Origin of the sequence: Sphingopyxis lindanitolerans (genome assembly GCF_002993885.1) — a bacterium.
Lineage (GTDB): Bacteria > Pseudomonadota > Alphaproteobacteria > Sphingomonadales > Sphingomonadaceae > Sphingopyxis > Sphingopyxis lindanitolerans.
In genome coordinates this window covers 2,841,864-3,764,609 of the sequence record NZ_CM009578.1, presented here as the reverse complement: position 1 = coordinate 3,764,609, position 922,746 = coordinate 2,841,864, and the positions used below count along the sequence as shown (strand labels likewise).

At 65.3% G+C, this 922,746-nt stretch carries 820 protein-coding genes, 10 tRNA genes, 3 pseudogenes and 2 riboswitches (3 of these 835 only partly in view); of the genes and pseudogenes, 381 read left to right on the top strand and 452 right to left on the bottom strand.

What is annotated here, in order from left to right; all coding sequences use genetic code 11:
- Positions 1-748: the 5' portion of an LOG family protein gene (locus tag CVO77_RS17800; RefSeq protein ID WP_106000207.1), read on the bottom strand. 125 nt of this gene lie to the left of the window's left edge; 748 of the gene's 873 nt are visible here — the first part of the coding sequence; its start codon is at positions 746-748; its stop codon lies off the left edge, out of view.
- Between the two features lie 67 nt (positions 749-815).
- Positions 816-1,517, bottom strand: coding sequence for an extensin family protein (locus CVO77_RS17795; protein ID WP_106000206.1), 702 nt, complete (start codon positions 1,515-1,517; stop codon positions 816-818).
- Positions 1,518-1,690: 173 nt separating this feature from the next.
- On the opposite strand from CVO77_RS17795, the gene CVO77_RS17790 reads away from it, so the two are divergent.
- The 3 genes from CVO77_RS17790 (at position 1,691) to CVO77_RS17780 (ending at position 5,699) form a co-directional block, all read left to right on the top strand.
- Positions 1,691-2,818: a phosphoserine transaminase gene (locus CVO77_RS17790; protein ID WP_106000931.1), complete on the top strand. Its 1,128-nt coding sequence runs from the start codon at positions 1,691-1,693 to the stop codon at positions 2,816-2,818.
- Between the two features lie 105 nt (positions 2,819-2,923).
- Entirely contained in the window at positions 2,924-4,510 is a 1,587-nt protein-coding gene (gene serA, locus CVO77_RS17785; RefSeq protein WP_106000205.1) for a phosphoglycerate dehydrogenase, read from the top strand.
- Positions 4,511-4,586: 76 nt separating this feature from the next.
- The gene (locus tag CVO77_RS17780; protein ID WP_106000204.1) at positions 4,587-5,699 is read left to right on the top strand and encodes an ATP phosphoribosyltransferase regulatory subunit; all 1,113 of its coding nucleotides are present in this window, start codon (positions 4,587-4,589) and stop codon (positions 5,697-5,699) included.
- Positions 5,700-5,800: 101 nt separating this feature from the next.
- Here the strand turns inward: CVO77_RS17780 and CVO77_RS17775 are convergent, their stop codons facing one another.
- The gene (locus CVO77_RS17775; RefSeq protein ID WP_106000203.1) at positions 5,801-6,178 is read right to left on the bottom strand and encodes a DOPA 4,5-dioxygenase family protein; all 378 of its coding nucleotides are present in this window, start codon (positions 6,176-6,178) and stop codon (positions 5,801-5,803) included.
- A gap of 238 nt (positions 6,179-6,416) precedes the next feature.
- Here CVO77_RS17775 and CVO77_RS17770 point away from each other — a divergent pair, with 238 nt between their 5' ends.
- Positions 6,417-7,706: an adenylosuccinate synthase gene (locus CVO77_RS17770; protein ID WP_106000202.1), complete on the top strand. Its 1,290-nt coding sequence runs from the start codon at positions 6,417-6,419 to the stop codon at positions 7,704-7,706.
- Between the two features lie 57 nt (positions 7,707-7,763).
- Here the strand turns inward: CVO77_RS17770 and CVO77_RS17765 are convergent, their stop codons facing one another.
- Positions 7,764-8,657, bottom strand: a complete 894-nt coding sequence (locus CVO77_RS17765; protein ID WP_106000201.1) for a haloalkane dehalogenase — start codon at positions 8,655-8,657, stop codon at positions 7,764-7,766.
- Positions 8,658-8,776: 119 nt separating this feature from the next.
- On the opposite strand from CVO77_RS17765, the gene CVO77_RS17760 reads away from it, so the two are divergent.
- On the top strand, positions 8,777-9,367 hold the full coding sequence (locus CVO77_RS17760; RefSeq protein WP_106000200.1) for an NADPH-dependent FMN reductase: 591 nt from the start codon (positions 8,777-8,779) through the stop codon (positions 9,365-9,367).
- On the opposite strand, the gene CVO77_RS17755 is transcribed toward CVO77_RS17760, so the two are convergent.
- Positions 9,361-9,849: a DUF2721 domain-containing protein gene (locus CVO77_RS17755; protein ID WP_106000199.1), complete on the bottom strand. Its 489-nt coding sequence runs from the start codon at positions 9,847-9,849 to the stop codon at positions 9,361-9,363. The genes CVO77_RS17760 and CVO77_RS17755 overlap by 7 nt on opposite strands.
- Positions 9,849-11,069: an LL-diaminopimelate aminotransferase gene (locus tag CVO77_RS17750; RefSeq protein WP_106000198.1), complete on the bottom strand. Its 1,221-nt coding sequence runs from the start codon at positions 11,067-11,069 to the stop codon at positions 9,849-9,851. Before CVO77_RS17750 ends, CVO77_RS17755 begins: the two co-directional genes overlap by 1 nt.
- 130 nt (positions 11,070-11,199) lie before the next feature.
- On the opposite strand from CVO77_RS17750, the gene CVO77_RS17745 reads away from it, so the two are divergent.
- The 3 genes from CVO77_RS17745 (at position 11,200) to clpS (ending at position 14,525) form a co-directional block, all read left to right on the top strand.
- Positions 11,200-12,987, top strand: a complete 1,788-nt coding sequence (locus CVO77_RS17745) for a PHA/PHB synthase family protein (protein ID WP_106000197.1) — start codon at positions 11,200-11,202, stop codon at positions 12,985-12,987.
- 122 nt (positions 12,988-13,109) lie between these two features.
- Positions 13,110-13,859: a phasin family protein gene (locus CVO77_RS17740; protein ID WP_106000196.1), complete on the top strand. Its 750-nt coding sequence runs from the start codon at positions 13,110-13,112 to the stop codon at positions 13,857-13,859.
- A gap of 300 nt (positions 13,860-14,159) precedes the next feature.
- Positions 14,160-14,525, top strand: coding sequence for an ATP-dependent Clp protease adapter ClpS (gene clpS, locus CVO77_RS17735; protein WP_106000930.1), 366 nt, complete (start codon positions 14,160-14,162; stop codon positions 14,523-14,525).
- Between the two features lie 285 nt (positions 14,526-14,810).
- Here the strand turns inward: clpS and CVO77_RS17730 are convergent, their stop codons facing one another.
- Positions 14,811-15,302: a winged helix-turn-helix transcriptional regulator gene (locus CVO77_RS17730; protein WP_106000195.1), complete on the bottom strand. Its 492-nt coding sequence runs from the start codon at positions 15,300-15,302 to the stop codon at positions 14,811-14,813.
- A 191-nt stretch (positions 15,303-15,493) separates the two neighbouring features.
- Between CVO77_RS17730 and CVO77_RS17725 the strand changes: the two genes are divergently transcribed.
- Entirely contained in the window at positions 15,494-16,225 is a 732-nt protein-coding gene (locus CVO77_RS17725; RefSeq protein WP_106000194.1) for an SDR family NAD(P)-dependent oxidoreductase, read from the top strand.
- Positions 16,222-16,833, top strand: a complete 612-nt coding sequence (locus CVO77_RS17720) for a 2-hydroxychromene-2-carboxylate isomerase (RefSeq protein WP_420822521.1) — start codon at positions 16,222-16,224, stop codon at positions 16,831-16,833. Before CVO77_RS17725 ends, CVO77_RS17720 begins: the two co-directional genes overlap by 4 nt.
- Positions 16,834-16,960: 127 nt before the next feature.
- On the opposite strand, the gene CVO77_RS17715 is transcribed toward CVO77_RS17720, so the two are convergent.
- A complete protein-coding gene (locus CVO77_RS17715) occupies positions 16,961-17,932 on the bottom strand; it encodes a DUF3011 domain-containing protein (RefSeq protein WP_158258121.1) in 972 nt (323 codons plus the stop codon).
- A 149-nt stretch (positions 17,933-18,081) separates the two neighbouring features.
- Between CVO77_RS17715 and murA the strand changes: the two genes are divergently transcribed.
- Positions 18,082-19,365, top strand: a complete 1,284-nt coding sequence (murA, locus tag CVO77_RS17710; protein WP_106000191.1) for a UDP-N-acetylglucosamine 1-carboxyvinyltransferase — start codon at positions 18,082-18,084, stop codon at positions 19,363-19,365.
- An 8-nt stretch (positions 19,366-19,373) separates the two neighbouring features.
- On the opposite strand, the gene CVO77_RS17705 is transcribed toward murA, so the two are convergent.
- From CVO77_RS17705 to CVO77_RS17685, 5 genes are all read right to left on the bottom strand, one after another.
- A complete protein-coding gene (locus CVO77_RS17705; RefSeq protein ID WP_106000190.1) occupies positions 19,374-20,339 on the bottom strand; it encodes a DMT family transporter in 966 nt (321 codons plus the stop codon).
- The gene (locus CVO77_RS17700; RefSeq protein ID WP_106000189.1) at positions 20,336-21,346 is read right to left on the bottom strand and encodes a threonine aldolase family protein; all 1,011 of its coding nucleotides are present in this window, start codon (positions 21,344-21,346) and stop codon (positions 20,336-20,338) included. Before CVO77_RS17700 ends, CVO77_RS17705 begins: the two co-directional genes overlap by 4 nt.
- Positions 21,347-21,388: 42 nt before the next feature.
- The gene (locus CVO77_RS17695) at positions 21,389-22,132 is read right to left on the bottom strand and encodes a hypothetical protein (RefSeq protein WP_106000188.1); all 744 of its coding nucleotides are present in this window, start codon (positions 22,130-22,132) and stop codon (positions 21,389-21,391) included.
- Between the two features lie 78 nt (positions 22,133-22,210).
- Entirely contained in the window at positions 22,211-22,408 is a 198-nt protein-coding gene (locus CVO77_RS17690; RefSeq protein WP_106000187.1) for a hypothetical protein, read from the bottom strand.
- Positions 22,409-22,557: 149 nt separating this feature from the next.
- The gene (locus tag CVO77_RS17685) at positions 22,558-23,775 is read right to left on the bottom strand and encodes an argininosuccinate synthase (protein ID WP_106000186.1); all 1,218 of its coding nucleotides are present in this window, start codon (positions 23,773-23,775) and stop codon (positions 22,558-22,560) included.
- 651 nt (positions 23,776-24,426) lie between these two features.
- Between CVO77_RS17685 and CVO77_RS17680 the strand changes: the two genes are divergently transcribed.
- Together CVO77_RS17680 and CVO77_RS17675 are read left to right on the top strand one after the other, a co-directional pair.
- Entirely contained in the window at positions 24,427-24,768 is a 342-nt protein-coding gene (locus CVO77_RS17680) for a type II toxin-antitoxin system RelE/ParE family toxin (protein WP_106000185.1), read from the top strand.
- Positions 24,765-25,052, top strand: a complete 288-nt coding sequence (locus CVO77_RS17675) for a helix-turn-helix domain-containing protein (protein WP_106000184.1) — start codon at positions 24,765-24,767, stop codon at positions 25,050-25,052. Before CVO77_RS17680 ends, CVO77_RS17675 begins: the two co-directional genes overlap by 4 nt.
- Positions 25,053-25,225: 173 nt before the next feature.
- Here the strand turns inward: CVO77_RS17675 and CVO77_RS21080 are convergent, their stop codons facing one another.
- The 4 genes from CVO77_RS21080 to CVO77_RS17655 all read right to left on the bottom strand — a co-directional run bounded on the left by CVO77_RS21080 (position 25,226) and on the right by CVO77_RS17655 (position 30,348).
- Positions 25,226-25,840, bottom strand: a complete 615-nt coding sequence (locus tag CVO77_RS21080) for a hypothetical protein (protein WP_146130900.1) — start codon at positions 25,838-25,840, stop codon at positions 25,226-25,228.
- A 143-nt stretch (positions 25,841-25,983) separates the two neighbouring features.
- The gene (locus CVO77_RS17665; protein WP_420822520.1) at positions 25,984-27,144 is read right to left on the bottom strand and encodes a pyridoxal phosphate-dependent aminotransferase; all 1,161 of its coding nucleotides are present in this window, start codon (positions 27,142-27,144) and stop codon (positions 25,984-25,986) included.
- A gap of 105 nt (positions 27,145-27,249) precedes the next feature.
- Positions 27,250-28,494, bottom strand: a complete 1,245-nt coding sequence (locus CVO77_RS17660) for an SAM-dependent methyltransferase (RefSeq protein ID WP_106000182.1) — start codon at positions 28,492-28,494, stop codon at positions 27,250-27,252.
- 141 nt (positions 28,495-28,635) lie between these two features.
- Positions 28,636-30,348: a class I adenylate-forming enzyme family protein gene (locus CVO77_RS17655; RefSeq protein WP_106000181.1), complete on the bottom strand. Its 1,713-nt coding sequence runs from the start codon at positions 30,346-30,348 to the stop codon at positions 28,636-28,638.
- A gap of 78 nt (positions 30,349-30,426) precedes the next feature.
- Between CVO77_RS17655 and lgt the strand changes: the two genes are divergently transcribed.
- From lgt to CVO77_RS17625, 6 genes are all read left to right on the top strand, one after another.
- Positions 30,427-31,305, top strand: a complete 879-nt coding sequence (gene lgt, locus CVO77_RS17650; protein WP_106000180.1) for a prolipoprotein diacylglyceryl transferase — start codon at positions 30,427-30,429, stop codon at positions 31,303-31,305.
- The gene (locus CVO77_RS17645; protein WP_420822519.1) at positions 31,298-32,389 is read left to right on the top strand and encodes a class I SAM-dependent methyltransferase; all 1,092 of its coding nucleotides are present in this window, start codon (positions 31,298-31,300) and stop codon (positions 32,387-32,389) included. The genes lgt and CVO77_RS17645 overlap by 8 nt, the downstream gene beginning before the upstream one ends.
- A 183-nt stretch (positions 32,390-32,572) precedes the next feature.
- On the top strand, positions 32,573-33,091 hold the full coding sequence (locus CVO77_RS17640; RefSeq protein ID WP_106000179.1) for a GNAT family N-acetyltransferase: 519 nt from the start codon (positions 32,573-32,575) through the stop codon (positions 33,089-33,091).
- Positions 33,088-33,858, top strand: coding sequence for a peptidoglycan editing factor PgeF (gene pgeF / locus CVO77_RS17635; RefSeq protein WP_106000178.1), 771 nt, complete (start codon positions 33,088-33,090; stop codon positions 33,856-33,858). Before CVO77_RS17640 ends, pgeF begins: the two co-directional genes overlap by 4 nt.
- Positions 33,859-33,969: 111 nt before the next feature.
- Entirely contained in the window at positions 33,970-35,253 is a 1,284-nt protein-coding gene (locus tag CVO77_RS17630) for an MFS transporter (protein WP_106000177.1), read from the top strand.
- Positions 35,254-35,475: 222 nt separating this feature from the next.
- Complete coding sequence (locus CVO77_RS17625; RefSeq protein ID WP_106000176.1) at positions 35,476-36,768, top strand: cystathionine gamma-synthase family protein; 1,293 nt, start codon at positions 35,476-35,478, stop codon at positions 36,766-36,768.
- A gap of 145 nt (positions 36,769-36,913) precedes the next feature.
- Here CVO77_RS17625 and CVO77_RS17620 read toward each other — a convergent pair whose 3' ends face one another.
- Positions 36,914-37,633 (bottom strand): HAD family hydrolase, encoded by a 720-nt coding sequence (locus tag CVO77_RS17620; protein WP_106000175.1) that lies wholly within the window; start codon positions 37,631-37,633, stop codon positions 36,914-36,916.
- Between the two features lie 88 nt (positions 37,634-37,721).
- Between CVO77_RS17620 and CVO77_RS17615 the strand changes: the two genes are divergently transcribed.
- The 4 genes from CVO77_RS17615 to CVO77_RS17600 are packed head-to-tail and all read left to right on the top strand — an operon-like array spanning position 37,722 to position 41,243.
- The gene (locus CVO77_RS17615) at positions 37,722-38,828 is read left to right on the top strand and encodes an ABC transporter permease (RefSeq protein ID WP_106000174.1); all 1,107 of its coding nucleotides are present in this window, start codon (positions 37,722-37,724) and stop codon (positions 38,826-38,828) included.
- Positions 38,828-39,694: an ABC transporter ATP-binding protein gene (locus CVO77_RS17610; protein ID WP_106000173.1), complete on the top strand. Its 867-nt coding sequence runs from the start codon at positions 38,828-38,830 to the stop codon at positions 39,692-39,694. The genes CVO77_RS17615 and CVO77_RS17610 overlap by 1 nt, the downstream gene beginning before the upstream one ends.
- The gene (locus CVO77_RS17605) at positions 39,694-40,635 is read left to right on the top strand and encodes an MlaD family protein (RefSeq protein WP_106000172.1); all 942 of its coding nucleotides are present in this window, start codon (positions 39,694-39,696) and stop codon (positions 40,633-40,635) included. Before CVO77_RS17610 ends, CVO77_RS17605 begins: the two co-directional genes overlap by 1 nt.
- 11 nt (positions 40,636-40,646) lie before the next feature.
- The gene (locus CVO77_RS17600) at positions 40,647-41,243 is read left to right on the top strand and encodes an ABC-type transport auxiliary lipoprotein family protein (RefSeq protein WP_242446005.1); all 597 of its coding nucleotides are present in this window, start codon (positions 40,647-40,649) and stop codon (positions 41,241-41,243) included.
- 221 nt (positions 41,244-41,464) lie between these two features.
- Here the strand turns inward: CVO77_RS17600 and pepN are convergent, their stop codons facing one another.
- Complete coding sequence (gene pepN / locus CVO77_RS17595) at positions 41,465-44,059, bottom strand: aminopeptidase N (protein ID WP_106000170.1); 2,595 nt, start codon at positions 44,057-44,059, stop codon at positions 41,465-41,467.
- Positions 44,060-44,229: 170 nt separating this feature from the next.
- Between pepN and CVO77_RS17590 the strand changes: the two genes are divergently transcribed.
- Complete coding sequence (locus CVO77_RS17590) at positions 44,230-45,021, top strand: Rossmann-fold NAD(P)-binding domain-containing protein (RefSeq protein WP_106000169.1); 792 nt, start codon at positions 44,230-44,232, stop codon at positions 45,019-45,021.
- A 78-nt stretch (positions 45,022-45,099) separates the two neighbouring features.
- Here the strand turns inward: CVO77_RS17590 and CVO77_RS17585 are convergent, their stop codons facing one another.
- The 13 genes from CVO77_RS17585 to CVO77_RS17520 all read right to left on the bottom strand — a co-directional run bounded on the left by CVO77_RS17585 (position 45,100) and on the right by CVO77_RS17520 (position 60,379).
- Entirely contained in the window at positions 45,100-46,365 is a 1,266-nt protein-coding gene (locus CVO77_RS17585) for a DUF445 domain-containing protein (protein ID WP_106000927.1), read from the bottom strand.
- A 70-nt stretch (positions 46,366-46,435) separates the two neighbouring features.
- Positions 46,436-49,852, bottom strand: coding sequence for an efflux RND transporter permease subunit (locus CVO77_RS17580; RefSeq protein WP_106000168.1), 3,417 nt, complete (start codon positions 49,850-49,852; stop codon positions 46,436-46,438).
- A gap of 51 nt (positions 49,853-49,903) precedes the next feature.
- Complete coding sequence (locus CVO77_RS17575; protein WP_420822518.1) at positions 49,904-51,100, bottom strand: efflux RND transporter periplasmic adaptor subunit; 1,197 nt, start codon at positions 51,098-51,100, stop codon at positions 49,904-49,906.
- A 286-nt stretch (positions 51,101-51,386) separates the two neighbouring features.
- The gene (locus CVO77_RS17570; RefSeq protein WP_192878842.1) at positions 51,387-51,659 is read right to left on the bottom strand and encodes a GlsB/YeaQ/YmgE family stress response membrane protein; all 273 of its coding nucleotides are present in this window, start codon (positions 51,657-51,659) and stop codon (positions 51,387-51,389) included.
- 1,145 nt (positions 51,660-52,804) lie between these two features.
- Complete coding sequence (nadA, locus tag CVO77_RS17560) at positions 52,805-53,794, bottom strand: quinolinate synthase NadA (RefSeq protein WP_106000165.1); 990 nt, start codon at positions 53,792-53,794, stop codon at positions 52,805-52,807.
- A gap of 74 nt (positions 53,795-53,868) precedes the next feature.
- Complete coding sequence (locus CVO77_RS17555; protein WP_242446004.1) at positions 53,869-54,639, bottom strand: hypothetical protein; 771 nt, start codon at positions 54,637-54,639, stop codon at positions 53,869-53,871.
- 66 nt (positions 54,640-54,705) lie between these two features.
- Positions 54,706-55,356 carry a DUF4230 domain-containing protein gene (locus CVO77_RS17550; RefSeq protein ID WP_106000164.1) on the bottom strand — a complete coding sequence of 217 codons (651 nt, stop codon included), beginning with the start codon at positions 55,354-55,356 and terminating at the stop codon, positions 54,706-54,708.
- A complete protein-coding gene (locus CVO77_RS17545) occupies positions 55,353-56,120 on the bottom strand; it encodes a hypothetical protein (protein WP_106000163.1) in 768 nt (255 codons plus the stop codon). Before CVO77_RS17545 ends, CVO77_RS17550 begins: the two co-directional genes overlap by 4 nt.
- A complete protein-coding gene (locus CVO77_RS17540; RefSeq protein WP_106000924.1) occupies positions 56,117-57,034 on the bottom strand; it encodes an MBL fold metallo-hydrolase in 918 nt (305 codons plus the stop codon). The genes CVO77_RS17545 and CVO77_RS17540 overlap by 4 nt, the downstream gene beginning before the upstream one ends.
- A gap of 363 nt (positions 57,035-57,397) precedes the next feature.
- Positions 57,398-59,122, bottom strand: coding sequence for a cytochrome c biogenesis protein DipZ (locus CVO77_RS17535; protein ID WP_106000162.1), 1,725 nt, complete (start codon positions 59,120-59,122; stop codon positions 57,398-57,400).
- Positions 59,123-59,415: 293 nt separating this feature from the next.
- Positions 59,416-59,760: a Grx4 family monothiol glutaredoxin gene (grxD, locus tag CVO77_RS17530; protein ID WP_106000161.1), complete on the bottom strand. Its 345-nt coding sequence runs from the start codon at positions 59,758-59,760 to the stop codon at positions 59,416-59,418.
- A gap of 48 nt (positions 59,761-59,808) precedes the next feature.
- A complete protein-coding gene (locus CVO77_RS17525) occupies positions 59,809-60,042 on the bottom strand; it encodes a BolA/IbaG family iron-sulfur metabolism protein (protein WP_106000160.1) in 234 nt (77 codons plus the stop codon).
- Between the two features lie 10 nt (positions 60,043-60,052).
- Complete coding sequence (locus CVO77_RS17520) at positions 60,053-60,379, bottom strand: DUF1476 domain-containing protein (protein ID WP_106000159.1); 327 nt, start codon at positions 60,377-60,379, stop codon at positions 60,053-60,055.
- Between the two features lie 210 nt (positions 60,380-60,589).
- Between CVO77_RS17520 and CVO77_RS17515 the strand changes: the two genes are divergently transcribed.
- The 8 genes from CVO77_RS17515 to CVO77_RS17480 all read left to right on the top strand — a co-directional run bounded on the left by CVO77_RS17515 (position 60,590) and on the right by CVO77_RS17480 (position 81,203).
- On the top strand, positions 60,590-63,685 hold the full coding sequence (locus CVO77_RS17515; RefSeq protein ID WP_106000158.1) for a CHAT domain-containing protein: 3,096 nt from the start codon (positions 60,590-60,592) through the stop codon (positions 63,683-63,685).
- A 4-nt stretch (positions 63,686-63,689) separates the two neighbouring features.
- On the top strand, positions 63,690-65,765 hold the full coding sequence (locus CVO77_RS17510; RefSeq protein ID WP_106000157.1) for an adenylate/guanylate cyclase domain-containing protein: 2,076 nt from the start codon (positions 63,690-63,692) through the stop codon (positions 65,763-65,765).
- Positions 65,752-66,516, top strand: a complete 765-nt coding sequence (locus CVO77_RS17505; protein ID WP_106000156.1) for a hypothetical protein — start codon at positions 65,752-65,754, stop codon at positions 66,514-66,516. The genes CVO77_RS17510 and CVO77_RS17505 overlap by 14 nt, the downstream gene beginning before the upstream one ends.
- A gap of 283 nt (positions 66,517-66,799) precedes the next feature.
- Positions 66,800-68,539 carry a ShlB/FhaC/HecB family hemolysin secretion/activation protein gene (locus CVO77_RS17500; protein ID WP_242446003.1) on the top strand — a complete coding sequence of 580 codons (1,740 nt, stop codon included), beginning with the start codon at positions 66,800-66,802 and terminating at the stop codon, positions 68,537-68,539.
- Positions 68,540-68,569: 30 nt separating this feature from the next.
- Entirely contained in the window at positions 68,570-78,208 is a 9,639-nt protein-coding gene (locus tag CVO77_RS17495) for a hypothetical protein (protein WP_106000155.1), read from the top strand.
- Between the two features lie 47 nt (positions 78,209-78,255).
- Positions 78,256-79,734, top strand: a complete 1,479-nt coding sequence (gene cysS, locus CVO77_RS17490) for a cysteine--tRNA ligase (RefSeq protein WP_106000154.1) — start codon at positions 78,256-78,258, stop codon at positions 79,732-79,734.
- A gap of 147 nt (positions 79,735-79,881) precedes the next feature.
- Positions 79,882-80,247 carry an endonuclease domain-containing protein gene (locus CVO77_RS17485; protein ID WP_242446002.1) on the top strand — a complete coding sequence of 122 codons (366 nt, stop codon included), beginning with the start codon at positions 79,882-79,884 and terminating at the stop codon, positions 80,245-80,247.
- The gene (locus CVO77_RS17480) at positions 80,244-81,203 is read left to right on the top strand and encodes a D-2-hydroxyacid dehydrogenase (protein ID WP_106000153.1); all 960 of its coding nucleotides are present in this window, start codon (positions 80,244-80,246) and stop codon (positions 81,201-81,203) included. Before CVO77_RS17485 ends, CVO77_RS17480 begins: the two co-directional genes overlap by 4 nt.
- A gap of 248 nt (positions 81,204-81,451) precedes the next feature.
- Here the strand turns inward: CVO77_RS17480 and CVO77_RS17475 are convergent, their stop codons facing one another.
- The 6 genes from CVO77_RS17475 to pyk form a co-directional block, all read right to left on the bottom strand.
- Entirely contained in the window at positions 81,452-82,300 is an 849-nt protein-coding gene (locus CVO77_RS17475) for a metallophosphoesterase (RefSeq protein ID WP_106000152.1), read from the bottom strand.
- A 49-nt stretch (positions 82,301-82,349) separates the two neighbouring features.
- The gene (locus tag CVO77_RS17470) at positions 82,350-84,287 is read right to left on the bottom strand and encodes a cytochrome c3 family protein (protein WP_106000151.1); all 1,938 of its coding nucleotides are present in this window, start codon (positions 84,285-84,287) and stop codon (positions 82,350-82,352) included.
- Positions 84,288-84,302: 15 nt separating this feature from the next.
- Positions 84,303-85,184 (bottom strand): hypothetical protein, encoded by an 882-nt coding sequence (locus CVO77_RS17465; protein WP_242446001.1) that lies wholly within the window; start codon positions 85,182-85,184, stop codon positions 84,303-84,305.
- Positions 85,184-87,619 carry a cyclic nucleotide-binding domain-containing protein gene (locus tag CVO77_RS17460; protein ID WP_106000150.1) on the bottom strand — a complete coding sequence of 812 codons (2,436 nt, stop codon included), beginning with the start codon at positions 87,617-87,619 and terminating at the stop codon, positions 85,184-85,186. Before CVO77_RS17460 ends, CVO77_RS17465 begins: the two co-directional genes overlap by 1 nt.
- A 266-nt stretch (positions 87,620-87,885) precedes the next feature.
- Positions 87,886-88,659, bottom strand: coding sequence for an arginyltransferase (locus CVO77_RS17455; protein ID WP_106000921.1), 774 nt, complete (start codon positions 88,657-88,659; stop codon positions 87,886-87,888).
- Positions 88,660-88,844: 185 nt separating this feature from the next.
- Positions 88,845-90,299, bottom strand: a complete 1,455-nt coding sequence (gene pyk / locus CVO77_RS17450) for a pyruvate kinase (protein WP_106000149.1) — start codon at positions 90,297-90,299, stop codon at positions 88,845-88,847.
- 107 nt (positions 90,300-90,406) lie between these two features.
- Here pyk and CVO77_RS17445 point away from each other — a divergent pair, with 107 nt between their 5' ends.
- The 14 genes from CVO77_RS17445 to pal all read left to right on the top strand — a co-directional run bounded on the left by CVO77_RS17445 (position 90,407) and on the right by pal (position 99,747).
- Positions 90,407-90,736 carry a DUF1244 domain-containing protein gene (locus CVO77_RS17445; RefSeq protein WP_106000148.1) on the top strand — a complete coding sequence of 110 codons (330 nt, stop codon included), beginning with the start codon at positions 90,407-90,409 and terminating at the stop codon, positions 90,734-90,736.
- 55 nt (positions 90,737-90,791) lie between these two features.
- A complete protein-coding gene (locus CVO77_RS17440; RefSeq protein WP_106000147.1) occupies positions 90,792-91,034 on the top strand; it encodes a DUF2312 domain-containing protein in 243 nt (80 codons plus the stop codon).
- Positions 91,035-91,157: 123 nt separating this feature from the next.
- A complete protein-coding gene (locus CVO77_RS17435) occupies positions 91,158-91,475 on the top strand; it encodes a YbjQ family protein (RefSeq protein ID WP_106000146.1) in 318 nt (105 codons plus the stop codon).
- 55 nt (positions 91,476-91,530) lie between these two features.
- The gene (locus CVO77_RS17430; protein WP_106000145.1) at positions 91,531-92,277 is read left to right on the top strand and encodes a YebC/PmpR family DNA-binding transcriptional regulator; all 747 of its coding nucleotides are present in this window, start codon (positions 91,531-91,533) and stop codon (positions 92,275-92,277) included.
- Positions 92,278-92,373: 96 nt separating this feature from the next.
- Positions 92,374-92,850: a crossover junction endodeoxyribonuclease RuvC gene (gene ruvC, locus CVO77_RS17425; protein WP_106000144.1), complete on the top strand. Its 477-nt coding sequence runs from the start codon at positions 92,374-92,376 to the stop codon at positions 92,848-92,850.
- 266 nt (positions 92,851-93,116) lie between these two features.
- Positions 93,117-93,719, top strand: a complete 603-nt coding sequence (gene ruvA / locus CVO77_RS17420) for a Holliday junction branch migration protein RuvA (RefSeq protein ID WP_106000143.1) — start codon at positions 93,117-93,119, stop codon at positions 93,717-93,719.
- Entirely contained in the window at positions 93,716-94,126 is a 411-nt protein-coding gene (locus CVO77_RS17415; RefSeq protein ID WP_106000142.1) for a GFA family protein, read from the top strand. Before ruvA ends, CVO77_RS17415 begins: the two co-directional genes overlap by 4 nt.
- Positions 94,119-95,141: a Holliday junction branch migration DNA helicase RuvB gene (ruvB, locus tag CVO77_RS17410; protein ID WP_192878841.1), complete on the top strand. Its 1,023-nt coding sequence runs from the start codon at positions 94,119-94,121 to the stop codon at positions 95,139-95,141. The genes CVO77_RS17415 and ruvB overlap by 8 nt, the downstream gene beginning before the upstream one ends.
- Positions 95,142-95,247: 106 nt before the next feature.
- Positions 95,248-95,727: a YbgC/FadM family acyl-CoA thioesterase gene (locus CVO77_RS17405; RefSeq protein ID WP_106000141.1), complete on the top strand. Its 480-nt coding sequence runs from the start codon at positions 95,248-95,250 to the stop codon at positions 95,725-95,727.
- Complete coding sequence (gene tolQ, locus CVO77_RS17400; protein ID WP_106000140.1) at positions 95,721-96,419, top strand: protein TolQ; 699 nt, start codon at positions 95,721-95,723, stop codon at positions 96,417-96,419. The genes CVO77_RS17405 and tolQ overlap by 7 nt, the downstream gene beginning before the upstream one ends.
- Complete coding sequence (gene tolR / locus CVO77_RS17395; RefSeq protein ID WP_106000139.1) at positions 96,419-96,925, top strand: protein TolR; 507 nt, start codon at positions 96,419-96,421, stop codon at positions 96,923-96,925. The genes tolQ and tolR overlap by 1 nt, the downstream gene beginning before the upstream one ends.
- A 9-nt stretch (positions 96,926-96,934) precedes the next feature.
- Positions 96,935-97,762: a hypothetical protein gene (locus CVO77_RS17390; protein WP_106000138.1), complete on the top strand. Its 828-nt coding sequence runs from the start codon at positions 96,935-96,937 to the stop codon at positions 97,760-97,762.
- Positions 97,759-99,126 (top strand): Tol-Pal system beta propeller repeat protein TolB, encoded by a 1,368-nt coding sequence (gene tolB, locus CVO77_RS17385; protein ID WP_106000137.1) that lies wholly within the window; start codon positions 97,759-97,761, stop codon positions 99,124-99,126. Before CVO77_RS17390 ends, tolB begins: the two co-directional genes overlap by 4 nt.
- A gap of 111 nt (positions 99,127-99,237) precedes the next feature.
- Entirely contained in the window at positions 99,238-99,747 is a 510-nt protein-coding gene (pal, locus tag CVO77_RS17380) for a peptidoglycan-associated lipoprotein Pal (RefSeq protein WP_192878840.1), read from the top strand.
- A gap of 44 nt (positions 99,748-99,791) precedes the next feature.
- Here pal and CVO77_RS17375 read toward each other — a convergent pair whose 3' ends face one another.
- From CVO77_RS17375 to CVO77_RS21355, 15 genes are all read right to left on the bottom strand, one after another.
- Complete coding sequence (locus CVO77_RS17375) at positions 99,792-100,511, bottom strand: prepilin peptidase (RefSeq protein ID WP_106000918.1); 720 nt, start codon at positions 100,509-100,511, stop codon at positions 99,792-99,794.
- Between the two features lie 211 nt (positions 100,512-100,722).
- A complete protein-coding gene (gene gspN / locus CVO77_RS17370; RefSeq protein ID WP_106000136.1) occupies positions 100,723-101,442 on the bottom strand; it encodes a type II secretion system protein N in 720 nt (239 codons plus the stop codon).
- Positions 101,439-101,921 (bottom strand): type II secretion system protein GspM, encoded by a 483-nt coding sequence (gspM, locus tag CVO77_RS17365; protein ID WP_106000135.1) that lies wholly within the window; start codon positions 101,919-101,921, stop codon positions 101,439-101,441. Before gspM ends, gspN begins: the two co-directional genes overlap by 4 nt.
- On the bottom strand, positions 101,918-103,066 hold the full coding sequence (gene gspL / locus CVO77_RS17360; protein WP_106000134.1) for a type II secretion system protein GspL: 1,149 nt from the start codon (positions 103,064-103,066) through the stop codon (positions 101,918-101,920). The genes gspM and gspL overlap by 4 nt, the downstream gene beginning before the upstream one ends.
- A 1-nt stretch (position 103,067) precedes the next feature.
- A complete protein-coding gene (gene gspK, locus CVO77_RS17355) occupies positions 103,068-104,075 on the bottom strand; it encodes a type II secretion system minor pseudopilin GspK (protein WP_242445999.1) in 1,008 nt (335 codons plus the stop codon).
- Positions 104,072-104,668: a type II secretion system minor pseudopilin GspJ gene (gene gspJ, locus CVO77_RS17350; protein ID WP_106000133.1), complete on the bottom strand. Its 597-nt coding sequence runs from the start codon at positions 104,666-104,668 to the stop codon at positions 104,072-104,074. Before gspJ ends, gspK begins: the two co-directional genes overlap by 4 nt.
- Positions 104,665-105,027 (bottom strand): type II secretion system minor pseudopilin GspI, encoded by a 363-nt coding sequence (gene gspI, locus CVO77_RS17345; RefSeq protein ID WP_242445998.1) that lies wholly within the window; start codon positions 105,025-105,027, stop codon positions 104,665-104,667. The genes gspJ and gspI overlap by 4 nt, the downstream gene beginning before the upstream one ends.
- Entirely contained in the window at positions 105,017-105,493 is a 477-nt protein-coding gene (locus CVO77_RS17340; protein ID WP_106000132.1) for a GspH/FimT family pseudopilin, read from the bottom strand. Before CVO77_RS17340 ends, gspI begins: the two co-directional genes overlap by 11 nt.
- Positions 105,468-105,953, bottom strand: a complete 486-nt coding sequence (gspG, locus tag CVO77_RS17335) for a type II secretion system major pseudopilin GspG (protein ID WP_106000131.1) — start codon at positions 105,951-105,953, stop codon at positions 105,468-105,470. The genes CVO77_RS17340 and gspG overlap by 26 nt, the downstream gene beginning before the upstream one ends.
- Before the next feature lie 4 nt (positions 105,954-105,957).
- Complete coding sequence (gspF, locus tag CVO77_RS17330; protein ID WP_106000130.1) at positions 105,958-107,172, bottom strand: type II secretion system inner membrane protein GspF; 1,215 nt, start codon at positions 107,170-107,172, stop codon at positions 105,958-105,960.
- A complete protein-coding gene (locus tag CVO77_RS17325) occupies positions 107,165-108,658 on the bottom strand; it encodes a GspE/PulE family protein (RefSeq protein ID WP_106000129.1) in 1,494 nt (497 codons plus the stop codon). Before CVO77_RS17325 ends, gspF begins: the two co-directional genes overlap by 8 nt.
- Entirely contained in the window at positions 108,655-110,862 is a 2,208-nt protein-coding gene (gene gspD, locus CVO77_RS17320; RefSeq protein WP_106000128.1) for a type II secretion system secretin GspD, read from the bottom strand. The genes CVO77_RS17325 and gspD overlap by 4 nt, the downstream gene beginning before the upstream one ends.
- Positions 110,863-110,867: 5 nt before the next feature.
- On the bottom strand, positions 110,868-111,737 hold the full coding sequence (locus tag CVO77_RS17315; RefSeq protein ID WP_106000127.1) for a type II secretion system protein N: 870 nt from the start codon (positions 111,735-111,737) through the stop codon (positions 110,868-110,870).
- A gap of 264 nt (positions 111,738-112,001) precedes the next feature.
- Entirely contained in the window at positions 112,002-114,725 is a 2,724-nt protein-coding gene (locus CVO77_RS17310; RefSeq protein WP_106000915.1) for a TonB-dependent receptor domain-containing protein, read from the bottom strand.
- Positions 114,726-114,821: 96 nt separating this feature from the next.
- Positions 114,822-116,447: a hypothetical protein gene (locus CVO77_RS21355; protein WP_158258120.1), complete on the bottom strand. Its 1,626-nt coding sequence runs from the start codon at positions 116,445-116,447 to the stop codon at positions 114,822-114,824.
- Between the two features lie 308 nt (positions 116,448-116,755).
- Between CVO77_RS21355 and CVO77_RS17295 the strand changes: the two genes are divergently transcribed.
- A tRNA-Leu gene (locus tag CVO77_RS17295) sits at positions 116,756-116,842 on the top strand.
- A 492-nt stretch (positions 116,843-117,334) separates the two neighbouring features.
- Here CVO77_RS17295 and CVO77_RS17285 read toward each other — a convergent pair.
- From CVO77_RS17285 to CVO77_RS17230, 12 genes are all read right to left on the bottom strand, one after another.
- Positions 117,335-117,562: a DUF2274 domain-containing protein gene (locus CVO77_RS17285; protein WP_106000123.1), complete on the bottom strand. Its 228-nt coding sequence runs from the start codon at positions 117,560-117,562 to the stop codon at positions 117,335-117,337.
- A 1-nt stretch (position 117,563) separates the two neighbouring features.
- On the bottom strand, positions 117,564-118,805 hold the full coding sequence (locus CVO77_RS17280) for a TraB/TrbI/VirB10 family type IV secretion system protein (RefSeq protein WP_242445997.1): 1,242 nt from the start codon (positions 118,803-118,805) through the stop codon (positions 117,564-117,566).
- Complete coding sequence (trbG, locus tag CVO77_RS17275; RefSeq protein WP_106000122.1) at positions 118,802-119,632, bottom strand: P-type conjugative transfer protein TrbG; 831 nt, start codon at positions 119,630-119,632, stop codon at positions 118,802-118,804. The genes CVO77_RS17280 and trbG overlap by 4 nt, the downstream gene beginning before the upstream one ends.
- Positions 119,629-120,474 carry a conjugal transfer protein TrbF gene (gene trbF, locus CVO77_RS17270; protein WP_106000121.1) on the bottom strand — a complete coding sequence of 282 codons (846 nt, stop codon included), beginning with the start codon at positions 120,472-120,474 and terminating at the stop codon, positions 119,629-119,631. The genes trbG and trbF overlap by 4 nt, the downstream gene beginning before the upstream one ends.
- A gap of 2 nt (positions 120,475-120,476) precedes the next feature.
- Positions 120,477-121,781, bottom strand: coding sequence for a P-type conjugative transfer protein TrbL (gene trbL / locus CVO77_RS17265; RefSeq protein ID WP_106000120.1), 1,305 nt, complete (start codon positions 121,779-121,781; stop codon positions 120,477-120,479).
- A 135-nt stretch (positions 121,782-121,916) separates the two neighbouring features.
- Entirely contained in the window at positions 121,917-122,630 is a 714-nt protein-coding gene (trbJ, locus tag CVO77_RS17260; RefSeq protein ID WP_106000119.1) for a P-type conjugative transfer protein TrbJ, read from the bottom strand.
- A 2-nt stretch (positions 122,631-122,632) separates the two neighbouring features.
- The gene (gene trbE / locus CVO77_RS17255) at positions 122,633-125,089 is read right to left on the bottom strand and encodes a conjugal transfer protein TrbE (protein ID WP_106000118.1); all 2,457 of its coding nucleotides are present in this window, start codon (positions 125,087-125,089) and stop codon (positions 122,633-122,635) included.
- Positions 125,083-125,355 carry a VirB3 family type IV secretion system protein gene (locus CVO77_RS17250; protein ID WP_106000117.1) on the bottom strand — a complete coding sequence of 91 codons (273 nt, stop codon included), beginning with the start codon at positions 125,353-125,355 and terminating at the stop codon, positions 125,083-125,085. Before CVO77_RS17250 ends, trbE begins: the two co-directional genes overlap by 7 nt.
- Positions 125,352-125,687, bottom strand: coding sequence for a TrbC/VirB2 family type IV secretion system protein (locus CVO77_RS17245; RefSeq protein ID WP_106000116.1), 336 nt, complete (start codon positions 125,685-125,687; stop codon positions 125,352-125,354). The genes CVO77_RS17250 and CVO77_RS17245 overlap by 4 nt, the downstream gene beginning before the upstream one ends.
- Before the next feature lie 3 nt (positions 125,688-125,690).
- Entirely contained in the window at positions 125,691-126,674 is a 984-nt protein-coding gene (trbB, locus tag CVO77_RS17240; RefSeq protein ID WP_106000115.1) for a P-type conjugative transfer ATPase TrbB, read from the bottom strand.
- Positions 126,671-127,075, bottom strand: a complete 405-nt coding sequence (locus CVO77_RS17235) for a CopG family transcriptional regulator (protein ID WP_106000114.1) — start codon at positions 127,073-127,075, stop codon at positions 126,671-126,673. The genes trbB and CVO77_RS17235 overlap by 4 nt, the downstream gene beginning before the upstream one ends.
- Positions 127,076-127,079: 4 nt before the next feature.
- Positions 127,080-129,110 carry a conjugal transfer protein TraG gene (locus CVO77_RS17230; protein ID WP_106000113.1) on the bottom strand — a complete coding sequence of 677 codons (2,031 nt, stop codon included), beginning with the start codon at positions 129,108-129,110 and terminating at the stop codon, positions 127,080-127,082.
- A 377-nt stretch (positions 129,111-129,487) separates the two neighbouring features.
- On the opposite strand from CVO77_RS17230, the gene CVO77_RS17225 reads away from it, so the two are divergent.
- Positions 129,488-129,826, top strand: a complete 339-nt coding sequence (locus CVO77_RS17225; protein WP_106000913.1) for an antitoxin Xre/MbcA/ParS toxin-binding domain-containing protein — start codon at positions 129,488-129,490, stop codon at positions 129,824-129,826.
- Between the two features lie 7 nt (positions 129,827-129,833).
- Positions 129,834-130,544 (top strand): RES family NAD+ phosphorylase, encoded by a 711-nt coding sequence (locus tag CVO77_RS17220; RefSeq protein ID WP_106000112.1) that lies wholly within the window; start codon positions 129,834-129,836, stop codon positions 130,542-130,544.
- 245 nt (positions 130,545-130,789) lie between these two features.
- Here the strand turns inward: CVO77_RS17220 and CVO77_RS17215 are convergent, their stop codons facing one another.
- A complete protein-coding gene (locus CVO77_RS17215; RefSeq protein WP_106000111.1) occupies positions 130,790-131,842 on the bottom strand; it encodes a hypothetical protein in 1,053 nt (350 codons plus the stop codon).
- A 75-nt stretch (positions 131,843-131,917) separates the two neighbouring features.
- A complete protein-coding gene (locus CVO77_RS17210; RefSeq protein ID WP_106000110.1) occupies positions 131,918-132,415 on the bottom strand; it encodes a hypothetical protein in 498 nt (165 codons plus the stop codon).
- A 539-nt stretch (positions 132,416-132,954) separates the two neighbouring features.
- Here CVO77_RS17210 and yhhA (CVO77_RS21350) point away from each other — a divergent pair.
- The 5 genes from yhhA (CVO77_RS21350) (at position 132,955) to CVO77_RS17195 (ending at position 135,844) form a co-directional block, all read left to right on the top strand.
- A complete protein-coding gene (gene yhhA, locus CVO77_RS21350; protein WP_158258119.1) occupies positions 132,955-133,107 on the top strand; it encodes a YhhA family cyclophane-containing RiPP in 153 nt (50 codons plus the stop codon).
- The gene (gene yhhB / locus CVO77_RS17205; RefSeq protein WP_275541957.1) at positions 133,104-134,258 is read left to right on the top strand and encodes a cyclophane-forming radical SAM/SPASM peptide maturase YhhB; all 1,155 of its coding nucleotides are present in this window, start codon (positions 133,104-133,106) and stop codon (positions 134,256-134,258) included. Before yhhA (CVO77_RS21350) ends, yhhB begins: the two co-directional genes overlap by 4 nt.
- Before the next feature lie 14 nt (positions 134,259-134,272).
- A complete protein-coding gene (gene yhhA, locus CVO77_RS21860) occupies positions 134,273-134,437 on the top strand; it encodes a YhhA family cyclophane-containing RiPP (protein ID WP_338061524.1) in 165 nt (54 codons plus the stop codon).
- Between the two features lie 8 nt (positions 134,438-134,445).
- Positions 134,446-135,048, top strand: a complete 603-nt coding sequence (gene yhhC / locus CVO77_RS17200) for a cyclophane-containing peptide 2OG-Fe(II) oxygenase YhhC (RefSeq protein ID WP_106000109.1) — start codon at positions 134,446-134,448, stop codon at positions 135,046-135,048.
- A 112-nt stretch (positions 135,049-135,160) separates the two neighbouring features.
- Positions 135,161-135,844 (top strand): aKG-HExxH-type peptide beta-hydroxylase, encoded by a 684-nt coding sequence (locus CVO77_RS17195; protein ID WP_158258118.1) that lies wholly within the window; start codon positions 135,161-135,163, stop codon positions 135,842-135,844.
- Here the strand turns inward: CVO77_RS17195 and CVO77_RS17190 are convergent.
- From CVO77_RS17190 to CVO77_RS17155, 8 genes are all read right to left on the bottom strand, one after another.
- A complete protein-coding gene (locus CVO77_RS17190; RefSeq protein ID WP_106000107.1) occupies positions 135,841-136,608 on the bottom strand; it encodes an HNH endonuclease family protein in 768 nt (255 codons plus the stop codon). The two genes, CVO77_RS17195 and CVO77_RS17190, sit on opposite strands and share 4 nt — an antisense overlap.
- Positions 136,605-137,936: an AAA family ATPase gene (locus tag CVO77_RS17185; protein ID WP_158258117.1), complete on the bottom strand. Its 1,332-nt coding sequence runs from the start codon at positions 137,934-137,936 to the stop codon at positions 136,605-136,607. The genes CVO77_RS17190 and CVO77_RS17185 overlap by 4 nt, the downstream gene beginning before the upstream one ends.
- Positions 137,937-138,133: 197 nt before the next feature.
- Complete coding sequence (locus tag CVO77_RS17180; RefSeq protein ID WP_106000105.1) at positions 138,134-139,252, bottom strand: hypothetical protein; 1,119 nt, start codon at positions 139,250-139,252, stop codon at positions 138,134-138,136.
- Positions 139,253-139,367: 115 nt separating this feature from the next.
- Positions 139,368-140,738: a hypothetical protein gene (locus CVO77_RS17175; RefSeq protein WP_106000104.1), complete on the bottom strand. Its 1,371-nt coding sequence runs from the start codon at positions 140,736-140,738 to the stop codon at positions 139,368-139,370.
- Positions 140,739-140,813: 75 nt separating this feature from the next.
- The gene (locus CVO77_RS17170; RefSeq protein WP_158258116.1) at positions 140,814-141,458 is read right to left on the bottom strand and encodes a peptidoglycan-binding protein; all 645 of its coding nucleotides are present in this window, start codon (positions 141,456-141,458) and stop codon (positions 140,814-140,816) included.
- Positions 141,455-142,537, bottom strand: coding sequence for a His-Xaa-Ser system radical SAM maturase HxsC (gene hxsC, locus CVO77_RS17165; RefSeq protein ID WP_106000103.1), 1,083 nt, complete (start codon positions 142,535-142,537; stop codon positions 141,455-141,457). The genes CVO77_RS17170 and hxsC overlap by 4 nt, the downstream gene beginning before the upstream one ends.
- The gene (hxsB, locus tag CVO77_RS17160; protein WP_106000102.1) at positions 142,534-143,943 is read right to left on the bottom strand and encodes a His-Xaa-Ser system radical SAM maturase HxsB; all 1,410 of its coding nucleotides are present in this window, start codon (positions 143,941-143,943) and stop codon (positions 142,534-142,536) included. The genes hxsC and hxsB overlap by 4 nt, the downstream gene beginning before the upstream one ends.
- A complete protein-coding gene (locus CVO77_RS17155) occupies positions 143,943-144,119 on the bottom strand; it encodes a hypothetical protein (protein WP_158258115.1) in 177 nt (58 codons plus the stop codon). The genes hxsB and CVO77_RS17155 overlap by 1 nt, the downstream gene beginning before the upstream one ends.
- Positions 144,120-144,286: 167 nt before the next feature.
- On the opposite strand from CVO77_RS17155, the gene CVO77_RS17150 reads away from it, so the two are divergent.
- Positions 144,287-144,916 carry a hypothetical protein gene (locus CVO77_RS17150; RefSeq protein ID WP_146130898.1) on the top strand — a complete coding sequence of 210 codons (630 nt, stop codon included), beginning with the start codon at positions 144,287-144,289 and terminating at the stop codon, positions 144,914-144,916.
- A 74-nt stretch (positions 144,917-144,990) separates the two neighbouring features.
- On the opposite strand, the gene CVO77_RS17145 is transcribed toward CVO77_RS17150, so the two are convergent.
- From CVO77_RS17145 to CVO77_RS17130, 4 genes are all read right to left on the bottom strand, one after another.
- Positions 144,991-148,152: a DEAD/DEAH box helicase gene (locus tag CVO77_RS17145; protein ID WP_158258114.1), complete on the bottom strand. Its 3,162-nt coding sequence runs from the start codon at positions 148,150-148,152 to the stop codon at positions 144,991-144,993.
- A gap of 338 nt (positions 148,153-148,490) precedes the next feature.
- The gene (locus CVO77_RS17140) at positions 148,491-149,705 is read right to left on the bottom strand and encodes a DUF2235 domain-containing protein (protein WP_106000098.1); all 1,215 of its coding nucleotides are present in this window, start codon (positions 149,703-149,705) and stop codon (positions 148,491-148,493) included.
- Positions 149,706-149,761: 56 nt separating this feature from the next.
- Positions 149,762-151,069 (bottom strand): MBL fold metallo-hydrolase, encoded by a 1,308-nt coding sequence (locus CVO77_RS17135; RefSeq protein WP_106000097.1) that lies wholly within the window; start codon positions 151,067-151,069, stop codon positions 149,762-149,764.
- A gap of 352 nt (positions 151,070-151,421) precedes the next feature.
- The gene (locus CVO77_RS17130; RefSeq protein ID WP_106000096.1) at positions 151,422-152,564 is read right to left on the bottom strand and encodes a citrate/2-methylcitrate synthase; all 1,143 of its coding nucleotides are present in this window, start codon (positions 152,562-152,564) and stop codon (positions 151,422-151,424) included.
- A 78-nt stretch (positions 152,565-152,642) separates the two neighbouring features.
- Here CVO77_RS17130 and CVO77_RS17125 point away from each other — a divergent pair, with 78 nt between their 5' ends.
- Positions 152,643-153,710 (top strand): citrate synthase/methylcitrate synthase, encoded by a 1,068-nt coding sequence (locus CVO77_RS17125; protein WP_106000095.1) that lies wholly within the window; start codon positions 152,643-152,645, stop codon positions 153,708-153,710.
- A gap of 129 nt (positions 153,711-153,839) precedes the next feature.
- On the opposite strand, the gene rlxS is transcribed toward CVO77_RS17125, so the two are convergent.
- The 5 genes from rlxS to CVO77_RS17100 all read right to left on the bottom strand — a co-directional run bounded on the left by rlxS (position 153,840) and on the right by CVO77_RS17100 (position 158,082).
- Complete coding sequence (rlxS, locus tag CVO77_RS17120; RefSeq protein WP_106000094.1) at positions 153,840-155,819, bottom strand: relaxase/mobilization nuclease RlxS; 1,980 nt, start codon at positions 155,817-155,819, stop codon at positions 153,840-153,842.
- A gap of 307 nt (positions 155,820-156,126) precedes the next feature.
- Positions 156,127-156,483, bottom strand: a complete 357-nt coding sequence (locus tag CVO77_RS17115; RefSeq protein WP_106000093.1) for a hypothetical protein — start codon at positions 156,481-156,483, stop codon at positions 156,127-156,129.
- Positions 156,484-156,705: 222 nt separating this feature from the next.
- The gene (locus CVO77_RS17110) at positions 156,706-157,305 is read right to left on the bottom strand and encodes a lytic transglycosylase domain-containing protein (RefSeq protein ID WP_106000092.1); all 600 of its coding nucleotides are present in this window, start codon (positions 157,303-157,305) and stop codon (positions 156,706-156,708) included.
- The gene (locus CVO77_RS17105) at positions 157,293-157,757 is read right to left on the bottom strand and encodes a S26 family signal peptidase (protein WP_242445994.1); all 465 of its coding nucleotides are present in this window, start codon (positions 157,755-157,757) and stop codon (positions 157,293-157,295) included. Before CVO77_RS17105 ends, CVO77_RS17110 begins: the two co-directional genes overlap by 13 nt.
- 85 nt (positions 157,758-157,842) lie before the next feature.
- Positions 157,843-158,082 (bottom strand): helix-turn-helix transcriptional regulator, encoded by a 240-nt coding sequence (locus CVO77_RS17100; RefSeq protein ID WP_106000090.1) that lies wholly within the window; start codon positions 158,080-158,082, stop codon positions 157,843-157,845.
- 184 nt (positions 158,083-158,266) lie between these two features.
- Between CVO77_RS17100 and CVO77_RS17095 the strand changes: the two genes are divergently transcribed.
- Positions 158,267-158,479 (top strand): hypothetical protein, encoded by a 213-nt coding sequence (locus CVO77_RS17095; RefSeq protein ID WP_106000089.1) that lies wholly within the window; start codon positions 158,267-158,269, stop codon positions 158,477-158,479.
- On the opposite strand, the gene CVO77_RS17090 is transcribed toward CVO77_RS17095, so the two are convergent.
- Both CVO77_RS17090 and CVO77_RS17085 read right to left on the bottom strand, forming a co-directional pair.
- Entirely contained in the window at positions 158,471-159,382 is a 912-nt protein-coding gene (locus CVO77_RS17090; RefSeq protein ID WP_106000088.1) for a HEPN domain-containing protein, read from the bottom strand. The genes CVO77_RS17095 and CVO77_RS17090 overlap by 9 nt on opposite strands.
- An 86-nt stretch (positions 159,383-159,468) precedes the next feature.
- Positions 159,469-159,792 (bottom strand): DUF736 domain-containing protein, encoded by a 324-nt coding sequence (locus tag CVO77_RS17085; RefSeq protein ID WP_106000087.1) that lies wholly within the window; start codon positions 159,790-159,792, stop codon positions 159,469-159,471.
- Between the two features lie 415 nt (positions 159,793-160,207).
- On the opposite strand from CVO77_RS17085, the gene CVO77_RS17080 reads away from it, so the two are divergent.
- On the top strand, positions 160,208-160,504 hold the full coding sequence (locus CVO77_RS17080) for a hypothetical protein (RefSeq protein WP_146130897.1): 297 nt from the start codon (positions 160,208-160,210) through the stop codon (positions 160,502-160,504).
- A 265-nt stretch (positions 160,505-160,769) separates the two neighbouring features.
- On the opposite strand, the gene CVO77_RS17075 is transcribed toward CVO77_RS17080, so the two are convergent.
- The 8 genes from CVO77_RS17075 to CVO77_RS17040 all read right to left on the bottom strand — a co-directional run bounded on the left by CVO77_RS17075 (position 160,770) and on the right by CVO77_RS17040 (position 170,552).
- Positions 160,770-162,677 (bottom strand): ParB/RepB/Spo0J family partition protein, encoded by a 1,908-nt coding sequence (locus CVO77_RS17075; protein WP_106000085.1) that lies wholly within the window; start codon positions 162,675-162,677, stop codon positions 160,770-160,772.
- 83 nt (positions 162,678-162,760) lie between these two features.
- Positions 162,761-163,180, bottom strand: coding sequence for a DUF2958 domain-containing protein (locus tag CVO77_RS17070; protein WP_106000084.1), 420 nt, complete (start codon positions 163,178-163,180; stop codon positions 162,761-162,763).
- Positions 163,177-164,232 carry an ArdC family protein gene (locus CVO77_RS17065; RefSeq protein ID WP_242445993.1) on the bottom strand — a complete coding sequence of 352 codons (1,056 nt, stop codon included), beginning with the start codon at positions 164,230-164,232 and terminating at the stop codon, positions 163,177-163,179. The genes CVO77_RS17070 and CVO77_RS17065 overlap by 4 nt, the downstream gene beginning before the upstream one ends.
- 774 nt (positions 164,233-165,006) lie before the next feature.
- Positions 165,007-165,540 carry a DsrE family protein gene (locus CVO77_RS17060; protein ID WP_106000082.1) on the bottom strand — a complete coding sequence of 178 codons (534 nt, stop codon included), beginning with the start codon at positions 165,538-165,540 and terminating at the stop codon, positions 165,007-165,009.
- The gene (locus tag CVO77_RS17055; protein ID WP_158258113.1) at positions 165,537-166,313 is read right to left on the bottom strand and encodes a substrate-binding domain-containing protein; all 777 of its coding nucleotides are present in this window, start codon (positions 166,311-166,313) and stop codon (positions 165,537-165,539) included. The genes CVO77_RS17060 and CVO77_RS17055 overlap by 4 nt, the downstream gene beginning before the upstream one ends.
- Positions 166,314-166,407: 94 nt before the next feature.
- On the bottom strand, positions 166,408-167,214 hold the full coding sequence (locus tag CVO77_RS17050; protein ID WP_106000080.1) for a TlpA disulfide reductase family protein: 807 nt from the start codon (positions 167,212-167,214) through the stop codon (positions 166,408-166,410).
- 291 nt (positions 167,215-167,505) lie between these two features.
- Positions 167,506-167,817: an ArsR/SmtB family transcription factor gene (locus CVO77_RS17045; protein WP_106000910.1), complete on the bottom strand. Its 312-nt coding sequence runs from the start codon at positions 167,815-167,817 to the stop codon at positions 167,506-167,508.
- 395 nt (positions 167,818-168,212) lie between these two features.
- The gene (locus CVO77_RS17040; protein WP_106000079.1) at positions 168,213-170,552 is read right to left on the bottom strand and encodes a TonB-dependent receptor; all 2,340 of its coding nucleotides are present in this window, start codon (positions 170,550-170,552) and stop codon (positions 168,213-168,215) included.
- Here CVO77_RS17040 and CVO77_RS17035 point away from each other — a divergent pair.
- Positions 170,545-171,288 carry a TetR/AcrR family transcriptional regulator gene (locus CVO77_RS17035; protein WP_158258112.1) on the top strand — a complete coding sequence of 248 codons (744 nt, stop codon included), beginning with the start codon at positions 170,545-170,547 and terminating at the stop codon, positions 171,286-171,288. The two genes, CVO77_RS17040 and CVO77_RS17035, sit on opposite strands and share 8 nt — an antisense overlap.
- A gap of 181 nt (positions 171,289-171,469) precedes the next feature.
- The gene (locus CVO77_RS17030) at positions 171,470-172,660 is read left to right on the top strand and encodes a glycoside hydrolase family 172 protein (protein ID WP_106000077.1); all 1,191 of its coding nucleotides are present in this window, start codon (positions 171,470-171,472) and stop codon (positions 172,658-172,660) included.
- 18 nt (positions 172,661-172,678) lie between these two features.
- Here CVO77_RS17030 and CVO77_RS17025 read toward each other — a convergent pair whose 3' ends face one another.
- A complete protein-coding gene (locus CVO77_RS17025; RefSeq protein WP_106000076.1) occupies positions 172,679-173,080 on the bottom strand; it encodes an ArsR/SmtB family transcription factor in 402 nt (133 codons plus the stop codon).
- Positions 173,077-173,706, bottom strand: coding sequence for a peroxiredoxin (locus CVO77_RS17020; protein WP_106000075.1), 630 nt, complete (start codon positions 173,704-173,706; stop codon positions 173,077-173,079). Before CVO77_RS17020 ends, CVO77_RS17025 begins: the two co-directional genes overlap by 4 nt.
- A 92-nt stretch (positions 173,707-173,798) precedes the next feature.
- Here CVO77_RS17020 and CVO77_RS17015 point away from each other — a divergent pair, with 92 nt between their 5' ends.
- From CVO77_RS17015 to CVO77_RS16945, 15 genes are all read left to right on the top strand, one after another.
- Positions 173,799-174,728 (top strand): MBL fold metallo-hydrolase, encoded by a 930-nt coding sequence (locus tag CVO77_RS17015; protein ID WP_106000074.1) that lies wholly within the window; start codon positions 173,799-173,801, stop codon positions 174,726-174,728.
- A complete protein-coding gene (locus tag CVO77_RS17010) occupies positions 174,725-175,165 on the top strand; it encodes a YeeE/YedE family protein (RefSeq protein ID WP_106000073.1) in 441 nt (146 codons plus the stop codon). The genes CVO77_RS17015 and CVO77_RS17010 overlap by 4 nt, the downstream gene beginning before the upstream one ends.
- Positions 175,162-175,572 carry a DUF6691 family protein gene (locus tag CVO77_RS17005; RefSeq protein ID WP_106000072.1) on the top strand — a complete coding sequence of 137 codons (411 nt, stop codon included), beginning with the start codon at positions 175,162-175,164 and terminating at the stop codon, positions 175,570-175,572. The genes CVO77_RS17010 and CVO77_RS17005 overlap by 4 nt, the downstream gene beginning before the upstream one ends.
- A 26-nt stretch (positions 175,573-175,598) precedes the next feature.
- Positions 175,599-177,182 (top strand): bifunctional protein tyrosine phosphatase family protein/NAD(P)/FAD-dependent oxidoreductase, encoded by a 1,584-nt coding sequence (locus CVO77_RS17000; protein WP_106000071.1) that lies wholly within the window; start codon positions 175,599-175,601, stop codon positions 177,180-177,182.
- A gap of 4 nt (positions 177,183-177,186) precedes the next feature.
- Positions 177,187-177,972, top strand: coding sequence for a sulfite exporter TauE/SafE family protein (locus CVO77_RS16995; protein WP_106000070.1), 786 nt, complete (start codon positions 177,187-177,189; stop codon positions 177,970-177,972).
- Positions 177,973-178,073: 101 nt separating this feature from the next.
- Positions 178,074-178,703, top strand: a complete 630-nt coding sequence (locus CVO77_RS16990) for a peroxiredoxin (protein ID WP_106000069.1) — start codon at positions 178,074-178,076, stop codon at positions 178,701-178,703.
- 30 nt (positions 178,704-178,733) lie between these two features.
- Positions 178,734-179,177, top strand: coding sequence for a DoxX family protein (locus tag CVO77_RS16985; protein ID WP_106000068.1), 444 nt, complete (start codon positions 178,734-178,736; stop codon positions 179,175-179,177).
- A gap of 8 nt (positions 179,178-179,185) precedes the next feature.
- A complete protein-coding gene (locus CVO77_RS16980) occupies positions 179,186-179,917 on the top strand; it encodes a hypothetical protein (RefSeq protein WP_146130896.1) in 732 nt (243 codons plus the stop codon).
- On the top strand, positions 179,914-181,353 hold the full coding sequence (locus CVO77_RS16975) for a cytochrome ubiquinol oxidase subunit I (protein WP_106000066.1): 1,440 nt from the start codon (positions 179,914-179,916) through the stop codon (positions 181,351-181,353). The genes CVO77_RS16980 and CVO77_RS16975 overlap by 4 nt, the downstream gene beginning before the upstream one ends.
- Positions 181,353-182,348 (top strand): cytochrome d ubiquinol oxidase subunit II, encoded by a 996-nt coding sequence (gene cydB, locus CVO77_RS16970; RefSeq protein ID WP_106000065.1) that lies wholly within the window; start codon positions 181,353-181,355, stop codon positions 182,346-182,348. The genes CVO77_RS16975 and cydB overlap by 1 nt, the downstream gene beginning before the upstream one ends.
- An 11-nt stretch (positions 182,349-182,359) precedes the next feature.
- Positions 182,360-182,455, top strand: a complete 96-nt coding sequence (locus tag CVO77_RS16965) for a DUF2474 family protein (protein WP_106000909.1) — start codon at positions 182,360-182,362, stop codon at positions 182,453-182,455.
- A gap of 541 nt (positions 182,456-182,996) precedes the next feature.
- Positions 182,997-185,237, top strand: a complete 2,241-nt coding sequence (locus CVO77_RS16960) for a TonB-dependent receptor (RefSeq protein WP_106000064.1) — start codon at positions 182,997-182,999, stop codon at positions 185,235-185,237.
- Between the two features lie 17 nt (positions 185,238-185,254).
- Positions 185,255-186,841: a tannase/feruloyl esterase family alpha/beta hydrolase gene (locus tag CVO77_RS16955; protein ID WP_106000063.1), complete on the top strand. Its 1,587-nt coding sequence runs from the start codon at positions 185,255-185,257 to the stop codon at positions 186,839-186,841.
- Positions 186,842-186,958: 117 nt separating this feature from the next.
- On the top strand, positions 186,959-187,756 hold the full coding sequence (locus tag CVO77_RS16950) for a phytanoyl-CoA dioxygenase family protein (RefSeq protein ID WP_158258111.1): 798 nt from the start codon (positions 186,959-186,961) through the stop codon (positions 187,754-187,756).
- A 113-nt stretch (positions 187,757-187,869) separates the two neighbouring features.
- Positions 187,870-188,619 carry an FCD domain-containing protein gene (locus tag CVO77_RS16945; protein ID WP_106000061.1) on the top strand — a complete coding sequence of 250 codons (750 nt, stop codon included), beginning with the start codon at positions 187,870-187,872 and terminating at the stop codon, positions 188,617-188,619.
- On the opposite strand, the gene CVO77_RS16940 is transcribed toward CVO77_RS16945, so the two are convergent.
- Complete coding sequence (locus CVO77_RS16940; RefSeq protein WP_106000060.1) at positions 188,616-190,583, bottom strand: glycoside hydrolase family 5 protein; 1,968 nt, start codon at positions 190,581-190,583, stop codon at positions 188,616-188,618. The two genes, CVO77_RS16945 and CVO77_RS16940, sit on opposite strands and share 4 nt — an antisense overlap.
- Before the next feature lie 442 nt (positions 190,584-191,025).
- Positions 191,026-191,817, bottom strand: coding sequence for an alpha/beta hydrolase family protein (locus tag CVO77_RS16935; protein ID WP_158258110.1), 792 nt, complete (start codon positions 191,815-191,817; stop codon positions 191,026-191,028).
- Between the two features lie 320 nt (positions 191,818-192,137).
- On the opposite strand from CVO77_RS16935, the gene CVO77_RS16930 reads away from it, so the two are divergent.
- The 6 genes from CVO77_RS16930 to CVO77_RS16905 all read left to right on the top strand — a co-directional run bounded on the left by CVO77_RS16930 (position 192,138) and on the right by CVO77_RS16905 (position 200,127).
- Complete coding sequence (locus tag CVO77_RS16930) at positions 192,138-192,581, top strand: hypothetical protein (RefSeq protein ID WP_106000058.1); 444 nt, start codon at positions 192,138-192,140, stop codon at positions 192,579-192,581.
- Positions 192,582-193,164: 583 nt separating this feature from the next.
- A complete protein-coding gene (locus CVO77_RS16925) occupies positions 193,165-194,493 on the top strand; it encodes a sulfatase family protein (protein WP_106000057.1) in 1,329 nt (442 codons plus the stop codon).
- Positions 194,477-195,847, top strand: coding sequence for an MFS transporter (locus CVO77_RS16920; RefSeq protein ID WP_197709648.1), 1,371 nt, complete (start codon positions 194,477-194,479; stop codon positions 195,845-195,847). Before CVO77_RS16925 ends, CVO77_RS16920 begins: the two co-directional genes overlap by 17 nt.
- Before the next feature lie 3 nt (positions 195,848-195,850).
- Complete coding sequence (rbsK, locus tag CVO77_RS16915; protein ID WP_197709647.1) at positions 195,851-196,792, top strand: ribokinase; 942 nt, start codon at positions 195,851-195,853, stop codon at positions 196,790-196,792.
- A 1-nt stretch (position 196,793) separates the two neighbouring features.
- A complete protein-coding gene (locus CVO77_RS16910; RefSeq protein ID WP_106000055.1) occupies positions 196,794-199,118 on the top strand; it encodes a beta-L-arabinofuranosidase domain-containing protein in 2,325 nt (774 codons plus the stop codon).
- A 13-nt stretch (positions 199,119-199,131) separates the two neighbouring features.
- Positions 199,132-200,127: a Gfo/Idh/MocA family protein gene (locus CVO77_RS16905; RefSeq protein ID WP_106000054.1), complete on the top strand. Its 996-nt coding sequence runs from the start codon at positions 199,132-199,134 to the stop codon at positions 200,125-200,127.
- Here the strand turns inward: CVO77_RS16905 and CVO77_RS16900 are convergent.
- Positions 200,099-201,736, bottom strand: a complete 1,638-nt coding sequence (locus CVO77_RS16900; protein ID WP_158258109.1) for a carboxylesterase/lipase family protein — start codon at positions 201,734-201,736, stop codon at positions 200,099-200,101. The genes CVO77_RS16905 and CVO77_RS16900 overlap by 29 nt on opposite strands.
- A gap of 221 nt (positions 201,737-201,957) precedes the next feature.
- On the opposite strand from CVO77_RS16900, the gene CVO77_RS16895 reads away from it, so the two are divergent.
- Positions 201,958-202,656: a TetR/AcrR family transcriptional regulator gene (locus CVO77_RS16895; protein ID WP_106000052.1), complete on the top strand. Its 699-nt coding sequence runs from the start codon at positions 201,958-201,960 to the stop codon at positions 202,654-202,656.
- Here CVO77_RS16895 and CVO77_RS16890 read toward each other — a convergent pair.
- Both CVO77_RS16890 and CVO77_RS16885 read right to left on the bottom strand, forming a co-directional pair.
- On the bottom strand, positions 202,646-204,055 hold the full coding sequence (locus tag CVO77_RS16890; RefSeq protein WP_158258108.1) for an MFS transporter: 1,410 nt from the start codon (positions 204,053-204,055) through the stop codon (positions 202,646-202,648). The two genes, CVO77_RS16895 and CVO77_RS16890, sit on opposite strands and share 11 nt — an antisense overlap.
- Entirely contained in the window at positions 204,052-206,376 is a 2,325-nt protein-coding gene (locus CVO77_RS16885) for a TonB-dependent receptor (RefSeq protein ID WP_158258107.1), read from the bottom strand. The genes CVO77_RS16890 and CVO77_RS16885 overlap by 4 nt, the downstream gene beginning before the upstream one ends.
- Before the next feature lie 388 nt (positions 206,377-206,764).
- Between CVO77_RS16885 and CVO77_RS16880 the strand changes: the two genes are divergently transcribed.
- The 6 genes from CVO77_RS16880 to CVO77_RS16855 all read left to right on the top strand — a co-directional run bounded on the left by CVO77_RS16880 (position 206,765) and on the right by CVO77_RS16855 (position 215,314).
- Positions 206,765-207,718, top strand: a complete 954-nt coding sequence (locus tag CVO77_RS16880; protein ID WP_106000049.1) for an aldo/keto reductase — start codon at positions 206,765-206,767, stop codon at positions 207,716-207,718.
- On the top strand, positions 207,715-208,413 hold the full coding sequence (locus tag CVO77_RS21960) for a polysaccharide deacetylase family protein (protein ID WP_106000048.1): 699 nt from the start codon (positions 207,715-207,717) through the stop codon (positions 208,411-208,413). The genes CVO77_RS16880 and CVO77_RS21960 overlap by 4 nt, the downstream gene beginning before the upstream one ends.
- A 432-nt stretch (positions 208,414-208,845) precedes the next feature.
- A complete protein-coding gene (locus CVO77_RS16870; protein WP_158258106.1) occupies positions 208,846-209,430 on the top strand; it encodes an RNA polymerase sigma factor in 585 nt (194 codons plus the stop codon).
- Positions 209,427-210,353 carry a FecR family protein gene (locus tag CVO77_RS16865; RefSeq protein WP_106000046.1) on the top strand — a complete coding sequence of 309 codons (927 nt, stop codon included), beginning with the start codon at positions 209,427-209,429 and terminating at the stop codon, positions 210,351-210,353. Before CVO77_RS16870 ends, CVO77_RS16865 begins: the two co-directional genes overlap by 4 nt.
- A 57-nt stretch (positions 210,354-210,410) precedes the next feature.
- The gene (locus CVO77_RS16860; protein WP_158258105.1) at positions 210,411-213,341 is read left to right on the top strand and encodes a TonB-dependent receptor domain-containing protein; all 2,931 of its coding nucleotides are present in this window, start codon (positions 210,411-210,413) and stop codon (positions 213,339-213,341) included.
- Complete coding sequence (locus tag CVO77_RS16855; protein WP_106000044.1) at positions 213,335-215,314, top strand: Atxe2 family lasso peptide isopeptidase; 1,980 nt, start codon at positions 213,335-213,337, stop codon at positions 215,312-215,314. The genes CVO77_RS16860 and CVO77_RS16855 overlap by 7 nt, the downstream gene beginning before the upstream one ends.
- A 67-nt stretch (positions 215,315-215,381) precedes the next feature.
- Here CVO77_RS16855 and CVO77_RS16850 read toward each other — a convergent pair whose 3' ends face one another.
- From CVO77_RS16850 to CVO77_RS16825, 7 genes are all read right to left on the bottom strand, one after another.
- Positions 215,382-217,109 (bottom strand): asparagine synthase-related protein, encoded by a 1,728-nt coding sequence (locus CVO77_RS16850; protein ID WP_158258104.1) that lies wholly within the window; start codon positions 217,107-217,109, stop codon positions 215,382-215,384.
- A complete protein-coding gene (locus CVO77_RS16845) occupies positions 217,106-217,747 on the bottom strand; it encodes a lasso peptide biosynthesis B2 protein (protein WP_158258103.1) in 642 nt (213 codons plus the stop codon). The genes CVO77_RS16850 and CVO77_RS16845 overlap by 4 nt, the downstream gene beginning before the upstream one ends.
- A gap of 69 nt (positions 217,748-217,816) precedes the next feature.
- Positions 217,817-217,957: a hypothetical protein gene (locus CVO77_RS21345; protein ID WP_158258102.1), complete on the bottom strand. Its 141-nt coding sequence runs from the start codon at positions 217,955-217,957 to the stop codon at positions 217,817-217,819.
- A 97-nt stretch (positions 217,958-218,054) separates the two neighbouring features.
- Positions 218,055-218,675 (bottom strand): GntR family transcriptional regulator, encoded by a 621-nt coding sequence (locus CVO77_RS16840; RefSeq protein ID WP_106000041.1) that lies wholly within the window; start codon positions 218,673-218,675, stop codon positions 218,055-218,057.
- On the bottom strand, positions 218,672-219,565 hold the full coding sequence (locus CVO77_RS16835) for a phytanoyl-CoA dioxygenase family protein (protein WP_106000040.1): 894 nt from the start codon (positions 219,563-219,565) through the stop codon (positions 218,672-218,674). The genes CVO77_RS16840 and CVO77_RS16835 overlap by 4 nt, the downstream gene beginning before the upstream one ends.
- A gap of 11 nt (positions 219,566-219,576) precedes the next feature.
- Complete coding sequence (locus tag CVO77_RS16830; protein ID WP_106000039.1) at positions 219,577-220,191, bottom strand: acyl-homoserine-lactone synthase; 615 nt, start codon at positions 220,189-220,191, stop codon at positions 219,577-219,579.
- An 80-nt stretch (positions 220,192-220,271) separates the two neighbouring features.
- Positions 220,272-221,012, bottom strand: a complete 741-nt coding sequence (locus tag CVO77_RS16825) for a helix-turn-helix transcriptional regulator (protein ID WP_106000038.1) — start codon at positions 221,010-221,012, stop codon at positions 220,272-220,274.
- Positions 221,013-221,097: 85 nt separating this feature from the next.
- Between CVO77_RS16825 and CVO77_RS16820 the strand changes: the two genes are divergently transcribed.
- Positions 221,098-221,979, top strand: a complete 882-nt coding sequence (locus CVO77_RS16820; RefSeq protein ID WP_106000037.1) for a transcriptional regulator domain-containing protein — start codon at positions 221,098-221,100, stop codon at positions 221,977-221,979.
- 98 nt (positions 221,980-222,077) lie between these two features.
- Here CVO77_RS16820 and CVO77_RS16815 read toward each other — a convergent pair whose 3' ends face one another.
- From CVO77_RS16815 to CVO77_RS16805, 3 genes are all read right to left on the bottom strand, one after another.
- Complete coding sequence (locus CVO77_RS16815; RefSeq protein WP_106000036.1) at positions 222,078-223,103, bottom strand: tyrosine-type recombinase/integrase; 1,026 nt, start codon at positions 223,101-223,103, stop codon at positions 222,078-222,080.
- 727 nt (positions 223,104-223,830) lie between these two features.
- Complete coding sequence (locus CVO77_RS16810; protein ID WP_197709646.1) at positions 223,831-224,766, bottom strand: 3-hydroxyacyl-CoA dehydrogenase; 936 nt, start codon at positions 224,764-224,766, stop codon at positions 223,831-223,833.
- 53 nt (positions 224,767-224,819) lie between these two features.
- A complete protein-coding gene (locus CVO77_RS16805; RefSeq protein WP_106000035.1) occupies positions 224,820-225,581 on the bottom strand; it encodes an SDR family NAD(P)-dependent oxidoreductase in 762 nt (253 codons plus the stop codon).
- A 282-nt stretch (positions 225,582-225,863) separates the two neighbouring features.
- Here CVO77_RS16805 and CVO77_RS16800 point away from each other — a divergent pair, with 282 nt between their 5' ends.
- From CVO77_RS16800 to CVO77_RS16780, 5 genes are all read left to right on the top strand, one after another.
- On the top strand, positions 225,864-226,580 hold the full coding sequence (locus CVO77_RS16800) for a TonB-dependent receptor plug domain-containing protein (RefSeq protein ID WP_106000034.1): 717 nt from the start codon (positions 225,864-225,866) through the stop codon (positions 226,578-226,580).
- Positions 226,581-226,613: 33 nt separating this feature from the next.
- Positions 226,614-228,197, top strand: coding sequence for an ISL3 family transposase (locus CVO77_RS16795; protein WP_105998671.1), 1,584 nt, complete (start codon positions 226,614-226,616; stop codon positions 228,195-228,197).
- Positions 228,198-228,304: 107 nt separating this feature from the next.
- Positions 228,305-229,819, top strand: coding sequence for an IS21 family transposase (istA, locus tag CVO77_RS16790; protein ID WP_030093251.1), 1,515 nt, complete (start codon positions 228,305-228,307; stop codon positions 229,817-229,819).
- Positions 229,806-230,534, top strand: coding sequence for an IS21-like element helper ATPase IstB (istB, locus tag CVO77_RS16785; RefSeq protein WP_106000001.1), 729 nt, complete (start codon positions 229,806-229,808; stop codon positions 230,532-230,534). Before istA (CVO77_RS16790) ends, istB (CVO77_RS16785) begins: the two co-directional genes overlap by 14 nt.
- Positions 230,535-230,777: 243 nt before the next feature.
- Positions 230,778-232,397, top strand: a complete 1,620-nt coding sequence (locus CVO77_RS16780) for a TonB-dependent receptor (RefSeq protein ID WP_106000033.1) — start codon at positions 230,778-230,780, stop codon at positions 232,395-232,397.
- 174 nt (positions 232,398-232,571) lie between these two features.
- Here the strand turns inward: CVO77_RS16780 and CVO77_RS16775 are convergent, their stop codons facing one another.
- Positions 232,572-232,862 carry an SDR family NAD(P)-dependent oxidoreductase gene (locus tag CVO77_RS16775; RefSeq protein WP_242445989.1) on the bottom strand — a complete coding sequence of 97 codons (291 nt, stop codon included), beginning with the start codon at positions 232,860-232,862 and terminating at the stop codon, positions 232,572-232,574.
- A 46-nt stretch (positions 232,863-232,908) separates the two neighbouring features.
- Here CVO77_RS16775 and CVO77_RS16770 point away from each other — a divergent pair, with 46 nt between their 5' ends.
- The 5 genes from CVO77_RS16770 (at position 232,909) to dinB (ending at position 236,936) form a co-directional block, all read left to right on the top strand.
- Positions 232,909-233,874 carry a sensor histidine kinase gene (locus CVO77_RS16770; RefSeq protein ID WP_106000031.1) on the top strand — a complete coding sequence of 322 codons (966 nt, stop codon included), beginning with the start codon at positions 232,909-232,911 and terminating at the stop codon, positions 233,872-233,874.
- On the top strand, positions 233,871-234,566 hold the full coding sequence (locus CVO77_RS16765) for a response regulator transcription factor (protein WP_106000030.1): 696 nt from the start codon (positions 233,871-233,873) through the stop codon (positions 234,564-234,566). Before CVO77_RS16770 ends, CVO77_RS16765 begins: the two co-directional genes overlap by 4 nt.
- Before the next feature lie 64 nt (positions 234,567-234,630).
- Positions 234,631-234,864, top strand: coding sequence for a hypothetical protein (locus CVO77_RS16760; protein WP_106000029.1), 234 nt, complete (start codon positions 234,631-234,633; stop codon positions 234,862-234,864).
- Positions 234,865-234,969: 105 nt separating this feature from the next.
- The gene (locus CVO77_RS16755; protein WP_106000028.1) at positions 234,970-235,749 is read left to right on the top strand and encodes a hypothetical protein; all 780 of its coding nucleotides are present in this window, start codon (positions 234,970-234,972) and stop codon (positions 235,747-235,749) included.
- A gap of 62 nt (positions 235,750-235,811) precedes the next feature.
- Positions 235,812-236,936, top strand: a complete 1,125-nt coding sequence (gene dinB, locus CVO77_RS16750; RefSeq protein ID WP_106000027.1) for a DNA polymerase IV — start codon at positions 235,812-235,814, stop codon at positions 236,934-236,936.
- A 34-nt stretch (positions 236,937-236,970) separates the two neighbouring features.
- Here dinB and CVO77_RS16745 read toward each other — a convergent pair whose 3' ends face one another.
- Positions 236,971-238,578: a peptide chain release factor 3 gene (locus CVO77_RS16745; protein ID WP_106000026.1), complete on the bottom strand. Its 1,608-nt coding sequence runs from the start codon at positions 238,576-238,578 to the stop codon at positions 236,971-236,973.
- Positions 238,579-238,655: 77 nt separating this feature from the next.
- Here CVO77_RS16745 and CVO77_RS16740 point away from each other — a divergent pair, with 77 nt between their 5' ends.
- Together CVO77_RS16740 and CVO77_RS16735 are read left to right on the top strand one after the other, a co-directional pair.
- Positions 238,656-239,294 carry a hypothetical protein gene (locus CVO77_RS16740; RefSeq protein WP_106000025.1) on the top strand — a complete coding sequence of 213 codons (639 nt, stop codon included), beginning with the start codon at positions 238,656-238,658 and terminating at the stop codon, positions 239,292-239,294.
- 325 nt (positions 239,295-239,619) lie between these two features.
- Positions 239,620-240,423 carry an enoyl-CoA hydratase-related protein gene (locus tag CVO77_RS16735; RefSeq protein ID WP_106000024.1) on the top strand — a complete coding sequence of 268 codons (804 nt, stop codon included), beginning with the start codon at positions 239,620-239,622 and terminating at the stop codon, positions 240,421-240,423.
- A 43-nt stretch (positions 240,424-240,466) separates the two neighbouring features.
- Here CVO77_RS16735 and CVO77_RS16730 read toward each other — a convergent pair whose 3' ends face one another.
- From CVO77_RS16730 to CVO77_RS16720, 3 genes are all read right to left on the bottom strand, one after another.
- Complete coding sequence (locus CVO77_RS16730) at positions 240,467-241,069, bottom strand: HD domain-containing protein (protein ID WP_106000023.1); 603 nt, start codon at positions 241,067-241,069, stop codon at positions 240,467-240,469.
- A gap of 324 nt (positions 241,070-241,393) precedes the next feature.
- Positions 241,394-242,116, bottom strand: a complete 723-nt coding sequence (locus CVO77_RS16725) for a COG3904 family protein (RefSeq protein ID WP_242445988.1) — start codon at positions 242,114-242,116, stop codon at positions 241,394-241,396.
- The gene (locus tag CVO77_RS16720) at positions 242,100-242,663 is read right to left on the bottom strand and encodes a hypothetical protein (RefSeq protein WP_106000906.1); all 564 of its coding nucleotides are present in this window, start codon (positions 242,661-242,663) and stop codon (positions 242,100-242,102) included. Before CVO77_RS16720 ends, CVO77_RS16725 begins: the two co-directional genes overlap by 17 nt.
- A gap of 151 nt (positions 242,664-242,814) precedes the next feature.
- Here CVO77_RS16720 and CVO77_RS16715 point away from each other — a divergent pair, with 151 nt between their 5' ends.
- Both CVO77_RS16715 and tnpB read left to right on the top strand, forming a co-directional pair.
- On the top strand, positions 242,815-243,261 hold the full coding sequence (locus CVO77_RS16715; RefSeq protein ID WP_106000022.1) for an RrF2 family transcriptional regulator: 447 nt from the start codon (positions 242,815-242,817) through the stop codon (positions 243,259-243,261).
- A gap of 38 nt (positions 243,262-243,299) precedes the next feature.
- Positions 243,300-243,431, top strand: a pseudogene (gene tnpB / locus CVO77_RS21955) (IS66 family insertion sequence element accessory protein TnpB); the annotation flags it as partial.
- Between the two features lie 29 nt (positions 243,432-243,460).
- On the opposite strand, the gene rsgA reads toward tnpB, so the two are convergent.
- The 3 genes from rsgA to CVO77_RS16695 all read right to left on the bottom strand — a co-directional run bounded on the left by rsgA (position 243,461) and on the right by CVO77_RS16695 (position 245,509).
- Entirely contained in the window at positions 243,461-244,492 is a 1,032-nt protein-coding gene (rsgA, locus tag CVO77_RS16710; RefSeq protein ID WP_338061523.1) for a ribosome small subunit-dependent GTPase A, read from the bottom strand.
- A gap of 474 nt (positions 244,493-244,966) precedes the next feature.
- A tRNA-Ala gene (locus CVO77_RS16700) sits at positions 244,967-245,042 on the bottom strand.
- Positions 245,043-245,185: 143 nt separating this feature from the next.
- The gene (locus tag CVO77_RS16695; protein WP_106000019.1) at positions 245,186-245,509 is read right to left on the bottom strand and encodes a TIGR02300 family protein; all 324 of its coding nucleotides are present in this window, start codon (positions 245,507-245,509) and stop codon (positions 245,186-245,188) included.
- Between the two features lie 125 nt (positions 245,510-245,634).
- Here CVO77_RS16695 and aroA point away from each other — a divergent pair, with 125 nt between their 5' ends.
- From aroA to CVO77_RS16675, 4 genes are all read left to right on the top strand, one after another.
- The gene (aroA, locus tag CVO77_RS16690; RefSeq protein ID WP_106000018.1) at positions 245,635-246,963 is read left to right on the top strand and encodes a 3-phosphoshikimate 1-carboxyvinyltransferase; all 1,329 of its coding nucleotides are present in this window, start codon (positions 245,635-245,637) and stop codon (positions 246,961-246,963) included.
- Positions 246,960-247,589, top strand: coding sequence for a (d)CMP kinase (locus CVO77_RS16685; RefSeq protein ID WP_106000017.1), 630 nt, complete (start codon positions 246,960-246,962; stop codon positions 247,587-247,589). The genes aroA and CVO77_RS16685 overlap by 4 nt, the downstream gene beginning before the upstream one ends.
- A gap of 556 nt (positions 247,590-248,145) precedes the next feature.
- Positions 248,146-249,858, top strand: coding sequence for a 30S ribosomal protein S1 (gene rpsA / locus CVO77_RS16680; RefSeq protein ID WP_106000016.1), 1,713 nt, complete (start codon positions 248,146-248,148; stop codon positions 249,856-249,858).
- A 207-nt stretch (positions 249,859-250,065) separates the two neighbouring features.
- Positions 250,066-250,344 (top strand): integration host factor subunit beta, encoded by a 279-nt coding sequence (locus CVO77_RS16675; RefSeq protein WP_106000015.1) that lies wholly within the window; start codon positions 250,066-250,068, stop codon positions 250,342-250,344.
- Between the two features lie 118 nt (positions 250,345-250,462).
- Here the strand turns inward: CVO77_RS16675 and CVO77_RS16670 are convergent, their stop codons facing one another.
- Both CVO77_RS16670 and CVO77_RS16665 read right to left on the bottom strand, forming a co-directional pair.
- Positions 250,463-251,230: an ABC transporter permease gene (locus CVO77_RS16670; protein ID WP_106000014.1), complete on the bottom strand. Its 768-nt coding sequence runs from the start codon at positions 251,228-251,230 to the stop codon at positions 250,463-250,465.
- Positions 251,227-252,183 carry an ABC transporter ATP-binding protein gene (locus CVO77_RS16665; protein WP_106000013.1) on the bottom strand — a complete coding sequence of 319 codons (957 nt, stop codon included), beginning with the start codon at positions 252,181-252,183 and terminating at the stop codon, positions 251,227-251,229. The genes CVO77_RS16670 and CVO77_RS16665 overlap by 4 nt, the downstream gene beginning before the upstream one ends.
- Before the next feature lie 104 nt (positions 252,184-252,287).
- Here CVO77_RS16665 and CVO77_RS16660 point away from each other — a divergent pair.
- The 4 genes from CVO77_RS16660 (at position 252,288) to CVO77_RS16645 (ending at position 255,789) form a co-directional block, all read left to right on the top strand.
- Positions 252,288-252,373: transfer RNA gene (locus CVO77_RS16660), tRNA-Leu, on the top strand.
- A 21-nt stretch (positions 252,374-252,394) separates the two neighbouring features.
- Positions 252,395-253,732, top strand: coding sequence for an alpha/beta hydrolase family protein (locus tag CVO77_RS16655; RefSeq protein ID WP_106000012.1), 1,338 nt, complete (start codon positions 252,395-252,397; stop codon positions 253,730-253,732).
- 99 nt (positions 253,733-253,831) lie between these two features.
- A complete protein-coding gene (locus CVO77_RS16650) occupies positions 253,832-255,325 on the top strand; it encodes an ABC transporter substrate-binding protein (protein WP_106000011.1) in 1,494 nt (497 codons plus the stop codon).
- Between the two features lie 41 nt (positions 255,326-255,366).
- The gene (locus CVO77_RS16645) at positions 255,367-255,789 is read left to right on the top strand and encodes a DUF4112 domain-containing protein (RefSeq protein ID WP_106000010.1); all 423 of its coding nucleotides are present in this window, start codon (positions 255,367-255,369) and stop codon (positions 255,787-255,789) included.
- Between the two features lie 982 nt (positions 255,790-256,771).
- On the opposite strand, the gene CVO77_RS16640 is transcribed toward CVO77_RS16645, so the two are convergent.
- Positions 256,772-257,008: a hypothetical protein gene (locus CVO77_RS16640; RefSeq protein WP_158258101.1), complete on the bottom strand. Its 237-nt coding sequence runs from the start codon at positions 257,006-257,008 to the stop codon at positions 256,772-256,774.
- A gap of 77 nt (positions 257,009-257,085) precedes the next feature.
- On the opposite strand from CVO77_RS16640, the gene CVO77_RS16635 reads away from it, so the two are divergent.
- Together CVO77_RS16635 and CVO77_RS16630 are read left to right on the top strand one after the other, a co-directional pair.
- Complete coding sequence (locus CVO77_RS16635) at positions 257,086-257,631, top strand: hypothetical protein (RefSeq protein WP_106000008.1); 546 nt, start codon at positions 257,086-257,088, stop codon at positions 257,629-257,631.
- Between the two features lie 192 nt (positions 257,632-257,823).
- Positions 257,824-259,086, top strand: a complete 1,263-nt coding sequence (locus tag CVO77_RS16630; RefSeq protein ID WP_158258100.1) for a PDDEXK-like family protein — start codon at positions 257,824-257,826, stop codon at positions 259,084-259,086.
- A 25-nt stretch (positions 259,087-259,111) separates the two neighbouring features.
- Here CVO77_RS16630 and CVO77_RS16625 read toward each other — a convergent pair whose 3' ends face one another.
- Positions 259,112-260,542: a hypothetical protein gene (locus CVO77_RS16625; protein ID WP_146130893.1), complete on the bottom strand. Its 1,431-nt coding sequence runs from the start codon at positions 260,540-260,542 to the stop codon at positions 259,112-259,114.
- Between the two features lie 77 nt (positions 260,543-260,619).
- Entirely contained in the window at positions 260,620-262,266 is a 1,647-nt protein-coding gene (locus tag CVO77_RS21070) for a hypothetical protein (protein WP_146130892.1), read from the bottom strand.
- Positions 262,267-262,395: 129 nt separating this feature from the next.
- Between CVO77_RS21070 and CVO77_RS16615 the strand changes: the two genes are divergently transcribed.
- The 4 genes from CVO77_RS16615 (at position 262,396) to CVO77_RS16600 (ending at position 271,218) form a co-directional block, all read left to right on the top strand.
- The gene (locus CVO77_RS16615) at positions 262,396-264,660 is read left to right on the top strand and encodes a hypothetical protein (RefSeq protein ID WP_106000004.1); all 2,265 of its coding nucleotides are present in this window, start codon (positions 262,396-262,398) and stop codon (positions 264,658-264,660) included.
- Positions 264,661-264,752: 92 nt separating this feature from the next.
- Complete coding sequence (locus CVO77_RS16610) at positions 264,753-265,496, top strand: hypothetical protein (protein WP_146130891.1); 744 nt, start codon at positions 264,753-264,755, stop codon at positions 265,494-265,496.
- A 267-nt stretch (positions 265,497-265,763) separates the two neighbouring features.
- On the top strand, positions 265,764-269,576 hold the full coding sequence (locus tag CVO77_RS16605; protein WP_106000002.1) for a hypothetical protein: 3,813 nt from the start codon (positions 265,764-265,766) through the stop codon (positions 269,574-269,576).
- Positions 269,577-269,634: 58 nt separating this feature from the next.
- Positions 269,635-271,218 (top strand): ISL3 family transposase, encoded by a 1,584-nt coding sequence (locus CVO77_RS16600; RefSeq protein ID WP_105998671.1) that lies wholly within the window; start codon positions 269,635-269,637, stop codon positions 271,216-271,218.
- 149 nt (positions 271,219-271,367) lie between these two features.
- On the opposite strand, the gene istB (CVO77_RS16595) is transcribed toward CVO77_RS16600, so the two are convergent.
- Both istB (CVO77_RS16595) and istA (CVO77_RS16590) read right to left on the bottom strand, forming a co-directional pair.
- The gene (istB, locus tag CVO77_RS16595) at positions 271,368-272,096 is read right to left on the bottom strand and encodes an IS21-like element helper ATPase IstB (protein WP_106000001.1); all 729 of its coding nucleotides are present in this window, start codon (positions 272,094-272,096) and stop codon (positions 271,368-271,370) included.
- Positions 272,083-273,597, bottom strand: a complete 1,515-nt coding sequence (istA, locus tag CVO77_RS16590; RefSeq protein ID WP_106000000.1) for an IS21 family transposase — start codon at positions 273,595-273,597, stop codon at positions 272,083-272,085. The genes istB (CVO77_RS16595) and istA (CVO77_RS16590) overlap by 14 nt, the downstream gene beginning before the upstream one ends.
- A gap of 1,197 nt (positions 273,598-274,794) precedes the next feature.
- On the opposite strand from istA (CVO77_RS16590), the gene CVO77_RS16580 reads away from it, so the two are divergent.
- Positions 274,795-276,069, top strand: a complete 1,275-nt coding sequence (locus CVO77_RS16580) for a HEPN/Toprim-associated domain-containing protein (RefSeq protein ID WP_105999998.1) — start codon at positions 274,795-274,797, stop codon at positions 276,067-276,069.
- A 176-nt stretch (positions 276,070-276,245) separates the two neighbouring features.
- Here the strand turns inward: CVO77_RS16580 and CVO77_RS16575 are convergent, their stop codons facing one another.
- Positions 276,246-276,533 (bottom strand): DUF2285 domain-containing protein, encoded by a 288-nt coding sequence (locus tag CVO77_RS16575; protein WP_106000904.1) that lies wholly within the window; start codon positions 276,531-276,533, stop codon positions 276,246-276,248.
- Between the two features lie 88 nt (positions 276,534-276,621).
- Between CVO77_RS16575 and CVO77_RS16570 the strand changes: the two genes are divergently transcribed.
- Positions 276,622-276,864, top strand: coding sequence for a helix-turn-helix domain-containing protein (locus CVO77_RS16570; RefSeq protein ID WP_105999997.1), 243 nt, complete (start codon positions 276,622-276,624; stop codon positions 276,862-276,864).
- A 128-nt stretch (positions 276,865-276,992) separates the two neighbouring features.
- Here CVO77_RS16570 and CVO77_RS16565 read toward each other — a convergent pair whose 3' ends face one another.
- From CVO77_RS16565 to CVO77_RS16530, 8 genes are all read right to left on the bottom strand, one after another.
- Positions 276,993-277,784, bottom strand: a complete 792-nt coding sequence (locus CVO77_RS16565) for a helix-turn-helix transcriptional regulator (RefSeq protein WP_158258099.1) — start codon at positions 277,782-277,784, stop codon at positions 276,993-276,995.
- Positions 277,751-278,188, bottom strand: a complete 438-nt coding sequence (locus CVO77_RS16560) for a DUF2147 domain-containing protein (protein WP_242446199.1) — start codon at positions 278,186-278,188, stop codon at positions 277,751-277,753. The genes CVO77_RS16565 and CVO77_RS16560 overlap by 34 nt, the downstream gene beginning before the upstream one ends.
- A 13-nt stretch (positions 278,189-278,201) precedes the next feature.
- Positions 278,202-279,059, bottom strand: a complete 858-nt coding sequence (locus CVO77_RS16555) for a metal-dependent hydrolase (RefSeq protein WP_105999994.1) — start codon at positions 279,057-279,059, stop codon at positions 278,202-278,204.
- A 114-nt stretch (positions 279,060-279,173) separates the two neighbouring features.
- A complete protein-coding gene (locus tag CVO77_RS16550) occupies positions 279,174-282,524 on the bottom strand; it encodes a TonB-dependent receptor (protein WP_105999993.1) in 3,351 nt (1,116 codons plus the stop codon).
- 78 nt (positions 282,525-282,602) lie between these two features.
- The gene (locus tag CVO77_RS16545) at positions 282,603-283,616 is read right to left on the bottom strand and encodes a FecR family protein (protein ID WP_105999992.1); all 1,014 of its coding nucleotides are present in this window, start codon (positions 283,614-283,616) and stop codon (positions 282,603-282,605) included.
- Entirely contained in the window at positions 283,613-284,119 is a 507-nt protein-coding gene (locus tag CVO77_RS16540; RefSeq protein WP_242445987.1) for an RNA polymerase sigma factor, read from the bottom strand. The genes CVO77_RS16545 and CVO77_RS16540 overlap by 4 nt, the downstream gene beginning before the upstream one ends.
- A gap of 113 nt (positions 284,120-284,232) precedes the next feature.
- Positions 284,233-285,459 (bottom strand): tyrosine-type recombinase/integrase, encoded by a 1,227-nt coding sequence (locus CVO77_RS16535; RefSeq protein WP_105999990.1) that lies wholly within the window; start codon positions 285,457-285,459, stop codon positions 284,233-284,235.
- Between the two features lie 186 nt (positions 285,460-285,645).
- Positions 285,646-285,731: transfer RNA gene (locus tag CVO77_RS16530), tRNA-Tyr, on the bottom strand.
- Positions 285,732-285,811: 80 nt separating this feature from the next.
- Between CVO77_RS16530 and rlmB the strand changes: the two genes are divergently transcribed.
- Positions 285,812-286,579, top strand: a complete 768-nt coding sequence (rlmB, locus tag CVO77_RS16525) for a 23S rRNA (guanosine(2251)-2'-O)-methyltransferase RlmB (protein ID WP_105999989.1) — start codon at positions 285,812-285,814, stop codon at positions 286,577-286,579.
- A 112-nt stretch (positions 286,580-286,691) separates the two neighbouring features.
- Here rlmB and CVO77_RS16520 read toward each other — a convergent pair whose 3' ends face one another.
- Complete coding sequence (locus CVO77_RS16520; protein WP_105999988.1) at positions 286,692-287,009, bottom strand: 2Fe-2S iron-sulfur cluster-binding protein; 318 nt, start codon at positions 287,007-287,009, stop codon at positions 286,692-286,694.
- 101 nt (positions 287,010-287,110) lie between these two features.
- Between CVO77_RS16520 and CVO77_RS16515 the strand changes: the two genes are divergently transcribed.
- Complete coding sequence (locus tag CVO77_RS16515) at positions 287,111-287,728, top strand: DNA-3-methyladenine glycosylase family protein (RefSeq protein ID WP_106000903.1); 618 nt, start codon at positions 287,111-287,113, stop codon at positions 287,726-287,728.
- Between the two features lie 102 nt (positions 287,729-287,830).
- Here CVO77_RS16515 and tig read toward each other — a convergent pair whose 3' ends face one another.
- Positions 287,831-289,444, bottom strand: coding sequence for a trigger factor (gene tig, locus CVO77_RS16510; protein ID WP_106000902.1), 1,614 nt, complete (start codon positions 289,442-289,444; stop codon positions 287,831-287,833).
- Between the two features lie 91 nt (positions 289,445-289,535).
- Positions 289,536-289,620, bottom strand: a tRNA-Leu gene (locus tag CVO77_RS16505).
- Between the two features lie 172 nt (positions 289,621-289,792).
- On the opposite strand from CVO77_RS16505, the gene CVO77_RS16500 reads away from it, so the two are divergent.
- Complete coding sequence (locus tag CVO77_RS16500; RefSeq protein ID WP_105999987.1) at positions 289,793-289,990, top strand: hypothetical protein; 198 nt, start codon at positions 289,793-289,795, stop codon at positions 289,988-289,990.
- A 194-nt stretch (positions 289,991-290,184) separates the two neighbouring features.
- Complete coding sequence (locus tag CVO77_RS16495; RefSeq protein WP_105999986.1) at positions 290,185-291,867, top strand: amidohydrolase; 1,683 nt, start codon at positions 290,185-290,187, stop codon at positions 291,865-291,867.
- A gap of 37 nt (positions 291,868-291,904) precedes the next feature.
- Here CVO77_RS16495 and gatB read toward each other — a convergent pair whose 3' ends face one another.
- The 4 genes from gatB to CVO77_RS16475 form a co-directional block, all read right to left on the bottom strand.
- A complete protein-coding gene (gene gatB, locus CVO77_RS16490) occupies positions 291,905-293,371 on the bottom strand; it encodes an Asp-tRNA(Asn)/Glu-tRNA(Gln) amidotransferase subunit GatB (RefSeq protein ID WP_105999985.1) in 1,467 nt (488 codons plus the stop codon).
- A gap of 109 nt (positions 293,372-293,480) precedes the next feature.
- Positions 293,481-294,962, bottom strand: coding sequence for an Asp-tRNA(Asn)/Glu-tRNA(Gln) amidotransferase subunit GatA (gene gatA / locus CVO77_RS16485; RefSeq protein ID WP_105999984.1), 1,482 nt, complete (start codon positions 294,960-294,962; stop codon positions 293,481-293,483).
- Positions 294,962-295,264, bottom strand: coding sequence for an Asp-tRNA(Asn)/Glu-tRNA(Gln) amidotransferase subunit GatC (gatC, locus tag CVO77_RS16480; RefSeq protein ID WP_105999983.1), 303 nt, complete (start codon positions 295,262-295,264; stop codon positions 294,962-294,964). Before gatC ends, gatA begins: the two co-directional genes overlap by 1 nt.
- Positions 295,265-295,340: 76 nt before the next feature.
- Positions 295,341-297,116, bottom strand: a complete 1,776-nt coding sequence (locus CVO77_RS16475; protein ID WP_105999982.1) for a DUF4153 domain-containing protein — start codon at positions 297,114-297,116, stop codon at positions 295,341-295,343.
- Positions 297,117-297,300: 184 nt separating this feature from the next.
- Here CVO77_RS16475 and CVO77_RS16470 point away from each other — a divergent pair, with 184 nt between their 5' ends.
- The 5 genes from CVO77_RS16470 (at position 297,301) to CVO77_RS16450 (ending at position 303,033) form a co-directional block, all read left to right on the top strand.
- Entirely contained in the window at positions 297,301-298,581 is a 1,281-nt protein-coding gene (locus CVO77_RS16470) for a DUF3089 domain-containing protein (RefSeq protein ID WP_106000901.1), read from the top strand.
- 32 nt (positions 298,582-298,613) lie between these two features.
- Positions 298,614-299,072 (top strand): Holliday junction resolvase RuvX, encoded by a 459-nt coding sequence (ruvX, locus tag CVO77_RS16465; RefSeq protein ID WP_105999981.1) that lies wholly within the window; start codon positions 298,614-298,616, stop codon positions 299,070-299,072.
- Positions 299,073-299,266: 194 nt separating this feature from the next.
- On the top strand, positions 299,267-300,262 hold the full coding sequence (locus CVO77_RS16460) for an aspartate carbamoyltransferase catalytic subunit (RefSeq protein ID WP_105999980.1): 996 nt from the start codon (positions 299,267-299,269) through the stop codon (positions 300,260-300,262).
- Positions 300,253-301,467 (top strand): dihydroorotase, encoded by a 1,215-nt coding sequence (locus CVO77_RS16455; protein WP_105999979.1) that lies wholly within the window; start codon positions 300,253-300,255, stop codon positions 301,465-301,467. The genes CVO77_RS16460 and CVO77_RS16455 overlap by 10 nt, the downstream gene beginning before the upstream one ends.
- 405 nt (positions 301,468-301,872) lie before the next feature.
- Positions 301,873-303,033 carry a helix-turn-helix transcriptional regulator gene (locus CVO77_RS16450; RefSeq protein WP_105999978.1) on the top strand — a complete coding sequence of 387 codons (1,161 nt, stop codon included), beginning with the start codon at positions 301,873-301,875 and terminating at the stop codon, positions 303,031-303,033.
- A gap of 358 nt (positions 303,034-303,391) precedes the next feature.
- On the opposite strand, the gene CVO77_RS16445 is transcribed toward CVO77_RS16450, so the two are convergent.
- The 3 genes from CVO77_RS16445 to CVO77_RS16435 are packed head-to-tail and all read right to left on the bottom strand — an operon-like array spanning position 303,392 to position 306,261.
- The gene (locus tag CVO77_RS16445; protein ID WP_105999977.1) at positions 303,392-304,822 is read right to left on the bottom strand and encodes an SPOR domain-containing protein; all 1,431 of its coding nucleotides are present in this window, start codon (positions 304,820-304,822) and stop codon (positions 303,392-303,394) included.
- A 20-nt stretch (positions 304,823-304,842) separates the two neighbouring features.
- Positions 304,843-305,526 (bottom strand): hypothetical protein, encoded by a 684-nt coding sequence (locus tag CVO77_RS16440; protein ID WP_105999976.1) that lies wholly within the window; start codon positions 305,524-305,526, stop codon positions 304,843-304,845.
- A gap of 12 nt (positions 305,527-305,538) precedes the next feature.
- A complete protein-coding gene (locus CVO77_RS16435; RefSeq protein ID WP_105999975.1) occupies positions 305,539-306,261 on the bottom strand; it encodes a ParA family protein in 723 nt (240 codons plus the stop codon).
- A 231-nt stretch (positions 306,262-306,492) separates the two neighbouring features.
- Here CVO77_RS16435 and CVO77_RS16430 point away from each other — a divergent pair, with 231 nt between their 5' ends.
- Entirely contained in the window at positions 306,493-307,665 is a 1,173-nt protein-coding gene (locus tag CVO77_RS16430; protein WP_105999974.1) for an SPOR domain-containing protein, read from the top strand.
- A 265-nt stretch (positions 307,666-307,930) separates the two neighbouring features.
- Here CVO77_RS16430 and serB read toward each other — a convergent pair whose 3' ends face one another.
- A complete protein-coding gene (serB, locus tag CVO77_RS16425) occupies positions 307,931-308,815 on the bottom strand; it encodes a phosphoserine phosphatase SerB (protein ID WP_105999973.1) in 885 nt (294 codons plus the stop codon).
- Between serB and miaA the strand changes: the two genes are divergently transcribed.
- The 12 genes from miaA (at position 308,814) to CVO77_RS16365 (ending at position 323,765) form a co-directional block, all read left to right on the top strand.
- On the top strand, positions 308,814-309,776 hold the full coding sequence (gene miaA / locus CVO77_RS16420) for a tRNA (adenosine(37)-N6)-dimethylallyltransferase MiaA (protein WP_105999972.1): 963 nt from the start codon (positions 308,814-308,816) through the stop codon (positions 309,774-309,776). The two genes, serB and miaA, sit on opposite strands and share 2 nt — an antisense overlap.
- Positions 309,777-309,851: 75 nt before the next feature.
- Positions 309,852-311,606 (top strand): biosynthetic-type acetolactate synthase large subunit, encoded by a 1,755-nt coding sequence (gene ilvB, locus CVO77_RS16415; RefSeq protein WP_192878839.1) that lies wholly within the window; start codon positions 309,852-309,854, stop codon positions 311,604-311,606.
- A 148-nt stretch (positions 311,607-311,754) separates the two neighbouring features.
- Positions 311,755-312,270: an acetolactate synthase small subunit gene (gene ilvN, locus CVO77_RS16410; protein WP_105999970.1), complete on the top strand. Its 516-nt coding sequence runs from the start codon at positions 311,755-311,757 to the stop codon at positions 312,268-312,270.
- Positions 312,271-312,391: 121 nt separating this feature from the next.
- Positions 312,392-313,426: a ketol-acid reductoisomerase gene (gene ilvC, locus CVO77_RS16405; protein WP_105999969.1), complete on the top strand. Its 1,035-nt coding sequence runs from the start codon at positions 312,392-312,394 to the stop codon at positions 313,424-313,426.
- A 124-nt stretch (positions 313,427-313,550) separates the two neighbouring features.
- Positions 313,551-314,687: an 8-amino-7-oxononanoate synthase gene (locus CVO77_RS16400; RefSeq protein ID WP_105999968.1), complete on the top strand. Its 1,137-nt coding sequence runs from the start codon at positions 313,551-313,553 to the stop codon at positions 314,685-314,687.
- Positions 314,687-315,295 (top strand): dethiobiotin synthase, encoded by a 609-nt coding sequence (bioD, locus tag CVO77_RS16395; RefSeq protein ID WP_192878838.1) that lies wholly within the window; start codon positions 314,687-314,689, stop codon positions 315,293-315,295. The genes CVO77_RS16400 and bioD overlap by 1 nt, the downstream gene beginning before the upstream one ends.
- Positions 315,296-315,407: 112 nt before the next feature.
- On the top strand, positions 315,408-316,658 hold the full coding sequence (locus tag CVO77_RS16390; protein ID WP_106000900.1) for an adenosylmethionine--8-amino-7-oxononanoate transaminase: 1,251 nt from the start codon (positions 315,408-315,410) through the stop codon (positions 316,656-316,658).
- A gap of 145 nt (positions 316,659-316,803) precedes the next feature.
- Positions 316,804-317,211, top strand: a complete 408-nt coding sequence (locus tag CVO77_RS16385; protein WP_242445986.1) for a hypothetical protein — start codon at positions 316,804-316,806, stop codon at positions 317,209-317,211.
- A 96-nt stretch (positions 317,212-317,307) separates the two neighbouring features.
- On the top strand, positions 317,308-319,743 hold the full coding sequence (locus tag CVO77_RS16380; RefSeq protein WP_105999965.1) for a CHAT domain-containing protein: 2,436 nt from the start codon (positions 317,308-317,310) through the stop codon (positions 319,741-319,743).
- A 95-nt stretch (positions 319,744-319,838) separates the two neighbouring features.
- A complete protein-coding gene (locus CVO77_RS16375) occupies positions 319,839-320,501 on the top strand; it encodes a YceI family protein (protein WP_105999964.1) in 663 nt (220 codons plus the stop codon).
- 217 nt (positions 320,502-320,718) lie between these two features.
- Positions 320,719-322,383 carry a 2-isopropylmalate synthase gene (leuA, locus tag CVO77_RS16370; protein WP_105999963.1) on the top strand — a complete coding sequence of 555 codons (1,665 nt, stop codon included), beginning with the start codon at positions 320,719-320,721 and terminating at the stop codon, positions 322,381-322,383.
- A 461-nt stretch (positions 322,384-322,844) separates the two neighbouring features.
- On the top strand, positions 322,845-323,765 hold the full coding sequence (locus tag CVO77_RS16365) for a hypothetical protein (RefSeq protein WP_105999962.1): 921 nt from the start codon (positions 322,845-322,847) through the stop codon (positions 323,763-323,765).
- A 27-nt stretch (positions 323,766-323,792) separates the two neighbouring features.
- Here the strand turns inward: CVO77_RS16365 and CVO77_RS16360 are convergent, their stop codons facing one another.
- The 30 genes from CVO77_RS16360 to CVO77_RS16215 form a co-directional block, all read right to left on the bottom strand.
- The gene (locus CVO77_RS16360) at positions 323,793-325,352 is read right to left on the bottom strand and encodes a fatty acid--CoA ligase (protein WP_105999961.1); all 1,560 of its coding nucleotides are present in this window, start codon (positions 325,350-325,352) and stop codon (positions 323,793-323,795) included.
- Positions 325,353-325,450: 98 nt separating this feature from the next.
- Positions 325,451-326,068 carry a DUF938 domain-containing protein gene (locus CVO77_RS16355; protein ID WP_105999960.1) on the bottom strand — a complete coding sequence of 206 codons (618 nt, stop codon included), beginning with the start codon at positions 326,066-326,068 and terminating at the stop codon, positions 325,451-325,453.
- An 11-nt stretch (positions 326,069-326,079) separates the two neighbouring features.
- Entirely contained in the window at positions 326,080-326,532 is a 453-nt protein-coding gene (locus CVO77_RS16350; RefSeq protein ID WP_106000899.1) for an ABA4-like family protein, read from the bottom strand.
- A gap of 28 nt (positions 326,533-326,560) precedes the next feature.
- Positions 326,561-328,117 (bottom strand): aminomethyl-transferring glycine dehydrogenase subunit GcvPB, encoded by a 1,557-nt coding sequence (gcvPB, locus tag CVO77_RS16345; RefSeq protein ID WP_420822548.1) that lies wholly within the window; start codon positions 328,115-328,117, stop codon positions 326,561-326,563.
- A gap of 32 nt (positions 328,118-328,149) precedes the next feature.
- On the bottom strand, positions 328,150-329,508 hold the full coding sequence (gene gcvPA, locus CVO77_RS16340) for an aminomethyl-transferring glycine dehydrogenase subunit GcvPA (RefSeq protein ID WP_105999958.1): 1,359 nt from the start codon (positions 329,506-329,508) through the stop codon (positions 328,150-328,152).
- A 3-nt stretch (positions 329,509-329,511) separates the two neighbouring features.
- Positions 329,512-330,333: a glycosyltransferase family 2 protein gene (locus CVO77_RS16335; protein ID WP_105999957.1), complete on the bottom strand. Its 822-nt coding sequence runs from the start codon at positions 330,331-330,333 to the stop codon at positions 329,512-329,514.
- Positions 330,334-330,378: 45 nt separating this feature from the next.
- Positions 330,379-330,750, bottom strand: a complete 372-nt coding sequence (gene gcvH / locus CVO77_RS16330; protein ID WP_105999956.1) for a glycine cleavage system protein GcvH — start codon at positions 330,748-330,750, stop codon at positions 330,379-330,381.
- A 3-nt stretch (positions 330,751-330,753) separates the two neighbouring features.
- Positions 330,754-331,887, bottom strand: a complete 1,134-nt coding sequence (gene gcvT, locus CVO77_RS16325; protein WP_105999955.1) for a glycine cleavage system aminomethyltransferase GcvT — start codon at positions 331,885-331,887, stop codon at positions 330,754-330,756.
- A 53-nt stretch (positions 331,888-331,940) separates the two neighbouring features.
- A riboswitch (glycine riboswitch) is annotated at positions 331,941-332,069 on the bottom strand.
- Positions 332,070-332,167, bottom strand: a riboswitch (glycine riboswitch).
- 59 nt (positions 332,168-332,226) lie between these two features.
- Positions 332,227-332,871, bottom strand: a complete 645-nt coding sequence (locus CVO77_RS16320) for a Rossmann-fold NAD(P)-binding domain-containing protein (RefSeq protein WP_105999954.1) — start codon at positions 332,869-332,871, stop codon at positions 332,227-332,229.
- 320 nt (positions 332,872-333,191) lie between these two features.
- The gene (locus tag CVO77_RS16315) at positions 333,192-334,364 is read right to left on the bottom strand and encodes a deoxyguanosinetriphosphate triphosphohydrolase (protein WP_105999953.1); all 1,173 of its coding nucleotides are present in this window, start codon (positions 334,362-334,364) and stop codon (positions 333,192-333,194) included.
- Positions 334,361-336,034 (bottom strand): SPOR domain-containing protein, encoded by a 1,674-nt coding sequence (locus CVO77_RS16310; RefSeq protein WP_242445985.1) that lies wholly within the window; start codon positions 336,032-336,034, stop codon positions 334,361-334,363. Before CVO77_RS16310 ends, CVO77_RS16315 begins: the two co-directional genes overlap by 4 nt.
- A gap of 119 nt (positions 336,035-336,153) precedes the next feature.
- Positions 336,154-337,629, bottom strand: coding sequence for a cell division protein FtsZ (gene ftsZ, locus CVO77_RS16305; protein WP_105999952.1), 1,476 nt, complete (start codon positions 337,627-337,629; stop codon positions 336,154-336,156).
- 152 nt (positions 337,630-337,781) lie between these two features.
- Positions 337,782-339,038: a cell division protein FtsA gene (gene ftsA / locus CVO77_RS16300; protein WP_105999951.1), complete on the bottom strand. Its 1,257-nt coding sequence runs from the start codon at positions 339,036-339,038 to the stop codon at positions 337,782-337,784.
- A gap of 3 nt (positions 339,039-339,041) precedes the next feature.
- Positions 339,042-339,983 carry a cell division protein FtsQ/DivIB gene (locus tag CVO77_RS16295; RefSeq protein ID WP_105999950.1) on the bottom strand — a complete coding sequence of 314 codons (942 nt, stop codon included), beginning with the start codon at positions 339,981-339,983 and terminating at the stop codon, positions 339,042-339,044.
- A complete protein-coding gene (locus CVO77_RS16290; RefSeq protein ID WP_105999949.1) occupies positions 339,980-340,903 on the bottom strand; it encodes a D-alanine--D-alanine ligase in 924 nt (307 codons plus the stop codon). The genes CVO77_RS16295 and CVO77_RS16290 overlap by 4 nt, the downstream gene beginning before the upstream one ends.
- A 44-nt stretch (positions 340,904-340,947) precedes the next feature.
- On the bottom strand, positions 340,948-341,844 hold the full coding sequence (gene murB, locus CVO77_RS16285; protein WP_105999948.1) for a UDP-N-acetylmuramate dehydrogenase: 897 nt from the start codon (positions 341,842-341,844) through the stop codon (positions 340,948-340,950).
- 139 nt (positions 341,845-341,983) lie between these two features.
- Positions 341,984-343,417: a UDP-N-acetylmuramate--L-alanine ligase gene (gene murC / locus CVO77_RS16280; protein ID WP_105999947.1), complete on the bottom strand. Its 1,434-nt coding sequence runs from the start codon at positions 343,415-343,417 to the stop codon at positions 341,984-341,986.
- The gene (murG, locus tag CVO77_RS16275; RefSeq protein ID WP_105999946.1) at positions 343,417-344,598 is read right to left on the bottom strand and encodes an undecaprenyldiphospho-muramoylpentapeptide beta-N-acetylglucosaminyltransferase; all 1,182 of its coding nucleotides are present in this window, start codon (positions 344,596-344,598) and stop codon (positions 343,417-343,419) included. Before murG ends, murC begins: the two co-directional genes overlap by 1 nt.
- 10 nt (positions 344,599-344,608) lie before the next feature.
- Positions 344,609-345,844, bottom strand: coding sequence for an FtsW/RodA/SpoVE family cell cycle protein (locus CVO77_RS16270; RefSeq protein WP_242445984.1), 1,236 nt, complete (start codon positions 345,842-345,844; stop codon positions 344,609-344,611).
- A gap of 4 nt (positions 345,845-345,848) precedes the next feature.
- Positions 345,849-347,156, bottom strand: coding sequence for a UDP-N-acetylmuramoyl-L-alanine--D-glutamate ligase (gene murD, locus CVO77_RS16265; protein WP_105999944.1), 1,308 nt, complete (start codon positions 347,154-347,156; stop codon positions 345,849-345,851).
- Positions 347,153-348,223 carry a phospho-N-acetylmuramoyl-pentapeptide-transferase gene (gene mraY / locus CVO77_RS16260; RefSeq protein ID WP_105999943.1) on the bottom strand — a complete coding sequence of 357 codons (1,071 nt, stop codon included), beginning with the start codon at positions 348,221-348,223 and terminating at the stop codon, positions 347,153-347,155. The genes murD and mraY overlap by 4 nt, the downstream gene beginning before the upstream one ends.
- On the bottom strand, positions 348,223-349,599 hold the full coding sequence (locus CVO77_RS16255; RefSeq protein WP_105999942.1) for a UDP-N-acetylmuramoyl-tripeptide--D-alanyl-D-alanine ligase: 1,377 nt from the start codon (positions 349,597-349,599) through the stop codon (positions 348,223-348,225). The genes mraY and CVO77_RS16255 overlap by 1 nt, the downstream gene beginning before the upstream one ends.
- Positions 349,596-351,035, bottom strand: a complete 1,440-nt coding sequence (locus tag CVO77_RS16250) for a UDP-N-acetylmuramoyl-L-alanyl-D-glutamate--2,6-diaminopimelate ligase (RefSeq protein ID WP_105999941.1) — start codon at positions 351,033-351,035, stop codon at positions 349,596-349,598. The genes CVO77_RS16255 and CVO77_RS16250 overlap by 4 nt, the downstream gene beginning before the upstream one ends.
- Positions 351,035-352,729 (bottom strand): peptidoglycan D,D-transpeptidase FtsI family protein, encoded by a 1,695-nt coding sequence (locus CVO77_RS16245; protein ID WP_105999940.1) that lies wholly within the window; start codon positions 352,727-352,729, stop codon positions 351,035-351,037. Before CVO77_RS16245 ends, CVO77_RS16250 begins: the two co-directional genes overlap by 1 nt.
- A complete protein-coding gene (locus tag CVO77_RS16240; protein WP_105999939.1) occupies positions 352,726-353,322 on the bottom strand; it encodes a hypothetical protein in 597 nt (198 codons plus the stop codon). The genes CVO77_RS16245 and CVO77_RS16240 overlap by 4 nt, the downstream gene beginning before the upstream one ends.
- Positions 353,316-354,308, bottom strand: a complete 993-nt coding sequence (gene rsmH, locus CVO77_RS16235; protein ID WP_242445983.1) for a 16S rRNA (cytosine(1402)-N(4))-methyltransferase RsmH — start codon at positions 354,306-354,308, stop codon at positions 353,316-353,318. The genes CVO77_RS16240 and rsmH overlap by 7 nt, the downstream gene beginning before the upstream one ends.
- Positions 354,305-354,805 (bottom strand): division/cell wall cluster transcriptional repressor MraZ, encoded by a 501-nt coding sequence (locus tag CVO77_RS16230; protein ID WP_105999937.1) that lies wholly within the window; start codon positions 354,803-354,805, stop codon positions 354,305-354,307. The genes rsmH and CVO77_RS16230 overlap by 4 nt, the downstream gene beginning before the upstream one ends.
- A 297-nt stretch (positions 354,806-355,102) precedes the next feature.
- Positions 355,103-356,320 (bottom strand): Gldg family protein, encoded by a 1,218-nt coding sequence (locus tag CVO77_RS16225; RefSeq protein ID WP_105999936.1) that lies wholly within the window; start codon positions 356,318-356,320, stop codon positions 355,103-355,105.
- Positions 356,317-356,673 carry a hypothetical protein gene (locus CVO77_RS16220; RefSeq protein ID WP_242445982.1) on the bottom strand — a complete coding sequence of 119 codons (357 nt, stop codon included), beginning with the start codon at positions 356,671-356,673 and terminating at the stop codon, positions 356,317-356,319. Before CVO77_RS16220 ends, CVO77_RS16225 begins: the two co-directional genes overlap by 4 nt.
- The gene (locus CVO77_RS16215; protein WP_105999934.1) at positions 356,670-357,641 is read right to left on the bottom strand and encodes a cysteine synthase A; all 972 of its coding nucleotides are present in this window, start codon (positions 357,639-357,641) and stop codon (positions 356,670-356,672) included. Before CVO77_RS16215 ends, CVO77_RS16220 begins: the two co-directional genes overlap by 4 nt.
- Positions 357,642-357,835: 194 nt before the next feature.
- On the opposite strand from CVO77_RS16215, the gene CVO77_RS16210 reads away from it, so the two are divergent.
- Positions 357,836-359,914: a TonB-dependent receptor gene (locus CVO77_RS16210; RefSeq protein ID WP_105999933.1), complete on the top strand. Its 2,079-nt coding sequence runs from the start codon at positions 357,836-357,838 to the stop codon at positions 359,912-359,914.
- Positions 359,915-360,043: 129 nt separating this feature from the next.
- Here CVO77_RS16210 and fabG read toward each other — a convergent pair whose 3' ends face one another.
- The 4 genes from fabG to CVO77_RS16190 all read right to left on the bottom strand — a co-directional run bounded on the left by fabG (position 360,044) and on the right by CVO77_RS16190 (position 363,163).
- Positions 360,044-360,784 carry a 3-oxoacyl-[acyl-carrier-protein] reductase gene (gene fabG, locus CVO77_RS16205; protein ID WP_105999932.1) on the bottom strand — a complete coding sequence of 247 codons (741 nt, stop codon included), beginning with the start codon at positions 360,782-360,784 and terminating at the stop codon, positions 360,044-360,046.
- 1 nt (position 360,785) lies between these two features.
- Positions 360,786-361,217 carry a GxxExxY protein gene (locus tag CVO77_RS16200; protein WP_105999931.1) on the bottom strand — a complete coding sequence of 144 codons (432 nt, stop codon included), beginning with the start codon at positions 361,215-361,217 and terminating at the stop codon, positions 360,786-360,788.
- Positions 361,218-361,294: 77 nt separating this feature from the next.
- Complete coding sequence (gene fabD / locus CVO77_RS16195) at positions 361,295-362,233, bottom strand: ACP S-malonyltransferase (protein WP_105999930.1); 939 nt, start codon at positions 362,231-362,233, stop codon at positions 361,295-361,297.
- Between the two features lie 102 nt (positions 362,234-362,335).
- Positions 362,336-363,163 (bottom strand): LD-carboxypeptidase, encoded by an 828-nt coding sequence (locus CVO77_RS16190; RefSeq protein WP_105999929.1) that lies wholly within the window; start codon positions 363,161-363,163, stop codon positions 362,336-362,338.
- A 157-nt stretch (positions 363,164-363,320) separates the two neighbouring features.
- Here CVO77_RS16190 and CVO77_RS16185 point away from each other — a divergent pair, with 157 nt between their 5' ends.
- The 6 genes from CVO77_RS16185 (at position 363,321) to CVO77_RS16160 (ending at position 368,619) form a co-directional block, all read left to right on the top strand.
- On the top strand, positions 363,321-364,700 hold the full coding sequence (locus CVO77_RS16185; RefSeq protein WP_105999928.1) for a Mur ligase family protein: 1,380 nt from the start codon (positions 363,321-363,323) through the stop codon (positions 364,698-364,700).
- 337 nt (positions 364,701-365,037) lie between these two features.
- On the top strand, positions 365,038-365,403 hold the full coding sequence (gene rpsF, locus CVO77_RS16180; protein ID WP_105999927.1) for a 30S ribosomal protein S6: 366 nt from the start codon (positions 365,038-365,040) through the stop codon (positions 365,401-365,403).
- A gap of 14 nt (positions 365,404-365,417) precedes the next feature.
- Positions 365,418-365,642 carry a 30S ribosomal protein S18 gene (gene rpsR / locus CVO77_RS16175; RefSeq protein ID WP_037517582.1) on the top strand — a complete coding sequence of 75 codons (225 nt, stop codon included), beginning with the start codon at positions 365,418-365,420 and terminating at the stop codon, positions 365,640-365,642.
- Between the two features lie 13 nt (positions 365,643-365,655).
- A complete protein-coding gene (gene rplI / locus CVO77_RS16170) occupies positions 365,656-366,282 on the top strand; it encodes a 50S ribosomal protein L9 (RefSeq protein WP_105999926.1) in 627 nt (208 codons plus the stop codon).
- Between the two features lie 633 nt (positions 366,283-366,915).
- On the top strand, positions 366,916-367,953 hold the full coding sequence (locus CVO77_RS16165; RefSeq protein WP_105999925.1) for a hypothetical protein: 1,038 nt from the start codon (positions 366,916-366,918) through the stop codon (positions 367,951-367,953).
- A 9-nt stretch (positions 367,954-367,962) separates the two neighbouring features.
- Positions 367,963-368,619 (top strand): Fe2+-dependent dioxygenase, encoded by a 657-nt coding sequence (locus tag CVO77_RS16160; protein ID WP_105999924.1) that lies wholly within the window; start codon positions 367,963-367,965, stop codon positions 368,617-368,619.
- Between the two features lie 30 nt (positions 368,620-368,649).
- Here the strand turns inward: CVO77_RS16160 and folE are convergent, their stop codons facing one another.
- Entirely contained in the window at positions 368,650-369,246 is a 597-nt protein-coding gene (folE, locus tag CVO77_RS16155) for a GTP cyclohydrolase I FolE (protein ID WP_105999923.1), read from the bottom strand.
- 437 nt (positions 369,247-369,683) lie between these two features.
- On the opposite strand from folE, the gene CVO77_RS16150 reads away from it, so the two are divergent.
- A complete protein-coding gene (locus tag CVO77_RS16150) occupies positions 369,684-372,677 on the top strand; it encodes a TonB-dependent receptor (RefSeq protein WP_105999922.1) in 2,994 nt (997 codons plus the stop codon).
- A 123-nt stretch (positions 372,678-372,800) separates the two neighbouring features.
- Here the strand turns inward: CVO77_RS16150 and CVO77_RS16145 are convergent, their stop codons facing one another.
- The 12 genes and pseudogenes from CVO77_RS16145 to CVO77_RS21825 form a co-directional block, all read right to left on the bottom strand.
- Positions 372,801-375,398, bottom strand: coding sequence for a TonB-dependent receptor (locus tag CVO77_RS16145; protein WP_242445981.1), 2,598 nt, complete (start codon positions 375,396-375,398; stop codon positions 372,801-372,803).
- A gap of 205 nt (positions 375,399-375,603) precedes the next feature.
- Entirely contained in the window at positions 375,604-377,253 is a 1,650-nt protein-coding gene (locus tag CVO77_RS16140; RefSeq protein ID WP_105999921.1) for an AMP-binding protein, read from the bottom strand.
- Positions 377,250-378,857 carry an AMP-binding protein gene (locus CVO77_RS16135; protein WP_105999920.1) on the bottom strand — a complete coding sequence of 536 codons (1,608 nt, stop codon included), beginning with the start codon at positions 378,855-378,857 and terminating at the stop codon, positions 377,250-377,252. Before CVO77_RS16135 ends, CVO77_RS16140 begins: the two co-directional genes overlap by 4 nt.
- The gene (locus CVO77_RS16130; RefSeq protein ID WP_105999919.1) at positions 378,854-380,263 is read right to left on the bottom strand and encodes an aldehyde dehydrogenase family protein; all 1,410 of its coding nucleotides are present in this window, start codon (positions 380,261-380,263) and stop codon (positions 378,854-378,856) included. Before CVO77_RS16130 ends, CVO77_RS16135 begins: the two co-directional genes overlap by 4 nt.
- A gap of 12 nt (positions 380,264-380,275) precedes the next feature.
- On the bottom strand, positions 380,276-382,501 hold the full coding sequence (locus CVO77_RS16125) for a TonB-dependent receptor (protein ID WP_242445980.1): 2,226 nt from the start codon (positions 382,499-382,501) through the stop codon (positions 380,276-380,278).
- A gap of 22 nt (positions 382,502-382,523) precedes the next feature.
- Entirely contained in the window at positions 382,524-383,003 is a 480-nt protein-coding gene (locus tag CVO77_RS16120) for a cytochrome c family protein (RefSeq protein WP_242445979.1), read from the bottom strand.
- A complete protein-coding gene (locus CVO77_RS16115) occupies positions 383,000-383,434 on the bottom strand; it encodes a c-type cytochrome (RefSeq protein WP_105999918.1) in 435 nt (144 codons plus the stop codon). Before CVO77_RS16115 ends, CVO77_RS16120 begins: the two co-directional genes overlap by 4 nt.
- Positions 383,434-383,988 carry a methylamine dehydrogenase light chain gene (locus CVO77_RS16110; protein WP_105999917.1) on the bottom strand — a complete coding sequence of 185 codons (555 nt, stop codon included), beginning with the start codon at positions 383,986-383,988 and terminating at the stop codon, positions 383,434-383,436. The genes CVO77_RS16115 and CVO77_RS16110 overlap by 1 nt, the downstream gene beginning before the upstream one ends.
- A gap of 30 nt (positions 383,989-384,018) precedes the next feature.
- On the bottom strand, positions 384,019-384,609 hold the full coding sequence (locus tag CVO77_RS16105; RefSeq protein ID WP_105999916.1) for a redoxin family protein: 591 nt from the start codon (positions 384,607-384,609) through the stop codon (positions 384,019-384,021).
- Entirely contained in the window at positions 384,606-385,124 is a 519-nt protein-coding gene (locus tag CVO77_RS16100; RefSeq protein ID WP_105999915.1) for a MauE/DoxX family redox-associated membrane protein, read from the bottom strand. The genes CVO77_RS16105 and CVO77_RS16100 overlap by 4 nt, the downstream gene beginning before the upstream one ends.
- Complete coding sequence (locus CVO77_RS21830; RefSeq protein WP_275541956.1) at positions 385,124-385,573, bottom strand: amine dehydrogenase large subunit; 450 nt, start codon at positions 385,571-385,573, stop codon at positions 385,124-385,126. The genes CVO77_RS16100 and CVO77_RS21830 overlap by 1 nt, the downstream gene beginning before the upstream one ends.
- 83 nt (positions 385,574-385,656) lie before the next feature.
- Positions 385,657-386,244, bottom strand: a pseudogene (locus CVO77_RS21825) (amine dehydrogenase large subunit); the annotation flags it as partial.
- Between the two features lie 189 nt (positions 386,245-386,433).
- On the opposite strand from CVO77_RS21825, the gene CVO77_RS16090 reads away from it, so the two are divergent.
- On the top strand, positions 386,434-387,120 hold the full coding sequence (locus CVO77_RS16090) for a TetR/AcrR family transcriptional regulator (RefSeq protein WP_242445978.1): 687 nt from the start codon (positions 386,434-386,436) through the stop codon (positions 387,118-387,120).
- Positions 387,121-387,139: 19 nt separating this feature from the next.
- Here CVO77_RS16090 and CVO77_RS16085 read toward each other — a convergent pair whose 3' ends face one another.
- Positions 387,140-388,165 (bottom strand): AraC family transcriptional regulator, encoded by a 1,026-nt coding sequence (locus CVO77_RS16085; protein ID WP_158258098.1) that lies wholly within the window; start codon positions 388,163-388,165, stop codon positions 387,140-387,142.
- Between the two features lie 105 nt (positions 388,166-388,270).
- On the opposite strand from CVO77_RS16085, the gene CVO77_RS16080 reads away from it, so the two are divergent.
- From CVO77_RS16080 to CVO77_RS16050, 7 genes are all read left to right on the top strand, one after another.
- Positions 388,271-389,248 carry a quinone oxidoreductase family protein gene (locus CVO77_RS16080; RefSeq protein WP_105999912.1) on the top strand — a complete coding sequence of 326 codons (978 nt, stop codon included), beginning with the start codon at positions 388,271-388,273 and terminating at the stop codon, positions 389,246-389,248.
- A gap of 12 nt (positions 389,249-389,260) precedes the next feature.
- Positions 389,261-390,109 (top strand): TauD/TfdA dioxygenase family protein, encoded by an 849-nt coding sequence (locus CVO77_RS16075; RefSeq protein WP_105999911.1) that lies wholly within the window; start codon positions 389,261-389,263, stop codon positions 390,107-390,109.
- Positions 390,110-390,131: 22 nt separating this feature from the next.
- The gene (locus CVO77_RS16070) at positions 390,132-391,196 is read left to right on the top strand and encodes a beta-keto acid cleavage family enzyme (protein WP_105999910.1); all 1,065 of its coding nucleotides are present in this window, start codon (positions 390,132-390,134) and stop codon (positions 391,194-391,196) included.
- 170 nt (positions 391,197-391,366) lie between these two features.
- A complete protein-coding gene (locus CVO77_RS16065) occupies positions 391,367-391,750 on the top strand; it encodes a carboxymuconolactone decarboxylase family protein (protein ID WP_197709644.1) in 384 nt (127 codons plus the stop codon).
- Positions 391,751-391,795: 45 nt separating this feature from the next.
- Complete coding sequence (locus CVO77_RS16060; RefSeq protein ID WP_197709643.1) at positions 391,796-393,073, top strand: MFS transporter; 1,278 nt, start codon at positions 391,796-391,798, stop codon at positions 393,071-393,073.
- A gap of 152 nt (positions 393,074-393,225) precedes the next feature.
- Entirely contained in the window at positions 393,226-395,583 is a 2,358-nt protein-coding gene (locus tag CVO77_RS16055) for a TonB-dependent receptor (protein WP_105999908.1), read from the top strand.
- A gap of 172 nt (positions 395,584-395,755) precedes the next feature.
- Positions 395,756-396,706: a flavin reductase family protein gene (locus tag CVO77_RS16050; protein WP_105999907.1), complete on the top strand. Its 951-nt coding sequence runs from the start codon at positions 395,756-395,758 to the stop codon at positions 396,704-396,706.
- An 8-nt stretch (positions 396,707-396,714) separates the two neighbouring features.
- Here CVO77_RS16050 and CVO77_RS16045 read toward each other — a convergent pair whose 3' ends face one another.
- Positions 396,715-397,773, bottom strand: coding sequence for an alkene reductase (locus CVO77_RS16045; protein WP_106000893.1), 1,059 nt, complete (start codon positions 397,771-397,773; stop codon positions 396,715-396,717).
- A gap of 79 nt (positions 397,774-397,852) precedes the next feature.
- Between CVO77_RS16045 and CVO77_RS16040 the strand changes: the two genes are divergently transcribed.
- Positions 397,853-398,611: an SDR family NAD(P)-dependent oxidoreductase gene (locus tag CVO77_RS16040; RefSeq protein WP_242445977.1), complete on the top strand. Its 759-nt coding sequence runs from the start codon at positions 397,853-397,855 to the stop codon at positions 398,609-398,611.
- Positions 398,612-398,642: 31 nt separating this feature from the next.
- On the opposite strand, the gene CVO77_RS16035 is transcribed toward CVO77_RS16040, so the two are convergent.
- The 3 genes from CVO77_RS16035 to CVO77_RS21340 form a co-directional block, all read right to left on the bottom strand.
- Complete coding sequence (locus CVO77_RS16035; protein WP_105999905.1) at positions 398,643-399,821, bottom strand: acyl-CoA dehydrogenase family protein; 1,179 nt, start codon at positions 399,819-399,821, stop codon at positions 398,643-398,645.
- Positions 399,818-400,735, bottom strand: coding sequence for a VOC family protein (locus CVO77_RS16030; RefSeq protein ID WP_105999904.1), 918 nt, complete (start codon positions 400,733-400,735; stop codon positions 399,818-399,820). The genes CVO77_RS16035 and CVO77_RS16030 overlap by 4 nt, the downstream gene beginning before the upstream one ends.
- 145 nt (positions 400,736-400,880) lie before the next feature.
- Positions 400,881-401,051 (bottom strand): hypothetical protein, encoded by a 171-nt coding sequence (locus tag CVO77_RS21340; protein ID WP_158258097.1) that lies wholly within the window; start codon positions 401,049-401,051, stop codon positions 400,881-400,883.
- A gap of 79 nt (positions 401,052-401,130) precedes the next feature.
- Here CVO77_RS21340 and CVO77_RS16025 point away from each other — a divergent pair, with 79 nt between their 5' ends.
- From CVO77_RS16025 to dmpG, 5 genes are read left to right on the top strand one after another with little or no spacing between them, the layout of a single operon-like run.
- Positions 401,131-402,345 (top strand): acyl-CoA dehydrogenase family protein, encoded by a 1,215-nt coding sequence (locus tag CVO77_RS16025; protein ID WP_242445976.1) that lies wholly within the window; start codon positions 401,131-401,133, stop codon positions 402,343-402,345.
- A 12-nt stretch (positions 402,346-402,357) separates the two neighbouring features.
- Positions 402,358-403,179 carry an alpha/beta fold hydrolase gene (locus tag CVO77_RS16020; RefSeq protein WP_105999902.1) on the top strand — a complete coding sequence of 274 codons (822 nt, stop codon included), beginning with the start codon at positions 402,358-402,360 and terminating at the stop codon, positions 403,177-403,179.
- Positions 403,166-403,954: a fumarylacetoacetate hydrolase family protein gene (locus tag CVO77_RS16015; protein WP_105999901.1), complete on the top strand. Its 789-nt coding sequence runs from the start codon at positions 403,166-403,168 to the stop codon at positions 403,952-403,954. Before CVO77_RS16020 ends, CVO77_RS16015 begins: the two co-directional genes overlap by 14 nt.
- 9 nt (positions 403,955-403,963) lie before the next feature.
- The gene (locus tag CVO77_RS16010) at positions 403,964-404,908 is read left to right on the top strand and encodes an acetaldehyde dehydrogenase (acetylating) (RefSeq protein WP_105999900.1); all 945 of its coding nucleotides are present in this window, start codon (positions 403,964-403,966) and stop codon (positions 404,906-404,908) included.
- A complete protein-coding gene (gene dmpG, locus CVO77_RS16005) occupies positions 404,905-405,942 on the top strand; it encodes a 4-hydroxy-2-oxovalerate aldolase (protein ID WP_105999899.1) in 1,038 nt (345 codons plus the stop codon). The genes CVO77_RS16010 and dmpG overlap by 4 nt, the downstream gene beginning before the upstream one ends.
- A gap of 28 nt (positions 405,943-405,970) precedes the next feature.
- Here the strand turns inward: dmpG and CVO77_RS16000 are convergent, their stop codons facing one another.
- The 8 genes from CVO77_RS16000 to CVO77_RS15970 all read right to left on the bottom strand — a co-directional run bounded on the left by CVO77_RS16000 (position 405,971) and on the right by CVO77_RS15970 (position 412,674).
- Positions 405,971-406,711 (bottom strand): SDR family oxidoreductase, encoded by a 741-nt coding sequence (locus CVO77_RS16000; RefSeq protein WP_105999898.1) that lies wholly within the window; start codon positions 406,709-406,711, stop codon positions 405,971-405,973.
- A gap of 112 nt (positions 406,712-406,823) precedes the next feature.
- Complete coding sequence (locus tag CVO77_RS21335; protein ID WP_158258096.1) at positions 406,824-407,000, bottom strand: hypothetical protein; 177 nt, start codon at positions 406,998-407,000, stop codon at positions 406,824-406,826.
- A gap of 222 nt (positions 407,001-407,222) precedes the next feature.
- Complete coding sequence (locus CVO77_RS15995) at positions 407,223-408,605, bottom strand: MFS transporter (protein ID WP_105999897.1); 1,383 nt, start codon at positions 408,603-408,605, stop codon at positions 407,223-407,225.
- A 10-nt stretch (positions 408,606-408,615) separates the two neighbouring features.
- Positions 408,616-409,098 (bottom strand): VOC family protein, encoded by a 483-nt coding sequence (locus CVO77_RS15990; protein WP_105999896.1) that lies wholly within the window; start codon positions 409,096-409,098, stop codon positions 408,616-408,618.
- Between the two features lie 11 nt (positions 409,099-409,109).
- Positions 409,110-410,144: a zinc-dependent alcohol dehydrogenase gene (locus CVO77_RS15985; RefSeq protein ID WP_105999895.1), complete on the bottom strand. Its 1,035-nt coding sequence runs from the start codon at positions 410,142-410,144 to the stop codon at positions 409,110-409,112.
- A complete protein-coding gene (locus tag CVO77_RS15980) occupies positions 410,141-410,992 on the bottom strand; it encodes a fumarylacetoacetate hydrolase family protein (RefSeq protein ID WP_105999894.1) in 852 nt (283 codons plus the stop codon). Before CVO77_RS15980 ends, CVO77_RS15985 begins: the two co-directional genes overlap by 4 nt.
- A gap of 73 nt (positions 410,993-411,065) precedes the next feature.
- Positions 411,066-411,827 (bottom strand): SDR family NAD(P)-dependent oxidoreductase, encoded by a 762-nt coding sequence (locus tag CVO77_RS15975; protein ID WP_105999893.1) that lies wholly within the window; start codon positions 411,825-411,827, stop codon positions 411,066-411,068.
- Positions 411,828-411,900: 73 nt separating this feature from the next.
- Positions 411,901-412,674, bottom strand: coding sequence for an SDR family NAD(P)-dependent oxidoreductase (locus CVO77_RS15970; protein WP_105999892.1), 774 nt, complete (start codon positions 412,672-412,674; stop codon positions 411,901-411,903).
- Between the two features lie 45 nt (positions 412,675-412,719).
- Here CVO77_RS15970 and CVO77_RS15965 point away from each other — a divergent pair, with 45 nt between their 5' ends.
- The 5 genes from CVO77_RS15965 (at position 412,720) to CVO77_RS15945 (ending at position 420,109) form a co-directional block, all read left to right on the top strand.
- Positions 412,720-413,148, top strand: a complete 429-nt coding sequence (locus tag CVO77_RS15965; RefSeq protein WP_158258095.1) for a lipocalin-like domain-containing protein — start codon at positions 412,720-412,722, stop codon at positions 413,146-413,148.
- A gap of 144 nt (positions 413,149-413,292) precedes the next feature.
- Positions 413,293-415,695, top strand: a complete 2,403-nt coding sequence (locus CVO77_RS15960) for a TonB-dependent receptor (protein ID WP_197709642.1) — start codon at positions 413,293-413,295, stop codon at positions 415,693-415,695.
- Complete coding sequence (locus CVO77_RS15955) at positions 415,692-416,891, top strand: serine hydrolase domain-containing protein (RefSeq protein WP_105999890.1); 1,200 nt, start codon at positions 415,692-415,694, stop codon at positions 416,889-416,891. The genes CVO77_RS15960 and CVO77_RS15955 overlap by 4 nt, the downstream gene beginning before the upstream one ends.
- A gap of 37 nt (positions 416,892-416,928) precedes the next feature.
- Complete coding sequence (locus CVO77_RS15950; protein ID WP_158258094.1) at positions 416,929-417,534, top strand: TetR/AcrR family transcriptional regulator; 606 nt, start codon at positions 416,929-416,931, stop codon at positions 417,532-417,534.
- Between the two features lie 175 nt (positions 417,535-417,709).
- Positions 417,710-420,109, top strand: a complete 2,400-nt coding sequence (locus CVO77_RS15945; protein ID WP_105999888.1) for a TonB-dependent receptor — start codon at positions 417,710-417,712, stop codon at positions 420,107-420,109.
- A gap of 154 nt (positions 420,110-420,263) precedes the next feature.
- Here the strand turns inward: CVO77_RS15945 and CVO77_RS15940 are convergent, their stop codons facing one another.
- From CVO77_RS15940 to CVO77_RS15920, 5 genes are all read right to left on the bottom strand, one after another.
- On the bottom strand, positions 420,264-421,283 hold the full coding sequence (locus CVO77_RS15940) for an esterase-like activity of phytase family protein (protein ID WP_105999887.1): 1,020 nt from the start codon (positions 421,281-421,283) through the stop codon (positions 420,264-420,266).
- A gap of 86 nt (positions 421,284-421,369) precedes the next feature.
- Entirely contained in the window at positions 421,370-422,341 is a 972-nt protein-coding gene (locus CVO77_RS15935) for a nucleoside hydrolase (RefSeq protein WP_105999886.1), read from the bottom strand.
- A 38-nt stretch (positions 422,342-422,379) separates the two neighbouring features.
- Complete coding sequence (locus tag CVO77_RS15930; protein WP_105999885.1) at positions 422,380-423,027, bottom strand: beta/alpha barrel domain-containing protein; 648 nt, start codon at positions 423,025-423,027, stop codon at positions 422,380-422,382.
- 8 nt (positions 423,028-423,035) lie between these two features.
- The gene (locus tag CVO77_RS15925; RefSeq protein ID WP_105999884.1) at positions 423,036-424,298 is read right to left on the bottom strand and encodes a NupC/NupG family nucleoside CNT transporter; all 1,263 of its coding nucleotides are present in this window, start codon (positions 424,296-424,298) and stop codon (positions 423,036-423,038) included.
- 107 nt (positions 424,299-424,405) lie between these two features.
- Positions 424,406-425,305, bottom strand: coding sequence for a ribokinase (locus CVO77_RS15920; protein WP_158258093.1), 900 nt, complete (start codon positions 425,303-425,305; stop codon positions 424,406-424,408).
- A 99-nt stretch (positions 425,306-425,404) separates the two neighbouring features.
- Between CVO77_RS15920 and CVO77_RS15915 the strand changes: the two genes are divergently transcribed.
- The 6 genes from CVO77_RS15915 (at position 425,405) to fsa (ending at position 432,068) form a co-directional block, all read left to right on the top strand.
- On the top strand, positions 425,405-426,391 hold the full coding sequence (locus CVO77_RS15915) for a LacI family DNA-binding transcriptional regulator (protein WP_105999882.1): 987 nt from the start codon (positions 425,405-425,407) through the stop codon (positions 426,389-426,391).
- Positions 426,392-426,487: 96 nt separating this feature from the next.
- On the top strand, positions 426,488-427,459 hold the full coding sequence (locus tag CVO77_RS15910) for a DUF2608 domain-containing protein (protein ID WP_158258092.1): 972 nt from the start codon (positions 426,488-426,490) through the stop codon (positions 427,457-427,459).
- Complete coding sequence (locus CVO77_RS15905) at positions 427,456-428,322, top strand: carbohydrate kinase family protein (RefSeq protein WP_105999880.1); 867 nt, start codon at positions 427,456-427,458, stop codon at positions 428,320-428,322. Before CVO77_RS15910 ends, CVO77_RS15905 begins: the two co-directional genes overlap by 4 nt.
- Complete coding sequence (locus CVO77_RS15900; protein ID WP_105999879.1) at positions 428,319-429,350, top strand: adenosine deaminase; 1,032 nt, start codon at positions 428,319-428,321, stop codon at positions 429,348-429,350. The genes CVO77_RS15905 and CVO77_RS15900 overlap by 4 nt, the downstream gene beginning before the upstream one ends.
- Before the next feature lie 31 nt (positions 429,351-429,381).
- Positions 429,382-431,421, top strand: a complete 2,040-nt coding sequence (tkt, locus tag CVO77_RS15895) for a transketolase (RefSeq protein ID WP_338061522.1) — start codon at positions 429,382-429,384, stop codon at positions 431,419-431,421.
- On the top strand, positions 431,418-432,068 hold the full coding sequence (fsa, locus tag CVO77_RS15890) for a fructose-6-phosphate aldolase (RefSeq protein ID WP_105999878.1): 651 nt from the start codon (positions 431,418-431,420) through the stop codon (positions 432,066-432,068). The genes tkt and fsa overlap by 4 nt, the downstream gene beginning before the upstream one ends.
- 560 nt (positions 432,069-432,628) lie before the next feature.
- On the opposite strand, the gene CVO77_RS15885 is transcribed toward fsa, so the two are convergent.
- Both CVO77_RS15885 and CVO77_RS15880 read right to left on the bottom strand, forming a co-directional pair.
- Positions 432,629-432,703 (bottom strand) — tRNA-Gln (locus tag CVO77_RS15885).
- 58 nt (positions 432,704-432,761) lie between these two features.
- Positions 432,762-433,847 (bottom strand): branched-chain amino acid aminotransferase, encoded by a 1,086-nt coding sequence (locus tag CVO77_RS15880; RefSeq protein ID WP_105999877.1) that lies wholly within the window; start codon positions 433,845-433,847, stop codon positions 432,762-432,764.
- A 79-nt stretch (positions 433,848-433,926) separates the two neighbouring features.
- Here CVO77_RS15880 and CVO77_RS15875 point away from each other — a divergent pair, with 79 nt between their 5' ends.
- Positions 433,927-434,436 carry a MarR family winged helix-turn-helix transcriptional regulator gene (locus CVO77_RS15875; protein ID WP_106000890.1) on the top strand — a complete coding sequence of 170 codons (510 nt, stop codon included), beginning with the start codon at positions 433,927-433,929 and terminating at the stop codon, positions 434,434-434,436.
- 36 nt (positions 434,437-434,472) lie between these two features.
- Here the strand turns inward: CVO77_RS15875 and CVO77_RS15870 are convergent, their stop codons facing one another.
- Both CVO77_RS15870 and CVO77_RS15865 read right to left on the bottom strand, forming a co-directional pair.
- Complete coding sequence (locus CVO77_RS15870; protein WP_105999876.1) at positions 434,473-435,303, bottom strand: pyrroline-5-carboxylate reductase family protein; 831 nt, start codon at positions 435,301-435,303, stop codon at positions 434,473-434,475.
- A 23-nt stretch (positions 435,304-435,326) separates the two neighbouring features.
- On the bottom strand, positions 435,327-436,997 hold the full coding sequence (locus tag CVO77_RS15865) for an alkaline phosphatase family protein (RefSeq protein WP_106000889.1): 1,671 nt from the start codon (positions 436,995-436,997) through the stop codon (positions 435,327-435,329).
- 182 nt (positions 436,998-437,179) lie between these two features.
- Here CVO77_RS15865 and CVO77_RS15860 point away from each other — a divergent pair, with 182 nt between their 5' ends.
- The 5 genes from CVO77_RS15860 to CVO77_RS15840 all read left to right on the top strand — a co-directional run bounded on the left by CVO77_RS15860 (position 437,180) and on the right by CVO77_RS15840 (position 441,494).
- Positions 437,180-439,030: a thioredoxin family protein gene (locus tag CVO77_RS15860; protein ID WP_106000888.1), complete on the top strand. Its 1,851-nt coding sequence runs from the start codon at positions 437,180-437,182 to the stop codon at positions 439,028-439,030.
- A gap of 115 nt (positions 439,031-439,145) precedes the next feature.
- A complete protein-coding gene (locus CVO77_RS15855; RefSeq protein WP_105999875.1) occupies positions 439,146-439,886 on the top strand; it encodes a TlyA family RNA methyltransferase in 741 nt (246 codons plus the stop codon).
- 62 nt (positions 439,887-439,948) lie between these two features.
- Entirely contained in the window at positions 439,949-440,500 is a 552-nt protein-coding gene (locus tag CVO77_RS15850) for a TspO/MBR family protein (RefSeq protein WP_105999874.1), read from the top strand.
- 36 nt (positions 440,501-440,536) lie between these two features.
- Positions 440,537-440,860, top strand: coding sequence for an accessory factor UbiK family protein (locus CVO77_RS15845; protein ID WP_105999873.1), 324 nt, complete (start codon positions 440,537-440,539; stop codon positions 440,858-440,860).
- 130 nt (positions 440,861-440,990) lie between these two features.
- Positions 440,991-441,494, top strand: a complete 504-nt coding sequence (locus tag CVO77_RS15840) for a type III secretion system chaperone family protein (protein ID WP_105999872.1) — start codon at positions 440,991-440,993, stop codon at positions 441,492-441,494.
- A 170-nt stretch (positions 441,495-441,664) separates the two neighbouring features.
- On the opposite strand, the gene CVO77_RS15835 is transcribed toward CVO77_RS15840, so the two are convergent.
- From CVO77_RS15835 to CVO77_RS15815, 5 genes are all read right to left on the bottom strand, one after another.
- The gene (locus tag CVO77_RS15835; RefSeq protein WP_105999871.1) at positions 441,665-442,618 is read right to left on the bottom strand and encodes a right-handed parallel beta-helix repeat-containing protein; all 954 of its coding nucleotides are present in this window, start codon (positions 442,616-442,618) and stop codon (positions 441,665-441,667) included.
- Between the two features lie 238 nt (positions 442,619-442,856).
- Positions 442,857-445,481, bottom strand: a complete 2,625-nt coding sequence (gene metH / locus CVO77_RS15830; protein ID WP_105999870.1) for a methionine synthase — start codon at positions 445,479-445,481, stop codon at positions 442,857-442,859.
- A 116-nt stretch (positions 445,482-445,597) separates the two neighbouring features.
- Entirely contained in the window at positions 445,598-446,644 is a 1,047-nt protein-coding gene (locus CVO77_RS15825; protein ID WP_105999869.1) for a homocysteine S-methyltransferase family protein, read from the bottom strand.
- Entirely contained in the window at positions 446,641-447,582 is a 942-nt protein-coding gene (metF, locus tag CVO77_RS15820; RefSeq protein WP_105999868.1) for a methylenetetrahydrofolate reductase, read from the bottom strand. Before metF ends, CVO77_RS15825 begins: the two co-directional genes overlap by 4 nt.
- Positions 447,579-448,559, bottom strand: coding sequence for an ArsR/SmtB family transcription factor (locus tag CVO77_RS15815; RefSeq protein ID WP_106000887.1), 981 nt, complete (start codon positions 448,557-448,559; stop codon positions 447,579-447,581). The genes metF and CVO77_RS15815 overlap by 4 nt, the downstream gene beginning before the upstream one ends.
- 224 nt (positions 448,560-448,783) lie before the next feature.
- Between CVO77_RS15815 and CVO77_RS15810 the strand changes: the two genes are divergently transcribed.
- The 4 genes from CVO77_RS15810 to CVO77_RS15795 all read left to right on the top strand — a co-directional run bounded on the left by CVO77_RS15810 (position 448,784) and on the right by CVO77_RS15795 (position 450,549).
- Positions 448,784-449,104, top strand: coding sequence for a hypothetical protein (locus tag CVO77_RS15810; protein ID WP_105999867.1), 321 nt, complete (start codon positions 448,784-448,786; stop codon positions 449,102-449,104).
- Positions 449,105-449,268: 164 nt separating this feature from the next.
- The gene (locus CVO77_RS15805; RefSeq protein ID WP_105999866.1) at positions 449,269-449,598 is read left to right on the top strand and encodes an entericidin EcnAB; all 330 of its coding nucleotides are present in this window, start codon (positions 449,269-449,271) and stop codon (positions 449,596-449,598) included.
- A 75-nt stretch (positions 449,599-449,673) separates the two neighbouring features.
- Positions 449,674-449,862 carry a hypothetical protein gene (locus CVO77_RS15800; RefSeq protein WP_105999865.1) on the top strand — a complete coding sequence of 63 codons (189 nt, stop codon included), beginning with the start codon at positions 449,674-449,676 and terminating at the stop codon, positions 449,860-449,862.
- A 3-nt stretch (positions 449,863-449,865) separates the two neighbouring features.
- Positions 449,866-450,549, top strand: a complete 684-nt coding sequence (locus tag CVO77_RS15795) for a DJ-1/PfpI family protein (protein WP_105999864.1) — start codon at positions 449,866-449,868, stop codon at positions 450,547-450,549.
- On the opposite strand, the gene CVO77_RS15790 is transcribed toward CVO77_RS15795, so the two are convergent.
- The 5 genes from CVO77_RS15790 to CVO77_RS15770 all read right to left on the bottom strand — a co-directional run bounded on the left by CVO77_RS15790 (position 450,546) and on the right by CVO77_RS15770 (position 455,687).
- Complete coding sequence (locus CVO77_RS15790) at positions 450,546-451,310, bottom strand: glutaminyl-peptide cyclotransferase (RefSeq protein WP_105999863.1); 765 nt, start codon at positions 451,308-451,310, stop codon at positions 450,546-450,548. The two genes, CVO77_RS15795 and CVO77_RS15790, sit on opposite strands and share 4 nt — an antisense overlap.
- A gap of 153 nt (positions 451,311-451,463) precedes the next feature.
- Positions 451,464-453,107: a chaperonin GroEL gene (groL, locus tag CVO77_RS15785; protein ID WP_105999862.1), complete on the bottom strand. Its 1,644-nt coding sequence runs from the start codon at positions 453,105-453,107 to the stop codon at positions 451,464-451,466.
- A 63-nt stretch (positions 453,108-453,170) separates the two neighbouring features.
- Positions 453,171-453,458, bottom strand: a complete 288-nt coding sequence (gene groES / locus CVO77_RS15780) for a co-chaperone GroES (protein WP_037554105.1) — start codon at positions 453,456-453,458, stop codon at positions 453,171-453,173.
- A 123-nt stretch (positions 453,459-453,581) separates the two neighbouring features.
- The gene (locus tag CVO77_RS15775; protein WP_105999861.1) at positions 453,582-454,979 is read right to left on the bottom strand and encodes an MATE family efflux transporter; all 1,398 of its coding nucleotides are present in this window, start codon (positions 454,977-454,979) and stop codon (positions 453,582-453,584) included.
- A 135-nt stretch (positions 454,980-455,114) separates the two neighbouring features.
- Positions 455,115-455,687, bottom strand: coding sequence for a Pycsar system effector family protein (locus CVO77_RS15770; RefSeq protein WP_105999860.1), 573 nt, complete (start codon positions 455,685-455,687; stop codon positions 455,115-455,117).
- A 152-nt stretch (positions 455,688-455,839) separates the two neighbouring features.
- Here CVO77_RS15770 and CVO77_RS15765 point away from each other — a divergent pair, with 152 nt between their 5' ends.
- From CVO77_RS15765 to CVO77_RS15755, 3 genes are all read left to right on the top strand, one after another.
- Positions 455,840-456,076, top strand: coding sequence for an acyl carrier protein (locus tag CVO77_RS15765; protein WP_105999859.1), 237 nt, complete (start codon positions 455,840-455,842; stop codon positions 456,074-456,076).
- A 7-nt stretch (positions 456,077-456,083) separates the two neighbouring features.
- Positions 456,084-457,286, top strand: a complete 1,203-nt coding sequence (gene spt / locus CVO77_RS15760) for a serine palmitoyltransferase (RefSeq protein WP_105999858.1) — start codon at positions 456,084-456,086, stop codon at positions 457,284-457,286.
- Positions 457,287-457,411: 125 nt separating this feature from the next.
- The gene (locus CVO77_RS15755; protein ID WP_105999857.1) at positions 457,412-459,370 is read left to right on the top strand and encodes an ATP-binding protein; all 1,959 of its coding nucleotides are present in this window, start codon (positions 457,412-457,414) and stop codon (positions 459,368-459,370) included.
- A gap of 202 nt (positions 459,371-459,572) precedes the next feature.
- Here CVO77_RS15755 and CVO77_RS15750 read toward each other — a convergent pair whose 3' ends face one another.
- The 3 genes from CVO77_RS15750 to CVO77_RS15740 all read right to left on the bottom strand — a co-directional run bounded on the left by CVO77_RS15750 (position 459,573) and on the right by CVO77_RS15740 (position 462,018).
- Positions 459,573-460,424 (bottom strand): hypothetical protein, encoded by an 852-nt coding sequence (locus CVO77_RS15750; protein ID WP_106000886.1) that lies wholly within the window; start codon positions 460,422-460,424, stop codon positions 459,573-459,575.
- A 142-nt stretch (positions 460,425-460,566) separates the two neighbouring features.
- Entirely contained in the window at positions 460,567-461,538 is a 972-nt protein-coding gene (locus CVO77_RS15745; protein WP_105999856.1) for a diacylglycerol/lipid kinase family protein, read from the bottom strand.
- Positions 461,539-461,544: 6 nt separating this feature from the next.
- On the bottom strand, positions 461,545-462,018 hold the full coding sequence (locus CVO77_RS15740) for a DUF2141 domain-containing protein (protein ID WP_105999855.1): 474 nt from the start codon (positions 462,016-462,018) through the stop codon (positions 461,545-461,547).
- A gap of 120 nt (positions 462,019-462,138) precedes the next feature.
- Here CVO77_RS15740 and lptF point away from each other — a divergent pair, with 120 nt between their 5' ends.
- Both lptF and lptG read left to right on the top strand, forming a co-directional pair.
- On the top strand, positions 462,139-463,347 hold the full coding sequence (lptF, locus tag CVO77_RS15735) for an LPS export ABC transporter permease LptF (protein WP_105999854.1): 1,209 nt from the start codon (positions 462,139-462,141) through the stop codon (positions 463,345-463,347).
- Between the two features lies 1 nt (position 463,348).
- Positions 463,349-464,446, top strand: coding sequence for an LPS export ABC transporter permease LptG (lptG, locus tag CVO77_RS15730; RefSeq protein ID WP_105999853.1), 1,098 nt, complete (start codon positions 463,349-463,351; stop codon positions 464,444-464,446).
- On the opposite strand, the gene CVO77_RS15725 is transcribed toward lptG, so the two are convergent.
- The gene (locus CVO77_RS15725; protein WP_105999852.1) at positions 464,447-464,839 is read right to left on the bottom strand and encodes an acyl-CoA thioesterase; all 393 of its coding nucleotides are present in this window, start codon (positions 464,837-464,839) and stop codon (positions 464,447-464,449) included.
- 150 nt (positions 464,840-464,989) lie between these two features.
- The gene (locus tag CVO77_RS15720; RefSeq protein ID WP_105999851.1) at positions 464,990-466,237 is read right to left on the bottom strand and encodes a threonine ammonia-lyase; all 1,248 of its coding nucleotides are present in this window, start codon (positions 466,235-466,237) and stop codon (positions 464,990-464,992) included.
- A gap of 236 nt (positions 466,238-466,473) precedes the next feature.
- Here CVO77_RS15720 and CVO77_RS15715 point away from each other — a divergent pair, with 236 nt between their 5' ends.
- The 5 genes from CVO77_RS15715 to CVO77_RS15695 all read left to right on the top strand — a co-directional run bounded on the left by CVO77_RS15715 (position 466,474) and on the right by CVO77_RS15695 (position 473,382).
- A complete protein-coding gene (locus CVO77_RS15715; RefSeq protein ID WP_106000885.1) occupies positions 466,474-467,352 on the top strand; it encodes an NAD(P)-dependent oxidoreductase in 879 nt (292 codons plus the stop codon).
- A gap of 194 nt (positions 467,353-467,546) precedes the next feature.
- Positions 467,547-469,190, top strand: a complete 1,644-nt coding sequence (locus CVO77_RS15710; RefSeq protein ID WP_105999850.1) for an amidohydrolase — start codon at positions 467,547-467,549, stop codon at positions 469,188-469,190.
- Entirely contained in the window at positions 469,187-470,431 is a 1,245-nt protein-coding gene (locus tag CVO77_RS15705; RefSeq protein ID WP_105999849.1) for an NAD(P)/FAD-dependent oxidoreductase, read from the top strand. The genes CVO77_RS15710 and CVO77_RS15705 overlap by 4 nt, the downstream gene beginning before the upstream one ends.
- Positions 470,432-470,568: 137 nt before the next feature.
- Positions 470,569-471,717 carry an alpha-hydroxy acid oxidase gene (locus CVO77_RS15700; RefSeq protein ID WP_105999848.1) on the top strand — a complete coding sequence of 383 codons (1,149 nt, stop codon included), beginning with the start codon at positions 470,569-470,571 and terminating at the stop codon, positions 471,715-471,717.
- Between the two features lie 93 nt (positions 471,718-471,810).
- Positions 471,811-473,382 (top strand): toll/interleukin-1 receptor domain-containing protein, encoded by a 1,572-nt coding sequence (locus tag CVO77_RS15695; protein ID WP_105999847.1) that lies wholly within the window; start codon positions 471,811-471,813, stop codon positions 473,380-473,382.
- A gap of 135 nt (positions 473,383-473,517) precedes the next feature.
- On the opposite strand, the gene CVO77_RS15690 is transcribed toward CVO77_RS15695, so the two are convergent.
- Complete coding sequence (locus tag CVO77_RS15690; protein ID WP_105999846.1) at positions 473,518-474,264, bottom strand: TorF family putative porin; 747 nt, start codon at positions 474,262-474,264, stop codon at positions 473,518-473,520.
- A 260-nt stretch (positions 474,265-474,524) separates the two neighbouring features.
- On the opposite strand from CVO77_RS15690, the gene ispG reads away from it, so the two are divergent.
- The 3 genes from ispG (at position 474,525) to CVO77_RS15675 (ending at position 476,882) form a co-directional block, all read left to right on the top strand.
- Positions 474,525-475,676, top strand: coding sequence for a flavodoxin-dependent (E)-4-hydroxy-3-methylbut-2-enyl-diphosphate synthase (gene ispG, locus CVO77_RS15685; protein WP_105999845.1), 1,152 nt, complete (start codon positions 474,525-474,527; stop codon positions 475,674-475,676).
- A 278-nt stretch (positions 475,677-475,954) separates the two neighbouring features.
- Positions 475,955-476,371, top strand: coding sequence for a hypothetical protein (locus CVO77_RS15680; protein WP_197709640.1), 417 nt, complete (start codon positions 475,955-475,957; stop codon positions 476,369-476,371).
- 31 nt (positions 476,372-476,402) lie between these two features.
- Entirely contained in the window at positions 476,403-476,882 is a 480-nt protein-coding gene (locus tag CVO77_RS15675) for a GNAT family N-acetyltransferase (protein ID WP_105999844.1), read from the top strand.
- Positions 476,883-476,913: 31 nt separating this feature from the next.
- Here CVO77_RS15675 and CVO77_RS15670 read toward each other — a convergent pair whose 3' ends face one another.
- Both CVO77_RS15670 and CVO77_RS15665 read right to left on the bottom strand, forming a co-directional pair.
- Complete coding sequence (locus tag CVO77_RS15670) at positions 476,914-477,111, bottom strand: hypothetical protein (protein WP_105999843.1); 198 nt, start codon at positions 477,109-477,111, stop codon at positions 476,914-476,916.
- Between the two features lie 10 nt (positions 477,112-477,121).
- On the bottom strand, positions 477,122-478,255 hold the full coding sequence (locus CVO77_RS15665; RefSeq protein WP_105999842.1) for an acyltransferase family protein: 1,134 nt from the start codon (positions 478,253-478,255) through the stop codon (positions 477,122-477,124).
- Positions 478,256-478,347: 92 nt separating this feature from the next.
- Between CVO77_RS15665 and CVO77_RS15660 the strand changes: the two genes are divergently transcribed.
- A complete protein-coding gene (locus tag CVO77_RS15660; protein ID WP_105999841.1) occupies positions 478,348-479,199 on the top strand; it encodes a LytTR family transcriptional regulator DNA-binding domain-containing protein in 852 nt (283 codons plus the stop codon).
- Between the two features lie 148 nt (positions 479,200-479,347).
- Here the strand turns inward: CVO77_RS15660 and CVO77_RS15655 are convergent, their stop codons facing one another.
- Positions 479,348-480,865, bottom strand: coding sequence for an acyl-CoA carboxylase subunit beta (locus CVO77_RS15655; protein WP_105999840.1), 1,518 nt, complete (start codon positions 480,863-480,865; stop codon positions 479,348-479,350).
- Positions 480,866-481,098: 233 nt separating this feature from the next.
- Here CVO77_RS15655 and CVO77_RS15650 point away from each other — a divergent pair, with 233 nt between their 5' ends.
- The 4 genes from CVO77_RS15650 (at position 481,099) to CVO77_RS15630 (ending at position 485,464) form a co-directional block, all read left to right on the top strand.
- A complete protein-coding gene (locus CVO77_RS15650; RefSeq protein ID WP_105999839.1) occupies positions 481,099-481,602 on the top strand; it encodes a thioredoxin family protein in 504 nt (167 codons plus the stop codon).
- Positions 481,602-482,381: an SDR family NAD(P)-dependent oxidoreductase gene (locus CVO77_RS15645; protein WP_105999838.1), complete on the top strand. Its 780-nt coding sequence runs from the start codon at positions 481,602-481,604 to the stop codon at positions 482,379-482,381. The genes CVO77_RS15650 and CVO77_RS15645 overlap by 1 nt, the downstream gene beginning before the upstream one ends.
- Entirely contained in the window at positions 482,378-483,982 is a 1,605-nt protein-coding gene (locus tag CVO77_RS15640) for a S10 family peptidase (RefSeq protein ID WP_105999837.1), read from the top strand. The genes CVO77_RS15645 and CVO77_RS15640 overlap by 4 nt, the downstream gene beginning before the upstream one ends.
- Before the next feature lie 579 nt (positions 483,983-484,561).
- Positions 484,562-485,464 (top strand): DMT family transporter, encoded by a 903-nt coding sequence (locus tag CVO77_RS15630; protein WP_105999835.1) that lies wholly within the window; start codon positions 484,562-484,564, stop codon positions 485,462-485,464.
- Between the two features lie 158 nt (positions 485,465-485,622).
- Here the strand turns inward: CVO77_RS15630 and CVO77_RS15625 are convergent, their stop codons facing one another.
- Positions 485,623-486,579 carry an L-threonylcarbamoyladenylate synthase gene (locus tag CVO77_RS15625; protein ID WP_242445973.1) on the bottom strand — a complete coding sequence of 319 codons (957 nt, stop codon included), beginning with the start codon at positions 486,577-486,579 and terminating at the stop codon, positions 485,623-485,625.
- A gap of 51 nt (positions 486,580-486,630) precedes the next feature.
- Between CVO77_RS15625 and CVO77_RS15620 the strand changes: the two genes are divergently transcribed.
- The 7 genes from CVO77_RS15620 (at position 486,631) to CVO77_RS15590 (ending at position 496,321) form a co-directional block, all read left to right on the top strand.
- On the top strand, positions 486,631-488,373 hold the full coding sequence (locus CVO77_RS15620) for an acyl-CoA dehydrogenase family protein (protein WP_105999834.1): 1,743 nt from the start codon (positions 486,631-486,633) through the stop codon (positions 488,371-488,373).
- Between the two features lie 115 nt (positions 488,374-488,488).
- Positions 488,489-490,780, top strand: a complete 2,292-nt coding sequence (locus tag CVO77_RS15615) for an EAL domain-containing protein (protein WP_105999833.1) — start codon at positions 488,489-488,491, stop codon at positions 490,778-490,780.
- A gap of 652 nt (positions 490,781-491,432) precedes the next feature.
- Positions 491,433-493,385 carry a ribonucleoside-diphosphate reductase subunit alpha gene (locus tag CVO77_RS15610; RefSeq protein ID WP_105999832.1) on the top strand — a complete coding sequence of 651 codons (1,953 nt, stop codon included), beginning with the start codon at positions 491,433-491,435 and terminating at the stop codon, positions 493,383-493,385.
- Positions 493,386-493,505: 120 nt separating this feature from the next.
- Positions 493,506-494,570 (top strand): ribonucleotide-diphosphate reductase subunit beta, encoded by a 1,065-nt coding sequence (locus tag CVO77_RS15605; RefSeq protein WP_105999831.1) that lies wholly within the window; start codon positions 493,506-493,508, stop codon positions 494,568-494,570.
- Between the two features lie 125 nt (positions 494,571-494,695).
- On the top strand, positions 494,696-494,920 hold the full coding sequence (locus CVO77_RS15600) for a hypothetical protein (protein WP_105999830.1): 225 nt from the start codon (positions 494,696-494,698) through the stop codon (positions 494,918-494,920).
- A 191-nt stretch (positions 494,921-495,111) separates the two neighbouring features.
- Positions 495,112-495,444: a GIY-YIG nuclease family protein gene (locus CVO77_RS15595; RefSeq protein WP_105999829.1), complete on the top strand. Its 333-nt coding sequence runs from the start codon at positions 495,112-495,114 to the stop codon at positions 495,442-495,444.
- Between the two features lie 199 nt (positions 495,445-495,643).
- Positions 495,644-496,321 (top strand): hypothetical protein, encoded by a 678-nt coding sequence (locus CVO77_RS15590; protein ID WP_105999828.1) that lies wholly within the window; start codon positions 495,644-495,646, stop codon positions 496,319-496,321.
- A gap of 55 nt (positions 496,322-496,376) precedes the next feature.
- On the opposite strand, the gene CVO77_RS15585 is transcribed toward CVO77_RS15590, so the two are convergent.
- Together CVO77_RS15585 and CVO77_RS15580 are read right to left on the bottom strand one after the other, a co-directional pair.
- Complete coding sequence (locus CVO77_RS15585) at positions 496,377-496,883, bottom strand: hypothetical protein (protein WP_146130889.1); 507 nt, start codon at positions 496,881-496,883, stop codon at positions 496,377-496,379.
- Positions 496,884-496,970: 87 nt separating this feature from the next.
- The gene (locus CVO77_RS15580) at positions 496,971-497,372 is read right to left on the bottom strand and encodes a nuclear transport factor 2 family protein (RefSeq protein WP_105999827.1); all 402 of its coding nucleotides are present in this window, start codon (positions 497,370-497,372) and stop codon (positions 496,971-496,973) included.
- A gap of 176 nt (positions 497,373-497,548) precedes the next feature.
- Here CVO77_RS15580 and CVO77_RS21440 point away from each other — a divergent pair, with 176 nt between their 5' ends.
- Both CVO77_RS21440 and CVO77_RS15575 read left to right on the top strand, forming a co-directional pair.
- Complete coding sequence (locus CVO77_RS21440) at positions 497,549-497,707, top strand: hypothetical protein (protein ID WP_192878837.1); 159 nt, start codon at positions 497,549-497,551, stop codon at positions 497,705-497,707.
- 123 nt (positions 497,708-497,830) lie between these two features.
- On the top strand, positions 497,831-498,286 hold the full coding sequence (locus CVO77_RS15575) for a hypothetical protein (protein WP_105999826.1): 456 nt from the start codon (positions 497,831-497,833) through the stop codon (positions 498,284-498,286).
- Positions 498,287-498,288: 2 nt separating this feature from the next.
- Here the strand turns inward: CVO77_RS15575 and CVO77_RS15570 are convergent, their stop codons facing one another.
- The 7 genes from CVO77_RS15570 to mnmA form a co-directional block, all read right to left on the bottom strand.
- On the bottom strand, positions 498,289-499,887 hold the full coding sequence (locus CVO77_RS15570; protein ID WP_105999825.1) for a sulfatase-like hydrolase/transferase: 1,599 nt from the start codon (positions 499,885-499,887) through the stop codon (positions 498,289-498,291).
- A gap of 130 nt (positions 499,888-500,017) precedes the next feature.
- Positions 500,018-500,257 (bottom strand): DUF2171 domain-containing protein, encoded by a 240-nt coding sequence (locus tag CVO77_RS15565; RefSeq protein WP_105999824.1) that lies wholly within the window; start codon positions 500,255-500,257, stop codon positions 500,018-500,020.
- A gap of 118 nt (positions 500,258-500,375) precedes the next feature.
- The gene (locus CVO77_RS15560) at positions 500,376-500,951 is read right to left on the bottom strand and encodes a thermonuclease family protein (RefSeq protein WP_105999823.1); all 576 of its coding nucleotides are present in this window, start codon (positions 500,949-500,951) and stop codon (positions 500,376-500,378) included.
- Between the two features lie 134 nt (positions 500,952-501,085).
- Positions 501,086-501,394, bottom strand: coding sequence for a hypothetical protein (locus tag CVO77_RS15555; RefSeq protein ID WP_105999822.1), 309 nt, complete (start codon positions 501,392-501,394; stop codon positions 501,086-501,088).
- Between the two features lie 70 nt (positions 501,395-501,464).
- The gene (locus CVO77_RS15550; protein ID WP_242445972.1) at positions 501,465-502,142 is read right to left on the bottom strand and encodes a DsbA family oxidoreductase; all 678 of its coding nucleotides are present in this window, start codon (positions 502,140-502,142) and stop codon (positions 501,465-501,467) included.
- Positions 502,143-502,494: 352 nt separating this feature from the next.
- Entirely contained in the window at positions 502,495-502,917 is a 423-nt protein-coding gene (locus CVO77_RS15545; protein WP_105999820.1) for a hypothetical protein, read from the bottom strand.
- A gap of 53 nt (positions 502,918-502,970) precedes the next feature.
- On the bottom strand, positions 502,971-504,107 hold the full coding sequence (mnmA, locus tag CVO77_RS15540) for a tRNA 2-thiouridine(34) synthase MnmA (RefSeq protein WP_420822517.1): 1,137 nt from the start codon (positions 504,105-504,107) through the stop codon (positions 502,971-502,973).
- A 144-nt stretch (positions 504,108-504,251) separates the two neighbouring features.
- Between mnmA and CVO77_RS15535 the strand changes: the two genes are divergently transcribed.
- From CVO77_RS15535 to CVO77_RS15520, 4 genes are all read left to right on the top strand, one after another.
- Positions 504,252-504,635: a hypothetical protein gene (locus CVO77_RS15535; protein ID WP_105999819.1), complete on the top strand. Its 384-nt coding sequence runs from the start codon at positions 504,252-504,254 to the stop codon at positions 504,633-504,635.
- Between the two features lie 2 nt (positions 504,636-504,637).
- Positions 504,638-504,937, top strand: a complete 300-nt coding sequence (sciP, locus tag CVO77_RS15530) for a CtrA inhibitor SciP (protein WP_106000880.1) — start codon at positions 504,638-504,640, stop codon at positions 504,935-504,937.
- Between the two features lie 392 nt (positions 504,938-505,329).
- Entirely contained in the window at positions 505,330-505,611 is a 282-nt protein-coding gene (locus CVO77_RS15525) for a hypothetical protein (RefSeq protein ID WP_105999818.1), read from the top strand.
- 461 nt (positions 505,612-506,072) lie between these two features.
- Positions 506,073-506,489, top strand: a complete 417-nt coding sequence (locus tag CVO77_RS15520; RefSeq protein ID WP_158258091.1) for a helix-turn-helix domain-containing protein — start codon at positions 506,073-506,075, stop codon at positions 506,487-506,489.
- A gap of 17 nt (positions 506,490-506,506) precedes the next feature.
- On the opposite strand, the gene lepA is transcribed toward CVO77_RS15520, so the two are convergent.
- The 4 genes from lepA to CVO77_RS21330 form a co-directional block, all read right to left on the bottom strand.
- Positions 506,507-508,330, bottom strand: coding sequence for a translation elongation factor 4 (gene lepA / locus CVO77_RS15515; protein ID WP_105999816.1), 1,824 nt, complete (start codon positions 508,328-508,330; stop codon positions 506,507-506,509).
- Between the two features lie 474 nt (positions 508,331-508,804).
- Positions 508,805-509,689, bottom strand: a complete 885-nt coding sequence (locus CVO77_RS15510) for a transposase (protein ID WP_192878836.1) — start codon at positions 509,687-509,689, stop codon at positions 508,805-508,807.
- Positions 509,690-509,751: 62 nt separating this feature from the next.
- Positions 509,752-510,783, bottom strand: coding sequence for a HEAT repeat domain-containing protein (locus CVO77_RS15505; RefSeq protein ID WP_105999815.1), 1,032 nt, complete (start codon positions 510,781-510,783; stop codon positions 509,752-509,754).
- 59 nt (positions 510,784-510,842) lie between these two features.
- Positions 510,843-510,989, bottom strand: a complete 147-nt coding sequence (locus CVO77_RS21330) for a hypothetical protein (RefSeq protein WP_158258090.1) — start codon at positions 510,987-510,989, stop codon at positions 510,843-510,845.
- A 242-nt stretch (positions 510,990-511,231) separates the two neighbouring features.
- On the opposite strand from CVO77_RS21330, the gene CVO77_RS15500 reads away from it, so the two are divergent.
- Positions 511,232-511,480, top strand: a complete 249-nt coding sequence (locus CVO77_RS15500; protein WP_105999814.1) for a hypothetical protein — start codon at positions 511,232-511,234, stop codon at positions 511,478-511,480.
- A gap of 47 nt (positions 511,481-511,527) precedes the next feature.
- Positions 511,528-512,799 carry a L,D-transpeptidase scaffold domain-containing protein gene (locus CVO77_RS15495; RefSeq protein WP_242445971.1) on the top strand — a complete coding sequence of 424 codons (1,272 nt, stop codon included), beginning with the start codon at positions 511,528-511,530 and terminating at the stop codon, positions 512,797-512,799.
- On the opposite strand, the gene CVO77_RS15490 is transcribed toward CVO77_RS15495, so the two are convergent.
- The 4 genes from CVO77_RS15490 to argH form a co-directional block, all read right to left on the bottom strand.
- Positions 512,781-513,557 carry a precorrin-2 dehydrogenase/sirohydrochlorin ferrochelatase family protein gene (locus tag CVO77_RS15490; RefSeq protein ID WP_105999813.1) on the bottom strand — a complete coding sequence of 259 codons (777 nt, stop codon included), beginning with the start codon at positions 513,555-513,557 and terminating at the stop codon, positions 512,781-512,783. The two genes, CVO77_RS15495 and CVO77_RS15490, sit on opposite strands and share 19 nt — an antisense overlap.
- Positions 513,558-513,708: 151 nt before the next feature.
- Positions 513,709-514,968 carry a diaminopimelate decarboxylase gene (gene lysA / locus CVO77_RS15485; RefSeq protein WP_105999812.1) on the bottom strand — a complete coding sequence of 420 codons (1,260 nt, stop codon included), beginning with the start codon at positions 514,966-514,968 and terminating at the stop codon, positions 513,709-513,711.
- A gap of 128 nt (positions 514,969-515,096) precedes the next feature.
- On the bottom strand, positions 515,097-515,351 hold the full coding sequence (locus tag CVO77_RS15480) for a hypothetical protein (RefSeq protein ID WP_105999811.1): 255 nt from the start codon (positions 515,349-515,351) through the stop codon (positions 515,097-515,099).
- Positions 515,351-516,727, bottom strand: coding sequence for an argininosuccinate lyase (gene argH, locus CVO77_RS15475; protein ID WP_105999810.1), 1,377 nt, complete (start codon positions 516,725-516,727; stop codon positions 515,351-515,353). The genes CVO77_RS15480 and argH overlap by 1 nt, the downstream gene beginning before the upstream one ends.
- A gap of 64 nt (positions 516,728-516,791) precedes the next feature.
- Here argH and CVO77_RS15470 point away from each other — a divergent pair, with 64 nt between their 5' ends.
- Positions 516,792-517,373 carry a TlpA family protein disulfide reductase gene (locus CVO77_RS15470; RefSeq protein ID WP_242445970.1) on the top strand — a complete coding sequence of 194 codons (582 nt, stop codon included), beginning with the start codon at positions 516,792-516,794 and terminating at the stop codon, positions 517,371-517,373.
- Between the two features lie 102 nt (positions 517,374-517,475).
- Here the strand turns inward: CVO77_RS15470 and CVO77_RS15465 are convergent, their stop codons facing one another.
- The 11 genes from CVO77_RS15465 to zwf form a co-directional block, all read right to left on the bottom strand.
- A complete protein-coding gene (locus CVO77_RS15465; protein WP_105999808.1) occupies positions 517,476-517,814 on the bottom strand; it encodes a hypothetical protein in 339 nt (112 codons plus the stop codon).
- 107 nt (positions 517,815-517,921) lie between these two features.
- Positions 517,922-518,923, bottom strand: coding sequence for an NAD(P)H-dependent glycerol-3-phosphate dehydrogenase (locus CVO77_RS15460; RefSeq protein ID WP_105999807.1), 1,002 nt, complete (start codon positions 518,921-518,923; stop codon positions 517,922-517,924).
- Between the two features lie 87 nt (positions 518,924-519,010).
- Positions 519,011-519,946: an alpha/beta fold hydrolase gene (locus tag CVO77_RS15455; protein ID WP_105999806.1), complete on the bottom strand. Its 936-nt coding sequence runs from the start codon at positions 519,944-519,946 to the stop codon at positions 519,011-519,013.
- 72 nt (positions 519,947-520,018) lie between these two features.
- The gene (locus tag CVO77_RS15450) at positions 520,019-520,867 is read right to left on the bottom strand and encodes an alpha/beta hydrolase (RefSeq protein ID WP_105999805.1); all 849 of its coding nucleotides are present in this window, start codon (positions 520,865-520,867) and stop codon (positions 520,019-520,021) included.
- 133 nt (positions 520,868-521,000) lie between these two features.
- Positions 521,001-522,449 (bottom strand): DUF3336 domain-containing protein, encoded by a 1,449-nt coding sequence (locus CVO77_RS15445; RefSeq protein WP_106000878.1) that lies wholly within the window; start codon positions 522,447-522,449, stop codon positions 521,001-521,003.
- Positions 522,450-522,548: 99 nt separating this feature from the next.
- Positions 522,549-524,147 (bottom strand): WS/DGAT/MGAT family O-acyltransferase, encoded by a 1,599-nt coding sequence (locus CVO77_RS15440; RefSeq protein ID WP_106000877.1) that lies wholly within the window; start codon positions 524,145-524,147, stop codon positions 522,549-522,551.
- A gap of 76 nt (positions 524,148-524,223) precedes the next feature.
- Entirely contained in the window at positions 524,224-526,563 is a 2,340-nt protein-coding gene (locus CVO77_RS15435) for a glycerol-3-phosphate 1-O-acyltransferase (protein ID WP_105999804.1), read from the bottom strand.
- Positions 526,564-526,685: 122 nt separating this feature from the next.
- On the bottom strand, positions 526,686-528,203 hold the full coding sequence (locus CVO77_RS15430; RefSeq protein ID WP_242445969.1) for an HAD-IB family hydrolase: 1,518 nt from the start codon (positions 528,201-528,203) through the stop codon (positions 526,686-526,688).
- 183 nt (positions 528,204-528,386) lie between these two features.
- Positions 528,387-529,004 carry a bifunctional 4-hydroxy-2-oxoglutarate aldolase/2-dehydro-3-deoxy-phosphogluconate aldolase gene (gene eda / locus CVO77_RS15425; protein WP_105999802.1) on the bottom strand — a complete coding sequence of 206 codons (618 nt, stop codon included), beginning with the start codon at positions 529,002-529,004 and terminating at the stop codon, positions 528,387-528,389.
- 98 nt (positions 529,005-529,102) lie between these two features.
- Positions 529,103-530,944: a phosphogluconate dehydratase gene (gene edd / locus CVO77_RS15420; RefSeq protein WP_105999801.1), complete on the bottom strand. Its 1,842-nt coding sequence runs from the start codon at positions 530,942-530,944 to the stop codon at positions 529,103-529,105.
- 118 nt (positions 530,945-531,062) lie between these two features.
- A complete protein-coding gene (zwf, locus tag CVO77_RS15415; RefSeq protein ID WP_242446196.1) occupies positions 531,063-532,466 on the bottom strand; it encodes a glucose-6-phosphate dehydrogenase in 1,404 nt (467 codons plus the stop codon).
- A 312-nt stretch (positions 532,467-532,778) separates the two neighbouring features.
- Between zwf and glpD the strand changes: the two genes are divergently transcribed.
- Positions 532,779-534,296 carry a glycerol-3-phosphate dehydrogenase gene (glpD, locus tag CVO77_RS15410; RefSeq protein WP_105999800.1) on the top strand — a complete coding sequence of 506 codons (1,518 nt, stop codon included), beginning with the start codon at positions 532,779-532,781 and terminating at the stop codon, positions 534,294-534,296.
- Between the two features lie 108 nt (positions 534,297-534,404).
- Here glpD and ahpF read toward each other — a convergent pair whose 3' ends face one another.
- Positions 534,405-535,988, bottom strand: a complete 1,584-nt coding sequence (ahpF, locus tag CVO77_RS15405) for an alkyl hydroperoxide reductase subunit F (protein ID WP_105999799.1) — start codon at positions 535,986-535,988, stop codon at positions 534,405-534,407.
- A 136-nt stretch (positions 535,989-536,124) separates the two neighbouring features.
- The gene (gene ahpC, locus CVO77_RS15400; RefSeq protein ID WP_105999798.1) at positions 536,125-536,688 is read right to left on the bottom strand and encodes an alkyl hydroperoxide reductase subunit C; all 564 of its coding nucleotides are present in this window, start codon (positions 536,686-536,688) and stop codon (positions 536,125-536,127) included.
- Positions 536,689-536,914: 226 nt separating this feature from the next.
- On the opposite strand from ahpC, the gene CVO77_RS21435 reads away from it, so the two are divergent.
- On the top strand, positions 536,915-537,082 hold the full coding sequence (locus tag CVO77_RS21435; protein WP_192878835.1) for a hypothetical protein: 168 nt from the start codon (positions 536,915-536,917) through the stop codon (positions 537,080-537,082).
- A 4-nt stretch (positions 537,083-537,086) separates the two neighbouring features.
- On the opposite strand, the gene CVO77_RS15395 is transcribed toward CVO77_RS21435, so the two are convergent.
- Positions 537,087-537,839 carry a sterol desaturase family protein gene (locus tag CVO77_RS15395; RefSeq protein ID WP_197709639.1) on the bottom strand — a complete coding sequence of 251 codons (753 nt, stop codon included), beginning with the start codon at positions 537,837-537,839 and terminating at the stop codon, positions 537,087-537,089.
- Between the two features lie 103 nt (positions 537,840-537,942).
- Between CVO77_RS15395 and CVO77_RS15390 the strand changes: the two genes are divergently transcribed.
- On the top strand, positions 537,943-538,611 hold the full coding sequence (locus CVO77_RS15390) for a TetR/AcrR family transcriptional regulator (protein WP_105999796.1): 669 nt from the start codon (positions 537,943-537,945) through the stop codon (positions 538,609-538,611).
- Positions 538,612-538,620: 9 nt separating this feature from the next.
- Here CVO77_RS15390 and CVO77_RS15385 read toward each other — a convergent pair.
- Positions 538,621-538,697, bottom strand: a tRNA-Arg gene (locus tag CVO77_RS15385).
- A gap of 73 nt (positions 538,698-538,770) precedes the next feature.
- Here CVO77_RS15385 and CVO77_RS15380 point away from each other — a divergent pair.
- Both CVO77_RS15380 and CVO77_RS15375 read left to right on the top strand, forming a co-directional pair.
- The gene (locus CVO77_RS15380; RefSeq protein ID WP_105999795.1) at positions 538,771-539,532 is read left to right on the top strand and encodes a queuosine precursor transporter; all 762 of its coding nucleotides are present in this window, start codon (positions 538,771-538,773) and stop codon (positions 539,530-539,532) included.
- A gap of 6 nt (positions 539,533-539,538) precedes the next feature.
- Positions 539,539-539,922, top strand: coding sequence for a hypothetical protein (locus CVO77_RS15375; RefSeq protein WP_105999794.1), 384 nt, complete (start codon positions 539,539-539,541; stop codon positions 539,920-539,922).
- Here the strand turns inward: CVO77_RS15375 and purQ are convergent.
- Both purQ and purS read right to left on the bottom strand, forming a co-directional pair.
- Positions 539,884-540,549 carry a phosphoribosylformylglycinamidine synthase subunit PurQ gene (gene purQ / locus CVO77_RS15370; protein ID WP_105999793.1) on the bottom strand — a complete coding sequence of 222 codons (666 nt, stop codon included), beginning with the start codon at positions 540,547-540,549 and terminating at the stop codon, positions 539,884-539,886. The genes CVO77_RS15375 and purQ overlap by 39 nt on opposite strands.
- A 23-nt stretch (positions 540,550-540,572) precedes the next feature.
- The gene (purS, locus tag CVO77_RS15365) at positions 540,573-540,803 is read right to left on the bottom strand and encodes a phosphoribosylformylglycinamidine synthase subunit PurS (protein ID WP_058812514.1); all 231 of its coding nucleotides are present in this window, start codon (positions 540,801-540,803) and stop codon (positions 540,573-540,575) included.
- 203 nt (positions 540,804-541,006) lie between these two features.
- On the opposite strand from purS, the gene CVO77_RS15360 reads away from it, so the two are divergent.
- The 3 genes from CVO77_RS15360 to CVO77_RS15350 all read left to right on the top strand — a co-directional run bounded on the left by CVO77_RS15360 (position 541,007) and on the right by CVO77_RS15350 (position 542,542).
- Entirely contained in the window at positions 541,007-541,180 is a 174-nt protein-coding gene (locus CVO77_RS15360) for a (2Fe-2S)-binding protein (RefSeq protein WP_105999792.1), read from the top strand.
- 100 nt (positions 541,181-541,280) lie between these two features.
- The gene (bfr, locus tag CVO77_RS15355; RefSeq protein ID WP_105999791.1) at positions 541,281-541,763 is read left to right on the top strand and encodes a bacterioferritin; all 483 of its coding nucleotides are present in this window, start codon (positions 541,281-541,283) and stop codon (positions 541,761-541,763) included.
- 356 nt (positions 541,764-542,119) lie between these two features.
- Positions 542,120-542,542 (top strand): addiction module antidote protein, encoded by a 423-nt coding sequence (locus CVO77_RS15350; RefSeq protein WP_105999790.1) that lies wholly within the window; start codon positions 542,120-542,122, stop codon positions 542,540-542,542.
- A gap of 266 nt (positions 542,543-542,808) precedes the next feature.
- Here CVO77_RS15350 and ctrA read toward each other — a convergent pair whose 3' ends face one another.
- Both ctrA and CVO77_RS15340 read right to left on the bottom strand, forming a co-directional pair.
- The gene (gene ctrA / locus CVO77_RS15345; RefSeq protein WP_105999789.1) at positions 542,809-543,516 is read right to left on the bottom strand and encodes a response regulator transcription factor CtrA; all 708 of its coding nucleotides are present in this window, start codon (positions 543,514-543,516) and stop codon (positions 542,809-542,811) included.
- A 195-nt stretch (positions 543,517-543,711) separates the two neighbouring features.
- On the bottom strand, positions 543,712-544,647 hold the full coding sequence (locus tag CVO77_RS15340; RefSeq protein ID WP_105999788.1) for a LysR family transcriptional regulator: 936 nt from the start codon (positions 544,645-544,647) through the stop codon (positions 543,712-543,714).
- A 264-nt stretch (positions 544,648-544,911) separates the two neighbouring features.
- Between CVO77_RS15340 and CVO77_RS15335 the strand changes: the two genes are divergently transcribed.
- From CVO77_RS15335 to CVO77_RS15325, 3 genes are all read left to right on the top strand, one after another.
- Positions 544,912-545,619, top strand: a complete 708-nt coding sequence (locus CVO77_RS15335) for a pirin family protein (protein WP_105999787.1) — start codon at positions 544,912-544,914, stop codon at positions 545,617-545,619.
- A 114-nt stretch (positions 545,620-545,733) separates the two neighbouring features.
- Positions 545,734-546,336, top strand: coding sequence for an NAD(P)H:quinone oxidoreductase (wrbA, locus tag CVO77_RS15330; RefSeq protein ID WP_106000875.1), 603 nt, complete (start codon positions 545,734-545,736; stop codon positions 546,334-546,336).
- Between the two features lie 4 nt (positions 546,337-546,340).
- Positions 546,341-547,147: a DODA-type extradiol aromatic ring-opening family dioxygenase gene (locus CVO77_RS15325; RefSeq protein ID WP_105999786.1), complete on the top strand. Its 807-nt coding sequence runs from the start codon at positions 546,341-546,343 to the stop codon at positions 547,145-547,147.
- A gap of 38 nt (positions 547,148-547,185) precedes the next feature.
- Here the strand turns inward: CVO77_RS15325 and CVO77_RS15320 are convergent, their stop codons facing one another.
- A complete protein-coding gene (locus CVO77_RS15320; protein WP_105999785.1) occupies positions 547,186-548,088 on the bottom strand; it encodes a LysR family transcriptional regulator in 903 nt (300 codons plus the stop codon).
- Between the two features lie 91 nt (positions 548,089-548,179).
- Between CVO77_RS15320 and CVO77_RS15315 the strand changes: the two genes are divergently transcribed.
- The 10 genes from CVO77_RS15315 (at position 548,180) to CVO77_RS15270 (ending at position 556,565) form a co-directional block, all read left to right on the top strand.
- The gene (locus CVO77_RS15315; protein ID WP_105999784.1) at positions 548,180-548,890 is read left to right on the top strand and encodes a CoA transferase subunit A; all 711 of its coding nucleotides are present in this window, start codon (positions 548,180-548,182) and stop codon (positions 548,888-548,890) included.
- On the top strand, positions 548,890-549,792 hold the full coding sequence (locus CVO77_RS15310; RefSeq protein ID WP_242445968.1) for an HAD family acid phosphatase: 903 nt from the start codon (positions 548,890-548,892) through the stop codon (positions 549,790-549,792). Before CVO77_RS15315 ends, CVO77_RS15310 begins: the two co-directional genes overlap by 1 nt.
- Positions 549,793-550,434 (top strand): 3-oxoacid CoA-transferase subunit B, encoded by a 642-nt coding sequence (locus CVO77_RS15305; protein ID WP_105999782.1) that lies wholly within the window; start codon positions 549,793-549,795, stop codon positions 550,432-550,434. It abuts the gene before it with no gap.
- Between the two features lie 10 nt (positions 550,435-550,444).
- Positions 550,445-551,725 carry a serine hydrolase domain-containing protein gene (locus tag CVO77_RS15300; protein WP_105999781.1) on the top strand — a complete coding sequence of 427 codons (1,281 nt, stop codon included), beginning with the start codon at positions 550,445-550,447 and terminating at the stop codon, positions 551,723-551,725.
- A 71-nt stretch (positions 551,726-551,796) separates the two neighbouring features.
- Positions 551,797-552,477, top strand: a complete 681-nt coding sequence (locus CVO77_RS15295) for a glutathione S-transferase family protein (RefSeq protein ID WP_105999780.1) — start codon at positions 551,797-551,799, stop codon at positions 552,475-552,477.
- A 170-nt stretch (positions 552,478-552,647) separates the two neighbouring features.
- A complete protein-coding gene (locus CVO77_RS15290; protein ID WP_242445967.1) occupies positions 552,648-553,082 on the top strand; it encodes a MerC domain-containing protein in 435 nt (144 codons plus the stop codon).
- Between the two features lie 54 nt (positions 553,083-553,136).
- Positions 553,137-553,601, top strand: coding sequence for a Fur family transcriptional regulator (locus tag CVO77_RS15285; RefSeq protein WP_105999778.1), 465 nt, complete (start codon positions 553,137-553,139; stop codon positions 553,599-553,601).
- Between the two features lies 1 nt (position 553,602).
- On the top strand, positions 553,603-554,421 hold the full coding sequence (locus CVO77_RS15280) for a hypothetical protein (RefSeq protein ID WP_192878834.1): 819 nt from the start codon (positions 553,603-553,605) through the stop codon (positions 554,419-554,421).
- Positions 554,422-554,629: 208 nt separating this feature from the next.
- Entirely contained in the window at positions 554,630-556,153 is a 1,524-nt protein-coding gene (locus CVO77_RS15275; RefSeq protein ID WP_105999777.1) for a fumarate hydratase, read from the top strand.
- Between the two features lie 142 nt (positions 556,154-556,295).
- The gene (locus tag CVO77_RS15270; protein ID WP_105999776.1) at positions 556,296-556,565 is read left to right on the top strand and encodes a GIY-YIG nuclease family protein; all 270 of its coding nucleotides are present in this window, start codon (positions 556,296-556,298) and stop codon (positions 556,563-556,565) included.
- Positions 556,566-556,628: 63 nt separating this feature from the next.
- Here the strand turns inward: CVO77_RS15270 and CVO77_RS15265 are convergent, their stop codons facing one another.
- Positions 556,629-557,792: a DUF481 domain-containing protein gene (locus tag CVO77_RS15265; protein WP_105999775.1), complete on the bottom strand. Its 1,164-nt coding sequence runs from the start codon at positions 557,790-557,792 to the stop codon at positions 556,629-556,631.
- Between the two features lie 128 nt (positions 557,793-557,920).
- On the opposite strand from CVO77_RS15265, the gene CVO77_RS21715 reads away from it, so the two are divergent.
- Positions 557,921-558,196: a hypothetical protein gene (locus CVO77_RS21715; protein ID WP_242445966.1), complete on the top strand. Its 276-nt coding sequence runs from the start codon at positions 557,921-557,923 to the stop codon at positions 558,194-558,196.
- Positions 558,197-558,420: 224 nt separating this feature from the next.
- Here CVO77_RS21715 and CVO77_RS21710 read toward each other — a convergent pair whose 3' ends face one another.
- From CVO77_RS21710 to CVO77_RS15255, 3 genes are read right to left on the bottom strand one after another with little or no spacing between them, the layout of a single operon-like run.
- Complete coding sequence (locus CVO77_RS21710; RefSeq protein ID WP_242445965.1) at positions 558,421-558,633, bottom strand: SDR family oxidoreductase; 213 nt, start codon at positions 558,631-558,633, stop codon at positions 558,421-558,423.
- 50 nt (positions 558,634-558,683) lie between these two features.
- Entirely contained in the window at positions 558,684-559,034 is a 351-nt protein-coding gene (locus CVO77_RS21430; protein ID WP_192878918.1) for a cupin domain-containing protein, read from the bottom strand.
- A complete protein-coding gene (locus tag CVO77_RS15255) occupies positions 559,031-559,954 on the bottom strand; it encodes an alpha/beta fold hydrolase (RefSeq protein ID WP_105999774.1) in 924 nt (307 codons plus the stop codon). Before CVO77_RS15255 ends, CVO77_RS21430 begins: the two co-directional genes overlap by 4 nt.
- Before the next feature lie 121 nt (positions 559,955-560,075).
- Here CVO77_RS15255 and CVO77_RS15250 point away from each other — a divergent pair, with 121 nt between their 5' ends.
- Complete coding sequence (locus CVO77_RS15250; RefSeq protein ID WP_105999773.1) at positions 560,076-560,993, top strand: LysR family transcriptional regulator; 918 nt, start codon at positions 560,076-560,078, stop codon at positions 560,991-560,993.
- Positions 560,994-561,152: 159 nt separating this feature from the next.
- On the opposite strand, the gene CVO77_RS15245 is transcribed toward CVO77_RS15250, so the two are convergent.
- The 5 genes from CVO77_RS15245 to CVO77_RS15225 all read right to left on the bottom strand — a co-directional run bounded on the left by CVO77_RS15245 (position 561,153) and on the right by CVO77_RS15225 (position 567,628).
- A complete protein-coding gene (locus CVO77_RS15245) occupies positions 561,153-562,703 on the bottom strand; it encodes a serine hydrolase domain-containing protein (RefSeq protein WP_146130887.1) in 1,551 nt (516 codons plus the stop codon).
- A complete protein-coding gene (locus CVO77_RS15240; RefSeq protein WP_105999771.1) occupies positions 562,700-563,701 on the bottom strand; it encodes a dipeptide epimerase in 1,002 nt (333 codons plus the stop codon). Before CVO77_RS15240 ends, CVO77_RS15245 begins: the two co-directional genes overlap by 4 nt.
- Before the next feature lie 4 nt (positions 563,702-563,705).
- Positions 563,706-564,326, bottom strand: a complete 621-nt coding sequence (locus tag CVO77_RS15235) for a TetR/AcrR family transcriptional regulator (RefSeq protein ID WP_158258089.1) — start codon at positions 564,324-564,326, stop codon at positions 563,706-563,708.
- Between the two features lie 72 nt (positions 564,327-564,398).
- Positions 564,399-566,711 carry a TonB-dependent receptor gene (locus tag CVO77_RS15230; protein WP_242445964.1) on the bottom strand — a complete coding sequence of 771 codons (2,313 nt, stop codon included), beginning with the start codon at positions 566,709-566,711 and terminating at the stop codon, positions 564,399-564,401.
- Positions 566,712-566,755: 44 nt separating this feature from the next.
- Complete coding sequence (locus CVO77_RS15225) at positions 566,756-567,628, bottom strand: alpha/beta hydrolase (RefSeq protein WP_158258088.1); 873 nt, start codon at positions 567,626-567,628, stop codon at positions 566,756-566,758.
- Positions 567,629-567,871: 243 nt separating this feature from the next.
- Between CVO77_RS15225 and CVO77_RS15220 the strand changes: the two genes are divergently transcribed.
- From CVO77_RS15220 to CVO77_RS21065, 3 genes are all read left to right on the top strand, one after another.
- Positions 567,872-569,242 carry an MFS transporter gene (locus tag CVO77_RS15220; protein WP_158258087.1) on the top strand — a complete coding sequence of 457 codons (1,371 nt, stop codon included), beginning with the start codon at positions 567,872-567,874 and terminating at the stop codon, positions 569,240-569,242.
- Positions 569,239-570,633: an amidase family protein gene (locus CVO77_RS15215; protein ID WP_105999767.1), complete on the top strand. Its 1,395-nt coding sequence runs from the start codon at positions 569,239-569,241 to the stop codon at positions 570,631-570,633. The genes CVO77_RS15220 and CVO77_RS15215 overlap by 4 nt, the downstream gene beginning before the upstream one ends.
- 152 nt (positions 570,634-570,785) lie before the next feature.
- Positions 570,786-571,121, top strand: coding sequence for a hypothetical protein (locus CVO77_RS21065; protein WP_146130885.1), 336 nt, complete (start codon positions 570,786-570,788; stop codon positions 571,119-571,121).
- On the opposite strand, the gene CVO77_RS15210 is transcribed toward CVO77_RS21065, so the two are convergent.
- A complete protein-coding gene (locus CVO77_RS15210; RefSeq protein ID WP_105999766.1) occupies positions 571,064-572,665 on the bottom strand; it encodes a carboxylesterase/lipase family protein in 1,602 nt (533 codons plus the stop codon). The two genes, CVO77_RS21065 and CVO77_RS15210, sit on opposite strands and share 58 nt — an antisense overlap.
- Before the next feature lie 150 nt (positions 572,666-572,815).
- Between CVO77_RS15210 and CVO77_RS15205 the strand changes: the two genes are divergently transcribed.
- The gene (locus tag CVO77_RS15205) at positions 572,816-574,102 is read left to right on the top strand and encodes a hypothetical protein (RefSeq protein WP_105999765.1); all 1,287 of its coding nucleotides are present in this window, start codon (positions 572,816-572,818) and stop codon (positions 574,100-574,102) included.
- Here CVO77_RS15205 and CVO77_RS15200 read toward each other — a convergent pair.
- From CVO77_RS15200 to CVO77_RS15145, 12 genes are all read right to left on the bottom strand, one after another.
- Positions 574,099-575,424: a glycoside hydrolase family 1 protein gene (locus CVO77_RS15200; RefSeq protein WP_105999764.1), complete on the bottom strand. Its 1,326-nt coding sequence runs from the start codon at positions 575,422-575,424 to the stop codon at positions 574,099-574,101. The two genes, CVO77_RS15205 and CVO77_RS15200, sit on opposite strands and share 4 nt — an antisense overlap.
- Complete coding sequence (locus CVO77_RS15195; protein ID WP_105999763.1) at positions 575,421-577,088, bottom strand: MFS transporter; 1,668 nt, start codon at positions 577,086-577,088, stop codon at positions 575,421-575,423. Before CVO77_RS15195 ends, CVO77_RS15200 begins: the two co-directional genes overlap by 4 nt.
- A gap of 71 nt (positions 577,089-577,159) precedes the next feature.
- On the bottom strand, positions 577,160-578,077 hold the full coding sequence (locus CVO77_RS15190) for an SDR family NAD(P)-dependent oxidoreductase (protein ID WP_242445963.1): 918 nt from the start codon (positions 578,075-578,077) through the stop codon (positions 577,160-577,162).
- Between the two features lie 71 nt (positions 578,078-578,148).
- Positions 578,149-578,844: a TetR/AcrR family transcriptional regulator gene (locus tag CVO77_RS15185; protein ID WP_242445962.1), complete on the bottom strand. Its 696-nt coding sequence runs from the start codon at positions 578,842-578,844 to the stop codon at positions 578,149-578,151.
- A gap of 50 nt (positions 578,845-578,894) precedes the next feature.
- Positions 578,895-580,451: an AMP-binding protein gene (locus CVO77_RS15180; protein WP_105999761.1), complete on the bottom strand. Its 1,557-nt coding sequence runs from the start codon at positions 580,449-580,451 to the stop codon at positions 578,895-578,897.
- Entirely contained in the window at positions 580,448-582,088 is a 1,641-nt protein-coding gene (locus tag CVO77_RS15175) for a carboxylesterase/lipase family protein (protein ID WP_242445961.1), read from the bottom strand. Before CVO77_RS15175 ends, CVO77_RS15180 begins: the two co-directional genes overlap by 4 nt.
- Before the next feature lie 7 nt (positions 582,089-582,095).
- Entirely contained in the window at positions 582,096-584,399 is a 2,304-nt protein-coding gene (locus CVO77_RS15170) for a TonB-dependent receptor (protein WP_105999760.1), read from the bottom strand.
- Between the two features lie 364 nt (positions 584,400-584,763).
- Positions 584,764-584,839: transfer RNA gene (locus CVO77_RS15165), tRNA-Thr, on the bottom strand.
- A gap of 1,275 nt (positions 584,840-586,114) precedes the next feature.
- Positions 586,115-587,449, bottom strand: a complete 1,335-nt coding sequence (locus CVO77_RS15160) for an IS5 family transposase (RefSeq protein ID WP_105997627.1) — start codon at positions 587,447-587,449, stop codon at positions 586,115-586,117.
- A gap of 345 nt (positions 587,450-587,794) precedes the next feature.
- The gene (locus tag CVO77_RS15155; RefSeq protein ID WP_105999759.1) at positions 587,795-588,088 is read right to left on the bottom strand and encodes a DUF3892 domain-containing protein; all 294 of its coding nucleotides are present in this window, start codon (positions 588,086-588,088) and stop codon (positions 587,795-587,797) included.
- A gap of 18 nt (positions 588,089-588,106) precedes the next feature.
- Complete coding sequence (locus CVO77_RS15150; protein ID WP_105999758.1) at positions 588,107-588,367, bottom strand: DUF1883 domain-containing protein; 261 nt, start codon at positions 588,365-588,367, stop codon at positions 588,107-588,109.
- A 23-nt stretch (positions 588,368-588,390) separates the two neighbouring features.
- Positions 588,391-588,615: a DUF2188 domain-containing protein gene (locus tag CVO77_RS15145; RefSeq protein WP_105999757.1), complete on the bottom strand. Its 225-nt coding sequence runs from the start codon at positions 588,613-588,615 to the stop codon at positions 588,391-588,393.
- Between the two features lie 166 nt (positions 588,616-588,781).
- Between CVO77_RS15145 and CVO77_RS15140 the strand changes: the two genes are divergently transcribed.
- From CVO77_RS15140 to CVO77_RS15090, 11 genes are all read left to right on the top strand, one after another.
- On the top strand, positions 588,782-589,135 hold the full coding sequence (locus CVO77_RS15140) for a helix-turn-helix domain-containing protein (protein ID WP_105999756.1): 354 nt from the start codon (positions 588,782-588,784) through the stop codon (positions 589,133-589,135).
- A 1-nt stretch (position 589,136) separates the two neighbouring features.
- A complete protein-coding gene (locus CVO77_RS15135) occupies positions 589,137-589,703 on the top strand; it encodes an ImmA/IrrE family metallo-endopeptidase (RefSeq protein ID WP_105999755.1) in 567 nt (188 codons plus the stop codon).
- A 290-nt stretch (positions 589,704-589,993) separates the two neighbouring features.
- Positions 589,994-590,242 (top strand): helix-turn-helix domain-containing protein, encoded by a 249-nt coding sequence (locus CVO77_RS15130; protein ID WP_106000871.1) that lies wholly within the window; start codon positions 589,994-589,996, stop codon positions 590,240-590,242.
- A 2-nt stretch (positions 590,243-590,244) separates the two neighbouring features.
- Positions 590,245-591,570, top strand: a complete 1,326-nt coding sequence (locus tag CVO77_RS15125) for a type II toxin-antitoxin system HipA family toxin (RefSeq protein WP_105999754.1) — start codon at positions 590,245-590,247, stop codon at positions 591,568-591,570.
- An 85-nt stretch (positions 591,571-591,655) separates the two neighbouring features.
- A complete protein-coding gene (locus CVO77_RS15120; protein ID WP_146130884.1) occupies positions 591,656-592,600 on the top strand; it encodes a hypothetical protein in 945 nt (314 codons plus the stop codon).
- Positions 592,601-592,691: 91 nt separating this feature from the next.
- Entirely contained in the window at positions 592,692-592,946 is a 255-nt protein-coding gene (locus tag CVO77_RS21950) for a helix-turn-helix transcriptional regulator (RefSeq protein ID WP_105999752.1), read from the top strand.
- Positions 592,943-593,440 (top strand): hypothetical protein, encoded by a 498-nt coding sequence (locus CVO77_RS15110; RefSeq protein WP_105999751.1) that lies wholly within the window; start codon positions 592,943-592,945, stop codon positions 593,438-593,440. Before CVO77_RS21950 ends, CVO77_RS15110 begins: the two co-directional genes overlap by 4 nt.
- Positions 593,441-593,651: 211 nt before the next feature.
- On the top strand, positions 593,652-594,026 hold the full coding sequence (locus CVO77_RS15105; RefSeq protein WP_105999750.1) for a hypothetical protein: 375 nt from the start codon (positions 593,652-593,654) through the stop codon (positions 594,024-594,026).
- Positions 594,023-595,840, top strand: a complete 1,818-nt coding sequence (locus CVO77_RS15100) for a type IV secretion system DNA-binding domain-containing protein (protein WP_105999749.1) — start codon at positions 594,023-594,025, stop codon at positions 595,838-595,840. The genes CVO77_RS15105 and CVO77_RS15100 overlap by 4 nt, the downstream gene beginning before the upstream one ends.
- Positions 595,840-598,587 carry a MobF family relaxase gene (gene mobF, locus CVO77_RS15095; RefSeq protein ID WP_105999748.1) on the top strand — a complete coding sequence of 916 codons (2,748 nt, stop codon included), beginning with the start codon at positions 595,840-595,842 and terminating at the stop codon, positions 598,585-598,587. Before CVO77_RS15100 ends, mobF begins: the two co-directional genes overlap by 1 nt.
- Before the next feature lie 222 nt (positions 598,588-598,809).
- A complete protein-coding gene (locus CVO77_RS15090) occupies positions 598,810-599,700 on the top strand; it encodes an ArdC family protein (protein ID WP_192878833.1) in 891 nt (296 codons plus the stop codon).
- Here CVO77_RS15090 and CVO77_RS21060 read toward each other — a convergent pair.
- From CVO77_RS21060 to CVO77_RS15040, 10 genes are all read right to left on the bottom strand, one after another.
- Positions 599,697-600,833 carry a hypothetical protein gene (locus CVO77_RS21060; protein WP_146130883.1) on the bottom strand — a complete coding sequence of 379 codons (1,137 nt, stop codon included), beginning with the start codon at positions 600,831-600,833 and terminating at the stop codon, positions 599,697-599,699. The genes CVO77_RS15090 and CVO77_RS21060 overlap by 4 nt on opposite strands.
- Positions 600,793-602,406 (bottom strand): restriction system-associated AAA family ATPase, encoded by a 1,614-nt coding sequence (locus tag CVO77_RS15080; RefSeq protein WP_105999745.1) that lies wholly within the window; start codon positions 602,404-602,406, stop codon positions 600,793-600,795. The genes CVO77_RS21060 and CVO77_RS15080 overlap by 41 nt, the downstream gene beginning before the upstream one ends.
- The gene (locus CVO77_RS15075; RefSeq protein WP_146130882.1) at positions 602,403-603,998 is read right to left on the bottom strand and encodes a restriction endonuclease subunit S; all 1,596 of its coding nucleotides are present in this window, start codon (positions 603,996-603,998) and stop codon (positions 602,403-602,405) included. Before CVO77_RS15075 ends, CVO77_RS15080 begins: the two co-directional genes overlap by 4 nt.
- On the bottom strand, positions 603,995-604,918 hold the full coding sequence (locus CVO77_RS15070; RefSeq protein ID WP_105999744.1) for a GIY-YIG nuclease family protein: 924 nt from the start codon (positions 604,916-604,918) through the stop codon (positions 603,995-603,997). Before CVO77_RS15070 ends, CVO77_RS15075 begins: the two co-directional genes overlap by 4 nt.
- Positions 604,915-605,703 (bottom strand): RipA family octameric membrane protein, encoded by a 789-nt coding sequence (locus CVO77_RS21055; protein ID WP_146130881.1) that lies wholly within the window; start codon positions 605,701-605,703, stop codon positions 604,915-604,917. The genes CVO77_RS15070 and CVO77_RS21055 overlap by 4 nt, the downstream gene beginning before the upstream one ends.
- On the bottom strand, positions 605,700-607,169 hold the full coding sequence (locus CVO77_RS15060) for an HsdM family class I SAM-dependent methyltransferase (RefSeq protein WP_105999742.1): 1,470 nt from the start codon (positions 607,167-607,169) through the stop codon (positions 605,700-605,702). Before CVO77_RS15060 ends, CVO77_RS21055 begins: the two co-directional genes overlap by 4 nt.
- Entirely contained in the window at positions 607,169-610,549 is a 3,381-nt protein-coding gene (hsdR, locus tag CVO77_RS15055; protein WP_105999741.1) for a type I restriction-modification system endonuclease, read from the bottom strand. The genes CVO77_RS15060 and hsdR overlap by 1 nt, the downstream gene beginning before the upstream one ends.
- Positions 610,550-611,010: 461 nt before the next feature.
- On the bottom strand, positions 611,011-611,826 hold the full coding sequence (locus CVO77_RS15050) for an HNH endonuclease (RefSeq protein WP_105999740.1): 816 nt from the start codon (positions 611,824-611,826) through the stop codon (positions 611,011-611,013).
- Between the two features lie 104 nt (positions 611,827-611,930).
- Positions 611,931-613,139, bottom strand: a complete 1,209-nt coding sequence (locus tag CVO77_RS15045) for a tyrosine-type recombinase/integrase (RefSeq protein ID WP_105999739.1) — start codon at positions 613,137-613,139, stop codon at positions 611,931-611,933.
- A 177-nt stretch (positions 613,140-613,316) separates the two neighbouring features.
- Positions 613,317-613,403 (bottom strand) — tRNA-Leu (locus CVO77_RS15040).
- Between the two features lie 203 nt (positions 613,404-613,606).
- Between CVO77_RS15040 and CVO77_RS15035 the strand changes: the two genes are divergently transcribed.
- The 7 genes from CVO77_RS15035 (at position 613,607) to CVO77_RS15005 (ending at position 624,632) form a co-directional block, all read left to right on the top strand.
- Positions 613,607-614,557: a complex I NDUFA9 subunit family protein gene (locus tag CVO77_RS15035; RefSeq protein WP_105999738.1), complete on the top strand. Its 951-nt coding sequence runs from the start codon at positions 613,607-613,609 to the stop codon at positions 614,555-614,557.
- A 157-nt stretch (positions 614,558-614,714) separates the two neighbouring features.
- Positions 614,715-615,515, top strand: a complete 801-nt coding sequence (locus tag CVO77_RS15030) for an undecaprenyl-diphosphate phosphatase (RefSeq protein WP_105999737.1) — start codon at positions 614,715-614,717, stop codon at positions 615,513-615,515.
- Between the two features lie 158 nt (positions 615,516-615,673).
- On the top strand, positions 615,674-617,134 hold the full coding sequence (locus CVO77_RS15025) for an NAD(P)-dependent oxidoreductase (RefSeq protein WP_105999736.1): 1,461 nt from the start codon (positions 615,674-615,676) through the stop codon (positions 617,132-617,134).
- A 23-nt stretch (positions 617,135-617,157) separates the two neighbouring features.
- The gene (locus CVO77_RS15020; RefSeq protein WP_106000870.1) at positions 617,158-618,321 is read left to right on the top strand and encodes a DUF2059 domain-containing protein; all 1,164 of its coding nucleotides are present in this window, start codon (positions 617,158-617,160) and stop codon (positions 618,319-618,321) included.
- A 29-nt stretch (positions 618,322-618,350) separates the two neighbouring features.
- A complete protein-coding gene (gltB, locus tag CVO77_RS15015; protein WP_105999735.1) occupies positions 618,351-622,880 on the top strand; it encodes a glutamate synthase large subunit in 4,530 nt (1,509 codons plus the stop codon).
- A 109-nt stretch (positions 622,881-622,989) separates the two neighbouring features.
- Positions 622,990-624,057: an acyltransferase family protein gene (locus CVO77_RS15010; protein WP_105999734.1), complete on the top strand. Its 1,068-nt coding sequence runs from the start codon at positions 622,990-622,992 to the stop codon at positions 624,055-624,057.
- Entirely contained in the window at positions 624,054-624,632 is a 579-nt protein-coding gene (locus tag CVO77_RS15005) for an arsenate reductase/protein-tyrosine-phosphatase family protein (protein WP_106000869.1), read from the top strand. Before CVO77_RS15010 ends, CVO77_RS15005 begins: the two co-directional genes overlap by 4 nt.
- Here CVO77_RS15005 and CVO77_RS15000 read toward each other — a convergent pair.
- Together CVO77_RS15000 and CVO77_RS14995 are read right to left on the bottom strand one after the other, a co-directional pair.
- The gene (locus tag CVO77_RS15000; protein WP_105999733.1) at positions 624,601-625,809 is read right to left on the bottom strand and encodes a carboxylate--amine ligase; all 1,209 of its coding nucleotides are present in this window, start codon (positions 625,807-625,809) and stop codon (positions 624,601-624,603) included. The genes CVO77_RS15005 and CVO77_RS15000 overlap by 32 nt on opposite strands.
- A complete protein-coding gene (locus CVO77_RS14995; RefSeq protein ID WP_105999732.1) occupies positions 625,806-626,783 on the bottom strand; it encodes a polysaccharide deacetylase family protein in 978 nt (325 codons plus the stop codon). Before CVO77_RS14995 ends, CVO77_RS15000 begins: the two co-directional genes overlap by 4 nt.
- A 244-nt stretch (positions 626,784-627,027) precedes the next feature.
- Here CVO77_RS14995 and CVO77_RS14990 point away from each other — a divergent pair, with 244 nt between their 5' ends.
- Both CVO77_RS14990 and CVO77_RS14985 read left to right on the top strand, forming a co-directional pair.
- Positions 627,028-627,468, top strand: coding sequence for a hypothetical protein (locus CVO77_RS14990; RefSeq protein ID WP_105999731.1), 441 nt, complete (start codon positions 627,028-627,030; stop codon positions 627,466-627,468).
- A gap of 54 nt (positions 627,469-627,522) precedes the next feature.
- On the top strand, positions 627,523-628,194 hold the full coding sequence (locus CVO77_RS14985; RefSeq protein WP_105999730.1) for a glutathione S-transferase family protein: 672 nt from the start codon (positions 627,523-627,525) through the stop codon (positions 628,192-628,194).
- Between the two features lie 47 nt (positions 628,195-628,241).
- Here CVO77_RS14985 and ubiG read toward each other — a convergent pair whose 3' ends face one another.
- On the bottom strand, positions 628,242-628,967 hold the full coding sequence (gene ubiG / locus CVO77_RS14980; RefSeq protein ID WP_105999729.1) for a bifunctional 2-polyprenyl-6-hydroxyphenol methylase/3-demethylubiquinol 3-O-methyltransferase UbiG: 726 nt from the start codon (positions 628,965-628,967) through the stop codon (positions 628,242-628,244).
- Between the two features lie 159 nt (positions 628,968-629,126).
- Here ubiG and CVO77_RS14975 point away from each other — a divergent pair, with 159 nt between their 5' ends.
- Positions 629,127-630,377, top strand: a complete 1,251-nt coding sequence (locus tag CVO77_RS14975; RefSeq protein ID WP_105999728.1) for an aspartate kinase — start codon at positions 629,127-629,129, stop codon at positions 630,375-630,377.
- Positions 630,378-630,379: 2 nt separating this feature from the next.
- Here CVO77_RS14975 and CVO77_RS14970 read toward each other — a convergent pair whose 3' ends face one another.
- A complete protein-coding gene (locus CVO77_RS14970; RefSeq protein WP_105999727.1) occupies positions 630,380-630,961 on the bottom strand; it encodes a septation protein IspZ in 582 nt (193 codons plus the stop codon).
- A gap of 404 nt (positions 630,962-631,365) precedes the next feature.
- On the opposite strand from CVO77_RS14970, the gene CVO77_RS21050 reads away from it, so the two are divergent.
- Positions 631,366-632,406 (top strand): hypothetical protein, encoded by a 1,041-nt coding sequence (locus CVO77_RS21050; protein WP_146130880.1) that lies wholly within the window; start codon positions 631,366-631,368, stop codon positions 632,404-632,406.
- Positions 632,407-632,805: 399 nt separating this feature from the next.
- Here the strand turns inward: CVO77_RS21050 and katG are convergent, their stop codons facing one another.
- Entirely contained in the window at positions 632,806-634,980 is a 2,175-nt protein-coding gene (gene katG, locus CVO77_RS14960; protein ID WP_106000868.1) for a catalase/peroxidase HPI, read from the bottom strand.
- 352 nt (positions 634,981-635,332) lie between these two features.
- Between katG and CVO77_RS14955 the strand changes: the two genes are divergently transcribed.
- The gene (locus CVO77_RS14955; RefSeq protein ID WP_105999725.1) at positions 635,333-635,488 is read left to right on the top strand and encodes a lana protein; all 156 of its coding nucleotides are present in this window, start codon (positions 635,333-635,335) and stop codon (positions 635,486-635,488) included.
- 69 nt (positions 635,489-635,557) lie between these two features.
- On the opposite strand, the gene CVO77_RS14950 is transcribed toward CVO77_RS14955, so the two are convergent.
- Together CVO77_RS14950 and CVO77_RS14945 are read right to left on the bottom strand one after the other, a co-directional pair.
- Positions 635,558-637,978, bottom strand: coding sequence for a TonB-dependent receptor (locus CVO77_RS14950; RefSeq protein WP_106000867.1), 2,421 nt, complete (start codon positions 637,976-637,978; stop codon positions 635,558-635,560).
- 90 nt (positions 637,979-638,068) lie between these two features.
- On the bottom strand, positions 638,069-638,239 hold the full coding sequence (locus tag CVO77_RS14945; RefSeq protein ID WP_106000866.1) for a YezD family protein: 171 nt from the start codon (positions 638,237-638,239) through the stop codon (positions 638,069-638,071).
- A 61-nt stretch (positions 638,240-638,300) separates the two neighbouring features.
- Here CVO77_RS14945 and CVO77_RS21325 point away from each other — a divergent pair, with 61 nt between their 5' ends.
- The 5 genes from CVO77_RS21325 (at position 638,301) to CVO77_RS14925 (ending at position 643,069) form a co-directional block, all read left to right on the top strand.
- Positions 638,301-638,444 (top strand): hypothetical protein, encoded by a 144-nt coding sequence (locus tag CVO77_RS21325; protein ID WP_158258086.1) that lies wholly within the window; start codon positions 638,301-638,303, stop codon positions 638,442-638,444.
- Complete coding sequence (locus CVO77_RS14940) at positions 638,431-639,435, top strand: NAD(P)H-dependent flavin oxidoreductase (protein ID WP_106000865.1); 1,005 nt, start codon at positions 638,431-638,433, stop codon at positions 639,433-639,435. The genes CVO77_RS21325 and CVO77_RS14940 overlap by 14 nt, the downstream gene beginning before the upstream one ends.
- Positions 639,436-639,467: 32 nt before the next feature.
- The gene (locus tag CVO77_RS14935; RefSeq protein ID WP_105999724.1) at positions 639,468-640,217 is read left to right on the top strand and encodes a hypothetical protein; all 750 of its coding nucleotides are present in this window, start codon (positions 639,468-639,470) and stop codon (positions 640,215-640,217) included.
- 66 nt (positions 640,218-640,283) lie between these two features.
- Positions 640,284-642,581, top strand: coding sequence for a phosphoenolpyruvate--protein phosphotransferase (gene ptsP, locus CVO77_RS14930; protein ID WP_105999723.1), 2,298 nt, complete (start codon positions 640,284-640,286; stop codon positions 642,579-642,581).
- A 71-nt stretch (positions 642,582-642,652) separates the two neighbouring features.
- Positions 642,653-643,069, top strand: coding sequence for a GFA family protein (locus tag CVO77_RS14925; RefSeq protein WP_105999722.1), 417 nt, complete (start codon positions 642,653-642,655; stop codon positions 643,067-643,069).
- Here the strand turns inward: CVO77_RS14925 and CVO77_RS14920 are convergent.
- The 9 genes from CVO77_RS14920 to CVO77_RS14880 all read right to left on the bottom strand — a co-directional run bounded on the left by CVO77_RS14920 (position 643,066) and on the right by CVO77_RS14880 (position 652,556).
- Positions 643,066-644,430: a serine hydrolase domain-containing protein gene (locus tag CVO77_RS14920; RefSeq protein ID WP_105999721.1), complete on the bottom strand. Its 1,365-nt coding sequence runs from the start codon at positions 644,428-644,430 to the stop codon at positions 643,066-643,068. The genes CVO77_RS14925 and CVO77_RS14920 overlap by 4 nt on opposite strands.
- Before the next feature lies 1 nt (position 644,431).
- Positions 644,432-644,785, bottom strand: coding sequence for an MmcQ/YjbR family DNA-binding protein (locus CVO77_RS14915; protein WP_105999720.1), 354 nt, complete (start codon positions 644,783-644,785; stop codon positions 644,432-644,434).
- On the bottom strand, positions 644,786-646,108 hold the full coding sequence (locus tag CVO77_RS14910; protein ID WP_105999719.1) for a replication-associated recombination protein A: 1,323 nt from the start codon (positions 646,106-646,108) through the stop codon (positions 644,786-644,788).
- 7 nt (positions 646,109-646,115) lie between these two features.
- A complete protein-coding gene (locus tag CVO77_RS14905; protein WP_105999718.1) occupies positions 646,116-647,273 on the bottom strand; it encodes a glycosyltransferase family 4 protein in 1,158 nt (385 codons plus the stop codon).
- A gap of 41 nt (positions 647,274-647,314) precedes the next feature.
- A complete protein-coding gene (locus CVO77_RS14900) occupies positions 647,315-648,256 on the bottom strand; it encodes a hemolysin family protein (RefSeq protein WP_105999717.1) in 942 nt (313 codons plus the stop codon).
- Positions 648,257-648,276: 20 nt separating this feature from the next.
- Complete coding sequence (gene ybeY / locus CVO77_RS14895) at positions 648,277-648,798, bottom strand: rRNA maturation RNase YbeY (RefSeq protein ID WP_105999716.1); 522 nt, start codon at positions 648,796-648,798, stop codon at positions 648,277-648,279.
- A 195-nt stretch (positions 648,799-648,993) separates the two neighbouring features.
- Positions 648,994-651,057 (bottom strand): transglycosylase domain-containing protein, encoded by a 2,064-nt coding sequence (locus CVO77_RS14890; protein WP_242445959.1) that lies wholly within the window; start codon positions 651,055-651,057, stop codon positions 648,994-648,996.
- 162 nt (positions 651,058-651,219) lie between these two features.
- A complete protein-coding gene (locus CVO77_RS14885; RefSeq protein ID WP_105999715.1) occupies positions 651,220-652,098 on the bottom strand; it encodes a sigma-70 family RNA polymerase sigma factor in 879 nt (292 codons plus the stop codon).
- Positions 652,098-652,556 (bottom strand): carboxymuconolactone decarboxylase family protein, encoded by a 459-nt coding sequence (locus tag CVO77_RS14880; RefSeq protein WP_105999714.1) that lies wholly within the window; start codon positions 652,554-652,556, stop codon positions 652,098-652,100. The genes CVO77_RS14885 and CVO77_RS14880 overlap by 1 nt, the downstream gene beginning before the upstream one ends.
- A gap of 138 nt (positions 652,557-652,694) precedes the next feature.
- On the opposite strand from CVO77_RS14880, the gene CVO77_RS14875 reads away from it, so the two are divergent.
- The gene (locus CVO77_RS14875) at positions 652,695-653,072 is read left to right on the top strand and encodes a DoxX family protein (protein ID WP_106000863.1); all 378 of its coding nucleotides are present in this window, start codon (positions 652,695-652,697) and stop codon (positions 653,070-653,072) included.
- Between the two features lie 31 nt (positions 653,073-653,103).
- Here CVO77_RS14875 and CVO77_RS14870 read toward each other — a convergent pair whose 3' ends face one another.
- The 9 genes from CVO77_RS14870 to CVO77_RS14830 all read right to left on the bottom strand — a co-directional run bounded on the left by CVO77_RS14870 (position 653,104) and on the right by CVO77_RS14830 (position 659,869).
- Positions 653,104-654,111, bottom strand: coding sequence for a PhoH family protein (locus tag CVO77_RS14870; protein ID WP_105999713.1), 1,008 nt, complete (start codon positions 654,109-654,111; stop codon positions 653,104-653,106).
- Positions 654,112-654,243: 132 nt separating this feature from the next.
- A complete protein-coding gene (gene miaB / locus CVO77_RS14865) occupies positions 654,244-655,584 on the bottom strand; it encodes a tRNA (N6-isopentenyl adenosine(37)-C2)-methylthiotransferase MiaB (RefSeq protein WP_105999712.1) in 1,341 nt (446 codons plus the stop codon).
- 49 nt (positions 655,585-655,633) lie between these two features.
- The gene (locus tag CVO77_RS14860) at positions 655,634-656,515 is read right to left on the bottom strand and encodes a lysophospholipid acyltransferase family protein (RefSeq protein WP_105999711.1); all 882 of its coding nucleotides are present in this window, start codon (positions 656,513-656,515) and stop codon (positions 655,634-655,636) included.
- Positions 656,487-656,909, bottom strand: coding sequence for a Fur family transcriptional regulator (locus CVO77_RS14855; protein ID WP_105999710.1), 423 nt, complete (start codon positions 656,907-656,909; stop codon positions 656,487-656,489). The genes CVO77_RS14860 and CVO77_RS14855 overlap by 29 nt, the downstream gene beginning before the upstream one ends.
- Before the next feature lie 124 nt (positions 656,910-657,033).
- Positions 657,034-657,465 carry a Ros/MucR family transcriptional regulator gene (locus tag CVO77_RS14850; RefSeq protein ID WP_105999709.1) on the bottom strand — a complete coding sequence of 144 codons (432 nt, stop codon included), beginning with the start codon at positions 657,463-657,465 and terminating at the stop codon, positions 657,034-657,036.
- Positions 657,466-657,591: 126 nt separating this feature from the next.
- Complete coding sequence (locus CVO77_RS14845; RefSeq protein WP_242445958.1) at positions 657,592-658,053, bottom strand: GNAT family N-acetyltransferase; 462 nt, start codon at positions 658,051-658,053, stop codon at positions 657,592-657,594.
- Entirely contained in the window at positions 658,050-658,676 is a 627-nt protein-coding gene (tsaB, locus tag CVO77_RS14840) for a tRNA (adenosine(37)-N6)-threonylcarbamoyltransferase complex dimerization subunit type 1 TsaB (RefSeq protein ID WP_242445957.1), read from the bottom strand. The genes CVO77_RS14845 and tsaB overlap by 4 nt, the downstream gene beginning before the upstream one ends.
- Positions 658,669-659,262 (bottom strand): malonic semialdehyde reductase, encoded by a 594-nt coding sequence (locus CVO77_RS14835; protein WP_105999708.1) that lies wholly within the window; start codon positions 659,260-659,262, stop codon positions 658,669-658,671. Before CVO77_RS14835 ends, tsaB begins: the two co-directional genes overlap by 8 nt.
- A gap of 28 nt (positions 659,263-659,290) precedes the next feature.
- On the bottom strand, positions 659,291-659,869 hold the full coding sequence (locus tag CVO77_RS14830; protein ID WP_106000860.1) for a NifU family protein: 579 nt from the start codon (positions 659,867-659,869) through the stop codon (positions 659,291-659,293).
- A gap of 63 nt (positions 659,870-659,932) precedes the next feature.
- On the opposite strand from CVO77_RS14830, the gene CVO77_RS14825 reads away from it, so the two are divergent.
- Positions 659,933-660,805: a hypothetical protein gene (locus CVO77_RS14825; protein ID WP_105999707.1), complete on the top strand. Its 873-nt coding sequence runs from the start codon at positions 659,933-659,935 to the stop codon at positions 660,803-660,805.
- A gap of 77 nt (positions 660,806-660,882) precedes the next feature.
- A tRNA-Thr gene (locus CVO77_RS14820) sits at positions 660,883-660,958 on the top strand.
- Positions 660,959-661,613: 655 nt separating this feature from the next.
- Here CVO77_RS14820 and CVO77_RS14810 read toward each other — a convergent pair.
- The 4 genes from CVO77_RS14810 to CVO77_RS14795 all read right to left on the bottom strand — a co-directional run bounded on the left by CVO77_RS14810 (position 661,614) and on the right by CVO77_RS14795 (position 668,211).
- Positions 661,614-663,275, bottom strand: a complete 1,662-nt coding sequence (locus tag CVO77_RS14810) for a sulfatase family protein (RefSeq protein ID WP_158258085.1) — start codon at positions 663,273-663,275, stop codon at positions 661,614-661,616.
- A 106-nt stretch (positions 663,276-663,381) separates the two neighbouring features.
- Positions 663,382-665,643: a TonB-dependent receptor gene (locus CVO77_RS14805; RefSeq protein WP_158258084.1), complete on the bottom strand. Its 2,262-nt coding sequence runs from the start codon at positions 665,641-665,643 to the stop codon at positions 663,382-663,384.
- Positions 665,644-666,724: 1,081 nt separating this feature from the next.
- Positions 666,725-667,045, bottom strand: coding sequence for a 2Fe-2S iron-sulfur cluster-binding protein (locus CVO77_RS14800; RefSeq protein ID WP_105999703.1), 321 nt, complete (start codon positions 667,043-667,045; stop codon positions 666,725-666,727).
- Positions 667,042-668,211, bottom strand: coding sequence for an aromatic ring-hydroxylating oxygenase subunit alpha (locus CVO77_RS14795; protein WP_158258083.1), 1,170 nt, complete (start codon positions 668,209-668,211; stop codon positions 667,042-667,044). Before CVO77_RS14795 ends, CVO77_RS14800 begins: the two co-directional genes overlap by 4 nt.
- Positions 668,212-668,404: 193 nt before the next feature.
- Between CVO77_RS14795 and CVO77_RS14790 the strand changes: the two genes are divergently transcribed.
- A complete protein-coding gene (locus CVO77_RS14790) occupies positions 668,405-669,133 on the top strand; it encodes an SDR family NAD(P)-dependent oxidoreductase (RefSeq protein WP_105999701.1) in 729 nt (242 codons plus the stop codon).
- 42 nt (positions 669,134-669,175) lie between these two features.
- Positions 669,176-669,676: a lactoylglutathione lyase gene (gloA, locus tag CVO77_RS14785; RefSeq protein WP_105999700.1), complete on the top strand. Its 501-nt coding sequence runs from the start codon at positions 669,176-669,178 to the stop codon at positions 669,674-669,676.
- A gap of 15 nt (positions 669,677-669,691) precedes the next feature.
- Here gloA and CVO77_RS14780 read toward each other — a convergent pair whose 3' ends face one another.
- The 5 genes from CVO77_RS14780 to CVO77_RS14760 form a co-directional block, all read right to left on the bottom strand.
- Positions 669,692-670,408 (bottom strand): FadR/GntR family transcriptional regulator, encoded by a 717-nt coding sequence (locus CVO77_RS14780; protein ID WP_158258082.1) that lies wholly within the window; start codon positions 670,406-670,408, stop codon positions 669,692-669,694.
- A 108-nt stretch (positions 670,409-670,516) separates the two neighbouring features.
- Positions 670,517-671,821 carry a spinster family MFS transporter gene (locus CVO77_RS14775; protein ID WP_158258081.1) on the bottom strand — a complete coding sequence of 435 codons (1,305 nt, stop codon included), beginning with the start codon at positions 671,819-671,821 and terminating at the stop codon, positions 670,517-670,519.
- Between the two features lie 43 nt (positions 671,822-671,864).
- Positions 671,865-672,644: an SDR family NAD(P)-dependent oxidoreductase gene (locus CVO77_RS14770; protein WP_197709638.1), complete on the bottom strand. Its 780-nt coding sequence runs from the start codon at positions 672,642-672,644 to the stop codon at positions 671,865-671,867.
- 16 nt (positions 672,645-672,660) lie between these two features.
- Positions 672,661-674,196, bottom strand: a complete 1,536-nt coding sequence (locus tag CVO77_RS14765; protein WP_105999696.1) for an acyl-CoA synthetase — start codon at positions 674,194-674,196, stop codon at positions 672,661-672,663.
- 64 nt (positions 674,197-674,260) lie between these two features.
- Positions 674,261-676,528: a TonB-dependent receptor gene (locus CVO77_RS14760; RefSeq protein ID WP_158258080.1), complete on the bottom strand. Its 2,268-nt coding sequence runs from the start codon at positions 676,526-676,528 to the stop codon at positions 674,261-674,263.
- Positions 676,529-676,823: 295 nt separating this feature from the next.
- Here CVO77_RS14760 and CVO77_RS14755 point away from each other — a divergent pair, with 295 nt between their 5' ends.
- The 3 genes from CVO77_RS14755 to CVO77_RS14745 all read left to right on the top strand — a co-directional run bounded on the left by CVO77_RS14755 (position 676,824) and on the right by CVO77_RS14745 (position 681,950).
- Entirely contained in the window at positions 676,824-678,128 is a 1,305-nt protein-coding gene (locus CVO77_RS14755) for a cytochrome P450 (protein ID WP_105999694.1), read from the top strand.
- A 6-nt stretch (positions 678,129-678,134) separates the two neighbouring features.
- The gene (gene dld, locus CVO77_RS14750; RefSeq protein WP_105999693.1) at positions 678,135-679,823 is read left to right on the top strand and encodes a D-lactate dehydrogenase; all 1,689 of its coding nucleotides are present in this window, start codon (positions 678,135-678,137) and stop codon (positions 679,821-679,823) included.
- 297 nt (positions 679,824-680,120) lie between these two features.
- Entirely contained in the window at positions 680,121-681,950 is a 1,830-nt protein-coding gene (locus CVO77_RS14745) for a hypothetical protein (protein WP_105999692.1), read from the top strand.
- A gap of 660 nt (positions 681,951-682,610) precedes the next feature.
- On the opposite strand, the gene CVO77_RS14740 is transcribed toward CVO77_RS14745, so the two are convergent.
- Entirely contained in the window at positions 682,611-683,225 is a 615-nt protein-coding gene (locus CVO77_RS14740; RefSeq protein WP_105999691.1) for a TetR/AcrR family transcriptional regulator, read from the bottom strand.
- A gap of 89 nt (positions 683,226-683,314) precedes the next feature.
- Here CVO77_RS14740 and CVO77_RS14735 point away from each other — a divergent pair, with 89 nt between their 5' ends.
- Entirely contained in the window at positions 683,315-684,226 is a 912-nt protein-coding gene (locus tag CVO77_RS14735) for an SMP-30/gluconolactonase/LRE family protein (RefSeq protein ID WP_105999690.1), read from the top strand.
- Here CVO77_RS14735 and CVO77_RS14730 read toward each other — a convergent pair.
- The 5 genes from CVO77_RS14730 to CVO77_RS14710 are packed head-to-tail and all read right to left on the bottom strand — an operon-like array spanning position 684,223 to position 691,484.
- Positions 684,223-685,962: a class I adenylate-forming enzyme family protein gene (locus CVO77_RS14730; RefSeq protein ID WP_105999689.1), complete on the bottom strand. Its 1,740-nt coding sequence runs from the start codon at positions 685,960-685,962 to the stop codon at positions 684,223-684,225. The two genes, CVO77_RS14735 and CVO77_RS14730, sit on opposite strands and share 4 nt — an antisense overlap.
- On the bottom strand, positions 685,962-687,032 hold the full coding sequence (locus CVO77_RS14725; protein WP_105999688.1) for a phosphotransferase family protein: 1,071 nt from the start codon (positions 687,030-687,032) through the stop codon (positions 685,962-685,964). The genes CVO77_RS14730 and CVO77_RS14725 overlap by 1 nt, the downstream gene beginning before the upstream one ends.
- Positions 687,029-688,258 (bottom strand): acyl-CoA dehydrogenase family protein, encoded by a 1,230-nt coding sequence (locus CVO77_RS14720; RefSeq protein ID WP_105999687.1) that lies wholly within the window; start codon positions 688,256-688,258, stop codon positions 687,029-687,031. Before CVO77_RS14720 ends, CVO77_RS14725 begins: the two co-directional genes overlap by 4 nt.
- Positions 688,259-688,282: 24 nt before the next feature.
- On the bottom strand, positions 688,283-689,137 hold the full coding sequence (locus CVO77_RS14715; protein WP_105999686.1) for an enoyl-CoA hydratase-related protein: 855 nt from the start codon (positions 689,135-689,137) through the stop codon (positions 688,283-688,285).
- 10 nt (positions 689,138-689,147) lie between these two features.
- Positions 689,148-691,484 carry a TonB-dependent receptor gene (locus tag CVO77_RS14710; protein ID WP_158258079.1) on the bottom strand — a complete coding sequence of 779 codons (2,337 nt, stop codon included), beginning with the start codon at positions 691,482-691,484 and terminating at the stop codon, positions 689,148-689,150.
- A gap of 174 nt (positions 691,485-691,658) precedes the next feature.
- On the opposite strand from CVO77_RS14710, the gene CVO77_RS14705 reads away from it, so the two are divergent.
- Positions 691,659-692,930, top strand: coding sequence for a spinster family MFS transporter (locus tag CVO77_RS14705; RefSeq protein WP_105999684.1), 1,272 nt, complete (start codon positions 691,659-691,661; stop codon positions 692,928-692,930).
- 7 nt (positions 692,931-692,937) lie between these two features.
- Here CVO77_RS14705 and CVO77_RS14700 read toward each other — a convergent pair whose 3' ends face one another.
- The gene (locus CVO77_RS14700) at positions 692,938-694,059 is read right to left on the bottom strand and encodes an NADH:flavin oxidoreductase (protein ID WP_105999683.1); all 1,122 of its coding nucleotides are present in this window, start codon (positions 694,057-694,059) and stop codon (positions 692,938-692,940) included.
- Positions 694,060-694,160: 101 nt separating this feature from the next.
- Here CVO77_RS14700 and CVO77_RS14695 point away from each other — a divergent pair, with 101 nt between their 5' ends.
- Positions 694,161-694,523, top strand: coding sequence for a winged helix-turn-helix transcriptional regulator (locus tag CVO77_RS14695; protein WP_242445956.1), 363 nt, complete (start codon positions 694,161-694,163; stop codon positions 694,521-694,523).
- Here the strand turns inward: CVO77_RS14695 and CVO77_RS14690 are convergent.
- On the bottom strand, positions 694,518-695,675 hold the full coding sequence (locus tag CVO77_RS14690; RefSeq protein ID WP_105999681.1) for a CaiB/BaiF CoA transferase family protein: 1,158 nt from the start codon (positions 695,673-695,675) through the stop codon (positions 694,518-694,520). The genes CVO77_RS14695 and CVO77_RS14690 overlap by 6 nt on opposite strands.
- 91 nt (positions 695,676-695,766) lie before the next feature.
- On the opposite strand from CVO77_RS14690, the gene CVO77_RS14685 reads away from it, so the two are divergent.
- Positions 695,767-696,510 (top strand): TetR/AcrR family transcriptional regulator, encoded by a 744-nt coding sequence (locus tag CVO77_RS14685; RefSeq protein WP_105999680.1) that lies wholly within the window; start codon positions 695,767-695,769, stop codon positions 696,508-696,510.
- On the opposite strand, the gene CVO77_RS14680 is transcribed toward CVO77_RS14685, so the two are convergent.
- The 3 genes from CVO77_RS14680 to CVO77_RS14670 all read right to left on the bottom strand — a co-directional run bounded on the left by CVO77_RS14680 (position 696,495) and on the right by CVO77_RS14670 (position 701,222).
- Entirely contained in the window at positions 696,495-697,634 is a 1,140-nt protein-coding gene (locus CVO77_RS14680) for a serine hydrolase domain-containing protein (protein WP_105999679.1), read from the bottom strand. The genes CVO77_RS14685 and CVO77_RS14680 overlap by 16 nt on opposite strands.
- A 54-nt stretch (positions 697,635-697,688) precedes the next feature.
- Positions 697,689-700,070 carry a TonB-dependent receptor gene (locus CVO77_RS14675; RefSeq protein WP_105999678.1) on the bottom strand — a complete coding sequence of 794 codons (2,382 nt, stop codon included), beginning with the start codon at positions 700,068-700,070 and terminating at the stop codon, positions 697,689-697,691.
- A 144-nt stretch (positions 700,071-700,214) separates the two neighbouring features.
- Positions 700,215-701,222 (bottom strand): AraC family transcriptional regulator, encoded by a 1,008-nt coding sequence (locus CVO77_RS14670; protein WP_105999677.1) that lies wholly within the window; start codon positions 701,220-701,222, stop codon positions 700,215-700,217.
- Between the two features lie 159 nt (positions 701,223-701,381).
- Here CVO77_RS14670 and CVO77_RS14665 point away from each other — a divergent pair, with 159 nt between their 5' ends.
- Positions 701,382-702,218, top strand: a complete 837-nt coding sequence (locus CVO77_RS14665) for an SDR family NAD(P)-dependent oxidoreductase (protein WP_158258078.1) — start codon at positions 701,382-701,384, stop codon at positions 702,216-702,218.
- Here the strand turns inward: CVO77_RS14665 and CVO77_RS21495 are convergent.
- A complete protein-coding gene (locus CVO77_RS21495) occupies positions 702,204-703,184 on the bottom strand; it encodes a Gfo/Idh/MocA family protein (protein WP_275541955.1) in 981 nt (326 codons plus the stop codon). The genes CVO77_RS14665 and CVO77_RS21495 overlap by 15 nt on opposite strands.
- A gap of 169 nt (positions 703,185-703,353) precedes the next feature.
- On the opposite strand from CVO77_RS21495, the gene CVO77_RS14655 reads away from it, so the two are divergent.
- The 4 genes from CVO77_RS14655 to CVO77_RS14640 all read left to right on the top strand — a co-directional run bounded on the left by CVO77_RS14655 (position 703,354) and on the right by CVO77_RS14640 (position 707,306).
- Complete coding sequence (locus tag CVO77_RS14655) at positions 703,354-704,433, top strand: alkene reductase (protein WP_105999675.1); 1,080 nt, start codon at positions 703,354-703,356, stop codon at positions 704,431-704,433.
- Positions 704,434-704,578: 145 nt separating this feature from the next.
- The gene (locus CVO77_RS14650; protein WP_105999674.1) at positions 704,579-705,460 is read left to right on the top strand and encodes an SDR family NAD(P)-dependent oxidoreductase; all 882 of its coding nucleotides are present in this window, start codon (positions 704,579-704,581) and stop codon (positions 705,458-705,460) included.
- A gap of 8 nt (positions 705,461-705,468) precedes the next feature.
- Positions 705,469-706,968, top strand: coding sequence for a flavin-containing monooxygenase (locus tag CVO77_RS14645; RefSeq protein WP_242445955.1), 1,500 nt, complete (start codon positions 705,469-705,471; stop codon positions 706,966-706,968).
- A complete protein-coding gene (locus tag CVO77_RS14640) occupies positions 706,965-707,306 on the top strand; it encodes an EthD domain-containing protein (protein ID WP_105999672.1) in 342 nt (113 codons plus the stop codon). The genes CVO77_RS14645 and CVO77_RS14640 overlap by 4 nt, the downstream gene beginning before the upstream one ends.
- Here CVO77_RS14640 and CVO77_RS14635 read toward each other — a convergent pair.
- The 5 genes from CVO77_RS14635 to CVO77_RS14615 all read right to left on the bottom strand — a co-directional run bounded on the left by CVO77_RS14635 (position 707,303) and on the right by CVO77_RS14615 (position 713,418).
- On the bottom strand, positions 707,303-708,991 hold the full coding sequence (locus CVO77_RS14635; RefSeq protein ID WP_242445954.1) for a class I adenylate-forming enzyme family protein: 1,689 nt from the start codon (positions 708,989-708,991) through the stop codon (positions 707,303-707,305). The genes CVO77_RS14640 and CVO77_RS14635 overlap by 4 nt on opposite strands.
- Positions 708,988-709,548 carry a cupin domain-containing protein gene (locus tag CVO77_RS21045; RefSeq protein WP_146130878.1) on the bottom strand — a complete coding sequence of 187 codons (561 nt, stop codon included), beginning with the start codon at positions 709,546-709,548 and terminating at the stop codon, positions 708,988-708,990. The genes CVO77_RS14635 and CVO77_RS21045 overlap by 4 nt, the downstream gene beginning before the upstream one ends.
- Before the next feature lie 137 nt (positions 709,549-709,685).
- Positions 709,686-710,831: a serine hydrolase domain-containing protein gene (locus CVO77_RS14625; RefSeq protein WP_105999669.1), complete on the bottom strand. Its 1,146-nt coding sequence runs from the start codon at positions 710,829-710,831 to the stop codon at positions 709,686-709,688.
- A 23-nt stretch (positions 710,832-710,854) separates the two neighbouring features.
- Positions 710,855-712,633, bottom strand: a complete 1,779-nt coding sequence (locus tag CVO77_RS14620) for a flavin-containing monooxygenase (RefSeq protein ID WP_105999668.1) — start codon at positions 712,631-712,633, stop codon at positions 710,855-710,857.
- Positions 712,630-713,418, bottom strand: coding sequence for an HpcH/HpaI aldolase family protein (locus CVO77_RS14615; RefSeq protein WP_105999667.1), 789 nt, complete (start codon positions 713,416-713,418; stop codon positions 712,630-712,632). The genes CVO77_RS14620 and CVO77_RS14615 overlap by 4 nt, the downstream gene beginning before the upstream one ends.
- 139 nt (positions 713,419-713,557) lie before the next feature.
- On the opposite strand from CVO77_RS14615, the gene CVO77_RS14610 reads away from it, so the two are divergent.
- The 3 genes from CVO77_RS14610 (at position 713,558) to CVO77_RS14600 (ending at position 715,766) form a co-directional block, all read left to right on the top strand.
- The gene (locus CVO77_RS14610) at positions 713,558-714,217 is read left to right on the top strand and encodes a GntR family transcriptional regulator (protein WP_105999666.1); all 660 of its coding nucleotides are present in this window, start codon (positions 713,558-713,560) and stop codon (positions 714,215-714,217) included.
- 81 nt (positions 714,218-714,298) lie between these two features.
- Positions 714,299-714,703 (top strand): nuclear transport factor 2 family protein, encoded by a 405-nt coding sequence (locus CVO77_RS14605; protein ID WP_105999665.1) that lies wholly within the window; start codon positions 714,299-714,301, stop codon positions 714,701-714,703.
- Positions 714,704-715,226: 523 nt separating this feature from the next.
- On the top strand, positions 715,227-715,766 hold the full coding sequence (locus CVO77_RS14600; RefSeq protein ID WP_105999664.1) for a phosphatase PAP2 family protein: 540 nt from the start codon (positions 715,227-715,229) through the stop codon (positions 715,764-715,766).
- Positions 715,767-715,816: 50 nt separating this feature from the next.
- On the opposite strand, the gene CVO77_RS14595 is transcribed toward CVO77_RS14600, so the two are convergent.
- From CVO77_RS14595 to CVO77_RS14550, 10 genes are all read right to left on the bottom strand, one after another.
- Complete coding sequence (locus CVO77_RS14595; RefSeq protein ID WP_105999663.1) at positions 715,817-716,539, bottom strand: response regulator; 723 nt, start codon at positions 716,537-716,539, stop codon at positions 715,817-715,819.
- On the bottom strand, positions 716,536-719,208 hold the full coding sequence (locus CVO77_RS14590) for a sensor histidine kinase (RefSeq protein ID WP_105999662.1): 2,673 nt from the start codon (positions 719,206-719,208) through the stop codon (positions 716,536-716,538). The genes CVO77_RS14595 and CVO77_RS14590 overlap by 4 nt, the downstream gene beginning before the upstream one ends.
- The gene (gene kdpC, locus CVO77_RS14585; protein WP_105999661.1) at positions 719,205-719,795 is read right to left on the bottom strand and encodes a potassium-transporting ATPase subunit KdpC; all 591 of its coding nucleotides are present in this window, start codon (positions 719,793-719,795) and stop codon (positions 719,205-719,207) included. The genes CVO77_RS14590 and kdpC overlap by 4 nt, the downstream gene beginning before the upstream one ends.
- A 10-nt stretch (positions 719,796-719,805) precedes the next feature.
- Positions 719,806-721,842 carry a potassium-transporting ATPase subunit KdpB gene (gene kdpB / locus CVO77_RS14580; RefSeq protein WP_105999660.1) on the bottom strand — a complete coding sequence of 679 codons (2,037 nt, stop codon included), beginning with the start codon at positions 721,840-721,842 and terminating at the stop codon, positions 719,806-719,808.
- Between the two features lie 11 nt (positions 721,843-721,853).
- Positions 721,854-723,557: a potassium-transporting ATPase subunit KdpA gene (gene kdpA / locus CVO77_RS14575; RefSeq protein ID WP_105999659.1), complete on the bottom strand. Its 1,704-nt coding sequence runs from the start codon at positions 723,555-723,557 to the stop codon at positions 721,854-721,856.
- A gap of 12 nt (positions 723,558-723,569) precedes the next feature.
- Positions 723,570-723,665 (bottom strand): potassium-transporting ATPase subunit F, encoded by a 96-nt coding sequence (locus CVO77_RS14570; protein ID WP_242445953.1) that lies wholly within the window; start codon positions 723,663-723,665, stop codon positions 723,570-723,572.
- Between the two features lie 243 nt (positions 723,666-723,908).
- Complete coding sequence (locus CVO77_RS14565) at positions 723,909-724,319, bottom strand: low affinity iron permease family protein (RefSeq protein ID WP_105999658.1); 411 nt, start codon at positions 724,317-724,319, stop codon at positions 723,909-723,911.
- Between the two features lie 69 nt (positions 724,320-724,388).
- On the bottom strand, positions 724,389-725,480 hold the full coding sequence (pip, locus tag CVO77_RS14560) for a prolyl aminopeptidase (RefSeq protein ID WP_105999657.1): 1,092 nt from the start codon (positions 725,478-725,480) through the stop codon (positions 724,389-724,391).
- 12 nt (positions 725,481-725,492) lie between these two features.
- Positions 725,493-726,197: a histidine utilization repressor gene (gene hutC / locus CVO77_RS14555; protein WP_105999656.1), complete on the bottom strand. Its 705-nt coding sequence runs from the start codon at positions 726,195-726,197 to the stop codon at positions 725,493-725,495.
- The gene (locus CVO77_RS14550; protein WP_105999655.1) at positions 726,194-727,549 is read right to left on the bottom strand and encodes a formimidoylglutamate deiminase; all 1,356 of its coding nucleotides are present in this window, start codon (positions 727,547-727,549) and stop codon (positions 726,194-726,196) included. The genes hutC and CVO77_RS14550 overlap by 4 nt, the downstream gene beginning before the upstream one ends.
- 84 nt (positions 727,550-727,633) lie before the next feature.
- Here CVO77_RS14550 and hutI point away from each other — a divergent pair, with 84 nt between their 5' ends.
- The 5 genes from hutI to CVO77_RS14525 are packed head-to-tail and all read left to right on the top strand — an operon-like array spanning position 727,634 to position 733,401.
- Positions 727,634-728,833, top strand: a complete 1,200-nt coding sequence (gene hutI, locus CVO77_RS14545) for an imidazolonepropionase (protein ID WP_105999654.1) — start codon at positions 727,634-727,636, stop codon at positions 728,831-728,833.
- Positions 728,830-730,359 (top strand): histidine ammonia-lyase, encoded by a 1,530-nt coding sequence (gene hutH / locus CVO77_RS14540; RefSeq protein WP_105999653.1) that lies wholly within the window; start codon positions 728,830-728,832, stop codon positions 730,357-730,359. The genes hutI and hutH overlap by 4 nt, the downstream gene beginning before the upstream one ends.
- Positions 730,359-731,156: an N-formylglutamate deformylase gene (gene hutG / locus CVO77_RS14535; RefSeq protein ID WP_105999652.1), complete on the top strand. Its 798-nt coding sequence runs from the start codon at positions 730,359-730,361 to the stop codon at positions 731,154-731,156. The genes hutH and hutG overlap by 1 nt, the downstream gene beginning before the upstream one ends.
- 2 nt (positions 731,157-731,158) lie before the next feature.
- Positions 731,159-732,826: a urocanate hydratase gene (gene hutU / locus CVO77_RS14530; protein ID WP_105999651.1), complete on the top strand. Its 1,668-nt coding sequence runs from the start codon at positions 731,159-731,161 to the stop codon at positions 732,824-732,826.
- 32 nt (positions 732,827-732,858) lie between these two features.
- Positions 732,859-733,401 carry a HutD/Ves family protein gene (locus CVO77_RS14525; RefSeq protein ID WP_158258077.1) on the top strand — a complete coding sequence of 181 codons (543 nt, stop codon included), beginning with the start codon at positions 732,859-732,861 and terminating at the stop codon, positions 733,399-733,401.
- Here the strand turns inward: CVO77_RS14525 and CVO77_RS14520 are convergent.
- On the bottom strand, positions 733,386-735,032 hold the full coding sequence (locus CVO77_RS14520) for a sulfatase-like hydrolase/transferase (protein WP_105999650.1): 1,647 nt from the start codon (positions 735,030-735,032) through the stop codon (positions 733,386-733,388). The genes CVO77_RS14525 and CVO77_RS14520 overlap by 16 nt on opposite strands.
- 80 nt (positions 735,033-735,112) lie before the next feature.
- Here CVO77_RS14520 and CVO77_RS14515 point away from each other — a divergent pair, with 80 nt between their 5' ends.
- Positions 735,113-735,763 (top strand): TetR/AcrR family transcriptional regulator, encoded by a 651-nt coding sequence (locus CVO77_RS14515; RefSeq protein WP_242445952.1) that lies wholly within the window; start codon positions 735,113-735,115, stop codon positions 735,761-735,763.
- Here CVO77_RS14515 and CVO77_RS14510 read toward each other — a convergent pair.
- From CVO77_RS14510 to CVO77_RS14495, 4 genes are all read right to left on the bottom strand, one after another.
- Entirely contained in the window at positions 735,760-737,586 is a 1,827-nt protein-coding gene (locus CVO77_RS14510; protein WP_105999649.1) for an arylsulfatase, read from the bottom strand. The genes CVO77_RS14515 and CVO77_RS14510 overlap by 4 nt on opposite strands.
- 95 nt (positions 737,587-737,681) lie before the next feature.
- Positions 737,682-738,485 carry an enoyl-CoA hydratase/isomerase family protein gene (locus CVO77_RS14505; protein ID WP_105999648.1) on the bottom strand — a complete coding sequence of 268 codons (804 nt, stop codon included), beginning with the start codon at positions 738,483-738,485 and terminating at the stop codon, positions 737,682-737,684.
- The gene (locus CVO77_RS14500; RefSeq protein ID WP_105999647.1) at positions 738,482-739,258 is read right to left on the bottom strand and encodes an SDR family NAD(P)-dependent oxidoreductase; all 777 of its coding nucleotides are present in this window, start codon (positions 739,256-739,258) and stop codon (positions 738,482-738,484) included. The genes CVO77_RS14505 and CVO77_RS14500 overlap by 4 nt, the downstream gene beginning before the upstream one ends.
- Positions 739,259-739,440: 182 nt before the next feature.
- A complete protein-coding gene (locus tag CVO77_RS14495; protein WP_106000856.1) occupies positions 739,441-740,346 on the bottom strand; it encodes a hydroxymethylglutaryl-CoA lyase in 906 nt (301 codons plus the stop codon).
- Between the two features lie 125 nt (positions 740,347-740,471).
- Here CVO77_RS14495 and CVO77_RS14490 point away from each other — a divergent pair, with 125 nt between their 5' ends.
- Both CVO77_RS14490 and CVO77_RS14485 read left to right on the top strand, forming a co-directional pair.
- A complete protein-coding gene (locus CVO77_RS14490; protein ID WP_192878832.1) occupies positions 740,472-741,638 on the top strand; it encodes a CaiB/BaiF CoA transferase family protein in 1,167 nt (388 codons plus the stop codon).
- 4 nt (positions 741,639-741,642) lie between these two features.
- The gene (locus tag CVO77_RS14485; RefSeq protein WP_105999645.1) at positions 741,643-742,347 is read left to right on the top strand and encodes a glutathione S-transferase family protein; all 705 of its coding nucleotides are present in this window, start codon (positions 741,643-741,645) and stop codon (positions 742,345-742,347) included.
- Between the two features lie 119 nt (positions 742,348-742,466).
- Here the strand turns inward: CVO77_RS14485 and CVO77_RS14480 are convergent, their stop codons facing one another.
- Positions 742,467-743,192 (bottom strand): glutathione binding-like protein, encoded by a 726-nt coding sequence (locus CVO77_RS14480; RefSeq protein WP_105999644.1) that lies wholly within the window; start codon positions 743,190-743,192, stop codon positions 742,467-742,469.
- A gap of 1 nt (position 743,193) precedes the next feature.
- Positions 743,194-743,700, bottom strand: coding sequence for a DUF3237 domain-containing protein (locus CVO77_RS14475; RefSeq protein WP_105999643.1), 507 nt, complete (start codon positions 743,698-743,700; stop codon positions 743,194-743,196).
- Between the two features lie 125 nt (positions 743,701-743,825).
- Here CVO77_RS14475 and CVO77_RS14470 point away from each other — a divergent pair, with 125 nt between their 5' ends.
- The 7 genes from CVO77_RS14470 (at position 743,826) to CVO77_RS14440 (ending at position 751,136) form a co-directional block, all read left to right on the top strand.
- Entirely contained in the window at positions 743,826-746,177 is a 2,352-nt protein-coding gene (locus tag CVO77_RS14470) for a TonB-dependent receptor (RefSeq protein ID WP_105999642.1), read from the top strand.
- Between the two features lie 202 nt (positions 746,178-746,379).
- On the top strand, positions 746,380-747,675 hold the full coding sequence (locus CVO77_RS14465; RefSeq protein WP_105999641.1) for a spinster family MFS transporter: 1,296 nt from the start codon (positions 746,380-746,382) through the stop codon (positions 747,673-747,675).
- 50 nt (positions 747,676-747,725) lie between these two features.
- Positions 747,726-748,121 (top strand): nuclear transport factor 2 family protein, encoded by a 396-nt coding sequence (locus CVO77_RS14460; RefSeq protein WP_158258076.1) that lies wholly within the window; start codon positions 747,726-747,728, stop codon positions 748,119-748,121.
- Positions 748,122-748,283: 162 nt separating this feature from the next.
- Complete coding sequence (locus CVO77_RS14455) at positions 748,284-748,931, top strand: carboxymuconolactone decarboxylase family protein (RefSeq protein WP_105999639.1); 648 nt, start codon at positions 748,284-748,286, stop codon at positions 748,929-748,931.
- The gene (locus CVO77_RS14450) at positions 748,928-749,854 is read left to right on the top strand and encodes an SMP-30/gluconolactonase/LRE family protein (RefSeq protein ID WP_105999638.1); all 927 of its coding nucleotides are present in this window, start codon (positions 748,928-748,930) and stop codon (positions 749,852-749,854) included. Before CVO77_RS14455 ends, CVO77_RS14450 begins: the two co-directional genes overlap by 4 nt.
- A gap of 48 nt (positions 749,855-749,902) precedes the next feature.
- Complete coding sequence (locus CVO77_RS14445) at positions 749,903-750,520, top strand: glutathione S-transferase family protein (RefSeq protein ID WP_105999637.1); 618 nt, start codon at positions 749,903-749,905, stop codon at positions 750,518-750,520.
- A 22-nt stretch (positions 750,521-750,542) separates the two neighbouring features.
- Positions 750,543-751,136 carry a VOC family protein gene (locus CVO77_RS14440; protein ID WP_105999636.1) on the top strand — a complete coding sequence of 198 codons (594 nt, stop codon included), beginning with the start codon at positions 750,543-750,545 and terminating at the stop codon, positions 751,134-751,136.
- Positions 751,137-751,343: 207 nt separating this feature from the next.
- Here the strand turns inward: CVO77_RS14440 and CVO77_RS14435 are convergent, their stop codons facing one another.
- Entirely contained in the window at positions 751,344-752,909 is a 1,566-nt protein-coding gene (locus CVO77_RS14435; protein WP_105999635.1) for a long-chain-fatty-acid--CoA ligase, read from the bottom strand.
- Between the two features lie 80 nt (positions 752,910-752,989).
- Here CVO77_RS14435 and CVO77_RS14430 point away from each other — a divergent pair, with 80 nt between their 5' ends.
- The gene (locus tag CVO77_RS14430) at positions 752,990-754,048 is read left to right on the top strand and encodes a 5-methyltetrahydropteroyltriglutamate--homocysteine methyltransferase (protein ID WP_420822516.1); all 1,059 of its coding nucleotides are present in this window, start codon (positions 752,990-752,992) and stop codon (positions 754,046-754,048) included.
- 31 nt (positions 754,049-754,079) lie between these two features.
- On the opposite strand, the gene CVO77_RS14425 is transcribed toward CVO77_RS14430, so the two are convergent.
- The 6 genes from CVO77_RS14425 to CVO77_RS14400 all read right to left on the bottom strand — a co-directional run bounded on the left by CVO77_RS14425 (position 754,080) and on the right by CVO77_RS14400 (position 760,890).
- A complete protein-coding gene (locus CVO77_RS14425; protein ID WP_105999634.1) occupies positions 754,080-754,772 on the bottom strand; it encodes an alpha/beta fold hydrolase in 693 nt (230 codons plus the stop codon).
- Between the two features lie 130 nt (positions 754,773-754,902).
- A complete protein-coding gene (locus CVO77_RS14420; RefSeq protein ID WP_105999633.1) occupies positions 754,903-755,823 on the bottom strand; it encodes an NAD(P)-dependent oxidoreductase in 921 nt (306 codons plus the stop codon).
- Positions 755,820-757,118 carry a phosphopyruvate hydratase gene (gene eno / locus CVO77_RS14415; RefSeq protein ID WP_105999632.1) on the bottom strand — a complete coding sequence of 433 codons (1,299 nt, stop codon included), beginning with the start codon at positions 757,116-757,118 and terminating at the stop codon, positions 755,820-755,822. The genes CVO77_RS14420 and eno overlap by 4 nt, the downstream gene beginning before the upstream one ends.
- Positions 757,115-758,095 (bottom strand): phosphotransferase family protein, encoded by a 981-nt coding sequence (locus tag CVO77_RS14410; protein ID WP_242445951.1) that lies wholly within the window; start codon positions 758,093-758,095, stop codon positions 757,115-757,117. Before CVO77_RS14410 ends, eno begins: the two co-directional genes overlap by 4 nt.
- A 1-nt stretch (position 758,096) precedes the next feature.
- A complete protein-coding gene (locus CVO77_RS14405; RefSeq protein ID WP_105999631.1) occupies positions 758,097-759,230 on the bottom strand; it encodes an alpha/beta fold hydrolase domain-containing protein in 1,134 nt (377 codons plus the stop codon).
- Between the two features lie 25 nt (positions 759,231-759,255).
- Positions 759,256-760,890 (bottom strand): long-chain-fatty-acid--CoA ligase, encoded by a 1,635-nt coding sequence (locus CVO77_RS14400; protein WP_105999630.1) that lies wholly within the window; start codon positions 760,888-760,890, stop codon positions 759,256-759,258.
- A gap of 146 nt (positions 760,891-761,036) precedes the next feature.
- On the opposite strand from CVO77_RS14400, the gene CVO77_RS14395 reads away from it, so the two are divergent.
- A complete protein-coding gene (locus CVO77_RS14395; RefSeq protein ID WP_105999629.1) occupies positions 761,037-761,471 on the top strand; it encodes a MarR family winged helix-turn-helix transcriptional regulator in 435 nt (144 codons plus the stop codon).
- On the opposite strand, the gene CVO77_RS14390 is transcribed toward CVO77_RS14395, so the two are convergent.
- A complete protein-coding gene (locus CVO77_RS14390; protein ID WP_105999628.1) occupies positions 761,468-762,043 on the bottom strand; it encodes an NADPH-dependent FMN reductase in 576 nt (191 codons plus the stop codon). The two genes, CVO77_RS14395 and CVO77_RS14390, sit on opposite strands and share 4 nt — an antisense overlap.
- A 73-nt stretch (positions 762,044-762,116) precedes the next feature.
- Positions 762,117-762,623 carry a MarR family winged helix-turn-helix transcriptional regulator gene (locus CVO77_RS14385; RefSeq protein ID WP_105999627.1) on the bottom strand — a complete coding sequence of 169 codons (507 nt, stop codon included), beginning with the start codon at positions 762,621-762,623 and terminating at the stop codon, positions 762,117-762,119.
- Between the two features lie 126 nt (positions 762,624-762,749).
- Here CVO77_RS14385 and leuD point away from each other — a divergent pair, with 126 nt between their 5' ends.
- The gene (gene leuD, locus CVO77_RS14380; RefSeq protein WP_105999626.1) at positions 762,750-763,334 is read left to right on the top strand and encodes a 3-isopropylmalate dehydratase small subunit; all 585 of its coding nucleotides are present in this window, start codon (positions 762,750-762,752) and stop codon (positions 763,332-763,334) included.
- Here the strand turns inward: leuD and leuC are convergent.
- Positions 763,331-764,749: a 3-isopropylmalate dehydratase large subunit gene (gene leuC, locus CVO77_RS14375; RefSeq protein WP_106000853.1), complete on the bottom strand. Its 1,419-nt coding sequence runs from the start codon at positions 764,747-764,749 to the stop codon at positions 763,331-763,333. The two genes, leuD and leuC, sit on opposite strands and share 4 nt — an antisense overlap.
- A gap of 223 nt (positions 764,750-764,972) precedes the next feature.
- Between leuC and CVO77_RS14370 the strand changes: the two genes are divergently transcribed.
- Positions 764,973-765,890, top strand: a complete 918-nt coding sequence (locus CVO77_RS14370) for a DMT family transporter (protein WP_105999625.1) — start codon at positions 764,973-764,975, stop codon at positions 765,888-765,890.
- Here CVO77_RS14370 and CVO77_RS14365 read toward each other — a convergent pair.
- Entirely contained in the window at positions 765,887-767,095 is a 1,209-nt protein-coding gene (locus CVO77_RS14365; RefSeq protein WP_158258075.1) for a TetR family transcriptional regulator, read from the bottom strand. The two genes, CVO77_RS14370 and CVO77_RS14365, sit on opposite strands and share 4 nt — an antisense overlap.
- A 141-nt stretch (positions 767,096-767,236) precedes the next feature.
- On the opposite strand from CVO77_RS14365, the gene CVO77_RS14360 reads away from it, so the two are divergent.
- Both CVO77_RS14360 and CVO77_RS14355 read left to right on the top strand, forming a co-directional pair.
- Positions 767,237-769,504 carry a TonB-dependent receptor gene (locus tag CVO77_RS14360; RefSeq protein ID WP_158258074.1) on the top strand — a complete coding sequence of 756 codons (2,268 nt, stop codon included), beginning with the start codon at positions 767,237-767,239 and terminating at the stop codon, positions 769,502-769,504.
- An 11-nt stretch (positions 769,505-769,515) separates the two neighbouring features.
- Positions 769,516-770,631 (top strand): serine hydrolase domain-containing protein, encoded by a 1,116-nt coding sequence (locus CVO77_RS14355; RefSeq protein ID WP_105999622.1) that lies wholly within the window; start codon positions 769,516-769,518, stop codon positions 770,629-770,631.
- A 19-nt stretch (positions 770,632-770,650) separates the two neighbouring features.
- Here the strand turns inward: CVO77_RS14355 and ccoS are convergent, their stop codons facing one another.
- From ccoS to CVO77_RS14295, 12 genes are all read right to left on the bottom strand, one after another.
- A complete protein-coding gene (gene ccoS / locus CVO77_RS14350) occupies positions 770,651-770,833 on the bottom strand; it encodes a cbb3-type cytochrome oxidase assembly protein CcoS (protein WP_105999621.1) in 183 nt (60 codons plus the stop codon).
- Positions 770,830-772,950, bottom strand: coding sequence for a copper-translocating P-type ATPase (locus tag CVO77_RS14345; protein WP_105999620.1), 2,121 nt, complete (start codon positions 772,948-772,950; stop codon positions 770,830-770,832). Before CVO77_RS14345 ends, ccoS begins: the two co-directional genes overlap by 4 nt.
- On the bottom strand, positions 772,947-773,417 hold the full coding sequence (locus CVO77_RS14340; protein WP_105999619.1) for a FixH family protein: 471 nt from the start codon (positions 773,415-773,417) through the stop codon (positions 772,947-772,949). Before CVO77_RS14340 ends, CVO77_RS14345 begins: the two co-directional genes overlap by 4 nt.
- Positions 773,414-774,871 (bottom strand): cytochrome c oxidase accessory protein CcoG, encoded by a 1,458-nt coding sequence (ccoG, locus tag CVO77_RS14335; protein WP_105999618.1) that lies wholly within the window; start codon positions 774,869-774,871, stop codon positions 773,414-773,416. Before ccoG ends, CVO77_RS14340 begins: the two co-directional genes overlap by 4 nt.
- Positions 774,858-775,796 carry a cytochrome-c oxidase, cbb3-type subunit III gene (gene ccoP, locus CVO77_RS14330; RefSeq protein ID WP_105999617.1) on the bottom strand — a complete coding sequence of 313 codons (939 nt, stop codon included), beginning with the start codon at positions 775,794-775,796 and terminating at the stop codon, positions 774,858-774,860. Before ccoP ends, ccoG begins: the two co-directional genes overlap by 14 nt.
- On the bottom strand, positions 775,789-775,947 hold the full coding sequence (locus CVO77_RS14325; RefSeq protein WP_105999616.1) for a cbb3-type cytochrome c oxidase subunit 3: 159 nt from the start codon (positions 775,945-775,947) through the stop codon (positions 775,789-775,791). The genes ccoP and CVO77_RS14325 overlap by 8 nt, the downstream gene beginning before the upstream one ends.
- Entirely contained in the window at positions 775,944-776,726 is a 783-nt protein-coding gene (ccoO, locus tag CVO77_RS14320; protein WP_105999615.1) for a cytochrome-c oxidase, cbb3-type subunit II, read from the bottom strand. Before ccoO ends, CVO77_RS14325 begins: the two co-directional genes overlap by 4 nt.
- Before the next feature lie 13 nt (positions 776,727-776,739).
- Positions 776,740-778,398, bottom strand: coding sequence for a cytochrome-c oxidase, cbb3-type subunit I (gene ccoN / locus CVO77_RS14315; protein WP_106000852.1), 1,659 nt, complete (start codon positions 778,396-778,398; stop codon positions 776,740-776,742).
- Between the two features lie 157 nt (positions 778,399-778,555).
- Complete coding sequence (locus tag CVO77_RS14310) at positions 778,556-779,245, bottom strand: Crp/Fnr family transcriptional regulator (RefSeq protein WP_106000851.1); 690 nt, start codon at positions 779,243-779,245, stop codon at positions 778,556-778,558.
- A 65-nt stretch (positions 779,246-779,310) separates the two neighbouring features.
- On the bottom strand, positions 779,311-780,504 hold the full coding sequence (locus CVO77_RS14305) for an NnrS family protein (RefSeq protein WP_105999614.1): 1,194 nt from the start codon (positions 780,502-780,504) through the stop codon (positions 779,311-779,313).
- A complete protein-coding gene (locus CVO77_RS14300; RefSeq protein WP_105999613.1) occupies positions 780,501-782,753 on the bottom strand; it encodes a nitric-oxide reductase large subunit in 2,253 nt (750 codons plus the stop codon). The genes CVO77_RS14305 and CVO77_RS14300 overlap by 4 nt, the downstream gene beginning before the upstream one ends.
- A gap of 30 nt (positions 782,754-782,783) precedes the next feature.
- Entirely contained in the window at positions 782,784-783,128 is a 345-nt protein-coding gene (locus tag CVO77_RS14295; protein ID WP_105999612.1) for a cupin domain-containing protein, read from the bottom strand.
- 269 nt (positions 783,129-783,397) lie between these two features.
- Between CVO77_RS14295 and CVO77_RS14290 the strand changes: the two genes are divergently transcribed.
- Positions 783,398-784,105 (top strand): Crp/Fnr family transcriptional regulator, encoded by a 708-nt coding sequence (locus tag CVO77_RS14290; RefSeq protein WP_105999611.1) that lies wholly within the window; start codon positions 783,398-783,400, stop codon positions 784,103-784,105.
- 58 nt (positions 784,106-784,163) lie between these two features.
- Here CVO77_RS14290 and CVO77_RS14285 read toward each other — a convergent pair whose 3' ends face one another.
- The 3 genes from CVO77_RS14285 to CVO77_RS14275 form a co-directional block, all read right to left on the bottom strand.
- Positions 784,164-785,303: an MBL fold metallo-hydrolase gene (locus tag CVO77_RS14285; protein ID WP_105999610.1), complete on the bottom strand. Its 1,140-nt coding sequence runs from the start codon at positions 785,301-785,303 to the stop codon at positions 784,164-784,166.
- A gap of 3 nt (positions 785,304-785,306) precedes the next feature.
- Positions 785,307-785,945, bottom strand: coding sequence for a DUF1013 domain-containing protein (locus tag CVO77_RS14280; protein ID WP_106000850.1), 639 nt, complete (start codon positions 785,943-785,945; stop codon positions 785,307-785,309).
- Positions 785,946-786,113: 168 nt separating this feature from the next.
- Complete coding sequence (locus CVO77_RS14275) at positions 786,114-787,094, bottom strand: NAD(P)H-quinone oxidoreductase (RefSeq protein WP_242445950.1); 981 nt, start codon at positions 787,092-787,094, stop codon at positions 786,114-786,116.
- A 133-nt stretch (positions 787,095-787,227) separates the two neighbouring features.
- Here CVO77_RS14275 and CVO77_RS14270 point away from each other — a divergent pair, with 133 nt between their 5' ends.
- The 11 genes from CVO77_RS14270 to argJ all read left to right on the top strand — a co-directional run bounded on the left by CVO77_RS14270 (position 787,228) and on the right by argJ (position 800,812).
- Positions 787,228-787,425 (top strand): DUF1192 domain-containing protein, encoded by a 198-nt coding sequence (locus CVO77_RS14270; RefSeq protein ID WP_105999608.1) that lies wholly within the window; start codon positions 787,228-787,230, stop codon positions 787,423-787,425.
- A 379-nt stretch (positions 787,426-787,804) separates the two neighbouring features.
- On the top strand, positions 787,805-790,144 hold the full coding sequence (gene clpA, locus CVO77_RS14265) for an ATP-dependent Clp protease ATP-binding subunit ClpA (protein WP_105999607.1): 2,340 nt from the start codon (positions 787,805-787,807) through the stop codon (positions 790,142-790,144).
- 41 nt (positions 790,145-790,185) lie between these two features.
- Positions 790,186-790,413: an AbrB/MazE/SpoVT family DNA-binding domain-containing protein gene (locus CVO77_RS14260; protein WP_105999606.1), complete on the top strand. Its 228-nt coding sequence runs from the start codon at positions 790,186-790,188 to the stop codon at positions 790,411-790,413.
- A gap of 11 nt (positions 790,414-790,424) precedes the next feature.
- Complete coding sequence (locus CVO77_RS14255) at positions 790,425-790,808, top strand: type II toxin-antitoxin system death-on-curing family toxin (RefSeq protein ID WP_192878831.1); 384 nt, start codon at positions 790,425-790,427, stop codon at positions 790,806-790,808.
- Positions 790,809-790,856: 48 nt separating this feature from the next.
- Complete coding sequence (gene map, locus CVO77_RS14250; RefSeq protein ID WP_105999604.1) at positions 790,857-791,696, top strand: type I methionyl aminopeptidase; 840 nt, start codon at positions 790,857-790,859, stop codon at positions 791,694-791,696.
- 299 nt (positions 791,697-791,995) lie between these two features.
- Entirely contained in the window at positions 791,996-794,182 is a 2,187-nt protein-coding gene (locus CVO77_RS14245; protein ID WP_105999603.1) for a PQQ-dependent dehydrogenase, methanol/ethanol family, read from the top strand.
- Between the two features lie 351 nt (positions 794,183-794,533).
- A complete protein-coding gene (locus CVO77_RS14240) occupies positions 794,534-794,872 on the top strand; it encodes a P-II family nitrogen regulator (protein WP_095388486.1) in 339 nt (112 codons plus the stop codon).
- A 71-nt stretch (positions 794,873-794,943) separates the two neighbouring features.
- Complete coding sequence (gene glnA, locus CVO77_RS14235) at positions 794,944-796,356, top strand: type I glutamate--ammonia ligase (RefSeq protein ID WP_105999602.1); 1,413 nt, start codon at positions 794,944-794,946, stop codon at positions 796,354-796,356.
- A 173-nt stretch (positions 796,357-796,529) separates the two neighbouring features.
- Positions 796,530-797,840: a M20/M25/M40 family metallo-hydrolase gene (locus CVO77_RS14230; RefSeq protein WP_105999601.1), complete on the top strand. Its 1,311-nt coding sequence runs from the start codon at positions 796,530-796,532 to the stop codon at positions 797,838-797,840.
- A 125-nt stretch (positions 797,841-797,965) separates the two neighbouring features.
- A complete protein-coding gene (locus CVO77_RS14225) occupies positions 797,966-799,405 on the top strand; it encodes an aldehyde dehydrogenase family protein (protein WP_105999600.1) in 1,440 nt (479 codons plus the stop codon).
- 174 nt (positions 799,406-799,579) lie between these two features.
- A complete protein-coding gene (gene argJ, locus CVO77_RS14220) occupies positions 799,580-800,812 on the top strand; it encodes a bifunctional glutamate N-acetyltransferase/amino-acid acetyltransferase ArgJ (RefSeq protein ID WP_106000849.1) in 1,233 nt (410 codons plus the stop codon).
- Here the strand turns inward: argJ and CVO77_RS14215 are convergent, their stop codons facing one another.
- From CVO77_RS14215 to ahcY, 10 genes are all read right to left on the bottom strand, one after another.
- On the bottom strand, positions 800,813-801,097 hold the full coding sequence (locus tag CVO77_RS14215) for a virulence factor (RefSeq protein WP_105999599.1): 285 nt from the start codon (positions 801,095-801,097) through the stop codon (positions 800,813-800,815).
- An 89-nt stretch (positions 801,098-801,186) separates the two neighbouring features.
- Positions 801,187-801,510, bottom strand: coding sequence for a thioredoxin TrxA (gene trxA / locus CVO77_RS14210; RefSeq protein ID WP_105999598.1), 324 nt, complete (start codon positions 801,508-801,510; stop codon positions 801,187-801,189).
- A 33-nt stretch (positions 801,511-801,543) separates the two neighbouring features.
- Positions 801,544-805,029 (bottom strand): double-strand break repair helicase AddA, encoded by a 3,486-nt coding sequence (gene addA, locus CVO77_RS14205; RefSeq protein WP_105999597.1) that lies wholly within the window; start codon positions 805,027-805,029, stop codon positions 801,544-801,546.
- On the bottom strand, positions 805,026-807,989 hold the full coding sequence (gene addB / locus CVO77_RS14200; protein WP_105999596.1) for a double-strand break repair protein AddB: 2,964 nt from the start codon (positions 807,987-807,989) through the stop codon (positions 805,026-805,028). Before addB ends, addA begins: the two co-directional genes overlap by 4 nt.
- A gap of 96 nt (positions 807,990-808,085) precedes the next feature.
- A complete protein-coding gene (locus tag CVO77_RS14195; RefSeq protein WP_105999595.1) occupies positions 808,086-808,805 on the bottom strand; it encodes a nucleotidyltransferase family protein in 720 nt (239 codons plus the stop codon).
- Positions 808,802-809,773 carry an aminoglycoside phosphotransferase family protein gene (locus CVO77_RS14190; RefSeq protein WP_106000848.1) on the bottom strand — a complete coding sequence of 324 codons (972 nt, stop codon included), beginning with the start codon at positions 809,771-809,773 and terminating at the stop codon, positions 808,802-808,804. Before CVO77_RS14190 ends, CVO77_RS14195 begins: the two co-directional genes overlap by 4 nt.
- A complete protein-coding gene (gene tsaE / locus CVO77_RS14185) occupies positions 809,770-810,219 on the bottom strand; it encodes a tRNA (adenosine(37)-N6)-threonylcarbamoyltransferase complex ATPase subunit type 1 TsaE (protein WP_105999594.1) in 450 nt (149 codons plus the stop codon). The genes CVO77_RS14190 and tsaE overlap by 4 nt, the downstream gene beginning before the upstream one ends.
- Positions 810,220-810,457: 238 nt before the next feature.
- The gene (locus tag CVO77_RS14180; RefSeq protein WP_242445949.1) at positions 810,458-812,815 is read right to left on the bottom strand and encodes a sensor histidine kinase; all 2,358 of its coding nucleotides are present in this window, start codon (positions 812,813-812,815) and stop codon (positions 810,458-810,460) included.
- Positions 812,816-813,027: 212 nt separating this feature from the next.
- Entirely contained in the window at positions 813,028-816,183 is a 3,156-nt protein-coding gene (locus CVO77_RS14175) for a TonB-dependent receptor domain-containing protein (protein ID WP_158258073.1), read from the bottom strand.
- Positions 816,184-816,334: 151 nt separating this feature from the next.
- The gene (gene ahcY / locus CVO77_RS14170) at positions 816,335-817,750 is read right to left on the bottom strand and encodes an adenosylhomocysteinase (RefSeq protein WP_105999592.1); all 1,416 of its coding nucleotides are present in this window, start codon (positions 817,748-817,750) and stop codon (positions 816,335-816,337) included.
- Positions 817,751-818,143: 393 nt separating this feature from the next.
- Between ahcY and CVO77_RS14165 the strand changes: the two genes are divergently transcribed.
- Entirely contained in the window at positions 818,144-818,551 is a 408-nt protein-coding gene (locus CVO77_RS14165; protein WP_105999591.1) for a hypothetical protein, read from the top strand.
- A 43-nt stretch (positions 818,552-818,594) separates the two neighbouring features.
- Here the strand turns inward: CVO77_RS14165 and CVO77_RS14160 are convergent, their stop codons facing one another.
- Positions 818,595-819,209, bottom strand: coding sequence for a YqgE/AlgH family protein (locus tag CVO77_RS14160; protein ID WP_420822515.1), 615 nt, complete (start codon positions 819,207-819,209; stop codon positions 818,595-818,597).
- A 311-nt stretch (positions 819,210-819,520) separates the two neighbouring features.
- Here CVO77_RS14160 and CVO77_RS14155 point away from each other — a divergent pair, with 311 nt between their 5' ends.
- From CVO77_RS14155 to CVO77_RS14140, 4 genes are all read left to right on the top strand, one after another.
- Positions 819,521-820,003, top strand: coding sequence for a peroxiredoxin (locus CVO77_RS14155; protein WP_105999590.1), 483 nt, complete (start codon positions 819,521-819,523; stop codon positions 820,001-820,003).
- Positions 820,004-820,090: 87 nt separating this feature from the next.
- Entirely contained in the window at positions 820,091-821,578 is a 1,488-nt protein-coding gene (locus CVO77_RS14150; protein WP_105999589.1) for an AMP nucleosidase, read from the top strand.
- 223 nt (positions 821,579-821,801) lie between these two features.
- Entirely contained in the window at positions 821,802-822,578 is a 777-nt protein-coding gene (locus tag CVO77_RS14145; RefSeq protein ID WP_105999588.1) for an SDR family NAD(P)-dependent oxidoreductase, read from the top strand.
- A 183-nt stretch (positions 822,579-822,761) separates the two neighbouring features.
- On the top strand, positions 822,762-823,637 hold the full coding sequence (locus tag CVO77_RS14140) for an OmpA family protein (protein ID WP_105999587.1): 876 nt from the start codon (positions 822,762-822,764) through the stop codon (positions 823,635-823,637).
- Between the two features lie 139 nt (positions 823,638-823,776).
- Here CVO77_RS14140 and CVO77_RS14135 read toward each other — a convergent pair whose 3' ends face one another.
- Positions 823,777-824,259, bottom strand: a complete 483-nt coding sequence (locus CVO77_RS14135) for an SRPBCC family protein (protein WP_105999586.1) — start codon at positions 824,257-824,259, stop codon at positions 823,777-823,779.
- Between the two features lie 47 nt (positions 824,260-824,306).
- On the opposite strand from CVO77_RS14135, the gene CVO77_RS14130 reads away from it, so the two are divergent.
- Positions 824,307-824,633, top strand: a complete 327-nt coding sequence (locus CVO77_RS14130; RefSeq protein WP_105999585.1) for an ArsR/SmtB family transcription factor — start codon at positions 824,307-824,309, stop codon at positions 824,631-824,633.
- A 316-nt stretch (positions 824,634-824,949) separates the two neighbouring features.
- Here CVO77_RS14130 and CVO77_RS14125 read toward each other — a convergent pair whose 3' ends face one another.
- From CVO77_RS14125 to CVO77_RS14115, 3 genes are all read right to left on the bottom strand, one after another.
- Positions 824,950-826,794, bottom strand: coding sequence for a M2 family metallopeptidase (locus CVO77_RS14125; RefSeq protein WP_105999584.1), 1,845 nt, complete (start codon positions 826,792-826,794; stop codon positions 824,950-824,952).
- 76 nt (positions 826,795-826,870) lie between these two features.
- The gene (locus tag CVO77_RS14120; RefSeq protein WP_105999583.1) at positions 826,871-827,623 is read right to left on the bottom strand and encodes an alpha/beta fold hydrolase; all 753 of its coding nucleotides are present in this window, start codon (positions 827,621-827,623) and stop codon (positions 826,871-826,873) included.
- 237 nt (positions 827,624-827,860) lie between these two features.
- Positions 827,861-828,508 carry a 2-hydroxychromene-2-carboxylate isomerase gene (locus CVO77_RS14115; RefSeq protein ID WP_106000845.1) on the bottom strand — a complete coding sequence of 216 codons (648 nt, stop codon included), beginning with the start codon at positions 828,506-828,508 and terminating at the stop codon, positions 827,861-827,863.
- A gap of 131 nt (positions 828,509-828,639) precedes the next feature.
- Between CVO77_RS14115 and CVO77_RS14110 the strand changes: the two genes are divergently transcribed.
- The 3 genes from CVO77_RS14110 to CVO77_RS14100 all read left to right on the top strand — a co-directional run bounded on the left by CVO77_RS14110 (position 828,640) and on the right by CVO77_RS14100 (position 831,866).
- Positions 828,640-829,080 carry a MarR family winged helix-turn-helix transcriptional regulator gene (locus CVO77_RS14110; protein WP_105999582.1) on the top strand — a complete coding sequence of 147 codons (441 nt, stop codon included), beginning with the start codon at positions 828,640-828,642 and terminating at the stop codon, positions 829,078-829,080.
- Positions 829,080-830,192 carry an HlyD family secretion protein gene (locus CVO77_RS14105; RefSeq protein ID WP_105999581.1) on the top strand — a complete coding sequence of 371 codons (1,113 nt, stop codon included), beginning with the start codon at positions 829,080-829,082 and terminating at the stop codon, positions 830,190-830,192. Before CVO77_RS14110 ends, CVO77_RS14105 begins: the two co-directional genes overlap by 1 nt.
- Before the next feature lie 81 nt (positions 830,193-830,273).
- Entirely contained in the window at positions 830,274-831,866 is a 1,593-nt protein-coding gene (locus tag CVO77_RS14100) for a DHA2 family efflux MFS transporter permease subunit (protein ID WP_105999580.1), read from the top strand.
- A 168-nt stretch (positions 831,867-832,034) separates the two neighbouring features.
- On the opposite strand, the gene CVO77_RS14095 is transcribed toward CVO77_RS14100, so the two are convergent.
- The 9 genes from CVO77_RS14095 to CVO77_RS14055 form a co-directional block, all read right to left on the bottom strand.
- A complete protein-coding gene (locus CVO77_RS14095) occupies positions 832,035-832,772 on the bottom strand; it encodes a DUF4336 domain-containing protein (protein WP_105999579.1) in 738 nt (245 codons plus the stop codon).
- A 43-nt stretch (positions 832,773-832,815) separates the two neighbouring features.
- On the bottom strand, positions 832,816-833,292 hold the full coding sequence (locus CVO77_RS14090) for a GFA family protein (protein ID WP_105999578.1): 477 nt from the start codon (positions 833,290-833,292) through the stop codon (positions 832,816-832,818).
- A 25-nt stretch (positions 833,293-833,317) separates the two neighbouring features.
- On the bottom strand, positions 833,318-834,097 hold the full coding sequence (locus CVO77_RS14085; protein WP_192878830.1) for a dimethylarginine dimethylaminohydrolase family protein: 780 nt from the start codon (positions 834,095-834,097) through the stop codon (positions 833,318-833,320).
- Between the two features lie 71 nt (positions 834,098-834,168).
- Positions 834,169-835,194 carry an aspartate-semialdehyde dehydrogenase gene (locus CVO77_RS14080; RefSeq protein ID WP_105999576.1) on the bottom strand — a complete coding sequence of 342 codons (1,026 nt, stop codon included), beginning with the start codon at positions 835,192-835,194 and terminating at the stop codon, positions 834,169-834,171.
- Positions 835,195-835,303: 109 nt separating this feature from the next.
- A complete protein-coding gene (gene rplS / locus CVO77_RS14075; protein WP_056345487.1) occupies positions 835,304-835,681 on the bottom strand; it encodes a 50S ribosomal protein L19 in 378 nt (125 codons plus the stop codon).
- Positions 835,682-835,686: 5 nt separating this feature from the next.
- Entirely contained in the window at positions 835,687-836,424 is a 738-nt protein-coding gene (trmD, locus tag CVO77_RS14070; protein WP_105999575.1) for a tRNA (guanosine(37)-N1)-methyltransferase TrmD, read from the bottom strand.
- Entirely contained in the window at positions 836,421-836,801 is a 381-nt protein-coding gene (locus CVO77_RS14065) for a type II toxin-antitoxin system VapC family toxin (protein ID WP_192878829.1), read from the bottom strand. Before CVO77_RS14065 ends, trmD begins: the two co-directional genes overlap by 4 nt.
- A complete protein-coding gene (locus CVO77_RS14060; RefSeq protein ID WP_192878828.1) occupies positions 836,798-837,085 on the bottom strand; it encodes an AbrB/MazE/SpoVT family DNA-binding domain-containing protein in 288 nt (95 codons plus the stop codon). Before CVO77_RS14060 ends, CVO77_RS14065 begins: the two co-directional genes overlap by 4 nt.
- Before the next feature lie 45 nt (positions 837,086-837,130).
- The gene (locus CVO77_RS14055) at positions 837,131-838,048 is read right to left on the bottom strand and encodes a LysR substrate-binding domain-containing protein (protein WP_105999573.1); all 918 of its coding nucleotides are present in this window, start codon (positions 838,046-838,048) and stop codon (positions 837,131-837,133) included.
- A 104-nt stretch (positions 838,049-838,152) separates the two neighbouring features.
- On the opposite strand from CVO77_RS14055, the gene CVO77_RS14050 reads away from it, so the two are divergent.
- A complete protein-coding gene (locus CVO77_RS14050; protein ID WP_146130876.1) occupies positions 838,153-838,374 on the top strand; it encodes a hypothetical protein in 222 nt (73 codons plus the stop codon).
- Positions 838,375-838,437: 63 nt separating this feature from the next.
- On the opposite strand, the gene rimM is transcribed toward CVO77_RS14050, so the two are convergent.
- The 3 genes and pseudogenes from rimM to ffh all read right to left on the bottom strand — a co-directional run bounded on the left by rimM (position 838,438) and on the right by ffh (position 841,140).
- Positions 838,438-838,947: a ribosome maturation factor RimM gene (rimM, locus tag CVO77_RS14045; RefSeq protein ID WP_105999571.1), complete on the bottom strand. Its 510-nt coding sequence runs from the start codon at positions 838,945-838,947 to the stop codon at positions 838,438-838,440.
- 243 nt (positions 838,948-839,190) lie between these two features.
- Positions 839,191-839,652: pseudogene (gene rpsP / locus CVO77_RS14040) on the bottom strand (30S ribosomal protein S16); the annotation flags it as partial.
- Between the two features lie 36 nt (positions 839,653-839,688).
- The gene (gene ffh, locus CVO77_RS14035) at positions 839,689-841,140 is read right to left on the bottom strand and encodes a signal recognition particle protein (RefSeq protein WP_105999569.1); all 1,452 of its coding nucleotides are present in this window, start codon (positions 841,138-841,140) and stop codon (positions 839,689-839,691) included.
- 244 nt (positions 841,141-841,384) lie between these two features.
- Here ffh and CVO77_RS14030 point away from each other — a divergent pair, with 244 nt between their 5' ends.
- The 5 genes from CVO77_RS14030 (at position 841,385) to CVO77_RS14010 (ending at position 846,778) form a co-directional block, all read left to right on the top strand.
- The gene (locus CVO77_RS14030) at positions 841,385-843,010 is read left to right on the top strand and encodes a putative bifunctional diguanylate cyclase/phosphodiesterase (RefSeq protein ID WP_105999568.1); all 1,626 of its coding nucleotides are present in this window, start codon (positions 841,385-841,387) and stop codon (positions 843,008-843,010) included.
- Between the two features lie 96 nt (positions 843,011-843,106).
- Positions 843,107-843,913 carry a diaminopimelate epimerase gene (dapF, locus tag CVO77_RS14025; RefSeq protein ID WP_105999567.1) on the top strand — a complete coding sequence of 269 codons (807 nt, stop codon included), beginning with the start codon at positions 843,107-843,109 and terminating at the stop codon, positions 843,911-843,913.
- Positions 843,910-845,202 (top strand): MiaB/RimO family radical SAM methylthiotransferase, encoded by a 1,293-nt coding sequence (locus CVO77_RS14020; protein ID WP_106000843.1) that lies wholly within the window; start codon positions 843,910-843,912, stop codon positions 845,200-845,202. Before dapF ends, CVO77_RS14020 begins: the two co-directional genes overlap by 4 nt.
- Positions 845,199-846,125, top strand: a complete 927-nt coding sequence (gene ftsY / locus CVO77_RS14015) for a signal recognition particle-docking protein FtsY (protein ID WP_105999566.1) — start codon at positions 845,199-845,201, stop codon at positions 846,123-846,125. The genes CVO77_RS14020 and ftsY overlap by 4 nt, the downstream gene beginning before the upstream one ends.
- A complete protein-coding gene (locus CVO77_RS14010) occupies positions 846,122-846,778 on the top strand; it encodes an inner membrane-spanning protein YciB (protein ID WP_105999565.1) in 657 nt (218 codons plus the stop codon). Before ftsY ends, CVO77_RS14010 begins: the two co-directional genes overlap by 4 nt.
- A 32-nt stretch (positions 846,779-846,810) precedes the next feature.
- On the opposite strand, the gene CVO77_RS14005 is transcribed toward CVO77_RS14010, so the two are convergent.
- The 4 genes from CVO77_RS14005 to CVO77_RS13990 all read right to left on the bottom strand — a co-directional run bounded on the left by CVO77_RS14005 (position 846,811) and on the right by CVO77_RS13990 (position 852,332).
- Positions 846,811-847,365 carry a gamma carbonic anhydrase family protein gene (locus CVO77_RS14005; protein ID WP_105999564.1) on the bottom strand — a complete coding sequence of 185 codons (555 nt, stop codon included), beginning with the start codon at positions 847,363-847,365 and terminating at the stop codon, positions 846,811-846,813.
- Positions 847,362-849,614: a spermidine synthase gene (locus CVO77_RS14000; protein WP_105999563.1), complete on the bottom strand. Its 2,253-nt coding sequence runs from the start codon at positions 849,612-849,614 to the stop codon at positions 847,362-847,364. The genes CVO77_RS14005 and CVO77_RS14000 overlap by 4 nt, the downstream gene beginning before the upstream one ends.
- Positions 849,614-850,612, bottom strand: coding sequence for a porphobilinogen synthase (gene hemB, locus CVO77_RS13995; protein WP_106000842.1), 999 nt, complete (start codon positions 850,610-850,612; stop codon positions 849,614-849,616). Before hemB ends, CVO77_RS14000 begins: the two co-directional genes overlap by 1 nt.
- Before the next feature lie 178 nt (positions 850,613-850,790).
- Positions 850,791-852,332: a M23 family metallopeptidase gene (locus CVO77_RS13990; RefSeq protein WP_105999562.1), complete on the bottom strand. Its 1,542-nt coding sequence runs from the start codon at positions 852,330-852,332 to the stop codon at positions 850,791-850,793.
- A gap of 279 nt (positions 852,333-852,611) precedes the next feature.
- Between CVO77_RS13990 and CVO77_RS13985 the strand changes: the two genes are divergently transcribed.
- The 6 genes from CVO77_RS13985 (at position 852,612) to CVO77_RS13960 (ending at position 862,049) form a co-directional block, all read left to right on the top strand.
- Complete coding sequence (locus tag CVO77_RS13985) at positions 852,612-855,395, top strand: helicase-related protein (protein ID WP_105999561.1); 2,784 nt, start codon at positions 852,612-852,614, stop codon at positions 855,393-855,395.
- Between the two features lie 10 nt (positions 855,396-855,405).
- On the top strand, positions 855,406-855,705 hold the full coding sequence (locus tag CVO77_RS13980) for an RNA-binding S4 domain-containing protein (protein ID WP_105999560.1): 300 nt from the start codon (positions 855,406-855,408) through the stop codon (positions 855,703-855,705).
- Between the two features lie 170 nt (positions 855,706-855,875).
- A complete protein-coding gene (gene fdxA / locus CVO77_RS13975; RefSeq protein ID WP_105999559.1) occupies positions 855,876-856,214 on the top strand; it encodes a ferredoxin FdxA in 339 nt (112 codons plus the stop codon).
- Between the two features lie 917 nt (positions 856,215-857,131).
- The gene (locus CVO77_RS13970) at positions 857,132-857,782 is read left to right on the top strand and encodes an ATP-dependent Clp protease proteolytic subunit (RefSeq protein ID WP_105999558.1); all 651 of its coding nucleotides are present in this window, start codon (positions 857,132-857,134) and stop codon (positions 857,780-857,782) included.
- Positions 857,783-857,949: 167 nt separating this feature from the next.
- A complete protein-coding gene (gene clpX / locus CVO77_RS13965; protein WP_105999557.1) occupies positions 857,950-859,221 on the top strand; it encodes an ATP-dependent Clp protease ATP-binding subunit ClpX in 1,272 nt (423 codons plus the stop codon).
- A 311-nt stretch (positions 859,222-859,532) separates the two neighbouring features.
- Positions 859,533-862,049 carry a TonB-dependent receptor gene (locus CVO77_RS13960; protein ID WP_105999556.1) on the top strand — a complete coding sequence of 839 codons (2,517 nt, stop codon included), beginning with the start codon at positions 859,533-859,535 and terminating at the stop codon, positions 862,047-862,049.
- A 507-nt stretch (positions 862,050-862,556) separates the two neighbouring features.
- Here the strand turns inward: CVO77_RS13960 and CVO77_RS13955 are convergent.
- A complete protein-coding gene (locus CVO77_RS13955) occupies positions 862,557-862,967 on the bottom strand; it encodes a SufE family protein (RefSeq protein WP_105999555.1) in 411 nt (136 codons plus the stop codon).
- A 226-nt stretch (positions 862,968-863,193) separates the two neighbouring features.
- Here CVO77_RS13955 and CVO77_RS21425 point away from each other — a divergent pair, with 226 nt between their 5' ends.
- Positions 863,194-863,520, top strand: coding sequence for a hypothetical protein (locus CVO77_RS21425; RefSeq protein WP_192878827.1), 327 nt, complete (start codon positions 863,194-863,196; stop codon positions 863,518-863,520).
- Between the two features lie 61 nt (positions 863,521-863,581).
- On the opposite strand, the gene CVO77_RS13945 is transcribed toward CVO77_RS21425, so the two are convergent.
- From CVO77_RS13945 to CVO77_RS21320, 9 genes are all read right to left on the bottom strand, one after another.
- Complete coding sequence (locus tag CVO77_RS13945) at positions 863,582-863,836, bottom strand: hypothetical protein (protein ID WP_420822514.1); 255 nt, start codon at positions 863,834-863,836, stop codon at positions 863,582-863,584.
- 26 nt (positions 863,837-863,862) lie between these two features.
- Entirely contained in the window at positions 863,863-864,132 is a 270-nt protein-coding gene (locus CVO77_RS13940; protein ID WP_105999554.1) for a hypothetical protein, read from the bottom strand.
- Between the two features lie 34 nt (positions 864,133-864,166).
- On the bottom strand, positions 864,167-864,418 hold the full coding sequence (locus CVO77_RS13935; RefSeq protein ID WP_105999553.1) for a hypothetical protein: 252 nt from the start codon (positions 864,416-864,418) through the stop codon (positions 864,167-864,169).
- 13 nt (positions 864,419-864,431) lie between these two features.
- Entirely contained in the window at positions 864,432-864,749 is a 318-nt protein-coding gene (locus CVO77_RS13930) for a hypothetical protein (protein ID WP_105999552.1), read from the bottom strand.
- Between the two features lie 13 nt (positions 864,750-864,762).
- The gene (locus tag CVO77_RS13925) at positions 864,763-865,062 is read right to left on the bottom strand and encodes a hypothetical protein (RefSeq protein ID WP_105999551.1); all 300 of its coding nucleotides are present in this window, start codon (positions 865,060-865,062) and stop codon (positions 864,763-864,765) included.
- A gap of 47 nt (positions 865,063-865,109) precedes the next feature.
- On the bottom strand, positions 865,110-865,490 hold the full coding sequence (gene pspC / locus CVO77_RS13920) for an envelope stress response membrane protein PspC (protein ID WP_105999550.1): 381 nt from the start codon (positions 865,488-865,490) through the stop codon (positions 865,110-865,112).
- A 1-nt stretch (position 865,491) separates the two neighbouring features.
- Entirely contained in the window at positions 865,492-865,767 is a 276-nt protein-coding gene (pspB, locus tag CVO77_RS13915) for an envelope stress response membrane protein PspB (protein ID WP_105999549.1), read from the bottom strand.
- Between the two features lie 12 nt (positions 865,768-865,779).
- Positions 865,780-866,442 carry a phage shock protein PspA gene (gene pspA / locus CVO77_RS13910; protein ID WP_105999548.1) on the bottom strand — a complete coding sequence of 221 codons (663 nt, stop codon included), beginning with the start codon at positions 866,440-866,442 and terminating at the stop codon, positions 865,780-865,782.
- A gap of 89 nt (positions 866,443-866,531) precedes the next feature.
- Positions 866,532-866,672: a hypothetical protein gene (locus tag CVO77_RS21320; RefSeq protein ID WP_158258072.1), complete on the bottom strand. Its 141-nt coding sequence runs from the start codon at positions 866,670-866,672 to the stop codon at positions 866,532-866,534.
- A gap of 176 nt (positions 866,673-866,848) precedes the next feature.
- On the opposite strand from CVO77_RS21320, the gene pspF reads away from it, so the two are divergent.
- A complete protein-coding gene (pspF, locus tag CVO77_RS13905; RefSeq protein ID WP_105999547.1) occupies positions 866,849-867,862 on the top strand; it encodes a phage shock protein operon transcriptional activator in 1,014 nt (337 codons plus the stop codon).
- Between the two features lie 36 nt (positions 867,863-867,898).
- Here pspF and CVO77_RS13900 read toward each other — a convergent pair whose 3' ends face one another.
- Positions 867,899-868,417 (bottom strand): hypothetical protein, encoded by a 519-nt coding sequence (locus tag CVO77_RS13900; protein ID WP_105999546.1) that lies wholly within the window; start codon positions 868,415-868,417, stop codon positions 867,899-867,901.
- A 325-nt stretch (positions 868,418-868,742) separates the two neighbouring features.
- On the opposite strand from CVO77_RS13900, the gene rplU reads away from it, so the two are divergent.
- The 3 genes from rplU (at position 868,743) to CVO77_RS13885 (ending at position 870,398) form a co-directional block, all read left to right on the top strand.
- On the top strand, positions 868,743-869,234 hold the full coding sequence (gene rplU / locus CVO77_RS13895; RefSeq protein WP_105999545.1) for a 50S ribosomal protein L21: 492 nt from the start codon (positions 868,743-868,745) through the stop codon (positions 869,232-869,234).
- A 48-nt stretch (positions 869,235-869,282) separates the two neighbouring features.
- Complete coding sequence (rpmA, locus tag CVO77_RS13890; protein WP_105999544.1) at positions 869,283-869,552, top strand: 50S ribosomal protein L27; 270 nt, start codon at positions 869,283-869,285, stop codon at positions 869,550-869,552.
- Between the two features lie 237 nt (positions 869,553-869,789).
- Positions 869,790-870,398, top strand: a complete 609-nt coding sequence (locus CVO77_RS13885; protein WP_105999543.1) for a GNAT family N-acetyltransferase — start codon at positions 869,790-869,792, stop codon at positions 870,396-870,398.
- Positions 870,399-870,534: 136 nt separating this feature from the next.
- Here CVO77_RS13885 and CVO77_RS13880 read toward each other — a convergent pair whose 3' ends face one another.
- The gene (locus CVO77_RS13880) at positions 870,535-871,131 is read right to left on the bottom strand and encodes a DUF937 domain-containing protein (protein WP_105999542.1); all 597 of its coding nucleotides are present in this window, start codon (positions 871,129-871,131) and stop codon (positions 870,535-870,537) included.
- A 192-nt stretch (positions 871,132-871,323) separates the two neighbouring features.
- On the opposite strand from CVO77_RS13880, the gene CVO77_RS13875 reads away from it, so the two are divergent.
- The 3 genes from CVO77_RS13875 (at position 871,324) to CVO77_RS13865 (ending at position 874,712) form a co-directional block, all read left to right on the top strand.
- Positions 871,324-871,719, top strand: coding sequence for a DUF3597 domain-containing protein (locus tag CVO77_RS13875; protein WP_105999541.1), 396 nt, complete (start codon positions 871,324-871,326; stop codon positions 871,717-871,719).
- Positions 871,720-871,935: 216 nt separating this feature from the next.
- Positions 871,936-873,780, top strand: a complete 1,845-nt coding sequence (locus tag CVO77_RS13870) for a DUF885 domain-containing protein (protein ID WP_105999540.1) — start codon at positions 871,936-871,938, stop codon at positions 873,778-873,780.
- Complete coding sequence (locus CVO77_RS13865; protein WP_105999539.1) at positions 873,777-874,712, top strand: DUF2268 domain-containing putative Zn-dependent protease; 936 nt, start codon at positions 873,777-873,779, stop codon at positions 874,710-874,712. Before CVO77_RS13870 ends, CVO77_RS13865 begins: the two co-directional genes overlap by 4 nt.
- A gap of 33 nt (positions 874,713-874,745) precedes the next feature.
- On the opposite strand, the gene CVO77_RS13860 is transcribed toward CVO77_RS13865, so the two are convergent.
- A complete protein-coding gene (locus tag CVO77_RS13860) occupies positions 874,746-876,347 on the bottom strand; it encodes a phosphoenolpyruvate carboxykinase (RefSeq protein WP_105999538.1) in 1,602 nt (533 codons plus the stop codon).
- 249 nt (positions 876,348-876,596) lie between these two features.
- Here CVO77_RS13860 and CVO77_RS13855 point away from each other — a divergent pair, with 249 nt between their 5' ends.
- From CVO77_RS13855 to CVO77_RS13820, 8 genes are all read left to right on the top strand, one after another.
- Positions 876,597-877,307: a response regulator transcription factor gene (locus CVO77_RS13855; protein WP_105999537.1), complete on the top strand. Its 711-nt coding sequence runs from the start codon at positions 876,597-876,599 to the stop codon at positions 877,305-877,307.
- Positions 877,273-878,904: a sensor histidine kinase gene (locus tag CVO77_RS13850; RefSeq protein WP_105999536.1), complete on the top strand. Its 1,632-nt coding sequence runs from the start codon at positions 877,273-877,275 to the stop codon at positions 878,902-878,904. The genes CVO77_RS13855 and CVO77_RS13850 overlap by 35 nt, the downstream gene beginning before the upstream one ends.
- Before the next feature lie 106 nt (positions 878,905-879,010).
- The gene (locus CVO77_RS13845) at positions 879,011-879,457 is read left to right on the top strand and encodes an HPr kinase/phosphorylase (protein WP_105999535.1); all 447 of its coding nucleotides are present in this window, start codon (positions 879,011-879,013) and stop codon (positions 879,455-879,457) included.
- Positions 879,454-880,395, top strand: coding sequence for an RNase adapter RapZ (gene rapZ, locus CVO77_RS13840; protein WP_105999534.1), 942 nt, complete (start codon positions 879,454-879,456; stop codon positions 880,393-880,395). Before CVO77_RS13845 ends, rapZ begins: the two co-directional genes overlap by 4 nt.
- A 38-nt stretch (positions 880,396-880,433) precedes the next feature.
- Positions 880,434-880,838: a PTS sugar transporter subunit IIA gene (locus CVO77_RS13835; RefSeq protein ID WP_106000840.1), complete on the top strand. Its 405-nt coding sequence runs from the start codon at positions 880,434-880,436 to the stop codon at positions 880,836-880,838.
- Positions 880,835-881,113, top strand: coding sequence for an HPr family phosphocarrier protein (locus tag CVO77_RS13830; RefSeq protein ID WP_105999533.1), 279 nt, complete (start codon positions 880,835-880,837; stop codon positions 881,111-881,113). The genes CVO77_RS13835 and CVO77_RS13830 overlap by 4 nt, the downstream gene beginning before the upstream one ends.
- Before the next feature lie 4 nt (positions 881,114-881,117).
- Positions 881,118-881,930: a TrmH family RNA methyltransferase gene (locus CVO77_RS13825; protein ID WP_105999532.1), complete on the top strand. Its 813-nt coding sequence runs from the start codon at positions 881,118-881,120 to the stop codon at positions 881,928-881,930.
- 115 nt (positions 881,931-882,045) lie between these two features.
- Positions 882,046-882,759 carry an META domain-containing protein gene (locus tag CVO77_RS13820; protein ID WP_105999531.1) on the top strand — a complete coding sequence of 238 codons (714 nt, stop codon included), beginning with the start codon at positions 882,046-882,048 and terminating at the stop codon, positions 882,757-882,759.
- Here CVO77_RS13820 and CVO77_RS13815 read toward each other — a convergent pair.
- Positions 882,756-884,099, bottom strand: a complete 1,344-nt coding sequence (locus CVO77_RS13815; protein ID WP_105999530.1) for a DNA recombination protein RmuC — start codon at positions 884,097-884,099, stop codon at positions 882,756-882,758. The genes CVO77_RS13820 and CVO77_RS13815 overlap by 4 nt on opposite strands.
- A 176-nt stretch (positions 884,100-884,275) precedes the next feature.
- Between CVO77_RS13815 and CVO77_RS13810 the strand changes: the two genes are divergently transcribed.
- The gene (locus CVO77_RS13810; RefSeq protein ID WP_158258071.1) at positions 884,276-884,809 is read left to right on the top strand and encodes an SgcJ/EcaC family oxidoreductase; all 534 of its coding nucleotides are present in this window, start codon (positions 884,276-884,278) and stop codon (positions 884,807-884,809) included.
- A 26-nt stretch (positions 884,810-884,835) separates the two neighbouring features.
- Here the strand turns inward: CVO77_RS13810 and CVO77_RS13805 are convergent, their stop codons facing one another.
- Positions 884,836-885,360, bottom strand: a complete 525-nt coding sequence (locus tag CVO77_RS13805) for a vgr related protein (RefSeq protein WP_105999528.1) — start codon at positions 885,358-885,360, stop codon at positions 884,836-884,838.
- Positions 885,361-885,514: 154 nt separating this feature from the next.
- Positions 885,515-886,039, bottom strand: coding sequence for a copper chaperone PCu(A)C (locus CVO77_RS13800; RefSeq protein WP_105999527.1), 525 nt, complete (start codon positions 886,037-886,039; stop codon positions 885,515-885,517).
- A gap of 157 nt (positions 886,040-886,196) precedes the next feature.
- On the opposite strand from CVO77_RS13800, the gene dnaK reads away from it, so the two are divergent.
- Together dnaK and dnaJ are read left to right on the top strand one after the other, a co-directional pair.
- Positions 886,197-888,116, top strand: a complete 1,920-nt coding sequence (dnaK, locus tag CVO77_RS13795) for a molecular chaperone DnaK (protein ID WP_105999526.1) — start codon at positions 886,197-886,199, stop codon at positions 888,114-888,116.
- A gap of 122 nt (positions 888,117-888,238) precedes the next feature.
- Positions 888,239-889,366 carry a molecular chaperone DnaJ gene (gene dnaJ / locus CVO77_RS13790; protein ID WP_105999525.1) on the top strand — a complete coding sequence of 376 codons (1,128 nt, stop codon included), beginning with the start codon at positions 888,239-888,241 and terminating at the stop codon, positions 889,364-889,366.
- A 40-nt stretch (positions 889,367-889,406) separates the two neighbouring features.
- Here the strand turns inward: dnaJ and CVO77_RS13785 are convergent, their stop codons facing one another.
- A complete protein-coding gene (locus CVO77_RS13785) occupies positions 889,407-891,719 on the bottom strand; it encodes a patatin-like protein (RefSeq protein ID WP_105999524.1) in 2,313 nt (770 codons plus the stop codon).
- Positions 891,720-892,037: 318 nt separating this feature from the next.
- Here CVO77_RS13785 and CVO77_RS13780 point away from each other — a divergent pair, with 318 nt between their 5' ends.
- The 3 genes from CVO77_RS13780 (at position 892,038) to CVO77_RS13770 (ending at position 896,717) form a co-directional block, all read left to right on the top strand.
- Positions 892,038-894,248 carry a TonB-dependent receptor gene (locus CVO77_RS13780; RefSeq protein WP_105999523.1) on the top strand — a complete coding sequence of 737 codons (2,211 nt, stop codon included), beginning with the start codon at positions 892,038-892,040 and terminating at the stop codon, positions 894,246-894,248.
- Between the two features lie 4 nt (positions 894,249-894,252).
- Positions 894,253-895,338: a PepSY-associated TM helix domain-containing protein gene (locus CVO77_RS13775; RefSeq protein ID WP_106000839.1), complete on the top strand. Its 1,086-nt coding sequence runs from the start codon at positions 894,253-894,255 to the stop codon at positions 895,336-895,338.
- Positions 895,339-895,478: 140 nt separating this feature from the next.
- Positions 895,479-896,717: a multidrug effflux MFS transporter gene (locus CVO77_RS13770; protein WP_242445946.1), complete on the top strand. Its 1,239-nt coding sequence runs from the start codon at positions 895,479-895,481 to the stop codon at positions 896,715-896,717.
- Between the two features lie 43 nt (positions 896,718-896,760).
- On the opposite strand, the gene CVO77_RS13765 is transcribed toward CVO77_RS13770, so the two are convergent.
- From CVO77_RS13765 to CVO77_RS13750, 3 genes are all read right to left on the bottom strand, one after another.
- Positions 896,761-898,326: an amino acid permease gene (locus CVO77_RS13765; RefSeq protein WP_105999521.1), complete on the bottom strand. Its 1,566-nt coding sequence runs from the start codon at positions 898,324-898,326 to the stop codon at positions 896,761-896,763.
- 105 nt (positions 898,327-898,431) lie between these two features.
- Positions 898,432-900,606 carry a penicillin-binding protein 1C gene (gene pbpC, locus CVO77_RS13760; RefSeq protein ID WP_105999520.1) on the bottom strand — a complete coding sequence of 725 codons (2,175 nt, stop codon included), beginning with the start codon at positions 900,604-900,606 and terminating at the stop codon, positions 898,432-898,434.
- Between the two features lie 230 nt (positions 900,607-900,836).
- Positions 900,837-906,674 (bottom strand): alpha-2-macroglobulin family protein, encoded by a 5,838-nt coding sequence (locus CVO77_RS13750; protein ID WP_105999519.1) that lies wholly within the window; start codon positions 906,672-906,674, stop codon positions 900,837-900,839.
- A 224-nt stretch (positions 906,675-906,898) separates the two neighbouring features.
- On the opposite strand from CVO77_RS13750, the gene CVO77_RS13745 reads away from it, so the two are divergent.
- Complete coding sequence (locus CVO77_RS13745; protein WP_105999518.1) at positions 906,899-909,067, top strand: primosomal protein N'; 2,169 nt, start codon at positions 906,899-906,901, stop codon at positions 909,065-909,067.
- A 76-nt stretch (positions 909,068-909,143) separates the two neighbouring features.
- Complete coding sequence (locus CVO77_RS13740) at positions 909,144-910,676, top strand: tetratricopeptide repeat protein (RefSeq protein ID WP_105999517.1); 1,533 nt, start codon at positions 909,144-909,146, stop codon at positions 910,674-910,676.
- A 6-nt stretch (positions 910,677-910,682) separates the two neighbouring features.
- Here the strand turns inward: CVO77_RS13740 and CVO77_RS13735 are convergent, their stop codons facing one another.
- Both CVO77_RS13735 and ada read right to left on the bottom strand, forming a co-directional pair.
- Positions 910,683-911,441 (bottom strand): isocitrate lyase/PEP mutase family protein, encoded by a 759-nt coding sequence (locus CVO77_RS13735; RefSeq protein WP_105999516.1) that lies wholly within the window; start codon positions 911,439-911,441, stop codon positions 910,683-910,685.
- Entirely contained in the window at positions 911,438-912,472 is a 1,035-nt protein-coding gene (ada, locus tag CVO77_RS13730; protein ID WP_105999515.1) for a bifunctional DNA-binding transcriptional regulator/O6-methylguanine-DNA methyltransferase Ada, read from the bottom strand. Before ada ends, CVO77_RS13735 begins: the two co-directional genes overlap by 4 nt.
- Positions 912,473-912,574: 102 nt before the next feature.
- On the opposite strand from ada, the gene CVO77_RS13725 reads away from it, so the two are divergent.
- From CVO77_RS13725 to CVO77_RS13715, 3 genes are read left to right on the top strand one after another with little or no spacing between them, the layout of a single operon-like run.
- Complete coding sequence (locus CVO77_RS13725; protein ID WP_105999514.1) at positions 912,575-914,095, top strand: S1C family serine protease; 1,521 nt, start codon at positions 912,575-912,577, stop codon at positions 914,093-914,095.
- A 31-nt stretch (positions 914,096-914,126) separates the two neighbouring features.
- Positions 914,127-914,375, top strand: a complete 249-nt coding sequence (locus CVO77_RS21700) for a type II toxin-antitoxin system Phd/YefM family antitoxin (RefSeq protein WP_105999513.1) — start codon at positions 914,127-914,129, stop codon at positions 914,373-914,375.
- A complete protein-coding gene (locus tag CVO77_RS13715; protein WP_242445945.1) occupies positions 914,362-914,649 on the top strand; it encodes a type II toxin-antitoxin system RelE family toxin in 288 nt (95 codons plus the stop codon). Before CVO77_RS21700 ends, CVO77_RS13715 begins: the two co-directional genes overlap by 14 nt.
- Here CVO77_RS13715 and CVO77_RS13710 read toward each other — a convergent pair.
- On the bottom strand, positions 914,646-915,335 hold the full coding sequence (locus CVO77_RS13710) for a dienelactone hydrolase family protein (RefSeq protein ID WP_105999511.1): 690 nt from the start codon (positions 915,333-915,335) through the stop codon (positions 914,646-914,648). The genes CVO77_RS13715 and CVO77_RS13710 overlap by 4 nt on opposite strands.
- 255 nt (positions 915,336-915,590) lie before the next feature.
- On the opposite strand from CVO77_RS13710, the gene CVO77_RS13705 reads away from it, so the two are divergent.
- A complete protein-coding gene (locus CVO77_RS13705) occupies positions 915,591-916,157 on the top strand; it encodes a F0F1 ATP synthase subunit delta (RefSeq protein WP_105999510.1) in 567 nt (188 codons plus the stop codon).
- Positions 916,158-916,160: 3 nt separating this feature from the next.
- Positions 916,161-917,690 (top strand): F0F1 ATP synthase subunit alpha, encoded by a 1,530-nt coding sequence (gene atpA / locus CVO77_RS13700; RefSeq protein ID WP_105999509.1) that lies wholly within the window; start codon positions 916,161-916,163, stop codon positions 917,688-917,690.
- An 89-nt stretch (positions 917,691-917,779) separates the two neighbouring features.
- Positions 917,780-918,655: a F0F1 ATP synthase subunit gamma gene (locus CVO77_RS13695; protein WP_105999508.1), complete on the top strand. Its 876-nt coding sequence runs from the start codon at positions 917,780-917,782 to the stop codon at positions 918,653-918,655.
- Positions 918,656-918,712: 57 nt separating this feature from the next.
- Positions 918,713-920,257 (top strand): F0F1 ATP synthase subunit beta, encoded by a 1,545-nt coding sequence (atpD, locus tag CVO77_RS13690; protein ID WP_105999507.1) that lies wholly within the window; start codon positions 918,713-918,715, stop codon positions 920,255-920,257.
- Between the two features lie 75 nt (positions 920,258-920,332).
- On the top strand, positions 920,333-920,590 hold the full coding sequence (locus tag CVO77_RS13685) for an ATP synthase F1 subunit epsilon (protein ID WP_054589084.1): 258 nt from the start codon (positions 920,333-920,335) through the stop codon (positions 920,588-920,590).
- A 98-nt stretch (positions 920,591-920,688) separates the two neighbouring features.
- Positions 920,689-922,746, top strand: the 5' portion of a protein-coding gene (locus tag CVO77_RS13680; protein WP_105999506.1) for a hypothetical protein. The gene runs 24 nt beyond the window's last position; 2,058 of the gene's 2,082 nt are visible here — the first part of the coding sequence; its start codon is at positions 920,689-920,691; the stop codon falls past the right edge of the window.
- Positions 922,736-922,746 carry the beginning of a hypothetical protein gene (locus CVO77_RS13675; protein WP_242445944.1) on the top strand. 598 nt of this gene lie beyond the right edge of the window, so the window shows 11 of its 609 coding nt (coding positions 1-11); its start codon is at positions 922,736-922,738; its stop codon lies off the right edge, out of view. The genes CVO77_RS13680 and CVO77_RS13675 overlap by 35 nt, the downstream gene beginning before the upstream one ends.

Sequence of the window (922,746 nt, the reverse complement as noted above, 5' to 3'; positions counted from 1 at the left end):
AATTGACGACGCGGTTCCAGAACGCCTTGCCGAACAGCACGATCGGGATCGGCTTGATCTTGCCGGTCTGAATCAGCGTCAACAGCTCGAACATCTCGTCGAAGGTGCCGAAACCGCCCGGAAAGACCGCGACCGCGCGCGCGCGGAGCAGGAAGTGCATCTTGCGAAGCGCGAAATAGTGGAACTGAAAGCTCAGCGACGGGGTCACATAGCGGTTCGGCGCCTGCTCATGCGGCAGCACGATGTTGAGGCCGATCGATTCGCGATCCTCGTCGGCGGCGCCGCGGTTCGCGGCCTCCATGATCGACGGGCCGCCACCCGAGCAGACGACGAAATGGCGGCAGCCATCCTCGTCGCACGGCACCTGGCTCGCGAGCCGGGCAAGCTTGCGTGCCTCGTCATAATATTTGGCCTTGGCCTTGAGGTGGCGGGCGATGTTGCGCTGGACATCGTCGGTCGCCGCGGTCTCGAGCCCGTTGGCCGCCTCGGGCTCGGGAATGCGCGCCGAGCCATAGATGACCAATGTCGATTCGATCTTCGCTTCGTCGAGCAGCAACTCGGGCTTGAGCAGCTCGAGCTGAAAGCGCACCGGGCGCAGATCCTCGCGCAGCAGGAACTCATTGTCCTGAAAGGCGAGCTTATAGGCCGGGTCGGCGGTCTGCGGGGTGGTCGTCGCTTGCTGGGCGAACTGCGCGTCGTCCTTTGCCTTGTGGAAACGCGAACGATGGGGTTGTTTGTCTTTTGCCATTAGCGAGCGGCTAGCCGTTTCGCGTGACTTTGCCAAGACGGCTCCCCCTCCATGGGGGGAAGGAACGTCAGCGGCAGTAACCGTTCCCGCTCATATCGAGGTGGAAGTGATTGTAATGCGCCGCGTTATAATCGGGGCTGAGCACTGTGCCGAAGCGGCGGCACGCCGATTTGTGAAGCGCGCGGAGAAAATCCTGCGACGCCTTGTCGCCGTGCCACCCGCCGTCGAGCATGATCCGCCGCCCGTCGGCGAGCACGAAGCCCGCGACGTCGATCGCGTTCGAAGAGGCGTGCTGCGACAGCCGCCCCGAACGGCCGCCATAGATATTGCGGCAGCTATAGGTGCCATAGGTCTCGATCTTCACGACTTCGGTCTTGAAATATTGGCGCGCCGCGGGCTTCACCGCATAGCGCGCCCAGGCCGCGAAATTGCGCGCGAGCGGGCAGGTCATCGGTCCCAGATTCGTCACCGGCGTGCCGATGTCGAGCAGCTTCACCGAATCGATCGAGCTGCAACCGCCGCCATGATCCTGGTTGGGCAGCGGCGTGAAGCGCACCCCGGCCTGCTTGAGATCGAAGGCGCATTGCTGTGCCTCGGCGCTGGTGAAGGATGGCGTTCCCGTGATCTGCGGGCGCTGGGGTGTCGTCGACGCCGTGCGCTTGGCGCCGCCCTGCTTCATCACCTCGGGGGCGCCGAAACAGGCGGATAGGGCCAGCATCGCGGTCGCGGCGACCCATATCCGGGGCTTCAGGAAAGACGGGATCGACATGGCCGTCAAATTATCGACGATGTGGTTAACAAGTCGCTAACCTTTGACCTCGGCTCGTCGAAAATTTCGCCCGGTCCGCGCATTTTGTTTGACAGTTGCGCGCCTCTCCCTAAACGCGGCGCCGGGCCACGCGGTCCCAACGCCGCGCGAGCTCTCTGCAAGGAGAGACTATGATGAGTGAAGTGCCGACACCCGAATTGCGCCCTGCGCGCCCCTATTTCTCCTCCGGTCCCTGCGCCAAGCCGCCGGTCTGGTCCCCCGAAAAACTAGCCACCGAATCACTGGGTCGCTCGCACCGCGCCAAGATCGGCAAGACGCGTCTCGCGCTTTGCATCGACCTGATGCGCGAGATGCTGCAGCTTCCCGACACCCACCGCATCGGCATCGTTCCGGGTAGCGACACCGGCGCCTTCGAAATGGCGATGTGGACGATGCTTGGGCAGCGCCCCGTCACGACGCTCGCATGGGAGAGCTTCGGCGAGGGCTGGGTCACCGACGCGGCCAAGCAACTCAAGCTCGATCCGACCGTCATTCGCGCCGATTACGGCGCGCTCCCCGACCTCACCCAGGTCGACTGGTCGAACGACGTGCTGTTCACCTGGAACGGCACCACCAGCGGCGTCCGCGTTCCGAACGGCGACTGGATCGCCGCCGACCGCGAAGGGCTGAGCTTCGCCGACGCGACCAGCGCGGTGTTCGCTTACGACCTGCCGTGGGACAAGATCGACGTCGCGACCTTCAGCTGGCAGAAAGTGCTCGGCGGCGAAGGCGGTCACGGCGTGCTGATCCTCGGCCCTCGCGCGGTCGAGCGCCTCGAAACCCACACCCCCGCCTGGCCGCTGCCCAAGGTGTTCCGCCTTGTCAGCAAGGGCGCGCTGGCCGAAGGCGTGTTCAAGGGCGAGACGATCAATACCCCGTCGATGCTCGCGGTCGAGGATGCGATCTTCGCGCTGGAATGGGCAAAATCGCTCGGCGGTCTGAACGGCCTCAAGGCGCGCAGCGACGCCAATGCCGCGGCGCTCGACAAGATCGTTTCGGAACGCGACTGGCTCTCCCACCTCGCCGCCGACCCCGCCAGCCGGTCGAAGACCTCGGTCTGCCTGTCGGTCGCGGGCGCCGACGCGGATTTCATCAAGAAATTCGCCGGGTTGCTCGAAGCCGAAGGCGCGGCCTATGACATCGCGGGCTATCGCGACGCGCCTCCGGGCCTGCGCATCTGGTGCGGTGCGACGGTCGACACCGCCGATATCGAAGCGCTCGGCCCCTGGCTCGACTGGGCTTACGAAACTCTCACCGTCTAACATTTTTCGTCATCCCCGCGAAAGCGGGGACCCAGAGCGTGCGTGGGCTGATCCCACCCTGGGTTCCCGCTTTCCCGGGAATGACAGGAAAGAAGGAATATCGAAATGACCCAACCCAAAGTCCTCATCAGCGACAAGATGGACCCCAAAGCCGCCGCGATCTTCAAGGAGCGCGGCATTCAGGTCGATGAGATCACCGGCAAGACCAAGGACGAACTGATCGCGATGATCGGCGATTATGACGGCCTCGCGATCCGTTCGGCCACCAAGGTGACCGCCGACGTCCTCGCCGCCGCGACGAACCTCAAGGTCGTCGGCCGCGCCGGGATCGGCGTCGACAATGTCGATATCCCGGAGGCGTCGAAGAAGGGCGTCATCGTGATGAACACCCCCTTCGGCAACAGCATCACCACCGCCGAACATGCGGTCGCGATGATGTTCGCGCTCGCCCGCCAGATTCCCGAAGCCAACACGCGGACCCAGGCGGGCAAATGGCCGAAGAATGATTTCATGGGGGTCGAGCTGACCTCGAAGACGCTCGGCCTGATCGGTTGCGGCAACATCGGCAGCATCGTCGCCGAGCGTGCGCTGGGCCTGCGCATGAAGGTCGTCGCCTTTGATCCCTTTCTGACCCCCGAACGCGCCGTCGAACTCGGCGTCGAAAAGGCCGACCTCGACACGCTGTTGGCGAAGGCCGACTTCATCACGCTGCACACGCCGCTGACCGACCAGACGCGGAACATCCTGTCGGCCGAAAATATCGCCAAGGCGAAGAAGGGCGTGCGGATCATCAACTGCGCGCGCGGCGGATTGATCGACGAGGCGGCGCTCAAGGACGCGCTCGACAGCGGCCATGTCGCGGGCGCGGCGCTCGACGTATTCGCGCAGGAGCCGCCGACCGCCGATCACCCGCTGTTCAGCACGCCGAACTTCATCTGCACCCCCCACCTCGGCGCCTCGACCGACGAGGCGCAGGTCAATGTCGCCATTCAAGTGGCCGAACAGATTTCGGACTATCTGCTCACCGGCGGCATCACCAACGCGCTCAACGTCCCCAGCCTGTCGGCCGAGGAAGCGCCGAAGCTGCGCCCCTATATGAGTCTCGCCGAAAAGCTCGGCAGCCTCGTCGGCCAGCTTGCGCACGATAACCTGACCACCATCTCGGTCGAGGTCGAGGGCGCAGCGGCCGAGCTGAACCTCAAGCCGATCACCGCTGCGGTCCTGACCGGCCTGATGCGTCAATATTCGGACAGCGTGAACATGGTCAACGCCCCCCACCTCGCGCGCGAGCGCGGACTCGACGTGCGCGAGGTTCGCCACGATCGCGACGGCGATTACCACACGCTCGTCCGCGTCACCGTCGCGACCAGCGACGGCGACCGCTCGGTCGCGGGCACCTTGTTCAGCAACGGCGACCCGCGCCTGGTCGAGATGTTCGGGATCAAGGTCGAGGCCGATCTCGACGGCCATATGCTCTATATCGTCAACGAGGACGCGCCGGGCTTCATCGGCCGCATCGGCACCGCGCTCGGCGAAGCCGGGCTCAACATCGGCACCTTCCACCTCGGCCGCCGCGCCGCGGGCGGCGAGGCGGTGCTGTTGCTCAGCCTCGACTCGCCGATGCCCGAACCGCTCTTGTGGCAGCTCTGCCAGCTCCCCGGCGTGAAGACGGTGAAGGGGCTGAAGTTCTGAGCCAACCAGTTCCCCTCCCGCTTGCGGGAGGGGAGATTTGATTGATCGCCCACCCCGACCACCCTAAGGCCACCTCATGACCAAGGCCCCTGCCCTGCTGCCCGAAGGCCTGCGCGACCGCCTCCCCCAACAGGCCGAGGCGGCGTCGCGCATCACGCGCGCGCTCGTCGATGCGATGCGGTCGCACGGCTATGGCCGCGTATCGCCCCCGCTCGCCGAGTTTCGCGAGACGCTCGGCGGCGATGACGACCGCACCGCGCGCGACCTCCTGCGCTTCACCGATCCGGTGTCGCAGCGCACGCTCGCGCTGCGCCCCGACATCACGCGGCAGGTCGGCCGCATCGCCACATCGCTGCTCGCCAATGCCCCGCGCCCGCTGCGCCTCTGCTACGCCGGGCAGGTCGTGAAGCTGCGCGCGAGCCAGCTTCGCCCGGCGCGCGAAATGCTCCAGGTCGGCGCCGAACTGATCGGCAGCGACAGCGTCGCCGCGGCGCGCGAGATCGTGACCGTCGCGATCGACGCGCTCGAGGCCGCGAACATCGGCCCGGTCACCATCGATTTCACCCTCCCCGACGTCGTCGATCTGCTCGCGCGCGGCCCGCTCCCGGTCGCGGCGAGCATCGCCAGCCTGCGCGACGCGCTCGACGCCAAGGACGCCGGCGCGCTCGTCCGCCTCGGCGCCGAGGCCTATCTGCCGCTGCTCCGCGCTACTGGCCCGTTCGACCAGGCGATCGCCGACCTTCGCGTCTTCGACAGCGCCGACGTCCTGGCGGCGCGGATCGACGCGCTCGAAGCCATCGCGGCGCCGGTGCGAGGCCGCGTTACGCTGACTCTCGATCCCACCGAACGCCACGGCTTCGCCTATCAAAGCTGGTTCGGTTTCCAGATTTTCGTGCCCGGTCAGGGCGACGCGGTCGGCCGCGGTGGCGGCTATTCGATTCCTGTCGGCGAACAGGAAGAATCGGCGGTCGGTTTCTCGCTCTATCCCGATCCGCTGATCGACGCAGGGCTTGGCGCCGAGGACGATGCTGACCGCCGCATCTTCCTGCCGCTCGGCCACGAGCCCGCGCTCGCGGCGAGCCTACGTGCCGACGACTGGCAGACGGTGGCGGCGCTGTCCGAAAGCGACGATGCGCGCGCGCTCGGCTGCGGCTGGCGTCTTGGTCCCGATGGGCCGGTTGAGGTCTAAGCTGCTAATATTTTGATCGTCATCCCGGCGAAGGCCGGGATCTCGACGATGCGTCGGAATGTGACGATGAGATCCCGGCCTTCGCCGGGATGACGAATTGGTTAGAAATCCGATACCCCGAAACGCGGAATGCCCTGATTAACACCGGGCGGATCGAGCACGGTGACATCGAGTTCGACCGGCTCGCCAATCCAGTGCGCCAGCGTCGTATGATCGGCAAGGTCATCGTCGGTCAGCGGATGGACGAGCGCACGCAGCCCCGTCGCCTCGATCGCGGCCGTCACCGCGGGAATCGATGCGCCCAGGAAATGCACTTCATATTGCGCGATCGGATGCGGCCCGACCCCGCCGTCGGTCATCGCGCCGACGAACAGGATCGCGGGGTCGCGGCCGAAATCCTCGCGCAGCGCCGCTGCTGCAGGGTGCTCGGCGAGGTCATAATAGATATGGGCGTGATAGGGGGCGTCGGGACTCGTCATGGCGCTGCCCTATCACACCCCTCCTCTTCAGAGGAGGGGCAGCGAGACTTGGGCGCTTGCGCCCTAGTCGCAGCGGGGTGGTGCTCCTGCACCGACGTTCACCACCCCAAACCCCTCCTCTGAAGAGGAGGGGCTTATCGCTCGATCGCACCCCAATTTCATCCATCACCCTTGCCTCCGCGCCCAAATCCGCTAAGGCCGCGCCGGGCCAAATGGCCCCGTTCAGCAGGACAGCATCATGGCAAATGTCACCGTCATCGGGTCGCAATGGGGCGACGAGGGCAAGGGCAAGATCGTCGATTGGCTCGCCAGCCGTGCCGACGCAGTCGTCCGTTTCCAGGGCGGTCACAACGCCGGTCACACCCTCGTGGTCGGCGAACAGGTTTACAAGCTGTCGCTGCTGCCCTCGGGCATCGTCACCGGGACGCTGTCGATCATCGGCAATGGCGTCGTCCTCGACCCGTGGGCGCTGCGCGACGAGATCGCCAAGCTGCGCGGTCAGGGCGTGACGATCAATGCCGAGAATTTCGCCATCGCCGACAATTGCGCGCTGATCCTGCCCTTTCACCGCGACCTCGACGCGCTGCGCGAGACCGCGGCGGGCGCGGGCAAGATCGGCACCACCGGGCGGGGCATCGGCCCGGCCTATGAGGACAAGGTCGGGCGCCGCGCGATCCGCGTTTGCGATCTTGCCCATCTCGACAAGCTGGACCCGCAGATCGACCGCCTGACCGCGCATCACGACGCGCTGCGCGCCGGCTTCGGCGAGCCGCCGATCGATCGCGACCGGCTGATCGCCGACCTCACCGAAATCGCCGACTATGTCCTCGAATATGCCCAGCCAGTGTGGAAGCGCCTGAAAAAGGTGCGCAAGGCGGGCGCGCGCATCCTGTTCGAAGGCGCGCAAGGCGTGCTGCTCGACGTCGATCACGGCACCTATCCCTTCGTTACCAGCTCAAACACGGTCAGCGGCACCGCCGCGGCGGGGTCGGGCCTCGGCCCCTCCGCGGTCGGCTTCGTCCTCGGCATCGCCAAGGCCTATACGACGCGCGTCGGCAGCGGCCCCTTCCCCACCGAACTCGACGACGCGACCGGGCAAAAGCTCGGCGAACGCGGGCATGAATTCGGCACCGTCACCGGCCGCAAACGCCGCTGCGGCTGGTTCGACGCGGTGCTGGTGCGGCAAAGCTGCGCGGTATCGGGCGTCACCGGCATCGCGCTGACCAAGCTCGACGTGCTCGACGGTTTCGACACCATCCGCATCTGCACCGGCTATCGGCTGCGCGGCAAGATCCTCGACTATTTCCCCTCGCATTCGGCCGACCAGGCCGAGGTCGAGCCGATCTACGAGGAAATGGACGGCTGGCACGAAACGACCGCCGGCGCGCGCAGCTATGCCGACCTGCCCGCGCAGGCGATCAAATATGTCCAGCGGGTGCAGGAGTTGATCGAAACCCCGATCGCGCTCGTCTCGACCAGCCCCGAACGCGAGGACACGATCCTGATCCGCGATCCGTTCAGCGATTAAAGCAGACCAATTGTCCGGGCCGTGTGTCCCCGCGAAGGGGGGGGCACGCCGCTTTGGTCAGCGCCCCTGCCCTGCTGCCGCCACATCGCGGATCGCAGCGACAAAGCCCGCCGGGTCATCCTCCTGGATGAAATGCCCGCCCTTCAAGGTGCGGTGCGCGACGCCTGTGGCGCCCGGCACGCGGCCGCGGAACAGCGCGTCACCGCCGCGCGTGATCGGGTCGCCGTCGGAAAAGCAGCACAGGAACGGCTTGTCGAAGCGTTCGAGCGCCGCCCAGGCGCGCTTCTGGTCGGGCACCGCGACATTGTCGCCGAGCGGCACGAAGGACGGATAGACCCGCGCCGCGACCTTCGACGCGCGGGTCGGAAAGGGTGCGTCATAAGCGGCGATTTCGGCGGCGCTCAACTCGCGCTTGGCCCCCGCCTTGACGATCTTGCCGATTGGAAAGACCGGGCTGTAACGCGAAAAGGCGCGCCAGATCGCAAAGGCGCGCGGGGCCGGTTGCCCCTCGGGCAACCCACCGTTCGCCAGCGCGACGCCCGCGAACCGATCGGGCATTTCGGCGACCAGGCGCAGCCCGATCAGCGAGCCCCAATCCTGGCAGGTCAGGATCATGTTCCGAAGGTCGAGCGCCTCGATCCACGCCCGCATCCACGCGACCTGCGCGGCATAGCTGTGGTCCGACCGGCCCTGCGGCTTGTCGGAGCGGCCAAAGCCGATCAGGTCGGGCGCAACGACACGGAATCCTGCCTCGACCGCAGGTCCGATCATGTGGCGATAGAGATAGGACCAGGTCGGCTCGCCGTGCAGCATCAGCACCGGCTGCGCGTCGGCCGCGCCCTCGTCGACATAATGGACGCGAAGCCCGCCTTCGATCTCGGCATATTTCGGCGCGTAAGGCCAGTCGGGCAGCCCCTCAAAGCGCGCGTCCGGCGTGCGATAGATCCGCATATCGGTCCCCTCCCCCTCTTCCCGGGGGACAGCTTAGCGAACAGGCCCTGCTTGTCCATGGACGGCGAAATTCGTCACGCCCCCTTTCGCCCCGCGCCGCACCGTGGCACGAGAGCGTCATGGCCCGCACCATTCTCGTCTTCTATGGCAGCTACCGCCGCGATCGGCAGGGTATCAAGCTCGCCGACTGGATCGTCGAAGCGCTCCGCGCGCGCGGCGACGACGCGACATTGATCGACGCCAGAGCGGTCGACCTGCCGATCCTCGACCGGCGGCACAGCGACTATCCGCCGGGCGAAGCCCCCGCCGCCATGGCCGCGCTCGCCGCGACGATCGCGGCGGCCGACGGCTTCGTCTTCGTCGTCGGCGAATATAATGGCGGGCTGCAACCGGGGCTCAAGAATCTGGTCGATCATTATCTGCCCGAATTCGCGTGGCGTCCCGCCGCCATTGCCTCCTATTCCGCCGGTCCCTTCGCGGGCGTGCGCTCGGCAACCGCGTGGCGGACGACGCTGGGCGCGATGGGCATGGTCGTCACATCGACCGCGTTATCGCTGGCGCGGATCGGCGGCGCCTTCGATACCGACGGCAGACCGGCGGGGGAAGACGGCGTGCGGCTCGACCGCGCCTTTCCGCGCTTCGCCGACGACCTCGCCTGGTGGATCGACGCCGCCGCGGCGCAGCGCGCGAAAGCCGCCCCGCCTTATTGACCGCGGCGCTTCCGCTCGCGTCGCCCCGCCGCCCCCAGCCCGAGCGCCTCCATCGGCACATGGACGATGCGAGTCGCGAGCCGCACCTCGATCAGGAAGAGAATCAGCGACGCGAGCAGAAGCAGCGTCGCGACCACGAACACCCAGGCCGCGGCGACATTGAGGTTTAGGCCGGTAAAGGCCTGGGTGAACAGCAAGGCGACAAGCAGGCAGACGACGATGCCGCACGCGACCGCCGCCGCGATCGAATTGTTGATGATGTCGATGCGGCGGTCGACCACGCGCAATTCGGCGACGATGCGGTCATGCTCGGCCCCCACGGTATTCGCCCACTGATCCATCAGCACGCGCGACCGATCGACGACGCGCGCCAGCCGTCCCGTAAAGACGTTGAGCAGGCTGCCGGTCGCGACCAGCAGGAAGACCGGTGTGACCGAAAGCTGAATCGTCTGGGCGATGGCGTCGATAGCCGACGTCGCCATCAGCCCCCGCCACCGGCCGCGACCGACGGCGTGTTCACGCCGTGCATCGCCAGGAATTTGCGCACGTTGCGCGCCGCCTGCCGTATACGCTGTTCATTCTCGACCATCGCGATGCGGACATAGCCTTCCCCGTCCTCGCCATAGCCGACGCCCGGCGCGACCGCGACCTTGGCGTGGGTCAAAAGCTGCTTCGAAAATTCGAGGCTGCCCATCTCTTTCAGCGCGGGCGGCAGCGGTGCCCAGGCGAACATCGACGCGGGCGGGCTCGGAATGTCCCAGCCGGCGCGGCCAAAGCTCTCGACCATCACGTCGCGGCGCTTCTGATAGAGTTCACGGTTGCGCTGGACGATGTCCTGCGGCCCGTTGAGCGCCGCGCAGGCCGCCGCCTGGATCGGGGTGAAGGCGCCGTAATCGAGGTAGGATTTGACGCGCGTCATCGCCGCGATCAGCCTTTTGTTGCCGACCGCAAAGCCCATGCGCCACCCCGCCATCGAATAGGTTTTCGACATCGACGTGAATTCGACCGCGACATCCTTGGCCCCCGGCACCTGCAGGATCGAAGGCGTCGGGTTGCCGTCGTAATACAGCTCCGAATAGGCAAGGTCCGACAATACCCAGACCTTATTCTCCTTCGCCCAGGCGACGAGGCGTTCGTAGAAAGCCAGATCGACCGCTTCGGCGGTCGGGTTCGACGGATAATTGACCACCAGGATCGACGGGCGCGGCACGGTAAAGGCCATCGCGCGGTCGAGCGCGCGCCAATAATCCTCGTTCGGCGTCGTCGGCACGCTGCGGATCGTCGCCCCGGCGATGATGAAGCCGAAGGTGTGGATCGGGTAGCTGGGGTTCGGCGCGAGCACGACGTCGCCGGGGCCGGTGATCGCGGTGGCGAGGCTCGCCAGCCCTTCCTTCGACCCCATCGTCACGACGACTTCGGTTTCGGGGTCGAGATCGACGTTGAAACGGCGGCCGTAATAATTGGCCTGCGCCTTGCGCAGCCCCGGAATGCCCTTCGACTGCGAATAACCATGGGCGTCGGGCTTCATCGCCACTTCGCACAATTTTTCGATCACATGCGCGGGCGGCGGCAGGTCGGGGTTGCCCATCCCCAGGTCGATGATGTCCTCTCCCGCGGCGCGGGCGGCCGCACGCATCGCATTGACTTCAGCGATGACATAGGGCGGCAGGCGCTTGATGCGATAGAATTCATCTTCGGACATGGGAAACTAGAACAACTCCTTTACGTATGTGTTTTGGCCTATGCTTCTGAATTGACGCGAGCGGCAACCTCGCCAGCCGCATCGCGGCTTGTTATAGGCATAATATCCGCACTGACCAGCAGGAACGAGCATGAACGACACGGGCAAGGACACGGCGACCGAGGCACCGAATCCCTTCATGCCGTCGCCCGACGACATGCAGCATTGGGCGAGCGTGATGGGCCGCGCGCAGCAGTTGATGCTCGAATATGCGCTCGGCCAGGCGAACCAGGGCAACAGCGCCGCCGCCGGCCTGTTCGATCCCGCCCGTTGGCTGCAGAATCCGACGACGCAGGCGTGGGCCGAACAATCGTCGAAGATGTGGGAACAGGGCGCCGCTTTCTGGACCTCGCTCGCGACGCTGCAATCGCCCTTCGCGCCCGCCGCCGACGCGCCCGCCGCCAATGCCCCCAGGGACAAACGCTTTGCCGATCCCGACTGGACCCAAAACCCGGTGTTCGCGCTGATCCACCAGAGCTATGGGCTGCTCGCCGATCAATTGCTGACGACGACGCGCCAGATGACGGGGCTCGACGACCATGCACGCGCAAAAATGGAATTTGCGGCAAAGGGCATGGCCGAGGCGCTGTCGCCCTCGAACCTTGCGATCACCAATCCCGAAGTGATCCGCCGCGCGGTCGAAACGCGCGGCGAGAGCCTGCTCAAGGGCCTGAAGCATATGCTGACCGACCTGTCGCGCGGGCAGCTCAGCCATGTCGATCCCGATGCGTTCGAGGTCGGGGTCAATATCGCGACCACCCCCGGCAAGGTGATCCACGAGACCGACCTTTACCAGCTCATCCAATATGCGCCGACGACGAAGGACGTCCTGGCCGTTCCACTCCTCATCTTCCCGCCGTGGATCAACCGTTTCTATATCCTCGACCTCAATCCCGCGAAAAGCTTCGTCGCCTGGGCGGTCGAACAGGGGCTGACCGTGTTCATGGTGTCGTGGAAATCCGCCGATGCCTCGATGAGCGAGATCGTCTGGGACGATTATATCGCGGCGCAGGTCGATGCGATCGACATGGTGCGCGAAGGGCTGAACGTGCCGACGGTCCACACGATCGGCTATTGCGTGGCGGGCACCACGCTCGCCGCCACGCTCGCGATGCTGGCGGCGCGCGGCGAGGCCGCCAAGGTCCAATCGGTGACCTTCTTTACCGCGCAGGTCGATTTCGAACTGGCGGGCGATCTCAAAATGTTCGTCGACGACAGCTATCTCAACTTGCTTCAACAACTCTCGGCGCCGGGCTTCCTCGACGGCCGCTATATGGCCGCGACGTTCAACAGCCTGCGCGGGCGCGACCTCATCTGGAATTATGTCGTCAGCAATTATCTGCTGGGCAACGACTATCCGCCCTTCGACCTCCTTTATTGGAACGGCGACGTCACCAACCTGCCCGCGAAATGGCACCGGCAATATCTGGTCGATCTCTACCGCGACAATCGTCTCGTGATCCCGAACAGCCTGTCGGCGATGGGAACGCCGATCGATCTCAAGAAGATCGGCACCCCCGCCTATATCCAGGCCGGGCGCGAGGATCATATCGCGCCGCTCGCCAGCGTCTGGCGGCTGATGGACCATTTGTCGGGCCCCAAGACTTTCCTGCTCGCGGGCTCGGGCCATATCGCGGGGGTGGTCAACCCGCCCGCGGCGGGCAAATATCAATATTGGACCGGCGACAATAGCGCCCCGACGCTCGACGATTTCGTCGCGGGCGCCACCGAGACCAAGGGCAGTTGGTGGCCGCACTGGATCGGCTGGATTTCGGGGCAGGATAGCGCAAAAACGCCCACCAAGGGCTCGCGCATTCCCGGCAAAGGCCCTAAAAAGGCGATCGAGGACGCGCCGGGCCGCTACGTCAAACAACGGTAATATCTGGCGTTTATACCACTTTCGGGCCGGCCTCTCGATTATTTTTGTGCACCGCACAATTTTTCCTTGAAATCACCGATCCACTCCTATATTGTGCACTGCAACATAAAGGAGTTGTCCCGATGGCTACCAAGATGGATAGTGCCGAAAAGGCTTTCGAAGCCGCGACGCTGGAAACCGCCGCCAAGCCGGTGGTGACTCCGGCCGCTCCGGTCCAAACCGCTGCTCCCGCAGTGGCGCCGGTTGCGACCCCCGCGAAAATCAAGACGGTGAAGGCAAAAGCCAAGCCGGCTGCGAAAAAGGCCGCCGCCCCCAAGGCGGTTGCCAAGAAGGTCGCCCCCAAGAAGGCGGCCGTGAAAATTGCATCCAAGCCCCTCAAGGCAGCGCCGAAGCCGGCCGCCGCCGTTACCAAAGGATTCAAGACCATGAACGACACCGTCAAGAAGTTCACCGACGAAGCCAAAACCCGCGCCGAAGCGCTGACCGCCGATTTCCAGGCGCGTTCGAAGGACGCCCTCGCCAAGTCGAGCAAGATCGCCGAGGAAGCCGTCGAATTCAACAAGGCGAACGTCGAAGCGCTCGTCGAAGCCGGCAAGATCGCCGCCAAGGGCATCGAAACCCTCGGCCAGGAAGGCGTCGCCTTCGCTCGCAAGAGCTTCGAGGACACGTCGGCCGCGCTGAAGGGCTATACCGCCATCAAGACGCCGGCTGATTTCTTCAAGCTTTACGCCGAAAACAGCAAGAAGGCGTTCGACGCCGCTGTCGCGCAGACCTCAAAGACCAGCGAACTCGTCGTCAAGCTGACGAACGACAGCTTCGCGCCGATCTCGAATCGCGTGTCGGTCATCACTTCGAAGATGAAGGCAGCCTAAGGCTTTCCTCTTCCCGTTGGCGCGGGCTTCCCCCTCCTCTCCCGCCCGCGCCGACACCCAAGACCGCTCGCTTCCCCCCGGAAGCGGGCGGTTCTTGCTTTCCCCTCATCCCTCCCCTTGATGGAGGAGGCAGCGAGACTAGACGGCGTGCCGGCTGGTCGCAGCACAAGGGAGTGTCTCGCTGCGAAAGCGGTCACTTGCGCGCACCCCACCCGACCCTCCCCGCCGAAGGAGAGGGCTTTTGGCAATTAACCACCCCTCCCTCTTGCGATTCCGCCCCGGCTTGCGATATTCCCGATGATGATGTTTCCCGCCTCGATCCCTCATGTCGTCCGCGCAATGGCGGGCAAGGATGACGACACGTCCGGCACCCCCGGCGTCGGCATCGCGACGCGCACGCGCGCGAAGCCCAAGAAGCCGTCGATGTACAAGGTGCTGCTGCTCAACGACGACTATACGCCGATGGAATTCGTCGTGATGGTGCTCCAGCGCTTCTTCAACATGGATATCGAGCGGGCGACGCAGGTGATGCTCCACGTCCACCAACAGGGTGTCGGCGTCTGCGGCGTCTTCAGCTACGAAGTCGCCGAGACCAAGGTCACCCAGGTGATGGACGCCGCCCGGCAGAACCAGCACCCGCTGCAATGCACGCTGGAAAAGGCATGAGCCAGTCCTCCCTCTCCCGCAGGCGGGAGGGGCAGTGAGACTTGGTTCGGCGAAGCCGGACCTAGGACCAATCGACATTCAGAAGATGGCGAGTCGAAAATGGTGGTTTTCCGTGACCCGGAGCGCAGCGTGCTTTCTGCACGTGAGCACCGGAAGCTCGGAAAGCCGCCATTTGCAGACCGCGAAGGCTGAATGTCGATTGGTCCTAGTCGCAACGGGGTGGGCGTTATCGCTGCGCCATCCTGCCCACCCCGCTGCGAGTCGCGAACAAGTTCGCAACTCTCGCTACCCCTCCCGCGCCGCCTGCTCGGCCCTGAGCGCGGGGGATGGGTCCCCTTTCAAATCGCCATAGCCGAGCGGCTCGCCGCAGCCCGGACAGATCGTCGATGTCCCGACATCGGCGCCGCACGCCCGGTGAAAATAGCGCATCGCCGGCCCCGCGCCCGTCTCGCCCGGCGCATAGGCCCAGCGTTCAGCCCAGCCCCGCATCGCATAAAGTATGCCAAACAGATCCCTGCCCTTCGCGGTCAGGCGATACTCGTGGCGCGGCGGGCGCTCCTGATAGGCGCGGCGGTCGACCACCCCCTCCTCGACCAGCCGCTTGAGCCGCGCCGAGACGAGTTGCGGGCCAAGCCCGGTGTTCGCCGCCATGACCTCGAACCGCCGCCGACCAAAGAACAGCTCGCGCAGGATCAACAGCACCGCGCGGTCGCCGAGCAATTCGGCGGCCCGACCGACGGGACAGAAAGTATCCGACAGATCGGCGCGCTTGGGCACGATCGACGCCCCGCCCCCGTCATCGCACGCGCAGCGAAGCCACCCAGAACGGCATAGACCGCCGTGGATGGCTTCGCTGCGCGCGCAATGACGAAATTCCGGTTGCCGACATCCTCATCCCATTCTTCAAAAGAAATATCTTGTCACTATGATTATCATAGTTACTATCGGGCGCAAGAGGAGAGTCGCGCATGCCCCAACCCGCAGCCGTCATCATCGGCGCCGGCGATGCCACCGGCGGCGCGATCGCGCGCGCCTTTGCCGCCGAAGGACTCACCGTCTGCGTCAATCGCCGCGAACGCAACACCGTCGCGCTCGAAACGCTGGCCCAGTCGATCCGCGACGACGGCCATCGCGCGCGCGCCTTCCCCGCCGACGCCCGCGACGAAGACGCGATGATCGCCCTCTTCGACCAGGTCGAGGTCGAAGTCGGCCCGGTCGAGGTCGCGGTGTTCAACATCGGCGCCAATGTGAATTTTCCGATCAGCGAGACGACCGTGCGCGTCTACACCAAGGTCTGGGAAATGGCGTGTCTGGGCGGCTTCCTGATGGGCCGCGAGGCGGCGAAACGCATGGGTCCACGCGGCCGCGGCACCATCATCTTCACCGGCGCGACCGCCAGCCTGCGCGGCGGATCGGGCTTCTCGGCCTTCTCGGGCGCCAAGGCGGCATTGCGCATGCTCGCGCAGTCGATGGCGCGCGAACTCGGCCCGCAGGGCATCCACGTCGCCCACACGATCATCGACGGTGCGATCGACACCGACTTCATCAAAAGCCGCCACCCCGATTTCGACACGGCCAAAGCGCAGGACCTGATCCTGAATCCGCACGCGATCGCCGCCAATTATGTGATGCTCCACCAGCAGCCCAAAAGCGCGTGGACCCACGAACTCGACCTTCGCCCCTGGGGAGAGAGATGGTGACCAAAAATCCAGCAAAAACCCTCGAACTCATCTTCGATTTCGGCAGTCCCAACGCCTATCTGACGTTAAAGGCGCTGCCCGAACTGCTCGATCGCACCGGCGCCGACCTCGTCATCACGCCGTGCCTGCTCGGCGGCATCTTCAAGGCGACCGGCAATAAGGCGCCGATGGTCCAATATGCCGACGCGCCCGCGAAACTGGCTTATGAACATCTGGAGATGCGGCGCTTCATCGCCCGGCACAATCTCGCCAAATTCCGCCTCAACCCGCATTTCCCGGTGAACACGCTCATCATCATGCGCGGCGCGATCGTCGCCGAAAATGAGGGGGTGCTCGACGATTATGTCGACGTGGTGAATCGCGCAATGTGGGAAGACGGTCTCAAGATGGACGATGCCGAGATCATCGCGGCGTTCCTGTCGGCCAATGGCTTCGACGGTCCCGCGCTGCTCGCGCGCACGCAGGAGCCCGCCATCAAGGCGAAGCTCGTCCAAAATACCGAGGCCGCGGTCGCCCGCGGCGTGTTCGGCATCCCGACCTTCTTCGTCGGGGACGCGATGTTCTTCGGCAAGGACCGGCTCGACCAGGTCGAAGCGGCGCTCGGCTGACGACCGTTTGCGACCGGAAGGGCAACATTCCTTTTGTCGTCATGCTGAACTTGTTTCAGGGTGACGAGGTTTGGAATGGCAGCTCACAATCCCAAAGCCAACGTTCCCTGCCCCGAACACCGCCCCCTCAGTTGAAATCGAGCTGGATGATCTCCCTCGGCGTCGCGCGGCAATACATCTCGAGCGATTTCGCACCGTCGGGATAGGTCGCGGTCATTGCGGCGCGGATGCGCCAGCCGCCATTGCCCTGCTCGAGCGAGACGAGCTTGTCGTATGACAGCCGCGTCCCGCCGGTCGCGCCGATCTGCCGCGCGGCGTCGGTCATGCAGTTCTGCACCGACGGGCGCGACGCGCTCGGCAAATCGCCAAGGTTCGCGCTGAGCGTCGCGGGACCGCTCGTGGCCGGCGGCGGGGCGCTCTCCTGCGCGCTGCCGCCATCCTTCTTCTTTTTCTGGCTCGCGAGCAGCGCGATCAGGCCGCCCGCGACGACGATGCCGCCGATGATCAGGCCGGTGCTCGGCCCCTTATCCTTGTCGGGCTTCGGCCCCGGCAGCGGCGCGAGATTGGCATAGCCATAGCCGAATTCGGCGCGGCACCCGTTCGTCACCCAGATAAAGCCCGCGTCATACCCCCATTGCCGCCCGGCGTTGCATTTGCCGCCGAGCTTGCGGAGCAATTCGACACGGCCGTTCGTCTGGGCATTGCATTGTTCGTAGCGATTGCTGCGCGATTCGCAGCGCAGCGTCCCGGCGTAATCGCCGCCCGGATGAGCGCCTTCGCCTCCATAGCCATAGCGGAACTCCGCCCGGCACCCGCCCGAAACCCAGATCTGCTTGGCATCGAAACCCCAATCGCGCCCTTTCGAGCAGCGCCCGCCGATCACGCGGGCCAGTTCGACGCGATTGCTGGTCTTCACCTTGCAGCGCTGTTGCCGGTTGCCGGAGGATTCGCAGCGGATCGTGCCCGCATAGCCCTGATCATATCCCGCCGATCCGCTCGGCGGTGGATAGGGGTAGGTGGTCTGGGCAAAGGCCGGAACGGCAAGCTGGCTGGCGACGAACGAAGCGGCCGCGACGGCCGCGACGACGGGATTTCGCATAGACTTTCTCCCCTGTTGAACTCTTTGCCCTATGGCCCTCATTTCCTTCGACTATCCATATCGATGGTGTCACATTTTTTCTCCCGACGCCACCGCGAAAGCCGCGCGCCCACGCTTGCGCCCATCCACCCATGCGCTAAGGACAGCCGATGGATCAGATCGTCATTCGCGGCGGCCAGCGACTCAAGGGCCGTATCCCCATCTCCGGCGCCAAAAATGCAGCGCTCACGCTATTGCCGTGCGCGCTGCTCACCGACGAGCCGCTGACTTTGCGCAACCTGCCACGGCTCGCCGACGTCGATGGCTTTGGCCATCTGCTCAACCAGCTCGGCTGCTCGACGACGATCGAGGGATCGCGGCCCGAGGATTTCGGGCGCGTGATGACCGCGCGCACGACGACGCTGACCTCGACCGTCGCCCCCTATGACATCGTGCGCAAGATGCGCGCGTCGATCCTTGTCCTCGGCCCACTGCTCGCGCGCGCGGGCGAAGCGACGGTCAGCTTGCCCGGCGGCTGCGCGATCGGCAACCGCCCGATCGACCTTCACCTCAAAGCGCTCGAAGCCATGGGCGCCGAGATCGAGCTCGCCTCGGGCTATGTCAAGGCCAGCGCCCCCGGTGGACGGCTTGCGGGCGGCAAGTTCACCTTTCCGGTCGTGTCGGTCGGCGCGACCGAAAATGCCGTCATGGCCGCCGTTCTCGCCAAGGGCAGTTGCGTCCTCGAAAATGCCGCACGCGAGCCCGAGATCGTCGACCTGTGCAACTGCCTCGTCGCCATGGGGGCCGAGATCGACGGCATCGGCAGCGAGACGCTGACGATCGAGGGCGTCGATCGCCTGCACGGCGCAACCTATCGCGTGATGGCCGATCGGATCGAGGCGGGCAGCTACGCCTGCGCCGCGGTCATCACCGAAGGCGATGTCGAGCTGGTCGGCGCCAAGGCCGACGAGATGGAGGCGACGCTCGCCGCGCTGCGCGAAGCCGGCGCGACGGTCGAGGCGACCAAGGCCGGCATCCGCGTCGCCATGTCGGGCCGCGCGCAGCCCGTCACCCTGTCGACCGCCCCCTACCCCGGCTTTGCGACCGACATGCAGGCGCAGTTCATGGCGATGGCGACGCTCGGCACCGGCGCCTCGCTGTTTACCGAGACGATCTTCGAAAACCGCTACATGCACGTCCCCGAACTGGCGCGCATGGGCTGCGACATCGATGTCCGTGGCCGCAGCGCGGTGGTGCGCGGCGTTGACAAGCTGATCGGTGCGCCGGTGATGGCGACCGACCTGCGCGCCTCCATGAGCCTGATCATCGCCGGCCTCGCCGCCGAGGGGCAGACCGAGGTCAACCGCGTCTATCACCTCGACCGCGGTTACGAGCGGCTTGAGGAAAAATTGCAGGCGGTCGGCGCCGATATCGAGCGGATCAGCGCGGGATAGGTAGGCGCCTAATCCTCGACCGGCACCGACACCATATTGCCGCTGACCGACGGCCGTTCGGGCCGCTTCGCTACCGCGATCACCAAGCCGACAAGCGCCATCGCGCCGCCCGCGATCGACAGCGGCGCCCAGTGATAATCCTCGAACGCGGTCGAAAAGCCCATCGCGATGATCGGGATCAGCACGCTCGACCACGCCGCCTGCCCCGGCCCCACCGCGCGGATGACGTTGAAATAGAGCGGAAAGGTGACCGCGCTGGCGATGATGCCAAGATAGAGTACGCCGCCGAAATAGACGGGAGTCGTCTCGACGACAGGCGGGCCCGTCGTGATCCAGGCATAGCTGCCATCGGCGACCACGCCGAACAGCATCGCCCAGGCGATCATGACGACCATCGATTGCGCGCGGGCGATCGCGGTTCCCTGCATCACATTGGCGGTCGACGCGCTCATCACCCCCGCGAGCGTCAGTGCGGTGCCGAGCAGAACCTCACCCGCGCCGAGCGCCGCAGCGCGATATTCGTGAAGGATCATCAGCCCGACGCCGACGATCGCGATCCCCGCTCCGGCAAGGAAGCGTCGTTCGAGCGGCGATTTCAGGAACAGGCGCCCGAGCAGCGTGTTGGGAACGATCAGCAGCGCGAACAGCACCGCGACGAGCCCCGAGGTGATATGTTGTTCGGCGCGATAGACGAAATTGAAATTGAAGGTGAACTGCGCGATCCCGAGCAGCATCGCAAAGGCCATCGCACGCGGTTCGAGCCACAGGCGTTCGCGCCGGATCGCGGCAAAGGCGAACATCGCCGCCGCCGCGACCGAAAAGCGATAGGTGACCGACCAACTCGGCGGCACGATACCGAGCTGTCCCTTGATGACGATCCAGGTCGATCCCCAGATCAGCGTGACGAGCGCGAAAGGGATGAGGACGCGCGGGCTGAGCAGCGACGCTGGCTGCGCGCCGATCTTGGCGCTCATAGCGCCGCGATGGCGGCCGCGAGCGGGGCGACCGCCGCGACGTCCTGGTCCCAGCTCGTCACGAGGCGCGCGGCGCCCTCACCCCAGTCATAGAAATCATATCCCCGCGCGCGCAGCGCCGCCGCCTCATCGCCGCTCAGGCGGACGAACAGCTCATTCGCCTCGACCGGATACATCAGCCGGTCGCCACAGGCCGCCGCCAGCACCGCCGCGCCGGCATTGGCGGCGCGCGCGTTGGCGAGCCACAGATCGTCCTTCAGCATCGCGCGCACCTGCGCCGCGACGAAGCGCCCCTTGCTGAGCAGATGGCCGCCGCGTTTCTTGAGTTCGCGCACCCCCGGCCCGCCGCTGCCACCGAAAAAGACGAGCGCCTCGGCCATCATCGCACCATTTTTGGTGAAGCCAAAGGACAGCGCGTCGACCCCGGCGCGCCACGTCACGTCGGCGGGCGCGCAGCCGAGGAAGGCGACCGCATTGGCGAAGCGCGCGCCATCCATATGGAGCTTCATGCCGCTGGCGCGGGCGATCTCGCTGATCGCGCCGATCTCCCCGGCGCGCCAGGCGAGGCCATATTCGGTGGCGTTGGTGATGCTGATCGCGGCGGGCTGCACCTGGTGGACGTCGTTGCGGATGCCGGCGATCCGGGCCTTCAGCGCCGCGGCGTCGATCTTCGCACCCGTGCCCGGCACCGTCATCAGCTTGGCGCCGCCCGAATAAAAGGTCGGCGCGCCGCATTCATCGACTTCGATATGCGCTTCCTCATAACAGAGGATGCCCTGCCACGGCCGCACGAAATGCGCGAGGATGATGCTGTTCGCGGCGGTGCCGGTCGCGATCCAGACGACTTCGCAGTCGGTCTCGAACAGTTCCGAGAAGGCGGCGTCGAGCGACTGGCTGAGCGCGTCGCCGTCATAAGCGGTATCGACATGATTGGCCGCCGCGAGCGCCTCCATCACGGCGGGATGCACGGCGGCGGCATTGTCCGAGAAAAAGCGCGAAGCGGTCATCGAGCCGCCCCTTAGCGCAGCTTGGCGCGCCGCGCTAACGCATTAATTCTTTGGCAGTCCGGCCGGATCGTCGGCATCGTCATCGCCCGCCGCGCCATGCGCCAGACTGGCGCCGCCGACGACGCCAAGCCCGCCGGCCATGCCCATACCGCCCCCCATGCCGCCGCCACTGCCGCCGCCGCGCCCTCCCCCGCCGCCGCTTTCGCCGCCGCGACCCGAACCGCCGCCTTTTCCGCCGCTCGACGGCCGCGTCGGCCCCTGCAGCGGGATCGCCATATCGGGCGGCACCGGGTCGAGATCGAGCGCTTCACGGATGAAATCGCGCAGTGCGACGACCAGGTCGTGGACATGGACGGGACGTCCCTCGACCAGTTCGCGCGCGGCGCGGCTGGCGAGGCGAACCTGATCGGCGGTGCCGAGCAGGATGATGTCCGACAGCGCCGCCTCGACCGCGTCGCGAATCCGGCGCGGCCGATCCGAATCGCCGCCCGCGGCTCCGGCCGCCGGGTAGCCGACAATCTCCCCGCTTGCCGCTTCGCCGCGGCGAAGATCGCGCAGGTGGCGCGGATCGACCATCAGATTGCCGGTGAACGACCCGCCGAGCGTCTTGTAGGCCGCCATCAGCGTGCGCAACCGCTCGTTGATCTGGCGGTTGATCCGCTCGCGGCGCTGCTGGATCGTCATCATCACCATCAGGCGGATGCCGACACCGATCAGAGTGAAGAGCGCCAGCCCCAGCAAGGTGGCGCCGATGCTCTGCCACGAAGAGAAATCGAAAGAACGCACGAACGATGTCCCCTTCGGCAAAAACCGGTCAGGTCATCCGTTCTGGCGCCTGTCCGGCGCGCACGCCACCCCCAAATATCAATCGTCGTCGTCGTCGTGATGGTGGCGATATATCCACCAGCCATAGGTCCGCGACCGGCGGACGAAATAATATCCCGGAATGATCAGTCGTGTGTGAATTCCATCGCGCGTCATCAACTTCGCGATGCGCGGAAAGAGCAGCGAACAAGGCTGCCATTCATAAAGCGAAGGATCGACCGGCGCGTCGTCGGACATTCGCCACCAACCTCTCTGTCGTCGGCAGCCCCCCGGAGTCTTATAACAGCGTGCGGCCCGATCGCCAATCGGGTAGCGAAGGGGTGCGTCCAAACTCTCGAATCGCCCTTGCGAGCGGCGATCCAGAGCGGGCGCCCCCCCTCTCGGGTTCAGCGGTCGCGCTTGGCGAGCAGCTTGAGGCGCAGCGCGTTGAGCTTGATAAAGCCCGCCGCATCCTTCTGATCATAGGCGCCGGCGTCATCCTCGAACGTCACATGGCGCTCGCTGTAGAGGCTGTTCGGCGACTTGCGGCCGACGACGCCGACGTTGCCCTTGTAGAGCTTCAAACGCACCGTGCCCGACACTTTTTCCTGGCTGTGGTCGATCGCCGCCTGAAGCATCTCGCGCTCGGGCGCGAACCAGAAGCCGTTATAGATCAGCTCGGCATATTTCGGCATCAGCTCGTCCTTGAGGTGCGCCGCGCCGCGGTCGAGCGTGATCGATTCGATGCCACGGTGCGCACGCGCATAGATTTCGCCGCCCGGCGTCTCGTACATGCCGCGCGACTTCATGCCGACGAAACGGTTTTCGACGAGGTCGAGGCGGCCGATGCCATGCTTGCGGCCGAGATCGTTAAGCGCCGCGAGCAACGTCGCGGGCGACATCGCTTGCCCGTTGAGCGCGACGCCGTCGCCACGCTCGAAATCGATGGTGATATATTCGGGCGTGTCGGGCGCATCCTCGGGGTTCACCGTGCGCGAATAGACATAATCGGGGGTCTCTTCCCAGGGATCCTCGAGCACCTTGCCTTCGGACGAGGTGTGGAGGAGGTTGGCGTCGGTGCTGAACGGGCTTTCGCCGCGTTTGTCCTTGGGCACCGGAATCTGGTTCTTCTCGGCGAAATCGATCAGCGCGGTGCGGCTGGTCAGATCCCATTCGCGCCACGGCGCGATCACCTTGATGTCGGGGTTCAGCGCATAGCAGGACAGCTCAAACCGCACCTGGTCATTGCCCTTGCCCGTCGCCCCATGCGCGACCGCGTCGGCGCCGGTTTCCTTCGCAATCTCGACCAGCCGTTTGGAAATCAGCGGCCGCGCGATCGAGGTGCCGAGCAGATAATCGCCCTCGTAACGCGCATTGGCGCGCATCATCGGAAAGACGAAATCGCGGACGAATTCCTCGCGGACATCGTCGATATAGATATGTTCGGGCTTGATCCCCATCAGCTCGGCCTTGGCGCGCGCCGGCGCCAGTTCCTCGCCCTGCCCCAGGTCGGCGGTGAAGGTCACGACTTCGCAGCCATAGGTCACCTGCAACCATTTCAGGATGACGCTGGTGTCGAGCCCCCCCGAATAGGCAAGGACGACGCGCTTGATGGACTCGGACATGGGGACACCTTCTGGCGGGAGACGACGCGGGCGCGGCTAGCAGGCCAGCCCGCGCGGCGCAACGGCCTGATCGGAAAAAGGGACGGAAAAGCGCGCAACTTCACGCGCGATTCGCATTTTCGGATGCCCGTTCCATATCGGCAGTGGCGCTTAAGGACACAAAAGCCCCGCATGCACGCATCGAAACTGTGTCCTTTGTGGCTTTAAGCGGAAGCGGAAGTGGAGGGCACGGACCACGACATAAGATGGAGGCTAGCGCAGTCCGATTTTGTAGGACAGCGGTTTTGAGGCCAACTCGCCGATCGGGGCGACGCAACGGCGATCATGTCGTTCGCAAACGCACGGACGGTTTCCAGATCGCGCCGACGTCCCACCGCTTCGTCATGCCGAACTCGTTTCAGCATCCATGGCCCGAGCTTCCGTGTATCGCCGCGATTACTTCGAGGGCAGGCCATGGCCCCTGAAACAGCGAGGCCATCGCCGCCGAGAGACAGGAGGCGAAGCTGTCTGCAATCCATATAATCGCCAAAGTAAACCGTCACTGCAATTGCGTCGCGATCATGGGGCGATGTGACCCGATCGGCGGGTGCGGTTCAAGGACAACCGTTATACGCCATTGACGTATGCGTCAATGGCGTATAATTAGAGCGCATGACCACCTTGCAGACCATCGTCGAGCTGCCGGAGTTTCTGCGACGCGCCAAGGCGATCATGACCGACGACGAGCGGGTGGCGCTGGTGGATTATATCGCGGCCAACCCGGAGGCGGGCGTCTCGCTGGGCGGTGGACTGCGCAAGGTCCGCATCCCCCGCGAAGGCGGCGGCAAGAGCGGCGGCTACCGGACCATCCATGTGTTCGGCGGCCCTCATATGCCGATCTTCCTCGTCACCATGTTCGCCAAGAACGAGAAGGATAACCTGACCAGGACCGAACAGGCGGCGGTCGTCGCCTTGGCCAAGGCCCTGGTCGCAACCTATGGAGACCACAGATGAGCGCTTATGAAAGCATCATGCAGGGATTGAACGAGGCGCTGGACCATGCCCAGGGCAAGGATATCGGCGCGCGCGTTCACCGGATCGAGGTGCCCAGCGTCGATGTCGCCGCGATCCGGGCCAGCACGGGTCTGTCGCAGGGCGCGTTCGCGCGCAGCATCGGCGTCGCCAAGGGCACGCTGCTCAACTGGGAGCATGGCCGCAGACACCCCAGCGGCCCTGCTCAGGTGCTGCTCGCCATGATTGCGAAAAAGCCCTCGCTGGTGAGCGAACTGCTGCGCTGACGGCCTTTATGAATCACGGTGGAATTACGGATTACGGTGACAGGATTACGGATTATGGTGACAGTGCGCTTAACTCCCGCGTTTTCGGTCCCCGCCTACAGGGGTGAGATTTCGGTCGGTTCGCTGTCAATTTAGTGCACTGTCACCGTAATCCCGTAATCCCGCTTATCTGTTCAAAGGGAAGCCAATTGCGATGCCGAAACGGCAAAGCGTTCAGCAAAATTCCGCGTGTGCGCAATATTGGGGTGTGTCGACAGGGCGATCGTTCCCCGAGAGGCTGGTGACAATCTCAGGGCAAGCGGATCGCCTTCGATCTCGTCGCGATGGATCGCGAAAACCACGAACTCGCCGTCGACCAGCGGATAGTCGCTTTCGAACCGGTGATCCTTTTGCCCCACCAAGATCAGATAACCATAATCCTTCCGCAAGGCAGCGACGTTCCCGAGGATGTTCGTCCAGTTCCAGCGGAAACTGTCTCGCCCCCTGTTCGGCTGGTTCAGCTTGCTGAACTTCACCTCAAGCTTTGCGCCCGAGCGGGCAACGACATCATATCCCGCGTCATAGCTTTTCACAACATGACCGCCAGTCCATCGCGCCACATTGGCTTCCGCCGCAGAACAGCCGGCCCGGCCCGTCGAAGCCAGGTTAAAGAGAGTTTCAGCTGCCGAAAGAATCATTTCATAGTTCCGGTCCGACAATTCCCCGCCGCGCAGCTGATTAACGGCAGTTCTTATCGCGCCAAGCTGATCCGCCGGATGGGTGTCTTGCGCAACTTCACCTTCGCTCATTCCCTCCACTCCTCACGGGACAGTTCACGGGCATAGGAAGACGATGTACCCCGTCGATAATCTTCCGGTTGAAACGCCCATAGAATGCACTCTGCAGCTTGCCACTCAAGCGCCTGTCAAGAGTGGATACGGTGACAGTGCACTTAACTCCGCAATTCCCAAGCATTGTTCCCGAACCACGCTTCCAGCCGCGCGCAGGCCTCGCGCGCCATGTCGGTGGTCACGGCGTAGCTGAAACGGATGAAGCGCGCGCCGCGCTCGGGGTCGAAATCGAGCCCCGGCGCGGTGGCGACGCCGGTGTCTTCCAGCAACTTTTTGCACAGGGCCAGGCTGTCGTCGGTCAGATGCGCGATCGAGGCATAGACATAGAAAGCGCCGTCCGACGGGGCGATGTCGGTGATGCCGAGCCTGCCGAGACACTCGATCAGCAACTGGCGGTTGCGGCGATACATGGCGACGCGCGCGTCGAGTTCCTCCTCGCAGTCGAAGGCCGCGAGCGCCGCCTGCTGGCTGAGCGCGGGCGGCGACAGGAACAGATTGCCGAGCCGCGCGCGGGCTTCGGCGACCAGATCGGGCGGGCAGACGATCCAGCCCAGCCGCCAGCCGGGCATTCCATAATATTTGGAGAAGCTGTTGATGACGAAGGCGTCGGGGTCATATTGCAGCATACTGTGGGTTTCGGCGCCATAGCTTAGCCGGTGATAGATTTCGTCGGAGATGATGCGGACGCCGCGCTCGCGGCACGCCGCGGCGAGGTCGGCGAGTTCGGCGGGCGGAATGATTGTCCCGGTGGGATTGGCGGGGCTCGCGACGATCAGCCCATCGGGCGCGGGATCGGCCTCGCGGATATGGCGCGCGTGGATCTGGAAGCGGTCGGGCGCCCCGCATTCGACCTCGACCGGCTCCATCTGCAACGCGCGCAGCGAATTGCGATAGGCGACATAGCCGGGCCGCGCGGTCATCACGCGGCTGCCCGCCGCGAAGCCGGTCAGCAGCGCCAGTACGAGCGCGGGCGAGGCGCCGCAGGTCAGCAAAATCCGCTGCGGATCGAGATCGACGCCATATTGATCGGCATAATGGCGCGCGATGCGCTGGCGCAGCGGCACGCTTTCCCAATAGCCCATGTCGGGTTCGTCCAGCGCCGCGCGCGCCGCCGCGACCGCGCCCGCGGGCGCGCCGTCGGAGGGCTGGCCGAACTCCATATGGATCACCGAACGCCCCTCCGCGCGCAATTTGCGGGCGAGGTGGCTGATCTCGATGGCCCGGAAAGGCGCGATACCCTGCGACAGGGGCGAATTGGTCATGGTGCGATCCCGCAATATTTCTAAAGAGGGGATGGCCCCCGGTCGGCTCATAGCTCTTTGGCCCAAGAGATTCCAACCTAGCCTTTCGCACCGGGATTCCGGCCTTCAGACGGTGTCGCGATAGGCCGCTTCGGCCGCCGCCATATAGCCGCGCGTCAGCGGCAGCGCGTGGCGGCTGCGCGCGAACTGGATCTGATAATTGCCCATCCCGCCGCTCTCGAACGCCGAGGTCGCGCCGGCGAGGTAGAAGGTCCACATGCGAAAGAAGCGCTCGCCCATCATCTGGGCGATCTCCGCCTCGTGCGCCAGCGTGCGCGCATACCATTGGCGCAGCGTCAGCGCATAATGCAGCCGCAGCGTCTCGACATCGGTGACGATCATCCGGCTCTTTTCGCTCGCCGCCAGCGTCTCGCTGAGCGCGGGGATATAGCCGCCGGGGAAGATATATTTGCGCGTGAAGGCGTCGGTCGCCCCCGGCCCCCCGAAGCGGCCGATCGTGTGGAGCAGCATCACGCCATCGGCGCTGAGCAAGTTGGCGCAGGCACGAAAAAAGGTTTCGTAATTCGGCGCGCCGACGTGCTCGAACATGCCGACCGAGACGATGCGGTCGAACCGCCCCGGTTCACGCGCGGCGAGGTCGCGATAATCGATCAGCTCGAAACGGACGCGGTCGGCGACCCCCGCCGCCGCCGCGCGCTGGCGCGCGAGCGCGAGTTGCTCGTCCGACAGGGTGATCCCCAGCACCTCGACCTGTTCGAGCTTTGCGAGGGTGATCGCCATCCCGCCCCAGCCGCAGCCGATGTCGAGCACCCGCTGGCCCGGCTTCAACGCGAGCTTCGCCGCGATATGCGCCTTCTTCGCCGCCTGCGCCTCGTCGAGAGTCAGGCCCGCGCGCGGCCAGTAAGCGCAGCTATATTGCAGGTCGGCGTCGAGGAAGAGGCGGTAGAGGTCGTTGCCGATGTCGTAATGATGGTGGACGTTGGCGCGCGCGCGGCGGCGGCGGTTGATCGAACCGAGCCGCGTCCGCACCCCCTCGATCCGCCGACCGAGCCACGTCTTGTCGCGAAGCTCGACACCGCGGTCCCAGGGCGTGTTCAGGCGCAGAAGGCCGATCAGCGCCATGATATCTCCGTCGGTCAGCACCATCTCGCCGTCCATGAACGCCTCGGCCGCGCCAAGACGCGGGTCGAGGATGACGCGGCGCATCGCGCGGCGGGTGGTGAAGCGCACCGCGACCTGGGGGAAACCCGGCGCGGGCTCGCCGAAATGCTCGACCCCGCCGTCGGGATCGACGACGGTCAACCGCCCGCGGCGGACGACGCGCGAAAGGAAGGGACGGAGAATGGACATGGGCGCGACCTCATGATCTTTTGTGCCCCTGCCCGCTCAGGATAGCGGGATCGCGTTCATAATCAATGCGCAGCGCATTCAAACACCAGCGTGTCCCCGCGAAGGCGGGGGAACAGGATTTTCAAGCAAGGAGAACCGCCTTTAAGCGACGACCTCCACCGCATATTGTTCGCGATAGCGGGCGCGCAGCGACACTTTGTCGATCTTTTCGCTGCCGAGCTTGGGCAGCGCGTCGTTCGACATCCAGGTCCGCAGCGGCACCTTGTAGGGTGCGAGCCGCTGGCCGAGGAAGGCGGTCATGTCCTCGGCGGTGACGCTGGACCCCGGCTGCATCCAGATCACCGCGCCGACGACCTCGCCCAGCCGCTCGTCGGGCAGGCCGAAGACCGCGCATTCATTGGTTTCGGGATGCTCGTAGATCGCGGCCTCGACTTCCTGGCAGCTGATATTCTCGCCGCCGCGGATGATGATGTCCTTCTTGCGGTCGACGATGAACAAATAGCCGTCGGCATCGACATAGCCAAGGTCGCCCGAGCGGAAATAGCCATTGTCGAAGATCGCCGCTTTCGTCGCTTCGGGGTTGTTCCAATAGCCCTCGAAATTGCAGACCGAGCGGATGCACACCTCGCCGACGCCGCCCTGCGGCAGTTCGGCCCCATTGTCGTCGAGGATCGCGAGATCGACGAGCGGCTTCGACGCCGGGCCGGTCGACAGCGGCTTTTCGAGATAATTTTCGTTGATGATGCCGCAGCCGACGGCGTTGGTCTCGGTCAGGCCATAGCCGAGCAGCGGCTTGCCGTCGCCCATCTCGGTCGCGAGGCGGCGGACATGCTCGGGCGGACGCGGCGCGCCGCCGCCGGCATAGCTTTTGCACGTCGACAGGTCGTAGATCTTGCGGTTCGGGCTGATGAGGATTTCATAGCTCATCAGCGGCACGCCGACGAAATAATTGACCTTTTCATCCTGGATCAGCCGCATCGCCTCGTCGGCGCTCCATTTGGGCATCAGGACGAGCTTGCGCCCGATCGCGAGGCTTTGCAGGAACACCGGGATTTCGGCGGTGACATGGAACAGCGGCGTGCAGATCAGCGTCGCGGGCTGGGCGTCCGACATCAGCCCGTCCTCGGTCAGCAGATGGACGATGCTGGCGGTCTGCGTCACATAGTTGAAGATCGCCTGCACCACCGCCTCGTGCCGCGAATAGGCGCCCTTCGACTGGCCGGTCGAGCCCGAGGTGAAGAGGATGGTGGCCAGATCCTGCCCGGTCAGCACCGGCAGCGCGGTATCGGCGCCGCCGCCCGCGTCGGTGATCGGCGCCAGCGCGGCGTCCAGTGGCTGCGCGATGTCGAGCGCGATGAGCTTTGCGCCATGTTTGACGCCGGGTTCGCCCAGCCGCGCGGCGCGCGGGAGGTCGGCAATGACCAAAGTCGCCTCGGCATCCTCGATCCCCGCCGCCAGTTCGGCGCCCTGCCACCAGCCGTTGAGCAGGGTCGCGCAGCCGCCCGCGAGCAGGACGCCGAGATAGGTGACGCACCAGGCGTTGGCGTTGCGCATCGCGATCGCCACGCGGTCGCCGCGCTGCACGCCATGGCCGTCGATCAGCGCCGCCGCGACCTTGCGCGCGCCGGCGTGGACCTGGGCAAAGCTCAGCCGCTCGTCGCCTTCGACCAGGAAGGTCGCATCGCCATGCAGCGTGCAGAAATAGGCGACATAGTCGGCCAGATTCGTCGGCGCATTGGTGATGAAGGGCAGTGGACGGCCAAAGCGTTCGACGGAACCGACCTCGATCGGGCCACCGGGGCCGGTGATCAGATTATAGGCGGTTTCCAGGCGCAGATCGAGCGCGGAAGGCATGGGGCATCTCTCCTCTTGGTCTCGCTCGCCTTACCCCCTATGGGGAAGGCCTCTCCTGGGGAAGGACAGCGCGACTTTATGTTTCTTTTTGCAACCTTAACCGAAGCGACGCAATATGTGAACTTCCAGGATTTGATGGGAGAGCATAGCGAGGTCGCGTTCAGCGTCTTCGGCCTGCCAATCCGCTGGTATGCGCTTGCCTATCTCGCGGGCATCTTCCTCGGTTACGGCTATCTGCTCAAGCTGATCGCGCAGCCCGGCGCCCCGATGGCGCGGCGCCATGCCGACGACATGATCTTCTATGCGATGCTCGGCATCATCCTCGGCGGCCGGCTCGGCTATGTCCTTTTCTATAATTTCGAATTTTATTCGCAAAAGCCGCTCGACATCTTTCGCCTGTGGGACGGCGGCATGTCGCTGCACGGCGGGGTGATCGGCGTGCTGATCGCCATCTGGTATGTGACGCGCCAGGAAAAGCTCAGCTTCCTGCGCTTTTGCGACTATGTCGCCTGCGTCGTCCCGATCGGGCTGTTCCTCGGCCGCCTCGCCAATTTCGTGAACGGCGAATTGTGGGGCCGCGCGACGACGGTGCCGTGGGCGATCATCTTTCCGCGCGCGGACGCCCTGCCGCGCCACCCGAGCCAGTTGTACGAAGCCGGGCTCGAAGGGATTCTCATGATGGCGGTGCTCGCCTTCTTCTTCTGGCGCACCGACGCGCGCTACAAGCCGGGCTTCCTGTTCGGACTCGCCGCGATCCTTTATGGTTTCAGCCGCTTTCTGGTCGAATATGTGCGCGAACCCGACAGCCAGCGCCAGTGGGTCGTCGACATGACCGGCCTGTCGATGGGCCAATGGCTGACGGTGCCGATGATCCTGATCGGCGTCTGGCTCGTCGCCACCGCGAAGCGGCGGCGCCAGCGCGTCGAGCCGATCGCGGGGACGGACAGCGTTGCGTGACGGCCCACCGACCCCCGAGCGGCTGATCCCCGAACACCTGATCCACGACATCGCCGCCGCGCGGCCGACGACGATCGCCGACTATATGGCGTGGGCAAACACCCATTATTACGCGACGCGCGACCCGCTCGGCGCGGCGGGCGATTTCACCACGGCGCCCGAGATCAGCCAGATGTTCGGCGAGCTGATCGGCGTCTGGATCGCCGACCTGTGGAGCCGCGCGGGGGCACCGCCCTTTCGCTATGTCGAGCTTGGCCCCGGCCGCGGCACGCTCGCCGCCGACGCGCTGCGCGCGGCGTCGCGCTTCGGCTGCGCGCCGCTGGGCATCCATCTGGTCGAGACGAGCCCGACCCTGCGCGCCGCGCAGTCGGCGCGGCTGCCCGAAGCGGCGCACCATGACGAGGTCGACGCCCTTCCCGACGACGCGCCGTTGGTCATCGTCGCGAACGAATTTTTCGACGCGCTGCCGATCCACCAATATGTCCGCACGACCGCGGGCTGGCGCGAGCGGATGGTCGAGCGGCAGGGCGGCAAGCTGGTGCCGGTGGCCGGCACGGTTTCGGCCGACGAGGCCGTCCCCCCTGCCCTGCATCGCCGCCCCGAAGGCACGATCGTCGAAACCGCGCCGGTCGCGGCGGCGATCATGCAGCGCTGTGCTTTCCGCCTGGCGCGGCAGGGCGGCGCGATGCTGGCGATCGACTATGGCTATGCCGGGCCCGCCGCGGGCGACACGCTGCAAGCGGTCAGGGCGCATCGCTTCGCCGACGCCTTCACCGACCCCGGCGAGGCCGACCTGACCGCGCATGTCGATTTCACGGCGCTGGCCGGGGCGGCGCGGCCCGCGGGCTTGACGGTGAGCCCTCTTGCGACACAAGGCGACTGGCTGCGGCGGCTCGGCATCGACGCGCGGCTGAAGGCGCTGGTGGCCGCCGCGCCCGACCGCGCCGACGAACTGAAAGGCCAGCGCGACCGGCTCGTCACCGCCGATGCGATGGGCGACCTGTTCAAGCTGATCGCCGCCACCGCCCCCGGCTGGCCGCAGCCCGCCGGCTTCGCCGACGCGGAAGGTGCAAGCCATGAATAGCCCCGCCCAGCCCTGTTCCCCCGCGAAGGCGGGGGTCCATCACCGGGCCTATCGTTCCCAATGCGCCTTGCGACAGGAGGAAACGGCGGGTGATGGGCCCCCGCCTTCGCGGGGGAACAGCTTGGCATTGCGGGGAAGCCTATTGGATCTACCGCGAACCGGACCATTTTCAGGAGTCCCCGCATGACCCATGTCCAGCTTGCAAAGATCGAAGAGGCCGACGACGTGTCGCGCTTCGCCGAAACCGCCTTCACCCACACCTTCGGGCATATCTATGACCCCGCCGACCTTGCGACCTTCCTCGCCGACTGGAACCCGCCCGCGCGCATCGCCGCGCAGATCGCCGACCCCGAATGGACGATCGCGCTGATCCGGGGCGACGACGGTGCGATCCTTGGCTTCGTCAAGCTCGGGCCGATCGATTTCGCGGTCCCCGCGGGACACCCCACCGACAAGGCGACCGAACTCCACCAGCTCTATGTCGCCCCCGAAGCAAAGGGCACCGGCGTCGCGGCGGCTTTGATGGAATGGGGGATCGCCTGGGCACGGGCGCGCGCCGCGATCCTCTATCTGTCGGTCTTTACCGAAAATCCGCGCGCGCAGGCCTTTTACCGCCGCTATGATTTCGTCGATATCGGCCGCAACCCGTTTCGCGTCGGCAATCATATCGACGAGGACCGTATCTGGAGGCTCGACCTGTGACCCCGCCCTTCGCCACCGCCGCACCGCTCGCGGGCGTGCCGCACGGCTTCTTCGGCCGCCGCGGCGGCGTGTCGAGCGGCGACCTCGCGTCTCTCGATTGCGGGCTCGGCTCGGGCGACGATCCGGCGCTGATCGCCGAGAACCGCCGCCGCGCCGCCGCGGCGATACTGCCCGGAGCCGCGCTGACCGGCCTTTATCAGGTGCATGGAAACCGCTGCGTCATCGTCGACGCGGCAAGCGACCTCGCCGCGCGGCCCGAGGCCGACGCGCTCGCGACGCGCACCCCCGGCGTCCTGCTCGGCATCCTTACCGCCGACTGCGTGCCCGTGCTGTTCGCCGATGCGAAAGCGGGCGTCGTCGGCGCGGCCCACGCCGGGTGGAAGGGCGCGATCGCGGGGGTCACCGACGCGACGCTCGACGCGATGGAAAGCTTGGGCGCCGATCGCAAGAGCATCGTCGCCGCGATCGGCCCGTGTATCGCCCGCGCCTCCTACGAAGTCGATGACGGCTTCGTCGCCCGCTTCCTTGCCGATGATCCCGCGAACGAACATTTCTTCGCGGCCGCCAGGCCGGGGCACGCGATGTTCGACATCGCCGCCTATGTCGCCGCGCGCCTTGCCGCGGCGGGGGTAACCACCGTCGCGATCGGCGGGCAGGATAGCTATGCGGAAGAAGCGGCCTATTTCAGCTATCGCCGGGCGTGCCATCGGGGCGAGAACGGCTATGGGCGGCAGATTTCGGTGATCGGGTTCAAACCACCAAGCTAATCTTCGTCATCCCGGCGAAAGCCGGGATCTCGCCGGTGCGTCAAAACGATAGGGTGAGATCCCGGCCTTCGCCGGGATGACGTGTAAAGGCCGATAGAATTGGGGGACGGAATGAAAGCCTTGGCGATACCGCGCAAGCGCCTGCTGTCGATCATCGGCGGCTCGGCGGGCAATCTGGTCGAATGGTATGACTGGTTCGCTTATGCCGCTTTCGCCATCTATTTCGCTCCGGTCTTCTTTCCCAAGGAGGATCCGACCGCGCAACTGTTGAGCACCGCGACGATCTTTGCCGTCGGCTTCGTCATGCGGCCGATCGGCGCGTGGGTGATGGGGCGCTTCGCCGACGCGCGCGGGCGCAAGGCGGGGCTGACGCTGTCGGTGGCGCTGATGTTCGGCGGCTCGCTGATGATCGCCGGCGCGCCGACCTATGCGCAGGCGGGGCTGTTCGGCCCCGCGGTGCTGATCGCGGCGCGCGTCCTGCAAGGGCTGTCGCTCGGCGGCGAATATGGCGCCAGCGCGACCTATCTGTCCGAAATGGCGCCGCGCGCGCATCGCGGTTTCTGGGCCAGCTTTCAATATCTGACGCTGATCGGCGGCCAGCTTTGCGCGATCTTCGTCGCGATCATCCTGCAGGCCTTTCTGACCGAGGCCGAACTGACCGCGTGGGGCTGGCGCATCCCCTTCGTCATCGGCGCGCTGCTCGCGCTCGGCGTCTATGTGCTGCGCCGCCGGCTCGCCGAAACCCCCTCGTTCGAAAACCAGGCGGCCGACCGGCCGGTCTCGACCGCGAAACTGCTGTGGCGCGAGCATCGGCGCGAAACCATCCTCGTCGCGATGCTGTCGGCGGGCGGCGGGCTCGGCGCCTATACCTATATTACCTATATGCAGAAATTCCTGTTCAACAGCGTCGGTTTCGACAAGCAGACAGCGACCTGGATCATCGCGGCGGCGCTGCTGTGGTTCGCGGCGATGCAGCCGGTCTTCGGCGCCCTCGCCGACCGTTTCGGGCGCAAACCGATGCTCCTTCTCTTCGGCATCGGCGGCGCGATCGTCGCGGCGCCGACCTTCTTCGCGCTCGAAACCGTGACCTCGCCGGTCACCGCGACGCTGTTGATCCTGATCCCGCTGACCTTGCAGAGCGGCTATACCGCGAACAATGCGCTGGTGAAGGCCGAACTGTTCCCGGCGCATATCCGCGGGCTCGGCGTCGCGCTGCCCTATGCGATCGGCAATGCGATCTTCGGCGGCACGGCCGAGATGATCGCGCTCTGGCTCAAGGGCCAGGGGGTCGAATGGCTGTTCTATTTCTATGTCGCCGCGGTGATCGCGATGGCGGGGGTCGCGACGCTGCTGCTTCCCGAAACCAAAAACCGCAGCCTGATCGTCGAGGATTGATCGGGCGGAATGAAGCCCTTCGTCATTGCGACCCCGGCGAAAGCCGGGGGAAGCAATCTCCAGCTATCGTCCTGAAAGAGCGCCGGCTGGAGATTGCTTCGTCGCTTCGCTCCTCGCAATGACGAATCTCTTTGCACAAGCGGAGAAAAGGCCCGCGCAATTTAGTTACAATCGAAACCGCTACTGTTATAGCGAGCGCCAATCACCCACAGGAGCACCCCCATGGCCATGCGCGGCACCCCCAAAAGGAACAGCAAGAAAATCGGCGACCGCGACCTCAGCCCCGCGACGCTGATGATGGGGCTCGGCTATGATCCGGTCCTCTCCGAAGGGTCGCTGAAGCCGCCGATCTTTCTGACCTCGACCTTCGCCTTTGAAAGCGCCGCCGCGGGCAAGCGCTTCTTCGAGCATATCACCGGCAAAAGGCAGGGGCCCGCCGATGGCCTCGTCTATTCGCGCTTCAACGGGCCGAACCAGGAAATCCTCGAGGATCGGCTCGCGGTCTGGGACGGCGCCGACGACAGCCTCGTCTTTTCGAGCGGCATGTCGGCGATCGCCACCCTGCTCCTCGCGCTGGTCAGCCAGAATGACGTGGTCGTCCATTCGGGCCCGCTCTATGCCGCGACCGAATCGCTGATCGCGCGCATCCTGTCGCGTTTCGGGGTCGGTTTCGTCGATTTCCCCGCCGGCGCGACGCGCGAGGAGATCGACGCGGTCCTTGTCCGTGCCAAGGCGCTCGCCGATGAAAAGGGCGGCAAGGTGGCGCTCGTCTATCTCGAAAGCCCGGCGAACCCGACCAACGCGCTCGTCGATGTCGAGGCGGTGCGCGGCGCGCGCGACGCCGCTTTCCCCGGCGAGGCGAAGCCGGCGATCGCGATCGACAACACTTTCCTCGGCCCGCTCTGGCAGCAACCGCTCAACCAGGGCGCCGAACTCGTCGTCTACAGCCTCACCAAATATGCCGGCGGTCATTCGGACCTCGTCGCGGGCGGGGTGTCGGGCGAGCAAAGGCTGATCGACGCGATCCGGCCGATGCGCAACACGATCGGCACGATCTGCGACCCCAACACCGCCTGGATGCTGCTGCGCAGCCTCGAAACGCTCGAACTGCGCATGACCCGCGCGGGCGAGAATGCGCTGAAGGTCTGCACCTTTCTGCGCGATCATCCGAAGGTCGAGGGGCTGGGCTATCTCGGCTTCATCGCCGATCCGCGCCAGCAGGATATTTTCGAGCGTCATTGCTCGGGCGCCGGATCGACCTTTTCGCTGTTCATCAGGGGCGGCGAGGCCGAGAGCTTCCGCTTCCTCGACGCGCTCCGCATCGCCAAGCTCGCGGTCAGCCTCGGCGGCACCGAGACGCTCGCCAGTCACCCCGCCGCGATGACGCATCTGTCGGTCCCCGACGAGCGCAAGAAGGCGCTCGGCATCACCGACAACCTCGTGCGCGTGTCGATCGGGATCGAGAATGCCGACGATCTGATCGCCGATTTCGCGCAGGCGCTGGAGGCGGTTTGAGCATGGCGCGGCCAATGCGGTGGGCCGGTTGCGATTATTGCTCTTATCGTCATCCCGGCGAAGGCCGGGATCTCACCCTATCGGATTGACGCGCCGGCGAGATCCCGGCCTTCGCCGGGATGACGGATGAACACATGATCGCCGGCTATCTCCTCCCCCGCCAATCGACCACCTGCCAGCCCATCCGGGGCGCCAGCTTCTTCAGCTTCCGCGACGGCGTGGTGGCGACGGCTTCATGGGCGAAATGCAGCATCGGATGGTCGGAGACATGGTCCGAATAGGCGCGGATATGCGCCTCCTCGCGCGTGATATCATTGTCGGCGAGCCAATCCGAAATGCGCGCGAATTTCGCTTCGCCATAGCAATTCTCGCCCGCCAGCCGCGCGTGGATATGATCGGCGCCATCGGGTTCGTCGAGCTGCGTCGCCAGCACATCGTCGATGCCCAGCCGCCGCGCGATCGCATCGACATAAAGGTGGAAGGACGCGGTCGCGAGCAGCAGCCGGTATCCCGCCGCGCGATCGGCGGCGATCTGGTCGAGCGCCGCGGGGTGCAGCCCGCGCGCGACCACCCTGTCGGCATAGCTTTCGGCGAGCGGCGCGATCTCGCTGCGGCGAAAGCGCTTGCCGACGAGCAGCCGCAAATTGATCGCCTTGAGCCGCGTCCGGTCGATGAGGCGCAGCGCATAAGCGAGCCCGGCAAGCCCGACGAGCGGCAACAGCAGCAACCGCCAGGGCTGGCGCCGCCTTGCAACATGGATCAAGAACCCGCTGTAAGTCCCTGATCGCGTTATCGTCCGGTCCATGTCGTACATCGCCACGCGGTGAACGGGGCCGGTCGCGGGCGGGGCGGATGGCGTTTCCATAGGGCCGACAATAGGGTGCCGCGGCGGCGCGGCCAAGGGCGGGAATTGCTTGCCGTGCCAGGGCAAATAAGACAATGTCCCCCGCGAGATGGTGGCGAGGGCCGATTTTGATTACAGCGACGGCGCCGATGGGGTCGCGGTTCGCTTCACCGGCCGATTGACGCTGGCGCGCCTTGGCGACCTGCCCGCAAGGCTGGGCGAGCTTGGCCCCATCGCCTCGATCGACCTGTCGGGGGTCGAACGGATCGACACCGTGGGGGCGTGGATCGTCACCCGCACCGTCAACGACTATGGCGCGAAAGTCACCGGCGCGAGCCCCGAGGCCGAACGGCTGCTCGAGGCGCTGAAGGACGACAAGAGCGAATATCGCGTCCACCGCGACCGCCGCTCGGCGATCGAGCGCATGCTCGAACAGGTCGGCGAAGCGAGCGTCGCGATCTGGCGCGAACTGATCGGCATCGTCGATTTCTTCGGCGCGATGATCGTCGCGCTGGGCATCCAGATTCGCGCGCGGCGGCGGCTGCGCTGGCACGCGGTCGTCACCCGCTTCCAGACCGTCGGCGTCGATGCCCTCCCCATCATCGGCCTGATGAGCGTGCTGATCGGCGTCGTCATCGCGCAGCAGAGCGCGGTGCAGCTCGAACAATTCGGGCTGGAGGTGTTCACGATCAACCTCGTCGGCCGCGCCTCGATCCGCGAGTTGGGCCTGCTGATGACCGCGATCATGGTCGCGGGCCGATCGGGCTCGGCCTTTGCGGCGCAGATCGGCACGATGAAGCTGACCGAGGAAATCGACGCGATGCGGACGATCGGCGTGTCGCCGATGGAGGCCATCGTGCTGCCGCGCGTCGCCGCCTCGACGATCACCATGCCGCTGCTCGGCTTTTACGCCAGCATCTGCGCGATCATCGGCGGCGGGGTTTTCTGCTGGGTCGGCCTCGACATCCCCCCCCTCACCTATGTGCAGCGGCTGCGCGAGATCATCCCGATGCATGATTTCTGGATCATGCTGATCAAGGCGCCGGTGTTCGGCATCCTGATCGGCGTCACCGGCTGCTACGAAGGCATGCAGGTGCGCCAGAATGCCGAGGAAGTCGGCAAGCGGACGACCTCGGCGGTCGTCGCCGCCATCTTCCTCGTCATCGTGCTCGACGCCTTTTTCGCGGTCTTCTTTTCATCGCTGGGATGGAATTGATGAACGAGGAGACCCCGGCCGAGATCAAGGACGAGCTGGCCGCCGCCGACGCGGTGCGGCCCGAAACGTTCGAATACGCGATCCACGTGCGCGGACTGCGCAACCAGTTCGGCGACGCCATCATCCACGACGGGCTCGACCTCGACGTGCGTTCGGGCGAGATATTGGGCGTCGTCGGCGGGTCGGGCACCGGCAAGTCGGTGCTGATGCGCTCGATCGTCGGGCTGCAAACCCCGACCGCGGGCGAGATCGAGGTGTATGGCAAGACGCTCGACACCATCACCGACGCCGAGGAATCGCGCGACCTTCGCCGCCGCTGGGGGGTGATGTTCCAGGGCGGCGCGCTATTTTCTACGCTGAGCGTGGCGGAGAATATCCAGGTGCCGCTGCGCGAATATTATCCGCGGCTCGACCAGCAATTGCTCGATGAAATCGCGGCCTATAAAGTGTCGATGGTCGGCCTGCCCCCCGATGCCGGCCCCAAATATCCGGCCGAGCTGTCGGGCGGCATGGTCAAGCGCGCCGGGCTGGCCCGCGCGCTTGCGCTCGATCCGGCGCTGCTCTTCCTCGACGAGCCGACCGCGGGGCTCGACCCGATCGGCGCCGCCAAGTTCGACGAGCTGATCCGCGAGCTTGCCGACACGATGGGGCTCACCGTCTTCCTGATCACCCACGATCTCGACTCGCTCTATGCCACCTGCGACCGGGTCGCGGTGCTGGCCGAGAAGAAGGTGATCGCGATCGGTACCATCCCGGAACTGCTTGCCACCGAGCATCCGTGGATACAGGATTATTTCAACGGGCCGCGCGGCCGCGCGGCCGCCGGCTGCAATATCGCCGCCGAGCGGCAGGATAGGAAAAGCTGATGGAAACACGCTCGAACAATGTGCTCGTCGGCGCGTTCGTCCTTTTCTTCATGGCCGCGCTTGCGGTCTTCGTCGTCTGGCTCGCGAACGACAGCGGCGGCACGAAGCGCGAATATGACGTCTTCTTCAAACAATCGGTCGATGGCCTCAACAAGGGCGCGCAGGTGCAATTTTCGGGCGTCCCCGCGGGACAGGTGCGCCAGATCGCGCTGTGGCCCGACGATCCGCAGTTCGTGCGCGTGCGGATCGAAGTGAATGAGGGCGTGCCGATCCTCCAGGGAACGACCGCCGCGCTCGAAGGCGTCGGCTTCACCGGCGTCTCGCAAATTTCGCTCGACGGCGCGGTCAAGGGCGCACCGCCGATCACCGACAAGGGGCCGGCGGGCAAGCCCGTCATCCCGACCCGCGTCGGCGGGCTGGGTGAGCTTTTGAACACCGCGCCGCAGCTCCTGCAACGCCTGTCGACGCTGTCCGAACGGCTCGCCGAGTTGGTCGACGATGAAAATCAGGCGAGCATCAAGGGCATCCTCAAAAATGTCGAGGCATCGACCGCAATTCTGGCGCGCAATGGCCCGGCGCTCGAGAAAGCGCTCGCCGATTCGCGCATCGCGATCCAGCAAACCGGCAACGCCGCCGAACAGATCGGCAATCTCGCCGCCTCGGCGCAGGGCACCATCGACCGCAACGTCGATCCCGCCATGGCGAATTTGCGCGACACGCTGCAATCGGCGAATGAATCGATGAAGACGCTGGAGGCGGCGGTCGCCGACGCCCGGCCGGGGCTCAAGACCTTCAGCGACACCACCGTTCCCGAAGCCAATGCGCTGATCCGCGACCTGCGCCGCACCTCGACCTCCTTGTCGAGCCTGACCGACAAGCTCGACCAGCAGGGCGCCGGCGCGGTGCTGGGCGGCAGCAAGCTTCCCGATTACAAGAAATGAGGATGACGACGATGCGAACCCTTCGCGCTCCCCTGCTCGCTGCCTTCATGGCTGTCTCGCTTTCGGGCTGTATCGGGCTCGGCGGCAAGACCCCGCCCTTTCTGCTGACCCTCGACGCCGACGCGGCGCCCGCCGTCGGCGCCGCGCGCACCGCCAGCGACGCGGCGACGCTGACCATCCTGATCCCTACCGCGCCGCAGAAACTGCGCACCCCGCGCATCCCGGTGCAGCAGGACGACGCCAGCGTCACCTATGTCAAGGACGCCCAGTGGGTCGAGGCGCCGCAGCGCCTGTTCCAGCGGCTCGTTTCCGAAACCGTCGCCGCGCGCACGTCGCGCGTCGTCCTCGACGAAGGCCAATATCTGACCGCGCCGGGCGAGCAGCTCGCCGGGCAGCTCATGGACTTCGGGGTCGACGCCCGCTCGAACGAAGCGGTCGTCGTCTATCAGGCGATGCTGGTGGCGGCCGGCGGCAAGACCATCACCCAGCGCCGCTTCGAGGTGCGCGAGCCGATCACCGGCAAGATCGAGGCCAAGCCCGTCGGCGAAGCGCTGACCCGCGCCGCGAACAAGGTCGCGGTCGATGTCGCCGGGTGGCTGGAGGGCTGACGGGACGATAGCGCCCCTCCTGGGTAAGGGCGCTTTCGACCGGGAGGTGCCGCTCTTCTCCCCTCCCGCAAGCGGGAGGGGTCGGGGGTGGGTAGCAACGCCGCAATGGCCCACCCCGCTGCGACTAACGAACAAAGTTCGTAAGTCTCGCTGCCCCTCCCGCACGCGGGAGGGGACATCAGCGCCATCCTTCAACGGCCGCTTCCCACCCCACAGCCGCCCTACCCCAGCAAACTCTTGCTCGCCTGCTCGGTCGTGTCGCGCGACAGGCCGGGCTGCGCCAATATCCGTTCCAGCTCGGCCTTCATCATCGCCGCGCGCGCTTCGTCAAAACGCCGCCAGCGCCCGAGCGGCGGGATCATCTTGGCCGCGGTCTGCGGGTTCTTCGGATCGAGCGCGATGACGAGGTCGGCGATCAGGCGATAGCCCGCGCCGTCGGCCTGATGGAACGCAGCCTGGTTGCCGGTGAGCGCGCCGTAAAGCGCGCGGACGCGGTTGGGGTTCGCCAGCGTGAAATCGGGATGCCCGGCCAGCGCCTTTACCGCATCGACGGTGTCGGGCCGCATCGACCAGGCCTGCGCCTGGAACCATTTGTCGAGGACCAGCGGATTGTCGCGATAGCGCTGATAGAAGATGTCGAGCGCCGCCACCCGCTCGTCGCTGTCGCCGTGCGCCAGCGTCGCGAGTGCGGCCTGTCGCTCGGTCATGCCGTCGGCGGTCGAGAAGATGCCAAATGCCAGCGCCGGGACGTCGGCCATGTCGGTCGCGGCTAGATAGGCGAGCGCGACGCCGCGCAGCCGGCGGCGCCCCTTGGCGGCGGGGGTCAGCTCGGTCGCGGGCGGCGGCGCTTCGGACAGGATCGCGCGCCATTCGCCGGTGAGCGCGGCGCCGATCGCCGCCTGCAGCGCCAGCCGCGCGGCGCGGATCGCGTCGGGATCGACGGTGACCATCTGGTCGCCGATAAAGGCTTCGCTGGGCAGCAGCACCGCCTCGGCGACGAAAGCGGCATCGGCGGCGCGCCCGGCCAGCGTCAGCGCGACGGCGTCGATCACCGCACGATTGTCCGCCGCCTCGCCCGACACCGCCGTGACGAGCGTGTCGAGCATCAGTTGCTGCAACGCCTCATAGCGCGCGAACGGATCGTCGTCGTGCGCCGCGAGCCAGGCGAGTTCGCCCGGCGCGCGCTCGCAATCGACAATCACCGGCGCCGAAAAGCCGCGATTGACCGACAGCGCCGGGCGCGCCGCAAAGGCGCCGAGCGCGATGCGCTGCGTGGCATCGGTCAGCGTGACCAGCGTGTCGGGCAGCGCGGCGCCGCTGCCGTCCATCGCAAAGGCGGCGATGCGCAGCGGCATCATCGCGGGTTGCTTGTCGGGCTGGCCCGGCGTCGGCGGCACGGTCTGCGCGACATCGAGGAACCAGTCGCCGCCCTCTTCGACCAGCGCCAGCCGCAGCCGCGGCGTCCCCGCCTGTTCGTACCAGCGGCGAAACTGGGCGAGGTCGATGCCGCCGCCCTCTTCCATCGCGCGCACGAAATCCTCGCACGTTGCGGCTTCGCCGTCGTGGCGCTCGAAATAAAGGTCGGTGCCCTTGCGAAAGCGCTCCGCCCCCATCATCGTCGCCATCATGCGGATGATCTCGGCACCCTTGTTATAGATGGTCGCGGTATAGAAGTTCGAGATTTCCTGATAGCTATCGGGGCGGATCGGGTGCGCGAGCGGCCCGGCATCCTCCGGAAATTGCGCGGCGCGGAGCAGCCGGACATCCTCGATCCGCTTGACCGCGGGCGATCCCATCGCGGCCGAAAAACTCTGGTCGCGAAAGACGGTGAAACCCTCCTTCAGCGACAATTGGAACCAGTCGCGGCAGGTGACGCGGTTGCCCGACCAATTGTGGAAATATTCGTGCGCGACGACCCCCTCGACCCCGTCATAATCCATGTCGGTCGCGGTGTCGGGATCGGCGAGGATGTAGCGGGTGTTGAAGATGTTCAGCCCCTTATTCTCCATCGCCCCCATGTTGAAATCGCTGACCGCGACGATGTTGAACAGGTCGAGGTCATATTCGCGGCCATAGACGCGCTCGTCCCACGCCATGCTGTTCTTGAGCGCCTGCATCGCGTGGTGCGTGCGCGGCGCGTCGCCGTCGCGCACCCAGATGCCGAGCTCGACCTTGCGCCCCGACAGGGTGGTGAAATGGTCGCGATTGACGACGAGGTCGCCCGCGACCAGCGCGAAGAGATAGGAGGGCTTCGGCCACGGGTCTTCCCACAGCGCCCAATGGCGGCCCCCCTCGCCCTCGCCCGACGCGACGCAATTGCCGTTCGACAGCAGGATCGGGAAAAGCGTCTTGTCGCCTTCCATCCGCACCTTGTAGCGGCTGAGCACATCGGGGCGGTCGGGGTGGAAGGTGATGCGGCGAAACCCCTCGGCCTCGCACTGGGTGCAGAGCATGGCGTTCGACGCGTAAAGCCCCATGAGCTGGGTGTTCGCCGCCGGATCGATGACGGTATCGACCTCGACCGTCGCGGCAGTCCGGTCGCCAAGGTCGACGATCAGGTCGGGCCCTTCCATGCGCCAGTCGTTCCAGCTCTCGCCATCGACGCGCACCGCCGCAGCGGTCAGCCCGTCGCCGCGCAGCGTCAGCGGCACCGGCGTATCGGCATGGCGGACGACCGACAGCGCGGACCGCACCCGCGTCTGGTCGATGCCGAGCGCGAAATCGAGCGCGATATCGGGGATTTGCCATTCGGGCGCGCGGTAGTCGCCGCGATGGATGGTGACGGGGATGGCGGGAGAGGAAGAAGCGTCGGTCATGCGCGGGAGATGCCTTGAAGAAGAACCGTTTGCCCTGAGCTTGTCGAAGGGCCGTTCTCTCCTTCTGCGACTCCGAAGGAAGAACGGTGCTTCGACAAACTCAGCACGAACGGAAAAAGGTTTGTTCATTATCCTAGGCTTGCGCCGCGAAGCGCGCAATAAGGGCGGCGATGGCAAAGATGCTGATTTTCGGAATGGGCTATGCGGCGGGGCGCCTTGCCGACCGGCTCGGCGCGCGCGGCTGGGACGTTGCGGGCACGACGCGCGACGGGCGCGGCGACAGCATCGCCTTTACCGATACGAGCGCGGTGCTCGGCGCGCTGCGGTCGGCGACGCATATTCTGTCGTCGGTGCCGCCGGTGGACGGCGCGGACCCGGTCCTGGCCCGCTATGGCGAAGCGATCGCACTCGCGCCCGCAACCTGGGTCGGCTACCTCTCCTCGACCGGAGTCTATGGCGACACCGGCGGCGCGTGGGTCGATGAGAGCGCGCCGGTCAAAGGCCGCCGCCCGGACCGCAACACCGCCGACGCCGCCTGGGCGGCGCTGCGCGGCGATGCGCGCGTGTTTCGCCTTCCCGGCATTTACGGCCCCGGCCGCTCGATCCTCGACCGCGTCGGCGAAGGTCGCGCGCACCGGATCGCCCTGCCCGGACAGGTGTTCAGCCGCATCCATGTCGACGATATCGCGGGCGGCGTCATCGCGTCGTTCGGCGGGCCGGCGGGCCTCTACAATCTCGCCGACGACGAGCCCTGCCACCAGAACCGGCTCGTCGAATGGGGCTGCGCGATGCTGGCGGCGCCGTTGCCGCCGCTGCGGACGCTCGACGAAGCGGACCTGTCCCCCGCCGCGCGCGCCTTCTATGCCGAAAACCGCCGCGTCGCGAACGGCAAGGCGAAGCGGCTGCTCGGCTGGACCCCGCGCTATCCGAGTTTTCGCGAGGGATTGGCCGCCTGCCGATGACCGTCGCCCCCGCGCAGGCGGGGGCCGGCAGCCTTGCGCTACGCCGATGGCGGCCTCCGCCTGCGCGGGGGCGGCGGTTTACAGCAACACATCCACCGCGTGGATCGCCACCCCCACCAGCCCGCCGACCAGCGTGCCATTGATGCGGATATATTGCAGGTCGTCGCCGACCGCATTTTCCAGCCGGTCGGTGATCGTTTTGGCGTCCCAGCCGCGGATCGTGTCCGACACGAGTTTCAGCGCCGTCTCGCCATAGCTATCGACCATGCCGACGACCGCGCGGCGCGCATAGCGGTTGAGCGTGCGCTTGATCGAGACATCCTCGCCCAACATCGCGCCGAATTGGGTGACGAGTTCGCCGATGCGCCCCGCGAGCATCGTTTCGGGATCGCGCGCGGCCTTGAGGAGCGCGCCGCGCCCCTGCTCCCACAATCCGTCGAGCCAGCGCTTGACCGCCTTATTCTCCAGCAGTTCGTCGCGCACCGTCGCGACCTTCGCCTGCACCTCGGGGTCGTTCTGAAGGTCGAGCGCCATCTTGGCGAGCCCTTCCTCGACGCGGATGCGCAGCGGATGCGTCTCGTCGCCCGCCATTTCGCCGAGCAGCTTCGACAGCCCGGCGACGATGCGGTTCGAAATGCTTTCGTCGAGGCCGGTGAAGCGGACGATCGCATTGCTGTTGTCATGGACCATCTGGTGGATCAGATGCTCGTTGAGTTCGAGCGTCTTCGACCCCCATTGAACCATCGCGTCGAGCAACGGCTGGTGCCGCCCCTCGGCGAGCGCCGCCTGCATCGCCTGGCCGAGCAGCGGCGCGACGTCGAGTTCGCGCAGCCGATCGGCGATCGCCGATTTGACCATGCCGCCCAGCCGCTGCTGGTCGAGCGCGCCAAGCGCGTCGGCGATGATCCGCGACGCGCCAAGCCTCAGCCGCCCACCACCCTCGGCGGGCTGCGACAGGAATTTGCCGACCGCGCCCGCGACGTCGAGCGTCTGCATCTTGCGCGCGATCAGGCGCGGCAGCAGGAAATTGGTGAGCAGGAAGCGCGCGAGCGTGTCGCCGATGCGGTTCTTGTTGCGCGGCACGATCGCCGTATGCGGGATCGGGATGCCCATCGGGTGGCGAAACAGAGCGGTGACCGCGAACCAGTCGGCAAGCCCGCCGACCATCGCCGCCTCGGCAAAGGCGCGGACAAAGCCGATCGCGGGGTGCGCGTCCTGATAATAGCGGGCGCCGAAAAAAATCGCCGCCATCACGACGAGCAGGCCCGTCGCAAAAATACGAATATTGAGCCCGCCGGTCGGAACGGCAATGCCCAACGGCCGGGGGAAAGCGCGGTCGGTCATGCCTGTCAAATGGCGAAACGCGCGGAAGGTTGCAACCGGCGCGGCCAGGCGCGGCGCCGGCTGCCCTCCATCATTCGGCCGCGTGCGGCTTTGGCGCGCCGTGCGGCTTGCTATCGTCACCCTTGCGATAGGTGAGCAGATTGCTCGAGAAAAAGCGGCCGAGCCGTTTCTCGATGCTGTCGGCAAGGCTGAAGCCCGCGGGGACGATCAACAGCGTCAGCAGGGTCGACAGGATCAACCCGCCGATCACGACGATGCCCATCGGGGCGCGCCATGCGCCATCGCCCGACAGCGACAGCGCGGTGGGAACCATGCCCGCGACCATCGCGACGGTGGTCATCACGATCGGCTGCGCGCGCTTGCGCCCCGCGTCGAGCAGCGCTTCGCCCTTCTCGATGCCATGATCCATCTCCTCGATCGCGAAATCGACGAGCAGGATCGAGTTTTTCGCGACGATGCCGAGCAGCATCAAAAGCCCGATATAGACCGGCATCGAGATTTCCGTGCCGGTGATCAGAAGGCCCAGCAATCCGCCGAGCGGCGCGAGCAGCAGCGACGACATATTGACCAGCGGCGACAGGAAGCGGCGATAGAGCAGCACCAGGGTCGAGAAAACGAGCAGCAGACCCGACACCACCGCGATGACGAAATTCTGGATCAGCTCGGCCTGCCACTTGGCATCGCCCTGAACGATCTTGCGGACCCCCTGCGGCATGGTCTTGACCGCGGGCAGCGCGTCGATCTTTTTCTGCGCATCACCGGTGACGAGCCCCGGAGCCAGGTCGGCGCCGATCACGATGCGCCGCGTCTGGTTATAGCGGCGCAATTCGGTCGGCCCGGCGCCAAAGCCGATCACGGCAACCGATTTCAGCGGCACGGTGGTTCCGCGCGAGGTCGGCACCGGCAGATTCTCGATCGTCGCCAGGCTGCGGCGCGAATCCTCGGACAAGAGCACCCGGATCGGGATCTGGCGGTCGGACAGCGAGAATTTCGCCGCATTCTGGTCGATGTCGCCCAGCGTCGCGATGCGGATCGTCTGGCTGAGCGCCGAGGTGGTGACGCCGAGTTCGGCGGCCAGGTCCATGCGCGGGTTGACGATGATCTCGGGTCGCGGAATGTCGCCTTCGATGCGCGGCGACCGCACTTCCTTGACCTTGCTCATCTCGCCGACGATCTTCAACGCATGCTTTTCGAGCTGCACCGGATCGTCGCCGCCGATCACCATCGTGATGTCGCGGCCCGAAAAGCCGCCCGACTGGCTCTGAAAGGTCACGCGCGCGTCGGGGATCGCCGCCAGCTTCGGCTGCAATCCGCGTTCCCATTCGACGCTGCTGACCTCGCGATGCTTCTTCAGCGTGATGAAGGCGTTCCCGCCGCCGACGTCGACATCGTAAAAGGCCGTTTCGACGGCTGGATTGTCGTCGATAATCGCCCCGATCTGCCGGACGATCGCCTCGCTCTGCGCCAGCGTCGAGCCCGGCGGCAGTTCATATTTGATCTGGCTGAAATCGCTGTTGATCGTCGGCTGAAACTGTTGCGGCAGCGTCGCGAACAGGATGATGCTCAGCACGAACGCCGCGCCCCCGATGCCGACGATCCAGACGCGATGGTCGAACAATCGGGCATAGGCGCGTCGGGCCATGAAGGCGGCCCAGCGGGTAAAGGCCCATTCGCGCATGCCCGCCGCATAAGCGAGCGCGCCGACCATGATCTGAAGCAGTCCGACCACAAGATAGGCGAAGACGATCATGAACGGGGTTTTCAGCAGGAAATGCAGCGCCGGATTGGGGCCATCCTGCCCCAGCGGAACCGGCTGGAAATAGCTGAACACCATCATCAGCCCGGTGAGCGCCGCCGCGACCAGCGGGACGGTCAGATAGACCAGCCGCGTCGGCTCGGGTTCATATTGTGCGCGCACCCTGTGATGCTTCTTATTGTCGAGCGTCCACGCCAGGATGCGCTCATAGCGGTGAATCCATGGCCCCGAGGCATGCTCCTGTGCGCCTTGCGCCGACAGGAAATAGGCCGCGATCATCGGCGTGATCATGCGCGCGACCGCCAGGCTGACGAGCACCGCAAAGACGACGGTCATTCCGAACTGGATGAAGAACTGTCCCGAAATGCCCGGCATCAGCGCGACCGGCAGGAAGACCGCGACGATCGACATCGTCGTCGCGACGACCGCGAGGCCGATCTCGTCGGCGGCGTCGATCGACGCCTGATAGGCGGTCTTGCCCATTCGCATATGTCTGACGATATTCTCGATCTCGACGATCGCATCGTCGACGAGCACCCCCGCCACCAGGCTGAGCGCGAGCAGCGACAGGCTGTTCAGCGAAAAGCCCATCAGGTCCATGAACCAGAAGGTCGGGATCGCCGACAGCGGGATCGCCATCGCGCTGATCAGCGTCGCGCGCCAGTCGCGCAGGAACAGAAAGACGACGACGACGGCCAGCACCGCGCCCTCGATCATCGCCGCCATCGAGCTGCGATATTGTTCCTTCGTATATTCGGTGCGCGTGAACAGGATCTTGAAATTGACCTTCGGATTGGCCTTCTTGATCTCCGCCAGCTTCTTCATCGCATCGTCATGGACGGTGACGTCGGACGCGCCCTTGGCTTTTTCGATCGAGAAGGACAGCACCTGCTTGCCGCGAATTTTCGCAAGGTTGCGCTGTTCGGCATAGCCGTCGGTCACCTTCGCGACGTCGCCCAGCCGGATCGTCCGCCCATTGCCGATCGCGATGCGCGTCTCGCCAAGCGCAAAGGCGCTGGCGGCGTTGCCGAGGACGCGGACCGCCTGTTCGGATCCCGCGATCTCGGTGCGGCCGCCGGCGGCGTTGACGTTCGTCTGACGCAGTTCCTGGTTCACCTGGCTGGCGGTCAGGCCATAGCTCTGCATCCGCGCGGGATCGAGGATGACGCGAATTTCGCGGTCGACGCCGCCCGACCGGCTGACCTTCGCCATGCCGTGGATCGACAGCAATTCCTTGGCGACCGTATTGTCGACGAACCAGCTCAGCTGTTCGAGCGTCATGTCGGACGCCTCGACCGAGAAGTAGGTGATCGGGCCGCCCGCGATGTCGACGCGCACCACCTGCGGTTCGAGGATGCCGTCGGGCAGGTCGCTGCGGATCTGCTGAACCGCCTGGTTGACGTCATTATAGGCGCGGTCGATCGGGGTGCCGATCGCGAACTGCACCATCGTCCGGCTGTTGCCCTCGCTGACATAGGAGGACAGCTCGTCGACCCCGCTGACGCTGCGCACCGCGGCCTCGATGCGCTGGGTTACCTGCGTCTCCAGCTCGGACGGCGCCGCGCCGGGCTGCACCACGATGACCTGCACCGCCGGGAATTCGATGTCCGGCTGATCGTTCACGTCCATCCGGTTGAAACTGACGACGCCGGCCAGCAGCAACAGGATGAACAGCACGACCGGCGGCACCGGATTGCGGATGCACCAGGCGGAAATATTGCGAAAGCTCATGGTTCGAACGCCCTTGGCACTAGCGGTTCCTGCACTTGCGGTTGGTGCTGCTTACTGCGCGGATTTCTGCAACACCGGCTTCACCTTGTCGCCGGGATTGAGGAAAGCGCCCGCGAGCACGATGACCTTTTCGGTACCGGCCAGGCCCGATGCGATCGACACGCCGCCGTCGGTGACCGTGCCGACCTTCACGGCGCGCCGTTCGACCTTGTCGTCCTTGCCGACGATCAGCACGAAATTGCCCTCGGGGCCGCTTTGCACCGCGCTTTCGGGAAGCAGCGGCGCCTCGCCCGAGCCCGCCACGAGCCGCGCGTCGGCAAAGCCGCCGGGGCGCAGCGCGCTGCTATAGGGAATCGCGATGCGCACCGTGCCCTGCCGCGTGTCCATGTTGACGATCGGGGACACCTGCCACACCTGGCCCGCGATCTTCAGGTCGCTGCCAACCGGGGTAACCGTCGCGCGGGTGCCGATCTTGACGCGCTGGAGGTCGGCTTCGGCAAGCTGCGCGAGCATTTCCATCTCGCCGCCCTTCGCCATGCGGAACAGGACGCCGGCGCCCGCGCCGACGACCTGACCGGGCTCGACCTGGCGCGTCAGCACCAGTCCCGCCGCGGGCGCGACGATGTTGAGCCGGCCGTTGCGCGCGACGGCTTCCTGATATTGCGCCTGCGCGACGCGGACGCGCGCGTTCGCTGAATCGCGGGTTGCGCGCTTGCGGTCGAGATCGGCCTTCGAGATGAAACCGCGGCCGACCAGCGCCTGCGCGCGATCGAGTTCAGACTGGGCCAGATTGGCGTCGGCCTGCGCCACCTTGATCGACGCCGACAGGCTGGCCGCCTGCTGCGTCTGCACCGACCGGTCGAGGACGGCGAGCGTCTGCCCGGCGCCGACCCACTGGCCGGGCTCGACGAGCACGCGAACCACCTGCCCGCCCTCGCCCGCGATGCCGACCGGCATCTCGCGCCGCGCCGCGATCGTGCCGTTCACCGCGATCGCGGCAACGACCGGCACGCGGCCCGGAATCATGACGGTCACATGGGGAACCGCCTGCGCTCCGGGGCCGCCCGCCGGCGCCGCGCCGTCGCCCTTGACGCTCGAAAAGGCGAACCAGGCCGCCGCGAGCGCCAGGACGATCAGCACGACGGCGACGATCAGCCGCGTCCGCTTGCGGCGATTGTCCGTCTCTTCGTAAAAGCTTTGCGTCCCCGCCAGGCTGTCCATCGAATCCACTTTCCGTTCGTAGTTCACGCCACGTCCCCTCCGCCGTCCGCGGCCACCGTTCGCGCGTCGCCGTCGGCAAAGCGCCCGGCCCGCGGGGCAGGATATCCTCTGAAGGTGTGTTACCCTATTAAATCACCGCGCGCAAGAGGCGATGGATTGCCGCTTCCCCATCCCCCAGGGAGCCGCGCCATAGAGAAGCCGGCCCATGATTTCCAGTGTTTGCGTTCATGAAAATGGGGGCGGCCGACCCAGGTCGACCGCCCCCATTTCACCCGGACCCGGCCCGGATCGGACCGGAGCGCCGGCTTTTCCGTCAGCGCACGCTGCCGCGCCGGATCAGGTTGACGATGGCGAGCAGGATGATCGCGCCGATGAAGGCCGTCACCAGCGTTCGCCAATCGAAGGCGTCGCCGCGCAAATGGCCGCCGCCGAAGACACCGCCGAGCAGCAGCCGACCGAGGATCGAGCCGATACAACCGACGATGATGTTGAGGAAGATGCCCTGCTGGGCATCGGTGCGCATCACGATGCTGGCGAGCCAGCCGATGATGCCGCCCATGACGAGTGCGATAATGAAATCAATCATGTTATGACCCCCTATGATCATTATGGCGCCTGATGGGACAGGCGGGTCGATGCTAACCTAAATATCTGCAATCGCCTAGCGAAATGGCGGCGATCGCGCGGCGGGGGTCGGCGGGTTCATCCAGGGCCGCCGACGACGACCGGGGCGATGACGAATCCTCGCATGATCCTTCCTTCCCGAACCAAGCGGGCCCGAACCGACCGGACCCGAAGCAACCGGACGACGCACCCGGCAGCAACCGAAATGCGCAAGCGAGGCCGGACCCCGGCGTCGCTCGCCCGATGAAGGAATAATGCGAGAAGGCTGCGAAAGGTTCCCGGCCGCAGCCCCGAAGGGCGCGGCCGGGACAGGAGGATCAGTTCCGGTCGGGGAACTGTTCCGGGTCGCAACGACGGCGATAGGCAGGCTTCGCCGACCGCGGTGTGACCGACATCACAGGAGGCGGTTTTTGAGGGAAGATTTTTGCGGGCGACCGCGAAAAAGATCGCAGGAACACTGCTGCGCGCCGGGCGCATGCGAAATGGGGGTCGGCATCGCTGCCAACCCCCACTATCCGGTTTCCCCCTGCGCTGCGCTCCGCGCCGTTTCGCTCCATCGACCTTTCGGCCAAGGGACCGCAACCAGGCGTTGCCGCTGGCGCCGGAACGATCCGGCGATGGTTCGGTCGGCCCCCTTGCGGGGGCCGGCCTCACCTGGAAAGCCCTTCATCATCTTGTCCGAGTCTCTGCCGAAGCAGTCGCTCTTCCGAAGCGATGGACTGCGTTTCCTGTCCGATCGGGTCCACCTCAACTCGTGGGAATCGCGGCGTTCCGTGATCGGGTATCGGTCGATGTCCTCGTCGGTTCGGTCCGTTTCCGTCCGGCTGGTCTTGCAACCACCCTTTGGGTTCCGGTGATCCGACGTCTCTGTCGTCCGATGATTGGAAGCTGTCACGAACCGGCCCGGCCGCCAACAGAAAAAGCGCGTAAAACCCGCCCACATCCTCCACGCTTGTGGATAAGTCCGGCATTAGCAACAAGCGGATTCCGCGCAGCATTTTTGTAACAGACGCGCAGCATTTTCGGATTCGATTGCTGCATCGCACCAAACGAATCGCCGTCGCGACTCGGATGTATCGACAGGCGGCTGAGTCGTCGGACGCCGACTCAAGCCCGCCCCAAATCGCCCTTCCCCACCGTCCCCGACGCCATCTCGAGCATCCGGTCGAGGCTTTTCTTCGCGCCCAGGCGCAGCGTCTCGTCCATCTCGATCCGCGGCTGCAGGTCGCGCAGCGCGAGGTAGAGCTTTTCCATCGTGTTGAGCGCCATATAGGGGCAGATGTTGCAGTTGCAGTTGCCGTCGGCCCCCGGCGCACCGATGAAGCTCTTTTCGGGCAGCGCCTTTTCCATCTGGTGGATGATGTGCGGCTCGGTCGCGACGATCAGCGTGTCGCCGGCAAAGGTCTTGGCGAACTGCAGGATGCCGCTGGTCGACCCGACATAGTCGGCATGGTCGATGATATAGGGCGGGCATTCGGGATGCGCCGCGACCGGCGCGTCCGGATGCTGCGCCTTGAGCTTCAGCAGCTCGGTTTCGCTGAACGCCTCGTGGACGATGCACACGCCCGGCCACAGCAGCATGTCGCGCCCGAACTTGCGGTTGAGATAGCCGCCGAGGTGGCGGTCGGGGCCAAAGATGATCTTCTGCTCGGGCGGGATCTGGCTGATGATCGTCTCGGCGCTCGACGAGGTGACGATGACGTCGCTGAGCGCCTTCACCGCCGCCGAGCAATTGATATAGGTCAGCGCGATATGATCGGGGTGCGCGTCGCGGAAACGTTTGAACTGTTCGGGCGGACAACTGTCCTCGAGGCTGCACCCCGCATCCATGTCGGGCAGCACGACGATCTTTTCGGGCGACAATATCTTCGCGGTCTCGGCCATGAACTTGACCCCGCAAAAGGCGATGACGTCGGCGTCGGTGTCCGCCGCCTTGCGCGACAGCTCGAGCGAATCGCCGACGAAATCGGCGAGATCCTGAATCTCGGGCTTCTGGTAATAATGCGCGAGGATGACGGCGTTGCGGTCCTTGCGGAGGCGGTCGATTTCGGCGCGCAGGTCGAGGCCCGAGAGAGACTCGCGGATGGGAGCAGTCATGGCGTTTCCTTATGTGGCTTTGGCCTTGGCGAACCCCCTACACCGCGACCGGCGGCAGGGCAATTCGCCGCTCCCTACATGGGCGGCGGCGATGCGAAGGCAAGGCCCGGGATCGCAGCACCCGGATGACCGGCGGTCACCGAGGCATAAAGAGCATCGCCAAACGAGGAAAAGGCGACAAGTTGCGCGATCGGGATCACCGCGACGACGCCCAGCATGCCCCACCACCAGGCCGGATGAACATGCCCATCGCGCTGCCAGTCGCGCAGCGCTCCCGTCAGCGGAAACAGCAGGCCGAACAGAACCGCCGTCTGAAACGCATAGGGAATAAGCAGGGGCATCGGCAGCAGCCGCCCGAACGCCGGACCCATGATCGCCGCCATGGCGCAAATCTGAAGGCGCATGCGCCAGTCGCTCCGCCGACGCAGACGGAACGCCGCCGCGACCACGCCCCCAAAGCACAGCACACCGATCGGATTGGCGACGAGGAAATGCTGCGGCTGGAAAAAGAAGGGAGCCGTTCCGCGCTGGACGACGTCGATCGTGAGCCAGAACCCCATGAGGATCATCAACGGAACCCACGCAGCGGCGATCCGCCCGAGTTGGCGGTGCTGCGCAGCGGACCCGCGCGATGCAAGCCAGCTTTGGGTGACGAAAAGGGCCACCCAGCCCATGAAGACGAAGGCATGGACATGGACCAGAGGCCGCACGGCAAAGGTGGATCGCCCCATCACCAATTGCGTCGTGAAGCCGGCCACGACGACAAATGCCATCGCCACCGCGGTACAAAAATAAAAACGATCCTTTTCGGCCGCGACGAGCGGCTCCTGCGCAATCGTTGCCATGCCACGCCCCCTCCGGCCGCACCCTGCGCTATCTTACAGCATGGGCACGAACACGGAAAGCGGCATTCAGCGCGGCGGCGCGCCCGCGAAACGCGCCGTCACCTTGGCGTCGATCCCCGCGGCCTTCAGCGGCATGGCAAAGCTCTGTTCGATCGCCACGCGCGCGGCATTCTGCGCCAGCCGCATCGGGGTCGTCCCCCTCGCCTGCTTGATCAGTTCCGCCTGCGCCGCCTTGCGGTTCGCGGCGTCGAGCGTTTTTTCGGCGTCGGTCAGCGTCAGCAGGATGACGCCGTCGCGATATTCGCTGATCGCGTCGATATCGATTTCCGGCCCGGCGAGGCGCAGCGGCGGCAGCGTGACGGTCAGCGCGTTGACGCCCGAGTCCCAGTCGAGATCGGACGGCTTCAGGCTGCCGAGATCGAGCTCGTAACGCACGGTTCCCGGCATGATCAGCGTCTTTTTCGCCTCCAGCCCGAGGCGCGCCTGCGTCGAGGTCACGACCGCGACATAGCGCGCGGTAAAGGGGACGAGGACATTTTGTTCCTGCAACCCCTGCAAGCTCGCGGCGACCACCGTCTGGGGATCATAGCCGCGCTGCCAGTCGCGCCAGGCGGACACCGTCCACCACGCGGCGAGCGCGAGCAGCGCCGCGGCGGCGAGCAGGATCAGGCGCGGCAACAGGCGCGGGGCGGGAGAGGGGTCGGTCCTGTCGGTCATGGTGTCGTATAATCCGAACAATCGGGCGCCGCCCGGTCCATGGCATAGCGCGCCGTCGCCGCATCATAGCGCAGCACGCGATCATAGGTGCAGGCCGGGTCTTCGGCGTGCACCAGATCGGCGCGCTTCAGCTTCGTCGCGCTATTATCCTGTGACCGGCGCGAGGTGCGCGGAAAGGCGGTGGCGACGGCGCGATAGGTCAGCGTGGGAAAGACGGCATCGCCCGACGCGGTAGCGGCCGTCAGATCGGCGCCGAATTCATATTCGTCGTGGCACGCCTCCAGCCGATCCTTGCTGTCCTGCTCGGAAAAGCAGGCGCGGATCATCAGCGAACCGTCCCACGGCAGTTCGAGCGCCTCGCCGCCCAGCCGCGCCGCGCCGGGCGCCGCACTCAGTTCGAGAAGGTGGAGCTGCGACGCCGAACCGCCGCCGCCCGAATACATGCTCGTCTGCCCGCTGAGAATGCCGACGAGGTAGCGCGGCGCGCCCTCGCCGCCCTTCGCCCGGATCAGCCTCGGCCAAAGCGCCACCGTCTCTGCCTCGGCGAATGCGGGCAGCGCCAGCGAAGCGGTCGCGGCGCCGGGCGAGGCGACGCGCAGCACGGCTTCGCCCGCATCGCCGTCCTCGACCGGAGGGACCTCCAGGCACAGGCTGTGGTCGGGCAGGCATTGGCTCGTCCCTTCCTCCGCCACCAGCGCGACGACGGGACCGGGCGCAGGCACGACGGCTCCCGCGGCGGCGGCCAGAATCAGCGAGACTATCATGCAAGCTCCCATTGCTCTTCGTGGGCGCGGACCAGTCCCCGCGCCTTCAGGTCGAGCAGATGCGCCAGCACCGAACGGCCGGCCGCACCCGTCAGGCGCGGATCAAGCCCCTTGTACATATGGCCGACCATGACCGGGATCACAGCCGCGCCCTTTTCCAGTTCGCGCAATATCTGCCGCTCGCGCTGCCTGCGGTGCCCCAGCATGCCGCGCACAAGCTGCCGCGGCTTGGTCACCGCGGGACCGTGCGCCGGATAATAGACGCGGTCGCTGCGCTCATAAAGCTTCGACAGGCTCGCCATATAGGCCGCCATGTCGCCGTCGGGCGGGCTGACGACGCTGGTCGACCAGGCCATGACATGGTCGCCGGTGAACAGTGCGCCGCTTTCGACCAACGCAAAACAGAGATGGTTCGACGTGTGCCCCGGCGTCGCGACCGCTTCGAGCGTCCAGCCGTCGCCCGCGACGCGCTCGCCGTCGGCCAGCACATGGTCAGGGGCATAGTCGGGATCGAAGGCGGAGTCGGCGCGCGGCCCGTCGTCGGTCAGCGCGAGCGGCGCGCAGCCGATGATCGGCGCGCCGGTCGCCGCCTGGAGCGGCGCGGCGGCGGGGCTATGATCGCGGTGGGTGTGGGTGCACAGGATCGCGGCGACGCGCTGACCTTGGGTCGCGCGCAGGATCGCATCGACGTGCCCCGTGCCGTTGGCGTCGGGCGGATCGCCGATGCTCATCCCCGATCCCGTCGGCCCCGGATCGATCACCGCGACGTCGCTCCCCGCGCCGACGATCCAGGTCTGGGTGCCGGTGAAGGTATAGGGCGACGGATTGGGCGCGAGCACGCGGCGCACCAGCGGCTCGTGCTGCTCGCACTCGCCGGCGCGGATCGTGTCGGGCCAGGGCTTGTCTTCGCTCATCCATCCCATGTGGCATTCCCCCCGCCAAAGGAAAAGGGCGCGGGGGCGAAAAAGCATCGAGGCGCGCCCCCAATCGCTGGCGTCGCGCGGGTGTCGGGATTTTTGACACCCCCATGGCGCGGTAAGGATTCGCTAACCAGCGTCCGGCCCCGAAACCCGCGGCAGCGGCGAATTGGCACGGCCCTTGTATGGTATAGGATGTTCCCGAGTGTTCCGCTCATATGGAGCGGTGGGGGGCATCGGTCTGGTCCCTGATGCCCCCTGCCCCCACCGGGACAACCCCCACTTGCCCCCGATGCAGACGGGGGGCGGAGCGGCCATCAGGCCCCGCCCCCCGGATGCTTTTCCATCAGCCGCCGGATATCAGCCAAAGGTGAAGGCGAACGCCTGCACACCGGGATCCTGAAATTCGATCTGGAAGCTGCGCTCGCGTGGTCCCTGCTGGCGCACGAGCTGGTAGAGCCGCTGGCCGGTCACCACGCCATTCCCCGCCGCATCGACATCGAGGCCATGATCGGCGCCCGGCGCCTTGCCGTCGATCGTCACCCGGAAGCGCACCGGCGCCTTTGCGTCGGCGGCGCCGAGGACAAGGTGCAGGTCGCGGCCGCGAAAGCGAAAGGCGATGCGCGCGCCGGGCGCCGCCGACACCGCATGCTCACCGCCGACGACCCACGCGCCGCCAAGCGCCCAATCGTTGCGCTGCGTGAGCGCGGGCAGCACATAATCGTGCCGCGCATCGCGCACGAAGCCGCCCGGCGAGACGAAATTCGCCGCGCGGGCATAGCCGACATAGGTTTCGGGCGAGCGGTCCTTGCGCGCGCTTTCGGCCTCGCCGACGCCGGTCGCGGCGACCTCGACCGCGTCCATCGTCCCCACCGCGCCGCCATTTTCGGCGATCAGCCGCTGGATGATCCGTTCGGATTCGGCATAATGGCCCTCGCCAAAGCGCGCGGCGCGCACCCGCCCCTTGGCGTCGATGAAATAATGGGCGGGCCAATATTGATTGTCGAAGCCGCGCCAGATCGCATAGCGATTGTCAAGCGCGACCGGATAGGGAATGCCAAGGTCGGCGATCGCCTTGCGGACATTGGCGGGATCGCGCTCGAACGCGAATTCGGGCGTATGCACCCCGATCACGACCAGCCCCTTGTCGCGATATTTCGCGTCCCACGCCTTCACATAGGGCAGCGTGCGCAGGCAGTTGATGCACGAATAGGTCCAGAAATCGATCAGCACGACCTTGCCGCGCAGCCCCTCGGCCGTCAGCGGCGGCGAGTTCATCCAGCCGGTCGCCCCCGCGAGCGATGGAAACGGCCCCTTGTCGGCCAGCGCATCGGCGCCCGGCATCGCCTTCGGCATCGCGCCTTCGGGGTGCAGCCGGTCGAGCAGCGACTGCTCGAAACGCGCCGTGCTCGCGAGCGACAGCCGGGTCAGCAGCCCGGTGTCGAGGCCGAACCCGATCGCGATCACCCCCGCCAGCACCGCCGCGCCCAACCCCCGGCGCAGCCATTCGCCGGCGCGGATCGACCGCTTCATCGCCGCGAACACGCGCCCGCCGACGAGCAGCGCGAGCGCGAGCGACGTCGCCGCGCCGAGCGCATAGGCAAGCAGCAGCAGCGACGTCTGCGCGCTCGCGCCCTGCAAGGCCGCGCCGGTCAGCAGCAGGCCGAGCACCGGCCCCGCGCACGGCGCCCACAAAAGCCCGGTCGCGACCCCAAGCAGCAGCGAGGAGAGGAAGGTCGAGCGCGCAGGCCCCGCGGTATTTTGCGACAGCCGGGCGCCCAGCGCGACCAGCGGCCGCGTCGCGCGGTCGGCGAGCGACGGGAACAACAGCAGCAGCCCGAACAGGCCGAGGACGACGAGCGCCGCGACGCGCCCATAGGCATTGGCCTGAACGACCCAGCCGCCGCCGACCACCGCCAGCGTCGCGACCCCGGCAAAGGTGATCGCCATCCCGAGCAGGAGCGGCAGCCCGCTGCGCGCGAACGGCTGATCGGCGCGCGCAAAGACGAAGGGTAGCACCGGCAGGATGCACGGGCTGACGATCGTCAGCGCACCGCCCAGATAGGCAAGAAGGAAAAGGATCATGACGCGCTACGCCTCCACAGGCTTCGACGAGCGATATGTCCCAGATACGAAGCCGGACGTCGAGACGTTACAATCGACGCTCCGATCCCTAATAATTTCGGCAGAGAACCGAACCCCATGCCTCGTCATGCTGAACTTGTTTCAGCATCCATGGCCTGAACGCGCGTCCAGCGCTGCATGGGTGGCAAAGGCAGGCCGTGGACCCTGAAACAAATTCAGGATGACGAAGCAAAAAAGAGCAGCGATGGACCCAAAAGCAACAGGCTGCTTGCAAAGCGCCCGGTCGCCAATGCCTATTCCGCCCGCGTCGGAACGCCGTCCATCAACTGGTGCAGTTCGCCGGCTTCCCACATCTCCATCATGATGTCGCTGCCGCCGACGAATTCGCCCTTCACATAAAGCTGGGGGATCGTCGGCCAGTCCGAAAATTCCTTGATCCCCTGGCGGACGTCCATGTCCTGAAGCACGTCGACGGTGTCATATTCGACGCCGAGGCGGTCGAGCATCGCGATCGCGCGCGACGAAAAGCCGCATTGCGGAAACAGCGGCGTGCCCTTCATGAACAACAGCACGGGATGGTCGGCGACCAGCTTCGCAATGCGGTCGCCAGTGGCTTGGGGGGTGGCGGTCTCGCTCATTTCAAAGTCTCCGGTGGCGCGGCGCGCCGAAAAAATTGCGTCTTGTCCCTATGAAGGAACGACGGTGGTCAATTGCAAGGCATGAAGTTCGCCGCCCATGCGTCCGCCGAGCGCGGCATAGACCGCCTTATGCTGCGCGACGCGGGTCAGGCCGCGAAAGGATTCGCTGACGATATGCGCCGAATAATGGTCGTTGTCGCCCGCCAGATCGGTGATCGTCACGACCGCGCCCGGAAGCGCCGCCTCGATCATCGTCTTCAGCTCATCCTCGCGCATGCCCATCGGATCGGCCTCAATTCTCGCTGTCGATGAACTGGCGCCGCGCCTCGGCGCTCTTTTCGTTGAGCGCGGCGCGGATTTCGGCGTCGCTGATCTCGACCTGCGCGGCGGTCAGGTCGCCCGCCAGCTTGCGGATCACATCCTCGTCGCCCGCTTCCTCGAAATCGGCCTGCACCACCGCCTTGGCATAAGCGTCGGTCTCTTCGGGGGTCAGGCCCATGCGTTCGGCGGCCCATTCGCCGACCAGCCGGTTGCGGCGCGCCGTGATGCGGAACAGCACGTCCTGGTCGCGCACATATTTCGCTTCCTCGGCCCGTTTACGATCGTCGAATGCGCTCATCTTGTCCTCACCGGAATGGAATTGTCCTTCCCAGATAGGTTACCCCGCCATGGCGCGCAAGGCGGCTGTGCGGCAGATCACTTCCCTTTTGCAGACGAAGGGTTTAGGGTCCGCGGCGACGGGAATGGGTCGTACCGCAGCGTATAGACTGCGCCATGCCCCCGACATCGCAGGCATGGCGCGTCGAAGCTCGTCTTTGGGGGATTGGTGATGACCGTTCGACGTCCGTTTTTCGTGCCGATTCTGGCTGCGCTCGCCGCGGGGCTATCGCCCCCCGCCGTGGCGCAACCCGACGACCCGACGCTTCGCGACAGCTTTTCGATCGGCGACCAGGGCGGGGCTCTGTGCGAAGTCCAGGCGACGCTCCGCGATCCGGTGATCAAGGGCATGTTCGACCGCGCCTGGGTGATCGTCTGCCGCGATGCCAGCCAGCCCGTCGGCACGGTCCGCATGCTGCGCGCGAACGCCGACGAGGCCCGCGCCCGAATCGAGGCGGCGCGCGCCGGAACCATCGACTGCGCCGCCGACGGCGCCTGCACGGTCAAGGACAGCCATGTCGCGTGGCAAACCCGGATCGAGGCCGACGGCAACACCGCTTATGCGGTCGAGGGATTCGCCGCTTATGGCGACGCGCTGACCCTTGCCCTCGAATCGATCCGGCAAAGAAAGGTCGCGCCCGGCCAGATCAAGGTCGCGACGACCTCGGTCGGCGGCGGCGACGGCTTTGCGCGGACGCTCGCGGGGACGATCGACGTCGACAAGGCGCTGGCCGAGGGATATCGCCGCAACCATGCCGGCGACTATGCCGAGGCGGCCGAATTTTTCGAAGCGCTGTCGCTGCGCACCGAGGACGAACAGGCGGCCGCGGGCATCGATCCGACCGAATTCACGCTCAATCGCGCGCTCCAGCGCTCGAACCTCGGCGAATTCGCCGAAGCCGATCGCCTGTTCGGCGAGGTCGAGGCGATTCCGACCAGCGACCCGGTCCAGCTTCGCCTGCGCCGCAACTTCCGTGCGATCCACGCGCTCAACCAGCGCGATTATGGCGGCGCCGAGGCGCTGCTCGAAACCCCGATTCCGCCGCTCGTCAACGAGGTCAAGGTCGATGGCGACGCGGTCACGCTGACCCCCGAGATCGTCGCGGGGGTCAACAGCGGCGCCAATGCCCGCGCGGTGCGCCAGGGCGGTGACCGCGAGCGGCTGACCCCGGCCGAACGCGCGCAGATCATCGACGCGCAGGCGGTCCATCTGCTCGGCACGGTCGAGCGGCTGCGCGGCGACGCAAAAGCCGCGAAGGCAGCGCAGCTCAAGGGGCTGGCCGACGCGCTCGCGGTGCGCGACGGGCGCGTGACCTCGATCGTCCGCCTGCGCTCGCAGATGCTCGGCGAGCTGGCGCTCAGCGAAGAGGCGCTCGGCGACAACAGCGCCGCCGACGCGCGCTTTCAGGAATCGATCGGCGCGCTCGCGGTCGAATATCCCGAAACCAATGCGCTCGCTTCGGCGCGCGCGCGCTACGCCGCTTTCCTCACCCGTCATGGCGAGGACGACAAGGCGCTCGCCATCTATCACGATGTCGTCGGCGCGCTCGCCAGTTCGCAGCGTTCGACCACCGGCATGGCGAACATGATGGCGCCCTATTACCGCCTGCTCGCCAGCCGCGCCGCGACCGATCCCAAGGCGACGGAGGATTTCTTCGTCGCCAGCCAGCTCCAGGTCCGGCCCGGCGTCGCCGACACCCAGGCGCTCCTTGCGCGCGAATTGTCGGCGGGCAGCGACGATGGCGCGCGCCTGTTCCGTCAGGCGACGACGCTGAACCGCGACGTCGAGCGCGCGCGGATCGAGGATGCCCGGCTCGCGCAATTGCCCGAGACGGCAGAGGTCGACGCGATGCGCGCCGACCTCAAGATCCAGCTCGACAATCTGTCGTTCCAGCAGGCGGAAACGGTCACCAAGCTCGGCGCCTATCCGCAATATAGCGTCGTCGCGTCGGGCAAGCTCGATCTTGCCGAGCTGCAACGGGTGCTGCGCCCCGACGAGGCCTATCTGAAGATGCTCGTCGTCGGCGATTCGGTCTATGCGATGCTGATCGGTCAGGGCGACGCGATATTGTGGCGCAGCGACATCAGCGCAGAGGGGCTCGAGACCGCGGTCGACACGATCCGCTCGACCATCTCGATCGTCGAAAATGGCAAGCGCGTCACCTATCCCTTCGACGCCGCCACCGCGCGCAAACTCTATACGCAGCTCTTTGCCCCCGTCGCCGACCGGCTGCCGGGGGTGCAACATCTGATCTTCGAGCCCGACGGCGCGATGCTGCGACTGCCGGTCAACCTGCTGATCACCTCCGACGCCGGGCTCGCGGCCTATGAGCAGCGCCTGAGCGACCCGACCGCCGACGCCTTCGACATGCGGGGCATCGCCTGGCTCGGCCGGTCGACGCGGCCGAGCACCGCGGTGTCGGCGTTGTCGTTCCGCAACGCGCGGCAGGCAGCGCCCTCCGACGCGAAGCGCGAATATTTCGGCCTCGGCGAAAATCTGCCGGTGCGCGGCGGCGTCCTGCCTTCGCTCGGCACCCGCGGCGCCGCCGGCGGCGGTGTCGACGGCAGTTGCCAATGGGACGTCAGCCAGTGGAGCCGGCCGATCTCGGCCGCCGAACTCGTCACCGCGAGCGACACGATGGACCGCGGCGCCGCGACGCTGCTGACCGGGGCAGCCTTCACCGATACCGCGGTGAAGAACCGCGGCGACCTCTCCGACTATCGCATCATCCACTTCGCGACGCACGGCCTCGTCACCGCGCCGCACCCCTCCTGCCCCGCCCGGCCCGCGCTGGTCACCTCGTTCGGCGGCCAGGGTTCGGACGGCCTGCTGACGTTCCAGGAGATTTTCGATCTCAAGATCAACGCCGATCTCGTCATCCTGTCGGCGTGCGACACCGCGGGCGCCGCGACCGTCGCGGCGACGCGCGAGGCCGGGGTCGCGAGCGGCGGCGGCAACGCCCTCGACGGGCTGGTTCGCAGCTTCATCGGCGCCGGCGGACGCTCGGTGATCGCCAGCCATTGGCCCGCGCCCGATGATTTCGACGCGACCAAGCGGCTGATCGGCGGCCTGTTCGCCGCGCGGCAGGGGGAGAGCATCGCCGATGCCCTGTGGGCGAGCGAAACGCAGTTGATGGACGACAAGCGCACCTCGCACCCCTATTATTGGGCGGGCTTCGCGATCATCGGCGACGGCGGCCAGCCGCTGCTGCACGGCGCCACCACGACGGCGCAGAAGGAAGGGGCTGCGGGCCATTCGGCCCTCTGATCTGATGGCAAGCAGACAGATCGACACTTCGGCTGCCGAGGCGGCGCGGACCGCTGTTCCGCTGCGCAAGCGCCTCCGCCGGCTGGTGACCCAGCTCGGCCCGTCGCGCATGGTGGCGACGATCCTGTTCCTGATCGTCGCGACGCTGTTCGCGCGATTGAGCTGGCAGATGCCGCTCGTCGGCGACGCCGAGCGCGCGCTCTACGACGCGCGCGCGACGCTGATGGCGCCGCATGTCGGGCAGGACAAGCGCATCGTCATGGTCACCTATAATGACCAGACTTTGTTCAACTCGGGCATCCGCTCGCCGCTCGACCGCACGATCCTGGCGAACGCGCTCGGCAACCTCGACCAGATGGGGGCAAAGGCGATCGGCATCGATATCGTCTTCGACTCGCCCCGCCCCGACGACGCGCTCCTCCAGGCCCAGCTTCGCGCGATGAAGACGCCGACCTGGCTCGCTTATGCCGAGCAGGCGAGCAACCCCAACACCATCTTCTACGAACAGCAGAAATATCTCCAATCCTATCTCGCCAAGGTCGTGACCGCGACGACGAAGCCGACCAGCGTGCTGTTCCGCACCGACGGCGACGGGGTGATCCGCAACTGGCCCGACCGGCCCAAGGGATTGCCGCCGCTGATGGCGAACGCGCTCGCGCCGGTCGATGCGGCGCATGCCGATTATCGCGGCAATATCCGCTTCCTCGTCCCCGCGCGGGTCGCCAAGGGGCAGGAAGAGCCGGTGTTCGCGAACATCCCGATCGACACTTTCGCGATCCCGATGGATGCCGATATGCGCGCCGCCTTTGCCGATCTGGTCAAGGGCCGCTACGTCCTGATCGGCGGCGACGTGATCGACAATGACCAGTTCAACACCCCGCTCAGCCGCTTCACCGATCCGATTACCGGCCTGCATGAAACGATGATCGGGCTCGAGGTCCACGCGCATATGCTGGCGCAGCAACTCGATCGCGACTGGTCCAATCCGCTGCCGGGTCCGTCGCTCTGGGTGCTGGCGGTGCTGGTCGTGCTCGCGGGCGGGCTTACCAGCCTGATCGACATGCGCGCGCGCTGGGTCGCGATTGCCTTCCTTGGCCAGATGATCTTCTTCGCCGCTTTCCCCTTCTGGCTCCAGGGGCACCATGTCGACACCACCACCCTTCCCGCGTTCGGCTGGGCGATCGGCTGGCTGCTCGGCTATGCTGCGGTCGGCACCGCCGCGCGCACGATCGGGTCGCGCCAGCGCGCCTTTGCGCAGTCGGCGCTCGGCAAATATCTGCCCGCCGACATCGCGGCGCAGATCATGCGCGACCCCGATCAGTTGTCGCTCCACGGCGAGCGGCGCAATATCTATTGCATCTTCACCGACCTCGAAGGCTTTACCAAGCTCAGCCATGCGACGACGCCGGAAACCGTCGCGCGCCTGCTCAACGAATATCTCGACCGTTTGTCGGACATCGTGCTCGATCATGGCGGGACGATCGACAAGTTCGTCGGCGACGCCGTCGTCGCGTTCTGGGGCGCGCCGATCAGCCGCGCGGACGATGGCGAAAAGGCCGCCGCGGCGGCGATCGCCATGTATCAGGCGGGCGAGACCTTCCGCGTCGACCTGGCCGGCGAGGATGTCCCGCCGATCGGCATGACCCGCGTCGGCCTGCACGTCGGCGACGCCATCGTCGGCAATTTCGGCGGCGAAGGGCGTATCCAATATACCGCGCTCGGCGACAGCATGAACACCGCGTCGCGGCTCGAATCGGCGAACAAGAGCCTGAAGACCGGCGTGCTGATTTCGACCGAGGCGGCCGAGCATTCGGGCCGCGAGGATCTGGTGCCGATGGGGCGCGTCACGCTGCGCGGCCGGGCGCAGCCGGTCGACGTGCTGACCCCGCGCCCCGACCTTTCGTCCGAACAGCGCGCGCGCATCGCGGCGCTTGTCGCGGCGCACGCAGCGGGCGATAAAAAGGCCTATGTGATCGCCGCCACAGCCTTGACCGAAGACTTCGGTAAGGATTCATCCATCATGTTCCTGATCGAACGCCTGAACCAGACTGACAAGGGAGAAAGCTATGTCCTTTCCTGATTTCACGATGCGCCGCATCGGCCTGGCCACCACCGCCGTCATCGCGGCGGTCGCCTTTGCCGGCACCGCCGCCGCGCAGTCGATGGTCGTGCGCTCGACGGGGCCGTCCGCCGGCAAATATCCGACCGGCACCAAGCTCAAATCGACCGACCGGCTAACGCTCGTTTCGGGCGACAAGATCGTGCTGATGCAGGCGGGCAAGACGCGCACGCTGTCGGGACCGGGCACCTTTGGCGCGACCGGCACCATCCAGGCCAGCCAGTCGATGGGCGCGACGGTGACGCGCATGCTTTCGACCGGCCCGACGATGCGCTCGCGCGGCGGATTTTCGCGCGGCGCGGCGGAACCCGTGCCGATCGATATTCGCGCGCCGAACCTGTGGCTCGTCGATTTTCGCGAGGGCGGCACCTTCTGCGTCGCCGATCCCGAACGGCTGACGCTGTGGCGGCCGAACATGGATACCGACCAGTTGCTCAAGATCGAGCAGGGCGACAAGGCAGAGACCGTCGCGATCGTCGCCGGTGCGAATTTCCGCAAATGGCCGACCGAAGCGATGCCGATCCAATATGGCGTCGATTACCGCCTTTCGGGCGCGGGTCTTGCGAAGCCGGTCACCATCCGCTTCACGCCGATGGGGCCGCTGCCCGACAGCGCCGAAAACTCGGTCGATATGCTGATGGCAAAGGGTTGCACGCCGCAACTCGACCGGCTGGTCAGCGCGATGTCCGACACCGAAGCCGCGGGTGGTTAATGCGAAAGGGCGGGCATTGAACCCGCCCTGCCCATCTGATAATAGTGCGAAAAATCTGCCATAGAGAAAAAACGGCAGAGTCCTTTCCTTGGGTCGAAAATTCGCACTGCCGGGTGACCGGCGGAGCATGAGTTATGGGTGCGCACGGCATGGCGGGCGCACAGGCACGCAAGGGGTAAGGATGACCGACATGGGGGTTTTGGGCGCTGGCGGAAACGCGCGGTTCATGCGTGGTACGATCCGCAGGACGATCCACAGAACATGGGCTTGCTCGGCGGGGCTGATGGCTTTGTCGCTGCCGTTCGCGGCGCAAGCTCAGGTCGCACCGGCATCGACGGTGCCGACGCGCGAGGAAATTCAGCGCCCTGCCCTGCCGCCCGCGACTCCGCCGGGCGAACGCATCGTCACCACCGACGACAGCATCGAACGCGCGCCCTGCCCGCTCGCCAATCCCGAATTCGCCGACGTCATGGTGACCGTGCGCGAGGTGCAATTCTCGGGAGGCGAAGGCATCGACACGTCGATGCTGGGCGAAAGCTGGCACGACAAAATTGGGCAAAAGCTGCCGATTTCGGTGGTCTGCGACATCCGCGACCGCGCCGCGACGATACTGCGCGCCCAGGGCTATCTCGCCGCGGTTCGCGTGCCGCCGCAAACGATCGACGACGGCGTCATCAAGCTCGACATATTGTCGGCGCGAATGACGCGGGTCGAGGTGCGCGGCGACGCGGGCGCGAACGAGGGCCTGCTCCAGCGCTATCTGTCGCGGCTCGACGACCAGCCGGTGTTCAATATCACCGATGCCGAACGCTATCTGCTCCTCGCCCGCGACATTCCCGGCCTCGACGCGCGGCTGACGCTGCGCCCCGGCGCGGTTCCCGGCGAAGTGGTGGGCGAGGTCACGGTGTCGCGCACGCCCGCGGTCTTCGACTTCAATGCCCAGAATTTCGGGTCGAAGGATGTCGGCCGCTGGGGCGGGATCGCGCGGGCGCGCATCGCCGGCCTGACCGGCATGGGCGACCTGACCACGATCAGTTTTTATGCGACCCCCGATTTCGACGAACAGAATGTGCTGCAACTTTCGCATGAATTCCGCGTCGGCGGCGAAGGGCTGCGCTTCGGCGCGAGTTACACCTATGCCTGGACGCACCCCGACATCACCGGCTTCCCGGTCAAGTCGAACACCCAGATCGTCAGCCTGTTCGCCTCCTACCCGCTTGTGCTGACGCAGGCGCGGCGCGTGACGCTGGGCGGCGGGCTCGACATCATCGATCAGGATATCAAGCTCGGCCCCCTGCCGCTCAACCGCGACCGCATCCGGGTGCTCAACCTGCGCGCCGACGGCGGCTGGATCGACCCGGCGTCGGTCGCGGGCAAGAATGGCTACAGCCCGTCGGAACCGCGCTGGTCGCTCGGTGCGTCGATCGAGGCGCGGCAGGGACTGAACGCGCTTGGCGCGAGCGATGATTGTGGCCCCGGCGGCGCGGCCTGTTTCCTGCCCGGCGCCATCCCGCTGACCCGCGTCGAGGCAAAGCCCGACGCCTTCCTCGTCCGCGCCAGCGCGCAGGCCGAATGGCGGCCGGCGAAATTGTTCACGCTGGCGGTCGCGCCGCGCGCCCAATGGGCGAGCGACCCGCTCGTCGCCTATGAAGAATTTTCGGGCGGCAACTTCACCGTCGGGCGCGGCTTCGATCCCGGCACGGTGATCGGCGACAGCGGCGTCGCGGTCTCGACCGAGGCGCGCTACGGCTCGTTCATTCCCGGCAACAGCAAAAGCTTTGCCGTCCAGCCCTTCGTCTTTTTCGACGCGGCGTGGGTGTGGAACAAGGACAGCAGTTTCGACGGACTCAATCCGCAAAAGCTCTATTCGGCCGGCGGCGGCCTGCGCATTGCCTATGGCAATGTCGGGCGGCTCGACATGACGCTGGCCGTGCCGCTCAACAAGGGCGGCTTTCTGCCCGAACGGCCCGATCCGCGTTTTCTGGTGTCGCTCACCACCCAGTTCGGCGTGAAGGCGCGCTGAACCATGACCTTTGCAGCAAGGACCACCACCATGCGTGCCACCGCCACCCCCTCGCCCATCCGCAACGGCAAGCGGCGCCTGCTCAGCAGTTGCGCGGTCGCCGCCGGCATCATGGCGCTGTCCTATGGCGGTCCCGCGCAGGCGCAGGTCGCGGGGGCGCCGCTGAACCTGCCGGGCACCGTTACGCTCAGCACCGACACGGTGGGCCATAGCACCTCGGTCGGGGTCTCCGATGCGCAGACCATCATCAACTGGGTGCCGACCGATACGGCGACCAGCACCGACGACATCAATTTCCTGCCCGCGGGCAGCACGTGGAATTTCAACGGCAATGGCGACTATGTCGTCCTCAACCGCTTCGTCAACGGCGCGGGCGGCTCGCTCAGCCGTCAGATCGCGCTCAACGGCACGATCAACAGCACGAACAGCGCGGCCTCGGGCGCCCAGGGCGGCAGCATCTGGTTCTACAACGCCGGCGGCATCCTGATCGGCAGCACCGGCGTCATCAATGTCGGCAGCCTCGTGCTGACGACCAACGACATCGTCACCACCGGCGGGTTGTTCGACACGACGACCGGCGCGATCCGCTTTCGCGGCACGGCCGGCAGCGTCGCGGGGGTCACCGTCAATGGCGAGATCCACGCGAACCAGTCGCTCACCCCCGGCAGCAGCTATGTCGCGCTCGTCGCGCCGCGCGTCGCGCAGAACGGACTGGTCGATGTCTATGGCTCGGCGGCCTATGTCGCCGCCGAATCGGCCGATATCCGCATCAACGCGGGGCTGTTCGACATCGATGTGCTGACCGGCACCACCGGCGGCCAGGCGCTCACCCATACCGGCATCACCACCGGCCCCGAACAGCAGGCGACGGGTCCGGCGCAGCGCATCTATATGGTCGCGATCCCCAAGAATCTGGCGGTGACGATGCTGGTGTCGGGCCAGGTCGGCTATCAGGATTCGGCGACGGCGGCGCGGACCGATTCGGCGGGCCGCATCATCCTGTCGGCGGGCTATGACGTCACCAATGGAGACCTGGACTTCGCTCCCAACACCACCGGCACCGGGTCGGCGGACATCACCGTCAACGACACCATCTTTCGCAGCGACGTGACCGCCCATGCCAGCGGCGCCTTCGTCGGCCGGCCGCTTCAGGACATTCCGCCGCCGGCACCGCCCACCACCTTCATCCCGCCGAATCAGGCCGGAACGCTGGTTGTCCAAGGCAACGCGACTTTCATCGGCGACGCCAACGCGACGCTGACCATCGACACCGGCCATATCGGTGGCATAGGCGGCAATTTGACCGTTCAGGCGGGCGGCACCGCGACGACGCCCGGCAATGCCGCGATCAACGTCGATGGCGGCGGCTTGCTGGTCCAGGGCTTCACCTCGATCACCGCGCCCGCCTTCTATGGCACCGCCAGCGGGGATACGCAGGGCGGCGACGCCAGCCTGACCATCACCAACGGCGGACAGGTCGTCGCGACCGGCGGCCTTGCCGTCTCGGCCGATGCCTTTGGCGGCATCGACGGCACGGGCCAGGCGAGCGGCGACGGAACCGGCGGGTCGGCGGCGATCAGCGTCACCGGCGCGGACAGTTCGCTCACCGGCGGCACGGTCTATGTCCACGCCAACGGATATGGCGCTTTCCCCTCGTCGGGTCTGGACAATGCCGACACCGGCGGCGCCGGGACCGGCGGCTCCGCAACGATCAGCGTCCAGAACGGCGCGGTCCTCTCCATCACCGACGGATTGACCGCGGAGGCCAACGGCCAGGGCGGCTTCGGCCTGATCCAGTCGGGCGGCGGCACCGGCGGCTCCGCGCTGATCGAGGCGACCGGAACCGGCACCACATTGCAGGCCGGAGCGACCACGATCACCGCGACCGGGGCCGGTGGCGGCGATTTTTCCTTCGATCCGGTTACGTCTTCGCCCATTCCGTCGCTGAACGGCGGCGACGGGCGCGGCGGGTCGGCGACGCTGCGCGTCAATACCGATGCGACCGCGACGATCAATATCGGCGCCACCAATCTCAACGCATCGGCGACCGGCGGCGCGGCGGGTGGCGATTTCATTCCCAGCGGCGAAAATGCGACGGGCGGCGATGCGCAGGGTGGCGACGCGACGATCGAGATACTCGGCGGGACCGCCCAGATGTCGTCGCTTACCGTCAGCGCCGCGGCGCGGAGCGGCGACGCCTATAGCGGCAGCGGCCTGACCGGGCGAACCGGCGATGCGCAAGGGGGCACGATCGCCCTTTCGGCCACCGGCGCCGGATCGGTCCTGACGCTGACCGGCGGCGTCGTGACGCTCGACGCCGCTGGCGTCGCCACGTCCGACAACCGCGAAAATGCTGGCAGCGGCAGCGGCGGTCAGATCGCGATATCGGCGACGGGCGGCGGCACGATCCGCGACATCTCCTTCCTTTCCGCCAATGCGTTCGGCGGCAGCGACAATATCTCGTCACTGGTGAGCGCAGGCAGCGGCGACGGCGGCTCGATCGACTTCCTCGCCGACACCGGCGGCACGATCCTGGCCCAGGTGTATCGGGCCAGCGCGCGCGGGAGCGTCGTCAACACCGATTTCGGCAACGGCGCCGCGCAAGGCGGCAGCGTGACGATGATCGCGCGCGGTGGCGGCAGCATCACCGCGACCGCCGACGGCACCACCTCGATCGATGTCGATGCGATCAATGGGGTGAGCGCCGATGGCAGCGCGGCGACGGGTGGGGACATCCAGCTGATCGCCGATGGCGGCACCATCGCCCTGCTGGGCGCCACGCTTTCGGCCAATGGCCTGTCGGGCAGCGACGGTGCGGGAAGCGCGTCGCTGGCGACCGGCGGCACCATCCTGGTCCGGACCGGCGCCGATCCCGCCAGCCTGATTTCGGTCGATTCGCTCGATGCCGAGGCCAGCGGGACGGCAGGGGCCAATTCCGACGGTTTCTTCGACACGCCGGGCGATTCGATCGGCGGCACGATCACCGTCGACGTCCAGGGCGGGCGGCTGGCGTCATCGGGCACATCGACCGGCCTGACCTTCTCCGCCAACGGAAATGGCGGCACCGGCGGCAACGGGCGCGGCGGCACCGTCACCTTCACGCAGACCGGCGGCGAAGTGGACGCGAGCAATGTTTCGCTCGGCGCGGAAGGCGTCGGCGGCGCGGCGCCGAACAACGGTTTTGGCACCGGCGCGACCGACCTGCCGGGCCTCGGGACCGGCGGCACCGCAACGTTGACCGTGACGAACGGAACGTTCGCGGCGGGCGATGTGACGGTTTCGGCCGACGGTTTCGGAGCCTTGGGCGGCTTTGCCGACGACTTTTCTTCGGACCATGGCGACCGTGGCGGCAATGGCAGCGGCGGCGACGCGAGGATCACGATCGGCGGCACAGCCGACGTCTCCGCCACGCAAGTGATCGCGAGCGCGGCCGGTCGCGGCGGCGACGGCGGCTATCTCGCCAATTATGGCAATATCCCCGGCGGGTCCGGCGGTGACGGCGGCACCGGCATCGGCGGCAATGCGACGGTCGATCTGACCGCGGGCACGCTCTCCACCGATTCGGTCGTGGCCAATGCGAGCGGCTTTGGCGGCCAGGGCGGAGATGTCTTTTCGGCGACCAGCGGAGCTTCGGTCGGCGCAAGCGTCGGCGGCGCGGGCGGCGCGGGCACGGGCGGCACCGCGACGCTCAACCTCGGCGAAACCCAACTCGATCTGGCAGAAGGCCTGTTCAGCCAGTCGCGTGGGACCGGCGGCAACGGCGGCTATGGCGCGACCGGCGGCAATGGCGGCACCGGCCGCGGCAATATCGCGCAGGCGATCGTCGACAATTTCGACGCGGGCCAGCTGGGCCTCCAGATCGACAGTTCGGCGACCGGCGGCACCGGCGGAAGCAGCAATATAACCGGCGGCAACGGCGGCGATGCGTTCGGCGGCATCGCGCGCGCGCAAGCGAACGGCGCCAATGCTGCGGCCATCATCTCGCAGGGCAATTTCCGCACCAATGCGACCGGCGGCAACGGCGGCGCGGTTTCCACCGATTTCTTCGCAACACCGGCGGTCGCCGGGCGTGGCGGCGACGGCGGTTCGGGCACCGGCGGAACGCTCGAGGTCGTCGCCATGGATGGCGCGACAATCGGGCTCAGCGGCGATTTCAGCAGCACCGGCACCGGCGGTAACGGCGGCAACGGCGGCGACAATCCGAACACGGTCACGCTGCCCGGCCCCGACGGCATCGTCGATACGGCGGATGACGTGACCCAGGGGCTGGTCGGCGGCGATGGCGGGATCGGCGGCGGCGCGACCGGCGGCACCGTCCACCTGTTCGCCAACGGCGGCACCATCTCCTCGGACGGCGCCCCCGTGGCGATCACCGTCGGCGCCGTGTCGGGCGTCGGCGGCAACGGCGGCACCGGATCGGGAAGCAACGGCAATTTCGGCGGCACGCTTGCCGATCAGGGCGGCCGTGTCCTCGTCGAATCGCTGACGACCTCCGGCGGCACGGGTCAGATCAGCCTCGGCGATACGAGCATCCAGGCCAATGGTTCCCTCGCCGGACGCATCGAACTGCGCGCCGACAGCAGCATCACGATGAACAGCCTGACCGCCGAAGCCACGGGATTCGCAGAGCCGGTCAACGGCAACACCAATGCGACCTCGCCCGGAATCTTCCTGGCCGTGCCCGGCGGCTCGATCACCACGACGGGCGACATGACGCTGCGCACCAATGGCGGGGTCGGCATCGACGCACAGGCTGACGGTCAGGTAAATGCCGGTGGCAATCTGGCGATCGACGCCTTCGATACGGTGTATGTCACGCATTCGAATCCGGGCGGAGCGACGAACCCGACGCTTTCCGCCGTCGGCAATATGTCGATATCGAGCGGCCTCAATATCAACGCAGGGTCGGGCACTCTGCTGAGTGCCGGCGGCACTTTGACGCTCCAGGGCATCGGCCCGGTCTCCCAGGTCATCGCGGACCGGCTGGCGGGCAACGACATCGTCATCACGGCCAATGACCTCGCCGTCATCGAACATGCCGAGGCGGTGAACGACTTCTCGGCCAATGCGGCGAGCTTCCGTACCGGGCTCAATTCGATCATCACCGGCGGCGACATCGACATCACCGCCGTGGGAACCGTCGATCTCGGCAATTCGACCGCGGGCGGCGGCGTCTTCGTCGTCGGACAGTCGATCGCCTTCAACGCCATCGATGCCGGCACCTTCGTCACCCTGCGCGCGCAGGGTCTCGGCGCCACCGACGGCATCTTCGGCACCGACATCACCGCGACTAGCGGCGCCAACCTCGATGGCCGCAGCGTCGGCATCGACGGGACGATCCAGTCCGGCGGATCGCTGTTCGTGAACGCGAACGCGGGCAATGCCGCGGTCGGCCTGGCCGATGTCGCGGGCGATATCGTGGTTTTCGCGGGCACCGACCTGTCGGGCACCTATCGCGGGGGCGGCAACGTCACCCTCGGGGCCGGGGGCAATGTGACCGCCGAAGCCGATGCGGCGGGCGGCTATGTCGGCCCGTCGGCCAACTTCGCCTCCGAAGGCTATGTGCTGGTCGACGCCGATGGCGATGTGAGCCTGACGAACAGCAGCGCCGCGACGATGCTGGGCGTCCACGCGGACGGCGCGGCGAGCCTGACCGGGGCGAGCGCGGGCGAGGATGTCTTTGTCCTCGCCGGGACGACAGCCACCCTCTCGGGCATCACCGCCGGCGACGACCTGACCGTCCAGGCGGATGGCGCGATCGGCGTCACCAATGCCGCGACGACCGGAACCGGACGCGACGACCGCAGCGTCGCCTATATCGCGGGCAGTTCGTCGCCGAACCCCTTCCTCCAGATCGTGACGACGCCGGCAGACCAGTCGAACGTCATGCTGACGGCGGGGACGGGAATCGCCGCCGCCAATGTTGATGCCTTCAACAATCTGACCGCGACCGCGGTCGGCGCGATCACGGCAACGGGGCCGCTGGTCGCGGGTGACAATCTTGTCGTCGACACCGTGGGCGCCATCGACCTGGCGGATGCGACCGCGGGCGGCTTCATCGACGTCAATGGACAGTCGATCGGCTTCGACGCGCTCGACGCGGGCACCTTCGTTTCGTTGAGCGCGCAGGGTCTCGGCGCCACCGACGGCGTCTTCGGCACCGACATCACCGCGGGCAACGGCGTCAACCTCAGCGGCCAGAGCGTCGGCGTCGATGGGACGGTCCAGTCCGGCGGATCGCTGTTCGTGACCGCGAACACGGGCAATGCCGCGGTCGGCCTTGCCAATATCGCGGGCGATATCGTGGTTTTCGCAGGCACCGACCTGTCGGGCACCTATCGCGCGGGCGGCAACGTCACTCTCCGGGCCAACGGCAATGTAGCCGTCGAAGCCGATGCGGCGGGCGGCTATGTCGATCCGTCGGGCGCCTTCACCTCCGAGGGCTATGTGCTGGTCGACGGCGCTGGCGACGTGAGCCTGACGAACAGCAGTGCCGCGACGATGCTGGGCGTCCGCGCGGGCGGCGCGGCGAGCCTGACCGGCGCGAGTGCGGGCGAAGATGTCTTCGTCCTCGCCGGAACGACGGCCACCCTCTCGGGCATCACCGCCGGCGACGACCTGACCGTCCAGGCGGATGGCGCGGTCGGCGTCACCAATGCCGCGACGACCGGAACCGGACGCGACGACCGCAGCATCATCTATGCCCCGGGCGCCTCGTCGCCGACCTCCTTCCTTCAGTTCACGCCAACGCCCGCAGACCTGTCGAATATAACGCTGACGGCGGGCGCGGGCATCACCGCCGCCAATGTCGATGCCTTCAACAATCTGACCGCGACCGCGGTCGGCGCGATCACGGCAACGGGACCGCTGATCGCGGGCGACAATCTTGTCGTCGGCGCGGTGGGCGCCATCAACCTGGCGGATGCGACCGCGGGCGGCTTCATCGACGTCAATGGACAGTCGATCGGCTTCGACGCGCTCGACGCGGGCGGCTATGTCGATCTCGACACGACCGCATCGGCAGCTAATCCGGGTGCAATCACCGGCGCGTCGATCGACGCGGGGGCGGACGTCTATATGGCTGGCAGCAGCATCGACATCGGCAGCATCACCAGCGCGGCATCGCTGTCGGCGACCGGGACGACCGGCGCGGTCGCGATCGATAACGCCATCATCACCGGCAATATCGGCGTTTCGGCGGCCGGAAACATCACCGGCACCTACAGCGGCGGAGGCGATGCCTTCCTGAATTCGGGCGGCAATGTCATCGCATCGGTCAGCGCGGCGGGCGGCTATCCCGACTCGTCGAACCCCGATGTTCCGAGCGGCGGCAACGTCTATATCGACGCTGTGGGCAATGTGACGCTGACCGACAGCAGCGCCGCCGGAATGTTCGGCGTCAACGGTCGGTCGGTCGCGCTGACCAACGCGGCGGCGGGCGAAGACATGCTCGTCCTGGCGCAGGGCACCGCGACGCTGGCGGACATCACCGTCGGCGACGACCTCGACGTGCGCGCAACCGGCGCGATCACCGCCGACAATGTCAGCGCGACCGGCCTCGGCCCCGACGGATTCCTGCTGAACTATTCGCCGACGGGCGGCTTCACCATCGGGCAAGGCGAAGGATCGACCTCGCTCGACGGGGCCGATATCGACCTCAACTCGTCGGGGGGTTCGATCGGCGCGAGCGCCCTGTCCGCGGGCGACGATATCTTCCTGACCGCCGCCACGGCGATCGCCCTCGACGGCGGAACCACGCTCGGCCTCGGCATCACCGGCGGCGACAGCAGCATCCGCACATCGGGTGGCGACACGACCGTGTCGGGGCTCGACGCCTTCAGCGACGTGATCGTCGCCTCGACCGGCGCCGCCAACGTCACCGGCCCCGTGCAGGCGGGCCGCCATATCGCGATCGATGCCGCCAGCGTCCAGCTTGCCGATCTGACCACCCCCGGCGGCAATGTGCTCCAGACGCTCACCGCCGACGGCGACATCACCATCACCTCGGCGGCGGGCATCGACGGCGGCAGCATGTTGGGGCAAGGCAATGTCTCGCTGAGCGCCGATGGCGCGATCGACGTGACCGGCGTCGCGAGCGGCGGGGACATGACCCTTTCGGGCGCCACGGGCATAGCCGCCGACGGGGTCCAAAGCGGCGGTACGACAATCCTCGCCAGCAGCGACGGCCTCATCAACCTCGCTTCGCTGGTATCGGTCGGAAGCATCGATGCGAGCGGCGACAGCCTGTTTATCGGCGACGGCGGCGACCTGACCTTCGCCAATCTGACCACCGACGCCGGGGACGCGGCGGTTCGCACGCGCGGCGAACTGTTCGTCGTCAACGGCAGCGTCGCCGGCGTTGCCGACCTGACCGGCAGCGGCGAACGGGTCGGCGTCGATACGCTGACCGCGGACCGCGCCGTCATCACCGCGACCAATGGGTTCGTCACGCTGAACAATGTGTCGGTGACCGACGCCCTCAACGTGAACGCCCGCTCGTCGCTGCTGATCGATGGCGTCGTGACCGGGGCGAATATCTCGCTGACATCCGGCGATATCGAAATCGGCAGCGCCGCGCGGGTCGGCACTGCGGACCAGACGCAATCGCTGTCGATCGCCAATGGCGACGATCAGCGGCAGACCTTCATCGGCGGCACGGGCGCGCGCGACGGCTATCACATCGATGCCGACGAACTGTCGCGGGTTTTCGGCCATGACGTCGGGATCTTTGCGCAGCAGGTCTCCGCGATCACTCCGGCGTTGGTCGGCGGCGCCACGCCCCCCGATGTCGTGGTCGACAGCTTCACGATGACCGGCGGCGCGGCGGGGTCGAACCTCGGCGTCGATGGATCGCTGACGATCCGTACCCCCGGCAAGATGCGCGTGCTCGGCGATGTCCGCCTGACCGGGCTTTCGGACGCCAATGCGCTCAATCTGCGGGCCGACAGAGCGCTCGAAGTCATCCTGGGCCAGGGCAGCGTTCGACTACTCGGCGCGAACGATGCGCCGGGCGGCCAGCTCAACCTGCGGTCGGACGACGTCATCGTCGCGACGCCGGGCGCCATCGACGATGTGGCCAACGCAACCACGCTCGACGCGATCGAAACCCGGTTGGCGCAGAACGACGGTATCATCCTCGACGAAGGGGCGCTTTTCGCGCGCGGCATCGGCTTTATCGGCAATGCCTATGTCCAGAACAGCGGCAGCGGCACCGATTACGCCCAGCGGCGCGGCCTGACCTTCGGCGCGGGCGGACTCAACGTCGCAACCGAGGGAAATGCGCGGATCGTGATCAACGGCGTCCACCTCGACCCGAACGGCCAGGTCACCGGCCTCGACGCCATCCCGCTGCTGACCGTCAACGACGGCGCCGTCACCGTTCCCTCCGACCTCTACGACCCGCGCTCGACCTTCAACGGCTGCCTGATCGCCAACACCGGCGCCTGCTCGGTCAGCACCGTGATATTCGACACTTTCCCGGTGCAGGACGTGATCGAGGAGGAGGTCGACAGCGACGGCGAAAATGGCGACGGCACCAGCCTGCCGACCGCGCTGATCACGATGCGCGACGTCGACCCGCTCTCCGGCGCGCCGCTGCTCGACGATCCGGTGACCGGCGCGGGCAACGACGATCTGTGGACGCCGACGACCGACACGCAGCAGCCGTAAAGCCTTTCGGTTGACGGAACACCCCGGAGCAAGGCAAGGGCGCGAGGATGACCGACGCCCCTGCCCCGCTCGCGGATTCCGGCCCGCCCTTGCGACTGTTCAACAGCCTGACGCGCAGCGTGGAAGCCTTCCGCCCCGTCCACCCCGGTGAGGCGCGCGTCTATAGCTGTGGGCCGACGGTCTATAATTATCAGCATATCGGCAACATGCGCGCCTATGTCTTTGCCGACACGCTCGGCCGCACCCTGTCGTTCAAGGGCTATGCGCTCCGCCACATCATCAATATCACCGACGTCGGCCACCTGACCTCGGACGCCGACGTCGGCGACGACAAGATGGAAAAGGCGGCCGCCTCGCAGGGCAAATCGGCGTGGGACGTCGCCGCCTTCTACACCGCCGAATTCAAGCGCGACCTTGGCTGGCTGGGCGTCCGCGATCCCGCCAAATGGACCGTCGCGACCGACTATGTGCCGCGCATGATCGCCTTTGCCGAGCGCATCGCCGCCGCGCATTGCTACCAGCTCGACAGCGGCCTCTATTTCGACGTCTCGACCGTCGCCGATTACGGCCGCCTCGCGCGCGCGGTGACCGACGAGGGAGAGGGCCGGATCGACGAGGTCGAGGGCAAGCGCCACGCCGCCGATTTCGCGATCTGGCGCACCACCCCGCCGGGCGAGACCCGCCAGATGGAATGGGATTCGCCGTGGGGGCGCGGCGCGCCCGGCTGGCACCTCGAATGTTCGGTGATGGGCGAGGCAGAGCTTGGCATGCCCTTCGATATCCACACCGGCGGCATCGACCACCGCGAGATCCACCATCCGAACGAGATCGCGCAGAACCAGGCCTATCGCGGCTGCGGCAGCCTCGATTGCGCCGAGCATTCGGGCGCCCGGATGTGGATGCACAATAATTTCCTGATCGACCGCGGCGGCAAGATGTCGAAAAGCTCGGGCGAATTCCTGCGCCTGCAACTGCTCGCCGACCGGGGCTATCATCCCCTCGCCTATCGGCTGATGTGCCTGCAAGCGCATTATCGGTCGGAGCTGGAGTTTTCGTGGGACGGACTCGGCGCGACGCTGACGCGGCTGAAACGGCTGGTGATGGCGGCGGCATCGGTGCGCGAGGCCGACCCGGCCGCGGTCGCCGATCGCCGTCTGGCCGACCTGCTCGCCAAATTCGACGCCGCGCTGTCGGACGATCTCAACACCCCCGTCGCGCTGACTCTGCTCGAAGAGGCGGCGGCGATGAAAAAGGTCGACGCGGGCCAGAAACGCGCCGCGCTGGCGGCGATGGATGCCGTGTTCGGCCTGCAATTGCTGACGCTGTCGCGCGAGGATCTGCGCCTTCGGCCAAAGGGCGCGGCGATCGACGAAGCCGCGATCGACGCCATCCTCGCGCGGCGCCGCGACGCCCGCGCGGCAAAGGACTTCGCCGCCTCCGACGCGCTCCGCGATGAACTCATCGCGGCGGGTGTAGAGGTCATGGACGGCGATCCGCTCGGCTGGGACTGGCGGCTGGAAACATAAATCCTCCCCATCGACTTGCGATGGGGAGGGGGACCGCGCCCGTAGGGCGTGGTGGAGGGGAGCGGCGATGCGTCCTGACCAGCCCGCAAATACGGTTCGCCGTGCGAAGAGGCTTCGGCGCGAGCTCAGCCTTCCCGAAGCGATGCTATGGCAGATTCTTCGCACATCTCCCGGCGGGCACAAGTTCCCAAGCAGCATCCCGCCGGTCCTTATGTCCTCGATTTCTTCTGCGCCCGCGCCAATCTGGCTATCGAAATAGACGGCATGGCGCATGATATGGGTGACAATCCGGCGCACGATCAGCGACGCGATCATTGGCTCCGCGCCAACCGCATCGACACAATTCGCATCCCGGCGCGCGATGTACTGGACAGCGCCGCCACAGTTGCCCAATCTGTTGTCGAGATCGTCGAATATCGGCTGACGACGTTCGGCAAAACCCCTCCGTCATCGCTTCGCGATGCCACCTCCCCATCGCAAGTCGATGGGGAGGATCAGAAGGATCGCCTATGACCAAAACCGTCACCATCCTGTCCGGCCTGATCCGGCCGCTCGTCGAAAGCCGCCTGCCCGACTGGGTCGAGCCCCGCTTCTTCATGAGCAAGGACGAGGCGATGGCGCTCGCGCCCGAGGCCGGGATCGGCTGGTTCGACATGTATGATAAAAGAGATATGGCGGCGGTGATCGCCGCGGCGACCAGAATGAAATGGCTCAACTCCATCTACGCCGGGGTCGATGGTATGCCGCTCGATCTGCTCGCGGAGCGCGGCACGGTGGTGACCAACGGCGCGGGGATCAACGCGATCACCATCGCCGAATATGTCGTGATGGGGATGCTGACCGTCGCCAAGGGCTATCGCGATGTCGTCCGCGCGCAGGAACGGCGCGAATGGCTGATCGAATCGCCGGGCAAGGTCGAACTCTACGGGTCGAAGGCGCTGCTGCTCGGCTATGGCGCGATCGGCAAGCTGATCGAGGAGCGGCTGAAAGGCTTTGCCGTCGACGTCACCGTCGTGCGGCGTTCCCCCCCCAAGACGACCGGCGGCGCGGGAACGCTGACCCCCGACCAGTGGCGCGCCCGGCTCGGCGATTTCGACTGGGTGATCCTCGCGGTCCCGGCGACGCCCGAGACCGACGGCATGATCGGCGCGGCCGAACTGGCCGCGATGAAGCCGACCGCAACGCTCATCAACATTGCGCGTGGCACGGTGGTCGATCAGGCCGCGCTCGTCGCGGCGCTCGATGCAAAGCAGATCGCGTCGGCCTTTCTCGACGTCACCACCCCCGAACCGCTTCCCGCCGACGATGTGCTGTGGAGCCTCGACAATGCGCATATCACCATGCACCTGTCGGGCCGCGCGCAGGACAAGATGTTCGTCCGTGCCGCCGAACGCTTCCTCGCCAATCTGGACCGCTGGCACAAGGGCGAGTCCGTCGAGCCGCGGGTGGATTTGACGCTGGGCTATTGAGAGGGCGATCATATCGCTTGCAAATACGACGACGGAGCCGACTCCCTGCTCTCGTCACCCGGAACTTGTTTCAGGGTCCATGGTCCGCCCTCGAAGGAAGCGCGGCGTGGACGGAGAGACCCGGCCATGGATGCTGAAACAAGTTCAGCATGACGAAGGCAGAGGGAAGCGAGGCAGGTTGCCGGACTCGTGTTTGCAAACCCGCTTGAAAAACCGCCGCACCGCCTGCGCGGGGACGACGACAATTCTCAGGCCGGCCTCTCCGCCTTCAATTCGCGCACCAATGGCTGGAGCCGCTCGTCATATTTGGCGAGCATCGTATGCGCGCCCGCATGGTCATAGAAGCTGACGAGTTCGCGCCCGTTCCAATGGTGGAGCGCGTAGGCGGGGTCTTCGGCGACGATCATCGGCCGGTCGTCGGGCCGATTCTCGTCGATCGGGCGCAGGTCGAGCGAGACTTGCGGCGCGGTCGAGGAGCAGATGGCGATCGTGCGCCCCTCCCACGCGACGGTGACGCTGCGGTGGAGGTGGCCGCAGATCAGCCCGCGGACCTGGCCGTGCCCGCGGACGACCTCGGCAAAGCGATGCACCCATGGTTCGTCGGGATGGGTGTTCATCCATTCGATACCGCTTTCGACCGGCGGGTGGTGCATCACGATATAGGTCGGCTTGGCCCGCTCCTTCGCCAGTTCGGCGTCGAGCCACGCCGCGCGCGCGTCGCAAAAGGCGCCACCGTGCCGACCCTCCTCGAGCGTGTCGATCGTGACCAGCCGCAATTCGGGCAGTTCGACCGTATATTGGGCAAAGCCGTTGCCGTCGTCGAACCCCGGGAATTGGGCGTGGAAATTGTCGCGCAAATCATGATTGCCGACGCTCGGCCAGACGGGGAAGGGACAGCGCGAAAAGGCGGTCGCCAACCGGCGGTAACTGTCGGGATCGCCGCGATCGGTGATGTCGCCGGTCGCCAGCAAGAGGTCGGGCCGGTTCACCCCCTCGATCAGCGCGTCGAGCACATCGTCGAGCCGCTTGCGATTATACTCCGCGGGGTTGTCGGGATCGAACCCGATATGGATATCGGTGATCTGGGCGATCAGCATGTCCGTCCCTTGCCCCTGCTCCGGCCGCCTGGTCGCGACCGCCCCGTTGTCATCCGCCCCGTTTTGCGAATCCCAGCACCGGCGCGCGCCACGTCACATCATAAAGATGACGCCGCGCCGGACCTGTGACCGCAGTCACAGCATAGACCTCCCGGGGTGGACGATCGGTAACCATCGCGATTTTTTTCTTGCGCTGGCGCGCAGGCATCCACGGCTTGCCGCCGTCGGAGTGATATTCGTGGCACATGGCGCACGGTGATTCGGTCGCGGTATCGACCTTGACGATCCGCGCTCCGGTTTCGCCGACATGGCAATCGCGGCATTGGCGCAGCTTCGGAATCAGCAGATCGGTCGCTGCCTTCGACCCCGTCGCCATGGTGTGGCAGTCGGCGCAGTCGGTTTCCTTGTGCGCGTCATGGTCGAACCAGCCCTTGGTCAGGAAACGCGCGGTCTGGTCGACCGGCGTCACGCGCCATTTGTTCCCCGCCGCGGGTGGGGTGATGGTGTGGCAGTCATAGCAGGCGCCGCCTTTCGAGAAGACCGCGCGCACCGCATCCTCGGCACGGCTCGGGCGCACCGCGACTTCGCGGAAATAGATGTTGTAGACCTGCCCCTCGGCATAGGCGCCCGGTCGCCGCCGCTCCATCCCGCCGAGTTGCAGCGGCCGGGTCGGCGGGGTCGAGCGATAATAAGCGAACAGGTCGGCGACGACCTGATCGGGCTCGCCGTGGCGCAGCGTGCGGGTGACGCCGCCGACGGTCTCGAACGCGAGGCTGTGGCACATCGCGCAGTCGCGCTCCATCTCGACCGGCTTGATCCGCACCCCATCGGCGTCGGGACGGTGGCAATTTTCGCATTCGAGCTTGGCGCCGAAATTGTAACGGCCGCGGAAACTCGCCGCCATCCGCGCGACCCCGCCGGTCGCCTGCAAGTGCAGGTCGTGCGGGAATTTGAGGCCGTCATGGTCGGTGAGCATGGCCTTGCCCGGCATCGCGCGCACCAGCTTGCCGCCCGGTCCCGGCCGGACCAGCGGCCGGAATTCGGGGTGGAGCGTGCCGAAATCGGCGGCGTCGGCGACCGTCGGCTTGAAGCCCGCGCCCACCAACCGCGCCTTCATCCCGTCGTGGCAATCGGCGCAGAATTTCTGCGGCGTCGCCCGCATCGGCCCGGCGCCCTCATGTTCGGTATGACATTCGACACAGCGCCCCTGCGGGCGGTTGAAGGTCTTGGCAAAGCCCGCGAGGATGCGTTCGCCCACCCCCGGCGGATGCCGCGCGGCGAGCAGCATCGCGGTCGGCGCATTGGCGTGCGCCATGCTCATCGCCTTATGCTCGCCGGTATGGCAGCCGATGCACGCCTTGTCGGTGACCGCGACGAACGGCTGGACGTGGCACGCCTGACAGTCGCCCTTCAGATTGGCGTGAGCGCTCGACAGCGGCCCCGACGACCAGGTCATGTCGGCGTGATAGCCCTGCGGCCGCTCGTCGACATGGCGAAAGCTGTGCCACGCCCAGATCGGCCCGATCAGGAAAGCGAGCAGGACGACGATGCCGAAGGTCCAGGCCCCCATGCGCTTGCCCGGCATCACCCCGGCGAGTGAAAAGGCCTTTGCCTCGTCGACATCCTTCGACGATTGCGACAGTTCGTCGATGCGTTCGACCAGCAGGATGATCGCATCGCCCTCGCGCGCGATGGTCAGGCGGTGGCCGCCAAAGCGCAGCTCGGCGCCCGCGGCGCTGTCGATATCGGCGGCATCGACCGTCCGGCCGTTGAAATCGAACCCCAGCCCTTCGCTCGCCGCGACGCGGACATGGCGGCCATCGGCGCTCGTGATCGTCGCATGCTGCGGGTTGACCGCCAGGTCGGCGACATGGATGACATTGCCGGCGTCGCGGCCAAGCGTGATCGCGTCGCCCGGCAACGCCTGATCGCGGATGATCTGCTTGCCCGTCTTGGTCGTCGAGATGCGGCGCAGGATGAAGCTCATGGTTCCCTCCCCGCCTTACCAGTAGAAGAAGACGCTGATGATGTGCGCCGACAGCGCCGCGATCAGCGCAAAGGTCAGCGGCACATGCACATAGAGCCAGATTTCGAGCAGTGCGCGAATGCGCAGATGCTGGCGCAGTCGCGCCAGCGCCGCCTCCTTCTGCGACAGCAACCCGATCACTTTCTCGCGCCCCTCGGCGCCGCTGCTGCGCGACAGGCGCAGGGTGCCGAGCGCCGCGGCGGTCGCGCATCGGGGATAGCGCCCCGACAATCGCGCCGCGATGCCGCCCGCGAACGGATCCTCGTCGAGCGCCGCGAGCACCGGCGCCGTATCCTCGGGCGTCAACGGCTGCGCGGCGGTGTGAAGCTGGCGGTCAAAGGCGCGGATCGCCTCGAGCATCTGCATCTGCGTCATCTCGTCGCGGTTGTTCGACAGCGCGGCGGGAAGCATCGCATAGACGGTGACGCCATAGAGCCCCGACAGGATCACCAGCATCATCAGCACCCAGGCGAGCGTGTGGACATTCCAGCCGAGTTGGAAGCCGGTGTGCCACGTCCCGATGACGATCAGGCTGAGCCCCAGATAGACATGCGCCGAGGTCCAGGCCTTGAGCGACCAATAATCGCGCGTCATCTTGCGCTTGCGATAGCCGAGCGCCGTCAGCCAGAGGATCAGCAGCGCGCCGATGGTGCCGAGCATATAGCCATACCAGGTGCCGCCGCTCGGCCGCGGCGTGACGTCGATCAGCGCATAGGAGACGATGACCAGCAGGCAGAGCCCGCCCGAAATCTTCGCCCAGCGGAAATTGGCGTAGCGCAGGAATCCCTCGTGCCGCCGCTCGCGCACGCGCTCGGTCTGGGTCGCCTTCGACCGGCGCCGCTGAAAAAGCGATGCCATCAGCCCGCATCCTCCTGAAGCCGCGCGATCGACAGGAATTCCTCGGGCGAAACGCGGATCGCGGCGCCGGTCGGACAGGCGCGCACGCAGGCGGGACCGCCCGCGATGCCCTTGCACATGTCGCATTTGACCGCGATCTTCTTGGGCTTTTCGTCGCCCAATTGCTTCTTGGTCCATTTGGGCGACGGCTCGCCGGGGCCGGGGCCGAAGCCGGTGAGCAGCCAGCGCAGCAGGCTCGGCTTCTCGGGCGGCGCGGCTTCCATGCGGATCACGCCATAGGGGCAGTTGCGCATACAATTGCCGCAACCGATGCAGCCGGGCTCCATGAACACCTCGCCATCGGGGCCGCGATGGATGACGTTCGGCGGGCAATCGGCCATGCAGTGCGGATGCTCGCAGTGACGGCAGCTTGTCGGCACATGCAGATGCGCAAAGGTCTTGCCCGCCTCGCGGTCGAGCCGCGACAGGCCTTCGTGGCTGTCGGCGCAGGCTTTTTCGCAATTGTCGCAGCCGACGCACAGATTCTCGTCGATGAGCAGCGCGTCGGTCGCTTCGCCCAGCCCCTCCTTCATGATGAAGCCCGCGGTGTCCGAATAGAGGTCGACCGCGCTCGAATAGCTCGCCTTGCGCGATTCGATGAAGCTGTTCATCTGCGCGCGCTCGGCGACCGCGGCCTCGGTCGCGGCACGGACCTGCGGCCGTTTGGCGAGCATGTCCTTGAATTGCTGTCCCTTCAGCCGGATGATCTCGCTCGCCACCGCGGCCTTGACCGTGGCATTGCGCGGCGCGCCGCTGAGCACCGCCATCTCGCCGAAATAGCTGCCGGCCGGCAGGTAGCGCAGAAAGATCGGCTTGCCGCCGATATCCTTCTCGACGACCATCGAGCCCGACCGGACGACATAGACATCGTCGCCGGCATCGCCCTCGGCCAGAACGACCTTGCCCGCCGGCACCCGCTCGATCGCCGGATCCTCGACGATCGGCTCAAGATCCTCGACCGTCAGCCCGCCCTTGAAAATCTGGAGCAATTGGCGTTCGAGCGAGATGCGGTTGATCGCGCGCTTCGCCCCCGGCACCGACCCCATCAGCTTGAGCGCGGCGGTGCGCGACACTTCGACGAAGATGCTGTCGGCGCCCGCGCGGATCGTCGCGCCGCGCTTGCGGCCGGAAATCAGGCCGACCTCGCCGAAAATCGATCCCTGCTCGATCGGCACGGTGACGTCGGGGCCGACCTCGACATCGGCATGGCCGTCGGCGATCGCGAACAGCGACGATCCGGGGTCGCCCTTCTCGAACACCACCTCGCCCTTGCGATAGAAAGCGACCTTCGAATCGAGCATGAACTCGCGCATCTGGAGCGGCGAGACATCGGCGAAGATGCGCACCCGCTCGCGCAGATAGTCGAGCCACTCCGAAACCGATTTTCGCTGCGGCAGATCGGCGAAGATCGCCGCCAGATCCTTTTCGTCGGCGGGGGTCAGCGCGGTGTTGCCATTGATGAACTCGGCGACGTCATAGCCCTGGTTCATGCAATGCTTGATCAGCGGATAGCCCGCGAGCGCGCCGATCACGAAGATGCCCGGCACCGTCGATTCAAAGGTCGGCGACAATTTCGGAAAGGCTTCGCGGTCGGGGCCGGTGAATTCGATCCCCATCGATTCGACGAAACCGCGCGGCGCGACCGACCCCAGCCGCGCGACGATGACGTCGCACTCGATCTTCTCGTCGCCGTTCGGCGTCTCCAGCGTCAACCAGCCCGGCTCGACCAGCTTGGGCTGCGTCTCGGTGCGGATCGACAGAAAGCCATTTTCGCCCGCCTCGGTCATGTCGGAGACATTCTTCGCCTTGGCGCGGGCGAAATCCTTCGACCGGTTCAGGATGGTGACGGTATTTTCGAGCGCTTCCTCGGCGACGCCGAGCGCATTTTCGATCCCCGCGTCGCCCGATCCGACGACGGTGATATGCCTGTCCTTGAAATCTTCGGGATCGTCGACCTGATAGATGATGTGCGGCAGGTCGGCGCCGCCGCAGCGCATGCGGTTCGGGTTGCCCTGGGTTCCGATCGCAAGGACGATAGTCTCGGCGCGATAGACATCGCCCTTCGCGGTCTTGATCTCGAACGCGCCCTTCTCGCCCGTCACCTCGGCGACGTCGGCGTGCTTGACGACATTCACCTTGTTGTTGGCGGCATCCTCGTCCCAATTGCCGAGAATATATTCGCGCGCACCCTCGGCGAACCGGCAGTCGGAGCGCAGGTCGAGCCGTTCGGGCGTCGCCAGGACGCGCTTGCCCTTCTGATATTTGAAGATGGTGTCGGACAGGTGGTCGGTCTTTTCGAGCAGGACATGGCTCATCCCGAGCTGTCCCGCGCGCGCCGCGGCGCTGAGCCCGGCCGGCCCCGATCCGATGATCGCGACCTTCACGACGTCGCTCATGCGCGCACGTCCCCGCAGGCGCGACCGCAGCTTTCGGTCCTGACACTGACGAACGCGCGAACGGGCATCCCAATCCCCCAAATCGCTCACCCCTGAGCGATCACCTATGGATGCGACCCGGACTTATGTCCTGGACGAAGAGCTATGCCCTTGAAAGCGGGAAAAGGTCAACCGGCGAGACGGGAGATTCTATCTTCTGCGAGACGTTCGCAACTACGCCGCGACCCGACGCGCAGCCGCGTCGGCTGGCCCGTCCCGGCCACCCGTCACGCCAGTTCGAACATCGCCGCGATGCGGTCCGATGCGATCGGCTCGAAGCGCGTCCAGCCATCGGGGCCAAGCTTTTCGAGCGGGCGGAAGCGCGCCTTATAGCCCATGCGCGCCGACCCCTCGATCCAGTAACCGAGATAGACATAGGGCAGCCCCGCCTTGGCGGCGCGCAGCACATGGTCGGCGATGATATAGGTGCCCAGCCCTTCGCGCAGCGGGTGGGCGGCGTCGAAAAAGCTGTAGATCATCGACAATCCGTCGCCCTGCCGGTCGGTCAGGCAGCAGCCGACCAGGCGGCCGCGGCTGCCGTCGGCGGTCGGCTCGCGATATTCGATCATATAGGAATCGACCGGGGTCTGCTCGACCATGTCGGCGAAATCCTGCTCGTCCATGTCGGCCATGCCGCCATTGGGATGGCGCGAGCCCAGATAGGAACGGAGCAGCGCATATTGCTCCTCGGTCGCCCATGATTTGCACGCGGTGGCGACCAGGTCGCGGTTGCGGCGGATCGTGCGCTTCTGCGAATTGCTGGGGGTGAACTCGTGGGCGCTGACCCGCACCGAAACGCACGCCGAACAATCGGCGCAACTCGGCCGATAGGCGACCGACTGGCTGCGACGGAACCCGATGCGGCCGAGCGCGTCGTTCAGCTCGCTCGCATTGTTGCCGCTAAGCTCGGTGAAAACCTTGCGCTCGGTCTTGCCCGCCAGATAGGGGCAGGGCGCCGGGCTGGTGACGAAGAAGCGCGGAAAACGGAACGGTGCGGACACGCGGGACAACCTCCGGACTCATGATGCGGACCCGCCCGACGCTGGCCCCGACACGCGACTTGCACCGACTATGCCGCGTGCCGTCAATGGTGCAAACATCATTTACCATTTTTGTTCGTCCCGAACTGAATCAGGTGCGAAATTTTCTGAATCGCGCGGTAACTTTTGTGCCGATTTGAATCGGATCAGCTATATCCGCGCAGCTCGTCGCCAGTCAGCGTCGCGACGTGGAGTACGTTGGTCGACCCCGGCGTGCCAAAGGGAACGCCCGCCATCATCACCAGCTTGGCCCCCGCGGTGCAGATGCCGTGACGCAGCGCCATGCGCTTGCCCTTGGCGATCATCTCCTCGAAACTGCCGATATCCTTGGTCGGCACCGCATGGGCGCCCCACAGCAGTCCCATGCGCCGCGCCGCATCGCGCTTCGGCGTCAGGACGAGCAGCGGCGCGTTCGGCCGCTCGCGCGCGACGCGGCGCGCGGTCGATCCCGACGCGGTGAAACAGATGATCGCGTCCGCGGCGATCGTCTGGATGATCGTGCCCGCCGCCTCGGCGAGCGCGTCGGCGGTGGTCGCATCGGGCTGCGTCTCGGTGAAATGCAGGCGGCGGAAATAATCGGGATCGCTTTCGACCGAGCGCGCGATGCTGTCCATCATCGTCACCGCCTCGACCGGCCACGCGCCCGCCGCGGTTTCGGCCGACAGCATGATCGCGTCGGCGCCGTCATAGACCGCGGTCGCGACGTCGGACACTTCGGCGCGCGTCGGCGAGGGGGAGACGATCATCGATTCGAGCATCTGCGTCGCGACGACCACCGGTTTGCCCATCCGCCGCGCGGTCGCGACGATGCGCTTTTGCAGCGGCGGCACCGCCTCGGGCGGCAGTTCGACCCCCAGGTCGCCGCGCGCGACCATCGCGGCGTCGGCGATCTCGAGTATCTCCTCGAGCCGCTGGACCCCCGCGGGCTTTTCGAACTTGACGAGCAATGACGCCTTGCCGCCGATCAGCCGCCGCGCCTCGGCGACATCCTCGGGGCGCTGGACGAACGACAGCGCGATCCAGTCGACATGCTGTTCGAGCGCGAAGCTCAGATCCTTGCGATCCTTTTCGGTCAGCGCCGCGAGGGGGACGACGACGTCGGGAACATTGACCCCCTTGCGGTCCGAAATCCTGCCACCGACCTCGACCACCGTCTCGATCCGGCCGGGGTCGACCTGCTTGACCCGCAGCACCAGCTTGCCGTCGTCGATCAGCAGCCGCGTGCCCGGTTCGAGCGCGGCGAATAATTCGGGGTGCGGCAGGTGGACGCGCGTCGCGTCGCCCGGCGCCTGGTCGGCGTCGAGGACGAACGTCCGGCCCGTCACCAACTCGGCGGGGCCGTCCTTGAACGTGCCGACGCGCAGTTTCGGCCCTTGCAGGTCGACGAGGATCGTCGTCGGGCGGCCGGTGTCCTTCTCCAGCGCGCGGATCGCGGCGATCGCCTTGGCGTGGCCGGCATGGTCGCCGTGGCTCATGTTGACGCGAAAGGCATCGGCGCCGGCAACGTGAAGCGCGGCGATCATCTCGGGATTCGCACTCGCGGGGCCGAGCGTCGCCAGGATGCGCACCTTGCGCTGGCGGGGCGTGAAACTCTGGACCACAAATGCTCCGATGCTGGGGGAAAATCTCGACGCTTGCCTAGGCCCGTTGCCCCTGCGAAGGCAAGCCGCGTATAGCTATTCATCGCCCCAAACGAAGGAAATCCGCCATGTCCTGCAGCGACGACCCGATCGCCCCCGGCGACGCGCTCGACACGCTCGATGACGCCGTCGCCGCCGCGGCCTTCCGCCGCCTCGTCCGCCTGCTCCAGCATCGCAGCGACGCAGCGAACATCGACCTGATGGGGCTCGCCGGATTCTGCCGCAATTGCCTGGGCGACTGGATCGCCGAGGCGGGCGCGATGGACAAGGAAGCGGGCCGCGCGATCGTCCACGGCATGCCCACCGCAGCCTGGAAAGCGCGCCATCAGGTCGCCGCAACCCCCGAACAACTCGCCCGGATGGAAGAAAGCATGGCGAAGAATCCCGGACCCCGCTAGGTGGACGTCGAGGCGATTCTCGCCACGCAAAATCCAATCTTCAGCGGAGTCCAAAATGAGCGAAGCCACCGTGTCCGACGAACAATTGCGCCTTTTCATCGAGCGCATCGAACGGCTGGAAGAAGAGAAAAAGGGCATCGCCGACGATATCCGCGACGTCTATCTCGAATCGAAATCGCAGGGCTATGATCCCAAGATCATGCGCCAGATCGTCCGCCTGCGCAAAATGCCCGTCCACGACCGCAAGGAAATGGAAGCGATCCTCGACGTTTACAAATCGGCGCTCGGCATCGGCTGAGGAACTTCTCTTCCCCGTTTGCCCTGAGCTTGTCGAAGGACCGTTCTTCTCTTTAAACGTCGAAGAACAAGGACGGGGCTTCGACAAGCTCAGCCCGAACGGAAGTGTGGGAGATTCGTCATCATGTTCAGCACCACCACCAACAACGTCGAGGGCCGTCCGGTCCGCGAATATCTGGGCATCGTCACCGGCGAAGTGATCGTCGGCGCCAATCTGTTTCGCGACCTGTTCGCCAGCATCACCGACATCGTCGGCGGCCGCTCGGGCAAATATGAGGATGTCCTCGCCCGCGCGCGCAAGGAAGCGCTCGGCGAGATGGAGGCCGAGGCCGCGAAGCTTGGCGGCAATGCGGTGATCGGCGTCGATCTCGACTATGAAGTGCTCGGCCAGAACGGGTCGATGCTGATGGTCAGCGCGTCGGGAACCGCCGTGGTTGTGTGATCGCCCCCGCCGCGCTAGTGCGACGCCACATTTTTCCATTCGATGGAGGTAAGCTGTGGCCGGCCATAGCAAGTTCAAGAACATCATGCACCGCAAGGGCGCGCAGGATAAAAAGCGCAGCGCCCTCTTCTCGAAGCTCGCGCGCGAAGTCACCGTCGCGGCGAAGATGGGCCTGCCCGACCCCGACGCCAATGCGCGCCTGCGCGCGGCGGTCAACGCGGCCAAGGCGCAGTCGATGCCAAAGGATAATATCCAGCGCGCGATCGACAAGGCGGCGGGCGGCGACGGCGACAATTACGAGGAAATCCGCTACGAAGGCTATGGCCCCGGCGGCGTCTCGCTGATCGTCGAGGCGCTCACCGACAACCGCAACCGCACCGCGACCAACGTCCGCACCGCGTTCAGCAGGAACGGCGGCAACCTCGGCACCAGCGGCAGCGTCAGCCACGGCTTCGACCGGCTCGGCCTGATCAGCTACCCCGCGAAAGCGGGCGATGCCGACACGGTGTTCGAAGCCGCGCTCGACGCGGGCGCCGACGATGTCGAATCGTCCGAGGACGGCCACGACATCTGGACCAGCGTCGACAGCCTGCACGAGGTCGCGAAAGCGCTCGAAGCCCGGCTCGGCGAGGCCGAGGGCGTCAAGCTCGCATGGAAACCGACGCTGAAAAGCGAAATCGCCGACGAAAGCGTCGCGCAGACGCTGTTCAAGCTGATCGACACGCTCGACGACGACGACGACGTCCAGACCGTATGGGGCAATTACGAAATCCCCGACGCGGTGATGGAAAGGCTTGGTTAACCCTCAAACCCCGTTCGCATCGAGCGAAGTCGAGATGCCCATCGGTCGTGACTGCCTTCACGGTGTCTCGACTTCGCTCGACATGAACGGAATTTGATGATCATCCTCGGCCTCGATCCCTCGCTCAGTTGCACCGGCTGGGGCGTCATCCGCGTCGAGGGCAGCCGGATCAGCCACATCGCCAATGGCCAGGTCAAGACCGACGCCAAGGCCCCCCTGCCCGACCGGCTCGCGCATCTCGACACCATGCTCGCCGCGGTGATCGCCGACCATGCGCCCATGTGCGCGGCGGTCGAGGAAATCTTCGTCAACGACAATCCGCAATCGACGCTGAAGCTCGCCCACGCCCGCGGCGTCGCCCTCCTCGCCTGCGCGCGCGCCGGGTTGAGCGTGGGCGAATATGCGCCGCGCCTCGTCAAGAAAGCGATCGTCGGCACCGGCGGCGCGGCAAAGGAGCAGGTCCAGGCGATGCTCCGCGTGCTGCTCCCCGGCGCAAAGGTGACGGGCGCCGACGCCGCCGATGCACTCGCGGTCGCGATCTGCCACGCCAATCATCGGCCGCCAGCTCGATAGATTTCACGCGAAGACGCAAAGAGGCTGGCGTTTGCCGCAAAGCGGCCTTTGCCATTTCCCGCCTCGTCATGCTGAACTTGTTTCAGCATCCATGGCCTGAGGTCTCGTCCAACGCTGCGCCGAAGGAAACGGCAGGCCATGGACCCTGAAACAAGTTTTGGGGTGACGAGGGACGAAAGGGGACTGGGTCGAAAGCAGACGCTCGTCGCCTCTTCGCCCGAACCAAATCTGTTCCCTTTTCATTCCTGCCCCGCTAAGCACGGGCCATGATCGCGAAACTCACCGGACGGCTCGACAGCAGCGGCGCAGGCCATGCGGTGATCGACGTCGGCGGCGTCGGCTATCTGGTCGAGGCGTCGGCGCGCACGCTCGATGCGCTGGGGGCGATCGGCGGCGACGTCACCATCCACACCGAAATGCTCGTCGGCGAGGATTTCCTGCGCCTGCTCGGCTTTGCACGCGCCGAGGAACGCGACTGGTTCCGCCTGCTCACCAGCGTCCAGGGCGTCGGCGCGAAGGTCGCGCTCGCGATCCTCTCGGCGCTCGAAATCGGCGACCTGCAGCGCGCGCTCGCCAGCAGCGACAGCGCGATGATCGCGCGCGCCAACGGTGTCGGCCCAAAGCTGGCGCAGCGCATCACGCATGAGTTGAAGGACAAGGCGGGCGGTCTGGGTCCCATCGTCGGGGGTTCGAGTCCCTCCTCCGCTACCACCCCCGGCCCGCTCGCTGATGCCGTCACCGCGCTCACCGGCCTCGGCTTCAAACCCGGCGAGGCGAGCAGCGCGGTCGCCGCGGCGAACGAGGAACTCGGCGCGGGGGCCACGCTGGACGCGCTGGTGCGGGTGGCGCTCAAGAAGGTCGCGAAATGACCGAAACCACCCGCCACGCATCCTGCCGCTGCGGCCAGGTTCGCATCACCTGCACCGGCGATCCGATCCGCGTGTCGGTTTGCCACTGCCGCGAGTGCAAGGCGCGCAGCGGCAGCGCCTTTGCCGCGCAGGTCCGTTTCCCCGCCGAGCAAGTTCGCACCGAGGGCGAAGCGAACACGAAGATGTGGCAATATACCGGCGCCAGCGGCAACACCGCCGACTTCTTCTTCTGCGGCACCTGCGGTTCGGGCGTCTGGTACCGGGCGCGGCCCTATCATGACGCCTATGCGATCCCGCTCGGCAATTTCGAGCCGGGCCATGGCTTCGTCCCCGACTATTCGGTTTACGAGGACCGGATGGAACCTTGGGTTTCGATTACCGGCGAAGGGATCGAGCATTTTGATTGAGCCGCCCCTCACTACCCCCATCCGCACCCCCGAGGACGCCGACGCCGCGCTGCGCCCCAAATCGCTCGCCGAATTCGTCGGGCAGGCGGCGGCGCGCGAGAATCTGCGCATCTTCATCGAAGCGGCGAAGGCGCGCGGCGATGCGCTCGACCACGTCCTCTTTTTCGGGCCGCCGGGGCTCGGCAAGACGACGCTCGCGCAGATCGTCGCGCGCGAGCTTGGGGTCGGCTTCCGCTCGACCAGCGGCCCGGTGATCGCCAAGGCCGGCGACCTCGCGGCTTTGCTCACCAATCTCGAGGACGGCGATGTGCTGTTCATCGACGAAATCCACCGCCTGTCGCCCGCGGTCGAGGAAATCCTCTATCCGGCGATGGAGGACCGCGCGCTCGACATCATGATCGGCGAAGGGCCGTCGGCGCGCAGCGTCCGCATCGACCTGCCGAAATTCACCCTCGTCGGCGCGACGACGCGGCAGGGGCTGCTGACGACGCCGCTGCGCGACCGTTTCGGCATCCCGGTGCGGCTCCATTTCTATACGCATGGCGAGCTCGAACAGGTGATCACGCGCGCCGCCAGGCTGTTGTCGCTGCCGATCGCCGCCGACGGTGCGCTCGAAATCGCCAAGCGTTCGCGCGGAACCCCGCGCATCGCCGGGCGATTGCTGCGCCGCGTGCGCGATTTCGCGCATGTCGCGGGCCACGCCGTCGTCGATGCGAAGGCCGCTGACGCGGCACTCAACCGGCTCGAGGTCGATGGGCTCGGGCTCGATGCGATGGATCGCCGCTACCTGACGATGATCGCCGACATCTATCGCGGCGGCCCGGTCGGCGTCGAGACGATGGCGGCCGGGCTCAGCGAACCGCGCGACACGATCGAGGATGTGATCGAGCCCTATCTGCTCCAGATCGGGCTGATCGCCCGCACCGCGCGCGGGCGGATGCTCAACGCCAGCGCGTGGAAGCATCTGGGGCTCAATCCGCCCGCGGGATCGCAGGATGGATTGTTCGACAAGTAAAAGCCACGGATTTCCAGGCTTTTCATTCCACCAATCGGCCGCGACTTGCGACGAACCGTTGAACAGGGCTTTCCGGCGAGTCGCCCACCCGCTATCGGTCTTGACCATGGCGGCCATTCCTCCCCCTTTCGTCCCCGGCGCCTTCGTCGGGGCCGCGCATCATTACCGGGCGCGCGTCTATTTCGAGGACACCGACCTGTCGGGCATCGTCTATCACGCCAATTATCTGCGCTATATGGAGCGCGCGCGCTCGGACATGCTGCGCCTCGCGGGCATCGACCAGCGCGCGGCGATGGAGAGCGGCGAAGGCGCATGGGCGGTTACCGACCTGACCATAAAATATCGCAGCCCCGCGAAACTCGACGACGATCTGCTGGTCGTCAGCACCGTCGAGGCGGTGCGCGGCGCGAGCGTGATCATCGCGCAGCGCATCCTTCGCAGTCAGGATGAGTTAACGCCAGAGCGGCTTACAGACGGGCGTGTTACCGCTGCCTTCCTGTCGCCCGAGGGCCGACCACGCCGCCAGCCCGCGGGCTGGGCCGACCGCTTTACCGCCATCATGAATGGAGAGACTTTCCCTTGCTAGACAATATCAAGCTGGCCGCCGACGCGGCGACTTTGTCCCCGATCGCGCTGTTCATCCAGGCCGACATCATCGTCAAGGCGGTGATGATCGGGCTGCTGATCGCGTCGATCTATGTCTGGGCGGTGATCTTCACGCACGGCCGCAGCGTCGGCAAGCTGATGCGCGCGTCGGAAAGTTTCGAGCGCGATTTCTGGCGCGCCGACAATATCGATAAATTCTTCGACAAGAATGGCACAGAGGATCTGCCGAGCTCGAAAATACTGGGCGCGGGCATTTCCGAATGGCGCCGTTCGACCAAGGGCAAGAATGTCGATCGCGAGGGCACGCGCGAGCGGCTGGGCGTCGCCATGAATTCGGCGGTCGCGGGCGAAGTCGACCGGCTGGCCGAGAAGATCGGCACCCTCGCCACCATCGGCGCGGTCGCGCCGTTCGTCGGCCTGTTCGGCACCGTCTGGGGCATCATGCGCAGCTTCACCGCGATCGCCGCGTCGAACAACAGCAGCCTCGCCGTCGTCGCGCCGGGCATTGCCGAGGCGCTGTTCGCGACCGCGATCGGTCTGTTCGCCGCGATCCCCGCCGTCATCGCCTACAACGCCTTTTCGCAGCGGCTGAACCGGCTCGAATCGCGGCTCGACCGCTTCGCCGACGGGCTGCACGCGATGTTCAGCCGCGAGCTGGAGGTCGAGGGCTGATGGCGATGACCGGCCCCTCCGGCGGCGCGGCCAGGCGGCGCGGACGTGGCAGTCGCCGCGCGCCGATGTCGGAAATCAACGTCACCCCGCTCGTCGACGTGATGCTGGTGCTGCTGATCATCTTCATGATCACCGCGCCTTTGCTGGCCTCCGCCGTGCCGATCGACTTGCCCGAAAGCCGCGCCAAGCCGGTCGAGACCGAGGAGCAGGAGCCGATCCAGCTTTCGATCAATGCCGACGACACCCTCTATATCGGCGATGAGGTCGTTCCCGAGGCCGAGCTTCCCGCTCGCCTCGACGCGATCGTTGGCGCGCAGAAGGAAGGCGACAAACCGCGCCAGATCATGCTGCGCGCCGACAAGGGCCTCGATTACGGGCGGGTGATGCGCGTGATGGGCGAACTCAACCGCGCCGGGCTGACGCGGATCGCGCTCGTCACCACCGGATCGGACGGCCCCGCGCCGAGCCAGGCGGCGGTCAGTGATGGTTCAGAGACGAACCCCTAGGCTATGACCATGGCTGCGCAAACGGCACCACGGGGGAATCAGAAAACCGGCATCGCGATCGCGGTGGTGCTGCATGTCGTCGTGATCGGCCTGCTGTCGATCCAGTGGACCGGCGGCGACCGGCGTTTCGACAATCCGCCGATGGAAGTCGATCTGGTCGCCGAGACCGCGGCGCAATCCTCCGCCCCGCTGATCAGCGACACTCCGCCCGCCGCGCGGCTGGGCGAGGAGGACGCCGACGATATCGCCGCGCCGCCCGAACCCGTCCCCGCGCCGCCGCTTCCCGAGCCGGTCGTGCGGCCAACCCCGGCGCCCGCGCCGAAGCAGGTCGCGCGGCCCGTCCCGGTGCCGTCCCGGAAAACGCCCCCCGCCGCGCAAAAGGCAACGCCCAAGCCCGCGCCCAAGGCGCCGGCGAAGAAGGCGACGTCCCGTCCGACCGGCCGCCTCGACGGCATCGTCGACGGCCTGTCGCGGACGCAGTCCAAGAGGCCCGCGAGCAAGGGCGCGCCCGCCGCGACCACCTCCTCCGAATTGCGCCGCTCGATCGACGTCAGCATCAAGGCCAGGGTCGGCCCGCGCTGGGACCGCTGCAAGGTCAGCGGAGTCGATGTCGAAAAGCTGAAGACCGTCGTGAAATTCCGGCTGACGCCGTCGGGCGCGCTCGCCGGCTTCACCGGCGTGACGACATCGGGGCAGAACGACAGCAACCGCTTCCAGGTCGAACGCCATCAGGAATGCGCGAAAAAGGCGATCGAACTGGCCGCACCCTTCGACCTGCCGGAAGAAAATTTCAGCTATTGGCAGAATTACACATTGGACTTCGACAAGGTGAGATGAGCATGACTCTTGCGAGATATTTGATCGCCGGCTTCCTTCTGGCAGCCACCAGCCCCGCGATCGCCCAGGATCAGTCCGCGGCGCAGCCGCCCGCCGACGGCCCACGCGAATCGATCACCGGCACGCTGTCGCAGGACCGCACCGTCATCGCGGTCCCCGCCTTCGCGACCCCGGCGGCGGTCAATGTCGCGGGGCTCAACACCGCCAGCCTCGGCAAGCAGATCGCCGACGTGATCGCCGCCGACCTCGAACGCAGCGGGCTTTATGCGCCGCTCGGCCCCGGCAGCGTCCGCGCGATCAGCATGGCCGAAGTGCGCGCGCCGCGCTTCGCCGACTGGCAGGCGCGGAACGCCGAGAATGTCGTCCACGGTTTCGTGCAGGCGAGCGGCACCGGCGGGCTCGTCGTCGGCTGCTATCTCTACGACACCGACCTCGGCAGCGAACTGGTGCGGCAGGGTTATGAAATCCAGCCCGCCGACTGGCGCCGCGCCGCGCATAAATGCGCCGACGCCATCTATTCGCGCCTGTCGGGGGAATCGCCCTTCTTCGACAGCCGCGTCGCTTACATTGCCGAGAGCGGGCCGAAGGGGAACCGCATCAAACGGCTGGCGATCATGGATTCGGACGGCGGCAACCACCGCTTCATCACCAACGGCCAGGCGCTGGCCCTCTCGCCGCGTTTCTCGCCCGATTACAAGAAGATCGTCTATGTCAGCTATTTGAACGACCGCGTCCGCGTCTTCATCTACGACATCAATGCGGGCACGCAAAAGCTGGTGACCGAAAGCAAGAATGCGACCTTCGCGCCGCGCTGGTCGCCCAACGGTCGCCAGATCCTCTATTCGATGGCGGTCGGCGGCAACACCGACATCTATCGCATCTCGGCCGACGGCGGCACCCCGGTGCGGCTGACCAGCACGCCGGGGATCGACGTCGGCGGCAGTTTCTCGCCCGATGGCAGCAAGATCGTGTTCGAGAGCGACCGATCGGGCGGCCAGCAAATCTATACGATGAACATCGACGGATCGAACCAGCAGCGGATCAGCTTTGGCGGCGGCCGCTATGCGACCCCCGAATGGTCGCCGCGCGGCGACCTGATCGCCTTCACCAGGATGGGCGGCGGCGAGTTCCGCGTCGGCGTGATGACGCCGTCGGGCGGTGGCGAGCGCCTGTTGACCAACAGCTGGCAGGACGAAGCGCCGACCTGGTCGCCGAACGGCCGCGTCATCCAGTTCTTCCGCACCTCGCCGGGCAAGGCGGGCAAATCGTCGCTGTGGCAGGTCGATCTGACCGGCGTGAACCTGCGCCGCCTGCCGACGCCGCAGGACGGATCGGACCCGAGCTGGGGGCCGATCCTCCCCTGATGGGAGGCCGCGGAACCAAAGGAAACCCGCGGGGTTTGACTCTTTGCGTTCAATGCAGGTTAATGCCCCGCGGTCACGACTGAAAAACGCAACAACAAGAGGACAGACAACATGACGATACGCAAAACCACCGCGATGATCGCGGCGATCACCATGCTTGCTGTGGGTGCCTGTGCGAAGAAGGCGCCGGAACAACTGCCGCCCGCACCCGAAGGAACCGGCACCGATACGGGAACGAATACCGGCGGCGTCGTTCCCGGATCGCAGGAAGACTTTGTCGCCAATGTTTCGGCCGACCGGATTTTCTTCGGTTTCGATCAATATAATGTCGATGCCGAGGATCAGGCGACGTTGCAGAGCCAGGCGCAATGGCTCGCGCGCAACCCCGCGGTGCGCGTCACGCTCGAAGGTCATGCCGACGAACGCGGCACCCGCGACTATAATATCGCGCTCGGCGAACGCCGCGCCAATGCCGCGAAGAATTACCTCGCGACGCTGGGCGTCGACCCGGGCCGGATCGACGTGATCAGCTATGGCAAGGAACGCCCGGCGGCGCTCGGCTCGAACGAGGAAGCCTGGGCGCAGAACCGCCGCGCGGTGACCGTCGTCATCTCGCGCTGATTTTCGCCGACTGACGTCGGCGGGCCGGTGCCGGGTCGTTCCAGCTAGCTGGAACCGACAAACAGCGGCCACAACGGCACCGTCGCCCACGCGGCGGCGCAAGCGAAGAGACCGAAGGGGACCGGCCGCCGGGCAAGCGGCCGGTCCCCTTTTCCTTGCGCGGCGAGCGCCCAGAGGATTCCGCCAAAACTGGCGAGCAGCAACATCAGCGGCAGCGCCTGCCAGCCGAGCCAGCAGCCGATCGCCGCGACCAGCTTGGGATCGCCGCCGCCCATCCCGTCATCGCCGCGCAGGCGGCGATAGGCCCAGGCGATGGCGGCAAGGACCAGGCCGCCCGCGAGCGCCCCGATCCAGCGGTCGAGCAGGCCGACCCCCAGCATCGGACCGGCCAGAAACAGCCCGGCGATCGCAAGCACCGCGCTCAGCCGGTCGGGAAGCCAGAAATGCCGGGCATCGAGCAGCGCGAGCGGCAACAGCAACCAGCCGAACAGCGCCCAGAGCCAGCCCGCGGTGCCGGGCAGGAGCGCCAGCGCGGCGACGCCGATCAGCCCGGAAGCGATCTCGACCCGTCCGTGAAACGGATCGATGCGCGCGCCGCACCGCGCGCATTTTCCGCGCGCCCAAAGCGCCGACAGCAGCGGAACCAGTTCCCACGCACGAAGCGGTCGGCCGCAGCCGTCGCACTGCGACCGCCCGCGCACCGATCGCCCTGCCGGCCAGCGCAGCACCAGCGTCGCGATGAAGCTGCCAAGAATGAGGCCCATGATGCCTGCGAGAAGGATGGCGCCGATGATCGGCAAAGCGTCGAAACAGGACAGGATGCGATTCACGGCTTCCCTCTACCCTGCTTCCCCGAGCGGAGCCGAGGGGCTCGTTCGAGCGAAGCGAGAACCCGCACCGTCGCTGCCTCGACTTCGCTCGGCATGACCCCTCGTCTTCGCTCGGGGAAGCGGATCATAGTCCCGGCACGGCGTTCTAAAACCGCCCCGTCGTCGTCAGCACATATCCGTTCGATCCGGGCTTGAACCCCAGCACCGTCAGCGCCGCCGCCATCGCCGGATCGCGATCGACATTGATCGCGAATTGCCCGCGCCAGGCGCCGTGCGCGTCGAACGACAGCGTCAGCCGCTCCATCCCCGACTGGCTCGCCAGCGCCGCCTGCGCCCGGCCCTGCGCGCAGGTCAGCGGCCCCGACAGACCGCGCGACAGGTCGAGCCCCGCGATCGGCGCGTTCACCATCAGTTGCAGCCGCCCCGCCGCCCGGGCGCATTTTCCGGCGCTGTCGAAACGCAGCGACACGCCCTCGAACCGGATCGTGTCGATCGGAACGATGCCGAGCCCGCCGCCCGACAGCGAAGTGACGCCGTCGACGTCGGACAGGCCGCGCGGATCGCTGCCATGCAGGCGTCCCGACAGCGCCCCGAGCCGTTCGTCGGTGCGGGCGAAGCGCAATTCGGTGTCGCCGCCGAGCAGCGCGAGCGGCGACAGGCTCGCCTCCACGGTGCCGAGCGGCAGCGCGCCGAGCCGCGCATCGATCAATGTCCCCGACCAGACCGAGCCGCGAATCTCGCGCGCCGCGATGCCGGCTTCATCGGCGCCCGCCAACGACAGCGCGAGCCGCATCGGAAAGGTCGCGATCATCAGGACCAGCGCGAACAGCGTCGCGGCGATGATCCAACGCCAACGTCCGTTCATGGCCCGGCCTTTCTAAGCTCGGCGGTCATGCCGACGGTGCCGTCGGCGGCGGGGGTGATCGTGAGTTGGTCGACAACAAACCCCTGCCCCTCCAGCCCCGCGAGCCAGTCGGTCAGCACGGGCGCCTTGGCGGTCGCGATCGCGATGGTGGCCTGCCGATCGCCGCGCGCTTCGTTGCGGTCGAGCGTCAGCCCGATCTCCCCCGCCGATTGCGCGAGGTACTGGTCGATCCGGGTCGCATCACCCGCCGAAGCGGCCGCCTTCGCCGGCTTTCCGGCCAGCAGCGCGACCTTTGCCGCGACACGGCCTTCGCGCTCGATCGCGGTGCGATGCCGGGCTTCGAGGTCGAGGAAGGCGGCAACCGCCGGGCGACCGAGCGCCCATGCAAGCACCACGAGCGCCAGCGCTCCCGCAGCGCCGACAAGCCAGCGCTCGCGCATCGACAGGCCGCTCCACCAGCTTTTCAGACCATCGATCATGGCACCGCCCGTATCGTCACCGTCGCCATCTGCTGGCCGTCGGTCCCCGCCATCGGCTGCGCCGTGATGCGATCGCCGTGCGCCTGGAGCGCGAGCAGCACCTTGTTGACATCGTCGATGCGCGGCGCCGCGAGCGTCGTCGTCAGCGTCCCGTCGGTGCGGTGCGACAAAGTCTTGAGCGACACGCCCGGCGTATCGCGCATCGCGTCATAAAGCGCGGAGGCGGGGACCGAGAAAGCGAGCGGTCCACCGCCCATGGCGGCCAGCCGCCGGTCGATCTCGGCCTCCGCCGCTTCGGCATCGGATGCGATGATGCCCGCCTTTTTTGCTATTGCAACAGTCGCTTCGTCGGCCCGGCTGGTATCGGCCGTCAACCGGACGGCATGGACGATCGGGATCAACAGGCTGACGACGGCGAGCGCGACCAGCAGCCGCTTGGCGAGCCGCAGCAACGCCGGATCGACCGACCAGTTCCGCTTCGGCTTCCATGCCCCGCTGAGCAGGTCGAGCGGCGGTGCGGCAAGCGAGAGCAGCAGCGCCTCGCGCATCCGTTCGGGCTCGAGCGGCGCGATATCACGCCCGCCCGCGACCAGCGCATCGATTTCGGGATCGGACAGAAACGCGCGATCGGCGGTGCGGACGATCGCTTCGCCGCCCAACTCGGTCATCCACATTCCATCGGGTTCGGGCGGCGGCACCGTCGCAGCCGACGGAATGATCGCGGCGGGCGACAGGCCCTGCGCGGCCAGCCACCCGGTCCACGCGGTCATCGCGGCGTGCGTCGTCACCGCGACCGCCACCGCCTGCCCCGCTTCGGCGGGTTGCCCCGCGACGACATGCAGCGCCGATGCCTCGCCAAGGCTGTCCTTGAGCGCATCGAGGCGCGCCGCCGCTGCCGCCTGGGCAGGCGCGGCGTCGGGATAATGGTGCCAGCGCAGCAGCACGTCGGCCGCCGGAGCCAAGGCAACAAGCCGGTCGTCGGCGGACTCGTCCCCCTGCGGGCTTTCCCACGCATCGACCCAGCCGTCGTCCTGTCCCGAATCGACGATCACGCCGTCATCGACGCGCAGCCATGCCGGTCGCGCCGCCGTCTCGTCCGCGAGCGTCGCCACCGGGGGCAGCCAAAGGATCAAGGTGCGGCTCATGTCAGTCGCTCTCGCCCCAGTCGCGGCGGACGATCACCGGCGGCGCCTGCCCGGCGCTGGCCGCGCCGCCATTGGCATCGATGAGCGACCTTGCCGTCAAAACCCCGTCCCCCATCGTCACCTTCGTCGTCAGCATCAGCCAGCGGCTGGTCACCCCCGCCTGTTCGGCGACATCCTGCGGCGGCTTGCGCCCTTCGAACGCCCGCGCTTCCCAGAATCTTACGCTGCTGCCATAGCCGCCGGCAGGCCGTGTCGCCAGCGCCGCGCGCGCATCCGCGACGGTCAATTCGCCGGGCAGCAGCATCGCGATCAGCGGCGCCTGCTCCGCCGACAACGTATTGACGTTAAGTTTCACCGGATCGGCAGAAGGAATCACGCAAATCCAAGGCTTTAGCTTCGCATACACTTTCGGCGTGACCCCACGCACCGCGACAACTTCACTAACATCCACCATCTTCCGGTTGGCGGCGAGATAATGCGCCTGCATCCCCCGATAAGCATTGTCTTCGGCGCCAAGCGGCCCTTCGTTGCTGTCGCTGTCGATCCAGTCGGCGGTCGCCCCCGCGATCTGCTGCGCCTCGCCGTCACCGATGCCGATCAGCTTCATCAGCGCCGCGAACTGGGCCACAGCCCCCGACCGCTGGCTAAGCCTGCCCGGCGTTACTTCGGCGACCAGACTGTTGAGGTTGAAGCAATTATTCGCATCGGTCAGCCGCGCGCGCCCTTCGCCGCCCGGCAACGGCAGGGTGAAATCGCGCCCCAGCCAACCGCCGTCCAGCGTCAGCCGCGTCGGATCGCGCGAAACCAGGCTGGCGACGCGGCGCAATGCGATCTGTTCGGCGGCAAAGGCATAGGCGCGGCCCTGATCGACCGCCGCGGCGCTGCCCGCGATGCGCGTCGCGAGCATCAACCGGTCAAGCGCGGTCGCCGCGATCACCGACATCACCGCGACGAGCAACAGCACCGTCAACAGCGCCGCGCCGCGCTCCCCCTGCTCGCCGCGCGTCACGGCGCAGGCGCCTGAACGGCGGCGGGCGCGGTCAGGAACAACATCGTCAGCAGCGCGCGCCCAGCGCGGGTCAGCCGCACCTCGACCGCGCGCGGCAGGCGGTCGTCCGGGTCGCTCGTCCAGCTTTCAGCCCAATTGCCGTGCTCGTCGCGGTAGCGGACGGCGACGCTCGCGACCTCGCCCGCCAGCCGGTCGCCGTCGGAAAGCGCGGTGCCGTCGAGCATCGGCTGGGTCGCGCGCCGCCACTCGCCGCCGGTCAGCGCATAGCCGACACGCTCGACATCGGGCCTCGGGCTACCGTCCCCGGCCCCCGCGCCGGCATGGACGAAAGCGAAGCCGGTCGACGAGCCGAGAAAGGCGGGCACATTCTCTCCCGACACCCCGCGCGTCGAACGCTGCACCGCCTGCGCCAGATCATTCGCCATCACCGCGCGCACGCGGTTGAGTCCGCCCATCGTCTTGAGCCGTGCCTGCACCGCGTCCTGCGTATCGACGCTGCTGCGGAGCAAGCCGACGCCCATCGCCGCGATCGCCGCGAAAATCGACAGCGAGACGAGCATTTCGACGAGAGTGAAGCCGCGCTCGTCGTTCATCGCGACGGCCTGATGATCGTCAGCGCCGCCTGCCCGCGCCCCGTCTCGGGCCGCACGATCAGGTCGATGCGCAGCAGCGCGTCGTCGGCGGTCGGCGCGACGCGCTGCTCGATCCGCCAGTTCCGCCCCGCGTTGGACACGCTGCTCGCGCTCGAACCGATCGTCGGCGGCGACGGATCGGTCCACAGTTCGACCGCGCGATTCTGCGCGACGATGCCCGCCATGGTGCTCTCGTCAAGATCGCCCGCCGTGCGCACCGCATAGGCGTCGAGCCGCACCAGCGTCAGGCCCGCGATGCTGATGATGCTGAGCGCGACCAGCATCTCAAGAAGGGTGAATCCGCGCTCGTCACTCGCCACGGCTGACCTCCCCCATCGCAGAGATGCGGACGATTTCGCGCGCAGCGCCGCCGCTGAGCACGACCGCCTGCGGAGTCGGACTGGTGCCGATGCGGTCGAAGCGGACGCGCGCCGCCGCCTGCCCGTCGCCCGCGGTGAACCGGATGTCGCTCGGCCAGCGTCGCTGTTCAAAGGCCCGGCCCGGAAGTGGCTGCCATGCGCCGTCGACCCGCCGCTCGAAGCCATAGCCCGAGGGCGCAAAATTCACCGCGACGCTGCGCCCCTCGATCACCGCGACATCGCGCGCGGCGGCAAGGCGCCCGGCCAGCCGGTCGGCTTCGGTACGCACCGTGCGTTCCTCGCCGGGTATCGTCAGCACGACGGCGGTCGCCGCGAGCGCGAGGATCGCGAGCACGACCATCAGTTCGACGAGCGTGAAGCCGCGGTCACCCGTGCGGAGTTCAGTTGTCCCCGTGAATATCGGCATTGTCGTCGGTTCCGCCCGGCGCGCCGTCGGCGCCCATCGACCAGACGTCGAACGCCTTTCCGTTCGCGGCGGGCGCCTGATAATCATAAGGACGGCCCCACGGATCGTTCGGCAGTTTCTTGATATAGCCGCCGCGGCGATAACGCTCGGGCTGCGCGAGCGCGGGCGGCGCGGTAACGAGCGCGTTCAACCCGTCGGTGGTCGCCGGATAGACGAGATTGTCGAGCCGATATTGTTCGAGCGCGCTTTCCAGCGTCGCGATATCGGCCTTCGCCTTCGTCACCATCGCCCTGTCCTGGCTCGGCAACACATTGATCATCACGACCGTCGCCAGTAGACCGATGATGAAGATCACGACCATCAACTCGGTCAGGGTGAAGCCGCGCTCGTCGCGCTGGCGGCGGCAAACGGACCGGGAGGGGTCGAACATCAGGCGAAGGAAAAGCTGCATCAGCGACATGATATTATAGCCCCGCGAGGTTCTGCAACTGGAGGATCGGAAGCAGGATGGAAAGGATGATGAGTGCGACGCACGACCCCATAACGACAATTATGACAGGTTCGAGTAAAGCCATCGACGCGGCGGTGAAACGATCGAACTCGCGCTCCAGATAATCCGCCGCGCGTTCGAGCATCTGCTCCAGCCGCCCGGCACTTTCACCGCTCGCGGTCATATAGACGAGCAAGGGCGGAAAGACCCCGGCGTCGCGGAGCGCCGCCGACAGGCTGCCCCCCGCGCGCACCTGATCGACGATGCCCGCGGTCGCGCTCGCCAGCGCCGCGTTGCGGATCGTCGGGACGGTCAGCCGCAGCCCCTCGACGAGCGGCAGGCGGCTCGACACCATGGTCGAAAGCGTCCGCGCGAAGCGCGCGGCATAAAGGTCGCGGAGCAGGCGGCCGAGCAGCGGCAGGCGAAGCAGGCGGCCGTCGACCGCCGCCTTGAACGCCGGACGGCGCATCGCGCGAACCCACCCGAAAACGGCCGCGGCGATCAGCAGCAGCGCAAGCCACCACCAGGTCGCCGCGAAGCTCGAGATCGCGATCACGGCGCGGGTCAGGAAGGGCAATTGCTGGCCGACATCGTCGAACTGCTCGACGACGCGCGGGACGACGAAGATCATCAGCGCCGCCACGACCCCGACCGCGACGACCGCGAGCACGACCGGATACGCGAGCGCAGCGATCAGCTTGCCGCGCACTTCGGCCTGACGTTCGAGCAGGTCGGCGAGGCGGGCAAGGATGGTGGTGAGGCTGCCCGTCGTCTCACCCGCCGCGACCATCGCACGATAGAGCGGCGGGAAACTCGCGGGCTGGCGCGCCATCGCATCGGCGAGGCGGCGGCCTTCGAGCAGCCCGGCATGGACGTCGCCGATCACCATGCGCGCGCTTTCGGCTTCGCTCTGCCGCGTCAGTGTGCGCAAAGCTTCCTCCAACGGCGCGACCTCGACCAGCGTTGCGAGCTGGCGCGTGAAGAGCGCGAGTTCCTGGTGGCCGAGCTTGCCCTTGCGAAAGGCGAGCAGCGAGCGGGCGGCGGGCTTGGTTCCGGCCTCTTCGACCGCGACGATATGGAATTTGCGCAGCGCCAGGCTGGCGCGCGCGGCATCGTCGTTCGCGGCGGTCAGCCGCCCCTTGCGCTCGCGGCCCTGGGGATCGATCGCCACATAGCGATAATCAGGCATCGACGTCCTCGCGCCGCGCGATGCGGATCGCTTCCTCGGGCGTGGTCAGTCCCTTGGCGACCATCGCGCGCGCCGCACTGGCGAGGGTCGGCGCCTTCAGGAACGCATGCTTGGCGATCATCGCCTCATCGCCACCGGCGTAGATATAGCGGCGCACCGTCTCATCGACCCTGATCGCCTCGAACACCCCGACGCGGCCCTTGAAGCCGCTGCCGCCGCACGCTTCGCAGCCCTTCGGCTTCCAGATGACGGTGCCGATATCAAGCCCGAGCAGCGCGGCGATGCTGTTGTCGGCCTGCACCGGCTCGCGGCAATGATCGCAAAGCTTGCGCACCAGCCGCTGCGCGATCACCGCGCGGAGCGTCGAGGCGAGCAGGAACGGCTCGACCTTCAGATCCTTGAGGCGGGTGATCGCGCCGACGGCATCGTTGGTGTGGACGGTCGACAGCACGAGGTGGCCGGTGAGCGATGCCTGCACCGCAATGTCGGCGGTTTCACGGTCGCGAATTTCGCCGACCATCACGACATCGGGGTCCTGGCGCAAAATCGCGCGCAGCCCGGCGGCGAAATCGAGCCCGACCTTGGCGTTGACCTGCGTCTGCCCGACCCCGTCGACCGCATATTCGACCGGATCCTCGACGGTCAATATATTGCGCTGGCCATCGTTGAGCTGTTTCAGCGCCGCATAAAGCGTCGTCGTCTTGCCCGACCCGGTCGGGCCGGTGACGAGGATGATGCCATTGGGTTCGGCCAATGCTTCGCGCAATATGCGGTCGGCCTCGCCCGCCAGCCCAAGCACGTCGAAGTCGATCCCGGCCGCGTCCTTGTCGAGAATACGCATCACGACGCGCTCGCCCGCGCGGCTCGGCAGCGTCGAGACGCGGACATCGACCGCTTTCCCCGCCAGAGTCAGCCCGATCCGCCCGTCCTGCGGCACGCGGCGTTCGGCGATGTCGAGCCGCGCCATCACCTTGATGCGGCTGACGACGACGGGGGCGACATGCGGCGGCATGCGCAGATGCTCGCGCAGCACGCCGTCGGTGCGCATGCGGACGACGAGGCCGCTTTCATAGGGTTCGATATGGATATCGCTGACCCCCTGCCGCACCGCTTCGGCGATGATCGCGTTGATCAGGCGGATCGCCGGGGCGTCGTCGGCGCTGTCGAGCAGATCCTCGGCGCTCGGCAGGCTGAGGTCGAGGTCGCCATTGCCGACCGACCCCGCCATCGCCGCCGCCGACGCATCGACGGCATAATGGTCGGACAGCAGCCGGTCGAAATCGGCGGCGTTCGCGGTGGCGACGCGGATCGGCTGTGCCAGATAGCGCTTCACCTCGATCAGCACCGCGGCGTCGCTGCCCTCGCGCAAGGTCGCGAGCCAGCGTGCGTCACCGTCCGGCGCGATCACGACGCCGTGGCTGCGCGCGAAGCCATAGGGAATGTCGACCGGCGCCGGGGGCGGCGCGGCCGGTTCGGCGTCGCTCACCGACGGTCTCCGACGGGGGGAGCGGGCGCCTGCGACACCGACGGCGGGACGTCGGCGGGAACGACACTGCCGCCCTGCCCGCGCAGCGCGGGAAGATCGACCGGACCGATCGTCACGTCCGCCGCCGTAGGCGCGGTCGGCACCGGCGGGACGGTGCCCATATAATCGCGCACCAGCGTGTCGATCGCGGGTTCTTCGTTCGGGTTCCGCTGAAGCTGGAAGTCGCGGATATAGCCATAGCGGCGCGCGGTGAGCGCGGCATTATCCTCGCGATTACGCAGGATCGTCGGGCGGATGAAGACCATCAGGTTCGTCTTCGACCGGCTGCGGCTGCGCGACTTGAACAATTCGCCGATCAGCGGAATGTCGCTGAGCAGCGGAATGCGCTCGATCGTCTTGCGCTCGTCGTCGTTGAGCAGGCCGCCGATCGCCAGTATCTCGCCATCGTCGACGGTCAGTACCGTTTCGAACGAGCGCTTGTTGATGATCAGGTCGCTGTTGCGCGACGACACCGGCCCCGCGACACTCGACACTTCCTGGCGGAGGAACAGCTTGACCTCGCCCGCGCCGTTGACCTGCGGCGTGACCTCGAGCTTGATGCCGACCTCTTCACGCTGGACGGTGCGGAACGCATTTTCGAAATTGTCGCCGAGCTTCTCGCCCGTCGTGATCGGCACTTCCTGCCCGACGAGGAATTTCGCCGCCTGATTGTCGAGGGTCACGATATGCGGCGTCGCCAGCAGGTTCGACGTCGTGTCGGATTTCACCGCGTTGATGATCGCGCCGAAGATCGTGTTCTTGCCGATATCGCCGGCAAAGCCAGCAAAGCCGCCGGTCGCCGACAGCAGCGACGCCGCCGCCGCGTCCTGCAGGCTGCTGCCGAGCGCGCTCGACGTCTGGGTAACCGTGGTCGTGCCGTCGACGGTCGTCTTGTCCTCGGTCAGCTTGGTTGCGGCATAGGCGCCGCCGAGGGTGAAGATGTTCGGCTGGGCATTGCTGTAATTGGTCGCGACGAAGGGGATATTCTTGCCGCCGAGCAGGAACTGGACGCCAAGCCGTTTCGCGGCATCGTCGCCGATCTCGACCACGATTGCCTCGACAAGCACCTGTTCGCGGCGGCTGTCGAGCTGGCGGATCAACTCGCCGAGCATCCGCTGTACTTCGCTGTTGGCGGCGACGATGATCGCGTTGGCGCCTTCGTAGCGGGTGACGATCGCCGGCCCGCGCGTCGCGATGCTGCCGCCCGAACCGCCGACCGAGGTCGAAGCAGGCATCGGCGCGGGCGTCGGCGTGCTGCCGCCGTTCGACGACGAAGAGGAAGAGGAGGATGCGGGCGGCAGGCCCGCCTTTTGCGCCGGGTCGCTGCCGCCGCCGACAAGCTGTTGCAAGGTCGGGAGCAAGGTTTCGGCATTGGCATGTTCGAGCCAATAAACGCGCAGTTCGGTGCCGCCCGCCGCCTTGGCGTCGAGGTCTTTCGCCATCGAGACAAATCGCGCGACCAGCGCCTGATCGCCGCGCAGCGCGATCGCGTTGCTGCTGTCGATCGGCACGATCGCGAGCGGCGCCTTCGCCCCCTCGCCCGCCGCCGGGATCAACGCGGTGAGCGCGGCGGCGATCTCGCGCGCGCCCGCGTTCTTCAGCGTCACGATCTGGCTGGTCGAGCTGTCGCGGTCGATGCTGCCCGCCAGCGCGCGGATGCGGCGGATATTATCGGCGAAATCGGCGACGATCAGGCTGTTGGCGTTGCGGTTCGCGGTCAGCGACCCCTGCGGACTGACCAGCGGACGCAGCGTTTCGACCGCCGCGACGGCGTCGATATGTCGAAGGCGGATGATCTCGGTGACGAACTGGTTCTGCGCCGCGCGGTCGCTGCCGATCCGGCCTGGCTGCGCCGCGGCGCCGTCGATCGGCTGGATACGATAGCTGCCGCTCGGTCCCGGCACCGCGACGAGCCCGTTCGAGCGCAGCGTCGACAGGAAAATCTCGAAATATTCGCTGCGCGACAGCGGCCGGTCGGTGACGACCGACACCTTGCCGTTGACGCGGCCGTCGATGACGAAGGTGCGCCCGGTGATCCGCGCCGCATCCTGGATGAAGGCGCGGATATCGGCATCACGGACATTCAGCGTATATTGCGCGAACGCCGGTCCCGGCGTGGCGGAAACGAGAGCGGCGGCGAGCATCAGGGACAGTTTGAGACGCATAAGACCTATTGTTTCGCGAGGAGAATGGCGACGGGAACGACGCTGGCGCCGCGCTCGACTTCGATCGAGAGGCGCGCACCGGGGGTGAACTGGTTCGCCAGCGCGGCAGCGTCGCCCGCCGAGCTGATCGGGCGGCCGTTCACCGAGCGGACGACGTCGCCGGGTTTCAGGCCCGCGGCGCGAAAGACCGCACCATCGCCCTGCGGCTGGACGACGAGGCCGGTGATCTTGCCATTCTCGGTCCGCGGCGCAAAGCCGACTCCGGCTTTCAGCGCCGCGGGCGACATCTCGCCGCTCGGTGGCGCAGCGGTGCTCCCGATTTCGGGCGTCGGTGCGGGAAGCGCGGGGTTCGCGACGGGAGCTTCGCCGCTCTGATCGAGGAACAGGCTCTCGCGCGTGCCGGCGCGGTCGAGCAGCACATGGTCGAAGGCGACCCCGGCCAGCGTCACGCCCGGCGCGACCTCGTCGCCGACGGCATAGCTCGCCTGCACCCCATCCTCGCCGGCGATGATCGCCGAACCGCCCCCGGTCGCTTCGTTGAGGTTGACGCCGAACAGCGTCAGGCCAAGCGCGGTGACGGTCGCGCTCGCCGGGCCCTGCGGCGCGGTGCGAAAAAAGGGATCGATGCTGGAAAAAAGCGCCCGCCGCTCGGCGGGTGAAGCGATCACCGCGGTCTGCGGCTGCCACGCGCCGAGCGGCGACAGCGGCACGACCAACGTCCAGAACAGACGGACGCATTGCCAGATCAGCAACGCCCCGAGCAGACCGACGAGCAGCAACGGCAGGGCCTCGCGCGGCGCGCCTTTCCCGACGCGCAGCCACGACGGCAGCGCGCGCGGCAGCCGAACGGCCGATCCGGTCATCAGCACTGCCATGGCGTCGTCCCTGTCCCCCAACTGAAAGGCTGCATCGCGAATCGCCTAGGCGCGATCGATGACAATCAGTTGACAGTAAGATTACAGTTTTTTGTCAGCGGAGCGAGTCCGGCGCTGACGGCGGCGGGCACGGTGCCGGACGGCGGGCCGCGTGACATTCATTCGCATCGTCGTTGCGAGGAGCGAAGCGACGCGGCAATCCAGAGCAGGCGTAAGCCGCCCTGGATTGCTTCGCTCCGCTCGCAATGACGAGGCTGGTTCGGCTCAGAATTTCACCGACCCGCCGAGCGAGAAGGTCGCTCCGGGCTTGTACAGATTGTAATAGATGCGGTTGCCGCCACTTTCCTGCATTTCCTTATATTTGGTGCCGAGCAGGTTGCGCGCCTCGAACTTGAGCTCGAACTGCTTGCCGAACATCGGGATGCCCTGGCGCGCGACGAAGTCGAGCTGGATGCCGGGACGCTCGAAGATGTCGGGCTGACCCGACGGCCCGCGCCGCGTGATGCGGTCCGACGCATAGGAGATCAGGATCGTCTGCTGCGACAGGCGTTCGGTGTCCTCGATCCCGAGTTCGACATTGACCAGATGGTCGGACTGGCCGGTCAGCGGCGCGCCGTCGCGAAAGAACTGGCTCGCCAGCGTCGCGCCGGTGAAGGGGAAGGCCTGGACCGGGTCATCGGCGCCGACCTTCAGCTTCGACTGCGACCAGGTGTAATTGCCGATCAGCACGGCGCGGCGATTGGCCCAGACGCCGCCCTCCCCGCCGCCGAGGTCGACATATTTCTTCGCCTCGAACTCGATGCCATAGAGCGTCGCCTCGGGCGCGTTGGCGAAACGGGTCGTCACAGCATTGCCGTCGAAGCTGGCATAGGTCTCGATCGGATTCTTGATCCTCTTCCAGAAGCCGCCGATCGACACGCGCTGTTCGGGCGCGAAATACCATTCGAACCGGCCTTCGGCGTTGGTGAGCTGGCTGTCGACGAGCTGCGGGTTGCCCTGGAAATTGCGGTTGGTGTCGGGGTCGTAATAGGTCTGGAACACCAGCTCGCGGAACTGCGGTCGCGCGATCGTCTTCGACGCGCTGAAGCGGACCTGCATCTGCGGCTCGATTTCATAGGTCAGCGTCGCCGCGGGGAGCAGATAGTCGCGGCTGAGATTGGTCGCAGGCGGCAGCGTCGGGCTGACAAGATAGGCTTGCACCGGCGACACGCGCAGGACCGCGCTTTCATAACGGGCGCCGATATTGACGTTGAGCTGGTCGAGCAGGTCGGCCTGGATCTGGAAATAGGCCGCGTGATTGCGCAGGATCGCGCGGAAGGTCGGGTTCGACCCCGTGCTGTCGACCAGACTGATCCCCGTCGGGCTGGGATTGGCCGGGCAATCGGGATCGACCGTCGGATTGAGCGGCGGGAAGCAGATGACCGTCTGCGACAGCAACAGGTCGGGGCGGAGCAGCGAAACGCCGAGCGGGATATTATTATTGCCCTGGAACAGGAAGTCGCGGCGTTCGGTGACGCGGTTCGTGTCGCTATAGGCATAGCCATAGACCGCCTTGACGCGCGGCGCGATCTCCCACGTCAGATCGACCCCCGCCGAATAGAGATTCTCGTTGAGGTCGGAGAAAGCGATCGATGCGCTGCCCGGCCGCTGACCGGTGTTCAGCGTGTTGGTGAAGAACTGGCCATAGGGATCGGTCGGGCTGTTCGACCGGCTGTAGAGGAAGCTCAACTCGAACGGCGCCTCGCGCTGCGAATTGGCATAGCCGGCGCGGACGTCGATGCCGAGGTCGTCGAACGGCTTGAACTCGCCGACGAACTGGGTGTCGATGAGCTGGCGCGCATACCAGGCGGTGTCCTGATACTGAAAGCTGACCCCCGGATTGGCGTCGGCGGTATCAGGCCGATCCTCGGCGCCGAGGCGCGCCTGCTTGATCGTGTCGCGGATATAGAGGTTCGTCCAGCGCAGCTTGTTCTCGCCGAACTCGGCGCTGAGCCCGAGCAGCGCGTTCGCGACGATGCGGTTGTCGGTGATGACGCGGCGGATGTTCGTGTTGAGCGACGACAGGTCGAGCGCGTTCGCAGTCTGCTGCGTCACCGCGCGGCTACGCCATTTGTTGGTATAGCCCGCGGTCGCGATCAGGCCGATCTCGGTGCCGCCCAGATCCCAAGCCTTGCCGCCGGTGATATTGGCGCCCCAGTTGACGGGCATGTCGTCGTTGCGCTGGACGATGCCGTTGCGCGCGGTGACGAACTGACCGGCGATCGCCTGCTGGTTGACGCTCGGATCATTGATCCGCAGCCCCGAGGCGCGCCAGGCGGCATAAGCGGACGGAAGCTTGCGGCCGCCGTCGCCGAAGCCGGTCCAGTCGCTGCCCGTGCCATAATAGGTATAGCCAAGCCGGCCGGTGGTTTCCGAATTGCCGCCGATGGTCGCGCCAATCTCCAGAAACGGCTCGCGCGGAACCGCCTTGGTCGTCAGATTGATCACACCGCCGCCGAATTCGCCCGGAAAATTCGCCGAATAGCTTTTCTGCACCAGCGACGATGCGATGATGCTGGAGGGGAAGATGTCGAGCGGGACGACGCGCTTCAGCGGCTCGGGGCTCGGCAGCGGCGATCCGTTGAGCAGCGCGAGCGAATAGCGGTCGCCGAGCCCGCGGACATAAACGAAACCGTTGCCGACAACGCTGAGGCCGGTGACGCGGCCGAGCGCGCCCGCGATATTCCCCTCGCCCGTCCGCGCGATATCGGCGGCGCCGAGGACCGAGACGACCTGCGGCGCGTTGCGCTCGATATTGGCGCTGCGGCGGCCGGTGACGACGATATCGGCGCCGGGGATCGAAATGTCGGTCTCGTCATCGGCAGGCGCCGGGTCGGCGCTTACCGGCGCGGGCTCCACCTGCGCGGCTTCTTGCGCCCATAGCGTGGCGGGCGCGACGAACGCCGTGGACATCAACAACAGGCGGACGAGCCGGAGCGGCTTGGTCATGACGGTCATCCCTTGGGGTAACGAGACCCCATAAATTCCAGAAATATGTGGGGAGGGAGCGGCACACGCCGCTCCCTCCCATCGAAGCAAAGCGCGTCAGGCGGTCGGCAGCGAGGTGCACAGACCCGTGTTGCCGGTGCCGAAATCGGCGGCGGTGCTGTTGCAGGTCCACCCCTGATACCAGGTGTCGCTCGCATCCTTGACCGCGCCGATATAGCTCGTCTTGTCGAAGAAGCCGGCGCGGGTCAGTTCGATGCCGTTGAACAGCTGCGCATTCAGCGTCGAGACGTCGAACGCCGCCACCTTGGTCTCGTTCGCCCCGTTGATGAACAGGCTGGTGAACGTCGGCGTATAGGCATCGTCATTGCCGTTCGAGCCGGTGCCGAAGATCGACGCCACCGCGCCCACGGTGATGCCGCTGTCGATATATTTGGTCGATGCGCACTGCATCAGCACCGAACGAAAGATCGGCGCGCCGAACTCGTCGGCCGCGACGCTCTGGGTGCCCGACGCGGTCTGCGTCCGGCTGATGTTGATGCAGGGGTTGGTCGGGCTGACCAGTACCGAGTTGTAGAGTCCATAGTCGGTGCCGCCGCGCAGCAGGATCGACGCCTTGTCGGACGAGCTGTTCTGCGAATTCTGGAAAAAGACGAAATTCGCGACCCGCGTGTTCTGGCGCGGATTGTTGCCGTCGAGCGCATTGTCGGTATCCGCCTCGATCATCGCGTCACCGATATTCGGGCGCTGCACGACGATGCCATATTGGAAGTTCGCCTTGGTCCCGACGTCGGTGTCGAGATTGTCGTCTTCGGCGCCGACCGCGATGAAATGCTTCACATGGGCGTGGCCGCCGAACACTTCGACCGCGTCGTCGGAGCTGTTGTACGACATGATATGGTCGATCTGCGTCGCCGACCCGACCGCCTGCAGCGTCAGCGACTGAAGCTCGCTGTTCGAAGACAGGACATAGCCCGAATAGCGGATCTGAACATAGCTCATCCGGCCGCTGTTGTCGTTGTTGAGGACGCCGCCATAAAGCGCGTCGTCGACTGCACCTTCGGTCTGGCGTTCGCAGGCGTTGCTGCCCGGCGCGGCGCCGGTGGCGGCGCAATCGGTGATCTGCGCGCGGCCGCTCAGCACGACGCCGCCCCACTGGCCCGACGAGCTTTCGGTGTTGAGGCCCTGGACGTTGTCGCGACTGGTGAAGATGATCGGCTGGGTCGAGGTGCCGACGGCCTGGATCTTGTTGCCGCGATTGACGTTCAGCCACGACGGCCCCGATTCGCCATAAAGAATGACGCCCGGATCGATCGTCAGCGTGACGTCGGTCTTGTCGGTCGATTCCTCGGTCGGCCCCTGATCATAACCGACATCGACGCGGCCGTTGATGCGATAGAGGAGGCCGGCGATCTTCGGCAGCGTCGAATTGGCGGTGAGGCGCGCGGGCAGCGTGCAGACGCGCCAGCTGCCGATCGCCGCATTGCTGATCGTGCCGGCGTCGGTCAGCGCGCCGCCGCCGATGGTGGGGCAGCCCGCGGCCGGAGTGACGGTCGGGGTCGGGGTCGGCGTGGGGGTGGGGGTCGGCGTCGGGGTCGGCGTGGGGTTGATGATGATCGTGCCACCCTCGCCCGGCGACGCGACGTCGTCGGCCCCGCAGGCCGCAAGGGTGGAACAGGCCACGCTGGTAAGCATGATCAGACGAATGCGTGCGAAAGCCGCCATGAAATTCTCCGTTCCCGGTGTGCGCAAGAGAGGGCGCTGCTGAAAAACCACCGGTGAACAAAGAGAGAGATGTCCGCCCCGCCCCCGGTGACGTCGCCACTAGGGTGATTCGATGACGGTCTGACGCCAGAGCGATGACGGTTCGATGACTCTTCGGCGTCGGTTCGATGACATCCGCGAACGCGCGCAGGCCCGCGCCTTCGCGAGCAGAGAAAATAAAAGCGGCGAAGCTTGCTTGCATCGCCCGAAAAGCTTTGCTAGGCGCCCGCTCCTACCCGGTGCCGGACCCGTTCGGCCCAACATGATGTGCGGTCGTGGCGGAACTGGTAGACGCGCAACGTTGAGGTCGTTGTGGCCGAAAGGCCGTGGAAGTTCGAGTCTTCTCGACCGCACCAATATCCATTGTTTTCATTGGATTATTTTGGGGGTTTGGCACAGTAGGGTGCAAAACCCGCTTTTCAAAAATCTGCAGAATGTGCCCGAATTGCGACGAACCGTGCAAGATCGTCGACGGATACATTGCGCCATTTGCACCATGAGAAAACGGCGAAATTCGCTGATTTTCTGCGGGTTCCAGGGTGATCTCACGTCAAAAAGGCTTTGCGGCGGGCCTCAGGTCAATCTGGGCCGACCGCCGCACCGTTTGCCCGGATAGCTATTGTTGATCGCCCATTCGCGCGCGATCTCTGGGACCCATCGGGCGCGAGGCAATGTGGCTACCCTCGGCGGCAGTTTCGCAGGACATTGTGAAACCAGACGGCAGACCGTCGTCTCTGAATAGCCCAGAAATTTCGCCAGTTCCCTGGCCGTCCAAAGCTTGTCGTCATCGACGATCGACATGCGTCACACGCCAAACTGGAAGAAATCAACGCTCGACGAGAAGCTGATCATGTCGGCATTTTCCCCGTCTTCTCGAACTTTGCGAATTCGCGGTCACTATCGAGGAAGGCGGAAAGCATCGCGGGTATCAGCTCGGTGATCGATTCTTCGGCGCCATAGGCCGATGCGTAGGCTGCGGCATAAGCGGAGAGCCGCGCATTGAGTTCGGGCAGGATGACGATCCCGACTTTTATCGGGGTGCGATCGGGAAGGCGGGCGAGTTTGAGATCGACCATTTCAGCCTTCCACGCCGCGCCACGGTCGAAGAACGATATCCTTGTGAACGAGAATCCGCAGCGGCCAGCCGGGGCGAACCTTGAGCGTCGGTTGCACATCAAGATTGCGCTGGACCAAATGATCGCCGGCGCGTGCGCCGCTTTGCTGAGTCGATTCACGGATTGCCCGAACGAGATCGCTCTCACCGCTTCCTGCGCCGAGTTCGGTCCCAACGCCAAGTAAGGTCGAGAGGACGACGCCCTTCAATAGCTGCCAGGTATGACGGTCGACGCGGTCGGCCAGGCCCGCATGACCCTCCGTGTCGGTTGCCGGAACATTGTCGATCCGGATTGACGAGCCGTCGGGCAGAATGATTCGCTGCCACACCACCAGCGCACGGCTCTGCCCGAACGCGACCACGCTGTCGTAGCTTCCGATCAGCCGCGAGCCTTGCGGAATGAGCAAGGTTCGTCCGGTGACGCTGTCTTTGACATTTTCAGTGACCTGCGCGGTCACCATCCCGGGCAGGTCGGAATTGAGCCCCGTAATCAGGCTCGCCGCGATCACGCTACCGGCATTCACAGTCCACGGCGAAACCGGACTCTCAAGCCGGTGCGGATTTATGTGGTCGCTGCCATTGGAACGACCGACCATCTCATTCTTGCGCCGCTGGCCGTTCGGGTCGGCACCCACTTCGGCCACCGCTATTCGCGCCTGTTCGGACCCCGGCGCAACTGCCTGGCCGGTCGCGCCCTCAGCAGCCGCCGTGCGTGTGAGCGGCAGCATGACGCCTGACTCGCGGGCCGCGCGACGCTCTGCTGCAAGGCGCTGACGCTCGGTTTCGGCGTCCTTCGCGGCGCCCGCGGCAAGCTGCGAAGCGCTATCGGCAGGCGCTTCCATCGCCATCTGGCGCTCCTTGGCGAGAATCGGCCTGCCGAGATCGCCCGGCAGCGGCGGCCCCAGTGCCGGCACGTCGCCATAGCTCGCGGGCGCGCCTGCCACGACGTCAGCCGCTCCTTTGGCCGCAACCGGTGCAGTATCATCGTCAACCTGGGAAAACCCGGGCTCGGAGCGGCCGAAGGCCAGCCAGCCGACGCCCACGATTGCCGTCGCGCCCAATCCGGCAAGAGCAATGATCGCACCGCGGCGAAATCGCGTCACCGGTGCCGGCCTTCCGCGCATGACAAGGCTTTCGGGATCGACCTTCGCGCGAACCACCTCGGGAGCCGGTGATTCTGCGGGCTTTGGGGTGCTCTCGGTCACGCGCCGCTCCTTCCCTGCTTGGCATGCGTCGCCCCGGACCGGGTAATGCGGACGATCTTCTGCTTCTTGCTGCCCAGCCGCAGCTCGGCGGCGGCGAAAAGCCGGTCGACGACATAATAGCGTCCTGCGACGCGGTAGTTGACGAGTTCGGCCTCGCCTTTGGGTCCGAGCACGAACAGCGGCGGCGCTTCGCCGGTCGCAATGGCCGCCGGAAATTCGATCCAGGTCTGGCGCCCGTCGTCAAAAGCGCGCAGCGGCCGCCACGCCGGCTTGTCGCCGCCGATCGCATAAGCGAAGTTGAGATCGTCGACGGCGATACCCGCAGAAACAGGGCGGGCCGCTTCTTCCGCAGCGCGGGCGCTCGCAATCGCAAGCAGTTCGTCCTGGGGATAGGTCCAGCGGATCGCGGTCATCGCCGTTGCATTGGTGCTCGTCAGTTGGACATGATAGACGCGCCGGTCGGTTGCGATGACGAGGTTGGTCGAAAGCCCTGCCGCAAAAGGTTTGACGAGGATATGGGTGCGTTTCGCGTCACCGCTCCCGCTGGTGGTGTCACCGACGGTCCAGCGCGCCGTGTCGCCGGCAGCGACCGAGGTCAGCGCCTCGCCCGGTTGCAGGGCGATGTCGCTAACGCGTCCCGGCGCTGTGTAGAGACGATAAAGTGCGCCTTCGGCGTAAGGATAGACCTGGACGGCGTTCATATATCCGGAGGCTACGGGTTCGCGTACCGCCGCCTTGGTCGCGGACGCCACGCCTGGTCCGGCGTGCGCGTAAACCGGGAGCGCGAGCGCGGCGAGGCAGGTCGACAGGATGAGGGACCGTATCACGAGGCTTCTCCTTCAGATTGGGTCGGCGCGGTAGATCGCGGCGCAAGACTGGGATCGAGCGGCGATCCCGATGGAATATCGGCTGGCGGTGCCGGTCCAGTCAGCGAACCCGAGCCGGCACGCGGCACCGCCGCCGCGCCGGTCGGCGGCAGCGCTGGCGTCTCGAGCTCGCGGCTCCAGTCGATCGCGTCGACATAGAGGCCGAGTGGATTCTTGCGCAGGACCTCGGCCGAGCGCGGGGGCTGGAGTTTGACCGTCACGACGGCAGTCCAGCGCGAGGTGCCCGACAGGCTGCCGCGCTCGAAGGCCTGCTCGGTCCAGTTGACGCGGAAGCTGGTGTCGGATGAGCGGACGACGCTTATAACCTGCACCGAAACGGTGCGGCGCCCGACTTCGGCGAACGGGTTCGACGCGCGGGCATATTCGCCAAGGAACAGTGCGCCGCGCGTCGTCGCGAAGTCGTAGGCCGAAAGCCAGTTCTCGCGCATCAACACAGCGTCGAGTGATCGCGCGCGGATATGAGTGATAAAGCGGCCGAGATGCCAAGCGATCTGCGGGTCGCTCGGCCGAAACGTGGCATCGGCCGGGGTCACCGCCTGCGCCTGCCCGAGCTTGTCGACCTCAACCACATAGGGGATGACGCGGCTCTGCATCGATTGCCAGACCAGCGCCGACGAAAGGCCGATCGTCAGGAAGAGCCCGCCGAATGCCATGAGCCGCCAGTTCTTCGCCTGGACGCGCGCCGAACCGATGCGTTCGTCCCAGAGCTGCCCCGCGCGTTGATAGGGCGTTTCGGGCTCGGGCGTCTGCCCATAGCGTTGCACGGCACGTTTAAATCGCATGGCTAGTCCCTTTCGTTGATGTCGGGTGTGATGCCGGCGCCGCCACGGTCACCGTCCTTGATCGTGTGCATGGCCATCTGCCGGCGATGACGGGCATTCTGCTGACCCTGCAGTCGCTGCGCCCAAGCAGGCGCGGCGTCGCTAGAGGCAGGCGCCGCGCCCGCGGCGTTATTGGCACGGCTATTGGTTCCGGCATTCCACGCGGCCTGGCGTCCACGCTCGGCCGCGTCGCCGAGACCGGTGGCAGAGCGAAGGCGATTGGAGGCTGCCCCTTGAGCTGCGGTCGCGATCCCGCCGAGACCCGCACCGACACTCGAGGACCCCGATGTTTCCTGTCCAAGCTTGTAGGCGGTCGAGGCCGCGCTTCCCATCGACGTGCCGGCGCGGATCGCGCCGAGACCGGCGGCGCCCATGCCGCGTGCCGCGGCCACAGCGCCTGCGCCGCCCATCGCGAGCCCACCCGCCGCAAGGGCGGTCGTTGCCACTGCCGATCCGGCGCCGAGCTGCGGCGCGCCCGCGACCAGGCCCGAGGCGATCGCCGGACCGAAGATAGCGAGTCCGAACAGTGCGAGGCTGGCGAGCATCAGCGAGACCGCTTGCTCGATCGTGACCTCCTCGCCCGTCAGCGCGCTGGTGAAGTCGGCGAAATAATTGGAGCCGATGCCGACGATCACCGCCAGCACCATCACCTTGATGCCCGAGCTCACGACATTGCCCAGCACCCGCTCGGCAAGGAACGACGTGCGATTCCAAAGCGCGAACGGCACGAGCACGAACCCGGCAAGGCTCGTCAATTTGAATTCGAGGATCGTGATGAAGAGCTGGATCGCAAGAATGAAGAAAGCCGCGATAACGATCAACCAGGCGATGACGAGCACGGCAATCTCGACGAAATTGTCAAAAAAGGCGATCGGGCCGACCAGTTCCTTCGCCTGCTCGAGCAAAGGCCAGGCCGCTTCGAACCCCGTTCCCGCGAGCCGCCCGGGCATCAGCAGCTCCTCTGGCCCGATCGCGCTGCCGCCGGCGGTCAGCCCGAGCCCGGCGAAGGAACGAAAGATGATCTCGGAGAGCGTCTGAAAACTATTCAGGATCAGCGCGAAGACGCCGACATAGAGGATTTTCTTCAAGAATTTGGCGATGACATCGTCTTCGCCGCCCAGCGCCCAGAAAAGGCCAGCGAGCGTGATATCGATGCCGATCAGGATGGTGGTAAGGAAACCGACATCGCCGCCGAGCAGCCCGAAGCCGCTGTCGATATAGGCAACGAAGGCGGCCATGAACTGGTCGATGATATTGAGATCGTCCATATCGCGGCTTCCTCATCAGATTTTGTCGCGGGGGCCGGCGGCCGGGAGAGGGGCTGCCGCGGCGGCCCCCGCGACGGGGCAGGTCTGGGCGGGGAGCATGTGTGGCCCGTCCTGCCCCAAGCGGTCAGGCGAGGCTCAGCGTGGAGGCGTCCAAGCCTTGCCGTCACCGAGAAACCGGCGGGTGGACTCGCGCGCTTCGCGCTCGATCTGCCCGCGCCGCGCACGTTCGAGCGTCTGTTCGCGAAATTGTGCCGCCATCAGTTGCTGGATCTGGAATTGCTGCTTCGCCGCAAGCGCGAGCAGCTGGTTGGTCGCCTGCGCCGCCTGAAGACTGCCCCCGGCGCCCTGGCTCTTGTCGACGATCGCTTTCAGAACCTCAGCGTCGTCCTGAACATTTTCGACGATGCCGCTCTGCACACCCATCGCCTGTCGGAATGACGCCATCTCGGTGTCTATCCGGGCCCGGGCCGCGGCAATCCGCGTGTCACGCCGCGCGAGATGCTCGAAACTTGTTGGAAAGGCGGCGCGGAATTGATCGTCGAGCCTGTCGACGCGAAAGTCGATGCCCTGCGCCTGTCCCATCAATCGGTCGATGTCGGCAAGGCGCTGCTGCAATGCGGCCATTTGCGGAAAATCGATCTTCGCCAGATTCTTCTGCTGGTTCACCAGCATCTGCGCCTCGTTCTGGAGCGACTGTATCTGCTGGTTGATCTGCTGGAGGGTGCGCGCTGCGGTCAGCAAATTCTGCGAATAATTGGCGCTATCGAACACCGGCATCGCCAACGCGGTCACTGCGGTCGTCGTCGGCGCGAGCGATGCCGCCAGCAAGGCCAGGACAAGCTTCTTCATCATCATTCTCCTTCGGGGGACAGGGGATCGGCAAAATCGGCGAGCAGGTCGGCGGCCCAGTCGAGGTCAACGCTGCGCAGGAAATGCCGGGCGAACGCGCCCGCGCCATGTTCGGCGAGGATCGCGTCGATGCGTTTCTGCGTGTCGGAATCGGATGCGCCGCACAGCGCGAGCGCGACCGGGCCAAGCCCGAGCTCGAACAACCGGTTCCCGCGCGCCGACTGGAGATAATATTGGCGCTTGGGGGTCGCGCGGGCGATCAGTTCGATCTGGCGCGCGTTGAGCCCGAAACGCGCATAGGCGTCCTCCGATTGTGGTTCGCTGGCTCGGTCGTTGGGCAGAAAAATGCGCTGCGGACAGCTTTCGATAATCGCCGGCGCGATCGCGCTGTCGGCGATATCGGCAAGCGACTGGGTCGCGAATATGACCGCGACATTCTTCTTGCGCAGCACCTTGAGCCATTCGCGGATCCGCGCGGCGAAGAGCGGATGATCGAGGAATATCCAGGCCTCGTCGAGAATGAGGAGGGTCGGTCGTCCGTCGAACCGTTCCTCGAGCCGATGGAACAAATAGCTCAGGACCGGAGCGACGACCTCGGCTTGCCCCATCAATGCCTCGGTCTCGAAACACTGCACATCGGCGAAGGCAAGATCGTCCTCAGCGGCGTCGAGCAGTCGTCCGAACGAGCCTTCGAGCGTGTAAGGCGCGAGCGCGACACGCAGCGCCGCCGACTGGAGCAGCAGCGACAAGCCCGTGAGCGTGCGTTCCTCGACCGGCGCGGTGGCGAGATTGCAAAGCGCCGACCACAGGGCTTCCTTGACCTCGGGCGTGACGGCAATTTTTTCGTGCGCGAGCAGCGCCGCGATCCATGTCGCGGCCCAAGCGCGCTCGTCGGCGCGGTCAATGCCGCGAAGCGGCTGGAAGGCGAGTCCCCTGCCCTCTCCGCCTGCACGATCGCCGCCGAGGCCCAGCGCATGATGTGCGCCGCCCATCGCCAGCACGGCGGCGCGCGCCGAGAATCCCTTGTCGAAGATATGGATTTGCGCGCCCGAATAGCGGCGGAACTGGAGCGCGATAAGGCCGAGCAACACTGACTTGCCCGCTCCCGTCGGCCCGACGATCATCATATGGCCGACATCGCCGACGTGCGTCGACAAGCGGAACGGCGTCGAACCGCTGGTCTCGGCGGTGAGCAACGGCGGACCGTGCAGATGGTCGCTCCGCGCTGGCCCCGCCCATACCGACGACAGTGGCATCAGATGGGCAAGATTGAGCGTGTGGACGAGCGGCTGGCGGACATTGGCGTAAACTTGTCCGGGGAGCGAGCCGAGCCATGCTTCGACCGCGTTGACGCTCTCGCGGATCGTGGTGAAACCGAGGCCGTTCACGATACGCTCGACGGCGCGGACTTTTTCGTCGACGCGCGCACGATCGATATCCGACACGGTGATCGTCGTCGTCAGATGTCCGAAGGCAACATGATCGCCGCCCAAAGCCTGGAGCGCGAGATCCGCATCAAGCGTCTTGTTGTCGGCATCGCTGTCGAGCAGTTGCGCGGGCTGGTTGTACATTATCTCGCGCAGCAGCGCCGAGATCGACTTTCGCTTGTTGAACCATTGGCGGCGCAATTTGGTAAGTGCCTTGGTGGCTTCAGTCTTGTCGAGCGCAATGAACCGCGTCACCCAACGATAAGAAAAACCTTGATGATTGAGCGCATCAAGGATGCCGGGACGCGTAAGGTTCGGGAAACCGAGGATTGTCAGCGCACGCAAGTGCAGATGTCCCAGCATCGGCTCCAGCCCGCCGATGAGCGGCGTGTCGGCGAGCAGGCCATCGAGATAGAGCGGAGTTTCGGGTACAGCCACATCGTGCCGCCGCGCCGAGATGGTGCCGTGCAGATAGGTCAGCGTCTCGCCATCGCCGAGACTGCGCACGGCGGGCATGAAGCCCGTGAACAGGTCGAGCACACGATTGGTCTCGGCAACGAAGCCAGCGAGCGCCTGCCGCCAGTCGCGGCCCTGGCTTTGATCGCTGCGCTCGACGAGCGCCCGCCCGGCGCGATCGGCATGATCGGCGTCGGCGAGCCAGGTCAGCGTCAGATAATAATGGCTCTCATAATGCGCCTCAGCGCTTTCGAAGCCGCCTCGCCGCTCCTCGTCGACCAGCCACGACGCAGCGTCGGGAAAGCGGCTCGCTGGATAGCCGAGCGCCTCGCGTCGCTCGGCCTCGATATGGAGCGCCCAGCCCGAGCCGAAGCGCTTGAGGACATTGTTCGCGCGCGCGGCGACCGACATCAGCGCAGCCTCGGTCGCGCTTTCAAGATCGGGACCGCGGAAGGCGAGGACGCGCGAGAAGCTGCCGTCCTTATTGAGGATGACGCCAGGAGCAGCTAGCGCAGCCCACGGCAAATGGTCCGCGAGCCGATCGGCCCTGCGACGATATTCGTGGAGCATCAGCATGAGAAATGCCCCCGCTGCCTGAGGTGCCGCATCAGCACCGGAGCGAAGTCGGGATCGCGCTTGGCTGCCATGACCGCCGCGCTATGGCCAAGCGCCCAAAGACCGACACCGGCAATCCATTGCTGGAGACCGAGGCCGATCGCGGCGGCGAGCGTGCCGTTGAGGATCGCGATAGCGCGCGGCGCGCCGCCGAGCAGGATCGGTTCGGCGAGCGACCGATGCACGGGCGCCTCGAAGCCCGGGGCGGGATGATCATGCCGGCTCATGCGATCAGCGCCCCGCCGCCGAAGCTGAAGAAGCTCAGGAAAAAGCTCGACGCGGCGAACGCGATCGACAGGCCGAAGACGATCTGGATCAGCCGCCGGAAGCCGCCTGCGGTTTCGCCAAAGGCGAGCGTAAGCCCGGTCGTGATGATGATGATCACCGCGACGATCTTCGCGACCGGCCCCTGCACCGACTCGAGTACCTGCTGGAGCGGCTCTTCCCACGGCATGCCCGATCCCGCTGCTTGCGCGGTGGCGGCGAAGATACAGCCAGCGCCAATTGCAGCAACGGCGATCGCTAACAAATGGCGCTGGGACAAGGTTTTGGCGGGCATGGTTCAAGCTCCTGCTGTAAATGACGAGGGGATGAGATCGACGATGCCGTAGCCGCCGTCGGGATCGAGGCCGGCGACGCGCGCGACGGTTTCGACGCGCCGTGCGAGCCCGCGGCCCGCGATGAAGACGATGACCTCGATGGCTTCGGCGATCAGGCGCCGCGGCACGGTGACGACGCTTTCCTGGACGAGACTTTCGATCCGATAGAGCGCCGAAAGAGCGGAATTGGCATGGACGGTCGCAATGCCGCCGTGATGCCCGGTATTCCACGCTTTGAGCATGTCGAGCGCCTCGGCGCCGCGCACTTCTCCGACGATGATGCGATCGGGGCGCAGCCGGAGCGTCGAACGGACAAGGTCAGCCATCGAGACGGCGCCCGTCCGCGTGCGCAACGCGACGACGTCGCTGGCCGGGCATTGCAGCTCGCGCGTGTCTTCGATCAAAATCACCCGCTCGTCGAGGTCGGCCATCTCGGCGAGCAGGGCGTTGGCGAGCGTCGTCTTGCCCGAACTCGTGCCGCCGACGACAAGGATGTTCCGCCGTTCGACCACCGCCATCGACAGGATGCGCGCAGCGTCGGCGGACATGATACCGCCGTGGACATAATCGAGCAGCGTATAGATGCGCGCCGCGGGCTTACGGATCGAGAAGCAGGGTGCAAGGCTGACCGGCGGCAGCACGCCTTCGAAGCGTTCGCCCGCCCCGCCGCCATGCGGCGGCAGTTCGGCCGAGACGATCGGCGCGGCGGCATGGACTTCGGTGCGGGCATGGCTGGCGACAAGGCGGATGATACGCTCGACCTGCGCCGGATCGTAACGGGTGCCGCTATCGATGCGCCCTTCTCCCAGCCGGTCGATGCGCAGCACCCCGTCGGGGTTGACCATGATTTCCTGGGTCAGCGGGTCGGCAAGTGCCGCGGCGATGGTCGGTCCCATCGCGGTGCACAGCATCGCGCGGCGACGCCCGGCAGAAAGCGTCTCGCTCATGGCATCATGCCTCCGTCTTTCGCCGGACCGATCGAACGCGTTCCTCCGGCGATCTGTCGGCCAACCTGCGCGACAAAAGCCTCGAACCGCTCACGCCCGACCGCGCGCGCAGCATGATCGGCCTCGGCAAGCGGCGCGGTGACGCTGAGCTGATAGCGGATGAACAGCGACAGGCTCTCGAGCAGCACCTCGATGTCGCGCGCAATTCGGTGTGTGTCGCGCGACATGCGGTCGAGACGAACCTTGAGAAGGTCGTCGACCTCCTTCGCGCCGCGCCGCGCGAGATAAGCCGCCAGCGCGTCGCTGACGATGCCGCTCTTGGTCGCGCCCGGGCTCGCCGCGAGCGCTTCGAGCGCGTCGCTGAGCTTGATATCGAGGTAAAGATTTTGCCGGAATTTCATCGGATCACAGCCCCAGCGGCAGCTGCGGGCTAGTGCCCTGGTCGAAGCCATAGGCCCGCACCGCCGGGGTGAGGCCGCGCGCGCGTTCCATGACGCGCTGGTCGGCGGCGAGGTCACCGTCATCCTGCTCGGCGGGAATGGCCTCGGGCTGCGGCGCCTGCTCGGTCCTGGCCCCGACATCCTCGCCGAAACCGGGATGGCGTTGGCGTTCGAGGCCGCCTTCATCCAGCTCGTCCATGACGGCACCGGCGCGTTGTTCGAGCCGCGCATCGCGCAGACGCACGAAACGACCCCATTCATTCGCCCGTGCTGGCGGGCAGTCGGCATAGCGACCATCGGCGAGCGCGGGCGGCACCGCGACCCGCCCCGCGAAATTGCTGTCCTCATAATAGCGCAGCTTCCGGGCGCGGATCGGCGCCATCCCGGACACGAGCACAAGCTCATCGGTGGCGGGCAGCTGCATGACTTCGCCGGGGGTGAGCAGCGCCCGCGCGGTTTCCTGACGGCTGACCATCACATGCGCGAGCCAGGGCGCGAGCCGGTGTCCGGCATAGTTGCGCATCGCGCGCTGTTCGGTGGCGGTGCCGAGCGCATCGGAGATCCGCCGCGCGGTGCGTTCGTCGTTGGTCGCGAAGGCGACGCGGACGTGGCAGTTGTCGAGGATCGAATTATGCTCGCCATAGGCGCGCTCGATCTGGTTGAGGCTCTGCGCGATCAGGAAAGCGCGGATGCCGTACCCGGCCATGAAGGCGAGCGCGGTCTCGAAGAAGTCGAGCCGCCCCAGTGCCGGAAACTCGTCGAGCATCATCAGCACCTCGTGCCGGCGCACCGTCGAGCGGCGATCGTCGAGCTTCTCGGTGAGCCGGCGGCCTATCTGGTTGAGGATCAGACGGATGAGCGGCTTGGTCCGGCTGATGTCCGACGGCGGGACAACGAGATAGAGCGAGACGGGGCGCTCCCCATCGACAAGATCGGCGATGCGCCAGTCGCAGCGCGAGGTGACTTCGGCCACAGTCGGGTCACGGTAGAGGCCGAGGAAACTCATCGCGGTCGACAGCACGCCGCTGCGCTCATTGTCGGATTTGTTGAGCAGTTCGCGGGCGGCCGAGGCGACAACCGGATGGACCTGCGGCGCGTCCGTGGTGCCGACATGATTGGTCGCCATCATCCGCCTGAGCGTCGCGGTGAACGGCCGCTGCGGATCCGAGAGGAAGGTCGCGACGCGCGCGAGCGTCTTCTCCTCCTCGGCGTAGAGGACATGCAGGATCGCTCCGACGAGCAGCGCGTGCGACGTTTTTTCCCAATGATTGCGCCGTTCGAGCGCGCCTTCGGGATCGACAAGAATGTCGGCGATATTCTGCACGTCGCGCACCTCATGCGCGCCGCGGCGCACCTCGATAAGCGGATTATAATGCGCCGAGCGTCCATCGGTCGGGTTGAACAGCAAGGCATGCGAAAATCGCGCGCGCCAGGCCGCAGTCAGCTGCCAGTTCTCGCCCTTGATGTCGTGGATCACCGCCGATCCGGTCCAGCTCAGCAGGGTCGGGACGACGAGCCCGACGCCCTTTCCTGATCGCGTCGGCGCGAACGCCATGACATGCTCGGGTCCGTGATGACGCAGATAGCTATGCTGAAACTGGCCGAGGAAGACGCCTGCATCGCCGGTGAGGCCCGCACGGTCGATCTCCCGCGACGTCGCCCAGCGCGCCGAACCATAAGTGGTCACCAGCCGCTGCTGCCGCGCCCGCCATAACGAGCCGAAAATCGCCGCCCCGCAGCCGACGAACCCACTCGCCGCCGCCAGCGCCCCAGCCTTGTCGAAGACGTCGGGCGCATAGGCGTCGTAATGATACCACCAGGCGAATATCTGCCACGGCCGATAAACGGCGATCCCGGCGACGTCGAACCACGGCGCGCCGAGCTGCGGTTGATGGCCAAGCATCGCCGCTGCCCACTGCGTCGCTGTCCAGATGCCCGCGAAGACGATTCCGAACACGACGAAGATCTGTCCGATGAGCAATTTGGTCGGGGTCATGTTCCGCTCCGCAAGGGGCGGACGGGCGCCCCTGTTCATGCCGATAAAAATCGGGGGAACGGCGCGACCTGAACATTACGGTTTTAGGGAAGCTCGGCGAAGTTGAAGGAAGTCACCCACACTCCCGGCTCGACGATGACGATAATCCGCCTGCCACATCGGGGCGCTGCTCCGAGAATCGCATGGTTCCGCGAGAACTGGATGTTCGGGACATTTGCGACGGGATTGAGAAGAGGCTCCATAGCATATATTGACAATTGGCGTCATAACGACATATATACGCCAATTGACGAAGGAGGCTGAGCATGGAATTGGTCGCAATCAAGGGTCCGGCCCTTCCCCCTGCCCCGGACTTCTCGACCGAAGAAGTCCATGCGATGCAACGCGCCGTGATCCGCTTGTTCGATCATTGGGGTGTCACGGACGCCCAAGCGGCAACCCTGCTCGGCGATATCGCGGTGCGGACCTATCAGCGCTGGAAGCAGGGCGAATATGGCCGCTGGAACGTCGATCTGGCGGCGCGCCTCTCGAATCTGATCGGCATCCACAAGGCGCTCCGCCTCCTTTATACCGAGGCAGAGCGCGGCTATCGCTGGATCAAGGCGCCCAACCGCGCCTTCGGCGATCGCTCGGCACTCGACGTCATGCTCGGTGGCCACCTCACCGACCTGATGCGCGTGCGCCGCTATCTCGACAGCTATCGCGGTGCATGGTGACACGCGGATGCCCGATGCGCCGCTGTCCCCTGTCGATTGGCCGTCCGCTGTCCGCTTGATCGAGAGCAAATATCCGCCGATCGACCTGTTCGAGGATCTGGCCGATCCCGAGGATTGGGAGTTGCTGGCGGCGGCCGAGGCGCGAACCAATCCCCGGATCTCCGAAACGATCGGCAATCTCGATCTCGTGCCAGTCGAACGCCGCGTGTCCGGCCCCGGCGCGAGTTATGTCATGGCACCTTTTACCCACTGCTCGCCCGACAGGCCGGGCCGGTTCCACGACGGCAGCTTCGGCGCCTATTATGCCGCAAGCGATTTCGAGACGGCGGTCGCCGAAGTCACATATCATCAGGCGCAGCGCCTCGCCGATACCCGCGACGAACCCGGCTGGATTTCCGACATGCGCGAGTTGGTCGGGGCAGTGAATTCCGAATTCGTCGATGTCAGGGGAGATGGCTTCAAAGCTCTGCTTGCTCCGAATGATTATGCACCTTCGCAGGCCTTCGCACACCAGCGCCGTGACGACGGCGCCAACGGGATCGTCTATCCATCGGTTCGCGACCCAGGTGGAGAGTGTATCGCCGCCTTCTGGCCGGACGTTGTTTCGAAGCCGGTGCAGGCGCGGCATTTCCGCTATCACTGGGATGGAGCAAGGATCGACATGATCCACGAGCTTCGGCTCGACGGTAAAGGCCCAATATTCCGGTTGGAGGCATGACGCGGCGGTCGATAGAGTGCTACGCTGCTGAATGGCCCCAGGCTGCAAATCCGCCTGCTGAGCGACAATATTCGTGGACGGACTATCTGACCGCTATGCGCCCGATGTCGGCCGTTCCGGGTGTGAGCTGGCGGTGCCCGAAAGCTGCCGCGAAGGCGACGTCATCCATCTTGCAAACACCGACGATTGTCGTCGATCCCGGCCGGCGATATCCACAAGGCGTTCGGCGCATCCTGTATCTGATCTCACTTCTTCTTGCGGTCGCGCCCCTTGCCCTTTTTTGGCGGCGGATCGGTGTATTGCTCGATATAGCCACGATGCGCCTTCCGGTTGGACTTCGAGATGTCGACCTTGTGATAGGCGGAGCGTAGCCTTTCCAGAATGGCGTCGAGGGTGAAGCGCATTTCCTCCCGGGCGTCGAGAATATCAGCCCAGGCACCTTTCTCGTCTCCGCGCAGCGCCTGGCGATGTTCGTGGTGGAAGATCGAAGCCGTGCTACCCTTGTTGTCGACATAATGCTCGTCGTGCGACAGCGCGCGGAGCCAAGCGCGGTGGAAGCGCGCTACCAGGTTCTTGAGCGCCGGATCGTAAAGTTCGAACAGGCTATTTTCGACGATCCCGTTGAAATTCTCCCAATGCCAGATCGAGCGGTTGCTGATCCGCTGCGGGATATTCTCGATGAGTTCGTCGATTGTCGGAAGATGGAGCGACTCCATCAGCCATTTCATCTTCTTCACATCATGATCGTGCTCGATCTTCTCCCGTGGCACCCCCTTCAGCTCGGACGGGCGTTTCGGATTGAGGTCGAGGACGGCCTTGATCGACACGAAGGCGAGGCCGACCAATTTCTCACGGTCGGTCGGCGACGCTCCCTCCTTCAAAGCATAGGGTGAGGCGCGGTTCTGGTTGAAGTCGAACGGCAGGTCCCCCGGAAATTTTGCCAGCGCGGTGTTGAACAGGAGAATAATTCGGTTCCAGCCTACCTGCCCGACGGCATAGCCGAGTTCGTAGCTTACATTCGGATTAGGACAGGGCCGCTTTGCGCGAGGTGAGGTGACGCTGGTGATGTCGGCGATCACGATGTCGGCGCGTCCTAGCTTCTCGATGATTTCGGTAGCGATGTTGAAGGATCCCGACGTCTCGCGCGTGGCTTCGTCGAGGATGAGAGTGAGGTCTGGATATTGCGGTTTGAGCTGCCGCATCGCCTTGCGAAGTGCGTTGCGGATGCCATTGTGGTTGGTCTCGGACGGTGAATCGCTCTGCCACGAGTAGAAGATCCGGACTTTCTTTTTCGCCACTTTTTGTCTCCGCAGTAGAGGAAGCCGATCTACGATGTGCGTTGAAACTTCGAGCGGTTAAGCTGCAGCTGGAAGCTAAAGCGCCTCGGGAATATCGGCTTGTACCTCGTGAAGCACACGCTTCTTGTCGCCCTCACCAACGACAATCTGCCATCGGGAGAAGCAGGCCTTCTCATGGCCGTCTCCCGTCGGAAGTCCCGACATTATTGTCATCGCGACACTAAAACCTCCGGATCTGCGATCGAGCCTGCTCGTCTGCACATTGAGATTCTCGCCGTGGCGCGTCAGCGACCCAAGCGGCGGCCATTGACCGTCGGTGAAGACAATGCTCGCCGGGTCCAGCTCGATGCGTACATCCGGCACATGAAGGCCCGCCCATCGATCCGCGCATTCCAAGAAATGAAACCTGAAGTCGGGCGGTCCATCGACAAAGAGCGCATAGCTTTGCCCTTCTGATGACACGACAAGCACGCGATGCGTGTAGCTGGCGGTCGGGATTATGAAGCTCATGGGAGCCGCATGTTGGAGCGACGCCGCGAAACACTCGTCGGGATCGAGCATGGTTTTGTTCATGAATAGCAATCCTAGCTGGGCGGCAGCGAACCGTCTCTAGCGCCACTTTGGACTTCGGCGCATCGCGTCGACCAAGTCGAAGATCGGTCGACCTTCGTTCGTGGGAACCAAGCCCCATCCGTCACAGCTTGTGCAATGAGAAGGGCCCATTTCGCCGTAGGGACGCTGCCGCTTTGCTTGTGGCATGTCAAACCAGCGCCCGCTACCGCCACAATCGGAACATAGGTTGAATAGTGCAGTCATACATTCAGCTCCATATAGAATACATCGTGCACTTGTTTCAAAATTTGCGACAAAAATTAGAAAGCTATGTGGAATGTGGAGATATTTGAATTATAGACGAGATAATTATTCATAATTGCCTATGTAAAATTCTATCATTTATTCTTTCGGTCTAAGAAATTTCATCAATGAAATTTGATCTCGATTATAGTGAACGATATTTAATTTGAATTACTATATTGATATTGAATAGCTTTATTCTTTGCCGCTATCTCGAAACCTGCTATCATGGCTTCTGTGAATGAGGAGGCTTCTATATGGATATCAAGCACCCCGCGCCCAGCATAGCTGGCTTGGATTTGACTTTGAAGAGCGTCGCTTTGAAGCGTTTGGTTGAGGAGGTGACGTTCGGGGGAACGCTTTCGACGGTGCGCGGGTACAACCGCACCCACAACCGTCATAATCGGTGACAATCCAGGCAATCGACGGGCAGAATAGGACCGTCGACACGGTCCTTCTTAAAGTGGCTAGCCGCTGCAACCTCGATTGCGGCTATTGCTACGTTTATCATATGGGCGATGACAGTTGGCGCACGCAGCCCAAACTGATGTCCGATGAAATTATCAAGCATGTCGCGGTGAACCTTGGCGCGCAATACAGGCGCCAGCAGACACCGTTCAGTGTCGTGCTTCATGGCGGTGAGCCGTTGATGCTGGGTGCGACGCGCCTCGCGAGATTGTGTGAAGCGCTCCGCGCTGAGCTCCCGCATCCCTGTGGGATCCATGTGCAGACCAACGGCGTGCTCCTTGCCGACGCGATAATCGACGTGCTGGTCGCCTATGACGTCGGTATTTCCATCAGTATCGACGGCCCCGCAGTCGTCCACGACCGCTTCCGCACCGATCATTCGAATTCAGGTTCGCATGCCCGCGTCACCGCGGGGATCGAACGATTGACGAGCCGCCCCGACGCAAGTCCGCTGTTCGCCGGCGTATTGGCGGTGATCGACCCTTCGAGTGACCCTGCCGATGTCTACGCAGCGCTCAAGGCAACCGGTGCACCCAGCCTCGATTTTCTTGTTCGCGATGGCAACTGGGATCAGCTTCCCTTCGGAAAGGCGACGTCTGACGCAGTCGAATACGGGCGCTGGCTTTCGGGCCTTCTCACCCTCTATCTTGCCGACCCGGCCCCGCCGCGAGTACGGATTCTCGACGACATGATGCGGTTGATCCTCGGCGGACAGAGTCAGAAGGAAGGCGTCGGCAATACCGACTACGGGATTTTGGTTATCGAACCCGACGGCCGGATCGACAAGAATGACACCCTTAAAGTCGCCCACCCGGGTGCTGATCGCTTTGAGAAGGCCTGGTCAATCCTCACAGATCCGCTGGAGGATTTTCTGGCAAGCCCTGCCTTCGATCACTATTATCGTCAGCAGCGAACCTTGGCCGACCAGTGCCATAACTGCGCGGATCTGGCGATTTGCGGCGGCGGCATGGTCGCTCACCGCTGGAGTGCCGAGCGCGGTTTCGATAACCCGACCGTTTTCTGTGCCGATCAGCGTCACCTTATCGCCGAAATGCGTGGCGTCATCGCGCGTATGGCGGCACAAGCTGCTTGAAGAGGAATCAATTTATGTTGGAAACGCCCGCTGTCGGCCGCAGCGAATCTCCTGCGACGCTTGACCTCAATCTGGCGAGCAGCGTCGCCCTTCGCAGGCTCGTCGACGAGGTTCGAAACGAAGTGCCTCCCATGGCGGCGACCGCTTACAACCGTACGTATCACCGGCACAACCGCTAGAGGGCGTCGTGAAGGACACGGCTATCGCGGCATCGCCGCTTGCGATTTGCGAGCACGCACGAACGCCATTTCCGTATTTTGTAGCCGACCACTGCATCGAACCGGCCTTGGAGTCGGCCTTGCTTGATTGGTTCGAAGGCGATGCGCCTTGGCAACTCGTCGAACATGACTTTTACGAGCAATATGAGTTCAGCCTCTTTGACGCTTGCCCGCCCGAAATTGCGGAACATCTGGTTTCGAGCGATGCAATCGGTTGGCTGACAGCTGCTATCGGCAATCATTTTGGAGTGAAGATTTCGCGGCAGGTCGAGCTTGTCGCACACAAGCTCGTCCCAGGTCAGCGCATCGCGATCCACAATGACTTTCTTGATGGCGGCGAAACGCACCGCCTCACAGTTCAGCTCAATCGCGGACTCGATGACGCCGATGGCGGCTTCTTCATGCTCTTCAACAGTTTCGATGCAGCGGACATTCATCGCATTTTGCGCCCTGTCAGCGGGACCGGCATCGGATTCGAGATCGGGCCTGAATCGCACCATGCGGTATCGCGCATGCATGGCGGCGAACGCTATACCCTCGTCTATTCCTTTCATGCCCTTCCCGCTGCATAGGCCGAGTAGCCGGCCTGCCTCATGGCAGCCTGGGCTCGCCGCCAATCTTGCGGTCAGCTTCGAGCGATCCCATGCAGCGCGCCTCGCGACTGGTTACAGCACCGCGTCCTGGTTGGGTCTGGCAACGAGTGACGGCCCGGCCACAGTTCCGATCCTGCAGCATTCGGCGCAGTTCGAATTGCTGACAGGTCCCGCACGTCAACGTTATGAGGGGCTGGCGCTTGTCCTTGCCGAGACGCTCCCAGGCGAGGTGGAAGCTGCGCTCTTCCGCGAGGCCGTCCAACTCTTGAGGCATGGGGATCAATTGAGGGATGCCGTCCGCGTACTGGTCCGGAGCGTGCATGCGTTGGTTCCGTGCGGTGAGGGCTTTGATACCAGCCATTCGGACCCGGACGTGCCGTTCTCGGTCTTTCTGTCGATCCCGACGGGCGAAAAGCACGCGGCTTTGCGCCTCGCCGAATCAATCCTCCACGAAGCGATGCACCTGCAACTTTCGCTATTCGAGGCCGGTGAGCCATTGGTCGGCGAGTCCGATGCATCGGGTTATTCGCCTTGGCAGGGCACCGTCCGGCCGATCGGTGGACTCGTCCATGGCCTCTTCGTTTTTCGAGCAATTTTCGACTGGCTCGGGACTTTGGATAGCGCTTGCTCCGATGGCGCAAGCACATTGGCCTATGTCGAGAATCGCCGTCACGAAATCTTGCAGGAGATGTCCTGCATCGCAGACCTTGCGGCCTCGCCAGCCCTGACGCCCACGGGCGCCCGCCTGGTCACGACTTGGCTAGACTTCAGTTAAGCGGCTGGGGGTGCGAGCATGTCCGACGCCATCGCGCTGAACTTGGAGGTCGGAAGGACCGCCTCGAGGAGGAACGCCCCGGCGTCTTGAATTGCCTCGAGCGCTTCCGCGTTGGCACCATCTTCGGGCATTGCTGCAATTTTGCGCAGCAGATCGAGTGTCTGATAAAGCTCAAGCCGGGCTTCGATCAATGGCAGGCGATTGAGCGCTACATAATCGACAGTCGTCCGCCCTTGAACAGTGGTCCCGACGGCAACTTCATCCGCAAAGCGGATGTGATCGCGCGGATCCAGTGGCCCGCTGGGATCGAGGATCAACGGAGCTTCGTTGGCGATGCTGCCATGATGGTTTAGGGCGCGTTGCCCGGGATCGGCGAGCGGGAAAAAATTCTTCTTGTGGCTGCGGTTGCAGACTTGGCAGCTATAATAGAGGTTTTCCCAGATATATCCGAGCCAATAATATCCCGGATAAAGTTTGGCTTGGCGCCTGGCTTGCTGCGAATATTTCTTGGGCCGGAAGTGCTCGACATCTGCTGCGGCGTTAGCTTCGAAAATGCCTTCGCAAAAGCAGCATTTGCTGTGTTGCGCGGTTCGAAGCACGTCCTTCACCTGCGCGTGGCCATATATTTTCGAATCGATCTCAAATGCCAGCACGCCGCTATCATACGGCATCGCATCTTCATCATAGAGCGCGCAATCCGCAGCAGTCAGAACGATGCCTTCGGCAAGCTTGGCCGGCGTTTCCGGCTTCGCAACGCGGATCATTGCGTGCCGGGCTGGCCGATCGCCGCCGCCGCGCGCCGGATGATATCCATGGCGCGCTGGTCTTCCTCCCGCTCGGCCGTGGGCAGGTTGTGGACCTGTGCATTGAGCTGTGCGAGTTCGGTGCTCTCCTCGGCGCTCAGTCGGGATTTGGTCGCTAAGGCATTGCGCCGCTCAATGACCTTCTCGACGGCGATCGGGCGCGCCGATTCTAAGCCGAACAACTCGCTGGTCAGTATCTGGTCGAGCCTCCAGTTTTTGACAACTGCAGGATCGCTGACGATCGCCACTTCGCCGCAGTCGGCGTGCAGAACCGCGAGGTTGGTGTCGAGAGCATCCTGCGCCATCAGCGGGCTGTGCGCCGTCGCGATGAACTGGACCGCCGGGAAATGCGTGGTCAGATGCCGCCGGATCGACCGCTGCCACTGAGGATGCAAATGAAGATCGATTTCGTCGACGATCACGATCGCTGGCTCAAGCAACGGGTTGGGACAGTCAGGATAGTGGTTAAGTAGCCGCCAAGCGATATCGGCCGTCCACGCCATGACGGTCTGGTAGCCCAGGCTCATGCGGGTGATTGGAACAACGCCAAACGGCGTCTTGATCCAGACGCCTCCTTCGTCGTCGTCCGTGCCGGGTAGGCGCGGGCCGCGAATGTCGATGTCGTCGGGATGGTCAAGATAGGGCAAGATCTCCACCAACAAGGCCTTAAGGCTGGCAAGCTTCGACTTCGCATTCTCGCGTTTCTTCAGCCTCAGATAGTCCAGCCTAGAGAGAGTCTCTTCGGGATCGAACAACTCGGCAGCCGCGTCGAACAGGGAATCGATTTGGCCCTTGCCCGACGAACGCTCCAGATTAGCTCGGCCCATGTGTCTTCCAGCGCCATATGCGAGGACAAGGGGCTCCACTGGTTTTCCGGGAAAATCGGCGGTCGGGATCACATCCTTGATCCGCCCCTTCGATCGCGTAATTTCGATGGCGGTGACAATTTTGCGCCGCTTGCGGCGGCCCGATCCGTCAAATGTTGCTCCAGCAATCAATTCTGCCCGCAGCGACGCAGGTCCATCCGTGCCGGAGCGAGTGTATGCCTTGAGGGTCGCGTTGTCCTCTTCGCGAAAGAGTTCGGGTTCCACCGGATGGGGTACGGCGCCGTCGTCATCGTCCGGCGCCTCGTTGACGACAGGACGCATACGCGCCAGGCACTGGAGAAGTGTGGTTTTGCCGACACCATTATCGCCGAGGATAAGAGTCCATTGTGCCGGGCGCCCATGCGCGTCGAGCAAGTCGAAACATTGGCGCGTCCCGAACGATCGAATGTTCTCGAGTTCCAATCGAGTGAAATAGACAGGCTGGCTTTGCGGTCTCATGATTTGGCGCTCTTAGTCTTGGGCAGGATGCGAATCATTGTTCATTGCCTTGATAGTCTTTCCATCTGGACAGGTCCAAGTGCCGCGATCAGCCTCTGAATTCCGACCGGTGGCTGGTCTCGAAGACGGATAGTCCAGACGCTGATGGGGTGGGCACCCGATCAGTCGATTGCTTTCGCAACTTGTTCGAAGCGGGCAGCCTTTCTGACACCTCCTATCAGGTCGACGATCGAGTCAGGCTGCGCCCGAACGCGGCGGAAATCTTCCAATGTGCGTTTGTCGACAAAGAGTTCGTCGACATATGGGGCGAGCGCTGCGAGATCACCGTCGACAACGTCACTTCCCGCGCTTCGTTGACGGTCTTGTCCGTGACGCTGCAGGGCCTTCTGGATACGCCAACTCGGCAGGATCTTCATGTCGAGCGCCTTGAGATCCTCAAATGGGCGCCCAAGATTATCGGCAACGATTTTCATGCGCGAGCGAAAGAGCGCAAGCTCGTTCAGATCAGCCATGACGGAGTCGTCGCGGACCTCGTCGGCATCGAGCCCTTGCTCTGTTAGCGCTGCCACCAACAAGTCGCGGACCTCCATTTGGGGCGGTATCTCGAAGCTTTCGACCGGGCTCATGAACGCAGCGGTCATGGAGGCAGGATCGCTTATCTCCCGGTCGCCTCGGGTCTGAATATGGTCTAATATCTCTCCACGCATATGGCGCTTTCTGACCATTTGCTTTTCGAGGTTCCGTATCGAACCTCGCGCGATTTCGCCCACGGTTCGTTGATCGTCGAACAGCTTCATGCTCCGTGTGGCCGCTATCAGCTTTGCCCTTTCGCGCTTTCGCAGGCAGTCCTGACGCACAACTTCCCAAACCCAGGTGAATTGGCCAAGCCCATCTTCTCCCGTCCCGAAATGCAACATCACCCTTCGCGCGGAGTCTCGAATAGTTTCGAGATCATTTGAACCTTCGAGCGTTGCAGCAGCTTCTGCGGACAATATGTCGACAATCGACCCTAGGCTCTGTGTGTCTTGCGGAAATCTGATGAACGCGATGTGCGGAAGCCCCTGGATAAAATCGATCCTTCGCCGGGCCCATTCAGCATCGTCAATACAAAGCAACTCCTCGACATGATGCCAACACAGGAGTGGCATGCGGCCAGCCGCCAGCAATCTCTGGTGGAAATCGAGTCCGATTTGTCGACGCGTGGCGTGCCGACCAAGAGCTGCATCAACCCAGCCGGCCCAGTGCGAGCTGTCCGGAGAGATAATGCGAAAACCGTTCATGACCAGGTTTCGGCGCGTCGTGATTGCGCGCACAAGCAGCTAACATCGTATGAGACGTCGTCATCGTCCCTGATTGCCAGCCTGGAGTTAGGGGGTTTATGGACGGAAGGCGTCATCAAGCTCCCGACCTTTGTAGCGCTTCCTGTTCGATCTCATCGCGCATGGCCTCCGTGCTGACCGAACCTGGCGTTCGCCTGTCCTCGGATATCTTCGGGGGCTTGGCCTGCCATGCAATCAGGTGTTCCCCGACGTTCGCATGATATTGGCTCGCGACCTGCAACAATTCGCTGACGAAATTCTTTCGCTGGCTGAACTTGCCGCCAAGGTCGCGTACGAGCAGCACGTCGAATGCATGTGGCGCCATGCCCGGGCGGTCTTGCGAAGCGATATCGAGATCGGCGCGCAGGGCCGAAAGCGGATATTGTGTGGATGGCGAACTACCTGGCCAGCCGAGACGGACATAGAGGTCGGTGGGTTCTGCACTCGCGAGCTGGCGCAAGAGCCAGGACAGTCTCGCCTTGGTTGATTTCTTGTCGGCTGGTGCCTTAAGCCGCATCCCGAATGCGAGCGTCCTCTTGGGAAGGTCGGCTGCAATCTGAATGCGCGCGGCGGCGCCGGGAATTGCGATTTCGGTTTTCAGACAATTTCCTGCGGAAAGCGATGCGAGCGCGCCCTTCAGGCGCTTGGCCGGGTCACTTGCCTCGTCCCCACTCAAGGTCAGCTTTACTTGCTTGCCGATCTGGCGGCTGAGTGTCGCGATCATCCTGTCGAGCGCCTGATGCCACCCGCCGACGACATCCTGAGCAAGAGGATGTTTCGCCGGTACGCCCGCTCCGGCAGCAACCTGGGCGCATATCTCGGACCAGGCTGCCGGCATTTGATCATATTCCTTCACGCCGGAAGAACCGTGCAGAAGAAAGCGTTGAAGCTCCGCCAGCAAGATTTGCTGTTCGCGATCCGCTACTGCGCCTTGCTCGCGAAGCAACTGTGCTTGCGTGATCACATAGCCCCACGACCAGTGGAACAGGCCGACCTTCTTTGTCAGGCTGGAGTTGATAGTGAGAGGATGGTGCGTCGGGAGAGCGGTAAACTGGTTTGACAAGGTTATGACCGCGTCGATGCCATTGATCCGGGCTAGCGCGAGATAGCCTTCGATCTGGGCATTGGTGAGGTCGTTGGTGCCGACCTTCGCTTCGACAAGCGCAGTCCAGACTTTGCCGCCATTGCGCAACATGATCAGCCCGTCTGGCCGCTCGCTCTTGTCGGGCGAAGTTTTTTTGAGAACGACCTCGGTGAACGTGTCGATCTTGGCGCGCGCGCCTGCCTTTGCGCCAAGCCCTCCGAGCAATACCCGGCCAAACTCGCCGACATTCTCGAGGCAAGCGAGGAAGATCGATAGCGTCCGCCCTTCCTTCGAATTTTCTGACAGCACCGGGAATAAACGGGCAGCTTCGCCCGCGGTCAGAAAATCGGGGATGTCGCTCATGATGTTCTTCCTAATTGAGTGCGCCGCATCTGATGGGTTCGATCCGAGTTTCTGCCGCGAAAATGTGTGAGGTGCCTAGGGCGAGCTCGATACCTTCAAAGAGTCGAGGGTCTCAGGAGTGATGGTTCCTGTCGTTTTCAGGCCATATTTGGACTGGTAGGCGCGGAGCGCTTTGCGCGTCGCCGGGCCGACATCACCGTCGATGGTGCCGCTGAACACGCCGTGTGCGAGCAGCGCGATCTGGACGCGCTTGACGATCGTCTTGAACAATTCGGAGCGGCCGGGGAGGGCCTTTAGCGGTTCGCTGCTCGCCGCGTCGGGCGAGCTGTAGAGGGTCGAGGGCGTCGCGCCCTGATAGGTCGATCCCGAGTTGTCGTTAGACGAGCCGCTAGACGAGGGGGGCGGCGAATAGACTGGCGCGGGATCATAGCTGCCCCCGCTGCCGCCCGTGCTCGATCGGTGGCTCGTATGGCTGCTGTGGCTACTGTGCGAATAATGGCCCCCGCTGCTCGATCGATGGCTGCTGTGACTGCTATGGCTCCGGTGGCTGCGGTGGTCGGCCAGCGTGATGCTATGGTCTTGGCGGAAGGTCTCATAGAGCGTCGTACCATTGCCGCGGTCGTCGGTCGCGGTGGTTGCTTTGAGGACATCGGGCGCGAGCGGGTCGCGGCTCCCGAACCCTGCGGCCACTAGCGAGGCGATGAGGAAGGTCCGGCTCATAGCGGCGTCACCCTGCCGATGTCGGCATCGGGATGCCATTCAAAGAAACCCGCGCACGCCTCGCGCTCGTTGCAGCCCTCGCACGCCGGCGCATATTTGCGTTTCCAGTCCGAGATCGAAGCAGGGGCGAGGTCGCGGTAGTTCGCGGGCACGGTGCAGCGCGGGAAGTTGAACAGGCGGACAGGGACATGCCGCATCTGCGCGGTGTCGATCGCGGCGGCGATCTCGCCGAAATGCCGGCGGTGATCGACATAGAGGTTCGACCAGCGGTTCTTCGCGAAGCCGATATTCTCGAGCTGCATGATCGACCAGCATTCGATGAAGCCGAGATGCCGCGTGATGAAGCGCGCGAGCATGGGCAGGCTGGCGACGTTCGGCGACAGCAGCACTGTGCGGAGTTCCACCCTGGCCCCGGCGCGCATGAGGACCGCGAAGCTCTCGAGGAGCCGCGCATATGCGTCGGCCTTGCCGACGATCTCGTCGTGAAGCGGCGCGTTGGGCGCGTAGAGCGGGATGCCCCAGATCATGTTGCGATAGGCTGGCTGCCTGAGGCGCTCGATGTCATCGGCGGTGAAATGCTGGCCGTTGCTGAGGATATGGAAACCGACGTCGGGCCGCACCTCGGCGGTGCGCTCGATGAGACGGAAGAGCTCCTCCTTGTAGAGCGTGGGCTCGCCGCCCGAGATGCCGATCACGCTGTCCTTGGCCGAGAGCAGGCACGCCTCCTCGAAATAGGCGAAGCGGTCGACATGGGTCTTCTTCGGCGGCTGCGAGCACATCACGCAGAGCTGGTCGCAACGCTCGGTCACGAGCAGCGTGTTATGCCGCGACCCATGGCGGAAGATGCGCTCGGCGCGTCCATTCTCGGGATCGACAAGCAACACGTCGCCCGCGAGGCTTTGCGTGCCGCCGCGGCCCACCGCGAAGACGCCATCGCGGCCGCTCAGCATATATTCGGCGACGTCGCTGCCGACGATGAGTGCGTCGGCCGCGTCACTGAGATTGTCCGCGCTGTCCTGGACACGGCAGACAAAGGGGCGGCGAGCTTCGCTCGTGGCCGGGAGGAGGAGGGGGATCATGCGGCCTGCTCTCCGAACGTGGCCGCCGTGCCGTCCAGCCGCAGCCAGCGGCTGAGAGAATAGTTCACCCGCTCGTCGCCGCGATAGATCAGCTCGAAGATATGGTCGAAGATGGCGAGATGCCTCTGGCAGAAGGCGGTCTCGGTGCGGTCGACGTCGATCGTGCCGTAACGCGCGAGATCGTCGATGACGTCCTTGCCGCAGAAGGGCTGATAGGCGCAGCGCTCGCACGCGGGGTCGAAGGCGTTGCTGCAATGGCCGTTGAGCAGCTCCCACGTCTCGCCCTTCCAGTCGTCGCCGACCTTGCCGAGGCCAAGATCGACGACGCCCGAGCGCGCGAGCATGCGCGCTTCATCGGTCGGATAGAGGGTGCCGTCATGGTCGATTACAAGATAGTCGACTCCGAGCGGGTTCGGGTTTCGAAGGTCGACGTGGCGGTCGGCGCGCGGCTGGAAGATACGGCGGAGACAAATGCTGAAATAGGTCTCCTCGAGGATGCGCGTCCGGTCCTCCCAGTTGCGCTCGATGATCAGCTCGACGAAAGCGCGGTGATAGGCGTTCCAGCTCGCGTCGAGCTCGCGCGAATAGCGGTGCCGCTTCCTTGCAAAGCCCTGATAATTGATCGGACGCAGGAAGATGCTGTCGAGCCCGAAGTTCTTGTAGGTGTCGATGATCGCGTCGATCGCGGGCGGCGCTTTCGGGTCGATCGTCGGGAGCGCCGATATTTTCTCGGGGCCGTAGCGCGCGATGACCGCCTTGAGATTTTCGAGGAAGATGGTCGTGCGCTCGCCGGTGCGCTGGCTCGCGTGCGTGGCCTCGGTGCCATCGAGCGAGGTGCTGATGTAAAGATGTTCATTGTCGAAAATCGACCAGAGCGTCTCGTCGATCGCCTGGAGATTGGTGCAGACGACGAACTGCTTGTGTTCGAACCGCTCGCAGCGCTCGATCACGGCCTGGATGAGATCGGGGCGCAGCGTCGGCTCGCCGCCCTGGAACTCGATCTTGATATGGTCCGTCGGCAGCGCGTCGATGAAGCCCATCACCGCGGCGAGCGTCGCGTCCGACCAGTCGAACCCCTGCGCCTTGTCGGTTACGCGCGAGACCTGGCAATAGGAGCAGCTGAGATTGCACCGCAAGGTGGGCACGAGGATTAGATAGTCGAGCCCGCCGGTGCGCGACCAGCGCTGCGCGAGATTGAAGAGCCGCGCCGTTCCCCAGAAAGGCTCTTCGCGGCGGACCATATGGCCGCGGTCGACGAGGAATGTTTCGTCGGCGGGCGTGGCGCCGCCGGCCAACAGGCGCCCCAGAAAATCGCCGCCGCTCGCGAAGAATTCGCCGGTGTCGGAGACATGGAGGACCCGCTCGTCGGCGATCGCACGATACCGCACGGGCGAGGAGGCGAGCATCAGCGAACGAGCTCCGCGAGATCCTGACGCCGCCGGTCGCCCGACATATGGCGGTTCATCTCGGTCAGCAAAGTTGCTTTCCAGATGAGCGCTATCGCATCGGCGCTGCGCGTCTGCGATGTAATTTCGATATGCTCGGGGAGCCGCTCGACTAGCAGGTCGGGATAAAATTTCACGAGCCATGTTAGGGCATCGGCAAAGGATGCCCGCTCTTCATCGGCATGCGCGACTCTATATTTGCCCAATTGCAGCGCCTCCCCCGGTACAGACTTTAGTCTGGGCATAGCGAGAGGTTCAAGCTAAACTATCTCCACATATTGTTTGGGGGCGGGCGCAAATCCAAGTGACGGGGGCGGAAACACCGCAAGGCAACAACGCGGGTTGTTGGGCGATAGCGATCATCGCCGGACTGATATTGTCGGTCTCCTTTTGCTCCGAAAAAAAGAACGCCGCGTCCGAAGCAGTGGAATCCATGTCGGTGGCCGCGCCGGTCGATGCAGCGGGTAAGCCAGTGATCGAGCCGCTCAGCTCCAAGGCGATCGCGGCCGGGTTCGATCACTATGAAAAAGTTGCCAAGTCTGCGGTCGAAGGAGGCGCCGAAATCTATAGCACCAACTGCTTTGCCTCTCTAGCAAAGGACTTCAGTTGGTCGACTCTCGACCGCTGCGGCGCGTTCGATCAGGCCGCGGTGAGGATGGCTGATGCAGATGTGAGCTATTTCAATCAGAGCGAGCTCGATTACTTTGCGTCAGAGGCGGCAGCGGGCCGCTATCTTGCAGTTGGAACCACGGCGGGCCTGTCCGGCGACAACGCTGACGTTCGCCTCGCTCAGCTCCAAAAGGAAGCCGCAGACCAGCGACTTCCCAAGCTATCAAGCAAGTCAGCAGTTTCGGCAGCGGCTGCGACTGAAGATGCCGCTGAGGCTCCCGTTATGGACGAATATACGCCCGAGGAAGAGCTCGCTGCCGAGTGATCACCGGTCAGCGGAGTGGCGGCTATTTAGAATTCGGCCCCAAAAGCCGACCGCCTTCAAGCGGCCGAGGACGCCTATGCGCTGCCGATAACGTGCAACGGGATGGCGGACGTATCCGTCAGATATAGATCGGTGGCGGCAAGAAGATCGAGTTGCCGTGTGACAAGGCCGGCCTTGGAAAGACCTGGCTGCACGATGTAGACCTTAAATTCGGGCATCAGCAGCCTCGCCTGCTTGTCTAAATCCCGAAGTACTTTGACATCGCCGCGTTCAAAGCGAGTAACGTGAGCACGCCCGGCTTTCGCCATCCGCGACTTGCGGCCTTCCTCACGGCGGCGCAGGTGCTTGAAGAGCTCGGGGACCATCCCGCGCCAATGCGTGCTTCGCTGAGCTTGCCCGCAGACCGCGTATAGGTCTTCCACGCGCGCGCCGGCCTGGCCGCCGGCAAATTTGCAATGGTAGAGCCGAACGACAAGTCTACCATCGCGCACACCAATACATACGACGTCGGCGGCTTCGCCTGCGTCATCGTCGTCGAAGATGATAGGAAATTCGTCCGCAGTTGTTTCGGCGAGCAAAGAGTCGAGCAGGCGGCGCTGAATGGAGTCGGCGCGTTTCTCGACGTGCTGTGACTCCTTGGTGATGTCGACGCCCGTCCAATCCCAAACCGCAATTCTGTCTCGGTCAAAGGGATTGCGGCCCGCGCCGGCCGGAGGCACGAAAAGCTCGGTGCCTTCGAGGTAACCGCCATTTGCGAACCGGATCGCCGGCGGTTCCCTACGGAACCAGTCGCCGAGCGAGCGGGTGGTGCGCCCGATGCGGATCTGCGCGTCGAATGCCCCGGTCGGCACGTAATTAACCCCCTCGGACGTAAACCGAAGTTCGTAATCGGCAATTTTATCCGGAGTAACGATGCGGAAGCGAATGGGCGCATCTGTGGTGAAATCGGTGATTTGCAATTCGGTATCGAAGAAGGACGTTTGCTCGCCATCGATGGTGACGAGAATGGCGTCCTCAGAGCGCTTAAGGAATTCCTCGGGCCAGTCGATCAAAAGCGCAACGAGCGCGGGCCTCTCGGCGACATCCACTGGAAGGATGACGTTCTTGAAGACGTTGGCGGTCGAAATCGCCTCGTCGCTCAGTTTCGCGCCCATTGCGTGACACCAGTCAACCCACGCGGCCAAATCCTGAGCGGTCGACATGGACCATACCCGACCTTTTTGCGAGCAACCGACGGTGACGCGTACCCCATCCTGATAGCCATGGGCGAACAGGTTCGTCTTGCGCTTATTGAGACGGAGCGCTTCGGGAAGCGTATCGGTGATGTCGGACCCGACGTGGAGGCTAAAACGAAGTCGTTCGTTGATCACGTCGCTGAGGCCCAGATTGGTTAGAACCAGACGATTGACGTTGTGAAGCGAACGAAAGATGCGCTCACCCTTGATAATCGTTGCCTCAGCTCCCCCGACAGCCTGCGCCAGTTCTTCGTGTGTCGAGCTCTTGTTCGAGCTGTTGATATAGAGAAGCCCGAGTTGCTCATCCCAGTGAATGAGATACAGATGCCATTCGGTGTTACGGATATCACGCACATCGCCCCAAGCCACCGGATCGTATTCTCGGGTGATAAAAAGCAGCACCTTATCGCGCTCGTTAATGGTCGGTCCCGCATGTATCTCGGTATTGCCCATGACCGACAACGCCTGCTCCGGCCGCCAGCGCTGCACCTTGGTGCGATAGACGACGGCGCTCATTTTGGGGAAGATGTTGCGTAGCGACACCGCGTCCGGGACATCTTGGAATGCGTCCAAGAATTCCGATCGACGGGCTTGCCGGTTGTTTGCCCCTTCGCTGAGATCGCGCAGCAGCATGTTCCAGTCCGCATCGACGGCGTAAAGGTCTTGGAGCGCCTCGCCGACGCCAGGGTCGGCGATATTGGCGATCATTGTCGCGTCCCCAAGGTCCGAGCGTGAGCGCGTAAATCGCCCAGTGAACTGCAAGGTGATGGCAAGGCTTTTGTGGGGATCGTGGATTGCCGCGATCTTAAGTTCGGGTAGGTCGAACCCTTCTCCAAGCATATCGACGCACACGACAATATGCGAGTCGCCCCGGCGGAGCCGGGCAAGGCGCTCACTTCTCTCGCCCGCGGGAACTTTATTGTTGAGAAGCACTGGCGCGCGTTCGGGCGCCAAGCGCTGGTAAATCTCGTGGACCTTTCGTGCGCGCGGAATGTCAGCGCATCGCGCCATGACCAAGTGCTTGAAGCCCGCGGCCTGGTCCGCAGCCAACTGGGCAATCGCCGTCTCAGCAATGGCTAAGTCGGCTTCGTCCTGATCGATCTCATCAACTGACGAGAAGCCAATTTCCTTAAAGTAGCCTTCGCTCTGCGCCTTTCGCAGCGGATAATTGAAGACGAGTTTGCCGTCGACGTGCTTGCCGTCGTTACGGAAGGGTGTGGCAGTGAACTGAACGACATGGCGCAGGATGAATCGGTCCCGCATCGTCGACCAAGTGCGCGCAGAAATGTGGTGCGCCTCGTCGATAAAAAGGTGGGTGCATAACTCGGCCATCCGGCTCTGCACGGTCTCGCTGCATTGGCCGGCAATAGCCATTGTTGTGACGACGACATTGCAGCTGCGGAAGATAGCATCCACCTCGTCGCTGTCGCGTGGCTTGTGCTCGAGTAAACCGACAACAGGAAGCGGCGCGGCGGTATCTAGCGCTCCAAGCAATTTCAGCAGGCCCATTGTCAGAAACTTCTCGCCGATCTGGTCGCGAAGCGCTCCAGTAGGTACGATGACTAACAGTCGTTCGATGCGCTCACGGGCATGGAGCGCAAGCATCGTCTCGGTTTTGCCCGTGCCGGTTGGCATTACAACGGTGGCGGGAGCGCTGCTGGCCTTCCAGTGCGACAGTACTCCAAACAAGGCCCCAACTTGCGGCGGACGAAGGCCGGTCTCGACGATCTTGTCTGCGCTGCGTTGTTCCTCGCGAAAGGTAAAAGCCCCGACCCAAGCCGAAATGACGGCTTGGCACACCGCAGACGCAGCCGTCAAATCCTGCGCTTGAGGTTTTGCAGCCTGGGGCGAAATCCATTCCCCAGTGAGCGTGTCGGTGCCGCCGTCAAGGAATGCCTCAAGGTTGTGGCACAACAGAACCTCGCCCCACTCGGCGGGCGCCTTGATCCGGCGATCGGTGAGAAGCACGCCTGACCCGTCTGCGCGGACGAGCGCTTGCATCGCCCTTCGCCCAACCATTACCGATTCCGAAGCGACCTCTTCGTGTGATGCCTCTCGCGCGAGCTGCCGAATAGGATTTTTAAGTAACTTTCCATCGATCGAATAGCGGGCTGGGAAGTGAACTAACCGCTTATCACCTGTCATCGATCATTCTGCCTCTCCCGTATCATTTTGGTCGTGATAGCATATATCTCGAATTACTAGCGTAGGGCGAGCGGATCATGATGTTCCGGCGCCTCCTCGATTTGATAAAACTTGTAATAGAGTTCGGGCTTTCCTGATGTAAGTCCTTTGCAGGTATCGCGAGACTTATTTGGGCGAGCATGGAGACAGCAAGTTCAGCGCCCTGCGCTTGGATCGGATTGGGCCAGTCCGGGCATCGTCTCGGTCTGAAATATTTCGGGTAGATTGACCGGCTTGTAGCCAGGCACGGCGCCTTGCCGTTCGATCACCGACGCATGTACCCAAGCGTTCGGTAAGATGGTGCGTGGCTCGCCACGGGGAAGATAATAGCCGAGAAACGACCGCCGCTCGGTCCAGTCGAGATATTTCTTTTCTTTGGGCATAATCTCAAAAGGAGCCCAGGCCCAGCCGAGCGAGCGATGCAAGAGACCAGCGGGATCGGGCTTCATATAGTTACGGGCGCCTTCGCGCGGCTGGCCGCGGGCTATATGATTGACCATCGAGGTCCGGACGCGCAGGCCGTGCTTCTCGGCCTCTTCGATCATCCAAATAAGCGGGTATTTCGAGAGCGCGCTTTCGGTTTCGGCAAAGCCGCCGCCTACGTCGGAGTGACAGCCGGCGAACCAGACTTGGCGGCAATCCTGTGTGGGGAAGGTTTCGCCTTGCGAATAGCGATTTGGCCGAAATTCCTGGGGCTCCTTCCACGGGAGAATGCGGAACATGCGGCGGAACTCGTCGATCGCCATGGCGTGGCGGAACACGGCCACGGCCGGATTGTGCCGAGTGAAGGGAAGCTCCTCGAGCGTTGGGTCGGACAGAGGCGTGCTCCCCGGGACGATGACCGAGGAGACGGTATCCCAGACGCCGAGAAAATCGATGGCGGCCACCTGCGGCCGTACGACGTCGCGAAACTCGCGTGCAATCGCATGATCGTCGGTCTCGCTCGATCGCTTGTAGGCTTTAAGTGCATATTCCGCGAAATTGATCTGATGTTCGCGCAGCAAGCCGACGAGATAGATCATGCCCGCAAGCACGCGCACAGTGTAGGCCCCCCGACTGAAACCGAAGAGATAGATGCGGTCCCCTTCGCGGTAGTGGCGGCACAGAAAGCAGTAAGCCGCAAGAACGTCGCGATCGAGCCCATGCCCCGTCATCATCTCGAAGAGCGACGAGGCCGTCCGCCGCCATTTTCCCCACGTGCCCGGCATCGCAATCGTGCCAATCCCGGGGTGGTAGTAAGCGATCTGACGGTCGCTCTTCTCGGCAATCTTATAGAGCTTCAGGACATTCGAAAGCCGCGTCCCGATTTCGTTATTTGTCCCGTCACAGCATATGACGAGATTGCGTCCCTCGGTTTCGTCTTTCGCCATCTTCGTCTCCTGCCGGCTTCGGTTGCGGTCTGCGCCGATCCCGGCGAACGCCGGCGCTAGTCACTCAAACTGCTGTAACCTGCGCGGATGGAGCCGCCGGGGCCGATATCGATCAGAATATTGTCGCATCCACCCGGCATCTCGTCGGCGTCCGGCCCGACCTTGCGGTCACGCATTTCGCAGGCGCGCGCATCGTCTTCGAGGCGAAAACCATCCTCGCGGTCCGTTCGCAAAACCTGCCCGCGCCGCTCGAGCTCGGAGACGATCTCGGCATCGGGGAGCCTGACGCGGTGATAGGGGTAGGGGCCTGACGAAATCGCATAGATCGACGCGCCCACTGCATCGAGAAAAGCCGTTCGAGACGAAGTGAGGCTGCCATGATGCCCGACGACAAGCACGTCGGCCTTGAGGTCGGCAGCGCAGCATAGGAGGAGCTTTGCCTCGATGCTGCGCGGGCTGGGAGGCGTAGCGGGGAGCTCCCGCTCGCCGCCTTCAGCGTCGCCCGCAAGCAATATGCGCTTGCCGTCCAGGTCGAGGCTTACGACGACGCTGTTGCCATTGGGATCGGAATAGGGATGCGCGTCGCGATAAAGAAACCGCATCCGCGCGCGGGTCCCGAGCGCGACGGGTGCCTCGCTCATCATCTCAGCTTGACGGACGGTCACGGTGCCGTTGCACCCGCTTCCAGTGAAGGTCACATCGCGCGCCGCGTTCGATGCGATCGCATCATGATAGCGCGCGCCCGGTTCTGCCATCGCGGCCTTGAGGAAGTGGCAATAGCCATCGGTTTTGTTGACGCGCCCCGAATCCCAGACGTTGCCGATCTGAAACGTGTCGAAGACTGCGGGCATCAACTGAAGGTGATCCTTGTGCGGATGGCTGAGGATCAGGTGATCGATCCGAGTGAGGTCGGGGCGCGCCGCGCGGATATAGGCTACGACGCGGTTCTCATCCCCATCGTGAAGATCGTCCTGGCTTCCGGCGTCGTAAAGCAGCGCAAAGCCGGGACCTTCGACGAATACCGCCAGGCCGGTGCCGACATCGATGACATGGATCTTGTAACCGCTCTGTGCGAGCGCTTCCGTGCCTCCCTCGGTACGAACGATCGTCCACGCCTTGCTGACATAGCCGCGAGTGCCATCGGCGAGCTCGACGACGTACCAGCCGCTGATCTCGCCGACGAGCGTCGCGCTGTCGCCGGGTCGCAGGCGCGCGAGGATGGCAGTGTCTGTGGACGGGCCCTGGCGCACGAGAACCGCGCTCGAAACACGTGCGCTCGGCGCGACGTCGTCTGCGGTCGCTGGCGACGACATAAGTATGGCGACGCTGAGGAACAGCGCTGCAAAACACGATCGAAGCGTCATGAGGCCCCTCCTCGGAAGGTCGAGCTTAGCGACTAATTCGCGCGCGGAACAGGCCGGCTGTCCCGTCGCGAAGCAAAGACGTATCCATAACGGAGCCTAAAGCATCGAAGCGTTCGGCTTCGAACATTTACGACACAGCGCAACTGCTTTTCCGGTGACCGCCATTGGCGGCCGCGGTCAAGACGCTATGTATTGGCCAGGGAGGCACCGACGTCTGCTTCTTGTATTTGGCGCCCAAAACCTGCCTGACCGCAAACGGCCAGGTCCGGCGGCGGCTCACTGAACAGTCATCTCGATCGTGATTTGCGGTCGAACCAGTCGCGCCGCTTGGCGTGCCGTAGATGGCCTTAGACTATGTCGGAAATCCGGGCGAGGACGCTGCTGGACTTCGGCCATGGTAGTGCGCGCGGGGACGGATGATCGCACCGGTCGACGCCTGCTCCAGGGCATGCGCAACCCAGCCCACCGTTCGGGCGATGGCGAATAGGCCGAAACCCGATCGCGGTGGCAAGGCATGTCTACGCGCGATCGCGAGGAGTGCAAAATCGATGTTAGGCTGTAGCCCCAGCATGTCCATGACGGCATCCTGCAGCATCGCAAGCTCTCCTTCCGGCTGGATATGCGCGAGTAGGGCGCGCCCACGCGGGTCGCCATAGGGATAGAGCGGGTGGCCAAATCCCGGCAGCCCATGCCCGGTCGCGAGCCAGCGCTCGATTGCCGCATCGGCGCCCGTATTGATCGCCTCGGTGAGGAGAGATTCCAGTGCTGCGCCGGCGCCGCCATGTTTCGGCCCCGACAGGGTCGCTAGACCCGCAAGGATGCAGGCGGGCACGCCGGCGCCGGTGGACGCAGCAACGCGTACCGCAAACGTCGACGGGTTGAGTTCATGGTCGGCGAGCAAGACAAGGGTCCGGCGGACAAGTTCTTCGCCCTCGGTGTCGAGGGCCCACGCCGCGGAAAGCCGCTGATGGATCGGTCCCGCCCCGACCGCACCGAAAGCCGAGGCCATCGCTGCAACACACATCGCGCCTTCGTTCACCAATTTCGCGGCGGGCCTGCCGATGAGCGACCGCGCTCTTCCCGCCAACGCGGCGAGCGCCTGAAACGGATCGCCGTCAACGGCGACTTCTGGAAAGACAATGACGTTCGATTGTTCCCACAGCAGCGCCGCAACCTCTTCGAGCCCCATGCGCGCGGCGAGGGCCGTGGCGGCCTCACCGCGATAGATCAATTCGCCGTGACTGACTGTCGCAATCGCCGTGGGGATCACGGGTTCACCCCATGCTAATGTGCTCGCTGCGACGGATGTCTGGCGGCGCCCGCGGGCGCGCCGGTCGGAAAGCGCAAGAATATCGTCGCCCCGATAAAGGCTGCGCCGCGGGTCAGCGGGATCGCCTCGTCGTTCGATCTGCCCGCGGCTGACATAGGCATAGAGCGTCTGGGGCCGGACGTTGAGCTTCGCCAGCACCTCTTCACGGGTCATCCATTCGCGCATGATTGATTCACTTGATCAAGATTGATTCACTGTGTCGAACGGATCATCTCGCTCATCGTCAGTCAAGGAGCAAATGAAATGAACAATGGTCTTGAAGATGTCGTGGCGGCCGAAACGGTCCTGTCGGATGTACGCGGCGCCGAAGGGCAGTTGATCATCGGCGGATATCCGCTTGTCGCGCTGGCCGGGCGCTGGACCTTCGAACAGACCGCGCACCTGCTGTTTACCGGCTTCTTCGACGATTTGCCCGACGCAGCGGAATTCACGGCAAGGCTGGGCGCAGCGCGCGTCAACGTGTTCGAGCAGACGCGGGCGTTGCTCGGGCCGATTTCGAAACTGCCCACCTATGATGGAATGCGCGCCGCGATGGCGATGCTGCCCGACGGCACGGCGCTGCCCGATGCGCTGCGCCTGGTCGCGGCTCCTGCGGTGCTTCTTCCAGCACTGATCCGTTTGCAGGCGGGTGATGAGCCAATCGAGCCGTCGAGCAATGCCGGTCACGCCGCGGACGTGATCCGTATGCTGGGCCGATCAGACGGCGCCGAGGCGCTCGACACCTATCTCGTCACCGTGAGCGATCATGGCCTCAATGCTTCGACCTTCGCTGCGCGTGTAGTCGCTTCCACTCAGGCGGGGCTGACCTCCTCTGTCCTCGCGGGGCTGGGCGCGCTCAAGGGCCCGCTTCATGGCGGCGCCCCTGGTCCCGTCATCGACATGCTTGATGCGATCGCGGAGGAGGGGGATAGCGTCGGCTGGATCGAGCGTGCGCTGAATGAAGGCGAGCGGCTGATGGGATTCGGACACCGCATCTATCGCATGCGCGATCCGCGCGCCGACGCGCTCAAGGCCGGGCTCCGGTCATTCAGAGATGTCGATGCACGGCTACGTTTTGCAGAAGGTGTCGAGCAGGTTGCGCTCGAAGCGCTCCATCGACGCAAACCTGACCGGGTGCTCGAAACCAATGTCGAATTCTATACGGCATTGCTGTTGGAAGCAGCGGGATTTCCGAAGCATGTATTCACCGGCGTTTTTGCGATGGGGCGCATCGCGGGCTGGCTGGCGCATGCCCGCGAACAGGCGCTGACTGGCCGGTTGATCCGGCCGGCATCCCGCTATGTGGGGCCAGTGACGAAGGATGCAGCCTGAAGGTAGCCCAGCGCCTTGTGTCGGCTACAGCCAAGCCGGGATTTGTCGCGATGTACGCTTCTCAAGATCTGCCCCCAAAAGCGGTCTGACCGCAACCGGCCACCACCGGCCCTGAGAGACACCGTCGCCCTACGATATATTCGGGCCGCTTCGTCCCCGCCCGAAAGCCCAGCTGACGCTGTCCCCTCGCACGACCCCCGCGACATCCTTCCCAAGTTGACGATCCAGCACAGGTCGCCAAGGCACCAGCGTAAAATCCCGCGCGCGTTCCACCAACGCAAAACGCCCGCTCACCATGTCGACGCGTCGGCGAAAAACTCCCCTCACCTGTTCGCCAGTCCGTGCTTCGGCAAAGGGGGTGCCCAACTCCTCCGATAATATGCCTCCGATGCGCATGATTTCGCGTCGGCGAAGCGTGTCGATCATGTCGGGCGGGGTCACGAACCGCCCGTCCGTCTCCTGCCCCAGCTCTTGCGTGATAAGCCATTGCCGACGACGCGCCTGCGCTTCGCGGACATCGCGTCCAAATCCGGCATCGCGGAGCGGCACGGGATCGGCGGCAACGAGCTCCTGGTCAAGCCATGTCGCTGCATCGACATCGACAAGATGTTCGAGCCGCTCGGCCGACAAGGTTTCAACCACAACTGGCCGGTCTCTTGATCGCATTTGCTCATAGGTCGCCGCTCGCTCAAGATGATCGGGCGCGATGGCCCAGCTTCCATCCGCCTCTCGGGTTGCTCCGCCCGTCAGTCGGCGGATCGCCTCCAGCCGACGAACATGCGTCTCGGCAAAGGCTTCGGTCGCAGCCGGATCATGGCGAAGATGAAGATCGACATCGTATCGCCCGCCGTTGGCGGCGGCGACCTCGGCAACGACGCGATCCGAATCCCTCACGGTGACGCGAGCCGCCTCGATCCGGACAATGGCTCCGATCGAATGAGAATCGAGATTTTCGCCCTTGCCGATGTCAACATAATGCGTGCGTCCGTCGGTAGCTTCGACAAGCACAAAATGTCGATCATCGATCTCGTCGGACAAACCGCGCTTGAGGATGCGCCCGACGATCGGCTGCGGCGCCGTGGCGGCATCATAAATGGCCTGATCAACAAGCGCCGGAGCCCGTCCATTTTCCGCGAAAGCGCGCTGCATCGTCCGGATGATGTCGCCGCGCTCGCCCATGCGGCGAAGCGTTTCCGCGGCGCCGGGAACAAGTCGCCAGTGCGTTGCGCCCACTGGCTCGGCCAATCCCAGTCGCTCGAGCTTCCGCAGCCGCCCGATACGCAGCGTCTGATCGAGGGCACTGCGCGCGGCCGCACTGACGAGCGTGTCGGCGTCGGCCTCACGCAACAAGGCGCGATCGATGCTGGTCAGCCGCTCTTGTTCGATCTCGCTGCGCAATCGGTCCTGAACGGCTTCGGCCGAGCGCGGACCAAGGTCGAGATCGACCAGTTCGGCGGCGCGTTCGCGCATGCCGCCCGTGATATATTCGCGGGCAATGATCAGATCCTTGCCGCGATCGTCCCTCCCCCGAACCACGATATGCGTGTGCGGATGGCCGGTATTGAAATGATCGACAGCAACCCAGTCGAGGGTCGTTCCCAGATCGTCCTCCATCCGCGCCATCAACCGCCGCGTCAGCGATTTGAGATCGTCATATTCGGCGCCATCTTCGGGCGAGACGATGAACCGGAATTGATGACGATCGCCCTCGCCGCGCACGAGGAAAGATTTGCTATCGGCCTCGTCGCTTTCGGCACCATATAATTGTCCCCGCCCGCCATCGCGCGTGGTGCCGTCGCGTTCGACATAACGAAGGTGGGCGCGCGCCGCCTGGGCGCCCTTCCCCGCCAGCTTGACGATACGCGATTTCACGATGACGCGGCGCTGGCGAAACGCGGCAAATTTATCGCGGCTACCAAGTACGCGGCCGACCCCCGATCCGCGGCCGATACGGCTCCCATCGAAACGGGTCCGGCGCTTCGGTCCGCCAACGGTCACCCCGGCAAGATTGGCGGCCGCCAGAATGCGGTGAAGATATTTCTTCCCGCGCGATTTGCCGCGCGCGCGCATCCGTCCCAAGCGGGGTTCGAAGTCATCGTCATCGCTCATGACAGGCAGAATGACCGCACCTTGGCCCTTTGAAAACCGGTGCCAAAATAGGCGCGGATTCTCGCGGGGTGGCGACAGGCTTGGCACCATGGCGCGCAGGACGGTGCCAGAACTCCGGCTTGGAGCGGCGAAAAAAGGATGTGCAGACAACAGCTTATGGAGCCGGTCCGCAGAACCGGCACCATAGCTTAATCTTGCCTTACGCGCTCCCCCTCCAAAACCGCTGAAATTCCGCCATCCACCCCACCGCCGAGGCAAAAAAGAAAGGAGCGACGCACCCAGGCGCCGCTCCTCCAAGTCTGCACGATCAAGCCATCGCAAAAGCTGCGCGTGCCTGACTTTCGCTTTCGAACGCGCGTCTGCCGATCATGCCGTGCGCGATTCCATCGCCATCCACGATCATCATCGCGAAGAAATATGCGCCATCGAGCCGCCCGAATATTGCGATCCGATCGAGCTCGATCTCTTCGCCATCGATGCTCTCATACGCTCCGATCCAGCGCTCTTCGATCCGCGCCTCCCAGTGAAAATCAACCTCTTCGGCATCGACGAAACGCTGTGCCAGTGCTGCCCCGGCACCTCTGCCGAACTCGACCTCAAGGCCAGCAACCAGCGCCGCAAACACGCGATCCGACGCGACACCGATGTTCTGATAAACGCCCATGACATGCTCCTTCCTTCGCCCCGAACCATTCGAGGACCATCCCTCGACGACGGGCGCCGGAGCGGCTGTCAGGGCCGCCGAAGCGCAGCGGAGGCGCCGCGAAGCGGCGGTGGAGGAACCGATTTGCGCAGCAAATTGGAGGGGCCGCCGGCCTTGAAAGCCGCTTCGGCGCCCGTCATACTCGGCCTTGCCGAGACGAGCCCCCCCCCACCCCGCCCGAAGTCAGGGATTGGGCCGGTGAATGAAGAAAATGGGGTCGATCGCTCGGTCGTCTCGATCGCCGCGCCGGTCCTCGCCGCCGCGCTTTGCGGCCATCGGAACCGCGCCGTTTGGCCGCGACGGCACCGGCGCCGCCGCTGTTCCGGTGACGGTTTGCAGATAGGCGGTGGTCTCGCTCGGCAGGCGCGAACGACCGGCCAGATAGGCGGCATATCGACCAGGTCCGGCGTTATAGGCGGCGAACATGCCGGGGTAGCCGAAGCGATCGTACATCATCCGCAGATAGGCTGTTCCGGCGATGATATTGTCGCCGGGATCGTGCGGATCGGTCCCGAGACCGAGGCGGACGCGCAAGTCCGCCCAGGTGCCTGGCATCAACTGCATGAGACCCATTGCACCGGCGCGGCTGGTGATCGGACGCCCAGCGAGCATGGTGCGCCCGCCGCTCTCGGCGCGGATGACGCGCTCGATCCAACCCGCCGGGATGCCGAACCGCGCCGACGCTTCGGCGATATGCGGCTGCCACTGCGCGACCGGATCGGCATAGGCGGGGGTGGCGACGAACAGCGCCAGCGCGGCGACGACGAGCTTCAGCGGAGCCATAAAGGCAACGCCCTGCCGATGATGTCGCCCCGCGTGGTCGCCCCGAAATAGCGGCCATCGAACGACGCCGGATCGTCCATCAAAAGCAATACGCTCGCGCCGCCGAGCACTGTGCATCCCTGCCAAAGCGGCATTGCGCGCCCGGCGCCATCATGGGTGCGGGCCGTTGCGACAACGACGCCGTTGACCCGAACCACACCCTCGTCCGCGCAGATTTCATCGCCAGGCATCGCGGCGATGCGTTTGATGAGCGGGACGTTGGCGGGAAGATAATGCCGCCGCGCGGCAAGCGCCCGCCACGGCTCGGCGAGGCGGGCCGCGACCATGTCGCCGCGACGAAGCGGCGCGTTCGGGGCCACCGACCACAGGCCGATCGGGGCGCTGGCGCTGGCGTTCCAGATCAGGCGCGGATGCGGCGGGAGCAGGATCGTCGTGCCGATCGCGGCGGTCAACGCGGCGCACATAGCGGTCCAGCGAGGATGACGGCAGGCCGGCTGGCGGGCGGCGCGCCATGCGTGAGCCAGGTGGCGAAGCGCGTCACGCATCGCCGTTCCCCTTGGCATCGCGAAGCGCCCAGGCATCGATATCGTCGATATGATAGCGGATAAAGCGGCCATGGCGCCGATAGCGCGGGCCGGTTCCGTTCGACCGATATTCCTGCAAGGTCCGCGTCGTCAGCCCGAGATAGAAAGCCGTCTGCTCGGGATTGAGAAACGGCATGCCGCTCCGCGCCTTGGCAGCGCGCGCTGCGGCATTATCGTCACTGGATGAAGCCATGACCCATGCTCCTCGAAGAAGGACGCCTCGTGGCGCCGCGAGAGGGGCGGTCGATGGCGCGGATCGAACGCGCCGGGGAGGATCGAAAAACGCCGATGCGAAAATCGATCCCCCTGCGCTTTTGTCTATGTTCTATTTATGTTCTCATAACTGCCCCTGCCGGAAGATCGGCGAATCGACAGTGATGGAGAGAAAATTGCAGCACGACGTGCGGCTGCGCGCGGCTGCGCGCGCGATTTACGACGCCTGTTATCCGGGCGACGAATGGGCGCCGGTGGGTTTCGAGGAAGCCGAGCGCTGCCGGACGATTCACTATCGGCAGGCGGTCGGCGCGGCGCTCGAAGCGCGCACCGTGCTCACGGCGCCGGTACAGCCCGAATTGTTTGCGTTAGGCTGAGATCGGGTCGCCCTTCAGGTGGCGTTCGGCGACGGCTTTGACCGCAACCTGGAGCAGTTCAATCCGCGCGACGAGCCATGCGAGTTCGGCTTCGGTGATCTTGTAATGCGGCGAATAGCGCGCGTTGACATAGGCCTGTTGCAGCAATTCGAAGCAGCGGCGTGCAAGTTTCTCATCGCGCGGCCACACCGCAATCAGGTCGCGCGCGATGTCCTCGGCCCTGTCGCGGAGGAAATTGATCTTGTGCGATTTGGGCGAATAGAGGGTCAGCGTGTGGAGCACGGCGTGATAGAAATGCTCGGTCGCTTGATGCAGGAAAAACGCCGCGTGGTTGTTCAGACCCTCGGAGATGGCGAAGTTCGCGCTCTTCAAAAAACCTGAAGCGCTGGCGAACCACGTATCGAAATATCCCTGCGCTTCCTCGCGCGCGACCTCGGGCGAGAGCGGCTTAGGCGGATCAAAAGATTGCGTCCCGAACTCGTAAAGCACGATCCCGTCGCGCACGATGTCGATGAAAAAGGGTCGCCCGCGCGACAGCTGAAAATTGACGTCGCCGAGGCTGTGGACGATCAGCCCGACCGGCGCCGACAGCCGCTTGGTGATCCCATATTCGCGCAGGAAATGATCCTCGGCCTTGTACCAGTAATCGACCGGATCGGTCAGCCGGTCGTCGTTGACGACGACGAGGATGTCATAATCGGAATAATAGCCGCCCTTGGGATCGGCGACCCAATCGCCGCGCGCATAGCTGCCGTAAAGAATGACCTTGAGGATGCGCCCCTGCTTCTTCCACTTCTGCGTCGATAGCGCCGTCGCATCCTCGAACTCGGCGAAGAGGATTTCTACGATACGCGCAAGGTCGCGTTTCTTGCGGTCGGGAAGATGGTCGAGATCGGTTTTCATCTGTTCAGAATCCTAGCCGAATATCGCGCCGCGACAAGGAAAAGGGTGACCCCGCACCCGCCGGAGCGGGTGCGGGGTCGGACCCGTCAGTCGGCGGGGTTCCAGATGACGGCATAGGTGTCGTCATCGTCCTGGCCCGCCGCGCGGCCGAGGTTCGCGTAGAGGCGGCGCGGCCCGAACTCGGGGGCAGCGAGGCTCAGCGACACATAGTCGCGCCCCGATGCCTCGCCGGTGCGGACCCAGCCCGCGCCGATCTCGACGCCGTCCGACCAGACCCGAAAATCGGGCTGCATCTCGCCCGCCTTGTTGCGGTTGGGCCGAATTTCGATGCTCGCGCGGATCGAAAGCGTCTTGAGCTGGCCGACAAAACCCTGTTCGACGGTGCCGTTCACATAACCGATGGCTGCCATTGTTCGTCTCCTTCCAATCGCCGCCGGGACCATCCCCGAAAGCGTGAGCAGAGGCAGGACGGACGCACAGGACCGGCGCGCACCCGCAGGGCCGCAGCGCAGCGGAGGACGGACGGGCATCGCGGCTTTTTGCTGCGCGAGGAGCCCGCGTCAGCGGGCGGGGAAAAAGGCGGGAATGCCCGCCGTTGCGCGCCGGGCCGCGTCCGGCCAGACCGCTCACTGGCGCCGGGATGGTCGCCGACGACTGGAGCGTGACGCACCGCAGCCCAAGAAGATTGAGCGGACACCGCAGCAAAAATGGTCTCGCCAGCATCGCGTTTTCGATGCAAGGACGGCCAATTCGGCAAGCCGGTCCGTGGGGGGCGCGGCTGGCCGGGACGCGGCCCTGGCCAAACGCCGGATCGCAGGGGGGACCGTGACCAAGGCATCCGCGCAGTTCGCGTTCGCAGCGCAAAGCCGCGATCTTGATGCGCTCGCGCAGCGCAGCGCCGCGCTGTGGGCGGGGCTGGCATTCGACCAGGAGGCGCTCGCGGCGCTCCGGCGCGACGGCCTCGATCCCGTCGGCCTTCGGCTGACCCGGCCGCATCCCTATTCCTACGACCTCGCGCTCGACTGGGCGGTCGCGGTCACGGCGCGCGGCGGTAGCAAAGCCGAAGCCGAAGCCTTGCTCGATCTTTTTCGCGTGTATTTCCTCCGGCGCCTCGGCGCCTGAGGCCGCCCGCCTGCCGCGCGCGACCCACGGCAGGCGGGCGATGCCCTCGCCCGTTTTTTCCGCTTCTTTTGCAAGTTCGTGCGATCCGCAGCCCGCGCAGCGGGCGCGCGGATCGCCCGGACAAAAACCATCGCGCCGCCCCGAGCCGCGCCAGCGGCGAGGGGCGGCGCGATGGGTGGTCCCCGCACAAGGGGCCGGGGATCGCCACCGCGGGAGGGAAGGGCGACCTCCGCCGCCCTTCCGTCCGCTTGCGCCGCGCGTCCGGTCAAGCCGCAAGCGGCGGCGCGACATCGACCTCGTGGCGGTCACCGGCTTCCGGGGCGGCAGCGCTATCGCCCGTATCGGCGGCGCAGCCGACCGCACCCTCGTCATCGCCGCGATCTTCGCCGGAATTGGCGCGGCGCGACGCGAAGGCGTCGGCCTCCGCTGCCGCCGCGCGCGCGGCGCGGGCGATCTCGGCTTCGATCTCCGCGCTGGCGCGGGCATCGGCCTCGACGCTCGCAACTCCACCGCGCGCCGTATAGGCGGCGGGCGGGAACGCCATCCATTTGGGCACCCATGCCGCAGCCTTCGCGCGCCCGTTGGCACCGTCCAGATGATCGGCGATGATCGATTTGAGCGCCTTCGCCTTTTCGTTCCGGTTGGCTTCGGCAACCGCCGCGCCCGCCACCTCGGCGACCATCGCGAGCACCACTTCGCGGTCGCGGAGCAGCGAAAAAAAGGCCGCATCGGCTTGCCAGTAACGGGTCATGTCGGTGCCGAGATGGTGGCCAATCGCCTCGACCGCCGCGCTGCCGACCTGCAACGTCTCGCCCATGACGATCGCGACGATTTCGAGAACGACGGCATCGGGCAGGTCGAGCAAGCGCGCAAAAACCGGGGCGAAATCCAGCTTGTCATGGCCCTTCCCGATCACCGTCGGCGCGTCGCCGCCGGGAACGAGAAGGTCGAGCACGGCGCGGCGATGCAGATCGAACGCGGTTTCGCCGGGGGCGCGCTCGGCGCTTGCTGCAATGTCGGGCTTGGGCGCTTTACGCGGTTCGAGATCGACGCGGTAATGGCCCGCGCCCGCGATGACATGCGCCGCCATCGCGCGCAGCGCAACGCCGCCGTGGCGGGCCAGATCGGCGCGCACCGCCGCATGGCGGTGAAGTCCGATATAGCTATTCATCGCGCCGGTCGCCTCGGGTCGCTTCGGCTTGGCGACAGGGGCCGACACGTCGTCGCCCCGCGCGCGCGCCTCGGCTTCCTTCGCGGTAAGATAGCCTTCATGAAAGCCGATCTCGCCGGTCGCGCGCACCTCGACATAAATGCGCCCGCCCTTGCGCTTGCCCGCATGAGCATAGTCCCAGGTCCGAAACCAGTCGCCGCGTTCGAGAATGATGACGTCGCTCCAGCCCGCCTCGATATAGCCGGCTTTGCGCGCCTCGATCTCGGCCATCTGGAGCGACCAGAATTGCTCGCTGTCGGCGAACAGATTCTGCTCGCCGAACAGGTCGGAAACGATCACCGCGCCCGACGCCGCGACATCGAACAGCGCATGGTCGGCGCAGATCGCGGTGCCGCCGAACAGCCAGCCCTTCAACTGGTGGCCGGTCGGGCAATAGGCTTGCGGGTCGTCGTGGAGCGCGAGCCACGCGGTCTGCTGGCTTTTCGAGGCAAGGGTGAGCTGCCGCACCGTCGCGGGGTCGATTTCGCCCGCGCGGTAGAGGGTGCGGATGCGCGGCAACAGCGCGCCGAGCGCGAGGATGCGCTTCACCGCCTTCACCTCGAAGGCGAATTTGTCGGCGATCTCCTCGATGCTGCGCCCGGTCTTGGCCAGCTTGACGAAGGCCTCCCACTGGCTGACCTCGTCTGGCGCGACGCGCTGGAGGTTTTCGATCATCGACGCTTCGAGGGCGTCGGCGTCGTCGCCATCGTCGAGGATCGCGCACGGCAGCGGGCGCGCCGCGCCGCCCTCGCGCACGATGCAGTTGGCGGCGGTGAAGCGCCGCCGCCCCGCGACGATTTCGAAGCGTCCGGGGTCGCAATTGGGACGGACAAGCAACGGCACGAGAATGCCGCGCGCCCGGATGCTCGGCAATATGTCCGATACATCGGGGTCGCGGCCCTTGCCGCGCATGTTGACATTGGCAATCGACAGCTTGTCGAGGTCGATAAAATCGAGTTTCATGGCACTGCTCCTTGTGAGCGCCGGTCCGTCGGGTTTTGCGATTGGGCGGACCGGCTTGATGACGGCGAAAACGCGCCGCCGCGTCAGCTGCCCTCGCCTTTCGGGTCGGGCAGAAGCTGGTCGATTGTCCGGCGCAGCAGCGCCTTTTCGGCAAGCTGGATCGATCCCAGACGCCGCGCCGTCTCGGTCCACATCGACAGCGGGGCGAGCGGATCGAAATATTCGTCGCGCTCGATGGCAAGACCGAACGGAAGCCGCACGGCGGCGATTTCAGCGCGCGAAAAACAGCCGAGTTCGGGGCAACCGAAACCGAGGTCGGCAAGGCCGAACAAAGTGTCGCCATCGGCGTCGATTTCGCTCGCCAGCCATGTCGCCGCGCCGATGGGGTTGAACAGCTTGACCACCGGCCACGGATCGAAGATTTCGTCGCGCGCGGCGTGGACGCGGCTCGCCAGCCCATTGGCGCGCAGCGCGAAACCGAGATCGTGAGGGATAAGGGTCATGCCGCCGCCCCCATGCCCTGCACGTCGCCGCGCCCTATGCGGGGCGTGGCCCCTGCGGGCACCGGCTGCCCCCCGGCGCTTTCCGGCGCAAAGGCGAGCAGATAGTCAGCGGCCTTGCTCGCAAGGCTCGCGGCGTGGAAAATCGCGCGCGTGTCGGCGCGCATGATCGCGAGCCACGCGCCGATGTAATCGGCATGGCGCACGGTCGGCCTGATACCCAGCGCAGCGCAGAGAAAGGCGCTCGCCAGTTCGGCGCATAATTCCTCGCGGCCATAGGCCTGACTGGCAAAACCGCCTTTCTGGTCGCGGTCCAGCCGCGAGGGGTGGCCGGTCCAATGGCCGAGTTCGTGCAAGGCGGTGCGATAATAGTCGATCTGGGCGGCGAAAGCCTGTTGCGGCGGCAGCGCGACAAAGTCGCCGCCGGGACTGTAATAGGCTTCATGGCCGCCGTTGCGGATGTCGGCGCCCGTCGCTGCGATCAGCGCCTCGGCGTGGGGAATGGTTTCGCGCGGCGGCAGCGGCGCGCCGGATAGGGTGCAGCGGTCGGGCAAATTCTCGCACTGCGCGACGTTGAACACGGTAAAGCGTTTGAGGAACGGCACCGATCCGTCGCCCGCCGCGCCGTTTCCGCCCCCGCCTTGTGCGCCGCTGCCACTGCCGCCGCCGCCGGAATGCGACGCCCCGCCGCCGCCGCCCGCCGCTGCGCCACCCCCGTTTGCAGCTTGCGGCGTAAAGCGCGCGGCGTAGAAGATGGTCGCGCCCTTCTCGCCTTTGCGGACTGCGCCGCCCGCCGCGAGGGCTTGGCGAAAGGTCAACCAGCCCTGCGCCGAAAAGCCCTGCCGCGCTGCCTCGGCCCACAGGATAAGGATATTGATCCCCGAATAGCTGCGGCGCGTGTCGGCATTTTGCGGCAATCCCGGCGCAAAAGTAGCGGCGTCCCAAGGCTGGACCCACGGGATGCGGCCCGCCTCGAGTTCGGCGACGATGCGGCCTGTCACCTCGTCGTAGAGCGATACGCGCGGCGCGGCGTCGTGCCGTGCGCCTTCGCTCACGGCGCGCGAGCGAGCGCGCACGGCTTTGCGCGCCGCAGGGCGCGCGCGCTCCGGCGGTGCGGATCCAAGCAAAGGGTTGGGGCTGGTAACCATCGGGGCGTCTCCTCCTGACCAAAATCCGCCGTGGCCGGCCCCGGACAGCGGGGCGGGCGGCGAACCCGCGGACAAGGGGACCGCCTGGCAAGGCCGGCCCGCACCCGCAGGGCCGCAACGAAGTGGAGGAGCCGGTCCTGAGCGAAGTCGAAGGACGGCTTGCGGGACGGCCGGGCGGTCCCATGGCCGTGCGCCGCCCGCACCGATGTCCGAGGTGCCGGCCCACAAAAGCGCCGCCGCGCGGGAACCCGCGCGGCGTCATCAGCGGATACTCGGCCGAACTGTTCTTCCAGTCAGAGCTTTCAACATCGATCGTCGGGGTCAGGCGTCAACGTCGCTTACGTCTTGCAGGTCATCAGGCGCGCCCGAAGGGCGAGAAAAGCGGCGCCCTTGGCGAGCCGCAGGCGCGGCGGCGTGCGCGCGGGTGGGCCGGGTCGGCCATAGCGGCGCGATGGCCTGAACGGCGCGAAGCGCTGTTTACCCGGCGCAGCCGTTAGCCGCCGCCGCGTCAAGAGACGTTCGCCAAGCGCGCCTGCGCGGCTCGGAGAGAAAGCGTGCGACCTCTGGCGGCGCCTGTCGCCGCCAGTGTGCGCTCATTTTTCGGCCGCGCTCATTAAGTTCAGCCTCACGGCATTGGGCGCCGGGCAGGCGTCATCGGCCGTTGCTGCCGCTTCACCGACTTCAATCGGGGATGAACGCCCATCCCTTCATCTGATATTTTGTCAGCGTCGTCATCGCGGACAAATCGACCGTGATCGCGGGGTTCAACGCATCACGCGGTATTTTATGGCCGGTCAGCGCCTGGCCGCAGACATGCACTTCCACCCCTTCGCGCTCGAGCGCGGCGATCAGTTCGATATTGGGGTTCGGAACCGCGAATTTGGCACGGTAGGCCGCCTCGTTGAGTACGAGCGGGGTCGCGGGTCCGTGAATGATGACGATCAGATCGCCCGGCGCCGCGCGAACGCCTACCGACCCCAGCAAATTGAGGTACCGCGCGACCTTGTCGAGGCCAGGGTTTACCGCGTCGGGGGTCGCAGCGGCCTTGGCGATGTTGAAGACGGCGCGCGGCGGCGTCGCCGCGTCGGGCGCGTTTGCCGCGCCGGGCAGCGGGGTGATGGCACCGTAGCCGGCGATGACAGGATGGGCCGCATCCTGCGCCGATACTGGAACCGCGGTCGCAAGCGATGCCGCGACGATCAGCAATTTCATCATTGGACTCTCTCCTTCATATTCTCGGCCGACGGTGCGCGCCAGCCATGCCTGGTGAAGATGGACTGTGCGTCGGGGCCAGCGAGCCATGTCGCGAAACGCTGAACCTCGGACGATTTGAGGCTTGTGGCGACTGGCGCGATCGCCATCGAGCGATAGATCAGGACATCGGGTTCGATCGCTACCGCATCGGCAATATCGGCATTTTCAAGCTGCCAGATGTTCCAGATAATCCAGGCGTCGATCGCAGGATCTTCGATCCAGGCCTTGCGCGCCTCGGCGCTGTTGGGGGCAAAAATCTTGATATGACCGCGCAGTTTGCGAAGAAAATCGATGCCGCCGGCCCGGCTCGCCAAATCTTCCCAAAGCCCGTCCTGCCCGGCTCCCTCGACCACCATCAAGGTTAGATCGCCGCGCGCAAGGTCGCGAAAACCCGAAATGGCCATCGGATTGCCCTTGCGGACGAGAATGGCCGCCGGGCGATCATAAAGCGGAGCGACATCGGACTGGCGCAGCTTGCCGTCCATCAGCCGGACGAACTCGGTCATCATGCGATCGGAGCCGCTGAACACAAGGTCGGCATCCTGCCGCGCGCGGTCGATCCAGGTCGGCGTAGGTCCGGCGACCACTTCGACCGCGATCCCGGTTTCCTTTTCGAATGCCAGCGCCGCCGCACGCATCGCAGGCGCCGGGCCGCCGGGGCCATAAATATGCAGCTGCGCCGCCGCGGGCGGGGCAAAGGCGAAGATCAGCAGCGCGACAAGCCATCGGATCACGCCGTTTCTCCCCGACGGTGCCAAGGTCGCGACCGCGTCGCACAAGCCGGAGACGCCGCCGCCGCGCCTGCGACCGCCGGGATAGCTTGATCGTTCATTTCCTTGTCCTTTCGAGCTTGCGGATTCCGTCGGTGAGTGCCGCACGCGATATTTCGCCGACATGGACGTCGCGGACCAGGCCTTGCGCGTCGACGAACAGGGTCGTCGGCATGGCGCCTGAACCCGCCGCCTGCGTGAACGTCGATCCCGGATCGAGCCGGACCGCATCGGCGGGCAGGCGTTCGCGGCGCAGGAAGTCACTCACCTCGACGTCGCTTTCGCCCTGGTTGACCAGCAGTACGGGAATCGCCGACGACCGTGCGACATCGACCACCATCGGCATCTCGCGCCGACACGGCGGACACCAGGTCGCCCATAAATTGACGACAAAGGGCCGGCCGCGCAAACCCTCGATCGGAACCGGCGTGCCGTCGACCTGCATGACGGTCAGCCCCGGCGTCAGCGGTCGCGGTTCCGGCGCCAGCCAGGCGAGCGAGGCCAGATAGACCAACGACAGCCCGCCCAGCGTCGCCAGCATGATCGCGCCGGCGCGGCTCCGCCCGAGCAGAACGAGGAGAGTCAGGGCGGCGACGATGATCCCGGCCAAAGCCGAGAAGCCGCCCTGCCAGACCGCAAGAATCGTCGACGGCGCGACGCGAAAGGCCTCGAAATTCTGCACGACGAAACCGGCTCGGGCCGCCAGCAAACCTATGGCGAGCGCCCACCACCCTGCCCGCGATGCGCGCGGGTCGATCCGCGCGGCGACCCGACCCGCGACCGCGACAAACAGCCAGATCGACGCGACCGCAATCAGGCGATCGGTCGCGATCGCCAGCGGCCCAAGATGTAGAATCGGATCCATCGCGCCTTATAGGTTTCCGCACAATCGGGTCTGACAATAGCATTGTTGCCATCGTCGTCTTCCGCCCTGGGTAGGTCATTATATTAGAATTACCTAATTAAAGATAGCCAGACTGAATGGCCAATTGGCGCACGACGAATTGAAACCGCGCGCGCCCGAGGCAAGCCCAGAGGCGCCTTCGACCCGACAAGCCGTGCCGCCGCCTCCACAATGCGATCCCTGCCGGCACCTCGGACCGACCTACGCGCGCTCCACGCAGCTCCAAACGACAGTCTCGAGGTCTCGGCGCCGTCACGACAGGTCGTGGCAGGCTTTGCAGAGCGCATTGATGATCCTCCGCATTTTGGGATCCGCCAGACTATAAAAACGGGTCTGCGCTTCACCGCGCGCCGACACGATCGCCTGATCGCGAAAACGCGCCAGATGCTGCGAGACCGCCGACTGGGACAATCCGCTGATCTCGGTAAGCTCGCTCACCGACACCTCGCGCTCGTCCATCTGACAGAGCATGAGCAGCCGTTCCGGGTGCGAGAGCAGTTTCAGATATTCGGCCATCTCGCGGGCGTTGCGTTTCAGGATCGACAGATCGGTGGGCTTGTTCATCAAGAGCTGTTCCTTCGCGGCCATCGTCGCGCGCGACGACGTAGCTTGCGGAGATTACCAGCACCCTCGACAGTGTCGAGGAAACAGCACCCAAAAGTGGCAATATCGAAAACCGCCCGAAATTCGGGTCCGACCGGCAAAAAGGGGGTTCCGGCATCGTCGCGGCAAGGAGGTTGGGCGCGACGACGCCGGAACCCTAACGATCAGCCTGTAACGGCTGTCGACAGCATCGCTTGGCCCTGTGAGTGCGGGATATATTGCGAGGCCTCCCCAGCACCTCGCAAACATCCAGGGCGGCAATGCCGATCAGTCAAGGTCGATCGGATTATGCGACAGGGCGTCCGCCGCGAACGCGCGGCCATTCCTGCCGCAAAGGTAGGGACAAGGCGCGAAGATCACCGGAACTTCAACCCGACGGTCATATAGACTTGCCGCGGATTGCCGTAGAAAGCGGTGAGGACGCCTTCGGCTCCGAGGGTCGAGTTCAGCCCCGGCTGCCCGTTGGCGAGGACGAAGTCGCCCGTGTCTGGGTTCTGACGGAGGAAATTATAGCCCGACGTGATGTAGCGCTTGTCGGTGAGATTGCGGCCATGCAGCCCGAGCGACCAGCGATCGTCATCCGATCGCCAGATCAGGCTGGCATCCCACAGCGCAAAGCCCGCCTGGTCGAGGCCGGGAATGCGCAGCTCGAATTGCTGGGTTTTGCTGCGGTAGGACAGGGTCGTGTTAAATCCGAGCGTTCCCGGTCCCACCGGCAGACTATAGTCGAGCGTGCCGCTCAGCGTCCATTCGGGGGTATTCTGGATCTTGCGCCGGTCGGCGACGTCGATGCCGCGGGCATCGATGAAGCGCAGATAATCGGCGTTGATATAGCCGAGCGATCCGGAGACGGCCAGCCGGTCGCCCGCCGCGCCGACGTCGCGGCCGAGCGTCCAGCGTCCTTCGAGTTCGACGCCCTGAAAGCGCGCCTTGCCGGCGTTGGTCGTGATTCCGATAAAGGTCGGAACACCGCCGACGACGGTCCCGATCGAACCGGGCACCTGAACGTCGCGATAATCGGCATGGAACAGCGCCAGCCCGATCGATCCCTGGCCGCCAGCGAGCGACGCCTTGTAGCCGGCTTCATAGCTGTTCACGGTTTCCGGGTCGAAGCCCATGAAATCGAACAGTTCGGCGGGCGAACAGGCAGCGCCCTGGGGATTGCGACAGGCGGTGGTGACGCCGCGCGGATCGAAACCGCCGCCTTTGAAGCCGGCCGAATAGGACAGGTAGAGGGTGTGATCGCGCGCCGGATGATAGCTGAGCGTTGCCTTGGGGGTGAATTTCCGGAAGGTCCGCTGACCTTCGAAATCGGATTGGGTCAGCGCCAGGACGCCGGTCCCGCCGAAGAAAGGCGAGCCGCCGCCGCCCACATAGACGCCGCGATTGATATCCGAGACGCGCTTGTCCCAGGTATAGCGACCGCCGACCGAAAGGCTGAGCTGCTCGGAAAAATCATAGGAGAGTTCGCCGAACACGGCATAGGTCTTGGTATCGACGCCGCCGAAGGTGAAAGCCGCGAGCCCGCCCGGCAAGCGAACATCGAACGCCGTGACGGCGCGCGCATCGAGATAATAGGCGCCGAGCAGCGCGTCCAATCCGTCCGCGCTGTAAAGGAACTGCAATTCCTGGGAGAATTGCCGGTTCCGGTAAACGCCCGGGACATCGGCATCGACCGCCGGCAGCGCGTCGAAATCGATCGGCCCGCGGGTGCGGTCGCGGCGGAAGGCAGTGATGTTGCGCAGCGTGATCGCGTCGCTGGGCTCATATTCGGCATAGAGGCTCACACCCCAGGCGCGAATATCCTGTTCGGGAAAGTTGAGTGCCCCCCGCGTGTCGAAGACGTCGCTTAGGACCGGCGTCCCCGAAACCAGGCCGGGGATCAAGCGATGCCCGCCCCGCGGCGCGCTCTGGTCATGGGTGTAGTCGCCCTGGAGGCGCAGGAAGAAATTGCTTTCGTTGTTGATTTCGGCGCTGGCGCGGCCTGCCCAGATATCGCGGTTATAATTGTCGAGGCCGGTGGTCAGATTGCGGCCGAAACCATCGCGCGACAGCCGTGCCCCCGAGGCGCCGACCCGCAAGGTTCCATCGCCCACCGGCAATCCCGCCGACAGGATGAGATCGGCATGCTCGTCGGTGCCGATAGTGCCGCGCGCATTGAATTCGGGCTCGGCGCCGATGCGCCGGGTGACATATTTGATCGCGCCGCCGATGGTGTTGCGGCCGTAGAGCGTGCCCTGCGGTCCGCGCAGCACCTCGATGCGTTCGACATTGTAGATGTCGAGCAGCGCCGCCTGCGGGCGCGCGAGATAGACATCGTCGAGATAGATGCCGACGCCGGGTTCGAAACCCCCGACCGGATCCTGCTGCCCGACCCCGCGGATAAACGCGGTCAGCGTCGAATTGGTGGCGCGCGAAGCCTCGATCGTCACATTGGGCGTGGTGTCGCCGATATCGGTGATGTCGAGCGCCCCCGACGCTTCCAGCTGCTCGCCCGAGTAGGCGGTCACCGCGATCGGGACATCGACGAGGCTTTCGGCGCGGCGCCGCGCCGTCACCACGATTTCGCCCTCGCCTTGCGCTGCCGCCGCACCGGAAGCGCTGCCGCTGCCTTCCTGCGCGAACACCGGCGTGCATGCGACAATCGCTGCGATGGCACCGCCCCAGCGGAGCGACGATCCGAAAGCCTTGGCCATAAATCCTCCCCAATCGTCCGGCCGTCTCGCCGAATCTAACAAATTTTGCGCCCCAGCTATCCTATGTGATATTTTTTCCGTCAAGTTTAAAAATACGGTGCCGTATCTGTTGACGGCAGGAAGCGTGCTGCCGATAAGCCTTGGCATGGACGAAGAAGCCTCCCCGCGGCGGCGCCGCAAACGGTCGAGCCGCATAGACGCCTCGGTGTGGCTCGAGGCAGCGCTCCAGCAATTGGCAGACGGCGGCATCGACCAGGTGCGGATCGAACCGCTGGCCGCGCAGCTCGGTATCACCAAAGGCGCCTTCTACAAGCGCTACGCCAATCGCGATGAATTGCTTGCGGCGATGCTCGACTATTGGTTCGAGGAATCGACCGCATCGGTCATCGCCACCTATGCCGATGTCGACGAACCGCCGCCCGAGCGGCTCGAGCGTATCCTGCTGACGCCATTTCGCCGCGCCGATTTTCGCGAGCGCGCACGGATGGAAATGGCCATCCGGCTCTGGGCGCATCATGACATTCGCGCGGCCGAGACAATGCGGCGGGTCGATGCGCAACGGCTGCGCTATATGGAACAGGTGCTGCGCGGCAATGGATTCGAAGCGAAAGACGCCGCCAGCCGCGCCTTCCTGATCTACGCCTATATTCTTACCGAAGGGACGATGTCGGATGCGCCGCGCGATGGCCTGCGCGACCGTTGCCGTGCACTGCTGCGCTCGCCCCAGCCCGATTAAGGCTTGCCCGTTTCGGATCGCTCGCTATTTCGATTTCCAATCGGATATTGAAATAGCGAGCGATCGGGATGGAACGGCGCGATCCTTTGGCCGATGGGACGCTGCCACATGCGGTGCCGTCATGAGAAGCGCCAAGGCTCGCAGTTAGCCAGCGCGTCGGGGAGGCAGCGAATTGCACGTCATGGATCCAAGCCTGATCGATGTCGGGATCGATAGCCGTTCGGCGAGTTTCGAGAATCCGACCGGCGCGCGCGGCGCGGGCGGCGCGGCCGCGGGAGGCCGGAAAGGAGCCGCCTGGCGGGTAATCCGTCCGGGCGAACGCGTCGCGCTGGCCGACGTCAGTGGCAGCGGCACGATCCGTCATATCTGGATGACGAGCGATGCCTGGTCGCCCGCGGTGATGCGCGCGCTGCGCCTCGAGGTCCATTACGATGGCCGCGACGCGCCGAGCATATCGGTGCCCCTTCTCGACTTTTTCGGCCAGCCGCATGGCCGCATCAACGAATTCTACTCGGCGCTGCTGTCCACCCACGAAGGCCGCGGGCTCAATGCCTATTTCCCGATGCCGTTTCGCGACGCGATCAGGATCGCGCTGGTCAACGAGTCCGGACGCCATATCCGTCTCTTCTACCAGATCGACTATACGCTCGAACCGCGCGAGCGCGTTCCCGCAAGCTATCTGCACGCGACGTTCAGACGCGACAATCCGACCCGGCTACGCGAAGATTTCGTGATCCTCGACGGACTGAAGGGTCCCGGCCGCTTTCTCGGCTGTTCGGTCGGCATCCGCGTCGTCGACACCGGAAGCTGGTATGGCGAGGGCGAAGTCAAAATCTATCGCGACGGCGATCGCGACCTGCCGACGATCTGCGGTACCGGGCTGGAAGATTATGTCGGCACCGCCTGGGGCATGGCAACGCATCATGCCCCTTACGCGGGCGCACCGCTGGTCATGCCCGATCCTGGCGACGCGAAGCCCGACGATTACAAGCCCGACCTTGTCAGCTTCTACCGCTGGCACCTGCCCGATCCGGTCATGTTCGCCCACGAGATCAAGGTCACGATCCAGCAAATCGGCATGGCGATCTTCAACGCCGACGAGGCCGAAGCGATGGCCCGTTACCGGGAAGAGCATCCGGCCGCCGGGTCCGGTTGGGCAACGGTCGCTGGCACAAGTTTCAGCGTCGTCGAGCGCCGCGACGATTATTGCGCCACGGCCTTTGCCTATTGTTCGCAGCCACAGGCCGTCCCCCGCTACGATCTCGATGCGGCGGTCGCCGATCTCGGCGAATTCGCTTATGAGAAGGTCCGCGAACTGACCGACGACCAGCGCGAACTTCTCAATCGATCCTTGCTAAACGCGCCAGGCTGAGCGGCAAATGATCGCCGGTCAGCCGATCTTGGCGAAAGCTGCGACGCCAGTGCCGGCGGACACCCGCCTCGCCGACGGCGTTTCGGATCCCAGCGCCGCGGCGAGCAATTCTCCGGTCGTCGCGGCCCCGGCGAAAATGGCTTCCATGCTGCGGACGCACAATCCGACGCCCTCGTCCGCCAGATCATAATGCACCTGCTTCGCCGCGCGCCGCGTGACGACCATGTCGGCGCGGCGCAATTCGGCGAGCTGCTGGCTGAGCGCCGGCTGCCCGATGCCGGTCGCCGCTTCGATTTCGCCGACGGTGCGACCGCCGCGCAGCAGGCAGGAGAGGATCATCAGCCGCTGCGGCTGGGCATAGACGCGCAGCTTTTCGACCGCCTTGTCGGCCAGCGCGCGGTCTTCGTAAATCGCGGTCATGACGCCTCGACGGTGCGGCAGAACCAGCCAAGGTCGCCGCCTTCCATCATCCGCTCGGGCGGCGGGGCGAGCAGCGGCTGGCCCGGCTGCCAGCCTTCGGGGGCCAAGACGTCACCTTCGGCGGTGCGCTGGAGCGCTGCAACCGTGCGCAATATCTCGTCGATCGAGCGGCCGACCGTGTGCGGATAGACATTGATCGCGCGAACCATGCCCTCAGGGTCGATGATATAGGTCGCGCGCACCGCCGAGCTGTCCTGCGCCGCCGCATCGATCATGCCATAGGCGCGGCCGACCGCCATGCTTGGATCTTCGATGATCGGGAATTCGATCGCGACGCCGAACTGCGCCTCGATCGCGCGCACCCAGGCGAGATGCGAATAGAGGCTGTCGACCGATAGGCCGAGCAGGGCGCAATCGAGCGCATCGAAGTCGGCCTGCCGCTTGGCGAAAGCGATGAACTCGGTCGTGCAGACCGGCGTGAAATCGGCCGGGTGCGAGAAGAACACCAGCCACCGCCCGCGATAGTCGGCGAGCTTCACCGGCCCCTTGGTCGAGCGCGCGCTGAAGGATGGCGCGGTCTCGCCGATGCGCAGCGGCCGTTCGCCGGTATCGATCACTTCACTCATAGCCACAGTCTTTCATCCGCAAATCCATGCCGCCGTCACAGGCTTGACGCAAACATTCTATTAGATTACATGATTTATGTAAATATGAATTTATGGAGGCGAGAGTGACCGATTCGACCATTGCCCACGCCAGCGCCCAAGTGATCGCGGCCCGGGCGAAACCGGCGGCGATCAAGGCCTTCTTCGACGATGCGACCAATACGGTGTCCTATGTCGTCCACGATCCCGCGACCAAGCGCGCCGCGATCATCGACAGCGTGCTCGATTATGATCCGGCGGCGGGGCGCACGAGCTTTGCCTCGGCCGACAAGATCATCGCCTTCGTCAAGGAGCATGACCTTGCCATCGACTGGCTGCTGGAAACGCACGCCCACGCCGACCATCTGTCGGCGGCGCCGCATCTCCAGGAAAAGCTTGGCGGCAAGATTGCGATCGGCGAGCATATCGTCACCGTGCAGAACAGCTTCGGCAAACTGTTCAACGCGGGAAGCGACTTTCAGCGCGATGGGTCCGACTTCGATCATTTGTGGAAAGACGGCGACCGTTTCCAGATCGGCGAGATCGAGGTCACGGTGCTGCACGTCCCCGGCCACACCCCCGCCGACAACGCCTACGTGATCGGCGACGCGGTGTTCGTCGGCGATACGATGTTCATGCCCGACTATGGCACCGCGCGCGCCGATTTCCCCGGCGGCGACGCGCGCCAGCTCTTCCAGTCGCTGCGCCGTATCCTCGAGCTGCCGCCCGAAACGCGATTGTTCATGTGCCACGACTATCTGCCCGAGGGCCGCGACAATTATATCTGGGAAACGACGGTCGCCGACGAACGCGCCCACAATGTCCATGCCCATGATGGCGTGACCGAAGACGAGTTCGTCGCGATGCGCGAGGCGCGCGACATCGCGCTGTCGATGCCGCGACTGATCATGCCGTCGATCCAGGTCAATATGCGCGCCGGGCACATGCCCGCACCCGAGGAAAACGGCATTCGCTACCTCAAGATCCCCGTGAACGCGGTATGATTGCGGCCTTTCCGCACGCGATGCCGGTCGAGGGCCTGCTTGGCGGTTTGCTCATCGGTCTCAGCGCCGCGATCTTGCTGCTCGGCAATGGCCGGATCGCCGGGGTCAGCGGTCTTGCCGCGCGCGCGACCGGGCTCGGAACCGGCAGCGCGCCGCGCGGCATGGCCGCCGCCTTCATCATCGGCCTGCCACTGGGTGCCGCTGTGATGGCCTTGCTGCTTGGCGGCGTCGAAATCCGTTACCCCGCATCGATCTGGCCGATCGCCCTTGGCGGGCTGCTCGTCGGCTATGGCACCCGGCTTGGCTCGGGCTGCACCAGCGGCCACGGCGTCTGCGGCATGTCGCGGCTGTCGCTGCGCTCGATCACCGCGACATTGCTGTTCATGGCGAGCGGTATCGCAACCGTCGCGCTGATGCGCGCGGGCGGCCTGCTGTGAAGCGCCTGCTTGCGGCGCTGGCGGCGGGCGCGATATTCGGTGCCGGGCTCGCGCTGTCGGGCATGGCCGACCCCCAGCGCGTCCGTGCGTTCCTCGACCTGTTCGGCGCGTGGGATCCGACGCTGGCGTTCGTCATGGGCGGCGCGCTTATTCCGATGGCGATCGCCTGGGCGATCCAGCGCCGTATGGCGAACCCGATCCTCGCCGATGCGTTCGATCTTCCCCCCACCCGCGGGATCGATGGTCCGCTGGCCGTGGGCGCGGTGATCTTCGGGATCGGTTGGGGGATCAGCGGCCTTTGCCCCGGTCCTGCGATTGCCGGGCTCGCGCTCGCCCCCAGCCAGGCCATCGTTGCGGTCGCCGCCATGGGCGCAGGCATGATCCTGCACCGCCTCACCAGCCGCTGACCACACGCCACCACCGGAGACGAGACATGGATATTAAAACGATCAATTCGCAGCTCGGTGTCAGCCCGCAGATTCAGCCCGGCGAGGTCGCGGCGATCGCGGCGGCCGGCTATCGCTCGATCATCTGCAATCGGCCCGACGGCGAGGAAGCCGGGCAGCCGCCTGCCGCTGCGATTGCCGAGGCGGCACAGCGGCATAAGATTGGCTTTGCTCATATCCCGGTGGTTTCGGGCCAGATGACCGGGACCGACGCGACGCTGATGGCTAATGCTCTTGCCGAGTTGCCGTCACCGATACTCGCCTTCTGCCGTTCGGGCAGCCGATCGGAAAAGCTGGCTGCCATGGCGACGGCGCAATCGGCAACCCGCGCTGCCACCGCCGACTATGACGTCGTCATCGTAGGCGGTGGCAGCGCCGGAATCGCAACGGCCGCCAGTCTTCTGAAGCGAAACCGCGAGATCTCCATAGCCGTGATCGAACCTTCCGAGACCCATTATTACCAGCCTGGCTGGACCATGGTCGGCGCGGGTATCTTCGATGCGGAATTCACGCGCCATAGCGAGACGTCGGTGATGCCGCGCGGCGTGGACTGGATCAAAAAGGCGGCGTCCGGCTTCGCTCCCGACGACAATCGGGTGTCGCTCGATGACGGCAGTTCGGTGTCCTACCGTGTCTTGGTCGCCTGCCCGGGGATTAAGCTCGACTGGGACGCTATTCCCGGGCTGAGCGCCACGCTCGGCAAGAACGGCGTCACCTCCAACTACCGCTACGATCTTGCCCCCTACACCAATCGCCTCGTCAAGGATTTGAAAGGTGGCCGGGCGCTGTTTACCCAGCCGCCGATGCCGATCAAATGTGCAGGTGCGCCGCAAAAAGCGATGTATCTGTCGTGCAATGTCTGGGAACGCAGCGGCGTCCTCAAAGACATCGACGTCCAGTTTCACACCAGCGGCGCGGTGCTGTTCGGGGTTGCGGTCTATGTCCCGGCGCTGATGGAATATGTCGATCGCTACAACGCACATCTGAATTTCGAATCCAAACTGGTTGCCATTGACGGCCCCGCCAAGATCGCGACCTTCGACCAGAAACGCGGCGATACCGTCACGCGCGTCGAGGAGAGCTTCGACATGATCCATGTCGTCCCGCCGCAGGTTGCGCCCGATTTTGTCCGCAGCAGCCCGCTCGCGGCCGCCAGCGGTTTTATCGAGGTCGACGAAGCGACCTTGCAGCATGTGCGCTACGCCAATGTCTTCGCCTTGGGCGATGCCTGTTCGGCCTCGAACGCCAAGACGATGGCTGCGGCGCGCAAGCAGGCACCGGTCGTTGCGGTGAATGTGCTGGCCGCCTTGGAGGGCAAGCCGCCCGTCGCCGACTATGACGGCTATGGCAGCTGTCCTCTCACGGTGGAGCGCGGCAAGATCGTGCTTGCCGAGTTCGGATATGGCGGAAAGCTGCTCCCCAGTTTCCCCAACTGGCTGATCGACGGCACGCGCCCGTCGCGCCTCTCATGGCTGCTCAAGGACACAATCCTTCCGCCGATCTACTGGCACGGCATGCTCAAAGGGCGTGAGTGGATGGTGAAGCCGCACATGATAGCGGCGAACGGATAAGCATGTGATCGACACGCTTCATTATGCGCTCGGCGGCGTCTCGGGCGTTCTCGTCGGCTTCGTCCTCGGGCTCGTCGGCGGCGGCGGGTCGATCCTCGCGGTGCCGCTGCTCCTCTATCTCGTGGGCGTGAAGGATCCGCATGTTGCCATCGGCACCAGCGCCTTTGCCGTCGCGGCCAATGCCGCGATCGGCCTCTGGAACCATGGCCGCGCCGGAACGGTCAACTGGCGCTGCGGATTCATCTATGCGGCAGCGGGTGTTGTCGGAGCGTTTGGCGGGTCAACGCTGGGCAAAAGCATAGATGGTCACAAGCTCTTGTTGCTGTTTGCACTGCTGATGATCGCGGTTGCCATTCTCATGTTCCGGCAACGCGGCGATGTCGGCGTAGAAGGTGCCCAATGCAGCCGCGAAAATGTCGTAAAAGTAGGTGGCTATGGCCTTGGAACTGGGGTGTTCTCGGGCTTTTTCGGTATTGGCGGCGGATTCCTGATCGTTCCAGGCCTGGTCGCTTCGACATCGATGCCGATCCTGCGGGCAATCGGCACGTCGCTTGTCGCGGTGACAGCGTTCGGCCTAACCACCTCGTTCAATTATGCCCTGTCGGGATTGGTCAATTGGCCGCTCGCTGGCGTTTTCATTTTGGGCGGCGTCGCCGGCAGCGCGCTCGGTACACGCGCCTCAACAGCGCTCTCCGCCGACAAGGGCAGGCTCAACACGGTGTTTGCCGCCTTCGTCATGATTGTGGCCTTCTACATGCTCTGGAAAAGCTGGGCTGAGATCGGCCTATGATTGAGCGATCAGATACTCGATTACAATAATCGTGTAATTTTGTTGGATATGGCCTGCGATCCATCGCATTGCCGCCAAACCAGAAAACCAAAGGAAAAATCATGACTCTCCACATCGGCGACATCGCACCAGACTTCCAGACCGAGACCCAGCACGGCCCGATCAGCTTTCACAAGTGGGCGGGCGATAGCTGGGTGTTCTTTTTCAGCCATCCGGCCGATTTCACGCCGGTCTGCACCACGGAAATGGGCCGCACGGCCCAGCTCGCAGGCGACTTTGCGGCACGCAATGTGAAGCCTCTGGGCCTGTCGACCGACACCGCAGACGAGCATCGCAAATGGATCGAAGACGTCAACGACACCCAGCATACCGACTTGCAATTCCCCATCCTCGCCGATGCCGATCTGTCGATTGCGCGGCTATATGACATGATCCACCCGCAGCAGAGCGAGACGGCTGCCGTGCGTTCGGTCTTCATCATCGATCCCGACAAGAAAATCCGCCTGACCATGACCTATCCGATGAGCGTCGGCCGCAACTTTGCGGAGATATTGCGGGTGATCGACGCGCTGCAAACCAGCGACAAGTTCCGGATCGCGACACCTGCTGATTGGGAAGTCGGCAAGGATGTCATCATCCCGCCGTCGATCAAGGACGACGAGGCTGCAACGCTTTTCCCGCAAGGATGGACGACGTTGCGCCCCTATTTGCGGACCACCAACGTCGCCTGAGCAAGTCTGAATCGGAATAGGGGGATCGATATGTTCGCAAATATTGAACGCTGGCTTGAACCGGGCGCAAAGTCGAAGGCGCTGATCGATCTCCTGTTCCGGGTTCTCACTAGCCTGATCTTCATCATCGGCGGGCTGGGTCATTTTGGCCAGCATCAGATGATGCTGGACCGAATGGAGGAATCACCATGGGCAGGCACCGTCAATATGATCGGCGATCCGTCTGTCCTGCTCTGGCTCTCGGGCTTCGCTTTCGCAGTGGCCGGAACCGCCTTGGCTCTGGGTTGGATGACGCGGGCCTCGGCACTGATTTTGTTCGTGACGCTCGTTCCGGTTACGATCACCACCCATCTCGTGCCTGATCCGTCGCATGTCGGCCCGCTCTTCAAGAATATCGCAATACTCGGCGCACTCCTGCTTATTTGGGCGCGTGGACCCGGCGCATTTGCGCTCGATGGAAAAATCGAACGATGAAACGGCTAATGGCACTCATCCCCATGCTGTTGGTGGCTGGCCCGGCTTGGGCTGAACCAACGCCGGTCAAGGTCCATGCCATCAGCCAGGATGCAAAATTCATCGGCGATTCCATGGGCGGAGTGGAAGTTGTCTTGCGCGACGCACAGACCGGCAAAATGCTCGCTAAAGGCCTGACCGTCGGTGGGACGGGCGATACCAAGAAGATCATGGAGGCGGTGGGCCGGTCACCGATGCTCACGACACCCGACGCTGCACATTATTCGACCACGCTCGATATTTCGGTTCCAACGCTGGTGAAGGTCGAGCTACGCGGACCGCTTGGCCGCCCGTTGACAATGCAACGTGCCACATCCGAACGCTGGTTGGTCCCCGGGATATCCGCGGGAGATGGCTGGGTGGTGGAGTTACCCGGCCTTGCCATCGAAGTGGACGGGGTTTCTGCGATGATCGCTGGCCGCGCCGCCACCGTAACCGCCAAAGTGGGGCTGATGTGTGGATGCCCAATCACCCCCGGCGGACTTTGGGATGCGGCGGATTATGAAGTAACCGCTGAATTGCACCGCAAGGGTGAAAAAAGCGAGCGCACGTCGCTCGCCTTTTCGGCCGCTCCCGGACTGTTCAGCAGCGCCATAACCCCGGGATTTTCGGGGAAAGGCGAACTTTGGATCGTCGCGCGAAACATCCGCACAGGGAATGCGGGCGTGGCGCGCGTGCCGGTCAGGATCGCCAAGCCATGAGGATCGACCAGGACTGGGCAATTATACTCGCGCGGGCGCAATTCGCGTTCACCGTGAGCTTCCACTTCCTGTTTCCGGCTTTCTCGATCGGGCTTGCGAGTTTCCTCGCGGTTCTCGAAGGGCTGTGGCTCAAGACCGGCAAAGGCGTTTACGCGAACCTCTATCGCTACTGGCTGAAGATTTTTGCTGTCGTCTTCGCGATGGGTGTCGTCTCGGGCATTGTCATGTCCTATCAATTCGGCATCAACTGGTCGGTGTTTTCGGACAAGGCCGGGCCGGTGATCGGACCGCTGATGGCCTATGAAGTGCTGACCGCCTTTTTCCTTGAGGCTGGCTTTCTTGGCGTGATGCTGTTCGGGATCAACAAGGTCGGCCGCAAGCTGCACTTCGTCGCGACATTGGCGGTGGCGCTAGGCACGTTTATTTCGGCTTTCTGGATCTTGTCGGTCAACAGCTGGATGCAGACCCCGGTGGGATATGAAATCGCCGCCAACGGCCAGTTTGTGCCGGGCCCGAGTTGGTGGGTCATCGTATTCAACCCCAGTTTTCCGTATCGGCTCGTCCACACCGTGTTGGCGGCCTATTTGACAACGGCCTTCGCCGTTGGCGCAGTCGGGGCCTGGCATCTGCTCAAAGACCGCACCAATCCCGGCGCGCGCAAAATGTTCTCGATGGCCATGTGGATGGCGGCGATTGTGGCGCCGATCCAGATTTTTGCCGGAGACATGCACGGACTGAACACATTGGAGCATCAGCCCGCCAAGGTGATGGCGATGGAAGGCCATTACCAAAGCCATCCCGACGGCGCCCCCCTGATCCTGTTCGGCATCCCCAATTCGAAGGAAAAACGGGTCGATTATGCCGTTGAGATTCCGAAGGCCTCCTCGCTGATTCTGAAGCATGATTTGAATGCACCGATGAAGGGGCTGGATACGATCCCCGATGCCGACGAACCTCCAGTGGGCATCGTCTTCTGGTCGTTCCGCATCATGGTCGGTATTGGGTTCGCCATGCTGGGTATCGGCTTGTGGAGCTTGACGGCGCGGTCGCGCAAGAAGCTCTATGAATGGCCCTGGTTGCATCGTTCGGCGGTTGCGATGGGACCAAGCGGGTTCATTGCCGTCCTCGCCGGCTGGGTCACCACCGAAGTCGGGAGGCAACCGTTCACAATCTACGGCGTACTGCGAACCGTCGATAGCGCCTCACCGCTCGATGCACCGGCGGTAGCAGCCTCGCTGCTTGCCTTCGTGCTGGTCTATTTCGCCGTGTTCGGGATGGGCGTCTGGTATCTGCTTCGCCTGATGCAGAAGCCGCCCGAAGCGCATGAGGCTCCGCCGAGCGATGCCCCCATCCGCAGCGCGGGCATCACGCCCGCGCCGCAGGTTCTCGCTGGCGATGGCGTGCCGGGCAACGCGCATAGCGGGGAAATCGTGTAATGGATCTGACGGTCATCTGGGCTGCTATCATCGGCTTTGCCATCGTCGCTTATGTCGTCATGGACGGATTCGATCTTGGCATCGGTATCCTGTTTCCGTTCTTCAAGGTGGGCAAGGACCGCGACACCGCGATGAACAGCATTGCACCGGTGTGGGATGGCAATGAGACTTGGCTGGTGATGGGCGTCGGCGGTTTGCTCGCCGCCTTTCCCCTCGCCTACGCCGTCATCCTTCCGGCTCTCTATGCGCCGATGATCGCGATGCTGCTCGGGCTCGTGTTTCGCGGCGTGGCTTTCGAGTTTCGCTGGCGCGATCCGGCGCACCGGGAATTCTGGGATCGGGCGTTCACAACCGGCTCGGTTATCGCCACCTTTGCGCAAGGCATTGCGTTGGGCGCGCTGCTTCAGGGAATTACGGTCGAAGGCCGCGCTTATGCCGGCGGCTGGTGGGAATGGCTTACACCGTTCAGCGTGTTGACCGGTTTTGGTTTGCTGATCGGCTACGCGCTTCTTGGAGCCTGCTGGCTCAACTGGAAGACCGAATCCGGCTTGCAGCGCCAGGCTGTGACCTATGCCGGACGCCTCGGCATCGCGCTGTTGCTGATGATCGGTGCAATCAGCCTGGCAACCCTTTCGCTGGAGGCGCAATATCACCAGCGCTGGCTCAGTTTCCCCGGAATCCTTGCGACCGCGCAAGTTCCGCTGGCGACGATCATCGTAACCTTCCTTTTCTATCGCAGCTTGCGGCTGCGAAAGGACGCACAGCCCTTTTTCTGGGCGCTGTCGCTCTTCGGTCTATGTTTGTTGGGTCTTGGCGTCTCGATCTGGCCCGACATTGTTCCGGCGCGGGTCACAATCTGGGAAGCCGCGGCCCCCTACCGCAGTCAGCTATTCATGCTCGTCGGCGCATCGATCATGGTGCCGATCATCCTCACTTACACCGCATGGTCCTATTGGGTGTTCCGCGGAAAGGTTGGCGAGGATGGGTATCATTGATGGCTGCGCGCATGAAACAGATCGTCTGGTTCATTGCCATCTGGGCGGCAAGCGTCGCGGCGATCGGCGCCGTGGGGCTGATGATCAGGGCCGTATTGCGCACATAAAGGTTCCGCGCCGCGGCGACCGGAATGGGCAAAGGCCATTAACCAGGTGGGGTCGTCATCGGCAAAAAGCCATATTGGCAATGCATATGGACAGCCAAGTCCGAAGCGCTAGGCAATTGCCATTATGATAGGGTCGGCGCCCTTCCCGCCCGTCTGGCGATACGGCGACCATCTCGGCCATACTCGATCTTGGTCGGCCAACACTCATCCGCGTCGAAACCCGGGCGCCGCTTACGCGTCGCCGCAGCCTGATTCGCGCGACCGCAGAGCGCTGGCTGGTGCCGAGACGAAGCTTTGCATCAGGTCATCCTCACGGCACGCCACCCGAAACCCGGCAATAGCGGCCTTGTGCTACCCGAGCCGGCGATGGCGACGAGGCATCTGTTTTAGCGTCCGGATCAAGAGTTCAATCTTTCGCTCGCTGCGCCGAATGAGATCGCCAAGATTCTGCATTGACTCCCTCTGCTGACGCTCATATTTATAAATTATGCCATGAAGAGGCATTGATTATATAATTATAAATGTCTGGGGAGGGTTTTCTATGACTTTCAAGGGATTTCGATTCGCCTTGCTCGCCACCGCGGCCTGCGCTGTGCCGCATGGCGCCATGGCACAGGACAGTGCGGCGGCCGACGCGACGTCGGACGAGGCCAGCCGTGAAATCATCGTGACCGCCAACAAACGCAGCGAAAACGTCCAGAAGGTGCCCTCCTCGATCGCCGTCGTCGGGGCGGCCGAACTCGAGCGCAAGAATATCGCCGGCGTTGAGCAACTCGGCAACGCGGTGCCCGGCTTCGTCTATCGCGGCGGTTTCAACCCGACCAACACCTCGCTCAGCATCCGCGGCATCAGCACATTGTCCTACAGCCGTTCGATCGAACCCTCGGTCGGCACCGTGATCGACGGCGTCGTGATCGGACTTCAGGGGCCCAATCTTTTCAACTTCAACGACGTGTCGCGGGTGGAGGTGCTACGCGGACCGCAGGGAACGCTGTTCGGAATCAACTCGTCGGCCGGTATCCTCAACATCGTGACCGAAGATCCGGGCAACGACCTGTCGGTCAAGGTTGGCGCCAGCTATGCGCAGCGCGATCAGGTCGATCTCTATGGCGCGGTCGGGGGGCCGATCGCGGGTGAAAAACTGCGCCTTCGCGTATCGGGCTTCTACAAACGCTACGATGATTTCGTCGACAATCTCAACACCGGTGAATCGCTCAATGGCGACGAACAATATGGGCTGCGCGCAAAGCTGATCTTCGAGCCAGACGACCTGACCAAGATGACGATCAACGCCGACGCGGCCTGGGATCGCAGCGACTGTTGTTCGCCGGTCTTCATCAAGCTGGTGCCGGGGCGTTCCAATGCCTTCGATACCCAGTTCTACGGCCCGCTGACCCCCGAGAGCAATCAGATCAACCTGCCCGGCAGCACCTTCTCCAAATCGAACGGCTTCGGTTTCAGTGCGCAATGGGATCGGTATCTTGGCGATTATCTGCTCACCTCGATCACCGCCTATCGCGATTATTATATCGAGGCGGAAACGACTGTCGTGCAGCCGAGCCTGATCCTGCCGAGCAACTTCGCGACCGCCAAGCAAAGCCAGTTGTCGCAAGAAGTTCGCCTCGCATCACCAACCGGCGGCACGTTCGACTATGTGGTCGGCGCCTTCTATTTCAAGCAATTGAAATCGGGCAGCATCGACCAGAAGGTCCGGCTGCGCGCCAACGGATTCCAGCAACACAACCACCTGAACTTCGCCGACGCCGACAATGCCAATTATGCGCTGTTCGGCGAAGGAAATATCCATCCGACCTCGAACCTTACCCTGATCGCCGGTGCTCGCTGGACCAAATTTCAGGTGAGCTTCCGCAACATCGGCCTGCCGCGCGACCCCGGCTATTTCGTGGCGAACCTGGCGCCAGGCGAAACGATCCAGGACAGCGTGTCAGCGGAAAAATGGTCGTGGAAGCTTGGCGCGCGCTGGCAAATGACATCGAACGACATGTTCTATGCAACCGTTTCGCGCGGGATCAAGGGGCCCGCCTTCAACACGCTCGCGACCAACGCAACCGGGCCGCAGCGGGTGCGACCCGAAGTCGCGACCAACTATGAAATCGGCTTCAAGGGCAGTCTCTTCGACAATCACGTGCGAACGAGCCTCGCGCTTTTTTCGACCACCTTCAAGGATTTCCAGACCCAGGCAGTCGATACCGACCCGATCACCGGACTGCGGACTTTCATCCTGGTCAATGCCGGGTCGATCCGTACCCGCGGCTTCGAAGGGAGTCTCAATCTCTATCCCACCGACACGACGTCTATCGATGCCAGCGTCAGCTATATCGACGGCAAGTTCCGCGACTTCCCGGGGGGGCAATGCTATTCGGGCCAGACTGCGGCGCAGGGCTGCGTCGGCGGCGTTCAGGACCTGAAGGGTGCGCCGCTGCCGGCAAACCCGAAGTGGTCGTTCAACATCGGCGGCGAACAGGTGGTGAAGTTCGCCGGGGCGCCCTTCGACGGTTTCGTCAATCTCAACTATAATTGGCGCGGCAAGATCCAGTGGGATATTTTCCAGGATCCGGAAGCGATCGAAGATTCGGTCGGACTGCTGTCGGGCGCGGTCGGTATCCGCGCGAAGGATCGGAGATATTCCTTGTCGCTGTTCGCGAAAAACCTGACCAACAAATTCTATACCAACGGCCTGAGGCCGGGAACGGCGATCGTCGGCTTCATCCCGCTCGACTATCGCCGTCAGGTCGGCGTCAAGCTGTCATACAACTACTGACCGGCGGCGGAACGACGATGCGCAAAAGCCTCATCGCTTGCTGGCTGTCAGCCGGTGCCGCGAGCCTGTTCGCGGCACCGGCGCTCGCTGCCGAGCCGGCGGCAAAATGCACCGCGCTCGGCCAGGCCGACTTCGCGCGAACGCCCGACGCTCCCGCGCAAATCCTCGAGGCGGCCTATGTCGCGGCGAATGGCGACCAGCCCGGCCTGTGCCGCGTCACCGGGATCGTAGCGTCCGCCACCAGCTTCGAAATCCAGTTGCCGGTCGAGCGCTGGAACGGCAAGTTTCTCCAGGCCGGTTGCGCGGGCTTCTGCGGTCGCACGATGGGCTGGTATTGCCGCGACGCGACGGCGCGCGGCTACGCCTGCATCGTCAGCGATCTTGGACATCGCTCGGCAATGGCAAGCCCCGGCGCCCCGAGTCTCAGCGCGATTTGGGCCGACGGCAACGACAGCGCGCAGATCGATCATGGTTTTCGCGCCTCGCACGCGACGACCGTGATCGGCAAGGCGATCGTTGCGGGCTTCTACGGCAAGGACGCGGACCGGTCCTATTTCAATGGCTGTTCCGAAGGCGGGCGCGAAGCGATGATCGCGGCCCAGCGTTTTCCGTGGGATTTCGACGGGATCATTGCCGGCGCACCCCTCATGGACGTCGGGCGTAGCTTCCTCAGCCAGATATGGAACGACCGCGCGATGCATGGCCCGGACGGGCAGCCGCTATTCACCCCCGCCAGCCTCGCCTTCGCCCGCGACGCAGTGCTCAAAGCCTGCGACGGCAATGACGGGGTCATGGACGGCGTGATCGGCGATCCCCGCCAGTGCCGCTTCGACCCGGGCGCGCTCAGCTGCAAGCCGGGTAGCAGCGACGCCTGCCTTACCCAGCCGCAGATCCAGGCGCTCGGCGCCTTGATCGGCGGTCCGCGCACGCGCGCCGGGACGCCGATCGCTCCCGGTCTGAGCCCCGCCGTCGCATGGGGCCGGCTGATGGCGCCGGGGACGGCGGGCCGATCGGTGCCGGCAAGCTATGGCGAGGAATTCTTCCGCTATCTCGGCTTTTCGCCAGCGCCGGGTGGCAGCTGGAAAGCTGCGGCGTTCGATTTCGAAGCCGACTACCGGCGAAGCGGCGTTGCCGATGCCCTGCTGTCGGCGACCAATCCCGATTTGCGCCGATTTCGCGACGCCGGCGGCAAGCTGATCCTCTATCATGGCTGGGACGACCATCTCATCGCGCCGGGGATCACGGTCGATTATTACGAGACCGCGCGTGCGACCATGGGCGGGCAAGCGGCGACCGATCCGTTCTTCCGCCTCTTCATGGTGCCGGGCATGGATCATTGTGCGCTGGGCGGCGGCGCGTGGGCGGTCGACTATCTGACATATCTCGAAAACTGGGTCGAAAAGGGCGACGCGCCCGACCGGCTGGTCGCGACGCGCCCGAAGCTGCCCGCGGATCCGGTTCAGGCCTTCGCGCGGATAGGACGGTTTCCGGTTCCCGCCGACGCGATCGAATTCACCAGGCCGATCTACCCCTATCCGCAGCGCTACCGTTACGACGGTCGCGGCGATCCGACCCAGGCCTCCAGCTACAAATCCACGAAATAGGCGCGGCACTGTTTGTCGGCTCGCTAGCTGGATTGCGTCCGCTCTTATAAAAATTATGTATTCTTGCTTCTTGTGACTATAATTTATACAAAGACTCCTGTTATGAGGATTATCGATATGCGCCAACCTTCGCCGCACGCCTTGAATGGCGATTTCAAATGGACCGACGTGCCGCAGGATCGCGCCCTGCGCTTTCTCGACCGCGATCAGGTCAACACCTTTGATCGTCTCGGCTACCTCCATATCCCTGCGGCATTCAGCGACAGCGAACTCGACGAGGTCGAGCAGGCGATCGACCCGATCGAAGCCGAGCTCGAACGCCTCGTTGCCGAGGTTGCGGGCGGCAAGTCGCGCCTCACCGATGCCGGCACGATCACCTTCACTACCCACATCGTGACGCGCTCCGACACCGCGCGGGAATTTGCCCGCAACGCGAAAATCCACGCCATCTGCCAGGATCTGATGGGCGCGCCCGCACGCCTGTACTGGGACCAGTCGGTGTACAAGAAGACCGGCAAGAAGCAGGAATTTCCCTGGCACCAGGACAATGGCTACACCTTCATCGAGCCGCAACAATATCTCACCTTCTGGATTCCGCTCGTCGATGTCGATGAATCCAATGGCTGTCCGTGGATCGTGCCGGGCCTCCACCGCAATGGCACACTCGCCCATTGGGAAACGCCGATCGGGCTCAAATGCCTCGAAGAGAGCGACGCGGCGGTCTGCGTGCCCGCCAAGCGCGGCGACATCATCCTGTTCTCGTCGCTTGCTCCGCATCGGACCGGACCCAATCTGCGCGACGGCACCATCCGCAAGGCCTATATTCTGCAATATGCGCCCGACGGCGCGCATACGGTCGTCGATGGCACGCGAATTCCGCAGAACGACCCTGAAAGACAGTTTCTTATCGATTAGGCGCTGCGGGGCGCCGATCGATGGCCGCTGGGGCCTAATTGACAAGATCGGTGCAAACGCTATGCGAAAAGGCTCGATATTCGCTGCTGCAAACCAGCTGAGGGGCTCGCCGCTTGCCGACCAATATTCCGTCGATCAGTAGCTTCGAAGACGAGCGCCTGCGCCTGCCGCGCACGGCGCTATCCAGCCCCAGCCACGGGATCGCCTATTGGCTGAAGCGCGACATCGTGCGCGGCGTATTCGATCCTGCCGAACGCCTGAAGCTCGACCTGCTCACCCGCTTCTATGGCGCCGGGCTCAGCCCGGTGCGCGAAGCGGTGCTGTTTCTCGCCGCCGGCGGCCTCGTCGCCCACGAGCATCAGAAAGGACACCGCGTCGCGCCCGTGTCGCTCGGCGACTATCTCGATACCCTCCATGTCTATGATCGGATCCGCCGCCTCGCGCTGGTCACCGCGATTGAGCGCGGCGACGATGCGTGGGAAGAGCAGGTCCTCATCCAGCTGCATCGTTCGAAGAAAGTGCCGCATGTCCTGCCAGGCGACGACCATGAGGGCCGCGAGCGCTGGCAGCGCGCCTATATGGATTTCTACGACACGCTGATCGGCGGCTGCAAATCGCCTTTGCTGATCGACTATTATAGCGATCTCGTCGCGCGCGCGGAGCGTTACATTAACCTGTTCGCCGACCAGTCAAGCGACCATGTGCGCGACCATGCCGCCGAGCATAGCGCGATCGTCGATGCCGTAATCGGCCGTGACGCCGTGCGCCTCAACAAGCTGCTCGACGAGAGCAACGAGCGCTCTAAAAGCATGCGCAATTCCACCATCGACGCGCTTCGGGCAATCGAGGAGCGCCCCGCCTAAGGCGCATCCGGCCGCGCGCCCCGGATCGTCGTCGGCCCGGCCTCGCCATGGACGATCGTCAACCGCTGCGCCGCGCGATCGAAATCCCACTCGGCAGCGCCGCCGCCTGTCGAAACCTCCACCCCGTCCGGATAGTGGATCGCCGGCACATACACGATGGTTTGCGCGCCCTCCAGCGCATCGATATCGAGTTCGAAGCGACCCGTATCGCGGTCGAAAGCAAAGCTGCGTATCGTGCCGCCGGCGTGCTGGGCATAAGGGCGGCAAAAGCCCTCGACGGCGCGACCGCCGGAATTGGGGTCTGCCGGGTCTTCAAGCTGGTCGAGCGAGAAGATCGACAGATCCTCCTGGTTCCAGCCATCGCCGATCAGCAGGTCGTTGCGGTTCGATGCCGTATAGTTCCAGAGCGTGGAATTGAGCAGCCGCCGGTCCATGGCATCGTACATGAGGCCAAGCGCGGTGCTGTGCGGTCCCCAGACGTCGCGGCCGCGCTCGCCCGCTGCCCAGGCTTCATAAGCGGCGCCCTCGTCGAGATCGAACGGAATTCCAAACTCGCCGATCAGCGTCGGCATCCCCCCCGGCTGCGCGTCGGCCAGTCCTTCGACGACGCCGAGTTCGCGCACATAACGGTCGCGCACAGCGGCCTGCGCTTCGCCGACCGGGGTATCGAACGTCTTGAAGAAGAGCGTCCGCACATCGTACCAATGACCCGCGTTCACCGAGGCCTCAGGCAACGGCGTCGGCAAGGGGCGTCCCGACATCCCTGCAAAGGGATCGATTTCGACGAATAGCAGCCAGTCCTTCCGATGCGCCCGCACGGCATCGGCGACGCCGTGAAAGAAGGGGCCCATGCCATCGCGGTAAACATCGATCGAGCCGCCCGCATCGGCCTGGAAATAGTCTTCGCGAAGCGCAATGCCGCCATCGCCTTCGAGACGGTAGGCGCCCGCAGCCTCGAACGGGCATTCACGGCCGGGAAGCCAGACCGGCTGGCGATCGCTGTTCAAGGTGACGTTGCCGGTGATCTCGGTGCGGCCCGTCTCGATATTGCGCAAAAGCCGAGGCGCCTCGACAGTCATGCCGCGCAGGAGCAAAAGCCCCTCGAGCGGGGTCAGCGCGGGTCCGACGCGCGGCGCCACCGGGTTGACCGCATCGGGTGCGACATGGCGGTAGTTCATCGGATAGCCGAGCCACCCGAGGCCCGGCTCGTTAAGCGTGTCGAAGCCGATCACATGCGGCATGTCGCGAACCCGCAGCGCCACCTGCTCGAGGCAGCCGATATAGGCTTGCTGGAGATAGTCCTGGACGTTGACGCCCTCGATACGAAAATCGGGGGTCAGCCGCTTCCCCGCCCAGAACAGGCTCCACATCACGGCGTTGGCAGGCAGGCGATGATTACCGCCCCAGCTCATTTGCGGATAGGCATCCTGCCGCCGCTCGGGACTGGCATAATCATATTGTGCCTGCATGATATGCGCGACATCGGCGCGATGAAACTGCCTGAAATCGAGCCCGACGGCCTCGAACGCCCACCCGGGAGCGCCGTCGCCGCCCGACATGCGGCTCCAGACGTCCTGATGGAAATCGACGAAGACATGAAGGCCAAAGCGCCCCGCGCGCGCGCAAATCTCGGCATAATAGTCGAGATAGTCGGCGTCATACTGGCCCGGCCCGGCGTGCTCGATCGCCTCCCAAGTCGTCAGCAAGCGCAAGCAATTGAAGCCCCAATGGGCGAGCCGAGCGAGATGCGTGTCGGCTTCGGCCAGCGGAAACGGCCGGCCGATAAAGCTGATCGTGCGGTGATCGGAGAAGTCCGATGGCCGGTCGGTCCCGCCATCGGGCCAGGGAACCTTGCAATCGCCGCCAAGATTGACGCCGCGCAGGATCACATGCCGCCCCGCTTGGTCGCGGAACACCGGGCCATCTACCGCCAGGCGTCCGACCCGACCATCTTCATTTGCCATTTTCGATCTCTCCCCTGATCCGCTTGCGCGGCGCGGGCGGGTACCAGTCCGCCGTGCTTCGATGCCCCACGCTAAGGGGAAGCCTTTGGAGGGTCAAGAAATCATATCAAAATTGATTTATGGTTTTTTTAGCAATATATCATTGGCTTATAGTCCATCATACCTTTCATAAATGCAATGATGGCAATTTTTCTACAAAATCTACAAATTATTATAGAGCTGTTGGCCGATAGCAAGCCGCCCCGCAGCGCGGGCGACAGATGCTCCCGCACTTCCAACGCGAAGACTTGAATCGCGAGTTCCGGCCCGCCCCTTACCCGAGAGGCGGGGTGGAGGGGCAAGCCGGAACCCTGCCGAACGGGCGGGGCGCCGCGGCGATGCCTTGAGGCGCTGCCGCGACGCCCTCCCCCTGTCACCCGACCGGCATATCAAAGCCGACGCATCAATATTGGTCGAACCATGCTTTGACGCCGCCCGGTCCGACGATGTCGGCGGTCAGATTATGCCCCTCATTGTTGACCTTGACCTCAGCGACATAGCCCTGCGCGACGAGCTTGTCGTAATAAGCGTACATGGCGGAAATCGGGTTCACCGGGTCGCCAGACGCGTGATAGAATTTCGTCGGCGGATGATCGGCGGGCATCGTCGCCGGAACGCTGCACAGTGGCCCCGAGCAGTGCGCATAGGATGCCGAGTGAATGGCGAGGGCTTTCCAGACCTTGTCGCCATTCCACGACACCGCCATGCGGCTGGTATTATAGCCACCGCTCGACATGCCATAGGCGTAGCGGCGGTCCATATTATACTGGCTGCCCGCGCCATAGCCGCCGCCTTCGATCGACGACCAGAGCGCCGGAAAGAAGCATTTGTCGCTGCTCACATTGTAGCCCGTCGGCAAATTGGTATCCCAGAACCGCAGGACGAGCAGCTGGAGTGCCGCTTTCGGCAAAACGACCGCATATTTCTTGCCCGTATTGTTCGGATCGTCGAGCAGTTCGTGGATGGAGGCGGTGAGGTGGCGCAGGTCGCTCGACGCGTCGGGCGGCGCGAAGGTCGTCGGGCCGTCGGGTGGCGGCGGCGCCGCGGGGTTGAGGCCGTGATAGAAGAAAACGACCGGCCAGCCTCCTTCGGGCGGCGTGCCTTCCGGAACCTGATACATGACGGGCCTCGTCGTGTTGCCGCCCGTGCACGATCCCGCCAGATTATATTTGTACGATTGGGTCGTCGCGACCATCGAGCAGGAATAGGTACCATCCGCCTGCAAGCCACACCGGGCAGCCTGCGCCGGCATCGGCGCCATTGCTGCGCCGAATCCCGCCACACCCGCTATCGCGGTCGTCCACGGCACAGAAATTGACGCCGATATCGCAGCCATATTTCTCCACTTTGACATAGTATATTCCTCTCCATATTATCATTTACATAGTAATTTAGGTTTGTTGTCATTTGTTACTGATGATTACATGAAAGTTATCTTGACTTTATTCTTGACCTATAATCAACGCTTGATCTATCCGTGAATTTCTACACTGTTTATAAAATTGGGAGAGCGGAATGCGGAACCAAGTCTGGATTGCAGCGGGGGTGACCGGGATCGCGGCCCTGGCGCTGATCGCCCTGCTTCTCGATCGTCCGGCGGCGCCCGACACCCCGCAGAGTGATGCCACCGTCCTGCTCGCCGAACAGCCGCCCGTGGCGGCATCGACCTTGCCCCGCCCCGCTGTCGGCGCCGATGCCACCGCATCGGGGATCGCGCCCGGCGTCGAGATGCAGATTCTGCGCGACGCAGGGGACCCAGGCGCGCGTCTGCGCGATGTGAGATTTGCCGACAAGGAGCAGCGGATCGCTTGCGGCGAAATCATGCGATCGAACACGACCGAACATGTGCGCTTCGTCTGGCTGGGCGAACCTGCCAAGGTGATCGCAGATGAAAAGGGCGGCGGTGCTTATGCTCAGGTCGCGCCGCTCTGCTACGGCAAAGGCGCCGCCGGATTGTGACCACGCGAAAACTGCAAATTTCGGGCTGAACGGCGAGCGATTTCGCCTGGATCGATGGCGACCCGTGCTCGCGCGATCCAAAGGGGGACCGGCGTAGCGTCGGCCGACAGGCAGGTCGCGCCAAGTCGCTGGTTGCCAGGATGTCGCCATTCCGCCGCCCCCCATGTTTGCCCGATTTCCCGAATCTGACAAATTTGTTTGCCCAGTATCTTATGTGATATTTTTTTCGTCAAGTTTAAAAATACGTAGGCGTATCTTTGGGGCTCAGAACGGATAGCCCAAAAGCCTATTCCCTCCGGAAGCTGCGGGATTTCGTACTGGATGGCTGGAATTCCGGCCGGTTTGACGACTGTCCTTGCGCATGCGAACGGCGTCAGCCAACATGCTCATCGGCGTCTTAATGGGTATTCTTCAAGGTGCGTGAAGGCACATTCGCTCGACCGGATGCCGGGCCAATTGACGCAAGCGACCGCCGGTCGCCCCGACGCCGGACTTATTTTATAAATTAATGCCGAAATTCCTATAAACATATTGACTGATAAGACCTCTCCCATAAACTGCGCAAAATTTGGGAGAGTGGATAATGGAACGCCGGCATTTTCTGACCAGCAGTATCGGCCTTTCGGTTGCCGCCGCGACAGCCACGCCCGGCTGGGCGAAGGCACCGACCCGGCGGCCGAATATCGTGCTGCTGCTGTGCGATGATTTGGGCTATGGAGACCTCGGCGCCAATGGCGCGAAACTGATCCGGACCCCCCATCTCGACGCGCTTGCCCGCAGCGGGGTCCGCTTCACCAATTTTTTTGCCAGCGCCAATATCTGCAGCCAGTCGCGCGCCGGCTTGTTTACCGGTCGCTTCGCGGTGCGGAGCGGCATGGCGAATGGCGTCATCCAGGCGAACGACAAGACGGGGCTGCCGCCCGAAGAGGTCACGATCGCCGAAATGCTGAAGCCCGACTATGCGACGGCGTTGATCGGCAAATGGCATCTCGGCCATGTCGCGCCCTACTGGCCGCCGCGCGTCCAGGGCTTCGACTATTTCTACGGCCTTCCCTACAGCCACAACATGGTCCCGCTCTCGCTCTACAGCAGCGGGGAAGGCGTCGACCTCATCACCGAAGATCTCGATTTTCACCGGCTGACCGCCAAATTCATCGATCGCGGCATCCAGTTCATCGACGACAATCGGGCGCGTCCCTTCTTCCTCACTTTGGCGCTTACCGCGCCGCACACGCCGCTCGATCCCAATCCCGACGAGCATCATCACTCACCGGCGGGCGATTATGGCGATATTGTCGAGGAAGTGGACACCGGCCTCGGCCGGGTGATGGCCAAGCTCAAGGCGCTCGGCCTGGAACGCGACACGCTGGTGCTCGTAACGTCCGACAACGGTCCCTGGTTCGAAGGCTCGTCGGGGGACTCGCGCGACCGCAAGGGCGGTGCCGGTTGGGATGGCGGCTACCGCGTTCCCTTCATCGCGTCGCAGCCGGGGCGCATCCCGGCGGGCCAGGTCAGCGACGCGCTGGCAATGAACATCGATTTCCTGCCGACGCTCGCGACCTGGACCGGCGCCGCGCTGCCCGATCGCGAACTCGATGGCCGCGACATCAGCCGCGTCATCACCGATCGCATTCCGTCGCCGCACGACGACCTCCTGCTGTTCGACGACACGCAGGTCACCGGCATTCGGACCAAACGCTGGAAGCTGGTGAAATATTCCTACTATCGCGGCTACAAGCTCGATCTCGGCAAATATATGATCAGCCGCCAGGGCGCGCTGCTGTTCGACCTCGACCAGGATCCGGCCGAGCTTTACAGCGTCGCGAGCCGTCACCCCGAAGTCTTCGCCGCGCTGATGAAACGCATGACCGACGCGCAGGCAAAATATGACGCCCTTGCCCCCAAGGCCTGAGCCGCTCGCGCGCATCGGTTTCTGGCGCAAGATTTCGCTTGGTTCGGGCGATCTTGCCTTCAACCTCTATTGGCAAAGCAGCTCGCTGTTCCTGCTCTATTTCTATACCGATGTCCTCGGTGTTCCGGCGACCATCGCTGGCACCATCTACATGGCCGCCCTGATCTGGGATGCCGCGATCGATCCGGTGGTCGGCTGGGCCGCGGACCGGACGCGAACGCGCATGGGCCGCTACCGCCCCTATCTGCTGTTCGGGGCGCCGCTGCTTGCGCTCGCCTATGCCGCGATGTTTTTCGTTCCCGCGATGCCCAGCGCCGGGACATTAGTGCTGGTCACGGTCACCCACCTGCTGTTCCGAACCCTCTATGCGGTGGTCAATATTCCATATGCATCGCTCTTCGCGCGCGTCACGCGCGACAGCGCACAGCGCGCCGACATGGCGGGTGCCCGGATCATGTTCGCGATGATTGCGGGCATGCTGGTCTCGTCCACGACGCTCCCCCTTGCAGGCTTGCTCGGCGGCGACGATGCGCGGCGCGGCTGGCAGATACTGGCGCTGGTCTATGGCGGTTTTGCCGTACTGATCCTGTGGCAGGTTGCCCATGCCGCGCGCGGTCTCGATGCGCCGGAACCGCTGGTCGCCGAGCGCGTCGCATGGCGCACCGTCGCGGCGTCGCTCGCCTCGAACCGGCCGCTGCATCTCGCGCTCGGCGTCGTCGTGCTGAGCTCGATTGCCTCGACCTTCTTTCACAAGAACATCATCTATTATTTCAAATATGTATATGGCGACACCGACGCCGCGACGATCGCGCTGACCTTGAGTGCCGGCGTGACCGCAGCGTCGGTCCCAGCCTGGACATGGGTCGCGCGCACCCATGGCAAGCGGCTGGCGTGGGCGAGCGGCATGGCGATCGTCGGGGTCGGACTCATCGCCTGGTGGTTTGCCAACGGCCAAGGCCTGACCGCCCTTCTTGGCGCGATCGCGATCATCGCGGCGGGGATGAGCGCCAATTACATCTGCTTCTGGGCCGTGCTGCCCGACACGGTCGAATATGGCGAATGGAAGACCGGCGTCCGAACCGAATCGCTGATTTTCGGCCTGGTGGTTCTCGGTCAGAAGGCGGCTCTCGGCGCCGCCGCAGGCGCGCTCGGCGTCGCCCTCAACCTTGTCGGCTATCAGGCGAATGAAACAATGGCCCCCGCGACGGTCGATGGGCTGCGGACGATGATGCTCGCTATCCCGCTCGGCGGTGTGATCCTCTCGCTCATCCTCATCTATTTCTACCGCCTGTCCTACGCGGCGCACCGTCAGATCGTCCTCGACATTGCCGAGCGCGCGGACGCGAGGCGCTGAACGGTGACGCCATCGACGCCGATCATTGTCGTCGGCAGCATCAATCGCGATCATATGATCCGCTGCCACCAGCTCCCGCTCCCCGGACAGACGGTGCATGGGCAATCGATCACCTGGGGCGGCGGCGGCAAGGGAGCGAACCAGGCATTCGCTGCCGCACAGCTTGGCGGCGATGTCGCGATGATCGGGGCGGTCGGCGGCGATGCCTATGGGAGCGAGGCGCGCGCCGCGCTCGCGAATGCCGGTTGCGATGTCGGCGGCGTGCGCACGATCGGCGCGACATCGGGCCAGGCGATCGTGCTGGTCCAGGACGATGGCACGAACAGCATCGTCGTGATCGAGGGCGCGAACGGACTTTTCGATCGTCGTGAACTGCTCGGCGAAGCGGACCGGCTTAGCCGAGCCGCCATCGTCTTGCTCCAGCTCGAAATACCGTTCGAAACCGTCGTCGAAGCCGCAGCCCTCGCCCGCCGCGCGGGTTCGCATCTCATTCTCGACCCGGCGCCGGCTGCGGTCCTACCGGAGCGCCTGCTGCAATCGGTCGATATCGTGACCCCAAACCAGACCGAGCTGGCAGCGATGTCCGGTCGCCAACCCGGCGATCGACCGGCGATTGCCGAAGCGGCGCGCGCGCTGCGGGCGCGCGGGACGGACACCGTGATCGTCAAACTGGGCGCGGAGGGGTGCCTGCTCGTCGATAGCGATGGCGAACGGCATCTGGCCGCGCCGGTGGTCGACGCGGTCGATACGACCGGCGCCGGCGACATCTTTAACGGCGCCCTCGCCGTCGCGCTCTCGGAAGGCCGCGAAATAGCCGAGGCTTGTCGCTTCGCGATCGCGGCGGCCGCCATATCGGTGACGCGCCGCGGCGCCCAGGCCGCGACACCCACCCGCGCAGAAGCCGATACCATGTTTCGCAACGCTTCCACCCACCCGGATCGATAAGATGAGCGACACAGCGACACAGGCAGGATTTCCACCCGTCGGGCCCAAGGTGCCGTGGCGGGTCGCGAGCGCGCAGAACCCGTTGCCGCCATCGCAGGTGCAAGTCGGTGGATTGCTCGGGGACCGGATGCGGACCAATGTGGAGCACCGCCTGCTTGCAGTCGATGCGGACGCACTGCTGCACCGATTTCGCGAGCGCACCCCGTCGAGCGATTTCGCCAACGCCTGGGCCGGCGAGCATGCCGGAAAATTTCTAGCCGCCGCGTGTCGCAGCCTTGCGACCGAGACGAACGACCGGCTCGCCGACAAGGTCCGGCGGATCGCGCACGGCTTGATCGGGGCCCAGGACGCCGATGGCTATCTTGGCACTTATGTCGATGCCGATCGATGGACCGGCTGGGACGTCTGGGTGCACAAATATGTGCTCATCGGGCTGCTCGCCTATTACCGCATGGAAGCCGATCCAGCTGCGCTGGAATCGTGCAGCGCCGTCGGCGACCGGCTGGTCGCGGACTTTGCCGCCCCCCCTGCCGGGCGGGACGTCAATGCGGCTGGCTGGTTCTTCGGGATGGCGGCCACGTCGATCCTCGAGCCGGTCTGCGACCTCTACCGCATGTCGGGTGATCCACGTTACCTCGCCTTCGCCGAGCGGATCGTCGAGGGCTGGGAGCAGCGCGGCGGAGCCCATATTCTCTCGGCGCTGCGCAGCGGCGGGCTGGACGCGCTGCCGAGCGGCAAGGCCTATGAATTTCTCTCGAACATCGTCGGGCTCGTCGACCTCTATCGCCTGACCGGGACGGCCGCGTATCTCGACGCCGCTCTGGCCGCATGGAACGAGGCCCGCCAGTCGCAACTCTACGCCACCGGCAGCCTCAGCGCGATGGAGCATTTCCAGCCGCACGACTGCCATCATGGCTTGCCGTCGTCCAACATCGCCGAAACCTGCGTGACGGTGACGTGGCTTCAGCTGAGCCAGCGATTGTTCCATCTGACCGGCGAACCACGGTTCGGGGCCGAATGCGAACGGGCCATCTTCAACCATCTGCTCGCCGCGCAGGATCCGCGCAACGGCGATTTTTGCTATTATACCGCGCTGTGTGGTTCGAAGGAATATAGTGACTTTCCCTTGTGCTGCGTGTCGAGCGGTCCGCGAGCAGTCGCGGCGATCCCGGACATGGTGTGGAGCGCCTCGGACGATACGGTCACCGTCAATATCCTGGCCGCCAGCAGCATCGACTGGGCGGTCGGCGACAAACCGGTCAAACTTGCCATTCGGACCGATTTTCCAGTTCGGCACGGCGCCGAGATCGTGATCGACTTGGCCTCGCCGACCGTCTTCACGCTGCGATTGCGCGTCCCCGACTGGGCGACCGCGTTCGTCGTCGATACCGGCGAAGAGCAGCTCGATGGCGCCGCCGGGACGATGTTCGAGCTCCGTCGGCAGTGGCAACCCGGCAGCAAGCTGCAAGTGCGCATCAGCTGTCGGCCCGAGCTGCTGTCGGCAACCGCAGCCTACCCCGGACGCGTCCTGCTGCGTTACGGTCCCCAGCTGCTTACGCTCTCCGAAGCCGAAAATCCGGCGCTTGCCCATCTCGACGCGGTGCATATCGACCCGGCGGCCGTATCGCAGCTGCGCCCGGTCCATGGCGAAAAGGCGCCGCAGGTCTTCGAGATGCCCGCGCGTTTCGATGACGCAGCCGAGCAGGCAGGCGCAGCTTACACCGCCAGGTTCATTCCCTTTGCCGAGGCGCGCCGTCACAATATGCTGCTTCGCACCCGCAGCGAAGCGAACGAGCGAGCGCCGACCCAATGGTCGCGCGCCTTCGCGTCGCATATCCATGTGCCGCCGGGCATCGTGGGCGAAGGCGCGCTCGGGACGCCCTTCAACGGCGAGTTTGCCACCGACGGCCGCACCGACACCGCAGCCCTGCTCGACATCGATGGCTTCGACCACCGGACGCTGCGCGGCGGCGCGGCCACAGCGACGCAGCAGGGATGGATTGCGATCGCATTCGACCGGCCGTTGACGCTTCGCCGCATCCGGTTTCGCCACGGCACGACCGACGCGTCGCGCTGGTTTGCCGCCGCGCCGCAGCTGGCGTTGGCGACGGGGCCGGTGATGATCCCGACCATCGATCCACGCATCGAGACCCGCTGGGAAGAGGTCGGCACGCTCGCCGATTATCCGGACCCGGCAGACGCCGGCGATGCGGACCGAACCTACTGGCTCATTCTCCCCGAACCACGGATATTCCATGGCATCCGCATCAACGGGTCGCTGCGGTCGAACCTGCTGAGCTGCGGCGACCTCGCCGCGCTCATCTAGCCGAGCTGCCGGCATGGAGGCGGTGCGGATCGGCTTGATCGGCGCGGCGCGCGTCGCGCCCTATGCCATCGTCGATCCGGCGCGCAGCGTGCCCGGCGCCCGTCTGACGGCCATCGCAGCGCGCGACCTGGACCGCGCATCGGCATTCGCCGCGCGGCACGGCATCGCAACCGTTCACCGCGATTATGAGGCGCTGATGGCCGACCCTGCCATCGACCTCATTTATCTGGCGACGCCGCCGTCAGCCCATGCCGATCTGGCGCATCGCGCCATCGGTGCGGGCAAGCATATCCTCGTCGAAAAGCCGTTCGCGATCGATGCCGCCGAAGCGGCAGCGATCCTCGATCATGCCCGCGCGCGCGGGGTTCATGCGTTCGAAGCAATGCACGCCCCCCACCATGCCCTGTTTGGCGACGTGCGCGCGATCGTCGCGAGCGGGGTACTCGGACGCATACGCCGGATCGAGGCCCGATTTTCGACGATCATCGCCGACGACCCCGGAGAATTTCGGTGGCATGCCGCGCTTGGCGGCGGCGGCCTGATGGATCTCGGCGTCTATCCGCTCGCTCTGTGCCGGCGGCTGCTCGGCGAAGATTTCACGGTGGACGCCATCGCGGCGGAGTTCAGGGGCGGCGTCGATGCCCGGCTGCTCGCCGACCTGCGCTTCGGCGACATCGCGGTCCGTATCGGTTGCTCGATGATCGATCCATTCGACGCCGGCCTCGAAATCGGCGGCGAGGACGGCACCTTGTGCGTCCGCAACCCGGTGGTCCCAAGCCTCGGTAACCGCCTTGTCCTGCGGACCCGCACATCCTGCGAAGATCGCGAAATCGACGGTCCGACGAGCTGGACCGCCCAACTTGCCGCGATCGTCGCGACGCTGCGCGGCGGCGCCCCCTATCCGCTTCCCGCGGACGATCCGCTCGCCTCGATGCGGGCCATCGAGCGCCTGCGGGCGCACCCCGACTGGGGTGCGGCGGTCAACGCCGGTGCGACCGCGCTGCCATAGCGGCGGTAATCGCGCCGAGTTCGCTTGGGCGCTGGACGGCGCCCACGCTAGGTCCTGCCGCCGAGAACCGCAGCAAGCGGTCCGCCGCGAGGTCGAATGCTGGCCAGGCGGGACGATCTGCCGGAGCGGGGATTCCATCGCGCGCGAAAGCCAGCCAATAATCCTGGATCGCTCTCGATGCAGCCTTGTCGGCTGCTGTCGGCACGACCCCTTCGCGCCCGAGCGTGCCAAAAACGAAGGTGACGTCCGATGCGTGCGCGGCGCCATCGACCTCGGATCGTTTGGCCTCGCTGACATAATCGAACCTGTAAAGCCACGACGGAAAGCCATGCTGCCGATGGCTTGCTGCCAGCGTCCGTGCAGGCTCGGCGAAGCCCCAGTCGTTGACGATATTGTCGTCGAACGCGCCCGACGACGGATAGGTATCCCGCACCGTGTCGAGCGACGCTCCCAACTCGCTCTTCGCCCATTGGCGCAGGCCGTAGCGGGCGAGGAAGTTCAGATGGCTGAGTTCGCGGTCGGTCGATCCGACGATGAGGGGCACGGGCGCTTCCCGGCCGGCAAGGAATCCGTCGACGAAATCGCTTTTGACCAGCTTCCCGTCGATCATCGGCCCCGAAAACGTCTTGGTATCGAGATTGGCGAAACCGATATTTCCGAGCACATCGGCGGCCGGGATCGCGCGCAGCGCCGCAGCATCGGGTGCATCGAGCTTCTGCTTCGCCGCAAAAGCGATGGCGGCGCGCAGGCCCGACGGCTTGTCCTTGCCCGCATCGGCAAGCGGAACCCAGCGATTGCGCCCGCCGCTCGACTGGATGATCGCGCCGGCGAACAGGTCGCGCACAGCCGGATCGAGCATGAGCTGCGCCACCGAGGCGCCGCCGGCCGATTGCCCAAACAAGGTGATGCGATCGGGATTGCCGCCGAAGGACGCGATATTGCGCTTCACCCAGCGCAGCGCCGCGACCTGGTCCATCATGCCCCAATTGCCCGTCGGCCCGCCTGCCGCTTCCGCCATCAGGGCAGGATGCGCGAAGAAACCAAAACGGCCGAGCCGATAGTTGAAGCTGACCAGGATCACCCCGCGGCGCGCGAGTGCGGAGCCATCGAGTGCTGGCTGGCTCGCCGAACCTTGCACGAACCCGCCGCCGTGGATCCAGAACAGGACGGAAGCGCCACCGGCCGGCACCTTCTCGGGCGCCCAGACGTTGATCGAAAGGCAATCCTCGCTCATCGGCTCGGTCGACCGAGCGGGATCGGCGGCGCTCCGCACCTGCCAGCAATCATTGCCGAAACGGCTTGCGTCGCGGACCTGCGTCCAGGCCGCCACCGGCTGCGGCGGACGCCAGCGCAGCGGGCCAACCGGCGGCGCCGCATAGGGAATATTCTTGAAGATCAGGATGTCGCGGTCGCGCAGTCCGGCGAGCCGTCCGCTCTCGACCGATCGCTCGACCGGCGACACCGGGCCGAGCGGCGTCACGGGATCGGCGGCTGCCACGTCGGACGGGGTCAACGACCACCACAGTCCCGCGATCGCTGCCGCGGCGACGATCAGCAGCGCGAGCAGCCCGATCGCCACCCGGCGGAGGATCCGTCTTGCCTTCGACATATGCTTCTCCTTCGGGCCTCTGCGGAGTGCGGCCCGCGCATCACGGCCATCCTCGCGTCGCTGGATCTGGGCCAACCCGCCACCGGGGCGGTCGGCGTGTAATTCACGATAAATTGCGGCGCCAAGCGACAAGGATTTCGACATTTTCAGACGAGTCCTCTACAGTCGGTCGCAGACACGAAGGCCGCCCGCGCCGCGGTGCCCCAGATAAAAGGCAATCCATGTCCCCACCTGCTTCCCTTCGGCGACCCGCCGCGCTCAAGGCGGTGAGCGGGGTGCCCGAAAAGGCTGCAAAACGAGCCTACCGCGGCGAAAGGCGCGAAGAACAGAAGCGGCTGACGCACGGGCGCGTTCTCGAGGCGGCGCTCGAACTGTTCGCCGAGCGCGGTTTCGAGGCGGCATCGCTGCGCGATATCGCCACGAAGGCCGGCGTCTCGCACGCGGTGATCCGTCTGCATTTCGGCAACAAGGCGCAGCTTTGGCAACAGGCGGTCGATTTTCTGTTCCGCCGCATGCAAAGCGAGATGCGGCCAATGCCCGGCGATCCGGATTATGCCGAAGGCGCCGCCGGGCTCGAATTGTTCGTCCGGCGTTATGTCGCCTATTGCGCGCGGCACCCCGAGCATGCGCGGCTGATGCTGATGGAATCGATGCACGACAGCGAGCAGCTGCGCTATGCGGTCGACGAGCATATTCGCCCCGCGCACCAGTTTCTCGAACGCATGCTCAAGGCTGCCGTGGCCGACGGGTTTCCGCTCGACGTGCCGCCAGCGCATATGACTTACATTCTCGCCGCCGCCAGCCAGTCGGTCTTCGCGCTCGCGCACGAAGCCCGCCGCATTTACGGCGTCGATGTTCTCGGCGACGATTTCGTCGCGCATCACGCCGACGCGGTGGTGCGGCTGCTGTTCAGGCAGTAGCAGCGGGGGCACGGACTGTAGCGCGTTCGGCAAGATCGGCGCGGAGCTGCGCGTGGAATTCGGCGGTGATCGGGTAGCGCCACATGATGGCGATCGTGCCGACGACTCCCGCCAGCGGGATCAGGCACATGATCCCGCGCAGATCGAGCAATATCTCGGGCGATTGGGGCTGGTCGGCAACAAAGCCGATCGCAGTGAGCAATTGTCCGAGCAGCAAGGCGTTGATCGCATAGGCCGTCTTCTGGCCGAAGGTCGCGAAGCCAAAGATCTTCGCTTCGCTCCGGTCGCCGCGGACCCACTGATTATATTCGACGGTATCGGGTAGCATCGACCAGAACATGATGAGCCCGGCGCTCCCGCCCGTCGCGCCGATCAGCGTGATGACGATGAGCGTCGCATGGTCGTGGGGGTTGATGATGTAGAAAGAAAGCAGGCTGACGATGCTGAGCGCGGTCCCGGATAGCCAGGCGGTGCGCTTCGACCAACGGCGGGCGACCCATGTCCAGCCCGGCGCGATCAGCACCAGCCAAACGGCGGGAAGCGCAAGCAACCAGCTCATGACCGACGGATCCTTGAGGTCATATTTGATCCAGTAGAGCAGCACCTTGCCGTTCATCGCGGTGGTGATGCCGCTCAGGATCACTGCGGCGAACAGCCGAGCGAGCGGACCATTGTGCCGCAAGGTGGACCAGAAGCCGATCAGGTCGGCGGCAAAGGTTCGCCAGATTCCGCGCCGCTCCGTCGGGACCGAAAGATCATCATCGTCAGCCGGCGGCTCGCTGGTCGACAAAAAGCTGATGAGGAGGATGATCGTCGCGCCAACGCCAAGGATACACGCCGCGTAAAAATAGGCCTGCTGCTCGTCGCCGAGCTTTTCGACGAGCTGGGGAATGGTGAACGAGACCGCAAGCGCGCCGGTGGCCGCGAACATCAGCCGGAGCATCGCGATTGTACCGCGTTCGTTCGAATCCTGCGTCATTCGTGCCGTAAGGGCGCTGAACGGTATGCCGACCGCCGTCAGCATCGTGCGCAGCAGGATGTGGGTCGCGATCGCATAAGCGACCAGCCAGCCGCCGGTGAGTGGCGGCGTCCAGAACATCAGCGCAAAGGATACCGCGCACGGCACGCTCGCGAACAATATCCACGGCCGAAATCGGCCGAACCGGGTCCGCGTCCGGTCAGCGATTGCGCCCATGATCGGATCGGTGATCGCATCCCAGAAGGATGCCGCAGCAAAGGCTATCCCGGCCCACATGGGCGATATGCCCATGACGTCGGTATAGAAGAAATAGGCGAAAATCCCGACGCCCTGCCAGTAGAAGTTGATACCGGCGTCACCCGACGCCCAGCCGATGCGCCGCGGCCACGACAGGGGCGCGGCGGTTTGTGCCTGGCTCAACGATTGCCCCCGAATTTGACATCGAGCGCGACGCCGAGAAGGCGGCGGGCATCGGGGCTGGGAATCTGGACGGTCACGCCCGGGGAATTGATGACAGGCTGGACGAACACGACGTTGACGAAGTGACGGTCGAGAATGTTGCGAGCGAAAAAGGAAAGGCGCCAGCTGTCGTTATCGGGGCCGAAGCCGATGTTTCCGTTGAGCACGCCATAGCCGCCTTGCACCGTAGCAGGATTTCCTGCGGCATCGAAACTCACTTTGCTGCGGTAGAACCAGTTGAGTGCGGTATCGATGCGGAAATCGCCGATATGATGTTCGTAGCCGGCGTTGAGATTGTAGGTGAGCCGCGGCGAGTTCGGCAGACGGTTCCCATCGGCAAAGGTGACCGCCTGCGCCGGTGAAATCAGGATGCACTGCCGCGGCGATGTGCGCGGCGTACCGAGCGGCAGAACCGTTTGTCCGGAATAGCAGGAAATATTCTTGAAGTCGGCGAACTTGCTCTTGATGTACGCCACCGAAGCGCCCAGCGCGAGCCCGGCCAGGGGCCGGGTCTGCAACTCGGCCTCAATCCCGCGGGTCCGCAGCTTGCCGGCGTTGGTGACCAGAAAGCGCGAAGGCGTCACCGTCGTGTCGAAACTCGAAGCCTGATAGTCTTTGAAGTCGGTAGCGAAAGCCGTGACGTTGAAAATCGTCGTGCGGTTGAACAGCGCCGAGCGCAGGCCGAGCTCGTAGCTGGTCGGAATCTCGGGCTGGACGATATCGGGCGTCGCGCGCACGATACCCAGCGTGTCGATACCGGGCCCCTTGTAGCCGCGCGCCGCGGTCGCATAGAGCATGACATCGCGGGTAAAATTATACTGGATGGTCGCGCGCCCGGACAGGTTGGTATTGGACTGCTGCCCGTGGACCAGCCCGACAAAGCGACCGGGAATGCCGGCAAGCGCGCCAGGCGCCGGACCGGCCACCGCGTCCATTTCGACCTTTTCGGCGGTATAGCGCGCGCCGAGGATCAGTTTTAGTCGCTCGATCGGCGAATAGGATAGCTGGCCAAAAATCGCTGCGCTTTCGTTCTTGACTACGGACGTGAACACGCTGCCGAGTTCGAGCGGTGCAGGAAGCAGCGCAAGGGCGCCCGTCTGCTCGCTGCGATTCTGGTTTTTCGACCAGCTCAGAAACGCCCCGCCGACCCATTCGAATTTTCCGCCCGACGGCGACGTCATGCGCAGTTCCTGCGAATATTGGTCGAGCAGATTGAAGCCGTTGTTCACTCTGAGATAGTTGATCGGCAGGATATCGGGATCATTGCCGTCGAACTCGTCCCAATGACGGTAGGCAGTGATCGACGTAAATGTCGCCCAATCGGCGTCGAAATCGATCTGGGCCGAGGCGCCCCAGGTTTTTGCCTCCTGGAAGAAAGGCTGGTCGGCGGCCATTTCGAGGTTTCGCGGACCGGGTGTGATCCCGGCAGCCGCATTGAGCTGCCCGAACTGGGTGGTCACCGGCGCCGTGCGTGCGGTCCAGGCGCAGCAAAGCTGATCGCTGTCGCCCCAGTCGCCGATCAGGTTTATGCTGAGGTTCGAGGTCGGCTCCCAGCGCAGCTTGGCGCGGACCGATTTCGAGTCGCGGTCATTGACCATTTCGTTGCGAAAGATGTTGCGGACGATCCCATCGCGCTTCGTCTGCGAATAGGCGACGCGGATCGCGGCATTGTCGGCGAGCGCGACGTTGGCGATCGCATTGGCCTTGATCTCGTCATAGGTTCCGTAGGATATCCGGCCCTCGAAGCTGTTGTCGAACTGCGGCGCCTTTGTGGTGATCGAGATGACGCCCGCCGACGCATTTTTGCCGAACAGCATGCCTTGCGGCCCGCGCAGCACTTCGACGCGCTCGATATCCACCAGGTCGGCCACGGCTTGACCCGCGCGCGCCAGGGGAACGCCGTCGATCACCGTACCGACGCTCTGTTCCACCGTGTCCGCGAAGACCGCCGTCCCGACCCCGCGGATCGAGAAGCCCTCGCCGCGCACATTGGCCGAATTGCTGAAGTTGAGACTGGGCGCAACATAGCGCAAATCTCTGGGATCGTTGATGTTGAGCGTTTCGAGCTGATCGCCCGACACGGCGCTGACCGCGATCGGCACATCCTGGAGCCGCTCGACGCGCTTCTGCGCGGTCACCACGATTTCGAGGCTGTCGCGATCCGCGCCCGTTGCCTGTGCGGCCTCGTCGGCCTGCTGCGCGGCAGCTGCCGCGATGACGGCAAACTGCGAAACGGCCACCGTTGTAAGCGCAACCAGGCGCAAGCTCGTCCGACGCGACATAATCGATCCTCCCCCACTATTTCCACGCCCGTTCGTTGCCGGGTCGCAGCGATCTAGCATTTTGCTGTCCAGTCGGAAAGTCAATAAATTGGTCTAGGGAGGATTACATGATATTTTTTTCTGGGCAATCGCGCAATACCTCCGAAGCGCAAAGGGTTGATTGGACCGCGGAGCTGGCCTCAGCGCAATTTCGATGATGACGGTACTGAGCTATTTTATGATTTATTATCAGTTGTTTATGAGAATAATTTTGACAGCACATCGACTGGCTTACGTTCCATTCAGCCAAGCAATGTTAAATTTATAGATTTTGGAATTTACCGCGATATCATGACAACGCGCTGTCGGCCAATCGGCAGCCCGTGCGATACAGAGACAGGGATCTGGGATGTTGCTTCGACAATATGGCGCGGGCGGACCGCCGGTCAGTGCACTCGCTTTCGGTGCAATGGGCATTGCCTTCGATTCGGCGCTTCGCGGCGGCGTGTCGGGGTCGCTCCTGCATGCACTCGATCAAGGTGTGTCGCTGATCGATACTGCGCGCGTTTACCGTGATTCCGAGGACATCGTCGCCCGCACCCTGCGCGCGTGGCGCGGCGAACGGCCGCTGATCTCGACGAAACTGGCGCCGGCGAACCGCGACGGCTTTCGCTTCGGCGGGCCAATCGGCGACTTCTACCGCAAGCAAGACATCATCCGCTCGGTCGATCACAGTCTGGCAGCCCTCGGCACCGAGCGCCTCGACATCGTCCATCTCCACCAATGGCACTATCGCTGGACCCACGAACTCGAGTGGCTCGAAGCGCTGGCGGGGTTGAAATCGGAAGGCAAGGTCGGGCTGATTGCGGTCAGCGGCCAGGATCACGAACATGACGCGCTACTCGAACTCGTCAGCCGCGGCCTGGTCGACGGCGTCCAGATCATCGTGAATCTGTTCGAATCGCGGCCGATGAATTCGCTCCTGCCGCGCGCCGCCGAATGCGGGGTCGGGGTGATCGCGCGCTGCGTGCTCGACAGCGGCGGCCTGACCGGCGAATTGACCGATGCCGCGTTCGAAGGGCGTCCGTTCCTCAAGCATGCGCCTGCCGCCGACTATCGCCGCCGCGTCGCGGCCCTGGCGCGCCAGTTCGTTCCTGCGGCGGCTGAAAGCCTGGCCGATCTCGCCATTCGGTTCATATTGTCGGATCCTGCGGTATCGAGCATCACGCTCGGTCTGGGTAGCCCGCGCGAAGTCGATGCTGCGATTGCCGCGATCGAGGCCGGCCCGCTGCCCGTCGATGCGGTGACCGCGATCCGCCGCGATCATGTCTGGACGAAGAATTTCTATGAGGCGCTGGTGTGACAAAGAAAACCGTCAGTTTCTGCTTCGACGACGGTTTCCTTACGTCCACGGAAAAGACCGCCCACCTCTTCGAGGCGCGCGGACTTCGCGCCAGCTTCTGCATAATGGCGGCGCCCGATCAGTCTGCCGACACGGCTCATGTCGATGCGCGTTTCGCCGACTGGCCGCTCTGGCGAGACCTGCGCGAACGCGGGCACGATGTCGCGCCGCATGGCTGGGCGCATGAGCGGCTGGGCGCCCTGACGCACGACGCGGCCTGTGCATCGATCGAGCGAATGTTCGCGCGCTTCGCGGCCGAGCTGCAGGGTTTCGCCGCCGAGCGGGCAATTTTCCACACCCCCTATCTTTCGATGCCCCCCCGCCTGGTGGATTGGCTGCTGGACCGATGCGCCGCGGTGCGGATTGCCCAGAGAGGCGCTGGCATCACCCGGCAAGCGATCGCGCAACGATCACGGCAGATCGATTGCATCACCTTTGGTCCCGACAATGTCGCAGCGCAGGCAGTCACCCGGATCGAGGATTTTCGAAACGCCGACGGCGACTGGCTCGTGCTGGTCCTTCACGGCGTCGATGGCGAAGGCTGGGGTTCGCTCGCGCTGGGCGAGCTCGCCAGCCTTATCGATCGATGCCAGGAACTCGGGTTCGGCATTCGGCCGCTCGCCGAGCTGTTGGCGAGAGATTTGCCTGCGCAATAGACAGGCAGAGGCAGCGTTCCGTCTGCGACAAGCCGCGCGAAGCGGGGTTCGTCGCCAGCGGGAGGCGGCATTTGCCACGGGACGCGCCGCACCGAATGAACGTCCGTGGTCGATTGTCGATCGGAGCGGGTGCGGATCACGCCGCAGGCGCGCGCTCCATCCGGGGACCGGCCCCCTCCGGATTGGATAAGTTTCAAATGAAACCTTGTTGCGCCATCTCGCCGCCTGGTTATGCTGGGGGTGCATCGGGCGACAAGGCGTGCGGTGCCGGGCTTGAGAACCCGCTTGAGATACGAGTTTCATTGCCATCCTGCCGGGTGGCCGCTGCGCATGTCCAAGCCCCCGTGGCCAAAGGCGGCGGCGCATATTCAAGTATGTTCTCGACACCCGGCTTCCGGTTTGCCTTTCCGCCCCGCGCGGAAAGGCAAAGGCATGGACTATGACGATAGCACAGCGACCGCGGCGGGCAGCGTCTCCGCAAGCGACCCTCTGCCACCCGACGGTTGGATGCCGCAGAACGCCGCGATCTGCGCCGCAACTGTTCTCGATGAACAGCGCCCGCGCCTTGCCCGCTTTTTCGGGCGCCGTGCCGGGGCACAGGATGTCGGCGACCTTGTCCAGGAATGTTTTCGCCGCTTGATTTCGAGCGGCGCCTATCCGCGCGTCCTCGCCGAACAGCCGGCGGCCTATCTCTTCCGTACCGCGCGCAACCTGCTCGCCGAGCGCCACCGCACCGACGAACGCCGCATGGCCGCAGACCATCAAAGCTATGAGGAGCCCGAGATCAGCGGTCCCGACCCCCACGCCGCGCTCGAGGCGCGCGACCAGATGCGGCGCGTCGCCGCCGCGCTCGATCGGCTCAAACCGCAGACGCGCGACATATTCCTGATGCATCGTTTCGAGGGTCTGAGCTATGAGGAGATCGCTGCAGCGAGAGGGATCGGCGTGAAGGGTGTCGAGAAGCAAATTGCCAAGGCGATGGTCGCAGTCCGGCGCGCACGGTCGGCGCGTCCGTGAAATCCCGCGACAATGAGGCCGCCGACTGGTTCGCGCGCATGCGCGGTCCCGACGCCGGGACGCATCGCGCGGCGTTCGACGCCTGGCGCCAGGATCCCGCCAACGCCGAAGCCTATGCCCAAGCGGAAATCGACTGGCTCGCCGTCGGCGGGCTTGCACCCGAAGATCGCGTGATCCGCGAAACCGCGCCGACGCCGCGTTCGCACGCTCCCGCTTGGGCGATGGCAGGCGCGCTCCTGCTCGCATTGGCGCTGGGCGCAGGCTGGTATCTTCGGCCTGGCCCAGCCGACGTGCAGCTTGCCGACAATGATCCCGCAGGACGGGAGCGCAGGCTGGCCGACGGCAGCCGGGTCATGCTGATGGACGGAGCGCGGATCGAGACACACTTCGACGATACCGCGCGAAAAGTCGTGCTGCTGTCGGGCCGCGCGCGCTTCCTTGTGACGCATGACGCGCGGCGGCCTTTCTCGGTGGTCGCGAACGGCTCCGAGACGATCGCGCTCGGGACCGTTTTCGAGGTTGACCTGCGCGCAGCACAGCCGCGCGTCACGCTGATCGAGGGATCGGTCGAGGTGCGCGCCTTGCGCGGCGTATCCACCGTCCGTCTCGCGCCCGGCGAAAGCGCCGAGGTTGCAGAAGGCGAAGTACGCCGCCTCCCGGCGGTGCCGGCGCCGGTAACGGGGACGATGCTCGATGCACAGGACCTGCCGCTCGGAACGGTGATCGAGCGGGCGAACCGTAACGGCGATACCGCCATCCGTCTGGCTGATCCGGCCCTCGCCGCGCGCCGGGTCACGGGTCGTTTCGACATTGCGGACAGCGCTGCGCTGGCACGCAAGCTCGCCGCCGCGCTCGATCTCGACGTCAGCACCAACGGCGAAGGCATCGTACTCAGCCCCCGCGCGCAAAAACGGGGGGAGTAATCCGCAGCCCGGCATTTTCCTCTTCAGACGGCCATGACGGCCGCGTGGGAGGGACACATGCACAAACGGGTTTTTGCAGCGCTTCTGACAACGGGATGTGCGGCCACCGCGCTTCATGCGCCTGCCGCCTGCGCGCAGGAGAGCGTGCGCGACTATGCTATTGCCGCACAGCCTCTCGCCGCAGCGCTACGCCAGTATTCCGACGTGTCTGGCCAGGAGGTCATTGCCGATGCCGAGATCGTCGATGGACACCGCAGCACGCCCGTTCGCGGCCGGCTGTCGGCAGACGCCGCGCTCGCCAGACTGATTGCGGAAACCGGACTCAGTTTTTCCATCGTAGATGGCGCAAGAGTCATCCGTCCCGCTGGAGGTCAAGCGGCCAACCTGGCTGAGCCAGCGGGCGAAGCGATCATCGTTACCGGTACGCGCATCCGCGGCACCGGTCCGATCGGTTCCCCGCTCACCACGATCGACCGGGACGCGCTCGACCAAAGCGGCCGCGGAACGATCGCCGATTTCGTCCAGACAATCCCGCAGAATTTCTCTGGCGGCCCAACCGAAGCCAATTTCGGGATGAGCGCGCGCGGCAACAGCCTCAGCAACATCGGGTTCGGCTCGGCGATCAACCTGCGCGGCCTCGGCCCGGGTGCGACTTTGACGCTGTTCGACGGTGTGCGCCCGGCACTAGGCGGCGCCTCGGCCGCTTTCGCCGACCTGTCGCTCATCCCGACCGCAGCGGTCGAGCGGATCGAAATTCTCACCGATGGGGCCTCGGCGATCTACGGTTCAGATGCCGTCGCCGGCGTCGTCAACATCCGTCTTCGCAACCGGTTCGAAGGCGCGGAAACCCGGCTTCGCGTTGCGACCGCCGACGGCGATTATGGCGAAGTCCAGATCGGGCAGGTTTTTGGCACGCACTGGAATGGCGGACATCTCGTCGTCGCCGGCGAATTCTACCGACGGGGCAATTTGCCCTCGAACCAGCGCGCTTTCGCGACCGAGGATTTGCGGCGTTTCGGTGGCCCCGATCTTCGCTCGAACTACAACAGCCCGGGTACGATCGTGGCAGCGAACGGCCAGAGGTTCCAGATCCCGTCTGGGCAAGACGGCCGCAATCTCACCGCCACCGACCTCATTCCGAGCGCCGATTTCAACCGCGGCGATGGGCGGCGCATCACCGATCTCCTGCCGAAACAGAAAAGCGAAAGCCTTTATGCCAGCGCCGAGCAGGACGTCGGAGAAAATCTCGGCTTCTTCGTGCGCCTGCTCTACGCCAATCGCCGTTTCGACATTCGCCGGCGCCTCAACGGCACCATCCCGCTGACGGTGACCAGCGCAAACCCCTATTATGTCGATCCGATCGGGACCGGCCAACCGATCACCGTCTATTATGATCCTGCCGCCGATTTTGGACCCGAAGGGACGCGCGGTCGCGTCAAGGCGCTCAACGCTTCCTTCGGGGGTCGCATCGCGCTGGGTCCGTGGGACGTCGAGCTGTCCGGAGGCTTTGGTGAGCAGCGCGAGCACTACGACGGGGTCAATCTGATCCATTTCTTGCGCCTGCCGCGCGCCGCGTCGGCCCCCGACATCGACCAGGCCCTCAACCCCTTCGGCGATGGGGCAGTCAACGACCCGGCGCTGATAGACCGGCTCCGCGGCAGCCTTGCCGTCGATACGCGGTTCCGGGTGTGGAGCGGCGCGGTCCGTGCCGACGGTCCCCTGTTTCGCCTCCCGGCCGGCGAGGCGAAGCTCGCGCTCGGCGCTGAATATCGGCGCGATCGCCTGACCTATGTCCAGGTCAGCGACCTCGCCAGCGAGAGCCCGCGAACCGACGGTATCCCCGGACTCCCCGACAAGCGCATCGTGCGCGCGGTGTATGCCGAACTGGCGCTGCCGGTTTTCGATGCCGGAGAGAATTTTCCCGGCAGCCTGACGCTCTCGGCCGCGGGGCGCTATGAAGATTATTCGGACGTCGGCGACACTGCCAATCCCAAGGCGGGCGTGCGCTGGACTCCCCTCCCCGGTCTCGCGCTTCGCGCGTCCTACGGTCGGTCGTTTCGCGCGCCTTTCTTCGACGAGCTGGTGGGGACCGCCAATGCGCGATACCAGACACTGCGCGTCGCCGACCCCCAAGCGCCCTCAGGCCAGTCGGTCGTTCTTGCGCTCTTCGGTTTTCGGCCCGATCTCGGCCCGGAGAAAGCCGAGAGCTGGACTGCGGGCGTCGACTTCGAGCCCGGCTTTCTTCCGGGCGCCAAACTTGCCCTGACCTATTTCGATGTCGACTATCGCGGCCGCATAACATCGGGATCGGCAGAGTTCCGGAATTTTCTGGTGCGGCGCGATGTCTTTGCGCCGCTCATCGAGGAAAACCCGGATTCCGCAACGATAGCTGCCTATTTTGCCGGCCCCAATTTCTCGAACGCGATCGGCGCGGCACCGGGCGACGTCCGCGCCATACTCGACGTCCGAACACGCAACCTCGCCTCGTCGCGCGTCCGCGGGATCGATTTCGACCTCACCTACAACCGCCCGGTTGGCGGCGGCACTATCAATCTCTCGCTCGGAGGAAGCCGATTGTTCGAGATCGACAATCGCCTGGTGGCGACTGCCGCGCGGAACAATGTCGTCGGCACCCTCGGCAATCCGGTCAAGCTGCGGCTACGCGGCCGCGCCGAGTTCACGCTCGGCGCTTTTGACGCCGGGATCGGGGTCCACCATGTCGACGGCTACCGCAATCTCACCGTAACGCCGACGGAGCAGGTCAAGAGCTGGACAACCGTCGATCTCCAGCTCGGAACCACGATCGCCGGACCGCCGAGCGATTCCGGTGCGGGCTCGCTTCGCCTCGCCCTTAGCGTCAACAATCTCTTCGATCGCGCCCCGCCCTATGCACAGGTCCGCGCAATCGGTTCGGCGATCGCCTACGACGCCGAACAGGCCAGCGCGGTGGGGCGGACGATTGCATTGCAGGCGGTGATCGCATGGTGACGGTCGCATATGTGCTCGCGGCGCTGGCGGCGGCGCCGACTGACGCGCCAACGTCTTTGCCGGACGACCGCGCGCCGATCACGACGCGCGACCTGGTCGAAGTCCGCGAGATCACCGCGCCGACGCTTTCCCCGGATGGCCGCCGCATCGCCTATCGCGTCAGTCATCCGTCGGTCGATGCGAATGTCGCGCAGCTGGGCTGGTATATTGTCGACGTCACGAAACGCGGCGAACCGATCATCCTCGACGGGGGCGTCGAGCGCCCCGATGCGGGGGGAACGCCCATCGAGGCAGCCCCGCTTTGGGACGCCGATAGTCGCGGACTGCGCTTCCTCGCCTTAAAGGACGGGATCATCGCAATCTGGCATTGGCGCGAGAACGAACCGCTGGCGCGCGAGATTGTCGATGACGCCGACATCGTCGACTTCGGGCTATCCGTCGATGGCACAGCGCTCCGGTACAGTGTCGGTCCAACACGCGGCGCAATCGCCGCAGCCGAACGATCGGCCTATCGCGACGGGGTGCTAGTGGACGGGACCCTAAACCTCAACCAGCCGGTGGCAGGCGGCGTCATCGAAGACGGGCGGCGCATCATGCGGCGCATTTCGTCGCCATGGTTCGACAACCAGCGAATCTTGTGGGACGCGCCGCGAACCGAGAAGTCGATCGTACCGCGAAGTCCCGTGCAACTCCCTGCGCCGCCCGCGCCGGTTCAGGACTTGTCGAGCCGCGCCGCAGATGGCAGCCGTGCCGAGATCAGCAGCGACAAGGCCGTGCAGCGCATCCGCGTGACCCGCCCTGACGGAAGATCGATCGAATGCACTGCCGTGCCATGCCGGTCGGGCCAGCTGCTTGCACTCGCCTGGGCGGGAAGCGACAGGCTCGTCCTCTTCGAGAAGTTTGGGAGCGCGCGCGAAATTGCCTGGCTTTGGACGGTCGGCGCCAGCGAGGCGAAGCGGCTCGCGACGACGAACGGTGCGCTCCGTGTGCCCGGCCGACCGCCGCGCTGCGCGGTCGGAGCCGACGCCCTCTACTGCGCCGACGCGCAGCCGCTTGAACCACCCCGCCTCGTTCGCGTCGATTTTGCTAACGGCCGAACGCATATTCTCGCCGAGCCCAACCACCAATTGGCCACGCGGGTTGCGGCGAAAGTCGAGCCGATGGTCTGGGATGGCGGTTTCACGGGATATTTCCTGACCCCGCCGCAAGCAACCAGCCCGCTGCCGGTTGTCGTGCATTATTATATGTGCGACGGTTTTCTCAAGGGAGGAACCGGCGACGAAATTCCGATGCTGCCGCTCGTCGAGCATGGCATTGCAGTGCTGTGCATCAACGCGATCCGGGCACCGCGGGCGGCGGGGATGGAGGGGTCCTACGACCTCGCGCTGAAGACGATCGGTGCGGCGATCGACGGGCTCGCGGCGCAAGGCAAGATCGATCCGGGGCGCGTCGGCATCGGCGGCCTGAGCTTCGGATCGTCGGTAGCGCTCTGGTCGATCCGCAAATCAAAGCGCTTCGCCGCCGCGACGGTTGCTTCCGGGCAGGTCTCACCGCATTATTATTGGATCAATGCGCTCCCCGACCGCGGCTTCACCGCGATGCTCAAGGACTATTGGAACCTCGGCGACCCCGAAAGCGACCTCGCGCGCTGGAAGTTCGTTTCGCCCGTCTGGGACATCGAAGCGCTCGATACGCCGCTGCTGATGCAACTGCCCGAGTCCGAGGTCCAGTCGAACGTCGAATTTCATGCGCGTCTCAAGCGCGCGGGCAAGCCGGTCGAGATGTTCGTCTTCGCCGACGAACTCCACATCAAATACCAGCCCGCGCACAAGCGCGCATCTTACGAACGCACCCTCGATTGGTATCGCTTCTGGCTCAAGCGCGAAGAGGATGCGGCGCCTGAAAAGGGCGATCAATATCGCCGCTGGCGAAAGCTTCGCGCGGGACAGTCCTTGCCCGCTCCCGCGCCGTAGGTCCGTGCGGGGCGCCGGCACCCCGGCAGGCGCTCTGCACGGTCTATGGTCTGGTGCTGGACAATCGTCATCCGCCCGACGGGGTCGCCTCAATCGAGCGCGCCCAGCTCTCCATGTCGGCGACTTCGAGCAACCGCAAGATGCTCACCGGATCGCCCGCCCCCGTTTCCAGCATTGCACGCACGGCATCGAGATCGAGCAATCCCGCGCCCGCGAGCCAGCCATCGAGCAGAAACGGTCGCAATCGTTCGCGATTTTCCGCAAACGCCGGAAGGAAGACCGACAGGATCCGTCCCTTGCTGCGCCGGGACAACACTGCCGGCGGCAAATCTTCCTGAAAGGCGCGTCGTGCAAAAGCCCGGTCCTGCCCACCCTCGCCCCACTTCCAGCTGGCATGGCCGAGCCCGAACTCGACCAGCGGCTGCGAAAGCAGCGGCGCGATCATCGGCATGGCCAGCGCCCTGTCATAGGCATCGACGAAGGATTGCACGAGCAACAGGCTCATGCCGTAAACCCGTTGACCCGGGGCTGCACGCCCCGCGTCAGCCGCCCATGGGTGCGCAGGCATGATATCGGCGTGACGCCACGACAGTAGCGAATGATCGATCGGCCAAAGCGGCGGCGGACGCAGGCTGCGCCTGATCGCGAAGCCGATGGCTTTCCACCGATTGTCGCGGGCTAATCGCGCCAGGTCGCCGGACGCACGCCAGGCCGCACGCGGACCGGCAAAACGCAGCGCATCGATAACCGGGGCGGCCGACGTGATATAGCCGAACACATTATCGCCGCCCGCGCCGGTGAAAATGGCGTCGGCGCGATATGTGCGCGCCGCATCCAGGAAGACGGCGTCGCTCGGCGCAAGCAGCCCGAACCCGCCGGGTCGCGCACGCAATGTACGCGGGGGTGCGAGCGGATCGCCCGGCGGCGGGCGCCATCGTTCGGCGAGCGGCACGCCAAATTGCTCGCTGACCGCGCGCGCATAAGGTCGCTCATCGCCGTCAGGGTCGCTTGTCGCGAGCGTCAGCCCCCGCCAGTCGTCGGTGCGGCCGGCAAGACACGCCGCGATGATCGAGCTGTCGAGCCCACCCGAGAGCTCAAGCTGGATACGTGTGAAGCGCGTGCTCCAAGCCGATACGACGGCGTGGACCAGCGCGCGCAGTTCCTCAGGCGTTGCGTGATGCGGCGGTCGCGCGGCATGGTCCCATGGCGACCAGCTGGCGGGCTGGCGGTCGCCCTCCACAAGATCCACAATCTCGCCCGGCAGGATCTCGCGAACCCCGGCCAGCTCGGTATCGGGCCCACGAAGAAACGGATAGCGAAGCGCGGCGTCGATCCTCCCGGGATCGGGCCGGTCAAGCGCGAAGCCAAGCGAACGCGCGAGACCGAGGTCGGTAAAGACACAGCTTCCGGTTTGGGCGCCGGTCAGGGCGGCCGATTGACCGCGCTGACGGCGAGTATGAAAAACGGGGGGCCCTGCGACAGGCGAGCGCAGCAGGAAGACACGATCGTCGCGATCGACCCAGGCCAACAGAAAGTGGCCCCAAAGTGCGCGCAGCGCCCAAGCGCCGCGCGACGTGATAAGCTGCTCGATCTCGCCCTCCGACAAGGCCGTGCAGGCCGTGAAGCCTTCGCGGTAAAACGCCCAGCCGATGAGCACGGCATCGGCTGCGGCAACGACCGGCGTCTCGGCGAGGCCGACAATCCGGGCCGGCCCGATCGTGGCAAGCGGCGTCAAGCCGCGCGGCAAGGGTGGGCGCAGCACCGAGCCTTCGACAAGCGCAATGCGCAGGCTCACAGCCTGAATACCGGACAATAGTCCGCCGCGATATTGAGCGGATCCGACAGGACGACATCGTCGATCTGGACCCAGGCGTGCGCAAGAAGCGGATCGAGCTGGACGCCGAAGAAGACATCGGCCGCGATTCCGCGATTCCACAAGCAACGCGCGAGCGCCAAGCTGTCGGGTACGCAGCGGCGCGGCAATGGGACGCCGATACGTGCCTCGGCAAAGCCACGCGCAAAAAAGGCGGCGCGACCGCTGTCGGTGACCAGCCTGCCATCGCGGCGGCGCTCGCATCGCCGCCGGAATGCGCGTGCGCGCATGATAGTCCGCGCGAGGCCCATCGTTCTGATCGACAGGATCGCCCGTATGCACGAGAGGCTTGCTTCCAACGTCGAAACGCCGCCGCCGCCGTCAAGGGTCTCCAGCGCGCTGGCCAGCGGTCGCGGCTGATCGACGGGCGCGATTACGCTGCCCGCCCCCTCGACGATGATGCGGCGCGCGAGCAGCGCATTAACGAGTGCAGGGGAAGCAGATGGATCCGGCTTCGCCAGGGCAGCGAGCGCGGCGGCTTCGGCTTCGCCGAGCAGCAAATATCGATCTGTCACCAGATCAAGCAGGACGGCCCGGGTGCCGAAGACACCATAGCTCATATGGGGCGCGAGATGAAAGGTCATGGCAAGGAAGCGGACGCGACGCCGGACGCCGCGTCCGCCATTCCGTCAATCGGCGCTGATGCCGCCGCCGACGGGAATCGGGCTGAGGAACTGATCCTCGGGATAGGGCGGCGCCGGCCCGAGCGTCACAACGCTGGCGATACCCAGTTCTTCGATGCCGTCCTCGGCAATGTCATTGCGGTCCATGGGACCCTCCTTTGCTGATGCCGCGATATTGCGGCTCGTCAAAGGCTATGGTCCCGAAGCAATATAGCCAGTTTATACGGTTTCTGTTTTGCGAATGTTATCCGAGCTGCCGATTGTCCGGTCGCAGCCGCAGCGCAACGGTGCCGGCGGTGGCAATGCGGCGGCGGTGAAATCGCACGACTCCGGCTCGCAATTCGCGCCAGCGGCCACACTGAAAATCGCCCTCCATCGCCGCAAGTGCGTCGATGCAACCGGGGTCCGCCTCGGCCTCGGCGCCGCGCACAAAATGAGTGCGATCGACCAGATTGCCGATCGCAAGGCGGAGTTCGCGATTGTCAGATTGTAGCCCGATCGCCCGGAACAGCCGCCCGAGCCGCGCCGGATAGTCTTCGCCTGCCACACCGCTGACCAATGCCTCCGGCGGGGACGCCGCCGCAGGCGATCGAAGGGCAAGGACGAGCAACACCTGCGACCAGCTGTAGCTGTCGCGCAAGTCGCTCTCATTCTGCACCGGCTGGCGAAATCCATCCTGATGCCAGCTGTCGACGAGCCGCTCGCCGCTGAGCCGGTGGAGCGCATCGCGGACCGGCGTCGCACTTGCGGCCAGCTCGCGCGCGATGACCACAGGATCGATACGAACCCCGGCAGCAAACTGTCCCGACATGATGCGCGCCTTCAGTTCGAGATAGACCCGCTCCATCGTCGTGCCGGGACTCATTGCCCGCGCTCCCCGTCGGCTCGTGCAGTCTGCGTCGCAACAAACTCGGCCAGCATTGCGGACTGGTCGGGCCGCAGCGTGTCGATCGCAGCAAGCGGTTCGTCGGGATAGCCGCCGAACAGCACCGACGGGCATTGGCCCTCGAAGTTGCCGAGATTGGGCCGATGCTGCGCGTAGCCCACCATCGCGGCCAGTTCGGGCGCAAAATCACGCGCGATCTCGGGCGGATAGGCGAGCCACTGATTTTCATAGGGTTTGAGCCAGCCGAGACAGTAGCTGACGATGATACCGCGCCGCACGCCAGCGCTCGCATTGGCTCCGGCGCCGTGGAGCGTTGAGCCGAGAAACACGATCGCATCGCCGGGATCAGCCTCGGCAACGACCGGTTCGGCCCCTGTTTCGGCGGAAAGCGCGTCGGCCCCGTGGCTGTCCGGCCAAATCTTCGTCGCGCCATTGTCGCATGTGAACCGGGTCAGCGGCCACATGACATTCACGAGATATTCGATCTCGCCCACCGCGCCGCGCCACATATCCTGATCGCGATGCGGAAACTGCGCGAGCGCGCCGGGATGGATTTCGATCGCCTGAGTGAGGTTGAGCTGGATCCGATCGCACCAAGGGCCAAGCGCATCTTGGGCCAGCGCCAAAACTGCCGGGTTCATGACCAGCTCAGCCATGCGCGGCGAACGGATCAGGAGTCGCCCGAACCTCTTGGTCCGCGCGCCATAAAAGCCTCCTTCGCAAAAGGGAGTGGCCTCGAAGCGATCGGACAAATCCGCTTCGATTTCAGCGACGGCTGTAGGCTGAGCGACACCGCGCAGGACGACGTAGCCGGTGCGGGCAAGCGCGGCAGCGTCGGCATCGGACGGACATGGTGAGAAATTGTTCATGGCCTTTCCCTTCACGCCGCTCGAGCCGCGGTCGCTTCACGGCTCGCCGCCGTGATCCCGCCGGCGGCGAGCCGGTCGATGGTTCCATCATCAATGTCGATGCAGAGCCCCACCAGCCACCTGCCGTCATGGAGGCAAGGCTTGCCAAGCGACCGGCATTCCCAGCCGAAGGTGCAAATCTGCTCGAACCAGGAAAGCTCCGCCACGCCGGTGTAGCGGCGAACCTCGTTGGCCAGTGCATATTCGACGAGCCCCACCAGCAGCCTGTCGCGCGCCTCGCGCCGGAGCCGCGCGCCGACACCACGCGACAGGCAGAAACGGGTAATTTCAAGAATATCCTCGCCGCGAGGAACCGCGCCATCGGCGAGATCGGGGTAGAGGCTGTCGAGGAGCGCCGGCCGCGTCGTCCTCAGCAACCGCGCCGAAGCCAGATGCCGGGCCTCGAGATCGGTGACGATCAGATATACCGCCTCGCCATCATCGAAATGATCGACTTCGTAGCGATCGGCGAGGACGGGCAGATCCCATTTGAGAAGATCGACGAAGACCTCCTTGCGAGCCTCGAACATGCCGCGAAGCGCCCTGGACTCGAGAATGCGGTTGGATTGATCGATGGTGCGTAGCATGGATGTCTCCCTTGCAGTGAAAGAGACAGTCCAATTGAAGCGAAAAAACGCGGCTCGCTATACCAAGAAATGGGGGGTGGTCAGTGCTTGGCGATCTCGCTGAAATGAAGGGTTCCATCAAAGAGCGCGTGAACGATGAGCATCGCACGCGTTGCGGAACCATAACGCCCGCGTGCATTGCGAATATGCTCGACGACGGTCATATGTCCGATACCGATTATGCGTGAGATCTCCCAGTCGGTCTTTCCGCGGGCGGCCCAGAGCAGGCACTCACGCTGGCGGTGTGTCAGGCGAAGGCGCGGCGTCGCCGGCGGACCGTGAATTCGCCGCGCCGCCTCGAAGGCGAAGTTGGCGATCGATTGCGAGAAAATAAGCGCATTCCCATCGGGTGCCGCGCCCCGTCGCCAAGCAAAGGAGCAGGAGCCATGGGCGTCGCCCGGTACATGCGCGGGAATGGTGAGCCCGTCACCGATCCCGTGGTGCCTGGCCCGCGCCAGGATGTGCCGGTCGCCAGCAGCCAGCGGCGCAAGACGGGCCATATCGCGCCAGAGGAACCCCACCGCCGTGCGCTGGCTGGCGCGATGCACCGGGTCGTCGAGGCCCAAGCGCTGGCTATCGAACCAGTGCGCCCACTCCTCGGGATAGTTGTGGACTCGCAAGCCCAGATCGGGCGCGCCCAGAAAATCGACGTGGTGGCTGAGCGCAAAAAAGCGGCAACCCAATAACCTGCACACTTCGGCGAGGACATTGTCGAGATCGGATGTGTCTGCAATCCGGGTAAATTCGCGCGCCAGTTGCTGCGCGGCATCGAGACTCGGCATTATTAGGCTGCGACCGAACGGTGCGTTTCAAGCCGCCGCCGTTCGATCACCCTTTCTCTTCGGCCGGCCCGGCGTGGCTATCTCGATGAGCCGCCGTGACAGGATGAAAGGTCGCGCCGCGCCCCACGCAGACGACTGGGAGGTCATCTATCTATTCGCAAGCGATGGAAATATTTCAACTATATTATGGAAATATTACATCATGTCAAAACGCGGCTCTCGCGAAGTCTGGTCATCCGGGGCGAACTGGCGATCCGCTCACGACTATCGCGCCCTCCTTCGGGCCGACCGCCGCGCTTTTGCCTGGGAGTGGATCAGGCGCCATCCGCCCTATCGAGCGGCGTGGCGCGAGCGCCATCGACCGCCCACCGCATTCGGACTCCTTGCCTATGAAGACCCGCATCGCGCAACGCCCGATGCGCGCCCGATCTGGTCCGCCGACACGGATCCTCGCGTCCTTGGCAGCAACCCGTTAGCCAAGCGCGGCCAGGACACCGATCTGTTCGATGTGCGCCTCGTCGCAAGCAAGGTTTCGATCGCCATCGAAGACAATGTCGAACATTGGCTCATCAGCGACGGACTCTGGATGGTACGGCTCGATCTTCTCGACGGAACCTTGCTCGGCGGTCCCACACTCCTCGAGCATCGTCTGGTCGGGTTCGACAGCGCGGAGGCAAAAATATCGGCCTTGCGCCAACTTTCAGCCTTGGCGCATCGCGGCGACTTGCCTCCGTCGCTTCGTCCGCGCGAAATCCGGGCGCCGCGCTGGGTTCTCGAACTGCGCACCGCAGACGCGCTCGCGGTCGGCGCGTCGCAACAACAGATGGCGCGGTCCTTTTTCGGCACCATGGTCGTTGGCAAAAACTGGCGGGTCGAGAACGCCTCATATCGTCTGCGCATACGACGCCTTGTCCGCCTGGCGAGGAAATATCTCGATGACCCTTTCCAAGGGCCGTGGTTTCGATGACTTGGCATATGAACTTATCGGCGAAATCGCTTTAACCGCACCCGGATGAAGCCGGAAGCCAGAGGAAACCGAAAGCCGCTTCTGAGTGAGCGACCACGCTAGAGGTCGAGCCGTGCAGCCAAATCCTGCGGCCTCGGCTTATAGTAGATTTGTAGCATTTGCAGCGATTTGTGCCCAGTGATCGCTGCCAGTTCCAATACGTTGGACAGCTTCGGCGCCATCGTCGTGGCGGCTTCGCGGCGGCTGTCGTGAAAATGGATTTGATCCAGGCCCGCATCCCGCTTGGCCTGTGTAAAGATCTGCCCGAAATGGCCCGATTGGACCGGAATGACCGGACTGCCGAGGTCGCGGTCGCGCACGATCTTCAACAATTTGATGGCGGCCTTCGACAAGGGAACATCGCGCTCGTCGCCGTTCTTGGTGATGTCGAGATGCGCGTAGCGTTCCTCGAAATGAACGTCGGACCATCGCAGCGAAAGGATCTCGCCTTTGCGCATCGCGGTTTCCAGTGCGAAATAGAAAGCAAGTCCGACCCACTGGCTCGGTGTCCGGGGTTCACTGCGGCCATTCCAGCCGAGCTTGGCAATAATGGCCTGCCGCTCTTCAAGCGATATGCGCTGCGATCGGGGACGAGGTTTGCGTGGCTTGCTGACGAGCGCGCAAGGGTTGAACGTCAAGCCCATGCGGCATTCACGAAGCGCGAAATTGAAAATGCTCGACAGCAGGCACATCTCGCGGTTCACCGTCGAAGGCGATACCTTGCGCAACCGCTTGTCCCGCCACTCCGAGATATCAGCACCGGTGATCGTCACGATGGGACGTTTGAAAACCCGGTCATTTCGGATCATCGCCTCGATCCGGATTTGTTCCCAGCGCGCGCCCCGCTTTTTCGATGAAACCTCGTTGGCGTAGCGTTGCAATGCCTCGGTGGCCGGTATGCCTTCAACCGGAACCTCCGGCTCCTTGCTGACCGCATCGGCTTCAAAGCCTTTCAGGATTTTGGCCTCGGCCTGGATCGCCCAGGCGTTGGCCTCGGTCTTCGTATCGAAGGTTGCGGAAATATATTTCCCTTTGCGGCGGATGGTCACTCGCCACGCGTTTTTTCGCTTCTGAAAACTAGCCATTGTACCAAATTCCTGCTGCTCTGTTATGACGGTGCGTTTCCGATAAACACGGCCTAAACAGCTTGGCACGAATGGCGCAATGGGCGGTCAGAAAGGGTCAGATCAAATCAAAGTATGTAAAAATAAATGTATTGAAAACAGATATTTGGCTCTTTCGGTAAGGCCCCGGCGCGATCTCGACCGCACCATGAACACTGATTTCATTCAGTTCTTGGGCATTTGGCACAATCTGGAGTTGGCTTCACCAACTCCCGCACCAAACTCCCGGTTTTCAGCCCTGAATAAGGCAATTTGGCGTAATTCCACTAAACGATCTGGCGATGGACCATTTGACTCGTGCGACCGTCCGAAAAACATTGCCGATTTCTCGCCAGCAGACGAACCGTAAGCAAGTTGGAGTCGCTGAACTGCGCATCAAACTATAGATTTTCTGGCCTTGACGGATGAATTTGGCACATGCCGCTTAACGCGCGGCCGCGCTAAGCTAGCTTCTTACAGCGTTGCGAATTGCATGTCGGGGACAATAATCCTTGAACCGCGTCATCCATCGAGACCCCAACCAAACCCGCCGCGCGATTGGCAGCTTCGTCTGCATCCGGCCGCCCGCAGCCCGGCCGCTTTCCAAATTTACATGCGCAACCGGCAAACTGTCGTCGGACCTCGGCAGGCATGGCTTTGGGCTAGCGGTGTCGCAAATTGGTATGGGCACGCCGCCAGGCGAAGCACATTATTGTTTCTGATAAGACCGAAGCTTGCTGAGCGAAGCGAGTTGCCGATCTCGCCACACACGCTTTTCCTCCAGCCGATCGATGGGCATCTGCCGCCTCATGGCATCGTCGACGCGGCCGACCGCGGCTTCCGGCCATGCGACGGCACCCGCCAATCTGGCAAAACCAGGCCCATAGCGTTCGGCATAATCGGCAAAGCCGCCCGGTGCGTTCAAATCCATCGTCTCGAAAGGCCCCATAAAGGACCAGCGCAGCCCGAGGCTACCGCGCATGATTGCATCCACGGCCTCCGGCCCGGCAATCCCGCTTTCGACAAGATCGAGGGCCTCGCGGGCAAGCGCCGCTTGAAGACGGTTCATGACGAAACCATCGATCTCCTTGATGACAACGGGCACCTGTCCCACTCCGCGCATAATCTCCGATGCACGGTCGATACTCCCGAGTTCCGTAAAGGGGGCCGGCACTATCTCGACGGCCGGCAGCAAATGGGGCGGATTGGCGGGATGAGCGACAAGGCATCGGCTTCGGCCAGGCAGATCGCCGCAAACCGAGTTGGTGGTGAGGCCCGACGACGAACTCGCCAGAATGGCGGTTTCGGGCGCAAGATTATCAAGTTCCCGAAACAACGCCTGCTTCACATCGAGCCGTTCGGGTGAACTTTCCTGTACATATCCGGCTCCGGAAACTGCATCTTGGAGGGAGGCGGCAACGGTGACGTTCGCCAGGACGTCGTTTGTTGGCCGCTCGGCCATGCCATCCATCGCGAGACGATCCAGAGTGTCGGCAAGCCGGGCAAGTGCATCATCCAGTACCGCCGGGACCGGATCATGAAGCCTGACCTCATGTCCGGCCCGGGCAAAAACGATGGCCCAACTCAGTCCGACAAATCCGCACCCAACGATGGCGACCTTATAGGGAAGCACGGCGCTGTTCACGAGATTTCATCTCCTGCTGGTTGTAAGGTTTGAAAGGTCTGGCTCTAGCGCCTTTAGTCAGCGGTCCACCCGCCATCGATCAGCATCGATGTGCCTGTTGCCAAAGCGGACGCATCGGACGCAAGGTAGAGCACGGCACCCATGAGATCATTGACCATCCCAAGACGCCCGAGCTTGATTTTTCCGAGCACCTCGGCGCGGAAATCCGCATTCTCGAAAAAAGGTTTGGTGAGCGGTGTTTCGATGAAGGTGGGCGCAATGATATTGGAGCGAATATTATGCGGGGCGAGTTCGATTGCCATCGCCTTGTTGAAACCTTCCAGGCCCCATTTCGATGCGCAATAGAGCGTCCGGTTCGAAGCGCCGACATGGCCCATCTGTGACCCGATATGAATGATGCCACCGGCAATGCCAGCTTCGATCATCCGTCGCGAACAATGCTGCGTGACGAAAAATACAGCCTTCAGATTAAGCGACAGAACGGCGTCATAATCCTCGGGTGTAACGTCATGCATCGGCATAGGCCGGTTGGTTCCCGCATTGTTCACAAGGATATGGAACGCCGGCTGGGCATCAAAAAAATCGGAAACCGCCTGCAAGTTCGAAACATCGAGTTGTACTGCGCGTGCGTGCCCACCTTTCGCACGGATGGCCTTGGCGCCACCCTCTATTTCCTGCGCGCTGCGCGCTGCAAGGACGACTTCGGCCCCGCCTTCGGCAAGCGCCGCCGCCAAAGCGAGGCCGATTCCTCGCCCCGCGCCCGTTACCAGCGCTCTGCGGCCATCAAGACGAAAGCTTGGGGTGGTTGGCAGCATCACGACGACGTCTCCTGTTGCGCGTCCCGTTGGGCGAAAGAATCCAGCGGATATTCGATGGGTGCGTCCTATTGCCTATCAGACGATAGGCCCGGTGCTTCGCTGCGAATGTTCAGCTGGCGAATATCGCAAAGTTCGTCACGGCCCTCGGGCAAGGCACTCGGGACATGCGCCGACGCCCAATGTTCACAGCGCGAACAAAAGTGATGCTATCGATAGGTCAATATCGCCTCCCGCTCATACCCGTCGCGGCACAGACAGGTCAAAGGGAGCCACTATTCGATGCTTAAGATGGCATTTTTATGCAGCACTGCAGCCGTTGTTGCGATGTGCGGCTTTTTCCCCTCCAGCGCCAATGCACAAGAGGCGGAAACCACCCCGCAGCCAGCAGCGGATGCGGGTGACTCCATCATTGTGACAGCACGGCGCCGCAACGAATCGCTTGTGGATGTGCCGATCGCCATTTCCGCCATTTCGGCCGACACGATTCGGAGCCGCGGTATCACCGACGTCACGTCCGTTGCGCAAATGACCCCGGGCTTGCAGTTCGACAAGGGCGCGTCGCCAGCCGATGTTCGGCCCAGCCTGCGCGGTATTGCACTGATCGAAGGCCGCTCGAATATCGCTATTATCGTTGACGGCATCGACGTCACGGGCGTTTCGCTGAATACGCTGGTTGGCGGCGGCGGGTCGCAGACGGCCGCAGCCTTGATGGATCTTGAACGCATCGAAGTCGTCAAGGGTCCGCAGACCGTTTATTTCGGCCGCAGCGCATTCGCCGGCGCGATCCAATTCATCAGCAAGGCTCCCGAATTCACGACGGGCGGCTCCGTTAGCGGCGCGATCGGCGATTATGGCCGCCGCGAACTGACCGCTCACATCACCGGCCCCATCATCGGCGACACCGTTGCCGGCAAGCTCTCGGCAACTTACCGGAATTTCGGCTGTGGATCGGCGTGCAAAAAGGGCTCTGACTCACTTTTGGTGCAAGTGCGTTGATAGTGGCGAGTTTCCCCGAAGGAGGACATCGCCATGCATGGGAGAGGTTTTCGCGAAGCCATTGCGCCAATAGGATTGGTGATCGACAAGGTCGAGTATGCCGCCAATCAGATACTGATCACCGGGCGATCCCGATTTCGAGTTTCGATCTGCCCGAACTGCTGCCGCCCATCTGCGCGTGTCCACAGTCGATATCACCGTACACTCGCCGATCTACCATCTCATGGCCGGCCGGTTCGGATTACTCTTGTCGCCCGGCGTTTTCGTTGCGCCACATCTCGGTGCGCCACGCGTATCTTCGTTGAACGCTTTCCTCCGGATGTGGCTGCAACATTTGCCCGGCGTACGGCCCGCCTGGATTCTATCGTACATCACCTTGGGCTGGCGCTGGGTGGGCGTCCGGCGGCCAGCTTGGCGCGCCGCCTTCTGATGCCGGTCAGCAAGGACACATTGCTTCGAACTGTGCGTCGGCGCTTCAAGGGCGCTCAGGTGAAGCCGACGATCATCGGCATCGACGACTGGGCGTGGAAGCGCGGACAGCGATATGGCACGATCGTCTGTGATCTGGAGCGCCGACAGATTATCGACCTCCTCCCCGATCGTGGCGTCGCCACCGTGGAAGCGTGGCTCAAGGCCCGGCCGGAGATCTGCATTATCTCGCGTGATCGCGGTGGCGGGTACCGCCATGCGGCCGCGCGGGCCTTGCCTGGCGCCCTGCAGATTGCCGATCGCTGGCATTTGATGGAGAATGCCAGCCAGGCGTTCCTCGACGCTGTCCGTAAATCTATGCGCGCCATTCGCCAGGCACTTCAATCCGCCGAACCCGATCCAGAACTCCTCACCTGCGCTGAGCGGCTTCAATACGAAGGCTTCAAGCGGCGTCAGGATGCCGATGATACGATCCGCTCGCTGCTTGGGAAAGGGGCGTCCATCAAGGCGGTTGTTCGCGCGACCGGCTATGCCCGCAAGACCGTACGCCAGGTCGCTCGTGGCGGACGATCCGATATGTTCCGCACCCGGCTTAGCTCTCTCGACCCGTGGCTCGGGACGCTCGATGCCGAATGGCGTTCCGGTTGCCGGAATGGTGCCGAACTCTGGCGGCGGCTCAAAATCATCGGCTTTAACGGAAGCCTGCGTGTCGTTGCAGAATGGGCGACGCGGCGGAGGCGCAACGAGGCAGCTCCGAACAACGTGTCGCGCGTCATTCCATCAGCCCGTGTGATTGCCCGGCTTATGACGATGGCCCGCGATCAACTCTCGAAATCAGAAGCCACGCTTATCGCGACGATTGAAGCCGCCGTGCCGGCGCTCGTCGTCGTTCGAAATCTTGCCGACCGATTCCACCGGATCATCAGGCAACAGAAAGACTTCGAGCTCGCCACATGGATCGACGAAGCCCGGAAAACTCCGCTTCGTTCGTTTGCGAATGGCTTGAGCGACGACTGGAATGCCGTGAAGGCCGCTATCGTGGAGCCCTGGTCCAACGGGCAAACGGAAGGACAGATCACGAAGTTGAAGCTCGTCAAACGCCAGATGTATGGACGCGCCAAGCTCGATTTGCTGCGGGCGAGGCTGATGCCACCTCGCGATCATCCCTCTGTATTGCACCAAAAGTGAGTCAGAGCCCAAAAAGGACCCCGTTAGCGGGGTGATCGGCGTCTAAAAGGGACCCCTCATTTCGATGGTTTAAGCAGCCGGCTGGATAATCAGGCGGCGAGATCGGGATGTTGGTTTTGGAGACAGTGGTTCGGATTCGGCGCGAGTATGCCGGTGGTAAGGCGATCAAGGCGATCGCGCGGGATTTGCATGTATCGCGGAAGGTGATCCGCAAGGCGATCCGGGCGCCGGAAGGCGCATTCGATTATCAGCGCAAGGTTCAGCCGCTGCCGCGGATCGGGCCGTTTCAGGATCGCCTGAACACACTGCTGGAAGAGAATGAGGTGCGCGGCAAGCGCGAGCGGCTGCGGATGACGCGGATCCATGATCTGTTGGAGCGCGAGGGTTTTGAGGGTTCCTACGATGCCGTGCGGCGCTACGCGGCGCGCTGGAAGGCCGATCGGCGCAAGGATGCCGGCGATGGTGTCACCGCCTTCATCCCGCTGATGTTCAAGCCCGGCGAGGCCTACCAGTTCGACTGGAGCCATGAGGATGTGGAGATCGCGGGCAAGCCGATGCGGGTGAAGGTCGCGCATATGCGACTGTGTGCATCGCGGGCAGTCTATGTCCGGGCGTATCCGCGCGAGAGCCAGGAGATGCTGTTCGACGCGCATGCGCGCGGCTTTGCTTTCTTCGGCGGGGTGCCAGGCCGCGGCATCTACGATAATATGAAGACGGCGGTGACGAGCGTGTTCACCGGCAAGGAACGGGTCTTCAACCGGCGGTTCCTGATCATGACCGCCCATTATATGATCGAGCCGACCGCCTGCTCACCTGCGGCGGGATGGGAGAAGGGGCAGGTCGAGAACCAGGTGCAGACGATCCGGGGTCGCTTCTTCCAGCCCCGGTTGCGGTTCGCCAGCCTCGAGGAGCTCAATGGCTGGCTGGAGGCCGAGTGTCGGCGCTGGGCGGAACGGCAGGCGCATCCTGAACAGGGCGAGCTGACCGTAGCGCAGGCGCTGGAGATCGAACGATCGGCACTGCAACCGATGTTGGGGCCGTTCGACGGCTTCAACGAGAGCGAGCATGCGGTGACGGGCACCTGCCTGATCAGCTTCGACCGCAACCGCTACTCGGTTCTCTCGACGATGGCGCGGCGCACGGTGCAGGTCCGTGCCTATGCCGACCGCATCATCGTGCGCTGCGGCGAAGAGGTTGTCGCCGAGCATCCTCGCACCTTCGGGCGTAACCGCACGATTTACGACCCCTGGCATTATCTGCCGGTGCTGGCCCGCAAGCCCGGCGCGCTGCGGAACGGTGCGCCCTTCCAGGACTGGGATCTGCCGCCGGCGCTGGCGCGCCTGCGCCGCAAGCTTGGTAATGGCGACGATGCCGACCGCCGGTTCGTCCGTGTGCTGTCGGCCGTGCTGATCGATGGCCTGGATCCGGTCGAAGCGGCCGTGCGCGAAGCGTTGGCGACCGGCACGGCGAGCGACGATCTGATCCTCAACATCCTGGCGCGGCACCGCGAGCCGCCGCGCCCACTTACGATCATCACCTCCGAGGATAGCGCGCTGCGCCATCCGCCGATCGCCGACTGCGCCCGTTACGACCAGCTGAGGACCTTCGATGCAGCGGCATGACATGATCGAGGCGATGCGCGGGCTTGGGCTCAAGGGCATGGCGGGCGCGTTCGATGATGCGGTCACCACCGGCCTTCAGCGTCAGCGCACCACGATGGAGATACTGACCGACCTTCTCCGAGCGGAAGCGACGCATCGCCATGCCGCGTCGATCCGATACCGGATGGCGGCCGCAAAGCTGCCGGTCGTGAAGGACATCGACGCGTTCCGGTTCGAGGGCACACCGATCAACGAGGGGCTGGTGCGTTCATTGCACAGCGGCGCGTTCCTGCCCGCTCGGCGCAATATCGTCCTGGTCGGCGGCACGGGCACCGGCAAGACCCACCTGGCCATCGCTATCGCCGCCAATGTCGTTCGCTCCGGTGCGCGCGGCCGCTACTTCAACACCGTAGATCTGGTGACCCGCCTCGAAGAGGAGGCCAGGATCGGCAAGGGCGGCACACTCACCGCCCAGCTATCCCGCCTCGATCTGATCGTGCTCGATGAGCTGGGCTATCTGCCGTTCGCCCGCTCAGGCGGCCAGTTACTGTTCCATCTGATCAGCAAGCTCTACGAGCGAACCAGCGTCATCATCACCACCAACCTCGCGTTCGGCGAATGGCCCACCGTGTTCGGCGATCCCAAGATGACCACCGCGCTCCTCGATCGCGTCACCCATCATTGCGACATCGTCGAGACCGGAAATGACAGCTGGCGCTTCAAAAACCGCAGCTGATCGCCCACGCCTACCCCCGATTAAAAGATGCTTTGCGCTGCGCGCGCCTCCGGTCGGGCTCCGCCCTCCCTACGCCGCGCGCAGCGCAAAGGCGCGTGTCCGATCAACCTTGCGCCATCTTGAAAAGGGGGTCCCTTTTGCGCGCCGATAGGGGGTCCCGTTTGCACGCCGATTGACAATTTCGGCGGCTTCTACAAGAATCCGGGCAACCAGCAGGGTCTCGGCGCCAGCGAACTCTGGGGTGTGGGCGGCTCAGCCCTCGTCGAAAAAGGTGCCTTTGAAGGCAAATTCTCGCTCAATTACATGAAAGAACATAGCACGCCTGGCGCCGGCTATGTCATCGAACGCCCGGATATCAGCCTCACCGGCGTCAATCTGATCAACGAAGATTTCTTTGACCCCAGCAGGGTCGCGATCTCCTCGAACATCAAATATAAAGGCAATATCTCTGAGACTTGGCGCGCCATTGCCAATATGAAATTTGATCTTGGTGGCGGATTTGAGCTGGCATCGGTGACCGGTCTTAACAAGATCGATTCCACCCTCCAGTTCGACTTCGACACGAAGCGCGACGACGTGCCGTCCGGCACCGCGCTTCCCGGCGGTCTCCTCAACTGCCTTCCCGGCGTCTGCGTCGGCATCTTCGAGTTTGACAACAGTCTCCAACAGCTTAGCCAGGAGCTGCGTCTTACCTATGACAGCGACAACCTGCGCCTGCTCGTTGGCGGCTACGCCTTCGACGAAAACTATCGTGAACTCGACTATACGCGCTTCGTCGGCTCGCAGGATTTTGTCACCGGCAACCGCACCGGCATCACGCCGCGTCCCTCGACGCTTAATACCAACACCTATTCGGTGTTCGGCTCGATCGACGCCGACGTGACCGATCGACTGACCCTTACCGGCGAACTGCGTTTCAACCACGAAATCATTCGTGCCGCGTCGGCAACGGAATTCAACATCCTGTTCCAGACAGGCAATCCCGATATCACCTTCCGCGGCAAGGAAACCTTCAATAACTGGCTGCCGCGCTTCAACGCCAAATATCAAGTGACCGACGATATCAACATCTATGGCAGCATTGCCAAGGGGGCAAAGCCGGGTGGGTTCAACGTCGGACAGGTGCGTGCGGATCTGCGCCCCTTCGGCCAGGAAACCGTGTGGACGTACGAGCTCGGCACGAAGGGGCGGATCGCGGGCAACCTTATCTCTTTTGATGCTTCGCTCTATTATTCGGATTGGCGCGACGTACAGGTCACGACGATCTGTTACGGCACAGCCAGCCCCTTCGGCCCCGAAGCCGAATGTCCCAATGCGACAGCGGTAACGCTGAACTACATCGTCAACGCCAAAAAGGCGGAGGTTAAGGGCGCTGAACTCGGCCTTGTCATCCGTCCCGCCGATGCCCTGACCCTGACGGTCAATTACGCCTATGCGGACTCGGCCTTCGTCAACTTCGAAGCACGCGATGTCTATCCCGCCCCGGCTGGCACCGACCGTCAGTTTGGCGGGAACCGCATGCCGCTGGTTCCCAAACATTCCTTGTCGGGTTCGGTTCGCTATGAACAGCCGGTTTCGGATTCGGCGTCCGCCTTCATCGATGTCTCGGGTCGCTATCGCTCTTCGCGCTACGCTCGGTTCGACAACCGCGTACTCCTTGGTAACAAGATCGTGGCGGACGCCCAGATCGGTCTCAAGGGTGACGACTGGACGGCGCTGCTGTTCGTGGACAATATCTTCAACGACTTGACCCCCGATTTCTCCCGTTATTGGGGAAACTTCAACCCGAGCCAGCCGAACGGCGAGTATATCGGCGCACCGGCGAAACGCTCCTTCGGCCTTCGCGTCAGCAAGGATTTCTAAGTCCTCCGGCCGGCGCTCCCCTCCCTCCCGGAAGGCCGGCCGGGCGACCAGCAAAAAGGACGCCGTGGATTATCTGCGGCGTCCTTTTTCATGTCTTGAGGAAGGCTCGGTCGCGGCCGCCGTGGCTGCGATGTCGTTCCCTCGACAGACACGGCGACGACGCGAGGCCGCTTCTTAGGGAAAGCCGAGTTCGAGTCCGCCCGAAACCGTAATCGTCTGGCCCGTCACCGATGCGGCTGCGTCGGACAAAAGGAAAGCAATGACCGACGCCACTTCCTCTGGTTTTCCGACCCGTCCAAGCGGTGTTTTCGGCAGGATCATAGCGCGGAAGGCTTCTGCGCCCTCTTCCCCGAGACTGTCGGCCACGCTGTCGCTCCAGATCAGGCCCGGTGAGAGGCTATTGACGCGAACGCCCTGCCCCTGCGCGGCGAATTTTTTCGCGTAGCCGCAAGAAAGACCAACCATCGCCGCTTTGGAGGCGCTATAGGCGGACCCACCAGCGCCACCCCTTATGCCGGCGAGCCTCGTTCAGAGCGCCTTGGAGTTCGGCTTGCCCGCCGGCTTTCAAAGCGCGCCGGTCCTCGCCGACCGCAATGCCTGGTATCTGCTGCAGGGCACGCTGTTCCTGATCGCACTCTTCACTTGTCTGCTCTTCATGGTGAGTTCGCGGCTGTCCGTGGACTTGCGGGAGAAGAACGAGAGTCTTTCACGCGAAGTGCAGGAACGACGGCGGCTCGAAAGTCATTTGAGCGCGAGCCTGGAGACCGAGCGCGCCCTGCGCGAGGAGCAGGCCGACCTCATGCGGATCGTCAGTCACGAATTCCGCACGCCGCTCGCCATCATTCGCAATGCCGCCGACATGATCGGCCTGGTCGGCGACCGATCGCCGACAGCGACGCGAGAGCGGCTCTCGGGGATAGGCGAAGCGCTCGATCGCCTGTTCTCCCTGATCGATCGATTCATGGCGGACGATCGCGTCCGCACCTACCAGCCCGAACCGATCCGGATCGGCTCCGTCATCGCGGACGTGGACAAGCATTTCGCGATGATGGGCTGCAGCGATCGGCTGGAGACCGTGGCCGATCGGGGCATCCTGTTCTTCGCCGACGCCGAGATGATGGTAACAATCCTCATCAACCTTGTTGATAATGCTCTCAAATATTCGCCTGACCACTGCCGGGTGAATATTGTGGTCCGGGAGGAGCGCGCTCGCCTCGTGATCGAGGTGCGCGATCGAGGCATGGGTATTCCCGAAAGGCAACGGGCCAAAGTGGGACGCCGTTTCTTTCGGGCCTCGAACGCCAAGTCTATCGCGGGAACCGGTCTGGGAATCTATTCCGCTCGCCGACTCCTGGCCTATCACGGCGCAACCGTGGATTTCGAACCTCACGGCGAAAGCGGCACCACGGCAGTCGTGCGCATCCCGCTAGCCGACGACCGGGGGCGCCAACCCCTTTGCGAAAGCGTGACGGCGTGACCCATATCCTGATCGTCGAGGATGAACTCCGCCTGCGCCAGGATCTCAGCGACTTCCTGGAATTGCGCGGTTTTGAAGTCACAGGGGCTGGCACGGCGCGGGACATGCGCGCAGCGCTCACGGATGGCCCTCTGCCCGCGGTCATCATCCTCGACGTGGGGCTCCCCGACGGAAACGGTTTCGATTTGACGAAGGAAATCCGCCAAAGTCACGATTGCGGCATCATCATGTTGACCGCCTTTGGTGACAGCGCCGATCGCGTTCGGGGTTTCGACAGCGGCGCCGACATCTATCTCGTCAAACACAGCTCATTGCGAGAGGTCGAGGCCGCCATCCGCAGCCTGCTGCGGCGAACCGGGAGTCTGGCGAGCGCTACGGATCGCGACAAGGGGCGGTGGATCCTCGATACCGCCAATTGGGCCATGATCACGCCAGACGGACAAGCGCTGAAGCTGACGGCGACCGAGTTCGCGTTCCTCCATATATTGTGCAAACGCCAGGGAGAGGTTTGTCCGCGCGACGAGCTCGTGACCGCGCTCGCCCGGCCCGGAGGGCATTTCGACAATCGCCATCTCGACGCCATCGTCAGCCGGTTGCGCCGCAAGCTCGAACGAACCACAAATATCCCGTCCGCCATCAAGGTCGTCTATGGCGTCGGCTATACCTTCACGGCGCACATCGCCATGGAATGAGCGCCGACATTCTTACGGTCATAGCGGTGCCTGCTACGGCGTCGTTGAAACGCTCAGGCAAGGCGTGCTCGGCGCAGCGCTCGCCAGTTCAACCGTGTCGCTCGCCGATGTCGCGGGCGCCCTGTTCGGGCCAAGGGGCGCCAGCCTGCTGTTGCTCGCGACGGCGGTCGTGCTGGTAAGCACATCCGCGTCGTTCGAGCAACGCGTAGTGCTGACCGTCGCGGGCGCGCTACTCGCCGCCGCCCTCTGGTGGGGCTGGCCGCCGCGCCGCGCTTCCCCCGCGGAAGCAACAGCGTGACCGGCGCGCCCACTTGTCAAAGGCCTGCCACCCAACTATCTCGCGCCCAACCCTCTCGCGGATATAGCCCCGGGCATCTTCACCAGCGGACGCCGCCACCAAAGATTGCATCAGCTGAGCCCTGTTCCAGCCACTCCCTACGTCGAACAGCTCAGCATCGGGGCGGGGCGACGCGCGCTCGCCATAGGCCTGGCCGTCCTGATCCCGGCGCTCCTGCTGCTCCTGCTGCTGACCTTTGGTTCGAAAAGGCCACCCGACAACAGCAAAGAGCGCGTCAGCATGGTGAGCCTCGAGGCCACCGAGATTGCGGAAGAAGCGCCCAAACCCAGCAACCCGGAGCGCGAGCGAAGCAAGGAGCGGCCCGTGCCGCCGCAGCCGGCGGCGGAGCAACCGCTGCCGCCGACACCGCTACCCCCACAAGTCACCGAACCCAAGACCGCGCCGACACCATCCCCGCCCGCCGAGCGGCCGCCATCGCCGGTGAATCCCCAAAGCGTCCTTCGCCCGCCCAGCGGGCGGGTTTATGGGCCGCCCGACACGGGAAGCCCCTCCTCCTCGCGCGATTCGCAGCAGGTGGGGACGGCGCCGAATGGCGAGCCGCTCTATGCGGCGGCCTGGTATCGCGAGCCGAGCGATGACGAGCTGCGCGGCTATTTGTCCACCGCCAGCGGGCCCGGCTGGGGCCTGATTGCCTGCCGCACGGCGCCCGATTATCGGGTCGAGGATTGCGTCGGGCTCGACGAATATCCGAACGGATCGCAGATCAATCGCGCGGTGCTCGCCGCGGCGTGGCAGTTCAAGGTGCGGCCTCCGCGCGTTGGCGGACGGCAATTGGTAGGCAGCTGGGTCAGAATCAGGATCGATTACGGCATGGGACGGCATTAGGGTCCGCAACAACCGCGCGCGCGAACGTTGAGAACATTACGGCAACATGCTAGCGTGTAGGCGTGGAAGACGCCGCAGACCCAGCACCCGAAGATGGCGCGGACGCCCCGGTCCGCAAGATCATCCATGTCGACATGGACGCCTTTTATGCGTCGGTCGAACAGCGCGACAATCCGGCCCTGCGCGGAAAGCCCGTCGCGGTCGGCGGCTCGTCGCGGCGCGGCGTGGTCGCCGCCGCCTCCTATGAAGCGCGCAAATTCGGCGTCCGCTCGGCGATGCCGAGCATCACCGCAAAGCGCCAATGCCCCGACCTCATCTTCGTGCCGCCGCGCTTCGACGCCTATCGCGACGTTTCGCACCAGATCCGTGCCGTCTTTCGCGACTATGCCGACGAGGTCGAACCTTTGTCGCTCGACGAAGCCTATCTCGACGTCAGCCGCGACAAGGCCGGGCTCGGCAGCGCAACCGCGACCGCGAAGCTGATCCGCGAGCGCATTCGCCGCGAAACCGGCCTCACCGCCTCCGCCGGGGTCTCCTACAACAAGTTCATCGCCAAACTGGCTTCGGACCAGAACAAGCCCGACGGGTTGACCATCATCCCGCCGGGCAAGGGCGCGGCCTTCGTCCAGACGCTGTCGATCCGGCGCTTCCACGGCATCGGCCCGGTGACCGCGGCGAAGATGGAGGGGTTCGGCATTTTTTCGGGCGCCGACCTTGCCGTAAAGGAGATGGAATGGCTCGCCGCGCATTTCGGCAACAGCGCCTTATGGCTCCACAATCTGGCGCGCGGGATCGACCATCGCCGCGTCAAGTCGAACCGGCCGCTGAAATCGCTCGGCGGCGAGCGCACCTTCTTCAACGACCTGATCGCCGACACCGAAATCCGCGAAGCGCTCGCGCATGTCTGCACCGTGGTGTGGGACCGCGCGGCGAAGCGCGGGGCGCGCGGGCGGACCGTGACGCTCAAGCTGCGCTACGCCGATTTCCGCACTATCACGCGCGCCAAATCGGTGCCCTTCGCGATCGCCGACGGCGCGGGCCTGCTGGCGGTGGGCGAAGCGATCCTCGCTCCGCTGCTTCCCACCGAACAGGGGATACGGTTGCTCGGCGTCACGCTGAGCAAGTTCGAGGGCGAGGAGGATGAGGAAGAAGCGGCGGGGCCGGACGACCTGCTGAGCCTGATCTAACCGTCGCCCCCGCGCAGGCGCGGGCGACGGTGTGTTACCCCGCGTTGGCGAACCGCCGCTCCTTGGTCGCGGTAAAGCGGATCGCCGGGTGGCGCTGGATGACATAGCTGACTTCCCACGCGTCCTTCGCCATGAACACCGGCGCGCTGTCGCGGTCGGTCGCGGAGGCGCCGCGGTGGTCGGCCTGAAACGCCTTCAGCGCCGCGGGATCGTCGCTCGCGACCCAGCGCGCGGTGTCCCACGGACTGGCCTCGAGCTTCGCGTCGACCTTATATTCGGCCTCGAGCCGACTGATCAGCACTTCCAATTGCAACTGGCCGACGACCCCGACGATCATGTTCGCGCCGATCTCGGGATAAAAGACCTGGATGATCCCCTCCTCGGCCATGTCGTCGAGCGCTTTTCGGAGCTGTTTGGTCTTGGTGGGATCGACGAGCGCGACGCGGCGCAACAGCTCGGGGGCGAAATTCGGCAGGCCGGTGATCGTGATGTCGGTACGTTCGGACAAGGTGTCGCCGACGCGCAAGGTGCCGTGGTTGGGGATGCCGATGATGTCGCCGGGAAAGGCCTCCTCGGCCATTTCGCGGTCCTGCGCGAGGAACAGCATCGGGCGGCTGATCGCGATCGCCTTGCCGGTGCCGCCCTGGATCAGCCGCATCCCGCGCTCGAACCTGCCCGAACAGAGCCGCATGAAGGCGATGCGGTCACGGTGCGCGGGGTTCATGTTCGCCTGCACCTTGAAGACGAAGCCGGTCACCGTCTCGTCGCCAGGCTGCACCGGCGCGGGCTCGGCGGGCTGCGGCTGCGGTCCCGGCGCGTGCATGGCGAGCGCCGCGAGCAGGTCGATGACGCCGAATTCCTTGAGCGCCGATCCGAAATAGACCGGGGTCAAATCGCCGTTCCGATAGGCGGCGGCATCGAAGGGCGCGTAGCAGGCCGAAGCAAGCTCGGTCTCTTCGGTAAGGCGCGCCAGCCCATCGCTGCTGAGTTCGGCGCCAAGCGCCGCATCGCCCAGCCCCGACACGCCGACGCGCCGTCCTTCATACATGCGCGAGGCGTCGCCGCCGGGCTTCATGATCGCCGGGTCGACGAGGTCGTAGATGCCCTCGAACTGCCCGCCCATGCCCGCGGGCCAGTTCATCGGGCAGACGTCGAGCGCGAGCCGGTCGGCGACCTCGTCGAGCAGTTCGAACGGCGGCAGGCCCTCGCGATCGACCTTGTTGATGAAGGTGATGATCGGCACCGAGCGCAGCCGGCACACCTCGAACAGCTTCAGCGTCTGCGGCTCGATGCCCTTCGCGGCGTCGATCACCATCACCGCGCTGTCGACCGCGGTCAGCGTGCGATAGGTATCCTCGCTGAAATCCTCGTGCCCCGGCGTGTCGAGCAGGTTGAAGACGAGCCCGGCATGTTCGAAGGTCATCACCGACGAGGTGACCGAAATCCCACGCTGCTGTTCGATCTTCATCCAGTCCGAGCGCGCGCGCCGCGCCGCGCCGCGCGCCTTGACCTCGCCCGCCATATGGATCGCGCCGCCCGCGACGAGCAATTTCTCGGTCAGCGTCGTCTTACCCGCGTCGGGGTGCGAGATGATGGCGAAGGTGCGGCGGTCGGGGTGCGTCTGGGGCGTGTTCTGGGACATGGCGCGGGCGGTTAGCAGGTGGCGGCAAATGTGGAAAGAGGCTGGCGCCCACGGCGCGGTGCGCGCATGACTGATCAATGCGCTCCCTTCTTCTCGTCGCCCTGCTGATCGCCGCCCCCGCCGCCGCGCAGGATTCGCCCTTCGTCGGCGAATACAGCCTCGCCGAAGGCCCCGATGTCGGCGGCGGGCTGCTCATCCGCAACGACGGCCGCTTCGAATATAGGCTCGCTGCAGGCGCGCTCGACGAGCGTGCCGAGGGTCGCTGGGAAGCCCGCGGCGACGGTATCTGCCTGACCACCGAGCCGAAACCCGTGCCGCCCGCGCTGAAGAAGGGCGCGCTGGCCGAGGTCGACGGCGCGATCCCGACGCTGCTCGTGACCTGGCCGAACGGCCAGGGCGTGCCCGGCGTCGATTTCACCATCGGCTTCGACAGCGGCGAGGCGATCGCGGATTACACCCAGGTCTATGGCTGGACGATGCCCGACAACGACAAGCGCATCCCGCGCTGGATCGAGGTCCGCGAGCCGATCTACAGCATCACCGCACCGCGCTTCGAATTGAACGAAGCCGATGGCGGCAAGCTGCGCGTCATCATCGAACCCAACGACATCGGCGTGGTCGATATGGAAGATGCTTGTCTCGAAACGACCGAGCGCGGAGTGGTGCTGCACCGGGTCGAAGGTGATATCAGGTTCAGGCGGCTGGGCGGGGATTAGAAAGGGCCACGACCCCTTTGGTGTGGAAAGCGGCGGTGGGTCTCCTAGGGGAAACCCAATAGACCGCATCCCCGAGCGAAGACGAGGGGCTCGTTCGAGCGGAGCGAGAACCGCGCGCCTCCGCTGCCTCGACTTCGCTCGGCAGAGCCCCTCGTCTTCGCTCGGGGATGCGGCTTCTATGACGGCTCGCCACGCTGATTGCGGCAACAACTGGTCACTAGCTGACAAACCGCACGCCCCACCCTTCCCCCTTGCACTCTCGCCGCAAATCGGCCAAATCTTTACGTGAACGTAAAGGTAAAGCACCCGCAAGAGGATATTCCCCATGACCGACGTCCCCAGCTTTGACACGATCAAGTTCGAGATCGCCGACCATGTCGCGACGATCACGCTCAACCGCCCCGAGCGGCTCAATTCGATGCCGCCCGCGATGGCCGACGATATTCGCGCCGCGCTCGATTATCTGCCGGTACTGGGCGCGCGCGCGCTGCTGATCACCGGCGAGGGGCGCGGTTTCTGCTCGGGCGCCGACCTTGCGGGCGACCGTAGCGGATCGGCGGTCGGCGGCGGCGCGAACAGCCGCAAGGCGCTGCGCAATCATTATAACCCGATGCTGCTCGCGATCGCCAATCTCGACATGCCCGTCGTCACCGCGGTCAATGGTCCGGCGGCCGGCGTCGGGTGCAGTTTCGCGCTGTCGGGCGACCTCACCATCGCGGGCAAGAGCGCCTATTTCCTCCAGGCCTTCGTCAACATCGGCCTGGTTCCCGACGGCGGATCGTCGTGGATATTGCCGCGCCTGATCGGCCTGCCGCGCGCGACGCAGATGATGATGCTGGGCGAGAAGATTTCGGGCGAGCAGGCCGCCGATTGGGGCATGGTCTATAAATGCGTCGAGGATGCGGACCTGCTGGCCGAGGCGAAGGCGTTGGCGCTGCGGCTGGCGAACGGCCCGACCGTCGCGCTCGGCACGATGCGCAAGATACTGCGCGAAGGCCTGTCGCAAAGCTATGCCCAGACGCTCGACGCCGAAGCGAAGGGCCAGTTCATCGCCGGCAACAGCGCCGACGCGATGGAGGGCATCCTTGCCTTTCAGGAGAAGCGCAAGACCGCGTTCAAGGGGGCGTAAGCAACAGGCGTCGCGCCCCCGCCTTCGCGGGGGCGACGATGGTCTATTCCGCCGCTTCCTCGACCATCACCTTCTTGTAGATGCTGGTGCGCGGATAGGCGCAGAGCCGTTTCACCATCGGCTCGAAAAATTCGAGCGGCAACGACTCATAATCGGGGTCGAACGCCGGCGCGTCATATTTCTCGCAGAATTCGGCGCAGGCCGCGGCGTAGGGGTGATCCGCGAACTGGTCCCGCATATCGCGGTCGAGCCCGATATAGTGGAAGAAATAATGGCCCTGGAAGATGCCGTGGTGCTGCACGATCCAGAGATTTTCTTCGGATAGAAAGGGTTTCAGGATCGCCGCCGCGACGTCGGGATGGTTGAAGGCGCCGAGCGTGTCGCCGATGTCGTGGAGCAACGCCATCACGACATATTCCTCGTCGCGCCCGTCGCGATGCGCGCGCGTCGCGGTCTGCAGGCAATGTTCGAGCCGGTCGACCGGGAACCCCCCATAATCACCGCCGAGCAATTTCAGATGGTCGAGGATGCGCGCACCGTTGTTCGGCGCGAATTCCTTCTGCTCGCGCGCAATGATGTTCCAGTCTTCCTGCGTCCCGTCGATCATCGACCGGAAGCTCGCATGTTCGTGTGTCATGTCGTTCATGGCAGCCTCTCCCAGGGTCAGGGCCCTTGTCGGAAGCAACTTATGTCATCCGTTCCAATTTGCAACGTTATAGCGGCGCAGTTCGCGGGCGTGAGGCAAAGGCGCGGCGGCATGTCGGCGCTCGCGCCCGCCGCTTCGCGGTCGAATGCGTTCGCCAGCAAGCGCCGCGATACACCCATGCGGATCAGATAATCGACGACGTCGAAGCTCTGCCGCGCCGCGCTGCTGGCCGACGGCTCGCTCCCCTCACTCGCATAGAAGCGCCCGACATCGCCGCCGACAACAGCATCCCGGTTATGGCGCCGATACCGGGCGGGCGCGCCGTCATTGGTTTCCGTTGTTGTTGGCAACATTATAGGTCTTGACCTCGGCCTGTGTCAGGCAGCGGCGCGTCGACTTGTCCTCGGCATTGGCAAGCGCCTTTTGCTGATACATCACTTCGGTCAACAGCTTGCGCGACACGCCCATGCGGATCAGGAAATCATTATCCTCGCTCGCAAGCAGTGCGGCATCCTGTTCGATATCGCCGATCAGTTCCTTGGTCGCATCGGTTCCCATCGCCACGCTATAGTCGATCGCCCCGCGGTCGCCGGTGCGGGTGAACATGTGGACGATGAACAGCCCGCCCGGGTCGATCACGCGCGGCTGGCCGCCCATGAAGACGAAATTGCACGCGCTGAAGCACGCCCAGCCCGACGGGATGCGCGTGACGAGGCCGAAGTTCGCACGGATTACCCGCCCCGCCGCATTGCCGGCGCGCGCGTCACCTCCCGGCGAGCGCAGCCATATTTCCTCGACGTCGGGATTGGCGGCGAGCGCGGCTTTCAACCGGTCGGGCAGTCCGGCATCGATCCGGCCCTCGGCCAGCAGCACCTTGGACCCGTTCTTGACGACAGGAGTCAATTGCATCGTCGGGTTCGCCGACCAGTCGGGGTTCAGCGGACAGGTCGGGTTCGCGGGGTCCATCCGGACCTTGGCGGCACCGGTCAGACCGGCGAGCAGCGCCGCCGCCAGCAGGACGCGCCCGGCCTTATGCGGCAAGAGCATAGCGCGCTTCGCCCGGCCGCTTGCACATTTTCTTGCTGACGCGCGTTTCCTCGCCCTCGACGATGACGATGTCGGTGACGTTCATGCAGCTCGTGCCATCGGCGAGCCGGTTCTTCGACGCCACCGTCGACGATCCGCTGACATTCTCGCGCGTCTCGCTGGTCCAGTTCGACGTCGCGCCGACGGCCTCGCCGCGCGTGATCTCCTCGGTCGCAGCGGCGGCCTGCACCTGTTCGGCAGGGTCCAGCCTGCACGCGATCGCATCGGTCAGCGTCCCGCTCACTTCGGAGATCGGCACATAGGAATAGACGCCGGCCTTGCTGGCCGCGTCGCCGACCGCGTCGCGGATCACGCCGCCCAATATGCCGCGCCCGATGCTGCTGCCCTTCTTGCCCTGCGGGCAGCCGCCATTGTCGTCGCTGCTCGGACTCGGCGCCGGACTGGGCGTCGCCACCTTGCGCAGGATACTGCCGAACTGCGCCTCGGCGGGCGTCACCGCCAGCATGCAGGCCGCCAGGACCGCCGGAACACCCCAAATTTTACGCATCATCGCCATACCCTCATCGCACCCGTTTCCGGGCCAGTGCGCGACCCCCTTGACACCGGTTCATGCCATCCGCTGTGATTTTCATCAACAGTGCAAGATAATCTCATCCAGACAGGTTGAATTAAGGCTGAATATGGCACACTAACCTGCCATGCTGTCGCAAAAGACCCGCTATACGATCCGCGCCTTCCAACATCTTGCCGATCATTGGGGCAAGGGGCAGGTGCAACTCGCGGATATTGCCGACGCGCAGAATATTCCGCCCAAATTCCTGACCGTCATCCTGTCGGAAATGGCGCGCGAGGGCCTGCTTATCTCGCAGCGCGGCCGCGACGGCGGCTATCAGCTCGCTTTGTCGCCGATCGACATCAGCTATGGCGACCTCGTCCGGTTGACGCGCGGGTCGCTCGCGCTCGTCCCCTGCGCCGCGCGCAACGCGCACGAGCATTGCAAGAATTGCCTGCCCGAATCCGAGTGTCGGCTGCGCAGCCTGATGCTGAAGGTGCGCGACGACACCGCGTCGATCCTCGATCGCATCACCCTCGCCGACCCGATCATGCTGGAACCCGTGTTCGAGAAGGACGAAGCGGCGGAATAGCGTCACTTCGTCAAAAGGGGTGTCGAATCGATTGACAGATTATAGCGGCGCCCCCCTATTCGAGCGTGATCTATGTCTTTGGAGCGACGCGCAGCGACCGGATCATGCTCATCAGATGGGACGGCCCCGACCTGTGCCTGATGCCCAAGAGGCTCGAGACGGACGGCTTCAAATGTTCCTGCACATTATCTGAACATCGCTATCGGCGCCGTTTCACATGGCGTGCAGCGCCGACGCTGTCCTCGCCTGCCAGTTTGCACCAGCGATCGAACCGCGCAGATGTCAGCGTGCCCTCGGCAATCGCGGCCCGGACGGCGCAGCCGGGCTCGCGGCCATGCGCGCAATCCGAGAAGCGGCAGCCCTGCGCCATCAGGATGAAGTCGTCGAAAACCTCTGATATTCCGGCGGTCGCGTCCGCCAGCTGCAGCTCGCGCATACCCGGTGTGTCGAGCAGCCAACCGCCCCGATCGAGCCGATGCATTTCGCGCACGGTGGTCGTGTGGCGCCCCGTGCCATCGCCGGCGCGGATCGCTTGGGTGGCGATATTGTCCGAACCCCGCAACGTGTTGACAAGCGTCGACTTGCCGACGCCCGAGGATCCGAGAAGCGCAACGGTTTCGCCCTTGCCGCACCATGCCGCGAGCCGCGCGACACTGGCGGGATCGCGGCCGTTGACGGTTTCGACGTGCAATCCCGGCTCGATCGCGCGTGCCGCCGCCGCGAAAGTTTCCGGGGTGTCCGTCAGATCGGTCTTGGTGAGAACCACGACCGGATCCACACCCACCTCGCGCGCCAGCACCAGGTAGCGCTCCAGCCGCGCGACGCTAAAATCCTGGTTGCACGACGCGACGATGAACAGCGTATCGACGTTGGCGGCGATCATCTGCTCCTTGCGTGGATCGCCCGGCGCGCGCCGCTTGAACAAGTTCTTCCGACCAAGGACGCGTATCGGCTCCAGTGTATCGCGGTCGATCAGCAGCCAGTCGCCGACCGTCGGATGATCGTCCGACGGTTGGGCACCGGGAATATAGGGTGAGATGAAACATTGCAGCCCCGCACCCGCGACGGCGATCTTGCCGCGATGGACGGCCATCACCCGGACGGGACGACATTGCTCGGCCTCCTCGCCCATGATCTGCTCGCTGAAATAGGCCTTCCAGCCGAGCGCTTCCAAGGTCTCATCGGTCGATTTCATAAAGGCTGCCGAAGCGTCTTTCTTTTCGGGGCCCACAAGCGACTTCCTGGTATCGGGCAACAGCCAGGCTCAGCGAATATGCTCAAGACGATAGGTAACAAAGGAGCTGAGAGTCGCGCGAGTCCGCGGAGCGATTTAGTTAAACGGCGCCGCGTCGGCCGTCGAACGAGCATGATTGGAGCACCGGCAAATGCGAGCACTGGCATGTGGTCCATCATATCGCCCAACAGCGCAATGCCCACGCTCATCGCGCCGCACGAATATGGCCTGTGGCTCGCGGGCGATATGCGCGAGGTCGGGATCGCAGCATCCGGCGCTGTCGGCCCGCGCCAGACATGTATCGCGAGGAAACCGAACAGCCCCGTCCAGCCGGGGAGTCGGGCCAATATTTCTGTCGCTGCGGCACGTCGCATCAGGGCGCTGTCTTGAGCCCAAAGCAGCGTAAAAATGTGGGGTCGCCTTGTCGGCGTCCAAATTTTCCAAGCGATTCCAATGTTTTATATCAAGAAATGGTGGAGCCTAGCGGGATCGAACCGCTGACCTCTACAATGCCATTGTAGCGCTCTCCCAGCTGAGCTAAGGCCCCATGCCATTTTCTAGGTCGCCCTGGGTGGTGCGACCGGGACGCCGCCTTTACCAGCGCGCGCCTGTTATGCAAGGGGCCAAATGCATCAGGTGATGCTTTTTTGACCCCTTCACGATCTCATGCCGCCCCATGCCCGCGGCGTGTCAGCTTTCGTCTTTGCCGTCGTCGCCGGTGTCGACGCCCAGATCGTCGTCGCCGCCGAGATCAACGTCGTTATCGGGCGAATCATTATCTTCGTCGACATCGACATCCAAATCCAGGTCTTCGCCGACGCTTTCTTCCTTGGGCGCCTTGCCGGGCTTTTCGACCTGCTCGAACGGCATTGGCTGCTTCGATTTCAGCACCGATTCCGGGATCCACGCATAGCCGCAATTGATGCAGCTGATCGGATCATCCTTGGTCAGATCATAGAATCGGGTGGCGCATTTCGGGCAGCTACGCTTCGCGCCCCATTCAGCCTTTACCATATATGCCTCGGAACCTTCTGGAAACAGGATAGAAATATCGGGAAAACGGCGGGACCTGTACAGCTATCCGCCAAATCGGCGTGCGCCTTGCCAGATTGTTTGGCCGCTGTCAAAAGCCGCACGCGATGACAGACCACAGCCCCAGCCCGCGCGCCTTTTCGGCTTCCGTTCCTCTTAGAGGTAAGATCGCGATTCCCGGCGACAAGAGCATTTCGCATCGGGCGCTGATGCTGTCGGCGCTCGCGGTCGGGACGAGCCGCGTTACCGGCCTGCTCGAAGGGCATGACGTGCTCGCCACCGCCGCCGCGATGCGCGCGATGGGCGCGACGATCGCACGCGGCGACAAGGGCGAATGGGTCATCGACGGCGTCGGCGTCGGCGGGCTGCTCCAGCCGCGCGAAGCGATCGAGATGGGGAACAGCGGCACCTCGACGCGCCTGCTGATGGGCCTTGTCGCGAGCCACCCGATCACCGTCACCTTCACCGGCGACGCCAGTCTCTCGGGCCGCCCGATGGGGCGCGTGATCGATCCGCTGTCGCAGATGGGCGCCGACATATCGGCTTCGCCCGGGGGCCGCCTGCCGCTGATGGTGCGCGGTCTCGCCCCCGCCATCCCCCTCGCCTATCGCCTGCCGATGGCCTCGGCGCAGGTGAAAAGCGCGGTATTGCTCGCCGGGCTCAACACGCCGGGCATCACCGAAGTGATCGAACCCGTGCCGACCCGCGACCACAGCGAGCGGATGCTGCGCGGCTTCGGTGCGGATCTGACCGTCGAGACCGATACCGACGGCACGCGCCACATCCGCCTGCGCGGCGAGGCCGAGCTCGTGCCCCAGACGATCGTCGTCCCCGGCGACCCCTCGTCGGCTGCCTTCTTCATCGTCGCCGCGCTGCTCGTTCCCGGATCGGACGTCCTCATCGCCAATGTCGGCCTCAACCCGACGCGCGCCGGGCTCGTCGACGTGCTGAAGGCGATGGGCGGCGATATCGAACTGATCGATGCCCGCGACGTGGGCGGCGAGCCCGTCGCCGACCTTCGTGTCCGTCACAGCCATCTCAAGGGCATCGCCGTCGACCCCGCGGTCGCGCCAAGCATGATCGACGAATATCCGATCCTCTTCGTTGCCGCCGCGCTCGCCGAAGGGCGCACCGTCACCACCGGCCTCGACGAGCTGCGCGTCAAGGAAAGCGACCGGCTGGCGGTCATGGCGACGGGCCTCGCCGCAATTGGCGCGCGGGTCGAGGAGAGCGAAGACGGGCTGATCATCGACGGCACCGGCGGCGACGCTCTCGCGGGCGGGGCCACCGTCGCCGGCCACCTCGATCACCGCATCTGCATGAGCTTCGCGATCGCCGGCCTCGTCAGCAAGGCGGCGGTGACGATCGACGACATGGCGCCGGTCGCGACGAGCTTTCCCAATTTCGAAACGCTGCTGGCGGACCTGCAACGATGATCATCGCGGTCGACGGCCCCACCGCGTCGGGCAAGGGCACGATCGCGCGCGCGCTCGCCGATCATTTCGGTCTGCCCGTGCTCGATACCGGGCTGCTCTATCGCGCGGTCGGCTATCAGACGCAGCTCAACCATGGCGACCCCGACAACGCCGCCGACGCGCTCGCCGCGTGCGATTTTGCGGCCAGCCTGCTCGCCGACCCAGCGCTCCGCTACGAAAGCACCGGCGGCCTTGCGAGCCGCGTGTCGATCCACCCCGCGGTTCGCGCCGCGCTGTTCCAGCGCCAGGTCGATTTCGCGAACCAGCCGGGCGGCGCGGTGCTCGACGGGCGCGATATCGGAACCGTGATCGCGCCGCACGCCGACGCCAAGCTGTTCGTCACGGCATCGGCCGAGGAGCGCGCGCGGCGGCGCCATGCCGAAATGCGCGCGCGCGGTGTCGAGGTCACCCGTGACGCGGTGCTCGCCGACATCCACGCCCGCGACGCCCGCGACACCGGCCGCGCCGACGCCCCACTGGCCCGCGCCGACGATGCGCTGTTGCTCGATAACAGCGCGCTCGACCGCGATGCCGCCATTGCCGCCGCGATCGCTTTCGTCGAGGGCAAGGTCGGGAAGCGCGGCTGAGCGAAATATTCGCGCAGAGGCGCAGAGGCGCAGAGATCGCAGAGGGTAAAGGGAAAAGGATTCACGCGGAGACGCGGAGACGCGGAGACTATGACTTGGGCCGATAGGCCCCTTCCTGCTCCACCTCATCGGGTTCCAGATAGGTTGCAGGACAAAGCCGCTTCGCGGCTGGCGCAATCTCTCCGCGTCTCCGCGTCTCCGCGTGAACCAAAATCCTCTGCGATCTCTGCGCCTCTGCGCGAATCCAACCTGCCGCCATTCGCAGGCATAGCCGGCCCGGCCGGCACGGGCTTTTTTCTTGCCGAAAACCCCCTTCGCGACTATAGGCGCGCCATCCGACGGGCGTTTCGCCGGTCGAGACATGGATGAACCGTCGCTTGAACCCAGGCGTCGGGCGTGACGAGACACCCTCGTCGCGCCCTTTTTGCTTTGCCCGTGTTTCGCTCCGCGATGGCTTTGAGGATGCTGCGCATCGCATTCGGCGCGCGCGGCGGATCGGCCACAAGACCAGCGGACCCAACCGCTTGGCCGGAACAATGAAGTAAGGACACTATCCATGGCCACTACGGCTTTCCCGACGCGCGACGATTTCGCCGCGATGCTCGACGAATCGCTTGGTGGTGCCGACGGCGGCTTTGAAGGCCGCGTCGTCAAGGGCACCGTTACCGCGATTGAAAATGATCTTGCCGTCATCGACATTGGTTTGAAGAGCGAAGGCCGCGTGCCGCTTCGCGAATTCGCCATGCCGGGGCAAAAATCCGACCTCAAGGTCGGTGACGAAGTCGAAGTCTATGTCGATCGCGTCGAAAACGCCAATGGCGAAACCATGCTGTCGCGCGACCGTGCTCGCCGCGAAGCCGCCTGGGACCGCCTCGAAGAAGAATTCAACAAGGAAGCCCGCGTCGAAGGCGTCATCTTCGGCCGCGTCAAGGGCGGCTTCACCGTCGACCTCGGCGGCGCCGTGGCGTTCCTTCCGGGTTCGCAGGTCGATATCCGCCCCGTGCGCGACGTCGGCCCGCTGATGGACCTGCCGCAGCCGTTCCAGATCCTCAAGATGGATCGCCGCCGCGGCAACATCGTCGTGTCGCGCCGCGCCATCCTCGAAGAAACGCGCGCCGAACAGCGCTCGGGCCTGATCCAGAACCTCGAAGAAGGTCAGATCATCGAAGGCGCCGTCAAGAACATCACCGACTATGGTGCGTTCGTCGACCTCGGCGGCATCGACGGTCTGCTCCATGTCACCGACATGAGCTACAAGCGCGTCAACCACCCGAGCGAAGTCATCAACATCGGTGACACGGTCAAGGTGCAGATCATCCGCATCAACCGCGACACGCAGCGCATCAGCCTCGGCATGAAGCAGCTCGAAAGCGATCCGTGGGAAGGCGTCGCCGCCAAATATCCGGTCGGGGCGAAGCTCAAGGGCACCGTCACGAACATCACCGATTATGGTGCGTTCGTCGAACTCGAGCCCGGCATCGAAGGCCTGGTCCACGTCAGCGAAATGTCGTGGGTCAAGAAGAACGTCCACCCCGGCAAGATCGTTTCGACCAGCCAGGAAGTCGACGTCATCGTCCTCGAGGTCGACAGCGACAAGCGCCGCATCTCGCTTGGCCTCAAGCAGGCCCAGTCGAACCCCTGGGGTGCTTTCGCCGAAACCCATCCGATCGGTTCGGTCGTCGAAGGCGAAGTCAAGAATGCGACTGAGTTCGGCCTGTTCGTCGGTCTGCCCGGCGACGTCGACGGCATGGTCCACATGTCGGACATCGCCTGGGGCATCTCGGGCGAGGAAGCGCTGCATCTCCACCGCAAGGGCGAGAATGTGCAGGTCATCGTTCTCGACGTCGATGTCGAAAAGGAACGCATCAGCCTCGGCATCAAGCAGCTTGAAAAGGGCGCTCCGGCGGTCGGCGGTGCCACCGCTGCCGCAGGTTCGCTGAAGAAGAGCGAGATCGTCACCGTCACCGTCCTCGAAGTCCGCGACAACGGCCTCGAAGTCCAGGCCGGCGACGATGGCGCCACCGGCTTCATCAAGCGCGCGGACCTTGGCCGCGACCGCGACGAACAGCGCGCCGAGCGCTATCAGGTCGGTCAGAAGTTCGATGCGATGGTCACCGGCTTCGACCGCTCGAAGAAGCCCAGCTTCTCGGTCAAGGCGCTGCAGATCGCCGAAGAGAAGCAGGCTGTCGCGCAATATGGCTCGTCGGATTCGGGTGCGTCGCTCGGCGACATCCTCGGCGAAGCGCTGAAGGCCGGCAAGAAGGACTGATAATTTCACGCCTTCGCCGTCAGGCAAAAGAAAAGGCCCGCAGAGTGTCCCTCTGCGGGCCTTTTTCTTTCGGTGATATATTTTGACCGAACAATGATTCATGTTACTCTCCGCGCCGCGTTGGGAGGGGTCCTCACGCAAATGGAGCCGGCAACGACCGGATGGCCTGCGCCCGTCGGGCGCGCGTGACAATATTAGGGGAAGCACATGATCCGGTCGGAACTGGTGCAAAAAATCGCGAGTGAAAACAGCGATCTGCGCCTTGAAGAGGTGGAACGCATCGTCGATGCCTTTTTTGATTCCATCGTGGACCAGCTCGCCACCGGCGGCCGGGTCGAGCTGCGCGGCTTCGGCGCCTTCTCGACGCGATCCCGCGAATCGCGCACCGGCCGCAATCCGCGCACCGGCGCTCCGGTCGCGGTGAACGCCAAAAGCGTGCCCTATTTCAAGCCCGGCAAGGAAATGCGCGAACGGCTGAACGACTGAGGTCGCGAAACGCCGCAACGTCACGAGCCGTCATTGCGAGCACAGCGAAGCAATCTCCAGCCCGATAGCTGGAGATTGCTTCGCTGTGCTCGCAATGACGATAGGGGCTAAACCAAAATCAATTCTTCAGCCGATACCCCGTGCGGAATATCCAGAAGATCACCGCCAGGCACAAGGTCAGGAACAGCGTGACCGCGCCCATGCTGACGCCGATGCCGACGTCGCCCTGCCCGAAAAAGGTCCAGCGGAACCCGCTGATCAGATAGACGACGGGGTTGAACAGCGTCACCGTGCGCCACGCCGCGGGCAGCATGTCGAGCGAATAGAAGGCGCCGCCCAAAAAGGTCAGCGGATAGACGACGAGCAGCGGGATCACCTGCAATTGTTCAAAGCTCTGCGCCCAGATACCGATGATGAAGCCGAACAGGCAAAAGGTCACCGCCATCAGGACCATGAACAGGGCCATCAGCAGCGGATGCGCGATCTCGACATCGACGAACAAATGCGCGGTGGCAAAGATGATCGCCCCGATGATCACCGATTTGGTCGCCGCGGCGCCGACGTACGCGATCAGCAGCTCCAAGGGCGACATCGGCGACGATAGCATCTCATAGATCGTCCCCGTCCATTTGGGCATATAGATGCCGAAACTCGCGTTGCTGATGCTTTCGGTGAACATCGTCAGCATCATCAGCCCCGGCACGATGAACGCGCCATAGGGGACGGTGCTGACATCGCTCATCCGGCTGCCGATCGCCGAGCCGAAGACGACGAAGTAGAGCGTCGTCGTGATCACCGGCAGCATCAGGCTGGTCCAGAACGTGCGCCCGAAGCGCGCCATCTCGAACAGGTAGATCGAACGGATACCGCGGACATTCTGGATCATGCGCGCTGCTCCGATGCTGGCTGGCCCGCCTTGGGTTCATGAACGAGCCCGACGAAAATATCCTCGAGCGAGCTTTGCCGGGTACGAAGATCCTTGAACGCGATACCAAGGTCGCTCATCCGCCGCAGCAGCGAGGGCACGCCCGTCGCCTCGGCATGGCTGTCGAATTCATAGACCAGCTCATGTCCCGCGTCCGCCAGTTCGAGCGCCCATTCGCCCAGCGCCTCGGGCACCGCCTCCAGCGGCTCGGCAAGATTGAGCGTCAGCGTCTTGCGCCCCAGCTTCTTGATCAGCGCTTCTTTCTCCTCGACCAGGATCAGCTTGCCCTTGCTGATCACCCCGACGCGGTCGGCCATCTCCTCGGCCTCCTCGATATAATGGGTGGTCAGGATGATCGTCACGCCGCGCTCACGCAAGGATCGCACCATGTTCCACATGTCGCGGCGCAGTTCGACATCGACGCCCGCGGTCGGTTCGTCGAGGAACAGGACTTCGGGCTCATGGCTCAGCGCCTTGGCGATCATCACGCGGCGCTTCATGCCGCCCGACAATTCCATGATCTTGCTGTTCCTTTTATCCCACAGCGACAGATCCTTCAGCAATTGCTCGATGAAGGCGGGATCGCGCGGCTTGCCGAACAGCCCGCGCGAGAAGTTGACCGTCGTGATCACCTTCTCGAACGAATCGGTGTGAAGCTCCTGCGGCACCAGTCCGATCATCGACCGCGCGGCGCGATAATCGCGGGCATGGTCGTGCCCGCCGACGGTTACTGTGCCGCTGCTGGCCGTCACGATGCCGCAGACGATGCTGATCAGCGTCGTCTTGCCCGCGCCGTTCGGCCCGAGCAGCGCGAAAATCTCGCCCTTGTTGATGCTGAGGTCGACGGCGACGAGCGCCTGGTGGCCGCTCTTATATGTCTTGCCGAGGCCGGAAATTTGAAGGACTGGAGTCATTCCACCGCGAATAGCCGAGCAGCCCGCCGCGGTGAAGCACCAACATGAAGCACCAAACAGCGCTTGACCTGTGCGGGCTCATCCGCTTGACGGGCGGCGCTCGTGCGGACGTGGCGGAATGGTAGACGCAGCAGACTTAAAATCTGCTATCCAATCGGGTGTATGGGTTCGAGTCCCATCGTCCGCACCAGCTTCTCCCCGGGACAGCGCCATGCCTAACCTCCCCATCCGCGCGCTCCGCCTCCTCGCTGCCGCCTTCGCTTTCGGCGCCATGACGTCGCCCGCCGCCGCCACGGACGCGAAGGACTGCGCCCCCGCCGCCTACCGCCTGCCCGACGGCGGCGTGATCGATCTCGCACCGTCGGACCCCGGCACGCTGCGCTGGCGGGGGCTCGACGGCGCGACCGGCAAACTCGTCGCGGCGGGCGGCGACTGGATCAGCCAGTTCGGCTGGACCGGCCGCCCCGACGGCATCCACGTGCGCCTCGACGACTGCGCGGCGGGCCGGATCACCTTCGACGGCAAGATCGCGCGGCGCATCGCGCTCGACGTTCAGGACACCGCCTTCACCAGCCACGATACGCGGCTCGTCGGCCGACTCGTCCTGCCGCCCGGCAAGGGGCCGGTGCCGGTCGTCATCCTGCTCCACGGCGCCGAATTCGATTCGGCGCGCGACACCAACAGCCTGCAACGCCTGCTGCCCGCCGCCGGGATCGGCGCCTTCGTCTATGACAAGCGCGGCACCGGCGCGTCGGGCGACGCCTATACCCAGGATTATTCGCTGCTTGCCGACGATGCCGCCGCGGCGCTCGCCGAGGCACGGCGCCTCGCGGGGACGCGCGGCGGACGCTTCGGTTTCCAGGGGCCGAGCCAGGGCGGCTGGGTCGCGCCGCTCGCGGCGACACGCACCGACATCGACTTCGTCATCATCAGCTTCGGGCTCGCGGTGTCGGTGGTCGACGAGGACCGCGAGGCGATCGCTTTCCAGATGGGACTCAAGGGCTATGGCCCCCAGGTCATCGCGAAGGCGCAGGAAATCGGCGACGCCGCGACCCGCGTGTTCGAAAGCGGCATGACCGACGGGATCGCCGAACTCGACGCGGTGCGCGCCCGCTATCGCGGCGAGCCCTGGTACAAGGATGTCTACGGCAATTACACGCACATCATCCTGGGCATGAGCGCCGAGGATATCCGGACCAAGGGCGCGCAGTTCCGTTTCCACACCCCCTTTCGCTACGACCCGATGCCGACGCTCCGCGCGGTGACGGCGCCGCAGCTCTGGGCGCTCGGCGGGATGGACATCGACGCCCCGTCGGCCGAGACCGCGCGGCGGCTGAAGACGCTGATCGCCGCCGGGCAGCCCATCACCCTCGCCCTCTTTCCCAAGGCCGAGCATGGGATGACGGAATTCGAGGAAGCGCCCGACGGCACGCGCCTGTCGACCCGCTACACCCCGGGCTATTTCCGCCTGCTCATCGACTTCGCGAAGGGCGGCGCGCTGGCGGGCCATTATGGCGACGCGGTCATGACGCGCCCGACCGGCGACTGAGCCAATCCGGCCGACGCGTTGGGCCTGGATGGCCGCGCCGCCTTCGGCCCTCGCAATGCCGATTCCAATTCCCGTCATCCCGCTCTAGGATGCGCCGCCATGCGCTTCCTTCGCCCCGCCGCCACCGCCCTGCTCGCTGCCTCCGCGACACTCGCGCTCGTCGGCTGCGGCCTGTTCGACACCGGCGGCCCGGTGAGAATCGCCGCGATCGGGCCGCTGAACACCGCCGCCAATCCGCTGAACGGCGAATTATCGGCGGCCAATGCGGCGCTGCTCGGCGCGTCGGCGCAGGGCCTGGTCAGCTTCGATGGCGAAGGACAGATCGACACCGGCCTCGCCGAACGCTGGACCGTCACCGCCGACGGGCGCAGCTATATCTTCCGTATCCACGAGGCCAAGTGGACGAACGGGCGCAAGGTGACGGCCAATGATGTCACCGCGGTGCTGCGCGCCTATCTCGCCCCCGCGAGCCGCCACCTGCTCAAGGCCGACTTTCCAGAGATCGAGACGATCAAGGCGATGACCGACAGCGTCATCGAAATCCGCCTGTCGGTGCCGCAGCCGAACATGCTCGACCTGCTCGCGCAGCCATCGATGGCGATCGTCTACAAGGGCATGGGCTGGGGCCCGATGCGGGTGCACAAAGTCGGCCGCGTGGTCCTGCTTTCACCCGCCCCCGACCCGCTGGCCGAAGATCCCGAAGCCGCCGCGGCGGCGGCCGAGGATCCCGCCGCGTCGATCGAACTGATCGGCACCTCGCCCGAAGGCGCGGTCGCGCGTTTCAAGAACGGCTATGCCGACGGCGTCATCGGCGGTCGCTTTTCGACCCTGCCCTATTTCGCCGCGACGAACATCGGCCGCTCGCGGCTGATCGTCGATCCCGCGCCTGGTCTCTTCGGCCTGGCCTTCACCCGCGCCGAAGGCTTTCTGGCGACCGACGCCAACCGCGACGCGCTGTCGCGCGCGATCCGGCGCCAGCGGCTCGTCGATGCCTTCGGGCTCACCGAATGGCAACCGCAGGAGGCGCTGCGCCCCGCCGTCTATCGCCGCGACGATGGCCCCGAGCCGCTCCTGCCCGCCTGGACCGCCGATGACGACGCCTCGCGCCAGATCCAGGCAAAGCGCGCCGTCGATGCCTGGCGCCACGCCGGACATACGATAGACCCGCTGCGCATCGCGGTGCCCGACACGCCGGGCGGGCGTATCCTGTTCGCCTATGTCGCCGCCGATTTCGCCGCGATCGGGCTGGACAGCAAACGCGTCGGCATGACCGCCGCGTCGGACCTGCGCCTGATCGACGAGGTCGCGCCGAACGACGATGCGCTGTGGGCGCTGCGCCACCTGTCGTGCCAGCCCGACACGCTCTGCAATCGCGATGCGCAGCAGCTCATCGACGCGGCGATGATCAATATCGACGCGGGCCAGCGCGCGGCGCAGGTCGGCGAGGCCGAAGCAGCGCTCGCGCGTTACGTCCCCTTCATTCCGCTCGCGACGCCGTTGCGCTGGTCGATCGCGTCGCCGCGACTGACCGGGCTGCGCGCCAACGCCCGCGCGGCGCACCCATTGAATCACCTGATTGCCTTACCTAAGTAATACAGTGGCGCTCGCTCCCGGCGCTGCCTGAAAGGATCCCGATGGCCCCTTCGACTCCCAATCCCGACGCGATCTTCGACGCGCTGGTGTCGAACCGGCGCGGCCCTGCCGCGCTCCGCAAGCGGGTCGAGACGCTCGAATATCTGCTCGAACGCAGCTTCGTCATCCCCGGCATCAACCGCCCGGTCGGGCTCGACGCGATCGTCGGCCTCGTCCCCGTCGTCGGCGACGTGATCACCGCGACGATGGGCGCCTATATCATCTGGGAAGCGCGCAATCTCGGCATGTCGAAATGGCAGATCTGGCGCATGATCGGCAATCTCGGCGTCGACACCGCGCTGGGCGCGATTCCGATCGCGGGCGACGCCTTCGACTTCCTGTTCCGGTCGAACAGCCGCAACCTCAGGATCATCCGCAAGCACCTCGACAAGCACCATCCCGGCACGATCATCATCGACCAATAAGAGGGCATGGGCGCCCCTCGACGAAAAAACGCCGCCTCGCGATCGCAATGTCGGAAGGATGATGGCAGGACTTCTGCGGATACCCTCGGAATGGAGGGTGCCAGGGCTTGTATCGAACTATTAATCTAGCGAATTGAAATACATACTTTTTATGAGATAGCCTAAAGCCCTCCCCCACATTTCTCCCCACACTTTCGGGACGCCATCGCCGATTCAGGTGGGATGATCGTCAACGGATAGCCTGCTTCGTGCTACCCATGAGCGCAGTCGAACCATGTGGAAACTGGTGCCGCCAAAGATGGCAGAAAACCGCTGTTTTCGGGGGCTTTGGCACTATTCCTAGCGGATTGGCACTGCTTTAATCCCACTAAAAACGATGTGCAGACAATGGCTTACGGCAACCGGGGGTGCCGTAGCTTTATATCTTGCCTTACCGATCACCCCCTGAATCTACGCTCATTCACTAAAAAATCTCCCTTGGTCTGACGAATCGCCTACGCAGACGGTCGGCCGCTATCGGACCAAACTGGCCGTTCGCGGTCAGGCAGCTTACCGCGAGAAGTTATGACAAGCGGACGTTCAGCCTCGGGCTCAGCCTAATCAAATTCGGGCTGAAAAAATGCCATTCTCACAATCGATGCTTTCCCCCGCCCACCGTTATCATCCTCGCTACATTGGATATCGATATGCCAAACTACAACAGAGGTTTTTGGGCTGGCACGTCAAAGAATTGCGCTCGCGATTATCGCCACGATTGCGACGATCAAACTAAGGCCCGCAAATATTGTCCCCCATTTCGTCCATACCAAGGAGCCGGTGTCCTTACTTCCCACGATAGCAGAGTGATGGACGTCTCTACCCACCATGATTACGTCTCGAGCAGCCGATATATTTTGAGAGGTCTGAGGCGGAGGCCCGGGCGGCGGCGGTGCGGGACTATCCTTGGCCCACGTCAACAGCAACCAGCCATCGGGGATTGCCTTCAATAATTCCCTCGACAGTAGGTCTTTATCAAACCAGCTTCCCGCAGCTCCTTCGCCAGACTGTTAAACAAGGGCGTATCCAGCGTGAGGAAATATTCGGTTTGCAGCTCTTCGCGTGACAAGTGGCGCCGCTCAGGGCGGTGGCTATCGACGAATAGGGCTATCAACAGCCTGTTCCGTGCCTTTTCGACATCATTCATATCGCGCCTCCGATGGGCATTATTGGTGTCCAGCAAATAGCTGCACCTTGCGTGTTCCTCGTTCGTTCCCAATTTAGGTTGCATCACCGCAGGGGATAGTGCAACAAATTGCCATGGACCTGACTGCAATTGGCTTCATCATCGCGGTTGTGGGTATCACCCTACAGCTATCGGACGCATTTCCAGAACATCGCGAAACTCGAAAGGTGATTGTCTTCATGTCGATCGGCCTGTTTCTAGGAATTCTGGCGAGCGCCGCCTTGGGCGCCAAATACAACGTAACCGGGAATATCGACCGACGCTTTGCGCTCTTGTTTGCTCTGGCTGGACTGGGCGCATTATTTGGACTGATCGCTGTCGTCGTAACGGAAGAGGAGCGCCGCATTGCTGCCGGGGCAGTTGCATTCTGTTTCGGTGGGGCATTTCTGGCGACCGGGTTGTTCGTCGCAGCAGGTTCAGCCGATCCTCATTATAGCTATTCTACCGATGAAGTTCTGATGCTGGCGAACGCCGCCGAGCAAGCTGGGCAGTATGAGATCGCAATCGACCGACTTGAGGAACTTGATCGTCGCCTCACGAGCGCCGATGCATCGGAAAGGCTTCAAAAAAGAGTCCAGAAAATACGGGACCTGCAAGCTGGAGACCCAGCACGCCCGTGATTGCGACATGGCGCAAAGGATTGCCACATTGACCCGATAGAGATGGCCGTTTGGAGGCTGCCTGCTTTCGGACCGCATGCCTTAAAAAGCAGAAATTCGGTGCACCGAATCAAGCCGCTTGACGCTCTTTGTCCTGGACCCCAGCTTCCAACCATCAGAGGAATTATCGGTTTGACGAGACAGGGAGCAAACTTGGAACAAATCTGGTTAGATGGCAGGGCTTCAGCTCGGAGACGCACGCTGCAAACGGTTCATTCGCCAGATCTCGAACAGGCGCTCAACCAACTAGTCGACGATGGCGAATTTCATCATCTCGACGGACAGCTTGGCCGCTTTAATCTCTTTGAAGCGATGGGCGGCGTGCGTTCGGAACTTCGCCATTCCAACTTCCTCGCCTTCCTCTTTTCGCCAAACCGCGCGCACGGTTTGGCCGGGTTTGCCCTTCAGAAAGTCCTGCGCGCGATCCTCGATGATATCACACCGGAAAGCCGCCCGATCCGGCCGCTTGAGCTCGCCGTTGCCGATTTGGACGATGCGTTCGTCCAGCGCGAGCGCGACAATATCGATTTGCTGATCGAAATCCCCTCACTGAAGCTTGTCGTGCTTATCGAGAACAAGGTGGGCGCCGCCGCCAGCGATGGTCAACTTCAGCGCTACCGCGCGGTCGTCGAGCGCCGATATCCGGACTATCGCCGCCTCCTGGTCTTTCTAACGCCGCACGGCATCACGCCCGACTGCGAAGGCTATGTCGCCTTCAGCTATCGCCGATTAGCTGAGGTGTTCGACGAGCTGTCGCGACACGAGATGATTGCGTCCGAACCCAAGCTACTTCTCGCCCATTATGTCGAAATGCTCCGGAGACATGTCGTGCCCCACGAGGAATTGAGAGACTTGGCGTTGCGACTTTATGAGCGCCACCGCGAAGCCTTTGATTTTGTCTTTAAGGCACGCCCCGAACCCAACGGCATTTTGGATGATCTGAAAGCACGGGTCTTAAGTGTCGAGGGCCTCGAGGAAGATCGCTCAGTCGCTAATATTTTCCGTTTCTATCCGGCGCGCTGGAATGAAACACTAGCGGGCGCTCGCTGCAGCACCAGCAGCTGGACGCGTTCAGGCAGAGGCCTCCTATTCGAAATCAAGCTCCATCCATCGACTGGGCGCGTCCATCTTGTCCTTGTTATGGGGCCGCTAGATCAGCCGCTGCGCGATAAAATCTACACCGGGGCTATGAGCCGACCAGACCTTTTCAAAGGACTGGTCAAACCGATGGGCCGACACCATTCAACCCTCTTCAACCGCGAGCTGCTAACCGCCAGTCTTGCACCAACGCTCGATTTTGAACTGCAAAGCCTGACTGCCTCGCTCGCTTGGTCTGACTTTCAGGGGACTGAGCTCAGCCCGCTCATTGAAACGGTCGAACATATCGCTGCCAAGGCCTTGGCGGACGAAAACTAGCAGCGCCAGCCGCCATGGGTCGGTCTCAGTCTGGCACGGACATCTGCTGCGGATCATCACTCTCGCTATGGCGAGCAGCCCAGTGGAAACAGTGGATGAGGCATCGGCGCGCGAGTGTTTCGGCAAGGCCGCGCAGATCTTCCCAATCGTGTCCGAGCCGATCGCTGTTGCCATGAAGGAGACGGCTCCGTCCTTGCGAATAAAGCTCGTTCACGACGACCTTATAGGGTTGGCCGTCCTTTCGGATCGGTGTGGTGGGCTCGACGCCTGTGCGCGCGGATATCAAATTCATGATCCCGCCGCCGCCTTTGCCGCAGGCGAGTGCATCCAGGCACGACATAAATTTGGTAATCGCAATCATGGGCATGGGTTCGCGGCACGCTTCGTGAAACCAGATAAGCGCATGAGCGAAGCTGTTCATGAGCTTGGGGCGACGTGCTGTAGCCGGATCGCCGAGTAAAAATTCGATGGTCTCCGCCAAGGTCGCCCACCAATCAGCGCGTTTGGCGACGAGCGGCTCCCAGATGTCCTTGAAGATGGTGAGGCCATGGAAAGAGCGCGCCCGGCGCCTGCCACCGAGCGATTCAGGTCGATCTTGATAGAAAACATAGGTCTCGATGTAGGACGGCCCGTCATAAGTGAAATTGATATCCCGAAGCGCGCTTCTTGGGCTCACCCACATGAGCGCCACACCCACGACGGCGATGCGTGCGGCGAGAAGCGCCTTTTCCTTCGCAAAACTGCCAAACAGACCATCGGTTTGGACCGAACAGATGAAGGGCGCTTCGCCCACTGTCTCAAAGATGTCGGATTCGTTGACGCTATCGACCGATCCTTTGCGGCGCCGAACTTTTTTGCCTGACCAACGCGCAGTCAAGCGGCGATGAGTGACGGGCGTTATGCGGCCCTCGGCCAACGCGGCGTCGAGCCATATATTCCGGCGGCTAATCGTGACCGGGCCGACGGTGAAGGGCGAGATCTCATGGTGCTCGATGAGCGAACAGCCAAAAAGGAAGGTCCGCTTGTCAAAGTTCCACTTCGATTGGTCGAGTTCGCCGTTTAGCGCGATGAGAGCATCCCGCGCGCTCACTGCCAGCGGCAGATCGAGATCGATCTCGGCCAAGATAGGCCCAATCACGCGCTGAACGATCGTGCCCCAATCCTTGCCCGATATGGCGTTTGCGAGCTGTGGCCGCGCTGTGAGCAAAAGTCCTGCAAGCTCTAAAATCAGCTCGCTGATAGCCCGGTTGATGATGAGCGAATCGCCGTTGCCCGCGCTGATCCACCACGGTATCTCAGGTACCTCGCCGCTGCCGCTTTTGGGAACGGGCACGACTTGGATCGACAGCAACTCCTTTAAGATCTGCTCAATAATGTCTCGCGCTTTTTGCAACGCCGCCTCTCTTTGCCGTCGCCTCAGCATAGCTGAGCAACTCAATTTTACCGCCTCGTCCATCGAAGAAAATTCCGCCGCGCGATGCCGTGCCAGTCAATCCAATATCGGGCAGGTCAAAAAACTTCCACTCGAGCCGGTTAATGGGTTGGTGTAAGCCCCACGATCGGCCAGCGGGATTTTGCTTCCAGAAATGTATACATCACTCCGCGTAGCAGTATCAGGCTCATCCGCTCCAACTTGAGCTGGTTCTGTTCCGAGATTTGATGATGTGCGTTTCCGCGGATCGCCTGGCAAATAGCGAGATCGCTGGCAATTTGCGCCGACAGGGGACCTCCTTGCTTCGTGTTGAACCAGTCAAAATCGATCGCGGAGTGCAGCTGCGAAATCTTTCGGTACTCGTCGGCTTTCAGGAGCTTTCCAACTGGAGTGGCGACTGGCCAGATCTGTTTGAATTTTTCGTACAACTGGGTTTTTGGGAATTGAACATTGCCGACCAGCATTGCGTGGACGAGGTGTTCGACGCTCAATGCCATGCCTTGGATATCACTTTTAAGGCCTGCCAAGTGCCGAGAGTCACCCGAAAACGCCCGTTCGTTTAGTGATCGCCAACGCCAATAGAATTCGTAAAGATCGTGGCCCTCAACAAAGTCCAGAAATGTGTTCGCTTGCTCCCTGTTGAAGCCAGCCTTCAGAATCGCGTCGGGCCGCGAAAAGCTGACGATCAACCGTTCCGCATCTTCCCGCCATTCGGTCGCCCAGTCTTGGAAGATCACCCGCAAAGTCGGCTTGAAATGCCCAGTTACGCGGCCAACGTCCTCAAACAACTGTTGAGGCGGAACGTCCTTCAGATAGCGCGCAAAACTGACGGACTTACCGATGAAGGTCTGATAGGCCTTCTTGTGATTTTGATACCCTATGCGCTCCCAGTCGCCCCAGCGTCCACAGAGGAACCGAATAACCTCAAGGACCTGTGGATAGCTGACCCTAAAGCGCACCCGACACCGCTTTGCCAGTTCGATCGATCTCGCCTCCATTTCTGCGTGTTCCGCCTCATCGATCTGGCGTCTGCCCTGCCATCCCGATCGCATCAGAACATAATGATCGTTCTTCGCGTCCTCTTCCGCAAAACAAACGATCGCATCCAGCACTTTTTCGAATCTTTTAAATGACTGCAGCGAACGAATCGGCTCAAAAAGGATCCCGCCTCCGGTCCAAGATTCTGGAATTTGCCCTGAACGCCAATCCCAATTCTCCGTATTGCCGAAGAATCGCGTACCCATGTCATGGCATTCGAGGAAAAGTAGCAATTGCCACGTGCTGTAATAAGTGACCGCCGTACGGTTGTGCCAAAGCGGGCCGCCGCGCTTTGCATCTACACGAACACGAAAATTCGTCCAAGGCACGAACTTTCGTCTGGCAGGATACTGAATAAACTGCCGCCATTCCTTGTTAGGGCAGTCCAGCGGATTGCGCTCGGTCAACGGATCGCATCCCCACTTTTGGTCATGCTTCTGGCGAGCCCGTTCCAAGGCGCAGGCCGCCTTCCAGCGCGGACCGTTTGGCTCCTTCAGCCCCATCGGCTTCGGTCGGGGGTAGCCCGGCCGCTCCATCGCATACCACCGCCGTTCGATGGGATCGGGATAGCGTAATCGCAGCAGTGGAATTAAAATTCGTTGCTGCTCCAACCTTTCGAGTACACTGTCATTTGGCGGAATTGCCAGAACTTTGAGTTCTTTGAGCTCGTCTAAGAACTGCCCAATTTCCAAATGTCGTGAAAAGCGCATCGGTCACTTCTAGCCCACAGCCAAGCACGCCGCAAAGCCTTCGAGTTGAGGGAAAGTTGGAGGCGGGTGTGCTTGGTGGATGCGTAGTTACTAGTTATTGTCTCACCAATTGGGGGATGGAAGAAAATCATGGGCGACGATGACACGGGAAATGCCAACCTCGCCGATATGCTGGCTATGGACGCAGCCGACCCTAGCGAGAAGCTCGCAGCTCACGCAACTGTGCTTCAATCGCAAATGGAAGAGATCGCTGAAGAAATCCGCGAGCTGATCGCTTCACAGCCGCCGGTGGCTTTACTCGGCTACTTGTTGGGGCAAACTCATATCGCACTGATGTACGAGGCTTCCGAATCTGAAGAACTCCCTCGTCTCAACTCCCAAACCCTTCAGCAGCATCAGCTAGCGCTCGAATACGCCCATGCCGTCTGGAGCAGCGAACCCGACTTGCCGGCCGAGAATACTCGGCTCAACGAGGAGGAGGCAGCGAAATTGCTAGAAGCCTTTGAGCGGCTCAGCAAAACCACGATGCTGTATTGCATGGCGAGTTCGGCTGCATCACGTGATCCGGAGCGTCCCAACTTGGCGGAGATGCAGTTTCACGCCAAGTCGAGCTGGAGCTTGATCCGAGGTCATCGCTACCAAGTGCTCGAAGAAGAGTTTTTTCGGTATGCGCTCCGTCCACACGACGCTGCACTCCGCTCGGCTTATGGGATGAATTCCGGCCAGGTAGCAGCCTCGATTCAGGGCATCGCCGATAGTATGCGGGCCGGATTCAGCAATGCCGCCGAGGGGATGATGCAGCGCTTCGAGCAAGTCAACGCACTTGTCGATGTGACAGGCGACGACCTTGAGACAGTCATGAAAGCGTTGGCCGTTGCCGACGATACTTTCATGTCCAGCACTGCCGATTTGATGAAAGACATGCTCTTTGGCGGAACGAGCAATCTCAGCCGGCACACCGAAATGACGCAGCCGTTGCTCGAAGACCTTTGCTTCCTGCCCGGTGAAAACACCGAATTCTTCGGAGAGGGGTCGTTTCGCGGGACACCAATGCGCACACTTCCCGCGCGTATCAAGCCGGGAGTCAAGCTTGGAGATGAGTACTACGCGCCTGAGCCGCAGTTTGTTCGCGACGCCGCCTACAGGGCGATCCAAAGGGGAGTTTGCGCGCGGCTTCCATACCGTGACGAGTGGCTCAAGCGCCAAGGGGCGATCGCGGAAGAAGCGTTTCCGGTCATCTTCTCGAAGCAGCTTACCGGCGCGGTCCTCCATTCATCCGTATACTATCGCGACGTCGAGAGCGGAAACTGGGCTGAGACCGACCTGCTTATAGCGGTGGAAGATTGCTTGCTCGTAGTCGAGGCAAAGGCGGGAACGATGCCAATGCATTCACCGGCTACGAACTTCAAAGCCCATGAGCGCGCAATTCAGGATTTGGTGGTCAAGGCTTATCGTCAGTGCCAACGGTTCATCGAATATCTATACAGCGCAGCAGAGGTGCCGATTTATCGGCTCGCTGATGGCGTCTACACCGAGATCGGCAGACTCAAGCGGGCCGACTATCGTTCCATCCTCCCGATCGGCCTAACGATCGAGGCTTTCACGCCCTTCTCCGCTGCGGCCAAAGAGCTGCCTGAGGTGGTACCCATTCTAGGCAACTTTCCCTTTGTCTCTATGTCGGTCGATGATCTCTTCGTCCTGAACCGTTTCCTCCCCACGGCGGGCCATTTGTTACACTATCTCAAGGTGCGCCAAGCCGTCGCCGGGATACCGAGCGCCATGCTGTTCGACGAAGTAGATCACCTCGGCGCATATATCTCCCGCAATCGCATCGATATTGATATTCGGGAAGCGATGATCGAGGCTGACCTGATGACGTTGGACGCGTTTTGCGAGGTCGTCGATCGATACTTCGAAGGTCCCGACTGGGATGCGAAGCCGGTTCCGTCCCAGTCAATTCCTACCACTCTCGCACGGGTTCTGGCCGCGCTTGATGCTCTGAAACCGACCGGATGGCTCGCGATGGACAACGCGCTTCGGGACCTCGGCGGAGATGCCCGGGATAGAATCTCCAGTTTGATTTCGGACCTTGAACCGACCCTGCGCGAGAAAACCCAACGCCGGTTCATGATGGATACGGAGGAACCGCTACAAGTGTGGCTGTGCAGGATTGGACACCCGCCGGACCCAATAGAGTTCAGATTCGGCGCTCAGGCCGCCTGTCTCTCCCTAGACGCATCTCAGATCCGGGTGCTTACACTCTTTTACGACAAATCTGGAACAATCAGCCAAATGTCCTGCGCGATCGTTTCAGCACCCTCCCCACTGCAAAGAGATTTTGGTGCCATCCGAGAAAAGGCAGATTGGCTAAAGGTGAAAGCGCAGAACCTTTGAAAGGAGCGACCTATTGTCGAGCCGTCTACGCCTCGCTGAGCCCGCTACTGCCGCAACGGCGGCTGCCTTGGTTCCGATGACTGTGCTACGCCTTGAGCGCCACTCCATTTGGCCATGAACCGTTCGCAGGGAGTAGCAGAATGTCAGACAAAAAACATACCGAACTGCGGGCCGACCTCGCGCGACTGGCGGATAAGCTGCCAACGGCGATCGACCTTCTTGCCCTGCACAAGCGGTACAAGGCGCCCGGCAAGGTCGAGATGCTCCGCGGAAGCCTGATCTGGCGCGCGGAAGAACTGGGAAGGAATGCCTTGGCTGCGCTCGAGGCGGGCAATTTAGTCACGGCCGCGCTGTTGACGCGCGCGGTGATGGAAACGACTGCAGCGCTCGTCTTTCTGCACAAGCTGGTGACCCAGGCGGTCAGCCAAGGATGCTCTCCCGCCCTTGAAGAGAAACTTACCGGTTTTCTGACCGGCTCAAAACTCTGGGAGGAACTGAGCGGGGCTATACATGTCAACGACATGCTTCGCGAAGTCAGCAAGGTGATCCCGGGATATTTCGAAGAGCATTATGCCGCGCTCAGCGAGATCGCGCATCCGAACTGGTCGGGCGCGTTCGGCGCGTTCGGGATCATCGACAAGGAGAAGATGATCATAAGCTTCGCGAGAGGCGGCCGGTCCCGCGAAACGCAGCGCGGAACGATCATCGGCCGACTTGTGGGCTCGATCGGCCTGTTTCTGGGCTATCACGACATGCTGGGCCAAGCGCTTCCGGACTTCGCCAAGGCGGTTGAAGATTATTATGCGGAGAAGGAGGCCGCCAAGCCCGCATCCTGAAGCGGCAGGCAGTACCCGCAGCCCCGATATCTTCCCGCTTTGCAAGATGTTCGGTGTAAGGGTTTCGGCGACGCGCATGACGTACTCGATCTCTCGCTGCTTGTGGGGCTGAAGATGGTCGTTATCGCTCCTCATCGCAGTACCCTAACAAGGAGGAGTCGGCGAGGCGCCCCGATTGTGGGCCATCGGGTCTGTTTCCGAGCAAGACCGGCGAACACTTGGGAGCCCCGCCTTTGCGCCGCCCGGATCATCGGCTAGGGCGGCGCCATGGGGCAGAATATTTCGTCGCTGATCAGTGCCGGGGGCTCGGAATGGGCGCTCGCGGCCGAAGAGGGCAAGAGGCAGGCCATCGCGTCGCTGCGCGGCTATGCCTATCAGCTGCACCAGAGCCTGGCCGCATGGATCGCGCTGCCCAACGGCGCGACTTTGCATCTGGAGGTCGCGGAGGATTATGCGGCGATCGCGCGCGATCCCGCGACGCTCGAGGAGGTGCTGGCCGCGACGCAGGTGAAAGACAAACGCGAGTCCGGCAGCGTCACACTAAACTCCGCCGATGTCCTCGAGGCGATCGCGAACTTCTGGTCGCTGCGCGAGGCCAATGAAGGCCGCAAGGTCCGGTTCGCCTTTCTGACTACCTCGCCGATCGGCAAGGAGCGGCGTGCGCCGCTGCCTTCGGGGACCCCAGGACTCGAAGTCTGGGCGACCGCGGCGCGCGGCGGCCCGGTGGACGAGCTTCGCGCCGCGCTGAAGGAGCGGCTTGCGGACCATGCAGGGATCACCGCACTGCTGGCCGACGCCAGCGACGACGAACTGTGCGAAACGCTGATCGCGCCGATCCGTTTCGTGTGCGGCGCCCCCGACATCGCGGGCGTCGAGGCGGACAACCGCGCCGCGCTGGTCGAGCTCGGCTATGAGCTCGGCGGTACGCCCGAGCTTGCGGCCCGCGCCGCAGACCATCTTCTCGTCCGCGTTCTCGACACGGTCATCGAAAGCGCGGACCGCCGGCTCACGCGCGGCGACCTTATCCAGCAGCTCTTCGACCTCATCACCATACGCGTGCCCTCGCGCACGGCAATCGGTGCGGGCGGCCTCACGGCGCGCGGCATCGATCTCGACGCGACCGGGGTCTGGCGGGCGGCCGCGCCGCCGCAGGGTCCCTTCGCGCCGCGTAGCGTGGCGGTCGATGCGATCGGCGCGATTGCGGCCGAACATGGCGTCGCATGGATTCACGGCTCGACCGGGCTCGGCAAATCGATCCTCGCCGAACTCGCCGCCGCGCGGCGTGGCAGCGCGTGGCGGGTTCTCGATCTGCGCGGCGCGTCGGGCCCGGTGGCCCGCGAGCGGCTGGCCGCCGCGCGCGCGCATATCCTTGCCGCGCCCGACATCGTCGGGCTGGTGGTCGACGACTTGTCGCCCGATCTCGAGGCCGAGATCCTATCCGAGCTCTCGGCGCTGGCGGCGACGCTGGCGCGCCGGGACACGCCGCTCCTCGTCACGAGCAACCATCCGCCGTCGCACCGCATCGCGCGCGCGACCGGCGCGGTCGACGCGGCGGTCTTCGCCGCACCCCCGTTCGACGAGAGCGACGCCGCCGACCTCGTCGCGGCCTATCGCGGCGATCCCGCCGAATGGGCGTGGTTCGCGCTGCTCGTCGGCGGCACGCATCCCCAGCTCGTCGATGCGGCGATCGCGGGGCTCAAGCGGCGCGGCTGGCCCGATTCCGCGATGGAGGAATGGGCCGAGGCCGGAATGCGGAACAGCGACGTCGAGGCCGAACGCGAAGCGGCGCGGCGGCGCCTGCTCGCGGAACTCACGGGCGACACGCTTCCGCTTCTCGCCCGCACCGCCCGGATCATCGGCACCTTCGACCGCCCGCTCGCGGTCGCGGTCGGCGAAGCGATGCCGGCGCTCGAACGCATCGGCCTTTCGCTCGACCAGCTGACCGGCCACTGGATCGAACGGGTCGGAAGCCGCGGCCTGCGCACGTCGCCGCTGGTGTCGGGGCTCGACCGCGAGACATTTTCTGCGGACGAGCTGAAGGCGATCGACGAGGCGATCTGCGTGCATCTCCTGAAGCGCACAGCAATGTCGCCCGACCTGATCGACCTCGCCTTCGCGCACGCGATCTTCGCGCAAAACGGCGGCGTCGTGAACATGATCGTGCAGATGGTGATCACGTCGACGGACGAAAACCGGCCGAAGCTTGCGAGCGCGATGACCTTGTTCCGCCGCGCCGATGCGGGTCTCGGCTTCCTCGACGAATATCCGTTGCAGCGGCTGCTGCTCCTGCTCGCACAGCACCTGCTGCTGAGCTCGATCGGATCGGCCGACGACGTCAACCGGTCGGCGGAGCGGTTGGTCGAGCGCCTCGACGCCGCGACCAAGTCGCCCGATGCCAGGCCCGAGGCCGAAGAGGCGACCGCGGGCATCGTCTTCATGAAGATGCTGATGGACGGCTATGCCTTCGGCAAGATCCGCGACTGGTTCCCCCTCCTCCGGCGTTTCCGGACCATCGCCGAAGAAAAAGCCTCTTATGCGCATCTGTTCGAGACCGAGCTCGACCGAGACCCGATTCAGTTCCTGTTTCTGGCGCATGCCGTCCACCTGCCGGGCCGCGCCGCGCTCTCGGATCTCTTCGGCAATCTTGACGCATTGGATTCCGGCGAGCGGCGATATTGGCTTGCGGCGCTCGGCGGGCAGGCCGCCGCAACCTCAATGTTCGTCGACAATGCGTGGATGAAGGACGTCGAAAAGGACGACGTGGATGCCATCGGCGAAGCCGCCGAGTTCGCCCGCCTCGCCGAAATAGCGACCGGATGGGACGAACCGGCACTCGCGGGTAGGCTCTACCGGGCGCAGTCGGTGATGCTCGACGAATATGCGAACGACCGGGCGGGTGCCGAAGCGGCGCTCGACGCTGCCGAGGCGAAACTCCCGGGAAGCTTCGAGATCATGCGCTCGCGCGCGAAGATCGCGTGGCGCGCCGACGATCATCAAAAGGTGGTCGCGATCACCGGAGAGCTCGCGGGTCGTGTCGACGACGTCGATGCGCTCGAGGCCGCCTTCGTGTGGCGCGAGGGCGCGATGAGCGCGGGCGAAATGGAACTCTATGACCAGTCGCGGCGCTGGTTCGAGGCGGCGGAGCGCCGGGTGCGCGAGGCGCGGTCGGCCAGCGACGTGTTCGCGACGGCGCTGGCAGCCGACGCGGTCTGGGCGGCCTTTGCCGCGGGCGACCGGGCGGGCGCGGTGCGTGCGATGGCGAGCGTGCTCGGGCGCCTCGAAGCAATCGACCCGGCCTTGAACGAGACGGCGCGCGCGCTGCACCTCCTTTCACGCCACCTCATCCTGTGGATGCGGGCTCAGGATGAGAATATCCGCATCGACGACGGGCCGGTGCTCTTCGTTCCTGGCGCGATCAGCAACCCCTCGCCCAACCCGGGGCTCGCGGCGCAGCCCCTCAGCCCGCTCGCGCCCGCGTGGATGATGCTAGCGCGCGTTGCGCTACGCGCAGGCGTGCCGCCTGCCGAAGTGCTGGACTGGGTGGGGGTCGCCGACAGCAGGCGCTATCCCGCGCACGACGTCATGATCCGGACCGACCTTCTCAATTACGGGATCGAACGCCAGTCGATCGACGATTTTTCGCGCTTCCTCGTCCCGCATGTAGAGGGGATCCAGCATATCGCGGAAAGCGATTGGCAGCAGAACCCACCCGATCCGGTGAACGCTGTTCCCGGCACCCTGCCCACGTTGACGGCGGACAAGCTGGCCGACGATCTCGTTCGCAGTTCGCTCCGCGATTCCGCGCTCGCCTATGGCGCGGTTTCACTGAAAGGCGGGCTCGCGCAACCCCATTCCCTCGGTATGGTTCGCGGCGTCGTCCACGAGGTGGCCAAGGCGGATCTCCTGCCCGAATGGTCCGACACGCCGCCCGCCGAGGCAACCGACCTCGGTTCGGCGGCGGCCGAGAGCATCGCCCGCCTCGCGGCGCACAAGACGCTGACGCTTGAGCAGTTGTTCGTCGCCCATTTGTCAATCGGCGTGCAAACGGGACCCCCTATCGGCGCGCAAAAGGGGCTCTGACTCACTTTTGGTGCAAGTGCGTTGATAGTGGCGAGTTTCCCCGAAGGAGGACATCGCCATGCATGGGAGAGGTTTTCGCGAAGCCATTGCGCCAATAGGATTGGTGATCGACAAGGTCGAGTATGCCGCCAATCAGATACTGATCACCGGGCGATCCCGATTTCGAGTTTCGATCTGCCCGAACTGCTGCCGCCCATCTGCGCGTGTCCACAGTCGATATCACCGTACACTCGCCGATCTACCATCTCATGGCCGGCCGGTTCGGATTACTCTTGTCGCCCGGCGTTTTCGTTGCGCCACATCTCGGTGCGCCACGCGTATCTTCGTTGAACGCTTTCCTCCGGATGTGGCTGCAACATTTGCCCGGCGTACGGCCCGCCTGGATTCTATCGTACATCACCTTGGGCTGGCGCTGGGTGGGCGTCCGGCGGCCAGCTTGGCGCGCCGCCTTCTGATGCCGGTCAGCAAGGACACATTGCTTCGAACTGTGCGTCGGCGCTTCAAGGGCGCTCAGGTGAAGCCGACGATCATCGGCATCGACGACTGGGCGTGGAAGCGCGGACAGCGATATGGCACGATCGTCTGTGATCTGGAGCGCCGACAGATTATCGACCTCCTCCCCGATCGTGGCGTCGCCACCGTGGAAGCGTGGCTCAAGGCCCGGCCGGAGATCTGCATTATCTCGCGTGATCGCGGTGGCGGGTACCGCCATGCGGCCGCGCGGGCCTTGCCTGGCGCCCTGCAGATTGCCGATCGCTGGCATTTGATGGAGAATGCCAGCCAGGCGTTCCTCGACGCTGTCCGTAAATCTATGCGCGCCATTCGCCAGGCACTTCAATCCGCCGAACCCGATCCAGAACTCCTCACCTGCGCTGAGCGGCTTCAATACGAAGGCTTCAAGCGGCGTCAGGATGCCGATGATACGATCCGCTCGCTGCTTGGGAAAGGGGCGTCCATCAAGGCGGTTGTTCGCGCGACCGGCTATGCCCGCAAGACCGTACGCCAGGTCGCTCGTGGCGGACGATCCGATATGTTCCGCACCCGGCTTAGCTCTCTCGACCCGTGGCTCGGGACGCTCGATGCCGAATGGCGTTCCGGTTGCCGGAATGGTGCCGAACTCTGGCGGCGGCTCAAAATCATCGGCTTTAACGGAAGCCTGCGTGTCGTTGCAGAATGGGCGACGCGGCGGAGGCGCAACGAGGCAGCTCCGAACAACGTGTCGCGCGTCATTCCATCAGCCCGTGTGATTGCCCGGCTTATGACGATGGCCCGCGATCAACTCTCGAAATCAGAAGCCACGCTTATCGCGACGATTGAAGCCGCCGTGCCGGCGCTCGTCGTCGTTCGAAATCTTGCCGACCGATTCCACCGGATCATCAGGCAACAGAAAGACTTCGAGCTCGCCACATGGATCGACGAAGCCCGGAAAACTCCGCTTCGTTCGTTTGCGAATGGCTTGAGCGACGACTGGAATGCCGTGAAGGCCGCTATCGTGGAGCCCTGGTCCAACGGGCAAACGGAAGGACAGATCACGAAGTTGAAGCTCGTCAAACGCCAGATGTATGGACGCGCCAAGCTCGATTTGCTGCGGGCGAGGCTGATGCCACCTCGCGATCATCCCTCTGTATTGCACCAAAAGTGAGTCAGAGCCCAAAAGGGACCCCCTTTTCAAGATGGCGCAAGGTTGATCGGACACGCGCCTTTGCGCTGCGCGCGGCGTAGGGAGGGCGGAGCCCGACCGGAGGCGCGCGCAGCGCAAAGCATCTTTTAATCGGGGGTAGGCGTGGGCGATCAGCTGCGGTTTTTGAAGCGCCAGCTGTCATTTCCGGTCTCGACGATGTCGCAATGATGGGTGACGCGATCGAGGAGCGCGGTGGTCATCTTGGGATCGCCGAACACGGTGGGCCATTCGCCGAACGCGAGGTTGGTGGTGATGATGACGCTGGTTCGCTCGTAGAGCTTGCTGATCAGATGGAACAGTAACTGGCCGCCTGAGCGGGCGAACGGCAGATAGCCCAGCTCATCGAGCACGATCAGATCGAGGCGGGATAGCTGGGCGGTGAGTGTGCCGCCCTTGCCGATCCTGGCCTCCTCTTCGAGGCGGGTCACCAGATCTACGGTGTTGAAGTAGCGGCCGCGCGCACCGGAGCGAACGACATTGGCGGCGATAGCGATGGCCAGGTGGGTCTTGCCGGTGCCCGTGCCGCCGACCAGGACGATATTGCGCCGAGCGGGCAGGAACGCGCCGCTGTGCAATGAACGCACCAGCCCCTCGTTGATCGGTGTGCCCTCGAACCGGAACGCGTCGATGTCCTTCACGACCGGCAGCTTTGCGGCCGCCATCCGGTATCGGATCGACGCGGCATGGCGATGCGTCGCTTCCGCTCGGAGAAGGTCGGTCAGTATCTCCATCGTGGTGCGCTGACGCTGAAGGCCGGTGGTGACCGCATCATCGAACGCGCCCGCCATGCCCTTGAGCCCAAGCCCGCGCATCGCCTCGATCATGTCATGCCGCTGCATCGAAGGTCCTCAGCTGGTCGTAACGGGCGCAGTCGGCGATCGGCGGATGGCGCAGCGCGCTATCCTCGGAGGTGATGATCGTAAGTGGGCGCGGCGGCTCGCGGTGCCGCGCCAGGATGTTGAGGATCAGATCGTCGCTCGCCGTGCCGGTCGCCAACGCTTCGCGCACGGCCGCTTCGACCGGATCCAGGCCATCGATCAGCACGGCCGACAGCACACGGACGAACCGGCGGTCGGCATCGTCGCCATTACCAAGCTTGCGGCGCAGGCGCGCCAGCGCCGGCGGCAGATCCCAGTCCTGGAAGGGCGCACCGTTCCGCAGCGCGCCGGGCTTGCGGGCCAGCACCGGCAGATAATGCCAGGGGTCGTAAATCGTGCGGTTACGCCCGAAGGTGCGAGGATGCTCGGCGACAACCTCTTCGCCGCAGCGCACGATGATGCGGTCGGCATAGGCACGGACCTGCACCGTGCGCCGCGCCATCGTCGAGAGAACCGAGTAGCGGTTGCGGTCGAAGCTGATCAGGCAGGTGCCCGTCACCGCATGCTCGCTCTCGTTGAAGCCGTCGAACGGCCCCAACATCGGTTGCAGTGCCGATCGTTCGATCTCCAGCGCCTGCGCTACGGTCAGCTCGCCCTGTTCAGGATGCGCCTGCCGTTCCGCCCAGCGCCGACACTCGGCCTCCAGCCAGCCATTGAGCTCCTCGAGGCTGGCGAACCGCAACCGGGGCTGGAAGAAGCGACCCCGGATCGTCTGCACCTGGTTCTCGACCTGCCCCTTCTCCCATCCCGCCGCAGGTGAGCAGGCGGTCGGCTCGATCATATAATGGGCGGTCATGATCAGGAACCGCCGGTTGAAGACCCGTTCCTTGCCGGTGAACACGCTCGTCACCGCCGTCTTCATATTATCGTAGATGCCGCGGCCTGGCACCCCGCCGAAGAAAGCAANGCCGCGCGCATGCGCGTCGAACAGCATCTCCTGGCTCTCGCGCGGATACGCCCGGACATAGACTGCCCGCGATGCACACAGTCGCATATGCGCGACCTTCACCCGCATCGGCTTGCCCGCGATCTCCACATCCTCATGGCTCCAGTCGAACTGGTAGGCCTCGCCGGGCTTGAACATCAGCGGGATGAAGGCGGTGACACCATCGCCGGCATCCTTGCGCCGATCGGCCTTCCAGCGCGCCGCGTAGCGCCGCACGGCATCGTAGGAACCCTCAAAACCCTCGCGCTCCAACAGATCATGGATCCGCGTCATCCGCAGCCGCTCGCGCTTGCCGCGCACCTCATTCTCTTCCAGCAGTGTGTTCAGGCGATCCTGAAACGGCCCGATCCGCGGCAGCGGCTGAACCTTGCGCTGATAATCGAATGCGCCTTCCGGCGCCCGGATCGCCTTGCGGATCACCTTCCGCGATACATGCAAATCCCGCGCGATCGCCTTGATCGCCTTACCACCGGCATACTCGCGCCGAATCCGAACCACTGTCTCCAAAACCAACATCCCGATCTCGCCGCCTGATTATCCAGCCGGCTGCTTAAACCATCGAAATGAGGGGTCCCTTTTAGACGCCGATCACCCCGCTAACGGGGTCCTTTTTGCACGCCGATCCACAGCCCATTTGCGGGTACTCGAGTGGGCGAACGGCTCGCACCACCGGGCGGTCGCTCTCGCGGCGCTCGCGTCGCGTGTGCGGTCGGACTGGCGCCATGTCTTGGACGAGCGCCGAGCGCTGCTTCGGCTCCCCGCCGCGACAATTCCCGAAATCGAAACCGCGCTCACCGCCNAATCACCGGCCCGGATCCTACGCTGCGAACGTGCTACTCGCGGTGCTGCCGGCAGTGTCGGTCAACCTCGCGCCCGGTATCCGCGCAATGCTCGCCGACATGCGCGACCGGACCGACGACCGCCGCCCGCACACAGCATCGTAAAAGCGCCGCGGCACGGAAAAGCTGCTTCGTACCGCGATTACCGCGCAATTATCTTCCTCTCGCATTCGACCTAGCCATACTGCGCCCGAGTACCGATGACTCGCAGCGCGCGCCTCAATTTCTGCCACGCCTGGTACGCCTCGTTGGCGCTGCATCGCGTTCCGCTAGCGGCCACTGACACCCGCGCAGTCCCTTGCTATTGTTCGGGCATGATAACAGAAAGCTACTACTGGAAAAGGCCACTCCTGACTGGTGCCAATTTCATCCGAAAGTACATGGATAAAGAGAACATCACGGACGCGCAGTTCGCCCGGATTGAGCGGGAGATTTTCATCGGCTTCTATACCGTTCGCAAATTGCTCGAAGCCACNGGGAAGGTCAGCCCGGAAACCCGCGATTTGCAGGTTTCCTTAAAGTGTTACCCCAAGCGGACAGGGCAGCCACTGGTTGACTGGTATAATCGCAGCGAGTTCTGGGAGCTGTATGATCTGGAGGTTGGTCGCTCCGAGCAGCGTGATCTTCTCTACGTTGCGCATCAGATGGTTCACAGCTTCATCTTCGTATTATCTGGACATGATGATGGGCACGGCGCTTTCTTCACCAGCGACCGTGACAAGAAAACCCGTCTCAGCTTCATCACGACAAGCGAGATCGCCCGTATTTTCGAAATAGTCGGGAATGATTACCCCTCCGGATTCAATTCTTGGCGCGATCCTGACACCGGCGAGATGAAGTGGGCCGTCCCGCCTCGCAAGGAGCCAGCCGCCTGATGGGAACTGCGATCGAACTGGAGGTCGGCGATGTATCTATCTCCTACGCCAAAAACCACATGGGCATGGACTTCGGATATCTGTTCCAGCGAGGAGATGAGACGCGCCGTAAATCGGACGCGATCAACTACGACTATTACGAGGAGCACCCGGAAGAAAAAGACGAGCTGGTTGTGCATGAGGCCGCCTTCGTCAGGCCCTTATCGCGTATGCTCCCCCGCCTTTTTCTCTTCGGGTCCAGTATCGAAAGCGCGCGCTTTGAATACGAGGCAATCATCGCAGAAGCACGAGAGTTTGCGTCCTATGGCGAGCCGCCCGATGAAACTGATTTCCTAAGCTTCGAAGAATACTGCGCTCTGATTCGGCGTTATCCGCTTTCAAGCCTTGGCGGCGGAACAGAGTTTCACGATAAAGAAAAAGCGAAAGGCAGGCTCGCGGCGGATAAGGATTTCGACCGCCTCCCTTGGACTGACAACTCTGACAGCTTCTGGTCGGAATCGAGCTTTATCGCTGCTAAGCTCGCGATTCTAAGTCCTGAGTCCATGCTCCATGTCTTTGCGCTGAATCCAGACAATCTCGACGCAGAGGTGAAATGGGAGTTTGGCCCGCTGGTCGTAGCAGGCTGGGCGAGCCGAGAGAATTTCGAACCGGGCGCACGCAGGATGCAGAAAATCCTGATCGCGACGGAAGGCGCATCGGATGCGCGTATCATCAAGCGTGCGCTCGAAATCCTTCGCCCTGATGTTTCGGACTTCTTTAATTTCGTCGATGTAGATGAACGGCATCACTTCTGGGGCACAGGCAATCTCGTGAAATTCGCCGAGGGTCTGCTTCGCATCGACGTACAGAACAAAGTGCTATTCCTTTTTGACAACGATGCTGAAGGGGTGGACGCCTACCGGAAGCTGAACGCGCTCAAGCTGCCGGGCAACATGCGCTCCATGCTTCTGCCAGACCTAGACGACTTTCGAAGCTTTCCGACACGCGGACCGGAAGGCGTCGGCATTTCAGATATTAACGGCCGGGCGGCCGCGATCGAGTGCTATCTCGATCTCAACCTCCCCTCCTACGGTCCCGCGCAAGTTCTATGGAGCAATTTCAAAAAGGACATTGAGGCGTGGCACGGTGCTCTTGAGTTCAAGGAGTCCTATCAGCGCCACTTCTATGATCAGTCTCCTGAGGCGTTGCTGTCGGCGAGCTATGACGTTTCGAAGCTTCTCAAGCTCCTCGACGCGCTGATCAAGAAGGCCTCACTGGTTTCGTCTGTAGCCTAGTGCAAAGTAGCATGTGAGTGGCTTGATACCGAAAATCTCAAGCAAGAAACCAAACTAACAGAGATTTGGCTGACAAACGTCGGCTTTCAGGCGATCGCGCTGGAGCCTCCGAGGACCGACATCAGGCGCGAACCTGACAAAGTTCGTCGTACCTTTTCAATTCAACGCCCGCGCCGTCACCGTCCCCCGTCGCCCGCGATGAACAACGGCAACCCTTCCGTGGTGATCCAGCGCGCGCGTGCGACATGAGCGTCCCAGCAGCGGCGTGCGGCCGGTTCGTCCTTGTCGGGGTCGCATCCCAGAATGATGATGCTCGCCTCGCGCCAGTCGTGGCCGTCGATGATGTCCCGCCCCTCGGCAACATCGAGAACGCGCGCGTAGGTCAGGATATTGGCGCGATCATAGGGCGTGATGGCGTTCGGGAAATCTAGGTCTTCGGGACGCGCCGGCGGAGTCACGCTCATTTCCATCGCTCCCAACAATAATTCTAATCCCAATATGGGATAATCCCAAAACCGACGCAAGGAAAGACCTCCTCTTGTCGGTTTTTTCATGGCTCGGTCGCTTCGCACTCCCAAACATCGCCAGCTCCAGTCAGGCCTCGCCGATGCGCGCAAGGCGGCGGGACTGACGCAGGTGCAATTGGCAGGGAAATTAGGTCGTCCGCAATCCTTTGTCGCCAAATATGAGGTCGGCGAACGACGCATCGATGTCGTCGAGTTCTGCGAGATTGCCGATGCGCTGAAGCTGGATGCCAGTTCCTTGCTGTCGTCCATTTTCGCGGATCGCCGCTAGAGCCGCTCCCGCTGCTTCACCAACGCAAACGCAAGATGCCGCCGTCCGCCCCCAAAAGGCAGGGGCGGCGGCAAGCCGTTGCCGGCCGCTGACTCGCGAACGGGCGTTTCAGCTTGTGGAGGGGATTGCTAGGTCGCCAGGTGGCGGTATTGACGCGGAGAGATTTCGTGGATGCCGATCTCTCCATCCAACACGGCGGCGATGACGAGTTGGGTGCGGTTGTGGACCTCGTATCGGGCGCAAGCCGCCTCGATGTACGTTTTCACTGTCGCTGGGCTCAGGTCGAGGATCGTGGCGATGTCGGTGTTGCTCTTGCCCTGTCCCGCGAGAATAATGCAATCGAGCCAGCGCGACCGCAGCCGGCCGACGCGGACTTGACGCAGGCGACGACCGCCGGCGATGCGGCGCGCCGTCTGGAAGGCGAAGCTGCCAACGATCTGGACGGTGCCGATGTGGCGCTGCGCGAGGTCGGGAATACGCGGGCTACAGAAATTGCACGATCCGCTGCGCTCGCCGAGCACGAACGCCGGGACGGTGATGCCGTTGGTGACGCCATGATATTCTCCGCGTTCGAGAAATTCGCGGTGCCGCTGCCCCAGCTCGATCAGGTCGGCCAGCTCGCACCAGGTGAAGCAGGCGTTGGCCGCGATGCAGGCATGAACGACCGGATCGTCGCGATGATAAAGGCCGCCGAAATATTCCGCGGCATAGTCGGACGGATAGTTGTTCATGTTGATGAGGCCGGGCGACGCGGCGCGGTGATCGTCGTGATGGATCATCGCATAGTGGCGGAAGCCCAATTCCCGCGCCGCGGCTTCGAGCAGCCGTTCGACGTCGGCGAGGTTGGCCGCCTGCTGGATTTCGGCGAGGAACGCCGACGCGAAGCTCAGCGCGCGCGGGTCCAGACCTTGGTTCGGCAAAAAATCTTGGCCTTGCATCCTTTCACCTCCAGCTTGCCGTCGGGGCGGAGCGTCAGGGTGCCGGTCGCTGCGCCGTCGCCGGTTTCGGGATCATAGAGCGGGCCGCCTTTCCATTCGCGCGGGCCACCCTTGAAGCCTTGCAGCACGACCAACCCCATAAGCCGCCGATTGCGAAGGCTGGCGTCAGGGTTCTTCACGTCGCGCTGGTCGGAATTGGCACGCAGGGGAGCGGCGTCGTCCACCTTGCCGCAGACGGCCGCGCCGCAGCGATAAAGCTCGACGCGCCCACCTTGGCTGCCCGTCGACCATAGGCCGGTGATGGCACTACTCCCCTGCGATGCGACGGCCCCGGCCCCTCCCCCCGTGGCCGCAATCAAACTCAGTGCGATCATTACCTTCTTCATCACGATCACGCCCTCACTTCGACATCGGCGCGACGAGCGGTGGCGAGAGGGTCGCGAGGGCGCGGGCCGCGAGAGCGCGATCATCGTGCTGCCACGGGTGAAAGCCCGGGCGGAAATAGGTGAATACGTCGCGCAGCAAGAGCCGCATCAGGCCCGGCTTGCCATAGAGATAGGCGAGAAGCTGCCGCCACGTCCGAAAATTGTTCTGCCTGTCCTGCCGCAGCAGATCGGCGGTGTTGCGAAACACGACATGGTGAAAGCGCACGCCCGCCGCGAGCATGGTGAAGGAGCGCAGGGTCCAGCGCCGGAAGCGGGGCCTGTCCCGCATCGCGAGCAGCAAGGTGTCGTAGGCGACGGCCTTATGCTCGATCTCCTCGATCGCGTGCCAGCGCCACATGCGCTGCGCCTCAACGTCGGCGCCGGCGAGATGAGCCGGGTCAGCCAACACTGCGTTTGCCAGTATCGCCGTGAAATGTTCGGGCGCGCAGGTCGCCGCGAGTTGCATGATCGGCGGGCGGCGCTTCGCCCAGGCGATGGTGCGGGCGGCGCGATCCTCGGACGAGGCCATGTCGCAACCGGCATCGCGCGCCTGCCGGTTGAAGAAGACATGCTCGCGCGAGTGGGTCGATTCCTGGAAGATGAAATCGTCGATCTGCTCGCGCAGCGGATCGGGCGCGCCGTCGCGGTAATGACGTACCGCCGACATGAAGAATTTCTCGCCGACCGGGAAGGTCGAGGACAGTGCATTGTAGAAGGCCGTCCGGCCGGGATCGCCGCCGTGCCACCAGCGGTGCGGCATCATGTCGCGGCCGAATTTCCAGTTGCGCTTTTCGATGACATGCCCGGCGGGCGTTTTTATCTGGAGCGTCATGGGTCGTCTCCGCTGCTACCGGGCTCCGTCGTGAAGACAAAAGCCTCAGAAAAACTGGGCCGATGCATGCGCCGGGAGTGGGCGAAGCACCGACCCAAGTCGGAGTGGACGAGGTTAGAACTTCTTCGCGATGCTGAACCCGATGATGCGCGGGTCGAGCGTGAAGACGTTGGTCGTCAGCCCCGTATCGTCCGAATTCAGGAAAGAATCGGTGATCGGCGACTTGTTGAAGACATTCTTCACATAGGCCTCAAACGTCAGATCATCGGGCCCTTCGACGCGAAGCGAGAGGTTGAAGTTGGTCCAGCTGCGCAGGCGGTCGTAAGGATTGCTGTTGTAGACACGCGCCCAGCTCTTGGCCTGCCAATATCCATCGCCACGGATCGTCGCGCTCCAGTCCGGATCGAAGTCGATCGTATATTGGGCACCCAGATTGGCGGTCCAGCGCGGTGAATTGGGCAGCTCGTTGCCGCCTAGATCGGCCTTCAGACCGGCCCCACCGTTCAGTTCGGGATAGTTAGCGGGATCGTAGCGCGCGCCGCCAAAAGTCGGATCGGCGATGAACGGGGGGAAGAAGGCAAGGGGACCTCTCGCGCCTCCGCACATGCCCCAAAAGCCTTGCAGGCCGGGCGTGGTTCTGGCCCATTCCGCCGCGACATGGGTTGGAATGACGCAGTTAGACGGCAACGCCATCCACGGCTTGACGAGGGTATAGTCGGCATTGCCCTGTGTGCGGTTCATGATATCGATGGACGTTTCGCCCTTACCGATCTTGGTGCGGAGGTAACCTACATTGGCGTTGAGCCGAAGGTTGCGCGTCGGCGCGAACACGGTCTCGAATTCCAGCCCCCAGACCTTGGCGTCAAAATTCTCGTTCACGGCCGTGCGGTCCCTAATCTGGGAGACCTGATAGTCCTTGTAGTCATAATAAAAGCCGGTGAAATTCAAAGTCAGCGCTCCGTTCAACAGGCTGTTCTTTGCGCCAATTTCAAAGGCGTTGACGAATTCCGGTTTGAATGTCGCGTCATACTCAGCGCCGGTCAGGGCCAGAGTCGGCAGCCAGCCAAGCGTCTGGTAGAAATCAATTTCAGACTGCGGCATGCCGTCGGCCAACCCGTTAGCAATAAACTCTTCTTCAGTTGCGAAGTCCGGACTCGGTGGGTTGGCGCCGCCACCCTTATAGCCACGCGAGAAGAACGCATAGAGCATGGTGTCGTCAGTGAAGCCCAGTTCGGGCTTCCAGTCCAAACCGATCCGCCCCGTCCACTCGCCCCATTTCTGCTTGATGTCGGGTTCCTCAGGGTATCCGATTGAGATATTCCCGCCGGCGAACAAGGAACGCGACAGTAGCGTTTGCGACGGAACAGGCGTGAACGTCTTGCGGTCCGAGGTGTATCGGAATCCAGCCGTCAGTTTCAGGTTGTCTAGAACATTGTAATATGTCTCTCCAAATATAGCTTTTGAATTCAGCTTATAAGGATTCTTTGACCGGAAGTAGTTATGACCATTTCCGTCAATACTCTCGACAGGATTGGGATCGACATATGGGCATACCGCATACGGGTCACTGGCCTCTATTATCGTCCCCCCCGGCGTAGAAAATAAGGTATCGCCCGGGCATGTGGCTGGATTCCATGGAACACCTGATCCATAAGCTGGATAAAATCCACCGCTCCAAGCTAGAGCAGTGAGGACATTGTTCATGACATAATAATCATTTATCGTCTTAAATTTAGTATAGTTAACCCCAACACTGAAGTTAAATTTCCCATCAAATGATGATTGCAAGCGGAACTCCTGATTGAGCTGCTTTGATTTAGCTTGGCTAATATCAAATCCGGCAATGGTGTTAGTACAACCTATCTGGGGATCGCAGAATACCCCTCCAGGAATAAGATTTCTGAATTCACTTGGGCTACCGATAAAATTCATCAGGTTCGTCGTGTCAGTGAACACCGGAAGGCTTGTGAATCGGTTATAATCTTGAAATGAATAGACCTTGTCAGAATTGTAAGCTGTCTGAGATGTAAATGTCAGTTCAGAACCTAAATCAATATCCAGGTTAAATTGAAAGAGGTCAGACTTTGCCCGATATTTGGGATCGCGGATCGAGTTGATTTCTCGCAGATTGCGAGACTGCATGGAACCGCCATATGGATCGACTGGTTGGATAACGGTATAACCCCCGTTGGAATCCTGTCCGATCCCCGTTCCGCTGGCCGACAGCGCAATGGCGCCCAGAATGAAGCTGAAGCCCAGCCCGTTGGGTTTGCCGAATGCAGCATCATCATAAAGGCTGCCCGGCTTGCATCCCTGGGAGAACAAAGCCCTGCGCACTTCCAGATTGGTGTATTCATTCAAGTTGTCAGCCAAATCCACGCCGCCCACACTTGTCGGTCCGTCATCACGATGGCAAAGCTGCTTGCCGGTGCGCGAGCGGTTGTCATTCTCATTGAAGCGTTCCCAGATCAGATTGGCGCGGAACCATGGCGCCGGCTCGAACGCGACGGACGTGCGCAGCGACCAGAGGTCGCGACCGTTAATGTCGTTCTTGGTGGTCGCATTATAGTCATAGCCGCTGCGCTGGGTCATCGAACCCGCGACGCGAACCGCCAGCACGTCATCGATCAGCGGCACGTTGAGCATAGCGAGCAAGCGGCGGCTGTTGTAGTTGCCGACTTCGCCCTTGAGATTGCCCTCAAACGTGCTGAGTTTGGGCTTGGCGGTGATCAGGTTGACGACGCCTCCGGTCGCATTGCGGCCATAGAGCGTCCCCTGCGGCCCGCGCAGCACCTCGACACGCTCCATGTCGAAGAATTCCTGTTCGAAGAAGCGGTTGTGGATCATGCTGCTGTTATTGAAGGCGACGGCAACGCCGGGGTCGCTGGTCGCGGAGATCGACTTGGTCCCAATGCCGCGGATCGAGACATTATAGCCAGTGAAATTGGATTTGCTGAACGTCATGTTCGGCACCGCGCGCATGATGTCGGGGCCGCCCTCGATCTTTTGCTCTTCCAGACTCTTTTGGGAAAGAGCGGTGATCGCGATCGGCACATCCTGCACCGATTCCACCCGCTTCTGCGCGGTGACGATGATTTCGTCAGGGACGTAGGCGGCCCCCGACGCTTCGCTGGCGCGTGGCGGGTGGATCAGGAGCAGGCCGGACTGTCCCCGTTCCACCACCAGCCCCGACCCCCGGAGCAGGGCGTCGAGCGCCGCCTGCGCCGAATAGCTGCCCTTCAGGGCGGGCGAAGTCTTACCGCGCGCGTCGCGCGAATTGAACACCACTTGCTGGCCCGACACGCGGGCAAATGTTTTTAGCGCGGAGTCGAGATCCTGTGCCGGAATGTCAAAGCTGTAGACCTGCTCCTGCGCGTAGGCCGGCTGAACCACCGCGACCGTCGCCAGCGAAACCGCGAGCGCGCGCAGCGCCAGCGAATGCGTATAGAAACCCTGTCGTGCCATTACTGTCCTCCCCCATGTTCGGCTTTGCGCCGTCTCAGGGTAAAACGTGTCACCAAGCCGCAGGGATAGCGCGCGGCCTCACTTTTTTTCGGGCAGACTTTTCAAAGTAATTTTACCGGGCGTATATTCGGCGCGCACCGCGTTCATCCGCGTCACGCCCTCGACAAAGGCCGCCGTGTCGCCTGCCGTGAAGACGCCGTTGACCCGAACACGCCCCACCTTCGCATCGCCAAGCGCCAGCTTGCGATTGGAATAGCGGTTCATCCGTGCCGCCGCGAGCGCCAGCGGTTCGTCGCCGAAACTCAACTGCCCCGATTCCCATGACGAGGATCGTTCGGGATCGAAGGAAACCAGCGTCGGCGGTGCGCCCGCGCCGACCGGAGCGACCATCTCCTGCCCCGGCTTCAGTTGCAGTTCCTTTCCGGCTGGCGCCGGCGCGGTACGGTCGAGCACCGATACCCGCCCATGATAGAGCAGGACGCGCACCTCGCCGCCAATCATCTCGACGCTGAACGAGGTTCCGGTCGCCACCACCATCTTGTCGCCCGCAACGACGGTAAAGGGGCGCAAGGGGTCCTTCGCGACGTCGAATTTCGCGCGGCCGCGAACCAGGGTCAACTCGCGCTGCTTGTCGCTCATGTCGACCTCGACCAGGCTGTCGGCGTCGAGCGACAATCTGGATTGATCGTCCAGAAGCGCGACGCGGCGTTCGCCCACTTCGGTCTGGTAGGGACGGGTGGAATCGCCCAGCATGAACAAGCTCGTCACCGCCAGCAGTAGCGCAGCGGCGATCCCGCCGGCCCAATAGGATCGGGCACCAAGGCGCCGGGTCCAACGCCGGCGATTGACGGTCCGGTAGCTTTCGAGGGCGGCGCTCCGCATCGCGATCGCCTCGGGAAGGCGAGCCGCGCTGTCGGCCGTTTTCCAGGTGCGAACGACGGCCTGAAATGCGGCGGCATTCCGGTCGTCCTCCAGCCAGTGGTCGAAGGCTTCGCGCTCGCCCGGCGGCAATTGCCCTTCGGCGAGGTTCATGCACCACAGCGCCGCCTCTTCGTGACGATCGGGCTGGATATCGTCTTGCACGGCCTTCATTCCGCGTCCTGCATCTGCTTGGTCAACAGCGAGGTCGCCTTGGCGATCTGCTGCTTCACCGCGCTGGTCGAAATGCCGAAGGTCGCGGCAATGTCGTCCTGACTCAGATGTTCGAGCCGATAGAGGATGAACATGGTGCGTGTACGCTCCGGCAGAGTGGCGAGTGCAGAGAGAAATGCCGCCATCTCCTCGCGGCTGGCGGCGATGCTATGCGGATCGAGGACATCGAGTTCCCGCTCCGGCTCAGTAAAAACGGCTTCGTGATGGCGTTGACGAACAACGAGCTTGCGGACGCGATCTACCAGCAAATTCTGCGCGGTGCGAAAAACATAGACATCGGGTTGATCCGTCGTTCCTTTCCCGACCAGCAGTCTGGCGAACACCTCCTGCGTCAAATCCTCCGCCTCGGCATAGCTTTGTACGCGGCGCAGGAAAAACGCCATCAGAGCCGGCCTCCAGCGCTGATCCAGTTGATTGCCGGATTTACCCTCTTCGGGCGGCAAATTCTCGTCCCTCCGCTGTTCTGATTAGAAAAACGTATGACGCGCCCGTGGGTCTAGGCAGAATTTTCGCTGGGAGCCAGAAAATCGCGGCGACCACCGTAGGAAGCCGGGTGTTATCCCGCTTTCTTACCGGGAAGCGGCACAATATTGCCTGTGCCAGCCGCCCCGCTCGCGCAATAACGCCCCCAAGCGGTCATCAGCATCACACGCGCGCCTGGCTTATCGGGGGTGCCAAGATAAGTGGTGCGGCGATAGGCCGCCTGCACCGCGTCCGGCGTCTTGTGAGCCAACGCGGCTTCCACCACGGCATCGGCAAAACCCTCGTTCGCCGCCCAGTCGGTGAAGGCGGAACGGAAGCCGTGGACGTGATAAGGCTCGCTCATGTCGCGCAGCACTTTCAGCAGCGTCATGTCCGACATCGGCTTGCCGGCCACGCCGGGGAACACGACATCGCTCCCCGCCCGCCTGAACGCCGCCGCCCTCGCCAGCACCGCCAGAGCGGCGTCAGAGAGTGGCGTCATGTGCGTCTTGCTCCGCTTCATATGATCGGCGGGGATCGTCCATAGGCGGGCTTCCCGATCAAATTCGGCCCAGGTGGCAAGCCGCACTTCCTGCGAGCGCACCCCAGTCAGGATAAGCAGTTCCAATGCCAGCCGCCCGAATGACGGCTTGTGCTGCAACGCCACCATGAAGGCAGGCACCGCGACATAGGGCATGGCCTTGCGGTTTGCCCGTTCCTTCACTTGCCGGGGCAGGCCGCGCCCGGCTTTCAGGCTCCCGTGGCCCGAGGGGGCTTCCGACGATCGCCAGCCCTTCGCGTGAGCATAATCGAGCACGGCGCAAATCCGGTTGCGGACTTGGCGCGCTGTTTCGGGAATCTCCTGCCAGATCGGCGTCAGCACCGCGATAATGTCGGGCGAACCAATTCCGACGGTCGGAATATCACCCAGTTTTGGGAAAGCGTGGTTTTCCAGACTGGCAAGCCACTGACGGGCATAGACGGCGCTTTTCCAGCCCGCCTTATTCTCGGCATGATATTGACGAGCGGCCTCGCGGAATGTCACCTTCGCGGCGGCTTCGTCCTTCCTTTCGGCCAGAACGTCGCGCCGTTCCACCTTGACCGCCTTGCGCAGTTCCCTCGCCTTCTCGCGGGCTTCCGCCAGCGTCAGCAGCTTGGCGCTGCCCAGCCCGATGTCCTGCCGCTTTCCGTCGCGCTGCAAACGCAGGAGCCAGTAGGCCCCGCCGTGCTTGTCCACCTTCAGGAAAAGCCCGTCTCCATCCTGATAAGTGCCGGGATTCGTCAGGGCCGCCTTGACCGCTATCGCCGTGAGTTTACCCATCGGATTCTCTCCCCACACTTTGAGGCGTCAAAATGTGAGGTAAGCAAATCTCTCCCCACACTTCCCCCCACATTTCGCGTCGGCTGCACACGGACGACAGTGGACGCGAGCGGAAGACCGCAGGCATAATAAGCTAGGTTTTCTGGGATTTCTAGGGACTTCTACGGAAGTCCCCGGAACGAAAAATGGTGGACAGGGCTGGATTCGAACCAGCGTACGGAAACCCGGGCAGATTTACAGTCTGCTGCCTTTAACCACTCGGCCACCTGTCCATGGGGCCCGCTTTGGGAAGCGGTCCAATGGCGAAACGAGACTTGCCTGTCAATGCCAGTCATGGGAAAGGCGCGGCATCATGCGTCAAATTTCTCGCCATCGCCGACCCGCCGGCCAAAACCAGCGTGGACAAGCCACCCGCTTCTGGGGCCGCCACGCCGTTCTCGCCGCGCTCGCCAACCCCGAACGCCGCGTCAAGCGCATCTGGGGGACCAGAGAAGCGCTGGGGCAACTCGACCTGCCGCCGGTGCTCCCGATCAGCTACGCCGACGTCGCCGACCTCGCGCGCCTCGTCGCGCGCGACGCGCCGCACCAGGGCCTCGTGATCGAAGTCGATCCGCTCGAAGAGGTCTATCTCGGCGATTTGCTTCAGGAAGAAAGCGACGCCGACAGCAAGCGCCCCTTGCTGATCCTCGACCAGGTCACCGACCCGCACAATATCGGTGCGGTGCTGCGTTCCGCCGCCGCGTTCGACGCCGCCGCGATCATCACGCAGGACCGCCACAGTCCGCCCGAAAGCGGCGTCATCGCGCGCTCGGCCTCGGGCGCGCTCGAAAGCGTGCCGTGGGTGCGCGTCGTCAACCTGTCGCGCGCGCTCGAGGAGATCGCCGAGGCGCAATATTGGCGCATCGGGCTGATGGGCGATACCGAGACGACGCTCGCCTCGACCCTCGACGGCAGCAAGGTCGCGCTCGTCCTCGGCTCGGAAGGCGACGGGATGCGTCACAATGTGATGGAGCATTGCGACGTGCTGGCAAAGCTGCCGATCTCGCCGCGGATGGAAAGCCTCAACATCTCGAACGCCGCGGCGATCGCGCTCTACGCGGTGGCGACATCTGGCAACTAAACCGCGTCATTGCGAGCGCAGCGAAGCAATCTCCAGCTATCGACCTTGATTGGCGGCCGATAGCTGGAGATTGCTTCGTCGCCACGCTCCTCGCGATGACGATATGCTGCGTTTAATCCTCCGCCGCGATCCGCACGCGCAGGCCGTCGAGCGCGTCGCTGAACGGGATTTGGCACGACAGGCGCGACGCCTCGTCGCGGTCGGATGTCGAATCGAGCAGGTCGTTCTCGTCCTCGCTCATCGCGGGCATCGCGTCGGTGTCGCCCGCCTCGACATGGACGTGGCAGGTCGCGCACGAACAGCAGCCGCCGCACAGCGCGAGCAGCTCGTCAAAGCCCGCGTCGCGGATATTCTCCATCACGGTCAGGCTGGTGTCGCCTTCGATCTCATGCTCGTTCCCGTCGCGTGTCACCACAATCAGCTTGGCCATGCTCGTCCTCATATCGTTGGTTCGGCTTGGCCTATGTCGCGCGTTGCGCGTCAAATCAAGCGCTGCTACGGAAGTGATGCGAACAAAAGGAGAATATGGCGATGAGCTTCGGCGAAGAGCAGCTTCATGCGGGAATCGACGCGGTCGCCGCGATCGACGGTAATTTCGCGCGCGCGCTCGGCAACGCCGGTTACCCGCCGCCGCGCATCCGCGAGCGCGGCTATACGACCTTGCTGCGCACTATCGTCGGCCAGCAGGTCAGCGTCGCCGCGGCGAACTCGATCTGGAACAAGCTGGAGGCCGCGTTCGGGGAGGGTTGCCCCGCCGAAGTGATCGCGGCGGCCGAATTCGACGCGCTGCGCGCCTGCGGCCTGTCGGGACAGAAACAAAGCTATGGCAAAAGCCTCGCGCAGCTCGTGCTCGACGGCGCCCTCGATTTCGACGCGCTTCCCGCCGACGACGAGGAGGCGATCGCGCTGCTCACCCAGGTCAAGGGCATCGGCCGCTGGTCGGCCGAAATCTACCTGCTGTTTGCCGAGGGGCGCCCAGACATCTGGCCCGCGGGCGACCTCGCGGTGCAGGAAGCGGTCGGCCGCATCCTCGGCCTCGGCGCCCGCCCGAGCGAAAAGACCGTGCGCGCCCTCGCCGAACCCTGGCGCCCCCACCGCGGCGCCGCGGCGATCTTCAGCTGGCATTGCTACAATATGGATGTGATCTGATCACAGCTACGCCCTCCCCTTCAGGGGAGGGCAGCGAGACAAAAAAGGCCGGGCGGAGCATCCTCCACCCGGCCTTTCTTGTCTCTTGCGAAGCGAAGAGGCTTATTTCTTCGCCGCCGCCTTCTTGGCCGGAGCCTTCTTGGCGGCCGGCTTCTCTTCGGCAGCCTTGGGAGCCGCCTTCTTCGCGGCGGGCTTGTCCTCGGCCTTCGCGGCCTCGGCCTTCTTCGCCGCCGGCTTCTTCGCCGGGGCTTCGGCCTTCTCGGCCTTGGCGTCTTCCTTCACCGCGTCCTTCTTGGCGGCCGGCTTTTTGGCGGCGGCCTTCTTGGCGGGCTTGTGGTCGTGATCATGGTCATGACCGCAGCCCGGGCCATGGACGTGGCCGTTATCGTCGTCGGCCTCGATCGCGGCTTCCAGTTCCTCGCGGGTGGTTTCGCGGTCGCTGACCTCGGCCTTTTCGAACAGATAGTCGACGACCTTGTCCTCATAGAGCGGGGCGCGGAGCTGCGCGGCGGCGAGCGCATCCTGCTGGACATATTCCATGAAGCGGCCGCGCTCTTCGGGGCGATATTGCTGCGCCGCCTGCATGACCAGCCGCTGCATTTCCTGGTTCGTCACCTGCACGCCGTGCGCCTGGCCGATTTCCGAAAGGAGCAGGCCCAGGCGGACGCGGCGCACCGCGATCGCATGATATTCGTCGCGATCCTTTTCCAGCTCGGCCTTCGCCGCCTCGGGATCTTCCTCGTGGCTCGCCTCATGCTCGAGCTGCTGCCAGATCTGGCCGAACTCGGCCTCGACCATCGTCGGCGGCACTTCAAAATCATGCGACGCGGCGAGCTGGTCGAGCAGCTTGCGCTTCATATAGGTGCGGGTGAGGCCGTTCAATTCCTGTTCGACCTGGTCCTTCATCAGCTCCTTGAGCTTGTCGAGGCTTTCAAGGCCGAGCGATTTCGCGAACTCGTCGTCGATCTTCGACGCGGCCGGAACCTTCACTTCCTTCACCGTCACCGCAAATTCGGCGGGCTTGCCCTTCAGAGTCTCGACCGGATATTCGTCGGGGAAAGTCACTTTGAGCGTTTTTTCGTCGCCGACCTTCACGCCGACGAGTTGATCCTCGAAACCGGGGATGAGCTGGCCCGAACCGATTTCGACCGCCATGTCCTCGCCCGTGCCGCCGTCGAAAGCGACGCCGTCGACGCTGCCGGCGAAATCGATGATGACCTGGTCGCCCTGGGCCGCCTTCTTCGTCTTCGGCGCGTCCTCGAACCGCTTCATCTGCGCGGCGAATTCCTCGATCTTCGCCATCACCGCCTTGTCGTCGGCGGGAACGGTCAGCCGCTCGAGCTTCAGCCCGTCGATCGACGGCGCTTCGATCACGGGAAGCACTTCGAGCGCGACGGTCAGCTCGGCATCCTTGCCGCGCTCATAACCATCCTCGAGAGCGACCGCGGGCTGGAGCGCGGGGCGCAGCTTTTCCTTCGCCATCAAATCCTTGACGCCCTGGTCGATCGCCTTGTTGAGCGCGTCGGCGTTCAGCGCCTCGCCGTGCATCTTGCGGATCAGGTTCGGCGGCACCTTGCCGGGACGAAAGCCGGGCATGCGCACGGTCGGCGCGATCGCCTTTACTTCGTCATCGACGCGCGCATCGATATCCTTCGCGGTGATGGTCAGGCGATATTCGCGCTTCAGGCCTTCGTTCAGCGTTTCGACGGTCTTCATTGCCTTGATCTTATCCTTGCTCAAAATCTCGTATCGATGAACCCCGCCCGAAAGGCAGCGTTCCCTATGTCCCGGCCAAAGCTCGCGGAAGTGGTGCGGGCGAAGGGACTCGAACCCCCACATCTTGCGATACTGGTACCTAAAACCAGCGCGTCTACCAATTCCGCCACGCCCGCTTGAGAAGCTTTCAGCCGGGTGCACGAAATCGCGCGCTGCCGCGCACGCCCGTGCGGGCCGCGCGGGGCTATAGCAGACGCGTGGCCGAGGGCAAGGGCGGACCTTCCGCCTATTTCCGCGGGGCGGAACATGCGCCGCGCCGGTTCGTTGGTTCGCTTTAGGAGAATCATCATGCCCCCCGGCGCCGACCCGCTTCCGAAACCGAAACCCGACACGATCGAACCGCAATCGCCTCCCGAAACGCCGGTTCAGCCGACCCCGCTCGAAGACCCGCCCGGCCAGCCGCAGGAAATCCCCGGCAACCCCGGCGGCGGCGACGCCGATCACCCCGGCCGCGGCCCAAGCGAAGTGCCGCCGCAGGAGATTTGAGGCGCGCGCCCTCTTTGCCCCCCTCTCGTCCCCCCGGACTTGATCCGGCGGCCCGCTTTTCCGGCACCGCTGAGCGTTATCCCGGATCAAGTCCGGGATGACGCAGCGAGCATGGGGGTCGCCAAAGAGTTGCAAAGGAAGACTTGACCTCCTCCCCTCTTCCCCGCCACGGCGTTGCGGAGGGAGAGACATCCATGAAATCCATCGCCACGCTCGCCGCGCTGCTGCTGATCGCGACGCCGGTCGCCGCACAGGAAGCGACCCTTTATCGCGGCGGCACCATCATCACGATGGACGGCGACTCGCCGCACATGGTCGAGGCGGTGGTCGCCAAGGATGGCCGGATCGCCTTCGCGGGCGATGAAAAGGGCGCGCGGCTGGCGGCGGGCCGGGACGCCGCGATCCACGACCTCAAGGGCGCGACGATGCTCCCCGGTTTCGTCGATGCCCATTCGCATTTCGCGATCGCGATGCAGATGGCCGGCGGGCTCGACCTGTGGGACAAGACGCTGCCGCCGGTGACCGACATCGCATCGCTGCAAGGTGTCATCCGCGACTATATCGCGCGGAACGCGATCCCCAGGGACGGCTGGGTAATCGTCTGGCAATATGACAATGAGAAACTGGCCGAAAAACACCATATCACGCGCGCCGAGCTCGACGCGGTGGCGGCGGATCGCAAGATCGTCGTGCTCCACCAGTCGCTCCACGCGCTCGTCGCCAACAGCGCCGCGCTCGCCGCCGCAAAGCTGACCGACGCCAGCCAGCCGCCGCCGGGCGGGATGATGCTGCGCGACGCCGACGGCCGCCTCAATGGGGTCTTGCTCGAAAAATCGACCTTCCTGATGCTCGCCGCGATGCCGCAGCTCACCCCCGAGCAAAAGCTCGCGCGGCTCGACGCCGCACAGCAACGCTATTTCGCCGAAGGCTATACCCATGCCCAGGATGGCGCGACGATGCCCGCCGACCTCGCCTTCTTCACCAGCCCCGCCGCGCACAAGCATCTGAAGATCGATCTCGCGCTGCTGCCGCTCTATACCGGGCTCGACGCGCTGCTCGCGCGGCCCGACATCCGTTTCGGGCAATATGACCATCATGTGAAATTGCAGGGAATCAAGGTCATCCTCGATGGGTCGGTGCAGGCGCGCACCGGCTATTTCACCCGCGACTATGCCCGCGGCGCGCCCGACGGCAGCCATCCCTGGCACGGCGCCCCGGCGATGGATCAGGACGCTTTCAACCAGCTTGCCAAAAAGGTCACGCAGCGCGGCTGGCAGATTTTCGTCCACGCCAATGGCGACGCGGCGATCGATATGGCGATCAAGGGGTTCGACGCCGCCGGGATCACGGCCGCCGACGACCGCCGCCCGATCGTCATCCACTCGCAGTTCCAGCGCCGCGACCAGCTTGCCGATTACAAGCGCATCGGCGTCGGCCCCTCCTATTTCTCGAACCACGCCTGGTATTGGGCCGACGTCCACCGCACCAATTTCCCCAAGGAAGTCGTCGATTTCATCAGCCCCCTGCGCTCGGCGCGGGCGGCCGGGCTGATCCCGTCGAACCACAGCGACTACAGCGTCACCCCGCTCGACACGCGCTTCATGCTCTGGACCTCGATGGCGCGCGTCTCGCCGACCGGAGTGGTCAGCGGGCCCGACGAAAGGCTGAACGCCTATGAGGGGTTACAGGCGCTCACCACCGGCCCCGCATGGCAGGCGTTCGAGGAGAATCGCAAAGGCCGGATCAAGGTCGGCCTGCTCGCCGACTTCGTCATCCTCGACAAGAACCCGCTGACGACGCCGGTCGATGGCATCCGCGACATCAAGGTGCTGGAGACGGTGAAGGAAGGCGAAAGCGTCTGGCACGCGGCGCGCTGAGCGCCGTCACGCCGACACCATCCCGCACCGCGCCCGATCAGCCGAGCGCCTTCTTCAGCAGTTCGTTGACCACCTGCGGATTCGCCTTGCCCTGCATCGCCTTCATCGTCTGGCCGACGAAGAAGCCGAACAGTGCTTCCTTGCCGCCCTTATACTGCGCGACCTTGTCGGCATTGGCGGCCAGGATCTTGGCGATCTCGGCCTCGATCGCGCCGGTGTCGCTCGTCTGCTTCAACCCGTCGCGCTCGACGATCACCCCCGCGGCATCGCCGCTCTCGAGCATCTTCTCGAACACAGCCTTGGCGATCGTCCCCGAAATCGTGCCATCGGCGACGAGGCCGAGCAGTTCGGCGGCGTGCGTGGGCGAAACCGGCGAATCGGCAATGTCGCGGCCCATGCGGTTCAAGGCGCCGAACAGCTCGCTCGTCACCCAGTTCGCGGCGGCGACCGGCTTCGCGCCTGCATCGAGCAAGGTGTCGAACCAGCGCGCCGCCTCGACCTCGGCGGTCAGCACATCGGCGTTATAGGCGCTGATTCCCGCCGCCAGATAGCGCGCGCGCTTGGCGTCGGGCAGCTCGGGCAGGCTCGCGCGGCATTCGGCCAGAAACGCATCGTCCAACTCGAGCGGCAACAGGTCGGGATCGGGGAAATAGCGATAGTCGTGCGCATCTTCCTTCGACCGCATCGAGCGCGTTTCATTGCGGTCGGGATCGTAAAGCCGCGTTTCCTGCACCACCGTGCCGCCGCTTTCGATCAGTTCGACCTGCCGCTTCGCCTCGCCCTCGATCACCGCCATCACGAAGCGCACCGAATTGACGTTCTTGGTCTCGGTGCGCGTCCCGAACTCATCGCCCGGCTTGCGGACGCTGACATTGACGTCGGCGCGCATCGAGCCTTCTTCCATATTGCCGTCGCACGACCCGACATAGCGCAGGATCGAGCGCAGCTTGCGCACATACGCTCCAGCTTCTGCGGGCGAGCGCATGTCGGGGCGCGAGACGATCTCCATCAGCGCGACGCCCGAGCGGTTGAGGTCGACATAGGACATCGTCGGATGCTGGTCGTGCATCAGCTTGCCGGCGTCCTGCTCGACATGGATGCGCTCGACCCCGATCACCTTGGCTTTGGGCAGGCCAGCCTTTTCATCGGCCTCGATCGTCAGCGAACCTTCGCCGACAATCGGATGATAAAGCTGCGAAATCTGGTAACCCTGCGGCAGATCGGCATAGAAATAATTCTTGCGGTCGAACCGCGAATATTTGTTGATCTGCGCCTCGATCGCCATCCCCGTGCGCACCGCCTGGCGGATGCACTCGCGGTTCGGCACCGGCAGCATCCCCGGCATCGCGGCGTCGACCAGCGACACCTGCGTGTTCGGCTCCGCCCCGAACGCCGTCGCGGCGCCCGAGAACAGCTTGGCGTTGGTGGTGATCTGGGCGTGAACCTCGAGGCCGATCACGACCTCCCACTCGCCAGTTTCGCCCTTGATGCGGTAATCCGTCATTTCAAATCCTCAGTGTGTCCCCGCGAAGGCGGGGATCCATCTCCCGCCGCCTCGACCTGGAACCATCCGGAGATGGACCCCCGCCTTCGCGGGGGAACAGTCCCATTAACTACCACCACTTCTCCGCGCGCGCCGTAAACCCAGCGCGTTCCTCGATCGCCAGCCCGGCGTTCAGCACGCCCTGCTCGTCAAAAGCCTTGCCGATGATCTGCAACCCCAGCGGCAGCCCTTCGCGGTTCAGCGCCGCGGGCACCGACATCGCGGGCAGACCCGCAAGGCTGGCGGGCACCGCGAACACGTCGTTCAGATACATCGCCAGCGGATCGGCCATCTTCTCGCCCAGCCCGAACGCCGCCGACGGCGCGGTCGGCGCGAGGATCACGTCGCACGCCCCGAACGCCGCCTCGAAATCGCGCGCGATCAGCGTCCTGACCTTCTGTGCCTGCGTGTAATAGGCATCGTAGAAGCCCGCCGACAGCACATAGGTGCCGATCATGATCCGGCGCTTGACCTCGGGTCCGAAGCCATCGGCGCGCGTCGCGGCATACATATCCTGCAACCCCGCCCCATCGGGCAGATCGCGCAGACCATAACGCACGCCGTCATAGCGCGCGAGGTTCGACGACGCCTCGGCGGGCGCGATGATATAATAGGCCGGCAGCGCATATTTGGTGTGCGGCAGGCTGATTTCGACGACCGCGGCCCCCGCATCCTTGAGCATCGCGATGCCCGCATCCCACATCGCGTCGATGTCGGGGTCGATGCCCTCCAATCGATATTCCTTGGGAATACCAACCGTCTTTCCCTTGAGATCGCTCGACAAAGCCGCTTCCCAATCGGGCACCGGCAGGTTCAGGCTCGTCGCGTCCTTCGGATCGAAGCCCGCCATATTTTCGAGCATGATCGCGCAGTCCTGCACCGTCCGCGCCATCGGCCCCGCCTGGTCGAGCGAGCTGGCGAACGCCACGATGCCCCAGCGCGAGCAGCGGCCGTACGTCGGCTTGATCCCCGAAATGCCGGTAAAGGCCGCGGGCTGGCGGATCGAGCCGCCGGTGTCGGTCCCGGTCGCCGCGGGACAGAGCCGCGCCGCGATCGCCGACGACGACCCGCCCGACGACCCGCCCGGTGCCAGCGCCGCGTTGCCGCCATCGTTGCGCTTCCATGGGCTAAGGACATTGCCGAAATAGCTCGTCTCGTTCGACGACCCCATCGCGAACTGGTCGAGGTTCAGCTTGCCGAGCATCCCCGCGCCCGCGTCCCACAATTTCTGCGACACGGTCGATTCATAGCGCGGCACGAACCCTTCGAGCATATGGCTCGCCGCGGTCGTCTGGACGCCGTTGGTCGCGAACAGATCCTTCATCCCGATCGGCACGCCCGACAGGGCTTTGAGCGTCCCCGCCGCGCGATCGGCGTCGGCCGCCTTCGCGGCGGCGAGCGCAAGCTCGGGCGTCTCGACGATGAACGCATTGAGCGCCTTCGCCCCTGCGACATTCGCGCTGAACGCCTCGGCCACTTCAACGGCGCTGAAATCGCCCGCGCGGTGCCCGTCGCGAATCTGCGCGACGGTCAGGTTGGTCAGCTCGGTCATTATTCGATCACCTTGGGAACACCGAAAAAGCCGTGCATCGCCGCCGGCGCGTTCGCCAGCACGTCATCACGCCGCCCGCCGCCGGTCAGCGGATCGGCATCGACGACATCGTCGCGCAGGCGGAGCGTGTTCGGGATGACCGCGGTCATCGGCTCGACCCCGGTCACATCGACCTCGCCGAGTTGCTCGACCCATCCGAGGATGGCGTTCAATTCGCCTTCCATCGCGGCGGCTTCGGCATCGCTGATCGCGATGCGCGCCAGCGACGCTATTTTCCTGACTGTTGCCTGATCGATCGTCATTCATATCGCCTTATCGGGAGAAGCTGCGCCGCTAGCATCCCGCCCGCCGCGCTTCAAGCGGCGCCGACGCCGATGATTATGGGAAATTGTCGCCGAGCGGCTTGCCGTTCACGAACAATTGGCGCCGCGCCACCGGCCGGACCTCGACCGTCGCCTTCGCCAGATCGACGGCTGTCCCCAGCGTCGCCGGCGCCAGGCTGGGCGGATGTTCGTCATATTGGCGCCACTGGCGGGTGACGGCCACGCGCTCGAAAAGGGTGACATGATCGCCAAGCCGCGCCACCACGATATGGTCGTCGTCGATCCGATAGGCGATGCACGGCTGGCTCAGGCAATATCCGCTCTCGTCGATCGCGGCATAGGCGTCGGGCGCCAGCGCCGCGCCTGCGGGCAGAACGCGCAGCTTGTCCTCGATCGGCTTCGCCGCGACCACCGCATCGTCGCCGCGACGCGGGTCGGACTGCGGCGCTTCGCCCCGATATTTCGCCTTCAGGGCGATTTTCGCGAGACCGGCGCGCTCCTTTTGCGGCGATTTTTCCAGCGCCTCAAGCGCGCGGCGCCCGGCGGGTCCGAAATCGAACGCCATCGCCGCCCAGTCGAATTTATCGGCCTTCACCGCCCCCGACGTCAGCCGCGCAAGCTGATCGCGGGTCGAGATGGCGCCGAAATCGAGGACCGGCAGCGCCAGGATCGTCGCCAGCAGCATCAGGCCGATCGCCAGCTTCTGCTGCAACGGGCGCAGCAGCTCGTCGAAATCATGACGCCCCCGGACGACCGACCACAGCCCCGCCGCGCCATAGGCGAGCGCGATCGCCGCCGCGATCACCCCCCAGATGCGCTCGGGGGTCCAGCCATATTGCACCACCCGCAAATACATCGAATAAAAGGCGATCGCGGCCAGCGGCAGCACCGCGGCGACCAGCGCCGCCGCCGCGACATGCAGCAGGCGATTGCCCGCCCGCTCGTCGCGCCCGTTGCCGACCGCGGCATTGGCGAGCAGCACCGCGAAGGCGGCGGCCGCCATCATCAGCGCCGCGGTCGAAAAACCCGATTCCCACAGCGGGGTCAGCCCGGTGCCGATCAACGACAGCAGGAACAACACCAGCGCGGCCGCGAGCACCGGGGCCAGCACCGCAAGCACGATCATCACCAGCCGCTGCAAGGTCGCGACGAGCCGGTCGCGCTCGCGCAGCAGGCCGACGCTGCCGCCGAACGCCGCCCCCGCGAGCATCCAGCCGAACCATTCGCCATTGAGCAACCGCTCGATCAGGTCGATCCCGATCAGCTTGAACATCTGCCCGATCAGGACGATCAGCAGGAAGGTGATGCCGACGAACGCCAGCCCCGCCGCGCCGATCACCGCATCGGCCCAGGCATGGCTGTGCAGCCGCGCATAGGGCATCTGCCACAGCCGCCAGAAACGCCAGTCGGGCGCGACGTCGCGCCGCGTCTGGAACAAGGGCGTCGCGACGAGCACCGCGAGAATCCCCGACCAGAACGGCCATTCGAAGGGCGATCCGCCGACATTATAGCCCGCCGCATGCCAGGCGATCAGCCCGATGACGGCGCCCCACGCCAGCGCGAACCCCGCCGCCCAGTGCCAGCGCCGCCGCTCGACCCCCAGCAGGAATACCACTGTCGCGACCGCGACGAACGCCGCGAGCGCATCGCGCAAGGGCGCGGGCCCGACGCCATAGTCGCGATCGACCAACCCGTAAAAGATCAGCCCCGCAAGCGTGCCGACCGCCGCGAGCAGCCACGGCCGCAGCGGCCACGGCAGGTCATTCTCGTCGAGGCGCGCCGAAAGGCGGGGCGACTCGGAGGCGGGCGGGCTGGCGGGCGCATCGGTCATGCGCAACGTCTACCTTCTATATTCGTCATGCTGAACCTGTTTCAGCATCCATGACCCACCCTCCCGGCCCGCGCAGCGCTCCATTCGAGGACAGTCCATGGACCCTGAAACAAGTTCAAGGTGACGCCTCTGGGAAGGGCGGCTAGAGACTCGCCCATCCTCTCCCTCCCCCATGGAGCCCCCTTTGGCCCGCAAATTCCTCTATGCCGTCGCCGCGATCATTCTCCTCATCCTCGGAGTCGGCATCGCCTATCAGCTCAATCCCGGCTGGTTCGGGCGCGTCGCCTTCGTGCCGAGCACCGAATTCGTCGAGCAGACGGTCGCCCCGCCGAACGCCTATGATGACCCCAAAATGTGGTTCTCGCGCCCCGGTCTCGACGCCGACCCGTCGGACTGGCGCCCGCCCGCGACCGACGAAGCGGGGCAGGCAAAGGACGCCGCGGGCAAGCTGATCCCGCCCGCCAAGGCCGCGCCCTCCGCCGATGCGGCCGAAACACCCTTTCCCAAAGGCGACGCCGCGATCTTCTTCGTCCACCCGACGAGCTATTACAGCAAGGCGAGCTGGAACGCCCCGCTCGACGACGCCGACGCCAATTATCGCGCCAAGCTTTTCATGCAGGGCATGGCGAGCGCGTTCGGCGACGCGGGCGAGGTGTGGGCGCCGCGCTACCGCCAGGCGACGCTCGGCGCCTTCCTGGCCGAGGATCGCGTCACCGCGGGCAAGGCGATCGACGCTGCCTATCGCGACGTCGAACAGGCATTCGACGCCTTCCTCGCCTCGATCCCCAAGAACAAGCCGATCATCCTCGCGGGCCACAGCCAGGGCGCGCTGCACATCGAAATGCTGATCAAGAACCGGATCGCCGGCACCCCGCTCGCGAAACGGATCGTCGCCGCCTATGTCATCGGCTGGCCGATCAGCATCGACACCGACATCGCCGGCCTCGGCCTTCCCGCCTGTCAGACGCCGGAACAGAAGGGCTGCATCCTGTCGTGGGCGAGCTTCGCCGAGCCCGCCGACACCGCGATGGTCACCGGCGCCTATGACGGCACGATCGGCTTCGACGGCCGCCCGCGCGCGGACACGCGGATGCTGTGCACCAACCCGCTCACCGGCATTCCCGACACCGCCGCCGGCCCCGACGCCAATATCGGCACGCTGAAACCCAGCGCCGGTTTCAAGGCGGGCACACTGATCGCGGGCAAGGTCGGCGCCCGCTGCGACGACGACCGCGGCTTCCTGCTGATCGGCGATGCCGATGCCGCGAAAAATTACGTCGTCGCGGGCTATGTGCTGCCGGGCAATAATTACCATGTCTATGACATCACCCTGTTCTGGGCGAACGTCCGCGCCGACGTGCTGCGGCGGCTGGCGACCTATGAAGGCAAGCCCTCGCCAGTCCCGGCTCCGGCGCCGCCGGTCGCGGTCCCCATCGCGGCTATTCCGGCAACGCCCAAATCCTGATTCCGTTCGTGTCGAACGGTTAGAGAGGTTTGATGATCACCACCCTCGCCCCCGATTTCGCCGCCGCGCTGCCGAATGGCGGCCGCCTCGCGGGGCTCGATGTCGGGACCAAGACGATCGGCGTCGCGTTCTGCGATGTGAACTGGAGCTTCGCGACCCCCGACAAGACCATCATCCGCACGAAATTCGCCGCCGACCTCGCAACATTGAAAAGCCTGTTCGCGGCGCAATCCATCGTCGGCCTTATCGTCGGCCTGCCGCTCAACATGGACGGCAGCGACAGCCCGCGCACCCAAAGCACCCGCGCCTTTGCGCGCAACCTCGCCCCGCTCGGGCTTCCCCTGCTCCTGTGGGACGAGCGCTGGTCGACCGCCGCGGTCGAACGCGCGATGATCGCCGCCGACGTCAGCCGCGCCAAGCGCGCGACCCGCATCGACAGCGCCGCCGCCGCCTTCATCCTGCAAGGCGCGATCGACGCGATGACGCGCTAATCCTCCCCCGGCGGGGGAGGGGGACCACCCGCAGGGTGGTGGAGGGGCACAGGCGGTTTACGCCGCGCCCGCGCCTCGGCCGAAGCGTCCGCCAGCACCTGCCCCTCCACCATGCTTCGCATGGTCCCCCTCCCCGTTCCGGGGAGGATCTTTGCTTGCGAAAATCGCAAGCCTATCCTAGACGCTGCCCTTTAATGACACCCTCCACCACCCGACCCGCCAGCGACTATCCGCCCGGCGGCGATGCCTTTCGCCATCGCCACCTGACCGGCATCGCCCAGCTCACCCCTTGGGAGATCAGCTACGTCCTCGACGCGGCCGAACAATGGGTCGAAATGAACCGCAGCGGCGCCGCCAAGCATGACGACCGGCTCGCCGGGCTGACCATCATCAACGCCTTTTTCGAAAATTCGACGCGCACCCTGCTGTCGTTCGAGATCGCGGGAAAGCGGCTCGGCGCCGACGTCGTCAACATGCACGCCGCACAGTCGAGCGTGAAGAAGGGCGAGACGCTGATCGACACGGCGATGACGCTCAACGCGATGCGCGCCGACGCGATCGTCATCCGCCATGCCTCGTCGGGCGCGGTGCAGCTTATCGCCGACAAGGTCGACTGCCCGGTGCTCAACGCTGGCGACGGCCGCCACGAGCATCCGACGCAGGCGCTGCTCGACGCGCTGACGATCCGCCGCCGCCTGGGCAAGGTCGAGGGGCTGACCGTCGCGATCTGCGGCGACGTGCTGCACAGCCGCGTCGCGCGCTCGAACATCCTCGCGCTCACGCTGCTCGGCAACGAGGTGCGCGTCGTCGCGCCGCCGACTTTGATCCCGCCCGCGATCGAGCGGATGCACGTCCAGACCTTCACGGACATGGACGAGGGACTGAAGGACGCCGACGTCGTGATGATGCTCCGCCTTCAGAACGAGCGGATGGACGGCGCCTATCTGCCCAGCCCGCGCGAATATCACGCGCTTTATGGCCTGACGCCCAAGCGGCTCGAACGCGCGAGGCCCGATGCGATCGTCATGCACCCCGGCCCGATGAACCGCGGGGTCGAGATCGACAGCAGCATCGCCGACCACCCCACCCGCTCGACGATCACCGAACAGGTCGAAATGGGGGTCGCCGTCCGCATGGCCTGCCTCGACATTTTGACACGCCGCAAGCGGGGAGTAGCGGGATGGAACTGAACCCGCTCCTGATCACGAACGCGCGCCTGCTCGGCGGTGAGACCGTCAGCCTGCTCGTCGCCCACGGCCGCATCGCCGCGCTCAACCCGGCCGAAATCCCCGACGGCTGCGAGCGTATCGACGCCAAGGGCCAGTGGCTCGCCCCCGGCATCATCGACCTCGGCGTTTTCGCGACCGACAAGCCGGCTTTCCACTTCGGCGGCATCACCCGCGCCGCGCTGATGCCCGACAGCGGCCCGCTCGACAATTCAGGGCTGGTCGAGCGCGCCGCCAAGGGCGGCAAGCCCGACCTCTGGGTCCACCCGCTCGCCGCCGCCACCAAGGGCCTCGCGGGCAAGGAACTCGCCGAGATCGGCCTGATGAAACAGGCGGGCGCGCGCGCCGTCGCCACCGGCCGCGCGCGCATCGCCGACGCCGGGGTGATGCGCCGCGTCCTCGCCTACGCCGCCGCGCTCGGCCTCACCGTCATCGCGCATGCCGAGGATGAAGGCCTGACCCACGGCGCGGTCGCGACCGATGGCGAGATGGCGACGCGGCTCGGCCTCGCCTCGGCCCCCGCGATCGCCGAAGCGATGGCGATCGCGCGCGACCTTTGCCTGGTCGAGGAAACCGGCGCGCCGATCCATTTCCGCCAGGTCACCACCGCGCGCGGGTTGGGCCTCGTCCGCGAGGCCAAGGCACGCGGCCTCCCCGTCACCTGCGGCATCACCCCCGCGCATCTCTTCCTTTCGGACACCGCGATCGGCGATTTTCGCACCTTCGCGCGGCTGTCGCCGCCGCTCCGCTCGGAAGACGATCGCCACGCCTGCCTCGCCGCCGTCGCCGACGGCACGATCGACATCCTCGCCTCGGGTCACGATCCGCGCGGGCCGGAGGACAAGCGCCTCCCCTTTGCCGAGGCGCTTCCCGGCATGGCGGGCGCCGAGACCCTGCTCGCGATGGGGCTGCAACTCGTCCGCGACGGCCATGTCACCCCCGCGCGCCTGTTCGACCTGCTCGCCGCGAACCCGGCCAAGCTGCTCGGCCTCGACGTCGGCCGCCTCGCGCCGGGGTGCGAGGCCGACCTGATCCTGATCAACGACGGCACACCGTGGCAGGTCGATGCAAAGAAGATGGCGGCCTGGGCCGGCAACACCCCCTTCGACGGCATGCCGGTGCAGGGCCGCGCAACGATGCTATGGAAGGGCGGCCAGCGCATCCGCTGACATTGGATAGCGCCGATGGGTGGCATCAGGGTAGCCCCCTACCATGTTCCCTCGCGAAGGCGGAGGCCCATCACCTGCCATCTCGTTATCGGGCAGAGCATGTTCAGAACAATATGCCGGGAGATGGACCCCCGCCTTCGCGGGGGAACAAGCTCCGCCGAGGCCGTGACAGCCGCCGCGACAGGCAAAAAAGGAAGCCCGTCGGCGAACCGGCGGGCTTCGAGAAAAAACGGAACGACCATGGTGGATCATCCCGTGCCTGGGTCGCCCGGCGTGAATGGCCGATCGCGGTGACGATTTCGCTACCCGATCGGGTAGCATTGCAATTTTTTCCGCCGCATTGTTTCTACGTCAGGGGACGTCCGCGACGAATCCCGCCGCCGCTCTTTTCAGCCGGGGACAAGCGTGCCGATCGAACCCGTTACGACATCGACCGAGGACGACACCGCCGCCGAGTGGGAGGTGCTGAACGCGCTGATCGGCCGCATCTATGATTCGGTGCTCCATCCCGAACGCTGGAACGACACGCTCGCGCGCATCACCGGCGCGCTCTGCCCACTGCGCTGGGAATCGGCCTTCATCCTGTGGGAAAGCAACCATCCGCCGCGCGCGCACTTCGTCGCCGCCTCGGGCCTCGCCGCGGGGCTTCAGGAAATCTACACCGCGGTCTACGCCGGGACGAACAGTTGGTCGCAGCGATTCTCGCGCTACCCGAACGGCAGCGTCGTCGACAGCTACGACATCGTCACCCGCGAGGAATTTTACGAGACCGAGTTTTTCCGCAACTTCCTGATGCCCTATGGGATCGACCGGCTCGTCGGCGTGCTGCTCGACCGGCGCGAGGGCGAGCGACTGGGGCTGATGATCCCCGGCCCCGGCGACCGCGACACCGAAAAGCTGAAGCGCGGCCTGCGCATCCTCGCGCCGCATATCCAGCGCGCGATGCGGATCAGCGACCGCATCGCCTCGCTCGAACTCGCGGCCGGCGCCGCGCGCGCCGCCGCCGACGCCGCGCCCTTCGCGATCTTCAGCCTCGACGAGCAACTGGCTATCCTCGCCGCGAACAGCCGCGCCGCGCGCTATGCCGAGGCGGGCTTCATCCGTCTCGCCGGCGACCGTTTCGCTTTCACCCACGGCGCCAGCCAGAAAAAGCTGCTCGACCTCGCCCGCGGTCCCGCGCCCGCGGGCCTCGCCTTTCAGGCGGTGAGCGAGGCGGGCGCCGAATGCCCGGTGCTCGCCGCGCGCATCACGCGCCAGTCGGCGGAGCAGATCGGCGGCGTGCAGTTCGGCGCCGCGCTGGTCGTCACCCTCGGCAGCGCGCCGGGCGAAACCCCGGTGATCGAGATCGACCGCGTCGCGCAATGGTTCGGCCTGACCCCCGCCGAAGCGCGCCTCGCGGTCGCCCTCGCGGCCGGGCAGACGCTCCAGGACTATGCCGCCCTCCGCGCCGTCAGCCTCAACGCCGTGCGCTTCCTGCTCAAAGGCATTTTCCGCAAGACCGGCGCAACCAGCCAGGCCCAACTCGTCGCGACGCTGGCGCGGCTGCCGGGAAGCTCGCAGGGCTGAAGGCGGCTTTGGGGTGGAGAGCGGACGTTTCCGATCCTCCCCGGCACGGGGAGGGGGACCATGCGAAGCATGGTGGAGGGGCACAGTCGGCCTGCCTTGCCGTTGAAATAATATGCGCGACCCAGCGTTGGAAATGTGCGGCTCTTTCGGCCGAACGCGGCGCAAACCTCCTGTGCCCCTCCACCACCCTTCGGGTGGTCCCCCTCCCCCCGTGGGGGAGGATCGCTTTTGGCCGCTATCGGTCGTTAGCCCCAAAACAGAAAAGAGGCGCGGCCCCGCAGCCGCGCCCCTCCCCTGTCCTCCCGCTTGCGGGAGGCCCCCAAACTTCGCCCTCGCTTGCGCGAGGCCCCCAAATCGTTCAGCGCGCCGCCATGCGCACCGGCTTTGCCACCGACGCCCACTGGATGCTCTCGCTGCCGCCCATCTGGCGGATGAAGCAGGCCTGACCCTTGGCCTTGAGTTCGCCGCACAGCATCGACGCATCGCTGCGGGTCGCAAGGCCGTTGACGGTCAGGCGATAGAAGGTGCGGCCGTTCACCACCGCGGCGTGGCTCGATGCCGGATATTGGCCGAGCATCGCGCTCCGCCGTTTCAGCACGCCCCATTTTTCCTTGGCGATGCCCAGGCTGTCATAGGCGCCGAGTTGCACCGCCCAGCCCGAAGGCTTGCTGGCGTTGAAGGCCATCGCCTTGGGCAGGATCTTCGTCGCCAGTTCCAGCGCCTGCTGCTGCGCCGGGCGAATCGCCTCGACGCGCCCGCCCGCGACACGTGGCGCGGCGCGATAGGGTTTGGCGTCGGCCAGAATGATCTCGGCCGGTTTCGGCTGCGGCAGTTCGGTGACCGGCACGACGCCATTTTCGTCGCGCGTCGGCATCGGCAGTTCGACCGTGCGGATCGGGCTCGGATCGGCCGAAGCGAGCACCGGCGCGGCCTCGACAGGCGGCGGCGGTGCAAAAGTCGCGACGGGCGCCGGGTCGGCGACCGGCGCCGGGTCGGCGCTCGCCAGTTCGATCGGCGCGTCGGCGGCCGCCATGGCGGCGCCGTCGGCATTGTTCAGCGCCAGGCGCACCGGCATGCCGGCGTCGGCCTGCGCGGCGGTGCCGAGCAGGCTGGCGACGCGCAGGCGCGCATCGGGCTGTTCGGCGAGCTTCGACCATTCGAGCATCCGCGCCTCGACCTTGTCGAGCGACAAATCCTGCGCGGCCAGGATGCGCGCCTGCGCCCAGCGGCCCGACAGCGCGAACGCCAGCGCCAGATTCTGCCGCGTCCGCGCGGTGGCGTCGGGCGCCCGCGCGGCTTCGGTCAGCATATAGATCGCCGAATTGGTGTCGCCGGTCAGCGCCAGCGCAAGGCCCATGTCCGATGCCGGAACGACGTTGAAATTGCGCTTCAACAGATCGCCCGCCTGATCATTCTTGCCCTGCGCGATATAGGCGAGAGTCAGCGCGATAACGGTATTGCTGTCCTTCGCGCCCAGTTCCATCGCATCGCTCAGCGCCGAAGTCGCCGACGAAAAGCGCCCGTCGTTAAGATAAGCCTGGCCCAGCAAGGCGCGATAGCCCGCGTCGCGCGGGCTTGCGGCGACCGCGGCTTCGGCGAGCGCGACCGCCTTGGTCGGCTTGCCGGCTTCCAGCGCGTCGCGCGCCTTGTCGGCGGCCTTCGCGGCGGTCGCGGGCGCACGGTTCGATTCGGGCGCGGCGTTCGCCATCTTCGCCATCCCGCTGCATCCGGTGACGACGCTCAGCGCGAAGCCCGAAACCGCGAGGTTCCTCAGCAATTTGCGGTTCATCGAATATCCCCCCATGTCGTTCAGGACGCCAGTGTCCGGCGCGCCGGCCGTGCCGCCGGCAGGCGGCTCGCCATCGCGTCGATTTCGGGCAGCGACGCCAGATATTCGTCGAGCAGGTCGATCAGGATGACCTGCGACGAGCGGTTCGTCACCGCGCTCGCAAGGCGCAGGCGCAGGTGGCGCTCGGCATCGAGGCGCAGCGTGAACGCCGCTTTCTCGCGTGCCCGCAGCGCCCGCGGCGCGCGCTCCGTTTTCGGCTTCGGCGCCGGACGCGCCTCGACCTTGCGCGCCACGGCGGCGACGCGGTCGATCAGCGATTCCTGCTGACGCACGATCTCGGGAACCTCGACCGTTTCGGGGACGAAGTCCGGCGCCAGCGCGTCGGAGAACTCGGGCGCGAATTCGGGCATCAGGGCATGACCCGGCGCGTCGGCAACGGCCTGTTCGGCCTCGGCATTGTGCATCAGCACCGATCCGGCGAGCAGCGGTTTCAGGTCGACCATGCGCGCGGGTTCGGTCGCCGCATTCTGGTCGGGGTCGACATCATAACCCATGTCGTTCCAGCCCAGATCGTCATAGCCTTCACCGGCCATCGGCGCGGTGGGACCGCTGCCCAGCGGGGCGCGGCGCATCGCGGGACGCGCGCCGCCCTTGCGGGCAAGCAGTCCGGCGGACAGCGAAGCGAGAGGTTTGGGTTCGCCCATCTTCCCGCTCCCTTACTGGCCAGCGATGCGGCGGCCGAAGCCACCGCCCATCGGGCGGACGGTGCCATAGCCCGGCTGCGCGGGCATCGGCGAGGAGAAGATGGTGCGGCGGAAATTCTTTTCCAGCCGATCGTTGATATAGGTCCACAGCTGGCGGATTTCCTCGGCCGATCGGCCGTTGGGATCGACTTCCATCACCGTGCGGCCGTCGATCATCGACGCGGCATAATCGGTGCGATGGTGCAGCGTGATCGGCGCGACGGTGCCGTGCTGCGACAGCGCGACCGCGGCCTCGCTGGTGATCTTCGCCTTGGGGGTCGCACCGTTGACGACGAACACCAACGGCTTGCCCGCGCGTTCGCACAGGTCGACGGTGGCGCCGACGGCGCGCAGGTCGTGCGGGCTGGGGCGGGTCGGGACGACGATCAGCTCGGCGACCGAAATCACGCTCTGGATCGCCATGGTGATCGCCGGCGGCGTATCGATGACCGCCAGCTTGAAGCCCTGCTGGCGCAAGATCTCGAGGTCGGAGGCCAGCCGCGCGACGGTGGTCTGCGCAAAGGCCGGAAGGTCGGTTTCGCGCTCGTTCCACCAATCGGCGAGCGAGCCTTGCGGGTCGATGTCGATGAGCACCACCGGCCCGGCGCCGGCGAGCTGCGCCTGCACCGCAAGGTGCCCCGACAGGGTGGTCTTTCCCGACCCGCCTTTCTGTGAAGCCAATGCCAAAACGCGCACTATTGTCCCCCTCGACAATCTGAAATCGGCGACGGGATGCCATGCAGGGCGCTAAAATTGAGTTAACGATGATAAAAAGACGGTAAACGGGTTGCGCACAGCTATGGTAAAGGGATCGTTGATCTCATCCTGTCCCGATCCGGCACGGAGTCGGTTCACCCCCAGGGGATGCTAACAGGCTGTTAGCCATTTAGGGATAGGGCCGCCGTCGCAAGTCACTGGAGAAAGAAGATGCGATCTTTCCGCGCCGCCGCCTTTCTGGCCCTGCCGCTCCTCGCGCTCGCCGCGCCCGCGCACGCCGATGTCAAGGCGGGCGTCGACGCCTGGCAGGCGGGCGATTATCAAAAAGCGGTCGCCGAATGGCGCCCGCTCGCGGTGGCGGGCGACGCCGATGCCGAATTCAACCTCGGCCAGGCCTACAAGCTTGGCCGCGGGGTTCCCGCCGACCTCGTCCAGGCCGAAAGCTGGTATCGCCGTGCCGCGAAGCAGGGCCACCTCCAGGCCGAGGATAATCTCGGCCTCATCCTCTTCACCGCGAACAAGCGCGACGAGGCGATGCCCTATATCAAGGATTCGGCCGCGCGCGGCGAACCGCGGGCGCAATATGTCCTCGGCACCGCGATGTTCAACGGCGACTATGCCGCGAAGGACTGGCCGCGCGCCTATGCGCTGACCAAGCGCGCGAGCGACGCCGGGCTCGGCATCGCCTCGGCGCGGCTCGTCCAGCTCGACAATCTGATCTCGCTCGACCAGCGCCAGGCCGGGCTCGCGATGCTGCCGCAGATCGAAAAGGACGAAGCGCGCGCGCGCCTCGCCGCGGTGAACGCCGCCGCGCCGCCCGCCCCCGCCAAGCCCGTACCGTCGCCGATCAGGATCGCGAGCCTGCCGGTCTCGGCGCCCGGCGCCACCTACACGCCGCCGCCGGTGATCGCGCCCGCACCGGCCCCGGCGAAACCCGCGCCGACGCTCTCGACCCCGGCCGCCGTCGCCGCCGCGACCGCCGCCAGCGAAGCCACCGCCGCCGCCGCTGCGGCGAGGGGCGGCACGCCCGGCACCAGCTACGCCGCGCCGCCCGAAAGCGGCAAACTGCCGCCGAAGGCCCAACCGGCCCCAAAACCCGCGCCGCAACCCGCGCCGCAACCCGCGAAGGCCGTCGCCGTCCACACCGGCACCAGCTCGTGGCGCGCGCAGTTCGGCGCCTTCGGGGTCGAAGCGAACGCGCGCAATCTGTGGAAGACGCTCCAGAAATCCTATCCCGCGGTCGCCGGGCGCTCGCCCGTCTATGCCAAGGCGGGCGCCGTCACCCGCCTCCAGACCGCCGGTTTCGCCAGCAAGGCCGACGCCGAGACCCTCTGCGCCACGGTCCGCAAGCGCGGCCAGGCATGCCTGGTGGTCAGCCAATAGGGCCTTCCGTTCCGTCGGCTTAGGGGTGGGAAGCGGCCGTGGGTCTCCTAGGGGAAACCCAATAGACCGCATCCCCGAGCGAAGACGAGGGGCTCGTTCGAGCGGAGCGAGAACCGCGCGCCTCCGCTGCCTCGACTTCGCTCGGCAGAGCCCCTCGTCTTCGCTCGGGGATGCGGCTTCTATGACGGCTCGCCACGCTGATTGCGGCAACAACTGCTCGAAACCGGCTGTCCCCATTCCGGGACCGCAGTCCCCCGCCTCGCCCCTACCCCAGCACCCAGCTCCGCCGCGAATAGCCCTGCGCCCAGAGCAGCGCGGTCAGATCGTGATGCCGGATCACCGCGGCGGCGGCTTCGGCGGCGGCGGGGTGCGGGTAATAGCCGACGCCCAGCCCCGCCGCGGTCAGCATCGGAATATCGTTCGCGCCATCGCCGACCGCCAGCGTGTCGCCCAGCGGCAGGCCGTGCTTCGCCGCTTCGCGCTTCAGCGTCTCGAGCTTGGCGTCCTTGTCGACGATCGGCTCACTCACCGTGCCGGTCAGCTTGCCGTCCTCGATCAGCAGCCTGTTCGCGACGACCGTGTCGAACCCGATCGCTTCGCCCACCGGCCCCGCGAAGGCGGTGAAGCCCCCCGTCACCAGCACCGAATGCGCGCCATGCGCCTTCATCGTCTGGACCAGCGTGCGCGCGCCGCGGGTCAGCCGCACGCGCTCGACCCGGCATTCGGCCAGCACGCTCTCGTCCAGCCCGCGCAGCAGCGCGACCCGTTCGGTCAGCGCGCCGCGAAAATCGACCTCGCCGCGCATCGCCTTCGCCGTGATCGCCGCGACCTGGTCCTTGATCCCGGCATAATCGGCCAGTTCGTCGATACATTCGACCGTGATCATCGTCGAATCCATGTCGGCGATGATCAATTTCTTGGTGCGGTCGCCGAACGGCTGGACGACGACGTCGAGCGTGCCATGATCCATTTTCGCCAGTTCGGCGCGCGCGCTGACCAGGCTGCCCTGAAAGAAGATATCGGCCGCGTCATGCTCGTCGATCCAGTGCGGAGCGCCGACATCGTGCCCCGTCGTGTCGAGCCGGTCGATCGCTTCGCGAACCACCTCGTCGGTGAGCTTCCCGGCTGCTATCAGCGTGGCAACGAACATGGCTTCTCCTTCTGTCTCTTCCATTCGCGGGCGACCGCCCGTCGTGCTTATCGCCGGACCCACGGCCAGCGGCAAGAGCGCTTTGGCGGTCGCGGTCGCGAAAGCCTGTGGCGACGCGATCGTCGTCAACGCCGACGCGAGCCAGGTCTATGCCGACCTCGCCATCCTGTCGGCGCGCCCGACGACGGCGGAGATGGGCGGCGTTCCTCACCATCTCTTCGGCCATATCGACGCAGCCGAGGCGCATAATGTCGCGCGCTGGGCGGCCGAAGCACGCGATGCGATCGGCCGCGCCCACGCGGCGGGGAATATTCCCATCCTCGTCGGCGGCACCGGCCTCTATCTGCGCACCTTGCTGTTCGGCATCGCCCCGGTGCCCGCGATCGACCCCGACATCCGCGCCGCCGTCCGCGCGCTGCCGGTCCCCGAAGCCCATGCCGCGCTGGTCCAGGCCGATCCCGAAGCCGCCGCGCGGCTGAACCCCGCCGACACCACCCGCGTCGCCCGCGCGCTCGAGGTCGTCCGCGCGACCGGCCGCACGCTCGGCGACTGGCAGCAGGCGCGTGAGGGCGGCATCATCGATGCGATCACCCTCGCCCCGCTGGTCCTCCTCCCCCCGCGCGATGAACTGCGCGAACGGTGCGACCGGCGCCTCGTCCAGATGTTCGAGCAGGGCGCGATCGCCGAGGTCGAGGCGTTGCTGGCCCGCGATCTCGACCCCGATCTTCCCGCGATGCGCGCGATCGGCGTGCCGCAGATCGCGGCTTACCTCGCCGGCGCGATCGGCCGCGACGACGCGCTGACGCAGGCGCAGGCCGCCACCCGCCAATATGCCAAGCGCCAATTCACCTGGTTACGCCACCAGCCGCCCGCCGATTGGCTGCGCCACGCAATGTCATTAAACATCGATTCCATCTATGAATTAGCAATAATATTGCGTAATAGACTGTTGACAAGATAGAATCATATACCTATTGCCCGCAGCCTTGTTGCAGCGCACAAGCGCAGGCTTTAGCTGTTGAAAAGGAGTTTCGTCGTGACGGAAATGAGCGGTGCCGACATGGTGGTTCAGGCGCTGGTCGACCTTGGGGTCGACACAGTGTTCGGCTATCCGGGCGGCGCGGTCCTTCCCATCTATGACGCGCTCTACAAGCATCCGACGATCCAGCATATTCTCGTCCGCCACGAACAGGCGGCGACCCACGCGGCGGAGGGCTATGCGCGCTCGACCGGCAAGCCCGGCGTCGTGCTCGTCACCTCGGGCCCCGGCGCGACCAACGCCGTCACCGGCATCACCGACGCGCTGCTCGATTCGATCCCGATGGTCGTGCTGACCGGCCAGGTGCCGACGACCCTGATCGGCACCGACGCCTTCCAGGAATGCGACACCGTCGGCATCACGCGCCACTGCACCAAGCATAATTATCTGGTGATGGACCCCGACCGGCTCGGCCCGATCATGCACGAGGCCTTCCATATCGCGACCCACGGCCGCCCCGGCCCGGTGGTGATCGACATTCCGAAGAATGTGCAGGTCGCGACCGGCACCTATTCGGTGCCCGAGATCATCCAGCACGCGAGCTACCGCCCGCAGGTCAACCCCGACGCGAGCGCGATCGCCGCCGCGATCGACATGATCGCCGCGTCCGAACGCCCGGTCTTCTACACCGGCGGCGGCGTGATCAACGCCGGTCCCGGCGCCAGCGCGGCGCTGCGCCAGCTCGTGTCGCTGACCGGCGCGCCGATCACCTCGACCTTGATGGGCCTCGGCGCCTTTCCCGCCGACGATCCGAAATGGCTCGGCATGCTCGGCATGCACGGCACCTATGAATCGAACATGGCGATGAACCGCGCCGACCTGATCATCGCGGTCGGCGCGCGCTTCGACGACCGCGTCACCGGCCGCCTCGATGCCTTCGCGCCCGAGGCGAAGAAGATTCACATCGACATCGACCGCAGCTCGATCAACAAGATCGTCCCCATCGACCTCGCGATCGTCGGCGACGCCGGCCGCGCGCTCGACGCGCTGGTCGCGGCGTGGGCCGACCGGGGCCACAAGGCGCGCGACCTGGGCGAATGGTGGCGCCGCGTCGACGGCTGGCGCGCGACGCGCTGCCTCGACTTCCCCGAAAAGAAGGAGCCGGACGCCGACATCATGCCGCAGCGCGCGGTCAAGGCGCTGTTCGACGCGACCCGCGGCCGCGACCCGATCATCACGACCGAGGTCGGCCAGCATCAGATGTGGGCGGCGCAGCATTTCGGCTTCTCGGCCCCCAACCGCTGGCTGACCAGCGGCGGGCTCGGCACGATGGGCTATGGCTTTCCCGCCGCGGTCGGCGCGCAGATCGCGCACCCGAACCGCCTCGTCGTCTGCATCGCGGGCGAAGCCAGCTTGCAGATGAACATCCAGGAAATGGGCACGGTCGCGCAATATCGCCTGCCGGTGAAGATCTTCATCCTCAACAATGAATGGATGGGGATGGTCCGCCAGTGGCAGGAACTGACCTACGAAAGCCGCTATTCGAACAGCTATTCGGACAGCCTGCCCGATTTCGTCAAGCTCGCCGACGCCTATGGCTGGACGGGCCTGCGCATCGACACGCTGGGTCAGCTCGAGAACGGCATCCGGACGATGATCGACACCCCCGGCCCGGTGATCGTCGACTGCCGCGTCGCCAAACTCGCCAACTGTTTCCCGATGATCCCGTCGGGCGCGGCGCACACCGACATGATCCTCCAGCCGAACGACATCGTCGGCACGATGGACGACGAAGCGAAAGCACTGGTGTGATGATGACAGCCGACACGATCCTCCCCCATCGGGGGAGGGGGACCATGCAAAGCATGGTGGAGGGGCACGTGCCCCATAGCGCAGCATTTGGGCGAGGGCGCCCCTCCACCACCTTCGGTGGTCCCCCTCCCCGTTCCGGGGAGGAATAATGAAAATCACCACCGAAGCCGGCGAGCGCCATGTGCTCGCCATCACCGTCGACAACGAAGCCGGGGTGCTCGCCAAGATCACCGGCCTGTTCACCGCGCGCGGCTATAATATCGAAAGCCTGACCGTGGCGGACATCACCGCCGACCACGCGCTGTCGCGCATCACCATCGTGACCTCGGGCCCGCCGCCGGTGATCGACCAGATCATCGCGCAGCTCGACCGGCTCGTCCCCGTCCACAAGGTCGTCGACCTTGCCGACCACGAGGCGCATGTCGAGCGCGAGATCGCGCTGGTCAAGGTCGCGGGCACCGGCGACAAGCGCATCGAGGCGCTGCGCATGGCCGACGTCTTTCGCGCCAAGGTGGTCGACACGACGCTGACCAGCTTCATCTTTGAAATCACCGGCAACAGCGACAAGGTCGACCGCTTCATCGCCCTGATGCGCGAATGCGGGCTGGTCGAGGTCGGCCGCACCGGCGTCGTCGCCATCGCCCGCGGCGCGGAGGCGCTTTAGAGTTTCTACACACCGTCATCCCGGCGAAGGCCGGGATCGCACCCTCGCGGCTTGCCGCACCGTCAAGATCCCGGCTTTCGCCGGGATGACAAATAATTGAGCACATGAAGGGGTTTTTCCTATGCAGGTTTACTACGATCGCGACGCCGACCAGGATCTGATCAAGAACAAGAAGGTCGCCATCCTCGGCTATGGCAGCCAGGGCCACGCCCATGCGCAGAATCTCCGCGACAGCGGCGTGCGCGAGGTCGCGATCGCGCTTCGTCCGGGTTCGGCGACCGCGAAGAAGGCCGAAGGCGCGGGTTTCAAGGTGCTGTCGAACAAGGAAGCCGCCGCCTGGGCCGATGTCATCATGATCGCCGCTCCCGACGAATTGCAGGCGAAAATCTATTATGACGACCTCGCCGACCATCTGAAGCCCGGCGCCGCGCTCGCGTTCGCGCATGGCCTCAACATCCATTTCGGGCTGATCGAGGCGCGCGACGACATCGACGTGTTCATGGTCGCGCCCAAGGGCCCCGGCCACACGGTGCGCAGCGAATATCAGCGCGGCGGCGGCGTCCCCTGTCTGATCGCGGTCGCGCAGGAAGCCAGCGGCAACAGCGGCAACGGCCACGCCAAGGCGCTCGCCTTGAGCTATGCCAGCGCCGTCGGCGGCGGCCGCAGCGGCATCATCGAAACCACCTTCAAGGAAGAGTGCGAGACCGACCTGTTCGGCGAGCAGGCGGTGCTCTGCGGCGGCGTCACCCACCTGATCCAGGCGGGTTTCGAAACGCTGGTCGAGGCGGGCTACGCCCCCGAAATGGCCTATTTCGAATGCCTCCACGAAACCAAGCTGATCGTCGATCTCCTCTATGAAGGCGGCATCGCCAACATGCGCTATTCGATCTCGAACACCGCCGAATATGGCGACATCAAGACCGGCCCGCGCATCATCACCGACGAGACCAAGGCCGAAATGAAGCGTGTCCTCGCCGACATCACGTCGGGCCGCTTCGTCAAGGATTTCGTCCTCGACAACCAGGCCGGCCAGCCCGAGCTGAAGGCGAGCCGCAAGGCCGCCGCCGCGCATCCGATCGAACAGACCGGCGCGCAGCTCCGCGCGATGATGCCGTGGATCGCCAAGAACAAGCTGGTCGACAAGGCGGTCAACTGACGCCCTGTTCTTCGTCGTCATGGCGAGGAGCGTAGCGACGAAGCAATCTCCAGCTATCGGCCTTGCGCAAGCAGAGGGCTGGAGATTGCTTCGCTCCGCTCGCAATGACGGGTAAGAGAGTTTGATGACCGCTTCTCCCTTCCACGCCCACCACAAGAACCTCGCCGCGCTCGCCGCCGACGACCGCCGCCGCGCGCTCGCCCCGCGCGCCGGGACCGACTTCGCCTCGAACGACTATCTCGCGCTCGCCGGCTCCTATGCGCTGAACGAAGCGCTCGCGGCGGGCGTCGCGCGCGGACTTCCCGCGGGGTCGGGCGGTTCGCGGCTGCTGCGCGGCAATCATGAAGAGCATGAGGCGCTCGAAGCCCACGCCGCGCGCCATTATGGCAGCGAGGCGGCGCTGTTCTTCCCCACCGGCTTCGCCGCCAACGCCGCGCTGTTCGCGACGCTGCCGCAGCGCGGCGACCTGGTGGTCCATGACGAGCTGATCCACGCCAGCGCGCACGACGGCATGAAGCTTGGCCGCGCCGGCCGCGTCGATGCCCGCCACAATGACGCGCAGGCGTTCGACGACATCATCGCGCGCTGGCGGCGCGGCGGCGGCAGCGGCACGCCGTGGATCGCGGTCGAAAGCCTCTATTCGATGGAGGGCGACCGCGCCCCGCTCGCCGATCTCGCCGCGGTCGCGGGCCGTCACGACGCGGTGCTCGTCGTCGACGAAGCCCATGCCACCGGCGTCTATGGCCCCGCGGGCCAGGGCCTCGCGCACGACCTCGCCCCGTGCGACAATCTGATCACGCTCCACACCTGCGGCAAGGCGCTCGGCTGCGAGGGCGCCCTGCTCTGCGGGCCCGCGATCGTCCGCGACTTCATCGTCAACCGCGGCCGCCCCTTCATCTTCTCGACCGCGCCGTCGCCGCTGATGGCGTCGCTCGTCCGCCAGGCGCTCGAAATCGTCGCGAACGAGCCCGAGCGGTCGGCGCGCCTTCACGGTCTCGTCCGCCATGCCGAAATGCGCCTCGCCGCGCTCGGCCTTCCCGCCAGCGGCAGCCAGATCATCCCGGTCGTCATCGGCGACAACGCCCGCACGATGCGGATCGCCGCTGCGCTGCAGGCGGCGGGCTTCGACGTCCGCGGCATCCGCCCGCCGACCGTCCCGCACGGCACCGCGCGCCTTCGCATCGCGATCACCCTCAACGTCGGCGAGCGTGAGGTCGACGCGATGACGGGCGCGCTCGCCGCCGCGATGGCCGACGCCTGATGCCGCGCTTCGTCGTCACCGGCACCGACACCGGCATCGGCAAGACCGTCTTTTCCGCCGCGCTCGCGGGCGCGCTCGGCATTCCCTATTGGAAGCCGATCCAGTCGGGCCTCGAAGACGAGACCGACAGCGAAGCCGTCGCGCGGCTCGCGGGCGTTCCCATCCATCCCGAGGGTTACCGCCTCGTCACCCCCGCTTCGCCGCACCGCGCCGCCGAGATCGACGGCATCATTCTCGACCCCGACGCCCTCACCCCACCCGCGGGCGACCTGCTCATCGAGGGCGCCGGCGGCGCGCTCGTTCCCGTCACCCGCACATGGCTCTACGCCGACCTGTTTGCGCGCTGGCAAATCCCCGTCATCGTCTGCGCGCGCACCGCCCTCGGCACGATCAACCACAGTCTGCTGACGATCGAGGCGCTGAAATCGCGCCGCGTGCCCGTACACGGCATCGCCTTCATCGGCGACGCGGTGGAAGACAGCGAGGCGATTATCGCGGAAATCGGCGGCGTGCGCCGATTGGGCCGTTTGCCGATCGTCGAGCCGCTGACGCCGGAAACGCTGTCCGCCGCGTTTCACACGAACTTCAACCTCGCAGATTTCCGATGACCTCTCCCTATTCGTCATTCCCGCGAAAGCGGGAACCCAGCGAACGCATGACACCACCCGCAGGGTGGCAATTCGAACCGCGAGGGTGCAACTGGGAATGTTGGTGGCTGAAATGACGAATAGCCCCATCTGGCACCCCTTCACCCAGCACGGCCTCGGCGATCCGATTCCGCTGATCGCCCGCGCCGACGGCGCGTGCCTCTACGACGCCGACGGCCAGCGCTGGATCGACGCGATCTCGAGCTGGTGGGTCACCACCCACGGCCACGGCCACCCGCGCATCATGGCCGCGATCCGCGAACAGAGCGAAAAGCTCGACCAGCTCATCTTCGCCGGCTGGACCCACGAGCCCGCCGAGACCCTCGCCGCCGAGCTGATCCGCATCACCCCCGACCCGCTGACTCGCGTCTTCTTCTCGGACTCGGGTTCGACCAGCGTCGAGGTCGCGCTGAAAATGGCGCTCGGCTATTGGTTCAACATCGGCGAGGCGCGCAGCCGCATCCTGGTGATGGAGCACAGCTATCACGGCGACACAATCGGCGCGATGTCGGTCGGCGAACGCGGCGTCTATAACCGCGCCTGGCAGCCCCTGCTGTTCGACGTCGGCACCATCCCCTTCCCGCGCGATGGACAGGAACAGGCAAGCCTCGACGCGCTCGAAGCCGCCTGCGCACAAAAGCCCGCCGCCTTCATCGTCGAGCCGCTGATCCTCGGCGCCGGCGGGATGCTGGTCTATCCCGCCTGGGTGCTGGCCGAGATGCGCGCGATCTGCGCCCGCCACGGCGTGCTGTTCATCGCCGACGAAGTGATGACCGGCTGGGGCCGCACCGGCACCCGCTTCGCCTGCGATCAGGCGGGGGTGACCCCCGACATCGTCTGCCTGTCGAAGGGGCTGACCGGCGGCGCGATCCCGCTTGCCGTCACCCTCTGTATCGAACCGATCTTCGCCGCCCATTTTTCGGCGGACCGCAGCAAGACCTTCTATCATTCGTCGAGCTACACCGCGAACCCGATCGCCTGCGCCGCCGCGGGCGCCAATCTCGCCATCTGGCGCGACGAGCCCGTCCAGCACCGCATCGACGCGCTCGCCGACGCGCAGGCCGCGCATCTGTCGCTGCTCGCCCACGACCCGCGCGTTCGGAACCCCCGCCGCCTCGGCACGATCGCCGCGCTCGACATCGCCGTGCCGGACTCGGGCTATCTCTCCACCCTCGCCCCGCGCCTGATCGCTTATTACCGCGACCGCGGCGTCCTCCTCCGCCCACTCGGCAATACCGTCTACGTCATGCCCCCCTATTGCATCACCCCCGACGATCTGGCGCAGGTGTGGGCCGCAATCGCGGGTTCGCTGGACGAGCTTTAAGGAACAAGCTCGTCGCCCTCGCGCGGGCGACGGACCGGATTGATGTCCGCGCGCACTGGCTTCCCACTCCGCCAATTCTGCTCAGGTTCATCTTCGTCCCTTATGCTGGTATCAGGGGACGAATTTTCGGGACATGCGCGCAAAGATGAAACCGGCTTCCCTTCTCCTGTCCCTGGCGGCGCTCTTTCCCGCCGCCGCCGCGCATGCGCAGGACGGGGATCTCGCGCAGACCTCCACCCCGCCCGAGCGCGTGTCGATTCTCTATACCTATGGCGACGAGCCGTGCCCCGAGGCCGAGGGCGACGAGATCGTCGTCTGCGCGCGCCAACCCGAAACCGATCGCTACCGCGTCCCGAAGGCGCTGCGCCATCAGGATGAGGAGGTCGCCGTCGGCGGCGGCTCCTGGGCCTCGGCGGTCGAGGACAATCACTACGGCGCCGCCGCGGCGAGCCGGCCGAACAGTTGCTCGCCGGTCGGCAGCTATGGCTATACCGGCTGCACCTCCGCCATGCTGCGCCAATGGTTCGAGGAACGGCGCGCCGCGGCGCATTGACGGCGACGCCTGCGTCATCGCGGTCCTCGCGACCATTTGCGTCGCTGGCGGAATATCCCTAACCCCTTTCACGGGCTTGCCGACGGGGGATGGGCGATGCGTATGATGCAAGCGATCGGGCCGATGCTGCTTGCCGGGATGCTGCTCGCCGGGCTGGCCCTCCCCCTCGCGCCGCTCCACGCGCAGACCCCGGCGGCGCAGGACGATGCCCGCAAGGCCGCATTCGACCAGCGGCTCGCCGAGAACAAGCAGCAGCTTCGCGATACACCCTATGCCGACAAGGAAGGCCGCATCGCGCTGCTCGCCGACCGCGCCAAGCTGACCGCCGATTTCTTTGGCGACGAAAGCATCGAACACGCCGACGCGCTGCAACTGCTCGCTTTCGAATATTATTCGGCCAGGCGCTGGGCCGAGGATGCCGCGCTGCGCTCACGCGCGCTCGCGATCCGGCGCAAGCTTCAGGGCGACCGATCGAGCGATACGCTCTACGCCGTGCGCGCGCTCGGCCGCTCGCTCGCCGAGGATGGCCGTCCGGGCGAAGGCGCCGCGATCCTCGGCGCCGTGCTCGCCGCGTGGAAACATGACGAGGCGACGCTCGCCGAAGCCGCCGAGCGCAGCGTCCCGCGCGGCCGCACGGTCGAGGGCAAGGCGCTCGGCATGGCCGCGGCCGACCACGCCCGGCTCGCGCTCGACGTCGGCGATCCCGCCGCCGCGGTCTCCTCGGCGCGCCTCGCCGCCGCCGCTTCGCTCGCCTATCGCCGCGGTTTCGGCTTCGGTGTCCTCGACGAACAGATGATCGAGGGTGCCGAGCGCAACCCCGAACTCCACACCGGCGAGACGGCGTTCGGCGACTGGTCGCGCCTCTATGCCAATGCCCTGTGGGAAGCCGCGCCGGACGACCCCAAGGCCCGGTCCGACGCCTTGCTCGTGCTGCAGGACGTGATGGCGGGGCGGACGTCGCGCGCCCTCGCCCGCGCCGCCGCCGCGCGCGCCGCCACCGCCGCGGGCGCCGCGACCCTCCTGGGCGAACGCGATGCGAAAGCCGCCGAACTGACCGCGCTCTTTGCCCGCACCGAAAGCGTCAGGACCGGCAGCGCCGCCGACCGCGACCTATGGGACCAGATCCATGGCGCGAACGAGGCGCTCGCGGTGATCGACGCCCGGCTGGCCGCCGCCACCCCCGGCTATTTCGAACTGGTGCGCCCCGAAATGCTCGATGCCGCAAAGGCGCAGGCGCTGCTCGCCCCCGACGAGGCCTTTCTGTTGATCGTGCCGACCGAGCGCGGCACCCACAGCCTCGTCGTCACGCGCGAGGGGCTTGTCTGGCACCGCAGCGACCTGACCGAGGCCGATCTGGCGGGGCGCGTCCGCCGCCTGTTATGGGACGTCGGCGCGAATATCGACGTCACGCCCGAAGAGAATGACCGCTGGTCGGCCGAGGGCGAAGGCGATTTCCCCTTCGATCGCGGCACCGCCTTCCTGCTCTACGACCGGCTCGTCGCGCCGCTGGCGCCCGCGCTCGCCGGAAAGCGCCACCTGTTCACCGCCGCCAGCGGCGCGATCTCGTCGCTGCCGCTCGGCATCTTCGTCACCGAAAAGCCCAGCGGCGCCGACGGCGATCCCGCGGTGCTGCGCGCGACGCCGTGGCTCGCCGACAAGGCCGCGATCCTCCAGCTTCCGTCGCTCCAGTCGCTCGAACTGCTGCGCGCGGTCGAGGCCCGCCGGCCCGGCGGCGATGGCGGCGGCGACACGATGGTCGGCTTCGGCGACCCGCTGCTCGACGGCGTCGCCGAGACGCGCGGCGTGTCGGGCCGCATCCGCGGCACGCGCGGCAGCGGCCCTTCGCTGGCGCAGGGCCTGCTGCGCGCCGCCGACGATACGGGGCCGGCGCTCGCCGACCCCGCGACGCTGCGCCGCCTCGCCCGCCTTCCGGGCACCCAGGCCGAACTCAAGGCGCTGCAAGCCCTGTTCGGTCCCGCGCGGACCCGGCTGTTCCTCGCCGATGCGGCGACCGAAACCGCGGTCAAGACCGGCGACCTGTCGCATCTGTCGGTGCTGTTCCTCGCGACGCACGGCCTGATCGCGGGCGAGCTTCAGGATGTCGAGGAGCCCGGCCTCGTCTTCACCCCGCCGCGCCGGGCCAGTCTTGCCGACGACGGCCTGCTCACCGCGTCGGAAGTCGCCGGCCTGCGCCTCGGCGCGCGCTGGGTGATCCTGTCGGCGTGCAACACCGCCGCCGGCGACGGCCGCGCCGGGGCGCCCGGCCTCTCGGGCCTCGCGCGCGCCTTTTTCTTCGCGGGCGCCGAAAGCCTGCTCGCCTCGCACTGGCCGGTGCGCGACGATGTCGCCGCGGTGCTCACCGTGCGATTGTTCGAGCTGATGCGCGCCGACCCCCGGCTTTCGCGCGCCGAGGCGCTGCAACGCGCCGAACGCGAAATCCGCGACAATCCGGTCAAGGACGACGCCCTGCAAAGCTGGGCGCACCCCAGCGCCTGGGCTCCCTTCTCGCTGATCGGCGACGCCGTCCGCTAGCGATACCCGGAAACGGAAACGCCATGTTTCCAAGGCGCTGGTTGACGTTCGCGCCCGCCATGGCCTAGCGTCGCGCCTCCCCCAAAGGAGATGATATGCGCCGCTTCGCTCCCCCCGCCGCTCTCGCCGCCCTGATGCTCGCCGCCCTGATGCTCGCCGTCATCGCGGTGCCCGCCGTCATCGCCCAGCCGCCCGCGAGCGCACCCGGCGCCCCCGATCGGAGCCGCGTCACCGCGGGCACCTATGCCGCCGATCCCCATCACACGATGGTCGTCTGGCAGGTCGATCACCTCGGCTTCAGTCCCTACACCGGCATCTTCGGCGACGTGACCGGGACGCTGGTCCTCGATCCCGCCAACCTCGCCGCGGCGAAGGTCGAGGTGACGATCCCGGTGGCAAAGATCACCACCGCGAGCGCGGGCCTGACCAGCCATCTGCTGCGCCCCGGCAAGGACGGCGGCAAGCCCGATTTCTTCGGCCCCGCGCCCGCCGACGCCCGCTTCGTCTCGACCCGCGTCGTCCTCGATGACGACGGCGACGAGGCGAAAGTCATCGGCAATCTCACCCTCAACGGCGTCACCCGGCCGGTGACGCTCGACGTCGATTTCCACGGCGCCGGCGCGATGGGCGGCAAGCAGACCGTCGGCTTCCGGGCCGAAGCGACGATCCGCCGCAGCGATTTCGGCATCGGATTCGGCATCCCGATGGTCAGCGACCAGGTCGACCTCAAGATCCACGCCGCGTTCGAAAAACAATAGCCCCGCTCCATCATCCCGGCGAAGGCCGATGAAATTTTCGCAGCCGCCCCTTGCTTCACGCGGCATTTTGCATCATGGAAGCGGCCATGCGCGGTAACGCTCTCCTTCTTCTGCGACTTACACGCCCTTGGGCGTGACACTGGCTGCGCGCTAGTCGCGGCCACCCGCCCAAGGGTCCGACCGACACAATAGCGCAACCGCAGAAGAAGACATTCCCATGACCATGCTCCGCGATCCGTCCGCGAAATATTCGGCTTTCCCGCAGGTTCCCTTGACGAACCGCGAATGGCCCGGCCGCACCATCACCAAGGCGCCGATCTGGCTTTCGACCGATCTGCGCGACGGCAACCAGTCGCTCATCGATCCGATGGACGCCGAAAAGAAGACCCGCTTCTTCGACCTGCTCGTCAAGAGCGGGTTCAAGGAGATCGAGGTCGGCTTCCCCGCCAGCGGCGCGACCGACTTCGACTATATCCAGAACCTCGTCCGCACCGGCCGCATCGCCGACGACGTGACGCCGCAGGTGCTGACGCAAAGCCGCGCCGACCTGATCCGCACCAGCTTCGACAGCCTCGCGGGCGCGAAAACCGCGATCGTCCACGTCTATAACGCGGTCAGCCCGGCGTGGCGCCGCATCGTCTTCGGCATGGAAATGGCCGAGATCAAGGCGATCGCGATCGAGGGCGCCAGGCAACTGCGCGACAATGCCGCGCGCCTGCCGCAAACCAACTGGCGTTTCGAATACAGCCCCGAAACCTTCTCGACCGCCGAGCTGGATTTCAGCCTCGAATGCTGCGAAGCGGTGATGGACATCCTTGCACCGACCGCCGAAAACCCGATCATCCTCAACCTCCCCGCGACGGTCGAGGCGGCGACCGCGAACATCTATGCCGACCAGATCGAATATTTCGGCAAGAATCTGCCGAACCGCGACGCGGCGATCATCAGCCTGCACACCCACAACGACCGCGGCACCGGCGTCGCGGCGGCCGAACTCGGTCTGCTCGCGGGCGCCGACCGCGTCGAGGGCTGCCTGTTCGGCAATGGCGAGCGCACCGGCAACACCTGCCTCGTCACCATCGCGCTCAACATGTATACGCAAGGGGTCGATCCGCAGCTCGACTTCTCGAACATCGACGAGGTCATCGCGACGGTCGAATATTGCAACCAGCTCCCCGTCCATCCGCGCCACCCCTATGGTGGCGAACTGGTCTACACCGCCTTTTCGGGCAGCCACCAGGACGCGATCAAGAAAGGCTTCGCCGCGCGCGAACGCCAGAATGACGAAAAGTGGGAGGTGCCCTACCTGCCGATCGACCCCGCCGATCTGGGGCGCAGCTATGAAGCGGTGATCCGCGTCAACAGCCAGTCGGGCAAGGGCGGCGTCGCCTGGGTGCTCGAACAAGACAAGGGCCTGAAACTGCCCAAGAAAATGCAGGCAAGCTTCAGCCATGTCGTCCAGGCAGTCGCCGACGAGACGAGCCGCGAGCTTGGCGCCGACGACATCTGGCAGGCGTTCGAGCGCACCTATCTCGGCACCGAGGGCCAGCGCTTCCAGCTCGTCGACTGGTCCGAAACGCACAGCGGCCCCGACCGCATCTTTGCCGGCAAGCTCACCATCGACGGCGCCATGCGCAGCGTCAGCGGCCGCGGCAACGGCCTGATGAGCAGCGTCATCGCCGCGCTCGCCGAATCGGGCGGCCCGCTGATGGACATCGTCGACTATAGCGAACATGCGATCGGCCAGGGCAGCAATGTCCAGGCCGCCGCCTATGTCGAATGCCGCACGGCGGGCGGCAAAAGCCTGTTCGGCTGCGGCCTCGACACCGACGTCGCGACGGCCAGCGTGCGGGCAATTTTGTCGGCGGCGAACGGCGCGTAAGCGCGAGGCCGCAACGCCTCGCTCTTCGTCAACCCCGCGCAAGCGGGAACCCGGCGGAACGAACAACCAGCGCGGCAAGTGCTGCGTCGTGCGTACCCCCCCTTCGTCATCCCGGGCTTGACCCGGGATCCGCCTATTTCTTCAAGGCAGGCGGGCCCCGGATCAAGGCTCTCCCGACCGCCTGCAAGGCAGTCGAAGGCTCCGGGGTGACGATAATGGACAGGTCCGGGCTTCCGGTCGCAACCCGGCCTTCCATGAGAATCGCGCAGAGACGCAGAGATCGCAAAGGGAGAAGCTCTTCACCTCTGCGTCTCTGCGCCTCTGCGCGATTCTCATTCCAAACCGCCTTGGCCTCTTCACCGCCCCTGACGAAATAGGATCGCCCCCCGCATTTTCCGCTTTCCTACATTTCACCCATATGGTTCACTTCATAGGTTTCATATAACCTAAAGGATGAATCGATGGACGACGACGCTTACAACCCCGCGCATATTCCCGCCCCCGCCAGCTACCACTGGACCCTGGCGCTCCAGCGCGACTTTCTCGAAAGCCTCGCCGCCAACGGGTCGGTGAAGATTTCGGCGGCCAAGGTCGGCATGTCGCCGTCCTCCGTCTATCAGCTCAAGCAGCGGCCCGAAGGCGCGGCGTTCAAGCTCGGCTGCGCCGCCGCGGTGCTGATCGCGCGCGGGCGGCTCGTCGACGAGCTGCTCGACCGCGCGATCTGGGGGCATGACGAGACCGCCGAACTGCTGCGCGAGGAAGGCCGCAGCTTCGCCAAGCGCCGCCGCATCGATTCGCGCCTCGGCCTCGCGATGCTCGCGCGGCTCGACAAGATGGTCGAGACCCGCGCGCGGGCGGGCGAGGAAATGTTCGCGCAGCTCATCGCCGGCGACTGGACCGGCTTCCTGTCGCTGTTCGATGTCGAGGGAGAGGGGCATAATGCCGCGCTCGCGCTCTGGCTTGCCGGCCGCGACAATCGCGCCAACCCGCTCGCCAGCCTGTGGCGCGACACCCCGATCGCGAATGAAGTTGCGCAGTTTTCCGCCACGATCGACGGCGAGCCCGACGCCGAGCCGACCCCCGAGGAGGCGGCCGCGGCGATGTCCGTCTGGCCCGATGCGGACACCGGCGAGCTGCGCACCAACTTCCCGCCCCCCGCGGACTATCTCGGCATCGAGGAAGGTCGTTTCGGCGACGAGGATTATGAACGCACCCTCGACCCCGACGAGGAAGAGGCCTTCGACGCCGCCTGCGAAGCCGCCTTCGCCCCGCTCAAGCGCGCGGGCGAAGCCGCACGGCGCGCCTTCTTCGGCCTGCCCACCCCCGCCAACGACCCGGCGCCGGAAAAACACACCAAAATCGCCAGGAGCGCGGCCTCTTGATCCCCGAAAAAGGCCCCTACCGCCCGCTCAATTCACCATCCGCTCATACCCCTCCCAATAGGGCGCGCGCAGGTCTTTCCGCAGGATCTTGCCCGACGCATTCCTGGGCAGCGCCGCGATCACGTCGATACTGCGCGGGGCCTTGAAGGCGGCGATGCGGTCGCGCGCCCAGGCGATGATATCGGCTTCATCGACGGTCATCCCGGGTTTCGCGACCACGACCGCCTTCACCGTTTCGCCCCATTTGGCGTCGGGGATGCCGATCACCGCGACCTCCTGCACCGCGGGGTGGCCAAAGATCGCGCTTTCGACCTCGGCGGGATAGACATTTTCGCCGCCGGTGATGATCAGGTCCTTCATCCGGTCGTGGATGAACAAATAGCCGTCCTCGTCGAGATAGCCGGCGTCGCCGGTGTGGATCCAGCCGCTCTCGGTCATCGTCCTGGCGGTCGCGTCGGGCAGGTTCCAGTAACCGAGCATATTGTTCGACGACCGGGTGACGACTTCGCCCACCTCGCCCACCGGCACCGCTTCGCCGTCGGGGCCGAGGATGCGGATCTCGACGCCGGGCAGCGCCTTGCCCGCCGAACGCATCCGCTTGTTGCCTTCGGGATCATGGTCCTCGGGCGGCAGCATGCAGATGGTGCCGGTCGTCTCGGTCATCCCATAGGCCTGGATGAATTGCGCCCCGAACATCTTGATGCACTGGCGCAACAGGTCGAGCGGGATCGGTGCGGCGCCATAGAGGATATATTTGAGCCGGCTGTAATCGACGCTGGCGCAGCGCGGGTGCATCAACAGCATCTGGAGCGCGGCGGGAACGATGAAAAAGCGCGTCACGCCATGCTGCTCGACCGCGTCGAACACGCCGTCGGGGTTGAACTCGGCCAGGACGATGCCCGGCAGTCCCGCCACCAGCGCCATGATGCCAAGGCCGGTGCCGCCGATATGCGCGCAGGGCATCGCGACCAGCACCGCCTCGTCATCCTCCCAGCGGGTATAGGCCAGGTCGGCGTCGGCCGAATTCTTGCGCAGCGCGAACAGGTTGCGGTTCGACAGCACCGCCCCCTTGGGATTGCCGGTGGTGCCCGAAGTATAGAGTTGCAGCACCGCGTCGTCGGCCCGCGAAGGGGCGAAGGCGCCGCGCGGCGTGCTGCCGATCAGCGCACGCGCTTCGTCGGCGCCGATGATCCGCGGATCATGGTCGAGCTTGCCGGCAAGCTGCGCCGCCGCGCCCTCGAAACCGGGGCCGGTAAAGAGGATCTTCGCCTGCGTGTCGTTGGCGATATAGGCCCATTCGGCCGGCGACAGCCGCCAGCCGACCGGCGCCATGACGATCCCCGCCCGCGCCGCGCCGAAAAAGAGCGTGAAATACAGGTCGCTGTTTTTGCCGATCCACGCAATGCGGTCGCCCTTTTGCAGCCCCGCGGCGAGCAGCAGGCTCGCGACACGTGCAGTGCGGTCCTCCAACTCGGCATAGGTGAAGACCCGCTCCTCTTCGCGCATTGCAATGCGTTCGGGCCGGTCGGCCGCCCAATGGGTGATGAATTCGTCGAACGTCATCAGGTCCGAAACTTCGGCAGCCATCGGCTCTCTCTCCTCGAATCGCGTTGCTTTTCGCAATCGATGGCGACGCTAGCGGCTCTGCTCGTAGGGGAAAAGCACGCAGATGGGAGGGAGGGCGATCAGCGGTGATGAAACAGCAGCATCAGATTGTTCGCGGGCATCGCGCAGCGCCGGGCAAAGGCGAGCCCGGCATCGGCGGCGGCCGCCTGGACCGCGTCCAGATCGCGCAGCCCCCAATCGGGATTGCGAGCGCGCAGACTGGCGTCGAACGCCAGATTGCTCGGCGCCGTCGGCACCTCGGCTTCGACATAGGGACCATAGAGGATCAGCGGCGCGCCGTCGGCCAAGACGCGCGCCGCCCCCGCCAACAGCCCGAGCGTCGCCGCCCACGGACTGATATGGACCATGTTGATGCACAGCGCGGCGTCGGCATGGGTCACCGGCCATTCGGACGCTGCGGCGTCGAGCCTGACCGGCGGCGCGATATTCGCCAGACCCACCTCGGCGCGCCACGCGGCGATCGAGGTCAGCGCCTGCGCGTCGGGGTCGCTTGGCTGCCAGTCGAGCCCTGGAAAAACGGTCGCGAAATGGACGATATGCTCGCCCGATCCGCTCGCGACTTCAAGGACCGTGCCCGATCGCGGCAGCCAGTCGGCGAGCACCGCGGCGATCGCGTCGCGGTTGCGAGCCGTCGCGGGGGCATGGCGCTTCGCACCCGCGCCGCCATCATCGGCCATCCAGGGCTGCGTCACCCGGCGCGCGCCCGCGCCTGCGCCCGTGCCCGGCGCTCACGCACGACCAACCACAGGAACAGGCCGACCGGCCCCGCCATCAGGGTCAGGAAAAGGAACGGCAACTGGACGATGCGGCCGAACCCCTTGTTGTCGGCATCGCGCGCGATCCACAGGCCGGTGAACAGGTCGAAGGCGAGATAATGGACCCAGCCCAGCGTTGCCCCGCCCGGAGCGGCGAACAGCTTCATCACCCCGGCGAGCGAGGTGAAATTGCCGCCGGACCCGCCCGGATCGATCCCGCCGGTCAGAAAACCGGTGATGAGGACAAGATAGAGGAGGCAGAGCAGCAGCACCCCGGCATAAAGGATGGCGGACAAAATCCGCGGACTGCGCGGCGCAAAGGCGAGCAGCAGCCAGCCGAGGATCGCCCAGTAATTGGCCATCAGGAAGATGCTGTTCCAGCTCATGCCCATTCCCTCCCCTTGTCCGCGTCGTTCAACTACCGCCGATCTCGCTCAGCGACGGCGTCCCCGGCGCGACCTCGGGCTCGCTCCAGGCGAGCACCGGCCTGCGCGCCGCGAGCGTCTCGTCGAGCCGTGCGCGCGGCGCGAAATGCGGCGCCGATTTCAGAGCCGGATCGCCGTTCTTCGCCCGCAGCGCGATGCTGCGCAGCGCCCCGATGAACTGGTCGAGCACCGCCTTGCTCTCGGTCTCGGTCGGCTCGATCAGCATCGCACCATGAACGACGAGCGGGAAAAAGACCGTCATCGGATGATAGCCTTCGTCGATCAGCCCCTTGGCGACGTCGAGGGTCGAGAAACCCTCGGCCAGCCCGCGATCGCTGAACAGCGCCTCGTGCATGCACGGCCCCGACGCCGCGAACGGCGCGTCGAGCACGTCGTCGAGGCTGCGCAGTATATAATTGGCGTTGAGCACCGCATCCTCGGCGACCTGCTTCAATCCGTCGGCGCCGTGGCTGAGAATATAGGCGAGCGCCCGGGTGAACATCCCCATCTGGCCGTGAAAGGCGGTCATCCGGCCAAAGGTCTGCGGATGATCCTCGCCGGCATTTTCCTCCTCGATCAGGTGGAAGCCGCCCGCGTCCTGGGTGACGAAGGGCAAAGGCGCAAAGGGCGCGAGCGCTTCGGACAGCACCACCGGGCCCGAGCCGGGGCCGCCGCCGCCGTGCGGGGTCGAAAAGGTCTTGTGCAGGTTGATGTGCATCGCATCGACGCCCAGGTCGCCGGGCCGGACGCGCCCGACGATCGCGTTGAAATTGGCGCCGTCGCAATAGACATAGCCGCCCGCCGCATGGACCGCGTCGGAGATCGCCTTCATGTCGCGCTCGAACAGGCCGCAGGTGTTGGGGTTGGTGATCATCACCCCCGCGACGTCGGGGCCGAGCCGCGCCTTCAGCGCCGCCAGATCGACGCGGCCTTCGCCGGTCGCCGGAATATCCTCGACGCTGAAGCCCGCGAAGGCGGCGGTGGCGGGGTTGGTGCCGTGGGCGCTTTCGGGGACGAGGATCACTCGGCGATCCTCGCCGCGTGCTTCGAGCGCCGCCTTGATGCACAAGATGCCGCAAAGCTCGCCATGCGCGCCCGCCTTGGGCGACATCGCGACGCTGTGCATGCCGGTGAGCGTGACCAGCCATTTGGCGAGTTCATGGATCACCGCATAGGCGCCTTGCGCGGTTTCCTGCGGCTGAAGCGGATGGACGTCGGCAAAACCCGGCATCCGCGCGACCTTTTCGTTGAGCCGCGGGTTATGCTTCATCGTGCAGCTTCCGAGCGGAAAGAGGCCGAGGTCGATCGCATAATTCTGACGCGACAGCCGCGTATAGTGGCGCACCGTCTCGGACTCGCTGAGCCCCGGCAGGCCGATCGGGGCCGAACGGGCGAGAGGACCGACGAGATCGGCGGCGGGCGCTACCTCGTCGAAATCGACGCCGGTCGTTTCGCTGCCCCCGATCTCGAAGATCAGCGGCTCCTCGAGCATCAGGGCGCGGTTGCCGGTGAAGGTCGTGCTGTCGTCGGCGCCGCCGGCGTTCATTTCGGGGCGCCAGCCGGCGCGGTTGAGCGCGGTCATGCCAGCACCTCCTTCAGCGCCGCGGCAAAGGCGGCGATATCCTCTTCGGTGACGGTCTCGGTCACCGCGACGACGAGCCCGTTCGCGAGCGCGTCATTGTCCGGGTACAGCCGCCCGAGCGAGACGCCGCCAAGGACGCCCTTCTCCGCCAGCTCGTGGATGATGGGCCGCGCCGCGACCGGCAGCCGCAGGGTGAATTCGTTGAAGAAACTCTCGTTCATCAACGACACGCCGGGCACCTTCGCCAGCGCGGCGGCGGCGGCCCTGGCGCGACCATGGTTGATACCGGCCAGTCCGCGCAGCCCCGCTTCGCCCAGCAGGGTCATGTGGATGCTGAACGCCAGCGCGCAAAGCCCGCTATTGGTGCAGATATTGCTCGTCGCCTTCTCGCGGCGGATATGCTGCTCGCGGGTCGACAGCGTCAGCACGAAGCCGCGCTTGCCATTGGCGTCGACGGTCTCGCCGCACAGCCGCCCCGGCATCTGGCGGACATATTTGGCCTTGCAGCCGAACAGGCCCAGATAAGGCCCGCCGAATTGCAGTCCGACCCCGATCGCCTGTCCCTCGCCCACCACGATGTCGGCGCCCATTTCGCCGGGCGCCTTGATCAGGCCCAGCGCGACGGGTTCGGTCACCACCGCGATCAACAGCGCGCCCGCGGCCTGGCACGCCGTCGCCAGCACGCTCATGTCGTCGATGCGGCCGAGGATATCGGGATATTGAACGACGACGCAACTCACCTCCTTGTCGATCGCCGCGGCGAGCGCGGCCCAATCGGTGCCGGGCTCGAGCGCCGGGTCGCCATCGACGAGGACATCGCCGGTATATTTCGCCATCGTGCGCGCGACGCTGCGGTAATGTGGGTGAAGCCCCGTCGACAGCAGCGCCTTGCCGCGCCGCGTGATGCGCCGCGCCATCACGATCGCTTCCCAACAGGCGGTCGAGCCGTCGTACATCGACGCATTGGCGACGTCGGTGCCGAACAGGCGCGCGACCTGGCTTTGGAATTCGAACAGCATCTGCAGCGTGCCCTGCGCGATTTCGGGCTGATAGGGGGTGTAGGCGGTCAGGAACTCGCCGCGCTGGATCAGATGATCGACGCTCGCTGGGACATGGTGGCGATAGGCGCCGGCGCCGAGGAAGAAAGGCCCGTCGCCCGCCGCCATGTTCCGCCGCGCGAGTGCCGCCATATGGCGCTCGACCGCCAGCTCGCTGGCATGATCGGGAAGCCCGGCGATCGCGCCGTCGAGCCGCGCTGCGGCGGGCACATCGACGAACAGATCGTCGATCGACGCGGCGCCGACGGCGGCGAGCATCGCCGCGCGGTCGTCGCTGGTAAGGGGAAGATAACGCATGAACTACTCCGAAGAAGAAGCGGAATGATTGGAAAAAAGCTGGGCAAGATCGGGAAGCGACCCCTGAAATATCGCGGGGCCGCTGTGCGTCGTGCGCACCCATGGCGCGAGCCAGATGCGAAAGCCCGCATCGCGCGCGCGGCGGCAAAAGGCATAGTCGTCGGACAGCAATTCACGGCTGTCGGGATCGATCATCGGCAGGAAAAAACTCTGCTCGCTGTCGGCGATGCCATGCGCGGCGCGCTCGCCGGGATCGGTGCGGAAGGCAAGGTCGGGGTGCCGCGCGGCGAGGCCTTCGAACAGGTCGCGGCGGATCAGCATCATCCCCGTCCCGGCGCGCGTCAGCTCGACGAGATCGGTCAGGGCGAAGCGCTGCCCCTGATGCAGGAAATGAAGCGCGAACTCGCCGCCGAAACGTGCCAGCGCAGCGGGCTCGTCCTTCGCCATCCCGCGCTCGACCGCGCGCGCGACATTGGCCCAATTCATGATCCGCCGCGGGCAGGCGGCGCCGAGGATCGCGCAATCATCATGGTCCCGCATCGCGCCTAGCATCGAAAACACATCATCGGCGGCAAAGTCGATGTCGGCATCGACGAACAGCAGGTGGGTGCAGTCGCTGGCGCGAAAGATCGCCGACAGCAGGTCGCGCGCGCGGGTGATCGAGGCCTGATAGAGGATGAACTCGAACCGCACCGCCACCCCCGCCGCCTGCGCCTTGAGCGCAAGGTCGAGCGCAGCGCGGACATAGCTGCCCTGCGCCCCGTCATAGATGGGCGTCGCCACCATCAGGCGGCAATCGGCAAGGGCGGCGTCGGCAGCGCTCATCGGAGACTCCGAAGCCCTTCCCCCTGGAGGGAAGAGCGAGGATGGTCAAAGATCGGCAATGAAGGCCTTATAGGCTACGGCATTCATCAGGCCGTCGAGCTGGCTCTTGTCGGTCAGCGTCATGCGAAAGAACCAGCCTTCGCCCTCCGGATCGCTGTTGACGAGCGCCGGATCCTCTTCGAGCTGGCCGTTGCCCTCGGTCACCACGCCATCGACCGGCGCATAGACGTCGCTCGCGGCCTTGACCGATTCGACGACCGCGGCGTCGCCGCCCGCGGCCAGTTCGGCCCCGGTGTCGGGAACCTCGACGAACACGATGTCGCCAAGCTGGCTCTGCGCGAAATCGGTGATCCCGACCGTCGCGACGTCGCCGTCGACATCGACCCATTCATGCTCTTCAGTATAGTAACGCGGCATCGGTCAGCCTCCCTGTTTGCGGACATAATGATGGGGAATGAAGGGCATGGCGGCGACGGTGCAGGGCACCCGCTTGCCGCGGACCTCGGCGGCGATCGCGGTGCCGGGCACGGCGTGATCGCGCGGAACATAGCCCATCGCGATCGGCGCGCCAACGCTGGGGGCAAAGCCGCCCGAGGTCACGACGCCGATTTCCTCCTCGCCGTCGAACAGCTTCGCGCCCTCGCGCACTGGCAGTTTGCCGTCGACGAGCAGGCCGACGCGCTTGCGCGCCGAGCCGTCGGCGAGATGGCCGAGGATGCGCGCGGCGCCGGGAAAACCGCCTTCCTCACGGCGGCGCTTGCTGATCGCAAAGCCAAGATCGCCTTCGATCGGGTCGATCTCTTCGTTGAGGTCGTGGCCATAAAGCGGCAAGCCAGCTTCGAGCCGCAGGCTGTCGCGCGCGCCGAGTCCGATCGGCTTCACCGCGTCCATCGCGCAGAGCGCATCGGCGAAGGCGGCGAGTACTTCGTTGGGGAGCGAGATTTCAAAGCCGTCTTCACCGGTATAGCCCGAGCGGCTGAGCCCGATCGCATGGCCGTTCCACGTCGCGCGCGCCGCTTGCATGAACACCATATCCGCGCATTCGGGCACCAGCCGCGCCAGCGCCTCCGCCGCCTTTGGCCCCTGAAGCGCGAGCAGGCCATAATCCTCATTGTGATTGAGCGTGACATCGTCGGGCAGGTTTTCGCGCAGATGCCCGATGTCTTCCCACTTCACCGCGCCGTTGACGACGACGGCGAACTGGTCACCCTCGTTGGTGATCATCAGGTCGTCGAGTATGCCGCCGTCGTCGCCGAGCAGCAACGAATAGCGCATGCGCCAGGGCTTCAGCCCCGCAATGTCACCCGGAACGAGCGCTTCGAGCGCTGCCGCGACATCCTCGCCCGAAAGGCTGAGCTGCCCCATATGGCTGACGTCGAACAGGCCCGCATTCTCGCGCACCCACAGATGCTCGGCCATGATACCTTCATATTGGATCGGCATCCAATAACCGGCGAATTCGACCATCCGGCCGCCCTTCGCACGGTGCCAGGCGTCGAGCGGCAACGTCGCGGTGGGGACCGCCTCTTCGCCCGTCGATTCATTTTCGGTCATGTCAGTCTCCCGCGGTTGACATGGCAAGGCGCGGCCCGGTGCCGTCCTGTCGCCATGCCCCCTCTGTCACGGGAACCTGAGAGTTTTCCCCCGGACGTCCCGGATAGGGGCGAGCCGGGGTTACCCCTTCGGTGGTTCCGGCCTTCCTTCAGACGGCCGGAACGCTTTCCAGAGTGTCCGTTCCAGCCTGCGCGGTCCGTTTACCTGAGAGTTTCCGGGGCGGTTGCTCCTTCGGTGGCGGGATCAGGTTGCCCTGCCCGCGCTCTCCCGCGCGGCCGGCCGAATCTCCCTGCAGAGGCCCGACAGACGCCTGAGCCTTGGCGTTGCCTTTTTGCGGAGTCAATCGGCGAGCGTGCGGATCGCGTCGTTTTCGTGGATATACGCGCCAGGCGCCTCGCATCGGGTCAAGCGGGCGATCGCCTTGGCGACCGTTTCGGCCGGAATCGAACGATAGCGACGCAGCGATCCGTGGAGCAGCGCGTCGGTCAACGGCGCCGCGACCATCGCGATCCCCTCACCCAGCCGCGGCGTTCCCGGGCGATCGCCGGTCAACAGGCCGGGGCGGATGATATCGAGCCGATCGAATCGCAGCGTGCGCAACCCTTCCTCGACCTCGCCTTTCGTCCGCAGATAGAAATTGCGGCTCTTTGCCGACGCGCCCACACTGCTGACAGTGATCATGTGCCGCGCGCCGCCGCCTCTCGCGGCGCGGGCGGCGGCGAGGACCAGATCATGATCCACCGCGCGAAACGCCGCCTGCGACCCCGCCTGCCGGATCGTCGTGCCGAGGCAGGAGATCAGGGTCGAGGGGCGGTTATCGGCGATGAGCGCGGGCCATTCCCCGCCGGGCGCGACGAGCATTTTCTGTTGCGGGGGTGGATCGTCGGGCGCGCGGCGGACGAGGATCGCCGGCCCCACCAGCCGCGCCACGATGCCGCCGACGAGGCCGGTCGCGCCGAGCAGCAAGATGTCGGGTGACGTCATCGGACGATCTTAGGACGCGGCGGGGCGGGATGGCAACGCGGGCTTGGGGTTATTTTCGTACAGAGAAGGTAGAGACTTTGTTCACGCGGAGGCGCGGAGAAAGAGTGGAGATTCTGCGCTCCCCTATCTTCGTCATTCCCGCGAAAGCGGGAACCCAGCGCAAGGAAGAAAACAGCGCGGCAGCGCTGTATCACCGGCGTTGCAACTGGGTTCCCGCTTTCGCGGGAATGACGAGCGAGGGGGAGCCGTAAAATCTCTCCGCGCCTCCGCGTGACCCTTTTTCAGCCACTCTCCGGGCGAGCCCGTCCCGGCACCACCCGTCACGCGTGCGCCAGCGCCTCCGGCACCGCATCCCGGCCGAAAATCTCGGCAAAGCGGTCGATGGCGAAGCGGTCGGTCATGCCGGCGATATAGTCTCCGATATGGCGCACCATCGCGCTTTCGTCGTCGGGCAGGCGCGACGCCCAGTCCTCGCCCATCAGCCGGGGGGCGTTCGCATAGGCCTCGAACAGCCGCGACACGATCTGATCGGCGCCCGCCGCCGCCGCCATCTGCACGGGATGATGATAGAGGTTCGCATACATGAAACGCTTGAGGTCGCGTTCCTGCCGCGCGAGTTCGTCCGAAAAATCGCCGAGCGTCCGGCCCGCGGTGCGGACCTCGCCGACGCTCACGACCCCGGCGGCGGCGACATTCGCTTCGGTCGCCGCGATCACGTCGTTGACCATCACGCCGATCTGGTCGCGCACCAGTTCGCGCAGCAAGCGGTCGCGCGGCGCGCCGGGAAAGCGACCCTCTACCGCGCGGTAATTGGCGGCGACAAAAGGCTGTCCCATCAGCTGGTCGAGCGTCAACAGTCCCGCGCGCAGCCCGTCGTCGATGTCGTGATTATCATAGGCGATATCGTCGGCAACCGCCGCGACCTGCGCCTCGAGGCTGGCGTGGCTCGTCAGGTCGAGTGGAAATTCCGCATCGATTTCGGCGAGCGCCCAGCCGGGACGGCGCACCGGGCCATTATGCTTGGCGAGCCCTTCCAGCGTCTCCCAACTGAGGTTGAGCCCGTCGAAACGCGGATAGGGACATTCGAGCTGCGCGAGGGTGCGCAGCGTATGGCCATTATGGTCGAAGCCGCCATGACCCGCCATCGCCGCCTTCAGCGCATCCTCCCCGGCATGGCCAAAGGGCGGATGGCCTATGTCGTGGGCAAGGCACAGTGCTTCGGTCAGATCCTCGTTGAGCCCGAGCGCACGCGCGATGCCGCGGCCGATCTGCGCCACCTCGATACTGTGGGTCAGGCGGACGCGGTAATGATCACCGTCGGGCGCGACGAAAACCTGCGTCTTGTGGCGCAGGCGGCGAAAGGCGATCGAATGGATGATGCGATCGCGGTCGCGCTGGAACGCATCGCGCGGCCCGCGCACGACACGGCCGGGCTCTTCGTGACGACGCCCGCGGCTCTGCGCCGGGTTGCTGGCGCAGGCGGCGACGGTCATTGAACCGGATCGACGTCCTGGCCGGCCTCGCTGTTGAACAGGAAGGCGTCACCGCCCGCCTTCTTATAGTCCGCCAGCCAGTCCTGCGCCGCCTTATGGTCCTTGAATGGCCCGACGAGCAAGCGCCGCGTCTGACCCCATTCGGTGGTCGCGGCCGATTTGCCCTTGAAAAGCGCAGGATTCTTCTTCGCGAACCGGCCATAGTCGAACGCCAGCGCCTTCGCATTGGCGCCGGTCGCGACCTGCACCCAGACCCGGGCGGGATTCGCCTTCTTTTCGGCCGCTTCGGCCTTGGCCTTCGCATCGGCTTCGGCTTTCGCCTTGGCGGCGGCCTCTTCCTTTTCGCGCTTCGCCTCCTCGGCGGCGTCGGCGCGCTTCTTATCTTCGCGCAGCTTGGCGAGCATGTCGGCACCGATCGCATTGTCGGCCTGCGCGAGCTCTTCCGGCGGAATCTCGATCGAACTGGCGATGGCGGCGAGCGATGCCAGCGGCGCGTCAGGGGCGACCTTACTGCCCGCCGGGGCGATCGAAGGCGGCGGCGTCATCGGTTCGGCACTCGCCGCCGACGCGGGGCGCCCGACATCGGCGATCGAAAAGCCGGGGCCGACCGGCGTCGACGATTGCGCGGGGTTGGTGCCGATCGGGGCAACAGACGGTGCGTTGGATGGGATCGGCGCAGGCGGAACCGCAAGCGGGCGGGGTTCGACCGCGGCGGACGGACGCGGCGTCGACGAAGCGGCGGGCGCGGGCTTCGGTGCAGGCTTCGGCTCGGGCTTAGGAGAAGCCGATATCGGCGGCCTGCTACGCTGCGACCTTTTTCCCGCTTCGGTCGCAGGGAGAGGTGGCGAAGGCGGCGGCGTTGCGGCAGCGACCTGCACCGGCTTTCGCCGAGGGCCGAGCTGCCCGGTCGGGAACCGGCCGAAATGCGCCGCGGCGGCTTGCTGCGCCGGATTGAGCCGGTCCATCTGCGTGAGGTAGGGCAGGATATTCTGCGCCAGCGCTGGTGGCATCGTCGCGTTGACGATCTCGGTCGCCTCGGCGTCGCGGCCGTTCATCGCCAGGATCATCGCGCGCAACCGCCATGCCGCACGCTCCTGCGCGCGAAGCTGCGGAGTCAGCAGCCCGACCGCCCGGTCGGCTTCGCCGCTGATCCCGAGCGAGAGAGCATAGCGGCGCGTCACCTCCTCATTGGGGGCGATCGACAGCGCAAGCTGATAGTCGCGCTGCGCCGCATCCTGCTGACCCAGAAGGTCGCGTGCGAGGCCGCGGTCGGCAAGGAACAGCCGTTCGGGCGCCCCCAGAAGCTGCGCTTCACCAAAATAGTCAAGCGCGCGCGTCGGGCTTTCCATATGGACCATCGCCGATCCGAGCGCTGCCTTGACCGCGCCGTCGCGCGGGCTCGCCTGCTCGGCGCGGGTCAGAAAGCCCGTCGCCGCGCGATAATCCTCAAGGTCGATCGAGGCACGCCCGGCATCGAGCAGCGCCGCCGCATCATTGCTGTTCGCCGCGAGGCGCCCGAGCGCGGACGACAGGAGCGTCCGCGCGGCGGTGCGCTTGTCCATCGCCGCCTTGGTCGCCGCGTCGGGCGTCGCCGCCTGGATCGCAAACGCCGGGACGGCGACGACGCTCGTCAGCAGCAACAGGCCCGCCGCCGCGGACAAACGCCGCAACCGGCCGGACCCGCCGGTCCAGCCATGTCGCCGCTTCGCTTTTCGTGGCCGCAGGGGCAAGTCAGATCATCCCGATTTCAGGCCCGCCTTGCCCGGAGCAACGGCCGTTCGCTACCCTGTTACTGGTTGTTTTGCCGCCCCAGGAAACGCGGGATGTCGACCCCGTCTTCCTTGTCGTCTTCGCGCTCGGCGGTCGAACCGCGCGACAGACGCGACATGCGCTCGAACAGGGTTCCGCCGCCAAGCGCGCGCGTCGGCGCATCTTCGGCGGGCGCGGCATGCGGCGCGGCGTCGCCGGCGGGAGCCGCAGGCTGATAACCGCCGGCGGCCGGGGCTTCGGGCTCGCTGAGCACCAGTTCGTCGGCGGTGTCGTCATAGTGCGCCGCGACCTGCGAAAGCTCCATCGGCTCTTCTTCGGCGACCGCCTCGGCGGGCGCTTCGGCCTGCGGCGCGTCGCCGAGCGAAAAGCCCGGCGCCGGATCGTTGCCGATTTCGGCAGGAGCCTCGACCGGCACCTCGGGCGCGGCCGCCTCGACCGGCTCTTCGACGACCGGCAGGGGCGCGGCGGTGCGGGCGGGCTGGAACGAGAAGCTGCGCGACGCTGGCGCGGCCTGCGCCGACGGGTCGCCAGCACTGTCGATGCCGGTCGCGACGACCGACACGCGAATCTTGCCGTCGAGGCTGTCGTTGAAAGCGCTGCCCCAGATGATGTTCGCGTCGGGATCGACCAGTTCGCGGATATGGTTGGCCGCTTCATCCACTTCCATCAGGCGCATGTCCTCACCGCCGGTGATCGAGATGATGACGCCCTTCGCGCCCGCCATCGACACGCCGTCGAGCAGCGGGTTGGCAATCGCCTTTTGCGCCGCCTCGAGCGCGCGGCCGTCGCCTTCGGCTTCGCCGGTGCCCATCATCGCCTTGCCCATTTCGCGCATCACGCTGCGCACGTCGGCGAAGTCGAGGTTGATGAGGCCCGGCATGACCATCAGATCGGTGATGCCGCGAACGCCCTGCTGGAGCACTTCATCCGCCATGGTGAAAGCTTCTTTGAACGTCGTGTTCGGATTGGCGACGAGGAAGAGATTCTGGTTGGGAATGACGATCAGCGTATCGACATGGTCCTGAAGCTCGGCGATGCCCGAGTCCGCCGACCGCATACGGCGCTGCCCCTCGAAGGTGAAGGGCTTGGTCACGACGCCGACGGTCAGGATGCCGCGGTCGCGCGCGGCCTTGGCGATTACCGGCGCGGCGCCGGTGCCGGTGCCGCCGCCCATGCCGGCCGCGACGAAGCACATATGCGCGCCGTTCAGCGCTTCCTCGACCTGCGCGATGCTTTCCTCGGCCGCCGCGCGCCCGACTTCGGGGCGCGAGCCCGCGCCCAGCCCCTGGGTGATCTGCGTCCCCAACTGGATGCGCCGCTCGGCCGGCGAGGCGTTCAGCGCCTGCGCGTCGGTGTTCGCGACGATGAAATCGACACCCTCGACGCGGGCGGCGATCATGTTGGCGATGGCATTGCCCCCGGCACCGCCGACCCCGATCACCGCGATGCGCGGCTTCAGTTCATCGACCTGCGGCGGGCCAATATTGATGCTCATCCACTAATCTCCCTGCGGCGGCGGACCATCGCCGTGTCCCTCATCTTGCGACCCTGCCGGACGTTAGTCCCACCGTCCGGCATTTCCTTATCGCATTGCACTATTGTGACGCCGGAATCACCCAAAAAATTAACCTTTCCGTCGCCCGTCACTCAGAAACTGCTTTTGAGAGCAGCCATCAATCGATTGAGGATACCCGCGCTCTTCGGCCGGTAGATATCCTGCGCCATCATCGGCAGATCGCGAAGGTCCACCGGGTCTGATGCCGCATAGAGAACCAGACCCGCGAGCGTCGCGAAAGCCGGTCCGCCATGGGCATCGGGCAGGCCGTGCAGACCGCGCGGTCGCCCGACGCGCGCCGCGCGCCCAAGCGCGCTCTGCGTATAGTCGGCCAGACCTTTCAGGTCGGCGCCGCCGCCGACGAGTACGACCTGACGCCCGACCGGTCCGACGAAATGCAGGTCCTTCAGCGTCTTCCCGATCTCCCCCATCATCGCGTCGAGGCGCTGACGGATCACCGCGACCAGTTGCGCGCGCGTGATGCGCGGCGAATCGCTGCCCGCCGGCGCGCCGGGGTCGAGCTCGATAATCTCATTATTGTCGCGCGGGCTTGCCGAGGCCGAGCCATAGAAGCTTTGCAAGCGCTGCGCCTGGCTGCGCCGAATGCCAAAGGCCGAGGCGATGTCGTCGGTGATGTCGCTGGCGCCGAAGGGCAGCGACGCCATCTCGACAAGCATGCCACCGGCATAGAGCGAGACGGTGGTGACCGCCGCGCCGAGTTCGACCAGCGCGACCCCCAGGTCGCGCTCCTCGTCGGAGAGGCATGCGAGCCCCGCGGCGATTGGCGAAGCGACGACCGCGTTGACGTCGAGATGCGCCTGGCGCACCGCGGCCTCGAGGTTCCGTACCGGCGCGCCGTCGGCCATGATGATGTGGATGTCGACGCCGAGCCGGTCGGCGTGGAGTCCGATCGGGTTCTTGACCCCGGTCAGCCCGTCGAGCGTGTAGAGCGCGGGCTGCGCGTGCAGGATCATCCGCCCTTCGGGGTCGATCCCGGCGCGCCCGGCGGCGAGCAGGTCGTCGATATCTTCCTGCTCGATACGGTGGCCGCCAAGCTCGCTCTCGATCGGCGCGACGTCGCTGAACAGGCTGCCCGCCGAAAAGCTGACCCACACATCGTCGATGTTGAGCCCGGCGATGCGTTCGGCCTGCTCGATCGCCTCGCGCACGATATGTTCGGTCTGCTCCATGTCGGCGACATAGCCGCGCTGGACGCCGCGGCTCTCGCGCTGGCCGGTGCCGAGCACATGGAGCTGGCCATCGGCGGTCTGCCCCGCGATCAGCGCGCAGACCTTCCACGACCCGACATCGAGCGCGGTGATGATCTTTTCGATGCGCGGCGGCGCCATGGTTTATCCCTTCTCCGCCGAGCTGGCGGCGGCCGCGGCATCGACCGCGTCGCGCGCGGCGTCGAGCTTCGCGGGCGCCACCTGCCCTTCGTGCGGCAGGCGTAGCACGAAACGGGTGGGGTCGCGCATATCGAAGCGTAAGATGCCGCGTCCGAGCAAGCGGTTGGCGCCGTCCATGTGCGCGAATTTGGCGAGCGCCGCCTTCGCCTCGACCTCGCCTTCGGGAAGCGACAGCGTCTCGCCGCTGCGAAAGCGCAGATCCCAGCGGCGGTTGCCGACCCAGGTCGCGCCCGCGAGCAATTCCTTGAGGCTGCTCGCCTCCGCGAGCAAGCGCTCCAAATCCTGCGCGCGGCGGTTCGCGTGCGGACCGATGACGAGCGGCAGATCGGGCATCGTCGAAATGCTGACGGGTTCGAGCACGACACCCTTTTCGTCGATCAACGACAGGCGATTATTATGCTGCCAGATCGCCGCCGGGGTGCGCTCGACGATGTCGACGACCAGCGTGTCGGGCAGGCGGCGCGAGACGCGCGCATCCTTGATCCAGCCATATTGCATCAGGTCGTGGCGGACATCCTCGAGGTCGACCGCCGCCATCGAGCGGTCCTTCTGCGCGAGCGCGATATCATAGACTTTGAGCCGGTCGATGCGGTCGGCGCCGACGACTTCGACCTTCTTGACCTGAAAACCCGCGCGGCCGACCGCTTGGGCATATTCCTCGTGAATCTTCGCGGTGACGCCGGTCGCATGCGCGGCGAGCGCGACCGCGGCGGCAAGGCCAAGGCCGATCGTCCAATTGGCGGCGCGCTGCAACGTCGCCGGGCTGACCGGCAGCGCGTTGATCAGCGCGTTGAGGCGCGACGTCTGGACTTTCCGCCTTTTCTTCGGCGCGCGCGCGGCGCGGCGCGGGGGCGCCTTGCCGCGCTTGATCCGCGTGCTGCTCATAGCGCCTCCTCCACGATGCGTTCGACGAGTTCGGCATAGTCGATACCGATCGCGCGCGCCTGCTCGGGCACCAGGCTGAGCGGCGTCATGCCGGGCTGGGTGTTGACCTCGAGCAAATAGATGCCCGCAAGCCCATGTTCGTCGTCCCAGCGAAAATCGGAGCGCGACGCGCCTTTGCAGCCGAGCAGCCGGTGCGTCTGGACCGCGAGATCCTTCATCCGCTGCGCAATGTCGGCAGGGATTTCGGCGGGGCAGACATGCTCGGTCAGCCCCTCGGTATATTTGGCGTCATAGTCATAGAAGCCCGACTTGACGCGGAGTTCGGTGACGCCGAGCGCCTGGTTGCCGAGCACCGCGACGGTCAACTCACGCCCCTTGATGAAGGGTTCGGCGAGCAGCCGGCCGAACTCCTGCCAAGGGCCGACCGCTTCGCGTGCGATCGGGTTGCCGTAATTGCTGTCGTCCTTGACGATCGCGACGCCGACCGACGAGCCTTCGTTGACGGGTTTCAGGACATAGGGGCGCGGCAGCGGGTCGGCTGAAAACAGGCTTTCGCTGTCGACCATCGTCCCCGTCGGCATCGGCACACCATGCGGCACGAGCGCCTGTTTCGTCAATTCCTTGTCGATCGCGATCACCGACGTAACGAGCCCGCTGTGCGTATATTTGAGGCCCATCAGGTCGAGCATCCCCTGCACCGTGCCGTCCTCGCCCGGAACGCCGTGGAGCGCGTTGAACACGATGTCGGGCTTCGCCTCGGCGAGCCGCTGGGCGACGTCGCGGTCCATGTCGATCCGCGTAACCTTATGCCCGCGCGACTCCAGCGCGTCGGCGATGCCCGCGCCGCTCGACAGCGACACCTCGCGTTCGGCCGACCAGCCGCCCATCAGGACGGCGACATGCCATGGCCCGCGGGTCATACGCCCATCCCTCCCCCGTTGGGGGAGGATCTGCTCCGCCACACTCACTTCATCACTCCCACGCGCTGAATTTCCCATTGCAGTTCCACACCGCTCTTCGCTTTGACGCGGCGGCGGACTTCCTCGCCCAATGCTTCGATATCGGCGCTCGTCGCAGCGCCGGTGTTGATCAGGAAATTGGTGTGCTTCTCGCTGACCTGCGCGCCGCCAACGGTCAGCCCACGGCACCCGGCCTCGTCGACAAGAGCCCACGCCTTGTGTCCGTCGGGGTTCTTGAAGGTCGAACCACCGGTTTTCGAACGCAGCGGCTGCGACGCTTCGCGGTTCGCCGAGATGCGGTCCATTTCGGCCTGGATCGCCTGCGCCTCGCCGGGGCGACCGCGGAAAGTCGCGCCGATCACGACCGCCCCTGCGGGCAATTCGCTATGGCGATAGGTGTAGCCGAGGTCGGCGAGCGGCAATGTGCGGCGCTCGCCCGAGCGCAAGACGATCTCGGCTTCGAGCAAGATATCCTTGACCTCGCTGCCATAAGCCCCGCCGTTCATGCGCACGAAACCGCCGACGGTGCCGGGGATCGAACGGAGAAATTCCAGCCCCGCGATCCCGGTATCGCGCGCGGTCGAGGAAACGAGAATGCCCGACGCGCCGCCCCCACAGCGCAATGTCGTGGCGTCGATCGCTTCGACCTTGGCGAACGCCTTGCCGAGCCTGACGACGACGCCCGGAAAGCCCCCGTCGCGCACGATCAGGTTCGAGCCGAGGCCAAGCGCCATCACCGCAACGGCGGGGTCGAGATCGCCCAGAAAAACAGCGAGATCGTCGGCGTCCTTGGGTTCAAACAGCCAGTCGGCGGGGCCGCCCGACTTGAACCAGACGAGCGGGGCGAGCGGGGCTTTGGCGGTCAGCTTGCCGCGGGCCAGCGGGAGGGTTTCGGTGGTCATTGCGACCCACCCGTCTTTAACTCGTCACCCTGAACTTGTTTCAGGGTCCATGGTCGGACGGCAAAACGCCCGCCGCGTTTAACGAGAGAGCAGGTCATGGATGCTGAAACAAGTTCAGCATGACGAATGAGGGAGAGGTTCATTTACCCCCCTCCACCGCATTCGCCAGCCCCGCCGCCATCTTGGTGATGTCACCCGCGCCAAGGCAGATGATCTTGTCGCCCGCGCCGATCGTCCCCGCCGCGATCGCTTCGGCGACGGTCGCGGCGAGCGCGCTCGCATCGGCGACGGTCGTCGCATGGCGATGCCCGCGATCGCGCAACCCCTCGACCAGCGCATCCGACGACACGCCGTCGATCGGGCTCTCGCCCGCCGCATAGACGGGCAGCGCCAGCACCATGTCGGCATCGTTGAACGCCTGCTGGAAGTCATCCATATGATCGCGCAGCCGCGTGAAGCGGTGCGGCTGGACGACCGCAACGACCCGCCCCGTCCCCGCGCCCTCGCGCGCAGCGGCGAGCACCGCGCGGATTTCGACCGGATGATGGCCGTAATCGTCGATGACGGTGACGACGCCCTCCCCCGCCGCAATCTCTCCAACCTTGGTGAAGCGGCGCTTGACCCCGGCGAAACCGTTGAAGCCCGACGCGATCTTGTCGTCGGGAACCCCCATGTGCAGCGCCACTGCGATCGCGGCGAGCGCATTCTGGACATTGTGGCGCCCCGACATCGGCAAATGGATGCCCTCGATCGTCCGGCTGCTGCCGTCGGGCGAGCGCACCACGACGTCGAAGCGGTTGCCGCCGGGGCCCGGGGTCACATTGGTGCCGCGCACGTCGGCCTGCGCCGAAAAGCCATAGGTGACGATGCGGCGGTCGCGGATGCGCGGGATGATCGCCTGCACCTCGGGATGATCGAGGCAGAGCATCGCCGCGCCATAAAAGGGCACATTCTCGATAAACTCTACGAAGGCGGCCTTGATCGCGTCGAAGCTGCCATAATGGTCGAGATGTTCGGGATCGATGTTGGTGACGACCGCGATCGTGCCGTCGAGGCGAAGGAAGCTGCCGTCGCTCTCATCGGCCTCGACCACCATCCAGTCCGACGCGCCGAGCCGCGCGTTCGAGCCGTAATTGTTGATGATGCCGCCGTTGATCACGGTCGGATCGACCCCGCCGGCATCGAGCAGCGCCGCAACGAGGCTGGTCGTCGTCGTCTTGCCGTGGGTCCCGGCGACCGCGACGGTCGATTTGAGCCGCATCAGTTCGGCGAGCATCTCGGCGCGGCGGACGACGGGAACGCGGCTGGCGAGCGCGGCCTCGACCTCGGGATTGCCGCGCTTGACCGCGGTCGAGGTCACGACGACCGCGACGCCATCGACATTCGCCGCCTCGTGCCCGATCGCTACCTTGATCCCGCGCCCGCGCAAGCCCTCGACGACATAGCTATCGGCGATGTCGCTGCCCTGCACCTGATAGCCGAGATTGTGCATCACCTCGGCGATGCCCGACATGCCGATGCCGCCGATGCCGATGAAATGGATGATGCCGATATCGGTCGCGACGCCGCGCATCAGGCGCCTCCTGCCCGGGTGGCGGCGACGCTGCCGGCGGTCGCGGACCGCGCGGGCGAGCCGACGCGGATCACGTCCATCATCGGCGGCGCGGCGAAAGATTCGACCAGGTCGGCAAGATCGCGCGTCGCATCGGGCAGTCCGCAGCCCGCGGCGCGTTCGGCGGCTTCTTCGAGCGCGCCGGGTTCGAGCGCCATGCGTTGGATATGCTTGGCGACTTCGGCGGCGGTGAAATCGGGCTGCTGGAACGCGATCGCCCCGCCCGCTTCGACCAGGTCGACGACATTATAGGTCTGGTGATCGTCCATCGCGTGCGGATAGGGAACGAAGATCGCGGGCCGCCCGGCGCAGGCAAGTTCGGCGACGGTCGAGGCGCCCGCGCGCGCGATCACCAGATGCGCCCAGCGCAGCCGCTCGGGAAAATCGGCGATATAAGGCGCGCATTCGGCGGCGACGCCAAGCTCGGCATATTTGGCGCGCACCGCCTCCATGTCATCCTCGCGCGCCTGCTGGACGACCTGAAGCCGGTCGAGCAGCGCGCGCGGCAGCATCGCGATCGCGGCGGGAACGACGTCGCTGAGCACCGTGGCGCCGAGGCTGCCGCCGACGACGAGCAGGCGGAAGATCCCGTCCTCGGGCAGTGGCGGAAAGCCATCCTCGCGGATATCGACGATCGCATCGCGCACCGGATTGCCGGTGATATGCAGCTTCATCTCGTGCCCGGCCGGAAAGCGCTGGATATGGCGATAGGCGACCGCGACCGCATCGACGCGCGGCGTCATCAGCCGGTTGACGCGGCCGAGCACGGCATTCTGTTCGTGGATCACACGCGGCCGCTTCGTCGATCCCGCCGCGAGCAGGCTGGGCAGCGAGGGATAGCCGCCGAAGCCGACGACGACGGCGGGGTCGAAGATGCGGATCAGGTCGATCGCTTGCCTGCGGCCCTTGCGGATGGCGAGCGCGGCCTTGATCCAGCCAAGCGGCCCGCCCGACACGCGGCCGGCGGGAAGCACATGCGTGTCCATCTCGGCGGGCGCGCCCGGAATCTTCAGGCCGCGATCGTCGCTGACCAGCGCGACGCGGTGTCCGCGCGCAATCAACTCGCCCGCCAGGGCATAGGCGGGCAGCATATGGCCGCCGGTGCCCCCGGCGGCGAGCAGGAAGTGGCGCGTTGCCGTCATCTTTGGGCGCTCATTTCTTGTTCCAGTTGCGGGTCATCGACACCCGCGCGGCATAGGGGTTTCGCCGGGTCAGCGACAAGAGCAAACCCATGCCGATTGACAGCGCGATGAACGACGAGCCGCCATAGCTGATGAAGGGCAAGGTCATGCCCTTCGACGGAAAGAGCTGGGTGTTCACCGCCATGTTGATCGTCGCCTGCCCCCCGAACTGCGCAATCAACCCCGCGACCGCCAGAATCTGGAAACTATCCTCCTCGTCGAGCAGGCGGACGAGGACGCGAACGATGATCGCGAGGAACAGGATCGCGATCGCGATGCAGGCGATGATTCCGAACTCCTCGCCGATGACCGAGAAGATATAGTCGGTGTGCGCCTCGGGCAGCTTGAACTTGGCGAGGCCCGCGCCGGGGCCGGTGCCGATCAGGCCGCCCGCGGTGATCGTCGCATGCGCGCGATCCTCCTGAAACCTGTCGCCTTCGCCGAACAGCCAGCTATTGATCCGCTGATTGGCGACCGAATAGGTAAAGTAAGCGACGATCAGCCCCGCGATGCCGCTCGCCGCAAGGATGCCGATGATCCGCATCGAAAGCCCGGCGACCATCACCAGCACCAGCCAGGTGCCGAGGAAGATGATCGTCTGCCCCAGGTCGGGCTGCCCCATCAGCAAGATGCCGATGACGCCGGTGAGGACGAAGGACAAAGGCACGACGGGCAGGCTCTGGTCGTGGAGCCGCAGCGACAAGATCCACGCCAGCGACACCGCGAAGAAGGGCTTCAGAAACTCCGACGGCTGAAGGCGCAAGGCACCGCTGCCGATCCAGCGCTGCGCACCGTTCACCGAGGCGCCGATGAGCGGCACGAGGAACAGCAGGAAAAGGAACGTGATGGTGCCATAAATGGCAAAGCGCCGCGCCTGCGCCTTGGGCAGCATCGACACGCCGAGCATGACGGGCACGCCGACGATCACCCACATGAGCTGGCGATAGAAATAATAGAGCGGGTCGAGGCTGGCGGTGGTCGTCGACAGCTTTTGCGCCGCGACCGGCGACGCGGCGGCGACCGCGACGAGCCCCGTCGCGATCAGCATCGAGACGAGCAGGAGCAGCACCCGGTCGATTTCCCAGAACCAAAGGCCCAGCGGGGTGCGGTCGGCGCGGCTGAGGCGCGGGCCGCGCCGCTTCGCCGTCCGCGTCGTCGCGGCGATCACCGGGCGTTCGGTCGCATTCATGTCGGTCCCCCCGCTCATATCGTCATCCATCTCCCAATGCCCGGACGAGATCGCGGAACGCGTCACCGCGTTGCTCATAGTCCCTGAACTGGTCGAACGACGCGCAGGCGGGCGAGAGCAGGACAATATCGCCGGGCCGCGCCGCCGCCGCCGCATGCGCCACCGCGGTCGCGAGATCGCCCGCCCGGTCGATCGGAATGGCATCGCCGATCTCGTCCGCAAACGACTCCATCGCTTCGCCGATCAGATAGGCGCATCTCACATGACCGAACCAGGGGCGGCACGCGGACAGGCCGTCGCCCTTCGCCTGTCCCCCGGCAATCCAGTGCAGACGCTGGTCCGGCGCCGGCGGAAAGGCCGCCAGCGCCGGTGCAGCGGAAGCCGCGTTGGTCGCCTTGCTGTCGTTGAACCAGCGGGCGCCAGCGGCTTCGCCGACCCATTCCATACGGTGCGGGAGCGCCTTGTATGTCGCGAGCCCGCGCTCGATCTGTTCGTCGTTCAGCCCCAGCGTGCGGCAGACGGCGATCGCGCAAACGGCGTTCTGCGCGTTATGCGGGCCTTGCAGCGCGGGCCAGCGCGCCTGGTCGGCGGGGTCGATATCCTTTGCCGAGACGCGGTGGAGGCGATGATTGATACGCCCCGCGATCATTCGCGACGGATCGTCATCGACCGCGACGATCGCGACCTGATCGCGGTGCTGCAACGAAAAGAGCCGCGCTTTCGATGCCGCATAGCCCGCGAACCCGTCGTAACGGTCGAGATGATCGGGAGTGAGGTTGGTCAGCACCGCCACATCGCAGGCGAGGCTGTGTGAAAGATCGATCTGATAGCTCGACAGTTCGAGCACATAGACGCCCCCTTCGGGCAAGGGATCGCGCGACAGGATCGGCAGGCCGATATTGCCGCCCATCAGCGTCGGCACCCCCGCGCTTTCGAGCATATGGGTTACGAGTGCGGTAACGGTCGATTTGCCGTTGGTGCCGGTGATGCCGACCACCTTGTGCGGCGGCAGTTCGCCGCGCGCTTCGGCAAACAGTTCGATATCGCCGATCACCGGCACATGCGCCTCGCGCGCGTGCGCGGCGATCGGGTGGCGGTTGAGCGGGACGCCGGGCGACACGACGACCCCCGCAAAACCGGCGAGATCGATCGCGAGCGGATCGCCGATGTCGGCATTGAGCATCATCGCCTCGTCGCGCGCTTCTTCGCGGTCATCCCACGCGGTAACGCCGGCGCCGCTGGCGACGAGCGCCTCGACCGTCGCAAGGCCCGAGCGCGCCAGTCCCAGCACCGCATAGCGGCGACCGGCAAAGGCGCGCGAGGTAATCACCGCAGTTTGAGGGTCGCGAGCCCCGCGAGCGCGAGGACGATCGAGACGATCCAGAAGCGGATGACGACGGTGGATTCGGGCCAGCCCAATTGCTCGAAATGATGGTGGATCGGCGCCATGCGAAAGACGCGCTTGCCCGTGCGCTTGTACCAGAAGACTTGGATGATGACCGACAGCGCCTCGACCACGAACAGCCCGCCGACGAGGACGAGCACCAGTTCGTGCTGCGCGGTCACCGCCACCGTCGCGAGCGCGCCGCCGAGCGCGAGGCTGCCGGTATCGCCCATGAACACCGCGGCGGGCGGCGCGTTGAACCACAGAAAGGCCAAGCAGGCGCCGATGATCGCGGCGGCGAAAATCGCCAGCTCGCCCGCCCCCGGAACATGCGGAATGCCCAGATAGCCCGCGAATTTCACATTGCCCGTCAGATAGACGATGACGAGGAAGGTCAGGCTGGCGATCATCACCGGAAAGGTCGCGAGCCCGTCAAGCCCGTCGGTCAGGTTCACCGCATTGCCGAAGCCGACGATCAGGACCATCGCGAAGATATAATAAAAGGGGCCCAGCGGGATCACGACGCCGCTGAAAAAGGGCAGATAGAGGTCGGTGCCGGTGCGCGAGACGATCAGCAGCACCGCGACCGCGGCGACCGCGAACTCGATCAGCAAACGCACGCGCCCCGGAATTCCGCGGTGGCTTGCCTTGGTCACCTTGTCGAGATCGTCGAGGAAGCCGACGGCGGCAAAGCCAGCAGTCACGAACAGGCACGCCCAGACGAAGCGGTTCGACAGGTCCATCCACAGCAAGGCCGAAACCATCAGCGCGATGAGGATCATCAGCCCGCCCATCGTCGGCGTGCCTTTTTTCGCCAGATGGCTCTGCGGGCCGTCGTCGCGGATCGGCTGCCCCTTCCCCTGTCGCATGCGCAGCATCAGGATGAAGCGCGGCCCGATCCACAAGCCGATGATGAGCGCGGTCGCAACCGCGGCGCCCGAGCGAAAGCTCAAATAGCGGATGAGGTTCAAAGCCCCCGGAAAGCCCAGCCATTCCGCCAGCCAATATAGCATCAATAATCCCCGTTGGTCAGCGCGGTCACGACATGCGACAGGCCGACGCTGTTCGACCCCTTGACCAGCACCACGTCGCCGGGGCGGATCAAGTCCTTCAGCCGCGCGGTCGCGCCCGAATGGGCGGCCACATGCGCGAATTCGATGCGGCCCTCAAGCGCTTTGGCGAGCGGCGCCATCTCTTCGCCGACAAGCAGGGCGAATTGCACATCTGCCGCGACGAGCGGAGCCGCGAGCGCGGCATGATAGGCTTCGCCGTCGGGGCCAAGCTCCTTCATCGCACCCAGAATCGCGACCTTGCGATCGCCGGATTCGGCGGCAAGCTGCTCGATTGTCGCGGCCATCGAAGCGGGGTTGGCATTATAGCTTTCGTCGATGACGAGGATATGCCCGCCCGGCACCTGAACCCGGTGGCGCGCGCCGCGACCCGCGAGCCCGCCCATCTCGGCAAAGGCGAGCCCCGCTGCGGGCAGATCGCCGCCGACCGCCTTCACCGCCGCCAGCACCGCCATCGCGTTCGCCACCCAATGCGCGCCCGCCTGCGCGATGGTGAAACAGAGCAGCGCATCCTGCACCTGCGCGGTGACGAGCGAGCCGCCCTGCCCGTCGGGCAGCCAGTCGACCGCGCGGGCGTCGGCGCCTTCGCCGAGACCAAAGCTGATGATCTGTGCGGCGTGGCGCTCGGCCTTGGCGCGCAACCGCGCATAATGCGGGCTGTCGAAAGGCAGGATCGCGATCCCGCCGGGCTCCAGCCCCTCGAAAATCTCGCCCTTCGCGTCGGCGATCGCTTCCTCGCTGCCGAAATATTCCATATGCGCCGGGGCGATGGTGGTGACGATCGCAACATGCGGGCGCACCAGACGGGTCAGCGCGGCAAGCTCGCCGGCATGGTTCATCCCCATCTCGAACACGCCATAATCGGCGGTCGATGGCATGCGTGCAAGGCTGAGCGGCACGCCGACATGATTGTTGTAGCTTTTGACCGAGCGATGCGCCTTGCCGGGACGGAAACGGTCGAGCGCCGCGAACAACGCCTCTTTCGTCCCCGTCTTGCCCGCCGATCCGGTGACCCCGATGATGCGGCCGTGGCTGCGCGCGCGCGATGCGATGCCGAGCGCATTCAGGGCCTGGGCGCTGTCGGCGACGCGGACATGCGGAAAATCGATCGTGGTTTCGCAGACAATACCGGACGCGCCCGCAACGATCGCCTTGTCGATGAATTGGTGCCCGTCGGCCACCTCGCCCTTCATCGCGATGAACAGGTCGCCCTTCGTCACCTCGCGCGAATCGAAGGCGACGCCTTGCGCGGTGAAATCGGTGTTCGCTTCTCCACCCGTGGCCAACGCGATGGCGCGCGCGGTCCAGAGCGGATTCATGCCGCCTCCTCGCGCGCAACCGCGACATCGTCGAAGGGAATGACGCGCGTCGCGTCGCCGCGACCGACAATCTGGCCTTGCTCATGACCTTTTCCGGCGATGCAGACGATGTCGTCGCCCCGCGCTTCGGCAATCGCGGCGGCGATCGCGGCGCGGCGGTCGCCGATAATCCGAGCACTGGGCGCGCCCGCGGCGATGGCGGCGCGGATGGCGGCGGGATTCTCACCGCGCGGATTGTCGTCGGTGATGATCAGAACGTCGGCCCTGGCGGCGGCGACGCGGCCCATTTCGGGGCGCTTGTCCTTGTCGCGGTCGCCGCCGGCGCCGAACACCAGGATCAGCCGTCCGCTCGCGTGCGGGCGCAGCGCGTCCAGCGCCGCCTCTATGGCGTCGGGGGTGTGGGCATAGTCGATATAGACCGGCGCGCCGACACGGGTGATCGCGGCGCGTTCGAGCCGACCGCGCACCGGCTGGAGCCGCGCCAGATTGGCGAGCGTCTGCCCGGTGTCGCCGCCGGTCGCGATGACGAGCCCCGCAGCGACGAGCGCGTTGGCCGCTTGATAGGCGCCGATCAGCGGCAGCGTCACCTTTTGCGCGAGCGGCCCCGCGGCGATGGTGAGCGACTGGCCGAGTTGGGTCGGCTCGCGCGCGATCAGGCGCAGATCCTCGCCCGAGGTGCCGACCGTCATGATCCGCACGCCGCGCTGCTTCGCTTCATATTCGGCAGCGGGCGACCACATGTCGTCATTCCAGATCACCGCGGTGCCGCCGGGCTCCAGCACTTCGCGGAACAGGCGCATCTTGGCCGCGAGATAGGCGTCCATCGTGCCATGATAATCGAGATGATCGTGGCTGAGGTTGGTGAAGGCCGCCGCCTTCACCTTCAATCCTTCGGTGCGATATTGGTCGAGGCCGTGGCTCGACGCCTCGAACGCCGCATGGGTCACCCCTTCGGCGGCGAGGCCCGACATGTTCGACAGGAAGGTGACGATATCGGGGGTGGTGAGCCCGGTCGAGGCGCTGTCGTTCGATGTCGTGATACCGAGCGTGCCGATCGACGCGGCGTGAAAGCCCGCCATGCGCCAGAGCTGGCGCGTCATCTCGACCGTCGAGGTCTTGCCGTTGGTTCCGGTCACGGCGACGCAGGTCGCGGGAAAGCGATGGAAGAAACGCGCCGCGATATGCGCGAAGGCACGGCGCGGATTGGCGTCGGCGATATGGACCGCGCCCGCGACCTTCGCCTCGGGCCGCGCAACGATGGCGATCGCGCCCGCTTCGATCGCAGCGGCGATATAATCCTCGCCATTGAATTTCTCGCCGACGAAAGCGCCGAAGATCGTGCCGGGCGCGACCTTGCGATGGTCAATCGCGAGCCCGGTCACCACCGGGTCCGCCCCTGCCAGACCATGACCGCCGAGCAGCGCGGAAAGGCGCATTATTCGCCTTCCCCGTTTTTCCACAGCAGCGGGGTCAGTTCGGACACATCGACGTCGCGGCTTTCGTCGGGGAACACGCCGAGCATCGGGCCGGCACGCATCACGACCTTCTTGACCACCGGCGCGACCGTATAGCCTGCGGTGCGCTGGCCCGAGCTGAAGGCATTGCCCTTTGGCTCGTCGATCATCGCCAGGATCACATAGCGGGGATTGTCCATCGGGAAGGCCGCGGCGAAGGTCGAAACGAGCGAGTGGCGGCGATAGCCCCCCGCACCCGGCTTTTCGGCGCTTCCCGTCTTGCCGCCGACGCGGAATCCCGGCGCATCGGCCTGGCGCCCCGTGCCGTCCGAGACGATCAGGCGGAGGAGCTGGCGCATCCGCGCGCTGGTCGATGCCTTGAAGACGCGGTGCCCCTGCGGCGGCGCCTTGTCGCCGAGTTTGAGCACCGTCGCGGGACGCCAGATGCCGCCGTTGACCAGCGCGGCATAGGCGTTGGCGAGATGCAGCGGGGTCACCGCGATGCCGTGACCATAAGCGGTGGTCATCGTCGACAGGCGGCCCCATTCCTTGGGCCACAGCGGAAAGGCCCGCTCCTTGAGTTCGATTTCGGGGCGCTTGTTGAATTCGAGGCTGCGGAACAGCGCCTCCATCTTTTCCTTGCCGAGCTGGTCGGCAATCTGCGCGGTCACGATGTTCGAGCTGTGGATCAATGTTTCGGGGACATTGAGCCAGCGCCCCATATTGTGCGAATCGCGGATCTTGAAACCGGCGATGGCGAGCGGCTTGGTCGCGTCGTAGCGCTTCGCCATGCTGGTCACGACGCCATTGTCGATCGCCGCGCCGATCGACAGCGGTTTGAAGGTCGACCCAAGTTCGTAGAGATTATACGTCACGGCATTGCGGCGCGCGGCCGCGTCGCCTGCGATCAGCTTGTTGGGATTATAGGTCGGCAGCGACGTCATCGCCAGCACTTCGCCGGTATGGACGTCGAGAATGATACCCGCCCCGCCGATCGCTTCCAAATTGGTCACCGCATTGCCGAGCTCGCTTTCGAGCACGCCCTGGACGCGCGCGTCGATCGACAGCACAAGCGGCTCTCCGCGCGTCGCCTTGTCGGTGAGCTGCTTGTCGAAAGAACCCTCGACCCCGGTGACGCCATGCCCTTCGGCATCGGTGAAACCGAGGAGTTGCGCCGCGAGGCTGAGCTGCGGATAAAGCCGCTCCTTCTCGCGCGGGAAGTCAAAGCCGACATCGCCGATCGCGTTCACCGCCGCAACCTGATCGGGCAGCGCGCGGCGGCGGATATAGGTAGGCCGTGGGCCGTTCAACCTGGCGAGAAATTCCTCGCGCGGTGTGTCGGGGAATATCTTGACCAGCTCGTCGGCCAGATATTGGCGGTTGTTGAGCAGCTTCGAGGGCACGACCCGGATCGAATAGCCGTCGATCGTCCGCGCGAGCGGCACGCCGTTGCGATCGACGATATCGGCGCGCGCGGGAATGAACGCCGCCGCGGCATCACCGCTGCCCGACGCGGTGTCGAACAGTGCGAAAAAGACGAGGCGCATCGAAATCAGGAGAAAGGCCGCCATGAACAACAGCATGAGCATCATCAGCCGCTGCTGCGCGGTCAGCAATATCTGCTGCCGCACCCCAGCGGTGCGCACCCGGGCCGGACGGACGACCAGCGTGTTCATGGAGTGGTCTTGCCTCCCGCCGCTTCACGCGCCGCGGCGCGCTTGAGGTCGGCCAGCGTCGATTCGGCGAGCAACTGGTCCTCGATCATCTTCAATTGCTCGCGGCGCCGGGTCGGCGCCATGCGCGGCGGCGAATCGCTCTGCACCGAGGTTTCCGCCTGCGCGAGGACGACGGGCTTTTCCGCCGACGGCGGAGGGGCCGGTTTCGCAGCCGCGGCGGCGGGTTCGGGCGTGCCGACCGGGCTCACCATCGCCATCAGCACCGGCGCCACCTCGTTGGCGCCGCGGGCGCGCGGCAGGCCGTCGAGCGAGGCGAGCTGGCGCTCGCTCGCCAGATATTGCGAAGCCGACGGCGCCGAATAGCCGAAACTGTCAGCGTTCCACTGTTCGAGCTGCCGCATCGAGGCGCGCACCGCGAGTTCGGACTCGAGATAGCGGATATTCGCCTGCGTCCGGTCGATCTTCCGCTCGATCCGCGTCAGTTCGCTGCGCGTCGCCGCCACCTTGAGCGATACGGGATAAAGCGCCATGGCAAAGAGGAGCACGAGCAGGACGAGACCGATTCCCTGAAGCTTGCGGGCCGCCATCAGCATGACATGGACTCCTTGATGATCGAATGACCCGGCCAAGCCGGGGCCGCGGTGCGCACCGCGCTGCGCAGCGTCGCCGAACGCGCGCGCGGATTGCGCGCCTCCTCCGCCTTGGACGGACGCACCTTGCGCGCGGGCGGACCGAAAGTAGCGGCGCGCGCCGGAGCGTTGGACACGGGCCGGTGACGCGAACCACCGGCGTCGCCGCCGCTGCGTTCGCGCAGGAAATTCTTCACGATGCGATCCTCGGTGCTGTGAAAGCTGACCACCGCGAGGCGGCCGCCGGGACGCAGCACGCGCTCGGCGGCGGCGAGGCCCTGCGTCAGTTCGTCGAGTTCGCCGTTGATGTGGATGCGGATCGCCTGAAAGCTCTTGGTCGAGGGGTCCTTGGGCGCCCCCGGGGGGTGGCGCAGCGCCTTGCGGATCACCGTCGCCAGTTCGCCGGTGCGCGACAGCGGCCGCGCGGCGACGATCGCGCGCGCGACACGGCGCGATTGGCGCTCGTCGCCATAATGATAGAGAACATCGGCGATGTCCGCCTCGTCGGCGCGATTGAGCCAGTCGGCGGCGCTTTCACCCTCCTGCGCCATGCGCATGTCGAGCGGCCCGTCCTTCTGGAACGAGAAGCCGCGCGCGCCCTGGTCGATTTGCATCGACGACACGCCGATGTCGAAGGTGATGCCATCGACCGCGTCGATCCCGCGCTCGGCGAGCAGCCGGTCGATCTCGCCGAACCGGCCGTGGATCAGCGTCAGGCGGCCGCCGGCTTCGGCGACCAGCGCCTGCCCTTCGGCGATCGCATCAGGATCGCGGTCGCATGCGATCACCTCGGCGCCCGCCGACAGCATCGCGCGCGTGTAGCCACCGGCACCGAAAGTCGCATCGACATGGCGCTCGCCGGAGGCGATGGCGAGAGCGACGATGACTTCTTCGCGGAGGACCGGATCGTGCCGAGAATCTCGGGGCAGGTCACGGGGAAGCTCGGTCACTTTCGCGCCTTCCCCTTGGACTCTTCCCAGGCCGCGGCCAATCGCCGCAACACCGGATCGGCCTCGCCGCATTCGGCGAGCGTCTGCAGCCACCAAATCTCGAAACGGCGCCCCGATCCCACGAAAGCGGTCGCGCCCGCCTCGCCCACACGGTCGCGCGCGGTGAAATTGGGAAGAAAGCGCCCGCTGTCGTCGAGCGTATAGGCTTCGGTATAGCTGAAGCGCCGCTTGAACGCCTCGTCCTCGTCGAAATCGAGGTTGCGGGTCAGCGCTGTGTCGCGGTCGCGTTCGATCTCGTCGGACAGGCGATCATATTGATCCTGCCCATAAGCGACGAGGCACGGCAGCTTCTCGTGGAAGCTGACCCAGAGCACGCGCTGGCCGTCCGCATTGAGGGGCACATTGTTGCGGAACTGCGAGGGGACAGCGATGCGTCCCTTGCCATCGATCGCGGCAAAGTTGGTGCCCGAGTAACGGCCAGGCGTCACAACTGCCATCGCTGAAGCCCCCGTCTCGCGCCACCGGGCAATATTTTCCTGCGCCCGGAATCCACAGATTCGGGCCGAAAGACTCAGGCGGAGATTGCCCCTCTCCGATTCCTGCCTATCAAGACTCGATCAGGGTGGAAAGGGGTATTTTAGGGCATGATAGGGATATCACGCCCCAAAATGCTGATTTTGGGGTGAAACGAGGGGACAAACGGGTTCGAAGGCGCCGGACGGCGCTCGCGAGGGATGGAGGTGAAGGGAATCGAATCCTCGGCGCAATCGCGGGAAGCGTCTGCTTTGGCTCGCCTATTGGGCGGCGGCACGAATCCAGAGCGGCTGGAGCCAAGCGCGCGGCGTGTCCGGCCACAGATGCGCGGCGAGCCATTCCATCGTGTCGGCCCGCCGCAAATGCGCCGCCCAGTGCGGCGCGGGTTGCCACAGCGGCGCGAACAGCAGATCGGCATCGCCGACAAGCCACACCGCACCGCGGCCGATGCGGCACGATGCGATGCGGCGATCTGCATAGGGTTTGCAGCCCGGCGGCAGCGTGTCGAACCGCCCGGCCGTGAACAGTCGCAACCGCGCGCCATCGACCTCGACCGGAATCGTGCGTCGGTCCGAGATCGGGGCCGTGCCCAGCGTCACGCCCCAATGATCGAGAAGCGGGGTCAGCAGGCTCGTCACAGGCGGATTGCGCGGATCGCCGAACGGGTGACGCGCCGGCCACCCCGACAGCGCGTCGGCGAGGATGACGGCGCGCCCGCCCTCGCGCACGAAAGCGTCGATCGCGACAAGCTCGCGCGGCGCGAGGGCGCGCGGGTGCGCGAGGAATAGCGCGCCGCCCGGCGCGGGCGGATGGTCGATCAGGCTATCGACGAGCCGCACCGGTCCCGCCGCCTCGATCCGCTGCAAAGCGGCGTCGTCGCTCGCGCCGCGCGCGATCATCGCCGCCATATCCTCTCCCGCCGACCAGCGCAGCGGCAGGCCGGTAAGCATGGTGACGGGCGCGCCCTCGGCGGGCGGGGCGCGATAGAGGGCGGCGAGCAACAGATGCGCCCCTACGGACCACGCCCCGACGAGCAGCAGCGCTGCGGCGCCCCGCATCGCCCTGCCCGCGCGCCAGCGCGCCAAGCCGGCGGCAAGCCATGCCGCCAGCGCCACGCCGACGCCAACCAGCCCCAGTTGCGCCCAGGGTATTTGGGCCGCGAGCAGCGACGCGAGGGCTGCCTGCGCAAAGAGCAGCGCAACCACAACAAACGAAAACTGCTCCCCCGCGAAGGCGGGGGTCCATCTCCGGCCGGTGCCATTTTGAACCAGCGGATGATGGACCCCCGCCTTCGCGGGGACACGGTGTTTTGTTGGGACCAGCGCCAGCGGCACCAGCACCAGCGCCAGCCATGGCAGGACCAGCGCCGGATCGATCCGCCCGAGCCGCGCCTGACCGCCCGCGAACCAGGCGAGCGCGAGCAGCACCGACGCCGCGATGGCGGCGTCCAGCGCGGCCGGGCGCCGACGCGCGATCACTGTTTCGATTGGCGGGCCCGCGCAAGCGCTGGATCGGGTTCGAGATCGGGAACCGCCGGAGTCGGCTGCAGCGTCTTGACGCCGCCAATCTCGTTCTGATCCTTCGACACCGGCTGCACGCCCAGTTCCTCGAGCGGGGCGCTGCCGGCCTTCGCCATGCCGTCGAGCGGCGCCATCTGCGTCGTGGCGGGCGCCTCTTGCGCCGCATTCTGGCGCGCACGATCGCCAATGAGCCCCGCCATGCCGACCAGCAGCAGGACGGTCAGCAAACCGGCAATCCCGATTTGAAGCCGCCGCATCGAATCATTCACCGGGGCGGGCGGAACCGGCGCGGAAGGATCGCCGGTCGTCATGCCGCCAGCCCCTTGCTGGCGAGCCATTCGGGATTGTAGAGCGTCGATAGATAGCGAAAGCCGCTGTCACACAGAATAGTCGCGATCCGCTTGCCCGGCCCGAGCTGACGCGCCAGCGCCATCGCGCCCGCGACGTTGATCCCCGACGACAGGCCGAGGCACAACCCCTCCTCGTCGAGCAACTGGCGGACGACCGCGAGCCCTTCGGCGTCGGAGATGCGGAACTGGGTGTCGATCGGCGCCCCTTCCAGATTGGCGGTGATGCGGTTCTGCCCGATGCCTTCCGCAACGCTCGACCCTTCGGGCTTGAGTTCGCCGCATTGATAATAATTATAGAGCCCGGCGCCATGCGGATCGGTGAGCGCAACCGTGATGTCGGCGTCCTTCGCCTTGAGGCCCAGCCCGGTTCCCGCGATCGTTCCGCCGGTCCCCGCGGCACAGGTGAAGCCGTCGATACGGCCGTCCATCTGATCCCAGATTTCTTCGGCGGTGCCAAAGATATGCGCCTTGCGGTTGGCAATATTGTCGAACTGGTTTGCCCAGATCGCATTGTCGGTTTCCTCGGCGATGCGGCGCGAGGTGTGGACGAAATGGCCGGGGTTGGCGAAGGGCGCGGGCGGCACGAGCACCAGCTCGGCGCCCAGCGCGCGGATCGTCGCCATCTTCTCGGCGCTCTGATTGTCGGGCATGACGATGATCGTCTTGTAACCGAGCGCGTTGCCGACGAGCGCAAGGCCGATGCCGGTGTTGCCCGCCGTCCCCTCGACGATCGTTCCGCCGGGGCGCAGGCTGCCGTTCGCTTCGGCATCGCGGACGATATAGAGCGCAGCGCGGTCCTTCACCGATCCGCCGGGGTTCGCATATTCGCATTTACCCCAGATTTCGCATCCGGTCGCTTTACTGGGCCCCTTGAGCAGGACGAGCGGCGTGTTTCCGATCAGGTCCAGGCTGGTTTTGGCAATGGTCATGCCCCTGATCTAGAACCGCGACCCCAGCGCCGCAAGACAGCTTCGCTTGCCTCCCCCCTCGCGCCGCTTTGTCGACCAACGGGACGCGGGAGCCGACGAACGGCATCCCCTGCATCCGCACCGCCCTTGTCATTGTAACAGTATATCATTACTGGCAGCCGGGAATATCGTCTCGAACAACAGGAATTCCCTTCATGCGCCTCCTCTCCTCTGCCGGTTTCACCCTCGCCCTGATCCTTGCCGCCCCCGCTTTCGCGCAGGACGCGGCTCCGCTCGCGCCGCCCACCGGCGATGATGATTATCACACCGACCAGCCGATCGTCGTTACCGCGCCCTATGTCCGCAGCCTCGACATCCTCGGCAATGTGTCGGTGATGGAGGGCGAAAAGCTGGCGCAGGATATCCGCGGCCAGATCGGCGACACGCTCGCTTCGCAACCCGGCGTTTCATCGAGCAGTTTCTCCCCCGGCGCCTCGCGCCCGATCCTGCGCGGCTTTTCGGGCGAGCGCGCCGCGGTGCTGATCGACGGGCTCGGCGCGATCGACGCCTCCTCGACCTCGGCCGACCATGCGGTGACGATCGACCCGCTGACCGCCGAGCGTATCGAGATATTGCGCGGCCCGTCGGTGCTGCTCTTCTCGAGCCAGGCGGTCGGCGGCGCGGTCAACGTGTTCGACCGGCGCATCCCGCGCAGCATTCCGGAGAGCCCATTCCACCTCGACGCGCTCGCCAGCTATGGCACCGCCGCCAAAGACAAGAGCGCGGGCGCCTCGATCGACGTTCCGGTCGGCGAGCGCTTCGTGGTCCACGCCGACGGCAATTACCGCGATTCGAACAATGTCCGGGTCGGCGGGCTGATCTATGCGCCCGAACTGCGCGGGCACCTGCTCGACCTCGCCGCCGATGCGACTGCCGATGGCAACGCCGACGAAGCGGCAAGGCTGACCGATGCCGCGAATAGCCGCGGCAGGGTGCCGAACAGCCAGAGCCGGAGCAAGAGCGCCGGGGTCGGTGCCGCCTTCATCGACGATGGCGGTTCGCTGGGCATCAGCTTCGGCTATCTCGAGGATGCCTATGGCATCCCGCCGCGCGCCGACATCGACGAGGTGCCGACGATCAAGGCCCGACAATATCGCGTCGACCTGCGCGGCGAGGTCGAGCTGGGCGACGGTCTGTTCGAGAAATTGCGCGTACGCGGCGCCTATGCCGACTATGCCCACACCGAATTCGACGATGGCGAGCCGGGCACGCGCTTCACCAACCGCGGCATCGAGGCGCGCGCCGAGCTGGCACAGAACGATCGCGGCGGCTGGCGCGGCGCGAGCGGCGTTCAATATAGCTTCCGCGATTTCGCGGCGATCGGCGACGAGGCCTTCCTGCCCGCGAACGAGACGACGCGCATCGCCGCCTTCACCTTGCAGGAACTCGAACGCGGCCCGGTGACCCTCGAAGGCGCGCTGCGGCTCGAAAAGTCGCAGGTTCGCGCCGAAAGCATCGGCTTCGACCGTTCGTTCAGCAGTCTGTCGGGCGCCGCGGGGATCAGCTACCAGCTCGCCGATGGGTTGAAGGCCAGCGTCTCGATCTCGCGCAGCGAGCGCGCGCCGTCGTCCGAGGAACTGCTCTCCGACGGTCCGCACGCCGCGACGCTGACCTATGAGCGCGGCGACCCCACCTTCAACAAGGAAACGAGCTGGGGCGGCGAGGCGTCGCTCAAATTCAAACGCGACGGCTGGTCGGCGGGGCTGACCGGCTATGCGAGCCGGTTTGACAATTTCATCTATGAAACCGACACCGGCCTGATCGCGGATGATTTGCCCGTGTTCGAATTCCGGCAGAACAAGGCACGCGTCTGGGGCTTCGAGTTCGAGGGCGCGGTGCCGCTGGCGCAGGTCGGCGGCTTTCACATCGCGGCGGATGCGGTCGCCGACATGACGCGTGCGAAGATCGTCGATGGCCCCTATGTGCCGCGTATCCCGCCACTGCGCATCCGCGGCGGGCTCGAAGCGTCGGGCGAGCGGATCGACGCGCGCGCCGAGGTCGAATGGACCGACGACCAGACCCGCATTGCGCCGTTCGAGACGACGACCAAGGGCTTCACGCTGGTCAACGCCTCGCTGACCTGGCGCCCGCTGCCCGAAACGCGGCATCTGTCGCTGACGCTCGCCGCCGACAATATCTTCGACGTCGACGCGCGCCGCCACGCGAGCTTCACCAAGGATTATGTGCCGCTCGCGGGGCGCGATATCCGCCTGACGGCGCGGGCGAGTTTCTAAAAACGACCCCAAAAACCCGTGTGTCCCCGCGAAGGCGGGGACCCATCTCCTGCCGGAGCGAAATGGCGCCGACCGAAGATGGGCTCCCACCTTCGCGGGAGCGCACAGCATTATTTACACGCCGCCGTCTTACGACAGCATCGCCATCCCGCCGTTCACATGCAGCGTCTGCCCGGTGACATAACCCGCCTCCTTCGACGCGAGATAGACGACCGCCGCGGCGATATCACTGCCCTCGCCCATCCGCCCCGCCGGGATGCGCTGATTGAGCGCTTCCTTCTGCGCGTCGGGAAGGTCGTCGGTCATCGCGGTGGCGATGAAGCCCGGCGCGACGCAGTTGGCGGTCACGCCGCGGCTGGCGAGTTCCTGCGCCAGCGCCTTGGTCATGCCGGTGACCCCCGCCTTCGACGCGGCATAATTGGCCTGCCCCGGATTGCCCGTCGCGCCGACGACGCTGGTGATCGAGATGATGCGCCCGAAACGCGCCTTCATCATCGGCTTGGCGGCGGCGCGCGCGAGGCGGAAATTCGCCTCGAGATTGATACGGATGACGTCCGACCATTCGTCGTCCTTCATCCGCATGATGAGATTGTCGCGCGTGACCCCGGCATTGTTGACGAGAATATCGAGCCTGCCGAGCGCCTCGACCGCCGAGGGCACCAGCGCATCAACGGCAGCGCCATCGCCGAGGTTGCACGGCAGCGCAACATGATCGCCGCCGAGCGTATCGCGAAAACCATTGAGCTTATCGGCATTGGACCCCGACACCGCAAGCCGCGCGCCCTGCGCCGCGAGCGCCTGCGCAATGGCCGAACCGATACCGCCCGAAGCGCCGGTAACGAGGGCAGTCATGCCGGTGAGATCGAACATTTCATGTCTCCATATTTTGCCGGTTCACGCGGAGACGCGGAGACGCGGAGGGTTTATGATCGTTGACGATGCGACGAACGCCTTCTTTGAGGGCCGCACCGCCGAAATTGATGAGAAGGCCAACTGATAAGCCGGTGAGGCGCAGATAGGTCAACAATTGTTTGGCATGGGCGGCGTTCAATCGTTCGACTGATTTTATCTCGACCAGCAGCCGGTTATCGACCAACAAATCGATGCGGAATGCGGCATCGAACCGTGCCCCTTCGAAATGGATGTCGATCGGCATTTGCCGATCGACCCGGTATCCAAGATCGATCAGCTTACCGGCAAGGACTGTCTCGTAAACGCTTTCGAGCAGACCCGGCCCCAAATCCCGATGCAACCGGAGAGCCAAATCGAGCACATCGCCACTCACGACATCTATGTCCCGCACAATCCCTCCGCGTCTCCGCGTCTCCGCGCGAACCTATTCTCTGCGATCTCTGCATCTTCTGTTTCTGTGCGAGTTTCTCAAAGCGTCGTCAGCAGCGCCTCGATATCGTCCATCGAAATCACGCTGACCGTTTCGACCTCGCCGCGCGCGCTGCGCTTGACCATCGGGCCGAGCACTTTGCCGCCGAACTCGACATACTGCCCGACGCCGATGTCCTCCATCGCGCCGACGCTTTCGCGCCAGCGGACGCGGCCGGTGACCTGGCTGACGAGGAGGTCGCGGATCATGTCGGGGTCGCTGACCGGGCTCGCGGTGACGTTCGCGACCACCGGCACCAGCGGCGCGACGGGCGGGTTGGCGCCGAGCGCCTCGGCCATCGCGTCGGCGGCGGGCTGCATCAGCGGGCAGTGGAAGGGCGCGGACACCGGCAACAGGACGCCGCGCTTGATCCCATAATCCTTGACCAGCGCGACCGCGCGCTCGACCGCACCCCTGTGGCCCGAGATCACGACCTGCGACGGGTCGTTGTCGTTGGCGACGGTGCAGACCTCGCCCTCGGCCGCGGCATCGGCGAGCTTTTGCGCGGTGTCGATATCGGCGCCGAGCAGCGCCGCCATCGCGCCGACGCCGACCGGCACCGCCGCCTGCATTGCCTGCCCGCGCGTCTTGAGGAGGCGCGCGGTGGCCGCAAGGTCGAAGGCGCCCGCAGCGCAGAGCGCGCTATATTCGCCCAGGCTGTGGCCCGCGACATAATCGGCCTTGGCAGCGAGCGTCACGCCGCCCTCCTTTTCGAGCACGCGCAACGTTGCGATGGCGTTCGCCATGATCGCGGGCTGGGCATTTTCGGTGAGGGTGAGCTGATCCTCGGGGCCTTCGCTCATCAGCTGGAACAGCTTCTGCCCGAGCGCGTCGTCGACCTCCTGAAACACCTCGCGCGCGGTTGGCGACGCATCGGCGAGCGCCTTGCCCATGCCGACCGCCTGGCTGCCCTGACCCGGAAAGATGAATGCGCGCATGATCGTGCCCCTTATCGTCGCCCCCGCGCAGGCGGAGGCCGTTGGCGTTGTAACTCTGGCGGCTCCCGCCTTCGGGGGAGCGACGAAAGCGCGCCTATTCCCTCACCCGGCGCGATGCAAGCCGAAGGGCACGACCTTGTTCGCCGCGTCATGGCCGATGTCGGCGCGGCCGAGCCACGCGATGCCGGTGCGCGCGCACCAGCCCTGCGCGATCTCCTCGGCCTCCATGCCGAACGGGCGGTCGTTTTCGGGAATGTCGCTGACGCGCCCCAACCGCAGGCCCGCAAGACCGCGCGGGCCGAAATAGGTCGCGACATGAAAAAAGGCGCGGTCGAAGGCGTAAAGATATTCGCTCACCTCCTCGACCAGCAGCACATGGCCCGCAAGGTCGGGCTCGAGCGGCGTGCCGAGCAGCATGGAGAGCGTCATCAGGTTGAACGCCGCATGGCGCGCGCCATGGGCCAGGCCCGGCTCGCAGGCGGCGGGATCGCGCGCGACCAGCCAGTCGAGCGCCCGCATCACCGCGGCATCGCCGTCCTCGCGGCGGATATCGGCGACCATCGGGCCGTGCGCGACATGGTCGAAGCCGTCGCGATAGAGCGCGCCGAGCAGATTGCCCTGATCCGAATAGCCGAGGAACGCCTTGCCGCGTGCGACGTCGGTCATCGCGGCGACCGCGTCTTCGGCGATCCGGCACGCGCCATAGCCGCCGCGCGCGAACCAGACCGCATCGATATCGGGACGGTTCGCCATTGCGACCAAGGCGGCAAAGCGATGCCCGTCCTCGCCCGCGAAATGGCCGTGGACCGCGAAACATTGCTCGTCGAAAACCAGCTCGACGCCCGGATAGCCAAGGCTGACGATCGCCCGCACCGCCTCGGCATCGTCGGGCAATATGGGGGTCGAAGGGGCCACGATTCCGATGCGCATGATGTAAAACTACCCCTGATCCGTTCGCATCGAGCGAAGTCGAGATGCCCCTCGGCCTTAACGCCATCCCGATGGGTGTCTCGACTTCGCTCGACACGAACGGAATATGCGGCGGGTGCCGGTTGCAAACCCTTCGCCAAGGCCATAACGCCGCGCCATGTCGGAAAACAAATCCTATTTCTTCTGTGGTATCGGCGGGTCGGGGATGTTGCCGCTCGCGATGATCGTCGCGGCGCGCGGCGCGGCGGTTTCGGGGTCGGATCGCAGCCGCGACCAGGGCCGCACCCCGGGCAAGTTCGACTGGATCGAAAGCCGCGGCATCGCCCTGTTCCCGCAGGACGGCAGCGGGATTGCGGCGGGCCAGACGCTCGTCGCCTCGGCCGCGATCGAGGACAGCGTGCCCGACATCGCCGCAGCGAACGCCCTTGGCCTGCCGCGCCTGACCCGCGCCGACCTCAACGCCGCGCTGTTCAACGACGCGGCCCAGGCGGTCGGCGTCGCCGGGACGAGCGGCAAATCGACCGTCACCGGAATGATCGGCTGGATCCTCGAGAGCGCAGGCCGCAAGCCGACGGTGATGAACGGTGCGGTGATGCGCAATTTCGCCAGCGAGGAAACACCCTTCGCGAGCGCGCTGGTCGGCGACGCCGCCTCCTATGTGAGCGAAGTCGATGAAAGCGACGGCTCGATCGCGCTCTATCGCCCCGACGTCGCGGTGGTCACTAACATCAGCCTCGACCACAAGAGCCTTGAAGAGCTCCATATCCTGTTTTCCGATTTTCTCCTGAAGGCGCGCGTCGCGGTGATCAACGCAGACGACGAGGAAAGCACGCCCTTCCTGTCATTGGACAATGCCGTTTCTTTCGGCTTTCGCGAGGATGCCGACATCCGCGCGAGCGATTTCGAGGCGCTGGCCGACGGTTGCCGCTTCACCGTTCACGCCGAAGGCACCGCCTATCGGATGAAGCTGCGCATGCCCGGCCGCCACAATGCCACCAACGCGCTCGCCGCCATCGCCGCAGCGCAGGCGACAGGCACGCCAGTCGCGCAGTCTGTCGAAGCGTTGGCGGACTTCGCAGGCCTTGCCCGCCGCTACGAGGTATTGGGACAAGCAAATGGCGTCACCGTGATCGACGATTTCGCCCATAATCCCGACAAGGTCGCCGCGACGCTCGCCGCGGTCGCCGAACTGCCGGGCCGCGCGTTGCTCTTCTTCCAGCCGCACGGCTATGGCCCGCTCAGGCAGATGGGCCGCGAACTCGCCGCCAGCTTCGCCAAGGGCCTGCGCGACGGCGACCGGCTGTTCGTCAGCGACCCCGTCTATTTCGGCGGCACCGTCGATCGCAGCACCGGCAGCGAGGCGCTGGTCGCCGATATCGTCGGCGCGGGCGCCGACGCGGTCCACCTGACGACCCGCGCCGAATGCGGCGCGGCGATGCTCGACGCGGCAAGGGCGGGCGACCGCATCCTGATCCTCGGCGCGCGCGACGATACGCTCACCGAATTCGGTCGGGATCTGCTGGGCAAGCTGCGCTGAGAATATTGCGCGCAGAGGCGCAGAGGCCGCGGAGATTTTGGTTCACGCGGAGACGCGGAGATGCGGAGAAGATAGAGATTGGCGGTTTCGCCGCCTTCATTCTCTCTTCCTCTGCGCCTCTGCGCGAATATATTCTCTCCGCGTCTCCGCGTGAACCTTTTCACCCCTCCAACCCTTGCTTTCCGCTACCGAATCTGTATAGGCGCGCTCCATTGGGGCGAGGCTCTGTGCCGTCGCCCCATTTGCTTTGCACCAGTTTCGCAAAGCGAGACGACAGCCGGAGGGGTTTCGCGATCGGCGCGAAATCAGCGATCGGCCAAATCGAAGGACGCGAACCATGCCGTTTTACGAGCATGTCTTTATCGCGCGTCAGGACCTGAGCCAGGCTCAGGTCGACGCGCTGGCGGAAACCGTCACCAATGTCATCGGCGAATATAAAGGCCAGGTTCACAAGACCGAAACCTGGGGCCTGAAGCAGCTCGCCTACAAGATCCAGAAGAACCGCAAGGGTCATTATGTGATGCTGTCGGCCGAAGTTGCGGGCGAAGCGATCGCGGAGATCGAGCGTCAGGCCGCGATCAACGAAGATATCATCCGCTGGATCACCATCAAGGTCGACGAACTCGAAAAGGGTCCGTCGGTGATGATGCGCAAGCAGGAACGTCGTGGCGGCCGCGGCCGTGACCGCGACGGCGAAGAATAAGGAGCGACTGAACCATGGCACGACCCTTTTTCCGCCGCCGCAAGACCTGCCCCTTCAGCCAGAAGGACGCACCGGTCATCGATTATAAGGACGTCCGTCTGCTCCAGGGTTACCTGTCGGAGCGTGGCAAGATCGTCCCGTCGCGGATCACCGCGGTGTCCACCAAGAAGCAGCGTGAGCTGGCGAAAGCGATCAAGCGCTCGCGCCACATCGGCCTGCTCCCCTACATCGTGAAGTAAGGAGGGCAGCGTCATGGAAATCATCCTGCTCGAACGTATCGAGAAACTGGGCGGCATCGGCGACGTCGTCACCGTCAAGACCGGCTTTGCCCGCAACTTCCTGTTGCCCAACAACAAGGCGCTGCGCGCGAACGACACCAACCGCAAGCTGTTCGAGGCGAACCGCGGCAAGATCGAAGCCGACAACGCCGAACGCCGCACCGACGCCGAAGGGCGTGCCAAGGACATCGACGGCAAGCAGATCGTCCTGATCCGCCAGGCGTCGAACACCGGCCAGCTTTATGGTTCGGTTTCGGTCCGCGACATCGTCGATGCACTGATCGAAGACGGCGTCGCCGGCGTGACCAAGGCGATGGTCGAGCTCGAGCGCCCGATCAAGTCGCTCGGCCTCGTCGATGTCAAGGTCAAGCTGCACCCCGAAGTCGCGGTGACCGTCGGCGTCAACGTCGCGCGTTCGCCCGACGAAGCCGAAATGCAGAAGCAGGGCATCGACGTGATCCAGGCCATGTTCGAGGAAGAACATGCCGAAGCGGTTGCGACGGCGCTGGAACCCGACAGCGAGGACGAGTTCGACGACGCGACCCCCCCGTCGGAAATCGCCGCCGAGGAAGCGCCTGCGGACGACGCCGAAGAGGCCTGAGCCTCTCCGGAATCGACCTTGGAAAGGGCCGCGTTTCCAATCGGGAACGCGGCCCTTTCTGTTTGCTGCGGCGATGTCGAAGATAAAATGACGACTAACGACCAGTTGTTGCCGCAATCAGCGTGGCGAGCCGTCATAGAAGCCGCATCCCCGAGCGAAGACGAGGGGCTCTGCCGAGCGAAGTCGAGGCAGCGGAGGCACGCGGTTCTCGCTCCGCTCGAACGAGCCCCTCGTCTTCGCTCGGGGATGCGGTCTATTGGGTTTCCCCTAGGAGACCCACGTCCGCTTCCCACCCCAAAACAGCCATCGGCTTCAAATAGACCTTTCCTACATTATCCGGCTGTGCCAGCTTTGATCCGGCTCTTTCAAACGCGATGGCGGTCCAGCTTGCGCGTGCGGCCACGGCAAGGCGTGCCGGGCGCGTTCAGCACGCATCGAGGCCCGGATCGGGGACGCAAGAGGCTGAACTTTCCTGAACTTTGGACATGACCACGCGCTCCTTGCCCCGACCAGCCCCCCGATCCAGGCCGCGATGACGAATGAAGGCAGGGCGGATTTCCACCCCCAAAACCGACGCGACCGCTCCTTGATCGCGACTGGCCAACGCCCCTCCCCTTTTCTATGGCAGCGACTATGGCCGTCGCCCCCTTCCCCAACCGCTTCGCCGCCGACGCGAGCCTGCTGCCGCATATGGTCGACATCGCGAACGACCGGCTGCTCGTCGCGCTGCTGACCGAAGCCGATTATCGCGCCGCGAGCTTTCTCGACCAGCGGCTGCTGACCGACCGCATCGGTCGCGAATGGATGCCCTGGGACGGGCTTCCCGACCTCGGCTCCGCCGCGCCGCGCCCGCATTTCATCTTTCACATCGGCCATGTCGGCTCGACGCTCGCCTCGCGCCTGCTCGCCGAGACGGCCGACATATTGCCGCTGCGCGAGCCGATGCTGCTGCGCACGCTGACGCAGGTCGCGGAGCGCATCGACCGGCCGGAGTCGGTCTGGTCCCCCGATCTTTACCGCCGACGGCTCGCGCAGGCGCTTGGCTGGCTCGGCCGCGTCTTCCGTCCCGGACAGACCGCGATGGTCAAGGCGTCGAGCGTGATCACCGCGATCGCCGACGACCTGACCGGTGCCGACGGGCATACGCTGTTCCTCCATGTCCCGCTCGCACGCTACCTCGAAACCATTCTCGCGGGCGAGGCCTCGCTCGCCGAAACGCTCGCGCAGGCCCCCGCGCGCATGGCACGGCTCGCGGCGCTGCTCCCCGACTTTCCGCACCGGCTGTGGCAACTGCCCCCGGTGACCCGCGTCGCGATGAGTTGGCTCACCGAAATGGCGAGCGCGCAGCATCGGCTGCCCCCCGCCGACCCGCGTCACCTGTGGGTCGATTTCGAGGCGATGCTCGCCGATCCCGCCGCCGGGCTGGCCGCGCAGGCGCAGCATTTCGGACTGACGCCCGGTGCCGACCGGATCGCGGCGATCCTGTCCGGTCCGATCCTGCGCCAATATTCGAAGGCGCCCGAACATGGCTACAGCCCCGACCTGCGCCGCCAGTTGCAGGCGCAGGCCGCCGCCGGGCACGCGCCGGAGATCGCCGAGGCGATCGCATGGGTTGAAGCGATCGCCCAGCGCTATACTGTCCTCGGCACCCTGCCGATCCACGCCCGATAGGAAGAGACAATGTTCAAGCTCGTTCCCCTGCTCGACGAACAGGAGGTCCGCACCCTGCGCGAGATCGCCGCATCGGGCCAGTTCGTCGACGGCAAGATCAGCAACCCGCATTCGACGATCAAGAACAATCTCCAGCTCCACGATGCCGCGGCCTATGAGCGATCGTCGAAAATCCTGCTCGACGCGATGGTCCGCAATCCCGACTTCATGGAATTCACCTTTCCCGCGCGCATCGCGCCGCCGCTGCTGACGCGCTACACGCCGGGCATGCATTATGGGCTGCACCCCGACGCCGCCTATATCCCGCTGTCCGATGGCCAGCTCCGCACCGACGTCAGCTGCACCGTCTTCATCAACGATCCCGCCGATTATGACGGTGGCGCGTTGCATATCATGCTCGGCAATGCCGACCTGCGCTTCAAGGAGGCGCCGGGGACCGCGATCGTCTATCCCTCGCACACGCTGCACGAGGTCGAGCCGGTGACGCGCGGCGAACGGCTCGTCGCGATCACCTTCATCCAGAGCCTGATCCCCGACCTCCAGCATCGCGACCTGATATACGAACTCAACGAGGTCGCGGCGCTCGAAGGCGGCAAGATGGACCCGGCGAATTATACCCGGCTGCAGGCGGTACAATATCAACTGCTCAGGATGTGGCGGCGGTAGGCTCAGTCAAACACAAAAGGCGACGGGCGATCAATACCCCATCAGGCTGAGCACTTCCTTGCGGCTGCGTTCGTCGTCGAGGAAGCAGCCGAGCAGCCGGCTGGTGACCATGCCGACGCCGGGGGTGCGGACGCCGCGGCCGGTCATGCAGCCATGCTGCGCGTCGATCACCACCGCGACCCCCTGCGGGTGCAGATTGTCCCAGATGCATTTGGCGACCTCGGCGGTCAGCCGCTCCTGCACCTGCAGCCGCCGCGCAAAGCCGTTCAGAACGCGCGCGAGCTTCGAGATGCCGACGACACGGTCGCGCGGCAGATAGGCGATCGATGCCTTGCCGGTGATCGGCGCCATATGATGTTCGCAATGCGACTGGAACGGAATGTCGCGCAGCAGCACGATTTCGTCATAGCCGCCGACCTCCTCGAAGGTGCGCGACAGATGGACCGCAGGATCGTCTTCATAGCCCTGGCAATATTCAAGCCACGCGCGCGCCACCCGCCGCGGCGTGTCGACCAGCCCCTCGCGCGCCGGGTCGTCCCCCGCCCATTCGATCAGCGTCCGGACCGCATCGAGCACCGGACCGGGCACCACCGGCTTCCCGTCCGCGCCCAGTTCGACCTTTGTCATTTCTTCGCCTTCACTGTTGCATCCATGTCGCACATTTCGACGCGAAAAGCATGTTGCGCAACCCCGCGCGGGCAAGAAATTCCTGCCCTTCGACAAGTTTACGTTGCGGAATCTGGGCTTTTCCGGCTTTGGGACTCGCTTGAATTTCCGCGCATTTTTGCCGCTAACAAGTGACTTGACGCTTTCGTCAACTCGGCGCACCTTCATTGGCATTACAGAAGCTCGCTCAAGCGGGCCGTGATCCGGAGAGTCCGGCGTAGTCCCCGACGCCGGTGGGAGAGGACGATGACCAGCACAGCTGGCAAGCGGCATATGCGCAGACACTTGGCCAACCCGGCCCGGCGCTCTTTGCCACGTCTGGTCACTATCCCTCCCCTTTAAGCACAAATTCGAGTTTGGGCGGCCCGCGACGCGGGTTCGAAAAAGGGAGGATGTAAATGAAGTTCAAGGGACTGATGGGCTCGTCGATTCTGGCGATGGTGGTGGCGACACCAGCCTATGCCCAGGATAGCGGCAGCAGCTCGACCACCGACGCCTTTGGCGGCGAAATCGTCGTCACCGCACAGCGTCAATCCGAACGTCTGCAGGACGTGCCGATCGCAGTCAGCGCCTTCTCGAGCGAAGCGCTCGAAGCGCAGCAGATCAAGACGCCCTCGGACCTTCAGCTCACGCTGCCGAACGTCACCTTCACCAAGACCAATTTCACCAGCGCCAGCTTTACCATCCGCGGCATCGGCGATCTGTGCGTCGGCACGACCTGCGACAGCGCGACCGCGATCCATCTGAACGGCGATCCGCTGTTTTCGACCCGCCTGTTCGAAACCGAATTCTTCGATCTGGAGCGCGTCGAAGTGCTGCGCGGTCCGCAGGGCACGCTGTTCGGCCGCAACGCGACCTCGGGCGTCGTCAACGTGATCACCGCCAAGCCAAAGCTCGGGAGGTTCGAAGGCGCTGCCGAGGCCGAATATGGCAATTATAATTCGATCAAGGGCAAGGCGATGATCAACATCCCCCTTGGCGACACGGCGGCCTTTCGCATCGCGGGCATCTATCTGAACCGCGACGGCTATACGAAAAACACCTTCCTCAACACCCGCATCGACGACCGCGACCTTTATTCGGTGCGCGGATCGTTCCGCTGGGAGCCGACGTCGGGCACGACGATCGACCTGCTCGGTTCCTATTTCCACGAACGGGACCAGCGCACCCGCATCCAGAAACAGCTTTGCCAGCGCGACCCCACCGGCATCCTCGGCTGTCTCAACAGTCGCCTCGACAATGCGCCGTTCAACGGCAATGCGACCTTTACCGCTGCGCTGACGTCGAAGGAATTCCTGGCGATCCGCGGCATTCCGGCAGGCTTCGCGCTCGGCAGCGTCTATGGTCCCGACGTCTACGCGAACACGACCATCCCCCAAGATTCGCGGACCGTCAACACCGCCTATACGCCCAGCTATTTCACCAGCGAAATGATCCTGCAGGGCCGGATCGAGCATAATTTCGGCCCGGTGTCACTCCAGGTGTCCGGTCAGTATCAGAAGGTGAAACTCGACGCCTCACAGGACTATAACAGCAATGTCGGCGACCGTTCGCTCTATGCGACCGGACTCGCCAATTTGCAGGCGGCCGCCACCGGGGGGTACGGCGCGTTTCTCCAGCAATATTTTGCGCCGGTCGCCGCAGCGATCATTCCCAACGGGCCAGCCGGCCAACTCTGCACCTCGCTGGCGGAAGAAACCGGATACGGCAGCTTCGGCGGCAAGAAAATCTGTAGCGACCAGTCGCTCCAGTTCGACCGATCGAATCAGTATAACAGCAGCTGGTCCGCAGAAACGATCCTGACCAGCGACTTCGACGGACCGTTCAACTTCTTGGTCGGCGGGATTTACGCGGATTATCACCTGACCGAGAACAGCTATTATGTGAACGCCTTTCCGATCGACTATCTGACCGGCGTTCTCGGCGCTTTCACGGCTGCGGGCAACAAGGTGCCCGATCCCGCCAACCCCGGACAGACGATCCCGGCGCCGCTGCCGCCGTCGTTCCTCGCCACGCCCTTCTTCCGCAACAACACCGACGATTTGAAGATCAAATCCTATGGCCTGTTCGGCGAGGCCTATTTCGAGTTCAACGACCGGCTGAAACTGACCGCCGGCCTGCGCTACAATAATGACAAGAAGAGCGTGCTGGCACGGTCGACGCTGGCCAGCTTCCTCGCGCCGCACGGCGGCACCGGCAGCGCGTTCGATTCGCCCTTCGTCGGATCGTTCGATGCCGACCCCGGCACGCCGGGCAATCAGATCATCCAGTCGCGCAGCGTCAAATTCAACAAGCTGACCGGCCGTGCGGTGCTCGACTTCAAGGTGACCGACGACAATCTGCTCTATGCCTCCTATTCGCGGGGCTATAAATCAGGCGGCATCAATCCGCCGCTACAGCCGATCTTCGCGGTGCCCGAATCGTTCAAGCCCGAACAGGTCGATGCGTTCGAAATCGGGTCGAAGAACACGTTCGGCAACGGCGCGCTTCAGCTCAATCTGACGGCCTTCTACTATAAATATAAGGATCTTCAGCTCAGCAAGATCGTCGCCCGCACCGCGGTCAACGACAATGTCGATGCCGACATCTATGGCCTCGAAATCGAAGGCATGGTCCGACCCGATCCGGACTGGGTGATCAATCTGGGGTTCAGCTATCTGCACACGAAGGTGTCGTCGGACAAATTCACCAGCAATCCGCGCGACTTCGGCGGCGGCCGGGCCGATGCGGTGATCATCAAGGATCTGTCCAACGGCGCGAACTGCGCCGTCGCCCCAGGCACGGCCGGTAATGCAGCAGGCAGCAACGGATTCGTGAACGCAGTCAACGGCGGCCTCAATGCGGCGACCGGCGCGGGGTTACAGCCGACCACCGCCTTCCCCGCCGATGGCGGCATTGCTTCCACTGGAGCCTTCGGCATCTGTTCGGTTCTGGCCGATGCCGCGGTCGATGCGAACGGCGACCCCACCCCGACTGCCCTGTTCTTCGACCCCAACGGAATCCAGGTCCTGTCCGCCGGTATCCCGGTCAACATCAAGGGCAACCAGCTGCCGCAGGCGCCGAACTACAAGTTCAGCGCCGGCGTCCAGTATACGGCGCATATGGGCGACATGACTCTCGTCCCGCGCTTTGACCTTGCCTATACCGGTGAGAGCTATGACAGCATATTCAATGGCAACGTCAACCGGATCAAGGGCTATACCCAGGTCAACGCCCAGCTGCAGCTCAATGGGGCCGACGACAAATGGTATGTCCGCGGCTTCATCCAGAACCTGTTCGACGCCAACAGCGTCACCGGCCTCTACATCACCGACCAATCGTCGGGTAACTATACCAATATCTTCACGCTCGAACCGCGCCGCTATGGCATCGCGGCCGGGATGAAGTTCTAAATCCAATCGGCGGCGACGCCGAAACGCCAAAAGAAATGCCCCGGTCTCTCCATCGAGAGGCCGGGGCATTTTCTTGTCCGCAATGCGTGGATGCGGGACGCCGAAGCGCCCCGCCCCGTTGCATCAGAATTTGAAGCGGCCGGTCACGCCATAGGTGCGCGGCTGGCTGGGATAGCCCGACACGCTGCCCGACTGGGCGACCGCGTTGAAGACGGTCGTCAGATATTGCGCGTTGGTGAGGTTGCGGCCCCACACGCCCAGTTCGAACCCGTTGGTCAACGCGACGGTGAACGAGGCGTTGAGCTGGTTCACTTCGCGCTTCAGATTCTGCGCCACCGTGTCGGGAAGGCCGAGCAGGCCGTCGACGATCTGGGTCGGGCTTTCATACTGGTAATCGACGTGCATGATCGCCTTGGTCCCGCCCGCGAATTCGTGGGTATAGGTGCCGCCCATCGACACCGACAGGTCGGGGATGCCGGCGGGCTTGCGACCCGACAGGTCGCCGAACGCCGACGCGACGAAGCTGTCGTATTTCGGATCGAGATAGGTCACCGCCAGCGTCAGGTTCAGCCCACGGACCGGACGCACCGACCCGTCGAACTCGACGCCCCAGGTCGATTGCTTGCCGGCATTGGCGAGCGCGAAGCCGGTGCCGGTGAACACGTTCGACTGGAAGCCCTTGATCGACTGCTTGAACACCGCGAGGTTCAGCGCCGCGACCGACCACTGACCCTTGAGGCCCGCTTCATAGACGGTCGATTCTTCCGGCGCCGCAAAGCGCGTTCCGGACACCAGGTTCGGCGTCCCCAGCCCGCCCGCGATGATCGCGGGCAGATCGGCGGCCAGCGGACGGCTGTCGCGCGACAGGTTGACCGAGCTCGCCTTGAAGCCGGTCGCATAGGTCGCATAGACGTTGACCGTGTCGGTCATCTTATACGCGAGGCGCGCGCTGTAGCTGAAATCGCCGTCGTTGGTCTTGCCGGGTTCGACGCTGTTCGGAACGTCGAGGAACGGCGGCAGGAACTGGAACGCCTTCAGGCCATTGAGCGGGTTCGCCGCCGGATTGTTCTGGTTGTCATTGGCGAAGGTCACGAACTGCTGAAAGAAGGGCGCCGTCGCGGGGTTCGTCGCGAAGGCGAGCACTGCGGCCGGATCGTTCGGGTTCACGCCCGCCTGCTGCAACGCACCGCCAAGCAGAAGCTGGTTGCGGAACGGCGCATAGGCGGCCGCGTCGAGGTCAATCCCAGAAAAGACGTCGTTGCTGTCGACATCAGCCGAGAAGCGCTTCTTGTCCTTCGTATAGTTGCCGCCGAGCGTCAGCGTCAGCCGATCGCTGATCTCGAAATCGAGTGTGCCGAAGATCGACCACGCGGTGTTCTTCATCCGATAATGTTCGTCCATGCCGTCGCCGGCGCGGAAGAAGGAGCCGCTGGGCGCGCCGAGCGCGGCCTCGAGCGTCGGCACGTTCAACGCGCCACCGCTCGCTGCCTGGATCAGAGCGTTGCCATAGGGACGGAAATCGTCGCCGAAGTTGATCTGGCTATGCTGCTTGATCTTCTCGTTGAAATAATAGCCGCCGACGAGGAAGTTGATCGGGCCGTCGAAGTCCGACGTCAGGCGCAGTTCCTGCGTGAAGGTGTTGATCGCGGTATCGTCGGACTTGCGGCCGATCAGGTCAGCGCTGGTGAAGTCCGAATCCTGGTTGGTGTCGGCGCGAACCTCGCGATAGGCGCTGATCGAGGTCAGCGCCATATTGCCGAGATCATAGTCGATCTGGCCCGAACCGCCGTAATTCTTGATCAGGTTCGACGACAGGAAATTATTGTAGACGCGATAGGAGAAGGGATTATTCGCATCGACGCTGGTGCCGCCCGCCAGGAAATTGGTGATCGGCACGGTCGGGCCGGCGAGGACGTTGCCGGCGATGCAGCAATTCTCGTCGATCTTGTCATAATCGCCGATCAGGCGGATCGACAGTGCGTCGCTCGGTTCAATCAGCAACTGACCGCGCACGCCCCAGCGGTTGCGGTCGTTGACGTCGGTGTCGAGATTCACATCCTTGGCGTAACCGTCGCGGCGGTTGAAATTGGCGCCAAGCGAGAAAGCGATCGTATCACTGATCGGGCCGGTGATGTTGCCCTTGAGGACGATGGCGTCATAATTGCCATAGCTCGCCTCGACCGAGCCGCCGAACACATACTGCGGCTTTTGGGTGACGATGCTGATGACGCCCGCCGACGCGTTCTTGCCGAACAGGGTCGACTGCGGGCCGCGCAGCACTTCGATACGCTCGACATTCGGAAGATCGCCGATCTGGGCCGCCGAGCGCGAACGATAGACGCCGTCGATGAACACGCCGACCGACGGTTCGATACCGGGGTTGTTCGCGCCGTTGCCGAAGCCGCGGATGATGAAGTTGGTGTTCGCGCTCGACTGGAGCTGCGAGACGCGCAGGCTGGGCACCGCCGACTGCAGGTCGATGAGGTCGCGGATCTGCGCGTTCTGAAGGTCGGCGGCCGAGGTCACCGAAACCGCGATCGGCGTGTCCTGCAGCGTCTGCGAACGCTTCGAGGCGGTGACGATGATGTCGTTGCCATAATCGATGGTGTCCGCTGCCGTCGCGGCCGCATCATCGGCGGGGGCGGTTTCCTGGGCAAAGGCAAAAGCGGGGGTGGTGGCGCACAGCATGGTGGCGCCCAACAAGATGTTGCGCAAAGTCATGGTTTTCTCTCCAGACCACCGGAACGCGACCCATAGGGTCTGAGGGGGGAGATATTCCGGCGTTGACTGGTGGCTGTAATGCGCCGGACCGCCGCGTCAACGCGCGGAACCGGAATCGGCCGATTTTGCGAGGCATTCGTGACTTAAAAGCAACAGTTTACGCTACGGCAAGCGCTCCGGCTCAATCGGCGCGCTGTTGCGCCCCTTACCCCTTCAGCAATCCCAGCGTGTGCTCGCGCATCGCGAATTTCTGGACCTTGCCGGTCACCGTCATCGGAAAGTCGTCGACGAACAGGATGTGGCGCGGAATCTTGAAATGGGCGATCCGGCCGCGACAATAAGTACGAACCTCAGCTTCGCTGAGCGTGGCGCCGGCGCGCGCGACGATCCAGACACACATCTCCTCGCCATATTTTTCGTCGGGGATGCCGACGCCCTGCACATCGACGATGTCGGGGTGGGTAAGCAGAAATTCCTCGATCTCGCGCGGATAGATATTCTCGCCGCCGCGGATCACCATGTCCTTGATGCGACCCACGATCCGGCAATAGCCCGCCTGGTCGATCGTCGCGAGGTCGCCGGTGTGCATCCAGCCTTCAGCATCGATCGCCTCGGCGGTGCGCTCCATATCGTCCCAATAGCCGAGCATCACCGAATAACCGCGCGTGCAAAGCTCACCCGTCTGTCCGCGCGGCACAACCTCGCCCGCCAGGTCGATCAGCTTGACCTCGAGGTGCGGCTGGACGCGCCCGACCGTCGATACGCGCAGGTCGAGCGGATCGTCGACATCGCTCTGAAAACTGACCGGGCTGGTTTCGGTCATCCCATAAGCAATCGTGACCTGATCCATATGCATCCGGTCGATCACCTCGCGCATTACCGCCATCGGGCATGGCGACCCCGCCATGATCCCGGTGCGCAGCGACGACAGGTCGAAACGATCGAAATCGGGATGGTTCAACGCCGCGATGAACATCGTCGGCACGCCGTAGAGCGCGGTGCAGCGCTCGGCCTCGACGGTTTCGAGCACCGCCTGCGGATCGAAGGCTTCGGCGGGATAGATCATCGTCGCGCCATGGACGACGCAGGCGAGATTGCCCATCACCATGCCGAAACAATGATAGAGCGGCACCGGGATGCACAGCCGGTCGGCGGCGGCAAGCCCGATCCGCGCGCCGACGAAGGCCCCGTTGTTGAGGATATTGCGGTGCGACAGGGTCGCGCCCTTGGGAAAGCCGGTGGTGCCGCTGGTGAACTGAATGTTGACCGGCCTGTCGGGGTCGATCGCGATATCGGCGAGCGCGCTTGTGTCGTCACTGGCAAGCGCCGCGAACGGCAGGCACCCGGCATGCTCCTCGTCGCCGAGCACGGCGACGAGGCGAAGCGCGGGAAGGCGCGCAGCGCTCAGCATGCCCGGCGCCGCCGTCGCCAGTTCGGGCGCCAATTCGCCGAGCATCGCGACATAGTCGCTGCCCTTGTGCGACGGCGCGAAGATCAGCGCGGCGCAGCCGACCTTGTTCAGCGCATAGTCGAGCTCGGCGACGCGATAGGCGGGGTTGATGTTGACGAGGATCAGCCCCGCCTTCGCGGTCGCGAACTGGACGACCGCCCATTCGGCGCAATTGGGGGCCCAGATGCCAACCCGGTCCCCCGGCTTCAGCCCGCGTTCGAGCAGCCCCGCCGCGACCGCATCGACCCGCGCCTTCAGCACGCGCCACGTCCAGCGCACAGCTTGGTGCCGGACGACCAGCGCCTCGCCCTCGGGATCGCGAAGCACGGCCCGGTCGAAACAGTCGCCGATCGTCATATCGAGGAGCGGCGGGCTATCGTCGCCGCGAACGAAGCTGTCGGTCATGCGTCGGCTTTCCCGAAATCCCAGTCGCTGAATTCGGCGTCGCGCAATTCCTTGCGCCGGATCTTGCCGCTGACCGTCTTGGGCAGGCTGTCGACGAATTCGATGCGGCGCGGATATTTATAGGGCGCGGTGATCGCCTTCACATGGTCCTGCAACGCCTTCGCCAGTTCGTCGGAGGGGCTATGCCCCGCGGCGAGGACGACGAAGGCCTTTACCACTTCGCCGCGGGTCGGATCGGGGCTGGCGACGACCGCGCTTTCGGCGACCGCCTCATGCTCGAACAGGACGCTTTCGACCTCGAACGGCCCGATGCGGTATCCTGACGAGAGGATGACGTCGTCGGCGCGGCCGACGAACCAGAAATAGCCGTCGGCATCGACCGTCGCGCGGTCGCCGGTCAGATACCAGCCGTGGCGGAACACGCTTGCGGTGCGATCGGGATCGCCGCGATAGCCGAGGAACAGGCCCGGCGGGCGCCCTTCGCCGACGCGCAGCGCAATGTCGCCCTCCTCGCCCGCGGGCAGTATCTCGCCATCCTGCCCGATCACCGCGAGGTCGAATCCCGGAACGGGGCGGCCCATCGCGCCTTGCCGCGCGGTGCCAGGGCGGTTGCAGCAAAGCAGCACGGTCTCGGTCTGCCCATAGCCGTCGTGGATGTCGAGGCCCGTCGCACGCTTCCACAGGTCGATGACTTCGGGATTGAGAGGCTCACCCGCACTGACGCAATGGCGCAGATGCGCGAATGCGCGGCCAGCAAGATCGGCGCGGACGAACATGCGATAGGCGGTCGGCGGCGCGCAGAGCGTCGTCACCGGATGCGTTTCGAGCAGGTCCATCGCAGCCACCGGATCGAACCCCGGCGCATGGTGGACAAAGATCGCCGCGCCCATCAGCCACGGCGCGAACAGGCTGCTCCACGCCGCCTTCGCCCAGCCGGTATCGGACATGTTCCAATGGAGGTCGCCGGGGCCGAGGTCGAGCCAGAAACGCCCGGTGATCTCGTGCGCCAGCGGATAGCCCGCGCCGTGGATCGTCATCTTCGGCTGGCCGGTCGTGCCGCTGGTGAAATAGCAGAGCGCGGGATCGTCGAACGCGGTGTCGGCGATGTCGACGAGCGGCGCGGCGGCGGCCTTGGCCTCGCTGTAATCGATCCATCCGGCGCGGGGGCCGCCGATGTGAATCAGCGCGACGTCGGCGTCGATCTCGGCTTCCTCGACCCGCGGCGCGACATCGGCCCCGGCGATGATGCAGCGCGCATCAGCCGCCTTGCAGCGATAGGCGATGTCCTTGGGACTAAGCTGCACGGTACCGGGCGAGACGATGGCGCCGAGCCGCAGGCAGGCGAGCATCAACTCCCACCATTCGATCTCGCGCGACATCAGGATCAGCACCGTGTCGCCGCGCTCCACGCCCGCAGCGCGCAGCACGGCGGCGGCGCGCGCGGCATGATCCGACAGTTCGGCGAAGCTGCGATCGACGATCGCCCCCGCGCCGTCGGTCCACAGCATCGCGCGATCGCCCGGACTGTCCTTCGCCAGTCGATCGATCGCGTCGCGCGCGAAATTATAATGCGTCGGCGGATTCCAGGCGAACGCTTCGCTCATCCGCCGCGCGCCACGTTGATCACCGACAATTGCGTATATTCGGCGAGGCCTTCCTCTGCCTGCTCAACCCCGAGGCCGGAGGATTTGACCCCCGCCATCGGAATATGCGGGCCGATCGCGACATGCTGGTTCACCCACACCGATCCGCTTTCGATCCGCTCCGCGACCGCCAGCGCGTGGTCGACGTCGCCCGACCAGACCGAGGCGCCGAGCCCGTAAGGCGAGGCATTGGCGCGCGCGACGACATCGTCGATGTCCGAAAAGCGGATCACCGGCAGGATCGGGCCGAATTGTTCCTCATCGACGATCTGGTCGCCGTCGGTCACGTCGCGGACGATCGTCGGCCGCAGGAAATAGCCGGCACGGTCGATCACCTCGCCGCCCGCGACGATGGTGCCGTCCCGGCGCGCGCTTTCGAGGAAGGCCTTCACTTTCTCATATTGCGCCTTGTTCTGGATCGGCCCGATCTGTGCGCCCTGCGCCAGCCCGTCGTCGACCACCGCCGCTTCGGCGAGTCGCGCCAGCTCGTCGCACATCGCATCATAAATGCTGTCGTGGACATAGGCGCGCTTGATCGCAAGGCACACCTGCCCGCAATTGAGGAAGGCGGCGTTGAAGATACCCTGCGCGGTCGCGCGAACATCGACGTCGTCGAGAACAATACCGGGGTCGTTGCCGCCAAGTTCGAGCGTCAGCCGCTTGAGGCCGTCGGCTGCGCTCGCCATGATCTTCTTGCCCGTCGCGGTCGATCCGGTGAACCCGACCTTGGCGATGCGCGGATCGGCGGTCAGATAGCCGCCGAGATCGTTGGCATCGGTAATGATGTTGACGACGCCTGCCGGGAAGATCTTCTGGCACAACTCGCCGAGCATCAGCGCGGTGACCGGGGTGGTCGGTGCGGGCTTCAGGACGATCGTGTTGCCCGCGATCACCGCCGGGCCGATCTTCCAGCAGGCGACGAGCAGCGGGAAATTCCACGCGATGATCCCAGCGACGACGCCGAGCGGCTTGCGGCGAACCTGAATCAGCCCGCTCGCATCGTCCTGGATCGTCCGCTCGGCAATGTCGAGCGTCGCATAGTGGCGCAGATAGCCTTCGGCCCACGCGATCTCGCCCTGCGCCTCGGCCAGCGGCTTGCCCTGTTCCTGTGTCAGCGCGCGCGCCAGCCGGTCGGCATTGGCGACGATCGCATCGGCAAGCTGGCTGACCTTCGCCTGCCGCTCGGCCAGCGGGGTTTCGGCCCAGGCGGGAAAGGCGGTGGCCGCCGCCTCGATCGCCGCGTCGGCCTGCCGCTCCGACGCGCGCGCGACGGTGGCGAAAACTTCTTCGGTCGCGGGGTTGATGACGTCCATGTCATGATCGCCATCGACCAGCCGCCCGCCGATCAGCATCTTATAGTCGGACATATGTCTCTCCGATCAGAATTTCGCGCCGACGGTGACGCCATAGGTTCGCGGAGTCCCGACATGGTTATAATCGAAACCGAAGCCCGAGAGCAGGTCGACACGCGAGGTGAAGTAGAATTTATTGGCGAGGTTCTTGCCCCACACCGACGCCGTCCAGCGTCCGTCCGCCGATTCCCAATCGATGTGCCCCGACAGCAGGACATAAGATTTCTGCCGCAGCCGGGGGATGTTGAGCACCTCGAAATATTGGTTCGACGAATAATTGATGTCGCCGTGCAGGCTCACCTTCCCGCTGCCACCGTCGATCACCGTCGCGTCGAAGCCGCCGGTAAAGGTCAGCTTGGGTGCGTTCGATAGCCGATTGCCGCTGACATCGACGCCGCTCACCGTGCCGCGCTTGATCTTGGTGTCGAGCAGGCCGAGCCCGCCGCGCAATGTCACCATGTCGCCCGCGCGGACGGTCAGTTCGGCCTCGCCGCCCTGGATGCGCGAACGCGGGATGTTGAGCAAGGTCTGCGCCGCGGTCGCCGGATCGACGTTGATGAACTGCTGGTTGCTGTAGGTGTAATGGAACGCCGCCATGTTGAGCGTGACGCGGCGGTCGGCGAACTGGCTCTTCAGCCCCAGCTCGAACGCGTCGATCTTTTCGGCCTTCGCGACCGACAGCTCGGACGGGTCGAAAAAGGCCTGCGCGTTGAAGCTGGGGGCGCGATAGCCGCGGCTGTAATTGCCATAGACCATCACGTCGGGGTTGATCTTGTAATCGGCGCCGATCTTGCCCGACAGGTTCTCGGTGCTGTAGTCGAGCCGCGACGGCGGGATCAGGTTCATCACCAGCACTTCGTTGGGACCGAAGGCATTGGCCTCGAAATTGCTCTGCACGCCCTTGTCGCGCGTGAAGCGGAGGCCGCCGCGCAGCGTGAACTGGTCGCTGACCTCGAAGCTCATGTCCGAATAGAGCGCATAGCTCTTCTTGACCTGGTCGAAGCTGTTGCGGAACAAACAGCCCAGCGGAAAACCGACCGCGCAATCGGCGTCGGTGACGCCCGGCAGGCCGTCGGAATCGATGTCCTTGCCGATTTCAAAGGTCGTCTGGTTATAGACTTTCTCGCGGTTGAAATAGGCGCCGAGAATGAAGTTGAACGGACCATCGAAATCGCTCGTCAGCCGCAGATCCTGCGCGAATTGCGTCGCGCGGTCGGCGTAGGGGATTTCGAGCAATTCGGTCGCGGTCCCGTCGGTGTCCTCATAGAAATTGAGCCGGCCCTTATCCCACGAGGTGACGCTGGTGATCGCGAGCGCGTCGCTCAAATCGACCGTGCCGGTGAGCGACACCGACGAGGTGCGGGCGTGGCGGCGGTCGGTGACGTTCGCCTCGATCTGGCGGCGGCTAAGGCCGGGGCGGTTCACCGCCTCGGGCTGGGCATAGACGCCATAGTTGCGGGGGTTCTGGTAACTGGTCGAGGCGCGCAGCACAAAGCGCGCGCTGTCGCTCGGCTCGAACAGCAGGCTGCCGCGCACGCCATATTCGCGGACGCTCGCCAGGTCGGGCTTGCCGGGAAGCTGGTTCTTGAACCAGCCGTCGGCGCGCGCGAAGGTGAAGGCAACGCGCGCCGCCAGCGTCTCGCCGAGCGGCACGCTCAAGGCGCCATTCGCCTCGTAGCGATCATAGTTGCCGTAACCGAGGTTCAGATAACCTTCGGTTTCGCCGAGCACCGGCGTGCGGCTGATCAGATTGACCGCGCCGCCGGTGGTGTTCTTGCCATAAAGCGTGCCTTGCGGCCCGCGCAGCACCTCGACGCGCTCAAGGTCGTACATCGCGACACCGAGGAAAGCGAAATTGCCCTTGTAGACCTCGTCATAATATGTCGCGACGGGGCTCGCCTGGTTGAGGCTGTAATCGGACATCGAGACGCCGCGCAGCGCGAAGATCGGCGTGTTGTCGCCAACGGTCGAGGTGAGTTGAAGATTGACGATCTTGCCCGCGAGTTCGTCGGCCTGGGTCACCCGCTGGCGTTCGAGCGAATCGCCGCCGAGCGCACTCACCGCGATCGGCACGTCCTGAAGACGCTCCGCCCGCTTCTGCGCGGTGACGACGATGTCGGTCCCATTGTCGGCCACGGTCTCGGCGGGAGCCGGGGTCGCGGGGGCTTCCTGAGCCAGCGCCGACACCGACGCGCCGGTCAGCATCAGCAGCAGCATGGGGCGTACCGCCCCGCTCGCATTCATCTTGATCATCGAACAACCTCCCCTGTCTTTTTTAAGGTATTTTCGTCTCGTCAAAGTCCGCCACCAGCCGCGCGCGCACGGCGCTCGCTTCGGCGCGCAACGGTTTGTGCCGCAGCCGGCCGATTTCGGCGGCTGTGTAGGGTTTGAAATCTGCGGGCACATGCGCCGGGTCGAACCGCATCAGCGACCAGTTCACCACCTCCGCCAGATCGGCATCGGACAGCGCCGCCGTGGCGACGCCGGGCACTCGCGCCAGATAGTCGCGCCCGCCCGGCACCTGCAGGAAACGCGCGACGAAGCCCGCCATCGTCGGCGCGGTCTGCGGCGTTCCCGTCGCATCGGCGCGGTGGCATCCCTGGCATTGCAATATCCAGTGCTGCCGTGCGCGCACCGGATCGGCGACCCCGGGCATCGCCTTTTCCGGGTGGCTCGACGTCGGGCCGCTCGCCGCGGGCGTTGCAAAGGCTGCCCCGGCCGCCAGGATCAGCGCGGGAGCAGCCAGTCCTTTCATTTGCCGGGCCGAAGGCGCGCGACGGCGGCGGAGTTGAGCGCCGCACCGCCCGCGCGGTATCCGGCAATCTCCTTTGGCGTGAACGCCCTTGCCGCCGTGCCGCGGACCACATGGTTGAGCACCGCCGCCACCTGGGCGTCGTTCAGTCCCGCCTGCGCCGGCATCGTGCTGCGAAAGGCCTTGCCGCCGACGGTGATCGGCCCCGACAGGCCGCGGATCACCGCGAGCGCCATATAGCGGCGTCCAGCAGCCGTCGCCGCGAGCGACTGGGCATTGGCCTTCAACGGCGGAAAGGCACCGGGGACACCCGCGCCGTCGCCGAGGTGGCACGCCGCGCAGCGCTTGAAGACGGTCGCGCCGTCGTCGGCCGCGACGGCTGGTGCGGCCACCCCCAGCCCCGCCAGCGCGAGGGCGATCGTCAGCCGCCGCATCACCGCTGCTCCAACGCGACGCCGAGGATCACCGCGGTCGAGCAATTATAGACCGAACTCGACGTGCCGAGGCACCAGTTGATATCGTTGTTCGCTTGCGGACGGACCATCGGCCGGTCGTTCTCGTTGCGGTTGCACAGGCAGCGCCCGCACGAGGATTTACCGCAGCAGTCGTTATAGCTGATGATATAGGCGCGGTTGTCGGCGGGGTTCTGGCAGGTGCCGATCCAGGTGATCGGCGACATTTCGGTCCCCGGCGGACACGAACTCGGTGAGCCGCCGCAGCAACTGCACAAAAAGCCGTCGATCGCGCAGTAACGCCAATAATCGCATTGGGTCTGGTCGCCGGGATCCTGTGGATTGCCGGTCGACTGCGGGGCAACGGGCTCACCGCCACCACCGTGGGTCTGCGCCTGCGCCCGCGACACCGGCAGCACCGGAATGACTGCCGCGCCGGTCAGCGCGCCGCCGATCAGCGTCAGCAGGCTGCGCCGTGAGGTCGCGCGCGCGACGTTTCGCGTCACCTTCTCCGAAAATTTGTCGAGACCCGACATATTCGTCCCCTTCTTGTCGTTTCGCACGGCTCAGTCGCGCGCGAGATAGTCCTGGATGGAAGCAACGCGGCGTTCCTTGGCCTCGAACAGGCTTTCCAGATGCTCGCGATTGTTGACGAGGCCGAGCGACGCGATGCGGCCTTCCTCGTCGATCAGCACCGCATAGGGGAGCTTCGAGACGCCGAGCGACCGGCCCAGATCTTCCGACAGGACATAGTCGAAGCCGGTGAGCCCCTCGGCGATCGCCAGCCGGCGATGTGCGGCGGGGTCGCCGTCGCTCGCCAGCACGACGTCGAGCCAGTCGCGTTCGGCGGCGCTCGCCGAACGGACGACGGGCAGCAGTGTCTTGCAGACCGGGCAATCGGGCGAGAGAAAGAAGATCAGTTGCCCGCGGCGATGCCGCTTGCCGCCGATCACAACCTGGCCGCCGTTCAGCGTGTCGAGCGTCATCGCGGGCGCCTGATCGCCGACATTGACCTTCTGATGCAGCGTCAGCGCGCCCGCCGGCGCGATCCGTTCGTGGAGCACCCCGACCTGCCGCGCGAGCGCCGCGACGAGGACGCCGAGCACCGCGACGGCGATCCACAGCAATATTTGCGAGGCGAAGAAAAATCCGGTCATCGGGATGCGCTCCTGCGGGGTGCGGGAAGATTGGCGAGTTCACCGGCTGCGAAGAGCAGCGCGACAAAGGCGAGGGCGGCGAAGATCGACGGAATGTCGATGCCGCCCCCCCCTGCGGGAGAGAGACAAAGCGGCAGCGCCGCGGCGGCGAGCGCGAAGGCGCGGGCGATGGCGAAACGGCCGATTCCGCTCTTGCGCGCACCGAAATCACAGCCGCAGTCGATCGCGCCGTCGCCGCGCCGCCGCGCCGCGAGCAAGGCGAGGCCATATCCGGCCCACAGCAGCGCCGCGAGCAGCGCGCCGGTGGGCCGCGAAGCGGGAAAGAGCAGCGCCAGCGCCGCCGCGAACTCGACTGCGGCGGCAGCCATCGTGACCGGCATCGCGAGCGCGGGAGCAAGGCGCAACAGGCCTGCCGTCGCCCGCGTCAGCCGGGCGCGCTCGGCGAGCTTGTGCGCCGCCGCAACCACCAGGATTATGGCGAGGAACAGCGCCAATATAGGCATGACGGCAGCCATCAGCGCGCCGCCGTCATCGTCATCGGGTCGTGGACGACGCTGACGATAGTGCGGACGAAGGCGCCGCTCGCTGCGTCATAAACGTCGAGCGACCCGTCGGGGCGCGACGCGACGAGCAGCGGCTTTTCCTGCTGCGTCGCCTCGATCGACAGGCTGTGATTCTTGAGCGCGATGCGGCGGACCAGCGTCTTGGTTTTCGGATCGACCACCCACGCTTCGGTCCCGCCGTCCTTGTGCGTGCCTTCGCCGCTCTTCGGGTTCATCAGGATATAGAGCAGCCCCGCGCGGTCGGCCGAAATGACCTGCCAGCCACCCGGACGCCATTCGGGTTCACCGCCGTCCTGCTTGGGAAGCGCGAAGCCGCCGAGATCCCTGGCGGCGGCGCCCGAAAAATCGATCGCACGCAGACGGCCCTTGAAACTGACGAACCAGCCGGTGCGCCCGACCATCGAAACAGCGGGTCATCGTCGATATCGTTGAACGCTGCGCTGGTGACGGCGGGCCCGGCCGCCTTGCCGGCGGCGTCGAGCGCGATGCTCGACATCGTCCCGTCGGCGCACAGCGTGGCGAAGCCGCGTGGTCCGGTCGGATAGGCAAGCGAGCAGCCCGGCAGTTCGATGTCCGACAGGACCTTGCGGCCATCGAGATCGACGACGGTCACCGACGCGCCCGGCGTGAAATTGAACACCAGCGCCCATTTCTCGTCATTGGTGAGTTGCAGGCTGTTGCGAAGCGTCACGAACAGGCCGCGCTTGCCGCCGGGCAGGACGATCTCGCCCTTCGGCGTCAGCGTCTTCGTGTCCCAGATGGTGATGACGTCGGTCCGTTCGCCGCGCGTCAGCCGCGAATAATAGGTTTCGCCGACATAAATTTCCCCGCGCGTCGTCGACGGCAGCAGGTTGCCGAACTGCGCGACGGGGATCTGCCCGCGAAGATGATTGTTTTCGGCGCCGACGTCGACGATCGCCGCGCGCCCGTCGGGCAGGCTGTTGAAGTGCAGATCCTGCACGAAGACCCAGCTGTCGGGATAATGTTCGGGAAGCTCGGCAACGGTCGGGACCGGCTCTTCGGGCAGCGGCTGCGGATAGTCCGCGGCGCTCAATGCGCTCGCCGATACCATCAATGCGGCAAAAACCGCTCCTCTCGCGATGCGCTGCATCCCGGCACTCCCTCTCCTGTTTGAACGATGGCTCTGACGGCCGATTCGAGTAGATATTGATCGGACGCCCAAATTTAGTCAAGTGCCAAAATTAGGTCACTTGTCCAAGGACAGCAAGGCGGCTACCTAGGGCGTGGAGGCGGCTGAATCTTGGCGAATTTCATTGTTCCCGATCTGAAAATCACACCGCGCGCCGGGGGCTATGCCCGCGGCCAGGATGGCTTTGAGCATATTCTCCGCTCGGCGCTGTCGCTGTTGGTGAACCATGGCTCGGCGGCCCTGACGCTGCGCCGGATCGCTGCCGAATCGGGAATGAACGTCGGCAACCTCAACTATTATTTCCGGTCGAAAGACGAACTGATCCGCGAACTGCTCAACGCCGTGATCAGCAGCTATGAAGAATCGTTCGACGAGATCATCCACGAACCGGGCGCCAGCGCCGAGGCGCGGCTCGAGAATCTGGTGACGCTGATCCTCGAGGATATCAATACGAAGAAGACCACGCGCTTCTTCCCCGAACTATGGGCGATGGCTAATCATGACCCTTTCGTCCACGACCGTATGAACGAACTTTACGAGCGCGCGCGCGTTTCGCTCAATGAGCTGATTGCCGAGATCAACCCGGCGCTTCCGGACGACGAGCGCGAGATATTGGCGCTGTTCATTTCGGGATCGATGGAAGGGCTGACGATGTTCGCGGGCTATGAAAAGCCGTGGAGCCAGCAGATGCCGATGCTCGAAGTGATCGCGCGCCGATCGTTCGTCCATCTGGCGCGGACCTTGCGCCCCGGCGAAATCAAACGGACGATGGACATGGCGAACTGCGACCAGAGCTGAGTGACGGCGTTTCAGAAGGTCAGGCGATGTCCGACCGCGCCGCCTTTCGCGCTGCCTGCCACTGGCGCGGCGACTGGCCGAAGGTCAGGCTGTGCCAGCGCGTGAAGGCGCCGATCGACGCATAGCCGAGCAACTCCGCGACATCGGTGACCCGCATCCGCGGATTGGCGAGATATTGGGCCGACAATTGCATCCGCGCGCGATTGAGAAGCTCGCTGAAGCCCGTTCCGTCGGCGATCAGCATCCGCTGGAGCGTCCGCACCGTCAGCCCCATCGACGCCGCCACATGCTGGATCGTCGCGCGGCCCGACGGCAGAAATATCATGATCGCCTGTTCGACTTCCTGCGCCGTCGTGCGCAGCGCGGGGGTCATGATCGATTCGATCAGGTCGCGCGCATGATGCGCGAGGTCCGAATCGGCGCGCAGATTGGGGCGGTCGAGATCGCTTGCGGCGATGACCAGGCCGTGGAACTCGCAGTTGAATTCGGGCTGGCACCGAAACAGGCGGCGAAAGATCGGCATGTCGGCGGCGGGCGGCGCTTCGTGCGCGAAGCAGACCGACAGCGGCGCCCACGCCTCGCCGAGGACGCTCGCGCAGAGCCGCGCCAGCACGCCGAGCGCAAGGTCCGACGACTGCCGCGTCGGCTCGGGCGTGCTCAGCGAGAAATCCTCGCGCAGGATGATCTCGTCGCCGAACCGTTCGAATTGCAGCACGAGGGTCGAATTGATCCGGTTGCGAAATTCGCCCAGCGCCTGGAGGACGCGCCCTAGCGTCGGCTGGTGCGCAATCACCAGGCTGGTGACGCCAAGATTGGCGACCGCGCGCTCCTCGGCCATCCGCAGCCCGAGCGTGACGCACCCGCTTGCCGTCGCGCTCCGTTCGAGCAGGCGGAACGCCGCGCGCGCCGAGATGAGTTGTTCGGGATTCGCGAGCAGTTCCGGCGACAGGCCATTTTCACGCAGCAGGGGACGCGGGTCGGTGCCCAGCGATCGCATGATCGGGAAATAGCCGGTCAGCGCGGCCACGCGGACGAGTTCGGCCATCTTTCGCTCCCTTCGCGCTTTTGGCGTCGATTGCGAAAATAATGTCATGAATTGTGAAAAGCGCAAGCCTGCGCTCCGCTAGCCCGGACGAAAGAGGAGAGGATCATGGCGAAGGTTGTTCGTTTCCACGAAACGGGTGGACCCGAAGTGTTGCGTGTCGAAGAGACCCCGGTCGGCGACCCCGGCCCGGGCGAGGTCCGTATCCGGCACGCCGCGGTCGGCTGCAACTTCGCCGACACTTATTTCCGCTCGGGCTATTATCCCGCCCAGCTTCCCGCCGGCATCGGCGTCGAGGGCGCCGGGACGGTCGAAGCGGTCGGCGAGGGTGTGACCGGCTTCGCGCCGGGCGACCGCGTCGCCTATAATGGCAGCCCGCTCGGCGCCTATAGCGAAGCGCGCGTCATGCCCGCCGCGCCGCTGTTCAAACTGCCCGACGCGATCGCGTTCGAGGATGCCGCCGCGTCGACGATGCGCGGCCTGTCCGCAACCTATTGGCTCGCCAAGACCAACCCGCGGATGCAGGCCGGCGACACCATCCTGCTTCACGCCGCGGCAGGCGGTGTCGGGCTGCTCGCGGTGCAGCTTGCCAAGCTGATGGGGCTGCGCGTGATCGGCACCGTGTCGAGCGAGGCGAAGGCCGAAAAGGCGCGATCGCTCGGCTGCGACGAAATCATCTTCTATCGCCGCGAGGATGTCGCGGCGCGCGTGAAGGAACTGACCGACGGCGAAGGCGTGACGACGGTATTCGACAGCGTCGGCAAGGACACGTTCGAGGGGTCGCTGAAATCGCTCAAGCGGCGCGGCGTCCTCGTCGGCTGCGGCACCGCCTCTGGCCCCTTCCCGCCGATCGACGCCTTTCAGCTGATGATGCAGGGTTCGGTCCATTTCACCCGCCCCGCCTTCGCCGACTATTATGCCGACCCCGCCGAACGCGCCGAGCTGTCGGCGCTATGGTTCGGCCATCTCGCCGCCGGGCGGGTCAAGGTCGAGATCGGCCAGCGCTACGCGCTCGAGGACTGCGTCGCGGCGCACCGCGCGCTCGAAGCGGGCCAGACCATCGGATCATCCATCTTCATGCTCTGAGGGAGAGGGACGATGAGGATCGAGACACTCACTTGTCATATCGGCGCCGAAATCAGCGGCATCGACCTGGCCGAAGCGGCGCGCAACGACGATCTGTTCGGCGAAATCCGCGCCGCGCTGCTCGCGCACAAAGTGCTGTTCCTGCGCGACCAGGCCATCGCCCGCGCCGACCATGTCGCCTTCGCGAGCCGCTTTGGCGCGCTCGAGGATCATCCGGTGATCGGCAGCGACCCCGCGCATCCTGGGCTCGTCCAGATCTATAAGGACGAGGCATCTCCGCCCGACTATTATGAGAATAGCTGGCATTGCGACGCGACGTGGCGCGATGCGCCGCCGCTGGGCGCGGTGCTGCGCTGCGTTGCCTGCCCGCCGGTCGGCGGCGACACGATGTGGGCGAATATGGCGAAAGCCTATGCCGACCTGCCCGATTCCGTGAAGGCGATCATCGCGCCGCTGAAGGCGCGCCACTCGATCGAGGCGAGCTTTGGCGCGCGGATGTCCGAAGATCAGCGCCACGCGCTGAAGGCGCGCTTTCCCGACGCCGAACATCCGGTCGTCCGCACCCATCCCGAAACGGGCGAGAAAATCCTGTTCGTCAACGGCTTCACCACGCATTTCACCAATTTCCACACCGCCGAGAATGTCCGCTACGGCCAGGATTATGCGCCGGGAGCGAGCCAGCTCCTGAGCTTTCTGATCGGCCGCGCCGCGATCCCCGAATATCAGGTGCGCTGGCGCTGGCGGCCGGACAGCGTGGCGATCTGGGATAACCGATCGACCCAGCATTATGCCGTGATGGATTACCCGCCCACGATCCGCCGCATGGAGCGCGCCGGCATCGTCGGCGACCGCCCTTTCTGAACAGCAAAGTAGGAGAAGCCGCATGCAATTTCTGGACGATAGCCTGCTCCCCGAGACGCAGGACAAGCTGGTCATCACGGTCGCGCCTTACGGCCCCGAATGGCATCCGGACGACTTTCCCGAAGACATCCCGCTGTCGATGGAAGAGCATATCCAGAAGGCGGTCGATTGCTACAATGCCGGCGCGACCGTCCTCCACATGCACGTTCGCGAGGAAGACGGAACGGGATCGAAGCGCCTGTCGAAATTCAACGAGCTGATCGCCGGGGTGCGCGCCCGCGTCCCCGACATGATCATCCAGGTCGGCGGCTCGATCTCCTTCTCGCCCGAAAGCGAGGAGGATGGCGCCGAGGCGAAATGGCTGTCGGACGAGGTGCGCCACATGCTCGCCGAGCTAACGCCCGCGCCCGACCAGGTGACGATCGCGGTCAACACAACCCAGATGAACATCATGGATCTGATGTCCGACGCCGATTATGGCGAAACCTCGCTCGCCGCGCCTGCGCTCTACCAGGCCTATCGCGAGATGGTGGTGCCGGCGGGGCCGCAATGGGTGGAGGAACATCTGCGCCGCCTGACCGGCGCGGGCATCCAGCCGCATTTCCAGCTTACCTGCATGCCCGACCTCGAAACCGTCGAGCGGCTGGTGCGCCGCGGGCTCTACAAGGGACCGCTCAACCTGACCTGGGTCGGCATCGGCGGCGGCTTCGACGGGCCGAACCCGAATAATTTCATGGAGTTCATCCGCCGCGCCCCCGACGGATCGACCGTCACCCTCGAAACGCTGATGCGCCATGTGCTGCCGGTCAACGTCATGGCGATGTGCCTGGGCCAGCATGTCCGCTGCGGGATCGAGGACACGCTCTATGACCAGCATGGCAACAAGATGACGTCGGTCCAGGGGATCGAGCAGATCGTCCGGGTCGCCAAGGAACTCGGCCGCGAGGTTGCGACCGCCAAGGAAGCGCGCGAAATCTACCAGATCGGCGTGCAATATAATTCGGTCGAGGAAACGCTCGCCAAGCTCGGCATGGCGCCCAATCGCCAGCCCGGCCAGCGCGCGCTGCCGATCCGCTACGCGGCCTGAGGCGGGAGCGCGGCCATGGCTTTCGGCGACGATCCGACGACCTGCCTCGCTCCCGGTCCTCGCGGCCAGGTCGCGGGTCCCTGGCAAGCCCATGCCGCGCGGTCCATCTCCGGCGTGGGGATCGCCGAGCCGTTGGACCGGCTCACGATCCCCGCGCGGAGCATGGCGCGTTGAGCGATACCCCGGTCAGCGACGCCATGCGCGCGAATGGGCAATGGAACAGCGCGTGGGACGCGATGGCGGCGCTCGATCCGCTCTGGCTCGAAGCCTTTCTGGCGGCGGGGACGTTGCCGCTGCGGCGCGGCGTGCTCGATCCCAAAATCTATGAGTTTCTGGCGATCGCGGTCGATGCGTCCTGCACCCATCTTTATGCGCCGGGGACGCGGCGTCACATCGCCGCCGCGCTCGACAAGGGCGCGACGCCCGAGGAAGTGATGGCGGTGCTCGAAGCGGTCGCGGTGCTCGGCCTCCATTCGGTCGCGCTCGGCGCGCCGATGCTGGTCGAGGAAATGAACGCACGCAGCCTGACGATGACCAGCGGCGGGGCGGCCTGACATGCGACCGCCCGCTGGCCCGGTCCTGAAACAAGGGAGGCGGTCATGGCGGTAATGGCACCGGCGGCAAGCCCCGGCATCGCGCGCGGCGGCCCACGCGACACGAGCCTTTATGGCTGGGTCGTCTTCGCCTTGAGCTTTGGGCTGCTGATCTCCGACTATATGGCGCGGCAGGTGCTCAACGCGGTCTTCCCGTTGCTCAAGGTCGAATGGGCGCTCAGCGACGCCCAATTGGGGCTGCTATCGGGCGTGGTCGCGCTGATGGTCGGTTGCCTGACCTTTCCGCTCTCGCTCGCCGCCGACCGCTGGGGCCGGGTGCGCAGCCTCGCGCTCATGGCCGCGCTGTGGAGTTTCGCGACCCTCTTTTGCGCCGTTGCCGCCACCTATCCGCAGATGCTGCTCGGCCGCGTCATGGTCGGGGTCGGCGAGGCCGCTTATGGCAGCGTCGGCATCGCGGTCGTGATCAGCGTCTTTCCCCAGCGGCTGCGCGCAACGCTCTCGGCCGCCTTCATGGCGGGCGGGCTGTTCGGCCAGGTTCTGGGCGTCGCGATCGGCGGCGAGATTGCCGCCAGCCATGGCTGGCGCACCGCTTTCGCGGTGATCGGGCTCGGCGGCCTTGCCCTCGCGGTCGCCTATCCGCTCATCGTTCGCGAAAAGCGGATCGCGGCGATCGCCGGACCCGATGCGGCCGCGCCGAACACCCCCGAACGCGCGCCGCTGCGGGCGCTGTTCGCGAACCGCAGCGTGCGGCTCGCCTACCTCGCGAGCGGCATCCAGCTTTTCGCCGCAGGCGCCCTGCCCGCCTGGCTGCCGAGCTATTTCAATCGCTACTATGCGATGCCGGTCGATGCGGCGGGACGGATGGCGGCGCTGTTCCTGCTGATCTGCGGTTGCGGGATGATCATGTGCGGCATGGCAAGCGACCGTGCGGCGCGGGGCCGACCCGACCGCAAGATATTGCTCGCCTCGGGCTACGGCTTTGGCAGCGCGATCGCGCTGAGCCTGGCGCTGCTGCTGCCGCCGGGATTGCCCCAGCTTGTCCTGCTCGGCATCGCGATGTTCCTCGTCGCCGGAACGACCGGACCGGCGGGCGCGATGGTCGCCAACCTGACGCCGGCGGCGCTCCACGGCTCGGCCTTCGCGACGCTGACGCTCGCGCATAATCTGCTCGGGCTCGCGCCGGGACCGATCGTCACCGGCCGCGTCGCCGATGCGGTCGGCCTGCTCGACGCGCTGCGCATCCTGCCCGCCGCCGCCATTATCTCCGCTCTCCTCTTCCTCGCCGCGCGGCGCAGCTATCTCGCCGATCTCAAAACGGTCTGATGCGACCACCCACAGATCGGAACCATCGCTGCGCCGTCGCTCGCCATGGCGTGCATTGCAAAAAACCTGTCGTGAAATGTGAAATATCGCCCCCGGCACGCCGATAGCCTTCGATCAAAAGACCAACATTCCATCACCCTTGGGAGGGACCTATGAAGAGCATTACCTACACCAGCCTTGCCGCTTTCGCCGTCGCGCTCGCGGCCGCGCCCGCCGCGGCGCAGGAGGCGACGCCCGCCGACGCCGCCAGCAGCGACATGGGCGACGCAATCGTCGTCACCGCGCAAAAGCGGGCCGAGAATATCCAGGACGTGCCGATCTCGATCGCGGCGGTCAGCGGCGAGACGATGGAGAGCGCGAACATCCTCACCGTGATGGACCTCGGCCGCGTCGCGACCAATTTCCAGACCGTGCGTTCGTCGAACACCGGCTCGACGCGCATCGGCATCCGCGGCGTCGGCAGCCTCGCCAACACGCTGATCGAGCCGAGCGTCGCGGTGTTCGTCGACGGTGTTTATGTCCCGCGCTCGGGCTCGATCCTCGGCGCATTTCTTGATATCGACGGGGTCGAGGTGCTGCGCGGGCCGCAGGGAACCTTGTTCGGCCGCAACGCCAGCGTCGGCGCGCTGTCGATCCGCAGCGCGCTGCCCAAGGATGAATTTTCGGGCGAAGTGTCGGCCGAAGCGGGGTCGTTCGACCGCTACAAGCTGTCGGGCCATGTCAATATCCCGCTGGGGCAGAACGTCGCGGCGCGCGTCGCCGCGATGGGGCAATGGTATGACGGCCCGTGGAAGAACCGCTACGATGGCAAGACCTATGGCGGGTCCGACGACGTCGCGGTGCGCGGCACGGTGAAAGCCGAGTTCGGCAATCTCGAATGGATCGTGCGCGGCGATTACACCCGCCTCGATGGCGACGGCGTCGTCAATTTCGATTTCGACCCCGCCTCGATCGCCCCCGCCCGCCTTGCCTTCCTGCAAGCGGCGTTCAGCGGCGGCCCCGACATCAATTTGAACGACCGGGTGATGAACCAATCGGTCGCCTCGGGCCTGCTCGACAAGAATTGGGGGGTATCGAGCACCGCCTCGCTCGAGATCGGCGGCGGATCGACGCTGCGCCTGGTCAACAGCTATCGCAAATGGACCAACGACCAGCTCGACGGCGACATCATCTTCCTCCCCGTCCCGCTCGCGACACGGCGCAGCCTGTTCGATTCGGGAAGCTGGAACCACGAGCTGCAATTCATCTCACCCGAGCGCGAATGGCTGGGCGGCCATTTCGACATGGTGGCGGGCGTCTATTATTTCCAGGAGAAGTTCGCGCTCGGCGAACAGCTCAACATGGACTCGCAGTTTTGCAACGTCCTCGTCCCCGCGGGGCCGGGGCGCGCCGCCTGCGCCGCCTATTACGCCAGCACCGGCGGCGTCGCGGCAACCGATCAGGACGTGTTCCAGAAAGTCCGCAGCATCGCCGCCTATGCGCAGGGCAATATCTATATCGGCGACGCGCTGACGCTGACGCTCGGCGGGCGCTGGACCAACGATCGCAAGAGGGGCAGCTACTCGCAGATATCGAGCCCCTTCACCCAGACGATCCGCGCGCCCGAGGTGCTCGACTATCCCGGCCTCTCCGAAAGCCGCTTCACCTATCGCATCAGCCTCAACTACAAGCCGACGGACGATGTGATGCTCTTCGTCAACCATTCGACGGGTTACAAGTCGGGCGGCTATAATTCGGGCGGCGGGGTGCCGGCGCTTTCGACCTTCGACCCCCAGGGCAATCTGATCTCGACCCGGCGCGTGTTCAACCGCGAGACGGTCAAGAATTACGAGTTCGGCGCGAAATCGAGCTGGCTCGATCGCGCGCTGACCGCGAACATCACCTTCTTTCGCATGGACATCGCGGGCTTTCAGGATCGCGCGTTCGACGGGGTCAGCTTCGTCGTCCGCAACGCCGGCAACCTTCGCCAGCAAGGCATGGAGCTCGACCTGAGACTCGCACCGACCAATCGCTTCGCGCTTTCGGGCTCGCTCGCCTATCTCGATTCCGAATTCACCGATTTCGCCAACGCCTCGGGCTTGCCGGGTATCGGCGGGACGCAGGATCTGACCGGCAAGCCGAACAGCTTCTCGCCCGCCTGGTCGGGCAATGTCGCGGTCGACTGGAACGGCGATATCGGATCGAGCGGGCTGACGTGGGCAGCGAACGCCAATGTCTCGTTCGTGTCCGACCAATATGTCGGCACGGTCAACGACGCCAATCCGCAATCGATCGCCGACGGCTATGCGCTGCTCGGGGCACGGTTGACGCTCAAGGGGCCCGACGATCGCTGGTCGCTGGCGATCTTCGGCAGCAACCTCACCAACACCCATTATCGCCCGCTCGCGGTCTATCAGCCGCTCGGCGCCGCGCTTGGCCTCAACAATGGGGCCTTCCCCGGCAGCACCGCCAATCGCGTCCTGGCGAACGAACCGCGCACCTACGGGGTTTCGGCGACCATGCGCTTCTAGGGTGGCCGGGTGGCGGGCCGTTTTCCCGCCACCCCAGCCATTCCAGATTCCGATTCCAACCGCCTTTCCCACTCGCCGTAGATATGGTAATTTGCGTAAATTTCATTTTGAAATTCTACGCATTCATGGCATGAAATAGCCTATCATATCTATTATTCAGAGAGGGACACGAATGGCAGGCAATGATGCGCAGCGGGCGTTCCGGGATGCCCTTGGCACCTTTGCGACCGGCGTGACGATCGCGACCACCATCGGAGAGTCCGGCGAGCCCGTCGGCGTCACCGCAAACAGCTTCAATTCAGTCAGCATCGACCCGCCGCTCGTCCTCTGGTCGCTCGCCAAAAGCTCTTATTCACGCAGCGCGTTTGCCGAAAGCGGTCATTTCGCGATCCACGTCCTCGCCGCTACGCAAGAAGGGCTGTCGAACGATTTCGCCCGGCGCGGCGGCGATAAATTCGCCGGGGTCGACTGGCGCGGCGGCGCGCTCGGTTCGCCGGTCCTCGGCGATTATGCGGCGCTGTTCGAATGCCGCACGCGCCACCAATATGAAGGCGGCGATCACGTCATTCTGGTCGGCGAAGTCATCGCGCACGACGCGCGCGATGTCGCGCCGCTGCTGTTCCACGGCGGTCGATACGCCGAGCGACGCCCCCGCCCCGGCGCATCCGAACCATCGGTGGATATCGAACATGGCCGCTTCACCGACGATTTTCTCTTCTATCTGATCTCGCGCGCGCATTTCCAGACCTCGCGGCCGACGCGCGACAAGCTGGCGCGATTCGGCATGGACATGGGCCAATATCTGACCCTCGCGCTGCTCAGCATGGACAGGCCGCTCGCCGCGGACGCGATCGCCGCCCGCCTTGCGCATACCGGCCACGCCCCCGACGCGGCGGCGCTGGCGGCCATGGTCGCGAAAGGCCTGCTGGTCGAGGGCGGCGAAGGGTGGGAACTGACCGAGGCCGGGCGCGAGCGGCTGGTCGAAACGCTGGCGATCGGTCAGGCGTTCGAGGCCGACCTTGCCGATCATTTCACCGCCGCCGAACTGGCCGAAACCAAGGCGGTGCTGCGGCGGATCATCGAGTTGACCGGCGCCGACGTGCCGATCGGCTGGCGCGGCTGACGCGCGGGTCAGCGCGCGGTCAGCGCCGGATAATCGATATAGCCCTTCGCCTCGCCGGTATAGATATGGTCGCGATCGACCCGCGCGAGATCGGCGCCGCGGCGCAGCCTTTCGACAAGATCGGGATTGCTGATGAACGGACGGCCAAAGGAAACCGCCTGCGCCCGCCCATCATCGAGCAGCGCCGCCGCACTGGCGGGCTTCAGCCCGTTGTTGGCGATCAGATTGCCCGACCAATGCGCGCGCACCCAGTCGAGGCTGCCCGCGACATCGACGAGATGGACATAGGCAAGCCCCAACCGGTCGGCCGCGCCAAGCAAGGGGATGAAGGTCGCGGCGGGATCGTCGTCGGCCATGTCGTTATAGGGATTGCCGGGCGAGATACGAAAGCCCACCCGGCCGGCGCCGATCGCGTCGGCCATCGCGCCGAGCGCTTCGATGGCGAACCGGATGCGATTTTCGGGGGAACCGCCATAATCGTCGTCGCGCCGGTTGCTGTTCGGATTGAGGAACTGGTTGGGAAGATAGCCGCTCGCGCAATGCAGCTCGACTCCGTCGAACCCGGCATCGCGCGCATTGGCGGCGGCCACCGCATAGTCGCCGATCACCTGCCGGACCTCGCCGCGCGTCAACGCCTCGGGCATTTCGGTCGCGACCGGGACGCCGTCGGGACCGGGCACCGGATCGATGCAGGGAATCGCCGATGGCGCGACGGTCCGGCTGTCGTCCTGCTTGTTCGCGCGGACGCAGACGCGGCCGCAATGCATCAACTGCATGACGATGCGGCCGCTTTCGCGGTGGACGGCAGCGGCGACGCGCCGCCAGCCGGCGATCTGACCGGCCGACCATATCCCCGGCGTGCGCCAATATCCCTTGCCATCGGCGCTCGGCTGAACGCCTTCGGTGACGATCAGCCCCGCCGACGCGCGCTGGCGGTAATATTCGACCATCAGATCGCCCGGCACGTCCCCCGGACCGGCGCGGTCGCGCGTCATCGGCGCCATGACGATAGCGTTGGACAGCGAAATCGCGCCCAGCGTGCGGGGTTCAAAAAGCGATGCGGTCATGCGATAATCCATCTTTGCGCTATAAGTTTTTCGATTTGCGTTATATATACACATAATATCTACGCAAATGGAGGTAAATTTGACCGTCTCCTATGATTTTTCCGGAAAAGTGGCGCTGGTCACCGGCGCCAGCGGCGGCATCGGCCGCGCCACCGCGCTCGCCTTTGCCCGCGCGGGGGCCTCGGTCGTCGTCAGCGACGTCAACGCGGCCGGCGGCGAGGAGACGGTCGCGCTCGCCGCCGCCGCGGGGGGCACCGCGATCTTCCACCCCTGCGATGTCGCCGACCCCGCCGCGGTCAAGGCGCTGGTCGCGCGCGCCGTCGGCCATTTCGGGCGCCTCGACTTTGGTCACAATAATGCCGGCATCACCAATTTGACCGCCGACGAATGGGATGACGAGGTCTGGCGGCGCTCGCTGGCGATCAACCTCGACGGCGTGATGCACTGCATGCGCGAAGAAGCCGCGGCGATGCTGGACCATGGCGGCGGCGCGATCGTCAACACCGCGTCGATCAACGGCTTTACCGGCAATGCCCGCCAGCCCGCCTATGTCGCGACGAAGCATGGCGTCATCGGGCTGACCCGCCACGGCGCACTCAAATGGGCGCGGGACAATATCCGCGTCAACGCCGTCTGCCCCGGCGTGATCGAAACGCCGATGACCGACGCGGTCGCCCGCAATCCCGACCTGCGCCGGGCGATGGAGGCGCTGACCCCGATGGGCCGCATGGGCCAGCCCGACGAGGTGGCGGGCGCGGTGCTGTGGCTGTGCAGCGTTCAGGCCAGCTTCGTGACCGGCCATCCGCTGGTCATCGACGGCGGCGCGACGGTCAGCTGACCGCCCGACATATAAGAGCCGGGCCACTTGCTCATGCCGACCCTCGCGGTTCGCGCGGCATCCCGAGGCCGCGTTCGGCGATCAGGTTGCGCTGAATCTGGTTGGTGCCGCCATAGATGGTGTCGGCGCGGCTGTAGAGGAACAGATTGGGCAGCATGTCCCATTCATAACCGGGGTTTTCGGTGACCTCGCCCGCCTGACCGAGCACGTCCATCGCGAGTTCGCCGAGCGCGCGCCGCCAACTCGCCCACTGGATCTTGTAGGTCAGCGCGGCGCCGTCGACCTTGCCATGGTCGCTGTTCGACAGCATCCGGAGCGCGCCATAACGCATCAGCCGCAGACCGATCTCGGCCTTGGCGAGGCGCTGGCGGATCAGCGGGTCGGCCGCCGCCCCATTGGCCTTCGCCGCCGCAACGATCGCGTCGAGTTCGTTGCGGAAACCCATCTGCTGCCCCAGCGTCGACACGCCGCGCTCGAACGACAGCAACCCCATCGCGATCTTCCACCCGTCGCCCGGCGCGCCGATCAGGCTGTCGGCGGGGCAGCGCGCGTCGGTGAAAAAGGTTTCGTTGAATTCGGCATCGCCGTTGATCTGGCGGATCGGTCGAATCTCGATTCCCGGCTGGTCGATCTCCACCATCAGGAAGGTCAGCCCCTTCGGCCCCCGCGATCCCTCTTCACTGCGCGAGAGGACGAAGATCCAGTCCGAAATATGGGCCAGGCTGGTCCAGATCTTCTGCCCGTTGACCACCCATTCGTCGCCATCGAGCCGCGCCTTGGTGCGCACGCTGGCAAGGTCCGACCCCGCATTGGGTTCGGAAAAACCCTGGCAGAAGATCGTCTTGCCCGCCGCGATGTCGGGCAGAAAGCGCGTCTTTTGCTCCTCCGAGCCAAAGGTCAGGATCGTCGGCCCGGCAAGTTCGATGCCGATGTGATTGACGCGGCCCGGCGCCCCGGCGCGGGCATATTCCTCGGCGAAGATCACCTGCTCGGCCAGGCTCGCATCGCGTCCGCCCCAGCGGGTCGGCCAGCCGATGCACGACCATCTGTGCGCCGCGAGCTGCTGTTCCCATTCCTTGCGCCGCTCCGCCTGGGCGGTCAGCGTCGATATGCCCTTTATGTCCTTGAACTCGCCCGCCATCTGGTCGGCCAGCCAGTCGGCGCATTCCGCGCGAAATTCCTCTTCGGCCGCGGTGAAGCCCAGTTTCATGCCGCATCCTCCGTCATCGCCTTCTGCCAGGTCCAGACATGCCCCCATTCGCTGATCTGCTGGTGCGCCGTCGGCACCCAGGTCGCGGGATCGATCACCAGCGGGTCGCACCCGATCTCGAGGTCGAAGCCCGCCGGCGTCCGCATGTAGAAGCTGGTCATCTGGTCGTTGACGTGCATGCCCAGCGTCGCCGATTCCTCGATCCCGGCGCGGCGCATCCGGTCGTGGCAGCGGCCGACGTCGGCGAGATCCTGCATCTCGAGCATCAGGTGGATGCAGCGCGACGGCGGCACCTCGCCCTGGCCGATGGCGATCGAATGGTGGCGGCCGTTGTCGGCGTGCATGAAGGCGAAGCCCATGCCCGGATCGGCGGGGTCGGGCGAGAAATGGAAGCGCGGGATGTCGGTGTCGTGAAAGCCGACGACATCGGTGTAAAAGGCATGAACCTCGTCGAAACCGGGCGCGGCGAAAACCGCATGCCCCATCCCCATGTCGCCCGTCACGAAAGCCTTGACCCCGGCGGGCGAGACGAACGCGACCGCATCGCGGCTGTCGCCGTGATAAAATTCCAGCCCGTTGCCGGCGGGATCGCTGGTCCGGAAAAAGGCGCGCACCCCGCGCGTCGCGGCATCGGCGGCGCTGCCGTCCTCGACCGCGCGCCCCGCCGCCGCGATCGCCTGTTTCAGCCGCTCGAACGCCGCGGCATCGGACAGTTCATAGGCCGCGGCGAGCAGCTCGTCGCGCGGCCCCGGCTCGATGCGAAAGCGGAACGGACGGTCGTCGATGCGATAATGCGCCGCGCCGTCGCCCGGATCGTCGGCGCGCATCACCCCGACCGTTTCGGTCAGATAGCGATCCCATTCGTCCATCTTCGTCGTCGCGATCACGACATAACCGAGTGCCCTGATAGCCACCGCCTCAGCCCCCCTTCACCAGATCCAGAGAATCCGTCACGCCCAAAGCCATTCCCTTTACGTTCAACACATGAATCGCCGGTCATTAAGCCAAAGGCGAATCATATTTGCAAGATAAATTGCATTTTTTACGCCAATATGCGTATTATTTATGATATTTCTTTACGAATTTCGATGATTTTTGATTTTCTAATCCCGGATCGGTTGGGCGCGGCTTCGCGCTTTGCGAGCCGTCGGGAACGCCGGGCGGCGTCCCCACCGCCGCCGCGGAAAAGCGCGATCGGATGCCAATTTGCAGATGATCATCAAATATCATTGACGATTTGCGTATTTTATGGAAGAATTTTCTACGAATTTAATCCGTCATTGGGCGGAAGAGCGACTGGAGACGGATTATGGCTACATTGGCGCCCGCAGCGCAGCAGAACGGCCCGGCCCCATCGGTAGACGATTTGGTGGCGCGAGCGAAGGCGATGATTCCGGTGCTCAAGGACCGGGCGCGCCGCTGCGTGGCCGACCGCAACATACCCGCCGAAACGATCGCCGAGATGCGGGACGCCGGATTTTTCCGCATCCTTCAGCCCCGGCGCTGGGGCGGCTATGAAATGCACCCCAATGTCTTTTTCGCGGTGCAAAGGGCGCTCGCCGAAGGCTGCATGTCGACGGGCTGGGTTTACGGCGTGCTCGGCTGCCATCCCTATGAACTCGCGCTGTTCGACGACCAGGCGCAGGCCGAGGTGTGGACCGACGACCAGACGATGCTCGTCTCCTCCACCTATCAGCCGGTGGGCAAGGTCGAACATGCCGACGGCGGCTTCTACCTCAGCGGCCATTGGGGATTTTCGTCGGGATCGCTCCATTGCGGCTGGGTGCTGCTCGGCGCGGTGGTGCCGCCGAAGGCCGAAGGCGAAGCCCCCGACATGCGGACCTTCCTTTTGCCGCGCAGCGACTACCGCATCGACCCCGATAGCTGGCAGGTGTTCGGCCTTCAGGGCACGGGCAGCCACGACATCATCGTCGACCGGGTTTTCGTCCCCGAATATCGCACCCATCGCGCGGTCGAGGGCTTTTTGTGCGACAATCCCGGCCAGCGGGTCAATGACGGCCCGCTTTACACCCTCCCCTGGGCGCAAGTGTTCGTCCGCTCGGTCTCGACCGCGGCATTCGGCGGCGCGCGCGCGGCGATCAACGCCGCGATGGAGATCATGAAGAGCCGCGTGTCGACCAACACCGGCAAGGCGTCGAAGGGCGACCCGATCCTCCACGCCGCGATCGCCGCCGCCCACGCGCAGACGCTGGAAATGGAGCGGACGCTGGAGGCGAGCTTCGACGAACTGATGCGCCTGGCCGAGCGCGGCGAGCCGGTCCCGATGGAAACGCGGGCGCTGTTCGCCTATCAATCGTCGACCGTCGTGCGCCGCCTCGCGCGGCTGGTCGACGACATGGTGCAACTGCTCGGCGGGCGCGCCATCTATATGTCCAGCGACATCATCCAGCCGTGGCTCGACCTCAACGCCGCGCGGGCGCATGTCGCGAACGATCCGAACAACCGCACCGCCGATGTCGTCGGCACCATGATCGGCCAGCCCCCGGCCTTCACCTTCCTTTGACGGAGCAGCGCCATGACGGGTTTCACCGAAAACAGCTATCGGGTCGGCGGCCATGACATCCACATCAAGGAAAAGGGCGCGGGCAAGCCCGTGGTCTTTATCCACGGCAGCGGCCCCGGCGCGTCGGGCGCGTCGAATTTCCGCGACAATATCGACGCCTTCGTCGCCGCGGGCTATCGCGTCATCCTGCCCGACCTGATCGGTTATGGCGCATCGTCGAAGCCCGAAGGGATCGACTATACGCTGCAATTGTTCACCGACACGCTATATGGCGCGCTGCGCGAGCATGGCATCGAGCGCGCCGCGCTGGTCGGCAATTCGCTGGGCGGCGGCGTCGCGATCCAGATGACGCTCGACCATCCCGAATTCACCGCCGCGCTCGTCCTGATGGCGCCCGGCTGCGTCGAGGAGCAGGCCAGCTATTTCACCATGCCGGGCATCGCCAAGATGGTGTCGGGTTTCGGCGGCCCCGATTTCAACCTCGACGAGCAGCGGCGGCTGATTGCTAACCTCGTCCATCCCGATTTCGCGCCGCATATTCCCGAAGCGCTCGTCGCCGAACGGTTCGCGGTCGCGCGCACCCAGCCCAAGGATGTGCTGGCGCGGATGAAGACCCCCAATCTTGGCCCCGAGGTCGGGCGGATCGCTCAGCCGGTCTTCGTCCTGTGGGGGCTCGACGACGAATTCTGCCCCGAAAGCGGCGCGCGCCATTTCCTCGACCGCTGCGCCGATGCGCGCTGCATGACCTTTGCCCGCACCGGCCATTGGGTGCAGGTCGAACGCGCCGCCGAGTTCAACCTCTATTCGATCGCCTTCCTCGATGCCCGCGGTTGAAGCCCATGGCGCCGAACTGTTCGCGGCGCTGCGCGAACGCCGCACACTGGCGCCGCTCAGCACGCGCGATCCGGCGCTGACGGTCGACGACGCCTATGCGATCAGCCTCGATTTCCTCGCGCGGCGCACGGCGGAGGGCGAGCGCGTCGTCGGCAAGAAGATCGGCGTCACATCGAAAGCGGTGCAGGAGATGCTGGGCGTGCATCAGCCCGACTTTGGCTTTCTGACCGACTGGATGCAGGTCGAGGGCGACATCGACATCGATGCCAAGGCGCTGATCGCGCCGCGCGCCGAGGCCGAGATCGCCTTCATCCTGAAGGCGCCGCTCAAAGGCCCCGGCGTCACCGCCGCCGACGTCGTCGAGGCGACCGACGCGGTCGCCCCCTGTTTCGAGATCGTCGACAGCCGCATCGACGACTGGAAGATCGGCATCGTCGATACGATCGCCGACAATGCCTCGTGCGGGGTCTTCGTACTCGGTGCGGCGCGGCTCGATCCGCGCGGGCTCGACCTGCCCAATTTGCATGTCGCGGTGACGAAGAATGGCGCGCCGCTGTCCGAAGGCCACGGTCATGCGGTGCAGGGCGACCCCGCGCAGGCGGTCGCCTGGCTCGCCAACACGCTCGGCGCGCACGGGGTCACGCTCGATGCGGGCGACATCATCCTGTCGGGCAGCCTCGTCCCGCTGGCGCCCGCGGTGAAGGGCGACAGCTTCGAAATGATCCTCGGCGACGGCCGCCGCACGCTCGGCCGGTGCGCCGCGCGCTTCGTTTAAGGAACGACAATGACCCGCGTGAAGGCAGCGATCATCGGATCGGGCAATATCGGCACCGACCTGATGATCAAGATGATCAAATATCCGCAAAATATGGAACTGGTGGCGGTCGTCGGCATCGATGCGCAGTCCGAGGGCCTTGCCATGGCGCGCGAGCGCGGCATCGCGACGACGCACGAAGGGCTGGACGGGCTCCGGGCGATGGCCGTCTATCCCGAGATCGGCATCGTCTTCGACGCGACCTCGGCCTATGCGCACAAGGTGCACGACGCCGCGCTGCGCGCCGACGGCAAACAGGTCGTCGACCTGACCCCCGCCGCGATCGGCCCCTATACGGTCCCGACCGTCAACGGCGAGGATCATCTGGACGCCGGCAACGTCAATATGGTGACCTGCGGCGGCCAGGCGACGATCCCGATGGTCGCCGCGGTAAGCCAGGTCGCGACCGTCCACTATGCCGAGATCGTCGCGTCGGTGTCGTCGCGCTCCGCCGGCCCCGGCACCCGCGCCAATATCGACGAATTCACCCGCACCACCGCCGGCGCGATCGAAAAGGTCGGCGGCGCGGCGCAGGGCAAGGCGATCATCATCCTCAACCCCGCCGAGCCGCCGATGATCATGCGCGACACCGTCTTCACCTTGTCCGAAGGCGCCGACGAGGCGACGATCCGGGCCTCGGTCGAGGCGATGGTCAAGAAGGTGCAGACCTATGTCCCCGGCTATCGGTTGAAACAGGACGTGCAGTTCGAACGCTTTGGCGACAACAACAGGATCAGGATTCCCGGCCGCGGCGAATTTACGGGCATCAAGACGATGATCCTGCTCGAGGTCGAGGGCGCGGGCGATTACCTGCCGCCCTATGCGGGCAATCTCGACATCATGACGGCGGCGGCCAAGGCGACCGGCGAGCTGCTCGCCGAGCGGATCCGCGACGGAAAGAAGGTGAGCGCATGAGCGGGAAGTTCAGCGTCGAGGCCGGCGAAAAGCTCTATATTCAGGACGTCACGCTGCGCGACGGGATGCACGCGATCCGCCACCAATATGGCATCGACCATGTGCAGGCGATCGCCAGGGCGCTCGACGAAGCCGGCGTCGATGCGATCGAGGTCGCGCACGGCGACGGCCTCAATGGCGGGAGCTTCAACTATGGCTTCGGCGCGCACACCGACTGGGAGTGGCTGGAGGCGGTCGCCGCGGTGCTGACCCGATCGGTACTGACGACGCTGATCCTGCCGGGCGTCGGCACCGCCGACGAACTGCGCCGCGCCTATGACCTTGGCGTCCGTTCGGTGCGCGTCGCGACGCACTGCACCGAGGCCGACGTCTCGAAGCAGCATATCGGCATCGCGCGCGACCTCGGCATGGACGTCGCGGGCTTTTTGATGATGAGCCACATGATCGACGCCGAGGCGCTCGCGAGCCAAGCTCTCCTCATGGAAAGCTATGGCGCCCAATGCGTCTATGTCACCGACAGCGGCGGCGCGCTCGACATGGACGGGGTCCGCGACCGGCTGCGCGCTTACGACCGGGTGCTGAAGCCCGGGACGCAGCGCGGCATCCACGCGCATCATAATCTGTCGCTCGGCGTCGCGAACAGCATCGTCGCGGCGCAGGAAGGCGCGGTGCGCATCGACGCTTCGCTGACCGGCATGGGCGCGGGCGCGGGCAACGCCCCGCTCGAAGTGTTCATCGCCGCCGCCGACCGCAAGGGCTGGAACCATGGCTGCGACGTCAACGCGCTGATGGACGCCGCCGAGGATCTGGTGCGTCCGCTTCAGGACCGCCCGGTGCGCGTCGATCGCGAAACACTCGCGCTCGGCTATGCCGGCGTCTATTCCTCCTTCCTGCGCCACGCCGAAAAGGCCGCCGAAACCTATGGCCTCGATACGCGGACGATCCTCGTCGAACTCGGCCGCCGCAAGATGGTCGGCGGCCAGGAGGACATGATCGTCGATGTCGCGCTCGACATGGTGAAGGCGCGCGGGTGACACAGGCGTCGCTGCATCGCCCGCGGCGTCAACCGGCCAATTGCCCTCCATCGACCGTGAACAGGGCGCCGGTGATCTTGCGCGCCTGATCGCTTGCGAGAAAGGCCACCATCTCGGCCACGTCCTCGGGCGCGCAGACGCCGTCCGCCAGCTTGGGCGCGTTGCGCATCATCAGCGCCCAATCGATATCGCCCTCGGGCGGCGGGCGACGGGTCATCGGCGTATCGACCTGCCCCGGACAGACCGCGTTGATCCGCACCCCGCGCCCGGCGAATTCGACCGCCAGGCTTTTGGTCAGGCCGACGACGCCATGTTTCGACGCGGCATAGCCGATCGCATAGGGCGTCCCCTGCACCCCGGCGGTCGAGGCCATGTTGACGATCGTTCCCCGGCTGGCGACCAGATGCGGCAGCGCGGCGCGGCACAGCGCATAGACGCTGGTCAGATTGACCGCGATCAGCCGTTCGAAACGCGCCTCGTCGAAATCGAGCGTCGGCCCCCAGTCGAGCAGCCCCGCAATGTTGCACAGAATATCGAGCCCGTCCGCCGCCGCGTCGGCGACCAGGGCGCGGACGCTTGCCAGATCGGCCGCGTCATAGCGGATCGTTCGCATGTCCCCCGCCGCCAGCGCCAGCGTCTCGCGAAGCCCGTCGGTGTCGACATCGGCGGCGGCAACGCGCGCGCCCTCGGCCGCGAGGCGCAGCGCGGTCGCGCGCCCGATTCCCGACGCCGCGCCGGTCACCAGCGCAGACTTATTCGCGAATCGCACAAAATATCTCCGTTGAATATCATTCACGTAATATGAATATCAAAATATTACGCAAAGAAAAGGCCGGCCCGCGGGTGCGGACCGGCCCTTCGGACGGAGAGGATGCGACCGATCAGTGCGCCTTCTTTTGGACCTTCTTCGCGGCATGGGTGGCCGTCTTGGCCGGGGCCTTCTTGGTCACCGCGGCCTTCGCCGGCTGGCTGGCGGGAGCGGTCGCCGCGAAAGCGGTTCCGCTGACGATCGCCAGCGACAGGGCACCGGCGGCGGCAAGTTTGGCAACGTTACGCATGAAATAGCTCTCCTTGACAGTTGATCCGCCCCTTCCAGTGCGGGCGAAGCCAGGGGAGCCGGCCCATGCCAGGGTCAGGGGGGATGGTGCGGACCGGCTCGACCCGACGAGACCGGGATAGGCCCCCCACCCTGCCCGGCGGATGACCGCCGCATTACAAGACGGTCATCTTTGGCCGGTCGTGCCGGATGCGTTGTTTCGGCGACAAAACCCCGACACCCGTCACCGAGCGGGTTCTTTCACAAATGCCATGCCGATGGCCCCGGCGATCAAGAGCGCGATCAGGGCCGCAAAGCCCGCTTGCTGGCTTGACCAGATGGCGGTGACCGCACCGACCAAGGCCGACCCAAGCCAAATCGTCACGCTGCCCGAGAGGGCATAGAGGCCGAACCAGCTCCCAACCGTTTCGGGGGTGGCGAGCGAGGTCAGCATCGAGCGGCTCGACGCATAACAGCCGCAGGTGCCGATCGCGTTGAAGCAGGCGACCGCGACGAACGCGATCTCGGGCAGGGTTGTGAACATCGGGCCGTTCCAAAGCGGCTCCGCCGCATAAGGCAAGTAGAAGAGGCGGTCGGGGGCGAGACCGATCAGCAGCATCTGCCCGGCAATGACGATCGCCAGTTCGACCTGGATCGCGCGGCGCGGACCGAAGGCGCGATCGAGGCGGGCGCCCACCAGGCCGCCGACCGCGAGAAAACAGCTGACGAGAATGGCCAGCATCGTGAGTTCGAGCGCCCCCCACCCCATCACCCCGGCGGCATAGATGCCGGTGTAGAGGAGGATCGCCGTCAGCCCGTCGGTGTAGGTCATGCGCGACAGCAGGAACACCGCCATCGGCTGATGGGAAGGCAGCGTCCTGATCGTCGCCTTGAGCTGCCGGAAGCTGTCGCCGACGCCGCCGCCGATCCCACGCGGCGCATCGCGTCCGACAAGGAAGAGCGGCAGCGCCCCGCAGGCGAAGATGAAGCCCGTGATCGGGCCGACGATCCGTTCGGGCTCGTGCGCAGCGGCGGACAGGCCGAACAAGGGCGCCGCGGGCAGCCACGCCGCCGTCATCTTGGCGGGCAAAGCGAAACCCCACAGGATGAAGGCGAGGAGAAGGACCGAAATCGCGCTGCCCAGCGCCAGCCCCAACCCCGATGTCGCCGATGTCTGCGCGCGCGGTGCGGCGAAGGGCAGGAGCGAGTTGTGCAGCACCTCGGTATAGGCGAACATCAGGCCGGCGACGAAGATGATCGCGCAGGTGGCGGCCAGGCCAAGGCCATCGGGCGTCGCCCACCAAAGGCTGGCGCAGCAGGCGATCAGCACCGCGGTCATCGCGCCGAGCAACGGCTTTCTGGGCCCGATGCGATCCATCGCCGCGCCAAGCAACGGCGCGGTCAGCGCCGCGAGCAGCCCATAGCCCATCCCCAATTTGGCGACGAGGCTCTGCCCCGCCACCGGATCGCCCACGAGAACGGTCGCGAGATAGGGGATGAAGATATAGACTTTGATCAGCAGCACATAGGGCATGCGCCCGCCCTCATAGAGCGCCCAGGCACGCGCCGAGGCGGGCAGCTTTCCCGCGGGCGCATCGAAGGTTCCGGTCGGGGCGACGGCAGCCATGGCTTTGCCCTTAATGCGCCGGGCCGTCGGCGGCGATCAGCCGCTCATTTTCGGCGACGACCTCCTCGGGGGTCAGAGTCAGATCGATCGGCTTGCCGAAGGGTTGCGGCACATCGATGCCGGTCTGCCAGTAGATTTCGTTCGGATTGCCTTCGGGGTCGGAGAAATAGACGCCGATCGCATTGCCGTGGGTGATCACCATGCGGATCGGCGACCCATAGTCCAAAATCGCCCGATAGAGCGACTGGAGCGACGGCAGGTCGTCGACGCGCCACGAAATCTGGTTGATCAGCTTCACGTCGCGCGGCGCGGTGCGCCCCTTGGCGAGCACGATCTCGTGATGCTCGACATCGGGGCGCGACGACAGGAAGCTCGCGCCGAGTTCGGGCGCCTCGTCGGTCACCGTCAGCCCCAGCACGCGGGCATAGAAATCGCGCATCACGTCAAGGTCTTCGACGTGCAGGCCGGTGTGACCCAGTTCGGCAATACCCATCGCTCGTCTCCTCAATTTGCCGGCATGTTCGGGGCGATCAGCACCTTGAGCTGATCGCCGGCGGGGTCGAGCAGGGCATCGAACATCGCGTCGGCCCGCTCGAGCGGGACGACGGCGGTGACGATATCCTCGGCGCGCACGCGCCCAGCGGCAAGATGGCCGATCGCTTCCTCCATTTCCTCCTGCGTGCAGCTTGCCGAGCCGACGATCTCGACCTCCTTCTGCACCACCGAATATTGCGAGATCTGGACGGGGGCCTTGGGCACGCCCTGCAAGACGATTCGGCCGTTGTACGCAATGAGTTCGACCGCCAGCCCGGCAGCCTCGACATGGCCGGTACATTCGAAGATCGCGGTGGGGCGCCGTTCACCGAGCGCCGCTGCGCCATCGGCCTGGACCGCCGCAAGATCGACGGCGCGATAGCCCGATTTTGCCATCAGCGCGCGCCGGGCGGGGTTGGGATCGATAAAAATGACATCGGTGATATCCCGCGCCTTGAGCGCCGCCGCGGTCATCGCGCCGATCGGCCCCGCGCCCAATATGCACACCGCATCGCCGGGCTTCGCGCTCGACTTGTTGACCCCGTGAAAGGCGATGGCGAGCGGTTCGGTGATCCCGGCCTGGTCGAAACTCAAAGCATCGGGGATATGATGCAGCAGCGCCGGGCTGACGACGATATGTTCGGCATAACCGCCTTGCGCGACGCCATGGCCAAGCGCCGAATCGAGATGGTCGAGGCAGAGATAGTCGCGCCCGCTGGTGCACATCTCGCACCGGCCGCACGGGCTGCCATGATAGAGCGCGACGCGGTCGCCCGCGGCCCAGCCGGCGACGCCCTCGCCCACCTCGGCGACGGTGCCGACGATTTCATGCCCCAGCACGCTGCCCACCGCCCAGCGGGGATTGGGGCTCGTCCGCGCGACCAGATCGGTGCCGCAGATGCCGCAGCGCTCGACGCGCACCTTGACCGTGCCGGGGACGGTGACCGGCTCGGGAATCTGCGCGACTTCGATCGCGCGTTCGGGAGATATGCGGGCGACCTTCATTGGCTTTGTTCCTCGGTGATCGGGTTGGTGAGCGTGCCGATGCCGTCGACCCAGGTGGTCAGGACATCGCCAGGCTTCAGGAAGATCGGCGGCTTGCGCGTCGCGCCAACGCCTTCGGGCGTGCCGGTAAAGATCAGGTCGCCGGGGTACATCGGCATCAGGTGCGAGATATATTCGACCAGCGCGCCGACCGAGAAGATGAAGTCGCCCGTCCGCGACTGCTGCATCGTCACGCCATTCACCGCGCAGCCGAGCCCGAGATCGTCGGGATCGTCGAACTCATCGGGCGTGACGACCACGGGACCGACGGGGCCGAAGCCCGGCAGCGATTTCGCCATCGAAAATTGCGGCATCGGACCGAGCCGCTGGATCGACCGTTCCGAAATATCCTGCCCCACCGAGAGCCCGGCGACATGGTCCCATGCGTCGGCGGCGCGAATGTCGCGCGCCTCGCGGCCCATCACGACGACCAGTTCGACCTCCCAGTCGACCCGCGCGTGGCGGATCGCGACGGCATCGTTCGGGCCGGTCAGGCAGCTCGGGAATTTGGTGAAGATCACGGGTTGTTCGGGCGGCTCGACGCCGGCTTCGGCGGCATGGGCGCGATAATTGGCGCCGATCGCGAAGACCTGGCGCGGGCGCGGGACCGGCAATTCGAAAGTCGCGGGATCGACCGGGGCATAGCTGTCGGCCGGGACGTCGCGCGCCCATGCGCACACATCGTCCCATTTCTCATAGAGCGCCTGCGGATCGCCGGGCAGTGTCCCGCCAGACGCCGCCGCTATGTCGACGCCCTGCCCTTCGGCCGTCACAAGCCAGGCGCGGCCGCCGATACAACCGATGCGCATAATATCCTCTCCTATTTATGAAACATTTTGTATCGTATATACGCTCGCCCGTCAACTCGCCAGGTCACCAGCCTCACCAGGGCATCGTCGTCCCGCCATTGGCGCGCAGAATCTGGCCGGTGACGAATCCCGCGGCGTCGGAGACGAGGTAGAGGCATTGCTGCGCAATATCCTCGGCGGCGCCGACGCGGCCGAGCGGCGCGCTCTTGCTCCAGCGATCGAGATAGGCCGCGCGATCGGCGGCGGCGGGCCCTGCCGCTTCCATCGACAGCGCGGTGGGGACAAAACCCGGTGCAACCGCATTGACGCGAATCCCGTCGGGGCCGACCTCGTTGGCGAGGACCTTGGTCAGCATCGCGACCGCCGCTTTCGAAATCGAGTAGCTGGCGTTGGTCGGGATCGCGAGATCGATCGCCGACGACACCATGTTCACGATCGCGCCGCGGCGGGCCCCGATCATCGCGGGCAGCACCGCCTGGATGCAGTTGAGCGTGCCCTTGAAATTGACCGCGAAGATGCGCTCGAACACCGCGGCATCCATGGCCTCGACGCGCTCGCCCGAACTCGCGACGCCCGCGACATTCGCCAATATATCGACGCCTTGTCCGGCAAAGGGCCCAAGCGCATGGCGCACGCCCGCGCGATCGGCGACATCGACCGCGACCGACGAACCGCCGATGCCCGCCGCCACTTCGGCCGCCGCCCCGCCATCGCGATCGACGCAAAGCACCTCGGCGCCCGCCGACGCGAACAGCGTCGCGACCGCGCGCCCGATCCCGGCGCCGGCACCCGTGACGATGGCGCGGCGGCCCGAAAGAGAAAGACGGTCGATCATATAAGCTCCGGATTGAAATGGCCCGCCAGCGCGGCGGCTGGATTTTCGCGCGCGGGGATCGGGGCGTTCACGCTCACCATGGCATCGAAATCCCGCCATTGGTGCGCAGCGTCTGGCCGGTGACATAGCTCGCCGCATCGCTCGCGAGATAGAGGATCTGCGCCGCCACATCCTCGACCGAACAGAGACCGCCAAGCGGCGACTTGGCGCGCCACCAGTCGAGATAGCGTTCGCGACCCTCGGGATCGTCGGCATAGCGCACCAGGCTGAGGTCGCTGGGAATGAAGCTCGGCGCCACCGCGTTGACGCGGATGCCCTCGCCCGCCACCTCGGCGGCGAGGATCTTGGTCAGCGCCGAAATCGACGCCTTGGCGACGGCATAGCTCGCGATCGTCGCGGGTGCGATGTCGATCGCCTCCGAACTCATATTGACGATCGCGCCGCCACCGGCGCGGCGGAGGTGGGGAATCGCTGCCTGGCAGCCGTTGAGCACCCCGCCGAAATGCGCGGCGAACATCGCGTCGAACGCCTCTTCGTCCAGGTCGACGATGCGTTGCGAGCGCCCGGCGATCCCGGCGAGATTGCAGACGATCCGCAAACTTCCCGGCGCGGCCGCAGCATCGATCGCGGCCCGAACCGCCGACGCATCCGAAACGTCGAGCGTTACGGGGGTTCCGTTCACTCTTTCCGCGACCGCTCGTGCCGCTTCCTCGCGAATATCGGCGCAATGCACATGCGCGCCGGCATCGGCCAGGGCGATCGCAACCGCTTCGCCGATCGCGCCCCCGGCGCCGGTAACAAAGGCGGCGCGGCCATCGAGCCGCCATGCGTCAAAGGGACTCGCCATCTATCAATCTCTCATGCTAGCAACATACGAAACAAGGAGTATCGTATGTTGCAGGAAGATTTTATCGGGAGCTGGCATCTCATCGACTATGTCACGCAGCTCGCGGACGGCACCGCCGTCGAACCGCTGGGCGCCGCGCCCTATGGCCTCGGCACTTATACGGGCGACGGCTGGATGTCGGCGCACCTGATGCGCCGCGACCGGCTTTCGCTCGGCAGCGCGCGCCCGGCGCTGGACCGGATCGCGCCCGATCTTCTGGTTGCGACGGCGGCCGGCTATATCGGCTATGCGGGCCGCTACACCGTCGACGCCGTCGGCGGCCGCGTCATCCACCATGTCGAGACGGCCTTTCTTCCCGACTGGATCGGCACCGACATGATTCGCGAATATCGATTTGCCGACGGCATTCTCACCCTGCGCCCACCCGCCGTCGGCGGCGCGGCCTCTGTTTTGCGCTGGCGCCGCGCTTGCTGAACCCATGCTGATCTCTCCCGCGAAACCGTCTTGACATTACGGCACATCTTGTATCGTATATAGGCATGGATCGGCAGCAGCGGTCAAGGGGAGAGTTTTCCCCGGCTGCAAAAATGCCGAAAAACGAGGGAAGAGGATCCAATGATGGCGCGTCACACGATTCGGATGATTGGCTTGATGCTCGGCGGCTCGATGCTGCCCGGCATGGCTTTGGCGCAGGAGGCCGCACCGCAAGATGCGGCCGCCCACGACTTTGCCGACGAAATCATCGTCACCGCACAAAAGCGCGAACAGTCGCTCCAGGACGTCCCGATCGTCGTGACCGTCGTCAACGCCCAGCTGCTTCAGGATGCCGGCGTCCGCGACATCAAGGATCTGACCGTCCTCACCCCCGGCCTCACCGTCGTCTCGACCGCGAACGAGACCCAGTCGACCGCGCTCATCCGCGGCGTCGGCACTGCGGGCGGCAACGTCGGCCTTGAAAGCTCGGTCGGCGTCGTAATCGACGGCGTCTACCGCCCGCGCACCGGCGTCGCACTCGGCGACCTTGGCGAGACCGAGCGGATCGAAGTGCTCAAGGGCCCGCAGGGGACGCTGTTCGGCAAGAACACCTCGGCTGGCGTGATCAACATCGTCACCGCCAAGCCGAGCTTCACGCCTTATGCGCGCGGCGAGTTCACGATCGGCAATTATGACGAATTCGGCGGCTCGATCTCGGTCGGCGGCCCGGTGGTCGCCAACCGCCTCGCCGCCAGCCTGTTCGCGGTGCATCGCAAGCGCGACGGCTTTTACGACGTCGTCACCGGCAAAGGCCCGCGCACGCTCGACAACGACGCCGACCGCCATTTCTGGTCGCTGCGCGGTCAGCTTTATTTCACCAATGAAGCGGGCTTCGACGCGCGGCTGATCGGGGATATCACCCGCCGCGACGAAAATTGCTGCGTCGGCGTCCAACTCGTCAACGGCCCGACGACGGCGATCGTCGATGCCCTTGCCGGTGCGGGCAACGGCGTCCTCTCGCCCGCCGACCCCGGCCAGCGCCTCGCTTTCTCGAACCGCGATACGACCCAGAAGATCCGCGACGGCGGGCTCAGCCTCGAGATGAATTATGATCTGGGCGATACCACCCTCACCTCGATCACGGCCTGGCGCGACTGGCGCTGGGTGACGGGATCGGATTCGGATTACAGCGGCGCCGACGTCCTCTATCGCGAAGCCGATGGCGGGACGATGAATCGCTTCCGCCAGTTCAGTCAGGAACTGCGCGCGACCGGCAGCACCGGCGCGCTCGACTACACCGTCGGCGCCTTCTACGCGCACGAACTGCTCGATAGCCGCGTCGCGCAGCTCTATGGGACCGACTTCCAGCCTTTCCTCAGCCTGCTGTTCTCGGGCGGCGCCAACCCCGCCTTCCTCAAGCCGATTCTCGATCTGGCGGTGCCGGGCACGGGGTCGCGCGACGTCTACAAACAGACCGGCGACAGCTTCGCGCTCTTCACCAACAACAGCCTGAAGATCACCGACGCGCTCGAACTGACGGTGGGCCTCCGCTACACGATCGACCGCAAGAAGGCGGTGGCGGACTTCAACGCGACCGATGGCGGTGCCTTGTGCGATGCCGGGCAGGCGACGGGATCGGCGGCGATCATCGGCGCGCTGTGCAACCCCTTCTTCAACTCGAATTTCATCGGCCTGACCAACAGCCAGAAGCGGACCGAAAAGGCGCTCAGCGGCACCGCGAAGCTCGCCTATCGCTTCTCGCCCGAGCTGATGACCTATGCGAGCTATTCGCGTGGCTACAAGGCGGGCGGGTTCAATCTCGACCGCGTCGCGCTGGCCTATGCGGCCGGAAGTCCAAATTCGCTGCAGCCTGTTCTCGACACCAGCTTCCCCGGAGAATTCGTCGATTCGTTCGAGATCGGCTTCAAATCGACCCTCGCCGATCGGCGGATATTCCTCAACGCTGCGGCCTTCTACCAGGATTTCACCGACTATCAGCTCAACGCCTTCAACGGCTTCTTCTTTTCGGTCTTCCCGGTCCCCGAAGTCACCTCAAAGGGTGTCGATGCCGATATTCTCTGGCGCCCGAGCCGCAGCTTCACGCTGCAAGGCGGCGTGACCTATGCCGACACGCGCTATTCGGAAAAGAACCGCGCGCTGCTCTCGCTGACGCCATCGACCGCGCGCCTGCCCGGCGAACGGCTCAACCTTGCGCCGCTCTGGTCGGCCTCGCTGTCGGCGACGCATGAGCTGCCGCTCGGCGGCGGGCTGATTCTGCGCTCGAACGCCAATATGCGCTACAGCTCGTCCTACAACGCCGGCACCGACCTCAACCCGCTCAAGATCCAGAAAAACTATGCGGTCATCAACGCTCGCGTCGGGGTCGGCGACGAGGACAAGAGTTGGGGCGTCGAACTCTGGGCGAATAATTTGACCGACAAGCTCTATATGCAGAACGCCTTCGACGCGCCCTTTCAGGCCGGCAGCATCAACGCCTTCCTCGGCGCCCCCCGCACCTTTGGCGTGACGCTGAGAGCCGGTTTTTGATCTCTCCTTCTCTCCCAAAACTGGCCTCGGTCGCGCGCGCGATCGAGGCCGATTTTCTGGAGACGGGGCGCTTCCCGGGCGGGCATTTGCGCGTCCTCGTCAAAGGCAAGACGATCTTCGACGCCCGGCTCGGCCATATGGACCTCGCGCGTCAAACGCCCTGGTCCAAAGACGCCATCGTTCGCATCTATTCGATGACCAAGCCGATCGTGTCGGCCGCGCTGATGCAGTTGGTCGAACGCGGCACCGTTCGCCTCGATCAGCCCGTCGCCGACTTCCTCCCCGGCTGGCGGAGCCAGCGCGTGTGGGTCGGCGGGTCCGGTGAGTCCATGGAGACCGTCGCGGCGGCGACGCCCGTCACGCTGCGCCATCTGCTGACGCACAGCGCGGGCCTGACCTATGGCACGCGGCTCGCGCAGATCGGCGGCCAGACGGTCGAAGATCCGGTGGCGCTCCTCTATGCTCGAGCGGACGCGGCTGCGGCGCATGGCCTGCTTGCCTATGCCGACGCCCTCGGCGGGCTCCCGCTTCGTTATCAGCCCGGAACGCGATGGATGTATTCGGTCGCGACCGATGTCGTCGGCGCGATCGTCGAAGCGGCGGCGGGGGCGACGCTGGGCGATGTCCTGAGCCGGGAGATTTTCGCCCCGCTCGGGATGCGCGACACGGGGTTTTTCGTCCCGCCCGCACACAAGGCGCGGTTGGGCGCATGCTATATGGCGACCGCCGACGATCCCCTGCGACTCGTCGACGACCCGGAATCCAGCCCTTTTCTGGCGCCACCACGGATCGAATCGGGCGGCGGTGGGCTGCTATCGACGCTCGACGATTATGCGCGCTTCGCGGAAATGCTGCGCCGCGGCGGCGACGGCCTGCTGGCGCCCGCATCGGTCGCGGCGATGACATCGAATCAATTGCCCGGCGGAGGCGAACTCAAGGCCATCGCGCTGATCAGCGACCCGCGGCTGCTGCCCGATGGGATGGGCTTCGGGTTCGGTCTCGCGACGACGCTCGACGAGGCGCGTGCGGGCGTTCCGGCCAATGGCGATTATTACTGGAGCGGCGCTGCAACGACGATCTGGTGGGTCGATCCCGCGCGCGACCTGACGGTGACCTTCCTGACCCAATTGCTGCCAGCAACGGCCTATGGCTTTCAGGACTGGCTCAAACGGCAGATATATTCTGCGATCGACTGACCCTTTCCTTACCGGCGCGCTTGCGCCAAAAGGCCGCATGCCCAAATCCTCCCTAGTCCCTGTCGAGGACGCGACGCCCCCCAGCAAGCCGCAGATGGGACGCCCGCGCTCGGCCGACGTCGACCGCCGGATATTCAAGGAAACCCTCGACGTCGTGTCCGAACGGGGTTTTTCCGGGGTAACGGTCAATGAAATCTGCGAGCGGGCGGGGATCAGCCGCGCGACCTTCTATCGCCGCTATCCAAGTCCCGCCGAAGCGCTGGCCGAGGCAATCAACGAGGCGTTCGAGTTTCACGCGCTCCCGCATTCGCAAGACCCGGTCGAATATCTGCTCGAGTTCGCCCAATCGATCGAACGATCCTATTCCGATCCGCGCATCGCGCCCGCGATCGGCTTTATGATCGGCGAGTATAAGGCCAAACCCGACGTCTATCAGGGACTTCAAAACGGCCTTCGCGAACGCCGGGCGCACGTCCGGAGCGCGCTCGAGAAAATGGGCACGCTCCCCCGCCAGAAGGACCAGCCGCTCGACATCGACGAAGTGCTCGTCATTCTGTCGTCGCTCGCCTGGAACGCCTCGGTGACGAAGCGCAAGCTCGACGCGGATGTGCTGCGCACGATCATCAGCCGCCTCATCCGCTGAATGACCAACAGCCCGGCGCGGCGATCCCGGCGCCATCGCCTTCAGCCGTTCGGGATAGCCAATGCCCTGCAGGATTCGGCTTGCAACTCGTGAAGTGAATCTTTATGAAGAAGATAATGAAACGTTTCATTGCAGATTTATTGCACGGTTGAACGGCTTGAAAAGGAGATTGGGGATGTCTCGCATACGGGTAAGCAAGGTGCCGCTCACACGATCGATCAGCGCTTGGACGGTTGCGGTTGTTCTTGCAGCGGCCAGTGCGCCGGTCGCGGCCCAGCAAGCTGCTGGCGATGCGGGGGCTTCCGATGACAATGCCGAGATCATTGTCACCGGCGAACGGATCGGCGCTGGCAACGTCCGCGCCGCGGCGGTCCTCCGCGTCGAGGACATCCAGGAGCGCCCCCTTGGTTCGGACATCACCCAGTCGCTCGCGAAGGTGCCGGGCATCCAGGTTTCCTCGGGCGATGCGCGCGGCGGGAGTTTCTCCTTCGAGCTGTATCTGCGCGGGCTGAACAAGGAGCAGGTCGGCCTGACGCTCGACGGCATCCCGACCGGCGACGCGCGGTTCAATGGCGGTTCGCCCCCGCAACGCTTCATCGAATCGAGCAATGTCGCGCGCATCAACGTATCGCAGAGTGCCGGCGACATCGGGGCGCCCTCGCGCTTCGCGCTCGGCGGCTTCGTCGATTTCATCACCGCCGATCCGCGCAGCGAACTGGGCGCCACAGTCGAAGCGGGCGTCGGTTCGGATAATTTCTACCGCGGCTATGCCCGCATCGACACGGGCGAAATCCTCCCCGGATTGACCAGCTATATCAGCTATTCGCACCAGCAGAATGATATCTGGGCGGGACCGAAGAACCGGCGGTCACGAAAGGACCATGTCGAGTTCAAGGCGGTGAAAGATCTCGCCGACGGCGGCTTCATCAAGTTTCGCGCGGCCTATAACGACCAGACCGACAATGATTTCAACATCATCACGCTGGCCGAGTTCGACGCCGATCCGCGGAACGACCGGGCGCTGGACGCGCTTACGGGCATTCCGGCGCGCGATCTCGACTTTGGCGGCGCGCTGGGTGGGAGCCGGAAGGATTTCCTCGCCTATGTGAACAGCAAATTCTTCCTGACCGAGAATCTGACCTTCAGCGTCAATCCCTATTATCAGCAACTGCGCGGCGAATCCTTCCGCTATCAGGATCGCCAGCGCCGCCTGACCGGCGGCGACCCGATGGCGGTGACGGGATATAATGCGCTTGGCGGCGCGGTCCGCCCGGCCCTGATCACGACGCGCAACAGCAACGCCCTGGGCGGCCCCGCCGATATGCGCATCACGCCGCGCGATGCCGATCGCATGGGGCTGACCGGCGAATTCCGGTTCAAGGACTTTGTGCCCGGCAACACGCTGCGCGTCGGCGGTTGGTGGGAAAATGCCAAAGCGTCGGAAACCCGCAACTTTTTCCCTATCCTCAATTCGGCGCAGAGCATCGATATCGACCGCGACGACCTCGCCTATGTCGAATATGACCGGCGATCGACGATCGAAACGGGCATGCTCTATATTCAGGATCAGTTCGACATCATTCCCGATGTCCTGCGCCTGGACGCCGGTCTGACCTGGTTCAGCGTTACCTATCGCGCCCAGTCGCCGCTCGAATATCAAAAACTGGTCCGGTTCAACCAGACTTCGGGAATCAATCCCAAAATCGGTATCGGCTTCAAACCCGTCCAGGGGCTCGAACTCTTCGCCGGATACGCCCAGAATTTCGCGGGCATTCCCGAGGACGCATTCCTGGGCTCGAACTCCGCCATCAATCCGGGCGACCTTCGGCCGATCGAGACCGAGAATATGGACGCCGGCGTCCGTTTCACCACCGATCATCTCGCGCTGTCGCTGCAGGGCTATTACACGCGCCTCAAGAATAATATCGGCACGGTGCCGATCTCGATCGCGGGCGTCGATCCCGAAGAGATCATCCGCGGCAACGTCAGCACCCGCGCCGCGAACATCTCCGGAACCAAGAGCAAGGGCATCGAGGCGACGGCCATCGTCGATTATGACTGGGTCAATTTCTATCTGGCCTATTCCTATCAGGACGCGAAGCACGACGATCCGCCCGCCGGCTCGCCCGAGCGGGCGGAACTCGCCGCCGTGGGTGTGATCGGGGGCGCACGCGTTCGCGATATCCCGCGCCATAGCCTGTTCGGACAGGTGGAAGTGAAGCCGATCAAGGGCGCGAGCGTGCAGTTCAGCGGCCGTTATGTCGGCTCGCGCGTCGGCGGTCATCTGATCCAGCCGACCACCAATGCGGAGCGCGGGGTCGAGTATCTGCCGAGCCACGCCGTGTTCGGCCTCAATGCGAGCTATGACTTCGGCGACACCGGGCCGTTCCGGGAAATGAAGTTCCAGATCAATGTCGATAATCTGTTCGACAAGAAATATCTCGGCGCGGTCAGCAGCTCGACGGCGACGCTGCCCGATTTCGGATTGGCGGGGAGCGGCACGCTGCCGACCCTGGACCGGTATTTCATCGGCGCGCCGCGGACTGTAACCGCTTCCCTGCGCGCCCGCTTCTGAACTTCTGTCCGCAAGCGGGTAGGCTGGCAACAGCCTCCCGGCTTGTTGGGAGCTGGCGATGATCGAATTGGTCGGCGTCGATGCGGACGGCACTCTATGGGACGAAGCGAGCGCGTTCGATCGGGCCGGCCGACTGGCTGTGCGCCGATGGAGCCTAGCGGACCGCCAGAACCGCGAAGATCGTCGGCCGCTCGTCCCGAAAATCATTGTCGGCCACCAGGACGAGACTGCGCCGCCCATCCGCCAGGCGGGGGCCGAAGGTCATGCCCTCGAAATTGGCGTTGTCGAACGGTCCCAAGGCATTGAGATCGGTGACCCGCTGTTTTTCCAGCCGCACGGGATCCCCGGCTTGCACGCCGCTCGCGGGATAGGCACAGAAAATCCGGCTGGTGTAGCGAAACCCGCCGTCGGGCTGCTGACTCCCCGATCGTTCGAGCACCAGGAAGCGGGGACCGGGAAGCACGATCATTTCGCTGAGCCCATTGTCCGCCAGGCGCCCGGGGAGCTGGTTTGCGATCGGTTCCAGCGGATAGAGATAGTCGCGGCCGCCCTTGTCGCCTGCCGCCAGCCGGACGATCCGCGTCCAGCTTCCCTCGGCGAGGGTCGGCGGAGCCCCGTCTTCGAGCAATGGTGCTTCGAGGCCGAGCCAGATGGCCCCGTCGCGCCCGATCCACAAACCCTCGAACGATCGATTGTCGCGCGGTCCGCTTCCGCGGTGGCGATCGGGGACGAGGTACGCCGGTAACGCCAGCGGCCGGCTTTTGCCATCGCGCCAGCGCATCCGGAGAAGCTGCGGTCCCGAAGCATTTTCGCCGCTGGCCTCGTTGGTCCAATAGATCCACCCGTTCGCGGCGGCACGGATCGACTCGGCGTCGGTCCCGGGCCCCGACTCGCCGTCGCTTGCGAAGGCACGCCCATCGTCCCGGCGCAGGGTCAACGCATCGAGGAGACGGGTGCTAACCCGCTGGCCGGATCCGAAATCGAGGATCATGCGATACGCCCGTCCCCCACCATGGGCGCCGCGATCGTCGCTGACGAGCAGATAGTCGTTCCGGCTCCGACGGTAATCGATGCCCGACAGGCCCCCGACCCTCACACCGGCAAATCGCGCCTGGCTGGGCAGTTCGCCCCGCACCCACAGTTCGGGCTGCCCCACCCCGCAGGCGTCCGCCATGGGCGCCGCCGACCGCGACGGGGCGCCCCCCTGTGAACAGGCCCCGATCGCGAGAAGGACCGGTGCCAGCCAGGGCCACGCAGGCTTCACCCGGCGCTGCTCGGTTGCGGTGCTGCCAGTCGCTCGATCGCGGCGATGAAATCGGTGACGAGCTGCCCCGCCGCGACGCCGTCGCAATAATGTTGCTGGTGGCGCCGGTCGTCGTCGGCGACGAAGGAGCGGCCCGCATCGTCACCGCCCGTGGCCACGTCGAGCGCCGCCCCGCATAGCGAGAACAGGTGCGGCGAAACGAGGCAAGCTGCCGCAGCGACGTCATGGATGCAAAAACCGTCGATGCCGTCGAACTGGCGATAGATTTCGGCATAGCCGCGCGAAATCTGCCACAACAATGCGCCCGCATCGCCGCCGATCGCGGCGAGCGCCTTGGCCTGCGCCGACGAAAGGATGCAGTCGGTGGACACGTCGAGCCCGACCACCGTTACCGGCCAGCCTGCCGCAAGGACTTCTTTCGCGGCCAAGGGGTCATAATAGAAATTGGCCTCGGCGTGCGGCCGGATATTGCCCCGGCGCCCCTGGGTGCCGAAGGCCCCGCCCATGATCACGACTTCGCGCGTCAGCGATGCGATCTCCGGCCGGTGCCGCAACGCCAGCGCGAGGTTGGTCAGCGGTCCGATGGCGAGCAGCGACACCTTGCCGGGATTGGCGAGGATGGTCCGTGCGATATGCTCCCACGCGGGAACGGTCGGCGGCGGCGGGGGAAAGCCGTCCGCCAGGCCATGACCGCCCAGACCGTCTTCGCCGTGCACCTTGAGCGCCGGGATATGGCGTTCGCCCGCCAGCGGTCCGGCAGCGCCGGGATAGACCCGCAGGCCAAGGGCGAATCGCTCGACCAGATAGGCGGCGTTGCGGCTCGTCGTATCGATGTCGCCATTGCCGAAGACGGTGGTGATCGAGTCCAGCCGCACGCCGGGCGAGGCGCTCAGATAGAGCAGCGCCATCGCATCGTCGATGCCGGGATCGGTGTCCAGAATGACAAGTTTGCGGCCGTCGGTGGCCATGGGATCTTGCGCCTTTGTTTTGGAAATGATGGGAAAGGTCAGCCGAAGACCGCTCGGCAGACGGCTTCGCACTTTGCGAGATCGAACCGGCCGTCGGTGCGAACGCCCGATTCCATGTCGATCCAGAACTGCCCATCTTCCGGCGCGGCTATGGCATCGAGGACGGCGGCGACATTCTCGGCCCGGATGCCGCCCGAAAAGCCGCAAAAGGGCCCCTTGGCGGGAATGCGGGGCCAGCTCTCCGGCGTCTTCCCGGTGCCAAACGACGTGTCGTAGAGCCAGTCGAGCCGGGCATCGCCCGGGAAAGCGTCCAGCGTCTGGAGCATGGTACGGATCGTCTGCGCGCGGCCAAAACGAATGCTGTTCTCGATCTGCTCGGGCGAACTGCCCGAAAAGCCGTGATTGACTTGCAATCGCTGGAACCGCGCGAGATCGATGCGGGCCCGTGCCGGATCATTGGCGATCAGCCCGGCCTGTTCGCCGCAGACATGGGCGGCATAGCGAAGGCCCGGCGCCTCGAGCAGCTTCGCCCGGACGTCAGGGTCGGCGAACAGAAGCTCGTCCCTCGCATCGTCGACCAGCACGCCCCATTCGATCGCAAAGTGGCGCGACAGATGCTGCATGCCGGGAAGCAGATCGACGCAATCGACTCCCGTGAACGCGATGAAGCTGGGCAGGGCTCGCATGGTAACTCCTAGAACAAGATGCTGAGCAGGCCGACGATCGTGCCGGTCATGCAAGTGGTGAGGAAGGCGGCCAGCAGGGCTTTCATGCCAAGCTCGACGATCTCGTCGCTTTTTTCGGGCGCCATCGCCGTGAGCGTTCCGATCAGGATCGCCACGCTGCCGAAATTGCCGAAGCTGCACAGGGCATAGGTGGCGATCAGCGCGCCGCGTTCGGTCAGGGTGCCCGGCGGCAGGTCGGCAAGCTGACCATAGGCCACGACCTCGTTGAGCGTGACCTTGGTCCCGAGCAATCCCCCGACGGCCTGCAGATCGCCCATCGGCACGCCCATCAGCCAGGCGACCGGCGCGAAGAGATTGCCGAAGATCGAGGTCAGCGTCCAGGGCTCTCCCTGATGCGGCAGCAGCGCCAGCAGCGCATTGACCACGCTGATCGAGCCGATGAACACGATCAGCAGGGCGATGACATAGGCGGCGATACGGACGGCGTTGATCGTGCCGTGCGTCATCGCATCGAGACTGCTCTTGTAGCTGCTCTCAAGCGGGACGCGTTCGGACGAGCGGACGATGTCGCTCGGAATGATGATCCGGGCCATGGTGATCGCCATTGGCGTGCTGATCAGCGATGCGGTGAGCAAATGGGTGAAGGCGCCGGGCACTTTCCCGGCGAGCATGCCCCCCAGCAGGATCATCGTCGAACCCGCGATGACCGAAAGCCCATCGACCATGATGATGAAGAATTCGCCGCGCGAAAGGCGCGGCAGCAGCGGGCGAACGAGCAGCGGCGCCTCGATCATCCCCAGGAAGATGCAGGCCGAGGTCGAGACGCCGACCGGCCCGCTGACCCCGAACAGCTTGCCGAACAGCCACGCGGAGCCGCGCACGATCCAGCGCAGCACGCCCCAATGCCAAAGCAGCGCCGCCAGCGCGCTGACCAGCAACACGGCGGGAATGACCTGGAGCGCGAAGATGAAGGTCGAAGCCTGGGGATTGGCCTTGATGAACGGCTGGTCGCCGCCGCCCAGATAGCCAAAGACGAACATCGAGCCGCTCTCCGCCGAGCGCTGCAGATTATCGACGCCGTGCGCCAGGCCGCCCAGGGCGTTGACCACAGCAGGCACTTTGGTCAGGAGAAGCGCGATCAATATCTGCGCGACCAGGCCCAAGAACATCGCCCGATAGTGAATGGCGCGCCTGTTCTCGGACAAAGCCCATGCGATGCCGAGAAAAACGGCAAGGCCGAGCAGGCCTCTCAGGAAATCAGCATATGGCATAATGGCCTAACCCCCGCCTCGAACGCATCTGCTCGAATTAGTGAAACGTTTCATATTCTTCATTCCGGAGAATTGCAAGGCCGCCGCCCCCGATCGCGAAATAAGGGTCAGGCCGCGTCAATTTCGGCTGCTGTCGGCATCGCGGCGGCGGCGCCCGATCGCTGGACGGCCAGCGATGCCGCCAGATTCGCTCGCCCGACCGCATCGGCCAGCGCCGCGCCACGCGCCAGACTCGCGGCGAGCACGCCGCAGAAGCAATCGCCCGCGCCGGTGGTGTCGGTAACCGTCACCATACGGGCGGGAATGCGGCGCGACCCGGTCGCGTCGATGATCTGCGTGCCCCGCGCGCCCAATGTAACGATGATGGCCTGATCGTCGCGAACCATGAGCGACCGCGCGGCCTCGGCGATCGCCGCTTCGTCGCTGGCGGGACGGGAGGCCCCGCTGAACTGCGCCAGCTCATGCTCGTTGAGGATGAGGATATCGCTATCCTCGAACAGCGCCGAGGCGGCCGGAATAGCCGGCGCGGCATTGAGTATCGTCCGCGATCCCGCCCTGCGCGCCTGCGCGAAGAACGCTTTGATCGGGGCCAGCCCGACCTCGAGCTGCGCCAGGAACACCGGCGCCTCGATTCCGTCGATCAAGGACCTCAGCGGAAAATCGGCTTTATTGGCGCCGCTTGCGACGACGATCGAATTCTCGCCGCCCCTATCGACCATGATATGCGCGAGGCCCGTCGGCGCGTCGTCGAGGCGCGCGATCCGGTCGGGGTCGATCCCCTCCTGCTCTAGAGTTCCGAGGAGTGTGACGCCGTTCGCATCCCGGCCGACGGCGCCGATCAGGATCACGGCGCAACCCGCGCGCCGCGCCGCGACCGCCTGGTTGAGCCCCTTGCCGCCAGGGCCGCTGCGGACATCGGAACACAGGATCGTTTCGCCCGGTGCGGGTAGCGAGTCGCAGGAAAAAACGACGTCGAGATTCAGGCTTCCCAATATGGCGACAGTCACGGCAATCCCCTAACCTAAACGTTTCATTTTGATTCACTGGTTATCGTCGAAGCATTCGGATAACAATGTGAAAATTGGTGAAGGCGGGAGGCACGAGGCTTGGCGAGAAAACGGGTAACGCTGAAGGATGTGGCAAAAGCGGCCGGTGTATCGCTCGCCAGCACCTCTTATGCGGTCAACAAGACGGGGTCGCTTGGCGACGATACGCGCGCGCATATCCTGAAGGTCGCCGGGGAGCTTGGCTATCGGCAGAATCTGTCCGCACGGGCAACCCGTACCGGGCGCACCGGCGCGCTTGGCCTCGTTGTTCCCGACATGACGAACCCCTTTTTCCCCAGCCTCGCCCAGTCGATCGTCCAGCGCGCCCGGCAAAATGGCTATAGCGTCTTCGTGACCGATACCGAGGGCGATCAAGCGCAGGAGGAGGAGGTCGTTCGCCAACTCATCGACCGCGGCGTCGACGGTATCGTATGGTTTCCCGTCAAGGATGAGAACAGTATCGAGAAGATCGCGGCCGATCTTCCGATTGTCGTGATCGACCGGACGGTGCCGGGATTCGAATGTATCCAGGCCGATTATGGCGAGGGCGGCCGACTGGCGGCGGACCATCTCCTGTCCCTCGGGCACCAGAGGATCGGCGTGGTGGCCGGGCCCATGGACGTGCGCAGCATGCGCGACCGTTGCGGCGCGGCACAAGAAGCGATCGCGCGCGCGGGCGCGCTGGCCTTTTCGGTCGAAAACGCCTTTTCAACCGAACTGAGCGGCGCCGTCGCACAGGCCATCGAGAGCCGCGAAGCCAGCGCGGTTTTCTGCGGGTCGGATTTGATTGCGATCGGGGTGCTCAAGCTCGCGCGCAAACTGGGAATCGAAACGCCCGAGCAATTGGCCATTGTCGGCTTCGATGATATTCCGTGGGCCGAATATTGCACGCCGGCCCTGACGACGATTGAAATGCCGGTCGACGAAATGGCGGCCGAAGCGGTCGACGCGCTGCTCCGCAAGATCGACGGAGACAATGAAAGCAACCGCCGGGTGATCTTCGGCGTCACGCTCGTCGAACGCGAATCCACCGCCCCCGCCCGATAATAGCAAGGTGCGGTGATCCTGACCCACTGCCGTCGAAAGAGCATTTGACAGCGTAAGTGAAACGTTTCATTAACGTGTGCCATAGGAGATATGGCGATGGCTGCGCGCACGAAGCATGACGCTCTGTTCAAAGGCGCCTGGAGAGGACGGGCGTTGCCCTGGCTGCTGGGCGCGTCCTTGCTGGGCGTCGCGCCGCCCGTCGCGGCGCATGAAGCCGGTCCGCCGGCTGTGATGCGCGCGGAGATCGACAATCTGGCCGGCGCCATCGACGCGGCGAAGGCAGCCCGGTTGGATACCTCGCAAGGGCGCGTTCTGCTTGTCCTCGATATCGACAACACCTTGTTGACGATGCCCCAATATCTGGGCGGCGACCGCTGGTTCAACCATCATGTCTCGCGGATCGCGGCTGGGACAGACCCCGATTTCGCAGATGTGAGTGCGCTGATCGCGGCTCAGACGGCCCTGTTCGGCCTGGCTTCGATGGAGCCGACCCAACCCGACATCCCAGAGCTTCTTTCCGAGGCAAGGGCGGCGGGAGTCGACCTCTTTCTGCTCAGTGCGCGCGGTCCCGACCTTTACGACGCGACGCGGCGGGAACTCGATCGCAACGCGATTCGGTTCGACGCGCCCTACGCTTGCGCCTTCTTCCTGTGCACGGGCAACGGCGTTTATGGAGACCGCGAAATTCGCGCCGCGCTGGCGGCGATCGGCGAAAACCCTCCGGCTTCTCCCTATCGCAATATTCTGATCCGCGACGGGGTGATGCTCGTCGCCGGACAGGACAAGGGCGTCATGCTCAAGCTGTTGATGGCCGCCATCGGCGGACGCGGCTATGCCGGGGTCGTCGTCGCCGACGATGGGCAAAGGAATATCGATGCGCTGGCGGCCAGCGGCAATCCGGTCCCGCTGTCCCTGTTCCACTATCGGCGGATCGATACGGCGGTAACGGCGGCGGAAGACCGCGAGGCGCAGGCGCGGCTGCGCGCGTTGCGGGCGGTGCTGTGCCCGGCCCTGCAGACGGCCTTCTGTCCGCAGCATAGACCTGTCCGCCGTGGAGCGGGCAAATGAGGTCGAAGCGGGTTGTGGTGTCCGGCTACGCGACGCTCGACTATGTCGTTCAATTGTCGGACCCGTTCCACGGCACCGGCACGGCTATCGGCGAACTGGGACTTTCGGGCGCCTGGCCTCGCGCGGGTGGTGCCGCTCTTTATGCCTCGCGCCGGATCGCGGCAGCGGGGCATCGCGCCTTCCCGTTGACCTGGATTGGCGACGATGGGGATGGCGGCCATTATCTGCGCGCTTGCCAGCGCGCGCAGATCTGCGGCGACGCGATCGATCAGCGCGGCGGGGCAAAAACGCCGCGATGTATTCTCATCTATCGCCCCGACGGAGATTATGGCTGCCTGCTCGACACGGGTTTCGAAGGCCGCGAAAGCCTGACCGCCGCGCAAGCCACCATCATCGGCAGCGCGGATCATGTCTGCATCGCAGCAGGTCCGCCGGTTCCGACGACGGACCTTCTGGAGGCGTGTCCGCCCGCGACCGGGATCAGTTGGATCGCCAAGCTCGACCCCGCTTCCTATCCGCCCGAATTGCGGGCTCGCCTCGCGCAGCGCGCGGGGCTGATTTTCTGCAACGCCAGCGAACGCGAATTCATCGAAGCCGCCAGGGAAGGAAAGCGGCCCGAGGATCAGATCATCGTCGAGACATTGGGCAGCGCCGGCGTCCTGATCGATTGCAAGCAAGGCAGGCGGGTCATTCCGACCGATCCCATCCGCACATATGATACAACCGGCGCGGGCGACACGCTCGCTGGTGAGGTTATCGCGCAGCATATCACCGGGCAGATGTCGATCGACGCCGCCATCGAGCATGGCATGGCGGCCGCCAGAAGCTTGCTCGTCAGCCGCATCCCGGACGAAAACGAATGACCCGGCCTTCAAACGCCCGTCGCTCGCGGCTGATCCAGGCCCTGCCCAAGGCAGAACTGCACCTGCATATCGAAGGCTCGCTCGAACCGGAATTGATGGTCGCACTCGCCGCGCGGAACGGGATCGATATCCCCTTCGCCAGCGTCGAGGAGGTGCGCCGGGCCTATGCCTTCTCCAACCTCCAGGATTTTCTGGACATTTATTATCAGGGCATGGGCGTGCTGCGGGTCGAGCGCGACTTTTTCGATCTGACCATGGCCTATCTCGAGCGAGCCAACGCCGACACCGTCCGCCATGTGGAGATATTCTTCGATCCGCAGGGTCACACCGGCCGCGGCATCGCGTTCGGAACGGCGATCGGGGGAATCCTGCGCGGGCTGGAGGAGGGCAAGGCCCGCTTTGGCATCAGCTATCGTCTGATCATGTGCTTCCTGCGCCATCTCGATGAGGAATCGGCGCTCGCCACATTGGCGGAAGCGGAACCCTGGCTCGACCGGATCGATGGCGTCGGGCTCGATTCCTCCGAACGCGGCCATCCGCCGGGCAAGTTCGCGAGGGTTTTCGCAAGAGCGCGCGAACTGGGACTCAAGCTGGTCGCCCATGCCGGGGAGGAAGGGCCGCCCGGCTATGTGTGGGAGGCGCTGGACATTCTGAAGGTCGACCGGATCGACCATGGCAATCGGGCATTGGAGGACAGGAGGCTGGTTGAGCGCATTGTCGCGGAAAAGCGGACGCTGACGGTCTGCCCGCTGTCCAATCTGAAACTCTGCGTGATCGACGCGATGGGGCAGAGCCCCGTGCGACACATGCTCGATCTGGGTATCCGGGTGACGATCAACTCCGACGATCCCGCCTATTTCGGCGGCTATGTGAATGCGAACTTCATCGCCGTCGCCGAGGCGCTCGACCTGTCCGAAGATCAGATCGCGACGCTGGCCGTCAACTCCTTCGCCGGTTCCTTCCTGCCCGAGGCGGAGAAGGCGGAGCACATCGCCGCGATCGAAATGATCCGGAACGCTTCCGCCTGAACGACGGCGGGTACGGCGCAAATGTGCGCCGATGGAGAAATGTCTGATGTCACAAAGCTGCGGGGAAAGCGAAGCCATGCGCGGATCTGATTTAGGGCAAATGGCGACGCTGCTGCGCATCCTCTGCGCCGACATGGTCGAACATGCGGGATCGGGCCATCCCGGCATGCCGATGGGCATGGCGGATGTCGCGACGACGCTGTTCGCAAAGCATTTCCTGTTCGATCCCGACCACCCCGAATGGGTGGGACGCGACCGCTTCATCCTCTCCTCGGGCCATGGTTCGGCGCTCGCCTATGCGCTGCTCCATCTGGTCGGCCAGCCCGCGATGACGCTCGACGAACTGAAACGCCTGCGCCGCAAAGGCAGCCTGACGCCGGGCCATCCCGAATTCGGCCATACGCCCGGCATCGAATGCACGACCGGCCCATTGGGTCAGGGCTTCGCAACCGCAGTCGGCATGGCCATTTCCGAAAAGAAGCTGCGTGCGGAATTGGGGGACGCAGCCGCGGGCCATCGCATCTTCGTCATGGCAGGCGACGGTTGCCTGATGGAAGGCATCAATCACGAAGCGGCCGCGCTCGCGGGGCATTTGCGGCTCGACAATCTGGTGGTGTTTTTCGACGACAACGCCATCTCGATAGACGGTCCCGTCTCGATCGCCTCCTCCGAAGATGTGCTTGCGCGCTTTGCCGCTTATGGATGGGACGGCACGGCGATCGACGGCCATGATGTCGAGGCGATCGACAGGGCCATCGAACAGGCAAAGAAGAACGCCCGCCCGACGCTCATCGCCTGCAGGACGCAGATCGGCCGCGGGGCGCCGACCAAGGCGGGAAGCGCGGGTATCCACGGCTCCCCATTGGGCCGCGACGAGCTTGCAGCGATGCGCGAGGCGCTCGGGTGGCGCCTGCCGCCCTTCGCGTTTCCTCCGGCGATCGTCGCGCAATGGCGCGGGGTCGGCCATCGCGGCCGCGCGGAACGCCAGGCCTGGCTCGGGCGAATCGCCGAACAGCCACAATCGACCCGGGACCGAATCGATCAGATCGAACGGCGAACACCGCCGCGACCTGCGGCGATGTTCCGCACGATCCGCGAACAGACGCTGCACGCCGCCGTGCCAAAGGCAACGCGCGTCAGTTCGAAGGACGTTCTCGAACGCCTCGTTCCGGCGTGTCCATGGTTGCTGGGCGGATCGGCCGATCTCAGCGGTTCCAACGGCACCCGCGTCGACGCGCATCGCGATTTCAGCGCCGACGACCCGTCGGGCAATTATCTTCGCTACGGCATCCGCGAACATGCGATGGCCGCGGCGATGAACGGCATCGCGCTGGCGGGCGCCTACACGCCCTATGGCGGAACATTTCTGGTGTTCAGCGACTATTGCCGCCCCGCTATCCGGCTCGCGGCACTCATGCGCCTGCGTGTCATCTATGTCTTCACCCATGATTCGATCGGATTGGGCGAGGATGGACCGACGCATCAACCGATCGAGCATCTCGCCAGCTTGCGGTTGATTCCCGGCTTGCGGCTTTTTCGTCCGGCCGACGCGGTCGAGACGGCTGAATGCTGGGAGTTGGCGCTGGACCATGAAGGCCCGTCGGTCCTTGCCCTTTCTCGGCAAGACCTCCCCCCGCTTCGTCGCGACCTGGACATGAATCGCAGCGCCCGGGGCGGCTATGTCGTGATCGCCGCGTCCGGTAAGCCCGACGTCACTTTCCTGGCGACCGGATCGGAGGTTCATCTTGCGGTGGAGGCACGCTCGATCCTTGCGCGCCACGGCATCGAGGCCCAGGTGGTTTCGATCCCCTGCCTCGAGCTTCTCGACCAGCATGATCCGCACGGGATCGACGCATTGATCGGTCCGGACGCCGGGCTTCGCGTCGCGATCGAGGCCGGATCGGTCCAGCCCTGGCGCCATCTCGTGGGCGAGCACGGGATTCTGTGCGGGATCGATTGCTTCGGTGAATCCGCATCGGCCCGCGAACTGTTCGAGGGCTTCGGTTTAACGGCGCCGTCCATTGCCCAGCGGATCCTTGCGCATCCATGTTTCCAGGAGCTCACCCCATGAAATTCTTTGCCGACACCGCCGACATCGCCGACATCCGGGACCTCGCCGCGACGGGCCTGCTCGATGGGGTGACGACCAACCCGTCGCTGATCGCCAGGTCGGGGCGCGATTTCAAGGAGGTGACCCGCGAAATCTGCGCGCTCACCACCGGCCCGGTGTCGGCCGAGGTCGTCGCGCTCGACCATGAAACGATGATGAGGGAGGCCGAAATCCTCCGCAAGATCGCCGACAATGTCTGCATCAAGGTGCCGCTGACGATCGACGGGCTCAAGACCTGCAAGGCGCTCACCAGCGACGGCACGATGGTCAATGTCACGCTCTGCTTCTCGGCGGCGCAGGCGCTGCTCGCCGCGAAGGCGGGCGCGACCTTCGTCTCGCCCTTCGTCGGGCGCCACGACGACAATGGCTTCGACGGCATGCAGCTGATCGCCGACATCCGCCTGATCTACGACAATTATGCCTATGACACCCAAATCCTCGTCGCGAGCGTCCGCCACGGCATCCATGTTCTAGAAGCCGCCAAGATCGGCGCCGACGTGATGACCGCGCCCCCCTCGGTCATCAAGGGATTGTTCAAGCATATCCTCACCGAAAAGGGCATCGAAGGCTTCCTCGCCGATTGGGCCAAGACCGGACAGTCGATCTGATCCCCATCGTCACCCCCGCCTGCGCGGGGGCGACGGTCAGAAGGGCGCCTCGAATATAAAGAGCACATGGCCTTGGCCAACGAACCGCGTCAGAGTGACCGCGATGGCCGGGGCATTCCAGCGCGGCGAGACCGAGCGGATAACACGCCTTCCCAAACGGACGGCCCGATGCGTCCTCAAGCAATTGAGCGAATCGGGCCTTCTTGCATCGGAAATACCGAAGACGGATGCAGGCGTCCTTCCACCTTTCCTGAGCATCACCGACTCCATCCCCAGCTTCCCGAGGTAGAAAACCCGGATACAATCGCGGCCTGAACCAGTTCGGAACCGGCTTGATCTGTCGCGATCCTGCCAACCCATCCGCACCGGAAAACCCTATCTTTTCGGCCGAATCCCAGGACGGATCGACATTTGGGAGATGGCGGAGCGAAAATGGTGGTCTTGCGTGACCCGGAGCGCAGCGTGCTCACGCACGTGAGCACCGGAAGCGCGGAAGATCGCCATTTGCAGCCCGCCAGAACCAAATGTCGATCCGTCCTAAAGGGTTCGGCCACACCGGCTGGCTGGGGCGGCAGGATTCGAACCTGCGAATGGCGGCATCAAAAGCCGCTGCCTTACCGCTTGGCGACGCCCCAACGGCCGGTGCGACGCGCGCTCTATAGCGCGCCGCCGCCTATTGCAAGACAGGCGGGGTCAGAGCCGCGTGACCCAGCCATGGGGGTCAGGAACAAGGCCGCGCTGGATGCCCACCAGCCGGTCCTTGAGCATGGTCGTGACCTGGCCCGGACCGCCGGCGCCAATCGTGAAGCTGGCGTCGCCGCGCGTCACCTTGCCGACCGGCGTCACCACCGCGGCGGTGCCGCAGGCGAAGCTTTCGGTGAGCTTGCCGCTTTGCGCATTGGCCTGCCACTGGTCGATCGCATAGCGCTCCTCACGCACTGCCAGCCCGGCGTCGCGCGCCAGCGTGATGATCGTATCGCGGGTGATTCCGGGTAGAATGGTGCCGGTCAGCGGCGGGGTGACGATGCTGCCGTCGTCCATGACGAAGAACATGTTCATGCCGCCCAGTTCCTCGATCCAGCGATGCTCGGCGGCGTCGAGGAAGACGACCTGGTCGTGCCCCTTGGCGATCGCCTCGCTCTGCGCGATCAGGCTTGCGGCATAATTGCCGCCGCATTTGGCGGCGCCGGTGCCGCCGGGCGCGGCGCGGGTATAATCCTCCGACACCCACAGCGACACCGCCGGCGCGCCCGACTTGAAATAATTGCCGACCGGCGAGACGATGACGAGGAAATGATATTCGGACGCCGGCTTGACACCCAGAAACACTTCGCTCGCATACATGAAGGGGCGAAGATAGAGCGCGCCGCCCGCGACCGGCGGAAACCAGTCGGCGTCGGCGGCGACGGCTTCCTTCACCGCCGCGATGAACAACTCCTCGGGCAGTTCGGCCATCGCCATGCGGCGCGCGCTGGCGTTGAAGCGCGCGGCATTGGCCTCGATGCGGAACAGCGCCATCGAGCCGTCGTCGAGGCGATAGGCCTTCAGCCCCTCGAAGATTTCCTGCGCATAATGAAGCACCGCCGTCGCGGGATCGAGCGACAGCGGTCCGCGCGGCATCACCTTGGCATCGTGCCAGCCAATCCCCTCCTTGTAGCGGATCGACACCATATGATCGGTGAAGACGCGCCCGAATTGCGGATCGGCGATCGCCGCCGCGCGCACGTCGTCCGCCGTCGGGTTCGGGTGCGGAAGGCGGACGAAAGCGGAAGCAAGCATGGCAAAAAACCTTGTGACTCGAGGGGGAAATATGCGCGCCTCTTGCCAAAGCATCACCGCGCGCGCAACGGTAGTGATTATGGCTGATGAAAATTTTCTTTCACAAGTCCCCGCTGCCTCTGCTCTTTTCTTGCGCGAGGCCGAAGTGCGCCGCGGCATCGAATATCTGTTTTTCGGCCATGGCGCGCTGTGGCGGACGATCGACGCGCGGCTCGCGGAGCATGCGCTCGGACGCGCGCATTATCGCGCGCTCTACTTCATCGCCCGCGCGCCCGGGATCACGATTTCGGACCTGCTCGCCTTGCTCGGCATCACCAAGCAATCGCTGGGGCGCGTCATCAAGGAGCTGGAAGCGCGCGATTATCTGACGACGCGCCCCGGCGGCCGCGACCGGCGGCAGAAGGAACTGCGCCTCACCCCCGGCGGCCGCGCGGTCGAGGCCGCGGTGTTCCAGCAGCTACGCGACGCGATGAGCCGCGCCTATACGCACGCCGGACAGCAGGCGGTGACCGGTTTCTGGCAGGTCAGCGAAGCGCTGATGCCCCCGCGCGAGCGCGAGCGGGTGGGAAAGCTGGGACGCGAAGGCTAAGCGCCGCCCCGCCAGCGCGGGGACGACGTGCTTTGATTACCCCTCGCCGCGCGCGATATCGGCGAGCTCGCGGCCGCGATCACGCGCCGCGCGCAGCACGTTGGTGAACAGCGCCGCGAGCTGGCCGTCCTCGTCGAGCACGTCGAGCCCGGCCTGCGTCGTGCCGCCCTTGCTGGCGACCTGCGCGATCAGGATTCCGGGCTTTTCGCCGCTGCTTTCGAGCAGTGCCGTCGCACCGCCAAAGGTCGCCATCGCGAGCTTTTGCGCGTCGTCGGCGGAAAGGCCGAGACGCTCGCCCGCCGCCGCATAGGATTCGATCAGGCGAAAGACGAAGGCGGGGCCGCTGCCGGTAAAGGCGGTGATCAGGTCCATCGCCAGATCGTCGGCAAGCGGGGCAACCGTGCCGAGCGGCGCGAGCAGCGCCATGACGGCGGCGTCATCGGCGTCGCCGACGCTGGCGACCGCCGACACTCCGGCCCCGATCCGCGCAGCAAGGTTCGGCAGGATGCGCACCTGTGCCTTTGCCTGGGGGAAGCGCGCCGCGAGATCGGCGAGCGACACCCCGGCAAGGATCGACAGCAGATGGACCGCGCCCGTCGCCACCGGCGCAAGGTCGGCGGCGACCTCGCCAAGCTGCTGCGGCTTCATGCCGAGCATGATCCAGTCGGCGCCGCCGCCGGCGTCCTTCCATTCGGCCAGCGAAGCGAAATGCGACAGGCCCGCGCGCGGGGCCGCGAAGGGGTCGACGATCGCGACCAGCGCCGGGTCAAGCCCCGCCGCGAGCCAGCGGTCCAGCATCGCGCCCGCCATGTTCCCGCACCCGACCAGCAGCAGCCGGCCGTCGAAATTCCGCAAAGTCTTGCCCATGGTCCCTTTTCTTCTTCTTCGTTCTAGCGGCAACTGCTCTCGGGCCCCGACAGGAGGTCGAGGCAGCGGCCGTCGATCTTGTTCGCATCGAGCCGCACCCCGATCACCGACGCGAGCGTCGGCAATATGTCCACCGTCATCACGGCGTTCGGTTGCTCGAAACCCCTGAGCCCCTTGCGCCAGAACAGAATCGGCACCCGCCGGTCGTAATCCCACACCGACCCGTGCGTCGCGACATAGCCCATGCCCGATTCGGCGATCGGGGTCACGCGCGGTTTCAGGACGACGATGAAATCACCCGAACGCTGCGGGTTATAGGAGGCGCGCAGCTTGTCGAGCAGGGTCCAGGTGTCGGGCGACTGCTTCGAGATCGGACGCGCGGCGAGTTCCTCGCCGGTCACCACCGCCTCGACCTGGCGATGCGCCTTGAAGCGCGCGACCAATTCGGTCATCGCCGCCTTGTGCTGCGCCGGGGTCAGCGCCTTCGACAGATACATGTCGCCAAGGGGGCCGTCGCTATAGAGCAAGGGCTGCGGCAGGCCGAGCTTTTCGGCGACCGCCTTGCCCATCGCGTCGGGGTCGAGAGTCTTGTCGACGCGCTCGGCGGCCGGCCAGGCGTTCTGGCGGTTGCGTTCGGGCAGGTCGTGCCCGCCGTGATCGGCAGTCAGCATGACCATATAGTCGATGCCGGTCGCATCGAGCCGCGCGAAGAAATCGCCGAGCTGGCGGTCGAGCGCGAGCATCTGCATGCACATTTCGCTGCCCTCGGTGCCGGTGCCGTGTCCGATATAGTCGGTCGCCGACAGGCCGAGGATCAGCAAGTCGGTGGTATCGCCCTCCCCCATCCGGCGCGCGGCGCGCAGCGCGGCGCCCGCGGCAAGGACGGCGCCGTCGGCTTCGGGCGACGCCATGAAACGACGGAAATCGCCGCCGTCGCGCTGAAAGCGCCAGGTGCCGACGGTGGCGCCCTTGTCGCCGACGGGGATCGCGATGTCGTGCGACGCGCAATCGGCGGGAAGCGTCAGCGCCGGGCGCGGCGCCGCGATCGCGGCGGCGATGGCCGCGCTCGCCTTTTCGGCGATCGGCGACAGCGGTACACCGCGATAGCTGGTTAACCCGCCGGGAAAGAGCCACATCAGCTCGTCGGCCTTGCGCCCGCCCATCATGATCGCCGCGCGATCCTTGCCCGCGACCGAGACGATTTGCGCCTTCGGATCGGCCGCCTTCATCCAGTCGCCGAGCGTCGCGACCAGCAGATGATTGACCGACGCCGCATACTGGCCGCTTTTCGAACTGGTGCCGGCGACGGTCTCGTCCTCGGCGCAATAGAGCCGCTTGTCGGCGCGCGCAGCCGACAGGTCGAAATAATTATTCGCGATGATGCCGGTGTGCGCGGGATGATTGCCGGTCAGGATCGTCGAATGGCCGGGGCAGGTTTCGGTCGCACCATGCGCCTGATAGCCCGACGGAAAGACGACGCCCTGCGCGAGCCGCGCGAGGCCGCCGGTGAAATGGCTGCGATATTCGGCGAAAAGATCGGCGGAGAATTGATCGACCGAAATGGCGATGACGAGTTTCGGCGCGGGGGTCGCCGCGGTCACCTTGACCGCGGGCGCCGCGGGGGCCGCCATATCCTGCGCCAGCACCGCACCCGTGGCGGTGATCGAGAGGGCCGCGGCAAGGGCGGTGGTCAGATATTTGAGGGTCACGGGGCAGCTTCTCCGGTAAGGGGCGTCGGCGCGGGCTGTCCTCTCGGCGAAAGCCGCCTATATGGCAAGCCTTGGCAGCGACGAACGGCGGCGGGCGGACGGTGGATTTGAGTAGGCATGCGATTGTGACAATATGGCGCACCGCGCTGGCGCTGCTGGCGCTCGCAATGCTGGCGCTCGCCCCCGCGCAGGCCGCGGCGCCGCATATCACGGCAAGGCTGGTCGCCGAATCTGCCGCGCCCGCGCCGGGCGGAACCACCGCGATCGCGCTGACGATGGCCCCCGAAAAGGGCTGGCACGGCTATTGGAAAAATGGCGGCGACGCGGGATTCGGCCTGTCGGTCGACTGGAACCTGCCCGATGGCGTCACCGTCTCCCCCTTTCGCTATCCGGTGCCCGAGGCGCTGATCCTGTTCGGCATGATGAACCATGTCTATGAGCATCCCTATGCGCTGCTCGCCGATGTTCGCGTCGATCAGAGCGTCGCGCCGGGCGCCGACCTGACGCTGACCGGCATCGCCAACTGGCTCGCCTGCACCGACAAGGTATGCGTGCCCGAAAAGGCGGTGATTTCGGTCGCGCTGAAGGCAGGCAACGGCGGGACGGCGGCGAGCGAGAGGGCGCGCTTCGACGCCTGGCGCGCCCGGCTGCCGCAGCCGCTCGACCGCGCGGGGGCGTGGGAGCGCAACGGCGACATGGTGCGCTTTGGCGTTCCGCTGCCCGAGGGGGCGGCGCTCGACGCCCCGCACCTGTTCCTCGAAACTCCCAATGTCGTCGATTACCCCGCCAAGCAAAAATTCAGCCGCAACGGCGACTGGATCATCGTCGAGACGAAAGCGAAGGGTGCGGCCGCTGGGCCGGTCGATGGCCTGCTCAAGCTGTCCGACGGGCGCGGGCTGACCGTCCGCTTCGAGCCCGCCGCCGTGCGCGCGCCGGGCACGCCGATCGCCACCGCGTCGGACGGGACCGACACGGCGCTGTTCTGGACCGCGCTTGGCGGCGCCATTCTCGGCGGGCTGATCCTCAACCTGATGCCGTGCGTCTTTCCGATCCTGAGCCTGAAGGCGCTGAGCCTCGCGCGATCGGGTGGCGATGCGCGCGCGGCGAAGGTCGAAGCGGTCGCCTATACCGCCGGAGCGGTGCTCGTCTGCCTCGCGCTCGGGGGGCTTCTGCTCGGGCTGCGCGCAGCGGGCGAGCAGGTCGGGTGGGCGTTTCAACTGCAGCATCCGGTGAGCGTCTTGCTGCTCCTCATCCTCGCAGTCGCGATCACCCTCAACTTGCTCGGCACCTATGAACTCCCCTCCTTCGGCGGTGGGCAAAAACTGGCGAGCCGGGGCGGCGCGGCGGGCGGTTTCTGGACCGGCGCGCTCGCCGCCTTCGTCGCGACGCCGTGCAGCGGGCCATTGCTCGGTGCGGCACTTGGCGCGACGCTGGTGCTGCCCGCGTGGGCGGCGCTGCCGATCTTCGGCGGACTGGGGTTGGGTCTGGCGCTGCCCTTCCTCGCCATCGGCTTCGTCCCGGCGCTGCGCAACCGCCTCCCGAAACCGGGACCGTGGATGGCGAAATTTCGCAAGTGGATGGCGCTGCCGATGGCGCTGACCGCGCTCGCGCTTGCCGTGCTGCTGTGGCGACAGGTCGATGGCGGCTGGACCGATCGGGGCGCCCAGTCGACGGCGGCGTCGGGCGATATTTTCTCCCCCGCCGCGCTCGCCAAGGCGCGCGCTACCGGCAAGCCGGTTTTCGTCTATTTCACCGCCGACTGGTGTCTGTCGTGCAAGGCGAACGAAGCCGGCGCGATCAATCGCGCGGCGGTGCAGGAGGCGTTCGACAAGGCGGGCATCATCACGCTCGTCGGAGACTGGACCAATGGCGATCCCGTCATCACCCGCACTTTGGCGGAGCATGGCCGCAACAGCGTGCCGCTCTACCTCTGGTATGCGCCGGGCGCGGCGCAGGCCGAAATCCTGCCGCAGATCCTGACACCGGGATTGCTGGCCGGAAAGGCGGGGGCAAGATGATTCTTCCCTATCGTCATTGCGAGCGCAGCGAAGCAATCTCCCGCCATCGTTCCGCCTTGCCGCTGGCTGGAGATTGCTTCGTCGCTGCGCTCCTCGCCATGACGCGGGAAAGGTGATGGCAAAGCAGCGCGCCGACCAGTTGCTCGTCGATCGCGGGCTGGCCGAAAGCCGGACGCGCGCGCAGGCGCTGATCCTGGCCGGGCTCGCCTTCGTCGGTGACCGCAAGATCGACAAGGCGGGGCAGCAGGTCGCCGCCGATGCCGACATCAGCGTCAAGGGCCGCGACCATCCGTGGGTGTCGCGCGGCGGGATCAAGCTCGACCATGCGCTGGTCCATCTCGGCTGGGATGTGAGCGGCGCGGTCGCGATCGACGTCGGATCGTCGACCGGCGGCTTCACCGATGTGCTGCTGAGCCGCGGCGTGCGCTGCGTCTATGCGGTGGACTCGGGCACCAACCAGCTCGCGTGGAAGCTGCGGCAGGACGAGCGCGTCATCGTCCACGAACAGACGAGCGCGCGCATCCTGACGCCCGCGCATATCCCCGAGCCCGTTGACCTGATCGTCTGCGACGCGAGCTTCATCGCGCTGGCGAAAGTGCTGCCGGTGCCGATGGGCTTTGCGAAGGGCGGCGCGCGGCTGGTCGCGCTGATCAAGCCGCAGTTCGAGGCCGAGCGGCACGAGGTCGGCAAGAAAGGCGTCGTTCGCGACGCCGCGGTGCATCAGCGGGTGTGCGCCGAGGTCGGCGATTGGCTGGAAAACGAAGGCTGGACGGTGCTCGATCTGGTCGAAAGCCCGATCACCGGGCCCGAGGGCAATGTCGAATTTCTGATCGCTGCGACGAAGCGAGCCGCTTGACGGCGCAAATTCCAGCCGCAACACCTGTAATCCGCAGAATCGCGAAAGGGGACCAGCCAAGCATGAGCGAGATTGCCACGCCCGACCAGCTCCGCATGTCCTATTGGCGCTGGGCGATGGTGACCGTGCCGGCGATCGTGCTGATCGGCAGCCTGTCGGGGCTGCTGTCCAACAGCGGCTATGGCAATCGCTGGTTCGCAGCGCTGACCCTGCCCGCGATCACCCCGCCGGGCTGGCTGTTCGCGCTGGTCTGGCCTTTGCTCTATATCGGCCTCGGCCTCTCGCTCGCGATGGTCCTGCACGCGCGCGGCGCGAAAGGGCGCGGGTTCGCGCTGCTGCTTTTCTTCGTCCAGCTCATCGCCAATTTCGCCTGGTCGCCGCTGTTCTTTGGCGCGCATCAAGTAACGACCGCGCTGTATCTGATCATCTTCATCCTGATGGTGACCATCGCCACCGCGCTGGCCTTTGCACCGATCCGCAAGGCGGCGGCGTGGCTGCTCGTCCCTTATATCGCGTGGCTCCTGTTCGCCGCGACCCTCAATTTCCAGATCGACCAGCACAATCCCGACGCCGAAACCCTTGTCCCCGCCGCCGCCAGCACCCAGATAGGGTGAGGCAAGGGATAGTCTCCCGACGAAGGAATTTTGAAAATGCAGAGCGAAAACCGCTTTTTCGACGATCTGGCGAAGATGGTGAACGGCGTCGCCGGAACCGTCGCAGGCGCCGGCCGCGAGGCCGAGAGCGCGATGCGCGAGCGCGCCAAGGAATGGATCGGCCGCATGGACTTCGTCAGCCGCGAGGAATTCGAGGCGGTGAAGCAAATGGCCGCCAAGGCGCGCGCCGAAGCCGACGCGCTGAAGGCGCGGCTCGACAAGCTCGAAGGCGCAGCCAAGCCGGCGGCGACGCCGAAGGCGGCCGCCAAGCCTGCTGCGAAGGCCGCACCGAAGCCTGCGGCGAAACCGAAGGCCAAGTGACACGTCGCCCCCGCGCAGGCGGGGGCCGCCGGCAACCTTGCGCTACCCCGATAGCGGCGCCCACCTGTGCGAGGGGCGACGTTATCATGCAGACTCGCCTCGCGGCGCAACACCCGCTACAGGCCCCGGCATGAGTGACGATATCTACGACGACGATGGTCAGGAAGCCGCGCCGATCGACATGATCGCTTCCTATTTCGCCGCGCACGACTGGCCGCACGAGATGGTCGGCGAGGATGAGATCGTCGCCACCGCGCAGGGTAGCTGGACCGCCTATGAGCTGCGCGCGGTGTGGCGGCCCGAGGATGGGGTGATCCAGCTCCTCGCCTTTCCCGACATCCGCGTCGTCGAGGACAAGCGCGCCGTCGCGCACGAAGCGCTGGCGATGATCAACGAGCAATTGTGGCTCGGCCATTTCGAGCTGTGGTCGAACAGCGGCACGATCCTCTATCGCCACGGCATGCTCGTCGGCAGCGACGCGCAACTGCCGCTCGACCTTGCCGAGACGCTGATCGAAAGCGCGATCGACGAATGCGAGCGCTTCTATCCGGTGTTCCAGTTCGTGTTGTGGGGCGGCAAGACCCCCGCCGAAGCGCTCGCCGCCTCGCTGATCGAAACGCGCGGCGAGGCCTAGAACGCGAGATGGTGTCGGTCGGAATCGTCATTGCGAGCGAAGCGAAGCAATCTCCAGCCATCGTTCGTTCCAGACGATAGCTGGAGATTGCTTCGTCGCTACGCTCCTCGCAATGACGGAGTGGATTAAACCAAAACCATCATGCTCCGGTTTCCTCCCCCTTGGGCGGCTTACCTTTTCTCGAACTTCGTGATCCTCGGACCCAGTTCGTTCGCACCGATCGCCAGCGGTTCACCGCTCCAGTCGGCGACGAAGACCGACGGCCAGCTTGCTTCGGGCGACAGGCTCGCCCGGTTGCCCGCAATGGCAAGCCCGCGCGAGGGGTTGTCGCGGCCTTCGGCGGCGACCGCGATGAAGGCCGAATGATTTTCCTTGTCGGCCCCTTGCACGAACAGATTGTTCACGATCCGCCCGGTCGACCCCGCCGGCAGGTCGATCATATAATTGGTCGCTTTGCCCTGCGTGTCGTCGAAGCTGTTGTCGCTGACGTCGACAACAGCGGCGCGCGTCTTGAGATAATGGCCGCCGCTGCCCTTTTCGAAGCGCGTGTGAGTGACGACGACGCGGCCATAGTCACCGGTATAGACGCTGTGCGCGCAGCTCAACCCGCGATCGCAGCGGCCGAGACGCGAGAAGGTCGAGCGGTCGATCGTCAGCGTCGCCGCCGGATCGTCGGCGGTCAAAATGCCCTCCTCGCTGCCCCGGAACAGGCTGTTCGCGACCGCAAGATCGCTCTTTTCGAGGCGAATGCCCGCGCCATTGCCGTCGGGAACGCGCATGTTCTGAAAGACGATGCCGTCGACCTTGGCCCCGGCGCCGCGCAGCACGAGCGCCGCCTTGCTCTCGCAGACCACGCCGTCGAAGATCGCACGGCCGGGCTCGGCGGCGACGAAGGCGATGCGCCCTTCGGTCTGGATCGCGCAGTCGCGGTGATAGCCGGACGCGATACGGATCGTCCCCTCGCCGCCACCGATCGCATCAACCGCGTCCTGAAGGCGGGTGAAGCCCCGGCCATCGACCGCATAGGGCGCGCCGCCGGTCTGCGCGGGCAGCGGCGCCGGCGCGAAAAGCAGCGGAAGGGCGAGCAGCGGCAACATCGGCCGGCGGGCAAGCATCTGGATCATGGCGGCTTTATAGCAGCGTCGGCGGCGCCCGTCGTTCGCGAAGCTGGTTAACCGCGCGCCTGTCCCTTTATCGGACAGTGATGCCGGCCGTTCTTACGATCATGTTCCCCCGCGAAGCCTGTCCTGAGCGCCTGCAAGGCAGTCGAAGGGGCGGGGGTCCATCTCCGGTCGGTGCAAGATGGAAGAGGCAGGGGATGGGTCCCCGCCTTCGCGGGGACACACTATATGATTTAGGTCTTCAATCGAGGTTCGGCCGCAGCCAGCGCGTCGCCGTCGCGATATCGACCCCGCGCCGGGTCGCATAATCGGCAAGCTGGTCCTCGCCCACCCGCGCGACGCCGAAATAGCTCGCCTCGGGATGCCCGAAATAGAAGCCCGACACCGCCGCGGTCGGCAGCATCGCGAAATGATCGGTCAGGATCGCGCCCGACGTATTCCCGGCGTCGATCAGGTCGAACAGGATGCGCTTCAGGCTATGTTCGGGGCAGGCCGGATAGCCCGGCGCCGGGCGAATGCCGCGATATTCTTCCTTGATGATCGCCTCGGGCGTCAATTGCTCGCCCGCCGAATAGCCCCACAAATCGGTGCGGACATGCGCGTGGAGCCGCTCGGCAAAGGCTTCGGCGAAACGGTCGGCGAGCGCCTTCAGCAGGATATCGCTATAATCGTCGTGACCCGCCTTGAAACGGGCGAGATGCGGTTCGATGCCGTGGATCGCGACCGAAAAGCCGCCGATCCAATCGCCGTCGGGGCTGATGAAATCCGCGAGGCACATATTGGGGCGTCCCTCGCGCTTCGCGATCTGCTGGCGAAGGAAAGGGATGCGGACATGGCGCTCCTCTTCCTCAAGATGGATGATGACATCGTCGCCCTCGCGGCGGCACGGCCAGAGCGCCGCGACGCCGCGCGCATGGAGCCAGCCTTCGCCGACGATCTGCGCCAGCATCGCTTGCGCGTCGGCGAACAGACCCCGGGCGCTTTCGCCGACGATCGCGTCGTCGAGGATCGCCGGATAGACGCCCGCGAGTTCCCAGGCGCGGAAAAAGGGCGTCCAGTCGATCCATTCGACCAGTTCGGCAAGATCCCAATTGTCGAAGGCGTGAATGCCGGGCTTTTCGGGCGGAAAGGGCCGAATATGCTCGTCGATCGCAAAGCCGTTGGCGCGCGCGTCGGCGATCGGCAGCAGCGCGCTCTGCCCCTTGTTCGCGCGCACGTCGCGGATATGTTCATAATCGGACTTATAGCCCTGCACGAAGGCATCGCGACCGGTGTCGCTGACCAGCGAGGTCGCGACGCCGACCGCGCGGCTCGCGTCGAGGACATGGAGCACCGGCCCCTTATAGGCAGGGTCGATGCGCAGCGCGGTGTGGACCTTCGACGTCGTCGCGCCGCCGATCAACAGCGGCATCGTCATCCCGGCGCGCTGCATCTCCTCGGCCACCGTCACCATCTCGTCGAGCGAGGGGGTGATCAGGCCGCTGAGGCCGATCATGTCGGCGTCATTCTCGTTCGCCGCCTCGAGAATCCGGCTCCACGGCACCATCACGCCGAGGTCGACGATCTCGAAGCCGTTGCACTGGAGCACGACGCCGACGATATTCTTGCCGATGTCGTGGACGTCGCCCTTGACGGTCGCCATCACGACCTTGCCCTTGCCCTTCGCGCCGGGTTCCTTCGCGGCCTCGATGAAGGGGAGCAGGTGCGCGACCGCCTTTTTCATCACGCGCGCCGATTTCACCACCTGCGGCAGGAACATCTTGCCCGATCCGAACAGGTCGCCGACGACGTTCATGCCGTCCATCAGCGGCCCTTCGATCACCTCGATCGGGCGCGGCATGGCGAGGCGCATTTCCTCGGTATCGTCGACGACATAGGCGTCGATACCCTTGACCAGCGCATGTTCGAGCCGCTTTTCGACTGCCCAGCCGCGCCACTCCTCGGCCGCCTTTTCCTGCGCCGGATTGCTGCCCTTATACCGTTCGGCGAGCGCTATCAGTCGCTCGGTCGGGCTGAGTTCCTCGCCCTCGACCTTGCGGTTGAGGACGACATCCTCGCACGCATTGCGGAGTTCGGGATCGATCGTGTCATAGACGTCGAGCTGCCCCGCGTTGACGATCGCCATATCGAGCCCGGCCGGGATCGCATAATAAAGGAAGACGCTGTGCATCGCGCGGCGCACCGTCTCGTTGCCGCGAAAGCCGAACGACAGGTTGGACAGGCCGCCCGAAAAATGGACATGCGGGCAACGGATGCGGATTTCCTGCACCGCCTCGATGAAATCGACGGCATAATTGTCATGCTCCTCGAGCCCCGTCGCGATGGCGAAGACATTGGGGTCGAAGATGATGTCCTCGGGCGGGAAGCCGATGCCGGTGAGCAATTTGTAAGCGCGCTCGCAAATCGCGATCTTGCGCTCTTTCGTGTCGGCCTGGCCGACCTCGTCGAACGCCATCACGACGACCGCGGCGCCATAGGCCAGGCATTTGCGCGCCTGCGCAAGGAAAGGCTCCTCGCCTTCCTTCATGCTGATCGAATTGACGATCGGTTTGCCGGGGACGCATTTGAGACCCGCTTCGATGACGGACCATTTCGACGAGTCGATCATCACCGGCACGCGCGCGATGTCGGGCTCGGCGGCGATCAGCTTCAGGAAGATCGTCATCGCCCGCTCGGCGTCGAGCAGCCCTTCGTCCATGTTGACGTCGATGACCTGCGCGCCATTTTCGACCTGCTGACGCGCAACCTCGACCGCCGCGGTAAAATCGTCGGCGAGGATCAGCTTCTTGAACGCCGCCGATCCGGTGACGTTGGTGCGTTCGCCGATGTTGACGAAGGAAGCGGAGGAGGCGGTTTTCTGTGTCATCGGACTCTTCTTCTCCCCTCCCGCTTGCCGGAGGGGCCGGGGGAGGGCTGGTCATATTCGGGCGGCGCCGGGAAAGGACAGGCCCTCCCCTAACCCTTCCCGCAAGCGGAGGGGGACTAGGCCGCCATCGTGAAGGGCTCCAGCCCCGCGAGCCGCGTCCGCACCGGCACGTCGGGGATATGGCGCGGGGTGAGGCCCGCGACCGCCTGTGCCATCGCCGCGATATGCGCCGGGGTCGAGCCGCAGCAGCCGCCGAGGATGTTGACCTGCCCATGCTCGGCCCATTCGCGCACCAGCCCCGCGGTCGTATCGGGCATCTCGTCATATTCGCCGAGTTCGTTGGGCAGTCCCGCGTTTGGATAGACCATCACCAGCGTGTCGGCGAGGTCGGAAAGGACGCGGACATGCGGGCGAAGCTGCGCCGCACCGAACGAGCAGTTGAGCCCGATCGTCAGCGGCCGCGCGTGGCGCACCGCATACCAGAAGGCCTCGACCGTATGCCCCGACAGGTTGCGGCCGCTGAGGTCGGTAAGCGTCATCGAGATCATCAGCGGCAGCTCGCGCCCGACCTGTGCCTCGGCCTCGATCACCGCGGCGATCCCCGCCTTGGCGTTCAATGTATCGAAGATCGTCTCGATCAGGATGAAGTCCGCCCCACCCTCGGCGAGTGCGACGACCTGATCGAGATAGACGTGCTTCAATTCGTCGAAATCAATTTCGCGATAGCCGGGGTTGTTGACGTCGGGCGACAGCGACAGCGTCTTGTTCGTCGGCCCGACCGCCCCCGCGACGAAGCGGCGGCGGCCATCCCGCGCTTCGAACTTCGCCGCGGCCTCGCGTCCCAGCCGGGCGCTTTCATGGTTGATGTCGGCGACCAGATGTTCGGCGCCATAGTCGGCCTGGCTGATCCGGTTGGCGCTGAACGTGTTGGTCGACACGATATCCGAGCCGGCGGCGAGATAGGCCTCGCCGATCGCGGCGACGACATCGGGCCGCGTCAGGGCGAGAATGTCATTATTGCCCTTTTGATCGTGGCCAAGGCCAAGGCTGCCGGCATAATCACCCTCGGCGAGCTTGCGAAGCTGGATCTGGGTGCCCCAACCGCCGTCGGTGAGCAGGATGCGCTCCTTGGCGGCGGCTTTCAGGGCTTCGCGGGCGTTCATGCGGCTTCCTCCGTCGCGGGGACCACCTTCGGGCGCAGGCCCAAAAGGTGGCAGATGGCATAGCTGAGTTCGGCCCGGTTGAGCGTGTAGAAATGGAAATCGCGCACTCCCCCGGCATAGAGGCGGCGGCACATTTCGGCGGCGATCGTCGCGGCGACGAGCTGGCGCGCGGCGGGATGGTCGTCGAGGCCGTCGAACAGCGACACCATCCACGCCGGGATTTGGGTGCCGCACATGCCGGCCATGCGCCGCGTCTGCGACACGTTCGACACCGGCAGGATGCCGGGGATGATCGGCGCCTCGATCCCCGCCGCCGCCGCCGCGTCGCGAAAGCGCAGGAAGGCGTCGGGCGAGAAGAAGAATTGCGTGATCGCGCGGGTTCCGCCCGCGTCGAGCTTGCGCTTCAGATTGTCGAGATCGGTCTGCGGACAATCGGCGTCGGGATGGACCTCGGGATAGGCGGCGACCGAAATGTCGAACGGCGCCACCGCCTTCAGCCCCGCGACCAGTTCGATCGCATTGGCATAGCCGTCGGGATGGGCGCGATAGGGCGCACCGCCGGGCATGTCGCCGCGCAGGGCGACGATATGGCGCACCCCCGCATCCCAATAGGCCTGTGCCACTTCGTCGATCTCGGCGCGCGACGCCTCGACGCAGGTCAGGTGCGCGGCGGGCGCGACGGAACTGGTCGCGGCGATGCGCGCAACGGTGGCGTGGGTGCGCTCGCGCGTCGAGCCGCCCGCGCCATAGGTTACCGAGACGAAGCTGGGCGCCAGCGGTTCGAGCGTGTGGAACGTGTCCCAGAGCTGCGCTTCCATCTTTTCGCTCTTCGGCGGGAAGAATTCGAAGCTGACGCCGATGTCGCCCGCCAGGTCGGCGAAGAGCGGCGACGCGGCGGCGCGGCGCGCCTCGGCGAGTTGGTCGAGGTTCGATGTCATGCCGCGAGCCTTTTATCGGTGTTGACGAGGGGAGATTGATTGTCGCCGTCGGCCCGGCGACCAAGCCACAGCTTGACCGCGAGGTCGCCGCCTTCGAGCGTTTGCGTGTTTTCGACCGCCAGCCCCGCCGCCGCGAACCAGCCGCCGATCTGGGCGTCGGAAAAACCGAGGCGCGCGTGCGCGGCGAGCGTGCGCAGTTCCTCGTCCGCGTGCGGCGCGAAATCGACGATCAGCAGATGTCCGCCGCTGCGCAGCACCCGGCCCGCCTCGGCAATCACCCGGTCGGGTTCGTGCGCGAAGTGCAGCGCCTGGTGGATGACGATGCTGTCGATGCTCGCATCCTCGACCGGCAGGTTCAGGAAGTCGCCCTGCACCAGGTCGATCGGCACCGCGTGCCCGGCCAGCTTGGCGCGTGCGAGGCGCAGCATTTCCGGGCTGCGGTCGAGCGCGGTGACGCGGCGCGCGGCGGGGGCGAAAATTTCCGCCATGCGCCCGGTCCCCGTGCCGATGTCGAGCAGGTGCCCCAGCCCCCGCGCGCCCATCATCGCGAGCATCGCGGCCTCGACCTCGCTTTCGGCGATGTGGCGCGATCGGATCGCGTCCCATTCGACGGCATGGTCGGCGAAATAGCGCGCGGCGGCGGCGACCCGCTCGGCGCGCACCGCGGCAAGGCGGCGCGCATCATTGGCGTTGACCAGTGCTTCGCCCTCCGAAAAGGGCCACGCCCCGGCCTGCCCGATGATGTCCGACGCGGCGCCTTCGGCCGCAATGCGCAGGAAAACCCAGCTCCCCTCGCGCCGTCGTTCGACGATGCCGGCCTCCGCGAGGATGCGGACGTGGCGCGAAACGCGCGGCTGGCTCTGGTCGAGCACCGCGGCGAGTTCGCCGATCGCCAGTTCCATTTCGCGCAAAAGCGCCACGACGCGCAGGCGCGTCGGGTCCGCAAGGGCGCGAAAAATGTCGAGCAACTCAGCCATGAAAATGGATATAAAGCTTTCTTTATATCTGGTCAACCGAAGCGGGCGCATCCGTTCCGATTTTGTCGGGCGCGGGTCAAATTGCGACAAAAGGCGGACGAATTTGCAAAAAGAGCGTTGCACGCCCCTTGGCGAGGGGGTATTTCGGCATCCGATTGGCAAGTTCACGGGATCGATCTGGTTCCATGCCGGTCGATCGGTTCAATCGAGAGGGGTATTCCCAAATGAAGAAGTTGATCACTCTGTCGCTCGTTCTCGCGACCTCGCTGGGCCTCGCCGCTTGCGGTGAAAAGGCTGCCGACAACGCTGCCACCACCGAAACTCCGGCGACCGACACGGTCGAAGGCGCGGCTGACGGCGCGATGCAGGCCGCCCAGGGCGCTGCCGACGCGGCTGCGACTGCCAAGGACGCTGCGACCGACGCCGGCGCCGCTGCCGCTGCCGGCGACACCGCCGCGGCGGGCGACAAGGCTGCCGAAGCAGCCGACGCCGCCAAGGAAGCGACCGACCAGGCGAAGGCCGCCGTCGACGCTGCCAAGAAGTAAGCGTCTTTCCGGCCCTTGGCCGAAGGGACTTGGGGGTCGTCGGCACGCGCCGGCGACCCCTTTCCTTTGGGGCGTCCGGCGCTGGGCGGTTGCCAAGCCGCTGATCGACGACTAATATTTTACCCCGGTGGCCGCCAGGCCATTGGTATTTGAAAGGATATTCCATGCGCAAGATCATCATCACCGCGATGGCCGCTACGGCTTTCAGCCTCGCCGCCTGCTCGGACAAGACCCAGGACGCCGCGGCCGACGCCGCTTCGTCGGCCGCTGACGATGCCGCCGCCGCGGGCGACACGGTTGCGCAGGGCGCTGCCGACGCAGCCGACGCGACGGCCGATGCCGCCAAGGATGCGGGCGCCACGGTCGAGGGTGCGGCCAACGACGCCGGCAACGCCGTCGAAGGCACGGTGAACGCCGCCGGCGACGCCGCCGCCAAGGCGGGCGACAAGATCGCCGACGAGACCAAGAAGGCCGAAGCCAACGACAAGAAATAAGTCGAAGCTTCGCCTTCGGGCTGATATCGAAGGGCTCCATCCATGGATGGAGCCCTTTTTCGTGGGAGCGGAACGATGCGAACGCTTTGGCCCGCGGCCCTGCTCGCGCTGGCGCTGGTGCCGGCGGCGGGATGCAGCCGCACCGACAATGAGCCCGGCCCCGGCGGCGTCACCGTCAGCGAAGCCAAGGCGCTCGACGATGCCGCCGACATGCTCGAAAGCCGCGACGGAACCGCGGACAAGCAAGCGAAGGCGGAGAAATAGGCGATGACCGACACCGCCGCCCCCGCAACCACGGTCGTCTTCCTGCTGTTTCCCGGAATCACCCAGCTCGATTTTACCGCGCCCGCGCAGGCGCTCAGCCGCATGCCCGGCGCACGGCTGGTCGGCGCGGCGGCGAATCGCGACCCGATCGCCACCGACAGCGGCTTTGCGATCCTGCCGACGCACGACTTCGCGAGCGCGCCGCAGGCCGACATCCTCTGCGTCCCCGGCGGTCACGGCGTGACCGAAGCGCTCGGAAATGCGGAGACGATCGATTTCATCGCGCGCCAGGCTGCGGGGGCCCAATGGGTGACGAGCGTCTGCACCGGCGCTTTCCTGCTCGGCCGCGCCGGGTTGCTGCGGGGCAAACGCGCGACGACGCACTGGGCCTATACGCATCTGCTGCCGCTGGTCGGGGCGGCGCCGGTGAAAGCGCGCATCGTCGAGGACGGCCATCTGGTCACCAGCGGCGGCGTGACCTCGGGGCTCGATTTCGCGCTGACGCTGATCGCGCGCCTTCAGGGCGAAGCGGTAGCGCAGGCGATTCAGCTCGCCATCGAATATGACCCCGCCCCGCCCTTTGCCGGCGGCCATCCCGACCGGACGCCGGGGACGATCACCGAAGGGCTGAAGGCGCGCGTCTATGACGCGGCGGCGGCGCGGATGGAGGCCGCGCTTAAGGCCTAAACGCAGTCCGCCAGCGCGATCTCGTAAAGCTTCGGCCAATATTTGCCGGTGACGAACAGCCGCTTCTTCTTCGCGTCCCAGGCGATGCCGTTGAGGACGCTGTCGGCTCCGCTGGCTCCCGCATCCGTCTTCAGCCCCGAAAGGTCGACGAGCGACACCACGGCGCCGCTCACGGGATCGATGCGGACGATGACATCGGTCATCCAGATATTCGCCCAGACCTGACCGTCGATCGCCTCAAGCTCGTTGATCATGCCGACCGGCCGGTCGCCCAGTCGCACGGTGACGCGCTTTTGCTCCCGCATCGTCGCGGGGTCGAGGAAACGAAGCTCGGGCGAGCCGTCGCTGAGCACGAGGCTGCCGTCGACCATCGTGACGCCCCACCCCTCGCCATCGTAAGTGAAATTGCCGAGCGGCTTCAGATCCTTGATCGACCAGCGATGGCCGACGCCATTCTGCCAGGTCACGCCGATGATCTGCTCGCCCCAGCGCGTGATCCCCTCGCCGAACTGGTCGGCGGGGAGCTTTGCCTCGGCGAGCGCCTTGCCGGTCCGGAGGTCGAGCCGCGCGATCCGCGAGCGGCCATATTGGCCGGTGCCTTCGTAGAGATGGCCATCGTCCCAGAACAGCCCCTGGGTGAAGCTGGCCGCATCGTGCGGATAGGTCTGGACGATGCGATAGCCGCAACGCTCGACCGGCGGCGGCGCGGGCGTTGCGGGGTCCGCAAGCAGGGCGAGAGCGAAGGCAAGAAAGACCATCATCCATGCCTTGCTATGCCGCGGAAAGTGAACTGGCAATGTCTCTCCTGCGTTACCCCGGACTCGATCCGGGGTAACGAAGGACATGAAAAAGGGCCGGAGGATTGCTCCCCCGGCCCTCTTATCTGTCGGCTGGGTGCCGAACGGTCGCGGACTTTAGAAGTCCATGCCGCCCATGCCGCCCATGCCGCCGCCGCCCATGGGCATGGCGGGCTTGTCGTCGGGCGATTCGGCAATGCCGGCTTCGGTGGTGATCAGCAGGCCGGCGACCGAGGCCGCATCCTGCAGCGCGATGCGCACGACCTTGGTCGGGTCGATGACACCGGCCTTGACCAGGTCTTCATAGACGTCGGTCGAGGCGTTGAAGCCGAAGTTGCTGTCTTTCTGGTCGAACAGCTTGCCGGCGACGACACCGCCGTCGAAGCCCGCGTTTTCGGCGATCTGGCGAACCGGCGACTGCAGCGCACGACGGATGATGTCGATGCCGCGCGTCTGGTCTTCGTTGATGCCCGACAGGCCTTCGAGCGCCTTGGTGGCATAAAGAAGCGCAGTGCCGCCGCCGGGGACGATGCCTTCCTCGACCGCAGCGCGGGTCGCATGCAGCGCGTCATCGACGCGATCCTTGCGTTCCTTCACTTCGACTTCCGACGCGCCGCCGACCTTGATGACCGCCACACCGCCAGCGAGCTTCGCCAGACGTTCCTGCAGCTTTTCCTTGTCATAGTCGCTGGTCGTGGTTTCGATCTGCGCGCGGATCTGTTCGACCCGGCCCTTGATCGCGTCATGGTCACCGGCGCCATCGACGATCGTCGTGTTGTCCTTGTCGATGGTGACGCGCTTGGCCTGGCCGAGCATGGCGAGCGTGACGCTCTCCAGCTTGATGCCCAGGTCTTCGCTGATCATTTCACCGGCGGTGAGGATCGCGATGTCCTGCAGCATCGCCTTGCGGCGATCGCCGAAGCCCGGTGCCTTGACGGCCGCGACCTTCAGGCCGCCGCGCAGGCGGTTGACCACCAGCGTTGCGAGCGCTTCGCCTTCGATGTCTTCGGCGATGATCAGCAGCGGGCGACCCGACTGGACCACGGCTTCGAGGATCGGCAGCATCGCCTGCAGGTTCGAGAGCTTCTTTTCGAAGATCAGGATGTACGGATCGGCCAGCTCGACGAGCATCTTTTCCGGGTTGGTGATGAAATAGGGCGACAGGTAACCGCGGTCGAACTGCATGCCTTCGACGACGTCGAGTTCGAAATCGAGGCCCTTGGCTTCCTCGACGGTGATCACGCCTTCCTTGCCGACCTTTTCCATCGCTTCGGCGATCTTCTCGCCGACTTCCTTGTCGCCATTGGCCGAGATGATGCCGACCTGGGCGATTTCAGCGGTGCCCGAAACCGGCTTCGACTGCGCCTTGATCGTTTCGACGACCTTGGTGACCGCAAGGTCGATGCCGCGCTTCAGGTCCATCGGGTTCATGCCGGCGGCAACCGACTTCATGCCTTCGCGGACGATCGCCTGGGCGAGAACGGTCGCGGTGGTGGTGCCGTCGCCGGCCTTGTCGTTCGCCTTCGAGGCGACTTCGCGCAGCATCTGCGCGCCCATATTCTCGAACTTGTCCTTGAGCTCGATTTCCTTGGCGACGGTGACGCCGTCCTTGGTGATGCGGGGGGCGCCGAAGCTCTTGTCGATGACGACGTTGCGGCCCTTGGGACCGAGGGTGACCTTCACCGCGTCGGCGAGGGTGTCGACACCGCGCAGGATGCGTTCGCGCGCGTCGCGCGAGAATTTGACGTCTTTAGCAGCCATGGGCTTGTTCCTTTCAAAGGCGCAGAAAACTGCGCAACTTTACTCGTGATTCGATGAAATCGCTCAGGCGATGACGCCGAGGATGTCCGATTCCTTCATGATCAGCAGCTCTTCGCCGTCGACCTTGACCTCGGTGCCCGACCATTTGCCGAACAGGATGCGGTCGCCGGCCTTGACGTCGAGCGGGGTCACCTTGCCGTCGTCGGCGCGGGTGCCCGAGCCGACCGAGACGACTTCGCCTTCCTGCGGCTTTTCCTTGGCGGTGTCGGGAATGATGATGCCGCCGGCCGTTTTTTCTTCGGCTTCGATACGGCGAACAAGCACGCGGTCGTGCAGCGGACGAAATTGCATGGATTTCTCTCCAAAGGTGCAAATGATGGCATGTTTGGCACTCGCCCTGGGAGAGTGCTAACAGGCAGGCATATGGGTGGAGGGGCTGGAGGCGTCAAGCGGTGTCGAGCAAAGTTTTTTGCCCTAGGCCGGAAGCAGCCCCAGCCGCGCCCGCAGCCGCCAGCGCGTGAGCAGCATCGCCGCGACGACGACCAGTCCGACGGCGAGGCCGATCCAGACGCCGACGCCCGACAGCGGCGTCCAGAACCCCAGATAGATGGCGGTGCCATAGCCCGCGATCCAATAGCCGCAGACCGCGATCAGCATCGGGATGCGCGTGTCCTGCAACCCGCGCAGCACCCCCGCGGCGACCGTCTGCGCACCGTCGAAAAGCTGGAACGCCGCCGCGACGACGAGGAACTGCATCGCGAAACCGACGAGCGCGGCGTTCTTCGCCTCGTTCACATCGACATAGATCGACAGGACAAGACCGGGAAACAGCCAGATCAAAAGCGCGGTAAAGCCCATGAAACCGACGCCGAGTCCCAGCGAGGCCCGCCCCGCGAGCGCGATGCCGCGGCGGTCGCGCGCGCCATAGGCGAGCCCGACGCGGATCGTCGCCGCCTGCGCGACGCCGAAGGGTATCTGGAAAGCAAGCGCGGCGATCTGGAGCGCGATCGTATGCCCGGCAAGCTGCGCCTCGCCGATCCGGCCCATCAGGAAGGCGGCGCCGGTGAACAGCCCCGCTTCGGCGAGGATGGTCAGGCCGATCGGGGTGCCGATCCGCAGCATCTCCGCGAACCGGCTCCATTCGCTGCGCCACCAATTGCCGAACAGATGATAGCGGCGCAGCCGCCGGTCGGTCTGGATCACGACGACATAGGCGACCAGCATCGCGGTGCTGGTCATCACGCTCGACAGCGCCGAACCATGGAGGCCGAGCGCGGGCAGGCCGAGGTGGCCGAACACCAGCACCCAATTGCCAAACGCATTGACGAACAGCGCGAAGAAGGTGATCGCGGTCGCGATCGTCGGCCGGCCGAGCGCCGAGACGAAGATGCGCAGCACGCTCGCCGCGATCATCGGAAACATGCCCCACATCAGGATCAGCAGGAACCCGGCGGCGCGTTCGGAGAGGATCGGATCCTGCCCCGTCGCGTGCATGATCGGACCGCCCGCCGCGCAGACGCCCATGAAGGCGAGCGAAACGAGCAGGCTGAGCCATAGCGCCATGCGGACGGTGCGCCGCACCTCGCGCACGCTATGGTTGCGCCGCCCGAGTTCGGCGGCGATCAGCGGCGCGGCGGCGCCGACCAGCCCGGTGCCGGTCCACAGCAACAGGCCGAAGATCGCGACGCCGAGCGACGAGGCCGCGAGCGCGGTGTCGCCGAGCCGCGCGACGAAGATGACATCGACGGCATGAACGAGCATCTGGAGCAGGTTCGCCGCGGCCAGCGGCAGGGCAAGCGCCAGCGTCGCGCGAAATTCGGCGCGGAAAGTCTGCGGCGGCGCCGCGGTCAGGGGGTGCGCCTGCTCGAGCATAGCCGGCCCGGATAGGCGGGGCATTTCAGCGGTTCAATAGCGGGGAGGAACGGCGCGTGCGGTTTCGCGAGCCGGGGTGATAAATAGGCAACAGCAGACCGTCGCCCCGCGAAGGCGGGGGCGACGATATTCACTTCACCCGCGCCACAGCACCGTCATCTCATAGGCGAAGGAGAGGAAGGTCAGCGTCAGCCCGACGACGAACAATCGATAGGCATAAGCGAGAAAGCGATATTTGCGCCGCGCGAGGATGAGGCCGTTCTGATAGGTGTCGCGCAGGATGGTTTCGTAAATATCCTCCTCGGTGCGCATCCGCGCCTTGACCGCGTCGATGAACTCATCCTCGTCCATCTGCGCGAAACGCCCGAAGAACAGGATGTTGCTGTGGTCCTCGCCGTCGCGATAGACGGCGGGCGGCGCCTTGCCGACGCGCGGCAGCACCGCCGAAATGGCGAGCAGCGCGGAGAGGAAGGAAAAGGTCGCGAGCACGGTCAGCGGCATCGCGAACGCCCCGCCCCCGCCGCGCGCCTGCCCGACCGCGAGCGTGAAGACGACGAAGGTCGCGCCCATCAGGATCGATGCTTTCTGGTCGGCCATCTGCGACAGCTGCATCGTGATCTGCTGATTGGTGCGCACGAGATGCACCGCGTTCGGCGGGAAGGAAATCGCCGGCCGTTCCGGCTTCGCGTCCGATTTTTCGCTGTCCATCGCATCGCGTCCCTGTCGGCGGTCCTGGCGAGGGGATGGCACGAAGCGCCACGAACGGCAAGATGCTGCCCGATTCCCGCCGCATTCGCTTGCCATGCGGGAAGCATCGCGGCATTCCCGCACCCAACATTCCTCTATATGGGACGCACCCGATGAGCACCGCCCTCAAGGACCAGATTTACGGCCTGATCGAGCCTTTCAACAAAAAGGGCGCCGAACTGACCGACGCGACGACCTTTGCCGGTGATCTCGAATGGGACAGCCTGACGGTGATGGATTTCGTCGCCGAGGTCGAAGACAGTTTCGACATCATCATCAGCATGAACCAGCAGGCCGAGATCGAAAATGTCGGCCAGCTGATCGACGCGGTCGAAAAACTGCGGGGTTGATGCGTCGATGACCGACCTTTTCTCCAAATTCGACCCGCTGATCCAGCAGCGCGAGGCTTTGCTCGCGACCGGGATCACCGATCCGTTCAGCCTGGTGATGGAAAAAGTGCTCTCGCCCACCGTCGCGATCTGCAACGGGCGCGAGACGATCCTGCTCGGCACCTATAATTATATGGGCATGACCTTCGACGAGGATGTCATCGCCGCGGGCAAGGCCGCGCTCGACACCTTCGGCAGCGGCACGACCGGCAGCCGCGTCCTCAACGGCACCTATCAGGGCCACAAGGAATGCGAAGAGGCACTGAAAGAATTTTACGCCATGGATCATGCCATGGTGTTTTCGACCGGCTATCAGGCGAACCTCGGCATCATCTCGACGATCGCGGGCAAGGGCGACTATGTCATCCTCGACATCGACAGCCATGCGTCGATCTATGACGGGTGCAAGATGGGCGACGCCGAAATCGTCGCCTTTCGCCACAATGACGTCGAGGCACTCGAAAAAAGGCTGAAGCGCCTGCCCGCCGAAGCGGGGAAGCTCGTGGTGCTCGAGGGCGTCTATTCGATGCTCGGCGACGTCGCGCCGCTGAAAGAGATGATCCGCGTTTCCAAGGAAAATGGCGCGATGGTGCTGGTCGACGAAGCCCATTCGATGGGCTTCATCGGCGAGAATGGCCGCGGGGTTGCCGAGGCGCAGGGGGTCATCGACGACGTCGATTTCATCATCGGCACCTTCTCGAAGAGCGTCGGCACCGTCGGCGGCTTCTGCGTGTCGAACCACCCGAAGTTCGAGATCATGCGGCTCGTCTGCCGTCCTTATGTGTTCACCGCCTCGCTGCCGCCGAGCGTCGTCGCGACCGCCGCGACGAGCATCCGCAAGCTGATGCACGGGTCGAACAAGCGCGCGCATCTGTGGGAAAATTCCAAGACGCTCCACAAGGGGCTTCGCGACCTGGGGTTTCAGCTCGGCACCGACGAGCCGCAGTCGGCGATCATCGCGGTGATCATGCCCGACCTCGAACGCGGCGCAATGATGTGGGAAGCGCTGCTCGAGGAAGGGCTCTACGTCAACCTCGCCCGCCCGCCCGCGACCCCCGCGGGGATGACCCTGCTGCGCTGCTCGCTGTGTGCCGAACATTCGATCGAGCAGGTCGGCGAGATTCTCGGCCGCTTCGCGCGCGCCGGCAAGCGCGCCGGGATTTTGGGCTGAGCCGCGCCGCGCTTCGGCTATCGGGACCGACCAGCGGATTTCTTTTCGCGGCGAGTCGAGGCGGCGTGCGGTATCCGCGCCCTTCGCGGCTTTGCCCCGCGCCGCTTGTCCGGTAGAAAGAAACCGTGTTCGAGCGGGACCTGGACAATGAAGCCGAGGATCAGCGGGAGCGGTTTCGCTTTTGGCTGACCATCGGGCTGGGCGCGATCCTGACCGGCGTGGTCGGGGCGCTCGTCCTGTTGCTCAGCCGCGCCAACGATGATTACGACCGCTCGCTGAGCTGGCAGGCGCACAGCCTGGAGATCATCTCGCAGACCCGCAGCCTCGATGCCGCGCTGGCGCGGGCCGAAGCCGCGCTCGGCCGTTTCGCGGTCGGGCTGCAGAAGGAGGACGGCCGCGTCTATCAGCAGCAATGGGGGCTGTCGCAGCAATATCTGACGCTGCTCCAACGCAACGTTCGCGACAATCCGGAGCAGGCCGGGCTGGTCCGCAAGCTGACCGCCGAACTCACCGCGCGCGGCATACAACTCGGCGACGCGGCGCTCAGCGCCAATTATCGCCAGACCATCGCCGCCATCTCCAAATATAATGCCGCCGGCCACGATAGCGCGCTGCTCCGCATCGACCGACTGTTGTCCGACCTCATCCGCAACGAGCGCCGGATATTGTTCGAACGCAACCGCGTCGCGGCGTCGGATCGCGCCAGCCTCAACCAGGCGATCCTGCTCTTTTCGCTGCTCGGCGCCGCGGCGGCGGTGATCGCGATCGCCGCCACGGTCTCGCTCGTCCGCGCCGAAAGCGAACGCCGCACGGCGCGGCGCGAAACGCTGTTCGAAAGCGACCGCGCGATGCAGCTCGAAGCCGCGGTCGAGGCGCGCACCGCCGAACTCGAGCAGGCGAACGTCGCGTTGCGCAGCGAGATGAACGAGCGCGCGACGGCCGAGGCGCAATTGCGCCAGGCCCAGAAGATGGAAGCGGTCGGCCAGCTCACCGGCGGCATCGCGCATGATTTCAACAATATGCTCGCGGTCGTGGTCGGCGGGCTCGAACTCGCGCAGCGGCTCGTCGCGACCGCGCCCGACAAGGCGCAGCGGCACATGAGCAACGCGATGGACGGCGCCAACCGCGCCGCCGACCTGACGCGCCGCCTGCTCACCTTCGCGCGCGCCGAACCCGCGCGCCCCGAAATGATGCCGGTCGATGATTGCATCGCCAGCTTCGCCCAATTGATCGAGCGGACGATCGGCGACCGCATCGCGCTGACGCTCGACCTCCACGTCCCCGACCTTGCCTGCTGGGTCGATCGCCAGCAATTCGAAAATGCGCTCCTCAACCTCGCGGTCAACGCGCGCGACGCGATGGAGGGGCACGGGTCGCTGACCATCCGCACGCTGCGCGACGAGCAGGAAGAGGTGGCGGCGCTGGCGGTGCAGGTCATCGACACCGGCTGCGGCATGTCGGCGGAGGTGGTCGAGCGCGTTTTCGACCCCTTTTACACCACCAAGCCCGCCGGCCAGGGCACCGGCCTCGGCATGAGCCAGGTCTTCGCCTTTTGCCGCCAGTCGGGCGGCGAGGTGCGGGTCGCATCGACCGAAGGCGAAGGGACGAGCGTCGCGATGCTGCTGCCCGTCGCGCGCACCCAGGCCGTCCCCGCGCCCGGCGCCGACGCGGACGAGACGCCCGATGTCGCGCGCGCCGCCGACGCCCTGACAATCCTCGTCGTCGAGGATGACCAGCGCGTCCTGGCGGCGACGGTGGGCGCGGTCGAGGAATTGGGGCACCGGGCGATCGCGTGCAGCAATCCGCTCGACGCCGAGGCGCTTGTCGATACCCATGGCGGGTTCGACCTCATCCTGTCGGACGTGCTGATGCCCGAACTCACCGGCCCCGAAATGGTCGCCGGGTTGAAGCAGCGCTGGCCCGACCTGCCGGTGCTGTTCGTCACCGGCTATGCCGGCGACGCGAGCGAGGACGAGGCGTTCGGCGACCATGACGTGCTGAGGAAGCCCTTTACCCTGACCGCGCTCGACCAGGCGATCCGCCGCACCAACGCGCCGGTGGAGGGGCAAAGGCTGGCGAGCTGATGCCAGAGGTTGGACCGTAATTATGTATCGCTGATCCATATGTCCGTTCGTGTCGAGCGAAGTCGAGACACCCATCGAGGTGACGCCGAGCCGACAGGTGTCTCGACTTCGGCCAAGGCCGAAGTTTATCCTGAGCGCCTGCCAAGGCAGTCGAAGGGCTCAACACGAACGGAAACGGGGTCAGATCTAACGCACGCCGCTCTCAGCGGATCGCGCCGCTCTTCATCAGGCGCGGCACCAGCGTCACCGCGGCGAGCAGCGGCCAGCGGCGCTGCCACGGCTTGATCTCGATCTTCGTGCCCGCGTGGCGATTGATCTTCCACGCCAGATAATCGATCCCGCCGGCATAGGTGAGGCTCGCCTTCGCCAACCGCGCGATGCTGAGCAGCTTGCCCTCGATGCGGCGGCGCGCCCAGCCGCCGCTCGGCGCGCCGGCGGGAATCGCGGCGATAGCCGGCTCGCTGAAGCGGCGATAGCGGTCGGGGTCGGCATCGACGACCGATTGCGCGCGGGTCGTCCGTTCGGCGCGCAACTCGGCCGAATAGGTCAGCGAGAAGGCGCGGCGCCACCAGTCGAGCGATTCCTCGCCACCCCGTGAACCGGCGGCGGCGAGCAATGTCGGCGCGGCGCGCGCCACCGCCGCGACCGCGCGGCCCGCCGCGGTATCGTCGACCGTCCAGACGAGCCGCGACGGCTGGGCAAAGCGCGCCCAAACCGATATATTGCGCGTTTCCGGGCCGTTGAGGCGATGAAAATCACCCTCGCTCAGCACCGCATATTTGGCGACCAGCCCGCCGTGCTGAAAGGGAAAGACATTGGGCGGGATCAGCCGGTTCGCGAGCGCCAGCCAGCGCCGCGGATAAGCGTCGCCATAGTCCGAGACGATCAGATAGAAATCGAGCATCAGCCCGTCGAGCTGCGTCTCGCGCAGGCAGCTTCCATAGAAGAGGACCGACCGCGCGCTGCCCGGATATTCGGCGGCGATCGCCGCCGCCATCGCGGCGACGCGCGGATCGACGGGGAGCGACAGTTCTTCGCGGATCAATTGCGTCAGCCTTCCCGATTCCCCGAGCGAAGCCGAGGGGCTCGTTCGAGCGAAGCGAGAATTGCTCGCGGGCCTCGACTGCGCTCGGCCGGTCCCCCCGGCTTCGCTCGGAGAATCGGATAAGTGGATGGAATCGCGCATAACGCGGCGCTCAGACTGCGAGGCGCAGGAAGGGCACCGGCTGGGTCGAGGTCAGGATGATCGGCTTGCCGTTCCGCGCCTCGAAAATCTCGCCGTCGAGAATGACGTTCGAGCGTTCGCCCTCGATGCGGATTTCGTCGCCCTGCTGGAAATGCACGCCGTCGAGCTGTTTCTGTCCCAGCGTCCCGCGCCACGTCGCCCCGAGCATCCGGAACAATGCACCGACATTGCTGTCGGTCGCGAGCAGCTTCATATGGCCGTTCGGTCCGGGGCCATCACCGGTGCGGATGCTGAGCAGCAGCTTTTCGAGCGTCGTCACGATCAGCAGCGAGAATTTGCCCTTGAACTCGCCCTGGCGGACAAGCGACACCGTCATCGGTTCGGGCTTGGGCGGCAGGCGTCCGCCGCCGATCCCAAAGATCATCGCGAACAGGCCGAGGATCGCCGCCAGGACGTGCGACACGCCATTGGGCAGTCCGAGCGGATAGATGCGGTGGCGGCAATAGAGCATGACGTCGGCGAGATAGGCGCCGCCAAGGAACATGCCGAGCACCGGGCGCGCGCCGTCGCGGTCGAGCGAGATCAGCTGGCGCTGGACCACATGATCCTCGAGCCGGCCATCGTGGACCAGTTCGACGACGCGCTGCAACGCCTTGATCGGGTCGCCCTCGGCGCCCAGGTCGAGCGCGATCAAATTGGTCTTGCCGTTGGGCAGCACCGCGACCGGCGGCGGCGAACCGCCGAAATGGCCGCCCGAATAAAGCTCGGTCAGCGCCGCCTGGACGGTGCCGTCGCCGCCGTTGATCGCGACGATGCGCGGGGACACCAACGCGATGGTGCGGATCGCTTCGCCGATCTGATCGACGTCCTCGACCTCATAATGAAAAATGTCGGGATGCGCCGCGCAATATTCGCGCACCCGCGGCAACAGGGCCCGGTTACCCGTCGAGCGTGGATTGGAAAGAAGCGCGACGCTCGCCATTCGTCCCTACATATATTTCATGGTGATGGTGATCGTCCGCGGCGCATTGCCGACCGCAAAGGCCGTCTTCTTGTAACTCGGCTTGCCGAGGTTGAAGATGTTGATGCTCGGATTGTTCGACATGCCGCCGCCGTCGGAGGTCAGGTCGGTCTTGCCGTTGCCGTTGACGTCGTGACGCACCGCGATGCCATAGCTGCCGGCTTCGGGCAGCGGCACGCACACGGTCATCGATCCGGCGCGCACGGGCGCTTCGATCCGGGTGATCCAGCGGCCCTTGGCGAGCCAGTCGGCCGCGGTCGCACGATAGCTTTGCACGCGCACCTTGCCCGTGCCGCCTTTCAGGCCGTTGATCTGAACCAGAGTGGACGGTCCGCTCCGGCACTTCGACAGATCGTTCGACAGGACCTGTCCTTCTGCGTTCGCCGCTCCCGCGACGGTCAGCAAAGCAAGACAGAGGAACGTCGATACAAATTTCGACATGACGCAATAGCTCCCAGTGGTTATAGCCATGCCAGCCAGGCTGGTATGGGCCCCTGTCGCCCTTGAATCGGCATATCGGAAACATTTGCGGCCAAATCATGGTGATGGGGCGACCGAAACTTGAATAAGCTACCCGCCATCGATCGGTATATCGCGCGACTGATCTTCTTTCCCATGCTCGGCACCCTCGTCCTCTCGGCGATGTTGCTGGTGCTGGAGAAGATGCTCCGCCTCTTCGATTTCGTCGCGACCGAGGGCGGTCCGGTGAGCGTCGTGTGGCGGATGCTCGCCAATCTGATCCCCGAATATCTGTCGCTCGGCATTCCGATCGGGCTGATGCTCGGCATCCTCCTCGCCTTTCGCCGCCTCGCGACGTCGAGCGAGCTCGACGTGCTGCGCGGCGTCGGCATGAGCTTTGGGCGGCTGCTGCGCGTCCCCTATGCCTTTGCCTTCGCGCTCGCTTTGCTCAACCTCGCGATCGTCGGCTTCATCCAGCCCTATGCCCGCTATGCCTATGAAGGCTTGCAGTTCGACCTGCGCTCGGGCGCGCTCGGGGCGTCGATCAAGGTCGGTGAATTCACCAAGCTCGGCGACCGCATGACGCTGCGAATCGAGCAGAGCTATGACGATGGCCGCAGCTTGCGCGGCATTTTCGTGCGCGGCGACAACAAGGACGGGCAGCGGGTGTCGGCGACCGCGTCGCGCGGCCAGTTCCTCGCGACCGACGATCCGAACACGATCATCCTGCGCCTGTCGCAGGGGGTGCTGATCCATGAATCGCCCAAATTCGCGGTGCCGCGCGTCCTGACCTTCGACAATCACGACCTGCCGATCCCGCTGCCCAAGATCGAGGCGTTCCGCCTGCGCGGCGGCGCCGACCGCGAGCTGACGATCCCCGAGCTGTTCGTCGTCGGCAAGGACAAGACCGAGCCGCTGAAGACCCGGCTCGAATCGCGCGCGAATTTCCATTTCCGCATCGTCGAGGTCGCGTCGATGTTCCTCGTTCCGCTGATCGCGCTCGCGCTCGCCATCCCGCCCAAGCGCTCGACCTCGGCGCTCGGCGTCTTCCTGTCGATCGTGATGCTGGTGACCCAGCACAAGATCAACCAATATGCCGAAGACATGGGCGCGCGCGGCGTCATCGACCCGCTGATCGCCCTGTGGGTGCCCTTCCTGCTGTTCGCGGGGCTTTCGGTCTGGATGTATTACACGCTCGCGCACGTCCCCGGCGGCCAGCCGATCGGCGCGCTCGAACGGGTCGCGGCCAAGGTCGGCGCGCGCATCCGCGGCCTGATCCGCATCTTCCAGCGCAAGCCGCAGACCATCTGACATGCACCAGCTTCACTTTTTCCCGTCGCGCACGATGGCGCTTTATGTCGGGCGGATGTTCCTGATCCGCACCTTTTCGATCCTGTTCGCGCTGGTGCTGGTGCTGCAGACGCTCGATCTGCTCGGCGAAAGCGGCAAGATCCTGGCCGTCGCGGGCAATGGCGACAGCGATGTCTGGCGCTATGTCGGCATGCGGATGCCGCAGATCATCGAGACATTCCTGCCTTTTTCGGTCCTGCTGGGCACGATCCTGACGCTGATGACGCTCAACCAGAACAGCGAAGTGATCGCGATGAAGGCGGCCGGCATGTCGGCGCATCAGGTACTCGCGCCGCTGTTCCTCGCCGCGCTGCTCGTCGCGGGCATCAGCTTTGGTTTCAACGAACGCATCGTCACCCGCTCGACCGCCGCGCTCAGCGCCTGGCAAAAGGTCGAATATGCGCAGGTGCCGAGGGACAGCGGCGTCCGAACGAATATCTGGGTTCGCGACGGCAATGACCTGATCAACGCCGCGACGGTCGAAACCGGCGGGCCGGTGATCGTGCTTCGCGGCGTCACCATCTATGAACGGACGCAGGGCGTGCTGTCGTCGATGCTGAAGGCCGACAGCGCGCGCCCGGTCGCGGGGGGCTGGGAAATGACCGACGCCCGCCGTTTCCTGCGCCGGTCGGGCACGCTCGAACCGCTCGGCACGATCACCGCGATGCAGGGTGTGCGCCCCGACCAGTTCACGCTGGCGCAGGTCGATGGCGACGAGCTGCCCTTCCCGCAGCTTGCCTCCGCCATCGCGGACCTCGAAGCCGCGGGGCGGCCGGTCGATGCGCTGAAGGGTGTGCTGTGGCACAAGATTTCGGGACCGCTGTCGGCGATCCTGATGCCGCTGCTCGGCGCCGTCGCCGCCTTTGGCCTGGCGCGATCGGGCAAGCTGTTCGTGCGCGCGATCCTCGGCATGGCGCTCGGCTTCGCCTATTTCGTCGCCGACAATTTCGCCCTCGCGATGGGCGATCTTGGCGCCTATTCGCCCTTCCTCGCCGCGTGGGGCCCGTTCATCCTCTTCGCGCTGATCGGCGAAATGATCCTGATCCGGACCGAGGAATAGCTAGCCCAGAAACGGCGCCACAACCGCATCGGTGACGCGCAGCGGCCGCCCGCTCGCCTTGTCGAGCAGCGCCCACACCGTCCGCGCGCGGACGTGCGCCTTGCCGTCGGCGCCGGTGAATTCCATGAAGCGGTCGAATTTCGCGCCCTGCGGCTTGTCGGCGACCCAGGTTCGCGCGGTCACCGTCTCGCCGGGGCCGAGCGCACGCAGATAGTCGATCTCGTGCCGCACCACGACCCAGACAAAAGCGTCTTTATGCGATTGCGGCGCCGCGGCATCCCAATGGCCGGTCGCGACCTGCTGGATCCACTGGACCCAGACGGCATTGTTGACATGGCCGAGTTCGTCGATCGTGTCGGGGGTGGCGGTGAGGGAGAGGGAAAATTCTTTCATCGGCCGCCCAGACTATGTCGAGATTCAGTTCGTGGTGGAGCGAGAATGGCTGACTCCGAGAACCGGAGCGCAGCGTACTTCAGTACGTGAGCACCGGAAGCGCAGGAGACGGCCGTTCGTAGCCCGCCACGGGCTGAATATCGGCATAGTCTAGGCCAGTTCCACCGTCGTCACCATATAGCCCGCATCGCGCAGCGAGGTGACGAGACTGTCGAGATGCTCGCGGTCGCGCGCTTCGCACTCGATGTCGGTGATCAGCCCCTTGGCGGGCAGCGTCGTGAAGATGCGCTGGTGATAGATTTCGATGATATTGACCTGCTTCTCGTCGAACAGCTTCATCACCTTGAACAGCGCGCCGGGCCGATCCTGAAGGCGGATGCGCAGCCGCGCGATGCGGCCCGAACGCGCCAGATCGCGCAGCAGCACATTGGCGAGCAGCCGCGTGTCGATATTGCCGCCGGTCAGCACCAGCCCGACCTTGCGCCCGGCAAACTGGTCGGGATGCGCGAGCATCGCCGCGAGGCCAGCGGCGCCCGCGCCCTCGACCACCGTCTTCTCGATCTGGAGCAGCAGGCTGACCGCGCGTTCGAGATGGCGTTCGGCGACGAGCACGATGTCGTCGTTGAGTTCGGCGACCAGCTTGCGGGTGTAAGCCCCCGGCTCCTTGACCGCGATCCCTTCGGCGAGCGTGTCGCCCTCGCACGCCATGTCGACGCCGTTCAATTCGGCATACATTGAGGGGTAAAGCTCGGCCTGCACCCCGACGAGGCGCATGTCGTTCTTGATCCCGCGCGCCGCGGTGCCCATGCCCGACAGCAGCCCGCCGCCACCGATCGGCACGATCAGCGTGTCGAGTTCGGGCACATCCTCGAGCATTTCGAGCGCCACCGTCCCCTGCCCCGCCGCGACATGCGGATGGTCGAAGGGGTGGACGAAGGTGAGGCCGCGCTCGACCTCCAACTCGCGCGCATGGGCATAGGCGTCGTCGAACTTCTCGCCGAACAGCACGATCGTCGCGCCGTGGCTCGCGGTTTGCGACACCTTCACCTGCGGCGTCGTGCTCGGCATCACGATGGTGACCGGAACGCCGAGGCGCTTGCCATGATAGGCAAGGCCCTGCGCATGATTGCCCGCCGACGCCGCGATCACGCCGCGCGCGCGCTGCTCGGGGTCCATCAACAACAGCGCGTTGAGCGCCCCGCGCTCCTTATAGGCCGCGGTGAATTGCAGATTTTCGAACTTCAGCCACACCTCGGCGCCGACCATTTCGGACAAGGTCTGCGAATGCAGCGTCGGCGTCCGCACGACCGAACCGTTAATTCGCCCCGCCGCCGCGCGCACATCGTCCAAGGTGATCGCCGGAAGATCGGCGGCGGTGAGCGTTGCAAGGTCTGTCATATCGGGCTGGCCCTAACGGCAAGCAGGGCGAAGGGAAAGACTTACTTATCCCTCTTATCCCTCCCCTTCAGGGGAGGGCAGCGAGACTTGCGAACTTGTTCGCTGGTCGCAGCGGGTGGGGGCTCGAGGCCTTGTTTAAGGCCGATGACCCCCACCCCAACCCCTCCCCTGAAAGGGAGGGACTTTATCGGACCCGGCTATGGCGCGCCGTGCAAACCATGGTTATGGATTGCCGCATGAGCGAACAGAAATTGCGCATCAGCTTCATCGGCACCGGCGTCATGGGCGGGCCGATGGCGGGGCATCTCGTCAAGGCGGGGCACGACCTCACCGTCTATAACCGCACCCGCGCCAAGGCCGACGCCTGGGTGCGCGACTATGGCGGCGCGGTGGCGGCGACCCCGGCGGAGGCGGCGAAGGACGCCGATGTCGTGCTGAGCTGCGTCGGCAATGACGACGATCTCGCGCAGGTGACGCTCGGCCGCGACGGTGCTTTCAAGGCGATGGCGAAGGGCGCGCTGTTCATCGATCACACCACCGTGTCGGCGCGGATCGCGCGCCAGCTTTCGGTCGAGGCCGAGGGACTCGGCCTGCTGAGCGTCGACGCTCCGGTCTCGGGCGGCGAATCGGGGGCACAGGCGGGGACGCTGTCGGCGATGTGCGGCGGAACGAAGGCGGCGTTCGACGCCGCCGAGCCGATCATGCGCGCCTATGCCGCGCGCATCACCCATATCGGCGGCCCCGGTGCCGGGCAGACGACCAAGATGGTCAACCAGATCGCGATCGCCGGGGTGGTCGAGGGCCTGTCCGAGGCCTTGCGTTTCGCGCAGGCGTCGAAGCTCGACACCGACAAGGTGTTCGAGGCGGTGTCGGGTGGCGCCGCGGCAAGCTGGCAGATGCTCAACCGCTGGGGAACGATGGCGAAGGACGAATTCGACTTCGGCTTCGCGGTCGACTGGATGCGCAAGGATCTGGGCCTCGCGCTCGACGAAGCGCGGGTCAACGGCGCGACGCTGCCGGTGGCGAGCCTCGTCGATCAATTCTACGCCGAGGTGCAGAAGGCCGGGGGCGGACGAAAGGATACGAGTTCGCTGGTGACGAGGCTGCCGAAATGAGCGCCATCGAAGTCCCGCTTGCACTGGCAGAAAAGAACAGGTGTGTCCCCGCGAAGGCGGGGACCCATCTCCCGCCGGTTAAAACTGGCACTGTCAGGAGATGGGCTCCCGCCTTCGCGGGAGCACGCAGCTTTTTCAGCAAAGCCAATCGGCTCGCAAGTCTCGCTGCCTTTCCCGCAAGCCGGAGTGGATTGATGGCTCTCGCGGCTTTGGCTCTCACCCCCCCCGCCCACGCCGACACGCTCGTCGACAATGTCAACGGCATCACCCTCGACCAGGATGGCAAGGTCGTCCGCTTCACCGGCCTCCTCATCGGCAGCGACGGCAAGGTCAGGCAGCTTCTCGACCGCAAGGACAAGCGCCCCGAACGCCCCGATTTCAAGGAGGACGGCAAGGGCCGCACGCTGATCCCCGGCCTGATCGACGCGCATGGGCATGTCATGGGGCTTGGCTTCTCGCTGATGCTGCTCGACCTGTCGGACACGCATTCGCTGGCCGAGGCGCAGGCGGCGATCCGCCAATATGCCGCCGACAATCCCGAAATGCCGTGGATCATCGGGTCGGGCTGGAACCAGGAGAAATGGGGCCTCGGCCGCTTTCCCACAGCGGCCGACCTCGACGCGGTCGTCGCCGACCGCCCGGTGTGGCTCGAGCGTGTCGACGGCCATGCCGGCTGGGCGAACAGCGCCGCGATGGCGGCCGCGAAGATCGGCCCGACGACCAAAGCGCCCGAGGGCGGCCGGATCGAGATGGCGGGCGGCAAGCCGAGCGGCGTGTTCGTCGATGCCGCCGTCGCGCTCGTCGATGCCGCGAAGCCCAAGCCGCTGGCGCGCGACCTCGACCGCGCCTTCCTGCTCGCGCAGCAGAAGCTGATCTCGCAGGGCATCACCACCATCGCCGACATGGGGACGACGATTCAGGAATGGCAGGCCTATCGCCGCGCCGGCGACAAGAAACAGCTCGCGATCCGCATCCTCTCCTATGGCCGCGACATCGACAATATGGCGCTGATCGCGGGCAGCGAGCCGACGCCGTGGCTGTATGACGACAAGCTGCGCATGGTCGGGGTAAAGCTCTATCTCGACGGCGCGCTCGGTTCGCGCGGCGCGTGGATGAAGGCGCCGTACAGCGACGCGCCGGGGCAAAAGGGCCTGCCCCTGCTCACCCCCGCGCAGCTTCGCAACAAGATGGTGCGCGCCTCGATGGACAAATTCCAGGTCGCAATCCACGCGATCGGCGACGCCGCCAATGCCGAGGCGCTCGACGCGATCGCCGATCTCTCCCGCGACCTGCCGGGCGAGCGCCGCTGGCGGATCGAACATGCGCAGATCGTCGATCCCGCCGACATCGCGCGCTTCGCCGAGATGAAGGTCGTCGCCTCGATGCAGCCGATCCACCAGCCCTCCGACCGGCTGATGGCCGAGGCGCGGCTCGGCCCCGACCGGCTGAAGGGCGCCTATGCGTGGCGCAGCATGGAGAAAGCGGGCGTCCGCCTTGCCTTCGGCTCCGATGTGCCGGTCGAAAGCGCGAACCCCTTCCCCGGCATCGCCGCCGCCATCTCGCGCACCGATGCCGCGGGACAGCCGGTCGGCGGCTGGCACCCCGAGGAGACGGTGAGCCGCGAAACCGCGCTCGACGGCTTCACCCGCACCGCCGCCTATGCCGCTTTCGCCGAGGATCGGCTCGGCACGCTGATGCCCGGAATGCGCGCCGATTTCGTCATCCTCGCCGACGATCCGCTGCTCGCCAGCCCCGACGCGATTCGCAAGATGACCCCGCTCGAAACCTGGATCGGCGGCTATCGCTATTACAAGAAGCAGGGCGGCGCGGGCGGATGACGCTCGACCGCCGCCGCCTGATCGCCGCGCTGGGCGCCGTGCCGGTCGCGCTCGCGCTGGGGGCTGCGAAGAAGGAACCGAAGCGCAGGGACCCGCCCGAACCGCGCCCCTCGCGCCGCCGCAAGGGCGCAAAGCCGCCCGCGAAGCACGTCGATGTCGCGGTGGTCGGCGCCGGCGCGATCGGCGCCTGGACCGCGTGGCACCTCGTCCGCGCCGGGCTGAGCGTTCGGCTGTTCGACGCCTATGGCGCGGGCAACGGGCGCGCCGCGTCGAACCTGCCGTCGATGCTGCTCGACCCGGTGCAGGGCGGCGACGCGCTTTATGCCGACCTTGTCGATGACAGCCGCGATGCGTGGGAGCGCCTGTCCGACAGCGCGAGCCTGCCGATCCTGACGCCGTGCGAGGCGGTGACCGCGCTCGCCGCGACCGAGGCGTTTGGCGAGCCGCGCGGCGCCGACCGCACCACCGGCGCGCGGCTGCGCGACCGCTTCACCCAGATCGCCTGGCGCCCCGACGAGGCGGCCCTGCACGCCGAAAAGGCCGCGATGATCGCGGGTCGCCGCGCCATTCTCGAAACGATCCTCGACGCGCAGGTCGCGCCCGAAGATGTCGTGATGCCCGCCCCCCTGCGCGACAAGAAGCAGGGTCTTTACGTGCTTCCCGACGGCGGCACCGCGCAGAGCCTCGTCTATGCGACCGGCGCCTGGCTGACCGAGCTGTTCCCGCAGATATTGACGCCCGCGCGCCTGTCGGCCGTGCGCCAGCAGGTGTTTCACTTTGGCCCTGGCCAAGGCGACACCCAGTTCCGTCCGCCCGCGATGCCCGCGCTCATCGACCGCGCCTATGGCTTCAACCTGCTCCCCGATGTCGAGGGCGTCGGGGTGCGCGTGTGGAAAAGCGCGCCCGACGCGAGCGTCGATCCCGACAGCTTCGACCGCCGCGCCGATGAGCGGGCCTTGGCCGACGCGCGTCAGTGGCTCGCCGCGCGGCTGCCGCGCCTCGCCGACGCGCCCGTCGTCGCCAGCGTCGCCGCGCATGATTGCCGGACATCGACCGGCGACCTGCTGCTCGACCGCCTGCCGGGGCAGGATCGCGCCTGGATCGTCGGCGGCGGCGCGGGGCGGGCCTTCGCGCTTGCCCCCGCGATCGGCGCCCGCGTCGCCGCGCACGTCCGTGATGCCGGGCGCGCGATCGAGCCGCGCTGGGCGCTGGCGCGGTTGACGGGCGGCGGGACTGCATAAAATCCTTCCGCTTCCTGCCATCTTTCGTCATTGCGAGGAGCGCAGCGACGCGGCAATCTCCAGCCATCGGCCTTGTGCAAGGCCGATGGCTGGAGATTGCTTCGCTGCGCTCGCAATGACGAGGTAACCGGACCGACATGAAACTCACCGACTGCCACAATATCGACGATTTCCGCGGTCTGGCGAAACGCCGCCTGCCCTGGCCCGTGTTCGACTATATCGACGGCGCCGCCGACGACGAAGTCACGCGCCGCCGCAACCGCGCCGCCTTCGACCAATGCGACCTCATCCCGCGCGTCCTCGCCGGGGTCGAGAGCGTCAATATGAAGACGACGCTGTTCGGGCGCGAAATCGCGATGCCGCTTTTCCTGTCGCCGACCGCGCTCCAGCGGCTGTTCCACTGGCAGGGCGAGCGCGCGGTGCTGCGCGCCGCGGCGAAGGCCGGCACCGTTGCGGGCATTTCCAGCCTCGCGACGATCGGCCTCGCCGAAGCGGGGGCGCTGACCGACGGTCCCAAGCTGTTCCAGCTTTACGTCCACCACGACGAAGGCCTCAACAAGGCGATGCTGGACACCGCGCGCGATGCGAAATTCGACGCGGTCGCGCTGACCGTCGACACGATCGTCGGCGGCAATCGCGAACGCTGCCTGCGCTCGGGCTTCACCTCGCCGCCGCGCTTCACGGCGCGCAACATGCTGAGCTATGCGATCAAGCCCGGCTGGGGGCTCAACTATGTGCTGCGCGAGAAGTTCAGCCTGCCCAATCTTGCGACCCATGTCTCCGAAGGGTCGAGCGTGCCGAAATCGGTCGCCGAATATTTCACCTCGATGCTCGACCAGAGCCTCGACTGGAAGCGCGCCGAGGCGATCCGCAAGCAATGGGACGGCCCCTTCTGCCTGAAAGGCATCGCCGCGGTCGAGGATGCAAAGCGCGCGGTCGATATCGGCGCCACCGCGATCATGGTGTCGAACCACGGCGGCCGCCAGTTGGACGGCAGCCTCTCGCCCTTCGACGCGCTCGCCGACATCGTCGATGCGGTCGGCGACCGCATCGAGGTGATCTGCGACGGCGGCATCACGCGCGGCACCCATGTGCTCAAGGCCTTGTCGGTCGGCGCGAAGGCCTGTTCGGGCGGGCGCCTCTATCTCTACGCACTTGCCGCCGCGGGCGAGGATGGCGTGAACCGCGCGGTCGGCCTGCTGCGTGCCGAAATCGAACGCGGCATGAAACTGATGGGCGCGAAAAGCCTGTCCGACCTGTCGCGCGGCAACCTGCGCTGGCGTTAGGGGCCTGACCCTAGGCTTGCCAAGCCCGTTCGGGCTGCTATCGCACACGCATAGGTCGCGCGACATGTCTGGGGGATAAGGGTTGCAGCAGCCATGACGGACGCATCGAGCGAGCGTCCCTATGATATTTTCATCAGCTACAGCCGCGCCGATACGGCGAAGGCGACGCGGCTGCACGAACTGCTCGTCGCGCACGGCCATCATGTCTTCTTCGATTCCGAAGGCATCGATATCGGCGCCGAATTTCCCGACGTCATCGACCGCGCGGTCAAGGGCGCCAAGGTCGTGCTCGGCTGCTGGACGCAGGAAGCGATCCGGCGGCGCTGGGTCCGCATCGAAAACCGCATCGCGCTCGATCGCGGCACGCTGATCGCGATCGGCCTAGAGCCGATGAATCCCGAGGAACTGCCGGCCGAATTTTACAACGTCAACGTCCTCGACATGTCCGATTTCGACGGCGACGCCGCGCATCCGGGGTGGCAGCGCGTGCTCGCCGCGATCGACCGGCGGCTGAACCGCACCCCTGGCGCACGCGCCGACGAGGTCCGCCCCGCCGCCGCCGCGCCTCCCCCGCTCGCCCGCTGCAAGCGCCTTTCGCCCGTTCTGCTCGGCGCCGCGGCGCTGGTCGCCGCCGGGACGGATATCGGCGGCTGGTATGTCTTCGGCGGCCCGGCGACGCTCGACCGCGCGGCTTTCGTCGCCGATCTCGACACGACGCTGAACGCGACGCGGCCGGTGATGGACAATGCCGTCACCCGCGCGCTGAACGATGGCGAGACATCGACCAACGGCAAAATCTATTGGGCCGAAGCGCAGCTCGTCGCGGTGACCCGTTTCCTCTCGCCCTCCAGCCGCGGCCGCTACGAAGCCGCGGTCAAGCGCTTCTATGACCCCGCCTGCTGGTGCGTGAAGATCGAGGGCGCGCCCTTCACCGTCGTCTCGCTGTGGACCGTGATGGCTTATGCCACCGACGGGCGGGTGCCGCCCGCGCCGATCCTCGATGCGTTGCTCGCCGCCCAGAATCGCGAGGGCTGGTGGTCGAGCACGATGGACGCCGCCGACCGGCCCGACAATGGCGCGACCTATATCACCGCGTTCGGCGTCATCGCGCTGCGCGAACTCGATGCCGCGCTGGCGGGCGATCCGGCGACCCGCGCCAAGGTCAAGGCGGCGCGCGAGCGCGCGGTCGAATGGCTGAAGCGGCGGCGGCCGAAACGCGGCGACAACTGGCCCGATTATCCCGACAACAGCCTGCGCAGCGACGCCCCCGTCATCTCGGCGGTCGCGACGCTGGCGCTGTTGCCCGAAGTGCCGTCGGCCGAGGCAAAGACCATCGCCGGCGACTATGTCGCCGCGCTCGACAAGCTGACTCCGGTGGCCGCGAATTTCTCCAACGACGTCAACGTCACGCGCGCCGATGGCGAAACCTTCGTCGACAATTACCGGCACGTCCCGCGGGGGTGGGAGATTCATGCGCTCGCGCGCAGCTATCTGCTGCTCGACGGCGATCTCGCGGCCAAGGCGGCGGGGCTGCTCGCCGAGGCGGAACAGACCCAATTGTCCGATCCGCAACTCGCGCGGCAGGACTGGATGCTCGCCGAGCAATATATGGGCCTGCGCGGCGCGCGCGATGCCTTCGCCAAGCCGCCCGCGCCCAGGAAGTGACGCCCTGAGCAAACGGCACGACATCTTGAACGCACGATGCCCCGACTCGGCCGCGCCGCTCGATCACGCAAAAGGGGGCGGCCTTCCCCCGAAAGCCGCCCCCTTCGAGCGCGTGGTCGCTGACCAGCCGGGTGCCTAGAAGGCAACGCCCAGCGTAAAGACCACGGTCGGATCGTAAAGCGTGTCGACGGCCTTGACGCCCGTCTTCTTGATGTCGGTGTCGATATAGGCGACCGACAGCGTGGCCGGTCCGGCGGCGTAGGAGGCGCCGATCGACCAGTCGAGATATTGGCCGTCGGCGGACGCCGCGCCCAGCGAGCCGTCGGTGTAGCCAAGCCCGGCGTTCAGCGTGACCGGCGTGTTCGGAACCCCCAGGCCGAGGCCGAGGTTCAGATAGAGATTGTCTTCGCTGCCCAGCGATTTCTGGCTGGGGGCATATGCGACCAGCCCGGTCGCCGAAACCGGCCCGATGTCGTGCGACAGCGACCCGATCACTTCGACATAGTTCGCGGGGCCCGCGCCGTTATGATGGCCGGGATAGGCATAATAGGTGGTGTTGAGGTCGAGCGTCGTCCCCGGCGCGACTTCGGTCGAAAAGCCCGCGATCAGATCGAGCTCGAACTTGCCGTAGAGCGCGCTGTCGGGAAGGCCCGACCCCCAGGTGCCGACATAGAAGCCGCTTTCGTGAGTCAGCGTCAGGCTGGGCTGGACCTCGACCTTTTCGTTCGACAGCGAAATGCCGCGATAGCGATAGTCGGAAACGACATCGACGCCGCCCGACAGCGTGAACGGGCCGCTCGCCTCGGTCTGGGCGAGGGCCGGGGTCGACAGGAGCGATGCCGTAAAGAGCATGCCAAAGCACGCCTGGGTGAGAAACTTCATGGGTTGATCCCCTTGGATGGTTATTACCGGATCGTCCCAGCCTGCTGTGCGCGCCCACGCCTCTGTTCGGGCGCGTGACGATGCACGACCGGAAAGTTGCCGATTATGCTGCATCGCACAAATGAAAATTGCGTTTAGACGGCGATTGACCGGCGAACTGTGTCTTTCGCGCAACAGCCGCCGCCCGCGCACTTGGCTTTGCCAAGTCGGCGCCGGACGGCTAAGGAGCGCCCTATCCCTCCCTTTTTATCGAGCCAAGCATGAGCGATCACAACCCCGGCCTGCGCCCCTGGCGCGACATTGCGCGGCGCGACTGCCGCCAGATCATGGTCGGCACCGTCCCCATCGGCGGCGGCGCGCCGATCACGGTGCAGACGATGACGAACACGCCGACCAGCGATCCGGTTGCGACGATCGACCAGATTCGCCGCTGCGAGGAGGCGGGCGCCGACCTGATCCGCGTCTCCTGCCCCGACACCGACTCGACCGCGGCGCTCGGCCAGATCGTGCGGGCGGCGAACATCCCGATCATCGCCGACATCCATTTCCACTATAAGCGCGCGCTCGAAGCCGCCGACGCGGGCGCGGCGTGCCTGCGCATCAATCCCGGCAACATCGGCTCGTCCGAGCGCGTCGGCGAAGTCGTCCGCGCCGCCAAGGCGAACGGCTGCGCGATCCGCATCGGGGTCAACGCGGGCAGCCTGGAGAAGGATCTGCTCGAAAAATATGGCGAGCCCTGCCCCGAGGCGCTCGTCGAAAGCGCGCTCGACCATATCAAGCTGCTCCAGGACCATGATTTCCACGATTACAAGGTCGCGGTGAAGGCCAGCGATGCGTTTCTCGCGGTTGCCTCCTATATGCAGCTCGCCGACGCGGTCGACTGCCCGCTGCACCTCGGCATTACCGAGGCGGGCGGGCTGATCGGCGGCACGGTCAAATCGGCGCTCGGCATCGGCAATCTGCTCTGGGCCGGGATCGGCGACACGATCCGCGTCTCGCTCTCCGCCGAGCCCGAGGAGGAAGTGCGCGTCGGCTATGAGATATTGAAGACGCTGGGCCTGCGCACCCGCGGCGTCCGCGTCGTCAGTTGCCCCAGTTGCGCGCGCCAGGGCTTCGACGTCATCCGCACGGTGCAGGCGCTCGAGGACGCGCTCCAGCACATCAAGACCCCGATGTCGCTTTCGGTCCTCGGCTGCGTCGTCAACGGCCCCGGCGAGGCGCGCGAGACCGACATCGGCATCACCGGCGGCGGCAACGGCAAGCATATGGTCTATCTGTCGGGCGTCACCGACCACCATGTCGCCGACGCCGACATGATCGCGCATATCGTGGGGCTGGTCGAGGCCAAGGCCGCGGAAATCGACGCCGGCAGTTCGATCAGCATGGACGTGACGCACGGCAAGGCAGCGTGAAGCACGTTACGGTTCGCCGTCCGGGAGAGGGGCTCCGGGCGAAGAACCGCCATTGAGATTCGTCATGCTGAACTTGTTTCAGCATCCATGACCGGACCTCACGTCCGGCCCCCCGCCGAAGGAAGCGGCGGGCCATGGACCCTGAAACTAGTTCAGGGTGACGAGGATGGATGGATCGGATTCCGGTCGAAAGCGGCCCTCTCATCAAACGCACCATCGCCTTTTACATCGCCGTCGGCAGCGACTAGCCTCGCTCCATTCCGATGGAGGCCCCCGACATGCCCACCAGACCCGACACCCTCGACCGCCTCGTCCAGCTCCTCCTGCTCATCGCCGCGGTCACCACAATCGCCAACGGCGTCTTCATGCTCGCAAAGCCGCTCGACTGGTATGTCTTCGTCCCAACCGTCGTCACCACCGGCCCGCCGAACGCGCATTTCATCCGCGACATCGGGCTCGCCTATCTGGGGTCGGGGCTGATCCTCCTCTATGCCGCGCTCGACCCCGTCCGCCACTGGCGCGCGGCGGTGGTCGGCGGGCTGTGGCTGGCCCTCCACGGCCTGCTCCACATCTATGAGGTCGCGGCGGGCATCTGCGGCCCCGCGACCTTCTGGGCCGACGCCCCCGCGGTGATCGGCCAGCCCGCGCTCGTCATCGCCGCGATCGCGATCTTGCGGATGCGAAAGCGCATTTGACAGCGCGCGTGCGACTGGACAGAGCGCGGGCATGACCCTCGCCATCCGCCCCGCCACCGCCGCCGACCTGCCGCTCATCGCGCAGTTCATCCGCGATCTCGCCGATTATGAGAAGCTCGCGCACGAAGTCCGCTTCGATGAGGCGGCGCTCGGCGAAAAGCTGTTCGGGCCGCGCCCCTATGCCGAGGTGGTGATCGGCGAGATCGACGGAGCGCCGCAGGGCTTTGCGCTCTTCTTCCACAATTTCTCGACCTTCGAGGGGCGGCCGGGCCTTTATCTCGAAGATCTGTTCGTCCGCCCCGAAGCGCGCGGATCGGGGCTCGGCAAGGCGCTGCTCGCGCATCTCGCGACGCTGTGCGCGATACGCGACTGCGCGCGGCTCGAATGGTCGGTGCTCGACTGGAACAGCCCGGCGATCGGCTTTTACCAGAGCCTCGGCGCGACGCTGATGGACGAATGGACGGTGATGCGCGTCGATGGCGAGGCGTTGGCCCGCCTCGCGGACTCGTAACGCCCGGCCTGCGCCGGGAGGATCGTGACGGTCAGCGCCTGCGCGCGAACCAGATCAGCACGATACCGACCACCGCCAGCACCGTGCCGTTGCGCGTCCATGTCGGGTTGCCGAGCATGAAGCTGCTCGACGGCCAGTGGATGATATCGAGACCCTGCAAAGCCCAGAATCCGCCGACCAGAACCGCCGCGACACCGACGATCGCCAGAATACCCTTGAGTGCGCCCATGCTGCCCTCCCTATTGGCGCTGCAGCCCGATCAACGGTCGCAGCCAGCCGATCCTGCGCCCGATCAGGTAGAAAAGCCAGCATCCGATGACTGTCGCCGCGAGCAGCACCGCAAAGGACGGCAACGCCCGGGCGCCCGCCAGCAGCAGCCCATATCCGACCAGAACGATGATCGTCTGATGGATGATGTAAAAGGGAAACACCGCCTCGGCGAGCGTCGCCCGCCACCGCTGATCGCGGTTCCAGAAACGGTCGGCAATCCCGACCAGCGCGACGATCGCCGCCCAGCCCTGCACCAGCCGGATCGCCATGAACCAGGTGACGACCCCCACCGGCGGCGGCCCTTCGCCGGGCGCCGCCCCTATCGCCCAGGCGACATAGCCATAGGCCGCGACCGCGAGCACCGCCGCCGCGGGCCAGCAGCGCGCGACCGCCGCGAACAGCACCGGCCGCACGCGCAGCAGCCAGCCAGTGACGAAGGGCACCAGATAATGAAGATGGTTCGGCCCATCGTCGAACAGCGCATGCGTCTCGCGATATCCGGGAAAGGCGAACAGGATCGCCATCCAAGCCGCGAGCGGCACGAGCAGCATCCCCCAGCCGCCGAGCAGCCGCGCCGCCGCACCGGCGTTCCATGCCCGCGCCCTTTCGGGCACCAGCACGAGCAGCAGCGCCGCGAGCAGGGTGTAGGCGAACAGATAGACGACGAACCACAGATGCTGCCACGTCGGCAGCACGATGCCTTCGAGCGTGCCGAAGCGGAAATAGTCGTGCATCCAGAAGTGGAGGAAGCTCCCAGCATAGCCATGTTGGGTGACGAGCTCGATCCACGGCTGCACCGGGATCACCACGACCATGCCGAAAGCGAGCGGGATCAGCAGCCGCGCGGCTCGCGAGCGCAGGAATGCCCCCGGCGCGCCGAGCTTCGCAAACAAGGCCGCGCTCGCATAGCCCGAGACGAGAAACAGCAGCGGCAGCCGCCAGCTGTTCGTCGCCATCATCGGGATCTGCACCCAGTCCATCGGCTGCGCGATCTTCACATGCCAGCCCCACGGCACGAAATACATGCCGATATGATAGAGGATGAGCAGCGCGAACGCGCCGATGCGCAGCCAGTCCATTCCATAATGTCGCATCTTGTCCATCGCGGCGAATCTCCTTTGCCGGTTGATGCCGCAGCCGCTAATCGGAAGGACGGCCGGCGGGCGATCCCGGCGGGACGAGAAGCGGAGCCGGTGTGACGGACGAAGAGGCGCGAGGGACGAGCGGCGGCGCAGCCGGGACGAGCGGATTAAGCGCCCGCGCGCTCACCGCGCTGCTGCTGACCGCGATCTTCCTCTTCGGGCTCGTCCGCATCGCCGCTAACGTCTATTCCTACATCGCCGACCGCGAGGGCGCGGGCCTCGCCACCTCGCCGACGATCGCCTGGATGCTCGAGGGCAGCAGCCTCGTCGCCTGGACGGTGATGATGATCCCCTGCTGGTTCGCGGTCCAGCGCATCCGCCCGCCGCGCGTCCCCCTGCCCGCCACGGCCCTGATCCACGCGCTGCTCGCGATCCCCATCTCGCTCGGGCATATCGCGTTGATGGTCGGTTTTCGCACCGCGCTCTGGCGGCTGATGGGGCTGAGCTATCATTTCACGGCGCCTGACGGCACCCCGATCCTCTACGAATTGCGCAAGGACCTCTCGGCCTATGTCGAGCTCGTCTTCATCCTCTTCCTCGTCCAGTGGCTCGTCGCGCGCTACGCCGCCCCGCCCGCCGCGACGCCAAAGCGCAGGGCGCTCGCGGTCGGCGACGGATCGGTCACCCACCATCTGCCCATCGACGAGATCGAGCATGTCGCGGCGGCGGGCAATTATGTCGAGATCGCGTGGCGCGGCCAGCGCCTCCTCCACCGCGCGACGCTTTCGGCCATTGAGGCCGAGCTGGCGGGCGCGGGCTTCGCGCGAATCCACCGCAGCCGGCTGGTGCGGCGGGACGCGGTGCGCCGGGTCGTCACGCTGAAGAGCGGCGACTTCGATGTCGAGACGGAAAGCGGCGCGGTGCTGCGCGGCAGCCGGCGGTATCGGGGGAATGTGGAAAGCTGATCTCCCGCCCTCTCATCTTCGTCATCCCGGATTTGACCCGGTTCGTCATCCCGGACTTGATCCGGGATCCAAGCGACGTCGCGGGAATGGATCCCGGATCAAGTCCGGGATGACGATGGGGGCCAATTCGACCTCCTTCCCAAAAACCCTATTTGAGTGCCCGCCACGCCAGCTCGGCAAACTCGCACAGCAACGGCCGCGTGTCGCGCGGATCGATAATATCCTCGACCCCATATTTCTCCGCCGTCCGAAACGGCGAACGCACGCGGTTCAATCGCTCGCGGATCGCCTCGAGATGCGTCGCCGGGTCTTCCGCCGCTTCGAGTTCGCTCTTGTAGGCGACCTCGACCCCGCCCTCGATCGGCAGGCTGCCCCAGTCGCCCGACGGCCAGGCGAAGCGATATTGGAAGCGCTCGGCGTTCGACATCGCGCTCCCCGCGATCCCGTAAGCGCGCCGCACGACGACCGACGCCAGCGGCACGGTCGCGCGGTAGATCGCGTTCATCGCCTGCACCCCGTAACGGATCGTCCCCGTCCGCTCGGCCTCGCCGCCGATCATGAAGCCCGGATTGTCGACGAGGTGGACGATCGGCAGGCGAAACTGGTCGGCCAACTTCACGAAACGCTCGGCCTTCTCGCTCGTCTTGGCGTCCCACGACCCGCCGAGATAGGAGGGATCGCTCGCCAGCACCGCCACCGGCCAGCCGTCGAGCCGCGCAAAGGCGGTGATCACCGCCCGCCCCCAGCGCGCGCCCATCTCGAAGACGCTGCCCCGGTCGAACACCGCGTCGGCAATGCGCCGCATCGAATAAACCTGCTTCGCCTCGCGCGGCACCGCCGACAGCAAAGCCTCCTCGCGGCGATCGACCGGATCGCTGCACGCCGTCCGCGCGGCCCGGTCGTGGATCGACGACGGCAGATAGGACAGAAAACGCCGCGCCGCCGCGAACGCCTCGACCTCGCTCGCGACCTCGTCATCGACGACGCCGTTGCGGGTATGGACATCGGTCCCGCCGAGTTCCTCGCGGTCGAGCGTGTCGCCGATCGCCGCGGCGACCGCCGGCCCCGCCGCGAACAGCTGCGACAGCCCGCGCACCATGATGCTGTAATGGCTGGCGACCACGCGCGCCGCGCCCAGCCCCGCCGTCGGCCCCAATGCGAGCGCGACGACCGGCACCGTGTCGAGATTGGCGATGATCTCATGCCACCCCGGCACGTGCGGGATATAGGTATAGCCCATATCCTCGAGCGTCTTGACCGAGCCGCCGCCGCCGGTGCCGTCGATCATGCGGATCAGCGGCAGGCGATATTCATGCGCCATCGCCTCGCACTGGATGAATTTGCGGTGCAGCGCCGCATCGGCCGCGCCGCCGCGCACGGTGAAATCATCGGCCGAGGCGACGACCGGCCGCCCGTCGATATTGGCGCGGCCAAAAATGAAATTGCTCGCGGCAAGGTCTTCGAATTCGCCATCGGCGCCATATATCCCGCGCCCCGCGATCTTGCCGATCTCGCGAAAGCTGCCCGGATCGACGATCGCCGCCAGCCGCGCCCGCGCGTCCATCTTGCCGCGCCCATGCTGGCGCGCGACCTTCTCCGCGCCGCCCATCTTCTCGGCCATCGCGCGGCGCGCGGCGAGTTCATCGACTTCCTTTTGCCAGCTCATGGCGGCGAAGCTAACTGACGTTGACGGAAACGTCATTCCGTTTCTTCTCCCTCCCACAAGCGGGAGGGGCAGCGAGCGTTGCGAGCTTGCTCGCTACTCGCAGCGGGGTGGGCCTTTGGCCCGCTGCCTGCCCACCCCATTGCGGCTAGCCAGCAAGCTGGCAAGCCTCATTGCCCCTCCCGCCTGCGGGAGGGGGGGTGGCGCTCGTCTTCACCACTGCTATCGTCGCCCCCATGATCCGTGCCATCGCGTTCCCGCTCGCCGCCATCCTGCTTCTGCCCGCCTCGGTCATGGCCGGTGAAGCGCGCACCATCGCCGGGGTCGCCGAACCCTATAAGACCGACGCCTTCGACTCCGACACCGACATCATGAAAGCGATCGACGCCGCGCTGGCCGCCGCGAAGCAATCGGGCAAGCGCGTCCTGCTCGTCATGGGCACCAACGCCTGCCACGACAGCGCCTGGCTCGCCAATCTGATCGCGACCGACCGCTTTGCGCCGGTGCGCGACCGCTATGAAATCGTCTTCGCCGACATCGGCATGCCGCACATCGAAGGCCGCGGCCGCAGTCCCGAGGTGCCGGCGCGCTTCGGCTTCACGATCAAGGGCACGCCGACGGTCGCCATCCTCGATGCCGAGGGCCATGTCCTGAACCGCAGGGCGGCGCCCAAATGGCGCAACGCCGCGAGCCGCAGCGACGATGAAATCTATACCGAACTGATGGAAGAGGGACAGTGATGACCGATTTGAATCTCGCGGGCCGCACCGCGCTCGTCACCGGCGCGTCGCGCGGCATCGGCCGCGGCATTGCGCTCGCGCTGGCGAGGGCGGGCGCCGACATCGCGGTCAATTACACGCGCGACGGCGAAGCGGCGGCGGAAACCGTCGCCCAGATCACCGCGCTCGGCCGCAAGGCCAAGGCCTATCAGGCGTCGGTCGCCGACGAAGAGGCGTCCGCCGCGATGGTCGCCGCGATCGCGGCCGATTTCGGCCCGCTGTCGATCCTGGTCAACAATGCCGGCATCGCCAGCCGCGGCAAGACCGTCGTCGACACCGACGCGGCCGAGGTCGAGAAATTGCTCGCCATCCACGCGGTCGGCGCGCACCGCCTCTCGCGCCTCGCGCTGCCGCAGCTTCGCCAGCACCCGCGCAGCGACATCGTCGTCATCTCGAGCGTCGCGACGCTCGGCAACGGCGCGAACGGCGCACCCTATAATATGGCGAAGGCGGCGGGCGAGGCGCTGGCGCTGACCCTCGCCAAGGAAGAGGTCCGAAACGGCGTCCGCGTCAATATCGTCGCGCCGTCGCTGACCGTCAGCGACATGGGCGAAAAACTGTCGCGCGCGATCACCGGACAGGGGGATATCCATCACCTCGACGCCAAATTCCCCTTCGGCCGCGTCCCCACCCCCGACGATGTCGCGGCGGCGGTGCTGTGGTTCGTCAGCGATGCGAACCCCTATTGCTCGGGGCAGAAACTCAATATCGACGGCGCCGGACAGGCGAGCTTCCGATGAAGCATATCCTCCTTGCGACCGCCCTCGCCCTGACCCTCGCCGGCTGCGCCACCGCCCAGTCGAAGGAAGCGCGCCCCGCGACCGAAAAGCCGGTCCCCGACGCCCCGATGTTCGCGCCCACCGCGGTCGAGAGCCACGGCTCGGTGACGGTCGGCGGCGTCGCCATCCCCTATCGCGCGGTCGCGGGCACGCTCGTCATCCATCCCAAGGGCTGGGACGACACCGTGCCGATCGAGCGCCAGCGCAATAAGGACGCCGCCGAGGACGTCCCGAACTCCGAAGCATCGATGTTCTACACCGCCTATTTCAAGGAGGGCGCGTCCGCCGACAGCCGCCCCATCACCTTCCTGTTCAACGGCGGCCCCGGCTCGCCGACGCTCTGGCTCCATATCGGCGCCTATGGCCCGGTGCGCGTCGAGACCCCCGATCTGGCGCACGGCAGCGCGCCCTATCGCACCGTCGCCAACGACCAGAGCCTGCTCGACGTCAGCGACCTCGTCTTCGTCGACGCCCCCGGCACCGGCTTCAGCCGCGTCGCGGGCAAGGACAAGGCAAAGGCGTGGTTCGGGGTCGATCAGGACATCCACGCCTTCACCATCTTCGTCCGCGATTTCCTGTCGAAATATGGCCGCTGGAAATCGCCCAAATATCTCTATGGCGAAAGCTATGGGACGATGCGCGCCGCCGGGATGACGCTCGCGCTGCAGAAACAGGACATCGACCTCAATGGCGTGATCCTGCTTTCCGACATCTTGAACTGGGATCTGATCCCCGACGACCCGCAGCTCAATCCGGGGGTCGATCTGCCCTATGTGGTGTCGCTCCCCACCTATGCCGCAACCGCCTGGTATCACAAGCGCGCGGGCGCGGGCCGCGACCTCGCCGCCTGGCTCGCCGAGGCCGAGGCCTTCGCGACCGGCGACTACACGCTCGCGCTGATGAAGGGCAACGACCTCACCGACGCCGAGCGGCAGTCGGTCGCGGCGAAGCTCCACGCTTTCACCGGCCTCCCCGTCGATTATCTGCTGAGGACCAACCTCCGCATCGAATATGGCGCGCTGCAAAAGGAGCTGCTCGCCGACAAGGGGCTGACCACCGGCACGCTCGACACGCGCTTCACCGGCGCGACGCTCGATCCCTTGAGCAAGACCGCGTCGAACGATCCGCAGGGCGCCGCGATCGGTGCGGCCTATACCGCCGCCTTCAACGACTATGTCCGCACCGCCCTCGGCTATGGCGAGGGGACGCATTATGAAGGCGGGCTCGATGTCTATGAAAGCTGGGATTACAAGCACCGCCCGCCCGGCGCCGACCGCGCGCTGATCGCGCTGCCCAACGTCCTGCCCGACCTGGCCGTCGCGATGAAGCAGAACCCGAAGCTGAAACTGCTCGTCACCGGCGGCTATTTCGACGTCTCGACCCCCTATTTCGCGGGCCGCTACGAGTTGCGGCATCTTCCCGTGCCGAAGGAGCTTCAGGCGAACATCGCCTATAAATATTATAGCTCGGGCCACATGGTCTATGTGAACCCCGCGCTGCTCGGCCAGATGCACGGCGACGTCGCCGACTTCATCCGGCAGAGCGACGGGGTCGATGAGTAATGCACGGTTTTCCGCCCGCCCCCGACCTGCATTTCCTGATCGGAAAGCAATTGGGGCAGGTGTGTCTGGACCCGCACTCGGTCCAGCTCCATTTCTGGAATGGCGGCGGAATCCACATCGGCATGATGTCGAGCATGGATCGGAAGACGGAGAATCCTATCGCTAGGATTGCACAGCCCACGTCGGCCCGCCTCTCCTCCTCCACCGCCTGATCGCCCGGACCATCGCATCGGTCGAAGTCGAACCGCTTCGCTTCACTCTCCATTTCGATGACGGCCAGCGATTGATCCTCCATTCGGAAGAAGGCCCCTATGAATGCGGCCATATCCGGCTCGCAGACGATTCTGCCCAGGTGATCGTCTACTGAACGCGGCTGGCCGCCGACGCACGGCGATTTCATCAGGTGGACCGACGGGATCGAACCGGCCGCCCAAAAGTCGTCATTGCGAGGAGCCGAAGGCGACGCGGCAATCTCCAGCCATCGGCCTTGCGCGAGGTTGAAGGCTGGAGATTGCTTCGTCGCTGCGCTCCTCGCAATGACGATATCAACGAATCCCTTCCGGCTCTAAAGCCCTCCCCATGCGCCCCGATTCGCCCTCTCCGCTGATCCCCTTCCTCGTCGCCTGCGCGGGGATCGCGACCTATTCGTCGATGGACGTGCTGATGAAGGGGCTGTCGATCGACATCGGCGCCTATAATGCCGTGCTGTGGCGCACCGGCCTGGGGGCGCTGCTCAGCGGCGCGCTCTATTTCGCGATGCGTCCGGCGATGCCCGACGCGCCGACGATGCGTATCCATGCGTGGCGCGCGCTGTTCGTCGCCGGGATGGCGATCACCTTTTTCTGGGCGCTCGCGCGGCTGCCGATGGCCGAGGCGATCGCGCTTGCTTTCGTCGCGCCGCTGCTGACGCTCTACATGGCCGCGCTCTTTCTCGGCGAGAAAATCGGCCCGCGCTCGATCGCCGCCTCGATGCTCGGCCTCACCGGCGTGATCGTCATCGTCGCGGGCAAGCTTGGCGGCGGCGGCCATACGCCCGAGGCGCTGTGGGCGGTCGGCGCGGTGTTCCTGTCGGCGGTCTTCTATGCCTACAACCTCATCCTCGCGCGGCGGCAGGCAAAGATGGCTGGGCCGATGGAGATCGCCTTCTTCCAGAATCTGTTCGTGACGCTGTTCCTGGCGGTCGGCGCGCCCTGGTTCCTCGCGGTTCCCGGCGGCACCCACGCGCCGCACATCCTCGGCGCCGCGATCCTCTCGACACTGTCGCTGCTGCTGCTGAGCTGGGCCTATGCGCGCGCCGAGGCGCAGATACTCGCGACGAGCGAATATACCGGCTTTCTGTGGGCGATGACCTTCGGCTGGATCTTCTACAACGAGCCGGTGACGCTGCCGACGATCGCGGGCGCGGTGCTGATCGTCATCGCCTGCCTGATCGTCGCCCGCAAGACCCCGCACGGCGACCCGGTGGAACCGGCGGCGGCCTGAAACAGGTTCACGCGGAGACGCGGAGGCGCGGAGAGGTCGCCCATGCCGCGAAGCGGCCTTTTCCTTTGACGGCGCATAAACCGCACCCGCAAAACGAGATAGGGCCTATCGGCCCAAGGCTATTCTCCGCGCCTCCGCGTCTCCGCGTGAATCAAAAATCACACCGCTGCCCGCGCGAGCCGGTCGTTGATCGCCGCGCCCAACCCCTCGGCAGGAATCGCCGCCACCGCGATCTTCGGCTTCGCGCTCGCTGCGCCGGCGTGGAGCGCATCGAACAGCCGCGCCGCCGCTTCGACCGCATCGCCCTCAGCGCTGAGCTGATAGTCGCCCGCAAGCCCGCCGAAACCGATGCCGAACTCGTCGGCCTCGAACGCGGCGGCGTTCAGCCGAACCGGCTTGCCCGGCGCATAATGGCTCGCGAGCATCCCCGGCGCGACAATGTCGGCGCCCGCCCGCGCCGTCACCGCCAGCCCCGAAGCCCCGGCCAGCATCGCCGCGGTCACCGGCCCCGGCCGCAGTATCTGAACTGCGCCATCGGTCACCCGCGCAATCGTCGATTCGACCCCGGCACTCGTCGCGCCATCGTCGATCACCAGCGCAATCCGTCGATCGAGGCTGGCGAGCACATGGCTGGCCTTGGTCGGGCTGATCCGTCCGCTGGCGTTGGCGCTGGGCGCCGCGAGCGGCGCGCCGGTCGCCGCGAGCAGCGCCTGCATCGCGCGGTGGCCCGGCACGCGGAGCGCGATCGTGTCCAACCCTGCGGTCGCGATGCTGGCGACGGGGCAATCATGGCTGCGCGGCACGACGAGCGTCAGCGGCCCGGGCCAGAAGGCCTCGGCCAGCGCACGCTCCGCTTCGCCGAACACGCCCAGTTTCTCGGCGGCGGCAAGCGTCGGCACATGGACGATCAGCGGGTTGAAATCGGGCCGCCCCTTCGCGGCATAGATGCGCGCGACCGCCGCCGAGTCGCGCGCATCGGCGGCGAGGCCATAGACCGTCTCGGTCGGCACCGCGACCGGCAGCCCGCGCGCGATACAGGCCGCCGCCCGCGAAATCGCGTCGGCGCCGAAAGGGCGGATCTCGGTATCCATGCTCTCGGTTGGACCTTCGGCCATGCCGCGCTATAGCGCGCGCGCAACGATATTCACCAGCAAAGTGTCCCGTCCATGACCTATACGCCGCCCACCACCGAACAGCTTTTCGTCCTCGATCATATCGCGCGCATCGACGCGATGGCGGCGCACGACAAATTCGCCGCCGCGACCCCCGACATGGTCGAGGCGATCGTCACCGGCATCGGCGACTTCGCGGCCGAGGTCTATGCGCCCTTGAACCGCGTCGGCGACGTCACCAATCCCAAATGGGACGACGGCAAGGTCACCATGCCGCCGGGATTCAAGGACGCCTACAAGCAGTTCGTCGAAGCGGGCTGGGGCAGCCTCGACGGTCCCGGCGCCTATGGCGGGCAGGACCTGCCCTTCACGCTGGCGACCGTGGTGATCGAGGCGCTCGGCACCGCGGACATGGGCTTTACCCTGTGCAACATCCTGACCCCCGGCGCGATCCACGCGCTGATGGCCTATGGCACCGAGGACCAGCGCCAGACCTGGCTCCCCAAGCTGATCACCGGCGAATGGAACGGGACGATGAACCTGACCGAGCCGAGCGCGGGCAGCGACGTCGGCGCGCTGCGTTCGACCGCCGAGAAGGTCACCGAAGGCCCGAACGCCGGGCTCTATCGGATCAAGGGGCAAAAGATCTTCATCACCTTCGGCGAGCATGACCTCACCGACAATATCATCCACCTCGTCCTCGCGCGAACCCCCGGCGCAAGCGAGGGGACGCGCGGCATCTCGCTCTTCCTCGTCCCCAAATATCGCCTCGACGACGCCGGCAATCCGACCGTTTCCAACGGCGTCCATTGCGCCTCGATCGAGCATAAGCTCGGCATCCACGGCTCGCCGACCGCCGTCATGGTCTATGGCGAGGGCGAGGATTGCCTGGGCGAGATCGTCGGCGCCGAGATGGGCGGGATGCGCGCGATGTTCGTGATGATGAACAATGCGCGGCTGATGGTCGGCTGCCAGGGCGTCCAGATCGCCGAGCGCGCGACGCAGCAGGCGCAGCGCTATGCCGCCGAGCGCGTCCAGTCGTCGCTCGCGGGGTCGCCCGACCGCACCCCGGTGACGATCGGGCATCACCCCGACGTCAAGCGGATGCTGTGGCGGATGCGCGCGCAGACCGAAGCCGCGCGCGCGCTCATCTATTACGCCTCGGCGCAGACCGATTTCGCCAAGCTCGGCGACGCGGCCGCGGCGCTGCGCGCCGACGTCCTCATCCCGCTGGCAAAGGCGCATGCGACCGACATCGGCTGCGAGGTCGCGAGCCTCGGCGTCCAGGTCCACGGCGGCATGGGCTTCATCGAGGAAACCGGCGCCGCGCAGCATTATCGCGACGCGCGCATCGCGCCGATCTATGAAGGCACCAACGGCATCCAGGCCGCCGACCTCGTCGGGCGCAAGCTCGGGCTTGCGGGCGGTGACGGGGTGCGCGCGCTGATCGACGATATCGCGGCGGGCGCCGGCGATTTCCCGCAGCTCGCCGAGCTTGCCGAAACCTGCCGCGCGGTGACCGACTGGCTCGAACAGGCGGCGATTCCCGACCGACTCGCGGGCAGCTACCCCTATCTCACCATGGTATCGACCGCGACCTGCGGCTGGCTGATGGCCCTGCAAAACCGCGCCGCCCGCGCCGCGCTCGACGCGGGCGAAGGCGACACCGTCTTCCTCGAAGCCAAAATAACCTCAACCCGCTTCTACCTCGATCAGATCGTCCCCGCGGCGACCGGCCTCGCGGCCCCGGCGCTCGCCGGCGACGCCGCGCTCGCGCCGCTTCCCGCAATCGCCTGAAACCGCTGGAAATCCCTGCCCTCCCGCCCGGTGCGAGGCGGCAGGATTCGACGCATGATTAACGCGATGATAACCAAGTCAGGATAGACGCATTCGGCAATTGCCGGAGATATGCGTGCCCAATCCGTTCCATGGTCTGATTATCAGTTGGCGGACGATCGGCCTGTCGCTGCTGCTCAGCGTGGTCGTGGGGCTGTCATCAATCGGCGAGCCAGTCGATCGCGTGATCGAAGCGGCAATCGGCCGCCTCGCCTGGCGCCCGGTATCGGGCGACATCGTCGTGGTCGGTGTTGACGACAAGACGCTCCAGACGGTCCAGGATCAGGAGCTGTCGGTCGCCAACCACGCAAAAGTCATCAACGCGATAGACGCCGCGGGCGTGAAGCGACTGTTCGTCGACTTTTCCTATCGGCGCCGCCTGACCGATCCCGATTTTTCGAAGGTCGTCACCGCCGTTCGCCATATGGACGACCGGATCGTTCTCGCCGTGCCCGCGACCAAGATGTCCGGCACCAACGTACGAGTCGATTATTGGCCGGTTCCGGCGATGGGCGATCGCGCAAAGCGCGCCTGCATCTGTTGGGAATATGAATTGTGGCAGGTTTGGCGTGTGCCGTTGGCGGTTTACGCCAATGGCCGAGCCTTGCCGACCTTCGCTTCGCTGCTCGCCGATCATCCGCTCGACAAGCCGTCGCTATTCTCGCTCGACTATTCTTACGACACCTCGACCGTAACAGAATATAGCGCGATCGATGTCATGACGGGTCGCATCGGACGAAAGGAGCTGGCTGGTAAGCAAGTCATATTTGCCGCCACCAACGCGACTTCGTCCGACCAGCATTTCCTGCCCGGCCACGACAAATTGCCGGGCGCGTATATCCATCTGATCGCGGGTGAAGCGCTGAAACGTGGAACCCCCGTGGATATCGGCTTTCTGCCCGGCCTCGTGTTCACCTTCGCCATATTGATAGGGTCGCTATTCTGGCGCCAGGGTCGCTGGTACGCGCGTGCCGCTTTTGCGACCACTACCATTCTCATTGCCGTCAAGGTGGTGCTCAGCCTGTCGTTGATCTCGACCCAGATCGGCGCGGCGTGCTTTCTCGTCGCGGCGCTCAGCGCCAATGTGTCCCGCACCCGTCGCCGCGACTCCGCGCAACGCGAAAACCCCATCTCGGGCCTTCCCAATTTCGAGGCTCTACGCAGTCAGTTGCCCTTCGGCAGCGCAACCGTGATCGCGGCCAAGGTCGTCAATTTCGAAGATCTCGCCGCCTTCATCCCCGGCGACGGCATCGGCCAGCTTGTCGAACAGGTCACGCGCCGCCTCCAGCTCGCGTCGCAGGGCACCGTCCTGCACCATGATCTCGACGGCACGTTCGCGTGGCTCGTACCTTATTATCAGCACAGCCAGATCGAGGGGCAACTCGCCGGCCTGGCCGCGCTGTTCAACGCGCCGCTCACCATCGGCGAGCTTCGCGTCGACGTCGCCATCGCCTTCGGCGTCAACGACGAGTTCGAGGGTTCGAACGCGCAGCGGCTCGCCGCCGCGCTGGTCGCCGCCGAAAAGTCGATTCGCACCCGGTCGCTGTGGACCAAATATACGCCGCGGCAAAAGGACGATGCCGGTTGGCAACTATCCTTTCACTCGCAGCTCGAGGACGCATTGTCGGGCGGCGATATCTGGGTCGCCTTCCAGCCGCAGTACGGGATTGCGACGAAACAGCTCGTCGGGGTCGAAGCGCTCGCGCGCTGGACGCATCCGACGCGCGGCCCGATCCCGCCCGACGAGTTCATCGTCCAGGCCGAAAAAAGCCAGGACATCTATCGCCTCACCCTGTTCGTCATGGATCAGGCGATCCGGTCGGCGGCCGACCTCCACCAGCGCGGGCTCGATATCCATATGTCGGTCAACCTGTCGGCGACGCTGCTCGACCACAGTGATCTCGTCGGGACAATCCGCGTCATGCTGACCGCGCATCACCTGTCCGCCGAGAAATTGACGATCGAGATCACCGAAACCGCGCAGATCGAGAATAGCCGCCAGGCGAAGCAGACGCTCGCGCAGCTCCGCCGCGCCGGCATCCGCCTGTCGATCGACGATTATGGCACCGGCCAGTCGAACCTCGAATATCTGACCGAAATCGAGGCCGACGAAATCAAGATCGACAAGCGATTCGTCATGACCATGCGCGATTCGCAGCGGAACCTCGAAGTCGTCAAATCGACGATCGATCTCGCGCACCGCCTCGGCGCCGTCGCGGTCGCCGAAGGCATTGAAGACGCGCCGACGCTGGCAATTCTGGAACAATTGGGCTGCGACGTCGGGCAGGGGTATCTGCTTGGAAAACCGCAGCTATTTTCCGAACTGGTAAATAGCCTCGCCGCCCCTCCCCACAGCCGCACCGCCTGACTGCCAGATTGGCGGCAATCGCCCGTGTGCAATTATAGTTAAGACTCGATTTACCTTATCTATTAAGGTATATGCTCCGTTAACTGTTCCTCGTGGGCAGTGCCGACAGGAGATCTGACATGGGTTGGTTTTGGAAGTTCCTGGGTGGCGGCGGCACCGGCAACGGCGGCTCGGACGCGTAACCTGGATAAAAATTAGAATAAGGGCCTCGGACTTGTCCGGGGCCCTTTTTCTTTGCCCTTTGCGAGCAGGTCGATGGCGCCGCCGAGGTGTCCTTTTTTCGTTTCACACCGCACGCGCCGAAGCACCTAGGAAAAGCGTGCTTTGGAGCCGTGGGCGCCTTTTTCGCGCGGTGAACCGAATCAAAATATCGACGAGTTGAGTCCTCAATCTGTCATTTACCGTCTTGCATCGCAGCGCCGACGTGGCACTATGGGTGGTGGGTCAGCCACGGGGGCACCCCAAGAAATAGTATCAGGCCGAAAGTGGCGGATTTCCGTTGCCCATGAACCATGGGCTCGGGAAAACCCTCTTTGCGCCGAAAATAAGTCCCACGGGGATGCGTTTAGATGCTAGGATCGGGGCTTCGCCCTGGGTCGAACAAGACAGGAACATATGCGCCTCGGCGCATGGGTAGAACGGGGACGAGTAAATGGATTTTCGCGAGACGGAACGGGTGGAGACGAGCGACGTGGCGACGGTGGAACTGGCAAAGAATGACGCTCCGGCGCCCCTCGAAACGAAGGGCGAATCGGCTCCCGACGCGCAGCCGGCGGCGAAGCTGAACGACAGCAGCGAATCCAAGGTCCACGCGCGCCGATTCGAGGTCGTGACCGTGCGCGACCGCGACGCGCTGCTCACCGATTTCGGCAAGGAAACGTTGCAGGATCGCTACCTTCTCCCCGGCGAATCCTATCAGGATCTCTTCGCGCGCGTCGCGTCGGCCTATGCCGACGACCAGGACCACGCCCAGCGCCTCTATGATTATATCTCGAAGCTGTGGTTCATGCCCGCGACCCCCGTTCTCTCGAACGGCGGCACCGGCCGCGGCCTGCCGATCAGCTGCTATCTGAATTCGGTCCCCGACAGCCTCGAAGGCATTGTCGAGACGTGGAACGAGAATGTCTGGCTCGCCTCGCGCGGCGGCGGCATCGGCACCTATTGGGGCAGCGTGCGTGGCATCGGCGAGCCGGTCGGCCTCAACGGCAAGACCAGCGGCATCATCCCCTTCGTCCGGGTGATGGACAGCCTGACCCTCGCGATCAGCCAGGGCTCGCTGCGTCGCGGTTCGGCCGCCTGCTATCTCGACATCAGCCATCCGGAGATCGAGGAGTTCCTCGAAATCCGCAAGCCGTCGGGCGACTTCAACCGCAAGGCGCTCAACCTCCATCACGGCGTGCTGATCACCGACGAGTTCATGGAGGCCGTCCGCGACGGCACTGAATTCAACCTGCGCAGCCCCAAGGATCAGAGCGTCCGCGGCAGCGTCGATGCGCGCAGCCTGTTCCAGAAGCTCGTCGAAACGCGACTTGCGACCGGCGAACCCTATATCATCTTCATCGACCAGGTGAACCGCATGATGCCCAAGCATCACCGCGACCTGGGGCTGAAGGTTTCGACCTCGAACCTGTGCAGCGAAATTACCCTGCCCACCGGCCGCGACCATCTCGGCAACGATCGCACCGCGGTCTGCTGCCTCTCGAGCCTCAACCTCGAAACCTGGGACGAGTGGAATGGCGACAAGGGCTTCATCGAAGACGTGATGCGGATGCTCGATAACGTCCTTCAGGACTATATCGACCGCGCCCCGCCCGAAATGGCGCGCGCCAAATATTCGGCCAGCCGCGAACGCTCGGTCGGCCTCGGCGTGATGGGCTTCCACAGCTTCCTCCAGGCGCGCGGCCTGCCGTTCGAGGGCGCGATGGCGAAATCGTCGAACCTGCGCGTCTTCAAGCATATCCGCGCGCAGGTCGACCAGGCGTCGATGCTGCTCGCCAAGGAACGCGGCCCCTGCCCCGACGCCGCCGATCAGGGCGTGATGGAGCGCTTCAGTTGCAAGATGGCGATCGCGCCGACCGCGTCGATCAGCATCATCTGCGGCGGCACCAGCGCGTGCATCGAGCCGATCCCGGCGAATATCTATACGCACAAGACGCTGTCGGGCAGCTTCTCGATCCGCAACCCGCATCTGGAAGCCCTGCTCGTCGACAAGGCGAAGAACAGCGACGCGATCTGGAACTCGATCCTCGAACGCGGCGGCAGCGTCCAGCACCTCGACTTCCTGAGCCAGGACGAGAAGGATTGCTACAAGACCAGCTTCGAGATCGACCAGCGCTGGCTGCTCGAACTCGCCGCCGACCGCACGCCTTACATCGATCAGGCGGCGTCGCTGAACCTGTTCATCCCCGCGGACGTCGAGAAATGGGACCTGCTCATGCTCCACTATCGCGCGTGGGAGCTCGGCATCAAATCGCTCTATTACCTGCGGTCCAAGTCGGTCCAGCGCGCCGGCTTCGCGGGCGGGGTCGAGGCCGACAACACCGCCGAAGCGCCGGTGTATCAGCTGGAGAGCACCGATTATGACGAGTGCCTGGCCTGCCAGTGAAGTTTACCCCTCCCTCGTCACCCCGGACTTGATCCGGGGTCCACGCGGGGGAGCAGGACCCATCGATGGATTCCGGCCTTCGCCGGAGTGACGAAAAAATCTGACCCGAGGATAGCCACCATGTCCCTTCTAGAATCCCGCAAGACCTACAAGCCCTTCGAATATCCCTGGGCGTTCGATTTCTGGAAGCGCCAGCAGCAGATCCACTGGGTTCCCGAGGAAGTGCCGCTGGGCGAGGATTGCCGCGACTGGGCGCAGAAGATCAGCGACCATGAGCGCAACCTGCTCACCCAGATTTTCCGCTTCTTCACCCAGGCCGATATCGAGGTGCAGGATTGCTACCACGATAAATATGGCCGCGTGTTCAAGCCGACCGAGATCAAGATGATGCTGACCGCGTTCAGCAACATGGAAACCGTGCATATCGCCGCTTACTCGCACCTGCTCGACACCGTCGGCATGCCCGAAAGCGAATATGGCATGTTCCTCGAATATGAGGAGATGCGCGCCAAGCACGACTATATGCAACAGTTCGGCGTCGACAATGACGAGGATATTGCGCGCACGCTGGCGATGTTCGGCGGCTTTACCGAAGGCTTGCAGCTCTTCGCCAGCTTCGCGATGCTGATGAACTTCCCGCGCTTCAACAAGATGAAGGGCATGGGCCAGATCATCAGTTGGTCGATCCGCGACGAAAGCCTCCACTGCGAAGGCATCATCAAGCTGTTCCATACCTTCGTCAAGGAACGCGGCTGCCTGACCAAGGCGGTGAAGGAAGACATCATCGACACCTGCCAGAAGACGGTGCGGCTCGAGGATGCGTTCATCGACCTCGCGTTCGAACAGGGGCCCGTCCCCGGCATGACGCCCAAAGAGATCAAGCGCTATATCCGCTACATCGCCGACTGGCGCCTGGGGCAGCTCGGTTTCCAGCCGATCTACATGATCGACGAACACCCCCTCCCCTGGCTCGCCCCGCTGCTCAACGGCGTCGAGCACGCCAATTTCTTCGAAACCCGCGCGACCGAATATAGCAAGGGCGCGACCCGCGGCGAGTGGAACAATGTCTGGTCGAGCTTCGACAGCCGCAAGAAGGCCAAGGCGAACGACGACGCGACCCCCGTCATCACCGCCGAAACCGACGGCGAGGACATGTTCGCAAAGGCAGGCATCGCCGCCGAATGATAAGCTGAAAACCCCTCCCGCCTGCGGGAGGGGCAGCAAGACTTGGGAGCTTGCTCCCCTAGTCGCCGCGGGGAGGGCATCACACGCCAACCCCCGCCGCGACCCAAATCAACAAGGCCAACCAAATGACCGAAAAACAGAAACTCGTGCATCTAAGCCAGCCCCAGCGTTCGACGCTCGAAGGCCTCTCAAACCGCCGCCCCCAACTCCCCACCGACCCGATCCGCGACGAGCTCGTCACGCTGGGTCTGGTGGTCAAGCAGGGCGCCAAATGGGCACTGACCCCGACAGGCAAGAAGGTGCTGGCGGCGGGCTCGAACCGACGGAATAAGGGCGGGTTTTCGGTTTGAGGTAGCGGAAATTACGGAAATTACGGTGACAGAAATTACGGTTACAGGTGCAATAACCCCCAATTAGCTCGACACCGCATGGATGCCGGATCAAGTCCGGCATGACGATCCGAAGAGAAGCATCCAATCTGACTCCAATCTCGTCACCCCGGACTTGATCCGGGGTCCATCGCCGCCCTAGCCTCCACCCCATGCACGCCGACTTCCAGCCCTGCGCCTATATCATGGCCAGCGCGCGCCACGGCACGCTCTACACCGGCGTCACCTCGCACCTGATCCAGCGCATCTGCCAGCATCGCGACGGCAGCCTCGACGGCTTCACCAAACGTTATGGCGTCAAGACGCTCGTCTGGTTCGAACTCGCCGGGACGATGCACGCCGCGATTACGCGCGAGAAGCAGATCAAGAACTGGCAGCGCAAGTGGAAGATCGAGCTGATCGAGGCGACGAACCCGGACTGGCGCGATTTGGCCGAGGAACTGGGGTTGGCGTCGCTGTCCCCACCCTCGTCATCCCGGACTTGATCCGGGATCCATTACTACGGCCGTTGCTTGGCCCCCGGATCAAGTCCGGGGTGACGAACTAGGGGTGGCGCTTCTTGTCTTCGCGCCTTCGCGTAAAACCCAATCCCCGCGCCGCCCCCCACACCCCCAAATCCTATTTCGCACGCCCCACCCCAAAAACCCCTTTCCTACATTATCCGGCTATGCTCCAAACTGGCAGATGAGCCACATCGCCCCCATCCCTTCGCACGAATCGCCCCCCACCCCCGCGCTCGACGCGCACGGCCACGACCCCGCCGCTTACGACTGGGTGCCGGTGCTGAAAAAGCGGCGCAAGGACGGCTGGTCGCCCGGCAAACAGCGCGCCTTTATCGAGGCGCTGGCCGACACCGGCTCGGTCGTCGCCGCCGCACAGATCGTCGGCATGTCCGAATCCTCCGCTTACCGCCTGCGCCGCGCGCCGGGGGCGGCGGCGTTCGACCGCGCCTGGTCGGCGGCGATCGATGCGGCGGCGAAGAAATTGCTCGATGCCGCTTTCGAGCGCGCGCTGATCGGCACCGACGAACCGGTGTTCGACCGCGACGGCCACCGCGTCGGCCGTCGCCTGCGCCAGAGCGACCGGTTGCTCATGTTCCTGCTGCGCGCCTATGGCCCCGACTGTTTCCGCACCATGGCCGGCCGCCGAAGCGACCCCGCCCCCGCCGCCACTCCGGTGGCCGAGGCACTGGTCCATCTGCACCCCGAACCGCCCGCCGCGCCCGCCGCGCTGATGGCCCCCGACGCTCTTGCGGCGGCGCTGGAAATTGCCGATCTGTGCGACGGGGCGCTGCCGCACTGGTATCGCGACGCCGCAGGCGAAGCGGTCCCGGCACGCGCGGACGATGCCAATGCGGAATGACCATGAGGCTGAACTTTACTGAACTTTGACACGGCCAGGACGGCCCCCGGCCCCCTCAATTCACCGAAACCCCGCCCGGCACGCCGCGCATCCCCGTTGCCGCGAACAGCACCCCGCCGCGCACCGCTTCGGGCGAGTCTTCGAGCAAGGGCAGCGGCACCAGCGCGCGCGTCACCTCGCTGTCGTCGTCGACGACCAGCCGCAGCGTCGGGATGCCGATCCCGTCGCGCTCGGTCACCACGTCGCGGATCGAAGGAAGCGGCCAGGACAGCGTGCTGCCGCGGTACAGCCGCCTGCCGTCGTGGAACACATAAGAGTCGCGCTGGCGCCAAAGCCGCCGACACGTCCAAAAGGCATAGGCCGCGGCCAGCATCAGCGCCGTCGCCACCGCATCGCCGAACAGCAGCGCGCGGATCATCTCCCCCACCCCGTCGCGCCGCACCGGCCAGGCCTGCCGCAGCACCAACCCGGCGAGGAGCAGCGCGGAGAGCAATTGCCCCGCGAGCAGCGGCTTCGCCTTCAGCCGCGCGATCACGATGATGTTCCGATCCCACCCAGTCATCGCGCGTACATAGGTATCGCGGCCGCGCCGCGCCAGCCCGCACCGTCGGTCCGCACCGCCCGTCCGGGCGCTGGCGCCTCCGATCCGCTATTCGGCGATCATCGCGGCAAGCGTCGCGGTGTCGGCATATTCGTGCATCCGGGCGACGCGGCCCGCATCGTCGAACTCCCAACGCGAAAAAAGCTGCAACGTGCGCGGCGCGTCGCGGCCGTTGGAAAAGCGCGCGCGCCAGAGCACGGCAGCGCGATTCCCCTCGACGATCGTGTCGACACGCTCGACATCGGCGGCGTCGAGCAGGTCGGCGAGCCGCTCGATCGCGGCCGGCGCGTCGCCCGGCCCGGTCGGATAGCGCGTCATCAGCGCCTCGGCGCCTTCCATCGCATAGGTCGCGCCTTCGGCCCAGATGGCGTTCATCACCTCGATATCGCCCGCCGCGCGCGCCGCGAAGGCACGGTCGATCGTGGCGATCATCTCCTCGCGTGTCGGCATGATTCCTCTCCCTTCCCGCACAGGATCATAACCGAAACCGCCGCCGTCCGGGAGTCCGGCCCGCGCCGGAACGGAGCAAAGCGAAGGGGCAAGCCGCCCCGACGACGCGGCGAATGCGCTTCAATCATGCCCCCGCGATGCTATGATGCGCCGTCCCCAAGGAAAGGAGAAAGGCCATGCAGGCCGTAACCAAAGGCGATCGCCGCAAGGAACTCGATGTCCTCCTGGGCCAGATTCAGGCGCATCCCGAACGCGACTGGAGCAGCGCGCGGCGCCGCATCGCGACGCTGAACAAGCTGATCACGGGCAAGCCCGCCCCCGCGAAGACGCACTAGGGCCGCGGGTGTTCGTCGCATAGCTGCGGCGACTCGCCGCCCCCTTCGCAACATCTCCCCCGCTCGCCGGTTTCCCGGCACAGGGACGCCCGCGACGGCTGCCCGCAGCCAAGGAGATTTTCGATGCGCAAGGCTCTCACCCTCATCGCCGCGGGCGCCGCGATCCTCGCCACCCCCGCGATCGCGCAGGTCGGCGGAAGCGTCGATGCGACCGTCGGCGCAGGCGCCGGACCGCTCGCCGGGACCGTGGGCGACGTCACCGGACAGGTCGGCAACACCGTCGATCGGGTCGATGGCGCGGTGAATGGCACGATCGATTCGGCAAAGCTCGTCGTCGCGACGCGCGAGCAGGTGCGCGCCGGCGCCCAGGTGACCGACACCGCGGGCAACAGCGTCGGCACGGTGCAGAGCGTCGATGGCGACAATGCGGTGATCGTCGATGGCGGCAAGCTCTACAATATCCCGCTCGCCGCACTCTACAGCAAGGCCGACAGCGTCACCGGCCCGCTGGTGACCAAGCTGTCCAAGACCGAGATTCGGGCGCGCGTCCACGGCAGCGGCGGCGCCGAGACCCACTGAAGCTATCGGCGTGCGGCGCCGGGGAAGGCAGGACCGGCGGTGAGTTCGATGTCGCCGCCTGCGGTCACCGGCACCACGGTGCGGCCGAACCAGACATAGCGCGCGGTCGGCCGGTCGAGGTCGCGGTCGTATCGCGCCGCCGCCTTGGCCCGGTCATAGCCCATCCAGCCGAGCATCGCCGGAAAGATCTGGCTCGCCGAATGGCCCGTTTTCGGCGCCGCGGCATAGCGCGCGGCCTCGCCAGTCGGCAGGAATGCGATTAGCGGCACGCGAAATTCGTCGGTCACCGCTTCGGGACTGCAATGCGGCAGCCTGCCCGGCGTCAGATTCTGCCCATGGTCGGAGGTGTAGACGATGGCGACCGCTTCGCGATCGACCCCGGCGAGCAGATGGTCGAAAAAGCGGCCCTTCGACCAACGCAGCGCGGTGTCATATTGCAGGCCGACCGGGCTGTCCGCGGGGATCGCGCCCGCCGGATAATGGTCGCGATACTGAAAATGCACCCCTTGCAGCACGACATAGGTGAAGCTCTTGCCCGCGCGCTTCATCTGCGCATTGAGCGTGTCGGCGATCTGGAGATCGGTATCGATCCCGCCGACCATCGAGCGATAATCATCGATCAGCGCACGCTCGGGCGGCAGCATCAGATTCTGCGGCGCCCCCGTCGCCTGCCCGTCGATCAGCATCGTGCGATAGCCGGCGGCGCGGGCGTAGGCCCAGATCGAGGGGGTGCGCCGAAGGTCGCTCGCCGCCGTCACGCGCCGCACATCGACCCCCGATCGCAGCGCGACCTGCGCGGGCGCGCTGCAATTGCCGAGCGCCGCCGCGGTGCCGAAATCGACATGCGGCATCCCGGCCAGTCCCGGTGCGATCAGCCGCGCGAAGGGCGCCTCGGCAACGCTTTCATCGACCAGCCACACGATATGGCGCGGCGCTTTCGCATCGGGGTCGGGCGCCATGTCGATCGGGTCACGCGGCGGCGGCGGCGGCGCGCGCAGCAGATCCCAGCCGAGGCCATAGACGCTGCGTTCGGCGCTTTCGGGCCGAACCTCGAACGTGCGATAGAGGATGCTCGGGAAGATGAGCAGCGCGAGCAGCCCCGCCGCGATCCCCTTCCCCCACGGCAGTCGGCCGCCGCCCCGCGCGATCGCGCGCGCCGCGACGAACAGCGCAAGCGCCGCCGCGACCTGCGCGCCGACCCACAGAAATTGGTCCCCGAACTGGCCCGCCGCATGCCCCGCCTGCCGCGCTTCGCCGATCATCCAGGCAAAGGAGCCGTCGTCGAGGAGGCTGCCGACGATCTGGCTGTAACCAATGTTGACCAGGACCGACGCGCCCGCGAGGGCGAGCAGCGCCGTCGCCCAGCGGCGCGGGAAAAGCAGGAGCGCGGCGAGGAATACGGCCCCCTGGAACGCCATGAACAAAAAGGCGGCGATCGCGCTCGCGCGGTCGCCCGCGGCCCAGCGATAGAGGATGGCATGGGTCAGTTGGAAGCGGTTCGCGGCCGCATAGCCGGCGGCGAACAACAGCAAGGCCGCCGCCATCCGTCCCCACCCGGCGCGCCATGGTTGCGGCGCTTTGCTGCGGTTCGTCGAATCCATCCCCGCTGGCTAGCGGCAAAACTTTGAAGAATCACCAAGGCCAAACGAAAACGGCCCGCCCCGCTGTGGTGGGACGGGCCAGTTTCGAGTGCCGGGGCGCCGGATTGCGGCCCCGGCCATCTATGTCCGGCTATTCGGCTTCCTCGAACAGGTCGACCGCGTTGGCGGCATTCGCCGACAGGCGCACCGTGTCGCCCTCGACCGCGGCGACAAGCCCGGCGGGCAGATAATGATGCTTGCCGTTGCCGCTGTCGGCCTTGGTCAGCTTGATCCGCTCGCCGTCGAGATGATCGACGGTGCCGACATGGACGCCATCGGCGCCGATGACGTTCATATGTTCCTTGATCGCGCTGTGATCATGCTCGGCCATGGCAAATCTCCTTGTCGCTCCCGAAGCGGGAGCCTTGCCGATCATACGCCCGAAAAGCGAGTCGGCTCCAGCGCCTCCGACGAGCCGCCCGAAAGCCGCGCCGGCCTTCCATGGACCATCAGCACCAGGGGCGGCGATAGCCTTCCCAGCGCCGCGCGAGCCCGTCGCCGACCAGCGCGTCGCCGACGCTCGTGCCGCCGCGCGTCACGATGCGCAGCCTGCGGCCATAGCGGTCGGTGTCGCGATCGATGCTCTCGAGGCTGAACGCGCCAGCGTTCAACCAGCGCCGCAGCCGTTCGGTCGCCGCCTTGCCGAGCGCCGCCTCCCTGGCGCAGCGCGCGGGATGGGTTTCGGGGGTGTCGATGTCGGCGACGCGATATTTCTCACCCTCGAACCAGAAGGTGTCGCCATCGACGACGCAATTGCGGCCGCCGCCCGTGTGGCAGAAGCCAAAGCGGGCTGACAGGCCGTCGCGGGCCGGCCCGGCGCCGGCAAGCAAGGGCATTGCGGCGGCCACCTGTTGGACGGAACCGGCCTGCAACGCCGCCAGCGTCCCGGCAAAGCCGCCGCAGACGACAAGCGCCAGCCACAGAGCGAAGTGATCGCCCCGATTTCGGCCTTGGGACCGAAATCGCGGCCGGGATACACGCGCCTTGCGATGCGATGGGCGAGGCGGAAAGAGCGATCGGGCCATGCCCTCCTTCTGCCACCCAAGGCTTAGCGAAATGCCAACGAAACGCCTCCGCCATGGTGGATATCGAGGGCAATCGCGCCCGTTCGGGCGTCATAATCGAGCAATCCCGGGCCACCTGCGTGGCTGACGATCGCTTACGGCGCTCCGCGCGGTTCATCGTCGTCGACCCCGCCGGGGCCGAGTTCGTCCTCTTCATCATCGTCGCTGCGTTCGCCGCGATAGGCGTCCATGTCGATCCGGCCCGACCGCTCCATCTGGCGCATATGATCGACGAGATCCGCGGCATCGTCGGTTTCGCCGCGCGCCTTGACCTTGGCGCTGTCCGCGCGCGGGCGTTGCCGCCGCGCCGCTGCGGCGACCGTCTGCGCCTGCGCCTCCTCGTCGTCCTGTTCGCGATTGCGCGCTTCGGGGGCTTCGCTGCTGTCGCGGGGATCGTCGATCATGACCGGCTCCTTCCAGGGGGACAGCCAGAAAACGCGCGGAGCCGCGCCGCCGTTCCGTCAGGCTCCCTGTTCAGGCGGCCGCCGCCAGCACCTTGGTCTCGATCACGCGGATGAAAACCTCGGGATCCTGGGCGCCGGGGATGAGCATCCGCCCGCCCAGAATGAAGGCGGGAACCCCCGTTACATTCTGGTCGGCCCAATAGGCTTCCTCGGTGCGCACCATCTCGCCATAATCATCGCCGGCGAGGATGGCCGCCGCGCGGTCGCGGTCGAGCCCGACCGACGCCGCGATCTCGGCGAGTGCCCTATGGTCGCTCACATCGCGATTGTCGGTAAAATGGGCGCGGAACAGCGCCAGCTTGAGCGCCGTCTGCACACCCGTCGCCGCGACCTGCTCGGGCTCCTCGAGCGCGCCGGCCCAGTTCAGTAGGCGGTGCGCGTCGAAACTGTTGCGCATCCGGAATGCGGGTCCGCGATTGAAGGTGAAGCCGAGGTCCGCCGCGATCCCCGCCATCCTGCCGCTGTTCGCCCGGCTCTGTTCGGCGCTGACGCCATATTTGCGCATGACATGGCTTGCGGCATCTTCGCCGTCGGGCGGCATATCGGGGTTGAGCTCGAACGGATGCCATTGGACACGAAAATCCAGCCGCCCCGCGAAATGCGCGATCACCTTCTCGAACTTCAGCCAGCCGATGATGCACCATGGACACATCACGTCGGAGACGATGTCGATCGAAAGGCGCGGCATATCGGTCACGGATAGCATCTCCAGTCGGGGCGGGCCGCCGCGCTACGACCGATCCGATTCGCGGCGCTCCTTGCCCAAACGCCGGTCGCCCTTCCGACGCTCCGGCCCTTTATAATCGGGGTCGTCGGCGATCCGCCGGTCTTCCCCGCGTCTGTCGCCATCGCGCTTGTCGTCGGCTGGCTTGTCTTCGGCTCCCATACGCTCCCCCTTCCACCACAAAAGGAAACAGAAGCGACCCGGGGGCAGTTACTCATATAATGGCCAAAAAGACAAGCAGGGCGGGCATCGGCGGATGGTGCCTTGGCGGCTTTGGGATAGGGGGTTGCCATCCCCCTCGCCACCCGCCGCTCGATCAATGCACCGTATCGACGGGCACCCCCGATGCCGTCGGCGCGGGCCGCGACAGCACCCACCAGCTTGCCACCATCAGCCCGGTCGACAGCGCCTCGATGATCATCGCCTGGATGATGCCGGCGTTGACGGTATCGCCGCTGCCGATCCCGATCAGCCGACCAATCAGCGCGGTGCCATAGAGCGCCGCGGGCGCCAGCAGCGCGCGCGACCAGCCGGGAACCAGCGCGCCTACCGCCGCACCGGCTGCGGCGACAAGGAAAAAGGCCGACAGGTCGGCGCGCACCGTATTGGCCGCCGCGCCCTCGGCGATGATGCCGAACAATTCGGTGAAGCTGGCCGGATCAAATATCCCGCGTAGCCCGACGATCGCGAAGAACAGCGCCCAGAGCAGGAGCGCGCCGCGCAAGACCCAGTGAACCATGCCTCTTCTCCCATTTTGCGCGCAGGCTGCGGCATCGGGAAAGAAAGTGCAATCTATTCCGCGGGGAAGGTTTCGTCGATCCAGCCCCCGCCGAGAACGCGGCTGGCGTCGGCGGCATCATAGAGCACCGCCGCCTGCCCCGGCGCGACGCCATATTCGGGAGCGCCGAAAATCAACCGGTCGCCTTCGATCCGTGCGGGCACGGGCCTTGCCATGCTGCGCACCTTGGCGAGCACCGACCGTCCGTCGACCGCGCCGAGCCAGTTCGCTTCGCCCAGCCGCGCGCCCGACACCGCGAGCGCGCGCCGCGGCCCGACGATCACCCGCTTCGCCGCGGCATCGAGACGGACGACATAGAGCGGTTCGGCCTGCCCGCCGATCTCGATCCCGCGGCGCTGGCCGACGGTATAATGAATCAGGCCGCGATGCGCGCCGAGCAGGCGGCCATCGACATGGACGATTTCGCCCTGGTCGTCGGCCTCGGGGCGCAGCTTCCTGACCAGAGTCGCATAATCGCCATCGGGGACGAAACAGATGTCCTGGCTGTCGGGCTTGCCCGCGACGCCGAGGCCGAGGTCGCGCGCGATCTCGCGCACCACGCTCTTTTCGAGCCCGCCGAGCGGGAAGCGCAGGAAATCGAGCTGTTCCTGCGTCGTCGCGAACAGGAAATAGCTCTGGTCGCGCGCCGGATCGACCGCGCGGTGCAGCTCGGCGCCCGCGGGCCCCATCATGCGGCGGACATAATGGCCGGTCGCCAGGCAGTCGGCACCCAGATCCTTGGCGAGCTGGAACAGGTCGGTGAACTTCACCCCCATGTTGCAGCGCACGCACGGGATCGGCGTGCGGCCGTTCAGATATTCGTCGGCGAACTGGTCGATCACCGTATCGCGAAAGCGGCTTTCATGGTCGTGGACATGATGTGCGAAGCCCAGCCGGTCGGCGACCGCGCGCGCATCGCGGATGTCCTGCCCCGCGCAGCAGGCGCCGACGCGCTTTGCCTTGGCGCCATGATCATAGAGCTGGAGGGTCACGCCTATCACCTCGGCGCCCGACCGCGCGGCGAGCGCGGCGACGACGCTCGAATCGACGCCGCCCGACATCGCGACGACGACTCGCCGGTCCTTCAACGGTTCGGCGAGCTGAAAGTCGGCGCGGATAGCGCCGGCAGGGGGGGAAATCGTCTCGATCATCGCTCGCGCCATCTAGGGATGCGCCACCCGAAATGCCAGCTTTTCCGCCACGGCCGTCAAGATATTGACGGGGGTTAAGCTTCGCTAACAAGCGATGAAATGGGCATTTACTGGACCTTAGCCCCTCCCGGCTAGACGGGTGGCATGAACGTCGACCCGTCAGATTTTCCACAGCTTGCCGACGCATCGCGCCTGTCGGAGCCGGGATTCGACATCTTGCTGGCGGTTTCCGAGGCGCGGCAGGCGGCATCGCCGACGGTGCGCATGCTCCGCGCCCGGGCGACTCGCGACCGCCACGCGGCGCGCGTTAACGCCCTCAGCCATTTTCTCGCCGCCGCACCCGCCGCGACGGAACAAAGTGCCGCGCGGCCCGTTCGTTTTCTCGACCTGTCCGACGGAGCGAACGCCTTGCCCGAAACTGTGAACAGCCTGTTTACCAGAGGGTTTCAGCCGATGTTGAACCCCTTGCATATACCACCCTGGTTGTCGGCCTCGCCGATCCCCCACGACGAAGACAATATGGAATGAACATGATCGAGAATCAGAAAATCCGGCCCGCACAGGTCATCGGTCCGCTCGGCGAACCGATGACGCTCGACTCGCTGCCGCCGGCGAACACCACCCGCTGGGTCGTTCGCCGCAAGGCAGAGGTCGTGGCTGCGGTCAATGGCGGTCTCCTGACCGTCGATGAGGTGTGCGAACGCTATGGCCTGACGCTCGAAGAGTTTGCCGGCTGGCAGCGGTCGATCGACCGCAGCGGCATGCCGGGCCTGCGCGTCACCCGCATCCAGCACTATCGCGATCTTTACGAGCGCCAGCAGCGCTTCTGATCGCGGTTCGTGCGACACGTTAGGAAGAGGGCGCTTCTGGCGCCCTCTTTTTTTGGCGATTATGCCATTTGCAAACACACCCTCGCCACCATCGTCATGCTGAACGTGTTTCAGCATCCATGGTCTACTCTCTCAGGCAGCGCTGCGCCTAATTCGAGGGCAGGCCATGGACCCTGAAACAAGTTCAGGGTGACGAGAGAATAAATGAGATCGGCCGACAGCCGATGGGTTCGCAAACGACATAATTGCCCTTTTGGATTGTCGGCGGTCGAACCGATGCCACCCCCCCCCACAATATAAAATAACGGTATCACAAAGGCTTGTGAATTTCCGTGCAACTCTGGCGTTCACCCGGCGTTAAGCGTCGGAGTCAAACTTGGAGATTATTCGATATGCGCAAGATGATCATTGCCCTCAGCATCGCTTCGGCGCTCACGCTCGGCGCCTGCCAGAGCAAGCAGGCCGATCAGGTCGAGGACCAGACGGAAGCCCAGTCGGACGCGATCGACGCGCAGGCCGACGCCATGCCCGAAGGCCCGGCGAAGGATGCAACCGAAGCAAAGGCCGACGCGGTCGAGAACGCCGGCGAAGCAAAGGCCGACGCGATCGACAAGGGCGTCACTCCGCCCCCCGCCGACACCACGACCCCGGCTCCCGAGCCGCAAACCAAATAAGCCTGTCCCGAAAGGGCAGCCTCAAGCGAAAGGCGCCGGGGCCAGCCTCCGGCGCCTTTTCCTTTGGCCGCGCCGCGCCAAAATCGCTCCTTGTGACCGGCGTCATAGTGACGTCATGTCGCCGCCTATAAAGCGGTTGGCGAGGGAAGGGACGGCAGCGTGCCGCCACGGCCTTCACCCTTCCGCCGCGGGCGCGACCCCTCGCGGCGGGAGGGACCCCCCCCGTCGGCGGGACCCCGCGCCGTGCACGACGATGGGTCGATCGGTCGGCCGGTGCCTCGATCATCGCTCTCCCCTCCTCCGATACCCAAAGACCAGATTCCTCGTGAGGCAGGTCGGATCGATTCAAATATGCCCGGCGGCGCGGCCGACGATGAAAAAGTTGAAAGAGTCATGGAACTTAAGCCGCGAATCGGGGGTTGGTTAAAAAAATTAATCGAAATCAGTCGGGGTTACGGGTCGTGCGCAATTTCTCTCTATCTCCTTCGACGCCGGGCATCGCCCCGCTCGGCGCGGTGCTGGCAGGCGACGCAGGCTATGCCGGTGTCGTCGGCCATGATTTCGGCCCGGCGTCCGAGACGTTCGGCGAAAAACTCTCGCGGCTTCGCAAGGCGCGGCGCTGGACGCAGTCCGATCTGGCGCAGCAGCTTGGCGTGACCGAGGCGTCGGTCTGCTATTGGGAGCAGGACCGTTCGCGGCCCAAGGCGGCGCGGCTGCAATCGCTCGCCGCCTTGCTCGACACCCCGATCGCCGAGCTTCTCGGCGATGCGCCCTCCGGCCGTGCCAACCTTGGCGAGATCGTCGCGCGCATGCGCGCCGAAATCGCCCAGATCGCGGGCACCAGCCCGTCGAAGGTGAAAATCGTCATCGAAATGTAGCGGCCCGCGCGCCGCGATCAGGCATCGTCCCCCATCCGCAGCGCGGCGATGAACGCCTCCTGCGGGATGTTGACATTGCCATATTCGCGCATCCGCTTCTTGCCCTCCTTCTGCTTTTCGAGGAGCTTTTTCTTGCGCGTCGCGTCGCCGCCATAGCATTTGGCGGTCACGTCCTTGCGCAGCGCCGCGATGGTTTCGCGGGCGATCACCTTGCCGCCGATCGCCGCCTGGATCGGGATCTTGAACATGTGGCGGGGGATCAGGTCCTTGAGCCGTTCGCACATGCCGCGGCCGCGGGTTTCGGCGGTGCCGCGGTGGACGATCATGCTCAGCGCGTCGACCGGCTCGTTGTTGACGAGGATGCTCATCTTGACGAGGTCGCCGGGGCGGTGGCCGATCTGGTGATAGTCGAACGACGCATAGCCACGGCTGATGCTCTTCAGCCGGTCATAGAAGTCGAACACGACTTCGTTGAGCGGCAGTTCATAGGTGATCTGCGCGCGGCCGCCGACATAGGTCAGATTCTTCTGCACCCCGCGCCGGTCCTGGCACAGCTTCAGGATCGGGCCGAGATATTCGTCGGGCACATAGATCACCGCCTCGATCCACGGCTCCTGGATTTCGTCGATGCGGTTGGGGTCGGGCATGTCGGCGGGGTTGTGGAGTTCGATCTCCTTCGCCGCCTCGTTCTTCGTATGGCCGAGCTTCAGCTTGTAGACCACCGACGGCGCGGTGGTGATCAGGTCGAGGTCATATTCGCGGGTCAGCCGCTCCTGGATGATCTCGAGGTGGAGCAGGCCGAGGAAACCGCAGCGAAAGCCGAAGCCCAATGCGGCGCTGCTCTCCATCTCGAAGCTGAACGACGCATCGTTGAGGCGAAGCTTCTGGATGCTCTCGCGCAATTTCTCGAAGTCGTTCGCGTCGGTCGGGAACATGCCGCAGAAGACGACCGGCTGGACTTCCTTGAACCCCGGCAGCGCCTGCGCCGCCGGTTTTTTCGCATCGGTCACCGTGTCGCCGACGCGCGCCTGCGCGACGTCCTTGATCTGCGCGGTGATAAAGCCGATCTCGCCGGCGCCGATCTCGGTCAGTTCCTCGCGCTTTGGCGTGAAACAGCCGACGCGGTCGATCAGGTGGGTGGTGCCCGCCTGCATGAACTTGATCTGCTGGCCCTTTTTCAGCACGCCGTCGACGACGCGAACGAGGATGACGACCCCCAGGTAGGGGTCGTACCAGCTGTCGACGAGCATCGCGACGAGCGGTGCGGTCGCGTCGCCCTTTGGCGGCGGGATGCGGGTGACGATCGCCTCGAGCGCTTCCTCGATGCCGATCCCCGCCTTGGCGCTGGCGAGCACCGCATCGTCGGCGGGCAGGCCGATGATATCCTCGATCTCGGCCTTCACCTTGTCGACGTCGGCGGCGGGCAGGTCGATCTTGTTGATCACCGGCACGATCTCATGATCATGCTCGATCGACTGATAGACGTTGGCGAGCGTCTGCGCCTCGACGCCCTGCGCCGCGTCGACGACGAGCAGAGCGCCCTCGCACGCGGCGAGCGACCGCGACACTTCATAGGCGAAGTCGACGTGGCCGGGCGTATCCATCAGGTTGAGCTCGTAGGTCTCGCCGTCCTTCGCGGTATATTTGAGGCGCACCGTCTGCGCCTTGATGGTGATCCCGCGCTCCTTCTCGATATCCATATTATCAAGGACTTGCGCCGACATCTCGCGCGCGGTCAGCCCCCCGGTGAACTGGATCAGCCGGTCGGCGAGCGTCGACTTGCCATGGTCGATATGGGCGATAATGCTGAAATTGCGGATGTGCGAGAGAGGCGTGGTCATGGGGGGCGCACTAGCAGGGGTTTGCGGCGCTGTCAGCAGGCACTTAAAGCCACAAAAGCCCCGCACGCGCGGACCGGATTTGTGTCTTTTGTGGCTTTAGGACGAACCCGTCTCCAGGAAGGTCGTGAAAACCGGCCGCAGCAGACGGTGCCATTTCGATCCAAAGTTCAGGAAAGTTCAGCCCTGTGAAACAGTTTTTCCGCGTGAGCAAGCTGTGAACGGTCGCGCGCCGGCGGCGGGAACGGACAGCGGATATCGACGAAATCAAAGAGCCGGAACGGAGGCTGGCATAGGGAGACAATGTAGGAAAGGGGGTTTTTCGCATGGAGGCGCGGAGGCAAAAGGAAAGGCGTTTAGCGCGGAGATGCGGAGCGCGCGCGGCGACCGCGGGTGCAGCCTCGCCCCCGATCCAGTCCGGGCTCCTCGCAAGGACGAGAAGGATCAAGTCGATGTCATCAGGCGCTGGCTTCCGACTTAGAGCGCCAGCCACCGCGCGCAATCGTCCCTGACCCGCGCGTCGTCATCGCGCAGCCCGCGCTCCAGCACCGCCGCCCTCCCCTCGCCCTCCGCGACTGCCGCCAATGCGGCAATCGCGTTCGCGCGCACCCTTGGCACCGGGTGGGCCTGCGCGAACTGTTCGGCGATATCCTGGCCGTTGTCGCTCAGGTGGACGGCGCAGCGGAGCAGCATTTCGCCGCCGGTCAGCGTCGGACGCCTGGCGATCGTGCCATGCTCCAGATCGACGATATATTGGTCGCGCCACGGGATATGCTCACCCTCGTCCATGATGTTGAGGCTGACCGACAACCGCTCGGGCGGGAGTTGGCTGTGGACGTCGCGGTGGGCGCGGTAGAGCATCATCTTGCCTTCGCTCAAACGACTGCGTTCGACAAATTTGAGGTTCAGCGGCTCGCCTAGGCGGCCATCGACCGCTTCGGCGTCATAGTCATAATAGTCGCTGACATAGCCGGGCCCCCAATAGCCGGTGGTCAGGAAGTGGAAATTATGGTCGTGCGGCACGTCATAAGCGAAAGCCGCCGCGCCGCTGGCCGCGTAAACGGCGTCGGTCGCGGCGGGCCAGAGGTTGGCGCGCAGGAAGAAACCACGCGGGCTGCGATGGAGGAGAAAGACCTGCGCCGAATAGCGGCTCGCCGCGAGCTGGTCGGCGTAGCTTGCCTTGAGTTCGGCGATGACGCGATCGGCCAGAAACAAGCGGTTGCGCGACAGGCCGGCGAGAAGATGGGTGCAGCGCGCGAGGCTGTCCTCGTCGGCGAGATCGACGCCGCTTTCGTCGAGCCGCGCCGCGACTTCGGCGAGATCATGGACGGGGCCGGCGGGGGGATCGATCGGGCGGGGCATCGGCTTCTTCTCCACAGGGAGGCTGGGGTGGGCACGTGGCCGAGGCCACCACCGCCCTGCGACTAGGGAGGACCCTCGCGAACAAGTTCGCACGTCTCGCCGTTCCTCCTCTGAAGAGGAGGGGGCTCGAGAAGCGCCAGCGTCGCCGATGCGGCGCGGCGGACTTCGGGGTGGGGATCCGACGCGGCCATGCGGACGAGATGCGGCCGCGCGGCAATCGGGTCGAGCGCGACCAGTTCGCGCATCGCGGCCCATCGCGCCGCAAAATCGCCGCTTTCGATCTCGGCGGCGAACAGCGGCACGGCGTCGCGGCGGCCGAAGGCGCGGAGCAAGCCGAGCCCCATCTGCCGGAAGCTGGCGTCGCGGCGCGCGGACGAGAGGTGGACGAGCCGACCGCTCGCCAGATCATAGGCGCGCACCGGCAGCGGCGACGGCGGCTGCACGGCGAGTTCGAGGAACAAGATGTCGCCCGTCGCGTCGGCGAGCGTGAAGCTTTCGCGCGCGGTGTCGAGAATCAGCTCTTCCCCCGCCACCAGCGGGCGCGCCGCCTCGCTCCGGCAGCGGGAGGCGGCCGCGGCCGTGAAGGCGCCTTCCTCTTCGGCGGCGCTGACCGCAACGCGGTGCCGACGGATCGACGCGCCGCCCGCCGCGAGGAAACGGATCGCGGCGCCCCCCGGAACGAAGCGGGCGATCGCCGGGCTTCGCGCGCCGCGTTCAAAGCCCTCGAACTGGAGCGTCAGCCGGACGGCGCCATGCTCCGCGACGAGCAGGCCGCCCGCGCTCTCCCCGCCCCCGATCGGGCGCAGCGGCGGCGAGGCGAAGGGATCGGCCGCCAGCAAGGCCGCCGCTTCGCCCAGCCGCCGCGCGAGCCAGTCGCTGTCGGCCAGCCACGGCGCGAGCGCGGCGATCGCGACGGTGGGTGGTTCGTGCGCGACCGCCGCCATCGCCGCGTGCAGGCCACCGGGCCGCCCGTCTTCGCCCCGCCAGCGCGCGTTGAGGCGCGCGGCGGCGCGGCGGATGCGCTCGCGGCGCGGATCGGCGCGGCCCGGATCGGCGCGGCTGGGAAAATGGTCGTGACGCGAGGCTGTGGCCATGGAGGATGCCGACGGTTGCCGGGCGGACAGCGGCTTCGTCGCCGCCCGCCCGGAGGAACTCAGTTGTAGATGATCGTTGCGACGGTGACCGCGATCTCGAAGACCGAGGGCCCCGAACTCGCGCTTTCGCCCGCAAAGGCGCCGAACAATCCGACCGCGGTATCGAGAAGCGGCACGGCGTCGATATCGATGGCAGGCAATTCCATTCATCCCTCCTCTATGCGGCAGCGGGGACGCCGCCGACGCAAGAGCTATGGATGCCGCGGCGATGCGCCCAGTTAATTTATCGTAATCGGGTCGCGGTCGATGCGGCGGCGGCAGGGCGCCGCTCAAGACCCTTTTGAGCGCAGCGCCGATGACGGCGGAACAATGTGCGGCCTGTCCGCGTTCAGCGGCTGGGCAATCGCGCCAGGAACATATTCCGTGCGCCCTTTCCAAGGAGTGATCGATGCGTATCCAACCGCTTATTCTCACCGGCGTCGCCGCCGCCGCGCTCGCCGTTTCGGCCTGCTCGAAACAGGATGAGGTCGCCGCCGCGCCGCCGCCGCCCGGCGCCGTGCCGGGAAGCGTTGCCGCCGACCGCGACGGCGACGGCATCATCGACGGCTATTACACCGCCGACGGCATCTATCACCCCAACGCACCGATGATGCCGCCCCCGCCGCCCGCCCCGACGCGCGCTGGGGAAAGAGGCTGACTTCGACCCGGAGGGGAAGGCGCCGCCTTCCCCTTTTCCTGACATTATTGAGTGCGAGCCTGGCCGCCGGCATCCCGGTGGCCGTGACCGCGCGCGCGGCGCCGACGGCGGTCGCGGTGGGCGGCATCGCCGCCGCGATCCGCGCGGAAGCGGGCGGCGACCTCAAGCATTTCTATGCCGCGCGCGATTTCCGGCCGCTGTGGGTCCGCGCGGGAAAGACCGGCCCGGCGGCGCAGACGCTGCTGGCCTATCTTGAGTCGGCCGATCTCGACGGGCTGAAGCCTTCATCCTACGAACCCGACCGGCTGCGCGAGATGATCCGCGACGCGAACCGTGGCGATGCCCAGGCACAGGCGCGCGCCGAACTGGCGCTGTCAAAGGCGTTCGCGCGCTATGTCGGCGACATGCGGCGGCCCGAGCGGGACCGGACCATCTATGCCGACAAGTCGCTGAAACCCAAAAAGCCGAGCGCGCTGGCGGTGCTGCGCGCCGCGGCCTTTCCCAAGAATTTCGACGCCTATCTGGCGGGCATGGACTGGATGAGCGAACATTATGGGCGCCTGCGCGGGCTGGTGGCGCGCGCCGAGAAACAGGGCGCATCGCGCGAGACGCTGGCGCGACTGCACCGCAATCTCGACCGGACGCGGATTCTGCCGGGGCCGTGGGTCCACCACATCGTCGTCGATGCCTCGTCGGGACAGCTCTGGTATTATGGGTCGGGCAAGCGGCAAGGGTCGATGCGCGTCGTCGTCGGCGCCGCAAAGACGCAGACGCCGCTGCTCGCGGGCAAGCTGCAATGGGCGATCCTCAATCCCTATTGGAACGTCCCCACCTATCTGGCGCGCGACAGCATCGCGCAAAAGATATTGGGGGGCCGCAGCCTCGCCTCGCTCCACATGGAGGCGCTGTCGGACTGGGGACCGAACCCGGCAAAGATCGACCCCGCGACGATCGACTGGCACGCGGTCGCGGCGGGCAAAGAGGAGATCCGATTGCGCGAGCTGCCGGGCGCGGGCAATTCGATGGGGCGGGTCAAATTCCTGTTCCCGAACAAGGAGGGCATCTACCTCCACGACACGCCCGACCGCGCGCTGCTCGCCAAGCCCGACCGCCATTTCAGCAACGGCTGCATCCGGCTGGAGAATGCGGGCGAACTGGGACGCTGGCTGATGCAGCGGCCGCTGAAGGCGCCGTCGAACAAGCCCGAGCAGGCGGTGCCGCTGCCCGCCGAGGTGCCGGTCTATCTCACCTACATCACTGCGGTCGCAACCGAGCGCGGAGTGGCGTTTCGGGATGATATCTACGGGCGCGACGGGTAGAGCCACAGCGACAGACCCGGCGGCGGATCGGCGGGCGGTGCGTCGGCGATATGGCGCACCGCGTCGGCGCGGGCGCGATCGAGGATCGCGGCGGGAACGGCCTCCTCATGGAAAATATGGTCGGCCTCGCCCAGCAGCCGCGCAGCGCGCAGGGTGAGGTCGTCGGGGTCGATACTGGCGAGGCGGATGGTTTCGAGGCGTGAAGGCTCGGCGGCAGCGTCGTTTACAAGCCAGCCGGCCACCTTGTCCGCTGCATCGCCATCGAGGGGATCGAGCGCGCCGCCGGGGGCGAGCGCGGCGTCGATCGCGCGGCGGCGATCGGGCGCGGCGGGCCAACGCGCCTTCATCGCGCCGCGCGCGGCGTGAAGGGCCGACGCCAGCGCGCCGAGCCTAGCCGGAAGCAGCACCTCGATCCGCTGGCGCACCGCCTTGGCGAGCCCCGCCGAGGCCCCGCCGGTGCCGATCGCGATCGTGACCGGGGCGCGGTCGACGATCGCGGGGGTGGTGAAGTCGCAAAGATCGGGCCGGTCGACGACATTGACGAGCAGACCGCGCGCGCGAAGATCGGCGGCCGCGATACGGGCTTCGGCGTCATCGTCCAATGCGACGAAAGCGATCGTCGCGCCCTCTTCCCACGCCGACACGATCCGTCCGCCCGCGCGCGCGATCAGTCGCGCCTTGGCGTCGGCCGCCTCGCCCTCCCCGACCAGCACGACCGTGCGGCCGGTGAGGTTCAGGAAGATGGGAAATTGGTGCATGCGAGAAACCTATAGCAAGCCCCTCCCCTTTAGGGGAGGGGTTGGGGTGGGGCTGTCGAGCTTGTGCATGGCCGATGGGCCCCACCCGCTGCGACTAGGCCAGCAAGCTGGCAAGTCTCGCTGCCCTCCCCTGAAGGGGAGGGCAAATAGCTCAGTCGATCCAGTCGGGCACCCGCTCCGCCGCCATGATCGTGCCCGCGGCGATGCGGTCGGCGACGGTGATATAGCGGTCGCCATCGACGAGCACCTCGGGCACCAGGCTGCGGCTGTTGTAGGTCGACGCCATCGTCGCGCCATAGGCCCCGGCGGTGCGGAAGACCGCAAGATCGCCCGATTCCACCTTGTCGATCACGCGGTCGCGCGCGAAGGTGTCGCCGGTCTCGCACACCGGGCCGACGATCGACGCGGTCATCTTGTCGCCCGTCGGCGTGACCGCGACGAAGTCGTGGTAGGCATCATAGAGCGCCGGACGCGCGAGGTCGTTCATCGCGGCGTCGACGATCACGAAAGGGTTCGTCGCGCCGGGCTTGACCCACAAGACTTCGGTCAAGAGCACGCCGGTGTTGCCCGCGATGACGCGGCCGGGCTCGAACATCAAGGTGACATCCCAGTCCTTCGTCACGCGCGCGACCATCGCGCCATAGTCGGCGGGGCTCGGCGGATTATCGTCGGGCCGATACGGCACGCCGAGCCCGCCGCCAAGATCGACATGGGTGATGCTGTGCCCCGCGGCGCGCAGGTCGGCGACGAGGCGGCCGACGCGCTCGAACGCCGCTTCGAGCGGGTCGAGGCTGGTGAGCTGGCTGCCGATGTGAAGCGCGATTCCCCGCATCTGGAGGCCCGGAAGCGCCGCCAGCCGCCCAAAGATTTCGGGCGCGACGTCGATGCCGACCCCGAACTTGTTTTCGGCCTTGCCGGTCGAGATCTTGGCATGGGTGCCGGCATCGACATCGGGATTGACGCGCAGCACCGCGGGGGCGGTCATGTCCTTGCGTGCGGCGATGTCGGCGAGCGCGACGCCTTCGGGTTCATGTTCGATGTTGAACTGGCCGATACCGCGATCGAGACCCTGCGCCAGCTCGGCGCGCGTCTTGCCGACGCCCGAAAAGACGATGTCCTGCGGCGCCATGCCCGCGGCAAGCGCGCGTTCGAGCTCGCCCCCCGAGACCACGTCGGCGCCATAGCCCTGCCGCGCGAGGACGCGCAGCACGCCAAGATTGGGGTTGCACTTGATCGCGAAGGCGATGTGCTTCCTGGGAATATCCTTCAGCGCCTCGGCGAACACCTGGGCATGGCGTTCGAGCGTCGCGCGCGAATAGACATAGACGGGAGTGCCGATTTCCTCGGCGATCCGCGACAGCGGAATGTCTTCGGCGTGGAGGACGCCGTCACGGTAATCGAAATGGTCCATCGGAAGAATTCCTGAATATATCTCCGTTCGCATCGAGCGAAGTCGAGATGCCCCGAAGGACAGCGCGACACCGATGGGTGTCTCGACTGCGCTCGACACGAACGGAATTAAACAAGTCTGGTCTCGATTCAGCCCGGAGGCGGCAGGTCGAAATCGTCGGGTTGGCGAGGTTCGGAGCGTTTGAGAAGTTCGTCGCTGCGCGCGGGCTTGGCCTGCGCGTCAGGCGTCGTGAGCTCCTCCGTGGTCGGCGCGCGTGTCGCGCCGAGGGGTACCACCGGGGCGGGCTGGCTTGCCGGCGGCTTCAGATCTTCCTTGGCCCCGCACGCGCCGAGCAGCGCGGCGGCGGCCATAGTCGTGACGATGAGGATGCGGCGCTTCGCCATCAATCGCTTCCTTCCAGCGCGCCGCGCGCGGCGGCGACCGCTTCCCTTACCCGGTCGGGCGCCGTGCCGCCATAGCTGCGGCGGCTGGCGACCGACGCCTCGACGGTCAGCGCGGCAAGCGCGGCGGGCGTCACCGCGGCGTGGATCGCCGCAGCCTCGCCCGCGGGCAGCGCCGACAGTTCAACGCCGAGTTCCTCGGATCGTTTCACGCAGGCGCCGACGATATGATGCGCCTCGCGGAACGGCACCCCCGCGTCGCGCACCAGCCAGTCGGCCAGGTCGGTCGCGGTCGAATAGCCCGAGGCGGCAAGCGCGCGCATCCGGTCGGTGCGAAAGACCAGAGTTTCGACCATGCCGGTCATCGCGGCGAGCGATAGCGCGAGCGCGTCGAAGGCGCCGAACACCGTTTCCTTGTCGTCCTGCAAATCCTTGGAATAGGTGAGCGGCAGGCCTTTCACGATCACCGCGAGCCGCTGGAACGCGCCGAGCAGCAGCCCGGCGCGCCCACGCACCAGTTCGGCGGCGTCGGGATTGCGCTTTTGCGGCATGATCGAGCTGCCGGTCGACCAGGCGTCGGGCAATTGCACGAAGCCGAAGGGCTGGCTCGCCCAGATCACCACTTCCTCGGCGAGGCGCGACAGATGGATCGCGGCGATCGACGCGGCGGCGCAAAATTCGAGCGCGAAGTCGCGGTCGGACACGGCATCGATGCTGTTCGCCATCGGCCGATCGAAGCCGAGCGCCGATGCCGTCGCATGGCGATCGACCGGAAAGCCGGTGCCCGCGAGCGCGGCGGCGCCGAGCGGCGATTCGTTGAGGCGCGCCCGCGCGTCGGCGAAGCGGGTGCGGTCGCGGCCGAACATCTCGACATAGGCGAGCAGATGATGACCGAGCGTCACCGGCTGCGCGACCTGCAAATGGGTGAAGCCGGGCATGATGCTGCCCGCATGTTCGTCGGCGCGCGCGAGGAGCGCGGTCTGGATCGCCCGCAATCCGGCATCGATGCGCCCGCAGGCGGTGCGCACCCACAGACGGAAATCGGTCGCGACCTGATCGTTGCGCGAACGCGCGGTGTGGAGCCGCCCGGCGGCTTCGCCGACGATCGCCTTCAGCCGCGATTCGACCGTCATGTGGATATCTTCGAGCGCGAGGTCGACTGGCACGCCGTTCGCGGCGAATTCCCCGGCGATCTGCGTCAGGCCGCGATCGATCTGGACCGCATCCTCGGCGGCGATGATTCCCACCGCGCCGAGCATCGCGGCGTGGGCGCGGCTGGCGGCGATATCTTCTTGCCAAAGACGCTTGTCGACGGGGATCGAGGCGTTAATTTCTTGCATGATCGCCGCAGGTCCGCCACCGAAGCGGCCACCCCACATGCTGTTACTGTCCGGAGTATCCGCCATTCACCGCGTTCCAAACATTCGGCCAAACATAAAGCTGTTGATCCTGCCGCTGATGCTGGCCGGATCGGCGATCGCGGGCTGCGATAGGGAAAAGCATGGGCAGGAGCAAGCGGCAGCAAGCCAAGCAAATATTTCGGGCGACGAAGCGAAGGATGCGCGCGGGGTCGAGACGTTTCAGCACCAGGTCGATCGCAGCCAGGCCGGCAAGGCGGCGCCGGCGGTGACCTTTCGCGGGCCCGACGACGCGCCGGTCACCCTCGCGGCCTTTCGCGGCAAGCCGCTGCTCGTCAATCTGTGGGCGACGTGGTGCGCGCCGTGCGTCGCCGAAATGCCGACGCTCGACGCGCTCGCGGCGAAGCGGGGCAAGACGATGACGGTGATCGCGGTCGCGCAGGATCTGCAAGGCGCCCAGATCGTCGACCCGTGGTTCCAGAAAGCGGGGCTGAAGGCGCTGCAACCCTATCTCGACCCCGAGAACAAGCTGCTCGACGCCGCCGCCGGGGCGCTGCCGACAAGCATCTTCTATGACGCCAACGGAAAAGAGCTGTGGCGCGTCATCGGCGCGATCGACTGGCAGGGCGATGAGGCAAAGGCGCTGCTGGCGGAGGGCGGGGTTTAGCCCCAATGCGTCATTCCCGCTTTCGCGGGAACGACGAGAATTTGGGACCAGGGCGAAGAAGGCGAGACGCTCAAGGCGCCCGCCCTCTCCTATTCTGACGGATCACCCCCCGACCGTTACGCGACCGCTGCGATAGCCTTTCTTTCGCATTTCCTTAACATAATCCTTGTCGGCGTCGATGACTTCGGTGGTCCATTCATCCCACGCATCCCAGCGGTCCTCGCGGTCGGTCGAGTGGCGAAGATCGCTGACCAGCTCTTTTTCGGCTTCGAGGATGTCGGCTTTGTAATTATACCAATATTGATTGTAGACGTCCGCGATCGGCGCCGCGCGAATTGCGGGGCGATCGAACCCCGGTGGCATCGAATCATAGGGGATCGCCGCCATCGCGGCGCTGGCGGGGAGAGCTGTAAGCGCCGCCACAATCGTCCATTTTTTCATCGTCCTTCTCCTTGATGGACCCTGCTGGTCAGGAGAAAACGAAGGAGCCGGCGGTTTTCTTCCCGGCTCGGCGGTGATTCCGCACGGCTGACGGCGGAATCGGCGCTCTACCCCGGATGCGCCTCGTCGCCGACGCTCGATTTCAGGAGGCCGCGGAACACGTCCTGCGCGTCGCGCCTGCCCTGCGTCACGTCGAACACGTCGCGCGCGATCGGCATCGCGCGGTCAAATTTGTCGGCGAGCGCCATCACCGTCGGCGCACTCTTCACCCCCTCGGCGACCATGTTCATTCCCGCGATGATGTCGTCGATGTGCCGCCCTTTGCCGAGTTCGACCCCGACGTGGCGGTTGCGCGACAGCGGGCTGGTGCAGGTCGCGATCAGATCGCCCATGCCGGTGAGCCCCGCGAACGTCTCGGGCCGCCCGCCCATCGCGACGCCGAGCCGGGTGATCTCGGCCAGCCCGCGCGTCATCAGCCCGGCGCGCGTATTGTCGCCGGCGCCGAGCCCGTCGCCCATGCCGACCGCGATCGCGATGATATTCTTGAGCACTCCGCCCAGTTCGCAGCCGAGCAGGTCGGTGTTGGTGTAGACGCGGAACAGCCCCGAATGGAAGATCGGCTGGAGCGCGCGGACGACGATCTCGTCCGCCATCGACAAGACGCTCGCCGCCGCCTGCCCGGTCATGATCTCGCGCGCGAGATTGGGGCCGGTGAGGACGCCGACCGGATGGCCGGGCAAAATCTCCTCGATCAACTCGGTCATCCGCTTGCCCGACGAAAGCTCGAGCCCCTTGGTCAGGCTGATCACCGGCACCCAGGGGCGCAGGTGCCGGCGCGCTTCCTCGAGCACGCCGCGAAAGCTGTGCGACGGCACGCCCATCACCAGCACATCGGCGCCCGCGACGACCTCGGCCATGTCGCCGGTCGCGCGCAGGGCGGCGGGGAGCCGGATGCCGGGCAGATATTTGCGATTCTCATGATCGGAATTGATGCCATCAACCGTTTCGGCGTCGCGCGCCCACAGCGTGATCGGCGCGTTGCGCGACACCACCGACGCGACCGTCGTCCCCCAGCTCCCCCCACCGAGCAGGCCCACTTTCAGGCGCATGTGTCTCTCCCCTGTTCGGGGCGAGAGTGGCGCGGGACAGGAGTGTTGGCAAGCGCGACGTCGCCCCCGCGAAGGCGGAGGCGACGATCAGCCAAGCTGCGCGAGAAAGCCCTTCATCGCGTCGGCGGTCGCCTTGGGGTCCTCGATCATCGGAACATGGCCGACCTGCTCAAAGATGAGGCTCCGGCTGTTCGCGATGCCCGCCTCGAGCACCGGGACGCAGCTTACGTCGAGCAGCTTGTCGTGGCGTCCCCACAGGATCAGCGTCGGCACCTTCACCTCGCCGAGCCGGTCGTTGAGCGGATGGTCGTGGCCCTCGATCGCGATCACCCAGAAGATCGCGTCGAGCTGGTCGCGATATCGGAGCGCGTCGGCGTAGAGCACGGGTTTCAGCCGCGCCGGGACATGCGGCGGCTTGTGGACGACCATCGCCACCAGCCGGTCGGCATCGTCGATACCGGCGAGGACGAGCGGGTTATAATCCTCGTTCGCGGCCAGTTTCTGAAGCTCGCTTTCCTCGGCGCCGTTGACCCCGGCATTGTCGAGCAAGGTCAGGCTGGCGAGCGCGGTGGGATAGTCGATCGCATAGCGCAGCGCGATCCAGCCGCCCATGCTGTTCCCCGCGATGTGCGGGCGCTCCAGGCCGAGCGCGTCGGCAAAGGCCTTCAGCCGCGCGGTCTGCGCCGCGATATCATAGGCGAGGTCGGGATTGCGCTCATTCTCGCCAAAGCCCGGCAGGTCGGGGGCGATGATGCGATAGTCGCGGGTCATATAGGGGGCGAGAAAGGACCAATTATCCTTGTCGCCCGAAAACCCGTGGACGAGAAGCAGGGTCGGCTTCGCGGGATCGCCGCCCTCCAGATAGGGCCAGGCGCGGCCTTCGACGGTGACGCTCTTCTGCACCGTACCGCCGCGCCTGCGAAGCAGCCAGCGGCCGAGCGCGACGAGGCGGCCGGGAAAGACGAAATAGAGGAGCGCGAGCGCGATCAGCGGGGCGACGAGGAGAGTGAGGAGGATTTTCATCACGGACAGGGTTTCCCTCTCAACCCGTTCGTGTCGAGCGAAGTCGAGGCACGAACGGGATTGGGGCTGGCTTCAAGCTGCGACATGCGCATCGAACCAGCCGATCAGATCATCGAGCACCGCGCCCTGTTCGGGCTCGTTATAGATTTCGTGGAACAGGCCGGGATAGATTTCGAGGCGCTTGTCCTGCGACGCCACATGCTCGAACAGATAGCGCGAGCCTTCGGGCGCGGCGAGGCTGTCGGCGCCGCCGTGCTGGAGCAGGATCGGGAGCGTGATCTTTGCGGCGCCCGCCTGCGCGGCGGCCATTGCCTCCATGAATTCCTTGCCGAGCCGCGCGCCGATCTTGCCGGTGTAGACGAGCGGGTCGGCAAGATAGGCGGCGACGACCGCGGGGTCGCGGCTGACCCCGTTGGCGTCGAGCGCCAGCACGCCGAGGCGCGGAAAGACGCGCGACAGAAAGCGGCTGATCCAGACGGTGAAGCGCGACGGCGGCGCGGCGGGGACGATCGCGGGGCCGGACAGCGCGGCGGCGGCGAAAGCGTCCTGCCGCTCGATCAGGAACAGGGTCGCGATCAACCCGCCCATGCTGTGGCCGAGCAGCAGGCGCGGCAGCCCCGCATGATTGGCCTCGACCAGCGCCAGCAGTGCGGCCATGCCGTCGGTGAAGGCCGAAAAGCGCGGCACGAAACCGGGGGTGCCGTCGGACCGGCCGTGACCCCAATGATCGATCGCATAAACGGCATAGCCGGCGTCGGTCAGCCGCTTCGCGACATGCGCATAGCGCCCGGCATGTTCGGCATAGCCGTGCGCGAGCAGCACCACCGCCTTTGGCGGTCCTTCGGGAAGCCAGTGGGTGACATGCAGCTTCGCGCCCGCGCCGGCCGAAACGGCGGGCAGCAGGATTGCACCCGTCGCCATGTTAAGTCTCAACCGTTCGCCCTGAGCTTGTCGAAGCACCGTTCTTTCTTCCGACGCTGCCGAAAGAAGAACGGTGCTTCGACAAGCTCAGCACGAACGCGAAAGAGAGCAATTCAGACCGATAACACATCGCTCACCGCACCGCTTTCTTGAGCGCCGACGCACGGTGGCCGGGGCCGTCGTCGCCCGCCTTGTCGATCTTTGCGAGGATCGCGTCGAGCGCGCGGCTGATCGCGGTCTGGGTGCGCACCATCTCGACCTTGGGCCAGGCGGTGCGCAGGCCGGTGTCGATCAGTTCGTCGATATCGTCCTGCGACAGGTCGGACAGGATCTTGGTCGGCGACCAATATTTGGGCGGGCGGATGATGTTGATGTCGCCGGTATAATCCTGGTTGATCACCGAGCGCGCCATATTCGCGAGGCTGTTGAGCGGCGGCACCAGTTCGAGCGGCTTTTGAAAGATCACCATGTTTGCGTTGAGCCACGCCTTGAAGGTTGCGATCGACGCATGTTGAATCGCCTCGATCGGCGCCATCTGCTTGCGCGTGTCGGTGGCGAAGGGCAGCGCGAGCGGGTTCGCCTGGCTGACGATATGATGGTTGACGCCATAGAGGCGTTCCAATCGCTTGGTCGGGATGTCGTGGGTCACCGACCCGTCGACCCAGCGCCGGTCGGGCTGGTAGGGGACGCGGTTGCCGCCCTCGTCGCGCGCCATCAGCATGACCGGCGGAAAGACGCCGGGCACCGCGCACGACGCCAGCACCGCCTCGCGGATCAGCACGTTCGGCGCGGTGATCGCGTTGAGCAGGCGGCCGTTCTGGTGCTTTTCGGCGGGCGCGACCGACACGTTGAGATGCCGCCCGCTGATTTCATAAGCCTGCTGAAAGGTCAGGTCGGGGATCAGGTCGGCAAGGCGCCCGCGCACCTCGTCGGGGGCGAGGCGGCGAAGCGCTTCGCCGCGATCGGGGTTGGCGAGCCGCCGACTTTCGAGAAAGGGCCCGACATCGGCGTTCTTGCGCGTGCAGACGATCGCCGCGACAATCGCCCCGCCGCTCGACCCCGCGAGGATATTGGGCAGCACGCCTTCGTCCCACAGCGCCTTCACCACCCCGACGTGAAAGAAGAGGAAGCTGCCCGAGCCCGAGAGCAAAAGCGCCGAGCGGCCGTAACAATGCTGCGCGCGGCGGAAGAAATCGCGCTTTTCCTCGCGCGGGATCGACCGCGACGCGGCGATCTTTTCCAGCGCGGCGACAACTTCGGCGACATAGGCCTCGATCAGCATCTTGGTGCCGAAGCGCGCCTTTTGATAAAGGCGCTCGTGCCCCATGCCGTCGATATTGCCGTGGATGCCCTCGTTGAGGACGAAAAGCAGCCCCTTGACGTCGTTCGCCGCCGCCAGCTTGCGGAGCTTTTCGAGCCGGGCGCGGATCGCCTTATGGTCGAAATGCTGGCTGTCGTCGGCCTGGCGCCACGCCTGCATCCCCGATTTCGCGTCATGCGCCCGCGCAGCCGTCGCCCAGGCGGCATAGTCGGGCGCTTTGGCAAGCTCGGCGTCGGCGCTGAGCGTCGGGGCAAAAATCATTCGGTCATCCTGCATTGTTTCATTTTGGGTGATTCTTGCGGGTTACGTTGCCTTTGGCAACTGTTTTGACGCCCGCATTCCCACCCACGTCACCCCGGATCAAGTCCGGGGTGACGAAACAGGGGGCTTCTTCTTTCGCGTCGCCTTCGGCTTGGGCTTGGCGGCGGCTTTCGACGCCGTCTTCGCCGCACGTTTCGCGACAGGCGCCGGTTTCGCCTTTGCCTTGGGCTTTGCGGGCGGCTTCGGCGCGGCTTTCGGCTTCGCGGGCGGCTTCTCCACCTTCGGCGCCGCCGCCATCAGGTCGGCGAAGCTTTCGTCGATACATTCGCGGAAAAAAGCAATGTCGGGCATGATGTCGCGCTCGCCGACGATCGAAAAGGCGATGCGGCCGTTGTAGCTGGGGGTCGCGATGAACAGTCCCATATTGTTTGCGAGCGGCGCCATGCCGTGCTGCTGCACCAGCCGCGCGCCCGCGAGATAGAGCGGCACCTGCGCGCCCGGCACGTTCGAGATGAAGAGGTTGGTGCCGCGCACCGCGAAGCGCTCGCTCGTCACGATGCGCGCGACCGCCGCCATCGTCGCGCCGGGGATATGCTGCGACAGGTCGGTCATGATGCGGGCGCTGACCCCGGCCTTTGCCTCTTTCGCCTCGACCGTATAGGCACGGATCGCCGCGAGCCGTTCGAGCGGACCCGCGATGTCGGTGCGGATCGGCACGCTCATCGCCGAGACCTGGTTGCCGGGGGTCGAGGCCTTTCCCGCGTCCTTTTCCTTGCCGCGCAGGTTGATCGGCGCGACCGCGACGAGGCTTTCCTTCGGCAATTCCTTGTGCTTCGCCAGATATTTGCGCAGCGCGCCGCCGACGGTGGTCAGCACGACGTCGTTGACCGTCGCGCCCGGCACTTTCCGGCGGATTTCGGCAATGTCGGCGAGCGCCACCGTCGTGCCCTCGAACATCTTGTGCGGGCCGACGGGGACGTTGAAGCGCGTTTCGGGAACCCCGGCGGTCATCCCGCCCTCGGCCATCGACCGCCTTGCCGACGCGACGATCGCGGGCGACATCTTGAGCAGCGCATTCATGAACTTGACCGGCGACTGCATCGAGGCGCCCCAGGCGCGGGTCACCGTCTCGGCGCTCGACGGCGGGCGGCCGAATTCTTCGACCGGCGGCGGTTCGGCAATGGCGGGGGTGCCGCTGGCATCGATATCGCTCATCGCGATGAAGGCATGCGCGCCCGATGCGCCGTCAACCGCGGCGTGATGGACGCGGTGGAGCATCGCGAAGCTGCCCTTCGGGATGCCCGGGATGCGGTCGAGCCCTTCAATGATATAAATGTCCCAGAGCGGCCGGTTCATATCCATCGGTTTCGAGAACCAGCGCGCGACCGCGATGCAGAATTGCCGCCAGTCGCCGGGTTCGGGCAGGCGCGCGTGGCTCATATGCGCTTCGATGTCGAAATGCTCGTCCTCGACCCAATAGGGATGGTCGAGGTCGAAGGGCAGCCGGTGCAGGCGGCGCTTGAACAGCGGCGAGGTGTGGACGCGGCTTTCGACGTGGGCGATGATGTCCTTGAACCGCACAAAGCCGCCCGGCGCGGTCGAGGGGTCATAGATATAGACCCCCATGATGTGGGTCAGATTGTTCGCGGTCTGCGTATAGAGGAACTGGGCATCCTGGGCGCTGAGTTGTTTAAGCATGGGAACCTCCATCCAACATCGACCATCCCGTCATTGCGAGCGGAGCGACGCAATGACGAAGGAAAGTCAGGCACGTTCATCCTCCCGCCGCCGGCATCCTATCGGCGAGCGCCGTCGTCGACAGCCGCATCGATTCCATCACATTGGCGAGCCCGCGCAGTTCCACAAGCAGCGCGCGCCGCGCGGCGAGGCTGTCGGGGGTCGCGGTCCCGGCAAGCCCCATGTGGCGCATCAGCGACAGGCCATTTTCGAACAAGAGCTTGCCGATCGCCGCCTCGCTGCTGATCCGGCGCAGCAGATAGGCCTGCCGCCCCTCGACCAGCGCCGTATCGAGCAGCAGCTTCGCCTCGACCTCGTCGCCGGGCCTGGCGCGCGCCAGCAGGTCGGCGACGACCGAATAGGCCTCGGCGAACGGCAGCAATATCGCATGGCCGACGACAGGCTGGCAGCGGCGGAGAAGCTGCGCGACCCCGCGGTCGCCGCCGGCGAGGCGGCGGTCCCAGACGGGATCGATGCGCGCGAGTTCGGCCTCGATCGCGGCGCGATGCTCGTCGCGCGGCGGATAGAAGAATTCGAATTTGAACAGATCGCGCAGCCGGTCGATCTTCGCCCAGAAGGCGGTGGTGGCGTCGCCGCCGTCGGCGTCGCGAAGCGCGAACAGCGCCAGTTCGATCATCGCGCGATCGAGGAAATGATGCGCGATGATGTTGCGGTAATAGCTCGCCATCGGATGTTTGGCGGGATCGATCGAATAGACATTCTCGCTCCCCGCCTCGTAGCGGGTCAGCAGCCCGCTCGCGACGAGCGTATCGACGGTGGTCGAGAGAGCGGCGTCGTCGCGGCTTGCGAGTTCGCTGCTGATCCGGATGCCGCGCGCCCGCGCCCAATCGGTGACGGCGCCGATCGTGGCGAGCAGTTCGGCGGCGGTGGCGCCGCGCGGCGCGAGGCCGAGCAGGATCAGGCACATCACCGACGTAACCGTCAGCGGCGTCACCCGATTGGCCTCGACCGCGACCGCAAAGGCGATCGTTTCGAGCGCGCGCCTGTCGTCGGGGCCGGGGGCTTCGTCGATGACGACGGGGTTGCCGATGTCGAGCCTGATGCGGCCCGACGGCTGCTTGAGGCTTTTCATGTAACCGATGAACCAGCTCAGACTCTCGGGCTTCTTGCTCCGCCCCGCCTGCTCGGCGGCATATTCCTCGACGTCGCGGATCAGGTCGAAGCTGGTGACGAAGGGGACGAAATGCACGCCCCCGGTCCCCGTCGCATGCGCGGCGTCGAGGACATATTTCATCAGCCCATATTTGGGTGGCGCCAGCTTGCCGAGCCGCGAGCGCGTCCCCTCGAACGCCCAGCTCAGCGGGAAACGCTTGGCGAGCAGCCACGCGATATAATGGCGCAGGACGATCTTGTAGACCGGCTGGTCCTGAAAACTGCGGCGGATGAAGATCATCCCTGAACGGCGAAAGAATTCGCCCATCACCGCGAAATCGAGGTTGGCGCCGCCGAACAGGTGCAGCATCGGCATGTCATTGTCATAGGTGAGGCGGCTGGGGGTCGCGCCGTCGATATAGGTTTTGTGGGTGAAGAGGATGCAGGTCGGATGTTCGCGCAGGACCGAGCGCAGCTTGGCGATCTCGGCGGCGTCGACCTCCATGGCGGGCTCGTAGCCGCCGAACATCATGCGGTCGAGGCGGGCGCGAAGGTCGAGGAACAGCGCCGAAGGGCGCGCGATGACCTCCTTCATCAGCGGCCGCGCCTCACGGTAGAGGTCGCCGACCGGGCGACCGGCCCGCTCCGAAAGCTCGGCGAGCGCGGCGCGAAACTTGGGGCTGGTGCGCAAACTGTCGGCGACGAAGCGCGGCACCTTGTACCGGCTGCCGCGTATGCCGCGTTCGGCGACGTCGAGCGCGAGCGCCGCCTGCCGCGCGACGAAGGCCGCATATTCGGGGCTGTCGGCGCTCTCGCCATCGCCGCCGCCGGTCTGCGCGCAGAAACGGTCACGCAGCATATCGAGCGTCGCGGCTTCGCCGACGAGAATCTGCGCGCGGCGCCGGTCGCGCCAGAGGATGAGCCGCGCGCGCAGCGGCCCCGGATGGCGCGGGTCGCCAAAGATCAGGTGACGGAATTTGAGCGCGCGGTCGCGGTCGAAAGCGGGCATCCGCCACGCGACGCGCAGCGGCACGACCTGCCGCGACGGCGATCCACCGAGCCGCGTCTGCAGCGCATCGACGGGCAGCGCATGGTCGCCATCCTCGATATCGAGGCTGGCCCAGACCGGTTCGGTGTCGCCGGACGTCGCGTGGATCCAGTCGAGTAGGATGCGCCGTTCAACGCCATGCCGCGCGTCGATGATATAAAGCCGGTCGGCCGCCTGCTCCGCTACGATTCCGGTGCGGGGGGTGCCGTCGGCCACCGTTCAATCGCGCTCCGCCAAAGGCCCGTTCGCATCAAGCGAAGTCGAGACACCCTTCGGCATAGCGTCACCCCGATGGGCCTCTCGACTTCGCTCGATGCGAACGGGTTTTGTATGAACCGTCACCCCTTTGCCGCCTTCTTCGCTGCGACCTTCTTCTTCGCGGGTTTCGGCGCGGCCTTCTTTTCCGCTGGCTTCTTCGCCGGTTTCGCCTCGGCCGCCTCCGCTGCTTCCTCGACCTGCCCCAGCGTCCGCAGGAACAGGTTCCGCACGTCGCGGACATGGCCGTTCAGCGTCCGCACGCTCCACCCGGATGTATCGACCGGCGGCAGCACGGTGACGCGGACCGTCGCGGGGCGCATGACGAATTCATTCTTCGGCGCGACATCGGTGGCGTTGTGGATGACGATCGGGACGATCGGCACCCCCGCCTGCATCGCGAGGTGAAAGGCGCCCTTTTTGAAGGGTTCGAGCTTTGGGGTCAGGCTGCGTGTGCCCTCGGGCGCGATGCAGATCGACTTGCCTTCCTGCTGGATCGCATCGACCAGCGGCTCCATCGCCTTGATCGCGCTCTTGCCGTCGGCGCGGTCGACGAAGACGGTGCCGCCCCATTCCATCAGCTTCCCCAAAATGGGGATGTCCCTGATCTCCTTCTTCCCCACCCCGCCCATGTCGCGGCGGATGAGCTTGGCGAGGATCATCACGTCCGCCTTGCTCTGGTGGTTGAAGATGAAGACGCACGGGCGCGACGACCAGAGATATTTCTCGTCCTCGACCTCCAGCTCGACGCCGGTGATCGCAGTCGCGAAGTCGCCGAACAGCCCCATCGAGAAATTGACCGCCTCGCGCTGCGACCGGGTGAGCGCCCAGATCGGCAACCCCGCGGCGAACGCGCCGACGAGCGAGCCGGTCGCATAGATGGTGCGGGTATAATCGACCCATGACGGCGTGCCACGGCTCGCGAAGCGCTGCACCGGCCAGTTCCGTTCGTCGGCGATGCCCTTCAATTTCATGTTCGGGTTGAGCGGGCGCGGCTTGCCGACGCGGTCGAGCAGTTCGATATCGTCGTCGCTGTCCGAATAGAAAAAGCTGTTGTCGAGATCGAGGCCATATTCGGCCGCCAGTTCCTCGGCGGCGAGCACCTTGCCCTCGCCGAAGCACAGCGGCCGGATGATCTCGCCCGTGAAGACGCCGTCCTCGATTTCATACGCCGAGCATTTGATGTCGGTGATGCCAAGGTCGCGCGCGGTCGGTTCGATCTGGTAGATCGTCGCCGACGAGATGATCGCGACGCGGTGCCCCTTCGCCTGATGCGCCTCGATGATCGCGCGGGTTTCGGGATAGATTTTGCGCGCGATATGCTTCTTGTAAAGCTCCTCGCCGAACGCGATGAAGCTTTCCTCGTCGACGCCCTTCATGAATTTGGCGGCGGCGGTCATCAGCCCTGAAAAGCCGATATTGCCCAGGCTGTGCTGCGCGACGACCTGCGCGGTCTCGGCGATCTCCTCGACCGACATTTCGCGGCGCTGGAATTTCTCGCGCAGCATCGCGGTCGCCGAATAGCCCGAGATGATCGTGCCGTCGAAATCGAACAGCGCGGCGATATGCGGCCCGGGTTCGGACGCCAGGACTTCTTCCAAATGCGGCTGTGGCCTTGGCACGCGCCTCTCCCCACCAGCGGCTTGTTGCCGCCTTATCGCTGCACGATGACAGGTAAGATGGGGTTAATCAATGCGCCCCCTTCGTCATTCCGGCGAAGGCCGGAATCTCAACGGCGCGTCATTTCGCTTGGTCGAGATCCCGGCCTTCGCCGGGATGACGGTTTAGAGCTTGAGCGCCGCCGCTTCCCTTGCCAGAGCCTCGATCCGCGCCGGGTCGAGCGGCCCGGACGGCACCACCCAACTCCCCCCGACGCACAGCACCGCATCGAGCGCGAGCCAATCGGGGGCGGTCGCGGCGCTGATCCCGCCGGTCGGGCAGAAGCGCGCCTGTCCGAACGGGCCCGCCAGCGCCTTGAGCGCCGGGATGCCGCCGCTTGTCGCCGCGGGGAAGAATTTGAAGCGCGACAGGCCAAGGTCCATGCCGCGCATGATGTCGCCGGCATTGGCGATGCCGGGGAGGAAGGGAATGCCGCTCTGGGTCGCGGCCTTGCCCAGATTGTCGGTGAGGCCGGGCGAGACGATGAATTCGGCGCCCGCATGGATCGCGCCGCTGAGCATCGCGGGATCGAGCACGGTCCCCGCGCCGACGATCGCGCCCTTGACCGATTTCATCGCGGTCAGCGCGTCGAGCGCGGCGGGAGTGCGCAGCGTCACTTCGAGCACCGGCAAGCCGCCCGCGACGAGCGCTTCGGCCATCGGCACCGCGTCCTCGACACGGTCGATGACGATCACCGGGATGACGGGGGCGAGCGCCATGATCTGGTCAATGGATTGGCTCATGGCTGCATTTCTTTCATCGTCATCCCGGCGAAGGCCGGGATCTCTGCCTTGCGTCATGTTGCACCGTCGAGATCCCGGCTTTCGCCGGGATGACGGAGTTAAATGATCGTCTCCATCGCCGCCAGCATCGCCGAGCCGCCTTTCTCCGCCTCATCGGCGTGGATACGGAACAGCGCGAACAACTCGCGGCCGACGCCGAGCGCGGGAGGCGGCGGCGCGGCGGGCGAACGTGCGGCCCATATGGCGTCCTCGACCAGCGCGATCACCTCGCCCTTCGCGGCGCAGATGCGCACCAGATCGCCGTCGCGCAGATAGGCGAGCGGGCCGCTGACGCCGTCGATGCCGGGCAGCGCCTCGGGCGACAGATGGATCACCGCGGGCACCTTGCCGCTCGCCCCCGACATGCGGCCGTCGGTGAGCAGCGCGACGCGAAAACCGCGATCCTGCAACACGCCCAAGGCCGGGGTCAGCTTGTGGAGTTCGGGCATGCCGTTGGCGCGCGGGCCCTGAAAGCGGACGACGACGACGGCATCGCGATCGAGTTCGCCCGCCTTGAAGGCGGTCAGCACCTGATTCTGGTCGTCGAAAATCCGGCACGGCGCCTCGATCGTCCAGCGATCCTCGGCGACCGCGCTCGTCTTGATGATCGCGCGGCCGAGATTGCCGGCGAGCAGCCGCATCCCGCCATCGGGCGAGAAAGGCGCGGCGACCGGGCGCAGCATCGCCTCGTCGCGGCTTGCGGCGGGCGCGGCCTGCCAGTGGAGTTCGTCGTTCACCAGCACGGGCTCGGCGGCATAGTCGGCCATCGTCCCGCCGACGGTGAGAATATCGCCATGCAAAAGCCCGGCGCCGAGCAACTCGCGCACGACGAAGCCGATCCCGCCCGCGGCGTGAAAATGGTTCACATCGCCCGCACCGTTCGGATAGACGCGCGCGAGCAGCGGCACCGCATGGCTGAGTTCATCGAAATCCTGCCAGTCGATGATGATCCCGGCGGCGCGCGCGATCGCCGGCAAATGGATCGCATGATTGGTCGAGCCGCCCGTCGCGAGCAGGCCGACGCAGGCGTTGACGATCGCCTTTTCGTCGATGCAGCGTGCCAGCGGACGGTAATCGTCGCCGTCCCAGCCGATCGCGGTCAGCCGGTGCGTCGCGGCGCGGGTCAGTTCCTGCCGCAGCTTGGTGCCCGGATTGACGAAGGCGCTGCCGGGGATGTGGAGCCCCATCACTTCCATCATCATCTGGTTCGAGTTCGCGGTGCCATAGAAGGTGCAGGTGCCCGCGCTGTGATAGCTCGCCGCCTCGGCCTCGAGCAGTTCGTCGCGGGTCGCCTTGCCCTCGGCATAGAGCTGGCGGACGCGCTGCTTTTCCTTGTTGGCGAGCCCCGAGGGCATCGGCCCGGCGGGGATCAGGATCGTCGGCAGATGGCCGAAACGCAGCGCGCCGATCAGCAGGCCGGGGACGATCTTGTCGCAAATGCCGAGCAAGGCCGCGCCCTCGAACATCGCATGGCTGAGCGCGATCGCGGTGCCCTGCGCGATGGTGTCGCGGCTGAACAGCGACAGGTCCATCCCCGCCTGCCCCTGCGTCACCCCGTCGCACATCGCGGGAACCCCGCCCGCGACCTGCGCGGTCGCCCCGGCCTCGCGCGCGAACAATTTGATCTGTTCGGGGTAGCGGCCATAGGGTTGGTGCGCCGACAGCATGTCGTTGTAGGCGGTGACGATGCCGATGTTCATTTCGGCGCCCGAGCGGATCGCGGGCTTGTCGTCCCCGGATGCGGCAAAGCCGTGCGCAAGGTTGCCGCACGAGAGGTTGCCGCGATTGGTGCCGGCGTCGCGCTGGCGCTGCATCAGGCCCAGATAGGCGGCGCGGCGCGGCGCGCTGCGGGCGACGATGCGATCGGTGACCGCGGCGATGGTGGGGTGGAGGTCAGTCATACTTCAAAACCGTTTGTCCTGAGCTTGCCGAAGGACCGTTCTTCCTTGCGATGCCCAAAGAAAGGACTGCCCTTCGACAAGCTCAGGGCGAACGGAGTTTCTGGGCGTGATGGCAAACTCAATCATGCCAGCTCGCTCCGTCGCGCTCGATCAGCGCGATCGCGCTCGACGGGCCCCAGCTTCCGGCGGTGTAGCTCTGCGGCGCCAGGTCGATCTCGGCCCAGGCGCCGAGGATCGAATCGATCCATTGCCACTGCGCCTCGACCTCGTCGCGGCGCACGAACAAAGTCTGCTCGCCCTCGATGAAATCGAGCAGCAGGCGTTCATAGGCGATCCGCCGCCGCTCGCCCGCGAAGCTGTGCGAGAGCGAGACGTCGAGCGTGACCTCTTTCAGCTTGACGCCGTCGCGGTCGAGCCCCGGCTGCTTCGCCATCACCTTGACCCGGATATTCTCCTCGGGCTGCAGATTGATGATCATCATATTGGCATCGAGCTTGCCCGCGCCGCCGCGCGCGAAGATATTGTGCGGCACCGGCTTGAACTGGATCAGCACCTCCGACTTGCGCTGCGGCATCCGCTTGCCGGTGCGCAAATAGAAGGGCACGCCCTTCCAGCGCCAATTGTCGATATAGGCCTTGATCGCGACGAAGGTTTCGGTGTTCGACGGATGACCAAGCTCGTCGGCATAGCCCGCGACCGCGCCGCCGTTCACCGCGCCGCTGCTATATTGGCCCTTGACGCTGTGCGCCTTGACGTCGGCGGCGCTCATCTTGCGCAAGCTGCGGAGCAGCTTGACCTTCTCGTCGCGCACCGCGGTCGACGAGACGCTGGCGGGCGGCTCCATCGCGATGATCGCGAGCAATTGGAGCATATGGTTCTGCACCATGTCCTTGAGCGCGCCGACCCCGTCATAATAGGAGACGCGACCCTCAAGGCCGACCGTCTCGGCGACGGTGATCTGGACATGGTCGATCGCCTGCGCGTTCCACAAAGGCTCGAACAGCATGTTGGCAAAGCGCAGCGCGAGGAGGTTCTGGACCGTTTCCTTGCCGAGATAATGGTCGATGCGAAAGATATGATCCTCGGCGAAGGCGCGGCCGACCTGCTCGTTGACGGCGCGCGACGAAGCGAGGTCGTGACCGATCGGCTTTTCCATCGCGATGCGGCATTCGGCGCAGGCGATGCCCGCGCCCGCAAGCCCCTCCGCGATCGGACCGAACATCGACGGCGGGGTCGACAGATAGGCGCCGAGCGGCCGCCCGAGCCGGTCGCCGAGCAATGCGGCGAGGTCGTCATAGCCGGTGCCCGCGCCGGCATCGACCGGGCAATAGTCGATGCGATCCAGAAAGCCCGCGATCTGCGCCTCGTCGAGCCGATCGGCGGAAAGATGATCGGCCAGCGCCGCGCGCACCAGCGCGTGACAGCCCGCGCGGTCCATCTTCGAGCGCCCCGAGGCGACGATCGTCAGCGCCTCGGCGAGCAGCCCGTCGACGTGGAGGTTATAGAGCGAGGGAAACAGCATGCGCTGCGCAAGGTCGCCCGTTGCGCCGAACAGGATCAGGGTTTCGACTCTCACGCTCACGCTCACTTCAATCCCCTTGGATATCCGCGAGCTTAGGTGGAGGATGCATGGCCCGAATGCAACGCGGCATACGTAGGCTGGCAAGCCTCTCTTCGTTCGTGCCCCTGCGAAGGCAGGGGCCCATCACCGGTCCTATCGCCCTTTCCGGCCCGCGGCGTCATTCCGTAATCGCGGGAGATGGGCCCCTGCCTTCGCAGGGGCACAAGCCGGGGACTATGGAAATGCCCGACGAACGCCACTAAGACCCCACCGATGACCGAACCCGCCGCCCCCTATGACGTCATCGTGGTCGGCGGCGGCGTGAACGGCGCGGGCGTCGCGCGCGACGCCGCGGGGCGCGGGGCGCGGGTGCTGCTGATCGAGGCGGGCGACCTTGCGCGCGGCACCTCGTCGGCGTCGACCAAGCTGATCCACGGCGGGCTGCGCTATCTCGAACATTATGAATTCGCCCTGGTGCGCGAGGCGCTGAAGGAACGCGAGATATTGTGGGGGATCGCGCCGCACATCATCTGGCCGCTGCGCTTCGTCCTGCCCTATCGCACCGGGCTCCGCCCGCGCTGGCTGCTGCGGCTCGGCCTGCTCCTTTATGATCATATCGGCGGGCGGAAAAAGCTGCCCGCGACGCGCTCGATCGATTTGCAACGCCATGAAGCCGGCGCCCCCCTCCAGCCCCAATATGTGAAGGGCTTCGAATATTCGGACGGCTGGGTCGACGATGCGCGGCTCGTGCTGCTCAACGCGCGCGATGCCGCCGACCGCGGCGCGCGGATCAAGACGCACACCCGCGCCGATCTGATGCGCGTCGAAAACGGGCTGTGGGTGGTCGAGGCGTCGGGCGATCGCGGCCACAGCTATCGCTTCACCGGCCGCAGCCTCGTCAACGCGGCGGGACCGGCGGTGCTCGACCTGCTCGCCCGCGCCGCCGCCCCGCCCGACCACCAGATGCGGCTCGTGCGCGGCTCGCACATCGTCGTGCGCAGGAAGTTCGAACACCCCTATGCCTATTTCTTCCAGCTTCCCGACGAACGCATCTTCTTTGCCATCCCCTATGAGCGCGAGTTCACGCTGATCGGCACGACCGACCAGGATCATGACGGGCCGCTCGACCATGTCCACGCCAGCGCCGAGGAAATCGCCTATCTTTGCGAAGGGGCGAGCGAATATTTCCGCGCGCCGGTCACCCCCGCCGATGTCGTCTGGACCTATTCGGGGGTGCGGCCGTTGGTCGAGGATGGGTCCGGCCGCCCCGAATCGGCGACGCGCGGTTACCGGATCGACGTCGACCTGGAGGAAGGCGCGCCGCTGCTCACCATCTATGGCGGCAAGATCACCAGCTATCGCCACGTCGCCGAACATGCGGTCGACGCGCTGTCGGATCATCTGGAAGCGGTGTCGGTCCGGCGCTGGACCGCGACGGCGCCGCTGCCCGGCGGCGACTTTCCGGCGCAGGGCGCCGCGGCGCTCAAGGCCGGCTACAAGCTCGATTATCCCTTTCTGACCGCCGCGACGGTCGACCGCATCGTCAAGGCCTATGGCACCGACGCGCGCCGCTGGCTGGGCGATGCCGAGGATTGGGACGCGCTCGGCGGCGAAATCGCCCACGGGCTGAGCGCGGCCGAACTGCGCTGGATGGTGACGCGCGAATGGGCGCGCGATGTCGAGGATGTTCTGTGGCGGCGCAGCAAGCTGGGCCTGTTGTTCACGGAGGCGGAGGTCGAGCGATTACAGACCTGCCTCGATGCGGTCGTGGCACGGCCTACGGCGGAATAATCTCGCGTGCTCCCGCGAAGGCGGGAGCCCATCACCGGACTGCGCCGATTCGCACCGGCGGAAGATGGGTCCCCGCCTTCGCGGGGACACACCCTAAAATGCACGGTTCTATGCCGCTTCGGCTTCTGCTTCCGCTGGCAAACGGATCATATAGTCGAACGCCGACAACGCCGCCTTCGACCCTTCGCCCATCGCGATCACGATCTGCTTATAGGGGACGGTGGTGCAGTCGCCCGCGGCGAAGATGCCCTTCTGGCTCGTCTCGCCGCGATGATCGACCTCGATCTCGCCATGGCGCGACAGGGTGACGCTGTCCTTCAGCCATTCGGTGTTGGGGACGAGACCGATCTGGACGAACACGCCTTCGAGTTCGACCTGGTGCGGTTCGTCCTTGTTGCGATCCTTGTAGGCAAGCCCCGTCACCTTGGCGCCGTCGCCGAGCACCTCGGTGGTCAGCGCCGAGGTGATGATCCGGACGTTCGGCAGGCTCGCGAGCTTGCGCTGGAGCACCGCGTCGGCGCGAAGTTCGCTGTCATATTCGATCAAGGTCACATGCGCGACCAGCCCGGCAAGATCGATCGCCGCCTCGACGCCCGAATTGCCGCCGCCGATCACCGCGACGCGCTTGCCCTTGTAGAGCGGGCCGTCGCAGTGCGGGCAGTACGCCACGCCCTTGTTGCGATATTGATCCTCGCCCGGCACGCCAAGCTGGCGCCAGCGCGCGCCGGTCGACAGGATCACGGTGCGCGCCTTCAGCGACGCGCCGTTCGCGAGGCGGACCTCGTGCAGACCGCCTTCGCGCGTCGCCGGGATCAGCTTTTCGGCGCGCTGGAGGTTCATGATGTCGACGTCATAATCCTTCACATGGCTCTCGAGCTGCGCGACGAGTTTCGGGCCTTCGGTATGCTGGACCGAGATGAAATTCTCGATCGTCATCGTGTCGAGCACCTGCCCGCCGAAGCGCTCGGCGGCGATGCCGGTGCGGATGCCCTTGCGCGCAGCGTAAATCGCGGCCGCGGCGCCCGCGGGGCCGCCACCGACGACGAGCACGTCAAAGGCGTCCTTCGCCGCCATTTTTTTGGCCGCCTTGGCTTCGGCACCAGTGTCGAGCCGAGCCAGAATCTGTTCAAGCTCCATCCGGCCCTGGCCGAACGTCTCGCCATTCAAAAAGATCGTCGGCACCGCCATCACCTGGCGCGCCTCGACCTCGGCCTGGAACAGTCCGCCATCGATCGCGGTGTGGGTGATGCGCGGATTGATCACGCTCATCAGGTTCAGCGCCTGCACGATGTCGGGGCAATTCTGACACGACAGCGAGAAATAGGTTTCAAAATGATAGTCGCCGTCGAGCGCGGCGATCTGCTCGATCACCTCGGGCGCGGTCTTGGGAGGATGCCCCCCGACCTGCAACAGCGCGAGGACGAGCGAAGTGAATTCATGGCCGAGCGGGATGCCGGCAAAGCGCACCGCGATTTGTGGGTCGCTGGCCCGGCGGATCGTGAAGCTCGGGCGGCGGGCGTCGTCGTCGGTGCGCGACACGGCGACCTTGTCCGACAGCGCGGCGATTTCGTCGAGGAGGTCCGCCAGCTCGGCCGACTTCGCGCTGTCGTCGAGCGACGAGAGGAGTTCGATCGGTTCGCGAATATTCGCGAGATAGGCAGCAAGCTGCTGCTTCAGATTGGCGTCGAGCATGGGGAGAGTTCCTGTATGATTCTGAACATATCCGTGTGCCCCTGCGAAGGCAGAGGCCCATCTCCGGTGGGTGCTATTTTGAACCATCCGGTGATGGGTCCCCGCTTTCACGGGGACACACGGCATCGTTCGTTATTTAGATCTTGCCGACGAGGTCGAGCGAGGGGGCGAGCGTTTCGGCGCCTTCTTCCCACTTCGCGGGGCAGACTTCGCCCGGATGGCTGACCCAATATTGCAGCGCCTTGATCTTGCGCAGCAGTTCGGCGGCGTTGCGGCCCACGCCCTCGGGGGTGATTTCGAGGAGCTGGATCTCACCCTGCGGGTCGAGGACGAAGGTGCCGCGGTCGGCCAGGCCGACGCCTTCGCGCAGCACTTCGAAATTGTTCGACAGCGCGTGGTTCTGGTCGCCGACCATATAATAGTTGATCTTGCCGATCGCCGGCGAGGTGTCGTGCCACGCCTTGTGGCAGAAATGCGTGTCGGTCGACACCGAATACACCTCGACGCCCATCTTCTGAAGCGTCGGATAGATGTCGGCGAGATCTTCGAGTTCGGTCGGGCACACGAAGGTGAAATCGGCGGGGTAGAAGAAAAAGACCGCCCACTTGCCCTTCACGTCGGCGTCGCTGAGATCGACGAACTTGCCATCCTTGTAGGCGGTGGCGTTGAAAGGCTTGAGGGTCGTGTTCAAAACGGACATTCGGGAGAGCTCCTTGGTTGGTGGAGCCCTCCCCTAGCCGCTTATGTTTCTATTAGATAAGCGAAAATATCTTCCGCTTTGATCGGAATTTTCGATCAAGCATGCGATCGCGGCGATGGCGGACCTCCCTCCTCCCGGCGCGACCCGTGACATCTTGCCCCGAAACGGGAAAAGCCGCGCAACGGCGTTAGGCCTTTTGTGACGCCCCCGTGATATCTGTCCCCGGATGGACCAGATTCGCGACTCCGTATATTTTGAACAGCTCGCGCGCGTCGCGCGGCTCAAGGCGAACGCGACCGAAGACCCCTTCCTCGCGCGCCGCCTGCGCGAGGCCGCGGTCCGGCACGAACAGAAGGCGCGCAAACTGAAGCGCGCCGAACAAGCGCCCCAATAGCACCTCAGGCGATTTCCCGTCCCGCCAGCATCTTGCCCAGTTGCCGCGAAGAGCCGTCGAAAAAGCCGGCCTCGCCGTGCCATTCGCGCGGATTGCGAAACGTGCCGAACAGGATGTCGAAGATCGGGATGTCGCCATAATTATAGGCGTGGAGCCCGCGCTCGTGATGGACGGCGTGGCTTTCGGGCCGGGTGATGACATAGCCGAGCCAGCGCGGGGTGCGAAGGTTGCTGTGCTGGAAGATCGCGCAAAAGGTCGCCGCGACCGACACGATCAGCGCCGCCTCGGCGGTCAGGCCGATCCCCAGCACGAGCGCCGCGCTGCCGACCAGCGCCCAGCCGATCATGTCGAACGGATGGAAATAGAAGGCGCCCCAGATGTCGACGCGCTCGGCGCTGTGATGCATCTGGTGCAACCAGCGCCAGATCGGCTGGACATTGTGCATCGTGCGGTGCCACGCATAGATCAGAAATTCATAGACGAGGAAGCCGACGACGAGTTGCGCCCAGAAAGGCCAGACCGATCCGTCGACGAGTTGATATTGTCCGAGCAGATCATCCCAGAGCAGCGGCGACCAGGTCGTCACCCCAAAATAGAGCAAGGTGAAGACGATGCCCCGCGTCCGCCACAGCGGCACGTCGGGAAAATTCCGCGCCCGGAACAACAGGTCGATGCCTGCGAAAAAGGCGAACATCGAAAGCGCGATCCAATGATAGGTGCCGAACATCGAGACGTCCCCTGCAAGCCAAATCGTCACGAGCAAAATAACGGAGGACGCCCTCGTCCGAAAGCATACTCGTGGTCGGTTTTCTTTTTCGAAAAACCGGCGCACTGTCGCGCCGGTTGCGGGGGAGGCGGCGATGGAAGAGCGCAATATCGGATCGGCGGCCTTGCCCGCGACGCGGCTCGAACCGCAGCGCAAGGGCCAGCGCACGCGCGAACGGCTGCTCGACGCGGCGAACGACGCGATCCTGTCCAAGGGCTTCGCCGGCACCTCGATCGACGAACTGGTCGAGGTGACGGGGATCACGAAGAGCGGCTTCTTCTATCATTTCCGCGACAAGGGCGATCTCGCGCGCCAGTTGCTCGTTCGCTTCATCGAAGAGGACGACGTCGTGATGGACGGCCTGACGGCGCGCGCGCACGCGATGACCGACGACCCGATGCAGCGCTTCCTGCTGTTTCTCGATCTTTATGCCGATCTGATGGACGAGATGGAAGCGGTGCATCCCGGCTGTCTCGTCGCGGCGGTCCTCTATCAGGAGCAGGCGTTCGACCGCGAGGTTCGCGCGCTGTTGTTCGAGGCGGCGATGCGCTGGCGCGCGCGGTTCCGGACATGGTTCGAGGCGATCGAAGCGCGATACACGCCGGTCGCGCCGATCGACCGCGACACGATCGCCGACGCCTTCAGCGCGGTGGTCGAGGGCTCGATCGTGCTGACACGCGCGCTGAACGACCGCAAACTGCTCGGCCGCCAGCTTCGTCTGTTCCGCACCATGGTCGAGACGACCTATGGCGCGGCCCGATGATGGCAGCCATGGCGCGCCCGGCAGGATTCGAACCTGCGACCACCCGCTTAGAAGGCGGGTGCTCTATCCAGCTGAGCTACGGGCGCGTGCACCAAGGCTGTGGCCCGCGCGAATAGCGCGGTTTGCGTGGGCTGCAAAGCAGGTTAAGCAGCGGACCCGATGACCGAGTCCCCAACCCCCGCCGCGCGGCCCGCCGGCCAGCCTGCCCATGTCAGTGCAGCCAGCGTGCGGCATTTCCGATATTATGACCTGATGATGGCGGCGTTCGTCGCGATCCTGCTGCTCAGCAACATCATCGGCGCGTCGAAACCGAGCTACGTCACGCTGCCCGGCGGCGAGCAATGGGCGTTCGGCGCCGGGGTGCTCTTTTTTCCGATCAGCTACATTATCGGCGATGTGCTGACCGAGGTCTATGGCTATGCCCGCGCACGGCGCGTGATCTGGACGGGTTTCGCGGCGCTCGCCTTCATGGCGTTCATGGCGTGGGTCGTCGTGTCGCTGCCGCCCGCCGAGGGCTGGCCGGGGCAACCCGCCTATGAATTCGTCTTCGGCAACAGCTGGCGCATCGTCATCGCGTCGATGACCGCTTTCTGGGCGGGCGAATTCGCGAACAGCTACGTCCTGGCGCGGATGAAGATATGGACCGGCGGGCGACATCTGTGGATGCGCACGATCGGCTCGACCGTCGTGGGCCAGGGGCTCGACAGCCTGATTTTCTACCCGCTCGCCTTTTACGGACTGGCCGGCTGGCCGCCCGAGCAGCTTTATCAGGTCGTGCTGTCGCAATGGCTGATCAAGACCGCCTGGGAAGCGGCGTTGACCCCTGCAACCTATCTGATCGTCGGGGCGTTGAAGCGCCGCGAAGGTGTCGACGTGTTCGACGAGGGCACCGATTTCAATCCCTTCGGCGCCAAGGTTTGATGCTTGATGACCCTGATCGAATTGGCCTCGCTGTTCGAGGCGCGGAAAATATCGGTGATCGAAGCCACCGGCCTCGATAAGGATGCGCTCCACATCTATTTCGGCCTGACGCTGTTTCTGGTGATCCGGCTCGCCTGGCGCGGGCGCGGCGGATGGGTCGCCGCCTGGGCGGCGGTGCTGGCCATGGCGTGCGGCGGCGAATGGCTCGACCTGACCGCCGAATATAGCCGGTCGACGATCCAGCCCGACGCGGCGCATTGGCACGACATCTGGAACACGATGTTCTGGCCGACGGTGCTGCTGTTCGTCGGGCGCTGGCTGGAACCGAAAGCAGACGAGCGCGCGGACGGCTCAGGCGAGGACGCCGAGCGCCGCCTCGAACAGGCGTAGCCCGTCGGTGCCGCCGTGCCCGCGGTCGATCGCGCGTTCGGGGTGCGGCATCATGCCAAGGACATTGCCCGCGTCGTTGAGGACGCCGGCGATCGCCCGCGCCGACCCGTTGACGCCGTCGGCATAGCGAAAGGCGACGCGCCCCTCGCCCTCGACCCGGTCGAGCGTTTCGGCATCGGCGAAATAATTGCCGTCATGGTGCGCGACGGGAATGTGGATCGTCTCGCCCGCGCCATAGGCGGCGGTGAACAGCGACTGGCTGTTGGCGACGATCAGCGGCACGGTGCGGCAGACGAAGTTGAGCCCCGCGTTGCGCATCAGCGCGCCCGGCAGCAACCCGGCCTCGGTCAACACCTGAAAGCCGTTGCACACGCCAAGCACCGGCACGCCGCGCGTCGCGGCGTCGGCGACCGCGCGCAGGATCGGCGAACGCGCCGCCATCGCTCCCGAGCGGAGATAATCGCCATAGGAGAAGCCGCCGGGAAGCGCGATGAAATCGGTGCCGCCGGGAAGCTCGGTCTCGCGGTGCCAGACCATCGCGGGCGCCTTGCCCGTGACCTGTTCGAGCGCGACGGCCATGTCGCGGTCGCAATTCGAGCCGGGAAAGACGATGACGGCGGTCTGCATGGGACTAGGCTCCTTCGCTGCGGTCAGGCGCGTTCGATGCGATAGTTTTCGATCACCGTATTGGCGAGCAGCTTGGCGCACATCGCGTCGAGATCGGCATCGCTGGTGCCGTCGGCGACGTCGAGTTCGATGAAGCGGCCCGCGCGGACATCGGCGACACCGCCGAAACCCAGCCCCTCGAGCGCGTGGTGGATCGCCTTGCCCTGCGGGTCGAGCACCCCGGGCTTGAGCGTCACATAGACATTCACTTTCATCGGGCCGACCTTTGCGAAGCGCCTTGGGAACAGGGGCGGGAAGATGGGCGCGCCTATGCCCGCGAATCACTTCGGGAGCAAGGGGGCCGGGCAAGGTCGCGCGCGCGAAACCATGGCTGTTCGGATTGCGAACCAATCGCAACTTTCCTGTTGCGAATCTCTCGCACTATCCCTAGATCATGCTTGTTGAGAAGGATTCGCACATGGTCGTCTGTGTCTGCAACGCAATAAGGGAACGCGAACTGCGCGCTGTCGCGAAGGACGGCCAATTGCGGTGCGCCAAGGCGGCCTATGCGCAATTGGGTCGCAAACCCAAATGCGGCCAGTGCCTGTCATTCGCTCGCAATATCATCAGCGACGCCGCCGCGACCGCCTGATTTTTCCTGGTTTTCCGCCATTTTTGACCTTGGCCTTATGGGGCCGGGGCGGGTATGATAGCGCTCAACCCAATCCCAAGAAAATGACAGGACAGGCACCATGAAGGGCGACGAAAAAGTCATCGATTTCCTCAACGAGGCGCTCAAGAACGAGTTGACCGCGATCAACCAATATTGGCTGCATTATCGCATGCTCGACAATTGGGGCGTGTCGCGCCTCGCGCATTTCGAACGCGAAGAGTCGATCGACGAAATGAAGCACGCCGACAAGCTCGCCGACCGCATCCTCTTCCTGGGCGGCCTGCCCAATTTCCAGCTTCTCGGCCGCCTGCGCGTCGGCGAGACGGTCGAGGAAATCCTCAAGGCCGATCTCGCGATCGAGGAGGAAGCGATCCCGCTGCTCCGCGACGCGATCGCGCATAGCGAAAGCGTCCGCGACTATGTCAGCCGCGACCTCTTCTCCGACATCCTCGAAAGCGAGGAACATCATGTCGATGAGCTCGAAAAGCAGTTCGAGCTGATCGAACGGATGGGAATCGAAAATTACATCCAGCTCCAGTCGAAGCCGGTCGGCGAGGATTGAGGATTGCCTCCCCTCCTCTTCAGAGGAGGGGCAGCGAGACCTGGTCCGGCGTCAGCCGGGCCTTTAGTCGAGCGGGATGGGGGCTATCGGCCTGACCCTAGGCCCATGAGCCCACCCGCTGCGACCAGGGACAAGGTCCCAAGTCTCGCTACCCTCCCCTAAAGGATAGGGATTTCGCAGGATTTTCAGGGGCGTCTTCGGATGCCTCTTTTTTTGCTTGTATTTGCTAATAATTCTCAATAGCAAGATAGGGCAGTCCCCTCCTGCCGGCCGCTGCATCTTCTAGCTGCACCAAAGCGGCCGGCATCTTTTTTCCGCGCGAAGCGGAGCGGGGACGGGCCATCAAGGGAGACCCCATGCAGGGCAACAGCGAACTGGTCCGCAAATTCACCGAACAACCGCTCGTTCGCGACCTGCCGGTCGATGCCGCGCAAGCCGTGCTGGCGCTGCGCTATTGCATTCTTTGCCACCGGAGCGAGCGCGACCCGATGCCCGAACTCGAACGGCGCTGGGGCAATATTCTCGCGGCGCGGCGCTATCGCCTGGTGGTCGAAGCAATCGGCCATATCTGGCCCGATCCCTTCGCGGTCGCCCCGCCCTGCTGCCCGCGCGTCAGCTTTGACGAAGCCTTGCTCGCCGCGATGGTCGGCGCCGCGGGCCGCGACGACCGGGCGCGATTCGACACTCTGACCGCCGAAATGCTGGACAGCGATGCGCGGGCGATGCTGTTCACCGCGCTCGGGAATTTCGTGCGGGCCAGAGCGCCGGGGCGGGTTTAGAGGCTGGAGTCGTCGGCTTTGGGGTGGGGAGCGGCCTTTTAATGTCGTCATGCTGAACTTGTTTCAGCATCCATGGCCTGCGCTCGCGTCCTGCGCTGCGCCGAAGGAGACGGCGGGCCATGGACCCTGAAACAAGTTCAGGGTGACGGTGATAGAGATGGCAGCTCCCGGTCGAAACCCGCCATCGCCCCGCCCCAAACGAAAAACCGGCGCGGATCGCTCCGCGCCGGTTCTCGGGTATAAGTGTTGACCGGAACTGATGTGCGTCAGGCGACCCGCCGCACTTCATTCCCATCGTCGTCAATATCGCGCAGCACATAGCCGCGGCCCCAGACCGTTTCGATGTAATTTTCGCCGTTGCAGGCGAGCGCGAGTTTCTTGCGCAGCTTGCAGATGAAGACGTCGATGATCTTGAGTTCGGGCTCGTCCATCCCGCCGTAAAGGTGGTTCAGGAACATTTCCTTGGTCAGCGTCGTGCCCTTGCGGAGGCTGAGCAGTTCGAGCATCTGATATTCCTTGCCGGTCAGATGCACGCGGGTCGTGTCGACCTCGACCGTCTTGGTATCGAGATTGACCGCCAGCTTGCCGGTCTTGATGACGCTCTGGCTATGGCCCTTCGAACGGCGGACGACCGCATGGATGCGGGCGACCAACTCGTCGCGGTGGAACGGCTTGGTGACATAATCGTCGGCGCCGAAGCCGAACGAGCGCACCTTTGAATCCATTTCCGAAACGCCCGACAGGATCAGCACCGGCGTCTGCACCTTGGCGGTGCGCAGCTTTTTCAGCACGTCGTATCCGTGCATGTCGGGCAGGTTCAGGTCGAGCAGAATGATGTCATAATCATAGAGCTTGCCCAGATCGAGGCCTTCCTCGCCCAGATCGGTCGTATAGACGTTGAAGCCCTCGGTGGTGAGCATCGTGTCGATCGCTTTCGCGGTCGTCGGCTCGTCCTCGATCAGCAGTACGCGCATTGGGCACCCCTTGATTGTTCCCACGATGGCCCCGCGACCCGTCCGCATGACCCTCGCTGGATGTCGCCGACGCGCCCCTGTTGCAGGACTGCCGGAACATTAACCACGAAACTAATGAAGGGAAAAGGTTAATTTTGATTTAACCCGCAGAAATCCACGAGTCGCGGGGAATCGGCGAGGAGCGCGCGGCGGCTTTCACCCTTCGCCCCGTGCGACGAATTGTGCATGCGCGCCCGTGCAGGACGGCTTCAACGTCTCGACGAGATGGTCCGAAAGCGCCCGGACGCGCGCCGGCCGCAGCCGCGACGGCGGCGACAGAAGATGAAGGTGCGCCTGCGGCAGCGACCAGTCGGTCAGGATCGGGACAACCGCCCCCGACACCAGTTCCCCGGCCGCGATAAAGTCGGGCAACATGGCAATCCCGACGCCCGCGACGACCAGCGGCACCGCGATGTCGCCATTGTTCGCGAACAGCGGCCCGGTCGGCAACACCGTCGCTTCCTCGCCCTGGCGGCGGAAATGCAGCGGCGTCGCGCGCTGGCGGTGACCATAGCCGATCAGCCGGTGTCCCGCGAGATCGAGCGGGTGCTTCGGAACCCCGTGCCTTTCCAGATAGGCCGGGCTCGCGAGCATCGACGCCGCGACCGGCGCGATCGTCCGCGCGAGCAGGCTCGAATCCGCGAGCGGCGAAATCCGCAAGGTCAGGTCGATCCCCTCGGCGACCGGATCGTTGCGCGCATCGCTCAGCAGCACCTCGATCTCGACCGCCGGATGTTGATCGAGGAAAGCCGCGAGCGGCGGGCCCAGCACCTTGATGCCAAAGCTCATCGGCGCCGCGAGGCGGATCGGGCCCGCAAGGTCGAGCCGGTCGCCGCGCGCCGCTTCGGTCGCCGCGGTCGCCGCCGCCACCATCGCGCGCGCTTCGTCGAGCAGCCCCGCCCCCGCGGTCGATATCGACACGACGCGCGAACTGCGGTGGAGCAAGGTGATGCCGAGCGAGGCCTCCAGCCGCGTCACCGCTTTCGACACGCTCGCTTTCGACAGGCCGAGGGCAGCGGCAGCAGCGGTGAAGCTGCCGCTATCGGCGACAGCGACGAAACAGGCCCAGCCTTCATAGTCGGGAAGCGCCATGAATACTCCCTATCCGGAATACCGTCGTCATTGCGCCCCCGGCGAAGGCCGGGGGAAGCAATCCCCAGCTATCGGCCTTGCACGGACGATAGCTGGGGATTGCCGCGTCGCCTTCGGCTCCTCGCAATGACGAGTCGAGAAATGGAAACGATGATTTTCCATCTACGCTATTTCAGAAACGATCCCAAACCCTATCTTGACCTCAACAGATGAGCCGCCCGGCTCCGATGTCAAAGGGGCGGCGCCAAGAGAAAGGAGTGTCCGATGATCGACATTCGGAAATTCGAGACGCTGGGCCACGCCGACCATGGCTGGCTCGACGCTCGCCACCATTTTTCGTTCGCCAATTACCATGACGAGAACCGCATGGGCTGGGGGAGCTTGCGCGTCTGGAACGACGACGCGATCGCCGCCCAGTCGGGCTTTCCCCCGCACCCGCACCGCGACATGGAAATCATCACCTATGTTCGCAGCGGAGCGATCACGCACCGCGACAGCATGGGCAACAGCGGCCGCACCGCGGCGGGCGACGTCCAGGTGATGAGCGCGGGCACCGGAGTCACCCACAGTGAGTTCAACCTCGAGGACGAAGAAACGACGCTGTTTCAGATCTGGATCATGCCCGACCGCGATGGCGGCAATCCCGGCTGGGGCGCCCGCCAGTTTCCCAAGGCCGACCGTTCGGGCCGCTTCGTGACGCTGGCGAGCGGCATCGAAGGCGACGTCGAAGGTTTTGGGGCGCTGCCGATCCGTGCCAACGCTCGCGTCGCCGCTGCGACCGTCAACGCCGGCGAGAGTGTGTCCTACGACCTCGAAGACGGGCGTCACGCCTATCTGGTCGCCGCCAAGGGCCGCATCCGCGTCAACGGCCAGGACGCCGACCCGCGCGACGGCATCGCGCTCCGCGATGTCGGCACGATCCTGGTCGAAGCCGTCGACGACGCCGAACTGGTGCTGGTCGACAGCCTCTGACGAGCCCCCTCCCCTCCCGCCAGCGGGAGGGGAACTCCCGGGCCGCCGCCCTTCCCCCTCCCTGGCGGCGGCCCACCCCGTTTTTCCGGTTTTCACCCCCGAAAGGATAGAATGATGGCTAAGATATTGGTGCTTTATTATTCGAGCTATGGTCATATCGAGGCGATGGCCGACGCGGTCGCCGAGGGCGCGCGCGCCGCGGGCGCCGAGGTCGATATCCGCCGCGTCGCCGAAACCGCGCCCACGGCGGTGGTGCAGGCGGCGGGTTTCAAGACCGACACCGCGCACCCGCTGCTGAGCGATCCCAACGAGCTGGCGCATTATGACGCGATCGTCGTTGGCACCCCGACGCGCTTTGGCCGCATGTCCAGCCAGATGGCGAGCTTTTGGGACACCGCCGGCGGCGTCTGGGCGCAGGGCAAGCTGAACGGCAAGGTCGGCGCCGCCTTTACCTCCTCCGCATCGCAGCATGGCGGACAGGAAACGACGCTGTTCTCGGTCCTCACCAACCTGCTCCACTTCGGGCTGACGATCGTCGGGCTCGACTATGGCTATGCCGGCCAGATGGGCGTCGACGAAGTGAAGGGCGGCGCGCCCTATGGCGCGACGACGATCGCCGATGGCGACGGCTCGCGCCAGCCGAGCGAAGCCGATCTGGGCGGCGCGCGCTATCTGGGCGACCGGGTCGCGCGGACGGCCGCGAAACTGATCGCCTGATCCGATGCGCCGTCTGCCGAGCCTTTTCGTTTCGCACGGCTCGCCGATGATGGCGCTCGAGCCCAGCCCGGCGCGGAGCTTCCTCGCCGGGCTGGGTGCCGATCTGCCGCGTCCGCGCGCTGTCCTGGTCGTGTCGGCGCATCATGACGCGGCGTTCGAGGGCGGCCGTACGACCGTCACCGCTTCACCCGCGCCGCCGACGATTCACGATTTCGGGGGCTTTCCCGACGCAATGTTCGCGATGCGCTATCCCGCGCCGGGCGATCCGGCGCTGGCGGAGCGCGTCGTCGCGCTTATGGCCGGGCATGGCCTGACCGTCGCCGCCGATCCCGAACGCGGACTCGACCATGGCGCCTGGGTGCCGCTGTCGCTGATCTATCCCGCCGCCGACATTCCGGTCGTCCAGCTTTCGATCGCCTCATACGCCGCGCCCGAATGGCATTATGCGCTCGGACAGGCGCTCGCGCCCTTGCGCGACGAAGGCGTGCTGATCGTCGGTTCGGGCAGCATCACGCACAATCTGCGCGCCTATGCCGCCGCGCGCCCGCCGATCGACGCTCCCGCGCCGGCGTGGGTCCGCGATTTCACCAGTTGGATCGCCGACCGCCTGGCGGCGGGCGCGATCGATGATGTGCTCGGCGCAATCGAGCGCGCCCCGCACGGCCGCGACAATCATCCGACGCCCGACCATATCCTGCCGCTATTCGTCGCGATGGGCGCGGGCGCGGAGGATGGCACCCTGAAGGCGAAGCGCCTGCACGACAGCGTGACCTATGCCGTGCTGGCGATGGACGCTTACGCCTTTGGTTAGGGGGCTGCAAAGGCGGCATTGCGGCTTCGCGCGCGCCGTTACCCCTCCAGCCCCGGTGCGATGCGCAGGCGCGCCGCCTGCTCGAAGATCCGCACCAGCACCGGCTCGGTATCGGCGACGCGCATCGCGACGTGGAATTCGACCGGCGCCGGTGGCGGCATCCCGGCAAGTTCGACGAGCGCGCCGCGCGACACCTCGCCGCGCACCATCGGTTCGGGAAAGATGCCGACCCCACCATCGGCAAGCGCGATGTCGATCATCATCCGGGCATTGTTGCACAGGTTGAGCGAGCGCGGCGCGATGCGCGAGGCGTCGATCGCATCGCGCATCCGCCCGTGGATCGGCGAATGGCTGGCGAGCGACCAGACCGGCACCGGCGGGGCTTCGTCCCCCGCGCCGAAGGCTGCGGCGACCGCCGGGCTGGCGAGCCAGACCAGCGCGACCTTGCCGATCGGGCGCGACATCAGCGCCGGATGCGCGACCGGTCCGGCGGCAAAGGCCATGTCGGTGCGGCCGGTGAGCAGTTGTTGAATCAGGTTCGCGGTCAGGTCGATCTCGATCTCCAGCCCGACCCCCGGCATCTCCTCCTTCAGCGCCGCGACGAAGGGCGGCAGGCAGCTCGCCGCCGCGATCTCGCCCGCGCCGATCCGCACCACCCCGCTCGCCTCGGCGAAACCGCCGCTGCCGAGCAGCGCCCGCTCCATGTCGCGGAGCAGCGGCGCGCAGTCGCGCACCAGCTTGCGGCCCGCAGGGGTCAGCGACATGGTGCGCCCGTCGCGGCGAAACAGCGCCGTCCCCAGCCGCTGTTCCAGTTCGCGCATCCGCGCCGACACCGCGGGCTGGGTCGTGTTGAGCCGCTCGGCGGCGGCCGAAAAGGTGCCGAGCCGGTCGATCCAGAGCAGGGTTTCGAGGTGATAGAAGGCGATTCTATTGATCGACATTGTTTATCAATAAGCTAAAAACACTATGATTAGAATTGATATGTCAGATGCGCCAAGGTCGCGCGCACTCACCCACCAAGGAGGCCGTTTCATGGGGAACAAGCGCTATTCCGACGCCGCTGCCGCGCTCGACGGACTGCTCTTCGACGGAATGCATATCTGCGCGGGCGGTTTCGGCCTCTGCGGCATCCCCGAACGGCTGATCGACGCGATCCGCGACGCGGGCGTCAAGAATCTCACCCTCGCCAGCAACAATGCCGGCATCGATGGCGAAGGCCTCGGCAAGCTGCTCCGCAGCAAGCAGATCAAGAAGATGATCGCCTCCTATGTTGGCGAGAACAAGGAGTTCGAGCGGCAATATCTGGCGGGCGAGCTGGAGGTCGAATTCTGCCCGCAGGGCACGCTCGCCGAACGCTGCCGCGCGGGCGGCGCGGGTATTCCCGGCTTCTATACCAAGACCGGCGTCGGCACCCTCATCGCCGAGGGCAAGGAAGTGAAAAATTTCGACGGACAGGATTATATTCTCGAACGCGGCATCTTCGCCGATCTGGCGATCATCAAGGGATGGAAGGCCGACGAGAGCGGCAACCTCATCTTCCGCAAGACCGCACGCAACTTCAACCAGCCGATGGCGACCGCGGCGAAGATCTGCGTCGCCGAGGTCGAGGAAATCGTGCCCACCGGCAGCCTCGATCCCGACGCGATCCACCTGCCCGGCATCTATGTCAAACGCATGATCGTCGGTGCGCCTTACGACAAGAGGATCGAATTCCGCACCGTGCGCCCGCGGGAAGCGGCGTGATGCGCGGCCTTGCCTTCGCCGCCGGCCTGATGCTCGCGGGCTGCGCCTCGACCCAGAGCGCACCCCAGACCGCGCCCAAGCCGCCGAGCGCCGATGTCATCGCTTCGCAGGTCGGGGAAAAGCCGACCCCGACCTCGCCACCCGCAGGCCAGCAATGGCTCTATGGTTCGGCCGAGGGGGCGGTCGCGTCGGCGCAGGTCTATCGCGCGCTCGCATCCTATGTGCGCGCGGTCGCCATCTCGGCCGCACCGCATCGCCAGGTCGTTCTCGCCGAGGGATCGACGCTCGCCGCGCCGCGTTTCGACGATTGCGGCGACAAGCCGCTCGCCGCGGTGTTCGACGCCGACGAGACGTTGATCTGGAACCTCGGCGCGATGCGCTATTTCGCCGAGCAGCATCAGGATTTCGACCCCGCGGTCTGGGACCAGTGGGAAAAGACCGGCACGGGCAAGGCGATTGCGATGCCCGGCGTGATCGACGCCGTGAAGGTGATGCGTGGCGCCGGGGTGACGGTGATCGTCAACACCAACCGCACCGCCGCCAATGCGAAGGGCAGCGAGGATACGCTGCGCGCCGCCGGGCTCGGCGACTTCAAGCATGGCGAAACCCTGTTCCTGATGGGCGACACCCCCGACGGCGCGAGCAAGGACGGCCGCCGCGCGCTGATCGCGTCGCGCTGGTGCGTGATCGCGATGGGCGGCGACCAGCTCGGCGATTTCGCGCAGGCGTTCAACGCGCGCGACCTGTCGGTCGAAGGTCGCAAGACGCTGGCGACCAGCGGCCCGATCGCCGACCTTTGGGGTCATGGCTGGTTCCTGTTGTCGAACCCCGTCTATGGTCCGTCGATCCGCGGTGGATTTGCCGACATCTTCCCCTCCGACAAGCAATGGGAGCCCAAGTAAATGGCCTGGACGCGTGATGATATGGCGGCGCGCGCCGCGAAGGAGCTGGAGGACGGCTATTATGTCAACCTCGGCATCGGCATTCCGACGCTGGTCGCCAACCATGTGCCCGCGGGAATGACGGTGACGCTGCAATCCGAGAACGGCATGCTCGGCATCGGCCCCTTTCCCTTCGACGGCGACGAGGATCCCGACCTGATCAACGCCGGCAAGCAGACGATCAGCGAGGTGCCGCAAACCGCCTATTTCGGGTCGGAACAGAGTTTTGCGATGATCCGCGGCGGGCATATCGACCTCGCCGTTCTGGGCGGCATGGAAGTCGCCGAAAATGGCGACCTCGCCAACTGGATGGTTCCCGGCAAGATGATCAAGGGCATGGGCGGCGCGATGGACCTGGTCGCCGGGGTCAAGAAGATCATCGTCGTGATGGAGCACAACGCCAAGGACGGCGGCGCGAAATTCATCCCGGCGTGCACCCTGCCGCTGACCGGCAAGAATGTCGTCGACATGATCATTACCGACCTCGCGGTATTCAAGCGCGCCGACCACGCCAGCCCATTCAAGCTGATCGAGCTCGCGCCGGGGGTGACGGCGGAAGAAGTCGCCGCTAAGACGACCGCCAATTATGAGGTCGCCATCTAATCACACGTCCGTGCTGCGCGTTTTTCTTGGTCTCATCGCGGTCGTCGCGTTGGGGTCGGCCGGCTGGTTTGGTCTTCACGCCTTTGGCGGCGGCCAACCGCTTGCCAGTGTCCCGATCCCGATCAAGGCCGCGGAAAACCTGCCCGACACGCCCGCGGAATGGCGCGGACGGATCGACTATCGCGCGCTCGACGGGCAATTGTCCGCCCTTTCGCAGCGACCCGAAATGGCAGGGCTGGCGGTGGCAGTGGTCGAAGACGGCGAATTGCGCTTCGTGCGCACCTATGGCGTCGCCGACGCCTCGACCGGAGCGCCGGTAACACCGCATACGCTGTTCCGCTGGGCCTCGGTTTCCAAAACCGCAACGGGGGCGCTGGCGGCGGCGCTGGCGACCGACGGCACCATCGACCTCGATCGTCCGATCACCACCTGGCGCACGTCGCTGCGCCTGCCGGGCGGCGCCGAGACGCGGGTAACGCTCGCCCAACTGCTTTCCCAACGCACCGGCCTCACCAAAAATGCCTATGACGAGAAACTGGAGGAAGGCCAGAGTCCCCGGCTGCTGCGCGCGAGCCTTGGCACCGCGCCGCTGCAATGCGAACCCGGCACCTGCCACACCTATCAGAACGTCGCCTTCGATGCCGCGAGCGAGATATTGGGTGAGGCCGCGAACAAGGCTTTCGCCGATGCGGTCGAGGATCGATTGTTCCGCCCGCTCGGCATGGTCGGCGCGGGATATGGGATGGCGCGGCTGACGGGCGCCAAAGATTGGGCCAGACCCTATCGCAACGGGCACCCACTCCCGGTCAAGGAAGCCTATTGGCGCGTTCCCGCCGCCGCGGGCGTCGAAAGCGATATCGTCGATTTCGCCACCTGGATGCAGGCGATGATGGGAAACCGCCCCGATGTGCTGCCGAACACGGTGCTGAACCTTGCCCACCAACCTCGCGTCGGCACGGCGCGCCCCTATGGCGGCGCTTTGCGGCAGACCATCAGTGATGCCGGCTATGGTCTGGGCTGGCGGAGCTTTACCTATGAAGGCCACAAGCTCGAAGGCCATTCGGGGGCGGTTTCGGGCTATCGTGCGACGATGATTTTCGAACCGGCGACGCGGACGGGCGTCGTGGCCCTGTGGAACAGCGATTGGGGATTTCCCTTCCGCATCCCGTTCGCGGCGATCGACAGCTATCACAAACGCGAGGGCGCGCGCTGGCTCGACCTCAGCGAACTGCCCCCGCCGACGGGCGGGGCCGCCGCGGTCAAGCCGATGGTCGAGGATCCGAAAGGGTAATCCCTCTTGGCGCTCGCTCCGCTGCCCGTGTATCAGGCGCGCACCCCCATCGCCCGTCAGGAGCGCGAAGCATGTATGTGCTGATCACCGCGAACCGCAATTATTCGAGCTGGTCGCTGCGCCCCTGGGTGCTGATGCGGGCGTTGGGCATCGCGTTCGAGGATCGGATCGAGCCATTCGCCGCGCCGGTCAATTACGACGCTTTCCGCAGCTTTTCGCCGACCGGACAGGTTCCGGCGCTGCTTCACGAAGGGCGGACGATTTACGACTCGCTCGGCATCACTCTCTATCTGGCGGACCGGCATGAGGGGGTTTGGCCCGCCGACCCCGACGCACGCGCCTGGGCAGGGTGCGCGGTCGCCGAGATGCACAGCGGCTTTTCGGCGCTGCGGGGCGATTGCCCGATGAACGTCGGCGTGCGGGTGAAGCCCAAGCCGATGTCCGATGCGCTGCGAAGCAACGTCACCCGTGTCCGCGAATTGTTCGAGGAAGGCCTGGCGAGGTTCGGCGGTCCGTGGCTGGCGGGCCACCGCTTCGGTGCGGCCGACGCCTTCTTTGCCCCGGTCGCTTTCCGCATCCGCACCTATGGCCTCGACGTTGGCGCCGGTCAGGCATGGGTCGACCATATCCTCGCCCATCCGGCGATGCTCGAATGGGAGCGACAGGCGCTGCTCGAGAATTGGCGCGAGGAAAGCCATGAGGCGGAACTGGCGGCGGCGGGGGCGGTTACCGCGGATTATCGGACGGCCTAGTTTTCAGCCCTCGTCCCCGCACAGGTGGCGGCCGCTATCGGCGTCGCACAAGGTTGCCAGCGCCTGCGCAGGGACGAAGGGAAAAGCGGAAATCCCACACAATGAGATATTGTAACCTGGGTCATGTTATGCCATATCAAAGCGGATCATTGGACCCAGCGGAGAATCGGGTGACCCACATCGCCAATCACAGCCATGCCTGGCCGCGCCTCGGCGCGCTGGTGCGGGCTGCGCGCGATTCGCGGCCGGTTACCTCGCTGTCGGGCGACCAGCTCGCGATGGGGCTGTCGGGGCTGTGCCTCGTCCACTGCCTCGCCACGACGATCTTCTTCGCATCGATCGCCTCGGTTGGCGGCGTGTTCCTCGAAAACCATCTTTTTCACGAGGTCGGCCTTGCCATCGCGATCGGCTTCGCGCTGGTGACCTTGCTCTCGGGCGTGCTCAGTCACGGCTATATGATGCCGTTCGGGGTCGGCTGTTTCGGGCTTGGCATGATGGCGGGCGCACTGTCGCGGCCGCACGACGGCAGCGAAGTGCTGGCGACGATGATCGGGGTCGCGATCGTCGCGCTCGGCCACGACCTCAACCGCCGCGCGCATCGCTGACCTAAGGGCTTGCCGCAGCTTGCGGCGGCCTCGCAAACACCCTACATTATCGCCATGGGCAAGCATGATCATGCGCATATCGAGGCCAGCGGCGCCTCGCTCGCCAAGGCGGCGCAAGGCGCGCTTGAACACGCGGGCGAAGCCTGGACCGACATGCGCGCGCAGATCTTCGACGCGGTCGCCGAAATCGGCAAGCCCGCGAGCGCCTATGAGATCGCCGACATCGTCTCGCAAAAGCGCGGTAAGCGCGTCGCGCCGAACAGCGTTTACCGCATCCTCGACCTGTTCGTCGCGACCAACCTCGTCCGCCGGGTCGAGAGCGCCAACGCCTTCGTCGCGAACAGCCATCCGGGCTGCCTTCACGACTGCATCTTCCTGATCTGCGACAGTTGCGGCAGCGCAGTGCATGTCGACAATGACCGGATTTCCGACGGCGTCCGTGCCGCCGCCGAGGCAACGGGCTTTGCCGCCGAGCGCCCGGTGATCGAAGTGCGCGGCAAATGCGCCGAGTGCCAATAAGTTGAGCGCAGCGGCGCTGCCGGCGGCACGCTGGTGGGCGCTGACCCTGGCCTTCGGCGTCGCCGCGCTGCTTTTCGGCCTGTCGCTGGGGCAGGTCTTTCCCCAAAATGGCTATGCGGTCGAGCCGGGTTATGGCGCCCCCGTCCTCGCGTTCGAATTTGCGGGCGGCCAGGCCGACCTCGTCGCGATCTTCGGGCTCGACAGCGACCCGGCGCAAGTGCCGCGCCTCGCGGCGATGCGCACCGGCAACGAACGCGATTATCTCTATATGCTGCTCTATGCGGGCTTTCTTGGTTCGGGGCTCGTCGCCCTGGGACGCGAGCTTCGGCTGCGGCCCGTCCTGCTCGCCGTCGCCTTGCCGATATTGGCCGCCTTTTGCGACGGCTATGAAAATTGGCTGCTCTTCGACATCCAGACCGCCTTCACCGCGGGGGATTATTCGCCCGCAATGGCGAGCCTGCCCTATCCGGTCGCGGCGAAATTCATCCTGCTCGCGCTCACCAATGTGGCGATCGGGCTCGCGCTGGCGCAGCTCGGCGGGCGCTGGTGGACGCTCGCCGGGACGCTCGTCATCGTCGCCTGCGTGCCCGCGCTGATGGCGATCGCCATCCCTTCGCGCTACGCTTGGACGCTGCTCGCGGCGATCGGGGGCGGCTGGATCGCGCTGCTCGGCACCGCGGCGATCGCGAGTTGGCGCGCGTTGGTGTGGAAGCGGTCGCTGGCACAAAAACGTCCGCTGGTGATCGTCGATGCTCCCACCAAGCCGCCTCGCGCTGCTCCGGCCTCAAAACCACGCGCATTCGGCCGACGCCGGGACTAGGCGGCCGTTGCCGGATAAAAGCCGTGTTCCCCCGCGAAGGCGGGGGCCCATCTCCTGTCAGCGCCAATTTTGAACCGACCGGAGATGGATCCCCGCCTTCGCGGGGACACGAGAGGGTTTCCCCCCAGCCCCAACGCGCTCCGACCCCTTCCCACTCAGCGCCTCTGGGGTTAGGGAGACACGAATCCTGAAACAGGGGGCTGCACCCATGAATTGCGTCATCATCCGCGAAGACGACCTCATCGAGACCATCGCCGACGCGCTCCAGTACATCAGCTATTTCCACCCGATGGATTATATCCGTGCGCTCGGCGCGGCCTACGAACGCGAAGTGTCGCCCGCCGCAAAGGATGCGATGGCGCAGATCCTCTCGAACAGTCGGATGTGCGCCGAGGGACATCGGCCGATCTGCCAGGACACGGGCATCGTCACGATCTTCGTCAAATGGGGCATGGACTGCCGCCTCGACAGCGCCCGCAGCCTGCAACAGGTGGTCGACGAAGGCGTGCGCCGCGCCTACCTCCATCCCGACAACAAGCTGCGCGCCTCGATCCTCGCCGACCCGGCGTTCAGCCGCGTCAACACCAAGGATAACACGCCCTCGGTCCTCAATGTCGAGATGGTGTCCGGCGCCAAGGTCCATATCGACGTCGCCGCAAAGGGCGGCGGCAGCGAGAACAAGTCGAAGTTCAAGATGCTGAACCCCAATGATTCGATCGTCGACTGGGTGCTCGAGACGGTGCCGCAGATGGGCGCCGGCTGGTGTCCGCCGGGGATGCTCGGCATCGGCATCGGCGGCACCGCCGAAAAGGCGATGCTGCTCGCCAAGCAGTCGCTGATGGACCCGATCGACATGACCGAGTTGCTCGCGCGCGGGCCGTCGTCGCCGATCGAGGAATTGCGCATCGAGCTTTATGAAAAGGTCAATGCGCTCGGTATCGGCGCGCAGGGGCTTGGCGGCCTCGCCACCGTGCTCGACGTCAAGATCGCCGACTGGCCGACGCATGCCGCATCGAAACCCGTCGCGATGATCCCGAACTGCGCCGCAACACGCCACGCGCATGTGACGCTCGACGGCGGCGGCCCGGCCTTCCTCGAACCGCCGGTGCTTGCCGATTATCCGCAGATCGACTGGACGCCCGACAAGGCGGCGATCCGCGTCGACCTCGACACTCTGACGCCCGAAATCGTCGCAAGCTGGAAGCAGGGCGACCGTATCCTCCTCAATGGCAAGATGCTCACCGGCCGCGACGCCGCGCACAAGCGCATCGCCGACATGCTGGCAAAGGGCGAGGAGCTTCCGGTCGAATTCAAGGGCCGCGTCATCTATTATGTCGGCCCGGTCGACCCGGTCGGCGAGGAGATCGTCGGCCCCGCGGGTCCGACCACCGCGACGCGCATGGACAAGTTCATGGACATGATGCTCGACCAGGGCTTGCTCGCCTGTGTCGGCAAGGCCGAACGCGGCCCCGCCGCGACAGCGGCGATTGCGAGGCACAAGAGCGCCTATCTGATGGCGGTCGGCGGCGCCGCCTATCTCGTCGCGCGCGCGATCAAGGGCAGCAAGGTCGTCGGTTTCGCCGACCTCGGCATGGAGGCGATCTACGAGTTCGAGGTCCAGGACTTCCCGGTTACGGTGGCGGTCGACAGCGAAGGCCAGAACGTCCACGTCAACGCACCGGCGTTGTGGCAGAAGCGGATCAGGGACGAGGGGTTGCTGGAAAAGGCGTAGGCCGTGTCCCCTTTCCCCGTCACCCCGGTGAGGGCCGGGGTCTCGCCCTAACGACCTGAAACCTCCGAAACGGCGAGATCCCGGCCTTCGCCGGGATGACGAAGTGGGATAGAGTTGCGCGAGGCGGCAGCCTTGCGTCTATATTCTTACCAATCGCGGCAACCAGCTATTCTATATCGGCGTGACCAGCGACATCGCCGCGCGCATGATGCAGCATCGGGCGGGCGCTGGATCGGCGCATTGCCAACGCTACAACATTCGCAAACTGGTCCATGTCGAATTCTGCTCTACGATGCACGAAGCCATCGCGCGCGAGAAGGCGCTGAAGGAATGGCATCGCGATTGGAAACGGCGACTGATTGACGAGAGCAATCCCGAATGGGATGATTTGTTCGACCGCATCCTTGGGTGAGGAGGCACACGGAAATCGCGCCGAGGGTCAGGAGATCGGCGGCGCCGAGATATTCGACGACCGCTAAAACCCATAGACCAACGTGAAGCGCGTCAGCGTGTCGATCGTCTCGATCCCCGGCGGCGGGCGGGTGTCGATGTCCGCCGAATAGGAAAAGCGCGCCGACAGGGCGCCGGTCAGTTTCGCGTTGAGCGCGGTCAGCGAGCTGGCGACCATATTATGTTCGCCGACGATCGTCGAAGCAACCTGCGTCAGGCGCAGGGTCGGCGACAGGCTCCAGCCGAAATCGAGCCCCGCGAGCCCGGTCAGCTCGCTCTCGCTCCGCCCGCGGCCGGGCAGATAATCGGCCTGACGCCACGCCGGCCCCGCTTTCAGGTTCAGCGTCATCGCCTTGCCAACGACGACCTTGTACCCCAGTCCCGCCGACGCGTTCCAGCGGTTGCCGAAGCCCAGGATCCGATCGCGTTCCCAGCGGCCGAGGCCATAAGCGAAGGCGCGGTCGCCGACCTTTATCTGCGGCTCATATTCGACCAGATAGCGCTCCATCGAGGTGCTGCCATTGGTGCGCTGATAATCGGCCTGGGCGCGAAAGCGCTGATCCCAGCCGATCCCCTTCCGATTCAGCGTCAGCCCGAGGCTGATCCCGGTCGAGGTGGCATTGCCGCTGCTGTGCGACGCGCCGATCTGCCCTTCGCCCTTCCAGTTCTGCCAGAATTTCGCAGCCGCCAGCTTGGCGCGCGCCGCGTCGGCCGCCGCCTTCTTTTCCGCCGCCCGCTTCGCGCGATAGTCGGTCAGCAACGCATCGATGTCGGCGATCCGTTCGGGGCTGGCCTTCTTCGCGAGTGCACCCACCGCCTCGACGTCGCCGTCCTTCCTGCTCGCCATCGCCGCGGCGAGCATCTGCCGGATCGGGTCCGGGTCCGGCGTACGCTCATGCTGCGCCTGCCAGGCGGCGAGGATCGCGTCGATCTCGGCTATCGACTGGGGATTGGTCGCCTTCGCCAGCGACACCACGGTTTCGACATCCTTGCGCTCGCCGCTCGCGATCGCGGCATCGATCATCGCGCGGACCGGATCGGGCAGGGGCACGGCTTCGGGCTCCAGCGGCGTCATCACCAGCGGGATGACCAGCAAGGGCAGCGCCGGATCGGGCACGGACGCGCACGCGGGCTGGGCGCCAGCGGCTATCAGGAGAGGGGCGACCGCGAGGCGCGCATATTGTCTCATCGAACGGGTCCTTCTCTGGGGGGCGAGGGGCCGGTTTTTCGATCCAAGGAAGGGTTTCGCCCCCCTCATCGTCGCCATAACCGCAAAGCCGCTGGCATTTCCACCCATTAGGTTGCATTTGCAAAAGCATGTGGATCGCGATCATCGCCATTTTCTGCGCCGGCGTCGGTAATTTCGCGATGCACCGCGCCTTCATGGAGAGCGACGACCCGCTGATCCAGCAGATGGTCCGACCGCTCGCCGACCGGGTCGGGCCGAACATCACCTATGTCTTCGAGTTCCTGTTGCTCGTCGGTGCGATGGCGATCGCGACGCGCAACTGGTTCACCGGCATGCTGCTCTATGGCCTCTATACCATTTTCAACGCGATGGCGTTCAGCTGGGTGATGCACCGGCCGCGATAGGAAGGCCGTCGTCGGAAGTCGGCGGACATCGGCCTGCCGAAGCCTGTCGTCCTGCCGATCGCGTGGGCGGCGATCCTGCAGAGTTGCCGTCACCTCTTTGATCAAGCTGAGAGGTTCGCTTCCTTGGGGAGACGGATTAACATAGTCTCTGCGGGGCAGATCAATGCCGCGATCGCCAAAGTCGCGTGCGAGGCCACGTACCATACCCTGGAGGGCCGACGTGTTCATCTGTAAGCCGCGCCGCCGGCAAAAGGCGTGCGATCGGCATTCACCGATCCGATGATGATGATCCGGTCATCGTTGCGCATGTGGCGCGCTGCCTCCACCGATGCAGGGTAGGGCGCGCGAACGTCGATATCGATCATATGGTCGACTGCATCAGCCTCGATCGTCAGCGGATCGCCCATGACCAGCCTGCCGGCATTGATGACGATCACATCGAGCGCGCCCGGGCCCCGCACGGCGAATAGCCCATCGGCGCGAACGGCTATGGCACTCGTTTCCGCAGCACGCGCTTCGGCCGCCGCCGGGGATTCGGCGTAAGTGAAGGTGACGCGGCCGCCACCATCCCATAGCTGAAATTCCACGTCTCCGCGACGATGGTTGCGACCCGGTCGTGCATGTGCGCCGCGATCCGCGTGTTGGCGGGGATGCCGAGCACGATCGTGTAAGGACCCTTACGCGACGGATCACCGGAACGAACATAGGTGCGTCTGCTTTCCGTCCCAGACGTTCCGCTGCCGGCGTCCGTGGCGGGAAGCTGCGCTATCTCAGCTCGCGTCAAACGCTGCGGCTGGAGCAGCCGCAGCCAGGAGAAGGAGGCGCCCTTGCGGGTCACTTGCCCTCGTCCAGGAAGGCCCGGACGAGCTTGATCGTGGCGGCGGGATTTTCTTCCATGATCCAGTGGCCCGAGTCAGGAACGATGCCCTCTTCAACATTTTCCGCAGCGGCGCGCATCACGGTTGCCATCATCGGGCCAAAGGATTTGCCGCCGCCGACGGCGAAGACCGGCATTTTGAGCTTGCCGCCCTCGGCAAGGAAAGCCTGATTGTCGGCAGCATCCCGATCGAACGCGGCGAACTGGGCGAACCCCGAATGCATGGCGCCCGGAAGCGCGTAGAGGCGGGCGTAATGCTCGCGGGATGCCTCGGTAAATCTTGCAGGGGTGGCTGAGAACTCATTCCAGAAGCGATCGAGATAGATGCGCTCGCGCCCGGCAACGAGACGTTCCATGTCCGGTCCGCCGAAGCGGAAATGCCAAAGGAGCGGGTTTTTGAGAACCTCTTCCCAAGGACCGATTCCTGGAATCGGGGCATCGATCAGAACGAAGCGCCGAACAAGGTTGCGATTCTGGGCCGCAAAGGCAAAGCCCACCATGTTGCCGATATCGTGGGTGACGAGATCGATCCGTTTCACTTTATAGTGATTCAGAACCGCGGAAATATCACCCGCCTGGGTCTTCTTGTCATAGCCTCCCAAAGGCTTGGACGATAATCCGAGACCCCGAAGATCAGGCACGATGACAAGATGATCGCGGGCCAGGTCGACGGCCATCGGCGCCCACATGTCGCCAGTTTCTCCATAGCCGTGCAGAAGAACAACGGCGGGCCCCTTGCCGCCGATCCGAACGTGGATCGTGGCGTCTCCGGCCGGGACATCGGCCACTCGAAAGCTACTGGGGAAAGGCTCGACCTGCGCCGTTGCTGGCGAGATCATGAAAAGAAGCGCGGCGGCAACAATGGTCAGACGGAAAGACATGGCTTTCTCCGGATCATGACGCCGCCCCCACGGCCATCGCCATCTGGACAACAACATGCGCCTCGGGCAGTAATTGGACTAGCCGGATGAATCCGAAACGAGCCGCCGGGATTTCCGAAAGATGATGAAGCTTTCCGGAATTGCAGCCTTCCTTGCGACCGCCGAAGCCGGCTCGATCAGCGCCGCTTCGAGGCGTCTTGGGCTCGCGACGTCCGTCGTCAGCGAGCGACTCGCCGATCTGGAGAAAGCACTCGGCACAAAACTGATCCAGCGAACGACGCGCAAATTGTCGCTCACCGAGAGCGGCCTGAGCTTCCTGCCACGCGCGCAGCGAATTATCCGGGAGGCCGACGAAGCCGAGGCAGAACTCGCCGCGCGCAGCGGAACATTGGCAGGTCCGTTACGCCTGTCGGCGCCAGTCAGTTTTGGGGCTCTACATTTCGGATCCGCGCTGTGCCGGTTTCTGCTGGAACATCCGGAAATCGACGTCTCGCTGGAGCTTGATGACCGGTTCGTCGATGTGGCTGCTGATGGCTTCGACGCCGTGCTGCGGCACGGCCCGGTGGGCGATACCCGACTGATTGCGCAACGCCTCGCGGTGAGCCGACGCCTGCTAGTCGCTTCGCCAACCTATCTGAAAAGATATGGCTGCCCCGTCGCACTGACCGATCTCTCCAACCACCGGGGCATTCTATACTCCAATCGCGAGAGCGACTGGCGGTTTAGAACAGCAAGCGGATGGTCGGTGGTAAGGCCAACCCCGGCGCTCCGCGTCAACAACGGCATGATCATGAAGGACGCGGCGCTTGCGGGAATCGGGATCGCGCTCCTTCCCACCTTTTTCGTTCACGACAGCATCGCGAGCGGCGCTCTGGTGGCGCTCGATATTGGTGTCCGAGCGGAGGGAGCAGAGCTGTTCATCGCCTATGCCCGCGATCATGGCTCAACGGCCAAGATATTGGCGCTTGCCGCGAGTTTACGGCAGAGCTTCGGCGAACCGCCATATTGGGACAATCCGCTGATCACGCAAGGCGAATGATGGCCGAAAGCGGAACGGCAGGCTGCGGGTTCGATTAAAGGGACGTCGCCATTCGTCCAGTTCACCTTGTGATATGTCGTGGCCGCTAATGAAACTGTTTTGACACAATCCCTTGGCGGGCCTGGAACCGCGTGCCGAACCAAGATTGGCCGCTCAGCATCACGAACGAGGTGCGAACCGCAATCGCAGCGTCCGCCCACTCGTCAGCAGAAGACCGTCGTCTCTGGCCTCGATCAGCACCGCCAGCGGCAGGCTGCCTGTCGCCCGTCCTTCCCAAAGCGCCGGGCCGATCGCCGTCAGCGCATAATTCAGTGCGCCCAGCGAATGCGAGAGGGTGAGCAGAGCAGAGCCGCCGCCTTGCTTTGCGATGGCCGCGCTGATTGCCGCCGAGGCATTTTCATATTGGCCGACGAGCGAGTCGATCTCCGCATCCTTCGGCGCCTCCACGCGCCACAGAATATCGGTCCTGCCATATTCCTCGACCGCGAGCGCCATACCGTCGGGTTGCGCTATTACCGCCATGTCGGTGGGCACCAGCGGCACGCTGAGCCGTCCCTCGGAATCGCGGCGTGCGGGCAGCGTCATGCCGTCGATCCGGATCGCCTGCTTGCCCTCGATCGCTTCCAGCGCCAGCCGGCGTCCGGTTTTCGCCGAATGGAATATGCCGGTAATCGGCTCGGCTGGCACGTCCTCGGGCAGCGGCAGACCGGGGATGCAGCTTTCGATGATCGCATCGACGAGGTTGTGGAGATCGAGCCCACCGATACCATTGCTCATCACGATGACATCGAGTTGATGATCGACCAGCTTGAGCATCTGGCACGATCCCCCGACGACCGCACCGGCGTGATGGACGGCGGCGAGACCGCGATGCCGTCCGGCGATCAGGCCCAGCCCATAGCCGTGACTCGTCATCGGCGTCCGCATGGTTTGCCAGGTCTCGCGCGAGCCGACGACGGGATCGCTCATGTGCTTCAGCCACAGCAGCATGTCGTCGACCGTCGAGACGATCCCGCCCTCGCCGCCGATCGGCACACCGAACACGCCGCGGGTATAGCCGCCCGCCGGTAACGGCACATGCAGCGTGGCGCTGTTGGGAACAAGATCGGTATCGAGCGGGCGCAACCGCGTGTCGTTCATGCCGATCGGCTCGAAGATTCGTTCCCGCAGGAAATCAGCGAAAGATTGCCCGCTCACGCGCGTCACGATCTCGGCGAGCAGCGCATAGCCGCCGTTATTGTAGCTCCAGCTCGTGCCGGGCGCGAAATTGACGCTGTCCAGCGCGGCGAGCGTCCGCAAGTGGATGTCCGGGGCGGCCGCGACGCCCGGCCCCGCCGCATGGAGGATGAGATCGAGGCTGTCGCGCATGCCGCTGGTGTGCGCCATCATCTGACGCAGCGTGATCGCATCGGCCCAGCCGGGCAGCTCTGGAAGCACCTTGCGCGGCGAGTCGTCGATCGACAGCCGCCTTTCCTCGGCCAGCAACATGATCGCAAGCGCGGTGAAATGCTTGCTGGTCGAGCCGATCCGCATGCGAATGGTCGGCGACAGCACGACCGGTAGTTCGACGCTCGCCATGCCGACACCGCGGCGGTAACCGGGGATGCCGCCGAGCGCGACGCCGACCGCAAATCCGGGCGCATCGCTCCTGTCATAGGGGACGAGCAGCGCGTTCAATGCGGCCGGATCGATCCGAGCCCGCGCGGTCATGGCCGTCCCGAGCCCCACACGTCCGGCCCGGCGAAGACCGTGCCGTCGCGATAGGCGACCGATGGCAATCGATCCTCGACGATGAAGGTGGCCCCGTCGAGATCGACGAAATCGCAGAGCTGCGCGAGAACGAAGCCCGGCGCGGTGGCGAGGCTGGTGCCGATCATCGTGCCGACCATCACGCCGAGGCCGAGGCGTCGTGCCTCGGCGGCCATCAGCAACCCTTCGGTCAGCCCGCCGCATTTATCGAGCTTGATGTTGACGATCTGGAATTGGCTCGGCGCCGCGGTCACATCGGCCAGCGACACGATGCTTTCGTCGCCTGCGATGGGGATCGGCGACGCCAGCCCTTCCAACGCCGCCTCCTCACCGCGAGCGAGTGGCTGTTCGAGCAGCGACACGCGCTGTTCGACAAGTGCGGGGATCAGAGCGTCGAGCTGGTCGCGAACGAAGCCCTGGTTGCCGTCCACCCCCAGCCAGACATCGGGTCGCGCGGCGCGGATCGCGTGCACCCGCTGGAGGTCCAGCGCGAGATCGCCGGTCAGCTTGATCTTGATCGCTCGCGCATCGACATAGCCGACGGCGCCGCGCGCCATTTCAATCGGGGTGTCGGCGCTGAGCGTGAAGGTGGTGACGACCGGGCGCGGCTGGGGCACGCCGGCCAGCTGCCAGACAGGCTTGCCCGACCGCGCCGCTTCGAGTTCCCACAATGCGCAGTCGATCGCGTTGCGCGCCCCGCCGGGCGGCAGGAGCGATCGCAACGCCTCACGGTCGAGGCCGCCCTCGACCGCCGCGCGCACATCTTCGATCGCGGCGCGCATATTGGCGGCATCGTCGCCAAGGAAATAGATGCCCGACGCCTCACCGCGCCCGCGGCGCGCGCCGTCATCGAGCGTCACCACGATCACCTCCCAGGTTTCGAAGGTGTAGCCCGCCACGCGCAACGGATTTGCGAGCCGCAGCACTTTCGAAGCGATGTCGAGTTTGAGCTTCGGCATTGCCTCAGGCGTCGAAGAGCAGATCGAGTATCTGCTTCTTCCAGATCCGGATGGAATAATCGATCACCGCCTTGTTCGGATTGCGGATATATTCGACCGTCAACCCGCGCGTGATGGCATTGTTGAGCAATTGCAGGCTCATATGGGCTTCATCATCCTTGATGCCCGCGGCATGGAGAATGCTGTAACCCCACAGGCGGACGCGCCGGTCGAAGCGGCGCGTGCTCGGCCCCACTTCGCGGTCGAGATCGGGGTCGTTGCGCCGGGCAAGATGGATTTCGAGCACCGCCGCCATTTCCGGCCGACTGACCATCTGGAAATTCGCATCGAGCAGATTCTCCATCGATTCCCGCGGGGTCTTCCCGCGCCGGATGGCGTCGGCATATATCTGCGTCCGATAGGCCGAAAACTCGGCGGCGACCGCCGCCATGATCTTCGCCTTGGTCGGGAACTGATGCTGGATCGCGCCAAGGCTCATGCCGGCGGCATCGCGGATCGCATGCATCGTCGCCCCCGAATAGCCTTGCGCGCACAACACGTCGCGCGCGGCGGCGATCACCTTGGCGCGGGTGGCCGCGCTGCGGTCTGCCTGGCTGCGTCGAGGTTTAACGGCGGTCTTTGTCATGCTGCGATCATGGATAGCGTCCGATTGAATCATAGGCGAGATTTGCATAGGTCCGCTCGAAACGCACGCCCCTCAAAACCCGACGGCAATGCTGACGCCCGCCGTCCGCGGACGGATCACGCCAGTTCCGAGCGCGCCATTGGCATTACGGAAGAGGCCGTTGGCGGTCAGCGCCTGGGTCGCGGTAATCCCGGCGACGTTGGTGAGGTTGTCGACATAGGCATTGACCGCATAGCGGCCGAACGAAAGGCCGGCGCGCAGGTCGATCACCTCATAGGCCGGGACCCGCGCGAAATGGCCGTAGAGCGCACGGTAGACCGGGTCGTAGTTTCCGGACTGCCCCGACAGCGATCGGATCGAGCCGCCGATCGACGCCGTGGCATCCCCACCCAGCGCCCATTGGTAATCGGCGTTGACGCTGATCGAATATTTGGGCGTGAACGGCAGCCGGTCGCCCTTCACTGCGCCGACGACGAGCGGATCGGTGTCGCCGCTGAGTTTTGCGTCGTTGAGCGCGAAGTTGACCGACGTCACAAACCCGGCGGTCGGGCGCATCGTTGCCGCGATCTCGGCCCCGTCGATGTTCGCGCCGCGGCCGTTGGCGTTGATGCCGAAGCCATTGACGACGGCGGCAAGCTGAATGTTGTTCCAGTCGATATGGTAGATCGACGCATCGAGTCCGAAGGTGCCGTCGGCGGTCTCGCCCTTGAACCCGAGCTCGTAGCTGGTGACGGTATCGGGGTCATAGGTCGTCGGCGTGCTCCCCGGCGCGCCCGCGGGCACGACGTTGGGACCGCCGGGGCGATAGCCCTTTGCGACCCGCGCATACAGCGACGCGCGGTCGCCGAACTTGACCTTGGGCGCCACCGAATAGGTGAAGACATTGTCCGACGACCGCAGGTCGCCGATATTGCTGCTCCCCAGCAGGACGCTGTCCGTCACCTGGTCGGCGCGCTGCCGGTTGTGGCTGTAGCGCCCGCCGATGTCGACGTCGAACCATGGCGAGAGGTGGAGTGTCGCATTGGCGAAGCCGGCAAATTCCTCATATCGCGACCGCAAATCATATTGCACCAGTTCGAGCGGATAGGGGATCGGCGTGAGCGTCCCCGGCTCGACGAGGTTCAACTGCTGGGAAATCAGCGCTTTTTCATGCGTGTAGTAGCCGCCGACCAGCCAGTCGAGGAAACCGCCGCCGTTTGATGCGAGGCGCAGCTCCTGTGTCCACTTGCGGCTTTCGGTCGCCTGATCGAAGGCGGCATTGTTCTGCGGGATCCGCGGAAGACCGAACGATTCCAGAAGATCCGAATAGGGACCGGCAAGCGCCGCGCTGAGATTGGCGGTATAATCGGAGCGCAGCGACTGCAACTGCTCGCCATAGCTCGTCGCCGAGGTCAGCGTCGCGAAGCCGAAGTCGTAATCGATCGTGCCGTTGTAGAGGCGATACTTCACGTCGCTGAACGAGGGGAGATATTCCGACAGCGTGAGGCCGCCATAGAGCGGCTTCAAGGTTCGGGGATCGGCTTCGACGACGCTCGGCGCGCCGTCAACGTTCAGGTTCTGGAGCACAGCGCTCAGCCTGACGCTCAGGCGCGAGTCGGGCTTCCACAGCAGCGAGGCGCGACCGCCGTAATTCCGCAGGTCGTTGAAATCATCGTCGACCCTCGACGCGGCGGTGCCGATCGAGTCGATATAGCCGCCCTGTTTGCGATACGATCCCGAGGCGCGGAACGCGAGCGTATCGGTGATCGGCAGATTGATCATCGCCGCGCCGCGATAAGAGGCTTTGCCGCCATCGGTGAATTCGACTCCGCCCAGCACCTTGCCCTCGATCTGGTCAGTGGTCGGTTCATTGGTGACGAACTTGAGCAGGCCGCCAAGGGAGCTGGCACCGTAAAGCGTGCCCTGCGGCCCTTTCAGCACCTCGATCCGGGCGATGTCGAGCGTGTCGAAATCGCCGGCGAGTTCGGCGCCGTTGGCCAGCGCCGTGCTCGATCCGAACGGCGTCTCGTCGACATAAACCGCGACGGTCGAGGCGACCCCGCCGGTATTGACGCCGCGCAGCACCAGCCGCCCCTGGCCGGGCGTGCCCTGGACAAGCTGCAAGTTCGGCACGTTCTTGAGGTAATCGGCGAAACTGGTCGCATGCTGCTGTTCCAGAAGATCGCCCGAGATCACCGACACCGATTGCGGCACGTCGATCAACGTTTGCGACCGCTTCTGCGCGGTGACGACGATGTCGGTCGATGACATGGTCTCCGCGTCAGCGTCGGGCGCGGTTCGCTGCGCCTCTGCGGCCGCCTGCGTCGCGGCGTGTGCCATCGAGCCATGGGCCAAGGCAATGACGGCAGCCGTCAATGACAATCCAGCCGAAGTGATCCGTTTCATTTCATCCCTCCCCAAGCTCGTTCTATTTTCGTCTTTTTCCGGCCTCACGCGCCCTGCCGCAGCGCGAAACGCACGCCGTGGATCATGGCGCTAGGCGCAACCGACGTATGGTCTTCCTCCGCGAAGGCGATGTGGCGCAGATCTGCGACTCCCGCCTCGCGCAGCGCGTCGGCGAACTCCTTTGCGGCCTCCACCATGCGCGCGGCGCGGATTTGCGCCTGCGCCTCTTCCAGCGTGACGCCGAGGCCCGGCGGGACGCTGGTCGGCGGGTCCTGCTCCTTGCCGCCGACATCGACGAACACGCGCGGCTGCTTAGGCAGCGCCGCCAGTCGTTCCTTGAACGCCGGCAGCTTCTGCAAGATCGAAAAGCCGTCCCACCACAAGGACGGGCTGCTGACGATGAAGTTCGAGAAAGCGTCGGGCCGCGTCAGCAGCGCATGCGCCGCGAACAGGCCGCCCAGCGAATGGCCGAACAGGATATGCTCGTCCCCGTCGGTTTGCGGGTAGCGGGCTGCGATCTCGGGCTTCAGCGTGTCGGCGAGGAAGGCGAGGAACGCATCGGCGCCGCCGTTGCGGTCGCTGCCGATCATTGCGCCGACCGACCCCATCGCCGCGGCCGCTTCGGCGCTGATCGGCGGCGAGAGGTCCGCCGTCCGCAATTTCAGGAAGTCGAGATACGTCGCTTCATAGCCGATGCCGACGACCATGAAAGGCGGGAAAGCCGCTACGCTCGACAGCGCGCGAGCAATCTCCGCCGCCATGCCGAACAGGAAATCGCCATCGACCACATAGAGGACGGGCAATTTGGTGTCGGGTGGCGCCATCGCCGGTGCCGCGACGCTGATCTTCAACAGCCCCTCGCCGCCGGGATGGGGAAGCGTGAACTGCTCGAGGGACGCACGAACCGAAAATTGCATCGTCAACTCCATCAAGCCGGGTTCGGGCCGTAGCCCTGACCGGACGCATGCAGTGCGAACGCGCGCCGAAGCGCGCCTTCCTCTCCTTGATGCGGCCCACCTGCGGATATTGCTTCCGCTGACGGGCCATCATCCTGTTAGCCGACTCATCTTCGCTATTGACAATAAAGTCAACTTGTTTCTTTTTAATGAGAGACCGTGGGCCGCTAAGCCCCGGCAACCGGATTCGAGGGAGAGATGGCGATGGAGAGCGCAAGCCTGGCGATTGCCATATCGCCCGCCGACGACGAGCCTGCCGCCATCGCCGCGCCCAAAGCCCCCGCATCGGCTTGGTACGGGCTGTTCGTCCTCGTGATGGCGACGCTGTTCGCTTATGTCGATCGCCAGATTCTCAATCTCGTCGCCCCCTCCCTCCAGGCGTCGCTGGGCATTACCGACCTGCAGATCGGCATGCTCCAGGGACTGGGTATGGCGATCTTCGCCAGTGTCGCCAGCTATCCGCTGGGCTGGCTTGCCGACCGGTTCGGCCGCCGGCTGCTGCTGGCGATCGGGGTCGCCTGCTGGTCGCTGGCGACGGGGTTCACCGCGTTCCAGAACAGCTTCGGCGGCTTGTTCATGGGCACGATCGGCATCGCCGTCGGCGAGGCCGGGCTGGCGCCGATCGTCTATGCGATGATCCCGGACCTGTTTCCCGAGCGCCAACGCAGCACCGCCAATTTCATCTTCTACGGCGCGTCATTGCTCGGCGCCGGCGCTGGCATGGCGCTCGCCGGCGCGTTGCTGCAATGGCTGGCCGGATCGCAGCATGACGTCCCGGCATGGCTTGCCGGTATCGACACATGGCGCATGGCGATGATGGCAGTGGCGTTGCCGGGTCCGCTGTTCCTGTTGCTCGTCGCGACAATGCCGCTCGGTAAAAGACTGCCCTTCCAGCGGCAGGAGTCCGCCTCCGCCGACCCGACGATGGTCGCTTTCCTGCCTTATGCGAAAAGGCATCGGCGCGCACTGGCGCTGTTTTTCTGCATGATCCTGGCGATGAACGTGCCATTGACGGCGAGCCTTACATGGTTCCCGCTGGCGCTGCCCAGGGCGTTCGGGATCGATCCTTCCGCCATCGGCGTCGCGCTCGGCTCGGCGATCGCGGTCGCAACGCTGATCGGGGTGATTTTGCCGGCGATCGCCCTGAAGCTGTGGCGCGGCTCCGCGCTGACGACCGCGCAGGCCTTCATCGCGCTGGCAGCGGTGCCGGCGGCGGTCCTTCCCTTTGTCACCTCCCCGTTCCAGGCCTATGCCGTCGCCACCATCGTCGGGGCGATGGGCGTCGCCGCCTCGGCGCTGATACCGGGGCTGCTTCAGGATCTTGCGCCGCCGCACCTCCGCGCGCGCGCGCTGGCGATCCTGAGCATCGCCGCCGCGCTGGCGCTGGCCGCCTCACCGATGGCGATCGGGATAATTTCGAGCCAGATCGTCGGGCCGCGCAGCATTTTGCAGGCGATCACCATCGTCAGCGTGCCCTGCCTGGTCGCGGCGGCGATTCTGATGGCCTTCGCCAAAAGGCCCTATGCCGCCACCGTACGGGCCAATCAATCGCAGCTTCCAGAGGACCAAGCATGACAACGACCGACATGACCGCGATGCGCACTGCGATCGAAGCGGGCCGCACCACCCCCGCCGCCTTGGTGGAGCGCGCGATCGAGCGCGCCGAGACGGTCAATCCGCGGCTCAACTTCATCGCGTGGTCGACTTTCGAACGCGCGCGCGCGCAGGCATCGGAGCCGCGCACCGGCCCCCTTGCGGGCATTCCAACGCTGATCAAGGACATGCTCCCCGAAAAGGGGGTGCCGGCAAGCTGGGGCGCCGCCGCGCTGCGCGATTTCATCGCACCCGAGGATGCGCCCTACACCCGCGCGATCGCCGACGCCGGGCCGATCTCGATCGCGCGCTCGGCAATGCCCGAGCTGGGGCTCAACGTCGTCACCGAATCGCCGCTGGTCGGGCCGACGCGCAATCCATGGAGCCTCGATCATACGCCGGGCGGCTCGTCGGGCGGCGCAGCCGCAGCGGTGGCGGCGGGTGTAGTGCCGATCGCGCACGGCAGCGACGGGCTCGGCTCGATCCGCCACGGCGCGGCTCCGTGCGGGCTGGTCGGCCTCAAGCCTTCGCGCGGGCGCAATATCGGCGACGAGGCGCTGCGCTCGATCGCCGATCTCAACGTCAACGGCTGCGTCAGCCGCACCGTGCGCGACACCGCCGCCTGGCTGGAGGCGACCCAGACCCGCGCTGCCAACGCCGCTTTCGCGCCGGTGTCGCTGGTCATAGAGCCGATCGACACACCGCTTCGCATCCACGCCTACAGCACGATCATGCGCTCCGGCGCGGCGCCGGATGCCAGCGTGAGCCGCGTCTTTGCGGAGACGATCGATCTGCTTGGAAAGTGCGGGCACAAGATCGCCGACGGTCGGTTGCCGTTCGACGGCCCCCAGGCAATCCACACGCTCAACGATATCACCGAAGGCATGTTCGCACGCCGCCTCGGCGCTCTTTGCGATCTCATCGGTATCCAGATCGCGCCCGAAGACCTCGAACATCGCTCGGCTACGCTGATCGACGCCGGCAACCGGATCGACGACGCGCAATTCGGCGCGGCGTGGCAGCGGATGGAGACGATCGTCGCGGCCTATCTCGACCAGCTGAACCGGATCGACATCTGGATGACGCCGACTTTCGGCGCCGAAACCGTCCGCATCGGCGTGTTCGGCCCCGATGTGGCGTGGCCCGACCAAGCCGATCATCTCGTCGACTATGCCGGCTATTGCTGGATTGATAATTTTTCCGGCACCCCGTCGATCAGCCTGCCGATGGGCTTCAGCGACAACGGCCTGCCGGTCGGCGTCCAGTTCGCCACACGGCCGGGCGGCGAAGCCCTGCTGCTCGCGCTCGCCTACCAGCTTGAAGCAGCCGTGGAATGGGAACGGCGTACGCCGCCGATCTGGGTGGGAGAATGAACCCTATTCCCTGGGTCGACGGCGAACTCGTCCTGTTTGGCGAGCAGGTGGCGCGCTTTATCGAGCGCAAGCTCCTGCCGAAAGCGGCGTCATAGGACGCGCGCGGCTCGGTCGACCCGGAATCTTGGCACAAGGCGGCGGAACTCGCTCGCATGGAAGCGGTGATCCATCAGGACATCGGCCGCGCCGGTCTTGGCGGCAGCTTCGGCAGCATCAACAGCGCGAGCTCGATCATCGTCGCCGCCGTCGCTCCCCACAGGGACCGAGCCTGGTGCGCGAGCCCTGTCGATTTAGAATGTTTCCCTGTCGAACTCGGCTATTCTCCTCGTGGCATTGTAGCGCCGCTAGGCCGCAATATCATCGATGATTATTCCAACAGAGCCGCGCCAGAAACACATGACGCGGTTGTCGGCGGGCAACCCATGGATTTTCAAGGCGTGAACCATTGCAGGCCCGCAGCGCGGCGACTGCCCATCCATTCTTCGTGAAACTCGAAGCTGCCCGGGAAAGGATCCCGCCTCGCGACAGGCCGCTCGCCGAAATTCATGAAGTTTTCCGCATCACCATAAGGCGGCCACACCGATCCCCCCGAGGCCGTGGGGACCGCCCTTGCCGCAAAGGCGATCCAGTAATCTATCATCTGTCCGGCAAGGCGCCTTTCAGTCGCGCCTGCGGGAGTCGGCCAGTTCGGCGACCCGAGCGGCCGCTTGCCCGCGATGCCAAATGTAAAGGGCAGCTCGCTCGCGTGGAAGGCGCACAGATCGCGCGCCCGTGCCTCTGCATAGCAATGGTCGAAGACATAGAAATAGGCAGGCAGCCCCGCCGCAGCCTGCTGGCGCACGATCCGCTCGCCCGCCCAGCCGTAGATGGTATCGCGCGTCGCCGCGAGCATGCTCTCGAGCGGGCTCGACGCAGGATAGAGACGCAGAAAAGCGGGCGCGAGTTTGCCATAGCGCGCGGCGATCGCCGCCTCATAGCCTGCCGCATCGGTCGGCACGGCTGGCACCAGGCGCCGCTGCGACCGAACCTCGCCGCTGTTGACGCCCGCGAGCACGGGAATCTTCATCTGCTCGCTGCGATCGAGAATGGCGACGAGTTGATCTGGGACGATTGCCCCGTCCACCACCGGCTGCGCCACGAAGTGGGTGCGCAGTCCCGCCGCGACGAGCCTTTCCGGGTCGATCCCACGCAGCGCGCCGACATTCGCCGCGCCGAGGCTTTCGGCGAACGCGCGTCCAGTTGCCTCGGCGGGCGGCAGGCCGAAGGCGGTTTCGCGCAGACGCGGCATTGTGCGCAGGTTGGTGCTCTGGACGATCGCCTTGCCGAACAGTCCCCGCGCTTTCGGGCTGCCGAGGAGATAGCTGACGCTCAGCGCACCGGCCGATTCCCCCATCGCGGTCACATTGGCGGGGTCGCCGTCGAACGCCGCGATGTTTCGTTGCACCCATTGCAGCGCGGCGATCTGGTCGAGCAGACCGTAATTGCCCGAAATGCCGTCGGCCGATTCGGCGCTCAGCCCCGGATGCGCAAGCCAGCCGAAAACGCCGAGCCGATAATTGATCGAAACGAAGACGATGCCGCGCTTCGCATATTCGCGACCATCGTACATCGGGCTGGCGCTGCTCCCGAATTGCAGCGCGCCGCCGTGAATCCATACGATCACCGGCGCCTTTCTCGCCTTCGCAGGCGCCCAGACGTTGAGCGTCAGACAATCCTCGCTCATCGGTCGCGCCGGTTCGAAATAGACGCTGTCGGCGGGATAGGGTGGCTGCATGCAGTCGGGGCCGAAGGCGCGCGCGTCGAGGGTGCCGTCCCAGGCGGTGGGTGATGCAGGCGGGCGCCAGCGCCGCTCGCCGACAGGCGGCAACGCATAGGGTATGCCCCGAAAGACGCGCAGTCCTCCCTCGACCGTCCCGGCGACCGGGCCTTGCGCAGTCCGGGTTTCGGGCCGCTCCCCGGCGTCGGCGAAACCGGCGCTCGCGACGGCCATCGCAGCGAACAGCAGGCCGATCGTGCAGGTGCGCCTCGTCATCTTCCTCTCCCTCGGCGGCGATGCTTGCCATCGTCCGATGCGACATTTACACTCACGCGATAGTGAATATCAAGCACCCGACGCCACAGTCGACCCTTCTGAGGGGTCGGCCAGGCAGGCGGATCGGACGGCGGAGCGGGAGACAAGCGAATGGGCGAACCGACACGGCGCGGCTTTCTGGCGGGTGCGGCCATCCTCCCGGTGGCCGCGAAGGCTGCGGTCGATACGGGCGGCGACCCGTCGATCGCCGCGGACCTCGCCACCTATATCGGCTTCGGCAACAAGGCATCGGGGGAGGCGGGCGACAGTGCGTGCGGGCACTGGCTGGCGAGCGAACTCGAGCGCGCCGGCTTCACGGTCGCCAAACCTGCGATTTCCGTCCCATGGTTCGAACCTGATCACTGCGAGATCGATGCCGGCCGTGCACGCGCGCCACTCTGGCCGCAGCCGATCGTGGTGCCGACCCCCGATGCCGGCGTTACGGGTCCGGTCGTCCGCGTCGATGCCGCGGGTCGCGCCGATGCGTCGCTTTCGGGCGCGATCGCACTCGTCGATCTGCCCTATGGCCGCTGGTCTTCGGCGCTCGCCAAGCCGATACGGACGCCCGTCGAGACTGCTTTCGTAAACGGCGCAAAGGCCGTGGTCGTCATCAGCAACGGCCCCACTGGCAAGATCATCGCGCTCAACGCCGACGGACGAGCACCGATGTTCGCGGGTCCGGTCGGCCTGCTCGCCCCCGCCGACGCAGCCCCCTTCCTCGCCGCCGCGATCGATCACACGCCCGCAACGGTGACCTTGACCGGCAAGGGCGGCCGCCGACCCGCATTCAACCTCATCGGCCGAATCGACCGCGGCAAGGGCCGCTGGATCGTGGTATCAACGCCGCGCTCGGGCTGGTTCGGCTGCGCAGGCGAGCGTGGCGGCGGAATCGCGGCTTGGCTGCACCTCGCGCGCGGAGCGGCGAAGCTGCTCCCCGACCATGACATCGCGTTCCTATGCAACAGTGGGCACGAATATGAGAATCTGGGTGCCGAGGAATCGCTAAAAGCGGTCGCGCCCAAACCCGCGGATACGCATTTCTGGCTCCATCTCGGCGCCAATTTCGCGGCGCGCGACTGGCATGAGGGATTGTTCGGCCTCGCCCCGCTCGCCGGCACCGACTCGCAACGCTATCTCGTCGTCAGTCCCTCGTTGCTCCCGACCGCACAGCGATTGTTCAAGGGGCTGGCGGGGCTCGAATCGCCCTATCCCAGCGACAAACTGTCGGCGGGTGAACTGACCGCGATCATCGCAGCTGGCTATCCCGCGGTCGCGGGCATTTTCGGCGTCCACCGCTTCCATCATGTCGCGGAGGACGATGCGCGCTGCGTGGACCCCGCCGCGATCGCCGCGACAACGGATGCTTTTCGCGAACTGCTGATTGTCGCCGCGCGCTAGATCCGGTTCGAGCGCGCGATCGCGCCGAAATGATATGCGCTCGGCCGCGGCCTCCGCTCGAACGTCGCTCGGTCGACCGCCGCCAGCCCGAAGGGTATGGCATAACCCGACGTCCATTCGAAATTATCGAGCAACGACCAATAGATATAGCTGTGTACCGCAATCCCCTCGTCGAGGCATGCGCGCACGCTATCCAGCGCCGCGTCGATAAAGGCGATACGGCGCGCATCGTCGGCGACCGCGACCCCGCTTTCGGTGACATAGATCGGCTTGCCGATCGTCCGCTGCGCCCAGCGGATCGTGTTGGCCAGCGCCTGCGGATAATATTCATATCCCGACAGCGTCAGCTCGGCCCCCTTCGGCGGCGGCACCATGCCCCTTTCGTCGAAGACAAGGCGCGTGTAGCATTGCACTCCAAAGAAATCGGCGTGACTGCGCGCGACACCGATCCAGTCGCCATAGAGCCGCCGCTCATACTCGGCGACGAGCGACGGCGCACCCGCCGACTGGATGTCCTGCGTCGTCAGCGTGATCCCGACGGGCAATTCGGGTCGCACCGTCTTGATCGCATCATAAGCCTGACGGTGCGCCTCCTGCATGATCGGCGTCGTGACAGCCGGATCGGCAAAAGCCAGCCGCGAGAATTTAGGCGACCCCGTGCCGGCAACCGCTGCCGCCTGCGCCGCCTGCTGCAACTTCACGCCCGCCTCCGATTGCGGGAACAGCGATACCAGCAGGCCGATATTCGCTTCGTTGAAGGTCGTGACGAGGTGCATCAGCCCGCCCAGCCGATCGGCGACGGTGCGGCAATAGCGTGCGAAAAGCTGGGGCGCGTCGGCCGCCTCGAACCCGCCGCGCTTCGCGAACCACAGGGGCACCGTAAAATGGCTGAGCGTCACGACCGGCGCCAGCCCGCGCGCACGGCACGCCGTCAGCACGCGCGCATAATGGTCGAGCTCGGCGTTCGAGAAATGCCCCTCGCTCGGCTCGATCCGCGCCCATTCGATGCCGAGCCGGTAGCAGTTGAGCCCGAGGCTCTCGGCGAGCGCGAAATCCTCGCCATAGCGGTGATAGCTGTCGCACGCGTCGCCCGAACGCTCCTTGAACAGCGTCGGGGTAATATTCTCGGCCAGCCAGGCGTCGCTGTTGGTGTTGTTGCCCTCGCTCTGGTGCGCCGAGATCGCGGCGCCCCAGAGGAAGCCCCCGGGCGCGGGCCTGCGCTTTGTCGCGGCGGATGCGTTTGCCAGCAACGCGGGCGCAGCCGCCACGCCCGCCGCTACCTGGATCAGTTCGCGGCGCCCGATTGCGGTATCCCCGCTCATGCCTCAATGTCTCGCTTGTAGGTTTCGGGCAGGAACAGGATGCCGACGACCGCGGTGACCGCGGCGATCACGACCGCATACCAGAGGCCCTGATAGATATTCCCCGTCGCCGCGACCATCGCGAAGCCGATCGTGGGCATGAAACCACCGATCCAGCCGTTGCCGATATGATAGGGCAGCGACAGCGACGTGTAGCGGATACGTGCCGGGAACAGCTCGACGAGCAGCGCCGCGAGCGGGCCATATACCATCGTCGCGAGGATGCCGAAGGTGCAAAGGATCAGGATGACCCTGCCCTTGTTCACCTGCGCCGGGTCGGCCTTGTCAGGATAGCCGGCGGCATCGAGTGCGACCTTGGCCTCGATGCCGAAGGATGCGACCGCGGCGGCGCGAGCCTCCTTGTCCAGCCCCGCGGGATCGGGCACCGCAATCACCCGTTCGCCAATGCGTACCGACGCGGCGGTTCCGGCGGGGGCATCGACATTGGCATAGTTGACCCCGTTCTTCGCGAGATAGGATTTGACGATGTCGCAACTCGTCCGGTCGAAACTGTTCCTGCCGATCGGATCGAACTGGAACGAGCATTCGCCGGCGTGCGCGACGACGGTCACCGGCGCGCGCTCGACTGCCGCCGCCATGGCCGGGTTCGCCGCAACGACCAGTGCCTTGTAGAGCGGGAAATAGACGAAGACCGCGATGACGCACGCGGTCATCATGATCGGTTTGCGTCCGATCCGGTCGCTGAGCCAGCCGAAGAAGACAAAGCTGGGGATGATGATCGTCAGTGCAGCGGCGACGAGGAAGTTCGCGGTGGCTCCATCGACCCGCGCGATGCGTTCGAGATAGAAGAGCGGATAGAGATGCGCGGCGAAGCCGATCACCGCCTGGCCCGCAACCGCCCCGAACAGCGCGATCAGCACGATCTTCAGGTTTTTCCATTCGCCGAAGGCTTCCTTGAGCGGCGCCTTCGACGTTGTCCCGGCCGCCTTCATGCGCTGGAAGACCGGGCTCTCTTCCAGTTGTAGGCGGATCCACATCGCGATTCCGAGCAGGACGATCGAGAAGATGAACGGAAGGCGCCACCCCCACTCATTGAAGCTATCGGCGTCCATGAACAGCCGCAGCGACACGACGAAGGTGGAGGCGAGGATGAGCCCGATCATCGCGGTCGTCTGGATGAAGCTGGTATAGAAGCCGCGTTTTCCGGGCGGCGCATGTTCGGCGATATAGACCGCCGCGCCGCCATATTCGCCGCCGATCGCCAGCCCCTGGAGCAGACGGAGCAGCATCAGGATGATCGGCGCCGCGATCCCGATCGTGTCATAGGAAGGGAGGAAACCGACCGCGAAGGTCGACAGTCCCATGATCGCCATGGTGACGAGAAAGGTGTTCTTGCGCCCGACGACATCACCGACCCGCCCGAACACCAACGCCCCGAACGGCCGCACCGCGAAGCCTGCGGCGAACGCCATCAGTGCGAGGATGAAGCCCGTGGTTTCGTTGACCCCCGAAAAGAAATGGTGCGAAAGCACGCTGGCGAGCAGGCCGTAGAGGTAGAAATCATACCATTCGAATACCGTCCCAAGCGACGATGCGCCGATGACGAGTATCTCGTTCTGTCCCTTTTCCGCTTTCGCGGGCGCGGCTTCGCTCTCGGTTGTCATGTCCTTCTCCCATATTTACCCGGCAGCGGCGGCGGACTCTTGTCCGGCCCGTCCGCCACTCCCGGGGAGTGTCAGTGCGCGATCGCCATCGTCGGTGCTGTGAAGCCCGCGCTCGCCAACTCGCGTTCGGCCTGCGTGAAGCCATAGGCGGGGACGATCTCGCCGCGGCGGTCGGTCACTCGCTCCCATTCGGCTGCGACGCGCGCACCGGCATCCGCGTCTCGTCCGATATAGGTGCCTTCGGTCAGCGTGATGTGCGCCGCCGCGAAATGCCCGGCGCCGGCGCACAGAATCGCGCGCGTCGGCGCACTCTCGCTGACCAGCGCGAGCAGCCCGGGACTGACCGCATCGGGCGCCAGTTCAGCCAGCGCATCGGGTGCGAGCACGCCTTCGGTCATTGCGGTCGCGGCAGTCGGCGCAAGGCAGTTGACGCGGACATTATATTTCTCGCCTTCGAGCGCGAGCGTCTGCATAAGCCCGACGAGCGCCATCTTCGCCGCGCCGTAATTGGCCTGCCCGAAATTGCCGTAGAGTCCCGAAGAAGAGGTCGTCATCACGATCCGTCCGAAGCGCCGCTCGCGCATCTGGTCCCACACCGCCTTTGAACAGACCGCGGCGCCCATCAGGTGGACGTCGACGACGAGGCGGAAGTCGGCAAGGTCCATCTTTGCGAAGCTCCTGTCGTGCAGGAGGCCGGCATTGTTGACGAGGATATCGACCCCGCCCCATGCGCGGACCGTGTCATCGACCATCGCCGCGACCGCCGCCTCGTCGGTCACCGATGCCGCAGCCGCCAGCGCCGAGCCGCCTGCCGCGACGATCTCCGCCGCGACGGCTTCGGCAGCCTCGCCCTGCATGTCGTTGACCATCACGCGGGCGCCATGGCGCGCCAGCAGCATGGCATGCGACCGCCCCAACCCGCCGCCGGCCCCCGTCACGATCGCGGTACGTCCCGCCAGGTCCATCGTCGCTTCTCCCTTACTTGCCATAACAGTAACTCACTAGTGAGTGAATGATTTAATCGAAATACGGGAAACCTGATCGTCACCTCGCCTGGCTTTCAGACTTCGCGTTCGCTCCGTCGCTGGTCGCAGATATCGCGGAAACCAGCGGCCATGAAACGCGCCATGCGCGCCTTCACCGCTTCATAATCATCCGAACGGCAGAGCCCGTGCGACAATTTGTCGATACGCCCCGTACGCGCGAGCGTCAGCATCAGCGCGCCGGTGACGAAATGATAGCCCCAGAAGATGTCCGCCTCGTCGGCGTCGGGCAGCGCCTTCTTGAGCAGCTCGATCAGCCGCAGCACGACCGGATCGAAATATTTGTCCATGAACTCGGCGCCTTCGGGGCTGTTCGACGCCTGCGCGCCGAATGCGCCGTAATTCTTCCAGCCCTCGCCACCCTGAATATAGAGATCGAGATCGGTGTCGAGAAAGGCATGGAGTGCTCCTTCGACCGTCGACTTGCCCCCCACCGAACGGTCATAGTCGTCGAGCGCCTGCATCCGCTTGTCGATCGTCACGACCGCACGTCGCGCGAAGACCGCGTCGAACAGGGTCCGCTTGTCGTCGAAATAATAGTTGAGCAGCGTGTGGTGGACCCCGACCTGCTTGGCCACATCCTTCAGCGTCACGCCATGGAATCCGTGCTTCGAAAACAGCAATTCGGCCGTGTCGAGAATCTGCTCCATCATTTCGGCGCGCTTTTCCGCCTTGGTCGGCCGCTTCACTACAATCTTCGCGTTCGACGCCAAATCCGCTTCCTTCCGCACCTTCATATCCGTCACCGCGACCCGCATCCGGCCTACACCTGTCCGTATTCGGCCCGCAATTGCATTTTGTCGATCTTGCCCGTGGACGCCAGCGGCATCGCATCGAGTCGGACGACGGCATCGGGAATCCACCAGGATGCGACCCGTCCGGCGAGCGGCGCGAGCAGTTCGGCATCGCTGACCGACGGCTCGCAAGTCTCGACGAGCAGGATCGGGCGCTCGCCCCATTTCAGGTCCGACCGCCCGATCACCGCGGCGAGCGAGACCTGCGGCAGCGCGCTTACGATCGCCTCGATCTCGGCGGGGTTGATCCATTCGCCGCCCGACTTGATCAGGTCCTTGGCGCGCCCAGTGATCGTCAGATTGCCCGCCGCATCGATCCGCGCGAGGTCGCCGGTATCGAACCAGCCGTCGGCGTCGATCGCGGGCTCGGCCTGTCCGAAATAGCGTTCGACCACCGAACCGCCGCACACGCGCAAATGCCCTTCCCCGCCGCGCTGCGGCGCAAGCGCCACGCCCTCGGCATCGGTCAGCAGCAGGTCGATGCCCATGGCGGGGCGACCCGAGAGCGAAGGTTTGCGTCCGGGATCGCCGGGCAGCGCGGCGGTGCCGAGCGGCGACAATTCAGTCATCCCCCAACTCGTCTGCACCTCGACCCCCAGCCGCTGCTCGATTCGGTCCATCAGCGCAGGCGGCATCGACGACCCGCCGACGAGGATGCGCTCGAGCGACGGCACCTCACCGCCCTCAGCTTCGAGATGTTCGACAAGGCCCAGCCATACGGTCGGGACCCCGACCGCCGCGGTCACGCCTTCCGAGCGGATCAACCGCGCCAGATGCGCACCGTCCGTATGACGCCCCGGCAGCACCAGCTTCGCCCCGACCGCCGGCGCGGTAAAGGGTATGCCCCACGCATTGGCATGGAACATCGGGACGACGGGCATCACGGCGTCGCGAGAGGTAATGCCGAGAACATCGGCCTGAAGCTGGCGCATCGTGTGCAGAAAGCAACCGCGATGCGTATAGGTCACCCCCTTGGGCATCCCCGTGCTGCCCGATGTAAAACAGAGTCCCGACGGGCTCGTCTCGTCGAAATCGCCCCATGCGATGTTGCCATCGGCGGACGTGATCAGCGGTTCGAGCGCGCGGTCGCCGTCGGCGTCGAGCAACAGGATATGCCGGACTGTCCCGAGATTGCGCGTGGCATCCTCCGCCAGCGGCAGCAGGTCGGGGTTGACTAGCAGAACCGACGCCTCGGACTGCGCCAACATCGATCCGATCTGCGCGGGGGTCAACCGCGGGTTGAGCGTGTGGCAGATCGCCCCCATGCCCATGATCCCGTACCACGCCTCGACATGGCCCTGCGTGTTCCACGCGAGCGTCGCGACGCGGTTGCCCTTCGCGATCCCGAGCCGCGCCAGCGCGCCCGAGACGCGGCGCGCGCGGTCGCAGAGCGCGGCATAGCCGATGCGCTGGACCGCGCTTTCCGCCCCCGCCGACACCACCTCGGCGCCGGGATGCCATTTTGCGGCGTGGGAGAGGAATTTGTCGAGCGTCAACGCATAGGTCTGCATCGATCCGTCGATCATTGGCACCCCACGACTTTGGGCGGCAGCGGCGGAGAAATGACGCCGATGTTCCAGTTCCACGGAATATCACCCGCCGCGCGGCGGCGACAGACCACCGCCTCGTGCAGCGCCGAAACGCCGGGGAACAGATTATGCCCCGCGCGCGGCGCGTCGGCGAAATGCAGGAAGCCGCGCCGCTCACCATAATCGGGCCAGTCGGGCTGCCCTTTGGCGCGCGGCGTGCCGGTGGCGGCAAAGCTCGCCCAATAATCGGTCATCGCCTCCGACAGCTTCTTTTCGGCAATCGTATCGGGTATCTTCGGCCATAGCGGCGGTGTGCGCGTCGCGGTCCCAAAAACATAAGGCAGTTCGGACGCGTGGAAGGCATGGAGATTCCACTCCTCCATCGCCGGATAGCCATGGTCGAAAAAATAATAATAGGAGCGCTGGCCGAGCGCCGACTGGTTCGACACCAGTCGCTCAGACGTCCAGCCGTACATCGCATCGCGCGTCGCGGCGAGCATGCTTTCCTCGATATTCTTCGCGGGGTAGCGCGCGAGGAACAGGTTGGCGAGTTCGCCATAGCCCGTGCGCACCGCCGCCTCGTAGGCGGCGGCCCCGGCAGGCGCCTTCGGCAACAGGAAGCGCAGCGAGCGAATCTCGCCGCTGTTGAAGCCGGCGAGGATCGGCACCGGCGCCTGTTCGCCTTTGTCGAAGCTGTCGACGAGCTGACGCGGCACAACCTTGCCGTCGACCGCCGGGAAAGGGAAAAAGCCCGTTGGCGGGGCCTTCGAAGCAATTTCTTCGGCGGGCATCGCGCGCAGCGCCGCGAGATCGGCGGCGCCCAGCTTTGCCGCGAGCTCGCCGCCCTGCTCCTCGGCCGGCACCATGCCGTTGATCCGGTCCTTCAGCCCCGGCGCCGAGACCATATAGGCGCTCTGCGCGATCGCCTTGTGAAACAGCCCGCGCGCCGCCGGCGCGGTCATCAGATACATGACGCTGAGCCCGCCCGCCGACTCGCCGGCGATGGTGACGTTGCCGCCATCGCCGCCGAACGAGCCGATGTTGCGTTTCACCCATTCGAGCGCCGCGATCTGGTCGAGCAGACCGTAATTGCCCGACACATGATCGGCATTTTCGGCGCTGAGCCCGGGAAGCGCGAGGTAGCCGAGCGCGCCGAGGCGATAGTTGATCGACACGACGACAATCCCGCGCTTCGCCAGGGCGCTTCCATCATAGAGCGGGTCGGCGCCGGAGCCCGACGTCAGCGCGCCCCCGTGAATCCAGACAAACACCGGTGCGCCGTGCGCCTCCTTCGGCATCCAGATATTGAGCGACAGGCAATCCTCGCTCATCGTCGGCAGATCCCAGGCATAGATGTTCGCCGCCCGCGGCTTCGGCTGCATGCAGGCGGCGCCGAATTTTGTCGCATCGCGCACGCCGTCCCAGCGCGACGCCGGAACAGGCGCCCGCCACCTCTGCTCGCCGACCGGCGGCGCGGCATAGGGGATACCGCGGAAGACGCTGAGGCCGTCTTCGCTGGCCCCCTCGACCGAACCCGCAGGCGCCTCGACCACCGGCCCCGCGGCGGCGACCGCGAGCCCGGGAACGAAGGCCGAGATGAGGAGCGCGAAACGCTGGAAACGACGCATCTTCATCGCACCCTCAGAAGCGATAATCGGCGCGGACGCCGATCGTGCGCGGCCGCATCCGGGCATAGCGGCCGTCGAGGAACGCTTCGGGATGGACATAGGTGATCGACTTGTCGTCGAACAGATTCTCGACATAGGCCGTAAGGCCAAGCTTGCCGAGCTTCGCCCCCGTATAGAGGTTCACGTTCGTCCACGCCTCGGTATGGTCATAGGTCGGACTCACGACATTGGGTTTACCCGGAACATTCGGGAACTGGTTCGGGAAAGATCCGGCGTGCGAGACGTTGACCGACGCGAAAGCGGTCTCGCTGTCGCCGATCGGGAAGTCGTATCGCAGCGTCGCCGAACCCTGGAAATGCGGCGAGGCGAGCCGCGTCCCCACTTCCGCCCCCGAAATCGCCGCCTCGGTCGAGGTGAGGTCGGTGACTTTCGCTTCGTTGTACGAACCGTTGACCGACAGGCTCAGCCCCTGCACCGGCCGCGCGATGACCTCGAACTCGACGCCATAGCTTTCGGCGCCGCCGATGTTCGTCGCGAACTGGATCGAGTCCGACACGCGGTTCGCCTGGACCTGGATGTCCTTCCAGTCGATATAATAAGCGGCGATATTGGCCGTCAGGCCGCCGTTCAGCCAGCGGCCTTTCAAGCCGAGTTCGTAGTTGGTCACGCCGTCCGACTTGGCGCCGTTGGGGATGACGAGGTCGTTCGGATCGATCGCACTGACGAGCCCCGCGCGGGCATTGACTACCGGCGTACGGAAACCCGTCGAAACCGTCGCATAGGTCGTCAGGCTGTCGACCGGCTTCCACGACGCGCTCGCCTTCCACGACAGCCGATCGGCGGATACTTTCAACCCCTCGGCGTAGGGGATGGGCGTCGTGCCGCTGAACGGCGGGATGAAGCCCCCGCAAAGCGCGGTGAACGCACGGCAATAGGCATTGGTCAGATAATTGCTGTTATAACCACCGCCGCGCGTGAAACTTTGCACCTGCGTATTGCCGTAGCGCAGCCCGCCGGTGACCCAGAATTTATCGCTGAAGCGGAAGGTCAGCTCCCCGAATCCCGCGATCTCGCTCTGGTCGGTATAGCTGTTGAAGCGCTGATAATATTCGTCGGGCAGTCCGACGATATTGTTCGCCGCCAGATATTCGGGCGACGAACGATAGGCGAAGTCGACCGTGCGGCGCTTGTCGTAATAAAAGAAGCCCGCGACCCATTCGACCGGCCCACCGTGGCGCGACACCAGCCGCGTCTCCTGAACGAACAGATCGTCATAGCCATAAGCGTCGAGCGCGAAGGGAAAGGCCTGGGCATAGGTGCCGGCCAGGTCGACATAGAAGGACGCATCATAGTCCGACAGCGTCGTCGAGCTGATCAGCTCGGCGAAGTCGAACTCGTAATTGACGGTGATATTGTAATTGGTGAGCTTGCCCTGGAACAGGTCGGGACGGTCCGAATTGCGGACGAACGTGCCAAGCGCAGGGTTGGTCAGCCCGGAATCGGCGGGCTTGCTGTTTTCGTAGGAGGCGAGCAGCTTCACCTTCATCCGGTCGCTCGGCTGGAGCAGCAGGATCGCGCGGCCACCATAGGCCTCGAGGCTGTTCGAATTTTTGATCCCGGTGCCGATATTGTCGACCCAGCCATCCTCGTTGCGATAATAGCCGGTGACGCGCAGCCCGATCTCGTCCTTCATGATCGGGAGGTTGACCATCGCATTGTAGCGCTGGCGCAGCGAGTTCGAGCCGGTCAGCCCGATGTCGGCGCTTGCCGACGCTTCGAAGTCGTCGAGGTCGGGACTCTTGGTGATGATGCGCATCGCGCCCGCGAGCGAGTTCGACCCGAACAGCGTACCCTGCGGTCCGCGCAGGAATTCGACGCGCTCGACGTCGTAGAGATTGGGGTCGAGGATCGTCGAATTGCCGTTCGCCGAGATCGGCAGTTCATCGACGTAGATCGCGACTGCACTCTGCAGGCCGGCGCTATAGCCGTTGGTGTTGATGCCGCGCGCGGTGAAATTGTTGAAATTCTGGGTCGGCCGGTTGACGACGAGCCCCGGCGTATTCTGGGCGATGCCTTCGTAGCCGACGATGCCGAGGTCATCGAGATCCTCCTGCCCGAAGGCGGTGACGCTGAGCGGTACGTCCTGCAATCTTTCGCTGCGGCGGGTGGCGGTGACGATGATGTCGTCCCCACTCCGCGGCGTCTCTCCGGCCGATCGGTCGGCGGGCGACGCGGCGTCGGTCGACTGGGCCTGTGCGGAAACGGGCAGCGCGAACAGAGCGACCGCCGAGGCGGACGCGAACAGCTGAGCCTTCATACAAACTCTCCCTCCTGGACGACATTATCGAAGCCGTCTCAGGCAGAGGTTATGCGTCGGACTTATCGCTGAGTCAATATTCACTCACACGAGCGTGAATGAATATTGACTCAGCGAATGGCCGATGGACGAACCCGCGGCGCGGGATGGGTGCGAGCGGTGATGACAAGGTAGGTGTCGAGCGTAAGCGCAGCGATCGAGCCCAGCCCGGCGCGGGCAGAGCATCCGGCCCCCTTCATTTGAAGAGCCGACAGATGAACAAGCCAGTATCCGTGATCCCAGCCTGGTAACACGCCCCGAAGATGAAGCGCGCGCCGCCGAACCCGCAAAACTCGGGGCCTAAGTCGTTGATATGGGTGGGCGATGGTGCCGCTTACAGGACTCGAACCTGTGACCCCATCATTACGAATGATGTGCTCTACCAACTGAGCTAAAGCGGCAACGAGGGGCGCCTCTACCAGCGCCTACGCGTGAAGACAAGCGCCGTTGCGCGAGATTCTCCATACCAATCCCGTCCGCGATTTGCGCGAATTTCCGGCAGGCCCGCTGCGACGAGACACTTCCGTCATATTCAATTCACGTGGCCGACCGACGCTGCGACGGCGTCCCCATCCAAGCAAAGGAGCAGATTAGGAGTGGGTAAGCCGACACATGGGCAGGCGCCGAGCGCGATACGCTTTTGCTTTCCATACCAGGTGCATTTGAAGCGCCACAGCCGAGCATCGGTCGGATGCGCTTCGAGTTAGAGGCGGTTGGCGTCGGAGATTTTGTAGACGCGAACCCGCGGTTTGAGGGGCCTGATTTGAACATCGCTGAGAGGCACGGCTCAACTCCTTCCAAGAGGTTTGGACCGGCACCGACCACGACGCTCGAGGCAGACGGGCCATCGAGCAAGTTTCACACCGAGAAAAGACGGGCCACTATGGCATTTTCTGTGGGCCGTTTCGGGGTCAGATCGTGTGAGATGTCCTCGGACAATACGCAACAAAACCCGCTGAAAATTAACATTTTTTGGGATTTTGTCGATTGCCCTGAGAGGAGCAAATGGTGCCCAGAAGAGGACGACAAAGTAACATCCAAGTATTTGATATACTTGGTCAATGTCCATTTTGGAGATTGAAATGCCACTTGCCATGCCCCCAAATTCATTTTGCTTAAAAGATTGGGGTCTCTTGATGCTGTTTCAGGAACATTCAATTTGTATCATAGTCGGTCAGGTTCAGGCAAGTCGAAACGGAATTTCATGTCTTCCGTCTCGCTTCGAAACTCCGCCGTTTTGAGTCTATTTGCTTCCAGCCGTGTCTCGGCATATTTCCAAATGCGGCAAGGTCATCTGCATCAATCGTCCGGGTGCCCTTTGAGGGCTAACCTCGTTCTCGATGATAATGCGTTTGCCCGAGAATGGCTGTGCAGATGCTTTCGCGAGATTTTCCCTGCCCCAATAGCTCAATGCTACTTCGAAAAGTGGGACAAAGCCGTCACTCCCGGCAGCCTTAGCGAATGGCAGCGCCAGCCAGAAGCGGACATTCAGGTGCTTAAGCGTAATAGGTAGACAGCGCGCACTAGGGTCTCTGATTGGCGTTCCACAGGCTGAACTCATTCAACTGCAACGAAATTAGTAGCTTGTCGTCCGTGAACAATGCGATTTCAAATAGGCGGTTGCGTTGAGCGATCCGGCTTGGATGGGTGAGACTTTGATAGCGAAGTTTGCGCGCTCAGGCGGCGGCCAGTTCTGGCTGCCTCGGTTGGAGGAGCGCCATGAACAGGGCACGCAAAAGCGCGGTCAGCCATGCGACGAGCAACCGCATATTGTGTCCGGCGGCGACCAGGATGGCGTTGATGGCATCGCCGGTAGCACCGGCAAGGTGATTGCGCTCGAGCAAGCCATCGCTCTTGGCGTGACCGATAATCGGTTCGATGGCGTTGCGGCGGCGGAGCTCGCGTTTGATCGTCGGTGACGTGATACCGCGGGTGTGGGCGATATAGACCTTGGCTTTGCCGCTGTGCTTGTGGCCCTTGTAGCCGCGGTCGACATAGGCCCGCTCGACGGTGATGCCGGTCAAGCGCTCGACCTGCTCGATCTGCCCGGTCAGCGTATGGCCATCATAGGGGCTGCCGGGCAGAGCCTGCATGCCAACGATGAACTGGCCGCCGGCGGTGCGGGCGTTGGTGACCGCGATCGAGGTCTTCACCCCGAACTCATAGCGCGTCCTGGCCTTGCCCTTGGCGATGCATTCGACCTCGGGTGCGTGCAGGGCGTAGAGCTTGTCGGCATCACCAGACTTCTGGGCGAGGATGCGCGCCACGCGCTCGCGGGCGACGGCAAAGGCGGCCTCGAGCGCTTCATTCCCGGCAATCTTGCGGCCGATGTCGCGGTCGAGCCGGCCCAGCCAGGTGCGCAGTTTTCGCACCCAGCGCAGCGCCTGTTTGTGACCGCGGCCATGGATCAGCCGCGACACCTCGCGGCGCGCCCGGCGGCCCACACGCAGGAACGACTGGCGCAGCGTGATGCCGTGCTGTTTCGCCAGCCGGTTCAGCCACTCGATGCCGCGCAGGAGCAGATGGCTGTCGGTGGGATGGGCAATCGCCTTGGTCTGCACCGTTGTATCCAGCGTCACCCGTTCGCAGGCCTGGGGCGTCACAGCATCGGTTCGCATCGCCACGCTGAGCGTTTCGGCCAGCAGCAGCTCGAGCTTGTCAGGACCGATCCGCCCCCGCCAGCGCGTCATCGACGACCGGTCGAGCGGGAGCTTGTGCCGGAAATGCTGCTCGCCGCAAAAGTACTGGAAATAGGGGTTCTCCACCCAGCGGGCGCAGACAGCCTCGTCCGACAGGCCCTCCATGTGCTTGAGAAGGTGCAATCCCGCCATCAACCGCGTCGGCAAGCCCCGCCGGCCCTTCTCCGTGTAAAAGCGACCATAGGCCTCATCGAACCGCGACCAGTCAATCAGCCCAGCGAGCTTCACCAGCGGATGCTTGGGATCGAGCATGTTGTCCAAACGGCTCTGGAACAGTTCGAACTCGCTCAGCTGGGGCTTCTTCGGCGGCATCGGCGAACCTCATCGTCTCGGCCAGCGCACTGAATCACAGCCCAATTTCCAGGGGAAGCCCCCACGCGCACGGGCGCGCAAAATTGCAAGCTTTTTGCACCAATCGCCCGAACCCTTGCGATTTCTAATACTTGGTTATCACGAAAAACCCCGCATCTCTGCGGGATCCAGCGTTTTTCACGGGCGACTAGCTTGTGTCGCCACAGTTTGATGGAGTCGGAGGGGATGGAGCAGGCACGGGAACGGTGCATTTTCTCGTTAAGGTCAGGTGAAATCGGCGATTTCTCACCCGTTTTGACCGGAGTTTTCTGGGCAATGTGGCGCACTTGCAGAGCGAACTATACTCTATCGGCATTCCATCAGCGCAAGAAGATTGTCCGTCCAAGTGTTGTCGCGGTAGGTCCGCACATACTTGGTTCCTCCGGCCGTCTCTGCCGTGCCAACCCAAGCCGTATTGCCGCTGGCGTCGCGGACATACGCCTTACCATTCTGATGCTTGATCCAGTCATACATTTCAAGACGGGTGGATTTGCCAGCCTTGCCGGTTCCATCTTCTGTCCAACCAAGATGGCTGATGGCGGCGTTGGGGTTTTCGTGATTGCCCCCATCCTTGTTGATGCAGGTAATACGAACCGTCATGGGAACCTCGCGACTGTGTCAGTTAAGATAATTGATGGCGTAACGAATGTTGGCGCGGCCACCGCCAAGATCGATCACGGTGTTCCAGTTTCCGCCATTCGGAACGCTGACCACCGCAGGAAGGCGCTTAAAGAAGCCTCCGAAATGCCGGAACGACTGTCCCCGCCGATACAGCGAGTAATTGTGATCATCCATCACAAGGACGTTGCACTGATGGTCGCAGTCCACACGGACCCTGTTGCCGGCATCAAGCCATTCTCTGGCGTGAATATGCTGCACGCTTCGTCTCCTCTGTATAGCGATCAGCCCTTGGGCGGATATGGATCATTGCCGTAGGACCATGCTTCGCGGAATTTGGCATCGCTGCCCTGGATGCGAAGTTCGGCCTGCTGATTCTTGGCGATGTCGCGCCCGGCGGCGATAGCTTCCTTCTGGGTGTCGAAGCTCTTGGTCAGGCGAGAATTGCCCTCTCCACGGACACCCCAGCGATCTCCATCCCGCACGACATACTGATTTTTGCCGCTCATATTGCCTCCTTCACTCTCTGCAGGTCACTTCCCGCTTGACTCAATCAGGCGGGCGTGATTCACAGCGTTTCAGTGATGGCGCTGTTTCATTCGTGAAACATCAGTCATCACAAGAGAAACACTATGGCGATGCTGCTGTAGAGTCAATGGTCATGTTGGAGATGCTATGACCCTTCCCATCGAGGAACTGGGTAAGCTGCTCGTGCGCAAGCGAGGAGGGCGGGGAATCAGGGCTACTGCCACTGACATAGACGTTAGCCCCGCAACCCTTTCCCGCGTTGAGAATGGCCATCTGCCGGATTTGGCCACGTTCGCGAAAATTTGCCGATGGCTAGGTGTCGATCCTGCCCGGTTCTTGGGGGTGGAAACCGATTCCGGTGATGCCCCGCCAAAACGGGCAGTCGCTCACTTTCGGAAGAAGCCGACCGTATCACCTGAAACGGCGACGTCACTGGGCGCGCTCATCCTTGCTGCTCAGCGCGCAAGACAAGCGCGTTCGGAGTTGGCGCGCGGAGAATGACATGCGCCGTGGGTTCAAAGCTGATGCCGAGCGAAGGTCTGCCGCCGCGCGCGAAGCACTGGGGCTTACGCCGACTGACAAACTATGCCCGTGGCAATATGCTGATTCGCTGGGGGTGCTTGTCTATGACGCTAACCAGCTTGATCTGGAGCCAGAACACGCAACCCAACTTTTGGTGCGAGACCCGGATAGCTGGGACGGGATGACGCTTTTCGAAGAGGGTATTCATCTCGTCGTTTTGAATCCCTCGCGACCGCAAACTCGCCGAACTGCAACGTTGATGCATGAACTGGCTCACATAATCCTTGGACACGTCCCTGCTGAAGTGACGGTTTCGCCTAACGGCTTGGTGCTGCTTTCGGATTATTCGGTCGAGCAGGAGGAAGAGGCGGACTGGCTGGGTGCGGCGCTGCTGCTGCCGGAAGTGGTCTTGATCTTGTATCGGGGCCAAGGGATTTCGGCAGAGGCGATTGCTCAAACATTCGGCGTGAGCGGACAGCTATGCAACTGGCGATGCCGTATGACGGGTGTGGAAAAGCGGCTGGCGTTCCGACAGCGGACGGGCTGATTTACTATCGTTTGCGGAATAAGCGGGCCGCTATTGTCGCTCACCACGGGCGCTTCATCGCGGTGCCATCTAACGCTCGCATTTTAGGCTTTATCGGCTTCGGAATTACGTCCGCTTATTGCGAGATAAGCCATCGAAGTAGTTCGGCCGGACGACCGGTTCTGGTTGAAAGCAGACGCTCCTAGACGCCATACGGTTGATAACCCCTTCAGGGTATAAACCAAAATTATCCCTTAGGAGGTATATATACATTTAATACCTTTCAGGGTATAGGGATGGTGGAGGTTCTCATGCAGCAGATCGTTAGATTGCCCAGTCAGCTCGGCTCGATCATCCAGATCGAACGCTTGCGGCAGGGTCTCACACAATCCGAGCTAGCGAGCAGGACCGGCACTCAGCAGAAGACCATATCTTCGATCGAGAACGGCAGCGAAGGGACGAAACTGGATACGTTGCTCAGCGTCATCGCGAGCCTTGGCCTCGATATGCAGATCGTGCTGCGTAAGCGCGACAGCAAATCGATTGAGGATGTCTTCTGATCGTGGCGCGCAAGAAGACCCATCTCCCCCTCGATGTGCTGATAAACGGCCGTCTCGTTGGCCGCCTGGAAAAGGCGGCTAATGGCGCGACCAGCTTCCAGTATGCCGGGCAATGGCTGTCCTGGGATCACCGCTTCGCCGTCTCGCTATCGCTGCCTTTGACGCCGCTGGCTTATCGCGGAGCGGAAGTCGCTGCCGTGTTCGACAACCTTCTCCCTGACAGGGATGCCGTGCGCCGACGTGTCGCCGAGCGCATGGGGGCGTCGGGCACTGACTTCTACAGTCTACTTGAGGCGATCGGGCGCGACTGCGTCGGAGCGATGCAATTCCTGCCCGAAGGCGGCGAGGCCAGCGCACCTGATTCACACGGCGAGCCGGTGAGCGAAGCCGAGATCGAAGGCATGCTGGCCGACCTGGCCCAAGCCCCATTGGGGGTGGACCGCGAGCAGGAGTTCCGGATTTCCGTTGCTGGCGCGCAGGAAAAGACCGCCTTGCTGCGGATCGACGGGCAATGGTTTCGGCCGATCGGCACCACGCCCACGACGCATATCCTCAAGCCTCAGCTAGGCCAGATACCGACCTCGGACGGCATGATCGACATGTCGGACAGTGTCGATAATGAGCACTATTGCATGAGGCTGATGCAGGCCTTCGGCCTGCACGTCGCGCGCACAGAGATCGCGATCTTCGGCGCGCGGCGCGTGTTGGTTGTCGAACGCTTTGATCGGCACAGGCGCGATTCCGGCCAAATCCTCCGATTGCCTCAGGAGGATTGCTGTCAGGCGCTCGGCATCCCGCCGACGCGCAAGTACCAGAGCGACGGCGGGCCGAGCATGCGTGACATCCTCGGACTGCTTAAGGGCGCGGACGACCCGCAGGCCGACCAGATCGCATTCTTCAAAAGCCAAATCCTGTTTTGGCTGATGGGCGCAACGGATGGTCACGCCAAGAACTTCAGTATTTTCCTCAAACCCGGCGGGCGCTTCAGCCTGACACCGTTCTATGATGTGCTCTCCGCTCAGCCGGCCGCCGACAAGGGGCAGATCGCCCAGAACAAGTTTCGCCTGGCAATGTCTGCAGGAAAGAACCGCCATTACCGAATGTCGGAGGTGCTGGGCCGGCATTTCGTCCAGACCGGCAAGGCAGCGGGCCTTGGCGCAAGTGCTATGCGCGAGGCGATAGGCGAACTGCTGGACCGCGCCCCGGACGCTGTTGCCGAGGCGCGCGCTGCCATGCCCGAAGGCTTCGCCGACTTCGTCCATGAGAGCGTTGCGGCTGCCATCGAACGGCGGTTGCCTCAGCTGACAGGCGCTCTCGACGACCTCTGATCCGGAGGCTGCCAAACCGATAGCAACAAGATCAAATAGAGAACATTCACTTGCCTCGCCTGCCCGGATTTCCGATATTCGCTGCATGAACGGAGCCAGCTCAGCCACATTGCCGATAGGCGCAAAGCCGGTCGCGGAAGCTTTGGCGCTCTACTGCAAGCGACCTTCCGGCGACATGGTCGTCGATTTGCTCGGCCGCGCGTCAGTCGATGCGATCCTGAAATCGCCGACGATCATCCCCCCGCTGCCAAACGCTCCCGTCCGCGCGGCGCTTTCGCTTACTGCCCTGATCGCCGCCTTGGCTATCATCTTCCTGCCGATGAGCGGCATAGCTACGGCCGTGCTGCTGGCTGTCCTTGCGATCGTCGTACTGATCGCCGGCAAGCCTTGGATCAGCTATGTCCGGGATCGCTTCATGAACCGCCACGAGCCCACGCGGGCTGACCTTGCCGGGCTGGCCGGCAACGCCGTTCAAACGCGCAATGTTCAGTCACTTGAGGAGTTTCGCAGGCAGATCGGCAGCGGCGCATTGAAGACCTATTCGGTATCGCCATCCGGTGCGGTGAAGCTGCTGACGGGCAAGGCGCTGGCCTGCTTCGCGGCGGATCACGGGCGCATCCTGCTAGTCAGCGAGAACCTCAATGACTGGTTTCAAATAAGCGCCCGGCCTCTGCCGCAGGGCGCGATATGGATTGACCTTGGCGGGGCGGTCGCGCGATCAAGATTGACCGCACGGACGCTCATCAATGAGCCGGATGAGGCGCATTATCAGCAGCGTATCGCATGGATACGCGAACGGGCGATCGAACACGGCCAGGGTAGCGGCGCGCTGATCAGCGGGCTCGCGATCATTGAAGCGATGCGGCATCCCGATGTCCGGGGCCGTCCTTTCACGAAGGCGATTCCTGCCATTCGGGCCGTCCTCAAGGGACCGGCCGCCAGCGACAGCATCATCAGCAAGATGCACTCGGGCAACTACCCGGAGTTTGAAACGGCACTACATGCCTTGCCGCTCGAAGACCTGCCCTGAAAAACCCTGAAACAGGTCTGGAACAGTCCTGAAATGACCTGAGCGCGCCGGTCCGTCAGCCAAGTCCTCTCGACACGAAGAGGATACCCCAATGGACCAGCCATCCCGCTCCGGTTTGCTCACAACGCAAGACTTGATTACGCTCGTGCGGCTCAGCCGTACTTCCATCTACCGCATGACACGACAGGGGCGGTTCCCGCCGCCATGCTCGCTCGGCAATGGCCATATCCGCTGGCGGGAGGACGATGTCCGTGCCTGGATGGCCGCTCTGCCGACGCAACCCTATACGCATCACGAGGACGCAGCAGGCATTCGCACGCCTCGCGGAAAGCGTCGCTCGTCATGACACGCAACCCCGATCCTATCGTCCAGATCGTCGCTTCGGACGATTTTCAGGACAAGATCGCCGGTCCCATGATCGACGAATTCGTGCGGCGGCTGAGCCGCCCCGGGCCGGACGGCCGGACCTATCGCCGGTTCATCGAGGACTGGCTCTACTTCGAGAGGCCTATGCTCGATCGTTTCGTCGGCGAGCGGTTCAGCGCCCAGTTCGAAGGTCCGGCATTTGCCATCGGCGGGAATGATTATCCGCTCGGCGGGTTCATCCTGCGACATGTTGAATGGGCTCGCATCGACCCCGTCGATGCATCGGAATTGCGCATCCGGTTGCGCCGGGCAGTCGATCAGGTGGTCGCCGAATGGATCGGCGCAAGGCCGATGAAATTCCTGCCGGCGAACCCCGAGAAACCCTTCCCTGACCGGGCGGCGGCCGATGCCGAAGCCGCGCAGAAAATCCGCGACTTTCTGGGTCCCACCGGAAGTGCGGAAGGAGAGCGGTAATGCCCAACGGGAACGTCATGCCGGATAGGGATTCGGCCTGCGATGCTACGCATCGAGGCAGGATTTCAAATACACACCCCACGCACGGGTGCAGCGAGGAATTCCGCCGATTTTCAAGCGGGCGGATAGCGCGCTCGGCAGTGCCTTTGCGGCAGGTTGGTGGATTTCCGCCGTTTGCGGAGCGCGCTCGGCGCGCGCTCGGGAGGCCGCCATGCTGACCGCTAGCAAGCGGACCATCCGCCTCAATCCCTCGCAGGCCCGGACTCTCATCGGCATAGCTGAGAAACGCGGGCTCACCGAGTACGCCATGCTTCAGCGGATTATCGAGGCAGGGTTCCTGGCGGTGTTGCATGGCACCGACAAAGAAGCCGACACCCGCGAAATTGCCATCGAGGTCGGTGCGATTTCGGAACGTCTGATTGAGGTCGAGCGCGTGCTTGACCGCGCATTGTTCACCGCCTGCGCCGCCTATGCCTACGCCCGCCATTCCGCGCTCGGCACGAAGAAGCCGGACGAGGTCATTGCGGCCGATGCGAAGGCCGCCTTCGAGCGTCAGCGCTCGCTCGCCATGGAGATCGAACCATGACCCAGGGACATGATTTTGCGTCCCGCTCGCACTCGCTCTGGCGCATGCGGATGGCGCATTTCCAGCAACGCTTCGGCTTCTTCTCCAAGCTGATCCTGGCCTGCACGGGAGCCGGGGCGATCATCTGGTCACAGTTCACCTTGCCGACTTGGACATGGACCGTCGCCGGTCAGTGTCTGGGCGGAAAGGTGCTGCAAGTGTTCGCCGAAATGGCCGGGCGCGACATTCAGATGAACATCGCTTTCGGAGGTCGTCGGGCGACCATTCCCGCGCGGATCGTGGCAAGCGATCCACTATTCGCGGACCAGTTCAACGCGGCTGCCACCGCGTTGCTGATCGGCGCCGTGATCGGTCTGGCGCTGGGGTTTCTCACCGTGTGGCTGATCCAGCGGACCATGTCGTCGCAGGGCGAGGACACGCTCTCCGATCGCATCCTCGGCGGCACCCGACTGGTACCGCAGGAGGAGTTAGCCGAGGACGCCGGACAAGATGATCCCTGTGCGATAGCCATCGGTCCAGTGCCCATCCCACGCCAGATCGAGACTCGGCACTTTGCCTTTCTCGGCACTACGGGCAGCGGCAAGACCACTGCGCTCCGCCAGATGCTCGATCGCATTGAGGCGCGCGGCGAGCCGGCGTTGGTCTATGACACAAGCGGGGAGTTCATCGCCCACTACTACGACCCCGAGCGCGGTGACGTGATCCTCAATCCGTTCGACGCCCGCTGCGCCTTCTGGTCGCCCTTTGATGAGATTTCGCATCCGGCCGATGCCGACCGGATCGCGCGGCAGCTCGTGTCCGAAACCGGCAGCCAAGACGACGATGTCTGGCTGGAGACGAGCCGCATTCTCGTCGCCAACATGCTTCGTTCGCTATGGGCTGAGGGCAACTGCAATCTGGAGGCCCTGCTCGAAGCCTTGCAGGTCAAGAGCAAGGAACAGCTGAAGCACTGGCTGGGGCACACCTCGTCGGCGCGAACCTTCGCCGACGACGCCGACCGCGCCACCGGCTCGGTGCTGTTCATGCTCGCCAAGGCCGCGAACCTGATTCAGTTCCTGCGTATCGACGACGGGGGTGCGGAGCGTTTCGCCTTCCGCGATTTCATCGCCGGGCTGGATGCGCGCGAGGGCGCGAAGCCATGGATATTCGTCCCGCGCAAGGAGGACTATTTCGAAGCCGCCAAGCCGCTCATGGCCTGCTGGCTTGAATGCGCGGCGAGCGCTGTGCTCGGCCTATCGCCATCGCCGCAGCGGCGCATATGGTTCGTGCTCGACGAACTGGCCGACCTCCCGCGCGTCGAGAACCTGGCGAGACTTCTACCTGAGGGCCGCAAGTTCGGTGCTGCGATCGTGCTGACTTTCCAGGCGCTGGGACAGATGCGCAACCGCTACGGCGCGAACATCGCCGAAGCCATGTTGGCCTGCTGCAACACCAAGCTGTTCTTGCAAACCGTCGATCGCGAAACCCGCCAGTGGGCCAGCCAGACTATCGGCGATTGCGAGATCGAAATGCGCGTCGCCACCGATACGCTCTCGATCGGGAATGAGGTGCCGCGCACCACGATTGCCACCCAGCGCGCCTTTCGCGCCGCAGTGCTTGAAAGCGAACTGAGGCTTGCGCCGCATCAAGGCTATTTGCTGCTGCCCGATGGCTTGCCGGTCGCGCGCATCGGGCTCACCGCCGATCATATCACCGGACGCGGGCAGGCCCGTCAGCCCGGCTTCGTCGCAGGCGATCCAGCGGGCACGCTTTGGAGCCGGGTGAGTGAGATCGCTCGCAATGCCGCGCCCGATGCCAAGCCGGGGCCGGTCTGATGGTCGCTTCGGTCTCGGCGCTGTCCAGTGCCGGGCAGGCCGCGAGCTACTACGAGACCGATGACTATTATGCCGAGGGCGGCCTGGCCCCATCCGAGTGGTTCGGCGAGGCCGCCAAGGCGCTTGGTCTTCAGGGCGAAGTCGATCGCGAGAAGTTCGCCACGCTTTTGGAAGGACGCGTTGACGGCAAGCAGCTCGGCACCATCCGCGAGGGCAAGGTCGAGCATCGGCCAGGTTGGGATATAACCTTCTCCGCACCCAAGTCGGTTTCGATCATGGCCGAGGTTGCTGGCGACAAGCGGCTGATCGCAGCACACGGCGCGGCGGCTACGGTCGCGCTTGCCCATGTCGAAAGCCATTTAGCTGCAACGCGCATACGAATTAGCGGCGAGGTGCAGCGTGAGGCCACCGGCAATCTGGTCGTTGCCACTTTCCGTCACGTCACGAGCCGCGCCCAAGACCCACAGCTTCACACCCATGCCATTGTCGTCAACGCAACCCAGGACAAGGACGGGGACTGGCGCAGCTTGGAGCCGCGCGCTTTCTACCAGCTTCAGAAGGACATCGGTGCCATCTATCGACAGGAGCTGGCGCACGGCATTGCCGCGTTGGGATACCAGATCGAGCCTGGCAAGGACGCCATGTTCGAGATCGCCGGCGTGCCGGACAAGGTCATAGACGCGCTGAGCCAGCGGACAGCGGCGATCGACGCTCGGCTTGCTGAGCGTGGCACGACCCGCCAAGAGGCTAGCGCGGCCGAGAAGCAGATAGCGGCGCTTGATACGCGCGAGGCCAAGTCACACGTTGATATTCGTGAACTGCGAGCCGACTGGCGCGCTACCGCCGATGCCAATGGGTTCGATGCCAGCGCACGGGACCGGCTTGTTTCTGGTGCAGTTGGAAGAGCGCGGGACATTGGGACAAGGGCCAGCCCCGAGCCGCAGGCGCGGCAGGCAGTTGCCTTCGCCGCCGCCAAGCTTTCGGAACGAGAATCCGTGATGTCAGCCAGCGCACTGGCCCGCGAGGCGGGGGACTTTGCATTCGGCAAAGTTGGGCATGAACAGATCAGCTCCGCCATCACCGGAGCCGAACAACGTGGAGAGCTGGTGCCCCGGACCTTTCTCGACCGACGCGGCGCTGAGTTTGCCGGTTTCACTACCCCGCAAGCCCTCGAAACCGAACGTACCATGTTGCGGCTTGAAGCTGTCGGGCGCGGCATGGCCGATACGCTCGCCAGCCCGCTGACGGCTGCGCGCACGGTCGAGCGGGCAGCGCGGCAATCAGCCCGTTCGGGCTATGCCTGGACCGACGATCAGAGGCGCGCGACTACCGACTTGCTGACTGCGCGAGATCGGATTGTTGCCGTCCAGGGTTACGCCGGAACCGCCAAGACCACGACTGTTCTCGCGACCTATGCCCGCGAAGCCGAGCGGCATGGGCTTGCGGTCACGGCACTTGCTCCCACCGCATCGGCTGCAACCGTTCTGGGGGAAGCGCTTGGCCTGCGCGGCGATACCGTTGCCCGGCACCTGCTCACACCCGAAGGACGCATGGCGCGCAAAGAGGCTGTCTGGATTGTCGACGAAGCCTCTATGCTCTCGGCGCAGGATATGGCGAAGTTGATGACCAGCGCCGACAGGGCGGAAGCCCGGCTCGTTCTCGTTGGGGACGTGAAGCAGCTCGGTTCGGTCGGCGCAGGCGCGGCTTTTGCGCAGTTGCAGACAGCAGGCATGACCACCACCAAACTGGCTGAGGTCGTTCGGCAAACCAATATCGAAACGCGCGAAGCTGTCATGGCTTCGATTGAGGGCCATGCCGGCAAGGCCCTGGCTGCGCTGGATAGGGGTGGCGGTAAAGTCATCGAAGGGGCCACGCCGAAAGAACGCTTCGAGGCCATGGTTCAGCACTACCTGTCCCTGTCCCCCGCCGAGCGAACGTGGACGCTGGTGATCGAGCCTTCGCGCGATGGTCGAGACATGCTCACCGGCCTGATCCGCGAAAACCTGGCTTCGCGTGGAGAGCTGTCGTGGGAACGGCTGCAATTTGCCGCGTTGGAGGCCAAGGGCATGACCCGCGCCGAGGCTCGCCAAGCTGCAAGCTATACCATCGGTGATGTCGTCCGGTTCAACCGCGACTATGCCGCCAAGGATGTCCGCAGGGGTGAACCCCTCACCGTCAGCGCGGTCGAACCGGGGCGGGGACGTATTGCTCTGGCGGGCCGCGATGGGCGGTCGGTTGACTGGCATCCCCGGCAATGGGGTGCGGGCAAAGCCGAGGTGTTTGAACCCAAACTCATGGACTTGCGCACGGGAGACCGGGTGCAGTTTACCCGCAACGACCACGAAGCGGGACGGATCAATGGCCTTGGCGGGACAGTGACCGGCATCGACCCATCCACCGGTCAGGCAACTTTGAAACTGGCTAATGGCCGCGAGCAGCGGCTCGACCTCTCCGATCCCCGCGACACCCACTTGCGCCATGCCTATGTCCAGACCGCCCACGCCGCGCAGGGACAGACTGCCGAGCGCGTCCTGATCCACGCCGACAGCCGTTCAACCAATCTGGTCGATCAGAAGATGCTCTACGTCGCGTTGTCACGGGCCAGAGGCGAGGCGGTTATTGTCACCGACGACAGGGACCGGCTTGTCCGAGCGATCACCGAGCGGGCGGGGGAGAAACAAACTGCCATGGAAGCGGCAGTTCCCGACGCTGGCAAGTCCAAGGCAATAGGGGCTGGTATAGGGTGAAAGCCATGCAGTCGGCATGGCGGCCACGGCATCCGTCGTCCCGCCATTGGAATGAACTGCTCCCTGTGTGACGGCCCGTGCCTGGCGGGATCAACAGCCTGCCCGCTCCATTCGGGCTCACGCCCTCCCGTGTTGGCTGTTTCGCGTACCCGCTGACCCGCCCGGCCTGTCCGGCCCGTCCCTTCATCCGCGTTCCCAACGACAGGACGAAGGATTTCCGCCGTGGCCAGCACTCAAACCGCCAGCATCTACGACACGATTACCAATCAGATCATTGCCTCGCTTGAAGTCGGGGTAGGGAAATTCTCGCTCCCCTGGCATCGCAGCAATACCCCGCTGTCCCGCCCGATGAACGCAGTGACCCGGAAGACCTATCGCGGTGTCAACGTCCTCGCCCTCTGGGCCTCTGCCGAAGCGCAGGACTTCGGACATGGGCTCTGGGCAACCTATCGGCAGTGGCAGTCACTCGGCGCTCAAGTCCGCAAGGGCGAGAAGGCTTCGCCGATCGTGTTCTACAAGGTTTTCGACAAAGTCGATGGCGCCGAGGCCGAGGAACGTGAGGGTTCGGCCCGAATCTTCGCCCAGGCGTCGCATGTGTTCAATGTTGGTCAGGTGGATGGCTATGCGATGCCGGAGCTTCCCGAAGCCGCAGACTTCGATCCGATCCCGAACGCGGATGCTTTCGTTGCCGCAACCGGCGCAGCCGTGCGCATCCAGGGCGACAGTGCCCATTACATGCCCTCGACCGACACCATTACCATGCCGGACAAGCAGCTCTTCTTTGCCACCGAATCCGGCAACGCAGGGCAGAATTGGTACGCCACGCTGCTCCATGAACTGACCCATTGGTCCGGCGCGGAGCACCGTCTCGCACGGACCTTCGGCAAGCGGTTCGGCGACGACGCCTACGCGATGGAAGAGCTTGTTGCTGAACTCGGCTCAGCATTCCTGTGCGGCGACCTTGGCCTTTCGTCCAAGCCGCGCCCCGATCACGCGCGCTACCTTGCCAGCTGGCTCAAGGTGCTCAAGGCCGACAATCGGGCGATCTTCACCGCCGCGAGCGCAGCGGCGAAGGCGGCTGAGTGGCTTACTGACATAAACGAAGCTGCTTAGGCGGCCACCGCAGGAGCGAACCCTGCGACCAAAAACTTGAGCCAGTCGGCTACGCGATCAGAGTCTGGATCGGCTTCAATTTGACGACGAAGCATTGTGAAAGTCGCACTTCTAAGAAAGTTCGTGTCTGCCATCCCCTCTTGTAGGATGGTTTCACTGTATTGGATTATTGCGGCAATCACCGACGTAATATCGGTCAGCTCAATCCCGGACCTGGCATCTGCGCACCAGCGACCAAAATGATCAATCCAGCCATGATATTCCTCATTCAGAATATCAGAATACCGCCGCCTAATCTTAAATACAGCATCCCATGTCGCCGCAAATTCGTGAACGCCGCCATGCAAAATTATATCCCAAGCGGGCAAAAGGCGAAGTGTTCCATCAGCCTCGAATAAGTTCGTACCATCCAATGAAACTGAAAATATTGGTCCGGTGTACGGATCGCAGCACCTCCGACGAACGTTTGTGACGGCGTCGAACACGACATCGATTTGCCCTTTGAAAGCGGTATTACAGTCGCCACCCATTGGAACCAGATTGCGCAGATTTGCCCCGGCAAATGGGTATCGCGAAATAGGAAGGTAGTGATCAAGGTCTGGTCGAGGCTGGTTCGGATGTTTCAATCGTTCGAGGCCGCAAAATGGGCAGATTTTGGCCCGCGTCAGATTTTGCCAGATCACACGGTAATGTTCGTCGCGAAGCCCAACGGTGGTGAGAAGGCCAAAAGCGAACTTGAATAGCTCTTTGGTGGGTTCTCGAATGCTGGCCGGCAGTTCTTCCAAACGAACCCACGGCGAAACACCATCGAAAACTGCAGGAATCGCGTTCTGCGTCGGCAATGCGTTGCGAACAGAATCTCGTGATGGCTGGTCCAGGGCTTCGAACGCCTGAAAGAAGGTGCGGCGACGGTCCCGCAGCCCGGTCTTTGGAGACAATACTAGGCGGCGGGCCGCAGGAATGCACGCTGGCCATGCTGACAAAGCGTGACCAGCGTCGATTTGGTCCATGCCCGCGACCAACATTTGTAGAAGCGTGTCGTGCAGCCAATTGTCGTTAGTAGCTTCCAGCGCATAATGAAAAAGCACAGCGTCAGCCCGCCTTCGCCTTGAGTTGACGAAGCCGGTCAGCAACGAATGATTTTTCCACCGAGGACCCCAGCTTGTTCATAGCTTCGGTCAAGCGCGCAATGCTATCTGACTTCATCAGTTCGGCGATCTCATCTTGAGCGATCTGCGAAAGCGGGGGCCGTATCTCAAAGCAATGCTCCAAAATGCGGTCGAAGTTCGCTCCGAATGTTTCAATCTCCGGATTGCTGACCTCGATCGTATCGCCCTGACGCTTGAAGATCAGCACTTGCTCGCGTGAAATATCTGCCGGGACGAAAGGCGCATGCGACGTGAGCAGAACATCCTGCTCCCCACGATCCACATGGAGATTGAGTAAGCGTTTCACGAACTGCACCCGCCATTGCGGATTGAAATGCGATTCAGGCTCGTCGAGAAGAAACAGGGCGTTCTGATCGGTGATCATGGAGAACAATCCGAGGATCAGGGACTGCTGATGCTCACCGTCAGACAAGGCGACATAATCGACTGGGGTCCGGTCGGCCTTACCTGAGGACGGATGAAACCGGACCTCCTCAAATGCGAAGACCGTGTCCTCCTGCTGAGGCTCGGGCAATCGGGTGGCAAATCGCCGTTCACGGACCGCCTTGCGCATCCGATCTCGTGCCGCCTTTGGGATAACAAGGTCGTTGAGCAAGGCAAACTTGTGCAACGACCGATAGAGGTCGAGGGCGTCGTCGAAAAAGTGGGAAAGCGCCTTCCGGGTCGCAGCGTCGACAAAGTAGTCGAACGTGTAGGTTTCGGTTTTTTCGTCAAGATGCCAGCAAGTCGCCGACCGCTTCAAATTTCTCAGGATGGCTTCGAGTTCATCCGTAAGCTGAATGCCCTTGCGGCCCTTGGACTTCTTCGCCGAAGCGGGCGCGCCAGGCGCTGCGGAGTGGGCAAGCCGGATGATGCAGCGGCAAGATGCAAGGTCCTCAAGTCGAGCGTGCTGAAGGATATCCTTGCGCACTTCCGGCTTCGCCATGGTCATGTTAGCAAACAGCACCTCAAGGTTGGTGCCATAGTCGATCAGTAATGCGCGATTGTCTAACGGTGGCGCGGTCACCGTAGTTTTTGCGAGAGCGGCGGTCGCCACCGAATTGGCATATCCCGCCCGGCTGACCATGAACGGCAGACTCATCGTTTCATTGTCGCCGGACGTGTAACCGATGATCAGCGAAGGCAAATGCTGTCCAAATTCCGGGGTTCCGGGCTTGAGAGCAGTCCAGTGGCCATCCTTTTGAACCTGGAGTTCGATAGGCCCAACGGACTTTCCCTTGGGCGCGCGCGACAATTTTACTACGGCATAGGAATCACCCTTGTTTGGCTTGATCAGGTATTCCAGCTCAAAGATGGCATCGCCGTTCGCTGAATCCCGCTCCTCTTCAGGGGCGTGCGCATGCCAGGCCGCCTGGAAAATTTCGGCCACAAGCTGGAGAAATTGAGACTTACCGGAACCGTTCGGGCCAAGAAGGCAAAGCGGTTCCAGTGGTTCATTGTTCGTCTCTGTCTCTGCACGACCCAACCAGATATCGGCCCCGTCGAGCAACCCGCCGCACGTCGATGCGCGGGTGACCTGAAGGCGTCGAAGCCTCATGCCGCGACCCGCTGGATAACCATCACTTCTGTGTCGGTATCGAAGCGCTGCTGCAAAGCTGGTGACGGGCCGGACAAAAGCTCGAACAGGGCATCACGCAAAGCATCATGTGGCATGGAATTGCGCATGGCGATGGCTTCGAACGGAAGCCCTACTAATGGCCACCCTTCGCTGTCCTTAAGAAGCCGGTCGCGCGGTGCTAGCGTTTTTTCTGTCATGCCTTGTGCCTTCGATCCATTCGGCTTCCGCCCACGCCCACTTTTCGGCTTGCTGCCTTCCGCCGCCCGCTCTGCCTTGATCCGTTCCAGCAGCTTGGCCGCTGGTTCGTCATTGGGTTCCTGCGGCACCAACCCGCCCTGGAAGGCTTTGGCGAGAATCGCAGCGTCGAGTTTGGGTAGGAGGCGGGCAGCGGCGGCGTGGTCGGCGGCCATGCGGTCGAGCCAGCCGAATGCGGATTCAATCCGGCGGACGATTTCAGCCCTCTCGCTTGAGCTGGGCCATGGCATCTCAATGTTACGCAACCCGTTCTGACTTAAGTTGCGCATTGAAAACTGATTACCAGTGGCGCGCGCTTCAATTGCCGTTCTGCCCGCAGGAGATCGCATGAACCACAATAGCCAAGGCTTGTCCGCTTCTGGGAGTTCCAAACGCAGAATCTTATCACTCAGGTAAAGGTTGTCGGGCGTCTCTTTGACGATCACAACGGCAGCCACCAATTCGAGCGTATTTGCGCGCGAAATTAGAAAATCGCCAGTTCGAATTTTGGTCTTGGCCGGCGGCTCAAAGCTTGAGGGAAGCGTCTTGGATGCGAGCGGATTGAATTCGCCCCAAGTCACGGCGCTGACCTTGACGACACCTTTTTCGGTTTTCTCAGGGGGGCGCTCGACGCAACGTAAATTCTTGCCGCCGACGACGTCAGTGATGAGATCGCCAACAAGTTTTGTCTTTGCTACAGCCTTGATGCCATTTTCCCGCCGCCATCCCGCCGTCAGTTCCCCCGAAAAGGCCAAGGCAAGGAGGCGTTGTTTGTAGCGGGAGATGAGGGTGGGGATGCGGTCCAGCTCTTTGCGGGCGCGGGCGGTGCGCGCGGTCAAGCCATCTACCTTCGCTACAATCCGCCGTTGTTCGGGGAGAGGCGGGAGGGGAACCGCCGCGCCCGAAACGTCCTTATCCGTGACGGCAGGATAGAGCGTGCCATCTTGCGCGCCGGACATTTTGCCGACGAATTCATCTGAGCAAACCCAGTTGAACAAGTAGCGGCGGTCGATTGCTTCACTCGCGCGCAGGACGGCAATGCCCGTCGATGTCAGCACGCCATCAAGTTCCGCTGGCACTGCTGCGATATTCTTAAGGTAGGTTCGGACGGTCGAGAAAAGAACGTCGCCTTCATGTATAACGCGCCGCGCCCGCGACGGCGCATCGCGGCCAAGGAATGACTTTGGTTCGCCAATGGTCTGGGTGGACTTGTCAATTGAGCCGATGTCGACATAGCGAAATTCTGCGTCCGGCTCTTTGGTCGGATCGATGCTGACGAATGGCTCGACGACTTCACCAATCGTGGTTTGAGCCCATCCCTGTGGCAGATCGCTCATGCGCCCACCCCATCGGCGGCAATGCGCGCCTGCTTCACATCATTATAGGTCCGCTTCTCGCCTTTCACCTTCCATTCGGACAGGCCATTGCTGTTGCGATCCAACACGACGGCGGCAGCGGCGGAGGGGCTGGAAAAGCTATAAGGCTTGACGAAGGTGTACCGGCCATCTGCACCGGGCTGAAGCACGCCTTGCTTGACCAGGTTGTCTTTCAACGCGCCATAGCTCTGCTGGACATAGCCGGTGTCCTTCAGCGCCTGCGATCCCTCCAGCACGACGAATTCGCCATCTTCCTCCACCGCCTGCGCCTGAACACCGGACTTGTGGCGGATTTCGAAGGTCATCTCGCCGCTGGTGCGCTGCGCCACCGGCGTGGCCGTCTGTGTCACCGCGCGCGGCTGCGGCTTGAGAAGATCAAGCCCGACCACGGGCAGAATGATTTTCAGATTGGCGAGGAACTGTTCCATGTTGGCCTGATCCGCCTCTGGAAGGCGGCGGCGCTGCCCGGCGGGGCTGGTGCCGTTATCCAGCGTGACGCGGTTCGCCTCGGTCGCCATCTGGATCAGCCGCGCCTCCAGATATTCGACATGCCCCTTAGACAGGTCATCATCGCTGGTGGTGACGGCAATCGCCGTTTCCCAAAACTCCCGCTGCACCGCGCTTTGCTTGATCCGCTCGCGCACGCTGTTGGCCGATCCCATATAAGCGCGCGTGCCCCCCACGGCCTCCGCATCCGGGCCGGAGAGGATGTAAATGCCCGTCCGGTCCAGCTCTGGCCGGGCCGTCAACGCCGCGAAGGTGGTGCCGGTGGCGACGAAGGTAAGCCCAGTCCAACCGTGAATGGTCGCCTTGCGCAGGCCGGTAGGCGTGCCATCGACGAGGAAAAGCTGAATGGTGCGACCGAAGGTTTCGGGGGTCATATCTTTGGCTCCCGGCGGATCAGGAACGGTTTTTTCAGTTTGGCGAGGTCTTTGACCTCGGGAAGCTGGCTTGGATCGATCCAGTCTGATCCTTCATAGGCTGGAACTTTGTCAGTGAAGGAAACACCCTTGCCGCCTTTAAATTTGGTCTTGCGCGAATAGAGTGCGCCACATGCGGCAATGGTTGCCACAAGGATTAAAATTGTTTGAAAGCCGTTGGCGAACATGAAAGTCGGTAGGCAGTCGAACCACGAAGCATCGGCGGCAAAGATCGCTGACGCAAGAATCGCCAACCAGAAGAGAAAGAAGCAAAAAGCTAATCGGTCGTTCACGCCCGACACAGACCATGCGATCCCATCGTCACCGACATATGCCGTTTTGTGAAGGCGGCCCTCAAACTCGTCTTCAAGCATGTCGATGTGATGTTCCCAATTCTCCTGCCAGAACTTTGATCCTTTGGCCGATAGGTAGCCAGCAAATGCTGTAACAGAACCCAGCGCCGCGAGAGCCACAGGGATAAGCGGTGAAAGCTCTGATGTGGCGAACCTCCAAGTCAGTCCAATTGCGGTGAAAACTGCAGCTTGGAGCAACCAGAAATGCGCTGCGCGCTTCCAATAGAGTTCTATCTCAAATTTCCGGATTTCGTGTGCCCTGCTAAGTGCAGCTTTTCTCGCGTCGGTTCGCTGATCAATTTCACCAACGTCGCCGGTCTTCTCGTTTGCGACATAAAATTTCTCCGGCGTCAGACCGGTGGTCTGCCAGTACGCCCAAATAGGGTCTCTCACGCCTCAACCTCCACGGTCTCGGCCAATTCATCGGCGACCGCTTCAATTTCTTCTAACGCCGCGCGCAGGTGGCCGAGGATGGCGGCGGCGATGTCGTCGGGTTCGGTCAGGCCTATCTCGACTTCTTCCTCGTCCTCACGCAGCCAGCTGATATCGAGGTTGTCATTGCGCTTGGCGATCTCTTCGCGGGTGAAGACGCGAAAACGTCCGGCTTCGCCTTCATCCTTGCGCTTGGACGTTCCAAGAGGGGCAGCGCCGTATGCCTTGATGAATGGCGCGAAATCGTCTGCCGTCAGCACACGGTTTTTGCCGAAGTTCGGCATTTGCGCGCGCAGGTCATAGAACCAGACCTGCTTGGTTGCGCCGATACGTTCTTCGGACTTCTTGGTGAGGAACATGACGTTGGTTTTCACGCCCTGCGCATAGAAAATGCCGGTAGGCAGGCGCAGGATGGTGTGCAGATCGCACAAGTCCATCAGCCAATTGCGCAGATCGCGGCCCATATTGTCTTCGAACAGGATATTGTCAGGAATGACGATGGCTGCGCGTCCACCGACCTTCAGGCCGCGCACGACATGTTCCATGAACGGTAGGGGGCCTTTGCGCGATCCTGCCGTAATCACAAAATCGCTGCGTGTGGTGCTTTCGGGAAACTTGTTGAACGGCGGATTGGTGAGGATCAGATCGGCCGGATCGAACTTCTCCGCGTCCGATGTCAGGGCATCGATGCAGTCAATCGGCTGGTCGATTCCGTGCAGCAGCAGGTTCATCGTGTTGAGCCGGTGCGTGCCAGTGATCAGCTCCGCGCCCTGATAATTGCCATTGCGCTGCGCAAACGCCGTTTCCTTGGAAACTTTCGTCAGCTCATCCGTGTCGCGCAAGATGGTTCGGTGCGCGGAAATCAGGAATCCGCCGGTCCCGGCAGCGGGGTCCTGGATGATTTCGCCTGCCTTGGGTTGGACAAGTTCGATGATGGTGTCGATCAACGGGCGCGGAGTGAAATACTGCCCAGCCTTCGATTTCCGCTCCGACGTCGTGCGTTCCAGCAGTCCTTCATAGAGATCACCGAGGCCATCCTCCTCCGCCGCATACCAGTCAACATTATCAATGGTGGTGATGAGCGAAGTGAGCGCCGTGGCCTTGGTCAGCGCGGTTTTGGCATCGGTAAAAACCTGATTGACCAGCGGGAAATTGACTTTCGATTTGTCGCCGAGCGAAACCAGCAAGGTGCGATAAAACTGAAGGCGAGGCTCGCCTTCCTTCTTTCGGAGTGCGCTCCAGCGGTATTCGGCTGGCAGGCGTTCTTCGAGCTTCTTGCCATCGCGCGACACTTCCTCAAGCATCTTCAGCAGCAGGAGATAAGTCAACTCTGTCACGTATTCGTAGTAGCTGACGCCGCCGCCTTGCAGGCTTTTGCTGGCGTTCCACAGCTTTTGAACGGTCTCACGCGCCCTGGGTCCGTTCATTATCCAGCCTCTTTCCAAATGCTCTCGTTGATGTCGCGAACGACCTGTTCGAGCTCGCCATTAAAGACGCGGTCGATCCGTGGCCAGCCACCGAGCGAGGCAAACGGCTCGGCATCGAAAGCCGCCCGATCCACCACAAGTTCCAGCTCAAGTTGCCTGCCGATCCGCTCGATCCACTTGCGCTGCACGTCGGTCCATGACCGCTTGCGCAGGATTGCTTCGACAGCATTGCGAACGCGGTGAGCAAAGGGGACTAGGGGGTCGCCGATTGCGGCCTGCCGGATGTAGCCAATGATCGAGGCGGCAATGTCCTGATTCTTGGCGTCGGCCCAGGCGCGCTTGATCTTGCTGTCGGAGAACCCTTCCGCATCAAGCTTAAGCCGAAGTTGGCGCAGCTCTTCGCGGGTCAGTTCCTGAGGTCGCTGGACGACAATGCGGAGCGCCGCGATCCGGTTGACGTTTTCACGGACGAACTGGGTGAACTTGTCGAGAAAGTCTTCCGGCTTGTCAGCGGTGCCGTAACCCCGCGTGACCCCGGTAACTTCGTCGGGATGTTCGGAGATCGGAACATAGCGCGGCGTTCCGTCCTCGTTGGTCCAATCCAGGATGGGGCCGAGGTTTGGACGTTCCGAAGCCCAATTGGAAAGGTTTATGGGATCGCCGTTCACGAAACGATCAAGGCTTGCCTCGGGCGTCTCACCTGCCTCGATTTCGAACTTGGCGCGCATCTCAGGGGTCAGCTTCTTGAGGCGACGGCGCAGGCGGACAATGATTTGCTCGCGGACACGGTTTTTGTGCTCCGCGTCCGCGCGACCACGCAATTCCTCAAATAGCTTGGTCAGCGTGAACTTAGGGTCCGCTGCAACCGGTTTCATATCGGTCAGGTCTTGGAGGTGCGCGTAGAGATCGACAGCGTCAAAGATCCGGAACGATTCCTTGCCGATCTCCGGGCAAAGGCGCGTCGCACGACCGAGCATTTGCTCGTAGAGGATCCGGCTGTTCACACGCCGCATGAAGACGATGTTGGTGATCCTCGGAATGTCCACGCCGGTGGTCAGAAGATCGACCGTCACAGCAACCTTGGGCAGCGGATCGTTGCGGAACGACAGGATCAGGTTTTCGATCTTGTCGACATCGCCGGTCAACCGCTGGACTGTTTCGTCCTTCATTGGCCCATAGGCTACCCGGAATGCGTCGCGCAGCTCCTTCACCAGAATGTCCGCATGCGCCTTCGAAACCGCAAAGATCAGGGTTTTTTCCGGATCAGCCGGATCGATATACTTTGCCAATTCGTGTGCCACTGCGCGGTTGAATGGTACCGTGACCACGCCCTTGTTGAACTGCTCAACGTCGAAATCAACTTCATCGGCAAGCGTGATCGTCTCCACTTGACCGGTAGGCGGGTGGACGTAGTCCACGGCCTCATCGCGAACGAAGTGAATGCCGCGTTCCGATAGCTTGGTCGCAATCCTGATCGGGGGCTCATGGTCGTTCAGGAAGCCATCAATGACGGCTTCGCGATAGGAGTAGGTGAAAACAGGTTTGCCAAAGATGTCAGTGGTGTGGAGTGCCGGCGTTGCCGTCAGACCAATCTTGACCGCGTCGAAATGCTCCAGCACCCGGCGGTATTTCGAGACATAATCGGATTGGTCGCGAAAGCTCAGATCGCCATCCGACATTTCGCGGTCCAGCAGATACCCGCGATGGCATTCATCAACGACGATCAGGTCATACTGGTCGATTGGCGGGGCGTCCTGGCCGCTCTCTGAATAAAGCACGCGCCGGACAAGGCCCTGGATCGTGCAGATGTGGACGCGCGTATCATCGTCAGGTGCAACGTCAGCCAGGCCCTTCAGGCCAAAAATGTCTGCAAATGCCTTGCCGTTGACCACCTTGGTGGTGGTGAATTCATCCTTGGTTTGCCGACCCAGCGCGCTTCGATCGACGACAAAGCAGACGCGACGAAAGCGCTTGGCCGAGATCAGCCGGTATAGCATGGCGATGGCGAGCTTGGTCTTGCCTGTGCCGGTTGCCATCGCGACCAGCATTGCTTTGCGATTTTCGCCTAGCGCGGTTTCGACAGCTTGAATCGCTTCCCGTTGATAGTGGCGCAGGGGAAATCCGAAATCGAATGGCTGAGCCGCCAGTTCCTTTTGAGCCGCCTTCTTGTTCACTGCCAAGCGCTCCAACAGCCCCTTGGGCGATGGCCAACCCGCCAGGACTTCGGCGGGGTTGTTGGGATCGCGCAAGTCGCGACGCCAGATGCCGGATAGCGCTTCGACCTGTTTGAGGTAGGGGCGGCCATTGGTTGAAAAGGCGAATGGTGCCTTGAATTCTAGCCATGGCCCGCCTTCCGCGAACTCAGCCTCTTGCATGTGGATGTCCGAGGCATAGCGTTCGGCTTGGCGCAGGACGGCCATAACGTTGCGATTACGGCGCTTGGCCTCGATCGTCCCGACCAGTGTAATCCCGCAGAACAGGGCGTAATCCGCTGGGCCGGTCATGGTTGGCCACTCGGCAATCGCCCGATAGCGTCCTTTGACCGGGCGACTGCCATTCGAGTAGCGCAACGTTGAAGTATCCGCCTCCCAACCAGCATCACGCAGCTGTTGGTCGATCAACGCACGGGTGCCCGCCTCGTCCAAATTTATCTGCTCGGCAGCGTCTCTTGCCAGTTCGGCCACAATCTCTGGCGCAGGGGCATTGATGCTCTTGGCGGACGACAGCGCAGTTTTCAGCTGCTCCGCAAGTTCCGAGCGTCCTTTGTCTGCTTCTTCTGCTAGCGCCTCCCAGATCGCACGCTCTTGCCGCTCTGAAGCAGCAGCGTCAGCCGCCGACTTCCGCTCGGCTTCGGCTGCGGCGGCCTCGGCTCTCAGCCGCTCCGTCTCTGTCTGCGTGGCGGCGAGTTCGGCTTTGAGGCGATCCAACTCTTGGCCAAGAGCGGCGTTGGCGTCTGTGGGCCGCTCTGGAGGAACAAAGGGACCGAATTTGTCGGATTGATTATGGAATGTCCGTGAATACCAGATGGTGAGCTGGCGAGCGAGCTTGAGCCCATTCAGCGCCCCGGCATGATCATCAGCACTTCCGTGGGCTGCCTGGTTCCCGGCGATCCGCAGCGAATGAAACAGGTCGCCGACTTCACGCGGAAGACTGCATTCGAACTTCAGGCGCCGAAGTACATCGGCAAGATTGTCATTCGGAAAAACCTCAAGTCCGAAGCGTGAAGCTGTAAGTTGCGCGATGAGTTCAGAAAGCTGGCGCAGTTTGATCAGGCATGTGTTCGGGTCGTCAGCAAAGTAGCGCTCGGCGAGCAACCCAAGGCGATAGGCCTGAGGCTCAAGTTTCAGAAGAAACGCAAAGTTTGAATTACCCCCGACCATTGGCACTGGTTATCGCCGACCTGGTCATTGCACCATAGTGTTTCGCATTTTCGTCAGACCCGAAATGAGATGTGGCGTTTGCAGTTGAAGTGCTGCCCAAGGGCAACCCGCTCTATCCGCTGGTGCGGACCGGGCCTGTAGTCCCGACCCATTCGGGTGACGATCGGGAGCAGGGAAGCGGAACGGGAATTCCGGTGGACGCACTCTGTCCCGCGCTTCGCGCTCCTGAGGGTGCGGTGCTTCCTAAGCTGACCCGCTGGCACTCTTGCCTCTCTCATTGCCCGACGCCCGCTGGCGCACTTCCGCGCGCGCAGGGCGTCCGGCGGCTTCGCGCCGTAGCAAGGGTGCCGTTGTTCGCTGAATCGCTATGCGATCCTGGCGGTAACGCCGAGGGCAGGGCCCTCTCGTCAATAAACCGGAGTAGTCGCTCCGAGTGGCATTGCGGCGCGCCACCTGACACGTCAGGTGGCGTTTCGGTCGATAAACCAATGGTCGTTGTGCCATTCGAGGAAGGCCGGCTCGGGATCGAACCTGATTGCCGGCCGCAGCGTCACTCGTTCGAACTGCACGAAATAATCGCGGGTGTCCCGGCTGCGGCTTTCGCGAAGCTGCCGCGAGACGTGAATGCGGCGATTTCGATCGACCGTGATCAGTCCGCGATCGAAGGCGCGGTCGAGGGTTGCGGACAGAAGCAAGCCATTGGCGGGATTGTGCCGGTTATCGGTGTCCTTGCCCCATGGCTTAATGTGGCTTGCGGTGAGCAGGCGCGGATCGGCGATCCCGGTGATGCAGCACGTCTCTTCGTAGTTTGCCAGCACCGCGCGGCGAAAAAAGTCCTGGCCGACGCGCTGATTGACGAGCGCCGGCATGGTCGAAGCGCCCTCATAAGGGGCGAAACGGAATTCGCTGTGCTTGTCTTTGAGCCGGGTGGAGGCGAACACCGTCTCACTTGGCTCGACCTGTGCCGTCCACAGGTCTTCGGCACGGGCCACGAGGCCGGTCCAGTCCTGGCCAAATTCGGCGTAGGTTTCGCGATCCAGCCGCGAAGCGCCAGCGAGCCCCTTGCGACCGCTCTCCGTGATCTTGGGATCGAGGCTCGCAAAGTTGCACAGCTTCATTGCGACCGAGCTGCTCGACCGACCAATCGCATGGGCGAGTTGCTGGATTTCCGGGTTGCCCGAATGAAGCTTTCCGAACGGCAGCTGGAAATAGAGGTAGAGTGCGAGAACCGTCTTCTCCTCACTCCAGCCCTTCCGGATGCTGCTTTCGTCCCCCATGACTGTCTTGTGAGCGAGCCGAATACGGGGCGCAAGGGAGATAGGTCATGCCTGGCTGGCCAAGCGCGCACTGGCGCTGGCCAGCCCAGACGACAGCCGCACGTCTAGCGCCCGGTCTGCGGAACGTCGCGCCGCAAGGTGTCAAGATAGTCGCTCCACCATTGCGCCATCCGGACACGCTCGTCCCAATAGTGACCGCGGTTGTATGTGCCGCGAATGGCGTTGCTGTCGCCGTGAGCCAAGGCGCGTTCGATGGCGTCGGGATGCCACAACCCGCTTTCATTGAGCATCGTTGATGCTGTCGAGCGAAAGCCGTGGGCGGTCATTTCGTCTTTGGAAAAGCCCATGCGGCGGAACGCGGCATTGATCGTGTTTTCGCTCATCGGTCTCAGTCGGGTGTGGAAGGCCGGGAACATGAAGCCTTTGCCGCCGGTGAAATCCTTGAGTTCTTTGAACAGCTCGACGACCTGCGACGACAGGGGCACGGCGTGCGTGCGCCGCGCTTTCATTTTGCCGGCCGGGATCGTCCAGATAGCCTTGTCCAGATCGATTTCCTCCCAGTCGCCATGCCGCATCTCACCAGGACGAACGAAGATGTGCGGCGCGATCTTCAGCGCCAGTTTGGTGATCGGGTAGCAGTCGAAGCCGTTGATGGCACGCAGGAGCGCGCCGAGCTTGTCGGGCTCCAGGATCGCCGCGTAGTGGCGTGCCTGGGGCGTGAGTAGGGCACCCTTGAGGATGGCAGTCGGATCGGTGGTACAGCGTCCGGTCGCAGCACCGTAGCGAAAGACGCGGCTCGCGAAGGAGCGGCATTTCTTCGCCGTCTCCCGATTGCCGCGCGCCTCCAGCTTCTTGAGAGGCGCGAGCATCATCTGCGGATCGACATCCGAGATCGGCATGCTGCCGATCGCAGGCTTAAGCAGATCGAGAAACCAGCGCGCCTTAAGCAACGTGCCCTCGGCGCGACCTTCTCCGACCATCTTCTGTTCGATGTATTCGCTGGCGACCGATTCGAACGTGTTGGCTGCGCTGATCTTCGCCGTGGCCTTCGCCCGCTTGCGGGTAAGCGACGGGTCTTCGCCATCAGCGATGCGCAGCCGCAGCTCATCCCGCAGGCGGCGGGCCTTCTGCAGGCTGACTTCCGGCCATGCCCCCAGCGCGAGGCGCTTCTCCTTGCCGGCGGTGTAATACTTCAATCGCCAGAGCTTGGAGCCGTTCGGGAAGACCTCCAGGTAGAGGCCGCGCTCGTCGGACTTTTTGTAGGGGGTGTCACGGGGCGCAAACGCCCGGATTTGCGTGGCAATCATAGGCATCTGGGGGCATGACCTTTCGCACGGAAGGGGCATGTCGGGGCATATGCCCCGTTCCATGCCCCAGATTGTGGGGGCACGGCCTGAAACAGCGTGAAACACGCGGCATCAAAATCCATCGAAAAATGGCAGATTTCTGCGGATTTTTCAAGGATTTTGGTGCCACTCCCGCAGGAGTTTTGGTGCCCAGAAGAGGACTCGAACCTCCACGACCTTGCGATCGCCAGCACCTGAAGCTGGTGCGTCTACCAATTCCGCCATCTGGGCACGGGGTAGGAGCGGGCGCTTAGCGGGGGGGTGCTTGGCTTGTCAACCGCGCTGGGCATGTCGCGGCATATTTTATCGGCGACCGGCGGTTTCGCGTCGGTGCGGCCCCCCTGCCCTCTTGCCCGGCGCGCGGCTTCGCGGCATGGGGAGCGGCTGGACGCGCCCGCGCGTCGGCTCAAGAGAATCGGATACAGGCGAACATCATGCACAAGCTCGACGGACAATTGATCACCGTGCTGGGCGGCAGCGGCTTCCTTGGCCGCTATGTCGTGCAGCGGCTGCTGACGCGCGGCGCGCGCGTGCGGGTTGCCGAGCGCGAGCCGCGCAAGGCCTTGTTCCTGAAACCGCTCGGCGGGCTCGGCCAGACGCAGTTCGTCGCCGCCGACGTCCGCGACGCGGCGAGCGTCCAGCGTGCCGTCCAGGGCAGCGACGCGGTCATCAACCTCGCCGGCAGCTTTGACGACATGCAGGCCGTGCAGGCGGATGGCGCCGGGCACGTCGCCGCGGCCGCGAAGGCCGCGGGGGTGCGCGCGCTCATCCATGTCTCGGCCATCGGCGCCGATCCCGAAGGCGCGTCGGCCTATGCCCGCAGTAAGGGCGAAGGCGAGGCCGCCGTCCGCGCCGCCTTTCCCGCCGCGACGATCCTGCGCCCGTCGATTCTGTTCGGCCACGAGGATCACTTCATCAACCGCTTTGCGGCGCTGATCCGTTTCCTGCCGGTCATTCCGGTGATCGCGCCGAAGACGAAGCTCCAGCCCGTCTATGTCGGCGATGTCGCCGACGCGGTCGTTGCCGCGCTCAGCGGGGGGGCCGCGCCCGGCGAGGGCACCGCAGGCCAGATTTTCGAGCTCGGCGGGCCCGAGGTGCTGACAATGGCGGCGCTTCAGCAATGGGTCGCCGAGGCGACCGGGCGCAAGCGGCTGTTCGTTCCGCTTCCCGATGCGGTGTCGGGGGTGATCGCGACCGCTTTCGGCTGGGCGCCGGGGGCACCGATCACCAGCGATCAATGGCGGATGCTCCAGCACGACAATGTCGTCACGGACGGCGCGGCGGGGCTCGCCCGGCTCGGCGTGACGCCGACCTCGCTCGACGCAGTCGCCGACGGCTGGCTGGTCCAGTATCGCCGCCACGGGCGCTTCGCCCAAACCGCGTGACGTCCGCCTGATCGGAACCGGCGCCGCGCGCGCCGCCGCAGCTTTCAAATCGCCGCTGGAAAAATCGCCTTGGCCTGCGTAGGGCTGGTGATGGACAGGGGCGTCCGACCACGGTCGGACGCCCTTTCGCCTGTCGCAACCTTGATATGGAAATCCCATGAGCATCTGGCTGACCGCGATCATCCTCGGCATCGTCGAGGGGCTGACCGAATTTCTTCCCGTCTCATCGACGGGGCACCTCATTCTCGCGACCGAGCTTCTCGGCTATGATGCCTCGAAATGGGCGGTGTTCAACATCGCGATCCAGCCGGGCGCGATCCTCGCGATCGTCGTCCTCTATCGGCATTTGTTCTGGGACATGGCCACCGGCTTTTTCCGGCGCGATCCGGTCGCCATCGCCTTTGTGCGCAATTTGCTGCTGGCCTTCCTTCCGGCGGTCGTGCTCGGCCTTGCCTTCGCCGACCAGATCGAGGCGTTGCTGGAGAATGCGACCGTCGTCGCCTGGGCGCTGATCATCGGCGGCATCGGCATCCTGCTCGTCGAGCGTTTTGCCAAGCCGGAGGAGAGCGGCGGAGTCGCGGCGCTTTCGACCCGCCAGTCGGTCATCGTCGGGCTGGTCCAGTGCATCGCGATGATCCCGGGGGTCAGCCGATCAGGCGCGACGATCATGGGGGCGATGGCGCTCGGCGTCGATCGCAAGACCGCCGCCGAATTCAGCTTCTTCCTCGCGCTGCCGACGCTGACCGGCGCGACGGTGCTGCAACTCGCCAAGCATCACGACGCGATCACCCGGAACGACATCGGGCTGATCACGGTCGGCGCGCTGGTCTCGTTCGTCGTCGCCTGGGCGGTGATCAAGGCCTTTCTGGCGGTCGTCACCCGCTATGGCTTCGGCCCCTTCGCCTGGTATCGAATCATCGTTGGGGTCGCGGCGCTGGCGTGGCTTGGGACGAGATAGGTCCGAAACGATACTAATAAGCGAAAGATTATTGCGCGTCGCCATTTGAACTCGCTCCGATGTCGAATTAAGGTCATCAATACTGACCTAATAGCCATTTTGCTCGTGACAGGCGATTTCGCGCCGTGCCATCGCCCTTCGCCTGAAGGGGATATTGCATGGCTTCCGACCGCATGCTCCAATTTGTGGGGCGTGACCAATCCTATCCGGACAAGCGCGCGCCCGACGAGCGCGCGCGCGACTTTCGCGAGATTGCCGAGCGCTATGCCGCGCCGGACGCCGACGCGCAGGCGGCGCGCTGCTCGCAGTGCGGCGTGCCCTATTGCTCGGTGCATTGCCCGCTGCAAAACCATATCCCCGACTGGTTGCGCCTGACCGCCGAGGGACGGCTGCGCGAAGCCTATGAGCTGAGCAACGCGACCTCGACCATGCCCGAGATCTGCGGCCGCATCTGCCCGCAGGATCGCCTGTGCGAAGGCAATTGCGTGATCGAATTTTCGGGCCATGGCGCGGTGACGATCGGCAGCGTCGAGAAATATATCACCGATACCGCCTGGGCCGAGGGCTGGGTCGAGGCGCTCCAGCCGGGCAAGCCGACCGGCCAGTCGGTCGGCGTCATCGGCGCGGGGCCCGCCGGGCTGACCGCCGCCGAATATCTGCGCGTCATGGGGCATGAGGTGCATGTCTATGACCGGCACGACCGCGCCGGCGGCCTGCTCACCTATGGCATCCCGGGCTTCAAGCTCGAAAAGGAAGTCGTGATGCGCCGCATCGATCGGCTGGTCGAAGGCGGCATCCACTTCCACCTCGGCTTCGCGGTCGGCCAGGATGCGACGCTCGACCAGCTTCGCGCGAAGCATGACGCGATTCTGGTGGCGACCGGCGTCTACAAGGCGCGCGAGATCAATGTGCCGGGGAGCGGCGCCGAAGGCGTGATCGCGGCGCTCGACTATCTGATCGCCTCGAACCGCAAGAGCTTTGGCGACGACGTCCCCGCCTTCGACGACGGCAGCCTCGATGCCCGGGGCAAGCATGTCGTCGTGGTCGGCGGCGGCGATACCGCGATGGACTGCGTCCGCACCGCCGTCCGCCAGGGCGCAAAGTCGGTGAAATGCCTCTATCGCCGCGACCGCGAGAATATGCCGGGGTCGCAGCGCGAGGTCGCCAATGCCGAGGAAGAAGGCGTCGAGTTCGTCTGGCTGTCGGCGCCCGAGCGCTTCACCGCCGGCGCAACAGTAGGAAAGAATGGGGCGGTCAAGCAGGTCGCGGCGCAGGCCATGCGCCTCGGCGCGCCCGACGCGAGCGGCCGCCGCAGTCCCGAGCCCGATCCGGGCCGCAGTTTCGACCTGCCCGCCGACATGGTCATCAAGGCGCTCGGTTTCGATCCCGAGGAACTGCCGCATCTGTTCGGTTCGCCCGACCTGTCCGTCACGCGCTGGGGCACGCTGCGCGTCGATCACCAGACGATGATGACCAGCCTGCCGGGGGTCTTTGCGGCGGGCGACATCGTCCGCGGCGCCAGCCTGGTCGTCTGGGGCATCCGCGACGGGCGCGACGTCAGCGACCAGATGGCAAAATGGTTGAAGGCGAAAGCGAAAGACGAGAAGAAGGCGGCATGACCAACAGGGAAGGAAAATCGATCATGTCGAGCTGGAAAATGATGCTGCTCGCCGGCGCGATGGCATTCGCGCCCGCGCAGGCTTTCGCCGCACCCGAGGAAGCGCCCGAGGCCGAGATCGTCGCGCCAGCCGAGGACGGCCATGCGATGAGCGACGAGGCCATGACGGTCGACGCCAAGGCAAGGATGCAGAAGGAGATCGACGCCGCGATCGCGATGATCGAAAAGATCTTCGGCACCGACAAGCTGCCGCCGATCGCCCCGGCGCAGCTCGCGCTCGCCCAAGCGACGACGACCGCGCTGGTCCCGCCGGGCAGCCTCGAAAAGATGCTCGACAATCTCTATGGCAAGCTTTTCAAGGGGCTGATGGACGAATTCGGCGGCACGTCGGACGTGATGCTGTCGATCAAGACCGGCGTCGACAGCGAGAAGATCGCGGCGCTCGACGACAAGAGCAAGGCCGCGGTCGCCGACATGTTCGACCCCGCGCGCCAGCAGCGTGAAGACCAGATCACCCAGATCGCCAAGCCGCTGATCAGCGAAATATTGTCGGACCTGGAAGGGCCGATGCGCAATGGCCTGGCCCACGCCTATGCGCGCAAGTTCAGTGCCGACCAGCTCAGCCAGATGAACGGCTTTTTCGCGACTCCCGCGGGCGGCGCCTTCGCGTCCGAATGGATGGCGCTGCAGGCCGACCCCGAAGTCATGCTGGCGATGATCAAGGCGGTGCCGCCGCTGATGAACAAATTCATCGACCGTGGTCCCGAGATCGAGGGTCAGCTCAAGGATTTGCCCAAGGAAAAGCAGCTCGCCGACCTGAGCGACCCCGAGCTTGCGAAGCTTGCCAAGCTGATGAAGGTCAGCGTCAAGGAACTCAAGGAGCATCGCGACCAGTGGGACGCCCCGGTCGAGGTCGCGACCGAGGCCGTCGAAGCCGCTGACGCAGCGGCCGATGCCGCCGACGACGCCAGCACCGAAGCGGCGGCGGCGGCGGATGCAGCACAAGCCGCGGCCGACGCCACCGAAGCCGCGATGAACGATCCGGCCCATGACCGCGCCAATTGGTCGGACGCCGATCGCCAGCGAGTCGAGCAGCTTGAGGAAGCGGCGAATGCCGCCTCGTCGGCCGCTTATGATGCGGAGGAACAGGCCGTCGCCAACGCCCGCAAGAAGACGCCACCCCAATAGACACGGCTGCGGCCGCCAGGAACATCGACATGACCCATTACCCCACCCCCGATCACGCGCGGCTCGCCGAAAGCGGCATGTATCGCCCCGACATGGAATCCGATGCCTGCGGCGTCGGCCTGATCGCGGCGACCGACGGCAAGGCTTCGCGCCGCGTCGTCGAGGCGGCGATCGAGGCGCTGCGCGCGGTGTGGCACCGCGGCGCGGTCGATGCCGACGGCAAGACCGGGGATGGGGCGGGCATCCATGTCGACCTGCCGGTCCGCTTTTTCGACGATGCGATCGCGGCGTCGGGGCACAAGGTGCGCCCGAACCGCCTTGCCGTCGGCATGGTCTTCCTGCCGCGCACCGATCTGGGCGCGCAGGAGGAATGCCGCACGATCGTCGAGGCCGAGATCATCGACGCGGGCTTCACCATCTATGGCTGGCGCCAGGTGCCGGTCGACGTGTCGGTGATCGGCGACAAGGCGCAGCGCACGCGCCCCGAGATCGAGCAGATCATGATCGCCGGGCCGCTTCCCGACGACCAGTCGGTCGCCGAGTTCGAAAAGCAGCTCTATCTCGTCCGCCGCCGGATCGAGAAAAAAGTGATCGCGGCGCAGATCGCCGATTTCTATATCTGCAGCCTGTCGGCGCGCTCGATCATCTACAAGGGGCTGTTCCTCGCCGAGAGCCTCGCCGATTTCTATCCCGACCTCACGAACAAGCTGTTCGAAAGCCGGGTGGCGATCTTTCACCAGCGCTATTCGACCAACACCTTCCCGCAATGGTGGCTCGCGCAGCCGTTCCGCTGCCTCGCCCATAATGGCGAAATCAATACGATCCGCGGCAACAAGAACTGGATGAAGAGCCACGAGATCAAGATGGCGAGCCTCGCCTTCGGCGAACATTCGGAGGATATCAAGCCGGTGATCCCCGCGGGCGCGTCGGACACCGCGGCGCTCGACGCGGCGTTCGAGACGCTTTGCCGCGCCGGCCGCGACGCGCCGACCGCGAAGCTCATTCTGGTGCCCGAGGCCTGGGGCGGCGACGACGACATCCCCGACGCGCACAAGGCGATGTACAGCTACCTCGCCAGCGTGATGGAGGCGTGGGACGGCCCCGCCGCGCTCGCGATGACCGACGGCCGCTGGGCGGTCGCGGGGATGGACCGCAATGCGCTCCGCCCGCTGCGCTATACGCTGACCGCCGACAATCTGCTCGTCGTCGGCTCCGAAAGCGGCATGGTGCTGCTGCCCGAGGCGAGCATTCGCAAGAAGGGCCGCCTCGGCCCCGGCCAGATGATCGCCGTCGATCTCGACGCAGGCACGCTCTACGAAGACCGCGCGATCAAGGACAAGATCGCCGCCAGCGCCGACTATGCGTCGCGCGTCAAGGGTTTCCGTACCATGGCCGACCTGCCGAAGGGCGGCAAGGCGACGCTCGATCCATGGGATCGCGCCGAACTGCTGCGCCGTCAGGTCGCGGCGGGCCTCACCATGGAGGATATGGAACTCATCCTCTCGCCGATGGTCGAGGATGCGAAGGAAGCGATCGGCTCGATGGGCGACGACACGCCGCTCGCGGTCATTTCGGACAAGCCGCGCCACGTCGCGCAATTCTTTCGCCAGAATTTCAGCCAGGTCACCAACCCGCCGATCGACAGCTTGCGCGAACGGCATGTGATGAGCCTCAACACGCGGTTCTCGAACCTCGGCAACATCCTCGATGAAAAGGGGCAGAGCGCGCACGTCCTCGTGATCGATTCGCCGGTTCTCGTCGGCGAGGACTGGGATCGGTTGCGCGCCTATTTCGGCGATGCGGTCGCCGATATCGACTGCACCTTTCCCGTGGGCAGCGACGCCACGGCGCTGCGCGAGGCGATCGCCCGCATCCGCCGCGAGGCCGAGGATGCGGTGCGCGCCGGGCGCAGCGAATTGTTCCTCTCCGATCAGGCGATCGGCGAGGACCGCGTCGGGGTCGCGATGGTGCTCGCCGCCGCCGCGGTCCACACCCATCTCGTGCGCAAGGGATTGCGCAGCTATGCTTCGATCAACGTCCGCTCGGCCGAAGTGCTCGACACCCATGCCTTTGCGGTGCTGATCGGGGTCGGCGCGACGACCGTCCACGCCTATCTGGCCGAATCCGCGATCGCCGACCGCCACGCGCGCGGGCTGTTCGGCGGCGAATTGTCGCTGGGCGATTGCCGCCTGCGCTTTCGCAAGGCGATCGACGACGGCCTGCTCAAGATCATGGCGAAGATGGGGATCGCGGTGGTCTCCTCCTATCGCGGCGGCTATAATTTCGAGGCGGTCGGCCTGTCGCGCGCACTCGTCAACGACCTGTTCCCCGGTATGCCCGCCAAGATTTCGGGCGAGGGCTATCAGTCGCTGTTCATCAACGCGACCGAGAAGCATGAGGCGGCATTCGACAGCCAAGTCACCACCCTGCCCATCGGCGGCTTCTATCGCCACCGCGCGGGCGGCGAGGCCCATGCCTATTCGGCGCAGCTCATGCACCTGCTCCAGACTGCGGTCGCGACCGACAGCTACTCGACCTATCTGCAATTCGCGCGCGGCGTCGCCGACCTGCCGCCCGTCTATCTTCGCGACCTGATGGAGTTTAATTTCCCGGCGCAAGGCGTGCTGCTCGACAGCGTCGAGGCGATCACCGAAATCCGCAAGCGCTTCGTCACCCCCGGCATGTCGCTCGGCGCGCTGTCGCCCGAGGCGCACGAGACGCTGGCGATCGCGATGAACCGCATCGGCGCCAAGGCGGTGTCGGGCGAAGGCGGCGAAGCGAGCGAGCGCTACCAGCCCTATGCCAATGGCGACAACGCCAACAGCAATATCAAGCAGATCGCGAGCGGCCGCTTCGGCGTCACCGCCGAATATCTCGGCGCCTGCGACGAGATCGAGATCAAGGTCGCGCAGGGCGCCAAGCCCGGCGAGGGCGGCCAGTTGCCCGGATTCAAGGTCACCGAATTCATCGCGCGGCTGCGCCATTCGACCCCCGGCGTGATGCTGATCAGCCCGCCGCCGCACCACGACATCTATTCGATCGAGGATCTGGCGCAGCTCATCTATGATTTGAAGCAGATCAACCCGCGCGCGCGCGTCTGCGTGAAACTCGTCAGTTCGGCCGGCATCGGCACCGTCGCGGCGGGCGTCGCCAAGGCGCACGCCGACGTGATCCTCGTCTCGGGCAACACCGGCGGCACCGGCGCTTCGCCCCAGACCAGCATCAAATATGCCGGCACTCCGTGGGAAATGGGCCTCTCCGAGGTCAATCAGGTGCTGACCCTCAACGGCCTGCGCCACCGCATCCGCCTGCGCACCGACGGCGGGCTCAAGACCGGGCGCGACATCGTGATCGCCGCCATTCTGGGCGCCGAGGAATATGGCATCGGCACGCTCAGCCTCGTCGCGATGGGCTGCATCATGGTGCGCCAGTGCCACAGCAACACCTGCCCGGTCGGCATCTGCACCCAGGACGAAAAGCTGCGCGCGAAGTTCGCCGGCAGCCCCGAAAAGGTCATCAACCTGATGACCTTCATCGCCGAGGAAGTGCGCGAAATCCTTGCGAAACTCGGCTGCCGCAGCCTCGACGAGGTGATCGGCCGCACCGAATTGCTGCGTCAGGTCAGCCGCGGCGCCGAGCATCTCGACGACCTCGACCTCAATCCGATCCTCGCCAAGGTCGACGCGCCCGACGAGGAACGCCGGTCGCAGGGCCCGAACTTCCGCAACCCGGTGCCCGACAGCCTCGACGCGCAAATCCTCAATGATGCGAAACCCCTGTTCGAGCGTGGCGAGCGGATGCAGCTCACCTATAATGTCCGCAACACCCACCGCGCTGTCGGCACCCGCCTGTCGGCCGAAGTCACCGCGCGCTTCGGGATGAACGGGCTCGCCGACAACCATGTGCAGGTACGCCTGCGCGGCACCGCGGGTCAGTCGCTCGGCGCCTTCCTGTGCAGCGGCATCACTTTGGAGGTGTTCGGCGACGCCAACGACTATGTCGGCAAGGGCCTGTCGGGCGGCCGCATCATCGTGCGCCCGACCGTGTCGAGCCCGCTGATCAGCCAGCACAACAGCATCGTCGGCAACACCGTCCTTTATGGAGCGACCGCGGGCACGCTGCTCGCGGCGGGCCAGGCAGGCGAGCGCTTCGCGGTCCGCAACTCGGGCGCGAAGGTCGTGATCGAGGGCTGCGGCGCGAATGGCTGCGAATATATGACCGGCGGCACCGCCGTGATTCTCGGCCCCGTGGGATCGAACTTCGGCGCCGGGATGACCGGCGGCATGGCCTTCGTGCTCGACACCGACGCCAGCTTCGAGCGCCGCGCGAACGGCGAATCGATCGTCTGGCAACGGCTCGCGAGCGGCCATTGGGAAGCGACGCTCAAGGCCATGGTCGCCGACCATGCGCGCGCGACGGGCAGCAAATGGTCGGGCGAAATCCTTGCCGACTGGGACCGCTGGCGCGACCATTTCTGGCAGGTGTGTCCGAAGGAAATGCTCAGCCGCCTCCCACATCCGCTGACCGAGGACGCGATCGAGGTCGTCGCCGCGGAATAGGCCGCGTTCCCCGGACAATCCCCCTTTCGAGCGAAGCGGGCGCCGTCATTAACATGTTGGCGACGCATCGCTCCTATGCGCGAAAAAGGACCAGAAAGAACGGGTTGGGGTGGAACGGGGACAATCTCTTTATCTGGACGCTCTGCGTCTGATCGCCGCTCTGGAGGTCGCCGCCTTTCATCTGGGCCGCATGCCGGGAAGCGGGGTGGCCGAGGGCTGGTGGAATGGTTTCGGCCATGAAGCGGTGGTGATCTTCTTCGTCCTGTCGGGTTTCGTGATCCGCCACGCCGCGGGCAAGAACGACCCGACGCTTCGCCTCTTCGCGCTCAGCCGGATTTCGCGCGTCTGGTCGGTGGCGATCCCGGCGTTGCTGCTGACCTGGCTGTTCGATTCGATCGGCCACCGGGTCGATCTGTCGACCTATCAGGGGCTTGTGACCGACGGGTCCGCGCCGATGCGGGTGGCGATCGGCGCGGTGATGCTCAATGAATCCTGGGTGTCGGTCCAGATGCTGTCGAACACCCCCTATTGGTCGATCGCCTATGAAGTCTTCTACTATGCGCTGTTCGCCGCGCTTTTCTATTTGAAGGGGCGCTGGCGCTGGCTGATCCTCGTGCCGGCCGTGATCGCCGGGCCGAAGATATTGCTGCTGTTTCCCATCTGGCTGATGGGATGGGCGGCCTATACCGAACGCCGGTCGGCGCGCTGGCCGCGGTGGCTGGTCTGGGCGGCTTTCTGCCAGCCGGTCCCATGCCTCCTGCTCTATGCGCATTTCGAGTTGATGGGGCTGACGGGCGGCTGGCTCGAAGGCTGGCTCGGCCATGATCTGTGGCGGAACGGCCTCGCCTGGTCGCGCTATGTCGTCAGCGACAGCCTGCTCGGCCTCAGCATCGCGGCGAATCTGATCGCGGCCAAGCATCTGGGGCCCGAACTCGCCGTCGTACTGAACTGGGCGGCCACGCCGATCCGCTGGCTGGCCGGACGCTCCTTCACCCTCTATCTATTGCATCAACCGACGATGTTGCTGCTGATCGCCTTGTCCGGAGCCTTGTTGCCCCCCATGTGGCGCACGCCCTTTGTCGTGGCGGGAGCGACGATCGTGATTCTGGCCGTGGCCGAAGTGACCGAAGGACAACGCCGCCGGCTGCGCGCCGGGCTGGAACGGGTGTGGCGATGACATCCACCCCGCCCGACCCCGCAGGCTGGATCGACGCGCGCTTCGGCACCACACGCGGCCTCGTGCGGCTGATGCTCTCCTATGGCGAGACGGCGCTGGGGCTGGCCTCGATCCGCGCGCCCGAAGCGGACGAGGTGCGGCGGCTCGTCTTCGTCTGCCACGGCAACATCTGCCGCAGCGCCTTCGCGGATGTCGCGGCGGCCGAGGCGGGTCTGAACACGGCCTCCTTCGGGCTTTCCGCCGTCCACGGCGCCCCGGCCCACCCGCCGGTCATCGCGCTCGCCGGGGGCATGGGCGTCGACCTCGGCCAGCACCGCGCCACCGAATGCGAGGCCTATCAGCCGCAAGCGGGCGACCTGCTGCTCGCGATGGAGACACGCCAGCTTCGCCGGATCGCCGCCGACGCGCGGCTGGCGCATCTGCCGCGCACCCTGCTCGGCCTCTACGCCCGCCCGGCCGCGCCGCACCTGCACGATCCCTACATGCTGAGCGACGCCTACACCCGCCACTGTCTTCAGCGGATCGCCAGCACGATCCCGCTGCTCAGATCCCACTTCCCAAAAGCCGCGCTATGACCCCCGCCAGATCGACCAGCATCGGCAGCGGATCGGAGATTTTGGCGACATAATAGCCGGTGTCGAACCGGAAAAAATCCGTCACATAGGGGACCATCTCGCGCAATTTTTCGCCTGCGGACAGGTCTTTCGCCCGTAGCTGTTCGATCAACCGCTTGGTATCGGGCAGCACGTAGCGGGCGCGATGGTCGCGATAGCCCGACGCCAGTTGCTCCGCGACACCGCCCACCAGGCGGCGATAGAGGGCGAAGGCGAAATGCGCTCCGCTCTGGCTGGCAAGCGGCAGGCTGCCCCACAGCCGCCCGTTGACTTCCATCAGCCAATAGCGGCCGCTGGATGCGTCGTGGCGATATTCGACCATCGCCGGCCCTTCCCACCCGATCGCTCGCAATAGCGTCTCGGATTTCTCCATCTGCGCGTGATGATCGGACAGCGGCACCGACCGGCAGAGCGTCGAGACGCCCCCGCTCGCGGGATATTCACGCAGGCGGCGATGCTGAAAGCGCAGCATCGCCCGCCCGTCTTCCATCATCAGCATCTGACCGAAACCATGGCCCTGGCACCAGGTCTGGACGAGCGGATAAAGGCCGATCCGGTCATAGCGGTGCAGGATCGCGACCAGCATTTCGGCGCCGTCCGCATGCTCGGCTTTCTCAAAGGCGATCCCCGCCGATTCGAGCCGATCCCACATGGCGGGCGGATCGCGCCATTTCAGGACCGCCGGATAGGCGAGCGTGGCAGCCGTCGCGCCGAAATCCTCACCGGCCCGGGGCTGCCATGTGTCGGGAACGTCGATCCCGGCTTCGCGCGCCCGCGCCAGCGTGTTCAGCTTGTCGAGGACGAGAGCGAGTTGTTCGTGGCGCGGGCTGGCGATCCGGCACGCGCCGATCATGGCGGGCATGTCGGCGAGTTCGAGCAGGTCGGCCTCGCTGATCGGGATGACCGCGCGCGCGCCGCTTTGCGCGATGACATCGGGCAGCCAGTCCGCCAGCCGAACCCCCTCGGGGCGCAGGATATTCCGGTGGGCGAAGCGCGAATGACCGCCGATCGACCAACGCGAACTCCCCGCCGCGATCACCGGCACGCCGTGTGCGCCTAGTTCGCGCACCACGGTCAGGCCGATGCTGCTGTCGACGCCCAGAACGATGGCCGGGGGCAGGCCCCGATCGGCGGTCATACCGGGCGAAGCCGGCGCTCGTAGCGCCAGGTGCCGATCACCTGCTCCGCCATGCGCAGCGCGGTCCGCACCCGGCTCGGCCCCAGTCGCGGCGACGACGCGCGAGGGCCCTGCGGCTTGGCGAGCGTCGCAAAGCCGTGCGATTCGATCCGCGCTTCGCGCGCGATATGGCGGCAGAGCGATTCGAGGCGGCGCATCACCATGCGGTTGGGCCGCCGCCGATCGCGCGAGAGCATCTCGAAACTATGCGTGACGATCATGAACAGCGGCGCGTCGGACCGGCAGGCATGGTCGAGCGCGGCGCTCATTTCGCGCGCCGACAGCGCGCAGATTTGCGCGGGGCGGAAATGGCCGGGGCGATCCTCGATGCCCGAAACCGGTATTTCGACAATCGAACCGACCGCGACCGGATCGGCCGCCTGCGACGGCAGGCTGATCCCACATCCACGCCCGGCATAGTCGGGATTGAAGCTGCTGTCCCAGCCCAGTCCCAGCGCCTCCAGCGCGGCCAGCGTGCGATCGTCGGCCCCGAAATTTCCGGCGCGAAAGGCGATCGGCGCGGGCGCGCCCGCCTGCACCAGCGCATCGCGCGCCCAGCCGATCAGCGCGATCTGGTCGGGCAGCGAGAAATCGCCGATATTGCGTCCGCGTCGCCCCTCCACCGGCGAATCCTTTGCCCATTCCAGCCATTCGCTATGGATATGAAGCTGAACCTCATGCCCGCGCGCCAGAATCGGTTCGATCATCCGCGCCACGATCTGCGGCCCATGGACGAGGCCGGGCATGGGATCGACGAAAAAGACGCCGCGCACCCCGTGGCGGTCGAACCGATCCATCTGCCAACCGATGCCAAAGGCGCCCGTCGCCGTCTCGCCCAGCACCGATTGACGCAGGTTATCATCGACCGACAGGCCCCTCGCCTGCTGTCCGGCGGACAATTCGGTGTCGATCGTGACCAGCGCGGCAACGCCCATATCATCTCATCCCGATCTCGATGCGGAAAACCCCCAAGCTATAGCGGGCAATCGCTCATAAATCGGTAACGCGGGCAACCGTCAAGAACCACTTTCCTTTCAAGCGGTTGTCGATCCGGATTCGGCCGGACGTCCGTCGCGCGCCCGCCCCATGCCGTCGCAAGGCGCCGATGCGTTCAGCACAGCGAAAGCGTCCCCCTCCTATAGGCACTGCTTCGCTTTTCCATCCCGAAAGGATGACGCCATGCGCCTGACCATCGCTGCCCTTCCCCTGCTCGCGCTCCTGGCGCCGCTGCCCGCCGCCGCTGCGGATCATGGAACCGGGCGCGCCGTCGCGGCGCTCAACGATCCCGCGATGCAGGACCGCATGGCCGACACCGTCGCCGCGCTCGTCGGCGCACTGATGCAGATGCAGGTCGGCCCGCTCGCCGAAGCGGTCGCGCGCGTCGACCCCGAATCCGATGCCGCGACTATCCCGCGCGACGCCACGGTCGGCGATATCACCGGGCGCGATCCCGAATATGCCGAGCGCATGGGCGACGACGTTCGCGCCGGCACCCGCATGGCCGGCCACGCGGCCGCGGCGCTTGCGACCTATGCCCCGGTCCTCAAGGACATGGCGCGCGACCTGAGCAGCCAATGGGCCGCGCAATGGGAACGCGAGCGCGCCGCCACCCGGCGCTAGAGAGCAAAGCCATAGGCGTTGGACCCGGCGCTCGCCTGACGCTATGTCGAAACCATGTGGCAACTCTATCAATTCCCGCTCTGTCCCTTTTCGCGCAAGATCCGGCTTTTGCTGGGCGAAAAGGGCGTCGGCTATGAATTGCTGCGCGAATCGCCGTGGGAGCGGCGCGACGAATTCATCGACCTGAACCCGGCGGGACGCACCCCCGTCATGGTCGATCAGGCGCGCGGCCAGGTGCTGATCGACAGCAATGCGATCGCCGAATATTTCGAGGAAACGGTCGAGGGCAAGGCGATGATCAACGGCACCGCCGCCAGCCGTGCCGAGATTCGCCGCCTCGTCGCCTGGTTCGACCAGGATTTCTATTATGAGGTCACCGGCCCGCTGCTGTTCGAGCGGATGCAGAAGCGCATCGTCCACCGCCAGCCGCCCGACGGCGGCGCGCTGCGCGAGGCGATGAAGGCCGCGAACCAGCATCTCGACTATATCGACTATCTGATCGACCACCGCACCTGGCTCGCCGGCGCGACGATGAGTCTCGCCGACCTCGCCGCCGCCGCGCAAATCTCGGTCGCCGATTATCTCGGCGGCATCGACTGGACCGGGCATGAGCAGACCAAGGGCTGGTATTCGGGCCTCAAGTCGCGCCCCAGCTTCCGCCCGCTGCTCGCCGAGCGGATGGAAATCGTGACGCCGCCGAAATATTATGAGGACGTCGACTTCTAACCCATCGGCATTGTGAGCGCAGCGAAGCAATGCCGAGGTTGGTGGGCTCAGCCCTTGTGCCGCGCCGCGATGAGATAGTTGAGCGCTTCGCTGCCACCGAGCTTGAAGCCCTTGGCGGGCGACGGCGACAGGCCGGTACGATCGACAACCTCCAGCCCCGCGCTTTCCAGCAATTCGGTCAGTTCCCCGGGTTTCAGAAACTGGTCCCAGTCGTGCGTCCCGCGCGGCACCGCGCCGACACGCTCGGCGGCCTCGACGAGCAGCAGTTTCGACAGCATCGTGCGGTTCGGCGTCGACAGGATCATCAGTCCACCCGGCGCGAGCCGCGCGGCAAGTTCGGCGACGAAGACCGCCGGATCGGTCACATGCTCGACCACCTCCATCGAGGTGACGAGGTCGAAGGTCGCGGGCGGCAGCGCCGCGAGTTCGCCGGCATGATAGGCGATCGCCAGCCCCTGCCCCGCTGCATGTTCCCGCGCCGCCGCGATATTTTCGGGCGCGGCGTCGATCCCGGTCACCGCCGCACCCATTCGCGCCAGCGGTTCGGCCAGCAGTCCGGCGCCGCAGCCGACGTCGATCGCGCTGCGCCCGGCGAGCGGGCGGCGGTCGTGCGCATCGACGTGCCAATGCGCGTCGATGCGGTCGCGGATGTAGGATAATCGCACCGGGTTCAGCTTGTGCAGCATCGCCGACGATCCGTGCGGATCCCACCAGTCGGCGGCAAGGGCGCCGAAATGGGCGGCTTCATTCGGATTGATCGTCGCGGCGCTCATGCCCCCGGATGTGGCACCGCGCCACCATCGGTGCAAGAAATTCTATCCATCGCGCGCGCGGCCGGTCTTGCCATCGCTCGCCCCCTTGCCTAACAGCCGGACGCCGCGGAATTCCAAGGAAGTTGCGGTCGAAACCAGATTTTGAAAAGGCGAAGCGGCATGGCGCGGATCGTGATGAAATTCGGGGGCACGTCGATGGCGGGCACCGAGCGGATTCGCACCGTGGCGAAGCTCGTCGCGCGCGAAGCCGCCCAGGGCAATGAAGTCGCCGTCGTCGTTTCGGCGATGGCGGGCGAGACCGACCGGCTCGTCGGCTTCTGCCGCGAAGCGAACCCGCGCTACGACCCCGCCGAATATGACGTCGTCGTCGCGGCGGGCGAACAGGTCACGTCGGGCCTGCTCGCGCTGACGCTCCAGGCGATGGGCACCCCCGCGCGAAGCTGGCTCGGCTGGCAGCTCCCGATCCGCACCGAGGAAGCCCATGCCCGCGCGCGCATCATCGACATCGACACCGGCGCCTTGACCGCCGCTATGGCAAAGGGCGAGGTCGCGGTCATCCCCGGCTTTCAGGGAATGATGGACGACGGCCGCGTCGCGACGCTCGGCCGCGGCGGGTCGGACACCAGCGCGGTCGCGGTCGCGGCGGCGGTGAAGGCCGACCGCTGCGACATCTACACCGACGTCGACGGCGTCTATACCACCGACCCGCGCATCGTCGCGCGCGCGCGCAAGCTCGACTATGTCACCTATGAGGAAATGCTCGAACTGGCGAGCGTCGGCGCCAAGGTGCTCCAGACCCGCTCGGTCGGTCTCGCGATGAAGGAAGGCGTGCGCGTCCAGGTGCTCTCCAGCTTCGTCGAGGGCGACGAGGCACCGAAGCAAGGCACGATGATCGTCAGCGACGAGGAAATAGAGGAACTTCACATGGAACGGCAGCTGATCACCGGCATCGCGCACGACAAGAATGAAGCGAAGATCATCGTCACCCGCGTCCCCGACAAGCCCGGCGCGGTCGCCAACATCTTTGGCCCGCTTGCCGCCACCGGGATCAACGTCGATATGATCATCCAGAACGTCGGCCGCGACAAGGGCGAGACCGACGTGACCTTCACCGTTCCCGCCACTGACCTTCTCCGCTCGATCGACCTGCTCGAAAGCGCCAAGGACAAGATCGGCTTCAACCGCATTCTAAGCGACGACAAGGTCGCGAAGGTCAGCGTCGTCGGCGTCGGCATGAAAAGCCACGCCGGGGTCGCGAGCACCATGTTCCGCGCCCTCGCCGACCGCGCCATCAACATCCAGGCGATCTCGACCAGCGAGATCAAGGTCAGCGTGCTGATCGACGAGGACGAAACCGAACTCGCGGTGCGCGTGCTGCACACCGCCTATGGCCTCGACGCCGCCGATTGATCCTATTCGGCGGCGGCCGGCTGCGGCTCGCCCGCGCGGCGGCGCAGCCGGGCCTGCCCGATCCATTGCACGACGGTAAAATGGACCGCGAACAGCGCGGCTTTCGACGCGAGCGGAAACACCCCGACGAACAGCGGCCACCAGGCGGTGAAGGCGACCGCGATCACCAGATTGGCGGCGGCGGTGAAAAACATCATCGCTGCCCAGACATAGCCGAAGCGGTCCATCACATCGCCGACCAGCCCGACCTGCTCGGGCGGAATATAGCGGTTGAGCCAGCCGCGACGCAGCATCGCGGCGCCGACGATCAGATAGACGACCGAGGGCTTTGCCATCACGAAGCGCGGGTCGCCGGTCAGCATCGTCGCGGCGGCCGAGAAGATCACCATCGCCAGGCTGATCCACTGGAGCGCCGCCACCGGCCGACCGCGCACAAGCTCATGGCCGACGACCGCCACCGCGACCGCCGTCCCCGCGATCGTCGCCGGAACGATCCCCGCCCCGACGCCGAGCAGCACGGCAAAGACGATCACGCCCAGCGAGTCGAAAATCATCGGCCCGATGGCGTAGAGCAGGTTGCGCATGGCGTCTCACCTTCCGCGACTCAATGTTGTCGTCGTAAACATTGGCGCCGAAACCGATATGGGTCAAGCCTGAATTTACGGTGTCAACATTGCGCTTGGCCGAGAGAGGCCGCGGGTCCCCGCGTTTCCATCTTGCTCATTCCGCCAAAGCGGGGACGTCCGTTTTCGACCGGATGGCGCCGTTGGATTTGTAAGATCGATGCCCCATTTCCAGACATAGATTTGTGGGTGAGTTTCGAGACTGGAGCGCGGCAGCGTCTGATTTTAAAGCTGTTTTGCGGAATGTGTCGCGAAAACCAGCGTTTTTCGGACTGCTGAATCCCTGACCAGCACGAGGTTAACCGAATATGCGTTCACTCGTTGTATATCGGTAAGTGACTTGATGCGCTCAAAGAGAAGGCGGGATGGTTACGAAGTCGGGATCCAGATTTGGGTGTGTGTCTCTAATTATTTTGCTCGTCGGTTTCGGTCTCGGAGCGGTAGCCCCGTTGCTTTTAGAGAAGCATTCACGCAAAGAAGCAGACAAAGGCAGGTTGGATGGTAGCCCACCCATCCGCCCAGTATTTCTTCGGGAAGCGCAAGGTTGCCCTGCGACAAGCAATGAGGCCGCCGATCTCGATAGCAAGATGCTTGAGGTCGGCCGATCCCTCGCGGCGTCTGATCCCACCGGCCAGAGTCCGGCAAATAGCTATGTCGTCAGCTACTTTGCTTGGCATTGGCGAATTTCCGGTGCTCGCCGCTGTCCGCCGCCGGACCAAATCGTGCAGCAGCTAGCGCCGCTGCTAGATCGATATAAATGGCCGCTCGCCAATACGGAGTTGAACGATCTTCGCCTTGCCGAGCGCCTGCCGCCAAGCGCGTCAAGGGCGGAGGGATTGGCAACTATCGGCTTTCTTAGATGGATTCCTCCGTCCGCCCTGAAAGGCGACGACTCCAGACCATACGCTCGACAACTTCTCGCAGAACAGGGAAGGTTTGCGCTTCCATGGCGAGAGGCCGCTTTCCGAGAGATCAGCGGAGAGACCCGCTTGGGAACGAGCGCAGCATATCTTGCGGTTGCCACTGATCCGGTCGGCGCATTGCCAAAAGTTCAGCGCACTATGGCAGATATGCTGCGCCGAAGTCGGGCGAGATACACGCAGGCTTTTCGGACCGGTGGTGAAATACAGGCGATAAAGAACGACGACGCAAATCGCTTGATTGAACTTGGCTACGCCCTGGCGCGCGGCGGCGCGGCGGCTGAGCCCTATTCGCAACCGATCGTCGAAATGTTGGACGAGGTAATTGCACGGGCGGCTCCACCCTTTGGTCTAATGGCTACGAAACCAACCGAACTCTGTCGCATCGCCAAACATATCGGCGGACAAGTCGCACGCGCAGCCAACAGCAAAGATTTCTGCGCAAATGGCTTCAAAGGTGGAGATGGAGCGCCGCTTCCATATTGAAGTCAATAACTCGGCAATCAGGTGATTTCCTACAAACGGCCGTTTTCTGGACCGGGCGCTGCAAAACGGGCAGTCGGGAATCCACCCCAAAACCGACGAACCCAGATAATCCTTTCCTACATTATTGCGCTGTGCTCCAAGCTGGCCGATGGAACAGACCGCACCACGATCTCGACGAGCGCGGCGGCATCGGCGCGGTCAATGTCACCAGCGGCCCCATATGGACATCGTCCGCGCCGCGCGGCGCGAAGGTGCCGCACCGCTTAAAGCCACAAAGGACACATTTTGAAGGCGAGCATGCGGGGCTTTTGTGGCTTTAAGCTCAAAGAACCTTCATCTTTGCGGCTGCTGCCGGTCCCGCGGCATGATGCGGGACCGGCGCGCCCGATCAGGCCCGGATCAGCTGAGGTCGAAGCGGTCGGCGTTCATCACCTTGACCCAGGCCTTGACGAAATCGCGCGCGAATTTCTCTTCATGCCCCTTCTCGGCATAGACTTCGGCGGTCGCGCGAAGCTGCGAGTTGGAGCCGAAGATCAGGTCGGTGCGCGTCGCGCGCCAGCGCTCGGTGCGGCCGCCGCGGTCGTAGCCGATGAACTCCTCGTCGCCGCTCGTATCGACGACCTCCCACAGCGTATCCATATCGAGCAGGTTAACGAAATAGTCGTTGGTGAGCTGTCCGACGCGGTTGGTGAAGACGCCATGGCTGGTGCCGCCCGCATTGGCGCCAAGAACGCGCAGCCCGCCGATCAGCACGGTCAGTTCGGGAACCGACAGGCCGAGCAGCGACGCGCGGTCGAGCATCAATTCCTCGGTCTTCACGCTATGCTTGGTCGCCAGATAGTTGCGGAAGGCGTCGGCCTTTGGCTCCATCACGTCGAAGCTTTCGGCGTCGGTGTCGGCGTCGGTCGCGTCGCCGCGGCCGCCGGTAAAGGGCACCGCAATGGCGAAACCCGCATCCTTCGCCGCTTTCTCGACCGCCGCCGATCCGGCAAGGACGATTGCGTCGGCCATCGACAGATTGCCGCGCAGTCCGTCGATCTTCGCCAGCACCTTCGCCAGTTCGGCCGGATCGTTGACCGCCCAGTCCTTTTGCGGCGCGAGGCGCACCCGCGCGCCGTTGGCGCCGCCGCGAAAATCGCTCTTGCGATAGGTCGAGGCCGAAGCCCAGGCCGCCTTGACCAATTCGCCGATGCTGAGGCCCGAGGCGAGGATCGCGCTCTTGAACGCGCTCACCTCACCATCCGACGGTCTGTTTCCGGCGGGCACCGGATCCTGCCAGATCAGGTCTTCGGCGGGCACCTCGGGGCCGAGATAGCGGGCCTTGGGGCCCATGTCGCGGTGGCACAGTTTGAACCAGGCGCGCGCGAAGGCGTCCTTGAAGGCTTCGTGATCATCGCGAAACTTCTCCGAAATCACCCGGAATTCGGGATCGACCTTCAACGCCATGTCGGCGGTGGTCATCATTGTCGGCACCTTCCTGCCCGGATTATGGGCGTCGGGGGCCATGTCCTCTTCTTTCTGATTGATCGGCTGCCACTGCTGCGCACCGGCGGGGCTGCGCACCAGTTCATAGTCATAGTCGAACAGCAGGCGGAAGAAATTCTCGGACCATTGGGTCGGCGTATTGACCCACGCGCCTTCGAGGCCGCTGGTGATCGCATGCGCGCCGACGCCGGTTTCGAAGCTGCTCGACCAGCCGAGGCCCATCAGGCTGATATCGGCGCTTTCCGGCGCGGCGCCGACCAGGCTGGCATCGCCTGCGCCATGCGTCTTGCCGAACGTGTGGCCGCCCGCGGTCAGCGCGACCGTTTCCTCATGGTTCATCGCCATACGTTCGAACGTGATCTTGATATCGCGCGCCGATTGCAGCGGGTCTGGATTGCCGCCCGGCCCTTCGGGATTGACGTAGATCAGCCCCATCTGGATCGCCGCGAGCGGGTTTTCGAGGTCGAGATCCTTGTCGGGGTCGATGCGCGTCTGCACGCCTTCGTTGACCCACAGATCCTCGGCACCCCAATAGATGTCGCGTTCGGCTTCATAGACGTCCTTGCGGCCGCCGCCAAAGCCGAACACCGGACCACCCATCGACTCGATCGCGACGTTGCCCGCGAGGATGTACAGGTCGGCCCAACTGATCCGGGCGCCATATTTCTGCTTGATCGGCCACAACAAGCGGCGCGCCTTGTCGAGGTTGCCGTTATCGGGCCAGCTGTTGAGCGGGGCGAAACGCTGCTGGCCGCTGTTGGCGCCGCCGCGCCCGTCGGCGGTGCGATATGTGCCCGCGCCATGCCACGCCATGCGGATGAAGAAGGGGCCATAATGGCCGTAGTCGGCCGGCCACCAGGGCTTGCTGTCGGTCATCAGCGCGGTGAGGTCGGCCTTCAGCGCCTGATAGTCGATCGACTGAAAGGCCTTCGCATAATCGAAATCCTCGCCCATCGGATCGGGCGAGGCGCCGTTCTGGGTCAGGATGTCGAGCGGCAGCGCGTCGGGCCACCAATCCTTGCTCGTGCGACCGAGCAGTCCGCGGAACCGGTCCTTGCCAAAGGGGCAGCCTTTTTCGGGGGCGTTCATGGTTCTCTCCTCTTTTGTGGTTATGCGATGATGATCGAGCGGGATGACGGGCGCGTGACGCAGCGGCGACGGCAGGTCGCTGAAGACGATCGGCGCGGGCGAGCGTCGAGTCGATGGCGTCATCCTTTCGTTCTGACCGGGCGAGGATAGGCCGCGCCATCCCATCGACCTAAACGAATAAGCCGACTTCAGTCATCGAATGAACCGATCAACGATCGGGGGAGTTTCTCCGCCGGAGGCCACCTGTCCCATCTCCGCCACGTCCCGGCGAAGCCGCGCAACATGCCCGTCCGCGGCGGGTTGCTGAAAGGTCATGGCATGATGGCATGGCGTGACAGCAGGAGTATGGAAAGTGGCTAACACCCCCAACCAGCAGCCCGAGAAAAAGCCGCAGGCCGACCGCGACGAAGAACAGCGCCGCCAGCAGCAGCAGCAGGGCGGTCAGGATCGCCAGCAGGGCGGCCAGCGGTCCGATCAGGATCACAGCAAGAACCCGCAGCAGCGCTGACCCCGGCCGCATGAGAAAGGGCCGCCCCCGGTGGGAGCGGCCCTTTTCCTTTACCGGGTGGGAGCCCGCCTAAAAGCTGACCTTGACCGTCCCGCCCCAGGTGCGAGGATCGCCCGGCAGGCCGACGATCAGCCCGGTGTTGCCCGGACCGACGCTGAGCTGGTCGATATATTTCTGGTCGAACGCATTGCGGACCCAGCCGAAGATGTCGAAGCCGCTGTCGGTGCGGAAACCGGCGCGGAAGTTCGACAGCGCATAGCCGTTGACCCAGGTATAGGCCGAGGGTGTCGGGTTCGACGACCAGTCCGATCGATAGCTGCCGTCATAGCCGACATAGAACTGCCCGTCCTGGGCGAAGAGTTTCGATTCCGCATTGACCTCTGCCCCGAACGACAAGGCCCATTTCGACACGCCCGGCAGCCGCTGGCCCGAAATGTCGCAATTGGGCGGGCTGTTCGTGCCCCCCGCTTGCTCGGGCGCGCACGGCGCATCGACGAACTTCGCATATTTGGCGTCGGTATAGGCGCCGTTGACATAGGCGCGGAAGCGCTCGCTCGGACGGATCGAGAAATCGCCCTCGAAGCCCTGCGTCCGCACCTTGCCCGCATTGGCAAGATAGCCGCGCAGCACCCCGAACTGGCCATTGTTCACATTGGCCTGGAAATTCTTGATGTCGGTGCGGAAGGCGGAGAGATTGAAGGTGGCGCGGCGGCCCCAGAACTCGGTCTTGATCCCCGCTTCATAGTGATTGACCGATTCGGGCTTCACCGTCGCCGTGCCGAGAAGGGGATTGTTGTTCGCGTCGTTCGGCACGCCATTCTGATTGATGCCGCCCGATTTGAAGGTCTTGGCATAGGTCGCATAGAACAGCAGGTCGCGCGTCGCCTTATAGGTCGCGGTCAGGTCGTAGCTGAAGTTCCAGTCGCTGAATTCGGGCGCATATTCCTGCGGCGCAAAGACACCGAGGCGTGCCAGCGTGACCGCATCAGTCGGCCCGAAGACCACCGGCGTGCCGTCGCCCGCGAAAACACGGCGCTGATAGAAACCCGCCTTCTTGTCGTAGTTCAGCCGCACGCCGGGTTGGATGGTGAACTGGTCGGTGATCTTCCAGCTCGCCTGCCCGAAGAAGGCGGCGCTGGTGTTCTTGAGGAACTGCGTATTAATCGCGGTCAGGCCGTCGAGCACCGATGGGTCGTTCGCCAAGGCGCTCGTCGGGTTGAGCGTCCAGCGGCTCGATGCCGGGCCATGCTGTTCGGTCCCTTGCGTGTCGATGCGCTGATAATAATAGAAACCGCCGAGCACGAAATCGAAACGATCGCCGGAGTAATTATACCGCAATTCCTGCGTATACTGGTTTTGCTGCGACGGATTCTGCGATTTGGTGACGATCGGCAGGCCGGTGAAATCGCGGTCGTTCTCGGGCTGCCAATCCCAATAGCGCCATGCGGTGACCGAGGTCAGCGTGCCGGGGCCGACATCCCATTTGACGCGCAGCGCGACGCCGCCAATCTCGTTGCCCGCGTTGAGGCTCGCGTCGAGGTCGGTCAGCCGGTCATAGGGATTGCTACTCGGCACGACATAGCCTTGTGCCGCGGCGAGCGCGGCATATTGGCGATTGAGCGGACGCTGGGTCGCGCCGGTGCGTACGAACACCGACGCGCAGCACACCGCGTCCTGCTTGTTCCAGTCGCCCGAAAGCGTGACCGAAAGATCGTCGTTCGGTTGCCAGAGCAATTGTCCGCGGATACCGATATTGTCCTGGCTCTGGACCCAGCGGTCGGTCGTGACGTTGTAGATGGTGCCGCGGCGGCTGGTCGACGACAGGGCGATGCGCGCCGCGAGATGATCGGTCAGCGGGCCGGAGATCGCGGCCTTTGCCTGCTTGAAATTCAGATTGCCGATGCTGACCTCGGCCTTGCCCTCGAAATCGAAGGTCGGCTGGTTGGTCGTGATGTTGATCGCGCCCGCGGTCGTGTTCTTGCCATAAAGCGTTCCCTGCGGCCCGCGCAGCACCTCGATCTGCGCGACGTCGAGGAAGTCGAAGGTGGAGGAGGCGACGCGCGAATAATAGACGTCATCGACATAGATGCCGACCCCCTGCTCGATCCCGTCGTTGGTCAGGCCGAACGGCGCGCCGATGCCGCGGATGTTGACCGCGGTGTTGCGCGGGTTCGACGAATAGAATTGCAGCGTCGGGGTGAGCTGGGTCAGGCGCCCGACGTTGAAGCTGCCCGTATTGTCGATCTGTTCGCCCGCGACGACCGAGATGGCGATCGGCACGTCCTGCGCGGTTTCTTGACGGCGGCGGGCGGTGACGAGGATGTCGCCGCCATAGCTGCCGCCCTCGACCTGTGCGGCGGCATCGACGTCGGCGGCATCGGAGCTGTTTTCGGCGGCAAGCGCCGGGGTCGCGGCCAGCGCGAGAAGCAAGACCAGCGAAAAGGATGTGGCCGACAGGCGTCGGCGGGCAGACGGATATTTTGCGATCATGACAATTTCCTGTTGCAAGAAAATTGCCACATCCGGCGGTCCGGTCTGCGGCATTGGATATGGAACGGTCCCCTTTTCGGGGGTTTGAGGTCAGTTCGGGTAGCGGTGGCGCTCGGTGATATCGACCTGCACCAGCCGCCCCTCGTGGACGGTGAGCTGGATGGCGCCGAACTTCAGCTTTTCGAGCGCGTCGAGCACCGTCTGGACGGCGCGGGGCACCTGCTCGGACCCGCTCTTGGCGGCCTCCTTGAAGGAGCTCATGCAAAATTCCTTTCCCTGGTGGATTCGCTCGGCAAGCATATTACAAGTAATTTAGTTGACAATGATTGATTTGCTTTCTGCGCTGAAAGGTGGGGTTGCCGGGCCGAACGGACTCGCGCATGCGGCGGGCCGCAAGCGCGATTATCGCATTTCATTGCGCCCGCGCGCGACTGCTGGCAAAGGCGCTTGCAATGAGCAAAATTAACGATCTCATGGCTCGCGGGACCGAGCTTCTCGGCAGCGATTATGCCATTTTGTGCGGCGCGATGAGCTGGGTCTCGGAGCGCCATCTGGTGAGCGCGATCAGCAATGCGGGCGGCTTTGGCGTCATCGCCTGCGGCGCGATGACGCCCGAACTTCTCGATGCAGAGATCGCCGCGACAAAAAAGCTCGCGACGCGCAATTTCGGCGTCAATCTGATCACCATGCACCCCCAGATCTTCGAGTTGATCGACGTCTGCGCCAAGCATGAGGTCGGCCATATCGTGCTCGCGGGCGGCCTGCCGCCAAAGGGTAGCCTCGAGGCGATCAAGGGGGCGGGCGCGAAGCTCATCTGTTTCGCGCCGACGCTGGCGTTGGCAAAGAAGCTCGTTCGGTCGGGCGTCGATGCGCTGGTCATCGAAGGGATGGAGGCGGGCGGTCATATCGGCCCTGTGTCGACGAGCGTGCTGGCGCAGGAAATCCTGCCCGAGCTGGCAAGCGAGGTTCCGATCTTCGTTGCCGGGGGTATCGGTCGCGGCGAAGCGATCGCCGGCTATCTGGAGATGGGCGCTTCGGGGGTCCAGCTCGGCACGCGCTTCGTCTGCGCGACCGAAAGCATCGCCCACCCCAATTTCAAGAAGGCTTTCATCCGCGCCTCGGCGCGCGATGCGGTGGCGAGCGTGCAGATCGACCCGCGGCTGCCGGTGATCCCGGTGCGCGCGCTCAAGAACAACGGCACCGAAAGCTTTACCGCGAAGCAGCGCGAAGTCGCGAACCTGCTCGACGCGGGCGACGTCGACATGCTGGAAGCGCAGCTCCAGATCGAGCATTATTGGGCGGGCGCCTTGCGCCGCGCGGTCATTGACGGCGACGTCGAGGGCGGTTCGTTAATGGCAGGGCAATCCGTGGGTATGGTAACCCGCGAAGAGAGCGTTGCCGATATCATCGCAGCTTTGGTGCAACAGGCCGACGCCGCATTGCACGCACGGGGTTGAGGCCGCATGGTTTCGCGGTTGGGGAGAGTTTCATGACTATGTCGCGCAAGATCATCATGGCCGGCCTGCTAGCGAGCGTCGCTGCCTGCGCCCCCAAACCGCCGCCGCCACCTCCCCCGCCGCCGCCGCAGGTCACGATCGTCATCCCGCCGCGCCCCCTGCCGCCGGGCTATGCGTCGCTGACGCAGATTCTTCCCGGTCGCGGGATCGATGGCCATTTCGTCACCGCGAACAGCAATATCTCGGGCGACCGCGCCTTCTGGCAGCTCAAGATCGGCCTCAACGTCGCGGCGATCGGTTGCCGCGGCACCGAGGAAGCGACGCTGGTGTCGGCGTATAACAATATCATCAAGGCGCACGCGAAAATCATCAAGTCGACCGAAAAGGCGGTCATCAGCCAGCTCGGCAAGGCAAATGGCAACAACGGCATCGCTCCGCGCGATCGCCTGTCGACCCAGCTCTTCAACTATTTCGCGCAGCCGCCCGCCCAGCGCGCCTTCTGCGCCCGCGCCAACGAAATCGCCCAGCTCGTCTCGTCGACGCCGACCGCGCAGGTGATCGAGCAGTCGCCGACGCAGCTCGCGCGGCTCGACCAGCCATTTATCGATTTCTATGAAGCCTATGCCCGCTATCAGCTCGACGCGGCGGCATGGGACGCGAAATATGCGCCGCCGCCCGCCATCATGACCACGCCGGTCACCGCGACGCCCGGCACCGCCTATGGCCCGGCGGCTCCGGAAGCGACGTCAGCAGCGCCGCCCACCCCGCCCCCCGGCGGCTGATCGCGACAGGAAATTTCGCGCGCGCCCTTGGCGGCAAGGCATGGCATCTGTTAGCACGGGCGGGACATGACCAACGCCCCGCCCCCGCCGACGTCGGCCGCCCAATCGGCGCGCACGATCCTGACCCGGCTGCACGAGGTGATGGCGGCGCGCACCAACGCGCAGAGCAAGCTCAACCAGGTCGTCGGGATCATCGGCGAATGCCTGCACAGCGAGGTCTGCTCCATCTATCTGCTGCGCGGCGGCAGTCTCGAGCTTTATGCGACGCGCGGCCTCAAGCAGGAGGCGGTGCATGTCACCCGCCTCGCGCTCGGCGAAGGTCTGGTCGGCATGATCGCCGAGCAGATCGAAACGCTGAACCTCGACGAGGCGGCCGCGCATCCCGACTTTTCCTATCGCCCCGAAACCGGCGAGGAGCTGTTCCACAGCTTCGCGGGCGTTCCGATCATCCGCCGCGAGCAAGCGGTCGGCGTGCTCTGCGTCCAGCATAGCGACCCGCACCGCTATGAAGAGATAGAGATTGAGACGCTGCAGACCGTCGCGATGGTGTTGTCCGAACTGATCGCCAACGCCGATCTGGTCGATACCACCGCGCGCATCGACGCCGCGGCCGCCGATCAGTCGGCGCAGCGATTGTCGGGGCAGAAGCTGGTCGACGGCATGGGCGCCGGCATCGCGGTCCTCCACCAGCCGCGCATCACCATCGAGCATACGGTCGCCGAGGATACCGAGGCCGAACGCCACCGCGTCTATGCCGCGTTCGACAAGATGCGCGAGCAGATCGACCGCATGACGAGCCAAGCCGAATTCGGCATCGGCGGCGAACAGGAAGAGGTGCTCGAGACCTACAAGATGTTCGCCTATGACGAGGGCTGGTCGCGCCGGATTAACGAGGCGATCGACAGCGGCCTGACCGCCGAGGCGGCGATCGAGCGCGTCCAGCAGCGAACCCGCATGCGGATGCGGCAGATCGACGACCCGCTGCTGCGCGAACGGATGCACGATCTTGAGGACCTGTCGAACCGGCTGATCCGCATCGTATCGGGGCAGATGGGCACTGCGGCGCAGATGGGGCTTCGCCAGGATTCGATCCTGATCGCGCGCAATCTTGGCCCCGCCGAACTGCTCGAATATGATCGCCGGCGGCTGAAGGGCGTGGTGCTCGAGGAAGGGTCACTGACCGCGCATGTCATCATAGTCGCGCGCGCGATGGGGGTGCCGGTGATCGGCCGCGTCCGCGACGTGCGCAGTTCGATTCGCGACGGCGATCTGCTGCTGCTCGATGCCGCGGCGGGCACCATCCATGTCCGCCCGACGCAGGCGGTGCAGGATGCCTTCGACGCCAAGCTCGAAATCTCGCACAAGCGCCGCGCCAATCTTGCCGCGCTGCGCGACCTGCCGGCGGTGAGCCGCGACGGCGTGTCGGTCGAGCTGATGATCAACGCGGGGCTGCGCGAAGATGTCGCCGCGCTCGACCTGACCGGGGCGCGCGGGATCGGGCTGTTCCGCACCGAATTCCAGTTCCTCGTCTCGGCCACGCTGCCGCAACGCGAGCGGCAGCAGCGGCTCTACCGCGACGTCCTCGACGCGGCGGGCGACCGGCCGGTGATCTTTCGGACGGTCGATATCGGCGGCGACAAGGTGCTGCCCTATATGAACATGGACGGCGCCGAGCAGGAGGAAAATCCCGCGATGGGCTGGCGCGCGCTGCGCCTGGCGCTCGAACGCGAGGGACTGCTCAAGATTCAGGCGCGCGCGCTGATGGAAGCGGCGGCGGGACGGACACTCAACGTCATGTTCCCGATGGTGTCGGAACCATGGGAATATGAGGCGGCGCGCGAGCTGTTCGTCAAGCAGCGCGCGTGGCTTGCGAGCCACAACAAGAAGCTGCCGGTCGCGATCCGCTATGGCGCGATGCTCGAGGTGCCGGGGCTGGTCGAAACCCTCGACCTGATGTTGCCGCACCTCGACTTCCTGTCGATCGGCACCAACGACCTCACCCAGTTCCTCTTCGCCGCCGACCGCGCGCACCCGCGGCTTGCCGAGCGGTACGACTGGCTGTCGCCGATCGTCATGCGCTATCTGGCACGGGTGGTGAAGCTGGTATCGGGCTCGAAAGTCCAGCTCGGCGTGTGCGGCGAGATGGGCGGCCGGCCGCTGGAGGCGATGGCGCTGCTTGGCCTCGGGATCGAGCGGCTGTCGATCACACCCGCGGGGATCGGCCCGGTCAAGGCGATGATCCGCTCGCTAGATCTCAAGGCGCTGCGGGCGGACATGCCGGCCATCCTGGCGCACCCGTCGGCGAACCCGCGGGGGCAATATCAGGATTGGGCGAAGGCCCATAAAGTCGATCTGGGCGACTAGCGCCCGATCGGACGGCGCTGGACTCGGACAATGTTTATGATATGTTCTCTTCCCGATTCAAGGAGAGCGATATGACCGAGACCCCCGCCCGCGCCAGCGGTCAATGCCATTGCGGCGCGATCCGCTATTCGATGCCGACGGCGGTCGAGCATCATGCGCTATGCCATTGCCGGGACTGCCGCCGTCATGCCGGCGCGCCGATGGTCGGTTGGGCGCTGGTGAACCGGGCCGATCTGGAGATGACCGGCACGCCCAAAATCTATGCCTCGTCCGAACATGGCCGACGCCATTTCTGCGCCGATTGCGGCACCGGCCTCTTCTATACGAACGAGGCGATCTTTCCGGGCCAGATCGACGTCCAGTCGGCTACGCTCGACGACCCCGACCTGATCCCTGCGGGTGCACAGATCCAGATTGCCGAGCGCATCGGCTGGATGGAAAAGCTCGGCGAAATGCCGACATTCAATCGCTATCCGGGGATGGATTAAATCCCTTTCGTATCCGCCGCGACGACGGCGGCGACCAGTTTCGCGATGTCGAGCCGCTGCTTGCCGTCGTCATAGCCCTGCCGCACGATCACCAATTGTCGCGACGGGATGACGACCAGATATTGGCCGCGGTTGCCGAAGGCCCCGAAGGCATCGGCGGGAACGCCTTCCGACTTGTTCAACAGCCAGAAATAGGCGCCATAGCCGAACGCTCCCTCGGGCTGCGGTCCGGTGGGCGCGGTGACGAAGCGGCGCCAGTCCGCAGGCAGCAGCCGCTCGCCCTGCCACAGCCCGTCATCCTGATAGAGGAGGCCGAGCCGCGCGAGATCGCGGGCGGTCGTCCAGACCTGGCTCGACAGGATATAATCGCCATCCTTGTCATGCTCGGCGAACGTGCGCGTCATGCCGATCCGGTCAAAGAAGGCCTTGGGGTCGAGCGCGCGGCCCGCCTCCGCCTCGGCCGCCTTCAGCGACAGCGTCGCGAGCAGCGTGTCGTTGTTGGCGTAGCGATAGCGCGTGCCGGGCCGATTCAGCAGCGGCCATTGCGTGGTCCACTGTCGCACCGACGCGCCGCCCATATAGATGGCGTCGCTGCGATTGCCCGCCGTATCGCTGGTCAGCCCGCTCGCCATGCGCATCAACTGCTCGGTCGTGATCGCCGCGCGCGGGTCGCCCGGCAATTGCCATTCGGCGATCAACGCGGGTGCCTTCACATCGACCGCGCCTTGCAGCACCGCGTGACCGATCAGCGTCGCGGCCATCGACTTGGCGACCGAAAAGGTACGCTGGGCGGTGTGGATGTCATGCCCGCCCCAATAGCGCTCGACGACGATCCGGCCCTTCTTGACGATCAGCAGCGAGCTCGATCGCCCGCCATAGGCCGAAAGATTCATCGCCGCGCTCTCGAACGGGGTAAAGCCGCGCGGCGTCGGCGCGTGCGCATCCTTGTCGCCCATCGGCCACCGCCGATCGTCGAGCATCGGGCGGGCGGCACCGGTGAAGCCAGCGATCCGCATCGGCGCGGCGCCGATCGGCAGGGTGACGCACCCCTCACCCGCATCCCATTGTGCGATACGCGGCGGCATGTCGTCGCGGTAGCGGACGCTGACGATTTTCGCCTTGTCGTCGATATCGGCCTTGAGCGCACGAACATCGGCCTCGATCTCGGGATAGATGCCGGTCAGCTCGTCGCGCTCGATCGCGTCCACCGGCTTGCCCGCGCCGTCCCACAGGGCCGAACAGGTGAAGGCGGCGCGATAGCCGGCCGCCCAGGCGCGGTTGACGTCGGCATGGGCGTCGGCCGCCTGCGCAGGCAGCGCGGCGATCGCCAGCACGGTGCCGAAAATCAGCCGGCGCAACATCTCAAGGCCGCTCGCCGAAGGCGGCGCGCTGCGCTTTTCTGGCGCGGTCCCACCAGGCGCGGCGGATGACGTTCGCGATGCGTTCGGGGTCACCCGATCCGAAGCGGACGAGGAGGCCGGGCCAGCCTTCATAATGCGGAGTCTGCCAGAAGCTGTCGGGATCGGTTTCAAGCAACATCTCCTTTTCCTCGTGCGGGCACATGACGTGGAAACTGCCCGCCTCGCGCCCCGGCGACACGAACGCCTTGCCGTTCACCTTGGGGCACGGCGTGCCATAGAAGGGCGCCATCTCGACATCGGGAAGCGCGCAGGCGAAAGCGACCACATCGTTCCAATCGTCGAAGCGCGCCGTCATCTATCCGCCCCTGTTCTCGCCCCGCCGTTCGTCCCACCACGCCATGCGTTCGGCAATCCGTTTCTCGAACCCGCGATCGACGGGGCGATAGAGGTCGAGGGGCTTCATCGCGTCGGGCCAATAATTGTCGCCCGAAAAGCCCTCGGGCGCGTCATGGTCATAGCTGTAGCCCGCGCCATAGCCCAGATCCTTCATCAGCTTGGTCGGCGCGTTGAGGATGTTGGCGGGCGGTGCGAGACTGCCGGTGTCGCGCGCCGCGCTCCACGCGGCCTTCTGCGCGGCATAGGCGGCGTTCGATTTGGGCGCGGTCGCGAGGTAGAGGCACGCCTGCACGATTGCCAGCTCTCCCTCGGGCGAGCCGAGGAATTGATAGGCATCCTTCGCGGCGAGGCATTGCACGAGCGCCTGCGGATCGGCGAGGCCGATATCCTCGCTCGCGAAACGGGTGAGGCGGCGCAGCACATAGAGCGGTTCTTCGCCCGCGACGAGCATCCGCGCCAGCCAGTAGAGCGAAGCCTGCGGGTCCGACCCGCGCATCGCCTTGTGCAGCGCCGAGATGAGATTGTAATGGCCGTCGCCATCCTTGTCATAGACCGGCATGCGGCGATGCAGGAATTGCGCCAGCTCGCCGGGGTCGAGCGGCTTTTCGATCGTCACCGAAAACAGCGTCTCGACCTGGTTGAGCAGGAAGCGGCCGTCGCCGTCGGCGCTCGCGATCAGCGCGGCGCGCGCTTCGGCGGTGACCGGCAGGCGCTGGCCGATTTCCGCCTCGGCGCGCGCGATCAGCGTGCCGAGCGCCGCCTCGCCCAGGCGATGGAGCACGAGCACCTGCGCCCGGCTGAGCAGCGCCGCGTTCAGCGCGAAGCTGGGATTTTCGGTCGTCGCGCCGACAAGAACGACGGTGCCGCGCTCGACGAAGGGCAGAAAGCCGTCCTGCTGGGCGCGGTTGAAGCGGTGAATCTCGTCGACGAAAAGCAGGGTGCGCTTGCCCGCCGCGGCCATTTTTTCGGCGTCGGCGAAGGCTTTCTTGAGATCGGCGACGCCTGAAAAAACCGCCGACAGCGGCGCAAAGCGCAGGCCGACCGCCTCGGCCAGTAGCCGCGCGATCGTCGTCTTGCCCGTCCCCGGCGGACCCCAGAGGATGATCGACGAAAGCTGGCCCGCCGCGACCATGCGGCCGATCGCACCCTCGGCGCCGGTCAGATGTTCCTGCCCGACGACCTCGGCCAACGTGTGCGGCCGGAGCCGTTCGGCAAGCGGCGCGGGACCGACGGCGGCGGCCTGCGGCGTGGGCGCATCGTCGCCGAACAGATCCCTCGCCATGGCGCCTCTACCCCGCGCGCCGCTGCCGTTGCCGGACCAGCCGCAGATAGGTGTCGGCGACCGACTGGTTGATCGCGTCCCATTGATAGGCGCCGCTTTCGGCGCAGGCCGCCGCGCCATGCGCCGCGCGCAGCTCGGGTTCGCGGCAATAATGCTCCAGATCGTCGGCGAAGAGCGTGATCGCGCCCGGCGAGACGAGGTAGCCGGTCTGGCCGTGCTTGACGATGCTGGCGCTGCCGGTGGCGCGCGCGGCGACGACCGGCAGCCCGCAGGCCATCGCCTCGAGCGTGACATTTCCGAAGGTTTCGGTGACCGACGGATTGAAGAACATGTCGCACGATGCGAGCGCGCGGGCGAGATTCTCGCCGCCCTGGAAACCAACGAATTTGGCCTGCGGCAGGCGCGATTCGAACCAGTCGCCGGCCGGCCCTTCGCCGATCACCACCACCTGATGCGGCACTTTGCGGCGCTGGAGCTGGTCGATCGTGTCGGCAAAGACGTCGAGCCCCTTTTCCATCACCAGTCGGCCGAGAAAAGCGATGACCGGGACGTCGTCGGCGATCCCCCAGCTCCGCCGCCAGTCCAGGTCACGGCGGTCGGGACGGAACACGTCGCGCTCGACGCCGCGGGTCCAGATGCCGATGTCATAGTTCATCCGCTGCTGGCGCAGCACCTGCGCAAAGCTTTCGGACGGCGCGATCAGCGCGTCGCAGCGGCGATAGAGCCGGCGCAGCCACGCAACGACGAGCGGTTCGAGGAAGGAGAGGTTGTAATAGCGAAAATAGGTTTCGAAGCGCGTATGCACCGAGCAGGCGACCGGAATATTGCGCCGCCGTGCCCAGGCCGCCGCCTGCCGCGACACGCGGTCGGGGCTGGAGATGTGGAGGATGTTCGGGGCGAATTTCGCGATATCCTGACGCACCCGCGCCGAGAAATGGAGCGGAATGCGATATTCGGGGCGATTGGGGATCGCCATCGACGGCACGCTGACCAGGTCGCCGGTCGGCGCGAAATCGGGGTCGTCGACGGTTGGCGAGTAGACGCGCACAGCGGCGCCCTGCGCCAGCAGATAGCCGACGAGCCGGTTGAGCGCCTTGTTCGCGCCATCGACCGTCATGTTGTAATTGCCGCTGAACAGGGCGATGCGAAGGTCCGAAACTTCCATCCGCTTGGCGCTAGTCGCTTGGCCGCGCAAAGGCAATTGCGTCAGAAGTCCTCCGGCCGATCCAGCGGCGCTTCGGGGTCGACCTCGACCGGCGGATGGAGGCGGAGGTGGTGGACGCGCTTTTCGTCGGCCTCGGTCACCTCGATGCGCCAGCCGCTCGGGTGCAGGAGGATTTCGCCGACCTCGGGCACATGGCCCGCAAGCACCGCGGAGAGGCCGCCGAGGGTGTCGACATCCTCCTCGACATCGGCGAGCCGCGGGTCGATCGCCTCGCCGATGTCGTCGAGCTCGGCGCGCGCGTCGGCTTCCCAGCAGCCCGTCTCACCCAGCACGAACAGCGCGGTCGGTTCGTCGTCATGCTCGTCCTCGACCTCGCCGACGATCTCCTCGACCAGATCCTCGAAGGTCACGAGGCCTTCGGTGCCCGAATATTCGTCGATGACGATCGCCAGATGGGTGCGCTTCGCCCGCATCTCGGCGAGCAGGTCGAGCACGTCCATCGACTGCGGGACGTAGAGCGGCTGGCGGATGAGGTCGAGCAGCGGCGGCGGCGCCTGTCCCGCCGCGAGTACGGCGAACACGTCCTTGACGTGGATCATGCCGACCACCTCGTCTAGCGTCTCGCGATAGACCGGCAGGCGGCTGTGTCCGGCGTCGGCGAACAGCGCGATCACCTCCGCAAAGCTCGCGCTTTCGGGGATGGCGACGATCTCGCCGCGCGGCACCGCGACATCGTCGACGGTCTGCTCGCCGAAATGCAGGAGGTTGCGGACCATCTTGCGCTCGATCGGCGACAGGCCGCCGATGATGTTGCCGCCGCGCCGGTCGTCGCCCTCTTCCTCAGCCTCGTCGATGACCTCTTCTATCTGCTCGCGGAGCGACGGTTCCTTGTCTCCGCCGAACAGCCATGTCTTCAACCCGGCTAACAGGCCGGATCTACTGTCGTCTTCCGATCGGCTCGAAGAATCCCGGTCGTCGGGCATGATGTCGCATGGTCCTGAAGTTAATCCTGATCGGCATATGGATTGGCGATGCCCAGCGATGCAAGCGCTTTCACCTCCAGCGCCTCCATCGCCCCCGCGCCGGCGTCGTCGATATGGTCATAACCGACGAGGTGGAGCGTGCCGTGGACGATCAGGTGCGTCGCATGGTCCGGAATCGAAATCCCTTTCTCGTCCGCCTCGCGCGCGCAGGTTTCGCGGGCGAGGACAATGTCGCCGAGCAATATCTCACCCCCCGGAGTTTCCTTGGCATCGCTGTTGCTGAGCGTGGCGAGCAGGTCGGCCTGGACCTGCGGAAAGGAGAGGACGTTGGTCGGCTTGTCCTTTCCGCGAAAATCGCGATTGAGCGCCTGGACTTCGCCATCGTCGGTCAGCCGCACCGCAATCTCGACCAGCGGCGCGGCGTCGGCGAGGCTCGCCCACGGCGTCAACGCCAGCGCCGCGGCGGCGGCTTCCGCGGCGCGCGCTTCCCAGTCGAGGCCGTCGGGCCAAGGGGTGGCTTCGTGGGTTTCGACGCTCAGCATGAAAAAAGGCTGCTCCGAAAAAGGGCGGAAAACTGCCTAACTTCACTCACAAATCGCATTTTTTCCGACGAGGAGGCGGTAAGGCGGATCATAGGGGGACGGTATCGCGGCCGAGCCATGTAGGACAGATAAAAGTGAGATCCGTTTCAAGAGTTGTGTCTCCCCGCGAAGGCGGGGGAACACAGGCTTTGTCGTTTATCGGGGCGGCGGTGGCGGTGGCTCTGACATCGCCGGCGGCTGGTCGCCGATCGGAAGCTTGAGGTCGATCCGCGTGCCGCCGATCTCGGTGCTGATCACCGCTTGGCCATCCTTGACGCCGACGCTGGTCTTGTCGGCGATCGGGACATTGGGAACATCAGGGATATCGGGAATGTCGAGCGGCTGCACCGGTCCGCCGGGGTCGGTCGTCGGCTGGGCCTTCCTGACCGGCGCAGCGGCGCGGCCGCTCGCCTGCGTCATGAAATCGCGCCAGATGCGCGCCGGAATACCGCCGCCCGCGACGCCGTGCAGCGGCGAATTATCGTCATTGCCGACCCAGACGCCGACGACCAGGCCATTGGCATAGCCGACGAACAAAGCGTCGCGATTATCCTGGCTGGTGCCGGTCTTGCCGAAATTGGCCTGCGGCAGCCGTGCCGCGCGGCCGGTGCCGCGGTTCACCGCGGCGCGCAGCATCTGTTCGATACCGTCGTGGACGCGCGACGAGAAATGGTCGGGGCCCCAGACCCAGCGCGCGAGCCAGCCCGGCTCCTCCTCCTTGAAGGCGTGCGGGACGACCGGATAGCTGTTCGCCGCGACCGCGGCATAAGCGGCGGTAAGTTCGAGCAAGGTCATGCTCGATGTGCCGAGTGCGAGGCTGGGGTCGCCCTTGGCGAGCGGCGAGGTGACGCCAAGCTCGCGCGCCATGCGGATCACCTTGTCGTCGCCGACCTCGCGGAACAGGCGCACCGCGGCGACATTGCTGGAAGCCGCGAAGGCATCTTCGAGCGTGATCCGGTCCGAATAGGCGCCGCCGGCATTCTTCGGCTGATAGGCCCCGGTGTCGATCGGACGGTTGTCGATGAAATCATCCGGCGCCTTGCCGTCCGCCAGCGCGGCGAGATAGACGAACAGCTTGAAGGTCGACCCCGGCTGGCGCCGCGCCTGGGTGACGCGGTTGAAGGGCGAAGCGGCATAGTCGCGGCCGCCGACCATCGCGACGACCTCGCCATTCGGGCGCATCGCGACCACCGCGACCTGCGCCTTGCCGAGCCCGGCGCGCGCGGTGACGCGGCGCGCGATCCCCTGCAGCCGCGCATCGAGTGTGGTACGGATCGTCTGGCGCGAATAGCCGACGTCGCTGAGCTGGCGCGCCTCGGGCAGCGCCCAGTCGGCGAAATAGGTGCCGGTGGGCAAGGTGTTGCGGTTGCGCACATCGACGCGCGGGGCGCGGATCGCCTTGGCCTCGGCCGCGGTCAGATAGCCGGTGTCGGCCATCGCCCCGACCACCAGCCGCATGCGCTTTGCCGCAAGATCGGGGTTCCTGGTCGGCGCGAGGCGCGAGGGCGCCTGCACCAGCCCGGCGAGCATTGCCGCCTGCGCCTGGGTCAATTTTTCGGGCTGGCGCGAGAAATAATGGAGCGACGCCGCGCGCAGGCCATAGGTGTTGTCGCCGAAATAGGCGTTCGAGAGATAGCGTTCGAGAATCTCGTCCTTGGTCAGCCAGGCTTCGAGCCAGAAGGCGATCAACGCCTCGCGCGCCTTGCGGCCGAGCGTCTTTTTCGGGGTCAGGAAGGTGAATTTGGCGAGTTGCTGGGTGATCGTGCTGCCACCCTGCTTGCGTCCTCCGGTCAAATTCGCCCAGACGGCGCGCACGATGCTGCGCGGATCGACGCCCCAATGGCTATAGAAGCGGCGATCCTCGATCGCGATGAAGGCGCCGCTGACATGCTTCGGCAGCTTCGCGACCTCGACCGGCGCGTCGACGATCGCCCCCATCCGCGCGATCGGGGTGCCGTCTGATGCGAGCAAGGTGATCTCCGGCGGTGCGATCGGCTGGAGCGATTTCGACAAGGGCGCGGTAAGCGCGAGCCAGCCGACGAGCAGGATGAACACGATCATGACGATCGCGAAACCGCGCGAGAGGCGGCGCGTCCATTTGCGGAAGCGGCTTTCGGGTGGCGGCGCGTCGGGCGCAAGCGCGTCGAGATAAGGCGCACCCGGCATGTCGGGCGGCTGCGGCGAGGCGGCAGGCGGGCTGGATTTCAGGAAGGCGAACATGCTTGGTCGCCCGTATTACACCGGCAATACAGAGTTGGCAAATGGGTTCAGCCACTGTCCGCGCTGGGGTGGGAGCGGGCACTGCGTAATCCGCCTTCGTCACCCCGGACTTGATCCGGGGTGACGAGAAGGAGAATATCCAGCTTCCGGACCCCGACCCCCTCAATGCATATGCTTCATCTTGTCGGGGTTGCGCATCACATAGATGCCGGTGACCTTGCCATCCGCGATCTCGAGCGCGGTGGTCTGAAACTCGCCGTCGGCTTCGCGCGTGACGAAGCCCGGCAGGCCGTTGATCGTGCCGGTGTGGACCAGCGTCGAGCCGTGCTTGACGAACAGGACGGCAAGGCTGCGGTGCAGCGTCATCACCGTGTTGAAACCGAGCACCGGCACCATCGCCGCGGGGCGCTTGCCGCCGCCATCGGACCACATGCCGACATCGGCAGCGAGGAGTTGGCCGAGCGCGCCCATGTCGCCGCTGCGCGACGCCGCGAAGAAGGCGTTGGCGATTTCGAGCCCGCGCTCCTTTTCCAGCCGATAGCGCGGGCGCGCGTCGCGGACGTGGGTGCGGGCGCGCGCGGCGAGCTGGCGCGTCGCGGCGGGATCGCGATCGATCGTCTTTGCGACCTCGTCATATTCGACCCCGAAGACGTCGTGGAGCAGGAAGGCGGCGCGTTCGAGGGGGGAGAGGCGTTCGAGCGCGAGCATCAGCGGCAGGGTGACGTCGTCCTCTTCCTCCTCCTCGACCAGCGGGTCGGGAAGCCAGGGGCCGATATAGGTTTCGCGGCGGCGGCGCGCCGACTTGATCTGGTCGAGGCAGAGCCGCGTCACGGTGCGGCGGAGGAACGCCGCGGGCTCGCGCACCGCTTCGCGGTCGGTGGCGAGCCAGCGGATAAAGGCATCCTGCACCACATCCTCGGCATCGGCGACCGAGCCGAGCATGCGATAGGCAACGCGGATCAGGAGCGGGCGCAGCGGATCGAAACTCCTCGCCGCGTCCGCGCCTCCATGGCTTTCGCCGCCGATGCCTTCGGGGATCATCAGGCCGCCTTCGCCGGTGCGCCGCCCTCGTACCAGAGGTCGAAGCCGATCGCGATGCGGTTCCAGCCGTTGATGACATTGATCATCACGGTCAGGTTCATCTGCTCCTCCGCGGTGAAATGCGCGTCGAGCGCTTCGCGTGCTTGCCTTTGTGTGTGCCCTTGCGACACGCGGGTCAAGGCGTCGGTCCAGGCCAGCGCAGCGCGTTCGCGGGGCGTGTAGACCGGCGCTTCATGCCAGGCGGCGAGCAGATAGAGGCGCTGTTCGGTCTCGCCTGCCGCGCGCGCATCGATGCTGTGCATATTGATGCAGTTGGCGCAGCCGTTGAGGATCGACGAGCGGATCTTCACCAGCTCGATCAAACTCTTTTCGAGGCTCTTCTCGGCCGCCATGCTGACCGCCATCCACTGCTTCATGAGCTGCGGCGAGGCGGCGAAGGGGTCGGTTACCTTGGTCATGTCGTGTCTCCTTGGCTTGGGCTATGCAGACATGACGAGCGGACGGCGGCGGGTGTGACATGGGGCGTGAAAAAATTTCGCGTTTCGTAAAAAATCCGATAGCCTCGCCCCGTCGATCGCGACAGGAGGGGAATGATCATGAAGTTTCTCGATGGATTTGGCGAACAGGCCTATGCGTTGCTCCGCATCGTCGCGGGGCTGCTGTTCCTTTCGCATGGGGTGCAGAAATTCTTCAACTTCCCGGTCGATTTCCCGGCCCCGCTCAATCCGATGCTACAGGCGGCGGGGGTGATCGAACTGGTCGCGGGCGGCTTGATCGTCATCGGCCTGTTCACCCGCCCCGCGGCCTTCGTCGCCAGCGGCATGGCGGCGGTCGGTTACTGGATGGTGCATGGCAGCAAGAGCCTGTTCCCGATCGTCAACGGCGGCGAGGCGATCGCGCTCTATTGCTTCCTCTTCCTGTTCATCGCGACGCGCGGCGCGGGCATCTGGAGCGTCGACGCGGCGCGGAAATAGTCATCCGCCCCGTTCCGGGGAGGCCGACGCCCTAGGATCCCGGCCCCTCATAGGCCTCGACGATCCGCCCGACGATCGGGTGGCGGACGACGTCGGCGCTGGTGAAGCGGCTGACATTGATCCCCTCCAGCCCTTCGAGCCGCGCGACCGCGTCAGCAAGGCCCGAGCTGGTTGGCACCGGCAGATCGACCTGCTTGGGGTCGCCGCAGATCACCATGCGGCTGTTCATGCCGAAGCGGGTCAGGAACATCTTCATCTGCGGGATCGTCGTATTCTGCGCCTCGTCGAGGATGATGAAAGCGTCGGCGAGCGTCCGCCCGCGCATGAAGGCCAGGGGCGCGATCTCGATCTCGCCCGACGCGATGCGGCGTTCGACCTGCTCGGCGGGCAAGCAGTCGTGCAAGGCGTCGTAGAGCGGCCGCAGATAGGGATCGACCTTTTCCTTCATGTCGCCCGGCAGGAAGCCCAATTTCTCACCCGCCTCGACCGCCGGGCGCGAGAGGATCAGACGCTGGACGCTGCCGGTGATGAGCTGCGCGACCGCCTGCGCGACCGCGAGATAGGTCTTGCCGGTGCCCGCCGGACCGAGCGCGAAGATCACCTCGTCGCGCGCGAGCGCCTGCATATAGGGAACCTGCGACGGCGCGCGCGGGACGATCGTCTTCTTGCGCGTACGGATCATGATCGGCGGCGCTTCGCTCGCATCGTGGCGGATGATGCCCGCAAGCGTCGGCTGCGCCGACATCGCGATCACCCCGTCGACGAGCCCCGCGTCGACCTCCTGCCCCTGTTCGATCCGGTTATAAAGTTCGGTGAGCACATCGCGCGCGCGCGCCGCCGCCTCGGCCTCGCCCTCGATCTGCACGCGGTTGCCGCGCGCCGAAATATAGACGCCAAGGCGATTCTCGATCGCGACGAGGTTGCGGTCGAACTCGCCGAAGAGGATGCCCAATAGCTGCGTTCGCTCATATTCCACCGTCAATCGGACGCGGTCGCCGGGTGTGGCGGGTGCGGCGGCGGTCAGCGGGCGTTTGGACACGTGGGCAGGGCTCCTAGCTTCGATACATGACTGTGTACTCCCGCGAAGGCGGGAGTCCATCTCCGATGGGTTGAAAGTCCGACGACCGACGATGGGTTCCCGCCTTTGCGGAAACACGCAAACCCCAGGCCACTAGGCGGCCGCTTCCATCAGCGCTTCGGCCCCAAGGCTGTTCGGGCCGGCCGAGGTGATCCGCACATCGACCATGTCGCCGATCGCGAGGCCCGGCGCGATGACATGGACCGACTGAAGCCAGGGCGACTTGCCGATGAGCTGGCCGCCCAGCTTGCCCTTGCGTTCGAGAAGCAGGCGCGTCGTCTGGCCGACGGCACGTTCGTTGAACGCCTGTTGCTGCGCGTTGAGCAGGGCCTGGAGGCGGTGCAGCCGGTCGTGCATCACCGCTTCGTCGACTTGCCCGTCCATTGTCGCCGCGGGGGTGCCGGGGCGGCGCGAATATTTGAAACTGTACGCCATCGCATAATCAACGCTGCGGACGATATCGAGCGTCGCCTGGAAATCCGCCTCGCTCTCGCCGGGGAAACCGACGATGAAGTCGCCCGAGACCGCAATGTCGGGACGCGCCGCGCGGGCGCGCGCGATGACCTTGAGATAGCTTTCGACGCTGTGGCTGCGGTTCATCGCGGCAAGGATGCGGTCGCTGCCCGACTGCACCGGCAGGTGGAGGAAGGGCATCAGCTTGTCGACCTCGCCATGCGCGGCGATCAGCCCGTCGGTCATGTCGTTCGGGTGGCTGGTCGTGTAACGGATGCGTTCGAGCCCGTCCTCTTTCGCGAGTTCGCGGATCAGTCCGTCGAGGCCGATCACGCGGCCGCGCTCATCCTCGCCGTCCCAGGCGTTGACGTTCTGGCCGAGCAGGGTGATCTCGCGCGCGCCGCCCGCGACGAGCGCGCGCGCCTCGGCGATCAGGTCGGCGAAGGGGCGGCTGATCTCCGCCCCGCGCGTATAGGGGACGACGCAATAGGTGCAGAATTTGTCGCAGCCTTCCTGCACGGTCAGAAAGGCGGTCGGACGCTGGCCGCCCGCGCGCGCCGGGAGCGCGCCGAACTTGCTGTCGAGCGGCATGTCGAGGTCGACGGCCTTTTCGCCGCGCGCGGCGCGGGCGATCAGGTCGGGCAGGCGGTGATAGGCCTGCGGACCGACGACGACATCGACGCTCGGCGCTCGGCGCGCGATCTCGGCGCCCTCGGCCTGCGCGACGCAGCCGGCGACGGCGATCGTCGGGGTGCTGCCGTCCGCGCGCTTCAGCCGGCCGATGTCCGAATAGACTTTTTCCGCCGCTTTTTCGCGGATGTGACAGGTGTTGAGCACGACGAGATCGGCGTCGGCGCCCTCGGCGGCGGGCACATAGCCTTCGGCGCCGAGCATCTCCGCCATGCGCTCGCCGTCATAGACGTTCATCTGGCAGCCGAAGGATTTGACGTGAAAGGTCTTGGGCGTCGGGGGTGCGGTCATACGGTCCCGATAGAGGAATGACGCGCGGAAATGAAGGGGATTCGCCCCGTCATGCGGCGGGCTGTTCGGGTTCGTAGCGCACCGGCGCGACGATATGCGGAAAGGGCCGCAGCGGCTTGCCGAGCGACGCGACCAGCGCTGCCTCGATCCGCCGCCGCGCCTCGGCGGTGATCGCCTTGCGCCCCGGAAAGTCGCGCGGGTGGAAAGGGTCGAGGAAGTGGATGTCGAGGCGGAAGCTGCCGGGGCGCGCGAGGATGCGCTTGGCATTGTCGATTCCCGTCTCGTCGCCGATCCAGCCGATCCATTCGGCGATCGGACCATAATCGAGCAGCACCGGCTGGACAAGCACCGCGGGCGGCGGCGGGTCGAGCACCTGCATCATCGAGGTCTTGAACGGCAGCAGCGACTGGCCGTCGGTCGTCGTGCCCTCGGGAAAGACCGTCACCGACCAATTATCGGCGAGCGCCTCGCGCAGCAGGTTGATCTGGTCGGCGACGCCGCCGCGGTCCTCGCGGCTGACGAACACCGTGCGGTTGAGGCGGCAAAGCCAGCCGATCACCGGCACTTTGCCCAATTCGGCCTTGGCGACGAAGGCGGTGCCGCTCGCGCCCGCGAGCGACAATATATCGACCCAGTTCACATGGTTCGAAATGAAGAAAACGTCGCGGCGCAGCGACGTGCCGCGCCGGACCACCCGCGCCCCGACGATGCGCGCGGCCAGAAACAGGAACAGCCTGGGAAAGGGCGATCCATAGCTGACGATCCGATAGAGATAATGGAGCGGCACCAGTATGAGGAGCGCGAGCAGCAGCAGCAACACGCGCCACAGGATTCGCGCTTTTCCTCGCAGCGAGATCGGGGCCGGCCGCCCCGCCGCGATCGCGGCGCGCGCCGCGGCGGCATCAATCCTTGCGGTCGAGCCGGACGCCATAAAGCTCCATGCGATGATCGACGAGGCGGAAGCCCAGCCGTTCGGCGATGACTTTTTGCAATGCCTCGAGTTCGGGATCGACGAATTCGATCACCCTTCCCGTCTCGACGTCGATCAGATGGTCGTGGTGTGCCTCGGGCGCGGCTTCATAGCGCGAACGGCCGTCGCCGAAGTCGTGACGATCGAGAATCCCCGCCTCTTCGAACAGGCGGACGGTACGGTATACGGTGGCGATCGAAATGCCGCTATCGACCTTCGATGCACGTTCGTACAGCGTTTCGACATCGGGATGATCTTCGGAATCGGAGATGACGCGGGCGATGATTCGGCGCTGCTCGGTGATCCGCAGCCCCTTTTCGTGGCACAATGCTTCAAGGTCGATGGTACCGGACATACAGGCCTTTCCTGCACAATGCAGTCGGATATTCAGGGTTCCGAACTGTATAGGCATGCCCCGCCGATAGAACAAGGGCGGCACCGGCCCGCTCGCGCGTCCGGCGCCGCATTTTCCTAAGACTTCAGGCCTTGGTGCGCTTGCGCCCGCCGCCGCGGCCCTTGGTGCCGAGGCCGATTTCCTTGGCGAGCGCGCGGCGCTTTTCGGCATAGTTGGGCGCCACCATCGGATAGTCGGCGGGCAGGCCCCATTTGGCGCGATAATCGTCGGGGGTCATGCCATAATGCGTCATCAGGTGGCGGCGCAGCATCTTGAGCTTCTTGCCGTCCTCGAGGCAGGTGATGTAGTCGGGCTTCACCGACGCACGGATCGACACCGCGGGCACCAGCTTTTCCTCGACCACCGGCTTGTCGCCCAGGTTCGACAGCGCCGCATGCACATTGTTGATCAAAATGGCGAGATCCGAAATGGCGACGCTGTTGTTGCTGACATGCGCCGCAACAATATCGGCGGTCAGCGTCACGAGCATTTCATTGGTATCGGCTTGATCCGACATGGGAGGATTTTCCTTTTCTGCGAGCTTCCCAGAAGAACGGGCGAATTATAGTGCGACAATAGTATCCGAGCGTGATTCATGCCATTCTGGATGTAATTTCGCAATCACCGATTTCGCGCGGAAATCCTAACGACGGCGCATGGTTATCGCATCGCGGACCACCCCGTCGCCGCCGCGATAATAAGCAGGGCGGCGCCCGCATTCCGAAAAGCCCGCTCGCTCGTAAAGATGAACGGCGTCATTGTCGGCGCGCATTTCGAGGAAATACTCCTCGGCGCCTTCGGCCTTCGCCCAGGCCAGCCAGTCGTCGATCAGCCTCCGACCGACCCCGCGACCCCGCCACACGGGATCGACGGCAAGGAGAAGCAGTTCGCTTTCGGGGCCGGCCATGCGCGCCGCCGAAAAGCCGCACATCGCGTCGCCGTCCCAGGCGAGGCAGATGCGCGCCGAGGGAAGCGCGAACAGGGTCAGGAGCTGCGCCGTGCTCCACGCTTCGCCATAGGCGGGGTCGAAAGCCGCCTCCATCACGCGCATCGCCGCCGACAGGTCGCCGACCCGCGCGGTGGCGAGGCGCACTGGCCCCTTCATGCCGCCGCCATCGGCTTGGCATCGGGCGCGCGGCCATAGATCGGGCTGGGGTTCGTGAAAAGTGCGGGCGCCGGCAGGCTCGGGAAGGCGCGGGCGTCGGGCAGGACGGCCAGGGCGCGGCCGGTTCCGCGGCGTGTCACGAACGCCTCGGCGCGGCTGCCGATCACCAGCTCGTCCGCGGCCCGAATCGCTTCGTCGGGAAGCAGTGAGCGGAGGTCGGCGCGCGGGGTCAGGTCGGCGGCAAAGGGCTGAACAAACCATTGCCCGTGCCCGCCCTCCATCACGATCAGCGCGCCGCGCGCTTCGGCGATCGCCGAAGCCGCGCCAGCGGCGACGAGCGCGAGAGTCGAAAAGCCCTGCACCGGCACGCCCCAGCCGAGCGCCAGCGCGCGCGCCGCCGCGACGCCGATCCGCACCCCGGCGAAGCTGCCGGGGCCGCAACCGACCGCGATCGACGCCGCGCGGCCGCTATCGGCCAGTTCGGCGATCAGCGGGACGAGCCGTTCGACATGGCCGCGGCCGATCACCTCGTGCCGGAAATCGACGATGCGCCTGCCCTCGACCAGCGCGGCCGAACAGGCCTCGCTGGCACAATCGATGACGAGCGTTCGCTCCTCAGGCAATGCGGTTGAAACGCTCGAAATCGGGGCGCGGGCTGCGCTCGAAAATGGTCGCGGCATCGCCATAGCCGAGCGTCGAGATGAAATTGCTCTTCACCTGAGGCGTATCGGCGAAAAAGGCGGCATCGACCGCGGCGTTGTCGAAACCCGACATCGGCCCGGTGTCGAGTCCGAGCGCGCGCGCCGCCATGAGGAAATAGGCGCCCTGCAGGCTCGAATTGCGGAACGCGGTCGTCTGCGCCAGCGCCTCGTTGCCGACGAACCAGCTGCGCGCGTCGGTGTGCGGGAAAAATTCGGGCAGATGTTCATAGAATTCATGGTCCATCGCGATGATCGCGGTGACCGGCGCCTGCAAGATTTTTTCGGCGTTGGCGGGAAGCGCGAAGGCCGCGAGCTTGGCTTTCGCATCGTCCGACACGCACCAGACGATCCGCGCCGGCAGGCTGTTCGCGCTCGTCGGGCCATATTTCACCAGGTCCCAGATCGCGCGCAGCTGATTCTCCGACACCGGCCGGTCGGTATAGCCGTTATAGGTGCGCGCGGCGCGGAACAACTGATCGAGAGCGCTATCGGAAAGCGGCTCGCTCATCGGGGTATCTCCTGGCTGAAAGTCTGGATCAGACGGCGTGGACTGCCGTTACCTCGGGAACATAATGTTTCAAGAGCGATTCGATCCCATTTTTGAGCGTCGCGGTCGACGACGGGCAGCCCGAGCAGGCGCCCTGCATCTTGAGATAGACATTGCCCTTGTCGAAGCCGCGATAGAGGATGTCGCCGCCATCATTGGCGACCGCGGGGCGGACGCGCGTTTCGATGAGTCCCCTGATCTGTTCGATGATGTCGGCGTCGGCGGGATCGTCGGCAAAGCCGCCCTCATCCTCGCCCGGAACCGAAATGCCCCCGGCGCTCGCGGGGTGGAAGAGCGGCATGTCGGCCAGGAAATGATCCATCACGATGCCGAGGACATCGGGCTTCGCATCGCTCCATTCGGCGCCCGGCGCGATCGTCACCGACACGAAGTCGCGGCCGAAGAAGACGCCGGTGACGTCGCCCAGGGCAAACAGCGCGGTCGCGAGCGGCGAGGCCTCGGCCTCCTCTGGACTGGTGAAGTCACGGGTTCCCGCCTCCATCACCGCCCGGCCGGGCAGGAATTTGAGCGTCGCGGGATTGGGCGTCGATTCGGTTTCGATCAGCATCAGGCGCATGTGGGACGCCGCGTGCCTTTGTGCAAGATGGCAGACATGGGCTAAAGCCCTCCGATGCGCCGTTTCACCCATTTCGCCGCGCTCGACTGGTCGGGCGCGCGCGGCCTTCGCCAGCGCGGCATCGCGCTCGCGGTCGCCAGCGGCGGCGCGGCGCCCGCGCTGGTGCGGCCGGGGCATGTCTGGTCGCGCGGTGAAATCCTGGCCTGGCTCGAAGCGGCGGCGGCCGCGCGCGCCGACATGCTGATCGGCTTCGATTTCTCGGCCGCCTTCGCCTTTGCCGATCGCGGCGCCTATTTCCCCGAATGGGCCGACAGTCCCACCGACCTTCCCGCGCTGTGGGGGCTGGTCGAGGCGCTCACGGCCGACGACCCGCATTATGAGGTCGGCGGCTTCGTCGCGCATCCCGAAGCGCGCCGTCATTTCCGCCACGGTCGGGGCGATGTCGGCGATCTCTACGCACCCGGCGCCGGGCGGCTGCGCGTCGTCGAACAGCATCAGCGCGCCACGAAGCAGGCGGCGAGCGTCAGCAATTTCAACCTCGTCGGCGCGGCGCAGGTCGGCAAGGCCAGCCTGGCGGGGATGCGCCTCCTCCACCGGCTGCACGGCCGCATCTCCCTCTGGCCGCTCGATCCGATGCCACCCAGCGGCCCGCTGCTCGTCGAAATCTATACCAGCCTCGCCGCGCGCGCGGCGGGGATGGCGCCGGGGCGCAGCAAGATCCGCGACGGCAGCGCGCTCGACGCCGCGCTGGCCGCGCTCGGCTCGCCGCCCGTCGGTGTCGCGGGGCCGGTCATCGACCACGCCAGCGACGCCCTGCTGACCGCCGCCTGGCTCCGCGCAATCGCTTCGGATACGGCGCCCTGGTCGCCCGCCCCGCTGACCGATGCGCTCGCCATGACCGAAAGCTGGACCTTCGGCATCATTTGACACGCCCCTCGCCTCTCGCATTTTTAAGAACGCCAGGTGTTTCCATCCTATGCGAAAATACTCTAGGGGGACCGGGCGCCGGCTTAGCTCAGTTGGTAGAGCAACCGCCTTGTAAGCGGTAGGTCGTCAGTTCGAGTCTGACAGCCGGCACCACGCAGTCTCGCGTTTTTGTCGCGAATGCATAGCTGAGCTCACTTGGGCTGAATTGCCCCCAATTCCGCGACGTTATGGCGCGGCGACATTAGACAACAGTGGCCAGAGACTGATTCTGCGCGAAAGTGTTGGCGGAGTCACCCGCTCGGTCTCAACTGGCCAAAATCGTGGATCCCCGATGCTTCGCGGCGCAAAGGCGGCACATGACCGTCTACAGACCGACGGCCTTCAGGCGTGGATTCAAGATAGCCGACATTCGGCGCGTTACCGCGCTGCATGGTCTTGTTTAGCACGGCGCGCCGTATCGCCCCGAACGCGGTAACCTGAACGGACCCCCGATCAGCGTCGAAGATGGGTTTACTCACGACACGTTGTTCGGAGCGGCCTCGTTGCACCGCGTCGCCCAGATGTCAGGCCGCGCTTCCAAAGGCCGACCAAGTGACATTTTCCTGGAGGAAGACAGTGCCCAAGCGGCCAGTGAAGCGGTCGAAGGGGGTCACCTCGCCATCGAGCGCGTCAATCTTGCCGCGCTTCAGATGGGCCTTCTGAAGACACTGCGGGGCCTCACGCCCTGCGAAAACATCTGCCGAACAGGGGAAATTCAACCCGAACGATTTATACGCAATCGGTACCATCAAATGTCGGGATCAAATACTTAAACCGGCTGGTTATACATCTCGGTCGATCCCGGATATTCGCGGCCGTCGTCGATACCCACCTCGCGTTTGATGAGCGCGTTCGCCATCTTGTTGAGCCGCAGCACATCGCTCTTGTGCTTTGGATCGCTCGCGAGGTTGACGATCTCGCCTGGGTCGGCGTAGGTGTCGTAGAGTTCAAGGTCGTTCATCGCGATCAGCGTCTTCCAGTCGGTCGGCGTGTTATGGTGCGCCGGCGCGAAATAGCGTGCGAACTTGTAGCGCCCGTCGTGGACGCCGCGGTGGAGGCGCCGCTTCGTGAGGTCGAAGCGCTTCGAATAGTCCGGTTCACCTGACGCGAGCACCGCCGTGCGGTCCTTGGTGGGTTCCCAGTAATGAACGACGGCATAGTTGAAGAGATGCCCCTGCCGGTCGCGCTCGGTTTGCGCTGTCGGCGAGGTCAGCAGGCCCGACACGTCGAGCCCCGGCAGACCGGGGAAACGGCCCACCTGCTCGTCGGCGGAGAGGCCGGCGAGGCTCATCAGCGTCGGCGCAAGGTCGATCGCTCCCATCAGTCCCTTGGTCGTGCGGCCGCCGGCGAAATCGGGATGGGCGATGATCATCGGGATATTGACCTCTTCACGGTACATGGTCGCGCCCTTCTGACGCATCCCGTGCGCGCCCGCGCGCTCGCCATGATCGCTGGTGTAGATGATGATCGTATTGTTGATCTGACCGCTTTCCTTGAGTGCCCAGAGCAACTGCCCGAGCCGCCGATCGACGTCGCGGAGGCAATTGTAATAATAGTTGATGAAGCGGTGCCAGCTTTCCTCGTCGTCGTGGCGCATGGTGCCGTAGAAGAGGTCGTTGAGCCGCACGATCGCACTGTGGGCCTCGGGCTTGGTCGAAAGATCATCCTTATAGAAGCTTTCGGGCAGGTCGAACTTGTTATCGACCTCGTAGAGCGGATCGCCGGGCTCGCGGCGCAACGGGCCGAGCGCATTGGGATCGGGTCGGCTTTCGGCCTGCTTGCCCGTCGCGTCATAGAACATGATGTCGTGCGGATTGACGAGCCCGACGACCTGGAACCACGGCTTGCCGCCCGCCTTGTCACGCCGCGCATAGTCGAGGATCGAACGCGCTGCGTCGCCGGCGACGGCCATGTCGGCCTTGTAGCCATCCCACGTCAGACCGACTTCCTCGCCGTCGAAGCCGTAATCGTGGAAGCCGTATTTCTCCATCGCATTTTCGGTGGTCGGATAGATGCCGCCGGGAATGCGCGTCCAGTTGCGCTCGTTGTTGATGCGGCTGAGGTGCCACTTGCCCTTGTAGCTCGTGTAATAGCCCGCGGCCTGCATCATGTGGCCGAGCGTCGGCATATCCTCCGCCGCGACGGGATATGGGGCGTTGTCGCTGTTGAGGAACAACCCCGTCTGCTGGGTATGGTGACCCTGAAAGATCGTCGAGCGCGACGGGGTGCAGGGGGTGGTGTGAACATGGTAGTTTTCGACCAACAGTCCGCGTTCGAGCATCTCGCGGTGCGCGGGCAGTTTTTCGAGCAGCCCTTTGGGATAGCTCGCCATGCCTTGTTCCTGATCGGTGACGATCATCAGGACATTGAGCTTCTTGCCGTTCTTCGCATAGGCTGGAAGCGCGAGCCCAGCGGCTGCCAGTGCACCCATTCCGCCGACAAATGTCCGGCGATTCACGTCCCAACCCATAGTCATCCTCCCATCATCCGGCTTGCGTCACCCAGGGCACAGACCGGCTGCACCGCGGGCGGAAAGATCAGAATTTGAACGCCACATCGACCCCGAACTCGCGCGGAGGCTGGTAGAATTGCTGGATCGGCGTCGCGCCGGCCGAGATCGCGCCCGAAATCACTTCCTGATCGGTCAGGTTCGATCCGTAAAGCGTGACCTTCCACTTGTCGTCCTCGCCCGCGACCGCGATGCTGGCGTTGAGCAGCACGACCTCATTGCGGTAATAGCCGGGGTCGTTGTCGCGGCCCCAGGTGTTGAAGCGGCTCGAATAGCGCGCGTCGCTGTGCAGCTTGATCTCGCCAAACGACATCGGGATCACATAGTCGGCCGAGACGCTGCCGCTCCATTTCGGCGCGTTGGCGAGTTCGAGTCCGCTCGAATCGGTGGGAACCGCAAAGCTGCCGTTCGGGACGCCGTTGATCAGGATCGGCACCGCGGGGCCGCACTGGCCGGGCTCGGGCGCGCCATTGGTGAACACGCCGTCGGTGTCGGCGCAAAAGTCGGTATAGCGCGCGTGCAGATAGGCGATGTTCGCGCCGAGCGTGAAATTATGCGACGGACGCAGCAAGGTTTCGATCTCGAAGCCATAGATTTTCGCGGCGGCGACGTTGGTCGTGATATTTTCCGGCCGCACCGAACCCATCTTCGTCACCGAGCTTTGCAGGTCGCGGTAATTGTTGACGAAGCCCGCGACGTTGAAGCGGAGCAGGCGGTCGAACAGGTCGGTCTTTGCGCCGACCTCGAACGCGTTGACGCGCTCGGGATCATAGGGCCCGACATTTTCGGGGATCGTCCCGCGCGAGTTGTAACCCCCCGCTTTGTACCCTTGCGAATAATTGGCGTAGAGCATTGCCGAAGGGCCGATCTTGTATTCGACCGTCAGGCGCGGGGTGAACTCGGCCCAGCTCGCCTCGAGGCTGCTCTGGAACGACGATCGCTGGACATTGTTCACCAGCACCTGCGAGGCGATGTCGTATTTCTTGCGGTCATGGCTGTAGCGACCCCCGATCGACAGCGTCAGACTGTCGGTCGGGTGCGCGTTGACCAGCGCGAACAGCGCATAGCTTTCGGTATCCTGATGAAGCTGCGCCAGCGTCGTCGTGGTCGGATTGGCGAGCACCGTGTTGAACTGGCGCCACTTGTCGGTCTGATAATAGGCGCCGACGACGAAATCGACCGGCTCGTCGGCGGGCGAGACATAGCGCAGCTCGGCGCTCTTCGAATTGCCAGAGAAGTCGCGGGTCACGTCGAGTTGGGGCGCGGGGGTGATCAGCCCGTCGAAATCGCCGCGCGTCACATAGTCGAGATGGCGATAACCGAGCACCGCGGTGACCGTGCCGTAACCGACGTCGAGGTTCGAGGTCCACGATCCGCCATAGCTTTCGGTATTGGCATAGGGGTCGAAGGGCACCGCCGCCTTGCGGACGTCGGTCTTCACCGCGTCGGGCAGCAGGTCCCAATTGGGGTCGCCATTGTCGAGGACATGCGGCGCGGGGCCGGTCGTCTTCTGCTTCAGCCAGTCGACGACGACGGTCGAATCGAACGCGCCACCCTGGTCGAAATTGAGCGCGCCGCGCACCGATTTGACGTTGGCGCCATTGAGGCGATTTCCCGTAATGACGTTGCGACTGTAGCCGTCATAGTCGCGAAAATTGACCGAGACCTTGGCGGCAAGCGCGTCGCCCGCGAAGCGGCCGGTGTTGATCTTGCCGCGGAATTGCTTGAGCCCGAACGAGCCCGCGGTCAGCCGCACTTCGCCGCCGAAATCGTCGGTCGGGCGCGCGGTGATGACGTTGATCGTGCCGGCAAGGTTGTTCTTGCCGAACAGCACGCCCTGCGGACCCTTCAGCACCTCGATCCGCTCGACGTCGAACAGGTCGAGCATCGTGCTCGACACGAAGGGGATATAGACCCCGTCGATGATCGTGCTGACCTTCGGGTCGGCATTGGGATCGGGGTCGGCGGTGCTCATGCCGCGAATCGAAATCATCGGAACGTTGGCGACCAGGCCCTGCGTCTGCAGCACGACATTGGGCGCGAGGCCGTTGAGGCTGGTGATGTTGGTGCTGCCGCTCGCCTCGACCATCTCGCTGTTGAAAGCGGAGATCGCGATCGGCACGTCCTGCACGCTTTCGGAACGGCGCTGCGCAGTGACGACGATGTCGCCGGCATAGCCGTCGTCGATAGGCGGAGCTGCCGCGGTGCTGTCGTCGCCCGGCGCGGCGGGGGCGGCCGACTGGGCCTGGGCCGGGGTCGCCGCCAGGGCGATCGCAGCGGTCGAAAGCATTAGAAATGCGGTCCTCATCTTGTCCTCCCAAACTGGCGCGCGCCTGAGCTTTCCGCGTGCACAGGTGCTACGAAAATGCGCTCCACGCATCCGATTCATTCTGTTTCGAGGAACGGCCGATCTTCGACGGAGGCCGCGTTGCTCCGGCGGCATGGAGACGTTTACCGTCTTCGTCATAGCCATCGCGCGGACGGATATTTCCCGTTCCCAAGGTCGCTCTAGCAGATGAAAATAATACTTCAAGTGCTAAGTATTATTTTCCCCAAACCCTGCATTTCCAAGGGATCGTCGCTTGCGCAGGTTAGCCATGCCCTCACCCGGTTTAGAGTATTGCGTAAATCGGAGAGACGATTCGATGCCATTATGTGGTGACTCGCCTCAATGCGGAGAACCTCCTTTCCATTCAGCTTGATCATCACCTTCTCATCGCGGACGCGCCGAACAGCCCAAGCGAACGGTGCTGGTCGCGCGCTGCAATTCAGGCAGTCTTGCCGTCCATGTGAACTGAGTCGAGACCGTGAACACGACGGGCCGAACATGATGGACCAGTATAAGACGATGACGCTATGGCGGATCGACGTAGCGCGGTTCGAGATCCATTCCCCGGAACCGCTGTGCCCTCCGTTCGGCCGCGATCAGCAGCAGTGCCGAACAGCAGCGCCTCGACCTCAGAGATTCCCGATTGGCGAATAACCTTGAGCAACTTGATACCTAGCCGGGGTGCGGCTTCGACGAAGATCGCGCGCGCAAGGATATGATTGTCGTCATCAACCAGGCTCGGCAGGGATAGTCCCTCGGTCGGGCTCAAGGCCGAGAGACTGTCTCCAAGCCCCTGGATTTCGTTTAATTCACTCAGCTTCTGCTGACTTGAAACGACAACAATATGTTATGAATGCGTTATGCCATCGACTTATTTTTCCCGCTTCGTCTCAACTGACCGAAACCGTGGATCCCCGATGCTTTGCGGTGCCCGGGCGGCCCGTGGCCGTCTGTCGGCCGTCGGCAATTGCGTGATCTAGCGAGTGAACAGGCATTGACTGATCATGATCGAGACACGGGCAGACCGGCAAATCATGAGCCGTTATCCGCCCCCGGAAGGCAGGATCACGCGCAGTCCTTCCAGCAAGGGATGCAACTCTATCTGGCACGACAACCTGCTGTTGTCCTGCCGATCTTCGACGAATTCCAGCATCAGCGATTCGGTTTCGTTCATCGGAGCCAACCGGTCGACCCAGACGGGGTCGACCAACACATGGCAGGTGGCGCAAGAGCAGCCTCCACCACAGTCGGCGCTGATCGCGTCGATTCCGTGCCGCAGTGCCGTTTCCATCAGCGAATGGCCATCCTCCGCCATGGCCTCACGCTCGCTTCCATCGGGAGCGACAAAGAGGACGCGGGTCACGCGTCCTCCTCGGCCGATAGATAGCGATCCAGGCTGTCATAGAAATGGCGAAGGCGGCGCTCCTGCCGGTTGAAGAGCATTCCCTTGAAACCCTTGGAGTTCACGCCCTTCTGCAGCCAGGGCACATTGCGTGCATCCTGGTTGTAGACCTCGTTTTCGAACTTATACTCGAGCCCACGTCCATGGATCGTTTGCGGCCGCGGCACCTTCGTCCCCTGCTCCGCCGGACGTTCGAATTGCTGGACCCAGAAGGTCGAACGCGCGGGATCGTCCGGATGCGGCATATAGCGAAAGATGGAAAATCGTTCCGCAAATGTGTTGATCGTGATGTTCGGGAAGATGAAATAATGAAAGTCGTCGGTCATCTGGTCGTCGGCAAGTGACGCCACGTCATAGCCGTGCTCGGTGAGTTTGGCGCGCATCCCACGCTGCATCGCAAGGCGCATCTCGTCGAGTCGGCCTTCATATTCATCGGCATCGACCCCAGCGGCGGCGGCCATGGCTTTCAGCCCAGGCTGCGCCGTGCGCCGCTGCTCTTCGGGCAAGCGCGAACAGGGCGCGCCCATCTGATAGAGGCCGCGGCTGTGGAGGCCGTAAAGATCGATCGGCATGTCCTCCGCATCTTCAAGATAGAATTGCAGTTGCGGGTGGGTGACCGGGCCATGATAGCCCTCCTGAAAAGCGTCGGCCGCAATCTTCCAGTTGCAGTCCCACTCGATAATCTGCTCGCCGACGAAATTATAGGTATCGAGGCCGTATTGGGCGAGTTGACGGCCCGCCTCGCCCAGGAAGTCTTCTAGGCTTTCAGCGCCGGGGTCGAGGTTGATCCACACCAGCTTCTGCCACACTGCGCAGCGGATCGGCGGCAGCGCGACGTCCTTTTCGTCCGTATAGCCTTGGAAACTCTCCTTGTCGGGAATGTTGCGGAGCGACCCATCGAGATTCCACTCGAAACCGTGGAACCAGCAATAGAGCGAGCGGATGTTGCGCCGTTCGGTGACAATCTGGCGCCCGCGATGCTGGCAGACATTATAGAAGGCGCGAATCTGACCGTCGTCGCCATGCACAACCACGACCGGCTCTTTCCCGATCATGATCGGAAAGGCATCGCCCGGCTTGGCGACGTCAGCGATTGGACAGACGAGCAGCCAGACCTTCGAAAACATCTTCTCAAACTCGTCCGACAACATATCGCGGCTGGTGAATCTATGACGCGAAATTCGGGCGGTCGAGAACCCATCTTCATCGGATTTCCCTAGTTCCTGAGACAAAATAATATCTTCAGCCATCAGCGACATTCCTTTTGCATCCTCTTATCTAGTATCATAGATACAATGCGGAAGCTTTGGGAGCAAGAGGATGAAAACAGCCGCGATCACCGGTGCCGCGTCGGGCATCGGTCGCCAGATTGCCATCGCGCTAGCCGCGCAAGGGGCTTGGCGCCTGGTCCTGCTGGATATCGACGCCGACGGTCTCGCCGAAACCGGGCGTTTGGCGTGCGCCGTGGAGACCCGGCAAATCCGGATCGACCTCACCGACGCCGACGCCATCGCGGCCGCTTTCGCCGCCATCGGCGCCAGCGAGGAACCCATCGACCTCCTGTTCAATTGCGCCGGGATTCCGGCCGGCACGCCGCCCTGGCCCGACACGCGGGCGAGCAGGATCAAGGCGATTCTCGACCTCAATCTCGCGGGCACCATCCTCAGCGTCCAGGTCGCGCTGCCCTTGATGCGCAAGCCGGGCGGATCGATCGTCAACATCGCGTCGATCAGTGGCCTCAATCCCTATCTCTCCGGCGCCGTCTATGCCGCAAGCAAAGCCGGGGTCATCATGTTCACACGCTGCTGCGCCGATCTCGCCGCGACACAGGGCGTGCGTGTCAACGCCCTGTGTCCGGGCATCGTCGACACGCCCTTCCTCCAGAAAACCGGCATTGGTGGCGACAAGGCTGACTGGCTCGAGGAACGCCTTCGCGAGCGATCGGTGCTGAGCGCCAGCGAGGTGGCCGACGCGGCAATCGCTCTTGCGCTGCGCAGCGATGCGGCCGGCCTGTACGAAGAGTTGGTTGCGCCCAATCCGGCTTCATGAACAAATCCGGCGCGCTTCCTCCAATGAAAGGATGATATTCCCATGACACGACCAGCCGGAACCGCCGGATTCGCCCTCAATCAGACGATGCTGCGCGTTCGCGATCCCGAAGCGTCACTGCATTTCTACCGCGACCTTCTCGGCATGACGCTGCTCCAGAAGCTTGATTTCGAGGAGATGCAATTCTCGCTCTATTTCCTTGCCTATCTGGACGAGGGCGAAGTCCTGCCGCTCGATCCCGCCGAGCGGGCGCGCTTTATCTTCGATCGCGAAACGACGCTCGAATTGACGCACAATTGGGGCACCGAAAAGGAGGAAACCTCGCCCTATCACAATGGCAACAGCGATCCGCGCGGCTTTGGCCACATCGGCATCAGCGTTCCCGACGTCGAGGCGGCGTGCGATCGTTTCGAAAAACTGGGTGCGGCCTTCGTCAAGCGCCCGGACGACGGGAAGATGAAAGGCATCGCCTTCATCGCCGACCCCGACGGCTATTGGATAGAGATCCTGTCGTCGGCGCGTATGTCAGGCTTTCTCACCTGACGAGCCCCTCGATCTCTATCGCGGGTCGAGTTCGGGATCGAAGTCCGCGAAGGAGACCGTGCGCACGATTTCGTTGGAAAAAAGGGCACGCATATCGTGCAGATATCCCTCGACCAGTTCGGCCATTGCGCGGCGCGCGCCCTCGGCATCGCGGTCCCGTATCGCGTCGAACACCGAGCGCGCATGCTTTAGAGCGCGAACGCGATAGGGTTCGTCGGGCACCATGCCGCCCGATCGCGTGAGGCGGCGAAGCGCGGGCGCGAGCATCTCGAGAAGCGGGTTGCGGGTGGCGTCGGCGACGGCATTCCAGAAACGCGAATAGGCGCGGTAATAGGCGGGGTAATCGCCGATGGCCACACCCATATCCTCGATCGCGCGTGCCATCAGGTCGCAATCGTCGGCGGTCGCGTGGCGCGCCGCCAGCGCGACCAAGCCGGGTTCCAGCGCCGACCGCGCAATCATCAGCGACTCGATAGTGGCGCCCGAGAACTGCAGGACGAGGGCCAGCGTCGAGGCGAGTTCTTCCCAATTCGGCTTGCCGACATAAGTGCCGCCACCGGGCCCAGACTTGATCTTGATGACACCCTGGATCTGCAGGAAGCGAAGCGCTTCGCGCAACGCGCCGCGCGACACGCCATGGAGTGCAAGCGCCTCAGCCTCGGAACGATAGCGATCACCGGGCTTCATGCCGCTGTCGTAGATTTCCTGGGCGATGTCGCGGGCCAGGTGCAACGCGGTCCCGCCCCGCGGACGCACATCCGACCGTCGACCCTTCTCTCTGTCCCCGGCCATGCTATTTCGATCTCCGCCGCCAATTCTGCTTAGCTAGTCAGTCTGCCTCTATATGGAAAGGGCGGAACACGTCTCCGGGCGGCGCATGTGCCGCGAGGCGAGCAGGAAGTGCAACGCCGACCAGATCGAGAAGGGTACGAGGAGCAGCATCGCGAAGGCCAGTCCGTCCTTACCGCTCGCCTGTTGTACCAGATCACTCGCCGCTCCGATCAGGAGCGGCATGCAGCCAAAGCCGATGATGTTGTATGTCAGCAGCAGCAGTGCGGCGCCCATCGCGCGGGAATCGGGAGGGGATTGCGTCTGCACCGCCGCATAGGTCGGACCGAGCCAGATACCACCCACCAAGGCCGGAAAGGCATAAAGCCACAACGCCGTCGTCGTATCGTCGACCGTGAGAAACAGGAACAGCGCCGGCAGCGCGATGACTTTCGCCGCCACCGCGACCCACAGGCGTCGCGCCGGATCGGTCCGCCCGATCCGGTCGGCGATCCAGCCGCCGATAATCATGCCGCTCGACCCGACGATCCCGCTAAGAAGGCCGAGTGCGAGGCCGACCTCCATCGCCGACATGCCGTGCGTACGCATGAGGTACGTCGGCACGAACAGGATGGTCGAAGCCGACACACCCGCCGCCAGCGACGCGCCGAGGAAGACATGGCGAAGGACACGATCGTTCCAGATCAGCGCGACATTCCGCCCGAAGGCGGTCCCGAGCGCCGAGGAGAATATCGCAACCTTCGTACGCGCGCGAAACATATCCTTCGCCACGAACCCGACGAGCGGCGCGAGCAGGACGCCCGGCAGGCCAACCGCGACAAAGGCAATCCGCCAACCCGCTTCCTGCACGAGCCAGGCGCCGATCAGATAGGAGAGCGTGAGCCCAGCAGACGCCCCCGCCGCATAAATGCCGAGCGCCAGCGCTCGACGATCCGCGGGAAAAAGGTCCGCGATCAGGCTGTGCGCTGGCGGGCTGCATCCTGCCTCGCCCAGCCCGACACCGGCGCGGGCGAACAGGAGTTGGACAAAGGATGTCGCGGCCCCGCAGAGCATGGTCATCACACTCCAGACCGCGAGCGAGATGGCGATGATACGCGACCGGTTGCTCCGGTCCGCTGCGAAGGAAACGAAAATCCCGCTGATACCGTACATGAGCGAGAAGGCGAAGCCGCCAAGCAAGCCGAGTTGCCAGTCGGCGAGCGAGAATTCCCCCTGGATCGACGGCAGGAGAATGGCGAGGATGTTGCGGTCGATGTTCGCCAGAACAAAGACCGCAGTCAGAATGAATAATGTCGTCCAGGGCCGGAGGCCGGGGGGTGCCGGATTGACGGTCTGGGTCGCATCGGAATGATTCAAGGCGCCAGGCCTCCCGCGCAAGAGGATGTCAAAATTGCCGAGATCAAAAGACGGTATATCCGCCATCGACGACGATTGAGTCTCCCGTGTGAAAGCTCGACGCGTCGCTGGCGAGATAGACGGCGATGGCCGAGAAATCGTCACCATCCCCCCAGCGCCCGACCGGCGCACGGGCAACGACATTGCTGTTGAACTTGTCCCATCCCTGGAGCCGCTCGGTCATGTCCGACCGGGTCCAGCCGGGAAGCACGCTGTTCGCCCGGATGCCGAGCGGGCCGAGCTCGACCGCCATCGCACGGGTCATCGACACGACCGCGCCCTTGGTGGCGCCGTAATGCTCGTTGCGCGCGGCACCATGCATCGATGCGGTGGACGCGATCGACACGAGCGATCCGCCGCGTTCCCCCGTCTCACCGCGCGCGATCATGTAGCGGGCGGCTTCGCGTAGCGTGAAGAAGACGCCATGAACGTTGACGTCCTGAATGCGGCGAAAATCCTCCAGTGAGATGTCGAACATATCCTTGCGCGATATGCTGAGCCCCGCGTTGGCGATCGCCTGATCGATCCGTCCAAATTCCTCGATGATCGCGGCAACGCCCGCCTTCACGGCAGACTCGTCGGCGACGTCGACCCGTGCGCAGCGTACTTCGCCGCCGAACGCCCGCAATCCTTCAACCGCGCGCTCGTTCTTCTCGGGCTTGTTGCCCCAGATAACGACCGACGCGCCGTGCATCGCGAGGCCCTTCGCCATGCCGAGGCCAATCCCACCATTACCGCCCGTCACCAGCGCCACCTTGCCGGTGAGGTCGAACAATCCCTTCATCATATGATTCCCCAGTTCAGGCGGCGCGATAGCGTTCGCGCAATTCGGTTTTCAGTATCTTGCCGACACCCGACAGAGGAAGCGCATCGACAAGCGACAATGATCGCGGCAGTTTGTAGCCGGCCAGCAACGGACGGCAGTGGTCTTGAAGACCCGCGAGGTCAACGGACGCGCCGGACTTTGGAACGACGACGGCGTGAACACGCTCGCCCCATGTCTCGTCGGCTATACCGATGACCGCCAGGGCCGCGACGCCAGGATGCGTCGAGAGGATATTTTCGACCTCGGCCGAATAGACATTCTCGCCGCCCGTCACGATCATGTCCTTGAGTCGATCGACGATGGTGACATAGCCATCCGCGTCCATGCGGCCGACGTCGCCGGTGTGCATCCACCCGTCGCGCAGGACCGCGGCGGTTTCCTCGGGACGCCCCCAATAGCCCAGCATTACATTGGGGCCGCGCACAACCACTTCGCCCGACCGGCCGCGCGGCATCTCCGCCCCATCGTCTCCGATGATGCGCACCTCGCAGACCGACGTGGCTCGCCCAGCCGAGCGCGCCCGGCCGTTCTCGAAAGCTTCCGGTCCATGATCGGCCGGCGCGAGGAGGCAGCAGGTTGGCGAAAGTTCGGTCATGCCATAGGCTTGGCAGAAGTTCGTCTGCGGAAAGGCCGCGACCAGCCGGGCGAGCAAAGTCTCGTCGATCGTCGATGCGCCGTAGCGGATCAGGCGAACGCTGCTCGTATCGAAATCGGCAAAATGGGGATGGTCCGCAACCATCCGCAGCATCGTGGGAACGAGGAAGATGTCGGTGACCCGATGCGCCTCGACCGCCTTGAGCACGTCGAGCGGATCGAACGCGGGAAGGAAGACGCAGCTCGCACCCGCGAACAGCGCAAGCAGGAGGCCGGCAAGCCCCCCGATATGAAACAGCGGAGCCGAATGGAGGAAGACCTTGCCCGGCGGCGCGCCGGGCTGCGACAAGGTTCCCATCAGCGAAAAGCCGATGCTAGCGTGCGCCAGCATGACGCCCTTCGGGCGTCCCGTCGTGCCGCCGGTATACATGACGGCGGCCAATGCGTCGCCGCGCCGGACCGCATCGGGAACGGCAACCGCGCCCGCCAGCCACTCGTCCCGGCTCGCAACGCCCGGCACGGCGGAGCACCCTGTCGAGACGATGTGGCGAAGATGCGGTGCTGCGGAACGAATATGGGGAATCAACGCATCAAAACAGGGTTCGACGATCAGGACGAAGGCTTCGCAATCGACCAGTGAGAAGGCTATTTCGGCACTCGACCAGCGCGTGTTGACGGGCGTGATGACACCCCCTGCCCAGAAGGTACCGAGCAGATATTCGGCGTAATGATTGCCGTTCCGGGCGAGCATCGCGACCCGGTCGCCGGGCGCGACGCCCAGCCGCCCAAGCGCGTCGGCGAAACGCGCCACGCGATCCCGAAGTTCAGCCCAGCTTAGTCGCTCTTCGCCGTCGACGAGCGCGGTCGCGTCAGGCGACCGCTGAATCATTCTGTGCACACATTGGGTAAGATACATATGACGCCCGGACCCGAGAAGTCGGCGGGGCACGGGTCCGCGAGGGACCCGCGCCCAACCGTGACTAGAAACGCGCCTTTGCCTGGAGCGCGATCACCCGCGGCTGATCGACCTGGACCGTATAGGCCCCGGCGACGAGAGGTACGTTGAAGCCAAAGCTTGGCACATATTCGTTGGTCAGATTCTTGCCCACGACCGCAAACTCCCAGCGGCCATCGGCATCTCCGATACCGACGCGCAGGTCATAGAGTGCGACGCCTGGCGCGATCCGGTTCGGATCGCCGTCGGGACCATATTCCTGGCTGGTCCGTGCCGAAACGCGAAAATCGGCCAGTGCGACGAGGCCGCCACCCACGGGCTGGCGGAGATTGGCGAAGAGCGAACCGGACCAGTTGGGCGAATAGGCCAGACTGTGCCCGCTCAAATCCTGCGCCCGCGTCCCACCGACGGTCATGCATCCTCCGACGGCTGTCTGGTTCGCATAACAGGGCGCATCGGCATAGGAGGCATAAGAGGCATCAAGATAAGCGGCATTCCCGCCGATCGTGAACCCGTCCGTCACCGCGAATTCGATCTCGGCCTCGACGCCGCGGCTTCGTGCTTTTGCCGCGTTGCGGACGGTGAAGCCAATGCCGTTGAACGAGCTTAGCTGCAAATCGTCGAAGGTGCTGGTGAAGGCGTTGATGTTGAGGCGACCGCGACGTCCCAAGAGGCTCGTCTTATATCCGATCTCGAAGGATTCGGCGGTCTCGGGGGCGAACTGGTAATTGGCGTCGGAGAACGTCCCAATCGAAGAATCGAAACCGCCCTGCTTGAAGCCCGTGCGATAACCGGCATACAGCAGGCCGCCGTCATAGGGCTCCCATTCGATCGAGGCCGACGGGGTAAGCCTGCTCTCGCCCGACGAGCGCTTCACGTCGAAGGGCCGTTGGCCGAGGACTGCAGCAGCGGTCGCGAGCACGACCGGATTGGTCGTCGGCGTCGTTCCTGTCCCGGGGTCGGGCACATATCGGATATTGTGGATGTTGCGATCCGAGGTCTGGTAGCGCCCGCCAGCCGTGATGCGGAAGCCGGGAGCGATCTCATACGTGCCTTGCGCGAAGACGCCCATGGTCGACTCGTCACGCATCGCGCTGGTGCAGCTGCGGATCCGGGTTATTCGCCCGAGCACGCCTAGGTCGAAATCGCTGCAACTGTCGATCGCATCGATCTGCGCATTCTGGAAATAGACGCCGCCGATGTAGGTGAAGCGCAGGTTCGGGTCGGATTCAATCCGCAGCTCCTCGCTGAACTGCCTGGTCGACTGGTTGAGGAAGGTGTTGACGATCGGCAGCGGCGTGGCGTCGGCGTCGATCTGTTCGCGCCACTTGCTGTCGATATAGCCGGTCAGCGAGACCATCTTTGCCGCGCCGATATCGAGCGTGGCGCGGAATGTGCCAATTACCGCCTGATCCTTGCCGCATTCGTCACAGGCGATGGGATTACGGCCCGCCGAACGGAAGCGGTTCGGCATGAAATCCTCATCCGCGTCGCGCGCGCGCACCTGCGCAACAAAGCTGTTCACATTGGCAAATCGTGTATCGACGAAGCCGATCTGCGCCGAACGGCCGAAGCTGGTCGCACGGCTCGCCTGGAGCGAGGCGAAGAGTTCCAGATTGTCGGCCGGGTTCGCCAACAGGCTGAAGCGACCCGATACGCTCTTTTCATAGGGAGCGCGGCGGTCGGTGTAGGTGTTGAAGAAGGCCCCGTCCGCTGTCGACGCCTTGACCGCGAGACGCGCGGCCACCGTGTCGCTGAGCGGTCCGGTCACATAGCCTTCGACGGACCGGCGTGTGCCGCCATCGATGTCGAAAAGCCCGACCGCCTGCCCTTTGAGCGAAAAGCGCGGCTGGCCCGAGGTGATGTTGACCGCGCCGCCGATCGTGCTCTTGCCGAAAAGCGTGCTTTGCGGCCCTTTCAATATCTCGACCTGCTCGGTGTCGAGGAAGGCGAGGCGCGACAACCGCGCGACGCCCATGGCGATGCCGTCCTGGAAGAGCCCTACCGATTGCTCGAAGGCCGCACTCGACCCTGAGCCGACACCACGGATGAACAATTGCTCGCTGAGGCCGCCATAGCTGATGTGGAGCATCGGAACCGATGAGGACAGGGTTTCGAGGCCCGGCGTGCCCTGGTTCAGCAGGGCTTCGCCGCTGATTGCCTGCACCGCGACGGGAACGTCCTGCAAGCTCTGCGCGCGCTTTTGCGCGGTGACGATGATGTCCTGGAGCGCGGGCCCCTGCGAAGCACCCTCCCCCTCGGCTGGCGTCCCCGCTTCCTGTGCGGCGGCCATTGTGGGCATCGCTGCCAAGGCCATGGCGAAAATGCCGCACTGCGCCAGCATAAACCCACGGCGGCGTATCAAACGCCGACTGGCAATCCGCTTGTCGAACATATCCCTCTCCCATTTGCGTTGCGCGTCGCCCGCTGGCGCTCACAATCTAGCATCCTAGATTACGCAGCTTAGTGACCCTGTCAACCCCGTGAACATCGAACAAATTCTGCATATTTGTTGCTCTATAGTCGTGTAGACATTGACCATCTTCCATATCAAGGATACCTGATATGGAAATCTTGGGAGACTTTCAATGGGCAGCGTAAGCGCCTCGCACAATCCATATGCCGGACAAAGGACCACCCCGGGTCCGGTTCATCCGCCCGTCTTTCCCGTCGATCTTCGGATCGATCTCAAACGTCACGACCTTTACCTCGCAGGCACGCCTGCTGCCGAGGTGACGGCGCTGCGCCAGGCCGCACCGATATTCTGGCATCCCGAGAACGAGGCGAACGAACCCGGCTTCTGGGTTCTTACCCGGCATGCCGATATTCAGGCCGTCAGCAAGAATCCGACCCTCTTCTCCTCCGAAATCGGCGCGGGAGCCTTGCTTTCGTTCGACGAGAATCGCCGCCAGCCGCTCACGCCCGAAGCGCTCGCGATCCGGCGCGCCAACATGGTCAACATGGACCCGCCCGACCATCGCACCTATCGGTCGATCGTAATGCCCTATCTGGCCGGCCCCGCGAGCAAGCGCCTGGAGCCCGCGGTCGTCGAGCGCATCGCGGCCCTCCTCGATACGATCAAGCGGGGCGAGACGTTCGATCTCGTCTCGACCTTTTCGGCGGTCACGCCCGCCGCCACCATGTGCCACTTGCTCGGCGTGCCCGATGAGGACCGCGACATGGTCGTCGAATGGGGCGACAAACTCGCTGCGGTGGGCGATCCGGCGCTCGCTGACGACGTCGCGGCGACCTATGCCAAAGTCTATAAATATGGCATGGAGTTATTCGAGCGAAAGCGGACGGCCCCTGGCAATGACCTGCTGAGCGCCGCGCATGAAGCCCTCGCGAAGGCCGATCGGCCACTGCGTCCCTATTCGGTGGAAAGCCTCTTCTCGCTGATGATCGTCGCGGGCCATCGCACCACCCGCAACACGACCACCTCGGGACTGCTCGCACTCTATCGCCATCCCGAACAGATCGCCCTGCTCCGATCACAGCCCGATCTCATCAGCAATGCCATCGAGGAGATTCTCCGCTATAGCACGGTCGTTCCACTGTTCCGGCGTACCGCAACGGCCGACACAGAAATTGCCGGACAGCGGATCGCTGCGGGAGAGAAGGTCGTGATGTGGTATTCGGCGGCAAATCGCGACGAAAGCATATTCCCCGATCCCGACCGCTTCGACATCACCCGAGCCGAGGCGCGCAAACACCTCACCTTTGGCCACGGCGAACATATGTGCGTCGGCAATATGGTCGCGCGGCTTCAGCTCCGGATCGCAATTGCCGCCTTCATCGACAAGTTCGACACACTCGAAGTCGTCGAACCGCCCGAATATCTGCGAACCAACCAAGCCGTATCGATCAAGCAGGTGATGGTCCGGGTCGGCTGATGTCCCATGAATAGTGCCGATCTGACGCAGCGGCTCGCCGAGATTGTCGGTCAACGGCATTTGGTGACGCGGACGACGGCGATGCGCCGCTTCACCAAAGGATATCGCTTTGGCGATGGCTCGGCTGTCGCCGTCGCCGTGCCGGGCACGCTCGTCGAACTTTGGCGCGCGCTCGAGGCATGTACCGCCGCCAATGCGATCGTCATCATGCAGGCAGCAAACACGGGGCTCACCGGCGGATCTACGCCGTTCGGAACCTATGATCGACCGGTTGTCCTGATCAGCACCAAACGTCTTGCCACCATTTTTCTCGTCGATGGCGGACGACAGGCGATCTGCCTTCCGGGCGCCACACTCGACCAGCTCGAACGCAAACTCGCGCCGCTGGGCCGGGAGCCGCATTCGGTCATCGGGTCATCGTGCTTCGGTGCATCCGTCATCGGCGGCATCTGCAATAATTCAGGCGGCGCGCTGATCCACCGCGGCCCCGCCTATACCGAGATGGGGCTTTTTGCGCGGCGCGACGAAGCGGGCCAACTGCAACTCGTCAACCAGCTCGGCGTCGAATTGCCGGAGGGTGCTGAGGCGATGCTGAGCGCGCTCGAAGGCGGAAGGTTCGAACTGTCGCCATCGACAGTCGCCGAAGCCCCGGCATCGGCGATTGACTATGAGCAGCGCGTGCGGCGGGTCGACGATGCAACCCCCGCTCGCTACAATGCAGACCCCTCCTATCTCCATGGAGCATCGGGCAGCGCCGGCCACCTCGCCGTGTTCGCCGTGCGGACCGACTGTTTTGCAAAGGCCGCGAAAACCCAGGTCTTCTACATCGGGACCAATGATCCCGGCGAACTCGCGAAGATTCGGCGCGATGTCCTCTCTACCTTCGCCACCCTTCCCATTTCCGCCGAATATCTCCATCGCGGCGCCTTCGATCTCGCATCGACCTACGGCAAGGACATGTTTCTTGCGATCCGCCGTCTCGGCACGGGGCATCTGCCGCTCATCAATGCCTGGAAGGACCGCCTCGACAGGCTCGCAAGCCGGGTGCCAATCTTGCCAGACAATCTCTCCGACCGGATTCTGCGCGCGCTGGCGCGCCCACTTCCGCCGCATCTTCCCCCGCGCCTCCGGGCGTTCCGCGATCGCTTCGAGCATCATCTGCTTATCCGGACAGGCGACAAGGGAACGGAGGAGATGGCAACCTATCTCGCAAACGCCATTCCCCGCATGACGGGTGCCTATCTCATCTGTTCGCCTCGGGAGGGCGAGGACGCATTTCTGCATCGCTTTGTCGCCGCCGGAGCGGCCGTTCGCTATCGCTCTCTCAATCCGCACAACTCCGCAGGACTTGTGTCGCTCGATATCGCCCTGCCGCGCAACAAGATCGACTGGCTCGAAGTGCTGCCTCCCTCCATTTCACGGAAGATTCTCGCAACCAGCTCTTATGGGCATTTCTTCTGTCACGTTTTTCACCAGGACTATATCGCCGTAGCGGGGTGCGATCTCGAACGCCTCGAGGAGGAATTGTTGGAGTTCCAGAGCGCCCGCGGTGCAAAATATCCCGCAGAGCATAATGTCGGCCACCTCTACCGGGCGGAAGAAACCCTCGAACAGCACTTCCGCAACCTTGATCCGACCAACAGTTTCAACCCGGGAGTCGGCCGCCTACCGCGCGCAAAAGATTGGAAACCCTGACCTACGCGAATCGAGCCATGAAAAACGCTGGCTGGCGCACCCGGTTCGTACGACAATATTGGTCGCTTCTGGACATGGCTCAATTCCCGTTCGTGCAGAATGGGAATATCGCCCGATACCCTGCGGGGGGTCGTTCTTGCCGCTTTCGCTTTTCGGCAAGAGCGGGCCGCCAGCAACCTACCCGCTTTATCGTCATTCGCCGGAGCAGGTCGTTGTCGCGTCGGCTCTTTCCCAGCCCGCGAACCTTGCGCACGGCGGCTCACGCCGTAAGGTGATCGAGGGGGGAGAAAGCAGCCGATGATCAGATGGATGTCCGCGCGCTCCATGCCATTGTTGCCAGAAACGCTGCCGGCACCGCGCGGCTGGGCGCTGACAGTCTATACGGCGGCGTGGATCGTCCTGATGGCCACCACGATCGCCATCACCGGCATCAATGCGTGGCGGGGTTCCAAGCCCATCGAATATGGCTGGCTGAACTACGGCGTGAGCGCCGACAACTCAAACCAGCACATTACAATTGTCACTGGGGCCGAGGCGATCGCGCAGGGGATCAAGGTCGATGACGCCATCCTGGCCATCGGCGGCGTTCCGACGGCCAAAATCGGAACGGACTATAATGCCGCCAGGGAAGCCCTGGCCCGTCCCGAGGGCGCGACGCTCGTCTTGACGCTCCAGGATGCGGGGGGACAGGTCCGCACCCACCGACTGACACGAAGCATAGCCAATACGCGAGAGAGCGAGAGGACCCGTACGCTGGGCGTAGCGATCGATCTGCTCGTCAACATCGCGACTCTTTGTGCCGCGACGTTGCTGTTCCGCCGCCGCCGCGAGCCGGTCCCGGCGATCCTGGCGCTCGCCTTCGTGCTGTCCGTGATCGGCCCGTCGTGGCAGGCCACCGTGTGGCTCGATCGACCGTGGTTGATAGACAGCCTTGCCCTGCTGAACCTGCTGTCCTGGCCGCTGCTGGTTCTGGGTTTGCTGGTGTTCCCGGACGGCCGCATGGGATCGCGCATGGCGTGGGCGATAGCGGGCGCCATCGTCCTGTGGACGGCATTTACTCTCACGAATCGGTTCGCCGCAATAACCGTTTCGATCGTCGCTATCATTGTTTTCCTTGCCCTCAGCGTTGCGCGCCTGCTGCTGCGCTATCGGCGGATGCCTCCCGGCATCGAACGGCAACAGGTTCGCTGGGGCATCTTCGGCCTCGCTGCGGGCGGCATCTGCCTGATGATTTCGGGGGGCTTAATTCTCGCTGCAGGACGAATCGGCGGCGCAGCTTACTGGCAGCTCCAGCTTGCCTCCGGTGTGGTTGGTCTCCTCGCAACCTTCTGCATGGTCGGCGGCCTGCTGATTTCGCTGATGCGCTACCGCCTGTATGATGCCGAAGCGGCGATCAGCCGCTCGGTCGCATATGGCGCGTTGACGGTGGCGCTGCTCGCCATTTTCGCGGGCACCGAGCGGGTCATCGAACTGCTGGGCGAGGATTATTTCGGACATGGACTCGGAGCGCTCGCCGGCGGCCTGGCGGCGGCGGCGGCGATGATCTCCCCGTTGCACCATCGGGTCAGCCATTGGGCCGAGCGCCGGTTTCAGAATCATCTCATTCAGCTTCGCCACGGCTTGCCCCTGCTCGTAGGCGATTTGCGCGAGACGGCGGGGCTGGAGCGACTTGCGGCGGCGGTCCTCGATGCCGTGCTCAAGGGCATACGTTCGAAACATGCCGCATTGCTGGTGGGCGACGCGATCGAGGGTGCGAAGGGCCTCCCGGCGCAGGACGTGGAGGCTTGGCTTGCCGCATGGGCCCCGCCGGCCGGCGATGCGCTCGATTGCGATCGGCGCGATCCGCTTTTCCCGGTGCGCGTCCCGCTCGATGCCGACGGACATGGCCGGATCGGCTGGCTGCTGATCGGCCCCCGTCCCGATGGCAGTTTTTTCGGAAAGGACGAGCGCGAGGCACTGGCCGAAATCGCCGACCCCGTGGCGCGCGCGGTCGACATCGTGCGGACGCGCGAGGCACGCGAGGCAAAGCAGGAGAGCCGATTGGCGGCACTTGCCGAGCGGCTCCACGGGCTCGAATCACTTCTGGCGACCGTGATCGGCGAAAGGCGCGCTGCACCCGCGGAATGAGGCATGGCGGCACCGTCCGATTCCATAGCTCGGCTTCCCGGCCGCCGACGGGCAACTAGCCGCCAGACTGGGCCGTCCGGAAGATGCCTGTTTCTATCGATCGGGGGTGAGCGGACCAGCCGGTTTCGGGAACTCCGATCGATCACCGGAATGGCGGGAAACAGGGGGCGCATTCCTGCCGGTCAGTAGAAACCCAACATCCTCCGCCGCGCATCCCATTCGAGCCGAATCCCGTTGGTCCGCAGCAGCTTCCGTGCGTTCAAATGCTTTGGATACCGCCCCTCGAGCGAGCTCCGCGTCGCGGGATCGGCGGTGCCGACCTCATCGATGGCGATGGATAGCTTCGTGTCCCGACAACGATCCGGGTGTTGATCGCAATCAGCGCCTCGCGCTTAGCCTCGGCGATGCCGAACTCTCGCGCAGACCGGACATGCTCGCGGGCGAGGTTCAAAATATCGGAGCGCTGGTCAACCCCGCCTGGTTCCTGGTGCGCTTTCGTGCGGCGGGTTTGCGATCAAATTTATCATAGCCGCCTGAAACGCACATTTGCCAGCGATCAAAATGCGATGATGAACGGAAATTGGCAGACATGGTTGAAGGGTTGCCTACCACCGCCCCGCTGCACGCGTGCAAGCCGGGGAAGACCCGCGCCTCTCCCGATCAGGCGAGCAGCGCGGCGGTCGCCATTGCGCTCAGCCTTTTCCGACGACTCTCGCTGTCCGCCGGATAGAGATAGGCCGATGAACTGATCAGGCCCTGGAAGACATTCGTGCAGATATAACGCGCTTCGGAGCGGGATAGGTCGAGGCGGATGCGCATAAGCAGATTGACTTCTCCCTCCCGAAAACCGCGCTGGTCGTCGAGAAAGCCGGGGCGATACCATTCCGGAATGTTGCTGACCTCGCGTACCGTGACCACCATCGCGTCACGCGCCTCGCCGGTGAAATCGATATAGCATCGGACATGCTCGCCCAATATGTCGAGATCGGAAAGGCCTGCCGTATCAATCGACGCAATGGCTTCTTTCGCAATTTTGGTGCCATATTCGACGATGGCGATAAGAATTGCGGCCTTATCCTTGAAATATTTGTACATCGCCGGGCCGCTCATCCCCGATGCGGCGCCGATCTCGTCCATGCTGACCGCATGATAGCCGCGCTCGCGGAAAAGGCGGGCGGAGGTGACGAGAATATGGTCCTTGCGATCCTGGACCTTTTGCGCGCGCCGACCCAATTTCTGCGGCGGGGATGACAAGGGCGCCTGGTCTGATGACATGCTGCGGCCTTGCCTGATCGGCGCGCGCAACGCAATGCGGTGGCGAAGAATATTATAACGATCGTTTCTGTTTTATGATATGGCGTGCCATGGATTTCACAGTCGTCGCCTCCGGGCTCCAATTTCCCGAAGGCCCTATCCCGCTCGCGGACGGCTCGGTATTGGTCGTCGAAATCGCGCGCGCGACGCTGACGCGAATAACCGCCGCGGGCAAGGTCGAGGTGGTGGCCGAGTTGGGCGGCGGACCGAATGGCGCGGCGATCGGCCCCGACGGCGCGGTCTATGTCTGCAACAATGGCGGAATGACCTTCGCGCGCGGACCTGATGGCACGATGTTCGCCAACGGCGTGCCCGACGATTATCAGGGCGGATCGATCCAGCGCGTCGACCCGACGACGGGGGCGTGGCAGACGCTGTACGAGACATGCGACGGGCGGCGGCTGAAAGGCCCCAATGACATCGTTTTCGACCGGACAGGCGGCTTCTGGTTCACCGATATGGGGAAAGCGGGTGACGACACCATCGACCGCGGGGCGCTCTATTACGCCCGACCGGATGGCTCGTCGATCCTGCGAGCCGACGTCCCGTTGATCACCCCGAACGGCATCGGCCTGTCGCTCGATGAAAAGACGCTCTGGATTGCCGAGACGCTTACCAGCCGGTTATGGGCCGTCGAACTCGGCGGGCCGGGGCAGCTCGCGCGGCCGGTCCATTTTCTCGCGCCGCCACGGGTGCTGGGGCCACTGCCCGGCTTTCAGATGTTCGACAGTCTCGCCGTCGAAGCCGGCGGCCGGATCTGCGTCGCCACACCCCTGACCGGGGCGATCACGATCTTCGGTCCGGACGGCAGCCATGATCAGATCGTCGTGCCCGATACGATTCCGACCAATATCGCGTTCGGCGGTGACGGCAACCGGACGGCCTGGATCACCGCGGGCGGGACCGGACGCCTGCTTCGGGCCGAATGGCCGCGCCCCGGCGCACCGCTTGCCTTCGGTTAGGCGGCGCCCTTGGCGATCCACTCGTCGCGAAGGACGCGCTTCAGAATCTTCCCCGTTTCGTTTTTCGGCAGTTCGTCGTGGGTTGTCGCGATGAGGGCGGGAATCTTGAAATAGGCGAGCCGGGTTGCGGCGAACGCCTGCAATTCGCTTTCTGCCAGCCGCGATCCCGGCGCCAGTTGCACGACGGCGGCGACGGTCTCGCCCAAAATCTGATCGGGCAAGCCGAACACCCCCGCGGCGAGCACCGCGTCATGCGCCATCAACGCATCCTCGACCTCGATGCTGTAAACATTCTCACCGCCGCGGATGATCATGTCCTTGGCGCGGTCGAGAAGCGTGATACGCCCTTCTTCGTCGATATGGGCGATGTCGCCCGAATGGAACCAGCCATCGCGAAAGGCCGTCGCGGTCGCCGCCGCGTCCTTCCAATAGCCGCGCAGGATGCTTGGACCGCGCAGGCAGAGCTCGCCAGCCACGCCCGGCGCGACCGCCCGCCCCGCTTCGTCGACGCACTTCACGTCGAGCACGGGCGTCGGCACGCCGACGCCGGCAGGCCGCGCTGCATAATCGAGCCCACCGTTGAACGTGCATCCCCCACTCGTCTCGGTTGCGCCATAGCCCGTGGCGGGAACCACCTGCGGCAGCTTTTCCTCAAGCCGCGCGTGGAGTTCCGGCCCCGCGGCCGCACCGCCGATCGCGGCGGAGACCAGGCTGCTCAAGTCATAGTTCTCGAAGTCGGGATGCTCGAGCATTTGCCAGACCATCGTCGGCACCGCGCCGAGCCCCCCAATCTTGAGTTGTTCGATCAACGCGAGCGCCTGGCCGACATTCCAACGGTACATCAACACCATGCACGCGCCACCGGCCATCGTCGCGGCCAACCCCGAATTGCAGCCGCCGACGTGGAACAGCGGCCCGCCGTAAAGATAGACGGGGGGCACCATATCCGGATCAGGCGTCAATATTTCACCGGTTCGGCGCATGTGCGACAGAGCGCCGTTGAAAGCGCCGCTGACGATGCAGCTGATCGCGTTGCGGTGGCTGCCGACCGCCCCCTTGGGACGGCCGGTGGTTCCCGACGTATAAAAGATCGTCGCGTCGTCGTCGGGCATCAGTCCGGGATCGGGCATGGGGGCGGAATCCTGAAAATCGGCCACCAGCGCGTCAAAGCCGTGGATCACCGCCCCCGTCCGGTCGGGCGCCCGCACCGCGACGATCGCGCGCAGCCCGAGGGTTTCAAAATGCAGCGCGAGGCGCTCGATCCGTTCGTCGTCGGCGACGACGATCGTCGATCCCGAATGATCGATGACATACGCCATCTCCGCCCCCGAACCCCAGGCGTTGATCGGTACGACGATCGCGCCGAGCAGGATCGTCGCCCAATAGGCGAGCGCCCATTCGGGATAGTTGCGCATGCAGATCGCGACCCGGTCGCCCTTGCGCACGCCAAAGCGGTGATGGAGCGCGGCCGCGAGCGCCTGCGCGTCGCGGTGAACGCGGGCATAGCTCAATTCGTCGCTCTCGAAATAGAGATAGGGCCGATCGGGGCGGCCCATCGCGGTGAAGAAAATGTCGCGCAGCGTCGAGGGCGCATTCGAATAGACGCGCATCATCCGTCCGCCGACGTCGCAGTCTTCCATGGCAAAGGGCGCGCCGGGGGCGGTCAGCCGGCGCAAGGCTTCTGCAGTCGAAACGGCGGCACGGTCGGTCATCGCATGTTCCCAGGTTTCGATCATTATCGGCGCGATCTTTCCGCCAAGTCCAGCGCGAGTTTCGCGACCGATGCCGGATGATTTTCCAACGGCAGCGGACGTGCCAGAGCCTGCCCGACCGCTTCGCGATGGAGCGCGGCCTGCGTGATGCAGGCGAGACGAAAGAGCGAAAAGGCCTGGTAGAGCGACAGGTCGGGCAGCCCCGAGCGCCCGGCCATACGGCAATAGGTTTCGAGGAATTCGCCTTCTTCGGGAATCCCCTCGCCGGCCCCGATCACCGTGCCGAAGACCGGCGAATCCCAGTGATACATCAGCGTGCAATAACCAACGTCGGTCAACGGGTCGCCCAGCGTCGACAATTCCCAGTCAAGCACAGCGGCGATACCGCTAAGGTCGGGGCGGACGACCATGTTGCCGAGGCGAAAGTCCCCATGGACAAGGCAGGTCGTATAGCCCGCCGGAACGGTCGATCCGAGCAGGGCGATCAGCCGCTCCATGACGGGTTCATGACCCATCTCGGTATCGCGGTAGAGCCGCGTCATCGTCGCGACCTGCCGTTCGAAATGCGTGTCGCCCGAACGCATTCCGAAACCCGACAGGCCGAGCGCGCGATAATCCGCGGCGTGCAGGCGCCCGAGGCATTCGGCGAGCGCCAGATAGATACGTCGCCGCGCGGCCGGATCGTCAGGAAGGTCTCCGTCGACGAAGACCGGACCGGGGACATAGGCCATCAGGTAAAAGGGCGTGCCGATCGGCCCGGCATCGTCACAATAATGAATCGGGCGCGGCACCGGCACCGCACTCCCCCGAAGCGCATTGATCACCCGATATTCGCGATCGATCCGATGCGCGCTCATCGCCGAGCGGCGGGCGGGCATCGCGCGCAGAACCTGCGCGCCCCCGCTCGCGGTGTCGACGCGATAGGTCGGATTCGAATAGCCGCTGCCGATCGGGCGGATCGCTACAAAGTCTTCAAACCCGCGGATACGTCGGCGCCCGTACCTGTTGATCGGCGCCAGATCGGGAGGCGCGGCGGCGTGCCAGGCCGCCGGCGTCGATGCAGATTCGTTCTCGCCTTCCATTTCAGCGGTCATGCCACCTCGGCGGCAAGATATTTCGCGAGTTCGGCGCGCGCGAGCGAACGGCAATGGACCTCGTCGGGACCATCGCCGATACGCAGTTCGCGCTGCATCACGAACATCTTGGGAAGCAGGGTGTCGGGACCGACCCCCGCCGCGCCAAAGGCCTGAATCGCGTCATCGATGACTTTCAACGCCATACGCGGCGCGGCGACCTTGATCTCGCCGATCTCGGTTCGCGCCAGCTTGTTGCCGAGCTTGTCCATCTTGTCGGCAGCGTTCAGGGTCAAGAGGCGGCACATATCGATGTTGATCCGCGCATCGGCAATCCGCTGTTCCCACACCGAATGTTCGTGGAGCGACTTGCCGAAGGCCCTGCGGCTGGTGAGGCGGCGGCACATGAGTTCGAGGGCGCGCTCGGCGGCGCCGATCGAGCGCATGCAGTGATGGATGCGTCCCGGCCCGAGCCGCCCCTGCGCGATCTCGAAGCCGCGATTCTCGCCAAGCAGCATGTTCGTCGCCGGAACGCGGACATTGTCGAGCAGGATTTCCGAATGGCCGAAGGGGACTTCGCCGAAGCCGAACGACGACAGTGGGCGCACAATGGTGACGCCCGGCGTGTCGATCGGCACGAGGATCTGCGACTGACGCCGGTGACGCTCGCCATCGGGATTGGTCACCCCCATGATGATCAGCAGCCTGCAATGGGGATGGAGCGAACCCGAGGTCCACCATTTGCGACCGTTGATCACATAATCGTCGCCGTCGCGAACGATAGTGGTGCGGATATTCGTCGCATCCGACGACGCGACGCCCGGTTCGGTCATGCCGAAGCCCGATCGGATCTCGCCGGCGAGCAGCGGCTTCAACCAGCGGTCCTGCTGCTCCTCGGTGCCATAGCGTTCGAGGATTTCCATATTGCCGGTGTCGGGCGCGGTGCAGTTGAAGACTTCGGGCGACCAGATGACGCGCCCCATCATCTCGGCCAGCGGCGAATATTCGAGGTTGGTCAGCCCCGCCCCATGCGGGCTGTCGTTGAGAAACAGGTTCCAGAGCCCCGCCGCCTTCGCCTTCGTCTTCAGCTCTTCCATCACGGGAATGGCTTTCCAGGGCAGCCCGTTGGCGGCCATCGCGTCGAGTTGCTCCGCATAAAGCGCCTCGGCGGGATAGACATGCACGTCCATGAAGGCGCCGAGCCGCGCCATCCATTCGCGCTGACGCGGTGAATAATCGAAATCCATTCTGGTCTCCTTGATCGAAAGGCCTCAGCGTCGCGCGCGCGCGCCGGACCACCAGGGATAGGTGGCGGGCATTCCCGTCGCGGGGCTGGAGGTGAAGCGCGGCGGCCGTTTTTCGAGGAAGGCGGTCACGCCTTCGGAAATGTCGGGCCCCTGGCTGAGGTCGGCGAACAGTTCGAGTTCGAGCGCAAAGAGGTCGCGGACATTGTCCATCTGCGGACAGTGCCACAGCATCTGCCGCGTCACCGCGACCGCGACGGGCGAGGTGTTCGCGGCGATTTCCTCCGCGAGTGCCAACGCCTCCGCCATCAACTGGTCGGGCTCGACGAGCTTGTCGATGAACCCTGCTTCGAGCGCTTCGTCGGCACCGAAAACGCGCCCGGTCAGGCACCAGCGGCGCGTCCAGCCGTCACCGACGAGCCGCGGCAGGAACCACGCCGTGCCGGACTCGGGCACGATGCCGAGCTTGACGAAGACAAAGCCGAAGCGGGCGCTCGTCGAGGCGATACGAAAATCCATCGGCAGCAGCATCGTGGAGCCAGCCCCCACCGCGGGTCCGTTGATCGCGCCGATGATCACTTTCTTGCAGTCGAGAAAGGCGGCGAGGAATTCATGATCACGGGTCGCGAATTCCTCGCCAGTTGGTACCCCCTCGCGGCGAAACACGTCGGCGCCGCCATCGAGATCCTGTCCGGCGCAAAAGGCGCGGCCTGCGCCGGTGATGATGATCGCGCGAACGCTGTCGTCATCGTCGGCGGCACGGACCGCATTTTTCAGATCCTGTCCGAGTTGCGGGATATGCGCGTTGAGCCGCTCGGGACGATTGAGCGTGATGATGCATGTCGCGCCTTCCTGCCGGACGAGGATCGTCGAATAGTCCATCGCCCGCGCCTCAGAAGCTCTTGCGCAACGTCAGGCCGTACATCCGCGGCCGATTATAGGCGCGGCTGTTCGATCCGAAGGGCGCGCCGACCGTCAGCCCCTCGACCGCCGCCACCTTGCTGGTGACATTGGTCATATAGGCTTCGAGATTGAGCCCTTCGTCGGGCCATTCGAGGCCGGCGCGCAGGTTGAGGATGGCGTAACCGTCCTGCGAAATCGCCTCGTCGTTGAACGGATTGAAAAAGGCCTTCGACTGATAGCGCAGGTCGCCGCCGAACGAGAGGTTCATCTTGTCGGTCAGCGCGGCGCGATAGTCGGCCGAGATCGAGCCGCTCCATTTGGGTGCGTTGACGAGGCGGTTGCCCGACAGATCGGTAAGCGGTTCGGTGCGATAGATGAAATCCTTGTACCGCGCATCGAGATACGAGCCCGAGGCGCGAATCGTGAAACCGCTGACCGGTATGGCCGTCAGTTCGAGTTCGACGCCCTTGATGTCCGCGCTCGCCGCGTTGGTAAGGATCTGCGTCGCATTGCGGAACACCGCGACCTGCAAATCCTTATACTTCATATAGAAGGTCGCGAGGTTCAGCGTCAGCTTGCGGTCGAGCCACTGCGTCTTGGCGCCGAATTCGAAGCTATCGACATATTCGGGATCGACCGGCTGGCTGATCGCGGTCAGGCTCGAATAGGCGGCGCTGTTGAAATTGCCGCTGCGAAAGCCGCTCGCATAGCTGAGATAGAAGAGCTGGTTCTCGGTCGGCTTGAAGTCCAGAACGAGGCGGCCCGAGACATTGTCCCAGCTCTTTTCGAGATCGAGATGATCGAACCCGCGCGGGAAGAGGCCGCCCCGCACATCGGGCGCCGCGGTCACATAAATGATCGATTCGCCGCTGAACTCCCGCTTCTCATAGGAATAGCGCAAACCGCCGGTCAGTTGCAGCCGGTCGGTGATCGACCAGGTGGCGTCGCCGAACGCGGCGTAGCTGTCGTTCCGCTGCTTCCACGGATAATCGATCGTGTTCGCGACCGGCAATCCGACGATGCCCGCCGCCTGGAAAGCCGGGGTGTCCGGAAAGGTGGTGAAGGTGAAATAGCCGGGGGGCAGCGTCACCCCGTTCGGATTGAGCACGCAAGGCTGGGGGTCGAGCGTGCAGTGAAAGAAGGCCAGATACCAGTTCGAGTTGAATTTCTCGCGGACATATTGCCCGCCGAGCGACCAGCGAACGGGGCCGTTCTCGCCCGACAGCCGAAGCTCCTGACTCGCGGCCCAGGCCGTCGTGTCATATTTGATCTCGACCAGCCGCCCGGGGCCGTTGTCGCCGTCGTCGAGATTGTCGCGCGAAACGTCGAGATAGGAGCTGATCGAATTGATCTGGCCAAGCGGCGTGTCGATCGTCGCGATCAGATTGACTCCCGACTGACGGATCTTGTCATAGGCCGGAACGTCGCGGCTCGTCTCGCGATAGCCCGGTGACGCATTGCCGAGAATGTCGGTGCCGCCCGGAAGCGGCCCTTCGAGCCGCCGCGCGCCGCTGTCGCCGTCGCTGATCCCGTCATATGCCTGAAGCAGGATATCGACGGCCTCCGACGGATTGTAGCGAAGCTGGCCGCGAACCGCCCAGGCATCGGTAAACCCGCCGCGTCGGCCGGTGACCGGATTGCCGAGATAGCCGTCCTGTTTGCGCATGACGCCGCTGACACGCGCCGACCAGTCGTCCGAGATCGGCAGGTTGATCGCGCCTTCGAGCTCGAAACGATCGTAATTGCCATAGGTGATGCTGGCGTAGCTGCGCCCGCCCGTCGCCTGTGGCTTGCGGGTGATATATTTGATCGCCCCGCCATTGGTGTTCTTGCCGTATAGCGTGCCCTGCGGCCCGCGCAGCACCTCGACCCGGTCGAGGTCATAGAGCTGGAAATTCTGCCCGATCGCGAGGCCGATGTAGACATCGTCGATATAGGTTCCGACCCCGGGATTGAGGTTGGGAACGAAGTCGTTGGTGCCGATCCCGCGCAAGGTGACTTTCGGCACCGCCGCGAAATTGCCGCTTACCCGCAAGTTGGGCACCAGCGTCGGCAGGTCGTTCGCTTCGGTAATCCGGCTGGCGGTCAGGCGATCGGCGCCGATGACGGTGGTCGCGATCGGAACATCCTGCAGCCGTTCATTGCGGCGCTGCGCGGTCACGATGATATCGCCGCTCTCGCCACCATCCGTTCGCTGGTCCGACGGCGCCGCTTCGGCCGCCTTCGCCTCAGGCGCTTCGGCCGCCCAGGCCGAAGCCGCGCTCGCCATCGCCGTACCCGCGGCGGCGAGCAGGAGCGCCCGACGCATCTCGATCAGCTTTTTCATAATCCCTCCCATGATCCGGCCTGCTTTGCTGCAAGTCCCAGTTTTGCGGCGACCGATTCCCTATGTCGCCCCATTCATGAACGATCGTTATCAGTTTGTGGGTTACGCGGCAATAAAAAAATGATAACGATAATTATCACTTTGAAAAAAGCGAGCAGGGGGGAGCAGAATCTGATGAAAAATAATGGCTTCGGGGAATCGGCAGGGCGTCGTTATGTCGTCGTCGGGGCGCTTGGTTTCGCCTATATGCTCAACTTCCTCGATCGACAGTTGCTTGCAATCCTCGTCGAGCCGATCCGGGCCGAGCTTCATCTCAGCGACACGCAGATCGGGATGCTCTCCGGGCTCATGTTCGCGCTCTTCTATACCCTCTTCGGAATCCCGGTCGCGATAATCGCCGATCGGGGCAACCGCATCCGCCTGGTCGCCGCTGCCTGCGGGCTCTGGAGCCTGTTCACCGCTTTGTCGGGATTCGCCAGGGGCTTTGCCAGCCTCGCCTTCGCACGAATCGGCGTCGGCATCGGCGAGGCGGGATGCGCGCCGCCCTCTTTCTCCATCCTCTCCGATTATTTTCCGCCCGAACAGCGCGGTCGCGCCCTTGCGCTCTATGCGCTCGGGATTCCGGCGGGCAGCTTCATCGGCGCATTTGCCGGCGGCTGGATCGCTGCGGAATATGGCTGGCGAACCGCCTTTCTGGCACTAGGCGCGGTCGGGCTTGCCTTTGCGCCGCTGCTGCCGCTGATCGTTCGCGAACCCCAGCGCGGACGCTATGACGCTCCTCGTGAAACGATCGATCAACCGGGGATCGCGCAGACGCTCGCCTTTTTCTGGCACTCACCGCTCTTCATTCTGACATCGCTCGGCTGCGGACTGACCGCCTTTTGCGGTTATGGCCTGTTGAGCTGGACGCCCGCCTACCTCGGGCGCGTTCAGGGCATGACACTTGGCCAGATCAGCGCCTTCTTCGCGATCGCCAGTGCCGGCTCGATGGTCCTCGGGGCGTGGATCGGCGCATGGATCGCAGATCGCGCGGGGGCGCGAAACCCCGTCAATTATTCCCGGCTGCCGGGCTTCGCCTTCCTGGCCTCGGCGCCCTTCATCGTCGGCTTCGGTTTTGCCGATAGCTGGCAAGCCTCGCTCGCGCTGCTCGTCCCCGCGCTGATCTTTACCTCCATCCATTTCGTTCCCGCGCTCACCTTGCTGCAGAACCGCACGCCGCCTCAATATCGCGCCACGGTCAGTTCAATCCTCCTTTTCCTGATCAACCTCATCGGCCTCGGCTGCGGACCCTTGTTCGTCGGCATGATGAGCGACGGGCTGACGCCGACTCACGGCGACCGGGCACTGGGGATCGCGCTGCAATCGCTGGCGCCCTTCGCGATCCTGGCCTTCGTCTGCCAAATGGCCGCGGCCTCCCAGATCCGGAAGGAAGGCCATGCCGCCTGAGGATCGATCAGAAAAGCTCCGCAAGCGCTTCCACGTCGAAACCCTTCAGACCCGCGACGTCACCGGCACGTATCTTGGCGACCCACAGGGGATCGGTGAGCAAGGCACGGCCGATGGCGATCAGGTCGAATTCGTCGCGTGCCATCCGCTCGAGCAATCCGTCGATCCCGGCGACGGTCGCGCCCTTGCCGCGAAAGGCGGTCATGAACTCGCCCGACAGCCCGACCGAACCGACGCTGATCGTCACCGCGCCGGTCAGCTTCTTTGCCCAGCCCGCAAAGTTCAGGCCCTTCTCGCCATCGATGTCCGGAAATTCGGGTTCCCAGAAACGCCGCTGCGAGCAGTGCAGCACGTCGGCACCGGCATCGACCAGCGGCTGCAGCCAGTCGCTCATTTCATCGGGCGTTTCGGCGATCCGCGCCGCATAATCCTGCTGCTTCCACTGGCTGACCCGCAGGATGACGGGAAAGTCGGGGCCGACCGCGGCGCGCACCGCGGCGATCGCCTCCACCGCGAACCGCGCGCGCTCGCGGATCGTCGGTCCGCCGTAGCGATCGGCGCGCAAATTGGACCCCGACCAGAAGAATTGGTCGATCAGATAGCCATGCGCGCCGTGCAGTTCGACCGTGTCGAAGCCCAGGCGCTTCGCGTCGGCCGCCGCCTTGGCGAACGCCGCGATCGTGTCGGCGACCGCCGCGTCGCTCATCGCTTCGCCATGCGCGTCGTCGGGGGCATTATATCCCGACGGGCTTTCGGGCGGGGCGTTCGGAACCCAATCGGTCAAATGGGTCTTGACCGCGCCGGTATGCCAGATTTGCGGCCCCATCTTGCCGCCGGCGTTGTGAACGGCGTCGATCACGCCCTTCCATCCCGCGAGCGCCGTCTCGCCGTGAAAAAGGGGAATGCCGGGGTGGTGGCGCGCGGCTGGGCGATCGACGACCGTACCTTCGGACAGGATCAGGCCGACCCCGCCTTCGGCACGGCGCCGGTAATAGGAGGCATTGGCCGCGCCGGGCACGCCGTCGGGGGCCAAAGTACGGGTCATCGGCGCCATCACGATGCGGTTGGCAAGCTCCAGCGAGCCGAGGCGGAACGGACGAAACAGCGGATCGGTGGCGTCAGAGGTCATGCACTGCAACTCCCTTGGTGCGGATAGGTCCGCTAGCTAATCACGCGACGCCCGGCGTCAATCAGGCACAATGAGGTGACCAGATGTATCGGAGGAAACCTGTGATCCCGCTCCTCGCCATCGACACGCCCGGCCGCGCGCTGTTCGACCAGCTCGCTGACAAATGGTCGCTCGCCATCCTGGCATCGCTCGGCGGCGGCGCCATGCGGTTCAATGCCATTCGGCGCGATCTGGGCGGCATTACCCAAAAATCGCTGACGCAGTCGCTGCGCCGGCTCGAACGCAATGGCTTGCTCGCAAGGCGGGTCATCGCGACGTCGCCGATCGCGGTGGAATATGAAATCTCCCCGCTCGGACGCGCGCTCCACGACAGTTTCAGGGCGCTGGAAAAAGGGTTGTGCGATCATCTCGCCGACGTGGAGAAGGCACGTGCGCTGTTCGATCGGCGATGGAACGCATTATGAGGTTTCCATCCCGAGTTCCGCTAGAAGCTCCAACGTGTCGGCGCCGAGCGAGGGTGCGGAACGACAATCGGCGTTCGCCCCTGACATCCACAGCGGCGCGCGCGCAATCGGCGCCATCGCGGCGGCATCCCCGACTTTCCGGAAATGAAACAGGTCCGCCGCGGCGACCTGTTCGTTCGCCAGAATATCACCGGGTGCGAGCACCGGCCCGGCCGGAATACGCGCCGTGCTCAACGCCGACAGGGCGTCATCACGCATTCGGGCCGCGCACCACTGGCGCATCACGGCCAGGATGGGCTCGCGATTGTCTCCGCGCAAAAGGTCGGAGGCAAAGGCGGGATCCGCCGGCCAGTCGTCGCGGCCAAGCAGCCGCGCGAGCCGGTCGAAGATCGGCTGGCCAACGACGTGGACGACGATCCAGCCGCCGCGCGTTTCGAAAAACCCGATCGGGGCAGCGCCCGCCGCCTCGCTCCCCAGCGGCGGCCGGTTTCGCGCGGCAAGTTCCTGTTCGATGACCTGCGCATTGGTGCCGTTGATCGCCGAGGCGAGCAGCGACCCTTGCACATGCTGTCCGCGGCCGCTCGCGCGGCGCTGCATGATGGCAAGGACGGCGCCATATGCGCAGTGGACCGCGGTACTGAAATCGACCCACGACACCTGGGTGCGCGCCGGCCCCGCGGACGATCCGCTGAGATAGGCGGCACCGCACATCGCCTGGCCGATGCTGTCGAAACCCACCCGATCCTTCCACGGACCCTGCGTCCCGAAGGCCGACATGGTGACGAGGATGATGTCGGGTTTGATCGTGCAAAGCTGCGGATAGTCGAGCCCCATTCGTTCGAGGGTCCGGTCGGGCAGATTGGCGACGACGATGTCGGCGGTTTCGACGAGTTTGCGCGTGATCTCCCGCCCGCGCGCCGAGGTCGGATCATAGGCCATGCCGCGCTTGTTGCGGTTCATCTGGAGGAAAAGCGCGCCATCGCCATTATCGGCGACGGGCATGACGAACCGGTCTTCGCTTCCCGCCTCTTTTTCGATCCGTATGACGTCGGCGCCATAGTCGGCGAGCAGCGCCGCGCAATAGGGCCCGGCGATGTATCGGCCGAAGTCGAGGACGCGAACGCCAGCAAGCGGGAGCGGAAGATCAGACATGGGTAAATCCTGACTGTGGAACGAGGAGCGGCCTTGCGACGGGGGCCGGAAGTCCGTAGGCCGAAGGCCCTGCAAACGACCGGGACGCGCGATGAAGGCCTCCAGCAGAGAAGCCCCGATCAACGATCGGCGACCGAAGGCCGGACGGCGCGGAACAGGCACGCTGACGCGCGAGCGCATCGTCGGCGCCGCAATCGCGCTGATCGACGCGCAGGGCATCGCCGCGCTCAGCATGCGCGAACTCGGGCGCGAGCTTGGGTCGTCGACGATGGCGGTCTATCGTTATTTCGAGAATAAGGGCGACCTGCTCGACGCGGTGATCGACGCAGTCGTCGGCGCTTTCGAGCCCGAGAGCATCGACGGCGACTGGGCCGCGAAGGCCAGGGCGATGAGCCTGCGCGTGCGCGGCGCGATGCTCGCGCATCCCGAGCTTGCCGACATGATCGGGCGCGAGTTCCGGCGCTCGCCGACATCGCTGCGCGTCAACGCGCATATGATCGAGATATTGAGCGATAGCGGCGTCCCCGATGCGGCGCTCGCGCAAACCTATTGGACGATATCGAGCTATACCACCGGCTATGCGCTGCTCGAGGCGCAGGTCCGCCGCCGCTCGCGGCAGGCGGGCGACAGCGGGTCGCCGACGGCCCGCGCCCGAAAACTCGGCGACATGATGCGCCCGGTCGAGGGGATTTCGGCAAGAGCGCTCGAACTCGCGCCCGCGGTGCTGGCGCAGCCGCTCGACGAGGAGCAGTTTCTCTTCGGACTCGACTGCCTGCTCGCGGGCCTTGCGGACCGCCTCGATGCGCCCGGCGTGCGCGGTCAAAGCGAAGCGTAGATCGCGCCGATCAGGCCGGCCAGGCGCGGGTCGGGACCTTCGGTCGCCTCGCGCATATAGTTCATGGCATAGCCGACACCGATCCGTGCGACCGGGTCGGCAAAGCCGAACGACCCGCCCCAGCCATGATGCCCGAAACTTTCGTCGTGCGGACCATAGACCTTCAGACCCGAATTGAGGCCAAAGCCGACCCCCCAACTCATCGGAAAGCGCAGGACCAGATCCTCATTCTCGATCTGGACGCGCGTCGCGTCCGCAAGCGCCGCTTCGCTGACGATTTCGGTTCCGGCGATGCGCCGGTCGGTGGCGAGCGCCGAATAGAGCGTCGCGATGCTGCGCGCATTGCCCTGTCCCGCGGCCGATGGCGTGCCCTGCGCGCGCCAGGCGCGGGTGTTGGCGAGGATATGGCTCTGCGGCGTGTGGACCTGTGCGAGCCGCTGATAGCGGTTGTAATGCTCGACCCCACCCGACACCGGCTGGCCGTCATGGACGAGTTCGGCAACGCGATGCTCCTCGCTTGCGGGCAGGCCCATGTGGAAATCGACGTTCAGCGGCGTGCCGATCTCGTCGCGAAAATAGTCCCCGACACTCTTGCCGACGATGCGTTTGAACAGCCCGTCGCCGAGCGGCCCGATGCTGAGCGCATGATAGCCCGACCGGGTTCCGACCGGCCAATGCGGCGTCTGTCGTGCGAGCAGGTCGGCGACATGATCGGTGTCGAGAAATTCGGCTTCGCTGAGCGGATTGTCGGGGCCGCAAAGCCCCGCCTGGTGCGAAAAGAGCTGGGCGACGGTCACACCCTCCTTGCCGCCGGCGGCGAATTCGGGCCAATAGTCGGCGACCGGGCGGGCGAGGTCGAGCTTGCCTTGCCCCGCGAGCCGCGCGACGCACAGCGCCATCACGCCCTTCGTGGTCGACCAGACGTTGACCAGCGTATCGCTTTCCCATGGCCGGACACGCGCGCCATCGGCATGGCCGCCCCACAGGTCGACGATCTTTTGCCCGTCGCGGAACAGGCAGAAGGAGGCGCCGATCTCGCCTTCGTCGATGAAATTCTGTTCGAAAGCTCGGGCAACAGCTGCGAAAGCTTTGTCGCTATGACCCTCGATACGGATGTCAGACATGGCAATTCCGATTGTCGTGATGGTGAAAGGAAGGCGGCAGGATCGCGCCCGGGCTTAACGAAGTTTCAGGCTGAGCGTCGCGCCATAGGTCGCGGGCATGCCGGCGAAGCGCACGGTCGTGTCGAGATTGGCGTTCGCGGCGGTCCAGTAATAGGCGTTGCCGACGTTGCGTCCCCAGATGGTGAAGCGCCACCGGCCGTCGGGCGCCTCGACCCCGGCGCGAAGGTCGACGAGCGTATACGCCTTGGTCGCCAGCAGCGGCAGTTCGCCAAGCTGGCTGTTGGACTTGCCCTGATAGGTCATCCCCGCGCCGACGAAGGCGTCGAGGCGGCCGCCGACGCTCCATTGATAATCGGCGTTGGCCAGTCCGTGCCATTTCGGCGTGTTCGGGAAGGGCTCGCCGCCGAAGTTGCGCACCGCGCCCGTGGCATCGAACCCGGTGTAATTGTCGAGTATCTTTGAATCGATATACGAGCCCCCGGCCGACAGCTTGAATCCGCGTGCCGGTGCCCAGACGAATTCGAGTTCGGCACCACTGATCCGCGACTTGGGGACGTTGGCCAGCCGGATCAGCGGACCGAAGACCGGATCGAGCACTTTGCCGAGGAATTGCTTTTGCCGATAATCATAATGGAAGATCGCGCCGTTGACCTGTAGCGTGCGGTCGGCGAGGGTTCCCTTGAACCCTGCTTCATAGGCGATGAGCGATTCCTGCACCGCAGGTTCGAGCTGGCTTTGCAGCGTCGCTGCGAGCGTCGGAAAGCTCCCCGCCTTGTAACCCTTGCTGACGTTGGCATAGATGAGGATGCGGTCGGCGGGCTTCCAGTCGATGCCGGCGCGCCACGAGAGACTATCGTCTTTGAGCTGATCGACGACAAGCCCCGGCACAAAAGCGGCATCGGCGCTGAAACATCCACCGGGGGCAATGGGAGCCACCGGCGGGAGGCCCGCACCCGCCCGGAAGACATTGAGCAATGTGCCGAAACTGTTCGCGGTCACCCCGTCGCCCGCATCGGCAGTGCAGCCGTTGTAATTGATACGATTGCGCGAATAGCGCACCCCGCCATAGAGCCGAAGGCTGTCGGTCAGCGCGACATCGCCATTGCCGAAGATCGCGATGTTGCGGCTTCGCTGGTTGTTGATGTCGCGAAAGCTTTCGAAGAGCGGCAGGCCGAAGGGCACGAACGTATAGGCGACCGTGCTTTCGGGGTTCGTCACCAGTCCGTCTTCGAGCACCTTGTCGCGCGAATAGCTGCCGCCGACGAGGATATTGGCGCGCGCGCCGATCTTGGCGGCGAGGCGCAGTTCCTGCGAGATCGAGCGGATGCGGCCGTCGGTATATTGGTCGATGTTCGACAGCGTCGTCCCGTCGATGTCCTGATATTGCCGCTCGCGATACCGGCTATAGGAGGTCAGCGAGGTCAGGCTGACGCTGTCCGACAGATCCTGTTCGAGGCGCAGCACCCCCTGGAAATAATGATTGTCGCGGGCATAATCCCCACCCGGATTAAAGTCCGCCGCGCGGGCGTTCGCCGGCGCGAGCGGATAGGTGAGCAGGCCCGCGACGAACGGCGCCGCCGCCGGGATCGACGGGGTAATGGCGATCGCCTGGCCCGCCTGCACATCCGACTGATCGATGAAGCCGCTGATCGTCAGATTGGCGCGAAAGCTCGATGACGGCTCGAAGGCCAGCGCGAAGCGGCCGTTGGTGAAATCCTCGCGGCCGTTCCTGGCGCCGCTCGTGTAGCTGCGCTGCCAGGGCCCCATGTCGCGATGCTCGACCGCGAGGCGCGCGCTCAGCGTGTTGCTCAGCGGGCCGCTGACATAGCCGCCGAGCTTCCACGCGTCGAAGCGGCCATAGCTCGCGTCGAGACCGGCCTCGAATTCGCGCGTCGGCTTCGCGGCGATATAGTTGATCGCGCCGCCGGTCGCATTCTGCCCGAACAGCGTGCCCTGCGGACCCTTGAGGATTTCGACGCGCTCGAGGTCGAGGTTCGCGCCGCGAGTCTCGATCGCGAACGGGATCGGCGCTTCGTCGACATAGATGCTGACCGTGGGGCGTCCGCCGAGGCTGATATCGCTGAAGCCGACGCCGCGCAGCGTATAGATCGGCGATCCCACATAGGAGTCGGTATAGTTGAACGAGGTCGCGATCTTGCCGAGGTCGCGCGGCTCGATGACGCCGGCGGCTTCGAGATCGCTCGCGGTCGCGACCGAAATCGACATCGGGACGCTGTTCGCGGACTCCTCGCGCTTTTGGGCCGTGACGATGATCTCATCGAGCTGGGGCGGCGCATCGGCGGCGGGGTTCGACTGGGCCAGCGCCGGCGGAGCCGCGACGGCGGCAAGCGCGGCGCCTGCCGCAAGCCATGTCCGGTGGCGGCGCAGGGGGCCGGGCGGGGACGCGCCGTTCGGCTTGGGATCGGTGTTGGTCATATTCTCCCCCTGATTGATACCTACCCGCATCCCTGATGGATGTCGCGGCGGCTTGTGGTTTTCAGGAGGGATAGAATCCGCGTTCGGCGCCCCGGTTGCTAGGGTCTGCGTCCCCGCTCCGCTGCGGACATTTTCGGACAGGCGCTAGGCCGCATAGCGCAGGCGATAGGCCGAAGGGCTCTCCCCGAACCAACGGTGGAAGGCGCGGCGGAAACTTCGCGAATCCTCATAGCCGAGGAAGTCGCCGACCTGCTCGATCGTGTGACCGGCATGAAGGAGCGTGGTCGAGCGCGTCATCCGGATCTCGTCGCGGATCTGGCGGAAGGAACAGCCCTCCTGCTCCAGCCGCCGCGCCATCGTCTTTGGCGATACGCCCCACCGAAAGGCGAGATTCTGCTGGTCGACGTCTTCGAGAAGCGCGAGGCGGACCTTGTCGGCATAGGAGCCGCCGCTAGCATAGGCCATGGGCCGCAGCACGAGATCGGCGAGCAAGTCGTGGACCGCGTGGCGCCAGGAATCGATCTCGCGGCGTTCGATCGGGCTGTCCGCGACCTCGGCGGCAAAGAGAATTTCGAGATCCTCGCCATCGTGAACGACGGGCGCGCCGAGGAGGCCGAGCAGCGTCGATTGCGACGTGGCGCGCGCGCCGGGCGCGCGGACGCGTTCGACCTTGAGCGGGTGGCCCGCCATCCAGCTGAAGATCGCGTAAAAGACGGCGGCGGTCCCCTCGAGCATGATGTCCCGCACCGCGCCGCCCGGCGTTTCGGCCTGCCAACGCAGCGCGAGGCCCGTCTGGCGCCGCGCGACGCCGACATGCAGGCCGGGGACGATGATTGCCGCGGCCTCGGCATAGGCCCGCATGGCTTCGTGGATCGTCCCGCTCAGCAGCATGCGCGCGATGAGAAGATTGGTGCCCCCCGGCTTCAGGCGCGACCCGAGGACGCAGTGCATCTCGTCGTCGATGAGCAGCGCATGTTCGGAAAATATCCGCCAGCAAAGGTCGGCGGGCACGACGAGGCCGGGGTCGTCGTCTTCGCCGACGCCATAGCCTTGAAGAAGGCGGCGCACCTCTTCGCGGGGTCGCCCGTCGGCGCCCAGAAAGATGACGAGGTCCTGATGGCAAAGGCCATAAAGCCGATGATCGCGATCCATGGAGCTATCCCTTCCCGTCCCGGGATCGTCGGGAGACGACTAGCCGGCGTTTCGGATCGCATTCTATCAATTGTGTACGACGTACGCAATATGCTGGACCACCGTGGCGATCATGCTTATGCAGACGGTAACCGGAAAATGGGCGGGAGAAAGAAAACCATGTCGAATCAGAGCAATGGAGTATCGAGCGGGCGCTTTGCGAACCGCGTGATTCTGGTGACGGGCGCCGCGAGCGGCATCGGCCGCGCCTGCGCTGTGCGGCTTGCGCGCGAAGGCGCCAACATCGTTGCGCTCGATCTGGACGCCGACGGCCTCGCGTCCCTGGCCGCCGAGATCGAGTCGGTGGGCGGTGGCTGCGAGACCCTGTGTGGAAATGTGACCGAGCTGGAACGGATCGACGCCGCCGTCACCTGTGCGACCACGCGCTTTGGGCGGCTCGACGGCCTGATCAACAATGCCGGCATCGGCGGGCCGATGGAGCGTTTCGACCGCTGCTCCCCCGACGATTTCGACCGCATGATCGCGGTCAACCTGCGCTCGGCCTGGTATGGAACCAAGGTCGCGCGAAAGCCGCTGCTGGCGGGCGGCGGCGGCGCAATCCTCAACGTCGCCTCGATGGCGGGGCTCGTCCCGAACCGCAACCATTCGCTTTATGGCATGACCAAGGCGGCGGTGATCAGCCTGACCTATCACGCCGCGATGGACTATGCCGCCGACGGCATCCGCGTGAACTGCCTCTGCCCCGGCCCGGTCGAGACGCCGATCTTCGAACAGATGCGCCGCAACCTCGGCGAGGACGTCTATGACGGTGCGCGGCGCCAGTTGATGCGTCGCACCCTGCTCGGCCGCTTCGGCGACGCCGACGAACAGGCCGCAGCGGCCGCCTTCCTGCTCAGCGACGACGCCTCCTTCGTCACCGGCATCGCGCTTCCGGTCGACGGCGGCTGGTCGATATCGGACGGCCAGACACCAACACGGCCGTCAGCCGCGGGGTGAAAGCCCCGCGGCTCGATAGACGGCATCGATGCCCTCCATCGTCGCGATGCTGCCGGCGAGATCGATGAGCGGAACCTCCATCCCGTGCACGACGCGCGAAAAGGCGGCCGCTTGAAACACATAGGTCGGCGTCCGGTCGAACGTCATCGTCTGCACCTTGCCCGCCACCTCCATTACCGCGCTGTTGCCAAGATGCGGCAGGAACGGATTGTCGATGCGGAGCGTCGCAAGCGCTCCTCTGATCGTCAGCCAGGCGCGCAGGCGCGGCGCGGCGAGCGACGCCTGCACCCGTCCCTTCGCTCCGCTGCCAAAGCCGAAGTCCGCGCGCATGCCGCGATCGATCTCTGGCCCTGCCAGGTCCGCTTCCGCCGAGAGGACGATGGGCTCTTCACCCGTCACCCACCGCAATGCGCCAAGGCAATAGCTGCCGACGTCCATCATCGCCCCGCCGGCCAGCCGCGCATCGAAGCGGATGTCGTCGGCCGCAACGAACGTCCCCGGAATCTCGAACCCCGCCTCGACCGCTTCGATCCGGCCCAGGCGCCCGGCGGCGAGCAGGTCGTCGACGAACCGCGCCAGCGGGTGAAAGCGATAGTGGACCGCCTCCATCAACGACAGGCCGTTCGAACAGGCGGTCTCGGCCATGCGCCGCGCATCGGCGGCGTTGGAGGCGAGCGGCTTTTCGCAAAGCACCGCCTTCCCGGCCTTGAGCGCCGCGATGGCCCAATCGGCATGAAGGGCGCTGGGCAAGGGAATATAGACTGCGTCGAGCGCCGGATCGGCCAACATGGCGCCGTAGCTGTCGTAGCTAGCGGTTATACCATGCTCGGCCGCGAACGCTGCCGCCTTCGCGCCATCGCGCGAGGCCACCGCCGCAATCTCCAGCCCCGGCACGAACGGCGCCGCGTCGATCATCGCGGCCTTCGCGATGCGCGCGCAGCCCAATATCCCGATCCGCACCATCATCATCCTCTCCTCCCGCCTGCGGCGAGGATGGGCAGCCCGCGAGGTGCTGTAAACCGACGCCGCCGCGCGTGGCCGCAAATGTCCGGCGGCGGCTGACTGCACTGCCCCTGTCGCCCCTGCCAAGCGATCGCCATGGTTCGGCGCGATTTCGCCAAGGTGGGAAGATGCCATGCCAAGCCTGTTCGACCCGGTCGCCCTCGGCGCCCTCATCGTCCCCAACCGGATTTTGATGGCGCCGCTCACGCGCACGCGCGGCAGCGCCGATCATGTCGCGACGCCGATCATGGCCGATTATTATGCCCAGCGCGCGAGCGCCGGGCTGATCGTTTCGGAAGCGATCGGTATTTCGCGGCAGGGCCTCGGCATGCCCCATGCGACCGGGCTGTGGCGCGACGATCAGGTGGCGGGATGGCGCCGCGTCACCGACGCCGTCCATGCCGCGAACGGGCGGATCATTGCCCAGATCTGGCACATGGGCCGTATGGTGCATCCCAGCTTCACCGACGGCGCGACGCCCATCTCATCGTCGTCGACACGCGCGCCCGGCCGGGCGCATACCTATGACGGACGCGCGCCCTATGCCGAGGCGCGGCCGCTCGCCCGCGAAGAAATCGTCGAAGTGGTCGAGGATTATCGCCTGGCCGCGCGCAATGCGCTGCGCGCCGGCTTCGACGGGGTGCAGGTCCACGCCGCGAACGGCTATCTGATCGACCAGTTCCTGCGCGACAACGCCAACCACCGCGACGATGATTATGGCGGCGGCTTCGACAATCGCATGCGCTTCCTCCTCGACGTCACCCGCGCCGTCTGCGCCGAAGCCGGAGCCGACCGCACGTCGGTGCGCCTTTCCCCCAACGGCGATACGCAGGGCGTCAACGACAGCGACCCCGAGCCGCTCTTCGCCGCCGTGGCGCGGGCGCTCGATCCGCTCGGCCTCGCCTTTCTCGAATTGCGCGAGCCGCCGCGCGACGGCACGCTCGGGATGGCCGATCGCGACCCGATCGCCCCCGCCATCCGCGCCAACTTCGGCGGAAAGCTCGTCCTGAACTCGGACCTGACGCGCGAAGCCGCCGAGCGGCTTGTCGCCGATGGCGCGGCCGACGCCGTGAGTTTCGGCCGCCTGTTCATCTCGAACCCCGATCTTCCCGAGCGCTTCGCACGCGATCACCCGCTCAGCGACTATGATCGCGCGACGAGCTACGCCCAAGGGCCCGAGGGCTACACCGACTATCCGGCCGCCGCGCCATGACCGAAACTGTCCGCCGTCCGCTGGGGCACCGGGACCTTCCGGGGACTATCGGCCACGCTAGGCTGGCGGGCCAGTACCGGAAGGAATCTTGCATGCTATCGCTCGGCCTTATTGGGCCTCTCCGCCTCCCCAGAAAGGGCCCCCGATGACCGGTCTCCGTCTTGCGGAAAAGGTCGCGGTCATCACCGGCGGCGCCAGCGGCATCGGCCTTGCGACCGCGCGCCGTTTTCTGGACGAGGGCGCGAAAGTCCTCATCGGCGACTATAATGAAGCCTCGATCGACACGGCGCTTCAGGCGCTCGCCGCTGGCGACGATGTCGCGGCGCTCCGCGTCGATGTCGCGCAGGAAAGCGATGTCGCGCGGCTGATGCAGACCGCGGTCGACCGCTGGGGCCGGCTCGATATCGCCTTCAACAATGCCGGGATCACCGGCGCGCTCGGCCCGATCATGGAAATCGAGGCCGACCACTGGGACGCAAGCTTCGCGGTGATGGCGCGCGGCGTTTTTCTGGGGACCAAGCACGCCGCGCGGATCATGGCGCCGCAGGGCGGCGGCGCGATCGTCAACACGGCGTCGATCGCCGGGCTTGCGGGCGGGGTGATCCCGACCGTCTATTCGGCAACGAAGGCGGCGGTGGTCAGCCTGACGCGCAACGCCGCCAACGAGCTGGCGCAATATCGCATCCGCGTCAACGCGGTCTGTCCGGGGATCATCTTCACCCCGCTGATGCATTCGGGCCGCGAGGACGAGGCGCTGGCGACGGCGCGACAAGTCCAGCCGTGGCCCGACGCCGGGACTCCCGAGCATGTGGCATCGGCCGTGCTCTATCTCGCGTCGGACGAGGCGGCTTTCGTGACCGGCGAGGCGCATGTCGTCGATGGCGGCTATCTCGCCAACGGGCTGCTGCGTGTCCACCCGCTTCCTGGGGGCAAGGCGAACCCCGACTATGCCGGAATGCATTATGGCCTGACCGGGCAGCCGCGCGAGATAAGGCGCCTGCCCCGGTCGACGGAAGCAGCGCAATGACGAATGCCGTGAGCCCATCCATCGAGCATATCGACGTGCTCATCGTCGGCGCCGGCATTTCGGGGATCGGCGCGGCCTACGAACTCAAGCAGCAATGCCCCGGCAAAAGCTTCCTGATGCTCGACGCCTTCGAAAGCTTCGGCGGGACCTGGCACTGGCACACCTATCCGGGCATCCGTTCGGACAGCGACCTCTTCACCTTCGGCTACCGCTTCAAGCCGTGGCTCGGCGCGCCGATCGCGACGCGCGACGAGATCCTCAAATATCTGGGGGAGGTGATCGAGGAAGCAGAGTTGACGCCGCATATCCGCTATGGTCACCGCATCCGGAGCGCCGCCTGGTCGAGCGACGACGCGCGCTGGATCGTCGAGGCCGATCACGGTGGCAAGACGGTCCGCTTGAGCTGCAATTTCCTGTGGATGTGCCAGGGCTATTATCGCCATGCCGAAGGCTACACCCCCGACTGGGAAGGCATGGAGAATTTCGGCGGCGAGATCGTCCATCCGCAGACCTGGCCCGAGGATCTCGACCTGTCGGGCAAGCGTGTCGTCGTGATCGGTTCGGGCGCGACCGCGGCAACGATCGTGCCCGCGATCGCCGGAACCTGCGCGCATGTGACGATGCTGCAGCGCTCGCCGAGCTATTTCGCCTCGGACATGAACCGCAATCGCCTCGCCGATACGCTCCGCGAAATCGATGTCGATCCGCAGACGGTGCACGAGATCGTCCGCCGCCGGATCACGCACGACCAGCGCCAGTTTCTCGGTCGCGCGCTGGGAGAGCCCGAGACGGTCAAGGGCGAGCTTCTGGACGGGCTCGAGAAATTTCTGCCGCGCGCCACGATCGACGAGCATTTCACCCCGCGCTACCGTCCGTGGCAACAGCGCATCGCGGTGGCGCCCGGCGGCGACCTTTTCAAGGCGATCGGATCGGGCGCGGCGTCGGTCGTCACCGATCATATCGACCGCTTCACGCCGACGGGCATCCGCCTGGCATCGGGGGACGAGCTTGAGGCCGACGTCGTCATCACCGCCACCGGTTTCAGCCTGTGCGTGCTCGGCGACATCCGCTTCTCGATCGACGGTGCGCCGCTGAACTTCGCCGATTGCGTCAACTACCGCGGCATGATGTTCACCGGCGTCCCCAACATGGCCTGGATCTTTGGCTATTTCCGCGCCGCATCCTGGACATTGCGCGTCGATCTGGTTGCCGATTTCGTGTGTCGGCTGCTGCAACAGATGGACGCGATCGACGCCCGCAAGGTCATGGTCGCGCTGCGCGACGAAGACGCCGACATGCCGTTGTTGCCATGGATCGACGGCGAAACCTTCAACCCCGGCTATCTGATGCGCGACGTCCACCTGCTGCCCAGGCGCGGCGACAAGCCCGAATGGACGCACAGCCAGGATTATTGGTGGGAAAAGGACGCATTGCCGCAGGTCGACCTCGACGACGACGCCTTCGTCTATGAGACCGAAGCCGACGCGCGCGCCGGCAAGGCGGCATGATCTATCAGGTCCACGCGCTGGTACGGCTGCCGGGCCTTACGCACGCGGCCTTCGTGCATCACTGGCGCGAGCATCATGCGCCGCTCGTGACCAGCCTCGCCGCCGATCTTCGGATCAAAAGCTATGACCAGATGCCTGGCGTGGACTATCCTGCGGGCTGCGCGAGCCGCTACGACGGTTTCGCCATCGTCGGCTTTCAGGATCTGGAGGATTTCGAAGCGATGCTCGCGTCGCCCGAAGGGCGTGCGGCGGCGCGGCGTGTGCGCGAAGACGAAAAATCATTCTTCGACAGCAAGGCTTCGACGGTCACCTGGACTCGCGAAGTTCCGATCCTCTAATCTTCGAGCAGCAACCGGCCGAGATCGCGCTTCAGCAATTTTCCGCTCGCGCCGCGCGGAATCGGCATGTCAAGAATCCAGATGCGTTCGGGAATTTTATAGGCGGCGATCCGGCCCGCGCAATGCGCCGCGACCGTTTCCGGGTCGAGAACCGCGCCTTCATGCGGATAGACGGCGGCGCCAACGATCTCCCCCAACCGCGCGTCGGGGATCGCGAAGACGGCACATTCGGCAACCTCCCCCAGTTCATAGATCGCCGCTTCGACTTCGACACACGCGATATTCTCGCCGCCGCGCAGGATCATGTCCTTCTTGCGGTCGACGATATGCACGAACCCGTCGGTGTCGATCGTCACGATATCGCCGCTATGCAGCCAGCCGCCGGGAAGCGGATCAATCGCCGATCCGGTCGCATCCAGATAGCCCGCGATCACCGAAGCGCCGCGCACCCACAGCTCGCCGCGTTCGCCCGGCGCCACATCCTGCGCGTCGTCGCCGACGACCCGATATTCGAACGCGGGCAGGATACGGCCGCAACTCGTCGGCTTGGCGGCGAAAAAATCGCCGGCGATCGAGGCGATCGCGCCCGAAGCTTCGGTCATGCCATAGCCGGACGACGCCCGCGCCGTGAGCGAGGAATCCTCGATCCGCGCCAATATGTCGGGCGGGAGGCTCGCGCCGCCGCCGCTGAACGCGCCGAGGCTCGACAGATCGACGTCGTTGAAGCGGCTGTGGAGGACGAGTTCGCGGTGCATCACCGGCGTGCCGCTGATCATCGTCACCCCCTCGCGCTCGACGAGCGCGAGCGCTTCGGCGGCGTCCCACTTGTACATCAGCACGATGGTGCCGCCGAGGACCGCCGCCACCTGCGCGCAGCAATTGTTCGCGGTCACATGGAACAGCGGCGTCGTCACCAAGGCGACGGGCGGAGCCGCGGCGGGTAGCGGCATCGCCGTCGCCCGCGCCGTGGCGATTCCCTGAACCTCTGCTGCGAACAGGATGTTGAGGATGTTCGTGACACAGGCTTGATGCGTGAGGACGGCCGCTTTCGGCGTGCCGGACGTTCCCGAAGTATAGAATATACACGCAGCGTCGTCGGCCCCAAGCGGTGGCAGGATCGGCGTGCCGCAATGGTCGGCGACGGTGCTCCACGACACGAGATCTTCCCCCGCGGCGGCCGAGCGAAGGACCACGAGAATTCCCGCTGCGCCCGGTTCGCGATAGCTTCGCGCCCGTTCGAGGCGTTCGGCATCGACGAACAGGATCTTCGGCTTCGTCGCGGCCTCCACCCCGGCCATCTCGCTTGTCGACCACCAGGCGTTGAAACCGCAGATCGTCGCGCCGGCCAGAACGCCGGCCCAATAGATGAGCATCCATTCGGGATAATTGCGCATCGCGATCGCAACGCGATCGCCTTTGCCGATCCCCTGCGCCTGCATCCAGGCGGCGATGCGCTCCGATTGTCGGAAAGCATCGCCATAGGTCAGCCTTTCGCCTCCAAAGACAAGGCAAGGGCGGTCGGCGAACCGCATCGCCGCGTCGATCCACAGATCGCGAAGCGTCGCGGCAGCCGCCTTGTATGCGAGACGCGGAACGCCCCCGTCCTTGACAACATGGGTCTCGTAGCGCCCGCCCGGCGCGGTCAGTTCGTCCCAGACGGCCCGAAGCTCGGCAAAATGCGTCACAATGATTCCCCGTCGATGTTCGAATATGCGATCCTGCGGTCGATCAGGACGGCGAGGAAGAGCGCAGGGCCGCCATGCGCGTGCCATGCGTGCGCGGTTCCGCGCTGAACGACGACATCGCCGGGCGCGAGAAGGATTTCGTCATCGTCGAGGATGAGCGACGCGGAGCCCGACAGCAGGCAGACAATGTCGAGCGACGGGGTGCGGTGCATGATCAGATCAGGCCCATCCGGCACGAGGCAATCGGCCGCGTCAAGCTTCGCGAACGACCGCGAGACGGCGGCGCGCAGCTCATCGTCGGGCACGCTCGGCGGATGCGGTTCGATGATGAACCAGCGCACCGTCACTCCGCCCGTCGGCGGCGTCAGCACGACCGCATCGGGTCCTCGGTCCGCGCCGTCGAGCGGATCGAGCGCCATCGCCAGACTCTCACGCCAAATCTCGAACAGACCCGCAAGATGCACAGAGGGTGGCGCGTCGATCAACACGCCGGAGCCGCGCGGGCCATCAGCGGTCACGATTCGCCGCAATCGCTTTTCGATGCTTTCGCCTGCCATCGCTGCCTCGATCCTGGGAACCGACGGCCATAATCGCCGTCGCCGGCGAACCAAGGTCCGGCGAGGTCAAGGACGAGAGGACATTTTCGGAACCTTCGGCGCCGACGCGAAGCCCGCGGCGGGCAAGGCAGTCCTTGCTAAACTTTTGCCAGTTCCGCCCAGATAGCGCGAATGATGCCGAGCGAGCGCTCGTCCCCGATGGCCCCTGCCTGCATCCGGTTCATCGCATAGGCGAACACCGCGCGGGCGCGCATGTCGATGACGACGATCGACCCGCCCCAGCCGCCCCAGGCGAGACTATCGCCGTGCGGCGCCTCGATCGCCTCGGGCGGCAAACCAAAGCCAAGCCCGTAACGTGCGGGAGTGCCAAGAACGAGGTCAGTGCCTGCGATCTGCAGGTTCAGCGCGCGCCGACAGCCGCCCTCGGACAAGAAGCGCCGGCCCTCCATGACCCCGCCGTTGGCAAGAATTCCATGCACCCTGGCAATGGAGCGTGCGTTGCCGTGCCCGTTGAGGGCCGGAATTTCTGCCGCTCGCCATGCGCGGGTGCGAGTGACAAGCGGGTCACTCGGAGGGTTGGTCAGTGCGGCGAGGAGCAGCGGGCTCGGCAGATCGTCGCCCGGCACCACTGGCGGCGGCGGGATGAGGTCGGCCACCCGATGATCCTCGCTCGCGGGCAGGCCGATGTGAAAATCGGCTCCCAGCGGCTGCGCGATCTCTTCCCGAAACAGCGTCCCTACCGTCTTGCCGGCGACGCGGCGGATCACTTCGCCGGCAAGATAGCCCTGCGTCTGGGCATGATAGCCGGGCGCGGTTCCGGGCTCCCACCAGGGCGCCTGTGCGGCGAGGAGGCGGGTCATCTTCTCCCAGTCGTAAAGATCGTCGGGCGTGACCGGCTCCCGCCAGGCCGCCAGCCCCGATGAATGCGCCATCAACTGGCTCACCATGATGTCCGCCTTGCCGGCGGCCGCGAACTCGGGCCAGTAGCGCGCAACCGGCGCCGTAAAGTCGAGCGCTCCTCGGTCGGCGAGCAGCAGCGCGACGAGCGCGGTCATCGTCTTGGTAGTCGAATAGACATTGACGATCGTGTCGCGCTGCCAGGGGCGCGTTCCGGCCTCGTCCGCCCAGCCGCCCCACAGGTCGACGACCGTCTCGCCGGCGATTGTCACACTGAACGAGGCGCCGATATCCCGTCCGGTCGCGAAATTCCGCTCGAAAAGATCACGCACAAAGTCGAAGCGCTCGTGCGCGAACCCCTGCACGGTCGTGGTCAACTGATTCATGATCTGCTCCCATGGGCCGGAGTTCAGGCGTGTTGGATATCCAGACCCTCGAAAGTTCCGGCGGCGCACCAGTCCTTGATCAAGGCGATGAACTCCTCGGCGCCACCTGGATAGAAGCTGGCGAGCCCTCCCCCTGCCTGCGGCTGTCCGTCATTGTTGAAATAGCCGGGCGTGCATTCGGCATCGAAACGGGCGCGAAGTCCCGACAGGGCGTGAACGCGCTCGCTCCAGGCGTCCTCCGCCGCCGCGCTCGGCTCAAAGCTGCGAATCCGGTTGTCCCGGCAATATCCTACCATGAAGGCGAAGTGACGCGCGCTTTCACCCAGTCCGTGGGTCACATTCGCGGTCAGCCCCGATTGACTCGCGGTCTGGTTGAACAGATTCGGGAATCCGCGGTTCAAATGGCCGAACAAGGTTCGCATGCCGGGCGCCCATTTTTCGGTCAGGCTTTGCCCGCCGCGCCCGAAAATCTCAAAGCCATTGCGGCTTACCAGATCGGGCGTCTGAAATTCGAAGCCGCTGGCATAGATCAGGCAGTCGACCTCATAGGCTTCTCCGTTCACCCACACGGCCGTCTCGCTGATCCGCTCGACCCCGCGACCGTCGGTATCGACGAGCGACACATTGGGGCGATTGAAGGTATCGAGATACGCGTCGTGGAAGCAGGGGCGTTTGCACATGGCGTTAAACCATGGTTTCAGCGCCTCGGCGGTGGTGCCGTCCATAACGATGTCGTCGACGCGCGCACGAATCCCTTCCATATAGGCAAAGTCGGCTCGCTGGCGGCTGTCATCGCCGTCGTTGTAGCCCGCAATCTCGATGCCGACGCCGGTCAGGACTTCGGTCCAGCCGTCGTTGACGAGATCAACCTTCTGCGGGATGCCGCTGATCAGGCGGTTGAAGTTCACCATCCGCTCCATTTGCCAGCCCGGCCGCAAGCTTTCGGCCCAGACGGGATCGGTCGGCCCGTTGTTGCGGGCCGGAACCGCGGCGGGGGTTCGCTGAAAGACATAAAGATGTCCTGCCGACGCACCGAGATGCGGGATGGTTTGAACCGCGGTGGCGCCTGTGCCGATGATGCCGACGCGCTTGTCAGACAGCTTGTCGAGGCCGCCCGTCGCATTACCCCCCGTATAGTCGTAGTCCCAGCGGCTCGTATGAAAACTACGCCCCTTGTAACTTTCGACACCCGGGATTCCGGGCAGGCGCACGCTCTGGAGCTGGCCCGTCGAAACGAGAACGAAGCGGGCGCGAAGCCGGTCGCCCTGCCGGGTTGAGATCAGCCATCGGCCACTCGCCTCATCCCAGCGAAGCTCGCTGACTTCGGTTTGCAGCAGCGCGCGCCGATACAGGTCGAACTTCTCCGCGACCGACCGTGCGTAGAAAAACATCTCGGGTCCGCGGGTATATTTTTCGGTCGGAATATAATCCATATCCTCGAGCATGGGCATGTAGATATAGGATTCGATGTCGCACGAGGCACCGGGATAGCGGTTCCAGTACCAGACGCCGCCAACGTCACCCGCCTTGTCGATGATCCGAAAGTCGTCGATGCCCGCCTTCACGAGTTCGACCGCGGCTTGCAGGCCGCCCCAACCGCCGCCGATGACGGCGACTTCGATATCCTCCGAAACGGCGGCGCGCGTCGTTTGCGGCGTGTGTGGATCTTCGCGATACCGCGCAAGCGCGCCACTCGTCGCGATATATTGGTCCATGCCCTCGGCGCGAAGCCGCTTGGCGCGTTCGGCTAGATAGCGCGCCTTGAGCGCCGCGCCGTCCAGGCTGCCCTTATCGTCGGTCATTGCCTTGCCTCTCCCCGCAGCAGGGTCGCATAGCTCTGGGTGAGCATCCCGACGTCCGATCCGAGGATCAGGAAATGGAACCCCGCGGCGGTCCAGCGATCGATTTCGCTCGCTTGGGGGACAAATGTTCCCAGTTGCCGACCATGGCTTCGCGCTGCGGCGGCAATCGCCGCGATGGCGACGTCAAGCCGCGTCTTGCCATCGGCGCCCACGGCGCTCCCAAAAACTTCCCGGAAAACCCCCAATGATACGGCGAGATCGGCAGGCCCCACGAAGATGACGTCAATGCCGTCGACCGCGGCGATCGCCTCGACGTTGGCAAGTCCTTCGGCCGTTTCGATTTGGACCGCGACCAGAATCTGGCTGTTTGCCGTGCCTAGATAGCTTGCCAGCCGGGCGCCGAACAGGGTCGCCCGGCCCCCTCCCACCCCGCGCTTGCCGTCGGGTGGATAGCGGCACTGGTCAACCGCCGCGCGCGCGTCAGCGACGGTGTTGACATGCGGAACCACCACCCCCGCCGCACCGACGTCGAGCGCGGTGGCGATCCATCCGCCGCGTATATCGGGAACGCGAACGATCGCCGACAGGCCGGCGACATCGGCGGCTCTCACCAGATTTTCGATCTCGGTCCGGTCGAACAGTCCATGCTCGGCATCGAGCACGACGAAATCCAGGCCCGAGCAGCCCGCGATCTCGATCACTGCTGTGTTGGGGATCGAGATGAAGCTACCGATTTGCGGCACCCCTTTACGAAGCTCATCGCTGACGCGACCTAGATCCGGCATACCTCTCTCCCCGTTTCCCGCACCCTGATATCAAAGTGTCGACACTTTTATTGAAACTATCGACACTTTTGATTGTGTCAATCGGGAACTGTGTGATAGCGGTGAGGCTCGACGATGGCCGAGCAGGCAGGATGGGATTGTGGGTCACGAAAGCGGAATCAAGAAAGAGGGGCGCGCTGGCGATCTCGTTCATATTGTCTGGAGCGCCGTCCGCGATCGGCTGCTTTCGGGCACATTGGCCCCGGGAAACCGTATTCGCGAAGCCGAGATAGCTCGCGAACTCGGGATCAGCCGCGCGCCCGTGCGCGAAGCGCTGCGGATGATGGAGCAAAAAGGCCTCGTCGCCAAATCGCCCAATCTCAGCTATGTCGTCGTGACCCTGACCGAGCGCGACATCTCCGAGCTCATGACGATGCGGGTGGCGCTCGAGGGGCTCGCGGCGAAATTATCCTTCCGCCGCGCGCGGACGATCGAAGCGATGACGGCCGCGCTTTCCGACATGCGCAAAGCGGTGAAACGCAACGACTATGTCGCTGCGATGGCGAGCGACAAGGCCTTCCATCTCGCGATGATCGAGGGGGCCGATCATGACCGGCTGCGCGAGGTCTATGCAACTCTGACCGACCAGATGCATCTGGCCTATGTTGGCCTGTCGCTACGGCGGCCCGATCTGACCCGGATCGTGAAGGATCATGAGTTGCTGTTCGATCTCGCCGTCAACGGCGCCAGCGAAGACCTGGTGGAGGAACTTACGAGGCATATCCAGTTCGCATCGACCGTGCTGCGCAACACCGTGTGACGGTCGCGCCTCTCGATCGACGGCGGGGCGCGCGGGGAGCCGTCGAAGAATGCCGGATTGCGGCCAGTGGAAGGATCGACGATGGGGATCGAAGACAACAAGATCGTGGTAAGAAGGCTGATGGACCGCCTTACCGCGGGCGATACAAAGGGGGCGGTCGACCTGTTATCGGATGATGGCAGGTGGTGGGTAGGCGGCAAGGCCGACCTGTTCCCGGTCGCCGGCTACAAGAACAAGACAGAGTTGCGCGCACTGCTGGACGACCTCATCCTGCCGATGCCAAATGGCCTCAGCATGACGATCAAAAGCATGATTGCCGAGGGCGACAGAGTGGCTGCCGAGGTGGAATCCTATGGCGAAGCGCCGAACGGGCGCCTCTATAACAACGAATATCATTTCCTCATCATCGTGCGCGACGGATTGATTTTCGAGGTCAGAGAATATCTGGACACGATGCACGGATTTGACGTCTTCGTACGACCTTGACCTCCGCAGCGACCACGACGGCTGGTGGCGGACGTGGATCATATCGGCGTCGGCGGATTCGCCGCTGTTCTCGACCTTTCGGGCGGGGCACATGTTTACGGAAATTGATCACCGCGCCCGAGAGCGCGTCAGCCGCCCATCGGGCAGCGCGGAAGATTGTTTAGGTGTTTGATCCCATGGCCTGATGGTGTGATCCTTTCGTTAGAATGGAAGGAAGCATTATGGGACAGGTTCGTCACGGAAGCGCCATGACCACGCACGCCAGTCCACGCGGCGCGACGTCACTTCGGTGCTCGGATTATTAAGTGAGGTTCCGGCGACGAGTTCAAGCCGAGATTCTCCATCACGCCCTCGAGCAATGACAGCCCGACCGTCGGCGGCTCAAACGGCAGCGAGGCTGTTTTGAGTTCTCGCAGCAGCACGCACTTCTTTGCTTCGTGGCGGAAGTGCGATATGTCGGCGCACGGAAAATGGGGCTTGTCGTTTCGGACCCATCGGCCCTCTTCAATAAGGCGACGTCGCCATGCGCAAAATTTGGATCGTCGCCGTCGTCGCGACAAGCCTGTTCAGCGCCGCGCCCGCCCACGCCAGCGAAAAGGGGTGGAACGATGCCGGATCGATCGCGCGCGACGCGCTGGTCGTCGCGGCGTTCGGTGTCCCCGCGGTGCAGGGCGACTGGGACGGCGTGTTGCAGGCTGGCGGCAGCATCGCTGTCGCCGCCGGCGCCACCTACGGCCTCAAGGAAGCTTTTCCCGAACGGCGCCCCGACGGCAGCGACAACAAGAGTTTTCCATCGGGCCATACGTCCATGTCCTTCGCCGCCGCAGCGACGCTGCAGAATCGCTATGGCTGGAAGGTTGGCGTTCCGGCGCAGCTTGTAGCCGCCTTCGTTGGATTGAGCCGCGTCGAGGCGAGGAAGCATCATGTCCACGATGTCCTCGTCGGCGCCGCGATCGGCGAAGCGTCGGGCTTCCTGATCACGCGCCGCGCGAACGACCGCATCCAGGTCTTCCCGTGGGGCGACACCAAGGGTGGCGGGGTTGCGGTGACGATGCGCTTCTGACCATCGAGTCGTAATTCTGCCCGACGTACACGCGCGAAGGCGCCGCTGCTTCAGCCCGGCCCGGATTCGCCTGCCGCCGGATCGGCGCCCAGCCGCAACCGATAGCCGATGCCGAGTTCGTTGCAGATGATCCGCGGCTGCTGCGGGTCGGTCTCGACCTTCTGGCGCAGGGTGCGGACGAGCACGCGCAGATATTCGACATGATGATCATGCTCGCGGGGCCAGACCTCGGCCATCATCTGCTTGTGGGTGATCACCCGGCCGGGAAAGCGGGCAAGCTGCGCCAGCACGGCATATTCCTTGGGGGTAAGATGAACCTCCCGTCCCGCCTTCGTCACCGTTCGCGCGACCAGGTCGATCGTCACATCGCCCACCGACAGGGCCAGCGTGCCGCCATCCCGCGTCAGGCGATTGCGTAGCGCGACCCGAACGCGGGCGAGCAGTTCGTCGGTGTCGAAAGGCTTGGTCAGATAGTCGTCGGCGCCGAGATCGAGCGCCGCGACCTTTTCCTCGGTGGCCTCGCGCGCCGAGACGACGATCAATGTCGTGTCCGACTGCTGTTTGAAAAGCGATACGAGTTCCAGGCCGTCGCGGTCGGGCAGCCCGAGGTCGAGCAGAATGATGTCGGGACGCTCGGCGTGCAGGCGCTCCATCGCCTCGCGGGCATTTTCGGCCTCGACGATCGCATAGTCCGATCGCGCCAGCGCGGCGTGGATCAGCCGCCGGATATGGAGTTCGTCGTCGACAATCAGAATCTTGTGACGGACTCTCATGGCATGTCCTTGTCGCCCAGCTGTGTGATGAGCAGCGATTCGGGAAGGCGGATGGTGAAGCAGGCGCCGTGCGGGTCGCTGGCGTTCGCCGCCTCGACCGAAAGCCCCATCGCCTCGGCGAAGCCCTTGACGATCGCGAGGCCAAGGCCGGTGCCATGCTTCGCCCGGTCGCTTCCCTCGAGGCGGGTGAAGGTTTCGAACACGCGCTTTTCATTTCCCGGGGCGATGCCGGGACCCTGGTCGATCACCGACAGCAGGATCGCATCGGCGGTTCGCCGCGCGCGAATGACGATCGGTGTATCGGGGTCGGCATAGCGCCCGGCATTGTCCAGCAGGTTGATCAGGCAATGGTGGAGCAGCACGGGATCGACGCGAACCAGCGGGATGTTGGCCGGGATATCGACCTTTACCTCATGCCCCGCCAGCGAGGCCCGCGTGTCGTGCGCGGCGCTCGCGGCAGCGTCGAACAGATCGGTCGCCTCGACCTTCAGTGGCAGCGCGCCCGCTTCGACGCGGACCATGTCGAGCAGGTTCGAGACGAAGCGGTTGAGGCGGTGGGCTTCGGCTTCGATCGTCGCCGCCATTGCGGGGGACGGGTCGCGCTGCATCGCTTGCGCGGCCGACAGGATGGTGGTCAGCGGCGTGCGAAGATCGTGACTGACCGACGACAGCAGGGCGGAGCGCAGCCGGTCGCGCTCGTCGACCTGCCGCGCGTGCAGCGACGCTTCTTCCAACTCCATCCGATCGAGTGCGATCGACGCCTGGTCGAGCAGGCTCATCAGGAGCGGAACCTGGTCGGAGCGCACCGGCTCGCCCGCATCGTCCCGGCTCATGCCAAGGACGCCGAGCACGCCGCGCGTCGTGCGCAGCGGATGGAACAGCCAGTCGGACGCGGTCAGCGTCGCCGAGCCGCGGCCGGCGGGCTGCGCATTGTCGATCGCCCATTGCGCCGCGGCACGCTCAATCTGTTCGAGGCGGTCCTCGGGCGGCACCGCGGCGCGCAGCATCGGCCCGTCGGCGGAGGGCAGCAGCAGCACGGTGCGGACGTCGAGCAGCCGCCCGACCTCGGCGCAGATCGCGTGCATCAGCCCGTCCTGGTCGGGCGCCGCGATCAGCAGCCGCGAGAAACTGGCGAGCGCGGCATTCTGGCGCGCGCTCGATTGGGCGAGGTCGGCCTGCGCGCGCACCCGCGCCGCGAACTGGCTGGTCACGACCGCGACGCCGAGCAGCACGAGAATGCTGACGATATTTTCGGGGTTGTTGACGGTCAGCGTTCCCGTCGGCGGCAGGAAGAAGAAATTATAGGCGAGGCTGGAAGCGAGGGCCGCAAACAGACCCGCGCGCAGGCCAAAGGTCGCGGCGGCGAACATCACCGGGACGAGATAGAGCAGCGCGATGTTGCTGAGATCGATGACCTCGATCAACAGGCGGCCGAGCGCCGTCATCGCCACGACCATCGCCAGCGACCAGATATAATGCGCCGGCCGCCCCCAGCGGCCGGGCCGGGCGACGAGAGGATTGCGCTGGCGCACCTGCTTGTCGGCCTCACCCGGCAGGACATGGACCGCGACATCGTCGATCGTCCGGACCAGCTGGTCGACGACCGAACCGTGGCGCATCTCGAACCACCAGGGGCGGGTCGATTTGCCGATCACGACCTGCGTGGCGCGCGCGTCCTCGGCAAAGGCACGCAGTCCCTCGACCACGCTCGCCGCCGGGACGGTCGCCGTCGACGCGCCGAGCCGCGACGCGAGCGCGAGGGTGTCGGCGAGTTGCCGCCGGTCGTCGTCCGACATCGCCCGGCTGCGCCGCGTTTCGATATAGACCGCGGTCCACGGCGCCTTCAGCGCGTCGGCCAGCCTTTTGCCCGCACGCACCAGTTCGGCCGCCACCGGCAATTCGCTGATCGCGACGACGATCCGTTCGCCGACCGCGAAACTGCCCGCGAGCGCGTGGCTGCGGACATGGTCGAGCATCTGCGCATCGACGGCATCCGCCGCGCGGCGCAGCGCGAGTTCGCGCAGCGCGGTCAGGTTCGACTTGGAAAAGAAATGGCCGAGCGCGCGCGATGCCTCTTGCGGAATATAGACCTTGCCGTCGCGCAACCGCTCGATCAGTTCGTCCGGCGGGATATCGACGACCTCGATCTCGGCATTTTCAAGAATCGAGTCGGGAACGGTTTCGCGCACGCGAACGCGCGTGAACGATGCGACGACGTCGTTCAGGCTCTCGACATGCTGGATGTTGAGGGTCGAATAGACGTCGATGCCGGCATCGAGCAGTTCTTCGACATCCTGGTAGCGCTTGGGATGGCGGCTGCCCGGCGCATTGCTGTGCGCGAGTTCGTCGACCAGGACGAGCCGCGGACGGCGTTCGAGGATCGCGTCGATGTCCATCTCGCCCAGGCTGTGTCCCTGATGATCGACGAGGCGGCGCGCAATGACCTCATGGCCGTGAACCAGCGCTTCGGTCTCGCGCCGACCGTGCGTTTCGACGACGCCGATCACCACATCAACCCCGGCCTCGCGACGCTGGCGGCCGCCGGTGAGCATCTCCCACGTCTTGCCGACCCCCGGCGCGGCGCCAAGAAAGACCTTGAGGCGCCCGCGACCTTCCTGCGCCGCCTGGCGCAGGAAGGCTTCGGGAGATGGGCGTGTCGCTTCGGTCACGCAGGCGGTGTAGCGCCAAATGTATCCAGTCGTCGATTGAGGATGAAGACATTGACGCGCGGCTCGCCAAGAAAGCCCAGCAACGGCGGCTCGACGCTCCGTTCGACCAGCCCACGCACCATCGCGGGATCGAGCGAGCGGGCCCGCGCCACGCGATCGACCTGATAGAGAGCCGCCTCGGGGCTGATATGGGGGTCGAGCCCCGAGGCGGAGGTCGTCACCAGGTCAGGCGGGACGATCGACCCTGGCGCCGTCTCGGCAAGGCGGGCGACATCGCGCTGTACGCGGTCGGCCAGCGCCCGCGATGCCGGCCCCAGGTTCGAGCCCGAGGAGGCGAGTCCGTCATAGCCGTCGCCCGCCGCCGATGGTCTGGTGTTGAAATAGCGCGCCGAGGTGAAGGCCTGGCCGACCACGGTCGATCCGATGACGCGGCCCTTGTCGCGCACCAGGCTGCCGTTCGCCTGCACCGGAAAAAGCGCCTGTCCGATGCCGGTCAGCGCCAGCGGGTAGGCGAGGCCGAGCAGCAGCGCGAACAATGTCGTCATGACGAGTGCGGGGCGCAGCGCGCTGATAAGATCCTTGTCCATTGTTCCGTCCTCAGGCGAGACCGAGGCCGCCGACGGCCAGGTCGATGAGCTTGATGCCGATGAAAGGCGCGACGAGACCGCCAAGCCCATAGACGGCAAGGTTGCGCGCAAGCAGCGGCCCCGCCCCCATCGGGCGATAGGCCACGCCCTTCAAAGCGAGCGGGACGAGCAGCGGGATGATCAGCGCGTTGAAGATGATCGCCGACAGGATCGCGCTCTGCGGGCTGGTCAGCCCCATGATGTTGAGCACGCCGAGCCCCGGATAGAGGACGATGAACATCGCCGGGATGATCGCGAAATATTTGGCCACATCGTTGGCGACCGAAAAGGTGGTGAGCGCGCCGCGCGTCATCAGCAATTGCTTGCCGAGCCCCACGACCTCGATCAGTTTGGTCGGATCGCTGTCGAGGTCGACCATATTTCCCGCCTCGCGCGCGGCCTGCGTCCCCGTATTCATCGCGACGCCGACGTCGGCCTGCGCCAGCGCGGGGGCATCGTTGGTGCCGTCGCCGCACATCGCGACCAGCCGCCCGCCCGCCTGTTCCTTGCGGATCAGCGCCAGCTTGTCCTCGGGCGTCGCCTGCGCCAGGAAATCGTCGACCCCGGCTTCGGCGGCGATCGCGGCGGCGGTCAGCGGATTGTCGCCGGTGATCATCACCGTGCGGATGCCCATCGCGCGCAATTCGCCAAAGCGTTCGCGGATGCCCGCCTTGACGATGTCCTTCAAAAAGATCGCGCCGAGCAATTGCCCGTCCTTCGCCACCGCGAGCGGCGTGCCGCCGGCGCGCGCGATCTCGTCGGTGATGCGGCGCAATTCGGTGGCGGCCGCGGTCGTCTCGGCGCCCGGATTGGCCTTGAGGACCGAATCCACCGCGCCTTTCTGAATCACGCTGTCGCCGATCCTGAGGCCCGAGATGCGGGTCTGCGCCGTGAAGGGAATGACTTCGGCGCGATCGGGCAGCGCCGCCGCGGTCTGGCCGAATTTTTCGCGCGCCAGCGCAACGATCGAGCGCCCTTCGGGGGTTTCATCGGCCAGGCTGGCGAGCAGCGCGGCTTCGGCGAGCTGCGCGGCCCCGGTTCCGCCGACCGCGCGAAACTCGGTCGCCTGGCGGTCGCCGACGGTGATCGTGCCGGTCTTGTCGAGCAGCAGCACATCGACGTCGCCCGCCGCCTCGACCGCGCGCCCCGACTTGGCGAGCACGTTGAAGCGGACGAGACGGTCCATCCCCGCGATGCCGATCGCCGAGAGCAGCGCCGCGATCGTCGTCGGGATGAGCGTGATCAGCAGCGCGGCGAGGATCGCAACCGGAATCGTCCCGCCGGCATAGGAGGCAAAGGCCGGAATCGTGCTGACCGCGATCAGGAAGATGATCGTGAGGCCGACGAGGAGCAAAGTCAGAGCGATCTCGTTCGGCGTCTTCTGCCGCTCGGCGCCTTCGACCAGCGCGATCATCCGGTCGAGGAAACCCTGCCCCGGACCCACCGTCACCTGGACGCGAATTTCATCAGAGATGACGCGCGTGCCTGCGGTCACCGCCGATCGGTCGCCGCCCGCCTCGCGGATCACCGGCGCGCTTTCGCCGGTGATCGCGGCTTCGTTGACCGACGCGACACCCGCGACCACTTCGCCGTCGGAGGGGATCAGGTCGCCGGTTTCGACGAGCACCTCGTCACCGACGCGAAGCGCGCTGGCAGGGACATTGTCATAGGCCTTGCCCTCGCCCTTCAGCCTTTTGGCGGTGAGGTCGGCCTTGGCCGCGCGCAGCGACGCCGCCTGCGCCTTGCCGCGCCCTTCGGCCAGCGCCTCGGCAAAGGTGCCGAACAGCACGGTCAGCCAGAGCCAGATGACGAGTTGCAGCTTGAAGCCGACCCCGAGCCCGTCCTGACCGACGACGAGCAACAGCGTCAGCAAACTCGCCACCACCGCGGTGGTGAACATCACCGGATTGCGGATCAACTCGCCGGGATGGAGCTTGCGGAAAGCGTCGCCGATCGCCGGAACGATCAATTCTGCCGTGAACATCGATTTTTGGGTGGACTGTGCCATATGCCAAATCCTTAAAAGAGCTGGCCGCTTGTCATCGCGAGATGATCGGCGATGGGGCCAAGCGCGAGGCTGGGCAGGAAGGTAAGTCCGCCGACGATCAGCACGATGCCGATCAGCAGCCCCGTCCACAGCGGCCCGGTGGTCGGGAAGCTGCCCGCCGATTCGGGCGTATGCTTTTTCGCCGCCAGCCCGCCCGCGATCGCCAGCATCGGAAGGATGACGAAGAAGCGGCCGAACCACATCGCCACCCCCAGCATGCCATTATAGAAAGGCGTGTTGGCGGAGAGGCCCGCAAAGGCCGATCCATTGTTCGCGACCGCGCTGGTGAAGGCATAGAGAATCTCCGAAAAACCGTGCGGCCCCTTGTTGAGCGGCCCCGCCAGCCCCGCGCCGGTCACCGACGCGATGGCGGTGAAGCCGAGGATGATCAGCGGCAGCACCGCGATCGCGAGCACCGCGAGCTTGACCTCGCGCGCCTCGATCTTCTTGCCGACATATTCGGGGGTGCGCCCGACCATCAGCCCGGCGACGAAAATCGCGAGGATCGCGAAAAGCAGGAAACCATAGATGCCCGCGCCGACCCCGCCGATCACCACTTCGCCAAGCTGCATGTTGAACAATGGGATCAGGCCGCCAAGCGCCGTGAAGCTGTCGTGCATCGCGTTGACCGCGCCGCATGACGCCGCGGTGGTGACGACCGAGAAGAGCGCGGACGCGGCGATGCCGAAGCGGACTTCCTTGCCCTCCATATTGCCGCCCGCGACGCCAAGCTGGTGCAGCACCGGATTGCCCGCCGCTTCCTGCCAATAGGTGATGGTGACCCCGGCAAGGAAGATCGTCACCATCGCCGCCAGGATCGCCCAGCCCTGGCGCGGATTGCCGACGGCCTTGCCGAAGGTCCAGGTGAGGCCGAAACCGATCAGGAAGATCGACAGCATCTGGACGAGATTGGTGAGCGCGGTCGGATTTTCGAACGGATGCGCGCTATTGGCGTTGAAGAAGCCGCCGCCATTGGTGCCGAGCATCTTGATCGCTTCCTGGCTCGCGACGGGGCCGAGCGCGAGCGTCTGCTTCGCCCCCTCGAGCGTCGTCACATCGACCGACCCGGCCAAGGTCTGCGGAACCCCGCTCGCGATCAGGAAGATCGCATAGACGAGGCAGAGCGGGAGGAGCAGATAGAGGGTGACGCGCGTCATATCGGCCCAGAAATTGCCGATCGTCTTCGCCTCGCGTCGCGCGAAGCCGCGGAACAGCGCAAAGGCGAGCGCGATGCCGGTCGCCGCCGAGAGGAAATTATGGATCGTCAGGCCGAGCATCTGGCTGAGGTTCGACAGCGTCGATTCGCCACCATAGCTCTGCCAATTGGTATTGGTCGTGAAACTGACCGCTGTGTTGAAGGCGAGATCGGCGCTCGCCCCATCGTGCCCGAGCGGATTGAGCGGCAAAACGCCTTGCAGACGCAGGATCATATAGGTGAAGAGCAACAACACCGCGTTGAAGATCAGCATATGCACCGCGTAGCGGCGCCACCCCTGCTCCTCTGTGGGATCGATCCCCGCGAGGCGATAGAAGCCCGTCTCGACCGGACCGAGCACAGGGTGCAGCAGCGTCGGACGCCCTTCGTAGAGTGCGAAGAGCCACAGGCCCATCGGCTTGCAGAGCAAAAGCAGGATGCCGGTGAAGGCGATGATCAGGAGCCATCCCTGAACGGTCATCGCGCGTCTCCCCTAAAAGCGTTCGGGCCGCGCGAGCACGGCGACGAGGTAAAGAAGAAGGGCGAGCGCGGTTCCGCCCGCCAGCCAAAGGTCGAGAGTCACGGCCATCGCTCCTTATGCGCCGTCGCACAGGCGCGCGTAGCCGAAGCTCGCGGCGACCAGGCCGAGGATGAGGCCGATCCAGAGAATGTCCTGCATGGGTTCTGCTCCGGCACGGCGCCGGCCACGGATCGTGGCCCGGATCGCCTGCGCAAGAGTCCAATAGAAGCGAATGGGATTTGAATGCGAGAGCGCGAAAAGGCCGCCCGCATAGGAATGTCATATGATTTCGCGAAATATGCGGACGCGCCGCTACAGCCGCTTGAGCAGCCGTTCGACCGTGGTGCCAAGCGCGCCGTTGCCATCCCCATTGCCGGTGACGTCGGCCTCCAGCGCGTCGCGGATATTCTCGATCTCGGCCTCGGTCAGATGCTCGATCCCGACGAATTCGTTGCGCGCCTGTTCGAGCACGCGCAAAATCTCGTCGAGCTTGGCCTGCATCGCGGCGCCGTCACGGTTCTGGCTGTTCTGGATCAGGAAGACGGCCAGAAAGGTCATCACCGTCGTCGCGGTGTTCACGATCAACTGCCAGGTGTCCGAATATTGGAGCAGCGGACCGGTCGCCGCCCAGAGCAGGATGAGTCCGGCCGCCACGATGAAGGTGACGGGCTGGCCCATGACATGCGCGGCGCGCGAGGCGATTCGCGTGAACAGATGCTGCATGGCTTTTCCTCTCTTGCCCGGCGGACCGGAGACGAAAACGCCCGGGTCCGCAAATCGCTCCGCCCTCCGCTAGGCGGTGATGCGCGGCAGCCCGTCCATGATCGCGGTGAGCGCCAGCGCATTCTCGCGCTCCATCGCGCTGTGCCCCGCGTTGGTGATGATATAAGTCGCGGGCTTGGCCCCCGCGCCGCGTAGTGCATCGACCAGCCGCGACGCCTGCGTCAGCGGGCAGACCTGGTCGAAACGACCGTGGACGATATGCACCGGGATCGACGCGAGCGTCGCGGTATTGCCGAGCAGATGGCCGGGTTCGATGAACAGATTATTCGCGAAATAATGTGCCTCGATCTGCGCGAAGCAGAGCGCGAAATCGGCGTCGCCGAACTTGCCCGTTGCGGCATGTTCGGGGATCAGGTTCGAGATTGTCCCTTCCCACAAGGACCAGGCGACCGCAGCGTCCAGTTGCTTGCGGCGTTCCGCCTCGTTCGCGGGGACCGTGTCGAAGATCGTCTTGTAGGACGCCATGACGTCGGTGCGCTCGGCGACCGTCAGGATCGACAGCAATTCGCCCCATTCGTCAGGATAGGCGATATAGGCGCCGGGCGCGGTCAGCGCATGCGGCGCTTCGTGCCAGGTCGCGGCGTTGCCCTGGTAGAGATAGAGCAGATCCTCGGCCGCGCCCAGAAAGATGCCGCGCAGGATCAGGCTGGCGCAATGGTGCGGAAAGGCGATCGCATAGGCCATGGCGAGCGTGCTGCCCCAGCTTCCGCCGAAGACGTGCATCTTGCCCGCGATGCCGAGTGCGTCGCGCAGTGTCTCGATGTCGCCGATCAGATCGGCGGTGGTGTTGTGGGCGAGCGCCGCCGCCGGGCCGGCCGCGGCGACATTCGGCTCGCTCTTGCCGCAGCCGCGCTGGTCGAACAGGATGACGCGGTAGCGCGCGGGATCGAAGAAGCGCGCCATTTCGGGGGAACAGGCACCGCCGGGGCCGCCGTGGAGAAACATGACGGGCTCGCCATCGGCTGGGCCATATTCCTCCCAATAGAGGCGGTGCCCGGCCTCGGCGTCGACCGCAAGCCAGCCACTCTTGCGCGCTTCGACCGCCGGATAGGCCCAACCGTCGCCGATCTTGCTGCTGGTTTCGAGGCGCGAGAAATCCATGGGACGCTTCCTTCAGGGGCAAAAATGGGCAACGAGGGCGTAGCGGTCGCCCGGAAAGACCTGCCGCGCATAGGTGATGCGCTCGGCACCGCGCCACGTCCAGCGTTCGAGCGCCATGCACGCCGCCCCCGCCGAAATGCCGAGCGCGACCAGTTCCTTGGCGCCGGCGTTGAAGGCAGTGATGCGGTGCTCGGCCTCGGTCCACGGAACGTGCGCGAGGAGCCACGATCCGGGCGGCTCGACAGCGAAATCGATATCGGCCGCCTCGGGCACCGCCGCCAGGTTGATCAGGCGACGTTCGAGCGCATAGGCGCGGCCGCCCGCATGGTGGCGGCATTCGAGCGCAAGCACCTCGCCGCCCTCGATCTGGAGCAGGCGGCGGTCCTCTTCGGTCGCGGCGCGAACCTCGCGGCGGTCGAGGTCGAGGCGATAGGCCTCACCCTGCCCGGCGATCTCGTCGCGGATGTCGGGAATTTCGAGCGCGGCGCGGTGAATGCGCGGGTGCGAAACGAAGGTGCCGGCGCGCCGTCGGCTTTCGAGCAGCCCCGCCTCGATCAGCGCGCGCAGCGCCCGGTTCACCGTCATGCGCGAGCAGCCATAGCTCGCCATCAGTTGATGCTCATAGGGAATGCGCGTCCCTGGCGACAGGTCGCCCGACATGATCCGCGCCTCGATATCGCGCCGGATTTGCGCGTGGATGGCGTTGCTTTGCTTCATCCGAGCAAGGTCGCCATCGCGGTGCGATAGCGGGCGTCGATCGCGTCGCGCGCGACATGGCGGCCGCCCGCGACCCGCTTGACGCCGCCGCGCCAGACGCAATCGACGCGGCGCGCGCCGCCGCCGAAGATCCAGCTATCGAGGATGGCGTCGCCGGTGCGGCCCGCGAAACCGGGGTCGGCGGCGTTCAGGCTGACGATGTCGGCGGCCGCGCCGACCGCAAGACCGGGCGAGGGGCGCCCGAGCGCCTGCCCGCCGCCCGCGAGCGCGCCGCGATAGAGGCTTGCCCCGGTCGACTGCCCCGCGCCGCTCGCGAGCAGGTTGCGGCCGCGCTGCGCGAGCCGCTGCCCATATTCGAGCAGGCGCAGTTCGGCTGCGGCGTCGATCTCGACATTCGAGTCCGAGCCGACCCCGAAACGCCCGCCCTCGGCAAGAAAATCGCGCGCGGGAAACAGGCCGTCGCCGAGGTTCGCCTCGGTGATCGGGCAGAGGCCGGCGACCGCGCCGCTCTGCACGATCGCGTGGCGCTCGGCGTCGGTGATGTGCGTCGCGTGGACGAGGCACCAATCGCGATCGACATCGGCATGGTCCATCAGCCACTCGACCGGCCGCGCCCCGCTCCACGCGAGACAGGCGTCAACCTCGGCCGTCTGCTCGGCGATATGGATATGAACCGGCGCGCCCGGCGCCATCGCGGCGACCGCCGCCAGTTCCTCCGCCGTCGCCGCGCGCAGGCTGTGCGGCGCGACGCCGACGACCGCCGCGTCGAGCCCGGCAACCGCGCCCTGCGCCGCGTCAAGGAGCCGCGCATAGCGATCGACATCATTGACGAAGCGCCGCTGGCCGGGCGCCGGATCGGCGCCGCCGAACCCTGCATGGGCATAAAAAACGGGCAGCAGCGTCAGCGCGATCCCCGTCGCGTCCGCGGCGTCGGCAATCGCGCGCGCCATGATCGCGATATCGTCATAGGGCTGCCCATCAAGGCCATGATGGAGATAGTGAAATTCGCCGACGCAGGTGAAGCCGCTTTCGAGCATTTCGGCAAAAGCGAGCGCGGCGATCGCCTGCATCCCCTCGGGATCGAGGCGATCGACGAAATGATACATGGCCTCGCGCCAGGTCCAGAAACTGTCGGCGCCCGTCCCCGCGCGCTCGGCCAGCCCGGCCATGCCGCGCTGGAAGGCGTGGCTGTGCAAATTGGGCAGGCCGGGCAGAAAAATCGCGTGCCGTTCATCGCCGGGCGCGGCGTCGATACCGGTTTCAATCCCCGAAATCCGGCCCTGTTCAAGGGTCAGCCGGACATGGCCGCACCAGCCGTCCGGAAGCCATGCCTGCTCGCACCAAAGCGCCATCGATCATCCCATCTGGACATCTTCATCCATTCGCTACTAATGTATATACATAATTGAGTCGGCCAGCAAGCAGGAGAGGGAGTGATGCAAAGCGATCGCCTGTGGACCAACGCCCGTCTTGCCACGATGCAGGATGGCCTGCCCGGCCTGGGTGTGATCGAGCATGGCGCGATCGGCATGGCGGCGGGCGCGATCACCTATGTCGGGTCGATGGCCGATGCCCCGTCGGCGGCCGAGACGATCGATTGCGAAGGCCGCTGGATCACGCCGGGGCTGATCGACCCGCACACCCATCTGGTCTTTGCCGGCGACCGCATCGCCGAGTTCGAGCTGCGCCAGAAGGGCGCTTCCTATGAAGAGATTGCGCGCGCGGGCGGCGGCATCGTGTCCACCGTCCATGCGACGCGCGCCGCGAGCGAGGCCGATCTGGTCGCGAGCGCCCTTCCCCGCCTCGACGCGCTGATCGCCGAAGGCGTGACGACGGTCGAGATCAAATCGGGCTACGGCCTCTCGGCGGCGGACGAGGCGAAGATGCTGCGCGCCGCGCGCGTGCTCGGCAAGGTGCGGCCGGTGACGGTGCGCACCACCTTCCTCGGCGCGCACGCGCTGCCTGGCGAATATGCGGGCGACGCCGATGGCTATATCGACCTCGTCTGCGGGACGATGATGCCCGAGATCGCGGCGGCGGGGCTCGCCGACGCGGTCGATGCCTTTTGCGAGAATATCGGCTTCACCCCCGCGCAGACCGAGCGCGTGTTCGCCGCCGCCGCGAAGCACGGCCTGCCCGTCAAGCTCCACGCCGAGCAATTGTCGAACCAGCATGGCGCCGCGCTCGCCGCGCGCCATCATGCCCTGTCGGCCGACCATCTCGAATATCTGGACGACGCCGGCGTCGCCGCGATGGCGGCGGCGGGGACGGTCGCGGTGCTGCTTCCCGGCGCCTATTATTTCCTTCGCGAAACCAAGCCGCCGCCCGTCGCCGCCTTGCGTGCCGCGGGGGTGCCGATCGCGCTCGCGACCGACTGCAACCCCGGCACCTCGCCGCTGACTTCGATCTTGCTGACCATGAACATGGCGGCGGTGCAGTTCGCCCTGACCGTCGACGAATGCCTGCTCGGCGTGACGCGCCACGCGGCGCGCGCGCTCGGGCTGGCGGGCGAGGTCGGCAGCCTCGCGGTCGGCAAGCATTGCGACCTTGCGATCTGGGATATCGCGCGGCCCGCCGACCTGGTCGGCCGGATCGGCTTCAACCCGCTACACCAACGAATCTGGATGGGACGATGACCATGGTGACGATTACCCCCGGCGCGATGACGCTCGCCGACTGGAACGCGATTTACGAAGGGGCGGGCGCGGCGCTGAGCGCGGACTCGTGGGATGCGATCGACCGGAGCGCCGCGGCGGTCGCGCGGATCGTCGCGAAGGGCGCGCCCGTCTATGGCGTCAACACCGGCTTTGGAAAGCTCGCCAGCGTTCGCATCGCCGACGGCGATCTGGCGACGCTTCAGCGCAATATCGTGCTCAGCCACGCCGCGGGAACCGGCGCGCCGTCGCCGACCCCGATCGTCCGGCTGATGATGGCGCTCAAGCTCGCGAGCTTCGGCATGGGCGCGTCGGGGGTCAGCCGCGCGACGGTCGCGATGATCGAGGCGATGCTCGCCAAGGGTCTGACCCCGGTGGTGCCGTCGCAAGGGTCGGTCGGCGCGAGCGGCGACCTCGCGCCGCTGTCGCATATGGCGGCGGCAATGATCGGCGTCGGCGCGATCGAGGTCGGCGGCAGAGTGCTTCCCGCTGCCGATGCGCTGGCAGAGGCTGGCCTCGCACCGCTCGACCTTGGCCCCAAGGAAGGGCTCGCGCTGCTCAACGGTACGCAATTCTCCACCGCCAACGCGCTCGCCGGGCTGTTTCGCGCCGAAACGCTGTTCCGCTCGGCGCTGATCACCGGCGCGCTGTCGACCGAGGCCGCCAAGGGCTCCGACGCGCCGTTCGACGCGCGCATCCATGCGCTGCGTGGCCACGCCGGGCAGCGCGAAGTCGGCGAGGCGCTGCGCGGCCTGATGGCGGGATCGGCGATCCGCGCGTCGCATGCGGAGGGCGATCCGCGCGTGCAGGACCCCTATTGCCTGCGCTGCCAGCCGCAGGTGATGGGCGCGGTGCTCGACCTGCTGCGACAGGCGGGGACGACGCTGGGCATCGAGGCGAACGGCGTCTCCGACAATCCGCTGATCTTCGCCGATACGGATGAAGCGCTGTCAGGCGGCAATTTCCACGCCGAGCCCGTCGCCTTTGCCGCCGACATGATCGCCATGGCCTTGTGCGAGATCGGGTCGATCGCCGAACGCCGGATCGCGATGCTCGTCGATCCGGCGCTGTCGGGGCTGCCCGCCTTCCTGACCCCGCGCCCCGGCCTCAACTCGGGGTTCATGATCCCGCAGGTCACCGCCGCCGCGCTGGTCAGCGAGAACAAGCAGCGCGCCTATCCCGCCAGCGTCGATTCGATCCCGACCTCAGCGAACCAGGAGGATCATGTCTCGATGGCCGCGCACGGCGCGCGCCGTCTGCTCGACATGGCCGATAACGCCAGCGCGGTGATCGGGATCGAGTTGCTCGCGGCGTGTCAGGGCATCGATTTCCACGCGCCGCTGACATCGAGCGACGCGCTCGAAGCGGCGCGCGGGCATTTGCGTGCCGAGGTGCCGACGCTCGAGGACGACCGCCACTTCCATCCCGACATCGAGGCGGCGACCGCGCTGATCCGCTCGGGCAGCCTCGTCGCGGCGACCCCCGCCAGCCTGCCGGGGGTCGGCTGATGGACTGGCTGCGCGTCCAGCGCGGCGACGCGCCACTCGTCATCGCCTTTCCGCATGGCGGCACCGACCTTGCCGGGATCGACGAGCAGTATGTTTCGCCCTGGCACGCGCAGATCGACACCGACTGGTGGATCGCCGAGCTTTACGCCTTCGCCGCCGATCTCGGCGCGACGCTGGTCGCGACCGGCATTTCGCGCAGCGTCATCGACATGAACCGCGACCCATCGGGCGCCTCGCTCTATCCGGGGCAGGCGACGACCGAGCTGTGCCCGACGACGACCTTTGACGGCGCATCGCTCTATCGATTCGACACGCCCGACGAGACCGCGATCATGCAGCGCCTGCATAGCTATCACCGGCCGTATCACGAACGGCTGATGGGCGAGATTGAGCGGCTGAAAGCCGTGCACGGCCGCGTCGTCCTTTATGACGCCCACTCGATCCGCAGCCATGTCCCGCGCCTGTTCGACGGCGAATTGCCGCAATTCAACATCGGGACGAACGGCGGCGCGACCGCCGCGCCCGAGCTTGAAACGGTGATCGCGAACATCTGCGCGGCGAGCGGCGCAAGCCATGTCGTCAACGGCCGCTTCAAGGGCGGCTGGACGACGCGCCATTACGGCCGCCCCGACGACGGCATCCATGCGATCCAGATGGAGCTGGCGCAGCGCGGCTATATGACCGAGCCGACCGAGCTGACCCACGCCAACTGGCCCTCCCCCCTCGACCCCGCTCCCGCGATCAGGCCCGTCCTCGAACAGGTCATCGCCGCGACCCTCGACTTTGCGAAAGGATAGTCATGACCCGTCTCGACAACAGCCGCGTGATCCGCCCCGCGACCGGCACCCAGATCAGCGCGAAGAGCTGGCTCACCGAAGCGCCGATGCGGATGCTGATGAACAACCTCCACCCCGACGTCGCCGAGCGGCCCGAGGAGTTGGTCGTCTATGGCGGCATCGGCCGCGCCGCGCGCGACTGGGAAAGCTATGACAAGATCGTCGAGACACTGAAGCGTCTGGAGAGCGATGAAACGCTGCTGATCCAGTCGGGCAAGCCCGTCGGCGTGTTCCGCACCCACGAGAATGCGCCGCGCGTGCTGCTCGCCAATTCCAACCTCGTCCCCGAATGGGCGAATTGGGAGCATTTCCACGAGCTCGATAAAAAGGGCCTGATGATGTACGGCCAGATGACGGCCGGGAGCTGGATCTACATCGGCAGCCAGGGCATCGTTCAGGGCACCTATGAAACATTCGTCGAGATGGGACGGCAGCATTATGGCGGCGACCTGTCGGGCCGCTGGCTGCTCACCGCCGGGCTCGGTGGCATGGGCGGCGCGCAGCCGCTCGCGAGCGTGATGGCGGGCGCAAGCTGCCTCGCGATCGAATGCCAGCCGAGCCGCATCGAGATGCGGCTGCGCACCGGCTATCTCGACAAGCAGGCTTCAAGCATCGACGAGGCGCTGGAAATCATCGAGGCAAGCCATGCCGGGGGCAAGCCGGTATCGGTCGGCCTGCTCGGCAATGCCGCCGAGATTTTGCCCGAGATGGTCCGCCGCGGCATCCGCCCCGACCTGCTCACCGACCAGACCTCGGCGCACGATCCGGTCAACGGCTACCTCCCCGCCGGGTGGAGCCTCGACGAGTGGTTCGCCAAGCGCGAGAGCGATCCGGCGGCGGTCGCCAAGGCCGCCAAGGCGTCGATGGCGGTGCATGTCCAGGCGATGCTCGACTTGCAGGCCACTGGGGTGCCGACCACCGATTACGGCAATAACATCCGCCAGATGGCGAAGGATGAAGGCGTCGAAAATGCCTTCGACTTCCCCGGCTTCGTCCCCGCCTATGTCCGTCCGCTCTTTTGCCGTGGCATCGGGCCGTTCCGCTGGGTGGCGCTGTCGGGCGATCCCGAGGATATCTACAAGACCGACGCCAAGGTGAAGGAACTGCTCCCCGACAACGCCCACCTCCACCACTGGCTCGACATGGCGCGCGAGAAGATCCATTTCCAGGGCCTGCCCGCGCGCATCTGCTGGGTCGGGCTCGGCGATCGCCAGCGGCTCGGCCTCGCGTTCAACGAGATGGTGGCGTCGGGCGAGCTCAAGGCGCCGGTCGTCATCGGCCGCGACCATCTCGACTCGGGCTCGGTCGCCTCGCCCAACCGCGAGACCGAGGCGATGCGCGACGGATCGGACGCGGTTTCGGACTGGCCTTTGCTCAACGCGCTGCTCAACACCGCGTCGGGCGCGACCTGGGTGTCGCTGCACCACGGCGGCGGGGTCGGCATGGGCTATTCGCAGCATAGCGGGATGGTGATCGTCGCCGACGGGACGCCCGAAGCGGCGACGCGGCTCGAGCGCGTGCTGTGGAACGACCCCGCGACCGGCGTCATGCGCCACGCCGATGCAGGTTACGACATCGCCATCGACTGCGCACGCGAGAAGGGGCTCGACCTGCCCGGCATATTGGGTTGAGCGCCTTTCGCCTGTTGTCCGCGCGGGACCGCGTGCCGCGGCCCTGGAAGAACGGTGGCGGGGTGACGCGCGACATTGCCGTCTATCCCGAGGGCGCGGGCGACGCGGATTTCCTCTGGCGCGCCAGCATCGCGACGATCGCCGCGGCGGGGCCGTTCTCGGCCTTTCCGGGCATAGATCGCGCGCTGATGCTTCTGGACGGCGAACTGGTCGTCAAGATTGGCGAAGCGGCCCATCGCCTGCGCCCCGGCTCCGCCGCGCTGCACTTCGTCGGCGAAGCGACGGTCAGCGCCGCGCCGGTGGGCGAAAGCTGCACGGTCCTGAATATCATGGCGCGCCGCGGCACCTATTCGGCGACGCTCGATCGATGGCGGGCAGCGCGGGCGACGGCGGCAAACAGCTTGCTGCTGGTCGCCGCCGGCTCGGCCGGTATCACGGTGGATCAGGCCCGGTTCGACCTGTCCGCGAGCGACGCGCTGTTTATCGACAGGCCTGCCGGTCTTTCCCTATCGATCGACGGACCCGTTATCGTCGCCGAAATCTTCCACGCCGCAGCCGATCAATTCGTCCAGTAGATATAGTCCTGCCCATCCTTCCACGGCGTGTTGAGCGGCACGTCGATGCGGATCGGTCCCTCGATCAGGCCCGGCCAGATCGGTTTCGCCATCCCCTTGTTCTGCGCCTCGATCATCGCGCGAAGCTGCGCGACGCGCTGCGGCTGCTGTGCCGACAGGTCGTGCTGCTCGGTCGGGTCGGTCGCCAGATCATAGAGCCGCGCCTTTTCGGGCCGCTTGGTCACCTGCAATTTCCAGTCGCCCACCCGCACCGCGCGATAATCGCCCGAGCGCCAATAGAGCGCCTGCCGCTTGGCGGGACCGGCGAGGATATTCTGGCTGTCCATGACGCGGTCGGTCGGCAGTTTCGCGCCCGCCGCCGCGGCGATCGTCGCAAAGATGTCGAGATGGCCGGTCATGTCGGCGCGGGTCGATCCCGGCGCGATATGTCCCGGCCAGCGCATGAAGAGCGGGGTACGGATGCCGCCCTCGAAAAAGGTCGCCTTCCACCCGCGATAGGGGGCGTTGAGGCCCGCGATGCCATTATACCAGGCGCCGCCATTGTCGCTGGTGAAGATAACGAGCGTATTGTCGTCGATCCCGGCGCGCTTCAGTTCGGCCATCACGTCGCCGATCCGCCGGTCGAGCTGCGCGATCATCGCGCCATAGACGCGAGTCTTGCGGTCCTCGATCTGGGGGAGCTTCGCATAATCCTCCTTCGTCGCCTGCAGCGGCGTGTGCGGCGCGTTGAAGGCGAGGTAGAGAAAGAAGGGCCGGTTCCGGTTCGCGTCGATCGCCTTGATCGCCTCGTCGGCGAAATAGTCGGTCATATGCCCCTTGGGATGGAAGCGCTTGCTGCCGTTGAACGTCACCGCGTGGCGCAGGTTCGCCCAGATGAAGCGGTCGATCGGGTCCCACGGCAGCTTGGCGTTGACCGTGTCGGGGTCGTCATCGGTCAGATATTTGGCTCCGCCCGCCAGCACCGCGAGGCTTTCGTCGAAGCCCTGCGCGTTGGGTTGCAGCTTCGGTGCCTCGCCGAGGTGCCATTTGCCGATGTGCAGCGTGTGATAGCCCGCCGCCTTTACCGCTTCGGCGATCGTCACTTCGCCCGGCGGCACGCCCATGTCGGGATAGTCGGGGATGTCGTCGGTGATCAATTCCTTGTGAAAGATCGTTTTCAACGGCCCGATCCCGCCACCATGGGTCAGATTCTCGGCAAACTCCACCGGCACCGCGGTATATTCAAAGCCAAAGCGCGTCGGATAGCGCCCGGTCATCATCGCCGCGCGCGACGGCGAGCAGGTCGCATTGGCGGCATAGGCGGTGGTGAAATTCATGCCGCCCTGCGCGATCGCGTCGATATTGGGCGTCTTGACGATCCCGCCCGCGACCCCTCCGCCATTGAGGCTGATGTCGTTCCAGCCCATGTCATCGGCGACGATCAGGATGATGTTCGGCGGCCGCTTGCTCTCAGGCGGATCGGCGGGCATTTCCGCGGGCCCCTGCGCCCAGGCGACCGGGCGATTGGGCTGCACCGGGTTGCGCCAGTCCTGCACCAGCCCGGGAAGGCGATATTTATTCGCCTGAAAGCCCCAATAGCCCCCCGCTGCGAGCAGGGCGAGGACGCCGAGCGCCACCCATCTCTTCTTCATACTCCCGCCCCTCCCACATTGACCGCTTATATTATGGCACTATGTGTGTCATTATATTGATGGCGGCGCAAGATGGTTCGATGCGGCCATTGACGCGCGGCGCAAGCTGCGCCAGCGGGAAGATCATGGAGGGGACAGTGAAAGCCGAACTGGCCGACGAAGGCACACGGATCGACGGGCGGCGCGAGCGCAGCCGGTCGAGCCACAAGCGCATCGTCGCGGCGATGATGGATCTGATCGAGGGCGGCGACCTGATGCCGAGCGCCGCGCGCGTCGCCGAAGAAGCGGGCGTCGGCCTGCGCACCGTCTTTCGCCATTTCGACGACATGGACTCGCTCTATCGCGAAATTTCGCGGATCGTCACCGATCGCATCTGGCCGGTGATCACCGCGCCCTATGAGGCGCCCGACTGGCGTGCGAATGTCCGCGACCTCACCCACCGCCGCGCGCGGGTGTTCGAGATGATGCTGCCCTTCCGCCTCGCCGCCAATATCAAGCGCTATCAGTCGCCCTTCCTGATGGGCCAATATGCGCAGGTCGTGACGATGGAACGCGACCTCGTGCTGCGCCTGCTCCCCGCCGAGGTGCGCGGCGACCGCTATCGGGTCGAGGCGCTGTGCGCGGCGCTGTCGTTCCAGAACTGGCGCGCGATCCGGCAGGACCAGGGGTTGTCGGTCGAGGATTCCGGCGCGGTCGTCGCGCATATGGTCGCGGCGCTGATCAGGGATTAAGCCCTGGATCGACGCCGACGGCGCCAGGCCCAGACCAGCGCGGCCAATCCAATCACAATCCCACCGAGCACCAGCCCGGCCTGGATCGCGCGCTTCTTTCCCTGCTTCTGCCAGGCGTAGCGGTTGATCTGCTCGTCGGCGGTATAGCCCGCCGGCATGTCGAGCACGCCATTATCCTTGGCGAAGGTCGCATAGTCGGCGCGCATCGCCGCGAAGCGGTCGGGCATCGCGGCGGCAAGATCGCGGGTTTCGCCAGGATCGGTCTTGATGTCGTAGAGCCGCCAATTGCCGTCGCCGGTCGGCGCGAGGTTGCGGACAAGCTTGTAATCGCCGCGAAACAGCGCGGCATTGCCCGACAGTTCATAGCCGATCGGCGCGTCGCCATGAACGCTGCCCGCGCCGCCGCCGAGCATCGGGACGAGGCTGCGTCCCGCAAGCCGTTCGACCGGCCGCCCGTCCCATGTTCCGTCCTGGCCGGGAACCCCTGCAAGGTCGAGCAAGGTCGGCAAAATGTCGGTGACGTGCGCCAGCCCGCCGTTGATCGCGCCCGCGCGGACCTGTGGATGGCCGGGCCAGGCGATGATCAGCGGCGCGCGCAGCCCGCCCTCGGCGGCGCTGAACTTGTAGCCCGACAGCGGCGAGGAGGCGGCGCTCGCCCAGCCGGGCCCGATCGCGCTGAAACTGCCGCGGCGGCCGATGTTCGCGGTCGATGTGTCATATTCCATCCCGAGGAACAGCCGGTTGCGCAGCCGGTTATAGGGGTTGGTCGGCTCGGCGCCATTGTCCGAGAGGAAGACGAAGATCGTATTGTCATAATCGCCGGTCGCCTTCAGATGCGCGACCAGCCGCCCGACCTCGCGGTCCATCGCGGTCGCCATGGCGCCATAGGCCTGCATCACGCGGATCGCGGCCGCGCGTTCCTCGGCATCGAGCTTCGCCCAGTCGGGGGTCGTCTTCATCGTCACCATTGTGGTGCCGGCGGGCATGATGCCGAGCGCCACCGCACGCTTCGCCCGCGCTTCGCGCAGCTTGGTCCAACCTTCGCGATACATCGCCGAATAGCGCGCGATGTCGCTGTCGGGCGCCTGCACCGGAATATGGTTGGCGAGGAAGTTGACCGAGGCGAGGAAGGGTTTGCCGCTCGCGCGGTCCTCCTCGATATAGTCGATCATCTTCTGGACGACGAAGCGCGACGAATAATAATCCTTGGGCAGCATCGCGGGCTTGCCGTTTTCGGTCCAGGCGGCGGTGTCGTACATCCCCTCGATCGGCCGCTGCTCGAAATTGTCGGCGCCGGCATCGGCGAGGCTGAACGCACGGTCGTAGCCGCGCGCGCCGGGCAGGCGCTTCGCATCGCTGCCGAGGTGCCATTTGCCGGTCAGATAGGTGCGATAACCCGCCGCCTTCAAAAGCTGCGCGATCGTCACGACGCGCAGGTTCATCACCGTATCATATCCGGGCTTGCCGCGATGTTCGTCGGGGATCGTCTCGGGCATGTTGCCGAGCCCGGCGCGGTGGTTCATCACCCCGCTTTGCAGCATCGCGCGCGTCGGCGAGCAGGATCCGGCGACATGGAAGTTCGAAAAGCGCATCCCCGCCGCCGCGAGCGCATCGATGTTCGGGGTCGCGATCTCGCTGCCGAACGAACCGACGTCGCTGAACCCCCAGTCGTCGGCGAGCAGGATGACGATATTGGGATGACGCGGCGGCGCCGGGATGGCCTGAGCCAGCGCCGGCGCCGCCGCGAGCAGGGCCATCAAGGCGACAAGCGCGCTCTGCGCCCGGACAATGCAGCCGGCCCCCCGCCCGGCTTTTCCACGCATTGCCATCGCCTTTCCCCCTGCAATTATTTTGGCACTTGTCGTGTCAAAAGATTGCAAAGTCAATGCTCATGGCGCGTCCGGCCTGTCCCGCCCGGTCAGCGTTCGCGATATTGGGGCGGCCGCTTGTCGAGGAAGGCGGCGAGCGCCTCCTTATGGTCTTCGGTCGCCGAGAGGATGACCTGCTGGCGGTCCTCGATCGCCATCGCGGCGTCGAGGCTTTGCGCGTCGATGTTCAGATTGAGCGCCTGTTTCGACAGCCGCAGCCCCCATGGGCTGGTGGCGAGCATCTCGTCGGCGAGCGCGAGGCCGCGGTCGAGCAGTTTGTCCTCATCGACGATCTCGCTGATCAACCCGGCGCCAAGCGCGCGCTCGGCGTCGATGAAGCGCCCGGTCAGGATCATCTCCGCCGCCAGGCTGGCGCCGACGAGACGCGGCAGGAAATAACTCGACGCCATGTCGCAACCGCCGAGCCCGATGCGGATATAGGCGGCGTTGCAGCGAAAGCTGGGGCTTCCATAGCGCACGTCGGACGCGAGCAGCAGCGACAGCCCGCCGCCCGCCGCGGCGCCATGGCCGAGCGCGATGATCGGCTGCGGACAGGCGCGCATCTTGCGATAGATATTGCCGATGCTGGTCTGGGTGCGCAGCGTGCGCAGCACCGGCGTCTCGTCGCGCGTCCCGCTCTTTTGGCGATCCTCCTGAATGTCGAGCCCGGCGCAGAAGCCGCGCCCGGCGCCGCGCAGGATGACGACGCGCACGTCCTGGCGATCGGCCAGCCCGCCGAAATAGGTATTGAGTTCTTCGACCAGTCCTTCGTTCAGCGCATTCAGCCGATCGGGCCGATGGAGCGTCGCGATCTCGACCTGCCCGCGCGCCTCGACGAGCAGTTCGCCGCTCACAGCGTCTGCCCGTCGTCGATGGTGATCACGCTGCCGGTGATCCCCTGCGCGGCGTCCGAACAGAGCAGCAGCAGCGGCGCGTGCAGGTCGCTCGGCGGGCGGAGGCGCTGGCGCGGGAAGGTCGCGACGAATTGGCCGCCCGCTTCGCTGTTGAACAGGTCGGCGGTCATTTCGGACTCGAAATAGCCCGGCTGGATGACGTTCACGCAGATTCCGCGCCGCGCCCATTCGCGCGCCAGCGCCTTGCCCAGATGGCGCGCCGCCGCCTTGGTCGCGCCATAGACCGACGTCGCGGGAAAGATCTTCTCGGCGGTGATCGATCCGATGATGACGACGCGGCCGTGCTGCTTCTCACGGCTGCCCGCCGCTTCGAGCCGCCGCGCGCCTTCGGTCGCGGTCAGGAACACGCCGCGCACGTTCGCGGCGAACAAGCCGTCGACGTCGTCGACGCTGAGGCCGAGCGCGACTTTCTCGGTCGCGACGCCGGCATTGGCGACGATCGTATCGACGGTTCCGAACGCCGCCTCGGCGGCGTCATAGGCGGCCTTGGTCGATGTTTCGTCGGTGACGTCGAGGCTGACCGCGATCGCTTGGCCGCCGACCGCCTCGATCGCCGCGACCTGCTCGGCAAGCTTGTCGGCGCGGCGCGCGGCGAGAACAACCTTCGCCCCGGCTGCTGCCAGCACCCTGGCAAAACCGGCGCCAAGTCCCGACGACGCGCCCGTCACCAAGGCGACGCGGCCGGTCAGATCAAAGCGGGGTTGCTCGGCCATTCTTCTGTTCCTTTCGCTATTTTCCGCGACGGCCTTGGCGTTAATTGACGTTTACGTCAATCAGGAGCGATGCTCGCGAAAGAGGGTTGACGATCGGTATTTGTTCCCTTAATGTTCCTCTTGTGCACACACAACCTTTCCCCCGTCGCGGCCGCCAAGGGTGGCGGACGGGGGATAAAGGTTCAGCTGCCCGGAAAGGCGGGCGCCCTGCTCACCATCGCGGGTAGCGGCCGTCCCATCACGCCGCCGAGCCAGCCGGCCGCCTCCACCACCCGCGGCAGCGCCAGCCCGGTCGCCACGCCGCTGCGTTCGAGCAGATAGACGACATCCTCGGTCGCGACATTGCCCGCCGCGCCGGGCGCGAACGGACAGCCGCCGAGGCCGCCGAGCGATGCGTCGACCGTCGCCGCGCCTTCGTTTACCGCCGCCCAGACATTGGCGAGCCCGCTGCCGCGCGTGTTGTGGAAATGGACGCGCACCGGAAGCGCGCCGACCGCCGCGCGCACGCGGCCCACCGTCTCGGCGACCTCGGCCGGGGTGCCGGCGCCGATCGTGTCGGCGAGCGCGATCTCGCGCGGACCGGCATCGGCGGCGCGCTTCGCCATTTCGACGACGCGATCGATCGCGATTTCGCCCTCGAACGGACAGCCGAAGGCGGTGGCGATGGTGATCTGTCCGCTGCGCCCCGCCGCTTTCGCCAAGCCGACGATCTCGATCGCCGCGGCGAGCGATTCGGCGGAGCTTTGCCCCTGGTTGCGAACGCCGAACGTATTGCTGGTCACGCAGACCGCGCCGAGTTCGTCGATCCGCCCGGTCGCGAGCGCGCGCTCGGCGCCGCGGCGGTTGAGCACCAGCCCGATATAGGTGACATCGTCGCGGTCGGGCAGCATCGCCACCAATTGCTCGGCATCGGCGAGTTGCGGCACCTTGCTGGGATTGACGAAGCTCGTCACCTCGATCCGGCGCGCACCATAGGCTATGGCGCGGCGGATCAGTTCAGCCTTGTCGGCGGTCGAGACGATCGCCGATTCATTCTGCAGGCCGTCGCGCGGCCCGACTTCGACCATTTCCACTCTGCGATCTTTCATCATCCTGGTCCCGAATATTCCCGAGTCATTTAGCAGGTTGAAAATTACATAGCATTCTAAGTATACGATGGCCATATGGGCGGCGCGACCCTGTTTCTAGCAGGCCCCGCCCCGAAAGGAACGACATGACGGACACGAGCGGCAGCGGGGGAGCGCTGGACGGAATCAAGGTGGTCGAGATGGGGCAGTTGATCGCCGGCCCCTTCTGCGGCCAGCTTCTCGGCGACATGGGGGCCGAGATCGTCAAGCTCGAGCCGCCGGAGACCGGCGACCAGATGCGCCACTGGGGCCAGGGCGACAAGCCCAGTTGGTGGCGCGTCATCGCGCGCAACAAATATTCGGTCGCGGCCGACCTGCGTTCGGCCGAGGGGCAGCAACTGGCGCGCGACCTGATCGCCAAGGCCGATATATTGATCGAGAATTTCCGCCCCGGCACGCTCGAGAAATGGAATCTCGACCCCGCCGCGCTGCGCAAGGCCAATCCGGGGCTGATCGTCGTGCGCGTGTCGGGATATGGCCAGACCGGCCCCTATTCGAAGCGTGCCGGCTTTGGCGGCATCGGCGAGGCGATGGGCGGCTGGCGCGGCATCGTCGGCTTTCCAGACCTGCCGCCCGCGCGCATGGGCGTGTCGATCGGCGACACGCTCGCCGCCACTTACGGCTGCCTCGGCGCGCTCGCCGCGCTCCATCACCGCGACAGGACCGGCGAAGGCCAGATCGTCGATTCGGCGCTTTACGAAGCGGTGCTCCAGGTCATGGAATCGACCGTGTCGGACTATTCGGCGAGCGGCGTGAAACGCCGCCGCACCGGATCGGCGCTGCCCGGCATCGCGCCGTCGAACGTCTATCCATGCCGCGACGGCGAATATCTGATCGGCGCGAACCAGGACGGCGTCTTCGCGCGCCTCGCCGCGGCGATGGGCCGCCCCGAACTCGCCGACGACGCGCGCTATGCGACGCATCGCGCGCGCGGCGCGCGGCAGGAAGAACTCGACGCGCTGATCGGCGACTGGACGGCGACGATGACGATCGCCGAACTCGAAGCGACGATGATCGCGGCAGGCGTTCCGGCGGGCCGCGTCTATGACGCCGAGGACATGGTCGCCGACCCGCATTTCGCCGCGCGCGAGGCGCTGGTCACGGTCGCGGATGAGGAACTGGGCGAAATCAGGATGCAGGGAGTGTTCCCCAAGCTGTCGGCGACGCCGGGCAGCGTGCGCCGCCCCGCCCCGCTCACCGTCGGCCAGGATAGCGCCGACGTGCTCAAACGCTGGCTCGGCCGGGAGGCGTGAGGCGATGATCACCCTCTATGGCGGCCCGACCCCGAACGCGCGCAAGATCGCGATCGCGCTGCTCGAAATGGGGCTCGCATGGCGGCTCGAACCCGTCGATATCCTCGCCGGCGAACAGCTCACGCCCGAATTCCTCGCGCTCAATCCGAACAACAAAACCCCGGTGATCGTCGACGACGAAGGCCCCGAAGGGCCGGGTTTCGTGCTGTGGGAGACGGGGGCGATCCTGCTCTATCTCGCGCAGAAGACCGGCCGTTTCCTCCCCGAAGACCCGGTGAAGCGCGCGATCTGCTGGCAATGGCTGATGTTTCAGGTGTCGGGTATCGGCCCGATGTTCGGGCAGGAGGCGCATTTCACCCATTATGCCAAGGACCGCCATCCCTATGCGATCGAACGCTATGGCCGCGAGGTCGACCGGCTGATGATGGTGCTCGACAAAAGGCTGGGCGAGGCCGAGTGGCTGGCGGGCGACGATTATACCATCGCCGACATGGCGACCCTGCCCTATCTTCGCCGTTCGTTGATCGACAAGGCGGGGCGCTTTCCAAATGTCGAGCGCTGGGGCGCCGCGATGCTCGCGCGGCCCGCGGTCGCCGAAGGGATGCAGGTCGGCACCGCGCGCGCCGAGACGATCGAGGGCGGACTGACCGGCTTCAACGACGACCATCGCGCGATCCTGTGGGGCGACCGCCAGCATGCGAAGCGATAGGGTGCGGCCGGGCGGGCGCTGCGTCGGGATGGAGCGCGATCTTTGAAGGATGGCGTTGATGTCCCCTCCCGCGTGCGGGAGGGGAGAACAAACGGCCGCTCCCGGTCGCGACCTCCGCCTCAATCCCCCGTCACCGCGGCATGGTTCGCATCGCCGAACATGTTCGACCATTCCTGCTCGCCCAGCGTCTGGTGCCGCCCGATATATTTCGCCGGCGCCTTCATATCTTCGCGGCTCATCGCGCGCGCGACCGCGGGGCGTTCGCGGATGCGTTCGAACCAGGCGCGCGTCGCGGGCCAGTCGTCCAGCCCCATCCCCATGACGAAGGCCGAGGCACGGCCGGGCCAGATCGCCATGTCGGCGATGGTATAATCGTCGCCCGCGACATAGACGCTCTTGTCCAGTCGCCGTTCGAGGACGGTGAGCAGGCGCGTCACCTCCTTCGTATAGCGATGGGCGGCATAATCCTGGCCCGCCGGGGCATAGCGCAGAAAATGGCTCGCCTGCCCGCCCATCGGGCCGAGTCCCGCGACCTGCCAGTTCAGCCACGACAGCGTCGCGGCGCGCGCGGCGCCCGATGCGGGGAGGAAGCGGCCGCTCTTCTCGGCCAGATATTGCAGGATCGCGCCCGATTCAAAGACCGTCACCGGCGCGCCGCCGCCCGCCGGATCCCGGTCGACGATCGCAGGCAGCTTGTGGTTCGGGTTGATGCGCCCGAACGCGGCGGTCAGCTGGTCGCCGTTGAAGATGTCATAGGACAGGACATGATAGGGCGCGTCGATCTCCTCGAGCAGGATCGCGATCTTCTGCCCGTTCGGGGTCGCCGAATAATGAAGGTCGATCATCCTACAGCACTTCATGGATGACGTGGCGGACCCCGAAGGCGGTGCGTTCGCCGACTCCGACCGCGAGCAGGCCGTTCAGCCAGCCATATCGGGCGCTCGCGGTCTCGAACACCGGCGCGATTCGCAGATAATATCGCGACGGGTCGGCATCGGGCACCGCGGGATCGGCGAACGTCGCGCGCACATCGTCGGGAATGATGCTGCGCCCGGTGTAGCTCAGATAGACAAGGTCGCCGTCGTCGGTCTGCCACACCGCGCGGGCATCGAAAGTGCCGACCGACGCCGTGTCGCCAAGCCGTCCGCTGCGCGACCAATTGCCGCCGCCGGGCAAGACGATGCCGTTGATTCGCGGCCCGAAAAATCGCCCGCCGGAGATATAGCCGAGCCGCTGGTCGCCGAACGGCGAAGCGCCGATCGCGACCAGACCTCCCCCGACCTCAAATTCGACGGTGCAAAGATGGCGGCTCGCGAGAGCCCGCGGAACCTGCGGCTGATTTTCTTCGGTCATGATGGCGAATCCTCTTTCCTGCCTATGGACAAGTATAAAACCATTAGTATACTAAGGGTCAATCAGATTGACGGATCCGATCCTCTTTTCGGTGCCGTCGCGCAACACTCAATGGGAGGGTGAACATGAAGGCTCATAATCAGATTCTGCTGTCCGGCGTCGCGGCGATCGCGATGATGGCGAGCGCTGCACCGGCGATGGCGCAGGCCGACGCACCGGCCGATACCGCCACCGATACGAACGACATCATCGTCACCGCGCGCTTCAAGAATGAATCGCTGCAGGATGTTCCGCAAGCCATCTCGGCCTTTGGCGAGGAAACGCTGGCCAAGATCGCGGCGCGCGACATCACCGACCTTGCGCCCTCGACCCCGAACGTCAGCATCCAGCCGGTGGCGACCTTCTCCAACTCGGCGGCGATCTTCATTCGCGGCCTGGGCGCACAAGGCATCGAATCGACCGAGGAAAGCCCGGTCGGCATTTCGATCGACGGAGTCTATGTCACGCGGCCGGTGGCGACGATGCTCGACACCTTCGATCTCGACCGGATCGAAGTGTTGCGCGGGCCGCAGGGCACCTCGTTCGGCAAGAATTCGCTCGCCGGTGGTATCGCCGCCTATACCAAGAACCCCGGCCGCGACTGGGGCGTGCAGGCCGAGGTCACCGTCGGCAATTACGGCCGCATGGATGCTCGCGCGGCAGTCGACATGCCGATCATCCGCGACGTGCTGGCGGCAAGGCTGGTCCTCAACAAGGAAACCTATGACGGCTTCTTCACCAACCGCCTGAACGGCAAGAAGATCGGCGGGCAGGACCGGCTGACGCTGCGCGGCACGGTGGTCTTTACCCCGACCGACAATCTCGACATCAACCTGAAAGCCTTTCTGGTCCGCGATCGTTCGAGCGCGCCGGGCGGCGACTCGGCTCCCGACCGGAGCAAGCTGTTGTGGCAGGTTTTCGGGTTCGAGGAACCGAACGACGGCGCCTTCACCATCGGCCGCGACTTCCCGACCAATCACGACACCGACCAGCTCGGCTTCATCAGCAATATCGGGCTCGACCTTGGCGCGGTGCAGGTCAAATCGATCACCGGCTATATCGAAACCGATGATTTCAACGACAGCGATTACGACCAGTCGGAAGTCTTTTTCTTCCCGACATTCCGCGTTCAATCGCACCGTCAGTTCAGCCAGGAATTGCGCCTGCAATCCGATTTTTCGGACCGGGACGACGCGCTGTCGCGGCTCAACCTCGTCTTCGGCGGCTATTATCTGAAGCAGAGCTTCGAGCTGGCGCAGGCCTTCCCGACGCTGCCCATCTTGCTCGCACCGACGGTGAAATTCGGCAGCGAGGATTTCGTGACGCAGAGCAATACGGCCAAGGCGCTGTTCGGACAGGCGATCTATGGCATCACCGACCGGCTGAACATCACCTTCGGCGTCCGCCAAAGCTGGGAATCGAAGGATTATTTCCGCGACCCGGTCGGCACCCTGTTGTCGCCTGCCTTTTTCACCACGCGCGCGACGGTCAAGTCGCTGGCCGAAATGGAAGCGATCGCCAACACCAATCTGGCGACGGGCAAGGCGTTCAAGCTTGGCTATGATCGCGACCGCATGTCATTCAAGGGCGGGATCGACTATCGCCTGACCGACGATGTCATGGTCTATGCCGGGTATAGCCAGGGCTATAAGGGTGGCGGCTTCGGCGCCCGCTCGGCGACGCCGTCCACCGCGGGCCCGACCGAGGACAATACGTCGGAGCTGTTCGAAGCCGGCTTCAAGGGCGACTTCTTCGACGGGCTGCTTCGCCTCAACCTCACCGGCTTCGTCACCAAGTTCAAGCAGCTCGAATTCGGGGTCTTCTTCCCCAATCCCAATGTCGCATCGGGCCAGGAAACGGCGCAGCTCAACATCGGTTCGGCGACGAGCAAGGGGCTCGAGCTGGAAGCCACGCTGAAACCGACGCAGAATTTCCGCCTGATGGCCAATGTCGGCTATCTCGACGCGAAATATACCGACTTTTGTGCCGACATCGACGGTCCGTCGGCATCGCCGACCGTGCCGGTGTCCACTTGCGGCGACGTCACCACGCTGCCGAACGGCACCTATCTGGTCGATGTCGACCACACGAACCTGAAGCTGGTGCGCGCGCCCAAATGGCAGACGCAGGTTTCGGCCGACTATAGCGTGCCGCTCGGCAGCGCCGGCAGCCTGTCGTTCCGTGCGGCGGCGCTATATCGCAGCACCTTCTATTCGTCGGTCGCCAACGAACTGGGCGGACGGACCGGGGATTTCGTGCTGGTCGATGGTTCGATCGGCTGGGAAAGCGCCGATGCGCGGTTCCGGGCGATGCTCTGGGGCAAGAATCTGACCAACAAGACCTATGTGTCGGCCTATACGCCGACCGCCCAATTCTTTAACCAGCGCTTCTATGGCGCGCCGCGGACCTTTGGCCTGACGCTCGGCGCCAGCTTCTGATCCACTGCCGCCGGGCTTGACGTCCGGCGTTGGCCCTTTGCTAAGAAAGCCCCTCTGTCCCGCCGGACAGGAGGGCTTTTCTTATGCCCGCGCCCCGCACGCGCATCGCTCGTGTCGCGCCAGCCGTAAACTACGTTGACAGATAAGCTTAAATACCTAAGTATTTTCGCGACAAGAAGAACGGCTGATTTTAGGGAGCATCATGACGGAGGCCACCATCCTCGATCGGGACGCCGTACCGTCCGACCGCGGCCTCGCGCTGCGCCGTAACGTCGCGCTGGGGATGCTCTTCCTCGTCGGCACGATCAACTTCGTCGATCGTCAGCTGCTGTCGATCCTCGTCGAACCGATCCGCGCCGATATGCAGTTCAGCGACACCCAGTTCGGGCTGCTCACCGGCCTTGCCTTCGCGCTTTTCTATGCTGCCATGGGGATTCCCATGGCGATGGTCGCCGACCGCTGGAACCGGATCAAGCTGATCGGCATCGCCTGCCTCGTGTGGAGCGGGTTCACCGCCGCCTGCGGGATGGTGTCCAATTTCTGGCAGCTCGCGGCGATGCGCTTCGGAGTCGGCGCGGGCGAGGCCGGCGGCACCGCGCCGTCGCTGTCGGTCCTCGCTGACTATTATCCGCCGGCGCAGCGGCCGCTGGTCATCGGCCTGTTCACGCTCAACGGCCCCTTCGGCGTCTTCGTCGGGGCCGCCTTCGGCGCGTGGGCGGCTGCCCATATCGGCTGGCGCGGCGCCTTTCTGGTCATCGGCGGCGTCGGCCTGATCGTCGCGCCGTTGCTCATCTGGCTGGTGCGCGAACCGGCGCGGGGCCAGATGGATCGGACTGGGGCCGACGATGCGGCGCTGCCGATCGGACAGACGCTCGCGATGTTCGCGCAGCGCCGCTCGCTGCGCATGGTGATGATCGGCAGCGGGATGGCGGCCTTCGTCAGCTATGGCATGCTCAACTGGATCCCCGCCTTCCTGATGCGCGTCCAGGGCATGCCGCTCAGCGCCATGGCAACCTGGTTCGCGCCCGCCGCGGGCATCACCTTCGGCATCGGCATTTTGGGCGGCGGCTGGCTGGTCAGCCGCGCCGCGCGCCAGTCGCCGCGCGCCTATGGCACCATCCCCGCGATTGCCGCCGCGGTGCTGGTCCCGACCTTCATCGCGGCGCTGCTCGTCGATAGCTGGCAATGGTCGCTCGTGCTGATGCTGATCCCGATGGCCGCGTGCATCGTCTATGTCGCCCCGGCGCTGGCGCTGGTCCAGAATCTCACCGCGCCGCGCTCGCGCGCCACCGCCTCCGCCGTCCTGATGCTGATGTTCAACATCGTCGGCCTGGGGCTCGGCCCGCTGTTCGTCGGCATGATCAGCGACGCGCTGAAACCCGAATATGGCGACGAAAGCCTGCGTTGGGCCTTGATGGCGATCATCCCCTTCGCCGTCGCCGCCGGGATCGCCCAGTTCGCGATGACGCGCCACCTGGACAAGGATTTTGCCGAATAGGGGATTTTGCCGAATAGGGGATTTTGCCGAATGAGCGAGAGGAGAGGATGATGGACAGCGAAGACGATATCCGCGCGATGGCGACACGCTTTTTCGACGCGATCGAAGCGGGCGACATCGGGACGATGCAAAGCAGCTTCACCCCCGACGCCGAGATCTGGCACAACACCGACGAGCTGATCGTCACCCCTGCGCAGACCGCGCAGACGCTGACCGGCATGGTCGCGCGGATCAAGGAGCGCGAATATGCCGACCGCCGGCTCACCGCCTTTCCGGGCGGCTTCGTCCAGCAGCATGTGCTGAAGGGCAAGCGCGTCCACGACGACGGCGACGTCCGGCTGCCCTGCGCGATCATCTGCAAGGTCGAGAATGGCAAGATCACGCGGCTCGACGAATATTTCGATTCGGCGCATGTCGCCGAATTCCGCAAATTCGCTGACGCCTGATGCCTGCCCACCGTTCAAATAGGCCCGTCATTGCGAGCGAAGCGAAGCAATCTCCAGCCATCGACCTCGCGCAATGCCGATGGCTGGAGATTGCCGCGTCGCCTTCGGCTCCTCGCAATGACGGCCATCGTCAGCGCCTCATCAATTCTCAGGAGTAAGTCCATGCCCGTCCTACGCCAGGTTCCCCGCGCCGAAGTCACCGACGAGACCGTCGTCGCTTATTATAATCGCCTGTTCGGCGATCGCGACCCGGTCGCCGAGCCGGGCACCGCGACCGGCACCCCCGGCGACTGGTGGACGGTGTTCGCGCTCGCGCCCGACATCTTCAAGCACGCCGTCGACGGTTTCGCGGTCTATCGCCACCCGGCGCGCAAGATCGATCCCGTTCTGCGCGAGCTCGGCCAGACCCGCGCCGGCTGGGTCAAGGGCAGCCAGTTCGTCTTTTCGCAGCATTGCAAATCGCTGCGCGGCCTCGGCGTCAGCGAGGAAAAGATTGCCGGCATCGCCTATTGGCAGGTCGCCGATTGCTATGACGAACAGGAGCGCGCCGTCCTCGCCTATGCCGACTGCCTGAGCCAGGCGGGCGGGCGCGTCCCGCTCGAGATATTCGAGAAGCTCAAGAGCTTCTGGGACGATGAGCAGATTTTCGAATTCACCTACATCACCTGCCTTTACGACATGCACGCGGTGATCACCCGCGCGCTGCGCATGGAATATGACGCGCGCGAGGATCCGATCGTCGAGGTCGCGGCGCCCGAAGGCTTCAGCGCCGCCGACTTCCTCAGCCCCGCACGCCCTGCCAGCCGATGAGCGGGTTCGGGAAACCCGAAGTCGTCGCGCGCGGCCTTCGTTTTCCCGAGGGCCCGGTGCCGATGCCCGACGGATCGGTGCTGCTCGTCGAGGTCGCGCGCGGCACGCTGACGCGCATCGCGGCCGACGGCGGCGTGTCGGTCGTCGCCGAACTCGGCGGCGGACCCAACGGCGTGGCGATCGGCCCCGACGGCGCCGCCTATGTCTGCAACAATGGCGGGTTCGCATGGGCCGAGTTGCCGGGCGACCTGCTGCTGCCGATCCACGCCGCGCATGACGCGCGATGCGGGTCGATCCAGCGCATCGACCTGGCCAGCGGCGCGGTGACGACGCTCTACGATCATTGCGACGGCCAGCCGCTGAACGGGCCCAACGACCTCGTCTTCGACGCGCATGGCGGCTTCTGGTTCACCGACCATGGGCATGTCCGCGCGAACGGCCGCGATCATGGCGCGCTCTATTATGCGCACGCCGATGGCTCGCACATCTCGCGCCAGCGCGCCGAGATGATCGGCCCCAATGGCGTCGGCCTGTCGCCCGATGACGGCACGCTCTATGTCGCCGAAACGATGACCGCGCGGCTCTGGGCGATGGAGATCATCGCGCCGGGCGAACTCGCCGCACCCCCGCCCTTCATGCCCGGCCGCCTCGTCGGCACCCCGCCCGCCTTTCGCCTGTTCGACAGCCTCGCGGTCGAAGAGGACGGGCGCATCTGCGTCGGCACGCTCGTCGAGGGCGGGATCAGCCTGTTCACCCCGGCGGGCGAGCATGAATTCGCGGCCTTGCCCGGCGTCGGCATCACCAACATCGCTTTTGGCGGCGACGACCTGCGCGACGCTTATGTGACCTCGTCCCCCGACGGCATCCTCTATCGGCTCCGTTGGCCGCGTCCGGGGCTGCCGCTCCATAGACCGTCAATCTAGTTGACAGTTATGCCGCGATCAGCTAGGCAAGACTCGGAGAGAAGAGGCATGAAATTCTATCATAGCGTCGGCCCCAACCCGCGCGTCGTGACCCTGTTCATGGCCGAAAAGGGCATCGAGATTCCCACCGTCACCATCGACCTTCGCGATGGCGAGAACCGGCGCGCCCCCTATAATGTCGATGTGAACCCCGCCGGGCAGACCCCGGCCCTCGCGCTCGATGACGGCTCGGTGCTGACCGAGGTCACCGCGATCTGCGAATATCTGGAAGAGCGCTTTCCCGAGCCCGCGCTGATCGGCACGACCGCCGAGGCGCGCGCTGACACGCGCATGTGGACGCGCCGCGTCGATCTCAAGATCTGCGAGCCACTCGCCAACGGCTTCCGCTATGCCGAAGGTCTGGCGCTGTTCGAACCGCGCATGCGCTGCCTGCCCGACGCGGCGGCGGGGCTGAAGGCGATCGCGCAGGACGGCATCCGCTGGCTCGACCCGCTGATCGCGGGGCGCGAATTCATCGCCGGCGACACAGTGACGCTCGCCGACCTGATGCTGTTCGCCTTTCTCGATTTCGGCGCGGGGGTCGGCCAGCCGATCGACCCCGCCGCGACCCATGTCACCGCCTGGTACGAACGCATGAAGGCGCGCCCCAGCGCCGGTCCCAATTAAACAGCGATAAAGGAGACGGATCATGGCTGCACCCAATAAGGAGTTCGAGTTCCTCGGCGTCAATCACCTGGCGCTCGTGTGCAAGGATATGGCGAAGACGGTCGAATTCTACCGCGACGTCCTCGGCATGCCGCTTACCAAGACGATCGACCTGCCCGGCGGGCGCGGTCAGCATTTCTTCTTCGACATCGGCAACGGCGACAGCCTCGCCTTTTTCTGGTTCCCGAATGCGCCCGAAGCGGTCCCCGGCATCTCGGCCCCCGCGGCGCTTCCCACCAAGGGCAGCTTCGTGTCGGCGCACGGATCGATGAACCATATCGCGATCAACGTCCGGGCCGAAAAGTTCGACGAATATTACCAGCGTCTGGTCGACAAGGGGGTCGAGGTCACGCCGATCCTGAACCACGATAATTCGCCGACCCAATCGTCGGCCGAGCTGAACGAGGACGTCTATGTCCGGTCGGTCTATTTCTTCGACCCCGACGGGGTCTGCCTGGAATTCGCCGCCTGGACGCGGGCGCTCGACGAACGCGACATCACGCACGATCCGGTGCAGGCCGACGGCACCAGGCGCGAAGGCATGATCACCGGCCGCACGCCGGTGCCGGCCGAATAAATATTCCCAAGGGTACCACTGGGAACCCCCCTCGGCTCGGCCCTGTGCCGGGCCATTTTTTTGCGGGGTCGGGCGGCCGGTTGCGAGCGATGCCAGCCGTCGCCCCCGCGAAGGCGGGGGCCGCTGGAGGTTTACGCAGCAGCCAAGGACAAGGCCGATGGCGGCCCCCGCCTTCGCGGGGGCGACGTTTATCCCAAAGGCCGCTTCTTACCCCACCGCGCGGTCGCGGCCTTCCCAATAGGGGGCGCGCAATTCGCGGCGCAGCACCTTGCCCGACGGGTTGCGCGGCAGCGCGTCGATGAAATCGACGCTCTTCGGCGCCTTGTAGATGGCGATGCGCTCGCGCGCCCAGCCGATCACGGCGGCGGGATCGACCTCGGCCCCCGGCGTGCGGACAACCAGCGCTTTGACCGCTTCGCCCCATTTGTCGTCGGGGACGCCGATCACCGCAACGTCGGCGATGCCGGGGCAACCCATGATCGCGCTCTCGACCTCGGCCGGATAGACATTCTCGCCCCCCGACACGATCATGTCCTTGATCCGGTCGTGGACGAAGTAAAAGCCGTCGGCGTCGCGATAACCGACGTCGCCGGTGCGCAGCCAGCCGCCCACCACCGCTTCGCCGGTCGCCTCGGGCCGGTTCCAATAATGTTTCATCACCAGGTCGCCGCGGATCGCGATCTCGCCGATCGCGTCGTCGCCGAGCGCGCGGCCCTCGCCATCGAGGATCGCCATCTCGGTCTGCGGCCACGGCTGGCCGCACGAGGTGAGCTTGCCGGGCAGGTCGTGCGCCGCGGGTGAGAGGTAGGAGCCGCCGCCCGAGCTTTCGGTCATGCCATAAAATTGCACGAAGTCGCAGCCGAAAGTACCCCGCGCACGGCGCAGCACATCCTCGGCGATCGGCGAGGCGCCATAGGCGATCGAACGCAGCGCTGGATAATCGCCGGCATCCGCCTCAGGCTGCTGGAGCATCATCTGGATCATCGCCGGGGCCAGAAAAGCGTGCGCGACGCGCTCGTCGGTCATCAGGCGGATCGCATCGCCCGCGGCGAAATCCTTGACCAGCACCAGCCGCCCGCCCTGCGCAAGGCCCGAGAAGCTGACATTGGTCCCCGCGACGTGGAACAGCGGCATGACGATCATCACCGTCTCGTCCTCGCCATAGGCAAAGCCGTCGACCTTGGTCGCCATTTCGAGGAAGCGGCGGTAATTCTTGTTCGCGAGCACCACCCCCTTCGGCCGCCCCGTCGTGCCGCTGGTATAGAGTTGCAGCACATCGTCGGCGAGTTGCGGTTCGTCGGCAGGCGGCGTCGCAGCGGCATCGCCGAGCCACGCATCGAACGGCTCGAACCCCGGATGCGCGCCATAGAGTGCGACCAGCCGCGGCCGGTCGGTCAGATCGGCAACCGCCGCCAGCGCCAGGTCAAAGAAATCTTCGCCGACGAACAGCAGCTTGGGCGCGGCATCGCCAAGGATGAAGGCGATCTCCCCCGCCGCGAGCCGGCAGTTGACCGGGGCAAGGCACGCCCGCGCCCGCGCGGCGCCAAAGAAAAGCGGATACCAAGCGTCATGATTCTTGGTCAGCACCGACACGCGGTCGCCGGGCGCCGCCCCTGACGCGAGCAGCGCGTTGGCGACGCGATTCGACCCGGCGTCGAGGTCGGCGAAGCTGGTCTCACGATCGCCGAACTTCACTGCGACCGCCTCGCCGCGCTTGCGGGCCTGTGCCGCCGGGATATCCGCCAGCGTCCGGATCGCCTCCAGATCGATCATTTTTCTCTCCCAAACTCGGTTTGAACTTGAATTAGATAGAATACTAAGCAAATGCTTGACCAGCCCAAAAATCGAGAGGATTGGCCTTGTTCGACCACCCCATATTGCCCACGACGATCGTCGGAAGCTACCCCCAGCCGGACTGGCTGATCGATCGCGAACGGCTGAAGGCCAGCCTGCCCCCGCGCGTCCGCGCCGAGACGCTGTGGCGCATCCCCGAACCGTGGCTCGCCGACGCGCAGGAAGCCGCAACCTTGATGGCGATCCGCGATCAGGAAGAGGTCGGGATCGACATCGTCGGCGACGGCGAGATGCGCCGCGAAAGCTATTCGAACCGGCTCGCGACCGCCTTGTCGGGGATCGACCGCGAAAAGCACGGCACCGCGATCGACCGCACCGGCAACGCCAATCCGGTGCCGCTCGTCTCCGGCCCGATCCGCCGCGTCGCGCCGATCGAGGCGCAGGACGCCGCCTTCCTGCGCCGCCATGCAACCAAGCCGGTGAAGCTCACTCTGCCCGGCCCGTTCACGATGACGCAGCAGGCCGAAAACGGCTTTTATCCCGACGCAAAATCGCTCGCGATGGACTATGCCGACGCGGTCAACGCCGAGGTCAAGGATCTGTTCGCGGCGGGGGTCGATGTCGTCCAGCTCGATGAGCCTTATCTGCAGGCGCGCGCGGGCGAAGCGCAATATTATGCGATCGAGGCGATCAACCGCGCGCTCGACGGGGTCGACGGAACGACCGCGCTGCACATCTGCTTCGGCTATGCGATGGTCCATCACGGCGCGGGAGCGACCGGGCCGAAGCCCAAGGCCTATGATTTCCTCGCCGAACTCGAAGCCTCGGCGATCGACGTCATCTCGATCGAGGCCGCGCAGCCGGGGCTCGATCCCGCGATCCTCGCCGAGCTGCCGACCAAGACGATCATGTACGGCGTGCTCGATCTGTCGATCCCCGAGGTCGAAACCCCCGAAATCGTCGCGGGCCGCATCCGCGAGGCGCTGCGTTACGTCGATGCCGAGCGGCTGTGGATCGCGCCCGATTGCGGGATGAAATATCACAGCCGCGAACATTCGCAGGCGAAGCTGAAAGCGATGGTCGACGGCGCGGCGATGGTGCGGGCGGAGTTGAAGTAATCCTTCTCCCCTCCCGCAGGCGGGAGGGGAATCAGGCGTCGATGAACTCGGTCAACAACGGCACCACCACCTCAGACGCCTCGACCGTCGGCAAATGCCCCGCCCCCGGCACGACCTCGAGCCGCGCCCCGGGAATCGCCTCCGCAATCTCGTCATGATGCGCGCGGCTGGTGATGCCGTCCTTTTCGCCCCAGATCAGCAAGGTAGGCACCGCAATCTCGCCGAGCCGCGGGCGGCTGTCGATGCGCGCCATGATCGCACGCTGTTGCGCAAGGAAGGTGTCGGCGCCGGTATCCGCCGCCATCTGCCGCGCGATGCCGAGCAGCCGTTCGTCGCCGCGTTTCTCCTCGGGAAACAGGATCGGGATGCGTTCCTCGACGACCTGGTCGAAGCGCCCGCTTGTCACCAGGTCGATATAGCCTTGCCGCCGCGCGGTCTGCGCGGGGCCGTCAGCCGAAGCGAGCGTCGAAATCAGCGCGAGCTTCGCGACGCGCTCGGGCGCGCGGCGCACCACCTCGAAGGCGATAAAGCCGCCCATCGCATGGCCGACGAGCGCGAACTTTGGCGGCGCACGGTCGAGCAGGCGCTGCGCGAAACCCTCGATCTTGTCGTCGCTGCGGTTGTCGGCGACGATCACCTCGCGGTCGGTCCAGGCGTCGAGCAAGGGCTGCCAGACGGCGTCGGTCAAAAGCTGGCCGGTGATAAGGACGATGGGGAGAGTCATTTGTGCAAAATCCTGACTTTTTCGTCATTGCGAGCGAAGCGAAGCAATCTCCACCTATCGGCCCTGCGCCAGGCCGATAGCTGGAGATTGCTTCGCTTCGCTCCTCGCAATGACGGCAAGGGGCAAGTCTCTAAACCACCCGATGCAGCAGCGCCTCACCCGCCCCCAGACGGCGGCAGTTTTCATGCGCCACCGTCAGGCTGCGCATCAGCGTTTCGGGCGTGAGCCAGGCGATATGCGGCGCGAGCACCGCGTTCGGCAGGCCGAGCAGCGGGTTGCCGCATGGCAGCGGCTCCTCGGCAAAGACGTCGAGCCCCGCGCCGCGCAAATGCCGCGAGGTGAGCGCCGCGACCAGCCGCGCCTCATCGACCAGTTCGCCGCGCGCGGTGTTGACCAGCACCGCGCCCTTTTTCATCGCAAAGGGATCGATGCTGCCGCGCGTTTCGTCGGTCAACGGGATGTGGAGCGAAACAATGTCGCTCTCCGCCAGCAGGCGATCGAGCGGGAGAAACTCATAGGGCACGTCGCCCGGGCTGCGTGCGGTATAGACGACCCTGGCCCCCAGCGCCGCGAGTGCCGGCGCGAGCAGCCCGGCCGAATGGCCGAAGCCGACGAGCCCGACGGTGCGGCCGCCAATCTCTCCGACGCTGTCGAGTTCGGACGGATCGGCGGTCCAGCCTTCGCCGCTGCGCGTGCGGGCGTCGAAGAAGCAGGTGCGGCGCAGCACCGCCATCATCAGCGACAGCGCCATTTCGGCGACCGCCTGGCTGTTGGTGCCCGGCATGTTGCAGACCGCGACACCAGCCCCGCGCGCCGCATCGAGCGCGATCGTGTTCACCCCGACGCCCAGCTTCTGGATCAGCTTGAGCTTCGGCGCCGACGCGATGAAATCGGCCGTCACCGGGGTCAGAACATGGAGCAGCGCGCGGATTTCGCCCGCCACCGCGTGGAGCGGCGCCGCTTCGTCGACATGGACGACGACGCCGGGGCCGAAGATCGCATCGACGGCGTCGCGAAAACCGGGGCTCGGCCGGGCGTGGAGGACGATCATGCCGCGACCCGTCCGATCGATCCGGAAAAGGCCGAAAAGCCCGCATATTCGGCCGTGCCGCCCATCGCCTCCTCGATCCGCAGCATTTCGTTCCATTTCGCCATGCGTTCCGAACGGGTGAAACTGCCGACCTTCAATTGCCCGGCGTTCCAGCCGGTGGCGAGGTGGGCGATGGTGACGTCTTCGCTCTCGCCCGATCGTGCCGAGACGATCGCGCCCCAGCCGCGCGCCACCGCGGCATCGAGCGCCGCCTTCGCCTCGGTCACCGTGCCGACCTGGTTGACCTTGATCAGCGCCGCATTGCACACCGCCGCCGCGCCCGCGCGTTCGACGCGGCCTGCGCTGGTGACGAGCACATCGTCGCCGATGATCTGCACCCGCTCGCCGATCGCCGCGGTTACCGCCGCCATCGTCGTCCAGTCGTCCTGACCCGCCGGATCCTCGATCGACAGGATCGGATAGGCGTTCGCCCATGCGATGATCCGCGCCGCCATCTCCTCGCCCGACAAGCGCCGGTCGTCGAGCGCCAGATCATAACCATCGGCATCGCCCAGCTCGTTCGCCGCGATGTCGAGCGAGATAAAGACCTCGTCGCCCGCGCGGTGCCCGCTCGCCTCGATCGCTTTCGTCAGCGTGCCCAGCGCATCCTCGTTCGACGCGAAATTCGGCCACCAGCCGCCCTCGTCGGCGACCCCCGACAGCGGCCCCTTCGCTTCCATCAGCTTGCCCGCGGCGCGATAGACATCGTCGGTGATCTCGAGCGCGCGGCGGAAACTGCCCGCCTTGGGGCACATGATCATGAAATCCTGCACGTCGGTGCGCCGCCCGGCGTGCGCGCCGCCGCCGAATATCTGGATTTCGGGAAGCGGCACGCGCACCTCGCGCCCCTCCGCAAGATAACGCCACAGCGGTTCGCGCGCCTGCGCTGCGGCGGCGTGCAGCACCGCCATCGACACCGCGACGATCGCATTCGCGCCGAGCCGCGCCTTGTTCGGCGTGGCGTCGAGGTCACAGAGCGCCCGATCGATCGCGGCCTGATCGCGCGCGTCCATGCCCGCGATCGCGCCCGCAATCTCGGCGCCGATCCCCGCCACCGCACCGTTGACGCCATAGCCGCCGAACGCTTCACCGCCGTCGCGCAGGTCGATCGCTTCATGCGCGCCGCGCGAGGCACCCGCGGGGGCGATGGCGCGGCCGACGGCGCCCGATTCGAGCACGACCTCGGCCTCGACCGTGGGCCGCCCGCGCGAATCCCAAAGCTGGCGGCCGGTGACGGAGGCGATGCGCGACGTCATGCGAGGTTCCTTTTCCAGTTGGCGACCAGCGCGTCGATCGGCGTCGGCGCCAACAGCAGCGCGCGCGCCTGATCGCGCACGATGCGCTGATGTTCGAGGTCGGTGAGATAGGGTGCGGGTGATTTGCCCTCGACGCGCGCGAGCAGCAACGCCGCGACCAGCTTGCCCGCGCGCAGTTGCAGGTCGGCAGGGTCTTCCCAATCGATCCCGGCGCGATAAGCGTGGACGAGCGCCGCCGCCGACTGCTGCAATCGGTCGTCCCCCAGCCACACCGCCTTGAGCAGCAGATGGGTGGCGCAGAAGGCGAGATCGAACGCCGGATCGCCATAGACCGCGCACTCGGCATCGAGGAACACCGGCCCTTCGGCGCTGACGAGAATATTCTTCGGGCTGACGTCGCCATGGACGAGCGCGATCTTGCGCGACGTGAGGTCGTCGGCGAGCGCATAGAGCGCCGGTGCGAAGTCCGCGTCCTTCTGGGCGACGAACAGCAGAAAGGGATCGACGCGCAGCGCGCGGAACATCGCGTCGTTCGGAAAGGCGTCGCGATCGGCGGCACTGTTCGCGGTCGCGGCATGGACCGCAGCGATCGACCGTCCCACCGCGGCCGCGAAATCGACCTCGACGCGCCCCGCGGTCAGTTCGTCCTTCCACACCGGACAGCCGGGAAGAAAGCGCATCGCAAAGGCGTGACCGACGGGCAGCTCGGCCAGCACCTCGGGCGCGATGCGGCCATCGACGCCGCGCGCGCGGCGCAGCCAGCGCACTTCGCTCTGCCCGCGCTCGACCGGCGCATGCCATTCGGCGGCGACGCGCAATTGTTCGAGCGGGCGCTTGACGACGATCGGCCCGGCCAGGGTCTCGACCTTCCACACGTCGCACGACACGCCGCCGGCCAGCGGTTCGAGGACGACCTCGCCCTCGCCCACCAGACCGGCGCCGCGCAAACCGTCGATCATGTCGGCGTCGATCGCCACGTCACAGCTTCTCCCGGATCCAGGCACCGACCAGGTCGGCGGCCTGCTGCCGCTCGGCCAGCGAATCCTCGAAATAATGGGCGCCGGGGATCAATTCGATCCTTTTGTCCTGGCTGCCCAGAAAGTCGAAAATCTTGCGCGCGTCGCTGGGAAAGACGCCGGTGTCGGCCATCCCCTGCACGACCAGCGCCGGGGTGTCGTGCTTGGCAAGGTGCGGCTGGCCCTGGCAGGGCGAGGTTTCGAGGCTCCACATATTGAGCCACGTCTTGATCGTGTTGGCGCGACCGATGCTCGGCGTGCGGTTCGCCATCGCCGGGTCGCCGCGATAGCACCAGTTGGGCTTGCGATCCGACGGGTCGATCGCCGGATCGACGCAGCGGATGTCGCCCCAGCAGCGGAACATCGGAAAGATGCGGTCGGGGATGCCCGCGGCGTTCAGACGCGCCAGCTCGGCCTTCGCCCAGTCGGTGATCCGCTGGTTGCGGGCGCGCTGCGCGGTGCGGTATTTTTCGATGAAGGCGGCCGAATAGGGCGGGCCGTTGTCGGGGTTGAACGGGTCGAGTTCGGGGTCGGTTGCCACCGGATCATTCTCGTCGATCACCGACGCATCCATCCAGTCGGTCAGCACTTCGGGGCGCCCCTGATGCGCGTTGAAGCTGATATAAAGGTCGCCCTTCACGAGGCGGGCAAGCGCATCCTGCCCCACCGCAGGCAGCCGGTCGGTCAGGGTCGGCGCGATCGCTTCGGCCTGATAAGCGCCCATCAACGATCCGCCGCCCGAATTGCCGAGGATGACGATCTGTTCGACCCCGGCCTCTTCTTTCAGCCACTTCATGCCGACGCCGATGTCGAGCACCGCATGTTCGAGCAGGAACTGGTCCTCGACCCCGCGATAGCGCGTGTTCCAGCCGAGGAAGCCAAAGCCCTGACGCGCGAAATAGGGCGCGATATAATGTTCGGAAAAGTCGACATTATAATGGGTCGCGATGATTGCGACCTTCGGACGCTTGCCGCTTTCGGTCCAGTAAATGCCCTGGCATGGATGCCCGCCCGCCTGGATGCGCGGCGCGGTCGGCGACACGCGCCCGATGACTTGCGCGTCCAATCCTTCGATCCCGTTCGGGTCCACCATCATCGTCTCTCCTGATTGTCTGTCTGGTTCAGCGGGTCACTTCAAAGGGCAATTTATAGCCCTCCAGCCCGGCGCGGATCGCCTTCTTGTCGATCTTGCCCGTGGAGCCGAGCGGGATGCTGTCGACGAACAGAACGTCGTCGGGCATCCACCAGCGCGCGATCTTGCCGTCGAGATAGGATTTGAGGTCGTCGGCCGACGCGCTCGCTCCGTCCTTGAGCTGGCAAAGCAGGATCGGGCGCTCGTCCCATTTGGGATGCGCGATGCCGACGACGGCCGCGTTGGCGACCGCGTCATGCCCCATCGCGATATTCTCGATCTCGATCGAACTGATCCATTCGCCGCCCGATTTGATGACGTCCTTGGCGCGGTCGGTGATCTGCATATAGCCCTGCGCGTCGATCGTGCTGACGTCGCCGGTGTCGAAAAACCCCTCGGCGTCGAGGACATCGCCGCCGTCGCCGCCATAATAGCCGCGCGCGATCGTCGGCCCTTTGATCATCAGCCGCCCGGGGGTCTTGCCGTCATGGGGCAGGCGCTGGCCGTCATCGTCGACCAGCTTCATCTCGAGCCCGCAGAGCAACCGGCCCTGCTTCAGCTTATACCCCATTTGCGCGTCGGCGGGCATCGCCGCGACCGCCGCATTGGGCACCGCGACGGTCCCCAGCGGCGAAGTTTCGGTCATTCCCCAGCCCTGGATGACATCGACGCCATAATCGTCGCGGAAGGTGCGGACCAGCGATTCGGGGCACGCCGCGCCGCCGATCGTAACCCGTTCCAGCGTCGTGAAGCGCTTGCCGTTTTCCTGCATATAGGTGAGCAGCATCTGCCACACGGTCGGCACGGCGGCCGAGTAAGTGACGCCTTCCTCCTCGATCAGATTATAGATGGATTCGCCGTCCAGCCGCTGGCCCGGCAGGACGAGCTTGGCGCCGACCGCAGGCGCCGAATAGACGACGCCCCAGGCGTTGGCGTGATACATCGGCACGACGAGCAGCACCGTATCGCGCGCCGACAGCCCCAGCGCGTCGCGCTGCAACGTCATCAGCGCGTGGATATAGTTGGAGCGGTGCGAATAGAGCACGCCCTTTGGATTGCCCGTCGTCCCGCTGGTATAGCAAAGGCCGCAGGCGGAATTTTCGTCGAAGCCGCCCCAGTCATGGTCGGTCGGCTGGTCGGCGATCCAATCGTCGAACGCGATCGCATCGAACGACGTCGCGGGCAGCGAGCCGCGATCGCAAAAGAAGATCACCGTCTCGATCGACGGCACTTGCGGCAGCAATTGCTCGACCAGATCGGCGGTCGCCGGATCGGCGATCAGCAGCCGGTCACCGGCATGATTGGCGATATAGGCGATCTGTTCGAGGAACAGCCGCGGATTGAGTGTGTGGAGCACGACCCCCATTCCCGCCGCGCCATACCATGCGGCCAGGTGGCGCGCGCTGTTCCAGCCCATCGTCGCGACGCGGTCCCCGGCCTTCATCCCCGCGGCCGCCAGTGCGTTCGACACCCGCTTCGCGTCGGCGTGGATGTCGGCATAGGTCGACCGGCTGACCCGCCCTTCGGCATCGCGCGACACCACGTCGCGCGCGCCATGCCACGCGGCTGCATGGTCGATGATCCGATCGACCGTCAACGGCACATTCTGCATCAACCCGTCCATGCGGAGCGTCTCTCCCTCTTATCCATAAAGATAGTATACTAAGCATTTTACTTTGGCAACGCCGCTCCGCCTTGCCTCGCGCCGCCCGCTCTTCTAGCGTGACCCGGTCGGCGCCCGTCGGCACCAGGGATTATCGTCAGCGTCGCATGCGCACCAATCAGCTTATCATCGCTCTGTTCCAGCGCTTCTGCTGGCTCGACGAAGGCCTTCAGTCGCGGCTCCACGACCGCGGCTGGCCCGATGTCAGCCGGCCGCAATCGATGGTCATGACCAATATCGTCAGCGGCATCGTGCGTCCGTCGGACATCGCCCGCAACCTCGGCGTATCGCGCCAGGCGATCCACAGCACGATCAACCAGATGGTCCGGCTCGGCATGGTCGAACTTGCCCCCGACCCCGGCGACCGGCGGCACATGATCGTGTCGCTGACCACCACCGGCGCGCGGATGCGGCAGGATGCCCAGCATGCGATGGACGCGCTGTCCGATCAGCTCGCCGAACGGCTGGGCCACGAGCGATTCGATGCCCTGCTCGCCACGCTCGAGGCCGACTGGGGCGACAATATCGAGCGCAAAGCCTAGACGGCGAGGGCCTTCGCCACCGCGACGAGCCGTGCCGCGGTCATCTCGACCAGCGTCGCGGGCAAGGCTTCGACAAGATTGCCGTCGGCGTCGAACGCGGCGTGCGCGTTCGGCACCAGCACTTGTTCGGGAATGACGAGCGTCTGGATCGTCGACAGAATCTGGCGCAGGTGCATCAGGCCGCGCAGCCCGCCGAACGGGCCGATCGACGCCGCCATGACCGCGCTCGCTTTCCCGCGATAGGCGCTCAATGCGACGAGCGATTCGTCGCCGGTCGGGCGCGAGGCCCAGTCGATCGCATTCTTGAGCAACGGCGATACCGAGCCATTATATTCGGGCGAGACGAACAGCAGACCGTCCTGCGCCGCGAAAAGCCGCTTCAGCCGCTCGGCGTCGGCGGGGAAAGCCTCGGCCTCGCGCGCCGCCGAATAGAGCGGCAGATCGAAATCCGAAAGATCGACATCGGCGACAATGGCGCCCTTGGCCTCCAGCGCCCGGATAGCGAGCTTACCGAGCATCCGGTTGAACGACCCTTCGCGCGTGCTTCCCACGACAACCGCAATATTGGTCAAATTTCCCTCCCGACAAGATAATTAGTATACTAACCTATTTCGGGACGGAGCCGCAACCGTCTTGACGCGGCGATCAGGCCTTGATGTCCGACAACGTCGAAAGCTTGGCGGTTTCGTCGGCCAGATTTTCGATGACGCGCCGCATCAGTACCCGCAGCGTCTCGACCTCCTCGTCGGTCATGCCGCGGGTCGCGACCTTGTGGACTTCGGCATTCATCGGGGCGAGGACCAGTTCGAGTTTCCGCGCGTGCGGCGTCAGGTGGATGAAAGTCTTGCGCCGGTCCTCCGCCGTCTTCTTGCGCGTGATGAAGCCGGCCTTTTCAAGCCCCTTGAGCGCCACCACCGTCGTCGGCTCGCGCATGCCCACGCGCTCGCTGAGTTCGCGCTGGGTGATGCCATCCTCGCGCCAGAGCTGGCGCAGGAAGCGCCATTGCCCCGCCGATACGTCGTGGGTCAGCGTGCTGCGCTCGAGCAGGCGCGAAAAGGACCGAAAGACGATGCGCGCGAGATAGCCGAGGCTGTTTTCCGGGTTGGTATAATATTCCGCCGGATATCGGAAAGTCTCGTTCTTCTTTGCCAAAGATCGTCCCCTTTGCCTGACTCTAAGGCCCTATGATTCGCGTCGCAATAGCTTCGGCGCTTCGATATCGTTGGACAAAAGCGCATCTCGAATATACTTAGAATGCTAAGATAAAGAAAGAGAGATGTGGAAAAATTCACTCGGCTGACCGCGGTGGCCGCGCCGCTGCCGCTCGCCAATGTCGATACCGACATGATCATTCCGGCGCATTTCATGAAGGCGCTGTCGCGCAGCGGCCTTGGCAGGCACCTGTTCCAGGAGCTTCGCTATGCGTCGGACGGCAGCGCGCGCGAGGATTTCGTCCTGAACGGCGCCGCGTGCCGCGCCGCGCAAATCCTGATCGCCGATCGCAATTTCGGTTGCGGGTCGTCGCGCGAGCATGCGGTGTGGGCGCTCACCGATTTCGGCATCCGCTGCGTCATCGCGCCGAGCTTTGGCGACATCTTCTCGAACAATGCGCGCAAGAACGGACTGCTGCTGATCCGGTTGCCCGCCGAGGTTTGCGAACGGCTGCGCGAGGAAATTGCGCTCGCGCAATTTGCGCCGCTGACTGTCGATCTTGTCGCACAGCGGATCACGCTCGCTTCGGGGGAAAGCATCGCGTTCGACGTCGATCCGCACGACCGGCGGACGCTGATCGAGGGGCTCGACGACATTGCGCGGACGATGCGGCGCGAAGCCACAATCACGCGGTTCGAGAACATCACCTAATCGAGGCTCGCCGGGTCCGCGATTCCTCCCGCGATCGCGCTCGCCGCGGCGAGCGCCGGGCTCATCAAATGGGTGCGCCCGCCGCGCCCCTGGCGGTTCTCGAAATTGCGATTCGAGGTCGCGGCACAGCGCTCGCCGGGGTGCAGCCGATCGGGGTTCATGCCGACGCACATCGAACAGCCCGGCTCGCGCCAGTCGAAGCCCGCCGCGCGCAGCACGGCGTCGATCCCCTCCGCCTCGGCCGCGCGCTTCACCAGCCCCGACCCCGGCACGACCATCGCCCGAACATGCGGCGCGACGCGGCGTCCACGCACGATGTCGGCGACGATGCGCAGATCCTCGATCCGGCTGTTGGTGCAACTGCCGATGAAGACCCGGTCGAGCCGCGTCCCCGCAATCTTCTGTCCCGGCAACAGCGCCATATAAGCAAGCGCCCGCGCCGCAGCATCGCGCGCATCGGCACTCGGCAAGCCAGCGGGATCGGGAATCCGTCCGTCGATGCCGATCACCTGCGACGGGTTCGTTCCCCAACTCACCATCGGCGCCACATCGGCGGCATCGATCCGTAGCTCGCGCTCAAAAACGGCCTCCGCGTCGCTGGGCAGCGTCCGCCAGCGCGCCAGCGCCGCGGTCCACGCCTCGCCCCCCGGCGCCGCGCCGCGCCCTTCAAGATAGGCGAAGGTCGTCGCGTCGGGCGCGACCAGCCCGGCCCGCGCGCCCATCTCGATGCTGAGATTGCAGAGCGTCATCCGGCCTTCCATCGACAGCGCACGAACCGCGGCCCCCGCATATTCGATGACATGGCCCGTCGCCCCGTCGACCCCGACCAGCCCGAGCAGGTGCAGCGCCAGATCCTTGGCATGGACATGCGGCGCGAGACGCCCCTCGACGCAGATCCGCATGTTGCGCGACTTGCGTTGGCGGATCGTCTGCGTCGCGAGCACATGCTCGACCTCCGACGTGCCGATTCCAAAGGCGAGCGCACCGAAGGCGCCGTGGGTCGAGGTGTGGCTGTCGCCGCAGACGATCGTCATCCCCGGCTGCGAGCGCCCCTGTTCGGGGCCGACGACATGGACGATGCCGCCGCGCGGATCGCCCATCGGAAAATTCTCGATCCCGAAACGGCGCGTGTTGTCGACGAGGGCTTCGAGTTGCGCCCGCGCCGCGGCGTCGGCGACCCCGGCCGGCCCCGCCGCCTGCCCCATCGTCGGGACATTATGATCCGACAGCGCCAAGGCGCGCTCGGGACGCCGCACCGTTCGGCCCGCCGCCGCCAGCCCCGCGAAGGCCTGCGGAGAGGTCACTTCGTGGAGCAGGTGCAGGTCGACATAGAGCAAGGTCTCGCCATCGTCCTCGGCGACAGCATGCGCATCCCACAGCTTGTCATAGAGGGTGCGGGGGCCAGGCGAAGGCATCGCGCGCGCCGCCTGCACGCCCGCCGCATCATCCCGCGCCTCCCTGCCGCGCTTTCCGTTTCCCGATTGCATTTGCACCGTTGCGCCCCGACCTCCAATTACTTAGAATACTAATTATATACGCCGAACATGGCGATCGAGGCAAGCGACGCGAGGGGAGACGCATGATTTCACGACGAACGAAAAGGCCGATCGCGACGGCGCGCGGCGCGAGACCCGCGGCATGAACCCGATCTGGCTTCCGGCCTCGTTGTTCGGAGGACTGTTCCAGGCGTGGCGCACCGCGCTCCAGCAGCGGCTGCGCGCCGAGCTCAGCGTCAGCGGCGCCGGGCTCGTGCGTTATCTCTATGGTCTGCCCTTTGCCGCGCTGTTCGCCGCCATCTGGCTGTCGATGCAGCAGATCATAGTGCCGACGCTCAGCCCCGCCTTTCTGGGCTTCGCACTGATCGGCGCGGTCACGCAGATGGCGGGAACCATCCTGCTGATCGTGGCTTTCGGGCATCGCGGCTTCGTGGTTGGAACCGCCTTTTCCAAGACCGAGGCGATCCAGACGGCGCTGGTGACCGCCTTGCTTTTCGGCGAGCGCCTGCCGCTGCTCGCCTGGGCGGGAATCGTCGTCGGCGTCGCGGGCGTCCTGACGCTCGCGCTGACCGGCCGCGGGATCACCGCGCGCCAGATCTTCGCATCCCTCGGGCAGCCCGCGGCGCTCCACGGCCTGGGGGCGGGCTCGATGTTCGCCTCGGCGGCGATCGCGATCAAGTTCGCGACCGCCGAATTGCCCGGCGTCGATATCATCGCGTCGGCGCTCGTCACCCTCGTCGTCGTGATGGCGATGCAAAGTGTGCTCCATCTGGCGTGGATCGTCGCCCGCGACCGCGACACTTTGCGCGCGGTCGCGCGAACGTGGCGCTCGTCGAGCCAGGTCGGCCTGCTTTCGGCGCTCGGCTCGGCATGCTGGTATACCGGCTTCGCCGCCGCTCCCGCCGCGCTCGTGCGCGTCGTCGGGCAAATCGAGGTCGTCTTCACCATCGGCTTCGCGCATTTCTATCTGCGCGAGCCCGTTCGCTGGCAGGAGGCGGCGGGCCTGTTCCTCGTTGTCGTCGGCGTGATCCTGGCGCTCGTCGCCACCCACGGACCCTAGCCCGCGCGCAGCCCGTGCAGGAACAGGTTGGAAACCTCGAAAGCGACGAAGCGGGGCGATAGGGCGCGGCCGCGCGGAAGCCAGCGGGCGACGAAATTGAAGGTGCCGGCCGAGGCAAGCGCGGTGGGCTCGGCCTCGAACGGCCGCAACGTGCCGTCGGCGTTTCCGAGCTTCATCATCGCGATCGAGCGGTCAAGGAGCGCGCCGGTCATCGCGCTGAAGCGACGCTGCTGGTCGGCGCCCAGCTTGTGATACGCGGCCGCGGTGAGCGACATCGGACCCAGCGGATCGAGCTGCGCCTGAACGTTGAGCGCCAGCCCCGCGCGCGACCGCTCGACGCCCGTTATATGGTCTTCGGCGCGGTCGAGAAGCCGTCCATAAAGCGCGAACGCCCGCTCGAGGCAGGCCGCGACGAGGTCGGCCTTGCTGCTGAAATGATGATAGACGAGCCCCTTGGTCGCGCCGAGGCCGGCGGCGACATCGTCGAGCGATACGCCTTCGACCCCGCGGGCATTGAACAGGGCGGAAGCGCTGGTCACGATCTCGCCCGCACGGTCGGCGGGCGGCGGCGGCGCGAGCGCCGACCAGGCTTCGATCGCGGCCGCTTCGATGGTTTCGGGGGCGCGGCCAGTGCCGACGCCGCTTTCGACGATCGCGGGCAATTCGACCGATAGGCGGCCGGGGTCATCGCGCTCGGCCCGCCGCGCCCAGATGTCGCCGAGCGGCGCCCATGCGATCATCCCCCAGATGGTGCGGGCCGCGATGCCGGGGTCGCAGGACCGGACCGATCCGTCGCCGATCCCGCGCGCGATGAGCGCTGCCAGCCTTTCGAAGGCCGCGTGCTGGCGCGCGGAGATTTCACGGCGCCCTGCGTCGGGCAACGTCTCCAGTTCCGCGGCGATGATCGCGTGCGTGTGGTCGCGGTCGCGCGCGGCGGCGAGGAAGGCGAGCACGGCGTCGAGGCCGCTCCCTCCCCCGTCGGCGGCACGGCCGAGATCCTGATCGAGCGGGTCGAGCAGGTGGAGATAGCATTGCCGCGCAAGGTCGGTGCGGTCCGAGCAATAATTATAGAGGCTCGACCGGGTCAGGCCGACACTCCGCGCGATCCGGACGAGATCGGCCCCCGCGACGCCGTTGCGGCGAAACTCGTGCGCCGCCTCGTCGAGCAGCAACGCGCGGCGCGCGGCGCGCGCGGCGCTGTGCAAGGGCCTGCTCTCCTTCGCTATTTCCGTGTCCGCCATCGGTTCTGCCTGCCCGTTCGCAACGTGATTGACAAGTCGGTATGTCGCGACATACTATAGTGTCAGAATCATAAACGTCAAAGAATGTTGAGAGGGAGAGACAGGATGAAGCCCATCGGCGCGCGTATCGCGCAAACCTCCTCCGCCGCGGTCGCGCTGGCGATGGTCGCGGCCAGTCCGGGGGCGCGCGCGCAAGCGGCCGGCGGCGAAACGGCGAACGAAGGCGACATCGTCGTCACCGCGATGAAGCGCGAGGAACGGCTTCAGGATGTCGGCGCGACGATCCAGGCGCTGTCCGCCGAGAGCATCCGCACCGCGCGCATCGCCGAAATCAAGGATCTGGCGGCGCAGCTTCCCAACGTCGATATCAAGGAGACCGTCCCCGGCGCGCTGCCGACCGTCACCATTCGCGGGATCGGCCTCGACGATTTCAGCACCGTTTCGAGCCCCGCCGCGGGGATCTACATCGACGAAATCCCCCTCGCCTCGCCCGGCCTGATGAGCGGCAATTTCTTCGACCTCGGCCGCATCGAAGTCCTCAAGGGGCCGCAGGGCACGCTTTACGGACGCAACACGACGGCGGGCGCGGTGAACATCGTGTCGGCGACGCCGGGTGACAGCTTCGCCGCCTTCGCCAAGGCCGGATATGGTAATTTCGATACGTTCGACGCCGAGGCGATGCTCAACATCCCGCTGTCGGATCGCGCCCAGCTCCGCCTCGGCGGCAAGACGATCCAGCAAGGGCGCGGCTATTGGACCAGCACCCTGCTCGCGGACGGAACCCCCGGTCGCCGCGATATCGGGACGCGCGACATCTGGCTCGGCCGCGTCCAGCTCGCGCTCCAGCCCGCCGACGGGCTCGACATCCTGCTCAAGGCAGAGGGCGAGCGTTCACGGTCGGAGATGGGCGTTCCGCAGTTCAACGGCACCTATGGCAAGGGAACGCCCTTCGTCCCCTGCGCCCCGGTGCTTCAGGGCCGCCTCGACAATGGAAGCTGCGTCGATGCCTATGGCTATCAAAATACCCACGACAGTCCCTATCAGGGCGATTGGACCGGCCGCTTTCCCTATCATGTCGACCAGTTCAGCCTGACCGGCAAGATCCGCTACAGCGCCGGCGCGGTCGATATCACCTCGATCACCGGCTATATCGATTTCTCGCGCCTCTATCATATCGACGTCGACGCTACGCCCCTCCAGCAGTTCGATTATGTCGAGAATGAGGATGTCCGGCAGTTCACGCAGGAACTTCGGATCGGCTATCGCAACGACCTGGTCGATGTCGTCGGCGGCGCTTTCTATTCGTGGGATCGGGTGCTTGGCGACAACAGCAACCATAGCGATGCCTGGCCGCTCCTTTTCCTCGGCGCCGCAAGCGGATCGGGCAAGACCAATTATGACCAGGTCACGCGCTCGGCGGCGCTCTATGCCGACGCGACCTGGCATCTTGCCGACAAGGTCGACCTGATCACCGGCGTTCGTTTCACGCGCGAACGGCGCCATTATGAAGGCGGCACCAGCTTCATCACCGCCTCCCCGCTGGTCGGGGTCGACGATACCTTCATCGACGACACGATCCGCGACAGCAATGTCACCGGCCGAATCGGCCTCAACGTCCGCCCGCGCGACGGTCTGCTCCTTTTCGCGTCGGTGTCGCGCGGCCGAAAGAGCGGCGGTTTCTTCAGCGGCTTCACCAACAACGCCAGCCAGCTCCTGCCCTATCGACCCGAAACCATCACCGCCTATGAAGTCGGCGTGAAGAGCGAATTCGGCCGCGCGGTCACCCTCAATATCTCGGGCTTCTATTACGACTATAAGGATCCGCAGACCTTCGTCCGCTTCATCGACCCGGCGACCGGCCTGTCGGTCCAGAAGGTCGGCAATGTCGACAGCGCGCGCGTGTTCGGGGCCGACATCGACCTCATCCTCCGCCCCATCCAGGGCCTGTCCCTGTCGGGCGGCCTCGGGCTTCTCGACACGCACCTGTCGTCGTTCGCCACCGCCGCGGGCGTGATCCCGGCCGGCAATCGCCTTCCCAACGCTCCGGCGACCTCCTTTGCGGGCAAGGCGCGCTATGAATTCGAGCTGACGCCCGGCCTGCGCGCCGCGATCCAGGGCGATACCCGCTATGCGTCGGCGGCGTTCAAGGAAGCGTCGAACGACCCGCTCATCGCCTCGAAATCCTATTGGCTGTTCAACGCGCGCCTGTCGGTCGCGGGCGAGAAGGACGGATGGGAAGTCGCGCTGTGGGGCCGCAACCTCACCAGGGAACGCTATGTCGTGTCGGGCGTGGACCTCGCTTCGCTCGGCATCGTCAACCGCAACTACAACGCGCCGCGCACCTATGGCGTCGAACTCAGCTTCCGCTATTGAGGAAAGAGAAAATGCCCGCGAACCTGCCGATTTCCGGCCGTTGCGACGAACGCTTCGCCGCCGTCCGCAAGGCCTTCGAACAGAATTTCACCGAGCGCGGCGATGTCGGCGCGGCGCTTTGCCTGATCGTCGGCGACCGGGTGGTGATCGACCTTCAGGGCGGCTGGCGCGATGCCGCGCGCACGCGCCCGTGGGAGGCGGATACGGTCGTCAATCTCTGGTCGACGACCAAGGGCGTCGGGGCGATCTGCTTCGCGATCCTCGCCGACCGGGGCCTCATGGCCTATGACGATCTCGTCGCCGACCATTGGCCCGCCTTCGCGGCAGAGGGCAAGGGCGGCGTGACGATCGCGATGCTGCTTTCGCATCAGGCAGGCCTCAGCGGCTTTGCAGCGGCAGCGAGCGTCGCCGACCTGCTCGCGGGGTCCGCGGCGGCCGACCGGCTCGCGGCGCAGGCGCCCTTGTGGGAGCCGGGGGCCGGATCGGGCTATCACGCGATCAGCATCGGCATTCTCGCCACCGAGCTTTTCCGGCGTATCGAAGGCCGCTCGCTCAAGCTGTTCGTCGAGGAAGAGATCGCCGGCGGGCTCGGCCTCGACATCGCGATCGGCCTCGACCCCGCCGAGGATCGCCGCCGCGCCGAAATCATCGCGCCCGCCGAACTCAGCTCGGCCAACATCGGCCAGCTTACGGCGCCGCAGATCGCCGCGCTCGCGAATCCGCCGCTCGATCCGCTGCTCGCCAACACCCCCGCATGGCGCGCGGCCGATCTTGTATCGGCGAACGGCCATTCGAACGCCGCCGCGCTCGCGCAGCTCTATGCACGCTTCGCGGGCGGCCAGGTGAGCGCCCGCGCGCGCGCCGCGGCGACGGCGCCGCGTATCGAAGGCGTCGATCGCGTGCTGGGCGTGGACGCGCGCTGGGCGGCGGGCTTCCTGCTCAATGCCGACGGCATCTATGGCCCCAACGAGGCGGCGTTCGGCCATTCGGGCTGGGGCGGCTCCTTCGCCTTTGCCGATCCCACGGCCGACCTTGCGATGAGCTATACGATGAACCGCATGGGCACGCTGCTGCGCGGCGATCCGCGCAATCTCGCGCTGATCGAGGCGGTCTATTCCGCCATGTGACGCGCGGCATCAGCCAGGGTCAGCCCCCTGCCGCGCCGCCATGGCCCTGCTCTTCCGCCTCTTCCTCCTCCTCGACGAAGATGCGCAGCGCAGCGCCGTCGAGATCGTCGAACTGGCCCCGGCGCAGCGACCAGAAGAAAGCGGCGAGACCGATGAGGCCGAGGGTCAGCGCCACCGGGATCAGGACGAGCAGCCCGTTCACCGCGCCGCGCCTTTCAGCCGCAGCGCGTTGCCGACGACGATCAGCGACGATCCCGACATGGCGATGGCGGCGACCAGCGGCGTCACATAACCCATGAACGCCAGCGGCACCGCGACGATATTATAGCCGATCGCGATCGCGAAATTCTGCCGCACGATCGCCTGCGTCCGCCGCGCGACGCGGATCGCCAGCACCACCGGCATCAGTCGGTCGCCAAGGAAGATGCAGTCGGCGGCATTCTTGCCCGCGTCGCTTGCCGATCCCGGCGCCATCGAGGCATGCCCCGCGGCGAGCGCCGGGCCATCGTTGAGCCCGTCGCCGATCATCAGCACCTTGTGCCCCATCGCCGCCTGCCGCGCGATGGCGGCGAGCTTGTCCTGCGGGCTCATGCCGGTCTGCGCCGTCAGGCCGAGGGCGCGCGCCACCGGGGCGACGGCGGTGGCGCGGTCGCCCGACAGGATGGTCGGCGCGACGCCCGCGCGCTTGAGCGCCGCGATCGTTTCGGCGGCGTCGGGGCGCAGCGCGTCGGCGAAGCACACGGTGATCGCCGCGACCCCGTCGATCGCGAGTTCGGTCGCCAGCGCGCTGTCGGCGAGGGTCTGCACGGGCCGCCCCAGCGTCACCCTGCGGCCGTCCCACAAGGCCTCGACCCCAAATCCGGGGGTCTCACCGATCGCCTCGATCGCGACCGGCGTCACGCCCGCCGCCGTCAGGTCGCGGGTCAGCGCTTCGCTGAGCGGATGGCGGCTGGCGCGCGCCAGCGCGAGCAGCAGCGCGCGCGTGGCCGCGTCCGCCTCCGCCAGATTGGTCGCGACCGGGCGTCCCAGGGTCAGCGTTCCCGTCTTGTCGATCATCGCAAGGTCGACCTCGGCCAGCCGTTCGAGCGCCGACCCGTCCTTCACCAGCACCCCGACGCGCATCAAACTGCCCGCCGCGACGATCTGCGCCGCCGGCACCGCAAGGCCCAGCGCGCACGGGCAGGTGATGATCAGCACCGCGACCGCGATCAGCAGGCTGTGGTGCCAGCCCGCGCCGGCGATCATCCATCCGGCGAAGGCGAGCAAAGCCAGCGTGTGGACCGCGGGCGCATAATAGCGCGCCGCGCGGTCGGCGATGCGGACATAGCGCGACTTGCCCTGCGCCGCCTCGCCCATCAGCCGCGCGATGTCGGCGATCGCGGTGTCGGCGCCCGCCGCGGTCACCCGGACGCGGATCGGCGCCTCGATATTCAGCGTCCCGGCGTGGACCGGGTCGCCGAAGCCCACCGCCTGCGGCGCGCTTTCGCCGGTCAGCAGCGACAGGTCGATCCGGCTGGCGCCGCCGACGAGCACCCCGTCCGCCGCCAACCGCTCGCCCGCCGCAACCAGCATCACCATGCCGGGCTCGATCGCGTCGGCGTCGATCCAGCGGCTTTGCTCGTCGGCGCCGACGACCATCGCGCCGGTGCCCATGTTGCGAAGCAGCGCGGTCACCCCGCCGCGCGCGCGGTCGCGCATCACGCTGTCGAGCCAGCGGCCGCAGAGCAGGAAGAAGAGCAGCATCACGACGCCGTCGAAATAGGCGTGCGGGCCGTGCGTCGCGGTTTCATAGAGGCTGAGCGCGGTCGCGATCAATACCCCGATGCTGATCGGCACGTCCATGTTGGTCCGCCCGTGGCGCACCGCGCGCCACGCCGAGCGAAAGAAGCTGCGTCCGGCGTAGGCGACGGTCGGCAGCGCGATCGCCGCCGACAGCCAGTGGAACAGGTCGCGCGTCGCACCGCTCGCCCCCGACCACACCGACACCGACAGCAGCATGATGTTCATCATCGCAAAGCCCGAGACCGCGACCGCGCGCAGCAGCGTTCGGCTGTCGGACGCGCCGCGATCGACCTCGGCCGCGCCGTCGCCGATCGGATGCGCCTCGAACCCGAGCAACAGGAAAGCGCCGATCAGTTCGGGCGTCTCGGCGTCGGGGGCGCAGGAGATATGCACGCGCTTTTCGGTGAAATTCACCCGCGCCGCCGCGATCCGCCGGTCGCGCACCAGCCCCTGCTCCAGCTTGGCGATACAGCCCGCGCAGCGGATGTCGGGCACCGCGAAATCGCGTTCGACGAGCGGGGCGGCGACCTCGGTCATTTCAGGTCGATCCGGTAGCGCGCCTCGTCGGCGCCGCGATGGACCGCCAGGTCGATCTGCCAGCGCCCGGCGGGCAGCGCCTCGACCGACCGCAGCCCGCCGTCGGCCGCGGGCACAAAGCGCATCGCGCGCGCGGGCGCCCGGCCGAGCGGGTGGCGGAGCGTCGCGACGGTGCGCAGCCCCTCGACCGGCGCGCCGTCCTTGCGGACGATCAGCCGGACGTGGCGACTCTCGTCGACCTCGACCCTTTTGTCCCAGCCGAGCCGGTCCTGTGCATCGGCGCGCGCGAGCCATTCGTTATAATGCTGGCTCGCGACATAGCTGTTGTCGACGACCGTGCCGCCAAAGGTCGACAGCGCAAAGCTCGCCATCACGATGTTGACGCTGATGACGACGCCGAAAAAGGCGATCAGGATCATCGCCGCATGGCGCCCGGTAAAGGGTTTGCGCTCGTGCTTGTCGGTCATGGCTGTGTCCCCGGCCGGTCGAACTGGATCGTTTCGCTGTCGCGATGCGGCTCGTCGTCGAGCGCGCGGACCGTGATGGTGAAATCCTGCCGCACCGGCCCCGCGCCTGGGGCAACGACGAACAACCGCGCGCTCGTCACGCTGTCGGGCGCGAGCGGCATGCGCAGGCTTTGCCGCGCCGTTTCGCGCGAGCCGCCGTCGATCCACAGGCGGGCGCCGGGCAGGCCGCTGACGACGATTTCGACCGGGCGCGGCCGCAATTCCATATTGCGCAGTTTCAGCGTGTAATTGTTGCGGATCGCGCCATCGGAAAGCTGGACATAGAGCGGGCTGCGTTCGTGCTGGACGGCAAGGTCGAGCCGGGTCCGCTGGCCGAGAGTGAACAGCATCGCCAGCCCGATCGCGCCCCACAGACCAGAATAGATCAGGGTGCGCGGCCGGAACAGCGTCTTGCGGATCGGCGGCGCGACGCCGCCCGCCTTTTCGGTCTCCGCATCGTCGAGCGTGCAATAATCGATCAGCCCGCGCGGCCGACCGACCTGCGCCATCACGCTGTCGCAGGCGTCGATGCACAGCGCGCAGGTGATGCAGCCGATCTGCGGCCCTTCGCGGATGTCGATGCCGGTCGGACAGACCGCGACGCACTGGTTGCAGTCGACGCAATCGCCAAAGGCGCCGGGGTTCTTTTCGGCCGTCTTGACGCTGCCGCGCGGCTCGCCGCGCCAGTCCTTATAGGTCACGAGCAGCGATTTTTCGTCCATCATCGCAGTCTGGATGCGCGGCCAGGGGCACATATAGATGCACACTTGTTCGCGCAGGAAGCCGCCGAGGACAAAGGTGGTCGCGGTCAGCACCGCCACCGTGACATAGGCGACAGGCGCCGCCTGCCCCGACCAGAAATCCTGCGTCAGCGTCGGCGCATCGGCGAAATACATGATCCACGCGCCGCCGGTCCAGAAAGCGATGGTCAGATAGATGGCATATTTGAGCGCACGCTTGCCGATCTTTTCGGCGGTCCACCGCCCGTTGGCGAGGCGAATCTGCGCGTTGCGGTCGCCATCGACCAGCCGGTCGACATGCTGGAACAGGTCGGTCCACACCGTCTGCGGACAGGCATAGCCGCACCAGGCGCGCCCGACCGCGCTGGTGACGAGGAACAGCCCGATCCCCGCCATGATGAGCAGGCCCGCGACATAATAGAATTCGTGCGGCCAGATCTCGATCTGGAACATGTAGAAGCGCCGGTTCGCAAGGTCGATGAGCACCGCCTGGTCGGGCGCATGCGGACCGCGATCCCAGCGAATCCACGGCGTTCCGTAATAGATCGCCAGCGTGACCGCCATGATCGCCCATTTGAAACGCCGGAAAGGGCCGTCCACCTTCTTCGGGTAGACGCCCTTGCGCGCTTCATAGAGCGAGGCGGGGGGTTCGCCGGGATGATCAGTCCTGGCCATTGGTCCCCTGCCCTTCGCCTTCGGCGGCCGGAACCGCCTCAACCGGCGCCTTTTCACCGCCGCCGAGCGAATAGACATAGGCGGCGAGCATCTTGATCGTCACCGGGTCGAGGCGGCTGTTCCAGCGCGGCATCACGCCATTGCGCGGCTGGGTCACCGTCGCGGTGATGCTGGCGCGGTCGCCGCCATAAAGCCAGATGGCGTCGGCCAGCTTCGGCGCGCCGACCGCGCGTCCTCCCTCGCCGGCGGGGCCATGGCACACCGCGCAATTTGCCTCGAACACCGCCGCACCGCGTATCGACGACGCGCTCGGCTTTTCCTGATGGCTGATCGCGCGGACGAAGCTGACGACGTCGGCGATCTGGCGCGCGTCGAGAATGCCGTCGCGTCCGAAGGCGGGCATCTGGCTGGTGCGCGTGGCGTCATGGTCGGGGTTTCGGATACCATGGGTGATCGTATATTCGATCGTCGGCAGGTCGCCGCCCCACAGCCAGTCGTCGTCGGTCAGGCTGGGATAGAGCTTGGGCACCCCCGCGCCGCCCGCACCGTGGCACTGGACACAATGGACGCGAAAGGCCGCGGCCCCGCCCTGCACCGCCGCCTGCATCAGTTCGGGCTTCGCGGGCAGGTCGGCGATCGCGGTCGCGCCGATCGCGCTGACCACCGGCGCACGGCGCTTCGCATCGGCCTGCATCTCCGCTTCGAGCTGGCCGCGGCTGGTCCAGCCGAGCACGCCCTCGGTCGCGCCATGGATCATCGGCCAGGCGGGATAGAGGATGACATAGACGATCGCCCAGACGATGCTGGCATAGAGCGACCACAGCCACCAGCGCGGCATCGGCGTATCGAGTTCCTCGATGCCGTCCCACTCGTGACCCGACGTGGCTGTCCCCGTCACTTCGTCGATGCGCTTGTGATCAGCCATGCTCGTCGTCCTTGAAGATCATGTTTGCGGCTTCGTCATGGTGACGGCGGGCGCCCTTGCGAAACGGCCAGGCGACGAAGAGCAGGAACATCGCCACCATGACGATCAGGCCCCAACTGTCGGCGAAATGCCGGATCTCGTCATAGCTCATTGCCCCGCTCCCGAAGCGGCAACGGGGGTGGGCGCGTGCGCCTGTTCCTGCGGCCCCGCCTTTTCGACATCGACCAGCGTGCCGAGCATCTGGAGATAGGCGATCAGCGCGTCCATCTCGGTCACCCGCGTCGGATCGCCGTCGAAATCGCGCACCTGCGCCTTTGGATAGCGTTTGACGAGGTCGCCGGCGCCCGCGTCGGGGTCGGCCTGCGCGCGGATGTCGTCGTTCGCCTTGGCGATGTCCGTCTTCGTATAGGGAACGCCGACGCGGTAGAGCGCGGTCAGGTCGCGGCCCATGTCGGTCGCGCCCAGGTCGCGGTCGGCGAGGAAGGCATAGCCGGGCATGATCGATTCGGGGACGACGCTGCGCGGGTCGATCAGATGCGCCTTGTGCCATTCGTCCGAATAGCGGCCGCCGACGCGCGCAAGATCAGGCCCGGTGCGCTTCGATCCCCATTGAAAGGGGTGGTCGTACATGCTTTCCGCCGCCAGGCTGTAATGGCCATAGCGTTCGACCTCGTCGCGGAACGGACGGATCATCTGGCTGTGGCAAGTGTAACAGCCCTCGCGGATATAGATGTTGCGCCCCGCCAGTTCGAGCGGCGTATAGGGGCGCATCCCGTCGACCTTCTCGATCGTATTGTCGATCCAGAACAGGGGCGCGATCTCGACGATGCCGCCGATCGCGACGGCGATCAGCGAGAAAAAGCCGAGCAGGGTGACATTGCGTTCGAGCTTCTTGTGGCTGAAGCGCTTTTCGGCGGGTTGGGTCGCCATGGCCAAAGGCTCCTTATTCGGCGGGAACGGGCGCCAGCGGGCGGTCCGCGGCGGCGTTGTGACGGGTTTCGGTCATCGGCTTTTCGACGCGGACCTTGCCCGCGAGCGTCGCCCAGACGTTGAAGACGAGCAGCAGGAAGCCCGCGAGATACATCGCCCCGCCCACGGCGCGGATCACATACATCGGGTGCATCGCGGCGACGCTTTCGACGAAGCTGTAGACGAGATAGCCGTCGGCGCCATATTCGCGCCACATCAGCCCCTGCATGATCCCCGCGACCCACATCGACGCGGCGTAAAAGACGATGCCGAGCGTCGCGAGCCAGAAATGCCAGTTGACCATGCGCAGCGAATAGAGCCGCGGGCGCCCCCACAGGCGCGGGACGAGGTAATAGATCGCGGCAAAGGTGATCATGCCGTTCCAGCCGAGCGCCCCGGCGTGGACGTGCGCGATCGTCCATTCGGTATAATGGCTGAGGCTGTTGAACGCCTTCACCGACAGCATCGGCCCCTCGAAGGTCGCCATGCCATAGAAAGCGAGCGCGACGACCATCATGCGGATGATCGGGTCGGTGCGGATCTTGTCCCACGCGCCGTTCAGCGTCATCAGCCCGTTGATCATGCCGCCCCAACTCGGCATCCACAGGACGATCGAAAAGACCATGCCCAGCGTCTGCGCCCAGTCGGGCAGCGCGGTATAATGAAGATGGTGCGGCCCCGCCCAGATATAGAGGAAGATCAGCGACCAGAAGTGCAGGATCGACAGGCGATAGCTGTAGATCGGGCGTTCCGCCTGCTTGGGAACGAAATAATACATCATCGCGAGGAAAGGCACGGTCAGGAAGAAAGCGACCGCATTATGCCCATACCACCATTGGGTCAGCGCATCCTGCACCCCGGCAAAGGCCGAATAGCTTTTCGATCCAAAGATCGTCGCCGGGATCGACAGATTGTTGACGATGTGGAGCATCGCGATGGTGACGATGAAACTGAGATAGAACCAGTTGGCGACATAGATATGCGGTTCGCGGCGTTTGACGATCGTGCCGACGAAGACGACGAAATAGACGACCCAGACGATCGTCAGCCACAGGTCGACATACCATTCGGGCTCGGCATATTCGCGCGCCTCGGTGACGCCCATCAGATAGCCGGTGGCGGCGAGCACCAGGAAAAGCTGATAGCCCCAGAAGACGAAACGCGCGGCGCCCGGAAAGGCGAGCCGCGCGCGGCAGGTGCGCTGCACGACATAAAAGCTCGTCGCGATCAGCGCATTGCCGCCAAAGGCAAAGACGACACCCGAGGTGTGCAGCGGGCGCAGCCGCCCGAAGCTGGTATATTCGATCCCTAGGTTGAGCACCGGATAGGCGAGCTGCAACGCGATGAAGAGACCGGCCGCGAGCCCCGCGACGCCCCAGGCGATGGTGGCGATGACGCCCCAGCGCACCGGATCATCGTCATAGGCGCCCTCGTCGGGCGGCATTTTGAGCAGCCCGCGCGCCATCCCCGCATAATCGGCGCGCGAGAGGCAGGTCCACAGCATGACCAGGCAGACGATCGCGAGGATGACCATATGCACGGCAAAGGGCGTATCGACCGCCAACGCCGCGAAAACCAGCGCCAGCAGGCCAAGCCCCAGCCAGCCGCCCGCCTTGAAAACCAGTTCGTCCAACATCGCGAATCCCCGTTCGGCGCAGCGACATCGCGCGCATATCTGACCGTCCATGGCCGCGCGAGCGGCCCCGAACATTGACTTGGATCAACGAAAAATGTTGCAGTGCGTCAATGGGACCAATTGTCCCAGGTGCGGGAACAATGGCTAAAGACGGTCAGCCCGCGATCGCCTCCATCGCCGCACGGTCGTTGATCACGATTTCGCGGCGCGACGGCAGGTCGACCAGGCCGTTGGCGCGCATCCGGGTGAGCTGACGGCTCGTCGTCTCGATCGTCAGCCCCAATATGTCGGCGATCTGCTGGCGGCCGAACGGCAGCTCGAAGCCGCGCTGCGCGTCGGCGTCGCAGGCCTGCCCCGACAAGCGTTCGGACATTTCGAGCAGGAAGGACGCGACCTTTTCCTCGGCCGATTTGCGGCCGAGCAGCATCATCCAGTGCCGCGCGCGGTCGAGTTCGTCGAGCGTGCGGCGCAGCAGCTTGTGCTGCAAATCGGGGTGCGCGCTCGTGAAATCGTCGAAGCTGGCGCGATGGAAGACGCAGACCTCGACATCGGTGATGGCCGTGGCGCTGTAAGGGCTTTCCTTGCCGAACGGCCGGCCGATGAAATCGGACGGAAAGACGATGCCGACGATCTGCTCGCGGCCATCGGCGGCCGCGACGGCCAGCTTCAGCACGCCGTCCATAACATTGGCGACCAGCGGCGCGTCATCGCCCTCCCACAGCAAGCTATGCCCCGCCCGCAGGCGGTGACGGCGGCCCAGCTTGCCGAGCAGCGCCAACTCGTCGGCATCGAGGCTTGCGCAGATCGCCCGGTTGCGGACGACGCAGGTTGCACAATCGGTCACCTCTCCGCCATAGTCGAGCGCGGCGACGCTGGGAAGAGACGATGGGCGGGCGGCGGCCGCGGCGATCATGCCGGCGCCGGTCGCACCGCCATCGGGACATAGACGAGCAGGAACAGCAGGAAGGCCGCCGCCCAAAGCCCACCCGCGACCGCGATGACCAGCAGATAGTCGAACGGCAGCAACGGCGCGATCACGCGCAGCAACGCGCCGAGATGGACCAATATATAGATCAGGACGGTCGCACGGTCGGCCTCGAGCGGCCGCCCGCTATGCCCCCGCGTCGCGCGCGTCATCACCGCCAGCGTCATCGCCCCCATCGCGCCCGCACCGAGTGCGTGGATCGCGCTCGACACCGGAAGCAGCGGATGCAGCATCGCGCACCCAAGCAGGATCAACCCCGCGGGCAACCAAGCGTAGGACAGGTGGAGGACGAAGACGAGCGGATCGCGCAGCGCCTTCAAACCGGCCCAGCGCGCGAGGCGGACCGCGTGAAGGGCGCCCGCGCCGATCAGCAGCCCCGCCGCGACCGGGCTCGCGGGGCCGACGATCCATGCGGCAAGCGCCAGCGCCGTGGCGCCGATCACCGCCAGGTCGAAACGGTTCGGCAAGGTCGGCAGGTCGTCGCCGCGCCCCTGCCGCATCAGCCAGTTGCGGGTGAAGGCCGGGATGATGCGGCCGCCGATCAGCGAGATCAGCAACAGGATCATCGCCAGGCCCATCCGCATCCCGAGCATCGGATCGGCGATCGCCCCCATCATCGCGGCATGGTCGAGCGCGCAGGCGACCGCGAACAGGAAAAGCACGATCAGGATCGGCTTGTTGCGGTTGCCCGAGACGAAAATCTCGTGCGCCGCATAGGCGAGGAGCAGAAGCAGATAGAGGATGTCGAGCGCCGCGCCGACGAGCGGCGGCACGGTCGCCGAAAAAAGGATCGCCAGCCGCGCCGCCAGCCACAGGGCGACGACCGCGGCGACGCGCCACCCCGTCACCGTCGGGCGCCCGGTCCAATTGGGCATAGCGGCGCTGACGAACCCGCCGATCACCGCGCCGAGATAGCCGAACAGCATCTCGTGCTGATGCCAGGCGAGCGGCGCCGTCGCGGTCGGCAACGTCCAGCGCCCGCCGAACGCGCCGACCCACAGGGCGACGACGAGCGCCGCCCACAGCGCCCCGGCCCCGAACAGCAGGCGATACCCGCCGCGCAGCCAAAGCGGGGAGCCGTCGTCGACTCCCGCAGGCGCGGGCGCCATCATGGTCATGCCTTCGCCCCCTTGCGCCACAGGCCCAGGATCACGACCTGCCACGCGACCGCGACCGCACCGACGATGAACACGACGTCGCCAAAGGTGCGGATCCAGCGCAACGTTTCGAGGAAGTCCTGTTGCAGGAACGCATCGCTGCGTGCGTACCACATGCCGGTGGTCACGCTCGCCTCGAACTGGAACAGCCCGACCGGCAGCAGGCTGGTGAAGATCATCAGCACCAATCCGGCGTTGAGCCCCCAGAAGCCGAGGCGCATCAGCCGCTCGTTGAACGCGATCTCGGGCCGGATATAGCGCAGCACCAGCAGGGTGAAACCAAGGGCAAGGAAACCATAGACCCCGAACAGCGCCGCATGGGCATGGACCGCGGTGGTGTTGAGCCCCTGGAGATAAAAGAGCGCGACCGGCGTGTTGATCATGAAGCCGAAGACCCCGGCGCCGAGCATGTTCCAAAAGGCAACCGCGACGAAGCACAGCAAGGGCCAGCGCAGCGGACGCATCCATGGCGCCCGATCGCGCAGGCTCCAATGTTCCCATGCTTCATAGCCGAGCACGATCAGCGGCACGACTTCGAGTGCGCTGAACGCCGCGCCGACCGCCATGACCGGCGTCGTCGTCCCCGAGAAATAAAGATGGTGGAAGGTGCCCGGCACGCCGCCGACCATGAACAGCGAGGCCGAAGCGAGGCTGGCCGCGGTCGCGATCCGCTTCGACACCAATCCCATCGACGCGAAAATAAAGGCAATGGCGGCGGTGGCGAACACCTCGAATATGCCCTCGACCCACAGATGGACGACCCACCAGCGCCAATATTCCATGATCGTGATGTGGGTGCGCTCGCCATAGAAGAGACCCGAGCCATAGAAGAGGCCGATGGCGACGGTGGAGAGGGTGAGTAGCGCGAGCAGATTCTTGTCGCCGCCATCCTCGCGGCGGAGCGCCGGCATCATGCAGCGCAGCATCAGCACCAGCCAGAACAGCAGCCCGCCGAACAACGCGATCTGCCAGACGCGGCCCAGGTCGAGGAATTCATAGCCCTGATGCCCCAGCCAGAAGCCGAGCCCGTCGGGCATCACCTGCGCGATCGACAGATAATTGCCGACGAACGACCCTACGACGACCAGGATCAGCGCCCAGAACAACAGATCGACCCCCAGTTTCTGATACTTCGGATCGCCGCCGTGGATGACGGGTCCCAGGAACAGCCCGGTGGCCAGGAACGCCGTCGCGATCCACATCACCGCGCTTTGAATATGCCAGGTACGAGTCAGCGCATAGGGAAACCACTGCGACACATCGACGCCGTAAAAGCTTTGTCCTTCAATGGTGTAATGCGCGGTAAAGCCGCCGATGAACACTTGAAAGATGAACAGCGCCAGCACCACGAACAGATATTTGCCGAGCGCGCGCTGCGACGGCGTCAACGCCGCGAGCGTCAGCGGATCCTTGTCCGCGGCGACGAGCGGGGTATCGTCGTGGCGGCGCAGGAAGGCCCAGCCCCAGATCAGCGACCCGACGCCCGCGATCAGGATGACGACGCAGGCGAGCGACCACAGGATATTCTCCGGCGTCGGCTGGTTGCCGATCAGCGGCTCGGGCGGCCAGTTGTTGGTGTAAGTGGCGACCGTCCCCGGCCGTTCCGCCGATGCGGCCCACGCGGTCCAGAAGAAGAAATTGGTCAGCTTCTGCCGCTTCTGCGCGCTCGGCAGCGTGTCCTCCTTCATCGCATAATTGTCGCGCATTTCGCGCAGTGCCGGATCGCTGCCATAGAGCCGGTCATAATGGGCGGCCGTCAGCGCGATCGCGCGGGCGCGGCGATCCGACACGGTGACCACGCCCGTCGCGGCATCGAGGCCGCCTTCCCGATATTCCTGCTTCAGCCGATGGGTGAGCGCCGCCTTTTGCTCGACGCTGAGATCGTCGAACGCCTTGCCATAGCTTTCGGCGGCCGCAAGGCTCAGCCAGGCGACCAATTCGCGGTGCAGCCAGTCGGCCGACCAGTCAGGCGCCTGATAGGCGCCGTGCCCCCAGATCGAACCGAGCTGCATCCCGCCGGTGCTCTGCCACGCCGCCTGCCCGGCCATGATGTCGTCGTGCGTCATCAGCACCTGGCCCGAGGCGGTAACGACCTCGGCCGGGATCGGCGGCGCCTTGCGATAAACCTCGACCCCCGAAATGCCGAGAACGGCGAAGGTCACCGTCAGGACCGCGATCAACGCCCACCAAAGCTTGCGATATTCGCCCACTTGAAGCCCCCCGTCGTTCCAAAACCCGTGTCAGCGCGTCGCCCGGCCGGCGTCGCCTTCATCGAACAAGATCGTCAGCAGCAGCGCCGCGTCCGCGATCGCTTCGACCGCGTGCGGCGTCCCCGGTTCGAGGAACAGCCAGTCGCCGGCCCGCAGTTCGACGGGAACGCCGCTGTCGAGCCGCACATGCCCCGCGATGCAATAAAGCGTCATCGATCCCGCGACCCGATGCGGCGCGATCGATTGCCCGGCGCGCACGACGAGGTGGATCGCCTCGAAAGCCGCGGTCCGGGCCAGCGCCGCCGTCGCGGTCGCCGGATCGTCGATCATGCCGAGGTGCGCCACTTCGCCCGACTGGCAATGGTGCAGCGCCATGCTCAGCTTTCCCGAGGCCGGCGGCGGCTGAGGAAGACACGGAGCCGCCGGCCAAGAGCCCTTGCGACGCCATCGCGCTTGTCATGGCGGGCGCGTCGCATATCGAGTGGCCCGGCTCCGATTATTTCGCCGCATTCCGGACAGAACATCATCCATTCTCCATAGGGCGACCCTTCCCCTCGCCCGCGACGATAGCAGAGTCGACAGCAATGGATTTGCGCTGGATCAAACTTCTGCCTTTCCTGCCCGACCGCGCCTAGAAGCAGACTATGGCTGCCCCGATTCCCGTCGATGCCAAGGCGCTCGCCGACATGGCCTTGTTTGCGTCGTTGCCCGTCCCCGTGCGGGCGGCGGCGGCGGCGATGGCCGGTGCGCGCACAGTTGCGCGCGGCGTGCGGATTTTCGACCAGGGTGAGCGCGCCGGCCGCGCCCATGCCTTGCTGTCGGGCTGCGTGCGCATCACCCAATCGGGCAGCGACGGTGAGGAGGGTCTCGTCCGCTTCATCGGTCCGGGCGAAATCTTCGGCTGTGTTCCGGTGCTGACCGACGGCCTCTATCCCGCCGACGCGACCGCGATGGTCGATGCGGTCGAGCTGAGCTGGGATCCCGCCGACCTGCTCGCGCTGATGCAGCGCCATTCGCAAATCGCGATCAACATGGTCGCCATCGTCGGCAAGCGGCTGGGCGAAGCGCAGGAACGGCTGCGCGAACTGGCGACGCAGCGCGCCGACCGCCGCGTCGCGCGGACGCTGCTGCGGCTGCTCGACCAGGCGGGGCGCCGAACCGGCGATGGCGTGCAAATCGAATTTCCGCTACGGCGCAAGGATATCGCCGACATCGCGGGCACCACGCTCCACACCGTCAGCCGGATCATCGCCGACTGGGAACGCCGGGGCCTGCTGGTCACCCGCCATCGCCATCTGGTCATCAGGTCGCCCGACCGGATTCGCGCCATCGCCGATGCGCCCGGCAACTGAGCCGCCCATCCAACGGAATAGATCGCGATCGCGCGCGCGCAGCTTTGCGCGAGAGGATCTACGCCACCCCGTGATACCACCAGACGCCGTCGCGGTCCTCGCGCTTCACCCGCCCTTCGACCTCCAGCCGCTTGAGATGCGCGAGCGCTTCGCCAGTGGCGAGGCCCTGATTGTGGCTGCCGATCGGGCGGTTGAAGAGCAAAGGAAAGCTGTCGACCGCGCGCATCGGCGCCTTCGTTGCGGCTTCGGCGAGATTGTACAGCCGCATGCGATGCTCGTCGCGCAGCGCCATCAGGCGGACGTGCAGCCCCTTGAAGGGCTCGCCATGCGCGGGACAGGTGATGACGTCCGCCGGGACCGTGGCGAGCAATTTGTCGATCGAGGCGAGCCATTCGCCGAGCGGATCGGCGTCGGGTTCGGTGATGTTGACCGAGACGTTCGAACTGATCCGCGGCAACACCTGGTCGCCCGACACCAGCACGCCTTCGCGCTCGTTCCACAGGCACGCATGTTCGGGGCTATGGCCCGACCCGGTGACGACGCGCCAGCGGTGCGCGCCCATGTCGAGGAGGTCGCCGTCCTGCATCCGCGCATAGCTGCGCGGCAGCGGAAAGACCATCAGGGCGAAGCGCCCCCAACCTTCGCTCTTTTGCTGTTCGATCGCCGCATCGTCCCAGCCCGCGGCGCGCGATTGCGCCAGCGCCTCGTCGGGCACCGTCTCGCTGACATCGGCGACGATCGCGCGCGCGGTCAGCATCTCGCCGCGCGTCATCCACAGCTTGACGCCCTGCTTCTTCGCGATCCAGCCGGCCAGGCCGATATGGTCAGGGTGAAGATGGGTGCCGATCACCCGCGTGATGCGCGTGCCGCTCAGCGCCCCGGCATAAAGCGCCTTCCATTCGTCCGAACAGACGGTCAGGCAGATGCCGGTGTCGACGATCGCGACCCCCTCGCCCCGGTCGTCGGCGTCGTCGAGCAGCCAGCTGTTGATGTGGCCGAGCGAGCCGGGCATCGGGATGCGCGCCCAGCTTATGCCGGGCGCGATGCGGATCGCCTCGCCCGTCGCCGGCGCGCCGTCGCCCCACGGATATGTGAGCCCGGCGTGGCTGGTCGCGGTGAAGCTGTCGTCCTGGGTCAGCGATGCGTCGGGCGAGCCGCTGGCGGCGGGGATATTGTCGTCGTCGCCCGCGCCCGCCATCGATCAGGCTTCGCCGCCGGCTTCGGCCGCATCCTCGGCGGCGCGCGCTTCGGCGGCGGCGGTGCGCTCGGCGCGCAATTCCTCGATCAGCGCTTCGCGATCGCCCTCGAAACGGCTGTCCTCGGGCGCCTTGATCCCGGCCTTCTTCGCGGCCTTGGCGACGAGCGCATCGAGTTCGCGCTGCGAGCAGAGGCCCAGCGTCACCGGGTCCTTCGCGACGATATTGGCACTGTTCCAATGGCTGCGTTCGCGGATCGCGTTGATCGTGTTGCGCGTCGTGCCGATCAGCTTGCCGATCGCGCCGTCCGACACTTCGGGATGGTTCTTGAGGATCCAGGCGATGCCGTCGGGCTTGTCCTGGCGCTTGCTGACCGGCGTGTAACGCGGCCCGCGGGTGCGGCGAATCGTGTCCTGACCCTGCACGCTCATCTTGAGCTTATAGTCGGGATCCACCTGACCCTTTTCGATCTCGTCCATCGACAGTTCGTGGGCGCGCACCGGATCGCGGCCGGTATATTTGGTCGCCGCGGTCTCGTCGGCGATCGCCTGCACTTCAAGAATGTGGATGCCGCAGAATTCGGCGATCTGGACGAAGGTGAGACCCGTGTTGTCGACCAGCCAGGCGGCGGTCGCATGCGGCATCAACGGGGTCGGGTTGGCATTGGCCATGGCCGGGTTTCTCCAAGCGGAAATGAAAGGGCCGCCCCTCGCGGGGCGGCCGGATATTGGCGGTCGCTGTAAACCCGTTTGACCGCACGGGCAAGAGCGGGGATTCGGCATCCGCTTCGGGGCCGCAATCGGTCGTTTCCGTCACCCCACCATCAGCACGATCTTCCCGACATGCGCGCCCGCCTGCATCCGCGCGTGGGCGGCGGCGGCTTCGGCGAGCGGGAAGCTCTGATCCATCGCGGGTTTCCAGCCGCCCTCGGCGAGGCGCGGCCACAGGGTGCGGTGGATTTCGTCGGCGAGCAATGCCTTGAACTCGGCGCTTCGCGCGCGCAGCGTCGATCCGGTCATCGTCAGGCGGCGGCGCATGAGCTGCGAAATGTCGATCTCGACCTTCGCGCCGCGCTGGAAGGCGATCGTCACATGGCGTCCATCGTCGGCGAGGCATAACAGGTTGCGCGGCACATAATCGCCGCCGACCATGTCGAGCACGACCTCGACCCCCTTGCCGCCGGTGAAGGCCTTCACCGCCTCGACATAATCCTCGCTCGCATAATCGACCGCCAGATCGGCGCCGAGCGCACGCGCCGCGTCGCATTTCGCGGCGCTGCCGCAGGTGACGATCGTCCGGATTCCGAACAGCTTGCAAAGGCCGATCGCGGTCGTGCCGATGCCGCTCGTCCCGCCGTGGATCAGCGCGATCTCGCCCTCGCGGACATAGGCGCGCTCGAACAGATTGTGCCAGACGGTGAAGACGGTCTCGGGCAGCGCCGCCGCCTCCGCCATCGTAAAGCCCTGCGGCACCGGCAGGCAGCTTCCCGTCGGGGCGACGCAATATTCGGCATAGCCGCCGCCCGCGACGAGCGCGCAGACCGCCTGCCCAAGCCATTCGCGATCGCCGCCCGGCCCGACCGCGACGACCGTCCCCGCAACCTCGAGCCCCGGCAGGTCCGAGGCGCCCGGCGGCGGCGGATAGAAACCCATGCGCTGGAGCACGTCGGGGCGGTTCACCCCGGCCGCGGCGACGCGGATCAGCAGGTCGCCCGGCCCCGGTCGCGGCACCGGCCGCGTCTCGGGCACGAGAACCTCCGGCCCGCCGGGCTCGCGGATCGCGATGGCGGTCATGTCTGGCGGCACGCTGGTCACGCTAAGTCCCCCACTTGTCTCGATATCCCACTCGGGGCGCCTTATTGACAGTGCGGCGGCGCGGGTCAACAGTCACGCGCCGTCAAAAGGAACCAGCGAGAAAGCAACCGCCATGGACGACGACGACCTTCCCCGCCGCCGCGACGATGTGCTCGCGGCGCTTATCAAACAGCCGCTCGACCCCTTGTCGCTCGACGAACTCGACGAGCGCGTCGCGGTGCTTGCAGGCGAGATCGAACGGGTGAAAGCGCACAAGGCCGCCGCGGCGAGCCACAAGTCGGTGGCGGAAGCGCTGTTCAAGAAGGGATAGAGGTCCGCTTTCGACCGGAAGCAGGCGTTGCCAATTCCTCCCCGGAACGGGGAGGGGGACCGCCCGAAGGGTGGTGGAGGGGTCGCAGCGGTGCGTCCTGACGAGAGGTTTCGACCCCTCCGTCAGCCCTGCGGGCTGCCACCTCCCCGTTCCGGGGAGGAACTGGCAACGACCGCTCCCCACCCAATGCCGACACCCCGCAGCCGGCTGAGCGCCGCGCCCGCGCCGCAAAATCCCAATCCGCCGTTAACCATAGCGCAATGCTGTCATCGTAATTTCACACTTGCCTCCGCTTTTCCCTTGCGGCGGGGCGGCGGTATCGCCACCTTGTGTTTAGCGGGCTCGCCTCTCCCCGGCTTGTCCCCAAGGAGATAAGCCCATGCCGTCCTTTTCGGAAAGCCTCGAAAAGACCCTCCACAATGCGCTGAAGGCCGCGTCGGAGCGGCATCACGAATATGCGACGCTCGAGCATCTGCTCTATGCGCTGATCGACGACGAGCATGCCGCCGAAGTGATGCGCGCGTGCGGCGTCGCGCTCGACGACCTGCAATCGGCGGTGGTCCATTATCTCGACACCGAACTCGACAGTTTGAAGGTCGAGGGACACAGCGACCCCTCCCCCACCAGCGGCTTTCAGCGCGTCGTCCAGCGCGCGATCCTGCACGTCCAGTCGTCGGGCAAGGATGAGGTGACCGGCGCCAACGTCCTCGTCGCGCTGTTTTCGGAACGCGAATCCTATGCCGTCTATTTCCTCCAGCAGCAGGATCTGACGCGGCTCGATGCCGTTTCCTACCTGAGCCACGGCGTCGGCAAGGGCGGCAAGCCGTCGCCGCAGGCCGAGCCCGAGGAAAAGGAAGAGGCGAAGGACAAGGAGAGCGGCGGCAAATCCAAAAAGGAAACCGCGCTCGACCAGTTCACCGTCAACCTCAATGAAAAGGCCAAGGTCGGCAAGGTCGATCCGCTGATCGGCCGCAATGCCGAGGTCGACCGCACGATCCAGATTCTCTGCCGCCGCTCGAAGAACAACCCGCTCTATGTCGGCGATCCCGGCGTCGGCAAGACCGCGATCGCCGAGGGCCTTGCGCGCAAGATCATCGAGGGCGACGTGCCCGAGGTGCTGCTGCCCGCGGTGATCTATTCGCTCGACATGGGCGCGCTGCTCGCGGGCACGCGCTATCGCGGCGATTTCGAGGAGCGGCTGAAACAGGTCGTGACCGAGCTGGAAGGCCTGCCGCACGCGATCCTGTTCATCGACGAGATCCACACGGTGATCGGCGCCGGCGCCACCAGCGGCGGCGCGATGGACGCGTCGAACCTGCTCAAGCCCGCGCTGTCGGGCGGCATCATCCGCTGCATCGGATCGACGACCTATAAGGAGTTTCGCAATCATTTCGAAAAGGACCGCGCGCTGCTGCGCCGGTTCCAGAAGATCGACGTGATCGAGCCGAGCATCGAGGACACGAAGAAAATCCTCGCCGGGCTGCGCGAAGCGTTCGAGAGCCATCACAACGTCAAATATACCGCCGACGCGATCAACGCCGCGGTCGAGCTGTCGTCGCGCTACATCAACGACCGCAAGCTGCCCGACAAGGCGATCGACGTGATCGACGAGGTCGGCGCGATGCAGATGCTGGTGCCGCCGTCGAAGCGCCGCAAGACGATCACCGCCAAGGAGATCGAAGCGGTGATCGCGACGATGGCGCGCATCCCGCCCAAATCGGTGTCGAGCGACGACAAGAAGGTGCTCGAAACGCTCGAGACCGACCTGAAGCGCGTCGTCTTTGGCCAGACCACCGCGATCGAGGTGCTGGCGTCGGCGATCAAGCTGAGCCGTGCGGGCCTGCGCGATCCCGAGAAGCCGATCGGCAATTATCTGTTCAGCGGCCCCACCGGCGTCGGCAAGACCGAGGTTGCGAAACAGCTCGCGCACATCATGGGCATCCCGCTTCAGCGCTTCGACATGAGCGAATATATGGAGCGCCATTCGGTGAGCCGCCTGATCGGCGCGCCGCCGGGCTATGTCGGATATGACCAGGGCGGCCTGCTCACCGATGCGATCGACCAGAATCCGCATTGCGTGCTGCTGCTCGACGAGATCGAAAAAGCGCACCCCGACCTGTTCAACATCCTGCTCCAGGTGATGGACCATGGCCGCCTGACCGATCATCATGGCAAGACGGTCGATTTCCGCAATGTCATCCTGATCATGACGACCAATGCCGGGGCGAGCGACATGGCGCGCGAGTCGATCGGTTTCGGCGCCTCGACGCGCGAGGATGTGCAGGAGGAAGCGGTGAAGAATCTCTTCACTCCCGAATTCCGCAACCGCCTCGATGCGATCGTGCCCTTCAGCTATCTGCCCCCCGAAGTGGTGGCGCGCGTCGTCGACAAGTTCATCCTGCAACTCGAATTGCAGCTTGCCGACCGCAACGTCCACATCCAGCTCGACGATGCGGCGCGCGAGTGGTTGACCGCCAAGGGCTATGACAAGCTGTACGGCGCGCGCCCGATGGGCCGCCTGATCCAGGAAAAGATCAAGCAGCCGCTCGCCGAGGAACTCCTCTTCGGCAAGCTCGTCCACGGCGGCGAGGTCAAGGTGAAGATGAAGACCGGCGAGGACGCCAAGGTCGGCAACCCGCTGGCGTTCGAGATCGTCTCGGCCCCGCCCAAGGCGAGCAAGAGCAAGGCGAAGGCCAAGACCGAGAAGACGGCGGAGTAGCCGTTCTTGAAAATCTTGAGCGGCGATGTTATAACGAGTGTATGAACACGCCGCTCAAGATCACCAAGGTCGGTAACAGCGCCGCCGTCATCCTGCCCAAGGAGTTGCTGGCGCGGCTTGGTGCAGCGCAGGGCGACATGCTTTCGGTGCGCGATACCGAGCGCGGCATCGAACTCGCGCCCTATGACGCGGACTTCGAAACGCAGATGACGGCGGCACGCGAAGTCATGGCACGCCGCAAGCGCGCGCTGCGCGAACTCGCCAAATAGCAATATCCACGATGAATTGGACTTGGGTATCGCTGGAGGTCGCTCTGGCGGCCCATCACGAGCAGGTTGCCGAACATGGCGGCGGCGAAGGCGTGCGCGATTCGGGCATGCTCGAAAGCGCCATGGCACGGCCGCAGAATCTAGCGGTTTACGGCAGCCCCGATGCAGCCGAACTCGCGGCTTCCTATGCCTTCGGCATCGCGCGCAACCATCCCTTCGTCGATGGCAACAAGCGCACAGCCGCGGTGGTCAGCGAAACCTTTCTGATGCTCAACGGCTATGGTTTGACCGTCACCGATGCGGAATTGGTGGTGGCCTTCCTCGCGCTCGCGGCAGGGGAGTTGTCGGACGGTGAATTGGCGGACTGGTTCCGCGACCATCTCGCCAAAGTTTGAGCCCGCCGCCCCTCGCTTTTTCAGCCCCCAGCGACTATATCCGCACTCATGTACAACTACCTCTCCGTAACCGCCGCCGAAGCCGGCGCCCCTGCCCGCGTTCGCGACGGCACGATCAAGCTGCACGATGCGGCGGGCTTTGCCGGGATGCGCAAGGCGGGGCGGCTGTCGGCCGAAATCCTCGACGCGCTAGTCGCCTTCGTTCAGCCGGGCGTGACCACCGGCGCGATCGACGACCTTGTCCGCACGATGATGATCGAGGGCGGCGGCATTCCCGCGACCTTGGGCTATCGCGGCTTCACGCACAGTTGCTGCACCAGCATCAACCATGTCGTCTGCCACGGCATCCCCGACGACAAGCCGCTGCGCGACGGCGATATCGTCAATATCGACGTAACGACGATCATCGACGGCTGGCACGGCGACACCAGCCGCATGTATCTGGTCGGCGACGTGCCGATCAAGGCGCGGCGGCTGGTCGATGTGACCTATGAATGCCTGATGCTCGGCATCGAGCAGGCGAAGCCCGGCAATATGATGGGCGACGTCGCGCACGCCATCCAGAGCCATGCCGAGCGCCATCGTTATTCGGTGGTCCGCGATTTTTGCGGCCATGGCGTCGGGCAGATGTTCCACGACGCGCCCGAGGTCGTCCACGCCGGGCGTCCCGGCACCGGCCCCGAACTGCGTCCCGGCATGTTCTTCACGATCGAGCCGATGATCAACACTGGCAAATATGCGGTGAAGATGCTCAACGACGGCTGGACCGCGGTGACCCGCGACCGCTCGCTCTCGGCGCAGTTCGAGCACAGCATCGGGATCACCGAGACCGGCTGCGACATCTTCACCGCCAGCCCCAAGGGCCTGAACGCGCCGCCCTGGCAGTAAGAAGAGGGTTTCGCGCAGAGGCGCAGAGATCGCAGAGATTAGGTTCACGCGGAGACGCGGAGGCGCGGAGAGGGGTCGGGCCGCCAGGCCCCATTCGTCTGCAACGGATTCTGCTTGAGAGAAGCCTGCTGGAAAAAGGCCGCTGCGCGGCGAGAAGCCTTTCTCCGCGCCTCCGCGTCTCCGCGTGCATTTTCTTTCTTCTCTGCGATCTCTGCGCCTCTGCGCGAAACCCTCTTGCACCCTGCCCTCTTCCGGCGCAGTCTTGACGTTAACGTCAAGCATAGGCGTGGGAGAGGGATATGGCGAAGAAGGTCTTTTCGGCGGCGCTGCTGGGCTGCGCGGCATTGGCATTGGCGGCGTGCAACGCATCGAAGAACGACAGCATCTCGGGCGGCGGATCGCTCGACGATGCCGAAAAGGCCAGCGAGGCGCTGCTCAAGACCGGCGGCAACGGCGATGATTGGGCCGGCATCGGCTACAGCTATGACGAGCAGCGCTTTAGCCCGCTGACCGACATCAACGACAAGAATGTGGGCGGGCTCGGCATCGCCTGGTATGCCGACCTCGACGATGCGCGCGGGCAGGAAGCGACCCCGGTCGTCGTCGACGGCGTGATGTTTGTCAGCCACGCCTGGTCGAAGGTCGATGCCTGGGACGCCGCGACCGGCAAGAAATTGTGGTCGTTCGATCCCAAGGTGCCCGGCGAGCGCGCGGTCAGCGCCTGCTGCGACGTCGTCAACCGCGGCGTCGCCGTCTGGGGCGACAAATTATTCGTCGGCACGCTCGACGGCCGCCTGATCGCGCTCGACCGCAAGACCGGCAAGGAGCTGTGGTCGACGCAGACCTTCGACACCTCGAAACCCTACACCATCACCGGCGCGCCGCGCGTTGTGAAGGACATGGTGCTGATCGGCAACGGCGGCGCCGAGTTCGGGGTGCGCGGCTATGTCACCGCCTATGATGCCGACACCGGCAAGGAGCGCTGGCGCTTCTACACCGCGCCCAACCCCGAGAAGAAGAAGGACGGCGCGGCCTCCGACGATATTTTCGCGGCAAAGGGCAACGCCACCTGGTCCGACAAAGGCGAGTGGAAGGTCTCGGGCGGCGGCGGCACCGTGTGGGACGCGATCGTCTATGACAAGGATCTCGACCAGATCTACCTCGGCGTCGGCAACGGCAACCCGTGGAACCATGGCGAGCGATCGAATGGCGAAGGCGACAATTGGTTCCTGTCGTCGGTCGTCGCGCTCGACGCCGACACCGGCGCCTATAAATGGCATTATCAGGAAACCCCGGCCGAAAGCTGGGACTATACCGCGACCCAGCCGATCATCCTTGCCGAGCAGGCGGTGAACGGCAAGCCGACCAAAGTGCTGTATCACGCGCCGAAGAACGGCTTCTTCTTCACGATCGACCGCACGAACGGCAAGCTGATCGATGCCAAACCCTATGTCGACGGCATCAACTGGGCGACCGGCTACGACATGGCGACCGGCCGCCCGATCGAGAATCCCGACGCGCGCTTCTACAGGACCGGCAAGCCCTTTATCGCGATCCCCGGCGCGCTCGGCGCGCATAATTGGCACCCGATGAGCTATAATCCCGCGACCGGGCTCGTCTATATCCCCGCGCAGCAGATTCCGCAGGGCTATCTCCAGGACATGGACGAGCTCGACAAGCGCAAGGTGCTGGGGTTCAACGTCGGCACTTCGCTGAACAAGACGATGCTGCCCGACGACAAGGCGGCGTTCCGCGCCGCGGTCGCCGCGACGACCGGGCGCCTCGTCGCCTTCGATCCGCGCACCGGCAAGGTCGCGTGGGGGGTCGATTATCCCGCGGCGTGGAACGGCGGCACGATGACGAGTGCGGGCAATCTGGTGTTCCAGGGCACCAGCACCGGCCGCTTCCGCGCCTATGCCGCCGATACCGGCAAGCAATTGCTCGACCTCGACATGCAGTCTGGGATCGTCAGCGCACCCTCGACCTTCCGCGTCGGCGGGGTGCAATATGTCGCCTTCCAGACCGGCAAGGGCGGCGCCTTCCCGCTCGTCGCCGGGGTCGCGGGCGGGGTGACGCGCAAGCTACCGAACCTGCCGCGGCTCGTCGTGCTCAAGGTCGGCGGCACGGTGAAGCTGCCCGCGCCGCCCGCAACGACAACCCTCGCGTGGAACCCGCCGCCGCAGTTCGGAACGCCGCAGCAGGTCGCGGCGGGCAAGGCGCATTTCGGACGCTATTGCATCGTCTGTCACGGCGACAGCGCGATCGGCAACGGCTTTACCCCCGACCTGCGCGTCTCGGGCGCGCTCACCAACGCCGATGCGTGGAAATCGGTGATCCTCGACGGCGCCTTGAAGGACCGCGGCATGGTCAGCTTCGCGCGCGTCCTCACCCCCGCCGATGTCGAAGCGATCCGCGCCTATGTCATCGACCGCTCGCACTGGACCAAGGCCAACCTGCCGGAGGCGACGGCGCCGGTCGGGCGCTGATCGCCACAGACTGGATCGTCATTGCGAAGACCCGGACTTGATCCGGGGGACGAAGCCATCCAGGGCGGTGTGGCGCCGCCCTGGGTTGCTTCGCTTCGTTCGCAATGACGAAGCGGGATGGATTGCCCAAAATTTAAGCACCAATGCTGCGCCCTTGCCCACCCCTTGGGCAACGGCGGGATCGCCCGCCTAAATTCTGCCCGGAACCCCGCGATTCGCCAATTGGCACGGGTCTTGATTGGTGCAAGATGGTGGGACACCGCACCGACTCGACCGGCCGAACCGGATCAGGCGCGCCTGATCCGGCCTTGGCTGCGGGCGGCGGCGGGCAGTCCAAAGGGGATCAGGCGCGTGAAGAAGATTGAGGCGATCATCAAACCGTTCAAGCTCGACGAGGTGAAGGAAGCGCTGCACGAAGTCGGCGTCAGCGGCATCACCGTCACCGAAGCCAAGGGTTTCGGGCGCCAGAAGGGCCACACCGAACTCTATCGCGGCGCCGAATATGTCGTCGATTTCCTGCCCAAGGTGAAGCTCGAGGTCGTCGTCGACGACAATATGGCCGAACGCGTCGTCGAGGCGATCGCCGCCGCCGCGCAGACCGGCCGCATCGGTGACGGCAAGATCTTCGTCATGCCCATCGAAACCGCGCTCCGCATCCGCACCGGCGAACGCAACGAGGACGCGCTTTAAACTTTCGCATTTTTCGAAAACCCGAAAACCCCCGGCACGCCGGATCATTTCGCAAGAAGGAAGCATAGACGATGGCTACGAAGCCCAAGGATATCATCGCGCGGATCAAGGACAACGACATCGAGTGGGTCGACCTGCGCTTCACCGACCCCAAGGGCAAGTGGCAGCATTTGACCATGGTCGCCTCGATCCTCGGCGAGGATGAACTTGAGGACGGGCTGATGTTCGACGGCTCGTCGATCGAGGGTTGGAAGGCGATCAACGAAAGCGACATGATCCTGAAGCCCGACCTCGACGCCGTCTATGACGATCCCTTCTCGGCGACCCCGATGCTCGTGATCTTCTGCGACATCGTCGAACCCTCGACCGGCGAGGGCTATGCCCGCGATCCGCGCACCACCGCGAAACGCGCCGAGGCCTATGTCGCCTCGACCGGCATCGGCGACACCGTCTATGTCGGCCCCGAGGCCGAATTCTTCATGTTCGACGATGTCCGCTTCGAAACCGGCTATAACAAGTCGGGTTTCGAGATCGACGATATCGAGCTGCCGACCAACACCGGCCGCGCGTATGAAGGCGGCAACCTCGGCCACCGGCCGCGCGCCAAGGGGGGCTATTTCCCCGTCGCGCCGGTCGACAGCGCCGTCGATATCCGCGCCGAGATGGTCTCGACCATGCTCGAACTCGGCCTGCCCTGCGACAAGCATCACCATGAGGTCGCCGCCGCGCAGCACGAGCTGGGCTTGACCTTCGGCACGCTGACCCAGACCGCCGACCGCATGCAGATCTACAAATATGTCGTCCACCAGGTCGCACACGCCTATGGCAAGACCGCAACCTTCATGCCCAAGCCGATCAAGGACGACAATGGATCGGGCATGCACACCCACATCTCGATCTGGGAAAAGGGCAAGCCGCTGTTCGCGGGCAACGGCTATGCCGGGCTTTCGGACATGTGCCTCTATTTCATCGGCGGCGTGATCAAGCACGCCAAGGCCCTGAACGCCTTCACCAACCCGACGACGAACAGCTACAAGCGCCTCGTCCCCGGCTTCGAGGCGCCGGTGCTGCTCGCTTATTCGTCGCGCAACCGGTCGGCCTCGTGCCGCATTCCCTATGGCGCGGGCGCCAAGGCGAAGCGCGTCGAGTTCCGCTTTCCCGACGCGATGGCGAACCCCTATCTCTGCTATTCGGCGCTGCTGATGGCGGGGCTCGACGGCATCCAGAACAAGATCCACCCCGGCGACGCGATGGACAAGAATCTCTACGATCTGCCGCCCGAGGAACTGGCCGAAGTCCCGACCGTCTGCGCGTCCTTGCGCGAAGCGCTCGACAGCCTGCTCGCCGACCACGACTTCCTGCTCAAGGGCGACGTCTTTTCGAAGGACCAGATCGAAGCCTATGTCGAGCTGAAATGGGCCGAAGTCTATAATGTCGAGCAGACCCCGAGCCCGGTCGAATTCGACATGTATTACAGCGCCTGATCGGCAGCGATCAGACCGCGTGGGGCGTCCGGTTCGGGGGAACCGGGCGCCCCTTTCGTTGGGACGCGCCCTTTGCGCACGGCCGATGCTTGCCCGCGAAGCGCAGACAGTGCACAAAGCCTCGTCGCCTCCCGCGAAGGCGGCGACTGGAACATCTGACGCTGGAGTCCCCCATGAAATCGCTGCCGTTCGCCGCCCTGATCGCTCTTCAGCTTGCGCTCGCCCCGGCCGCGCAGGCAAAGCTCAGCCCGGCCGAGGCGACGATGGCGAAGACGGTCGAGGCCGAACAGGGGCGCAGCCTCGCGCTGCTCGAAACACTGGTCAACCAGAACAGCGGATCGCAGAATCTGGAAGGCGTCGAAAAAATCGGGGCGATGATGCGCGCCGAACTCGAACCGCTGGGCTTCAAGGTCGAATGGAAGCCGATGACCGACACCGGGCGCGCGGGCCATTTGATCGCGACCCACAGCGGCAAGCCGGGCGCCAAACGCCTGCTGCTGATCGGGCATCTCGACACGGTGTTCGAACCCGATTCGCCGTTCCAGACCTTCGTCCGCAAGGGCGATTGGGGCGAAGGCCCCGGCGCGGGCGACGACAAGGGCGGGATGGTCGTCGTCGTCGCGGCGCTGCGCGCGATGGCGGCGGCGGGGACGCTCAAGGGCGCGAATATCGAATTTCACATGACCGGCGACGAAGAGGACACCGGCACCCCGATCGAAAAGGCCCGCGCCGACCTGATCGCGGCGGGCAAGCGCAGCGACGTCGCGCTCGATTTCGAGGGGCTGGTGCGCGATGCGGGCGCCGACATGGGGTCGGTCGCGCGGCGCTCGTCGGATAGCTGGACCGTGACCGCGACCGGCAAGGCGAGCCACAGCTCGGGCATCTTCAGCGCCGAGGCGGGCGAGGGCGCGATCTATGAACTGGTACGGATCATCCACCGTTTCCGCACCGAACTGCCCGAACCGAACCTGACCTTCAACGTCGGGCTGGTCGCGGGCGGGCAGCAGGCCGAACTCGACGCCGGCGGCATCCGCGCCACCGCGAACGGCAAGACGAACATCATTCCCGCGATCGCGATCGCGCGCGGCGATTTGCGCGCGCTGTCCCTTGAACAGATCGACCGCGTGAAGGCCAGGATGACCGCGATCGTCGCCGACCATGCCCCCGGCACCGGCGCGACGATCGGCTTCGACCCCGGCGGCTATCCGCCGATGGCGCCGACCGCGGGCAACAAGGCGCTGCTGGTCAAACTAAATGGCGTCAACCGCGACCTGGGGCTCGCCGAAATGGCGGCGCTCGACCCGCTGAAGCGCGGCGCGGGCGACATCAGCTTCGTCGCCGCCGACGTCGACGGGCTCGCGGGTCTGGGGCCGTATAGCACCGGCGACCATGCGCCCGGCGAAGCGGTCGATATTCCCAGCATCGCGCGCCAGGCGACCCGCGCCGCCATCTTGATGTCACGGCTTTCTGCTGAAAAGCGCTGAGGAGCGCCCCCCGCGTCGTCACCCCGGACTTGATCCGGGGTGACGAAAGCGGGTGTGATGCTTGATTCATTCGCCGCCGTCATTAGGTAGCAATGCGAGACGAATTCACCGCCGATGGGAGATTTATGATGAGCGACACCGAAACGCACCTGAAACAACATTATATCGGCGGCAAATGGGTCGACAGCCAGGGCGGCAAGCTCCACGAGGTTATCAACCCGGCAACCGAGGAAGCGGCCTCGACCGTCATTCTCGGCAGCGCGGCCGACGTCGATGCCGCGGTCGCCGCGGCGAAGGAAGCGTTCAAGAGCTTTTCGCAGACGACGCGCGAAGAACGCCTGGCGCTGCTGGACCGCATCGTCGAGGAATATAAGAAGCGCGGACCCGATCTCGCCAAGTCGATGGCGAGCGAAATGGGCGCGCCGGTGAGCTTTGCCGGCACCGCGCAGGTCGGCGCCGGCATCGGCGGCTTCCTCGGCACCATCGCGGCGCTCAAGGATTTTTCCTTCACCGAAAAATATCACGCCGGGGTTCTCGCCTATGAGCCGATCGGCGTCGTCGGCATGATCACGCCGTGGAACTGGCCGCTCAACCAGATCGCGCTGAAGGTCGCCCCGGCGCTCGCCGCGGGCAATACGATGATCCTCAAGCCGTCCGAGGAATGCCCCGGCAATGCGGTGATCTTTGCCGAAATCCTCGACGCCGCGGGCGTCCCGCCGGGCGTGTTCAATCTCGTCCAGGGCGACGGCCCGACCGTCGGCAACGCGATTTCTTCGCACCCCGGCATCGAAATGGTGAGCTTCACCGGATCGACCCGCGCCGGAATCCTGGTCGCCAAGGCGGCCGCCGACACGGTCAAGCGCGTCCATCAGGAATTGGGCGGCAAGTCGCCGAACATCGTCCTGCCCGACGCCGACCTTGAAACCGTGCTGCCCCCGACGGTGCAGGGCGTGCTGGTCAACACCGGCCAAAGCTGCATCGCGCCGACGCGCATCCTGGTCCACAAGGACCGCGAGGCCGAAGCGGTCGGCGTCATCAAGGCGATGTTCGACGGCACGGCAGTAGGCGACCCGCAGGCCGAGGGCGGCCATATCGGCCCCGTCGTCAACAAGGCACAGTTCGACAAGATCCAGGGCCTGATCCAGTCGGCGATCGACGAAGGCGCGACGCTCGAGACCGGCGGCACCGGCCTGCCGAGCAACGTCAACCGCGGCTATTATATCAAGCCGACGGTTTTCTCGGGCGTGACCCGCAACATGCGCATCGCCAACGAAGAAGTCTTTGGTCCCGTCGCGACGGTCATGGCCTATGGCGACCTCGACGAGGCGGTCGATATCGCCAACGACACCGAATATGGCCTGTCGGCGGTGATCTCGGGCGACCCCGCCAAGGCCGCCGCCATCGCGCCGAAACTGCGCGCCGGCATGGTCGCGGTCAACGCCTGGGGGCCCGGCCCGGGCGCGGCCTTCGGCGGCTACAAGGCGTCGGGCAACGGCCGCGAAGGCGGGCTGCTCGGGCTCAAGGATTTCATGGAAGTGAAATCGATCAGCGGCCTTCCGGCCTGATCTATCTCCCCTCCCGCAAGCGGGAGGGGATTAAGGCGTGGGCGCGAGCGAAGCGAGCTTCGTCGGTGCGCTGGCCCACCCCGCTGCGGCTAGCGAGCAAGCTCGCAAGCCTCGCTGCCCCTCCCGTTTACGGGAGGGGTTTTGCTATGGGCCGATAGCGATTATGCGCACCCCATGACCACTCGCTCGCCCCTCGCCCCCGCCGCCTTCCCCACCCTCCCCGACATCGCGGGCGTGTCGCGCCGCGTCGCGCGGGCGCAATACAAGAATTGGGACCGCTGCGACCTGACCTATGTCGAACTGGTTCCGGGCACCGCGGTCGCGGGCGTGACGACGCGCAACATCTGCTGTTCGACCGAGGTCGAGATGTGCCGCGAAGGCATTGCGCACGGCCGGGCGCGGGCGCTGATCGTCAACGCGGGCAACGCGAACGCCTTTACCGGATATCGCGGCCGTGAGGCGGTCGAGCAGATCGTCGCGCAGGTCGTGGCGCACCTCGATTGCGACCCGAAGGAAGTCTTCGTCAGCTCGACCGGCGTCATCGGCGTGCCGCTCCCCAAGGACAAGGCGCGCGAGGGGCTGGCAAAGGTGATCGGCTTTGCAGGGCCGCCGGCGAGCTGGGAAGACGCCGCCCGGACCATCACCACCACCGACACCTTTCCCAAGGGCTCCGCCGCCAGCGCGATCATCGAGGGCCGCACCGTGCAGGTCGCGGGGATCGTCAAGGGATCGGGGATGATCGCCCCCGACATGGCGACGATGCTCGGCTATATCTTCACCGACGCCGCAGTCGCGCCCGCGCTGCTGCAGGACATGCTGAACGAAGCGACCGGCGCGACGTTCAACAGCATCACCGTCGACAGCGACACCTCGACCAGCGACACGGTCCTGCTGTTCGCGACCGGGCAGGCGGGAAATGCGCCGCTGACGACGCGCGACGATCCGGGCGCCGACGCGCTTTACGCGGCGATCCACGCCGTCGCGCTCGACCTTGCGCAGCAGGTGGTGCGCGATGGCGAGGGCGCATCGAAATTCATCGAGGTGCAGGTGAGCGGCGCGGTCAGCGACGAGAGCGCCAGGCGCGTCGCGCTGTCGATCGCCAATTCGCCGCTGGTCAAGACCGCGATCGCGGGCGAGGACGCGAACTGGGGCCGCGTCGTGATGGCGGTGGGCAAGGCGGGCGAACCGGCCGACCGCGACCGCCTGGCGATCCGTTTCGGCGATCATTGGGTGGCAAAGGACGGGCTGCCCGTCGACGGCTATGACGAAGCGCCGGTCGCGGCGCATCTGAAGGGCCTGGAGATTCGCGTCGGCGCCGACCTGGGGCTGGGCGAAGGCCGCGCGACCGTGTGGACGTGCGACCTGACGCATGGCTACATCAGCATCAACGCCGATTATCGGAGCTGATTATCCCAACGCCGGGCCGAGATCGTTGTTTTCTTCGATTCGTAGCATCCGAATGTCGCGAACCGAGGGTTGAAACCACTCGAACTGACGTTTCAATTCCTGCACCGCCAAAACGCAATCGACAGCCGTGACGGCTTCGTTACCGAAATAGGTCGACCCCTGTTGCCAATCGAACCCTTTCGTCTCAAGGACGCGCCGGACATCGGCATAAGCGTTGCGCCAGGAGGCGTTCGGATAGGTCTGTTCCAGCGTCGCCGTGTCGAGATCAAACACGATCGCGTACATGCTTCCTCCCCCTCCCGCACGATGCGGGCCAAACCGATTATGTCCGATTGGCGCGTTCATGGGGAAGAGATTTAGCCGGAACGGAGCAATTACGCCAGCGCGCCTTCGAGCCAGCCCTTGAGCGCGCTTTTCGGCGCGGCGCCGACCTTGGTGTCGGCAATCTCGCCGTTCTTGAACAGGATCATCGTCGGGATGCCGCGCACGCCATATTTGCTCGGCGCGTCGGGGTGGTCGTCGATGTTGAGCTTGGCGATCACTACCTTGCCCGCCAGTTCGTTCGAGATTTCCTCGAGCGACGGGCCGATCATCTTGCACGGGCCGCACCATTCGGCCCAGAAATCGACGAGTACGGGGGTGTCGCTGTCGAGCACATCGGTCTGGAAGCTGGCGTCGGTGATGGCTTTGGTACCCATAGATCAAACTCCTGAAACGCTGTTGTTCCCAAGCTAAGGCGTCGGCGCGTCCGGCTCAAGGCCCGAACCCGGCAAATTCGCCTTGGTGACCGCCAAGCCGGGCTTGTGCGCGTCGAGCAGCGCATCAGCGAGGCGGATCAGCCGCGGCGCGGCGGTATAGAGCAGCGCCGCTTCGACGCGCCGACCCGGAAAGATCACCGCAAGCGCATCGCGATAGGCCGCCATCTGGCGCAGATAGGCGGGCGCCACCGCGTCGGCGCTGCCCGGCACCCGCCGTCCGGTCTTGTAATCGATCACCGTCACCACCTCTGCGGTGACCAGCAGCCGGTCGACGATCCCCGCGACGACCGCGCCGCCGCCCACCACCGCCGACAGCGGCACTTCGGCCAGGCTGCCGGGGCCGAACAGCGCCGCGTGTGCGGGATCGTCGAGGACCGCGAGCACCTCGCCAACCATCGCCGCGCGCGCCGCTTCGTCGAGCGTCGGCGCCTGCGCGGCAAGCCAGCGCAACGCCGCATCGCGCCGCCGCGCCGCCGCGACCGGCGGCAACCGCTCGAACAAGGCATGGAGCAGCAAACCTCGCTCGACCGCCGCGACGCGCGCGGCTCCCTGCGGCGGCACCGCGACATCATCCTCGCCGAGCGCCGACGGCGCGAGCGGGCGCGGCGGACGCGCTTCCTCGGGCGCCGGCCGGTGCGCCCATTCGGGAAGCACGAGCGCCGGGGCCGCGACCCGCGCCGCCTTTTCCTGCTTCGCCCATTTGCCTTCATTGGCGCGGTGGATACGGCGCTGGCCCCACATCGGACCGGCGTCCTCCCATTCGCACGGCATGGCCGCGAGCACGCCCTCGACCGCGGCGTGCCAGCTCGTTTCGGGGATCGTCCGGTCGGCCTTCTTCGTCACCCCCGCGATGACGAGAATCTCCTCGGCGCGGGTCATCGCGACATAAAAGAGCCGCCAATGTTCCTCCGATGCCGCTTTCGCCGCCGCGGCATAAGCATCGGCAAGCGCTCCATGGCGCTCGTCGGCGGGCAGTGCGAAGACCGGCAATTTCTCCCATCCCGCGACATCGACGCTGAACGGCCGGTGGCCGATCCCGGCGTCGTCGGTCGCATCGGCGAGGATCACGATCGGCGCCTGGAGGCCCTTCGATCCGTGCACCGTCATCACCCGCACGACATCGCTGCGCGCCTCGGTCTGCCGCTTGATGTCGGCCGCGCTTGCCGACACCATCGTCAGGAAGCCGAGCAGCGACACCGTCTCGCGCTGTTCAAAGGCGAGCGCCTGGTTGAGCAATTCATCGATCGGATCACGCGCCTCGCGTCCCAGCCGTGCGTAAAGCTTGCGCCGCCCGTCGATCGGCCCCGACAGCAATGTCTCGAGGAAGCGGAAGGGCGTGGTGAAATCCGCCATGCCGAGCAGGTGGCGCAGCGCCGCCATCGTCGCCGCAGGCAGATCGCCCTCGGCCCTGCGCAGATGCTCCCACAACGCCGCGCGGCCGCGCTGATGAGTGCGCGCATAAAGCTCGTCCTGCGTCCAGCCGATCAGCGGCGAAACGAGCAGCGCGGCGAGATTGAGGTCGTCGAGCGGCTGCACCGCGAAGCGCATCGCCGCGATCAGATCCTGCGCCGCGAGCGGCTGGGTCAGCGCGAAGCGGTCGACCCCGGCGACGGGGACGTGCAGCGCCTGCAAGCGCGCGACGATCCGCGCCGCCAGGTCGCGGCGGCGGCGGACGAGGATCATGATATCGCCCGGCGCGACCGGGCGTCCGTCCTTGCCGTGCGCGATCCACCCCTGCACCTCGCTCGCGATCGCGCGCGCGAGCCGCATCGAAGCGGGGTCGGAGGCAGGCGCATTGCCGTCGCCCTCGCCTTCGTCGCCCTCGTCAGCCGCGGCATCGAGCGCCTTGCCGACCGGCAGCGGTTGCCACAGCTCGACCTGCCCCGCGTGGTTCGAGCGATGCGGGTGATGCGGCGGCTCGTCGCCGTCGAGCCCCATCGCGTCCGCCCCGCCCGCCGCGAGCCACGCATCGACGACCGTCAGCACCGCGGGGGTCGAGCGATAGTTGGAGACGAGATCGACCTGCCGGAACGGTTGCCCGCCGGTTTCGCCCAGCGCATGGAACAGGCCGCGCGCGGCGGCGAACGCCCTGGGCTCGGTGCCCTGAAAGCCGAAGATCGCCTGCTTGCGGTCGCCGACGGTGAAGAGGGTGCGGACGCGCTCTTCCTTCGCGCCGACCCCGGCGAAGAATTCCTCGGCCATCGACAACACGATGCCCCATTGGCGCATATTGGTGTCCTGCGCCTCATCGACGAGGATATGGTCGGTGCGCTGGTCGAGCTTGAAGCGCACCCATTCGCCGAAGCTGCTGACGCGCAGCAGCGATCCCGCGAGCGTGATCAGATCGTCGAAATCGGCGAGCCCCTGCTCGCGCTTGGCAAGCGCATAGCCTTCGGCAAAGCGGCTGCCGAGTTTCCACGCCGCCGCCAGATCGTCGGCGACGCGCATCGCGGTCGCGGTGCCAAGCAGGCCCTGCACCGCCTCGACGATCCGCGTCGCGCTGCCGACGCAATCGGTCATCCGCCCCTTGTCGCCCGCGAAATCGGCGCGAAGATCGCCTTTGCCGGTCAGAAAACAGCCGAGCAGCTCGCCGAGCATCGCGGCGCGCGCGGGGGCGGCGGCGATCAGCCAGCCGACCATCATATCGTTGCAGGCCAGCCCGGTCTTGGTCCCCCAATTGGCGCCGCTCGTCGCGACCGCGCGGATATCGTCGTCGGACACCGCGCCGTCCGCAAGCTCGGCCGCGATCCCGGCATCGGGATCGCCGCCGGGCAGGTCGAACGCCGCGCGCAGGTCGTGCGCCGAGGGCGGCAGCGCCGCGCGCGGACCGCCGAACGCCGCAGCGCAGCTCGACAGAAAAGCCAGCGCCGATTCCTGCCCCAGCCGCCGCGACAGCATCGCCGCGGCGTCGCGAAGCCCCCCTTCTTCACCCTCCCCTGAAGGGGAGGGGCTTTCGAGAAGCTCCGCCAGCACCGCGTTCTTCAGCGCCGCCGCCTCATCCTCCTCGATCGCGCGAAAACCCGGCAGCAGTTTGGCTTCCAAGGGAAAGCTCGCGAGCAAAGTCTGGCAGAATGCGTGGATCGTCTGGACGCGAATCGCGCCGCCTGGACTGTCGATGACCGTCGCGAACAAGGATCGCGCGCGCGTCATCAGCCCCGGCCGGTCCCACTCCAGTCCCAGGGCGCGCAGGTCGAGCCGCAGGTCGCCGTCGGCCATCCGCACCCACGCCGCGAGCCGTTCGTGGATGCGGTGCGCCATTTCGGCCGCGCCCGCCTTGGTGAAGGTGATGCAAAGGATCGCTTGCGGAGGCACGCCATCGAGCATCAGCCGCAGCACGCGCGCCGACAGCACCTGCGTCTTGCCCGTCCCCGCCGACGCGCCGAGCCAGACATGGCTTTCGGGGTCGGCGGCGGCGCCCTGCCGCGGGTCAAGGGTGGCGAGGCCGGCGGGTTTGCTCATGCGCCGTCCTCGCCGCGCCCGAACCATTCGTCGCGGCGCATGAGCTGGTCGTAATCGCCATAGCCCACGCCTTCGCCGGGCACGAAGGGCGCATCGCCGAACAGATAGCGCGCGGCAAGGTCGGCCAGCGCCTCGGCGGCATGGTCGATCGCGTCCTCGGCACTCTTCAAATCGCTGCGCGATCCATAGGTGTTCGATATCTTCCCCGCGCCGCCCGCGCGGCGATCGGGGCGCAGGCTCCAATATTCGAGGCTCGCGACGGGTGCGGCATCGAGGCCCTTCATCCCCCCCTCGCGCGCGATCAGCCCGAGCAGGCCAAGCTGGTTGTCGAGCTTGTCATACGCCGCCTTCGCGCTCGGCGCGCCGCCCGATTTATAATCGACGATCGCAAGATGGCCTTCGCCGTCGCGGTCGATCCGGTCGGCCTTGCCGTGCAGCACGATGCCGTCGAGCGTCATTTCACCCTGCGCCTCCACCGCCAGCGGTGTGCGCCCCTCGGCGCTCCAGACCTGCTCCGCGGCCCAGCGCAGCGCAGGCTCGATCCGCGGCAGCCAGAAAGCGCGCGCGATCGCGTCGAGCGCGGCATCGTCGCGCAAGGCGGCCAGCTCGGCCTCCAACCCCTCGCGCGTCGCGCCCCCGCGCACCCAATCCTCGAACAGCCGGTGGACGCGCGTCCCGCGCCAGCGCGGGTCGGGCGCGGCGCTCAAGGGATCGAGCGCCGACAGGCCGAGCATGCGGTTGGCATAGAAGGCAAAGGGATCGCGCGCGAGCCGATCGACCCCGGTGACGCTGATCCGGCGCGGGCGATCCCCGGCGGGCGGACGCGGCGCGGGCCGATGGGCCGGCTGCACGTCGCCCGGCGGCACGTCGATCTCGGCCGCGAGCCGGGTCAGCGCCGCCCCGCCCGGCGTGGGTTCGGGCAGGTCGCCCGCAAGCGCGGCGAGCCGCAGCCAGAACCGCGAGGCGACCGCCGGATCGCCGCCGCTGCGCGCGGCGCGGGTGACGACGATCTCGCGCGCGCCAAGCGCTCCCGCGAAATCATGCGCCGCCGCGCCCTGCTGCCGTTCGGGCGCGGGCAGGCCGAGCAGGCGGCGGATGCCGGGGGCAAGCCATGGGTCGGGCTGGGCCGCGGCGGGCCAGCGCCCTTCGTCGAGGCCGCCGAGGATCATCAGGTCGGCGCGCTGGAGCCGCGCTTCGAGCAGCCCCCAGATGAACAGCCGCGGATGGCCGCCATAGGGCGGGCGCACGCTCGCCTGCCCCAGCAATTGCCCAAGCATCGCCGGAAAATCGGCGGGATCGACAAGCGCCGGCCCGTCGCCGCGCGCGAGCGCCCATTGGTCGAACAGCTCGGCGAGCATCCGCCCCGCCGGTCCCGCCCAGACCGCATCGCCGGTCAGCCATTCAAGCCCCTGCTGCAAGGCCGCCAGCAAGGTCGCGGGCGGGGCCGGCGCGGCGAACGGCGCGAGCGCGGTGCCGAGGCCCGCGGCAAGATCGTCCCACCAGCTCCGCAACGCCTCCGCATCACCCCCCTGCCTGCGCGGGGGCGACGATTCCATCCGCGCGCTCACCCCCTGCCACCCCGGCGCCAGCCCCGGTTCGCGCAGAATCAGGTCGAGCTGCCGCACCCGGTCGAGCCACGCCGTCCGTCCCTCGCCCTTGCGAACCAGGGGATGGCCGAGCAGCGACACCAAGGCGACGGAATCGAACGCCGCCGCCAGATCGGCGAGCAGCAGCAACAGCGCCCCCGGCGGTGTCCGCGACAAGGGCTGGCCCGCGCTGTCGTCGACCGCGATTCCCCAGCGCGCGAGCGCCGCCGCGACGCGCTCGGCCAGGTCGCGATCGGGGGTGACCAGCGCCGCGGTGCGCCCCGGCGTTTCGACCGCTTCGCGCATCAGCAGCGCGATTCCCTGCGCCTCCTGCCCGTCGTCGGCGAACACCGCGCCCTGTATCCCGGCGACCGCCGCCGCCAGATCGCCCGCCGCCTGCCACTGGGCGGTGTAATCGGCGGGGGCGAAGAGCAGCGAGACGAAGGGCGTGCGCGCCGCGGGGCCGTCATATTCGGACGTCGCATCCCATTCGCGCACCTCGTCGCGGCGCGCGCCCATGCGATCGAGCAGCAGCTTCAGATGATATTGCGGGTGGGTTTCCAGCGGCCGCGCGGGATTTTCGGGGTCGGGCCGCGTCGGGCCGAGCGCCTCCCATTCCTCGGCCGCCATCGCCTGATCGAGCCCCGGCAGCACGACCATGCCGCGTTCAAGGTCGGCGACGGTGCGCAGCAACCGCGCGATCGCGGGCGCCGCGGTGGTGATCCCCGCCGCGATGGTGAAGCGCGCGGGCGGCGCGGCGCGCCATCCTGCGGTCACGCGGCCGAGCAGCCGATTGCGCCGCTCGGCGCGGTCGATATGGCCGGTCTTTGCGAGCACGCCCGGCCAATGATCGACGAGCAGCCGCAGCCGCCCGAGCGAAGCCTGCCAATGGCCGGCGAAGGCGCCAAGGTCGAGGTCGACGAGCGCCGAGACCGCGACCTCCTCATAATGAAGCTGGTCGATCACCCGCGCGAGCCCGTCGGCGAGCTGGAACGCCGCCGCGCCGGTAATCGGCGTCTCGCCCGCCGGTGTGTGCCGCTCGATCAGTTCGGCGAGCAGCAACCGTCGCCGCAACGGGTCGATCGCGGGCGCGATCGGCTCGTCGTCGAGGCCGTCGAGCGCCAGCGCCACCGACTCGTCGAGATCGGCGTCGCCGATCACCGCGAGCCGCGGCATCAACAGCCCCGCCCCGCCCGCGCGCACGAACGCCGCCTGCACCGCGCTGCGCGCCCGGTTGCTCGGCAGCAGGATCATTCCCTCGGCCAGCCCCAGCGCGCCATCGGCGTAGCGCGCGATGATCCCGGCGGCGAGCGCATCGGCAAAGGCCCGGTGGACCGGGATGGAATAAATGGTGGGGCGGCCAGCCGCGGTCATTGCGCTCCCTTCGTCATCCCGGCGAAGGCCGGGATCTCACCCTGTCCGCCTGACGCACCGGCGAGAGCCCGGCCTTCGCCGGGATGACGATCCGTGTCAAACCCCGCTCAACGCCGCTTCGGTCGGCGCGATCGCCGCCGGGGTGCCGACGTCGAACCATTGCCCCATGTGCGACAGGCCATAGAGCCGCCCCGCCGCGATCGCGCGGTCCCACAATATGTTGGTCGAAAAGGCCCCCTCGGGCGCGTCTTCGAGCAGGCGGCGCGAGACGAGCTGGATGCCGGTATAGACGAAGGGCGCGATATGCCCCGGCTTGCGCCGCGACAATTTGCCCGCCGGGTCCATATGGAAATCCCCCTTGCCGCCGTGCCCCGTCGCGCTCGCCTGCCGGATGACGAGCAGCAGCGCGTCCATCTTCGCATCATCCCAATGACGCGCGAGATGGGTGATGCTGTCCTGCGGCCCGTCGGTCCAGATATTGTCGCTGTTGACGATCAGGATCGGGTCGCCCGTCAGCAGCGGCAGCGCCTTGACCATCCCGCCGCCGGTTTCGAGCAACTGGCCGCGCTCGTCGGACACCGCGATGGTAAACGTCCGCCGCTGCGCCGCGAGATGCGCTTCGAGCGCGTCGGCGAGATAATGGACGTTGACGACGACATGGCCGATCCCCGCCGCCTCGATCCGGTCGAGGCTATGGTCGATCAGCGCCTTGCCCGCGACGCGCACCAGCGGCTTGGGTCGTGTCGCGGTCAGCGGACGCATCCGCTTGCCGATCCCGGCCCCCATCACCATCGCGCTCTCGATCTTGGCCGTCATGTCCAGGCCTCCGCTCGCTTCGAGAGCGGCACATTGGCGTCGAACCAGGCCCGGACGGGGGCCAGCGCGGGGTGCGCGAGATCGCGTTCGAGCAGCCCCCACATGCGCGGCTGGAACCGGCGATAGCCCGCCTTGCCGTCGCGCTTCCACAACCGGACGAAGACCCCGAGGATGCGCGTGTTGCGCTGCGCCGCGAGCGCCCAATAGGCGGCGTCGATATCCTGCCCCGTCGCTTCCCGATACCGCGCGAGCATCGCCGTCTCGACCGCCGGGCTCACATCGCGCCGCGCATCCTCGAGCACCGAGGCCAGGTCATAGGCGGGATGGCCGATCAGCGCGTCCTGGAAATCGAGCAGGCCATAATGGGCGATACCGTCCTTGCCGCGCACGAGCATGATATTTTCAGCATGGAAATCGCGCAGCACCGTGACGCGCGGCAGACCGTCAGCCTCGACCGGCGCCAGCGCCCGCTCCCACGCGGCGCGGAACCCATCGCGGTCGACCTCGATATCGAGCGCCGGGCAATACCAGTCGGTAAACAGCATCACCTCGTCGAGCCATTGCTCGAGCCCATGCACGGGCAACCCGGCCATCGCCGGGCGCGCGTGGAGGTGGACGAGCAGGTCGGTCACCCCGGCATAATAGTCCGCTTCGGCCTGCGGCGCGTCGTCGACCGTTTCGCGCAGCCGCACGTCGCCGAAATCCTCGATGAGGAGCAGGCCCCGCTCCAGATCGCGCGCAAGGATCGTCGGCGCGTTCAGTCCTTGTGCGCACAGATATTCGGCGATCGCGATGAACGGGCGCGGATCTTCGTGCGGCGGCGGCGCGTCCATCAGCACCGCCTGGCGGCCCTTGCCGATGACGCGGAAATAGCGGCGGAAGGACGCGTCCCCCGCCAGCGGCAAAATCTGGGCGTCGCCCCAGCCATGCGCGGTCAGAAAGGCCGGGGCATGGGCGGGCGGAATCATCGGAGCGGCCATCGCGCTTCCCAAGCCGCCGGCACTTCGGCTGTCAAGACGCGGGCATCGCCCTCACCCGAAATGTGGAGGCTCAGCGCCTCCGGCCAACCCTGCGCACCCAGCCGTTCGGGCCATTCGATCAGCAACGCGCCGTCGAAAAGATAATCGTCGAGCCCGAGTTCGATCAACTCCTCCTCGGCCTCGATCCGGTAGAGGTCGACATGCGCGATGGCGAGATCGACCTCGGGCGGCGCATAGGGCTGGACGATCGCGAAGGTCGGGCTCGGCGCCTCGCCCGCAAGCCCGCGCGCCGTCAGCATCGCCCGCGCCAGCGTCGTCTTGCCCGCACCGAGATCGCCCGACAGCAGCACGACATCGCCCGGCGCCAGCACCGCCCCGATCGCGGCGCCGATGCGGGCGGCTTCGTCGAGGGTGTAGGGATGGCGGGATCGCATGGATGCCGTCAGGTCCGCGGAGATTCTTGTTCACGCGGAGACGCGGAGACGCGGAGGGAAAAGCTCGGGCCGCCAGGCCCATTATCGTCACAAACGGGGCGTCTGGACGCGCGGTTAAATAAGAAGGGCCGCTTCGCGGCAGACACGACATCTCCGCGTCTCCGCGTCTCCGCGTGAATTCCTTTATTCTTCTCTGCGATCTCTGCGCCTCTGCGCGAATCCTTTCGTCGCACAGCCGCTATCTCCCCCGCGGCAAGCTGACGCGGACCAGCGTGCCCTGCCCCTTTTCGCTCATCACTTCCATCGTCCCGCCGTGCGCGGCGACGAGTTGGCGGGCGAGGGCGAGGCCGATGCCGCCGCTTTGCGTCCCCGTCTGCGTCCCCTTGGTCACCGCGGCGACCGTGTCGGGCATCCCCGGACCATTGTCCGAGATGATGATCTCGACGCGCTCGGCGTCCCCCTCGGCATGGAGCAGCACCCGGCCGCCGCTGCGCTTTACGGGTGCGGTGAAGCGGATCGCATTGTCGAGCAGCCCGGCGACGACCCGCGACAGCCGCGGCGCGTCGCCCTCGATCGACCCGAGCCCCTCGGCAAGCTGGCCCGCGAGTTCGATCTTCTCGCCCTTGGCAAAATCCTTTGCGTCGGCGAGCGCGGATTCGAGCAGCGCGCGGACATCGACGGGCGCCCGCTCGACCGCGAGCGTCCCCGCTTCGCCCTGCGCAAGGTCGAGCACATTGTCGATCTGGCGCCCCAGCACCCCGACCGAATCCATGATCGCATCGACATAGGATTTCGCCGAGGGCGGCAGTTCCCCCGCATAGCCCGCCTGGAGCATCTCGCCAAAGCCGCCGATCGAGGTCAGCGGCGTGCGCAATTCATAGCTCATCCGCGACAGGAAAGCGGTCTTGACCTTGTCGGCGGCCTCCAGCGCTTCGTTGCGCTCGCGCAGCGCGCCCTCCATCTTCCGGCTCGCGGTGATGTCGAGCATGATGAGCAGCGCATTGCCGTCGGGCAGCGGGATCGAGGCAAAATCGAAATGGCGCCCGTCGGCGAAGCGAATCTCGCCCGCGCGCTGCGTGCGTTCGAGCGTCGCGGCGCGGATCACTTCCTGGACGATGCTGATCTGGTTCGGCTTCGCCAGCCGGTCGGCCAGCCCTCCCATCAGCGCATCGACACGCGGGTGCGCCGCGAGCCTGTGCTCCTCGACGTTCCACAGGCGGCGGAAACGCTGGTTCCACAAGTGCAGGCGGCCATCGGGCGCGAACACCGCGATCGCCTCGAACAGATTGTCGAAGGTCGCGGTGCGCACGCGCAGCAGCGTGTCGCGCGCGCCCGCCAATTGCACCTGCTCGGTCCGGTCCTCGGCGATCAGCAACAGGCCGCCGTCGGGGGTCGGCTGGGCAACGACGCGCAGGTGCATGCCGTCGCGCAGCAGCCAATCCTCCTCGCTCGCTTCGGCGCGCGCGAACCAGTCGACATGCGCCTGCCGCCATTCGGGATAGTCGCGCACTTCGGGCGTCCGCCCGCCCTCGCGCCAGGCGTCGAGCAGCCGCGCAAAGGGCGGCGTCTCGGCGACCTGATCGGCCTCGAGCGCGAACAGCCGCCGGAACGGCTGGTTCGCAAAGACGAGCGTCTGGTCGGGGGCGAATTGCGCGACCGCCGCCGACAGCCGGTCGAGCAGTTCGCGCTGGGTATCGACGAAGCGCCGGTGCGCCCCGCGCTCGCTTTCGAGTTCCTGGATGTCGATCGCATAGCCCGCGATGCCGATCATGCGCCCGCCGTCGGGCGCCAGCGGCACATCGACGACGCGCATGATCCGCCGCTCGCCCTCGATGGTGACGGGCACGGTGCGCTGCTGCGCCGATCCGGCATCGCGCGCCGCCTCGGCCGCGTCGGTCGCGCTTACCCCCGCGACGGGTTCGCACAATTCGGTGCCGTCGTCGATCACCGCCGCCGCGCTCTTCGCCTCGACCGCGCGGACATAGGCGGTGTTGACGAGCGCGAGGCGCAGGTCGGGTTCGCGGAACCACATCGGAAAGGGCGCCGCCTCGATCAATCCCGACAGCGCCGCGAACGCCGCCATCGCTTCTTCGCGTTCGCGGCGCGCCTGCGCCAGCGACTGCTGCCCGTCGGTCGCGTCGCTGATCCACAGCAACACGCTGCCCGGCCCGCCGACCGCCTGCGGCGCGGCGGCGCCGTGAAAGACGATCGTCCGGTTGCCGCCGAGCGGCCGCAGGCTGAGCATGAAGGGCTTGGCGCCGCGCTGCGCGCCGAGGATCGCCTGGCGAAGCTGCTCATGCTCGGGCTGGCCCAGCCCCGCGTCGAGCCCACGCAGCTCGTCGAAATTGCGCGGGCCGCGGTCGAGCCCCAGCCACAGGCCAAGCCGCTCGCTCGCCTCGACCCGCCAGTCGGCGCGCACGACGACGGGAAGCTGCGGCGACGCTTCGATCAGGCTGGCGAGCCGATCGGTCTGCCCCGCGACAAAAGCCGACCGCCGCTGCATCGCAACCCCGCGCCCGACCGCCCACAAACCGGCGAGCAACCACAGCGCCGCGAACAGGCCGAGCGCGAAGGGGGCTCCGTTGCCCAGTTCCACGGCTATCGGGCCGATCGGGGTGAAGAATAAGGACGGTTGTCGCGGCGCATCCTGCTGCACCTATCGACTGTCTTGCGGCGTTTCAATCGTCTGGCATCGGTTCCGCAAGCGTCGCGCGACGAAACGCACGACAAGGACGGCGGCACACTCGACTACCCCCAAATGAAAAGGCCCGCCAACAAGGGCGGGCCTTTCCTGCGTCCATGCTTCGATCAGAAGCTGGCGGTAGCACCGACGCGGAAATAGCGACCAAGCACCCCACGGAAGTAGGTGATCGTCCCGCCGCCGATCGGCGACGGATAAGGCGGACGCGCATCGAACAGATTGTCGACCACGAAGCGCAGCTGGAAATTATCCTGAACTTTGAAAGTCATCGACGCATTGATGAAGACAACGTCGCCGACGCTGTTCGGCGTGCGGAAATCGGGGTCTTCATTCACATCATATTTCGCTTTGCCGAAATATGATGCCGAAATGAGTGCGCCAAAGTCTTTGTTGACATAGTTCAGAGACGCCAGCGCTTTATGCTGCGACAGACCTATTTCGCCCGCTGTATTTGTGGCGGCTCCCGCACCAGCACGGTTCGACAGCGTGTCGAGATACTGGTAGTTTACCGACAGGTTCATGCGGCTGTCTGCGCCGAGGAAGGGTGTGTCAAACGTATAGTCGACATTCGCCAGAATTCCCTTGTAACGCAGCTCAGCCTGGTTCGCATAACCTGTCTGGATGAACGACAGCTGCCCATCATCGTCACGCTGAATCTGATCACAGAAGCGATTGTTGGGATAATCCGTCGAGTCATAGCACGCGCTCAGCACCTGCCCGGCGGTAAAGTCGGTGATGACGTCCTTCACCTTGATGTCGATATAATCGACCGATGCGTTGAAGCGGCGCAGGAAGGTGGGCTGGAACAGCGCACCGATCGTCCAGCTATTCGATTTTTCGGCTGTGAGGGTCGAATCGCCTGCAACCGCGCCCGGGAAGGAGCGCTGCGCCGACAGTGAGCCGAAGGTGTCAGGATCGATACCGGCAGCAATACAGTTCGCACGTCGCGTCGCCGGATCAGGGCCATTCTTCACCTGATTCTTGTCACAAGGGTCGGTCGCGAAACCGAAATAGCTCTGAGCGGGATTGATCGCCTCGGTAATAGACGGCGAGCGGATTGCGCGAGTGAAGTTTCCACGGATCGTAAGATCTTCGACCGGCTTCCAGCGCCCACCGAGCGTCCAGGTCAGGTCAGCGCCAGAGAAATTGTGATCGACGTAGCGTGCTGCGCCCTTGAATTCGAGCGCGTGGATCAGCGGAATATTCTGGTCGGGACCGACCAGATCGGCACGCATCTCCCCGAAGACTTCGTCGGTGTTGAAATTCCCATAGCTGCCGATGATCGGCACCGTCTGACCATAGGGACTCGGGTCATTCGTCGGATCGCCATCGCCGTTTTCATCGACATCAGGCGTATTGTCCGGTCCGCCGAGGAAGAAGGCGCCGGGGTCGAATTTCTGGCTTTCGTAGCGATGTTCGTATCCGACTGCGAAAGCGAGATCGCCACCCGGCAGCGAGGCGACGGGCCCCGCGAGCGATGCGGTGACCGTCCACTGCTGGTTCAATGCTACAGGGGTGGCGATACCAGTCACATAGTCGCGCGCAGCCTGCGATGCCTGATTCAGACCAAAGGGATTGAGCGGCGCGCAGGTCGAACTGATCGTCGGCGCGCTGCTTTCTGGGTGACCTGGGCGGCAGATGATGTTGCCGTTGGCGGGGCCGCCATTGTACACCCCCTCGTCGACCGCATCGAGCGCATTGAACAGATTCTGCGTGGCAAGCGCGGTATTGCGGGCCTTGGTCTTGGCCCGACCATAGACGCCGACGACTTCCCAGTTGATCGAACGACCGTTGAAGTCGAAATCACCATCGAGACCGAGCACGCCGCGGATCACCTCTGACTTGCCGACACTTTGACCCGAAACGAGATCGGTGTTGGCGCGGCCGAGATAGAAATAATCCTGCGATCCTCCAAAGAAATTCTGATCGCTGAACGGGTTATTGTTGATGGAATCGATAATTGCTGCCCTCGTCTCATCGCTGAGATACGGGTTATCGATGCTCATAATGAAGTTTCCGGCGGGCGCTCCATCGGCGTCGAATATACCGGAATTATATTCGGGCTGATCGCGCAGGTTAGTGCCCTTGCTACGGCTATACCAACCCTCAGCAAAAACGCGAATATTGTCGGTTAACTGGTATTCAGCCATCGAAAGCGCGTTGATGCGCTCGATCTTGGACAAAAGATTGGACAGCGGAATGAGGCTAAAGCCATTGCCGCCCGAAAAATCGATATTCAGATCGCCGGGAAGGCCGGTGGGAGTTCCATACATAATCGGAATCAGGTTGCCATTGGCGTCAAACTTTTGATCAAGTCCACCGATCTGAACCGTACCATCCACTTGCTCCGGGTAGCCGAAATAATTGACCGCCTGCGTGTCAGTAATCGGAAAACCCAGAAGACTGCCTACCAACGGAATGCCGGTTTCCGCAATGGAGGGGATGCGACGGTCACGAAAAATACGCCGCGTGTAACGATCCGCAGGATCATTGGTATCCGCAAAGAAATCACCGCTCGACGTCAATTTTCGGTCAGTGTAAAGTAGGCCGCCCGCCTTGTTATATTCGCCCGAGATCACGAAGTTCCCGCGGCCATCCCCGAAGTTGAAGCCTGCGAGGCCCCGCACACGATATTCCTCAGCATCGCCGCGCGACGAAAGGCCGTACTGCCCGTCGATCTCGAAACCTTCGTAATCGCGCTTCATGATCACGTTGACAGTTCCGGCGATCGCGTCGGAGCCATAGATCGGCGCACCGCCGACCGCGATGGTTTCGACACGATCGATCAACTTGGTCGGAATGATGTTGAGGTCGACCTGGCTACCGCCCGATCCCGTGGGACCGAAAATCGACGAGGTGTTCGAGCCGACAAAGCGCCGGCCGTTGACGAGCGTCAGTGTACGCTGCGAGCCAAGGCTGAAGAAGTCGACGAAGTTCTGCCCCGGACCGAAAGACGACTGGGCACCGACAGGCGACGCACCCGGAACGCCGAAAGCCGGCTGCTCACTGAGCGCCTGGCCCAGCGTCGTGAAACCGCGATCTTCGATGCTTTGCGAGCCGACGACAATGACGGGTTCGACGGTGTCGTAATTGGGCCGCGCGATACGCGAACCGGTGACGATGATCGTTTCGTCGGAATTCTTCGAGTCGACGCTCTCCTGCGGCGCGACGCTGTCCTGTTCCTGCGCAAGCGCGGCGCCCGATGCGGACAGTGCAATAAAGGAAACGCACGCGCCAAGCGCGGCCCTTGCAAACAACTTCATCATGTAACTCCCCGGTTTTCAGAGGGAGGCAAAGCTCCCCATAAGGCCTGACCTTAATGGGGGCTTTTCAGAATTCCATAAAAATCTCACCAACATGTCACATGTGGATGCGATGTGTTGCACCAAAGCCACGTCTTCATAAGGGACGCGCTCAATACCGATAATGGTCGGGCTTGAACGGGCCTTCGACCGGTACCCCGATATAGTCGGCCTGCTTCTGGCTCAGCTTGCTCAATTGCACGCCGAGCTTGTCGAGGTGCAGCGCCGCGACCTTTTCGTCGAGATGCTTGGGCAGGACATAGACGTCGTTCTTATACTGCTCGCTGCGCGTCCACAGTTCGATCTGCGCGAGCGTCTGGTTGGTGAAGCTCGCCGACATCACGAAGCTCGGGTGGCCCGTCGCGTTGCCGAGATTGACCAGGCGGCCCTTCGACAGGATGATGATCTGCTTGCCGTCGGGGAATTCGACCAGGTCGACCTGCGGCTTCACTTCGGTCCACTTGTAATTGGCGAGCGCCGCGATCTGGATCTCGCTGTCGAAATGGCCGATGTTGCAGACGATCGCCATATTCTTCATGCCCGCCATATGCTCGGCGGTGATGACGTCGGCGTTGCCCGTCGCGGTGACGAAGATGTCCGAACGCTTGACCGCCTCGTCCATCGTCACGACCTCGAAGCCCTCCATCGCCGCCTGCAGCGCGCAGATCGGGTCGATTTCGGTGACCAGCACGCGCGCGCCGCCGTTGCGGAGCGACTGCGCCGAGCCCTTACCGACGTCGCCGAAGCCGGCGACGGTGGCGACCTTGCCCGCGAGCATCACGTCGGTGCCGCGGCGGATCGCGTCGACGAGCGATTCCTTGCAGCCATAAAGATTGTCGAACTTCGACTTGGTGACGCTGTCGTTGACGTTGATCGCGGGGAAGGGCAACTCGCCCTTCTTGGCGATGTGGTACAGGCGGTGGACGCCGGTCGTCGTTTCCTCCGACACGCCCTTGATCGCCTTGACCGTCTTGGTCAGGTAACCGGGGTTCGCCGCGACGAACGCCTTCAGCGCGCGCTGCATCTCGATCTCTTCCTCATTCTCGGGCGCAGGCATCGTCTGCCCGGCTTCGAGCTTGGCGCCCCACAGCGCGAACATCGTCGCATCGCCGCCGTCGTCGAGGATCAGATTGCACGTCGTGCCATCGTCGACGCCCCAGTCGAAGATGCGGCCGACATAATCCCAATAATCGGCGAGGCTTTCGCCCTTGATCGCGAACACCGGCACCCCCGACGCGGCGATCGCGGCGGCGGCATGGTCCTGGGTCGAGAAGATATTGCACGTCGCCCAGCGCACCTCGGCGCCGAGCGCGGTCAGCGTCTCGATCAGCACCGCGGTCTGGATCGTCATGTGCAGCGACCCGACGATGCGCGCGCCCTTCAGCGGCTGCGACGCCCCGAACTCTTCGCGCAGCGCCATCAGGCCCGGCATTTCGGTTTCGGCGATGTTGATTTCCTTGCGCCCGAAATCGGCAAGCCCGATGTCGGCGATCACATAGTCACGGGTGTCGGCGGCGAGAGTAGCCACGAATAGTCTCCAGTCTGGCGAAGTCGACCGCAGGCGAGCGGCCACGAAATTTGCCCGGCGCCCTAGCCGAAAGCGCCGCTTCGATCAAATATAAACTTTTCTTTATATCCTCAAGGCCCGCGCCGTCCGCGGTCGCGCTTTCGGCACGACTCGGCCGCCGCGAACCGGGGCGGCGCGAAAATAATTTTCGGCGGCCGCAATTGTGACAATCACCCGCGCGGCTTTGTGACACGGAGTCGCCGCGCCCAAGATTCTGATAATCGTGCCTTATAATACGCCTTGGCGATAAGCCTAATCGACCTTTGTGACACCCATGTTACAACCCTCCGGAAATATTGACTTTTCGTCGCATGAGACGGAAAATCGTCCAAAGTTTTCGGGGAGATAGAGATCATGAAAAAAATCCTGCCGCTGGTCCTCGCCGCCGCTGTCGCGGGCTTGCTCGCGAGCCCTGCCGCGGCGCAATCGATCGTCGTCAGCGGCGCCGACGCGGGCGATTTGTCGCCGCTGTCGGTCGCCTATGAGGAATTGCAGGCCGGTCGCAACGCCGCCGCGCTCGACGAACTGACGCACAGCCCGATCGATGCGCGCGATCCGTCGCGGCTGATCAACCTCGGCACCGCTTACGCCCGCCTTGGGCAGGCCGCCGACGCCGCCACCGCCTATGAGGCCGCGATCGCCAGCCCGATCCGCTACGACGTCGAATTGGCGAGCGGAACCTATATGGATTCGCGCTGGGCCGCGCGCACCGCGCTCGCCAACCTCAACAGGGGCAAACCGCTGCTCGCGCTGGCGCGGTAGGGAAAAGCGTCGCCCCCGACTTCGCGGGGGCGACGTTTAGCACTTACGCTTCGCCGCCTTCGGTGGTCAGCAAGCGCGCGTCCACGCCCGCTTCGGCGAACGCCGCCTGCCAGCGATTGGTCGGCGGCGTTTCAAAGAGCAGGGCGTCGCTGCCGGGGGTGACATGCCAGCCGTGGCGGACCATTTCCTCCTCGAGCTGCCCCGGCGACCAGCCGGCATAGCCGAGCGCGACCAGCCAGCGCGCGGGACCGCGGCCTTCGCCGATCGCGCGCAATATGTCGTGCGAGCTCGACACCATCCAGCGATCGGCAACCTGCACCGCGCCTTCGCCGCCCCAGTCGCGGCTGTGGATGACGAAACCGCGCGACGGCTCGACCGGCCCGCCAAGGAAAACCGGCTGGTCGAGCGGCCCGTCATGCCCGATCTCGAGCTGGTCGAGCACCGCGCCGACGGTCATGCCGTCGATCGGGTCGGCGATCCCGATTCCCATCGCGCCTTCCTCGTCATGGCTGATCATCGCGATCACCGCATGCGCGAAGCGAGGATCGCCGATCCCCGGCAGCGCGAGCAGCAACTGGCCGGTGAAGAAGGGCGGGGCGGAGTCCATGGCGCCATCATGCCGCGCCGTCGCCGCGCGGTCCAGCGGATAGGTTCGCATGGTAGCGGGAATGATCTATTCGCGCGCAGAGCCAATGGGTTCGCGCGGAGACGCGGAGGCGCGGAGAAAGAAGATGGGCCGGCAGGCCCCCGACTATAATCCATGGTTCGGCCGGGCGCGGCGCGGGACTGGGAAAGCCGCTTCGCGGCAGGCACCATGTCTCCGCGCCTCCGCGTGAACCCCGTTCTTCCCAGCGGCCTCTGCACGCCCTGCGCGCGTGATTATTCCCGTCCTCGACCCGCCCACGCCTTGACTCGCGGCGGTCGCGCTCCAATGTCGGCCGCGACCCCTCCAAACGAAAGGATGCCAAGATGACGATCCAGACCGGCGACAAGCTGCCCGACGCGACCTTTGTGAAGGTTACCGAAAACGGACCCGAACAGGTGACCACCGCCGATTATTTCAAGGGCCGCAAGGTCGCGCTCTTCTCGGTTCCCGGCGCCTTCACCCCGACCTGCTCGGCCAAGCATCTGCCGGGCTTCGTCGACAAGGCCGATGAGCTCAAGGCCAAGGGCGTCGATGAAATCGTCTGCACCGCGGTCAACGACGCCTTCGTCATGGGCGCATGGAGCAAGGGCGCGAACGCCACCGACAGCGTCACCATGCTCGCCGACGGCAACGGCGCCTTCGCCGACGCGGTCGGGCTGACGATGGACGGCACCGCCTTTGGCATGGGCAAGCGCGGCCAGCGTTTTTCGATGATCGTCAACGACGGCGTCGTCGAACAGCTCAATGTCGAAGCGCCGGGCGAATTCCGCGTGTCGAGCGCGGATCATATGCTCGAACAGCTTTGAATGGCATGATCCTCCCCGTCGCGTAGCGATGGGGAGGATCGTTCCCGCCCCTTCCCTTTTGTCACAATTTCGTGCAACAGCGTCGCGATGACATCCGTATCATCGAACACATCCGACATCACCGACCCCGCCGCTCTCGTCGATGCGATCATCGCCGAGCTTCAGGACAAGTTCCGCGCGTCGGTTTCCACTCTCAAATCGGCCATCGCGGCCTATGTCCACGACCGCACGCTGCCCCCGGCCGACGCCGCCGCGACCGGCCTGTTCGACTATCCGGCGATCCGCCTGACCACCACCGGCGAACAGCGCGAGGGGCAAAAGGGGCATAATCTTTCCTTCGGCCGTTTCGAACGCGGCGGCGTCTTCGTCACCACCGTGACGCGCCCCGACCTGTTCGCCGATTATCTGCGCGACCAGCTCCTGCTGCTCGCGCGCCATTATGACATCACGCTCGAGGTGACACGCACCGGGCAGCAGATCCCCTTCCCCTATGTGCTCGACGCGAGCGACGGGTCCGACATGGGCGGGGTCACGCCGCTCGAACTCGCGCGCCATTTCCCGACCACCGAACTCGCCGACATCGGCGACGAACTGGCCGACGGACTGTTCGGCGCCGACCCCGCCAAGCCGCAGCCGCTGGCGCTGTTCGACGCGCTGCGCACCGACTTCAGCCTCGCGCGGCTGCGCCATTACACCGGCACCGCGCCCGAGCATTTTCAGCGCTATATATTGTTCACCAACTATCACCGCTATGTCGACGAATTCGTCGTCTGGGCGGCGTCGCAGGTCGGCCAGGGCCGCTATACCGCGCTCGCCGGCGCCGCGGGGCTTTATGTCGATCAGCCCGGCGTCAACGCCAGCGCGCTCGTCGCCGACAGCGCGTGGCGGCGGCACCAGATGCCCGCCTATCATTTGATCGCCCCCGACGGCGTGGGCATCACCTTGGTCAACATCGGGGTCGGCCCCGCAAACGCCAAGACGATCTGCGACCATCTCGCGGTCTTGCGGCCCGAGGCGTGGCTGATGATCGGCCATTGCGGGGGCCTGCGTCCCAGCCAGCGGATCGGCGACTATGTCCTCGCCCACGCTTATCTTCGCGACGACCATATCCTCGACGCGGTCCTGCCCCCCGAAATCCCCATACCCGCGATCGCCGAGGTTCAGCTCGCGCTCGCCAGCGCGGCCGAGGCGGTGTCGGGGGCCAGCGGCGCCGACCTCAAGAAACGGATGCGCACCGGCACCGTCGTCACCACCGACGACCGCAATTGGGAATTGCGCTACACCGACAGCGCGCTGCGCTTTTCGCAGTCGCGCGCGATCGGCATCGACATGGAGAGCGCCACCATCGCCGCGCAGGGTTATCGCTTCCGCGTCCCCTATGGCACGCTGCTCTGCGTCAGCGACAAGCCACTCCACGGCGAACTCAAGCTGCCCGGACAGGCGAACCGCTTCTACGAGGAAGCCATCGCCGCCCACCTCCAGATCGGCATCCGCGCCTGCGAGACGATGCGCGACGAGGGCGCCAAGCTCCACAGCCGCAAACTCCGCGCGTTCAACGAGCCGCCGTTCCGGTGAACGGCGCGGCAACGAACCGCCGTTCCGTTGAGCGGCGGAGGCAATGAACCGCCGTTCCGGTGACGCAATAATGCGTCGCCCCCGCGCAGGCGGGGGCCGCCGTCGGCCTTGAGCCAGCGGCACGCGCCCCATATATTTCGTCACCCCGAACTTGTTTCAGCATGACGATGAGAAATGGGCGGCATAGCCTTCAGCCCTGACGCCAGTGGAGTCGATCCAGCCAATGACGAACTCTCCCCCCAATCTCTCGCGCTCCATCGCCGGCCGCGTCGCGATCGTCACCGGCGCGGCGAGCGGCATGGGCCGTGCGACCGCGCTCCTCCTCGCCAGCGAAGGCGCGAAGGTCGCGGTCACCGACCTCGACCTGGCGGCGTGCCAGGCGGTCGCGGCCGAAGCGGGCGCGGATGCCCGCGCCTTCGCGCTCGACGTTTCGGATGGCGATGCGATCAGGCGCACCGTCGCCACCATCGCGGCGGCCTTTGGCGGCATCGATATATTGATCAACAATGCCGGGGTTTCGAGCTTTGCCCCGCTCGATGCCGCGGATGAATATGACGCGATCTGGCACCGCGCGATCGCGGTGATGCTGACCGCGCACCAACGCATGGTCCGCGCCGCGCTGCCATGGCTGCGGCGCAGCGACGCCGCGCGCATCGTCAACATCGCCTCGACCGAGGGGCTCGGCGCGACGCCGGGCGACACGCCCTATGTCGCCGCCAAGTCGGGCGTCGTCGGACTGACCCGCGGGCTCGCGGTCGATCTCGGCAAGGACGGCATCACGGTCAACTGCATCTGCCCCGGCCCGATCCGCACCAATATGACCGACACGGTGCCCGAGGCGGACAAGGCGGTGTTCGCACGCCGCCGCACCGCGCTCCGCCGCTATGGCGAGCCCGAGGAGGTCGCGCATATGACGCTCAGCCTCGTCCTGCCCGCCGCAAGCTATATCACCGGCGCGGTGATCCCGGTCGACGGCGGCCTAACGGCACGGAATGCCTGAATTTTCTCTATTCGATCGCCGCTAATCCGCGAACGCGGGGCTTTTTTGCGACACCGCCCGATCAGGCGAGCCGTGCAATGCGGTCGATGACCCGCGCAACTCTGGACCCTGCCGGGAGTATTCCTGTGCCAGAAGGGGCCAAGAAAACTGCGGGCCCTGCTGATCCAATCGAAGGAGTAGCATATGGGTGCCGTTTCCAAGAGTTCGAGATTATGGCTGCTGGCCATGCTGGCTGGAACAGCAGCGGTCGGCGCGGCGGCGCAGGCGCAGGACGCGCCCGAGAGCGAAAGCGTGACCGTCACCGGCGAACGCATGCCCGATCCGGCCCAAATGACCAAGGGGCCCGAGGTCGAAGGCATCATCTCGGCGCGCAGCGACGGCAGCATGCAAGTCACGACCGCCGACGGCACCAACACGAACATCGCGATCGGCGACAACACCCGGATCAAGGCCAGCGGCGGCTTCCTGGGCCTCAGCCGCAACAAGCTCGCCGCGAATTCGCTGCTCAACGGCCTGCCGGTCAGCGTCGAGACCTTGCAGTGGGATGGCGGCCTGGTCGCGAGCGAGATCGAGCTCAAGAACAAGGATCTCAGGACCGCATCGATGATCCGCACCGGCACCGACCAGCGCTTTGCCGAACAGACCGCGGCGACCGAGGCGTTGCGCGGCCGCGTCGGCGATATCGACCAATATAATGTCAAGGGCACGACGAACGTGAACTTCGACACCGGCAAGGCCGTGCTGTCGCCGCAGGCGAAAGCCGATCTCTGCAACGCGGCAACCCAGGCCGAGGGGATGGACAACGCCCTGCTGCTCGTCGTCGGCTACACCGATTCGCGGGGAAGCCAGGAATTGAACCAGACGCTCAGCGAAAAGCGCGCCGGCGGCGTCGTCAATTATCTTCAGCAGGCGTGCGGCTGGAAACCCTATCGCATGCTGACCCCCACCGGGATGGCCGAAGCCGACCCGGCCGCGGACAACACCACCCCCGAAGGCATGGCCCAGAACCGCCGCGTCGCGGTGAATATCCTGGTCAGCAAGGGTCTCGACGGCCTGTAAGGACAAGTTGCGCGGGGTGGGCGGCGCCCACCCCGGCATTTTCCGGGGGCAGGAGTTCCCACAGCTTCGTCATGCTGAACCTGTTTCAGCATCCATGGCCCGAGTTTCCGGTTGGCGCCCGCGCCCGCGAAATACCCGCTTATTTATACATCCCCTCGCGCAGATTGATGCCGTGCTCGATCCACATCTTGAGCGCGCAGAGCATCTGCGACCAGCCCTGACAATTGCCGTAGGACGCGCCCAGCGCGCCCTGGTTCTCGCGCCAGCCCTCTTCGGCGATCTCGACGAGCGTGCGGCCGTCGTCGAGACCCTTGAAACGCATCGTCACCCGCGTGCGATAGGCGGCGTCCCTGAGTTCGCCGCCCTCGACGTTCGGCGCCTCACCTTCGTTCGCCTGCCATTCGAGAATGATCGTCTCGTCGGGCACGACCTCGATCACATAGACCGGAAAGGCGCCGGGAAAATCGTGGAAGTCCCATGTCACCGTCGCGCCGGTCTCGAGCCGGCCCTTGGCGCCGCCGGTGGTGAAATAATGCGACAGTTGCGCGGGATCGGCGACCGCCTCGAACACATCGTGCACCGGCCTCGCGATCCGCGCCGCGACTCGGAATTTCAGCTCCATCGACAATCTCCGCTTGCGTTTCTGTCATTATGTTATAAATTTACAACATGTCAATCCACGAAGAATATGACCGTGTTTTCAAGGCTCTGTCGTCGCATATCCGCCGCCAGATCCTCGACGACCTCAAGGACCAGCCGCTGACCACGGGCACGCTGTGCGGCAACTTCGCCAACATCGACCGCTGCACCGTGATGCAACATCTCAAAGTGCTGGAGGACGCCGGACTGGTCATCGCCGAACGCCGCGGCCGCGAGCGCTGGAATCACCTGAACGCGATGCCGATCCACGATATCCACGACCGCTGGATCGGCCCCCACGCGGCCGCAGCCACCGCCCGCCTGGCGCGATTCAAGCAGGCCGTGGAGGCTCGATGAAGATGTGGGGATGCCGATAGCAGCTTTCGGCCAGTTGTTGCCGCAATCAGCGTGGCGAGCCGTCATAGAAGCCGCATCCCCGAGCGAAGACGAGGGGCTCTGCCGAGCGAAGTCGAGGCAGCGGAGGCGCGCGGTTCTCGCTCCGCTCGAACGTGCCCCTCGTCTTCGCTCGGGGATGCGGTCTATTGGGTTTCCCCTAGGAGACCCACGTCCGCTTCCCATCCCAAAGCCGTCATAAAGGTCCAAATTTCCGGCCACCGAACAAAAAGGACCGGGAAGTCGCCTTCCCGGTCCTTTTTCCTGACGACCGCAGGCCTTACCAGCCCGACGGATGCCCCTTGTTCTGCTCGTCGAGCCATTTCTTCAGCGGGGCGAAATATTCGGCCATCGCGCGGCCCGACATTTCGCGGCTGCCGGTGAAGGCCTGGAGCGCGTCGGGCCACGGCTTCGACGCGCCCATTTCGAGCATCGCGTTCAATTTCGCGCCGACCGCCTTGTTGCCATAGAAGGAGCAGCGGTGGAGCGGCCCCTTCCAGCCCGCCTGCTTGCACGCCGCCTGATAGAATTGGAACTGCAGCACGCGCGCCAGGAAATAGCGGGTGTAGGGGGTGTTGCCCGGAATATGATATTTGGCGCCGGGGTCGAAGGCATTCGCCGGCCGTTCGCCCGGGGGCGTGATGCCCTGATATTGCAGGCGCAGGTCGGTCCACGCCTTGTTATAGTCGGCGGGCTTGATCGACCCGTCGAACACGCTCCAACGCCAGCGGTCGACGAGCAGGCCAAAGGGCAGGAAAGCGACCTTGTCCATCGCCTGCCGCAGCAAAAGGCCGATGTCCTTGTCGGCGCTCGGCACCTTCGATTTGTCGAGCAGGCCGATGTCGACCAGATATTGCGGGGTGATCGACAGCGCGACGAAATCGCCGATCGCTTCGTGGAAGCCGTCGTTCGCGCCGTTCAGGTAAAGGAACGGCTGCTTGTTATAGGCGCGCTGGTAGTAATTATGGCCGAGCTCGTGGTGGATGGTGACGAAATCGTCGGCATTCACCTTGATGCACATCTTGATGCGGACATCGTCCTTGTTGTCGACGTCCCACGCCGAGGCGTGGCAGACGACCTCGCGGTCGGCGGGCTTGAGGAACTGGCTGCGCTTCCAGAAGGTTTCGGGAAGCGGCGCGAAGCCCAGCGAGGAATAGAAATTCTCACCCGCCTTGACCATGTCGAGCGGCTTCTTGCCCTTTTCCTTGAGCAGGTCGCCGATGTCGTAGCCGAGGTCGCCGGTGCCCGGAGGCGCGACGAGCGGGTAGATATTGCCCCATTCCTGCGCCCACATATTGCCGAGCAGGTCGGCGCGGATCGGGCCGGTCTTGGGTTGCACCGCGTCGCCATATTTCTCGTTCAGTTTCCAACGGACATAGGTGTGGAGCGCCACATAGAGCGGCTTCATATCCTGCCAGATCTTTTCGGTCAGCTTGGCGAATTCCTCGGGCGGCATGTCATATCCCGACCGCCACATCGCGCCGGTGTCGGCGAAACCCAACTCCTTGGCGCCTTCGTTCGCGATGCCGACCATCTTGGCATAGTCGTCCTTCATCGGCGTGCCGACATTATTGTGCCAGCTCGTCCACATCTCGGCATATTCGGCGGGCGTGCGCTGAAGATTGCCCATCTCGGCCTCGATGTCCGAGCCCGAAATTTCCTTGCCGTCGAGCATGCCGCGGCCCTTGCCGTACTGCGATTGCAGGTCGGTCGCGATTGTGTTGAGTTCGGTCGCCGCGCCGGGCGTCGTCGGCGCGGGCAGGACGATGCCGGTGCGCAATATGTCGAGCTTGCGCTTCGTATCGGCACTCAGCCCCGGCACATTCATATATTTCGCGGCCTCGAGCGCATATTTAACCGATTTTTCGGTGCCGATCGCGTTGATCCGCGCCGCCATCGCGTCGGTATCTTCGGTGATATAGGTCGCGTTGACCCAGTTCACCTGGCTGCCCTCGACCGTATAGTCGAACAGATCCTTCTCGACCGCGGCGATGAAGGCATCGGCGTCGGCCGCGGTGGGGGCTGCCGTGGGGGCGGGGGCGGCAGCGGGGGCCGCTTGCGCCAGGGCGGGGGCCGCCACCGCGAGCGAAAGGGCCAGCGACAGCGTTGAAATCATGGCTTTCATTAAGGTGCGATCCTCTTGGACAGGGGTGCGCTCTCTGGCGCGATGGCGCATAATCTGGACCGCGCGGCCGACAGGGTCAAGCGGTGAGGAACGCCGCGATCGCCTCGCCCAGATCGGGCCGGGTCACGCTCGACATATGGGTGCCGGGGATGGTCGCCAGCCGCGCATCGGCCAGCGCCGCGACCAGTTCGCCCGCCGAACCATTGTCCTGGTCCTGATCGCCGCAGACGACCAGCACCGGCATCGTCAGCGCATCCAGCAGGGCAGGCGCCGTGTCGGTGAAGCTGTCCAGCAGCAGGCGCGCCGCGACGCGATCGATCTTCATCGTCTTCATGAACTGGACCGACAGCCAGATGTCGTCGCCACGCTTCGCGCTGTCATAGTCGGCGATGACGCGCTGGAAGAATTGCCCGCGCTTTGCCCAGCCGGCCAGCCCCGCAAGCCCCATGCCGCCGAGGATCAGCCGCCGCGGCCGCATCCCCGCGACCACCGCGCGAACGCTGGTCCGCGCGCCGAGCGAAAAGCCGCCGAGGTCGAAATCGGCAAGACCCAGATGCGCGACCAGATCCTGAAGATCCTGCACCAATATGTCGGGCGGATAATGGTCGGGCTCGTGCGGCGCTTCGCTCGATCCGTGGATGCGCAGGTCGGGCATGATGACGCGATAGCCCGCCTCGGCGATGCGCGCGGCGGTGCCGAACTTGATCCAGTTGACCTCGGCATTCGAGAACAGGCCGTGAAGGAGGATAAGTGGCAAGCCTTCGCCCATCTCGCGCCACGCCAGCCGCACGCCATCGCGCGCATCGAAAAATTGCGGTTCGATAGTCATGAAGCCTTTATGCGTGGATGCGGCGTTAGGGCAAGATGCAGGAATTTTCGCGCAGAGGCCGCAGAGGATGGGGAGATTTCAAAACCAAATGTTCCCCCGCGAAGGCGGGGACCCATCTCCTGCTGGCTCTACCTCGCACCGACCGGAGATGGACCCCCGCCTTCGCGGGGGAACATGGTGGTTTTAATTTCTACGTGCTCTTTGCGTCCTTTGCGCGAACTCTGCGCGAAAATTCCGCTATCGCGGCCGCAGCCCTTTTTGCTCCATGCGCCATTTCGCCATTTCGATGCGGTCCTGCCCGAAGAAGGGTTCGCCGTCGAAGACCAGGGTCGGAACGCCCCAATGTCCCGCGATCTCGAGCGCCACCTGATTGGCGGCGATTTCGGTGTCGAGCGATTCCGCATCCTCCACCGCCTCGGCGTCGAGTTCGGCAAGGTCGAGGTCGGCGCGGCGGGTGGCGTCGGCGAGATGGTCGCCGAGATGCCAGTCCTGCGCGCCGCCCCAGATCAGCCGTGCGACCTCGTGACAGAAGCCCAGGCTCTTGCCGCGGCGCGACGCTGCCTGTCCGAGGCGCGTCAGGCGATAGATATAGGGCTGCTCGGCGGCGATCGCGCGGGTCGTCACATTCTGGACGATCGGGTCGGGTCGCGGCGGCCCGAACGGAATGCCATGGAATTGCGCGACGCGGATCATGTCACGCATCGTATAGCTCAGCCAGTTCGGGTGATTGCGCTCGAAGAAATCGGGCTGGCGGATCGCCAGCGGATAGACCGGACGCAGGTTGATCGTCAGTTCATGGCTGGCCGCGAGCGCCCGGTAGCGGCCAATCGCCAGATAGGAATAGGGCGAGCGAAAGGACCAGAAGAGGTCGGCGGTCAATGTCATGGCATGCATAGTGCCAAAAATGCCGGAAGGTGCAAGCGCGCCGTCGGGACATTTTGCACCATATCAGATGTTTCGCAGATGCAGCAAAGTAGCTATTGAATATAATAGCATCTGCTATTATTTTCTCGGCCATGAACGAGACGATCGGCTTCCTGCTGAACGATAGTGCGCGGCTGTACCGCCGCGCCTTCAACGCACGCACGAAGGGCAGCGGGATCACCGCGCTGCAATGGCGGCTGATCAGCTATCTCAAGCGACACGAGGGAATCCGGCAGGGGCCGCTCGCCGAACTGATCGAGGTCGAACCGATCACCCTGTCGCGGATGATCGACCGGTTGGTCGAGGCCAGGCTGGTCGAACGCCGCGCCGACCCGACCGACCGGCGCGCCTGGCGGCTCTATCTGACCACGCGCGCGGGCGACCTCCTCCACTCGATGCGCCACACCGCCGAGGTGCTGAATGACGAAGCCACCGAGGGGCTGACCCCCGCCGAACGCGAACAACTCGCCCTACTCGTCGAGCGGGTGCGCGCCAATCTGTCTCGCCGCGAATGCCTGAAAGAAGCCCTGTGATGGACCAGCTCTCCCCTTCCCGCCCCAAGGCCGAGGACGCACGACCGACCGCGCTGCCCAAGGCCGACCCGGTGCCGGCAGCCGCAGAGGCCCCCGAGGCCGAAGACAGGGCGCCCCCATCGTGGCGCATCCGCGCGCTGATGTTCGGGGTTCCGCTCCTCCTCGCCATCGCGGGCGGCGTCTATTGGCTGACGAGCGGCGGCTCGGTGTCGACCGACAACGCCTATGTCCAGATGGACAAGGTGTCGGTCGCGGCCGAGGTCGGCGGGCTGATCACCGAGGTCGCGGTACGCGAAGGGCAGGAGGTGCAGAAGGACCAGCTGCTGTTTCGTATCGACGGCCACCCCTATGCGCTGACCGTCGCGCAGGCGAGCGCCGCGATCGACGCCGCCAAGGTCGATGTCGGCAATCTGTCGGCCAGCCTCGCCTCGACCAGTGTCGACATCCGGGCGGCGCAGGAAGCGGTCGGTTTCGCCGAATCGAATTTCGCGCGGCAGGCGGCGCTGATGGACAAGGGCTTCACCACCAAGGCCGCCTATGACGCATCGAAGCATGCGGTCGAGCAGGCCCGCGCCAGCCTGGGCCAGGCGCGCGCCGACGCGGCCGAAGCGCGCGCCAAGCTCGCGACCGGCGCCGGCGGCGTCAATCCGCAGGTCGAGGCGGCGAAGGTCCAGCGCGCGCAGGCCGAGGTCAATCTCGGCCGCACCGAAGTGCGCGCGCCGAGCGCCGGCCGCGTCGCCGAATCGAATCGCCTGCAACTCGGCCAGATGATGGTCGCGGGGCTGCCCGCGGTGACGCTCGTCGATACCGCGCATCCGTGGGTCGATGCCAATTTCAAGGAAACCGACCTGGCGCATATGTGCGCGGGACAGCGCGCCGAGATGCGCTTCGACGCCTATCCAGGCCTGGTCGTGCGCGGTCATGTCCAGACGATCGGCGCTGGCACGGGCAGCGAATTTTCGGTGCTGCCGGCGCAGAATGCGACCGGCAACTGGGTCAAGGTGACGCAGCGCGTCCCCGTCCGCATCGCCTTCGACGAGGTCGCGAACCGCCCGATGATCGCCGGCCTGTCGACCGAGGTGAAAGTGATCACGTCGGGCGGGTGCAAGTAAGCCGACGCCGGTGATGTGCCAGGCATCTCCCCGCCATCGCCCTCTCCCCTTCAGGGGAGAGGGGCAGACGCGACGCCACTGATGGCGAGCCGCGCCCTTCCCCGTCGCCGCGCCGCGCCCGCGGCGACGGTCGTCGATGCCGACCGGCCGCTCCATGAACAGGTGCGCTATCGCGGCCTCTTGACCGTCGCGGTCATGGGCGCGTCGGTGATGCAGATTCTCGACACGACGATCGCCAACGTCGCCATCCCGCACATGCAGTCGAGCCTCGGCGCGACGAGCGAGACGGTGAATTGGGTGTTGACGAGCTATATCATCGCCTCGGCGGTCGCGATGCCGATCACCGGCTGGCTCGCCGACAGGATCGGCCGGCGCGCGCTGTTCCTCGGCGCGGTGGTCGGCTTCATCATCGCCTCGATGGCATGCGGCGCGGCGCAGAATCTGGAAGAGATGGTGCTCTTTCGTTTCCTCCAGGGGATCAGCGCCGCCTTCATCGGCCCCCTGTCGCAGTCGGTGATGCTCGACATCAATCCGCCGGAACGTCACGCGCGCGCGATGTCGATCTGGGGCATGGGGATCATGGTCGGGCCGATTCTGGGACCGATCATCGGCGGCTGGCTGACCGAATCGGCCAACTGGCGCTGGGTCTTTTACGTCAATCTGCCGGTCGGCGCGGCGACCTTCGCGCTGATGTGGGCGCTGCTTCCCGCGACGGGGCGGCAGAGCCGCAAGTTCGATCTCTTCGGCTTCTCGATGCTCGCGCTCGGCCTCGCCTCGCTCCAGCTCATGCTCGACCGCGGCGCGCAGAAGGATTGGTTCGACAGCCTCGAAATCTGGATCGAGACCGGCGTTTCGGTCTCGTGCCTGTGGATGTTCATCATCCACCTCCTCACCGCGCGCAACACGATGTTCGATCGCCGGATGCTCGCCGACCGCAACCTGGTCACCGCGCTGGGCTTCATGGTCGTGATCGGCATCGTCATGTTCTCGTCGATGGCGTTGCTGCCGCCGATGCTCCAGCGATTGTTCGATTGGCCAGTCATCGATACCGGCTGGGTGCTCGCGGTGCGCGGCGTCGGTATCCTGCTCAGCATGTCGGTTGCCGGGCGGCTGCTCGGCAAGGTCGACGCGCGCTGGCTGGTCGGCACCGGCCTGCTGATCGCGGCCTATTCACTTTGGCAGATGAGCCACTGGTCGCTGATGATGGGTGCGTGGCCGGTGGTCGTCAGCGGCCTTGTCCAGGGGCTCGGCATGGGGCTGGTTTTCATCCCGCTCAACACCGTGGCCTTCGCGACCCTGGGTCCGGCGTGGCGCACCGACGGTGCCAGCCTGCTCAACCTGTTCCGCAGCGTCGGTGCCTCGGTCGGCATTTCGGTCGTCACGACGCTGCTCGGTGCCAACACCCAGACCAGCCACGAAGACCTGGTCGCACATATCACCAGCGGTTCGGTATCGATGATCGATCCCTCGACCTCCGACCGGCTGGGCCAGCTTGGCGGCAGCGTGATGGCGATCATCAATGCCGAGATCAACCGGCAGGCCGCCATGATCGCCTATATCGACAATTTCTGGGCAATGATGTGGGTGACGCTTGCCTCGGTCCCGCTCGTCATCCTGTTGCGGCCACCCAAACCGGGTGGGCCGACGGCGTCGGCGGCCGACATGGGGCATTAGGGCGCCACTGTCCTGAACAGGATGGAGAGCGGATCTTTCCCCTCTTCGTCATTCCCGCGAAAGCGGGAACCCAGAGCGTGCGTCGGCTGACCCCACACTGGGTTCCCGCTTTCGCGGGAATGACGACGTTATGGGACGAAGAACTTCGCTTTCGGCCGAAGACTCCCTTCACCTTGCCCAGCGCAGCGCGCGGCGCAGTTCGTCGCTGCCATTTTCCACATAGGGCAAGCCATGCGCCATCACGACGCGCCGACAATCCCAGTCCAGAATGGCCCGGACCGCCGCGCGCACCGCGCGCCGTTTCGGCCAGAAGGTCAGGCGAAGATCGATCGGCGCCTTGCCGTCGGGATGCGCCGCGCCCGAGAGGCGGACAAGCCAGCGATAGAAGGGATGGATAACGCGCCGCGGCTCGAAATTCTCGATCAGGTCGGTCAGGATCGCGGTGCGCGACACACGGTGGAAAAAGACCGCTTCGGTCACCGACGTGCCGGGAACGAGCGCCGCGTCGACCGCCTCGCGCGGCCACGGCACGCCGCCGCCGTCGAGCACCGCGTCGACGCGAAAGGACCGCTTCGCCTTTTCAGCGAGCCCCGGCACCGCGGCGGTCCTCGCCTGTGGATAGCGCTGCTGCCAGTCGGCGACGAACCAGTAATGAAGGCTGTTCGGGGCGATAAGCCACGCAACCTCGCCCAGCGCATCGACCGCATCGAACAGCGCGGCATCGGGCGCGATCGGCGAATGAACCCACAGGCGTCCGTCGCCCAGCCGCACCAGCGTCATCCGCGTCGGAAACGGGATCGAGGCCGGGCCATAATCCATGCGGATTTCGGGTCCATCGACGATCCAGATAGCCTCGCCGAAGGGTTTGGGGATATTGAGCGGCGCATAGGGGCGAAAGCCAACCATCGCCTTTCCTACCACCCCCGTCCGCGCGGTTCAAATGCCCGGATCAAACGTCCTTTGGCCGGGAACCGGCGGCGCGGCGCGCCATCGCGAGCGCCATGAAGCGTTCCGGAGCGGGCATCTCGTCGAAAGCCGGAACCCCCTCGGGGATCGCGACCCAATCGCGCTTCCGGCGCACCCAGATATGCGCGAACGGATCGAGCTCCGACGGATCGTCGAGCGTCCCGCCGCGCACGATCGCCATGCCGGGCCGCTCGCTGTTGAGATTGTAGATGCGGCCGAAACAATCGGGGCAAAAGCTGTGCGTCGATATGCCGCCCGCGGGGCGCGGCATTGCGCGCTCGACGCGCCGACCCTCGCTCGACAGGCTGTCCGTCATCACGATCAGCTGATCGGCAAAGGCGCTGCCGGTCGATTTCTGGCAGTCGAGACAGTGGCAGCAATAGTTGAGCAGCGGCCCCTCCTGAACGAAACGGTAGCGAAGCTGACCGCAGCGACAACCACCCCTGATCTCGCGCGTCATCTCATGGCTCCTTCCTGCTTCCCGATCACCAGCGCAGCGACATGCAACTGAGCCCCGCGTCGATGCGCGCGATCTGATCAGTCGCCATCGGCCGGATGGCGATCCCGCGCGCGGACAGCAAGGCGCGGGTGGCGGACCAGCGCGCGCCGACCAGGATCGTGTCGCCGATGCGCAGCAAATTGGCAGCCGCTTCCTCGCCCGACGGGGTCTCGACGACCGTCAGTCCGGCGAACTGGGGGCAGGCCGCGAGCGCAGGGACGGCGAGGATACTGGCCTCGTCGATCAGCCCGCAGCCGGTCTTGAAATGCAGCACGCCGGGCGGTGTTTCGGCGATCTCGGCGCGAAGCCCGAGCGTATCGAGCAGCGCCGCCAGTTCCTCGGCGCCCGCGCGATCGGTGCGAGCAGACAGGCCGATGATCATACGGTCGGCGAGGCGCAGCACGTCGCCGCCGTCGGCATGGCCCGGCCCCGTCATTTCGAGCAGGCGCGCGTGGCGCGCGGCGAGCGGCGCCCGCATAGGCTCGACCTCGCCTGCCCGGCTCGGCGCGCCCGGACGCAGCAGGACCGCACCTTCGGGAAAAGTCAGCGCGACATCCTCGGTGAACAGCGCATCGGGGAAATCGTCGAGGGGCGGCAGCACGTCGACCGACAGGCCGAGGTCGCGGAGCGTCGCGACATAGGCGGCGTGCTCGGCGGCGAGGCCAGCGAAATCGGGATCGGGGCCGTCCTCGGCGCGCAGGCCCCTGACCGCCGATGGGGCGGGCGCGCGGCAAAGCGCGTGGGTGAAGGCGAAGGGGCTGCTCATCACCCCTCTCATATCGATTTGCGCCGACGCATAAAGCCCCTCCCCTTCAGGGGAGGGGTTGGGGTGGGGGCTCACCCCTTCTTGAGATGCCGCCGTCCCAGCAGTTCCGCGATCTGCACCGCGTTCAGCGCCGCGCCCTTGCGCAAGTTGTCGCTGACGCACCAGAGGTTGAGGCCGTTATCGACCGTCGGATCGTCGCGGACGCGGCTGATGAAGGTCGCAAAGTCGCCGACGGCTTCGACGGGAGTGATATAGCCGCCGTCCTCGCGCTTGTCGTGAAGCACGACGCCCGGCGCCTCGCGCAGGATGCGCTGCGCGTCCTCGGCCGACAGTTCATCCTCCATCTCGATGTTGATCGCCTCGCTATGCCCGACGAACACGGGCACGCGGACGCAGGTCGCGGTGACCTTGATCTTGGGATCGAGGATCTTCTTGGTCTCGACGACCATCTTCCATTCCTCCTTGGTCGATCCATCGTCGAGGAATTTGTCGATGTGCGGGATGACGTTGAAGGCGATCTGCTTGGTGAACTTCTGGATGTCCTTTTCGTCACCGACGAAGATCTGGCGCGTCTGGTTCCACAGTTCGTCCATGCCCGACTTGCCGGCGCCCGACACCGACTGATAGGTCGAGACGACGACGCGCTTGATCGTCGCGGCATCGTGAAGCGGCTTCAGCGCGACGACCATCTGCGCGGTCGAGCAGTTGGGGTTCGCGATGATGTTGCGCTTTTTATAACCGTCGATCGCATCGGGGTTCACCTCGGGCACGATCAGCGGCACGTCGGGGTCCATGCGATAGAGCGACGAATTGTCGATCACGACACAGCCCGCCGCCGCCGCCTTTGGCGCGTGGATCGCGGTCGCGTCGCTGCCGATCGCGAAAATCGCCATGTCCCAGCCGGTCCAGTCGAAATTGTCGATATTCTGGCATTTGACGGTGCGGCCGCTGTCGCCGATTTCCACGTCGGTGCCCTGGCTGCGCGACGAAGCGACCGCGGCCAGTTCGTCGATCGGGAATTCGCGCTCGATCAGGATGGCGAGCACTTCGCGCCCGACATTGCCCGTCGCGCCAGCAACAACGATACGATAACCCATGATTTTCTATGCCCTTCGATGTGGTGAAACGAAAAACGACCGGCTCTGCCTGTTGGCGGAACCGGTCGTTTTGGAAAGCTGTTTCGGCTTTGGGTGAGAGAAGCTCTCCTTAGCCTTCGCTGGCTTCCGGCCGGTAATCGCGGCGCTCCGCAATACGCGCCGATTTACCAGTGCGGCCACGAAGATAGTAAAGCTTCGCACGACGCACGGCACCCTTGCGGATGACGGTAATGCTGTCGATGTTGGGCGAATAGAGCGGGAACACGCGCTCGACACCTTCGCCGAACGACATTTTGCGCACGGTGAAGTTGGAGCCCATGCCCTTGTTCGAGCGTGCGATGCACACGCCTTCGAAATTCTGCACACGAGTACGTTCGCCTTCGACCACCTTCACGCCGACTTTCAGCGTGTCGCCGGGACGAAAGGTCGGAATGGTCTTGGCCGCCTTGGCAATTTCCTCGGCTTCGATCGTCTGGATGAGGTTCATATCCTCTAGTCCTTTTCTTTTCGCCGCGCGCCAGAGGCAGGTCGGTCCCGAGCATCGATATGACGCTCCCAAAGGTCCGGCCTGCGTAACCGTGTATGATCCTGTGCCTCTTGTTTCCGCCAGGCCGCGATCTTCGCATGATCCCCCGATCGCAGCACTTCGGGGATCGTGCGCCCTTCCCAGCTAGCTGGTCGGGTATAGTGCGGATATTCGAGCAAACCGTTTTCGAACGATTCGTCGTCGCCGCTAGAAGCCGCGCCCATTACGCCGGGAAGCAGCCGAATGCAAGCGTCGAGCAACAGCAACGCCCCCATCTCGCCGCCCGACAGGATGATGTCGCCCATCGACACCTGTTCGATGGCGCGCGCGTCGAAGATACGCTCGTCGAAACCCTCGAACCGCCCGCAGAGGATGATCGCCCCCGGACCAACCGAAAGGTTGCGCACGCGAGCCTGGGTGATCGGGGTTCCGCGCGGAGTCATCGCGAGGATCGGAAGGTCGGGATGGGCGGCCGCCGCATGGTCGATCGCGGCCGCCAGCACATCGACCTTGAGCACCATCCCGGCGCCGCCGCCCGCGGGCGTATCGTCGACCGTGCGATGCTTGTCGGTCGCGAAATCGCGGATCTGCACCGGCGCGCACGACCAAACCCCGGCCTCGAGCGCCCGCCCCGCCATGCTGTGCCCGAGCGGGCCGGGGAACATGTCGGGATAGAGCGTCAGGGGGACGGTGATGAAGGTCATGGCAGCGTCCAATTTTCGACCGCCAGACCCGGCACGTCGGCGAAGTCGGCTTCATTGTTGGTGATGATCGTGACTCCGAGACTCAGCGCATGGGCGGCGAGCAGGCGGTCGAAACGGGCGCGCTTGAAAGGCAGCCTAGCATAGGCGCGCGCCGCTGGTTCATCAAAGGGAACGAGCGGAATGGCTGCCACAAAAGCGTCCAATATCGTGGGCGGCGGCGGCTTGCCGACGTAAGTGCCATAGGCAACCTCGGCATAGCTGATGACGGAAATGGCGATTTCGCCGGGAGCGCAATCCGCGATCCGCGTCGTCAGTGCCTCATGTCCAACGTCCATGGCATAAACGGCGGAGTTAGCATCGATCAGATAGCGGATCACGCTTTGTTGACCGCCTCGGCCGCTTCCGCCGCCTTGCGAGCAGCAATGCTGCTCGGACGCTCTTCAAAATCCTCGCGCGGCGCCAGCTTCAGGCCGGGCGCCTTGCCGGCGAAGCCGCTGACGTCGATCTTCGCCCTGGGCTTGTCGGCGGGTTCGAAGCGATATTCGCCGCGTTCCTCGCGGACGATCATCTCGGTTCCTTCCTCGATGCCCAGCGCCTTGGGCAGGCGTAGCGCGAGCGAATTGCCCGATTTGAACACTTTGGCGCGATATTCCTTGGTCATGGCGATCTCCGTATATACATTATGTATATACATCGTCGGCGATAATCAAGCCAGCGGCTCCCACAGCGGCTCGGGAACGAGTTGGCGATCCATCGCCATCTCTTCGTGCAGCCATTCGCGAAAACGCTCGATCTTGCGGACGCCGACGCGGTTTTCGGGGTGGACCAGAAAATTGGCCATCCCCGGCTGATAGAGGGTCTCGAACGGGCGCACGAGGCGCCCGCTGTCGAGTTCGGGGCGCCAGAACAGCGGCGTCATCAGCGCAATCCCGAAACCGCCCTGCGCCGCGATCGCCTCCTGAAGCTGGCTGTCGAGTTCGATCCCCTGCCGGCGCGGCGGCGGCGTGCCGATTCCCGCCGCGGCGAACCAGCCCGCCCACCAGGGATCATTCGGCGCCAGCCGCTCGACATGGAGCAGATCGGCAGGCCTTTCGATACCGTTCGTATCGCGAAAGGCGGGCGAGCAGATCGGCGTCACATGGCTGCGGAACAGGAAGTCGGCGCGCAATCCCGGCCAGCGCCCGGCGCCGGTGCGGATCGCGACATCGACATTGGCGGCATCGAAATCGACGAGGTCGTTAGACATCAGCAACCGTACCGCAAGGTCGGGATAGCGCAACTGGAACCGCCCGATCCGCGCGCTGAGCCAGGTGCCGCCAAAGGTGATCGCGGCGCTGATCGTCAGAACCTCGGCATCGTCGCTGGTCAGCGCAGCGAAGGCGTCACCCATTGCAGTGAAAGCTCCGCTTATCGCTGGGAGCAGCCGCTGCCCCGTCTCGGACAGCCGCACTCGCCCCTTTTCACGCACGAACAGCGACCGGCCGAGACGGGTCTCCAATTGCCGGATTTGATAGCTCACCGCGGCCTGCGTGAGCCCAAGCTCTTCGGCCGCGCGCGAGAAATTCTGCAACCGCGCGGCGGCCTCGAAGGCGCGAATGGCGGCGAGAGGCGGTAGCTTCGACATGCGGAATATATAAGCTTAGCTTATACTATAGCGCAAAGCTTTTGTTGGCATTCCAGGTGGCCGGGACGCATTTGAAGGACATCCCGAAAGAAAGGAGAAAAGCGATGATGGAAGAATATTTCATGCGGGGCTGGACCCACGGTCACGAACGCCTGAGCGCGGATCTCGATCGCGGCTTCGCGTGGCTGCGCGGCAAAGCCGACCAGTTCGTCGAAGCGGTTACGCCGAGCCATGCGTCCGGCGCCGATGTCTATTTCCGGCCCAGGCTCCCCGATCGCCCCGCCGCGAGTCGGCCCGTCCGGGTTCGCGCGGCAAAGCCTCGCTGAGCCGCGCCCGCGTCTGCCGTTCCCTTTCGGTGGTCCCTCACCCGCATCGGGACCGGCAGGCGCCTACTCGACGAACGCCGCGTCGATCGTCACGCCATCGGCGTCCCACGCCGGCACCGCCTGCGCGGTCATCGGCACCATGAAGCGTTTGGGCGCTTTGCCGGGTTCGGACGGCTTCTCGATCTCAAGAATGTCGCCGGCACCGAAATTCTCGACCGCCGCGACATGCCCGATCGCCGCGCCGTCGGTCGACACGCACGGCAAGCCGATCAGATCATGGTGATAATATTCGCCCGCCGCGAGCGGCGGCAGCGCCGAGCGCGGGATGGTCAACACCGTGCCGCGCAGCGCTTCGGCGGCGCTGCGATCGGCGACCTCTGCAAAGCTGGCGACCGCGCCCTGATTCGCCGGGCGCACCGATTTCAAGGTCAGCTTGCGGCCGCCCGCGTCGAAAACGGAAAAGGCGCGGAGAGCCTCCGCGCCTTCGCCAAACAATTTTAATCGCACCTCGCCCCGCACCCCATGCGCGCCGGCAATGGCGGCAAGAGTGACGGGGCGGTTCGCGTCGGCCAAGGCTTAGCCTTCGGCCTTTTCTTCGCCAGCTTCCTCAGCGGCGGCTTCTTCGGTCGCAGCTTCTTCGGCCGGGGTTTCTTCGGTCACCGGACCGCCTTCGGCGACTTCCTCGGCGATCGCGGTCGCGTCTTCGGCGGTCGCGGCGGCGGGAACTTCGTCGGCGACGGCTTCGGCCACCGCTTCGGCGGTCGCTTCGCTCTTCACCGAACCGGTCGCATCCGACTCGGCAGCTTCGGGAGCCGCGGCTTCTTCGGCCACGGTTTCTTCGGCGGGCGCTTCTTCAACTGCCACTTCCGGAACAGTCTCTTCGACCGCTTCGGGTTCGGGCGCCGGAGCGGCGGCAGCAGCGGCTGCGGCTTCTTCGGCGTCGGCCAGCTTCTGGGCCTTTTCTTCGGCGCGCTCCTTGGCCTTCTCGCCCGGGACCGCCTTGTTGGGGTTGTTGCGCGCGGCGCGTTCCTGGACGCCGGCGGCGTCGAGGAAGCGGGCGACCCGGTCGCTCGGCTGGGCGCCGACGCTCAGCCAATGCTTGGCGCGCTCGGCGTCGAGCTTGATGCGCTCGGGATTATCCTTGGCGAGCAGCGGGTTGTAGCTGCCGATGCGCTCGATGAAGCGGCCGTCGCGCGGGCTGCGCGAATCGGCGACGACGATCTTGTAATAAGGGCGCTTTTTCGAACCGCCGCGCGAAAGGCGAATGGAGGTAGCCATGATATTTTCCTTCTAGGTCTAATGTGATTGTTCGAATTATTTCTTTTTATTCATCAAGTTGGCGAGTTCGGGTGGGATCGCCCCGCCGCCGAGGCCGGGAAGCCCGCCAAGGCCACCGCCTCCGCCGCCGCCCATGCCGGGAATGCCGCCGCCCTTGCCGAACAGCGCGCCGAGCCCCTTGAGGCCGCCCATCTTGCGGATGCGCTTCATCGCGGTGGACATTTCCTGGTGCATCTTGAGCACCCGGTTGACCTGCTGCACCGTCGTTCCCGAACCGTTGGCGATGCGAATCTTGCGCTTCGCGGTCAGAATTTCGGGCTTCGCGCGCTCCTTGGGGGTCATCGAGCCCATGATCGCGTCGAAGTGGACGAGCATCTTGTCGTTGGCGCCGCTGTCGGCCATCGCCGCCTGCGCCTTTTTAAGCCCGGGGATCATCCCGGCGAGCGCGCCGATCCCGCCCATGCGGCGCATCTGGTTCAATTGCGTGCGAAGATCGTCGAGGTCGAACTGCCCCTTCGCCATCTTCTTCGCCATCGCCTCGGCGTCTTCAGCCTGGATGGTCTCGGCGGCGCGTTCGACGAGGCTGACGACGTCGCCCATGCCGAGGATGCGGCCGGCGATGCGCGACGGCTGGAAAAGCTCGAGCCCGTCGAGCTTTTCGCCCGTGCCTGCGAACTTGATCGGCTTGCCGGTGACCGCGCGCATCGACAGCGCGGCGCCGCCGCGCGCGTCGCCGTCCATGCGGGTCAGCACGACGCCGGTCAGCGGCACCTGGTCGGTAAAGCGCTGCGCGACCTGCACCGCATCCTGGCCGGTCAGGCTGTCGACGACGAGCAGGGTTTCGGCCGGGTTCGCCGTGCGCGACACCGCCTGCATCTCGTCCATCAACTGCTGGTCGACGTGGAGGCGGCCCGCGGTGTCGAGCATCAGCACGTCATAACCCTGCAGCTTCGCCGCCTGCATGGCGCGCTGCGCGATCTCGACCGGCTGTTGCCCGGCGACGATCGGCAGCGTCGCGACGTCGATCTGCGTGCCGAGGACGGCGAGCTGTTCCTGCGCGGCGGGGCGATTGACGTCGAGCGACGCCATCAGCACCTTCTTGCGCTCTTTTTCCTTGAGCCGCTTGGCGATCTTCGCGGTCGTCGTCGTCTTGCCCGAGCCCTGGAGGCCGACCATCATGATGATCGCGGGCGGGGCGACGTTGAGGTCGAGCTCGGCGGTTTCGGAGCCGAGCATCTCGGTCAGCGCGTCGCTGACGATCTTGACCACCTGCTGGCCCGGGGTGACCGACCGCAGGACATTATGACCGACCGCAAGTTCGGTGACCTGATCGACGAAGCTGCGCACCACGGGCAGCGCAACATCGGCTTCGAGCAGCGCGATTCGCACTTCGCGCATCGCGGCGCGCACGTCGGCCTCGGTCAGCGCACCGCGGCCGCGGAGCTTTCCGAAAACATCGCCAAGCCGATCGCTCAGACTGTCGAACATGCGCCCAAATAATCCCTTCTGACGACCGCAACGCAAAACACGCCGGTGAGCGAAACCTCGCCAACCAGCGGTATCCGTGGACAGGTTTTCCGTCGCGGATGTCGTATGTGCCCGGGTGCAAGATGCCGCCGGACGCGGGGCCTTTACGCAAATGCGGGGCAAAAGGCAAGTCCGGCTTCGCCCGCACTTAACGCAAATTTCACCGCTCGCGGCCAATATGCCGGCGATGGTGGGGAATGACTCTATGACATTATGGCCGAAGTCACGCGACCGAAGCGAGGATGCGCGCCGCGACGTCGTCGCCGGCGGCATCGTCGTCGCGGGAATCCTGCTGTTCGTCGGCACCGGTGGCAGCGTGATGCAGTCGGTCGTGCAAACCCTCGTCGGCATCGGCGGCGGGCCCGACAAAGTCTTGTCGGTCGCGCTGATCCTGAATGTCGCGCTCCTCCTCTTCGGCTGGCGCCGCTACGAGGATCTCAACCGCGAAATCCGCGAGCGGACCGAGGCCGAACAGCGCGCGCGCTACCTTGCCGACACCGACCCGCTCACCGGCTTCCTCAACCGGCGCGCGCTGCTCGTCCAGGGCCAGCGGCTGATCGCCGACGCCACCTCGAACGGACGCCATGTCGCCCTGTTCCTGCTCGATCTCGATCATTTCAAGACGGTCAACGACATCCACGGTCACGCGGCGGGCGATCGCGTGCTGCAGGTCGCGGCCGAGCGTATCAGCGACGTGCTGCCGCCCAATGCCGCCAAGGCGCGGCTCGGCGGCGACGAGTTCGTCGCGATGCTGTCGTTCGAGCCCGCCGCGCGCGCCAGTATCGACGCGCTCGCCGCGGCGCTGGTCACTGCGCTCGAGGATAAGGTCGCGCATGATTCGCAGCAGATCCGCGTCGGCGCGTCGCTCGGCATCTCGCTCGCCACCGACGCCAGCATGACGATGGAAACGATGGTCCGCCAGGCCGACATCGCCATGTATCACGGCAAGGACGAGGGGCGGAACCGCCATATCTGGTTCGAACAGGGCATGGAAATGGCGGTCCAGGTCCGCAACCAGATCGAGACGGGAATCCGCGACGGCATGCCGCGCGGCGAGTTCATCCCCTATTTCGAGCCGCAGGTCGATATCGCGACCGGCCGGTTCGTCGGTTTCGAGATGCTGATGCGCTGGGAATCGCCCGAATATGGGCTGATCCCCCCCGAACGCTTCATCCCGGTCGCCGAGGACAGCGGCCTGATCGGCGAACTGTCGCTCCAGGTCATCGGCCGCGCGATGGAGATCGCCAAGGGCTGGGATCCGTCGATCGTGCTCGCGGTCAATATCTCGCCGCAACAATTGAAGGATCCCTGGTTCAGCCAGAAACTGACCAAGCTGCTCGTCGAAACGGGTTTCCCGGCCAGCCAGCTCGAGGTCGAAATCACCGAAAGCTCGCTGTTCGAGAATCTGCCGCTCGTCCGCTCGATCGTCACCAGCCTCAAAAATCAGGGCGTATCCTTGAGCCTCGACGATTTCGGCACCGGCTACAGCTCGTTGTCGCACCTGCGCGCGCTGCCCTTTGACCGGATCAAGATCGACCGCAGCTTCATCGCCGCGATGCGCGGCAGCCCCGACGCGCTGGCGATCGTCGTCGCGATCGTCCGGCTGGGCGAAAGCCTGGCGATGCCGATCACCGCCGAGGGGGTCGAGGATGAAGCGACCGCGATCGAACTCACCCGCCTCGGCTGTTCGAAGGGGCAGGGCTGGTATTATGGCCGCGCCGCATCGACCGACGACACCGCCCGCCTGCTCGCCGACCGCGGCCTGCTGCGGACGCCGATGCTGCCCGGCAGCCTGACGCCCGACGAGGAACCGTTGCGCAAATCTGCCTGAGCGCCCGCCTTCCCCGTCGCCCGCGCCTTCGCGGGGCGACGGACGCATTCCGACGCCTCGCTAGACTTCGCTCGCCCACATCCCTAAATGCGCCCCATGGCGGACCGCTTCACCAAGATGCACGGGCTGGGCAACGACTTCGTCGTCATCGACGCGCGCGAGACCGCGGTCGCGATGACCCCGGCGCGCGCGCATGCGATCGCCGATCGCCGGTTCGGCATCGGCTGCGACCAGCTCATCCTGCTCGAACCCTCGGTGAAGGCGGATGTGCGGATGCGTATCTTCAACGCCGACGGTAGTGAGGTCGAGGCGTGCGGCAATGCGACCCGCTGCGTCGCGACACTGCTGGCGAAACCCGCGGTGATCGAGACGCTGGGCGGCATGCTGCGCGTCACCCCCGCCGACGGCGGCGCCGAGGTGGTGCTGGGCGAGCCCGCATTCGACTGGGAGGCGATTCCACTCGCGATGCCGATGGACACCCGCGACATGCCCGTCGCGTGGGACGAGCTGGAGCATGGCGCCGCGGTCAATGTCGGCAATCCGCACATCATCTTCTTCGTGCCCGAAGCCGATGCCGTGCCGCTCGCCGAACTCGGCCCGCGGATCGAGAGCGACCCGCTGTTCCCCGAGCGCGTCAACGTCAATGTCGCGAGCCTCGACGGCGAGAACCAGCTTCAGCTTCGCGTCTGGGAGCGCGGCGTCGGCCTGACGCAGGCCTGCGGCACCGGCGCCTGCGCGACCGCGGTCGCGGCGATCCGCGCCGGGCTCGTCGCCTCGCCGGTCACCGTGTCGCTGCCCGGCGGCGACCTGATCATCCGCTGGGCGCCGGGCGAACCGATCGTGATGAGCGGCGCCGCGACGCGCGTCTTCGACGGCGAAACCGATTGGGCGCGCTTCGGATGAACCCTCTCGTCGCCGACCGGCAAGCGGTCGTCAATTTCGGCTGCCGACTCAATATCGCCGAGGGCGAGGCGGTCCGCGCCGCGGTTCGCGAAGCCGGGGCGCGTGATACGATCGTCTTCAATAGCTGCGCGGTGACCGACGAAGCCGTGCGGCAGGCCCGCCAGGCGGTGCGCCGGAGCTTGCGCGAGCGGCCGGGGGCCGACGTCGTGGTGACCGGCTGCGCGGCGGAGCTGGAAGCCGAGCGCTTCGCGGCGATGGGTGCGCGAGTGGTGGCGAATGATGCGAAGGGGCTGGCCGGGAGTTATCGTGCCGAAGAAAGGGACGGTGCTTCGACAAGCTCAGCACGAACGGGAATAGAGGAACACTCCCTCCCTGACCCGTTCGCCCTGAGCTTGTCGAAGGGCCGTTCTTCCTCTTCTTACACCCCCGCCCTCTCGGGCGCCGACCACGCCCGCGCCTTCCTCGGCGTGCAGACCGGCTGCTCGCATAGCTGCACCTTCTGCGCGACGGTGATGGCGCGCGGGACGGCGCGTTCCGCCACCATCGAAGCGGTGCTGGGCGCCGCGCGCACCGCGATCGACCGCGGCCAGCGCGAAATCATCCTGACCGGGGTCGATCTCGCCAGCTATGGCGACGACAGCGGGACAAGCCTCGCCGCGCTGGTCGAGGCGCTGCTCGCGCTGCCGATCGAGCGCCTGCGCCTCTCGTCGCTCGACCCCGGCCGCATCGACGACGCCCTGTTCGCGCTGCTGACCCAGGAAGCGCGCGTGATGCCGCATGTCCACCTTTCGCTGCAGGCGGGCGACGACATGATCCTCGCGCGCATGAAGCGCCGCCACCGCCGCGCCGACGCCGTCCGCCTGACCGAACGACTGAAGGCCGCGCGACCCGGACTCGCGATCGGCGCCGACCTGATCGCCGGATTTCCCACCGAGGATGAGACCATGTTTGCCAATTCGCTGGCCCTGATCGACGATTGCGACATCGTCTTCGGCCATATCTTTCCTTACAGCCCGCGCGCCGGAACCCCCGCCGCGCGCATGCCGCAGGTCGGCCGCGCCGTCGCGCGGACCCGCGCCGCGATGTTGCGCGAGGCCAATGCAGCGCGCCGCCAAAGCTGGCTCGATGCGCAGGTGGGAAGCCGCGCCGCGATGCTCGTCGAGCGCGACGGCCTGACCGGCCATGCGGAAAATTTCGCGCCGCTGACACGGATCGCACCCGCCGAACCCGGCAGCATCGTTCCGGTTCGCTTGATCGGCCGCGACGGCGATCGGATGATCGCGGCATGAGCGGCGTCAGCTGGAGCGAACGGCTGCTCGGCGGCCTCAAGCGCACGTCGGAACGGCTCGGCGAGAATCTGTCGGGGCTCACCGGCAAGTCGCGACTCGACGACGCCGATCTCGACCGGATCGAGGAAGCGCTGATCACCGCCGACCTTGGCCCGGTGATGGCCGCGCGCATCCGCGACCGCCTGTCCCAGCGCCGCGACATCGCCGCGAACGGCATCGACGAGTTGCGCTTGCTCGTCGCCGAGGAAATCGCCGCGGTGCTGCGCCCCGTCGCCGAACCGCTCGAGATCGATGCCTTTCCGCGTCCGCAGGTGATATTGGTGATCGGGGTCAACGGATCGGGCAAGACCACCACCATCGCCAAGCTGGCGCACCTGTTCCAGGAACAGGATTATGGCGTGATGCTGGTCGCGGGCGACACCTTCCGCGCCGCCGCGATCGGCCAGCTCAAGATCTGGGCCGAACGGCTGGGCGTGCCGATCATGGCGGGGCCCGAAGGCGGCGACAGCGCCGGGATCGTGTTCGACGCAGTCAAACAGGCGACCGCGACCGGCATCGACGTGCTGATCGTCGACACCGCCGGGCGGCTCCAGAACAAGCGCGAACTGATGGACGAGCTGGCCAAGATCAAGCGCGTCCTCGGCCGCCTCAACCCCGCGGCGCCGCACGACGTGGTGCTCGTCCTCGACGCGACGACCGGACAGAATGCGCTGTCGCAGATCGACGTGTTCCGCGAAGTCGCCGGGGTCACCGGCCTCGTCATGACCAAACTCGACGGCACCGCCCGCGGCGGCGTCCTCGTCGCCGCGGCCGAGCGCCATGGCCTTCCCATCCACGCGATCGGCATCGGCGAGACGTTGGGCGACCTTCGCCCCTTCGACGCCGACGAGATCGCGGGCATCATAGCCGGAAACATTCGATGAGCGACCTGCTTCCCACCGGCCCCGAGGCCGTCCCCGCGCCGCCGCCCGCCAAACATGGCTGGCTGAATTTCGCGATCGATTTCGGCCCGCTGCTGATCTTCTTCCTGACCTATAAGCTTTCCTCGGGCGGCAGCGGCGCCTTTGCCGCGACGACCGGCGCGATCAAGGGCACGCTCGCCTTCATGGTCGCGATCGTCATCGCGATGATCGTGTCGAAATGGAAGCTCGGGCGGATTTCACCGATGCTGTGGATGTCGGGCATCCTCGTCCTCGGCTTCGGCGCGCTGACCGTCTGGTTCCACGACGAACGCTTCATCGTGATGAAGCCGACGATCATCTACGCCGCCTTCGCCGCGCTGCTGCTCGGCGGCTGGGCGCTGAAGCGGCCGATGCTCAAATATCTGCTGCAATCGGCGCTCGACGGACTGACCGACAGGGGCTGGCTGGCGCTGTCGCGCAACTGGGGGCTGTTTTTCGCCGCGCTCGGCATCGCCAACCACATCATGTACGAACTGATCCAGGCCGGGCGGATGAGCTTCGACACATGGCTGACGATCAAGGTCTGGGGCGTCACCGCCCTCTCCTTCCTCTTCACGCTGACGCAGGTGCCGGTGATGCTGAAGAACGGCCTCGCGGTGCCGGAAGAAAATTGATCTCCCCTCCCGCCTGCGGGAGGGGAGAAGGTTCAGCCCTCCACCGCCGCCTTGTGCATGCGGCCGTTCAGCACATAATGCTGGACGCCGAGTTGCATTCCCGCCGCCTGCCCCTCGTCGATGTCGCGCACGCGCCGCGCGGGGGCGCCCGCCCATAGTTCGCGCGACGGAATCTCCTTATTCTCGGTCAGCAGCGCGCCCGCGGCGAGCATCGCGTCGCTGCCGATGCGGCAGCCGTTCATCACCGTCGCCTTCAGCCCCACGAAAGCGCGGTCGGCCAGCGTGCAGCCGTGGACCATCGCCATATGGCCGACCAGCACATCCTCGCCGATGAGCGTCGGAAAGCCTTCGGGCCGGTGCGGCATCGGGCCGTCGCAATGGACGATGCTGCCGTCCTGGATGTTCGACCGCGCGCCGACAACGATGCGGCTGACGTCGGCGCGCAGCACGCAATTATACCAGATGCTGACGTCGGGCCCGATCGTCACGTCGCCGATGATCCGGCACCCCGGCGCGATGAAGGCGCTAGGGTCGATCCGCGGCGCCTTGCCGTTCACCGCGATGATGCTGACATCCTTATAGGTCATTTGCTTTGTCCGATCAGATGGCCCCACAGGAGCACGGGAAGAGTCGAGGCATAATCGTCGGTCCAGCGCTCGAAACCCGGGCGCTGCTGAAGCGGCACCCAGACGCCGTCGCCCGGCGCATCCTCGCGCGGTTTCAAGTCACCCGTCAATTGCCGCAGGCGTTCGGACGTCGCCGTCAGCGCCACCCAGTTGGACCCGGTCAATCCGCCGACGATGGCATGGTCATCGGCCTCGTCGGGCCGCGAGTCGATGCGGATCGCCGCCGCCCAGCCGCGCGCCTTTGCCTCGGCCGACAGCACGGGTTCGAGCGCGAAGAAGCGGTTCGAGATATGGATCAGCAGGATGCCGCCCGGTCTCAGCGCGCGCGCATAGATTCCGATCGCTTCGGCGGTCAGCAGATGCAGCGGGATCGCATCGGACGAAAAGGCGTCGATCACCAATATGTCGAACTGCGCCGGCGGCAGCTTGGCGATCTGCAGGCGCGCGTCGCCGATCACGATCGGCGCGTCGGGCGCGCAATGATCGAGGAACGTGAACTTCGACGGATCGCGCGCGATGCGGGCCATCGCGGGGTCGATCTCGAAGATCGTCCAGCGCTGTCCCGGCCGACGATAGCAGGACAAGGTTCCCGCGCCGAGACCAACGAGCCCGACCGCGGCGTTCGGCCCGGCGAGCGCTTCGGCCTTGTCGAGCGCCAGGCCGACCCCCGACTGGTGGCCATAATAGGTGGTCGGTTCGAACTGATGCGGCGCATCGGTGCGCTGCAACCCGTGCAGCGTGGTGCCGTGAGCGAGGCGGCGCTGATGCTCGTCCGGGTAGTCGGTCACCGTATAGACACCGAAATAGCTGCGGACGCGGTCGCCGGTGAAGCTTTCCTGAAGCGTGCTCCACCCGCCGATGCCGAGCATCAGCAAGGCTAGGACGGCCACAAAGGCCCAGCGCCAGCCGATGACGAGCAGGCCGATGACGAAAATGATGACGGCCCAGGCCGCGACCTGTCCCTCGATGCGGCCCGCCCATTCGCCCGCCATCTTCCAGCAGGCGAAGATCGCGACCGCGACCAGCAAGGCAACGACGACCCGCGCCCGGCGCGGCGACAGCTTCAGCCATCTATCCCATGGCAACAGCGCCGGAAGCGGCAGCAGCATCGCCGCCGCGAGGACGAGCAGCGGATGCTCGTAAACCCAGTCGAATATCAGCGGCGCGATCAGCGCGGCGAACAGCCCGCCGAGCACTCCGCCCGCCGACATGACGAGATAGAAGAGCGTCAGATGCCCCGGCGCGGGCCGCAGATGATAAAGATAGCCGTGGAGCGCGGTCGCGACGACGAACAGCATCGCGAGCGCGGCGATCGCGACGAGCATCGTCCCGCCGCCGGTGCTGAGCAGCGACAGACCGCCGACCGACAGCAGCACCGCCGGGGCGATGGTGGTGAAGACCTGGGTCAACCGCTCGGCGGTCGAAAAGGCGATGACGAAGCTCAAAAGATAGAGGCCGAGCGGCAGCACCCACAGCAAGGGCATCGCGACGATATCGGTGGTGAGATGCGTCGTCGTCGACAGCATCAGCCCCGACGGCACCGCCGCGAGCAGCAGCCAGTGCAACTGGCGGCGGCGCGACGGCGGCGGCTCGGCGCTGATTTGCTCGGGCGCGGCATGGGCGTGCCAGCGCGCCGCCGCGCTCGCCGCGACGAGCAACACGAGCAGGCCATAGCCCGCGCTCCAACCCCAGCTTTGCGTCGCGAGCGGCATCGCCGGCTCGACGAGCGCCGGATAGCTGATCAGCCCGGCAAAGCTGCCGAGGTTCGAGGCGGCATAGAGATAATAGGGATCGCCCGCGCGGGTGTCGGCGGCGAACCAGCGCTGCATCAGCGGCGCCTGCGCCGACACCGCGAAAAAGACCGGCCCGATCGAGGCGAGCAGCAGCAACGGCACCCACAATGCCTCCTGCCCCGGCGCGGGCGGCGCGATATTGGCGATGCCGATCGGCAGCCACAGCACCGCGGCGAGCAGCAGCGCGACGTGGATCATCGCCTGGCGCCGCACCTCGAACCGGCCGAGCCAATGCGCATAGGCATAGCCGCCGAGCAGCAGCGCCTGATAGACGAGCATCGCGCTGTTCCACACGGCGGGCGCGCCGCCGAGGCGCGGCAACACCATGCGCGCGACCATCGGCTGGACCTGGAACAACAGGAAGCTGCCGACGAGGATCGTCAGCACGAACAGCCAGCGCCGCGGGGTTGACGCCATTAGCCGTTCAGCAGCCGGGCCGCATGGAGCGCGTGATAGGTGAGCACTCCCGAGGCACCGGCGCGGCGGAAGGCAAGCAGGGTTTCGAGGACGAGCGCGTCGCGGTCGCCCGCACCGGCCGCCGCCGCCGCCTCGATCATCGCATATTCGCCCGACACCTGATAGGCGTAGACCGGCACCGCGAAATGATCCTTCACCGCGCGCACCACGTCGAGATAGGGAAGCCCCGGCTTGACCATCACGCTGTCGGCGCCCTCGGCGAGATCCGCCTCGACCTCGCGCAGCGCCTCTTCGACATTGGCGGGGTCCATCTGATAGGTTTTCTTGTTGCCTTTCAACAGCCCGCGCGAGCCGACTGCGTCGCGGAACGGGCCATAGAAGGCCGAGGCATATTTGGCGGCATAGCTCATGATCTGGACCTGACCGAAGCCCTCGATCTCCAGCGCCTCGCGGATCGCGCCGACGCGGCCGTCCATCATGTCGCTCGGCGCGATGATGTCGGCGCCCGCGCGCGCCTGATTGAGCGCCTGACCCACCAGCACCTCGACCGTCTCGTCGTTGAGGACATAGCCCGCCTCGTCGACCAGCCCGTCCTGCCCGTGGCTGGTATAGGGGTCGAGCGCGACGTCGGTGAGGACGCCGATGTCGTCGCCGAGCGCCTGCTTGATCGCCGCGGTGGCGCGGCACATCAGATTATCGGGATTGAGCGCCTCGGCGCCATCCTCGCTGCGGCGCCCCGCCTCGGTATAGGGAAAGAGCGCGAGGCAGGGGATGCCCGCCGCCACCGCGTCCTTCGCGCGCTCGACGAGCAGGTCGACCGACCAGCGCGATACGCCGGGCAGGCTCGCGATCGGTTCTTCGCTCCCCGATCCCGCGCAGACGAACAGCGGCCAGATCAGGTTCGACGGGGTCAGATGATGCTCGCGCACCATCGCGCGGCTCCAGCCGGTGCGGCGGCTGCGGCGCAGGCGCAGGTCGGGAAAGGGGGCGTGAGTCATGCCCGTGTGCATAGCGGCGCGATACGCGAGGGCAAATGGATATTGGCCGCCCAAGGGCAGCACATTGTCCGTTCGCATCGAGCGAAGTCGAGATGCCAATGGGTTCGGCGTTGCGCTTGGGGTGTCTCGACTTCGCTCGACACGAACGGAATTTAGAGGAGTCCTTTAAACGGAACCGTCAAATCCCCTCGCCCACGCGCTTCGACGCCACATCGGCAAGCGAGCCGAGCTGCGGGCCTTCGACCGACTTTACCGCAACCGGCGCGAGCGCCGCGCCGGGCGTGATCGCGGTGAGTTGGCGGATGCGCGCGCGGAAGTCGGCGAGCGCCTTGCCCTCCAGCCGGGCGCGGGTGACGAAGGCCACCGACAGCGGGTTGATCGCGACGCCGTTGCGATAGACTTCATAGTGAAGATGCGGGCCGGTCGAAAGACCGCTCGATCCGATATAGCCGATCACCTGCCCGCGCGAGACATGCTGGCCGGGACGCACCGCGATGCGGCTCATATGCCCATAGCCGGTGCCGAGCCCGCCGCCGTGACTGAGCTTCACATAATTGCCATAGCCGCCGGTGCGGCCCGCGATCTGCACGACGCCGTCGGTGACCGCGAAGACGGGGCCGCCGTAACCGCCGCCCATGTCGATGCCGCGATGCATCCGCACATAGCCGAGGATCGGGTGGCGGCGCATCCCGAAGGGCGAAGTGATACGGCCATTCGTTGGACGCACCAGGCCGCTGCGCTGCTCGCCGGCGCCCGACGCCTCGAACCACTGGAGACGGCCGTCGACATTCCATTCGATCATCGACAGCTTGGGCTTTCCGCCCCTGACGAGCCCGGCATAGAGCAATTTGCCCGTCTCGCTCTCACCCGTTTCGGCGCGGCGATGATCGACGATGATGTCGAACTCGTCGCTCGCGCGGATATCGCTGGCGACCGAAAGCTGGCGGCCGATCACGCGCAGATAGGCCTGGATCGTTTCAGGCGAGGCGCCCGCGGCGCGCGCCGAGCGATAGAGGCTGTCGCCGACGCGGCCGCGAATGCGCAGCGGCGTCGCATCGACCGCGATCGGGATACGGCGCATCACCAGCCGCCCGTCGATCCGCTCCATCTCGATCCGAAGGTCGAAGCGCGCGCGCATCGCAAGCGCATCGACCGGACGCGGCATGGTGCGCGCGGCGCGGCGGCCGAGGATCAGGTCGATCCGCGTGCCCGGCGCGATGTCGGTCAGCGGCACCGCGCTCGCCACCTGGCTCGCGAGCGCCTGCGCATCATCGCTGCCGACACCCGAGCGTTCGAGAACACGGGCAAAGCTGTCGCCTGCGCCGAGCGTCGCGGTGAGTTCGATCTGCGGCCGTTCGGGGGTCTGGGCGAGCGGCCGCACCGCGTCGGTCGCCGCCATGTGGCGGCCGGTGTCGCCGCCGAATGCGAGCGGCACGATCATCTGCGCGCGCGCTTCGGTGAAATCGGCGGCATCGAGCGCCGGCGCGGGCAGTTCGAGCGGCTTTACGCCGGGGAAGGTCGAAATCGCGGCGGCGCACAGCAGAGTCAGCGTCGCGAGGCCGCGCCACCATTCCCCCGAGCCGATATTGTCGCCAAGATCGGGGACGAGATCGAGCAGCGCGAGCCGGTCGCGCCACGACGGCGCCGGTTCGGGCGCAGCGTCCGCCCGCCGCAGGCCGATCGCCTGCGACATCGTCAGGGCGGCCGCATTGCCGGACATCCCCGCGATGGGTTCGTGACGCTGGAACAAAAGCAACCCCCGTTCGACGGGCCTCCCGACCCGGCCGTCGAATGATATTTTCGACCGCCGGTCTGTAAACAAAGGCCGTTAAAGTCAATTTAACGGCACTTGGCGGCGCCCGGCTTGCGGCGGACCGTGCGGAGCGCGGGATTGATCGTGCCGTCCCGCCTTCCTCCCTCAAAGGGAGGGATAAAGTTGGCCCTTCGTCGATCCGCTGTTGCGCGGCGCGCAGGTCCATGCCAGCGTGGGATAAAGACGATGACGGCATTTTCTTCCAGCCCGGTCAAGGCCGTCCTTGGCCCCACCAACACCGGCAAAACCCATTTGGCGGTCGAGCGTCTGACCGCCCATTCGAGCGGGATGATCGGCTTTCCGCTGCGCCTGCTCGCGCGTGAGGTCTATGACCGCGTCGTCGCGATGAAAGGGTCGGCGCAGGTCGCGCTGGTGACCGGCGAGGAACGGATCATGCCGCCCACGGCGCGTTACCTGCTGGGGACGATGGAAGCGCTGCCCTTGGCGCGCGACGTCGCCTTCGTCGGCATCGACGAAGCGCAGCTTGGCGCCGACCCCGAACGCGGCCATGTCTTTACCGACCGGCTGCTGCGCGCGCGCGGCCGCGAGGAGACGATGATCCTCGGCTCGGCGAGCCTGCGCGGCCTTGTCCGCGACCTGGTGCCCGAGGCCGAAATCATCACCCGCCCGCGCTTTTCGACCTTGAGCTATGCCGGCACAACAAAACTGTCGCGGCTGCCCAAACGCTCGGCGATCGTCGCTTTCTCGGCCGAGGAAGTCTATGCAATCGCCGAGATGCTGCGCCGCTTTTCGGGCGGCGCCGCGGTGGTGATGGGCGCCTTGAGCCCCAAGACCCGCAACGCGCAGGTCGCGATGTTCGAAGCGGGCGAGGTCGACTATCTCGTCGCCACCGACGCGATCGGCATGGGGCTCAACCTCGACGTCCAGCACGTCGCCTTCGCGTCCTTGCAGAAATTCGACGGCCGCCGCCTGCGCCGCCTGACCATTTCCGAAATGGCGCAGATCGCGGGGCGCGCCGGGCGGCATCAGCAGGACGGCAGCTTCGGCACCGTCGGCACCCCGCAGGGCGGCTTCACGCCCGAGGAAATCGCTGCGATCGAGGGGCATCATTTCCCGCCGCTCGCCAGCCTGTTCTGGCGCGAACCCAACCCGCGCCACGACAGTCTCGACACGCTGCTCGCCGACCTCGCGCAGCCGCCGACGAAGCCCGGCCTGCGCCCTGCGCCCGAAGCGGTCGACATCGCGGTGCTCAAGCATCTCGCGGGCGACATGGAGGTGCGGATGCGCGGGGCGGAGCCCGAAGCGGTCGCCCGATTGTGGGATGCCTGCGGGCTTCCCGATTTCGAGCAGCTCGGCGCCGAACATCATAGCCGCACCGTCTTCAAGCTTTGGCAATGGCGCACGAGCGGTGACGGGATGGTCGACCCCGACTGGTTCGCGCGGCGCCTTGCGCGGCTCGACGACACCGACGGCGACATCGACCAGCTCGCGAGCCGAATCGCCGCCGTCCGCACCCTCTGCTTCATCGCCCAGCGCGGCGACTGGATCGCCGGCGGCGCCGGCTGGACCGAGCGGACGCAGGATCTCGAATCGCGCCTGTCGGACGCGCTGCACGCCGCGCTCGCGCAGCGCTTCGTCGACCGGCGGCTCGCGCTGCTGCTCCGCGATGCGGGCCAGCGCCACACCGCGCTGCCCGTCGCGGTCGCCGCCGACGGCACCGTCGCGGTCGATGGCGAGCCGATCGGCACGCTCCATGGGTTTCAGTTCAAGGTCGACGCGCAGGCGCGCGCGAGCGACCACAAGATGCTCCTCGCCGCCGCCGAAAAGCATCTGCGCGGCGAATTGACGCGCCGCGCCGCAGCACTCGCGGCGGGCGAGGATCAGGCGCTGGCGCTGATCAGCGAGGCGGGCGCGCCGCCGCGCCTTGCCTGGCACGGTCATGTCGTCGCCACGCTGGCGCGCGGACCGACGCTGGTCCAGCCCGCGATCCAGATCGACGCATCGCTGCGCCGCTTCGAGCCGCCGCAGGTGCAGGCGATCGCCGAACGGTTGCAGGCCTTCGTCGCGCAGCAACTCGCGCGCCACGCCGCGCCGCTGGCGGCGATGGGCGAAGCGGCGGGCGACCTGTTCACCCCGCCGCGCGTCCGCGCGCTGCTCGCCGCGCTCGTCGATGGCGGCGGCACGAGCCCGCGCGCCGCGGTCGAAGCGCAGCTCGCCGCGATGACGCCCGAGGAACGGCCGCAACTCCGCAAGCTCGGCCTCACCATCGGCTCGCTCGACATCTTCCATCACCAGCTCCTGAAGCCAGAGGCGGTGCGTTGGCGCGCCGCGCTGCTCGCCGCGCAGCAGGGCGAGGTGGTTCCGGCGCTGCCGCCGCAGGGCGCGGTGCTGCAAAAGACGGGCCATCACACCGGGCTGCGGATCGCCGGTTTCCGCCGCTGCGCATCGGGCTGGCTGCGCATCGACATGGCGGAGAAGCTCGCGCGCCAGGCGCATGCCGCGCGCATCCAGGCCGCGGCGCCGCCGACCTCGCCCGTCGTCGGCGGGTCGGCGGCGCATCTGGACGGGCCGGGCGAAGACGTCCACGCCGCGCCGCCGCCGGGCTTTGCGATCGACCCCGCGCTCGCCACCTCGCTCGGCCTCGACGACGAGACGCGGCGCGCGCTGCTCGGCAGCTTCGGGTTTCGCGGCGTCGGCGACCCGATACTGCAACGCTGGCGCTGGTCGGGCCTCAAGAGCGCCGACCGGCGCGCGCGCCGCAAGCAAGGCCAGCCGAACGGGAAGGACGCCGCGGCAGCGCGGTCGGCCGCCCCCGGCGAGCGCGCCCGCCCGCCCGCTAGGCAGGACAAGCAAGGCAAGGGTCGGCGCGGCCAACCGGCCAAGCCGCCGACGACGCCCGATAGCGGCGCCCGCCCACCGCGCGCCGAGCGTCCCCAGCGTCGCGGCCCTTCGCCCACCAGCCCCTTCGCCGGGCTCGCCGCGATGTTGGCCGAGGCTGGCAAGGATTGATGGCGCGCTGATGGCGAGTCCCGGCGCCGCAGGAAGCATCCGGCTCGACAAGCTGCTCTGGTATCTGCGCTTCGCACGCTCGCGCGGCCTGGCCCAGGCGATGGTCGCCGCGGGGCATATCCGGCTCGACGGACGGCGCGTCACCCGCGCCTCGGCCGCGGTTCACGCGGGCGCGACATTGGTGCTGCCGGTCGGCGAGCGGATCGAGGTGATCCGCCTCCTTTCGCTGCCGCCGCGCCGCGGCCCGGCGCCCGAGGCGCAAGCCTGCTATCGTCGGCTCGAAGCCGAAACGCCCACCATCACCAGTTGAGCTATCGATGCCGCAGGAAAAGCTGTCGCGCGAACGCGCGCGCTGTCGGCTACGCAATGAAAGTGATTCGCAACTGACACTTTGCGTTGACGCATCGCGTTGGCGCGGCTTAGAGGCGAGCCAATGAATGTCCGGCGGCCCGCCGCCGCCGCGAAAGGGAGCCGCTATCCATGACCTATGTCGTCACCGACGCCTGCATCCGGTGCAAATATATGGACTGCGTCGAGGTCTGTCCCGTCGACTGCTTCTATGAGGGCGAGAATATGCTCGTCATCAATCCCAGCGAATGCATCGACTGCGGCGTGTGCGAACCCGAATGCCCCGCCGAGGCGATCCTGCCCGACACCGAAAGCGGTCTTGAGAAATGGCTGGAAGTGAACAACAAGTTCAGCGCCGAATGGCCGAACATCACGGTCAAGAAGGACAGCCCTGCCGACGCCGACGAGTATAAGGGCGTCGAGGGGAAATATGAGAAATTCTTCTCGGTGGAGCCCGGCGAAGGCGACTGAGTCGCGGGGACCGATACGAACGATGGGGGCGGGTCATTCCCGCCCCTTTTCTTTTTGTGGCAAAGACGGCTTTCGACCGATAGCCGCCCCATCCATCCTCGTCACCCTGAACTTGTTTCAGGGTCCATGGCCGGACGCCTCATTCAGCGCGGCGCTGGACGCGAACGCAGGCCATGGATGCTGAAACAAGTTCAGCATGACGAGGTTTAAAGACTGCAATCGACTGATTGCGGACGGCTGCTCTCCCCTCCCGCAGGCGGGAGGAGACATCAGCGCCATCCTTCAACGGCCGCTTCCCACCCCAAGCCAGGCATCGGCTTCAAATAGGTCTTTCCTACATTATCCGGCTATGCCAGCGTTTATCCGGCTCTTTCATTTGGTGGATAAAGCGATGGCGGTCCAGCTTACGGGTGCGGCCACGGCGAGGCGGGCTGAGCGCGTTCAGCACGCCGCGGGGCCCGGATCGGGGATGCAAGAGGCTGAACTTTCCTGAACTTTGGACATGACCACGCGCTCCTTGCGCCGGCCAGCCCCCGATCCAGGCCGCGATGACGAAAGACGGCAGGGCAGATTTCCACCCCCAAGCCGCCCCTGCTCCATCCGCAACAATCGCTGTCCACCATGACTCCGCCATGCCAACCTTCCGGCCCGCTCTTTGAAACACCGCTCCCGCCGCCCGTGCTTGTCGAGGGGCTCGCCTTAAAGCCCCAAAGGACACAAATTCGATGCCCGCGTGCGGGGCCTTTGTGGCCTTAAGGGCCGATAGTCCCGAGGAGGAAGGCGCGCGACGCGAGAAGTGGCGCCGCGCTGATATTGCCCCCTTGAAACCCTTCGCGCGGGCGACGATGTAGGGCGCTGGAGGGGCAGCCCGCCGGTCCTCGGCGCAGCAACCCGATAAACGTAAGGACAAAATCCGCATGATCGACCCGCTCGCCGCCCTGGTTCCCGTCGTCGTCGAGCAGACGAGCCGCGGCGAACGCAGCTTCGACATTTTCTCGCGTCTGCTGCGCGAACGGATCGTCTTCGTCACCGGCGAGGTCGAGGATAATATGGCCTCGCTGATCACCGCCCAATTGCTGTTCCTCGAATCGGAAAATCCGAAGAAGGACATCTATATGTATATCAACTCGCCGGGCGGCGTCGTCACCGCGGGCATGGCGATCCACGATACGATGCAATATATCCGCCCGCGCGTCGGCACCGTGTGCATCGGCCAGGCGGCCTCGATGGGCAGCTTCCTGCTCGCCGCGGGCGAACCCGGGATGCGCGTCGCGCTGACCAATGCGCGCGTCATGGTCCACCAGCCGTCGGGCGGTGCGCGCGGCATGGCGTCGGACATCGAGATCCAGGCCAGGGAAATCCTGCGCATCCGCAAGCGGATGAACGACCTTTATGTTCAATATACCGGCAAGCCGCTGAAAGAGATCGAAAAGGCGATGGACCGCGACACCTTTCTCGAGGCCGACGAAGCCAAGGCCTTCGGCCTCGTCGATCATGTCTACGACCGTCGCCCCGCGCTGCCGGGCGACGAATCGCCCAAGGAAATCGGCGAAGGCCCGACGCCCTGAGTGTCGGCACCCACACCCCGGTAACCGCGTTTGTTGACACCCGTTTGGCGCCTTGGCGCTAGGCGGAACATTGCACCCATGTCACCCAATTGCCATATTGTAATTGGGTGGCCGGGGGTTAGGATAAGGGCGGCAGCGCGCCTTTTGCGCCCGCCAGAGGAATATTTATGACGAAATTGAGCGGCTCGGACAGTAAGAGCACCCTCTACTGCTCCTTCTGCGGCAAGTCGCAGCACGAAGTTCGCAAGCTGATTGCCGGACCGACCGTGTTCATCTGCGACGAATGCGTCGAACTGTGCAACGATATCATCCGCGAAGAGATCAAGGGCGGGATCGCCGCGCGCAAGGACGGCGCGGTGCCGACGCCGCTGGAAATCTGCCAGCATCTCGACGCCTATGTGATCGGCCAGAACAAGGCCAAGCGGGTCCTGTCGGTCGCGGTCCACAATCATTACAAGCGCCTCGCCAACTCGGGGCGCGGCGAAGATGTCGAACTGGCGAAGTCGAACATCCTGCTCGTCGGTCCGACCGGCAGCGGCAAGACCCTGCTCGCCCAGACGCTCGCGCGCTTCCTCGACGTGCCCTTCACCATGGCCGACGCGACGACGCTGACCGAGGCGGGCTATGTCGGCGAGGATGTCGAGAATATCATCCTCAAACTGCTGCAATCGTCCGACTATAATGTCGAAAAGGCGCAGCGCGGCATCGTCTATATCGACGAGATCGACAAGATCAGCCGCAAGGCCGAAAATCCTTCGATCACGCGCGATGTGTCGGGCGAAGGCGTCCAGCAGGCGCTGCTCAAGCTGATGGAAGGCACGACCGCGAGCGTTCCACCGCAGGGCGGGCGCAAGCATCCGCAGCAGGAATTCCTCCAGGTCGACACGACCAACATATTGTTCATCGCGGGCGGCGCGTTCAGCGGCCTCGAAAAGATCATCGGCGACCGCCTGCAGGGCAAGTCGATCGGTTTCGGCGCGCATGTCGCCGGCCCCGACGAGCGCCGCAGCGGCGAAGTGCTGAAAAGCATCGAGCCCGAGGATTTGCTCAAATTCGGGCTGATCCCCGAATTCGTCGGCCGCCTGCCGGTGATCGCGACGCTCGAGGATCTCGACATCGACGCGCTGGTCAAGATTTTGGGCGAACCCAAGAACGCGCTGGTCAAACAATATAAGAAATTGTTCGACCTCGAAGAAGTCGCGCTGACCTTCACCGACGATGCGCTGGTCGCGGTCGCCAAGAAGGCGATCGAACGCAAGACCGGCGCGCGCGGGCTGCGCTCGATCGTCGAGGCGATCCTGCTCGACACGATGTTCGACCTGCCCGACCTGACCGACGTGGTCGAGATCGTCGTCGACAAGGACGTCGTCGAGGGCCGCAAGGATCCGGTGCGCGTCTATGCCGACAAGGCAAAGGAAGCCGCCGGCGACGCCGCCTGATCGCCCAAGCGCCTGAGTCGCGCCGCCTATTCTGAACAAAAGCGGGGTGCCGCGCGCAATGCGCGGCGCCCCTTTTTGTTGCATTGCAGCAACAGTTGCTCGAAAAAACGCATCGACGCTTGTGGATAAGTTTGGCGGGCCGACGCAAATTCGCGCTTTTTCGCCCGCTGCCTGGCCCGGCGCCCAAGCGCGGCTTGCACTGTCACAATCGCTGTCACAATCGTGCCACATGCGGGCTTCAGGGGCGCTCGCAGGTCAGCTGCGCCCACGTTGCGCAACTGCCGATTGTACCACCAAGGGGACATCCTGACATGAAATTCCGTCACACGCTTGCCGCCAGCGCGGCGCTGATTCCGGTCGCGCTGCTTTCCACGCCTGCCTTTGCCCAGTCGACGGGCTCGGTCGATTTCGAGAACGACATCGTCGTCACCGGATCGCGCGCAACCGACGTTGCCGGCATCCAGTCGCCCGACACGTCGAAGGCGAAATCGGTCCTCGGTCAGGAAGTGATCGCGCACCAGAACCCCGGACAGACGATCCTCGACACCATCAACCTCGTCCCCGGCGTCGTCTTCACCAACAACGACGCCTATGGTTCGTCGGGCGGCCAGCTGTCGATCCGCGGCTTTTCGGAAGATCGCATCAGCCTGACCTTCGACGGTGTGCCGCTCAACGATTCGGGCAACTATGCCATCTATTCGAACCAGCAGCTCGACCCTGAGCTGATCGAGCAGGTCAACGTCAACCTCGGCACCACCGACGTCGACAGCCCGACCGCCGCCGCAACGGGTTCGACGGTCAATTATCGCACGATCGTCCCGACCGAAGATTTCGGCGTCAAGGTGTCGGGCTCGGCCGGCGAGTTCAAATTCTTCCGCGTCTTCGGCCTCATCAACACCGGCGAATTCACGCCGTTCGGCACCCGCGCCTTCCTTTCGGCATCGAGCGCGTCGAACGACAATCCGTTCAACAATTATGGCCGCGTCCGCAAGAAACAGTTCAACGCGCGCCTCTATCAGCCGATCGGCGCCGATGGCGACTTCGTCTCGGTCGCGGGCCATTATAACATCAACCGCAACAATTTCTTCGGTTCGGTGCCGCTGCGCCTCGACCCGAACCGCGACGTCGGATCGGGTTCGGGCGACCGTTTCCCGCTCAACAACGACGAGCGCGAATATGACATCAACTATCCGTGCACCGTCAGCCAGACGGCGACACCGGGCGACGACGACCTGACCAACGGCTGCGGCACCGAGTTCGATCGTCGGTACAACCCGTCGAACACCGGCAACATCCGCGGCGCGTCGCGCTTCACCCTGACCGACGGCATCGTCCTGACCGTCGATCCCAGCTACCAATATGTGAAGGCCAATGGCGGCGGCACGGTCAATGCGCGCGAACGTCTGAACAACGGGCTGTCGGGCTATATCGGTGGGCGCCCCTATTTCGGCATGGACCTCAACGGCGACGGCGACCTGCTCGACGAAGTGTCGATGCTCGCACCCAGCCAGACGCGCACCGACCGTTACGGCGTGATCGCCAACCTGCGCTGGGACATCAACGAAGCGCACACGGTCCGCGTCGGTTTCACTTATGACCGCGCGCGCCACCGCCAGACCGGCCAGGTCGGGCTGCTTCAGTTCAACGGCGAGCCCTTCGACGTCTTCCCGATGGACGATCCGCAGAGCGACGTCACCGGCGCCGTGCTGCAAAAGCGCGATCGCCTGTCCTATGCGATCCTGAGCCAGGTTTCGGGCGAATATCGCGGCGAATTCATCGACGGCGCGCTGGTTGCGACGATCGGCATCCGCGCTCCCTTCTTCAAGCGCGATCTTAACAATTATTGCTTCACCACCAGCGACACGGGCTTCGTCGATTGCTTCGGCAAGGGCGATCCGCGCAACACCGTCTACGCCGCCGCCAACCCGACGGTGCAGGGCCCGCAGCAGCGGGTGCTGAAATATGACGACGTGCTGCCGAACGTCGGCTTGTTGTTCAAGCCGAACAATCGGATGTCGATTTTCGCCAACTATTCGAAGGGCCTCCAGGTTCCTGGCACCGACGCGCTCTACAACGCGTTCTTCTTTGCGCCGAACACGCCGTCGGCGCGCCCCGAGCCCGAAACCACCGACAACTTCGACTTGGGCGTGCGCTATCGCACCAGCCAGATTCAGGCGCAGGTGTCGGGCTGGTTCACCAAATATGACAACCGCCTGGCCTCAGCCTACGATCCGGAAACCGATCGCAACCTCTACCGCAATCTCGGCCGCGTCGACAAATATGGCATCGATGGCAGCATCGCGTGGCAGCCGATGCGCGAACTCTCGCTCTATGTCTTCGGGTCGTATCTGAAGTCGAAGATCAAGGATGATGTCCAGTCAGGCGAATGCAAAGTCGTTGGTCCGGACTGTGCAGCGATCGGCGATCCGATCTTCACCCTGACGGCGGGCAAGCGCGAAGCCGGCGCTCCTGCATATACCTATGGCGCCTCGGCGCGCGGCACGCTGGGTCCGGTCGAACTCGGCCTCACCGCCAAGCATACCGGCGGGCGCTATCTCTACGATACCAACACGCCCGTCATCTTTGGTGGGACCGAGGTCTATCCGGCGAAGACCAATGGCTATTGGCTGGTCAATCTCGACGCGCGGTTGGGGCTCGAATTCCTCGGCCTCAACGACCAGACCTATTTCCAGGTCAACGTCTACAACCTGTTCGACAAGCTTTATGTCGGTCGCTACACCTCGTCGCTGACCCAGGGTTCGTCGGCGCCCAACGCCCAGATCGGCGCCCCGCGCACGATCAGCGGCACGCTGACCGTCGGCTTCTAAGCTCCGGCGACAGACGGCAAGAAAAGGGCGCGGGAGGCAACTCCCGCGCCCTTTTTCTTTGGCGATAATGTCGTTTGCAAACGCACAGAGGGTTTCGAGGATGTACCGGCACCCGACAACTTCGGCATGCTGAACTCGTTTCGGCATTCATGGCCTGAGTTTCCGGTTGCCGCTGTGCTTCCTTCGAGGGCCGGCCATGGACCCTGAAACAGCGAGGCCATTGCCGCAGACAGGGTGACGAGGAATGGAGATCATCTTTCGGTCGTGAACGGATGTTCCGTCAGCAAGCATGAAAATGCGCGCAGAGGCGCAGAGAATAGGCTTCACGCGGAGACGCGGAGGAGCCAGTTCGGAGCCGACAGGCCCCTTTCCATTCCAGTGGCGCGACCCGTCGCAATGTCGCAGGCCGAAAGCCGCTTCACGGCCGCTCGGCCTTCTCCGCGTGGACTCTCTGCGATCTCTGCGCGAAACCTGTTCCGACACGCCCTATCGAAAGTCGGCTCGGCATCAGCCGTCGGCGATACGCCGGGCGGTCTCCTGGACCAGTGCGATCATGTTGGGGACGCCCTGCGTGCGGTTCGACGAAAGCTGGCGCGTGAGGTCGAAGGGCGCGAGCGCGGCGGCGATGTCCATAGCGGCGACCGCGGCCGCCGGCCTGTCCTGAACTGCGGAAAGGACGAGCGCGACGATCCCCTTGGTGATCGCGGCATTGCTGTCGGCGAGGAAGTGCAGCCGGCCATCGCCCTGCGGCACCGGATAGACCCAGACGCTAGCCGAGCAGCCGCGCACGAGCGTCGCGGCGGTCTTGAGCGCGTCGGGCATCGGCTCGAGCGTGCGGCCGAGCTCGATCAGCAGGCGATAGCGATCGTCGCCGTCGAGAAAATCATATTCATCGAAAATGTCGTCGAGACTGCGCATAGCTGCGCCCCTCGCATGTTTGGCGCCAAGTTGAAAGACCCCGGCGGCGGCGCCCACGACCGCCTTGGCGCGCCTGACGCGGCGCGCGCATTACGACATTGTCACGGCTCCGCCACGCCCCGGCCGGGCGGCGAGGTGCAAAGAGAGGCTGTTCGCGGTGTGACATTCTTCCGGTTTCGCCAGGACGATCGATCATGTCCGGATTCGGACCTTTGGAGTGAAGAATATGGCACGCTTTCGTACCCTCGTCGGCCTTGGTCTTGCATCGACCATGATGATCACCGCCCCGGTTTTCGCATCATCGCCGACCACAACCACCACCAAGTCCGCCGTCAAGCCTGCGGCGAAGCCCACAACCAAACTCACGGCCAAGCCCGCAGCGCATAGCCAGGCGAAGCCCGCGACCAGGGCCAAATTGGCGGCGACGCCGGCGCGTGCCTCGACCACCCGGTCGGGCGGCCGCATGGTCAAGGCCAGGCTGAGCAATGGCAAGACGGTGACCTATGATTGCTCGCTGGCGGGCAACAAGACCAAGCAGGCCTGCAAGGGCTGACCGCTGATCGGCCGGGGCATTTTCGCCCCGGCGGGTTGGTCGGCCGGGATCAAGACCTACGTCAGAGATCGACCCCGGCCGCGATGGCTTCCAGCTTGCGCAGCCGTTCCTTGAGGTCGGCGATCTCGATCCGCGATCCGGCGTGCGGCACGGTGGGATCCTGCGCGGCGCCATGGCCGGCGGCCAGCTCCTCGCGCTTGAGCTGGATCCAGTCGCGCCAGCCACGCAGCGCCACAAGGCTGATGATGGCCAGCGCGCTCAGCGCGACCGCGGCCATGATCAGGTCGGTAGCGAGGTCAGACGTCATGGTGCCCATGAATCGGCTCCTTCTTCGTCAGGGTCTCAGGGAACGGACCGGTCGCGCAGCTTCTCGATCTCTTCGTCGAGGCTGGCCGCCCGGTTGCTGTCGGTGGCGATGCGTTCGAGCACCTGGATACGCTCCTTGAGCGCGCGGATTTCGGCCTGCAGCGCCTTGGTCTCGGCGGCGTCCCCAGGACTGCTGACGACATAGTCCCGGCCGTGAGGGTCCCGGCGCACACCATATCGGGCGCGAACGACGCTGCCGATCGTCACGATCAGGACGATGCCGATGACCATTTCAAATGGGTTCATGGGGAGGTATCCTTTCGGTCTGTCTTGCCGTTGTTCAGTTGAGCGGCGGCGTATCGCGCAGCTTTTCGATTTCGTCGGCCAGGTCGACGCCGCGGTCGGTGGCGATGCGTTCGAGGACGCGGACGCGTTCCTCCAGCCGTTCGGTGTGCGCCGCATATTGCGCGGCCTTTTCGGCGGTCATCTCCGACTGCTTGTCGAGCATCTTGCGCTGATGGCGGGTCCAGATCCAGAGGCCGGCGACGATGAACGGAGCGAGCGGGATCAGCGCGTAGAGCATGTTTTCCATGGCGCGGGCCTCCTCAGTTCGCCGGGCGCCGCAGCGCCTCGATCTCGTGGCTCAGCCGGTTGCTGTCGTCGGTGACGATACGCTCGATCACCGCGAGGCGATCCTTGACCGAGCCGAGTTCGGCGCGCAGCTGGGCATTTTCCTGGCTTATCAGCTTGACGCGCTCCACCGTTTCGTCGCTGGTCTTGGGATAGACCGCCTGCCCCCAGGCGCCGTCGAGCGGATAACCGTTCTTGATCCGCAGCCAGGTAGTGAAGACCCAGCCGACGACCCCGGCCACGCCGATGATGGCGATGACGGGAGCGATGGTGGTCAGAATATCGAGGTTCATGATCTTTTCCTTATCAGCGCAGGCGGTCGATCTGGTCGGCGAGCTGTGCGGCTCGCCCGCCTTCTTCGGTCGCGATGCGTTCGAGCACCGCGATGCGCTCTTCCAGTCGGCCGATCTGGCCCGCGAGTTTGGCGTTGTCGTCGGTCAGCAGCGCAATTTTTCGATCAGCGTCGGGGTCGGTTCGATGAACCGTGCCGCCCCATTCATTCTCGACCGGATAGCCGTGCTTGGCGCGAATCCAGGTTGTGAACATCCAGCCGCCGATCGACAGCGCGACGATGGTCAGGACAAAAAGGGGGCCTCCGAAATTCATGGTCTCTTCTCCCTGTTGCGTTTCCGCGCGTCCGATCACCGGCCCGATCAGCGCAGCGCGTCGATCTCGTCGGCGAGGCGGCGGTTGTGGCTGGTATAATATTGTTCGATGTCGGCGAGCCGGCGGTCGATGTCGCGAAAGCGCGAGCGAATGTCGCGGGTCGAGGCGCTGGGATTCGAGCGCACGCCCTGCCAGAACTTGGCTTCCTCGTTCGAGCCATAGAGGGCGAAAGGCTTGGGCGTTCCCATCCAGGCGACCATCCAGTAAGCGACCAGCGTCCAGGGGAAGCCACCCATCAAGGTCAGGAGGACCGCGCCGACGCGCACCCAGAGGACGTCGATCCCGCTATAGTCCGCGATCCCCGCGCACACGCCGCTCCATTTGGCGTTCTGCTTGTCGAGATAGAATTTGGTGCGGCTGGCAGACATCTCAATTCCTCCTGCTTGTATTTTCGAGCTGCGCCAGGTCTTCATCGCTCCGCACCGCAGGGCGGAAATCGGGATGGTCGGCGCTGATGATGCGTTCGACGGTGTGCAGGCGGTTTTCGAGCCGGCGCGCCGTATCATATAGTTCGTCGAGCAGTTGCTCGTCCTCTCCGGTCAGCGTCTTGGCCTGTTTCCACTTGGTGATGTAGTGGAGGATCAGCCAGGGCAGACCGAGGAAGAGGGTGCCGATGACGATCGGGACGATGATGATCTCTTCCATCGGTCCGGCTCCTTACTTCTTGGCCTGCGCAGCTTTCAGCGCGGCGAGTTCGTCGGCGACCTTGTCGGCGGACTGCAGCTCGGCGATTTCCTCGTCGAGCGACTTTTTGTAGCCGAGGCCCAGCGCATCGGCGCGGCCTTCGGCTTCGTCGACGCGGCGTTCGAGGATTTCGAAACGCGAGAAAGCATCCTCGACGCGGTCGCCGTTGGTCATCTCGCGCAGCTTGTAGCGATTTTCGGCGCTCTCGAGGCGGTTGACGACGCTCGACTGGCGCGCGCGGGCTTCGCTGAGCTTCTTCTGCAGCTTGGCGATGTCATTCTCATAGCCCTTGAGCGCGTCGTCGAGGACGGCGATCTCGGCCTTCAGCTTTTCGGCCATGTCGCCGGCCTTCTGCTTTTCGACGAGCGCGGCGGTGGCGAGGTCTTCGCGGTCCTTCGACAGCGCGAGTTCGGCCTTTTCCTTCCAGCTGTCCTGCAGGCTTTCGAGCTTGGCGATGTGGCGGCGCATTTCCTTCTGGTCCGCGATCGTGCGCGCGGCGGAGGCGCGGACTTCGACGAGCGTCTCGTTCATTTCGAAGATGATCTGGCGGATCATCTTTTCGGGATCTTCCGCACGGTCGAGCAAGTCGGTGACGTTGGCGGCGATGATGTCGCGGGTGCGAGAGAAAATACCCATTTGAAAACTCCTGTCGAAAACTTCGGTCCTGAAAATGCTGGTGCCGGGGCGGGGCAAGGGGGGAGAGTGCCCCGGCACCAGCGTGCCGGTCAGACCAATTGGCTGACCGCCGGGGTAACTGCAGCGGCATCGTAACCGAGCTTCGGCTGGTCGATCACGCCGACGACGATGGCCAGCGCTCCAAGCGCGCTGAGCGCGAAAGTGGCGGCCTGGGCAAAATGCGTCTTCATGGATCAACCTTCCTGTTTTTCGCTGCACCGGCGCGCTTTGCACCGGCTCGTTGGATACTTTGCAGGAAGCGTGCCAATTGCTGAAAGCGGCGGAAAAGCGCGTAACTTCACACGCAAATGCAATTTTGCGCCGATTTGGCTTGCCAATCAGCGGGAAATTTTGCCAATAATTGGGAATGGAGCGCGAAACGCAGTTCATCGGCCAGTCGGCGACCTTTCAGGACGCGGTCGAGCGCGCGAGCCAGGCGGCGACGCTCGATCGACCGGTCCTCGTCATCGGCGAGCGCGGCACCGGCAAGGAGTTGATCGCCGAACGCCTCCATCGCCTGTCGGCGCGCTGGGACAAGCCCTATGTCATCCTGAACTGCGCCGCGATGCCCGAAACGCTGATCGAGGCCGAATTGTTCGGGCACGAGGCGGGCGCCTTCACCGGCGCGACGCGCAGCCGCGCCGGCCGCTTCGAGGAGGCCGACGGCGGCACTTTGTTCCTCGACGAGTTGGCGACGATGTCATCGGGCGCGCAGGAGCGGCTGCTGCGCGCGGTCGAATATGGCGAGATCACGCGCGTCGGCGCCTCGCGCCCGGTGCGCGTCGACGTCCGCATCGTCGCCGCGACCAACGAGCATCTGCCCGCGCTGGTCGCACAGAACCGCTTTCGCGCCGACCTGCTCGACCGGCTGTCGTTCGAGGTCATCACCCTCCCCCCCTTGCGCGCGCGCGAAGGCGACATCGAGGTGCTCGCCACCTATTTCGGGCAGCGCATGGCGGCAGTGCTCGGCTGGGATGAGTGGCCGGGCTTCGGCCCGCGCGCGCTCGCGGCGATGGAGGGGCACGACTGGCCGGGGAATGTCCGCGAACTGCGCAACGTCATCGAGCGCGCCATCTATCGCTGGGCCGATCCCGAGCGGCCGGTCGATGCGTTGACCTTCGACCCCTTCGCAAGCCCGTGGCAGCCGGCAGGTAGCAAACCCGCTGCGCCCGTCGAGCCCGCCGCGATGACCGAAACCGTCCCGGTCGCGCCGCCGTCGGGCGCAGTCAGCGACCTGCGCGCCGCGGTCGACGGCTATGAAAAACAGATCCTCGCCGACACGATGGCGCGCTGCCGCTACAACCAGAAGATCGCCGCCGAGGCGCTGGGGCTGAGCTATGACCAGATTCGCCACGCGCTGAAGAAACATGGGCTGAATTGATGGTGCGTCGCTCCCGCAAAGGCGGGGCGACGGGAATCATTCCGGCAATTGCCGACTCAATGCCTCGATGACCGCGTCCTGCGTCGATGCCGTATCGGCGAGCCGGTCGCGCAGCGCGTAGATGTCGGGAAGCCCGTCGACCACCGCGTCGATGCTGCGGTCGAGGTAGAGACGGTCGATATCGGCGAGCGCCCCGGTCAGTGGCGCACGCGCCGCGATCAGGCGCGAGATCGCCTGCTGCGCGACGACCCAGCGTTCGCTGGCGACCGGCGCACCGGCGGCGGCGGCGACAAGCGCCGCGGTGCCGCCGCGCGCGGCGGCGAAGGCCTGCTGCGCGGCGGCGGCATCCGATTCCCAGCGCGCGAGACGCCCGACAAGGTCGGCGGGCAGCGGCCCCGGCGGCGTGACGACGACCGTGGGCGGCGCGACGTTGAATCGTCCCTCGACCGGCCGGTGGGCGAGCGATGGCGCCGCTGCGCCGCCGACACCCCCCGCGCAGGCGGACAGCGAAAGGGCGATGACGGCGGACAGGAAAAGAGGGGCGCGCTTCAACATGGCTCCTGATATGGGGCCGCACGCCTTGCAGCAAGTGCCGAATCGGTGCCATTCACCTCCGGCGCGCGCCGGAGGCCGCCACCGCCTCGCCGCGCTGCCTCGCGCTCCCGATCATCGATCCCGAAAGGCGAGGCGGGGCGGGACCGCAGGCTGGAGCCGATTCTCGCCAAAGCGTAAAAAAGCAGCAAAAAGCACGGAAAGATGCGGTTGACAGCGTGCGCACGGAACGCTAGTGGCGCGGTCTTTCCCGCTTGCCGGAAAATTCGCCTGCTTTGGCGGGTGACCGGCAGCGCGGGTGTTCTAGTTTCTGATTGGATGGAAGACCATGTTCGCAATCGTGCGCACGGGCGGAAAGCAGTATCGCGTTGCCGCCGGAGACAAGATCGCCGTCGAGAAGATCGAGGGTGAGGCCGGCGACACCGTGTCGCTGGGCGACGTCCTGCTGGCCGGCGACGGCGGCGAGGTGAAGGATGCGAAGGGTCTGGCCGTTTCGGCCGAGATCATCGCCCAGACCCGCGGCGAAAAGGTCATCGTCTTCAAGAAGCGCCGTCGGCACAATTATCGCCGCCGCAACGGTCACCGCCAGTCGCTGACGCTGCTGCGCATCCTTGCCGTCGGCGACGCCAAGAAGGCCGCGCCGAAGAAGGAAGCCGCCGCTCCGGCCCCGAAGGCCGAAGAAGCCGCTGCCGCTCCGGTCGCCGAGAAGAAGGCTGCTGCGCCGAAAAAGGCCGCCGCGCCCAAGGCCGAAGCCCCCAAGGCTGAAACCGCCGAAAAGAAGCCCGCCGCCAAGAAGGCGGCCCCCAAGAAGGAAGCCTGAGCGCGGCAACGCGGCTCGGCCCCCGGAACGAAGTAAGGAGTTTAGGTCATGGCACATAAGAAAGCAGGCGGTTCGTCGCGCAACGGTCGCGACTCGCAAGCCAAGCGCCTTGGCGTGAAAAAGTTCGGCGGTCAGGAAGTGATCGGCGGCAACATCATCGTGCGCCAGCGCGGCACCAAAGTCTATCCGGGCGTCAACGTCGGCATGGGCAAGGACCACACGCTGTTCGCCACCACCGACGGCCACGTCCGATTCCATGATGGCAAGCTCGGCCGCAAATATGTGTCGGTCGATGCCATGGCGGAAGCCGCCGAATAAAGGCGACCTTGTACGGGTCGCCCATCAAGGGATGACCCGGAACGGTCCTTTCCGCCGACGCGGAAACAAAGTTCGAAAAGAGGGAGACGGGTCACCCCCGGACTCCCTTTTTTCTTGTCTGGAATCCCCGCGCTGGCGGGCAGGCGCGAAAATGGGGCCATCCATCTCCCTCCACACATCGCTGTCGTCAAAGCGTCACCATCTGGCGCCAGGGCGACAGGCATTGGGAGTAAAGACATGTTCGCGCGTACCGAAAGATTGTTGCTGCGGCCCGGCTGGCAGGAAGACGCCCCCGCGCTCACCCGTGCGATCGGTGAGGAAGCGGTCGTGCGCAATCTGTCGCGCGCGCCCTGGCCTTATGGCGAGGCCGAAGCGCAACAATTCCTGAGTCTGCCCGTCGATCCGAACCAGCCGCGCTTTCTGATCTTCGCACGCACCGGCGGCGCCCCGCGCCTCGTCGGCGGCTGCGGCATTGCGCCGAGTCAGGATGATGATCGGGGGCGCGACCTCGAACTCGGCTATTGGATCGCGCGGCCCTATTGGGGCCTCGGCTTCGCGACCGAGGCGGGGCGCCAGCTCGTTCGCATCGCGCGCGCGATGAACCTGCCCCGGCTCGGCGCGGCCCATTTCATCGATAACCCCGCCTCGGGCGCGGTGCTGCGCAAGCTGGGGTTCAAGCCGACCGGCCAGGTAGCGCAGCGTCACAGCGTCGCGCGCGGCGGCGCGGCGGCGTGCGCGCTGTTCGAAGAGGGCGATGGTGACGGCAGCAATGCCGTCACCCCCATGCGCGGCCGGATTTGCGGCGACGAGGATTTTCGCGAGAATATCCGCCTGATGGCGGCATAGGTCACTATGATCGCCGCTTAAAAAGCTGTGTTCCCCCGCGAAGGCGGGGGTCCATCTCCGACCGGCGCTATGTCGAACCGGCAGGAGAGGGGTCCCCGCCTTCGCGGGGACGCACGATACTCCTTTTGGAAGTTGCCTACCCCCTGAGTTTCCCCGCCATGCCGATGATGTCGTCGAGCGGATTGCCATCGCCGTCCATGTCGAGCATCTTGCCCAGCCCGCCCAAGCCTCCGCCCAGCCCGCCGGACGCACCGCCGCCGCCGCCGAGCAGGCTGCCCAGCAGGCCGCCGAGGCCGCCGCTCCCGCCCTGCGCCTGGCCGCCGCCCTGCTTTGCCATATAGCCCGCGACCATCATCGCGAGGATCGGCAGCATCTGCTTGAGCAGGCCCGAATCGAGGCCCGTCTGCCCCGCGGCATGGTCGGCGACGGTGCGGCTGACGTCCTTCGACCCGAAAATCTGGCCGAGCACATCATTGCCCTGACCGACCGGAGTCGGCTGCGGCGCGAGCACCGCGTCGAGCAATCCGCCACCGCCGAGCTGGCCGAGCAGTCCGCCGAGGCCGCCAAGCCCACCAGCTCCCGCTTCGGCGCCCGTCGCCTGTTTCTTGAAGCCGCCGAGGATCGCGGGCAGCAGCGCTTCGGCGCCCTGCTTCGCGACCGCGGGCGGCACGCCCAACTGGCTCGCCATCGCTTCGATGCCGCCGGCCTGCGCCAGGATGTCGGTCAGATTCATGCCTCAAATCTCCCTCTGCGGGCGCGGAGGGAACCGCCCCGATGCCCGCCCGTTATAGCAGGCGGCGGGTGAAGGAGCAGGCCTTCATTTCACTGTCATTTTCAGATGCCTAGGTCCATCCTGCGACCATGCGACTCGCCCGTCCGAAATCGACGCGCGGGCGCGGGCGCTTCATCCAGTGGGAGTCAATCGATGAGTATTTTCGGCAAGATCAAGGACGCGATTTTCGGCAAGGCCCAAGCGGCAGAGCCCGCCGCCCCGGCGGCGCCCAGCCCCATCGGCGCCGCACTCGACGCCGCGACCAGCGCGATGGCGACCGCCGCCGCGGCGCCCGTCGATGTCGACGCCATCCTCACCGCCGAGGCGGCCAAGGCCGGCCAGGCGCTCAACTGGCGCACCTCGATCGTCGACCTGATGAAGCTGCTCGGCATCGATTCGAGCCTCGACAACCGCAAATCGCTCGCACAGGAACTCGGCTATACCGGCGCGCTCGACGGCAGCGCCGAGATGAACATCTGGCTGCACAAGGCGGTGATGCGCGAACTCGCCGCAAACGGCGGCAAGGTGCCCGTCGACCTGACCGACTGATCCTGACTTCGCCCTCCCCTTCAAGGGAGGGCGGTGAGACTTGGGGATTTGTCCCCTGGTCGCAGCGGGTGGGGCCATCGGCCTGGCGCAAGACCGCGAGCCCCACCCCAACCCTTCCCCTAAGAGGAGGGGCTTATTACGGGTGGGCATTGACCGCACCGCGCCGCGCTCCCTAGACAGGTTTCACAAGAAACGAAGTCGCCAGGGAGTCCGTCCGTGCATCATCCGCTTTCCACCCCCGTCAGCCGTCGCCAGACGCTCGCCACTCTGGGTGCGGGCGCCGCAGGGGCCGCCCTCACCCGCCCGGCCGCCGCGCTGCAGGCGCCGCCGCAGGATGAAGCCGGCGCGCTGCTCGCATCGGTCGCCGATCATCTGCTTGCCCTCTCGCCCGAAGGCGCGACCGCGCTCGGCATCGACACCGGCGACCGCGCCGCGATGCGCGGACAACTCGGTGATCGGTCGGCGGCGGGGATGACCGCGGTCGCCGACACGCTGAAGGCCGACCTTGTCCGCGTTCGCGCTGTCGGCAAAGCGGGGCTCGACCACAAGACGCGCACCAGCCTGGCGGTCGTCGACAGCGCCTACAGCGTCGCGCTCGACGGCTTCGCGCAGCCCTATGGCGACGTCGCGGTCGGCGGCTGGCGCAACACACCCTATGTCGTGATCCAGAATGTCGGCGCCTATCTCGACATCCCCAAATTCCTCGACAGCGACCACCCGGTCAGGACGCCAGCCGATGCAGAGGCCTATCTGTCGCGCCTCAACGCCTTCCCCGGCGTGCTCGATGGCGAGACCGAGCGGCTGAAAGCCGCCGCCGGGCAAGGCCTGATCGCCCCCGGCTTCCTGATCGACAAGGCGGTCAAGCAGATGGAGGCGACCCTCGCTGACGCGAAAGCGGGCGGCGGGATGGTCGACAGCCTGGTCCGCCGCACCGGCGAGGCAAAGATCGCGGGCGACTGGAATGCGCGCTCGGCAAAGATCGTCCAAGGCCCGGTCGCGGCGGCGCTCGAACGCCAACTCGCCGAGCTGAAGGCACAGCGGCCGAAGGCGGTGATGGACGCGGGCATGTGGGCGCGCCCGCACGGCGATGAATTTTACGCCTGGGCGCTGCGCGCCTCGACGACGACGCGCATGACCCCCGACGAGGTCCATGCGATGGGCCGCGACCAACTCGCCGAACTGCACGGCCGGATGGACCCGATCCTGAAGAAACTCGGCTATACTCAGGGCTCGGTCGGCGACCGGATGAATGCGCTGGCGCAGGATCCGCGTTTCAAATTCCCCGACAACGACCAGGGCCGCGCCGAGATCGTCGCCTATATCCAGACCTGGCTCGGCAAGATTCGCGCGCAATTGCCGCGCGCCTTTCGCACCTTGGTAAAGGGCAATGTCGAGGTGAAGCGGCTGCCGCTGGCCGAGGAGCCCGGCGCGCCCGCGGCCTATGGCGGCGCGGGGTCGATCGACGGCAGCACCCCCGGCCGTTTCTGGATCAATCTGCGCACCACCGACCTCCACAGCAAATATTCACTGCCTGATCTGGCGATGCACGAGGCGATTCCGGGGCATGTCTGGCAGGGCGAATATGCGAACCAGATGCCGCTGATCCGCACGATGCTGGCGTTCAACGCCTATTCGGAAGGGTGGGCGCTCTACGCCGAACAACTTGCCGATGAGCTGGGCCTCTATGATGATTTCGAGGTCGGGCGCCTCGGCTATCTCCAGTCACTCGCCTTCCGCGCCTGCCGCCTCGTCGTCGACACCGGCCTCCACGCCAAGCGCTGGACGCGCGAACAGGGGGTCGATTTCTTCGTCAAGGAAAATGGCTCGAACCCGATCGAAGTCGCGAGCGAGGTCGATCGCTATTGTAGCTGGGTCGGCCAGGCGTGCGGTTACAAGGTCGGCCACAGCGAGATCGTCCGCCAGCGCGACCGGGCCGAGGCAGCGCTTGGCGCAAAATACGACCTGCGCGATTTCGACGATATTGTGGTCAAGGGCGGCAACGTCCCGCTCGACGTGCTGGCGCAGAATGTCGATGCCTATATCGCGGGGGCGGCGGCATGAAACGTCTGGTCGGCGCGTTCGTCGCCCTGCTCGTCGCGGGTGCGCCCGCACATGCGGCCGATCCCGCGACGCCGCCGGCCGACGGCACCCATGTCACGATCGTCACCTCGGACGTCGACCGCTTTTTCAAGCTCTATGATGATCCGGCGCTCGCGGCCGCACCCGATACGCTTGCGGCGCGCTATCTGGCCGGCGCGTCGCCGGGGCTGATCGAATTCATGAGAATGCGGCGGATCACCCCCGAACGGCTGGCCAAGGCACTCCGCGACAAGCCCGACGTCTTTCAGGCCGCACGCGGCTGCGCCGCCAAGCTCGGCGCGATCCGGCCGCGGCTCGTCGCCGCGACCGACCGGCTCGCGGCGCTATATCCGCAAGCGAAATTCCCGCCGATCACCATCGCGATCGGCCGCGCGACGACCGCCGGAACGGCGAATGCCAAGGGCCTCTATATCGGACTCGAATCGCTGTGCATGGCGAAGTTCATCGAAGCCGACGACGAGGATCGTTTCGTCCATGTCATTGCCCACGAATATGTCCATGTACAGCAGCCGCTGGCGCAAGTGGAGGACAGGGACGAAACGGTGTTGCACGCCGCGCTAGGTGAGGGCGCGGCCGAATTTGTCGCCGAACAGATGACGGGATCGGTCGCCTACCCCCTCCTCCACCAGTGGGCGAAGGGGCGCGAAAAGGAACTCGAAACCGCCTTCCTCGCCGAAAAAGACGGTCGGGCGCTCGATTCGCGCTGGCTGTACAACCAGCGGGGCACCGACGGCTGGCCGGGCGATCTTGGCTATTGGGTCGGTTATCGCATCGTCAAAAGCTACTACGACCGCGCGCCCGACAAGGCCGCAGCGATCAAGGCGATCATCGAAATGACGGACCCCGCGGCGTTCCTGGCGAAAAGCGGCTGGACTCCTGGGATGGCGCTTTGAACCCAGCGCCACCCCGGACCTGATCGGGCCGGATCAGGCCGCGACGGGCGCCTGCGGGGCGGCCTGGCGGACGCCTTCGTCGACATGGTCCGCGAACTGCGCGAAATTGTCGATGAATTGCTGCACCAGCGCCTCGGCGGTGCGGTCATAGGCTTGGCGGTCGGCCCATGCCTCGCGCGGGTCGAGCAGCGCCGCATCGACCCCCGGCACCGCGACCGGAACGAGAAAGCCGAAATTCGCATCCTTGCGGAACTCGGCATCGTTCAGGCTGCCGTCGAGCGCGGCGTTCAAGAGCGCGCGCGTCGCCTTGATCGGCATCCGCTTGATCCCGTCCATCGTCGCCATGCCGCCGGTCCAACCGGTGTTGACGAGCCAGCACTGGACGCCGCCCTTGGCGATGCGTTCTTTCAGCAGGTTGCCATAGACCGACGGATGGCGCGGCATGAAGGGCGCGCCGAAACAGGTCGAGAAGGTCGCCTCGGGCTCGGTCACGCCGATCTCGGTCCCCGCGACCTTTGCCGTATAGCCCGACAGGAAATGATACATCGCCTGGTCGGGTGTCAGCTTGGCGATCGGGGGCAGCACGCCGAAGGCGTCGGCGGTCAGCATGATGACGGTGCGCGGCACCGGCCCCATATTCGCTTCCGACGCATTGGGGATGAAGTCGATCGGATAGGCGCCGCGGGTGTTTTCGGCGAGGCTGTTGTCGTCGAGGTCGAGCGCGCGCGTATCGGAGTCGATCACGACATTTTCGAGCACGGTGCCGAAACGACGGGTGGTCGCATAGATTTCGGGCTCGGCCTCTTCGGACAGCCGAATCATCTTGGCATAGCAGCCGCCCTCGAAATTGAAGACCGCGGTGTCCGACCAGCCATGTTCGTCATCGCCGATCAGCGTGCGCGAAGCGTCGGCCGACAGCGTCGTCTTGCCGGTGCCCGACAGCCCGAAAAAGACCGCCGTGTCGCCGTCGGGACCGATGTTCGCCGAACAGTGCATCGGCATCACGCCATCGACGGGGAGCAGATAGTTGAGGATGCCGAACACCGACTTCTTCATCTCGCCGGCATAGGCGGTGCCGCCGATCAGCACGAGCTTTTCGGCGAAATTGACCGCGACGACGGTTTCGCTGCGCGTGCCGTGCCGCGCGGGATCGGCGCGGAAGCTCGGCAGGTCGATGATCGTATATTCGCTGGCGAACGCCGCCAGTTCGTCGGCCGTCGGGCGCACCAGCAGGGTGCGGATGAACTGGCTGTGCCACGCAAATTCGGTGACGATCTGGACCTGCACGCGATGTTCGGGCTGCGAGCCGCCGAACAATTGCTGGCGATACAGGCGATCGCGGCCGCCCAGATGTGCGAGAAAATCGGCCTTCAAGGTCGCGAAATGATCGGGAGTCATCGCCACATTGGTCTTGCCCCACCAGATGGTGTCGCGAGTCTCATCATCCTGGACGATGAACTTGTCCTTGGCGCTGCGGCCGGTGTGCTTGCCGGTCGCGACGACGAGCGGGCCATCCTTGGCGAGCAAGCCTTCGTCGTGGCGCAGCGCATCCTCGACCAGTCGCGCGGTGCCCCAGTTTTCGGCCACATCCGCCTTTGTCTCGACGGTGTCGGTGCCGATCACAAGCTTCGTCATTGTCTTCGCCTTTCCTCTGTCCCGTCAGCCCCTTTCGCATAGGTATGCAGGACATGTCATGCGAAAGCGATGGGCCCGCATGAACATGGGGTGCCGACAGGGCGCCGATTCCGAAATCCCGGTCGCGTTAGCGAGGATGCGGGGCGAGGTCAAAAGATTATAGGCGGAATCGCGGGCCAGCCGTGCGCAGTTGTCGCTGGGCGGCAGATCGGCTAGTTGGGCGACCAGGGTCCGCCCAATGGAAAGAGCATGACGGCAACCATCGCGCTGGTCGACGACGACCGCAACATCCTGCAATCCCTGTCGATCGCGCTGCAAGCCGAGGGGTTCGTCACGCGCGTCTATTCGGACGGCGAGGCGGCGCTGAAGCCGCTGATCGACAATCCGCCCGACCTGGCGGTGTTCGACATCAAGATGCCGCGGATGGACGGGCTTGAGTTGCTGCGGCGCCTCCGCGAGAAAAGCCAGCTTCCCGTCATCTTCCTGACCAGCAAGGATGACGAGATCGACGAGGCGCTCGGCCTTGCGATGGGCGCCGACGATTATATCGCCAAACCCTTTTCGCAGCGCCTGGTGATTGCGCGCATCCGCGCAATCCTGCGCCGCGTCGAGCTGAACCGCTCGCCCCCGAACGAGGATGACGAGCCCGTCGCCGAACCGATCACGCGCGGTCGGCTCAGCATGGACCCGGCGCGCCACAAGGTCGGCTGGGACGGCAAGGACGTCACGCTGACCGTCACCGAATTCCTGATCCTCGAAACGCTCGCCTCGCGCCCCGGCATCGTGCGCAGCCGCAACCAGTTAATGGACGCGGCCTATCAGGACGATGTCTATATCGACGACCGCACGATCGACAGCCACATCAAGCGCCTGCGGCGCAAGTTCCGCGAAGTCGATCCCGATTTCGACGCGATCGCGACTCTCTATGGCGCCGGATACCGCTTCTCCGATGACGGCTGATTCCAAACGGCCCGAAGGGAGCATCGCCGAACAGGAGGAGGCGCCGCTCGTCTGGTCGGCGCGCTGGTCGCTGACGACGCGCATCCTGGCGGTCAATATCCTGGCCATCATATTGTTCGGCGGCGGCTTCTTCTATCTCGACACCTATCGCAGCCGCCTCATCGATACGCGGATGGAGGTGATGGGCGACCAGCTCGCGCAGCTCGACGAAGCGCTCGAGGCGGCGCGGCCCGACCAACGCCACCACCTGATCGGCGAATTCACCCGCGCGACCGAGTCGCGGCTACGCTTCTACGACGCGGGCGGCCGCAAGATCGACGACAGCTTCGCGCACGCGCCGCCGACCTATACGCTGCGCGATCCCGAGCTTCAGCCGTGGAAGCGCGACGCCGCGCGCGCGATGGACCGCGGGATCGACTGGATCGTCGGCGCCCCCGCCTATCCCGATTTCGAGGAACCGCGGGTCGACCAGGGCACCGCCTGGCCCGAAGTCGTCGAGGCGATGAAGACCGGCGAGGCAGCGAGCCGTTTTCGCTATGCCCCCGAACGCACTCCGCTGCTCAGCGCGACGCGCATCGTCGACCTCGACACGCCCGAGGTGATGCTGATGACGCTCAACGCGCGCGACATCACCAAGACGGTGCGCGCCGAGCGCTTCCGCCTCGCGGTCGTCGTCGCGATGGTGCTGATCGCCTCGGTGCTGCTGTCGCTTTTCCTCGCGCGCACGATCGTCCGCCCGTTGCGCAAGCTGGCGCGCGCCGCAGTGCGGGTGCGGCTGGGACGCGCGCGCGAGGTCGTCGTCCCGCGCCTGCCGAGCCGCCGCGACGAGATCGGCACCCTCGCCCGCGCGCTGTCCGACATGACGCAGGCGCTTCGCGAACGCATCGACGCGGGCGAGCATTTCGCCGCCGACGTGACGCACGAGCTCAAGAATCCGATCGCCTCGGTCCGTTCGGCAATCGAGGGGCTGGGGCGCGGCACGACCGACGCGCAGCGCGCGCAATTGCTCGCCATCGCCGACGAGGATGTGCGGCGGCTCGACCGGCTGGTCACCGATATCAGCGACGCGAGCCGGATCGACGCGCAATTGTCGCGCACCCTGTTCGAGCCGATCGATATCGGGCTGATGATCGAATCGATGCTCGCGGGCCGCGCCGCGCGCGCCGGACAGGACGGACCGCGGCCGCGCGTCGCCTTCGCCCGGCCGCGCAAGGGCACGACTTTGGTGATGGGCGACGGACACCGGCTCGAACGCGCGATCGACAATGTCATCGACAATGCCATCAGCTTCTCCCCCCAATCCGGCCTCGTCTGCATCGCCGCGACGCGGCTGGGCGATGAAGTTCATATCCGCGTCGACGACGACGGTCCGGGCATCGACCCTGCGCAGCGCGAGGCAATCTTCCGCCGCTTTCACAGCGAGCGGCCCAATGGCGAGGCGTTCGGCCGCCACAGCGGGCTGGGCCTCGCGATCGCGCGGACGATCATCGAGGGGCATTCGGGAACGATCTCCGCCCGCGACCGCGACGATGGCCAGCGCGGTGCCAGCCTGCTGATCACCCTCCCTGCACGCGAGGGGCATGAAGCGGAGGGGTAAGGGTGCGGGCGTTCGGGAAAAAGGGTTCACGCGAATCCGTTGCCCTCGCCCGCCCAAAACGGTTTGCCGCCTTGCGGCCCCGCTTCGTCGCCGGTAAGCCCCGCTGATGTTTCCGAGCCGGACCAAGCCCGAGATCCAGAATATCCATGCAAGCTGCGTTGCGGCGGGCAGCGGCGGCGTGCTGATTCTCGGCAATGCGGGACAAGGCAAGTCCGACCTCGCGCTCCGTCTCATCGACCGCGGCGCGCGGCTCGTCGCCGACGATCGCTGCGACATCTGGTATGACCGCGAGCGGCTGTGGTGCCGCCCGCCCGAAACCCTCGCCGGCAAGCTGGAGGTGCGCGGGATCGGGATCGTCGACAAGCCGTGGACCGCGCCGGTGCCGCTGGCGCTCGCGGTGCGATTGACCGACCGTTACGACCGCATGCCGTCGGTGAATCAGGTCGAGATGGTGGCCGGCCATCCGTTGCCGGCGCTGCTGCTCTCGGCGTTCGAGGCGTCGGCGCCGATCAAGATATTGCTCGCGCTCGAACGCCTGGCGCCCGAACGATGAGTAGCGCCGCCGCCGAGCCGCGCCTGCTCCTGGTGACCGGCCTCTCGGGCGCTGGCAAGTCGACCGTACTCAAGGTGCTCGAGGATCTGGGCTGGGAGGTCGTGGACAATCTGCCGCTCGCGCTGCTCGAGGCGCTGATCGACGCGCCCGCGAAACGCAGCGAAGCCAGTCGTCCGATCGCGGTCGGGATCGACAGCCGCAGCCGCGGTTTCAAACCCGCGCGGCTGGTCAAGCGGATCAAGGATCTGCGCGAGGGCGGCGGCCGCGATATCCAGACATTGTTCCTCGACTGCGCGGGTGCCGAACTCGAGCGCCGCTTTTCCGAAACGCGCCGCCGCCATCCGCTGGCCGAGGACCGCCCCGCCGCCGACGGCATCGCGCGCGAACGCGAACTGATGGAGCCGCTGCGCCGCTGGGCCGAGCATGTCGTCGACACCACCAACTATTCGAGCAACGACCTGCAGCAGGAGGTGCGCCAGCGCTTCGGCGACAGCGGAGAGGGCGAACCGGTGCTCAACATATTGAGCTTTGGCTTTGCGCGCGGGCTGCCGCGCAACGCCGATTTGGTGTTCGACATGCGCTATCTGCGCAATCCGCACTGGGACACGGCGCTGCGCCCCGGCACCGGGCTCGACCCCGATGTCGCCGCCTATGTCATGGCCGACCCCGCCTATGAGGACAGCGTCGCGCAGATCGAGCGCCTGTTGCTGACCTTGCTGCCGCGGTATCGCGCCGAGGGCAAAAGCTATGTCACCATCGCCTTTGGCTGCACCGGCGGGCGGCACCGCTCGGTCCACGTCGCGAACCGTGTTGCCCAAACGCTACGCGCAGCGGGCCATGAACCGACCCTGACCCACCGCAACCTTGACTCCGCCCCGCAAGATGGGCTTGAGGGCAGGCCCCCGCCCGCATCTTCCGCCGGCGCTGGACAAGCATAAGGGTCTTGCATTTCATGGCCGTCGATAAAGCATTGCCGCTGCTGGGAATGGTCCTCGTCACCCACGGCCGCCTCGCCGAGGAAATGGTCACCGCGATGGAGCATGTCGTCGGCCCGCAGCGCGCGATCGCCACCGTGTGCATCGGCCCCAACGACAATATGGAAATGCGCCGCAAGGAAATCGCCGACGCGATCCGCAAGGTCGACGCGGGCCGCGGCGTGATCATGCTGACCGACCTGTTCGGCGGCACGCCGTCGAACCTCGCGATCAGCCTGCTCGAACATGGGCGGACCGAAGTGATCGCGGGGGTGAACCTGCCGATGCTGATCCGCCTCGAAAGCGCGCGCAAGGCGATGGACCTGCGCGCCGCGGTGATCGCGGCCAAGGAAGCGGGCCAGAAATATATCTCCGTCGCGTCAGAGATGCTGGGAGTGGGGCCATGAACGAAAATAGCGAAACGGTCGAGATCACCAACCAGCGCGGGCTGCACGCCCGCGCGAGCGCCAAGTTCGTGACCTTCGTCAGCCGCCTGCCCGAGACCGTCAGCGTCGAAGTCGAAAAAGGCGGCAGCCGCGTCAACGGCACGTCGATCATGGGGCTGATGATGCTTGGCGCCGCGAAAGGCGACAGCATCACGATCCACACGAAGGGCGACGGCGCCGACGCGGCGCTGCTCAAGCTCGTCGGGCTGGTCAAGGACAGTTTCGGCGAGGATTGAGGGCATGACCGCCCATCGCAGCCGCATCGAAAGCTTCTCCAATCCGCTGGTCAAGCGGATGCGCCTGCTGCGCGAGAAACGGCACCGGCGCGCCGAGGGGCTGTTCCTCGCCGAAGGGCTGCGTATCGCCACCGAAGCGCGCGAGGCGGGGGTGCTGCCGCACTGGCTGTTTCTTGCCGACGAAGGTGCGGGCCATCCGCTCGCGAAAGCGCTGGTCGAGGCGACCCTCGCCAGCGGGGGGGAGGTGATCGACACCACGCCCGCGATCCTGTCCAAATTGTCGGGCAAGGATAATCCGCAGACGATCGTCGGCATTTACGCCGAGCCGAAGACGCGCCTCGCCGACCTCGATCGCGCCGCCGCGCCGATCTGGCTCGTCGCCGAGCGGCCGCGCGACCCCGGCAATCTCGGCACGATGCTGCGCACCGGCGACGCGGTCGGCGCGGGCGGGCTGATCCTGCTCGATGACTGCACCGATCCCTATGCGGTCGAGGCGGTGCGCGCGAGCATGGGGGCGATCTTCACCCAGCGGCTCGTGCAGGCGCGCTGGGACGAGTTCCTGCCTTGGCTGCGCGGCGGACCGGGCGAACTCGTCGCGACCTGGCTCGGCGGCGACACGCAGGATTATCAGGCGGTGCGCTATGCCGCGCCGACCTTTATCCTGATCGGCAACGAATCGCAGGGCCTGCCCGCCGACTATGCCGCGGCCGCCGATGTGCGGGTGAAGATGCCGATGATGGGCAAGGCCGACAGCCTGAACGCCGCGGTTGCGGCGGCGGTGATGGCCTATGAGGTGCTGAACCAGCGGCGAAGCTGAACGGCGGTTGGCGAGGCCGTTCAGCGCGCGGCCATTCGCGGGCGCTTAACGGCGGCTTCGACAATCTCGTCATACCGGAGCAATATCCGGGTGACGTCGAACGAAAGGCTTTGTTGTGACACGCATCCTCCCCCTCATCGCCCTGCCGCTGGTCCTTGCCGGCTGCGCCGCTTCGGGCACCCCGCAGGCCCCCGGCGAAAAGCCCGCGCCAGCCGCCGCCTATATGGCGGTCGGCACCGAGCCCGGCTGGACGCTCGAGATCACGCCCGAGCGGCTGTCCTATGCCGGCGACTATGGCGAGACGAAGATCGCGGTGCCGAACCCCGGCGCGACGTCGGCAGCGAACGGCCAGACCTATGCCACCGGCCGGCTGTCGGTCGCCATCGAGCATCGCGCGTGCAGCGACGGGATGAGCGACCGCCGCTATGCCGACACGGTGCGCGTCACTGCCGACGGCAAGACTGTGCAGGGCTGCGGCGGCGCGATTCTGCCGCCCGACACGCTCGCGGGGTCGAACTGGACCTTCGTGTCGATCGGCGGGGCGCCCGTCGCGCCCGACCGGCCGACCTCGCTGGCGTTCGACGGCACGCGCCTCAGCGGCAGCGCGGGGTGCAACCGCTTTTCGGGCGGCTATACCGCCGACGGCCGGGCGCTGACCGCAGGGCCGCTGATGGCGACCAAGATGGCGTGCCCGGGCGCGGGAATGGATCAGGAACGGGCGTTCTTCAGCCTGATGGCGACGCCGGTCAGCATCGGCTTTCCAAGCGACGGTACGATGGAAATTACCGGCACCAATGGACAAACGGCGGTGTTGAGGCGCGCGATCTAGTCGTTCGCGCCGCTCGTGCCCGAAAGCTTGGCGAGCGGGCGCGCAGCCTGTTCGGCGACGGGGAGCGCCGGAATTTCGCGGTCCCCCGTCTCGACGTCGAGCGCCTCGAAGCGCTTGGCCTGCGTCAGCACCTGCGATTCGAAGCTGCCGACGAAGGCATTATAGGCCCCCGTCGCCTGGTCGAGATTCTTGCCGACCCGCGCGATATGCGATCCCATCACCGACATGCGCGCGTAAAGCTCCTTGCCCAGCATCGCGATCTCGCGCGCCTGCCCGGCGAGCTTTTCCTGTCGCCACACCGCCGCAACGGTGCGCGCGATCGCGATCAGGTTGGTCGGCGTTGCGAGCAGCACCTTGCGCTCGAACGCATAATCCCAAAGCTCGTGGTCCTGGTCGAGCGCCGCGGCAAGGAAATGCTCGCCGGGGACGAACATCACGACAAAGTCGGGGGTGTCGTCGAACTGGTTCCAATAGGATTTGGCGCCGAGCAGATTGACGTGCGTCTTCATCGCCGCGGCGTGCGCCGCGAGATGCACCGCCTTCTCGCCCTCGTCGACCGCGCCGAACGCATCCTGATAGGCGTTCAGCGAAACCTTGGCGTCGATGACGAGGTTCTGCCCGCCGGGCACCTTCACCACCACGTCGGGGCGCAGTCGCCCGCCATCACCGTCGGCGACGCTGACCTCGGTCTGGAAATCGGCATGTTCCGAAAGCCCGCAGCTTTCGAGGACGTTGCGAAGCTGCTGTTCGCCCCAGCGGCCGCGCGCCTTGGGCGCGTTGCGCAGCGCATTGACGAGCTTCGCCGCCTCACTCGACACGCGCTCGGTGCCTTCGCGCATCGCGGCGATCTGCCCGTGGAGCAGCCCGAACGCGTTCTGGCGTTCCGCCTCGACCTTGCCGACCGCGTCTTCATATTTCTGCAATCGGTCGTGGACGGGGGTAAGCAACGCCTTCAGATTCTGCCCCGCGCTTTCCTCGCTCTGGCGAAAGCGCGCGTCGGCGCGTTCGAGAAAGGCCTTTTGCGCCTCGCCGAGCATCACTTGCCCGACCTCGCGGAACTGTGCGGTGAGCGCCGCCTGCGCCTCCTTGAGTTGCGCGATCTGCGCTTCGTGCGCCGCATCGCGCGCCGTCTGCTCGGCGAGCAGCGCGGCCAGCCGGATGTCGGCGGCCTTGCGCGCTTCGGCCTCGGCCGCAAGGTCGGTCACCGCGACCTTGAACCGATCGGACAATCCGTCGCGCTCGGCCTTGAGCGCCCCCGCCTGCCGCCCGGCGAACAGCCAGCCAATCAGGCCCCCGAGAAACAGGGCGACGAAGGCGGCGAGCAGCGGCATGGCGTTCATGCCCGGAACATAGGACGAACAGCGCCCGTCTGGCTACCCGCTATTTGTCCATCGGCGGCCAAACCGGCGCATAAGGCCGGGGGCCGTCATATCACGATGGTAAAAAGGGCTCGATGGCCGATACTATCATCCCGAGTCGCCCGTTGACGGGTTGCCAAATCCGATCGGAGAAAATGATGAAGCACCGCGCCCTCGTCAGCCTGGTCGCCATCGGCCTTGTCACTCTGTGCGGTGCGGCGCAGGCCGGGGCGCCGACGCCGGACGCATCGCCGCCGAGCGCATCGGCCCGAGATGCGGCGGCAAACGGCGAGCAACAAACGGCGGCCGACCATCTGGCGGCACAATTCGCCGAAAGCTGGAATCGGCGCGATGGCAAAGCCTATGGCGACGCCTATTGGGACGATGCGGAGTTGGTCGATCCGTCGGGGCAGGTCTGGTCCGGCCGGGCGGCGATCATCCAGACCCACGTCGACCTGTGGAAAGGACCGGCCCGGGACACACATATGACGGCGCAGGTTCGCAGGGTTCAGTTCCTGACCGCCGACCTGTTCATCGTCGATATCGACACGGCGGCAAGTGGCTTCTCGCCGCCGCCGCCCGGAGCGCCGAACGGCGTGGTGAGAACGCGCCTCAAGCATGTCGTGCAAAGGCGAAACGGCGAATGGAAGATCCTCGCGTCGCAAAACACCTTCGTCGCGGGTCCACGATAGATCGGTGACCGCCTGGCGTTTTCCAATCAGGCGGAATCACCGGACGATTTAGAAAACGCGGATTTTTCCCATTCGGGGGGAAGAATCGCCCGATAGGCTCCGACATCGGCGGCGCCGCCGATCGTCACGCCCTGTGTGAGCAGCCAATAATGGCGCACGATCTCCGCCTGCTGCTCAAGCCCGTAGCGGGCGAGCGGCCAGCCCGGCTTCAGACTGTAATCATAGGTCGCGAAGGGGTGCCGCATCAGCACCAGATACCAGCGTCCGCGCTGCTGCGCCTGCCAGACGTGGGTCATCTCGTGAAGGAACAGCCCCTTCGCCTTGAGCTCCTCGGCCCGGCCGCCGACCGGACAGGCGAAATCGTCGCAATAGACGCCGCCCCTGGGGTGGAAATGCAGGTCGCCCATCGGCGCCATGACGATCCGGCGCGGCTGGAAGAATATCCATTTATAGTGGCACACCCGCACGCGCGCATAGTCGATCGCGGCGCCGAACACGGTCCGGGCGAGCACGATTTCTCCCTCGGTCAGGGGGCGCGACGGGCGCGGCATCAAGACCCCGTCATTGCGAGGAGCCAAAGGCGACGCGGCGATCCAGAGCGGGCCAGAGCGGGCGGGAACCAGCCTGGATGGCTTCGCTTAATGTGTCCCGAGCGCCTGCAAGACAGTCGAAGGGCTCGCAATGACGAAGAGGCGGGTACCACCCTTATTTCTTTGCCGCGTCGGCCGATCCATGATCCATCGCGCCATGATCCATCGTCATGCCGCCGTCGGCACCGTCGGCGGTCGGCGCCGGCTTGATCGGCAGGTCGAACAGGATGCGTTCATTGTCATTGTTGGTGAAGACGAAGGCCATCGGCAGCTTGCCCGCGCGCACCGCGGCGCCGTTGATATGCCAGATCATCAGATGCTTGCCACCCGGCTTGAATTCGAGCTTGCCCTTTGCCGGGACGGCGGCGCGGGCAAGCGGCTTCATCGTCACGATGCCGTTTTCCTTGACGCTTTCGTGCATCTCGACCCGCTGCGCGAGATCGGCGGTCACCGCGACCAGTTCGACGTCGCGCGGGCCGCCCTCGACGGTGAAATAGCCTGCCGCGGGGCTGTCGGGAGTCGCCCCCATCTGGATATAACCCGCGACGACGTTGAGCGGCTGCCCCGCGCCCAGATTCTTCTCGCACGCGGTCAAGCTGAGCGCTGTGGCGGCTATGGCGGCTATGGCAAAGGGCTTCATGATGCTTGGGACTCCCGAAATGCGTCAATTCTTGCACCCCAGATAAGCCGTCAAAACCCTTGTGCCAAGGCAAAGCGCACCTATATCGCCCCCATCAAATCAACGCACGGCGCGCCGTTTCAGAGCGCCGAATGAAGCAACAAGGACAAAAATACCCATGGCCAAAGTGATCGGGATCGACCTCGGCACCACGAACAGCTGCGTCGCGGTGATGGAAGGCGGCAAGCCCAAGGTTATCGAAAATGTCGAAGGCACGCGCACGACGCCTTCGATCGTCGCCTTCGCCAAGGACGGCGAGCGGCTGATCGGCCAGCCGGCGAAGCGCCAGGCGGTCACCAATCCCGAGAATACTGTTTTCGCGGTCAAGCGCCTGATCGGCCGCCGCTTCGACGATCCCATGACCAAGAAGGACATGGAACTCGTCCCCTATACCATCGCCAAGGGCACCAACGGCGATGCGTGGGTCAAGGCGGGCGGCGAGGATTATTCGCCGTCGCAGATTTCGGCTTATATCCTTCAGAAGATGAAGGAAACCGCCGAGGCCTATCTGGGCGAAAAGGTCGAGCAGGCGGTGATCACCGTCCCTGCCTATTTCAACGACGCGCAGCGCCAGGCGACCAAGGACGCCGGCCGCATCGCCGGCCTCGAAGTGCTGCGTATCATCAACGAGCCGACTGCGGCGGCGCTCGCCTATGGCCTCGACAAGACCGAGAACAAGACGATCGCGGTCTATGACCTTGGCGGCGGCACCTTCGACATCTCGATCCTCGAAGTCGGCGACGGCGTGTTCGAGGTGAAGTCGACCAACGGCGACACCTTCCTCGGCGGCGAGGATTTCGACAGCAAGATCGTCGAATATCTCGCCGACGGCTTCAAGAAGGACGAAGGCATCAACCTGCGCGGCGACAAGCTGGCGCTGCAGCGGCTGAAGGAAGCCGCCGAAAAGGCGAAGATCGAGCTGTCGACCGCGCAGTCGACCGAGGTCAACCTGCCCTTCATCACCGCCGACGCCAACGGGCCGAAGCATCTCGTCAAGACGATCACCCGCGCCGACCTCGAAAAGCTGGTCGAAGAGTTGGTCAAGCGCACGCTTGAACCGTGCAAGAAGGCGATCAAGGACGCCGGCATTTCGGCGAGCGAGATCGACGAGGTCGTCCTCGTCGGCGGCATGACGCGCATGCCGCGGGTGCGCGAAGTCGTGAAGGATTTCTTCGGCAAGGAACCGCACACCGGCGTTAACCCCGACGAGGTCGTCGCGATCGGTGCCGCGATCCAGGCGGGCGTGCTGCAGGGCGACGTCAAGGATGTGCTGCTGCTCGACGTCACCCCGCTGAGCCTTGGCATCGAGACGCTGGGCGGCGTGTTCACGCGCATGATCGATCGCAACACCACGATCCCGACCAAAAAGAGCCAGGTCTATTCGACCGCCGACGACAACCAGTCGGCGGTGACGATCCGCGTGTTCCAGGGCGAGCGCGAAATGGCCGCCGACAACAAGGCGCTCGGCCAGTTCGACCTCGTCGGCATTCCGCCGGCGCCGCGCGGCGTGCCGCAGATCGAGGTGACCTTCGACATCGACGCCAACGGCATCGTGTCGGTCCACGCCAAGGACAAGGGCACCGGCAAGGAACAGCAGATCAAGATCCAGGCCTCGGGCGGGCTTTCCGACGCCGACATCGACCAGATGGTCAAGGATGCCGAGCAGTTCGCCGAAGAGGACAAAAAGCGCCGCGAGGCGGCCGAGGCGAAGAACAACGCCGAAAGCCTGATCCACACGACCGAGCGCCAGCTCGAAGAGCATGGCGACAAGATCGACGCAGACCTGAAGGGCGAGATCGAAGCGGCGGTGGCCGAGGCCAAGACCGCGGTCGAAGGCGGCGATCCCGCCGCGATGACCGAAAAGTCGCAGGCGCTCGCGCAGGTCGCGATGAAGCTCGGCCAGGCGATCTACGAGAAGGAACAGCAGGCCGCGGCGTCCCCCGGCGCCGACGATGCCGGCCAAAATGCTGATGGGGCCAAGGCCGACGAAGATGTCGTCGACGCTGAATTCTCGGAAGTCGAAGACGACAAGAAGTAAGGCTCTCATCCCTATGCCGCTCGTGTTGAGCCTGTCGAAGCACCGACCTTCTTCCTTCGGGAAAGAACGGGCCTTCGACAGGCTCGGGACGGGCGGTTATGGGAAGCGAGGTTAGGGGCATCATGTCGCTCGACATCGATTATTACGAATTGCTCGAAGTCGAGCGCACCGCCGACAATGCGGCGCTCAAAGCGAGTTACCGCAAGCTGGCGATGCAATATCACCCCGACAAGAATCCGGGGTGTCACGACAGCGAAGCGCGCTTCAAGGCGATCAGCGAAGCCTATGACTGCCTGCGCGACCCGCAGAAACGCGCCGCCTATGACCGCTTCGGCAAGGATGGCGTCAACGGCGCCGGCGGTTTTAGTGGCGGCGGCAATGGTGATTTCGGCGACATTGGCGATATTTTCGAATCGATCTTTGGGTCGGCCTTCGGCGGGCGGCAGCAACAGCGCGGTCCCGCCCGCGGCGCCGACCTGCGCTACGACATGGAAATCCGGCTTGAGGACGCCTTCACCGGCTGCTCGCGCGACATCCAGGTCGACGTCGCCGCGCGCTGCGAGGCGTGCGACGGGTCGGGCGCGAAGCCCGGCACCAACACCAACCGCTGCTCGACCTGCGCCGGTCACGGCAAGGTGCGCGCGCAGCAAGGCTTTTTCATGGTCGAGCGCACCTGCCCGACCTGCCAGGGCGCGGGCGAGGTGATCGCCGACCCCTGCAACAATTGTCACGGCGAAGGCCGCGTCGATCGGCGCAAGACGCTGACCGTCACCATCCCGCCGGGGGTCGACGAAGGCACCCGCATCCGCCTGTCGGGCGAGGGCGAGAGCGGTGCGCGCGGCGCCGCGCCGGGCGACCTCTACATCTTTCTCCACATGGCGCGGCACAAGGTTTTCGAGCGCGAAGGCACGACGCTGTTCACCCGCGCGCCGATCAGCTTCACCACCGCCGCGCTCGGCGGGTGCATCACCATCCCCGGACTCGACCGCAAGGGGCACGAGATCAATATTCCTGTCGGCATCCAGTCGGGCAAGCAGCTTCGCCAGCGCGGCGCGGGCATGCCCGTACTCAACGGCCGCGGCCACGGAGACCTTGTCGTTCAGGTCGATGTCGAGACGCCGACGAAGCTGAGCGCGCGCCAGAAAGAGCTGCTTGCGGAGTTCCGCGAGACCGAAACCGGCGACGAATGCCCCGCGAGCCAGGGCTTTTTCGGGCGCATCAAGGAAATGTGGGACGATCTGACGGAGTGAGCTGTCCGTCGCCCCCGCCTGCGCGGGGGCGACGAGAGGTTTAGCCGATCTCGTCCCTCAATTCGTCGATCAGCGCCTTCACCTTCGGTAGCCGATCCTCCTCCTCATCAAGGATCGCGTGGAACGCGCGCCGCTTGATCACCGCCAGTTCGTCGGCGGGCATGGCGCGCTCGCCCGTTACGCTGCTCGATACGATGTCGATCAGCCGGTCGGCGCCGTGGAGGCGCCCCCAAAGATAGTCATTCTCGCGATAGGCGCGGCTGAAGAAGGCGCCGAAGCTGTTGAACTCGACCCCCTTGAGCATCGCCGCCGCGCCGCCGGTGCGAATCGCGGTCGCGTCGGACGGGGAGATGCGGTCGATCTTGATCGGGTCGAACTCGTCGAACCCCTCGCCCTGGAGCAGCGGCAGCGTCGCGATGTCGTAGAAAGGATAGCCGAGATAGGCGAGGAGCAAAGTGCGCCGGTCGTCCTTGGGCAGGCCGCCGAGCGCGTCGGCGACGAGCGCGTCGGCTTCCTCGTCGGCGTGGATCAGGTCGCGGTGCGCCGCGATGCCGTCGAGCCATTGTCCCGCATCGGCGTCGGCGGCCACGTCGATGCTGGCAAGCCAGCTGTCATTCTGGCGCTCGAGATAGACGCCGAGCGCGGTGAAGATCGCCTCGCGCATCGCGTCGCACGCCGGATCGCGTGTGTCGCGCTTTGCCTCGACCACGCGGTCGAGCTCGCGCGCTAAGAAGCGCAGACGGCGGATACGAAAGCCGAGGTCGTGGCTGCGGAAAAAGACCACCGCATCGTCGCTCGCCCCCGCGCCGCGGCGGCCCGAGAGCCGGTCGAGCCCGCGCGCGCGCGCCTCGTCCCAGATCGCGGCCCGCCGATTGCGACGGTGGATATCGCCTTCGGGGGGCGACAGCCGATCGACGACGCCGACCAATTCCTCGACGATCGCCGACAGTTTGACGTGACCATAGGGCGCAAAGGCGAAACCCGCGCGGACCGCCGCCTGATCCTGCGCCCTGGCGCGCCATTTCCGCAGCCTCGCCGCGGTCGGCGTGTCGAGGAAAAAGGTGGTGCCGAACAGCGCCGCCACCTGTTCCTCCACCTCGACCTTCATCGCGTCGACGATATGTTGCATGCGGCGGATACGGCGCGACATGCCCTCGATTGCCTCGACATTCTCGCGAATCGGCTGCTCGCGCGGGATTTCGGACAGCGCGCCGAGGATTGTCGAGAGGAAGCCGGGGAGCTTCGGCGCCCCCCCTTCGGGCACTTCGCCGGGCTTGCCGAAGCTGATCGCGCGATAGTCGGGCTTGGGATCAATATAGACGAAGCGTCGATCGACTTCGCGCCGCGCCGGCCGTTGCTTGAGCGCCGCGATCGCGGGGCGAAACGGCGCATTGGCGAGCACCGAACCGTCGATCAGCACGCGATCGGCCGGATCGCTTTCGCCGCCCGCGGGAAGCTGGGTGCGGATGAAGGCGTCGCGGGCGGGCCAGGCGATTCCGCGCCGGTGGAGCACCCAGTCGAGCTCGCGGAGCGTGAAGGGCGGAAAGGCGCCCGGAAAGCTTGCGGTCGCGCGCGCCGCGGCGGCGAGCCCCGGCACGTCGTCGAGGCTTTTCCCGGCGCGCGCATCCTGCCGGAAATGCAGCATCAGCCGATGCTCCTTTTCGGTGACGCGCGGCGGGCTGTTGAGCGACAGGGGGGCGCTGTGCCCCGCGAAATCGGTGACCGATACGAACAGGTCGACGGGCTGGCCCGCGGGCAGCAGCGCCGGCCCCTTCGGTCCTGCGTCCATCGCGTCGAAAGCGTCGAGCAGCAAATTCGAGAAAGTCTCGCCGCCGAACGGCGGCTCGAACCAGCGCGCACGGACGAAACGCGACAGCTTGGCGCGCACCTCGCCCTGCGCGCCTGCGCCGACCGTGCGATCGATGACGTTGCCGCGCCGCTTCATCGCCCAGCCGGCGATCGGCACCGCCCAGAATTTGGTCGCGGCCGACAGCGGCCGCGCGTCGGGGTCGAGCAGGCTGTCGACGTCGGCGTCCTTCAGCCACAGCTCGGTCAACGGATCGAGCGAGTGACCGCCGGCGATCGCGCGCGCCAGGAAAATGCCGTTGATCCCGCCCGCGCTCGCCCCCGCGACGATGTCGGCCAGCACCCGCAGCTTGACCCCGCTCCGCGCGGCGATCGCCGCGAGCAACTCGCCATAGACGCGGCCCGATCCGTTCTGCGCCGCGCCTTCGTGAAAAGCGCGCGAGGCCGCGGACAGCCGCCAGACCTCCTTGGTGATGCCGTGCATATAGACGGCGAGGCTGATGCCGCCGTAGCAAATCAGGGCGAAGCGTAGTTCCTTTTCGCGCATTGCAAGGGTGATAGCGCGCTTTGATGCCCCGCGTCACCCCGCTACGGCGACGTCCGATTTGGGGTGGGGAGCGGACGTTGCCAGTTCCTCCCCGGAACGGGGAGGTGGCAGCCCGCAGGGCTGACGGAGGGGTCGAAACCTCTCGTCAGAACGCACCGCTGCGACCCCTCCACCACCCTTCGGGCGGTCCCCCTCCCCGTTCCGGGGAGGAATTGGCAACGCCAGCTTTCGATCGAAAGCCGTCATAAAGATAGAGGTAAAATTTCTTGCATTTGCGATTGTGTCGCACTAGCGGCCACTCCGGAACAGGAGTTGAGAATGAATCGCAAATGGCTCGTCGCGGCGTTGCTCTCGAGTGCGCTTTCCACCCCCGCCTTCGCACAGGATGCCGCGCCCGCCGGTGACAAGGCGGGGCGGGACGACAGCATCGTCGTCACCGCGGCGCGCACCATCCTGCCGCCGAGCGCGCTGCCGCTGACGATCGACGTGATCGGCAAGGACAGCCTCGACCAGCAGCTCGCGATTTCGGGGTCGGTGACCGATGCGGTGTCGAACCTCACCCCCAGCTTTTCGCCGACGCGGCAGAAATTGTCGGGAGCGGGCGAAACGCTGCGCGGGCGCTCGCCGCTCTATGCGATCAACGGTATCCCGCAATCGACCCCGATGCGCGACGGCAGCCGCGACGGCTTCACGATCGACGGCTTCTTCGTCGACCGTGTCGAGCTGATCTATGGCTCGAACGCCTTGCAGGGGATCGGCGGCACCGGCGGCATCGTCAATCAGGTGACCGTCGGCGCGCCGAAGGAAGAGGGGCTCGGCGGGCGTTTCCTGCTGCAAGGCACCGCCGACGACGGCTTCAGCGGCGACGGCCTCGGCGGCAAGGTCGCGGGGCTCGTCCAATATAAGGCGGGGCGCTTCGACGCGACCGTCGGCGCGGCGTGGGAAAAGCGCGGCGCCTTCTACGACGGCGAGGGGCGCCGCGTCGGGCTCAACCTGACGCAGGGCGAGACGCAGGATTCGCGGACGCTCTCGCTGTTCGCGCGCCTCGGCTACGAGCTGTCGTCGACCGCGCGGCTCGACCTGATCGCGAGCCGCTTCGAGATGAAGGGCGACGGCGATTATATCGCGCTCGCGGGCGATCGGCTGACCGGGGTTCCGACAAGCGCGGTGCGCGGCGGTCCGCCGGGAGAATCGGCGCAGAACCGCACCGAAAGCGTTGCTCTGTCGCTGACCGACACCGACCTTGGCGGCGGCAATTTCGTCAGCCAGATCTTCTTCAACCGCAGCCGCGACACCTTTGGCGGCGAAGTGAAGACGCAGGCGACCTTTCAGGATCCCGCGCTCGGCCCGGTCGGCACCCTGTTCGACCAGTCGCAGAACCGCAGCCGCAAATTGGGCGCCAAGTTCAGCTATGAGCGCGCCGTCCCCGGGTTCGAGGCTCTGACCGTCACGCTCGGTTTCGACGCGCTCGTCGACAAGACCGAGCAGGCGCTGATCGCCACTGGCCGCGTCTGGGTGCCGCCGAGCGATTTTCGCAGCCTGGCCCCTTTCAGCCAGGCCAACCTCAAGCTGTTCGACGGTCTCGTTCGCCTTGCCGGCGGGGTGCGCTGGGAAAATGTCCAGATCAAGATCGACGATTACCACACCCTCGCCTCGACCACCTTCGTCGCCTGCACGGCCACCGTCACCACCAATTGCGGCCTGCCCACTTATGGCGGAGTCGCCGTCGCGGGCGGCAAGCCCAAGTTCGACGACCTGCTGATCAATGGCGGCATCATCATCGAGCCGTGGCAGGGCATCCGCGCCTATGCGAGCTATGCCGAGGGTTTCACCGTCCCCGACATCGGCCGCATCACCCGCGCGGTGAAAGACGGCGGAATCGACATCGACAATTTCCTCGACATCTCGCCGATCGTCTCGAACAACCGCGAGATCGGCGTCGAGGTGAAGCGCGGGCCGCTCGACGCGACCGCCACCTATTTCTGGTCGTCGAGCGACAAGGGCCAGCTGCTGATCGCCCGCCCCGACCGCATCTTCGACGTCCAGCGCCAGCGCGTCGAGATCGAGGGGCTCGAGGTCAATGTGCGCGTCGCGATGCCGATCGACGGGCTGAAGCTCGGGGTCGGCTATGCGCATATCCAGGGCAAATATGACAGCGACAGCGTGAACCCCGACGGGATCGTCGACACCGACCTTGACGGCACGAACATCTCGCCCGACCGCCTGAACCTCAACGCGAGCTACAACAAGGGGCCGGTCTCGGCGCTGGTGCAGACCCAATTCTTTCTGGGCCGCACCTTCCACGGCAAGGCGAACCCCGATCCGCGCAACAGTTTCGGCGGCTACGCCATCACCGACGCCAGCTTGCGCTATCAGACCGGCTTCGGCGGGCTGAGCCTCAGTGTCCAGAATCTGTTCGACAAATTCTACATCGACTATTCGAGCGACACGCGGCTGCCGACCGATAATCTCGCTTATTTCGCGGGGCGCGGGCGCACCTTCGCGCTGGGGTGGGATTACCGGTTCTAGGATGATGAGCCTGCTCGACACGCTCCACCGCTGGACCGGCGGCCTGATCGGCCTTCTGCTCGCGCTGATGGGCCTGTCGGGCACGATCCTGCTCCACGAGAATAGCTGGATCGCCCTGCCGCACGCGAACGATCCGCTGCGCGGCGACCTGCCGACGGTCGTCGCGGCGACCGAACGGCTGATGGCGATGCCGGGCGCGCAGGGCATCATCTATGCCGACGAGCGCTTCGGGCTCCACCAACTCCGCTTCGGCAAGCAGGCGGGTGCCTATGCCGCCCAGTCGGGCGACATCGTCACCCGCTGGGCAAGCCAGTGGGAGCGGCCCGAACTGTGGATCTTCGACTTCCATCACCATCTGTTTGCGGGCGACAACGGCGAGTGGGTGATCGGCATCGCGGGGCTTTGCGGATTGTTCTTCATCGTCACGGGCGTGATCCTGTGGTGGCGGACGCGGCGCACCTTTCGGCCCCGTCTCTTGCCCAAGCGGATGAGCCGCCCGTCGATCCTCTGGCACCATCGCGACCTCGGCATCCTGGCAGCGCCCCTGCTGCTGCTGTCGGTGGTCACCGGCACGATGATGATCTTCCAGCCCTTTGCGGCGATCGTCATCGCACCGTTCGGCCCCGTGGCCGAGACCGCGAAGGCGCTCGAACCGCCGCGGTATAAGGGCGGGCCGCTCGCCGCAAAGCCCGATTATGCCGCGATGCTCACCGAGGCCCGCCGCCGCTTTCCCGATGCCGAGTTCCGCATCCTCAGCCTGCCGCGGGGGGCGGGCGACCCGATCATGCTGCGGATGCGCCAGCAGGCCGAATGGCTGCCCAACGGCCGTTCGACCCTGTGGTTCGACGCCGAAACCGGCAAGCTGCTCGGCGCGCGCGACGCGCTCGCGATGCCGCCGGGGGCGCAGGTCTTCAACATGGCCTATCCGGTCCATTCGGCGAAGGTCGGCGGGCTGCCGTGGCGGCTGGTGATGAGCGTGTCGGGCCTATCGCTGACGATGCTCGGCAGCTTCGCGGTGTGGACCTTCTGGTTCCGCCGCCCGAAAGCGGCGAAGTGGCGGGTGAAGGCGGCGGCGCTGGCTTCGGCCTGATCGTCGCCCGCGAAGACGGGGGCGACGGTTTACTCGTTCGAAAACTAAACAGCCTATCCACCTCGCTTGCATAGCTTTTCGGCCCCTGGGGGCTATCCAAAGCGGGCAGGGTAGCGCATAGGGCCGCCGCAATGCACAAAATGACCGAATCCCCCCAGCGGCGCCGTATGCCCGGCGACCGCGAAATGGTGTTCATGATGGCGATGGTCATGGCGCTGAACGCACTCGCCATCGATTCGATGCTCCCCGCGCTGCCCGCGATCGGCGAGGGGCTGGGGGTCATCGTCGCGAACGACCGGCAATATGTCATCTCGACCTATTTGTTCGGGATTGGCGCCGGGTCGCTCGTCTATGGCCCGCTCTCCGACCGTTTCGGACGCAAGGGCGTCCTCGTCCCGGCGCTGTTCGCTTATGTCGCTTTCTCGATCGGTTGCGGGCTCGCGACGAGCTTTCCGATGCTGCTCGCGCTCAGGTTCGGGCATGGGCTGATCAGCGCCGCGCTGGGCGTGACGGTCGTCGCGGTGATCCGCGACCTGTTTTCGGGCGACGCGATGGCGAAGCGGCTGTCGATGATCTTCCTGGTCTTCATGATCGTCCCCGCGATTGCGCCGACGATGGGGGCGGGAATCACCGCCTTTGCGAACTGGCGCGCGATCTTCATCGTCCTTGCGGTGATGGGCTGTGTCATGCTGCTGTGGCTGCGCCGTCTGCCCGAGACGCTGGCGCCCGAGGATGTCCGTCCGCTCGATGCGCGGACGATGATCGCGGGCTGGGCGACGGTGACGCGGCACCGCCGCGCCGCGGGTTATATGGTGGCCTCGGCGATGATGCAGGGTGCGCTCTACGGCTATCTCAACAGCAGCGAGCAGATCATCGCCGAGGTGTTCGGGGCGCAGAGCTGGTTCCCGCTGGTCTTCGCCTGCGTCGCGGCGGGAATCGCGATCGCCAATTTCTCGAACGCCGCGATCGTCGAGCGCTTTGGCGCGCGCCGGGTGTCGCAAAGCGCGAGCTTCGCCTTCATGGTGACCTCGATCGTCCAGATCGCCGTCGCGATGAGTGGCGCCGAGACCTTGTGGATGTTCACCGCGTTGATGATGGTCAACGTCGGCCTGATCGGTTTCATCGGCAGCAATTTCGGATCGATCGCGATGGAGGATTTCGGTCATATGGCGGGCGTCGCTTCCTCCTATCAGAGCTTTGCCAAGACGTTGCTTGCCGCCGCCATGGGGGCGCTGATCGGCCAGCTTTATGACGGCACGACGCTGCCGCTCGCCTATGCCTTCCTCGTTTCGGGGGTGGTCGGGCTGGCGTTCGTCTTCTGGGCCGAGCGCGGCAAGCTGTTCACGCGCCCCGGAACGGCGCCGAAGTCACCCTATTGACGCCAAAAAAGAAAGGGGGCCGAAGCCCCCTTTCGCATCTCTATTAGCTGAACGAAGGAGCGGGCGGAACCGGCGGCGGCGGCGCGTCCGGGTCATCCTCATGCACTTCGACGATGCCTTGGCCGACATGGCTCTTGCGATAGCCATAGAGGAAATAGACGACCAGACCGATGCCGCCCCAAACCGGCAGCACCAGCTGCGATTCCAGCGGCAGGTTGAAGAACAGGCCCACCGTGCCGAGGATCGTCAGCGGCGCGACGATCCAGATAAACGGGGTCCGGAATGGACGGTGCCGCGCCGGCTGGGTCCGGCGCAGGACGAGCACCGCAATCGCGACCATGAAGAAGGCGAACAATGTTCCCGAGTTCGAGATGTCGGCGAGTTTGCCGACCGGAAGAAATGCCGCGAAAATGGCGACCGCGACGCCCGTGATCATCGTGACGATGTGGGGCGTCTTCCAGCGCGGGTGAATGGCCGAAAGTTTCTGCGGCAACAGCCCGTCGCGCGCCATCACGAAGAAGATGCGCGTCTGGCCGAACAACATGATGAGGATGACCGAAGGCAAGGCCAGGAAAGCCGCAAGGCCGATGAGGTTGCCGAACCAGGGATAACCGATTTCGCGCAGGACAAAAGCCAGCGCTTCCTTCGAGCAGACGAGCGGCTCGTTGCCGGCGGCGAGCAACGACTGGCACTGGGCGGCGAAGACGGTGGTGCCGGGCTGGATCACCTCGCCGGCCGCGCCGACGATCGGCTGTGCGCCGACCGTCCCGATCGCCCCCGCCGCGACGAGCAGGTAGAAAATGGTGCAAATGCCAAGCGATCCGATCAGCCCGATCGGGACGTTGCGCTGGGGATTTTTTGTTTCTTCCGCAGCCGTGGACACCGCGTCGAAGCCGACATAGGCGAAAAAGATCGATGCGGCGGCGCCGACCGCGCCAAGACCCGTTGCGCCGCCGTTGCCGAACCAGCCATTGGGGAGGAAGGGGTCAAAATTCTGGCCCTTCATCATCGGTAGGGTCAGCACGATGAACATCGTCAGCGCGGTGACCTTGATGGCCACCAGCACGGCGTTGACGCGCGCCGATTCGGTCGTGCCGATCATCAGCAGGAGCGTGACGAGGAGGGCGATGACGAGCGCGGGAAGGTTGATGAAACCGCCGGGCGCATAGGTTCCGACCGTCAGCCAAAGCGGCAATTCTATCCCGGCATTTGCCAATAGTCCGACGAAATATCCCGACCAGCCGACCGAAACGGCACTGGCCGCCACGGCATATTCGAGGATGAGAGCCCAGCCGACCATCCAGGCGAGAAGTTCGCCCATGACCGCATAGGTATAGGTATAGGCGCTGCCCGAAACGGGGACCATCGAGGCCAGTTCGGAATAGCAGAGCGCAGCGACGGCGCAGACCAGGCCGGCGATGACGAAACTCCACATCATGCCAGGGCCCGCCTTTTGCGCGGCCTCGGACGTCAGCACGAAAATGCCGGTCCCGATGATCGCGCCGACGCCCAGCAGCGTCAATTGTATCGGCCCCAATGTCCGCGTGAGCGATTTCTTTTCGGCCGTCGCCAAGATGGCGTCGAGCGATTTGACGCGACCAAATATCATGCGAATATCCCCTTGTGGGGCGCCCGTGCGGCCCCCTCTCCTGGCAGCGCAGACTAAACGCTCCGCGCGTCAGCGCAACTTAATTTCAGAGGCGCGGCGCACGCTCTATCGCACCGTGAAGCGCACACGGTCGATCATCCGCCCGCCGGGATCGACGAGCGCCAGCATGTGGGCGCCGGGGCGGGGCAGGATTTGCGGGCCAGCGTCGGCGTCGCCGAGCGGCTTCTTGTCGAGGATCAGGCGAAAGCCCGCGACGTCGCCGCTGACGAGAACCGCGAGGCTTTGGCGATCGAGCGGGATGTCGGGGTCGAGCGCATAGACGCTGCCGCTGACCGGGCTGGTGATGCGCGGGCGGCGCGCGGCCTGGGGCGCCGCGGCGATTTCGCTCTGCGCGGTGCCGCGGAGGAAATATTCGCGGCGCGGCGGTTCGCGGGTGCCGGGAAGCGTGACCGGGCGGACCTCGACCCCCGCGGGCCTTTTCGGGGGCTGGCCGGGGTGTCCCGCGTGGAGCGCCATCATCACGTCGCGCCACACCGGCGCGGCGCCCGACGTGCCCGAAACGGCGCGCATCGAATCGCCCTCGAGATTGCCGACCCAGACCGCGACGGTGTAGCGGTCGGACCAGCCGACGCACCAATTGTCGCGCATGCCCTTCGAGGTGCCGGTCTTTGCCGCCGCCCAGAAGGGGAGGCGCAGCGCGCTGTCGGCGCCGAAGGCGTCGGCGCGGGCCGAGGCGTCGGCGAGGATGTCGCCGACGATGAAGGCGGCGCCGGGATTGACGATCTGGCGCGGATGTTGGCGAAAGTGCTGCGTAGAGACGAATCGGACTGGCGACCACTTTCCTAGATTCGCCAATGTTCTGAAGGCGTTGGCTTGTTCTACCAGCGAAACTTCGGCCGAGCCCAAAGCGAGGCTGAATCCGTAATATTCGCCGTCCTCGACGAGGCCGTGATAGCCGAGCGTCCACAGGCGGTCGCGGAAAAGCTGGACATCGTCGATGACGAGCGTCCGCACCGCGGGGACATTGAGCGAAGAGGCGAGCGCGTGACGGACGCTGACCGGCCCCTGGAAGTTGTGGTCGTAATTCTTGGGCACATAAAGGCCCGAGGCGGTGTCGAGCTGAACCGGGCTGTCGTCGAGGATCGAGGCGGCGGTCAGCCAGCCATGCTCGATCACCTGCGCATAGAGATGCGGTTTGAGCGTCGAACCTGCCTGCCGCCGCGCATTGGCGCCGTCGACCGCGGCGGCGGTCGATTTCAAACCGACGCCGCCGACATAGGCGAGGACATCGCCGGTGGCATTGTCGAGCACGACGACCGCGCCGTCGCGCACCCGGCCCGGACCGAGCCCCGCGAGCTGGCGACGCAGCGCGACGATCGCGGCGGTCTGGATGCGGCGGTCGATGGTGGTGGTGACGCGCTTGCCGGGCCGATCGAGCAGGCGCGTCGCGAGATGCGGCGCGAGCCCGGGGTCGAAGCGCGCCGCCTGCTCGCCCGAGACGAGCGTCGCGGCGGCGGCGTCGATCGCGCCGCAATCGGTGGCCCTGGCGATACGGCAGGCACGGCGGGCGAGCGCGTCGGCCTTCGCGGCCGGGTTGGGAAGCAGGCCCGCGAGCAGCGCGGCGTCGGTGCGGTTCATCTGCGCCGGCTTCTTGCCGAACAGGCTCTGCGCGCCGGCGCCGATCCCCTGCGCTTCGCCGCGCAGCGGCAGGAGATTGAAATAGGCCTCGAGCATCTGTTCGTGCGTCCAGGTCGATGCGAGCGCCTGCGCGGCGCGCATCTGGCGGATCTTGGCGAGCCAGTCGCGCCGGCCGGGCTGGGCGAGTGCGGGGGCGAGGAAGGCGGCGAGCTGCATCGGCAGCGTCGAGGCGCCGCGCGTGCTGCCGCCCGCCCCCCCCATCGTCAGGCGCGCGCGTATCGCGCTGGCGATCGCAAGCCAGTCGACCCCGCCGTGCGACCAGAAGCGATGGTCCTCGGCGGCGACGACGGTGTCGCGCAGCGCGGGGCTGATATCCTTCAGCGGCACCCAGGCGAGACGGCGGCGCTCGAAATTGACGCGCTCGCTGTCGAGCAGGCGGCCGTCGCGGTCGTAAAGCCACGCCTCGCTGGGTTTCCAGTCGGCGCGGACGGCGGCGTAATCGGGCATCGCCGGCGGACGGGTGAGGAGATGCGCGATGGTGACGAGAATGAGCGCGGCGAGGGCGAGCCACGCCAGCGCGTCGAACCAGCGGCGTTTGCGAGGATGTTTCCCGCCTTCAACCGTCTTTGCTGAACTCGTCATGCTGAACTCGTTTCAGCATCCATGGCCCGGCATCGCCTTCGGCGCGGCGCGGGCGGCGAAGGCAGGCCATGGACCCTGAACCAAGTTCAGGGTGACGAGACTTGGATGAAGGCGGCGTTCTATATTTCCCGTTCGCATCGAGCGAAGTCGAGATGCCCATCGGTCGCGCGCGCCTTCGGGGTGTCTCGACTTCGCTCGACACGAGCGGAAAAGGGAGAAACGGTTTCTCATCACCGCGCCGCAGCCGCGACCGTCATCGGGGCGTTGGGCCACTGGCCGCGGATCGCGGGCGAATACATCGCCTCGACCCGCGTCGGCGGCAGGGTGAAGCGTCCCGAGCCGTTCAAGCGCACGACATATTCGACCGCGTGGGTGCCCGCGGGCATCCAACCATAATAGCCGCGCCAGCTATCGTGGCCGCGTTCGACATAGCTCGGCTGTCCATTCGATCCGTTCGCCTGCGCCGCGAGCATGTCCGACTGGCCGCCGAGGTTGCCGACGATCGTCGCGCCCGGCGGGATCGGGTCGTTGACGACGACCCAGGTCCGGCCGGCCGCCGCGACGACCTCGATCCGCACCTTGATGACGTCGCCGCGCGTCAGGTGACTGGGGTCGGCGGCCTTGACGATGCTGACCGAACGCTTGATCCGGTAGCCCGCGTTGAGCGGTTCCTTGAGCGGGACCGCCGCCTTGACGCTGACCGTCGCCCATGGCGCGCCGGTGCCCTCATGGCTGAGGCTCATCGTCGCCGCCGCGAGCGCGACGCGCAGCGGCGAGGGGGTTTCAGCGGGGAGCGGCCAGCTTTGCGAGGCGGTGGCGCCTGCGAGGCTGATCTTCGTCACGCCGGTGATCGCGCTTGCCGGATAGAGGGCGGCGAAGCGGCGGACGGTGACCGCGCCCCACGCATTGGCGGGGGTGGTGTCCCAATGGCCCCTGCGCTGGCGCTGCGCGACACCGACCATCAGCTTGCCCGCGTCATCCTCCCACCCCTTGCGGCCGAGCACGGCTTCGAGCGTCTTGATCGCCATTTCGTCGCCGCTCGACATCATCCACCACGGCGCCTTGGCATCGTCGACGAGGTCGAGGCGCGTGCCTTCGTAGACGAGGCGCTTGCGAAGTTCGGCTTCGGCCGCGGTCCTGAGTGCCGCTGCATTGCGCACGCCCGGCGTGCGTTCGATGGCAACGAGCCAGTCGGCGAGGGTGCCGGTCGCCATGTCGGCGGGCGCCATGTCGATCGCCGCGACAAGCCCGGCGTTCGACGCATTGTTGCGCGCGAGCGCGGCGAGCGCCGCGATGCGGACCGGGCGGATGTCATAGGGGCCATAGCCCTTGCGGGTCAGCCGTCCTTCGATCACCGCTTGCAGCGCCTTGACCATCCTGGCCTTCGAGGCCTCGGGGATGGCGAAGCCGTTCGCCGCGGTGATCGCGAGGACATAGGCGGTGAGTTCGGGCGAACCCTCGATCCGGTCGCTCGGCCAGTAACGCAGCAGCCCGTCGTCATCGAGATAGGTCGGCATCGCCCCGGCGAGCGCCTGCCACCGCCCGAGATCGCCGAGCGCGATCGCGCGCGAGGTCGATTGTTCGAAGCAATTATAGGGGTAGATCGCCATATAGTCGCGCACCCCCGCGAGCGGCGGCGCGAGCGTTCCCGCGAGCGCGATGTCGACATGGCCGCCGGGCAGCGCGCCCGTCGGGATCGCGATCGGCAGCGTGGTGTCCGGACCGACGCGGAACAGGCTGGCGGCCCAGGTTTCGACCGGCACCGCGGGCTCGACACTCTGTTCAAAGACGAGGCGGTCGCGCGCCTTGCCGTCCTTCGACACCGCATCGACGGTCCACTGGATCGGGCCGACCTGCTCGGGCGCGGTCATCGACCAGCTGATCGGCACCGCGCCGCCCGCCGGGATCGTCACGGTGAGCGGCGGCGCGGTCGCGACCGCGGGCGACAGGGTCGCCGTCGCGGTGACCGTCATCTCCTTGTCGGTGCCGTTACGGAGCGTGAAGCGCGCGTCGAAGACATCGCCGGTGCGGACGAGATCGGGGAGGCTGGCGAAGACGCCGAGATCCTGCACGGTGCGCACGCTCGTCTCACCGGTGCCGAAATATTGCGAGCCGTCGGTCGCGATCGCGACGAGGCGGAAGGCCGAAAGATTGTCGGACATCGGCACGTCGATGCTCGCGCGGCCCTTGCTGTCGAGCGGGACATGGCCCTGCCACAGCAGCACGGGTTTGAAATCCTCGCGCGTCAGGCCCGACAGGTCGCCGCCGCCACCACCACCGGGTTCGAGCGCCTTGCGGCCGTAATGGCGCTTGCCGACGACCTGCATCTGCGCGGTCGAGGTGAGGACGTCGAGCGTGCGTTCGCCCATCATCGCGTCGATCAGCTTCCAGCTTTCATTGGGCGCGAGCTGGAGCAAGGCCTCGTCGACCGCGACGAAAGCGACGTCGGCGCCGGCCGCGGGCTTGCCGGTGGGGGTCTTGACCTCGATGCCCACTTTGGCGGTTTCGCGGATCGCGTATTTTTCCTTGTCGGCCTTGACCTTGACGCCAAGCTGATGGCCTTCCCAGCCGACCTTGGTCCGCGCGATGCCGAGGCGGTAGCTCGGCTTGGCGAGGTCGACGAGCGCGGTCGCGGGCGCGCCTTCGCTCTTTTCGATCTGGAAACCCGCGGCGCGTTTCAGCTTGCGGAACCAGCCTTCTTCGCCGGTGACGCGGCCGCGCACCGCCATCACCGAGACATAGACGTCGGGGGCGTAGGTGGCGGGAAGCTTGACCTTCACGACCGGATCGGTGCCCTTCAAGGGCACGACGAAGCTGGAGAGCACGCCCTCGCGCTCGACGGTGACGAGCGCGGTCGCTTCGCGGAACGGCATGCGGACCTGGAAGCGCGCGGTGTCGCCCGCCTTGTAGCGCGGCTGTTCGGGGATGACGTCCATGCGGTCGCCATTGTCGCCGCCGAACCACCAGTCATCGTCGCCCGCGAGCCAGACCGAGCGCACCGCGCGCGCTTCGTTGCCGTCGGCGTCCTGGGTGGTCGCGACGACGCTGATCTCGCCCGAGATGCCGGGCGCCATCGCGCAGCTTGCGCGGCCGAGCCTGTCGGTCGTCGCGGTGCAACCGGTCGCGAGCTTGGTCGTGCGCATCTGGTTGTCATAGGCATAGAAGCCGCCGATCAGGCGGCGCCGCGCGGTGATGATCTCGCGATTGTAGAGCGCGACCTGGATGCGCTGGCCCGAAATCGGCTTGCCGTCGAGGTCGAGCGCGACGAATTTGAGGCGCAGGTCGTCGTCGCGCATCAGCCAGCCGTCGGTCTTGAGCCCGAGGCGGACCGCCGAAGGGTAGAGGGTGATGCGGCGGCTGGAGGTCAAAGTCTCGCCGTTCGCATCCTCATAATCCATCTCGACCGCCATCTGGGTCGGCTCGACGATCGGCTGATCGACGGTGATATGGGTCGTCGCGGTGCCGTCGGCGCCGAGCGTCAGCGGCAGCGAGCGCGCGAGCGGCATGTCGGCCGCGGGCTCCTCGCCGCTGTCGTCGAGCTGGATCACGCCTTCCTTGACCGGCTGGCCGTCGAAATCCCAGTCGCGATAATCCTCCGGCGCGGCCCAGGCGGCGCGGAAATTGGTGCGAAGCTCGACCGGCAGGCCCGGTGCCGGGCCGCCCGACAAATAGCCGACGAACAGCGACAGCGGCACCTGCGCCGGGCGCACGAGCGACGCCTTCGGCCCGGTCACCGTCGCCTTCATCGTCGGCAGGCGATATTCATCGACGCGCACCGACTGGTCCGACCAGATGCTCCTGTCCTTGCCGTCCTTGTCCTTGGTGACGAAGACGAGCTCATAATCGCCCATCGGGGCCGAGGCGGGGACGTTCCATACCGTCTCGCCGCTGCCGCCCGCGTCGATGGCGAACGGCATTTCGAATTCGGTGTCCGAGCCGCGATGGACGAGGCGGAGCTTGCCCGCCATCGGCTGCGGGGTGGAGAAGCCGGTGCCGACCGGGCGGCGCAGGATGTGCTTCATATGGACCGTCTCGCCCGCCTTGACGAGCGCGCGGTCGAAGAGGGTGTGGAGGATGTCGCTGCGTTCGGACCAGCCATAGGGCAGGTCGAAGTCATAGGGGCGGATGCCGTCGCCCCAGCCGGTGAGCGTGAAGCTGAAATCATCGCCCGCGCGCGCGGAAACCATCAGTTCATGGCCCTCGCTGTTCGCGGGGTCGGGATCCTTCTCGCAGCTTGCATAGGTTTCGGGCTGCGGCAGGCCGTTCGGGAAAGCGAGGCGGCCCGTCTTGTCGGCGGTGCCGCGCGCGAGCAGGCGGCCGGTGCAGCTGTCGGTGACGCGGACATCGGCGCCCGCAACGGGGAGGCCGGTGTCGAGCGCGGTTACCCAGGCGAGCGAGCTTTCGCGGCCCCATTTGAAATGGACCGCCATATTGGTGACGAGCGCGGTGGTCGCGACATAGCGCGTCGCCTTGCGGCCGAGCAGCGCGGCGCCCAGTTCGGGGCTCGCGATCTCGACGACGTGGAAACCCTTTTCCGCCAAGGGAATGCCGACGACCTCGAACGCCTTGCCGCCGGCGGGCGGGGTCAGCGTCAGATTGCGGCGGTTGCCGCCCGCGGGGGCGCCGTCGAACACCGATTTGGTGCCGGTGTAATTGACCGTGACGTCTTCGCCCTTCGCGTTCTTTTCCTCGCGATAGTCGGTGTCGTCGGCATCGGCGACGCGCTTCAGCCAGCGCGCGACCGCGGCGTCATCGTCGCCGACCTTGAGCGCGGTCGCGGGCATCTGGAGGTTGGCCTGCACCAGCGACGCCTCGACCCCGCGCACGGTGACGGGCAGCACGCCGCCCTCCGACGCTTCCAATATGCCGAATTCGGCGGCGAATTTGACGATCGGCGGGGCGGTGTCGATGTGGAATTTCAGCGGGAAGTTCGACTGATTCTGTAGCCTGCGGCCGCTCTGGTCGGAAACGTCGGCGGGCAGCACGAGCGTCGCGTCGACATTCTGCGGCAGCGGGCCGTCGAAATGGACACGCTCGAGAAAGGCGTCGTTCCGGTCGTCGTCGTCGATCTTTGCCGCGATGATCTTGCCGTCGGTGGTGCGCAGTGTCGCGGCAAGCGCGATATCGCGCGCGACGGGGGCGGCGAAGCTGACGTTGACCGGCTTCAGCGGATTGCAGCCCGCCTGCGGATTGACGCGGCTGCATGACATTTTCGCGGTGAAGGCGGGGCGGACGTCATAGTCGAAGCGCTGGTCGCGGCCCGCGGTGCGGCCGGGAACGCCCGCCTGCGCAATGCGCGCGTCCCAGACGAGCGCCATCTCGCGCCCCGGCGGCAGCGGGCGGCGGCACTTGACCGGGACGACGCGGTCGAGCGCGGCCTCGCGGTCGGCGCCCGCGGCGGGCAGGCGCAGCGGCAGGCCGGCATCCTCGGTGAAGCTTTGCGCCGACCATTGGTCGCCGAGACCTTCGAGAATCGTGGCGATCGTCTCGCGCTTCAGCACATCGACCGGAATCTTCTCGCCGATGCCGTCGACCGCGCAATAGGCGAAGCGGCCGACCGAGGCGCGGTCGGCGGCGACATTGGTGGCGACGAGGAAGATCTGGTCCTCCTCGATCCCGCCATAGCCGCCCCCCGCGAGCACCGCGCGTGCCGAGGGGCCGCCGGTATCGATTTCGAACCGGCCGTTGCCGACGACATTGACCCCGCGCGCGGTCGCGAGGCCGTCGCGCAGTTCGACGTGGCAACTCACCCCGCCGGGAAGCGATGTTTCGAATTCGAGCACCCAGGTGCGCGTGTCGACCCAGCGGCCGTCGGCGGGCACCTTGCAGTCGTGGGTCGCGGGCGCCCTGGCGCGGGGATCGCCGAGCGGGACCATGTCTTCGGAAAAGCGCAGCGTGAAGCGGCTGATCGTGCCGTCGCCGCTGCCCGACGAGCCGGGGGTCGCGAGCGTGACCTGCGGGACGGTGTCGCCGCCCGCCGCGACAAGCGCCGCCGCCAACGGGATCATCAGGGCCAGACGCACCTTGCCGGCAAAAGTCTTCGCCAGCGCCTGCCATCCCGTTGCCATGCGTCGTCTCCCCGGTGAGCCCAGACCTATCCTGCTGGAAACAGGGGCATGAGTCCACCCGTCGCCGCACGGCGCCCACGGTTAATCGCAATCGGGGAAAAGGCTGTGACAGCGAGCATAGACAGGCGCGAAAACAAGATCGTCGCCCCCCGCCTGCGTGGGGGCGGTGGTTTCCCATCCATCGCTTTCCTATTTTACCCGCAGCCCTATATCCTGCCCAGCTCATGACCCGCGCCCGCGTCCTCCTTTTGACCGCCGCCCTCGGCCCGCTCGACTATCGCGTTCCGCAGGGCAGCGATGCGCCGCTCGGCAGCGTCGTCGTCGCGCCGCTCGGGCCGCGACGGATGGGCGGCGTGGTGTGGGAGGATGAAAGCTTCGGCGCGCCCGAGCCGGTCGGCGACAATCGGCTGCGCAATCTCTACGAGATCGTGCCGGTGCCGCCGCTCCGGGCGCCGCTGCGGCGCCTCGTCGAATGGACGAGCGACTATTATCTCAGCCCACCCGGCGCGGTACTGCGCATGGTGCTGCCCGGGGTCGCCTTTGCCGACGCGCGGCGCCCGGTCGTCGAATATCGCGCGACCGGCGAGCGTCCGGCGCGAATGACGCCGCAGCGCACCGTCGCGCTCGAAAAGATCGGCGACCGGCAGGGCATCGTTCGCGAACTCGCCGCGCTCGCCGAGGTCAGCGAGGCGGTGATCCGCGGGCTCGTCCAGACCGGTGCGCTCGAAGCGGTCAGCGTCTCGGCCGATCGGCCTTATCCCGCACCCGATCCCGCCTTTGCGCCGCCGGAATTGTCCGCCGAACAGTCGGCCGCCGCCGAGCAGCTTTGCGGCGCCGTCGCCGCCGCGACGTTCGAGACGCTGCTGCTCGACGGCGTCACCGGGTCGGGCAAGACCGAAGTCTATATGGAAGCGATCGCCGCCGCATTGAGTGGGGGCCAGCAGGCGCTGATCCTCCTCCCCGAAATCGCGCTGACCGAACCGATGCTGACGCGCTTCGCCGCGCGCTTTGGCTGCGAGCCGGTCGCGTGGCACAGCGGGCTGCGCCAGGTCGAGCGCCGCCGCGCGTGGCACGGCATCGCGAGCGGCGACGCGAAGATCGTCGTCGGCGCACGGTCGGCGCTGTTCCTGCCCTATGCCAATCTTGGCGTGATCGTCGTCGACGAAGCGCATGAGACGAGCTTCAAGCAGGAGGACGGCGTCCATTATCACGCGCGCGACGTCGCGGTGATGCGCGGGCATTTCGAAGGGCTGCCGGTCATCCTGGCGAGCGCCACCCCCCCGCTCGAAAGCCTCGCGCAGGTCGAGGCGGGGCGGTATCGCCACATCGTCCTTCCCGCGCGCTACGGCGGCGCGACGATGCCCGATCTTGCGGCGATCGACATGCGGACCGACCCGCCCGACCGCGGCCGCTGGCTCGCGCCGCCGCTCGTCGAGGCGCTCGCCGACCGGCTCGCGAAGGGCGAGCAGAGCCTGCTATTCCTCAACCGCCGCGGCTTCGCGCCGCTGACCCTCTGCCGCACCTGCGGCCACCGCATCCAGTGCCCGAACTGCACCGCATGGATGGTCGAGCACCGCCTCGTCCACCGCCTCGCCTGCCACCATTGCGGTCATGTCATGCCGCCGCCGCGGCTCTGCCCCGAATGCGAGGACGAGGACAGCCTCGTCGCCTGCGGTCCCGGCGTCGAGCGCGTCGCCGACGAGGTGGCGCTACGCTTTCCCGAAGCGCGCACCGCGATCGTCACCAGCGACACGCTCTGGTCACCCGCGAAAGCCGCCGAGTTCGTCGCCAATGTCGAGGGCGGGCTGGTCGACATCATCATCGGCACGCAGCTCGTCACCAAGGGCTATCATTTCCCGAACCTGACCTTGGTGGGCGTGGTCGACGCCGACCTCGGCCTCGACGGCGGCGACCTGCGCGCGTCCGAACGCACTTTTCAGCAGATCGCGCAGGTCGCGGGGCGCGCCGGACGCGGGGTCAAGCCCGGCGAGGTGCTGATCCAGACGCGCGTTCCGGGCGCGCCGGTGATGGCCGCGCTCGTCGCGAACGACCGCGAAGGCTTCTACGCCGCCGAAGCCGCGGCGCGGCGGCAGGCGGGCGCGCCGCCCTATGGCCGCTTCGCCGCGCTCGTCATCTCGTCCGAGGATATCGAGGTCGCGCGCGGGGTGGCGCAGCGACTGGGGCAAAAGGCGCCGGTCGCCGACGGCCTCGCCATCTATGGCCCCGCCCCCGCGCCGCTGGCGATGCTGCGCGGGCGCCACCGTTTTCGCCTTTTGCTCCACGCGCCGCGCAGCTTCGACCTGCAGGGAACGATCCGCGACTGGGTGAGCCGCATCGACTGGCCGGCGAAAGCGCGGCTGGCGATCGACGTCGATCCTTATAGTTTCGTCTGATCGGGTGGGTCTTTACAGCCTCCCGGCATGCTGGCAGCAGGACCTTGGGTGTCAAGCGGGGGAGCGGGGCAGCGGCATGCACGGGATTCGCCTATCGATATTTGCGGCGGCGCTGGCCGCGCTGGCTACGCCGGCGGAGGCAAAATGGCTGCGCGCCGACAGCGACAATTTCATCATCTATAGCGAGGGCAGCGAAAAATCGGTCCGCGACTTCGCGGGCAAGCTGGAGCGCTTCGACGCGACCTTGCGCCTGCGCTTTGGTCTTTCGGATGAAAAAGAGCCCAATCGGCTCACCGTCTATCTGGTCGAGCGCGCCGCCGACGCCGGCAAGCTGACGGCGGGACGGCTCGGGCCATCGATCGCAGGATTCTACGTCCCCGATCCCGAGGGCAGCTATGCGGTCTCGAACCGCGAAGCGACTGTCATCAAGGACACGCCGGAATGGCAGCAGACGCTGTTCCACGAATATTGTCATCATTTCATGCGGCGCTATCTGCCCGCGGCCTTTCCTGCCTGGTTCATCGAGGGTTTCGCCGAATATTATTCAACCGCCGATTTCACGAAAGAAGGCAAGGCAGAGATCGGAAAACCACCCTATGGGCGTGCTTATGGCCTGCTCGAAATGCCCAAGATTCCGGCCGAGACATTGCTGTTCCAGCGACCAGCCACGATGAAAAATTCGGCGCAGATGGACGTTTATTACGGTCGCGCCTGGCTCCTGACCCACATGCTCTATAATGATCCGGCGCACGCCGGGCGTCTTGGCGCCTATATCGATGCCATCAACAAGGGCGTGGAAGCCCAAAAAGCGGCCACCGACACCTTGGGCGACCTGGCGCAGCTCGACCGCGATCTCAACGCCTATCTGAAACGGCGATTGACCTATCGCACTTCGGCCGCGCCCATGCCGGTCGCGGGCGTGATCACTATCGCCGCCCTGTCGCCGGCCGACGATGCGATGCTGCCGCTGCAGCTGGAACGGAAGAGCGCCGGTGGCGATGAGGAGCGGATCGTCAAGGTGCGCGACAGTCTCGCGAAGCTGGCGGCACAATATCCCGGCGATGCCGATATCTGGTATGAGTTCGCGATGGCGGAATGGGACCGAGGCAAGGAAAAGCGCAACGCCATCGCGGCCCGCGCGGCGATCGACAAGGCGCTCGCCATCGAGCCGAAGCATGTCCGCGCCAACGTCCTGCTCGGCCGCATCATGCTTGCCTCCCTCCGCGAGAAGGACGACCCCTCGGCCGCCGATTGGAACGCGGCGCGCAAGCCGATCATCCTCGCAAACAACAGCAACCCCGACGATCCGGTGCCGCTCTACGCATATTATGAAAGTTTCGCGGACGAAGGGCGCGCACCGCCGTCGATCGCGATCGACGGACTGGCGCGATCATTCGCGCTTGCACCCGAAAATGGCCAGGTCCGCGTCACCTATGCCTTCGCGCTGGCAGGGCGGGGCGAGTTCGACAAGGCCATCCGCATCGCGAAGGTGATCGCCTTTGACCCGCACGACGACGACGACGGTGTGGCCCTTATCGCCCAGCTCGAAGCAATGCGCGAACGGAGCAAAGGCAAGGCGTCCGCCGCCGAAGAGACGGCGGACGAATAGCCGGCCTCAATAATCGGGTTCCGCGCCGCCCAATATCTGCTGCGCCTGGCCTGTCAGCCAGGCCATCGCTGCGGCCCAGGGCTGGTGACCATGGCTGATCCGCGCGACGCCAAGGCCCGCGAGTTCCTTGTGGGTCGGGCCGCCCTTGCCGCGCAATATATTGACCGGCAGCGGCGACGCGGCGCAGATCGCGCCGATGCAACCGGGGTCGAGCAGGAAGGGCACGAACAGCGACCCGGCCCCCGCATCGGCATAGGCGCGCGCGCGGTCGAGGGTCGCGGCGACGAGCGCGTCGCCGTCCTTCGCCGCATCCTGCCCGCGGAAGGTGTCGCAGCGCGCGTTGACGAAAATGCCGGTGTCGGCGGCGGCGCGGCAACGCGCCGCCGCTTCGGCGATCGCCAGTTGCTCGTTCCGGCCGGGCAGCCGGTCCTCCATGTTGATCCCCGCCGCGCCCGCCGCCTTCGCGCGGCCGATCGCGACGCCGACCGCCGCCGGATCGGCGCCGTAGCCCGATTCCATGTCGATCGTGACCGGCAGGTCGGTGACCGACAGGATGCGAGCCAGATTCTCGAACACATCCTCGATCGGGAAATCCTCGCCATCGGCGCGCCCCTGCGCGCCCGCGACGCCATAGCTGCCGGTCGCGATGGCTTTGGCGCCGGCGGCCGCGACCGCCTTGGCGCTCCCCGCGTCCCAGATGTTGACGAGGATCAGCGGATCGCCCGGAATGTGCAAGGCGCGGAATGTGGCAATCTTGTCGGTCATTTGATTTCCCTTTTCAAAAGTTCGCGCTTGATCGGCAGGCCATAGGCATAGCCGCCGAGCGAGCCGTCGCTGCGCACCACCCGGTGGCACGGGATGAGCACCGCGACATTGTTCGCGCCATTGGCGCTCCCCGCCGCGCGCACCGCCCTGGGCTTGCCGACCGCCGCGGCGATATCGGCATAGCTGCGCGTCTCGCCCGCCGGAATCTTGCGCAGTTCGCGCCATACCGCTTCCTGGAAGGCGGTGCCCTTCACATCGATCGGGATATGGTCGAAGCCGCCCGTCGGCGCCTCGACCGCATCGACGACCTGCTTCAGCAGCGCCGCGAAATCCGCGCCGCCCTCGATCAGATCGGCCGCGGGGAAACGCGCCTCGAGCGCTTCGCGCCCTTCGTCGAAGCTCAGGCGGCACACGCCCTTCGCGGTCGCCGCGACAAGCATGTCGCCGAGGCTGGTCGGGACCACCGCCCAGTGGATCGTCGCGCCCTTGCCGCCATTCACCCAGGCCGAAGCCGTCATGCCCATACGTCCCTCCATCATGTCATAGAAGCGCGACGGCCCCGAAAAGCCCGCGTCATAGATTGCGTCGGTGACGCGGCTTCCCGCGCTCAGCGCCTGTCGCGCCCGCTCTTCGCGCAGGGCGCGGGCGTAAGCGGCGGGCGACAGGCCGGTGTGGCGGGTGAAGACGCGCTGGAAATGCGTCGGCGAATAGCCAGTGCGCGCGGCGAGGTCGGCAAGCGCGAGCGGTTCCTCGCTCGCCTTGATCGCCGCGATCGCCGCGAGCACCGCACCCTCGTCGCGCGCGACATCGTCGGGCAGGCAGCGCTTGCAGGGGCGCAGGCCCGCTTCGCGCGCCGCCGCACCATCGGCGAAAAAGCGAACATTCCCCCGCCCCGGATGGCGCGCGGCACAGCTCGGCCGACAATAGATGCCGGTCGTCAGCACCCCGGTGACGAAACGCCCGTCGAGCGCGCGGTCGCGGCGCAGCACCGCCGCCCAGCGATCGTCGTCGGTCATGATGTTGGCGCTCATCGTCTTTCCTTTCCTAATGCCCTTGTCGTCCTAATGCCATGGCCTCGATGCGCGCGCGTCCCGATGCTTGCGTTCAAAGCATCAGCGGCTAGGGTTCCGATCATGACCCGTCTCCTCGCGCTCCTCCTCGCCCTGCTCACCGTCACGCTTCCCGCGCGCGCCGCCGACGATATCAGCGCCGCGTCGCGCAGCGTCGTGCGCGTCGTCACCGTTGCGATGGTCGATGGCGAGGTCGTTGGCTTCGGCCACGGCAGCGGCATCGCCATCTCGCCGACGCGCATCATCACCAACGCGCATGTCGTCGAATCGGCGGCGAAATATCCGAACAATGTCGCGCTCGGCGTCGTCCCGTCTGAGGGGCAGAAAAGCTATGCCGCGAAACTGATCGCGATCGATACGGCCCGCGACCTCGCGCTGATCGAGATCAGCGGGACGCGCCTGCCGGTCGCCGCCATCTATTCGGGTCCGATCGATTCGGGCGCCGATGTCGTCGCGCTCGGCTATCCGGGCAATGTCGACCTAGCGACCGCGCGCAGCGCCGCCGATTATATCACCCCGCGCACCCCGGTGCGCAGCGAGGGCAATCTGTCGAACATGCAGGCGGTCGACGGGGTCGCGATGCTCGTCCACACCGCCAAGATCTCGCGCGGCAATTCGGGCGGGCCGCTGGTCGACCAGTGCGGCCGCATCGTCGGCATCAACACCGCGATGACCCGCGCCGACGACGGCGATTCGCCCTTCGCCTTCGCGATCTCGACGCGCGAGATCGCGCGTTTCCTTGCCGATGCCGGACAACAATATGGCTCGATCGGGACGCCGTGCCTGTCGATGGCCGAAGCCGACGCCCGCGACCGTGCCGCGACCGACGCCGATGCGCGCAAGGCGTCCGAAGCGAATGCCGCGAAGGAAGAGGCCGCGGCGCTCGACCGCCAACTGAGGCAATCCCGCGCCGAAGAGGCCGCGCTCGACGCGCGCGAGAACCGCATCGCGCTCGCGGGCGTCCTGTTCGTGATCGGCGCGCTGGCGGCGGGCGCGGCGATGATGTTCCATGGCCAGAAGAAGATGCGCAATGCGAAGATCGCGGGCGGCGTCGGCGCCGCGCTCATCCTCGGCGCGGCAGTGCTGTTCGTCACCCGCCCCGACGCGCATGCCGAAATCAAGGACGAACCCACCGCGCCCGCCACGCCCGATGCGCCCAAGATCGCCGAGGGCCAGTTCCTCTGCACGATCCGTCCCGACCGCAGCCGGATCACGGTCTCGTCGACCACCGATGTGCCGGTGAAGATCGCCGCGAACGGCTGCGTCAACGACCGCACCCAATATGCGCAGGGGTCGGACGGCCACTGGCAGCGCATCCTCGTCCCCAATGAGGAAGCGACGGTGACGGTCGCGTCGATCGATCCCACGGGCAAGGAATATCGCGTCGAACGCTATCTGCTCGACGCCGACACGATGGCGAAGGCGCGCGCGCTTCGCGCCGGGGTGACGCTGAAAGGCTGCACCGCCGACGCCGATGCGCTCGCCGGACTGGCCACGCAGCAGGAGGCGATCCGCGCCGTCCTGCCCCCGGCGCCGAACGAACGGCTGGTCTATCAGTGCCAGAAAGTGGCGACGGCGCCTTGACATGACCAGTTAAAAGACCTATTAAGTGGTCATGGGAAAGCCGCTTCTCGCCGACTTCGGTATCAGCATCTCGGAACTCAAGAAGAATCCGTCCGCCGCCATCCGCGCCGCCGATGGCGCGCCGGTCGCGATCCTCAACCGTAACACGCCCGAGGCCTATCTCGTCCCGGCCGCTGCTTGGGAGGCGATCATCGACGCGCTCGACGACATCGAACTGGTGCGGATCGTCAAGGAACGTCAGGGTCAGGAGGAAATCGAGGTTTCGATTGACGACCTATAGGCTGACCTTCCTGCGCGATGCCAAGAAGGAATGGGACAAGCTGGCACCGCCGACGCGCAAACAGCTCGAAAAGAAACTGCGCGAACGTCTGAACACGCCCCGCATCGAAGCGGATCGGCTGCACGGCCTGCCCGATTGCTACAAGATCAAATTGCGCTCGGTGGGATATAGGCTCGTCTATCGCGTTTTCGACGATCGCATCGTCGTCCAGATTGTCGCGATCGGAAAACGCGAGCGGAACCAAGCCTATGAACGGGCCGCAAAGCGCCTTTAACCCCCGCACGCCTTGAACAGCATCAATGTCCGCTCGCGCGCGAGGGTTTCGCTCGGTTCGTGATAATCCTTGCGGCGGTCGCTGTTGAAGCCGTGTCCGGCTTCATAGACGAAGATCTGCGCGGTCGGATGCGCCTTCTCGATCAGCGCGTCGACGCCTTCCATCGGGATACCGCCGTCGAAGCGGCCGAAATGGGCGATCGTCGCGCAGGCGGGCGCCTGGTCGGCGAACTGGGTGGGGACGAGGCTGCCGTAATAGGCCGATGCGGCGGCGAGGTCGGGGCTGATCTGCGCCATCCGCCACGCGACCGAGCCGCCATAGCAATAGCCGGTGATGAACACCGGACCTTTGCCTTTGAGCGCGTCGATGCAGGTCTGCGCGTCCTTCAGGCTCTGCTCGAAGGGGTGGAGCTTACGCGCCAGCTCGACCGCGCGCTCGAACTGCGGTCCCGAATAGTCGCTTTCGAACCCCGGATGCTCGCGGTCGAACAGCGCGGGGGCGAGCACTTCATAACCGTCGGCGGCATAATCGTCGCACAGCTCGCGGATATGGTCGGTGACTCCGAAGATTTCCTGGATCAGGACGAGCCCGCCCTTGCGATCTTCGGGCCGCTCGCCCGTCGGTCGCGCATGATAGACGGCAATCTCGGCGCCATCGTCCATCGTCATGCGAATCATTTCGCCCATACACTTCCCTCTCTTCCGTTCGTGCTGAGCTTGTCGAAGCACCGTTCTTCCTTAGCCAGTGTTTGAAGAAAGAACGGCACTTCGACAAGCTCAGTGCGAACGGACGTAGGAGGGTGCTCGATTCCACCCACCCTCGCCTTGCATTGCAGCAAAATCGTTGCTACGCGCGCCGCGACTGTGCAGCGGGGTGTCTTCGGACGCGATGAAAATCCGCGCAGCCATCCCCCTCGGGATCGTAGAAAAGGACTTTCGCGCGTGGAGAATTCCGGCGGCATTCAGGGCAACATCACGGCGGGCCTCGCGGGCCGCTATGCCAGCGCGCTGTTCGATCTGGCGCGCGAATCGAACGCGATCGACGGCGTTCAGGCGAGCCTTGCCACGCTGAAGGCGGCGCTCGCCGATTCGGCCGATCTTGCGGCGCTCGTTTCGAGCCCGATCGTCGGCCGCACCGACGCCGCCAACGCGATCGGCGCCGTCGCCAAGGCGATGAAGCTCGATTCGCTGACCACGAAGTTTCTCGGCGTCCTCGCCGACAACCGCCGCCTCGCCGACCTTGTCGGAATGATCGACGCCTATAACAGGATCGTCGCCGCGCACCGGGGCGAAGTGACCGCCAAGGTGACCAGCGCCCACCCGCTGAGCGCCGAGCAATTGAAGGCGCTCGCCGCCAACCTCAAGACCCGCGTCGGCCGCGACGTCCAGATCGCGACCCATGTCGATCCCGCCATCCTCGGCGGCCTCGTCGTCCAGCTGGGCAGCCAGCTGATCGACGGCAGCATCCGTACCCGTCTCAATAGCTTCGCGACTGCGATGAAAGGCTGAATAATGGAAATCCGCGCCGCTGAAATCAGCAAGGTCATCAGGGACCAGATCGCCAATTTCGGCACCGACGCCACGGTCAGCGAGATCGGCTCGGTGCTGTCGGTCGGTGACGGCATCGCCCGCGTCCACGGCCTCGACAATGTCCAGGCCGGCGAGATGGTCGAATTCGCCAATGGCGTGAAGGGCATGGCCCTGAACCTCGAAGCCGACAATGTCGGCATCGTGATCTTCGGCTCGGACGCCGAGATCAAGGAAGGCGACGTCGTCAAGCGCACCGGTACGATCGTCGACGTCCCCGTCGGCAAGGGCCTGCTCGGCCGCGTCGTCGACGGCCTCGGCAACCCGATCGACGGCAAGGGTCCGATCAAGGCCGACAAGCGCATGCGCGTCGAAGTCAAGGCGCCGGGCATCATCCCGCGCACCTCGGTCCACGAACCCGTCCAGACCGGCATGAAGGCGCTCGACGCGCTCGTCCCCGTCGGCCGCGGCCAGCGCGAACTGATCATCGGCGATCGCCAGACCGGCAAGACCGCCGTCGCGATCGACACCTTCATCAACCAGAAGCAGGCCAACGCCGGCGACGATGAGTCGAAGAAGCTGTACTGCATCTATGTCGCGGTCGGCCAGAAGCGCTCGACCGTCGCGCAAATCGTCCGCCAGCTCGAAGAAAATGGCGCGATGGAATATTCGATCGTCGTCGCCGCGACCGCGTCGGAGCCCGCTCCGCTGCAGTTCCTCGCGCCCTATACCGGTTGCACGATGGGCGAGTTCTTCCGCGACAACGGCATGCACGCCGTGATCGTCTATGACGATCTGTCGAAGCAGGCGGTCGCCTATCGCCAGATGTCGCTGCTGCTGCGCCGCCCGCCGGGCCGCGAAGCCTATCCCGGCGACGTTTTCTATCTGCACAGCCGCCTGCTCGAGCGCGCGGCCAAGATGAACAGCGACAATGGTTCGGGCTCGCTGACCGCGCTGCCGATCATCGAAACCCAGGCGGGCGACGTTTCGGCGTACATCCCGACCAACGTGATTTCGATCACCGACGGCCAGATCTTCCTCGAAACCAACCTGTTCAACGCCGGCATCCGTCCGGCGATCAACGTCGGCCTGTCGGTGAGCCGCGTCGGCTCGGCCGCGCAGACCAAGGCGATGAAGAAGGTGTCGGGTTCGATCAAGCTCGAGCTCGCGCAATATCGCGAGATGGAAGCCTTTGCGCAGTTCGGTTCGGACCTCGATGCGTCGACGCAGAAGCTGCTCAACCGCGGCGCGCGCCTGACCCAGCTTTTGAAGCAGCCGCAGTTCCAGCCGATGCCGTTCGAAGAACAGACCGCGTCGATCTTTGCCGGCACCAACGGTTATCTCGACAGCGTCGCGACCACCGACGTTTCGCGCTACGAAGCGGCGATGCTCGCCTATCTGCGCAGCGACCATGCCGGAGTGCTGAAGACGATCCGCGACACCAAGGATCTGGGTGACGACGCCAAAAAGGGTCTGGTCGCGGCACTCGACGCTTTCGCCAAGATTTTCGCTTAACCACATCGTCACCCCGGCGCAGGCCGGGGCCTCGACGGTGAGAACCCGGCCTTCGCCGGGATGACGGACAAAGGGTAAAGACGGGACTTATGGCCAGTCTGAAGGAACTCAAAGGGCGGATCGGCTCGGTCAAATCGACCCAGAAGATCACCAAGGCCAAGAAGATGGTCGCCGCGGCCAAGCTGCGCCGGGCGCAGGCGGCCGCCGAGGCCGCGCGCCCCTATGCGACGCGCCTCGAGGGCGTCGTCGCCAGCCTGGCGTCAAAGGTCGGCGCGTCGGATTCGGCGCCCAAGCTGCTCGCCGGCACCGGCAAGAGCAATACGCATCTGCTCGTCGTGCTCAACAGCGACCGCGGCCTTGCCGGCGCGTTCAACTCGAACATCGTCCGGGCGGCGCGCGACAAGGCGCTGGCCCTGCAGGCCGAGGGCAAGAAAGTCCTCTTCTACCTCGTCGGACGCAAGGGCCGTCCGGTGATCGCGCGCCTGTTCGCGGGCCAGATCACCGAGCAATATGAGACGACCGGCATCCGCAATATCGGGTTCGAGCAGGCGCATGACATCTCCGCCAAGGTCATGGAGCTTTATGAAGCCGGCGCGTTCGACGTCGCGCATCTCTTCTATTCGAAGTTCCGCTCGGCGCTGCTTCAGGAAGCGACCGGCCAGCAGTTGATCCCGGTTCCGCCGCCCGTCGATGTTCCGGCATCGAGCGGCGCCGCGGTCGAATATGAGCCCGACGAGGAAGCGATTCTCGCCGACCTGCTGCCGCGCAACATCACGATTCAGATCTTCAAGGGCCTGCTGGAAAATGCCGCGTCCGAACAGGGTGCGTCGATGACCGCGATGGACAATGCGACGCGCAACGCGGGCGACCTGATCAACAAGCTGACCATCATCTATAACCGCACGCGTCAGGCGGCGATCACGACCGAACTGATTGAAATCATCGCTGGCGCGGAAGCGCTGTAGCACGACGAAGACACTGGCGCCGAGGCGCTGTAACCGATCAACCCGAGGAAGAAGACCATGGCAACCGCACCCACCGCCGCGAAAAAGGCGCCCGCCAAGAAAGCCGCTGCCCCCAAGGCTGCTGCGCCGAAGAAGGCCGCCGCTCCCAAGAAGGCAGCGCCCGCCGGCACCGCGACCGGCCGCATCGCACAGGTCATCGGCGCCGTCGTCGACGTCCAGTTCACCGGCACCCTGCCCGCGATTCTGAACGCGCTCGAAACCGACAACAACGGCAACCGCCTCGTCCTCGAAGTCGCGCAGCACCTTGGCGAGAACACCGTCCGCACGATCGCGATGGACGCGACCGACGGCCTGACCCGCGGCCAGCCCGTCACCGACACCGGCGCGCAGATTTCGGTGCCGGTCGGCCCGCAGACGCTCGGCCGCATCCTCAACGTCATCGGCGAGCCGATCGACGAGCAGGGCCCGGTCAACGCCGCCAGCCGCGCGCCGATCCACGCCAAGGCTCCCGAGTTCGTCGACCAGTCGACCGAAAGCAGCATCCTCGTCACCGGGATCAAGGTCATCGACCTGATCGCGCCTTACGCCAAGGGCGGCAAGATCGGCCTGTTCGGCGGCGCGGGCGTCGGCAAGACGGTGCTGATCCAGGAACTGATCAACAACATCGCCAAGGGCCATGGCGGCACCTCGGTGTTCGCGGGCGTCGGGGAACGCACCCGCGAAGGCAACGATCTCTACCACGAATTCCTCGACGCCGGGGTTATCGCCAAGGACAAGGACGGCAACCCGACCCCCGAGGGTTCGAAGGTTGCGCTGGTGTTCGGCCAGATGAACGAGCCGCCGGGCGCCCGTGCCCGCGTCGCGCTGTCGGGCCTGACGATCGCCGAATATTTCCGCGACCAGGAAGGACAGGACGTTCTGTTCTTCGTCGACAACATCTTCCGCTTTACCCAGGCGGGTTCGGAAGTGTCGGCGCTGCTCGGCCGAATTCCCTCGGCCGTGGGCTACCAGCCGACGCTGTCGACCGACATGGGCGCGTTGCAGGAACGCATCACCTCGACCAACAAGGGCTCGATCACCTCGGTGCAGGCCATTTACGTTCCCGCGGATGACTTGACCGACCCTGCCCCGGCAACCTCGTTCGCCCACCTGGACGCGACGACGACGCTCAACCGCGCGATTTCGGAACTCGGCATTTATCCGGCGGTCGATCCGCTCGATTCGACCAGCCGCGTGCTGACCGCCGCGATCGTCGGGCAGGAGCATTATGAGACCGCCCGCCGCGTTCAGGAAACGCTGCAGAAGTATAAGTCGCTCCAGGACATCATCGCGATTCTCGGCATGGACGAGCTTTCGGAAGAAGATAAGCTGGTCGTCGCGCGTGCGCGCAAGATCCAGCGCTTCCTCAGCCAACCGTTCCACGTCGCCGAAGTCTTCACCAACATCCCCGGCAAGTTCGTGGCGATCGAAGATACGGTGAAGTCGTTCAAGGCGGTGGTCGACGGCGAATATGACCACCTCCCCGAAGCGGCCTTCTACATGGTCGGCGGCATCGAGGAAGCGGTCGCCAAGGCCGCCAAGCTGGCCGCCGACGCGGCGTAATTCGGTTCCCCTCCCGCGTGCGGGAGGGGCGCTCTAAAACGCCCCTCCCGCACGCGGGAGGGGGGAGATTATAAGATGGCTCTGAAGTTCGAACTCGTCACCCCCGCCCGCCTCGAGCGGTCGAGCGATGTCTATATGGTCACGGTGCCGGGCAGCGAGGGCGATTTTTCGGTACTCGAAGGCCATGCTCCCTTCATGGCGACGCTGCGCAACGGCCCGCTGACCATCTATGCCACCAACGGCGCGGCGCCCGAGACGATCGAGGTCGAAGGCGGCTTCGCCGAAGTCAACGAAGCCGGCCTGACCGTCCTCGCCGAGCATATCGCGGGTTGACCGGACCCGGCGGCCGTCCGGGATTCTTCTTCGAACCGGCCGCAAGAACAGGGTTAAAGCTAATTTAACCCTGCTCCGGCTAGGGCCGATGCTGGCCCATGACCTATTTCGCCCAAGATATCGCCGGCCTGGCGTTCGGCACGCTTGTCGCGTTGCTGGTCTTCATCCTTCCCGCCTTTTCGGGGGTGTTGCTGAGCGAACAGCTGGGCCGAACCCGCGGGTTTCGGGGAATCGACAGCGCCTGGCAACGAGTCGGCTGGGCGCTGATCCTAGCGCTGGCGATCCTCCCGGCGTTCGACGCGCTTCTCATTCGCGCCATCGGCATCGCCGGGACATTGACGCTGCACGCCGCGCTGATCCTCGCCGCAGCGCCGCTCTATCGGCGCCCCACGCTGCGGATCGACTGGCCGTTCGCGGCGCTGGCGCTGCTCTGGTGGCTCGCCCTCGCCGCCGCGCTGGTCGATGTCGATATCGGCGACCGACTTTATCAGAGCCTCGTCACCTTCGACATGGTCAAGCATGCCGCGACGATCGAGAGCATCGCGCAATACGGCCTGCCGCTCCACGACCCCTTTTACGCGCGCGCCGAGCCGGCAGGCTATTATTATTATTATTATATCTGGGGCGCGCTGGTGCGCTGGATCACGGGCGGGCTGGTCGACGGCCGCATGGCTTTTGCCGCCACCGCCTTTTGGTCGGGCGTGATCTTCGTCGCGCTGCTGTGGCGCGTCGCGAAGGATGCGGCCCTGATCCGCATCGGCCGCGATCGCCGCTTCCTGTTGATCGCCATCCTGCTGTGCTTCGTCACCGGGCTCGATCTAGCGCCGACATTGATCGAATATCTGGCCCGTGGCGCCGCGGCGCGGCAAGTCGATTATTGGAGCGAGGAGATTCGCTTCGCCTTCACGTCGATGATGTGGGTTCCCCATCATCTGGGCGGCTTTATCGCCGTCTGGTGCGGCGCGCTTCTGTTGCATCGCGCCGCCGCGCCGGCATCGTCGCCCCCGACAGCGCCATCGCCATCATGGCGCTTCGCGCTCGCCGGTCTTGCCGGAATCAGCTTTGCCACCGCTTTCGGCATGTCCGCCTGGATCGCGCTCGGCGCAGCGCCCGCGCTCCTGCTCTGGACCCTCGCCGAAGGGCGTCGGGAAGGGCCGCGGCTGCTGCTGTTCGCAGCCTTTTCGGCGCTGGTCGCGCTGGCTTTTGCCGCGCCCCAGCTCATCGATCTGCTGCAGGGGCGGGTGAGCGACGGCATGCCGGTCGAATTGTGGATTCGCCGTTTCAGCGGCTTTCAATATGACAGCGTCGGCGCAATCCAGGTGCTGCTGGTGCTGGCGCTTCTGCCCATTGGCTATGTGCTCGATTTCGGTCTTTTCGCGCTCGGCGGCAATCTCTATCTGCGCCTCTACGGCCGATCAAGGACCGCAAGGCCGCAAATGGGGAGGCCGATCCGCAGCTTTCTGTTCATCGGTTTTCTGACGTCGCTGCTGATTGTCAGCTTCGTCCGGTCGAGCATCATCAACAATGATCTTGGCTGGCGCGTCATCTGGTTCGCCCAGTTCGCCGCCATGCTCTGGACCGCGGCGGTGGTCCAGAGCATGGCGCCGCTGTCCCCTTTCGGGCCGTCCAGGCCCGGCGTTCTGCGGCCCAAGTCGATATGGTGGCTGTTCCTGTTCGTCGGCATCGCGGGCAATGCCTGGGACATGGCGGGGCTGCGGATGAAATTCCCCGATCCCGACGCAATCTTCCCCGATCCGGTCAATCGGCGGCCGCAGGGGGATATGGCGCAGCGCCGGGCCTATGACTGGGCCAACGGCCATCTGCCGCACCAGGCGATCCTCCAGCATAATCCGGCGCAGCTTTATCGCATCTTCGATTTCGGCCTGTATAGCCGCAACCGTGTCGCGCTGGCCGACGGCGCCGCCAATTTGTTCGGCGTCAGCGCCGCCATGGCGCACGACCGCAGGGATGCGATCCGGCCAATTTTCGAGCAGCCACTGCCCCCCGCACGGGTCGCCCATATCGCGCGGGCGAACCATATCGACTATCTGATCCTCATCGACATCGATCCGGTCTGGAAAGCGGCGGGCGGCCCGCCGCCAGGGCTTCCCTGCCTCTATAGAAACAATCGCGCGTGCATCGTCGATGTCGCGATC

Excerpts from the sequence above, each read along its gene's own strand:
- CVO77_RS13880 (WP_105999542.1), bottom strand. The coding sequence starts at position 871,131 with ATGAATCTGACCGACATCCTGGCGCAGGCCGGCGGCATCGAAGCGATG.
- CVO77_RS13990 (WP_105999562.1), bottom strand. The coding sequence starts at position 852,332 with ATGTCCGGCAATGCGGCCGCCCTGACGATGTCGCAGGCGATCGGCCTG.
- CVO77_RS16830 (WP_106000039.1), bottom strand. The coding sequence starts at position 220,191 with ATGCTACGCACCATCGATCAATCCAACCGCATTCTCGAGTCCAGGGCG.
- CVO77_RS14720 (WP_105999687.1), bottom strand. The coding sequence starts at position 688,258 with ATGGATTTCGATTATTCACCGCGTCAGCGCGAATGGATGGCGCGGCTC.
- CVO77_RS14735 (WP_105999690.1), top strand. The coding sequence starts at position 683,315 with ATGGATTTCACAGTCGTCGCCTCCGGGCTCCAATTTCCCGAAGGCCCT.
- CVO77_RS14650 (WP_105999674.1), top strand. The coding sequence starts at position 704,579 with ATGACCGGTCTCCGTCTTGCGGAAAAGGTCGCGGTCATCACCGGCGGC.
- CVO77_RS16365 (WP_105999962.1), top strand. The coding sequence starts at position 322,845 with ATGGACGACGACGCTTACAACCCCGCGCATATTCCCGCCCCCGCCAGC.
- CVO77_RS15800 (WP_105999865.1), top strand. The coding sequence starts at position 449,674 with ATGCGAACGCTTTGGCCCGCGGCCCTGCTCGCGCTGGCGCTGGTGCCG.
- CVO77_RS15645 (WP_105999838.1), top strand. The coding sequence starts at position 481,602 with ATGACCGATTTGAATCTCGCGGGCCGCACCGCGCTCGTCACCGGCGCG.
- CVO77_RS15815 (WP_106000887.1), bottom strand. The coding sequence starts at position 448,559 with ATGGCTGAGTTGCTCGACATTTTTCGCGCCCTTGCGGACCCGACGCGC.
- CVO77_RS16135 (WP_105999920.1), bottom strand. The coding sequence starts at position 378,857 with ATGAGCGAAGCGTTCGCCTGGAATCCGCCGACGCATTATAATTTCGCG.
- CVO77_RS14485 (WP_105999645.1), top strand. The coding sequence starts at position 741,643 with ATGATCACCCTCTATGGCGGCCCGACCCCGAACGCGCGCAAGATCGCG.
- CVO77_RS17315 (WP_106000127.1), bottom strand. The coding sequence starts at position 111,737 with ATGGCAGTGCTGATGACCGGATCGGCCGTTCGGCTGCCGCGCGCGCTG.
- CVO77_RS15335 (WP_105999787.1), top strand. The coding sequence starts at position 544,912 with ATGATCGACATTCGGAAATTCGAGACGCTGGGCCACGCCGACCATGGC.
- CVO77_RS15690 (WP_105999846.1), bottom strand. The coding sequence starts at position 474,264 with ATGAAGTTTCTCACCCAGGCGTGCTTTGGCATGCTCTTTACGGCATCG.
- CVO77_RS17015 (WP_106000074.1), top strand. The coding sequence starts at position 173,799 with ATGGAGGCGAGAGTGACCGATTCGACCATTGCCCACGCCAGCGCCCAA.
- rplS (WP_056345487.1), bottom strand. The coding sequence starts at position 835,681 with ATGAACCTCATCCAGACGATCGAAGCCGAGGAAATTGCCAAGGCGGCC.
- CVO77_RS14470 (WP_105999642.1), top strand. The coding sequence starts at position 743,826 with ATGAAGGCTCATAATCAGATTCTGCTGTCCGGCGTCGCGGCGATCGCG.
- miaB (WP_105999712.1), bottom strand. The coding sequence starts at position 655,584 with ATGACCGCACCCCCGACGCCCAAGACCTTTCACGTCAAATCCTTCGGC.
- CVO77_RS17460 (WP_106000150.1), bottom strand. The coding sequence starts at position 87,619 with ATGAGCGACGTCGTGAAGGTCGCGATCATCGGATCGGGGCCGGCCGGG.
- CVO77_RS14420 (WP_105999633.1), bottom strand. The coding sequence starts at position 755,823 with ATGATCGTCCTCCACGCCCGGCCGAGCCCCGGTTTTCGCGACGCCGTC.
- pal (WP_192878840.1), top strand. The coding sequence starts at position 99,238 with ATGACGATACGCAAAACCACCGCGATGATCGCGGCGATCACCATGCTT.
- tsaE (WP_105999594.1), bottom strand. The coding sequence starts at position 810,219 with ATGCGATCCCGCCATCCCTACACCCTCGACGAAGCCGCCCGCATCGGC.
- CVO77_RS15145 (WP_105999757.1), bottom strand. The coding sequence starts at position 588,615 with ATGAGCGGCAAAAATCAGTATGTCGTGCGGGATGGAGATCGCTGGGGT.
- CVO77_RS16925 (WP_106000057.1), top strand. The coding sequence starts at position 193,165 with ATGGAACGCCGGCATTTTCTGACCAGCAGTATCGGCCTTTCGGTTGCC.
- CVO77_RS14020 (WP_106000843.1), top strand. The coding sequence starts at position 843,910 with ATGAACCCTCTCGTCGCCGACCGGCAAGCGGTCGTCAATTTCGGCTGC.
- rpsF (WP_105999927.1), top strand. The coding sequence starts at position 365,038 with ATGCCGTTTTACGAGCATGTCTTTATCGCGCGTCAGGACCTGAGCCAG.
- CVO77_RS15700 (WP_105999848.1), top strand. The coding sequence starts at position 470,569 with ATGAAACTCACCGACTGCCACAATATCGACGATTTCCGCGGTCTGGCG.
- lptG (WP_105999853.1), top strand. The coding sequence starts at position 463,349 with ATGCACCAGCTTCACTTTTTCCCGTCGCGCACGATGGCGCTTTATGTC.
- CVO77_RS16475 (WP_105999982.1), bottom strand. The coding sequence starts at position 297,116 with ATGACCGATGCGCCCGCCAGCCCGCCCGCCTCCGAGTCGCCCCGCCTT.
- CVO77_RS15230 (WP_242445964.1), bottom strand. The coding sequence starts at position 566,711 with ATGAAACGGATCACTTCGGCTGGATTGTCATTGACGGCTGCCGTCATT.
- CVO77_RS14995 (WP_105999732.1), bottom strand. The coding sequence starts at position 626,783 with ATGGGCGTTGCCGCGCTGGTCACGATCGACACCGAATTGTCCGCCGGA.
- eda (WP_105999802.1), bottom strand. The coding sequence starts at position 529,004 with ATGAGCCAATCCATTGACCAGATCATGGCGCTCGCCCCCGTCATCCCG.
- CVO77_RS15465 (WP_105999808.1), bottom strand. The coding sequence starts at position 517,814 with ATGAAAAAATGGACGATTGTGGCGGCGCTTACAGCTCTCCCCGCCAGC.
- hxsB (WP_106000102.1), bottom strand. The coding sequence starts at position 143,943 with ATGCTCGCCTCCTCGCCCGTGCGGTATCGTGCGATCGCCGACGAGCGG.
- CVO77_RS14165 (WP_105999591.1), top strand. The coding sequence starts at position 818,144 with ATGAAAAAAATCCTGCCGCTGGTCCTCGCCGCCGCTGTCGCGGGCTTG.
- CVO77_RS15625 (WP_242445973.1), bottom strand. The coding sequence starts at position 486,579 with ATGGCCGAAGGTCCAACCGAGAGCATGGATACCGAGATCCGCCCTTTC.
- CVO77_RS15295 (WP_105999780.1), top strand. The coding sequence starts at position 551,797 with ATGTATGTGCTGATCACCGCGAACCGCAATTATTCGAGCTGGTCGCTG.
- CVO77_RS17535 (WP_106000162.1), bottom strand. The coding sequence starts at position 59,122 with ATGATCCTTTTCCTTCTTGCCTATCTGGGCGGTGCGCTGACGATCGTC.
- ahpF (WP_105999799.1), bottom strand. The coding sequence starts at position 535,988 with ATGCTCGACGCCAATCTGAAGCAGCAGCTTGCTGCCTATCTCGCGAAT.
- CVO77_RS15720 (WP_105999851.1), bottom strand. The coding sequence starts at position 466,237 with ATGACAGACCTTGCAACGCTCACCGCCGCCGATCTTCCGGCGATCACC.
- CVO77_RS14475 (WP_105999643.1), bottom strand. The coding sequence starts at position 743,700 with ATGACCGAAGAAAATCAGCCGCAGGTTCCGCGGGCTCTCGCGAGCCGC.
- CVO77_RS14670 (WP_105999677.1), bottom strand. The coding sequence starts at position 701,222 with ATGGATCGCGATCATCGGCTTTATGGCCTTTGCCATCAGGACCTCGTC.
- CVO77_RS16185 (WP_105999928.1), top strand. The coding sequence starts at position 363,321 with ATGTCGGAAAACAAATCCTATTTCTTCTGTGGTATCGGCGGGTCGGGG.
- ilvC (WP_105999969.1), top strand. The coding sequence starts at position 312,392 with ATGCAGGTTTACTACGATCGCGACGCCGACCAGGATCTGATCAAGAAC.
- ccoG (WP_105999618.1), bottom strand. The coding sequence starts at position 774,871 with ATGGCCAGGACTGATCATCCCGGCGAACCCCCCGCCTCGCTCTATGAA.
- CVO77_RS15255 (WP_105999774.1), bottom strand. The coding sequence starts at position 559,954 with ATGTCTTTCCGTCTGACCATTGTTGCCGCCGCGCTTCTTTTCATGATC.
- katG (WP_106000868.1), bottom strand. The coding sequence starts at position 634,980 with ATGAACGCCCCCGAAAAAGGCTGCCCCTTTGGCAAGGACCGGTTCCGC.
- CVO77_RS15650 (WP_105999839.1), top strand. The coding sequence starts at position 481,099 with ATGATCCGTGCCATCGCGTTCCCGCTCGCCGCCATCCTGCTTCTGCCC.
- CVO77_RS15565 (WP_105999824.1), bottom strand. The coding sequence starts at position 500,257 with ATGGCCGAGCATGATCACAGCGCGATCAAGGAACATATGAACGTCATC.
- miaA (WP_105999972.1), top strand. The coding sequence starts at position 308,814 with ATGGCTTCTCCTTCTGTCTCTTCCATTCGCGGGCGACCGCCCGTCGTG.
- CVO77_RS16885 (WP_158258107.1), bottom strand. The coding sequence starts at position 206,376 with ATGTCGCGTCGGACGAGCTTGCGCCTGGTTGCGCTTACAACGGTGGCC.
- CVO77_RS17180 (WP_106000105.1), bottom strand. The coding sequence starts at position 139,252 with ATGAACGGTTTTCGCATTATCTCTCCGGACAGCTCGCACTGGGCCGGC.
- gspF (WP_106000130.1), bottom strand. The coding sequence starts at position 107,172 with ATGCCTGATTATCGCTATGTGGCGATCGATCCCCAGGGCCGCGAGCGC.
- CVO77_RS15850 (WP_105999874.1), top strand. The coding sequence starts at position 439,949 with ATGAGCGAGATTGCCACGCCCGACCAGCTCCGCATGTCCTATTGGCGC.
- CVO77_RS17590 (WP_106000169.1), top strand. The coding sequence starts at position 44,230 with ATGGCAAAGATGCTGATTTTCGGAATGGGCTATGCGGCGGGGCGCCTT.
- CVO77_RS17115 (WP_106000093.1), bottom strand. The coding sequence starts at position 156,483 with ATGGGCGTTTATCAGAACATCGGTGTCGCGTCGGATCGCGTGTTTGCG.
- rpsA (WP_106000016.1), top strand. The coding sequence starts at position 248,146 with ATGGCCACTACGGCTTTCCCGACGCGCGACGATTTCGCCGCGATGCTC.
- CVO77_RS16320 (WP_105999954.1), bottom strand. The coding sequence starts at position 332,871 with ATGACGTCACCCGACATCTTGCTGCTCGGCGCGACCGGCCTCGTCGGC.
- CVO77_RS17095 (WP_106000089.1), top strand. The coding sequence starts at position 158,267 with ATGGAGAGAAAATTGCAGCACGACGTGCGGCTGCGCGCGGCTGCGCGC.
- CVO77_RS15200 (WP_105999764.1), bottom strand. The coding sequence starts at position 575,424 with ATGAGCGGGGATACCGCAATCGGGCGCCGCGAACTGATCCAGGTAGCG.
- CVO77_RS14970 (WP_105999727.1), bottom strand. The coding sequence starts at position 630,961 with ATGCGCAACCTGCTCTACGCCATCGGGCCGATGATTTTCGACTCGCTG.
- CVO77_RS16045 (WP_106000893.1), bottom strand. The coding sequence starts at position 397,773 with ATGACCGCATCGCTTTTTGAACCCCGCACGCTGGGCGCGATTTCGCTG.
- ilvN (WP_105999970.1), top strand. The coding sequence starts at position 311,755 with ATGAAAATCACCACCGAAGCCGGCGAGCGCCATGTGCTCGCCATCACC.
- CVO77_RS17570 (WP_192878842.1), bottom strand. The coding sequence starts at position 51,659 with ATGATTGATTTCATTATCGCACTCGTCATGGGCGGCATCATCGGCTGG.
- CVO77_RS16400 (WP_105999968.1), top strand. The coding sequence starts at position 313,551 with ATGACCGCTTCTCCCTTCCACGCCCACCACAAGAACCTCGCCGCGCTC.
- CVO77_RS17745 (WP_106000197.1), top strand. The coding sequence starts at position 11,200 with ATGAACGACACGGGCAAGGACACGGCGACCGAGGCACCGAATCCCTTC.
- murA (WP_106000191.1), top strand. The coding sequence starts at position 18,082 with ATGGATCAGATCGTCATTCGCGGCGGCCAGCGACTCAAGGGCCGTATC.
- CVO77_RS16270 (WP_242445984.1), bottom strand. The coding sequence starts at position 345,844 with ATGAGCGGGGGGACCGACATGAATGCGACCGAACGCCCGGTGATCGCC.
- CVO77_RS16075 (WP_105999911.1), top strand. The coding sequence starts at position 389,261 with ATGAGGATCGAGACACTCACTTGTCATATCGGCGCCGAAATCAGCGGC.
- argH (WP_105999810.1), bottom strand. The coding sequence starts at position 516,727 with ATGTGGGGTGGCCGCTTCGGTGGCGGACCTGCGGCGATCATGCAAGAA.
- CVO77_RS17230 (WP_106000113.1), bottom strand. The coding sequence starts at position 129,110 with ATGACCCCGACCAAATTGCTCATCGGACAGATCTTCGTCGTGTTCGGA.
- CVO77_RS15905 (WP_105999880.1), top strand. The coding sequence starts at position 427,456 with ATGAGGTCGAAGCGGGTTGTGGTGTCCGGCTACGCGACGCTCGACTAT.
- CVO77_RS15960 (WP_197709642.1), top strand. The coding sequence starts at position 413,293 with ATGGCGCGTCACACGATTCGGATGATTGGCTTGATGCTCGGCGGCTCG.
- CVO77_RS13815 (WP_105999530.1), bottom strand. The coding sequence starts at position 884,099 with ATGAACGCCATGCCGCTGCTCGCCGCCTTCGTCGCCCTGTTTCTCGGG.
- CVO77_RS15705 (WP_105999849.1), top strand. The coding sequence starts at position 469,187 with ATGACGCTCGACCGCCGCCGCCTGATCGCCGCGCTGGGCGCCGTGCCG.
- CVO77_RS16120 (WP_242445979.1), bottom strand. The coding sequence starts at position 383,003 with ATGAAAGGACTGGCTGCTCCCGCGCTGATCCTGGCGGCCGGGGCAGCC.
- CVO77_RS15265 (WP_105999775.1), bottom strand. The coding sequence starts at position 557,792 with ATGAGACAATATGCGCGCCTCGCGGTCGCCCCTCTCCTGATAGCCGCT.
- CVO77_RS17625 (WP_106000176.1), top strand. The coding sequence starts at position 35,476 with ATGGCCATGCGCGGCACCCCCAAAAGGAACAGCAAGAAAATCGGCGAC.
- CVO77_RS16840 (WP_106000041.1), bottom strand. The coding sequence starts at position 218,675 with ATGAGTCCCGGCACGACGATGGAGCGGGTCTATCTCGAACTGAAGGCG.
- CVO77_RS16430 (WP_105999974.1), top strand. The coding sequence starts at position 306,493 with ATGCGATCTTTCCGCGCCGCCGCCTTTCTGGCCCTGCCGCTCCTCGCG.
- CVO77_RS14105 (WP_105999581.1), top strand. The coding sequence starts at position 829,080 with ATGGACCAGCTCTCCCCTTCCCGCCCCAAGGCCGAGGACGCACGACCG.
- CVO77_RS15745 (WP_105999856.1), bottom strand. The coding sequence starts at position 461,538 with ATGGCGAGCGTCGCGCTTCTTTCCAATCCACGCTCGACGGGTAACCGG.
- CVO77_RS17525 (WP_106000160.1), bottom strand. The coding sequence starts at position 60,042 with ATGGGCATGCGCGAGGATGAGCTGAAGACGATGATCGAGGCGGCGCTT.
- CVO77_RS15180 (WP_105999761.1), bottom strand. The coding sequence starts at position 580,451 with ATGATCGACGGATCGATGCAGACCTATGCGTTGACGCTCGACAAATTC.
- kdpC (WP_105999661.1), bottom strand. The coding sequence starts at position 719,795 with ATGGACAAGGATCTTATCAGCGCGCTGCGCCCCGCACTCGTCATGACG.
- CVO77_RS15790 (WP_105999863.1), bottom strand. The coding sequence starts at position 451,310 with ATGATGGTCTTTCTTGCCTTCGCTCTCGCCCTGCTTGCGGACCCCGCA.
- CVO77_RS14500 (WP_105999647.1), bottom strand. The coding sequence starts at position 739,258 with ATGGCCGAGCAACCCCGCTTTGATCTGACCGGCCGCGTCGCCTTGGTG.
- edd (WP_105999801.1), bottom strand. The coding sequence starts at position 530,944 with ATGACTGACCTCCACCCCACCATCGCCGCGGTCACCGATCGCATCGTC.
- CVO77_RS15965 (WP_158258095.1), top strand. The coding sequence starts at position 412,720 with ATGTTGCAGGAAGATTTTATCGGGAGCTGGCATCTCATCGACTATGTC.
- CVO77_RS13980 (WP_105999560.1), top strand. The coding sequence starts at position 855,406 with ATGGCGAGTCCCGGCGCCGCAGGAAGCATCCGGCTCGACAAGCTGCTC.
- CVO77_RS14150 (WP_105999589.1), top strand. The coding sequence starts at position 820,091 with ATGACATCCGTATCATCGAACACATCCGACATCACCGACCCCGCCGCT.
- CVO77_RS21325 (WP_158258086.1), top strand. The coding sequence starts at position 638,301 with ATGATTGATTTGCTTTCTGCGCTGAAAGGTGGGGTTGCCGGGCCGAAC.
- CVO77_RS15995 (WP_105999897.1), bottom strand. The coding sequence starts at position 408,605 with ATGGCTGCCGTCGCCCCGACCGGAACCTTCGATGCGCCCGCGGGAAAG.
- CVO77_RS16635 (WP_106000008.1), top strand. The coding sequence starts at position 257,086 with ATGGACCTGACTGCAATTGGCTTCATCATCGCGGTTGTGGGTATCACC.
- CVO77_RS15510 (WP_192878836.1), bottom strand. The coding sequence starts at position 509,689 with ATGCCCCGCCCGATCGATCCCCCCGCCGGCCCCGTCCATGATCTCGCC.
- CVO77_RS21335 (WP_158258096.1), bottom strand. The coding sequence starts at position 407,000 with ATGCGTAACGTTGCCAAACTTGCCGCCGCCGGTGCCCTGTCGCTGGCG.
- CVO77_RS17045 (WP_106000910.1), bottom strand. The coding sequence starts at position 167,817 with ATGAACAAGCCCACCGATCTGTCGATCCTGAAACGCAACGCCCGCGAG.
- CVO77_RS17085 (WP_106000087.1), bottom strand. The coding sequence starts at position 159,792 with ATGGCAGCCATCGGTTATGTGAACGGCACCGTCGAACAGGGTTTTGTC.
- CVO77_RS14085 (WP_192878830.1), bottom strand. The coding sequence starts at position 834,097 with ATGAGCAGCCCCTTCGCCTTCACCCACGCGCTTTGCCGCGCGCCCGCC.
- CVO77_RS14550 (WP_105999655.1), bottom strand. The coding sequence starts at position 727,549 with ATGGCGCTTTGGTGCGAGCAGGCATGGCTTCCGGACGGCTGGTGCGGC.
- CVO77_RS15930 (WP_105999885.1), bottom strand. The coding sequence starts at position 423,027 with ATGCGAGCCCTGCCCAGCTTCATCGCGTTCACGGGAGTCGATTGCGTC.
- gatA (WP_105999984.1), bottom strand. The coding sequence starts at position 294,962 with ATGACCGAGCTGACCAACCTGACCGTCGCGCAGATTCGCGACGGGCAC.
- groES (WP_037554105.1), bottom strand. The coding sequence starts at position 453,458 with ATGCAATTTCGTCCGCTGCACGACCGCGTGCTTGTTCGCCGTATCGAA.
- CVO77_RS16500 (WP_105999987.1), top strand. The coding sequence starts at position 289,793 with ATGCCCCCCGGCGCCGACCCGCTTCCGAAACCGAAACCCGACACGATC.
- CVO77_RS21070 (WP_146130892.1), bottom strand. The coding sequence starts at position 262,266 with ATGCGCTTTTCACGACATTTGGAAATTGGGCAGTTCTTAGACGAGCTC.
- CVO77_RS14190 (WP_106000848.1), bottom strand. The coding sequence starts at position 809,773 with ATGATTCCGCCCGCCCATGCCCCGGCCTTTCTGACCGCGCATGGCTGG.
- CVO77_RS14400 (WP_105999630.1), bottom strand. The coding sequence starts at position 760,890 with ATGGACGGGTTGATGCAGAATGTGCCGTTGACGGTCGATCGGATCATC.
- CVO77_RS15110 (WP_105999751.1), top strand. The coding sequence starts at position 592,943 with ATGACACGCAACCCCGATCCTATCGTCCAGATCGTCGCTTCGGACGAT.
- yhhA (WP_338061524.1), top strand. The coding sequence starts at position 134,273 with ATGTTGGAAACGCCCGCTGTCGGCCGCAGCGAATCTCCTGCGACGCTT.
- CVO77_RS16720 (WP_106000906.1), bottom strand. The coding sequence starts at position 242,663 with ATGCGTAAAATTTGGGGTGTTCCGGCGGTCCTGGCGGCCTGCATGCTG.
- fabG (WP_105999932.1), bottom strand. The coding sequence starts at position 360,784 with ATGTTCGATCTCACCGGCATGACTGCCCTCGTTACCGGCGCTTCGGGC.
- CVO77_RS17680 (WP_106000185.1), top strand. The coding sequence starts at position 24,427 with ATGACCACCTTGCAGACCATCGTCGAGCTGCCGGAGTTTCTGCGACGC.
- CVO77_RS13735 (WP_105999516.1), bottom strand. The coding sequence starts at position 911,441 with ATGACCGACAAGATTGCCACATTCCGCGCCTTGCACATTCCGGGCGAT.
- CVO77_RS17470 (WP_106000151.1), bottom strand. The coding sequence starts at position 84,287 with ATGAGCTTCATCCTGCGCCGCATCTCGACGACCAAGACGGGCAAGCAG.
- eno (WP_105999632.1), bottom strand. The coding sequence starts at position 757,118 with ATGACGTCGCGCATCGCCTCCGTCACCGGCCGCCAGCTTTGGGATTCG.
- CVO77_RS16835 (WP_106000040.1), bottom strand. The coding sequence starts at position 219,565 with ATGAACAATTTCTCACCATGTCCGTCCGATGCCGACGCTGCCGCGCTT.
- CVO77_RS17505 (WP_106000156.1), top strand. The coding sequence starts at position 65,752 with ATGTCCTTTCCTGATTTCACGATGCGCCGCATCGGCCTGGCCACCACC.
- CVO77_RS17480 (WP_106000153.1), top strand. The coding sequence starts at position 80,244 with ATGACCAAAACCGTCACCATCCTGTCCGGCCTGATCCGGCCGCTCGTC.
- CVO77_RS14990 (WP_105999731.1), top strand. The coding sequence starts at position 627,028 with ATGCGCCTGACCATCGCTGCCCTTCCCCTGCTCGCGCTCCTGGCGCCG.
- CVO77_RS17110 (WP_106000092.1), bottom strand. The coding sequence starts at position 157,305 with ATGGCTCCGCTGAAGCTCGTCGTCGCCGCGCTGGCGCTGTTCGTCGCC.
- CVO77_RS14745 (WP_105999692.1), top strand. The coding sequence starts at position 680,121 with ATGATCAGATGGATGTCCGCGCGCTCCATGCCATTGTTGCCAGAAACG.
- CVO77_RS15570 (WP_105999825.1), bottom strand. The coding sequence starts at position 499,887 with ATGGATTCGACGAACCGCAGCAAAGCGCCGCAACCATGGCGCGCCGGG.
- CVO77_RS17405 (WP_106000141.1), top strand. The coding sequence starts at position 95,248 with ATGGCGGCCATTCCTCCCCCTTTCGTCCCCGGCGCCTTCGTCGGGGCC.
- clpA (WP_105999607.1), top strand. The coding sequence starts at position 787,805 with ATGCCGTCCTTTTCGGAAAGCCTCGAAAAGACCCTCCACAATGCGCTG.
- CVO77_RS14195 (WP_105999595.1), bottom strand. The coding sequence starts at position 808,805 with ATGACGGCCAAGATCGAGAGCGCGATGGTGATGGGGGCCGGGATCGGC.
- rlmB (WP_105999989.1), top strand. The coding sequence starts at position 285,812 with ATGCGTCAAATTTCTCGCCATCGCCGACCCGCCGGCCAAAACCAGCGT.
- CVO77_RS15845 (WP_105999873.1), top strand. The coding sequence starts at position 440,537 with ATGCAGAGCGAAAACCGCTTTTTCGACGATCTGGCGAAGATGGTGAAC.
- CVO77_RS17060 (WP_106000082.1), bottom strand. The coding sequence starts at position 165,540 with ATGATGAAATTGCTGATCGTCGCGGCATCGCTTGCGACCGCGGTTCCA.
- mnmA (WP_420822517.1), bottom strand. The coding sequence starts at position 504,107 with ATGATCGAGACGATTTCCCCCCCTGCCGGCGCTATCCGCGCCGACTTT.
- CVO77_RS16895 (WP_106000052.1), top strand. The coding sequence starts at position 201,958 with ATGTCCCCACCTGCTTCCCTTCGGCGACCCGCCGCGCTCAAGGCGGTG.
- tolB (WP_106000137.1), top strand. The coding sequence starts at position 97,759 with ATGAGCATGACTCTTGCGAGATATTTGATCGCCGGCTTCCTTCTGGCA.
- pspF (WP_105999547.1), top strand. The coding sequence starts at position 866,849 with ATGGAGCGCGAAACGCAGTTCATCGGCCAGTCGGCGACCTTTCAGGAC.
- CVO77_RS16250 (WP_105999941.1), bottom strand. The coding sequence starts at position 351,035 with ATGCGCCTTTCCGCGCTGCTCGGCGGTCATGGTCTGGCAGGGGCGGAC.
- gloA (WP_105999700.1), top strand. The coding sequence starts at position 669,176 with ATGACACGACCAGCCGGAACCGCCGGATTCGCCCTCAATCAGACGATG.
- CVO77_RS17140 (WP_106000098.1), bottom strand. The coding sequence starts at position 149,705 with ATGGCGAAAGACGAAACCGAGGGACGCAATCTCGTCATATGCTGTGAC.
- CVO77_RS21950 (WP_105999752.1), top strand. The coding sequence starts at position 592,692 with ATGGACCAGCCATCCCGCTCCGGTTTGCTCACAACGCAAGACTTGATT.
- CVO77_RS14175 (WP_158258073.1), bottom strand. The coding sequence starts at position 816,183 with ATGAAGTTGTTTGCAAGGGCCGCGCTTGGCGCGTGCGTTTCCTTTATT.
- CVO77_RS16210 (WP_105999933.1), top strand. The coding sequence starts at position 357,836 with ATGCGCCTCCTCTCCTCTGCCGGTTTCACCCTCGCCCTGATCCTTGCC.
- CVO77_RS14640 (WP_105999672.1), top strand. The coding sequence starts at position 706,965 with ATGATCTATCAGGTCCACGCGCTGGTACGGCTGCCGGGCCTTACGCAC.
- CVO77_RS16380 (WP_105999965.1), top strand. The coding sequence starts at position 317,308 with ATGCGTATGATGCAAGCGATCGGGCCGATGCTGCTTGCCGGGATGCTG.
- CVO77_RS16985 (WP_106000068.1), top strand. The coding sequence starts at position 178,734 with ATGTTCGCAAATATTGAACGCTGGCTTGAACCGGGCGCAAAGTCGAAG.
- CVO77_RS14875 (WP_106000863.1), top strand. The coding sequence starts at position 652,695 with ATGAAGTTTCTCGATGGATTTGGCGAACAGGCCTATGCGTTGCTCCGC.
- CVO77_RS15240 (WP_105999771.1), bottom strand. The coding sequence starts at position 563,701 with ATGCCGAAGCTCAAACTCGACATCGCTTCGAAAGTGCTGCGGCTCGCA.
- CVO77_RS16295 (WP_105999950.1), bottom strand. The coding sequence starts at position 339,983 with ATGAGCAGCACGCGGATCAAGCGCGGCAAGGCGCCCCCGCGCCGCGCC.
- lepA (WP_105999816.1), bottom strand. The coding sequence starts at position 508,330 with ATGACCACGCCTCTCTCGCACATCCGCAATTTCAGCATTATCGCCCAT.
- CVO77_RS14905 (WP_105999718.1), bottom strand. The coding sequence starts at position 647,273 with ATGGAAGTTTCGGACCTTCGCATCGCCCTGTTCAGCGGCAATTACAAC.
- hutU (WP_105999651.1), top strand. The coding sequence starts at position 731,159 with ATGACCCGTCTCGACAACAGCCGCGTGATCCGCCCCGCGACCGGCACC.
- CVO77_RS17285 (WP_106000123.1), bottom strand. The coding sequence starts at position 117,562 with ATGGTCGATCTCAAACTCGCCCGCCTTCCCGATCGCACCCCGATAAAA.
- CVO77_RS16910 (WP_106000055.1), top strand. The coding sequence starts at position 196,794 with ATGAGCGACACAGCGACACAGGCAGGATTTCCACCCGTCGGGCCCAAG.
- CVO77_RS16035 (WP_105999905.1), bottom strand. The coding sequence starts at position 399,821 with ATGAAACTGGGCTTCACCGCGGCCGAAGAGGAATTTCGCGCGGAATGC.
- glpD (WP_105999800.1), top strand. The coding sequence starts at position 532,779 with ATGACCGAACCCGCCGCCCCCTATGACGTCATCGTGGTCGGCGGCGGC.
- glnA (WP_105999602.1), top strand. The coding sequence starts at position 794,944 with ATGGCTACGAAGCCCAAGGATATCATCGCGCGGATCAAGGACAACGAC.
- CVO77_RS14765 (WP_105999696.1), bottom strand. The coding sequence starts at position 674,196 with ATGTATCTTACCCAATGTGTGCACAGAATGATTCAGCGGTCGCCTGAC.
- tolR (WP_106000139.1), top strand. The coding sequence starts at position 96,419 with ATGGCGATGACCGGCCCCTCCGGCGGCGCGGCCAGGCGGCGCGGACGT.
- CVO77_RS13845 (WP_105999535.1), top strand. The coding sequence starts at position 879,011 with ATGTTTCCGAGCCGGACCAAGCCCGAGATCCAGAATATCCATGCAAGC.
- CVO77_RS17145 (WP_158258114.1), bottom strand. The coding sequence starts at position 148,152 with ATGCAAGCGCTCGTCCGCGCAGACGGGTCAGGCGTGCTTCTCACCGAT.
- bfr (WP_105999791.1), top strand. The coding sequence starts at position 541,281 with ATGAAGGGCGACGAAAAAGTCATCGATTTCCTCAACGAGGCGCTCAAG.
- CVO77_RS17030 (WP_106000077.1), top strand. The coding sequence starts at position 171,470 with ATGGATCCAAGCCTGATCGATGTCGGGATCGATAGCCGTTCGGCGAGT.
- addB (WP_105999596.1), bottom strand. The coding sequence starts at position 807,989 with ATGACCGCGGCTGGCCGCCCCACCATTTATTCCATCCCGGTCCACCGG.
- CVO77_RS14135 (WP_105999586.1), bottom strand. The coding sequence starts at position 824,259 with ATGGAGCTGAAATTCCGAGTCGCGGCGCGGATCGCGAGGCCGGTGCAC.
- CVO77_RS14685 (WP_105999680.1), top strand. The coding sequence starts at position 695,767 with ATGAAGGCCTCCAGCAGAGAAGCCCCGATCAACGATCGGCGACCGAAG.
- CVO77_RS14355 (WP_105999622.1), top strand. The coding sequence starts at position 769,516 with ATGCCCGCGAACCTGCCGATTTCCGGCCGTTGCGACGAACGCTTCGCC.
- CVO77_RS15875 (WP_106000890.1), top strand. The coding sequence starts at position 433,927 with ATGGCTGATGAAAATTTTCTTTCACAAGTCCCCGCTGCCTCTGCTCTT.
- CVO77_RS15775 (WP_105999861.1), bottom strand. The coding sequence starts at position 454,979 with ATGCTCGAGCAGGCGCACCCCCTGACCGCGGCGCCGCCGCAGACTTTC.
- CVO77_RS13710 (WP_105999511.1), bottom strand. The coding sequence starts at position 915,335 with ATGGGCGAAATGATTCGCATGACGATGGACGATGGCGCCGAGATTGCC.
- CVO77_RS16975 (WP_106000066.1), top strand. The coding sequence starts at position 179,914 with ATGAGGATCGACCAGGACTGGGCAATTATACTCGCGCGGGCGCAATTC.
- CVO77_RS15680 (WP_197709640.1), top strand. The coding sequence starts at position 475,955 with ATGCCCACCAGACCCGACACCCTCGACCGCCTCGTCCAGCTCCTCCTG.
- CVO77_RS16570 (WP_105999997.1), top strand. The coding sequence starts at position 276,622 with ATGGCTCGGTCGCTTCGCACTCCCAAACATCGCCAGCTCCAGTCAGGC.
- CVO77_RS16105 (WP_105999916.1), bottom strand. The coding sequence starts at position 384,609 with ATGACCGGATTTTTCTTCGCCTCGCAAATATTGCTGTGGATCGCCGTC.
- CVO77_RS21830 (WP_275541956.1), bottom strand. The coding sequence starts at position 385,573 with ATGGTCGGGCGCACCGGCTGGTTCGTCAGTTTCAAGGGCCGTCTGCGT.
- CVO77_RS14275 (WP_242445950.1), bottom strand. The coding sequence starts at position 787,094 with ATGACCGCCATCGCGATCCGCGAGCCCGGCGGGCCGGAGGTTCTCGTG.
- pspA (WP_105999548.1), bottom strand. The coding sequence starts at position 866,442 with ATGGGTATTTTCTCTCGCACCCGCGACATCATCGCCGCCAACGTCACC.
- CVO77_RS14230 (WP_105999601.1), top strand. The coding sequence starts at position 796,530 with ATGAAATCGCTGCCGTTCGCCGCCCTGATCGCTCTTCAGCTTGCGCTC.
- CVO77_RS15855 (WP_105999875.1), top strand. The coding sequence starts at position 439,146 with ATGGCAAAGCAGCGCGCCGACCAGTTGCTCGTCGATCGCGGGCTGGCC.
- CVO77_RS14155 (WP_105999590.1), top strand. The coding sequence starts at position 819,521 with ATGACGATCCAGACCGGCGACAAGCTGCCCGACGCGACCTTTGTGAAG.
- atpA (WP_105999509.1), top strand. The coding sequence starts at position 916,161 with ATGGAAATCCGCGCCGCTGAAATCAGCAAGGTCATCAGGGACCAGATC.
- CVO77_RS17075 (WP_106000085.1), bottom strand. The coding sequence starts at position 162,677 with ATGAAACTCGATTTTATCGACCTCGACAAGCTGTCGATTGCCAATGTC.
- CVO77_RS15450 (WP_105999805.1), bottom strand. The coding sequence starts at position 520,867 with ATGGCGACGGGTGCAATCCTGCTGCCCGCCGTTTCGGCCGGCGCGGGC.
- ruvA (WP_106000143.1), top strand. The coding sequence starts at position 93,117 with ATGATCGCGAAACTCACCGGACGGCTCGACAGCAGCGGCGCAGGCCAT.
- CVO77_RS14795 (WP_158258083.1), bottom strand. The coding sequence starts at position 668,211 with ATGTTTTCGAAGGTCTGGCTGCTCGTCTGTCCAATCGCTGACGTCGCC.
- CVO77_RS14145 (WP_105999588.1), top strand. The coding sequence starts at position 821,802 with ATGACGAACTCTCCCCCCAATCTCTCGCGCTCCATCGCCGGCCGCGTC.
- CVO77_RS15155 (WP_105999759.1), bottom strand. The coding sequence starts at position 588,088 with ATGACGGTTCGTATTACCTGCATCAACAAGGATGGGGGCAATCACGAA.
- CVO77_RS13775 (WP_106000839.1), top strand. The coding sequence starts at position 894,253 with ATGAGCCTGCTCGACACGCTCCACCGCTGGACCGGCGGCCTGATCGGC.
- CVO77_RS15585 (WP_146130889.1), bottom strand. The coding sequence starts at position 496,883 with ATGACTGGGTGGGATCGGAACATCATCGTGATCGCGCGGCTGAAGGCG.
- CVO77_RS17250 (WP_106000117.1), bottom strand. The coding sequence starts at position 125,355 with ATGAGCCGGCATGATCATCCCGCCCCGGGCTTCGAGGCGCCCGTGCAT.
- pepN (WP_106000170.1), bottom strand. The coding sequence starts at position 44,059 with ATGACCGACGCTTCTTCCTCTCCCGCCATCCCCGTCACCATCCATCGC.
- CVO77_RS15590 (WP_105999828.1), top strand. The coding sequence starts at position 495,644 with ATGAGCCACATCGCCCCCATCCCTTCGCACGAATCGCCCCCCACCCCC.
- trbL (WP_106000120.1), bottom strand. The coding sequence starts at position 121,781 with ATGGACGATCTCAATATCATCGACCAGTTCATGGCCGCCTTCGTTGCC.
- kdpB (WP_105999660.1), bottom strand. The coding sequence starts at position 721,842 with ATGGCACAGTCCACCCAAAAATCGATGTTCACGGCAGAATTGATCGTT.
- CVO77_RS17750 (WP_106000198.1), bottom strand. The coding sequence starts at position 11,069 with ATGTCCGAAGATGAATTCTATCGCATCAAGCGCCTGCCGCCCTATGTC.
- CVO77_RS21715 (WP_242445966.1), top strand. The coding sequence starts at position 557,921 with ATGTGGATCGCGATCATCGCCATTTTCTGCGCCGGCGTCGGTAATTTC.
- CVO77_RS15320 (WP_105999785.1), bottom strand. The coding sequence starts at position 548,088 with ATGTCGATCAATAGAATCGCCTTCTATCACCTCGAAACCCTGCTCTGG.
- CVO77_RS21080 (WP_146130900.1), bottom strand. The coding sequence starts at position 25,840 with ATGAGCGAAGGTGAAGTTGCGCAAGACACCCATCCGGCGGATCAGCTT.
- CVO77_RS15025 (WP_105999736.1), top strand. The coding sequence starts at position 615,674 with ATGGCTTCCGACCGCATGCTCCAATTTGTGGGGCGTGACCAATCCTAT.
- CVO77_RS14140 (WP_105999587.1), top strand. The coding sequence starts at position 822,762 with ATGGGTGCCGTTTCCAAGAGTTCGAGATTATGGCTGCTGGCCATGCTG.
- CVO77_RS16600 (WP_105998671.1), top strand. The coding sequence starts at position 269,635 with ATGCATGGGAGAGGTTTTCGCGAAGCCATTGCGCCAATAGGATTGGTG.
- CVO77_RS14945 (WP_106000866.1), bottom strand. The coding sequence starts at position 638,239 with ATGAGCTCCTTCAAGGAGGCCGCCAAGAGCGGGTCCGAGCAGGTGCCC.
- CVO77_RS14890 (WP_242445959.1), bottom strand. The coding sequence starts at position 651,057 with ATGTTCGCCTTCCTGAAATCCAGCCCGCCTGCCGCCTCGCCGCAGCCG.
- addA (WP_105999597.1), bottom strand. The coding sequence starts at position 805,029 with ATGAGCAAACCCGCCGGCCTCGCCACCCTTGACCCGCGGCAGGGCGCC.
- CVO77_RS15215 (WP_105999767.1), top strand. The coding sequence starts at position 569,239 with ATGACAACGACCGACATGACCGCGATGCGCACTGCGATCGAAGCGGGC.
- CVO77_RS14465 (WP_105999641.1), top strand. The coding sequence starts at position 746,380 with ATGACGGAGGCCACCATCCTCGATCGGGACGCCGTACCGTCCGACCGC.
- CVO77_RS13825 (WP_105999532.1), top strand. The coding sequence starts at position 881,118 with ATGACCGCCCATCGCAGCCGCATCGAAAGCTTCTCCAATCCGCTGGTC.
- CVO77_RS17050 (WP_106000080.1), bottom strand. The coding sequence starts at position 167,214 with ATGGATCCGATTCTACATCTTGGGCCGCTGGCGATCGCGACCGATCGC.
- CVO77_RS15970 (WP_105999892.1), bottom strand. The coding sequence starts at position 412,674 with ATGGCGAGTCCCTTTGACGCATGGCGGCTCGATGGCCGCGCCGCCTTT.
- CVO77_RS16725 (WP_242445988.1), bottom strand. The coding sequence starts at position 242,116 with ATGCTCTTGCCGCATAAGGCCGGGCGCGTCCTGCTGGCGGCGGCGCTG.
- CVO77_RS15250 (WP_105999773.1), top strand. The coding sequence starts at position 560,076 with ATGATGAAGCTTTCCGGAATTGCAGCCTTCCTTGCGACCGCCGAAGCC.
- CVO77_RS15560 (WP_105999823.1), bottom strand. The coding sequence starts at position 500,951 with ATGGCCCGATCGCTCTTTCCGCCTCGCCCATCGCATCGCAAGGCGCGT.
- hutI (WP_105999654.1), top strand. The coding sequence starts at position 727,634 with ATGCAAAGCGATCGCCTGTGGACCAACGCCCGTCTTGCCACGATGCAG.
- gspM (WP_106000135.1), bottom strand. The coding sequence starts at position 101,921 with ATGATCGATGGTCTGAAAAGCTGGTGGAGCGGCCTGTCGATGCGCGAG.
- CVO77_RS14600 (WP_105999664.1), top strand. The coding sequence starts at position 715,227 with ATGCGCAAAATTTGGATCGTCGCCGTCGTCGCGACAAGCCTGTTCAGC.
- rplI (WP_105999926.1), top strand. The coding sequence starts at position 365,656 with ATGGAAATCATCCTGCTCGAACGTATCGAGAAACTGGGCGGCATCGGC.
- lgt (WP_106000180.1), top strand. The coding sequence starts at position 30,427 with ATGTTTCTTTTTGCAACCTTAACCGAAGCGACGCAATATGTGAACTTC.
- CVO77_RS15940 (WP_105999887.1), bottom strand. The coding sequence starts at position 421,283 with ATGGCGGACGCCTGCGGGGTGGGGCAGCCCGAACTGTGGGTGCGGGGC.
- CVO77_RS16900 (WP_158258109.1), bottom strand. The coding sequence starts at position 201,736 with ATGTCGAAGGCAAGACGGATCCTCCGCCGGGTGGCGATCGGGCTGCTC.
- CVO77_RS17510 (WP_106000157.1), top strand. The coding sequence starts at position 63,690 with ATGGCAAGCAGACAGATCGACACTTCGGCTGCCGAGGCGGCGCGGACC.
- CVO77_RS15225 (WP_158258088.1), bottom strand. The coding sequence starts at position 567,628 with ATGCAATTTTCGGTTCGTGCGTCCCTCGAGCAGTTCACGCTTCCCCAT.
- CVO77_RS15910 (WP_158258092.1), top strand. The coding sequence starts at position 426,488 with ATGGCTGCGCGCACGAAGCATGACGCTCTGTTCAAAGGCGCCTGGAGA.
- clpX (WP_105999557.1), top strand. The coding sequence starts at position 857,950 with ATGACGAAATTGAGCGGCTCGGACAGTAAGAGCACCCTCTACTGCTCC.
- CVO77_RS17585 (WP_106000927.1), bottom strand. The coding sequence starts at position 46,365 with ATGACCGACCGCGCTTTCCCCCGGCCGTTGGGCATTGCCGTTCCGACC.
- CVO77_RS16695 (WP_106000019.1), bottom strand. The coding sequence starts at position 245,509 with ATGGTAAAGGCTGAATGGGGCGCGAAGCGTAGCTGCCCGAAATGCGCC.
- mraY (WP_105999943.1), bottom strand. The coding sequence starts at position 348,223 with ATGCTATATTGGCTGGCGGAATGGCTGGGCTTTCCGGGGGCTTTGAAC.
- CVO77_RS17700 (WP_106000189.1), bottom strand. The coding sequence starts at position 21,346 with ATGACCGCTTCGCGCTTTTTCTCGGACAATGCCGCCGCCGTGCATCCC.
- gltB (WP_105999735.1), top strand. The coding sequence starts at position 618,351 with ATGACCCATTACCCCACCCCCGATCACGCGCGGCTCGCCGAAAGCGGC.
- ahpC (WP_105999798.1), bottom strand. The coding sequence starts at position 536,688 with ATGTCCGTTTTGAACACGACCCTCAAGCCTTTCAACGCCACCGCCTAC.
- aroA (WP_106000018.1), top strand. The coding sequence starts at position 245,635 with ATGACAGACCACAGCCCCAGCCCGCGCGCCTTTTCGGCTTCCGTTCCT.
- CVO77_RS16245 (WP_105999940.1), bottom strand. The coding sequence starts at position 352,729 with ATGAACACGCTGGTCGTCCGTCCGGCCCGGGTGCGCACCGCTGGGGTG.
- CVO77_RS16080 (WP_105999912.1), top strand. The coding sequence starts at position 388,271 with ATGGCGAAGGTTGTTCGTTTCCACGAAACGGGTGGACCCGAAGTGTTG.
- CVO77_RS16445 (WP_105999977.1), bottom strand. The coding sequence starts at position 304,822 with ATGAACCGCAAATTGCTGAGGAACCTCGCGGTTTCGGGCTTCGCGCTG.
- CVO77_RS14510 (WP_105999649.1), bottom strand. The coding sequence starts at position 737,586 with ATGCGTGGAAAAGCCGGGCGGGGGGCCGGCTGCATTGTCCGGGCGCAG.
- CVO77_RS16605 (WP_106000002.1), top strand. The coding sequence starts at position 265,764 with ATGGGGCAGAATATTTCGTCGCTGATCAGTGCCGGGGGCTCGGAATGG.
- CVO77_RS16110 (WP_105999917.1), bottom strand. The coding sequence starts at position 383,988 with ATGTCGGGTCTCGACAAATTTTCGGAGAAGGTGACGCGAAACGTCGCG.
- CVO77_RS15990 (WP_105999896.1), bottom strand. The coding sequence starts at position 409,098 with ATGGGTATTGCCGAACTGGGTCACACCGGCCTGCACGTCGAAGACCTT.
- CVO77_RS17390 (WP_106000138.1), top strand. The coding sequence starts at position 96,935 with ATGGCTGCGCAAACGGCACCACGGGGGAATCAGAAAACCGGCATCGCG.
- CVO77_RS13955 (WP_105999555.1), bottom strand. The coding sequence starts at position 862,967 with ATGCGCAGTCTCGACGACATTTTCGATGAATATGATTTTCTCGACGGC.
- CVO77_RS13805 (WP_105999528.1), bottom strand. The coding sequence starts at position 885,360 with ATGCCGCGCCCGTCGCGCCCCCTGACCGAGGGAGAAATCGTGCTCGCC.
- CVO77_RS17225 (WP_106000913.1), top strand. The coding sequence starts at position 129,488 with ATGCAACGCGCCGTGATCCGCTTGTTCGATCATTGGGGTGTCACGGAC.
- CVO77_RS13985 (WP_105999561.1), top strand. The coding sequence starts at position 852,612 with ATGACGGCATTTTCTTCCAGCCCGGTCAAGGCCGTCCTTGGCCCCACC.
- CVO77_RS16165 (WP_105999925.1), top strand. The coding sequence starts at position 366,916 with ATGGCCGTCGCCCCCTTCCCCAACCGCTTCGCCGCCGACGCGAGCCTG.
- hsdR (WP_105999741.1), bottom strand. The coding sequence starts at position 610,549 with ATGGTCGGGGGTAATTCAAACTTTGCGTTTCTTCTGAAACTTGAGCCT.
- CVO77_RS17555 (WP_242446004.1), bottom strand. The coding sequence starts at position 54,639 with ATGGCAACGATTGCGCAGGAGCCGCTCGTCGCGGCCGAAAAGGATCGT.
- trbF (WP_106000121.1), bottom strand. The coding sequence starts at position 120,474 with ATGCGATTTAAACGTGCCGTGCAACGCTATGGGCAGACGCCCGAGCCC.
- CVO77_RS14360 (WP_158258074.1), top strand. The coding sequence starts at position 767,237 with ATGAAGCCCATCGGCGCGCGTATCGCGCAAACCTCCTCCGCCGCGGTC.
- CVO77_RS16375 (WP_105999964.1), top strand. The coding sequence starts at position 319,839 with ATGCGCCGCTTCGCTCCCCCCGCCGCTCTCGCCGCCCTGATGCTCGCC.
- serB (WP_105999973.1), bottom strand. The coding sequence starts at position 308,815 with ATGTTCGTTGCCACGCTGATAGCAGCCGGGAAGCTCACCGACGAGGTG.
- CVO77_RS17000 (WP_106000071.1), top strand. The coding sequence starts at position 175,599 with ATGGATATTAAAACGATCAATTCGCAGCTCGGTGTCAGCCCGCAGATT.
- CVO77_RS17655 (WP_106000181.1), bottom strand. The coding sequence starts at position 30,348 with ATGCCTTCCGCGCTCGATCTGCGCCTGGAAACCGCCTATAATCTGATC.
- CVO77_RS14455 (WP_105999639.1), top strand. The coding sequence starts at position 748,284 with ATGCCCGTCCTACGCCAGGTTCCCCGCGCCGAAGTCACCGACGAGACC.
- CVO77_RS15600 (WP_105999830.1), top strand. The coding sequence starts at position 494,696 with ATGACCGAAAAACAGAAACTCGTGCATCTAAGCCAGCCCCAGCGTTCG.
- CVO77_RS14985 (WP_105999730.1), top strand. The coding sequence starts at position 627,523 with ATGTGGCAACTCTATCAATTCCCGCTCTGTCCCTTTTCGCGCAAGATC.
- hemB (WP_106000842.1), bottom strand. The coding sequence starts at position 850,612 with ATGACTCACGCCCCCTTTCCCGACCTGCGCCTGCGCCGCAGCCGCCGC.
- CVO77_RS21495 (WP_275541955.1), bottom strand. The coding sequence starts at position 703,184 with ATGATGGTGCGGATCGGGATATTGGGCTGCGCGCGCATCGCGAAGGCC.
- CVO77_RS21425 (WP_192878827.1), top strand. The coding sequence starts at position 863,194 with ATGGCACGCTTTCGTACCCTCGTCGGCCTTGGTCTTGCATCGACCATG.
- CVO77_RS15870 (WP_105999876.1), bottom strand. The coding sequence starts at position 435,303 with ATGGGCAAGACTTTGCGGAATTTCGACGGCCGGCTGCTGCTGGTCGGG.
- CVO77_RS14370 (WP_105999625.1), top strand. The coding sequence starts at position 764,973 with ATGAACCCGATCTGGCTTCCGGCCTCGTTGTTCGGAGGACTGTTCCAG.
- CVO77_RS15580 (WP_105999827.1), bottom strand. The coding sequence starts at position 497,372 with ATGCCGACACGCGAGGAGATGATCGCCACGATCGACCGTGCCTTCGCG.
- rplU (WP_105999545.1), top strand. The coding sequence starts at position 868,743 with ATGTTCGCAATCGTGCGCACGGGCGGAAAGCAGTATCGCGTTGCCGCC.
- CVO77_RS17025 (WP_106000076.1), bottom strand. The coding sequence starts at position 173,080 with ATGACCGCGATTTACGAAGACCGCGCGCTGGCCGACAAGGCGGTCGAA.
- CVO77_RS15080 (WP_105999745.1), bottom strand. The coding sequence starts at position 602,406 with ATGAGGCTTCGACGCCTTCAGGTCACCCGCGCATCGACGTGCGGCGGG.
- map (WP_105999604.1), top strand. The coding sequence starts at position 790,857 with ATGTACAACTACCTCTCCGTAACCGCCGCCGAAGCCGGCGCCCCTGCC.
- CVO77_RS16645 (WP_106000010.1), top strand. The coding sequence starts at position 255,367 with ATGGCCCCTTCGACTCCCAATCCCGACGCGATCTTCGACGCGCTGGTG.
- murC (WP_105999947.1), bottom strand. The coding sequence starts at position 343,417 with ATGCGCGGCGTCGCGACCGATATCGGCATCATCCATTTCATCGGCATC.
- ftsZ (WP_105999952.1), bottom strand. The coding sequence starts at position 337,629 with ATGAGCATCAATATTGGCCCGCCGCAGGTCGATGAACTGAAGCCGCGC.
- trmD (WP_105999575.1), bottom strand. The coding sequence starts at position 836,424 with ATGACCTTCATCACCGTCCCCCTGACGCTCTATCCCGACATGTTCCCC.
- CVO77_RS14225 (WP_105999600.1), top strand. The coding sequence starts at position 797,966 with ATGATGAGCGACACCGAAACGCACCTGAAACAACATTATATCGGCGGC.
- CVO77_RS14845 (WP_242445958.1), bottom strand. The coding sequence starts at position 658,053 with ATGAAGGGGCCAGTGCGCCTCGCCACCGCGCGGGTCGGCGACCTGTCG.
- CVO77_RS14285 (WP_105999610.1), bottom strand. The coding sequence starts at position 785,303 with ATGGCGGGCGCGGGCGACGACGACAATATCCCCGCCGCCAGCGGCTCG.
- CVO77_RS14055 (WP_105999573.1), bottom strand. The coding sequence starts at position 838,048 with ATGTCGAAGCTACCGCCTCTCGCCGCCATTCGCGCCTTCGAGGCCGCC.
- CVO77_RS14050 (WP_146130876.1), top strand. The coding sequence starts at position 838,153 with ATGATGGAAGAATATTTCATGCGGGGCTGGACCCACGGTCACGAACGC.
- CVO77_RS16715 (WP_106000022.1), top strand. The coding sequence starts at position 242,815 with ATGCTGTCGCAAAAGACCCGCTATACGATCCGCGCCTTCCAACATCTT.
- CVO77_RS17445 (WP_106000148.1), top strand. The coding sequence starts at position 90,407 with ATGTCCTGCAGCGACGACCCGATCGCCCCCGGCGACGCGCTCGACACG.
- CVO77_RS16145 (WP_242445981.1), bottom strand. The coding sequence starts at position 375,398 with ATGACTTTGCGCAACATCTTGTTGGGCGCCACCATGCTGTGCGCCACC.
- ispG (WP_105999845.1), top strand. The coding sequence starts at position 474,525 with ATGAGCGATCACAACCCCGGCCTGCGCCCCTGGCGCGACATTGCGCGG.
- CVO77_RS15020 (WP_106000870.1), top strand. The coding sequence starts at position 617,158 with ATGTCGAGCTGGAAAATGATGCTGCTCGCCGGCGCGATGGCATTCGCG.
- CVO77_RS16535 (WP_105999990.1), bottom strand. The coding sequence starts at position 285,459 with ATGGGTAAACTCACGGCGATAGCGGTCAAGGCGGCCCTGACGAATCCC.
- CVO77_RS14570 (WP_242445953.1), bottom strand. The coding sequence starts at position 723,665 with ATGGCCGTGACTCTCGACCTTTGGCTGGCGGGCGGAACCGCGCTCGCC.
- tkt (WP_338061522.1), top strand. The coding sequence starts at position 429,382 with ATGGAGAAATGTCTGATGTCACAAAGCTGCGGGGAAAGCGAAGCCATG.
- dapF (WP_105999567.1), top strand. The coding sequence starts at position 843,107 with ATGGCGGACCGCTTCACCAAGATGCACGGGCTGGGCAACGACTTCGTC.
- CVO77_RS16965 (WP_106000909.1), top strand. The coding sequence starts at position 182,360 with ATGAAACAGATCGTCTGGTTCATTGCCATCTGGGCGGCAAGCGTCGCG.
- gspJ (WP_106000133.1), bottom strand. The coding sequence starts at position 104,668 with ATGAACGACGAGCGCGGCTTCACTCTCGTCGAAATGCTCGTCTCGCTG.
- CVO77_RS16020 (WP_105999902.1), top strand. The coding sequence starts at position 402,358 with ATGACGGGTTTCACCGAAAACAGCTATCGGGTCGGCGGCCATGACATC.
- CVO77_RS17640 (WP_106000179.1), top strand. The coding sequence starts at position 32,573 with ATGACCCATGTCCAGCTTGCAAAGATCGAAGAGGCCGACGACGTGTCG.
- CVO77_RS15195 (WP_105999763.1), bottom strand. The coding sequence starts at position 577,088 with ATGACAACCGAGAGCGAAGCCGCGCCCGCGAAAGCGGAAAAGGGACAG.
- CVO77_RS21700 (WP_105999513.1), top strand. The coding sequence starts at position 914,127 with ATGGGAAAGCCGCTTCTCGCCGACTTCGGTATCAGCATCTCGGAACTC.
- CVO77_RS15835 (WP_105999871.1), bottom strand. The coding sequence starts at position 442,618 with ATGATCCAGATGCTTGCCCGCCGGCCGATGTTGCCGCTGCTCGCCCTT.
- ptsP (WP_105999723.1), top strand. The coding sequence starts at position 640,284 with ATGACCAACGCCCCGCCCCCGCCGACGTCGGCCGCCCAATCGGCGCGC.
- ccoO (WP_105999615.1), bottom strand. The coding sequence starts at position 776,726 with ATGGCGACCCAACCCGCCGAAAAGCGCTTCAGCCACAAGAAGCTCGAA.
- CVO77_RS16190 (WP_105999929.1), bottom strand. The coding sequence starts at position 363,163 with ATGCGCATCGGAATCGTGGCCCCTTCGACCCCCATATTGCCCGACGAT.
- gspG (WP_106000131.1), bottom strand. The coding sequence starts at position 105,953 with ATGTCGCTGATGCAGCTTTTCCTTCGCCTGATGTTCGACCCCTCCCGG.
- CVO77_RS17545 (WP_106000163.1), bottom strand. The coding sequence starts at position 56,120 with ATGATAGTCTCGCTGATTCTGGCCGCCGCCGCGGGAGCCGTCGTGCCT.
- CVO77_RS14680 (WP_105999679.1), bottom strand. The coding sequence starts at position 697,634 with ATGTCTGACATCCGTATCGAGGGTCATAGCGACAAAGCTTTCGCAGCT.
- CVO77_RS17780 (WP_106000204.1), top strand. The coding sequence starts at position 4,587 with ATGACCAAGGCCCCTGCCCTGCTGCCCGAAGGCCTGCGCGACCGCCTC.
- dnaK (WP_105999526.1), top strand. The coding sequence starts at position 886,197 with ATGGCCAAAGTGATCGGGATCGACCTCGGCACCACGAACAGCTGCGTC.
- metF (WP_105999868.1), bottom strand. The coding sequence starts at position 447,582 with ATGACATCGAACCTCGACCAACTCGCCGAGGCGCGCCGCGCCGCCGCG.
- CVO77_RS14940 (WP_106000865.1), top strand. The coding sequence starts at position 638,431 with ATGAGCAAAATTAACGATCTCATGGCTCGCGGGACCGAGCTTCTCGGC.
- CVO77_RS13745 (WP_105999518.1), top strand. The coding sequence starts at position 906,899 with ATGACCCGCGCCCGCGTCCTCCTTTTGACCGCCGCCCTCGGCCCGCTC.
- CVO77_RS14245 (WP_105999603.1), top strand. The coding sequence starts at position 791,996 with ATGGCGAAGAAGGTCTTTTCGGCGGCGCTGCTGGGCTGCGCGGCATTG.
- CVO77_RS13855 (WP_105999537.1), top strand. The coding sequence starts at position 876,597 with ATGACGGCAACCATCGCGCTGGTCGACGACGACCGCAACATCCTGCAA.
- leuC (WP_106000853.1), bottom strand. The coding sequence starts at position 764,749 with ATGCCTTCGCCTGGCCCCCGCACCCTCTATGACAAGCTGTGGGATGCG.
- CVO77_RS17040 (WP_106000079.1), bottom strand. The coding sequence starts at position 170,552 with ATGGCCAAGGCTTTCGGATCGTCGCTCCGCTGGGGCGGTGCCATCGCA.
- CVO77_RS15765 (WP_105999859.1), top strand. The coding sequence starts at position 455,840 with ATGAGCACCGCCCTCAAGGACCAGATTTACGGCCTGATCGAGCCTTTC.
- CVO77_RS16010 (WP_105999900.1), top strand. The coding sequence starts at position 403,964 with ATGACCCGCGTGAAGGCAGCGATCATCGGATCGGGCAATATCGGCACC.
- CVO77_RS16675 (WP_106000015.1), top strand. The coding sequence starts at position 250,066 with ATGATCCGGTCGGAACTGGTGCAAAAAATCGCGAGTGAAAACAGCGAT.
- CVO77_RS14885 (WP_105999715.1), bottom strand. The coding sequence starts at position 652,098 with ATGATCCCCGAAGGCATCGGCGGCGAAAGCCATGGAGGCGCGGACGCG.
- CVO77_RS17740 (WP_106000196.1), top strand. The coding sequence starts at position 13,110 with ATGGCTACCAAGATGGATAGTGCCGAAAAGGCTTTCGAAGCCGCGACG.
- CVO77_RS16770 (WP_106000031.1), top strand. The coding sequence starts at position 232,909 with ATGCCGGCGAGCCTCGTTCAGAGCGCCTTGGAGTTCGGCTTGCCCGCC.
- CVO77_RS15305 (WP_105999782.1), top strand. The coding sequence starts at position 549,793 with ATGGCCTGGACGCGTGATGATATGGCGGCGCGCGCCGCGAAGGAGCTG.
- CVO77_RS15880 (WP_105999877.1), bottom strand. The coding sequence starts at position 433,847 with ATGCTTGCTTCCGCTTTCGTCCGCCTTCCGCACCCGAACCCGACGGCG.
- CVO77_RS14270 (WP_105999608.1), top strand. The coding sequence starts at position 787,228 with ATGGACGACGACGACCTTCCCCGCCGCCGCGACGATGTGCTCGCGGCG.
- CVO77_RS15805 (WP_105999866.1), top strand. The coding sequence starts at position 449,269 with ATGCGCAAGATCATCATCACCGCGATGGCCGCTACGGCTTTCAGCCTC.
- CVO77_RS15480 (WP_105999811.1), bottom strand. The coding sequence starts at position 515,351 with ATGGCGAAGCGCCGCATCCTCATCGTCACGACTATGGCCGCCGCCGCG.
- gspN (WP_106000136.1), bottom strand. The coding sequence starts at position 101,442 with ATGAACGGACGTTGGCGTTGGATCATCGCCGCGACGCTGTTCGCGCTG.
- CVO77_RS15840 (WP_105999872.1), top strand. The coding sequence starts at position 440,991 with ATGAGTGACGATATCTACGACGACGATGGTCAGGAAGCCGCGCCGATC.
- CVO77_RS21440 (WP_192878837.1), top strand. The coding sequence starts at position 497,549 with ATGCAGGCCGTAACCAAAGGCGATCGCCGCAAGGAACTCGATGTCCTC.
- CVO77_RS14395 (WP_105999629.1), top strand. The coding sequence starts at position 761,037 with ATGCGCACCAATCAGCTTATCATCGCTCTGTTCCAGCGCTTCTGCTGG.
- CVO77_RS14835 (WP_105999708.1), bottom strand. The coding sequence starts at position 659,262 with ATGAGCGAGCCGCTTTCCGATAGCGCTCTCGATCAGTTGTTCCGCGCC.
- CVO77_RS17600 (WP_242446005.1), top strand. The coding sequence starts at position 40,647 with ATGCGAACCCTTCGCGCTCCCCTGCTCGCTGCCTTCATGGCTGTCTCG.
- CVO77_RS14490 (WP_192878832.1), top strand. The coding sequence starts at position 740,472 with ATGACGGACACGAGCGGCAGCGGGGGAGCGCTGGACGGAATCAAGGTG.
- CVO77_RS16385 (WP_242445986.1), top strand. The coding sequence starts at position 316,804 with ATGAAACCGGCTTCCCTTCTCCTGTCCCTGGCGGCGCTCTTTCCCGCC.
- CVO77_RS15360 (WP_105999792.1), top strand. The coding sequence starts at position 541,007 with ATGGTCGTCTGTGTCTGCAACGCAATAAGGGAACGCGAACTGCGCGCT.
- CVO77_RS15220 (WP_158258087.1), top strand. The coding sequence starts at position 567,872 with ATGGAGAGCGCAAGCCTGGCGATTGCCATATCGCCCGCCGACGACGAG.
- fdxA (WP_105999559.1), top strand. The coding sequence starts at position 855,876 with ATGACCTATGTCGTCACCGACGCCTGCATCCGGTGCAAATATATGGAC.
- CVO77_RS16990 (WP_106000069.1), top strand. The coding sequence starts at position 178,074 with ATGACTCTCCACATCGGCGACATCGCACCAGACTTCCAGACCGAGACC.
- CVO77_RS14950 (WP_106000867.1), bottom strand. The coding sequence starts at position 637,978 with ATGATCGCAAAATATCCGTCTGCCCGCCGACGCCTGTCGGCCACATCC.
- CVO77_RS15100 (WP_105999749.1), top strand. The coding sequence starts at position 594,023 with ATGACCCAGGGACATGATTTTGCGTCCCGCTCGCACTCGCTCTGGCGC.
- CVO77_RS17485 (WP_242446002.1), top strand. The coding sequence starts at position 79,882 with ATGGCAGATTCTTCGCACATCTCCCGGCGGGCACAAGTTCCCAAGCAG.
- CVO77_RS16930 (WP_106000058.1), top strand. The coding sequence starts at position 192,138 with ATGCGGAACCAAGTCTGGATTGCAGCGGGGGTGACCGGGATCGCGGCC.
- CVO77_RS16160 (WP_105999924.1), top strand. The coding sequence starts at position 367,963 with ATGTTCAAGCTCGTTCCCCTGCTCGACGAACAGGAGGTCCGCACCCTG.
- CVO77_RS16955 (WP_106000063.1), top strand. The coding sequence starts at position 185,255 with ATGCGCAAAAGCCTCATCGCTTGCTGGCTGTCAGCCGGTGCCGCGAGC.
- CVO77_RS15605 (WP_105999831.1), top strand. The coding sequence starts at position 493,506 with ATGTCCCTTCTAGAATCCCGCAAGACCTACAAGCCCTTCGAATATCCC.
- CVO77_RS14605 (WP_105999665.1), top strand. The coding sequence starts at position 714,299 with ATGGGGATCGAAGACAACAAGATCGTGGTAAGAAGGCTGATGGACCGC.
- CVO77_RS13810 (WP_158258071.1), top strand. The coding sequence starts at position 884,276 with ATGAAGCACCGCGCCCTCGTCAGCCTGGTCGCCATCGGCCTTGTCACT.
- CVO77_RS14705 (WP_105999684.1), top strand. The coding sequence starts at position 691,659 with ATGAAAAATAATGGCTTCGGGGAATCGGCAGGGCGTCGTTATGTCGTC.
- CVO77_RS16130 (WP_105999919.1), bottom strand. The coding sequence starts at position 380,263 with ATGTCCGACTATAAGATGCTGATCGGCGGGCGGCTGGTCGATGGCGAT.
- rlxS (WP_106000094.1), bottom strand. The coding sequence starts at position 155,819 with ATGAGCGATGACGATGACTTCGAACCCCGCTTGGGACGGATGCGCGCG.
- CVO77_RS13750 (WP_105999519.1), bottom strand. The coding sequence starts at position 906,674 with ATGGCAACGGGATGGCAGGCGCTGGCGAAGACTTTTGCCGGCAAGGTG.
- CVO77_RS17020 (WP_106000075.1), bottom strand. The coding sequence starts at position 173,706 with ATGAGTGAAGTGATCGATACCGGCGAACGGCCGCTGCGCATCGGCGAG.
- gcvPA (WP_105999958.1), bottom strand. The coding sequence starts at position 329,508 with ATGCGTTATCTTCCCCTTACCAGCGACGACCGCGCGGCGATGCTCGCC.
- CVO77_RS16055 (WP_105999908.1), top strand. The coding sequence starts at position 393,226 with ATGAAGAGCATTACCTACACCAGCCTTGCCGCTTTCGCCGTCGCGCTC.
- CVO77_RS17190 (WP_106000107.1), bottom strand. The coding sequence starts at position 136,608 with ATGATCCGCGTTGCGAAGCCGGAAACGCCGGCCAAGCTTGCCGAAGGC.
- CVO77_RS15030 (WP_105999737.1), top strand. The coding sequence starts at position 614,715 with ATGAGCATCTGGCTGACCGCGATCATCCTCGGCATCGTCGAGGGGCTG.
- CVO77_RS14755 (WP_105999694.1), top strand. The coding sequence starts at position 676,824 with ATGGGCAGCGTAAGCGCCTCGCACAATCCATATGCCGGACAAAGGACC.
- CVO77_RS14625 (WP_105999669.1), bottom strand. The coding sequence starts at position 710,831 with ATGAATCAGTTGACCACGACCGTGCAGGGGTTCGCGCACGAGCGCTTC.
- pip (WP_105999657.1), bottom strand. The coding sequence starts at position 725,480 with ATGGATTTCTCGCGCCTCGAAACCAGCAGCAAGATCGGCGACGGTTGG.
- CVO77_RS17515 (WP_106000158.1), top strand. The coding sequence starts at position 60,590 with ATGACCGTTCGACGTCCGTTTTTCGTGCCGATTCTGGCTGCGCTCGCC.
- CVO77_RS16670 (WP_106000014.1), bottom strand. The coding sequence starts at position 251,230 with ATGATCCAGAATGTCCGCGGTATCCGTTCGATCTACCTGTTCGAGATG.
- CVO77_RS14860 (WP_105999711.1), bottom strand. The coding sequence starts at position 656,515 with ATGGCGTCCGGCTCGACCGCAAGGATTGATGCCGCCGCGGCGCGCGCC.
- CVO77_RS17580 (WP_106000168.1), bottom strand. The coding sequence starts at position 49,852 with ATGAGCTTTCGCAATATTTCCGCCTGGTGCATCCGCAATCCGGTGCCG.
- CVO77_RS14595 (WP_105999663.1), bottom strand. The coding sequence starts at position 716,539 with ATGAGAGTCCGTCACAAGATTCTGATTGTCGACGACGAACTCCATATC.
- CVO77_RS21065 (WP_146130885.1), top strand. The coding sequence starts at position 570,786 with ATGGAAGCGGTGATCCATCAGGACATCGGCCGCGCCGGTCTTGGCGGC.
- kdpA (WP_105999659.1), bottom strand. The coding sequence starts at position 723,557 with ATGACCGTTCAGGGATGGCTCCTGATCATCGCCTTCACCGGCATCCTG.
- CVO77_RS15935 (WP_105999886.1), bottom strand. The coding sequence starts at position 422,341 with ATGGCCACCGACGGCCGCAAACTTGTCATTCTGGACACCGATCCCGGC.
- gatB (WP_105999985.1), bottom strand. The coding sequence starts at position 293,371 with ATGACGGATTACCGCATCAAGGGCGAAACTGGCGAGTGGGAGGTCGTG.
- CVO77_RS17465 (WP_242446001.1), bottom strand. The coding sequence starts at position 85,184 with ATGGCATCGCTTTTTCAGCGGCGCCGGTCGAAGGCGACCCAGACCGAG.
- CVO77_RS14665 (WP_158258078.1), top strand. The coding sequence starts at position 701,382 with ATGTCGAATCAGAGCAATGGAGTATCGAGCGGGCGCTTTGCGAACCGC.
- CVO77_RS13850 (WP_105999536.1), top strand. The coding sequence starts at position 877,273 with ATGGCGCCGGATACCGCTTCTCCGATGACGGCTGATTCCAAACGGCCC.
- ftsA (WP_105999951.1), bottom strand. The coding sequence starts at position 339,038 with ATGGCGCCGCCGCGCATCGAAAAGATCATCACCGCGCTCGATGTCGGG.
- CVO77_RS14725 (WP_105999688.1), bottom strand. The coding sequence starts at position 687,032 with ATGACCGCTGAAATGGAAGGCGAGAACGAATCTGCATCGACGCCGGCG.
- CVO77_RS13960 (WP_105999556.1), top strand. The coding sequence starts at position 859,533 with ATGAAATTCCGTCACACGCTTGCCGCCAGCGCGGCGCTGATTCCGGTC.
- CVO77_RS15035 (WP_105999738.1), top strand. The coding sequence starts at position 613,607 with ATGCACAAGCTCGACGGACAATTGATCACCGTGCTGGGCGGCAGCGGC.
- CVO77_RS16870 (WP_158258106.1), top strand. The coding sequence starts at position 208,846 with ATGGACTATGACGATAGCACAGCGACCGCGGCGGGCAGCGTCTCCGCA.
- nadA (WP_106000165.1), bottom strand. The coding sequence starts at position 53,794 with ATGACTGCTCCCATCCGCGAGTCTCTCTCGGGCCTCGACCTGCGCGCC.
- grxD (WP_106000161.1), bottom strand. The coding sequence starts at position 59,760 with ATGAGCGAGACCGCCACCCCCCAAGCCACTGGCGACCGCATTGCGAAG.
- CVO77_RS13865 (WP_105999539.1), top strand. The coding sequence starts at position 873,777 with ATGAAACGTCTGGTCGGCGCGTTCGTCGCCCTGCTCGTCGCGGGTGCG.
- CVO77_RS16140 (WP_105999921.1), bottom strand. The coding sequence starts at position 377,253 with ATGACCGACAGCTTCGTTCGCGGCGACGATAGCCCGCCGCTCCTCGAT.
- CVO77_RS17520 (WP_106000159.1), bottom strand. The coding sequence starts at position 60,379 with ATGAGCGCATTCGACGATCGTAAACGGGCCGAGGAAGCGAAATATGTG.
- CVO77_RS16125 (WP_242445980.1), bottom strand. The coding sequence starts at position 382,501 with ATGATCAAGATGAATGCGAGCGGGGCGGTACGCCCCATGCTGCTGCTG.
- CVO77_RS16560 (WP_242446199.1), bottom strand. The coding sequence starts at position 278,188 with ATGAAGAAGGTAATGATCGCACTGAGTTTGATTGCGGCCACGGGGGGA.
- CVO77_RS15340 (WP_105999788.1), bottom strand. The coding sequence starts at position 544,647 with ATGGCGCTTCCCGACTATGAAGGCTGGGCCTGTTTCGTCGCTGTCGCC.
- CVO77_RS14935 (WP_105999724.1), top strand. The coding sequence starts at position 639,468 with ATGACTATGTCGCGCAAGATCATCATGGCCGGCCTGCTAGCGAGCGTC.
- CVO77_RS14255 (WP_192878831.1), top strand. The coding sequence starts at position 790,425 with ATGAATTGGACTTGGGTATCGCTGGAGGTCGCTCTGGCGGCCCATCAC.
- CVO77_RS15975 (WP_105999893.1), bottom strand. The coding sequence starts at position 411,827 with ATGATCGACCGTCTTTCTCTTTCGGGCCGCCGCGCCATCGTCACGGGT.
- CVO77_RS16060 (WP_197709643.1), top strand. The coding sequence starts at position 391,796 with ATGGCGGTAATGGCACCGGCGGCAAGCCCCGGCATCGCGCGCGGCGGC.
- CVO77_RS16800 (WP_106000034.1), top strand. The coding sequence starts at position 225,864 with ATGCTTAAGATGGCATTTTTATGCAGCACTGCAGCCGTTGTTGCGATG.
- CVO77_RS15440 (WP_106000877.1), bottom strand. The coding sequence starts at position 524,147 with ATGCTTAAACAACTCAGCGCCCAGGATGCCCAGTTCCTCTATACGCAG.
- istA (WP_030093251.1), top strand. The coding sequence starts at position 228,305 with ATGTTGGTTTTGGAGACAGTGGTTCGGATTCGGCGCGAGTATGCCGGT.
- CVO77_RS15075 (WP_146130882.1), bottom strand. The coding sequence starts at position 603,998 with ATGAGCGATCTGCCACAGGGATGGGCTCAAACCACGATTGGTGAAGTC.
- CVO77_RS15205 (WP_105999765.1), top strand. The coding sequence starts at position 572,816 with ATGGGCGAACCGACACGGCGCGGCTTTCTGGCGGGTGCGGCCATCCTC.
- CVO77_RS17660 (WP_106000182.1), bottom strand. The coding sequence starts at position 28,494 with ATGTCCATTCTCCGTCCCTTCCTTTCGCGCGTCGTCCGCCGCGGGCGG.
- CVO77_RS15825 (WP_105999869.1), bottom strand. The coding sequence starts at position 446,644 with ATGAACGCCCGCGAAGCCCTGAAAGCCGCCGCCAAGGAGCGCATCCTG.
- ruvX (WP_105999981.1), top strand. The coding sequence starts at position 298,614 with ATGATCACCACCCTCGCCCCCGATTTCGCCGCCGCGCTGCCGAATGGC.
- folE (WP_105999923.1), bottom strand. The coding sequence starts at position 369,246 with ATGACAAAGGTCGAACTGGGCGCGGACGGGAAGCCGGTGGTGCCCGGT.
- cydB (WP_106000065.1), top strand. The coding sequence starts at position 181,353 with ATGGATCTGACGGTCATCTGGGCTGCTATCATCGGCTTTGCCATCGTC.
- CVO77_RS13830 (WP_105999533.1), top strand. The coding sequence starts at position 880,835 with ATGAACGAAAATAGCGAAACGGTCGAGATCACCAACCAGCGCGGGCTG.
- CVO77_RS17760 (WP_106000200.1), top strand. The coding sequence starts at position 8,777 with ATGGCCCGCACCATTCTCGTCTTCTATGGCAGCTACCGCCGCGATCGG.
- fsa (WP_105999878.1), top strand. The coding sequence starts at position 431,418 with ATGAAATTCTTTGCCGACACCGCCGACATCGCCGACATCCGGGACCTC.
- CVO77_RS16085 (WP_158258098.1), bottom strand. The coding sequence starts at position 388,165 with ATGGCCGAACTCGTCCGCGTGGCCGCGCTGACCGGCTATTTCCCGATC.
- CVO77_RS17615 (WP_106000174.1), top strand. The coding sequence starts at position 37,722 with ATGGTGGCGAGGGCCGATTTTGATTACAGCGACGGCGCCGATGGGGTC.
- CVO77_RS15860 (WP_106000888.1), top strand. The coding sequence starts at position 437,180 with ATGCTGGCGCTCGCCCCCGCGCAGGCCGCGGCGCCGCATATCACGGCA.
- CVO77_RS14030 (WP_105999568.1), top strand. The coding sequence starts at position 841,385 with ATGACATTATGGCCGAAGTCACGCGACCGAAGCGAGGATGCGCGCCGC.
- CVO77_RS14495 (WP_106000856.1), bottom strand. The coding sequence starts at position 740,346 with ATGAAAGATCGCAGAGTGGAAATGGTCGAAGTCGGGCCGCGCGACGGC.
- CVO77_RS16960 (WP_106000064.1), top strand. The coding sequence starts at position 182,997 with ATGACTTTCAAGGGATTTCGATTCGCCTTGCTCGCCACCGCGGCCTGC.
- groL (WP_105999862.1), bottom strand. The coding sequence starts at position 453,107 with ATGGCTGCTAAAGACGTCAAATTCTCGCGCGACGCGCGCGAACGCATC.
- CVO77_RS14900 (WP_105999717.1), bottom strand. The coding sequence starts at position 648,256 with ATGCCCGACGACCGGGATTCTTCGAGCCGATCGGAAGACGACAGTAGA.
- CVO77_RS13940 (WP_105999554.1), bottom strand. The coding sequence starts at position 864,132 with ATGAACCCATTTGAAATGGTCATCGGCATCGTCCTGATCGTGACGATC.
- trbB (WP_106000115.1), bottom strand. The coding sequence starts at position 126,674 with ATGAGCGAGACGCTTTCTGCCGGGCGTCGCCGCGCGATGCTGTGCACC.
- hutC (WP_105999656.1), bottom strand. The coding sequence starts at position 726,197 with ATGAAGCAAAGCAACGCCATCCACGCGCAAATCCGGCGCGATATCGAG.
- ccoP (WP_105999617.1), bottom strand. The coding sequence starts at position 775,796 with ATGGCTGATCACAAGCGCATCGACGAAGTGACGGGGACAGCCACGTCG.
- CVO77_RS21330 (WP_158258090.1), bottom strand. The coding sequence starts at position 510,989 with ATGGAATTGCCTGCCATCGATATCGACGCCGTGCCGCTTCTCGATACC.
- CVO77_RS17135 (WP_106000097.1), bottom strand. The coding sequence starts at position 151,069 with ATGACGCTTCGATCGTGTTTTGCAGCGCTGTTCCTCAGCGTCGCCATA.
- CVO77_RS16290 (WP_105999949.1), bottom strand. The coding sequence starts at position 340,903 with ATGACCCGCGGGCCATGGCATGTCGCCGTCCTGATGGGCGGCTGGTCG.
- CVO77_RS14975 (WP_105999728.1), top strand. The coding sequence starts at position 629,127 with ATGGCGCGGATCGTGATGAAATTCGGGGGCACGTCGATGGCGGGCACC.
- argJ (WP_106000849.1), top strand. The coding sequence starts at position 799,580 with ATGACCACTCGCTCGCCCCTCGCCCCCGCCGCCTTCCCCACCCTCCCC.
- CVO77_RS15245 (WP_146130887.1), bottom strand. The coding sequence starts at position 562,703 with ATGACCGCGCGGGCTCGGATCGATCCGGCCGCATTGAACGCGCTGCTC.
- dmpG (WP_105999899.1), top strand. The coding sequence starts at position 404,905 with ATGAGCGGGAAGTTCAGCGTCGAGGCCGGCGAAAAGCTCTATATTCAG.
- CVO77_RS14100 (WP_105999580.1), top strand. The coding sequence starts at position 830,274 with ATGGCGAGCCGCGCCCTTCCCCGTCGCCGCGCCGCGCCCGCGGCGACG.
- CVO77_RS16625 (WP_146130893.1), bottom strand. The coding sequence starts at position 260,542 with ATGGACGAGGCGGTAAAATTGAGTTGCTCAGCTATGCTGAGGCGACGG.
- CVO77_RS15210 (WP_105999766.1), bottom strand. The coding sequence starts at position 572,665 with ATGACGAGGCGCACCTGCACGATCGGCCTGCTGTTCGCTGCGATGGCC.
- spt (WP_105999858.1), top strand. The coding sequence starts at position 456,084 with ATGACCGACCTTTTCTCCAAATTCGACCCGCTGATCCAGCAGCGCGAG.
- CVO77_RS15545 (WP_105999820.1), bottom strand. The coding sequence starts at position 502,917 with ATGGTTCACTGGGTCTTGCGCGGCGCGCTCCTGCTCTGGGCGCTGTTC.
- CVO77_RS16495 (WP_105999986.1), top strand. The coding sequence starts at position 290,185 with ATGAAATCCATCGCCACGCTCGCCGCGCTGCTGCTGATCGCGACGCCG.
- CVO77_RS16455 (WP_105999979.1), top strand. The coding sequence starts at position 300,253 with ATGGAACTGAACCCGCTCCTGATCACGAACGCGCGCCTGCTCGGCGGT.
- serA (WP_106000205.1), top strand. The coding sequence starts at position 2,924 with ATGACCCAACCCAAAGTCCTCATCAGCGACAAGATGGACCCCAAAGCC.
- CVO77_RS14115 (WP_106000845.1), bottom strand. The coding sequence starts at position 828,508 with ATGACATTGACCGCCGACCTCTTCTGGTCCTTTCGCTCGCCCTATTCC.
- CVO77_RS17675 (WP_106000184.1), top strand. The coding sequence starts at position 24,765 with ATGAGCGCTTATGAAAGCATCATGCAGGGATTGAACGAGGCGCTGGAC.
- CVO77_RS14715 (WP_105999686.1), bottom strand. The coding sequence starts at position 689,137 with ATGGACTATTCGACGATCCTCGTCCGGCAGGAAGGCGCGACATGCATC.
- CVO77_RS16845 (WP_158258103.1), bottom strand. The coding sequence starts at position 217,747 with ATGAGCTATGGTGTCTTCGGCACCCGGGCCGTCCTGCTTGATCTGGTG.
- CVO77_RS15005 (WP_106000869.1), top strand. The coding sequence starts at position 624,054 with ATGACATCCACCCCGCCCGACCCCGCAGGCTGGATCGACGCGCGCTTC.
- CVO77_RS14925 (WP_105999722.1), top strand. The coding sequence starts at position 642,653 with ATGACCGAGACCCCCGCCCGCGCCAGCGGTCAATGCCATTGCGGCGCG.
- CVO77_RS14790 (WP_105999701.1), top strand. The coding sequence starts at position 668,405 with ATGAAAACAGCCGCGATCACCGGTGCCGCGTCGGGCATCGGTCGCCAG.
- CVO77_RS14215 (WP_105999599.1), bottom strand. The coding sequence starts at position 801,097 with ATGTACGCGATCGTGTTTGATCTCGACACGGCGACGCTGGAACAGACC.
- CVO77_RS17690 (WP_106000187.1), bottom strand. The coding sequence starts at position 22,408 with ATGTCCGACGACGCGCCGGTCGATCCTTCGCTTTATGAATGGCAGCCT.
- CVO77_RS14440 (WP_105999636.1), top strand. The coding sequence starts at position 750,543 with ATGGCTGCACCCAATAAGGAGTTCGAGTTCCTCGGCGTCAATCACCTG.
- hutH (WP_105999653.1), top strand. The coding sequence starts at position 728,830 with ATGACCATGGTGACGATTACCCCCGGCGCGATGACGCTCGCCGACTGG.
- rpmA (WP_105999544.1), top strand. The coding sequence starts at position 869,283 with ATGGCACATAAGAAAGCAGGCGGTTCGTCGCGCAACGGTCGCGACTCG.
- CVO77_RS16550 (WP_105999993.1), bottom strand. The coding sequence starts at position 282,524 with ATGGCACGACAGGGTTTCTATACGCATTCGCTGGCGCTGCGCGCGCTC.
- CVO77_RS14770 (WP_197709638.1), bottom strand. The coding sequence starts at position 672,644 with ATGAAGGGATTGTTCGACCTCACCGGCAAGGTGGCGCTGGTGACGGGC.
- CVO77_RS15170 (WP_105999760.1), bottom strand. The coding sequence starts at position 584,399 with ATGAAGGCTCAGCTGTTCGCGTCCGCCTCGGCGGTCGCTCTGTTCGCG.
- CVO77_RS16100 (WP_105999915.1), bottom strand. The coding sequence starts at position 385,124 with ATGGCTGCCGTCATGCCTATATTGGCGCTGTTCCTCGCCATAATCCTG.
- CVO77_RS14910 (WP_105999719.1), bottom strand. The coding sequence starts at position 646,108 with ATGGCGAGGGATCTGTTCGGCGACGATGCGCCCACGCCGCAGGCCGCC.
- CVO77_RS14445 (WP_105999637.1), top strand. The coding sequence starts at position 749,903 with ATGAAATTCTATCATAGCGTCGGCCCCAACCCGCGCGTCGTGACCCTG.
- mobF (WP_105999748.1), top strand. The coding sequence starts at position 595,840 with ATGGTCGCTTCGGTCTCGGCGCTGTCCAGTGCCGGGCAGGCCGCGAGC.
- CVO77_RS14825 (WP_105999707.1), top strand. The coding sequence starts at position 659,933 with ATGCGCCGTTTCACCCATTTCGCCGCGCTCGACTGGTCGGGCGCGCGC.
- CVO77_RS16935 (WP_158258110.1), bottom strand. The coding sequence starts at position 191,817 with ATGGTCGCGACGACCCAATCGTACAAATATAATCTGGCGGGATCGTGC.
- CVO77_RS16150 (WP_105999922.1), top strand. The coding sequence starts at position 369,684 with ATGAAGTTCAAGGGACTGATGGGCTCGTCGATTCTGGCGATGGTGGTG.
- CVO77_RS14000 (WP_105999563.1), bottom strand. The coding sequence starts at position 849,614 with ATGGCGTCAACCCCGCGGCGCTGGCTGTTCGTGCTGACGATCCTCGTC.
- CVO77_RS15160 (WP_105997627.1), bottom strand. The coding sequence starts at position 587,449 with ATGCCGCCGAAGAAGCCCCAGCTGAGCGAGTTCGAACTGTTCCAGAGC.
- CVO77_RS14010 (WP_105999565.1), top strand. The coding sequence starts at position 846,122 with ATGAGCGACCTGCTTCCCACCGGCCCCGAGGCCGTCCCCGCGCCGCCG.
- CVO77_RS17795 (WP_106000206.1), bottom strand. The coding sequence starts at position 1,517 with ATGTCGATCCCGTCTTTCCTGAAGCCCCGGATATGGGTCGCCGCGACC.
- CVO77_RS16070 (WP_105999910.1), top strand. The coding sequence starts at position 390,132 with ATGCAATTTCTGGACGATAGCCTGCTCCCCGAGACGCAGGACAAGCTG.
- CVO77_RS15810 (WP_105999867.1), top strand. The coding sequence starts at position 448,784 with ATGAAGAAGTTGATCACTCTGTCGCTCGTTCTCGCGACCTCGCTGGGC.
- CVO77_RS21345 (WP_158258102.1), bottom strand. The coding sequence starts at position 217,957 with ATGGACCGCAATGACATTGCCGAGGACGGCATCGAAGAACTGGGTATC.
- CVO77_RS17630 (WP_106000177.1), top strand. The coding sequence starts at position 33,970 with ATGAAAGCCTTGGCGATACCGCGCAAGCGCCTGCTGTCGATCATCGGC.
- CVO77_RS16665 (WP_106000013.1), bottom strand. The coding sequence starts at position 252,183 with ATGACTCCAGTCCTTCAAATTTCCGGCCTCGGCAAGACATATAAGAGC.
- ftsY (WP_105999566.1), top strand. The coding sequence starts at position 845,199 with ATGAGCGGCGTCAGCTGGAGCGAACGGCTGCTCGGCGGCCTCAAGCGC.
- CVO77_RS15350 (WP_105999790.1), top strand. The coding sequence starts at position 542,120 with ATGCAGGGCAACAGCGAACTGGTCCGCAAATTCACCGAACAACCGCTC.
- CVO77_RS14810 (WP_158258085.1), bottom strand. The coding sequence starts at position 663,275 with ATGGGTGCACTGGCAGCCGCTGGGCTCGCGCTTCCAGCCTATGCGAAG.
- dnaJ (WP_105999525.1), top strand. The coding sequence starts at position 888,239 with ATGTCGCTCGACATCGATTATTACGAATTGCTCGAAGTCGAGCGCACC.
- CVO77_RS15135 (WP_105999755.1), top strand. The coding sequence starts at position 589,137 with ATGCGCCGTGGGTTCAAAGCTGATGCCGAGCGAAGGTCTGCCGCCGCG.
- CVO77_RS15620 (WP_105999834.1), top strand. The coding sequence starts at position 486,631 with ATGACCTATACGCCGCCCACCACCGAACAGCTTTTCGTCCTCGATCAT.
- CVO77_RS21045 (WP_146130878.1), bottom strand. The coding sequence starts at position 709,548 with ATGGCAGGCGAAAGCATCGAAAAGCGATTGCGGCGAATCGTGACCGCT.
- gspL (WP_106000134.1), bottom strand. The coding sequence starts at position 103,066 with ATGAGCCGCACCTTGATCCTTTGGCTGCCCCCGGTGGCGACGCTCGCG.
- CVO77_RS16115 (WP_105999918.1), bottom strand. The coding sequence starts at position 383,434 with ATGCGGCGGCTGACGATCGCCCTCGCGCTGGCGGGGCTGGGGGTGGCC.
- ctrA (WP_105999789.1), bottom strand. The coding sequence starts at position 543,516 with ATGCGCGTACTGCTGATCGAGGACGAGCCGACGACCGCGAAAGCGATC.
- lysA (WP_105999812.1), bottom strand. The coding sequence starts at position 514,968 with ATGGACCATTTCGATTACCGTGACGGCGTCCTCCACGCCGAAGACATT.
- CVO77_RS16050 (WP_105999907.1), top strand. The coding sequence starts at position 395,756 with ATGGCAGGCAATGATGCGCAGCGGGCGTTCCGGGATGCCCTTGGCACC.
- CVO77_RS17340 (WP_106000132.1), bottom strand. The coding sequence starts at position 105,493 with ATGCCGATATTCACGGGGACAACTGAACTCCGCACGGGTGACCGCGGC.
- CVO77_RS16950 (WP_158258111.1), top strand. The coding sequence starts at position 186,959 with ATGCGCCAACCTTCGCCGCACGCCTTGAATGGCGATTTCAAATGGACC.
- metH (WP_105999870.1), bottom strand. The coding sequence starts at position 445,481 with ATGACACAGAAAACCGCCTCCTCCGCTTCCTTCGTCAACATCGGCGAA.
- leuA (WP_105999963.1), top strand. The coding sequence starts at position 320,719 with ATGACCATGCTCCGCGATCCGTCCGCGAAATATTCGGCTTTCCCGCAG.
- CVO77_RS14095 (WP_105999579.1), bottom strand. The coding sequence starts at position 832,772 with ATGGTTGGCTTTCGCCCCTATGCGCCGCTCAATATCCCCAAACCCTTC.
- gcvPB (WP_420822548.1), bottom strand. The coding sequence starts at position 328,117 with ATGAACGCCGGCGGCGCCGACGACAGCACGACCTTCACCGGCAACCGC.
- CVO77_RS17100 (WP_106000090.1), bottom strand. The coding sequence starts at position 158,082 with ATGGCTTCATCCAGTGACGATAATGCCGCAGCGCGCGCTGCCAAGGCG.
- CVO77_RS16860 (WP_158258105.1), top strand. The coding sequence starts at position 210,411 with ATGCACAAACGGGTTTTTGCAGCGCTTCTGACAACGGGATGTGCGGCC.
- CVO77_RS16940 (WP_106000060.1), bottom strand. The coding sequence starts at position 190,583 with ATGGCAAATGAAGATGGTCGGGTCGGACGCCTGGCGGTAGATGGCCCG.
- CVO77_RS14450 (WP_105999638.1), top strand. The coding sequence starts at position 748,928 with ATGAGCGGGTTCGGGAAACCCGAAGTCGTCGCGCGCGGCCTTCGTTTT.
- CVO77_RS16360 (WP_105999961.1), bottom strand. The coding sequence starts at position 325,352 with ATGGCTGCCGAAGTTTCGGACCTGATGACGTTCGACGAATTCATCACC.
- sciP (WP_106000880.1), top strand. The coding sequence starts at position 504,638 with ATGATCGAGAATCAGAAAATCCGGCCCGCACAGGTCATCGGTCCGCTC.
- CVO77_RS13935 (WP_105999553.1), bottom strand. The coding sequence starts at position 864,418 with ATGGAAAACATGCTCTACGCGCTGATCCCGCTCGCTCCGTTCATCGTC.
- CVO77_RS15610 (WP_105999832.1), top strand. The coding sequence starts at position 491,433 with ATGGATTTTCGCGAGACGGAACGGGTGGAGACGAGCGACGTGGCGACG.
- CVO77_RS16775 (WP_242445989.1), bottom strand. The coding sequence starts at position 232,862 with ATGGTTGGTCTTTCTTGCGGCTACGCGAAAAAATTCGCCGCGCAGGGG.
- CVO77_RS14325 (WP_105999616.1), bottom strand. The coding sequence starts at position 775,947 with ATGAGCTATGACGAGATCCGGCATTTCGCCGACAGTTGGGGCCTGATC.
- CVO77_RS17550 (WP_106000164.1), bottom strand. The coding sequence starts at position 55,356 with ATGACCGACAGGACCGACCCCTCTCCCGCCCCGCGCCTGTTGCCGCGC.
- rpsR (WP_037517582.1), top strand. The coding sequence starts at position 365,418 with ATGGCACGACCCTTTTTCCGCCGCCGCAAGACCTGCCCCTTCAGCCAG.
- dld (WP_105999693.1), top strand. The coding sequence starts at position 678,135 with ATGAATAGTGCCGATCTGACGCAGCGGCTCGCCGAGATTGTCGGTCAA.
- CVO77_RS14125 (WP_105999584.1), bottom strand. The coding sequence starts at position 826,794 with ATGAAAGCCATGATTTCAACGCTGTCGCTGGCCCTTTCGCTCGCGGTG.
- CVO77_RS14260 (WP_105999606.1), top strand. The coding sequence starts at position 790,186 with ATGAACACGCCGCTCAAGATCACCAAGGTCGGTAACAGCGCCGCCGTC.
- CVO77_RS15060 (WP_105999742.1), bottom strand. The coding sequence starts at position 607,169 with ATGAACGGACCCAGGGCGCGTGAGACCGTTCAAAAGCTGTGGAACGCC.
- CVO77_RS15445 (WP_106000878.1), bottom strand. The coding sequence starts at position 522,449 with ATGATTTTTGCCCCGACGCTCAGCGCCGACGCCGAGCTTGCCAAAGCG.
- gcvH (WP_105999956.1), bottom strand. The coding sequence starts at position 330,750 with ATGCCGCGTTACTATACTGAAGAGCATGAATGGGTCGATGTCGACGGC.
- CVO77_RS15045 (WP_105999739.1), bottom strand. The coding sequence starts at position 613,139 with ATGCCTATGATTGCCACGCAAATCCGGGCGTTTGCGCCCCGTGACACC.
- CVO77_RS15525 (WP_105999818.1), top strand. The coding sequence starts at position 505,330 with ATGCGCAAGATGATCATTGCCCTCAGCATCGCTTCGGCGCTCACGCTC.
- pspC (WP_105999550.1), bottom strand. The coding sequence starts at position 865,490 with ATGTCTGCCAGCCGCACCAAATTCTATCTCGACAAGCAGAACGCCAAA.
- CVO77_RS17790 (WP_106000931.1), top strand. The coding sequence starts at position 1,691 with ATGAGTGAAGTGCCGACACCCGAATTGCGCCCTGCGCGCCCCTATTTC.
- CVO77_RS16220 (WP_242445982.1), bottom strand. The coding sequence starts at position 356,673 with ATGACGACCGGCGATCCTTCCGCGCCGGTTCCGCCCGCCCCGGTGAAT.
- CVO77_RS15490 (WP_105999813.1), bottom strand. The coding sequence starts at position 513,557 with ATGCACCAATTTCCCATCTTCCTGAACCTCACCGGCCGCACGGTCGTG.
- CVO77_RS16735 (WP_106000024.1), top strand. The coding sequence starts at position 239,620 with ATGACCGACGTCCCCAGCTTTGACACGATCAAGTTCGAGATCGCCGAC.
- CVO77_RS15175 (WP_242445961.1), bottom strand. The coding sequence starts at position 582,088 with ATGAAGATGCGTCGTTTCCAGCGTTTCGCGCTCCTCATCTCGGCCTTC.
- CVO77_RS14690 (WP_105999681.1), bottom strand. The coding sequence starts at position 695,675 with ATGTCTGATCTTCCGCTCCCGCTTGCTGGCGTTCGCGTCCTCGACTTC.
- CVO77_RS15665 (WP_105999842.1), bottom strand. The coding sequence starts at position 478,255 with ATGGACAAGATGCGACATTATGGAATGGACTGGCTGCGCATCGGCGCG.
- tig (WP_106000902.1), bottom strand. The coding sequence starts at position 289,444 with ATGAAGACCGTCGAAACGCTGAACGAAGGCCTGAAGCGCGAATATCGC.
- CVO77_RS14295 (WP_105999612.1), bottom strand. The coding sequence starts at position 783,128 with ATGGCGCTGCACCATTGCCAGTCGGGCGAAGTGGCGCACCTCGGCATG.
- pspB (WP_105999549.1), bottom strand. The coding sequence starts at position 865,767 with ATGGAAGAGATCATCATCGTCCCGATCGTCATCGGCACCCTCTTCCTC.
- CVO77_RS16580 (WP_105999998.1), top strand. The coding sequence starts at position 274,795 with ATGGGAACTGCGATCGAACTGGAGGTCGGCGATGTATCTATCTCCTAC.
- CVO77_RS13780 (WP_105999523.1), top strand. The coding sequence starts at position 892,038 with ATGAATCGCAAATGGCTCGTCGCGGCGTTGCTCTCGAGTGCGCTTTCC.
- CVO77_RS15675 (WP_105999844.1), top strand. The coding sequence starts at position 476,403 with ATGACCCTCGCCATCCGCCCCGCCACCGCCGCCGACCTGCCGCTCATC.
- CVO77_RS13860 (WP_105999538.1), bottom strand. The coding sequence starts at position 876,347 with ATGACGAAGCTTGTGATCGGCACCGACACCGTCGAGACAAAGGCGGAT.
- trxA (WP_105999598.1), bottom strand. The coding sequence starts at position 801,510 with ATGGGTACCAAAGCCATCACCGACGCCAGCTTCCAGACCGATGTGCTC.
- CVO77_RS14655 (WP_105999675.1), top strand. The coding sequence starts at position 703,354 with ATGCCAAGCCTGTTCGACCCGGTCGCCCTCGGCGCCCTCATCGTCCCC.
- CVO77_RS16730 (WP_106000023.1), bottom strand. The coding sequence starts at position 241,069 with ATGAACGACATGACACACGAACATGCGAGCTTCCGGTCGATGATCGAC.
- CVO77_RS16230 (WP_105999937.1), bottom strand. The coding sequence starts at position 354,805 with ATGGCAGTTGTGACGCCTGGCCGTTACTCGGGCACCAACTTTGCCGCG.
- pbpC (WP_105999520.1), bottom strand. The coding sequence starts at position 900,606 with ATGACGAGTTCAGCAAAGACGGTTGAAGGCGGGAAACATCCTCGCAAA.
- CVO77_RS16350 (WP_106000899.1), bottom strand. The coding sequence starts at position 326,532 with ATGAGCTGGAACAGCATCTTCCTGATGGCCAATTACTGGGCGATCCTC.
- CVO77_RS13900 (WP_105999546.1), bottom strand. The coding sequence starts at position 868,417 with ATGTTGAAGCGCGCCCCTCTTTTCCTGTCCGCCGTCATCGCCCTTTCG.
- CVO77_RS15550 (WP_242445972.1), bottom strand. The coding sequence starts at position 502,142 with ATGCCGCGCCTTTCGATCGACATCGTCTCCGACGTGATGTGTCCATGG.
- CVO77_RS16555 (WP_105999994.1), bottom strand. The coding sequence starts at position 279,059 with ATGACGCTCCAGATAAAAACGCCCGCCGGGCATGTCATCGAAAAGCGC.
- CVO77_RS15945 (WP_105999888.1), top strand. The coding sequence starts at position 417,710 with ATGTCTCGCATACGGGTAAGCAAGGTGCCGCTCACACGATCGATCAGC.
- CVO77_RS15670 (WP_105999843.1), bottom strand. The coding sequence starts at position 477,111 with ATGGGCGCACTCAAGGGTATTCTGGCGATCGTCGGTGTCGCGGCGGTT.
- CVO77_RS16255 (WP_105999942.1), bottom strand. The coding sequence starts at position 349,599 with ATGAATCCGCTCTGGACCGCGCGCGCCATCGCGTTGGCCACGGGTGGA.
- CVO77_RS16615 (WP_106000004.1), top strand. The coding sequence starts at position 262,396 with ATGGGCGACGATGACACGGGAAATGCCAACCTCGCCGATATGCTGGCT.
- CVO77_RS14110 (WP_105999582.1), top strand. The coding sequence starts at position 828,640 with ATGAACGAGACGATCGGCTTCCTGCTGAACGATAGTGCGCGGCTGTAC.
- CVO77_RS17435 (WP_106000146.1), top strand. The coding sequence starts at position 91,158 with ATGTTCAGCACCACCACCAACAACGTCGAGGGCCGTCCGGTCCGCGAA.
- CVO77_RS15640 (WP_105999837.1), top strand. The coding sequence starts at position 482,378 with ATGAAGCATATCCTCCTTGCGACCGCCCTCGCCCTGACCCTCGCCGGC.
- CVO77_RS14830 (WP_106000860.1), bottom strand. The coding sequence starts at position 659,869 with ATGCTGATCGAAACCGAATCGACGCCCAATCCCGCGACGCTCAAATTC.
- CVO77_RS16440 (WP_105999976.1), bottom strand. The coding sequence starts at position 305,526 with ATGGGCGAACCCAAACCTCTCGCTTCGCTGTCCGCCGGACTGCTTGCC.
- CVO77_RS14160 (WP_420822515.1), bottom strand. The coding sequence starts at position 819,209 with ATGCGAACCTATCCGCTGGACCGCGCGGCGACGGCGCGGCATGATGGC.
- CVO77_RS14060 (WP_192878828.1), bottom strand. The coding sequence starts at position 837,085 with ATGACCAAGGAATATCGCGCCAAAGTGTTCAAATCGGGCAATTCGCTC.
- CVO77_RS16575 (WP_106000904.1), bottom strand. The coding sequence starts at position 276,533 with ATGAGCGTGACTCCGCCGGCGCGTCCCGAAGACCTAGATTTCCCGAAC.
- CVO77_RS15795 (WP_105999864.1), top strand. The coding sequence starts at position 449,866 with ATGACCGACACCGCCGCCCCCGCAACCACGGTCGTCTTCCTGCTGTTT.
- CVO77_RS17500 (WP_242446003.1), top strand. The coding sequence starts at position 66,800 with ATGGCTTTGTCGCTGCCGTTCGCGGCGCAAGCTCAGGTCGCACCGGCA.
- gcvT (WP_105999955.1), bottom strand. The coding sequence starts at position 331,887 with ATGACCGAAAATGAATCGACGGGCGAAGAGGCGGTCCCCACCGCGACG.
- CVO77_RS17070 (WP_106000084.1), bottom strand. The coding sequence starts at position 163,180 with ATGACCCTTATCCCTCACGATCTCGGTTTCGCGCTGCGCGCCAATGGG.
- CVO77_RS16815 (WP_106000036.1), bottom strand. The coding sequence starts at position 223,103 with ATGGCTAGTTTTCAGAAGCGAAAAAACGCGTGGCGAGTGACCATCCGC.
- CVO77_RS16740 (WP_106000025.1), top strand. The coding sequence starts at position 238,656 with ATGCGCTCCCTTCTTCTCGTCGCCCTGCTGATCGCCGCCCCCGCCGCC.
- CVO77_RS14855 (WP_105999710.1), bottom strand. The coding sequence starts at position 656,909 with ATGTCCGGTACCATCGACCTTGAAGCATTGTGCCACGAAAAGGGGCTG.
- ybeY (WP_105999716.1), bottom strand. The coding sequence starts at position 648,798 with ATGCTGAGCGTCGAAACCCACGAAGCCACCCCTTGGCCCGACGGCCTC.
- CVO77_RS16685 (WP_106000017.1), top strand. The coding sequence starts at position 246,960 with ATGATCATCGCGGTCGACGGCCCCACCGCGTCGGGCAAGGGCACGATC.
- CVO77_RS16805 (WP_106000035.1), bottom strand. The coding sequence starts at position 225,581 with ATGCTGCCAACCACCCCAAGCTTTCGTCTTGATGGCCGCAGAGCGCTG.
- gatC (WP_105999983.1), bottom strand. The coding sequence starts at position 295,264 with ATGACGATCGATCAGGCAACAGTCAGGAAAATAGCGTCGCTGGCGCGC.
- CVO77_RS14280 (WP_106000850.1), bottom strand. The coding sequence starts at position 785,945 with ATGCCGCATGCGACCGCCGCCTGGCTGGTCGACAACACGGGTCTCACC.
- CVO77_RS16650 (WP_106000011.1), top strand. The coding sequence starts at position 253,832 with ATGCGCTTCCTTCGCCCCGCCGCCACCGCCCTGCTCGCTGCCTCCGCG.
- CVO77_RS14710 (WP_158258079.1), bottom strand. The coding sequence starts at position 691,484 with ATGAAAAAGCTGATCGAGATGCGTCGGGCGCTCCTGCTCGCCGCCGCG.
- CVO77_RS13885 (WP_105999543.1), top strand. The coding sequence starts at position 869,790 with ATGTTCGCGCGTACCGAAAGATTGTTGCTGCGGCCCGGCTGGCAGGAA.
- CVO77_RS17175 (WP_106000104.1), bottom strand. The coding sequence starts at position 140,738 with ATGAGCGACATCCCCGATTTTCTGACCGCGGGCGAAGCTGCCCGTTTA.
- CVO77_RS15070 (WP_105999744.1), bottom strand. The coding sequence starts at position 604,918 with ATGACCCCCGAAACCTTCGGTCGCACCATTCAGCTTTTCCTCGTCGAT.
- CVO77_RS17010 (WP_106000073.1), top strand. The coding sequence starts at position 174,725 with ATGATTGCGGCCTTTCCGCACGCGATGCCGGTCGAGGGCCTGCTTGGC.
- CVO77_RS16315 (WP_105999953.1), bottom strand. The coding sequence starts at position 334,364 with ATGACCGTCGCCGCCTGCGCCAGCAACCCGGCGCAGAGCCGCGGGCGT.
- fabD (WP_105999930.1), bottom strand. The coding sequence starts at position 362,233 with ATGCGCGCATTCATCTTTCCGGGTCAGGGCAGCCAGGCGGTCGGCATG.
- CVO77_RS15460 (WP_105999807.1), bottom strand. The coding sequence starts at position 518,923 with ATGCGCCTGAAAGTGGGCCTGCTCGGTGGGGGGAGCTGGGGGACGACG.
- CVO77_RS15050 (WP_105999740.1), bottom strand. The coding sequence starts at position 611,826 with ATGGGGGACGAAAGCAGCATCCGGAAGGGCTGGAGTGAGGAGAAGACG.
- CVO77_RS15120 (WP_146130884.1), top strand. The coding sequence starts at position 591,656 with ATGAACGGAGCCAGCTCAGCCACATTGCCGATAGGCGCAAAGCCGGTC.
- CVO77_RS14460 (WP_158258076.1), top strand. The coding sequence starts at position 747,726 with ATGGACAGCGAAGACGATATCCGCGCGATGGCGACACGCTTTTTCGAC.
- CVO77_RS15325 (WP_105999786.1), top strand. The coding sequence starts at position 546,341 with ATGCGCCGTCTGCCGAGCCTTTTCGTTTCGCACGGCTCGCCGATGATG.
- CVO77_RS16520 (WP_105999988.1), bottom strand. The coding sequence starts at position 287,009 with ATGGCCAAGCTGATTGTGGTGACACGCGACGGGAACGAGCATGAGATC.
- CVO77_RS17775 (WP_106000203.1), bottom strand. The coding sequence starts at position 6,178 with ATGACGAGTCCCGACGCCCCCTATCACGCCCATATCTATTATGACCTC.
- CVO77_RS16215 (WP_105999934.1), bottom strand. The coding sequence starts at position 357,641 with ATGACCATTGCCAAAACCAGCCTGGACCTGATCGGAAACACGCCGCTC.
- hutG (WP_105999652.1), top strand. The coding sequence starts at position 730,359 with ATGGACTGGCTGCGCGTCCAGCGCGGCGACGCGCCACTCGTCATCGCC.
- CVO77_RS13930 (WP_105999552.1), bottom strand. The coding sequence starts at position 864,749 with ATGAACCTCGATATTCTGACCACCATCGCTCCCGTCATCGCCATCATC.
- zwf (WP_242446196.1), bottom strand. The coding sequence starts at position 532,466 with ATGCTGTTTCCCTCGCTCTATAACCTCCACGTCGACGGGCTGCTCGCC.
- CVO77_RS17765 (WP_106000201.1), bottom strand. The coding sequence starts at position 8,657 with ATGCGGATCTATCGCACGCCGGACGCGCGCTTTGAGGGGCTGCCCGAC.
- CVO77_RS17170 (WP_158258116.1), bottom strand. The coding sequence starts at position 141,458 with ATGAGCCGGACCTTCCTCATCGCCTCGCTAGTGGCCGCAGGGTTCGGG.
- wrbA (WP_106000875.1), top strand. The coding sequence starts at position 545,734 with ATGGCTAAGATATTGGTGCTTTATTATTCGAGCTATGGTCATATCGAG.
- purS (WP_058812514.1), bottom strand. The coding sequence starts at position 540,803 with ATGAAAGTGAATGTCTATGTGACGCTCAAGCCCGGGGTGCTCGACCCG.
- CVO77_RS14915 (WP_105999720.1), bottom strand. The coding sequence starts at position 644,785 with ATGACGGCGCGCTTCGACGATTGGAACGATGTGGTCGCTTTCGCCTGC.
- CVO77_RS15695 (WP_105999847.1), top strand. The coding sequence starts at position 471,811 with ATGACGGACGCATCGAGCGAGCGTCCCTATGATATTTTCATCAGCTAC.
- CVO77_RS17415 (WP_106000142.1), top strand. The coding sequence starts at position 93,716 with ATGACCGAAACCACCCGCCACGCATCCTGCCGCTGCGGCCAGGTTCGC.
- clpS (WP_106000930.1), top strand. The coding sequence starts at position 14,160 with ATGATGTTTCCCGCCTCGATCCCTCATGTCGTCCGCGCAATGGCGGGC.
- CVO77_RS16880 (WP_106000049.1), top strand. The coding sequence starts at position 206,765 with ATGTTGCTTCGACAATATGGCGCGGGCGGACCGCCGGTCAGTGCACTC.
- CVO77_RS14120 (WP_105999583.1), bottom strand. The coding sequence starts at position 827,623 with ATGACTATCGAACCGCAATTTTTCGATGCGCGCGATGGCGTGCGGCTG.
- CVO77_RS15380 (WP_105999795.1), top strand. The coding sequence starts at position 538,771 with ATGACCGAGTCCCCAACCCCCGCCGCGCGGCCCGCCGGCCAGCCTGCC.
- CVO77_RS17220 (WP_106000112.1), top strand. The coding sequence starts at position 129,834 with ATGCCCGATGCGCCGCTGTCCCCTGTCGATTGGCCGTCCGCTGTCCGC.
- CVO77_RS15710 (WP_105999850.1), top strand. The coding sequence starts at position 467,547 with ATGGCTCTCGCGGCTTTGGCTCTCACCCCCCCCGCCCACGCCGACACG.
- cysS (WP_106000154.1), top strand. The coding sequence starts at position 78,256 with ATGACCGACGCCCCTGCCCCGCTCGCGGATTCCGGCCCGCCCTTGCGA.
- CVO77_RS15725 (WP_105999852.1), bottom strand. The coding sequence starts at position 464,839 with ATGAAAGAATTTTCCCTCTCCCTCACCGCCACCCCCGACACGATCGAC.
- CVO77_RS15310 (WP_242445968.1), top strand. The coding sequence starts at position 548,890 with ATGCGCGGCCTTGCCTTCGCCGCCGGCCTGATGCTCGCGGGCTGCGCC.
- CVO77_RS15950 (WP_158258094.1), top strand. The coding sequence starts at position 416,929 with ATGCCCAAATCCTCCCTAGTCCCTGTCGAGGACGCGACGCCCCCCAGC.
- CVO77_RS17620 (WP_106000175.1), bottom strand. The coding sequence starts at position 37,633 with ATGGAAACGCCATCCGCCCCGCCCGCGACCGGCCCCGTTCACCGCGTG.
- CVO77_RS16905 (WP_106000054.1), top strand. The coding sequence starts at position 199,132 with ATGGAGGCGGTGCGGATCGGCTTGATCGGCGCGGCGCGCGTCGCGCCC.
- CVO77_RS14305 (WP_105999614.1), bottom strand. The coding sequence starts at position 780,504 with ATGACCATGATGGCGCCCGCGCCTGCGGGAGTCGACGACGGCTCCCCG.
- CVO77_RS21050 (WP_146130880.1), top strand. The coding sequence starts at position 631,366 with ATGGTTACGAAGTCGGGATCCAGATTTGGGTGTGTGTCTCTAATTATT.
- CVO77_RS16855 (WP_106000044.1), top strand. The coding sequence starts at position 213,335 with ATGGTGACGGTCGCATATGTGCTCGCGGCGCTGGCGGCGGCGCCGACT.
- murB (WP_105999948.1), bottom strand. The coding sequence starts at position 341,844 with ATGACCACCGAAACCCTCCCGCTGGCCCGCGGCAAGCTGACCGCCAAA.
- CVO77_RS14760 (WP_158258080.1), bottom strand. The coding sequence starts at position 676,528 with ATGGCCGCCGCACAGGAAGCGGGGACGCCAGCCGAGGGGGAGGGTGCT.
- CVO77_RS17310 (WP_106000915.1), bottom strand. The coding sequence starts at position 114,725 with ATGACCAAGCCGCTCCGGCTCGTCCGCCTGTTGTTGATGTCCACGGCG.
- CVO77_RS16240 (WP_105999939.1), bottom strand. The coding sequence starts at position 353,322 with ATGCTGATGGCGGCCCGCAAGCTTCAGGGAATCGGTCTCGTCCTGCTC.
- CVO77_RS21435 (WP_192878835.1), top strand. The coding sequence starts at position 536,915 with ATGGACCAGATTCGCGACTCCGTATATTTTGAACAGCTCGCGCGCGTC.
- CVO77_RS15455 (WP_105999806.1), bottom strand. The coding sequence starts at position 519,946 with ATGAAAATCCTCCTCACTCTCCTCGTCGCCCCGCTGATCGCGCTCGCG.
- CVO77_RS15000 (WP_105999733.1), bottom strand. The coding sequence starts at position 625,809 with ATGACCGCCGATCGGGGCCTGCCCCCGGCCATCGTTCTGGGCGTCGAC.
- CVO77_RS14090 (WP_105999578.1), bottom strand. The coding sequence starts at position 833,292 with ATGACGCGCGAGATCAGGGGTGGTTGTCGCTGCGGTCAGCTTCGCTAC.
- CVO77_RS15900 (WP_105999879.1), top strand. The coding sequence starts at position 428,319 with ATGACCCGGCCTTCAAACGCCCGTCGCTCGCGGCTGATCCAGGCCCTG.
- CVO77_RS16355 (WP_105999960.1), bottom strand. The coding sequence starts at position 326,068 with ATGGCCGATGATGGCGGCGCGGGTGCGAAGCGCCATGCCCCCGCGACG.
- ffh (WP_105999569.1), bottom strand. The coding sequence starts at position 841,140 with ATGTTCGACAGTCTGAGCGATCGGCTTGGCGATGTTTTCGGAAAGCTC.
- gspD (WP_106000128.1), bottom strand. The coding sequence starts at position 110,862 with ATGCGTCTCAAACTGTCCCTGATGCTCGCCGCCGCTCTCGTTTCCGCC.
- CVO77_RS16825 (WP_106000038.1), bottom strand. The coding sequence starts at position 221,012 with ATGCCGAGTCTCGATGCCGCGCAGCAACTGGCGCGCGAATTTACCCGG.
- CVO77_RS14920 (WP_105999721.1), bottom strand. The coding sequence starts at position 644,430 with ATGTTGCGCCGGCTGATTTTCGGCACCGTGCTGGCGATCGCCGCGCTG.
- CVO77_RS14345 (WP_105999620.1), bottom strand. The coding sequence starts at position 772,950 with ATGACCGAGGTCGCCGCCCCGCTCGTCGAACGCGATTTCGCGGTGCCC.
- CVO77_RS14700 (WP_105999683.1), bottom strand. The coding sequence starts at position 694,059 with ATGACCTCTGACGCCACCGATCCGCTGTTTCGTCCGTTCCGCCTCGGC.
- CVO77_RS15655 (WP_105999840.1), bottom strand. The coding sequence starts at position 480,865 with ATGAGCTGGCAAAAGGAAGTCGATGAACTCGCCGCGCGCCGCGCGATG.
- CVO77_RS15595 (WP_105999829.1), top strand. The coding sequence starts at position 495,112 with ATGCACGCCGACTTCCAGCCCTGCGCCTATATCATGGCCAGCGCGCGC.
- CVO77_RS13925 (WP_105999551.1), bottom strand. The coding sequence starts at position 865,062 with ATGAATTTCGGAGGCCCCCTTTTTGTCCTGACCATCGTCGCGCTGTCG.
- CVO77_RS15985 (WP_105999895.1), bottom strand. The coding sequence starts at position 410,144 with ATGAAGGTCGCCCGCATATCTCCCGAACGCGCGATCGAAGTCGCGCAG.
- CVO77_RS15535 (WP_105999819.1), top strand. The coding sequence starts at position 504,252 with ATGAACGTCGACCCGTCAGATTTTCCACAGCTTGCCGACGCATCGCGC.
- CVO77_RS13740 (WP_105999517.1), top strand. The coding sequence starts at position 909,144 with ATGCACGGGATTCGCCTATCGATATTTGCGGCGGCGCTGGCCGCGCTG.
- CVO77_RS15235 (WP_158258089.1), bottom strand. The coding sequence starts at position 564,326 with ATGACAAAGACCGCCGTTAAACCTCGACGCAGCCAGGCAGACCGCAGC.
- CVO77_RS17755 (WP_106000199.1), bottom strand. The coding sequence starts at position 9,849 with ATGGCGACGTCGGCTATCGACGCCATCGCCCAGACGATTCAGCTTTCG.
- CVO77_RS14615 (WP_105999667.1), bottom strand. The coding sequence starts at position 713,418 with ATGCCGGATCTAGGTCGCGTCAGCGATGAGCTTCGTAAAGGGGTGCCG.
- CVO77_RS14005 (WP_105999564.1), bottom strand. The coding sequence starts at position 847,365 with ATGACCTATAAGGATGTCAGCATCATCGCGGTGAACGGCAAGGCGCCG.
- ada (WP_105999515.1), bottom strand. The coding sequence starts at position 912,472 with ATGAGCGCCAACATCATGACCGACGACGATCGCTGGGCGGCGGTGCTG.
- CVO77_RS15315 (WP_105999784.1), top strand. The coding sequence starts at position 548,180 with ATGGGGAACAAGCGCTATTCCGACGCCGCTGCCGCGCTCGACGGACTG.
- atpD (WP_105999507.1), top strand. The coding sequence starts at position 918,713 with ATGGCAACCGCACCCACCGCCGCGAAAAAGGCGCCCGCCAAGAAAGCC.
- CVO77_RS17665 (WP_420822520.1), bottom strand. The coding sequence starts at position 27,144 with ATGACCAATTCGCCCCTGTCGCAGGGTATCGCGCCTTTCCGGGCCATC.
- CVO77_RS15925 (WP_105999884.1), bottom strand. The coding sequence starts at position 424,298 with ATGCCATATGCTGATTTCCTGAGAGGCCTGCTCGGCCTTGCCGTTTTT.
- CVO77_RS15375 (WP_105999794.1), top strand. The coding sequence starts at position 539,539 with ATGACCCTGATCGAATTGGCCTCGCTGTTCGAGGCGCGGAAAATATCG.
- CVO77_RS16390 (WP_106000900.1), top strand. The coding sequence starts at position 315,408 with ATGACGAATAGCCCCATCTGGCACCCCTTCACCCAGCACGGCCTCGGC.
- CVO77_RS14520 (WP_105999650.1), bottom strand. The coding sequence starts at position 735,032 with ATGAAGAAGAGATGGGTGGCGCTCGGCGTCCTCGCCCTGCTCGCAGCG.
- CVO77_RS14850 (WP_105999709.1), bottom strand. The coding sequence starts at position 657,465 with ATGTCGGATCAAGCCGATACCAATGAAATGCTCGTGACGCTGACCGCC.
- CVO77_RS14620 (WP_105999668.1), bottom strand. The coding sequence starts at position 712,633 with ATGACCGACGATAAGGGCAGCCTGGACGGCGCGGCGCTCAAGGCGCGC.
- CVO77_RS17130 (WP_106000096.1), bottom strand. The coding sequence starts at position 152,564 with ATGCGCGAATGGATGACCCGTGAAGAGGTGCTGGCGAAGCTCAACGTC.
- CVO77_RS15740 (WP_105999855.1), bottom strand. The coding sequence starts at position 462,018 with ATGTCGAAATTTGTATCGACGTTCCTCTGTCTTGCTTTGCTGACCGTC.
- CVO77_RS17375 (WP_106000918.1), bottom strand. The coding sequence starts at position 100,511 with ATGGGCCTCATTCTTGGCAGCTTCATCGCGACGCTGGTGCTGCGCTGG.
- CVO77_RS15105 (WP_105999750.1), top strand. The coding sequence starts at position 593,652 with ATGCTGACCGCTAGCAAGCGGACCATCCGCCTCAATCCCTCGCAGGCC.
- CVO77_RS14290 (WP_105999611.1), top strand. The coding sequence starts at position 783,398 with ATGGCTGCCCCGATTCCCGTCGATGCCAAGGCGCTCGCCGACATGGCC.
- CVO77_RS21340 (WP_158258097.1), bottom strand. The coding sequence starts at position 401,051 with ATGATATTTGATGATCATCTGCAAATTGGCATCCGATCGCGCTTTTCC.
- CVO77_RS17210 (WP_106000110.1), bottom strand. The coding sequence starts at position 132,415 with ATGAACAAAACCATGCTCGATCCCGACGAGTGTTTCGCGGCGTCGCTC.
- CVO77_RS15770 (WP_105999860.1), bottom strand. The coding sequence starts at position 455,687 with ATGGACAGCGAAAAATCGGACGCGAAGCCGGAACGGCCGGCGATTTCC.
- CVO77_RS15275 (WP_105999777.1), top strand. The coding sequence starts at position 554,630 with ATGAATTGCGTCATCATCCGCGAAGACGACCTCATCGAGACCATCGCC.
- CVO77_RS17475 (WP_106000152.1), bottom strand. The coding sequence starts at position 82,300 with ATGCTGATCGCCCAGATCACCGATATCCATATCGGGTTCGATCCCGAC.
- CVO77_RS17495 (WP_106000155.1), top strand. The coding sequence starts at position 68,570 with ATGCGTGCCACCGCCACCCCCTCGCCCATCCGCAACGGCAAGCGGCGC.
- hxsC (WP_106000103.1), bottom strand. The coding sequence starts at position 142,537 with ATGATCCCCCTCCTCCTCCCGGCCACGAGCGAAGCTCGCCGCCCCTTT.
- CVO77_RS13875 (WP_105999541.1), top strand. The coding sequence starts at position 871,324 with ATGAGTATTTTCGGCAAGATCAAGGACGCGATTTTCGGCAAGGCCCAA.
- CVO77_RS17610 (WP_106000173.1), top strand. The coding sequence starts at position 38,828 with ATGAACGAGGAGACCCCGGCCGAGATCAAGGACGAGCTGGCCGCCGCC.
- CVO77_RS21355 (WP_158258120.1), bottom strand. The coding sequence starts at position 116,447 with ATGGCGGCTTTCGCACGCATTCGTCTGATCATGCTTACCAGCGTGGCC.
- CVO77_RS17245 (WP_106000116.1), bottom strand. The coding sequence starts at position 125,687 with ATGCCCGCCAAAACCTTGTCCCAGCGCCATTTGTTAGCGATCGCCGTT.
- CVO77_RS13800 (WP_105999527.1), bottom strand. The coding sequence starts at position 886,039 with ATGAAGCCCTTTGCCATAGCCGCCATAGCCGCCACAGCGCTCAGCTTG.
- CVO77_RS14515 (WP_242445952.1), top strand. The coding sequence starts at position 735,113 with ATGCGGCCATTGACGCGCGGCGCAAGCTGCGCCAGCGGGAAGATCATG.
- CVO77_RS15980 (WP_105999894.1), bottom strand. The coding sequence starts at position 410,992 with ATGCGCATCGGTTGTATCGGCGGCCGCGCCTGGCTTGTGACGGCCGAA.
- CVO77_RS17540 (WP_106000924.1), bottom strand. The coding sequence starts at position 57,034 with ATGAGCGAAGACAAGCCCTGGCCCGACACGATCCGCGCCGGCGAGTGC.
- CVO77_RS21320 (WP_158258072.1), bottom strand. The coding sequence starts at position 866,672 with ATGAAGACGCATTTTGCCCAGGCCGCCACTTTCGCGCTCAGCGCGCTT.
- CVO77_RS14435 (WP_105999635.1), bottom strand. The coding sequence starts at position 752,909 with ATGATCGATCTGGAGGCGATCCGGACGCTGGCGGATATCCCGGCGGCA.
- CVO77_RS15140 (WP_105999756.1), top strand. The coding sequence starts at position 588,782 with ATGACCCTTCCCATCGAGGAACTGGGTAAGCTGCTCGTGCGCAAGCGA.
- CVO77_RS17125 (WP_106000095.1), top strand. The coding sequence starts at position 152,643 with ATGAACAATGGTCTTGAAGATGTCGTGGCGGCCGAAACGGTCCTGTCG.
- murG (WP_105999946.1), bottom strand. The coding sequence starts at position 344,598 with ATGACGGCAACGCGCCACTTCCTGCTCGCCGCCGGGGGCACCGGCGGC.
- CVO77_RS15630 (WP_105999835.1), top strand. The coding sequence starts at position 484,562 with ATGCGCCCCGATTCGCCCTCTCCGCTGATCCCCTTCCTCGTCGCCTGC.
- CVO77_RS16335 (WP_105999957.1), bottom strand. The coding sequence starts at position 330,333 with ATGAGCGCTGCCGACGCCGCCCTTGCCGATTGCCGCCTGATGGTGGCG.
- CVO77_RS17715 (WP_158258121.1), bottom strand. The coding sequence starts at position 17,932 with ATGCGAAATCCCGTCGTCGCGGCCGTCGCGGCCGCTTCGTTCGTCGCC.
- CVO77_RS14740 (WP_105999691.1), bottom strand. The coding sequence starts at position 683,225 with ATGTCATCAGACCAGGCGCCCTTGTCATCCCCGCCGCAGAAATTGGGT.
- CVO77_RS16515 (WP_106000903.1), top strand. The coding sequence starts at position 287,111 with ATGAGCTTCGGCGAAGAGCAGCTTCATGCGGGAATCGACGCGGTCGCC.
- rapZ (WP_105999534.1), top strand. The coding sequence starts at position 879,454 with ATGAGTAGCGCCGCCGCCGAGCCGCGCCTGCTCCTGGTGACCGGCCTC.
- ruvC (WP_106000144.1), top strand. The coding sequence starts at position 92,374 with ATGATCATCCTCGGCCTCGATCCCTCGCTCAGTTGCACCGGCTGGGGC.
- istB (WP_106000001.1), top strand. The coding sequence starts at position 229,806 with ATGCAGCGGCATGACATGATCGAGGCGATGCGCGGGCTTGGGCTCAAG.
- CVO77_RS17235 (WP_106000114.1), bottom strand. The coding sequence starts at position 127,075 with ATGAAATTCCGGCAAAATCTTTACCTCGATATCAAGCTCAGCGACGCG.
- CVO77_RS15715 (WP_106000885.1), top strand. The coding sequence starts at position 466,474 with ATGAGCGAACAGAAATTGCGCATCAGCTTCATCGGCACCGGCGTCATG.
- ubiG (WP_105999729.1), bottom strand. The coding sequence starts at position 628,967 with ATGAGCGCCGCGACGATCAATCCGAATGAAGCCGCCCATTTCGGCGCC.
- CVO77_RS16795 (WP_105998671.1), top strand. The coding sequence starts at position 226,614 with ATGCATGGGAGAGGTTTTCGCGAAGCCATTGCGCCAATAGGATTGGTG.
- CVO77_RS17725 (WP_106000194.1), top strand. The coding sequence starts at position 15,494 with ATGCCCCAACCCGCAGCCGTCATCATCGGCGCCGGCGATGCCACCGGC.
- CVO77_RS13765 (WP_105999521.1), bottom strand. The coding sequence starts at position 898,326 with ATGATATTTGGTCGCGTCAAATCGCTCGACGCCATCTTGGCGACGGCC.
- CVO77_RS16655 (WP_106000012.1), top strand. The coding sequence starts at position 252,395 with ATGCCTAACCTCCCCATCCGCGCGCTCCGCCTCCTCGCTGCCGCCTTC.
- CVO77_RS14880 (WP_105999714.1), bottom strand. The coding sequence starts at position 652,556 with ATGACCAAGGTAACCGACCCCTTCGCCGCCTCGCCGCAGCTCATGAAG.
- CVO77_RS15575 (WP_105999826.1), top strand. The coding sequence starts at position 497,831 with ATGCGCAAGGCTCTCACCCTCATCGCCGCGGGCGCCGCGATCCTCGCC.
- CVO77_RS17090 (WP_106000088.1), bottom strand. The coding sequence starts at position 159,382 with ATGAAAACCGATCTCGACCATCTTCCCGACCGCAAGAAACGCGACCTT.
- CVO77_RS15130 (WP_106000871.1), top strand. The coding sequence starts at position 589,994 with ATGCAGCAGATCGTTAGATTGCCCAGTCAGCTCGGCTCGATCATCCAG.
- CVO77_RS17685 (WP_106000186.1), bottom strand. The coding sequence starts at position 23,775 with ATGTCCGAGTCCATCAAGCGCGTCGTCCTTGCCTATTCGGGGGGGCTC.
- CVO77_RS14340 (WP_105999619.1), bottom strand. The coding sequence starts at position 773,417 with ATGACCGACAAGCACGAGCGCAAACCCTTTACCGGGCGCCATGCGGCG.
- CVO77_RS14080 (WP_105999576.1), bottom strand. The coding sequence starts at position 835,194 with ATGGGTTATCGTATCGTTGTTGCTGGCGCGACGGGCAATGTCGGGCGC.
- CVO77_RS16545 (WP_105999992.1), bottom strand. The coding sequence starts at position 283,616 with ATGAAGGCCGTGCAAGACGATATCCAGCCCGATCGTCACGAAGAGGCG.
- CVO77_RS15505 (WP_105999815.1), bottom strand. The coding sequence starts at position 510,783 with ATGGCCACAGCCTCGCGTCACGACCATTTTCCCAGCCGCGCCGATCCG.
- CVO77_RS16820 (WP_106000037.1), top strand. The coding sequence starts at position 221,098 with ATGAGCCGCCGTGACAGGATGAAAGGTCGCGCCGCGCCCCACGCAGAC.
- istB (WP_106000001.1), bottom strand. The coding sequence starts at position 272,096 with ATGCAGCGGCATGACATGATCGAGGCGATGCGCGGGCTTGGGCTCAAG.
- CVO77_RS16015 (WP_105999901.1), top strand. The coding sequence starts at position 403,166 with ATGCCCGCGGTTGAAGCCCATGGCGCCGAACTGTTCGCGGCGCTGCGC.
- trbJ (WP_106000119.1), bottom strand. The coding sequence starts at position 122,630 with ATGAAGAAGCTTGTCCTGGCCTTGCTGGCGGCATCGCTCGCGCCGACG.
- CVO77_RS14425 (WP_105999634.1), bottom strand. The coding sequence starts at position 754,772 with ATGACTCTCCCCATCGTCCTTATCACCGGCCAGCTTTTGACCGACGCC.
- CVO77_RS17705 (WP_106000190.1), bottom strand. The coding sequence starts at position 20,339 with ATGAGCGCCAAGATCGGCGCGCAGCCAGCGTCGCTGCTCAGCCCGCGC.
- CVO77_RS14480 (WP_105999644.1), bottom strand. The coding sequence starts at position 743,192 with ATGATCGACCTTCATTATTCGGCGACCCCGAACGGGCAGAAGATCGCG.
- CVO77_RS16025 (WP_242445976.1), top strand. The coding sequence starts at position 401,131 with ATGGCTACATTGGCGCCCGCAGCGCAGCAGAACGGCCCGGCCCCATCG.
- CVO77_RS14730 (WP_105999689.1), bottom strand. The coding sequence starts at position 685,962 with ATGATCGAAACCTGGGAACATGCGATGACCGACCGTGCCGCCGTTTCG.
- CVO77_RS14130 (WP_105999585.1), top strand. The coding sequence starts at position 824,307 with ATGTCAATCCACGAAGAATATGACCGTGTTTTCAAGGCTCTGTCGTCG.
- CVO77_RS15285 (WP_105999778.1), top strand. The coding sequence starts at position 553,137 with ATGGGCAAGCATGATCATGCGCATATCGAGGCCAGCGGCGCCTCGCTC.
- CVO77_RS16460 (WP_105999980.1), top strand. The coding sequence starts at position 299,267 with ATGACACCCTCCACCACCCGACCCGCCAGCGACTATCCGCCCGGCGGC.
- CVO77_RS16745 (WP_106000026.1), bottom strand. The coding sequence starts at position 238,578 with ATGTCCCAGAACACGCCCCAGACGCACCCCGACCGCCGCACCTTCGCC.
- CVO77_RS17605 (WP_106000172.1), top strand. The coding sequence starts at position 39,694 with ATGGAAACACGCTCGAACAATGTGCTCGTCGGCGCGTTCGTCCTTTTC.
- CVO77_RS13785 (WP_105999524.1), bottom strand. The coding sequence starts at position 891,719 with ATGCGCGAAAAGGAACTACGCTTCGCCCTGATTTGCTACGGCGGCATC.
- CVO77_RS13770 (WP_242445946.1), top strand. The coding sequence starts at position 895,479 with ATGACCGAATCCCCCCAGCGGCGCCGTATGCCCGGCGACCGCGAAATG.
- CVO77_RS13970 (WP_105999558.1), top strand. The coding sequence starts at position 857,132 with ATGATCGACCCGCTCGCCGCCCTGGTTCCCGTCGTCGTCGAGCAGACG.
- CVO77_RS15500 (WP_105999814.1), top strand. The coding sequence starts at position 511,232 with ATGCGTATCCAACCGCTTATTCTCACCGGCGTCGCCGCCGCCGCGCTC.
- CVO77_RS14805 (WP_158258084.1), bottom strand. The coding sequence starts at position 665,643 with ATGCTTTCGACCGCTGCGATCGCCCTGGCGGCGACCCCGGCCCAGGCC.
- CVO77_RS16980 (WP_146130896.1), top strand. The coding sequence starts at position 179,186 with ATGGCACTCATCCCCATGCTGTTGGTGGCTGGCCCGGCTTGGGCTGAA.
- CVO77_RS13695 (WP_105999508.1), top strand. The coding sequence starts at position 917,780 with ATGGCCAGTCTGAAGGAACTCAAAGGGCGGATCGGCTCGGTCAAATCG.
- bioD (WP_192878838.1), top strand. The coding sequence starts at position 314,687 with ATGCCGCGCTTCGTCGTCACCGGCACCGACACCGGCATCGGCAAGACC.
- trbE (WP_106000118.1), bottom strand. The coding sequence starts at position 125,089 with ATGCTGATGCTCCACGAATATCGTCGCAGGGCCGATCGGCTCGCGGAC.
- purQ (WP_105999793.1), bottom strand. The coding sequence starts at position 540,549 with ATGCAGACCGCCGTCATCGTCTTTCCCGGCTCGAATTGCGACCGCGAC.
- CVO77_RS13725 (WP_105999514.1), top strand. The coding sequence starts at position 912,575 with ATGACCCGTCTCCTCGCGCTCCTCCTCGCCCTGCTCACCGTCACGCTT.
- CVO77_RS15555 (WP_105999822.1), bottom strand. The coding sequence starts at position 501,394 with ATGATCGACGATCCCCGCGACAGCAGCGAAGCCCCCGAAGCGCGCAAT.
- CVO77_RS14405 (WP_105999631.1), bottom strand. The coding sequence starts at position 759,230 with ATGATGGTGGACCCGAACGGGATCGAAGGATTGGACGCGCAAGTCATC.
- yhhA (WP_158258119.1), top strand. The coding sequence starts at position 132,955 with ATGGATATCAAGCACCCCGCGCCCAGCATAGCTGGCTTGGATTTGACT.
- CVO77_RS14675 (WP_105999678.1), bottom strand. The coding sequence starts at position 700,070 with ATGACCAACACCGATCCCAAGCCGAACGGCGCGTCCCCGCCCGGCCCC.
- CVO77_RS17770 (WP_106000202.1), top strand. The coding sequence starts at position 6,417 with ATGGCAAATGTCACCGTCATCGGGTCGCAATGGGGCGACGAGGGCAAG.
- CVO77_RS13685 (WP_054589084.1), top strand. The coding sequence starts at position 920,333 with ATGGCTCTGAAGTTCGAACTCGTCACCCCCGCCCGCCTCGAGCGGTCG.
- CVO77_RS13945 (WP_420822514.1), bottom strand. The coding sequence starts at position 863,836 with ATGGGCACCATGACGTCTGACCTCGCTACCGACCTGATCATGGCCGCG.
- CVO77_RS14565 (WP_105999658.1), bottom strand. The coding sequence starts at position 724,319 with ATGCAGCATCTGTTCACGCGAATCGCCTCGCGCGCCGCGCATGTCATG.
- CVO77_RS17440 (WP_106000147.1), top strand. The coding sequence starts at position 90,792 with ATGAGCGAAGCCACCGTGTCCGACGAACAATTGCGCCTTTTCATCGAG.
- CVO77_RS15390 (WP_105999796.1), top strand. The coding sequence starts at position 537,943 with ATGGAAGAGCGCAATATCGGATCGGCGGCCTTGCCCGCGACGCGGCTC.
- CVO77_RS15190 (WP_242445963.1), bottom strand. The coding sequence starts at position 578,077 with ATGGCAAGTAAGGGAGAAGCGACGATGGACCTGGCGGGACGTACCGCG.